The 899609-nt window shown below is 71.8% G+C and carries 852 protein-coding genes, 1 tRNA gene, 1 other RNA gene, 24 pseudogenes and 1 riboswitch (2 of these 879 only partly in view); of the genes and pseudogenes, 497 read left to right on the top strand and 381 right to left on the bottom strand.

The window, feature by feature from the left end; translation table 11 throughout:
- The 33 genes and pseudogenes from rplC to truA all read left to right on the top strand — a co-directional run.
- On the top strand, positions 1-54 hold the 3' end of the coding sequence (gene rplC, locus ACNF49_RS53565) for a 50S ribosomal protein L3 (protein ID WP_138694761.1). 600 nt of this gene lie to the left of the window's left edge; 54 of the gene's 654 nt are visible here — the last part of the coding sequence; the start codon falls outside the window, past its left edge; its stop codon occupies positions 52-54.
- Positions 51-701 carry a 50S ribosomal protein L4 gene (gene rplD, locus ACNF49_RS53560; protein WP_357982785.1) on the top strand — a complete coding sequence of 217 codons (651 nt, stop codon included), beginning with the start codon at positions 51-53 and terminating at the stop codon, positions 699-701. Before rplC ends, rplD begins: the two co-directional genes overlap by 4 nt.
- Positions 701-1003, top strand: coding sequence for a 50S ribosomal protein L23 (gene rplW, locus ACNF49_RS53555; protein ID WP_352327250.1), 303 nt, complete (start codon positions 701-703; stop codon positions 1001-1003). Before rplD ends, rplW begins: the two co-directional genes overlap by 1 nt.
- 106 nt (positions 1004-1109) lie before the next feature.
- Positions 1110-1946 (top strand): 50S ribosomal protein L2, encoded by an 837-nt coding sequence (gene rplB, locus ACNF49_RS53550; protein WP_125644676.1) that lies wholly within the window; start codon positions 1110-1112, stop codon positions 1944-1946.
- An 11-nt stretch (positions 1947-1957) separates the two neighbouring features.
- Positions 1958-2236 carry a 30S ribosomal protein S19 gene (gene rpsS, locus ACNF49_RS53545; protein ID WP_030451498.1) on the top strand — a complete coding sequence of 93 codons (279 nt, stop codon included), beginning with the start codon at positions 1958-1960 and terminating at the stop codon, positions 2234-2236.
- A 31-nt stretch (positions 2237-2267) separates the two neighbouring features.
- Complete coding sequence (rplV, locus tag ACNF49_RS53540) at positions 2268-2621, top strand: 50S ribosomal protein L22 (protein WP_080043235.1); 354 nt, start codon at positions 2268-2270, stop codon at positions 2619-2621.
- Positions 2621-3465: pseudogene (gene rpsC / locus ACNF49_RS53535) on the top strand (30S ribosomal protein S3). Before rplV ends, rpsC begins: the two are co-directional and overlap by 1 nt.
- A 2-nt stretch (positions 3466-3467) precedes the next feature.
- Positions 3468-3887, top strand: a complete 420-nt coding sequence (rplP, locus tag ACNF49_RS53530) for a 50S ribosomal protein L16 (protein WP_125644673.1) — start codon at positions 3468-3470, stop codon at positions 3885-3887.
- A complete protein-coding gene (gene rpmC / locus ACNF49_RS53525; RefSeq protein WP_080047279.1) occupies positions 3887-4123 on the top strand; it encodes a 50S ribosomal protein L29 in 237 nt (78 codons plus the stop codon). The genes rplP and rpmC overlap by 1 nt, the downstream gene beginning before the upstream one ends.
- The gene (gene rpsQ, locus ACNF49_RS53520; RefSeq protein ID WP_357982781.1) at positions 4116-4409 is read left to right on the top strand and encodes a 30S ribosomal protein S17; all 294 of its coding nucleotides are present in this window, start codon (positions 4116-4118) and stop codon (positions 4407-4409) included. The genes rpmC and rpsQ overlap by 8 nt, the downstream gene beginning before the upstream one ends.
- Positions 4410-4600: 191 nt before the next feature.
- Entirely contained in the window at positions 4601-4972 is a 372-nt protein-coding gene (gene rplN / locus ACNF49_RS53515; protein WP_090769698.1) for a 50S ribosomal protein L14, read from the top strand.
- The gene (gene rplX / locus ACNF49_RS53510) at positions 4972-5268 is read left to right on the top strand and encodes a 50S ribosomal protein L24 (protein ID WP_449912437.1); all 297 of its coding nucleotides are present in this window, start codon (positions 4972-4974) and stop codon (positions 5266-5268) included. The genes rplN and rplX overlap by 1 nt, the downstream gene beginning before the upstream one ends.
- On the top strand, positions 5268-5843 hold the full coding sequence (gene rplE, locus ACNF49_RS53505) for a 50S ribosomal protein L5 (protein ID WP_357705909.1): 576 nt from the start codon (positions 5268-5270) through the stop codon (positions 5841-5843). The genes rplX and rplE overlap by 1 nt, the downstream gene beginning before the upstream one ends.
- 4 nt (positions 5844-5847) lie before the next feature.
- Entirely contained in the window at positions 5848-6033 is a 186-nt protein-coding gene (locus ACNF49_RS53500; protein WP_020542298.1) for a type Z 30S ribosomal protein S14, read from the top strand.
- Positions 6034-6178: 145 nt separating this feature from the next.
- Positions 6179-6577, top strand: coding sequence for a 30S ribosomal protein S8 (gene rpsH / locus ACNF49_RS53495; RefSeq protein ID WP_125644666.1), 399 nt, complete (start codon positions 6179-6181; stop codon positions 6575-6577).
- Between the two features lie 16 nt (positions 6578-6593).
- Positions 6594-7136: a 50S ribosomal protein L6 gene (gene rplF, locus ACNF49_RS53490; RefSeq protein WP_357982778.1), complete on the top strand. Its 543-nt coding sequence runs from the start codon at positions 6594-6596 to the stop codon at positions 7134-7136.
- A gap of 2 nt (positions 7137-7138) precedes the next feature.
- Positions 7139-7522, top strand: a complete 384-nt coding sequence (gene rplR / locus ACNF49_RS53485) for a 50S ribosomal protein L18 (RefSeq protein WP_125644663.1) — start codon at positions 7139-7141, stop codon at positions 7520-7522.
- Between the two features lie 25 nt (positions 7523-7547).
- Entirely contained in the window at positions 7548-8177 is a 630-nt protein-coding gene (gene rpsE / locus ACNF49_RS53480; RefSeq protein WP_049572667.1) for a 30S ribosomal protein S5, read from the top strand.
- Positions 8178-8179: 2 nt separating this feature from the next.
- On the top strand, positions 8180-8362 hold the full coding sequence (gene rpmD, locus ACNF49_RS53475; RefSeq protein ID WP_080043226.1) for a 50S ribosomal protein L30: 183 nt from the start codon (positions 8180-8182) through the stop codon (positions 8360-8362).
- Between the two features lie 2 nt (positions 8363-8364).
- Entirely contained in the window at positions 8365-8820 is a 456-nt protein-coding gene (rplO, locus tag ACNF49_RS53470) for a 50S ribosomal protein L15 (RefSeq protein ID WP_352327492.1), read from the top strand.
- Between the two features lie 171 nt (positions 8821-8991).
- Positions 8992-10296, top strand: coding sequence for a preprotein translocase subunit SecY (gene secY, locus ACNF49_RS53465; RefSeq protein ID WP_357982773.1), 1305 nt, complete (start codon positions 8992-8994; stop codon positions 10294-10296).
- A gap of 55 nt (positions 10297-10351) precedes the next feature.
- Positions 10352-10945, top strand: a complete 594-nt coding sequence (locus tag ACNF49_RS53460) for an adenylate kinase (protein WP_482945703.1) — start codon at positions 10352-10354, stop codon at positions 10943-10945.
- Positions 10946-11070: 125 nt separating this feature from the next.
- The gene (gene map / locus ACNF49_RS53455; RefSeq protein ID WP_357982767.1) at positions 11071-11880 is read left to right on the top strand and encodes a type I methionyl aminopeptidase; all 810 of its coding nucleotides are present in this window, start codon (positions 11071-11073) and stop codon (positions 11878-11880) included.
- Positions 11881-11897: 17 nt separating this feature from the next.
- Positions 11898-12323: a DUF1707 SHOCT-like domain-containing protein gene (locus ACNF49_RS53450; RefSeq protein WP_357982764.1), complete on the top strand. Its 426-nt coding sequence runs from the start codon at positions 11898-11900 to the stop codon at positions 12321-12323.
- Between the two features lie 109 nt (positions 12324-12432).
- Complete coding sequence (locus tag ACNF49_RS53445; RefSeq protein WP_357982761.1) at positions 12433-12810, top strand: hypothetical protein; 378 nt, start codon at positions 12433-12435, stop codon at positions 12808-12810.
- Between the two features lie 275 nt (positions 12811-13085).
- Entirely contained in the window at positions 13086-13307 is a 222-nt protein-coding gene (infA, locus tag ACNF49_RS53440; protein ID WP_012887858.1) for a translation initiation factor IF-1, read from the top strand.
- Between the two features lie 24 nt (positions 13308-13331).
- Positions 13332-13445 (top strand): 50S ribosomal protein L36, encoded by a 114-nt coding sequence (gene rpmJ / locus ACNF49_RS53435; RefSeq protein ID WP_003956441.1) that lies wholly within the window; start codon positions 13332-13334, stop codon positions 13443-13445.
- Positions 13446-13658: 213 nt separating this feature from the next.
- Positions 13659-14039 carry a 30S ribosomal protein S13 gene (gene rpsM / locus ACNF49_RS53430; protein ID WP_125644650.1) on the top strand — a complete coding sequence of 127 codons (381 nt, stop codon included), beginning with the start codon at positions 13659-13661 and terminating at the stop codon, positions 14037-14039.
- Positions 14040-14081: 42 nt separating this feature from the next.
- Positions 14082-14486: a 30S ribosomal protein S11 gene (rpsK, locus tag ACNF49_RS53425; protein WP_020542285.1), complete on the top strand. Its 405-nt coding sequence runs from the start codon at positions 14082-14084 to the stop codon at positions 14484-14486.
- A 23-nt stretch (positions 14487-14509) separates the two neighbouring features.
- Positions 14510-15136: a 30S ribosomal protein S4 gene (gene rpsD / locus ACNF49_RS53420; protein WP_352327498.1), complete on the top strand. Its 627-nt coding sequence runs from the start codon at positions 14510-14512 to the stop codon at positions 15134-15136.
- 103 nt (positions 15137-15239) lie between these two features.
- Positions 15240-16256: a DNA-directed RNA polymerase subunit alpha gene (locus ACNF49_RS53415; RefSeq protein WP_043623495.1), complete on the top strand. Its 1017-nt coding sequence runs from the start codon at positions 15240-15242 to the stop codon at positions 16254-16256.
- Positions 16257-16414: 158 nt separating this feature from the next.
- The gene (rplQ, locus tag ACNF49_RS53410; protein WP_357982758.1) at positions 16415-16960 is read left to right on the top strand and encodes a 50S ribosomal protein L17; all 546 of its coding nucleotides are present in this window, start codon (positions 16415-16417) and stop codon (positions 16958-16960) included.
- An 80-nt stretch (positions 16961-17040) separates the two neighbouring features.
- Entirely contained in the window at positions 17041-17919 is an 879-nt protein-coding gene (gene truA, locus ACNF49_RS53405; protein ID WP_482942416.1) for a tRNA pseudouridine(38-40) synthase TruA, read from the top strand.
- Here truA and ACNF49_RS53400 read toward each other — a convergent pair.
- The 3 genes from ACNF49_RS53400 to ACNF49_RS53390 all read right to left on the bottom strand — a co-directional run bounded on the left by ACNF49_RS53400 (position 17884) and on the right by ACNF49_RS53390 (position 23222).
- Positions 17884-19950, bottom strand: a complete 2067-nt coding sequence (locus ACNF49_RS53400) for a hypothetical protein (protein ID WP_482942415.1) — start codon at positions 19948-19950, stop codon at positions 17884-17886. The two genes, truA and ACNF49_RS53400, sit on opposite strands and share 36 nt — an antisense overlap.
- A gap of 1331 nt (positions 19951-21281) precedes the next feature.
- Positions 21282-22406 carry a hypothetical protein gene (locus tag ACNF49_RS53395; protein ID WP_482942414.1) on the bottom strand — a complete coding sequence of 375 codons (1125 nt, stop codon included), beginning with the start codon at positions 22404-22406 and terminating at the stop codon, positions 21282-21284.
- A gap of 54 nt (positions 22407-22460) precedes the next feature.
- Complete coding sequence (locus tag ACNF49_RS53390) at positions 22461-23222, bottom strand: CAP domain-containing protein (protein WP_482942413.1); 762 nt, start codon at positions 23220-23222, stop codon at positions 22461-22463.
- Between the two features lie 322 nt (positions 23223-23544).
- On the opposite strand from ACNF49_RS53390, the gene rplM reads away from it, so the two are divergent.
- From rplM to glmM, 3 genes are read left to right on the top strand one after another with little or no spacing between them, the layout of a single operon-like run.
- On the top strand, positions 23545-23988 hold the full coding sequence (rplM, locus tag ACNF49_RS53385; protein ID WP_352328322.1) for a 50S ribosomal protein L13: 444 nt from the start codon (positions 23545-23547) through the stop codon (positions 23986-23988).
- Between the two features lie 26 nt (positions 23989-24014).
- Positions 24015-24536 (top strand): 30S ribosomal protein S9, encoded by a 522-nt coding sequence (gene rpsI, locus ACNF49_RS53380; RefSeq protein WP_125644639.1) that lies wholly within the window; start codon positions 24015-24017, stop codon positions 24534-24536.
- 1 nt (position 24537) lies between these two features.
- Positions 24538-25887: a phosphoglucosamine mutase gene (glmM, locus tag ACNF49_RS53375; RefSeq protein ID WP_357982743.1), complete on the top strand. Its 1350-nt coding sequence runs from the start codon at positions 24538-24540 to the stop codon at positions 25885-25887.
- 43 nt (positions 25888-25930) lie between these two features.
- On the opposite strand, the gene ACNF49_RS53370 is transcribed toward glmM, so the two are convergent.
- From ACNF49_RS53370 to ACNF49_RS53350, 5 genes are read right to left on the bottom strand one after another with little or no spacing between them, the layout of a single operon-like run.
- Positions 25931-26647 carry an ABC transporter permease gene (locus ACNF49_RS53370; protein WP_357982740.1) on the bottom strand — a complete coding sequence of 239 codons (717 nt, stop codon included), beginning with the start codon at positions 26645-26647 and terminating at the stop codon, positions 25931-25933.
- A complete protein-coding gene (locus ACNF49_RS53365) occupies positions 26648-27562 on the bottom strand; it encodes an ABC transporter ATP-binding protein (RefSeq protein ID WP_352362865.1) in 915 nt (304 codons plus the stop codon). It lies immediately after the preceding gene.
- Positions 27559-28413 carry an ABC transporter permease gene (locus ACNF49_RS53360; RefSeq protein WP_482942412.1) on the bottom strand — a complete coding sequence of 285 codons (855 nt, stop codon included), beginning with the start codon at positions 28411-28413 and terminating at the stop codon, positions 27559-27561. Before ACNF49_RS53360 ends, ACNF49_RS53365 begins: the two co-directional genes overlap by 4 nt.
- Positions 28406-29314: an ABC transporter ATP-binding protein gene (locus tag ACNF49_RS53355; RefSeq protein ID WP_352362861.1), complete on the bottom strand. Its 909-nt coding sequence runs from the start codon at positions 29312-29314 to the stop codon at positions 28406-28408. Before ACNF49_RS53355 ends, ACNF49_RS53360 begins: the two co-directional genes overlap by 8 nt.
- Positions 29315-29354: 40 nt before the next feature.
- Complete coding sequence (locus tag ACNF49_RS53350; protein ID WP_357982733.1) at positions 29355-30281, bottom strand: DUF389 domain-containing protein; 927 nt, start codon at positions 30279-30281, stop codon at positions 29355-29357.
- Between the two features lie 63 nt (positions 30282-30344).
- On the opposite strand from ACNF49_RS53350, the gene ACNF49_RS53345 reads away from it, so the two are divergent.
- Positions 30345-30479: a hypothetical protein gene (locus tag ACNF49_RS53345; protein ID WP_352318657.1), complete on the top strand. Its 135-nt coding sequence runs from the start codon at positions 30345-30347 to the stop codon at positions 30477-30479.
- Here ACNF49_RS53345 and coaA read toward each other — a convergent pair.
- Positions 30451-31353, bottom strand: a complete 903-nt coding sequence (gene coaA / locus ACNF49_RS53340; protein ID WP_357982807.1) for a type I pantothenate kinase — start codon at positions 31351-31353, stop codon at positions 30451-30453. The genes ACNF49_RS53345 and coaA overlap by 29 nt on opposite strands.
- Positions 31354-31558: 205 nt before the next feature.
- On the opposite strand from coaA, the gene ACNF49_RS53335 reads away from it, so the two are divergent.
- The 12 genes from ACNF49_RS53335 to tsaD all read left to right on the top strand — a co-directional run bounded on the left by ACNF49_RS53335 (position 31559) and on the right by tsaD (position 42109).
- Positions 31559-32962: a PhoX family protein gene (locus ACNF49_RS53335; protein WP_482942411.1), complete on the top strand. Its 1404-nt coding sequence runs from the start codon at positions 31559-31561 to the stop codon at positions 32960-32962.
- 13 nt (positions 32963-32975) lie between these two features.
- Positions 32976-33326, top strand: coding sequence for a holo-ACP synthase (locus ACNF49_RS53330; protein WP_357982729.1), 351 nt, complete (start codon positions 32976-32978; stop codon positions 33324-33326).
- Positions 33327-33442: 116 nt separating this feature from the next.
- Positions 33443-34897 (top strand): NAD(P)H-hydrate dehydratase, encoded by a 1455-nt coding sequence (locus ACNF49_RS53325; RefSeq protein ID WP_482942410.1) that lies wholly within the window; start codon positions 33443-33445, stop codon positions 34895-34897.
- A gap of 61 nt (positions 34898-34958) precedes the next feature.
- Entirely contained in the window at positions 34959-36107 is a 1149-nt protein-coding gene (gene alr / locus ACNF49_RS53320; protein WP_357982804.1) for an alanine racemase, read from the top strand.
- A gap of 19 nt (positions 36108-36126) precedes the next feature.
- On the top strand, positions 36127-37179 hold the full coding sequence (locus tag ACNF49_RS53315; protein ID WP_357982723.1) for an alpha/beta fold hydrolase: 1053 nt from the start codon (positions 36127-36129) through the stop codon (positions 37177-37179).
- Positions 37179-37637, top strand: coding sequence for a tRNA (adenosine(37)-N6)-threonylcarbamoyltransferase complex ATPase subunit type 1 TsaE (tsaE, locus tag ACNF49_RS53310; RefSeq protein WP_357982720.1), 459 nt, complete (start codon positions 37179-37181; stop codon positions 37635-37637). Before ACNF49_RS53315 ends, tsaE begins: the two co-directional genes overlap by 1 nt.
- Before the next feature lie 166 nt (positions 37638-37803).
- Positions 37804-38490 carry a hypothetical protein gene (locus ACNF49_RS53305; RefSeq protein ID WP_482942409.1) on the top strand — a complete coding sequence of 229 codons (687 nt, stop codon included), beginning with the start codon at positions 37804-37806 and terminating at the stop codon, positions 38488-38490.
- Positions 38491-38493: 3 nt separating this feature from the next.
- A complete protein-coding gene (locus ACNF49_RS53300; protein WP_357982714.1) occupies positions 38494-39030 on the top strand; it encodes a class F sortase in 537 nt (178 codons plus the stop codon).
- A gap of 10 nt (positions 39031-39040) precedes the next feature.
- Positions 39041-39970 (top strand): aminoglycoside phosphotransferase family protein, encoded by a 930-nt coding sequence (locus ACNF49_RS53295; RefSeq protein ID WP_482942408.1) that lies wholly within the window; start codon positions 39041-39043, stop codon positions 39968-39970.
- Between the two features lie 27 nt (positions 39971-39997).
- The gene (gene tsaB / locus ACNF49_RS53290) at positions 39998-40642 is read left to right on the top strand and encodes a tRNA (adenosine(37)-N6)-threonylcarbamoyltransferase complex dimerization subunit type 1 TsaB (protein ID WP_357982709.1); all 645 of its coding nucleotides are present in this window, start codon (positions 39998-40000) and stop codon (positions 40640-40642) included.
- 11 nt (positions 40643-40653) lie between these two features.
- Positions 40654-41085, top strand: coding sequence for a ribosomal protein S18-alanine N-acetyltransferase (gene rimI / locus ACNF49_RS53285; protein WP_357982801.1), 432 nt, complete (start codon positions 40654-40656; stop codon positions 41083-41085).
- Positions 41078-42109 (top strand): tRNA (adenosine(37)-N6)-threonylcarbamoyltransferase complex transferase subunit TsaD, encoded by a 1032-nt coding sequence (gene tsaD, locus ACNF49_RS53280; protein ID WP_357982706.1) that lies wholly within the window; start codon positions 41078-41080, stop codon positions 42107-42109. The genes rimI and tsaD overlap by 8 nt, the downstream gene beginning before the upstream one ends.
- A 39-nt stretch (positions 42110-42148) precedes the next feature.
- Here tsaD and ACNF49_RS53275 read toward each other — a convergent pair whose 3' ends face one another.
- The 3 genes from ACNF49_RS53275 to ACNF49_RS53265 all read right to left on the bottom strand — a co-directional run bounded on the left by ACNF49_RS53275 (position 42149) and on the right by ACNF49_RS53265 (position 45895).
- Complete coding sequence (locus ACNF49_RS53275) at positions 42149-43894, bottom strand: hypothetical protein (protein WP_482942407.1); 1746 nt, start codon at positions 43892-43894, stop codon at positions 42149-42151.
- 258 nt (positions 43895-44152) lie between these two features.
- Positions 44153-45316 (bottom strand): class I SAM-dependent methyltransferase, encoded by a 1164-nt coding sequence (locus ACNF49_RS53270; RefSeq protein ID WP_482942406.1) that lies wholly within the window; start codon positions 45314-45316, stop codon positions 44153-44155.
- An 81-nt stretch (positions 45317-45397) separates the two neighbouring features.
- The gene (locus ACNF49_RS53265) at positions 45398-45895 is read right to left on the bottom strand and encodes a MarR family winged helix-turn-helix transcriptional regulator (RefSeq protein ID WP_357982697.1); all 498 of its coding nucleotides are present in this window, start codon (positions 45893-45895) and stop codon (positions 45398-45400) included.
- A 104-nt stretch (positions 45896-45999) separates the two neighbouring features.
- On the opposite strand from ACNF49_RS53265, the gene ACNF49_RS53260 reads away from it, so the two are divergent.
- The 3 genes from ACNF49_RS53260 to groL all read left to right on the top strand — a co-directional run bounded on the left by ACNF49_RS53260 (position 46000) and on the right by groL (position 49029).
- Positions 46000-46854, top strand: coding sequence for an NAD-dependent epimerase/dehydratase family protein (locus ACNF49_RS53260; protein ID WP_482942405.1), 855 nt, complete (start codon positions 46000-46002; stop codon positions 46852-46854).
- Between the two features lie 174 nt (positions 46855-47028).
- Complete coding sequence (gene groES, locus ACNF49_RS53255; RefSeq protein WP_139628731.1) at positions 47029-47340, top strand: co-chaperone GroES; 312 nt, start codon at positions 47029-47031, stop codon at positions 47338-47340.
- A gap of 69 nt (positions 47341-47409) precedes the next feature.
- Positions 47410-49029: a chaperonin GroEL gene (groL, locus tag ACNF49_RS53250; protein WP_352318685.1), complete on the top strand. Its 1620-nt coding sequence runs from the start codon at positions 47410-47412 to the stop codon at positions 49027-49029.
- Between the two features lie 429 nt (positions 49030-49458).
- Here groL and ACNF49_RS53245 read toward each other — a convergent pair whose 3' ends face one another.
- On the bottom strand, positions 49459-49938 hold the full coding sequence (locus ACNF49_RS53245) for an AAA family ATPase (protein ID WP_482942404.1): 480 nt from the start codon (positions 49936-49938) through the stop codon (positions 49459-49461).
- Between the two features lie 555 nt (positions 49939-50493).
- On the opposite strand from ACNF49_RS53245, the gene ACNF49_RS53240 reads away from it, so the two are divergent.
- Together ACNF49_RS53240 and ACNF49_RS53235 are read left to right on the top strand one after the other, a co-directional pair.
- Entirely contained in the window at positions 50494-51129 is a 636-nt protein-coding gene (locus ACNF49_RS53240; RefSeq protein WP_090930520.1) for a sigma-70 family RNA polymerase sigma factor, read from the top strand.
- The gene (locus tag ACNF49_RS53235) at positions 51126-51326 is read left to right on the top strand and encodes a hypothetical protein (RefSeq protein WP_482942403.1); all 201 of its coding nucleotides are present in this window, start codon (positions 51126-51128) and stop codon (positions 51324-51326) included. Before ACNF49_RS53240 ends, ACNF49_RS53235 begins: the two co-directional genes overlap by 4 nt.
- Here ACNF49_RS53235 and ACNF49_RS53230 read toward each other — a convergent pair.
- Together ACNF49_RS53230 and ACNF49_RS53225 are read right to left on the bottom strand one after the other, a co-directional pair.
- On the bottom strand, positions 51287-51664 hold the full coding sequence (locus ACNF49_RS53230) for a DUF5319 domain-containing protein (RefSeq protein WP_090930411.1): 378 nt from the start codon (positions 51662-51664) through the stop codon (positions 51287-51289). The two genes, ACNF49_RS53235 and ACNF49_RS53230, sit on opposite strands and share 40 nt — an antisense overlap.
- 39 nt (positions 51665-51703) lie before the next feature.
- Positions 51704-52714, bottom strand: coding sequence for a helix-turn-helix transcriptional regulator (locus ACNF49_RS53225; RefSeq protein ID WP_357982685.1), 1011 nt, complete (start codon positions 52712-52714; stop codon positions 51704-51706).
- Positions 52715-53149: 435 nt separating this feature from the next.
- Between ACNF49_RS53225 and guaB the strand changes: the two genes are divergently transcribed.
- From guaB to ACNF49_RS53195, 6 genes and pseudogenes are all read left to right on the top strand, one after another.
- Positions 53150-54631, top strand: coding sequence for an IMP dehydrogenase (gene guaB, locus ACNF49_RS53220; RefSeq protein ID WP_357982682.1), 1482 nt, complete (start codon positions 53150-53152; stop codon positions 54629-54631).
- A gap of 16 nt (positions 54632-54647) precedes the next feature.
- A pseudogene (locus tag ACNF49_RS53215) lies at positions 54648-55756 on the top strand (GuaB3 family IMP dehydrogenase-related protein).
- Between the two features lie 180 nt (positions 55757-55936).
- Positions 55937-57148, top strand: a complete 1212-nt coding sequence (locus ACNF49_RS53210) for an RNA polymerase sigma factor (RefSeq protein ID WP_482942402.1) — start codon at positions 55937-55939, stop codon at positions 57146-57148.
- Position 57149: 1 nt separating this feature from the next.
- Complete coding sequence (locus ACNF49_RS53205) at positions 57150-57839, top strand: SDR family oxidoreductase (protein WP_357982676.1); 690 nt, start codon at positions 57150-57152, stop codon at positions 57837-57839.
- 48 nt (positions 57840-57887) lie between these two features.
- Positions 57888-58664: a phosphotransferase family protein gene (locus ACNF49_RS53200; RefSeq protein ID WP_482942401.1), complete on the top strand. Its 777-nt coding sequence runs from the start codon at positions 57888-57890 to the stop codon at positions 58662-58664.
- Positions 58661-59095 carry a GNAT family N-acetyltransferase gene (locus ACNF49_RS53195; RefSeq protein ID WP_357982670.1) on the top strand — a complete coding sequence of 145 codons (435 nt, stop codon included), beginning with the start codon at positions 58661-58663 and terminating at the stop codon, positions 59093-59095. The genes ACNF49_RS53200 and ACNF49_RS53195 overlap by 4 nt, the downstream gene beginning before the upstream one ends.
- Here the strand turns inward: ACNF49_RS53195 and ACNF49_RS53190 are convergent.
- From ACNF49_RS53190 to ACNF49_RS53175, 4 genes are read right to left on the bottom strand one after another with little or no spacing between them, the layout of a single operon-like run.
- Entirely contained in the window at positions 59085-59909 is an 825-nt protein-coding gene (locus ACNF49_RS53190) for a class II fructose-bisphosphate aldolase (protein ID WP_357982667.1), read from the bottom strand. The genes ACNF49_RS53195 and ACNF49_RS53190 overlap by 11 nt on opposite strands.
- Positions 59910-59919: 10 nt before the next feature.
- A complete protein-coding gene (locus ACNF49_RS53185) occupies positions 59920-60822 on the bottom strand; it encodes a 1-phosphofructokinase family hexose kinase (RefSeq protein ID WP_482942400.1) in 903 nt (300 codons plus the stop codon).
- Positions 60822-61898, bottom strand: coding sequence for an N-acetylglucosamine-6-phosphate deacetylase (gene nagA, locus ACNF49_RS53180; protein WP_482942399.1), 1077 nt, complete (start codon positions 61896-61898; stop codon positions 60822-60824). The genes ACNF49_RS53185 and nagA overlap by 1 nt, the downstream gene beginning before the upstream one ends.
- A 52-nt stretch (positions 61899-61950) precedes the next feature.
- The gene (locus ACNF49_RS53175; RefSeq protein ID WP_482942398.1) at positions 61951-62823 is read right to left on the bottom strand and encodes an SIS domain-containing protein; all 873 of its coding nucleotides are present in this window, start codon (positions 62821-62823) and stop codon (positions 61951-61953) included.
- Between the two features lie 128 nt (positions 62824-62951).
- Between ACNF49_RS53175 and ACNF49_RS53170 the strand changes: the two genes are divergently transcribed.
- Both ACNF49_RS53170 and ACNF49_RS53165 read left to right on the top strand, forming a co-directional pair.
- Positions 62952-63722 carry a DeoR/GlpR family DNA-binding transcription regulator gene (locus ACNF49_RS53170; RefSeq protein WP_357982655.1) on the top strand — a complete coding sequence of 257 codons (771 nt, stop codon included), beginning with the start codon at positions 62952-62954 and terminating at the stop codon, positions 63720-63722.
- A gap of 70 nt (positions 63723-63792) precedes the next feature.
- A complete protein-coding gene (locus ACNF49_RS53165) occupies positions 63793-65529 on the top strand; it encodes a glycerol-3-phosphate dehydrogenase/oxidase (protein WP_357982653.1) in 1737 nt (578 codons plus the stop codon).
- A 37-nt stretch (positions 65530-65566) separates the two neighbouring features.
- On the opposite strand, the gene ACNF49_RS53160 is transcribed toward ACNF49_RS53165, so the two are convergent.
- Genes ACNF49_RS53160 through ACNF49_RS53150 form a run of 3 tightly spaced genes read right to left on the bottom strand, consistent with a single transcriptional unit; the run spans position 65567 to position 69743 of the window.
- On the bottom strand, positions 65567-66343 hold the full coding sequence (locus ACNF49_RS53160; protein WP_482942397.1) for a beta-propeller domain-containing protein: 777 nt from the start codon (positions 66341-66343) through the stop codon (positions 65567-65569).
- Positions 66310-67572, bottom strand: coding sequence for a beta-propeller domain-containing protein (locus tag ACNF49_RS53155; RefSeq protein ID WP_482942396.1), 1263 nt, complete (start codon positions 67570-67572; stop codon positions 66310-66312). The genes ACNF49_RS53160 and ACNF49_RS53155 overlap by 34 nt, the downstream gene beginning before the upstream one ends.
- Positions 67573-67604: 32 nt before the next feature.
- Positions 67605-69743 (bottom strand): serine/threonine protein kinase, encoded by a 2139-nt coding sequence (locus tag ACNF49_RS53150; protein WP_482942395.1) that lies wholly within the window; start codon positions 69741-69743, stop codon positions 67605-67607.
- 124 nt (positions 69744-69867) lie between these two features.
- Here ACNF49_RS53150 and ACNF49_RS53145 point away from each other — a divergent pair, with 124 nt between their 5' ends.
- The 5 genes and pseudogenes from ACNF49_RS53145 to ACNF49_RS53125 all read left to right on the top strand — a co-directional run bounded on the left by ACNF49_RS53145 (position 69868) and on the right by ACNF49_RS53125 (position 75382).
- Positions 69868-71373: a succinic semialdehyde dehydrogenase gene (locus tag ACNF49_RS53145; RefSeq protein WP_357982644.1), complete on the top strand. Its 1506-nt coding sequence runs from the start codon at positions 69868-69870 to the stop codon at positions 71371-71373.
- Positions 71370-73027, top strand: a pseudogene (locus tag ACNF49_RS53140) (GMC oxidoreductase). The gene ACNF49_RS53145 and the pseudogene ACNF49_RS53140 overlap by 4 nt, the downstream one beginning before the upstream one ends.
- A gap of 2 nt (positions 73028-73029) precedes the next feature.
- Positions 73030-73635 (top strand): TetR/AcrR family transcriptional regulator, encoded by a 606-nt coding sequence (locus ACNF49_RS53135; protein ID WP_357982638.1) that lies wholly within the window; start codon positions 73030-73032, stop codon positions 73633-73635.
- 5 nt (positions 73636-73640) lie between these two features.
- Positions 73641-74381: an MBL fold metallo-hydrolase gene (locus ACNF49_RS53130; protein WP_482942394.1), complete on the top strand. Its 741-nt coding sequence runs from the start codon at positions 73641-73643 to the stop codon at positions 74379-74381.
- 23 nt (positions 74382-74404) lie between these two features.
- Positions 74405-75382, top strand: coding sequence for a PLP-dependent cysteine synthase family protein (locus tag ACNF49_RS53125; RefSeq protein WP_482942393.1), 978 nt, complete (start codon positions 74405-74407; stop codon positions 75380-75382).
- Here the strand turns inward: ACNF49_RS53125 and ACNF49_RS53120 are convergent.
- Complete coding sequence (locus tag ACNF49_RS53120) at positions 75357-76070, bottom strand: alpha/beta fold hydrolase (RefSeq protein WP_482942392.1); 714 nt, start codon at positions 76068-76070, stop codon at positions 75357-75359. The two genes, ACNF49_RS53125 and ACNF49_RS53120, sit on opposite strands and share 26 nt — an antisense overlap.
- A gap of 50 nt (positions 76071-76120) precedes the next feature.
- On the opposite strand from ACNF49_RS53120, the gene ACNF49_RS53115 reads away from it, so the two are divergent.
- The 4 genes from ACNF49_RS53115 to ACNF49_RS53100 all read left to right on the top strand — a co-directional run bounded on the left by ACNF49_RS53115 (position 76121) and on the right by ACNF49_RS53100 (position 80902).
- Positions 76121-77119 (top strand): LacI family DNA-binding transcriptional regulator, encoded by a 999-nt coding sequence (locus ACNF49_RS53115; RefSeq protein ID WP_357982626.1) that lies wholly within the window; start codon positions 76121-76123, stop codon positions 77117-77119.
- 116 nt (positions 77120-77235) lie between these two features.
- A complete protein-coding gene (locus tag ACNF49_RS53110; protein WP_482942391.1) occupies positions 77236-78477 on the top strand; it encodes an MFS transporter in 1242 nt (413 codons plus the stop codon).
- A gap of 10 nt (positions 78478-78487) precedes the next feature.
- Positions 78488-79978 carry a DUF885 family protein gene (locus tag ACNF49_RS53105; protein WP_482942390.1) on the top strand — a complete coding sequence of 497 codons (1491 nt, stop codon included), beginning with the start codon at positions 78488-78490 and terminating at the stop codon, positions 79976-79978.
- Between the two features lie 39 nt (positions 79979-80017).
- Complete coding sequence (locus ACNF49_RS53100; RefSeq protein ID WP_357982617.1) at positions 80018-80902, top strand: SDR family NAD(P)-dependent oxidoreductase; 885 nt, start codon at positions 80018-80020, stop codon at positions 80900-80902.
- On the opposite strand, the gene ACNF49_RS53095 is transcribed toward ACNF49_RS53100, so the two are convergent.
- Positions 80847-81800, bottom strand: coding sequence for a DUF2207 domain-containing protein (locus ACNF49_RS53095; RefSeq protein ID WP_357982614.1), 954 nt, complete (start codon positions 81798-81800; stop codon positions 80847-80849). The genes ACNF49_RS53100 and ACNF49_RS53095 overlap by 56 nt on opposite strands.
- A 97-nt stretch (positions 81801-81897) precedes the next feature.
- Here ACNF49_RS53095 and guaA point away from each other — a divergent pair, with 97 nt between their 5' ends.
- The 4 genes from guaA (at position 81898) to ACNF49_RS53075 (ending at position 86992) form a co-directional block, all read left to right on the top strand.
- Positions 81898-83445: a glutamine-hydrolyzing GMP synthase gene (gene guaA, locus ACNF49_RS53090; RefSeq protein ID WP_357982611.1), complete on the top strand. Its 1548-nt coding sequence runs from the start codon at positions 81898-81900 to the stop codon at positions 83443-83445.
- A 288-nt stretch (positions 83446-83733) separates the two neighbouring features.
- Entirely contained in the window at positions 83734-84912 is a 1179-nt protein-coding gene (locus ACNF49_RS53085) for a PP2C family protein-serine/threonine phosphatase (RefSeq protein WP_357982608.1), read from the top strand.
- Positions 84909-86531, top strand: coding sequence for a sensor histidine kinase (locus ACNF49_RS53080; protein WP_357982605.1), 1623 nt, complete (start codon positions 84909-84911; stop codon positions 86529-86531). The genes ACNF49_RS53085 and ACNF49_RS53080 overlap by 4 nt, the downstream gene beginning before the upstream one ends.
- Complete coding sequence (locus tag ACNF49_RS53075) at positions 86528-86992, top strand: response regulator (RefSeq protein ID WP_482942389.1); 465 nt, start codon at positions 86528-86530, stop codon at positions 86990-86992. The genes ACNF49_RS53080 and ACNF49_RS53075 overlap by 4 nt, the downstream gene beginning before the upstream one ends.
- On the opposite strand, the gene ACNF49_RS53070 is transcribed toward ACNF49_RS53075, so the two are convergent.
- The 9 genes from ACNF49_RS53070 to ACNF49_RS53030 all read right to left on the bottom strand — a co-directional run bounded on the left by ACNF49_RS53070 (position 86989) and on the right by ACNF49_RS53030 (position 96900).
- Complete coding sequence (locus tag ACNF49_RS53070) at positions 86989-88449, bottom strand: hypothetical protein (protein ID WP_482942388.1); 1461 nt, start codon at positions 88447-88449, stop codon at positions 86989-86991. The genes ACNF49_RS53075 and ACNF49_RS53070 overlap by 4 nt on opposite strands.
- Positions 88450-88477: 28 nt before the next feature.
- Complete coding sequence (locus tag ACNF49_RS53065) at positions 88478-89152, bottom strand: polysaccharide deacetylase family protein (RefSeq protein WP_357982599.1); 675 nt, start codon at positions 89150-89152, stop codon at positions 88478-88480.
- 93 nt (positions 89153-89245) lie between these two features.
- Entirely contained in the window at positions 89246-89944 is a 699-nt protein-coding gene (locus ACNF49_RS53060; protein ID WP_357982596.1) for a class I SAM-dependent methyltransferase, read from the bottom strand.
- Positions 89931-91181, bottom strand: a complete 1251-nt coding sequence (locus ACNF49_RS53055) for a glycosyltransferase (RefSeq protein WP_357982593.1) — start codon at positions 91179-91181, stop codon at positions 89931-89933. Before ACNF49_RS53055 ends, ACNF49_RS53060 begins: the two co-directional genes overlap by 14 nt.
- A 105-nt stretch (positions 91182-91286) precedes the next feature.
- Positions 91287-93479 (bottom strand): hypothetical protein, encoded by a 2193-nt coding sequence (locus ACNF49_RS53050; protein ID WP_482942387.1) that lies wholly within the window; start codon positions 93477-93479, stop codon positions 91287-91289.
- A gap of 154 nt (positions 93480-93633) precedes the next feature.
- Positions 93634-94902, bottom strand: a complete 1269-nt coding sequence (locus ACNF49_RS53045) for an acyl-CoA reductase (protein ID WP_357982587.1) — start codon at positions 94900-94902, stop codon at positions 93634-93636.
- Positions 94902-95501 (bottom strand): LuxE/PaaK family acyltransferase, encoded by a 600-nt coding sequence (locus ACNF49_RS53040; protein ID WP_498703752.1) that lies wholly within the window; start codon positions 95499-95501, stop codon positions 94902-94904. Before ACNF49_RS53040 ends, ACNF49_RS53045 begins: the two co-directional genes overlap by 1 nt.
- The gene (locus tag ACNF49_RS53035) at positions 95501-95929 is read right to left on the bottom strand and encodes a LuxE/PaaK family acyltransferase (RefSeq protein WP_482942385.1); all 429 of its coding nucleotides are present in this window, start codon (positions 95927-95929) and stop codon (positions 95501-95503) included. The genes ACNF49_RS53040 and ACNF49_RS53035 overlap by 1 nt, the downstream gene beginning before the upstream one ends.
- Complete coding sequence (locus ACNF49_RS53030) at positions 95926-96900, bottom strand: AMP-binding protein (RefSeq protein WP_482942384.1); 975 nt, start codon at positions 96898-96900, stop codon at positions 95926-95928. The genes ACNF49_RS53035 and ACNF49_RS53030 overlap by 4 nt, the downstream gene beginning before the upstream one ends.
- Before the next feature lie 12 nt (positions 96901-96912).
- On the opposite strand from ACNF49_RS53030, the gene ACNF49_RS53025 reads away from it, so the two are divergent.
- On the top strand, positions 96913-97080 hold the full coding sequence (locus ACNF49_RS53025; RefSeq protein WP_482942383.1) for a hypothetical protein: 168 nt from the start codon (positions 96913-96915) through the stop codon (positions 97078-97080).
- Between the two features lie 163 nt (positions 97081-97243).
- On the opposite strand, the gene ACNF49_RS53020 is transcribed toward ACNF49_RS53025, so the two are convergent.
- Both ACNF49_RS53020 and ACNF49_RS53015 read right to left on the bottom strand, forming a co-directional pair.
- A complete protein-coding gene (locus ACNF49_RS53020; protein ID WP_357982577.1) occupies positions 97244-98002 on the bottom strand; it encodes an SDR family NAD(P)-dependent oxidoreductase in 759 nt (252 codons plus the stop codon).
- Positions 97977-98225 carry an acyl carrier protein gene (locus ACNF49_RS53015; RefSeq protein ID WP_357982574.1) on the bottom strand — a complete coding sequence of 83 codons (249 nt, stop codon included), beginning with the start codon at positions 98223-98225 and terminating at the stop codon, positions 97977-97979. Before ACNF49_RS53015 ends, ACNF49_RS53020 begins: the two co-directional genes overlap by 26 nt.
- Positions 98226-98390: 165 nt before the next feature.
- Between ACNF49_RS53015 and ACNF49_RS53010 the strand changes: the two genes are divergently transcribed.
- From ACNF49_RS53010 to ACNF49_RS52995, 4 genes are read left to right on the top strand one after another with little or no spacing between them, the layout of a single operon-like run.
- Positions 98391-99317: a hypothetical protein gene (locus ACNF49_RS53010; RefSeq protein WP_498703750.1), complete on the top strand. Its 927-nt coding sequence runs from the start codon at positions 98391-98393 to the stop codon at positions 99315-99317.
- Positions 99314-100024, top strand: coding sequence for a class I SAM-dependent methyltransferase (locus ACNF49_RS53005; RefSeq protein WP_482942381.1), 711 nt, complete (start codon positions 99314-99316; stop codon positions 100022-100024). Before ACNF49_RS53010 ends, ACNF49_RS53005 begins: the two co-directional genes overlap by 4 nt.
- Complete coding sequence (locus ACNF49_RS53000) at positions 99967-100986, top strand: hypothetical protein (RefSeq protein ID WP_482942380.1); 1020 nt, start codon at positions 99967-99969, stop codon at positions 100984-100986. Before ACNF49_RS53005 ends, ACNF49_RS53000 begins: the two co-directional genes overlap by 58 nt.
- 29 nt (positions 100987-101015) lie before the next feature.
- The gene (locus ACNF49_RS52995) at positions 101016-102896 is read left to right on the top strand and encodes a glycosyltransferase family 2 protein (protein WP_482942379.1); all 1881 of its coding nucleotides are present in this window, start codon (positions 101016-101018) and stop codon (positions 102894-102896) included.
- Between the two features lie 11 nt (positions 102897-102907).
- On the opposite strand, the gene ACNF49_RS52990 is transcribed toward ACNF49_RS52995, so the two are convergent.
- The gene (locus ACNF49_RS52990; protein ID WP_482942378.1) at positions 102908-104032 is read right to left on the bottom strand and encodes a DegT/DnrJ/EryC1/StrS family aminotransferase; all 1125 of its coding nucleotides are present in this window, start codon (positions 104030-104032) and stop codon (positions 102908-102910) included.
- A complete protein-coding gene (gene pseB / locus ACNF49_RS52985; RefSeq protein WP_482942377.1) occupies positions 104032-105009 on the bottom strand; it encodes a UDP-N-acetylglucosamine 4,6-dehydratase (inverting) in 978 nt (325 codons plus the stop codon). Before pseB ends, ACNF49_RS52990 begins: the two co-directional genes overlap by 1 nt.
- 105 nt (positions 105010-105114) lie before the next feature.
- Here pseB and ACNF49_RS52980 point away from each other — a divergent pair, with 105 nt between their 5' ends.
- On the top strand, positions 105115-105843 hold the full coding sequence (locus ACNF49_RS52980) for a cytidylyltransferase domain-containing protein (protein WP_498703746.1): 729 nt from the start codon (positions 105115-105117) through the stop codon (positions 105841-105843).
- Positions 105844-106195: 352 nt separating this feature from the next.
- On the opposite strand, the gene ACNF49_RS52975 is transcribed toward ACNF49_RS52980, so the two are convergent.
- Complete coding sequence (locus ACNF49_RS52975) at positions 106196-106606, bottom strand: hypothetical protein (RefSeq protein WP_482942375.1); 411 nt, start codon at positions 106604-106606, stop codon at positions 106196-106198.
- A gap of 36 nt (positions 106607-106642) precedes the next feature.
- Here ACNF49_RS52975 and ACNF49_RS52970 point away from each other — a divergent pair, with 36 nt between their 5' ends.
- Positions 106643-106813: a hypothetical protein gene (locus ACNF49_RS52970; RefSeq protein ID WP_482942374.1), complete on the top strand. Its 171-nt coding sequence runs from the start codon at positions 106643-106645 to the stop codon at positions 106811-106813.
- On the opposite strand, the gene pseI is transcribed toward ACNF49_RS52970, so the two are convergent.
- Both pseI and ACNF49_RS52960 read right to left on the bottom strand, forming a co-directional pair.
- Positions 106806-107849 (bottom strand): pseudaminic acid synthase, encoded by a 1044-nt coding sequence (gene pseI, locus ACNF49_RS52965; RefSeq protein WP_482942373.1) that lies wholly within the window; start codon positions 107847-107849, stop codon positions 106806-106808. The genes ACNF49_RS52970 and pseI overlap by 8 nt on opposite strands.
- 22 nt (positions 107850-107871) lie before the next feature.
- Positions 107872-108360: a GNAT family N-acetyltransferase gene (locus tag ACNF49_RS52960; RefSeq protein WP_482942372.1), complete on the bottom strand. Its 489-nt coding sequence runs from the start codon at positions 108358-108360 to the stop codon at positions 107872-107874.
- 142 nt (positions 108361-108502) lie between these two features.
- Here ACNF49_RS52960 and ACNF49_RS52955 point away from each other — a divergent pair.
- From ACNF49_RS52955 to ACNF49_RS52945, 3 genes and pseudogenes are all read left to right on the top strand, one after another.
- Positions 108503-109972, top strand: a pseudogene (locus ACNF49_RS52955) (glycosyltransferase family 2 protein); the annotation flags it as partial.
- Positions 109973-110020: 48 nt separating this feature from the next.
- Complete coding sequence (locus ACNF49_RS52950; RefSeq protein WP_357982543.1) at positions 110021-110878, top strand: CDP-alcohol phosphatidyltransferase family protein; 858 nt, start codon at positions 110021-110023, stop codon at positions 110876-110878.
- 21 nt (positions 110879-110899) lie between these two features.
- On the top strand, positions 110900-111931 hold the full coding sequence (locus ACNF49_RS52945; protein WP_352362740.1) for a sulfotransferase family protein: 1032 nt from the start codon (positions 110900-110902) through the stop codon (positions 111929-111931).
- Here ACNF49_RS52945 and ACNF49_RS52940 read toward each other — a convergent pair.
- The 9 genes from ACNF49_RS52940 to ACNF49_RS52900 all read right to left on the bottom strand — a co-directional run bounded on the left by ACNF49_RS52940 (position 111928) and on the right by ACNF49_RS52900 (position 122210).
- Positions 111928-112989 carry a glycosyltransferase gene (locus tag ACNF49_RS52940; RefSeq protein ID WP_482942369.1) on the bottom strand — a complete coding sequence of 354 codons (1062 nt, stop codon included), beginning with the start codon at positions 112987-112989 and terminating at the stop codon, positions 111928-111930. The genes ACNF49_RS52945 and ACNF49_RS52940 overlap by 4 nt on opposite strands.
- Positions 112986-115619, bottom strand: a complete 2634-nt coding sequence (locus tag ACNF49_RS52935) for a bifunctional glycosyltransferase/CDP-glycerol:glycerophosphate glycerophosphotransferase (RefSeq protein WP_482942368.1) — start codon at positions 115617-115619, stop codon at positions 112986-112988. The genes ACNF49_RS52940 and ACNF49_RS52935 overlap by 4 nt, the downstream gene beginning before the upstream one ends.
- Before the next feature lie 89 nt (positions 115620-115708).
- Positions 115709-116413: an SRPBCC family protein gene (locus tag ACNF49_RS52930; RefSeq protein WP_482942367.1), complete on the bottom strand. Its 705-nt coding sequence runs from the start codon at positions 116411-116413 to the stop codon at positions 115709-115711.
- A gap of 75 nt (positions 116414-116488) precedes the next feature.
- Positions 116489-117343, bottom strand: coding sequence for an FAD binding domain-containing protein (locus ACNF49_RS52925; protein ID WP_482942366.1), 855 nt, complete (start codon positions 117341-117343; stop codon positions 116489-116491).
- Positions 117340-119685: a xanthine dehydrogenase family protein molybdopterin-binding subunit gene (locus tag ACNF49_RS52920; RefSeq protein ID WP_357982798.1), complete on the bottom strand. Its 2346-nt coding sequence runs from the start codon at positions 119683-119685 to the stop codon at positions 117340-117342. The genes ACNF49_RS52925 and ACNF49_RS52920 overlap by 4 nt, the downstream gene beginning before the upstream one ends.
- A 50-nt stretch (positions 119686-119735) precedes the next feature.
- Positions 119736-120218, bottom strand: a complete 483-nt coding sequence (locus ACNF49_RS52915; RefSeq protein ID WP_357982526.1) for a (2Fe-2S)-binding protein — start codon at positions 120216-120218, stop codon at positions 119736-119738.
- 72 nt (positions 120219-120290) lie between these two features.
- A complete protein-coding gene (locus ACNF49_RS52910; RefSeq protein WP_352323884.1) occupies positions 120291-120494 on the bottom strand; it encodes a hypothetical protein in 204 nt (67 codons plus the stop codon).
- Positions 120484-121611 carry a hypothetical protein gene (locus ACNF49_RS52905; protein ID WP_482942365.1) on the bottom strand — a complete coding sequence of 376 codons (1128 nt, stop codon included), beginning with the start codon at positions 121609-121611 and terminating at the stop codon, positions 120484-120486. Before ACNF49_RS52905 ends, ACNF49_RS52910 begins: the two co-directional genes overlap by 11 nt.
- The gene (locus ACNF49_RS52900) at positions 121608-122210 is read right to left on the bottom strand and encodes a PspC domain-containing protein (RefSeq protein ID WP_482942364.1); all 603 of its coding nucleotides are present in this window, start codon (positions 122208-122210) and stop codon (positions 121608-121610) included. Before ACNF49_RS52900 ends, ACNF49_RS52905 begins: the two co-directional genes overlap by 4 nt.
- A gap of 114 nt (positions 122211-122324) precedes the next feature.
- On the opposite strand from ACNF49_RS52900, the gene ACNF49_RS52895 reads away from it, so the two are divergent.
- The 3 genes from ACNF49_RS52895 to ACNF49_RS52885 all read left to right on the top strand — a co-directional run bounded on the left by ACNF49_RS52895 (position 122325) and on the right by ACNF49_RS52885 (position 125229).
- Entirely contained in the window at positions 122325-123533 is a 1209-nt protein-coding gene (locus tag ACNF49_RS52895) for an ATP-binding protein (protein WP_357982519.1), read from the top strand.
- On the top strand, positions 123530-124162 hold the full coding sequence (locus tag ACNF49_RS52890) for a response regulator (RefSeq protein WP_352323887.1): 633 nt from the start codon (positions 123530-123532) through the stop codon (positions 124160-124162). Before ACNF49_RS52895 ends, ACNF49_RS52890 begins: the two co-directional genes overlap by 4 nt.
- A 176-nt stretch (positions 124163-124338) precedes the next feature.
- Positions 124339-125229 carry a L,D-transpeptidase gene (locus ACNF49_RS52885; protein ID WP_357982516.1) on the top strand — a complete coding sequence of 297 codons (891 nt, stop codon included), beginning with the start codon at positions 124339-124341 and terminating at the stop codon, positions 125227-125229.
- Between the two features lie 108 nt (positions 125230-125337).
- Here the strand turns inward: ACNF49_RS52885 and pcrA are convergent, their stop codons facing one another.
- Positions 125338-127596 carry a DNA helicase PcrA gene (pcrA, locus tag ACNF49_RS52880; protein WP_482942363.1) on the bottom strand — a complete coding sequence of 753 codons (2259 nt, stop codon included), beginning with the start codon at positions 127594-127596 and terminating at the stop codon, positions 125338-125340.
- A 95-nt stretch (positions 127597-127691) separates the two neighbouring features.
- Here pcrA and ACNF49_RS52875 point away from each other — a divergent pair, with 95 nt between their 5' ends.
- Entirely contained in the window at positions 127692-128411 is a 720-nt protein-coding gene (locus ACNF49_RS52875) for a PIG-L deacetylase family protein (protein WP_482942362.1), read from the top strand.
- 33 nt (positions 128412-128444) lie between these two features.
- On the opposite strand, the gene ACNF49_RS52870 is transcribed toward ACNF49_RS52875, so the two are convergent.
- The 6 genes from ACNF49_RS52870 to ACNF49_RS52845 all read right to left on the bottom strand — a co-directional run bounded on the left by ACNF49_RS52870 (position 128445) and on the right by ACNF49_RS52845 (position 132612).
- A complete protein-coding gene (locus ACNF49_RS52870; protein ID WP_498703739.1) occupies positions 128445-128894 on the bottom strand; it encodes a PIN domain nuclease in 450 nt (149 codons plus the stop codon).
- Positions 128870-129070, bottom strand: a complete 201-nt coding sequence (locus ACNF49_RS52865; protein WP_482942360.1) for a type II toxin-antitoxin system VapB family antitoxin — start codon at positions 129068-129070, stop codon at positions 128870-128872. Before ACNF49_RS52865 ends, ACNF49_RS52870 begins: the two co-directional genes overlap by 25 nt.
- 226 nt (positions 129071-129296) lie before the next feature.
- The gene (locus ACNF49_RS52860; protein ID WP_482942359.1) at positions 129297-129977 is read right to left on the bottom strand and encodes a CPBP family glutamic-type intramembrane protease; all 681 of its coding nucleotides are present in this window, start codon (positions 129975-129977) and stop codon (positions 129297-129299) included.
- Positions 129978-130243: 266 nt separating this feature from the next.
- Positions 130244-130501, bottom strand: a complete 258-nt coding sequence (locus tag ACNF49_RS52855) for a WhiB family transcriptional regulator (RefSeq protein WP_352323895.1) — start codon at positions 130499-130501, stop codon at positions 130244-130246.
- Positions 130502-130567: 66 nt separating this feature from the next.
- Positions 130568-131206 (bottom strand): neutral zinc metallopeptidase, encoded by a 639-nt coding sequence (locus ACNF49_RS52850; protein ID WP_357982501.1) that lies wholly within the window; start codon positions 131204-131206, stop codon positions 130568-130570.
- 5 nt (positions 131207-131211) lie between these two features.
- A complete protein-coding gene (locus ACNF49_RS52845) occupies positions 131212-132612 on the bottom strand; it encodes a glutamate-cysteine ligase family protein (RefSeq protein WP_482942358.1) in 1401 nt (466 codons plus the stop codon).
- A 192-nt stretch (positions 132613-132804) separates the two neighbouring features.
- Here ACNF49_RS52845 and galE (ACNF49_RS52840) point away from each other — a divergent pair, with 192 nt between their 5' ends.
- Entirely contained in the window at positions 132805-133782 is a 978-nt protein-coding gene (gene galE / locus ACNF49_RS52840) for a UDP-glucose 4-epimerase GalE (RefSeq protein ID WP_357982495.1), read from the top strand.
- A gap of 88 nt (positions 133783-133870) precedes the next feature.
- On the opposite strand, the gene ACNF49_RS52835 is transcribed toward galE (ACNF49_RS52840), so the two are convergent.
- The 3 genes from ACNF49_RS52835 to ACNF49_RS52825 are packed head-to-tail and all read right to left on the bottom strand — an operon-like array spanning position 133871 to position 136411.
- Positions 133871-134758: a hypothetical protein gene (locus ACNF49_RS52835; RefSeq protein ID WP_482942357.1), complete on the bottom strand. Its 888-nt coding sequence runs from the start codon at positions 134756-134758 to the stop codon at positions 133871-133873.
- 49 nt (positions 134759-134807) lie between these two features.
- A complete protein-coding gene (locus ACNF49_RS52830) occupies positions 134808-135578 on the bottom strand; it encodes a hypothetical protein (RefSeq protein WP_482942356.1) in 771 nt (256 codons plus the stop codon).
- A gap of 20 nt (positions 135579-135598) precedes the next feature.
- The gene (locus ACNF49_RS52825; RefSeq protein WP_357969678.1) at positions 135599-136411 is read right to left on the bottom strand and encodes a hypothetical protein; all 813 of its coding nucleotides are present in this window, start codon (positions 136409-136411) and stop codon (positions 135599-135601) included.
- Positions 136412-136764: 353 nt separating this feature from the next.
- Here ACNF49_RS52825 and sucC point away from each other — a divergent pair, with 353 nt between their 5' ends.
- The 3 genes and pseudogenes from sucC to ACNF49_RS52810 all read left to right on the top strand — a co-directional run bounded on the left by sucC (position 136765) and on the right by ACNF49_RS52810 (position 140653).
- On the top strand, positions 136765-137946 hold the full coding sequence (gene sucC, locus ACNF49_RS52820) for an ADP-forming succinate--CoA ligase subunit beta (RefSeq protein WP_357969680.1): 1182 nt from the start codon (positions 136765-136767) through the stop codon (positions 137944-137946).
- Between the two features lie 3 nt (positions 137947-137949).
- A complete protein-coding gene (gene sucD, locus ACNF49_RS52815) occupies positions 137950-138825 on the top strand; it encodes a succinate--CoA ligase subunit alpha (protein ID WP_125644468.1) in 876 nt (291 codons plus the stop codon).
- A 302-nt stretch (positions 138826-139127) separates the two neighbouring features.
- A pseudogene (locus ACNF49_RS52810) lies at positions 139128-140653 on the top strand (cell division protein PerM).
- Here the strand turns inward: ACNF49_RS52810 and ACNF49_RS52805 are convergent.
- Positions 140650-141069, bottom strand: coding sequence for a hypothetical protein (locus tag ACNF49_RS52805; protein WP_357969684.1), 420 nt, complete (start codon positions 141067-141069; stop codon positions 140650-140652). The pseudogene ACNF49_RS52810 and the gene ACNF49_RS52805 sit on opposite strands and share 4 nt — an antisense overlap.
- A 76-nt stretch (positions 141070-141145) precedes the next feature.
- On the opposite strand from ACNF49_RS52805, the gene purN reads away from it, so the two are divergent.
- The 3 genes from purN (at position 141146) to ACNF49_RS52790 (ending at position 143618) form a co-directional block, all read left to right on the top strand.
- Positions 141146-141775, top strand: a complete 630-nt coding sequence (gene purN / locus ACNF49_RS52800) for a phosphoribosylglycinamide formyltransferase (protein ID WP_482942355.1) — start codon at positions 141146-141148, stop codon at positions 141773-141775.
- The gene (gene purH / locus ACNF49_RS52795; RefSeq protein WP_357969689.1) at positions 141772-143313 is read left to right on the top strand and encodes a bifunctional phosphoribosylaminoimidazolecarboxamide formyltransferase/IMP cyclohydrolase; all 1542 of its coding nucleotides are present in this window, start codon (positions 141772-141774) and stop codon (positions 143311-143313) included. The genes purN and purH overlap by 4 nt, the downstream gene beginning before the upstream one ends.
- A 128-nt stretch (positions 143314-143441) precedes the next feature.
- The gene (locus ACNF49_RS52790) at positions 143442-143618 is read left to right on the top strand and encodes a hypothetical protein (RefSeq protein WP_357969691.1); all 177 of its coding nucleotides are present in this window, start codon (positions 143442-143444) and stop codon (positions 143616-143618) included.
- Here ACNF49_RS52790 and ACNF49_RS52785 read toward each other — a convergent pair.
- Positions 143615-144514 (bottom strand): ROK family protein, encoded by a 900-nt coding sequence (locus ACNF49_RS52785; RefSeq protein ID WP_482942354.1) that lies wholly within the window; start codon positions 144512-144514, stop codon positions 143615-143617. The genes ACNF49_RS52790 and ACNF49_RS52785 overlap by 4 nt on opposite strands.
- A gap of 247 nt (positions 144515-144761) precedes the next feature.
- Between ACNF49_RS52785 and ACNF49_RS52780 the strand changes: the two genes are divergently transcribed.
- Both ACNF49_RS52780 and ACNF49_RS52775 read left to right on the top strand, forming a co-directional pair.
- A complete protein-coding gene (locus ACNF49_RS52780; RefSeq protein WP_357969695.1) occupies positions 144762-145607 on the top strand; it encodes a bifunctional methylenetetrahydrofolate dehydrogenase/methenyltetrahydrofolate cyclohydrolase in 846 nt (281 codons plus the stop codon).
- Between the two features lie 76 nt (positions 145608-145683).
- The gene (locus tag ACNF49_RS52775) at positions 145684-146835 is read left to right on the top strand and encodes a C45 family autoproteolytic acyltransferase/hydrolase (protein WP_357969697.1); all 1152 of its coding nucleotides are present in this window, start codon (positions 145684-145686) and stop codon (positions 146833-146835) included.
- 6 nt (positions 146836-146841) lie between these two features.
- Here the strand turns inward: ACNF49_RS52775 and ACNF49_RS52770 are convergent, their stop codons facing one another.
- The 5 genes from ACNF49_RS52770 to ACNF49_RS52750 are packed head-to-tail and all read right to left on the bottom strand — an operon-like array spanning position 146842 to position 151630.
- Complete coding sequence (locus ACNF49_RS52770) at positions 146842-148425, bottom strand: thiamine pyrophosphate-dependent enzyme (RefSeq protein ID WP_482942353.1); 1584 nt, start codon at positions 148423-148425, stop codon at positions 146842-146844.
- Positions 148422-149192: an ABC transporter ATP-binding protein gene (locus ACNF49_RS52765; RefSeq protein WP_482942352.1), complete on the bottom strand. Its 771-nt coding sequence runs from the start codon at positions 149190-149192 to the stop codon at positions 148422-148424. Before ACNF49_RS52765 ends, ACNF49_RS52770 begins: the two co-directional genes overlap by 4 nt.
- A complete protein-coding gene (locus tag ACNF49_RS52760) occupies positions 149185-149934 on the bottom strand; it encodes an ABC transporter permease (RefSeq protein ID WP_482942351.1) in 750 nt (249 codons plus the stop codon). The genes ACNF49_RS52765 and ACNF49_RS52760 overlap by 8 nt, the downstream gene beginning before the upstream one ends.
- Complete coding sequence (locus ACNF49_RS52755) at positions 149931-150701, bottom strand: ABC transporter permease (protein WP_357969706.1); 771 nt, start codon at positions 150699-150701, stop codon at positions 149931-149933. Before ACNF49_RS52755 ends, ACNF49_RS52760 begins: the two co-directional genes overlap by 4 nt.
- Positions 150698-151630 (bottom strand): ABC transporter substrate-binding protein, encoded by a 933-nt coding sequence (locus ACNF49_RS52750; RefSeq protein WP_357969709.1) that lies wholly within the window; start codon positions 151628-151630, stop codon positions 150698-150700. Before ACNF49_RS52750 ends, ACNF49_RS52755 begins: the two co-directional genes overlap by 4 nt.
- 100 nt (positions 151631-151730) lie before the next feature.
- On the opposite strand from ACNF49_RS52750, the gene ACNF49_RS52745 reads away from it, so the two are divergent.
- Positions 151731-152501: an IclR family transcriptional regulator gene (locus ACNF49_RS52745; RefSeq protein WP_482942350.1), complete on the top strand. Its 771-nt coding sequence runs from the start codon at positions 151731-151733 to the stop codon at positions 152499-152501.
- A gap of 28 nt (positions 152502-152529) precedes the next feature.
- Here the strand turns inward: ACNF49_RS52745 and ACNF49_RS52740 are convergent, their stop codons facing one another.
- A complete protein-coding gene (locus ACNF49_RS52740; protein WP_352328557.1) occupies positions 152530-153402 on the bottom strand; it encodes a MurR/RpiR family transcriptional regulator in 873 nt (290 codons plus the stop codon).
- Positions 153387-154817 carry a glycoside hydrolase family 3 protein gene (locus tag ACNF49_RS52735; protein WP_357969715.1) on the bottom strand — a complete coding sequence of 477 codons (1431 nt, stop codon included), beginning with the start codon at positions 154815-154817 and terminating at the stop codon, positions 153387-153389. The genes ACNF49_RS52740 and ACNF49_RS52735 overlap by 16 nt, the downstream gene beginning before the upstream one ends.
- An 88-nt stretch (positions 154818-154905) precedes the next feature.
- Here ACNF49_RS52735 and ACNF49_RS52730 point away from each other — a divergent pair, with 88 nt between their 5' ends.
- A complete protein-coding gene (locus ACNF49_RS52730; protein ID WP_357969718.1) occupies positions 154906-156435 on the top strand; it encodes a glycoside hydrolase family 10-like protein in 1530 nt (509 codons plus the stop codon).
- A gap of 233 nt (positions 156436-156668) precedes the next feature.
- On the opposite strand, the gene ACNF49_RS52725 is transcribed toward ACNF49_RS52730, so the two are convergent.
- Positions 156669-157319 carry an FHA domain-containing protein gene (locus ACNF49_RS52725; protein ID WP_352362084.1) on the bottom strand — a complete coding sequence of 217 codons (651 nt, stop codon included), beginning with the start codon at positions 157317-157319 and terminating at the stop codon, positions 156669-156671.
- 181 nt (positions 157320-157500) lie between these two features.
- Between ACNF49_RS52725 and ACNF49_RS52720 the strand changes: the two genes are divergently transcribed.
- The 5 genes from ACNF49_RS52720 to ACNF49_RS52700 all read left to right on the top strand — a co-directional run bounded on the left by ACNF49_RS52720 (position 157501) and on the right by ACNF49_RS52700 (position 160931).
- Entirely contained in the window at positions 157501-158622 is a 1122-nt protein-coding gene (locus ACNF49_RS52720) for a citrate/2-methylcitrate synthase (protein ID WP_357969721.1), read from the top strand.
- Positions 158619-158918, top strand: coding sequence for a DUF3017 domain-containing protein (locus tag ACNF49_RS52715; protein WP_357969724.1), 300 nt, complete (start codon positions 158619-158621; stop codon positions 158916-158918). Before ACNF49_RS52720 ends, ACNF49_RS52715 begins: the two co-directional genes overlap by 4 nt.
- Positions 158919-158971: 53 nt before the next feature.
- On the top strand, positions 158972-160189 hold the full coding sequence (locus ACNF49_RS52710) for an NADP-dependent isocitrate dehydrogenase (protein WP_357969726.1): 1218 nt from the start codon (positions 158972-158974) through the stop codon (positions 160187-160189).
- 176 nt (positions 160190-160365) lie between these two features.
- A complete protein-coding gene (locus ACNF49_RS52705) occupies positions 160366-160671 on the top strand; it encodes a hypothetical protein (RefSeq protein ID WP_482942348.1) in 306 nt (101 codons plus the stop codon).
- A 101-nt stretch (positions 160672-160772) separates the two neighbouring features.
- Positions 160773-160931, top strand: coding sequence for a hypothetical protein (locus ACNF49_RS52700; RefSeq protein ID WP_482942347.1), 159 nt, complete (start codon positions 160773-160775; stop codon positions 160929-160931).
- A 55-nt stretch (positions 160932-160986) separates the two neighbouring features.
- On the opposite strand, the gene ACNF49_RS52695 is transcribed toward ACNF49_RS52700, so the two are convergent.
- Positions 160987-161568 carry a GNAT family N-acetyltransferase gene (locus ACNF49_RS52695; RefSeq protein ID WP_357969735.1) on the bottom strand — a complete coding sequence of 194 codons (582 nt, stop codon included), beginning with the start codon at positions 161566-161568 and terminating at the stop codon, positions 160987-160989.
- Between the two features lie 52 nt (positions 161569-161620).
- Between ACNF49_RS52695 and ACNF49_RS52690 the strand changes: the two genes are divergently transcribed.
- Complete coding sequence (locus ACNF49_RS52690; RefSeq protein WP_357969738.1) at positions 161621-162544, top strand: LysR family transcriptional regulator; 924 nt, start codon at positions 161621-161623, stop codon at positions 162542-162544.
- Here ACNF49_RS52690 and ACNF49_RS52685 read toward each other — a convergent pair.
- Genes ACNF49_RS52685 through ACNF49_RS52660 form a run of 6 tightly spaced genes read right to left on the bottom strand, consistent with a single transcriptional unit; the run spans position 162513 to position 167326 of the window.
- Positions 162513-163265 carry a serine hydrolase gene (locus ACNF49_RS52685; protein ID WP_482942346.1) on the bottom strand — a complete coding sequence of 251 codons (753 nt, stop codon included), beginning with the start codon at positions 163263-163265 and terminating at the stop codon, positions 162513-162515. The genes ACNF49_RS52690 and ACNF49_RS52685 overlap by 32 nt on opposite strands.
- Entirely contained in the window at positions 163262-164371 is a 1110-nt protein-coding gene (locus ACNF49_RS52680; RefSeq protein WP_482942345.1) for an N-acyl-D-amino-acid deacylase family protein, read from the bottom strand. Before ACNF49_RS52680 ends, ACNF49_RS52685 begins: the two co-directional genes overlap by 4 nt.
- A gap of 35 nt (positions 164372-164406) precedes the next feature.
- Positions 164407-164844: an amidohydrolase family protein gene (locus ACNF49_RS52675; RefSeq protein ID WP_482942344.1), complete on the bottom strand. Its 438-nt coding sequence runs from the start codon at positions 164842-164844 to the stop codon at positions 164407-164409.
- A 31-nt stretch (positions 164845-164875) separates the two neighbouring features.
- A complete protein-coding gene (locus tag ACNF49_RS52670) occupies positions 164876-165628 on the bottom strand; it encodes an amino acid ABC transporter ATP-binding protein (RefSeq protein WP_482945701.1) in 753 nt (250 codons plus the stop codon).
- A 1-nt stretch (position 165629) separates the two neighbouring features.
- Positions 165630-166460 (bottom strand): amino acid ABC transporter permease, encoded by an 831-nt coding sequence (locus tag ACNF49_RS52665; protein ID WP_357969747.1) that lies wholly within the window; start codon positions 166458-166460, stop codon positions 165630-165632.
- Positions 166457-167326, bottom strand: a complete 870-nt coding sequence (locus ACNF49_RS52660; protein WP_357969750.1) for an ABC transporter substrate-binding protein — start codon at positions 167324-167326, stop codon at positions 166457-166459. The genes ACNF49_RS52665 and ACNF49_RS52660 overlap by 4 nt, the downstream gene beginning before the upstream one ends.
- Before the next feature lie 122 nt (positions 167327-167448).
- On the opposite strand from ACNF49_RS52660, the gene lysA (ACNF49_RS52655) reads away from it, so the two are divergent.
- Positions 167449-168684, top strand: a complete 1236-nt coding sequence (lysA, locus tag ACNF49_RS52655; RefSeq protein WP_357969751.1) for a diaminopimelate decarboxylase — start codon at positions 167449-167451, stop codon at positions 168682-168684.
- 26 nt (positions 168685-168710) lie between these two features.
- On the opposite strand, the gene ACNF49_RS52650 is transcribed toward lysA (ACNF49_RS52655), so the two are convergent.
- Both ACNF49_RS52650 and ACNF49_RS52645 read right to left on the bottom strand, forming a co-directional pair.
- Entirely contained in the window at positions 168711-169226 is a 516-nt protein-coding gene (locus ACNF49_RS52650) for a pyridoxamine 5'-phosphate oxidase family protein (RefSeq protein ID WP_357969754.1), read from the bottom strand.
- 102 nt (positions 169227-169328) lie between these two features.
- Positions 169329-169787: a MarR family winged helix-turn-helix transcriptional regulator gene (locus tag ACNF49_RS52645; protein WP_482942343.1), complete on the bottom strand. Its 459-nt coding sequence runs from the start codon at positions 169785-169787 to the stop codon at positions 169329-169331.
- A 65-nt stretch (positions 169788-169852) separates the two neighbouring features.
- On the opposite strand from ACNF49_RS52645, the gene ACNF49_RS52640 reads away from it, so the two are divergent.
- The 4 genes from ACNF49_RS52640 to ACNF49_RS52625 all read left to right on the top strand — a co-directional run bounded on the left by ACNF49_RS52640 (position 169853) and on the right by ACNF49_RS52625 (position 175093).
- Positions 169853-170350, top strand: a complete 498-nt coding sequence (locus tag ACNF49_RS52640) for an SgcJ/EcaC family oxidoreductase (protein WP_357969758.1) — start codon at positions 169853-169855, stop codon at positions 170348-170350.
- Between the two features lie 108 nt (positions 170351-170458).
- Complete coding sequence (locus tag ACNF49_RS52635; protein WP_357969761.1) at positions 170459-171487, top strand: polysaccharide deacetylase family protein; 1029 nt, start codon at positions 170459-170461, stop codon at positions 171485-171487.
- Positions 171488-171945: 458 nt separating this feature from the next.
- On the top strand, positions 171946-174063 hold the full coding sequence (locus ACNF49_RS52630; protein ID WP_482942342.1) for a serine/threonine-protein kinase: 2118 nt from the start codon (positions 171946-171948) through the stop codon (positions 174061-174063).
- A gap of 55 nt (positions 174064-174118) precedes the next feature.
- A complete protein-coding gene (locus ACNF49_RS52625; RefSeq protein ID WP_357994661.1) occupies positions 174119-175093 on the top strand; it encodes a malate dehydrogenase in 975 nt (324 codons plus the stop codon).
- A 34-nt stretch (positions 175094-175127) separates the two neighbouring features.
- Here the strand turns inward: ACNF49_RS52625 and ACNF49_RS52620 are convergent, their stop codons facing one another.
- Together ACNF49_RS52620 and galE (ACNF49_RS52615) are read right to left on the bottom strand one after the other, a co-directional pair.
- Positions 175128-176360 (bottom strand): MFS transporter, encoded by a 1233-nt coding sequence (locus tag ACNF49_RS52620; RefSeq protein WP_482942341.1) that lies wholly within the window; start codon positions 176358-176360, stop codon positions 175128-175130.
- A gap of 219 nt (positions 176361-176579) precedes the next feature.
- Positions 176580-177530, bottom strand: coding sequence for a UDP-glucose 4-epimerase GalE (gene galE / locus ACNF49_RS52615; RefSeq protein ID WP_357969772.1), 951 nt, complete (start codon positions 177528-177530; stop codon positions 176580-176582).
- An 86-nt stretch (positions 177531-177616) separates the two neighbouring features.
- On the opposite strand from galE (ACNF49_RS52615), the gene ACNF49_RS52610 reads away from it, so the two are divergent.
- Entirely contained in the window at positions 177617-178930 is a 1314-nt protein-coding gene (locus ACNF49_RS52610; RefSeq protein WP_357969775.1) for a hemolysin family protein, read from the top strand.
- A 14-nt stretch (positions 178931-178944) separates the two neighbouring features.
- Positions 178945-179949 (top strand): tryptophan--tRNA ligase, encoded by a 1005-nt coding sequence (trpS, locus tag ACNF49_RS52605; protein WP_352362044.1) that lies wholly within the window; start codon positions 178945-178947, stop codon positions 179947-179949.
- 40 nt (positions 179950-179989) lie between these two features.
- Here trpS and ACNF49_RS52600 read toward each other — a convergent pair whose 3' ends face one another.
- The 4 genes from ACNF49_RS52600 to ACNF49_RS52585 form a co-directional block, all read right to left on the bottom strand.
- The gene (locus ACNF49_RS52600; protein WP_358282364.1) at positions 179990-180190 is read right to left on the bottom strand and encodes a hypothetical protein; all 201 of its coding nucleotides are present in this window, start codon (positions 180188-180190) and stop codon (positions 179990-179992) included.
- A 95-nt stretch (positions 180191-180285) separates the two neighbouring features.
- Positions 180286-180972, bottom strand: coding sequence for a hypothetical protein (locus tag ACNF49_RS52595; RefSeq protein WP_482942340.1), 687 nt, complete (start codon positions 180970-180972; stop codon positions 180286-180288).
- The gene (locus ACNF49_RS52590) at positions 180906-181472 is read right to left on the bottom strand and encodes a helix-turn-helix domain-containing protein (RefSeq protein ID WP_482942339.1); all 567 of its coding nucleotides are present in this window, start codon (positions 181470-181472) and stop codon (positions 180906-180908) included. Before ACNF49_RS52590 ends, ACNF49_RS52595 begins: the two co-directional genes overlap by 67 nt.
- A gap of 134 nt (positions 181473-181606) precedes the next feature.
- Positions 181607-182080, bottom strand: coding sequence for a MarR family winged helix-turn-helix transcriptional regulator (locus ACNF49_RS52585; protein WP_357969781.1), 474 nt, complete (start codon positions 182078-182080; stop codon positions 181607-181609).
- A 92-nt stretch (positions 182081-182172) separates the two neighbouring features.
- Between ACNF49_RS52585 and ACNF49_RS52580 the strand changes: the two genes are divergently transcribed.
- A complete protein-coding gene (locus tag ACNF49_RS52580; protein ID WP_357969783.1) occupies positions 182173-183036 on the top strand; it encodes a haloalkane dehalogenase in 864 nt (287 codons plus the stop codon).
- Between the two features lie 59 nt (positions 183037-183095).
- Here the strand turns inward: ACNF49_RS52580 and ACNF49_RS52575 are convergent, their stop codons facing one another.
- On the bottom strand, positions 183096-183602 hold the full coding sequence (locus tag ACNF49_RS52575) for a MarR family winged helix-turn-helix transcriptional regulator (protein WP_357969786.1): 507 nt from the start codon (positions 183600-183602) through the stop codon (positions 183096-183098).
- A 61-nt stretch (positions 183603-183663) separates the two neighbouring features.
- On the opposite strand from ACNF49_RS52575, the gene ACNF49_RS52570 reads away from it, so the two are divergent.
- On the top strand, positions 183664-184941 hold the full coding sequence (locus ACNF49_RS52570; protein WP_482942338.1) for an amidohydrolase family protein: 1278 nt from the start codon (positions 183664-183666) through the stop codon (positions 184939-184941).
- A gap of 31 nt (positions 184942-184972) precedes the next feature.
- On the top strand, positions 184973-185983 hold the full coding sequence (locus ACNF49_RS52565) for a YihY/virulence factor BrkB family protein (protein ID WP_482945700.1): 1011 nt from the start codon (positions 184973-184975) through the stop codon (positions 185981-185983).
- Positions 185984-186008: 25 nt separating this feature from the next.
- Here ACNF49_RS52565 and ACNF49_RS52560 read toward each other — a convergent pair whose 3' ends face one another.
- Entirely contained in the window at positions 186009-186995 is a 987-nt protein-coding gene (locus ACNF49_RS52560; RefSeq protein WP_498703731.1) for a D-alanyl-D-alanine carboxypeptidase family protein, read from the bottom strand.
- Positions 186996-187193: 198 nt separating this feature from the next.
- Here ACNF49_RS52560 and ACNF49_RS52555 point away from each other — a divergent pair, with 198 nt between their 5' ends.
- Positions 187194-187424, top strand: a complete 231-nt coding sequence (locus ACNF49_RS52555) for an SCO4848 family membrane protein (protein WP_357969796.1) — start codon at positions 187194-187196, stop codon at positions 187422-187424.
- Here the strand turns inward: ACNF49_RS52555 and ACNF49_RS52550 are convergent.
- Positions 187396-188787 (bottom strand): peptide ligase PGM1-related protein, encoded by a 1392-nt coding sequence (locus tag ACNF49_RS52550; protein ID WP_357969799.1) that lies wholly within the window; start codon positions 188785-188787, stop codon positions 187396-187398. The genes ACNF49_RS52555 and ACNF49_RS52550 overlap by 29 nt on opposite strands.
- A 486-nt stretch (positions 188788-189273) precedes the next feature.
- On the opposite strand from ACNF49_RS52550, the gene ACNF49_RS52545 reads away from it, so the two are divergent.
- Positions 189274-190497, top strand: a complete 1224-nt coding sequence (locus ACNF49_RS52545; RefSeq protein WP_357969801.1) for a M20 family metallopeptidase — start codon at positions 189274-189276, stop codon at positions 190495-190497.
- A gap of 47 nt (positions 190498-190544) precedes the next feature.
- Here the strand turns inward: ACNF49_RS52545 and ACNF49_RS52540 are convergent, their stop codons facing one another.
- Positions 190545-192425: a Xaa-Pro dipeptidyl-peptidase gene (locus tag ACNF49_RS52540; RefSeq protein WP_482942336.1), complete on the bottom strand. Its 1881-nt coding sequence runs from the start codon at positions 192423-192425 to the stop codon at positions 190545-190547.
- A 289-nt stretch (positions 192426-192714) separates the two neighbouring features.
- On the opposite strand from ACNF49_RS52540, the gene ACNF49_RS52535 reads away from it, so the two are divergent.
- The 6 genes from ACNF49_RS52535 to ACNF49_RS52510 all read left to right on the top strand — a co-directional run bounded on the left by ACNF49_RS52535 (position 192715) and on the right by ACNF49_RS52510 (position 199579).
- On the top strand, positions 192715-193782 hold the full coding sequence (locus tag ACNF49_RS52535) for a BMP family lipoprotein (protein ID WP_482942335.1): 1068 nt from the start codon (positions 192715-192717) through the stop codon (positions 193780-193782).
- 95 nt (positions 193783-193877) lie between these two features.
- Entirely contained in the window at positions 193878-195485 is a 1608-nt protein-coding gene (locus ACNF49_RS52530) for an ABC transporter ATP-binding protein (RefSeq protein ID WP_482942334.1), read from the top strand.
- On the top strand, positions 195485-196627 hold the full coding sequence (locus ACNF49_RS52525) for an ABC transporter permease (RefSeq protein ID WP_357969812.1): 1143 nt from the start codon (positions 195485-195487) through the stop codon (positions 196625-196627). Before ACNF49_RS52530 ends, ACNF49_RS52525 begins: the two co-directional genes overlap by 1 nt.
- Positions 196624-197913 (top strand): ABC transporter permease, encoded by a 1290-nt coding sequence (locus ACNF49_RS52520; RefSeq protein WP_482942333.1) that lies wholly within the window; start codon positions 196624-196626, stop codon positions 197911-197913. Before ACNF49_RS52525 ends, ACNF49_RS52520 begins: the two co-directional genes overlap by 4 nt.
- Entirely contained in the window at positions 197910-198305 is a 396-nt protein-coding gene (locus tag ACNF49_RS52515; RefSeq protein ID WP_352324863.1) for a cytidine deaminase, read from the top strand. The genes ACNF49_RS52520 and ACNF49_RS52515 overlap by 4 nt, the downstream gene beginning before the upstream one ends.
- 2 nt (positions 198306-198307) lie before the next feature.
- Entirely contained in the window at positions 198308-199579 is a 1272-nt protein-coding gene (locus tag ACNF49_RS52510; RefSeq protein WP_357969817.1) for a thymidine phosphorylase, read from the top strand.
- A gap of 78 nt (positions 199580-199657) precedes the next feature.
- On the opposite strand, the gene ACNF49_RS52505 is transcribed toward ACNF49_RS52510, so the two are convergent.
- Positions 199658-200053, bottom strand: a complete 396-nt coding sequence (locus ACNF49_RS52505) for a MarR family winged helix-turn-helix transcriptional regulator (RefSeq protein WP_357969820.1) — start codon at positions 200051-200053, stop codon at positions 199658-199660.
- Between the two features lie 87 nt (positions 200054-200140).
- Between ACNF49_RS52505 and ACNF49_RS52500 the strand changes: the two genes are divergently transcribed.
- Positions 200141-201547 carry an MFS transporter gene (locus tag ACNF49_RS52500; RefSeq protein ID WP_498703729.1) on the top strand — a complete coding sequence of 469 codons (1407 nt, stop codon included), beginning with the start codon at positions 200141-200143 and terminating at the stop codon, positions 201545-201547.
- A gap of 49 nt (positions 201548-201596) precedes the next feature.
- On the opposite strand, the gene ACNF49_RS52495 is transcribed toward ACNF49_RS52500, so the two are convergent.
- Positions 201597-202379, bottom strand: coding sequence for a WD40 repeat domain-containing protein (locus ACNF49_RS52495; RefSeq protein ID WP_482942331.1), 783 nt, complete (start codon positions 202377-202379; stop codon positions 201597-201599).
- A 36-nt stretch (positions 202380-202415) separates the two neighbouring features.
- Positions 202416-203261, bottom strand: a complete 846-nt coding sequence (locus ACNF49_RS52490; RefSeq protein ID WP_482942330.1) for a SigE family RNA polymerase sigma factor — start codon at positions 203259-203261, stop codon at positions 202416-202418.
- Between the two features lie 386 nt (positions 203262-203647).
- On the opposite strand from ACNF49_RS52490, the gene ACNF49_RS52485 reads away from it, so the two are divergent.
- The 4 genes from ACNF49_RS52485 to ACNF49_RS52470 all read left to right on the top strand — a co-directional run bounded on the left by ACNF49_RS52485 (position 203648) and on the right by ACNF49_RS52470 (position 206211).
- On the top strand, positions 203648-204058 hold the full coding sequence (locus ACNF49_RS52485) for an AMIN-like domain-containing (lipo)protein (protein WP_482942329.1): 411 nt from the start codon (positions 203648-203650) through the stop codon (positions 204056-204058).
- Between the two features lie 5 nt (positions 204059-204063).
- Complete coding sequence (locus tag ACNF49_RS52480) at positions 204064-204414, top strand: cupin domain-containing protein (protein WP_357969831.1); 351 nt, start codon at positions 204064-204066, stop codon at positions 204412-204414.
- A gap of 91 nt (positions 204415-204505) precedes the next feature.
- The gene (locus ACNF49_RS52475; RefSeq protein WP_357969832.1) at positions 204506-205579 is read left to right on the top strand and encodes an adenosine deaminase; all 1074 of its coding nucleotides are present in this window, start codon (positions 204506-204508) and stop codon (positions 205577-205579) included.
- Positions 205576-206211, top strand: a complete 636-nt coding sequence (locus tag ACNF49_RS52470) for a PH domain-containing protein (RefSeq protein WP_482942328.1) — start codon at positions 205576-205578, stop codon at positions 206209-206211. Before ACNF49_RS52475 ends, ACNF49_RS52470 begins: the two co-directional genes overlap by 4 nt.
- A gap of 62 nt (positions 206212-206273) precedes the next feature.
- Here the strand turns inward: ACNF49_RS52470 and ACNF49_RS52465 are convergent, their stop codons facing one another.
- From ACNF49_RS52465 to ACNF49_RS52455, 3 genes are read right to left on the bottom strand one after another with little or no spacing between them, the layout of a single operon-like run.
- A complete protein-coding gene (locus ACNF49_RS52465; RefSeq protein WP_482942327.1) occupies positions 206274-207005 on the bottom strand; it encodes an enoyl-CoA hydratase/isomerase family protein in 732 nt (243 codons plus the stop codon).
- Positions 207002-208489: an AMP-binding protein gene (locus tag ACNF49_RS52460; protein ID WP_482942326.1), complete on the bottom strand. Its 1488-nt coding sequence runs from the start codon at positions 208487-208489 to the stop codon at positions 207002-207004. The genes ACNF49_RS52465 and ACNF49_RS52460 overlap by 4 nt, the downstream gene beginning before the upstream one ends.
- The gene (locus ACNF49_RS52455; protein WP_498703726.1) at positions 208449-209120 is read right to left on the bottom strand and encodes a TetR/AcrR family transcriptional regulator; all 672 of its coding nucleotides are present in this window, start codon (positions 209118-209120) and stop codon (positions 208449-208451) included. The genes ACNF49_RS52460 and ACNF49_RS52455 overlap by 41 nt, the downstream gene beginning before the upstream one ends.
- Positions 209121-209237: 117 nt before the next feature.
- Between ACNF49_RS52455 and ACNF49_RS52450 the strand changes: the two genes are divergently transcribed.
- The 3 genes from ACNF49_RS52450 to ACNF49_RS52440 are packed head-to-tail and all read left to right on the top strand — an operon-like array spanning position 209238 to position 211482.
- Entirely contained in the window at positions 209238-210056 is an 819-nt protein-coding gene (locus tag ACNF49_RS52450) for a MerR family transcriptional regulator (RefSeq protein ID WP_482942324.1), read from the top strand.
- Positions 210017-210976, top strand: coding sequence for an RNA polymerase subunit sigma-70 (locus ACNF49_RS52445; protein WP_482942323.1), 960 nt, complete (start codon positions 210017-210019; stop codon positions 210974-210976). Before ACNF49_RS52450 ends, ACNF49_RS52445 begins: the two co-directional genes overlap by 40 nt.
- A 14-nt stretch (positions 210977-210990) precedes the next feature.
- The gene (locus tag ACNF49_RS52440; RefSeq protein WP_357969849.1) at positions 210991-211482 is read left to right on the top strand and encodes a GyrI-like domain-containing protein; all 492 of its coding nucleotides are present in this window, start codon (positions 210991-210993) and stop codon (positions 211480-211482) included.
- An 8-nt stretch (positions 211483-211490) separates the two neighbouring features.
- Here the strand turns inward: ACNF49_RS52440 and ACNF49_RS52435 are convergent, their stop codons facing one another.
- Entirely contained in the window at positions 211491-212996 is a 1506-nt protein-coding gene (locus tag ACNF49_RS52435; protein ID WP_482942322.1) for an MFS transporter, read from the bottom strand.
- A 157-nt stretch (positions 212997-213153) separates the two neighbouring features.
- Here ACNF49_RS52435 and ACNF49_RS52430 point away from each other — a divergent pair, with 157 nt between their 5' ends.
- Positions 213154-213522 (top strand): YciI family protein, encoded by a 369-nt coding sequence (locus ACNF49_RS52430; protein WP_482942321.1) that lies wholly within the window; start codon positions 213154-213156, stop codon positions 213520-213522.
- A 34-nt stretch (positions 213523-213556) separates the two neighbouring features.
- Here the strand turns inward: ACNF49_RS52430 and ACNF49_RS52425 are convergent, their stop codons facing one another.
- From ACNF49_RS52425 to ACNF49_RS52410, 4 genes are read right to left on the bottom strand one after another with little or no spacing between them, the layout of a single operon-like run.
- A complete protein-coding gene (locus tag ACNF49_RS52425; protein ID WP_482945698.1) occupies positions 213557-215191 on the bottom strand; it encodes a phospho-sugar mutase in 1635 nt (544 codons plus the stop codon).
- Positions 215192-215238: 47 nt separating this feature from the next.
- On the bottom strand, positions 215239-216042 hold the full coding sequence (locus ACNF49_RS52420; RefSeq protein WP_357702426.1) for a purine-nucleoside phosphorylase: 804 nt from the start codon (positions 216040-216042) through the stop codon (positions 215239-215241).
- Positions 216043-216045: 3 nt separating this feature from the next.
- A complete protein-coding gene (locus ACNF49_RS52415) occupies positions 216046-217350 on the bottom strand; it encodes a M20/M25/M40 family metallo-hydrolase (RefSeq protein ID WP_357969855.1) in 1305 nt (434 codons plus the stop codon).
- Positions 217347-218327: an Lrp/AsnC family transcriptional regulator gene (locus ACNF49_RS52410; protein ID WP_482942320.1), complete on the bottom strand. Its 981-nt coding sequence runs from the start codon at positions 218325-218327 to the stop codon at positions 217347-217349. The genes ACNF49_RS52415 and ACNF49_RS52410 overlap by 4 nt, the downstream gene beginning before the upstream one ends.
- A 114-nt stretch (positions 218328-218441) precedes the next feature.
- Between ACNF49_RS52410 and ACNF49_RS52405 the strand changes: the two genes are divergently transcribed.
- Positions 218442-219746, top strand: a complete 1305-nt coding sequence (locus ACNF49_RS52405) for an MFS transporter (protein ID WP_482942319.1) — start codon at positions 218442-218444, stop codon at positions 219744-219746.
- On the opposite strand, the gene ACNF49_RS52400 is transcribed toward ACNF49_RS52405, so the two are convergent.
- Positions 219743-220162 carry a gamma-glutamylcyclotransferase family protein gene (locus ACNF49_RS52400; protein WP_357969864.1) on the bottom strand — a complete coding sequence of 140 codons (420 nt, stop codon included), beginning with the start codon at positions 220160-220162 and terminating at the stop codon, positions 219743-219745. The two genes, ACNF49_RS52405 and ACNF49_RS52400, sit on opposite strands and share 4 nt — an antisense overlap.
- 253 nt (positions 220163-220415) lie before the next feature.
- On the opposite strand from ACNF49_RS52400, the gene ACNF49_RS52395 reads away from it, so the two are divergent.
- Positions 220416-221810: an NAD(P)H-quinone dehydrogenase gene (locus tag ACNF49_RS52395; protein ID WP_352325471.1), complete on the top strand. Its 1395-nt coding sequence runs from the start codon at positions 220416-220418 to the stop codon at positions 221808-221810.
- A 140-nt stretch (positions 221811-221950) separates the two neighbouring features.
- Positions 221951-222457 (top strand): DoxX family protein, encoded by a 507-nt coding sequence (locus ACNF49_RS52390; RefSeq protein ID WP_498703722.1) that lies wholly within the window; start codon positions 221951-221953, stop codon positions 222455-222457.
- Positions 222458-222485: 28 nt separating this feature from the next.
- Here the strand turns inward: ACNF49_RS52390 and ACNF49_RS52385 are convergent, their stop codons facing one another.
- Positions 222486-223031, bottom strand: a complete 546-nt coding sequence (locus ACNF49_RS52385) for a TIGR03086 family metal-binding protein (RefSeq protein ID WP_482942318.1) — start codon at positions 223029-223031, stop codon at positions 222486-222488.
- Between the two features lie 61 nt (positions 223032-223092).
- On the opposite strand from ACNF49_RS52385, the gene ACNF49_RS52380 reads away from it, so the two are divergent.
- Complete coding sequence (locus ACNF49_RS52380; RefSeq protein WP_482942317.1) at positions 223093-223857, top strand: DUF6597 domain-containing transcriptional factor; 765 nt, start codon at positions 223093-223095, stop codon at positions 223855-223857.
- Between the two features lie 15 nt (positions 223858-223872).
- On the opposite strand, the gene ACNF49_RS52375 is transcribed toward ACNF49_RS52380, so the two are convergent.
- Together ACNF49_RS52375 and ACNF49_RS52370 are read right to left on the bottom strand one after the other, a co-directional pair.
- Entirely contained in the window at positions 223873-224259 is a 387-nt protein-coding gene (locus ACNF49_RS52375; RefSeq protein WP_482942316.1) for a DUF5713 family protein, read from the bottom strand.
- A 39-nt stretch (positions 224260-224298) separates the two neighbouring features.
- On the bottom strand, positions 224299-224745 hold the full coding sequence (locus ACNF49_RS52370) for a hypothetical protein (RefSeq protein WP_482942315.1): 447 nt from the start codon (positions 224743-224745) through the stop codon (positions 224299-224301).
- An 89-nt stretch (positions 224746-224834) separates the two neighbouring features.
- Between ACNF49_RS52370 and ACNF49_RS52365 the strand changes: the two genes are divergently transcribed.
- The 3 genes from ACNF49_RS52365 (at position 224835) to ACNF49_RS52355 (ending at position 226681) form a co-directional block, all read left to right on the top strand.
- Positions 224835-225647 (top strand): helix-turn-helix domain-containing protein, encoded by an 813-nt coding sequence (locus ACNF49_RS52365; RefSeq protein ID WP_482942314.1) that lies wholly within the window; start codon positions 224835-224837, stop codon positions 225645-225647.
- Positions 225648-225727: 80 nt separating this feature from the next.
- On the top strand, positions 225728-226117 hold the full coding sequence (locus ACNF49_RS52360) for a VOC family protein (protein WP_482942313.1): 390 nt from the start codon (positions 225728-225730) through the stop codon (positions 226115-226117).
- A 60-nt stretch (positions 226118-226177) separates the two neighbouring features.
- A complete protein-coding gene (locus ACNF49_RS52355; RefSeq protein WP_482942312.1) occupies positions 226178-226681 on the top strand; it encodes a GNAT family N-acetyltransferase in 504 nt (167 codons plus the stop codon).
- Here ACNF49_RS52355 and ACNF49_RS52350 read toward each other — a convergent pair.
- Positions 226615-226992, bottom strand: coding sequence for a hypothetical protein (locus tag ACNF49_RS52350; RefSeq protein WP_357969884.1), 378 nt, complete (start codon positions 226990-226992; stop codon positions 226615-226617). The two genes, ACNF49_RS52355 and ACNF49_RS52350, sit on opposite strands and share 67 nt — an antisense overlap.
- A 169-nt stretch (positions 226993-227161) precedes the next feature.
- Between ACNF49_RS52350 and sigJ (ACNF49_RS52345) the strand changes: the two genes are divergently transcribed.
- Positions 227162-228055, top strand: coding sequence for an RNA polymerase sigma factor SigJ (gene sigJ, locus ACNF49_RS52345; RefSeq protein WP_482942311.1), 894 nt, complete (start codon positions 227162-227164; stop codon positions 228053-228055).
- 65 nt (positions 228056-228120) lie between these two features.
- Positions 228121-228621, top strand: a complete 501-nt coding sequence (locus ACNF49_RS52340; RefSeq protein WP_482942310.1) for a carboxymuconolactone decarboxylase family protein — start codon at positions 228121-228123, stop codon at positions 228619-228621.
- Between the two features lie 9 nt (positions 228622-228630).
- Here the strand turns inward: ACNF49_RS52340 and ACNF49_RS52335 are convergent, their stop codons facing one another.
- The 7 genes from ACNF49_RS52335 to ACNF49_RS52305 form a co-directional block, all read right to left on the bottom strand.
- The gene (locus ACNF49_RS52335) at positions 228631-229392 is read right to left on the bottom strand and encodes a PIG-L deacetylase family protein (protein WP_357969889.1); all 762 of its coding nucleotides are present in this window, start codon (positions 229390-229392) and stop codon (positions 228631-228633) included.
- 8 nt (positions 229393-229400) lie between these two features.
- Positions 229401-230537 (bottom strand): ROK family transcriptional regulator, encoded by a 1137-nt coding sequence (locus tag ACNF49_RS52330; RefSeq protein WP_357969892.1) that lies wholly within the window; start codon positions 230535-230537, stop codon positions 229401-229403.
- Between the two features lie 2 nt (positions 230538-230539).
- Entirely contained in the window at positions 230540-231361 is an 822-nt protein-coding gene (locus ACNF49_RS52325; RefSeq protein WP_352325486.1) for a carbohydrate ABC transporter permease, read from the bottom strand.
- 1 nt (position 231362) lies between these two features.
- Entirely contained in the window at positions 231363-232244 is an 882-nt protein-coding gene (locus ACNF49_RS52320) for a carbohydrate ABC transporter permease (protein ID WP_482942309.1), read from the bottom strand.
- 3 nt (positions 232245-232247) lie between these two features.
- Entirely contained in the window at positions 232248-233675 is a 1428-nt protein-coding gene (gene ngcE / locus ACNF49_RS52315; RefSeq protein ID WP_482942308.1) for an N-acetylglucosamine/diacetylchitobiose ABC transporter substrate-binding protein, read from the bottom strand.
- A gap of 90 nt (positions 233676-233765) precedes the next feature.
- Positions 233766-234722: an N-acetylglucosamine kinase gene (locus ACNF49_RS52310; RefSeq protein ID WP_482942307.1), complete on the bottom strand. Its 957-nt coding sequence runs from the start codon at positions 234720-234722 to the stop codon at positions 233766-233768.
- The gene (locus tag ACNF49_RS52305; RefSeq protein ID WP_482942306.1) at positions 234716-235966 is read right to left on the bottom strand and encodes a 6-phospho-beta-glucosidase; all 1251 of its coding nucleotides are present in this window, start codon (positions 235964-235966) and stop codon (positions 234716-234718) included. The genes ACNF49_RS52310 and ACNF49_RS52305 overlap by 7 nt, the downstream gene beginning before the upstream one ends.
- Positions 235967-236144: 178 nt before the next feature.
- Here ACNF49_RS52305 and ACNF49_RS52300 point away from each other — a divergent pair, with 178 nt between their 5' ends.
- Complete coding sequence (locus ACNF49_RS52300; protein ID WP_482942305.1) at positions 236145-236744, top strand: dihydrofolate reductase family protein; 600 nt, start codon at positions 236145-236147, stop codon at positions 236742-236744.
- Here the strand turns inward: ACNF49_RS52300 and ACNF49_RS52295 are convergent.
- Positions 236713-237168 carry an ATP-binding protein gene (locus tag ACNF49_RS52295; RefSeq protein ID WP_482942304.1) on the bottom strand — a complete coding sequence of 152 codons (456 nt, stop codon included), beginning with the start codon at positions 237166-237168 and terminating at the stop codon, positions 236713-236715. The genes ACNF49_RS52300 and ACNF49_RS52295 overlap by 32 nt on opposite strands.
- 208 nt (positions 237169-237376) lie before the next feature.
- Between ACNF49_RS52295 and ACNF49_RS52290 the strand changes: the two genes are divergently transcribed.
- The 4 genes from ACNF49_RS52290 to ACNF49_RS52275 all read left to right on the top strand — a co-directional run bounded on the left by ACNF49_RS52290 (position 237377) and on the right by ACNF49_RS52275 (position 240209).
- A complete protein-coding gene (locus tag ACNF49_RS52290; RefSeq protein ID WP_482942303.1) occupies positions 237377-238192 on the top strand; it encodes a helix-turn-helix domain-containing protein in 816 nt (271 codons plus the stop codon).
- Positions 238180-238386, top strand: a complete 207-nt coding sequence (locus ACNF49_RS52285) for a DUF397 domain-containing protein (RefSeq protein ID WP_482942302.1) — start codon at positions 238180-238182, stop codon at positions 238384-238386. The genes ACNF49_RS52290 and ACNF49_RS52285 overlap by 13 nt, the downstream gene beginning before the upstream one ends.
- Positions 238387-238576: 190 nt before the next feature.
- Positions 238577-239206: an RNA polymerase sigma factor gene (locus ACNF49_RS52280; protein ID WP_482942301.1), complete on the top strand. Its 630-nt coding sequence runs from the start codon at positions 238577-238579 to the stop codon at positions 239204-239206.
- Positions 239196-240209: a CU044_5270 family protein gene (locus tag ACNF49_RS52275; protein WP_482942300.1), complete on the top strand. Its 1014-nt coding sequence runs from the start codon at positions 239196-239198 to the stop codon at positions 240207-240209. The genes ACNF49_RS52280 and ACNF49_RS52275 overlap by 11 nt, the downstream gene beginning before the upstream one ends.
- A 275-nt stretch (positions 240210-240484) precedes the next feature.
- On the opposite strand, the gene ACNF49_RS52270 is transcribed toward ACNF49_RS52275, so the two are convergent.
- From ACNF49_RS52270 to ACNF49_RS52260, 3 genes and pseudogenes are all read right to left on the bottom strand, one after another.
- Positions 240485-241885 carry a hypothetical protein gene (locus ACNF49_RS52270; protein WP_482942299.1) on the bottom strand — a complete coding sequence of 467 codons (1401 nt, stop codon included), beginning with the start codon at positions 241883-241885 and terminating at the stop codon, positions 240485-240487.
- Positions 241886-241990: 105 nt separating this feature from the next.
- Positions 241991-243743, bottom strand: a pseudogene (locus ACNF49_RS52265) (acetyl/propionyl/methylcrotonyl-CoA carboxylase subunit alpha).
- Positions 243744-243779: 36 nt separating this feature from the next.
- The gene (locus ACNF49_RS52260; protein ID WP_482942298.1) at positions 243780-244499 is read right to left on the bottom strand and encodes an SDR family NAD(P)-dependent oxidoreductase; all 720 of its coding nucleotides are present in this window, start codon (positions 244497-244499) and stop codon (positions 243780-243782) included.
- Between the two features lie 123 nt (positions 244500-244622).
- Here ACNF49_RS52260 and ACNF49_RS52255 point away from each other — a divergent pair, with 123 nt between their 5' ends.
- The 3 genes from ACNF49_RS52255 to ACNF49_RS52245 all read left to right on the top strand — a co-directional run bounded on the left by ACNF49_RS52255 (position 244623) and on the right by ACNF49_RS52245 (position 248505).
- The gene (locus ACNF49_RS52255) at positions 244623-244895 is read left to right on the top strand and encodes a WXG100 family type VII secretion target (RefSeq protein ID WP_352326956.1); all 273 of its coding nucleotides are present in this window, start codon (positions 244623-244625) and stop codon (positions 244893-244895) included.
- A 91-nt stretch (positions 244896-244986) separates the two neighbouring features.
- Entirely contained in the window at positions 244987-246135 is a 1149-nt protein-coding gene (locus ACNF49_RS52250; RefSeq protein ID WP_482942297.1) for a S8 family serine peptidase, read from the top strand.
- 150 nt (positions 246136-246285) lie between these two features.
- Positions 246286-248505, top strand: a complete 2220-nt coding sequence (locus ACNF49_RS52245) for a serine/threonine protein kinase (protein ID WP_482942296.1) — start codon at positions 246286-246288, stop codon at positions 248503-248505.
- A 3-nt stretch (positions 248506-248508) separates the two neighbouring features.
- Here the strand turns inward: ACNF49_RS52245 and ACNF49_RS52240 are convergent, their stop codons facing one another.
- The 3 genes from ACNF49_RS52240 to eccCa are packed head-to-tail and all read right to left on the bottom strand — an operon-like array spanning position 248509 to position 253861.
- On the bottom strand, positions 248509-249591 hold the full coding sequence (locus ACNF49_RS52240) for a transglycosylase SLT domain-containing protein (protein ID WP_482942295.1): 1083 nt from the start codon (positions 249589-249591) through the stop codon (positions 248509-248511).
- Positions 249588-249872, bottom strand: coding sequence for a hypothetical protein (locus tag ACNF49_RS52235; RefSeq protein WP_357969935.1), 285 nt, complete (start codon positions 249870-249872; stop codon positions 249588-249590). The genes ACNF49_RS52240 and ACNF49_RS52235 overlap by 4 nt, the downstream gene beginning before the upstream one ends.
- Positions 249872-253861, bottom strand: coding sequence for a type VII secretion protein EccCa (eccCa, locus tag ACNF49_RS52230; protein ID WP_357969938.1), 3990 nt, complete (start codon positions 253859-253861; stop codon positions 249872-249874). Before eccCa ends, ACNF49_RS52235 begins: the two co-directional genes overlap by 1 nt.
- A gap of 183 nt (positions 253862-254044) precedes the next feature.
- On the opposite strand from eccCa, the gene eccD reads away from it, so the two are divergent.
- Positions 254045-255400: a type VII secretion integral membrane protein EccD gene (gene eccD, locus ACNF49_RS52225; RefSeq protein WP_357969940.1), complete on the top strand. Its 1356-nt coding sequence runs from the start codon at positions 254045-254047 to the stop codon at positions 255398-255400.
- A 5-nt stretch (positions 255401-255405) separates the two neighbouring features.
- Here eccD and ACNF49_RS52220 read toward each other — a convergent pair whose 3' ends face one another.
- On the bottom strand, positions 255406-255834 hold the full coding sequence (locus ACNF49_RS52220; RefSeq protein WP_482942294.1) for a YbaB/EbfC family nucleoid-associated protein: 429 nt from the start codon (positions 255832-255834) through the stop codon (positions 255406-255408).
- A gap of 184 nt (positions 255835-256018) precedes the next feature.
- Here ACNF49_RS52220 and ACNF49_RS52215 point away from each other — a divergent pair, with 184 nt between their 5' ends.
- From ACNF49_RS52215 to ACNF49_RS52175, 9 genes are all read left to right on the top strand, one after another.
- Positions 256019-256273, top strand: a complete 255-nt coding sequence (locus ACNF49_RS52215) for a hypothetical protein (protein ID WP_357969946.1) — start codon at positions 256019-256021, stop codon at positions 256271-256273.
- Positions 256270-257181: a WXG100 family type VII secretion target gene (locus ACNF49_RS52210; RefSeq protein WP_357969947.1), complete on the top strand. Its 912-nt coding sequence runs from the start codon at positions 256270-256272 to the stop codon at positions 257179-257181. Before ACNF49_RS52215 ends, ACNF49_RS52210 begins: the two co-directional genes overlap by 4 nt.
- A gap of 46 nt (positions 257182-257227) precedes the next feature.
- On the top strand, positions 257228-257671 hold the full coding sequence (locus ACNF49_RS52205) for a YbaB/EbfC family nucleoid-associated protein (protein ID WP_482942293.1): 444 nt from the start codon (positions 257228-257230) through the stop codon (positions 257669-257671).
- A 126-nt stretch (positions 257672-257797) separates the two neighbouring features.
- Complete coding sequence (locus ACNF49_RS52200) at positions 257798-258124, top strand: WXG100 family type VII secretion target (RefSeq protein WP_357969950.1); 327 nt, start codon at positions 257798-257800, stop codon at positions 258122-258124.
- Positions 258125-258137: 13 nt separating this feature from the next.
- Positions 258138-258452 carry a WXG100 family type VII secretion target gene (locus ACNF49_RS52195; protein WP_357969953.1) on the top strand — a complete coding sequence of 105 codons (315 nt, stop codon included), beginning with the start codon at positions 258138-258140 and terminating at the stop codon, positions 258450-258452.
- Positions 258453-258504: 52 nt separating this feature from the next.
- A complete protein-coding gene (locus tag ACNF49_RS52190) occupies positions 258505-258909 on the top strand; it encodes a hypothetical protein (protein WP_357969956.1) in 405 nt (134 codons plus the stop codon).
- Between the two features lie 6 nt (positions 258910-258915).
- Complete coding sequence (locus ACNF49_RS52185; RefSeq protein WP_482942291.1) at positions 258916-260340, top strand: hypothetical protein; 1425 nt, start codon at positions 258916-258918, stop codon at positions 260338-260340.
- A gap of 10 nt (positions 260341-260350) precedes the next feature.
- A complete protein-coding gene (locus ACNF49_RS52180; RefSeq protein WP_357969962.1) occupies positions 260351-260809 on the top strand; it encodes a hypothetical protein in 459 nt (152 codons plus the stop codon).
- Between the two features lie 5 nt (positions 260810-260814).
- Positions 260815-262086 (top strand): hypothetical protein, encoded by a 1272-nt coding sequence (locus ACNF49_RS52175; RefSeq protein WP_482942290.1) that lies wholly within the window; start codon positions 260815-260817, stop codon positions 262084-262086.
- A gap of 163 nt (positions 262087-262249) precedes the next feature.
- On the opposite strand, the gene ACNF49_RS52170 is transcribed toward ACNF49_RS52175, so the two are convergent.
- Positions 262250-263170, bottom strand: a complete 921-nt coding sequence (locus ACNF49_RS52170) for a M23 family metallopeptidase (RefSeq protein ID WP_357969967.1) — start codon at positions 263168-263170, stop codon at positions 262250-262252.
- Positions 263171-263300: 130 nt separating this feature from the next.
- On the opposite strand from ACNF49_RS52170, the gene ACNF49_RS52165 reads away from it, so the two are divergent.
- Together ACNF49_RS52165 and ACNF49_RS52160 are read left to right on the top strand one after the other, a co-directional pair.
- Positions 263301-264392 (top strand): hypothetical protein, encoded by a 1092-nt coding sequence (locus ACNF49_RS52165; RefSeq protein ID WP_482942289.1) that lies wholly within the window; start codon positions 263301-263303, stop codon positions 264390-264392.
- Positions 264393-264408: 16 nt separating this feature from the next.
- Entirely contained in the window at positions 264409-265173 is a 765-nt protein-coding gene (locus ACNF49_RS52160; RefSeq protein ID WP_357969973.1) for a hypothetical protein, read from the top strand.
- A gap of 57 nt (positions 265174-265230) precedes the next feature.
- Here the strand turns inward: ACNF49_RS52160 and eccB are convergent, their stop codons facing one another.
- Together eccB and ACNF49_RS52150 are read right to left on the bottom strand one after the other, a co-directional pair.
- Positions 265231-266637 carry a type VII secretion protein EccB gene (gene eccB, locus ACNF49_RS52155; protein WP_357969976.1) on the bottom strand — a complete coding sequence of 469 codons (1407 nt, stop codon included), beginning with the start codon at positions 266635-266637 and terminating at the stop codon, positions 265231-265233.
- 55 nt (positions 266638-266692) lie between these two features.
- Positions 266693-267922 carry an alpha/beta hydrolase family protein gene (locus ACNF49_RS52150; protein WP_482942288.1) on the bottom strand — a complete coding sequence of 410 codons (1230 nt, stop codon included), beginning with the start codon at positions 267920-267922 and terminating at the stop codon, positions 266693-266695.
- Positions 267923-268607: 685 nt separating this feature from the next.
- Between ACNF49_RS52150 and ACNF49_RS52145 the strand changes: the two genes are divergently transcribed.
- Positions 268608-269171, top strand: a complete 564-nt coding sequence (locus ACNF49_RS52145; RefSeq protein ID WP_357969981.1) for an ArsR/SmtB family transcription factor — start codon at positions 268608-268610, stop codon at positions 269169-269171.
- 553 nt (positions 269172-269724) lie between these two features.
- Here ACNF49_RS52145 and ACNF49_RS52140 read toward each other — a convergent pair.
- Positions 269725-274419 carry an FtsK/SpoIIIE domain-containing protein gene (locus ACNF49_RS52140; protein WP_482942287.1) on the bottom strand — a complete coding sequence of 1565 codons (4695 nt, stop codon included), beginning with the start codon at positions 274417-274419 and terminating at the stop codon, positions 269725-269727.
- A 351-nt stretch (positions 274420-274770) separates the two neighbouring features.
- On the opposite strand from ACNF49_RS52140, the gene ACNF49_RS52135 reads away from it, so the two are divergent.
- The 12 genes from ACNF49_RS52135 to ACNF49_RS52080 all read left to right on the top strand — a co-directional run bounded on the left by ACNF49_RS52135 (position 274771) and on the right by ACNF49_RS52080 (position 285021).
- Positions 274771-275448 carry a hypothetical protein gene (locus tag ACNF49_RS52135; protein ID WP_357969987.1) on the top strand — a complete coding sequence of 226 codons (678 nt, stop codon included), beginning with the start codon at positions 274771-274773 and terminating at the stop codon, positions 275446-275448.
- A 1-nt stretch (position 275449) separates the two neighbouring features.
- Positions 275450-276166: a CpaE/TadZ family protein gene (locus tag ACNF49_RS52130; RefSeq protein WP_357969990.1), complete on the top strand. Its 717-nt coding sequence runs from the start codon at positions 275450-275452 to the stop codon at positions 276164-276166.
- Positions 276163-277458 (top strand): TadA family conjugal transfer-associated ATPase, encoded by a 1296-nt coding sequence (locus tag ACNF49_RS52125; RefSeq protein WP_482942286.1) that lies wholly within the window; start codon positions 276163-276165, stop codon positions 277456-277458. The genes ACNF49_RS52130 and ACNF49_RS52125 overlap by 4 nt, the downstream gene beginning before the upstream one ends.
- Before the next feature lie 2 nt (positions 277459-277460).
- Positions 277461-278309, top strand: a complete 849-nt coding sequence (locus ACNF49_RS52120) for a type II secretion system F family protein (protein WP_482942285.1) — start codon at positions 277461-277463, stop codon at positions 278307-278309.
- A complete protein-coding gene (locus ACNF49_RS52115) occupies positions 278302-279222 on the top strand; it encodes a type II secretion system F family protein (protein ID WP_482942284.1) in 921 nt (306 codons plus the stop codon). Before ACNF49_RS52120 ends, ACNF49_RS52115 begins: the two co-directional genes overlap by 8 nt.
- The gene (locus ACNF49_RS52110) at positions 279222-279455 is read left to right on the top strand and encodes a hypothetical protein (RefSeq protein ID WP_357969997.1); all 234 of its coding nucleotides are present in this window, start codon (positions 279222-279224) and stop codon (positions 279453-279455) included. The genes ACNF49_RS52115 and ACNF49_RS52110 overlap by 1 nt, the downstream gene beginning before the upstream one ends.
- A complete protein-coding gene (locus ACNF49_RS52105; RefSeq protein WP_357969999.1) occupies positions 279439-279861 on the top strand; it encodes a TadE family protein in 423 nt (140 codons plus the stop codon). Before ACNF49_RS52110 ends, ACNF49_RS52105 begins: the two co-directional genes overlap by 17 nt.
- A complete protein-coding gene (locus tag ACNF49_RS52100) occupies positions 279858-280253 on the top strand; it encodes a TadE family protein (RefSeq protein WP_357970002.1) in 396 nt (131 codons plus the stop codon). Before ACNF49_RS52105 ends, ACNF49_RS52100 begins: the two co-directional genes overlap by 4 nt.
- A complete protein-coding gene (locus tag ACNF49_RS52095; protein ID WP_482942283.1) occupies positions 280250-280660 on the top strand; it encodes an Rv3654c family TadE-like protein in 411 nt (136 codons plus the stop codon). Before ACNF49_RS52100 ends, ACNF49_RS52095 begins: the two co-directional genes overlap by 4 nt.
- Positions 280661-280730: 70 nt before the next feature.
- Positions 280731-283469: an AfsR/SARP family transcriptional regulator gene (locus ACNF49_RS52090; RefSeq protein WP_482942282.1), complete on the top strand. Its 2739-nt coding sequence runs from the start codon at positions 280731-280733 to the stop codon at positions 283467-283469.
- Positions 283466-284092, top strand: a complete 627-nt coding sequence (locus ACNF49_RS52085) for a hypothetical protein (protein WP_482942281.1) — start codon at positions 283466-283468, stop codon at positions 284090-284092. The genes ACNF49_RS52090 and ACNF49_RS52085 overlap by 4 nt, the downstream gene beginning before the upstream one ends.
- The gene (locus tag ACNF49_RS52080; RefSeq protein ID WP_482942280.1) at positions 284089-285021 is read left to right on the top strand and encodes a hypothetical protein; all 933 of its coding nucleotides are present in this window, start codon (positions 284089-284091) and stop codon (positions 285019-285021) included. Before ACNF49_RS52085 ends, ACNF49_RS52080 begins: the two co-directional genes overlap by 4 nt.
- 11 nt (positions 285022-285032) lie before the next feature.
- Here ACNF49_RS52080 and ACNF49_RS52075 read toward each other — a convergent pair whose 3' ends face one another.
- The 6 genes and pseudogenes from ACNF49_RS52075 to ACNF49_RS52050 form a co-directional block, all read right to left on the bottom strand.
- Positions 285033-285464 carry a MarR family winged helix-turn-helix transcriptional regulator gene (locus ACNF49_RS52075; RefSeq protein ID WP_482942279.1) on the bottom strand — a complete coding sequence of 144 codons (432 nt, stop codon included), beginning with the start codon at positions 285462-285464 and terminating at the stop codon, positions 285033-285035.
- A 119-nt stretch (positions 285465-285583) separates the two neighbouring features.
- Positions 285584-286093: a methylated-DNA--[protein]-cysteine S-methyltransferase gene (locus ACNF49_RS52070; RefSeq protein WP_482942278.1), complete on the bottom strand. Its 510-nt coding sequence runs from the start codon at positions 286091-286093 to the stop codon at positions 285584-285586.
- Positions 286090-286497, bottom strand: a complete 408-nt coding sequence (locus tag ACNF49_RS52065) for a DNA-3-methyladenine glycosylase family protein (protein WP_482945697.1) — start codon at positions 286495-286497, stop codon at positions 286090-286092. The genes ACNF49_RS52070 and ACNF49_RS52065 overlap by 4 nt, the downstream gene beginning before the upstream one ends.
- Positions 286498-286602: 105 nt before the next feature.
- Positions 286603-286707 (bottom strand): annotated as a pseudogene (locus tag ACNF49_RS52060) (AlkA N-terminal domain-containing protein); the annotation flags it as partial.
- A gap of 101 nt (positions 286708-286808) precedes the next feature.
- A pseudogene (locus ACNF49_RS52055) lies at positions 286809-287492 on the bottom strand (bifunctional transcriptional activator/DNA repair enzyme AdaA); the annotation flags it as partial.
- A gap of 77 nt (positions 287493-287569) precedes the next feature.
- Positions 287570-288796: an MFS transporter gene (locus ACNF49_RS52050; RefSeq protein WP_482942277.1), complete on the bottom strand. Its 1227-nt coding sequence runs from the start codon at positions 288794-288796 to the stop codon at positions 287570-287572.
- 90 nt (positions 288797-288886) lie between these two features.
- Between ACNF49_RS52050 and ACNF49_RS52045 the strand changes: the two genes are divergently transcribed.
- Complete coding sequence (locus ACNF49_RS52045; RefSeq protein WP_482942276.1) at positions 288887-289885, top strand: ArsR/SmtB family transcription factor; 999 nt, start codon at positions 288887-288889, stop codon at positions 289883-289885.
- Here the strand turns inward: ACNF49_RS52045 and ACNF49_RS52040 are convergent.
- The 3 genes from ACNF49_RS52040 to ACNF49_RS52030 all read right to left on the bottom strand — a co-directional run bounded on the left by ACNF49_RS52040 (position 289843) and on the right by ACNF49_RS52030 (position 292678).
- Positions 289843-290784 carry an NYN domain-containing protein gene (locus ACNF49_RS52040; RefSeq protein ID WP_352321648.1) on the bottom strand — a complete coding sequence of 314 codons (942 nt, stop codon included), beginning with the start codon at positions 290782-290784 and terminating at the stop codon, positions 289843-289845. The genes ACNF49_RS52045 and ACNF49_RS52040 overlap by 43 nt on opposite strands.
- Before the next feature lie 107 nt (positions 290785-290891).
- Positions 290892-291092, bottom strand: coding sequence for an acyl-CoA carboxylase subunit epsilon (locus ACNF49_RS52035; protein WP_352361841.1), 201 nt, complete (start codon positions 291090-291092; stop codon positions 290892-290894).
- Positions 291089-292678 carry an acyl-CoA carboxylase subunit beta gene (locus tag ACNF49_RS52030; RefSeq protein WP_357970030.1) on the bottom strand — a complete coding sequence of 530 codons (1590 nt, stop codon included), beginning with the start codon at positions 292676-292678 and terminating at the stop codon, positions 291089-291091. The genes ACNF49_RS52035 and ACNF49_RS52030 overlap by 4 nt, the downstream gene beginning before the upstream one ends.
- A 36-nt stretch (positions 292679-292714) precedes the next feature.
- Between ACNF49_RS52030 and ACNF49_RS52025 the strand changes: the two genes are divergently transcribed.
- From ACNF49_RS52025 to ACNF49_RS52015, 3 genes are all read left to right on the top strand, one after another.
- Positions 292715-293548, top strand: coding sequence for an ABC transporter ATP-binding protein (locus ACNF49_RS52025; protein WP_482942275.1), 834 nt, complete (start codon positions 292715-292717; stop codon positions 293546-293548).
- Positions 293545-295173 carry a hypothetical protein gene (locus ACNF49_RS52020; protein WP_482942274.1) on the top strand — a complete coding sequence of 543 codons (1629 nt, stop codon included), beginning with the start codon at positions 293545-293547 and terminating at the stop codon, positions 295171-295173. The genes ACNF49_RS52025 and ACNF49_RS52020 overlap by 4 nt, the downstream gene beginning before the upstream one ends.
- Positions 295174-295241: 68 nt before the next feature.
- Positions 295242-297863, top strand: a complete 2622-nt coding sequence (locus ACNF49_RS52015) for a phosphoenolpyruvate carboxylase (RefSeq protein ID WP_482942273.1) — start codon at positions 295242-295244, stop codon at positions 297861-297863.
- A gap of 50 nt (positions 297864-297913) precedes the next feature.
- On the opposite strand, the gene ACNF49_RS52010 is transcribed toward ACNF49_RS52015, so the two are convergent.
- Positions 297914-298993, bottom strand: coding sequence for an epoxide hydrolase family protein (locus tag ACNF49_RS52010; protein WP_482942272.1), 1080 nt, complete (start codon positions 298991-298993; stop codon positions 297914-297916).
- Between the two features lie 160 nt (positions 298994-299153).
- Between ACNF49_RS52010 and ACNF49_RS52005 the strand changes: the two genes are divergently transcribed.
- Positions 299154-300941 carry a hypothetical protein gene (locus ACNF49_RS52005; protein ID WP_482942271.1) on the top strand — a complete coding sequence of 596 codons (1788 nt, stop codon included), beginning with the start codon at positions 299154-299156 and terminating at the stop codon, positions 300939-300941.
- Positions 300942-301021: 80 nt separating this feature from the next.
- Positions 301022-302059 carry a hypothetical protein gene (locus tag ACNF49_RS52000; RefSeq protein ID WP_482942270.1) on the top strand — a complete coding sequence of 346 codons (1038 nt, stop codon included), beginning with the start codon at positions 301022-301024 and terminating at the stop codon, positions 302057-302059.
- On the opposite strand, the gene fdhD is transcribed toward ACNF49_RS52000, so the two are convergent.
- Both fdhD and ACNF49_RS51990 read right to left on the bottom strand, forming a co-directional pair.
- Entirely contained in the window at positions 302060-302902 is an 843-nt protein-coding gene (gene fdhD / locus ACNF49_RS51995; RefSeq protein WP_357970044.1) for a formate dehydrogenase accessory sulfurtransferase FdhD, read from the bottom strand. It lies immediately after the preceding gene.
- Entirely contained in the window at positions 302899-305103 is a 2205-nt protein-coding gene (locus ACNF49_RS51990; protein ID WP_357994553.1) for an FdhF/YdeP family oxidoreductase, read from the bottom strand. Before ACNF49_RS51990 ends, fdhD begins: the two co-directional genes overlap by 4 nt.
- An 85-nt stretch (positions 305104-305188) precedes the next feature.
- On the opposite strand from ACNF49_RS51990, the gene ACNF49_RS51985 reads away from it, so the two are divergent.
- The 10 genes from ACNF49_RS51985 (at position 305189) to ACNF49_RS51940 (ending at position 313013) form a co-directional block, all read left to right on the top strand.
- Positions 305189-306010, top strand: a complete 822-nt coding sequence (locus tag ACNF49_RS51985) for a biotin--[acetyl-CoA-carboxylase] ligase (RefSeq protein ID WP_482942269.1) — start codon at positions 305189-305191, stop codon at positions 306008-306010.
- 45 nt (positions 306011-306055) lie between these two features.
- Positions 306056-306574 carry a PH domain-containing protein gene (locus ACNF49_RS51980; protein WP_357970051.1) on the top strand — a complete coding sequence of 173 codons (519 nt, stop codon included), beginning with the start codon at positions 306056-306058 and terminating at the stop codon, positions 306572-306574.
- A gap of 21 nt (positions 306575-306595) precedes the next feature.
- Complete coding sequence (locus ACNF49_RS51975; RefSeq protein WP_482942268.1) at positions 306596-307576, top strand: adenylate/guanylate cyclase domain-containing protein; 981 nt, start codon at positions 306596-306598, stop codon at positions 307574-307576.
- Positions 307577-307591: 15 nt separating this feature from the next.
- Entirely contained in the window at positions 307592-308677 is a 1086-nt protein-coding gene (locus tag ACNF49_RS51970; RefSeq protein ID WP_357970053.1) for an S-(hydroxymethyl)mycothiol dehydrogenase, read from the top strand.
- Positions 308677-309297, top strand: a complete 621-nt coding sequence (locus ACNF49_RS51965; RefSeq protein ID WP_482942267.1) for an MBL fold metallo-hydrolase — start codon at positions 308677-308679, stop codon at positions 309295-309297. The genes ACNF49_RS51970 and ACNF49_RS51965 overlap by 1 nt, the downstream gene beginning before the upstream one ends.
- Positions 309298-309418: 121 nt before the next feature.
- A complete protein-coding gene (locus ACNF49_RS51960) occupies positions 309419-309595 on the top strand; it encodes a (2Fe-2S)-binding protein (protein WP_125632481.1) in 177 nt (58 codons plus the stop codon).
- A gap of 25 nt (positions 309596-309620) precedes the next feature.
- Positions 309621-310106 (top strand): bacterioferritin, encoded by a 486-nt coding sequence (bfr, locus tag ACNF49_RS51955; protein WP_357970057.1) that lies wholly within the window; start codon positions 309621-309623, stop codon positions 310104-310106.
- Between the two features lie 149 nt (positions 310107-310255).
- Positions 310256-310795, top strand: a complete 540-nt coding sequence (locus ACNF49_RS51950; protein ID WP_357970059.1) for a hypothetical protein — start codon at positions 310256-310258, stop codon at positions 310793-310795.
- A 267-nt stretch (positions 310796-311062) separates the two neighbouring features.
- On the top strand, positions 311063-311731 hold the full coding sequence (locus tag ACNF49_RS51945) for a response regulator transcription factor (RefSeq protein WP_043620820.1): 669 nt from the start codon (positions 311063-311065) through the stop codon (positions 311729-311731).
- A 4-nt stretch (positions 311732-311735) separates the two neighbouring features.
- Positions 311736-313013 (top strand): ATP-binding protein, encoded by a 1278-nt coding sequence (locus ACNF49_RS51940; protein ID WP_352361812.1) that lies wholly within the window; start codon positions 311736-311738, stop codon positions 313011-313013.
- Here ACNF49_RS51940 and ACNF49_RS51935 read toward each other — a convergent pair.
- Positions 312997-313473, bottom strand: coding sequence for a GtrA family protein (locus tag ACNF49_RS51935; RefSeq protein ID WP_357970062.1), 477 nt, complete (start codon positions 313471-313473; stop codon positions 312997-312999). The genes ACNF49_RS51940 and ACNF49_RS51935 overlap by 17 nt on opposite strands.
- 227 nt (positions 313474-313700) lie before the next feature.
- Between ACNF49_RS51935 and ACNF49_RS51930 the strand changes: the two genes are divergently transcribed.
- From ACNF49_RS51930 to purE, 3 genes are read left to right on the top strand one after another with little or no spacing between them, the layout of a single operon-like run.
- The gene (locus tag ACNF49_RS51930) at positions 313701-314474 is read left to right on the top strand and encodes a hypothetical protein (protein ID WP_482942266.1); all 774 of its coding nucleotides are present in this window, start codon (positions 313701-313703) and stop codon (positions 314472-314474) included.
- Positions 314475-314516: 42 nt separating this feature from the next.
- Positions 314517-315665, top strand: coding sequence for a 5-(carboxyamino)imidazole ribonucleotide synthase (locus ACNF49_RS51925; protein ID WP_482942265.1), 1149 nt, complete (start codon positions 314517-314519; stop codon positions 315663-315665).
- 20 nt (positions 315666-315685) lie between these two features.
- Entirely contained in the window at positions 315686-316162 is a 477-nt protein-coding gene (gene purE, locus ACNF49_RS51920; RefSeq protein WP_357702729.1) for a 5-(carboxyamino)imidazole ribonucleotide mutase, read from the top strand.
- Positions 316163-316287: 125 nt separating this feature from the next.
- Here the strand turns inward: purE and ACNF49_RS51915 are convergent, their stop codons facing one another.
- Positions 316288-317601, bottom strand: coding sequence for a UDP-glucose dehydrogenase family protein (locus tag ACNF49_RS51915; protein WP_357970070.1), 1314 nt, complete (start codon positions 317599-317601; stop codon positions 316288-316290).
- 123 nt (positions 317602-317724) lie between these two features.
- Here ACNF49_RS51915 and ACNF49_RS51910 point away from each other — a divergent pair, with 123 nt between their 5' ends.
- Entirely contained in the window at positions 317725-318888 is a 1164-nt protein-coding gene (locus ACNF49_RS51910) for an acyl-CoA dehydrogenase family protein (protein ID WP_482942264.1), read from the top strand.
- A gap of 141 nt (positions 318889-319029) precedes the next feature.
- Here the strand turns inward: ACNF49_RS51910 and ACNF49_RS51905 are convergent, their stop codons facing one another.
- The gene (locus ACNF49_RS51905; RefSeq protein ID WP_482942263.1) at positions 319030-319689 is read right to left on the bottom strand and encodes an ankyrin repeat domain-containing protein; all 660 of its coding nucleotides are present in this window, start codon (positions 319687-319689) and stop codon (positions 319030-319032) included.
- Positions 319690-319794: 105 nt separating this feature from the next.
- Between ACNF49_RS51905 and ACNF49_RS51900 the strand changes: the two genes are divergently transcribed.
- Together ACNF49_RS51900 and ACNF49_RS51895 are read left to right on the top strand one after the other, a co-directional pair.
- Positions 319795-320451 carry a DNA alkylation repair protein gene (locus tag ACNF49_RS51900; RefSeq protein WP_357970665.1) on the top strand — a complete coding sequence of 219 codons (657 nt, stop codon included), beginning with the start codon at positions 319795-319797 and terminating at the stop codon, positions 320449-320451.
- 71 nt (positions 320452-320522) lie between these two features.
- Positions 320523-321149, top strand: coding sequence for a DUF4240 domain-containing protein (locus tag ACNF49_RS51895; RefSeq protein ID WP_482942262.1), 627 nt, complete (start codon positions 320523-320525; stop codon positions 321147-321149).
- 282 nt (positions 321150-321431) lie between these two features.
- Here ACNF49_RS51895 and ACNF49_RS51890 read toward each other — a convergent pair whose 3' ends face one another.
- Together ACNF49_RS51890 and ACNF49_RS51885 are read right to left on the bottom strand one after the other, a co-directional pair.
- The gene (locus tag ACNF49_RS51890) at positions 321432-321890 is read right to left on the bottom strand and encodes a hypothetical protein (protein ID WP_482942261.1); all 459 of its coding nucleotides are present in this window, start codon (positions 321888-321890) and stop codon (positions 321432-321434) included.
- Positions 321891-322120: 230 nt separating this feature from the next.
- The gene (locus tag ACNF49_RS51885; protein WP_357970129.1) at positions 322121-322357 is read right to left on the bottom strand and encodes a hypothetical protein; all 237 of its coding nucleotides are present in this window, start codon (positions 322355-322357) and stop codon (positions 322121-322123) included.
- Positions 322358-322845: 488 nt separating this feature from the next.
- Here ACNF49_RS51885 and ACNF49_RS51880 point away from each other — a divergent pair, with 488 nt between their 5' ends.
- A complete protein-coding gene (locus ACNF49_RS51880; protein WP_482942260.1) occupies positions 322846-323493 on the top strand; it encodes a hypothetical protein in 648 nt (215 codons plus the stop codon).
- A 29-nt stretch (positions 323494-323522) separates the two neighbouring features.
- On the opposite strand, the gene ACNF49_RS51875 is transcribed toward ACNF49_RS51880, so the two are convergent.
- From ACNF49_RS51875 to ACNF49_RS51855, 5 genes are all read right to left on the bottom strand, one after another.
- The gene (locus ACNF49_RS51875) at positions 323523-324236 is read right to left on the bottom strand and encodes a DUF4097 family beta strand repeat-containing protein (protein WP_482942259.1); all 714 of its coding nucleotides are present in this window, start codon (positions 324234-324236) and stop codon (positions 323523-323525) included.
- Between the two features lie 162 nt (positions 324237-324398).
- Complete coding sequence (locus ACNF49_RS51870; protein WP_357970137.1) at positions 324399-325238, bottom strand: LLM class flavin-dependent oxidoreductase; 840 nt, start codon at positions 325236-325238, stop codon at positions 324399-324401.
- Positions 325235-326065 carry a GNAT family N-acetyltransferase gene (locus tag ACNF49_RS51865; protein WP_482942258.1) on the bottom strand — a complete coding sequence of 277 codons (831 nt, stop codon included), beginning with the start codon at positions 326063-326065 and terminating at the stop codon, positions 325235-325237. Before ACNF49_RS51865 ends, ACNF49_RS51870 begins: the two co-directional genes overlap by 4 nt.
- 109 nt (positions 326066-326174) lie before the next feature.
- Positions 326175-326522, bottom strand: coding sequence for an STAS domain-containing protein (locus ACNF49_RS51860; RefSeq protein ID WP_357970142.1), 348 nt, complete (start codon positions 326520-326522; stop codon positions 326175-326177).
- 34 nt (positions 326523-326556) lie between these two features.
- Positions 326557-327999: an LCP family protein gene (locus tag ACNF49_RS51855; RefSeq protein WP_482942257.1), complete on the bottom strand. Its 1443-nt coding sequence runs from the start codon at positions 327997-327999 to the stop codon at positions 326557-326559.
- An 82-nt stretch (positions 328000-328081) separates the two neighbouring features.
- Here ACNF49_RS51855 and ACNF49_RS51850 point away from each other — a divergent pair, with 82 nt between their 5' ends.
- Positions 328082-329098, top strand: coding sequence for a glycosyltransferase family 2 protein (locus tag ACNF49_RS51850; protein ID WP_482942256.1), 1017 nt, complete (start codon positions 328082-328084; stop codon positions 329096-329098).
- On the opposite strand, the gene ACNF49_RS51845 is transcribed toward ACNF49_RS51850, so the two are convergent.
- Together ACNF49_RS51845 and ACNF49_RS51840 are read right to left on the bottom strand one after the other, a co-directional pair.
- Positions 329099-330832: a CDP-glycerol glycerophosphotransferase family protein gene (locus ACNF49_RS51845; RefSeq protein WP_357970149.1), complete on the bottom strand. Its 1734-nt coding sequence runs from the start codon at positions 330830-330832 to the stop codon at positions 329099-329101. It abuts the gene before it with no gap.
- 69 nt (positions 330833-330901) lie between these two features.
- Positions 330902-331636 (bottom strand): IspD/TarI family cytidylyltransferase, encoded by a 735-nt coding sequence (locus ACNF49_RS51840; protein WP_357970151.1) that lies wholly within the window; start codon positions 331634-331636, stop codon positions 330902-330904.
- 91 nt (positions 331637-331727) lie between these two features.
- Between ACNF49_RS51840 and ACNF49_RS51835 the strand changes: the two genes are divergently transcribed.
- From ACNF49_RS51835 to ACNF49_RS51810, 6 genes are all read left to right on the top strand, one after another.
- Complete coding sequence (locus tag ACNF49_RS51835) at positions 331728-333143, top strand: CDP-alcohol phosphatidyltransferase family protein (protein ID WP_482942255.1); 1416 nt, start codon at positions 331728-331730, stop codon at positions 333141-333143.
- A gap of 58 nt (positions 333144-333201) precedes the next feature.
- The gene (locus ACNF49_RS51830) at positions 333202-333825 is read left to right on the top strand and encodes a DUF5941 domain-containing protein (RefSeq protein WP_357970156.1); all 624 of its coding nucleotides are present in this window, start codon (positions 333202-333204) and stop codon (positions 333823-333825) included.
- Between the two features lie 77 nt (positions 333826-333902).
- A complete protein-coding gene (locus ACNF49_RS51825) occupies positions 333903-334637 on the top strand; it encodes a phosphocholine cytidylyltransferase family protein (RefSeq protein ID WP_357970159.1) in 735 nt (244 codons plus the stop codon).
- Between the two features lie 29 nt (positions 334638-334666).
- On the top strand, positions 334667-335707 hold the full coding sequence (locus ACNF49_RS51820) for an iron-containing alcohol dehydrogenase family protein (protein WP_357970668.1): 1041 nt from the start codon (positions 334667-334669) through the stop codon (positions 335705-335707).
- Positions 335685-336452 (top strand): CDP-alcohol phosphatidyltransferase family protein, encoded by a 768-nt coding sequence (locus ACNF49_RS51815; RefSeq protein ID WP_482942254.1) that lies wholly within the window; start codon positions 335685-335687, stop codon positions 336450-336452. The genes ACNF49_RS51820 and ACNF49_RS51815 overlap by 23 nt, the downstream gene beginning before the upstream one ends.
- A 186-nt stretch (positions 336453-336638) precedes the next feature.
- Positions 336639-337523 (top strand): glycosyltransferase family 2 protein, encoded by an 885-nt coding sequence (locus tag ACNF49_RS51810; RefSeq protein WP_357970163.1) that lies wholly within the window; start codon positions 336639-336641, stop codon positions 337521-337523.
- Here ACNF49_RS51810 and ACNF49_RS51805 read toward each other — a convergent pair.
- From ACNF49_RS51805 to ACNF49_RS51785, 5 genes are all read right to left on the bottom strand, one after another.
- A complete protein-coding gene (locus ACNF49_RS51805) occupies positions 337520-338227 on the bottom strand; it encodes an acetoacetate decarboxylase family protein (protein WP_482942253.1) in 708 nt (235 codons plus the stop codon). The genes ACNF49_RS51810 and ACNF49_RS51805 overlap by 4 nt on opposite strands.
- Before the next feature lie 38 nt (positions 338228-338265).
- Entirely contained in the window at positions 338266-339228 is a 963-nt protein-coding gene (locus ACNF49_RS51800; protein WP_482942252.1) for a glycosyltransferase, read from the bottom strand.
- 56 nt (positions 339229-339284) lie between these two features.
- Complete coding sequence (locus tag ACNF49_RS51795) at positions 339285-340484, bottom strand: acyltransferase family protein (RefSeq protein ID WP_357970171.1); 1200 nt, start codon at positions 340482-340484, stop codon at positions 339285-339287.
- Between the two features lie 172 nt (positions 340485-340656).
- A complete protein-coding gene (locus ACNF49_RS51790) occupies positions 340657-342285 on the bottom strand; it encodes an LCP family protein (RefSeq protein ID WP_482942251.1) in 1629 nt (542 codons plus the stop codon).
- A gap of 143 nt (positions 342286-342428) precedes the next feature.
- Positions 342429-343934: a hypothetical protein gene (locus ACNF49_RS51785; RefSeq protein ID WP_357970177.1), complete on the bottom strand. Its 1506-nt coding sequence runs from the start codon at positions 343932-343934 to the stop codon at positions 342429-342431.
- Between the two features lie 65 nt (positions 343935-343999).
- Between ACNF49_RS51785 and ACNF49_RS51780 the strand changes: the two genes are divergently transcribed.
- From ACNF49_RS51780 to ACNF49_RS51765, 4 genes are read left to right on the top strand one after another with little or no spacing between them, the layout of a single operon-like run.
- Positions 344000-346024 carry a glycosyltransferase family 39 protein gene (locus ACNF49_RS51780; RefSeq protein ID WP_482942250.1) on the top strand — a complete coding sequence of 675 codons (2025 nt, stop codon included), beginning with the start codon at positions 344000-344002 and terminating at the stop codon, positions 346022-346024.
- A 33-nt stretch (positions 346025-346057) separates the two neighbouring features.
- The gene (locus tag ACNF49_RS51775; RefSeq protein WP_482942249.1) at positions 346058-346891 is read left to right on the top strand and encodes a hypothetical protein; all 834 of its coding nucleotides are present in this window, start codon (positions 346058-346060) and stop codon (positions 346889-346891) included.
- 52 nt (positions 346892-346943) lie between these two features.
- Entirely contained in the window at positions 346944-347873 is a 930-nt protein-coding gene (locus ACNF49_RS51770) for a glycosyltransferase family 2 protein (protein ID WP_357970185.1), read from the top strand.
- 3 nt (positions 347874-347876) lie between these two features.
- A complete protein-coding gene (locus tag ACNF49_RS51765) occupies positions 347877-348941 on the top strand; it encodes a glycosyltransferase family 4 protein (RefSeq protein ID WP_357970188.1) in 1065 nt (354 codons plus the stop codon).
- Here the strand turns inward: ACNF49_RS51765 and ACNF49_RS51760 are convergent.
- Positions 348842-349801, bottom strand: a complete 960-nt coding sequence (locus tag ACNF49_RS51760) for a lysylphosphatidylglycerol synthase transmembrane domain-containing protein (RefSeq protein ID WP_482942248.1) — start codon at positions 349799-349801, stop codon at positions 348842-348844. The genes ACNF49_RS51765 and ACNF49_RS51760 overlap by 100 nt on opposite strands.
- Before the next feature lie 89 nt (positions 349802-349890).
- On the opposite strand from ACNF49_RS51760, the gene ACNF49_RS51755 reads away from it, so the two are divergent.
- The 7 genes from ACNF49_RS51755 (at position 349891) to ACNF49_RS51725 (ending at position 359341) form a co-directional block, all read left to right on the top strand.
- The gene (locus ACNF49_RS51755) at positions 349891-350718 is read left to right on the top strand and encodes a class I SAM-dependent methyltransferase (protein ID WP_482942247.1); all 828 of its coding nucleotides are present in this window, start codon (positions 349891-349893) and stop codon (positions 350716-350718) included.
- A complete protein-coding gene (locus tag ACNF49_RS51750; protein ID WP_357970196.1) occupies positions 350715-351623 on the top strand; it encodes a lysylphosphatidylglycerol synthase domain-containing protein in 909 nt (302 codons plus the stop codon). Before ACNF49_RS51755 ends, ACNF49_RS51750 begins: the two co-directional genes overlap by 4 nt.
- 97 nt (positions 351624-351720) lie before the next feature.
- Positions 351721-352839: a glycosyltransferase family 4 protein gene (locus tag ACNF49_RS51745; protein ID WP_482942246.1), complete on the top strand. Its 1119-nt coding sequence runs from the start codon at positions 351721-351723 to the stop codon at positions 352837-352839.
- Positions 352840-352871: 32 nt separating this feature from the next.
- Complete coding sequence (manB, locus tag ACNF49_RS51740; RefSeq protein ID WP_482942245.1) at positions 352872-353951, top strand: mannose-1-phosphate guanylyltransferase; 1080 nt, start codon at positions 352872-352874, stop codon at positions 353949-353951.
- Between the two features lie 63 nt (positions 353952-354014).
- Positions 354015-354908, top strand: coding sequence for a DNA-3-methyladenine glycosylase family protein (locus ACNF49_RS51735; protein WP_482945696.1), 894 nt, complete (start codon positions 354015-354017; stop codon positions 354906-354908).
- Positions 354909-354959: 51 nt separating this feature from the next.
- Positions 354960-357512: a bifunctional FO biosynthesis protein CofGH gene (locus tag ACNF49_RS51730; RefSeq protein WP_482942244.1), complete on the top strand. Its 2553-nt coding sequence runs from the start codon at positions 354960-354962 to the stop codon at positions 357510-357512.
- Positions 357513-357628: 116 nt separating this feature from the next.
- A complete protein-coding gene (locus ACNF49_RS51725; RefSeq protein WP_357970207.1) occupies positions 357629-359341 on the top strand; it encodes a substrate-binding and VWA domain-containing protein in 1713 nt (570 codons plus the stop codon).
- A gap of 32 nt (positions 359342-359373) precedes the next feature.
- Here the strand turns inward: ACNF49_RS51725 and ACNF49_RS51720 are convergent, their stop codons facing one another.
- The 7 genes from ACNF49_RS51720 to ACNF49_RS51690 all read right to left on the bottom strand — a co-directional run bounded on the left by ACNF49_RS51720 (position 359374) and on the right by ACNF49_RS51690 (position 365233).
- Positions 359374-359799, bottom strand: coding sequence for a DoxX family protein (locus ACNF49_RS51720; RefSeq protein ID WP_357970209.1), 426 nt, complete (start codon positions 359797-359799; stop codon positions 359374-359376).
- A gap of 16 nt (positions 359800-359815) precedes the next feature.
- Positions 359816-360547 (bottom strand): lytic polysaccharide monooxygenase, encoded by a 732-nt coding sequence (locus ACNF49_RS51715; protein WP_482942243.1) that lies wholly within the window; start codon positions 360545-360547, stop codon positions 359816-359818.
- A gap of 100 nt (positions 360548-360647) precedes the next feature.
- Positions 360648-361919, bottom strand: coding sequence for a coenzyme F420-0:L-glutamate ligase (locus ACNF49_RS51710; RefSeq protein WP_482942242.1), 1272 nt, complete (start codon positions 361917-361919; stop codon positions 360648-360650).
- Complete coding sequence (gene cofD, locus ACNF49_RS51705) at positions 361916-362854, bottom strand: 2-phospho-L-lactate transferase (RefSeq protein ID WP_357970217.1); 939 nt, start codon at positions 362852-362854, stop codon at positions 361916-361918. Before cofD ends, ACNF49_RS51710 begins: the two co-directional genes overlap by 4 nt.
- A gap of 206 nt (positions 362855-363060) precedes the next feature.
- Positions 363061-363786 (bottom strand): hypothetical protein, encoded by a 726-nt coding sequence (locus ACNF49_RS51700; RefSeq protein WP_482942241.1) that lies wholly within the window; start codon positions 363784-363786, stop codon positions 363061-363063.
- 32 nt (positions 363787-363818) lie between these two features.
- Complete coding sequence (locus tag ACNF49_RS51695) at positions 363819-364850, bottom strand: hypothetical protein (protein WP_482942240.1); 1032 nt, start codon at positions 364848-364850, stop codon at positions 363819-363821.
- 206 nt (positions 364851-365056) lie between these two features.
- Positions 365057-365233 carry a hypothetical protein gene (locus ACNF49_RS51690; RefSeq protein ID WP_482942239.1) on the bottom strand — a complete coding sequence of 59 codons (177 nt, stop codon included), beginning with the start codon at positions 365231-365233 and terminating at the stop codon, positions 365057-365059.
- Positions 365234-365288: 55 nt separating this feature from the next.
- Between ACNF49_RS51690 and ACNF49_RS51685 the strand changes: the two genes are divergently transcribed.
- The 3 genes from ACNF49_RS51685 to ACNF49_RS51675 all read left to right on the top strand — a co-directional run bounded on the left by ACNF49_RS51685 (position 365289) and on the right by ACNF49_RS51675 (position 366817).
- Entirely contained in the window at positions 365289-365684 is a 396-nt protein-coding gene (locus ACNF49_RS51685) for a hypothetical protein (RefSeq protein WP_482942238.1), read from the top strand.
- A 321-nt stretch (positions 365685-366005) separates the two neighbouring features.
- Entirely contained in the window at positions 366006-366266 is a 261-nt protein-coding gene (locus ACNF49_RS51680; protein WP_020546325.1) for a WhiB family transcriptional regulator, read from the top strand.
- 104 nt (positions 366267-366370) lie between these two features.
- On the top strand, positions 366371-366817 hold the full coding sequence (locus tag ACNF49_RS51675; protein WP_482942237.1) for a hypothetical protein: 447 nt from the start codon (positions 366371-366373) through the stop codon (positions 366815-366817).
- 19 nt (positions 366818-366836) lie between these two features.
- Here the strand turns inward: ACNF49_RS51675 and ACNF49_RS51670 are convergent, their stop codons facing one another.
- Complete coding sequence (locus ACNF49_RS51670) at positions 366837-367196, bottom strand: metallopeptidase family protein (protein WP_357970226.1); 360 nt, start codon at positions 367194-367196, stop codon at positions 366837-366839.
- 390 nt (positions 367197-367586) lie between these two features.
- On the opposite strand from ACNF49_RS51670, the gene ACNF49_RS51665 reads away from it, so the two are divergent.
- From ACNF49_RS51665 to ACNF49_RS51645, 5 genes are read left to right on the top strand one after another with little or no spacing between them, the layout of a single operon-like run.
- Positions 367587-367955, top strand: coding sequence for a DUF3499 domain-containing protein (locus ACNF49_RS51665; RefSeq protein ID WP_352323386.1), 369 nt, complete (start codon positions 367587-367589; stop codon positions 367953-367955).
- Between the two features lie 42 nt (positions 367956-367997).
- Complete coding sequence (locus ACNF49_RS51660) at positions 367998-369347, top strand: phosphomannomutase/phosphoglucomutase (protein WP_482942236.1); 1350 nt, start codon at positions 367998-368000, stop codon at positions 369345-369347.
- The gene (locus ACNF49_RS51655) at positions 369344-369511 is read left to right on the top strand and encodes a Trm112 family protein (protein ID WP_352323388.1); all 168 of its coding nucleotides are present in this window, start codon (positions 369344-369346) and stop codon (positions 369509-369511) included. Before ACNF49_RS51660 ends, ACNF49_RS51655 begins: the two co-directional genes overlap by 4 nt.
- Positions 369508-370614 (top strand): SIS domain-containing protein, encoded by a 1107-nt coding sequence (locus tag ACNF49_RS51650; protein ID WP_357970232.1) that lies wholly within the window; start codon positions 369508-369510, stop codon positions 370612-370614. Before ACNF49_RS51655 ends, ACNF49_RS51650 begins: the two co-directional genes overlap by 4 nt.
- Before the next feature lie 49 nt (positions 370615-370663).
- Positions 370664-371590 carry a cation diffusion facilitator family transporter gene (locus ACNF49_RS51645; protein ID WP_357970234.1) on the top strand — a complete coding sequence of 309 codons (927 nt, stop codon included), beginning with the start codon at positions 370664-370666 and terminating at the stop codon, positions 371588-371590.
- Positions 371591-371712: 122 nt separating this feature from the next.
- On the opposite strand, the gene ACNF49_RS51640 is transcribed toward ACNF49_RS51645, so the two are convergent.
- On the bottom strand, positions 371713-372048 hold the full coding sequence (locus tag ACNF49_RS51640; RefSeq protein WP_357970237.1) for a MerR family DNA-binding transcriptional regulator: 336 nt from the start codon (positions 372046-372048) through the stop codon (positions 371713-371715).
- 96 nt (positions 372049-372144) lie between these two features.
- Between ACNF49_RS51640 and ahcY the strand changes: the two are divergent.
- A pseudogene (gene ahcY, locus ACNF49_RS51635) lies at positions 372145-373577 on the top strand (adenosylhomocysteinase).
- A 63-nt stretch (positions 373578-373640) separates the two neighbouring features.
- Positions 373641-374875 (top strand): annotated as a pseudogene (locus ACNF49_RS51630) (adenosylhomocysteinase).
- Positions 374876-374880: 5 nt separating this feature from the next.
- Here ACNF49_RS51630 and ACNF49_RS51625 read toward each other — a convergent pair.
- A complete protein-coding gene (locus tag ACNF49_RS51625; RefSeq protein ID WP_357970246.1) occupies positions 374881-375513 on the bottom strand; it encodes a DUF305 domain-containing protein in 633 nt (210 codons plus the stop codon).
- Positions 375514-375680: 167 nt separating this feature from the next.
- Between ACNF49_RS51625 and ACNF49_RS51620 the strand changes: the two genes are divergently transcribed.
- Positions 375681-377087 (top strand): LVIVD repeat-containing protein, encoded by a 1407-nt coding sequence (locus ACNF49_RS51620; RefSeq protein ID WP_482942235.1) that lies wholly within the window; start codon positions 375681-375683, stop codon positions 377085-377087.
- Positions 377088-377112: 25 nt separating this feature from the next.
- On the opposite strand, the gene ACNF49_RS51615 is transcribed toward ACNF49_RS51620, so the two are convergent.
- On the bottom strand, positions 377113-378081 hold the full coding sequence (locus ACNF49_RS51615) for an RDD family protein (RefSeq protein ID WP_357970250.1): 969 nt from the start codon (positions 378079-378081) through the stop codon (positions 377113-377115).
- 51 nt (positions 378082-378132) lie between these two features.
- On the opposite strand from ACNF49_RS51615, the gene ACNF49_RS51610 reads away from it, so the two are divergent.
- Entirely contained in the window at positions 378133-379125 is a 993-nt protein-coding gene (locus tag ACNF49_RS51610) for a stage II sporulation protein M (RefSeq protein WP_482942234.1), read from the top strand.
- Here ACNF49_RS51610 and ACNF49_RS51605 read toward each other — a convergent pair.
- The 4 genes from ACNF49_RS51605 to ACNF49_RS51590 form a co-directional block, all read right to left on the bottom strand.
- Complete coding sequence (locus ACNF49_RS51605) at positions 379122-380495, bottom strand: DUF58 domain-containing protein (RefSeq protein ID WP_482942233.1); 1374 nt, start codon at positions 380493-380495, stop codon at positions 379122-379124. The genes ACNF49_RS51610 and ACNF49_RS51605 overlap by 4 nt on opposite strands.
- A gap of 40 nt (positions 380496-380535) precedes the next feature.
- Entirely contained in the window at positions 380536-381492 is a 957-nt protein-coding gene (locus ACNF49_RS51600) for an AAA family ATPase (RefSeq protein ID WP_357970258.1), read from the bottom strand.
- 13 nt (positions 381493-381505) lie between these two features.
- Positions 381506-382603 (bottom strand): DUF4350 domain-containing protein, encoded by a 1098-nt coding sequence (locus ACNF49_RS51595; protein ID WP_482942232.1) that lies wholly within the window; start codon positions 382601-382603, stop codon positions 381506-381508.
- Positions 382604-383365: 762 nt separating this feature from the next.
- Positions 383366-384703 carry a DUF7847 domain-containing protein gene (locus tag ACNF49_RS51590; protein ID WP_482942231.1) on the bottom strand — a complete coding sequence of 446 codons (1338 nt, stop codon included), beginning with the start codon at positions 384701-384703 and terminating at the stop codon, positions 383366-383368.
- Positions 384704-384971: 268 nt separating this feature from the next.
- On the opposite strand from ACNF49_RS51590, the gene mtrA reads away from it, so the two are divergent.
- From mtrA to ACNF49_RS51560, 6 genes are all read left to right on the top strand, one after another.
- The gene (mtrA, locus tag ACNF49_RS51585; protein WP_043620615.1) at positions 384972-385649 is read left to right on the top strand and encodes an MtrAB system response regulator MtrA; all 678 of its coding nucleotides are present in this window, start codon (positions 384972-384974) and stop codon (positions 385647-385649) included.
- Between the two features lie 18 nt (positions 385650-385667).
- Positions 385668-387404, top strand: coding sequence for an MtrAB system histidine kinase MtrB (gene mtrB, locus ACNF49_RS51580; RefSeq protein WP_482942230.1), 1737 nt, complete (start codon positions 385668-385670; stop codon positions 387402-387404).
- Positions 387391-389115, top strand: a complete 1725-nt coding sequence (locus ACNF49_RS51575; RefSeq protein ID WP_357970272.1) for an LpqB family beta-propeller domain-containing protein — start codon at positions 387391-387393, stop codon at positions 389113-389115. Before mtrB ends, ACNF49_RS51575 begins: the two co-directional genes overlap by 14 nt.
- Positions 389116-389184: 69 nt before the next feature.
- Positions 389185-389883, top strand: a complete 699-nt coding sequence (locus ACNF49_RS51570) for a ComF family protein (protein WP_482942229.1) — start codon at positions 389185-389187, stop codon at positions 389881-389883.
- Between the two features lie 626 nt (positions 389884-390509).
- On the top strand, positions 390510-391175 hold the full coding sequence (gene hpf, locus ACNF49_RS51565) for a ribosome hibernation-promoting factor, HPF/YfiA family (RefSeq protein WP_357970277.1): 666 nt from the start codon (positions 390510-390512) through the stop codon (positions 391173-391175).
- A 264-nt stretch (positions 391176-391439) separates the two neighbouring features.
- Positions 391440-392138, top strand: coding sequence for a response regulator (locus tag ACNF49_RS51560; RefSeq protein WP_352326269.1), 699 nt, complete (start codon positions 391440-391442; stop codon positions 392136-392138).
- A 368-nt stretch (positions 392139-392506) separates the two neighbouring features.
- Here the strand turns inward: ACNF49_RS51560 and ACNF49_RS51555 are convergent, their stop codons facing one another.
- Both ACNF49_RS51555 and ACNF49_RS51550 read right to left on the bottom strand, forming a co-directional pair.
- The gene (locus ACNF49_RS51555) at positions 392507-393700 is read right to left on the bottom strand and encodes a winged helix-turn-helix domain-containing protein (protein WP_482942228.1); all 1194 of its coding nucleotides are present in this window, start codon (positions 393698-393700) and stop codon (positions 392507-392509) included.
- A gap of 402 nt (positions 393701-394102) precedes the next feature.
- Complete coding sequence (locus ACNF49_RS51550) at positions 394103-394363, bottom strand: HGxxPAAW family protein (RefSeq protein ID WP_357970282.1); 261 nt, start codon at positions 394361-394363, stop codon at positions 394103-394105.
- 225 nt (positions 394364-394588) lie between these two features.
- On the opposite strand from ACNF49_RS51550, the gene secA reads away from it, so the two are divergent.
- Positions 394589-397378, top strand: coding sequence for a preprotein translocase subunit SecA (gene secA, locus ACNF49_RS51545; RefSeq protein WP_357970284.1), 2790 nt, complete (start codon positions 394589-394591; stop codon positions 397376-397378).
- A gap of 81 nt (positions 397379-397459) precedes the next feature.
- Here the strand turns inward: secA and ACNF49_RS51540 are convergent, their stop codons facing one another.
- From ACNF49_RS51540 to ACNF49_RS51530, 3 genes are all read right to left on the bottom strand, one after another.
- Positions 397460-398734: a PTS transporter subunit EIIC gene (locus tag ACNF49_RS51540; protein WP_482942227.1), complete on the bottom strand. Its 1275-nt coding sequence runs from the start codon at positions 398732-398734 to the stop codon at positions 397460-397462.
- A 79-nt stretch (positions 398735-398813) separates the two neighbouring features.
- Entirely contained in the window at positions 398814-400130 is a 1317-nt protein-coding gene (locus tag ACNF49_RS51535) for a PTS transporter subunit EIIC (RefSeq protein WP_357970288.1), read from the bottom strand.
- Positions 400131-400199: 69 nt separating this feature from the next.
- Positions 400200-400940, bottom strand: a complete 741-nt coding sequence (locus ACNF49_RS51530; RefSeq protein WP_357703032.1) for a GntR family transcriptional regulator — start codon at positions 400938-400940, stop codon at positions 400200-400202.
- A gap of 177 nt (positions 400941-401117) precedes the next feature.
- Here ACNF49_RS51530 and ACNF49_RS51525 point away from each other — a divergent pair, with 177 nt between their 5' ends.
- The 10 genes from ACNF49_RS51525 (at position 401118) to ACNF49_RS51480 (ending at position 409147) form a co-directional block, all read left to right on the top strand.
- On the top strand, positions 401118-402152 hold the full coding sequence (locus tag ACNF49_RS51525; protein WP_357970290.1) for an SIS domain-containing protein: 1035 nt from the start codon (positions 401118-401120) through the stop codon (positions 402150-402152).
- A gap of 51 nt (positions 402153-402203) precedes the next feature.
- Positions 402204-402440, top strand: coding sequence for a PTS sugar transporter subunit IIB (locus tag ACNF49_RS51520; RefSeq protein ID WP_352349299.1), 237 nt, complete (start codon positions 402204-402206; stop codon positions 402438-402440).
- 10 nt (positions 402441-402450) lie between these two features.
- Complete coding sequence (locus ACNF49_RS51515; RefSeq protein WP_357970292.1) at positions 402451-402897, top strand: PTS sugar transporter subunit IIA; 447 nt, start codon at positions 402451-402453, stop codon at positions 402895-402897.
- A gap of 180 nt (positions 402898-403077) precedes the next feature.
- Positions 403078-403341, top strand: coding sequence for an HPr family phosphocarrier protein (locus ACNF49_RS51510; RefSeq protein WP_357970294.1), 264 nt, complete (start codon positions 403078-403080; stop codon positions 403339-403341).
- Positions 403338-405002 (top strand): phosphoenolpyruvate--protein phosphotransferase, encoded by a 1665-nt coding sequence (gene ptsP, locus ACNF49_RS51505; protein ID WP_482942226.1) that lies wholly within the window; start codon positions 403338-403340, stop codon positions 405000-405002. Before ACNF49_RS51510 ends, ptsP begins: the two co-directional genes overlap by 4 nt.
- 59 nt (positions 405003-405061) lie before the next feature.
- A complete protein-coding gene (locus ACNF49_RS51500; protein WP_482942225.1) occupies positions 405062-406372 on the top strand; it encodes a glycoside hydrolase family 3 protein in 1311 nt (436 codons plus the stop codon).
- A 124-nt stretch (positions 406373-406496) separates the two neighbouring features.
- The gene (locus ACNF49_RS51495; RefSeq protein ID WP_357970302.1) at positions 406497-407144 is read left to right on the top strand and encodes an HAD family hydrolase; all 648 of its coding nucleotides are present in this window, start codon (positions 406497-406499) and stop codon (positions 407142-407144) included.
- A gap of 120 nt (positions 407145-407264) precedes the next feature.
- On the top strand, positions 407265-407684 hold the full coding sequence (locus ACNF49_RS51490; protein WP_482942224.1) for a DUF6912 family protein: 420 nt from the start codon (positions 407265-407267) through the stop codon (positions 407682-407684).
- Between the two features lie 34 nt (positions 407685-407718).
- Positions 407719-408345: an HAD family hydrolase gene (locus tag ACNF49_RS51485; protein ID WP_352321686.1), complete on the top strand. Its 627-nt coding sequence runs from the start codon at positions 407719-407721 to the stop codon at positions 408343-408345.
- A 94-nt stretch (positions 408346-408439) separates the two neighbouring features.
- A complete protein-coding gene (locus tag ACNF49_RS51480; protein WP_357970307.1) occupies positions 408440-409147 on the top strand; it encodes an HAD family hydrolase in 708 nt (235 codons plus the stop codon).
- Positions 409148-409192: 45 nt separating this feature from the next.
- Here the strand turns inward: ACNF49_RS51480 and ACNF49_RS51475 are convergent, their stop codons facing one another.
- Positions 409193-410800: a penicillin-binding transpeptidase domain-containing protein gene (locus ACNF49_RS51475; protein WP_482942223.1), complete on the bottom strand. Its 1608-nt coding sequence runs from the start codon at positions 410798-410800 to the stop codon at positions 409193-409195.
- A gap of 86 nt (positions 410801-410886) precedes the next feature.
- Between ACNF49_RS51475 and ACNF49_RS51470 the strand changes: the two genes are divergently transcribed.
- From ACNF49_RS51470 to ACNF49_RS51460, 3 genes are read left to right on the top strand one after another with little or no spacing between them, the layout of a single operon-like run.
- Positions 410887-411816 (top strand): LysR family transcriptional regulator, encoded by a 930-nt coding sequence (locus tag ACNF49_RS51470; RefSeq protein ID WP_482942222.1) that lies wholly within the window; start codon positions 410887-410889, stop codon positions 411814-411816.
- On the top strand, positions 411813-412670 hold the full coding sequence (locus ACNF49_RS51465) for a serine hydrolase (RefSeq protein WP_357970314.1): 858 nt from the start codon (positions 411813-411815) through the stop codon (positions 412668-412670). Before ACNF49_RS51470 ends, ACNF49_RS51465 begins: the two co-directional genes overlap by 4 nt.
- A gap of 58 nt (positions 412671-412728) precedes the next feature.
- A complete protein-coding gene (locus ACNF49_RS51460) occupies positions 412729-414690 on the top strand; it encodes an acetoacetate--CoA ligase (RefSeq protein WP_482942221.1) in 1962 nt (653 codons plus the stop codon).
- Positions 414691-414715: 25 nt separating this feature from the next.
- On the opposite strand, the gene ACNF49_RS51455 is transcribed toward ACNF49_RS51460, so the two are convergent.
- Positions 414716-415351 (bottom strand): GNAT family N-acetyltransferase, encoded by a 636-nt coding sequence (locus tag ACNF49_RS51455; protein ID WP_482942220.1) that lies wholly within the window; start codon positions 415349-415351, stop codon positions 414716-414718.
- Positions 415352-415967: 616 nt separating this feature from the next.
- On the opposite strand from ACNF49_RS51455, the gene ACNF49_RS51450 reads away from it, so the two are divergent.
- On the top strand, positions 415968-416630 hold the full coding sequence (locus tag ACNF49_RS51450) for a L,D-transpeptidase family protein (RefSeq protein ID WP_482942219.1): 663 nt from the start codon (positions 415968-415970) through the stop codon (positions 416628-416630).
- Between the two features lies 1 nt (position 416631).
- Here ACNF49_RS51450 and ACNF49_RS51445 read toward each other — a convergent pair whose 3' ends face one another.
- The 4 genes from ACNF49_RS51445 to ACNF49_RS51430 form a co-directional block, all read right to left on the bottom strand.
- A complete protein-coding gene (locus ACNF49_RS51445; RefSeq protein WP_482942218.1) occupies positions 416632-418140 on the bottom strand; it encodes an FAD-binding oxidoreductase in 1509 nt (502 codons plus the stop codon).
- 86 nt (positions 418141-418226) lie between these two features.
- Positions 418227-419834, bottom strand: coding sequence for an NADH-ubiquinone oxidoreductase-F iron-sulfur binding region domain-containing protein (locus tag ACNF49_RS51440; RefSeq protein WP_357970328.1), 1608 nt, complete (start codon positions 419832-419834; stop codon positions 418227-418229).
- A gap of 31 nt (positions 419835-419865) precedes the next feature.
- Entirely contained in the window at positions 419866-420687 is an 822-nt protein-coding gene (locus ACNF49_RS51435) for a ferric reductase-like transmembrane domain-containing protein (RefSeq protein WP_482942217.1), read from the bottom strand.
- 55 nt (positions 420688-420742) lie between these two features.
- Entirely contained in the window at positions 420743-422182 is a 1440-nt protein-coding gene (locus tag ACNF49_RS51430) for a DUF1996 domain-containing protein (protein ID WP_498703690.1), read from the bottom strand.
- A 162-nt stretch (positions 422183-422344) separates the two neighbouring features.
- On the opposite strand from ACNF49_RS51430, the gene ACNF49_RS51425 reads away from it, so the two are divergent.
- The 3 genes and pseudogenes from ACNF49_RS51425 to ACNF49_RS51415 all read left to right on the top strand — a co-directional run bounded on the left by ACNF49_RS51425 (position 422345) and on the right by ACNF49_RS51415 (position 428212).
- A complete protein-coding gene (locus tag ACNF49_RS51425; RefSeq protein WP_364325670.1) occupies positions 422345-422890 on the top strand; it encodes a sigma-70 family RNA polymerase sigma factor in 546 nt (181 codons plus the stop codon).
- Positions 422890-423087, top strand: a complete 198-nt coding sequence (locus ACNF49_RS51420; RefSeq protein WP_357970337.1) for a zf-HC2 domain-containing protein — start codon at positions 422890-422892, stop codon at positions 423085-423087. The genes ACNF49_RS51425 and ACNF49_RS51420 overlap by 1 nt, the downstream gene beginning before the upstream one ends.
- 257 nt (positions 423088-423344) lie before the next feature.
- Positions 423345-428212 (top strand): annotated as a pseudogene (locus ACNF49_RS51415) (NAD-glutamate dehydrogenase).
- A gap of 19 nt (positions 428213-428231) precedes the next feature.
- Here ACNF49_RS51415 and ACNF49_RS51410 read toward each other — a convergent pair.
- Positions 428232-429239, bottom strand: a complete 1008-nt coding sequence (locus tag ACNF49_RS51410) for a DUF8094 domain-containing protein (RefSeq protein ID WP_482945695.1) — start codon at positions 429237-429239, stop codon at positions 428232-428234.
- A 71-nt stretch (positions 429240-429310) separates the two neighbouring features.
- Between ACNF49_RS51410 and prfB the strand changes: the two genes are divergently transcribed.
- The 6 genes from prfB to ssrA all read left to right on the top strand — a co-directional run bounded on the left by prfB (position 429311) and on the right by ssrA (position 435486).
- Positions 429311-430426 (top strand): peptide chain release factor 2, encoded by a 1116-nt coding sequence (gene prfB, locus ACNF49_RS51405; protein ID WP_357970344.1) that lies wholly within the window; start codon positions 429311-429313, stop codon positions 430424-430426.
- 379 nt (positions 430427-430805) lie between these two features.
- The gene (gene ftsE, locus ACNF49_RS51400; RefSeq protein WP_020541427.1) at positions 430806-431495 is read left to right on the top strand and encodes a cell division ATP-binding protein FtsE; all 690 of its coding nucleotides are present in this window, start codon (positions 430806-430808) and stop codon (positions 431493-431495) included.
- A gap of 20 nt (positions 431496-431515) precedes the next feature.
- The gene (gene ftsX / locus ACNF49_RS51395) at positions 431516-432424 is read left to right on the top strand and encodes a permease-like cell division protein FtsX (protein WP_357970347.1); all 909 of its coding nucleotides are present in this window, start codon (positions 431516-431518) and stop codon (positions 432422-432424) included.
- Positions 432425-432447: 23 nt separating this feature from the next.
- A complete protein-coding gene (gene smpB, locus ACNF49_RS51390; protein WP_357970350.1) occupies positions 432448-432915 on the top strand; it encodes an SsrA-binding protein SmpB in 468 nt (155 codons plus the stop codon).
- 20 nt (positions 432916-432935) lie between these two features.
- Positions 432936-434801, top strand: coding sequence for a penicillin-binding transpeptidase domain-containing protein (locus tag ACNF49_RS51385; RefSeq protein ID WP_482942215.1), 1866 nt, complete (start codon positions 432936-432938; stop codon positions 434799-434801).
- Positions 434802-435101: 300 nt separating this feature from the next.
- Positions 435102-435486: a transfer-messenger RNA gene (ssrA, locus tag ACNF49_RS51380) on the top strand.
- Positions 435487-435566: 80 nt separating this feature from the next.
- On the opposite strand, the gene ACNF49_RS51375 is transcribed toward ssrA, so the two are convergent.
- The 3 genes from ACNF49_RS51375 to ACNF49_RS51365 form a co-directional block, all read right to left on the bottom strand.
- Complete coding sequence (locus ACNF49_RS51375) at positions 435567-436922, bottom strand: hypothetical protein (protein ID WP_482942214.1); 1356 nt, start codon at positions 436920-436922, stop codon at positions 435567-435569.
- A 68-nt stretch (positions 436923-436990) separates the two neighbouring features.
- Entirely contained in the window at positions 436991-437452 is a 462-nt protein-coding gene (locus tag ACNF49_RS51370) for an SRPBCC family protein (RefSeq protein ID WP_482942213.1), read from the bottom strand.
- Between the two features lie 56 nt (positions 437453-437508).
- Positions 437509-437934 carry a hypothetical protein gene (locus ACNF49_RS51365; RefSeq protein ID WP_357970360.1) on the bottom strand — a complete coding sequence of 142 codons (426 nt, stop codon included), beginning with the start codon at positions 437932-437934 and terminating at the stop codon, positions 437509-437511.
- Between the two features lie 100 nt (positions 437935-438034).
- On the opposite strand from ACNF49_RS51365, the gene ACNF49_RS51360 reads away from it, so the two are divergent.
- The 3 genes from ACNF49_RS51360 to ACNF49_RS51350 all read left to right on the top strand — a co-directional run bounded on the left by ACNF49_RS51360 (position 438035) and on the right by ACNF49_RS51350 (position 440178).
- The gene (locus tag ACNF49_RS51360) at positions 438035-439003 is read left to right on the top strand and encodes a GlxA family transcriptional regulator (RefSeq protein WP_482942212.1); all 969 of its coding nucleotides are present in this window, start codon (positions 438035-438037) and stop codon (positions 439001-439003) included.
- Positions 439004-439085: 82 nt separating this feature from the next.
- Positions 439086-439655: a lipoprotein gene (locus tag ACNF49_RS51355; RefSeq protein WP_357970363.1), complete on the top strand. Its 570-nt coding sequence runs from the start codon at positions 439086-439088 to the stop codon at positions 439653-439655.
- A complete protein-coding gene (locus ACNF49_RS51350) occupies positions 439639-440178 on the top strand; it encodes an OmpA family protein (protein WP_482942211.1) in 540 nt (179 codons plus the stop codon). Before ACNF49_RS51355 ends, ACNF49_RS51350 begins: the two co-directional genes overlap by 17 nt.
- Positions 440179-440233: 55 nt before the next feature.
- On the opposite strand, the gene ACNF49_RS51345 is transcribed toward ACNF49_RS51350, so the two are convergent.
- Both ACNF49_RS51345 and ACNF49_RS51340 read right to left on the bottom strand, forming a co-directional pair.
- A complete protein-coding gene (locus ACNF49_RS51345) occupies positions 440234-441322 on the bottom strand; it encodes a S1C family serine protease (RefSeq protein WP_482942210.1) in 1089 nt (362 codons plus the stop codon).
- 19 nt (positions 441323-441341) lie between these two features.
- Positions 441342-442772: an AMP-binding protein gene (locus tag ACNF49_RS51340; RefSeq protein ID WP_482942209.1), complete on the bottom strand. Its 1431-nt coding sequence runs from the start codon at positions 442770-442772 to the stop codon at positions 441342-441344.
- A gap of 593 nt (positions 442773-443365) precedes the next feature.
- On the opposite strand from ACNF49_RS51340, the gene ACNF49_RS51335 reads away from it, so the two are divergent.
- The 9 genes and pseudogenes from ACNF49_RS51335 (at position 443366) to pgfA (ACNF49_RS51295) (ending at position 456563) form a co-directional block, all read left to right on the top strand.
- Positions 443366-444205, top strand: a complete 840-nt coding sequence (locus tag ACNF49_RS51335) for a hypothetical protein (RefSeq protein ID WP_482942208.1) — start codon at positions 443366-443368, stop codon at positions 444203-444205.
- Between the two features lie 70 nt (positions 444206-444275).
- Complete coding sequence (locus ACNF49_RS51330; RefSeq protein ID WP_482942207.1) at positions 444276-446453, top strand: acyl-CoA dehydrogenase family protein; 2178 nt, start codon at positions 444276-444278, stop codon at positions 446451-446453.
- A gap of 77 nt (positions 446454-446530) precedes the next feature.
- Positions 446531-448057 (top strand): MmpA family trehalose lipid delivery protein, encoded by a 1527-nt coding sequence (locus ACNF49_RS51325; protein WP_357970376.1) that lies wholly within the window; start codon positions 446531-446533, stop codon positions 448055-448057.
- Positions 448058-448181: 124 nt separating this feature from the next.
- Positions 448182-448313 (top strand): hypothetical protein, encoded by a 132-nt coding sequence (locus tag ACNF49_RS51320; protein WP_260477562.1) that lies wholly within the window; start codon positions 448182-448184, stop codon positions 448311-448313.
- An 82-nt stretch (positions 448314-448395) separates the two neighbouring features.
- Entirely contained in the window at positions 448396-449619 is a 1224-nt protein-coding gene (locus ACNF49_RS51315) for a glycosyltransferase family 4 protein (RefSeq protein ID WP_357970378.1), read from the top strand.
- Positions 449620-449783: 164 nt separating this feature from the next.
- A pseudogene (locus tag ACNF49_RS51310) lies at positions 449784-451591 on the top strand (alpha-(1->3)-arabinofuranosyltransferase domain-containing protein); the annotation flags it as partial.
- Positions 451592-451873: 282 nt separating this feature from the next.
- Positions 451874-453754: a hypothetical protein gene (locus tag ACNF49_RS51305; protein ID WP_482945694.1), complete on the top strand. Its 1881-nt coding sequence runs from the start codon at positions 451874-451876 to the stop codon at positions 453752-453754.
- Entirely contained in the window at positions 453751-455589 is a 1839-nt protein-coding gene (locus ACNF49_RS51300) for a hypothetical protein (protein WP_482942206.1), read from the top strand. Before ACNF49_RS51305 ends, ACNF49_RS51300 begins: the two co-directional genes overlap by 4 nt.
- Positions 455586-456563 (top strand): cell envelope lipid trafficking protein PgfA, encoded by a 978-nt coding sequence (gene pgfA, locus ACNF49_RS51295; RefSeq protein ID WP_482942205.1) that lies wholly within the window; start codon positions 455586-455588, stop codon positions 456561-456563. The genes ACNF49_RS51300 and pgfA (ACNF49_RS51295) overlap by 4 nt, the downstream gene beginning before the upstream one ends.
- Here the strand turns inward: pgfA (ACNF49_RS51295) and ACNF49_RS51290 are convergent.
- Positions 456504-457277, bottom strand: coding sequence for a class I SAM-dependent methyltransferase (locus tag ACNF49_RS51290; protein ID WP_482942204.1), 774 nt, complete (start codon positions 457275-457277; stop codon positions 456504-456506). The genes pgfA (ACNF49_RS51295) and ACNF49_RS51290 overlap by 60 nt on opposite strands.
- Here ACNF49_RS51290 and ACNF49_RS51285 point away from each other — a divergent pair.
- Positions 457276-459099 (top strand): ArnT family glycosyltransferase, encoded by a 1824-nt coding sequence (locus ACNF49_RS51285; protein WP_482942203.1) that lies wholly within the window; start codon positions 457276-457278, stop codon positions 459097-459099. The genes ACNF49_RS51290 and ACNF49_RS51285 overlap by 2 nt on opposite strands.
- Here the strand turns inward: ACNF49_RS51285 and ACNF49_RS51280 are convergent.
- The gene (locus tag ACNF49_RS51280) at positions 459042-460289 is read right to left on the bottom strand and encodes an acyltransferase family protein (RefSeq protein ID WP_482942202.1); all 1248 of its coding nucleotides are present in this window, start codon (positions 460287-460289) and stop codon (positions 459042-459044) included. The genes ACNF49_RS51285 and ACNF49_RS51280 overlap by 58 nt on opposite strands.
- A 120-nt stretch (positions 460290-460409) precedes the next feature.
- Between ACNF49_RS51280 and pgfA (ACNF49_RS51275) the strand changes: the two genes are divergently transcribed.
- The 6 genes from pgfA (ACNF49_RS51275) to ACNF49_RS51250 all read left to right on the top strand — a co-directional run bounded on the left by pgfA (ACNF49_RS51275) (position 460410) and on the right by ACNF49_RS51250 (position 466310).
- The gene (gene pgfA, locus ACNF49_RS51275) at positions 460410-461330 is read left to right on the top strand and encodes a cell envelope lipid trafficking protein PgfA (protein WP_357970392.1); all 921 of its coding nucleotides are present in this window, start codon (positions 460410-460412) and stop codon (positions 461328-461330) included.
- Positions 461327-462214, top strand: coding sequence for a decaprenyl-phosphate phosphoribosyltransferase (locus ACNF49_RS51270; protein WP_482942201.1), 888 nt, complete (start codon positions 461327-461329; stop codon positions 462212-462214). The genes pgfA (ACNF49_RS51275) and ACNF49_RS51270 overlap by 4 nt, the downstream gene beginning before the upstream one ends.
- Positions 462211-463530: a decaprenylphosphoryl-beta-D-ribose oxidase gene (dprE1, locus tag ACNF49_RS51265; protein WP_482942200.1), complete on the top strand. Its 1320-nt coding sequence runs from the start codon at positions 462211-462213 to the stop codon at positions 463528-463530. The genes ACNF49_RS51270 and dprE1 overlap by 4 nt, the downstream gene beginning before the upstream one ends.
- A 52-nt stretch (positions 463531-463582) precedes the next feature.
- Positions 463583-464323 (top strand): decaprenylphospho-beta-D-erythro-pentofuranosid-2-ulose 2-reductase, encoded by a 741-nt coding sequence (dprE2, locus tag ACNF49_RS51260; RefSeq protein ID WP_482942199.1) that lies wholly within the window; start codon positions 463583-463585, stop codon positions 464321-464323.
- Positions 464324-464411: 88 nt separating this feature from the next.
- On the top strand, positions 464412-465518 hold the full coding sequence (locus ACNF49_RS51255) for an NAD(P)H-dependent flavin oxidoreductase (protein WP_357970402.1): 1107 nt from the start codon (positions 464412-464414) through the stop codon (positions 465516-465518).
- Positions 465519-465542: 24 nt separating this feature from the next.
- Positions 465543-466310, top strand: a complete 768-nt coding sequence (locus ACNF49_RS51250; protein ID WP_482942198.1) for an arginase family protein — start codon at positions 465543-465545, stop codon at positions 466308-466310.
- A gap of 37 nt (positions 466311-466347) precedes the next feature.
- Here ACNF49_RS51250 and ACNF49_RS51245 read toward each other — a convergent pair whose 3' ends face one another.
- Together ACNF49_RS51245 and ACNF49_RS51240 are read right to left on the bottom strand one after the other, a co-directional pair.
- Positions 466348-466821 (bottom strand): carboxymuconolactone decarboxylase family protein, encoded by a 474-nt coding sequence (locus ACNF49_RS51245; RefSeq protein WP_357970407.1) that lies wholly within the window; start codon positions 466819-466821, stop codon positions 466348-466350.
- Between the two features lie 107 nt (positions 466822-466928).
- Positions 466929-467738, bottom strand: a complete 810-nt coding sequence (locus ACNF49_RS51240) for a crotonase/enoyl-CoA hydratase family protein (protein ID WP_357970409.1) — start codon at positions 467736-467738, stop codon at positions 466929-466931.
- Between the two features lie 126 nt (positions 467739-467864).
- Here ACNF49_RS51240 and ACNF49_RS51235 point away from each other — a divergent pair, with 126 nt between their 5' ends.
- The 5 genes from ACNF49_RS51235 to ACNF49_RS51215 are packed head-to-tail and all read left to right on the top strand — an operon-like array spanning position 467865 to position 474061.
- Positions 467865-469415, top strand: a complete 1551-nt coding sequence (locus ACNF49_RS51235; RefSeq protein ID WP_357970412.1) for an acyl-CoA synthetase — start codon at positions 467865-467867, stop codon at positions 469413-469415.
- Positions 469405-470307, top strand: a complete 903-nt coding sequence (locus ACNF49_RS51230) for a Zn-ribbon domain-containing OB-fold protein (RefSeq protein WP_357970415.1) — start codon at positions 469405-469407, stop codon at positions 470305-470307. Before ACNF49_RS51235 ends, ACNF49_RS51230 begins: the two co-directional genes overlap by 11 nt.
- Positions 470304-471323, top strand: a complete 1020-nt coding sequence (locus tag ACNF49_RS51225) for a thiolase family protein (protein ID WP_357970418.1) — start codon at positions 470304-470306, stop codon at positions 471321-471323. Before ACNF49_RS51230 ends, ACNF49_RS51225 begins: the two co-directional genes overlap by 4 nt.
- A gap of 3 nt (positions 471324-471326) precedes the next feature.
- Complete coding sequence (locus ACNF49_RS51220; protein WP_357970420.1) at positions 471327-472475, top strand: thiolase family protein; 1149 nt, start codon at positions 471327-471329, stop codon at positions 472473-472475.
- Positions 472475-474061, top strand: coding sequence for an acyl-CoA synthetase (locus ACNF49_RS51215; RefSeq protein ID WP_482942197.1), 1587 nt, complete (start codon positions 472475-472477; stop codon positions 474059-474061). The genes ACNF49_RS51220 and ACNF49_RS51215 overlap by 1 nt, the downstream gene beginning before the upstream one ends.
- A gap of 1825 nt (positions 474062-475886) precedes the next feature.
- Here the strand turns inward: ACNF49_RS51215 and ACNF49_RS51210 are convergent.
- From ACNF49_RS51210 to ACNF49_RS51200, 3 genes are all read right to left on the bottom strand, one after another.
- On the bottom strand, positions 475887-480563 hold the full coding sequence (locus tag ACNF49_RS51210; RefSeq protein ID WP_482942196.1) for a hypothetical protein: 4677 nt from the start codon (positions 480561-480563) through the stop codon (positions 475887-475889).
- 84 nt (positions 480564-480647) lie between these two features.
- Positions 480648-481277: a LysE family translocator gene (locus ACNF49_RS51205; RefSeq protein WP_357970429.1), complete on the bottom strand. Its 630-nt coding sequence runs from the start codon at positions 481275-481277 to the stop codon at positions 480648-480650.
- A 21-nt stretch (positions 481278-481298) separates the two neighbouring features.
- Positions 481299-482180 (bottom strand): LysR family transcriptional regulator, encoded by an 882-nt coding sequence (locus ACNF49_RS51200; protein ID WP_357970431.1) that lies wholly within the window; start codon positions 482178-482180, stop codon positions 481299-481301.
- 117 nt (positions 482181-482297) lie between these two features.
- On the opposite strand from ACNF49_RS51200, the gene ACNF49_RS51195 reads away from it, so the two are divergent.
- On the top strand, positions 482298-482819 hold the full coding sequence (locus ACNF49_RS51195; RefSeq protein ID WP_357970674.1) for a cysteine dioxygenase family protein: 522 nt from the start codon (positions 482298-482300) through the stop codon (positions 482817-482819).
- Between the two features lie 4 nt (positions 482820-482823).
- On the opposite strand, the gene ACNF49_RS51190 is transcribed toward ACNF49_RS51195, so the two are convergent.
- From ACNF49_RS51190 to ACNF49_RS51175, 4 genes are read right to left on the bottom strand one after another with little or no spacing between them, the layout of a single operon-like run.
- Positions 482824-483390, bottom strand: a complete 567-nt coding sequence (locus tag ACNF49_RS51190; protein WP_352349411.1) for a TetR/AcrR family transcriptional regulator — start codon at positions 483388-483390, stop codon at positions 482824-482826.
- On the bottom strand, positions 483387-485642 hold the full coding sequence (locus tag ACNF49_RS51185; RefSeq protein WP_482942195.1) for a YhgE/Pip family protein: 2256 nt from the start codon (positions 485640-485642) through the stop codon (positions 483387-483389). Before ACNF49_RS51185 ends, ACNF49_RS51190 begins: the two co-directional genes overlap by 4 nt.
- Positions 485642-486208, bottom strand: a complete 567-nt coding sequence (locus tag ACNF49_RS51180) for an ABC transporter ATP-binding protein (RefSeq protein WP_498703681.1) — start codon at positions 486206-486208, stop codon at positions 485642-485644. Before ACNF49_RS51180 ends, ACNF49_RS51185 begins: the two co-directional genes overlap by 1 nt.
- Before the next feature lie 60 nt (positions 486209-486268).
- Positions 486269-486913, bottom strand: coding sequence for an alpha/beta fold hydrolase (locus ACNF49_RS51175; RefSeq protein ID WP_482942193.1), 645 nt, complete (start codon positions 486911-486913; stop codon positions 486269-486271).
- A gap of 179 nt (positions 486914-487092) precedes the next feature.
- Between ACNF49_RS51175 and ACNF49_RS51170 the strand changes: the two genes are divergently transcribed.
- The gene (locus ACNF49_RS51170; RefSeq protein WP_357970443.1) at positions 487093-487680 is read left to right on the top strand and encodes a helix-turn-helix domain-containing protein; all 588 of its coding nucleotides are present in this window, start codon (positions 487093-487095) and stop codon (positions 487678-487680) included.
- Between the two features lie 285 nt (positions 487681-487965).
- On the opposite strand, the gene ACNF49_RS51165 is transcribed toward ACNF49_RS51170, so the two are convergent.
- Positions 487966-488736 carry a phytanoyl-CoA dioxygenase family protein gene (locus tag ACNF49_RS51165; protein WP_357970449.1) on the bottom strand — a complete coding sequence of 257 codons (771 nt, stop codon included), beginning with the start codon at positions 488734-488736 and terminating at the stop codon, positions 487966-487968.
- 115 nt (positions 488737-488851) lie between these two features.
- On the bottom strand, positions 488852-490207 hold the full coding sequence (locus ACNF49_RS51160; protein WP_357970452.1) for a dipeptidase: 1356 nt from the start codon (positions 490205-490207) through the stop codon (positions 488852-488854).
- Between the two features lie 231 nt (positions 490208-490438).
- Here ACNF49_RS51160 and ACNF49_RS51155 point away from each other — a divergent pair, with 231 nt between their 5' ends.
- Together ACNF49_RS51155 and ald are read left to right on the top strand one after the other, a co-directional pair.
- Complete coding sequence (locus ACNF49_RS51155) at positions 490439-491821, top strand: aspartate aminotransferase family protein (RefSeq protein WP_357970454.1); 1383 nt, start codon at positions 490439-490441, stop codon at positions 491819-491821.
- Positions 491822-491873: 52 nt separating this feature from the next.
- Entirely contained in the window at positions 491874-492983 is a 1110-nt protein-coding gene (gene ald, locus ACNF49_RS51150; RefSeq protein WP_357970457.1) for an alanine dehydrogenase, read from the top strand.
- Positions 492984-493017: 34 nt separating this feature from the next.
- Here ald and ACNF49_RS51145 read toward each other — a convergent pair whose 3' ends face one another.
- From ACNF49_RS51145 to ACNF49_RS51120, 6 genes are all read right to left on the bottom strand, one after another.
- Entirely contained in the window at positions 493018-494406 is a 1389-nt protein-coding gene (locus tag ACNF49_RS51145; protein ID WP_482942192.1) for a tetratricopeptide repeat protein, read from the bottom strand.
- Between the two features lie 56 nt (positions 494407-494462).
- Complete coding sequence (locus tag ACNF49_RS51140; RefSeq protein ID WP_482942191.1) at positions 494463-495341, bottom strand: sulfite exporter TauE/SafE family protein; 879 nt, start codon at positions 495339-495341, stop codon at positions 494463-494465.
- A gap of 96 nt (positions 495342-495437) precedes the next feature.
- Positions 495438-495674, bottom strand: coding sequence for an SHOCT domain-containing protein (locus tag ACNF49_RS51135; protein ID WP_357970465.1), 237 nt, complete (start codon positions 495672-495674; stop codon positions 495438-495440).
- Positions 495675-495817: 143 nt separating this feature from the next.
- The gene (locus ACNF49_RS51130; protein ID WP_357970467.1) at positions 495818-496588 is read right to left on the bottom strand and encodes a class I SAM-dependent methyltransferase; all 771 of its coding nucleotides are present in this window, start codon (positions 496586-496588) and stop codon (positions 495818-495820) included.
- A 60-nt stretch (positions 496589-496648) separates the two neighbouring features.
- A complete protein-coding gene (locus tag ACNF49_RS51125) occupies positions 496649-497122 on the bottom strand; it encodes a Clp protease N-terminal domain-containing protein (protein WP_482942190.1) in 474 nt (157 codons plus the stop codon).
- The gene (locus ACNF49_RS51120) at positions 497119-497316 is read right to left on the bottom strand and encodes a helix-turn-helix domain-containing protein (protein ID WP_352326953.1); all 198 of its coding nucleotides are present in this window, start codon (positions 497314-497316) and stop codon (positions 497119-497121) included. The genes ACNF49_RS51125 and ACNF49_RS51120 overlap by 4 nt, the downstream gene beginning before the upstream one ends.
- 57 nt (positions 497317-497373) lie before the next feature.
- Here ACNF49_RS51120 and ACNF49_RS51115 point away from each other — a divergent pair, with 57 nt between their 5' ends.
- Positions 497374-498888 (top strand): FAD-dependent monooxygenase, encoded by a 1515-nt coding sequence (locus ACNF49_RS51115; RefSeq protein ID WP_482942189.1) that lies wholly within the window; start codon positions 497374-497376, stop codon positions 498886-498888.
- On the opposite strand, the gene ACNF49_RS51110 is transcribed toward ACNF49_RS51115, so the two are convergent.
- A complete protein-coding gene (locus tag ACNF49_RS51110) occupies positions 498869-499516 on the bottom strand; it encodes a response regulator (protein WP_482942188.1) in 648 nt (215 codons plus the stop codon). The two genes, ACNF49_RS51115 and ACNF49_RS51110, sit on opposite strands and share 20 nt — an antisense overlap.
- Complete coding sequence (locus ACNF49_RS51105; RefSeq protein WP_482942187.1) at positions 499513-500622, bottom strand: sensor histidine kinase; 1110 nt, start codon at positions 500620-500622, stop codon at positions 499513-499515. The genes ACNF49_RS51110 and ACNF49_RS51105 overlap by 4 nt, the downstream gene beginning before the upstream one ends.
- Before the next feature lie 95 nt (positions 500623-500717).
- On the opposite strand from ACNF49_RS51105, the gene ACNF49_RS51100 reads away from it, so the two are divergent.
- Entirely contained in the window at positions 500718-502442 is a 1725-nt protein-coding gene (locus ACNF49_RS51100) for a gamma-glutamyltransferase family protein (protein WP_482942186.1), read from the top strand.
- Positions 502443-502654: 212 nt separating this feature from the next.
- Positions 502655-503332, top strand: coding sequence for a glycoside hydrolase family 25 protein (locus tag ACNF49_RS51095; protein ID WP_357970481.1), 678 nt, complete (start codon positions 502655-502657; stop codon positions 503330-503332).
- A gap of 10 nt (positions 503333-503342) precedes the next feature.
- Here ACNF49_RS51095 and ACNF49_RS51090 read toward each other — a convergent pair whose 3' ends face one another.
- The 3 genes from ACNF49_RS51090 to ACNF49_RS51080 all read right to left on the bottom strand — a co-directional run bounded on the left by ACNF49_RS51090 (position 503343) and on the right by ACNF49_RS51080 (position 505979).
- The gene (locus ACNF49_RS51090) at positions 503343-504797 is read right to left on the bottom strand and encodes a flavin-containing monooxygenase (RefSeq protein WP_498703676.1); all 1455 of its coding nucleotides are present in this window, start codon (positions 504795-504797) and stop codon (positions 503343-503345) included.
- Entirely contained in the window at positions 504790-505659 is an 870-nt protein-coding gene (locus ACNF49_RS51085) for a metal-dependent hydrolase (RefSeq protein ID WP_482942185.1), read from the bottom strand. The genes ACNF49_RS51090 and ACNF49_RS51085 overlap by 8 nt, the downstream gene beginning before the upstream one ends.
- A gap of 146 nt (positions 505660-505805) precedes the next feature.
- Positions 505806-505979, bottom strand: coding sequence for a hypothetical protein (locus tag ACNF49_RS51080; RefSeq protein WP_357970489.1), 174 nt, complete (start codon positions 505977-505979; stop codon positions 505806-505808).
- A 106-nt stretch (positions 505980-506085) separates the two neighbouring features.
- On the opposite strand from ACNF49_RS51080, the gene ACNF49_RS51075 reads away from it, so the two are divergent.
- Positions 506086-506868, top strand: coding sequence for an SURF1 family protein (locus ACNF49_RS51075; protein WP_357970490.1), 783 nt, complete (start codon positions 506086-506088; stop codon positions 506866-506868).
- A 2-nt stretch (positions 506869-506870) separates the two neighbouring features.
- The gene (locus ACNF49_RS51070; protein WP_357970492.1) at positions 506871-507182 is read left to right on the top strand and encodes a DUF3817 domain-containing protein; all 312 of its coding nucleotides are present in this window, start codon (positions 506871-506873) and stop codon (positions 507180-507182) included.
- 25 nt (positions 507183-507207) lie between these two features.
- Here ACNF49_RS51070 and ACNF49_RS51065 read toward each other — a convergent pair whose 3' ends face one another.
- The 4 genes from ACNF49_RS51065 to ACNF49_RS51050 form a co-directional block, all read right to left on the bottom strand.
- A complete protein-coding gene (locus tag ACNF49_RS51065; RefSeq protein WP_357970494.1) occupies positions 507208-507399 on the bottom strand; it encodes a tail-anchor membrane protein in 192 nt (63 codons plus the stop codon).
- Between the two features lie 105 nt (positions 507400-507504).
- On the bottom strand, positions 507505-508929 hold the full coding sequence (locus ACNF49_RS51060; RefSeq protein ID WP_482942184.1) for a glycosyltransferase family 39 protein: 1425 nt from the start codon (positions 508927-508929) through the stop codon (positions 507505-507507).
- On the bottom strand, positions 508926-509993 hold the full coding sequence (locus tag ACNF49_RS51055) for a protein kinase domain-containing protein (RefSeq protein ID WP_357970498.1): 1068 nt from the start codon (positions 509991-509993) through the stop codon (positions 508926-508928). Before ACNF49_RS51055 ends, ACNF49_RS51060 begins: the two co-directional genes overlap by 4 nt.
- Before the next feature lie 39 nt (positions 509994-510032).
- Positions 510033-510887: an arylamine N-acetyltransferase family protein gene (locus tag ACNF49_RS51050; protein WP_482942183.1), complete on the bottom strand. Its 855-nt coding sequence runs from the start codon at positions 510885-510887 to the stop codon at positions 510033-510035.
- 72 nt (positions 510888-510959) lie between these two features.
- On the opposite strand from ACNF49_RS51050, the gene ACNF49_RS51045 reads away from it, so the two are divergent.
- The 6 genes from ACNF49_RS51045 to ACNF49_RS51020 are packed head-to-tail and all read left to right on the top strand — an operon-like array spanning position 510960 to position 519574.
- Complete coding sequence (locus ACNF49_RS51045; RefSeq protein ID WP_482942182.1) at positions 510960-511643, top strand: response regulator transcription factor; 684 nt, start codon at positions 510960-510962, stop codon at positions 511641-511643.
- The gene (locus ACNF49_RS51040) at positions 511640-515320 is read left to right on the top strand and encodes a DUF4153 domain-containing protein (RefSeq protein ID WP_482942181.1); all 3681 of its coding nucleotides are present in this window, start codon (positions 511640-511642) and stop codon (positions 515318-515320) included. The genes ACNF49_RS51045 and ACNF49_RS51040 overlap by 4 nt, the downstream gene beginning before the upstream one ends.
- A gap of 8 nt (positions 515321-515328) precedes the next feature.
- Positions 515329-516858, top strand: coding sequence for an N-acyl-D-amino-acid deacylase family protein (locus ACNF49_RS51035; protein ID WP_482942180.1), 1530 nt, complete (start codon positions 515329-515331; stop codon positions 516856-516858).
- Between the two features lie 43 nt (positions 516859-516901).
- Positions 516902-517978, top strand: coding sequence for an alanine racemase (locus ACNF49_RS51030; protein WP_357970509.1), 1077 nt, complete (start codon positions 516902-516904; stop codon positions 517976-517978).
- Between the two features lie 9 nt (positions 517979-517987).
- Positions 517988-518368 carry a RidA family protein gene (locus ACNF49_RS51025; RefSeq protein WP_352349473.1) on the top strand — a complete coding sequence of 127 codons (381 nt, stop codon included), beginning with the start codon at positions 517988-517990 and terminating at the stop codon, positions 518366-518368.
- 9 nt (positions 518369-518377) lie between these two features.
- Positions 518378-519574, top strand: coding sequence for a hypothetical protein (locus tag ACNF49_RS51020; protein ID WP_482942179.1), 1197 nt, complete (start codon positions 518378-518380; stop codon positions 519572-519574).
- Between the two features lie 30 nt (positions 519575-519604).
- Here the strand turns inward: ACNF49_RS51020 and ACNF49_RS51015 are convergent, their stop codons facing one another.
- Both ACNF49_RS51015 and ACNF49_RS51010 read right to left on the bottom strand, forming a co-directional pair.
- Positions 519605-520144, bottom strand: coding sequence for a TetR/AcrR family transcriptional regulator (locus tag ACNF49_RS51015; RefSeq protein WP_357970515.1), 540 nt, complete (start codon positions 520142-520144; stop codon positions 519605-519607).
- 3 nt (positions 520145-520147) lie between these two features.
- Positions 520148-520762, bottom strand: a complete 615-nt coding sequence (locus ACNF49_RS51010) for a LysE family translocator (RefSeq protein WP_482942178.1) — start codon at positions 520760-520762, stop codon at positions 520148-520150.
- Between the two features lie 102 nt (positions 520763-520864).
- Here ACNF49_RS51010 and ACNF49_RS51005 point away from each other — a divergent pair, with 102 nt between their 5' ends.
- From ACNF49_RS51005 to sigJ (ACNF49_RS50990), 4 genes are all read left to right on the top strand, one after another.
- Positions 520865-523603 (top strand): helix-turn-helix transcriptional regulator, encoded by a 2739-nt coding sequence (locus ACNF49_RS51005; RefSeq protein ID WP_482942177.1) that lies wholly within the window; start codon positions 520865-520867, stop codon positions 523601-523603.
- Positions 523604-523861: 258 nt separating this feature from the next.
- A complete protein-coding gene (locus ACNF49_RS51000) occupies positions 523862-524647 on the top strand; it encodes a hypothetical protein (protein WP_482942176.1) in 786 nt (261 codons plus the stop codon).
- A gap of 173 nt (positions 524648-524820) precedes the next feature.
- Positions 524821-526113 carry an ArsB/NhaD family transporter gene (locus tag ACNF49_RS50995; protein WP_482942175.1) on the top strand — a complete coding sequence of 431 codons (1293 nt, stop codon included), beginning with the start codon at positions 524821-524823 and terminating at the stop codon, positions 526111-526113.
- A 57-nt stretch (positions 526114-526170) separates the two neighbouring features.
- Positions 526171-527052, top strand: a complete 882-nt coding sequence (sigJ, locus tag ACNF49_RS50990) for an RNA polymerase sigma factor SigJ (protein ID WP_482942174.1) — start codon at positions 526171-526173, stop codon at positions 527050-527052.
- Here the strand turns inward: sigJ (ACNF49_RS50990) and ACNF49_RS50985 are convergent.
- Positions 527049-528479, bottom strand: a complete 1431-nt coding sequence (locus ACNF49_RS50985) for an MFS transporter (RefSeq protein ID WP_357970530.1) — start codon at positions 528477-528479, stop codon at positions 527049-527051. The genes sigJ (ACNF49_RS50990) and ACNF49_RS50985 overlap by 4 nt on opposite strands.
- Positions 528480-528548: 69 nt before the next feature.
- Between ACNF49_RS50985 and ACNF49_RS50980 the strand changes: the two genes are divergently transcribed.
- A complete protein-coding gene (locus tag ACNF49_RS50980; protein ID WP_357970534.1) occupies positions 528549-529037 on the top strand; it encodes a winged helix-turn-helix transcriptional regulator in 489 nt (162 codons plus the stop codon).
- A 34-nt stretch (positions 529038-529071) separates the two neighbouring features.
- Here the strand turns inward: ACNF49_RS50980 and ACNF49_RS50975 are convergent, their stop codons facing one another.
- Complete coding sequence (locus ACNF49_RS50975) at positions 529072-529920, bottom strand: NAD(P)H-binding protein (protein WP_482942173.1); 849 nt, start codon at positions 529918-529920, stop codon at positions 529072-529074.
- Positions 529917-530948 carry a saccharopine dehydrogenase NADP-binding domain-containing protein gene (locus ACNF49_RS50970; RefSeq protein ID WP_482942172.1) on the bottom strand — a complete coding sequence of 344 codons (1032 nt, stop codon included), beginning with the start codon at positions 530946-530948 and terminating at the stop codon, positions 529917-529919. The genes ACNF49_RS50975 and ACNF49_RS50970 overlap by 4 nt, the downstream gene beginning before the upstream one ends.
- A gap of 67 nt (positions 530949-531015) precedes the next feature.
- On the opposite strand from ACNF49_RS50970, the gene ACNF49_RS50965 reads away from it, so the two are divergent.
- Entirely contained in the window at positions 531016-531618 is a 603-nt protein-coding gene (locus tag ACNF49_RS50965) for a TetR/AcrR family transcriptional regulator (protein WP_482942171.1), read from the top strand.
- On the opposite strand, the gene ACNF49_RS50960 is transcribed toward ACNF49_RS50965, so the two are convergent.
- Complete coding sequence (locus ACNF49_RS50960) at positions 531604-532149, bottom strand: copper chaperone PCu(A)C (protein ID WP_482942170.1); 546 nt, start codon at positions 532147-532149, stop codon at positions 531604-531606. The two genes, ACNF49_RS50965 and ACNF49_RS50960, sit on opposite strands and share 15 nt — an antisense overlap.
- A 111-nt stretch (positions 532150-532260) precedes the next feature.
- Here ACNF49_RS50960 and ACNF49_RS50955 point away from each other — a divergent pair, with 111 nt between their 5' ends.
- The 22 genes from ACNF49_RS50955 (at position 532261) to ACNF49_RS50850 (ending at position 555035) form a co-directional block, all read left to right on the top strand.
- Positions 532261-533601, top strand: coding sequence for a lanthionine synthetase LanC family protein (locus ACNF49_RS50955; RefSeq protein ID WP_482942169.1), 1341 nt, complete (start codon positions 532261-532263; stop codon positions 533599-533601).
- A gap of 347 nt (positions 533602-533948) precedes the next feature.
- Positions 533949-534467: a flavin reductase family protein gene (locus tag ACNF49_RS50950; RefSeq protein ID WP_357970548.1), complete on the top strand. Its 519-nt coding sequence runs from the start codon at positions 533949-533951 to the stop codon at positions 534465-534467.
- The gene (locus ACNF49_RS50945; protein ID WP_482942168.1) at positions 534464-535375 is read left to right on the top strand and encodes a glutathione S-transferase C-terminal domain-containing protein; all 912 of its coding nucleotides are present in this window, start codon (positions 534464-534466) and stop codon (positions 535373-535375) included. Before ACNF49_RS50950 ends, ACNF49_RS50945 begins: the two co-directional genes overlap by 4 nt.
- A complete protein-coding gene (locus ACNF49_RS50940) occupies positions 535372-536694 on the top strand; it encodes an NtaA/DmoA family FMN-dependent monooxygenase (protein ID WP_482942167.1) in 1323 nt (440 codons plus the stop codon). The genes ACNF49_RS50945 and ACNF49_RS50940 overlap by 4 nt, the downstream gene beginning before the upstream one ends.
- Entirely contained in the window at positions 536691-537860 is a 1170-nt protein-coding gene (locus ACNF49_RS50935) for an LLM class flavin-dependent oxidoreductase (protein WP_482942166.1), read from the top strand. The genes ACNF49_RS50940 and ACNF49_RS50935 overlap by 4 nt, the downstream gene beginning before the upstream one ends.
- The gene (locus ACNF49_RS50930; protein ID WP_482942165.1) at positions 537857-538891 is read left to right on the top strand and encodes an LLM class flavin-dependent oxidoreductase; all 1035 of its coding nucleotides are present in this window, start codon (positions 537857-537859) and stop codon (positions 538889-538891) included. Before ACNF49_RS50935 ends, ACNF49_RS50930 begins: the two co-directional genes overlap by 4 nt.
- Positions 538888-539976: an LLM class flavin-dependent oxidoreductase gene (locus tag ACNF49_RS50925; RefSeq protein ID WP_357970560.1), complete on the top strand. Its 1089-nt coding sequence runs from the start codon at positions 538888-538890 to the stop codon at positions 539974-539976. The genes ACNF49_RS50930 and ACNF49_RS50925 overlap by 4 nt, the downstream gene beginning before the upstream one ends.
- A 144-nt stretch (positions 539977-540120) precedes the next feature.
- Positions 540121-541710, top strand: a complete 1590-nt coding sequence (locus ACNF49_RS50920; RefSeq protein WP_482942164.1) for a TIGR04028 family ABC transporter substrate-binding protein — start codon at positions 540121-540123, stop codon at positions 541708-541710.
- A complete protein-coding gene (locus ACNF49_RS50915; protein WP_357970566.1) occupies positions 541707-542636 on the top strand; it encodes an ABC transporter permease in 930 nt (309 codons plus the stop codon). Before ACNF49_RS50920 ends, ACNF49_RS50915 begins: the two co-directional genes overlap by 4 nt.
- The gene (locus tag ACNF49_RS50910) at positions 542633-543421 is read left to right on the top strand and encodes an ABC transporter permease (protein ID WP_482942163.1); all 789 of its coding nucleotides are present in this window, start codon (positions 542633-542635) and stop codon (positions 543419-543421) included. Before ACNF49_RS50915 ends, ACNF49_RS50910 begins: the two co-directional genes overlap by 4 nt.
- The gene (locus tag ACNF49_RS50905) at positions 543418-544965 is read left to right on the top strand and encodes a dipeptide ABC transporter ATP-binding protein (protein WP_482942162.1); all 1548 of its coding nucleotides are present in this window, start codon (positions 543418-543420) and stop codon (positions 544963-544965) included. The genes ACNF49_RS50910 and ACNF49_RS50905 overlap by 4 nt, the downstream gene beginning before the upstream one ends.
- Positions 544962-545954, top strand: coding sequence for a putative FMN-dependent luciferase-like monooxygenase (locus tag ACNF49_RS50900; protein WP_357970573.1), 993 nt, complete (start codon positions 544962-544964; stop codon positions 545952-545954). The genes ACNF49_RS50905 and ACNF49_RS50900 overlap by 4 nt, the downstream gene beginning before the upstream one ends.
- On the top strand, positions 545951-546535 hold the full coding sequence (locus ACNF49_RS50895) for a CMD domain protein (protein ID WP_357970575.1): 585 nt from the start codon (positions 545951-545953) through the stop codon (positions 546533-546535). The genes ACNF49_RS50900 and ACNF49_RS50895 overlap by 4 nt, the downstream gene beginning before the upstream one ends.
- A complete protein-coding gene (locus tag ACNF49_RS50890; RefSeq protein ID WP_357970576.1) occupies positions 546532-547098 on the top strand; it encodes an alkylhydroperoxidase domain protein in 567 nt (188 codons plus the stop codon). Before ACNF49_RS50895 ends, ACNF49_RS50890 begins: the two co-directional genes overlap by 4 nt.
- A complete protein-coding gene (locus ACNF49_RS50885) occupies positions 547095-547715 on the top strand; it encodes a VOC family protein (RefSeq protein ID WP_482942161.1) in 621 nt (206 codons plus the stop codon). The genes ACNF49_RS50890 and ACNF49_RS50885 overlap by 4 nt, the downstream gene beginning before the upstream one ends.
- Before the next feature lie 24 nt (positions 547716-547739).
- Positions 547740-548279 (top strand): OsmC family protein, encoded by a 540-nt coding sequence (locus ACNF49_RS50880; protein ID WP_357970580.1) that lies wholly within the window; start codon positions 547740-547742, stop codon positions 548277-548279.
- A gap of 86 nt (positions 548280-548365) precedes the next feature.
- Entirely contained in the window at positions 548366-549121 is a 756-nt protein-coding gene (locus ACNF49_RS50875) for a GntR family transcriptional regulator (RefSeq protein WP_357970581.1), read from the top strand.
- A complete protein-coding gene (locus tag ACNF49_RS50870) occupies positions 549118-549345 on the top strand; it encodes a 4Fe-4S dicluster domain-containing protein (RefSeq protein ID WP_357970582.1) in 228 nt (75 codons plus the stop codon). Before ACNF49_RS50875 ends, ACNF49_RS50870 begins: the two co-directional genes overlap by 4 nt.
- A 10-nt stretch (positions 549346-549355) precedes the next feature.
- The gene (locus ACNF49_RS50865) at positions 549356-550771 is read left to right on the top strand and encodes an ABC transporter substrate-binding protein (RefSeq protein ID WP_482942160.1); all 1416 of its coding nucleotides are present in this window, start codon (positions 549356-549358) and stop codon (positions 550769-550771) included.
- Complete coding sequence (locus ACNF49_RS50860; protein ID WP_482942159.1) at positions 550768-551661, top strand: ABC transporter permease; 894 nt, start codon at positions 550768-550770, stop codon at positions 551659-551661. The genes ACNF49_RS50865 and ACNF49_RS50860 overlap by 4 nt, the downstream gene beginning before the upstream one ends.
- The gene (locus ACNF49_RS50855) at positions 551658-552371 is read left to right on the top strand and encodes an ABC transporter ATP-binding protein (protein ID WP_482942158.1); all 714 of its coding nucleotides are present in this window, start codon (positions 551658-551660) and stop codon (positions 552369-552371) included. Before ACNF49_RS50860 ends, ACNF49_RS50855 begins: the two co-directional genes overlap by 4 nt.
- Positions 552372-555035: a fumarate reductase/succinate dehydrogenase flavoprotein subunit gene (locus ACNF49_RS50850; RefSeq protein ID WP_482942157.1), complete on the top strand. Its 2664-nt coding sequence runs from the start codon at positions 552372-552374 to the stop codon at positions 555033-555035.
- 85 nt (positions 555036-555120) lie between these two features.
- Here the strand turns inward: ACNF49_RS50850 and ACNF49_RS50845 are convergent, their stop codons facing one another.
- The 3 genes from ACNF49_RS50845 to ACNF49_RS50835 all read right to left on the bottom strand — a co-directional run bounded on the left by ACNF49_RS50845 (position 555121) and on the right by ACNF49_RS50835 (position 557378).
- Positions 555121-556218, bottom strand: coding sequence for a YeiH family protein (locus ACNF49_RS50845; RefSeq protein ID WP_482942156.1), 1098 nt, complete (start codon positions 556216-556218; stop codon positions 555121-555123).
- Positions 556218-556352 carry a hypothetical protein gene (locus tag ACNF49_RS50840; protein WP_352330037.1) on the bottom strand — a complete coding sequence of 45 codons (135 nt, stop codon included), beginning with the start codon at positions 556350-556352 and terminating at the stop codon, positions 556218-556220. Before ACNF49_RS50840 ends, ACNF49_RS50845 begins: the two co-directional genes overlap by 1 nt.
- Positions 556353-556481: 129 nt before the next feature.
- The gene (locus tag ACNF49_RS50835) at positions 556482-557378 is read right to left on the bottom strand and encodes a TauD/TfdA dioxygenase family protein (protein ID WP_482942155.1); all 897 of its coding nucleotides are present in this window, start codon (positions 557376-557378) and stop codon (positions 556482-556484) included.
- Between the two features lie 120 nt (positions 557379-557498).
- On the opposite strand from ACNF49_RS50835, the gene ACNF49_RS50830 reads away from it, so the two are divergent.
- The 9 genes from ACNF49_RS50830 (at position 557499) to ACNF49_RS50790 (ending at position 564975) form a co-directional block, all read left to right on the top strand.
- Positions 557499-558653, top strand: a complete 1155-nt coding sequence (locus ACNF49_RS50830) for an LLM class flavin-dependent oxidoreductase (RefSeq protein ID WP_482942154.1) — start codon at positions 557499-557501, stop codon at positions 558651-558653.
- On the top strand, positions 558640-559512 hold the full coding sequence (locus tag ACNF49_RS50825) for an amino acid ABC transporter permease (RefSeq protein ID WP_482942153.1): 873 nt from the start codon (positions 558640-558642) through the stop codon (positions 559510-559512). Before ACNF49_RS50830 ends, ACNF49_RS50825 begins: the two co-directional genes overlap by 14 nt.
- On the top strand, positions 559512-560264 hold the full coding sequence (locus tag ACNF49_RS50820) for an amino acid ABC transporter ATP-binding protein (RefSeq protein ID WP_482945692.1): 753 nt from the start codon (positions 559512-559514) through the stop codon (positions 560262-560264). Before ACNF49_RS50825 ends, ACNF49_RS50820 begins: the two co-directional genes overlap by 1 nt.
- A 15-nt stretch (positions 560265-560279) precedes the next feature.
- The gene (locus tag ACNF49_RS50815; RefSeq protein ID WP_482942152.1) at positions 560280-561263 is read left to right on the top strand and encodes an ABC transporter substrate-binding protein; all 984 of its coding nucleotides are present in this window, start codon (positions 560280-560282) and stop codon (positions 561261-561263) included.
- Complete coding sequence (locus tag ACNF49_RS50810) at positions 561260-561724, top strand: GNAT family N-acetyltransferase (RefSeq protein ID WP_357970610.1); 465 nt, start codon at positions 561260-561262, stop codon at positions 561722-561724. Before ACNF49_RS50815 ends, ACNF49_RS50810 begins: the two co-directional genes overlap by 4 nt.
- 83 nt (positions 561725-561807) lie before the next feature.
- On the top strand, positions 561808-562872 hold the full coding sequence (locus tag ACNF49_RS50805) for an ABC transporter substrate-binding protein (protein WP_357970613.1): 1065 nt from the start codon (positions 561808-561810) through the stop codon (positions 562870-562872).
- A 12-nt stretch (positions 562873-562884) separates the two neighbouring features.
- Positions 562885-563691, top strand: coding sequence for an ABC transporter ATP-binding protein (locus tag ACNF49_RS50800; protein ID WP_357970614.1), 807 nt, complete (start codon positions 562885-562887; stop codon positions 563689-563691).
- On the top strand, positions 563688-564551 hold the full coding sequence (locus ACNF49_RS50795) for an ABC transporter permease (RefSeq protein ID WP_357970616.1): 864 nt from the start codon (positions 563688-563690) through the stop codon (positions 564549-564551). Before ACNF49_RS50800 ends, ACNF49_RS50795 begins: the two co-directional genes overlap by 4 nt.
- Positions 564552-564564: 13 nt before the next feature.
- A complete protein-coding gene (locus tag ACNF49_RS50790; RefSeq protein ID WP_357970619.1) occupies positions 564565-564975 on the top strand; it encodes an RrF2 family transcriptional regulator in 411 nt (136 codons plus the stop codon).
- A 21-nt stretch (positions 564976-564996) separates the two neighbouring features.
- On the opposite strand, the gene ACNF49_RS50785 is transcribed toward ACNF49_RS50790, so the two are convergent.
- Together ACNF49_RS50785 and ACNF49_RS50780 are read right to left on the bottom strand one after the other, a co-directional pair.
- A complete protein-coding gene (locus ACNF49_RS50785) occupies positions 564997-565644 on the bottom strand; it encodes a response regulator (protein ID WP_357970621.1) in 648 nt (215 codons plus the stop codon).
- Positions 565641-566789: a sensor histidine kinase gene (locus ACNF49_RS50780; protein ID WP_482942151.1), complete on the bottom strand. Its 1149-nt coding sequence runs from the start codon at positions 566787-566789 to the stop codon at positions 565641-565643. Before ACNF49_RS50780 ends, ACNF49_RS50785 begins: the two co-directional genes overlap by 4 nt.
- Positions 566790-566907: 118 nt before the next feature.
- Between ACNF49_RS50780 and ACNF49_RS50775 the strand changes: the two genes are divergently transcribed.
- The 3 genes from ACNF49_RS50775 to ACNF49_RS50765 all read left to right on the top strand — a co-directional run bounded on the left by ACNF49_RS50775 (position 566908) and on the right by ACNF49_RS50765 (position 569650).
- Entirely contained in the window at positions 566908-567942 is a 1035-nt protein-coding gene (locus tag ACNF49_RS50775; RefSeq protein WP_482942150.1) for a DUF418 domain-containing protein, read from the top strand.
- A gap of 80 nt (positions 567943-568022) precedes the next feature.
- Complete coding sequence (locus ACNF49_RS50770; RefSeq protein ID WP_357970630.1) at positions 568023-568532, top strand: SigE family RNA polymerase sigma factor; 510 nt, start codon at positions 568023-568025, stop codon at positions 568530-568532.
- Positions 568529-569650, top strand: coding sequence for a hypothetical protein (locus ACNF49_RS50765; protein WP_482942149.1), 1122 nt, complete (start codon positions 568529-568531; stop codon positions 569648-569650). Before ACNF49_RS50770 ends, ACNF49_RS50765 begins: the two co-directional genes overlap by 4 nt.
- Here ACNF49_RS50765 and ACNF49_RS50760 read toward each other — a convergent pair.
- Genes ACNF49_RS50760 through ACNF49_RS50745 form a run of 4 tightly spaced genes read right to left on the bottom strand, consistent with a single transcriptional unit; the run spans position 569645 to position 573561 of the window.
- Positions 569645-570487 (bottom strand): TIM barrel protein, encoded by an 843-nt coding sequence (locus ACNF49_RS50760; protein WP_357970635.1) that lies wholly within the window; start codon positions 570485-570487, stop codon positions 569645-569647. The genes ACNF49_RS50765 and ACNF49_RS50760 overlap by 6 nt on opposite strands.
- 5 nt (positions 570488-570492) lie before the next feature.
- Positions 570493-571329, bottom strand: a complete 837-nt coding sequence (locus ACNF49_RS50755) for a carbohydrate ABC transporter permease (RefSeq protein ID WP_352349562.1) — start codon at positions 571327-571329, stop codon at positions 570493-570495.
- Positions 571323-572210, bottom strand: coding sequence for a carbohydrate ABC transporter permease (locus ACNF49_RS50750; protein WP_357970638.1), 888 nt, complete (start codon positions 572208-572210; stop codon positions 571323-571325). Before ACNF49_RS50750 ends, ACNF49_RS50755 begins: the two co-directional genes overlap by 7 nt.
- 28 nt (positions 572211-572238) lie before the next feature.
- Positions 572239-573561: an ABC transporter substrate-binding protein gene (locus tag ACNF49_RS50745; protein ID WP_357970641.1), complete on the bottom strand. Its 1323-nt coding sequence runs from the start codon at positions 573559-573561 to the stop codon at positions 572239-572241.
- Positions 573562-573846: 285 nt separating this feature from the next.
- Here ACNF49_RS50745 and ACNF49_RS50740 point away from each other — a divergent pair, with 285 nt between their 5' ends.
- From ACNF49_RS50740 to ACNF49_RS50730, 3 genes are all read left to right on the top strand, one after another.
- Positions 573847-574848: an SIS domain-containing protein gene (locus ACNF49_RS50740; RefSeq protein ID WP_482942148.1), complete on the top strand. Its 1002-nt coding sequence runs from the start codon at positions 573847-573849 to the stop codon at positions 574846-574848.
- Between the two features lie 88 nt (positions 574849-574936).
- Complete coding sequence (locus ACNF49_RS50735; protein ID WP_482942147.1) at positions 574937-575809, top strand: PfkB family carbohydrate kinase; 873 nt, start codon at positions 574937-574939, stop codon at positions 575807-575809.
- 42 nt (positions 575810-575851) lie between these two features.
- Positions 575852-576940 carry a LacI family DNA-binding transcriptional regulator gene (locus ACNF49_RS50730; RefSeq protein WP_357970686.1) on the top strand — a complete coding sequence of 363 codons (1089 nt, stop codon included), beginning with the start codon at positions 575852-575854 and terminating at the stop codon, positions 576938-576940.
- 15 nt (positions 576941-576955) lie between these two features.
- Here the strand turns inward: ACNF49_RS50730 and ACNF49_RS50725 are convergent, their stop codons facing one another.
- On the bottom strand, positions 576956-577243 hold the full coding sequence (locus ACNF49_RS50725; RefSeq protein ID WP_357970689.1) for a DUF3040 domain-containing protein: 288 nt from the start codon (positions 577241-577243) through the stop codon (positions 576956-576958).
- 363 nt (positions 577244-577606) lie between these two features.
- Complete coding sequence (locus tag ACNF49_RS50720; RefSeq protein WP_482942146.1) at positions 577607-578215, bottom strand: Dps family protein; 609 nt, start codon at positions 578213-578215, stop codon at positions 577607-577609.
- Positions 578216-578398: 183 nt separating this feature from the next.
- On the opposite strand from ACNF49_RS50720, the gene ACNF49_RS50715 reads away from it, so the two are divergent.
- Positions 578399-578533, top strand: a complete 135-nt coding sequence (locus tag ACNF49_RS50715; protein ID WP_357970694.1) for a hypothetical protein — start codon at positions 578399-578401, stop codon at positions 578531-578533.
- A 45-nt stretch (positions 578534-578578) separates the two neighbouring features.
- Here the strand turns inward: ACNF49_RS50715 and ACNF49_RS50710 are convergent, their stop codons facing one another.
- Together ACNF49_RS50710 and ACNF49_RS50705 are read right to left on the bottom strand one after the other, a co-directional pair.
- Complete coding sequence (locus ACNF49_RS50710; RefSeq protein WP_482942145.1) at positions 578579-579019, bottom strand: PPC domain-containing DNA-binding protein; 441 nt, start codon at positions 579017-579019, stop codon at positions 578579-578581.
- A gap of 37 nt (positions 579020-579056) precedes the next feature.
- Positions 579057-579596 (bottom strand): hypothetical protein, encoded by a 540-nt coding sequence (locus ACNF49_RS50705; RefSeq protein WP_357970698.1) that lies wholly within the window; start codon positions 579594-579596, stop codon positions 579057-579059.
- Between the two features lie 99 nt (positions 579597-579695).
- Between ACNF49_RS50705 and ACNF49_RS50700 the strand changes: the two genes are divergently transcribed.
- Complete coding sequence (locus ACNF49_RS50700) at positions 579696-583211, top strand: protein kinase domain-containing protein (protein WP_482942144.1); 3516 nt, start codon at positions 579696-579698, stop codon at positions 583209-583211.
- A complete protein-coding gene (locus tag ACNF49_RS50695) occupies positions 583151-586174 on the top strand; it encodes an AfsR/SARP family transcriptional regulator (RefSeq protein WP_482942143.1) in 3024 nt (1007 codons plus the stop codon). The genes ACNF49_RS50700 and ACNF49_RS50695 overlap by 61 nt, the downstream gene beginning before the upstream one ends.
- A gap of 18 nt (positions 586175-586192) precedes the next feature.
- Here ACNF49_RS50695 and ACNF49_RS50690 read toward each other — a convergent pair whose 3' ends face one another.
- From ACNF49_RS50690 to ACNF49_RS50660, 7 genes and pseudogenes are all read right to left on the bottom strand, one after another.
- The gene (locus ACNF49_RS50690) at positions 586193-587167 is read right to left on the bottom strand and encodes a hypothetical protein (protein WP_482942142.1); all 975 of its coding nucleotides are present in this window, start codon (positions 587165-587167) and stop codon (positions 586193-586195) included.
- Complete coding sequence (locus ACNF49_RS50685) at positions 587167-588567, bottom strand: phenylacetate--CoA ligase family protein (RefSeq protein WP_482942141.1); 1401 nt, start codon at positions 588565-588567, stop codon at positions 587167-587169. The genes ACNF49_RS50690 and ACNF49_RS50685 overlap by 1 nt, the downstream gene beginning before the upstream one ends.
- Positions 588568-588822: 255 nt before the next feature.
- Positions 588823-590202, bottom strand: coding sequence for an FAD-dependent monooxygenase (locus tag ACNF49_RS50680; RefSeq protein WP_357970709.1), 1380 nt, complete (start codon positions 590200-590202; stop codon positions 588823-588825).
- A gap of 54 nt (positions 590203-590256) precedes the next feature.
- Entirely contained in the window at positions 590257-593034 is a 2778-nt protein-coding gene (locus tag ACNF49_RS50675) for an nSTAND1 domain-containing NTPase (RefSeq protein ID WP_482942140.1), read from the bottom strand.
- 32 nt (positions 593035-593066) lie between these two features.
- A pseudogene (locus ACNF49_RS50670) lies at positions 593067-593309 on the bottom strand (ATP-binding protein); the annotation flags it as partial.
- 115 nt (positions 593310-593424) lie between these two features.
- Positions 593425-594207 (bottom strand): SAM-dependent methyltransferase, encoded by a 783-nt coding sequence (locus tag ACNF49_RS50665; protein ID WP_482942139.1) that lies wholly within the window; start codon positions 594205-594207, stop codon positions 593425-593427.
- A 66-nt stretch (positions 594208-594273) separates the two neighbouring features.
- A complete protein-coding gene (locus tag ACNF49_RS50660) occupies positions 594274-594873 on the bottom strand; it encodes a TetR/AcrR family transcriptional regulator (RefSeq protein ID WP_357970717.1) in 600 nt (199 codons plus the stop codon).
- Between the two features lie 116 nt (positions 594874-594989).
- Between ACNF49_RS50660 and ACNF49_RS50655 the strand changes: the two genes are divergently transcribed.
- Both ACNF49_RS50655 and ACNF49_RS50650 read left to right on the top strand, forming a co-directional pair.
- A complete protein-coding gene (locus ACNF49_RS50655) occupies positions 594990-595748 on the top strand; it encodes a class I SAM-dependent methyltransferase (RefSeq protein ID WP_482942138.1) in 759 nt (252 codons plus the stop codon).
- Between the two features lie 71 nt (positions 595749-595819).
- The gene (locus ACNF49_RS50650) at positions 595820-599005 is read left to right on the top strand and encodes a CLIPPER-2 domain-containing protein (RefSeq protein ID WP_482942137.1); all 3186 of its coding nucleotides are present in this window, start codon (positions 595820-595822) and stop codon (positions 599003-599005) included.
- Between the two features lie 39 nt (positions 599006-599044).
- Here ACNF49_RS50650 and ACNF49_RS50645 read toward each other — a convergent pair whose 3' ends face one another.
- The 5 genes from ACNF49_RS50645 to ACNF49_RS50625 form a co-directional block, all read right to left on the bottom strand.
- A complete protein-coding gene (locus ACNF49_RS50645; RefSeq protein ID WP_482942136.1) occupies positions 599045-600484 on the bottom strand; it encodes a cation:proton antiporter in 1440 nt (479 codons plus the stop codon).
- 54 nt (positions 600485-600538) lie between these two features.
- Complete coding sequence (locus tag ACNF49_RS50640) at positions 600539-601648, bottom strand: MFS transporter (protein WP_482942135.1); 1110 nt, start codon at positions 601646-601648, stop codon at positions 600539-600541.
- Positions 601649-601817: 169 nt separating this feature from the next.
- Positions 601818-602705: an ATP phosphoribosyltransferase gene (gene hisG, locus ACNF49_RS50635; protein ID WP_482942134.1), complete on the bottom strand. Its 888-nt coding sequence runs from the start codon at positions 602703-602705 to the stop codon at positions 601818-601820.
- Positions 602706-602749: 44 nt separating this feature from the next.
- Complete coding sequence (locus ACNF49_RS50630) at positions 602750-603454, bottom strand: SDR family oxidoreductase (protein WP_357970731.1); 705 nt, start codon at positions 603452-603454, stop codon at positions 602750-602752.
- Positions 603441-604160: a phosphoribosylaminoimidazolesuccinocarboxamide synthase gene (locus ACNF49_RS50625; RefSeq protein WP_482942133.1), complete on the bottom strand. Its 720-nt coding sequence runs from the start codon at positions 604158-604160 to the stop codon at positions 603441-603443. Before ACNF49_RS50625 ends, ACNF49_RS50630 begins: the two co-directional genes overlap by 14 nt.
- Before the next feature lie 224 nt (positions 604161-604384).
- Here ACNF49_RS50625 and ACNF49_RS50620 point away from each other — a divergent pair, with 224 nt between their 5' ends.
- The 5 genes from ACNF49_RS50620 (at position 604385) to ACNF49_RS50600 (ending at position 610807) form a co-directional block, all read left to right on the top strand.
- Positions 604385-605662 (top strand): aminotransferase class III-fold pyridoxal phosphate-dependent enzyme, encoded by a 1278-nt coding sequence (locus ACNF49_RS50620; RefSeq protein WP_357970735.1) that lies wholly within the window; start codon positions 604385-604387, stop codon positions 605660-605662.
- Complete coding sequence (locus ACNF49_RS50615; RefSeq protein ID WP_357970738.1) at positions 605655-606710, top strand: Gfo/Idh/MocA family protein; 1056 nt, start codon at positions 605655-605657, stop codon at positions 606708-606710. The genes ACNF49_RS50620 and ACNF49_RS50615 overlap by 8 nt, the downstream gene beginning before the upstream one ends.
- 117 nt (positions 606711-606827) lie before the next feature.
- A complete protein-coding gene (locus ACNF49_RS50610; protein WP_482942132.1) occupies positions 606828-608525 on the top strand; it encodes an ABC transporter ATP-binding protein in 1698 nt (565 codons plus the stop codon).
- Positions 608526-608546: 21 nt separating this feature from the next.
- Positions 608547-610325, top strand: coding sequence for an ABC transporter ATP-binding protein (locus ACNF49_RS50605; protein ID WP_482942131.1), 1779 nt, complete (start codon positions 608547-608549; stop codon positions 610323-610325).
- Positions 610322-610807 (top strand): NUDIX domain-containing protein, encoded by a 486-nt coding sequence (locus ACNF49_RS50600; protein ID WP_357970745.1) that lies wholly within the window; start codon positions 610322-610324, stop codon positions 610805-610807. The genes ACNF49_RS50605 and ACNF49_RS50600 overlap by 4 nt, the downstream gene beginning before the upstream one ends.
- On the opposite strand, the gene priA is transcribed toward ACNF49_RS50600, so the two are convergent.
- Positions 610804-611541 carry a bifunctional 1-(5-phosphoribosyl)-5-((5-phosphoribosylamino)methylideneamino)imidazole-4-carboxamide isomerase/phosphoribosylanthranilate isomerase PriA gene (priA, locus tag ACNF49_RS50595; protein ID WP_357970747.1) on the bottom strand — a complete coding sequence of 246 codons (738 nt, stop codon included), beginning with the start codon at positions 611539-611541 and terminating at the stop codon, positions 610804-610806. The genes ACNF49_RS50600 and priA overlap by 4 nt on opposite strands.
- Positions 611542-611724: 183 nt before the next feature.
- Between priA and hisG (ACNF49_RS50590) the strand changes: the two genes are divergently transcribed.
- The 12 genes and pseudogenes from hisG (ACNF49_RS50590) to ACNF49_RS50535 all read left to right on the top strand — a co-directional run bounded on the left by hisG (ACNF49_RS50590) (position 611725) and on the right by ACNF49_RS50535 (position 623264).
- The gene (gene hisG / locus ACNF49_RS50590) at positions 611725-612591 is read left to right on the top strand and encodes an ATP phosphoribosyltransferase (RefSeq protein ID WP_357970750.1); all 867 of its coding nucleotides are present in this window, start codon (positions 611725-611727) and stop codon (positions 612589-612591) included.
- Positions 612588-613394 (top strand): HAD family hydrolase, encoded by an 807-nt coding sequence (locus tag ACNF49_RS50585; protein WP_357970752.1) that lies wholly within the window; start codon positions 612588-612590, stop codon positions 613392-613394. Before hisG (ACNF49_RS50590) ends, ACNF49_RS50585 begins: the two co-directional genes overlap by 4 nt.
- A gap of 148 nt (positions 613395-613542) precedes the next feature.
- Positions 613543-614562: a BMP family lipoprotein gene (locus ACNF49_RS50580; RefSeq protein WP_357970754.1), complete on the top strand. Its 1020-nt coding sequence runs from the start codon at positions 613543-613545 to the stop codon at positions 614560-614562.
- Complete coding sequence (locus ACNF49_RS50575) at positions 614559-615650, top strand: ABC transporter permease (protein WP_482942130.1); 1092 nt, start codon at positions 614559-614561, stop codon at positions 615648-615650. The genes ACNF49_RS50580 and ACNF49_RS50575 overlap by 4 nt, the downstream gene beginning before the upstream one ends.
- The gene (locus tag ACNF49_RS50570) at positions 615647-616867 is read left to right on the top strand and encodes an ABC transporter permease (protein ID WP_357970761.1); all 1221 of its coding nucleotides are present in this window, start codon (positions 615647-615649) and stop codon (positions 616865-616867) included. The genes ACNF49_RS50575 and ACNF49_RS50570 overlap by 4 nt, the downstream gene beginning before the upstream one ends.
- Positions 616867-618969: a N,N-dimethylformamidase beta subunit family domain-containing protein gene (locus tag ACNF49_RS50565; protein WP_482942129.1), complete on the top strand. Its 2103-nt coding sequence runs from the start codon at positions 616867-616869 to the stop codon at positions 618967-618969. Before ACNF49_RS50570 ends, ACNF49_RS50565 begins: the two co-directional genes overlap by 1 nt.
- Before the next feature lies 1 nt (position 618970).
- Positions 618971-619882 carry a 6-phosphogluconolactonase gene (locus ACNF49_RS50560; protein ID WP_357970767.1) on the top strand — a complete coding sequence of 304 codons (912 nt, stop codon included), beginning with the start codon at positions 618971-618973 and terminating at the stop codon, positions 619880-619882.
- Between the two features lie 38 nt (positions 619883-619920).
- Positions 619921-620169 (top strand): annotated as a pseudogene (locus ACNF49_RS50555) (PfkB family carbohydrate kinase); the annotation flags it as partial.
- Between the two features lie 104 nt (positions 620170-620273).
- The gene (locus tag ACNF49_RS50550) at positions 620274-620807 is read left to right on the top strand and encodes a PfkB family carbohydrate kinase (RefSeq protein ID WP_482942128.1); all 534 of its coding nucleotides are present in this window, start codon (positions 620274-620276) and stop codon (positions 620805-620807) included.
- Positions 620804-621529, top strand: a complete 726-nt coding sequence (locus tag ACNF49_RS50545; protein WP_482942127.1) for a GntR family transcriptional regulator — start codon at positions 620804-620806, stop codon at positions 621527-621529. The genes ACNF49_RS50550 and ACNF49_RS50545 overlap by 4 nt, the downstream gene beginning before the upstream one ends.
- 58 nt (positions 621530-621587) lie before the next feature.
- A complete protein-coding gene (locus ACNF49_RS50540) occupies positions 621588-622283 on the top strand; it encodes a helix-turn-helix transcriptional regulator (protein ID WP_357970775.1) in 696 nt (231 codons plus the stop codon).
- Positions 622284-622331: 48 nt separating this feature from the next.
- On the top strand, positions 622332-623264 hold the full coding sequence (locus tag ACNF49_RS50535) for a 2OG-Fe(II) oxygenase family protein (protein ID WP_357970778.1): 933 nt from the start codon (positions 622332-622334) through the stop codon (positions 623262-623264).
- 30 nt (positions 623265-623294) lie between these two features.
- Here the strand turns inward: ACNF49_RS50535 and ACNF49_RS50530 are convergent, their stop codons facing one another.
- Positions 623295-624020 carry an alpha/beta fold hydrolase gene (locus ACNF49_RS50530; protein WP_482942126.1) on the bottom strand — a complete coding sequence of 242 codons (726 nt, stop codon included), beginning with the start codon at positions 624018-624020 and terminating at the stop codon, positions 623295-623297.
- Between the two features lie 186 nt (positions 624021-624206).
- On the opposite strand from ACNF49_RS50530, the gene ACNF49_RS50525 reads away from it, so the two are divergent.
- Both ACNF49_RS50525 and ACNF49_RS50520 read left to right on the top strand, forming a co-directional pair.
- Complete coding sequence (locus ACNF49_RS50525; protein ID WP_482942125.1) at positions 624207-625160, top strand: alpha/beta hydrolase; 954 nt, start codon at positions 624207-624209, stop codon at positions 625158-625160.
- An 11-nt stretch (positions 625161-625171) separates the two neighbouring features.
- Entirely contained in the window at positions 625172-625858 is a 687-nt protein-coding gene (locus ACNF49_RS50520) for an alpha/beta hydrolase (RefSeq protein WP_482942124.1), read from the top strand.
- A gap of 9 nt (positions 625859-625867) precedes the next feature.
- On the opposite strand, the gene ACNF49_RS50515 is transcribed toward ACNF49_RS50520, so the two are convergent.
- Positions 625868-628180 (bottom strand): ATP-binding protein, encoded by a 2313-nt coding sequence (locus ACNF49_RS50515; RefSeq protein ID WP_482942123.1) that lies wholly within the window; start codon positions 628178-628180, stop codon positions 625868-625870.
- Positions 628181-628235: 55 nt separating this feature from the next.
- Complete coding sequence (locus ACNF49_RS50510) at positions 628236-629435, bottom strand: serine hydrolase domain-containing protein (RefSeq protein ID WP_482942122.1); 1200 nt, start codon at positions 629433-629435, stop codon at positions 628236-628238.
- 152 nt (positions 629436-629587) lie between these two features.
- On the opposite strand from ACNF49_RS50510, the gene ACNF49_RS50505 reads away from it, so the two are divergent.
- The 4 genes from ACNF49_RS50505 to ACNF49_RS50490 all read left to right on the top strand — a co-directional run bounded on the left by ACNF49_RS50505 (position 629588) and on the right by ACNF49_RS50490 (position 634595).
- On the top strand, positions 629588-629920 hold the full coding sequence (locus ACNF49_RS50505) for a YciI family protein (protein ID WP_357971205.1): 333 nt from the start codon (positions 629588-629590) through the stop codon (positions 629918-629920).
- The gene (locus tag ACNF49_RS50500) at positions 629913-631157 is read left to right on the top strand and encodes an RNA polymerase sigma factor (protein ID WP_482942121.1); all 1245 of its coding nucleotides are present in this window, start codon (positions 629913-629915) and stop codon (positions 631155-631157) included. Before ACNF49_RS50505 ends, ACNF49_RS50500 begins: the two co-directional genes overlap by 8 nt.
- A 30-nt stretch (positions 631158-631187) precedes the next feature.
- Entirely contained in the window at positions 631188-633002 is a 1815-nt protein-coding gene (locus ACNF49_RS50495) for a glycoside hydrolase family 15 protein (protein WP_357970794.1), read from the top strand.
- A 90-nt stretch (positions 633003-633092) separates the two neighbouring features.
- The gene (locus ACNF49_RS50490) at positions 633093-634595 is read left to right on the top strand and encodes an alpha/beta hydrolase (RefSeq protein ID WP_482942120.1); all 1503 of its coding nucleotides are present in this window, start codon (positions 633093-633095) and stop codon (positions 634593-634595) included.
- Between the two features lie 4 nt (positions 634596-634599).
- Here the strand turns inward: ACNF49_RS50490 and ACNF49_RS50485 are convergent, their stop codons facing one another.
- Positions 634600-635178 carry a YbhB/YbcL family Raf kinase inhibitor-like protein gene (locus ACNF49_RS50485; RefSeq protein ID WP_357970800.1) on the bottom strand — a complete coding sequence of 193 codons (579 nt, stop codon included), beginning with the start codon at positions 635176-635178 and terminating at the stop codon, positions 634600-634602.
- Between the two features lie 266 nt (positions 635179-635444).
- On the opposite strand from ACNF49_RS50485, the gene ACNF49_RS50480 reads away from it, so the two are divergent.
- The 3 genes from ACNF49_RS50480 to helR all read left to right on the top strand — a co-directional run bounded on the left by ACNF49_RS50480 (position 635445) and on the right by helR (position 639285).
- Complete coding sequence (locus ACNF49_RS50480; RefSeq protein WP_357970802.1) at positions 635445-635717, top strand: GlsB/YeaQ/YmgE family stress response membrane protein; 273 nt, start codon at positions 635445-635447, stop codon at positions 635715-635717.
- 170 nt (positions 635718-635887) lie between these two features.
- Entirely contained in the window at positions 635888-636871 is a 984-nt protein-coding gene (locus tag ACNF49_RS50475) for a sporulation protein (protein WP_357970804.1), read from the top strand.
- Between the two features lie 236 nt (positions 636872-637107).
- The gene (helR, locus tag ACNF49_RS50470; protein ID WP_482942119.1) at positions 637108-639285 is read left to right on the top strand and encodes an RNA polymerase recycling motor ATPase HelR; all 2178 of its coding nucleotides are present in this window, start codon (positions 637108-637110) and stop codon (positions 639283-639285) included.
- A 43-nt stretch (positions 639286-639328) separates the two neighbouring features.
- Here helR and ACNF49_RS50465 read toward each other — a convergent pair whose 3' ends face one another.
- Both ACNF49_RS50465 and ACNF49_RS50460 read right to left on the bottom strand, forming a co-directional pair.
- Positions 639329-640525: an NAD(P)/FAD-dependent oxidoreductase gene (locus tag ACNF49_RS50465; RefSeq protein WP_482942118.1), complete on the bottom strand. Its 1197-nt coding sequence runs from the start codon at positions 640523-640525 to the stop codon at positions 639329-639331.
- Between the two features lie 94 nt (positions 640526-640619).
- Positions 640620-641564, bottom strand: a complete 945-nt coding sequence (locus ACNF49_RS50460; protein ID WP_482942117.1) for an RNA polymerase sigma-70 factor — start codon at positions 641562-641564, stop codon at positions 640620-640622.
- A gap of 115 nt (positions 641565-641679) precedes the next feature.
- Here ACNF49_RS50460 and ACNF49_RS50455 point away from each other — a divergent pair, with 115 nt between their 5' ends.
- Positions 641680-642540, top strand: a complete 861-nt coding sequence (locus tag ACNF49_RS50455) for an alpha/beta fold hydrolase (protein ID WP_357970815.1) — start codon at positions 641680-641682, stop codon at positions 642538-642540.
- A 21-nt stretch (positions 642541-642561) separates the two neighbouring features.
- Here ACNF49_RS50455 and ACNF49_RS50450 read toward each other — a convergent pair whose 3' ends face one another.
- A complete protein-coding gene (locus ACNF49_RS50450) occupies positions 642562-645681 on the bottom strand; it encodes an AfsR/SARP family transcriptional regulator (RefSeq protein WP_482942116.1) in 3120 nt (1039 codons plus the stop codon).
- A gap of 169 nt (positions 645682-645850) precedes the next feature.
- Here ACNF49_RS50450 and ACNF49_RS50445 point away from each other — a divergent pair, with 169 nt between their 5' ends.
- Both ACNF49_RS50445 and ACNF49_RS50440 read left to right on the top strand, forming a co-directional pair.
- Positions 645851-646903, top strand: a complete 1053-nt coding sequence (locus tag ACNF49_RS50445) for a hypothetical protein (protein ID WP_482942115.1) — start codon at positions 645851-645853, stop codon at positions 646901-646903.
- A 210-nt stretch (positions 646904-647113) separates the two neighbouring features.
- A complete protein-coding gene (locus tag ACNF49_RS50440) occupies positions 647114-647686 on the top strand; it encodes a Pycsar system effector family protein (RefSeq protein WP_482942114.1) in 573 nt (190 codons plus the stop codon).
- Between the two features lie 35 nt (positions 647687-647721).
- On the opposite strand, the gene ACNF49_RS50435 is transcribed toward ACNF49_RS50440, so the two are convergent.
- The 4 genes from ACNF49_RS50435 to ACNF49_RS50420 all read right to left on the bottom strand — a co-directional run bounded on the left by ACNF49_RS50435 (position 647722) and on the right by ACNF49_RS50420 (position 652098).
- Positions 647722-648471, bottom strand: coding sequence for a hypothetical protein (locus ACNF49_RS50435; protein WP_357970826.1), 750 nt, complete (start codon positions 648469-648471; stop codon positions 647722-647724).
- A gap of 25 nt (positions 648472-648496) precedes the next feature.
- Positions 648497-650452, bottom strand: coding sequence for a hypothetical protein (locus tag ACNF49_RS50430; protein ID WP_482942112.1), 1956 nt, complete (start codon positions 650450-650452; stop codon positions 648497-648499).
- Positions 650453-650580: 128 nt separating this feature from the next.
- The gene (locus ACNF49_RS50425) at positions 650581-651336 is read right to left on the bottom strand and encodes a hypothetical protein (protein WP_482942111.1); all 756 of its coding nucleotides are present in this window, start codon (positions 651334-651336) and stop codon (positions 650581-650583) included.
- A gap of 57 nt (positions 651337-651393) precedes the next feature.
- Positions 651394-652098, bottom strand: coding sequence for a Crp/Fnr family transcriptional regulator (locus tag ACNF49_RS50420; RefSeq protein WP_482942110.1), 705 nt, complete (start codon positions 652096-652098; stop codon positions 651394-651396).
- An 89-nt stretch (positions 652099-652187) separates the two neighbouring features.
- On the opposite strand from ACNF49_RS50420, the gene ACNF49_RS50415 reads away from it, so the two are divergent.
- Entirely contained in the window at positions 652188-652640 is a 453-nt protein-coding gene (locus ACNF49_RS50415; RefSeq protein WP_482942109.1) for a hypothetical protein, read from the top strand.
- Between the two features lie 195 nt (positions 652641-652835).
- Here the strand turns inward: ACNF49_RS50415 and ACNF49_RS50410 are convergent, their stop codons facing one another.
- Together ACNF49_RS50410 and ACNF49_RS50405 are read right to left on the bottom strand one after the other, a co-directional pair.
- Complete coding sequence (locus ACNF49_RS50410) at positions 652836-654650, bottom strand: CehA/McbA family metallohydrolase (protein ID WP_482942108.1); 1815 nt, start codon at positions 654648-654650, stop codon at positions 652836-652838.
- 595 nt (positions 654651-655245) lie between these two features.
- Positions 655246-655317, bottom strand: a tRNA-Arg gene (locus tag ACNF49_RS50405).
- A 114-nt stretch (positions 655318-655431) separates the two neighbouring features.
- Here ACNF49_RS50405 and ACNF49_RS50400 point away from each other — a divergent pair.
- From ACNF49_RS50400 to ACNF49_RS50385, 4 genes are all read left to right on the top strand, one after another.
- Positions 655432-655818 (top strand): response regulator transcription factor, encoded by a 387-nt coding sequence (locus tag ACNF49_RS50400; RefSeq protein WP_352349704.1) that lies wholly within the window; start codon positions 655432-655434, stop codon positions 655816-655818.
- A 122-nt stretch (positions 655819-655940) separates the two neighbouring features.
- Positions 655941-656603: an AIM24 family protein gene (locus ACNF49_RS50395; protein WP_357970841.1), complete on the top strand. Its 663-nt coding sequence runs from the start codon at positions 655941-655943 to the stop codon at positions 656601-656603.
- 64 nt (positions 656604-656667) lie between these two features.
- On the top strand, positions 656668-656967 hold the full coding sequence (locus tag ACNF49_RS50390; protein ID WP_352349708.1) for an ArsR/SmtB family transcription factor: 300 nt from the start codon (positions 656668-656670) through the stop codon (positions 656965-656967).
- The gene (locus ACNF49_RS50385; protein ID WP_482942107.1) at positions 656957-657523 is read left to right on the top strand and encodes a YbaK/prolyl-tRNA synthetase associated domain-containing protein; all 567 of its coding nucleotides are present in this window, start codon (positions 656957-656959) and stop codon (positions 657521-657523) included. The genes ACNF49_RS50390 and ACNF49_RS50385 overlap by 11 nt, the downstream gene beginning before the upstream one ends.
- An 85-nt stretch (positions 657524-657608) precedes the next feature.
- Here ACNF49_RS50385 and ACNF49_RS50380 read toward each other — a convergent pair whose 3' ends face one another.
- Both ACNF49_RS50380 and ACNF49_RS50375 read right to left on the bottom strand, forming a co-directional pair.
- Positions 657609-658445, bottom strand: a complete 837-nt coding sequence (locus ACNF49_RS50380; protein WP_357970846.1) for a universal stress protein — start codon at positions 658443-658445, stop codon at positions 657609-657611.
- 2 nt (positions 658446-658447) lie between these two features.
- Entirely contained in the window at positions 658448-658798 is a 351-nt protein-coding gene (locus tag ACNF49_RS50375; RefSeq protein ID WP_357970848.1) for a hypothetical protein, read from the bottom strand.
- Between the two features lie 59 nt (positions 658799-658857).
- On the opposite strand from ACNF49_RS50375, the gene ACNF49_RS50370 reads away from it, so the two are divergent.
- Entirely contained in the window at positions 658858-661101 is a 2244-nt protein-coding gene (locus tag ACNF49_RS50370; RefSeq protein WP_482942106.1) for a glycoside hydrolase family 95 protein, read from the top strand.
- Here the strand turns inward: ACNF49_RS50370 and ACNF49_RS50365 are convergent.
- Positions 661061-661681, bottom strand: coding sequence for a class I SAM-dependent methyltransferase (locus tag ACNF49_RS50365; RefSeq protein WP_357970853.1), 621 nt, complete (start codon positions 661679-661681; stop codon positions 661061-661063). The two genes, ACNF49_RS50370 and ACNF49_RS50365, sit on opposite strands and share 41 nt — an antisense overlap.
- A gap of 35 nt (positions 661682-661716) precedes the next feature.
- A riboswitch (TPP riboswitch) is annotated at positions 661717-661829 on the top strand.
- On the opposite strand from ACNF49_RS50365, the gene thiC reads away from it, so the two are divergent.
- Positions 661822-663300 (top strand): phosphomethylpyrimidine synthase ThiC, encoded by a 1479-nt coding sequence (gene thiC, locus ACNF49_RS50360; protein ID WP_482942105.1) that lies wholly within the window; start codon positions 661822-661824, stop codon positions 663298-663300. Its footprint overlaps the riboswitch before it by 8 nt.
- Positions 663301-663309: 9 nt before the next feature.
- Here the strand turns inward: thiC and ACNF49_RS50355 are convergent, their stop codons facing one another.
- The 4 genes and pseudogenes from ACNF49_RS50355 to ACNF49_RS50340 form a co-directional block, all read right to left on the bottom strand.
- The gene (locus tag ACNF49_RS50355) at positions 663310-664161 is read right to left on the bottom strand and encodes an SDR family oxidoreductase (protein WP_482942104.1); all 852 of its coding nucleotides are present in this window, start codon (positions 664159-664161) and stop codon (positions 663310-663312) included.
- 79 nt (positions 664162-664240) lie between these two features.
- The gene (locus ACNF49_RS50350; protein WP_482942103.1) at positions 664241-667330 is read right to left on the bottom strand and encodes a DEAD/DEAH box helicase; all 3090 of its coding nucleotides are present in this window, start codon (positions 667328-667330) and stop codon (positions 664241-664243) included.
- A gap of 91 nt (positions 667331-667421) precedes the next feature.
- Positions 667422-668255, bottom strand: a complete 834-nt coding sequence (locus tag ACNF49_RS50345; protein ID WP_482942102.1) for an SCO6745 family protein — start codon at positions 668253-668255, stop codon at positions 667422-667424.
- A gap of 280 nt (positions 668256-668535) precedes the next feature.
- Positions 668536-669066: pseudogene (locus ACNF49_RS50340) on the bottom strand (SDR family oxidoreductase); the annotation flags it as partial.
- A gap of 156 nt (positions 669067-669222) precedes the next feature.
- On the opposite strand from ACNF49_RS50340, the gene ACNF49_RS50335 reads away from it, so the two are divergent.
- From ACNF49_RS50335 to ACNF49_RS50315, 5 genes are all read left to right on the top strand, one after another.
- A complete protein-coding gene (locus tag ACNF49_RS50335) occupies positions 669223-669606 on the top strand; it encodes a hypothetical protein (protein WP_498703647.1) in 384 nt (127 codons plus the stop codon).
- Between the two features lie 12 nt (positions 669607-669618).
- The gene (locus tag ACNF49_RS50330; RefSeq protein ID WP_357970870.1) at positions 669619-671016 is read left to right on the top strand and encodes a sensor histidine kinase; all 1398 of its coding nucleotides are present in this window, start codon (positions 669619-669621) and stop codon (positions 671014-671016) included.
- Positions 671013-671675 carry a response regulator transcription factor gene (locus tag ACNF49_RS50325; protein ID WP_352349732.1) on the top strand — a complete coding sequence of 221 codons (663 nt, stop codon included), beginning with the start codon at positions 671013-671015 and terminating at the stop codon, positions 671673-671675. Before ACNF49_RS50330 ends, ACNF49_RS50325 begins: the two co-directional genes overlap by 4 nt.
- An 87-nt stretch (positions 671676-671762) precedes the next feature.
- Complete coding sequence (locus ACNF49_RS50320; RefSeq protein ID WP_357971206.1) at positions 671763-672293, top strand: DUF4956 domain-containing protein; 531 nt, start codon at positions 671763-671765, stop codon at positions 672291-672293.
- Positions 672290-673051: a polyphosphate polymerase domain-containing protein gene (locus tag ACNF49_RS50315; RefSeq protein ID WP_357970872.1), complete on the top strand. Its 762-nt coding sequence runs from the start codon at positions 672290-672292 to the stop codon at positions 673049-673051. Before ACNF49_RS50320 ends, ACNF49_RS50315 begins: the two co-directional genes overlap by 4 nt.
- Here the strand turns inward: ACNF49_RS50315 and ACNF49_RS50310 are convergent.
- Positions 673046-674269: an acyl-CoA dehydrogenase family protein gene (locus tag ACNF49_RS50310; protein WP_357970874.1), complete on the bottom strand. Its 1224-nt coding sequence runs from the start codon at positions 674267-674269 to the stop codon at positions 673046-673048. The genes ACNF49_RS50315 and ACNF49_RS50310 overlap by 6 nt on opposite strands.
- A gap of 68 nt (positions 674270-674337) precedes the next feature.
- On the opposite strand from ACNF49_RS50310, the gene ACNF49_RS50305 reads away from it, so the two are divergent.
- On the top strand, positions 674338-675084 hold the full coding sequence (locus ACNF49_RS50305) for a TetR family transcriptional regulator (RefSeq protein ID WP_482942099.1): 747 nt from the start codon (positions 674338-674340) through the stop codon (positions 675082-675084).
- A 21-nt stretch (positions 675085-675105) separates the two neighbouring features.
- On the opposite strand, the pseudogene ACNF49_RS50300 reads toward ACNF49_RS50305, so the two are convergent.
- The 6 genes and pseudogenes from ACNF49_RS50300 to ACNF49_RS50275 all read right to left on the bottom strand — a co-directional run.
- Positions 675106-675657: pseudogene (locus ACNF49_RS50300) on the bottom strand (acyltransferase family protein); the annotation flags it as partial.
- A 35-nt stretch (positions 675658-675692) separates the two neighbouring features.
- Positions 675693-675956 carry an acyltransferase family protein gene (locus tag ACNF49_RS50295; protein WP_482942098.1) on the bottom strand — a complete coding sequence of 88 codons (264 nt, stop codon included), beginning with the start codon at positions 675954-675956 and terminating at the stop codon, positions 675693-675695.
- A gap of 73 nt (positions 675957-676029) precedes the next feature.
- A complete protein-coding gene (locus tag ACNF49_RS50290; protein WP_482942097.1) occupies positions 676030-677982 on the bottom strand; it encodes a DUF6807 family protein in 1953 nt (650 codons plus the stop codon).
- Positions 677973-679022: a mandelate racemase/muconate lactonizing enzyme family protein gene (locus ACNF49_RS50285; protein ID WP_482942096.1), complete on the bottom strand. Its 1050-nt coding sequence runs from the start codon at positions 679020-679022 to the stop codon at positions 677973-677975. The genes ACNF49_RS50290 and ACNF49_RS50285 overlap by 10 nt, the downstream gene beginning before the upstream one ends.
- Entirely contained in the window at positions 679019-679891 is an 873-nt protein-coding gene (locus ACNF49_RS50280) for a 5-dehydro-4-deoxyglucarate dehydratase (protein WP_482942095.1), read from the bottom strand. The genes ACNF49_RS50285 and ACNF49_RS50280 overlap by 4 nt, the downstream gene beginning before the upstream one ends.
- Positions 679888-680778 (bottom strand): NAD-dependent epimerase/dehydratase family protein, encoded by an 891-nt coding sequence (locus ACNF49_RS50275; RefSeq protein WP_357970883.1) that lies wholly within the window; start codon positions 680776-680778, stop codon positions 679888-679890. Before ACNF49_RS50275 ends, ACNF49_RS50280 begins: the two co-directional genes overlap by 4 nt.
- A gap of 192 nt (positions 680779-680970) precedes the next feature.
- Between ACNF49_RS50275 and ACNF49_RS50270 the strand changes: the two genes are divergently transcribed.
- The 7 genes from ACNF49_RS50270 (at position 680971) to ACNF49_RS50240 (ending at position 687427) form a co-directional block, all read left to right on the top strand.
- The gene (locus ACNF49_RS50270) at positions 680971-681924 is read left to right on the top strand and encodes a LacI family DNA-binding transcriptional regulator (RefSeq protein WP_357970884.1); all 954 of its coding nucleotides are present in this window, start codon (positions 680971-680973) and stop codon (positions 681922-681924) included.
- A 206-nt stretch (positions 681925-682130) separates the two neighbouring features.
- The gene (locus ACNF49_RS50265) at positions 682131-683090 is read left to right on the top strand and encodes a carbohydrate ABC transporter permease (RefSeq protein ID WP_397169883.1); all 960 of its coding nucleotides are present in this window, start codon (positions 682131-682133) and stop codon (positions 683088-683090) included.
- The gene (locus ACNF49_RS50260) at positions 683074-683940 is read left to right on the top strand and encodes a carbohydrate ABC transporter permease (protein WP_482942094.1); all 867 of its coding nucleotides are present in this window, start codon (positions 683074-683076) and stop codon (positions 683938-683940) included. The genes ACNF49_RS50265 and ACNF49_RS50260 overlap by 17 nt, the downstream gene beginning before the upstream one ends.
- Before the next feature lie 45 nt (positions 683941-683985).
- Positions 683986-685263 (top strand): ABC transporter substrate-binding protein, encoded by a 1278-nt coding sequence (locus ACNF49_RS50255; RefSeq protein WP_482942093.1) that lies wholly within the window; start codon positions 683986-683988, stop codon positions 685261-685263.
- Between the two features lie 10 nt (positions 685264-685273).
- Entirely contained in the window at positions 685274-686554 is a 1281-nt protein-coding gene (locus ACNF49_RS50250) for a Gfo/Idh/MocA family protein (protein ID WP_357970891.1), read from the top strand.
- A gap of 16 nt (positions 686555-686570) precedes the next feature.
- On the top strand, positions 686571-687218 hold the full coding sequence (locus tag ACNF49_RS50245; protein WP_482942092.1) for an alpha/beta hydrolase: 648 nt from the start codon (positions 686571-686573) through the stop codon (positions 687216-687218).
- Positions 687215-687427 carry a hypothetical protein gene (locus tag ACNF49_RS50240; protein WP_482942091.1) on the top strand — a complete coding sequence of 71 codons (213 nt, stop codon included), beginning with the start codon at positions 687215-687217 and terminating at the stop codon, positions 687425-687427. The genes ACNF49_RS50245 and ACNF49_RS50240 overlap by 4 nt, the downstream gene beginning before the upstream one ends.
- On the opposite strand, the gene ACNF49_RS50235 is transcribed toward ACNF49_RS50240, so the two are convergent.
- The 7 genes from ACNF49_RS50235 to ACNF49_RS50205 all read right to left on the bottom strand — a co-directional run bounded on the left by ACNF49_RS50235 (position 687399) and on the right by ACNF49_RS50205 (position 693993).
- Positions 687399-689183, bottom strand: a complete 1785-nt coding sequence (locus tag ACNF49_RS50235) for an ABC transporter substrate-binding protein (RefSeq protein WP_357970893.1) — start codon at positions 689181-689183, stop codon at positions 687399-687401. The two genes, ACNF49_RS50240 and ACNF49_RS50235, sit on opposite strands and share 29 nt — an antisense overlap.
- A 19-nt stretch (positions 689184-689202) precedes the next feature.
- Positions 689203-689466, bottom strand: coding sequence for a DUF2160 family membrane protein (locus tag ACNF49_RS50230; RefSeq protein WP_357971207.1), 264 nt, complete (start codon positions 689464-689466; stop codon positions 689203-689205).
- An 11-nt stretch (positions 689467-689477) separates the two neighbouring features.
- Positions 689478-690296 carry a carbohydrate ABC transporter permease gene (locus ACNF49_RS50225; protein ID WP_482942090.1) on the bottom strand — a complete coding sequence of 273 codons (819 nt, stop codon included), beginning with the start codon at positions 690294-690296 and terminating at the stop codon, positions 689478-689480.
- Positions 690293-691261, bottom strand: coding sequence for a carbohydrate ABC transporter permease (locus tag ACNF49_RS50220; protein ID WP_482942089.1), 969 nt, complete (start codon positions 691259-691261; stop codon positions 690293-690295). Before ACNF49_RS50220 ends, ACNF49_RS50225 begins: the two co-directional genes overlap by 4 nt.
- Positions 691258-692364 carry an ABC transporter ATP-binding protein gene (locus ACNF49_RS50215; RefSeq protein ID WP_482942088.1) on the bottom strand — a complete coding sequence of 369 codons (1107 nt, stop codon included), beginning with the start codon at positions 692362-692364 and terminating at the stop codon, positions 691258-691260. Before ACNF49_RS50215 ends, ACNF49_RS50220 begins: the two co-directional genes overlap by 4 nt.
- Positions 692357-693448, bottom strand: coding sequence for an ABC transporter ATP-binding protein (locus ACNF49_RS50210; RefSeq protein WP_482942087.1), 1092 nt, complete (start codon positions 693446-693448; stop codon positions 692357-692359). The genes ACNF49_RS50215 and ACNF49_RS50210 overlap by 8 nt, the downstream gene beginning before the upstream one ends.
- A gap of 116 nt (positions 693449-693564) precedes the next feature.
- Positions 693565-693993 (bottom strand): MarR family winged helix-turn-helix transcriptional regulator, encoded by a 429-nt coding sequence (locus ACNF49_RS50205; RefSeq protein WP_482942086.1) that lies wholly within the window; start codon positions 693991-693993, stop codon positions 693565-693567.
- Between the two features lie 63 nt (positions 693994-694056).
- On the opposite strand from ACNF49_RS50205, the gene ACNF49_RS50200 reads away from it, so the two are divergent.
- Positions 694057-694446 (top strand): VOC family protein, encoded by a 390-nt coding sequence (locus ACNF49_RS50200; protein ID WP_357970901.1) that lies wholly within the window; start codon positions 694057-694059, stop codon positions 694444-694446.
- 13 nt (positions 694447-694459) lie between these two features.
- On the opposite strand, the gene ACNF49_RS50195 is transcribed toward ACNF49_RS50200, so the two are convergent.
- Positions 694460-695242 (bottom strand): SDR family NAD(P)-dependent oxidoreductase, encoded by a 783-nt coding sequence (locus ACNF49_RS50195; RefSeq protein ID WP_482945691.1) that lies wholly within the window; start codon positions 695240-695242, stop codon positions 694460-694462.
- 106 nt (positions 695243-695348) lie between these two features.
- On the opposite strand from ACNF49_RS50195, the gene ACNF49_RS50190 reads away from it, so the two are divergent.
- Positions 695349-696923 carry a DUF4434 domain-containing protein gene (locus ACNF49_RS50190; protein WP_482942085.1) on the top strand — a complete coding sequence of 525 codons (1575 nt, stop codon included), beginning with the start codon at positions 695349-695351 and terminating at the stop codon, positions 696921-696923.
- Positions 696924-696975: 52 nt separating this feature from the next.
- On the opposite strand, the gene ACNF49_RS50185 is transcribed toward ACNF49_RS50190, so the two are convergent.
- The gene (locus tag ACNF49_RS50185) at positions 696976-697647 is read right to left on the bottom strand and encodes a TetR/AcrR family transcriptional regulator C-terminal domain-containing protein (RefSeq protein WP_482942084.1); all 672 of its coding nucleotides are present in this window, start codon (positions 697645-697647) and stop codon (positions 696976-696978) included.
- A gap of 80 nt (positions 697648-697727) precedes the next feature.
- Here ACNF49_RS50185 and ACNF49_RS50180 point away from each other — a divergent pair, with 80 nt between their 5' ends.
- Genes ACNF49_RS50180 through ACNF49_RS50170 form a run of 3 tightly spaced genes read left to right on the top strand, consistent with a single transcriptional unit; the run spans position 697728 to position 698676 of the window.
- A complete protein-coding gene (locus tag ACNF49_RS50180; protein WP_482942083.1) occupies positions 697728-698039 on the top strand; it encodes a hypothetical protein in 312 nt (103 codons plus the stop codon).
- Entirely contained in the window at positions 698009-698155 is a 147-nt protein-coding gene (locus ACNF49_RS50175; protein WP_482942082.1) for a hypothetical protein, read from the top strand. Before ACNF49_RS50180 ends, ACNF49_RS50175 begins: the two co-directional genes overlap by 31 nt.
- Complete coding sequence (locus ACNF49_RS50170; protein ID WP_482942081.1) at positions 698152-698676, top strand: nitroreductase/quinone reductase family protein; 525 nt, start codon at positions 698152-698154, stop codon at positions 698674-698676. Before ACNF49_RS50175 ends, ACNF49_RS50170 begins: the two co-directional genes overlap by 4 nt.
- Here ACNF49_RS50170 and ACNF49_RS50165 read toward each other — a convergent pair.
- Positions 698662-699543 (bottom strand): arginase family protein, encoded by an 882-nt coding sequence (locus ACNF49_RS50165; protein ID WP_482942080.1) that lies wholly within the window; start codon positions 699541-699543, stop codon positions 698662-698664. The genes ACNF49_RS50170 and ACNF49_RS50165 overlap by 15 nt on opposite strands.
- 28 nt (positions 699544-699571) lie before the next feature.
- Between ACNF49_RS50165 and ACNF49_RS50160 the strand changes: the two genes are divergently transcribed.
- Positions 699572-700102 (top strand): CGNR zinc finger domain-containing protein, encoded by a 531-nt coding sequence (locus tag ACNF49_RS50160; RefSeq protein WP_482942079.1) that lies wholly within the window; start codon positions 699572-699574, stop codon positions 700100-700102.
- 31 nt (positions 700103-700133) lie between these two features.
- Here ACNF49_RS50160 and efeB read toward each other — a convergent pair whose 3' ends face one another.
- From efeB to ACNF49_RS50125, 7 genes are all read right to left on the bottom strand, one after another.
- Positions 700134-701396, bottom strand: a complete 1263-nt coding sequence (gene efeB, locus ACNF49_RS50155) for an iron uptake transporter deferrochelatase/peroxidase subunit (RefSeq protein WP_482942078.1) — start codon at positions 701394-701396, stop codon at positions 700134-700136.
- A gap of 15 nt (positions 701397-701411) precedes the next feature.
- Positions 701412-702551 (bottom strand): iron uptake system protein EfeO, encoded by a 1140-nt coding sequence (efeO, locus tag ACNF49_RS50150; protein ID WP_357970916.1) that lies wholly within the window; start codon positions 702549-702551, stop codon positions 701412-701414.
- A gap of 11 nt (positions 702552-702562) precedes the next feature.
- Positions 702563-703396, bottom strand: coding sequence for an iron uptake transporter permease EfeU (gene efeU / locus ACNF49_RS50145; protein ID WP_357970917.1), 834 nt, complete (start codon positions 703394-703396; stop codon positions 702563-702565).
- 123 nt (positions 703397-703519) lie between these two features.
- Positions 703520-704887: a glycoside hydrolase family 5 protein gene (locus ACNF49_RS50140; protein ID WP_482942077.1), complete on the bottom strand. Its 1368-nt coding sequence runs from the start codon at positions 704885-704887 to the stop codon at positions 703520-703522.
- 2 nt (positions 704888-704889) lie between these two features.
- Complete coding sequence (locus tag ACNF49_RS50135; RefSeq protein ID WP_357970921.1) at positions 704890-705735, bottom strand: carbohydrate ABC transporter permease; 846 nt, start codon at positions 705733-705735, stop codon at positions 704890-704892.
- Complete coding sequence (locus ACNF49_RS50130) at positions 705732-706691, bottom strand: carbohydrate ABC transporter permease (protein ID WP_482942076.1); 960 nt, start codon at positions 706689-706691, stop codon at positions 705732-705734. The genes ACNF49_RS50135 and ACNF49_RS50130 overlap by 4 nt, the downstream gene beginning before the upstream one ends.
- On the bottom strand, positions 706688-707980 hold the full coding sequence (locus tag ACNF49_RS50125; protein WP_482942075.1) for an extracellular solute-binding protein: 1293 nt from the start codon (positions 707978-707980) through the stop codon (positions 706688-706690). The genes ACNF49_RS50130 and ACNF49_RS50125 overlap by 4 nt, the downstream gene beginning before the upstream one ends.
- A 152-nt stretch (positions 707981-708132) precedes the next feature.
- On the opposite strand from ACNF49_RS50125, the gene ACNF49_RS50120 reads away from it, so the two are divergent.
- The gene (locus ACNF49_RS50120) at positions 708133-709143 is read left to right on the top strand and encodes a LacI family DNA-binding transcriptional regulator (RefSeq protein WP_482942074.1); all 1011 of its coding nucleotides are present in this window, start codon (positions 708133-708135) and stop codon (positions 709141-709143) included.
- Positions 709144-709446: 303 nt separating this feature from the next.
- On the opposite strand, the gene ACNF49_RS50115 is transcribed toward ACNF49_RS50120, so the two are convergent.
- The 4 genes from ACNF49_RS50115 to ACNF49_RS50100 form a co-directional block, all read right to left on the bottom strand.
- Complete coding sequence (locus tag ACNF49_RS50115) at positions 709447-709686, bottom strand: hypothetical protein (RefSeq protein ID WP_482942073.1); 240 nt, start codon at positions 709684-709686, stop codon at positions 709447-709449.
- Positions 709687-710206: 520 nt separating this feature from the next.
- Positions 710207-710659, bottom strand: coding sequence for an RloB family protein (locus ACNF49_RS50110; protein ID WP_482942072.1), 453 nt, complete (start codon positions 710657-710659; stop codon positions 710207-710209).
- The gene (locus ACNF49_RS50105) at positions 710656-711885 is read right to left on the bottom strand and encodes an AAA family ATPase (protein ID WP_482942071.1); all 1230 of its coding nucleotides are present in this window, start codon (positions 711883-711885) and stop codon (positions 710656-710658) included. The genes ACNF49_RS50110 and ACNF49_RS50105 overlap by 4 nt, the downstream gene beginning before the upstream one ends.
- A gap of 102 nt (positions 711886-711987) precedes the next feature.
- Positions 711988-713343 carry an FAD-binding oxidoreductase gene (locus tag ACNF49_RS50100; protein WP_482942070.1) on the bottom strand — a complete coding sequence of 452 codons (1356 nt, stop codon included), beginning with the start codon at positions 713341-713343 and terminating at the stop codon, positions 711988-711990.
- A 46-nt stretch (positions 713344-713389) separates the two neighbouring features.
- Between ACNF49_RS50100 and ACNF49_RS50095 the strand changes: the two genes are divergently transcribed.
- The gene (locus ACNF49_RS50095; protein WP_357970930.1) at positions 713390-713743 is read left to right on the top strand and encodes a nucleotide pyrophosphohydrolase; all 354 of its coding nucleotides are present in this window, start codon (positions 713390-713392) and stop codon (positions 713741-713743) included.
- 132 nt (positions 713744-713875) lie between these two features.
- Here ACNF49_RS50095 and ACNF49_RS50090 read toward each other — a convergent pair whose 3' ends face one another.
- On the bottom strand, positions 713876-715354 hold the full coding sequence (locus ACNF49_RS50090; RefSeq protein ID WP_482942069.1) for an MFS transporter: 1479 nt from the start codon (positions 715352-715354) through the stop codon (positions 713876-713878).
- 102 nt (positions 715355-715456) lie between these two features.
- Here ACNF49_RS50090 and ACNF49_RS50085 point away from each other — a divergent pair, with 102 nt between their 5' ends.
- Entirely contained in the window at positions 715457-718582 is a 3126-nt protein-coding gene (locus tag ACNF49_RS50085) for an AfsR/SARP family transcriptional regulator (protein WP_482942068.1), read from the top strand.
- A gap of 18 nt (positions 718583-718600) precedes the next feature.
- Here ACNF49_RS50085 and ACNF49_RS50080 read toward each other — a convergent pair whose 3' ends face one another.
- Positions 718601-719053, bottom strand: coding sequence for an SRPBCC family protein (locus ACNF49_RS50080; protein WP_352320052.1), 453 nt, complete (start codon positions 719051-719053; stop codon positions 718601-718603).
- 4 nt (positions 719054-719057) lie between these two features.
- The gene (locus tag ACNF49_RS50075; protein ID WP_482942067.1) at positions 719058-720155 is read right to left on the bottom strand and encodes an MFS transporter; all 1098 of its coding nucleotides are present in this window, start codon (positions 720153-720155) and stop codon (positions 719058-719060) included.
- Between the two features lie 109 nt (positions 720156-720264).
- On the opposite strand from ACNF49_RS50075, the gene ACNF49_RS50070 reads away from it, so the two are divergent.
- Positions 720265-721479 (top strand): amidohydrolase family protein, encoded by a 1215-nt coding sequence (locus ACNF49_RS50070; RefSeq protein ID WP_482942066.1) that lies wholly within the window; start codon positions 720265-720267, stop codon positions 721477-721479.
- 91 nt (positions 721480-721570) lie between these two features.
- Positions 721571-722269 (top strand): helix-turn-helix domain-containing protein, encoded by a 699-nt coding sequence (locus ACNF49_RS50065; protein ID WP_357970940.1) that lies wholly within the window; start codon positions 721571-721573, stop codon positions 722267-722269.
- On the opposite strand, the gene ACNF49_RS50060 is transcribed toward ACNF49_RS50065, so the two are convergent.
- Genes ACNF49_RS50060 through ACNF49_RS50040 form a run of 5 tightly spaced genes read right to left on the bottom strand, consistent with a single transcriptional unit; the run spans position 722235 to position 724498 of the window.
- Positions 722235-722861 carry an alpha-ketoglutarate-dependent dioxygenase AlkB family protein gene (locus ACNF49_RS50060; protein WP_482942065.1) on the bottom strand — a complete coding sequence of 209 codons (627 nt, stop codon included), beginning with the start codon at positions 722859-722861 and terminating at the stop codon, positions 722235-722237. The genes ACNF49_RS50065 and ACNF49_RS50060 overlap by 35 nt on opposite strands.
- A gap of 11 nt (positions 722862-722872) precedes the next feature.
- Entirely contained in the window at positions 722873-723316 is a 444-nt protein-coding gene (locus ACNF49_RS50055) for a hypothetical protein (RefSeq protein ID WP_482942064.1), read from the bottom strand.
- Positions 723313-724014, bottom strand: coding sequence for a 2OG-Fe(II) oxygenase (locus ACNF49_RS50050; protein WP_357970943.1), 702 nt, complete (start codon positions 724012-724014; stop codon positions 723313-723315). The genes ACNF49_RS50055 and ACNF49_RS50050 overlap by 4 nt, the downstream gene beginning before the upstream one ends.
- Positions 724011-724262 (bottom strand): methylated-DNA--[protein]-cysteine S-methyltransferase, encoded by a 252-nt coding sequence (locus ACNF49_RS50045; RefSeq protein WP_482942063.1) that lies wholly within the window; start codon positions 724260-724262, stop codon positions 724011-724013. Before ACNF49_RS50045 ends, ACNF49_RS50050 begins: the two co-directional genes overlap by 4 nt.
- Entirely contained in the window at positions 724217-724498 is a 282-nt protein-coding gene (locus ACNF49_RS50040) for a methylated-DNA--[protein]-cysteine S-methyltransferase (protein ID WP_482942062.1), read from the bottom strand. The genes ACNF49_RS50045 and ACNF49_RS50040 overlap by 46 nt, the downstream gene beginning before the upstream one ends.
- A gap of 74 nt (positions 724499-724572) precedes the next feature.
- On the opposite strand from ACNF49_RS50040, the gene ACNF49_RS50035 reads away from it, so the two are divergent.
- Entirely contained in the window at positions 724573-725385 is an 813-nt protein-coding gene (locus tag ACNF49_RS50035; protein WP_357970947.1) for an alpha/beta hydrolase, read from the top strand.
- A gap of 231 nt (positions 725386-725616) precedes the next feature.
- Here the strand turns inward: ACNF49_RS50035 and ACNF49_RS50030 are convergent, their stop codons facing one another.
- Positions 725617-725919 (bottom strand): hypothetical protein, encoded by a 303-nt coding sequence (locus ACNF49_RS50030; RefSeq protein WP_357970949.1) that lies wholly within the window; start codon positions 725917-725919, stop codon positions 725617-725619.
- 976 nt (positions 725920-726895) lie between these two features.
- On the opposite strand from ACNF49_RS50030, the gene ACNF49_RS50025 reads away from it, so the two are divergent.
- Both ACNF49_RS50025 and ACNF49_RS50020 read left to right on the top strand, forming a co-directional pair.
- Positions 726896-727786, top strand: coding sequence for an SMP-30/gluconolactonase/LRE family protein (locus ACNF49_RS50025; protein WP_482942061.1), 891 nt, complete (start codon positions 726896-726898; stop codon positions 727784-727786).
- A gap of 252 nt (positions 727787-728038) precedes the next feature.
- Positions 728039-728626, top strand: coding sequence for a TIGR03086 family metal-binding protein (locus tag ACNF49_RS50020; protein WP_357970953.1), 588 nt, complete (start codon positions 728039-728041; stop codon positions 728624-728626).
- A gap of 204 nt (positions 728627-728830) precedes the next feature.
- Here the strand turns inward: ACNF49_RS50020 and recQ are convergent, their stop codons facing one another.
- On the bottom strand, positions 728831-730678 hold the full coding sequence (recQ, locus tag ACNF49_RS50015) for a DNA helicase RecQ (RefSeq protein WP_482942060.1): 1848 nt from the start codon (positions 730676-730678) through the stop codon (positions 728831-728833).
- Positions 730679-730742: 64 nt separating this feature from the next.
- Positions 730743-731848, bottom strand: a pseudogene (locus ACNF49_RS50010) (MFS transporter).
- A gap of 189 nt (positions 731849-732037) precedes the next feature.
- Between ACNF49_RS50010 and ACNF49_RS50005 the strand changes: the two are divergent.
- The 3 genes from ACNF49_RS50005 to ACNF49_RS49995 all read left to right on the top strand — a co-directional run bounded on the left by ACNF49_RS50005 (position 732038) and on the right by ACNF49_RS49995 (position 733466).
- Positions 732038-732799: an SDR family NAD(P)-dependent oxidoreductase gene (locus tag ACNF49_RS50005; RefSeq protein WP_357970959.1), complete on the top strand. Its 762-nt coding sequence runs from the start codon at positions 732038-732040 to the stop codon at positions 732797-732799.
- A gap of 28 nt (positions 732800-732827) precedes the next feature.
- Entirely contained in the window at positions 732828-733073 is a 246-nt protein-coding gene (locus ACNF49_RS50000) for a type B 50S ribosomal protein L31 (RefSeq protein WP_364325023.1), read from the top strand.
- A gap of 153 nt (positions 733074-733226) precedes the next feature.
- Positions 733227-733466 carry a DUF3040 domain-containing protein gene (locus ACNF49_RS49995; RefSeq protein ID WP_357970963.1) on the top strand — a complete coding sequence of 80 codons (240 nt, stop codon included), beginning with the start codon at positions 733227-733229 and terminating at the stop codon, positions 733464-733466.
- Here ACNF49_RS49995 and ACNF49_RS49990 read toward each other — a convergent pair.
- The 4 genes from ACNF49_RS49990 to ACNF49_RS49975 form a co-directional block, all read right to left on the bottom strand.
- Positions 733374-733745 (bottom strand): DUF6343 family protein, encoded by a 372-nt coding sequence (locus ACNF49_RS49990; protein WP_482942059.1) that lies wholly within the window; start codon positions 733743-733745, stop codon positions 733374-733376. The two genes, ACNF49_RS49995 and ACNF49_RS49990, sit on opposite strands and share 93 nt — an antisense overlap.
- A gap of 12 nt (positions 733746-733757) precedes the next feature.
- Positions 733758-734459 carry a maleylpyruvate isomerase family mycothiol-dependent enzyme gene (locus ACNF49_RS49985; protein WP_357970966.1) on the bottom strand — a complete coding sequence of 234 codons (702 nt, stop codon included), beginning with the start codon at positions 734457-734459 and terminating at the stop codon, positions 733758-733760.
- 17 nt (positions 734460-734476) lie between these two features.
- Entirely contained in the window at positions 734477-735160 is a 684-nt protein-coding gene (locus tag ACNF49_RS49980) for a DUF4344 domain-containing metallopeptidase (protein WP_357970968.1), read from the bottom strand.
- A gap of 172 nt (positions 735161-735332) precedes the next feature.
- A complete protein-coding gene (locus tag ACNF49_RS49975) occupies positions 735333-736073 on the bottom strand; it encodes a hypothetical protein (protein ID WP_357970970.1) in 741 nt (246 codons plus the stop codon).
- Positions 736074-736263: 190 nt separating this feature from the next.
- Between ACNF49_RS49975 and ACNF49_RS49970 the strand changes: the two genes are divergently transcribed.
- The 3 genes from ACNF49_RS49970 to ACNF49_RS49960 all read left to right on the top strand — a co-directional run bounded on the left by ACNF49_RS49970 (position 736264) and on the right by ACNF49_RS49960 (position 739001).
- Positions 736264-737136 carry a sugar kinase gene (locus ACNF49_RS49970; RefSeq protein WP_482942058.1) on the top strand — a complete coding sequence of 291 codons (873 nt, stop codon included), beginning with the start codon at positions 736264-736266 and terminating at the stop codon, positions 737134-737136.
- Between the two features lie 191 nt (positions 737137-737327).
- The gene (locus ACNF49_RS49965) at positions 737328-738317 is read left to right on the top strand and encodes a LacI family DNA-binding transcriptional regulator (protein WP_482942057.1); all 990 of its coding nucleotides are present in this window, start codon (positions 737328-737330) and stop codon (positions 738315-738317) included.
- Between the two features lie 48 nt (positions 738318-738365).
- Positions 738366-739001, top strand: a complete 636-nt coding sequence (locus tag ACNF49_RS49960; protein WP_482942056.1) for a tetratricopeptide repeat protein — start codon at positions 738366-738368, stop codon at positions 738999-739001.
- A 60-nt stretch (positions 739002-739061) separates the two neighbouring features.
- Here the strand turns inward: ACNF49_RS49960 and ACNF49_RS49955 are convergent, their stop codons facing one another.
- On the bottom strand, positions 739062-739934 hold the full coding sequence (locus ACNF49_RS49955) for a LysR family transcriptional regulator (protein WP_482942055.1): 873 nt from the start codon (positions 739932-739934) through the stop codon (positions 739062-739064).
- 82 nt (positions 739935-740016) lie between these two features.
- On the opposite strand from ACNF49_RS49955, the gene ACNF49_RS49950 reads away from it, so the two are divergent.
- Positions 740017-740778 carry an SDR family oxidoreductase gene (locus tag ACNF49_RS49950; RefSeq protein ID WP_357970978.1) on the top strand — a complete coding sequence of 254 codons (762 nt, stop codon included), beginning with the start codon at positions 740017-740019 and terminating at the stop codon, positions 740776-740778.
- Between the two features lie 24 nt (positions 740779-740802).
- On the opposite strand, the gene ACNF49_RS49945 is transcribed toward ACNF49_RS49950, so the two are convergent.
- From ACNF49_RS49945 to ACNF49_RS49920, 6 genes are read right to left on the bottom strand one after another with little or no spacing between them, the layout of a single operon-like run.
- Positions 740803-741540 carry an aminoglycoside phosphotransferase/kinase family protein gene (locus ACNF49_RS49945; protein ID WP_482942054.1) on the bottom strand — a complete coding sequence of 246 codons (738 nt, stop codon included), beginning with the start codon at positions 741538-741540 and terminating at the stop codon, positions 740803-740805.
- A complete protein-coding gene (locus ACNF49_RS49940) occupies positions 741527-742522 on the bottom strand; it encodes a LacI family DNA-binding transcriptional regulator (RefSeq protein WP_352320101.1) in 996 nt (331 codons plus the stop codon). Before ACNF49_RS49940 ends, ACNF49_RS49945 begins: the two co-directional genes overlap by 14 nt.
- Positions 742523-742554: 32 nt before the next feature.
- Positions 742555-743925 (bottom strand): GH1 family beta-glucosidase, encoded by a 1371-nt coding sequence (locus ACNF49_RS49935; protein ID WP_482942053.1) that lies wholly within the window; start codon positions 743923-743925, stop codon positions 742555-742557.
- Positions 743922-744725: a carbohydrate ABC transporter permease gene (locus tag ACNF49_RS49930; protein ID WP_357970984.1), complete on the bottom strand. Its 804-nt coding sequence runs from the start codon at positions 744723-744725 to the stop codon at positions 743922-743924. Before ACNF49_RS49930 ends, ACNF49_RS49935 begins: the two co-directional genes overlap by 4 nt.
- Positions 744722-745681: a carbohydrate ABC transporter permease gene (locus tag ACNF49_RS49925; protein WP_482942052.1), complete on the bottom strand. Its 960-nt coding sequence runs from the start codon at positions 745679-745681 to the stop codon at positions 744722-744724. The genes ACNF49_RS49930 and ACNF49_RS49925 overlap by 4 nt, the downstream gene beginning before the upstream one ends.
- On the bottom strand, positions 745678-746973 hold the full coding sequence (locus ACNF49_RS49920) for an ABC transporter substrate-binding protein (protein WP_482942051.1): 1296 nt from the start codon (positions 746971-746973) through the stop codon (positions 745678-745680). Before ACNF49_RS49920 ends, ACNF49_RS49925 begins: the two co-directional genes overlap by 4 nt.
- A gap of 190 nt (positions 746974-747163) precedes the next feature.
- Between ACNF49_RS49920 and ACNF49_RS49915 the strand changes: the two genes are divergently transcribed.
- A complete protein-coding gene (locus ACNF49_RS49915; protein ID WP_482942050.1) occupies positions 747164-748126 on the top strand; it encodes an alpha/beta hydrolase-fold protein in 963 nt (320 codons plus the stop codon).
- On the opposite strand, the gene ACNF49_RS49910 is transcribed toward ACNF49_RS49915, so the two are convergent.
- Together ACNF49_RS49910 and ACNF49_RS49905 are read right to left on the bottom strand one after the other, a co-directional pair.
- Positions 748110-749006: a serine/threonine-protein kinase gene (locus tag ACNF49_RS49910; RefSeq protein WP_357970988.1), complete on the bottom strand. Its 897-nt coding sequence runs from the start codon at positions 749004-749006 to the stop codon at positions 748110-748112. The genes ACNF49_RS49915 and ACNF49_RS49910 overlap by 17 nt on opposite strands.
- 38 nt (positions 749007-749044) lie before the next feature.
- Positions 749045-750874, bottom strand: a complete 1830-nt coding sequence (locus ACNF49_RS49905; protein WP_482942049.1) for an HsdM family class I SAM-dependent methyltransferase — start codon at positions 750872-750874, stop codon at positions 749045-749047.
- Positions 750875-750949: 75 nt separating this feature from the next.
- Here ACNF49_RS49905 and ACNF49_RS49900 point away from each other — a divergent pair, with 75 nt between their 5' ends.
- Both ACNF49_RS49900 and ACNF49_RS49895 read left to right on the top strand, forming a co-directional pair.
- Positions 750950-751720, top strand: coding sequence for a PP2C family protein-serine/threonine phosphatase (locus ACNF49_RS49900; RefSeq protein WP_357970990.1), 771 nt, complete (start codon positions 750950-750952; stop codon positions 751718-751720).
- A gap of 124 nt (positions 751721-751844) precedes the next feature.
- Positions 751845-752867: a CHAP domain-containing protein gene (locus ACNF49_RS49895; protein ID WP_482942048.1), complete on the top strand. Its 1023-nt coding sequence runs from the start codon at positions 751845-751847 to the stop codon at positions 752865-752867.
- Between the two features lie 10 nt (positions 752868-752877).
- Here ACNF49_RS49895 and ACNF49_RS49890 read toward each other — a convergent pair whose 3' ends face one another.
- Positions 752878-753930, bottom strand: coding sequence for a glucose 1-dehydrogenase (locus ACNF49_RS49890; protein WP_482942047.1), 1053 nt, complete (start codon positions 753928-753930; stop codon positions 752878-752880).
- Positions 753931-754055: 125 nt separating this feature from the next.
- On the opposite strand from ACNF49_RS49890, the gene icmF reads away from it, so the two are divergent.
- Together icmF and tpx are read left to right on the top strand one after the other, a co-directional pair.
- Positions 754056-757262, top strand: coding sequence for a fused isobutyryl-CoA mutase/GTPase IcmF (gene icmF / locus ACNF49_RS49885; protein WP_482942046.1), 3207 nt, complete (start codon positions 754056-754058; stop codon positions 757260-757262).
- A gap of 56 nt (positions 757263-757318) precedes the next feature.
- Positions 757319-757819, top strand: coding sequence for a thiol peroxidase (gene tpx / locus ACNF49_RS49880; protein ID WP_357970994.1), 501 nt, complete (start codon positions 757319-757321; stop codon positions 757817-757819).
- A 7-nt stretch (positions 757820-757826) separates the two neighbouring features.
- Here tpx and ACNF49_RS49875 read toward each other — a convergent pair whose 3' ends face one another.
- Positions 757827-758726 carry a TIGR03619 family F420-dependent LLM class oxidoreductase gene (locus ACNF49_RS49875; RefSeq protein WP_482942045.1) on the bottom strand — a complete coding sequence of 300 codons (900 nt, stop codon included), beginning with the start codon at positions 758724-758726 and terminating at the stop codon, positions 757827-757829.
- Positions 758727-758735: 9 nt separating this feature from the next.
- Positions 758736-759542 carry an SAM-dependent methyltransferase gene (locus ACNF49_RS49870; RefSeq protein WP_357970996.1) on the bottom strand — a complete coding sequence of 269 codons (807 nt, stop codon included), beginning with the start codon at positions 759540-759542 and terminating at the stop codon, positions 758736-758738.
- A 115-nt stretch (positions 759543-759657) separates the two neighbouring features.
- Here ACNF49_RS49870 and ACNF49_RS49865 point away from each other — a divergent pair, with 115 nt between their 5' ends.
- Positions 759658-760410, top strand: coding sequence for a helical backbone metal receptor (locus ACNF49_RS49865; protein ID WP_482942043.1), 753 nt, complete (start codon positions 759658-759660; stop codon positions 760408-760410).
- Here the strand turns inward: ACNF49_RS49865 and ACNF49_RS49860 are convergent, their stop codons facing one another.
- From ACNF49_RS49860 to ACNF49_RS49845, 4 genes are read right to left on the bottom strand one after another with little or no spacing between them, the layout of a single operon-like run.
- Entirely contained in the window at positions 760411-761556 is a 1146-nt protein-coding gene (locus ACNF49_RS49860; protein WP_482942042.1) for an ROK family transcriptional regulator, read from the bottom strand.
- Positions 761557-761558: 2 nt separating this feature from the next.
- Positions 761559-762404: a carbohydrate ABC transporter permease gene (locus ACNF49_RS49855; protein WP_352349881.1), complete on the bottom strand. Its 846-nt coding sequence runs from the start codon at positions 762402-762404 to the stop codon at positions 761559-761561.
- Entirely contained in the window at positions 762391-763305 is a 915-nt protein-coding gene (locus ACNF49_RS49850; RefSeq protein ID WP_357970999.1) for a carbohydrate ABC transporter permease, read from the bottom strand. Before ACNF49_RS49850 ends, ACNF49_RS49855 begins: the two co-directional genes overlap by 14 nt.
- The gene (locus ACNF49_RS49845; protein ID WP_482942041.1) at positions 763302-764672 is read right to left on the bottom strand and encodes an ABC transporter substrate-binding protein; all 1371 of its coding nucleotides are present in this window, start codon (positions 764670-764672) and stop codon (positions 763302-763304) included. Before ACNF49_RS49845 ends, ACNF49_RS49850 begins: the two co-directional genes overlap by 4 nt.
- Positions 764673-765121: 449 nt before the next feature.
- Between ACNF49_RS49845 and ACNF49_RS49840 the strand changes: the two genes are divergently transcribed.
- The 3 genes and pseudogenes from ACNF49_RS49840 to ACNF49_RS49830 form a co-directional block, all read left to right on the top strand.
- Entirely contained in the window at positions 765122-766156 is a 1035-nt protein-coding gene (locus ACNF49_RS49840; RefSeq protein WP_357971001.1) for a zinc-binding dehydrogenase, read from the top strand.
- Entirely contained in the window at positions 766153-766938 is a 786-nt protein-coding gene (locus ACNF49_RS49835) for a sugar phosphate isomerase/epimerase family protein (protein WP_357971002.1), read from the top strand. Before ACNF49_RS49840 ends, ACNF49_RS49835 begins: the two co-directional genes overlap by 4 nt.
- Positions 766935-768113: pseudogene (locus ACNF49_RS49830) on the top strand (MGH1-like glycoside hydrolase domain-containing protein); the annotation flags it as partial. The gene ACNF49_RS49835 and the pseudogene ACNF49_RS49830, both read left to right, overlap by 4 nt.
- Positions 768114-768122: 9 nt before the next feature.
- Here ACNF49_RS49830 and ACNF49_RS49825 read toward each other — a convergent pair.
- The gene (locus ACNF49_RS49825) at positions 768123-769241 is read right to left on the bottom strand and encodes a zinc-binding dehydrogenase (RefSeq protein WP_482942040.1); all 1119 of its coding nucleotides are present in this window, start codon (positions 769239-769241) and stop codon (positions 768123-768125) included.
- On the bottom strand, positions 769234-770184 hold the full coding sequence (locus ACNF49_RS49820; protein ID WP_482942039.1) for a Gfo/Idh/MocA family protein: 951 nt from the start codon (positions 770182-770184) through the stop codon (positions 769234-769236). Before ACNF49_RS49820 ends, ACNF49_RS49825 begins: the two co-directional genes overlap by 8 nt.
- Positions 770185-770282: 98 nt before the next feature.
- Between ACNF49_RS49820 and ACNF49_RS49815 the strand changes: the two genes are divergently transcribed.
- The 3 genes from ACNF49_RS49815 to ACNF49_RS49805 are packed head-to-tail and all read left to right on the top strand — an operon-like array spanning position 770283 to position 772993.
- The gene (locus tag ACNF49_RS49815; protein WP_482942038.1) at positions 770283-771257 is read left to right on the top strand and encodes a glucosyl-3-phosphoglycerate synthase; all 975 of its coding nucleotides are present in this window, start codon (positions 770283-770285) and stop codon (positions 771255-771257) included.
- Complete coding sequence (locus ACNF49_RS49810) at positions 771254-772372, top strand: glycosyltransferase (RefSeq protein WP_482942037.1); 1119 nt, start codon at positions 771254-771256, stop codon at positions 772370-772372. The genes ACNF49_RS49815 and ACNF49_RS49810 overlap by 4 nt, the downstream gene beginning before the upstream one ends.
- Before the next feature lie 12 nt (positions 772373-772384).
- On the top strand, positions 772385-772993 hold the full coding sequence (locus tag ACNF49_RS49805) for a response regulator transcription factor (RefSeq protein WP_357971007.1): 609 nt from the start codon (positions 772385-772387) through the stop codon (positions 772991-772993).
- A gap of 375 nt (positions 772994-773368) precedes the next feature.
- Here the strand turns inward: ACNF49_RS49805 and ACNF49_RS49800 are convergent.
- Positions 773369-774640 (bottom strand): annotated as a pseudogene (locus tag ACNF49_RS49800) (histidine kinase); the annotation flags it as partial.
- Positions 774641-775046: 406 nt separating this feature from the next.
- Complete coding sequence (locus ACNF49_RS49795; RefSeq protein ID WP_357971008.1) at positions 775047-775841, bottom strand: universal stress protein; 795 nt, start codon at positions 775839-775841, stop codon at positions 775047-775049.
- A gap of 79 nt (positions 775842-775920) precedes the next feature.
- Here ACNF49_RS49795 and ACNF49_RS49790 point away from each other — a divergent pair, with 79 nt between their 5' ends.
- Together ACNF49_RS49790 and ACNF49_RS49785 are read left to right on the top strand one after the other, a co-directional pair.
- Positions 775921-776223: a hypothetical protein gene (locus ACNF49_RS49790; protein ID WP_357971009.1), complete on the top strand. Its 303-nt coding sequence runs from the start codon at positions 775921-775923 to the stop codon at positions 776221-776223.
- An 86-nt stretch (positions 776224-776309) separates the two neighbouring features.
- Positions 776310-776858, top strand: a complete 549-nt coding sequence (locus tag ACNF49_RS49785; RefSeq protein WP_357971010.1) for a phosphatase PAP2 family protein — start codon at positions 776310-776312, stop codon at positions 776856-776858.
- On the opposite strand, the gene pip is transcribed toward ACNF49_RS49785, so the two are convergent.
- Positions 776824-777783 (bottom strand): prolyl aminopeptidase, encoded by a 960-nt coding sequence (gene pip, locus ACNF49_RS49780; RefSeq protein WP_357971011.1) that lies wholly within the window; start codon positions 777781-777783, stop codon positions 776824-776826. The genes ACNF49_RS49785 and pip overlap by 35 nt on opposite strands.
- Positions 777784-777849: 66 nt before the next feature.
- Here pip and ACNF49_RS49775 point away from each other — a divergent pair, with 66 nt between their 5' ends.
- The gene (locus ACNF49_RS49775; protein ID WP_482942036.1) at positions 777850-778767 is read left to right on the top strand and encodes a threonine ammonia-lyase; all 918 of its coding nucleotides are present in this window, start codon (positions 777850-777852) and stop codon (positions 778765-778767) included.
- Here the strand turns inward: ACNF49_RS49775 and ACNF49_RS49770 are convergent.
- From ACNF49_RS49770 to ACNF49_RS49750, 5 genes are all read right to left on the bottom strand, one after another.
- A complete protein-coding gene (locus tag ACNF49_RS49770) occupies positions 778758-779336 on the bottom strand; it encodes a hypothetical protein (protein WP_357971013.1) in 579 nt (192 codons plus the stop codon). The genes ACNF49_RS49775 and ACNF49_RS49770 overlap by 10 nt on opposite strands.
- Positions 779337-779403: 67 nt before the next feature.
- Positions 779404-779823, bottom strand: coding sequence for a large conductance mechanosensitive channel protein MscL (mscL, locus tag ACNF49_RS49765; protein WP_352349915.1), 420 nt, complete (start codon positions 779821-779823; stop codon positions 779404-779406).
- Between the two features lie 80 nt (positions 779824-779903).
- Positions 779904-780119, bottom strand: a complete 216-nt coding sequence (locus ACNF49_RS49760) for a DUF397 domain-containing protein (RefSeq protein WP_357971014.1) — start codon at positions 780117-780119, stop codon at positions 779904-779906.
- A gap of 164 nt (positions 780120-780283) precedes the next feature.
- On the bottom strand, positions 780284-780487 hold the full coding sequence (locus ACNF49_RS49755) for a DUF397 domain-containing protein (RefSeq protein WP_357971015.1): 204 nt from the start codon (positions 780485-780487) through the stop codon (positions 780284-780286).
- Between the two features lie 219 nt (positions 780488-780706).
- Positions 780707-781555 (bottom strand): helix-turn-helix domain-containing protein, encoded by an 849-nt coding sequence (locus ACNF49_RS49750; protein ID WP_357971016.1) that lies wholly within the window; start codon positions 781553-781555, stop codon positions 780707-780709.
- A 608-nt stretch (positions 781556-782163) separates the two neighbouring features.
- Here ACNF49_RS49750 and glgX point away from each other — a divergent pair.
- The 4 genes from glgX to ACNF49_RS49730 all read left to right on the top strand — a co-directional run bounded on the left by glgX (position 782164) and on the right by ACNF49_RS49730 (position 789312).
- Positions 782164-784257: a glycogen debranching protein GlgX gene (gene glgX, locus ACNF49_RS49745; RefSeq protein WP_357971017.1), complete on the top strand. Its 2094-nt coding sequence runs from the start codon at positions 782164-782166 to the stop codon at positions 784255-784257.
- On the top strand, positions 784250-786400 hold the full coding sequence (gene treY, locus ACNF49_RS49740; RefSeq protein WP_482942035.1) for a malto-oligosyltrehalose synthase: 2151 nt from the start codon (positions 784250-784252) through the stop codon (positions 786398-786400). The genes glgX and treY overlap by 8 nt, the downstream gene beginning before the upstream one ends.
- Entirely contained in the window at positions 786390-788102 is a 1713-nt protein-coding gene (gene treZ / locus ACNF49_RS49735) for a malto-oligosyltrehalose trehalohydrolase (protein WP_482942034.1), read from the top strand. Before treY ends, treZ begins: the two co-directional genes overlap by 11 nt.
- Before the next feature lie 244 nt (positions 788103-788346).
- A complete protein-coding gene (locus tag ACNF49_RS49730; RefSeq protein WP_482942033.1) occupies positions 788347-789312 on the top strand; it encodes a hypothetical protein in 966 nt (321 codons plus the stop codon).
- A 118-nt stretch (positions 789313-789430) separates the two neighbouring features.
- Here the strand turns inward: ACNF49_RS49730 and ACNF49_RS49725 are convergent, their stop codons facing one another.
- The 9 genes from ACNF49_RS49725 to ACNF49_RS49685 all read right to left on the bottom strand — a co-directional run bounded on the left by ACNF49_RS49725 (position 789431) and on the right by ACNF49_RS49685 (position 799737).
- Positions 789431-791032, bottom strand: a complete 1602-nt coding sequence (locus ACNF49_RS49725; protein ID WP_482942032.1) for an FAD-dependent monooxygenase — start codon at positions 791030-791032, stop codon at positions 789431-789433.
- 653 nt (positions 791033-791685) lie between these two features.
- Positions 791686-791976: an MTH1187 family thiamine-binding protein gene (locus tag ACNF49_RS49720; protein WP_357991377.1), complete on the bottom strand. Its 291-nt coding sequence runs from the start codon at positions 791974-791976 to the stop codon at positions 791686-791688.
- 352 nt (positions 791977-792328) lie between these two features.
- Entirely contained in the window at positions 792329-792658 is a 330-nt protein-coding gene (locus ACNF49_RS49715) for a hypothetical protein (RefSeq protein ID WP_352320347.1), read from the bottom strand.
- A gap of 10 nt (positions 792659-792668) precedes the next feature.
- Entirely contained in the window at positions 792669-793346 is a 678-nt protein-coding gene (locus tag ACNF49_RS49710) for a uracil-DNA glycosylase (RefSeq protein WP_482942031.1), read from the bottom strand.
- A 69-nt stretch (positions 793347-793415) separates the two neighbouring features.
- Positions 793416-794789 (bottom strand): M1 family metallopeptidase, encoded by a 1374-nt coding sequence (locus ACNF49_RS49705; RefSeq protein ID WP_482942030.1) that lies wholly within the window; start codon positions 794787-794789, stop codon positions 793416-793418.
- Between the two features lie 81 nt (positions 794790-794870).
- Complete coding sequence (locus ACNF49_RS49700; protein ID WP_357971025.1) at positions 794871-795770, bottom strand: carbohydrate ABC transporter permease; 900 nt, start codon at positions 795768-795770, stop codon at positions 794871-794873.
- Positions 795767-797140 (bottom strand): ABC transporter permease, encoded by a 1374-nt coding sequence (locus ACNF49_RS49695; protein WP_357971026.1) that lies wholly within the window; start codon positions 797138-797140, stop codon positions 795767-795769. Before ACNF49_RS49695 ends, ACNF49_RS49700 begins: the two co-directional genes overlap by 4 nt.
- Before the next feature lie 12 nt (positions 797141-797152).
- On the bottom strand, positions 797153-798481 hold the full coding sequence (locus tag ACNF49_RS49690) for an ABC transporter substrate-binding protein (protein WP_352320357.1): 1329 nt from the start codon (positions 798479-798481) through the stop codon (positions 797153-797155).
- Positions 798482-798489: 8 nt separating this feature from the next.
- Positions 798490-799737 (bottom strand): ABC transporter substrate-binding protein, encoded by a 1248-nt coding sequence (locus tag ACNF49_RS49685; protein WP_357971027.1) that lies wholly within the window; start codon positions 799735-799737, stop codon positions 798490-798492.
- A gap of 130 nt (positions 799738-799867) precedes the next feature.
- Between ACNF49_RS49685 and ACNF49_RS49680 the strand changes: the two genes are divergently transcribed.
- From ACNF49_RS49680 to ACNF49_RS49670, 3 genes are read left to right on the top strand one after another with little or no spacing between them, the layout of a single operon-like run.
- A complete protein-coding gene (locus tag ACNF49_RS49680) occupies positions 799868-800374 on the top strand; it encodes a PadR family transcriptional regulator (RefSeq protein WP_352349944.1) in 507 nt (168 codons plus the stop codon).
- A complete protein-coding gene (locus ACNF49_RS49675; RefSeq protein ID WP_352320362.1) occupies positions 800371-801099 on the top strand; it encodes an ABC transporter ATP-binding protein in 729 nt (242 codons plus the stop codon). The genes ACNF49_RS49680 and ACNF49_RS49675 overlap by 4 nt, the downstream gene beginning before the upstream one ends.
- The gene (locus ACNF49_RS49670) at positions 801096-803366 is read left to right on the top strand and encodes an ABC transporter permease (RefSeq protein ID WP_482942029.1); all 2271 of its coding nucleotides are present in this window, start codon (positions 801096-801098) and stop codon (positions 803364-803366) included. Before ACNF49_RS49675 ends, ACNF49_RS49670 begins: the two co-directional genes overlap by 4 nt.
- Before the next feature lie 18 nt (positions 803367-803384).
- Here the strand turns inward: ACNF49_RS49670 and treS are convergent, their stop codons facing one another.
- Positions 803385-805079, bottom strand: a complete 1695-nt coding sequence (gene treS / locus ACNF49_RS49665) for a maltose alpha-D-glucosyltransferase (protein WP_357971029.1) — start codon at positions 805077-805079, stop codon at positions 803385-803387.
- Positions 805080-805343: 264 nt separating this feature from the next.
- Entirely contained in the window at positions 805344-806966 is a 1623-nt protein-coding gene (locus tag ACNF49_RS49660) for an asparagine synthetase B family protein (protein WP_482942028.1), read from the bottom strand.
- Positions 806967-807082: 116 nt separating this feature from the next.
- Between ACNF49_RS49660 and ACNF49_RS49655 the strand changes: the two genes are divergently transcribed.
- The 4 genes from ACNF49_RS49655 (at position 807083) to ACNF49_RS49640 (ending at position 812333) form a co-directional block, all read left to right on the top strand.
- Positions 807083-808894 (top strand): hypothetical protein, encoded by a 1812-nt coding sequence (locus ACNF49_RS49655; protein ID WP_357971031.1) that lies wholly within the window; start codon positions 807083-807085, stop codon positions 808892-808894.
- 16 nt (positions 808895-808910) lie between these two features.
- A complete protein-coding gene (locus ACNF49_RS49650) occupies positions 808911-809543 on the top strand; it encodes an anticodon-binding protein (protein ID WP_482942027.1) in 633 nt (210 codons plus the stop codon).
- A gap of 163 nt (positions 809544-809706) precedes the next feature.
- A complete protein-coding gene (lysA, locus tag ACNF49_RS49645; RefSeq protein ID WP_482945690.1) occupies positions 809707-811047 on the top strand; it encodes a diaminopimelate decarboxylase in 1341 nt (446 codons plus the stop codon).
- Positions 811044-812333 (top strand): homoserine dehydrogenase, encoded by a 1290-nt coding sequence (locus tag ACNF49_RS49640; RefSeq protein WP_482942026.1) that lies wholly within the window; start codon positions 811044-811046, stop codon positions 812331-812333. Before lysA (ACNF49_RS49645) ends, ACNF49_RS49640 begins: the two co-directional genes overlap by 4 nt.
- 16 nt (positions 812334-812349) lie before the next feature.
- Here the strand turns inward: ACNF49_RS49640 and ACNF49_RS49635 are convergent, their stop codons facing one another.
- The 4 genes from ACNF49_RS49635 to ACNF49_RS49620 are packed head-to-tail and all read right to left on the bottom strand — an operon-like array spanning position 812350 to position 817998.
- A complete protein-coding gene (locus ACNF49_RS49635) occupies positions 812350-814038 on the bottom strand; it encodes a glycosyltransferase family 2 protein (protein ID WP_482942025.1) in 1689 nt (562 codons plus the stop codon).
- Positions 814035-816071: a glycosyltransferase gene (locus ACNF49_RS49630; RefSeq protein WP_482942024.1), complete on the bottom strand. Its 2037-nt coding sequence runs from the start codon at positions 816069-816071 to the stop codon at positions 814035-814037. Before ACNF49_RS49630 ends, ACNF49_RS49635 begins: the two co-directional genes overlap by 4 nt.
- Entirely contained in the window at positions 816068-817564 is a 1497-nt protein-coding gene (locus tag ACNF49_RS49625; protein WP_482942023.1) for a glycosyltransferase family 2 protein, read from the bottom strand. The genes ACNF49_RS49630 and ACNF49_RS49625 overlap by 4 nt, the downstream gene beginning before the upstream one ends.
- Positions 817561-817998 (bottom strand): hypothetical protein, encoded by a 438-nt coding sequence (locus tag ACNF49_RS49620; protein ID WP_357971037.1) that lies wholly within the window; start codon positions 817996-817998, stop codon positions 817561-817563. Before ACNF49_RS49620 ends, ACNF49_RS49625 begins: the two co-directional genes overlap by 4 nt.
- Before the next feature lie 236 nt (positions 817999-818234).
- Here ACNF49_RS49620 and ACNF49_RS49615 point away from each other — a divergent pair, with 236 nt between their 5' ends.
- Complete coding sequence (locus tag ACNF49_RS49615; protein WP_482942022.1) at positions 818235-819305, top strand: glycosyltransferase family 2 protein; 1071 nt, start codon at positions 818235-818237, stop codon at positions 819303-819305.
- The gene (locus ACNF49_RS49610; RefSeq protein WP_482942021.1) at positions 819302-820951 is read left to right on the top strand and encodes a glycosyltransferase family 2 protein; all 1650 of its coding nucleotides are present in this window, start codon (positions 819302-819304) and stop codon (positions 820949-820951) included. The genes ACNF49_RS49615 and ACNF49_RS49610 overlap by 4 nt, the downstream gene beginning before the upstream one ends.
- A gap of 44 nt (positions 820952-820995) precedes the next feature.
- Here the strand turns inward: ACNF49_RS49610 and ACNF49_RS49605 are convergent, their stop codons facing one another.
- Entirely contained in the window at positions 820996-822384 is a 1389-nt protein-coding gene (locus tag ACNF49_RS49605) for a glycosyltransferase family 2 protein (protein WP_482942020.1), read from the bottom strand.
- A gap of 236 nt (positions 822385-822620) precedes the next feature.
- Here ACNF49_RS49605 and thrC point away from each other — a divergent pair, with 236 nt between their 5' ends.
- The 5 genes and pseudogenes from thrC to ACNF49_RS49580 all read left to right on the top strand — a co-directional run bounded on the left by thrC (position 822621) and on the right by ACNF49_RS49580 (position 829120).
- The gene (thrC, locus tag ACNF49_RS49600; protein ID WP_357971041.1) at positions 822621-823679 is read left to right on the top strand and encodes a threonine synthase; all 1059 of its coding nucleotides are present in this window, start codon (positions 822621-822623) and stop codon (positions 823677-823679) included.
- A gap of 44 nt (positions 823680-823723) precedes the next feature.
- The gene (gene thrB, locus ACNF49_RS49595; RefSeq protein ID WP_482942019.1) at positions 823724-824629 is read left to right on the top strand and encodes a homoserine kinase; all 906 of its coding nucleotides are present in this window, start codon (positions 823724-823726) and stop codon (positions 824627-824629) included.
- A gap of 454 nt (positions 824630-825083) precedes the next feature.
- On the top strand, positions 825084-827063 hold the full coding sequence (rho, locus tag ACNF49_RS49590; protein WP_482942018.1) for a transcription termination factor Rho: 1980 nt from the start codon (positions 825084-825086) through the stop codon (positions 827061-827063).
- A gap of 146 nt (positions 827064-827209) precedes the next feature.
- Positions 827210-828475 carry a sensor histidine kinase gene (locus ACNF49_RS49585; protein ID WP_357971044.1) on the top strand — a complete coding sequence of 422 codons (1266 nt, stop codon included), beginning with the start codon at positions 827210-827212 and terminating at the stop codon, positions 828473-828475.
- 10 nt (positions 828476-828485) lie between these two features.
- Positions 828486-829120 (top strand): annotated as a pseudogene (locus ACNF49_RS49580) (response regulator).
- 40 nt (positions 829121-829160) lie between these two features.
- Here the strand turns inward: ACNF49_RS49580 and ACNF49_RS49575 are convergent.
- On the bottom strand, positions 829161-830231 hold the full coding sequence (locus ACNF49_RS49575) for a hypothetical protein (protein ID WP_357971046.1): 1071 nt from the start codon (positions 830229-830231) through the stop codon (positions 829161-829163).
- A 220-nt stretch (positions 830232-830451) separates the two neighbouring features.
- Between ACNF49_RS49575 and rpmE the strand changes: the two genes are divergently transcribed.
- The 19 genes from rpmE (at position 830452) to ACNF49_RS49480 (ending at position 847051) form a co-directional block, all read left to right on the top strand.
- Positions 830452-830670: a 50S ribosomal protein L31 gene (gene rpmE / locus ACNF49_RS49570; protein ID WP_352320396.1), complete on the top strand. Its 219-nt coding sequence runs from the start codon at positions 830452-830454 to the stop codon at positions 830668-830670.
- Between the two features lie 85 nt (positions 830671-830755).
- Entirely contained in the window at positions 830756-831808 is a 1053-nt protein-coding gene (gene prfA, locus ACNF49_RS49565; protein ID WP_357971047.1) for a peptide chain release factor 1, read from the top strand.
- Positions 831805-832659 (top strand): peptide chain release factor N(5)-glutamine methyltransferase, encoded by an 855-nt coding sequence (gene prmC / locus ACNF49_RS49560; protein WP_352320399.1) that lies wholly within the window; start codon positions 831805-831807, stop codon positions 832657-832659. Before prfA ends, prmC begins: the two co-directional genes overlap by 4 nt.
- A gap of 10 nt (positions 832660-832669) precedes the next feature.
- On the top strand, positions 832670-833317 hold the full coding sequence (locus tag ACNF49_RS49555; protein WP_364324825.1) for an L-threonylcarbamoyladenylate synthase: 648 nt from the start codon (positions 832670-832672) through the stop codon (positions 833315-833317).
- 244 nt (positions 833318-833561) lie between these two features.
- Entirely contained in the window at positions 833562-835619 is a 2058-nt protein-coding gene (locus ACNF49_RS49550; protein WP_498703620.1) for a hypothetical protein, read from the top strand.
- Positions 835619-835993 (top strand): hypothetical protein, encoded by a 375-nt coding sequence (locus tag ACNF49_RS49545; protein WP_357971050.1) that lies wholly within the window; start codon positions 835619-835621, stop codon positions 835991-835993. The genes ACNF49_RS49550 and ACNF49_RS49545 overlap by 1 nt, the downstream gene beginning before the upstream one ends.
- Before the next feature lie 125 nt (positions 835994-836118).
- A complete protein-coding gene (glyA, locus tag ACNF49_RS49540; RefSeq protein WP_482942016.1) occupies positions 836119-837384 on the top strand; it encodes a serine hydroxymethyltransferase in 1266 nt (421 codons plus the stop codon).
- A gap of 57 nt (positions 837385-837441) precedes the next feature.
- Positions 837442-838731 (top strand): glycosyltransferase family 4 protein, encoded by a 1290-nt coding sequence (locus tag ACNF49_RS49535; protein ID WP_357971052.1) that lies wholly within the window; start codon positions 837442-837444, stop codon positions 838729-838731.
- 131 nt (positions 838732-838862) lie between these two features.
- Positions 838863-839285, top strand: coding sequence for a Cg1360 family ATP-synthase-associated protein (locus tag ACNF49_RS49530; RefSeq protein WP_482942015.1), 423 nt, complete (start codon positions 838863-838865; stop codon positions 839283-839285).
- 65 nt (positions 839286-839350) lie between these two features.
- On the top strand, positions 839351-839566 hold the full coding sequence (locus tag ACNF49_RS49525; RefSeq protein ID WP_229824207.1) for an AtpZ/AtpI family protein: 216 nt from the start codon (positions 839351-839353) through the stop codon (positions 839564-839566).
- A 67-nt stretch (positions 839567-839633) separates the two neighbouring features.
- Entirely contained in the window at positions 839634-840431 is a 798-nt protein-coding gene (atpB, locus tag ACNF49_RS49520) for a F0F1 ATP synthase subunit A (protein WP_482942014.1), read from the top strand.
- A 69-nt stretch (positions 840432-840500) separates the two neighbouring features.
- Complete coding sequence (atpE, locus tag ACNF49_RS49515; RefSeq protein ID WP_132595523.1) at positions 840501-840731, top strand: ATP synthase F0 subunit C; 231 nt, start codon at positions 840501-840503, stop codon at positions 840729-840731.
- Positions 840732-840764: 33 nt separating this feature from the next.
- Positions 840765-841316 carry a F0F1 ATP synthase subunit B gene (locus ACNF49_RS49510; RefSeq protein ID WP_352320415.1) on the top strand — a complete coding sequence of 184 codons (552 nt, stop codon included), beginning with the start codon at positions 840765-840767 and terminating at the stop codon, positions 841314-841316.
- Entirely contained in the window at positions 841316-842125 is an 810-nt protein-coding gene (locus ACNF49_RS49505; protein WP_482942013.1) for a F0F1 ATP synthase subunit delta, read from the top strand. Before ACNF49_RS49510 ends, ACNF49_RS49505 begins: the two co-directional genes overlap by 1 nt.
- 40 nt (positions 842126-842165) lie before the next feature.
- Entirely contained in the window at positions 842166-843815 is a 1650-nt protein-coding gene (gene atpA, locus ACNF49_RS49500; RefSeq protein WP_482942012.1) for a F0F1 ATP synthase subunit alpha, read from the top strand.
- A 3-nt stretch (positions 843816-843818) separates the two neighbouring features.
- On the top strand, positions 843819-844721 hold the full coding sequence (locus tag ACNF49_RS49495; RefSeq protein ID WP_357971057.1) for a F0F1 ATP synthase subunit gamma: 903 nt from the start codon (positions 843819-843821) through the stop codon (positions 844719-844721).
- A gap of 1 nt (position 844722) precedes the next feature.
- A complete protein-coding gene (gene atpD / locus ACNF49_RS49490) occupies positions 844723-846171 on the top strand; it encodes a F0F1 ATP synthase subunit beta (RefSeq protein ID WP_482942011.1) in 1449 nt (482 codons plus the stop codon).
- A gap of 68 nt (positions 846172-846239) precedes the next feature.
- Positions 846240-846641 carry a F0F1 ATP synthase subunit epsilon gene (locus tag ACNF49_RS49485; RefSeq protein ID WP_080042501.1) on the top strand — a complete coding sequence of 134 codons (402 nt, stop codon included), beginning with the start codon at positions 846240-846242 and terminating at the stop codon, positions 846639-846641.
- A gap of 29 nt (positions 846642-846670) precedes the next feature.
- Positions 846671-847051, top strand: a complete 381-nt coding sequence (locus ACNF49_RS49480) for a DUF2550 family protein (RefSeq protein ID WP_357971059.1) — start codon at positions 846671-846673, stop codon at positions 847049-847051.
- Here ACNF49_RS49480 and ACNF49_RS49475 read toward each other — a convergent pair.
- Positions 847048-847638 carry a cob(I)yrinic acid a,c-diamide adenosyltransferase gene (locus ACNF49_RS49475; RefSeq protein ID WP_357971060.1) on the bottom strand — a complete coding sequence of 197 codons (591 nt, stop codon included), beginning with the start codon at positions 847636-847638 and terminating at the stop codon, positions 847048-847050. The two genes, ACNF49_RS49480 and ACNF49_RS49475, sit on opposite strands and share 4 nt — an antisense overlap.
- A gap of 127 nt (positions 847639-847765) precedes the next feature.
- Here ACNF49_RS49475 and ACNF49_RS49470 point away from each other — a divergent pair, with 127 nt between their 5' ends.
- The 4 genes from ACNF49_RS49470 (at position 847766) to ACNF49_RS49455 (ending at position 851266) form a co-directional block, all read left to right on the top strand.
- Positions 847766-848662 (top strand): ABC transporter ATP-binding protein, encoded by an 897-nt coding sequence (locus tag ACNF49_RS49470; protein WP_482942010.1) that lies wholly within the window; start codon positions 847766-847768, stop codon positions 848660-848662.
- On the top strand, positions 848659-849768 hold the full coding sequence (locus ACNF49_RS49465) for an ABC transporter permease (protein ID WP_482942009.1): 1110 nt from the start codon (positions 848659-848661) through the stop codon (positions 849766-849768). The genes ACNF49_RS49470 and ACNF49_RS49465 overlap by 4 nt, the downstream gene beginning before the upstream one ends.
- Entirely contained in the window at positions 849769-850938 is a 1170-nt protein-coding gene (locus ACNF49_RS49460) for a sensor histidine kinase (protein WP_482942008.1), read from the top strand.
- Positions 850939-851002: 64 nt separating this feature from the next.
- The gene (locus ACNF49_RS49455; RefSeq protein ID WP_482942007.1) at positions 851003-851266 is read left to right on the top strand and encodes an STAS domain-containing protein; all 264 of its coding nucleotides are present in this window, start codon (positions 851003-851005) and stop codon (positions 851264-851266) included.
- 222 nt (positions 851267-851488) lie between these two features.
- Here ACNF49_RS49455 and ACNF49_RS49450 read toward each other — a convergent pair whose 3' ends face one another.
- The 5 genes and pseudogenes from ACNF49_RS49450 to nucS form a co-directional block, all read right to left on the bottom strand.
- Positions 851489-852031: a TetR/AcrR family transcriptional regulator gene (locus ACNF49_RS49450; RefSeq protein WP_357971065.1), complete on the bottom strand. Its 543-nt coding sequence runs from the start codon at positions 852029-852031 to the stop codon at positions 851489-851491.
- A 144-nt stretch (positions 852032-852175) separates the two neighbouring features.
- Positions 852176-853648, bottom strand: a complete 1473-nt coding sequence (locus ACNF49_RS49445) for an aldehyde dehydrogenase family protein (RefSeq protein ID WP_482942006.1) — start codon at positions 853646-853648, stop codon at positions 852176-852178.
- 32 nt (positions 853649-853680) lie between these two features.
- Positions 853681-854238, bottom strand: a complete 558-nt coding sequence (locus ACNF49_RS49440; RefSeq protein WP_482942005.1) for a GNAT family N-acetyltransferase — start codon at positions 854236-854238, stop codon at positions 853681-853683.
- 3 nt (positions 854239-854241) lie between these two features.
- A pseudogene (locus tag ACNF49_RS49435) lies at positions 854242-855542 on the bottom strand (carotenoid oxygenase family protein).
- Between the two features lie 106 nt (positions 855543-855648).
- Complete coding sequence (gene nucS, locus ACNF49_RS49430) at positions 855649-856311, bottom strand: endonuclease NucS (protein WP_357971069.1); 663 nt, start codon at positions 856309-856311, stop codon at positions 855649-855651.
- A 36-nt stretch (positions 856312-856347) separates the two neighbouring features.
- Here nucS and ACNF49_RS49425 point away from each other — a divergent pair, with 36 nt between their 5' ends.
- Genes ACNF49_RS49425 through ACNF49_RS49415 form a run of 3 tightly spaced genes read left to right on the top strand, consistent with a single transcriptional unit; the run spans position 856348 to position 858797 of the window.
- The gene (locus tag ACNF49_RS49425; RefSeq protein WP_482942004.1) at positions 856348-857775 is read left to right on the top strand and encodes a 3-hydroxyacyl-CoA dehydrogenase family protein; all 1428 of its coding nucleotides are present in this window, start codon (positions 856348-856350) and stop codon (positions 857773-857775) included.
- Positions 857776-857791: 16 nt separating this feature from the next.
- Positions 857792-858082, top strand: a complete 291-nt coding sequence (locus ACNF49_RS49420; protein ID WP_357971071.1) for an Rv1322 family protein — start codon at positions 857792-857794, stop codon at positions 858080-858082.
- 10 nt (positions 858083-858092) lie between these two features.
- Entirely contained in the window at positions 858093-858797 is a 705-nt protein-coding gene (locus ACNF49_RS49415; protein ID WP_357971072.1) for an alpha/beta hydrolase, read from the top strand.
- Here the strand turns inward: ACNF49_RS49415 and ACNF49_RS49410 are convergent.
- Together ACNF49_RS49410 and ACNF49_RS49405 are read right to left on the bottom strand one after the other, a co-directional pair.
- Entirely contained in the window at positions 858760-859887 is a 1128-nt protein-coding gene (locus ACNF49_RS49410; RefSeq protein WP_482942003.1) for a sensor histidine kinase, read from the bottom strand. The two genes, ACNF49_RS49415 and ACNF49_RS49410, sit on opposite strands and share 38 nt — an antisense overlap.
- A 56-nt stretch (positions 859888-859943) precedes the next feature.
- Positions 859944-860594, bottom strand: a pseudogene (locus tag ACNF49_RS49405) (response regulator transcription factor); the annotation flags it as partial.
- A 112-nt stretch (positions 860595-860706) separates the two neighbouring features.
- Between ACNF49_RS49405 and ACNF49_RS49400 the strand changes: the two are divergent.
- Together ACNF49_RS49400 and ACNF49_RS49395 are read left to right on the top strand one after the other, a co-directional pair.
- Positions 860707-861024 carry a hypothetical protein gene (locus ACNF49_RS49400; protein WP_482942002.1) on the top strand — a complete coding sequence of 106 codons (318 nt, stop codon included), beginning with the start codon at positions 860707-860709 and terminating at the stop codon, positions 861022-861024.
- A gap of 75 nt (positions 861025-861099) precedes the next feature.
- The gene (locus ACNF49_RS49395) at positions 861100-861861 is read left to right on the top strand and encodes an SDR family NAD(P)-dependent oxidoreductase (RefSeq protein WP_482942001.1); all 762 of its coding nucleotides are present in this window, start codon (positions 861100-861102) and stop codon (positions 861859-861861) included.
- 20 nt (positions 861862-861881) lie between these two features.
- On the opposite strand, the gene ACNF49_RS49390 is transcribed toward ACNF49_RS49395, so the two are convergent.
- Positions 861882-862325 (bottom strand): CAP domain-containing protein, encoded by a 444-nt coding sequence (locus ACNF49_RS49390; RefSeq protein ID WP_482942000.1) that lies wholly within the window; start codon positions 862323-862325, stop codon positions 861882-861884.
- A 208-nt stretch (positions 862326-862533) separates the two neighbouring features.
- On the opposite strand from ACNF49_RS49390, the pseudogene ACNF49_RS49385 reads away from it, so the two are divergent.
- A pseudogene (locus tag ACNF49_RS49385) lies at positions 862534-862791 on the top strand (alpha/beta fold hydrolase); the annotation flags it as partial.
- Between the two features lie 76 nt (positions 862792-862867).
- Entirely contained in the window at positions 862868-863254 is a 387-nt protein-coding gene (locus ACNF49_RS49380) for an alpha/beta fold hydrolase (protein ID WP_482941999.1), read from the top strand.
- Here ACNF49_RS49380 and ACNF49_RS49375 read toward each other — a convergent pair.
- The 3 genes from ACNF49_RS49375 to mce all read right to left on the bottom strand — a co-directional run bounded on the left by ACNF49_RS49375 (position 863214) and on the right by mce (position 866364).
- The gene (locus ACNF49_RS49375; protein WP_482941998.1) at positions 863214-864335 is read right to left on the bottom strand and encodes an AI-2E family transporter; all 1122 of its coding nucleotides are present in this window, start codon (positions 864333-864335) and stop codon (positions 863214-863216) included. The genes ACNF49_RS49380 and ACNF49_RS49375 overlap by 41 nt on opposite strands.
- 125 nt (positions 864336-864460) lie before the next feature.
- Positions 864461-865750: a DivIVA domain-containing protein gene (locus tag ACNF49_RS49370; RefSeq protein WP_357971079.1), complete on the bottom strand. Its 1290-nt coding sequence runs from the start codon at positions 865748-865750 to the stop codon at positions 864461-864463.
- Positions 865751-865941: 191 nt separating this feature from the next.
- Complete coding sequence (gene mce / locus ACNF49_RS49365; protein ID WP_357971080.1) at positions 865942-866364, bottom strand: methylmalonyl-CoA epimerase; 423 nt, start codon at positions 866362-866364, stop codon at positions 865942-865944.
- 86 nt (positions 866365-866450) lie between these two features.
- Here mce and ACNF49_RS49360 point away from each other — a divergent pair, with 86 nt between their 5' ends.
- Complete coding sequence (locus ACNF49_RS49360) at positions 866451-867632, top strand: acetyl-CoA C-acetyltransferase (RefSeq protein WP_357971081.1); 1182 nt, start codon at positions 866451-866453, stop codon at positions 867630-867632.
- Between the two features lie 81 nt (positions 867633-867713).
- Here the strand turns inward: ACNF49_RS49360 and ACNF49_RS49355 are convergent, their stop codons facing one another.
- From ACNF49_RS49355 to ACNF49_RS49330, 6 genes are all read right to left on the bottom strand, one after another.
- On the bottom strand, positions 867714-867998 hold the full coding sequence (locus ACNF49_RS49355) for a hypothetical protein (protein ID WP_357971082.1): 285 nt from the start codon (positions 867996-867998) through the stop codon (positions 867714-867716).
- On the bottom strand, positions 867991-868599 hold the full coding sequence (locus ACNF49_RS49350) for an RNA polymerase sigma factor (RefSeq protein ID WP_482941997.1): 609 nt from the start codon (positions 868597-868599) through the stop codon (positions 867991-867993). The genes ACNF49_RS49355 and ACNF49_RS49350 overlap by 8 nt, the downstream gene beginning before the upstream one ends.
- 145 nt (positions 868600-868744) lie before the next feature.
- Positions 868745-869203 carry a hypothetical protein gene (locus ACNF49_RS49345; RefSeq protein WP_357971084.1) on the bottom strand — a complete coding sequence of 153 codons (459 nt, stop codon included), beginning with the start codon at positions 869201-869203 and terminating at the stop codon, positions 868745-868747.
- 233 nt (positions 869204-869436) lie between these two features.
- Entirely contained in the window at positions 869437-869589 is a 153-nt protein-coding gene (locus ACNF49_RS49340; RefSeq protein WP_189648914.1) for a hypothetical protein, read from the bottom strand.
- A 229-nt stretch (positions 869590-869818) separates the two neighbouring features.
- On the bottom strand, positions 869819-870490 hold the full coding sequence (locus tag ACNF49_RS49335; protein WP_357971085.1) for a DUF4230 domain-containing protein: 672 nt from the start codon (positions 870488-870490) through the stop codon (positions 869819-869821).
- Positions 870491-870549: 59 nt separating this feature from the next.
- A complete protein-coding gene (locus ACNF49_RS49330) occupies positions 870550-871881 on the bottom strand; it encodes a hypothetical protein (RefSeq protein WP_357971086.1) in 1332 nt (443 codons plus the stop codon).
- A gap of 229 nt (positions 871882-872110) precedes the next feature.
- Between ACNF49_RS49330 and ACNF49_RS49325 the strand changes: the two genes are divergently transcribed.
- Genes ACNF49_RS49325 through ACNF49_RS49310 form a run of 4 tightly spaced genes read left to right on the top strand, consistent with a single transcriptional unit; the run spans position 872111 to position 875689 of the window.
- Positions 872111-872662, top strand: coding sequence for a MarR family winged helix-turn-helix transcriptional regulator (locus ACNF49_RS49325; protein WP_357971087.1), 552 nt, complete (start codon positions 872111-872113; stop codon positions 872660-872662).
- Positions 872646-873584 carry a tetratricopeptide repeat protein gene (locus ACNF49_RS49320; protein ID WP_357971088.1) on the top strand — a complete coding sequence of 313 codons (939 nt, stop codon included), beginning with the start codon at positions 872646-872648 and terminating at the stop codon, positions 873582-873584. The genes ACNF49_RS49325 and ACNF49_RS49320 overlap by 17 nt, the downstream gene beginning before the upstream one ends.
- Before the next feature lie 9 nt (positions 873585-873593).
- Positions 873594-874223, top strand: coding sequence for a cytidylate kinase-like family protein (locus tag ACNF49_RS49315; RefSeq protein ID WP_352350062.1), 630 nt, complete (start codon positions 873594-873596; stop codon positions 874221-874223).
- Positions 874224-874279: 56 nt separating this feature from the next.
- Positions 874280-875689 carry an NAD-dependent malic enzyme gene (locus ACNF49_RS49310; RefSeq protein WP_357971089.1) on the top strand — a complete coding sequence of 470 codons (1410 nt, stop codon included), beginning with the start codon at positions 874280-874282 and terminating at the stop codon, positions 875687-875689.
- 195 nt (positions 875690-875884) lie between these two features.
- Here ACNF49_RS49310 and ACNF49_RS49305 read toward each other — a convergent pair whose 3' ends face one another.
- The 6 genes and pseudogenes from ACNF49_RS49305 to ACNF49_RS49280 form a co-directional block, all read right to left on the bottom strand.
- Positions 875885-876367 carry a hypothetical protein gene (locus tag ACNF49_RS49305; protein ID WP_352326153.1) on the bottom strand — a complete coding sequence of 161 codons (483 nt, stop codon included), beginning with the start codon at positions 876365-876367 and terminating at the stop codon, positions 875885-875887.
- Between the two features lie 71 nt (positions 876368-876438).
- Complete coding sequence (locus ACNF49_RS49300) at positions 876439-877491, bottom strand: glycosyltransferase family 4 protein (RefSeq protein WP_482941995.1); 1053 nt, start codon at positions 877489-877491, stop codon at positions 876439-876441.
- 190 nt (positions 877492-877681) lie between these two features.
- Positions 877682-879244 (bottom strand): glycerol-3-phosphate dehydrogenase/oxidase, encoded by a 1563-nt coding sequence (locus ACNF49_RS49295; protein WP_482941994.1) that lies wholly within the window; start codon positions 879242-879244, stop codon positions 877682-877684.
- 14 nt (positions 879245-879258) lie between these two features.
- The gene (glpK, locus tag ACNF49_RS49290) at positions 879259-880716 is read right to left on the bottom strand and encodes a glycerol kinase GlpK (RefSeq protein WP_482941993.1); all 1458 of its coding nucleotides are present in this window, start codon (positions 880714-880716) and stop codon (positions 879259-879261) included.
- 85 nt (positions 880717-880801) lie between these two features.
- Positions 880802-881553 (bottom strand): annotated as a pseudogene (locus ACNF49_RS49285) (IclR family transcriptional regulator).
- Between the two features lie 20 nt (positions 881554-881573).
- A complete protein-coding gene (locus ACNF49_RS49280; RefSeq protein WP_482941992.1) occupies positions 881574-882926 on the bottom strand; it encodes an MFS transporter in 1353 nt (450 codons plus the stop codon).
- Between the two features lie 103 nt (positions 882927-883029).
- Here ACNF49_RS49280 and ACNF49_RS49275 point away from each other — a divergent pair, with 103 nt between their 5' ends.
- Positions 883030-883650, top strand: a complete 621-nt coding sequence (locus ACNF49_RS49275; protein WP_482941991.1) for a TetR/AcrR family transcriptional regulator — start codon at positions 883030-883032, stop codon at positions 883648-883650.
- A 69-nt stretch (positions 883651-883719) separates the two neighbouring features.
- Here ACNF49_RS49275 and ACNF49_RS49270 read toward each other — a convergent pair whose 3' ends face one another.
- Positions 883720-884244 (bottom strand): hypothetical protein, encoded by a 525-nt coding sequence (locus ACNF49_RS49270; RefSeq protein WP_357971096.1) that lies wholly within the window; start codon positions 884242-884244, stop codon positions 883720-883722.
- A gap of 120 nt (positions 884245-884364) precedes the next feature.
- Here ACNF49_RS49270 and ACNF49_RS49265 point away from each other — a divergent pair, with 120 nt between their 5' ends.
- A complete protein-coding gene (locus ACNF49_RS49265; protein WP_357695183.1) occupies positions 884365-884943 on the top strand; it encodes a YqgE/AlgH family protein in 579 nt (192 codons plus the stop codon).
- Here the strand turns inward: ACNF49_RS49265 and ACNF49_RS49260 are convergent.
- Complete coding sequence (locus ACNF49_RS49260; protein WP_357971097.1) at positions 884940-885560, bottom strand: TetR/AcrR family transcriptional regulator; 621 nt, start codon at positions 885558-885560, stop codon at positions 884940-884942. The two genes, ACNF49_RS49265 and ACNF49_RS49260, sit on opposite strands and share 4 nt — an antisense overlap.
- Positions 885561-885716: 156 nt before the next feature.
- On the opposite strand from ACNF49_RS49260, the gene ACNF49_RS49255 reads away from it, so the two are divergent.
- Entirely contained in the window at positions 885717-887315 is a 1599-nt protein-coding gene (locus ACNF49_RS49255; RefSeq protein ID WP_357971098.1) for an MFS transporter, read from the top strand.
- A 63-nt stretch (positions 887316-887378) separates the two neighbouring features.
- Here ACNF49_RS49255 and ACNF49_RS49250 read toward each other — a convergent pair whose 3' ends face one another.
- Positions 887379-888785: a cellulase family glycosylhydrolase gene (locus tag ACNF49_RS49250; RefSeq protein WP_482941990.1), complete on the bottom strand. Its 1407-nt coding sequence runs from the start codon at positions 888783-888785 to the stop codon at positions 887379-887381.
- 68 nt (positions 888786-888853) lie between these two features.
- Here ACNF49_RS49250 and ACNF49_RS49245 point away from each other — a divergent pair, with 68 nt between their 5' ends.
- The 7 genes from ACNF49_RS49245 (at position 888854) to ACNF49_RS49215 (ending at position 895396) form a co-directional block, all read left to right on the top strand.
- Positions 888854-889339 carry a hypothetical protein gene (locus ACNF49_RS49245; RefSeq protein ID WP_357971100.1) on the top strand — a complete coding sequence of 162 codons (486 nt, stop codon included), beginning with the start codon at positions 888854-888856 and terminating at the stop codon, positions 889337-889339.
- Positions 889336-889596: a DUF3039 domain-containing protein gene (locus ACNF49_RS49240; RefSeq protein ID WP_357971101.1), complete on the top strand. Its 261-nt coding sequence runs from the start codon at positions 889336-889338 to the stop codon at positions 889594-889596. Before ACNF49_RS49245 ends, ACNF49_RS49240 begins: the two co-directional genes overlap by 4 nt.
- 78 nt (positions 889597-889674) lie before the next feature.
- Positions 889675-890583 (top strand): zinc metalloprotease, encoded by a 909-nt coding sequence (locus tag ACNF49_RS49235; protein ID WP_482941988.1) that lies wholly within the window; start codon positions 889675-889677, stop codon positions 890581-890583.
- A gap of 24 nt (positions 890584-890607) precedes the next feature.
- Positions 890608-891996: an MFS transporter gene (locus tag ACNF49_RS49230; protein WP_482941987.1), complete on the top strand. Its 1389-nt coding sequence runs from the start codon at positions 890608-890610 to the stop codon at positions 891994-891996.
- A 90-nt stretch (positions 891997-892086) separates the two neighbouring features.
- Complete coding sequence (locus tag ACNF49_RS49225; RefSeq protein ID WP_482941986.1) at positions 892087-892974, top strand: hypothetical protein; 888 nt, start codon at positions 892087-892089, stop codon at positions 892972-892974.
- Positions 892975-893098: 124 nt separating this feature from the next.
- Entirely contained in the window at positions 893099-894853 is a 1755-nt protein-coding gene (locus ACNF49_RS49220) for a DEAD/DEAH box helicase (protein ID WP_357971105.1), read from the top strand.
- 165 nt (positions 894854-895018) lie between these two features.
- Entirely contained in the window at positions 895019-895396 is a 378-nt protein-coding gene (locus tag ACNF49_RS49215; RefSeq protein WP_357971106.1) for an STAS domain-containing protein, read from the top strand.
- A gap of 6 nt (positions 895397-895402) precedes the next feature.
- On the opposite strand, the gene ACNF49_RS49210 is transcribed toward ACNF49_RS49215, so the two are convergent.
- From ACNF49_RS49210 to ACNF49_RS49200, 3 genes are all read right to left on the bottom strand, one after another.
- The gene (locus ACNF49_RS49210; protein WP_482941985.1) at positions 895403-895912 is read right to left on the bottom strand and encodes a hypothetical protein; all 510 of its coding nucleotides are present in this window, start codon (positions 895910-895912) and stop codon (positions 895403-895405) included.
- A gap of 165 nt (positions 895913-896077) precedes the next feature.
- Positions 896078-896647 carry a nicotinamidase gene (locus ACNF49_RS49205; protein ID WP_482941984.1) on the bottom strand — a complete coding sequence of 190 codons (570 nt, stop codon included), beginning with the start codon at positions 896645-896647 and terminating at the stop codon, positions 896078-896080.
- A 14-nt stretch (positions 896648-896661) separates the two neighbouring features.
- Positions 896662-897945, bottom strand: a complete 1284-nt coding sequence (locus ACNF49_RS49200; RefSeq protein ID WP_357971109.1) for a nicotinate phosphoribosyltransferase — start codon at positions 897943-897945, stop codon at positions 896662-896664.
- Positions 897946-897991: 46 nt separating this feature from the next.
- On the opposite strand from ACNF49_RS49200, the gene clpS reads away from it, so the two are divergent.
- The 4 genes from clpS to ACNF49_RS49180 all read left to right on the top strand — a co-directional run.
- Positions 897992-898285 (top strand): ATP-dependent Clp protease adapter ClpS, encoded by a 294-nt coding sequence (clpS, locus tag ACNF49_RS49195; RefSeq protein ID WP_352350112.1) that lies wholly within the window; start codon positions 897992-897994, stop codon positions 898283-898285.
- A 10-nt stretch (positions 898286-898295) separates the two neighbouring features.
- Positions 898296-898820 carry a DUF2017 domain-containing protein gene (locus tag ACNF49_RS49190; protein WP_357971110.1) on the top strand — a complete coding sequence of 175 codons (525 nt, stop codon included), beginning with the start codon at positions 898296-898298 and terminating at the stop codon, positions 898818-898820.
- Positions 898821-898829: 9 nt separating this feature from the next.
- On the top strand, positions 898830-899231 hold the full coding sequence (locus ACNF49_RS49185; RefSeq protein WP_357971111.1) for a M67 family metallopeptidase: 402 nt from the start codon (positions 898830-898832) through the stop codon (positions 899229-899231).
- Between the two features lie 140 nt (positions 899232-899371).
- Positions 899372-899609: the 5' portion of a MoaD/ThiS family protein gene (locus ACNF49_RS49180; RefSeq protein ID WP_352350116.1), read on the top strand. Its footprint extends 35 nt past the window's final position; only the first 238 of its 273 coding nucleotides appear in the window; the start codon lies at positions 899372-899374; its stop codon lies beyond the right edge, outside the window.

The raw sequence follows: 899609 nt of genomic DNA, 5'->3' as shown, positions 1-899609 counted from the left end.
AACGGCAGCCTGGTCCTCGTTCGCACCGCTGCCAAGAAGGGGGCTGCCAAGTGAGCACCACTATTGACGTCCTCGACGCCAGCGGCGCCAAGGCCGGCACCGTCGAACTGCCCGAAGACGTCTTCGGCACGACGGTCAACGTTCCGCTGATCCACCAGGTGGTCGTGGCCCAGCTCGCCGCTCGCCGGCAGGGCACCCACAAGGCCAAGACCCGTGGCGAGGTCAGCGGTGGCGGCAAGAAGCCGTACCGCCAGAAGGGCACCGGCCGCGCCCGTCAGGGTTCGACCCGTGCGCCGCAGTTCGCCGGCGGTGGCACCGTCCACGGGCCCGTGCCGCGTGACTACTCGCAGCGCACGCCCAAGAAGATGAAGGCCGCCGCGCTCCGCGGCGCCCTGTCCGACAGGGCCGGTGGCGGTCGCGTCCACGTGGTCAGCACGTTGGTCACGGGGGAGACCCCCAAGACCAAGGCCGCCCTGGACGCCCTGCGCAAGATCACTCAGGCTCCCCGCGTGCTCGTCGTCGTCGACGAGGCCGACGAGCTGACCTGGATGAGCCTGCGTAACGCTCCCGAGGTCCACCTGCTGGACGCCGGGCAGCTCAACACCTACGACGTGCTCGTGCACGACGACGTGGTCTTCACCCAGGAGGCGTACGACCAGGTCGTCGCGCGGCTGAGCCAGGGCGGGAAGGAAGACGCCTGATGGAGAAGATCGCCGACCCGCGCGACATCATCATCAAGCCGGTCGTCTCTGAGAAGAGCTACGGCCTGATCGATGAGAACAACAAGTACACGTTCCTGGTGAAGAAGACCGCGAACAAGACCCAGGTCAAGATCGCCGTTGAGCAGATCTTCGGGGTCAAGGTCACCAGCGTGAACACCATCAACCGGACGGGCAAGCGCAAGCGCACCCGCACCGGTTTCGGCAAGCGTCCCGACACCAAGCGCGCGATCGTGAGCCTGGTCGAGGGCGATCGGATCGACATCTTCGGTCAGATCGGCTAGCAGCGCCATAGATAGGAAGCGGACCGAAAGGTCTGCGAGGGACGAGACCGTCGCATTTCGGTGCGGCGGGCTCGCCCATGTAACCGACGAAGGATGAACGAAAAAGATGGGCATCCGTAAGTACAAGCCGACGACCCCGGGTCGCCGCGGGTCGAGTGTCTCGGACTTCTCCGAGATCACCCGCAGCACTCCCGAGAAGTCGCTGCTTGCGCCCCTTCACAGCAAGGGCGGCCGGAACGTACACGGCCGGGTGACCGCGCGCCACCAGGGCGGCGGACACAAGCGCGCCTACCGGATCATCGACTTCCGTAGGCATGACAAGGACGGCATCCCGGCGAAGGTCGCTCACATCGAGTACGACCCCAACCGCACCGCCAACATCGCTCTGCTCCACTACGCCGACGGTGAGAAGCGCTACATCATCGCGCCGACCGGCCTCAAGCAGGGCGACCGAATCGAGAACGGCCCCGCTGCCGACATCAAGCCGGGCAACTGCCTGCCGCTGCGCAACATCCCGACCGGTACCTTCATCCACGCGGTGGAGCTCCGTCCGGGCGGCGGCGCGAAGCTCGGTCGATCCGCGGGCGCCCAGATCCAGCTGCTCGCCAAGGAAGGCCAGTACGCCACCCTGCGTATGCCGTCCGGTGAAATGCGCATGGTCGACGTGCGCTGCCGGGCGTCGGTCGGCCAGGTCGGCAACGCCGAGCAGGCCAACATCAACTGGGGCAAGGCCGGCCGTATGCGGTGGAAGGGCAAGCGCCCGACCGTCCGTGGTGTCGCCATGAACCCCGTTGACCACCCGCACGGTGGTGGTGAGGGCAAGACGTCCGGCGGTCGCCACCCGGTGAACCCGAAGGGCAAGCCCGAGGGCCGTACCCGCCAGGCCAACAAGTCCAGCGACCGGCTGATCATCCGTCGTCGGAGCAAGAGGAAGAAGCGGTAGGAGCAGCCGAAATGCCACGTAGCCTTAAGAAGGGTCCCTTCGTGGACGACCACCTTCAGAAGAAGGTGGACGCCCAGAACGAGAAGGGCACCAAGAACGTCATCAAGACGTGGTCGCGGCGCTCCATGATCGTTCCCGACATGCTCGGGCACACGATCGCCGTGCACGACGGCCGCAAGCACGTCCCGGTGTTCGTCACCGAGTCGATGATCGGCCACAAGCTCGGAGAGTTCGCCCCCACGCGGACGTTCCGCAGCCACGTCAAGGAAGACCGGCGCAGCCGGCGATAGACGCCTTCAGAAGCATTTAGAGGAGTAAGCGATGGAAGCCAGGGCTCAGGCGCGGTTCGTCCGTGTCACGCCCCTCAAGGCCCGCCGCGTGGTGGACCTTATTCGCGGGCTGCCCGCTTCGGAGGCGCAGGCCGTGCTGCAGTTCGCTCCCCAGTCGGCGAGCGAGCCGATCTACAAGGTGCTCAGCAGCGCCATGGCGAACGCCGAGCACAACTTCAACCTCGACCCCAGCACGCTCGTCGTGAGCCGCGCCTGGGTCGACGAGGGCCCGACGCTGAAGCGGTTCCGCCCGCGTGCACAGGGTCGCGCCTATCGGATCAACAAGCGGACGAGCCACATCACCGTGATCGTGGAATCCCGCGAGCCGAAGGGAAGGACCCGATAGTGGGCCAGAAGGTTAACCCGCACGGGTTCCGCCTCGGCATCACGACCGACTTCAAGAGCCGGTGGTACGCCGACAAGCTGTACAAGTCGTACGTCGCCGAGGACGTGGCGATCCGCCGCATGCTGCAGAAGGGCATGGAGCGGGCCGGCATCTCCAAGGTCGAGATCGAGCGCACCACGGACCGTGTGCAGGTGGACATCCACACCGCGCGTCCGGGCATCGTGATCGGCCGCCGCGGCGCCGAGGCGGACCGTATCCGCGGCGACCTCGAGAAGCTGACCAAGAAGCAGGTCCAGCTCAACATCCTCGAGGTCAAGAACCCGGAGATCGACGCTCAGCTCGTCGCTCAGGGTGTCGCCGAGCAGCTGTCCAGCCGTGTCTCGTTCCGCCGCGCCATGCGCAAGGCGATGCAGTCGGCCATGAAGTCCGGCGCGAAGGGCATCCGTGTCCAGTGCGCGGGTCGTCTGGGCGGCGCCGAGATGTCGCGGTCGGAGTTCTACCGTGAGGGTCGCGTGCCGCTGCACACCCTCCGCGCGGACATCGACTACGGCTTCTACGAGGCCCGTACCACCTTCGGCCGCATCGGCGTGAAGGTCTGGATCTACAAGGGCGAGGCTCCGACCAGCCGCGCCGAGCGTGAGGCGGCTGCCGCCGGCGCTCGTGCCGGCCAGCGTCGCGAGCGTGACGACCGTCGCGGTGGCGGCGGCGACCGTCCGCGTCGTGGCGGCGGTGACCGTCCGCGTCGTGGTGGCGGCCGTGGCGACCGCGCCCCCGTACCGAGGCAGCTTCGCAGGCTGCCCCTGAGACCGGCCCGGCTGCGCAGCCGGGTGCTGAAGGGAGCTGACCATGCTGATCCCGCGCAGGGTCAAGCACCGCAAGCAGCACCGGCCTGACCGCAGCGGAGCCGCCAAGGGCGGCACCAGGGTCGTGTTCGGCGAGTTCGGCATTCAGGCTGTTGAGCACTCCTACGTGACCAACCGCCAGATCGAGTCCGCTCGTATCGCCATGACCCGTCACATCCGCCGTGGCGGCAAGGTGTGGATCAACATCTACCCCGACCGTCCCCTCACCAAGAAGCCGGCCGAGACCCGCATGGGTTCCGGTAAGGGTTCGCCGGAGTGGTGGATCGCCAACGTCAAGCCCGGACGCGTGATGTTCGAGCTGTCCGGCGTGGCGGAGTCGGTCGCGCGTGAGGCGCTCACCAGGGCGATCCACAAGCTGCCGATGAAGTGCAAGATCGTTAAGCGTGAAGTGGGTGAGGCGTGATGGCTAAGGGCCTGACCGCCGGCGAGCTGCGAGTGGAGGACCAGGACACTCTGGTCCAGAAGCTCAAGGAAGCCAAGGAGGAGCTGTTCAACCTCCGCTTCCAGGCAGCGACCGGTCAGTTGGAGAGCCACGGGCGGCTGCGCGCCGTCCGCCGCGAGATCGCCCGTATCTACACCGTGATGCGCGAGCGTGAGCTCGGCATCGTCACGGTCGAGAAGGAGACGAGCGATGGCTGAGACCGAGACCACCGGAACCACCGAGGCGAACGACGCGCGGAACTTCCGCAAGGTCCGTGAGGGCCTGGTCGTCAGCGACAAGATGGACAAGACCGTCGTCGTCGCCGTCGAGGACCGCGTCAAGCACCGTCTGTACGGCAAGGTCATCCGCCGTACGACCAAGTACAAGGCGCACGACGAGGCCAACGCCTGTGGCGTCGGCGACCGCGTGCTCCTCATGGAGACCCGCCCCCTCTCCGCCACCAAGCGGTGGAGGGTCGTGGAGATCCTCGAGAAGGCCAAGTAAGGCCTTTCTCGGATATACCGCGCCTCGTGGGGGCCTCAGGGCCCCCATGACGGCGTCCAAGGACGCGAGGTCCTCCGGGCCTCGCGTCGCCTGCGGTGCGGCCCCTTCGTGGACTGTGGCCGTGGGAACAAGACAACGACAGGTTCCGCCAGGCTCAGCAATGAGAACCGGCGCGACTAACAGGAGTTCAAGTGATCCAGCAGGAGTCGCGGCTCAAGGTCGCCGACAACACTGGTGCGAAGGAAATCCTTTGCATCCGTGTTCTCGGTGGCTCGGGCCGACGCTACGCCGGTATCGGCGACATCATCGTCGCCACTGTCAAGGACGCGCTGCCGGGCAGCACGGGCGTCAAGAAGGGCGACGTGGTCAAGGCCGTCGTCGTCCGCACGGTCAAGGAGCGCCGCCGGCCCGACGGCTCCTACATCCGCTTCGACGAGAACGCCGCCGTCATCATCAAGGACAGCGGTGACCCTCGTGGCACTCGTATCTTCGGCCCGGTCGGCCGCGAGCTGCGCGACAAGAAGTTCATGCGCATCATCTCGCTCGCCCCGGAGGTGCTGTAATGCCGAAGCTGCATGTGAAGAAGGGTGACCTGGTTCAGGTCATCGCCGGCAAGGACAAGGGTGCCAAGGGTCACGTCATCGCCACGTACCCGCGCGAGGACCGCGTGGTGATCGAGGGCGTCAACATGATCAAGAAGCACACCAAGGAGTCTCTCCAGGGTCCGCGTGGCGCCAAGACCGGCGGCGTGCAGACGATGGAGGGTCCCATCCACGTGTCCAACGTGAAGAAGCTCAAGGACGAGAAGCCCGCCGACAAGAAGGCCGACAAGGCCGAGGAGACGGGTGAGGACAGCTGATGACCGCCACGACCACTGAGACCGAGCGCCCGACGCCGCGACTCAAGACGAAGTACCGCGAGGAGATCGCGGCCCAGCTTCGCGAGCAGTTCGGCATCGAGAACGTCATGCAGATCCCGGCCCTGACCAAGATCAAGGTCAACATGGGTGTCGGTGAGGCGGCTCGCGACTCCAAGCTCATCGAAGGCGCCGTACGCGACCTCACCGTGATCACCGGCCAGAAGCCGGCCGTCGTCCGGGCGCGCAAGTCCATCGCGCAGTTCAAGCTGCGTGAGGGCATGCCGATCGGCGCGCACGTCACGCTGCGCGGCGACCGTATGTGGGAGTTCCTCGACCGCCTGCTGGCGCTGGCGCTGCCCCGTATCCGGGACTTCCGCGGCCTGTCGCCGAAGCAGTTCGACGGCAACGGCAACTACACGTTCGGTCTGACCGAGCAGGTCATGTTCCACGAGGTCGACCAGGACAAGGTCGACCGCCCGCGGGGCATGGACATCACGGTCGTGACCACCGCGACGAACGACGACCAGGGCCGGGCGCTGCTGAAGCTCCTCGGCTTCCCGTTCAAGGAGGCCTGATCCAATGGCGAAGAAGTCGCTGATCGCCAAGGCGGGGCGCAAGCAGAAGTTCGAGGTCCGGGCCTACACCCGGTGCTCGCGTTGCGGTCGTCCGCGCGCGGTGTACCGCAAGTTCGGCCTGTGCCGCGTGTGCTTCCGCGAGATGGCGCACCGGGGCGAGCTGCCCGGCATCACCAAGTCGAGCTGGTAGATACTCTGGGGGGCGGCTCCGTGTCGTCCCCCGGGGTCCATGTTCAGAAAAAGACAGGACGCTTCGCGTCCATGACCGCGCCGAAGGTCCACCGGCAGAGCGCTGCTTGGCCGACTGGAAACCGCGGCGAGGAAGGCCACTGGCCATGACGATGACCGACCCGATCGCAGACATGCTGACGCGTCTGCGTAACGCGAACTCGGCGTACCACGAGAGCGTGTCGATGCCGTATTCGAAGATCAAGGCGCACATCGCCGAGATCCTCCAGCAGGAGGGCTACATCCAGTCCTGGGCCGTCGAAGACGCCAAGGTTGGAAAGAACCTCGTGGTGGAGCTCAAGTTCGGGCCTACCCGTGAGCGTTCGCTCGCGGGCCTGCGCCGGGTTTCCAAGCCCGGTCTGCGGGTTTATGCAAAGAAGGACAACCTGCCTCGAGTTCTGGGCGGACTGGGCGTCGCGATCATCTCGACGTCCGCCGGTCTCATGACCGACAAGCAGGCCGGCAAGCGTGGCGTGGGCGGCGAAGTCCTCGCCTACGTCTGGTAGAGGGGAGGAACACAGCATGTCGAGAATCGGACGGCTGCCCATCCCTGTGCCCAGTGGCGTAGACATCACGATCACCGGCCAGGATGTCCAGGTCAAGGGCCCGAAGGGCACGCTTTCTCACAAGGTCGCGGACCCGATTACGGTCGGTCGTGACGACGACGGCGCCATCGCCGTCTCCCGGCCCAACGACGAGAACAAGGTCCGTGCGCTGCACGGCCTGTCCCGGACGCTGATCGCCAACATGGTGCAGGGCGTCACCCAGGGGTACACGAAGTCCCTGGAGATCGTCGGCGTCGGTTACCGCGTCCAGGCCAAGGGCCCGACGCAGCTGGAGTTCTCGCTGGGCTTCAGCCACCCGGTCATCGTCGACGCCCCCGAAGGCGTCTCCTTCCGCGTCGAGAAGCCGACCCTGTTCCACGTGGACGGCATCGACAAGCAGAAGGTCGGCGAGGTCGCGGCCAACATCCGCAAGTTGCGCAAGCCTGACCCGTACAAGGGCAAGGGCGTGCGTTACCAGGGCGAACAGATCCGCCGCAAGGTCGGAAAGGCTGGTAAGTAGGCATGGCTCCGAAGACTGCGTTCAGCAAGCACACGGCTGCCCGCACCGTCTCGCGGGCTCGCCGTCACCGCCGCGTCCGCAAGTTCGTCGTCGGTACGGCCGAGCGTCCGCGCCTGGTCGTCAACCGTTCGACCCGTCACATGTTCGTCCAGATCGTGGACGACTCCGTCGGTCACACGCTGGTGAGCGCCTCCACCATGGACGCCTCGCTGCGCACGCTCGAGGCCGACAAGACGGAGAAGGCCAAGAAGGTCGGCGAGCTCCTCGCTCAGCGGGCCAAGGAAGCCGGGATCACCAAGGTCGTCTTCGACCGCGGTGGCAACCGCTACGCCGGTCGCATCGCGGCTCTGGCGGACAGCGCCCGCGAAGGCGGGCTGGAATTCTGATGGCAACTGAGAAGAGGAACCACTGATGGCTGCAGCTCCGCGTCGCGGTGGCGGCACCGGTGGCGAGCGGCGGGACCGTCGTGACGATCGCCGCGGTGGCGCCGCCGACAAGGGCGTCTCGTACATCGAGCGCGTAGTGAAGATCAACCGAGTGGCCAAGGTCGTGAAGGGTGGTCGTCGCTTCAGCTTCACCGCCCTCGTCGTCGTCGGTGACGGCAACGGCCTGGTCGGCGTCGGTTACGGCAAGGCCAAGGAAGTCCCCGCGGCCATCGCCAAGGGCGTCGAAGAGGCCAAGAAGCACTTCTTCAAGGTGCCCCGCATTCAGGGCACCATCCCGCACACCGTGCAGGGCGAGGAGGCGGCCGGTGTCGTCTTCCTGCGTCCGGCGTCGGCCGGTACCGGCGTCATCGCCGGTGGCCCGGTGCGCGCGGTCCTGGAGTGCGCCGGCATCCATGACGTGCTGTCCAAGTCGCTCGGCTCGGACAACCCGATCAACATCGTGCACGCCACCGTGGCGGCTCTGAAGGGCCTTTCCCGCCCCGAGGAGATCGCCGCCCGCCGTGGCCTGCCGATCGAGGACGTGGCTCCGGCCCGGATGCTCAAGGCTCAGCGCGAGGGCATCGCCGAGGCCGCGGCCGCGAAGGCGGTGAGCTAGTCATGGCACGCCTGAAGATCACTCAGGTTCGCTCGAAGATCGGTGGCAAGCAGAACCAGCGTGACTCGCTGCGTTCGCTTGGCCTGAAGCGAATCGGCGATGTCGTCGTCAAGGAGGACCGTCCCGAGATTCGCGGGATGGTGTCCGTGGTGACGCACCTCGTCGAGGTGGAAGAGGTCGACTAGTCATGACTGACAAGGCTCCGCTCAAGATTCACGACCTGCGTCCTGCTCCGGGTGCCAACAAGTCCAAGATCCGCAAGGGTCGTGGCGAGGCTTCCAAGGGTAAGACGGCCGGTCGCGGCACCAAGGGCAGCCACGCCCGTACCACGGTTCCCCTCGGCTTCGAGGGTGGCCAGGTGCCGCTGCAGAGGCGTCTGCCGAAGCTCAAGGGCTTCTCCAACGCGCTGTTCAAGACGACCTACCAGGTCGTCAACCTGGACAGGCTCGGCGAGCTGTTCCCCGAGGGTGGCGACGTCACCGTCGAGGCCCTGGTGGCCAAGGGCGCCGTTCGCAAGAACCAGCTCGTGAAGGTGCTCGGCACCGGCGAGATCTCCGTCGCTGTGAACGTTACGGCTCACGCCTTCTCGTCCGCCGCGAAGGAGAAGATCGCCGCCGCCGGTGGTTCCGTTACCGAGCTGTAGCTCCGCTATGACGAGGCGTGGGGGTTCCGACAATGGGCCCCCACGCCCTTAGTGCGTTAGAGTTCGGCGAGACGGCAGGATTCTGTCCGGCTCGTTTGACTTGAGACTTGACATGGCAGATCCCCGCACCACCGCATACTCACATCGCCATAAAGGCGCGCAGGAGGGACCGTGCTGACCGCGTTTACCCGGGCGTTCCGGACACCGGACCTGCGCAAGAAGTTGCTCTTCACCCTGGGCATCATCGCGCTGTTCCGTCTCGGCTCGGTTCTTCCGACTCCGGGAGTTCACGTCCAGAACCTCGCGGCCTGTTTCGATCAGGCCCGTAACGGAGCCACCGGCAACATCTATGGGATGGTGCAGCTGTTCAGTGGTGGTGCGCTCCTGAAGCTGTCGGTGTTCGCGCTGGGCATTATGCCGTATATCACCGCGAGCATCATTCTCCAGCTGCTCGTCGTGGTGATTCCACGTCTTGAGGCTCTCAAGAAGGAAGGCCAGGCGGGTCAGGCCAAGATCACGCAGTATACGCGTTATCTGACCATCGGCCTCGGCGTCCTCCAGTCGACCGCCTTCATCGCGCTCGCGCGGTCCGGTCAGCTGTTCCCCAACTGCCAGCAGTCCGTCCTGCGTGACCCCGACGACGTCTTCGGCATCGTCACGATGGTCATCATCATGACGGCCGGCACGTCGGTGATCATGTGGCTCGGTGAGCTCATCACCGACCGCGGTGTCGGCAACGGCATGTCCATCCTGATCTTCACGCAGGTCGTCGCGGTCTTCCCGTCCGAGCTGTCCAACATCTTCCAGGCGAACAAGTTCACCTTCGCGGTGGTCCTGGTCGTCGGTGTCTTCATGATCGCGGCTGTGGTCTTCGTCGAGCAGGCGCAGCGCCGCATCCCGGTCCAGTACGCCAAGCGCATGGTGGGCCGCAGGATGTACGGCGGCACCTCGACGTACATCCCGCTCAAGGTCAACCAGGCCGGCATCATCCCGGTCATCTTCGCCTCGTCGCTGCTCTACCTGCCGCAGCTGCTGACCTCGCTCTTCCCGACGTCGAACAACGCGGTCGTCCAGTGGATCTCCCAGTACCTGGTCAGGGGCGACCACCCGGTCTACATGATCACGTTCTTCGTGCTGATCGTCTTCTTCACGTACTTCTACGTGTCGATTACGTTCAACCCCGCTGAAGTCGCCGACAACATGAAGAAGTACGGTGGGTTCATTCCGGGCATCCGTCCCGGCCGTCCGACGGCTGAATACCTGAACTTCGTGCTCACCCGTCTGACCGCGCCCGGCGCGCTCTATCTGGGTCTGATCTCCATGATCCCGATCGTCGCGCTGGCGGTGGCCGGGGCTAGCCAGAACTTCCCGTTCGGAGGGACGAGCATTCTGATCATGGTTGGTGTCGGCCTGGACACGGTGAAGCAGATCGAGAGCCAGCTCCAGCAGCGTAACTACGAAGGTTTCCTGCGGTAGTGCGTCTCGTTCTCGTCGGGCCCCCGGAGCGGGTAAGGGGACACAGGCCCAGTACATCGCATCGAACCTGTCCATCCCGAAGATCTCGACAGGTGACATCTTCCGTGCCAACGTCTCGGGCGGCACGGACCTCGGCAAGCTGGCCAAAACCTACATGGACCGTGGCGATCTCGTGCCCGACGAGGTCACCATCGCCATGGTCCGCGACCGACTGTCCGAGGACGACGCGCAGGACGGGTTCCTGCTCGACGGCTTCCCGAGGAACGTCGCGCAGGCGGAGATCCTGCGCGACATGCTCAAGGACTGGGGTCTGGAGCTCGACCTGGTGCTGGAGCTGGTCGTGGACGACGACGAGGTCGTCCGGCGGCTGGCGGGGCGGCGCACGTGCAGTCAGTGCGGCCGTATCTGGCACGTGGAGTTCGACGACAAGAAGGACGACAAGTGCGACGCCTGCGGCGGCGCGCTGTTCCAGCGGGACGACGACAAGGAAGAGACCGTCAGGCACCGCCTGGAGGTCTACCAGGAGCAGACCGCGCCGCTGGTCTCGTACTACGTCGACGAGGGCATCCTCGTGGGCGTCGACGCGACCGGGCCGGTCGAAGAGGTGACGCAGCGGGCCATGGAGGCGATCCGCCCGTTCCTGGGATGACGCCGGACACGATCTCCTGCGAAGGTGGCACGGATATCCGTGCCACCTTGCTTTTTTGTGTGCGGCTATTGTGGGGGAATTAGGGCTCCCACGAGGCCCGTCAGAAACCCCGGGGGTGCCGAACAATGTTCAAGAGAAACCGACACGGAATCCAGATCAAGTCGCCCGAGCAGCTGGAGAAGATGCGGGCCGCCGGCCTGGTCGTCGGGCGCACGCTCGATCTGCTGAAGCGCTCCGTCGAGCCCGGCATGACGCCGCTCGACCTCGACTCCATCGCCGAGAAGGCGATCAGGGACGAAGGCGCGGTCCCGTCGTTCAAGGGCTACCAGGGCTTCCCCGCGACGATCTGCGCGTCCGTCAACGACGAAGTGGTGCACGGCATCCCCTCGGACGCCCGCAAGCTGCGTGAGGGCGACGTCATCTCCATCGACTGCGGCGCGATCCTGGAGGGCTGGCACGGCGACTCCGCCGTCACGGTGCCGGTCGGCGAGGTCGACCCCAAGCTGACCGAGCTGATGCGGGTCACCGAGGAGGCCATGTGGCGCGGCATCGCCGCGCTGAAGGTCGGCCGCCACCTGTCCGACATCGGCTACGAGATCGAGCGCTACGTCAAGTCCCAGGGCCGCTTCGGCATCCCTCAGGAGTACGGCGGCCACGGCATCGGCACCGAGATGCACATGGACCCGTGGATCGCCAACCACGGCAAGCCGGGCCGGGGCCCGCTGCTGGAGGAGGGCATGTGCCTGGCCATCGAGCCCATGGTGAACCTCGGCACCGAGCGCACCCGCGTGCTGTCCGACGACTGGACGGTCGTGACGATCGACGGGAAGGCCTCGGCGCACTTCGAACACAGCGTCGCGGTGACACATAATGGTCCTTGGGTGCTTACCGCCCTGGACGGTGGCGAAGAGCGCCTGAGTCACCTTCAGCCCTGACCCCCGGGAGTGGTGGAATGGCGAACAGCCCCGAGATGCGTGCCTCGGACGTCGACCGCGACCGGGTCGCCGCCATCCTCCGGGAGCACACCGCGCAGGGCCGCATCACGATGGACGAGTTCAACGAGCGGCTCGAAGAGCTGTACAAGAGCAAGACCTACGGTGACCTGGCCAAGCTGACGGCCGACCTGCCCGACGTCGACCTGCGCCACCGGCCGGCCAAGCCCGAGGCAGTGCCCGCGACGCGCGGCAACCTGCATCCGGGCATGCGGGCGGCCTGGGGCGCCTGGGCCGCGGCCAGCGCCGTCAACTGGGTGATCTGGCTGATCGTGAGCGTCTCGTCCGGCCACATGATCTATCCGTGGCCGCTGTGGGTCATGGGGCCCTGGGGCGCGATCCTGCTGATGAGCACGATCTTCGGGAACGGGCCGAAGCGCAGTTAGCCCCGGAGCCGTATGTGCCGTAATGCACTGTGTGTATTCCTCCGCAGTGCGTGACGGCGCTGGTTCCTAGCGTGAGCCGTGTCGGGAACACGACTCACGGAGGAATCAGATGCGCAAGGTCCTCGCAGCCGCCGCCCTCGCCGGCTCGATCGCCGTCACCGGGCTCGCCGTCGCCCCCGCCGCCCAGGCGGCCTCGTCCGGCGGGTGGGGCACGTTCTACTCGGCCAACCACAAGGCGTCCACGCACGGCAACACGTACCGGTCGCACGGCAAGGTCTACACCCACTGGTACGGCAAGGAGTCCACGCCGAAGTTCGGCTACGTGTGGTTCCGGTACTACGCGAACGGAAGCTGGCACCAGTTCTCCAGGAAGTGGGACGGGAGCCACGACGAGACCTGGTCCGGCCGGGGGATCAAGAAGATCTACACCTGGACGTGCTGGGGCGGCCCGTCCACGTACTGCGGTGACCGGCACCGCGTCTACTAGGAGCACCCGCGAAGGGCCCGCCGGTCCGCCCGGCGGGCCCTTCGGCGTACGGTCGAAGGAGTGCGGGCCGTGGGGTAGACTCTTACATGGTTGTGTCAGGACACCTGGCACGCGTTTCGCGTTTTGGGCTCAGGTGTCGTACACTCCTTAGTCGGCTCACTATGACTTACACGCGTCGGCGGTCTTTGCCGATCGCCGCTCTCTTCGAAGCGTGAGGTCGCGGCTGCTTAGTGAACCGGAGCCTCAGACGACCGATCAGTGAAACGCGAGGGATTTTGGCCAAGAAAGACGGCGCCATCGAGATCGAGGGCACTGTGGTTGAGTCGCTCCCGAACGCCATGTTCCGGGTGCAGCTCGACAACGGCCATAAGGTCCTGGCCCATATCAGCGGACGGATGCGGATGCACTACATCCGAATTCTGCCGGACGACAGGGTAGTCGTTGAACTGAGCCCCTACGACCTGAGTCGCGGGCGGATCGTCTACCGATACAAGTAAGACGTCTGAGGAACACGAAGGACAATGAAGGTAAAGCCGAGCGTCAAGAAGATCTGCGACAAGTGCAAGGTGATTCGCCGGCACGGTCGCGTCATGGTGATCTGCGACAACCTGCGCCACAAGCAGCGTCAGGGTTAGTCGTACGCAAGGTTTCTCCGAGTCCGCCCCGAATTAGGGAGCGGGCTCGACGCATGAGGAGCCCGCGACAGTAATCGCGTCTCACACCTGGGCAGGCGGAGCATTCCGTACCTCTCAGGAGACCCCCGGTCGGAGGCCGGGGCCCTCACCCCGGGCATGGGGAGGGGTAGTGCGGCGCAAGACCTCCGCCCAAAAGAAGGAGAATGCCCGACCATGGCTCGCCTGGTTGGCGTCGACCTCCCCCGCGAGAAGCGGCTGGAGATCGCTCTCACCTACATCTACGGAATCGGCCGCACCCGCGCCCAGGAGATCCTCCAGGCGACCGGTGTCAGCGGCGACCTCCGCGTGCACCAGCTCTCCGACACCGAGCTCGTCCCGATGCGTGACTACATCGAGGCGAACTTCAAGATCGAGGGTGACCTGCGCCGCGAGGTCCAGGCCGACATCCGTCGCAAGATCGAAATCGGTTGCTACCAGGGCATCCGGCACCGCAAGGGCCTTCCGGTCCACGGTCAGCGCACGCAGACCAACGCGCGTACCCGTAAGGGCAAGAAGAAGACCGTCGCCGGTAAGAAGAAGCCCGGTAAGAAGTAGTCCACAGCCGCGGACCGAAGATCTCAGGAGTAATGGCAAACAATGCCTCCTAAGAGCCGTCAGGGTGCCCCGAAGAAGGTGCGCCGCAAGGAAAAGAAGAACGTCGCTCACGGGCACGCCCACATCAAGAGCACGTTCAACAACACGATCGTCTCGATCACCGACCCCAACGGGAACGTGATCTCCTGGGCCAGCGCCGGCCACGTGGGTTTCAAGGGCTCCCGTAAGTCCACCCCGTTCGCCGCCCAGATGGCCGCCGAGAACGCCGCCCGCCGCGCCATGGAGCACGGCATGCGCAAGGTCGACGTGTTCGTCAAGGGTCCCGGCTCCGGCCGTGAGACCGCGATCCGCTCCCTCCAGGCCACCGGCCTCGAGGTGGGTTCGATCCAGGACGTCACGCCGGTCCCGCACAACGGCTGCCGTCCGCCGAAGCGCCGCCGCGTCTGAATTTCCCCAGGAGATATTGAGAAATGGCTCGTTACACGGGCGCGGACTGCAAGCTCTGCCGTCGCGAGAAGACCAAGCTCTTCCTCAAGGGCAGCAAGTGCGAGTCCGCCAAGTGCCCCATCGAGATCCGTCCTTACCCGCCGGGTGAGCACGGCCGCGGACGCCCCAAGGAGTCCGAGTACCAGCTTCAGCTTCGCGAGAAGCAGAAGACCCGTCGTATCTACGGTGTCCTCGAGAAGCAGTTCCGCAACTACTACGAGGAGGCCGCGGGCAAGAGCGGCAAGTCGGGTGAGGTGCTGCTCCAGATCCTGGAGAGCCGTCTCGACAACGTCGTCTACCGCGCCGGCTTCGCCCAGTCGCGTGACGCCGCCCGCCAGCAGGTGCGCCACGGCCACATCCTGGTGAACGGCAAGAAGGTCGACATCCCGTCGTACCGCGTTCGCGAGCACGACATCATCGAGGTCCGCGAGACCAAGCGCAACCTGCTGCCCTACGAGGTCGCTCGGGCGACCGCGGGCGAGCGCACCGTTCCCGCGTGGCTCGGCGTCGTGCCGGAGAAGCTCCGCGTCCTGGTCCACCAGCTGCCGGTTCGCCAGCAGATCGACACCCAGGTCCAAGAGCAGCTCATCGTCGAGTACTACTCCAAGTAGTCAGTGACGTTCTAGTTCGGGTACGGATGTCCGTACCCGAACTAGACTGTTTATCGGAGTGGCGTCATATAGCGGGCGTCACACGACAAGGGGAGAACCCACCATGCTGATCGCTCAGCGCCCGACTCTTCTCGAAGAGTCGATCGACGAGACCCGGTCCCGGTTCGTCATCGAGCCGCTGGAGCCGGGCTTCGGCTACACCATCGGCAACTCGCTGCGCCGCACGCTGCTGTCGTCCATCCCGGGCGCGGCCGTGACGAGCATCCGCATCGAGGGCGTGCTGCACGAGTTCTCGACCGTTCCCGGGGTCAAGGAAGACGTCACCGACATCATCCTGAACCTCAAGGAGCTGGTCGTCTCCTCCGAGCACGACGAGCCGGTCGTGATGTACCTGCGCAAGCAGGGCCCGGGTGAGGTCACCGCCGCTGACATCGCGCCTCCGGCCGGTGTCGAGGTGCACAACCCCGAGCTGCGCATCGCCACGCTCAACGGCAAGGCGAAGCTGGAGATGGAGCTGACCGTCGAGCGCGGTCGCGGCTACGTCTCCGCCGCCCAGAACAAGCAGCCGGGCCAGGAGATCGGGCGCATCCCGATCGACTCGATCTACTCCCCGGTGCTCAAGGTCACCTACAAGGTCGAGGCGACCCGAGTCGAGCAGCGCACCGACTTCGACCGTCTCATCCTCGACGTCGAGACCAAGCCCGCCATGAAGCCCCGCGACGCGGTGGCCTCGGCCGGCAAGACCCTCGTCGAGCTCTTCGGCCTGGCCCGTGAGCTCAACGTCGAGGCCGAGGGCATCGACATCGGCCCGTCGCCGACCGACGCCGCTCTGGCCGCCGACCTGGCGCTGCCGATCGAGGAGCTGAACCTGACCGTTCGCTCCTACAACTGCCTCAAGCGCGAGGGCATCCACACCGTGGGTGAGCTCGTCGCCCGCAGCGAGCAGGACCTTCTCGACATAAGGAACTTCGGGGCCAAGTCGATCGAAGAGGTCAAGCAGAAGCTGCACGAGATGTCGCTGGCGCTCAAGGACTCCCCGCCCGGGTTCGACCCGAGCGCGGTGGCCGGCGGCGGCTACGACGACGACGACAGCGCGTACGTCGAGACCGAGCAGTACTGAGCCTCGTGCGGAGACCCGTCTCCGCACGTGCCCGCACGCGCCGAGTGGCCCAGCCGCTCGGCGCGTGACGAACGTAACGGCCCAGTCGTGGTGACTGCGGCCGGCCCGACTCCGGTACCTGGTACGGCCGGGGCGGGTTAACCCAAGAGGAGAAAGCAATGCCCAAGCCCACCAAGGGTGCACGTCTTGGCGGCAGCCCGGCGCACGAGCGGCTGATCCTGGCGAACCTCGCCACGGACCTGTTCCGCCACGGCAAGATCCGTACGACGGTTACCAAGGCCAAGCGCCTTCGTCCGCTGGCGGAGCGCCTGATCACCAAGGCGAAGAAGGGCGACATCCACAACCGTCGCCAGGTCCTGACCGTGGTCAAGGACAAGGGCGTGGTTCACCACCTGTTCACCGAGATCGCGGTGACGTTCGCCGAGCGTCCGGGCGGTTACACCCGGATCACCAAGATCGGCGCGCGTAAGGGCGACAACGCTCCGATGGCCCTCATCGAGCTGGTGTCCGAGCCGCTGAACGGTGTCACCACCCGCCGTACCGAGGCTCCGGCCGCCGCTGCCGCTCCGGCTCCGGCCGCCGAGGAGACCGAGGCTGCCGAGACCGAGGCGCCCGAGGCCCCCGAGGCCGCCGCCGAGGAGACCCCGGCTGCCGCCGAGGAGGCTCCGGCCGCCGAGGCCGAGGCGAAGAAGGACGAGGCCTGATCTCTCAGGCTGGTTGAATCGGGCCCGGATCCCCTTCGCGGGGGTCCGGGCCCTTTTCCATGAACGCGAAAGGGACGATCTTGCTACGGCTCCGCCTGGATCTGGCATATGACGGGACCGACTTCTCCGGATGGGCGAGGCAGCCCGGTCGCCGTACGGTCCAGGGTGAGATCGAGCTGGCGCTCACCAGGATCCTGCGCCTGGCCGAGCCCGCCGCGCTGACCGTGGCCGGGCGTACGGACGCGGGCGTGCACGCGCGCGGCCAGGTGGCGCACGTGGACGTGCCGGCCGGGTCGCTCGCCGAGCTCGACGGCAACCGTGGACCCCTGGACGTCGATGAGCGGCTCTCTGCGCTCGTCCGGCGGCTGGGTGGGATTCTGCCCCAGGATGTACGTGTTCACCGGGTCTCGGTGGCTCCTGAGGGCTTTGACGCGCGATTCTCCGCGATGTTCCGCCGGTACGCGTACCGGGTGTGCGACAGGGCGGGCGGGGTCGATCCGCTGCGGCGGCACGAGGTGGTCTGGCACAGCCGTCCGCTGGACCTCGACGCCATGAACGCGGCGGCCCGGCGGCTGGTGGGCGAGCACGACTTCGCGGCGTTCTGCAAGAAGCGCGAGGGCGCCACGACGATCAGGGAGCTGCAGCGCCTGGAGTGGACGCGCGAGGCGGACGGCGTGCTGGTGGCCGCCGTCGTGGCGGACGCGTTCTGCCACTCGATGGTCCGGGCGCTGGTGGGCTCGCTGCTGGCCGCGGGCGACGGGCGGCGGCCGGTGGAGTGGCCCGGACAGGTGCTGACGCAGGCCGTACGGGACTCCGGGGTGCACGTCGCGCCCGCGCACGGGCTCTGCCTGGAGGAGGTGGGCTACCCGGCGGCGGACGAACTCGCCGCGCGGGCCGCCGCCACCCGGCGGGTCCGGACGCTCTCAGCCCTTGGTGACGCGGCGCTCCAGGACGAGTGAGGTCTGGTCCCTGAACGCCCCGCTGACCTTGGCCAGCGTCTTGTCCTTGGCGTCCGGGGTGTGGCCGTCGGCGTGGGTGGCGTAGCTGAAGACGATGTACCTGCCCCACACCAGGCCGGCCGCGTAGCCGCCGGCGATCGACACCCGCTCGCCCCCGCTTCCCTCCGCACCCGGCAGCGCGCGGAACCAGACGTTGCGCGAGAGGTTCTTGGCCTGGTCGGTCAGGACGGCGTCCTCCTTGGTCGGCAGCACCGCGATGCCGGTGGTCACGGCGTAGCGGCGCTTGCTGTCGACGTAGGTGGCCCGGATGATCCGGCTGCACTTCCGCTCGCGCAGCGCGTCGGCGAACGCGCCGGTCGCCGCCTTGTCACAGCTCGTCTCCGTGTCGGTCTTGACCCTGGTGAACGTCGTGCCGGCGGCGGAGACCTTCTTCTTCGGGAACGCCTCCATCAGGGACATCTTCTTCGGGTCGGTCTCCTCCGAATTGAGCATGGACGCGCCCGGGACGTCGGCGGGCGGGCTGGTGGACAGCTCCGTGGTGGGCAGCGGCGTGGGCGGGGCAGGGGTGGCGCCCGCGGTCGTGGCGGTCGGCGGGGTGGTGCTCAGCGCGCGGTAGGCGAAGAAGCCGCCGGTCGCGACGCCTGCCAGCGCCAGGGCGCCGAGGGTGACGAGCAGGGCTCGCTTGCTCTTTCCACGGGCCGGGGGCGGTGGCGGCGGGATCTGGAACGGGGGTTGCCTGAACGCGCCGGGTGGGAAGGTGGGCGTGCCGTGGGGCGGGGTGGGGAGGTCCAGGGCGGTGCCGGGCCGCTTCGTCCACAGCTCCTGGTTGAAGGGCAGGTCGGGGAGTTTGTCCTGGGTGGGGGACTGGTCCGCTCGGGGCTCCGGGGAACGCCGGTCTTCGGCCTGCTTGTCGTCCGGGCCCTGCTCTGCCGGGTGGGCGTGCTGTGGGGGCGTGTCGGGAGAGTGGCCGGTTGCGCGTTGCGTCGCCTCGTCGGGCCTCTCGTCCGGATGCCTGTCCTCCGGGCGCTTCTCCTCGGCCGGGGGCATGGGGGGCCATACGGGTACGTCGCCCGGCTCCGGAGGGCGGCCCGTCGGGTTGGTGGGGTGGGGCTCGACGTGGTGGGCCGTCCGCATGGGGCCGGTGGGCTCCTCGCGGGGGTCGGACGCGCGCATGCCCTGGGGCGGGGTGTCCTGGGCCGCCGGGTCGTGCTCCTCGTGCGGCGGGGCGGTGGCGGCGTGCTGCTGGACGGTGGCGGCGGCGTCGCGCTTGGCGGCCTCGGGGTCGAAGTAGTGGGCCGTCTTGGGGATGCCGCCCGGGCGGGTGGCATCGGGGTCGTACGAACCGGCCTCGGGGGTGAAGTGTCCGGCGTCGGGGCCGTGCTGTCCGGGCTCGGAGCCGAACCGTGCGGCGTCGGGGCCGTGCTGTCCGGGCTCGGAGCCGAAGCGTGCGGCGTCAGGGCCGTCGTGCGGCGCGGCGTCCGGGGTGTCCAGGGCGTCGGCGGGGTACGGCGGGTGGCCGGGGGCGTACGGTGCGGCGTCCTGGTCGTACGGCGTGGCGGGGTCGTGGGGGAACGCCGGTGCGGTGGCGTTCGGGTCGGTGTGCCCGCCGGTGGCGGAGGCGCCGACCGTGGCGGTCGACGGGGTGACCGGCGGTTCTGTGCCGCTCGGCGTGCCGGTCTGCGGCGCTGTGGGGCGGCCGCTCGGCGTGCCGATGGGCGGGGCTGTTGGGTGGCCGGGCGGCGTGCCGATGGAGCGGCCGGTCGGGGTGTCGGTCGGTGGGGTGGGGAGCCGGGTGGGCTGCTGGTCGGCTGCTGCCGGGGGCGCTGGGTGACCGGCCTGGGTGGTGGGGAATCGGGCGGTGGGGTCGCCGAGGGCCGGGTCGTCGGTGTCCGGCTCGGCCACGAGTTCGCCTGTGGCGGCGGGCCAGGGGGGCATGGCGTGCGGGTCGGCGACCGGGGCGGGCCACACCTGAAGGCCCGCGGCGGCGGCCGTGAACGCCGGCGGCGGCTCCCACGGCGGCGCACCCGGCACGACCGGTCCTGGCTGCTCCCACGGCGGCGCGCCCGGTACGGCCGGCTGGGCCGGCCAGGCGGGAGGGTCTTCCTCCGGGGTTGCGGCCCACTGGCCGGGGGCGGGGGTCCAGGAGGCGTCGTCCTCCGGCTGCGGGCCCCTGGTGGGGTTGTCTCCGGGGTGCGGATCCCAGCCGGCGTTGTTCTGGGGGTGCGGGCTCCAAGTGGGGGCGTCCCCGCGTTGGGGGCCCCAGGTGGCTTCGGTGGCGTTTCTGGGGGTCCACGTGGGTTGGTCGGGAGTTTGGGGGGTCCAGGGGGGTGTGTCGGTGGTGCCCGCGCCCGGCCCGGTCTCGGTGGACGGCCTGGGGCCCCAGCCGGCTTCGGTGGGGGGTGCCGAGGGGGCGTCCGGGGTCGGTGACGGCTCTGGGCGGCGAGGCGGCCTGGTCGGGAGCTTGGGGAGCCCAGGCGGGCTGGTCGGACGAGCGGGACGGCCCGCCGGGTTCGTCGGAAACCTGGGGGGCCCAGGCGGGCCTCGTCGGGGCGTCGACAGCCCACTCGGGGGCATCGGCAACCCCTGCGGGGTCTGAAGCCGAGACGGGCGTGCCGGCGGCGGAGGCAGGCGTTCCGGAAGGGCCGGGGATGCCGGATCCCGAGGCATGGGGGCCGGAGGCCGGGGTGGGGGGAGTACCGGTGGGCCAGGGGCCGGTGTTTCCGCGGGGGGCCCGGGGGGCGGCGATGGTGTCTTCGTCGGCTCTCGGGCCCTGGGGGGCGCCGCCGGCCTCGGGAGTGCCGAAGGGGGTGGGCGCTCCGAACGGGGCGTGCGGCCCAGGGACGTGGAAGGGGCCGGAGGCTTCGGAGGGGCCGCCCGCGCGGGGGCCGGAGGTCTCGGGAAGGGCGCCGGGCCCGGAGGAGGCGCCTGGGGTGCCGAAGGGGGCGCTGATGGAGGGGTGGGGAGCGGGGGCGGAGGAGCCCGGGGACGGTGGAGTGTCGGGGGCGTCGTCGGCGAACCAGTCGTAGGGGGCCGAGTCGTCGCCGGCCACCTCCCACGGCTGTACGCCGGCGGACGCGTCCGCGGGCTCCGGTGGGGTGCCACCTGGAACCCGCGTCTCGTCGCCGGTCGGCTCACCTGAGGGAGAGAACGCCGACGGGACGCCGCTGCCGATGCGGCCGAAACTCGGCGGTGGCATCGGTGATGCGGTCGTACGGTCGGCTTCCCTGCGATCGTGCTCAGACCCGGGTTCCTGGCCACGCATAGGGCGAGCCTAGCGAGAGTAGCGAGATCGTTATGTCGGTATGGGGGTTCCCCGCGGGATCCGCCGCCCTCTTTAGGGGGTTATCGACCGGGATGCCGGTTCAGCTGAGCGCGCTTCCCGTCATCGAACGGTTGTCCAGAGCCTTGAAGACGGTCGCGTCGCTGAGGTCCTTGATGGCTTCGAGGATGCGCTTCGATTCCTTCTTGTCCGGCTTGCTGCCGTCCTTGTTCTGGAACCACACCATGATCGCGTAGTGGCCGTGGGCCGAGATCTTGGCGCCGCCGCTGCCCGAGCCGAGCATCTTGGTGACGCTGTCCTTGCCGGCCAGCGGCTTGACGTAGTTGCTCGCGTCGCCGACCTTGGCCACCTTGCTGGCGGTGCCGCTCGTCTTGAGGTTGGCCACGCCGATCGTGCCGATCACCTTGCCGGACTTGTCGCGGAAGCTGGCTCGGAGGAACTGGGTGCACTTGCCCGACTTGAGCGCCTTCTGGAGCTTGTCGCCCAGGGCGCCGTCGGTGCACTTCTTGTCCTTGCTGGTGACCGTCATCTCGTACGAACGCCCCGAGACGTTGATCTTCTTCGTCGAGCCGAAGATCTCCTTGACCGTGATCGGGTCGGGGTCGGTCTTGCGCTCGGCCGCGAAGCCGTACTTTCCGGGCGGGGCCGAGGGGAGCGGCGCGGAGGTCCGGGTGGGGGCGCCGGCCGCGGCGGTGCTGGGGCCGTCGGCGTTCCACATCAGCGCCAGGCCGCCGCCGAGCAGGCCCAGCAGCAGGACGCCGCCGATCGCGAACCACAGCGGGGCGCGCGAGCGCCGGCCCTCGTCGTAGGGGCTCCAGCCGACCCGGCTCTGCTGTGGCTGCGGCGACTGCTCGGACTGCTCTGGCTGTCCCGGCTGCGCTGACTGCGCGGACTGCGACGAATACGGCGGCTGACCGAAAGACCCCGACTGGCCGAACGCCCCCGACTGACCGAAAGACCCCGACTGGCCGGACGCCCCCGACTGGCCGAAAGACCCCGACTGGCCGGACGCCCCCGACTGGCCGAACGGCCCAGGCTGGCCGGGCTGCTCGGGCGGCAGGAACTGGCCGGTACGCGCCGACTGCGGCGGCTGCGAAGGCCCGGGGAACGGAGACTGCGAGGACGGAGGCTGCGGGAACGGAGACTGCTGAGTGGTCTCGCCGTCGGCGGCGCGCTCCCTGCGCGAACGGCGGGGACCGCTGTCCATGCCACGTTCCTCATTGCCGTTGGAAACCATGCGGAGACATTACCGTGATGTTCGTCATTGAGTTCCGAAGTCCTGGGTCCACCATGGGCCGTCCGGTCCGGCGGCGACGCCGACGCCGATGGCCTTGAGGGTGCAGTCCAGGATGTTCCTGCGGTGGTCACGGCTGTCCAGCCAGCCGCGTACGGCCTGCTCGGGCGTGCTGTAGCCGTTGCCGATGTTCTCGGCGGCGCCCCAGTGGTAGCCGGCGCGGTCCATGCGGTCCCAGGGGGAGGCGCCGTCGGGGGAGTTGTGGGCGAGCTGGCCGGTGCGCGCCATCTCCAGCGAGTGCTCGCGCGCCGAGCGTCCCAGCCTGCCGTCCACCCGCAGCGGCCCGCAGCCGCGCTCGGCGCGGGCGGCGTTGGTGAGCGTGACGACCCGGGCGGCCATGCCGGGGATCACCTTGGCCTGGTCGCCGCCGCCGGTGAACACCTGGGTGGGGTCGTCGTTGGCGTCGAAGCCGGCGATCTGCCCCTCGGGGGTCTTCGTGGGCTTCGGGGTGGATCTGCCACGCGGCGTCCTGACCGTGCTGGCCTGTCGCGGGATGCGGTCCAGCTCGGGCTGGGCCTTCTGCACGGCGGTGGGGGCGGGACGCGCGGTGGCCGCGGCCGGCGGTGCGGTCTCGTTGAGGTAGATGTGGGCGGTGGGCTCGACGTCGTCGGACAGCCGGCCGAGCAGCACGCCGGTGAACAGCGCGGCCATCAGGCAGGCCAGCACACCCAGGCTGTTCCGGCGCCGCGCGCCCCGCTGGGTTTGCCGGGTGTGAGAGTTCCGCCACATACCGCAGCTAACGATAGAGATGTCGGGTACTGGGAAAGAAGGGATCCCAGGGAAACGAAATGGAACCGTTCTGCTGTCAGGTAGAATCGTGCAGGGTTACCGGTCTTTTGACCTGCGCGCCTGTAGGCGGGTAACCTAATCGTTCGTTGTGTGCATAGGTCCAGCGTGACCGATGCGCGGCGCGTCCGGCGTCATCTCCCATCATCAAGCCCATCGGGCTCGGGAGACGGAAGGTCCGGGCTGCCGTGTGCCCGCACCGACCGACCCATGTAGCTGTCGCATCCGACAGCGCCGAAGACGCGAGCAAAAGAAGGCTACGACCGTGCGCACGTACTCACCGAAGCCCGCCGACGTCCAGCGTCAGTGGTACGTCATCGACGCGACCGATGTCGTGCTGGGCCGGCTGGCCAGCCACGTCGCGAACCTGCTCCGCGGCAAGCACAAGCCGATCTTCGCCAACCACGTCGACACCGGTGACTTCGTCATCGTCATCAACGCCGACAAGATTGCGCTGAGCGGTAACAAGCGTGAGCAGAAGAAGGCGTACCGTCACTCGGGCTACCCGGGCGGTCTGCGTTCCGTCACCTATGGCGAGCTCATGGACAAGCGGCCGGAGAAGGCCGTCGAGAAGGCCGTCAAGGGCATGCTGCCGAAGAACTCCCTCGGCCGGAAGATGGCCAAGAAGCTGAAGGTCTACGCGGGTTCCGACCACCCGCACCAGGCCCAGCAGCCGGTGCAGTTCCAGATCACCCAGATCGCCCAGTAGTAGTTCGAAAGAGTTAGAGGAGAACCGTGGCTGAGCCCACCGGTGTCGAGACGGTCGTCGAGACCGAGCTGGAGGAATTCTCCGGCGAGGACTTCCCGTCCGAGTACACCACCGAGTCCGCTGCCAGCGCTGACGCGCCCGTGCGCAAGCCCGTCACCACGGGTAACTCGTACGGCACCGGTCGCCGCAAGGAGGCGATCGCCCGCGTGCGCATCGTCCCCGGCACCGGCAAGTGGACGATCAACGGTCGTTCGCTGGACGTCTACTTCCCGAACAAGGTCCACCAGCAGATCGTCAACGAGCCCTTCGTGGTCCTCGGCGCCGAAGAGGCGTTCGACGTCATCGCGCGCATCGACGGCGGCGGCGTCACCGGCCAGGCCGGCGCGCTGCGCATGGGCCTGTCCCGCGCCCTGGCGATCCTGGACGTCGACGTCAACCGCCCGCCGCTGAAGAAGGCCGGCTTCCTCACCCGTGACGCCCGCGCCACGGAGCGGAAGAAGTACGGCCTCAAGAAGGCCCGCAAGGCTCCGCAGTACAGCAAGCGCTAAATTGGCGCGCCTTTTCGGCACCGACGGGGTACGTGGGGTCGCTGGTCGCGACCTCACGGCCGAGCTCGCCATGGACCTGTCCGTGGCGGCCGCCCATGTACTCGGTGATGCGGGCGCGTTCGCGGCCACGGGACGTCGTCCCGTGGCCGTCGTGGGCCGGGACCCGCGAGCCTCCGGGGAGTTCCTGGAGGCCGCAGTGGTCGCCGGCCTCGCGGCGTCCGGAGTGGATGTGCTGCGCCTCGGCGTGCTGCCCACCCCGGCCGTCGCCCATCTCACCGCCGCGCTCGGCGCCGACCTCGGCGTCATGCTGTCCGCCTCGCACAACGCGGCGCCGGACAACGGCATCAAGTTCCTGGCCAGGGGCGGCTTCAAGCTGTCCGACGCGGTCGAGGACGAGATCGAGCGCCGGCTCGGTGAGAGCTGGTCCTTCCCCGTCGGTTCGGGGGTCGGCCGCGTGCGCGACGCGTACGGCGAGGCCGACCGCTACATCTCGCACGTCCTGACCACGATGACCGCCGCGCTCGACGGCCTGCACGTCGTGGTCGACTGCGCGCACGGCGCCGCCCACATGGTCGCGCCCGAGGCGCTGGTGCGTGCGGGCGCCCGGGTCGAGGCCATCGGCGCCAGACCCGACGGGCTCAACATCAACGCCGGGCACGGCTCCACCCACCTGGACAAGCTCCAGCAGATAGTCGTGTCCAGGGGCGCCGATCTGGGCGTGGCCTACGACGGCGACGCCGATCGCTGCCTGGCGGTCGACCACACCGGCACGGTCGTCGACGGCGACCAGATCATGGCGGTGCTCGCCGCCGCCATGCACGGCGACGGCCTGCTGTCCAAGGACACCGTGGTCGCGACCGTCATGTCCAACCTGGGCTTCAAGCTGGCGATGCGCGAGACCGGCATCACCGTGATCGAGACCGCGGTCGGCGACCGTTACGTCCTCGAACGCATGAAGTCCGACGGGTTCAACCTGGGCGGCGAGCAGTCCGGTCACGTCATCCTGCTCGACCACGCCACCACGGGCGACGGCCTGCTCACCTCGCTCCACCTGCTGGGCGTGGTGGCCAAGTCGGGCGTCCCGCTGAAGGAGCTGGCCTCGGTGATGACCCCGCTGCCGCAGATCCTGATCAACGTCAAGGACGTCGACAAGGGCAAGGCGTCGGTGCCCGAGCTCATCGCCGCCGTGGCCGAGGCCGAGGCGGAGCTGGGGGAGACCGGTCGGGTGCTGATCCGGCCGAGCGGCACCGAGCCCATGATCCGGGTGATGGTGGAGGCCGCCTCCGAGGAGCACGCCAACCAGGTGGCGGGCCGCCTGGCCGACGTGGTCCGTACGGCCTGCGCCTCCTGACGCGCCTGGGCGGGTACGGCCTCGCGCCGTACCCGCCGGGCCGCTACTCGTCGCCGGTGAGGGCGAACACCCGCAGCCTGCGGCCGGCCCAGAAGACCGCGCCCACGGTCACGACGACCAGCGCCGGCACGGCGAAGCCCATCGCGACCTTCGACCCCAGGAAGGGCGAGTCGGAGATCTGGTCGGCGATGGCCATGGCCCACTCCTGGATGGAGAACTTGCTCGCCCCCTCGATGAAGCTCACCACGGTGACCTCCCAGACGAGGGCGTAGATGACGCCGATCGTGACCGCGTGCTTGGTCACGACCCCGAGGAGCAGGAAGAGCCCGGCGTAGGCGATGCCGGCGATCAGGGCGCCGAGGGCGAAACCGGCCGCGATGCCGTCCTCGCCGCCCACCAGGATCCAGGCCGCCACGTACGTCGGCAGAGCCCCGAACACGGCCATGAGCGAGGCCGCCACCCCGAACTTGGTCAGGGCGATCACGGGCCTGGAGATGGGCTTGGACATCAGGTGGATGACGGTGCCGTCGTCGATCTCCGGCGCGATGACGCCGGTGCCCGCGATGACCCCCAGCAGCGGCAGCATCGCCTTGATGGCGAAGTCCTTCATCAGGTCCACGGCCAGCTTCTGGTCGGCGCCGGTCACCACGCGCAGCAGCACGGCCAGGGCGATCAGGGCCAGCGGGAGCAGCAGGAGCAGGATGATGCGGCGACGCCCGAGCAGTGAGCGGTACGTGATGCCCGCGACCACGGTGTTCATTCAGGTGCTCCTGTTGATCAGGTAGGCGAAGACGCTCTCCAGGTCCTCGTCGGCGGGGGAGACCTGGTGCAGGCGCACACCCTCGTCGCGGGCGACGCGGGGGAGCAGCCGGGCGAAGCGCCGCAACTCGGTCGCCTGGACCTCCAGGCCGTCCGGGCGGAGCGTGATGCCGCCGGCCGACTCGTCGCGGATCAGGGCCGCGGCGAGCTTCCTGTCGTCGCTGGAACGGATGACGAACAGGTGGGGCCTGTCGGTCATCAGGCGCCTGATCTCGCGGAAGTTGCCCGAGGCGGCGTGCCGGCCGGACACCAGGACCTCGATGTGCTGGGCGACCCGCTCGACCTCCTCCAGGATGTGCGAGCTGAACAGGATCGTCTTGCCCGCGGTGCCCATGGCGCGGATGAGGTCCATCAGGTGGAGGCGCTGGCGCGGGTCCATGCCGTTGAACGGCTCGTCGAGCAGCAGCACGGCCGGGTCGTGGACGAGGGCGGCGGCCACCTTGACCCGCTGGCGCATGCCCTTGGAGTACGTCTCCACCCGGCGGTCCTTCGGCTCCTCCATCTCGACCGTGGCCAGGGCCTTGCGGGCGGCCTCGACGGGGTCGGGGAGGCCGTGGAGGCGGGCGGCGGACAGGACGAACTGCCAGCCGGTGAGGAAGCCGTACACGCCCTCGCGTTCCGGGACCAGGCCGATATTTCGGTAGATGTGGTGGTTCTTCCAGACCTGGGTGCCGTCCAGCGTGACCGAGCCGCCGGACGGCGCCAGGAACCCGGCCATCATGTGCAGCAACGTCGACTTGCCGGCGCCGTTGGGCCCGAGCAGGCCGGTGACGCCGGGGCCGATCGTCATGGTCACGTCGTTGACCGCCACCACGTTGCCGTACCAGCGGGACACCTGGGAGAGCTCGATCTTCATCGCGAGGCCGCCTTCCTGTAGCGCAGCGCGAGAGCGGCCAGGCCCACGCCGATCAGCACCACCAGGATCGCCGCGGAGGCGGGACCGTTGGGATACTGACCCTCGGCGTGGGTCGGGGTGCCGAACAGCCACGACTGCACGGAGTCGACCAGCCAGAACGGGTTCATCAACCAGGCCCAGGCGGCCCCCGACTCGTTCCCGGTGTTGAGCATCGTGCCGTAGAGCAGCGCCACCGACGCCGAGGACAGCAGGTAGACCGTGATCACCGAGGCCACCCCCAGCCCACGCCGCGGCGTGAACGAGGCGAGGGCCAGGCCGAACGCCGACAGCAGCAGCGCCAGCACCAGCGCCATGAGCAGCGCGCCGAGGTACTCGCCGGTGGCGGGCGGCCCCGGCATGTCCACGACCAGCTCGCCGATCCACAGCAGCGTCAGCGGCCCGGCGACCAGCAGGAACAGCGCGGCGGTCATCGCGATCACCTTGGCGGCCACGTACTGGAAGACCGAGATCGGCCGCGACAGGTACAGGGGCAGCACGCGGTGGCGCAGGTCGGGGGCGACGACCGTGGGGGCCTGGGAGGCCAGGAAGATGGCCACCACGGCCTGCATGAGGACCGCGAACCCGCTGTAGGGGATGCCGCGCTGCTGGGCCAGCGCCATGAGCGCGATCGACACCACCATGGGCAGCAGCATGATGACGACCAGCGCGAACGGCACGATCTTGCTGCGCGCCGGACGGCCGAGGCCGAAGATGCCGCGCAGGCTGTGGACGGTGAGCGCGCGGGTGGCGTACGCGCCGCCCATGCGGGGGCCGTCGTAGTGCCGGTAGCCGATGTCGTAGATCTCAGACATTGGCCGCCTCCTCCCTGAAGACGTCCTCGATGCGGTGGCGTCCCTGTTCGAGGCGGATCAGGCACAGGTCGAGGTCGACGGCGGCGTCGCGGACGGCGTCGTAGGTCTCGGGCCCGAGCACCTTGACGACCAGCAGGCGGCCCTGCTGGGAGACGGTCTGGCCGGTCTCGGTCAGGCGCCGGGCCAGGGGCTCCAGGCCGTCCTCGACCTCGACCGTGACCGTCTGGGTGGCCTGGGTGAACTCAGAGATCGCCGACGAGCGCAGCAGGCGGCCGCCGTCGATGACGATCACGTGGTCGCAGATGCGTTCCAGCTCGCCCAGCAGGTGGGAGGTGACCAGCACGCTGATGCCGAACTCGGTGCCGATACGCCTGATCAGCGTCAGCATCTCGTCGCGGCCGCGCGGGTCGAGCCCGTTGGTGGGCTCGTCGAGGAAGACGAGCTTGGGGTCGTGCACGAGAGCCTGGGCCAGCTTGACCCGCTGCTTCATGCCGGTGGAGTAGCCGCCGATCGGGCGGTAGCGCTCTTCGGCCAGGCCCACGTGGCGCAGCACGTCGGCGGCGCGCTCGCGGGCGGCCGTACGCGGCAGCCCGGAGATCCTGGCGAGGTGGACGACCAGCTCGGTCGCGGAGACGTCGGGAGGGAGGCATTCGTGCTCGGGCATGTAGCCGACGAGCCGGCGGATCTCGGCGCCCTGCGCGGTCACGTCGAGGTCGAGCACCCGCGCGGCGCCCTGGCTGGGCGGCAGCAGGCCGAGCAGCATCTTGATCAGTGTCGACTTGCCCGCGCCGTTCGCCCCCACCAGCCCGGTGACGCCGGATCCCACGGTCACCGTGAGCCCGTCGACCGCGGTGACGGTGGGGAAGCGTTTGGTCAGCCCCTCGGTGGCGAGGATGTGCATGTGGCGGACCCTACCCGGCGCGGGGTGGGCCTGGCCTCGTTCACACGGATGAACGCTGTCCTACTTGAGGCCAGAATTTCCGCTGGACCAGGAGCGTGGCCGTACCCGAGATGATCATGCCGAGGATGTTCACCGCGAGCTGCGAGACCGACCCCGCGACCTCTGCCCAGTCGCCGAGCCCCAGCGCGACGGCGAGGTAGCCGGCCGCCGGGACCGTGGTGACCGAGATGAACACGCCGATCAGGGCCGAGGACTTGCCCGCCGTCACCGACAGGACGCCCGCCGCCCCCGCCAGCAGCGCCACGATGAACGACCATTTGTCCGGCTTGACGATGAACTGCACCTCCGCGTTCACCTTCAGGTTGCCGATGTCGATCCAGCCCAGCCAGTTGGAGACCAGCGCGCAGGCGAAGGTGATGGCGATGGCGACGGTGAAGCCGATGACCAGGGTCCGCAGAGCGGTGGTGATCAGGCGTCCGCGCCGGCCCAGCAGGCCGAAGCAGATCGCGGCGATCGCGCCGAACTCCGGGCCGAGCACCATCGCGCCGACGATCAGGATGGGCGAGTTCTGCAGCACGCCGATGCCCGCGAGCTGCGTCGCGATGGCCAGGAAGGCCAGGTAGGCCCAGGTGATGCGGGACTCGCTGGAGACCTTGTGGGCCAGCTCCTCCCACACCACCGCGTCGTCGGGATCGCCGGGCGCCTCCTCGACCGCCGCCGTGGCGGCCCTGGACAGCGACAGGTCCACCTGCTCGATGGCGATCGAGCCGACGTCCTCCACCCACTTGAGCCGGCTGATCACCACGTTGGCCGCCTCGCGGGCGGCGTCGCAGAGGACGACGTCGCCCGCCGGCTCGCGGGCCGCCCCGGGCAGCACGATGACGTTGGTGACGCCCGTGCACTCCTGCAGCAACGCGACGGCCTCGTCGGTGCGGTCGGCAGGGATGATCAGTCGCAGATGCAGCACCCCGCCATTGTTGTCCATCGGACATTGACGTTGCGTTGACCGCCGTACGCGAGGCTGCCTCACATGACTCGCTTCAGATGCCACGATCACGGTGAGGACTGCTGGTTCGCCGACATCGACGACCAGGAGTGCGCGGGCCGGTTCGCCGCCTACGTCTTCGACGAGGTGTTCAGGTCCGGCGAAGCCGTACCCGCCTGACCGCGTGGTCGGCGCCCTTCTGCAGGACGAGATCGGCGCGTCCCCTGGTGGGGGCGATGTTCTCGACCAGGTTGCGCTCGTTGATGTCGCGCCACACGTTGACCGCGAAGTCCGTGGCCTGCTCGTAGGTGAGCTCGGCGATGTACTTGAAGTAGGACTTCGGGTCCTCGAAGGCCGTGCGGCGCAGCTTGTGGAACCGTTCGACGTACCAGGTGCGGATGTCCTCGACCTTGGCGTCCACGTAGATGGAGAAGTCGAAGTAGTCGTTGACGGCCAGGGACGTGGGCGGGGCGGGCTGGAGGACGTTCAGGCCCTCGATGATCAAAATGTCTGGATTTTTCACGACCTGGCGGGCGCCGGGGACGATGTCGTACTCCAGATGGCTGTAGACCGGCGCGTACGCCTCGGGAGCGCCCGCCTTGACCTCCGCCACGAACCTGACCAGCGCGCGCCGGTCGTAGCTCTCCGGGAAGCCCTTGCGCTGCATGATGCCCTTGGCCTCCAGCACCGCGTTGGGGTAGAGGAAGCTGTCGGTGGTGATCAGCTCCACGTGCGGGTGCTCGGGCCAGCGGGCCAGCAGGGTGTGCAGCAGCCGCGCCGTGGTCGACTTGCCGACCGCGACGCTCCCGGCGATGCCCAGGATGTACGGCACGCGCGTCCCCGCATCGCCGAGGAAGGCGCTCAGCACGCTGCTGCGCTGCTTGGACCCGGTGAAGTGCAGGTTGAGCAGCCGGGTCAGGGGGAGATAGATGTCGGTGACCTCGGTGAGGTCGATGGGGTCATCGACGCCGCGCAGGTCTTCCAGCTCGTCTGCGGTGAGAGTCAAGGGCGTGTTCTTGCGGAGCTCGCTCCACTGCTCCCTGCTCAGTTCCACGTAGCCGTTGTTCACCTAGGCAGCGTAGCGATGGGGGACAAATGCGATCATGGGCGGGTGCGCCGCGGCGGATATCCACAACCTGTGGATAAAAACGTGGGATTACCAAAGGATGATTCCGGGAAGAAAGACCGGTCCTGACGATCCGGGCGTGCCGGAACCGGCGGGCGGCTACTGTTCCGGACGTAGCCTCCCGGGAGGTCTTGTGGATCGCCGTCGCTTCCTCGCCAACGTGCTGGCCGTGGCCGGGCCCTTCGCCGGGGTCGCCTGCGCCGGGGCCAGGGGCGGCGTGCGGCCCGCCGTCGGCTACGGGCCCTTGAGACCGGTCGCCGACCTGCGCGACGGCAAGGTGCGCCTGCACCTCCCCGACGGGTTCCGGTACCGCTCGTTCAGCGCCGCGGGCGAGAAGTTCTCCGACGGCACCACCGTCCCGGGCAGGCATGACGGCATGGCGGCCTTCAGCGGCCCCAAGGGGAGCACGATCCTCGTCCGCAACCACGAGGTCACCGGCCCGGTCGGCGCGTTCGGCGACAAGGACACCGCCTACGACCCGGCGGCCGGCGGCGGCACCTCGACCCTCCACGTCACCCGCCACGGCGAGGTGATCAGGAGCGGCCCCTCGCTCAACGGCACCATGACCAACTGCTCCGGCGGGCCCATGCCCTGGCGGGCCTGGGTGAGCTGCGAGGAGACGGTCAACGGCCCCGACGTGGGCGACGACCCGTCCGGCGGCGACAACAGCAAGCTCAAGCGCAGGCACGGCTACCTGTTCGAGGTGCCGGTCGGCGGGGTCGCGAGTGCGCGCCCGATCAGGTCGGCCGGCCGCTTCCCGCACGAGTCGGCCGCCTTCGACCCCTCCACCGGAGCCGTCTACCTCACCGAGGACAACTTCTCCTTCCCCTCCGGCTTCTACCGCTACCTGCCGCCCAAGCACCCGATGCGGGAGGGGCGGCTGCTCGACGGCGGCCGGCTGCAGATGCTCGCCGTCAGCGGCGTCGAGCGCGCCGACCTGTCGCGCGGGCAGCGGGCGGGGGCCGCCTACGCCACTCGCTGGGTGGACATCGACGAGCCCGACCCCCGCTTCACCGGCAGGCCGCCGTACGAGGAGGCCGTCCAGGCGGTGGGCCGGCAGGGGCGCGCGGGCGGCGCGGCGATCTTCGCCAGGCTGGAGGGCGCGGTCTTCCACCAGGGCGTGGTGTACTTCGTCTCCACCCAGGGCGGGGCCACCGCGCCGGGTGACCGGCCGCCTCCCGGGTTCGGCGACGGGCGGGGCCAGGTGTGGGCGTACGAGACGTGGAGCGGGCGGCTCAGGCTGGTCTACGAGTCGCCGCGCTCGTCGGCGCTCGACCTGCCCGACAACGTGACCGTCAGCCGGCGCGGCACGCTGGTGCTCTGCGAGGACGGCGACGGCGACAACTTCCTGCGCGGCCTCACCAGGACGGGCGAGATCTTCGACTTCTGCCGCCTCCAGCCGATCCCGGGCGATCCGGGCGCCGAGTTCGCCGGCTCGACGTTCGGGCCGGGCGGCCAGACGCTCTATGTCAACGTCCAGGCCGTCCAGGGGCGGTCGTTCGCCATCTGGGGGCCGTGGGAGCGCGGCCTGTTCTGAGTAGCCTGGGACGATGATCCTGGGTATCGGAGTGGACATCGTCGACATCGCCCGCTTCGAGGCGGCTCTCGAACGTACACCGCAGCTGCGCGAGCGGCTGTTCACCGACATCGAACGGCCGCTGCCGGCGCACTCGCTGGCCGCCAGGTTCGCCGCCAAGGAGGCCGTGGCCAAGGCGCTCGGCGCGCCCAGGGGGCTCGGGCACCTGGAGGCCGAGGTGCGCTGCGACGAGCTGGGCAAGCCCGAGCTGCACGTGTCGGGCAAGGTCGCCGAGGTGGCCTACGGCCTCGGGGTCAAGCGCTGGCACCTGTCGCTCAGCCATGACGGGGGCGTCGCCGTGGCCTATGTGATCGCGGAGGGATAGCTTCGGATCATGCGCGCGAGGGAGTGCCGTCGCGTGGCGGAGCGGCGGGAGCGAAGCGACCAGAGCGGGGAAGGGCGGCGGCATATGGCGACCGAGCAGCCGAACGGAGTGAGGCCATGAGGACCGCCTACACCGCCGACCAGATCCGGGACGCCGAGCGCACGCTGATGGCTCGCCTGCCCGAGGGCACCCTCATGCAGCGGGCCGCCCACGGTCTCGCCGCCGCCTGCGCCGACCTGCTGGGCCGGGTGTACGGCGCCCGCGTCGTGCTCCTGGTCGGCAGCGGCGACAACGGCGGTGACGCCCTCTACGCAGGTGAGCGCCTGGCCCGCCGGGGAGCCAGGGTCGAGGCGGTCCTGGCCGGCGCCAAGACGCACGAGCTCGGCCTGCGCGCCTTCCTCGACGCCGGAGGCCGCGTGGCCGGCCCACCAGCCGTCCGGGACGCCGACCTGATCGTGGACGGGCTGGTGGGCATCGGGGCCACGGGCGCGCTGCGCGAGCCGTACGCCCGGCTGGCCGAGGAGGCGAACGCGGCCCACGGCACGATCGTCGCGGTCGACGTGCCCAGCGGCGTCGAGGCGAGCACCGGGCGGGTCGCGGGCGCGGCGGTGCGGGCGCGGGTGACGGTGACGATGGGGGCGTACAAGACGGGGCTGCTGGTCGATCCGGGCGCCGCGCACACGGGCCGGGTCGAGCTGGTCGACATCGGGCTCGGCCCCTTCCTGCCCGACCCCGACGTCGCGGCGCTGACCCGCGCGGACGTGGAGGACCTGCTGCCCAGGCCGGGCAACGAGTCCGACAAATACCGCAGGGGCGTGCTCGGGGTGGCCGCGGGCAGCGACCTGTACACCGGCGCGGCCGTGCTGGCCGTGGGCGGCGCGCTGCGGGCGGGCGCGGGCCTGGTCCGCTACGCGGGCACCCACGAGCCGGTCCAGCAGGTGCGCGCCCATTGGCCGGAAGCGGTGATCACCCCGCTCGACCGGCCGTCCATCGAGGGCGTGGGCCGCGTCCAGGCGTGGCTGCTCGGCCCGGGGCTCGGCACCGGCGACTGGGCGCACGAGCTGGCCGCCAGAGTGCTGGCCTCGGACGTCCCCGTGCTGATCGACGCCGACGGGCTCACGCTGGTGGCCCGCGACCGGTCGTTGCTGCGCAGGCGGGCGCCCGTGCTGATCACGCCGCACGCGGGCGAGCTGTCCCGGCTGATCGGCGTGAGCCGCGACGACATCGAGGCCGCCCGGCTGGAGCACGCCCGCCGGGCCGCGGCCGAGCTGGGCGTGACCGTGCTGCTCAAGGGCTCGACCACGGTGGTGGCCGAGGAGGCCAGGCCGGTCCGCGTCAACGAGACCGGCACGTCGTGGCTGGCCACCGGGGGCACCGGCGACGTGCTGTCGGGCGTGGCGGGCGCGCTGCTGGCCCAGGGGCTGTGCTGTTACGACGCGGGTTCGGTCGGCGCGTACGTGCACGGGCTGGCCGGCCGGCTGGCCGCCCGCGGCGCCCCGCTCACGGCGGCCGGGGTGGCGGCGGCCGTTCCGGAGGCCATCCGCTCCGTCCACGGCGAACCCCGTCCCTGAGCGGCGCGAACCGCGCTCGACCACCCGTCTGAGCTGCCACACTGGAGAGATGTACTCCTCGATGGCCACCCCCGCCGAGGCGCGGGTCGACCTGTCCGCCATCCGGCACAACGTGACCCTGCTGAAGGAGCGGGCGGGCGGCGCCGAGCTGATGGGGGCCGTCAAGGCCGACGCCTACGGGCACGGGCTGGTGCCCTCGGCCAGGGCCGTCCTGGAGGGCGGCGCGTCCAGGCTGGGCACGGCCTTCGTCGCCGAGGCGCTCGCGCTGCGCGACGGCGGCGTCACCGCGCCCGTGCTGGCCTGGCTGATCACCCCCGGCGAGCCCCTCGACCGGGCCGTGGCCCACGACATCGAGCTGTCGGCCGCCCATGAGGGCCTGCTCGACGAGATCGCGGCCGCCGCCCGGCGCGTGGGCCGTCCGGCCAAGCTGCACCTGGAGGCCGACACCGGCATGAGCAGGGGCGGCGCGCCGCTGGCCGCCTGGCCGGGCCTGCTGAGCAGGGCGCTCGCGCTGCGGGCGGAGGGCGTCGTCGAGATCGTCGGCCTGTGGTCCCACTTCGCCTGCGCCGACCTGCCCGGCCATCCCTCGGTCGAGCAGCAGCTGGAGGCGTTCGAGAGCGCGCTGAAGCAGGCCGAGCAGGCGGGCGCCGCCGGGTCGTCGGTGATCAGGCACCTGGCCAACTCGGCCGCCGTCATGACCCTGCCCGCCGCCCGCTTCGACCTGGTCAGGCCGGGCATCGCCATGTACGGCCTGAGCCCCGTCCCCGAGCTGGGCGACTTCGGGCTGCGTCCGGCCATGACCCTGACGGCCAGGATCGCGCTCGTCAAGCGGGTCCCTCAGGAGTCGGGGGTCTCCTACGGTCACCTCTACGTCACCGACCACGAGACCACCCTCGGCCTCGTGCCGCTCGGCTACGCCGACGGCATACTCCGGCACGCGTCGGGAAGAGCCGAGGTGCTGGCGGGCGGGCGCCGCCGGAAAGTGGCGGGCCGGGTGTGCATGGACCAGTTCGTGATCGACGTCGGCGACGACCCCTTGTCGCCGGGCGACGAGGTGGTGCTGTTCGGTCCCGGCGACGGGGGCGAGCCGACTGCCCAGGAATGGGCGGATACCCTCGGCACGATCACTCATGAGATCGTGACCAGGATCGGTTCCCGGGTGCCACGGGTCCACCAGCATGTGACGGCGGGCACTCCGGAGCGGCCATGAGCGGAGAAGGATCGGGGACATGACGACGACAACACGGCGGCGCAGGGTCGGAATCGCCGGCGCGATCGTCGGAGCGGCGTCGGCCGGTGTCGCGGCGGCGGCTCTGGCCAAGCGCTACGCGGTCGGCCGGATCAGGCTGCGGCACGACGAGGAGGCCAGCGAGCCGTTCGGCGAGCTGCGCGGCAGGGAGCGCACGCTCGTCACCTCCGACGGGGTGGCCCTCCACGTCGAGATCGACGGCCCCGAGGACGCGCCGCTGACGATCGTGATGTGCCACGGCTACTGCCTCAACCTCGAATCGTGGCACTACCAGCGCAAGGAGCTGCGCGAGAACCACCGCGTGGTGCTGTGGGACATCCGCTCCCACGGCCGCTCGCAGCGCGGCACGGCCGACGACAGCACGATCGACCGGCTGGGCCAGGACCTCGCCGAGGTGATCGAGGAGTTCGTGCCCGGCCCGTGCGTGGTGGTCGGCCACTCGATGGGCGGCATGACGATCATGGCGCTCGCCGACAGCCATCCTGAGCTGTTCGGCGACAAGATCCGGGCGGTCGCCCTCATCGCGACCTCGGCGGGCAAGCTGGCCGAGCTGACGCTGGGGCTGCCGGCGATGGTGTCCAAGGCCGTGCACAAGGTGGCGCCGTCCACGGTGTCGCTGCTGGGCAGGAAGGGCGCGCTGATCGACAGGACCCGGCACGCGGGCAGCGACATCGCGTTCCTGATCACCCGCTACATGGGCTTCGGCGACTCCGCGAACGTGAGCCCGACCGTGGTCGACTTCGCCGAGTCGATGATCAGGCAGACCCCCACCGAGGTGTTCGCCGCCTTCTACCCGGCCCTGATGAACCACGACAAGCTGTCCGCGCTGCACGTACTCGACCCGGTCCCGACCGCCATCGTCTACGGCGAGCGCGACTGGCTGACCCCGCCCGACCACAGCAGGGCCATCGCGGCGGCGCTGCCCAAGGCGCAGGTCACCGAGATTCCCGACACCTCCCACCTGATCCAGCTGGAGCGCCCGGGGATCGTCAACGACGCGCTGCGCGACCTGATCAAGCGAGTGGAGTTGTAGTGCGACTGGCGACAGCGGAGGACATGCGGGCCTACGGCGCGCGCCTGGCGGCCCACCTGCGGCCCGGCGACCTGATCGTGCTGTCCGGCCCGCTCGGCGCGGGCAAGACCACGCTCGTCCAGGGCATCGCGGAAGGTCTCAAGGTACGCGGGCCGATCACCTCGCCCACCTTCGTGATCGCCAGGGTGCACCCGTCGTTGCGGCAGGGGCCGCCCCTGGTGCACGCCGACGCCTACCGGCTCGGCGGCGACCTGGAGGTCGACGACCTCGACCTCGACGCCTCGCTGGAGGAGTCGGTCACCGTGGTCGAGTGGGGCGAGGGCCTGGTCGAGGGGCTGGCCGAAGACCGGCTGGAGATCCACATCGACCGCGAGACCGGCGACGACGCCCGCCTGGTGACCCTGCGCGGGGTGGGCGACCGATGGGCCGACACGCCGTCTGATCCGGCCGAAGGCTAAAACCTCCGTCAATTTCCGGCAAAGCTGTCACCCTTGACGTACCTGACCGAAGACATAAATCATGATCGTTGGTCAGGGATTTGCCCAGAATTTCTGGGTATCAGGAGGGGCGACATCCACATTTTTGGTGGATGCTGGGTGCAAGACGGCAAAGTGGGGTGCGGCGGTGCTCAGGGTCAGGCGAGTCGCGTACGCGGGTGCCATCATGGTGGTCGGGCTGACCGGGTGTGCGGCCTCGGCCGAGACCACACCGACAGGCACACCGACGGCCACAGCCACGACGTCCACCACCGCCACCACGACGACCACGGCCACGACCACCCCGACCGCCCCGCCGGCCACCAAGAGGCCGAGCATCGCGGTCCAGGTCAACCCCGACCGGGTCACCGCGGGGGAGACGTCCAAGGTGTGGATCCTGGCCAACTGCCCGCTGCCGTCCGGCGGCCCGGCCCACACCGGCACCGCGACCTCGCGGGCGTTTCTCAACGGCGTCCCGCTCAACCCCGTGCCGGCCGGGTCGGCCACGCCGACCGCGACCAGCAGCCCGGCGAACGGCTCGCCCTGGGTGCGGGGCGAGGCGACGGTCTCCGGCACGGTCAAGCGCGGCTCGTACACCGTCGACGTCAAGTGCGACGGCACCAACGACGTCGGCAAGGCCACGCTCAGGGTGGCCAGGGCCGAGGCCGACCCGACCGGCGTGCCCACCAAGGCGCCCAAGGCGGGCGGCGGCGGCACCTTCGGCCGTGACGTCGACGACGAGTCCTCGATCCCGCTGGGCCCGGCCGGCGCGCTGGTGGCCCTGGTCCTCGTCGGAGGCGCGGTCGTGATGGTCAAGCGGCGCAGCCGGGCTTGACCGATGGCACGTCCAGGACGGGTGGTGCTCGCGGGCGCCGTCACGGGCCTGCTGCTGGTCGCCTTCGGCAAGAGCATGCAGAACTCCTCCACCCCGGCGGCGAGCGTGGTGCCCAAGAGCATCGACATCCCGTCGCTCGATCTTGAGGCCCCGCTGATGAAGCTCGGGCTGAGCAAGGACGGCGAGGTCGAGCTGCCGCCGTACGAGAAGCCGAAGATGGCCGGCTGGTACAGCGGCAGCGCGGTGCCCGGCGAGAAGGGCGCCTCGGTGATCATCGGCCACGTCGACACCAAGACCGCCCCCGCCGTGTTCTACAAGCTCAGGCAGTTGCGCAAGGGCGAGACCGTCAAGGTGGAACGCAGCGACGGCAAGGTCGTCAGCTTCAGGGTGGACGCCATCGAGCAGGTCTCCAAGGACCACTTCCCCGCCCGGCGGGTGTACGTCGACGACGGGCTGAAACTCGTCACCTGCGGCGGAAAGTTCGACTCCGCCAAAGGCGAATATGTCGACAACATCATCGTCTACGCGTCCCGAGCCTGATCATGGAGTAATGAGCACTGACCACAACCCGCCGGCGTCCGGCGCCCGGGTGCCCTGGCACGAGGTCCATCCACTGGTGCGCGAGGCGGTCGAGGGCTTCCTCGGCAGCCGCGTCGTGGAGGCCGTCACCCAGGAGGGCGGCTTCTCGCCGGCGGCCGCGGTGCGCCTGCGGACCGAGGACGGCCGGCGCGCGTTCGTCAAGGCCGTCGGTCCCGAGCCCAACCCCGACAGCGTGCGCATCTACCGCTCCGAGCTCAGGAACGCCGCCGCGCTCCCCGAGTCGGTCCCCGCGCCCAAGCTGCTGACGGCGTTCGAGCTGGAGGGCTGGGTGACCCTGGTCTTCGAGGATGTCGAGGCCGCGCACCCCGCGATGCCGTGGCGGCGCGACGAGCTCGACCGGGTGTTCACGGCCCTGAAGGAGATGTCCGCCGCGCTCACCCCGTCGCCGATCGAGGCTCCCACGGTCGGCGAGCTCCTGGACGACTCCTTCCAGGGCTGGCGCAGACTCCTCGGCGAGGACACCGCCGGGCTCGACCCGTGGGCGCTGCGCCACCTGCCCGAGCTGGCCGAACTGGAGTCCGGCTGGGCGACGGCGGCGGCCGGCGACACCCTCGTCCACGCCGACCTGCGGGCCGACAACATCCTGCTCACGCCCGACCGCGTCTACGTGGTCGACTGGCCGTGGGCCTGCCTGGCCGCGCCCTGGTACGACCAGGTGGCCATGCTGCCGTCGGTCGGCATGCAGGGCGGTCCCGCCCCCCACGAGCTGTTCGACGATCCCGACCCGGCGGTCACCGCCGTGCTCGCGGCCCAGACCGGCTACTTCGTCCGGAACGGCCGGCTGCCGGATCCGCCTGGCCTGCCCACGCTCAGGGCGTTCCAGCGGGCGCAGGGAGTGGTCGCGCTGGAGTGGCTCAAACGGCGTACCGGCTGGGTGTGACCCGTCCGGCGGGTAGGCTAAACAGTCGTGCTGGTCCTGGCCTTTGATACCGCGACGCCCGCCGTCACCGCCGCCCTCCACGACGGCGAGCGGGTGCTCGCCGAGTCCACGACGATCGACGCCCGCCGCCACGGCGAGCTGCTCGTCCCCACCATCGAACGCGTGCTGACCGAGTCGGGCGCCGCCCTGCGCGACGTGACGGCCCTCGTCGCGGGCAGCGGCCCCGGGCCCTACACGGGCCTGCGCGTCGGCCTGATGACCGCCCAGGGGCTCGCGACGACGCTCGCCGTGCCCGCGTACGGCATCTGCACCCTCGACGCGGTCGCCTACGGCAGCGGGCTCGGCGAGCCGTTCCTGGTCGCCACCGACGCCCGGCGCAAGGAGGTGTTCTGGGCGCGCTACCAGGACATGCGCACGCGTGCCGACGGCCCGTTCGTCGACCGGCCCGCCGACGTGCCCGTCGAGGGCCTGCCGGTCGTGGGCGCCGGCGCCGGGCTCTACCCCGACGTCCTGGGCCGCCACGACGCCCCGCCCTACCCCTACGCGGGCGCGCTGGCCGCGCTGGCCGCCGAGCGGCTGGCCGCGGGCGTGCCGCTCGACCCGCCGCGGCCCATCTACCTGCGCAGGCCCGACGCCGTGGTGCCGGGCGCGCCCAAGAGGGTGACGGCGTGAGACTGCGGCCGATGACCGAGGCCGACCTGCCCGCGGTCATGGCGATCGAGCGGGCCACGTTCCCGCTCGACGCGTGGAGCGAGGGCATGATGCGCGGCGAGCTGGCCGACATGCCGCGTTCGCGCCACTACGTGGTGGCCCTGGCCGACGACGAGATCGTCGCCTACGCCGGCATCGCGGTCGCCGCCGACCAGGCCGACGTGCAGACCATCGCCGTGCTGGAGAAGCACCAGGGCACCGGCTTCGGCAGCGCGATGCTGACCGAGCTGCTGGCCGAGGCGCGGCGCAGGGGCGCGCGCGAGATCTTCCTGGAGGTACGCGCCGACAACCCGCGCGCCCAGGCCGTCTACCGGCATTTCGAGTTCGAGGAGATCGGCACCCGCCGCCGCTACTACGACGACGGCACCGACGCGATCATGATGAGAAGGAAGCTGGATGGCTGACGCACCCCTGGTCCTGGGCATCGAGACGTCGTGCGACGAGACCGGCATCGGCATCGTCAGAGGCCACACGCTCCTCGCCAACACCATCGCCTCCAGCATGGACGAGCACGCCAGATACGGCGGCGTGGTGCCCGAGGTCGCCTCCCGCGCCCACCTGGAGGCCATGACGCCCACCGTCGAGGCGGCGCTGGCCGAGGCCGGGCTCAAGTTCTCCGACATCGACGCCATCGCCGTCACCGCCGGGCCGGGCCTGGCCGGGGCGCTGCTGGTGGGCGTGGCCGCCGCCAAGTCGTACGCGCTGGGCCTCGGCGTCCCGCTCTACGGCGTCAACCACCTGGCCGCCCACGTGGCCGTCGACCAGCTCGAACACGGGCCGCTGCCCAAGCCGTGCATCGCCATGCTGGTCTCCGGCGGCCACTCCTCGCTGCTGCTGGTGCCCGACGTGGCCCAAGACGTCATCTCGCTCGGCTCGACCGTCGACGACGCGGCCGGCGAGGCGTTCGACAAGGTGGCCCGGGTGCTCGGGCTGCCCTTCCCCGGCGGCCCGCACATCGACAGGGCCGCCCGCGAGGGCTCCGGCACGGCCGTGACCTTCCCCCGCGGCAAGATCGACGACGGCACGCTCGACTTCTCCTTCTCCGGGCTCAAGACCGCCGTCGCCCGCTGGGTCGAGGCGCGCGAGGCGTCCGGGCAGTCGATCCACGTGCCCGACGTGGCCGCCTCCTTCCAGGAGGCCGTGGTCGACGTGCTGACCCGCAAGGCGTTGCAGGCGTGCAAGAAGTACGACGTGCACGACCTGCTGATCGGCGGCGGCGTGGCGGCCAACTCGCGGCTGCGGGCGCTGGCCCAGGAGCGCTGCGACGCGGCGGGCGTGCGGCTGCGCGTGCCCCGGCCGGGATTGTGCACCGACAACGGGGCCATGGTCGCCGCCCTGGGGTCCGACCTGGTGGCGGCGGGGATCACCCCCTCGACGCTGGAGATCCCGGCGGACTCGTCGCTGCCGATCACGACGGTCCACGTCTGAGCCCTGGCGGCGGGGCGTTCCCCCGCCGCCAAGCGGTGCTCAGTCCTTCGTCCTGGTGGGCCGGAGCAGGGCCTCGGCCAGCGCCAGCATGGTCTCCTCCAGCGCGGCCAGCCGCTTGGTGAGGTCGTCGGTGGCCGGCTGCACGATGCCGCTGACCGTCTCGCTCAGCTCGTCGCGGTCGGGCCGGGAACGCACCAGCTCGGTGAGCGCGTCGGCGGCGGCCGACAGGCGGTCGGCCTGCGCGCCGGCCTGCGACTCGATGAGCTCGCCGACCCGCTCGGGGATGGCCAGGGCGGCCGGGAGCTGGCTGACGTGCTGGTTCATGGCCTCGATGCGGTCGTCGACCGACTCCAGGTGCTCGCCGGCCTGATCGGCGCGGGCGGCCAGGCCGTTGAGGTGCGTGTCGAGGCCGTTGAAGCGGCTGTCGAGCCCGCTGAACTGGCCGTCGAGGGTGTCGAACCGGGTGATCAGGTGCTCTTCCGCCTCGACCAGCCGCTCGTCGATCGACTCCATCTGGTTGTCGAGCTTGTTGAAGCGGCCCTCGCTGCGCACGGCGGTCTCGGCCAGGCGCTGGTCGGTGGCCGACGCGCGGTCGTCGAGCGCGCTCAGGCGGCCGTCGAGGGCGTCGAAGCGGTCGTCGTGGCGGACGAGGTGGCCGTCGATGGTGCCCATGCGCTTGCCGAGGCCGCCGAGCTGGCCGTCGACCGAGGTGAGGCGCTTGTCGACGCCGCTGATGCGGCCGTCGACGCCGTCGAGCCTGGTGTCGATGTCGGCCAGGCACTCGTCGGCCGACTCCAGCCGGCCGTCGAACCCGGTGAGCCGGGTGTCGAGGCCCATGAGCCGGCCCTCGACCCGGTCGAGCCGGGAGTCGACGCCGTCGAGCCGCCCGCTGAGCCGCAGCTCGCTCTCCCCGAGCTGGACGGCGAGGTGCTGGTCGGCCTCGTCGAGACGGGCGGTGAGCCGCTGCTCGACGTCGGCCAGCCGGACCGTGAGCCGCTGGTCGCCCTCGTCGAGCCTGGCGGCCAGGCGCTCGTCGGCGCGGTCGAGCCGCTCGTTCAGGCGCTGGGTCAGCCGCTCGTCGGTCTCGTCGAGGCGGCCGGCCAGGCGTTTGTCGGCCTCGTCGAGGCGGGCGGCGATGTGCAGGTCGGTGTCGTCGAGCCGGCCGGTCAGGCGCTGCTCGGCCGCGTCGATCTTGACGGCGACCTGCTGCGACGTGGCCGCGACGCTCTCGGCCAGCTCGCCGACCACGCTCTCGACCCGCTCGGCGCGGCCCGACAGGTCGGCCACCGACTTGTCGAGCCGGGTGAAACGGCTGGCCGCGGCCTCCATGCTGGAGTTGAGCTGCGTCAGCTTGGCGGCGAAGTCGGACATGTTCTGGGTGATGCCGTCGGTGGTGTCGAGCACCGACTGCAGGCGGTTGAGCGCCTCGTCGACGGCCTCGCCCACGGTGCCCAGATCCGCCCACAGGCTCGGCAGCTCGGCCACCGGCGCGACCCGGGCGTCGACGTGGCCGATCTTCTCCCCGACGGCGTCGACGTGGTCGCGCACGGCCTCGACGTGCTGGGCCAGGCCCTCCGCCCACATCGGCGGCTTGGCGGTGATGTCGTCGAGCCGCCCGCTCACCGCCTCGAGGGTGCCGCTCAGGCCGCCGAGCTCGCGTTCGCGCACCTCGCGCAGCAGCCACTCCATGCCTTCAAGACGCTGGCGGATCTCGTCGAGCACGGCTCCCTGGGTGCGCTGCTCGTAGACATGGTCCTGGGCGGCGCGCGCGAGGAGGTCTCGCATCCTCTCGGAGATGGCGGACTGGCCGCCTGCCTGAAGAAGGGTGGTGTGGTTGGAATGGTCCACCGAAAGGCTCCTTCGCTCGCCGACGGTCTGCCGCGCAGCGGTGGGATAGGTCCGGTTTGCAGATGAAAGGGCGAGTACGCGGGTTACCGCATAAGGGGGAGAACTCCCGCCCGTCCACCTTAGCCTTTCGATCAAGGTCAGGCGGCGTCGAAGTGAAAGATCGTATTTAGCGGAAGAATGACCGCTTTGGATTGTTCAGGCAGGTGGGATGGGGTTGCAGATGATAACTGAAGGCTTATCGAGAATGCGGGTCAGGATAATGACGACCGAGTTCTCGCCGGAAAGCCGGAGATCGGCGCGCAGGCGTTCGATGTCGATCGCGGACGCGCGTTTCTTGATGGTGACATTCCCGATCCGCCGTTCACGGAGAGCCGCGCGGAGCTTTTTCAGCGAGAACGGCATGACCTCGTCCACCTCGTACCCGGAGGCCCACGGGGTGTGCCTGGGCTCGTCGGCGGTGATGTAGGCGATCATGGGGTCGGGCAGGCGTCCGCCGATCATCTCGGCCACCTCGCCCACGAGGTGCGCCCGGATCGCGGCGCCGTCGGGCTCGTAGACGTAGCGGCCCACCGGGCCGACGGCGGCCTGGGCCCCGGTGGCGGCCAGGCTGTGGCCGCCGGGCAGCAGGGTGGCGCGCCGGGCGGGGCCGGTCCGGGAGCCGGTCCAGATGGTGGCCTCCTTGACCTCGCCCTTGTAGGAGACCCATTCGGCCTCCGCGCCCTCGGGGATGAACTCGTACGGGATGCCGGGGGCGACCTTCAGGCAGGCCCGCGGCGCCCGCGCGACCAGGTCGAGCACGACCGGCCAGGGCGGCGAGTAGGCCATGGGATCGAACGTCCGGCCCTTGCCGCTGCGCCGGGCCGGGTCGGCGAACAGCGCGTCGTACTCCTCGGGCCGGACCAGCGCCGCGTCGCCCACGCGCACCCGCACCCGGTCGGCCAGCCCGAGCGCGTCGGCGTTGGCGCTCGCCACGGCGACGGTCAACGGGTCGAGGTCGACGGCGTCGACGGCGCAGCCGGCGCGGGCCAGTGCGAGGAGGTCGCCGCCGACTCCGCAGCAGGCGTCGATCACCCGCCCGCCGCCCATGCGCCGGGCGCGGTGGTCGGCGACCTCCCGGCGGGTGGACTGCTCCAGGCCGTGCGGGGTGAAGTACATGACCGCGGCGTCCGCGCCGAACTTCGCCGCGGCGCGCTCACGCAGCGCCGCCTGCGTCAGCGCGGCGGAGGTGAGCGCCGCGTCGTAGGTGCGGCGCAGCCTGGTCGCCGCCGCGACCGGATCGGTCCCGGCCAGCTCCGCGGCCTCGGCGAGCGCCCGCTGCCCGCGCGGGGTCAGCAGCTCGCCGAAGGCGTCGAGATCCATGTACGCACTCCGCTCACAACTCAGGATCGCTCACAACTCGGGGCCGCTCACAACTCGGGGCCGCTCACGACTCGGGATCGCTCACAGGGAAGTGTCGCCCAGGGACACCAGCAGGCTGCGCAGCAGCCCGGCCAGGGCCTCGCGCTCGCCCTCGGACAGCCCGGCGAGCAGCCGCTCCTCGTTGGCGGCGTGCAGGACGAGCATCTCGTCGGCGACCCTCCTGCCCTCGTCGGTGAGGGCGACCAGCGTCATGCGCCGGTTGTGCGGCGCCGGCCAGCGGTGGACCAGGCCGCGCCGGACCAGGTGGTCCATCCGGTTGGTGAGCGCTCCAGGGCTGACCATGGCCGACGTTGACAGGTCCTTCATGCACATGGTGGCATCGGCGCCGCTGCGCAGCAGCGTGGCCAGCATGTCGAACTCCCACGCCTCCAGCCCGTGCTCGGCCAGGAAGTCCTTGACGCCGCGCTCCAGCAGGCGCGAGGCGCGCGAGACCCGGCCGATCACACCCATCGGGGACACGTCGACGTCGGGCCGTGTCCGCGCCCACTGTCCGAGAATCACGTCCACCGCGTCATCCACGAGGCTCACCCTACCAAAGCTTCGACGTTGAAATGTTTGGGATCGTGCGGTACTGTCCTCAACGTCGAAATGTTCAACGTAGAAATTTTCGAGGTAGGATCATCATGAAGGTGCTGGTGCTGGGCGCGACGGGGTACATCGGCGGCGCGGTGGTCGAGCGGCTGGCCGAGCAGGGGCACGAGGTGGCCGTCCTGGTGCGGCCGGCCGCCGACGGGTCCCGGCGCGTGCCGCGCGTGGCCGACGAGCGTCACGGAGACCTGGCCGACGTCGCGGGGCTGGCCGCCGCGATCACCCCGGACATCGACGCGATCGTGGTCGCCGCCCAGCTCGGCGGCGACAAGGAGGCCGACCTCGCCGCGATCGGCGTGCTCGCCGCGTCGGGCCGGAAGGTGGTCTTCACCAGCGGCGTGTGGGTGCTGGGCGCCACCGCCGACGGGCACGAGGACAGCCCGGCCGACCCGATTCCGCTCGTGGCGTACCGGCACGAGATCGAGCAGCTGGTCATCGACGGCGGCGGCTCGGTGATCCGGCCCGGCGTCGTCCACGGGCGCGGCGGCGGCATCCCCGCCCTGATGCGCGCGCAGGCCGCCGAGCGCGGCGCCGGCGTGTACGTCACCGCCGGCGGCGAGCCGCACACCTGGACGTTCGTGCACGTCGACGACCTGGCCGAGCTCGTCGTGGCCGTCCTGGAGAAGGGCGGCGCCCGCGTCTACCACGGCATCAGCGAGGAGGCCGTGCCGGTCGCCGAGGTGGCCGAGGCGGCGGCCCGGTCCGCGGGCGTCAAGCCGCAGGCCGAGCCCTGGCCGCTGGCCGAGGCGGCCCAGGTGCTGGGAGCGGGCTTCGCCGAGGCGCTGGCGCTCGGCCAGCGCATCAGCGCGACACGCACGCGCGCCGAGCTCGGTTGGAACCCCTCCCGGCCCGGTGTCGTCGCCGATCTGACCGAGGGCTCCTACGTCTGATCGCTCTGAGCAGACGCGTTCGTGTTGACTGTCAAGGCCCTCTTGCATATGTTTCCTGTTGGCACTCTCACCTTGAGAGTGCCAACGTGCGACGAGGCAGGTCTGACACCCGCGACGGCAGGCCCCGCTGGTCGCCTCTTCTAGATCATTCAAATCTGAAGGGGAGGTCCGATCGTGACGACCGCCACCAAGGTTCCCGTTAAGCCGCTCGGCGACCGCATCGTGGTTCAGCCGCTTGAGGCAGAGCAGACCACCGCTTCCGGTCTGGTCATCCCGGACACCGCCAAGGAGAAGCCGCAGGAGGGCAAGGTCCTCGCGGTGGGCCCCGGCAACTGGGATGAGGACGGCGACAAGCGTATTCCGCTCGACGTCTCCGAGGGCGACGTCGTCCTCTACAGCAAGTACGGCGGCACCGAGGTCAAGTACGGCGGCGAGGAGTACCTGGTGCTCTCCGCCCGCGACGTTCTCGCGATCATCGAGAAGTAAGCCGGTTGTGTCGAGCCCCGGGCGCTCTTGAGGGCCCGGGGCTTTCGACGCCAGGAGAGGACTTTCAGCATGGCGAAGATCCTGCAGTTCGACGAGGACGCCCGTCGCGCGCTTGAGCGCGGTGTCAACGCCCTCGCGGACGCCGTGAAGGTAACCCTCGGCCCGCGTGGCCGTAACGTCGTCATCGACAAGAAGTTCGGTGCGCCGACGATCACGAACGACGGTGTGACCATCGCTCGTGAGATCGAGCTGGAGGAGCGCTACGAGAACCTCGGCGCCCAGCTCGCCAAGGAAGTAGCCACCAAGACCAACGACATCGCGGGCGACGGCACCACCACCGCCACCGTGCTGGCCCAGGCGATGGTCCGCGAGGGCCTGCGCAACGTGGCCGCCGGCGCCTCGCCGCTGTCGCTCAAGCGTGGCATCGACAAGGCCGCCAAGGAGATCAGCGACCGGCTGCTGGCCAGCGCGCGCGAGGTGGGCGACAAGAAGGAGATCGCCAACGTCGCCACCATCTCCGCCCAGGACGCCAAGATCGGCGAGCTGATCGCCGAGGCGTTCGACAAGGTGGGCAAGGACGGTGTCCTCACCGTCGAAGAGTCCAACGCCATGGGCATGGAGCTCGAGTTCACCGAGGGCATGCAGTTCGACAAGGGCTACCTGTCGGCCTACATGGTGACCGACCCCGAGCGCATGGAGTCCGTCCTGGAGGACGCGTACATCCTGCTCACCCAGGGCAAGATCTCCTCCATCGCCGACTTCCTGCCGCTGCTGGAGAAGGTCGCCCAGACCAAGAAGCCGCTGCTCGTGGTCGCCGAGGACGTCGAGGGCGAGGCCCTGGCCGTCCTGGTCACCAACAAGATCCGCGGCACCTTCACCTCCGTGGCCGTCAAGGCCCCGGGCTTCGGTGACCGCCGCAAGGCGATGCTCCAGGACATGGCGATCCTCACCGGCGGCCAGGTCGTCAGCGAAGAGGTCGGCCTCAAGCTGGAGCACGTCGGCCTCGAGGTGCTCGGCACCGCCCGCCGCGTCGTCGTCACCAAGGACGCCACGACCATCGTCGACGGCGCCGGCGACCAGCAGGCGATCGAGGACCGCGTCAAGGAGATCAAGATTGCCATCGAGCAGTCCGACTCCGACTGGGACCGCGAGAAGCTGCAGGAGCGTCTGGCCAAGCTCGCCGGCGGTGTGTGCGTGCTGCGCGTCGGCGCCGCCACCGAGGTGGAGCTGAAGGAGAAGAAGCACCGCCTCGAGGACGCGATCTCCGCGACCCGCGCCGCGATCGAGGAGGGCATCGTCTCCGGCGGTGGCTCGGCCCTCATCCACGTGGGCAAGGAGCTCGACGACCTCGGCCTGACCGGCGACGAGGCCACCGGTGTCGGCGTCGTGCGCCGCGCGCTGGTCGAGCCGGCCCGCTGGATCGCCGAGAACGCCGGCCTGGAGGGCTACGTGGTGACCCACAAGGTCGCCGAGCTGCCCGCCGGCCAGGGCCTCAACGCCGCCACCGGCGAGTACGTCGACCTGATCGCCCAGGGTGTCATCGACCCCGTCAAGGTGACCCGGTCCGCGGTGCAGAACGCGGCTTCGATCGCGGGCATGCTCCTGACGACCGAGGCGCTCGTGGTGGACAAGCCCGAGGAGGAGGCTCCGGCCGCCGGCCAGGGCCACGGCCACGGTCACGGCCACTGACCCGCCTGTTTCCCCCGCGCCCGTACGGCCCGCACCGGTTCCCTCCGGCGCGGGCCGTCGGCTTTCAGCCAGACCGTCACGTCTCTGCCGCGTCTGCTGCGATCTCTTGCCTGGGACCAGGGATCAGAACTGGGCTCCCACGGCGTCTTCCCCCTGCCGCCGACGTCTCGGTCTCCTTCTGCGACCGACGGCCCATGGCAGCGAGGTTGCAACGAGAGCACCGACGGCCTGCCGTGCAGTAGTTCCCTGAGGGCGCCGACTCGGTCCCCACCCGCGAGTAACTAGACGCCGTCGCCGCAGAGCTGCCCGTCCGGCCTCGCAAGACGCTGGACCGGGACACCCGGCTGAGCGCCTCACGGAGCTCCTGGCGGCCTGCGCCCGAACCTCGAAGCGGCGAGGTCGGAGTGCGCCTGTCTCCGCAACCTTCGGTCACGGCGTCGTTTGCGCGAGTTCCTCAAGCTGCTGGACGACCTTGTCGATCGGCGCAGAAGCGTCGATCTCGAGCGTGGAGGTGGCCCTGAGCAGCGGCTCGACGTCGGCCAGAGCACGCAGGACGGCTTCACGCTCCTCAGGGCGCTTGCCGAAGGGGTTGTTGGTGCGTGTCGCGATGCGAGCAAGCATGACCTCAGCGGGCGCGCTGAGCAGGACGACGTGGTCGAAGTGCGGGTAGAACCGGCCCTGATTGGACTTGCAGCCGGCCACGAAGAGTGCGCCCTCACCGTGGTTGGTGAGCAGGTCGCTGATGGCCGGCTCACGCCACACCCAATCAGTGGATCCGTCCGACAAGGTCACCCAGTGGCTCCACTGGTCGCTATCAGTGTCAACGGCGCGATGGCCCCGGGCCGCCAGCATCTCCAACGCCGTGGACTTGCCGGTTCCCGACATCCCCGTGACCAGGATCTTCGCCATCGGAGGAGACTACCGAACCGTCCCGACCTCGGCCGGCTTCAGCTCACCCACGTCGGCGATCTGGTGGCGTCGGCCATGGGCTTCCGCAGTCCCCGCAACTCGGACCACGGAAGCCCGCTCGGCTCGCTTGCCGGCCGCCGCCAGTAAGTGATCACAGCGTTGTGACGCCCCTCGGACACACCCCCTTGGGCGGCCCGGTGGCTTTCGCGGGGCGGCGTGGGTCGTCGCCGGCCGGCGGGTCCGGGAGCGGGTGGGACGGGTGCGGGGAGGGGGCTGGTGGGTTTCGGGGGTGAGGAAATGCGGCTGGGGCTGGTGGGGCGGAAGGCGGTGGGGGCGGGGGAAAATGGGGGAAGAGGTGGATTATTGGAGTAAACCGGCAGTGGCGGTTAAGCGTCGGGGTCTGGCAATTGTCGTGCATTTCGGCTTATGGGGTGAAACATTATGTCAGCTTATAAGGCTTAGTGTGGTCGACTGATTACTGTTAGTTATCGTCGCTTCAATGTGACCAATCCGTAGCCGTTCGCCATGGGGACAGGCCCGATCAGTGCGGGCATCATGCCTATCGTGAGCGAGGGAAGCGTCGCCGACGCCAAAATTGGGGTAAGGCTCGCGTCGAGACTTCCGGCACGGACGGATGACTCCGACCTTAGGGAACTGACGAGCCTCGCCGTGCAGGGAGATCGCAGTGCGATCGAATCCCTGCTCGGGGAGTTGCGTCCCATGGTGGTGCGGTATTGCCGCGCCAGGCTGGGCAGGGTTTCAGGGCAATATCACATTGCCGATGACGTAGCCCAGGAGGTGTGCATCGCGGTGTTGTCCGCGCTGCCGCGATACCGGGACATGGGGCGGCCATTCGCGTCCTTCGTGTTCGGGATCGCCTCGCACAAGGTGGCCGACGCGCTGCGCAGCTCGGTGCGCTCGGCCGTGCCCACCCAGGATCTGCCCGACGGGCCCGACGACGGCCCGGGGCCCGAGGAGACGGTGGTCCGCTACATCGAGGTCGAGCACGCGCGCAGGCTGCTGGCCAGGCTGCCCGACAACCAGCGGGAGTTGCTGCTGTTGCGGGTGGTGTCGGGGCTGTCGGCCGAGGAGACCGGTAATGTACTCGGTATGTCACCAGGTGCGGTCCGCGTAGCCCAGCATCGGGCGCTGGCCAGGTTGCGGCAGATGGCCGAGCTGGAGTCGGCTTGACGCCGGAGGACGAGCTCCATGCGCTTCTCGAGGCCGACGACCTGCTCCAGACCGACGAGCTGCTCGACGCGGTCGCGCGGGGCCGGGCGCGGGACTCGTCCGACCCTGCGGTGCGGTGGCTGGGCGCGCTACTGGACGATGTCTCGGAGGAAGTCGATCAGCGGCGCTCCTCCGTGTCGATGACGCCGTCGACATAGCCTCGGGCGTACTCCCAGCTGACGTAGTCGGCGGGGTCGGGGTGGAAGGCCGGCTCGTGCACCTGGGGCTGGCCTTTCTCGATCATCTGGCGAAGGTTGCCGCGCAGCAGCTCCCAGTCGAAGAAGTGCTGCTCGCCGCACTCGGGGCAGTCGAGCACGAGGCCCAGCACCCCCTGCGGTTCGAGCAGGGAGCGAAAGACCTCGACGTCTGCCAGGTCGGTGATGGCCTCGTCGCGCTCGGCCGCGGTGAGTGGCTCGGCGTCGTCGAGAGCGCCCATCGCCGAGGACGGGTCGTTCGGGTCGTCCGCGAACGGGTCGCGGGGGACGTCTTCCAGCACCTTCCCACCATATGACCGAAGCGGCCCCGGCGGAGAGTATTAGCTGAGCCATCCCCGTCTGGCGGCCTCCACGCCGGCGTGGAACCGCGACTGGGCGCCCAGCTCGGCCATGGCGTCGGCGAACCTCGCTCGCACCGTACGGACCGAGACGCCGAGCTGGCGGGCGATGGAGTCGTCGCACACGCCCTGCGCGGCCAGGCGGAGCACCTGGACCATCCCGTCGCCCCTGCGCCCCCAGGGCAGCGGCACGGCGCGGCCCCACAGCTCCTGGAACAGCGAGCGCAGCATGCCGACGACGATCGGCGTGCGTACCAGGTAGAAGTTGTAGGCGTGGTCGGGCAGGTTGCCGCCCCACAGGGCGGGCAGGCCGGCGACCTCGGGCCCGGCCGTCATGAACCAGCTCGGCACCCGGTCGAGCGTGCGCACCCTGCCGCCGGTGTCGAGCAGCCGGGTGAGCTGATCGCGTACGCCTGGCAGGCTCAGCGTGGAGACCGGAATGATCGCCTGAACGGTAAGAAGTTGCCGTTTTTGCGCATCAATCCATGGGTCCGCAAATTTACGAACAAAATCTGCCATTGTGCGCTCATCCGGGATTGCAGTCAACAACTCCATGGGCGGCGATTGCACGGCTATGCCGACCACGCTCTCGTAGAGGACGTCCGCGCCGTTCACCATCTCCACCGGGAATGTCCCGCTCTGATAATCGCGGCCGGCGTCGTAGTCGTGGATCAGGCCGCGGATGGAGCCGAGCGCGGAGTCGATCCTGCGGCTCTCCTCGGCCAGCCGGTCGAGCCGCTCGGCGATGACCCGGCCGAGCGCCGCCGCCGGGTGCCTGGCCAGGTACTCGCCGGACTGCTCGTCGACCACCCCCAGCCTGACCAGGTCGTCGAGCTGACGGCCGACCTTCTCGACGGGGCCGTCCATGGCCTGGGCGAGGTCGGTGCGCGTGGCCCTGTGCAGGCGTAGCAGCGCCGTGTAAAGGGCGGTCTGCGCCGGGTCGAGGCCCAGCGTCTCGAAGGGCTCTGCAACGCGCCTGGGCTGATTACGCATTATGGGCGGCTCCGTCGGGGGGACACGGGCGTGCCGCGAGGATAACCCCGTACCGCCTGCGTGTCCGGGGCTTGCCGTGGAATCGTCGGCGGAACGTGCAACTTCGTGCAATTGCACGTTTTCACATTGCGTCGTGCCGTTGAGTGACGCACGCTTTACCTAGCGTCGGCACCCTGAAGCGGGGTCTTGCGGCAGCCGCCATCAGGACGCGGAGGGGGGTTCGGTGGCGTGAACACGCCGCCAGGCCTGGGTGCCGGTGGCCGGGGGATGGGACGGATCACCGACCGTCCCATCCCCCTGCACTTTGCGCGTTGCGGACGGCGAGGCCGGGCGCACGACGGGGCGTGGGGCCGTCGTGCTCCCGGCTTCGTTGCGTTTTGGAGCCAGGCCCTAGACTTAGGTCAATCAGCGCAGAGGTCAGGAGGGGGCCGAGGCATGTCCAAGTTCACCGAGATGGGTTTGACCTTCGACGACGTGCTGCTGGTGCCCGGCTACTCCGATCTCCAACCAGGTGAGGCCGACACCAGATCTCGTCTGTCACGGGACATCACGCTGTCCATCCCGCTCGTCTCCGCGGCCATGGACACCGTCACCGAGGCCCGCATGGCGGTCGCCATGGCGCGCCAGGGCGGCATCGGCATCCTCCACCGCAACCTGTCGGTCGAGGAGCAGGCCCAGCAGGTCGACCTGGTCAAGCGGTCCGAGGCCGGCATGGTGACCAACCCGGTGACCTGCAGCCCCGACGACACGCTGGCCGACGTCGAGCGGCTGTGCGCGACGTACCGGATCTCCGGTGTGCCGGTGACGGACGTGGCGGGCACGCTGGTCGGCATCGTGACCAACCGCGACATGCGTTTCGAGAGCGACCAGACCCGTCCTGTGCGCGAGGTCATGACCAAGATGCCGCTGGTCACCGCGCCGGTGGGGGTCTCGCGCGACGACGCGTTCGCGCTGCTGCGGCAGAACAAGATCGAGAAGCTGCCCCTCGTCGACTCCGACGGCAGGCTGCGCGGCCTGATCACGGTCAAAGACTTCACCAAGAGCGAGCAGTACCCGCTGTCCACCAAGGACGCCGACGGCCGCCTGCTGGTCGGCGCGGCCGTGGGCGTCGGCGGCGACGCCGAGCTGCGGGCCAAGGCGCTGATCGAGGCCGGGGTCGACGTCGTCGTCGTCGACGTGGCCCACGGTCACTCCAAGGGCCTGGCCGACATGATCGCCAAGCTCAAGGCCAACAGCAAGGTCCAGGTCATCGGCGGCAACATCGCGACCAGGGCGGGCGCCCAGATGCTGGTCGACGCGGGCGCCGACGCGGTCAAGGTCGGCGTCGGCCCCGGCTCCATCTGCACCACCCGCGTGGTGGCCGGTGTGGGCGCGCCGCAGGTGACGGCCATCCACGAGGCGTCCAGGGCGTGCGCCCCGGCCGGGGTGCCGGTGATCGGCGACGGCGGCCTCCAGTACTCCGGCGACATCGTCAAGGCCATCGCGGCCGGTGCCGACACGGTCATGCTGGGCTCGCTGCTCGCCGGCTGCGAGGAGTCGCCGGGCGAGCTGATCTTCATCAACGGCAAGCAGTTCAAGTCGTACCGGGGCATGGGGTCGCTCGGCGCGGTGCGCAACCGCGAGCGCGGCGGCACCTCCTTCAGCAAGGACCGCTACGCGCAGGCCGACGTCGGCGGCGACGACAAGTACATCCCCGAGGGCATCGAGGGGCAGGTGCCCTACCGCGGGCCGGTCGCGGCCGTCGCCCACCAGCTCATCGGCGGGCTGCGCCAGGGCATGTGGTACGCCGGGTGCCGCACGATCGAGCAGATGCACACCGACTGCGAGCTCATGCCGATCACGGCAGCGGGCCTCAAGGAGAGCCACCCCCACGACATCCAGATGACCGTGGAAGCTCCGAACTATCACAGAAGGTAAGTTCATGACTCAGCAGGTGGAGATCGGCCGGGGCAAGACCGGGCGGAGGGCGTACGCGCTCGACGAGATCGGGCTCGTGCCCTCGCGACGCACCCGTGACCCGGAAGAGGTGTCGATCGCCTGGCAGATCGACGCCTACCGGTTCGAGCTGCCCGTCGTCGTCGCCCCCATGGACAGCGTGGTCTCGCCCGCCACCGCGATCGAGATCGGCCGGCTCGGCGGCCTGGCCCCCTCGACCTCGAAGGGCTCTGGACGCGCTACGAAGACCCGTCCCCGCTGCTGGAGGAGTGCGCCGCCCTCGACGCCGCGGCCGCGACCCGGCGGCTCCAGGAGATCTACGACGCGCCGATCAAGGAGGAGCTGATCGGGCGCCGGATCGAGGAGATCCGGGCGTCCGGGGTGACGACGGCCGTCCGCCTGTCGCCGCAGCGCACGGTCCAGTACCACAAGGCCGTGATCGACGCCGGCGTGGACATCTTCGTCATCCGCGGCACCACCGTCTCGGCCGAGCACGTCTCGGGCCGCGCCGAGCCGCTCAACCTCAAGCAGTTCATCTACGAGCTCGACGTGCCGGTCATCGTCGGCGGCTGCGCCACCTACACCGCGGCGCTGCACCTGATGCGCACGGGCGCGGCGGGCGTGCTGGTCGGCTTCGGCGGCGGCGCCTCGCACACCACCCGCAACGTGCTGGGCGTGGCCGTGCCGATGGCCACCGCGATCTCCGACGTGGCCGCGGCGCGCCGCGACTACATGGACGAGTCCGGCGGCCGGTACGTCCACGTGATCGCCGACGGCGGCATGGGCACCTCGGGCGACATCGCCAAGGCCATCGCGTGCGGGGCCGACGCCGTCATGGTGGGCTCGCCGCTGGCCAGGGCGTCCGAGGCCCCCGGCCACGGCTTCCACTGGGGCTCCGAGGCCCACCACCCCGACCTGCCGCGCGGCCGTCGCGTGGAGTTCGGCACGGTCGGGACGCTGGAGCAGATCCTGCACGGCCCCTCCAGCGTGGCCGACGGCTCGATGAACCTGATGGGCGCGCTCAAGCGCACGATGGCCTCCACCGGCTACTCCGACATCAAGGAGTTCCAGCGGGTCGAGGTCGTGGTCGCGCCGATCCAGCGCTGACCGACATCTGGCCGGTGTCTGACCGACGTCTGACCGACGTCTGCGACGGCTCCCGGGGGTTGCGGCCTCCGGGAGCCGAGTGCTTTCCGGGGTTCCCGCCGTCCCGCCGTGTCGAATCGGGCCGCCGCCGTTCGTGTAGGACGCGCAAGGGGACGCACGTGCCGGCGAGGTGGTTGCAGCATGTCCGATCAGGTCGAACGGGCCTTCCGGGAGGAGTACGGCCGCGCGGTGGCGGTGCTCGTCCGCGTGTTCGGTGACATCGACGTCGCCGAGGAGGCGGTGCAGGAGGCGTTCGCGATCGCGTTGCGGCAGTGGCCGCAGGCGGGCCCGCCGCCGAGCCCGGCCGGCTGGATCATCACGACCGCCAGGAACCGGGCCGTCGACCGGTTGCGCAGGGAGTCGGGCCGCCACGACAAGCACGTGCAGGCGGCGCTGCTGCACGCCCGGGACGAGCCCGCCGAGGAGGGGCCCGTGCGGGACGAGCGGCTGCGCCTGATCTTCACCTGCTGCCATCCGGCGCTCGCCCCGCACGCGCGGGTGGCGCTCACGTTGCGGCTGCTCGGCGGGCTGAGCACGGCCGAGATCGCGCACGCGTTCCTGGTGCCGGAGACGACCATGGCCCAGCGGCTGGTCAGGGCCAAGAGCAGGATCCGGCGGGCGGGGATCCCGTACCGGGTGCCGGCGGCGGCGGACCTGCCGGACCGGCTGCGCGCGGTGCTGGCGGTGGTCTACCTGATCTTCAACGAGGGCTACACGGCCAGTTCGGGCGAGCGGCTGGTGCGCGAGGACCTGTGCGCGGAGGCCGTCCGGCTCGGCCGGCTGCTGGCCGAGCTGATGCCGGACGAGCCCGAGGTGTGGGGCCTGCTGGCGCTGATGCTGCTGGTCCGGTCACGCCGGGCGGCGCGCACCGCGGGCGGCGGCGAGCTGGTGCCGCTGCCCGAGCAGGACCGCGCCCTGTGGGACCGCGCGCTGGTCGAGGAGGGGCAGACGATCGTACGGCGCTGCCTGCGGTGGGGACGGCCGGGGCCCTACCAGGTGCAGGCCGCGATCAACGCCGTGCACGGCGACGCGGCGAGCGCGGGGGAGACCGACTGGCGGCAGATCGTCCAGCTCTACGACCTGCTGCTGGCGTTCAGGCCGGGGCCGGTCGTGGCGTTGCACCGCGCGGTGGCGGTGGCCGAGGCGGAGGGCGCCGAGGCGGGTCTGGCGCTGGTGGAGGGGCTGGAGGTGACAGGCTATTACCTGTTCCACGCCGTACGGGCCGACCTGCTGCGGCGGCTGGGACGCGACGGGGAGGCGGCGCAGGCGTACGGCGAGGCCATCGCCCGTGCGGGCAACGAGGTCGAGCGGGAGTTCCTGCGCCGCAGGCGCGCGACGTTGAGGGGGACGTGAGATGGACCGGGTGTGCGTGGTCACGGGGGCCAACCGGGGGATCGGGCTGGAGGTGGCCAGGCAGCTCGCGGCGGCGGGCGACACGGTGGTGCTGACCGCCAGGGACGAGCGTAAGGCCGTCGAGGCGGCGGCCGGGATCGGCGGCGGCGAGGTGCTGGCGCGGCGGCTCGACGTCGCCGACGAGCAGTCGGCGGCCGGGCTGGCGCGGGAGCTGGAGAAGACCCATGGGCGGGTCGACGTGCTGGTCAACAACGCCGCCATCCACTACGACACCTGGCAGCGGGCCTGCGAGGCGGACCTGGGCGTGGTGTCGGAGGCGCTGGAGACGAACCTGCTGGGCGCCTGGCGGGTCACGCTCGCGCTGCTGCCGCTGTTGCGCGGCGGCGCGCACGGCCGGATCGTCAACGTCTCCAGCGAGATCGGCTCGCTGGCCTCGATGGGCGGCGGCACGCCCGCGTACACGGTGTCGAAGACGGCGCTGAACGCGCTGACCAGGATGCTCGCGGCCGAGCTGCGCGAGGACGGCATCCTGGTCAACTCCGTCTGCCCGGGGTGGGTGGCGACCGACATGGGCGGCCCGGGAGGGCGGCCGGTCGCCGAGGGCGCGCGGAGCGTGTTGTGGGCGGCGGACCTGCCCGACGACGGGCCGACCGGCGGCTTCTTCCGCGACGGGCAGCCGCTGCCGTGGTGACGCGTTCGCGGGCGCGAGCTCGTGAGGCGGGCCGTATCCTGCCGTAGCATGGCCGATCTTGTGTACACCCACGTCCTCGACTTCGACGGCGACGTCGTCACCAAGCGGTATGTCGACGGCAAGCCGGGGGCGGCCGAGCGCGAGTGGCGGGCGCTCACCCTGCTGGCCGAGCACGCTCCGGGCCTGTCCCCGCGGCCGATCGCCTTCGAGGACGGCGTCGTGCGCATGACCAGGATCGCCGGCGTGCCCCTGCGCGGCCTGGCCGTCGAGGAGGTGCCCCTGACCGCCATGGCCGAGGCGCTCACCGAGCTGTACGAGGCCGTCCCGCCCGGCGTGCTGGCGGCCGTCCCGGTGCGCCCGTGGCAGGCCGAGGCGCTCGCCGGCCAGGTCAGGGAATGGCTGGACGCCTGGCGGCCGCGCGGCCCGCGGGCCGACCGCGCGGTCAAGGAGGGCCTGCGCTGGCTGGCGGGCCGGCGTCCGGGGGAGTCGGGCGTACGGCCGGCTTTCGGGGCGGGCGACGGCAACCTGGCGAACTTCCTGTGGGACGGCGCCCGCGTGCGCATCGTCGACTTCGAGGACTCCGGCCGCAGCGACCTGGTCTACGAGCTGGCCGAGCTGTCCGAGCACGTCTCGATGTGGGTGGACGGCGAGGTGGAGATCGCCGACCGGTTCGAGCTGAGCGGGCCGCAGGCACGCCGGCTGCGCGACTGCCGCAGGTTGCAGAGCCTGGTCTGGCTGTTCCTGCTCTCGCACGACAGCCCGCGCAATCCCCCCGGCACCTTCGATCGTCAGGTCGAGAGGGTGCTGCGATCATTGGAGGCATGAGACTGGCGCAGGAGGCCGACAGGGCCGCCGTCGAGCAACTCGTCCATGACGCCTACCAGCCATGGGCCGAGATCATCGGGACGCGGCCGCTGCCCATGGAGGCCGACTACGCGGCCCTCATCGGCGCCGGCCGGGTGCACGTCACCGACGGCCTGGAAGGGCTGGTCGTGCTCATCCCCGAGGAGGGCACGCTGCTGGTCGACAACGTGGCGGTCCGGCCCGACCTGCACGGCAGGGGCATCGGCCGGGGCCTGCTGGCCTACGCCGAGCGGGAGGCCGCCCGGCTCGGCCTGCCCGCCCTGCGCCTCTACACCAACGTCAAGATGGCCTCGAACATCGCGCTGTACACCTCGCTCGGCTACGCCGAGATCGGCCGGGCCGACCTCGACGGCCGGTCGGCCGTGGTGATGCGCAAGGAGCTCAGCCGGTGAGCACGCCCAGCAGGTGACTCACCTCGCGGGCCACGGCGTCGCGGCCCGCGTTGAGGTATTTGCGGGAGTCGACCACCCGCTCGTCGTGGGCCAGGTAGTCGCGTACGGCCCGGGTGAACGCCTTGTTCAGGTGGGTGGCGATATTGATCTTCTTCATGCCGTTGCGCACGGCCTCGCGCAGCACGTCGTCGGGCACGCCGGACGAGCCGTGCAGCACCAGCGGCACCGGCACCGCCGCCCGCAGCTCGGCGATGAGCTCCAGGTCGAGCACGGCGTCCTTGGTGGTCATGGCGTGCGAGGTGCCGACGGCCACGGCGAGCGCGTCGACGCCGGTCCTGGCGACGTAGTCGACCGCCTCGTGGGGCTTGGTGCGGGCGCCGGGCGCGTGCACGCCGTCCTTGCCGCCGACCTCGCCGAGCTCGGCCTCCACCCAGACGCCGCGCTCGTGGCACCAGGCCGCCACCTCGGCCGTGGCGGCCACGTTCTCCTCGTCGGGCAGGGCGGAGGCGTCGTACATCACCGAGCCGAGGCCCAGCGTGACCGCCTCCTCCACCAGCGCGCGGTCGGTGGCGTGGTCGAGGTGGACCGCGACCGGCACCTCCGCGCGGCGCGCGACGGCCAGCGCGGCCAGCGCGACGGGTTCGAGCGCGCCGTGGTAGCGCACGCAGTTCTCGCTGATCTGCAGCACGACCGGCAGGCCGAGCGCCTCGGCGCCGGCCACGATCGCGGTGGCGTGCTCCAACTGGATCACGTTGAACGCGCCCACCCCTGCGGGGGACTGCCGGACGATGTCGCCTATTCCGGCGAGGGCCATGACGAGCTCCTTACGTGATGATGATCTGGGGGTGTATGTCGGCGTAGACCTCGCCGTCGAAGTCGCCGGCGACCGGTGCGGCCACGGCGGCCGCGCCCAGCGCCGCGGCCCGCCGCAGCCGGTCGGGCCACGGGGAGCCCTCGACCAGGCCCAGCGCCAGCCCGGCGACCAGCGAGTCGCCGGCCCCGGTCGGGTTTCCGCGCACGGTGTAGGGCATCCGGGCCCGGAACGTGCCCTCGCCGGTCACCGCGAGCAGCCCGTCGGCGCCCATGGAGACGACCACGGCCTCGGCCCCCCGCTCGCGCAGCGCCTGGGCGCCCTCCTCGGGGGTGCCGCCGGGAACCGCCCTGGCCAGCTCCTCGGCGTTGGGCTTGACGACGGCCGGACGGCCCTCCGGGGCGCGCCGCAGCGGGTCGCCGTCGGCGTCGACGATGGCCGGCACGCCCGCGCGGGCGGCGACGGCGGCCAGCGTCGCGTAGACGTCGGCGGGGACGCCGCGCGGCAGGCTGCCGGAGACCACCACCGCGTCGGCGCCGGCCAGCAGCGACGTGTACCGCTCCACGAACGCGGCCAGCTCGGCCGCCGTCACCTCGGGGCCGGGCTCGTTGAACAGCGTGGCCCCATTCGGCTCGGAGACCACCAGCGTGGTGCGGGACTCGGCGGCGATGCCGGTCAGCGCGGCGGGCAGCCCGGCGGCCCGCAGGTCGTGCTCGATCGCGCGCCCCGTGGGCCCGCCCGCCAGCCCCGTGACCAGGACCTCCTGGCCGAGGGCGGCCAGCACGCGGGCCACGTTGACGCCCTTGCCGCCGGCGCGCCGGTGGACGGCGCCGACCCGGTTGACGCCGTCCCAGGCGACGGACGGGACCTCGTAGGTCACGTCGAGCGCGGCGTTGAGCGTCACGGTGATGATCATCAGGGCTCCGAGATCCAGTCGCCGTTCTTCATCACGCCGTCGACCTCCAGCTCGCCGGAGAGCACCACCAGGTCGGCCGCCTTGCCGACGGCGATCGAACCGATCTCCTCGGCCAGGCCGAGCACCCTGGCGGGGGTCAGCGAGGCCACCTGGACCGCGTCCGGCAGCGACATGCCGAGCTTCCGCACGCCGCGGCGGAAGGCGGCGTCCATGGTGAGGGTGGAGCCCGCGATCGAGCCGCCCTCGACCAGCCTGGCCACGCCGTCGGTCACGCGCACCCGCATGGGGCCGAGCACGTAGTCGCCGTCGCCGAGGCCCGTGGCCGCCATCGCGTCGGTGATCAGCACCGTCCGGCCGGGACCGGCCACCTCGTAGGCCAGGCGCAACATCGCCGCGTGCACGTGGACACCGTCGTTGACCAGCTCGACCGTGACGCGCTCGTCCTCCAGCAGGGCGGCGATCGGGCCGGGCGCGCGGTGGCCGAGCTGCGGCATCGCGTTGTAGAGGTGGGTGGCGACGGTGGCGCCCGCCTCGATGGCGGCGATCGCCTGGTCGTAGTCGGCGTCGCTGTGGCCGAGCGCCGCGATCAGGCCCTCGCCGACGGCCGTGCGGATCGTGTCGAGCCCGCCGGGCAGCTCGGCGGCGACGGTGACCATGCGCGCGTGCCCGCGCGCGGCCTTGACCAGCCCCGACAGCTCCTGCGGCGACGGCTCGCGCAGCAGGGCGGGGTTGTGCGCGCCGCAGCGGGCCTTGGCGATGTACGGCCCCTCGAAGTGGATGCCCGCCAGCAGCCCCTCCTCGCACAGCTCGGCCAGCGAGGAGGCGGCCCTGGACAGCTCGTCGAGCGCGTCGGTGACCAGGCTGGCCATCATCGTGGTCGTGCCGTGCCGCCGGTGCAGGGCCACGGCGTCGCGGGCCTTGTCCTGGTCGCCGGTCGGGAACGACCCGCCCGCGCCGCCGTGGTTGTGGATGTCGACGAACCCGGGGGCGACGTGCCGCCCCCGAGGCTCAGGCCGGGGCTGGGGGCCGATCCGTGGCCGACATGCGTGATGCGGCCGTCTTCGATGGTCAGCCACCCTTCGTGCACCCCTTCGGGGGTCACGATCCGGGCATCGGCGAGAGTAAGGCTCATGAAGAAAGGATCACAGATCGCGTGAGGTGCATGGGCTCGTCGGGGTTCAGCCCACGGGCGAAGGCCCGCGCGACCGCCACCCGCTGGGCGCGCACCAGCTCGGCCATGGGGTCGAGGCCGCTCTCGAAGAACGTGCCGCCGGTCGCCTCGACCTGCTCGCGCAGGCCCTCGGGGGCGGTGCCGAGCATCCACGTGACGCGGCCGGGGCCCGCGATGCTGATCGGGCCGTGCCGGTACTCCATCGCCGGGTACGCCTCCGTCCACGACCGGGACGCCTCGCGCATCTTGAGCGCGGCCTCCTGGGCCAGGCCGACCGACCAGCCGTTGCCGAGGAAGCTGAACTGCTCGGCCTCGACGAGCTCGGCGGGCAGCGGCTCGGCCAGGGCCCGCTCGGCGTCGGCGATCGCGCCGGTCAGGTCCTCGCCGAGGCTGGCGCGGAGCATGGCGAGCTGGGTGGTGGCGAAGCGGGTCTGCACGACGGACGTCTCGTCGGCGTAGTCGAGCACGATGACCTCGTCGGCGGCCGTCATGACCGGCGTCTTCGGGTCGGCGGTGATGGCCGTCTTACGGGCGGTCGTCCTGGACAGCAGCTCCAGCACCTCGGTCGTGGTGCCGGACCGGGTCAGCGCGAGCACCCTGTCGTACGAGCGGCCGATCGGCGCCTCGGAGGCGGCGAACGCGTCGGTCTCGCCCAGCCCGGCCTGCTCGCGCAGCGTGGCGTAGGCCATCGCGATGAACCATGACGTGCCGCAGCCGACGACGGCCACCCGCTCGCCGGGCTCGGGCAGCGCGCTTGCGGGCACGTCGGCCACCGCGCGGCGCCAGCAGGACGGCTGGGACTCGATCTCGGCTTCGGTATGGGTGGTCACCGCGTTCCTCCCCGTTGGTGTTTGTTTCTGCCTTTTTTATACAGTAAAAGCGCAGTTTTGTGCAGTGGTCGCTCTCACCTCCCTGCCTGTGCCACGCTTGATCCCGTAGGGATCTCATTGGAGGCTTCGTGTCCCGCTACGACCGCTGGAACGCCATCCTGGAGCTGCTCGCCCAGGAGGGCAGGCTGTCGGTGGAGGAGGCCGCCCAGGCGCTCGACGTCTCGACCGCCACGATCCGGCGTGACTTCGACCAGCTCGCCCAGCAGCAGATGCTCATGCGCACGCGTGGCGGAGCCGTCGCCCAGAGCGTCAGCTACGACCTGCCGCTGCGTTACAAGACGGCCAGGCACGCCGACGAGAAGCACCGCATAGCGGCCGCGGCGGCCGACCTGGTCAGCCCGGGGGCCGTGGTCGGGCTCAACGGCGGCACCACGACCTCCGAGCTGGCCCGCACCCTCGCCACGCTGTCCACGCTGGAGAGCGGGTTCACGATCGTCACCAACGCCCTGAACATCGCCGCCGAGCTGACCGTGCGGCAGCACGTCAAGATCGTGGTCACCGGCGGGGTGGCCAGGCAGCAGTCGTACGAGCTGATCGGGCCGCTGGCCTCGGGCGTGCTCGAACAGGTCACCCTCGACGTGGCCTTCCTCGGCGTCGACGCGATCGACGTCGAGCTGGGCGCCTCGGCCCACCACGAGGGCGAGGCCAGCGTGAACAACCTGCTGATCAGCCGGGCCGCCCAGGTCGTCGTGGTGGCCGACTCCTCCAAGGTGGGCCGGCGGGCCTTCTCCCGCATCTGCCCGATCGAGCAGATCGACACGCTGGTCACCGACGAACGGCTCTCCGACGAGCTCACCGGCCGGCTCACCGAGGCGGGCGTCAAGGTCGTACGCGCCTGAGCCGTCCCTTGCGTTACATGGAACCGGGCGTACGGGTAGGTACTGACCGCAGTCGACGCAAGGGGAGACGATGACGGCGGGTAGGAGCGTGGCCCGGCTCGGGCCCACCGAGCGCGCGGCGGCGCTGGCGGAGATGTCCGCCCAGGAGTTCGACGTGGTCGTGGTCGGCGGCGGCGTGGTGGGGGCGGGCACCGCGCTCGACGCCGCGACCCGGGGCCTCGACGTGGCCCTGCTGGAGGCCCGCGACTTCGCCTCCGGCACCTCGTCGCGCTCGTCCAAGCTCATCCACGGTGGCCTGCGCTACCTGGAGCAGCTCAACTTCGACCTGGTGCGCGAGGCGCTGCAGGAGCGGGCGCTGCTGCTCCAGCGCCTGGCGCCGCACCTCGTCCGGCCGGTGCCGTTCCTGTTCCCGATGACCCACTTCGGCTGGGAACGCCCCTACGTGGGAGCCGGCGTGGCGCTCTACGACACGCTCGGCTTCGCCTCCGGGCTCACCCGCGGGGTGCCGGGGCATCGGCACCTGTCCAGGTCACGGGCGTTGCGGCTGGCCCCGGCGCTGAAGAAGAGCGCACTCACCGGCGCCGTCCAGTACTGGGACGCCCAGGTCGACGACGCCCGTTACGTGATGACCATGCTGCGCACCGCCGCCACGTACGGCGCCCGGATCGCGCCGCGTGCCCAGGTGGTCGGGTTCCTGCGGGAGGGCGAGCGGGTCACCGGCGTGCGGGCGCGCGACCTGGAGACCGGCGCCGAGTTCGACGTACGCGCCCAGCAGGTCGTCAACGCCACGGGCGTGTGGACCGACGACATCCAGGAGCTGGTCGGCGGGCGCGGCCAGATCCACGTACGGGCCTCCAAGGGCATCCACCTGCTGGTGCCGCGCGACCGCATCCACTCCCGCACCGGCATCATCCTGCGCACGGAGAAGTCGGTGCTGTTCGTGATCCCGTGGGGCCGCCACTGGATCATCGGCACCACCGACACCGAGTGGACGCTCGACAAGGGCCATCCGGCGGCCTCCCGGGCCGACATCGACTACCTGCTCGACCACGTCAACGCCGTGTTGTCGGTGCCGCTGACCCGCGACGACGTCGAGGGCGTCTACGCCGGGCTGCGTCCGCTGCTGTCGGGGGAGTCCGACCAGACGTCGAAGTTGTCGCGCGAGCACGTCGTGGCGCATCCGGTGCCGGGGCTGGTGATGATCGCCGGTGGGAAGTACACGACGTACCGGGTCATGGCCCGCGACGCGGTGGACGCGGTGGCGCACGGGCTCGACCAGCGGGTGCCGCGCTCGTGCACCGACCGCATCCCGCTGGCCGGGGCCGAGGGCTACCAGGCGTTGTGGAACTCCCGCTACCGCCTCGCCCACTCCGCCGGCCTGCACGTCGCCCGCATCGAGCACCTGCTCCAGCGCTACGGCTCGCTCATCGACGAGGTGCTGGAGCTGATCGAGCATGATCCGTCGCTGGGCCGGCCGCTGGCCGGGGCCGACGACTACCTGCGGGCCGAGATCGTCCACGCCGCCACCCACGAGGGCGCCAGGCACCTCAACGACGTGCTGACCAGGCGCACGCACATCTCCATCGAGACCTTCCACCGCGGGCTGGCCGTGGCGCAGGAGGCCGCCGAGCTGCTGGCCGGGCCGCTCGGCTGGGACGCCGAGCAGGTGAAGCGCGAGGTGGAGTACTACACCAAACGCGTCGAGGCCGAGCGGCGCTCGCAGGAGCAGGACTCCGACCAGGAGGCCGACGCCATCCGGCTGGGCGCCCCGGAGATCGTGCCCGTGGTCGCGCCGGAGCGCGGGTGACCGTTCCGGCGGACCGGTCACCCGCCCTCACAGCGGGTCAGCGCAGCGGGATCCACGCCTGACGGGCCAGCGTCGTGGCGTCGTTGACCTGGAGGCCGTCCCAGGACAGCGTCCAGAGGGCGTCGCCGATGATGATCGAGCGCTGGATGCCGGGCTGGTAGGCGTAGTCCTTGTCCTGGTGCGTGGGGTGCTTGATCATGCCGAGCTTCGTCACGGCCGAGTCGTCGATCTTCAGCACGAGCGCGCCCGACTCCTTGGGGGTCATCAGCGGGAGCACCGACAGCCCGGTCTTCGGCCAGTACAGGAACGCGTGCGGGTCCCACTCGGCCTCGGAGCCCGACTCCTTCTGGAAGAGCTGCGACAGCCTGCGCGGGGCGGCCGGGTCGCTGACGTCGAACAGCGAGACCTGCGTGCCGAGCGTCCTGCCCTTGTCGCTGGCCTCCTGGCCGATGCCGATCAGCCTGCCGTCCGCGCCGGGGTGCAGGTAGGCCGAGTAGCCGGTGATCTTCAGCTCGCCGGTCACCTTGGGGGCGGCCGGGTCGCGCAGGTCGAGCGTGTAGAGCGGGTCCACCTGCTTGAACGTCACGACGTAGCCCACCGGGCCGATGAACCGGACCGAGTAGATGCGCTCGCCCTTGCCGAGGCCGCCGACCTCGCCGACCTTGGCCATGGTGGCGGCGTCGAGCACGTACACGCTGCTGGCGCTGTTCCTGCCGTCGGCGGAGGTGAGGGTGGTGGCGACGCGGAGGTGGTCCTCGTACTCCGACAGCGAGTACTGGTTCAGCAGGCGGCCGGGGACCTTGCCGGAGGCCACGTACGAGGGGCGCCGGCGGCGCTGATGTCGAACCGGTGGACCTCGGTCTCCTCGGGCGGCGCCGTCGGAGTGGGGTCGGGCACAGGCTCGGAGGTGGCCGGCGTGGCGGGCGTGGCCGGGGCGCTGCTCGTCACGGCCGGGTCGCTCGAGGTGGGCTCGACGGCCGGGGCCGCCCCGTCGGTGGCCGTCGGCACGGGCTCGACCGGCATCGGCTCGGTGACCACCGGGAACCACCAGCGGGGGTTGCTGGCGACGTACAGGCTCTTGCCGCTGCCGTAGACGGTGTCGCCGTCGGCGGCCAGGCTGATGGGCTCGGTGCCGGTCGCGGCGACGTCCTGGGCCAGGTCGATGGTGTGCACGGTGAGCAGCGAGGTGCCGGTGTAGTCGGCGGGGTGGCTGACCCGCTCGCACTTGACCGTGTCCTTCCTGACCGCGCCGGACCCGCCGGTGATCTCGACCGTGGGCAGCCAGGCGGACAGCGGCGCCCGCCGTACGACGTCCTGGTTGGCCTTCTTGCGGTCGGCCTCGGAGGCGTCCGGGCTCTTGGGCTCGGGGAAGGTGATGTCGGGCTGGCTGCGGGTGACGAGCCGGACCGTGGAGCCGATCATCCGGGCGTCCACGTACGAGCCCTGCGCCCGGATCGTGCTCAGCACCTTCGGCTGCCCGGCCAGGTCGACCACGACGTAACGGGTCTCGCCGGGCGGCGCGAAGGACTTCACCATGATGTCGCCGCCGCGGAACAGCACCAGCGCGCGGTCGCCGGAGAGCAGCAGGTCGGCGGGGGTGAAGGTGGGCTCGTCCTTCTTGGTGAGCTTGACCGACGCGGTGACCTTCCTGGTCGCCGTGTCGATGATCCGCAGGGTGCCGTCCACGACCGTGACGATCCGGTTGCCGTCGGTCTTGACCAGGTCGGGCTCGTCCACGCCCGCTTCGTGCACGTTCGTGGTGGAGTGGTCCGGGGTGTTGGAGGTGGTCTTCGCCCTGGCGGTGGCGGCGGTGTCCTCCATGTACATGATCTGCGGGCCGCCGAAGCCCCACGGGCCGACGTTCTCCGCGGCGTGCTCCCGCAGGCCCGACAGCATGTCGTCGCAACTGTCGTAGGCGACCAGGCGGACGGCGTCGAGCGTGACCTTCGGCACGGGCGCCTGGCCCGTGGCCGCCGAGGTGCAGGCCGTCGTGGCCATGGCGAGGGCCGCGGCGGTCACGGCCGTACGGAACAGCGTCTTCATGACCTCCATGACGGCTGCGCGGGCCGGATGGTTCAGGAGCCCTTGGCCGGGTTGGCGGTGAAGACCGGGCTGAAGTCGACGTCGCCGGGCACGTCGAGGATCCTGCGGAGCAGGGTGCCCTTGAGGTCGACGACCTGGATCTCGTCCTTGGTGTTGTTGTCCTGCTCCCAGCAGTAGAGGTGGGTGTCGTCGTACCAGCCGAGCACCTTGTCGCAGTCGGAGGTGAACTTGTGCGTGCGGTCGCCCGACTTGACGTCCCACACGCAGGTGTCGCCGTCGCTGCCGTTGGGGCACTCGGACAGGAGCGACTCGCCCGAGGGGGAGAAGACGTCCTGGGTGCCGGCGGGGAGCTTGCCGACCGAGCGCAGGTCGCGGGTGGCCTTGCCGTCGGCGTCGAAGAAGCGCAGGCTGCGGTTCTTCTCCGGGCCGTAGATGTTGATCACGCCCGCGCCCTCGCCGTCCCAGCCGAAGGCGGTCTTGCGGACGGCGGAGTCGTCCACCATGACGATTCCGGCCTTCTTCGTGGCGACGTCCACGATGACGAAGCCCGGGTAGGTCCAGGTGTCGCCGCTCTTCCGCTCGATGTTGAGCAGGATCTTGGAGCCGTCTTCGGACCAGCTGCGGATGCTGGCGATCAGCGGGCCGCGGACGGTCTTGATCGTGGTGCGCTCGCCCGTCTGGCGGTCGCTGACGATGATGTAGTCGTAGTTGTCGTCGGTGTACTTGCGGCCGCGGGTGGCCAGGTAGCGGCCACCGGGGGAGACGTTCGACTCCCAGTTGCCGGCGTACTTGCGGAACGGCCCGCGCAGCGAGTCCCTGGCGTGGTCGACCCAGTCGTCCTTCTTCTTGTCGTAGATCTCGTAGGAGGTCAGGACGATCGCGTCGGAGGTGTTCTCGTAGAGGCCGATCGCGGCGCCGGGCAGCGCCTTGCGCGGCCCTTCCTTGGGGACGGAGACCGGCGCGACCGACGGCGTGGCGGGCGGAACGCTGCGCCCGGACGGCCGGGCGGACGCGGGCGTCGTGACGCCGCCGTCGGCGGCCAGGGTCGTCCTGTTGTTGGTGATGATCACGACGAGCCCGGCCAGCACGAGTAAGGCGACGCCCAGCGTGGCCCCGATGATGAGCGGCGCCCTGCTCTTCCCGGCTGGCCGCCGGGGCTGGACGCCCGGGTGGGTGGGCTGCGCGTACGGGCCGGGCGGGTGCCACTGCTGCTGCGGGTACGGCTGCGGGCCCCCGGGCACCGGCCCGGTCATCGGCCCGTGCGGCGGCGGCCCGTGGGGCGGTCCCTGTGGCGGTCCCTGCGGTTGCTGCTGGGGCGGCGCCGTCATCGGCCCCGCCACCGGTCCGGTCCTGGGCGGCCCGGCGGGGACGGCCTCGGCGGCGGCCGCGGCGAGGATGGGCGAGTTCGCCGGCATCGGGTGCTGGAGCAGGCGCATGATCACCTGCTCGGCCGTCGGCCGCTGCGCCGGGTCCTTGGCCAGGCACGCGGCCACGACGTCGCGCAGCGCGCCGTCGAGCACGCCCAGGTCGGGCTGCTGGTTGAGGACCCGGTTGATCACCGCGGGCATGGTGTCGCTGCCGAACGGCGCCCGCCCCGACGCCGCGTAGACCATGGCGCTGGCCCACGAGAACATGTCGGCGGCCGGCCCGACGGTGTGGCCCATGATCTGCTCGGGCGGCATGTACGACGGCGTGCCCACGACCATGCTGCTGATCGTCGAGGTCGCGTTGAGCGCCCGCGCGATGCCGAAGTCGATCACCCGCGGGCCGTCCGCGCCCAGGATGACGTTGGCGGGCTTGAAGTCGCGGTGGACGATGCCGGCCTGGTGGATGGCGGCCAGCGCGGTCGCGGTGCCGATGGCCAGCCGGTGCAGCGTGGATCCGGTGCGCGGCCCCTCCTCCTGCACCACCCGCTGCAGCGAGGGCCCTTCGATGAACTCGCTGACGATGAACGGCCGGTCCAGCTCGACGCCGGTGCCGAGGACGGCCGCGGTGCAGAACGGCGCCACCTGCTGGGCCACCTGGACCTCGCGCAGGAACCGTTCGACGCTCACGTCGTCGCCGGACAGGTCGGGACGCAGCAACTTGACGGCGACGTGCGCGCCGGAATGATCTTTCGCGAGGTAGACGACGCCCTGGCCGCCCTCGCCAAGCCTGCCGAGGAGATCCATGCCGGCCAGACTCGCCGGATCTCCCGGGCGTAGCGGAGCGAACGATGGCATAAGAGGATTCTGACCCCACCCCGCGAATCCGCAAAAACTACCCGCCGGTAGCCGAGCGGAATATCCTTCGGGCATGCACGTCACGTCCAGCGGCAAGACCCGGGAGATCACCGCCCCCTTCACCGGCGAGCCGCTCGCCGAGCTGCCCATTTCCACGGCCGACGACGTACGCCTGGCCTACGAGCGAGCCAGGGCCGCCCAGGCCGAGTGGGCTGCCAGGCCCGCCGCGGCGCGGGCCAGACCGTTCCTGCTGCTGCACGACGCCATCCTCGACCGCAGGGACGAGATCCTCGACATCGTCCAGAACGAGACCGGCAAGGCCCGCAAGCACGCCTTCGAGGAGGTGCTCGACGTCGCCGGGTGCAGCCTCTACTACGCGCGGCGGGCGTCCGGCCTGCTCGCGCCGCGCACCCGCAAGGGCATCTTCCCCGGCGCCACCCGGGTGACGGAGCTGCGCCAGCCCAAGGGCGTGGTCGCGCTGATCTCCCCGTGGAACTACCCGCTCTCGCTCGGCGTCACCGACGCCGTGCCGGCGCTGCTGGCCGGCAACGCGCTGGTGCACAAGCCGGACACCCAGACCGCCATGTCCACGTTGTGGACCATCGACCTGCTGGCCGAGCTGGGCATGCCGCGCGAGATCTGGCAGGTCGTGCTGGGCGAGCCCGCCGAGATCGGCGACGCCCTGCTCGACGACGCCGACTACGTCGCGTTCACGGGTTCGACCAGGGGCGGCAGGAAGATCGCCGAGGAGGCGGCCAAGCGGCTCATCGGCTGCTCGCTGGAGCTCGGCGGCAAGAACCCGATGGTGGTGCTCGAAGACGCCGACGTGCCGCTCGCCGTCCAGGGGGCGATCCGGGCCTGCTTCACCAACGCCGGCCAGCTCTGCCTGTCCATCGAGCGGCTGTACGTGCACGCGTCCGTGTTCGACGACTTCGCCGCGCGCCTGGTCAGGCAGGTCGGCAACCTCAAGCTCGGCGCGGGCCACGACTGGTCGGTCCAGATGGGCTCGCTCACCTCGCAACGCCAGCTCGACGCGGTCAGCGCCCACGTGGACGACGCCGTGGCCAAGGGCGCGACCGTGCTGACCGGCGGCCGGGCCAGGCCCGACCTCGGCCCGCTGTTCTACGAGCCGACCGTGCTCACCGGCGTGCGCGACGACATGGACCTGTGCCGCAACGAGACGTTCGGGCCCGTGGTCGCCCTCTACCCCTTCGACTCGGCGGAGGAGGCGATCGAGCTGGCCAACGACACCATCTACGGCCTGAACGCCTCCATCTGGACCACCGACCCGGCCCGCGGCCGCGCCCTGGCCGCCCGCGTCAAGGCCGGCACGGTCAACATCAACGAGGGGTACGGCTCGGCCTACGCCTCCTACGACGCGCCCATGGGCGGCATGAAGGCGTCGGGTCTCGGCCGCCGGCACGGCGCGGAGGGCCTGCTGCGCTACACCGAGTCCAAGACCGTGGCCTCGCAGGCGTCCTGGCTGGGCTTCGAGCCGCCCTTCGACCTGACGTACGAGACCTGGGCCGACGTCCTGGCCGGCACCCTCAAGGCGATGCGGAAGCTGCGGATCAAGTGACGTTCGACGTTCTGGTCATCGGGTCGGGGTTCGGCGGCAGCGTCTCGGCGCTGCGGCTGAGCGAGAAGGGGTACAAGGTAGGCGTGCTGGAGGCGGGCCGCCGGTTCGACGAGTCCACGCTGCCGGCCACCTCGTGGAAGCTGCGCGACTTCCTGTGGGCGCCCTGGCTCGGCATGAAGGGCATCCAGCGCATCCACGTGCTGCGCGGCGAGCGCGGCACCGGCGTGATGGTGCTGGCCGGGGCCGGGGTGGGCGGCGGGTCGCTGGTCTACGCCAACACCCTCTACGAGCCGCTCGACCCGTTCTTCCGCGACCCGCAGTGGGCCGGCATCACCGACTGGAAGTCGGAGCTCGCCCCCACTACGACCAGGCCAGACGCATGCTCGGCGCGGTCACGAACCCCACCTTCACCCGGGCCGACGACGTCATGCGCCGGGTCGCCGAGAAGATGGGCGTGGGCGACACCTTCCACCTGGCCCCGGTCGGGGTCTACTTCGGCGAGGACGGCGTCGACCCGTACTTCGGCGGCGCGGGGCCGCGGCGGCGTGGCTGCATCGAGTGCGGGCAGTGCATGACCGGCTGCCGCCACGGCGCCAAGAACACGCTGGTCAAGAACTACCTCCACCTGGCCGAGCGGGCGGGCGCCCGGGTCTACGCCGAGTGCACGGTCACCTCGGTGCGCCCGCTGCCCTCCGGCGGCTACCGGGTCGTCGCCCGCCGGACGGGGTCGGCGCTGCGCCGCCGTTCGTTCACGGCCAAGCAGGTGATCTTCGCGGCCGGCACGTACGGCACCCAGCGCCTGCTGCACAAGCTGCGCGCCACCGGCGACCTGCCCGGCCTGTCGCCCAGGCTCGGCACGCTGACCAGGACCAACTCCGAGGCCCTGCTCGGCTTCGAGCGCACGTCGGCGGGCGGCGAGAAGCTCAACAGGGGCGTGGCCATCACCTCCTCCATCCACCCCGACGCCGAGACCCACATCGAGCCCGTGCGTTACGGCGACGGCTCCAACGCCATGGGCCTGCTGCGCACCCTGCTCGTGGACGGCGGCCAGCCGAGGTGGCCGGCGCTGTTCCGGGAGATCGCCGCGCGGCCCCTGGAGGCGCTGCGACTGCTCGACCTGCGCCGCTGGTCGGAACGGACCGTCATCGCGCTGGTCATGCAGGCCAAGGACAACTCGATCACCATCCGGCGCACCCGCTGGGGGTTGCGCTCGGCCCGCGGCCACGGCGAGCCCAACCCGACCTGGATCCCGGCCGGGCACGAGGCCGTCCGGCACGCGGCGGCCGAAATCGGCGGGGTGCCCGGCGGCACCTGGCTCGACCTGTTCGACATCCCGACGACGGCCCACTTCCTCGGCGGCTGCGTGATCGGCGACTCGCCCGAGACCGGCGTGATCGACGCCTACCACCGCGTCTACGGCCACGAGGGGCTGCACGTCGTGGACGGCTCGGCGGTGTCGGCCAACCTCGGGGTGAACCCGTCGCTCACCATCACCGCGCAGGCCGAGCGGGCCATGTCCCTGTGGCCCAACGCCGGCGACCCCGATCCCAGGCCCGCCACGGGCTCGCCGTACGTCCGGCTGCCGCCGGTGGCTCCGCGCCGGCCCGCCGTGCCGGAGCGGGCGCCGGGCGCACTCCGTCTGTATACACTGTAAACGTGACCGAACCAGGGACGGCCGCGCGCATCGAGGCCGTGGCCCGGCGCATCCTCCTGGAGGAGGGCGCCGACGCCGTCAGCATGCGGCGCGTCGGCGAGGCCGTGGGCGTCACCGCCATGGCCATCTACCGGCACTTCCCCAACAGGGACGCGCTGCTGCGCGCCGTCGCCGACGCCGCCGCCCGCGAGCTGGCCGAGGCGTGGGCCCGCAGGCCCGGCACGGGCGACCTGGAGCAGCGCATCATGGCGGCGCTCGACGACTTCCTCGACTTCGCGCTCGGCAGCCCCCACCTGTACAACTTCCTCACCTCCGACGCCTGGGCGCGGGCCCGCCGCTTCCCCGACGACTTCCGCGACGGCCAGGGCCCGCCGTTCAGCGTGGTGGTGGCGCTGGCCGAGGAGGGTATGCGCGCGGGGGTGCTGCGCGAGGACGACCCGCTGGAGACCGCGCTCGCGGTCACGGCGAGCACCCAGGGCCTGGTCCAGCAGTACCTGAGCGGCCGGATGAGCATGGCCGAGCCCGACTTCCGCGCCCTGTGCCACCGCACGGTGACCCGGGTGCTCAACGGCGTGCGGAATAAACCATCTGTGCCCCTTTGTCCTTGACGGACATGAAGATTCGTTACGCCGGTGGCCCGACCGCCGTCATCGAGCTGGGCGGCGTCCGGCTGCTGGTCGATCCCACCTTCGACGCGCCGGGCGACCACCCGGTCGGCGCCAGGGTGCTCAAGAAGACGGCCGGCCCCGCCTTCGGCCCCGACGAGGTGGGCCCGGTGGACGCCGTGCTGCTCTCGCACGACCAGCACCCCGACAACCTCGACGACGCGGGCCGCGCGTTCCTCGCCACGGCGCCGCTGGTGCTGTCCACCGCCTCGGCGGCCGAGCGCGTCGGGGAGCCGGTGCGCGCCCTGCCCAACTGGAGCGAGACCGAGGTCGGCCCGCTGCGGGTGACCGGCGTGCCCGCCCAGCACGGCCCGGACGGGACCGAGCACCTGACGGGCGAGGTCACCGGCTTCGTGCTCACCGGCGAGGGCCTGCCCACCGTCTACGTGAGCGGCGACAACGCCTCGCTCGACGTCGTCCGGGCCGTGGCCGCCAGGTTCCCGCGGATCGACGTGGCGCTGCTGTTCGCGGGCGGCGCGCGCACCCCGCTCGTGGACGGCTTCCTGACGCTGACCAGCGAGGACGCCGTCACCGCCGCCGACATCCTGGGCGCGCGGCACGTCGTCCCGGTGCACTTCGAGCAGTGGGCGCACTTCACGCAGGGCAGGGACACGCTGGAGAAGGCGTTCGCGGGGCTCGGCGAGCGGTTCGTGCTGCTCGCCCCTGGCGAACAGGTGGAGGTTTCCTGACCTCGTCCTGACATGGTGGTCCGGTGAGCTGGAGCACGCGCGCGCTCGACGCGCTGGCCGCCGGGCCGCCGACCAGGCTGATCGACTTCCCCGTCCGGGTCCCGGGCGTGCGCCTGCTGCTGAAGGACGAGTCCGGCCAGCCGACGGGCAGCCTGCGGCACCGGCACGCCAGGGCCCTGTTCCGGCGGGCCGTGCTCGACGGCCTGATCACCGAGGGCACCACCGTGGTCGAGGCCACCGGCGGCAACGCGGCGGTCGCGCAGGCGTGGTTCGCCCGGCGGCTCGGCCTGCCCTACGTCGTGGTCATGCCGGGCGCGCACGACCCGGCGCGGGCCCGCGCGGTCGAGGCGTTGGGCGGCGAATGCCGGTTCGTGACGCCGCCCCTGGCCATCTACGACGCGGCCAGAGAGGCGGCCGGCGAGGCCCAGGGCCACTTCCTCGACCAGTTCGGCCGGGCCGCCCCGCACGACCTGGCCGAAGAGCTGTTCGCCCAGGTCCGTCCCGACTGGGTGGTGACCGGCGCCGCCACCGGCGCGACCTCGGCCACGCTGGGGGCCGTGGCCGGGGAGCACGGCTGCCGGGTGGCGGTCGCCGATCCCGACAACTCCGCCTACTTCCCGGGCTGGACCCTCGACGTGCCCGACTACGCCACCGGCATGCCCTCGCGGATCGAGGGCGTCGGCCGTCCGCGCGTGGAGCCGGGGTTCCGGCCCGACCTGGTCGATCTGGTGGTGCCGGTGCCCGACGCGGCGAGCGTGGCGGCGGCCAGGCACATCAGGGAGGTCACCGGGCTGCCGGTGGGCGGCTCGTCCGGCACCGCGCTGTGGGCCGCGCTCGACCTGGCCGGGCGCATGCGGGCCAGGGGCGAGAGCGGCACGATCGTCTCGCTGGTGGGCGACGCGGCCGAGCGCCACCTGGCGACGTACCACGACGACGCCTGGGCCGCCGGCAAGGGCCTCGACGTCGCCGGCCGCCTCACCGAGCTGCGGCAGCGGGTCTGATCCAGCCTTCCAGCCCCGCCAGGAAGTCCTCGAACAGGTGGCGGTGGATCGTGTGCTCGGCCCCCGAGACCACGCGCACCTCGAATCCCTTGCCCCGCAACTCCTCCTGGAACGCCGGCGGCACCAGGAAACTCGGGTCGGCCACCTGCACCAGCGACGGCACGACGGGCGCGGGCGTGAAGTCCATGCCCGACGCCTCGACGAGCGACAGCGCCGACCCGCGGTCCCAGCGCGCGAGCATCTCGACCTCGACCGCCACCTCCTCGGCCGAGAAGCCGGGGTGCAGGGCGGCGATCAGCTCGCCGGTCTCGTCGGTGAAGTCCGCCATCGACTCCAGCGCGCCGCTCTCCGGCGTCGGCAGGCGGAAGGCCGGGTCGGAGTAGACCGCCCGTCCGGGCATGAGCCGTTCGACGGCGAGGCCGAGCGTGAGGCCGCCGAGGGAGTGCCCGATGGCCAGCTCGGGGCGCGCGGGCACCGACTCCGCCAGCGACGAGGCGAACAGCTCGGGCGGATAGGCGTCGGCGCGGGGGCTCTCGCCGTGGCCGGGGAGATCGACGGCGATGACCCGGTAGCCGCGCGCGGCCAGCTCGGGGCCCACCCGCCACCAGCATCGCGAGTCGGCCATGATGCCGTGGACGAGGACGGCCAGGCGGTCGCCCGACCCCCATTCACGAGTGTGCAGCTTCATGCGGCAGCCTCTCCTGCTTATACGTATAAGCAGTTGATACCATCCACCCCGTGAACACGACAAGGGGGGACCGCCCGCCGACCAGCGTCGACGTGGCCAGGGCCGCGGGGGTCTCGCAGGCCACGGTCTCCTACGTGCTCACCGACAACCCCCACGCCCGGGTGAGCGAGGAGACCCGCAGGCGGGTCCGCGACGCCGCCGCCCGGCTGGGCTACGTGCCCGACGCCGCCGCCCGCGCGCTGCGTACGGGCCGCAGCGACATCGTGCTCATGCCGCTGTCGCGGGCCAGGACGGGCCGGCTGGCGCAGCAGGTGTCCGAAGAGCTGGAGGAGGAGTTCAGGGCCCGCGGCTACACCCTCGTCCAGTACGGCGAACGCGCCCTCAAGGGCGTGGCGGCGGCCAGGAGCTGGCTCGCCCTGCGGCCCTCGGCCGTCCTCGTCGAGGCCGCCCGGCTGACCAGGCCCGCCGTGGAGCTGCTGCACGCCTCGGGCGTCCGGGCCGTCATCGGCCTGTCCGACCAGCCCTCGCCCCTGGTGCCGGCCGTGGTGTTCGACCACCGGGCCCTCGGCGCCGTGGCGGCCCGCCACCTGGTCGAACGGGGCAGCCGGCGGCTGGCGGCCGTCGTTCCCCGGGAAGAGGGCATCGACGCCATGGGGCGGGCCCGGCTGGCGGGGGTGCGGGAGGTCGTCCCCGGGGCCGCGCGCATCGACCTGGCCTTCTCCGAGGAGGAGGCGGGGCGGGTCGTCCGCGCGGGCGATCTGCCCGACGGCGTCTTCGCCTACAACGATGAGTACGCGATGCTGCTGATCAGCGCGTTGCAGGACGCCGGTCTGCGGGTCCCCGGCGACGTCGCCGTGGTCGGCGCCGACGACCTGCCGATCTGCACGCTCATGCGGCCCCGGCTGACCAGCGTGCACTTCGACGCCACCGCGAGCCCGGCCGACCTGGCGGGCGAGATCGACGGGATCGTCCGCGGCGTGCGGCCGTCCGTGGCCGGCGAGGTCGTCGCCCGGTTCGAGCCCCGGCTGGTGGCCCGGGCCAGCGCCTGAGGCCGCCGCAGGGCGCGTAACGAGTTGGACGCGCGTCTTGTCAGCCCTTCCCATGCGACCTACAGTCCAGAGCAATCGTCGGTGATACGTATCACCAGTGCTCCGAAAGGTCCCCCATGGCTGAAACTCTGAGTGGCGCGCTCAGGGACACCCGGCGCGTCGGGCCGCTCTACCTGACGCTTCCGCTGGCCAACGTCGCCGTCATGTTCCTGTGGATGAGTGTGGGCGCGTTCGTCCTGCCCGTGCACGTGCAGCGCATCACCGGCGTCAACGACGTGGCCGCGCTGGGCCTGGCCAACTCGATCGGCCCGCTCATGGCCACCCTCGCCAACCCCGTCTTCGGCCAGATCTCCGACCGGACCAGATCGCGCTTCGGCCGCCGTTCGCCGTGGATACTCGGCTGCGTCCTGCTCGGCGTGCTCGCCCTGTTCGCGCAGGCCGGCGCGGGCAGCGTGCTCATGCTCGGCATCAGCTGGGCGGGCGTGCAGACCATCATGAACGGCTACCAGGCCGCCATGACCGCGATCCTGCCCGACCGGGTCCCGCCGAGCCGGTACGGCACCTACTCCGGCCTGTTCGGGCTCGGCACGCCGCTGGCCACGATCGCGGCGGCGATCATGTTCATCGTGTTCCCGCAGCTGGCCGCCGGTGGGGCGTACTACGTGGCGATGGCGCTGCTGCTGGTCGCGGCGGTGCTGGTCGTGGTCGCGACGCCGGACACGTCCTCGGTGGGGATGGCGCGCGAGCCGTTCAGGCTGGGCGCGTTCCTGGCCGCGTTCGTACGGCCGCTGAGGACTCCGGACTTCACCTGGGCCTTCGTGTCGCGCTTCGGCGTCATGCTCGGATATTTCGTCATCTTCACCTTCAACCTCTTCCTCCTTGAGGACTTCATCAAGATCCCCAAGGGCGAGGTGGTCGCCACGATGGGCCTGCTGATGCTCATCGGCCAGGCCGCCACGCTGCTCGCGGTGCTCATGATCGGCCCGATCTCCGACCGCCTCGGCCGCTTCCGGCTGTTCGCGCTCGTCGCCGGGCTGTCCTCGGCGGTGTTCCTGGGCATCCCGCTGGCGATGCCGACGTTCGAGGGCATGATCGTCTACAACGTCGCGCACGGCATCGCGTTCGGCGTCTACCTGGCCGTGGACATGGCCCTGGTGACGAAGGTGCTGCCGGACCCCGGCGACGCGGGCAAGGACATGGGCGTCATCAACATCGCCAACGCCGGGCCGCAGATCCTGGCGCCCGCCCTCGCCGCCGTCGTGGTGGGGATGGGCGGCTACCCGGCGCTGTTCGTCGTGGGCATCGTGATCTCGCTGGTCGGCTCCGTCGGGGTCCTCAAGATCAGGGGTGTGCGCTAGCGTCGGCGGCATGACGGAACTTGACCCCAGATTGCGCGCGATCACCGATTTGATGGTGTCCGAGGCGCGCGAAGGGGGCGGCAGGCACGAGTACGACGGCCAGATCCAGGACCTGTCGCCCGAGGGCGTACAGGCCGGTCTGGCGCGCCTGGGCAAGGGCGACGCGCCGGCCGACCCGCACGACGCCGAGCATCTGCAGATCTTCGAAGAGACCATGCGCACCCAGCTCGGCGAGCTGGAGCTGCACCGCAAGAACCCCCTGATCCACCTGTCCAACCTCGACCTGGCCTGCTACGACCGCGACTACGGCCCCGAGGCCGAGCGCACCGCCGCCAGGGCCGCCCACCTCGCGCAGTGGCCGGCCGCCGTGGACGCCGCGATCGCCGCGCTCGACCAGGTCGCGGCCCCGGTCGCCACGTCCCTGCTGGGCGCGGTCAAGGGCCTGGCCGCGGGCATCACCGACGAGGCCGCGATCGAGGCCCACGGCAGGCTCGTGGCCCACGTGGCCCGCGCCGCCGCCGAGGGCGACCCCGACGCCGCGCTCGGCGGCGCGGCCCTGGTCAAGCTCATGAGCAGCGCCGAGGGCCTGCCGGTCGACCTGGGCAGGCTGGCCGAGCGCGCCGACGCCGAACGCGACCGGCTCATGGGGCTGCTCGCCGAGTCCTGCGCCAAGCTCGGGCGTTCCGAGCGGCCCCTCGACGTCGTGCGCGAGCTGGTCAAGGACCACCCCGACGCCGACGGCGTGATCGAGGCGGCCAGGATCGGCACCGAACGGGCCATCGCCTTCACCCGCGAGAAGGACCTCGTGCCCTACCACGACGGCGAGTGCCTGGTCGGGCTGGCGCCGGAGTCGCGCCGCTGGGCCATGGCCATGATGGCGTGGAACTCGCCGGGCGAGCCCGAGGGGCCGTCCTGGTACCACATCACGCCGCCGGACGCGTCCTGGAGCGAGCGCGACCAGGAGGAGTGGCTGGAGGTCTTCAGCGCCACCACGCTGCCCGCGATCAACGTGCACGAGGTGGCCCCCGGCCACTTCTCGCACGCCCGCGCGCTCCGCCGGGCCCCCTCCGACGTGCGGCGGCTGCTGCAGTCGATGGCCTTCGTCGAGGGCTGGGCCCACTACGCCGAGGAGCTGTGCGTCGAGGAGGGCTACGCGCCCGACGACCCGCGTTTCGAGATCGGCGTCTGGGTGGAGGCCCTGATCCGGGTAACCCGGCTGGCCTGCGCGATCGGCGTGCACACCGGGCAGATGACGGTCGAGGAGGGCGCGCGGCGCTTCGAGTCCGACACCCACCTGGCCGGTCCCGCCGCGCTGTCGGAGGCCCGCCGCGCCTCCTTCGACCCGACGTACGGCCGCTACACCTGGGGCAAGCTGCTCATCCTCGACCTGCGCGAGCAGGCGCGCGAGCAGTGGGGAGCGGGCTTCACGCTCCAGCGTTTCCACAAGGCGCTGTTCGACCTCGGCTCGCCGCCCCTGGGCCTGATCGGCGCCATCCTGTAGCGTCGGGGGAGCCGAGCGAGCGCTAGGGAGGTTCAGGCGATGCGTGAACTGTCCGGCAGGGTCGCGGTGGTGACGGGCGCGGCCAGCGGCATCGGCAGGGCCCTGGCCGTCCGGTTCGCCGCCGAGGGCATGGCGTTGATGCTGGCCGACGTCGATCCCGGCGGGCTGGCCGAGACGGCCGCGCTCGCGCGGAAGGCGTCCGCCGGGCCGGGCGAGGTGCTCACGCAGGTCACCGACGTCTCGGACGCGGCGGCCGTGCAGCACCTGGCCGACCGGAGCTTCGGCGCGCTGGGCGCGGTGCACGTGCTCTGCAACAACGCCGGCGTCCACCAGGGCGGCCGCCTGTGGACCAGGACCGCCGAGGACTTCGCCTGGCTGCTCGGCGTGAACCTGTGGGGCGTGCTGCACGGCGTGCGCGCGTTCGTGCCGCGCATGATGCGGCAGGACACCGAGGGGCACGTCGTCAACACCGTGTCCGTGGCCGGGCTGCTCGCCGCGCCGGGCGCGGGCGGTTACGCGGTCACCAAGTACGCCGCGCTGGCCGCCTCCCAGTCGCTGGCCCAGGACCTCGCCGCCGTGGGCTCCAAGCTCCGCGTGAGCGCGCTGTGCCCCGGCGCGGTCAGGACGCGGATCGACGACTCGGCCCGGTCCCGCCCGGCCGGCCTGGTCACCACCCCGACGGACGACGAGACGGCCGCGCGCGAGGCCGTCGGGGCGGCCATGGCGCGCGGCGTCGAGCCCGCCGAGGTCGCCGCCCTGGTCGTGCGGGCCATCCACGAGGAACGTTTCCTCGTGCTGACCCACCCCGAGTTCGCCGACCGGCTGCGCAGGCAGACCGAGCTGCTGCTGGCCGGCGAGCTGCCCGGCGCTACCAGCGGCGCTCGTGGGCCAGCACGCTCACCACGCTCCCGCGCCGCGGATTGACCAGCAGCCGGACGAAGTCGCCCGGCAGCACGTCCTGGTAGACGCGCTCCTTGGCCCGGTACGCCGGCGCCCGCTCCGACGTGCCGTCGTGCACCGCCAGGTAACAGGTGCGCGAGGAGGACAGGTCGTCGCCGTGCTCGGTCACGATCCAGCGCTTGACCACCCGCCCCTCGACCTCCTGCCGTTTGGGCGCGCCGCCGTCGCGCGGAGCGGGCTCGACCAGGACGCCGCGCCACCCGTCGCCGGTGAAGATCCACTCCTGCCGCGGGTCGACCGGAGCCGGCTCGGGCCCGGCGACCTCGCGGCCGAGCGGCGTCAGCACGAACCCGCGCCCGCCCAGCAGCAGCGCGGCCCCGGCCACGAACGCCCCCGCCGTCGCGATCCAGCCGGGCCACGACACGCCCGCCTGCGAGATGGTGACGTACCAGGGCACGGCGAGCCCGGCGGCCAGCAGCAGCGGCACGAGCATGCTCTGCCAGCGCCGCCGCGCCAGCCCGAGGTCGATGGCGCTCTGCCGGACCAGGGGCACGAACTCGGCGTCGAGGTCGCCGCTGTCCGGCATCAGGGCGGCGACCGGCGCCTGCGGCGCCCCGCCCATCCGCGCGGCCACCCGGTCGAGCACCCATCGCTCGTACGGCCACACCTGCCCCTCGCCCGTCGCGGAGAGCGTGAGCCGGTCGCCCCGGATCGTCAGGAACCCGCGCCTGGCCAGCTCGAAGACCGTGGCGTGGAAGACCTCACCGGCCCGCAGCCCGCGTAAGAGCTCGACGACGGCGGGCGGCGCCGGGGGAGCAGGGGCCGCCGGGGGCGCGGCGGCCCGGCGCGTCGTCAACCCGAACGCGGCGGCCAGCGCGGCGAACCACAGGGCCCACGCCGAGGCCGGCCAGACAAGATCCACCGTTCTGTGTTAGCACGAGTGACGGTGTGAGGCCAGGCGTAATACCCGAGGCCGATACAATGAAGGCACCGCATTTCGCCTTTGGGGGGTTCTCACGGTGTCTGAATTCGACACAGTACTGGTGGTCGACTTCGGCGCACAGTACGCGCAGCTCATCGCGAGGCGGGTGCGCGAGTGCCACGTCTACTCCGAGATCGTGCCGTCGTCGATGTCCGTCGAGGAGATGATGGCCAAGAAGCCGAAGGCGATCATCCTGTCCGGCGGCCCGTCGTCGGTCTACGCCGAAGGCGCGCCGCCCGTGCCGCACGGCCTGTTCACGACCGGCGTGCCCACGTTCGGCATCTGCTACGGCTTCCAGGCCATGGCCCAGGCGCTGGGCGGCGAGGTCGCCCGCACGGGTGTCGCCGAATACGGCGGCACCGCCCTGGAAGTGCTCGACGAGGGCGTCATCTTCCAGGGGCTGCCCGCCGCGCAGACCGTCTGGATGTCCCACGGCGACAGCGTGGCCGCGGCCCCCGAGGGCTTCGCGGTCACCGCCTCCACGAGCGAGACGCCGGTCGCCGCCTTCGAGAACCCCGAGCGCGGCCTCTACGGCGTGCAGTTCCATCCCGAGGTGCTCCACTCCGAGCACGGTCAGGCCGTGCTCAAGCACTTCCTCGACGCGGCCGGCTGCCGTCCGTCGTGGACCATGCTCAACATCGTCGAAGACTCCGTCGAGGCCGTGCGCCGGCAGGTCGGCGACGGCCGCGCCATCTGCGCGCTGTCGGGCGGCGTCGACTCGGCGGTGGCCGCGGCGATCGTCCAGCGGGCCATCGGCGACCGGCTGACCTGCGTCTTCGTCGACCACGGCCTCCTGCGCAAGGGTGAGGCCGAGCAGGTCGAGCGCGACTTCGTGGCCGTCACGGGCGTCAAGCTGCGCGTCGTCGACGCCGCCGACCGCTTCCTGAAGGCGCTGGAGGGCGTCACCGACCCGGAGGAGAAGCGGAAGATCATCGGCCGCGAGTTCATCCGCGTCTTCGAGGACGAGCAGCGCGCCATCATGGCCGACGGCCCGGTCGACTTCCTGGTCCAGGGCACCCTCTACCCCGACGTCGTCGAGTCCGGCGGCGGCACGGGCACCGCCAACATCAAGTCCCACCACAACGTCGGCGGGCTGCCGGAAGACCTCCAGTTCAAGCTGGTCGAGCCGCTGCGCGCGCTGTTCAAGGACGAGGTCCGCAGGGCCGGCGAAGAGCTGGGCCTGCCGCCCGCCATGGTCTGGCGGCAGCCGTTCCCCGGCCCCGGGCTCGGCATCCGCATCGTCGGCGAGGTCACCCGCGACCGCCTGGCGCTGCTGCGCGAGGCCGACGCCATCGCCCGCGAAGAGCTCTCCCGCGCCGGCCTCGACCGGCAGATCTGGCAGTGCCCGGTGGTGCTGCTGGCCGACGTGCGTTCGGTGGGCGTGCAGGGCGACGGCCGCACCTACGGCCACCCGGTCGTGCTCCGGCCGGTGACGTCCGAGGACGCGATGACGGCCGACTGGGCCCGGGTGCCCTACGACGTCCTGTCGCGCATCTCCACCCGCATCACCAACGAGGTGCGCGAGGTCAACCGGGTGGTGGTCGACGTCACGAGCAAGCCCCCGGGCACCATCGAGTGGGAATGATCCCGTGTGCGAACGGCCCGGACCGGCTTACGGTTCCGGGCCGTTCGCATGTCCGGCCATGAGCGGTTAATGCAGGTCAGAGGGTTGGTTATGGTGGAAGGAGGTCGATTCGCCAGACCCGCTGGACCCCGGCCCGTTACGATTGCTCAGCTCGTGGACGCATACCGGAAAGTTTCTTGGGAAAAGTGCGTGAGTTTGGGCCACTTCTTGGCCGTAGTGGGCAGTGGGGCACCTGAGGCGTCGATTCGTTAGAGCTCGGTGCCGGTGACGAAGGGTGCAATTGCCAACATGGCCCATGCGAGTGAGGATGTCCGGCAGCCGTTGGTGTTGCTCGTGGAGGACGATCCGCAGGATGCGCTGATCGTCCAGGAGCTGCTGGAGGACAGCGGCCTTGCCGTCCGGCTGGAGTGGGCGCGTTCGGTGGACGAGGCCCGCAGGGCGCTGGCCCGCCTGCGTCCCCAGTGTGTGCTGCTGGACCTCGGCCTGCCCGACTCCTACGAGTTCTCCGCTTTGTCGTCGGTGCTGGAGGAGGCCGGGGACGCCGCGGTCGTCGTGCTGACCGGCCTGGCCGAAGAGAGCGCGGGCCTCGCCGCGGTGACCGCCGGAGCCCAGGACTACCTGGTCAAAGGTCGGGTCGAGGCCGAATGGCTGGGCCGCACGCTGCGCTACGCCATGCAGCGCAAGCAGGCCGAGCAGGCGGCCGTGGCGCTGCACACCGAACGTATGCGCGCCAAGGAGAACGCCCGCCTGGAGCGCGGCCTGCTGCCGACGCCGCTGCTGCAGGAGATGCCCCTGGAGGTCGCCTCCCGCTACCGGGCCAGCCGCGGCTCGGCCACGCTCGGCGGCGACTTCTTCGACGTCGTCGAGACCGACGACAAGGTCGTGCACGCGGTGATCGGCGACGTCTGCGGCCACGGGCCCGACGAGGCGGCGCTCGGCGTCTGCCTGCGCATCGCCTGGCGGACGCTGGTGCTCAACGGCATGACCGGCGTCCCGCTGCTGCGCCAGCTCGAACGTATTCTCCGGGCCGAGCGGGCCGGCTCGGAGATCTTCGTCACGATGTCCACGGTCGTCCTGGAGCCCGACCGGCACACGATGCGCGTCTGGCGCGCCGGGCATCCCGGCCTGCTGGTGCACGCGGCCGACTCGGTGGTCCTCGCCGACCCGCGGCAGGGGCCCGCGCTCGGCCTGCCCATCGAGGCCGAGTGGGAGGAGGACCTGCTGGAGCTGCCCGAGGGCGGCGGCGTGACGCTCTACACCGACGGCCTCTTCGAGCGCCGGCTGCCGGGCGACACGCCGCGGTGGCTGGGCGAGGAGGGCCTGCTGGAGTTGTCCTCCCGGTGGACGGGCCTGGGCAGCGAGGAACTGCTCGACGCGATCCTCGCCGACGTCGAGGCGGCCGCCGTCCACGACGCGGCGACCGACGACGTCGCCGTCGTGCACCTGCGCTGGAAAGACGAATCGTGAGCGAACAGGCGTCCGTGCTGGAGAGGCAGGCCGTGCAGAAGGTTTCCCGTACGCGTGGCGGCGAGCAGGGCTGGCGGCGGCTGACCGTCCACGGCTGGTTCGTGCTGATGATCGCGGCCGTGTCGGTCCTGGTGGTCACCTGCGTCGTGGTCGCCACCGTGATGCTCGACCGCACCGCGCGGCTGTCGGACCAGGTCATCCTGCGCATCTCGCCGGCCAGGATCGAGGCCGCCCAGTTGCGCAGCACCCTGATCGACCAGGAGACCGGCGTACGCGGTTTCCTGCTGACCGGCAACGAGGACTTCCTGCAGCCTTACACGGCGGGCGTGGCGGACGAGCGGCGCAGCCGCGAACGCATCGCCACGCTCATCGGCGACCGTCCGGAACTGGTCGGCGAGCTGAACGCGGTCAGGGACGCGGCCGACACCTGGCGGCGCGACTACGCCGAGCCGCTCACCGCCGACAAGCGGGCCGACGGAGTCATCTCCGCGAGCCGCATCGAGAGCGGCAAGCACGCCTTCGACGAGATCAGGACGCTGCTCGACCGGCAGGACGACCGGCTGGCCAAGGCCCGGCAGCGCGCCCAGGAGGAGCTGCGGCAGGTCGAGCAGGTGCGCAACCTGGCCTTCGTCGTCATGCTGATCCTGTTCCTGGTGGCCGGCGTCGCGATGGCGGTGCTGCTGCGGCGGGCGATCGGGCGTCCGCTGGACGAGCTGCGCGAAGCCGCCCGCGACATCGCCGCCGGCGACTTCGACCGGGCCATCCCCGCCAGCGGCCCGGCCGACATCCGCGAGGTCGCACGGGACGTGGAGTCGATGCGGACGAAGATCGTCTTCGCCCTCGACGAGTTCCGCAAGCAGCACGTCCTGCTGCGTGAGCAGGCGGCCGGCCTCGACGCCCAGGCCGAGGAGCTGCGGCGGTCGAACGCCGAGCTGGAGCAGTTCGCCTACGTCGCCTCCCACGACCTCCAGGAGCCGCTGCGCAAGATCGCCACGTTCTGCCAGCTCCTCCAGAAGCGCTACGGCGACGTGCTCGACGAGCGCGGCGTCCAGTACATCCACTTCGCCGTCGACGGCGCCACCCGCATGCAGGTCCTGATCAACGACCTGCTCACCTTCTCCCGCGTCGGCCGCCTGTACGACGACCGCAAGCCGGTCGAGCTCGAGGAGTCGCTCGACAAGGCGCTGGTGGACCTGTCGGCGGTGATCGAGGAGACCGGCGCCGAGATCGAGCGGCCCGACCCGCTGCCCAACGTGACCGGCGACCCCACCATGCTCGGCATGCTCTGGCAGAACCTCGTCGGCAACGCGCTGAAGTTCCGCGCCCCCGACCGCGCCCCCCGCATCCGGATCACCTGCGAGCAGCGGGAGAACGAGTGGCTGTTCTCGGTCACCGACAACGGCATCGGTGTGGAGGCCGAGTTCGCCGATAAGATCTTCATCATCTTCCAGCGCCTGCACAGCCGGGAGGCCTACAGCGGCACCGGCATCGGCCTGGCGATGTGCAAGAAGATCGTGGAGAACCACGGCGGTACGATCTGGCTCGACACCGGCCACACCGAGGGAGCCCGGATCAGCTTCACCCTGCCCGCCGTCACCGACGAAGGAGCAACCGCATGACCGTCCAGCCCATCGAAGTGCTCCTGGTGGAGGACGATCCCGGTGACGAGCTCATCACCCGCGAGGCGTTCGAGGACAACAAGATCCGCAACAACCTCCACGTCGTCCGCGACGGCCTGGAGGCGCTCGACTTCATCTACCAGCGCGGGGCGCACGTGGGCGCGCCGCGGCCCGACCTCGTCCTGCTCGACCTCAACCTGCCCAAGTACGACGGGCGGCAGGTGCTGGAGAAGATCAAGGGCGATCCGGAGCTGCGGGCGATCCCGGTCGTCGTCCTGACCACCTCCTCGGCCGAGGAGGACATCCTGCGCAGCTACAAGCTGTTCGCCAACGCGTACGTGACCAAGCCCGTCGACCTTGAGCAGTTCATGGCCGTCATCCGGCAGATCGACGAGTTCTTCGTCACCGTGGTGCGGCTGCCGGGCCGTACCCGGCTGCCCGACGGGCAGGGGCTGGTTTAGTCGTCCTCGGCGGCGGGCGGGGGCGGCCGGCGCAGCGCGCGCCGTGCCGACCGGGCCGCGGCGAGCAGCAGCCGCCCGACGCTCGCCACGAGCAGCGGCACCAGCAGCAGCCCGACGAAGATCGGCGCGGCCATGTACCGGAAGTCCTGGGCCGAGATGTTGGCCAGCACGGCGAGCTGCTGCCCGGCCACGACCGCCGCCACCCCTGCCACATAGCGGTTGCGCAGGGCCAGCGCCCCCAGCGCCACCGCCGCGTACGACAGGTAGGCCCACGAGGCCCCCCGCCAGAACACCCAGTCCCACTGCGGGAGCAGCGCCCCCGCCAGCCACGGCTCGGCCACCTGGTTCAGCTCGGCCGACAACGGCCGGAGCGAGAACACCCCCCGGCCGGCGAAGTCCGGCACCTTGCCGGGCCCCACGTACGTGTCGGCGCTGGGCCGCCGCGAGAACCGGTACGTCATCCCGCCGACCACGTACGGGTCCTGGACCGGGCTCCACGCGATCGCCCCCCGGCACAGGCGGGTGCCGACGATCATCCCGGGATCGTCGGCCAGCAACCGTTCCCACAGGCCGAGCAGCTCGCCCGCGTGCGCGTCGGCGGCCGGCCAGCTGAAGTCGCGACGCCAGATCAGCAGGTTGACCGTGGCGCAGGTGCCGCCCTCCCACCACCTGCTGAGCGGCGCGACCGAGGTCATCAGCGCCTTGTCCTGCTCGGTGAACAGCTCGGGACGCTCCCTGAACGCCACCGCCACGTCGGCGAAGGCCGTGTGGTAGACGTACGTGCTGGACGGCGGCGTGATGCCGAACCGCGGGAACAGCAGGTTCGTGAGCAGCAGCGGAACGGCGGCCGCCACCGTGCCGACGAGCGCGAGCCGTACCCGCCGCGTGGCGACGACCACCAGCAGGACGGCGACGGCGATGCCCACCACCAGGAAGCCGTTCGCGCGGAAGAGCCCGAGCAGCGTCATCAGCACGCCGAGCCCGGCCAGGGAGACCCGCCGGCGTGCGGCCATGCGCGCGCAGACCCCCGCGATCATGATCGCGCAGATCGTGAACGGCACGTCCTTCCACAGCGTGACCGTGAACGCCCCCACCGTCGGCGTCACCGGCGCCAGCACCGCCACCAGCGTCGTGGCCCACCGCGGCGCCCCCAGCGCCACGAGCGACCGCGCCAGGTACGTCAGCGCCCCCGCCATCGCCGTGGTCTGCGCGAACGAGACCGCCCCGAGGTCACCCGTCTTGGTGAAGCTCAGCCACAACAGCGCGTCGTAGGCCACCGAATGATCGCTCACCCACGGCCCGACGATCGTGTGGCTGAGATAGAGCACCGAGTCGCGGCTGAACAGCCCGGGGTAGAAGGCCGCCCACCAGCAGGCGAGCACCGCCTGAATGATCAGGAAGGTGACGAGGGCGGCCCATGGCCTGGGACGTGCGGCGGCGGGGCTGACACTCTCCATGGTTCCAGCACTCAGGAGGGAGACGTGCTCAGAAGTAGCTCACTCCGGAGTCGGGCCCCTTGCCGCGCAGCAGCGTCGGGACGGTGACGAGGGTGTAACCCTGCTTCTTGAGCTCCTTGAGGATCTCGGGCATCGCCTTGACGGTCTGCGGGACCGTGTCGTGCATGAGGATGACGCCGTCGCGCTTGGCCAGCTTCAGCACGGTCGCCTTGATCTTCTTGGCGTCGCGCAGTTTCCAGTCGAGCGTGGTGCCCGTCCACAGGATCTCGGCGAGGTCCTGCTGGTCGGCCATCCGCAGCACGCGCTCGTCGGTGTGCCCGTAGGGCGGGCGGTACATCTTCGGCCGGTGGCCCGTGGCGTCCTCGATGAGGGCCTGGGTGGTGCGCAGCTCTTCGATGATGGCGTTGTCGCCCAGCGTCGGCAGCGAGGGGTGGGAATAGGTGTGGTCGCCGATCGCGTGCCCCTCCGCGGCCTGCTGCCGGGCCAGCGCCGGACGCCGCTCGACCTGCTTGCCGACGAGGAAGAAGGTGGCCTTGGCCCCCTCTTTCCTGAGTGCCTTGAGCAGCGTCGCCGTGTGCTCGCTCGGGCCGTCGTCGAAGGTCAGCGCCAGGCACTTGAGCCGGGCACAGTCGATCTTCGGGGCGGCGGCCGCGGGCGTGGCTGTCAGGGCCAGGGTGGCCGCGAGGAGGGCGTGAATCACCACACGCGACAGCCTAGAACCATCCGGGCCCATCCGCGTCACCGGACATCGACTTGAGACCTGACCCCGGCCTTCCCCCTTGTGGTTCGGGACCCGTCACCTGCCCAGCCTGGCCCGCAGGAACAGCGTCACGCCCTTCAGTGACCTGACCGGGAGGTAGCGCTCGGCGCGCACCACCATCGACAGGCCCGCATTGACCACCGCGGGCGTCCGCTGCAGGTCGCTGCCCCTCGACCGCCGCCGGTGCCGGGCCACCAGCGGACGCAGCAGCACGTTCCAGCTCCACAGCCGGTCCACCTTCAGCCCGGCCTTCTCCACCACGACGGTCAGCGTGTCGCGGCCGTAGCGGCGTACGTGGCCCACGGCGTCGTCGTGCGCCGACCACAACGCCATGTCGCACGGGACGGCGATCAGCGCGTGCCCGCCGGGCGCCAGCACCCGGGCGATCTCCTCGGTGACGAGATGGTCCTCGTGGATGTGTTCGAGCACGTCGAACGCGGTCACCAGGTCCATGCTCGACGACTCGAACGGCAGCGCCCGCGCGTCGGCGTGCACGGCTTTGAGCCCGCGTTCCCTGGCGACCTCGACCGCCGTCTCGCAGTAGTCCGTCGCGGTGGCGTCCCAGCCCGCCTCGACCAGCACCCGGGTGTTCCCGCCGCCGGCCGCGCCGACGTCGAGCGCCCGCCCGGGACGGCCCAGCTCGCGCAGCTCCCTGCGCAGGATCGCCCGGCGCTCCCGGTACCACCAGTGGGTGTCCTCGAGGTCGAGCAGCCGGCGGATCTCAGTGGTTTCCATGTGGTTGGTTCCTTGTGCGGGAGAAGACCCAGCGGTCCAGAGCGGTGAAGCGGATAAGGGTGAGCAGGCCGTACGTGGCGACCACCGCGCTCATCTCCATCAGCCGCCCGGCCCCCGGCGACACGCTGCGCAGGCCGAGCACGGCGGAGGTGGTCAGGAGGTAGTTCGCCAGGAAGAGCAGCGCCGCCCGGAAGTGCATCGCGGTACGCCGTCCGCCCAGCCGGTTGAACGTCCAGCGCCGGTTCGCCTCGGTGTTGACGAACCCGGTGAGCACGAGCGCGCCCAAATTGGCCGGGGCGGGCGCCCAGACGCCGCGCAACGGCAGGTAGATGAGCGCGTACAGCAGGACGGAGAACACGCCGATCGCGGCGAACGAGGCGAACTTCGCCAGCGTCACCGCCCTCGGCCGGGCGACCACCGCGTCGGGATGCGTGGGCCGCAGCTCCGAACGTGTCACCTCGACCTCGGCCCGGCCCGTCGACATCGACCAGGCGACCCTGGCCAGGCCCTTCAGGTCGTCGATCGCCGTCCTGACCACGCGGACGCGCGAGTCGGTGTCCTCGATCCAGTCGACCGGCACCTCGTGCACGCGCAGGCCGTTGTGCTCGGCCAGCAGCAGCAGCTCGGTGTCGAAGAACCAGGCGTCGTCCTCGATCTTGTCCATGAGCGGCCGGACCACGTCGGTCCTGGCCGCCTTGAACCCGCACTGGGCGTCGCTGAACCTGACCCCGAACCCGTACCTGAGCAGCGCGTTGTAGCTGCGCGAGACCACCTCGCGGCGGATCGAGCGCAGGGTGCGGGCGCTGTGCGCGAGCCGGGTGCCGATGGCGATCTCCGAATGCCCGCTCGCCACCGCCGCGACCAGCGGGAACAGCGCGCCGAGGTCGGTGGACAGATCGACGTCCATGTACGCGACGATGTCGGCCGGGCTCTCCCGCCAGGCCGCCTTGAGCGCGGCTCCGCGGCCCCGGATGTCGAGCCGGCGGGCGTGCACCCGGTCGTGCTCGGCGGCCAGCCGGGTGGCGATGGGCCAGGTGTCGTCGGTGCTGCCGTTGTCCACGACCGTGATGCGCCACGGCAGCGGGAACCTGTCCTCCAGGAACGCGGCCAGCGTGCGCACGCAGCCCGGCAGCGCCCGCTCCTCGTTGAGCACGGGGATGACGATGTCGACGGTCGCCAGGCCGGCCGAGGTGTCCAGGACGTTGGGGCTCGGGTCCATGGCGGCACGCGTGTCCATAGGATTCCTGATCGCTTGCGGCGGTAGGTTCACGGAAATGGTGCTGGGGGCGTCCAGCGGGGCGCGTGCCGTTTCTCCTCACCATTCCATGAACGGTGACAAGCTTTACCTGGTCGTGAGCTCGTACACGGAGACGTCGGCGTTGCGGAAGCGCAGTTCGGCGTATGTCTCCAACGCCGGATCATTGCCGGTGAACAGCCATTTGACGCCGTATTTCCGCCGGAGCCTGCGGACGTTCGCCGCCGACGGCTCGCGGAAGGCCGCGTCGTTGTCCGCCAGCCTGGCCTGGTCGGCGAACGGCACCTGGAGGTAGGGGGTCACGAACATCTCGGCGCGCGACAGCGTGCTCTCGGCGTACGCCCAGCCCTCGACCAGCACCCGGCGCTCGGCGAACCCCGAGACCCAGAAGTGCCTGCTGTCGCACGTACGGCGGGGCGCCGGGTTGCGGCAGTGGAGGTCGGTGGCCACCACGTCGCCGGGCGCGGAATGGTCGCGCAGCCACCGTCCGGCCTCCAGCGCCCCGGCCGGGATCAGCCGCTCGCGCTCCCACGGCTCGGGCACGATGTGCACGACCGCCTCCCGCAGCGAGGTCGGCACGGCGTACCCCGCCAGCAGCGCCACCACCGCCAGCGAGAACCCCCTCCGCCGGAACGCCAGCACCACCACGGCCACCCCCGCGAGCACCAGGTACGGAACCAGCACCCGCACCAGCGCCGCACCCGGCGGCACCAGCCGCGAGGCCACGACGGCCACCGCCGCCCCCGCCCCGGCCAGGCCCGCGACCACCGCCCACGGCACCCGCCGCCGTTCCACGGCCGCCACTACCCCGCACACCGCGGCCACCGACAGGTACGGCCGCACCCCCTCCAGGAAGTAGAGCTGCGCATCGGAGGGATGGCCGAGCACCATGATCGCGCCGATGCCCGCCAGCCCGACGCCGACCGGCAGCAGCACCGCCGGGTCCAGCAGCCGGGCCTTCAGCGCCGCCACGCCGCCCCACACGCAGAACAGGCAGAACAGGTGCACACCGGCGAACACCAGCACCGGCCCCCACGGCTCGGCGGCCAGCGCGGGCGGCTGCACGTCCGCCACCACCCCCCACAACGTGCGCATCGTGGCGAACGGCGCCACCACCGTGCCCTGCGCCCCCCGCCCGAACACCAGGAACTGCGCGATCAGCAGGCAGCCGAACGTGATCGCCGCCGGCACCACCCACTCCCACCGCAGCCGCCGGTCCACCGGCAACCGCACGACCAGCACGAACACCAGCCCGGCCAGCAGCAACGGCAGGAACGTCGCCTTCGCCCCCGTCAGTGCCAGCAGCAGCGCCGCCACCGCCGCCCACCCCCTCGGCCGCATGGCGGTGAGCACCAGCACCACGGGCGCGAACAACAACGCGCCGAACGTCTGCGTCGGGCTGGCCCACACGGTGAACATCGACCGCGAGGTGAACACCACGCCCTCCTGCAACACCGGGGCGAACAGGAAGTACGTGACGCCGACCGCCGCCACCCCCGCCCCCCACCGCCCGCCGAGCCGCCGCCCGAGCACCGCCACGAGCACGACCATCGCGAACGTCATCGGCAACGTGGACAGCCGGTAGACCAGCGTCACCGGCTCGATCCCGGTGACCCAGCTCGTGGCCGCCATCTCGGCGTAGACGAACCAGTGGTAGGACAGCCGCTCGCCCAGCACCGACGGCACCGTGGGCGGCACGTGGTTCCTGACCTCGCCGAGCAGCGCCAGGTGGTAGGGCATGTCGACGTACGCGTCGGTGATCGGCACGCGGTAGAGCGACCGGGCGCAGAAGGCCAGCAGGTAACCGGCGACCCCGGCCAGCGACCAGGCGCACCACCAGGGCATCCGTTCGCGTTCTGCCCGGCCCCGCCAGTGACGCCGCAACCGCGGCACCGCGAGGAACGCCGCGACGGCGATGACCGGCCAGCCCAGGACGAGCAGCGGCAGGCCGGCCGCGCGGGCGGGGATGTAGACCAGGACCTCGACCGCGTACCCGAGGGCCAGCCCGGCGGCCGCGTCCTCGGCGAACGACCGGCCGCCGCCGGTGAGGGCCCGCCAGAGCAACGTCCCCGGCAGCGCCACCCCGAGCAGGACGTACGCGGCGAAGGCCACCAGATCGCCTGCCGGAACCCCGCACCACGACAACACCCAGGCGGCCCCGCCCAGCACCACCCCGGCCGGCAGCCCCCCGCGAGCAGCCGCCGCGCCCACCCCGGTGCCCGCCGCTCCCTGACCGCGGCCGCCACCACCACAGCCGTCATCCCACCGCCACCCCCTCATGCCTCCGAGCCCCGCACCCGCCCCGGCGGGACACCTCCGAGGCAGCCCCGGACATCACGGGTGGCTCATCGCCCGACGGCACGATGGCCGTCGGCGGACCCTCGGCGGCCTGCGGAGGAACTTTCGTCATCGGTGCGCCGCCCCGTGCGAGGGCTCATCTGACCACGGTCACCAGTCGCGTGAACTCGCCCGGCAGGTCGACGCCGTCCCACACCCGGTGGAAGCTCAACGCGCTGCCCACCGGCACCATGCGATCGACCCCGCGACCGGCGAGCCCCCGGGCCAGCTCCTCCAGCTCGCCCAGCGAGAAGCCGAAGTGGGTCAGCGTCTGGTCCTTGCGCTCGACCATCGGGATCAGCTCCGCCAGGGTCCGCACCCGCGCGTGCGCGAACGTGCCCGCGCCCAGCCACCGCCGCGGCATGGCGGCCGCCGCCGCCAGCGTCACGTTGGCCAGCGCGTTGCCCCGGAACTCGATCAGGTCCACCAGCCCGTCGGCGGCCAGCCCGTAGACCGAGACCCGCTTCTCCACCGCCATCGCCGCGTCGACGTCCCACCCGCGCCCGGCCAGCACCCGCGACACCTGCTCGGTGAAGTCGCCCCGGGCCGCCTCGCAGTCGCCGTCGGCCCCCACCCAGAACACGGTGCGGGGCGAGGAGCAGGCGGCCTGGTCGAACCAGTAGCTGTCGTTGACGAACCCCTCGGCCGCCGCCACCCTGGCCGCGCGCGGCGCGCACAGCCAGGCCGCCGCGTTCACCACCGCGAACGACGAACGGTCGGGGAAGGTCAGGTCGCGGGCGTGCGGCGCGAGCGGGTGGCGGCGCACCTCGCGTACGGTGTCGTCGCCGCCCCAGATCACCCGCAGGTCGCAGGCGGCCGACAGGGCGGCGGTGACCGCCTCGGCACGCCGGTCGTAGGAGACGATGCGCTGCGTGGCAGTCACCACCGGATCGGCGTCGGCCAGCGCCTCCCCGAGCGTGTCGATGACGACCGCAGCGACCGCCCCCGCGCGCGGCGACAGGCGGACGACGTTGCGGTTGCCCATCAGGGCCGACAGGGCCCAGGAGTAGACGAAGACGGTGTCGACGTTGGCCGGAGGGAGATGGAAGACCAGGCCGCGCGGCACGCGTACGTGCGGGGTGCGCAGCTCTTCGAGGGTGCGGGCCAGCTCGCTGGGCCGCAGGAAGAACCCCAGCGAGCCCAGCTCGGGATGGCGGCGGGCCAGCGCGGGCCGCAGCAGCCGCTTGCCGAACGCCGCCAGGAACGCGCGCATCCGCTCGTCGCCCACCTCAAGGGGCTCGCCCTGCCGCACCTGCGCGACCAGCTCCTCGACGGGGACGGGCGAGCCGCCCGGCGGAAAGCGCACCACGACCCCACCCGCGTCGCCCACCCGCGGGATCCGGGTGGTGATCGATCGATCGGTCATCAGCCGCCCTGCCCGAACGTGTCGCTGCAACCGCGCGCCTCGGCCCGCGGCAGCCTGCCCAGCACGGTGAACCGCTTGCCCGGCCAGTGGCCGTCGTCGACGCCGTGCACCATGCCGAGGTCTTCGGTCAGCAGCGCGTGGCCGGGATAGGAGGTGGGCAGGGTGCTGACCACCTCGATCAGCCCCGGCTCGCCGGGCGGGACCTCCCGCCAGGTGCCGGGGTCGCGGATGACGACGTCGGCGAAGTCGGGGCAGTAGAGCCCGTCGCCGTCGGGGCCCTCCAGGAAGACCGTGCCGATCTGCTCGACCATGCCGTAGAAGTTGTGGACCCTGGTCAGCCCGCACTCGGACGCCAGCCGCCGGCGGAAGGCGTCGTTGTCGACCGCCTGCTCGGCCAGCCGCTTCCAGCCGCCCGAGTGGATCAGCACGCCCTGGGACAGGTCGGCCCCCAGGCCGAGCAGGTAGAGCCAGACCATGAACGTGAACCCGAAGACCAGGAACGGCTCGCCGCCGTGGCGGGCCAGGAACGCCTCGACGGCCGCCGCGTCGACCTCGCCCTGCTCGTCGAGGACGAAGGTGTGGTCTCTGCCGAAGTTCATCATCCCGAGCACCCCGGCCCCCGGGCGCTCAGGGCCGGGCCGCGGACGACCGAGCGGCCGTCGACGATCAGCATCGGCAGCCGCCGCTCGCCCAGCACCGCCCGCAGGGTCGCGGCCAGCATGCGCGGCTGCGCGGCGGCCGCCTCCCGGTCGAGGTAGACCCGGCTCGGCCGCTGCCCGGTGGTGCCGCTGGAGGTCAGGACCCGGAACACCGCCTCGGACGGGACGCTGCGCAGCTCGTGGGTCTTGAACAGCCGCACCGGCAGCCACGGCAGGTCGGCCACCCGCTCGTAGGGCGGATGGGCGCCGATCGCGTCGAGGATCCGCCGGTAGGGCGGGCACGCCCGCCGGTGCCGCTCGGTCAGCGCCGCCAGCTCCCCGGCCAGCACCTCCTCCCGCGCGGCCGCGTCGAGCGTGAACACGCTCACCGCCCGGCCTCCGCGGCCGACTCCAGCGCCCGGTAGTCGATCTTGCCGGTGGGCAGCAGCGGCAGCCGTTCGACGGCGCGCACGTCGAAGCCGCTCCAGTGGAGCCGCAGCTCGGCGCCCAGCCGGCGGGCCAGGTTGCGGCACCCGGCCGCGTCGAGCCCTTCGGCCCACACTGTGACCCGGTCGTCGCCGCTGGTCGCCGCGACCGGCACGGTGTCGCGCAGCAGGTGCTCGACGTCGTCGAGGTTGACCCGTACGCCGAAAATCTTGGCGATGCGCCTGAGCCGCCCGGTGACGTAGAGGAACCCCTCGTCGTCGAGCCGGCCGAGGTCGCCGGTGCGCAGCACCCCGCCCAGGTCGTCGGGCCTGGCCAGGTCGGCGGCGGTCTCGGCGTAGCCCATCATCACGTTGGGCCCGTGGTAGACGACCTCGCCGCCGTCGATCGTCAGCCGCCCGCCGGGGACGGCCTGCCCGGCCGAGCCGGGCTTGTCGGCGAGCCGGTCGGGCGGCAGGACGGTGATGCGGGCCGTGGCCTCCGTCTGCCCGTACATGACGAAGAAGCGGTCGGCCTGGGCGGCGAACAGGGACACCAGCTCGGGGCTGAGCCGGCCGCCGGCCTGGGTGAGCGTGCGGATCGTGGGATGCTCGGCGCGGTCGAAGCGGAGCCTGCGCAGCATCTCGTACTGGTAGGGGACGGCCGCGAGCGAGGTGCACTTGTGCTCGTCGAGGTGTGTCCAGAAGGACCGTTCGAGCAGCCCGGCCTCGGTCAGGACGACCGTGGCCCCCGCGTGGAGGTGGCTGTTGAGCACCGACAGGCCGTAGCTGTAGTGCAGCGGCAGGCTCGTGGGCGCGATCTCGCCGGGCATGATCGACAGCGCCGAGGCGATGGCCGCGGCGTTGGCCGAGACGGCCTCCCGGGACAGCCGCACCAGCTTGGGGTTGCCCGTCGAGCCCGAGGTGGCCAGGAGCACGGCCAGATCGGGATGCGGGTCGGGGCCCGGCCGCGGGCGCCCGGCGGCCCGTCGGCCGCGTGGGTGAACCCCACCAGCGCCGCCGGCCGGAACCGGCTCACCAGGTCGGCCAGGGCCGCGGCCGACAGGTCGGGGTCGAGCAGCGCGATCGGCCTGCCGGTCTGCCAGGCGGCGAGATAGCGCAGCACGGACGCCAGGTTGTTGCGCATGCCGCAGAACAGCGGCCCCGGCCGCAGCCGGGACAGGGCCTCGGCCACGCGGGCGACGCGCCGGGCCAGCTCGTCGCCGGCCAGCCCCTCCTGCTCGCCGGCGACGACGAGCCCGGCCTGCCGGGATGGGAACATCACGACACCAGCCCGCCGTCGACCCCGAGCACCTGGCCGGTGATGTACGACGCGCCGGGCGAGAGCAGGAACGCCACCGCCTGGGCGACGTCGTCGGGCCGGCCGAGCCGCCGCAGCGGGGTCGCCGAGATCGCCGTCTCGCGGTCGTCGGGCCGCAGCGTCTTCAGCATGTCGGTCTCGACGTAGCCGGGGGCCACGGCGTTGACCCTGATGCCCGCCGGGCCCATCTCCCTGGCGGCGGCCAGGGTGAGCCCGATGACGGACGCCTTGGTCGCGGAGTAGGCCGCCTGGTTGGCGCCGCCCGCGCGGCCCATGAGCGAGGAGACCAGCACGACGGCGGGGCCCTGCCCGCGCAGCAGCAGCCGGAACGCCAGTTGCAGCGTGTGGGCCGGAGCCAGGGCGTTGGTGCGGTAGAGCTCGTCGAGGGTCTCGGCGCGGGTCATGGCCAGCGGGCCGGAGGCGTAGACGCCGGCGTTGACCACCAGGGCGTCGAGCCGCCCGTGGCGCCGGGTGATCTCGCGCATGTGGCCGGCGACCGCGGCCCGGTCGGCCACGTCGCCGTGGACGGACCACGTCTGGCCGCCGGTCGCCGCGGCCACCTCGGAGGCGGCCTTCTCGGCGCGCTCGGCGTCGCGGCCATGGAGGACGACGGTGTGGCCCGTGGCGGCCAGGGTGGTGGCGATGGCGCGGCCGATGCCCCTCGTCGACCCCGTGACCAGGGCGACGCGGGCCTCAGACCGCGGCTGCGCCGATTCCATGCTTCTCCAGCAGCTCGCCCGCCTTGGCGAACGAGCTCATGTCGATCATGTCGTCGGTGTCGATCATGATGGAGAACTCGTCCTCCATCGCCGCGATCAACGCCATGTGGGCCAGGGAGTCCCACTGGGGGATGCCGCGGTATTCGAGGCGGTCGACGTGTGCGTCGGCCGGCAGGTTGAGCGCCGTGCGGAAGACGGCCCGCAGGCGGTCGAGATGACTCATAATGTCTCACTCTCTGTCCTCAAGCCACGACGCAGTGTAGCGGGGATTGTGGTGGCGGGAGAAACCAAACCCCCGACGTGAGTAATGGAAGCGTATAACGGCGCGTGGCCGTCGTTCGGGGCTGGGAATGTCCCAAGGGGCGCGCCAACCGCTACAGGGGGAATGATGGACGAATCCAATCACTGGTACGGGCACTCGCGCATTCTGGGCAGGTACTGCGAGCTGCCGGACGAGACGCCGAAGCGAATCCAGGGCTTCCTTCAACACGGATGGAACTATCTCCACGGATTTCCCCCGAACGACCACTGGTGCAGTCCCGGCTATCCCCGTTTCATCTGGTCTGACGTGCTTCGTCGTCGGGGCTGGTCCATGGGCAGGCGCGGCCACTACCTCATCGGCGCGCCCTGGATCTACCTGCTTTACCTGGAGCCTGAGCTCGGCGTGGTCTCCGAACGGAAGGGTACGATCTGGTATCCCTTTCATGGCTGGGAAAAGTCCTCCGTGACCGGAGACCATGCCCTCCTCGCCGACGAAATCCGAAATGTCGAGACCGAACCGGTAACCGTCTGTCTTTACTGGCTGGAATATGCGAATCCGGACATTCGGCGGGCGTACGAATCGAGGGGGTTCAAGGTCATCTGTCACGGCGAGCGCGGCTCCCGGTGGGAGAGCAAGGGGCGCGACTTCCTGCGCCGGCAGCTGATCCAGTTGCGGCGCCACCGCAGGGTGGCCTCCAACCGGCTCGGCAGCGCGCTGTTCTACGGCGCCTCCGTCGGCTGCGAGGTCGCCGTGTACGGAGACCCGATGCAGTACGAGGACGAACGCCCCGAGTACGGCGGCACGGCGCGCCGCATGCGGCTCTGGCCCGAGCTGCACGGCACGCACGTCGATCCCGAGCTGGCCGCCGAGGTGGCGCGGCAGGAGCTGGGATTCGAATATCAGGCGACACCGGAGGAGCTACGGCGAATGTTCGGATGGAAGCGGGTGCCCGGGGGAGCGCCGGCAGGAGGAGGCGCGGCGGGAGCCGGACGTCCCGGGGCCTGGGCGAGGGCGACCGCCTCCGGACGGCCGCTCCACGGGGTGACGTCATGAGCGAGCGTGTGAGCGAGGCGCCCGCGAACGTGCGCCTGATCGGCGGCGAGATGCTGCTGTGGTCGGACCTGTCCAACATGGCCGGCGTCACCGACTGGCGCGGCGCGGCCCTGGAGCTGGTCACGCGCGTGATCCCGGCGACCGGGCGGGTGCTGCTGGTCGGGCCGCACCCGCAGGTGCTGGTCGACGACGTGGTGGACCGGGCCGGCGAGACGGCCGTGCTGCTGCGGTCCTACCCCGACGCCTGCGCCCTCGGCGAACGGCACCCGCGGCTCGAAGTCCACTGCGGGCGGCTCGACCTGTTCGACGCCGACGAGCCGTACGAGCTGGTGCTGGCGCTCGACGGGCTGCTGCGCACGCACTCGGCCGAGGCGCCGGCGGCGGCGTGGATCGAGTCGCTGCACGCGCTGTCGGCCCTCGTCGCGCCCGGCGGGCGGCTGGTGCTGGGCGTGCGCAACGACCTGGGCGTCGACCGGTTCATCGAGGCCAGGCCCGCCGACCGGGAGGGCGGCGACGACCAGTGGGCCCCGCACGGGTTCGACCCGAGCCACCCGAGCGGGCCGGGCGCCCTCGACGGCGCGCTTGAGGGGGCGGGGCTGAGCGTCGAGCGCTGCTACGCGGCCTATCCGGGGCGGCAGGCCCCCGGGCGTTGCTGGCGCGCGAGGCGCTCGCCTTCGACCTGCCGGAGGCGATCACGTTTCCGCTGAGCGCCAAGGGCGGCGACCGCATGCTGGTGGCCGACCCTCTGCGGCTGACCCGGCTGGTGTTCCGCCACCGGCTGGGGGAGGAGCTGGCCCCGCTGTGGCTCGCCGTCGCCACCCGTCCGCCGTCGCCCCCGCACCCGCCGGGCACGGAAAGCACGGAAAGCACGGAAAGCACGGAAGGCGCGGAAGGGGCCGACGGCCCGGTCGAGCTGCCGCTCGGCCTGATCGAGGAGGGGGCCGTCGTCCACGAGCTGACCAGGGGCGGCATGCGGCGGTTGCCCGACGGCGCCGAGCGTCCGGTCCCGGCCGGCCGGGTGGTCGAGGAGATCCTGGTCGAGGCGTGCGCCCGCGAGGACACCAAGGCCGTGCGCGAGCTGCTGTCGGCGCTGGCCGACTGGCTGGAGGCCGACGGCGGCCCCTGCGTGACCGCCGACGGCCTGGTCCACGACGGCGAGCGGTTCGCCGCGATCGTGCAGACCGCCGCGCCGGCCGTGCCGCCCGAGCCGCGCGTGGTGCTGTGCAGGGTCCTGTGGCGGTTCGCCGTACGGCTGCTCGCGGCGGGCCACCATCACCCGTGGCCGTGGCCGCTGGAGGCCGACCAGCTCACGCTGACCCTCTGCGGCATGGCCGGACGTCCCTGCGACCAGGGCGACCTCGACCTGGCCCGCAAGTTCGACGCCGAGCTGGGCCACCCGGCCGAGCACGCCGACCCGCCCACCTACCGTGACCTGCTCGGCGCCCGCGACCGCCTGGCCGACCAGCTCACCGCCGCCCTGGCCAGGATCTCCCGGCTGGAGACCAAGCTCTCCTACCGCGAGCGCGAGCTGGTGAGGGCCAGGTCCAAGCTGAGAAGGACCCAGCGCAAGTCCGCCGCCTACCGGCGCACGCTCGGGTACCGCCTCTCCCGCCGTCTGGCCCGTCCGCGCAAGGTCGCCCGCCGGGTCTTCCGACTGCTGTCCGGCTGACGAGCCGACGACAACGCTGAGGAGTGCATGTGCCGGTTCTTTCGGTGATCGTCCCGTTCCACAACGTCGAGAAGTACATCGGTCCCTGCCTGGACTCCATCTCCGGTCAGACGATGTCCGACCTGGAGGTCATCTGCGTCGACGACGGCAGCCGCGACGACGGTTGCGCCGAGGTCGAGTCCAGGCAGGCGGCCGATCCCCGGATCCGTCTCATCAGGCAGCCCAACCAGGGCGTCGGGCGGGCCCGCAACGTCGGCCTGACCCAGGCCACCGGCCGCTACCTGGCCTTCGTCGACGGCGACGACACCGTGCCGCGGGAGGCGTTCAAGCGGCTGGTGTCCTCGCTGGAGTCCACGGGCTCCGACCTGGCCTGCGGGAACGTCATGCGGCTCTACCGCAACCTGCTCATCCCCTCCTGGGCCCATCGGGAGGCGTTCGCGACGCCGATGAGGCGTACCCACATCACCCGCCACCCGCTGCTGATCCGCGACCGCATGTTGTGGAACAAGGTCTACCGCCGGTCCTTCTGGGACCGGCTGGGCCTGAGCTTCCCCGAGCGCATGTACGAGGACCAGCCCGTCGCCATGGCCGCCCACGTGGGCGCCCGGTCGGTGGACGTGCTGTCCAAGGTCGTCTACCACTGGCGGCAGCGCGACGAGCCCGGCTCCTCGATCACCCAGCGCCGCCTGGAGCCGGGCAACCTGCGCGACCGGCTGCTGTCGGTGCTGCAGACCGCCGACCTGCTGGCCCGCGACGCGCCGGGGCTCAAGCCCGACTTCGACCGCGACACGCTCGACATCGACATGACGGTGGCGGTCGAGGCGGCCGCCACGACCGGGGTGCGGCCCGAGCTGCTCGACCTGATGGTCCGCTACCTCGACGGCGTGTCCCGCGAGTCCTGGCTGAGCGTCCCGTTCGAGCACCGGATCCAGGTGCACCTGCTGCACCGGCGGCGGCTGCAGGAGCTGGCCGTGGTGCACGAGCAGGCCCGCGAGGGCCGGCTGCAACCCCGCGTCAGACCGGCTGGCCTGCTGCGCAGGCGCTGGTACGGCCGCCACCCGGCGATCCCGGCGTACCTGTCGGAGGTCTCCGAGGAGCTGACGCTGACCGCCCGCCTGGTGTCGCTGGAATGGCGGGACGGCGTGCTGACCGGCGCGGGCCGGGCCGCGCTGGGCCGCTTCGACGCCGGCGCGCTGCGCCGGGTGCGCCTGCGCGCCTGGCTGGCCGAACGCGCGACCGGCGAGATCATCCGCCTGTCGGACGAGGTGAGCGCCCCCGTCTGGGAGACCGTCGAGCTGGAGGAGGGCGTCGCGGCGCCCGAGCACGCCTTCCCGTTCGCCTTCGCGGTCGATCCCGCGGTGTTCACGTCCGCCCAGCTCGCCCGGCGCGGCCACTGGGACCTGCGCGTGCAGCTGCGGGGCCACGGGCTGAGGCTCGACGCCAGAGTGGCCGGGCCGCGCTGGCTGCCGCCGCAGGTGCCCGCGCCGCGCCGCAGGTCAGGTGTGTGGCTGGTGCCGGCGCGCGGCTCCAAGGGCGGGTGGGGGCTGCGGCTGCGCAACGCCCAGGCGCTCATCGGCGAGTGCCGCGTGGACGACGGCGACCTGGTGTTCTCGGGCCGGATCAACGACCTCGGCGACGGTGAGCCGGTGGTGCGGCTGCGGCGCAAGAGCGACGGCGAGGAGATGTACTTCCCCGTCGCGCTGGCCGGCCAGGACTTCTCCGCACGCGTGCCGCTGGCCGGCATCGACGAGTGCGTCGGCCGCGAGTCGTGGTGGGAGGTGGTCATCGACCAGGGCCGGCCCATCCGCCCGCTCGTCCGGCGGGCCGAGCGCCAGGTCGCCACCGTGGACGACCGGCGCTTCCTCATCGACCGCAGCGAGGACGGCTGCCTGCTGCTGGCCGAGCGCTGAGGGCCGGCTCCTCAGGCGAGGATCGCGGTGAGGGTCTCGACGACGAGGTCCTGCTCGCCGTCGGTCAGGTCGGCGAACAGCGGCAGCGACAGCTCCTCGGCGTAGTACGCCTCCGCGCGCGGGCACAGCCCACGCCGGTAGCCGAGGTCCTCGAACACCGGGTGCCAGTACGCCGGGATGTAGTTGACCTGCACGCCGATGCCCGCGGCCCGCATGCGGTCGTAGACCTCACGCCGGCGGCCGTCGCGCACCCGGACCGGGTAGAGGTGCCAGCTCGGCGTGACGTAGGCGCGGCGGCCGGGCAGCGTGAGGCCGGGCACGTCGCGCAGCAGCGTGTCGTACCGGGCGACCAGCTCGGCGCGGCGGGCGCGGAAGCGTTCGAGGCGGCGCAGCTGGCTGACGCCCAGCGCGCAGAGCACGTCGGGCAGCCGGTAGTTGAGGCCGAACTCGTGCACCTCCTGGTGCCAGCCGCCGTGGCCGGGGTCGCGCTGCCCGGCCGGGTCGCGGACCAGGCCGTGGTTGCGGAAGCGGGCGGCCCGCTCGAATCGGCCGGGGTCGGCCACCGCCACCGCGCCGCCCTCGGCGGTCGTCACGGTCTTGGTCGGGAAGAACGAGAACGTCGTCAGGTCGGCCACCGACCCCACCGGCCGGTCCTTGTACGACGCGCCGATCGAGTGGGCCGCGTCGGCCACCAGCACCGCGCCGGCCTGCTCGGCGAGCGTGCGCAGCTCGTCGTAGTCGGCGGGATGGCCCGCGTAGTCGACGCCGGTGACGGCCTTCGTGCGGTGGGTGAGCAGCGCGGCGACCGAGTCGGGGTCGATGTTGCCGGTGTCGGGCTGGACGTCGGCGAAGGCCACCCGCGCGCCGCGCAGCACGGCCGTGGCCGCCGTGGCGACGAACGTGAGCGGCGAGGTGATCACCTCGTCACCCTGGCCGACGCCGGCCGCCACGTAGGCGACGTGCAGCGCGGCCGTGCCGGACGTGACCGACACGCAGGGCACGCCGCCGGTCCACCGGGCCAGCTCGTCCTCGAACAGCCTGACCGCGGGGCCGGTGGTCAGCCAGTCGCCGCGCAGCACCTCAGCCACCGCCTCGATGTCGGACTCGATGATGGACTGCCGTCCGTAGGGCAGCATCAGCCGGCCACCATGTCGCGCAGGTCGCGCACGGACAGCCATCGGTCGTTGGTGTCGGAACGGTAGGAGAAGCCCTCGGGCAGCAGCTCGCCGGTCTGTGGCGCCTGGTAGCCCCAGGTCGCGATCGTGGGCTGGACGACGTAGCGGTCGGCCAGGCGGAGGGTGCGGCGGCCGTCGTCGGGGCCGATCATCTCCTCGTGCAGCTTCTCGCCCGGCCTGATGCCGATCTCGTAGACCGGGCTGTCGGGGGCCAGCGCCTCGGCCAGGTCGGTGATGCGCATGCTGGGGATGCGCGGCACGTAGAGCTCGCCGCCCTGCATGAGGTCGAAGGAGTCGACCACGAACCGCACGGCCTGGTCGAGGGTGATCCAGAACCGGGTCATGCGCTTGTCGGTGATCGGCAGGCTGCCGCCCTGCTCGGCCAGGCGCAGGAAGAACGGCACCACCGAGCCCCTGCTGCCCACGACGTTGCCGTAGCGGACGACGGCGAAGCGGGTCTCGTGGGCGGCGGCGTAGTGGTTGGCCGAGACGAACAGCTTGTCGGCGACCAGCTTGGTGGCGCCGTAGAGGTTGATCGGGCTGGACGCCTTGTCGGTGGACAGGGCGACGACCTTGCGCACGCCGCAGTCGATGGCCGCCTCGACCACGTTCTGGGACCCGGCGACGTTGGTGCGGACGTACTCGAACGGGTTGTACTCGGCCGTGTCGACCTGTTTGAGCGCGGCGGCGTGGACGACGTGGTCGACGCCGTGCATGGCGCGGGTGAGGCGGTCGCGGTCGCGTACGTCGCCGATGAACCAGCGCAGGCGTTCGTCCTCGCCGAAGAGCTGCTTGAGCTCGTACTGCTTGAGCTCGTCGCGGGAGAAGACCACCAGGCGGCGCACCCCGAGCGAGTCGAGCGCGTGGCGGATGAACGCCTTCCCGAAGGACCCCGTGCCTCCGGTGATCAGAATGGACGATCCACTGAGAATGCTCACGCGGCCCCCTGAAAATCGCGCTGACGAACTGTGGTCGTTAGAGCTGGCCGGTAGCATAGCGCGACTGGTCAACCACGTATGGTCACACGGGGGAATGTGGTTTTGATGCGTATTGTCGGGATCATCCAGGCTCGGATGGGCTCCACTCGGCTGCCCGGGAAGGTGCTGCGCGACCTCGGGGGGCGTTCCGTCCTGGGCTGGGTCGTGCGCGCCGCGCGCGAGTCGCGGGCGCTCGACGACCTCGTGGTGGCCACGACGACGCAGGCCGCCGACGACGCGGTGGCGGCCGAGTGCGACCGGCTCGGCGTGGCCTGCCATCGCGGTCCCGTCGACGACGTGCTCACCCGGTTCATGGAGGCGCTGGCCGGGCGGGAGGCGGAGGCGGTGATGCGCTTCACGGCCGACTGCCCGCTGCTCGACCCCGTCGTGATCAGGGAGGCGGCGCTGGTCTTCCGCGCTGTCCCGGGCCTCGACTACCTCAGCACGAGCCTGGCCAGGACGCTGCCGCGCGGGCTCGACGTCGAGATCGTCGGCCGGGCGGCCCTGGAGCGCGCCGACGTCGAGGCCACCGGTTTCCACCGCACCCACGTGACCTCCTACGTCTACGCGCACCCGGGCGAGTCGCGGCTGCTCGGCCTCGCCCACCAGCCCGCGGCCGACGACCTGCGGGTCACCCTCGACACCGACGACGACTGGCGGCTCATCGCCCGCGTGGTCGAGGAGCTGGGCGACGCCTGCGTCCCGGTGCGCACGCTGGTGAGCTGGCTGCGGGCCCGGCCCGAGGTCTGCGAACTCAACGCCCACGTGCGCCAGAAGGAGCTGCAGGACGCATGAGCGGGCGGGTGGGCGTGCGCTGCGACGCCGCGGCGGGGAGCGGGGCCGGACATCTGGTGCGGTGCGTGGCGCTGGCCGAGGAGCTGCGCGCGAGGGGCGTCGAGGTGGTCTTCCTCGGCGCGGTCTCCGGTTCGGAATGGGCCATGGACCAGCTCAGGAGCCGCGGGCTGCCGTTGGTGGCCGCCCCCGGGCGGCCCGACCGGCTCGCCGCGCTGGCGTGCGAGCTGCGGCTCGACGCCATGGTGCTGGACTCGTACGAGCTGGCCGAGGGCACCGGCGGGGCGCTGCGGGCGGTGGGCTTCCCGGTGCTGGCGATCGTCGACGGCGACCCGCTGGGCCAGGAGGCCGACCTCTACCTCGACCAGAACCTCGGCGCCGAGGACCGGCCCTTCCCGCTGCCGCGCGACTCCTGGCGGCTCGCGGGCACCCGGTACGCGCTGCTGCGCGACAGCGTCCGGGGGCGGCGCAGGGTGCGGGAGCCGGGGCCGGTGCCGCGGGTGCTCTGCTTCTTCGGCGGCACCGACAGCGCGGGCGTGGCCCCCGCCTGGGCGGAGGCGCTGGCCTGCACGGGCGTGCCGTTCCAGGCCACGCTGGTCAGCCCGGAGCCGTTCGAGGCGGGCGAGGGCATCACCGTCATCCCGCCCACCGACCGCCTGCCCGAGCTGATGGCCGCCGCCGACCTCGTGGTCACCGCCGCGGGGTCGGCCATCTGGGAGCTGCTGCACCTCGGCGTGCCCACGGCGCTCAGCTGGGTGGCCGACAACCAGCTCGTCGGCTACCGGGCGCTGGTGGGCCGGGGGTGGCCGCCGGGCTGGGCCGGGTGGCCGACGCCGAGGCCGTCGGCGTGCTGGCCCGCCTGCTCGCCGACCCCGCGCTGCGGGAGGAGCACGGCAGGCGGGGCGGCGGTCTGGTCGACGGCAAGGGAAGGGAACGCGTCGCCGACGCCTTCCTCGACCTGTGGATCAGATGAGGTCCCAGGTCAGCGGCGTGCCGAGGGGCGCGTCGCGGGTGAAGCGGCGGCCGGTCACCTCGTCGATGGCATCGGGGCGCAGGCCGCCGGCGGGGCGGATCGACCGGACGTTCTCCCTGGTCACCGCCTCGCCCGCGCGTACGTCGCGCACCACGTAGAGCGAGCGGCGAAAGCGCAGCCCCTCGCGCTCGGACTCGCGCGGCCCGAGCACCGGGCGGCCCAGCGACTGCCACGCGCGCTCGCTCTCCTCCACCAGCGCCGCCAGCTCGGGCGGCTCCAGCGAGAAGGCCGCATCGACGCCGCCGTCGGCGCGCGACAGCGTCACGTGCTTCTCGATCAGGCACGCGCCCAGCGCGACCGCCGCCAGCGCGGCCCCGATGCCGGGGGTGTGGTCGGAGACGCCGACCTCGGCGCCGGTGAGCGCGGCCAGCAGCGGCAGCGAGCGCAGGTTGCTCTCGGCGGGGGAGGCGGGGTAGGAGGCGGTGCAGGACAGCACGGCGAGCTGCGTGCAGCCCGCCGCGCGGGCCGCCGTCACCGCCGCCTCGATCTCACCGGCCGTGGCCATGCCGGTGGAGATGATCAGCGGCTTGCCGGTGGAGGCGGCCAGCCTGATCAGCGGCAGGTCGACGATCTCCGACGACGCGATCTTGTACGCCGGCGTGTCGAGCTTCTCCAGCAGCTCCACGGCCGTGGGGTCGAAGGGCGCGGAGAAGGCCAGGAGGCCGTGCTCGCGGGCCCGCTCGAAGATCGGCTCGTGCCACTCCCACGGCGTGTGGGCGCGTTCGAACAGCCGGTAGAGGTTCTCGCCGCCCCACAGCTCGTGCCCGTCGCCCACGCGGAAGGCGGGGCCGTCGGCGTCGACGGTGATCGTGTCGGGCCGGTAGGTCTGCAGCTTCAGCGCATGGGCCCCGCCGGCCGCCGCCGCGTCGACGATGGCGAGGGCCCGTTCCAGGCTGCCGTTGTGGTTGCCGGACATCTCGGCGATCACGAACGGCGGCCGGTCGGCCCCGATCGCCCGCCATCCGATGGACATCATCCCTGTTCCTCCTTGTGCAGCTCTACGGCGACTTGTACAGCTCTACCGCGACGACCTCGCGCGGCACCCCGTCGACTGGCATCCGGTAGGTCGCGACCTCGGCGAACCCGAAGCGCCTGTGCAGCCGCCGCACCGGCTCGTTGTCGGCCAGCACCTCGCCGCGCAGGGTCGTCAGGCCGAGCGGGCCGAACGCGTGGTCGATGGCGGCCCGCTCCAGGCCCACCCACGCCCTCAGCAGCGCCCCGGACCGTTCGAGGCCGTCGAGGTCGAGGTAGAAGCCCCAGGAGGCGCGCTCGCCGCCGAGCTCCGAGTACGTCACGACCCCGGCGCCGGCCCCGTCGTGCTCGTAGATCAGCACCTGCCTGGCCGGGTCGGCGCGGACGGCGGACCACCAGCGGGCGTGCTCGCCCTCCGAGATCTCGTGGCCGGTGAAGCTGGCGGCGCGCACTTTCGGATGGTTGCGCCATTGGCGCATGACGGGCAGATCGCCGTCCTGGACGCGTCTCAGCACCGCTCCCCCTACCATTCGTGCTCGACTCATTGCACAACGTAGCGGATTCCGTGCCGGGTAAAGAGCTCATCAGGGACGGGCATCGAACGCGGAACAGGCGAGGCGGCCACGGCATGCTGCCCTCGACCGCCTTCCACGAAAGCCAAGGAGCGTCATGATCCCCCTGCTCAGTGTCGTCGTACCGGTCCACAACGTGGAGCCGTACCTGACGGAGTGCCTGAAATCGCTGGCCGCCCAGACCATGGAGGACTTCGAGGTCATCATGGTCGACGACGGCTCGATCGACGGCAGCCGGCGGCTGGCCGACGACTTCGTGGCCCGAGATCCCCGCTTCACGCTGGTCGAGCAGCAGAACATGGGGCCGGGGCCGGCCCGCAACGAGGGCGTCAGGCGGGCCAGGGGCACCTACCTGGCCTTCGCCGACAGCGACGACGTCGTGCCGCCGCACGCGTACGAGGTGCTGCTCGCCAAGCTCGGGGAGACCGGCTCCGACCTGGCGTGCGGCGCGGTCAGGCGCATGGTGGACGGCGTGCTGGAGGAGTCGATCCTGCACGAGCGCGTCTTCCGGCGGCCCGTGCTGTGCACGCACATCACCGACAAGAAGGTGCTGGTCAGGGACCGTACGGTGTGGAACAAGGTCTACCGCGCCGACTTCTGGCGGCGGCACGGCCTGCGCTTCCCCGCCGGCATCTACGAGGACGTGCCGGTCGCCATGCAGGCCCACGTCCTGGCCACCAGCGTCGACATGGTGGACGACGTCGTCTACCACTGGCGCCGGCGCGAGGAGGGGGAGACGTCGATCACGCAACGCCGCTCGCAGCTGCCCAACCTGCACGAGCGCCTGGCCGCCATCCGCGCGGTGCGCGCGTTCCTGGACGACGGCGCGCCGGAGCTGCTGCCCGAGTTCGACGCGCTGGTGCTGGAGAAGGACATCATCTTCCTGTTCCAGGCGCTGGAGTCGGCGCGGGAGGCGGGCGAGGACCTGGTGCCGCTGCTGGGGCTGGCCGACTCCTGGCTGGACGAGCTGAGCCCGCGCGCGCTGGCCGGCGCGCCCTCGCTGCGTCGCCTGGAGCTGCACCTGGTCAGGCGCGGCATGATCGACGAGCTGCGTGCGGTGCGCGACTTCCGCCGCAGCCGCGTGGACGGCACCCGGGTGCGCCCCCGCGGCTTCCGCACCGTCAACTGGTACGGCGACTACCCCTACTTCCGGCGGCGACGGCGGCTCGGCATCCCCGACGAGGTCTACGACGCCCGCGACGAGCTCAAGCTGATCGCCAGGGTGGACGACTGCTCCTGGACGGGCGCCGGGTTCCGCCTGCGCGGCGAGGTGGCCATCCACCGGGTCGAGCGCAAGGTGGGCAAGGTGAGCGTGTGGCTGAGCGACGGCCGCCGCCGGGTGCCCCTGGAGGTCCGGCGCGCCGGCCGGTACGGCGTGGTGGCCGACATCGACCCCAGGGCGCTCGAAGGCGGCGGCCCGACCTGGCGGCTCCTGGTCAAGGCCGAGACCCGCGGGCTCGTGCTCAAGGGCTCGTTCAGGGACGGAGACGCGCACGGTGCGTGGCGGTTTTCCCTGCAGGGTTGGTCAAGAAGCGGCATGGACATCCCCCAGTAGTTCCAGACAGTAATCGTCAGACGGCGGTCCGTAGCCATGCTGGGATCCATGAGGACCTATTCGCTGGATGACGTCTACGAGACACGCAAGCGGAGAGACTCCTGGTGGACCGTGTATTTCGTGGATCCGGTCGCCTGCCGGGTCGCCCTTCCCGTCGCCAACCGCACCCGGATCACGCCCAATGGGCTCACGGTGTTCTCGCTGGTCCTCGGCATGGTGTCAGCGGCCTGCTTCGCGCTGGACCAGCTCGTCGCCGGCGCCCTGATGTTCTACCTGAGCTTCACCATCGACTGCGTGGACGGCAAGATAGCCCGGCTCAAGGGCACGGGGACGCCCTTCGGCCTCTGGCTGGACTACGTGGGGGACCGGGTCAGGGTCGTCCTGTGTGCCGGGGGGCTGGCGTACGGGCAGTACGTCCTGACGGACGATGTCCGCTACGTGGTGCTCGGCGCGGCGGTGGCCGTACTCGACCTGTTCAGGTACGTCAACGCCCCGCAGATGAAGCGGGTGCGCGAGGCGGTCAGGGAGGAGCGGGGCGAGCCGGAGCTGCCCGGCGAGGACACCGTCCCGCTGGAGTGTGCGCCCGCGGACCTCGACCTGCACCTGCTCGTGGAGCGCGGTCCGCGCCCCGGTGGCCGCAGGCGGCGGCTGCCTTCCTTCTTCAGGCGCCTCAACAGGTTCCTGGCCAGGCACCGGGTGCGTTCGCACCTGATCAGCGGCATCGAGTTCCATGCCGCGGTCTTCGTGGTCGCGCCGCTCGCGGGGGCGTGGGCGCTGATGCCGCTCGCCATGGCCGCCGGCGTCCTGCTCCTCGCCAACGAGATCTTCCTTGTCTACCGGATGTGGCTCTTCACGCGCAGGCACAGCGTGCCCTCCCAGGAGAGCCGAGAGCACGTTCTCGTCTAAGTTTTCGGGGGTTAGTACGAAATGTCCGACCGGCCAGTCTTCGTCATTGGATGCCCGCGGTCCGGCACCACGATGCTCCAGCTCATGCTCCACTCGCACCCGCGCATGGCGGTGCCACCGGAGACGCGCTTCCTCGTTCCCGCTTATTACCGGCGCCGCACATGGGGCGACCTGCGGGTCCCCCAGCGGCGCAAGGCGCTGGCGCAGTGGATCGCGACCGACCGCAGCACGAAGTTCCGCGAGCTCAAGATCGACAAGGACGAGTTCATCCGGCAGGCCGTGGAGGGGCCGGGCTCGCTCGGCTCGGTCATCGGCACCGCCTTCCGGATGTACGCCGACCGCTTCGACAAGGCCCGCTGGGGCGACAAGAGGCCCAGCTACGTCAAGCAGACCGACCTGCTGCTGCGCCTCTTCCCCGACGCCCAGTTCATCCACCTGATCAGGGACGGCCGCGACTGCGTGGCCTCGCTGAAGGAGATGCCCTGGTACACGCTGGACTCCTTCCACGCGATCTCCACCTGGGCCGAGGCCATCGACGCCGGCGAGCGGCTGCGGCGCACGCTGCCCGACGACACCTACTACGAGCTGCGCTACGAGGACCTCACCGACGACCCGATGACCGAGATGAAGAAGCTCTGCCACTTCCTGGAGGAGGACTTCGCGCCGTCGATGATCTCCCCTCGCGAGGCCGCCGTCCAGGCCGTCCCGCAGCACAAGGTCTGGCACAGCAACACCCATCGCGAGGTCACCCGCAGCCGGGTCGGGAGCTGGGCCAACCGCCTGGACGACTGGGAGATCGCGCTCTGCGAGCACGTCCTGGGCGAGCGCCTCCAGGCCAACGGGTACGAGCTGACCGGCGCGCCCAGGCCGGCCAAGGAGCACGTGACGGCCTGCCAGAAGACCATGCAGAAGCGCAAGGCCAGCCGGTCGCGCAAGGCCATGCGCGACCGCTTCAACCGGCTGCGCGAGCCCAGCCCGGTCGGCGCGCTGCTCACCTCCACGCAGAAGTCGCTGGCCGGCATCCCGCAGCAGCGTCCCGAGGTGACCGTCTAGCGCTCGATGTGCGCGAACAGCCGCTCCCAGCGGTCCAGCACGTGGTCGAGGCGGAACGCCTCGGCCCGTGCCCGGGCGGCGGCCCCCAGCCGCCGCCGCTCCCGCGCCGACCCCATCAGCGCGGCCAGCTCGGCGGCGAACGCGTCCACGTCCCCCGGCGGCACCCGTACCGGGCCCGCCGAGCGCACGCCGCCCGACACGTCGAAGGCCACCGACGGCACCCCGTGGGCGCACGCCTCCAGCAGCACGACAGGCAGGCCCTCGTGCTCGCTGGTCAGCGCCACCAGCGAGGCGTTCAGGTACTCCTCGCGCATCCGATGAGCGGGCACCAGACCGCGCAGGACCACCCGGTCCGCGACGCCCTCCCGGGCCGCGTGCGCCCGCAGCCGCTCGCGTTCCGCGCCGTCGCCGATCAGGTGCAACTCCCAGGACGGCGGCGGCTCGGCGCGGGCGAACGCGCTGATCAGCCGGTCGAACCGCTTGACGCCCTCCAGCCGTCCCACGCCCAGCACCCGCGGCACCTCCAGCGCCGACGTCTCCTGCGGCCAGGCGCCCAGCGGGTTGGGCAGCGTCCAGGCGTTGGGCAGCAGGGCGTGCTCGGAGAAGGCCCAGGCGTCGTCCTCGCTGAGGAAGAGCGCCTGGTCGAGGTCGGGGTAGTGCTTCTTGATCGAGGCCAGGTGCCAGCAGTCGCGGGCGTGGTCGTAGGAGCCGTGGTACTGCCCGATCGAGCGGAACCCGGCGGGCAGCAGCCCTGACAGCCTGGTCACCACCGACGGCGACGTCAGCACCGCGTACCCGGGGCGGACGCCGCGCAGCAGCTCCCTCACCCTGCGGTCGGCCAGGCGCCTGGCCAGCGGCCCCTCCACGCCGAGCGGGCCGCCCACGACGTGCTGCCGGTAACGCGGCCGGTCCACGTAGCGGAAGGGCGCGGCAGCGCGGTGCAGGCCGACGACGTGCACCTCGTGGCCGCGTTCTGCCAGGCCCTGGGCCAGGGTGTGGGTGACCTGCTGGACGCCGCCGAGCGTGTCGGCGTCCAGGCAGGCGAAGACGACGGTCATCGCGTGCGCCCCTCGAAGAAGTCGTCCACGATGCGGGCGGAGGCGTCACCGTGCTCGTCGGCGCACCACAGGGCGCGGAAGGCGGCGTACCTGGCGGCGAAGGCGGCGTGCACCTCGGGCAGGTTCCGCAGCACGTCCACCAGCTCGGCCGTGGTCGTCACGCACGGGCCCGGGGCGATGGCGGGCAGGTCGTGGTAGACGCCGCGCTCGGAGAGCCGGTAGTCGTCCCAGTCGTCGATGAGGAACACCATCGGCCGGCCGGTCACCGCGTAGTCGCACATCACGGAGGAGTAGTCGGTCAGCAGCGCGTCGGAGGCCAGCATCAGGTCGTTGATCTCCGGATAGGACGCGGCCGGCCGCACGAAGTGCCTGAGCCGCTCGGGCGGGTCGTACTTCTCGACCGGATGCGTACGCAGCACCACCACCCACTCGCCGGCCAGCTCCTCGGCCATGAGGTCCAGGTCGGCGCGTACCGAACGGCCGCTCATCCTGTCCCGGTCGCGGTAGGTGGGCGCGTAGAGCAGGACCTTGTGCCCCGGCGGGATCTCCAGCCGGGCCCGCACGTCGCCGCCTGCCTGCGCCCGCACCAGCGCGTCGCAGCGCGGCGTGCCGCACCGGTAGACCTTGCCGTCGTAGCCGTTGGAGGGCAGGAACACCCGCGAGAACTCCGCGCTCGGCGACACCAGCGCGTCCCACCGGGCGACGGCGGCCCGCCACTGCTCGCGCGGCCGGTCGAAGTCGCCGCGCAGGTCGGGGGCGTCGAAGCCGATCGACTTGATGCCCTGCCCGTGCCAGGTCTGCAGGTAGCGGGTGCCGGGCGGCTTCGGATAGTCCAGCGGGAAGCCGTGGCTGTCCACCCAGATCCCGGCGCGGGCCATCGTCCACAGGTAGCGCCAGCTTCCCCGGCGGACCAGCCGCACGTCGGCGGGGAAGTTCTTGCGGCCCTTGGCGACCGACCAGACCGCCTCGATCGGCAGGCCGCGCCGCCGTACCTCCTCGTAGATGGCGCGGGGGCTGCCGTTGTAGCCCTTGCCGACGTCCGACTCGAACAGGGCGAGGTCGTCGCGCCGCGGCACCACCCTGATCAGCAGCTTGTACGCGCGCAACTTGGCGCCCGGCGTGTTGAGCTTCCTGAGCAGCAGCCGCCGCGCCCGCCGCAGCGCCGAGCGGGTACGCGAATGCGTGCGCACGCACAGGTAGGCGGCGTAGCCCTCGGCCTTGACCGTGCAGCCGGGCAGCTCGATCGGCTCCAGGTTGGGGTCCACGATCAGCCGGTCGGTGGTGACGTGGCCGTCGGAGCGGCGCCGGAAGCCGACGTGCGGGTCGCTCCTGCCACAAGGGGCGAAGACGACCTCGCTGACGTAGCCGCCGTCGCCCGAGGGGACCGGCTGGATCGGCACCCGTTCCCGGCCCGCCTCCAGGAAGGCGTCCCACTCGGCCGGCAGCACGCCGAACGGGTCGTAGGTGCGCACGGTCATCCGCACCCGCTCGCCGTTCGTGGCCAGGCCGGTCACCTCGTGCCGCAGCCGGGAGTCGGTGTAGGGCAGCTCGGCCAGGCGCAGCGCGGTGATGTCCAGCCCCGGCGCGGCCGTCGTGCCCCAGTACGTGCGCCCGTCCACCTGCACGGCCGCCCGCGGCGCGGCCCGGGGGCCGGTCAGCGAGCCGGCCGCCACGCGCAGGTCCTCGATCCGGTCGTCCAGGATGAGCCGGCAGCAGACCCGGTCCATCGGCTCGATCCGGTCGAACACCTCGCCGGGGATCTCCTCCAGGTACGGCCGCACGACCGAGGCGAACTCCTTGACCCACACCAGGTCGCGCGCGGGCAGCGGGTTGAGGTAGACCCGCAGGTCCTGCCGCAGGAACCGGTACTGCCGGTGTGGCACCAGGTCCTGCGCGCCGTACCCGCGCAGGATGTCGTCGCTCAGCCGGGCCGCGACCACCCGCTGCCGGACGTTGTCCATCTCGTCGATGCTCAGGGAGATGGACTCGTTCGAGCTCGCCCGGTGCCAGTGGTAGACCACCCACGGCACGATCGCGAACCGGCGGGCCACCGCGTACAGCTCGGTGGCGAAGACGTGGTCCTCGTAGTGGATGTCCTCGGGGAAGCGCAGCACGTTGTCGCGCAGCCAGGCGACGTTGTAGAGCTTGTTGGTGCTGAAGGAGTCGAGGAAGAGCTCTGGCTCCGCGCGGATGCCCTCGACCACCCGCCGCCGGGCGAACAACGACGGGTAGTACGGGCGCAGCCGTCCGTCCCGCTCGAACAGCCGGGAGATCTGCCCCGACACGAAGTCGGCGCCGGTGCGCTCGATCTCGGTGAGCAGGCTCTTGCACGCGTGCCTGGGCAGCTCGTCGTCGCTGTCGAGGAACATGGCGTACGGCGACCTGGCCGCGTCGATGCCGTCGTTGCGCGGGGCGCCGCAGCCGCCGCTGTTGCTCTCCCTGCGCAGGTAGCGCACCCGCGGGTCCTCGGCCATGAGCCGCGCGGCCACCTCGGGCGTGCCGTCCGTGCTCGCGTCGTCGGAGATGATCACTTCCAGGTCGCGCAACGTCTGCCGCAACACCGAACGCACGGCCCTGGGCAGGCGGGCCGCGTCGTTGTACGAGATCACGACGACGCTGCAGTCCGGCATGCCCATGTCCCCCCAGAAATGACCTGCGGGAATGGCACTTCCCCCTGGCGGCGGGAACTGACCGGACTTTATGGGGTTTTTGCTGAAAATCAGCGCATAAGACGACGAATTACCCAGATGAGGATCGTGAGCGCCAGGAGGCCGCCCGCGATCGGCGCGAGCCGCTTGAGCAGCGGCTGCCCGGCGATCTCCATCAGGTCGAGCGCCTCCTCGTCGGGCGTGCGCGAGGTCCGCAGCGTGCCCGCGGGCCGCACGTCCGGCTCGGGGACGGGCACCGCGCTCAGGTGCCGCTCTTCCTCCAGCGGCCGCTGCTCCTGCTCCTGGGGTGCCACCGGCTCCACCATCGGCTCGGAGAGCAGCTGGGCGAGGTTGCCGGCGAACCTGTCGATCAGCTTGGCCCCGACCTCGGCCATGACCCCGCGTCCGAACTGCGCCGGCCGCCCGGTCACGTTGAACGTCGTCTCCACCGCCACCGACGTGCCCTCCGCGGCCGGCGCCATGCGCGCCCTGACCGTGGCCGAGGCCGTGCCGGAGCCCCTGGCCTCCTTGCCCGACGCCTGGATGGTGAGGGTGTGGGCGTCTTTGTCGACGTCCTCGAACCTGGCCGAGCCCCGGTAGGTGACGGTGATCGGGCCGACCTTGACCTTCATCCGGCCGGTGAACTCGTCGCCCTCGAAGATGTCGAGCGTCGCCCCGGGCAGGCACGGCGCGACCCGTTCGACGTCGAGCAGCACCGCCCACGCCTGCTCGACCGGAACCGGGACAGTGAACTCGTGCTCGAACCGCATCGCCATCGATCCGCTCCTTCCGAGGTTGGTTGCGACACTACGTCGGGGCGGGGGCGCCCGGAAGAGGCGCCCCCGCCTCACTCAGGGGGTCCCGGCGGCCGCGCGCACTGCCCGATGGGTCAGCACCCGGGCCAGGTGGCGGCGGTAGTCGGGCTGGGCGTGCAGGTCGGCGGGGGGCGAGGTGCCCTCCGCCGCCTCCGCGCACGCCTGCCGCACCCGGTCGCCGAGCTCGACGCCGCGCAACGCGGTCTCGGCCGCGCGGGCGCGCACCGGGGTCGGGCCCATGTTCGTCAGCGCGACCCTGGCCTCGGCGATCGAGCCGTTGGAACGCCTGACCGCGGCCGCCACGCCGACGATCGCCCACGACTGCGCGGTCCGGTGGAACTTCTCGTAGTGGAAGCCCCAGCCCTCGCCCAGCTTCGGCACCTTCACGCCGACCAGGATCTCCCCGGCGCGCAGGGACGTCTCCAGGTAGTCGACGAAGAACTCGGCGGCCGGGATCTCCCGTTCGCCCTGCGCCGACGCCGCCACGATCACGCCGTCCAGCGCCAGCACCACGGCCGGCAGGTCACCCGCCGGGTCGGCGTGCGCCAGCGAGCCGCCGAACGTGCCCCGGTGCCTGATCGCGGGGTCGGCCACCCTGGCCGTGGCCAGCGCCACCAGCGGGGCGCCGGCGTTCACCACCGGCGACCGCATGACCTCGTCGTGCGTGGCCAGCGCGCCGATGAAGACGTGGTCGCCCCGGTCGTGCACGCCGTTCAGGCCGGGCAGGCGGCCGATGTCCACCAGCTTGGACGGATACGCCAGCCGCAACCGCAGCAGCGGGAGCAACGACTGCCCGCCGGCCAGCGCCTTGGCGTCCTCGTCGGCGGCGAGCTCCGCGCAGGCCGCCGAGAGCGAGTCGGGACGCACGTAGTCGAACGGTGCGGGGATCATCGCCGCGCTCCTTCCAGCGCTCGCCAGACACGCTCGGGCGTGCACGGCATCCGGATGTCGCCGACGCCGTAGGGCCGCAGCGCGTCCACGATCGCGTTCACCACCGCCGGGGTGGAGGCGATCGTGCCCGCCTCGCCGACGCCCTTGACGCCCAGCGGGTTGCCGGTCGCGGGGGTCTCGGTGCGGTCCGTCGTGAACGACGGCAGGTCCGCCGCCGACGGCAGCAGGTAGTCGGCCATGGTCGCGGTCAGCAGGTTGCCCTCGGTGTCGTAGACGGCCTCCTCGAACAGCGCCTGCGCCACGCCCTGCGCGATGCCGCCGTGCACCTGGCCCTCGACGATCAGCGGGTTGACCACCTTGCCGACGTCGTCCACGGCCACGTACGAGCGGATCCGGGTCTTGCCCGTCTCGGTGTCCACCTCCATCGCGCACAGGTGCGTGCCGTGCGGGAAGGAGTAGTTGTCCGGGTCGAACGTGGCGTCGGAGTCCAGCCGCGCCTCCACGCCGTCGGGCAGGTCGTGCGCCTGGAACGCGGCGTAGGCCAGCTCCTGGATCGTCCGGCCCGACCCGGTGCCGCGCACCTTGAACACGCCGCCGTCGAACTCCAGGTCGTCCGGCGAGCACTCCAGCATGTGGGCGGCCAGCCTCCTGGCCTTCTCCCTGACCTTCTCGCACGCCCGCAGCACGGCCATGCCGCCCACGACCAGCGAGCGCGAGCCGTAGGTGTCCATGCCCTTGTGCGCGACGGCCGTGTCGCCGTGCAGCACGCGCACGTCCTCGAACGGCACGCCCAGCGCGTCGGCCACGATCTGGCTCCACGCCGTCACGTGCCCCTGGCCGTGCGGGGACGTGCCGGTGATGACCTCGACCTTGCCGGTCGGCAGCATGCGCACCGAGCCGTGCTCCCAGCCGCCCGCCCCGAAGTTCGCCGCCCCGAGCAGCCGCGACGGAGCCAGCCCGCACATCTCCGTGTACGTGCTGACCCCGATCCCGAGCTGCACCGGATCGCCCCGGTCCCGCCGGTCTGCCTGCTCGGCCCGCAGCTTGTCGTAGCCGAACAGCGACAGCGCCCGCTCCGTGGCCGCCTCGTAGTTGCCCGAGTCGTAGGTCAGCCCCGAGATCGTCGTGAACGGGAACTCCTCGTGCCTGATCCAGTTGCGCCGGCGCACCTCCAGCGGGTCCAGGCCCAGCTCGGCGGCGAGCTCGTCCATCGTCCGCTCGATGCCGAACGTCGCCTCCGGACGGCCCGCGCCCCGGTAGGCGTCCGTGGGCATCTTGGTGGTGAACACGCCCCTGCAGCCGAACTCGTACGCGTCCATCTTGTAGATCGCGTTGAACATGGACGCCCCGAGCAGCGGCACCCCCGGCGTCACCAGCATCAGGTACGCGCCCATGTCGGCCAGCAGGTCGACCTGGAGGCCCCGGATGCGCCCGTCGGCGTCGGCCGCGAGCCGGATGTGCTGGAGCTGGTCGCGGCCGTGGTGCACGGTCAGGTTGCCCTCGGAGCGGGACTCCGTCCACTTGACCGGCCGGCCCAGCCGGCGCGCCATCAGCAGGCAGAGCACCTCCTCGGCGGTGACCTGCAACTTCGAGCCGAACCCGCCGCCCACGTCGGGGGCGATCACCCGCAGGTCGTGCTCGGGGATGCCGGTCACCACCGCGAGCATGACGCGCAGGATGTGCGGGATCTGGGTGGAGGTCCACATCGTGAACGAGTCGCCGTCGGTGTCCACCAGCACCGCCCGCGGCTCCATGGCCGTCGGGATGAGCCGCTGCTGCACGTACGTCCGGTCGACGACGACGGCGGCGCCCTCGAACGCCGCGTCGATGTCACCGGAGGTGATCTTCATGGAGAACGCCTGGTTGCCCGCCTCGTGCACCTTCGGGCTGTCCGGCGACAGCGCCTCGGTCATGTCGAGCACCGCGGGCAGCGGTTCGTAGTCGACCTCGATGGCCTCCAGCGCGTCGGCCGCCCGGTACCGGTCGGTCGCGACCACGCAGGCCACGGCCTCGCCGACGTACCGGACCTCGGAGGTGGCCATCGGCGGGTGGTCGGGGATGACGACGTCGTCGGTCACCGGCCACGCGCACGGCAGGCTGCCCTGCTCGGCGGCGAAGTCCTGGCCGCTGAACGCGGCCACCACGCCGGGCAGGCCGCGGGCCGCCGACACGTCCACCCGGGTGATCCGGGCGTGGGCCATCGGGCTGCGCAGGAACATCACGTGCAGCGTGCCGGGCCTGGAGAGGTTGTCCGTCCAGCGCGTACGCCCCGTCAGCAGCCTGGCGTCCTCCTTGCGCCGGCGCGGCCGGCCCACCTCGTGCACGCCGGCCGGCTCGTTGATCTGGCCGCTGTCGGCGATCTGCCCGGCGACGGCCTCGGGGCTCAGCTCGCTCACTGCGTCCTCACCGCCTGCCCCATCTCCTGCGCGCCGCGCTTCACCGCGCGCACGATGTTGCAGTAGCCCGTGCAGCGGCACAGGTTGCCCTCCAGGCCGTGCCTGATCGACTCCTCCGAGGGCTCCGGGTCCTCCCGGACCAGGTCGATCGCGGCCATGACCATGCCGGGGGTGCAGTAGCCGCACTGCAACGCGTGCTCTTCGTGGAAGGCCCGCTGCATCGGGTGCATCGACCCGTTCGCGCCCAGGCCCTCGACGGTGACGACGTCGCCGCCGTCGGCCTGCACGGCGAGCACGGAGCAGCTCTTCACGCTCCTGCCGTCGAGCAGCACCGTGCACGCGCCGCAGTTGCTGGTGTCGCAGCCGACCGGGGTGCCGGTCCTGCCGAGCCGCTCACGTAGTAGATGGACGAGGAGGAGCCGCGGCTCGACGTCCTCCTCGTACTTGATCCCGTCGACGGTGACGGTGATTCGGGGCATACGTCCTCCCTCAGGAGCAGGGGGAAAGGCGGACACACCCGAAACTACGCCGGTGTTTTTCCCGGTCAAGGGTTACTTGCCGCGGACCACCCGCGCGATGATCGCCACCACCCCCGCGAAGGCCAGCCCCACCACGGTCAGCCCGACCACGACCAGCGCGTCCGTGAGCACGCGGGTCACCACCAGGATGCCGAGCACCACGAACAACGTGCCGCTCAGCAGGGCCATCCAGTCGGTCCTGTGCAGGCGCCGGACCCGCTCGACGTCACGCGCCACGGCGCACCTCCATGTCGCCGAGGCCGCCCCGCAGGTTCAGCACGATCGTGAACTCCTCGTCCTCGGACCTGACCTCGGGCTCCAGCACCTTGTCGAACTTGACGTCCACGCCACCCCTGATCGACTGGTCGACCTTGATGTCGCCGACCTTGTTCATCGCGTGCACCTCGACCCTGGCCGTCGGCGGCACGATCACCGTCAGCTCGCCCACGGAGACCCGGGCGTCGAACGTCAGGCTCGTCCCCGGCAGCGCCTTCAGCTCCGTCAGGTCGAGCCGGCCGTCGCCGACGCCGACGTCGTAGACCTTGCCCGCCTCCGAGGGCTTGGTCAGGTACCAGGTGGAGTCGCCGACGTTGCGCGGCAGGCCGCCCAGCATCAGCCCCACGCCGATGAGCAGCGCGACCGTGGTGCCCGCCGCGACGAGACCGGCGCCGCGGCCCCACCAGGCGGCGATGAGCAGCCCGGCGCCGATGGTGATGAGCACGGCGCCGCCGACGATGGTCGGGTTCACGCCCGCGGCCGACCTGGCCTGGACCGCCACGACGATCCCTCCCACTATGATCGCGAGCAAGATGGTGATGACCCCGATGAACGACTTGGGGCGTCGTTTCTGCGGGGCCGGGGCGGTGGCCGGACGGCCGTACAGGGCGGGGTCGTAGGGCGACTGGCCGGACCGCCTGGCCGGGTCGAGCGGGCGGTAGGGGCCCTTCGGGGCGAAGGGCTCGCCGTAGCCGCTGTAGTCGATCGCGGTCCTGGGCTGGGGGCGGTAGGCGGGCGGCTCCTGCCGCGACGCCGCCTGAGCCTGCGGCCGCGGCTGCTGGGCCTCGACCCGCGTCTTCGGGGCCTCCTCGTCGGGGGCCTGCGCGTCAGGGGTCTCGGTGCCGGGGGTCTGCGCCTGGCGGGTCGCGTCGCGGGGGAGCTGGTGCTCCGCCGTCACGGCGCCGGCGGCCTCCATCGCCTGTGCGGCCTCGATCTTCGACATCTCGGCCTTGCCGGCCTCCGCCTGTCCCGCCTCGGGGGTCTCGGGCCGGTCCGTACGCGGTGTCTCGGCCTGCCGGCCGGCCGACATCGCCCGCAGCCGCGCGGCCACGGCCTCGGCGTGGGCGGCGGCCGTCATCCTGGGAGCCGGGGCCGGCGCGGCGGACTCGGGGTGCGCCGTCGCGGTGTCGCCGAGGCCGGACCAGCCCGGTTCGGCGGGACGTACCGGAGGGGGGCCGCGGGCGGCGCGTAGGACGGCGCCGGCGGCTCCGCGTCGGGGGAGCGCCGGCGACCGAGCCGCTCGGGCATCGAGCGGGCCAGGCCCAGCAGGTCGACGCCTCTGGAGTGGGCCGCGAGCAGCGAGACGGCCAGCAGCACGCCGACCACCAGTGTGCCGGTGTCGAGCCAGACGGTCGCGAGGTTGAGCGCGAGGCCGAACCCGAGCACCGCGGTCAGCAGCGCCATCACGGCCTCGGCGTCGAAGTCGCGGCGGGTCCACTGCTCGATGATCCCCGGCCCGCCGTTGGGCTCCTTCATCAGCAGGAACGCCGCGATGTACAGGAAGATCCCGATGCCCGAACCGAGCAGGAGCACGGCGAACGCCACGCGGAACACCACGGGGTCGATGCCGGTGTGCCGCCCGAGACCGGCGCAGACGCCCATGAGGAAGCGCCCCTCGCTGCTGCGTCGCAGCTCCCGGGGCGGGGCGGCTGGTTGCCTGGGCGGAGCTTCTGTCATGGAACCATCGTGGACCGTCGGGCGGGGTGGTCGCATCCGGGAGACCCCTGACTCGACCCTGGGGGTTGTTCCCTGATGCCCGAAGTGCCCGCGACATGTGACGATGGCGATGTTATGGCAGACCAGAAGACACTTGCCGAGCCCACCGGCGATCGACCCTATCGCCGGATGCTCCGCCCCATGGAGGGCCGCCTGCTCGGCGGCGTGGCCCAGGGGCTGGCGGCGCAGCTCTCCCTCGATCCCGTCGTGATCAGGCTGATGTTCGTGCTGCTCAGCGTCGTGGACGGGGTCGGCATGGTGGCGTACGCCGTGCTGTGGATGATCACTCCGCGTGAGCCGTACGAGGGGCCGCCGCCGCAGCGCGACTGGAGTCAGCTCGCCGCGTTCAGCGCGATCGGCGTGGCGCTGGCCGCGTTCGGCTGGCTGACCGGGGCCTCGAAGGGCGGGATCGGCATGTTGCCGTTCGCCGTCGGCGGCATCGGCGCGCTCATCCTGTGGCAGCAGGCCGACCCCGAACGCCGCAAGAACTGGGTCAGCGGCGCCACCAAGAGCATCCGGACCAACCGGGTGCGCACGCTGCTCGGCGTGACGCTGGTCGTCATCGGCGCGGCCGGCTTCCTGTACGCCCAGGGCGAGCTGGCCCAGGCCAGGCCCGGTCTGCTGTTCACCGTCGTCGTGGTCGGCGGCATCGCGGTCATCGCCGCGCCCTGGCTGGCCGGCCTGTGGAAGGAACTGCAGCTCGAACGGCGCGAGCGCATCCGGCAGGAGGAACGCGCCGAGGTGGCCGCCATGGTGCACGACTCGGTGCTGCACACGCTCACGCTCATCCAGCGCGTCTCCCACGACCCCCGCGAGGTCACCCGGCTGGCCCGCTCCCAGGAACGCGAGCTGCGCAACTGGCTCTACCAGCCCGCCCAGGACGCCGACGCCACCGTGGCCGCCGCCGTCCGCCGGATCGCGGCCGAGGAGGAGGACTCCCACGGCGTGCCCATCGAGGTCGTCTGCGTCGGCGACATCGACCTCGACGCGCAGGGCAAGCTGGCGGCGATGCTCAAGGCGTCCAGGCAGGCGATGGTCAACGCGGCCAAATATTCTGAGAGCCCGGCCATCTCCGTCTACGCGGAGGTGGAGGGCTTGGAGGTGACCATCTTCGTGAAGGACCGCGGCAAGGGCTTCGACCTTGAGGCGGTGCCCCTCGACAGAATGGGCATCAGGGAGTCCATCATCGGGAGAATGGAACGTCACGGCGGCACCGCCAGGGTCCGCACCGAGCCCGGCGAGGGCACGGAAGTGATGCTGACGATGAAGGTGGACAAGCAATGACACGCGTGTTGATCGTCGACGACCACCGGCTGTTCAGATCCGGCGTACGCGCGGAGCTGGGCGACTCGATCGAGGTCGTGGGCGAGGCGGAGGACGTCGAGACGGCGGTCAAGGCCATCGCCGAGCACCAGCCCGACGTGGTCCTGCTCGACGTGCACATGCCCGGCGGCGGCGGCCAGGAGGTGCTGCGCCGCGTCCTCAGCACGGGCTCGCAGGTCCGCTTCCTCGCGCTGTCGGTCTCCGACGCCGCCGAGGACGTCATCGGCGTCATCAGGGGCGGCGCCCGCGGCTATGTCACCAAGAACATCAGCGGCAAGGAGCTCACCGACGCCATCCGCCGGGTGGCCGACGGCGACGCGGTCTTCTCGCCGCGGCTGGCCGGGTTCGTCCTCGACGCCTTCGCCTCCTCCGAGGCGCCCTCGATCGACCCCGAGCTCGACTCGCTGACCCAGCGCGAGCGCGAGGTGCTGCGCCTGATCGCCCGCGGCTACGCGTACAAGGAGATCGCCAAGGAGCTGTTCATCTCGGTCAAGACCGTGGAGACGCACGTGTCGTCCGTGTTGCGCAAGCTCCAGCTCTCCAACCGGCACGAGCTGTCCCGCTGGGCCACCGCGCGCCGCCTGGTCTGACCCTGCTTTCTGGACCGTTACAAGGTCGTTACGGCGATCCGTAGACGAATCAGGCGTCTCAGTAGTCACACATGGAAGGAGAAGCACATAAACCAGGAGTAACCCCCTTGAATCGCGTCCCCCGGTTGCTTGCCATGGTCGCACTGGTCTCGGCTGCGGCCTGTTCGGCAGAAGGCGTGCCAGCCTCGCAGGCCCCGGCGGTCCGGACGACCGCCTCCGTGGGCGTCGCCGCGGCTGCCCACGTCGCGGCTCCGGCCAAGAAGGTCAAGCTCGACATCGCCGACATCACGCCCATGGCGGAGACGTCGGAGAAAGTCGGCGTCGGTTTCCCGATCATCGTCACGTTCGACCGGGACGTGAAGGACAAGGCCGCCGTGGAGGCGCTGCTGGAGGTCCAGGCCGACAAACCGGTCGAGGGCGCCTGGCGCTGGGTGTCGGCCCGCAAGGTCATCTACCGGACGAAGACGTACTGGAAGCCGCACCAGAAGGTGCTGTTCACCGCGCGCCTCAGCCAGCTCCCCGGCAACAAGGCCGAGGACGTCACCCGCCGCTTCGCCGTCGGCAACGCGAACATCTCGGTCGTCGACACCCGCAGGCACCAGATGAAGGTCTACCGGGACGGCAAGATCGCCAAGAAGATCGCGATCAGCGCCGGCCGGGGCGGCCTGCTGCGCAACGGCGTGGACGTCTACCTCACCACCAGCGGCGTGCACCTCACCATGGGCAAGAAGGCCGTCGAGACGATGACGTCGTCCTGGATGGGGGTGACCGACCCGAAGGACCCGCGCTACTACAAGGAGGAGATCCCCTGGGCGGTGCGCATCTCCGACAGCGGCGAGTACGTCCACCAGAGCGCCGGCTACTACCAGTACCTCGGCCGCTCCAACCAGAGCCACGGCTGCGTGCGCGCCACCCCGCAGGGCGCCAAGTGGTTCTACGGCATCGCCCAGCGCGGTGACGTCGTCAAGATCACCGGGACCAAGCGCAAGCTCGACTGGCGCAACGGCTGGAGCTACTGGCAGCTCAACTGGACCCAGTGGAAGCAGGGCAGCGCCCTCAAGCCCTGACCCGGCAACCGACCGGCAGGGCCGCCCCCCAGGCGCCCTGCCGTCGCCCGACCCGCCGTAGGGCGCCCGGCCTCCGGCGAGGGGCGGGCGCCTGTCGGCCTTCAGGGGTCAGAGCTTCTCCAGGGGTGCGTACGCCAGCAGCAGCGTCTTCTCCCCGTCGGCACCGAAGTCGATCTTGACCTTGGTCTTCTCCGCCACCCCGTCCACGGCCACCACCGTGCCGAGCCCCCACTTGTCGTGCGTCACCCGATCGCCGGGCGTCAACGACAGGACCTGCCGCGACCCGCCGCCGCCGCTCCTGGGCGCCGGCCGCGCAGCCGGCTCCCGCCGCGTCGCCGCGCTCCAGGCCGACTTCTCCGGGTCGGTACGCCAGTCGATGAGCTGCCCCGGCACCTCGTTGACGAACCGCGAGGCCGGGTTGAACGACGGCGACCCCCACGAGCTGCGCACCGCCGCCCGCGTGAGGTAGAGCCGCTTCTGCGCCCGGGTGATGCCGACGTAGGCCAGCCGCCGCTCCTCCTCCAGCTCCTTCGGCTCGCCCAGCGACCGGACGTGCGGGAACACGCCGTCCTCCATCGCGGTCAGGAAGACGACCGGGAACTCCAGCCCCTTGGCCGTGTGCAGCGTCATCAGCGTGACGACCCCCTGCCCGCCGTCGGCGTCGGGGATCTGGTCGGCGTCGGCGACCAGCGACACCTGCTCCAGGAACTCCACCAGCGTGCCCTCGGGGTTGGCCTCCTCGAACTCCGAGGCCACCGAGACCAGCTCGTTGAGGTTCTCCAGGCGGGACTCGTCCTGGGGGTCTTCGGAGGCCTCCAGCTCGGCGCGGTAGCCGGTGGCCACCAGGATCTCCTCGGCCAGCGTCGACGGAGGCACGCCCTCGGCCTTGGCGATCAGCTCCTCGAGCATCGCCACGAACTCGCGCACCGCGTTGAGCGAGCGCGTCGCCATGCCGTACGCCTCGTCGGCCCGGCGCAGCGCGTCCCAGAACGAGATGCGCTCGCGCGAGGACAGCGCCTCGATCATGGCCTCGGCCCGCTCGCCGATGCCGCGCTTGGGCACGTTGAGGATGCGCCGCATCGACACGACGTCGGCCGGGTTGGCCAGCACCCGCAGGTAGGCCAGCAGGTCCTTGACCTCTTTGCGCTCGTAGAAGCGCACGCCCCCGACCACCTTGTACGGCAGCCCGGTGCGGATGAAGATCTCCTCGAACACGCGCGAGGCGGCGTTGGTCCGGTAGAACACCGCGACCTCGCTCGGCCTGACGCCGTCCTCGTCGCTGAGCCGGTCGACCTCCTGGGCCACGAACATGGCCTCGTCGTGCTCGTTGTCGGCGACGTAGCCCACGATCTTGGGGCCGTCGCCCTGGTCGGACCAGAGGTTCTTCGGCTTGCGGCCCTCGTTGCGCGCGATCACCGCGTTGGCCGCGGCCAGGATGTTCTGGGTGGAGCGGTAGTTCTGCTCCAGCAGGATCGTGCGGGCGTCGGGGTAGTCGCGCTCGAACTCCAGGATGTTGCGGATCGTCGCGCCGCGGAAGGCGTAGATCGACTGGTCGGCGTCGCCCACCACGCACAGCTCGGACATGTCGGCGCCCGGACGCACGACGTCGCCGTCGGCGGTGCGCAGCTCGGGATGGCCCACCAGCTCGCGGATCAGGATGTACTGGGCGTGGTTGGTGTCCTGGTACTCGTCGACCAGCACGTGCCTGAACCGCATCCGGTAGTGCTCGGCCACCTCGGGGAAGAGCTGGAACAACGTCACCGTGTTCATGATGATGTCGTCGAAGTCCATCGCGCCGGCCTCGGTCAGCTTGAGCTGATAGGCCTTGTACGCCTGCGCGAGCGTCTTCTCCAGGTGCGAGCCCGCCTTGTCGAGCGCGGTCTCGTAGTCGACCAGCTCGTTCTTGAAGTTGCTGACCTGCGCCGAGAACGAACGCGGCGGGTAGCGCTTCGGGTCGAGCTCCATCTCCCTGCAGACCATCGCCATCAGCCGCTGCGAGTCGGCCTGGTCGTAGATCGAGAAGCTCGACGGGAAGCCCAGCCGCTTGGCCTCGCGCCGCAGGATGCGCATGCAGGCGCTGTGGAACGTCATCACCCACATCGCCTTGGAACGCGGCCCGACGAGCTTGTCGATGCGCTCCTTCATCTCGCGGGCGGCCTTGTTGGTGAAGGTGATGGCCAGGATCTCGCCCGGATGGGCGTTGCGCTCGGCCAGCAGGTAGGCGATGCGGTGGGTGAGCACCCGCGTCTTCCCCGACCCCGCCCCCGCCACGATGAGCAGGGGGCTGCCATGATGGATCACGGCCTCGCGCTGCTGGGGGTTGAGGCCGTCGAGCAAGGGGTGGTCAACAGAGACTTGGGTCGGCACCCACCTAGGTTAAGACGCGCCACCGACAAACGGCGCCCGGAATGCCTCCGACGGGGTGCCGGTTGTCCTCCGTACAGGGTCCAGGAAGGGAAGCCATGCTGCCGGAAGCCGAGATCAACCGGGTACTTGTCGTGACCGCGCATCCCGACGACGTCGACTTCGCCGCGGCGGGAAGCGTGGCGCTGTTCGTGGAGCGGGGGCTGGAGGTCACGTACCTGCTCGTCACCGACGGTGACGCCGGCGGCAACGAGCGTACCCTCGACAACTCCGGCATGGCCGAGCTGCGCAGGACCGAGCAGCTCGCCGCGGCCAAGGCCGTCGGCGTGACGGACGTGCGCTTCCTCGGCTACTCCGACGGCCGGGTGGTGCCCTCGCTCGACCTCCGGCGCGACATCGCCCGGGTGATCCGCCAGGTACGCCCCGACCTGGTCATCACCCACCACCCCGACCGCAACTACCAGTTCGTCGCGCCCAGCCACCCCGACCACCGGGCCGTGGGCGGGGCCGCGCTCGACGCGGTCTACCCCGACGCCCGCAACCCCTACGCCTTCCCCGAGCTGCTGCGCGACGAGGGCCTGGAGGCGTGGACGGTCAGGGAGGTCTGGCTGAACGGCGGCCCCACCCCCAACCACTGGGTGGACGTCACCGCGGTCATGGACCGCAAGCTCGCGGCCTTGCAGTCGCACGTCAGCCAGGTCGCCCACGTCGAGGGCTTCACCGACTTCGTCCGGGGCCGCTTCGCCGCGTGGGCCGAGCAGGCCGGCTTCGGCGAGGGCCACTACGCGGAGGGCTTCCAGGTCGTGCCCACGGCCTGACCGCGGCCTGACCACGACCTTTCCGCCCCTGGCTCAGGGGATCGAGCCGGGCGGCACCACCCAGAGCGCGGGCTGCCCGGTGACCTCGGAGATGACGTCGAAGTACCGGTCGTAGTGCAGGATCGTCGCCTGATGCAGCTCGGCACAGGCGGCGATCAGCAGGTCGCCCGGCCCGGCCGCCCGGGTGTGCGACCTTCCGGCGAGCATCGCCTGCACCTCCAGGGCCCTTGGTCCGACCTCCTTGTGCGTGATGGACAGGAGGCGGAAGCCCTCCCGCAGGTAGCGGGCGTCCCGCTGGTGGCCTTTGAGGTCAGGGGCGCTGTAGAGCACCTCCAGTTGCGTGACCTCGCAGACCGCGAGGGTTCTGTCGAGCATGAGCGGTTCGAGGGCCCGCTGGACCGCTGGATGCGGCATGCGGGCCAGAGCGCTCTTGTCGATCAGGTAGACCACTCCGGTGGTCACCACGCATGCTTCATGATCCACGGATCCAGAAGATGCGTATTGTCCCGGGTGCGCCAGTATTTGTAGGCTTCGCGGCGTTTGGCCCTTTCTGCGACCTCCGACAGGGCCGCGTTCACCGTCTCCTTCACGGTCGATGTGCCCAATTCGCGTTGGGCCAGCTGCAGAAGACCTGTGTCGACGTCGATCACCGTACGCATGCAACACCACCTCCGTACCTCCGGGGATATCAGAAATAGTGATCTTGAGATGCGCCCGTCCCGGAGTGGTGCGCCTGCGGGGAGGGCCGTGGCCGAGACGTTAGAGCATCGGCCGCGCCCATTGTGGACCGTTCCAAATGTCGGTGAAGGATCCTCATCTTCCGAGGTGGAAATCTCATCCCGGCCCGGGGGAGAACTCTCAACCCGGCCGCGGTCCGGGATGATTTCAGCGCTTTGCCGAGAGTCTCGCGAAGAGGTAGCCGAGCGAGTTGGTCGCCAGGTGCAGCATCGACGGCGCCAGCAGCCCGCCGCGGCGCCGGAGCTCGCAGAAGAGCACCCCGGCCGCCGCCGTGGACACCACGCTGCCCGCCACCACCCGCGCGACGTCGAGATGGGCGGGCGACTCGCCGGCGGTCAGCGCGCCGAGCGCCGGGTTCGCGCGGGCCATGTCGATCGCCGGGAGGATGTGCCACAGGCCGAACAGCGCCGAGGAGACCGCCGTGGCGGCGGTCGCGCCGTGCCGGCGGGCCAGCATGCCGTGCAGCGCGCCGCGGAACCCGACCTCCTCCAGCAGGACCGTGCCCAGGGGGACCTGGAGCAGGGCCTCCTCCAGGGCGCGGGCGCGCGAGAGCGACAGGGCGCGCTCGTCGTGGAAGAGCGGCCTGGTGCGGGGCACGGCGATGCCCACGGTGTAGACGGCGGCCACCGCGGTCGCCAGCGCGCCGCCGACGGCCGCTCCCCGGGACGCTTTCTCGAACCCGAGCTCACGCCACGACACCCCGTGCCGGCGGGCCATGGCCACGAGCGCGGCGGTGGCGGCGGCGGACGTCAGGGGGGCGAGCCTGGGGGCGATCTTGTTGTTGAGGACGTTGGCGGCGGTGAGGACGGCGATCGAGCGCAACAGCACCCTTGCAGGCTACGTCGCACCACAACCCGACGGCGTCACACCCTCCGGCGGGGGAAGGCATCCGGAGACGGGGGCGTCACACCATCCGACGGTGTCGGCGTCAGGGGACGGGGGCGCCACACCCTCCGGCGGGGGACGGCGTCCGGAGACGGGGCGTCACGCCATCCGACAGGGACGGCGTCGGCGGGCAGGGGGTCGCGTCGTCCGAAGGGAGCCGATGTCAGCGGGCAACGGGGTGTCGCGTCATCCGGTGGGGACGGCGTGGGTCAGGAGGCGGCGGAGTTGCGCCAGCCTGCGGGGAAGCGGGTGCGGCGGCGTTCCTGCGGAGTGAGGCCGCCCCAGATGCCCTCCGTCTCGCCCTCGCGTAAGGCGTAGGAGCGGCACTCGTCGATGACCGGGCAGCGGGCGCAGACCGCCTTCGCGCGGGCCTCCTGCAACGGTGAGGGCGCGAGCGGGAAGAAGAGGTCAGGGTCGCTGGACCTGCACGCGCCTCTGCGCAGCCAGCCGATCTCCTCCAGTGGCATGCCTCCACCGTAGAGGCAGGTCATGATCAGACACATCATCCTCTGGGCTGACCCGCGTGTACATCCTCAGCAGGCGCGCACGCCGTCCTGGTAGCCGTCGGCGAAGGAGGTCTGGCGTTGCTCGGCGGTGCCGTGGGCGGCGGGGTTCAGCCAGTCGTCCGTGGGGTCGCCGGCGGCCTCCAGGCTGGTCATGAGCTCGTCCTCGTCACCGGGCTGGGCGCGCAGGGAGCCTGACCCGACCAGGGCCGACAGGGTTCCGCCGGCGTAGCAGTCGGCCTGGAGCTCGGCCTGGACATTCAGCTCGAAACCGGTCCTGAGCTGGGCCTGGACGGCGTGCCCGAACTCGTGGGGGATGATCACGTACACCGAGCCGTCGCCCATGTCGTTCCACAACGACTCCATCCAGGCCTGGTCATAGGCGATGAAGTGGCCCTCGGGGCAGTAGAAGGCGTTGTTCGGCACGGACGGCTCGCCCCCGCAGGAAGGACCCGAACTCCCGGAGTAAGGGATGAAGTCGGCGATAGGCCGATATGTCATCCCCTGCTGGTCGAAGAATTCCGTCCAGAACGACTCGGTGAGGGTGCGCGCGGCCCGGATGTCGTCCTCGAACGTGTCGGCCCCCTGGACGTCCCTGGACGCGGGCCGGGTGAGGCCGCAGCCGGCGAGCAGCAGGACGAGGGCCAGGACGAGAAGGCGAGGTCGCACGAGGTTCACACGTCCCAAGTGTGCACCGGATCGTTGCCGTGCATGCGGTCGATGTAGTCCAATGTCATGGCGCGTAACGCCTCGTGGCGGTCGCCGCCCTGCGCGCGCACCCGTTCGACCTGCCACGTCGCGCCCGTACGGCCGGTCAGGCAGCGTCCCTCGATGATGCCGAGCAGCCGGTCGGCGACCGGCGTGTGCACCCCCCACGCGGCCAGGCCCTCGCGCGCCATGGGCAGCAGCCGGCGCAGGATCAGCTCGGCCGCCGGCACCTCGCCCAGCCCCGGCCAGTACAGCCGGGCGTCCAGGCCGTGCCGGGCCGCGGCGGCGAGATTGTCCTCGGCGGTGCGGAAGGACATCTGGCTCCAGATCGGCCGTTCGGCCGACGGGAGCACGCGCATCAGGCCGTAGTAGAACGCGGCGTTCGCGGCGATGTCGGCCACCGTGGGCCCGGCGGGCAGGACGCGGTTCTCCACGCGCAGATGCGGCACGCCGTCCACGACCGCGTAGACGGGCCGGTTCCAGCGGTAGATGGTGCCGTTGTGCAGGGTCAGCTCGTGCAGCTGGGGGATGCGTCCCTGGTCCAGCTCGGCCCGCGGGTCCTCCTCCTCGCACAGGGGGAGCAGCGCCGGGTAGTAGCTGACGTTCTCCTCGAACAGGTCGAAGACGCTGGTGATCCAGCGTTCCCCGAACCAAACCCGCGGCCGCACGCCCTGCGTCTTCAGCTCGGCCGGACGGGTGTCGGTGGCCTGCTCGAACAGCGCGATCCTGGTCTCGCGGTGCAGTTCCTTGCCGAACAGGTAGGGGGAGTTGGCCGCGACGGCGACCTGGGGGCCCGCGATGACCTGGGCGGCGTTCCAGTGCGGCGCGAACGCCTCCGGGCTGACCTGGAGGTGGAGCTGGACGCTGGTGCACGCGGCCTCGGGCGCGACGCTGTCGGCGTGGGTGTCGAGGCGTTCCACGCCTTCGATGCACAGGTGCAGGTCCTCGCCGCGGGCGGCGAAGATCTGCTCGTTGAGCAGGCGGTAGCGGGGGTTGGCCGACAGGGTGCCCTCGCTGATGTCCCGCTCGCGCAGCGTGGGCAGGATGCCGATCAGCACCAGGTGCCCGTCCTGGGAGCGGGCGCGCTCCTCGGCGTGGTTGAGCCGCCTTCGTACGTCCGCCTCCAGGTGCAGCGGGCCGTCGCCGGTCAGCTCCCGGGGCTCGACGTTGATCTCGATGTTGAACTGGCCCAGCTCGGTGGCCCAGTCCGGCTGCTCGATCGCGGCCAGCACCTGGGCGTTGCGCATGGCGGCCTCGCCACGGGCGTCCACGATGTTGAGCTCGATCTCCAGGCCGGCGCGGGGGCGTTCGAACTCGAAACGGGACTCGCGCAACATCTGGGCGAAGACGTCGAGACATCGACGCACCTTTTCCCGATATTTCCGGCGATCGTCCCGGCTGAACACGACGACTGGTACGTCCCTGCCCATACCAGGAAATGTCGCACGGCTGGGCCGACATGACCAGCCGGAGATCGACGCGATGTCCCCGCGGGCCGGACCACATGAAGATCATCGAGAGGGCGCGCGACCCCCGTGACATCCCCGTAGGGTTCGGGCATGCGCGTATTGATTACCGGTGGGGCGGGCTATATCGGCAGCACGATCGGGTCGGCGTGCCTCGACGCCGGCATCGAGCCCGTGATCCTCGACAGCCTCGTGACGGGCCGCAGGGAGTTCGCCGACGGACGGGTCTTCTACGAGGGCGACATCGGCGACGGCGCCCTCGTCGACAAGATCTTCGCCGAGCACCCCGACATCGAGGCCGTCGTCCACTGCGCGGCCCTGATCGTCGTGCCCGACTCCGTCGCCGACCCGGTCGGCTACTACCGCGCGAACGTCGCCAAGAGCCTGGAGTTCGCCGACCACCTGCTGCGCAACGGCTGCGAGCGGATGATCTTCAGCTCGTCCGCGTCGATCTACCAGGCCGGCGCGGACCACACCGTGGACGAGAGCTCGCCGCTCGCCCCGCAGAGCCCGTACGCGCGGACCAAGGCGGTCTGCGAGGCCATGTTCGCCGACGTCGCCGCCACCCGGCCGATCCGCATCCTGTCGCTGCGCTACTTCAACCCGATCGGCGCCGACCCGGCCATGCGCACGGGCCTGCAACTGCGCCGTCCCAGCCACGCCCTGGGCAAGATGATCGAGGCGTACGAGGAGGGCGTGCCGTTCGCGATCACCGGCACCGACTACCCGACGAGCGACGGCACGGGCATCCGCGACTACGTCCACGTCTGGGACCTGGCCGCCGCGCACGTGGCGGCGCTGCGCCGGTTCGACTCCCTGGACGCCGACGTCATCAACCTCGGCACCGGCGCAGGAACGACGGTCCGCGAGCTGGCCGAGGCGTTCAACCGGGTCGCCGACCGGCCGATCGACGTGGTCGAGGCGCCCGCCCGGCCCGGTGACGTGGCGGGGGCGTACACGCGCAGCGACCGGGCGCGGCGGCTGCTCGGCTGGGAGACCCGGTTCACCGTCGAGGAGGGCATCAGGCACTCGCTGGAGTGGGCCGCCCTGCGCGACTCCCGCCTCGCCTGACCCGCGCGCCCGGGGCCGGAGGGGCCGGGCACCGCGCCTGTCCCGCCAAGCGGCGACGGGAGAGGCGCGGACCTCGGCACTGGCGGTGCTACTTGGCGACGCTGACGCCGAACGGCAGGTCGAGGGAGGAGATGTCGTCCTTGCCGTTCTCGAACTCGCTGGAGACGTCGTCAGCCGTCGGAGCCTTGATCGACACGGCGCCGCCCCAGCCGGTGAACCGGGTGTCGACCCGCACGCCGCCGTCCTTCGTGGAGCCCGAGCCGGTGATCGCGGTCTGCGGGAACGTGGCCACCAGGCGCACCGGCAGGCCGGCCGCGTTCACGGTGAGCTTCCAGCTGATGACGCTCTTCAGCGCCTTGGCCGTCGGACGCGGGTCGATCGCGCTCGACCGGTACCAGAGCGAGATCTTCCGCAGGTCGCGGACGGTGATCTTGCCGGCGTAACCGCCGCTCACCGGCTTGGCGGTCTTGAGCAGGGCCTTGAGCGTGGCCTGCTCGGCGACGTTCACCGGCTGGCCGAACGTGCCGGTGAGGCCGCCCGTCGGGCCGTGCGGGGCCTTGAACCAGGTCTCGCCCTCGGGCAGGACCTTGCTCCACATGCCGCCGGACAGGTACGACGTGGTGCCGATCCGGATCGTGCGCTCGGGCGTGGCCAAAGCCTTGAGCGTCTCCGGCGCGTCGTCGCCCAGGTCGGACAGGTTGAGGGCGAACTTGGCCGTGATGTCCGAGGCGGCGAGGCCGGACTTGCTGAACTGGAACGTGCCCGTGCGCCGGATGAAGACCTCGCTGCGCGTACCGTCGGAGACGCTGATGCGCTCGCTGAACTTCACCCCCTTGCCGGGGACGAGCTGCTTCTTCACGGCGGCCACGGGGTTCTTGGGCGCGGCCGCCTGGGCCGGAGCCGCCAGCAGCGCGGGGGTGGCGGCCACCAGGGCGGCGGTCGTCGCCAGCGCGACGCCGGTGAGGATTCGCTTCATGTGCGGTTGTGTTCCTTGGTTCGAGGGGGAGTGACGGCAGCTCGGCGGCTCAGTCGAACAGGCCGAGCGAGCTGGTGGAACCGTCGGGGATGGCCTGGCTGAGCCGCTCGGCTCTGGCCCGCTTCTCGGCCACCAGGTCCTTGTAGGTGATGATCTCGTCCACCGGAGGCGCCTTGACGCTGACCCTCGCGCCCCAGCCCGAGAGCCGGGTCTCGACGGTGCTCCGCGAGCCCGGCGTGCCGTTCTGGCCGGTTACGATGCGGTCGGGCAACGCCTGGGAGTTCAGGCCGAGCCGGAAGGAGAACGCCTCGTAGGCGCCGGTCCCGCGCGCCTGCGCGGGGGTCAGCGCACCCTGGCGGAGGCCGTCCCTGAGGCTCCCGGCATGCGCGAGCAGGGTCTTGACCGTCGTGGGCCGCAGCACGTCGACCGGCTGGGCCGAGGTGATGACACTGCCCTTGAGGTGCTCCATGAGCACCCACGTCCTGCCAAAGGGCAGGTCGTCGGCCAGGTCGGCCGCCTGCACGTAGACCTTGCCGCCGACGCTGATCCAGCGTTGCCGGCTGTCGTCCTCGCCGACCGTCCTGAACACGACGTCGGCCGCGACGGGCCCGGACGCGCCGAACTCCACGGAGCCGGCCATGCGGGTGACCTCGTCGTCGCGCGAACGCTTCGACTCGATCCGTGCGGTCTCGGAGATCGTCACCCCGTGGCCCGGCGCGAACTGCCGCTTCAGGGCGGTGACCGGGTCCACGGCCGCCTGTGCGGGGACGGCCGGGATGAGTGCCGCGGCCGTCACCGCGGCCGCGAGCAATCGCTTCATGAGTGTCCTTAGGAGGGGGGCTACCTGACGTTGCCCAGGGAGTTGAGGGAACCGTCCGGGATGTTCTGCGGGACCGTGCTGTCGTCGCCGAGGTCGGCGACGTCGGTCACCTGGTCGGCCGGCGGGGCCTTGACCTTGACCTTGACGCCCCAGCCGGTGAAGCGGGTCTCGGTCGTGCTGTGGCTGGTGCCGAGGATGCCGTAGTCGAGGGTCCAGTCGCTGACGACCCTGGTGACCAGGCCCTTGGAGTTCACGGCGAGCAGGTACGAGACCTTGACCTTGGCGACCTTCTTGTTGACGCTCTGGCCGTAGATCTTGCCGAGTTCCTTCACCGTGACCGAGCCGCGGTAGATCCCGCCCTTGGTGCTCGCGGCGTGGGAGACGAGGGCCTGCAGCACCTTGGGCTCGAAGACGTCCAGCATCTGGTTGGAGGTGCTGATCCGGAGGCCGGTGTCGGGGTAGCGGACCCACTTCTTGCCCTCGGGCAGGCCCTCGCTGTAAAGGCCGCCCTGCGCATATACGTGCTTGCCCAGGGTGATGATCCGGGACGGCATCAGCGACGCGTACACGTCGTCCTTGCCGGTGGCGTGATTACGTACGTCCGAGGCGACGATTCCGGACTTGCCGAACTCCAGAACGCCGGACGTCTTCGTGGCGCCGGTGCTCTTGCCGTCCATCGAGGAGCGGGACGTCTCGGTGAACCGTACGCCGTGTCCGGCGACGTACTGCTTCTTCAGCGCCTTCGCCGGATCCGCGGGCGCGGCCTGGGCCGGGGTCGCGGTCACGAGCGCCGCCGCGGAGGCCAGGGCCAGGCCCGCGATAATTCGCTTCATCCGATTCCTTCAGATCAAGAATGAGGGGAGCAGGAATCCTGCCAATTGAAGATCACGACCATATATCGACAGACGCCGCATAAGGCAGCGAATTGGTGCACTTTCGGTGCACAGAGGGACATGGTGAAGTGAGATCACCGTCACATAGCGGAAGAACCGTGCCCCGATGACCTGTGCAGGTCAAGCTTGGGGCTAGGCTTCACTGGCGGAAACGCCCGGCACGCACCCCTGAGCGTAGGAGCTCGCCGTGAGAGAACGAGGCACGAAGCCGACACGAGCGGCGAGCGGACGCGACCGTCAGCGCAGTTGCCCGGGCCGTCGAACATCAGTCGGATAAGCAAGGACGGACCCTCGTGGACCTGTTCGAACATCAGGCGAAGGAGCTCTTCGCTGACTACGGCATCCCGGTGCCACGCGGCATCGTCGCCAACACCGTGGAGGAGGTGCGGGCGGCGGCTGAGGAGCTGACCGGCCGCGTTGTCGTCAAGGCCCAGGTCAAGACCGGCGGTCGCGGCAAGGCCGGCGGCGTGAAGGTGGCCGACGACGCCGCCGACGCCGTCGAGAAGGCCACCGCCATCCTCGGCATGGACATCAAGGGCCACACGGTCCACAAGGTGCTCGTGGAGGAGGCCAGCGCGATCGCGGAGGAGTACTACTTCTCCTTCCTGCTCGACCGCGCCAACCGTACCTTCCTCGCGATCTGCTCCGCCGCCGGCGGCATGGACATCGAAGAGGTCGCCCACAGCACGCCCGAGAAGGTCGCCAAGGTGCCGGTCTCGGCCCTCGACGGCATCGACCGCGCCAAGGCCCGTGAGATCGCGCTGGCCGGCGGCCTGCCCGAGAAGTCGCTCGACGGCGCCGCCGAGCTCATCGAGAAGCTGTGGTGCTGCTTCGTCGACGAGGACGCCACGCTGGTCGAGGTCAACCCGATGATCCTGTCGGCCGACGGCCAGGTGAAGGCCCTCGACGGCAAGGTCACCCTCGACGAGAACGCCGGCTTCCGCCAGGCCGACCACGAGGCGCTGGCCGACAAGGCCGCCGAGGACCCTCTGGAGGCCAAGGCCAAGGAGAAGGACCTCAACTACGTCAAGCTCGACGGCAACGTCGGCATCATCGGCAACGGCGCGGGCCTGGTCATGTCCACCCTCGACGTGGTGGCCTACGCGGGCGAGGCGTTCCCCGGCAAGCCGTCCCCGGCGAACTTCCTCGACATCGGCGGCGGCGCCTCGGCCGAGGTCATGGCCGCGGGCCTGGAGATCATCCTCTCCGACCCGAGCGTCAAGTCGATCTTCGTGAACGTCTTCGGCGGCATCACCGCCTGCGACGCCGTGGCCAACGGCATCGTCTCGGCGTTCAAGCTGCTGGAGAGCCGCGGCGAGGCCGTGACGCACCCGCTGGTGGTCCGCCTCGACGGCAACAACGCCCAGCTCGGGCGGCAGATCCTGGCCGACGCCGCGCTCCCGCGGGTCGAGCTGGTTGACACGATGGACGACGCGGCCAAGCGGGCCGCCGAGCTCGCTGCGGTAGGTGCGTGAGTCATGGCTATCTGGCTGACCGAGAACAGCAAGATCATTGTTCAGGGCATGACCGGCGGTGAGGGCACCAAGCACACCCGCCGCATGCTCGCCTCCGGCGCGAAGGTCGTCGGCGGCGTCAACGCCCGCAAGGCGGGCATCACGCACGAGGGCCTGCCCGTGTTCGGCACGGTGAAGGAGGCCATGGAGCAGACCGGCGCCGACGTGTCGGTCGTCTTCGTGCCGCCGGCCCACACCAAGGCCGCCGTCAAGGAGGCCGTCGACGCCGAGATCCCGCTCTGCGTCGTGATCACCGAGGGCATCCCGGTCCACGACTCGACCGAGTTCTGGGCGTACGCGGTGGCAAAGGGCAACAAGACCCGCATCATCGGGCCCAACTGCCCCGGCATCGCCTCGCCCGGCGCGTCCAACGCCGGCATCATCCCCGCCGACATCACCACCGCCGGCCGCATCGGCCTGGTCTCGAAGTCCGGCACGCTGACCTACCAGCTCATGTACGAGCTGCGCGACTTCGGTTTCTCGACCGCGGTCGGCATCGGCGGCGACCCGGTCATCGGCACCACGCACATCGACGCGCTCCAGGCCTTCCAGGACGACCCCGACACCGACGCGATCGTGATGATCGGTGAGATCGGCGGCGACGCCGAGGAGCGTGCCGCGGCCTACATCGAGCAGCACGTCACCAAGCCGGTCGTGGCCTACGTCGCGGGCTTCACCGCCCCCGAGGGCAAGACGATGGGCCACGCCGGCGCCATCGTCTCCGGCTCGGCCGGCACCGCCCAGGCCAAGAAGGAGGCCCTGGAGAAGGTCGGCGTCCGCGTCGGCAAGACCCCCTCCGAGACGGCCCGCCTGATGCGCGAGATCATGCAGTCCCGCTAGTCACGCATGGAAAAGCCCCGCCTGGCCGCCGCCATGCGGGGCTTTTCCATGTCCCGGAGGCCGCCGGGGCGGCGCGTAAAGGGCGGGGAAAGGGGGCGAGGCGCGTTCGCGGGGGTGTCACGGCGACAAAGTGGACCCTCTGCGGCGCGTCAACCAAGCGATGGTTGGGAAAGATTGAGAAAATCGCATCTGTGACGGCCATTCTCGACCAGTTGCGTACCGCCCCCAAGTCGGTGCTCGGCAAGCTCCCCGGGGTCTCGACCGACGACGACGAGACGAGGCGGCCGCTACCCGTGTCGGGCATGCTCGCCGCCGCCTGCACGCTCGGCGTCGGCCTGGCCGTGCTCACCACGCTCACCCTCGTCGGCTGGATCGCCGCGCCGCGCGGCACGCTCGGCGCGGGCCTGCCCGGGGTGTTCCGCGCGGCGGCGCAGCTCTGGCTGGCCGCGCACCACGCCGGGTTCGCGATGCCCGGCGGCCGGGTCGGGCTGCTGCCCCTCGGGCTGATGGTGCTGCCCGCCTTCCTGCTCTACCGCGCCGGCCGGTGGATGGCCCGCGACGCCGACCTGCGGCTGCGCCTGCCCGCCCGGCTGCCCAAGAACAGCCCGCGCGAGCAGGCCAACGCCCGCCGCCGCGCGCAGCTCGTGCTGGTCGGCCAGGCCGGCGTCTCGCTGGCGGCCCCCTACGCGCTGCTGGCCGGGCTGATCGCGCTGGTGGCGAGGAACGAGATCACCCAGCCGTTCATCGGCGAGGCGCTGCTCAGCCACTTCGTGCTGGCCTTCCTGGCGGGCTCGCTGGCCACCGCGCGCATGATCGGTCCGTGGCGGATCATGCTCAAGCTGCTGCCCGAACGGCTGCGCGCCGTCGCGGTCGGCACGGCGGTCGCCACCACGTCGCTGCTGGCCTCTGGGCTGGGGCTGGTGCTGGTCGCGGTCGTGCTGAACTTCGGCCAGGTCAGGGAGCTGTCGAACGTGCTCGCGCCGGGCTTCGTCGGCGGCGTGCTGCTGTTGCTGCTCCAGCTCCTCTACCTGCTCAACGCCGTGATCTGGGCCTCCTCCTACATCGCCGGCCCCGGCTTCGCCATCGGCGCGGACACGCTGGTCGCCCCGACCGGTGTCGAGCTCGGCACCGTGCCGAGCCTGCCGTTGCTGGGCGCGCTGCCCGAGAGCGGACCCGTGCCCGCGTGGATGATGGCGGTGATCGCGCTGCCGTTCGCGGCGGGCGCGGTGGCGGGCGTGTTCGTGGCCCGGATCTCGCCCTCGCATTCGTACGAGGCCGCCCCCTGTGGGGCTTCCTGACCGGCGTCTCCACCGGCCTGGTCGCCGGCCTGCTGGCCGCGCTGTCCGGCGGGCCCATCGGCGGCGGCCGGTTGTCGGCGATCGGCCCGTCCCCCTGGGAGGTGGCCCTGTCGGTGGCCCTGGAGGTGGGCGTGGCGGCCGGCATCTCGGCGGGCGTGGCCAACCTGCTGCTGCTCAACAAGAAGGCCCGCGCGCCGCTCGACAAGGCCGCCGCCCCGGTCCGCAAGGCGGGGGCGGCCATCGCCAAGGCGGCCAGCAAGGTGGGCCTGGCCGAGTCCGACCCGCGCCCGCTGCCCGGCCACTGGATGGACGCCACCGAGGCCGACACCCAGGAGATCCCGGTCATCAGGGACGACTGGCAGGACGAGCACGCCTCCGCCGAGGCCGAGACCCTGGCCCAGGCCCGCCCGCGCCCGGCCGAGCCGTCAGGCGACCCGGCCCGCCCGCCGCGCAAGGACATCGTGGACGAGTCCGACGACCGCGGCGGTCACGTCATCTACGTCGACCCCTACGCCTGGGACCGCGACTAGGACTGCATCGCCCCGAGCAGCTGGAGGACGTCGGGCGGCAGCTTGCGCTGCGCGGCGTCCCTGAACTGGGTGAAGCACTCGCCCTGGGCCGAGACCGTGCCGGCGCCCTTCATGCACTCCTGGTAGGCGGAGTATTCGTCCATCAGGTAGAGCTGCATGCCCGTGGCCATCGCCGACAGGGCCAGCGCGATGGAGGAGATGGTGATGCCGCCGACGGCCGTGCCCGTGGGCTTGTGGGCGCTTTTGAGCCGCGGCAGCGCGCGGATGCCGGACATGAGCGCGAACAGGGCCATGACCAGGCCGGCGAGCGGCAGCATGAACGTCATGGCCAGCGCCGCGATGGACAACCAGATCGCACGGCGACCCGCTGAATCGGCGGGCTGCTGACCCGCCGGTGCCTGCACCGGTGTCGACACCTGACCTCCTCTGCGTCGCCGGGCGAGGAACAGATACCCTGTCAGCCCCACCCTGTTTCCATTCTTTGGAGTGTGCGTGTCAAAGGCTGGGCGGCTCGTCGTCCTCGTCTCCGGCTCTGGAACCAACCTACAGGCCCTGCTGGACGCTTCCGCCGACCCGTCGTACGGTGCGCGCGTGGTGGCGGTGGGCGCGGATCGGGACGGCATAGAGGGCCTGGCCAGGGCCACCAGGGCAAATGTCCCGACATTTGTTGAAAAACTGGGTGATCATGCGACTCGGGCGGGCTGGGATGCCGCTCTCGCCGCGCAGATCGCATCGTACGAGCCCGACCTGGTGGTGTCGGCGGGCTTCATGAAGATTTTGGGTGCGCCAACGCTCGACGCGTTCCCCGTGCTCAACACCCACCCGGCGCTGCTGCCGTCCTTCCCCGGCGCCCACGGCGTGCGCGACGCGCTGGCCCACGGGGTGAAGGTGACCGGCTGCACGGTGATGCTGGCCGACGCGGGGGTCGACACGGGGCCGATCGTCGCCCAGGAGGCGGTGCCCGTGCTGCCGGAGGACGACGAGCCGGTCCTGCACGAGCGCATCAAGACCGTCGAGCGGCGCCTGCTCGTCGACATCGTCGGCCGGATGGCCCGCGAGGGCTGGACGGTCAGCGGACGCATCGTCCGCATCGGCAACCAATCAGGAGGGGAAAGCACGTGACTCGCATCGCCATCCGGCGCGCGCTGATCGCTGTCTACGACAAGTCCGGGCTCGAAGAGCTGGCCAGGGCACTCGACGGCGCCGGCGTGGAGATCGTGTCGACAGGCGGCACGGCCGCCGCGATCGCGTCCCACGGGATCCCGGTGACCAAGGTGGAGCAGCTCACCGGCTTCCCCGAGTGCCTCGACGGCCGGGTCAAGACGCTGCACCCGCGCGTGCACGCCGGCCTGCTGGCCGACCTCACCAAGCCCCACCACGTGGCCCAGCTCGACGAGCTGGAGATCGACCCGTTCCAGCTCGTGGTGGTCAACCTCTACCCGTTCCAGCAGACGGTGGCCTCCGGGGCCTCCGACGAGGACTGCGTCGAGCAGATCGACATCGGCGGGCCCGCGATGATCAGGGGCGCCGCCAAGAACCACGCCACCTGCGCGGTCGTGGTCGATCCCGCCGCCTACGGCGACGTGCTGACCGCGCTGGCCGAGGGCGGGTTCACGCTGCACGAGCGCCGCCGCCTGGCCGGCGACGCGTACGCCCACACCGCCGCCTACGACGTGGCCGTGGCCAACTGGTTCGCCGGGCCGTACGCGGGCGGGGAGGAGTTCCCCGAGTTCACCGGCGTCGCGTACGAGCGCAAGGCGACCCTGCGCTACGGCGAGAACCCGCACCAGCGCGCCGCCCTCTACACCGCCGGCTCGGGCGGCCTGGCCAACGCCGAGCAGCTCCACGGCAAGGAGATGTCCTACAACAACTACCTCGACTCCGACGCGGCCTGGCGGGCGGCCTGGGACTTCGCCGAGCCGTGCGTGGCCATCATCAAGCACCAGAACCCGTGCGGCATCGCCGTCGGCGCCGACGTGGCCGAGGCCCACCGCAAGGCCCACGCCTGCGACCCCGTCTCGGCCTACGGCGGCGTGATCGCGGTCAACCGCGAGGTCACCGTCGAGCTGGCCCGGCAGATCGCCGACGTGTTCACCGAGGTCGTCGTCGCCCCTGGCTTCAGCGCGGAGGCGCTGGAGGTGTTGCGGGCCAAGAAGAGCCTGCGCCTGCTGCGCTGCCCTGAGGGGCCGTCCCAGCCGCTGGAGTTCCGCCGGGTCGACGGCGGCCTGCTGCTGCAGGCGGTCGACCGGATCGACGCGGCCGGCGACGACCCGTCGGCGTGGGAGCTCAAGACCGGCGCGGCCGCCTCGCCCGAGCTGCTGGCCGACCTGGCCTTCGCCTGGCGCGCCTCGCGCTCGGTGAAGTCGAACGCCATCCTGCTGGCCGCCGGCGGCGCCACGGTGGGTGTGGGCATGGGCCAGGTCAACCGGGTCGACTCCTGCCGTCTCGCGGTCAGCCGGGCGGGGGAGCGGGCGGCCGGCTCGGTCGCCGCCTCCGACGCGTTCTTCCCCTTCCCCGACGGGCCGCAGGTGCTGATCGAGGCCGGGGTAAAGGCGATCGTGGAGCCGGGCGGCTCGATCCGGGACCAGGAGGTGATCGACGCCTGTGAGCAGGCCGGCGTCACCCTCTACTTCACCGGCACCCGGCACTTCTTCCACTGATCACCGGTTCATCAGATAAAGGGCAACAAGAGATCACTTGTTGCCCTTTATCCGTTTTGGCGGCGAGCATCGGCACTCCCCGGTTACCCTGATTGCCGCCCTGCTGTGCTCATTCCCCCGGAGTTTCCATGCTCGACGTGGCCCTGCATGCTTTCGTGACCATGAACGGCTTCTCGACCAGCCCGTTTGTCCTCCTGGTCCTCGCCTTCATCGGTGCGTACCTCGGCAGCCGGGTCGTCGAGCTCATCCCGTACACCCGCCGGATCATCGAGCGCCGCGAGGCCCGCTTCGCCGAGCGCGACTAGCCGGACAGGCGCCAGGCCAGCCGGGCGGCCCCGGCCAGGCCCGCGCGCACGCCCAGCGTGGTGGGTCGCACCCGGACCGCTCGGACGAACGCCAGCCCCGCCACGTCGTCGAGCGCCCGCTCCAGCGGGCCGAACAGCACCGCGCCGGCCGCCGACACACCGCCGCCGATGACCACGGTGTCGAGCTCGACCGCGGCCGCCGTGGAGGCGATCATGCCGGCCAGTGCCCTGGCGCCGCGCTCGAAGGCCGCCACCGCCACCGGATGGCCGGCGGACGCGTCGGCGGCCAGCGCCCTGGCGTCGCGGTCGCCGGTGGGCGCCCAGCCGTTCTCCAGGGCCCAGCGGGCCAGGTTGGGGCCGCTGGAGTAGCGCTCGACGCAGCCCCGGCCGCCGCACTCGCAGCGCTCGCCGCCGGGATCGACGCTCATGTGGCCGACGTGCCCCGCGTTGCCCGCCGGGCCGAGCAGCGGCGCGCCGCCGATCACCAGGCCGCCGCCGATGCCGGTGGACACGACGACGCCGAGCAGCGACGTGCTGCCCTGCCCGGCGCCCAGCCAGTGTTCGCCGAGCGCCATGCACTGGGCGTCGCCGGCCAGCACCACGGGCAGGCCGGTCAGCCGCCGCAGCTCGTCGCGCAGCGGGAAGCCGCGCCAGCTCGGCATGTTCACCGGGCTCACCGTGCCCGTGGTCAGGTCGAGCGGGCCCGCGCAGCCGACGCCGACGGCGTGCGGAGGCGGGCCCCCGCCGGTCACCTCCGTGACGAGGGCCGCCAGGGCGGACATGACGTCGGCGCGCGGCGTGGGCCGCGTGGCCGGGCGCAGCAGCGAGCCGGCCTCGTCGACCAGCGCGGCGGCGAGCTTGGTCCCGCCGATGTCGACGGCGAGTACGCAGGTCATCCGTGGACGGGGTGGCCGGGCCGGCGGAGGCCGCCGAGGCGTGGCAGGGGGGAGCGGGCGCGCAAGGGGGACCTCCGTGGGGCATGGTGTCGGCGCCCGACACGATATGCCTTTCCTTGATCCATGACAACGATGTCATCGTCTCCCTGTGGACAACGGGCGCCGCCTGCCTCCCATCTGTGGAAAAACTGTGGACGAACGCGCGGCCCGTGCCGGGAAGCCGAGCAGTCATGGAAGGATTGACGGCATGAGCGCAGTGAAACTCGACGGCAAGGCGACAGCCGCCAGGATCAAGGCAGACCTCGCGACCCGGGTGGCCGCGCTCAAGGACCGCGGCATCACGCCCGGCCTGGGCACCGTCCTGGTGGGCGACGACCCGGGCAGCCAGATCTACGTCGCGGGCAAGCACCGCGACTGCGCCGAGGTCGGCATCGCCTCCATCCGCGTCGACCTCCCGGCCACCGCCACCCAGAAAGACGTCGAGGCGGCCGTCGACGAGCTCAACGCCTCCCCGGCCTGCACCGGCTACATCGTCCAGCTCCCGCTGCCGAAGCAGATCGACACGATGGCGCTGCTGGAGCGCATGGACCCGGCCAAAGACGCCGACGGCCTCCACCCGGTCAACCTCGGGCGCCTCGTCCACATGGTCGACGCGCCCCTGCCCTGCACGCCCCACGGCATCGTGCTGCTGCTCCAGGAGTACAACGTGCCGATCAAGGGCGCCGACGTCGTCGTGGTGGGCCGCGGCATCACCGTCGGCCGCTCGCTCGGCCTGCTGCTGACCCGCCGCAGCGAGAACGCCACGGTGACCCTCTGCCACACCGGCACCCAGGACCTGGCCGCCCACGTGCGCCGCGCCGACATCGTCGTGGCCGCGGCCGGCGTGCCCGAGCTCATCACGCGCGACATGGTCAAGCCCGGCGCGGCCGTCCTCGACGTGGGCGTCTCCAGGGTCCACGGCAAGATCGCCGGTGACGTGGCCCCCGACGTCGAGGAGGTCGCCGGTTTCCTCACGCCCAACCCGGGCGGGGTCGGGCCGATGACCCGCGCGCTGCTGCTGTCCAACGTCGTGGAGGCCGCCGAGCGTTCCTGAGTGATCGGGGGATGAAGCCCTGATGGGGGGAATGGGAAGAAGAGCGAGCCCCACCCCCATCACGGAAGGCCGATTCATGGACACCCCGCTCATCGCTGTCGAGGGCACCTACGAGGAGATGGGGGCCGAGGTCGGCCACCGCACCGCCGACCTGGTCGCGCGGAGCGTGGAGACCTACCTGCGGCGGTTCCGCGACAAGTCCGGGCTCTCCTCGGCCGACGTGCTGCGCTGGGGCCAGACCTTCCTCGACGTGGCCAGGGCGTACGACCCGAGCATCGCCGCCATGCTGGAGGGCCTGGCGGCCGGCGCGGGCCGGCCGGTCGAGCACATCGCCGCGCTCAACGCCCGTACCGAGCTGCTCGACGGCACCGGCTACCACGACGACGGCTGCACCGCGCTGGCCGTCCTGCCCAAGTACACCCGCGACGGCCACACCCTGCTCGCCCAGAACTGGGACTGGCATCCCGAGCAGGGCGCGGTCACCTTCCTGCTGGCCACCCGCGACACCGAGGGGTTCGCGGTGCTCACGCTGGCCGAGGCGGGCATGCTCGCCAAATCGGGGCTCAACTCGGCGGGGCTCGGGGTGTGCGCCAACCGCCTGCAGTCCGACCGCGACCACGCCGGGGCGGGGGTCCCGTACCACTTCCTGCTGCGCGGGGTGCTGCAGTCCGACCGCATGAGCCGGGCCCACCGCAAGGTGCTCGACGTGCCGCGCGTCTCCTCGGGCAACCTGCTCATCGCCGACGCCGGAGGCGAGGCCATCGACCTTGAGGTGGCTCCGGGCGCGTTCGGCGCGCTGCTGCCGCGCGACGGCCTGCTCACCCACGCCAACCACTTCGAGGCCGAGCTGCCGCTGGAGGACATGAAGGCGGCCAGGTCCGGCCTGACCCTGCTGCGCCCCGAACGCGTGCGCCACCTGCTGGAGGACATCGCCGCCGAGCGCGCGGTCGGCCTCGAACACGTCGTCGCCGCCCTGCGCGACCACTACTCCTTCCCCGACGGCGTCTGCCGCCACCTCGACCCCGACGCCGGCCCGGCCGAGGAGTGCCACACGGTCTACTCCGTCGTCATGGACCTCGACGCCCGCGAGCTGGCGATCGCCGGCGCGCCGCCGTGCGCCCGCCCGTACGAGCGGTGGGCCCTCGACGAGGTCTTCAAGCCGGACGCCGCCCCCGAGCTCTGCTTCGACCCCGCAGCCGACGGCGGGCGGCGCCCTCCGGCCTGGTGAGCCGGCTCACGGCTGGAAGTCCTGGTCCACGGCCACGGTGACGTCGAGCAGCAGGGGCTCCTCGCGGGCGGCCAGCGACGGGATCACCTCGTCGAGCACGGCCCCCAGCTCGGCGGGGCCGTCCACCCGCCGGGCGGGGCAGCCGAGCGACCTGGCCAGGGCGGCCATGTCCACCTCCGCGAACGGCGGCCAGGGGGCCTTGCCGCCCTGCCGGTCGGCCAGCCGGTCCATGACCGCGTAGCGGCCGTTGGCGAGCACGACGAACAGCGCGCCCACCCGGTAGTGGGCGGCGCTCCACAGGGCGTGCATGCCGTAGAGCGCCGAGCCGTCGCCCACGACCGCGACCACCGGGCGTCCGGGCAGCGCCATGCGCAGGCCGACCGCGGCCGGCACGGCGAACCCGAGCCCGCCCATGGCCGCCGAGACGAAACCCAGCGGGTTCCTGGCCGGGACCAGCCGGTGCAGGTCAGGACGGGACGACGGGGTCTCCTCCAGCAGCACGACGTCACGGGGCAGCCGCCGGGCCAGCTCGCGCAGCACGTACGCGGGCCGCATCGGCTCCCCGCCGGGCACCTCCGGCGCCGGGGCCGGTGGAACGGCCGCCGGAGCGGCGGGCCGGGCCGGCAGCAGGGCCGCCAGTCGCTCGCAGACGGCCCCGGGCGGGGCCAGGACGGCCAGGGCGGCCGGGCTCCGGTGCGCCTCGGCCGGGTCGTCGGTGACCACGGCGACCGCCGTCCCAGGCTCGACCAGCGGCCCCGGCGCGTACGGGTACTGCCGGAACACCGGCGCACCCACGGCCAGCACGACGTCATGCGGCGCCAGCACGGCCCGCAGTCGTCCCCGGTCGGCCGGCAGCACCCCCGCGTACTGCGGATGGTCCTGCGGGAACCCCGCCAGCGCCCCGAACGACTCCTGGAACACCGGGCACGCCAGCCGCTCGGCCAGCTGCACCAGCGGCCCCCAAGCCGCCCCTGCCCCCGACACGATCGCCGGGGACCGTGCCCCGGCCAGCAGCTCCACCAGCGGCGCCAGGCCGGCGTCGGGCACGGCGGCGGGCCGCAGCACCCGGGCCGGAGCCGCCGGGGTCTCGCCGGCGAAGGGCGCGTCCCAGTCGTCCATCGGTACCACGACCAGCGCGGGGCCCCGGTGCGTGACCGCCTCGTGAAAGGCCCTGGCCAGCGCCCCCGGCACGTCCTGCGCCCGCACCGGCTGGTCGGTCCACACCGGGTAGTCGCCGGCCAGCCCGGCCAGCCGCCCGGCGAGGAACGGCTCCAGCGCCAGGTGCCGCCGGTCCTGCTGCCCCACCAGGACGACCAGGGGAGCCCGGTTCACCCGGGCCGTGGCGAGGGCGCCCACCGCGTTGCCCAGCCCGGCCGTGGTGTGCAGCACGGCCAGCGCGGGCTCGGCGTGCCCGATGGCCCAGCCGGTGGCCATGCCGACGACCGAGCCCTCGTGCAGCGCGAGCACGAAGCGCAGGTCGTCCGGCAGGCCGGTCAGCAGCGACACCTCGGTCGAGCCGGGGTTGCCGAAGATCGTCGTCAGGCCGTGCCGCCGCAGCACCTCGAACGCCGCCGCCCTCACTGTGCTCACTGTGCCCCTCTCGCCTGCTGGATCCGCCGGTAGACCTGCCCGCGCAGCTCGCCGAAACGCGGCAGCGACCGGGTGCTGAGCTGGTCGCGGTCGCGCGGCAGGTCGATGGGCAGGTCCTCCATGACCGACGTCGGCGACGACGACAACACGATCACCCGTTGCCCCAGGTAGACGGCCTCGTCGATGTCGTGGGTGACGAACAGCGTGGTCACCTCAAGGTCCCGCCAGAGCCGCCGGATCAGGTCTTCCAGGTCGGCCCTGGTCTGCGCGTCCACGGCGGCGAACGGCTCGTCCATGAGCAGGACCTGCGGCTCGTAGGCCACGGCCCGCGCGATCGCCACACGCTGCTGCATGCCGCCCGAGAGCTGCCACGGATGGGCGCCGGCCACGTCGGCCAGCCCGACCGCCGCCAGCGACCCGGTCACCAGCTCCGCCCGCCGCGCGCGCGGCACCCGCTTCTCCTTCAGCGGCAGCTCGACGTTCTGCCGGACGGTCATCCAGGGGAACAGGCTGCGGCCGTACTCCTGGAAGACCACGGCCATGCGCGGCGGCGGCCCGGTCACCGGCTCGCCCGCCACCCGCACCTCGCCCCCGCTGACCGGCAGCAGCCCGGCCACGCACCGCAGCAGCGTCGTCTTGCCGCAGCCGGACGGCCCCACCACGCACACCAGCTCGCCCGCCGCGACGCCGAACGTGACCGAGCCGATCGCCTCCACCCGGCGGCCTGGGCTCCGGTAGACCTTGTTCAGCCCGGAGATCTCAAGCACGGGCGGCTCCGCTGCCGTGGTACCAGGCCAGGACCCATCGTTCAAGGCGGCCGAAGAGCAGCGAGAGCCCGAGGCCGAGCAGGCCGAGCAGCAGGATCCCGCTCCACATCTCGGCGATCTGGAACTGCCGCTGGAACAGCACGATCGTGAACCCGAGCCCGCTCGAACCGCCGAACATCTCGCTGATGACCATGAGGATGATCCCGATGGACAGCGCCTGCCGCAGCCCGGTCATGATCTGCGGGCTCGCGCCGCGCAGCACGAACCGGCGCAGCCTTGAGGCGCCGCGCACGCCGTACATGCGGCAGGTGTCCGACAGCACCTCGTCCAGCGCCCGGACGCCCTCCACGGTGTTGAGCAGGACGGGCCACAGGCAGCCCGACACGATGACCAGCACCTTCATGGCCGTGTCGATCCCGGCCAGCAACATGATCAGCGGCACCAGCACCGGCGGCGGGACGGCCCTGAAGAACTCCAGCACCGGCTCCAGCGTGACCCGCAGCCGCCGCGACAACCCGATCGGCACGCCGAGCCCCACCCCGAGCAGCCCGGCCAGCGCGTACCCCGCCAGCAGCCGCGCGAGGCTCGGCAGCACGTCGTCGAGCAGCCGCCGGGAGAACCACGTCGCGGCGAAGGCCCGGCCCACCTCGGCCGGGCCCGGCAGGTAGAACGTGCTGCCGCCGACCGCCCACCAGACCAGCACCAGCGCCGCGGGCAGGGCGACCAGCCTGAGCGCCCTCACGCCGCCGCCTCCGAGCGCACGGCCGGATGCCAGGCCAGCACCCGGCGTTCGAGCAGCCGCACGGCCGCGTTGACCACGATGCCCACGCCGCCCGCGAGCACGATCAGCGCGTACACGGTCGGCACGGCGCCGCTGCTCTGCGCCACCTGGATCTCCGCGCCGAGCCCCGGGCTGCCGATCACCAGCTCGGCCGTCACCGCCAGGATGAACGCCACCGCCGCCGCCAGCCGGAGCCCGGTCATCACGTACGGCAGCGCCGTCGGCCACACCAGGTGCCTGATCCGCGACCAGGCCGACAACCCGTACGAGCGGGCGGTGTCGTGGGCGACGGGATCGACGGCGGCGACGCCGTACAGGACCTGGATGAGCACCTGCCAGAAGGCGGCGTACACCACGAGCAGCAGCGTCGAGCCGAGCGTGGCGCCGAACAGCAGCGTGGCCAGCGGCACCAGCGCGACCGACGGGATCGGCCGCAGGAACTCGACCGTCGAGCCGGTCAGCGCCCGCAGCCCCGGCACGGTCCCGATCAGCACGCCCGCCGCGACCGCCGCGCAGAACGCCAGCGCCAGTCCGAGCGCCCAGCCGCGCATGGTCTCGCCGAGCGCGACCCAGAGCCGGGCCGTGGCCAGCTCGGCGGCGAGCGCGCCCAGTATCCGCGTGGCCGGGGGCAGGAACCGCTCGTCCACCAGGCCCAACCGCGGCACGGCCTCCACCAGCGCGAGCAGGCCGCCCAGCCCGGCGAGCCCGTGGAGGAGGTCGCGCCTCACGGGACCAGCGCGGACACGTCGATCCTCTTCGTCAGCACGCCGTCGGCCAGCGCCAGGTCGGCGATGGTCTGCACGGACGCCTTGTTGACCTCGACCGGCCACTTCGGCAGATGGATCTTCGCGATCACCTCGGGCGCGATCTTCGTGTACGTCCCGAGTATCTGCCGCACCTCGTCGGGATGACCGTCGGCGTACTCCAGCGACCTGCGCATCGCCGCGGTGAACCGTTCGGTCAGGCCGGGGTCGGTCCGGCCGGTGGTGAAGTACATGGCGACGGTGAGTCCGGGGGCCGCCTCGGCGAAGTTCCAGGCCACCGGCCGCGCGCCCTGGCTGATCGCCTGGCTGACGAACGGCTCGACCACCCAGATGGCGTCCACCCGGCCGCTGCGCAGGGCGGCGGGCGCGTCGGGGAAGGGCAGCTCGACGAACTCGATGCCGCCGGGGTCGCCGCCCGCCTTGCGGACCGAGGCCCGGATCGTCGTGTCGCCGATGTTCTTGAGCTGGTTGACCGAGATCCGCCGGCCCGCCAGGTCCTTGGCCGACCTGATCGGGCTGTCCGGCTCGACCAGCACCGCGCTGAAGTCCTCGCCCGGCCGCCCGGTCGAGGAGACGCCGTTGGCCACCACTTTCACGTCCAGCCCCTGCTGCTTGGCGGTCAGCAGCGAGGTGGTGTTGGCGAAGGCGAACTGGAACTGCCCGCCGACCGTCCCCGAGATGCTGGCCGCGCCGCCCTGCACGGGGGTGATCGCCAGGTCGATGCCCTGCTCGGCGAAGAAGCCCTTGGCCCTGCCCAGGTGGATGGGCGCGGTGTCGACGATCGCGATCACTCCGGCGTTGACCCGGGCCTTGCCTCCCGCCGTCGTGCCCGGCCGCGGGCCGCCGCAGGCGGCCACGAGCAGGGCGGCGAGGATGATGAGAGCGCGACGCACGGCTGCTCCTAGGTGTTCGCTATGCGCACAGGTATTCTCTGTCCGAACAGCCCCATATGGCGGAAACTACGCCCTTGTCGGCTTCTGTCAAGGGATCACCATGGTCGATCATGTGCAGTCGCTGGCCAGAGGGCTGGCGGTGATCCGCGCGTTCAGCGCCGCGGCGCCCGAGCTGACGCTCAGTCAGGTGGCGCGGGCGACCGGCCTCAGCCGCGCCGCCGCCAGGCGTTTCCTCATCACCCTCACCGACCTCGGCTACGTGCGCAACGACGGCCGGCTGTTCGCGCTCACCCCCCGCGTCCTGGAGCTTGGATACGCCTACCTGTCCGGCCTGTCGCTGCCCGAGGTCGCCGGCCCCCACCTGGAACGCCTGGCCGCCGAGGTGCACGAGTCCGCCTCGGTCGCGGTTCTCGACGGCGAGGACGTCGTGTACGTCGCCCGCGTCGCCACCGCCCGGATCATGAGCGTGTCGATCAGCATCGGCACCCGCTTCCCGGCCTACTGCACGTCGATGGGCCGGGTGCTGCTGTCCGCCCTGCCGCCCGGCGACCTGGACGACTACCTGGGACGGGCCGCGTTACGCAGGCTGACCTCCAGGACCGTCGTGCTGCCCGACGCGCTGCGGGCCGAGCTGGAGCAGGTGCGCCTGCGCGGCTGGGCGATGGTGGACCAGGAGCTGGAGGAGGGCCTGCGGTCGGTCGCCGCGCCCGTACGCGACCACGCCGGCCGTACGGTCGCCGCCGTGAACGTCTCCACGCACGCCGGCCGTACCAGCCTGCACCAGGTCAGGACGGGGCTGCTGCCCGAGCTCCTGGCCACGGCGGCGCGCATCGAGGCCGACCTGGCGAAGGTCTCGGTGACCCGCGCCTGACGCCCGCTTGTCGGTCGCCGGTCGTCCGTCACCGGTTGCGGTAGCGGTCGGTCGCGTCGCGGGTGGCCCGGATCGCCGCCTCGGCCCGGTCGTAGGTGCGCTGGGCCAGGCCGACGAAGATGCAGTCGACGATCAGCAGCTGGCTGATCCGGCTGGCCAGCGCGCCGGGCCGGAAGGCGGTCTCCCGGCCGGCCGACACCAGCGTGTGGCTGGCCAGGTCGGCCAGCGACGAGCGCGGGTTGTTGGTGATGGCCACGATCAGCGCCCCGGCCTCGGCCGCCGTACGGGCCGGGACCAGCACGTCGGGGGTCTCGCCGCTACAGCTGATGGCCACCGCCACGTCGCCGTCCCGCAGCAGCGCCGCGCTGGTCAGGGCCAGGTGGGCGTCGCTGAACGGATGGCTGGACAGGCCGATGCGCAGCAGCTTCTGCGACATGTCGGCGGCCACCAGACCCGAGGCCGCCACGCCGTAGACGTCCACCCGCCGGGCCACCGCGATGGCCTGGACGACCTCGCCGAGCTGGTCGGGGTCGAGCTGCGCCGCCGTGTCCGCCAGCGCGTCGGACTCCGCCCGCGCCACCTTGGCGATCACGTCGGTCAGCGGGTCGTCGGGGGCCAGGTCGCCGGGCACCAGGCGTTCGGGCTGCTTGGCCACGGCGGCGGCCAGCGCGAAGCGCATCTGCGAGTAACCGGCGAAGCCGAGCGCCCGCGCGGTGCGCACGATCGTCGCCTCGCTGGTGCCCGACACCGCGCTGAACTCGGTGATCGTGCTCCGCACGACCAGCCCCGGGTCGTCCAGGATGATGCGTCCGATGGCCTGCGCCGCCGGGGTCAGCGACGGCAGCACCGCGCGCACGGTGGCGACCGGGTTCGCGGGCTCGGTGTTCAACGGGTCAGCCATTCGGCCGCCGCCTGCGCGGAGACGCGGGAGATGCCGTGCGTGGCGACGTGGGCGGCCCCGACGGGCGCGTCGCTGATGCCGGTGTCCACCACGATCGCGTCGGGCCGGACGGCCAGCGCCCGCGCCAGCGCCTCGCGCACCCACGGGTGCCGGGCCGCGTCGTGCACCACGAGCACCACGGGACGGTCGTCGAAGGCGGGCAGCTCGCCGTCGCGGTCGAGGCGCACCCTGGCGGTGTTCGGCAGCCGGGCGGCCAGCGCCGCCGCGATGCCGGTCGGCGTGGCGGGATCGACCGCCTGGTTGAGCCGGGTGTTGACCTCCACGACCAGCGGCCCCCGGTCGAGCACGGCGGTGCCGGTCGTGGTCAGCGCGGCCCTGGCGGCCTCCAGGCCGACGCCCTCGTCGATGTCGGCGCGGGCCTTCTCGCGCAGCTCCGACCGCTCGGCGTACCAGGTGGACAGGGCGAGCACCCGGCCGGCCGCCTCGGCCAGCCGCTCCTCGGCCAGCCGGCCCGTGCGCACCGCCTCGACGACGGCGTCGCGCATCTCGTGCAGGCTCCGCTCGTCGGCCCGGCCGGCGCAGATGGTGTCGACGCCGGCGGCCAGCGCGCGCACCGCGATCTCGCCGGGGCCGAACATGTCGGCCACGGCCTGCATCTCGATCGCGTCGGTGACCACCACTCCGTCGAAGCCGAGCTCGCCCCTGAGCAGGTCGGTCAGGGCGCTGTGGCTGAGCGTGGCCGGCATCGACGGGTCGAGCGCGGGCACGAGCAGGTGGCCGGACATGATCGAGCGCACCCCGTGCGCGATGGCGGCCCGGAACGGCGGCAGGTCGCGCTCGTCGAGCACCGCCCGAGAGGCGTGCACGGTGGGCAGGGCCAGGTGGGAGTCGGTGGTCGTGTCGCCGTGCCCCGGGAAGTGCTTGGCGCAGGCGGCCACGCCCGCGCCCTGCACCCCGGCCACGTACGCGACGGTGTGCCGGGCGACCAGCTCGGGATCGGGCCCGAACGAGCGCACGCCGATGACCGGGTTCTCCGGGTTGGCGTTCACGTCGGCGGAGGGGGCGTAGTCGAGGGAGATGTCGAGTTCGGCGAGCATCCGGCCGATCTGCCGGCCGACCCGCTCGGTCAGCTCGACGTCGTCGGCCACGCCCAGCGCCCGGTTGCCGGGGAAGGAGCTGCCGGCGAGCACTTCGAGCCGGGTGACCGCGCCGCCCTCCTCGTCGACCGCGACGATCGCGCCGGGGTTCTCGGCGCGCACCGAACGGACGAGCTGCTCGCCGATGGAGTTGCGGGCGAACAGGATGACGCCGCCCAGGCCCTCGCCCAGCGCGCGGCGCAGCCAGTCGGGAGGCGACGTCCCTTCGAACCCCGGCTGGAGCACCGTCATCGCAAGTCGGACCAGCTCTGCGCTCATGCGGCATTTTCCTTCACGGTTGTTGATCTGAAGGTAATTTTCTGTCATCGTCGCCCTCGACACAACCATTGTCGAGAGGCCACCCCCCATGCCCAGCAGAAGGACTCTCCTGAAGGGTCTCGCTCTCGCCGCCGCCGCGTCCGCCGTGCCGCTGCCGGCCTTCGCCCAGGCAGACTACGTCCCCCCGCTGCGTCAGATGCGCGGCATGTGGATCGCTTCCGTGGTCAACATCAACTGGCCCTCGAAGCCGGGGCTGAGCGCCGACGAGCAGAAGGCCGAATACCTCGCCTGGCTCGACGTGGCCGTGCAGCGCAAGCTCAACTCCGTGTTCGTGCAGATCAGGCCGACCGCCGACGCGTTCTGGCCGTCGCCGTTCGAGCCCTGGTCGCAGTACCTGACCGGCACCCAGGGCCAGGACCCCGGCTACGACCCGCTCGGGTTCGCCGTGGAGGAGACCCACAAGCGCGGCCTGGCCTTCCACGCCTGGTTCAACCCCTACCGCGTGTCGATGCAGCCCGACCCGGGCAAGCTGCACCCCGATCACCCCGGCCGCAAGAACCCCGACTGGATCCTGCCGTTCGGCGGCAAGCTCTACTACAACCCGGGCATGCCCGAGGTCCGCAAGTTCTGCCAGGACGCGATGATGGACGCGATCACCCGCTACGACATCGACGGCCTGCACTTCGACGACTACTTCTACCCGACCAACACCACTGCTTTCGACGACAGCGCCGCGTTCGCCAAGCACGGCGCCGGCTTCCCCGACCTGGCCTCCTGGCGGCGCAACAACGTCGACCTCATGGTCAGCGAGATGCAGCAGCGCGTCCTGCAGGCCAAGCCGGAGATCGCCTGGGGCATCAGCCCGTCGGGCATCTGGCGCAACAAGGGCACCGACCCGCTCGGCTCCGAGACCAACGGCGGCCAGTCCTACGACAACCTGCACGCCGACACCCGCGGCTGGGTCAAGAAGGGCTGGCTGGACTACATCGCGCCGCAGCTCTACTGGTACATCGGGCAGCCGCCGGCCGACTACTCCAAGCTCGTCCCGTGGTGGTCGGACGTGGCCGCGGGCACGAACACGCTGCTGTGGATCGGGCAGGCGGCGTACAAGGCGGGCGACCCGGCCCAGGCCGCCGAGTGGCAGAAGCCGGACGAGCTGTCCAGGCACCTGACGCTCAACCGCGCCCACCCCGAGATCAGCGGCGACATCTGGTACAACGCCAACGACGTCAAGGTGGACCGGCTCGCCTCCATCACGACCGCCGTCAACGACCACTACCAGCGGCCCGCGCTCGCGCCCGTGCTGCCCCGCCTGGCGAACGGCGAGCCGCCGCGCCGCCCGGTGGTGGCGTACGCGCTGCGCCGCACCGGCGGCGTCGAGGTGCGCGTGGTCGCCACCGGCCGGGACGAGCCGTTCCAGTTCGCCATCTTCCGCTTCCCGGACGAGGCCGGCCAGAACGCCTTCGCCGACGCGCGCAACCTGGTCGCGGTCGTGCCCGCCGACCGCCAGATCCGCTGGACGGACCCCGACGGCAAGCGCGGCGACCACTACTACGCGGTCGCCGTCGACCGGGCCAACAGGACCAGCAAGCCCAGCCGCGGTTTCCGGGTGATCTGAAAGACACCGGTGAAGGAACGCTGACCTCCGGCGCCGCGCGCATGGCTCACCAGCGCGCGTCGCCGGCACGTTCCCTGACCGGCGACGAGCACGGCGCGCGCCACCGGCCTGTCGGCCCGCGGTCGCCCGCCGTCGCCCGTTCCGCGCCCAGCAGGGACGAGCACGGTGATCTCTCGATGGTTCCGACGCTGCCGGAACCCCTCGCCGAAGCCCCGGTCGCGATCTGGCTCCCTCTAGGAAGCCCTCCTACCGGCCGCCGACGGCTGCTGCTCAGCCGCGGCGCCCGCCGACCGCTGTGGTGGCACCACAGGGGTCGGGCGCACCAGCCCGAGCGCGACGACCTCGTTGGCGAGGCGCGTGCGGCGGTTGGTGCCCTCAGGAATCCTGAACTTCTGGTACAGCCGCAGCAGGTGTTGCTTGACCGCGGCTTCGGTCACGACCAGGTCGTCGGCGATCTCGCGCGCCGTCGCCGGAGCGACGAACGCCTCGTCGGACAGCGCCGGCCTGCAGAGCGAGGTCAGCACATCGACCTCGCGCCTGGTCAGCTCGGGCGCCGCCGCCCTGCGCAGCTCGACCTCGGGGGTGAAGTCCTCACGGGGGACTCCACCGATGCGACCCCGCGCCGCGCCGAACGAGACGACGTCGCCGTCGTCAAGGACCCTCCGGGCGATCGGCCTGCCGTTCACCCGTGTGCCGTTGCGGGACAGGCCCAGGTCAACGACGTACAGGTAGGGTCCTCGTCTGACGAACTCGGCATGGAGTCGAGACACACTGGGGTCGGTGAGCCGGATGTCCACACCCCGGCCTCTCCCGACCGTCGTGATCTCGGGGCGCAACGGGACCACGTCGCCGGTGTCCTCGATGCGTATGAACGGCCCCTCCACGGCAGTTCCTCCCCAGGTAGCCCGCCGTAACTATTACTACAGCTCCGGCTTACCCAACCGAGGGGATGCGGAATCGCCTTTGCCGAAAGGAGAATCCCACGTGAAATTGGTCTGGACCTCTGCGAACGGTTTTACCTGCTCACGGGTAGACTTCGGAGGAAGATAAGCGGAGGAAACACTCATGGCGGACAAGCCCACGAAAGGCCTGGCCGATGTCGTAGCCGCGTCCACAGCGCTGAGCGACATCGACGGCAAGGCCGGTCGCCTCTTCTACCGTGGATACGACATCCACGACCTGGCCGGCCGAGCGACGTTCGAGGAGACCGCGTACCTGCTGCAGCACGGCAGGCTGCCCGACCGGGCCCAGCTGGAGGCGTACGGCGCCGACCTGGCCCAGGGCCGGGAGCTCGGCGCGCTGGTCGCCGCGAACGTGGCGGAGATCGCCGAGAAGCAGAAACCCATGGAGGCGCTCCGCTCCCTCGTCTCACTCTCCGGCGCCGACGACCCCGACAAGGACTCCACCGCCCCCGACGCGAACCTGCGCAAGGCGGCCCGCCTGACCGCGCAGCAGCCCGTGCTGGTCGCCCGCTACCACGCCGCGCGCACCGGCGGCGCGGCCCCCGAGGCCGACCCCGAGCTCAGCATCGCCGGAAACTTCCTGCTCCAGGTCACCGGACGCGCCCCCGAGCGGCGCGCGGTCGAGATCTTCGACGAGTGCCTGGTGCTGCACGCCGACCACACGATGAACGCCTCGACGTTCGCCGCCCGCGTCTGCGCCGCGACCCTGTCGGACATGCACTCGGCCATCGTCGCGGCCATCGGCACGCTCAAGGGCCCGCTGCACGGTGGCGCGAACGAGCAGGTCATGAAGACCCTGGAGTCGATCCCGCCGGGCGGGGTGGCCCAGGCCGTGCGCGACAAGCTCGCAGCGGGCGAGAAGATCATGGGCTTCGGCCACCGCGTCTACAAGACCGAGGACCCGCGCGCCACGCACCTGCGCCGCATGTCCGCCGAGCTGGCCGAGGCCGCCGGCGACGACACCTACTACCGGATGTCGAAGGAGATGGAGGAGGTCGTCTTCGAGACGAAGGGCCTCTATCCGAACGTCGATTTCTACGCGGCGTCGGTCTACCACTACCTTGGCATTCCGACGGACCTGTTCACCCCCGTCTTCTCGATCAGCCGCATGTCCGGCTGGACCGCGCACGTGATCGAGCAGCATGCCGACAACAGGCTGATCCGGCCCGACAGTGAATACATTGGCGAGCGCGATCAGAAGTGGAAGCCAATAGAAGAGCGTTGAGCCGAGAGAACGAACGTGAACGCTGGGGACCGTTCCCGCTGATTGTGGCGGGAGCGGTCGCCGCCGTGCTCGTGATCCTGTTGGTGGACCCGCGCTGGGGCGGGTTCGCGCTGGGCGGTGTGCTGATGGTCGCCGCCGCGCTCCGGTTCGCCGGGTTCGACGGGCAACTGGCCGTCCGCGACAAGGTGACGGACGTCATCACGCTGATCGCGTTCGGCTTCCTCATGGCCCTGACCTCGCTCGCGCTGTACAACAACGCGTTCAAGGCCTGGCTCCTGTCCCTTTTGGCCGGTTGACGGGACGGTCCGATAGCCTCAACGCATCCATTCATTGAAGGGGAACCATTCGCATGCCCAAGATCAAGGTGGAGGGTCCTGTCGTCGAGCTCGACGGCGACGAGATGACCCGGATCATCTGGCAGTTCATCAAGGACCAGCTGATCCTTCCCTACCTCGACGTCGACCTGAAGTACTACGACCTGGGGATCGAGTACCGGGACTCGACGGACGACCAGGTCACCATCGACGCCGCCAACGCCATCAAGAAGTACGGCGTCGGTGTGAAGTGCGCCACCATCACCCCAGACGAGGCGCGGGTCGAGGAGTTCGGGCTCAAGAAGATGTGGAAGTCCCCCAACGGGACCATCCGCAACATCCTCGGCGGCGTGATCTTCCGTGAGCCGATCATCATGTCGAACGTGCCGCGGCTCGTGCCCGGCTGGACCAAGCCGATCGTCGTCGGCCGTCACGCCTTCGGCGACCAGTACCGCGCCACCGACCTGGTCATCCCCGGCGAGGGCACCCTGACCCTCACGTACACGCCGAAGGACGGCTCCGAGCCGATCGAGCTCGACGTGTACGACTTCCCGGGCGGCGGCGTCGCCATGGCGATGTACAACCTCGACGAGTCGATCCGCGACTTCGCCCGCGCCTCCATGCGCTACGGCCTGGCCCGCAACTACCCGGTCTACCTGTCGACGAAGAACACCATCCTCAAGGCGTACGACGGCCGCTTCAAGGACATCTTCGCCGAGGTCTTCGAGACCGAGTTCAAGGCCGACTTCGACAAGGCCGGGCTCACCTACGAGCACCGCCTCATCGACGACATGGTCGCCGCGGCGCTCAAGTGGGAGGGCGGCTACGTCTGGGCCGCCAAGAACTACGACGGCGACGTGCAGTCCGACACCGTCGCCCAGGGCTTCGGCTCGCTCGGCCTGATGACCTCCGTCCTCATGACCCCCGACGGCCAGACCGTCGAGGCCGAGGCCGCCCACGGCACCGTGACCCGCCACTACCGCGAGCACCAGAAGGGCAACCCCACCTCCACGAACCCGATCGCCTCGATCTTCGCGTGGACGCGTGGCCTGGCCCACCGCGGCAAGCTGGACAACACCCCCGCCGTGACCGACTTCGCCAACAAGCTGGAGCAGGTCTGCATCGAGACCGTCGAGAGCGGTCAGATGACCAAGGACCTCGCCATGCTGGTCGGCGGCGACGCCAAGTGGCTCACCACCCAGGACTTCCTGGCCGCCCTGGACGAGAACCTCAAGAAGAAGATGTCTGCTTGAGAGAAAACGGCCTCTACCTGCGGCTTCGTCGTACGGTAGGGGCCGTTTCGCATGTCCGGGGCCGGCTGCGGGCCGTCTTTCCGGGGGTTGACGTGCGGGCAGGGGCGATTATGGTCCGTTTAGGAAAGTTTCCTAAGAGAAGCTTCCGTCCCTCGCACGCATCAGGAGGCGTCCTCGTGCTGTCCAGGAAGTGGGCCACCGGCCTGCCCGTCGCGACCCTGCTCACCACCGTGCTGCTCACGGGCTTCGCCCCGGCCGCCCACGCCGTCCCCGACGGCTGCACCTCCAGCGTGAACGGCTCCACGGCCGAGAGCCGCTGCACCGGCGGCACGGGCCAGCACCAGATCGCGATCACCGTCCTGCACGTCAACCCCGCCGTCGGTTACGTCTACAACGTCGGCCCATGGGTCTCTCCCGGCCAGGTCTCCTCGGCCACCATCCCGCCCGGCACGATCATCTCCATCCGCGTCAACAAGCGCTGAGATCCAGCAGGCACCCGCGGGCGGCCGTCGAGAACGGTCGCCCCCGGGCCGCGCAGCGGGGCACGCGTGGCCGGCGGCTTCTTCATCGCCCGGGTGCGGATGTGACGGCCCCCGATCCCTCCTGGAAGGACGCGGTCGGCAGGCCGGCCGGTGTCCTGGTCTCGCCGCCGGTCACGGTGACCGCGTACGGCCCGCAGGACCACGGCTTGAGGCAGGAGGAGGAGGTGGCGTTCGGACCACTGGGCCGGGGCGGCGACTGAGCCGCCACCCGGGGCCACCACTGGAGCCGCCGCTGGGACCGCCACCGGGGCCGGCTCATCCGCTCGCCCGGCGCCAGTCGCTCGCGGTGAGGCGGTACAGGACGTGGCGGCGCAGCCGGTGGCCGGGCGGCAGGACGGGATGGTCGAAGTCCCCGTCGGGGTCATGGACCATCCCGAGACGGCGCATGACGGCGCTGGAGCGCGTGTTGACCGTGGCCGTGAAGGACACCACCTCCGCCAGGCCGAGCCGGTCGAAGGCGAAGCCGAGCGCGGCGGTGGCCGCCTCGCTCGCGTAGCCGTGGCCCCACGACCTGCGGTTGAGCCGCCAGGCAATCTCCGTCGCGGGCATGAAGGGGGCCTCGAACGAAGGCCGGTGCAGGCCGGTGAAGCCGATGAACTCGCCGGTGTCCAGCCTCTCCAGCGCCCAGCGTCCCCAGCCCTGCCGGGTGATCAGGTCGTCGCCGGCGGCGGCGAACGCGTCGCTCTGCTCGCGGCTGAGCGTGGCGGGGAAGTGTTCCATGACCTCGGGGTCGGCGTTGAGCTCCGCGAAGGGCTCGCGGTCGGAAGGACGCCAGGGCCGCAGCAGGAGGCGCTCGGTACGCAGCTCGACCGGCGGCAGATGGGTGGAGTCGATCACCGGTGACATCTTATGCGCGGGGCGAGGTGGGGAAGCTCGTACTCTTGGTCCCGTGTTGAGTAGTAACCGGCTGCGTGTCCTGCTTGAGGTGTTCAGGACGGGCAGTATCGCCGGTGCGGCCAGGGTGCTGAAGTTGTCGCCGTCCGCCGTGTCCCACCAGCTGTCCCGGCTGGAGCAGGAGGCGGGGGTCGGGCTGGTCGAGCGCAACGCCCAGAGCCTGCGGCTGACCGAGGCGGGACGCCGCCTGGCCATCCGCGCCCAGGAGGTCGTCGACATCATCGAGGCGGCCGAGAAGGACCTGCTCGCCCAGGCCAGGGTGGACGCCGGCGAGCTGCGCATCGGCTTCTTCGCCTCCGCCGGGTACCGGCTGCTGCCGCTGGCGCTGTCGCGGTTCGCCTCCCGGTATCCCAAGGTGGCGCTCGACCTGGTGGAGGGCCAGCCGTACGAGCTGCTGCCCGATCTGGAGCGCGGCGCGCTCGACGTGCTGGTGGTCTTCGAGCACGCGCTCGACCCGTGGCAGTGCCCGGAAGGGGTGGAGGTCGTCCACCTGTTCGACGAGCCGCAGCTCCTGGTGCTGCCGACCGGCCACGCCGCCGCCCAGCGGCCCAAGGTGCGGCTGGCGGACCTGGCCGAGGAGCCGTGGATCACCACGTTCGGCGCCGAGCACCCGGTGTCGATCCTTGAGCGGGCCAGCACGCTGGAGGGCTTCTCGCCGCGGATCCGCTGCCGCAGCGACCACTACGAGGTGACGATCGGCCTGGTACGGGCCGGGCTCGGCGTCGCGCTGGTGCCGAGCCTCGGCCTGCAGGGCGCGACCGGGCTGCACACCTGCCGGCTGACCACGCCGAACCTGTTCCGCCGGATCGGCGTGGCCAGGAGGCCGACCAACCCCAACCCGGCCGCCCGGTCGTTCCTGGCCTATCTGCGTACGGCCTCGGCCCAGCTCAGGAACTCGCTGGAGCCTTCGCTGCGCTGAGGCGGGCGGCGACGTCCAGGCCGGCCCGCCGTACGGCGGCGGTCAGGTCGTGCTCGCTGCCCGCGGGGCCGTGGGCGAGGACGGCGTAGGCGATGCGGCCGTCCATGATGCCGACGTCGGACCGGACACCCTCGTCGGTGCCGGTCTTGTTGGCCAGCCAGTCGCCCTCGGGATCGTGCCTGACCAGGGCGGGGACGAGACCATGGTCGGTGTTCTGCCGCATCCAGCCGCGCATGAGCGCCTGCCAGCCGCCCGGACCGGCGAGCAGCGCGGCCAGGCCGGACAGCTCGGCCGCGGTGCCGATCGCGAACGTCGGCGGGTCCTGCGGGGTGCGCGGTTCCCTGATGCGGTCGAGCAGCCTGGTCCGCGACAGCCCGAGGGCCGCCGCGGCGGCGTTGACCCGGTCCAGGCCGATCGTGCGCAGCAGCGCGTTCGTGGCGGTGTTGTCGCTGACGGCGGCGGTCAGCAGGGCGAGGTCGCCGATCGTCCAGGCGCGCGCGGACAGCGACGTGAGCAGCCCGGAGCCGCCGCAGTAGTCGTCGTCGTGCAGCGTCACGGGCATGTCGGGGGCCAGGATGCCGCCCTCGACGCTCATCGCCACCTCGGCCAGCAGCAGCAGCTTGCCGACGCTGGCCAGCGGCAGCTCGGCGTCCTCGTTGACGCCGTGGAACTCGCCCGTCACCAGATCCCGCGTCGCGACGGCGAGCGTGATGTCGTTCACCGCCCGATGATCCTTCCTGGTCTGTCCTCGGTGAGCCTGTTGTCCTCCACGGCGAGCCGTCCGGCCACCACGACGGCCCTGATGCCGATGGGAGGCAGCAGCGGGTCGGCGTAGGTCGCGCCGTCGGCGACCGTCGCGGGGTCGAGGAGCACCAGGTCGGCGTGCGCTCCGTCGCGCACGACGCCTCTGTCCGCCAGCCCGAACCGCTCGGCCGCCATGCCGGTCATCTTGTGGACGGCGGTCTCCACCGGGAACAGCCCCTGGTCGCGGGAGTAGCGGCCGAGCACCCGCGGGAAGGTGCCGGCCAGCCGGGGGTGCGGATGGCCCGGCTTGGGCACGCCGTCCGAGCCGATCATGGCGAACTCGCTCGCCAGGACCCGCTGGACGTCGTCCTCGCGCATGGAGTGGCTGATGATGGTCACCTCGCCGTCCTCGGCGAGCAGCAGCTCGGCCGCCGCGTCCACCGGGTCGCCGCCCAGTTCGGCGATCGTGCGGCCCTCGGCCTCGGGGTGACGGGTGGCGCAGGCGACCGAGATGCGGTCCCAGCCGCCGTTGCCGACCGTGTTCTCCCAGCCCGGCACGCCCGCCTCGATGGCCGCGCGCATCCGGTCGCGCTGGCCGGGGTCGCGCAGCCGGTCGAGCAGCGCCTCGGTGCCGCCGTCGTTGGCCCATGGGGGGAACATCGCCGACAGCGACGTGCTGCCCTCGGTGTAGGGGTAGACGTCGCAGGTGAGGTCCATGCCCTGGGTGCGCAGCTCGGCGATGCGGGGGAGCGTGCGCAGGGTCCTGCCCCAGGCGTGCTTGCCGGCCGTCTTGTGGTGGCTGACGTGCAGCGCGGCCCCGCTCCTGCGGGCGATCTCGACGGCCTCCTCCAGCGCCTCCTCCACGCGGGACATCTCGTCCCGCAGGTGGGTGACGTACGGCTTGCCGTGCCGGGCCGCGACGCGGGCCAGCGCGACCACCTCGGCGGTGTCGCCGTACGTGCCGGGGGTGTAGATGAGGCCGGTGGACAGCCCGGCGGCGCCGGCCGCCAGCGCGTCGTCGAGCAGCGCGCACATGGTGGCGAGCTCGGCGGGGGTGGCCGGGCGGTCCTCGTAGCCGAGCACGCCGGCCCGCAGGGTGCCGTGGCCGACGAGGGAGGTCAGGTGGTTCGAACGGGGGCCCGCTCGTGCGCCGCCACGAACCCGTCGTAGTCCTCAAAAATCGGGATGTCGCCGCCGAAACCGGCCCGGCTCGACCGGCGCAGCGCCGGCACCCGCTCGGGCAGCGCCGGGAACAGGCTCGACCCGCAGTTGCCACAGATCTCCACGGTGACGCCCATGAGCACGGGGGCGGCGGCCAGCTCCCGGCCCGCCTCCCCGAGCAGGGTGACCGCGTCGGAGTGGGTGTGGACGTCGATGAACCCGGGCGCGACCACCAGCCCGGAGGCGTCGATCACCCGCCCCCCGCCGCCGTCGGGCGGGCCGCCCCCGGGCAGCAGGACGAGGCGGTCACCGCGGACGCCGACGTCGGCCCGGCGCAGCGGCGCGCCCGTCCCGTCGGCCACGAGGCCACCGCTGATCAGCATGTCGAGGCTCACGCGGCCGAACCCTCCCTGAGAAGCGAGCCGTTCACAGCACCTGCCCGAGGAAGGCGCGGGTGCGCTCGTGACGCGGCGAGGACAGCACCTCGCGGGGCGGCCCCTCCTCCACGATCACGCCGTCGTCGATGAACACCAGGTGGTCGCCCGCCTCTCTGGCGAAGCCCATCTCGTGGGTCACCACGATCATCGTCATCCCGCTGGCCGCCAGGTCGCGCATGACCTGCAGCACCTCCTGCACCAGCTCGGGGTCGAGCGCGCTGGTCGGCTCGTCGAACAGCATGAGCTTGGGGTCCATGGCCAGGCTGCGCGCGATCGCGACCCGCTGCTGCTGGCCGCCCGAGAGCTGCCGGGGGTAGTGGCCGGCCCGGTCGGCCAGCCCCACCCGGTCGAGCAGCGTCCTCGCGCGCTCGGCCGCCTTCGCCTTCGACAGGCGCTTGACCGTGCACGGGCCCTCCATGACGTTCTCCAGCGCGGTCATGTGCGGGAACAGGTGGAAGCGCTGGAAGACCATGCCGATCTCCTGACGCTGGCGGCACAGCTCGTCGGGCCGCAGCAGGTGCAGCTTGCCGCCCTGCTCGCTGAAGCCCATGAGCTCGCCGTCGACCCACACCCGGCCCGCGTCGATCGTCTCCAGCCGGTTGACGCAGCGCAACAGCGTCGACTTGCCGGACCCGGACGGGCCCACCACGCAGACCACCGCGCCGGCCGGCACGTCGAGGCTGACGCCCTTCAGCACCTCGAGCTGGCCGAAGCGTTTCCTGATCGATTCGATCTTCACCATGCTAGTGGCCACGGCTGAACCTCCTCTCCAGGGAGCGCTGGCCGAAGGTGGCCACGGTGGTGAGCAGCAGGTACCAGGTGGAGGCGACCACCAGCAGCGCGATCACCTCGAAGTTGTCCAGGTAGATGCGCTGGGAGACGGTCAGCAGCTCCGCGCCGGAGATGACCGAGACCATCGAGGTGGTCTTCAGCATGGAGATGAACTGGTTGCCGGTCGGCGGGATGATCACCCGCATCGCCTGCGGCAGCACGACCCTGCGCAGGATCTGCCGGTGCGACATGCCCAGCGACTCGGCCGCCTCCCGCTGCCCGGGATCCACCGAACGGATGCCCGCCCGGACGATCTCGGCCATGTACGCGCCCTCGTTGATGGTCAGCCCGAGCAGCGCCGCCGTGAACGGCGTGATCAGCTCGTTGGCCGGCCACTGGAGGAACATCGGCCCGCCGAACGGGACGCCGAGTCCGATCTCGGGGAAGACCAGGCCGATGTTGAACCAGAAGATGAGCTGCACCAGCAGCGGCGTGCCCCGGAAGAACCAGGTGTAGAGGCCGGCCGCGCCGCGCAGCACCGGGCTGTCCGACAGCTGCATGACGGCGGCGACCACACCGAGGGCGACGCCGATGACCATGGACAGCGCGGTGAGCGCGATCGTGATCCACAGGCCGCCGAGCACCCGGCCGTCCAGCAGGAACTCGGAGATCACGTCCCAGTGGAGGTTGGGGTTGACGATGACGGTGTAGGCCAGCCAGGCCATCACCAGCGCCGCGACCACCGCCGCGACGAGCCGCCCGGGCCTGGGCGGCTTCACCGCCTCGATCGGGAGTTCCATCATGCGCCGGTGTTGATCGTGACCTTGGGCACGGCGTTGGCCGTCGTGCCGTACTTCTCCAGGATCTTGCCGTACTCGCCGCTGTCGATCAGCTCCTGCAGCGCCTTGGCGACGGCGTCGCGCAGGCCGGTCTGCTTCTTGTCGATCGCGATGCCCCAGGGGCCGGCGTCGTACTGCTCGGCCAGGACCTCGTACTTGCCGGTCTCCTTGGCGTACATGGCGGCCACGGGGGAGTCGACGATCGTGGCGACGGTACGGCCGGAGTCGATGGTGAGCAGGCCGGTGGGGGCGTCCTCGCTCTGCATGATCTCCATCTTCTGGGCGCACTTCTCGTTCTGGCGCTTGCCGATCTCCAGGTTGGAGCTGCCCTTGGCCAGGACGACCTTCTTGCCGCACAGGTCCTCGAGGGTCTTGATGCCCTCGGGGTTGCCCTTCTTGACCATGATCGAGCCGCCGGCGTTGAAGTAGTCGACGAAGTCGACGGCCTTGCGGCGCTGTTCGAGGTCGCTGAGCGCGGCCATGGCGATGTCCCACCGGCCGCCCTGCAGGCCGGGGATGAGACCGTCGAAGGAGGCGTTGATGATCCGGGTCTTCAGCCCGAGCCGCTCTCCGACCGCCACGGCCAGGTCGGCGTCGACGCCGGTCATCTCCTGGGTGCCCGGCTTGTACATCTCCATCGGGGGATAGCCTTCCGAGGTCGCCATGCGGAGCTCGCCGGACTTCCGTACGGATTCCGGGACAAGGTCCTTGGCGCTCTTGCCGGTCGAGGAGGGCGGCGTGGGGGCAGCCGCCGTACCCGAGGTGGACCTCCCGCATCCCGCGCCGAGAGCGCAGGCCGCCACCAGGGCGATGACCAGGTGTGTTCGCATGGCATGTCATCGTGGCCAGGCCGTCAGGCGGCACCAAGCCTCGTGAAGGCATGCGACCCTCAGCAACGAATCCGTCGATGCTCGACCCACCGTGCCCTCGCGGTTGTTTACGCTCGCGCTTCATGAGTTTGGACATCTGGCCCCAGACCGCCACATGGCACGACGGGGAGCTGCGGCTCGGCGGGATCGGCGCGGTCGAACTGGCCCGGGTGCACGGCACGCCCGCGTACGTGCTGGACGAGGCCGACTTCACCGCCCGCGCCCGCGCCTGGCTGGACGCGCTGCCCGACGGCGACGTGCACTACGGCGGCAAGGCGTTCCTCTGCCCCGAGGTGGTGCGCTGGCTGGATCGGCTGGGCCTGTCCCTCGACGTCTGCACGGGCGGCGAGCTCGCCGTGGCCATGGCCGGCGGGATGCCGCCGGAGCGGGTCGTCTTCCACGGCAACAACAAGTCGGCCGACGAGCTGCGCCGGGCCGTGGCCTGGGGCATCGGCTGCGTGGTCGTCGACTCCTTCACCGAGATCGCCAGGCTCGCCGCGATCGCCGCCTCCCTGGGCGTCCGGCAGCGGGTGATGATCAGGGTGACGCCGGGCGTGGACCCGCACACCCACGCCTTCATCGCCACCGGCGGCGAGGACTCCAAGTTCGGCTTCTCGCTGAGCGCCGGCGCCGCCGCGCTCGCGGTGGCGCAGGTGAACGCCGAGCCCGCGCTGGAGCTGTACGGCCTGCACTCCCACATCGGCTCGCAGATCTTCGAGCTGGACGGCTTCGGCACCGCCGCCGCCAGGATGGCCGCCTTCGCCGCCGAGACCGGCGTCACCAGGCTCGACCTGGGCGGCGGCCTCGGCATCGGCTACACGCCGGACGACCCCACCCCGCCGACCCCCGCCGAGCTGCTCGCCGTGCTCAGGAAGGAGACCGCGGGCCTGCACCTGGCCGTCGAGCCCGGCAGGTCGATCGCCGGGCCGTCCACGGTCGCCCTGTACGAGATCGGCACGATCAAGGGCCGGTACGTGAGCGTGAACGGCGGCATGAGCGACAACCCCCGCCCCGGCATGTACGGCGCCGCCTACACCGCCATCCTGGCCAACCGCGCCTCCGACGCCCCCACGAGCGCGTTCACCGTGGTCGGCAAGCACTGCGAGAGCGGGGACGTGCTGGTCAGGGACATCGCGCTGCCCGGCGACGTGCGGCCCGGCGACCTGCTCGCCGTACCGGTGTCGGGCGCCTACCAGCGCTCGATGGCCAGCAACTACAACCACGTGCCCAGGCCGCCGGTCGTCGCGGTGCGCGACGGGGAGGCGCGGGTCGTCGTCCGCCGCGAGAGCGAGGAGGACCTGCTGCGGCTCTACCTGTAGACGCGGCCGCGAAGCCGCGCCGGCGGTCAGGACGTGAGCTTGCCCAGGTCGGGGGCGTAGACGGTCATCCAGCTCGGGTGCAGCCGGAAGTAGACCACGTCGTGCTCCCAGTCGAAGGCGTCCGCGCCGTAGAAGTCCTTGAAGTAGGCGAGCAGGGCCGGCCAGTCGGCGGCCGGCTCGCCGTCCTGCGGGTTGAGGACCTCCACCCTGCCGTGGGTGAACACGCCCAGGTCCTCCCCGCGCATGTGGGCGACGCTGGCCGCCGGGCGGGCGGCGAGGTGGCGCGCCTTGGCGGCGCCGCGCGCCGTGCCGAAGTGCCACTTGCCGTGCAGGAAGTGGCCGTCGGCGCCGCTGATCCGCGGCTCGCCCTTCGCCGTCACCGTGGACAGGGCGAGGACGCGCATGCCGGTCAGGATCCCGGTGAGCTGCTCGGCGTTCATGGTGCGCTCGGTGACGATCGAGCGCAGGTGCGAGGTGGAGCGGGAGAGCGAGGCGTCGAGGAGCGCCTGGAGCTCTTCGAGCTCCTGCGGGGTTTCGCGCATTGAGGTCCTTGTCTGTACGTGCGTACCGGCCCGCGATCGGCGCCGGCCGGTGGGACCATGCTCGACCGGAAACCCGACACCCTGTGTCGTGTTTTCCGGAACTCAGGACGAATCTCTGACGCGGGCCGCCTGTTCCTCCTGGACCCTGCGGGCGGTGCGCAGGAAGGCGAGGATCACCGCCAGCTCGTCCGGCCCGTAGCCCTCCAGCGCCCGCGCGCCCGCCTGGCCGACCGGGGCGAAGATCTCGGCCTCGGCGGCGCGGGCCGCGTCGGTGGCGGTGACCAGGACGCGGCGGCGGTTGCCCGGATCGGGCGCGCGGGCCACCATGCCCGCGCGTTCCAGCCGGTCGATGACGGTGGTGACGGCCGCCGGGCTGAGCTTGAGCGCGAGGCTGAGCGCGCCCGCGGCGACCGGGCCCTCGGCCAGGACGACGTCGAGGCAGCGCAGGTCGGTGCGGTTGAGGCGGAGCCGGGCCGCGGCGGCCTCGTCGAAGGCGTCGAAGCTCTGCTGCAGCTGCCGGAGCTCCATGGCGATCTCTCCGATGACGGCACGTTTCGACATTCGAACCTTTCTGGTATCGTACTTTTCGTTAGTCGAAATGACGATATCACTCGGGAGGCACCGCCATGCGCTCGACCACCCTCACCTCGCCCGACACCGCCGAGATCCAGCGCCTCTTCGCCGACTTCATGGCGGCCTGGACCGCCGGGGACGCCCGCGCGTTCGGCGCCCTGTTCACCGACGACTCCGACTACGTCTCCTACGACGGCACGATCGCCCGCGGCCGCCGCGCGCACGAGCTCAACCACGACAAGCTCTTCCGCGGCGTCCTGGCCGGATCGGCGCTCGTCGGCGACCTGGAGTCGGTGCGCTTCCTCACCCCCGACGTGGCGGTCGTGCACGGCACGGCCTCCGTCCTGATGCCCTGGCGGTCCACGCTGCCCAGGCGGCGGTTGTCCCGGCAGACCGTCGTCGTGGTGCGGACGGGCGAGGGCTGGCGCATCGGCGCCATCCACAACGGCCGGGTCCGGCCGGTCACCGTTCCCGAGCCGGGCTCGTTCCCGTCCAGGATGTCGCAGCTGATGGCCCGGGTCGCCCGCCGGTTCGGCCTCGGCAGGGGATGACGCTTTTCGTAATCCCTGACCCTTCCTTGACGAGGTCGCGGCGTGGCGCAGTTGATCATCTGGGTAAGGCCCAACCTGTAACAGTCGTACGCGTCTCGGGGGGTTCGGATGCGACTGGGTATTTTGACAGGAGCGGGGCTGCTCGCGGCCGCCGTCGTCCTGACCGGGTGCGACTCGCCGCCCGACACTGCCAAGATCACCGACAGCAAGGCCGAGGCCGCGGCCAGGCTGAAGCAGAGCAAGGCGGCCAAGATCGCGGTTGCGCGCAAGGTGAAGGCGAACGAGCTGGGCCAGATCCCGGTGCTGATGTTCCACCGGGTCATCAAGAACCCGGCCACCACCGACGACAGGACGCCGCAGCAGTTCCGCTCGGACCTCGAACGGCTGGTCAAGGAGGACTACGTCCCGATCAGCGCGTCGGAGATGGTGACCGGGAAGATCAACGTCCCGGCGGGCAAGCATCCCGTGGTCCTGACGTTCGACGACTCCTCGCCCTCGCAGCTCACCCTGAACGAGATGGGCGTCCCGCAGCCGGACACCGCCGTGGCGATCCTGCGCGAGGTGGCCGCCAAGCACCCGGGCTTCCGGCCGGCCGCCACCTTCTACGTCACCCGCGACATGTTCGGCAAGACCGTGCGCGAGGAGCAGGCCCAGACGCTGGGCTGGCTCAAGGACAACGGCTTCGACATCGGCAACCACACCCGTGACCACGTCAACCTGCACGGACGCTCGGAGAAGGAGGTGGAGGACCAGATCGGCGGCATCGCCAAGCAGATCGACGACCTGACCAAGGTCAAGCCCAACTCCATCGCCCTGCCGTACGGCAACCAGCCGCGCAAGAAGGAGTGGGCGCTGCACGGCAAGCTCTACAACCACGCCGGCGCGTTCCTGGCCGGTTACACGCCCGCGCCGTCGCCGTTCAGCAAGGCGTTCGACCCGGGCGGCATCCCGCGCATCCGGGTCATGGAGAAGAAGGGCGACTGCTCGCAGTTCTGCTCGGCGGCCTGGCTCGACTGGCTGAAGAACAACCCGGACATGCGCTACACCTCGGACGGTGACGTCAGCACGGTCGCGTACCCGAAGTTCAAGAACCCGTACCTGCGCAAGTCCTTCACCACCTGGAGCCTGCCCTACTGACGGACGCGCCCGAGCACCACGCTCACCTCGGCGGGCTTCCACGTCGCCCGGCATGGTGCAGCTGCGCAGCAGGTCGCCCCTTGGGCGAGTGGACGGCGAACCACACTGACCTGAGGTGTCCCGGGGAGCGGCGGGAGGGTTCGCCGCTCTTCATGACGAGACCTTCCGGCGTCCATCCGGCGACCTGCCCGCGGGCCGGGAGGCGGATGGCCGCGCCGCGCGTGGCGTCCACGATCACGCGCGGCTCCCGTCCTTCGTCCACCGCACCAGCTCGGCCTCGACGCTGACGACATGCCTGCGACCAACCAGTCAAGACCACTGTTACAGGGTCCGAATGGACGCTGTGTACGGGCTTTGTGTAAAAACCGGTGAGTCACGAACGGTTAACGGATCCCTGGGAAGTTGCTGAGCGTCGTAAAGTTTGCGTGGTTGGGGTTCAGTGAACGTGGGGAAGACGAATGCCGCAGATCGCGCCGCTGGTGGCCGGCGATCCAGCGCTGCTGGGATCGTTCCGGCTGTCCGGACGGATCGGCGAGGGCGGCCAGGGGATCGTCTACCTGGGCGTCAACGAGCAGGGCGAGCGGGCCGCGATCAAGCTGCTGCACGTGAAGTTCAGCGGTGACACGATCGCCAGGTCGCGCTTCGCCAGGGAGCTGAAGGCGGCGCAGCGGGTGGCCTCGTTCTGCACCGCGCGGGTGATGGAGGCCGACCTCGACGGCGACACGCCGTACATCGCGAGCGAGTACATCGACGGGCGGGCGCTGCGCGACATCGTCGAGGCCGACGGCCCGCTCAGCGGCACCGTGCTCGACCGGCTGGCCATCGGCACGGCCACCGCGCTCACCGCCATCCACCACGCCTCGATCGTCCACCGGGACTTCAAGCCCGACAACGTGCTCATCGCCGCCGACGGGCCGCGCGTGGTCGACTTCGGCATCGCCCGCATCATCGACTCGACCGGCACGATCACCAGCCGCGCGATCGGCACGCCCGCCTACATGGCGCCCGAGCAGATCGCCGGCGACGACATCGGGCCCTTCACGGACGTGTTCGCCTGGGGCGCGACCATGGCCTTCGCCGCCACCGGGAAGGCGGCCTTCGAGGGCAAGTCGATCGCCGTGGTGCTCAACCGCATCCTGAACCACGAGGTCGACGTGGAGATGATGCACGAGCCGCTGCGGGGGGTGGTGCGTTCGGCGCTGGCCAAGTCGCCCGACGAGCGTCCCTCGGCCGACCAGCTCCTGCTGCGCCTGCTCGGGCAGACCGGCACGGCGGCCGGGGCCTCGACGGCGGTGCTCACCAGGGGCGTGCAGGTGGCCGGCGACGACACGACGCCGTTCACGCGAGTGTCGGCCACGTCCATCACCGAACGTCCCGCCACGCAGGCCACCGGCCACCCCACCCGGCCCCCGTCCGGCCCCGCCACCGCACACCCGGCCACGACCGGCACCGGGGCCGCGCACCCGGCCACGACCGGCACCCGGACCCCGCACACGACCGGGTCCGGCGCCCCGCACACGACCGGCGCCCCGCATCCGACCGGCACTCCGCACACGACCGGCACCGGGACCGGTGTCTCCGGGCGTGTGGAGACGGTGCAGTCCGGCCAGGGCCAGGGCCAGGGCCCAGGCCAGGGCCAGGGGCCGGTGGAGGCGAGGCCCGTCGACGAGCCCGTGCCGTCCGGCGGCCGGCGGCGGCTCAAGGTGTGGCTCGCGCTGGCCGCCGCGCTCGTCATGCTGGTGGTCGTGGCCGTCGCGGCGATGGCGAACGGCTGGTCGCCGCTGGCGTTCAAGGGTGAGGTCGTGACCCCCGCGACGACGGGGAAGAAGAACTCGCGGCCCCCTACGTTCGCCTCGGTGGTGGACAAGGTCGCCCAGACCGGAAAGATCATCGTCGGCGTCAAGGGCGACCTGCCGGGCGTCGGCCTGCAGAACGGCGACGACTTCAGCGGGTTCGACGTCGAGGTGGCCAAGCTCGTGGCCGCCGCGCTCGGGGCCGAGGAGACGGTGTTCACCCGGGTCGGCCGGAACGACCGGGCGGCCGCGCTGGCCGAAGGCAGGGTCGACCTGGTCGTCGCCACGTACTCGGTGGACAAGAGCGAGACCAGGTTCGCCGGGCCGTACTACGTGGCCCACCGCGACGTGCTGGTCCGCGCCGGCACCGGCATCGACTCGCTGGACGACCTCAAGGGCAAGAAGATCTGCGCGCTCGACACTCCGACGGTCGGCGAGGTGCAGGACAGGGTGAAGGTCGAGCCCGTGACCGCCGGCAACTACGCGGCCTGCATGGACCTGCTCAGGAACGGCAAGGTCGACGCGGTGCCCGGCGAGGACCTGATCCTGGCCGGGTTCGCCAGCCGGGAGAACATGCGCTACAAGATCATCGGTGCCAAGCTGGACAACGAGCGGTACGCGGTCGGCGTCCGCGACGGCGACGCCAAGACCTGCACCGCGGTCAAGGGCGTCATCGCCGACCTCTACCGCACGGGCACCATCAAGAAGCTCCTGAACAGCCACTTCGGCAAGGTCGACTTCCAGCCCGAGCTGAAGGTGCCCGCGATGGAGCCCTGCGGATGACGAGCGGTAACATCCGAAAGTCCAACGAATTCATCCAGTGAGTTAGGGGAAGGCCATGGCCACGCCCGTCAAGGTAACCGTCACCGGGGCCGCCGGTCAGATCGGCTACGCACTGCTGTTCCGCATCGCGTCGGGACAGCTGCTCGGCGCTGACGTCCCGGTCAAGCTGAGCCTGCTGGAGATCCCTCAGGCGGTGAAGGCGGCCGAGGGCACCGCCATGGAGCTCGACGACTGCGCGTTCCCGCTGCTGTCCGGCATCGAGATCACCGACGACGCCAACGTGGCCTTCGCCGGCGCCAACGTCGCCCTGCTGGTCGGCGCCATGCCGCGCAAGGCCGGCATGGAGCGCGGTGACCTGCTCGGCGCCAACGGCGGCATCTTCGGCCCCCAGGGCAAGGCGATCAACGAGCACGCCGCCGACGACATCCGCGTCCTGGTCGTGGGCAACCCCGCCAACACCAACGCGCTCATCGCCCAGCAGAACGCGCCCGACGTCCCGGCCGAGCGTTTCACCGCGATGACCCGCCTCGACCACAACCGCGCGCTGTCCCAGCTCGCCGCCAAGCTCCAGGTCCCGGTCACCGAGATCAAGAAGATGACCATCTGGGGCAACCACTCCGCCACCCAGTACCCCGACCTGTTCCACGCCGAGGTCGGCGGCAAGATCGCGGCCGAGCAGGTCGAGGGCGAGTGGCTGCGCGAGACGTTCATCCCGACGGTCGCCAAGCGCGGAGCCGCCATCATCGAGGCCCGTGGCGCCTCCTCGGCCGCCTCGGCCGCCAACGCCGCGATCGACCACGTCCACGACTGGGTCAACGGCACCGAGTGGACCTCGGCCGCCGTCGTCTCCGACGGCTCGTACGGCGTGCCCGAGGGGCTCATCTCGTCCTTCCCGGTGCGTTCGGTCAACGGCCGGTACGAGATCATCCAGGGCCTGGAGATCGACTCGTTCTCCCGCGAGCGCATCGACGCCAGCGTGCGCGAGCTGACCGAGGAGCGCGACGCCGTCCGCGAGCTCGGCCTCATCTGAACCAGGCGCGACACCCCGGGCGCGCGTCCCCGGCTCAGCGGGGGCGCGCGTCCGTCGTCGTGAGGGGGAGCGCGGCCGCGCGGGTGCGCTCGGCCCAGCGGGTCACCGGCGGCACGGCGAGCCCGGCGGCCAGGAAGACCCCGCCGAACAGCAGCCAGCCCGGCAGCCCCCAGCCCACGATGACCGTGGTCATGACGGCGGGCACGACGATGTTGGACACCTGCTGGCTCATCCCGTACAGGCCCTGGTACTGGCCGATCGCGTGCGACGGGGCCAGCTCGTACGACAACCCCCACGAGCCGGCGGCCTGCAGCAGCTCACCGAAGACGTGCAGCAGCGCGCCGCCGAACAGGGCGACCACCGCCACCCAGGCCGGTTGTCCGGCGGCCAGGGCCAGCAACACGCACGCCAGCAGCAGGAACACGCCCGAGCGGCGCTGGGCGCGGGCCGCGCCGGCCGCGTCGTCGGTGCCGCGGCTGAGCCGCACCTGCAGCAGCGTGACGGTGACGGTGTTGATCATGGCGACGGCTGCCACCGTCCACGTGGGCGCCGCGGTCCGGCCGGCCACCCAGAGCGGGATCGCGATGGTGAGCAGCCCGTTCTGCATGAACAGTACCGCGTTGAGCAGCGCCAGCACCGCGTACGGCCGGTCGCGCAGCACGATCCAGACCGGCTCGCCCGCCTTGCGCAGGACCGGCGCGACGGGCGGCACGCGGAACGTCAGCGCCGCGCTGCCGAGGTAGCAGAGCGCGCACCCGAAGATCATCCCCAGGTACACGGGACGGCTGTCGAAGTGCAGCGCCGCGCCCGCCCCGAGCCCGCCGACCGACCAGCCGACGTTGGTCACGGCCCGCAGGTACGCGCGCACCCGCACCCGGTCGGCCGCCGGCACCGCGCCCCCGACCAGCGCCGCCCGCGCGGTGCCCTCGCCGGCCTCGGCGAACGTCACCAGGGTGGCCACCACGACGAACCCGGCGAACCCCGACACCAGCGCGTACACCGGCACCAGCAGCCCGCCCGCGGCGGAGAAGGCGATCTGCACCCCGCGCGGCCCGGCCAGGTCGGACAGCCGCCCGGCGGGCAGCCCGGCGGCGAGCCCGACGGCCGCGGCGATCGTCATCCCCAGCCCGATCTCGCCGTCCGACAGGCCGACCGACAGCTTGAAGAACAGCACGCTCACCGTGACGAACAGGCCGCGGCCGAGGGAACGCAGGAGTGTGGCGTACGTGAGCGCGCGCACGGGCCCGCTCTCGGGGAGGAGTGACACGGCGGAACAGGCTACTGGTGCCGGGAAACGTCCTTTTCGTCCGCCCCCGGACAGGAGGGGACGGGCTGGGCGGCCGGCGCGGGCTGGGCGGTCGCGTAGAGCACGCCTGCCGCCGCGGCGAGGCTGCCCAGCAGGATGAGGGCACCAAAGAGCAGCTTCGTGACCCTTGGTGAAAAGCTCCTCACATTTGGGTATCACAGCATACAAACGCCGCCTACATCAGGCGTTCCCGGAAAGTGCCGTCCACGCGTCGGAGACGATGTCGCGCAGCGCCGCCCGCTCCGCCTTCCACCCCAGGTCGCGCTGGATCCGCGCGGACGAGGCCACCAGGACGGCCGGGTCGCCGGGCCGCCGGTCGCCCACGACGACCGGGATCTCGTGACCGGTGACCTCGCGGCAGACCGAGATCACCTCCTGAACGCTGAACCCGGTGCCGCTGCCCAGGTTGTAGATCTTGTGCTCGCCCTCGGCGACCGCCTCCAGCGCCAGCAGGTGCGCCCGCGCCAGGTCGCCGACGTGGACGTAGTCGCGCACGCAGGTGCCGTCGGCGGTGGGGTAGTCGGTGCCGAAGACGCTCACCGAGTCGCGCTCGCCGGTGGCGACCTTGAGCACGTTCGGGATGAGGTGGGTCTCGACCGTGTGGCGCTCGCGGAAGCGGCCGTAGGCGCCGGCCACGTTGAAGTAACGCAGGCTCACCGCGCCGAGCCCGCGGATGCCCGCGTAGGCGCTCAGGGCGGTGTCCACGGCCAGCTTGGAGGCGCCGTAGGGGTTGGTCGGGCGCGTCGGGTCGTCCTCCTCGATGGGGGAGCGCTCCGGCTCGCCGTACGTGGCCGCCGTCGAGGAGAAGACGATCCGGCGCACGCCCTTGTCGCGCATCGCGTCGAGCAGGGCCAGCGTGCCGCCGAGGTTACTGGCCCAGTACAGGCCCGGCTTCTCCACCGACTCGCCCACCAGGGACTTGGCCGCGAAGTGCAGCACGGCGTCCATGCCGTCGAGCGCGTCGTGGGCGTTCGTGATCGACTCGCGCACGAACCGGGCGCCCTCGGGCACCGCGTCCTCGTGGCCGGTGGACAGGTCGTCGAGCACGGTCACCTCGTGCCCCGCCTCGACGAGCTGCGCGGCGACGACGCTGCCGACGTACCCGGCGCCTCCGGTGACCAACAGCCTCATGTGTACTCCTGTTTACATATGTTTGATTTTGTACGGCTTGCCGTTCAGCATACGCGGGAAACCCGCCGAGTACGCTGCCAACCACCATGTTTGACACCCTCGCGGCGAACATCGCCCTGGTCCTGATCTTCATCCTGGTCGGCGGGTTCTTCGCGGGCGCGGAGATCGCGATGGTCTCCCTGCGCGAGAGCCAGGTCCGCAAGCTCGCCGAGCGGGGCCGGAGGGGTGAGCGCGTGGCCAAGCTCGCCCGCGACCCCAACCGTTTCCTGTCGGCGGTGCAGATCGGGGTGACCGTCGCCACGATGCTCTCGGCCGCCTTCGGCGCCGACCGGCTCGGGATGGAGCTCGTCCCGGTGCTCGAACGCTGGGGGGTGCCGCACGCGGTCGCGCCCGTGCTCGGGCTCGTGCTGGTGACGCTGGCCATCTCGTACGTCTCCCTGGTGCTCGGCGAGCTGGCCCCCAAGCGGCTGGCCCTGCAGCGCACCGAGGGGCTGTCGCTGTTCGTCGCGCCCTTCCTCGACCGGATCGCCGCCCTGTCGCGCCCGATCATCTGGATGTTGTCGAAGTCGACCGACCTGGTCGTCCGGCTGCTCGGCGGGAACCCGGAGGCCGACCGGGAGGAGGTCACCACCGAGGAGCTGCGCGACATGGTCGTCGGGCACACCGAGCTCACCGCCGACGAGCGCAAGCTCATCGCCGAGGTGTTCGCCGCCGGCAAGCGCCAGCTCCGCGAGGTCATGCTGCCCCGCACCGAGGTCGAGTTCATGGACGCCGAGACGCCGCTGGCCGAGGCCGCGAACCTGGCCGCCACGCTCCCGCACTCCCGCTTCCCCGTCTACCGCGACTCATACGACGAGGTCATCGGTTTCGTGCACGTGCGCGACCTGCTCGACCCCGAGCTGATCGGGCGTACCGAGCCCATCAGCGCGGTCGTGCCGATCCGGCCGGCCAAGTTCGTGCCCGCCTCCAAGCGCCTGCTGAGCACCCTGAACGAGATGCGCGACGAGGGCCAGCACCTGGCCATCGTGGTCGACGAGTACGGCGGCACCGCCGGCATCGTCACCATGGAGGACCTGGTCGAGGAGCTGATCGGCGACATCAGGGACGAGTACGACGTCGAGGAGGACGTCGTCGTCCTGCCCGCCGGCGAGATCGAGATCGACGGCCTGACCAACCTCAACGACTTCGCCACCGAGACCGGCGTACGGCTGCCCGACGGCCCGTACGAGACGCTGGGCGGGTTCGTCATGGCCATGCTGGGGCACCTGCCCGCCGCCGGCGAGCAGGTGGAGATCCAGGGCTTCGAGCTGACCGTCACCGAGCTGGACGGGCGCCGGATCGCGCGGGTGAGGGTGAAACGCCGGGCCGCCGCCGAGTCGCCGCCCGACCAGGATTCCTGACACAATTGCCAGCTATGGCCAGACCTCGTGTTCTCTCCGGCATCCAGCCCACCGCGGACTCATTCCACCTGGGCAACTACCTGGGTGCGGTCCGTCAGTGGGTCACCATGCAGGAGACCCACGACGCCTTCTACTGCGTGGTCGATCTGCACGCGATCACCGTGCCGACCGAGCCCGCGGCCCTGCGCAGGCGCAGCCGGGTGGCCGCCGCGCAGCTCTTCGCCGCCGGCCTCGACGCCGAGCGCTCGACCGTCTTCGTGCAGTCGCACGTGCGTGAGCACACCGAGCTCGCCTGGATCCTGATCTGCCTCACCGGCATGGGCGAGGCTGCCCGGATGACGCAGTTCAAGGACAAGTCGGCCAAGTTCGGCGAGAGCGCGGCCAGCGTCGGGCTGTTCACCTACCCGATCCTGCAGGCCGCCGACATCCTGCTCTACCAGGCCAACGCCGTCCCGGTGGGGGCCGACCAGAAGCAGCACCTGGAGCTCACCCGCGACCTGGGCCAGCGCTTCAACCACCGCTTCGGCGACACGTTCACGCTGCCCGACCCGTACATCCTCAAGGAGGTCGAGAAGATCACCGACCTCCAGGACCCGACGGCGAAGATGTCGAAGTCGTCCTCCAGCCCGGCGGGCATCCTCGACGTGCTGGAGCAGCCGGGGCCGCTGCGCAAGAAGGTCATGCGCGCGGTGACCGACACGGGCTCGGAGGTGCTGTTCGACGAGGAGAACAAGCCGGGCATCTCCAACCTGCTGCGCATCCAGTCGGCGCTGACCGGCACGCCCATCCCCGACCTGGTCGCCCGCTACGAGGGCCAGGGCTACGGCACGTTCAAGAAGGACGTCGCCGAGGCGGTCGTGGAGACGTTCACGCCGATCCGGGAGCGCACGGAGAAGCTGCTGGCCGACGAGGTCGAGCTCGACCGGCTGCTGGCCGTCGGCGCCGAGCGCGCCGCCGCCGTGGCCCGGCGGACGATGGCCGAGGTCCGCGACCGGGTGGGCTTCCTGCCCAAGGTGTGACGCGGGAAGGGCGGCGGGCCTGCCGCCCTTCCTCCGGTCGTCACAGGCGTGCGCGCTGGTCGAGGGGGCGTACGCGCAGGCGGGCGCGGAGCGCGGCCAGGCTCCGGCCGGTCAGCCGCACACCGCCCGACACGGCGGTCCATCCCGATCGTCCGCGGCTGAACGCCCAGCCGGGGAACTCGCGCATGGCCTCCTCCAGCAGGCGTTCCATGACGACGTCGGCACTCGGCGTTGTGGTCATGGACGCACAGTGCCACTCCGGCCCCTCTCGGTGACGAACCGCGGCGACAGATCTCCCCGTTCGGCCGGAGCGAACTCAGAGTTCGGTGGCCGGCCTCACACGTCGATGTTGTGGCGTTCGGCGAGGAAGCGCACCTCCGGCGCCCACGACGGCCGCGCGCGGCGCACCAGCGAGCGGACCATCTCCCGCAGCAGCAGCTTGTGGTCGAGCTCCTCGGGGCTCTCGCGCTCGATCCGCAGCAGGTAGACCAGGCTGGCGGCGTCGTCGCCCAGGTCTTCGCAGGCGCGGGCGACGTGGCACAGGTGCGTGGTGCGCCGTTCGATGGACGGGGTCCTGCGGATGTCGATGTCGTCGGCCAGCCGCAGCACGGCCTCGGGGTGGCCGGTGTCGTTCTCGATGCTGGCCATGTGGATGGCGACGTTGGTGGGACCGAAGAAGGCCAGGTCGTAGGCGTCGGAGTGGTCGTCGGCGCGGTCGGCGAGCCGGGCGGCGGTGCCGCGCACGGTCTCCCTGGCCTGCTCGTCGTCGCCGCCCCTGGCCGCGCTGATGGCGGCCAGCAGGTGCAGCGCGCCGAGGGCCTTGATGTGCCGTACGTCGCCGTCGGCCACATGGGGTTCGAGGATCTCGATGCCGCGCCGGGCCACGTCGTGGGCGATCTGGTGCATGTCGTCGGAGAGCATCGACTGGCCGAGGTTCCAGTGGGCCCAGGCGAGCATCAGCGGGTCGGCCGACTCCTCGGCGTAGCGCATGGCCCGGTCGGCGGCCAGGTGCGCGAGATCCACCCGTTGCAGGTGCTTGAGCACCCCCTGGCCAGCATGTACGCGTCCGTCGCCGTCCGGTAGGCCGCGGGGGTGCGCTCGGCCACCAGGCTCTCGGCGTCGGAGACCAGCGAGGGCAGCGCGGACATCAGGATCGAGTACCGGCGGGCCGAGGTGAACCAGGCGTTGCGCGCCGCCGCCACGCGTTCGGTCAGCTGCTCGGCGTCGGGCGGTTCGAGGTCGGGCTCCGTGCGGCAGGCGAACAGGGCGCGCTCGATGTCGCGGATCTGCGGCCTGCTGGGCTCGTGGGAGTCGCGGGGGGTCTCGCCCAGGAGCACGGCGGTCCGTACGCCGAGGACCTTGGCGATCTCGCGCAGAAGGGGCAGCGAGGGGGTGCGTTTCCCGTGTTCGATCAGTTCGATGTGCCGGGTGGTGCAGCCGGACTGGGTCGCCAGCGCGGTCGTGCTCATGCCCCTTCGTTCGCGCTGGAGTCGCACCATCTGCCCGGTGCTGATTTCGGTCATGGGCGTGACGCCTCCTGGCTCGGTCCCGACACAGCACAGGCTAGGGTCACGGGAGCGGCCCTGCCATGCGTTCCCCCTGGTCAGGAGGTATGTCGGCAAGCTCCCACGCCTTGGCTTTTACCAGTCTTTGCCCACTATTGGGCTGATCGGGAGTGGTGGTCGCGCAGCCGTCCGAGCAGCCCGACGAGCTGGTCGCGCTCGGGGCCGGTCAGGGGCGCCAGCAGCTCGTCCTGGACGTCGTCCACCAGCCCGTCGAGCCGGGTGAGCCGGTCGCGGCCGCGCTCGGTCATGGAGATGACGTTGCGCCTGCGGTCGGCGGGGTCGGGTGCCCGCTCGACGAGGCCGCGCCCGGCCAGCTCGTTGAGCAGCGCGACCATGTCGCTGCGGTAGATGCCGGTGAGCCGGCTCAGCTCGGCCTGGCTGGCCGGGCCGGACTCGCGCAGCGCGACGAGCACCGCGTAGTGCCACTTGCGCGCGTCGGCGCCCGCGAGCCGGTCGCTGACCAGCCGGTCGGCCTGCATCGCGACGTGGGCCAGCAGCCGGCTCGGCAGGCCGCGCAGGCGGGTGGGGGCGGCCTGGTCGGCGGCGTCGGACATGTCGTGGCTCATGCCGGTGATCGTACCCCGTTGCGTTAGTGGCACTAACGATGTACGTTCGTTAGTGTCATAAACGTTAGTGCGACGAACGAAAGAGGCGTGTCATGCCTGTTGCCGAGGTGCTGGACTCGACCATGTACTACGAGGACCGGGGGGAGGGTGTGCCGATCGTCTTCCTGCACGGCAACCCCAACTCCTCCCACCTGTGGCGCAACGTGCTGCCCGGGGTGGGCGGGCCCGGCCGGTTGCTCGCGCCCGACCTGATCGGCATGGGCCGCTCGGGACGGCCCGACCTGGCCTACCGCTTCACCGACCATGCCCGTTACCTCGACGCCTGGTTCGACGAGCTCGGCCTTGAGGACGCCGTGCTGGTCGGCCACGACTGGGGCGGCGCGCTGGCCTTCGACTGGGCGGCACGGCATCCGGACCGGGTGCGCGGGGTGGCCTTCTTCGAGACCATCGTGCGGCCGATGAGCTGGAGCGAGCTGGGCGAGGGGCCGCGTGCCCGCAGCGAGCTGATCAGGAGCGAGGCGGGGGAGCGGCTGGTGCTCGACGACGACTTCCTGGTGCGGACGGCGTACACGGGCGGGGTGCTGAACCCGCTGGGCGAGGAGGAGCTGCGGCCGTACCTGGAGGCGTACGCGACCAGGGAGAGCCGTCGGCCGCTGCTGCAGTGGGCGCGCTCGATCCCGCTCGACGGCGACCCGGCCGACGTGGCCGAGGCCGTCGAGCGCTACGACAAGTGGCTGGCGAACAGCGACGAGGTGCCCAAGCTGCTGCTCACCTTCGACTCCTCGCCGACCCTGCTGATCCAGGGCGAGGTGCTCGACTGGTGCGCCCGCAACATCTCGGCCCTGGAGATCGAGCACCTGGGCCCGGCGGGTCACCACGCCCCGGAGGACCAGCCGGAGGCCATCGCGGCGTCGATCCGCTCCTGGGCCGACCGCCACGCCCTGCGCGCGGGCTAGCGGAGGCGGGCCCGGGTGCGGCGGGCTGGCGGAGGCCCGGCGGGCCTGGGGGCGGCGGGCTAGCGGAAGCGGCGGCGGCCGACGAGGGTGAGCACCTCGCGCAGGGCGTCGGCGGCGGCTCTGACGTCCTGCTCCGGCACCCCGGCCAGCACCTCCTCGTGCGCTCGCGAGGAGGCGTCGAGGGCCGCCAGGGCCACCCGGTGCCCCTCGGCCGTGAGCTGCACCCACCGGCTGCGCGCGTCGCCCGCGTTGGCCTCCCGCTCGACGTAGCCCGCCGCCGTCAGGCGCTGGAGCACGTTGCTGGTGCCCCCGGAGGTGAGCAGCAGCGCCTTGGACAGCTCGCTCGGCTTCATCCGATGCGGCGCCGGCGTACGGGCGAGCGCGGCCAGCACGTCGAACTCGGCGTAGGTCAGCCCCAGCTCGGCCAGCTCCGCCTTGATCGCCTGCTCGAAGACCAGGTGCAGCCGGGACAGGCGCTTGCTCAGCTCCAGACCGGCGATCAGCGACGACGGCAGTCCGGACTCCACCCAGCGCGGCACCATCGCGTCGATCTCATCCGGTTTCACGCCATCGAGGATACCCATTGCGAGATTGCTTTCTGAAAAGCTTCTGATTAAGCTTTTAGTCATGACAACCTTGCTGATCAAGAACGGCACCGTGATCGACACCGAGCCCGAGCCCGTGGTGCTCGGCCAGGTGGACGTGCGCGTCGAGGACGGCGTGCTCGCCGAGGTGGGCCCCGGGCTGCCCGACGTCCCGGGCGCCGAGGTGATCGACGCGACCGGGCGGATCGTGCTGCCCGGGTTCGTCGACACCCACCGGCACACCTGGCAGGCCGGCATCAGGGCGGTCGCCCCCGACGTCGCCTTCGACGGCTACCTGAGCCGCGTGCTCGGCGAGCTGGCCCCGGCCCACCGCCCGGCCGACGTCCACGCGGGCAACCTCGCCGGCGCGCTGGAATGCCTCGACACCGGCATCACCACGCTGCTCGACTGGTCGCACATCCAGCTCTCGCCCGCCCACACCGAGGCCACCGTGCGGGCGCTGCGCGAGTCGGGGATCAGGGCCGTGCTCGGCTGGTGCCACGGGGGCGAGCCGGGCGGGCTCGTCCGCGAGGGCCTGCGGGTGCACGAGGAGCACTTCGGCGCCGGCGGCGGCCTGGTCACCATGGTCGTCGCCGCGCTCGGGCCGGAGATCGTGGACGAGGAGCACGCGCTGGCCGAATGGCGGCTGGCCCGCGAGCTCGACCTGCCGGTCACCGTGCACATGGGCGTCGGCGGCCCGGCCAGCGCCGCCCGCGGCCTGGCGTTCCTGGAGGCGAACGGCCTGCTCGGGCCGCGGACCACGTACGTGCACGCCAACAGCTACACCGACGACGACCTCAAGCGCGTCGCCGGCAGCGGGGGCAACGTGTCGGTCTCGCCGGTCGACGAGATGACGCTCGGCCTCGGCTACCCGGTCAGCGGGCGGGCCAGGGCGGCGGGCGCGCCGACCGGTCTCGGCATCGACACGGTGAGCTGCGCGCCGGGCGACATGTTCAGCCTGATGCGGGCGGCGTACCTGCTGGAGCGCGGCAGGCCGGACGGCGGAGGCATGGGCTTCACCACCCGCGACGTGCTGCGCATGGCCACCGTCGAGGGGGCCGAGGTGGTGGGGCTGGGCGACGTCGTCGGCTCGTTGCGGCCGGGCAAGCAGGCCGACCTGCAACTGCTGCGTACGGACACCCTCGGCATGGCGGCGGCGCACGACCCGATCGGCGCCGTCGTGCTCAACGCCGACCCGAGCGTCGTGGAAACGGTGCTGGTCGGCGGGCGTGTCGTCAAGCGAGATGGGCAGATGCTCCACCAGGATCTGGCGGCGGTCCTCGCGTCACTGGCAGAATCGGCCGACGCCGTGACGAGGTGATCGTTCGCCTCCGGCGGGGGGTGAGGGCGTGATGGCGAGTCTGAACGAGCGGATCGTGTCGCTGCGCGCCTGGGGCCGGACGACGCTCGACCACTGGCGGGTCCGCAGGCTGTGGATCGACCACCTGGTCAGGGCCGTGCGCCGCTACCAGCTCCAGGGAGGCGACCGGCTGGCCGGCTCGGTCACCTACTTCTCCTTCCTGTCCTTCTTCCCGCTGCTCGCGCTCGGGTACGCGGTGCTCGGCTACACCCTCGACGCCAGCAGCGCGACCAGGGAGGCGCTGGAGACCGCCATCACCGAACGGCTGCCCGGCATGGCGACCGACCTCAACCTGGAGCAGATCGCCGGCGCCAGGACGACGGCGGGCATCATCGGCCTCCTCGGCCTCCTGTACGCCGGGCTCGGCGCGATGGACGCGCTGCGCGCGGCGCTGCGCGAGATGTCGATGACCACCGTGCCGGCCCCGAACTACTTCCTGGGCAAACTGCGCGACCTGGTCTCGGTCATCCTGCTCGGGGCGACACTGGTCGCCTCCACGCTGGTGTCCGGGGCCGCGACCACGGTCACGGACAAGGTGCTCGACCACGTCTTCGGCGACAACTCGCTGCTCAGCACCGAGGCGTTCCGGATCTTCGTGGTGGTGGCGAGCGTCGTGGCCGACTGGGTGCTGTTCGTGATCCTGCTCGGCTGGGTCGCCAAGCCGGCCGAGCCGTTCAAGGTCATCGTCAGGGGCGCGCTGCTCGGCGCGATCGGGTTCGGGCTGCTCAAGCAGGTGGCGAGCCTGCTGCTCAGCACCACGCTCGGCAACCCCGTCTACGGCGCGTTCGCCGCCATCGTGGGGCTGCTGGTGTGGATGAACTTCTCGGCCAGGCTCGTGCTGCTCGCCGCCGCGTGGACGTCCACCACGGGGTTGTGCCCGCCGCCGTCCCCGTCGCCGATCCCGTCGCTCGGCGATCCGCTGGAGGTGCCGGCGGCCGACCCGGGCCCGACGCCCGGCCCCGAGTGCAAGGGCACGACCCCGCACCCGACCTCGGAGCCCTGACCCGGCCCTGACGCGCCCTCCGTCGTCAGAGGCGGGACCTGTTGCGCTTGCGGCGGATGCCGAAGCCGAGCCAGACCAGCCCGAACAGCAGGCCGCCGCCGATGACGGCCGAGCCGACCGTCCGGGTGGAGTCGGTCTGCTTGGAGGCCGCCGTGTCCAGCAGCGGCGGCTGGGCGGCCGGCGTCACCTTCGACACCGGCGCCTGCGGCGTGGCCCGCACCTGCTCGGGCACCGGCTCGACGAGCTGCCCGACGGGGGTCGCCTTGCCCCTGACCGTGAAGCCCCAGTCGAGCAGCTTGGCCACCTCGTCCCAGAAGTAGCCCTCGTGCCGCATGATCGTGACGAGGATCGTGTGGCCGCCGCGGGTGGCCGCGCCGACGAAGCTGCCCTGTGCCTTGGACGTCCAGCCGTTCTTGACGCCGATCATGCCCTGGTAGCGCCAGAGCAGCTTGTTGTGGTTGCTGATCTCGTAGTAGTCCTTGGGCGCCGGAAACTTCGCAGTCTTTGTACTGATATATCGCCGGAAATCAGGGTTGGCGAGGCCGGCACGGGCGATGAGCGCCAAGTCGTACGCCGAGCTGCTCTGCCCGGGTTTGTCCAGGCCGCTCGGCGTCTTGGCCACCGTGTCGTACGCCTGCAGCCGCTTGGCCTCGGCGTTCATGTCGCGCATGGTCTGGGCCACGCCGCCGTTCGTCTCGGCCAGGGCCATGGCCGCGTCGTTTCCGGAGGACATCATCAGCGCCCGGAACAGGTCGTCGACCTTGTACGTCATCTTCGGCGTCAGCCCGACCGCCGTGCCCTCCTGGTTGCAGGCGTTCTGGCTCGGCCGGACCTTGCGGTTCTTGTCGAGCTTCGGCAGCAGCGTGAGCGCCGTGAGCGTCTTGAGCGTGCTCGCCGGCAGGTAGCGGCCGTGCGCGTCCTTCGCGGCGAGCACCTGACCCGTCTCCACGTCCGCGATGACGTAGGAAGTAGCCTTGCTCTTGGGGGGCGCCTTGACGCCTTGGGGTTGCACCAGCCCACGGCTTCCCAGCGCGTCACCGCCGACGGGTGTCGTCGGGGCGGCGGATGCGGTCCCGCTCGTGAGCGTGACCGCGGCGAGAAGTGCCGTAACCGGCACAAATTTCGTCCACATGGCGGTCTCAGCGTAGCTCCGTGTGAATGCCCATGTGGCGACACATTCCCCAGATGATCCGCCTTCGATACTGGAGAGATGACCATGTCACCAAAGATCGCCGGTTTCCTCGTCATCCTCGGCGTGTTCATGATCGTCGAGTGGATCAACCTGGGGTTTAACTTGGCCGACGGACATCCCACCGGCTTCTACGTCGTGCACGGGATCCTGATCGGGGTCAACGTGATCCTCGGTGCGGTGCTGGCGGTGATCGGGTGGCGCGGTCTGCGGGAGGCGGGGATCAGGCGTCGCAAAGAAGGCGGCGGGTGAGCGCGTGCAGCTCGTCGGCCTCCTCGCGGGAGTCGCCGATGGAGGTGAAGCCCAGCTTCCCGTACTCGGGGATGGCGCCGAGCAGGTGGAAGACGTTGCCCGTGCGCCGGTCGGCGTCGAAGCCGATCCCGAGCCGCCGGGCGGTGCGCATGACTTCGCCCGGCGTGCGGCCACGCAGGCAGGAGGAGGAGCAGTTGTCGGTCGCGGTGTAGTACTTCGGCTGGTCCCCGGCCATGAGGAGGCCGGTGGCCGGGTCGTACCTGGCCCCGGTCGTCAGCACCACCGCGCCGTACGGGTGCGTCGTGCCGCCGATCCGCAGGTTGATCTCGCACAGCAGCGCGGCGTACCCGGCGTCGGCCTTGAGTGCGAAGAAGTCCATGCCGAACAGGCCGACCACGCCCCGCTCGGCCAGGATGGCGGCGATGCGCCCGGCAGACTCGCCCACCTCGTGCCGGTACTCCGGGGCGGCGGGGAACGTGCAGCCCTGGTAGACGTCGTTGTTGGGGCCGCCGAGCACCTGGTCGTGCGTGGCCAGCACGGCCGCGTGCCCGCCGGGCGTGATTCGGGCCAGGGCGCTCGGGTAGTAGAGCGGGCGATGTTCGATGAACTCCTCCACCACCGCGCCGCGTTCCCTGATCTTCGTCGTGAAGCTCGTCCAGGTCTCCCCGGCCGCCGAAAATCGGGTCAGCGAGCGGTCGGCCTTGCTGACGATGGCGTTGCCCAGGCCCGAGTAGCCGTCGTTGAGCTTGACGATCACCCGTTCGCCGGGCAGCGAGTCGATGGCCTCGTCGATCGCGATGATGCTGTGCACGTCGCCGAAACCGCGGGCCATGGGCACGCCGGCCTCGTGCCCGACCTCGCGGGCGCCGCTCTTGGAGCCGTAGTAGGCCAGCGCGGTGGCGGGGCCGTAGATGGGGACGTTGAGTGACGCGGCCAGCTCCTCCTCGGTCTCGCTGAGGACGAACGGCACCAGCCAGGTGTCGGCGTCGATCGCCGACCGTAACCGGTCGAGGACGTCGGGTCGGCGCAGCAGCGTCCGGGTGAGGGGTTGCGACCAGGGCTCGTCGAGACTGATGAGCTCCAGGCGCTTGGCGGCGTCGTCCGGGTCGGGGAGGAAGCCGAGGTAGTAGTCGATGATGTCGGGATCGATCGGAGCGGAGGAGAGGTAGATCACCTTGACCCCGGGTTCCCGGAGCGTCAGGAGGAGGAAGAGCAGGCGCTCCTCGTACGATCGGGCTGCCGTGATGCGGCGCAGCTCGTCCTGCGGCAGGGAGAGCGAGGGTACGACCACCAGGGTCCCCTCGCTCGGCTCGAAGATGCTCAACCCGGCATACTTCTCCCCGAACGGGATATTAGTGATCATATAGCGAGTGAAACACGCATTCTTCACAAATGCAGCAAGCGCCAAAGTGTCATGAACATGACAGAAGGTGACAGGATTCGAAATCGGTGAGCACGTTTGGAAGTGGCGACATCGGGTCACCATCTAATGATCCCTTGTGACTATTTTCCTGATCAGGTGGACATGTGCGGAACGTGACCACCTGCGGTTACGGGCATGCCGTCGGCCAACTTTTGGTGTATCTGTCGGCGCGAAGGCGCACGGGAGCGATAAAGTCAGAAGCATCGCCACCGGGCTCACGGCTTACCGCCGTGCACCCGGGCTGCTGCGACCGATGAACGCGAAGCCCGTGCTGACGATCTCGCACCGAAACCTACGGGTGTGGCTTTTGATTCGCCGAACGGCCGCCTCAACCAGGTGGCTGCCGCAGGATGGACTTTTTCGAGAGCGTTATGAGCCGCCGTCCGTGCGTGGGACGCGCGGCCTCTACGGGATGGATGGTGACATATGCGGGGACGTGAGCTGCGGGGAGAACTGGACGCGTTCCTGGCGGAGATCGAGCAGGAGCTGGTGGCGTTCCGTCGTGACCTTCACATGCATCCTGAGCTGGCCTTCGCCGAATACCGCACGACCCAGCGCATCGCCGACCGGCTGACCGCCGCGGGGCTGACGCCGTCGGTGCTGCCGCGTGGCACCGGTCTCATCTGCGAGGTGGGCAGCGGCGACGGGCCGACCATCGCGCTGCGGGCCGACATCGACGCGCTGCCGCTCCAGGACGAGAAGGACGTGCCCTACCGCTCCACCGTCCCCGGCGCGTGCCATGCCTGCGGGCACGACGTGCACACCACCGTTCTGCTCGGCACCTCGATCTTCCTGGCCCAGCAGGCCGCGGCCGGGCTGCTGCCCGGCCGGGTCCGGCTGATCTTCCAGCCCGCCGAGGAACTGCCCGGCGGCGCTCTTGAGGTCATGGCCCACGGCGGCATCAGCGGCGTCGACCGCATCTTCGGCCTCCACTGCGACCCGCGCGTCGACGTCGGCCAGCTCGGTCTGCGGAGCGGCCCGATCACCTCGGCCTGCGACAAGATCGTCGTCAGGGTCTCCGGCCCCGGCGGCCACACCGCCCGCCCCCACCTGACGGCCGACCTGGTCTTCGCCCTGGCCAAGATCCTCACCGAGCTGCCCGCCGCGCTCTCCCGCCGGATCGACCCGCGCTCCTCGCTCAGCCTCGTCTGGGGCCGGGTCGAGGCGGGCTCGGCGGCCAACGCCATCCCAGACGACGGCATCGCCGAGGGCACGATCCGCTGCCTCGACGAGAACGCCTGGCACGCCGCCCCCGACCTGATCAAGGCCCTGCTGGAGTCCGTCGCCGGCGCCTACGGCGTCGAGGCCGTGCTGGACTACACGCGGGGCGTGCCGCCGGTGGTCAACGACGAGGTCAGCGTCGAGATGCTGGCCGAGGCGGCCGAGCGGGCCCTCGGCGCCGGCGCGGTGGTGCCCACCCAGCAGTCGCTCGGCGGCGAGGACTTCGCCTGGTACCTGGAGTCGATCCCCGGCGCCTTCGCCCGGCTCGGCACGCGCTCGCCCGACGGCGTCACGTACGACATCCACCAGGGCACCTTCGACGTCGACGAGAAGGCGATCGCGATGGGCGTGCGGGTGATGGCCGCCACCGCGCTGACCGCGCTGTGGGACGTCGGCCCGATCGACTCCATCAGCAACGCCATGGCCTGAGAGCCGCTCCGACGGCCCGCCGCGTCGCGCGGCGGGCCGTCGGCGGGTCAGGCGAGCCTGCCGAACACCACCGGCAGCCGCAGGGACGAGTGCCCAGGCGACACGGTGACCCGGGTGCCGCCCGGGTAGCGCAGGGTGTAGTCGCGGTCGGTCGAGATGATCACCAGGCCCAGCCGGTGGCCCTTCTTGAACAGGTAGTCCTTGGGCTGGAAGTCCCAGGTGAAGGTGTACTCCTTGCCGGGGCGCAGCGGTTCCGTGCGGTCGGCGCGGTGGCGGTTGCGCACGTCGAGCCATCCTCTGGAGACGATCTTGTACGCCGTCGTCGCCGTGCCGAGCCGCCTGAGCGTCGTGCAGCCCGTGTCACCCGGGACGCCCTCGCCATAGCAGTAGCTCTGGCCGGTCGACTGCAGAGTGCCGTCCGGGCGCACGTCCGTGCCGTAGTCCACCAGCAACGCCGTCAGGTACGGCGAGGCGCCGTCCTTGAACGAGGCCCGTACCGAGACCGTCGGCGTGCCGGAGATCCGCACGTCGGCGGGCAGCTGTCCGGTCAGGTACGCCAACCGGTTCGGGTCGGGCCCGGTCGCCTCTACCAGTTGCTCGGCCGTCCGCGCGCTCTGGTCCACGAAGGACTCCGCGGGCGACAGCGGCCGGGGCAGCAGGCCGAGCCGTTCGCCGGCGGCCGGGTGGAGCGCCACCGTGGTGGTCCCGGGCAGCGGCCAGGAGGCGTGCCGCTGCCACTCGCCGACGCCGATCTCCACGTCGGCCTGCGGCTCGCGCATGATGCCCGAGTCGATGTCCTGCAGCCAGTAGTCGAACCAGCCGTGCAGCTGACGCAGCCACTCGACGGTGCGCAGGTTGAAGGGGTTCATGTGGGTGCCCTGGTGCAGCCAGATCTTGCGCGGCACGTGCCGCTCGGCCAGGGCGTACCACCATTGGGCGAACTGCTTGGTCTTGACGTTCCAGTCGTTGAGCCCGTGCACGAGGAAGACGCTGGCCTTCACCTTGTCCACGTCGTTGAGGTAGTTGCGGGCGTCCCAGAGCGGGCTGTAGTCGCCGGTGACCCGGTCCTGGTTCGCGGTCAGCGCGTCCATCTTGGCGCCGCAGACCTCGAAGCCCCTGTCCCTGGTCAGCACGAACTTGGCCAGGACGTCCAGGTCCTCGCCCTGGTAGCCGCCGGGGGCCGGGACGCCGCCGTTGGCCCGGTAGTAGTCGTACCAGCTGGAGATGGCGGCGATCGGCACGATCGTCTTCAGGCCCTCGACGCCGGTGGAGGCGACGGCGTTGGGCAGGGTGCCGTTGTAGGAGACGCCGATCATGCCGACCTTGCCGGTGGACCAGGTGGCGCTGACCTCGTTGCCGTCGGCGTCGAAGCCGCGGGCGCGGCCGTTCAGCCAGTCGATGGCGGCCTTCGGGCCGGCGGTCTCGTTCCGGTCGCCGGAGGAGGGGCAGCCGGTGGCGCGGGCGCTGCCCACGTTCTCGACCAGGGCGATGGCGTAGCCGCGGGGCACGAAGTAGTTGTCGTAGTAGCCGTCGAAGGGCTCACTGAAGAGCTTGTTCGAAGGTGACTTCAGGGTGGGCAGCGGGATGCCGTTCGCGTCGACGTCCACCGGGTGGTTGGGCACGTCGTTGCCGGGGGCGTAGTAGGGGCTGGCCTCCATGATCACCGGGACCTTGAGCCCCTGGTCGGTCTCCTTGGGGCGCAGGATGTCCATGGCGACGCGGTCGGGCTGCCCGTCGTCGTCGCTGTCGGTCCCGGCCACCTCGACGAACACCGTCTGCTTGACGGCGTCGGCGCGGGAGAAGACGGGCTGGGTGGCGTTGTTCTCGATCTTGAGAGTAGGGGTGGCGGCCGTCGCCGGGGCGGGCCCGCCCAAGGTCACGGCGAGGATCGCGACCAGCGGTACGGCCAGTGTCTTCCAAGGCTGCATACGGGGCTCCGATACGAAATTTCCACCGTTGATCGGAATCTCTGCCATGATCGACCGCTCGGCAAGGGCCCCTTCCATACCAAACTTGGGCAAAACTTTGAGGGAGCCGTCCCAAGTGCCTGAACCCAGATTCAGGTCACGGACGCGCTTGATGTCGATAACGGAGCGGTTGCGACCCTGTGTGCCGGTTTGGTCTGCCCTGGTCAAGCAACTATCTTCCGTGCAGGTGCCGTACGTTTCTTCGCGCCTGCGATGAAGTTCGACGGCGAGGAAATGGAAGGGAGTCGCCTTGCTCGGCAAGCGATTCAGCAGGATTGCCGTCGGCTCGGTAGCCGGCGTCATGCTCATGGCAGTCGCGGCCTGTGGCGGCGAGGGTGGAGGCACCTCGGCGAGCACGCAGCCGAGCTCCGGCGCCAGCAGCGAGGCCCCCAAGGGCGGGCTGAAGGTCGGTCTGGCGTTCGACGTCGGCGGCCGTGGCGACAAGTCGTTCAACGACGCCGCCTACGCCGGCCTGGAGAAGGCCAAGACGGAGCTGAACGCCGACATCAAGGAGCTCAGCCCGGCGGCTGACGGCTCCAACCGCGGCGACCTGCTGCGCCAGCTCGCGGACGCGGGCTACAACCCCATCATCGGTGTCGGCTTCGCCTACGGCGACGACATCAAGAAGACCGCCGCCGAGTACCCCGACGTGCAGTTCGCCGTCGTCGACTCGGCCTCCAACGCCCCGAACGTGACCGGCCTGCTGTTCGCCGAGGAGCAGGGCTCCTACCTGGCGGGCGTCGCCGCCGCGACCAAGTCGGAGGCCGGCCACGTCGGCTTCGTGGGCGGCGTCGAGAACGACCTGATCAAGAAGTTCCAGGCGGGCTTCGTGATGGGCGCCAAGTCGGTCAAGTCGGACATCAAGATCGACATCAAGTACCTCACCCCCGACGGTGACTTCTCCGGCTTCAAGGCCCCCGACAAGGGCAAGGTCGCGGCCGAGAAGATGTACCAGGACGGCGCGGACATCGTCTACCACGCCGCCGGCGACTCCGGCCTCGGCGTGTTCCAGGCGGCGGCCGCGGCCAAGAAGAAGGCCATCGGCGTCGACTCCGACCAGCGCCAGACGGTCAAGGAGACCGACCTTCAGTCGGTCATCATGACCTCGATGCTCAAGCGCGTCGACGTCGGCGTCTTCGAGTTCGTCAAGGCCTTCCAGGGCGGTGCCAAGGGCGGCAGCAACACCGTCTACGACCTCAAGGTCGACGGTGTGGGCCTGTCCACCACCGGTGGCGAGATCGACGACATCAAGGACAAGCTCGACGCTGCCAAGAAGGACATCGTCGACGGCAAAATCACGGTTCCGTCCAAGCCGTAATCTGGGTAGGAACGGACGACCGAGGGCCCGGAGTCCCCACTTCGGGCCTTCTGGCTATCCGCCCCGTCCGCCCCCCATGCTCTAGGAGAGGCGAAATGAGCTCGGACACCCTCGCCGCGGTGCAACCCGCCGTAGAGCTGGAGGGCATCACCAAGCGTTTCCCCGGCGTCGTCGCCAACCACGACATCCGCATCACCGTCGAACCCGGCACGGTCCACGCGATCGTCGGGGAGAACGGCGCGGGCAAGTCGACCCTGATGAAGATCCTCTACGGCATGCAGAAGCCGGACGAGGGCACGATCAGGGTCAACGGCCGGGAGGTCAGCTTCCGCACCCCCAGCGACGCCATCGACGTCGGCATCGGCATGGTCCACCAGCACTTCATGCTGGCCGACAACTTCACCGTGCTGGAGAACATCGTCCTCGGCGCCGAGCCCACCAGGGCCGGCGTGCTCGACACCGGCAGGGCACGGGCCCGCATCGCCGAGCTGGCCAGCAGCCACGGCCTGCGCGTCGACCCCGACGCGCTGGTGGAGGACCTCGGCGTCGGCGACCGCCAGCGGGTGGAGATCCTCAAGGTCCTCTACCGCGGCGCCCGCATCCTCATCCTCGACGAGCCGACGGCGGTCCTCGTGCCGCAGGAGGTCGAGGAGCTGTTCGAGAACCTGCGCGAGCTCAAGGCCGAGGGCCTGACCGTCATCTTCATCTCGCACAAGCTCGACGAGGTGCTGAACATCGCCGACGCGATCACCGTGATCCGCCGCGGCACCACCGTCGCCAGCGTCAACCCCGCCGAGGTGACCGCCCGCCGGCTCGCCGAGCTGATGGTCGGCAGCGAGCTGCCCACGCCGGAGACCCGCGAGTCCACCGTGCGCGAGAGCGTCACGCTGAGCGTGTCGCGGCTGACGATGGAGGCCGACGGCTTCCGTCCCGTCCCCAGGGGCACCTCCGTCGACCTGTACGTCGACAAGCTGCGCGAAGAGGGCAAGCGCCTGATCCTCGACGACGTCTCCTTCGACATCCACGCGGGCCAGATCCTGGGCATCGCCGGCGTCGAGGGCAACGGGCAGTCCGAGCTGATCGAGGCGATCATGGGCATGCGTGCCACCCACGGCACGATCACCCTCGGCGACGTGGACATCAGCGCCTGGTCCACGCTGAAGCGCAGGGAAGCAGGCATCGGCTACATCCCCGAGGACCGCCACCGGCAGGGCCTGCTGCTGGAGGCGTCCCTGTGGGAGAACCGGGTGCTCGGCCACCAGACCAGGCCCCCGGCGCGCAGCGGCATCTGGGTCGACCGGCGCGCCTCCAAGGCCGACACCGAGCGCATCGTCAAGGAGTACGACGTGCGCACCCCCAGCGTGGACACCCTGGCCCTGGCCCTGTCCGGCGGCAACCAGCAGAAGCTGATCGTCGGACGCGAGATGAGCGGCGAGCCGTCGTTCCTCATCGCCGCCCACCCCACCCGCGGCGTGGACGTCGGCGCCCAGGCCGCCATCTGGGACCACCTGCGCAACGCGCGGGCCGCCGGCCTGGCCGTGCTGCTGATCTCGGCCGACCTCGACGAGCTGATCGGCCTGTCCGACACGATCAGGGTCATCCTGCGCGGCCGGCTCGTGGCCGAACTCGATCCTTCCGACGTCACGCCCGAGCGGCTTGGCGGTTACATGACCGGCGCCATCGCCGGCACTGAGGAGACGTGATGCCCGCCGGGCTCAACCGGGCGCTGCTCACCGTCGCAGGCGCCGTCGTCGCCATCGTCCTGGCGATCGCGATCTCCAGCGTGGCGATCATCGCGGCGGGTGCCAGCCCGATCGACGCGTTCGCCGCCTTCTTCGACTTCGGCGAGACCGCGCGCTCGGTGTCCAACGGCATCGCGGCGTTCCTCAACCGGGCGGTGCCGCTGTTCATCGCGGGTCTCGCGGTGGCCGTCGGCTTCCGCATGAACCTGTTCAACATCGGCGTCGAGGGCCAGTACCGCATCGCGGCCATCTGCGCGGCCTACGTCGGCTCGACGTTCACCGCGCCGAAGCCGATCCAGATCCTGGTGATCATCGTGGTCGCGGCCGTCGTGGGCGGCGCGTACGCGCTGATCCCCGCGGTGATGAAGGTGACCCGCGGCGTGAACGAGGTGATCTCCACGATCATGCTCAACTACATCGCGATCGCCCTGGCCTCCTACCTGGTCCGCGGCCCGTTCGCGGGCCAGCGGGCGGCCGGCCAGCTCACCACGACCACGCCGCAGCTGCCCGAGTCGGCCATGTTCCCCAACCTGAACTTCGTCTTCGACTGGTTCGGGCTGCTGGCGCCCACCCGCGGCGGCGGCGTGTGGGGCTTCCTGCTCGTGGCCGTCGTGCTCGGCCTGGTGGTCTGGGTCGTGCTGGAGCGCACCCGCTTCGGCTTCAACGTCAAGGCCAGCGGGCTGAACGGCCCGGCCGCCTTCGCCTCGGGCGTCAACCCGAAGAAGATGGTCATCGCGGCCATGGTGCTGTCCGGCGCGATCGCGGGGCTCATCGGCCTGCCCGAGATCCTCGGCGACAAGGGCGCCTTCAACTCCAACTTCACCGCCGGCCTCGGCTTCCTCGGCATCGCGGTGGCGCTGCTCGGCAGGAACAAGCCCGTCGGCATCGCGATCGCCGCGCTGCTGTTCGCCTTCCTCGACCGGGCGCAGGGCGCGCTGCAGATCGCCGACGTGCCGTCGTCGGTCATCACGATCATCCAGGGCGTCATCGTCCTGCTGGTGGTCATCGCGAACGAGGTGACCAACCGCATCGCCATGCGGCTTGAGGAGCAGCGGGCCGCCCGGCAGCTCGACACGAACAGACCGGTTGAGGTGGCAGCATGAGCAGGGTCGGCAAATACCATCTGGCGCTGCTCGGCGTCGCCGCGCTCATCCTGCTGCTGTCGCTGGTGCGGATCATCTCCGGCCAGGACGACCTGACCTCCTCCGGCACGTTCAACGCGGCGCTGCTGCTCGCGGTGCCGATCGGCCTGGCCGGTCTCGGCGGCCTGTGGGCCGAGCGGGCCGGCGTGGTCAACATCGGCCTCGAAGGCATGATGGTGCTCGGCACCTGGTTCGCCGGCTGGGCCGGATACCAGTGGGGCGCCGTGGCCGCGCTGGTCGCCGGGCTGCTCGGCGGCGCGCTCGGCGGGCTCATCCACGCGATCGCGACCGTCACGTTCGGCGTCGACCACATCATCAGCGGCGTCGCCATCAACCTGCTCGGCCCCGGCATCACCCGCTTCCTGTCCGAGGTCCTCTACGGCGAGGGCACCTCGGCCAGCGCGAAGGGCGCCGGCATCACCACCTCGCCGGCGATCAGCTCGGGTGCGCCAGAGGTGAGCCTGCCCGTTCTGTCGGACGGCCCCGACCTGCTCGGCAAGCTGGAGAGCACCCACTGGTTCCTGCTCTCCGACCTGGCCGGCATCCTGCGCGGGCTCACCCACGACGTGAACGCGCTGATCATCCTGGCCGTGCTGCTGCTGCCGGTGACGTACCTGGTGCTCTGGCGCACGTCGTTCGGGCTGCGGCTGCGGTCGGCGGGGGAGAACCCGTGGGCGGCCGAGTCGCTGGGCGTGAACGTCTACCGGATCAAGTACCTCGCGGTCGTCGTCTCCGGCGCGTTCGCCGGGCTCGGCGGCGTGTTCCTGGTCTTCGTCTCCAACAAGTACGTCGAGGGCCAGACGCAGGGACGCGGTTTCATCGGTCTGGCCGCCATGATCTTCGGCAACTGGCGGCCCGGCGGGCTCGCGGCCGGCTCGTCCCTGTTCGGCTACGCCAGCGGCCTGCAGCTGCGCAGCTCCGGCGAGGCCAACGCGGTCACCACGTTCTTCCTGTTCGGCGCGCTGCTGCTGGTGGTCTACATCGCGCTGCAGATCCGCAAACTGGTCGCGCCGAGCCAGCCGGCCGAGATCGTGGCCAGGGGCGTCAAGGACTACACCGTGATCGCCGCCGCGGCGGCGGGCGCGCTCGTGCTGTTCTGGCTCTGGCGGACCGTGGAGACGCTGCCGGGCGAGTTCGTCTTCATCACGCCACACGTGCTCACGCTGCTCGTGCTCCTGGTCGCGTCGCAGCGTCTGCGGATGCCCAAGGCAGACGGCGTACGCTTCCGTCGGGGGGATCAACATTGAACATCGATTGGGACGGCCTGCGCGCCGAGGCCGCCACGGCCATGCGCAACGCCTACGCGCCGTACTCCAAGTTCCCGGTGGGGGCGGCGGCGGTCGTCGACGACGGCCGGATCGTCACCGGCTGCAACGTCGAGAACGCCTCCTACGGGCTCGGCCTGTGCGCCGAGTGCGGGCTGGTGTCGGCGCTGCAGATGTCGGGCGGCGGCCGGCTGGTGGCCTTCACCTGCGTGGACGGCCACGGCGAGCTGCTCATGCCGTGCGGGCGCTGCCGTCAGCTCCTGTACGAGTTCGGCGGTGAGAACCTGCTGGTGGAGACCGTCGACGGTCCCAAGCGCATGGCGCAGATCCTGCCGTACGCGTTCGGCCCCGACGACCTCAGCAGGAGCTCGTGACCATGGACGCCATCGAGGTCATCCGCGCCAAGCGCGACGGCGGCGAGCTCACCACCGCCCAGATCGACTGGGTGATCGCCGCCTACACCCGCGGTGACGTGGCCGACGAGCAGATGTCCGCCCTGGCCATGGCCATCCTGCTCAACGGCATGAACCGGCGCGAGATCGCCGACTGGACGCAGGCCATGATCCGGTCCGGCGAGCGCATGGACTGGTCGATGCTCGACCGGCCCACGGCCGACAAGCACTCCACGGGCGGCGTCGGCGACAAGATCACGCTGCCGCTGGCGCCCCTGGTGGCGGCGTGCGGGGCGTACGTGCCGCAGCTGTCCGGTCGCGGGCTCGGGCACACCGGCGGCACCCTGGACAAGCTGGAGTCCGTCCCGGGCTGGCTGGCCTCGCTCTCCAACGACCAGATGCTCCACGTCCTGCGCACGGCCGGCGCGGTGGTCTGCGCGGCGGGCTCCGGGCTGGCCCCGGCCGACAAGAAGCTCTACGCGCTGCGCGACGTCACCGGCACCGTCGAGTCGATCCCGCTGATCGCCTCGTCGATCATGTCGAAGAAGATCGCCGAGGGCACCGGCTCGCTGGTGCTCGACGTGAAGGTGGGCTCCGGGGCGTTCATGAAGACGACCGAGAGCGCCCGCGAGCTGGCCGAGACCATGGTCGCGCTCGGGAGCGACGCGGGCGTGCGCACGGTCGCCCTGCTGACGGCCATGGACCGGCCGCTCGGCCTGGCCGTGGGCAACGCGCTGGAGGTCGAGGAGTCGATCGAGGTGCTGGCCGGCGGCGGGCCGTCCGACGTGGTCGAGCTGACCGTACGGCTGGCGCGCGAGATGCTGGCGGCGGCCGGGGTCTCCGGCAAGGACCCGGCCGACGCGCTGCGCGACGGCTCGGCCATGGACGCGTGGCGGCGGATGATCTCCGCCCAGGGCGGCAACCCCGACGCGGTCCTGCCGAGGGCGGCCGAGAGCATGACGGTGACGGCGCCGTCGTCCGGGGTGCTGGCCCGCCTCGACGCGTACGCCGTGGGGCTGGCCGCCTGGCGGCTCGGCGCCGGACGGGCGCGCAAGGAGGACCCGGTGTCGTTCGGGGCCGGGATCGTGCTGCACGCCAAGCCCGGCGACCTGGTGCGCGAGGGCCAGCCGCTGATGACGCTGCACGCCGACGAGACGGCCAGGTTCGAGCGGGCGCTCGACGCGCTGTCGGGCGGCTACGAGGTCGCCGAGTCGGGGCGCGAGCTGCTGCCCCTGGTCATCGACCGCATCGGCTGACCAGCGGAAGCACTCGTGCGCGGCGGCCGGACCCCTGCCCGGGGACGGCCGCCGCCGCTTCTCCCGGCCGCGTACCGGCTAGGTGGTGACGGCGGGGACCTCGGGGACGTCGGTGAAGACGCCCGCGAGCACGGCGCGCTGCGTGGGCAGCGCCTCGGTGTACCGCGCGCGCCCCTCGTCGGTGATGCAGACGAACACGCCCCGGCGGTCGGAGTCGCACGTGCCGCGGGTGACGAGCCCGCTCTTCTCCAGCCTGGCCACGACCCTGGACAGGGCGCTCTGGCTCAGGTGGACCTCTTCGCAGAGCTCCTGGATGCGCAGCTTCCTGTCGTGGTGGACGATCCGGTCGAGCACCTCGAACTCGCTGGGCCCGAGCCCGTGCCGCTCGCCCAGCTCCCGCTCCAGCGCGCACATGGCCTTCGCGTGTTTGGCCAGGACGTAATGCCAGGTCTCGACCACGAACTCCTCGTCCATGTCGCGGAGGTTACCATCTCGGGAAGATTCATGCAACGGCATTAAATGCACTTGCATTAGATGCTGACGCATGTATTGTTCTGACTCATGTCCTCTTCCTCATCCCGTTGGGGCGCGCTCGCCGTGCTCTGTGCAGTGATCTTCCTTGACGCCCTTGATGTCTCCATGGTCGGTGTCGCCCTGCCGGCCATCCAGCATGATCTGGGCCTCAGCACGTCTTCCCTGCAGTGGGTGGTCAGCGGCTACGTGCTCGGCTATGGCGGTCTTCTGTTGCTCGGGGGCAGGACCGCCGACCTGCTCGGGCGGCGCAGGGTGTTCCTGGTCGCTCTGGGCGTCTTCGCCGTCGCGTCGTTGCTGGGTGGTGTCGTGGACGACGGGGGCCTGCTGATCGCCGCCCGGTTCGTCAAGGGTGTTGCCGCGGCGTTCACCGCGCCCGCCGCTTTGTCGATCATCACCACCACGTTTCCGGAGGGCCCGGAGCGCAACAAGGCGTTGAGCATCTTCACCGCCTGCGGCGCGAGCGGCTACTCGCTCGGCCTGGTGCTCTCCGGCCTGCTGACCGAGATCGGCTGGCGGTGGACGCTCCTCATGCCGGTGCCGGTCGCGATCATCGCGCTGATCGCCGCGTTGAAGGTGCTGCCGAAGGGCCAGGAGGAGCGGGCCGAGGGCGGCCACGACCTCGTCGGCGCCGTGCTGATCACCGCCTCGATGTTGCTGCTCGTCTTCACCGTCGTGCAGGCTCCCGAGGCCGGGTGGGCCTCGTTCCAGACGATCGGCTCGCTGGTGGCCGTCGCGGTGCTGCTCGGCCTGTTCGTCCTCACCGAGCTGCGGATGAAGCACCCGCTGGTGCGGCTCGGCATCCTGCGCTCGGGCCACATCGTCCGGGCCAACCTGGGGCTGCTCATCCTGATGGGTTCGTACGTGGCCTTCCAGTTCGTGGCCATGCAGTACTTCCAGAACCTGCTGCACTGGTCGGCGCTCGGCACGGCCCTGGCGTTCCTGCCCGCGGGCCTGCTCGTCGCGGTCAGCTCGACCAAGATGGGGGACTTCGCCGACAGGTTCGGCACCGGCAAGCTGATCGTCATCGGCGCCGCGGCCCTGGCCGGCGGTTACGCGATCTTCCTGGGCATCGACGAGACGCCGAGCCTGGGCGGCATGGTGCTCCCCGGCATGGTCCTGCTGGGCGTGGCGTTCGCCCTGTCCTTCCCCTCGCTGAACATCCAGGCCACCAACGGCGTGGACGACGACGAGCAGGGCCTGGCCTCCGGGCTGCTCAACACCTCCGGCCAGGTCGGCGGCGCGATCGTGCTGGCCGTGGTGACCGCCGTGCTGACCTCGGGCGGCGAGACGCTGTCGATCGGCGCGCTGCGCTCGGCGATCGTGGTCGCGCTGGTGCTGGCCCTGGTCGGGCTGGCGATCTCGGCCACCGGGCTGCGCTCGCGCAAGGCCGCCGCGGTCGAGGCCGAGGACGTGAAGGTCTTCGAGGCCGTCTGACCTCCCTGTGACGGGGAAGAGGGTTCCGCCGGGGGCGGGGCCCTCTTCCTTATTTCTCCAGGGCGCCGATCGGGTCGGAGTAGTCGATCCACTCCGTCGCCGAGTCGCCGAGGTCGGCGCTCTCGCCGGTGCGGACGTTCACCTGGACCAGGTAGACGTCCTCCTGGTCCCACAGGCGCACGAGGACCTTGTCGCGGCTCAGCCAGCGCTCCACCCTGATCACTTCGAGGTCGTCGACGTCCAGGCGGGGGCGGGGGCCGGTGACGCGGCCGGTGCGGGCGTCCATGGTGACCAGGCGGTCGTCGGCCGTCACCAGGGCCAGGGAGCGGCCGTCCGGGGCGAGCGCGGCGCCGTGCTCGATGAGGGCGGGGTCGATCCGGAAGCCCTTCGTGCGGGTGCCGCCGCCGTCCAGCCTCAGCGTGCTGACGGAGGCGTGGCCCGGGACGGCGGTGGTGTCCCGGCGTTCGGCGACCACGCGCGTGCCGTCGTCGTGGACGGCCAGGATCTCGACGTCCTTGCCGCGTACGGTGCGGGTCGTGCCGGTCCGGAAGTCGAGCACCGCGCTGTCGCCGGCGTCGCCGAAGGACAGCGCGAAGTAGCGGCCGTCCGGGGACGACCTGATGTGCGCCTCGCCGTCCCCGGCCGTGGCGTCGATGCCCTTGACCACGCCCGTGGGCAGGTCGTGGACCAGGTAACGGCCCTGCGGGTTCTGGTAGACGAGCCGGTGGCCGTCCTGGCTGAGGGCGAGCGGCATGTACTCGCCGGTGGCCGGGTCGTAGCCGGCCCGCGCGTCCGGCAGCCGCCATTCCGTGCCCGACCGGGTGGTGAGCACCCACTGGCCGCAGGGTTGCGGGGCACGGGCGTCGGCCTAGGCGTCGCGGCAGTAGCCCGGGTAGGCGAAGCGGACCGGGTCGGGGAGCGCGGTGGGCAGCGGGTCGCGGACCTCCTGGCCGGGGCCCCGCGTCCCGGGGTCGGAGGTGGCGCGGGCCATGGTCTCGTCCACGCGGTCGGCCACCGCGGACAGCCCGGCCACGATCGTCGCGACCATCGCGGCGACCAGGCCGAGGGAGGCCGACGTCCACACCGCCACCCGGATCCTGCGTCGCGCCGTGACCCGCCGCAGGACCGTTTCTGCGAGGTCGGTGCGCGGCATCCCGGTGGCCAGGCCGAGCAGCGCGGCCCGCAGGGCCTGATCCCCGGGGGCGCCGTCCTGGGGCGCGGCCGTCGGGGCGGCGGGCTCGGGAGCGGGGGCGAGCGTCCAGAGTGAGGCGGACGCCGCGCCGCTCCCCGGCCGGTCGCCCTGGCGACCCCAGGCCGGGTCCGCCGGATCCTCGGCCGGGGCTGCGGGGTTCCCCGGCGGGGCTGGGTGGTTCTCGAACAGGGTCGGGTGGGTGGTTCGGAGCTGGGCGCGGGCCCGTCGCAGTTCGTCGTCCAGCGCGCCGATCCACAGGCCCGTGATCACGGCGGCGTGCGGCAGGCTCAGCCCGTCGTGGAAGGTGACGACGACGGCCGCGCGGGTTCTCGGGGCGAGCCCGGCGAGCAGGTGACCCTCCGGGGCCGGCCAGGGCGCGCCCGTCGCGCCCAGGAACCGTCCGTACAGCTCGCGCAGCACCGCGTCGGCCGGGCGGTGGTAGCGGATCGCGGACCACCGGCGGCAGGACGAGACGAGCGCCGCGGTGGCCAGCTCGCGCGCCTTGTCCGCGTCGCCCGTCAACAGGTAGGCCGTCCGAGCGAAAGACGGCCCATAAGACGCAAGAAAAGCCGATAAATCGTGGGATTTGCTCACTTGTATGACTCCTTGGAGGTTGATCAGCGTAGAGGGAGTCCCGGCTCCGCGGAAGTGCCAGGAAACCCGGGCCGATCCGACGCCAGGCCGCTTGCAGGCCGGTGGGCTGGGCATCTACCGGGCATGCGCCCGTCATCCCCGGCCGGCGAGCGGCCGTCGCGCCTTCGCCTCGCCGTCCCGCTCGCCTGCCTCGCCGTTCTGACCGCGTGCGGCACCTCCTCGCAGACCGCCCGGCTGGACACCCCCGCGGACACCGGTCCCGGCACCGCCACCCCCGCAGCGCCCCCTCGGACGTCCCCACCAGCACCGCCGAGGTGGACGTCGAGCGCGACGGCCTCGACCCGGCCGTGGTGACCGGCGTCCGGTACGCGACCCACGACGGCTACGACCGGGTGGTGATCGACCTCAAGGGCGACATCCCTGGCTACAAGGTGAAATGGGTGGACGAGTTCCTCCAGGACGGTTCCGGCGAGCCCATGGGCGTCCACGGCGGCGCGTACCTGCAGCTCACCCTCTTCCCCGCCAACGCGCACGACGACGACGGCTACCCCACCTGGAAGGGCGGCCCCGTCTACCGGGCCGGCCTCAAGAACGTCTCCGACGTCGTCAGGACCGGCGACTTCGAGGGGCGCGTGGGCGTCGGCCTGGCGCTCGCCCGCCGGGCCGGCTTCCGGGTGAAGGAGCAGTCCGCGCCGAGCCGGCTGGTCCTCGACGTGGCACACTGAAGCCCGTGGTGAGAAAGATCGAGGGCCCGACCCGCATCCCCGTCCCCGGCGGCAAGATCATCGACGAGCACGTGGGGCGCGTCAACAGCGGCGACGAGCAGGTCTCCATCGCCCACATGACCGCCCCGCCCGGCTGGGCCGAGCCCGCCCAGACTCCGTCGTTCGCCGAGTACACCGTGGTCCTGCGCGGCAGCCTGCTCGTCGAGCACGACGGCGGCACGGTCGAGGTCGGCGCGGGCCAGTCGGTGGTGACCTCGCCGGGGGAGAAGGTGCGCTACAGCGTGGGCCCCGACGGCGCCGAGTACGTCGCCGTGTGCCTGCCCGCCTTCACGCCGGAGAGCGCCGGCCGCGACTGACCGGGCGTCGACCGCGGGTGTGCCGGAAGGGTCGTCCACAGGCGGGCGCGACGTGTGCGGCGGCGGAGGACTGTGCTCATATCATGGCCAGATGAGCCCCACGCTTGACAAGATCCGGCAGGCTCCCAAGGTGTTGTTGCACGATCACCTCGACGGCGGGCTGCGCGCCGAGACGATCGTCGAGCTCGCACGGGAGATCGACTACGGGCGGCTGCCCTCCACCGACCCCGACAATCTGCGCCTCTGGTTCGAGGAGGCCGCCGACTCCGGGTCGCTGGAGCGTTACCTGGAGACCTTCGACCACACGGTCGCGGTCATGCAGACCCGCGAATCCCTGGTCCGGGTGGCCGCCGAGTGCGCCCGCGACCTCGCCGACGACGGCGTGGTCTACGCCGAGGTGCGCTTCGCCCCCGAGCAGCACACCACCATGGGGCTGAGCCTCGACCAGGTGGTGGAGGCGGTGCTCGAAGGGTTCACGCTGGGCTCGCAGGGGCGCGGCATCCGGGTCGGCACGCTGCTGACCGCGATGCGCCACATGGCGCGCTCGATGGAGATCGCCGAGCTGGCCGTGCGCTACCGTGACGTCGGCGTCGTGGGGTTCGACATCGCCGGGGCCGAGGCCGGCTACCCGCCCACCCGGCACCTCGACGCCTTCGAATACCTCCAGCGGGAGAACGCGCACTTCACGATCCACGCCGGCGAGGCGTTCGGGTTGCCGTCGATCTGGCAGGCCATCCAGTGGTGCGGCGCCGACCGCCTGGGCCACGGCGTGCGGATCATCGACGACATCACCGTGGCCGGCGACGGGTCGGCCAAGCTGGGGCGGCTGGCGGCGTACGTGCGCGACAAGCGCATCCCGCTGGAGATGTGCCCCACGTCCAACCTCCAGACCGGGGCCGCCGACTCGATCGCCGAGCATCCCATCGGGCTGCTGCGCAGGCTGCACTTCCGGGTCACCGTCAACACCGACAACCGGCTGATGAGCTCGACGAGCGTGTCTCTCGAGTTCGCCAAGCTGGTCGAGGCGTTCGGCTACGACTGGGACGACCTGCAGTGGTTCACGGTCAACGCGATGAAGTCGGCCTTCCTCCCGTTCGACGAGCGGCTGGCGCTGATCAACGGCGTGATCAAGCCGGGGTTCGCGCAGATCAAGTGGCAGCCGTGAAACACACCTACCGGTCCAAGACCGGGTTCGTGCTGGGCTGCGCCTGGCTGGTCTTCGTGGCGTTCAACGTCTGGGACCTGACGGCCCACTACAACGGCAAGCCGTCCATGGTGGCGCTGGCCGTGCTCGGGGCGATGTCGGCGCTCGTCTACGCGATCGCGGTCCGGCCCGCCACCGTGGTCGGCGAGGAGGGGCTGCTGGCCCGTAACCCGCTGCGCACGACGTTCCTGCCGTGGGCGTCCGTGGGCGAGGTGACGGTCACCCACTCCATCGCCGTCCGTTACGCCGGCGAGGGCGCCGAGGAGCAGGTGCTGCGGTTGTGGACGCCCATGAGCAGCGCCAGAGAGCGGTCCAAGGCGCAGCGGCGCGGCGTGCCCAAGCCCCAGCGGGGTGGCCGGTTCCGGGTCGAGGCCACGGTCAGCAAGGCCGAGCAGGCCGCCGCCGAGGCGTTCACCGGCAAGACCCACGCCGACTTCGTGGGCGACCAGATCCGCGACCGCGCCGAGGCCGCCCACCGCCGCGCGGAGCCGGCGGCCGCGGTGGCACCGGTCAAGGTCACCTGGTCCTACGACTCGATCGCCGTCCTCGTGGTCGCGGTCGCCCTGATCGTGGCCGCCATCGTCATCGCCTGACCGCCCCCGGCCCGAACGCGAGGGCCGAGGGGCAGGGGCCCGGCGGGTGAGGGTCCGGCGGGTCAGGGGGTCCGGCGGGTCAGGAAGCGGGTCATGCCGGCCTGGGCCAGGCCCGCCTGCTCCACCTGCCGGGCGGCCACGGTCTCGGCCTCGAAGGCGCGCTCGACCTCGGCCAGCGGCGGGCGCAGCAGCCCCAGGTGCACGGCGGTGGCGGTGCCCGGCCGGGTCCAGTGGCGCACCCGCGCGATCGCCGTCTCCACCAGCTCCTCGGCGGGCACGAGCTCGTCCAGCAGCCCGGCCGCCAGCGCGTCGGCGGCGCTCAGGCGGGCCGAGTCCAGCACCAGCCGCAGCGCCCGGCCGCGGGCCAGCCGGAGCAGCAGGTGACTGGCCGCGTTCGAGATCGACAGGCCGAGGTGGTTCTCGGGGAAGAAGTACTCGGCGGCCGGGGCGGCGCCGATGCGGGTGTCGAAGCAGAGCGTCCACTCGGCGGCGCCGCCGACGGCCGGGCCGTTGACCGCGGCGACCACCGGCACCCGCGTCTCCAGCACGGCCCTGGTCATGTCATGGAACGACTCGACCTCCGCCTCCAGCGGCTTGCCCGCCGCCTCGGCGATGTCCTCGCCCGCCGAGAACGCCCGGCCGGCGCCGGTCACCACGATTCCCCTGGCGGTACGGCCGTGCGCGCGGACGGCCGCGGCCAGGTCCCGCCGCATGCCGGCGGTCAGGGCGTTCAGCTTCTCGGGGCGGGCGAGGGTGATCACGGCCACCTCGTCGCGTACGGTCACGTCGATCATGCCGGGTCCTCCGTGGGAATGGCGGGGGCGGCGCGGTGGTCGCGGCCGGGGCGGAGCAGGTGGCGCTTCTCGATGCGGGCGGACGGAGTGAGCGTGAACGACTCCACGAACTCCACGTACGCCGGGACCTTGAAGCGGGCCAGGCGTTCCCTGGCGTGGGCGATGACGGCGGCGGCCGTGCCGGCGTCGGCGGCGTGACCGGGGCGGAGCTGGAGGAACGCCTTGGGCAGCTCGCCGAAGAGGTCGTCGGGGATGGGCACCAGGGCCGCGGACAGGACCGCGGGATGCCCGGCGAGCACGCTCTCGACCTCGGCGCACGAGATGTTCTCACCGCCCCTGCGGACCATGTCCTTCAGCCGTCCGGCGTGCCGGATGCGGCCTCGCGCGTCGCGGACGCCGAGGTCGCCGGTGTGGTACCAGCCGCCGCGGAAGGCGTGCGCGGTGGCCTCGGGATGGTTCCAGTAGCCGGTCATCATGGGTGTGCCGCGGACCAGGATCTCGCCTGTCTCCTCGTCGAGCCGGACCTCCTTGCCGGGCGGCGGCGTGCCCAGCGCGCCGGTGCCGACGGTGTCGTCGGCGTCCGGGGCGGCCATCAGGTCGCAGCCGCTCTCGGTGGAGCCGTACAGCTCGCGCCAGGGCGCGCCCCAGCGCTCCTCGAACGCGCGGTGCAGGCCGGGGGCGATGCCCGAGCAGAGCACGAGCCGCATCCGGTTGTCGCGGTCGAGGGGGCTCGGCGGCTGCTTGTGCATCAGCAGGGGCATGGTGCCCAGCACGTACGTCAGGGTCGCGCCGTGCTCACGGACGGCGGGCCAGAAGCCCGAGGCGGAGAACCGGGGGAGCACCACCTGCGGGATGCCGCCGAGCAGGCAGAGCAGGGTGGTCCACTGCGGGTCCATGTAGGAGTACGCCTGGGCGATCAGCAGGACGTCGTCGTCGCGCAGGCGTACGAGGTCGGCGACGACGCGGGCGGTCCTGATCCAGTAGTCGTGGGCGAGCAGGCAGGCTTTGGGGAAGCCCGTCGTCCCCGACGTGTACTGAAAATTGGCGATATTGTCCGCGCTGAGGGATATGTCGAGAGGTGGGCCATCCGTCAGCTCGTCCACGAGGTGCACCACGCCCGGCACCCGCGCGGCGTGTTCCGCGCCGGTCAGGGTGGCGACCGCGCCGGAGTCGCGCAGAACGTGCTCCAGGTCGGCGGCCTGGTACCGCACGTTCACGGGGACGGTGACCGCCCCCGCCTTCAGGACGGCGAACCAGCTCAACGGCCACCACGGCTCGTTGTCCAGCATGACGGCCACCCGGTCGCCGGGGCGTACACCCTGGCCGGCCAGCGCGCGGGCCAGGCGGTCGGAGACGGCGTCGGCCTCGACGAAGCTCAGCGAGGTCGCAGGGAGGGCGGGTGAGGGGGCGGGGAAACGGAGGAACTCGCGCTCGCCGTACGTGCTAGCGGCGTGCCTCAGCAGGTCGGGGATCGTGGTGTGCATCCGGCGGCTCCCACGGGAAGACGGGCAGCAGGCGTCGATCGAGGGGCGCCACGACCGGGCCGGCGGCGCGTACGGCGGCCAGGCCGATCGTGACGAACTCCGCGCACACCTGCTCCAGCGTCGAGTCCCCGTCGGGGCGGTACCACTCGCTGGTGCCGGTGCACATGGACATGAGGGCGAGGCGGGTCAGCTTCTGGTCGGCGACGTGGAAGACGCCTTCGGCGACGCCGTCGGCCAGGGCGCTCTTCCAGTGGCTCTCGTAGGCGTCGCGCAGGGCGATGACCTCGGTGTGGGCGGGCGAGCCGGGGGTCAGGGAGCGGAGCTCGCCGTCCATGACGCGGCTGGTCAGGGGGGTGAGCGCGTGCAGGGCGGTGAGCGAGGTGATCAGCAGGGCGAGGCGGTCGGCGGGACGCGTGGCCCCGGCCAGGACGCGGGCGGTCGAGTCGATCAGCCCTTGCAGGCCGGTCCGCATGAGGTCGGCCAGCAGGGCTTCCTTGCTGTGGACGTGGTGGTAGACGCCGGCGTTGGTCAGGTTCACCGCCCTGGCCAGGTCTCGGATGCCGGTGGCGGCGTAGCCCTGCCGGGCGAAGAGCCGCACCGCGGCCGTCCTGATCCGGAGCAGTGTGTCCACGTCCATGGCGACCTAACGAACGTTCGGTTGCTTGTTACGCTGGAAAATACCCCATGTCCCCAGAAATCGCCATAGGTTGACTCTGACACCGTGTGAGCCCCTACTTCTGGACCGGACATGTTCAGCATCGGAGATTTCGCCCGGCTGGGGCTCGTGTCCGTACGCATGCTCCGCCACTACGACGCCATCGGCCTGCTGCGCCCCGCGCACGTGGACCCGCTCACCGGCTACCGGTCCTATCAGGCCGCGCAACTGGCCAGACTCAACCGGATCGTCGCCATCAAGGACCTCGGCTTCACGCTGGAACAGGTCCGGACGATCCTGGACGAGAAGGTCAGCACCGAAGAGCTGCACGGCATGGTACGGCTGCGCCGCGCCCAGCTGGAGGCCCGGATCAGCGCCGACCTGGCCAGGCTGCGCGGCGTCGAGGCGAGACTCCGCAGCATCGAGACGGAGGGCCACATGAGAACCGCGGAAGTCGTGCTCAAGAAGGTCGACCCGGTACGGGTCGCGCAGCTCGGCGCCAGGGCGGCCAGCTACGAGGGCGAGGACGTCGGCCCGGTGATCGGGCCGCTGTTCGCCGAGATCTGCGCCCGCGTGGAGCGGGCGGACGTCCGCGTGGTCGGCCCCGGCCTGGCCTACTACCGCCAGGAGGACGACGGCTCGGTCATGGTCCACGCCTGCCTGCCGGTCAACGTGGACCCCGATCCGCGCCACGACTTCGGGATCAGGGACCTGCCCGCGATCGGCACGGCGGCCACGATCATCCACCACGGCCCGATGGAGGCCGTCGGGCCGACCTTCCAGGCCCTGGCCCACTGGATCGAGGAGAACGGCTACCGCTCGCTCGACCTGGCGAGAGAGGTGTCGCTGCACTGCCCGGAGGACCGCGCGGAATGGGTGCACGAGCTGCAGATCGAGGTGGCCCCGGCCTAGTGGAGGCGACCGAGCTGGAACATCACCGGGTCGAGCTGACCGGCTACTGCTACCGGATGCTCGGCTCGGGCTTCGAGGCCGAGGACGCGGTGCAGGAGACGTTCGTCAGGGCGTGGCGCACGTACGAGCCGGGGCGGGGGCCGTTGCGCCCGTGGTTGTTCCGGCTCGCCACGTCCGTCTGCCTGGACATGTTGCGCGGGCCGCAGCGGCGGGCGCGGGCGATGGACCTCGGGCCGGCGGCGCGTCCCGGTGACCCGCTCGGCGACCCGCTGCCCGGAGACGCCTGGGTGTGGCCGGTAGCCGACGGGCGCGTGTTGCCGGCCGACCCGGCGGAGCTGGCGGTGGCCAGGGAGAGCGTGCGGCTGGCGTTCGTGGCCGCGCTGCAAGGGCTGCCGCCGCGGCAGCGGGCCGTGCTCATCCTGCGCGACGTGCTGAAGTGGCAGGCCGCCGAGGTGGCGGGCCTGCTGGGGATGAGCGTCGCGTCCGTGAACAGCGCGTTGCAGCGGGCCCGCGCCCGGCTCCCCGCGGTCGCCCCCGAGGATGCCGAGGTCGACGGGAGGCTGCTCGACCGCTACGTCTCCGCCTTCGAGCGGTACGACGTGGACGCGCTGGTCTCGCTGCTGCACGAGGACGCGACGATGTCGATGCCGCCGTTCGCGTGGTGGCTGCGCGGCCGGGAGGCGGTCAGGGCGGTCCTGCTGGCCGCCGGCGCGCCCTGCGCGGGCGACCGCCTGCTGCCGGCCGGGGCGAACGGCGCGCCCGCCTTCGCCCAGTACCGGGACGGGGAGGCGTTCGCCCTGGTAGTCCTGGAGATCGGCGGCGGAGTCGTCACCGGCGTGACCACCTTTCTCGATCCCCGGCTGGTGCCGTCCTTCGGCCTGCCGATGAGTTTCGGCCGGCCGCTCCGTACTGACAGGTGAAGGAGGACAGACACATGCCACAGATCGTCGAACTTCCCGAGCGTCCTTACCTCGGGATCAAGAAGACCATCACGATGACCAGCTTCGGCCTCGTCGGAGACCGGATCGCGGAGATGATCGGCTGGCTCGCCGAGCGCGGGCACACGATGGCCGGAGCCCCGTTCTTCCGGTACCACAGCATCGACATGCCGGAGGACCGGCTGGTGGTGGAGGCGGGCGTGCCCGTCACCGCGCCCATCACCGAGCCCGTGGAGGGCGAGTTCCACGTGGGCACGCTGCCGGCGGGCCGTTTCGTCACCGAGTCCCATCACGGCCACCCCGACCAGCTCTCCGGCGTCATCGAGTCGGTGCTGACGTGGGCCGCCGAGCAGGGCCTGACCTGGGACATGACCGAGAAGGACGGCACCGAGCACTGGGGCTGCCGGCTGGAGCTGTACCAGACGGACCCGCGGATCGAGCCCGACCTGAACAAGTGGGACATCGACCTGCAGTTCCGCCTGGCCTGAGCCGGCCGTCACGCCGCGTTCGCGCGGGGCAGCAGCGAGGTCAGCAGCGCGGCCAGCACGAACAGGGCCGCGCCCGCCAGGCCGATCGCCACGATCCCGCTGAGGAACGCGGCGTGACTGGCCGCCAGCAGCTCGGCGGCCTGCGCCGGGGCGAGCCCCCTGGCCGCGGCCGCCGCTGCCGCCACGGTCTCCCTGGCCGCGCCGGGCACGTGCGCGGGCAGGGCGTGGTGGTAGACGGCCGCCGCGGCCGTGCCGAGCAGGGCCAGGCCGAGCGTCCCGCCCAGGAAGTTGCCCGACTCGGCCAGCGAGGCCGCCGACCCGGCCTTCTCCGGCGGCACCGACCCGACCACGATCCCCGTGCCCAGGGCGAACAGCGGGCCGGTGCCCAGCGCCAGCACGGTGATGGCGGTGATCACCACCGGCAGCCCGGCCTCGGCCTGCGTGAGCAGCGCCGCCCCGGCGGCCGCCAGCGTCAGGCCGCCCATGATGGCGGTGCGGGGGGCGACGCGGCGGGTCAGGGCCGGGGTGAGCGTGGTCCCCAGTGCGACGCCGAGCCCCATGGGCGCGAACCACAGTGCCGACTGCGCCGGGGTGTGCCCCAGCACCGACTGAAGGTACTGGGTGACCAGGAGGCCGGTGCCCGCCATGGCGATGCCCGCCAGCACCAGGGCGGTCAGGATCAGGGTGAGCGGGCGCTGGGTGAACAGGCGCAGGTTGAGCAGGGGAACGTCGAGCGTGAGCTGCCGCCGTACGAACGCGGCCCCGAATGCCACGCCGACCGCGATCGCCGCGAGCGGCGCGCCGGGCCCGGCCGACGCCGACGAGGCGGCCAGCTCCTTGACGCCCCAGACCACCGGCAGGATCGCCAGCATCGACAGCGCGACGCTGGCCAGGTCCATGCGCCCGCCGTCCGGGTCGCGGAACTCCGGCAGCAGCAGCACGCCGCCCACAAGCAGCACCGCGATCACGGGGACGGCCAGCAGGAACACCGACCCCCACCAGAAGTGCTCCAGCAGCAGCCCGCCGACGACCGGCCCGAGCGCGGCCCCGGCGAACTGGCAGGTGGCCCAGGCGGCGATGGCCGTGCCGCGCTGCCGGGCGTCGCGGAACATGTTGGTGATGAGCGCGAGCGTGGAGGGCATGAGCGTGGCGCCCGCGACGCCCAGCACCGTACGGGCGGCGATCAGCATGGCGGGGCTGACCGCGTACGCCGCCGCGAGGGAGGCGACGCCGAAGGCCGCCGCGCCGGTCAGCAGGAGCCGGCGGCGGCCGATGCGGTCGCCGAGGCCGCCCATCGTGATGACCAGCCCGGCGACCATGAACCCGTAGATGTCGATGATCCACAACTGCTGGACGGCGCTCGCCCCCAGCTCCACGCTCAGCCGGGGCAGCGCCAGGAACAGCGCGTTGATGTCGACCGCGACGAGCAGGGTGGGCAGGGCGAGCACCGCCAGCCCGGCCCATTCGCGCCGCCCGGCCCTGGGTTCGGCGGCGGTCTCGGTGAGATGCGGCATGTCGGGAGCCTCCTGGTGTCGTCCGATTCACCAGGAGGTCGGAGCCCGGCTCGCGCGCTCGACGTGCTTTCCGGAAAAGTTTCGCGGGGCATGTCGAGAGGGACGCGCCGGCTCCGACCCCAGCACGACGGAACGCGCACGACCACGAGGAGAGACGATGAAGTTTCTGTTGATCATGCAGGTGAACCAGCAGGTCATGGACACCCTGAGCGAGGAGCAGCGCGACCTGATCATGAGCGGCCACGGCGCCTTCATGAAGACGATCCAGGAGTCGGGCGAGATGATCGGCACGCAGGCGCTCGGCGACCCGTCCACCAGCGTCGTCGTCCGCACCCGCAACGGCCTGCCGGCCGTGACCGACGGCCCCTTCCTGGAGGCCAAGGAGTACATGGGCGGCTACTACATCGTCGACTGCGAGAGCCGCGAGCGCGCGATCGAGCTGGCCGGCATGATCCCCGACAGCAGGATCGAGGGCCTGGCGATCGAGGTCCGGCCGATCATGTTCTCGGCGGGCGCCGACATGTGACCTGCCGGTGGGCCCGCGGCGCGGGCCCACCGGTCTACAGGCCCAGACAGGCGGTCAGGCCGGCCTTCAGACCGTCGAGATCGCGGGCGGCCGACGCGCGCGCCTGCGACACCTCACCGGTCACCGGCACCACGACCTCCAGGTAGCACTTCAGCTTGGGCTCGGTGCCCGACGGGCGGACCACGACGCGCCCGCCGTCCGACAGGTGGAAGCGCAGGCCCTCGGTCGGGGGCAGGCCGCCGTCGCCGCGGCTCAGGTCGTCCACGGCCTCGACCGTGTGGTCGCCCAGCGTGGCGGGCGGGGCGGCGCGCAGGCGGTCCATCGCGCCGGAGATCAGCGACAGGTCGGCGACCCGGAAGCTGAGCTGGGACGTCGCGTGCAGGCCGTACCGGACGGCCTGGTCGTCGAGCAGGTCGAGCAGCGTGCGGCCGTCGCGCTTGGCGGCGGCGGCGACGGCGGCCACGGTCAGGGCCGCGCCGATGCCGTCCTTGTCGTGGACCGGCAGGCCGGCGTCGGAGCCGACGCAGTAGCCGATGGCCTCCTCGTAGCCGAAGACCAGGCCCTCACCCGCCTTGACGATCCACTTGAACCCGGTCAGCGTCTCGCCGTAGCGCACGCCGTGGGCCTGCGCGATCTTGCTCAGCAGGGTCGAGGAGACGATCGTGGTGGCCACCAGCCGGTCGCCGGTGGTGTGGGTGATCACGTGCTCGGCCAGCAGGCCGCCGACCTCGTCGCCGGTCAGCATGCGGCACGTGCCGTCGGGCAGCGGCACGCCGACCGCGCACCGGTCGGCGTCGGGGTCGTTGGCGAGCACCAGGTCGGAGCCGAGCTTGGCGGCCAGCGCGACCGCCAGGTCCATCGCGCCGGGCTCCTCCGGGTTGGGGAAGGCCACCGTCGGGAAGTCGGGGTCGGGGTTGCGCTGCTCCTCCACGGCCATCGGCGTCTCGAAGCCCGCCGCGAGGAAGGCCCCCGTCAGCGTCCCCGAGCCCACCCCGTGCAGCGGCGTGTACGCCACCCGCAGCTCGCGCGCCTCGCCCAGCGGCAGGGCGGTCACCGCGTCGATGTAGTCGTCGACGATGTCCTCGCCCAGCTCGGTGAGCGTGCCTGGGCCGTCGAGGGGGAGCTGGTCGACCCGGCCCACCGCGTCGATGGCGGCCGAGATCTCCCGGTCGACCGGCGGCACGATCTGCGAGCCGTCTCCCCAGTAGACCTTGTAGCCGTTGTCCCTGGGCGGGTTGTGGCTGGCGGTGACCGTCACGCCCGCGTCGGCCCCGAGGTGGCGTACGGCGAAGGCCAGCACCGGCGTGGGCAGCGGGCGCGGCAGCAGCGAGACGTGCAGCCCCGCGCCGGTCAGGACGGCCGCGGTGTCCCTGGCGAACACGTCGGACTTGTGTCGGGCGTCGTAGCCGATCACGACGTGCTTGCCGGCGCCCAGCACACCGGCCAGACCGGCGGCGGCGCGCATGACGGTGACCCGGTTCATCCGGTTGGGGCCCGCACCCAGCTCGCCGCGCAGGCCGGCGGTGCCGAACTCCAGCTTGGCCTGGAACCGCTCGCGAAGTGCGGGCAGGTCGTCGTCCTCCAGGAGGTCGGACAGCTCGGCCCGGGTGTCGGGGTCGGGGTCCTGGGCCAGCCACTGGCGGGCGCGGCGCAGCAGGTCGGCGTCCACGGGCGGGAGCGGGACGTCCCCCTCGCCCTCCGGCGGGATGCCGGCGCTCACAGGCGGTCCACCACCTTGGCCAGCAGCACGCCCATGCGGGCGGCCGTGGCGCGGCCCACCTCCAGGACCTCCTCGTGGTTGAGCGGCTCGCCGGACAGGCCCGCCCCCGGGTTGGTGACCAGGGAGACGCCGAGCACCTCCAGGTTCGCCTCGCGGGCGGCGATGGCCTCCAGCACGGTGGACATGCCCACCAGGTCGCCGCCGAGCGTGCGCAACATCCGGATCTCCGCGGGCGTCTCGTACGTCGGGCCGCGGAAGGCCACGTAGACGCCGTCGGCCAGGGTCGGGTCGATCTCGCGGACCAGGGCGCGCAGGCGGCGCGAGTAGACCTCGGTGAGGTCGATGAAGGTGGTGCCGGTGATCGGGTTGGCGCCGGTCAGGTTGACGTGGTCGCTGATCAGCACCGGGTCGCCGACGTTCTGGGTCTCCGGCCGCAGGCCGCCCGCCGCGTTGGTCAGGACGATCGTGCGCACGCCCGCCGCGGCCGCCGTGCGCACGCCGTGGACCACCGCGTCGACGCCGAGGCCCTCGTACAGGTGGGTGCGGCCGAGGAAGACCAGCGCGTGCCGCCCGGACGGCGTGCGCACGACGCGGATCTTGCCGCCGTGCCCGGCCACGGCGGGGGCGCGGAAGCCGGGCAGATCGGTGAACGGGATCTCGGCCACGGTCTGCCCGATCGCGTCGGCGGCGGGGACCCACCCCGACCCCATGACGAGGGCCACGTCGAAGGTGTCGAGGCCGGCCGCGCCGGTCAGGGCGGCGGCGGCCTCTACGGCCAGGGTGTATGCGTCGTTGCTCACATCTCAGTAGTTTAGGAGCAGCCTGTCCAGAACCCGCACCCCGAACTGCAGCGCGTCCACCGGCACCCGCTCGTCCACGCCGTGGAACATCGAGGCGAAGTCCATGTCGCCGGGCAGCCGCAGCGGCACGAACCCGAACCCGCGCACCCCGAGGTCGGCGAAGAAGGTCTTGTTGTCGGTGCCGCCCGACATGCAGTACGGCACCGCCCGCGCGGTCGGGTCCTCGGCCTTCAGCGCCGCGATCATCGACTCGACCAGCGCGCCGTCGAACGTCGTCTCCAGCGCGATGTCGTGGTGCACGAACTCGCGGCGCACGTTCGGCCCGATGAGCGAGTCGACGGTCTTGAAGAACTCCTCCTCGAAGCCGGGCAGGAAACGCCCGTCCACGACGGCCGTGGCCTGGCCGGGGATGACGTTCGACTTGTAGCCGGCGTCGAGCTGGGTCGGGTTGGTGGTGTGGCGGAGCGTCGCGCCGACGAACCGCACCAGCGGGCCGAGCTTGTCCAGCAGCGGGGCCGGGTCGTCCTCGTCGAACGGCAGGCCGAAGGCGTCGGCGACCTCGGTGAGGAACTGGCGCACGGTCGGCGTGTAGGTCAGCGGCCACTCGTGCCCGCCGAGCCGGGCCACGGCCTTGGCGACCTCGGTGACCGCGTTGTCGGAGTTGAGCATCGAGCCGTGCCCGGCGGTGCCGTCGGCGACCAGCTTCATCCAGGCCAGGCCCTTCTGGGCGGTCTCGATCAGGTACAGCCGCAGCGACGGGTCGACCTCCAGCGAGTAGCCGCCGACCTCGCTGATGGACTCGGTCACGCCCTCGAACAGCTCGGGGTTGTTGGCCGTGAGGTACTTGGCGCCGTACACGCCGCCGGCCTCCTCGTCGGCGACCCAGGCGAAGACGATGTCGCGGCGCGGACGGCGTCCCTCGCGCTTCATCTGGCGCAGCACGGCCAGCATCATCGCGTCCATGTCCTTCATGTCCACGGCGCCGCGGCCCCAGATGTAGCCGTCCTTGACCTCGCCGGCGAACGGGTCGACCGACCAGTCGGCGGCGTTGGCGGGCACCACGTCGAGGTGGCCGTGGACGAGCAGCGCGGGCAGCGACGGGTCGGTGCCCTCGACGCGGGTGACCACGTTGCCGCGGCCCGGCTCGCTCTCGACGTACGTCGCCTCGATGCCGACCTCGTCCAGCCTGGCCATGACGACCTCGGCCGCGGCCCGCTCGCCGGGGCCGCTGCCGTCCCCGTAGTTGCTGCTGTCGACGCGGATCAGCTCCACGCACAGGTCGGCGACTTCCTTCTCGGCAGGTGTCATGGCGTCTTCTCCAGGGTGAGCAGTCCGGATTTGTGCAGGTGACCGCGTTTGTACGCGCGGGTGATGAGGGTCAGGTCGCTGTCGGTGATCTCGTCGAGCCGGCCGAGCACGTCGGTCATGAAACGATAGAGGTCCGCCTCGTGGGCCACCGCCACCTGCACGATGAGGGAGTGGGTGCCCGAGGTGGCGGCGCAGTAGCGCACGTTGGGGTGCTCGGCCAGGCGCCGGCCGGTCTCGCCCAGCCCGTACGGCCGCACCTTCAGCCACAGCATGGCCTCGACCTCCAGCCCGAGCAGCGCGGGCTCGACCTCGGCGCGCGGCAGCAGTAACCGCCGGTCGACGAGCGAGGCGACCCGCCGGCGCGCGGTCGGCACGGACAGGTCGAGCCGTTCGGCGATCGTGGTGAAGGCGGCCCGGCCGTCGGCCGCCAGCAGCTCGGCGATCTCCTTCTCCAGCGGCGACAGGCCGTCCTCGTCGGGCAGGTCGGGGGGCGGCGGCGCGGGGCGCAGCTCGGCGACCTCCCGGTCGGTGAGGAAGGGCGCGTGCCACTCGGCCACGGTGGTGAACGTGTGCAGCACGACCTGGGTCTGCGTCTGGAGCACGCCGTCGATCTCGCTGATGTCGTGGGCCAGGATGGTGTGCAGGTCCTGCCGCGACGGCGGCACCAGCTCGCAGGCCAGGTCGGCGGCCCCGGTCAGCGCGTAGACCGACCGTGTGTCGCGCCGGTCGGTGAGCGATCTGGCCACCTGGGCCGCCGTGCCGGGCCGCACCTGGACGTGCAGGTGCGCGGGGCGGCCGTGGCCGGTGCGCAGGTCGTCGTAGATCGCGGTGACGCGGACGACGCCGTCGGCGATGAGCCGCTGGAGCCGGCGGGCGACCGTGCGTTCGTGCTCGCCGACCACCCTGCCGATCTCGCCCCACGAGGCGCGTGGGCTCACCTGCAGCGCGGCCACGAGCCGCCGGTCGAGAACGTCCACCTGCAACCGCTTCCGTGTCGGGTTTGTAAATAATTGCCCAGACATTTGACTGTTTCGGTCTTCCGAATGCACAGTAAGCCATCACTCCACGTGTCAGCAAAAGGAGCACATGCCGTGTCGACCTCCCCCGTCGTGCAATCGCCGCTCGGCATACCGAAGAGCAGGGTCCGTCAGCTCATGGCGGCCAGTATCGGCAACGTGGTCGAGTGGTACGACTGGTACGCCTACACCTTCCTGGCCACGGTCTTCTCGGCGCAGATCTTCCCCGACAGCTCCGGCAACAGCCTGGTGCCGCTGCTGAGCACATTCGCGGTGTTCGCGGTGGGCTTCTTCATGCGGCCCCTGGGCGGCCTGCTGGTGGGCGCGTTCGCCGACCGGTACGGCCGCAAGTCCGCGATGACCTTCACCATCATCCTGATGGGCGGCGGCTCGCTGCTGCTCGGCCTGACCCCCACCTATGAGGCCGTGGGCCTGCTGTCGCCGGTCATCCTGACGCTGGCCCGGCTGATCCAGGGCCTGTCCGTGGGCGGTGAGTTCGCCGCCGCCACCACGTTCCTCGTCGAGTCGGCCCCGCCGCGCCGCCGCGGGCTGTTCTCCTCCTTCCAGTACGTCAGCACCACCATCGGCCAGCTCATCGCCTCCGGCCTGGCCGCGGTGCTCACCTCGACGCTGGTCAAGGAGGACATGAGCTCCTACGGCTGGCGCATCCCGTTCCTGGTGGGCGCGCTGCTCAGCCTCGTCGGCCTGTGGATCCGCAAGGGCGCCGACGAGACCTCGGCGGTCGCCGAGGAGATCCAGCGGGGCGAGGCCAAGCGGCCGGGCATGTTCGAGTTCCTCAAGCTCCACCCGAGGTCCGCGCTCACCATCGTCGGCATCACGATCGCGGGCACCGTCGCCTACTACACCTGGACCAGCTTCCTGCCCACCTATGCGCAGATCACGGTCTCGTTCGACAAGGCCGAGTCGCTCCAGGTCGGCACGATCTCGCTGGTGTTCTTCATGCTGCTGCAGCCGCTGCTCGGCCTGCTGTCGGACAAGATCGGGCGCAAGCCGATGCTGATCGCGTTCGGGCTCGGCTTCCTGATCCTGCCGGTGCCGCTGCTCGGACTGCTCACCGACTCCTTCGCCAGCCTGCTCGTCGTGCAGATGATCGGCATGGTGTTCCTGGGCTGCTTCACCTCGGTCTCGGCCGCGGTGAACTCGGAGCTGTTCCCGACCCGGGTGCGGGCGGCGGGGGCCGGGTTCCCGTACTCGCTGACCGTGGCGATCTTCGGCGGCACCGCGCCGCTGATCGGCACCGCGCTGCAGAAGGCCGGCAACCCCGGGATGTTCCCGTGGTACATGTCCGCCCTGGCGCTGATCTCCACGCTCGTGTACGTCTTCGTGCTGCGCGAGACCAAGGACGAGCCGCTCCGCTAGGGCGCCGAGGTGCAGGGGCGCTCCCGAAGCTCCTTGACGTAGTCGTCGGGGGCGCCCGCACGCTCGGCCGCGTCGGCCAGGTTGCACAGGTAGCGGGCCGAGGGCAGGCCGCCCTCGTAGCCGTCGAGCACGTAGAACCAGGCGACGACCTCGCCGTCGAGGGTCTGCACCCGCAGCCGCACCTTGTGGTAGGCGCCGCGGACCGCGCCCTCCCACTGGTCGAGCGAGGTCTCCTCCCACTCGGGCACGTCGTAGAGCACGACGAAGACGTGCTCGTCGGGGTCCTCCACGATGGTGGCGATCGAGCTCTCCCACTTGCTGTCGGTGCGGCCGAAGGTCAGCCGCCAGCCGGTCAGCCAGCCGACCCCCCAGATCGGGGAGTGCGGGGCGCGCATGGCCATCTGCTCGGGGTCCATGTTCATCCCGTAGGAGCCGTAAAGCCGTAGATCATTCGGCTTCCCTGATTGATCCGAAAGCCACGCCACGATCCACCCCTCTCGCCGGGTGCCGCTCGTCATCCAGCTATCGCGCCATCCTGCCACGCTGACCCGGCGTGTCGGTCCATCAAGCCGGGCACGGAAGGCCCATGTGTCCCCCATGTCCGCCGGAGCGTGATCCCGTCATGGGCCGGTTGCGGCTTCCGGGGGCACGTGCGGGAGAATGGGACACGTGACGAGGATCGTGATCATTGGTGGCGGGCCGGGCGGCTACGAAGCGGCGCTGGTGGCCGCCCAACTAGGCGCACAGGTCACGATGGTCGAGCAGGACGGGCCGGGCGGGGCCTGCGTGCTCACCGACTGCGTGCCGTCCAAGACGCTGATCGCCACCTCCGTCCGCAAGCAGGCGCTTCTCGACGCGCCCTCGCTCGGCGTGTCGTTCTCCGGCGGCCCCGACGGCGACGCCGGCGTGGTCGGCGTCGACCTGCCGCTGGTCAACAAGCGGGTCAAGGAGCTGGCCCAGGCCCAGTCGGCCGACATCGCGACCCGGGTCGAGGCCGAGGGCGTCGAGATCATCAAGGCGCGGGGGCGGCTGGTCGACCCGCAGGTCGTGCGCGCGGGCGACCGTACGATCAGGGCCGACGTGGTGCTCGTGGCCACGGGCGCGACGCCGCGCGTGCTGCCGGGGGCCGAGCCCGACGGCGAGCGCATCCTCACCTGGCGGCAGCTCTACGACCTGGAGGAGCTGCCCGAGCACCTGATCGTGGTCGGCTCCGGCGTGACCGGCGCGGAGTTCGCCGGCGCGTACCGCTCTCTCGGCGCGGAGGTCACGCTGGTCTCCAGCCGCGACCGGATGATGCCCAACGAGGACGCCGACGGCGCCGAGGTGCTGGAAGAGGTCTACCGGCGGCGCGGCATGAACGTCATGGGCCGCTCGCGCGCCTCCTCCGTCAAGCGCACGGCCGACGGCGTGGTGGTGACCCTGGAGGACGGCCGCACGGCCGAGGGCTCCCACGCGCTGATGACGGTCGGCATGGTCCCCAACACCGGCGGCATCGGCCTGGAGGAGGCCGGCGTGCAGCTCGACCGGAACGGCTTCGTCAAGGTCGACAAGGTCTCCCGCACCTCCGCGCCCGGCGTCTACGCGGCCGGCGACTGCACCGGCGTGCTCATGCTCGCCTCGGTCGCCGCCATGCAGGGCCGCATCGCCGTGTGGCACGCGCTGGGCGAGGCCGTCCAGCCACTGCGGCTGGCCACGGTGGCCTCCAACATCTTCACTGACCCCGAGATCGCGGCCGTCGGCGTGGCGCAGCGCTCGATCGAGGCGGGCGAGATCGACGCGAACGTGGTCAAGCTGCCGCTGGCCACCAACGCGCGGGCCAAGATGCAGGGCTTCAACGACGGCTTCGTCAAGCTGTTCTGCCGCCCCCACACCGGCATCGTGCTCGGGGGCGTGGTCGTGGCCCCGCGCGCCTCGGAGCTGATCCTCGCGGTGTCGCTGGCCGTGCAGCAGCGGCTGACGGTCGACCAGGTCGCCCACTCGTTCGCGGTCTACCCGTCGTTGTCGGGCTCGATCACCGAGGCGGCCCGCCGCCTCATGCAGCCCGAGGCCGCCATCGGCATCTAGCCGTCCCTCTTCAGCGCGCGCGAAGCCGTGCGGGTCGTCCTGACCCGCACGGCTTCTCGTTGTGCGCGCTTGCTTCCGCGCTCATTGGATAGTACTGTTATCCAAGTTTGGATAACGGTACTATCCAATGGGGTGTTCCGGTGACGGTGATCGTTCTTCTGGTGGCCACGCTGGGCTTCCGGCTGCTGGGCGCGCTCGGCGTGCGGCGGTTCGGCACGTGGCAGGTGTCCGCGGCGCACGGGCTGGCCGTCATGGTGGTGATGACGGGAAGCGCGCACTTCGTCCCCGACGGGGTGACCTTCATGCCGAACCACGCCGACCTGGTGCGCATGGTGCCGCCCTTCGTGCCGTTCCCCGCCGCCGTGGTCTACCTGACCGGCGTGCTGGAGCTGGCCGGGGCGGTCGGGCTGGTGCTGCCCGCCACCCGCCGGGCGGCCGGGATCTGCCTGGCCCTGCTGTTCGTCTTCCTGCTCCCGGCGAACATCTACGCGGCGGTCTCCGGCGTGCCCTTCGCGGGCGGGGAGGCCACGCCGCTGTGGGAGCGCATCCCCGAGCAGGTGCTGTACATCGCCGCGGCGCTCTTCGCCGCCTGGCGGCGTGCCGTGCCCGTCCGGGAGGGCGTGGAGGCCGTGCCCGCCGCCCGTTGACCCGTCGTCTTCTTCGCCGGTGAGCCGGTCAGGGCTTCCAGGCCGGGTCGCGGCCGATCAGGCCGAGCAGCCGGTCGAACGGCGGTGCGTCGTCCGGCACCGCCACCGGCGGCCCGAACGCCCCGTTCTGCCGGCCCATCTCCACCGTCTGCTCCGTGAACCCCAGCCCACGGGCGACGGCCTCGGCGTCCGGCTCGTACGCCTGGTCGGTGGCCCTGGCCAGGTCCCAGCCGTGCACGATCATGTCGACCAGCCACAGGTGGGCCACCATGGTCATCGGCAGGCCGCCCAGCGCGGCGCACGTGCCCTCCCACGCCTGCGGCCGCGACCAGGCGGCCAGCATGTGCTCGGCCCGCTCGGGGAAGTCGCCCGCGTACGGGCCCTGCTCGGTGCGCTCCCCGCCGTGCGCCAGCGACGCGAACATCTCCGCCACCCACTCCAGGTGGTTGACCAGCGCCTTGACGTCGAACTCCGCGCACGGCGTCGGGGACCCGAACTGCTCGGGCCGCACCGCGGCCACCAGGCCGGCGGTCCGGTGGGTGGCCCGGGTCATCAGCGGCATCATGTCTTCCATGGCAGCCATGATGTCCCGCCTGCCTCGGGCACGGCTTGTAGAAACGCGACAGCGCGGCTGGGTGAATCCGTACGCGGGGCTGGCCGCCTTCGACTTCGCGCGCCAGGCGCCGCCGCCGGAGCTGGCGGCGTACGTCGACCACTTCTGGGTCGTCACGTGGACCGACCTCGCCGAGCCGTACGTGCAGCGCATCCTGTCGCACCCGACCGTGAACATGACGATCGTCCAGGACTTCCACCGGATCGCGGGCGTGATCGACGGCGGGTTCTCGTACACGATGCGGGGCACCGGCCGCGCGCTCGGCACCCGCTTCCGCCCGGGCGGTTTCCGGACGTTCCTCGGCCGCCCGGTGTCCGAGCTCACCGGGCGGTTCGTGGAGATCGGCGAGATGTTCCCGGCCTCCGGCCCGGCGCTGGTCGGCGGCGTGCTGGCCGAGCCGGACCCGGGCGCCGCCATCGCGCTCGTGGAGGCGTTCCTGCTGGCGCTCGGGCCGGCGCCGGACCCGCCGGCCGAGGAGGCCGCGGCCCTCGTGGGGCTGGTCGAGGACGACGTGACCGTGACCAGGGTCGACGAGCTGGCCGCCAAGGCGGGCCGGTCGGTACGCTCCCTGCAACGGCTGTTCCGGGACTATGTCGGCATCGGCCCCAAATGGGTGATCCGCCGCTTCCGGCTGCACGAGGCCGCGGAACGCGTGCAGCAGGGCCTCGACCTCGCCACGCTCGCCGCCGAGCTGGGCTACACCGACCAGGCCCACCTGACCCGCGACTTCACGGCCGCCGTCGGCATGCCGCCCGCCGCCTACGCCCGCCTCAACCCGCACACCTGACCCCTCCGGCCGGGGTCACCACTCGCGGGTGGCGATCAGCTCCTCGATGTCGGCCTCCGGGAAGCCGTAGGTGGTGGCCACGAACCAGAACTCCTCGGCGATCGCCTCGCGCGCGACGGTCTCGATCTCGCTGCCGGCCTCGTGGAACTCCTCGTCGAGCGCGTTGAACTCCTCCGTCGCGGCATGCGTCAGCGCGTAGAGGGAGGCCAGGTCGCCGGGCCGCTCGGTCTCGACGCGTTCGCACAGTCGCAGCAGGACGGCCCTGCCCTTGTCGACGACGTGGTCGGGGTAGTAGCCGTCGTCGTAGAGGGCCTTGAGGAAGGCGTGGCCGATGACCTGCGGATGCGTGGGGGACAACCCGATCTCCATTTCCGTGCGGACGCGGTCGGACGGCTCGATCATGCCCTGCGCGACCGACAGAATCCGCCGGGTGCGCCCAGGTCAGCGCATCAGCTCGTACGCCGCGTACGCCGTGATCCCGTACGCGAGGTGCGGGACGACGTCGGAGACCCACGCGCCCGCCGGCCACTCGCTCGGGTGGGTGACGTCGAGCAACGTCAGCGGCACGTTCGAGCCGGACATGGCCAGAGCGGTGAGCGCCAGCACCCCGACCGGCCACGACCTGCGCCGCCCCGACAGGAACCCGTAGGCGATGGCCGAGGCGATGCCGGTCGCGTACCCCATGAGCGAGCCCAGCGCCTCCGTGCGGTTGGCGGCCCGGTCGCCGTCGCCGAGGTCGGTGTGCGTCAGGTCGGACAACTTCGCCACGGCCTGCCGCGGCGTGCTGCTCGCGGCCCGTGCCCGGACGAGCATGTCCAGGTAGGAGACGGTGTTCAGCGCCGTGGTGCCCGCCGCTCCCGCGATCAGTCCCTTGACGAGTGTGTGCATGCCCTGGCCGCTACCCCGCCCGGCCCGCCCGTCACCCGCCCGGCGGGCCTTGGGACCGGTGCGCGGTCGGCGGGCCGTACCGTGGCAGGGTGAGCGCCGATGGGATGTCCGCCGCGCTGTCGCCGTACGTGACGACGCTGGCCGCCTACGACCTCGGGCCCGGTTCGGGCGGGGTTCATCGCGGGCTGCCGTCGTCCACGCTGTCGGTCACGATCCCCGAGGACGGCCCGGTCGACATCGCCTGGCTCGGGCGGCCGGGGCCGGGGTGGCGGCTGCGCGCCGCCGTCGCCGGGCTGCACCTCGACGCGGCCGAGCTGCGGCAGCGGGCAGGCACGCGCGGGGTGTGGCTGACGCTCACCCCGCCGGGCGCCGCCGCCCTGCTCGGGGTCCCCGCCTCGGCGCTGGCCGGGGAGGTGGCCGACCTCGCCGACGTCGTCCCGGCGCTGGCCGACCTGCCGGAGCGCCTGGCGGGCTGCCGGTCCTGGGCCCAGCGCCGCGCCCTGGTCGAACGCCGGCTGCTCGCGGGGCTGGCCCGGCACGGCGACCGCGCCGCCCGCCGCACCTCGCGGGCCACGCTCGCGGCCCTGTCCGGGACCGCCCGGGTCGAGGAGGCCGCCCGGCTCCTCGGGTGCTCGTGGCGCCACCTGAGCGGGGCGGTGCGCGGGGAGTTCGGGGTGACGCCGAAGGAGTACCAGCGGCTCGTCCGCTTCGAGGCCGCCCGGCGCCGGCTCGTGGCCGCCGCGCGCTCCGGCCGGACGGCGCTCGCGGAGGTGGCCGCCGCCTCGGGCTTCGCCGACCAGGCGCACCTGACCAGGGAGTGGCGCGCCATGGCCGGCTGCACGCCCACGGAATGGCTGCGCACCGAAGGCCCGCCCGCCCCGCCTCCTCCAGTTCCACACTGACACCCGGGCCTCCGGCGTCCGCCGTGATCCGTGCCCGTTTGTTCAAGACCCCGGCCGTCGCGCGCCTCGACGATGGCCGCATGGACATGCACTTCGTTCCTCGCCTCATCGTGCCCGACCCCGACCGGGCCTCCGCCTTCTACCGGGACACCCTGGGCGCCGAGGAGGTGTTCCGCGCCGCGCCGGGTGACGACGGGCGGCCCACCGTCATCGAGCACCGCCTCGGCAGCGCCACGTTCCGGGTCTCGCCCGCCGTCGCCGACTGGGGCTGGCTATCGCCGGACGACCTGGGCGGCTCCCCGGTGCTCCTGGAGATCGTCGTCGACGACCCGGACGCCGTCGGCGAGCGCATGACCGCCCAGGGCGCGCGGACGGTCGTGCCGATCGAGAACCGGCCCTACGGCATGCGCTCGGGCCGTCTCCGCGACCCGTACGGCCACCTGTGGATCCTCACCGGCGACCTGCGCTGAGGCGCCGGGCGGCGCGGTGGCCCTTTTTTCCCGCTGGTCCGGCCTGTCATGCTGCTCGGCATGGAGGACATGGATCAGGCGCACGTCCGCATCCGGCCCTTCCGCGCCGAGGACCGTCCGGGGGTGCTGGCGCTGGCTCCCCGGCTGGCGGAAGGGGTCGCGGCCTGGCGGGACCCCGGCGCGGCCGTACGGGCGGCGGAGCGGTGGCTCGCCGGGTCCGTCGCCGTGGCGGAGGAAGGACGGGGAGCGGTCTTCGTCGCCGTGCGGGGATCCCGGGTCGTCGGCGTCGTCTCGGTGGACCGGCAGCGGCACTTCACCGGCGACGAGGACGCCTACGTCGGCGAGCTGGCGGTCGCCCCCGAGGCCGTCCGCGCGGGTCTGGGCCGCCGGCTCATGGCGGCGGCCGAGGACTGGGCCCGTGACCAGGGCCTGCGCCACCTCACCCTGGAGACGGGCGCCGCCAACACCGCCGCCCGCCGGTTCTACGCCGCTCTCGGCTACACGGAGGAGAGCGTGCGGCTGGCCCGGTCGCTGGACCGCGCCGTCCAGACCCGGCTGAGCTGAAGCACGCTGCCGGCGAACAGCAGCACGCCCAGCGGCACGTGCAGGGTCGTCACGTGCGCGATGCCCAGCGCGACCTGGGCGCTGACCAGCACCAGGAACCCGGCCGCGTGCATGATCGGCTTCGGCGAGCCGCCGCCCGGCCGCCACGCCAGGATCGCGGCCACCAGGTGCAGCACCGCCACGACGAACACCGTGTACGCGGCGGCGCTGTGCAGCGGCTGCCCGTTGGGCACCGACAACAGCAGCCCGGCGGTGACCGGCGCGGCGAACAGGGCCAGGGTCTGCAGGATGATCGCGACACGTAGCAACATGGGGAACTCCTCGACCGCCGGGTGACGGCGGTCCGCTTCTGGGGCTTGCCTTCGAAAAGTCCGACGACGTGACCGCCGGAAATGTGAGGTGGCGCGGTGACCTCACATCCGGGAGCGCCGTCTCGTCGGACAGACTAGGGCAAAAGCGACTAAGGGAGTCGTCCATATCATGACCACCGCACCCGACCCCGGCCTGGACGCGATCATCAGCGAGCGCAGGCAGCTCATCAACCTCGCCTACCGCCTCCTCGGCTCGCTGGCCGACGCCGAGGACGTCGTCCAGGAGACCTACACCCGCTGGTACGCCATGCCCCCCGGGCAGCAGGCGGCCATCGAGTCGCCGGGCGCCTGGCTGACCAGGGTCGCCGGCCGCATCTGCCTGGACGTGCTCGGCTCGGCCCGCGTCCGCCGCGAGCGCTACGTGGGCGAATGGATCCCCGAGCCGCTGCCCGACCGCACGGAATGGCCCGGCGACGACCCGGCCGACCGGATCACCCTGGACGAGTCGGTCAACATGGCCTTCCTCGTCGTGCTGGAGTCGATGACACCGGCCGAGCGGGTCGCGTTCGTCCTGCACGACGTCTTCCGCTACCCCTTCGCCGAGGTGGCCGAGATCGTCAGCCGCACCCCGGCCGCCTGCCGCAAGCTGGCCTCCTCCGCCCGGCACCGCATCGACGCCGCGCGCACCTCGGTGACGCCGGCGGCCCGGCAGGCCGGCATCGTCCGCGAGTTCAAGCAGGCGTGGGAGGCCAAGGACATCGACGCCCTCGTCGCCCTGCTCGACCCCGGCGTGGTCGGCGTCGCCGACGGCGGCGGCGTGGTCAACGCCGTGCTGCGGCCGATCGAGGGCGCCGGACAGGTGGCCCGCTACGCCGTCGAGATCGCCACCCGGGCGCCGGCCATGACGCTGCTGGAGCGCACCGTCAACGGCCGCCCCGGCCTGGTGGCCCAGCGGGACGGCGTCACCGTGATGGTCGTGGCGTTCGACGTGGCGGAGGGCCGGATCAAGCGGCTGTGGGCGGTGCGCAACCCCGACAAGCTCCACCCCTGGACGGCGGCCTGACCCTCACATTCCCGGACGCTGTGTCGTCGGTCCGCCGAGACACGATCGCCGAAGAAGGGAAGCCGATGTCCACGACGACCGAGCAGGAGAACCTCCAGTCGCGTCTGCCCGATCCCTCCAGGTTCTTCCCCGAGCTGGGGGAGATCGCCGTGGCCATGACCAAGGCCACCCGCAACGGCGCGATCCCGGGGAGCACCGTCGGCCTGGTGCAGCTGCGCGCCGGGCAGATCGTCGGCAGCACGTACCACACGGTCCGGCAGGCCGACCTGCTGCGCCGGGCGGGGGAGCCGGACGAGCGCCTCGCCGCCGTGGCGTCGTGGCGGGACGCCCCCTACTTCTCCGGCGCCGAACGGGTGGCGCTGGAGCTGGTGGAGGCCGTCCTCACCGCGAACCCGGCCGGGGAACGCGTCCCCGACGAGCTGTACGCCAGGGCGGCGGCCCACTACGACGACAAGGCCCTGTGGACGCTCGTCCTGGCGATCAGCCAGATCTGTTTCTTCATCCCCGTCGCCGTCATAGCCAGGCCGATCCCCGGCAGGCCCCCCGGCAAGAACTACACCGGCTGACGCCGGCGGCTACGCGACCGGGGCGGTGGTCCCGGCGAGCAGGCGGCCGACCTCTTCCTGGTCGGCCTTCCTGCCGTAACCGGCGAACTGGAAGGTCTCCTCCTTCAGGAACTCCGCCCAGTGCTCGAGCACGAACGCGCGTCCGGCGGCCACGTCACCGGGCGGGGGAGCCTGGTCCAGGAAGCCCCGCTGCCACGGCGCGAACTCCAGGAACTGGGAGGCGTGGGCCAGGCACGCGTCCAGCTTGGCCGTCAGCACCGAGGACACGTCCACCACCACGTCGGGCCGGTGGACGGGGGCGGAGGCGTAGTCCGTCATGAGCAGGCACACCGGCATGCGCTGCAGGGCCGGCTTGCCCACCTCCAGGTTGCGCGTCATCGCGAACTCGACCGCGTGCGCGGCCAGTTGCCCGGCGGCCCGGTTGTCGGGGTGGCCGCCGCCGTCGGCGTGCAGGGCGATCACCAGGTCGGGCCGCCAGGCGCGGATCTGCGCCAGCACCCGCAACCGCAGCTCGACGGTGGGTTCCAGCATGCCGTCGTGCACGTCGAAGATCTCATAGTCCACCACGCCCAGGGCGTCGGCCGCGCGCCACGCCTCCTCGGCGCGGCGGCGCGCCAGCGGGCCGCGCTCCAGCACGTGGTGCCCGGCGTCGCCGTTGGTGAGCGTCAAAAACTTCACCGCGTGGCCGGCCTGTGCCAGCAGCGCGGCCGTGCCGCCCGCGTAGATCTCGGGCTCGTCGGGATGAGCGGCGATCACGAGGGTTCTCAACATGTGCGTCCTTAGGGGTTGGATTCACCGGTACGACCGGCCGTACCGGCTTGGAAGACCCGCTCGCGGGTCAGGTCCAGGGCGTAGCAGAGAGCGCCGCCGAGCACGGCGTTGCCGCACACGGCGCTGAGGGCGACGGTCACCGGCACCAGCGGCGTCGAGGCCAGACGGTCGGCGACTCGCGCCCTGAGCGGCTCGCCTCCCGCGACGCACAGCGGCCCGGCCAGCACGACCAGGCCCGGATCCAGCACCCCGATCGCGGCCGTCACGCCGAGCGCCACCCGCGCGGCGGCGTCGTCGAGGAAGCCCTGGGGGGCCTCGGCCAGCGTCCGGCTCACGGCGGTGAGCGTGGGGTCGCCGGGCAGGCCGTGCGCCTGCGCCAGCGCGGCCAGCGGCTCGGCGCCGAGCAGCGCGCCGAGCGGACCGCCGTCCTGGCCGTAGCGGCGGCCGGTGGTGACCGGGTCGGGCACGATGACCGAGCCGACCTCGCCGCCACGCCCGGTGACGCCCCGCCAGAGCGCGCCGTCGAGCACGACTCCGGCGCCGACCCCGCCGCCCACCCAGAACAGCACGAAACTGCTGTCGTCGTGCTCCTGGAGCTCGCGGATGGCGACCAGGTTGACGTCGTTCTCCAGGCGGACGTTGCCTGGCAGGTCGTCCAGGCCGGACCAGCCCGACAGCTGCACGGCCTGCCGCAGCCGCCGGCCGTCGGCCTCCACCACTCCCGGCACGCCCACCACGACCTGGTCGAGCCGGTCCAGCTCGAAGCCGGCCGCGCCGACCGTCTCGGCCAGCAGCCGCCGGGCGTCGCCGGTCGCCTCGGTGCGATGGGTGCCGAGCACCCGGCCGGTCAGGTCGGCGACCGACACCTCGATCGAGCTCGTGGTGAGATCGACCCCCGCGACGCGCGCGGCGGAGCCGTCGAGCTGCCACATCTGCGCGGCCGGCCCGGCGTTGCCCGGCTTGAGACCGGCCTTCATGGCCAGCCCGCTGTTCTCCAGCCTGCGCAGCACCTCGGCCGCCGACGCCTTGGACAGGCCCGTGTGCAGTTCCAGCTCGGCGCGGGTGAGGCCGCCGTGCTCGAGGAGCAGGGTGAGCGCGGCGCGCTCGTTGAGCGTGCGGAAGACGGTGGGGTTTCCTGAAGACATTCCTACTTCAGCGCTCCTGATGTCAGCCCGGACTGGATATGTCGCTGGAAGACGATATAGATCAGCACGACAGGAAGCACCGTCATGCTGAGTGCGGCGAACAGTCCGGGCCAGTCGGCCTCGTACCCGGCGATGGTGGAGATGTCGGCCACGCCCTGGGTGATGACCCACAGGCTCTTGTCGCCGGGCAGCAGGACCAGCGGTATGAGGTACTGGTTCCACTGGCCGAGCACGTTGAAGATGGTCAGGCTGACCAGCGCCGGGCGGGCCATGGGCAGCATGACCTGGAAGAACGTGCGGGTGTGCGAGGCCCCGTCGATCATCGCCGCCTCGGCCACCGCGTCCGGCAGCGCCCTGAAGAAGGACGTCAGGAAGAACACCGTGAACGGCAGCGAGTAGGCGATGTAGACCAGGACCAGGCCGACGTGGCTGTTGAGCAGCCCGAGCCCGTCCACCACGAAGAACAGCGGCACGAGCGCCAGGAAGACCGGGAAGGCCATGCCGGAGACGAACAGGAAGTAGACCAGCCGGTTGCCCGGGAATCGGTAGCGGGCCAGCACGTACGCGGCCATCGAGCTGAGCAGCATCGTCCCGGCCACGCCGAAGAAGACCACGATGACCGTGTTGAGCAGGTAGCGGCCGATGTTGGCCCGCTCCCAGGCCCGCGCCCAGTTGTCCCAGCGCAGCTCGCCGGGCAGTTGCAGGGCGTCGCCGAAGATCTCGGCGTTGCTCTTGAACGAGGCCAGCAGGGTCCACAGCAGCGGGGCGATGATGAGCAGCGCCCAGAGGCCAAGAACAGCCTGGATGCTGATTTTTCGGAACATTTCAGTAGACGACCTTCTGGCGGCGGGTCACGCGCAACGTCAGCGCGGCGAAGGTGAGGGTCAGGAAGAACAGCGCCACGCCCATGGCCGAGGCGTAGCCGAACCGGGAGTAGGAGAAGGCGTTCTTGTAGATCTCCGTGGCCAGCACGGTGGTCGCGCCGTCCGGCCCGCCCTGCTCCACCGACAGGACGTTGACCAGCGCGAACCCGTCGAACGCGGCGATCCCCAGATAGACCCAGGCCACCTGGACGGTGTCCCACACCAGGGGCAGCGTGATGGAGAAGAACGTGCGCAGCCGCCCGGCGCCGTCGAGGGCGGCCGCCTCGAACACGTCCTTCGGAATGGCCGCCATCCCGGCCGAGAACAGCACGACGTAGAAGCCGACCGCCTGCCACACCATCACCGCGATGATCGACCACAGCGCCAGGTTCTGGTCCGTCAGCCAGCCGACCGGCTCCACGCCCAGCTTCGCCAGCGCGCCGTTCAGCACGCCGCTCGCGTCCGGCCGGTAGACGGCCTTGAACAGCACCCCGACCACCGCGACCGCCAGCACCTGCGGCAGGAAGAAGATCACCCGGTAGAACCGGGCCCCCGGCGTGCCCGCCGAGTCGCCGAGCAGGTACGCGAAGACCAGCGCGAGCGCGATGGTCACCAACGGCAGCGTGACCAGCAGGACCGCGTGGTTGCGGACCGCCTGCCAGAACGTGTCGTTGCCGAGCATCCGCCGGAAGTTGTCCAGGCCGACGAAGTTCAGGTTCGCCGACACCCCGCGCCAGTCGGTCAGCGCGATCTGGAACGCCTGGGCGTACGGGCTGATCACGAAGACCACGTAGAGGACCACGGGCAGGGCGAGGAAGCCCGCGACGAAGCCGTGCCGCCTCATCGCTCAGACGCTCCTGGTCTGCTTGGCGATCGCGGAGTCCGCCTTGAGCTCGTCGGCCTTCTTCTGCATGTTCGCGCAGAACTGCTCGGGCGTGATGCGTCCGGCCATCACCGAGTTGGTCTGGACCTGCCCGTGGTCGAACAGCTCCTTGTACCAGCCCTCGAAGCGGGCGTCGGTGATGATGTTCGTCCCGGCCGCCTCCTGGGCCTTGGCCGCGCTGCGCACCGCCGAGGTCAGGTCGAGGCCGTCGACCACGCCGTTGACGACGGTGAGGTTCTTGGTCAGCTCGGTGTAGCCGCGCGCGCCCTCCCGCGACAACATCATGCGCAGGTACTCCAGGCCGCCCTGCGGGTTCTTGCCCTTGGCCGCCACGAAGAACGCCTCGCTCACCCCGATCATGATCGCCTCGTACGGCATCGCGTCGGCGGCGGTGATGCTGGGCACCGGGGCGATCGCGTACTCGAACGAGGCCGGCCGGTCCTTGGCCATCTCGTTCTCCAGCCAGGAGCCGCATGGGTAGAACAGCACCTTGTCCTGCAGGTGCTTGACCTGCGTCTGGGTGTGGTCGAGCCCGAAGTACGCCTTGTCGCCGAAGTCGCGCTGCACCTGCGCCCACGCCGCGACGGCCTGCCGTACGGGCTCGGCCTGCCAGGCGCCGTCGGCGAGGTTGTCGATGTCGACGATCACCTTGTTGCCGCCGATCTTGGCGGCGCTGTAGACCAGGTTCCAGAGCTGGTAGAAGGGGCCGACCTGGCCCGGGTAGGCGAACAGCGCGATGCCCGCCTTCTTGGCCTCCTCACCGAGGGCGTTGAACTCCGCCCACGTCTTCGGCGCCTGCCAGCCGCGCTTGTCGAACAGCTTGGCGTTGTACCACAGGGCGCGGTGGGCGACCGTGTACTGCAGCACCCGCGGCACGCCGTCGATCAGCGAGTTCTCGTAGACGCCGCCGACCAGGGTGTCGCGCACCTTCTTGGCCGGGTCCACCAGGGAGGGGGCGTCGAAGAGCGGCGTCAGGTCGGCGAGGTGCCCCTCGGCGACGAGCGACTGCAGGTCGAGGGCGTCGGGGCCGGAGTTGTTGACCACGTCGGGCGCGTCGCCGCTGATGAAGCGGGGGCGCAGCTGCGTGCCGACCTTCTGGGTGGGCACGTGCTTGATCTTGGCGGTCTTGTACGCCTTGCTGTAGAGGGCCTCGTGCAGGTCGGTCGCGTAGCCGTCGCCGTTGCCGCCGCTGAAGATCACGACTTCCAGTTGCCTGGCGGCGTCCACGCCGAGGGGGTTGGCGGCCGAGGTGGGCGCGGCCGAGGTGGAGGCGACTGGAGCGGCGGAGCGGCCCGTGGCGCACGCGGCGAGCAGCCCTGCGCCCGGTCCCGCCGTCAGGGCGGTGAGTCCGATACGTCGAAGAACCTCACGTCGGCTGGGGTTGGTGGACATGGGTGGCCTCCTTGACCGCCAACCGTCCGGATACTTTCCAGACGGTTGGCGGCTGACTTTAGACTTACCGCCCTACGTGCGTCAATACCTCTAGAACTGTGCTCGGAGACGAGCCTTGGCCTCCTCGGAGGCCCCGATGCGGTCCAGGCCGTTCAGTGCGGCCCCGACGATCGGCGGCTGGTCCGGGATCACCTGCTTGGCCAGCGGAGCCCGTACGGCGAACCGCTCCTCCAGCATCGCGACCAGCAGCGGGATGCGCGCGTGCAGCACGCCCCCGCCCAGCACGACCTCCGTCGGCGTCTCCAGCAGGTCCAGCCGGCGCAGGCACACCTCGGCCATCACCACGATCTCGTCGGCCAGCCGGGTGACCAGCTCCAGCGCGATCGCGTCAGCCGACGCTGCGGCCTCGAACACCTTGGGTGCGAGCGCGGTCAGGTGATGCCGCTCGATCTGCCCGAAATGCACCCCGAGCACCACCTCCTCGACCGTCCGCGTGCCGAAATGCGCCTTGATCAGCTCGGCGAGGGCGGTAGGGGCGCCCCGGCCGTCCTCGGCGCGGATGGCGTGCCACAACGCCTCCTCGGCCAGGCCGCCGCCGCCACCCCAGTCGCCGCTGATCCGGCCGAGCGCGGGGAAGCGGGCCACCCCGCCCGTGGGCGAGACGCCGACCGCGTTGATGCCCGCGCCGCACACCACCGCGACGCCGCTGGGCCCGGACGCCCCCGAACGCAGCAGCGCGAAGCTGTCGTTGCCCACGACGACGTCGGCGGCCATCCCGCGGGCGCGGAACTCGGCCGCGAGAGCCTCCTCCTCCACCGGCAGGTCGGCCCCGGCCAGGTAGGCGTAGAGCTGGTCGGCGTACGGGGGAACGGCCGCCGGCCCGAGTGCCCGCCGCACGGCCTGCTCCACGACGTCCACGGCCGCCGGCACGCCGACGGTCTGCGGCTCGAACGGCCCGCCGTCGCCCTGGGCCAGGATCGTGCCGTCGCCCGAGAGCACGACGACGTGCGTCTTGCTGTTGCCCGCGTCCACAGCGATGATCACCATGGCAGGTACCGCTCGTTCGCCGCCAGCAGCAGGCCGGTCAGCTCGTCCGCGACGGCCTCCTGGCCGATCAGCGGATGGGCCAGCAACGCGTTGCGCACCCGGTCCGCGCGGCCGTGCAGCGCCGCGTCGAGCGCCAGCTCCTCGTACGCGGAGACGTTCGCGATCAGGCCCGCGTACAGCGGCTCCACCGGATCGACCGGCAGCGGCGCCGCCCCGGACGCCGACACCCTGGCCGGGACCTCGATGACCGCCTCGTCGCGCAGGAACGGCAGCGTCCCGTCGTTGCGGGTGTTGACCACCTGGACGTCGCCCCGGTCGCCGAGCAGCGAGGCGATCAGCGCGACGGCGGCCTCGGAGTAGTAGGCGCCGCCCCGCTTGTCCAGCAGGTCCGGCTTGGTGTCCACGGCCGGGTCCGCGTACAGCTCCAGGAGCTGGGTCTCCATCGCCGCGACCTCGGCCGCCCGCGACGGCTTGGCCCGCTGCTCGCTCACCACCAGGTCGTGGGCGTAGAAGTAGCGCAGGTAGTAGGACGGGACCACCTGGAGCCTGCGCAGCAGCCCGACCGGCAGGCCGATGTCGTCGGCCAGCTCCTGCCCGTGCTCGGCGAGCAGCCGCGGCAGCACGTCCTCGCCGTCGACCACGACCGACCGCTCCCACGTCAGGTGGTTGAGCCCGACGTGCCCGAGCGCGACCTGCTCCGGCGGCACGCCGAGGTGCCGGGCGAAGCGGCGCTGGAACCCGATGGCCACGTTGCACAGGCCGATCGCGCGGTGCCCGGCGTCCAGCAGCGCTCTGGTGACGATGCCGACCGGGTTGGTGAAGTCGACGATCCAGGCGTCGGGGGCGTGGGCGCGTACCTGCTCGGCCAGTTCGAGCACGACCGGGACCGTGCGCAGGGCCTTGGCGAGCCCGCCCGCGCCCGTCGTCTCCTGGCCGATGCAGCCGCACTCCAGCGGCAGCGTCTCGTCCACGTTCCGCGCGGCCTGGCCGCCCACCCTGAGCTGGAAGAGCACGGCGTCCGCGCCCGCCACCCCCTCGGCCACGTCGGTGGTGGCGATCACCTTCGCCGGGTGCCCGGCCCTGCGCAACATCCTGCGGGACACGCCCGCCACCAGGTCGAGCCGCGTGGCGTCCGGGTCGATCAGGGCGATCTCGGTGAGCGGCAGCTCGTCGCGCAGCCTGGCGAAGCCGTCGATGAGCTCGGGGGTGTAGGTCGAACCGCCCCCGATCACGGCGAGTCTCATGTGCACTCCTCAATTAGGAAACTTTCCTAACCGCCGAACCTACCCGACCTCCTCCGATTCGACTCCTCCCACCCCGTTCCAGGAAATTTCCGCTGACCGTGTAGAGAGCCCGCCGTCGGCTCCGACTCCCTGGTGAAGGCGCCGGACGGGCGCCACGGACAACAGGAGACGAACCAGGATGAGCAAGGTCACGTGCGACATGGGGATGTCCGTCGACGGCTACGTGGCGGGGCCGAACCAGAGCCTGGAGCAGCCGTTCGGCGACGGCGTGGGCGACCGGCTGCACGAGTGGATGCTGCAGGAGCCCGAGCGGCACGCGGAGGTCATCGAGGCCATCACGGCGGCCGGGGCGTTCATCATGGGACGCAACATGTTCGACCCCGGCCGCGGCGCCTTCGACCTGGGCTGGACCGGCTGGTGGGGGGAGGAGCCGCCGTACCACGCGCCGGTGTTCGTCCTCACCCACCACTCGCGCGAGCCGCTGCCCATGAAGGGCGGCACGACGTTCTTCTTCGTCACGGACGGCATCGAGGCCGCCCTCGCCATGGCTCGGGAGGCGGCGGGGGACCGCGACATCTCCATCGCCGGCGGCGCCGCCACCGTCAACCAGTACCTGGCCGCCGGTCTCATCGACGAGCTCCGCCTGCACGTCGCGCCGGTGATCCTCGGCCGCGGGGAACGCCTCCTCGCCGACGCCGGCGACATCACCCTCACCCCGGCGGCCCCGCCCACGGGCACCGACCTGGTCACCCATCTGACATACCGGGTGGTCCGCTAGGCACGGCCCTTTCCAGGTCGGCCCATACGACACGGTGGCCGTGCGGTCCGGCGGTGTGCGTGCCGCTCCTGACCGACAACGCGGCCACCAGGCCGAGGCCGCGACCTGTCTCCCGCAGGGACCCCGCGTCCAGCGGGGCGAAGCGCGGTTCCCGGTCCGCCGTCCCGGGGTCTACCACTTCGAGGCGTACGAATCCGTCCCAGATCCCGAGCAGCACCATGACCCAGTCGCGGTCGGGGCCCGGCGGCACATGCCTGACCGCGTTGGTGACCAGCTCTGAGACGACCGTCAGTGCATCGTCCCGAACCAGCGGATCGACGTCCGCCAGCCAGCGCCGAATCGTCTGCCGGCTTTCTGTGGGGGCTCGGTCGCCGCGCCTCAGCGTCATGCCTTTCCGGCTGGAGACGGTCTGGAGAAGTGACATGAATTCCCTCCAAAGCGAATCCGAACGTTGCTTGCGACAAAAGCGCTGTCGCCTGGGTTCAGCATGAACGGTCGCGCGCGCCCGCAGCGCTCACACCTCGCGAAACCCGTCCGACAAGGTGCGACGCCTATCATGTATTGATTGTCGGAAGGGCGTCGCAGTAGCCTTCGGGAAGGCAATCCCCCTGCAATTGACCTGCGGAGACGCCATGACTCCCGATGTCGGCGACCATTTGTCACCCAGAGCGCGTTTCGCTCAGGACCTCGCGGACCGACGCAAAGCGGCTCGAATGACACAATCCGCGCTTGCGCTGCGCATTCTCTGCCACGAATCACTCGTCAGCCATGTCGAGAAAGGCCGTCGAATCCCCACGCTGGAATTCGCGCGCGAGGTGGACAAAGCGTTCGGCACCGACGGCCATTTCACCGGCCTCCACGAACGCATCTCCCAGTCGCCCGCTCTGGGCTGGTTCGCACGGTGGGTCGAGGAGATCGAACCGCAAGCCGTCATCCTGCAGTCCTGGGATCCGCTGCTGATCCCCGGCATCCTGCAGACCGCCGGCTATGCCCGTGCGATCTTCTCCGCCGCCACCCCGCCGGATCGCGTCGAAGAGCGAGTCCAGGCCCGCATCCGGCGCATGAGAATCTTCGACAGCAGTTGCCCTCCGGCCTTCCTCGCGCTCATCGACGAAGGAGTCCTGCACCGCCCGATCGGAGGCCGCGAAGTCCTGGCGGAACAGCTCCGCTACCTGCTGGATCTCATCTGCCATCCCCGCATCACCATCCAGCTGGTGCCGGTTACCGCCGGTTGCGTGGCGGGCACCATGAGCGCGTTCGCGCTGGCGCGGTTGCGTGACGGTGCGGAGGTGGTCTCCGCCGACTCGGTCCTCTCCGGTCATGTCACTGGAGATCACGAAGCGGTCATGCGCCTCAAGCAGAGGTATGACACCATCAGAGCCGACGCAGAGCCGAAGAACGTCACACCACGGGCGATTGAGGATGCGATCAAGAAATGGACCCAGTAGACCTCGCCGGAGCGGAATGGCGTAAGTCCAGCGCCAGCGGCGACAACGGGCAGTGTGTCGAGGTCGCGACCAACCTCCCGGGGATCATCGCCGTCCGTGACAGCAAGAATCCGCAGGGCCCGGCGCTGATCTTCACGCCTGCGGAGTGGCAGGCGTTCCTGCACGGCGCCAACCAGGGCGAATTCAACATCTGAGGCAGGCGTCTGTCGCTTCGGAATCGGGTTCGTCCGAGGGGTGCGGGGGGCTTGCCCCCACATGGACGCAGCCTGAGCCCACGTCGCGCGAAGCGCGCCCGTCGGCGAAGCCCCTGGATGGCACACGAGAACCGGATCCGTCGTATCGGGTGAAAGGGAGGTGTTCAGCCCGAAGAACGGAGTCGAGAGTTTGACGCAGGACACCGAGGTGGACGACGCGGAGGTGATCAGACGTGCCCGCAGCGACCCCGCCGCCTTCTCGGCGTTGTACGACCGGCACGCCCCCGCGCTCCACAGATACGTCACCCGCCGTCTGGGCGATTCGCTGGCCGACGACATCGTGGCCGAGACGTTCCTGGACGCCTTCCGCCGTCTCGCCCGCTACGACACCGCCCACCACGACGCCCGCCCCTGGCTGTACGGCATCGCCGCCAACCTGATCGGCAAGCACCGCCGTACCGAGATCAGGGCCTACCGCGCGCTGGCCAGGACGGGCCTCGACGCGGTGGCCGAGAGCTACGCCGACCGGGTGGCGGCCCGCGTGTCGGCCGGGGCGGCCCACCGCGAGCTGGCGGGGGCGCTCGCGACGCTGTCGCCGCAGGACCGCGAGGTGCTGCTGATGATCGCCTGGGCCGACCTCAGTTACGAGGAGGTCGCCCGCGCGCTCGGCGTCCCGATCGGGACCGTGCGCTCGCGCCTGCACCGCGCCAGGCGGAAGACCCGAGCGGCCCTGGGCGGCATCGACCCGTCAGCAGTCCACGACACTGCGCCGTCAGCCATCCACGACACCGACGAGGAGGACCCCGGCCGTGGACGATGACCTCACGCTCCTGCGCGAGCTGCGCGCGGACGCCCCAGAACCCGACGCCGACCGCCTGCGCGCCGTGCGCGCCCGAGCCCTCGCCCCGGCGTCGCCGCCGGCCCAGGCCGCGGGCCGGAAGCGGCGCCGGTTCTGGGCGGTGCCGTCGCTGCTGGCCGCCGCGACGGCCGCCGCCGCCGTCGTCGTGGCGGTGAACGGTTCCCACACCCCGGCCCCGGCCCCGCCGGCCGCCATGACCACCATGCCGGTACGGGCCGAGACGGTGCTGCGCCAAGCCGCCCTGGTGGCCGAGGGACGCCGCAAGCACCACGAGCCGCGCCCCGGCCAGTGGTTGTACCGGAAGGATCTGGTCAAGCAGCCCTACGAGGAGCGAGGCACGGTCCAGGAGTACTGGACCCGGTACGACGGCACCCGCCAGGCCCTCCGCCAGAACGGCGGCGCCATGGAATTCCAGGACATCACCCCCGACCCGGACGACGACGACCTGACCCCCCGGCAGTACGCGGCCAAGCTCGCCGACCTGCCCACCGATCCCGCCGCGCTGCTGGACCACGTCAGGGGCGACCGGCACTGGTCGACCCTGCCGAAGGGGACCGAGGCCGAGCGGCCGGACGTGCGGGCGTTCCGCGTGTTGTCGGTCTACCTCGACGCGGGCGTCCCCATGCCGCCGCGGGTCGAGGCCGCCATCTTCCGCGCGCTCGCCGAGCTGCCCGGGGTGCGGGTGGACCTCGGCGTACGGGACGCCGCGGGCCGGGCGGGGATCGGCATCGCCTACGAGCCCGCCGGTTCCGTCCCCGGGGGGCCGATGCGGGACGCGCAGGGCCGGATCGTCTCGCGGTCGTACCTGGTGCTGGACGCCACGACCTACCGCTTCCTCGGCAGGCGCGTGGACAACCTCCAGGACGAGGTCATCGGCGGTGAGGTGACGGCCCGCAAGGGCACCTTCTACGCGAGCGCCGACCTGGCGACGGGCGTGGTGGACGAGCCAGGCCAGATCCCCTGACCACAGGCCGCGCTACGGACGTGCGCCCAGACGGTCGACCCAGCCCATCTCCTCGTACGTGGTCTGGATCAGCGGCTCGGACCGGCCCGGCGCGCGGTACGGCCCAGCGGGTCGGTGACCTCGCCGAGCGACCTGATCGCGGGCTGCTCGGCGAGGTCTCCTCGTCGGCCGGGAGGGCCAGCAGTTGCCGGAGCGTGCCGGGAAGGTTGACACCGGAACGCGAAAAGGGCGCGCCCCCGGAAAGGGAGGACGCGCCCGTCAGGGTCGGCGCAGGTTTACCAGTCGCCGCCGCCGAAGTCGCCACCGCCGAAGTCGCCGCCGCCGCCGAAGTCGCCCCAGCCGCCGCCTCCGCCGCCGCCGAAGTCGCCGCCGCCACCGAAGTCACCGCCGCCGAGGTCGCCGCCGCCGCCGTCCTGGTAGCCCTCGGCGTAGCCGGCGCCGTAGCCGCCGCCGCCCCAGCCGCCGTGGAACATGCTGCCCATCATCGTGCCGATGAACATGCCGGTCATGATGTCGCCGAAGCCGCCGTAGTAGCCGTAGGCGTACGGCTGGTAGGCCGGGCCCGCGTCGTAGTAGGGGCGACGGTGACCGTCGACCATGACCTCGCGCATCTGCGGGTCGAAGCCGCGCTCGACGGCCTCGGCGTCCATCGCGCAGGCCGGCACGTCGCGCACCGCGCCGCCGGGCGGGGCCCAGCGCACGTCACGCGCCGACGGGCCGTGCTGCGGGTTGAAGAAGCAGGGAGCGCGCCGCTCGGGGATCGGCCGGTTGTTGACCTTGGCCTTCACCACGGCCAGCGCGTAACGGCCGTCCTCCAGGGTCTGGGTGACCTCGCGGACCTGGTCGGGCCGCTGGACCGCGTTGAGCTGGACCTTGGCCTTCTCATAGGAGTCGAGCGCCTGCTGCCACTCGGTGATGTGCCCGCCGCCCTGGCCGGCGAGGGTGACGTCGGTGTCGAGCTCGGTGATCTCCTCGCCCAGCTTGGTGACGTCCTCCTCCACGGTCTGCTTGACCGCGGCGAGGTCCTTGGCCTCCTGGATGGCGCGCTTCTTCTTCTTGTTCTTGGAGTACAGGAAGTAGCCGCCACCGCCGACCACCAGCAGGCCGAGCAGGGCCACCAGCGCGAACTGGCCGCCGGCGCCGGGGTTGGCCTGGCTGCTGGGGCTGAGGGCGCCGCTGCGGTCGTTCTTGCCCGCCGCGTCGACCCGGTTCGTGAAGTCCTTCACGCCCGCGACGATGTCGCCCGAGTTGGCGTTCACCGAGAGCTTGACCAGCTGGCCGGCGAGGTTGTCCCGCAGGGCGTTGGACCCGGCGAACATCGTCTCGCCGTCGAACACCACCACCGTCACCTTGGGACGACCGGCGTCGACCAGCGCCTTGCCCAGCGACGAGAGGTACGGCCCAACGGTGGAGTTGTCAAAGGTGCCGTCGGGCAGCGCGACAGCGTAGATCTTGCTGTCGGCGTCCTTCAGCGCGTCGTTGATGTCACTCTGCTGGCTGGAGCTCAAGGGCGAGCCCGACACCACGTAGAGCGGGGCCTTCTTCCAGTTTTGCACCACAGTCTGTGCGTCAGGTGGCGCCGCCGCGTTGGCGGCAGGGGACAGCGCAAGAACGACGAACAGCCCGGCGATCAGAGCCGCGATCGCGGCCCCTGCTCGGCGCAGCGAATGGGTCATTGGCAGCAAGCCTCCTTCGCCCATGAGGACGAACGGGCGGTCGGCAAAGTTCCTCACTGGGCACGTTACCTGCCCGCGACGGCGCGCAGGCACAGGGGAGCGGGCTCAGGCGTCCTTGATCTCGCAGATCGTGGCGCCCGACGTGACGGTCTGGCCGACGGCGGCCGACAGGCCCGTGACGGTGCCCGACTTGTGGGCCGTCAGCGGCTGCTCCATCTTCATGGCCTCCAGCACCACGACCGTGTCACCCTCGCTGACCACGTCGCCGTCGTTCGCGACGACCTTGACGATCGTGCCCTGCATCGGGCTGACCAGCGCGTCGCCGCCGGCCGTCGCGTGCTTCCGCGCGCCGCCGGCGCGCCGCGGCGCCTTGCCCGCGGCGGGCGCGGGGCCGGCCATGCCGAGCCCGGCCGGGAGCACCACCTCAAGGCGCTTGCCGCCGACCTCGACCGTCACCGTCTCCCGCACCGCAGGGGCGCCCGGAGCGGCGGCCACCTCGCCCGCGTACGGCTCGACCGGGTTGTCCCACTCGGTCTCGATCCACCGCGTGTGCACGGCGAACGGCTCGGACGTGAACGCCGGGTCGGTCACGACCGCCCGGTGGAAGGGCAGCACGGTCGGCATGCCGTCGATCTCGAACTCGGCCAGCGCCCGCCGGGCCCGGTCGAGGGCCTCGTGGCGGGTGCGCCCGGTCACGATCAGCTTGGCCACCAGCGAGTCGAACGTCTGCGGCACCGTCATCCCGGCCTCGTAGCCCGAGTCGAGGCGGACACCGGGCCCGGACGGCGTGCGCATGGCGGTCAGCGTGCCGGGAGCGGGCAGGAAGTTGCGGCCGGCGTCCTCGGCGTTGATCCGGAACTCGATCGAGTGGCCGCGCAGGGCCGGGTCGTCGTAGCCCGAGGAGCTCGCCGTCGGCGATCCGGAACATCTCGCGCACCAGGTCGACGCCCGCGACCTCCTCGCTCACCGGGTGCTCGACCTGCAGGCGGGTGTTGACCTCCAGGAAGGAGATCGTGCCGTCCTGGCCGACGAGGAACTCGCAGGTGCCGGCGCCGACGTAGCCGGCCTCCTTCAGGATGGCCTTGGAGCTGGTGTAGAGGATGTCGATCTGCTCCGGCGACAGGAACGGCGCGGGTGCCTCCTCCACCAGCTTCTGGTGGCGGCGCTGGAGCGAGCAGTCGCGGGTGCTGACCACGACCACGTTGCCCGCGCGGTCGGCCAGACACTGGGTCTCGACGTGCCGGGGACGGTCGAGGTAGCGCTCGACGAAGCACTCGCCCCTGCCGAAGGCGGCCACGGCCTCGCGCACGGCGGAGTCGTACAGCTCGGCGACCTCCTCCAGCCTGCGCGCGACCTTGATGCCGCGGCCGCCGCCGCCGTACGCGGCCTTGATGGCGATCGGCAGCCCGTGCCGCTCGGCGAACGCCACGACCTCCTCGGCGCCGGAGACCGGGTCCTTGGTGCCGGCCACCAGCGGCGCGCCGACCTTCTGCGCGATGTGCCTGGCCTGCACCTTGTCGCCCAGCGCGGCGATGGCGGCCGGGGGCGGCCCGATCCAGGTGAGGCCGGCGTCGATGACGGCCTGGGCGAACGAGGCGTTCTCGGCCAGGAAGCCGTAGCCGGGATGGACGGCGTCGGCGCCGGCGCGCGCGGCGACGTCGAGCAGCTTGGCGATGTCGAGGTAGGTCTCGGCGGGGGACTGCCCGCCCAGCGCGTACGCCTCGTCGGCCACCCTGACGTGCAGGGCGTCGATGTCTTGGTCGGCGTAGACGGCCACGCTGCCGATCCCCGCGTCCGTGCACGCGCGGGCCACCCGTACGGCGATCTCGCCGCGATTGGCGATCAGAACCTTCCGCACCGACCTTCGTCCCTTCCTCGTGGTCCTCGTGAGTGCTCAGCGGCCGAGGTACGCGCCGCCGTTCAGATGCAGCACCTGCCCCGTCATGTGCCCGGCTCCCGCGGATGCCAGAAAGAGAACGGTATCGGCCACGTCAGAGGGGGTGCCAGGGCGCCCGTTACGCGTGTTCTGCACGCGGGCCCTGATGCCCTCCTCCGTGAGCCTGCCGCGGAAGAACTCGGTCTCCATCACCAGGCCGGGAGCCACGACGTTGGCGGTGATGCCCCGGGGGCCCAGCTCGGCGGCCAGGTCGGCGGTCCAGGACTCGACGGCGGCCTTGGCGGCGCCGTACGAGCCGGACCCGGTGCCGCGCGCGGCGATCGAGCCGATGGAGACGATCCGGCCGCCCTCGCCCATGCGCGGGGCGAGCGCGGTCGTGACCAGCACGGCGGACAGCAGGTTGGCGTTGAGGTTGGCCCACCACGCCTCGGCGACGTCCGCCAGGTCGCCGGACTGCCCGCGGTCCAGGTTCGTGTTGCCCCCGGCGTTGTTGACCAGGACGTCCACGTGGGCGGGCAGGCTGTCGAGCGCGTCCTTGACGGCGGCCGGGCTCGCGGCGTCGAACGGCACGTACGCCGCCCCCAGCCGCGCGGCCGCCTCCTTGAGCACGTGCTCCCGCCGGCCGGTGATCGTGACGCGGTCGCCGAGGGAGGCGAACGCCTCCGCGATCGCGTAGCCGATCCCGGTGCCGCCACCCGTCACCACGACCTCGCGCATGAGTGGATCACTCCTTAGATCCGAATAATCCTCTGGACGACCATAGCCGCTCGGCATAACGGGGGCGACGGGCGGTGGCCCGCTTTATGGTGAGGGCGCTTTCACCAGTTCCAGGAGGTATGCATGAGCCAGAGTATGCTCGGCGGCAACCCCGCGGAAATGCAGCAGATGGCCAGCCAGTTCACGCAGCAGTCCGAGGCGCTCCGCACCATCATGACCGCGCTCGACCGCGAGGCGGCCAAGGTCGGCACCGCGTGGACGGGCCCCGGAGCCCAGCGTTTCAGTCAGGCCTGGCAGAACTACCGCACGGCCTTCCAGCGCATGACCGAGGAGCTGCAGGAGGCTTCGCGGGTCATCGGCACGTACCAGCGGAACATCGAGTCCGCCACGCAGTGAGCACGGACAGGGGCCCTGGCCCGCCGCCGGGGCTTCGTTCCGTGGCGAGTGGAGCTTTCCTCCCGGATCGGGCAGGCTACGCTCTTTCTTCATGATTGGTCGCGCCTTGGCGGCGAGCGTGCTCGCCCTGCAGTTCGCGGCGGCGCCGGCGCAGGCCGCGCCCGTGAGGTGCATGCCCAAGAAGGCCACCATGGCGATCGCCGAGACGTGGGCGCAGCGGCGGGTCAACGCGGAGAAGGTGTGGCCGCTGACCACGGGCCGGGGCGTCACGGTCGCCGTCATCGACAGCGGCGTCGACGAGACCCATCCCCAGATCCGGCTGAGCGGCAAGGCCGACCTCACCAACACCGGCTTTCGCGACTGCGTCGGCCACGGCACGGCGGTCGCCGGCATCATCGCCGGCCAGCCGCGCAAGGACATCCCCTTCCACGGCGTCGCCCCCGGCGTCAGCCTGCTGTCGATCAAGCAGGTCGCCGGTGACAAGGGTGACGTGGGGCTGCTGGCCAAGGCCATCAAGACGGCCGTGGACGAGCACGCCGACGTCATCAACCTCTCCATCGACGCCCCCGACAGCCCCGACCTGAAGGCGGCCGTCGACTACGCGCTGGGGCGGGACGTGGTGATCGTCGCCGCCGCCGGCAACCTGACCAAGGACGACGGCACGTCGGCCCCCTCCTACCCCGCCGCGTACGACGGGGTGCTGTCGGTGGGGTCGGCGACCCCGGACGGCGGGCGCTCGACGTTCTCCAACCCCAACGCGGTCGCCGTGCTCGGTCCGGGGGAGGGTGTCAGCTCGACCTGGCCGCTCAAGGGGTACCAGTCCGCCCTGAAGGGCACCAGTTACGCCGCCCCGTACGTGACGGGCGTGGTCGCGCTCGTCCGCGCGCGCCATCCCGGGCTGACGCAGCTCCAGGTGCGCAGGCGCATCACGCTGACCGCCGACGGCGCGTCGGGGGCGGGCACCGGCGCCGGGATGGTGAACCCGCTGCTCGCGGTGACCGCGGTGCTGCCGTCGGAGCAGGTGGCCGTGGCGCCGCCGGTGCCGCCGCCGCTGTCCGCGACCGTCGTGCGCAAGGTCGTGCCGCCGGACCAGCGGTCGATGGAGGTCGCGACGGTGGTCGCCGCGGGCGGGTTCACGCTGGTCGGGCTGGCGTTGGCGGCCTGGGTGTTCGTGCCCATGGGACGCAGGCGGCGCTGGCGGCCCGGCTCACCGCCGGATATCGGGAGAATTGACGGTTAACTGTTAAGAGTGACGGCCGAAACTGCTGATGCTTATGGGGCTTATTTGGTTAAATATCTCTGATCATGACGGACTCCTGAAAGGACGGTCATGGTGGAGAAGGACTCCCCCCAGGCAGCAGTACCGGAGCGGATCGGCGATCACGAGATCGTGAGCCTGTTGGGACAGGGCCCGCGTGGCGCCGTTCATCTGGGCAAGGAGTCCGAGGACGCCGATCCGGTCGCGATCAAGACGCTGACCGTCGACCCGGCGGCCGACCCGGACTTCGTGACCCGGCTCAAGGACGTCAGCCGGGTATCCAGCTCGTACGTGGCCCGTACGCTCGACGCCGGCGTCCAGGACGGCCTGCTCTACGTCGTACGTGAGCACGTCGAGGGACGTTCGCTGGCCGAGACCGTCGCCGCCGACGGCCCGCTGACCGGTGACGCGCTCGAACGCGTGGCGGTCGGCATGCTCACCGCGCTGACCGCGGTGCACCTGGCCGGGTTCGCGCACCGGGGGCTCACCCCGAACAACGTGATCCTCACCGGCGAGGGGCTGCGCGTCACCGACATCGAGATCGGCGACCCGGCCGGCGAGATCGGCTACCGCGCCCCCGAGCAGCTCAACGGCCTGCAGTACGGCCCCTACGCCGACGTCTTCGCCTGGGCGGCGACCGTGGTGTTCGCCGCCACCGGCTCCGCGCCGTTCGGTCAGGACGCGCACGCCGTGCTCACCGACGAGCCCGAGGTGGACGGGCTGCCCGATCCGCTGCGCCAGACGGTCCTCGCGGCGCTGTCCAAGGACGTGTCCGGACGGCCCACGACGTACACGGCGCTGCTGCGCCTGCTGGGCGACGACAAGGCCCCCATGCCGGCGGCGCCGATCGAGGGCGTGCCCGTGCAGGCGCCGATCGGCGGCGTGCCCGTGCCGCCGTCCGACCCGGCGGAACTCACCCTGATCGACGGCCAGCCGCCCGTGCCGGGCCAGCCTCCGGTGCTGCCCCTGGCCATCGAAGGCGTCCCGATCCCGAACGGCCCGATGATGAACGGCCCGATCCCCAACGGGCCGATTCCCAACGGGCCGATGATGAACGGCCCGGTCCCGAACGGGCCGATGGGGCACGACCCGATGCAGCCCGGCCCGTTCGTGCCCGGTGTGCCGCCGCAGGGCCCGATGGGGCATGAGCCCATGCAGCCCGGCCCGATGCAGCACCTTCCCATGAACGACGAGCCGGTGCAGGGCGTGCCGGTGCAGTACCCGCCGGTGCCCGTGCAGGCCGCATGGGGGCCGCCGCCCGGACCGCAGAACCCGCCCGTGGAGCCGGCCCAGCCCGCGACGGCCGGTGCGGGCGGCACCGGACCGGCGCGCAAGCCGTTCCCGATCGGCCTGGTCGCCGGCGTGGTCGCGGTCATGCTGCTGTCGGCGATCGGCCTGTGGGGCGCCAGCCGCTACTCCTCCAACGTCACCTTCGAGCCCGCCGCCGCGGCGGGCTCCGCGTCGCCCTCCTCGGGCGCGGCGGCGGCGGCCCAGCAGGCGGTCACCGCCGTGCCCACGCAGCCCCAGCCCGAGGTCACCGCCCCCTGGGCGACCACGCCGTCCCCTGACGACGACGGCGTCGGCCCGCTGGTGCTGCCGAACGACGACACCTCCGCCGACAACCCCCAGGTGCCGGTGCTGACCTCGGTGCCGACGCCGACGGCGGCCCAGCAGCTGACGGTCCCGACGATCCAGCCGACCGTGCAGGAGCGGAAGACCACCAAGGAGCCCGAGCCGACGGCCACGGTCACCAGGACGGTCACGCCGACCCCGTCCGCGACGCAGACGCAGCAGCCGACCGAGACGCCCACCCAGAAGCCGAACGGGAAGCCGACGGAGAAGCCGACGCAGAAGCCGACCGAGACACCCACCCCGACCCCCACGGCGACGCCCACCCCGACGGTCACGCAGCAGCCGACGCAGACCCAGAAGCCCACGCAGCAGCCGACCCAGACGCAGCCCCAGAAGCCCACCAAGGAGCCGGAACCCACCGAGGAGCCGGAGCCCACGGCCGCCCCGTCGAAGCCGAACCCCTACACGCCGACGCAGGTGTGCGGATCCGGCTTCGTGGTCCAGCGGTCGACCTCGTTCACCGGCGGCACGACGTACCAGCTCTACAACAGCGGCACGGGGCAGAACTGCGTGGTCACCCTCAAGTCCGGCCCCGACGTCGGCAAGTCGACCCCGGTCAGCGCGACGCTGGAGGTGCAGGGCGGCCCGAGCAACACCGACCGCGGCAACTACGAGTACTACGCCGGCCCGGTCAAGCTCCTCGCCAAGGGCAAGTGCGTGCGTTACTCGGGCAGCTCGGGTCCGGGCAACACCCAGGTCGACTGGGCGAACTGCGGCTAGGGCTCAGTATCCGCGGTAGCCGGACCCGGTCTTCATGCCCACGACCCCCGGCACCGCGGACACACTGCCGTAGCGCTCGATCGAGTAGCGCACGCCCGCGATGATGTTGTCCACCGGGTTGTAGATGTCCCGGTGGCCGTCCAGGGCGTGGGCGTTGAAGGTCGGGTCGATCGTCTGCATGAGCCCCTTGGAGGGGTGCCCGGCCGCGGCGTTGGAGTCCCACAGGTTGATCGCGTGCGGGTTCCCGCCGGACTCGTGCTGGATGATCATCCAGATGTCGTCCACGTTCATCTTGCCGACCGGGTAGCCCTGCTCCTTGAGGATGGCGACGGCCTCCTCGATCCACTGCTTCACCTTGCCCGTGGGCGCCGGCCCGCCGCCCGCGGGCGGGGGCGGGCCGCTGGGGCCGTAGCCGCCGATGATGGGGCTGCCGCCGGTGCCCGAGTAGGGCGAGGTGTAGCTCTGGGTACGCCGCCAGTCCAGCCGGTGCTCGGCGTCCGGCACGAACCTGTGCTCGCCCTCCTGCTCGCCGGCCGCCTTGATCTTGGCGAAGGTCATCGTGCGCTCGCCCAGCGCGGTGTCGATGGCCTCCTTGGCGTCGGTGACGGCGGTTTTGGCGTCCTTGACCGGCTGCCCGGCGTTCTCGGTCGCCTCGCGCACCAGGCGGGCGATCTCGGCGTTCAGGTCCTCCGGCTTGGCGTCGGGGTTGGCGTTCTTGTAGTTCTGCACGCTGGTGAGCAGGCGGTCGCAGATGCCGTCCACCCGGCGCTGGGAGCTCTCCAGCACGCCGGCGGCGGCGTCGAGCGCGTCGGCGCAGGAGTTGAGCGCGTCGTGCAGGCCCTGGCCGGCCCTGCCGTAGTCCCACATGTAGCGGACGAACGCGTCCGCCGAGTCGCCCTCCCACGCCAGGTCCACGGTGGTGACGGCGCTGCCGAGCTCGCCCGAGCCGGCGAGCACCTCGCCCGCGGCCGTACGCCAGCGCACGGCGATGCCGCGGATCGCGCCGGGGTTGCCGCTCACCTGGTCGGCCAGCGCGGCCAGGGCGGGGCCACCGGGCAGGCCGTTGATCGCCTCCGGTGCGCTCATGACGGGTTGTTCGCCTTCCGCACGTTGCTCTCCACCAGGTCCAGGGCCCGTTCGACGCTCTGGACGAGGCTCTTGGCCTTCCCGCACTCGCCGTCGGTGACGCCCTCCACCCCGTCCACGACGGTCGCGAGGGCCGAGGAGCCGGCCAGCTTGCCGAAGATCGAGGAGTCGACGGCCGTGGCGGGGAACCCGTCGGCCAGGTCGCCGAACTTGTTCGCCACGGCATGGGCCGCGATGCGGCAGTCGTCCAGGGCCTCGAAGTGGATGTCCAGTCCCGCCATCACTCCTCCTCCGCCGGCGGCCAGAACGCGGTCTGCGCCAGCCGCGAGCCGAACCTTCTGTCCACCACGAAGCCGCGTCCCGGAGGCTGCGGCTGGGCGCGTACGTTGCCGAACAGGAAGCCCTCGTCCCTGCTGCCGGACAGGATCACCGCGGGGCTGGCCATGTCCTTGACGCGCTGGATCACCGGGTCGAACATGGCCCGGCCCAGGCCGCCCATGGCCCGCGACATGATCAGGTGCAGCCCGATGTCACGGGCCTGTGGCAGCAGCTCGACCAGCGGCAGCAGCGGGTTGTTGGACGTGGCCACCAGGTCGTAGTCGTCGACCACGATGTACAGGTCGGAGCCCTTCCACCAGTCGCGGGCGCGCAGCTGCTCGGGCGTGAGGTTGGCCGGCGGCAGGCGCTTGAGCAGGGCGTTGCGGGCGTCGTTGACCAGTTCGAGCGCGGCGGCGCTGGAGGCGGCGTAGCCGATGCGGTTCTCGCTGACCGCCGTGTCCAGCAGCGACCGGCGGTAGTCGATCACGATCATCATGGCCTCGCGCGGCGTGTGCCGGGCGACGACGTTCTCGGCGATCACCTTGAGCATGTTGGACTTGCCGCTCTCGGTGTCGCCGACCACGACGAAGTGCGGGTCGGCGTCGAAGTCGATCAGCACGGGCGCGAGCGCGGCCTCGTCCACGCCGATCGCGATCCGCGACTTGCCGGTCTCCTCCACGCCCGGCAGCGACGCGGCGGGCAGCACCGACGGCAGCAGCCTGACCTGCTTGGCGGGCGGGCCCTGCCAGGAGTCCCCGATCGCCTGCACCAGGCCCTGGAGCCCGGTGGCCAGGTCGTCGGAGTCCTGCACGCCGTCGATCCTGGGCAGCGCGCCGAGGAAGTGCAGGCCGTCCTTGGTCAGGCCGCGTCCCGGCACGCCTTCCGGCACGGCCAGCGACTTCTTCCTGTTGATCTCGGACTCGTACGCGTCGCCGAGCTTGAGCTCCACCCGCGTGCCGAACAGGTCCCGGATGCCGGGCCGGAACTCCGACCACTTGCCGGTGGCAGCCACCACGTGGATGCCGTAGCCGAGGCCGCGCGCCGCCAGGTCGGTGATGACCGGCTCCAGCGCCTCGAAGTCCTGCCGGATCGTCAGCCAGCCGTCCACGACGAGGAAGATGTCGCCCCAGCCGTCGCCCTGGAGCGAGCCGTCGGCGACCCGCTTGCGGTAGGTGCTCATGGAGTCGACGCCGTTCTCGGTGAACTCCCGCTCCCGGTCGCGCAGGACCGAGGCGATCTCGGCCACCGTGCGGCGCACCCGGTCGGCGTCCAGCCTGGAGGCCACGCCGCCGACGTGCGGCAGCCCCTCCAGCGAGGCCAGCGCGCCGCCGCCGAAGTCCAGGCAGTAGAACTGCACCTCGCGGGGGGTGTGCGTGAGCGCCATGCTGGTGATCAGCGTGCGCAGGACCGTGCTCTTGCCGCTCTGCGGGCCGCCGGCCACGCCCACGTGCCCGGCCGCGCCGGACAGGTCCAGCCAGTACGGGTCCCGCCGCTGCTCGAACGGCCGGTCGATGATCCCCACCACGGCCTGCAGACGCCCGCGGCCGGTCCACCCGGCCGTGGACAGCCCCAGCTCGGGCGTGACCGACAGCGGGGGCAGCAGGTGCGCGAGCGTGGGCGGCTCGGCCAGCGGCGGCAGCCAGATGCGGTGCGCGGGCGGCCCCTGGCCCACCAGGCGGCCGACGACGATGTCCAGGAGGCTCTGCTGCGCCTTGTTGCTCTCCTCCTGCACCGCGGGGTCCTCGGGCTGCTCCTCGACCATCGGGACGGGCACGAAGTCGGGGCCGTACTCGACGATCTCCCGGACCGTCACCGAGCCGTCGGTGGTGGCGACGTGCCGCGGGTCGACCTGGTGGGGGCCGGACACGTACGCGGCCTTGAACCGGGTCATGCCGGACGTGTCGAACTTCAGGTACCCGTTGCCCGGCGCGGACGGCAGCTCGTAGGCGTCGGCCACCCCCAGCACGACCCGGCTCTCCATGGCCGAGAACGTCCGCAGACCGATCCGGTACGAAAGGTGCGTGTCGAGCCCGCGCAGCCGTCCCTCCTCCAGCCGCTGCGAGGCCAGCAGCAGGTGCACGCCGAGCGAGCGCCCGAGCCGGCCGATCATCACGAACAGGTCGATGAACTCGGGCTTGGCCGTCAGCAGCTCGCTGAACTCGTCCAGGATGACGAACAGCGTGGGCAGCGGGCGCAGGTTGGCGCCCTGCTCGCGGGCCTTCTCGTAGTCGCGCAGGGAGGCGTAGTTGCCGGCCGCGCGCAGCAGCTCCTGGCGGCGCACCATCTCGCCGTGCAGGGCGTCGTGCATGCGGTCCACGAGCGGCAGCTCGTCCTCCAGGTTCGTGATGACCGCGGAGACGTGCGAGAGGCCGTCCAGGCCGAGGAAGGTCGCGCCGCCCTTGAAGTCCACGAGCACGAAGTTGAGGATCTCCGAGGAGTGCGTGACCGCCAGGCCGAGCACCAGCGTGCGCAGCAGCTCGCTCTTGCCCGAGCCGGTCGCGCCGATGACCAGGCCGTGCGGGCCCATGCCGCCCTGGGCGGACTCCTTGATGTCCAGCTCGACCAGCCGGCCGTCGGCGCCGAGGCCGATCGGCACCCGCAGCCGGTTCCGGCCCGCGCGGGGCCGCCAGGTCACCGACGGCTCCAGCCGGGTCGGGTCGCCGACGCCGAGCAGCTCGGTCAGCGTCGTGTTCACCGCCAGCACGTCCTGGGCGTCGCCGCCCTTGGCCGAGGAGGCGCGCAGCGGCGCGAGCTGGCGGGCCAGCCCCTCGGCGCGCAGGTAGTCCAGCGCGTCGGGGTCGCCGAGCCGGTTGGTGTTCTCGCGGCCCGCGTGGTCCAGCTTGACCATGTGGAAGCCGGCGGCGTCGATGCGCAGCCGCAGCGTGCTGCGTTCCTCGACGGTCCCGGCCGAGTTCGACAGGTCGATCACGGTGACGCCGTCGATGGCGTCCGCGCCGAGCTGCGAGTCCTGCGGCACGTGGCCGCCGTCCAGGATGAGCACGTGGTACGGCAGCGCGTCCGGCGAGGCGCCGGGCTTGAAGCGGGCCCGCTCCTTCAGCTCCCCGCCCACCAGGCGGTCGAGCTGGGTCAGGTTCTCGGCCATGAGCCTGACCTGGCCGGCGCCGTCGGTCTCCTCGGGGTGCAGCGCGTGCGGCAGCCACTTGACCCATTCCCAGTGGCTCATCCACTCCTTGCTCGCGCACACCATGATCCGCATGTCGTCGGGGGAGTGGAAGACGGCCATCTGCGCGATCATGGCCCGAACCAGGTCGCGGACCAGGGCGGGGTCGCCGTCCAGCTTGATGCGGGCGAAGGAGTGCAGCGCGACGGCGACCGGGAGGCGTTCGACGGTCGAGTGGGTGCGGATGAAGCGGCGCAGCGCGCCGGCCGACAGGGCGTCCAGGTCCTCGACCGGCTTGGAGTCCGGGGGGATGAGCTGGATGGCCAGCTTCTGGATGCCGGTGCCGAGGCGTACCGTGCTGAAGTCCTCGTCGCGGGGGCGGCGTTCCCACAGGCGCGGGCCCATCGCGGTCCACCACAGGGTGTCGGGGGCCGGGCCGCTCCACTCCAGGGCCTCGCGCTGCTGGATGGCCGCCTTGCGCACCTTCTTGCGGATCTGCGCCAGGTAGCGGAAGTAGTCGCGGCGGGCGCCGTTGAGCCGGGCCTTGCGCTCGCCCGCCTGGCGGCCCATCTGGCCGACCGTCATGCCGACCATCGAGAACGCGAACAGGCCGCTGGCGACGTACATGATGGGGTTGGCGTTGGTGCCCCCGGCGGTGAACATCAGGCCCATCGCCGCCGCGCCCGCCACCATCGGCAGGTACGTCAGCACCGCCATCATGCCTTGCGACTGGACCTCGGGGATCTCCGGTGGGGACTCCAGCAGGATCTCACCGCGCGGCGGCTTCGGGCTGGGGCGGCGCTCCGGGCGCCGTACTACGACGATGCTCACCCTTGTGACAGGCCCTTCTGGTGCTCGGAAGAACCTTCTTACCAGATGTGCCTAACGTCCGAGTTGAGGTCTGAGTTAACTCTGTCTCGCTATGTTGTGTTTGTGACATCGCTGGCCGAAATCCCCCCTCCACAGCAGGGCGCGTTGCACCAGGTGCCCGCTCCGCTCCCGCCGCTGTGCCACGTGACGGTGGTAGGGCCGCGCCGGAGGGCCGACCTGGCACTGCCCGCCGACATCCCGCTGCCGCACGTCCTCCCGGGGCTGCTCAGAGCCATGGGCGAGCTGGGCGGTGACATCGCCACCGCACCCGGCTGGACCCTCCAGCGGCTCGGCGGCCCTCCCTTCGACCTGGGACAGAGCCTCGGCGCGCTGGGCGTGCTGGACGGCGAGATCCTCTACCTGCGCCCGCGCGCGGTGTCGCTGCCGCCGGCCAGGTTCGACGACGTCGCCGACGTGGTCGCCACCGGCGTGCGCGAGGGCAAGGGCAAGTGGTCGCCCGACCTGACCCGCGGGCTCGGCGGCGGCGCGGCGGCCGGGCTGCTCGTCGCGGGCGCCGTGGCGCTGGCCTTCGGCGGCCTGACCCCGCTGGTGACCGCGATCGTGGCCGGGTCGCTCGCGCTGCTGGTCGTCGGCGTGGGGATGGCCATCTCCCGCGCGGTCGGCGACTCGGGCTCCGGCGCGCTGGTCGGGTACGCCGCCCTCCCGTACGCGTTCCTGGCCGGGCTGCTGGCCCCGGCGGCCGGCGGCGGGGTGATGACCGTCGGCGCGCCGCAACTCCTCGGGGCCCTGGCCTGCACCGCGCTGGTGGCCACGCTCGGCGGCACCGCGATCGCGGACGGCGTGCCGGGCTTCCTCGGCACGGCCATCGCCTCGATGGCCGGCGCGGTCTGCGCGGCCGTCGTCATGGTGACCGGGGCGTCGCCCGCGGGCGTGGCGGCCGTGGGCGCGGCCGTCGTGATGGCGCTCAGCCCGCTGGTGCCCGTGCTGTCCTTCCGGCTGGCCCGCGTGCCGCTGCCGGTCATGCCCACCAACGCCGAGGAGCTGCGCGGCGACAACCAGCGGCTCGACAGCGCCTCGGTGCTGGAGCGCACCGGCGCGGCGCGGCGGTACGCGACCGGCATGGTCGTGGGCGTCGCGCTGGTCGGGGCCGGGGCGCACGCGATGTTCGTCGTGGACGGCCGGTGGATCTCGGTGGCGATGTCCCTGGTGCTGGCGTTCACGCAGATCATGCGGGCCCGGGTGTTCCAGGGCGTCGGGCAGCGGTTGTGGCTGCTGCTGGTCGGGCTGGCCGCGCTCGGCGCGGTGGCCGTGTCCGTCGGGATCGGCGTGGGCGGCGTGACCTCGGTGGCCGTGGTGCTCGGGCTGCTGTGGGCGGCCATGGTGGTCGTCGGCATGGGCGTGTGGCTGCCCGGCGGCAGGCCCTCGCCGTTCTGGGGGAGGGCCGCCGACATCACCGAATGGGCGCTGATCGTCGCGCTGGTGCCGCTGGCGCTCGGGGTGCTTGAGGTCTACTCCTGGGTACGCGGCCTGGCCGGTTGACCGGCTCAGCCGTCCGACAGGGCGCGGCGGCGGATGGTCTCCAGGGCGTCGAGGCGGTCGTTCATCTGCCGCGAGAAGCCGTCCTGGAGGTCCTCGAACCGCCGGGTGACGGCCGCGGCCGACAGGCCGCCGAACGACGTGGGCGGGAGCACGTCCCTGAGCCGGCGCGCCTGGTCGTCCTGGGCGGCGCGGACGGCCTGGAGGATCTCCTCGGTCAGCTCGTCCAGCTCCATGCGGCTCGTCCTGGGCGCCAGCCGCAGGTCGTCCAGGCGGCCGCCCGCGTCCACGCGTGCGGTGACCGCGCCGCTGCGGCTCTCGCCCTGGCCGGTGACCTGGCTGAGCTCGTCCAGCGCGCCGGTCAGGTTGCGGACCGAGCGTTCGCTCTCGCTGATCACGCGGTCGAGGTCGTCGGGGTCGAAGTCGATGGGGTCCATGTCGGCACGCCATCGTCCGGAGGTTAACGAACGGGGAGCGGCTGCTGGCCGGGCCTTGAAGTGATCAAGAAAACCGCGCAGGGAGTGCTGCAACAGGGGCAAGGCGCCGCAACAATCGGGCGTCGTGGCAACGAATCGGGAAATCCATATCACTTCGGCGACCATCGGCAAGACGCGGCAACGGGTGGAGTCCGAGCTGAAGAAGGAGATCATCGGCTTCGTCAAGGGCCTGGTCCCGCTCACGGCCGTGGACGGCCTGGGCTTCGGCGTCCTGGGCAACATGATCATCGGCGGCACGTACGAGGCCGTCATGGACCGCGCCGAGGGCCTGATGACGGAGGCGGAGGGCGCCCTGGACGGCTGGTGCGGCGCGCTGACCGTCTGCGAGCGCAACTGGCGCGCGGCCGAGGACGCCAGCATCATCCAGTACCGCGCATGAGCGACCCCTACCTCAACGCCATCAACAAGGGCCGGGGCGGCTCGGGCGGCGGCGGTCTGCTGAAGGCGGTCAACAAGGGCGGCTCGGTCGGGCCGCCGCGAACGCCGTCGATCCCGCTCAACCCGGCCACCGGCAAGTTCGGCCCGGTCGGCGCCGGGGCCGGCGCCGCGGAGTCGCTCAGCACGAGGGTGCTGAACCTGCTGAGGAGCGTGGGCCGGTTCTCGCCATACCTGGTGGCCGTGGCGGGCATCGTGGCGGTGGGCGCGGCCGACGAGTTCGCCATGGCCGAGGCGGCCAACACCTGGAAGTACGGCATCAGCGCCCGCCTCGACGACGGCGTGAAGAACCTCATGCCGCAGATCCTGGCCACGTCCAGGACTGGCTGGATCGCCGCGGACCAGACGGAGTTCGGCCGGGTGCAGGCGCTGTTCCATCAGGAGATCGGCGCGCTGCGCAACTCGTTCGGCGAGATCGGCGGCGTGCTGGACGAGGTGGCCGCCGGGGTCCGCAACTACTGGATGCAGATCGGCTCGACCGTCGTGTCGGGGATCACGCTGCTGCTCGCGGCCCTGCGGATGAAGATCATGCCGGTGCCGCAGGTCGCGGCGGCCGGGATGATCCTGGAGCACCTCGTCGGCACGGCGATGATCAGCGCCGCCGCGGTCATGACGGGTGCGCTGGCGCAGCTGCTCAGGGGTGGCATGCAGGTGCTCGGGACGCTGGTCAGGAAGCAGCACCAGTTCGGCTTCGTGCTGCCGGAGGGCGCGGCCGCCATCGACTTCGGCCGGGCCACGATCAACGCCAAGAACCTGCCCTCCTTCCAGGAGCCCGCCGCGCCAGGCCAGTTGCCCGCCGGCTACCAGAACTTCGACTGGGTCGTCCCCGAAGTGAACACCACGAAGCCTTGATTGTGGTTAACTCGCACGGATGTGCCCTATGGGAGGGATGGTGTCGGTGACGGATTTCGGGGACTTCGGCAACATCGACATGGAGCGGCTCCTGAGCAGCATGGACGAGCAGCTCAGCAAGTCCGAGGAGCTGCAGAAGGCCATGTCCGCCCTGGTGGGCAGGGGAGAGGACGAAGGGCACCTGATCGTCGTCGAGTACACCCAGGAGGGCCTGCGCACCCTGGACATCCAGCCGAAGGCGATGCGGCTGAGCGCGGCCGAGCTGTCGGAGCGGATCCAGGACGCCATCGCGGCGGCGACCGCCGACCTGAACCGGCAGGCCGACGAGCTGCTGACCGAGATGTTCGGCGTGAGCGGCAACCCGATGCGCATGCTGGAGAACCCCGACCGGGCGCTGCGCGAGGTCCGGAAGGCCGAGGCCAGCTACGAACGTGCCTTCGAGGACGTGATGGGAGAACTCGACAGGATCCGCCGCGAACTGGACCTGTGATTGACCAGGGCGTTTGCTGACATGTCGAGAAGTTGTTACATCTTGGCCATTGAGTCCGCTGTTACTCATGGGGCCTTTGGTGCTTATATGGGTAAGCGACCGAAATGATCGTTACGGAGGTGACGAGTGTCCGAATTCTTTGGGGCAAGCCCGAGCCAGATCAAGGTGGCCTCTGGCCACGTGGTGGACACCGCCCAGTACATCGAGGGTCTGAGGGTGTCGGTTGAGACGACCGCCAACGGTCTCCTCAACACCGGATGGCTCGGCCCGGCGGCGGCCAGGTTCAAGAACGCCATGGTCAGCTGGGACAACTCCATGCGGAACGTACGGACCGACCTGGAGAACATCGCCGACAAGATGGGCGTCAACGCGGTCGTCTACTCCGCGGCCGACGAGGACGTCCAGGCCGGTATGGGCCGCGTCGAGTCCCTGATCAACGTCGACATCAAGTAGGAGGGGGACCGCGGTGTCCGCTGAGCTCGACTTCACCAAAGTCAACTTTGGGCACATGGAGCTCGCCCAGGGCGACTTCATCAAGATCCTCGGCTCCTTCGAGAAGGCCACCGAAGACCTGATGACCCGGCTGAAGAACGACCTGGCCGGCCATTGGGAGGGCCCGGACGGCGCCGAGACGTTCTTCCGGCAGCACGAGCAGAAGTGGCAGGCCGCGGCCGCCCAGATGCGCGGGCAGCTGGACGAGCTGCAGAAGGCCGTCCAGATCGCGAACGAGAACTACCGCGCGGCCGAGAACCGCAACAAGTCCATCTGGTACGACGGCTGACGTTCTCTGCTCGGCCACCCGCGCGGTGGCCGAGCCTGGTGAGGGGAGGATCATGGCCGGGCTCGAACCCGAACCGTGGCCGGGGCTCGACGACACCGACGCCGAGCTCTACTACAACGTGGGCAGGATGCGCGCCATCGCCGACGACCTGGAGATCGCCCTGGCGCTCACACAGGGCGCCGGCGGCAACAGGGACGGCGTCACCGGCTCGGTGGAGACCCTCACGAGGTACTTCGCGCTGGGCGAGGAGCACATTGGGCGGTGGCCGGCGGCCAGCGCCCTCGCGCACAGCGTGGGCAGCACCGGCGCGGACCCCGGCGGCCTGGTGTCGATGGAGGGCCGCGGAGCGCTGCTGACCGCCCTGTACCAGGACTACGTCGAGTGCTGCCAGAAACTGGTCAAGGCGATCAGGGACAGCGCCGACAGTTACGCCAAGACGAACCCGGGTCGAGAGTGAGCAGCGTTGGCTGAGCGCAAGGTCGACATCCGTGACAATTCCCGGCGGCCGAAGAGCGAGCCGGTCACCGCGTCGCGGGAACAGATCGAAGGATGGCTCAAGGCGACCTCCGCCATGGAGGTGCACGACCGGGGCCTGTCCTACAAGCAGGTGGCCAAGGTCATCCGCGGGGTGGCCGACGCGCTGCCCCAGATCGGCAAGGATCTGTCCGGCGCCTGGCGGTCGGACACCTCCGCCCAGGCGCAGCGGGCGCTCCAGCTGCTCAACGCCTCCGGGCGCGAGATCGCCGAAGCCATGGACAAGATGTCCGAGGCGCTGATCCTTTACGGGCGCGACTACCTGCCCAAGGCGATCGAGGAGGTCGAGGCCGCCAAGAACCAGAAGACGGCGGTCCCGGCGCCCTCGCCGGGCGCGGCCCCGAAGCCGCCGTCCGCGACGCCGTCGCCGTCGCACACGCCGCCGGTGCTCGGGCCCGTGACCTCGCACAACCTGCCGGAGCCCGGCCCCGGGCCGACCAAGTCGCCCGCGGAGATGCAGGCCGACGTGGCCCGGCGGGCGCTGGAGAAGCTCAACAACCACATCGTCGACCTGTACGACTTCCGGATCCCGGAGAGCGTCGTCGTCGAGCTGCCCGACGTGAAGCCCGCCGAGGCGCCGGCTCCCGAACGTGACATGCCGCTCACCGACCCCTCGCCGTACACGAAGGGCTCGTACTGGACCGGCGGCGGCCACGACAGCGGCGGCACGGGCGGCTCGACCGGCGGCGGCACGCACGGCGGCTCCGGTGGATCGGGCGGATCGGGCGGCTCCGGTGGCTCGGGCAGCGGCGGGACCGGCGGTACCGGCGGCCATGACGGCGGCACCGGCACCGACCCCCGCCCAGGGGACCAGACCCCCGGCGGCGACACCCCGGGCGGCGACCAGCCGGACACCCCCGGGACGGACACGCCCGGCTCCGACCAGCCGGGCGGCCAGGGCACCGGATCAGGGACCGGCGGCTCGGCCACCACGGGCGACGGCACCACGCCACCGGTGCTCGACAACAACACCACCGACGACCGCGCCACCCAGCCGCAGGACGTGGACACCCGCGACCCGCGCGCCACCGAGACCGCCGGTTACCACCCGACCACCACCCCCGGGTACCCCGGCACCCCGAACCAGCCGCTCGTGACACAGCCCGCCTACCCCTCGCCGTCCGGAGGGACGCCCGCGGTGATCGGCGGCCCCGGGTCGTACGTCCAGGGCAGCGCGCCCGCGGCGGCGGCCAGGACGGGCGCGATGGGCGGCGCCGGCATGCCGTTCATGCCGTTCGGCGGCGGCGGCGGACCGGCCCCCGAGGAGGGACAGGTCGAGACCTCGACCCTCCTGAAGGAGGACAACGACGTGTGGAGCCACCAGGAGGGCTCCATCTCACCGGTGATCGGCTAGGGAGGCGGCCATGGCGCTCGAACTGGACAGCAACTGGCCCGGCCTCGACGGGGACAAGGACAACCTCACCAACCGCACGGAGATCAAGCGCATCGCCGGTGAGCTGGGCGAGCTGCTCAAGAAGCTCAAGACACCCTCGCTCCCGCCGGTGACGCAGTTCCTGACCGCGCCGGGGGAGAAGGCCCCCGGGCCGCAGCTGCCCGCGGGTGCCGGCTCGCTGCCCGATCTCCAGCGTTACTGCGCGCTCAGCCAGAACCAGATGGGCGAATGGCCGGCCGCCATGCACTTCGCGCTGGCGGTCAACTCGGCCTACTCCCAGCTGATCGGCGAGTCGGGCTCCACCGGTGGCCTGTACGCCGCCATGGTCGGGCAGGGCGATAGCACGGTGGAGGCGCTGCTCGACATCTCCAAGGCGTCCGGCGGCGCCGAGCAGGCGACCGAGGAAGCCGCCGCGCGGCGGGAGGTCTGACACCCATGGCCGAGCCCAAGAAGCAGACGTTCAAGCTCATCTACAACACCGGCCCGGTCGACACCTCCACCCCGGAGGTGTCGTTCATGGGGAGCATGTTCACCGACACGCTCGACAAGGTCAAGAAGTGGATCGACGCCACCGACCCGGAGTCGGTGAAGCTCGCCGGCCTCTACTACACGCGGGCCGAGACGCTGCTGAACGGCTTCGCCGGTGACCTGAAGACCAAGGCGGCCGAGCTGGCCGAGAACTACACCGGCCCGGCCGCCGTCGAGACGCAGAAGCAGCTCCAGACCCTGCACGCCAGCGTGCGCGAGCTGGCCAGGAAGCTCGGCGAGATGGGCCGCCCGCTCCACGGGTACGGCGAGACGCTGAACTGGGCGCAGGCCAACGTGGTCGAGTCGATGGACCACGACTCGCGTACGGACCGCGACGTGGACTGGGCCGGACGGGTGCCGTTCTACCGGCTGTACCGCGGGGACAAGCGGGCCGTCGAGCACCTCAAGAAGGTCAACGAGCGCATCGTCGAGCACTACAAGCAGCTGCCCGCCGAGGTCCAGACAGCGCTGCCGGACCCGAGCGTCCCCGAGCTCCCGGACTTCAACACCGGCGGCGGGGACGTGCCGGGCGCCCCGGACCTGAACGGCAAGGGCGGGGCGGGCAACTTCCCCGTGTCCTCGTTCGGCCCGGACGCGGTGCCGGGCGGCCCCGGTTACATCGACGGCAAGGTGCCGGGTGACGGGGGAGCGGGCGCCTACCCGGCGGGCCACTACCCCGACGGCTCCGGCACGAACGGCTCCGGGGTGAACGCCGGCGGCGTCCAGGGCTACGACCCCGGTGACAATCCGTACGGCGGGGCCGACTCCTCGGCCCTGAACGGCGGCTCGCTGGGCTCCGCGCCGAACGCGCCCTCGACCGCCGACCTTCCGTCGGGCACCGGCGACGGCAGCACGAAGCTGGCCGGGTACGACCCGTCCATGTCGGGGATGCCCAACGGCGCCTATCCCACGACGTCGACGGGCGGCTCGCCCTACGGCGGCGGCGTGGGATCGGGGGCCGGCGGCGGCTTCGGAGCGGGCGAGGGCGGGGCGGCGGGCGCCGCCATGCGCGGCGCCGGCGGCGGCACCGGCTTCGTCTCTCCCGGCATGATGGGCGGAATGCCCGCTCGTGGCAGCGAGGGCGGGGAGAAGAACGACAACGAGAACTCGACCTGGCTCGCCGAGGACGACGACGTGTGGGGCGGCCCGGAGGGCACCACGCCGAGCACGCTCACCTGAGGCCGCACTGCGTGCCCGCCCGGCGCCCGGAGCCGCCGCACCACGTCTGCGGGCCGATCCTCGCGACCGGCCCGCTACCCGCCTGCAGGCCGTTCCCCCCGGGGGGAACGGAGGCATGGGGGGCGCCCGGAGGCGCCGCCCCGCTCATGGACGCGCGGTCGCGTCAGCCGCAGTGCTCGAAGGGGCTGTCGTACGCGTTCGAGCCGACCGCGCCGCCCCACTTGACGCAGGTACGCAGGGCCTTGGCCCGGACCGGACCGGCGTAGTACTGGTAGCTGCCCGCGTCGGTGCTCCTGGCCTTGCCCTTGACCTCGAGGTAGGCCCGCACGGCCGCCTTGCCCGAGCCGCTGTTGCGCAGGGTGGTGACGCAGTTCTGGCCGGTGGAGGCCGAGTACAGCAGGACGACCCGGCCCTGGTTGCCGAGCGGCGCGGAGTCGATCTGCTTGTAGCCCGCACCGCAGACCTGCTCGGCCGAGTACGGGTTGCCGCCGCCGGTGCTGGGCTTGCCCGGGTTCGCGGGGGCGGGCGTGCCGCCGCCGCCCTGGCAGTTGTTCGACTTCAGCGTCTGGTGGCTGTAGCCGAAGGTGGTGCCGTTGAACCTGGCCGCCGTGATCTTGCCCGACGACGTGCGCTGCTCGTAGTGCAGGTGGGCGATGATGCCCCTGTACTTGGCCGAGGTGTTGCCCACCTGGCCGACCTGCTGGCCCTGCGCGACGTTCGCGCCCACGGAGACCGTGCGCTTCTTCATGTGGGCGTACAGCGACACGCCGCCGTCGGCGTGCCGGATCTTGACCACGTTGCCGAAACCGTCGGCGGTCCGGTACTCCGACATGATCACCTTGCCGGCCGCGGAGGCCACCACGGTACGGCCCATGTCGTTGTTGCCGTCGCCGTACGAGCCGTTGAAGTCGATCTCGTAGCCACCGGTGTGCGCGCTGCTGTCGTTGCTGTCGCCGGTCCAGGTCTCGCCACACGGGAACGGAAGCTGGTGGACGACGGCGGCGCTGGCGCTGGCCGCGCTCGTGCCGGTGAGGGGCAGTGCGGCGATGCCGCACACGCCCACAATCAGGGTCTTGATCCGCATACGGGAAAGGCTGCCATCCTGATCAACGGCGAGTCTAGATCATTCGCGAAGTGTTCACGCTAAAAGTTGATATTTGTCGATATCGTAGCCAGGACTGTGCAAAACGCAGTTTTCGGACAGGGAGGGTGAGATGGGGGCAGGAGAGAACGCCACCCCTGGTCTGGGGCAAAACCCGTACGGGAGCTCCCTCACCGGAGCGACGATCCAGTTCAAGGACAAGAAGATCAGTGAGCTCGGCGGCGACATGGCCGAGCATGAGCCCGGCATGGGCAAGATCGAGACGAACACGAAGGGGATCCACGTCGACTTCCCCGGGTTCGGGATCGTCGGCATCGGACTGTCCTACGCCCACGATCAGATCAAGGAAGGCGCGACCGGCGCGATCAGCATGGCCAGGAGCGCCCTGCGGGACTACAAGACCGCGCTGGAGCAGCTGGAGAAGAACTACGAGAAGGTCGACAAGGACAACGACGGCCTGATCAGCACGATCGGCGACGACAATCCGGCCGGGCCCGGCGGGCCCGAGGGGCCGGGCGGGCCGGGCGGTCCCGACCTGAGCAAGCTCGGCGGTGGCGGCGGCGGCATGCCGCCGATGGACATCCCGGACGACAAGCTGTCGGACAAGAAGTTCCCCGACGACAAGCTCAAGCTCCCCGACGACAAGCTGCCGAAGGACAAGTTCCCGGACGACAAGTTCCCGACGGACAAGCTGCCGACGGACAAGCTCCCGACGGACAAGCTGCCGGACGACAAGCTCTCTAAGCCGGACTACCCCGACCCCAACTCGATCAACACCGACCTTCCGAAGACGCCGTCCATCGCGGACCAGCTCAACCACAACACCGAGATGCCGGACCTCAAGAGCAACGTTCCCGACCCGTCCCAGACCAAGCTGGCCGGGCTCGACCCCGCCGCCCTGAACTCCGCCATCCCCAGCACCGGCAACATCGCGGGCCGCATCCCGACCGAGTTCCCCACGTCCGGCGGCTACGCCGGCTCCTCGGGCAGCAGCGGGACCGTCGCGGGGGCGGGCGCGGCGGGGGCCGGCGGCCTGCGCGGCGCCGGCGCGGCCGGCATGTCGGGCATGCCGTTCATGCCCATGTCGGGCGGCGCGGCCGGCAACGAGCAGAACCGCGAGCGGGAAAAGCCGGAGTACGTACGCGGCGACGAGAACGACTGGCTCGACGACATGGACATCGCACCGCCGGTCCTCGGCGAGTGAGAAAGGGGACGGCGAGATGGGCGAGTACGACAGCGACCGGTGGCGCATCATCACGGCGGCCTCCATGGCCAGCGCGTCCGCCTTGGTGCTGAGCCAGTACCCGATGGCCAGGAACATCGCGCTCCTGATCGGGACGCTCGTGTCCAACCCCGGGGACATCGCCAAGGCGGCCGTGGAGTGGGCGGCGCCCGCCGTCGGCGCGACCGCGGAGCACCTCCCCGAGATCAAGAACGAGCTCGTCAAGCTGAAGACGGTGATCGAGGAGAAGGGGTACTGGAAGGGGCCCGCCTACCTCGTGTTCAGCGAGGCCGTGGACACGTTCGCTGAGCAACTGGACGTCACCTCGACGTACTTCAAGGGCGTCGGCGACGGCATGAACCACATGGCGACGCTCTACCACTGGGCCGTCGAGGTCGCCTGCGTCGTGAGCGTCGCCATGGCGGCCCTGGCCGCGTATGAGGTGGTGTCCTACCTCTTCCCCGTGGGCAGGGTCGCGGCCAAGGTCACGATCAGCACCTTCCTGACGGCGCTCGGCACGGCACTCAGGAACATCGTCAGCAAGAAGGTGAAGTCCGTGGCGATGCTGACCGGCCTCCTCGTCATGGTGAACGGCATGTGCGCCTTCATGACCCAGAACATCGACAAGGGACGTCCCAAGCCCGACTTCGCGTCCACTGCCCTGAAATACGCGTCCCCCACCGAAGAGGGGGCGCCCGGCACCCTGCAGCGGAAGAACGGCGGCATGCCGAGCATGAACCTGCCCGGCAGCGGCCTCATCTAGCCCCGCACCCCGTGCGGCGGCCCCGGCCCGGCGTCCGCCGCCGGGTCGGGGCGCCGCTCACTGGGCCGTGACCTGCACCGGCGAGCGCGCCGCCGTCGGGTCGAGCGCCGGGCCCTCCGGGATCAGGTGGACGAGGTTGTAGGGCACCGGCGTGACGTCCTCGGCGCCGTACCCCAGCTTGTTGATCTGGTCCCCGGTCTGCAGCGGGAACTTCCTGCCCTGGTCGGTGAGCAGGAAGTAGGTCTGCATGAACGCCTTCTGGCCGTCCCCGGGCAGCAGGCCGCCCAGCGCAGCGCCTCCGGCGGGCAGCAGCACCTGGTCGAAGTGCTCCTGGTCGCTCCGGGCCGCGGGCACGGGGATGGTCATCGTCGCGCCGACCGTGATCTTCGCCTGCGCCGAGCCGTTCTGCGTGTCGGCGTACACCGCGCACAGCGCCGCCGAGGACGTGACCGTTCTGGGCAGGCTCGTCGGCAGGCCGCCGACCGTGAGGGTCTGGCGGGAGGTCCTGCCGTTCGCGGTGGCGGCGTCGATGTCGATCGGGACGGCGGCGCGCCTGCCGTACGCGGCCTTGGTCCTCGGGTCGGCGAGCAGCAGCGTCGCCTGGGTCAGGTTGACGGGGGCGAGCCCGTCGGCGAGCAGCACGTACCAGCGGTCGGGAGCCCCGCCCATGCCCTTCACGGTGTAGACCTGACCGACCGCCCCCTTGCCGCCCCCGGGGGCGACGGCGCGCCGGCCCAGGCCGGTGATGGGCGGCGGCATGAAGTCGGGGCCGGGAGGGATCGCGTTGATCCAGGTCGAGGGCACTCGTCTGGGATGCGCGTTGAGCGCGCGCACACCCGTGTCGGTCACCTTCATGCGCCGGTCGTTCCAGACCACCCAGCCCTGCTGGCCGTCCGTGACGACCAGCGCCTCGCCGCCCACGGGTTTGCCGCCGACGTCCTGTCCGCCCACCAGCGTGACGTACGGCCCTCGCGCCCCGGCGGCCTGCGCCGGCTCGGTCACGCAGGCCGACCACGGGCCCTTGACCAGCTTCTCGCGGGCGGGAAGGCTGTCCGGCGCGCCCGCGATGCCCACCAGCGGCCCGCGCGGCAGCGTCGCCAGCGACGCGGCGGAGACGTTGCGCACCTTGAAGTCGGTCGCGTCGAGCAGCAGCAGCGCCGAGACGTAGTTGGCCGTCGGCAGCAGCCGCGCCTGCTCCTGGCTGTAGACGTAGGTGGCGCCGGTCTCCTCCTCGACCAGGAGCTGGCCGGCCTCGGTCAGGTTCGTCGCGCCGCCGGGCTTGAGCAGCCCCCAGATGCCGAACACCGCCGCGATGAGCACGCCCACGAGCACGCCGCAGAACATCGCCACGTTGTGCCGCCGCATGGGGGTCTCCGGCACATCGGGCTCAGCCTGCAGCAACGCCATGCCCAGGCGCTGCTGCATCAGCCGATGAGCCTGGTAGAGGTCCTTCCGGGTCTGCATCTCACCTCTCCCGTTTCGCAGGGATCAGCATAGAACGCTCTTGTGTCATGAACCCCTACGGAAGTAGCAAACCCCAATAGAACGCCCACGGAACGAAGGCCACACCCGCCGCGACGAGCAGGCCCAGCCGTACCCGCTCGCCGGTCGCACGTTCCCGCCGCCACCTGCGCGCCACCAGCGCCGTCGCCACGACGGTGGCCACCGCCACGGCCTGCAGCGCCAGCCAGACGAGCGGCCTGCCGAGGAGCATCGGACCCGGCGCGGCCAGCTTCCCGCCGGTGGAGATCAGATAGAACAGGTAGGCGAACCCGCCGAGCGCCGCCGCGAGCCCTCCGGCGCTGACCACCCGAGCCGCCGCCGTCCCCCTGCCCGGCGTGCCCCGCGCCGCGCCGCGCCCCCGGATCCGCCGGACCACGGCGACCGCCGGATATCCGGCGAACCCGGCCAGGAACAGCGCCAGCACCACCGTCTGCGCGAAGGCCGACTCCCACCACGCCGGAGGCGGCGCCCCGACGGAGTCCTCCGCCTGGACGGGCGCGGGCCCCGACACCTCCGCGACCGGAGCGTGGCCCGAGGTCGCCTTCGCCACCCAGCCGCCCACCAGCTCGGCGTAACCGGGAGCGAGCTCGGGCAGACGCGTGATGCCGCCGTCCGGGGTCACATGAGCCGCGTGATCGGCCTTCGCGAAGAACCGGAACGTGTACCGCCTGTTGCCGCCCTTCTCCAACGCCGCGCGGAACAGCGGCGGCGTCTCGCGGGGCGGGGTCAGCAGGTCGTGCACGCCCCAGATCGCCAGCACCGGCTGCCGTACCGCGGCCAGGACCAGCTCGGAATCGTAGTAAGGCTCAGGGAACATGCCCCCGTCCGCGATCACCCGGTACAGCTTCGGCTCGGCGTGCTCGACCAGCGACCCGCCGACCCCCGCCTTGCGCAACCCGGCCGCCACGGCCCACGACTGCTGCCGCAGGGGCTGCAGCGCGTTGGCCCCGACCACCACCACGAACGCGATGTCCTTGGACTTCGAGGCGGCGAGCGGCGCCACCCACCCGCCCTCGCTGAGCCCCCAGATGCCGACCTTGCCGGGATCGACCCCCGGCTCCTTGCGCAGCGTCGCGACCGCGCCGAGCGCGTCCTCGGCGAGTTGTGCGTACGACCGGTGGAACAGCGAGTAGCCCGCCGAACGCTTGTCGTAGATCAGCACCGTCAGGCCCTGCCGGGCGAAGGCGACGGCCTCCCCCAGCAGCTTCTCCCGGCGCGTGCCCGTCCCCGCCCCATGCACCAACACAACCCCAGCCCGCCCGGCCACACCGCTCGAGCCCTCCCCAGCCGGACCGTTCCGCCCCTCCCCGGCCGCGTCGTTCCGTCCCCACCTGGCCACGCTTCCGGCCTGGGCCGGGTTTCCGGTCAGGCCCGTACTCCCCGTCTGGGCCGCACTCCCGCTCTGGGCTGTACTCCCGCTTTGGGTCGCACTCCCGACCTGGGCCGTACCCCCGGACTGGGCCGCGCTGCCGGCGCCGGAGGGGCTGGTCGCGTTGGCGGACGGGCTGATCACGCTGCCATGCAGCTCCAGCCCGCCGCTGCCGGCGAACGTCACGTCATGGACCGTTAGGTCATCCGGAACCGTCAGGCCGCCGGGAACCGCCGGGCCCGTGCGGTCGAGCAGGACCGACCCGACCCCGGCGGCGACCCGTCCTTCACCGATCGTCGCGGCCTTAGAAACGAGATCGCCGGTCGTTGCGGCGCCCGAAGTGCGGTTGGCGGTCGTCGCGGTCCTCGGGGTGAGGTCGGCGACGGGGGCGGCACGACCCAGTCCGGGCGTACTCAGCCATAACACGGCACCGGCGACGGCGCTGAGGGAGACGGCAGCAGAGGCCGTAAAGACATTTCGCATACTGCCGACAGTAGTCTGCAGAGAGATCTCGGCAAAGACATGTCTGCAGATATCCTTCTCAAGGACTAGCCTGCTCCTCATGAAGGACGATGAGCCCCTGGTGCTCCACGATCCCGACCGGCTCAAGGCCCTGGCCCATCCCATGCGCCGCCGCATGCTGACCCACCTGAACATCCACGGCCCCGCCACCTCCACCACCCTCGGCGAGCTGCTCGGCGCCAAGACCGGCACCACCAGCTACCACCTGCGCCAACTGGAGAAGTACGGCTTCATCGAGGAGATCCCCGAACGCTCCTCCGGCCGCGAACGCTGGTGGCGCCGCGCCAAGCTCCCCAGGGACATCCGCCTCCCCGAGCCCGGCGACCTCGGCCCGGAGGATCAGGCGGTCCTGATCGAGTTCCACCGGATCGGGCTGGAGGAGGACCGCGCCCTGCTGGACCGCCTCCCCGCCGCCTTCCAGGCCGACCCCGACTGGGTGAAGGGCTCCCGAGGGCTCGCCCGCATGACCAAGGACGAGCTCAGGGAGTTCCACGACGCCTATGTAGCCCTGCTCCTGAAATACGGCCACCCCGCGGACGAGGCCCCACCCGACGCCCGCCCCCTGTACGTCCGCATGTACACCCTCCCCGCCGACGACTCCTGACCCCAAACCCACACACCACCCCAGAACCCCCGCGGTCCACACGTGGCGGGGACTCGAAAGGCCGGCGCCGAGCGGCACGGGGCCTGCACGCCTTCCCGTCCGACGAGCCCGGTCCCGGACGCCAGGCATGGGCCTGCGAACCTGCGTCGGCTGGCACGCGGTGGGGACTCGGGAGGGCTGGCTCTGGGTGGGCAGGGACGTACACCGTCCCGTCCGACGGACCTGATCCCGGACGCCAGGCATGGGCCGCCGGACCTGTGCGGCTCACATGTGGGGATGGGGGTGAGGAGTCGGCCTACGAGCCTGGTCCGCAGATTTCGCGAACCGGCTGCCGTACCCACGCGGCACATGGGGGTGGGTGGGGGAACGATGGGGCTGGCTCGGGGTGGGCGGGCATGTACGCCTTCCCGGCCAGCGAGCCTGGTCCCCAATTTCGCGCACCGGTCACCGGTCCCGCTCGGTTCGCGAGGGGGGGCGACGCGGGAGGGGCCACGTGGCGATGGCTGAGTGGTTCGGGGGCGGGAGGCTCGGTGGGCGGCTTGGGTGGGTGGGGTCAGGGGGTGTCTGGGAGGGCTGTTTGGATGGGGGTGATGTTGCCGGTGGTGACCAGGAGGCCGCGGCCCGGAGGGCCGCCACCCGCCCCGCGGGGCAGGCGGATGCTGAACAGGTCGCCGTCGGTCGGGCCCTGGACCGCCAGAAGCACGCCCGTACGGGACTTGCGGGCCTCCGCCACGAACCCGCGATAGGCGACCGCCAGGTCACCGGTGGAGCCGGCGATCAGCAGGCCGTGATCACCGTCCCTGCCCGAGCGGAGCACCTCCTCCAGGGACGTGCCCAGCGGTGAGTCCGGGTTGACCAGCTCGGCGTCGTCCACGACCACGACGTACTGGCCCAGGTCCGCGACCAGTTCGGGGAGGTTGGCGGCGTTCCCGTCCAGGACGGCCACGGCGTCCGGCAGGTCGCGCAGCGGGCTTCGTCTGGGGGCGACGGCGACGACCGGCGTGCCGGCGGCGATGAGCGATCGCGCCGCCGTCACCAGGACGGACGACCGCCCCGACCGCGACGGCCCCGCGATCACCGCGCCCGGCCCGTGGGCCAGCAGGTCGACGCCGAGCGGGGCGAGCGCGTCCCCACCCGCGCCGACCAGCGCCCACAGCGGGGACGGCGGAGTGAACGCCGGATCGAGGTCCATCGTCTGGGACGCGGTGACCCGCATCGGCAGCGCGTCGACGCGCAGCGGTTGTTCGCCCTCGCCGCGCCGCCCCCCACGCCCGGCGGCCTGCGGGCTCGCACTGCGGGCCAGGGCCTGCAGCGCGGCGACCTGGGCGGGGCCCGCGGGGTCGGCGGAGAGGAGGGCGATGTGGTGTTCGGTGATGCCGTGCTCGCCCAGCGACACGGCGCGCCCCGGAGGCATGGACGCGGGCAGGCCCTTGAGCGGGAATCCGGCCAGCCCGTAGTCGGCCGTGTCGGACAGGCGCAGCAGCAGGCGGTCGTCGAAGACCGTCGAGACCTGGCCGAGCAGGCCGGACCGGTCGCTGGTGACCACCGCGCGCAACCCTACTGCCGGGCCCTCGCGCAGGAGCTGGAGCAGGGCTTCGATCAGGCGGCCGTAGTCGTAGCTCTCGAACGCGGCGACGAAGCCCTCCCAGCGGTCGAGCATGAACACCAGCCACGGCAGGCGGTGACCGGCCTGGCGGTACTCGGCGAGCGAGGCGTGGCCCGCCTCGGCCAGTAGTTGCTGGCGGCGGCCCACCTCGGCGCGCAGGCGGCCGAGCAGCCGCTCCACCCGTTCGATCTGGTCGCGGGTGACCACGGCGCCGCAGTGGGGCATCGCCATGACGGGCAGGAGCGCGCCCGAGCCGCAGTCCACCGCGTGGACGTGCACGTCGGCGGGCGACGTCCGGGCCGCGATGGCGCCCGCGATCGTCCGCAACGCCGTCGAGCGGCCGCTACGCGGGGCGCCCGCGATCAGCAGGTGGCCGCCGTTGGCCAGGTCGAGCGCCAGCGGGCAACGATCCTGCCGCCACGGACGGTCGGTCACCCCGAACGCCAACGGCGCCACCTCCCCGAAGCCCCCACCACCCCCCTCGTACGGCGGGCCGGCGAGCTCGGCTTCGAACGAGCCCTCCGAGGAGGCGGTCACCGGCGGAGTGGCGGGCAGGTCGAGCACCAGATGAGTGGGCAGGGGGTCGAGCCACGGGCTCGGCTGGGCCGGGACGCCCGCCAACCGGCCGGCCTCGACGAGCGCGTCGGCGACCAGGCCGAGATCGGTGACCGCCGACTCCTCCGCCGGCTCGGGAGGTGGCGGAAGCGGCCTGCCGAGCGAGCGCCAGTCCACGTCGAGCACCCGAACCCGCCCGACCGGCGCGCCGGCGGACGGCACGCGCGCGGGGCTGCGCCCGCCCACCCTGGCCGTCTGGACGGCGATCGCCGCCCCCACCCCCGACCGCACGTAACACCGGCCAGGGGTGGACTTGGAGATCGCGGCCGCGTCGGGCAGGTCGATGACGTCGGTGGACTCGGCGGGCTCGGTCACCCGCAGCGCGATCCGCAGCGACGTGTTTGCCTGGATGTCGGCCGTGACCACGCCGGCCGGCCGCTGGGTGGCCAGGATCAGGTGGATGCCCAGCGAACGGCCCCGCCGCGCGATGTCCACCAGACCGGCCACGAAGTCGGGCAGCTCGGCCACCAGCGCGGCGAACTCGTCGATGATCAGCACCAGGCGCGGCATGGGCGCCTGGCCGGTGTAGTCGTCGATGTCCTTGGCGCCCGCCGCCAGCAGCAGGCGTTCCCTGCGCCGGATCTCGGCCGCCAGCGAGTCGAGAGCCCGCTGGGTCAGGTGCCCGTCGAGGTCGCTGACCATGCCGACGGTGTGCGGCAGGCGTACGCAGTCCTTGAAGGCCGCGCCGCCCTTGTAGTCGATCAGCACGAACGTGAGCTGGTCGGGCCGGTTGGCCACCGCCAGCGAGCAGATCAGTGTCTGCAGCAGCTCGGACTTGCCCGCGCCGGTGGTGCCGGCGATCAGCCCGTGGGGGCCGTCGAGCTTGAGATCGACCGAGAACGGGCCGTCGGGGCCGACGCCGATCAGCGCCTCGGTCGTGCCATGGGCCCGCCACCGGCCGGCCAGCTCCTTGCCGGAGGGGTCGGGCATGCCCATCAGGTCGAGCAGCCGGACGGCTCCGGGCAGGTTGCCCGACGGATCGTCCCGGCTCACGTCGCGGATGGGGGACAGGGCCCTGGCCAGCCGGTCGCACCAGGCGGCCGAGACCAGGTCGCCCAGCACCGGCCCGATCACGTCGAGCCCGCCGCCGAGCAGGCGTACGAGGCCGTCGGAGCCGCACGCCGCCACCGTCTGGCACTCCTCGGGCAGCAGCCGCTGGTCGTCGTCGATGGCGAGGGTGAACACCCCGGACCGGGGGCCCTGCCGCAGGACCTGGGGCATGTTGGGCAGGCCGCGCAGGATCTGGGCGCCGTCGAGGATCACCAGGACGTCGTGGGGACGGACGTCGTAGGAGGAGAAGCTGGGTTTCTCGGGGCCGCCCAGATCGTCCCAGCCTGTGGGGATCTTGCCGAACTCGGGGATGGCGGTGTTCTGGCGTTCGTCGATGAGCGCGGCCAGCTCGGCGACGCGGCGGGCGGCCGACTCGGGGTCGGTGCCGACCAGCGCCACGCAGTCTTCGCCCGCGCGCGGGGCGCAGTGCGGCAGCCAGCGCGTCCAGCCCCAGCGGCGTTCGCCGTCGGCGCGCGCGGACACGACCACGATGGCCAGGTCGCGCGGGCTGTGCAGGGTGGCGGCCTGGGCGATCAGCCAGCCGGCCAGGCTGGTCGTGGCCCCGCGCGGGCCGGTGACGCCCGCGACGCCGAGCCGGCGCATGGCCAGCGCCACCGGCACGGCGCGGCAGAGCGGCGGCTCGATCGGACCGCCCTGCTCCTCCGACAGGTCGAGGTTGGCGGGCAGGTCGGCGAGGCCGACGCGCAGCCGCAGCGAGTCGGCGTCATGGATGCGCCGCTCCCACAGACGCCTGCGCGGCCCGGTCGCCGTGAGCAGGACCTGGGCCGGGTCGGGGGCGTCGGACCTGCGCGCGGCCTCGTCCGCGGCCCTGGCCCGCTCGACCTCCTCGTCGTAGGCCCGGACGCGTTCGCCGAACTCCTTGAGCGCCTGCTTGTGCTTCTTCCTGCCGTGGCGGCGGTCGCTGACCCACTGGCCGATCATGATGATCGGCGTCATCAGGGCGACGAGCAGGTAGTAGGGGGCGTGCAGGGCGAAGGCCAGCGTCACGCCGAGCACGGCGGGCAGGAGCGCGGCCAGCAACTGCAGCCGCATGCCCTCGGACCTGGTCGGCTCCTTGGGCTTGACGAACCTGCGCTCCGGCTCGGCGCGGCGCAGCCGGGGCGGCCGGTTGTAGGCGAGCCCGCCCTCGCCCCTGGGGGCGAGGTGGGCGTCCTTCGGCTCGATCGAGGTCAGTACGAACACCGAGGACCCGCAGGTCAGCACCGCCTGGTCGGGCCACTCGGCGGGCCCGGTGAGCGCCCTGCCGTCGAGCTCGGGCACGTCGCCCTGTTCGGCGGCGAGCTCGGCCGCCTCCCGCTCGGCGACCCGCGCGGTCAGCTCGGCGACCTCCTCGGCCCACCGCCCCTTCAGCTTGAGCCTGGAGGTCTGCCCGGGGCTCTGCCGGTGCGCCCGCTCGACGGTGATCGCGTCAGGCGTCACCCGCACGGCGACGGCCTCGGCGGCCAGGAGGGGGTCGGCGACGGCCATCGCGCAGGTCGGGTCGGACCCGATAACGTGCACGCCCAGCCCCAGCCGGTGGACCGCCCCCGCCGCCGGGCCGCCGATCACGCGGACCTCGGCCACCCCGCCGGGCTCCTCGACCACGGTGGCGCGGGCCAGGCGCGGATCGAGCGTGACCTTGTCGCCGTCGCGCAGGACGGCCGCCGCCGGCGCCCGCGGATCGAGCGGACGCCCGTCACGCCAGAGCAGCGCACCGGAATCACCGGGGACGTCGGCTGGGACGTCGAGCCGGTCGGGGACGCGCGGACGGGGGATGCGCGCCTCGGCCCGGCCCCGCACCCCGGCCTCGGGCGCCAGGCCGTACGGCGCGCGCGTCCGCGGCAGGTGGACGACCTTCGCCATGGACGTGCGCCCGCTCAGCGCCTCGGTCACCCCGGCCACCGTGGCGCCGCCGTCGCCGTCGATCACGACGTCACGGTCGCCCTGCTCGCCGAGCACGGTGAGCATGATCCGCATGTGCCGTCTCCTCGCTCGACCTCGGGCGCCAAGGTAGCGCCAGAAGCGAGAGTAGGCGTCCCGGTTGACGCCACCGGCATGAGAACGCGGTTCTGTGGATAACCCGCGCGCCTAACGTCACGATCAAGCATGAAAAAACTGTGATTACTGCGACTCAAGATAAAATTGTGACCAGCATGCCGATAAATCGGTATTCGTCAACTTGGTAGAGACAATAGGCATTGATTATTCCGGGTTGACATCACGCCACCTGCGAAACAAGCATGGGTCCTCGCATTCCGCCCACGCCCCACCCGGCCGCCCCACATAATGGGCGTGAATTCCGCATTTCACAATGGGAGCCCCCCACCCATGAGGACCAGTGAAAAACCTGTCGCCGACAACGCGGCGGCGGGGTTGTCCGGCCCGGCCTCGCGCAAGCTCCCCGTGCCCCCACGCGAACGCAAGCCGGCCCTCGCCGCGCTGGCGGTCCTGCTCATACTCGGCGGAGCGCTGGCCACCACGCTGCTCGTGCTGCGCAGCGGCGACCGCGTCTCCGCCATCAGGATCACCCAGCAGGTCGGCGCGGGCCAGAAGTTCGACGAGGGCATGCTCGAAGAGGTGAAGATCGCCTCGGACACGGGTGTCGACTACGTCGCCTGGTCCCGGCGGTCAGAGGTGATCGACAGCTTCGCCGCGGTCACCATCCTGCCGGGCACCCTGCTGACCAACCAGATGGGCAGCAAGGCCAGCGACGAACTGGGCCCGGGAAAGGCGACCGTCGGCCTCGCCCTCAAACCTGGCCAAATGCCCGCCGGCATTCAACAGGGCGACCGCGTCCAGGTCGTGTACGTGCCGAACCGGACGGCTCAAGGGCAAAGCCGCGTACTCGCCGAGAGCGCGCTCGTGTTCAGCACCGGCGACAAGAACCGGACCGGCGGTAATTCCGGGCAGATCACCGTGATCGTCGATTCGTCGGACTCACCGCAAATACTCGCCTATGCCTCCAGCGGAGAGATCGCGGTGGCCGAGCTCCCGGGAGCGCGCTGACGTGGCGCTGATCGTTCTGGCCGCCGACAAGGGCGCGCCCGGCGTGACCACCGCGGCCACCGCCCTCGCGGCGGTGTGGCCGCGGCCCGTGCTGCTGGCCGAGTGCGACCCGGCCGGCGGCGACCTCGCCTACCGGCTGCCCGCCGCCGACGGCGGCGTGCTCAACCCGGGCAAGGGCCTGCTCACGCTCGGCGCGACCGCCCGCCGGGGCCTCGAACCCGCTCAGATCCACCAGCACACGCAGAAGATCATCGGCGGGCTCGACGTGCTGGCCGGGCTCACCCACGGCGAGCAGGCTGCCGGGCTCACCTGGCTCTGGGGCCCGCTGGGCAGGTCGCTGGCCGCCATCCCCGACGCCGACGTGATCGCCGACTGCGGCCGCCTGGGCTCCCACCCCCAGATCGCCGACCTCCTCGCCGAGGCCGAGCAGGTGCTCCTGCTCACCAGGGCGACCCTCGACCACGTCGCCCACCTGCGCGAACGCCTCCAGATCACCAAGGCGCACGGCGTCGTCGTGATCGCCGACCCGCGCAACTACCGGGCCTCGATCGAAGACGTGCGCAGGATCGTCGGTCCCATCGTCCAGTTCGTCCACGGGCTGGCCCACGATGCCAAGGGCGCCGAGCTGCTGCGCGGACAGTGGGGCGGCCGGCTCGACCGGTCCCTGCTCATCCGTACGGCCCGGGACCTCGCCGCGAGGCTGGTGAGCCACCGATGATCGACCATTCCCTCGTCAAGCGTTTCCGCCAGGAGGTTGGCGACCGGCTGGCCCAGCAGCGCCGGATCGACCAGGCGAGCGGCGTCCCGCCGATGTCCGGCGAGGACGAGCGCCAGTTCGCCAGGGCGCTGATCTCGCAGGTGCTGGAGGAGCACGCGCGCAACGAGATCGGCCTCGGCCGCACGCCGCCCACCATCGAGGAGGAGGAGGCCCTCGCGGCCGGCATCCACGCCGCGCTGTTCGGCGTGGGCCGCCTCCAGCCGCTGCTCGACGACCCCGAGGTCGAGAACATCGACATCAACGGCTGCGACCGCGTCTTCGTCAGCTACGCCGACGGCCGGGAGCTCATGCACGACCCGGTCGCCGAGTCCGACGACGAGCTGGTCGAGCTGATCCAGATCCTGGCGGCGTACTCGGGGCTGTCCAGCAGGCCGTTCGACACCGCCAACCCCCAGCTCGACCTGCGGCTGCCCGACGGCTCCCGGCTGAGCGCGGTCATGGACGTCACCGTGCGCCCGGCCGTGTCGATCCGCCGCTCCCGCCTCGGCAAGGTCTTCCTGTCCGACCTGACCGGCAACGGCACGATCAGCCCGGAGATCGGGAGGTTCCTGACGGCGGCCGTCGCGGCCCGCAAGAACCTCATGATCGCCGGATCCACCAACGCCGGCAAGACCACCCTGCTGCGGGCGCTGGCCAACGAGATCCCGCCCAGCGAGCGCCTGATCACCGTCGAACGCGCTCTTGAGCTGGGCCTCGACCAGTTCCCCGAGCTCCATCCCAACGTGGTCGCCTTCGAGCAGCGCCTGCCCAACTCCGAGGGCCAGGGCGAGATCTCCATGGCCGAGCTGGTCAGGCGCTCGCTGCGGATGAACCCCAGCCGCGTCATCGTCGGCGAGGTGCTGGGCGACGAGATCGTCACCATGCTCAACGCGATGACCCAGGGCAACGACGGCTCGTTGTCCACGATCCACGCCAACTCCAGCATGGAGGTCTTCAACCGCATCGCCACCTACGCCCTGCAGGCCGGCGAGCGCCTGCCCATCGATGCCACCCACATGCTCATCGCGGGCGCGATCGACTTCGTGGTCTTCATCGAGAAGCGCAACGACTACCACGTCGGCGGCACCCTGCGCCGCTACGTCTCCAGCATCCGCGAGGTCAACGGCTGCGACGGCCGCGTGTTGTCGAGCGAGGTGTTCGCGCCAGGGCCCGACGGCACGGGCGTCCCGCACGCGCCGGTCTCGTGCCTGGAGGAGCTGGTCGCCCACGGCTACAACCCGGGAGGCTGGTGAGGATGGCGTTCGACCTCGACCCGCTCGCGATGGTGGCGGGCGCGGCCGCCGGCGGCGGCCTCTTCCTGTTCTTCCTCGCCCTGTACGGCCTGCGACGCCGCCCGTCCCAGCCCAGACGACCGCTCGTCAAGATGCTCACCACCCGCACCGCCGTCGCCGCGGTGGCCGCCGGCCTGGTCCTGGTGGTCACGGGCTGGCCGGTCATGGCGGTGGGCACGGTGCTGCTCGTGTTCGCCTGGCGCGGCCTGTCCGGCGGCGCAGCCGAGGAACGCGCCGCCATGCGCCGCCTGGAAGGGCTGGCCGCCTGGACCGAGTCGCTGCGCGACACCATCGCCGGGGCGGCCGGGCTGGAGCAGGCGATCCCGTCCTCCATCAGGGCCGCCGCGCCCACGCTCCGGCCCCACCTGCGGGCCATGGTCGACCGCCTGCACACCCGGATGGCGCTGCCGGAGGCGCTGTCCCGCTTCGCCGACGAGCTCGACGACCCCTCGGCCGACCTGGTGATCGCCGCGCTCATCCTCAACTCCCGGCTGCGCGGCCCCGGCCTGCGCGACGTGCTCGGCGCGCTCGCCGTCTCGGCCCGCGAAGAGCTCGACATGCGCCGCCGCGTCGAGGCCGAGCGCCGCTCGACCAGGCGCAGCGTGCAGATCGTGGTGATCACGGCGCTGGTCTTCGCCGGGCTGCTCATCCTGTTCAACCCCGCCTACGTCAGCGAGTACGGCTCCGCCCTCGGCCAGGCCGTGCTCGTGGTCGTCGGCGGCCTGTTCGGCGCCGGGTTCGCGTGGATGCGGCGGCTGGCCAGGTTCGACAAGCCGACCCGGCTGCTGATGGGGGGAGGCGGCCATGGTTGAGGGCGTGCTGGCCGGCTCGGTGCTCGGTCTCGGCCTGTTCGTGCTGGTACGCGCGTTGTTCCCGGCCCGTCCCGGGCTGGTGGCGCGGCTGCTGGCGCTCGACGCCGTGCGCGAGGACGCCGACGCCCCGCGCATCCAGCTCCTGCTGCCCGAGGAGGAGGTCAGCGCCTTCCGCCGCGGCCTCGGCGCCCGCCTGGCCCGCCTCTACGGCGCCCGCGGCTGGGAGGCCCGCTCGGTCAAGTCCGACCTGGCCCTGCTCGGACGCTCGTTCGAGGCGTTCCTGGCCACCAAGGTGCTGCTCGCCGCGAGCGGCCTGCTGGCCTTCCCGATCCTGCTCGGCTGGCTGGCGCTCATGGGGTGGGGCGTGTCGTTCTCGGTGCCGTTCTGGTCGGCCGTGCTCGTGGCGCTGCTCTTCTTCTTCCTGCCCGACCTGCAGATCCGCAAGGAGGCCGCGGCCATGCGACGCGACTTCCGGCACGTCGTGGGCGCCTTCCTCGACCTGGTCTCGATGAACCTGGCGGGCGGGCGCGGCGTGCCCGAGGCGCTGATGATGGCCGTGTCGGTCAGCGGCGAGCAGCCCAACTGGGCGATGGGCCGCATCCGCGACGCGCTCGGCGGCGCCCGGATCGTCGGCATCACCCCGTGGCAGGCGCTCGGCCAGCTCGGCGAGGAGATCAACGTCGACGAGCTGCGCGACCTGTCGGCCGCGCTCGGCCTGGTGGCCGACGACGGCGCCAAGGTGCGCGCCTCGCTCACCGCCAGGGCCGCCACCTTGCGCCGACGCGAACTGGCCGAGATCGAGGGACGCGCGGGCGAACGTTCGCAGTCGATGCTCGTGGCCCAGCTCCTCCTGTGCGCCGGTTTCGTGATCTTTCTCAGTTTTCCCGCCGCGATGAAGATGTTGGGGGCCTGATGAACCATCCCTGGATCGTCTATCTCACCGCCTACCTGGGGGTGCGGATCCAGCGCGCCCGCACCGCGCCCAGCAGGGGCGCCTCCGCCGTCGAATGGGTGATCATCACGGCCATCATCGCGGGCGTCGCGCTCGGGCTGGCCACGCTGATCAAGACCCTGGTCGAGCAGAAGTCCAGCGAGATCCAGGGCACGTTCGGCGGTGGCGGCGGCGGTGGTGGCGGAGACTCGTGAGCGGGGCGCGACCGTGATCGAGCTGGCGTTGCTGATGCCGGTCATCCTCGCGGTCGCGCTCCTCGTCGTGCAGGTCGCGCTCTGGTTCCACGGTCGCCAGATCGCCGAGGCGGCGGCCAGGGAAGGCGCGCGGGTGGCCAGGTCGGCGCCGTTCGACTCGGGCGACTGGCAGGGCGCGGCCACGGCGAAGGCCACCGACATCGTCAAGGCCGTCGGCCCCCGGCTGCTGGAGAACGCCGCGGCCACCACCTCCGAGCGCGACCCCGACCAGCGCTTCGTCACGGTCACGGGCAGCGCCGTGCAGGTCGTGCCGCTGCTGCCGCCGCTCACGTTCACGATCACGGCTACCGCGGGCGGGCCGATCGAGTGCTTCCGTCCCGACAACGGCGGTGATGACTGCCGATGAAGCCGGGCGAGCGGGGCTCGATGGCCGTGGAGACGGTGATGCTCGCCCCCGTCTTCCTGCTGTTCCTCATGTTCCTGGTCGGGGCGGGGGTGCTGGTGGAGACGCAGGGGCGGGTCAACGGGGCGGCCAGGGACGCCGCGCGGGCGGCGTCCGTGCAGCGTGGTTTCGACGACGCCGGCGCCGCGGCGGAGAGCACCGCCAAGAGCGTGCTCGACGACAAGTGCGGCGCCACCGCCGTGAACCTGGACGGATCCACCTGGGAGGCGGGCGGCCAGGTGCAGGCGGAGGTGACCTGCGAGCTCGACCTCGGCTTCCTGGGGTTCGGCGGCACCAAGCGACTGACGGGCACCGCCGTGGTGCCCCTGGAGCAGCTCGTCAGGAGGGAGCCGTGAAGGCGGGGGAGCGGGGGTCCATGTCGGTCTTCACCGTGCTCTTCTCGGTCGTGGTGTTCCTCCTGGCCGGGCTGCTGGTCGACGGCGGCGCGGCGATCAACGCCCGGCTGCGCGCCGCCGACGTCGCCGAGCAGGCCGCGCGGGCGGGCGCGGACATGATCGACGTCGACCGCCTGCGCACCGGCGGCGAGGTCGCCCTGCTGGACGAGGGCCAGGTCTGCGCCAGGGCCGACGAGATCGTCGCGGCCCAGGGCGGCGACGGCGTGGCCCGCGGCTCCTGCTCGGTCGAGCAGCAGCAGGTGACGGTCAGCGTCTCGGTGCGGTGGGAGGCGTTCTTCCTCGGGGCCCTCGGGTTCCCGGGCTCGGAGATGAACGGCGAGGCCACGGCCGCCCCGGAAGCCAGGTAGACCGATTCCCGCCACTCGGTGGCCGGGGCAACGCACGAGGCAGGACGCTGGACGGAAGAAGGGAGCGGCGATGCCGACGCGAGAGCCGACGCGAGAGCCGGCGCGTTCCCCGGGGCGGCACCAGCCCAGGCGGCCGCCTGCGCGCATCCCGGCCAGGCGCACCTTCGGCGACGTGCTCGCCGGGCTCGCCGCGCTGGTGGCGCTGGTGGCGTTGGTGGGCGGGGTGCCGTACGCGCTGCTCATGTTCGCCGGGCCGCCGGTCACGTCCGAGATGCTCGACCTGCGCTTCTTCACCGCCGAGGCCGGGCCGAGCACGATCCAGGCCGTCCTGGTGCTGCTGGTGTGGCTGGCCTGGTTCCAGCTCTTCGTGTGCGTGCTGGTCGAGGTGTACGCCGGTGTCCGAAGGGTGGGGATGCCCGCCCGCGTACCGCTGTCGGGCGGCACGCAGGCGCTGGCCAACAAGCTCGTCGGCGCGGTGCTGCTGCTGTTCACGGCCGGGGCCATGATCGCGCCCATCGCGCGGATGGCCGCGCCGCCCGCCGCGCCACCGGTGACCGCGGTCGCCTACTCCGCGCCGATCGTCGAGCAGACGCTGGAGACCCACAAGACCAAGAAGGTGTACGTCGTGCAGCCCCCGCACGGGCGGCACCACGAGAGCCTGTGGGAGATCGCGGAGAAGTGCCTGGGAGACGGCCGCCGATATCCCGAAATCTACCGACTCAACCAGGCCAAGGAGCAGCCGGACGGCACCCGCCTGCGCATGGCCGACCTGATCAGGCCCGGCTGGGTGCTCGACATGCCGGACGACGCCAGGAACGTGCACATCGTCCCCACCGGCCAGTCCCGCGAGCAGACGTTGCGCGAGCACCCCGGCGTGGCCCACACCCGCGCCCAGCCCGACGCCCGGCAGCACGCCGCCAAGAAGGCCACGGAGGGCAAGAGCACCGAGAAGAGCGAGAAGGACCAGGCCAGGCACCGCAAGCCCGACGTCCGGCAGGACCAGCCCGAGATCACCATCAGGGAGGCCCAGAGCCTCGACCTGATCGACTACCTGGCCGGGGCGTCGCTGGCCGCCGCCGGGCTGCTGGCCCTGCTGGCCAGGAGGCGGCGGGAGCAGTTGTGGCGCCGGGTGTTCGGGCGCCGGATCGTCCGGCCGCGCGACGACGCCGCCCAGGCCGAGGTCGCGCTCAGGCTGGGCGGCGACGCGCCGGGCGCGCGCATCCTCGACATCGGGCTGCGGCTGCTCGGCGCCGAGCTGGCCGCCCAGCACCGCACCCCGCCCACCGTCTACGGCGCCCACCTGTCCCCGCGCACGCTCGACCTGTGGATCCACCCACCGGACGACGACCCGCCCGAGCCCTGGACGGCCCAGGACGGCGGCCAGGTGTGGCGCCTGCCCGCCCACGAAGGCCGCCTGCTGGAGGAGCAGGCGGGCGGCGCGCCGTACCCGGGGCTGGTCTCGATCGGCACGGACGCGAGCGGCCGGGTGCTGATCGACCTGGAGGCCGCGCAGGGCCTGATCAACATCCGCGGCCCGCAGACCACCGCGGCGCTGGCCGCGCTCGCCGTCGAGCTGGCCACCAACCGCTGGTCCGACCGCATGCGCATCACGCTCGTCGGGTTCGGCGAGGAGCTGACCGCGATCGCCCCCGACCGGATCAGGGCCGTCGGCGGCCTGGCCGAGGTGCTGCCCGAGCTGGAGGCGACCGCCGCGCCGCGCAGGGAGGTGCTCACCGGACGCGTCTCCGGCAGCCCGCGCGAGGCCCACTACCTGCTGTCGGCCGTGGCGCCCACGCACGAGGAGGCCCGCCGCCTGGCGCTGCTGGCCCGCCGGGACACCGCCGGGTACGTCCTGGCCGGCGACGTCCCGCACGCCACCTGGACGCTGGAGATCGGCGACGACGGCCGGGCGCGCATCGCCGAGCTGGGCTTCGAGGTCGAGGCCCAGCTCCTGCCGCGCCGCCACTACAAGGCGCTGGTCGACCTCTTCCGCACCGCCGGACGGCTCGACGGCGAGGCCTGTCCCGAGGCCGAGCCGCTGGAGGGCCTGCACCCGCCCGCCGTCGAGATCAGGATGCTCGGCCCGATCGAGATCGCCGGGCTCGCGCCCCTCGAAGAGGGCCGCATGGCGCTGGCCACCGAGCTGCTGATCTACCTGGCCACGCATCCCGGCGGCGTGCACCCCGTCGTGCTCGGGGGCGTGTTGTGGCCGCGCGGGGTGCAGACCATGGTCAGGGACGCCACCATTGCCCGCGTCGCCGACTGGCTCGGCCCCGAGCACCTGCACGTCGACGAGGCCGGGCGGCTCAGGCTCGGCCCCGAGGTCCGTACGGACTGGGCCCTGTTCCGCGAGCTGGTCCGCCGCTCCCAGCACGACCCGACGGCCCGCACCGTCCTGCTGGAGAAGGCGCTCGGCATGGTACGCGGCCCGCTCCTGGCCAACCGCCCGTCCGGCCGGTACGCCTGGCTGGCGGCCGACGACCTGGAGTACGACGTCGCGGCCGGCGTGGCCGACGCGGCCCACCGGCTGTGCGAGCTGCGGCTGGCCCAGGACGAGCCGGACGCGGCGGTGGCGGCCGTCCGCGCGGCGTTGCTGCTGGCGACCGACGACGAGGGGCTCTGGCGCGACCTGCTGCGGGCCACCCACGCCACCGGGGACGCCGTCCGCATGCGGGCCGTGGTCGAGGTGCTGACCCGCAGGGCCGCCTCCCACCCGTACGGCGGCGGGATGGCCCCGGAGACCGAGGCGTTGATCGAGGAACTGCTGCCCTCGTGGCGCATCCACGTGGTGAGGGAGTCGTCCGCATGAGACGTATGACGGTGGTCGCGCTCGTCCTGCTGGTGGCGGGGTGCGGGCAGGCCGAGCGGCCGTACACGCCGCAGCCGGGCCCGTCCGGGACCGCCGGGGCGACCGCGACGGCGCCCTCGACGGCGGGCTCGGTGCGGCCCTCCGCCGACGCGCCCGGCGTCGAGACGGTCGAGGTCGGCGGCGGGAAGCTGCGGGTCGACATCGACTGGCCCGCCCGGCGCGACCCGCTCATGCGCGTCATCACCGACTGGTACCTCGCCTCCCGCAAGGTGATGGTCTCGGGAAGCGATCGATACCTGAAGGATCTGGATCTCGAACTCCAGGCGGTGCGCCAGGCGTATGACGGAGTACGCCGGTACACCGAGGAGGACAGAAGGGTGAAGGGCGTCGCCAGGCTGTACGGCCTGCGGGTCACGAAGGTCCTGGACAAGGGCGCGCAGGTCGACACCTGCGTGGACGAGTCGAAGGTACGCGTGGTCAGCGCGAGCAGCGGCGAGGCCGTCTCGCCCCAGCCCTCCATCATGCGCGCCCCCTACCTCCAGAGGGCCCTCGCGCACCGCGGCGACGACGGCGTGTGGCGGATCCGGGAACTCCTCTATGACAAGGAAGGATGCGCGCGATGAACCGCGTGATCTCGCTGGCCACCGCGGCCCTGATGCTGCTGGGCCAGCTCGACGACCCCGGCGAGACGGCCGGCAGCCCCATCGAGCACGGCCGGACCAGAGGGATCGAGCTGCGCAACTCCAGGATCGTCATCTCCGGCAACGGCGCCAAGGGCGGCAGCGCGGACGGATACGTCCTCAAGCGCCCCTGCTGGTACGAGCCCGGCATGACGGGCGCCGAGATGCTGAAGTCGCAGGAGGCCCTGCGCGACTACTGGTTCAGGTACACCAAGGACGCGTCCGAGGAGGGGTTCCAGGAGTTCCTCAAGCAGTTCAAGGACAAGGTCGGCAAGGACGGGCGCTGGTGGGGCCCGGCGTACGACGCCTCCGACCCGAAGGGGCAGGTCTGCTTCGCGGCGCTCGACCCGTTCGTGTTCGTGCCGCCGGGCACGACGCCGCCCGCCGGGATCACGATCCGGGAGCTCGCCGAGATCGCCAGGGCGTCCCTGACCGTGCCCGAGCCCACGATCAAACTGAGCCCCGACGCCAAGAGCTACGTCAACCTGCCCACCTGGGTCTGGCTGGAGGGCCTGGGCGAGCGGCGCAGATCGGTGACCGCGGAGATCCCGGGCGTCATGAGCGTGACCGTCGTGGCCACGCTGAAGAGCATCAAGATCGACCCGGGTACGGCGAAGGACCGGGCGGAGGTGCACGAGGAGGGTTGCGGGGCGGCCGGACGCCCGTACGCCAAGGGGGCCTCGTTCGCCTGTGGTGTGCGTTACCTGCGGGCCTCGATCGACCAGCCGCGCGAGGCGTACCGGCTCACCGTCACCACGTCGTGGCCGGTGGAGACGACGGGTGACGCGGTGCCGTTCCAGTTCGCGCCGGTCGAGGTGGGGGCGACCCGGGACGTGCCGGTCGGCGAGATCCAGAGCAACGTGAAGCCCTAGCGGCGGCCGGCCTAGGCGATCACCGCGGCCAGCGGTGCCAGCTCGGGCTGCCCGGCCGCCTCCGCCAGCACCTCCTTCAGCACGGTGTCGTGCGTCGGGCCCGCCGCGGTCAGCAGGGCGCGGCCGTCGGGGGTGACCTCGGAGTAGATGCCGCGCCGGTCGTCCTCGCACAGGTAGCGCTTGAGCAGGCCGCGCTTCTCCAGCCGGGTGACCAGCCGGGTGGTGGCGCTCTGGCTGAGCACGACGGCGCGGGCGAGCTGCTGCATGCGCATGTGCCAGCCGTCCTGGCGGGCCAGGGCGTCGAGCACCGTGTACTCGCTCACGCTCAGGTCGTGCGCCTTCTGCAGCGCCTTCTCCAGCCTGTCCTCGATCTTCGCGTGCAGGGCGGCGAGGGTGCGCCACCCCTGGGCACGCGCCTCCACGGCGTCGTCGGCCAGAGGCATGTGGAACCCCTCCTCCTCGTGCTCGTGACAACGATTAGTCGGCGTCTGCAAATGATGCCTACGCCGTCTAACGTCGCATGAGCCCCATTCTATGCCGCCAACGCCGCCACCCGGCTCGGCTAGGAGATCGGCGTTTGTCCGCTTTCGTGGGCGAGGAGCCATTCCTTGACCGGGACGCCGTAGTAGTACCCGCCGTAGCCGCCCGTGCTGGGCAGGACGCGGTGGCAGGGGACGAAGGGGGCGATGAGGTTCTGGGCGCAGGCGGATCCGGCGGCGCGGGCGGCGGTACGGGGGAGGCCGGCGGCCTGGGCCAGCTCGGCGTACGAGACCGTCGTCCCCGCGCGGACCTCGCGCAGCGCTTCGTGCAGGCGCTTGCGGGTGGGGGAGCCCGGCTGCGAGACCGGGACGGCGTCCAGGGCGTCGAGGTCGCCGTCGAAGTAGGCCCGGACGGCTTCGGCGGGGGCGCCGAGGTCGTCCACCACGTCGAGGCCCTCCGCCTGCAGGACCGGGGTGAGGCGGACGAACATCTCCGCCGGGTCGGCCGTGAAGCCGCCCGCGACGAGGACGCCCTCGCGGGTGAGCAGCGACAGCGAGCCGATCGGCGTCGGCAGGACCTGAGCGGTGATCATGAAGAGCTCCAGAGGTGCAGGGCGGCGTAGGCCCGCCAGGGCCGCCACCGTTCGATGTGGTCGTCGGGGATGCCCAGGGCGGCCATGCGCTTCTTCAGTACGAGGTCGCCCGTGGGCCAGGCGTCGGGGTCGCGCAGGGCGCGCAGGGCGATGTAGCTGGCGGTCCAGGGGCCGATGCCGGGCACCTTCAGCAGCTCGGACACGGCCTCGGCCGGGTCCTGGCCGCCGTCGAGGTCGATGTCGCCGTCGGCGACCCGGCCCGCCAGGTCGGCGAGGGTGGCGATCCTGCGGTTGGTCAGGCCGAGGCCCGTCAGGTCGGCCTCCCGCAGCTCGGCCGCGGTGGGGAAGAGCGGGCCGCCGGTCCTGGCGACGATACGGCCGAGCAGCGTACGGGCTCCGGCCACCGAGATCTGCTGGCCGACCACGGCGCGTACGGCCAGCTCGAAGCCGTCGAACGTGCCCGGCACCCGCAGTCCGGGCCGCGCCTCGACGAGCGGGGCCAGCGAGGTCTGGCCGAGCGCCTCGGCGATGGCGTCGGGGTCGGCGTCCAGGTCGAGCAGGCGGCGGCAGCGGGCGACGATGCGGGCGAGCTGCCGGGTGTCGGCCAGGGCCACGTCGAGCGCGATGTGGTCCCGCCGGGGGTGAGCGTGATCGTCCCGCCCGGCACGACCCTGGAGTACGACTCCGGGCCGGCCACCTCAAGGCCGGGAATGGCACGCGAGGTCAGGAACCCGAACACGCCCGCCACGTCGTACGGCTCGCGGCGGTGCAGCCGCAGCCTCAGCGTGACCGGCCCGGCGACCTCGGGCTCGGGCGGCGCCGCCGGACGTCCGGCCGTGGCGCGCAGCTCGCTGGGCGTGAAGCCGTACGTCTCCCGCATCGTGGCGTTGAACTGCCGCACGCTGCCGAACCCGGCCGCGAACGCCACCTCGGTGACCGGCAGCCCGGTCTCCGTCAGGAGCTGCTTGGCCAGCAGGAGCCGCTTGGTGCGGGCCACGGCCAGCGGCCCGACGCCCAGCTCGGCCACGAACAGCCGGTGCAGGTGGCGTTCGGTGATGTGCAGCCGCCGGGCCAGTCCGGCCACGCCGCGCTCGTCGGCGGCTCCGTCGTCGATCAGCCGCAGGGCCCGGCCGACGAGGTCGCCGCGCAGGTCCCAGCCGGGATCGCCGGGCGACAGCTCGGGACGGCAGCGTTTGCACGGCCGGAACCCGGCCGCCTCGGCCGAGGCCGCGTGCCGGTAGAAGCGCACGTTCCTGGAGGAGGGGGTACGCGCCGGGCAGATCGGCCGGCAGTAGATGCGCGTCGTCGTCACCGCGGTGTAGAAGCGCCCGTCGAACCGGGAGTCCCTGGCGGAGACCGCCCGGTAACAGGAGTCGAAGTCGAGCTCTAGGGGTGACATGCCCCCGAGACTATGCGCGGGCCGCGGGTGCCGACCGGCGGAAATCGGACCTCACCATGAAAACGCAGGTCAGCAGGTCAGTACGGCCGACCGGCGATATTCGGACCTGATCGGCGAAGCGCTGAGAAGTGGATCGGCAGCCAGCTCACCGCCATGATCACCGCACCCGCCCAGAGCGAGGCGCGCACCCCCACCAGCTCCCCGAGCAGCCCCGCCAGCAGCCCGCCGAGGCCGACCGCGCCCATCAGCAGCAACCGCATGGTGGCGGTCATCCGGCCGAGCAGGTGGTCCGGCGTGACGCGCTGCCGCAGGCTCACCAGCAGCACGTTGTTCACCCCGGTACGGAACGTCAGCACGAACCACGCCGCCGCCGCGGCCCACAGCCACGGCCCGGCGTCGAGGAACGGGATCACCAGCGCGGCCGGGGCGGTGGCCAGGCTGACCACCCACACCGCGCGGCCCGTGCCGAAGCGCCGGCCGAGCAGATGGGCCGACGACGACCCGGCGAGCACGCCGAGCCCGCCCACCGCCAGGTAAGCCCCGAGCACCCACTCCGGGTAGCCGAGCCGCCCGACGATGAGCACCGGCAGCAGGACCGAGCAGAGCGGGAACGCCAGGTTCGCCATCGTGCCCTGGACCAGGGCCGCGACCAGCACCCGGTTGCCGAGGATGAACCGCACGCCCTCCGCGATCCGGGCGCGCAGGGACTCCGCGGCCTCCGGCGAGCCGTCCCGGGGGAGGGCCGGCTCGGGGACGCCGCGCAGCCAGGCCGCCGACCACAGGTAGCTCAGCGCGTCCAGCAGCACGGCCAGCGGCGCGCCCGCGACCTGGGCCAGCACCCCGGCGAGGCTGCGTCCGGCGACGTCCATGCCCGCGCTCGTGCCCACGAGCAGCGAGTTGGCCGACGTCAGGCGCTCGCGGCCGACCAGCCCCGGCACGATGCTCATGGACGCCACGTCGAACAGCAGCGACCCCGCTCCCACGAGCACCGTCACCACGTAGAGCTGCGCCATGGACAACATCCCGGCCCACCAGGCCACCGGCACCGACAGCAGCGCCGCGGCCCGTGCGGCGTCCATCGCGATCATCAGGCGGCGCCGCCGGACGCGGTCCACCCACGCCCCGGCGGGCAGCCCGATCACCAGGGCCGTGAGCGTGGCGAGCGCCGAGAGCAGCCCGACCTCGCCCGCGCCCGCGCCGAGGGCGGTCACGGCGAGCAGGGGGAGGGCGACGTAGGTGATCTGGCTGCCGAGCTGGCTGACCGTGCCGGCGACGAACAGGTTGCGGAACGCACGAAGCCGCAAGAGCGGAGCTTCCGCCAAGGTTGCTGACATGTCGGCAGGATGCTGAAATGTCGGGCAAGGCCGCTATCGATTAAGTGACAAGCAAATTCAATGACCCTCGACCTGACGTTCACCGCCCGCGACATCGCCAACATCCGCTTCGCCGTCTCCCCGCTCGGCGAGGTCGTGGCCAGCGCGCGCGTGGTGAAGAACCCGGCCGCGCACCCGCTCCTGCGTCCCTGGGCCGACCAGGTGCGCCGCCGCCTGCATGACGTGGACTGGCGGCTGCTGTCCGACCTGGTCCCGGTGCCCACCATCTCGATCGCCGGCTTCACCTGCACGCCGCCCTCGACGTCCATGCCGGACCTGGAGCTGGAACTCGCCACGATGCGGGGCGCGGCCGCACGGGTCCGCACGGACCTGGACCACATCGGCGGTCCCCGGACGAAACGGGTGCAGGCCCTCTACGACGACCCGGAACAGGGCCTCGAACGCCTGGCCGCGGAGGTGGCCGGCTACTGGGAGGCGGCGATGGCGCCGTACTGGCCGCGGATCAGGTCGCTGCTGGAGGGCGAGATCCTGCACCGGGCCCGGCTGCTGGCCGAGGGCGGCGCCCAGCGCATGCTGGCCGACCTCGACGACACCGTCACCTGGGACGACGGCACGCTGCGGCTGGAGCACCGGTACGTGTCCGGCCGCCGGTCACTGAGAGGGCTCGGGCTGCTGCTGGTGCCGTGCGTGTTCGCCTGGCCGCGGGTCCTGTCGGTCACGACGCCGCCGTACCAGCCGACCGTGCGCTACGCGCCGCGCGGCATCGCGACGCTCTGGGAGCGCCGCGAGGTGAACCCGCCCGAGGCGCTGGCCGCCGTGCTCGGCAGGACGCGCGCCCGGCTGCTGGCCGAGCTGGACCAGCCCGCCTCGACGCGCGACCTCGCCCAGCGTGCCGGGCTCTCCGAGCCCGGCGTCAACCAGCACCTGACGGCGCTGCGCAAGGCCGGCCTGTGCACAGCGCACCGCACCGGCCGGTACGTGCTCTACGCCCGGACGGCGGTCGCCGAGACGCTGCTCTACTTGGAGGAGACCCCCACCCCCAGGTCGAACTCCCGGTAGACGCGCGCCCAGAACCCGTCACGCAGCCAGACCCGGGCCTCCGGGTAGGGCCGCAGCGAGTGCCCGAGCTCCTTCTCCGCCTCGATCAGCAGCTCGGTGTCGATCACCGTCGGCAGGATCGGGCCGGGCAGCAGGTCGCGGATGTTGTCGCGGCCGCGGGTGAGTATCCACTTCTGGGCGACGTGCTCGCCGACGTCCTCCACGCGCGGACGGCTGGGCCCCAGCTTGGCGACCTGGCCGGGCTTGGCGTGCGGCTTGACCGGCGCGCGCCCGGCGAACACCTGGGCGGGCGAGGGAGCCGCGGCGGGCGGGGTGACCGCAACCGGCTGCGGAGCGCGACTGAAAAAGGGCCTCAGAAAATCGGCGGAGATCACTTCCACCGTGTCGGACTCCCACACCAGGCGCTCGGCCTGGTTGGTGCCGTAGGGCGGCTCGACGCCCCACAGGTGGATGCGCACGCCGTACGCCTGCGCCGCCTCGACCGCCGGAACCATGTCCTCATCGCCCGCCAGCAGGATCGTGTCGGTCACCGCGTGATGCCGGGCGAGCGCCTCCAGGTCGCTCCTGATCTGCGCGTCGACGCCCTTCTGCTGGCCGCGGGCGTTGAGGTTGCCGAGGCGCACCTTGACCCACGGGAGCTGCGCGATGACACGCTGGTCGACGGTCGGCACACGGTCGCGGGCGGCGTCATACCAATAGATCCGCAGAAGTTCGCCGGAAATACGTTCCTCTGCATGTTTCTGTAGACTCTGGATGAGCTCATCGGCGGCCACCCGATATTCCTTGCGTTCCTTCGCGCCGAGCAGCACCTCACCTGCCGCAGCGTAGAGATAACCGACATCCACTAGGACGGCGTACTTGGCTGCCACAGGATGCGGCATGAGGTCTGGGATGGCCATGTCGTCCTCCAGGCCGCGGTGTTAGTTGATCGGCTGACTATATACGCCTACTTTCTCTAGATAGTCCCAACTCCCGGGGAACTTGACACCCGATTCCCGGGATCTATCTAGGGTAGTGCGCTCATCCGCCAAGCCGCCTTCCCCGGCAGGCCAGGGTTACGCATACCTCTAGCGGGGTTTCGCCATGTTTGTCTACGGGGTCTCTCGGGTTCGGCGTACGAGCTCCGGCGCGTGGCGAGCACGGCCACCACGGCCGCGATCTCCTCGGGCGTGGCGTCGCCGCGGACTATGCGCAGGTGGTCGCTCATAGAGGAATGTTCCCATGCTTCTTCGGCGGCAGCGAGGCTCTCTTGTTACGCAACGCGCGAAGTGCCCGGACAACTTGGGGCCGGGTTTCGGACGGCCGAATCACCGAGTCCACATAGCCGCGTTCGGCCGCGATGTACGGATTGGCCAAAGTGTCCTCGTACTCGGTGACGAGCCGGGCGCGCTCGGCGTCGGGGTCGTCGGAGGCCGCCAGTTCGCGCCGGTAGAGGATGTTGACCGCGCCCTGTGCGCCCATGACCGCGATCTGGGCGGTGGGCCAGGCGAGGTTGACGTCCGCGCCGAGGTGCTTGGAGCCCATGACGTCGTACGCGCCGCCGTACGCCTTGCGGGTGATGACCGTGACCAGCGGGACCGTGGCCTCGGCGTAGGCGTACAGGAGCTTGGCGCCGCGGCGGATGATTCCGTTCCATTCCTGATCGGTGCCGGGGAGGAATCCCGGTACATCAACAAAAGTCAGGATCGGAATATTAAAGGCATCACAAGTTCGAATAAATCTGGCGGCCTTCTCGGAGGCGTCGATATCCAGACATCCGGCGAAATGCATCGGTTGGTTGGCGACGACCCCGACCGGCTGGCCGTCCACGCGGCCGTAGCCGACCACGATGTTCGGCGCGAAGAGCGCGTGGACCTCCAGGAACTCCCCGTCGTCGAGCACGTGCTCGATCACCTGGTGCATGTCGTACGGCTGGTTGGGGGAGTCGGGGATCACCAGGTCGAGCTCGGGGTCGGGCTCCAGATCGGCGGCGGCGGCGAAGGCCGGGGCCTCGTCCAGGTTGTTGGAGGGCAGGTAGGACAGCAGCGCCTTGACGTAGTCGAGGGCGTCCTCCTCGTCGGCGGCCTGGTAGTGGGCCACGCCCGACTTGGTGTTGTGCGCGCGGGCCCCGCCCAGCTCCTCGAACGTGACCTCCTCGCCGGTCACCGTCTTGATCACGTCGGGGCCCGTGATGAACATGTGGGACGTCTGGTCCACCATCACCACGAAGTCGGTCAGGGCGGGCGAGTAGACGTGGCCGCCGGCCGCGGCGCCCATGATGAGCGAGATCTGCGGGATCACGCCGGATGCGTGCACGTTCCGCTTGAAGATCTCCGCGTAGAGTCCGAGCGCGACCACACCCTCCTGGATGCGCGCGCCGCCGCCCTCGTTGATGCCGATGATCGGGCAGCCGGTCTTGAGCGCCAGGTCGAGCACCTTGACGATCTTCTCGCCGTACACCTCGCCGAGGGAGCCGCCGAAGACGGTGACGTCCTGGGAGAACACGCAGACCTGGCGGCCGTCGATCGTGCCGTGGCCGGTGATGACGCCGTCGCCGTACGGCCGCCGCCTCTCCAGCCCGAACATCGTGGACCGGTGGCGGGCGAACTCGTCGAACTCCACGAACGAGCCCTCGTCGAGCAGCGCGAGCACCCGCTCGCGCGCGGTCATCTTGCCCTTGGCGTGCTGTTTGTCCACCGCCGACGACGAGCCGGCGTGCACGGCCTCGTCGAGCCTTCGCTCCAGGTCAGCGATCTTGCCCGCGGTGGTGTGGATGTCCGGCATCTCCGGCATGGGATCGGCGGCTGCGCTCATGCGCGTTAGGCTAACCCGTCCTCCTAGAGTGGATCCATGACGGATGCGGTTCGCTCCCACGGCCTGTACAAGCGCTACGGCGCGCAGGTCGCGGTGGCCGGGGTCGACCTCGTGGTCCCGGCGGGCAGCTTCGCGGGCCTGGTCGGTCCCAACGGGGCCGGCAAGACGACCACGCTGAGCATGATCACGGGCCTGCTGCGGCCCGACGGCGGCCGGGCCGCGATCGACGGGTTCGACGTCTGGCGCGACCCGGTCGCCGTCAAGGCGCGCATCGGCGTGCTGCCCGAGGGGCTGCGGCTGTTCGAGCGGCTGTCGGGCCGCGAGCTGCTGCTCTACAACGGCCGGCTGCGCGGCATCCCCAAGGCCGACGTCGAGCAGCGCGCGGGCGAGCTGCTCGACGTGATGGACCTGACCGGGGCCGCCGACAAGCTCGTCGTCGACTACTCCACCGGCATGCGCAAGAAGATCGGGCTGGCCGCGGCGCTGCTGCACAATCCGTCCGTGCTCTTTCTCGACGAGCCGTTCGAGGGGGTCGACCCGGTCAGCTCCAACACCCTGACCGAGGTGCTGCGGCGTTTCACCGCCTCCGGCTCGACGGTCATCTTCTCCAGCCACGTCATGGATCTCGTCGAGCGGCTGTGCGACTGGGTGTCGGTGATGAGCGGCGGCCACATCGTCGCCCAGGGGCCGCTGGAGCAGGTGCGCGGCGGCTCCAGCCTCAACGAGGCGTTCATGCGGCTGGTCGGCGGCGGCTCGCGCGCCCACGGCGAGGCCGGGCTGAGCTGGCTCGGCGCCCGCCACGGCGAACAGCCCCCGACCGCACCCCCTGCCGTGCCCCCTGCCGCCGCCGCGCCCCAGGACACGCCGTGAGCGCCTCCGGGACCGCCCCGGAAAGAGCCGCCAGGGCGTCCGCCGTCACGGGGTCGCCCATGGCGACGGCCGCGCTGTTCGCGCGGCTCAAGCTGCGCCTGCTGGTCGGCAACCTGCGCGGCGACGTGCAGCGCAAGCTCGGCTTCGTCTTCACCCTGCTGGCCGCGGCCGGCCTGGCCGTGCTCGGGTTCCTGCTGATGAGCCTGCTCAGGCTGGCGCCCTCCGACGTCGCCGCCGAGCTGGTGATCGTCGCGTTCGCGTTCTTCCTGGTGAGCTGGATGATCGTGCCGCTGCTGGCGTTCGGGCTGGACGACACGCTCGACCCGGCGCGGCTGTCGCTGTTCCCGCTGCGTACGCGCGAGCTGGCCGTCGGGCTGTTCACCGCGTCCGCGACGGGCGCGTGGCCGCTGGCGATGCTGGTCGTCACGGCCGGCGCGCTGGTCGGGCTGCCCACGGGCATCGGGGGCGTGCTGCTCGGCGTGCCCGCGGTGCTGCTGCAGTTCGCGCTCTGCGTGGTCACCTCGCGACTGATCACCACCTCGCTGTCCGGGGCGCTGCGCAGTCGGCGCGGGCGTGACGTGCTGGCCGTGGCCGCCCTGTTCGTGGTGCTGCTGGCGCAGCTGCCCAACCTGCTGATGAACCGCGGCCTCGGCGACCCCGCAGCGATCCTCCACCGGCTGGCCGGCGTTCTGCGCTGGACGCCGCCGGGCATGGCCGCGCACGCCATGGCCGACGGCGGCCTGGTCGGCGTGGCGGAGCTGGCCGCCGTCGCGGTGCTGGTCGTGGTGGTCGCCTGGCTGTGGATCAAGGCGCTCGGCCGTGCCCTGGTCTCGCCGGACGCCTCGACGCAGGCCGCCTCCGTACGCCGCGAACGCGGCCTGACCGACCGGCTCCTGCCCGACGGGCCGCTGGCGGCCGTGGTGACCAAGGAGCTGAAGTACATCAGGCGGGAGCCGAGGTTCCGCGTGGGCTGGTTCTCCTCGGTCGTGGTGACCGTCATCCTGGCGTTCTCGCTGAACAACAGCACCGAAGGGCAGGCGGGGCCAGTGCTGCCGGTGCTGATCACCGGCATGGGCGCGCTGATGATCTCGTTGCAGTCGGGCAACGCGTTCGGCATCGACGGGCGTTCCCTGTGGATGAACGCCGTGGCCTTCGGCTCGGAGGAGGACCTGCGCCGCGACCTGGCGGGCCGCCACCTGGCCAACTGCCTGGTCGCCGCGCCGCTGCTGCTGCTCGTGGCGGTCGTGGCCGCGCTGCTCACCGGCAGCCAGGAGGCCGTCGTGCCGGCGTTCCTGACCGGGCTGGGCGCGCTCGGCGTCGGGCTCGGGGTCGGCTCGGTGACCAGCGTGACGATCCCGTACACGCTGCCCGAGCGGATGAACGCCTTCAGCGGCGCCGCGCCCGGCCAGGGCGGTCAGGCGTTCGCGTCGTCGATGGGGGCGATGCTCGGGATCGCGCTGATGTCGCTGCCGATCGTGCTGCCGCTGGCGTTCGGACTGATGTGGGTGTCGGTGCTCGCGCCCTTCTACGGCCTGCTGATCGAGGTGCTCGGCAGACGCCTCGCCGGCAAGATCGGCTTCCCCCGGCTCCCCGAGTTGCTGGCGGCCGTCTCGAAGCCCAGCTAGGGAGTGGTCTAGTCCAATGGGCGAGACCGCCATGCGGTCGCCGAAAGCGAGTCGATACCCTTCGAAGCATGATTGACCAGGGGCTCGAGCGTCGTAGTGCCGCCGTGACCGAGATGCCTGACGAGCTGCGCCACGACGTGCGCATGCTCGGCAAGCTGCTCGGCCAGGTGATCGCCGAACAAGGTGGCGAAGACCTGCTGGCCGACGTCGAACGGTTGCGCAAAGCCGTCATCGCGGCGCGCAGAGGCGAGATTTCCGCCGACGAGATCACCGAAATGGTCGCCGGATGGGAGATCGAGCGGGCGGTCGCCGTCGCCCGCGCGTTCACTTGTTACTTCCACCTGGCGAACCTGGCCGAGGAGCACTACCGCATCCGCACGCTGCGCGAGCGCGACGCCGAGGGGAGGGTGCAGCGGGAGTCGCTGGCGCAGGCCGTCCACGAGCTCGGCGACGAGCGCGTGCGCGAGCTGCTGCAGGGCCTGGAGCTGCACCCGGTGCTGACCGCGCACCCCACCGAGGCGCGCAGGCGCGCGGTCGTCACCGCCATCCAGCGCATCAGCGGCCAGCTCACCGAGTACAACGCGCCCGGACGCGGCGCGTCCGAGCGGGCCGAGAGCAGGCGCCGCCTGCTGGAGGAGATCGACCTGCTGTGGCGGACGGCCCAGCTGCGCTCCACCAAGCTCGACCCGCTCGACGAGGTGCGCACGGCCATGGCCGCCTTCGACGAGACGCTGTTCCGCATGGTGCCCCAGGTCTACCGCTCGCTCGACGCGGCGCTCGACGCGGGCACCGGCACCCGTCCGCCGCTGGCCAGGCCCTTCATCCGCTACGGGAGCTGGATCGGCGGCGACCGTGACGGCAACCCCAACGTCACCGCCAAGGTCACCCGCGACACGATCCAGATCCAGTCCGAGCACGTGCTGACCGCCCTGGAGACGGCCTGCACGCGCATCGCCCGCACGCTGACCGCCTCCGCCCAGTTCTCGCCCTGCTCGGCCGAGCTGAAGGGCGCGCTGGCCGCGGCCGTCGACGCGCATCCCGAGCTGGTCTCCGAGCTGGCCACCCGCTCGCCGCGCGAGCCCCACCGCCAGTGGCTGCTGTACGTGGCCGCCCGCATCGCCGCAACCCGCCGCCGCGACCTCGACCTCGCCTACCGCGCGCCCGCCGAGCTGCTGGCCGACCTGCGGCTGGTGCAGGAGTCGCTGGCGCGCAGCGCGCCGCGGCAGGCGTACGGGGAGCTGCAGCACCTCCTCTGGCAGGTCGAGACGTTCGGCTTCCACCTGGCCGAGCTGGAGGTGCGCCAGCACTCGCAGGTGCACGCGGCGGCCCTGGAGGAGATCAGGGCCGGCGGCGAGCTGTCGGAGCGCACCGAGGAGGTGCTGGCCACGATCCGGGTGATCGCCTGGATCCAGGAGCGGTTCGGCGTCACGGCCTGCTCCCGCTACGTGGTCTCCTTCACCCGCTCGGCCGACGACATCGCGGCCGTCTACGAGCTGGCCGGGCACGCCCTGGGCGACCGGGCGCCGGTGCTCGACGTGGTGCCGCTGTTCGAGTCCGGCCAGGACCTGGCGAACTCGCCGCGCGTGCTGAGCGGCATGCTGGAGATCCCGCAGATCCAGGACCGCCTGGCCGCGACCGGCCGCCGCATGGAGATCATGCTCGGCTACTCCGACTCGGCCAAGGAGCTCGGCCCGGCGGCCGCCACCCTGCGCCTCTACGAGGCGCAGGAGGAGCTGACCGTGTGGGCCCACGAGCACGACGTCAAGCTGCGCATGTTCCACGGCCGCGGCGGCGCGCTCGGCCGCGGCGGCGGCCCGGCCAACCGGGCGGTGCTGGCGCAGGCGCCGGGCTCGGTCGCGGGCCGCTTCAAGGTCACCGAGCAGGGCGAGGTCATCTTCGCTCGTTACGGGCACATCGCCATCGCCCGCCGCCATCTGGAGCAGGTCACCAACGCCGTGCTGCTGGCCTCCTCGCCCACGGTCGGCGCGCGTACGGCGGCCGCCGCCGAGCGGTTCCGCGGTCTGGCCGGGCAGGTGGCCACGGCCTCGGAGGAGGCCTACCGGGCGCTCACCGAGGCCCCCGGGTTCCCCGAGTGGTTCGCGCTGGTCAGCCCGCTGGAGGAGATCGGCTCGCTGCGGCTCGGCTCCCGTCCGGCCCGCCGCGGCCTGGGCGCGCCGCGCTCGCTGGACGACCTGCGGGCCATCCCGTGGGTGTTCGCCTGGGCCCAGACCCGCGTCAACCTGCCCGGCTGGTACGGCCTGGGCACCGGCCTGGCCGCCGTCGGCTCCCTCGACGAGCTGCGCGCCGCCTACGCCGAATGGCCGCTGTTCAACGCGATGCTGGACAACGCCGAGATGTCGCTGGCCAAGACCGACCGGTCGATCGCCAAGCGCTACCTGGCGCTCGGCGGCCGCGACGACTTCGCCCGCCAGGTGCTGGAGGAGTACGACCGCACCCGCGAGCTGGTGCTGCGGGTGACCGGCCACACGCGGCTGCTGGAGAACCGCAAGGTGCTCTCGCGGGCCGTGCAGCTGCGCGACCCGTACGTCGACGCGCTGTCGCACCTGCAGCTGCGGGCGCTGCGCGCGATGCGCACCGAGGACCTGTCGGAGCAGGAGCGCGAGCGGCTGTCCACGCTGCTGCTGCTGTCGGTCAACGGCGTGGCCGCCGGCCTGCAGAACACGGGCTGAGCACGCGCGGACGGCCCGGCGGGGGGCCGGGCCGTCCGAAGCGCGGGTGATCAGCGCAGGCTGTCGAAGAAGGCCGTGATGTCGGAGGTGAGCGCCTCCGTGGCGGTGTGGGCCGTGTAGTGGCCGCGGGCGGGGGCGGGCAGGGTCTTCCACGAGACGATGCCGTGGTGGTCGCGCTCGGCGAAGCGGCGGATCGACTTGAAGTCGCCCTCGGCCATGGCCAGCGCGGTGGGGGTGGTCGTCGGCTCCTGCGGCTGCTCCATGCGGGCGTTCTCCCAGTAGAGCCGCAGGGCCGAGCCGGCGGTGCCGGTGAACCAGTGGATCGAGGCGTTGGTCAGCACGAAGTCGTCGTCCAGGTCCTCGTCGAAGAGCTGGGCGAGCCAGCCGACGAGCCCGGCGGGGGAGTCGGCGACGGCGTGCGCGAGCGTCTGCGGCTGCTGCGACTGCAGGACGTTGAACGCGCCCTTCTCCTTCCAGAACCAGTCGAGCACGGCCAGCCCGGCCTGGTCCTCCTCGCTCAGCTCGGCGAACTCGGCCGGGTCGCCGGAGGGGAAGGAGAACAGCTGGGTGACGTGCACGCCGACGACGTGCTCGGCGTCGATCCGGCCCAGCTCGGGGGAGATCATCGAACCGCCGTCGTTGCCGACGGCGCCGTAGCGCTCGTAACCGAGGCGGGCCATCAGCTCGGCCCATGCCCCGGCGATGCGCCGGTTGTTCCAGCCGAGCTCCTTGGTGGGGCCGGAGAAGCCGAAGCCGGGCAGCGAGGGGACCACCACGTGGAAGTGGCGCGACAGCGGCTCGATCGCGTCGAGGTACTCGGCGACGGTGCCGGGCCAGCCGTGGGTGAGGATCAGCGGCAGGGCGTCGGGGTTGTCGGAGCGTACGTGGATGAAGTGGATGTTCTGCCCGTCGATCTCCGTCGTGAACTGCGGGTAGGCGTTGAGCCTGGCCTCCTGGGCGCGCCAGTCGAAGCCGGTCTGCCAGTGGGCCACCAGGCGCTTGACCCGCTCGACGCCCACGCCCTGGTCGGCGCCCGGGATCTCGTCGGCGAAGCGGGTCATCGCGAGCCGGGCCCGCAGGTCGTCGAGGTCGGCCTGGGAGATCTCGATGCGGAACGGACGGATGCTCATGAGGGGTCCTCTCGACCGAAAAAGCGGAACGGCTTGTTCTGTTCCAACTATAGCAGAACGGAACGCTTCATTCCACAATCGGCACAAGGCGGTTCCAAGTGACTTCCAAGGATCACTGAGCAGCATGGGGGCTTTGACGAGCGCAGAAAGGGACCCCCTCATGAAAAGGACAGCCTTGCTGCTGGGCGCGGTGATGCTCGGCAGCCTGCTGGCCGCTCCTCCGGCCCAGGCCGCCGCCGCCCCGGCGACCTCGGTGACCCGGGTCAGGGCCGTACCCGCCGGTCAGGCGGGCGAGTGCCCCACGACCGTGGCCTTCTCCGCCACCGTGGCCGCCAAGGGCAAGGGCACCGTGCGGTACCGCTGGGTACGCGGTGACCGCAGCAAGAGCGCCATCAGGAGCTTCCGCGTCAACGGCGCGCGCAAGGTCGTCGTGAGGGACCGCCAGACCTTCGACCGCGACACGACCGGCTGGCAGGCCGTCGAGGTGCTCGGCCGGCGCGGCCTGTCGGCCAAGGCCCGCTTCCGCGTCGCCTGCGCCGGAGCCCCGCAGCGGTACGACGTGGTCAACCCGCTGCCCGCCCAGCCGGACAGACCGCTGGAGGCGGCCGCGAGCGTGCAGGCGAGCCCGCCCCGCCAGATCGGCCGCTGCCCGGCCACCGTGACGTTCACCGCGACCATCCAGGTCTCGCGCACCCCCGCCAAGGTCGGCTACCAGTGGATCGACAGCGCCACGGGCGAGGGCGCGGTGGAGTCGCTGTACTTCGCCGCCGGCGGCCCGCGCAGCAGGCAGGTCACGCTGCCGCTGTCCGTGGGCACCTCCACCGCGGGCTGGAAGTCGGTGCGGATACTCAACGCCGGCGGGCACGACTCCGCGCGGGCGTCGTACGAGGTGACCTGCCGCCTCACGCCGGGCCCCAAGCCCACCACCACGCCCACCCCGACGCCGACGACCTCGCCGACGCCCAAGCCGACCACGACTTCAGAGCCCCCGGCGCAGCAGCCGCAGGCGGCGATCAGCGCCCTGACGCCCGGCGACTACGAGGGCTACTGCGACGAGCCCATCGCCTACCAGGCCACCGGCCGCATCACCCTCCCGGCGGGCCCGGCCGCCAGCGTCGGCTACTGGTGGACCCTCGACGGCACCGAGTGGCAGCACCAGACCGTCAGCTTCCCGGCTGGCACCCAGCCCAGGTCGCAGGACGTCACCGCCGCCTGGAGCCTCGACCAGTCGAAGACCGGCTCCCACAAGCTGGCCCTGACCACCCAGCCCGCCTCGGCCCAGGCCGCCGAGCGCACGTTCGCCCTGTCCTGCACGACCGACCCCAACCCCGCCAAGCTGGCCATCCCCTACATGCTGACGCCCGTCTACCGGGGCGACTGCACCGGCTCCATCGGCATGCGGGCCGACGCCCGGATCACCACCGACCGCGAGGCCGAGGTCCGCTACCGCGTCGTCGTGGACGGCAAGCCCGGCCCGGTCAGGACGCAGGAGGCCAAGCCCAACAGGGCCCAGATGATCGGCGACCTGTTCTACATCTCCCCGAAGGCCACCGGAAGCGGTGTGATCCGCATCGAAGTGCTGAACCACAACAAGCTGGTCAGGGAGAAGCCGTACACGGTGACCTGCGTGCCGGTGGACCCGTCGCCGGGCACGGTGCGGATCAGCGAGTTCCGGCCGGTCCACTACTTCGGCGACTGCGCCGAGTCCCCGTACGTGACCGCCCACGGCGCCTTCCGGGCCGCGCCGGACACCGAGATCACCTGGCGCTGGGTCATCGACGGCAGGCCCACGGAGCCGGCCACGTACAAGACCAACGCCGGCGGCCTGCTCCAGGTGCAGGCGGCCTACTGGAGCCGGGACACGAAGACCTCCGGCGTGGTCCGGCTGGAGGTGCTGAACCACAACAAGCCGGCCACCGAAGGCACCTATCCGGTGACCTGCGAATAGCCCTCACAAGGCAGATCCAACCGGGACACAAGCTGCCTTGATCATCCTGGGGTTCCGTCATCGCGAGGAGGAACCCCAGGATGAGATGGACAGCCCTGCTGCTGGGCGCCGCGCTGCTCGGCGGCCTGCCGGCCGTCACCGTGCCCGCCGCCGCCACCGCGGCGAGCGCGGCGGACGTGCCACAGGTGGTCATCGACGGGCTCACCCCCGGCAACTACTCGGGCACGTGCGCCGCGCCCGTCACCTACAACGTCGCCGGGCACGTCGAGCTCCCGCCCGGACCGGCCACCACCGTGGCCTACTCCTGGCAGCTCGATGACAAGGAGCTGCGCGGCGCCACGCTCTCCTTCCCCGAGAGCGCCCAGCCCAGGTCGCAGGCCGTCTCGGCCACCTGGAACTACAGCACCTCCAACGTCGGCGCCCACCGCGTCCGGCTCGTCGCCCAGGGCGGCACGGCCGAGCAGGGTTTCAACTTCAGCTGCGGCCCGGCCGCGCCCCCGGCGTACGTCACCGTCAGCGGGATGCTGACACCGTCCCGCGTCGGCGAGTGCGCCTCCCCCTTCGGGCTCCGGGCGGAGGCCGTGGTGATGGCGGACCGCGACACCGAGATCCAGTATCGGATCGTCGTGGACGGCGTCCCCGGCTGGGTCCGGTCGGAGCAGGTCAGGGGCGGGGTCAAGGCCCAGATCGGCGACCTGTGGTACAGCTCGGCGCGATCGAGCGGCACCGGCCGGGTACGCGTCGAGATCCTCAACCACAACAAGCCCGTCAAGGAGGAGACCTACCTCTGGTCGTGCCGGGCGGCCCCGTCGCCGGTGCCTTACGTGCGGATCAGCGAGTTCACCCCGATGGCCTACTACGGCGACTGCGCCGAGGCGCCCTGGCTGACCGCGCACGCCGCCTTCCGCGCCCCGGCGGGCGCCCGGATCGACTACCGCTGGCTGATGGCGGGCACGCAGCTCGACACGAAGTCGCTCATCGTGCCCGAGAGCGGGATCCTGAGCGTGCAGGCTCCCGCGTGGCGGCAGGAGTCGAAGCAGTCGGGGAACCTCACACTCGAAGTGCTGAACAACAACCAGCCGACGCTGACCTCGACCCAGCGCGTGGTCTGCCGCTGACTAGGACGTGACGACGCGCTCCTGACCGGCGTAGACGTTGCAGCGCTCGCCGCGCAGGAACCCCACCAGCGTCAACCCGAACTCCCTGGCCAGATCGACGGCCAGGGACGAGGGCGCCGACACCGCGCAGACCGCCGGGACGCCGGCCGCCAGCGCCTTCTGCATGATCTCGTAGCTGGCCCTGCCGCTGACCATGAGCACGTGCTCGGCCAGCGGCAGCCGGTCCGCCAGCGCCGCCCAGCCGACCAGCTTGTCCACGGCGTTGTGCCGGCCGACGTCCTCGCGCAACGCCAGCAGCGTGCCCGACGCCGAGAACAGGCCCGCCGCGTGCAGCCCGCCGGTCTTGCCGAACACGCCCTGGGCCTCGCGCAGCGCGCCGGGAAGGCCGTACAGGACCTCGGGCGTGAGTTCGAGCGAGCCCCTGGGGATCGGCTTGCACCGGCCGTGCAGCGCGTCGAGGCCGGCCGAGCCGCAGACGCCGCACGCGCTGGAGGTGAGGAAGTGCCGGTCGAGCGCGGGCAGGTCGGGCACCGGGCCGTGCAGGCGGACGGTGACGGTGTTGTAGCGGGCCTCGGGCGGCAGGTCGTCGTCCGTGCAGTACGCGATGGCCGCGATGTCGTCCGGCCCGGCCAGGCCCTCGCCGCTCAGGAACCCGGCGGCCAGCTCGAAGTCGTGCCCCGGCGTGCGCATGGTGATGGCGACCGTCTTGCGGGTGCCGTCGCCGCCGGTGAGGCGGATCTCCAGCGGCTCCTCCGTGGCCAGGTCGTCGCGCCGGTCGCGGACGCCGGAGCCGGCCAGCTCCCGGATGCGGACGCGGGTGGTGGGCCCGGGACGCGCCTTCACAGCGGCCGCACGGTGACGAGCGCGTTGTAGTCGGGGATGCGCGCCTGTGGCGAGCGCCGGGCCTCGTCGAGCAGGACGTTCCCCTCCGGCCAGTGGATCTGCAGGTTGCCCGGCATCAGCGGGGCGCGCAGCACCTTGCCCTGGTAGGTGCGCTCGCCCGCGCGCAGCTCGACCGGGGCGCCGTCGGCCAGCCCGAGCCGGTCGGCGTCGTACGGGCTCATCAGCACGGCCTCGCGCGCTGCGCCGTTGAAGCCGTCGAGCCGCTCGTGGACCATGCTGTTGAACTGCTTGCCGCGCCTGGTCGCGACCTTGAACGTGCCGTCGGGGCGCTCAAGGGCGGGCGGCTCGACCACGGAGAAGACGGCCAGCCCGTCGGGCGTCTGGAAGCGGCCGTCGGCGAAGAGGTGGCGGCCGCCGTACTGGACGTTGTCCCCGAACTTCCGCAACCCGGAGATGCCCTGGTAGAACGGCACGACCTGCTCGATCTCCGCACGGATCTGCGGAGTGCCGGTGAACCGCACATGGTCGGCTATCTCCGGACGGGTACGGGCGGCCAGCTCGGCGAAGATCTTCCACTCCGGCCACGCCTCGCCCACGCGCGGCCCCTCGACCTCGGGCGAGAAGATGATCCGCCGCTCGGTGGAGGTCTCGGTCACGCCGCCGACCATCTCGTAACGCGTCTGGGCGGGCAGCAGCAGCACGTCGCCCTCGCCCGGCACGAGCATCTGCGAGGACAGCACGATGTCGATGTGCACCCGCAGCCCCAGCCTGGACAGCGCCTCGCGGCAGTAGGCCGGGTCGGGCAGCACCTCCAGGAAGTTGCCGCCGGAGGAGACGAGCGCGTCGAGCTCGCCCCGGTGGGCCGCGTCGATCATGTCGGTCGCGGTCAGCCCGGCCGTGTCGGGCACCTGGAAGCCCCACAGGTCGGTGAACTTGGCGGCGTTGGCGGACGTGATCGGCAGGCCGCCGGGGAAGCCGGTCGCGTACGCGCCCATCTCGGCCCCGCCCTGGACCCCGCTGTGCCCCCGGATCGGCATCAGCCCGCACTTGTCGCGCCCGAGGAAGCCGCGCGCGAGCGCCAGGTTGACGATCGCCCGGACGTTGTCCTCGCCGTAGGTGTGCTGGGTGATGCCCATCGACCAGACGAGCACCGCCGAGCGCGCCCGGCCGAGCAGCTCGGCCAGCCGGAACATCTGCTCCTTGGTCGCCCCCGAGAGCGCTTCGAGCTCGGCCCACGACTGGGCCTCGACGGCCTTGCGCGCCTCCTCGAACCCGGACGTGCGCCCGGTCACGAACGCCTTGTCCACCCAGTCGTTCTCGATGAGGTGCTTGAGCACGCCGTTGAGGAAGCCGATGTCGCCGCCGACGTTCACGCCGAAGAACTCGTCGGTGATCTTCGTGCCGAACAGCGCGGACTCGGCGTTGGAGGGCACCCAGTACTTGTCCATGCCCGGCTCGCGGTAGGCGTTGACCATGGCGATCCGGGTGCCGGCCTTCTTGGCGTGGTAGAGGTACTTCATCGCGACCGGCTGGTTGTTCGACGGGTTCGAGCCGATGAAGACGATCAGGTCCGAGCCGATCCAGTCGGTGTAGGAGCAGGTCGTGGCCGCCGCGCCGATGGTCTGCTTGAGCGCGACCGTCGAGGGCGAGTGGCAGATGCGGGCGGCGTTGTCGACGTTGTTCGTGCCGAGCGCCCGCACCGCCTTCTGCGCCGCGTAGTAGTTCTCGTTGGGCACCCCGCGGCTGGTCAGGTACGTGCCGAACCGCGCGCCGCGCAGCCGCTCGGCCGCCACCCGCAGCGCCTCGTCCCACGTGACGCGGGTGAAGCCGGGCTCGCCGGCCCGCCGCAACATCGGGTACGGCAGCCGCCCCAGCTCCCGCAGCTCCGCGCTCTTCCGCCCGGCCAGCCCGGAGACGTCGCGCAGCAGCGACACGTCGAGCGCGGGCATGGTGTTGAGCGGCAGCAGGCGCAACCTGATGTTGCACAGGTGGATCTCGTCCATCGTCCAGTCGCGCATGCCCTGCGTGCCGAGCGCGCAGCCGTCGCAGGTGCCCTGGTTGAGTATGCGCCAGGCGTAACGCCTGTTCCCCTTGACCGACCTGAACGCCTTCCACAGCTCCAGGTAGTTGTTCGGCTTGCGCAACCCGAGGCCGAAGGGCCGCCACGATGCCCAGTTGCGAGGGTCAGGACGTCTGCTCATCCCCCCATCTTTACCCCTCATGCGGACTTCGAGACCAGCCGGTGCGGTGCGACGACCTCGGCGCGAGTTCGGCCAAGATAGGGGGATGGCCTCCTCGCGCTACTCCGACCTCGACCGTCCGCCGCTCTCGGAGGCCGCGCTCAACCGCGCGCTCGTACGTCCGGGCGCCCTGTGGACGGGCGTCACCGTCGTCGAGACCACCGGCTCGACCAACGCCGACCTCGCCCCGGCCGCCCAGGCCGGGGCCGAGCAGGGGCGGGTGCTGGTGGCCGAGTCGCAGGTCGCCGGCCGTGGCCGGCTCGACCGCGCCTGGTCGGCGCCGCCGCGGTCGGGGCTGACGTTCTCCGTCCTGCTCAGGCCCACGACGCCGGTTCCGACCCAGGGGTGGCTGCCGCTGCTCTACGGCGTGGCCGCCGCCTCGGCCGTGCGCCGGCTGGCCGAGGTCGACGTGCGCCTCAAGTGGCCCAACGACCTGCTGGTGGGCGAGCGCAAGCTGGCCGGGGTGCTGGCCGAGCGGGTCGACGACGCCGTCGTCATCGGCATGGGGCTCAACGTCTCCCTGCGCGCGGAGGAGGCACCGGTCGAGACGGCCACGTCCCTGGCCATCGAGGAGGCCGCCTGCGTCGACCGCGACCCGCTGCTGCGGGCCGTGCTGCGCGAGGTCGAGAGCCACTACCGCGAGTGGGAGGCGGCGGGCGGCGACGCCGAGGCCGCCGGGCTGCGCGCCGCCTACCTCGGCGCCAGCGCCACGGTCGGCCGCGACGTCCGGGTGGAGCTGCCGGGCGAGCAGGTGCTGACCGGGCGAGCGACCGGCATCGACGGGTCCGGCCACCTCCAGGTGGAGTCCGGCGGCGAGCGCTACACGCTGGGCGCCGGAGACGTCGTGCACGTGCGGGCCGCCCGTTGAGCCGGGGCGTAGCCGCTCGGGCGGGTTGGTGGCAGCATGTGCGGCATGACCCTTCCCGACCACCATCTGACGCAGGGTGAGCAGCGCGTCCGATCCTTCCATCCCCACTGGAAGCGCCTTGTCGGCCCGTTCTTCGCGCTGATCCTCATCGCCGCGGCAGCGGGTGCGGCCCTCTACTTCTTCCCCACCACCTGGGGGGAGAGCGTCACCTCCTACGGCAGGATCGCCGTCGTCGTCATCGCCGTGATCCTGCTGACGATCTTCTCGTTCGTGCCCTACCTGCAGTGGAAGAACACCGGTTACGTCCTGACGACCCACCGGTTCACGATCAGCATGGGCGTGCTCAACAAGTCCACCGACGAGATCCCGATGGCCAAGGTCAACACCGTCAGCTCCGACCAGACGTTCATGGAGCGCATGCTCGGCTGCGGCACGCTGACCGTCGAGTCCGCGGGCGAGCGGGGTCAGATCGTCCTGCGCGACATCCCGCGCATCCAGGACGTCCGCATGGACCTGTTCAAGCTGGTCGAGGACGCGTCCGACGGAGAGATCGACGGCCACTGAGGTTGGCGTAGCCTGCTGATCGTGAACGCCACCCAACCACCCGGCAGGCCGACCGCCGAGCAGATCGAGCGCACGCTCGTCGGCATGCCGGCCCGCCACACCCGCGCGCAGGTCGCGGCCGGGGCCGGGGTGTCGCAGGAGCTCGCCCAGCGCATCTGGCGGGCGCTCGGCTTCGCCCAGTTCCCCGACGACGCCGTGGCGTTCAGCGACGCCGACGTGGCCGCGCTGCGCCGGGTGCGCAGCCTGCTCGACGGCGGCCTGCTCGACGAGCAGACCGTCATCCGCATGGCCCGCGCGCTCGGCCAGACCACCGCCAGGCTGGCGCAGTGGCAGGCCGAGATCGTGATCGGCACGATGGTCCCGGACTCACGCACCGACGCCGACCTGAGCGGCGTCCTCGACACGGCCAAGGCCCTCCTGCCCGACTTCGAGCACCTGCTGGTGCACGTCTGGCGGGCCCAGCTCGCCGCCGCCGGCACCCGCCTGCTGGCCGTCGCCGACGACCAGGACGAGCGGGGGCCGGCCCGCGTGTCGATCGCCGTCGGCTTCGCCGACCTGGTCTCCTTCACCCGCCGCTCGCGCGAGCTGGACGAGCGGGCGCTGGCCTCGCTGGTCGAGGGCTTCGAGTCGCGCGCCGCCGACGTGGTGGCCGCGCACGGCGCGCGGCTGGTCAAGACGCTCGGCGACGAGGTGCTGTTCACCGCGCCCGCCCCGGCCCAGGCCGCGGCCATCGCCCTCGACCTCGCCGACAGCCTGGAGCTGCGCATAGGCATGGCGTACGGGCCGGTCGTGCCCATGATGGGCGACGTGTTCGGCACCACCGTCAACCTGGCCGCCCGGCTCACGGCCATCGCCAGGCCGGGCACGATCCTGGTCGACTCCGAGCTGGCCGAGGGCCTGGCCGGAGCGCCGGACGGGATCGAGGTCCACAAGATCAGGAGGCGGCCGGCAAGAGGGCTCGGCGTGGTCCAGCCCTATGTCTTGCGGAGATCATCCTCCTGACACAAGATGGCTGCCATGCCGTACGAAGTGCAGGGCGTGATCGCCCGCGGTAAGGGCCAGGAAGTTTCGCTGGAGACGGTGGTCGTCCCCGACCCCGGGCCGGGCGAGGCGGTGGTGAACGTGCAGGCCTGCGGGGTCTGCCACACCGACCTGCACTATCGCGAGGGCGGGATCAACGACGACTTCCCCTTCCTGCTGGGCCACGAGGCGGCGGGCACGGTCGAGGCCGTCGGCGAGGGCGTGACCGGGCTGGCGCCCGGCGACTTCGTGATCCTCAACTGGCGCGCGGTGTGCGGCCAGTGCCGCGCCTGCCTGCGCGGCCGGCCGTGGTACTGCTTCGCCACCCACAACGCCACCCAGAAGATGACGCTCAAGGACGGCACCGAGCTGTCGCCCGCGCTCGGCATCGGCGCGTTCCTGGAGAAGACGCTGGTGGCGGCCGGCCAGTGCACCAAGGTGTCGGCCGAGGCGCCGGCCCAGGTCGCGGGCCTGCTGGGCTGCGGCGTGATGGCCGGCATCGGCGCGGCGATCAACACCGGCGGCGTGACGCGCGGCGACAGCGTGGCCGTGATCGGCTGCGGCGGGGTCGGCGACGCGGCGGTCCTGGGGGCGTCGCTGGCCGGGGCGTCCCGGATCATCGCCGTCGACGTCGACGACCGCAAGCTGGAGTGGGCCCGCGGGTTCGGCGCGACGCACACGGTCAACTCGCGGGAGAACGACCCGGTCGAGGCGATCCGCGACCTGACCGGCGGGTTCGGCGCGGACGTGGTGATCGACGCGGTCGGCCGGCCGGAGACGTACGAGCAGGCGTTCCACGCCCGCGACCTGGCCGGCACGGTGGTCCTGGTGGGCGTGCCGACGCCGGAGATGCGGCTGGAGCTGCCGCTGCTCGACGTGTTCGGCCGCGGCGGCGCGCTGAAGTCGTCCTGGTACGGCGACTGCCTGCCCTCGCGGGACTTCCCGATGCTGATCGACCTGTTCCTGCAGAACCGGCTGCCGCTCGACCGGTTCGTCACCGAGACGATCGGGCTCGACCAGGTCGAGGAGGCGTTCGCGAAGATGCACCGCGGCGAGGTGCTGCGCTCGGTGGTGGTCCTCTGATGATCGACCGCGTCATCACCTCCGGCACGTTCTCGCTCGACGGCGGCACCTGGGCGGTCGACAACAACATCTGGCTGGTCGGCGACGCGCGCGAGGTCGTGATCATCGACGCCGCGCACGACGCCGACGCCATCGCCGCGCGGGCCGGCGGCCGCCGGGTCAAGGCCATCGTGTGCACCCACGCCCACAACGACCACGTCAACGCCGCCGCCCGGCTGGCCGAGCTGACCGGCGCGCCGATCCGGCTGCACCCGGCCGACCAGGTGCTCTGGGAGCAGGTGTACGGGCCGGAGGTGGCGTACACGCCGCTGGCCGACGGCGAGAAGATCTCGGTGGGCGGCGTGGCCCTGGAGGTGCTGCACACGCCGGGCCACTCGCCGGGCGCGGTCTGCCTGCACGCTCCCGACGCGGGCGTGCTGTTCAGCGGCGACACGCTGTTCAAGGGCGGGCCGGGGGCGACCGGGCGGTCGTACTCGTCGTTCGACACGATCATCGAGTCGATCGCCGGGCGGCTGCTGTCCCTGCCGCCCGAGACGGTCGTGCACACGGGCCACGGCGACTCCACGTCCATCGGGGCGGAGGCGCCGCACCTGGAGGAGTGGCGGGCGAGGGGTCACTGACCTGCGGGGTCAGGTGATTGTGACGCCTCTAACATAGGCAAGCCTTACCGAAGTGAGCTATCTTAGGTGTGCCTAACCTAAAGGCGTCCCCTTCATGCTCGCTTGAGAGGCCTGTCCCCGGATGTATGTATGCATTTGTCGTGCTGTGACCGAGAACGAGGTCCACGACTGCATCGCCTCCGGGGCGAAGAGCGCGAAACAGATTCGCGACACCACTGGGGCTGGTGGGGACTGTGCCCGTTGTGTACGGAAGATCTGTGCGATCCTGAAGCAGTCTGAAGAACTGACGACCGCATAGCCGCACCGCGACGAGGGGCCCGTTCATGCAGGGCGACAAGCAGATCATCGAACTCCTCAACGAACAGCTGACCGCCGAGCTCACGGCGATCAACCAGTACTTCCTGCACGCGAAGATGCAGGAGAACTGGGGATACACCAAGCTGGCCAAGCACACGCGCGACGAGTCCTTCGAGGAGATGCGCCACGCCGAACGGCTGACCGACCGCATCCTGTTCCTCGAAGGGCTGCCCAACTACCAGCGCCTCGGCACGCTGCACATCGGCCAGACCGTCGAGGAGCAGCTCAAGGCCGACCTCGAGGTCGAGCTGGCAGTGGTCGAACGGCTGCGCCCGGCGATCCAGCTGATGAGGGAGAAGGGCGACATCACCTCCGCCCGCATCTTCGAGGACATCCTCGAGGACGAGGAGGAGCACATCGACTACCTGGAGACCGAGCTGGGCCTGATGCGCAGCCTGGGCGAGCAGCTCTACCTCGCCCGCTACGCCGAGCCCCACTCCGTCGACGACTAGAGCCCCCCGTTCTCTCCGGCCCCGCCGCCCGCACGGGCAGCGGGGCCGTCGTCTTTCCCGCCGCTCCCGGGCCGCTCCCGGGCCGCTCGTGGCGGCCTGACGGATACTGGGGGAGGCGAGCCCAGGACACCTGTGAGGGAGTGGTCTGCATGCTCTATCTCTTCGGCTTCGAGCGCATCGGCGTGGCCGTCGGCGACCTGTACTTCGTCGACCCCGCCCCGGGAGAGCACCAGGAGGGCGCCGAGCACGGCGTGCGCCTGGAGATCCGCAGGCTCGCGCCGGGCGAGCTCAAGGGGTCGATCTACTCGGCCCGTCCCATCGTCGTCGATCAGCTCATCTGGCGGGTCGACCTGCTGGAGTCGGTCGACGGCACGCCGGGCAGCTTCGACCGTACGCACCACCACCCGGGCTCCAGCGGCTGGGAGCCCGACCGGCGGGTGTTCGACGAGGAGCTGTCGGCCGAGCCGCTGAAATGGCTGGGGGAGCGGCTGGCCGACCTCGACGGCGTGCTGCGGCAGTCGGGCGTCGATCCCGCCGAGGTCGGCGCGGACGACGCGGCCGGCCTGCGGGAGACCGCCCCCGAGATCGTCGACACGGTCCGCCGCCTGCTCGACCGGGTACGCGCCGGCGAGCTCGGCACCGCCCCCGCCGGCGGCCCGGCCGATTCCGTCCGGTCGAGCTGGCTCTGAACGGCACGTTCCAGGCATTCCGGCGCCCGGATCGGGGTATCACGCTCCGGGCGCCACGCCCGGCGCCACGCGTCCCGCGGATGCGGGCGTACGTGGTGTGATGGGAACGCCTGGAGCGCTTTGTGTTTTCCCCTCGATAATCGCGGTAATTTAATCACGACTAACCCTTATTTAGCTTCGTTTGCCCAGGTCAATGGATAGGTCAACGACAAGTCAAACCGCGCGCTGTGCCCGGGAAACGATCGCCTAAGGTCCTACGATCGCTTCATGACCTGCGTACTTCTCGCCGAGGATGACACCTCGATCTCCGAGCCACTCGCGCGTGCGCTACGCCGCGAGGGCTATCAGGTAGAGGTGAGCCCCGACGGCCCGCAGGCCCTGGAGAGGGCCCTGTCGGGCGGCATCGACCTCATCGTTCTCGACCTCGGGCTGCCAGAGATGGACGGTCTGGAGGTCGCCCGCCGGATCCGTGCCGAGGGGCACGGCACCCCGGTTCTCATACTCACGGCCCGCGTCGACGAGGTGGACACCGTCGTCGGCCTCGACGCCGGCGCCGACGACTACGTGACCAAGCCGTTCCGGCTGGCCGAACTGCTCGCCCGGGTGCGCGCGCTGCTGCGGCGCGGCACCTCCGAGACCCCGGTCGTGCAGGGGGTCCGCATCGACGCCGACTCCCGCCGCGCCTGGATGGGGGAGAAGGAGCTGCACCTGACGACCAAGGAGTTCGACCTGCTGCGGGTCCTGGTCCGCGACGCCGGCAAGGTCGTCACCCGGGAGCAGATCATGCGCGAGGTGTGGGACACCAACTGGTGGGGTTCGACCAAGACCCTCGACATGCACATCTCCTGGCTGCGCCGCAAACTCGGCGACGACGCCGCCAAGCCCCGATACATCACGACCGTCCGGGGAGTCGGCTTCCGGTTCGAACGCGAGTAGGCGCATGCGCCGTCGACTGCTCTCCTCCACACTGGTCGTCGCGGTCATCGCGGTCCTGTTGCTGGGGGTCCCCCTGGGCGTCGTGGTCAGCCGCCTGATCGTCGACGAGGCGGCTCAGGAGCTCGGGGCGGAAGCCAAGCGTCTCGTGGGCGAGGTCGAGTACGCCCGGGTCCAGGAGACCCCGCTCGACCCGCAGCAACTGGAGCAGAAGTACCCGGGCAGGTACATCCAGATCTGGGAACGCGGAACCCCTCTGCGGGTGACCGTCGTCGGCACCGCGCCGGCGTCGGGTCACCTGATGACGGAGGACGCGCAGACCAACACCGGTGTCTACGTCCGGATAAGTCGTGATCGGGATCAGGTCGAGCGCGACGTCCGGGCCAGACTGCTGCTGATCGTGGCGCTGGCCGTCGCGGCGCTCGCGGTGGCCGTCAGCCTGGCCGTCGTACAGTCACGCAGACTGACGCTGCCCCTGCAGGACCTGGCGAAGATCGCCGAGCGGCTGGGGTCGGGCGACGCGCGGCCGAGCAAGCACCGCTACGGCATCCCCGAGCTGGACCGCGTGGCCCAGGTACTCGACCGCAGCGCCACCCGTATCTCCGACCTGCTCACCCGCGAACGCGAGTTCGCCACCGACGCCTCCCATCAGCTCCGCACGCCCCTGACCGGCCTGACCATGCGCCTGGAGGAGATCGTCGCCGCCTCGAACGAGCCGGAGGTCGTCCGCGAGGAGGGCGAGGCGGCCATCGTGCAGGCCGAGCGCCTGACCGCGGTGATCGACGAGCTGCTCGCGGCGGCCCGTCGCCAGCGCCACGCCCAGGCCGAGCCCGTCGCCATCGACGAGGTGCTCATCCAGCAGATCACCGAGTGGGAGCCGGTCTTCCGCGAGGCGGGCCGCACGTTGCACCTCGACGGCACCCGCGGCCTGAAGGCGATGGCCACCACCGGCGGCTTCGGCCAGGTCATCGCCTCGCTGCTGGAGAACTCCCTGCGCCACGGCGGCGGCACGGTCACCGTCACCAGCACCTGCGGCGACAACTACATCGTGATCGAGGTCGCCGACGAGGGCCCCGGCATCGCCGACGAGATCGCACCCAAGATCTTCGAACGGAACGTCAGCGGCGGCGGAGGCACCGGCCTCGGGCTCACCCTCGCCCGCGCGCTGGCCGCCGCCGACGGCGGACGGCTGGAGCTGGTGCGCCGCCGGCCGGCGACGTTCGCCATCTTCCTGCGCCCGGCCGAGGAGGACAGCAGGAACCGCGTGGTCAGCGGTCCTGCCTGACCTCGGGCAGCTCGACCGGGATCGGCTCGGTGGCCTCCAGGAACACCCACTTCTTGTACGACCAGTAGCGGAACAGCGTGCCGAGGCCGACGCCGGCGAAGTTGGCGATGTTCAGGCTCAGGCCGTCGTGCAGGTGGAGGGTGTACTTGGTGAAGCCGATCACCAGCAGGCCGAACAGCAGGGCGACGCCGTTGAGCAGGAAGAACAGGAAGTATTCGCGGCCGAGGCCGCTCTGCTCGCGGTGGCGGAAGGTCCAGAAGCGGTTGCCCAGGTACGCGAAGGTCGCCGAGATCGTGGTGGCGAGCACCTTGGAGGTGAGGGGGCCCCACTCGAAGCCGAGCAGGAAGAGGTTGTAGACACCCGTGTCGAGCAGAAAGGCGACGGCCCCGATGCTCCCGAATTTGGCCAGTTCGTGAACCAGGGACTCGAACCGCTGGTAGAGGCGCTTGGCAAACTCCACGTCCGCGCTCGGTCCTTTCCCTAGTCGAGACTGACCACCTCAGCGTACCGGCGATGTCGTACGACCGGTGTCAGGGGGCCGAACATACCCCGCAAAGACGACTTCTAAAAATATCGCCTTATGAGCGGCATTTCCGAAAGATCGGCATTACGCTGCCGTTCAGATCGCGGGCCCGCCCGCGATGTCGGACCTGCCGCTCCAGACGGCCGCCCTCCCGGGAGCCACCTGTGCCGCTTCGACTGCTCGCGTTGGCCCTGGCCCTGCTCACCGCGGGCTGTGGCGCGACCGGCGGCGCCCCGGTGCTCCAGGAGGACCGCACGCCTGCCCCGGCAGCCGCGCCACGGGTCGACCCGGCGACCGCCGAGCAGGCGTTCTCGCTGCTGCGGCAGCTCGACGGGGCCTGGCAGCGGCGGGACTGCGCCGCCGTACGGGAGCTGACCACGTGGGCGGAGCGGACGCTGGACGGCCGTGCCTGCGAGGCGACCCGGAACGGCCGTCCAGCCCGTCCCGCCGACCCCGTCTACGTGCTGCCCGACGCTGGCGACTGGTTCGCCGCGCTGGCCCGCGAGCCCTCGCCCGCGTACTACCTGTTCTTCCTGGAGGACGGCCGCTGGCGGCTGGGCGCTGGCCCGGTCCCTGTGCCCGGCGAGCCGGGGCGGGAGGCCGCCGAGGCGCCGTCGGCGCTGGTCAGGCAGGCCCGGCTGGTGCCGCAGCGGCACCTGACGTACCTCACCGACCCGGCCGGGGTGGCGGGCGTGCGCTTCCCGGCGGGGGATCCGCTGCGCGGGCTGCTCAAGGACGTCACCGCGAACAGCGCCGACGTCGAGCTGTTCGGCACGCGTACCCTCGCGATCCCGGTGGCCGCCGGGTCCGTCCTGGTGTTCGACGCCCTGCGGCTCACGTACGAGGGAGGGCGCACGGATCTGGTGGTGATGGCCAGCCTCGTCGGCGCGGGCAACCGGATCAGGACACTCGGGCTGCGCCGGGCACGTGCCGGTTGACAACGGCGAGGTAGTCGTTCCGTCCCGGTAAGCTCACCTCACGTGAGTTCCTACAGTCCCATCGGGCCGGTCGTCGGCATCGTCGGCGCCGGTCAGCTCGCCCGGATGACGCAGCCGCCGGCCATCGCGCTCGGGGTCGAGCTGCGGGTGCTGGCCGCCGCCCCCGGGGAGAGCGCCGCACGAGTGATCGTCGACACCCAGGTCGGAGACTACCGCGACCTGGCCGACCTGCGGGCGTTCGCCCAGGGCTGCGACGCGATCACGTTCGACCACGAGCACGTGCCGACCGAGCACATCAAGGCCCTGATCGCCGACGGCCACGCCGTGCACCCGGGCGCCGACGCGCTCGTGCACGCCCAGGACAAGGCGGTCATGCGCGAACGGCTGACCGCGATCGGCGTGCCCTGCCCCGCCTGGGCCCGGGTCGCCTCGGCGGATGACGTCGCGGCCTTCGCCGCCGAGTACGGCTGGCCGGTCGTGCTGAAGTCGGTGCGCGGCGGCTACGACGGGCGCGGCGTGTGGGTCTGCCGCGCCCCCGACGACGTGGCCGAGGCGTTCGCCACCGGCGTCGAGCTGATGGCCGAGGCGTTCGTGCCGTTCGAGCGGGAGCTCGCGGTGCTGGTGGCCCGCTCGCCCCACGGGCAGGGCGTCAGCTACCCGGTCGTGGAGACCGTGCAGCAGGACGGCATCTGCGTCGAGGTGCTCGCCCCCGCCCCCGGCATGGACCCCGAGGAGGCCGCCGTCGCCCAGCGCATCGGCCTGAAGATCGCCCACGAGCTGGGCGTGACCGGGCTGCTGGCGGTGGAGCTGTTCCAGACCGCGGACGGCCTCGTGGTGAACGAGCTGGCCATGCGCCCCCACAACAGCGGCCACTGGACGATCGAGGGCTCCACCACGTCCCAGTTCGAGCAGCACCTGCGGGCCGTGCTCGACCTGCCGCTCGGCTCGCCCGCGATGACCGCCCCCGTCGTCGTCATGGCCAACCTGCTGGGCGGCGACGACCCCGACCTGTTCAAGCGCTACGAGCACGTGCTGGCCCACGATCCCGGCATCAAGCTGCACTTCTACGGCAAGGAAGTGCGTCCGGGCCGCAAGATCGGCCACGTCACGGCCCTGGGCACCGACCTCGACAAGGTGCGCGCCCGCGCCCGCCACGCCGCCGTCTACCTCATGACCGGGGAGTACACGTGACAGAGCGAATCGGGATCGTCATGGGGTCGGACTCCGACTGGCCCGTGATGAAGGCCGCGGCCGAGGCCGTGGCGGAGTTCGGGGTGCCGTTCGAGGCCGACGTCGTCTCGGCCCACCGCATGCCGGTCGAGATGATCGAGTACGGCCGGCAGGCGGCCTCCCGCGGCATCCGGGTGATCATCGCGGGGGCCGGCGGGGCGGCGCACCTGCCCGGCATGCTCGCCTCGGTGACGCCGCTGCCGGTGATCGGGGTGCCGGTGCCGCTGAAGTACCTCGACGGGATGGACTCCCTGCTGTCGATCGTCCAGATGCCGGCCGGGGTGCCGGTGGCCACGGTGGCGGTCGGGGGCGCGCGCAACGCGGGGCTGCTGGCCGTCCGCATCCTCGGGGCCTCCGACGCCGGGCTGCGCGAGCGCATGGAGGAGTTCCAGGGGCGTCTCAAGGAGCAGGCGTACGCCAAGGGGGAGAAGCTGCGCGCGGAGGCCGCGGAGCTCTGAGCAGGCAACTCAGGGCCGTCCAGGGGGCAGGGGTGTCCTTCCCGGGCGCCTGGTCGGCTCTTTCCTGAGCGCCCGGTTCCTTGTGGTGAGGGGACCCGGGCGCTCGGAGAGGTGCCGCGGTGGCGTTACGGGCGGCCGAGTGCCCGGTAGTGCCAGCCGGCCGAGCGCCACACCTCGGAGTTGAGCGCGTTGCGGCCGTCGACGATGCGCCGGGTCGCGACCACCGCGCCCAGCTCCTCCGGATCGAGCTCCAGGAACTCTTTCCACTCCGTCAGCAGCAGCACCACGTGCGCCCCGCGGACCGCCTCGACGGCCGACTCGCCGTAGTTCAGCTCCGGGTGAGCCTTACGAGCGTTGTCGAGCGCGATCGGGTCGTAGACGGTGACCTGTCCGCCCTGGTGGCCGATCGTCACGGCGACGTCCAGGGCGGGGGAGTCGCGAATGTCGTCCGAGTTCGGCTTGAAGGCCGCGCCCAGCACGCCGACCGTGCACCCGTGGAACGAGCCGCCCGCCAGCTCCCTGGCCAGGTCGACCATGCGGGCGCGGCGGCGCATGTTGATCGCGTCGACCTCGCGCAGGAACGTCAGCGCCTGGTCGGCCCCCAGCTCGCCGGCCCGTGCCATGAAGGCCCTGATGTCCTTGGGCAGGCAGCCGCCGCCGAAGCCGAGCCCGGCGTTGAGGAAGCGCCCGCCGATGCGGTCGTCGTACGAGAGCGCCTCGGACAGCTGCTTGACGTCGGCGTGCGCGGCCTCGCAGACCTCGGCCATGGCGTTGATGAAGGAGATCTTGGTGGCGAGGAAGGCGTTGGCCGCCGTCTTGACCAGCTCCGACGTCGCGAAGTCGGTCACCACGAACGGGACCTCCCCGAGCGGCGCGTACACGTCGCGCAGCACCTTCTCGGCCCGCTCCGAGCGCACGCCGAGCACGATGCGGTCGGGGTGGAGGGTGTCCTCCACCGCGAAGCCCTCGCGCAGGAACTCGGGGTTCCACGCCAGCTCGACGCCGACGCCCGCCGGCGACAGGCGGGCGAGCTTGTCGGCCATGCGCTCGGCGGTGCCGACCGGCACAGTGGACTTGCCGACGACCAGGCACTCGCGGTCGAGAAGCGGTGCGAGCGACTCGATGGCGCTGTCCATGTACGACACGTCCGCGGCGTACTCGCCCTTCTTCTGCGGTGTGCCGACGCAGACGAAGTGCACGTCACCGAAGGCGGCGACCTCTTCGTAGGAGCTGGTGAAGCGAAGGCGTCCGGAGTCGAGCCCACGGCGGAGCACGGGTTCCAGCCCGGGCTCGTGGATGGGGAGCTCACCGTTGTTCAGGCGGCGGATCTTGTCCGCGTCAATGTCGAGGCCAAGGACTTCGAATCCGAGATCCGCCATGCAGGCCGCATGCGTGATGCCCAGGTATCCGGTCCCGATCACCGTGAGGCGATATGGCACGAGCGAGCTCCTTTCGATCGCCAGGCATGCTACCGGCCTTCGCTACCTCCTTCGTGCCACCTGCGTCTGTTCGCAAACCGTACTAGCTGGTAACAAAGTGCTCGGACGTCCTAGTATCTATGCATGAGCTTCCCTCTCTATGCGCCCGCCGAAGAGCACGACATGCTCAGGGAGACGGTCCGCGCCCTGGCCGACGAGAAGATTGCGCCGCAGGCCGCGGCCGCCGACGAGTCCGAAGAGTTCCCCTGGGACGTCTACAAGGCCCTCGTCGCCGCCGACCTGCACGCCGTGCACGTTCCCGAGGAGTACGGGGGCGCCGGGGCGGACGCGCTGGCCGCGGTGATCGTCATCGAGGAGGTCGCGCGGGCCTGCGCGTCGTCCTCGCTCATCCCGGCCGTGAACAAGCTGGGCACCGTGCCGCTCCTGCTCTCGGCGTCCGAGGAGCTCAAGCAGCGTTACCTGGCGCCGGTGGCGCGGGGCGAGGCCATGTTCTCGTACGCGCTGTCCGAGCCGGAGGCGGGCTCCGACGCCGCCGCCATGAAGACCCGCGCGGTCCTCGACGGCGACCACTACGTGCTCAACGGCACCAAGATGTGGATCACCAACGCCGGCGTCTCCGAGTACTACACGCTGATGGCCGTGACGGACCCGTCCGCCGGCGCCCGGGGCATCTCCGCCTTCGTGGTGGAGAAGTCCGACGAAGGGGTCTCCTTCGGGCCCAAGGAGAAGAAGCTCGGCATCAAGGCCTCGCCGACCCGCCAGGTGATCCTGGAGAACGTGCGCATCCCGGCGTCCCGCATGATCGGCGAGCCCGGCACCGGCTTCAAGACCGCCCTCGCCACCCTCGACCACACCCGCGTCACCATCGCCGCCCGGGCGCTGGGCATCGCCCAGGGCGCCCTCGACTACGCGGTCGGCTACGTAAAGGAGCGCAAGCAGTTCGGCCGCCCGATCGGCGACTTCCAGGGCCTGCAGTTCATGATCGCCGACATGGCGATGAAGCTGGAGGCCGCCAGGCAGCTGACGTACCGCGCCGCCGCCAAGAGCGAGCTGGCGATGCACGGCCGGCCGCAGAAGGACCTGACGTTCCTGTCGAGCGCCGCCAAGTGCGCCGCCTCGGACGCCGCCATGGAGATCACCACCGATGCGGTGCAACTCCTGGGCGGGTACGGGTACACGAAGGACTTCCCGGTGGAACGCATGATGCGCGACGCCAAGATCACCCAGATCTACGAGGGCACCAACCAGATCCAGCGCATGGTGATGGCCCGCCAGCTCCTCAAGTAGCCCCTGACGTGCGAGAACCCCGCCCGCCGTTCGACTGGGGCGGGGTTCGCTGTTCTGTGGTCGTGAGCCTGACGATCACTGTTCCGGTGCCTGACGGCCGCGCCGCGAGCTGTGGCGATCCTGGATTCTGGGGTTTTTCGGTCAGACGAAGCCTTCGGCGACGAGGTGTGGGCCGTGTTCGTCGATGATGTGGCGTTGGCCCGATCCTCCGACGACGCGGCACCAGCTTTCCACGGTCAGGCTGCCTTGCTCCAGTCGGTAGCTGAAGCCGCCGTACATGCCGGGGACGGGGAACCAGCAGCCCGGGTGTCGTTGCTCGGTGAGTGGTTCCAGTTCGGGGAGGCGTAGCCGGTGTTCGGTGACCAGGTCGTCGGCGCGTTCGTGGATCAGTGCGTGGAAGTGGCGCTGGATCAGCCTCAGGGTTTCGGCCGGCAGGCGGTGGTGGATGACCGGGGTGAGCGGCGTCAGGAGGTGGGGGTGGCCCTGGCGGGTGGCGATGTCGATCGCCCGTTCTCCTTGAGCCGTGCGGAGCGTGCGCCAGGCGCCGCGGGCGGTCAGCCGGTGAACGACGTCGGCGTCGGCGCCGTGCCAGGCGGCCTGGTGGAGTGGGGTGTATCCGCTGGTGCCGCCGACTCTGCCGACGTTGACCCAGTCGGGATGTTCCTCGAGCAGCTCGAAGACTGTGGACCAGGCGCCGTCACGTGCGGCGTCGGCCAGTTCGTCGCGTCCTTCGACCAGCCGGTCCTTGTAGGTCGACCGCAGAGTGACGCCGTCCCATGTCGAAGCCTTGTCCTGGTCCATGCAGCCCCTGTCCGCTCGGTCACGGAGAAACACCAAGCTACGTCACGACGCGTCTAGGCTGGAGCTGCTTCTGAGGAGGTGGCCGGGGTGACGTTGACCGAGGTGATGGCCGAGCTGGCCGCGCTTGAGGATCCCAAGGCGCGCGAGGTGAACGAGAGACACGGCGACGATCACGGCGTGAACCTCGGCAAGCTGCGTGCCCTGGCCAAGCGGCTGAAGACGCAGCAGGAACTCGCGCGCGGCCTCTGGGAGACGGGTGACACCGCGGCGAGGTTGCTGGCGACGCTGGTCTGCCGTCCGAAGGCGTTCGAGCGGGACGAGTTGGACACGATGGTGCGTCAGGCGCGTACGCCCAAGGTGCGCGACTGGCTCGTGAACTACGTGGTGAAGAAGAGTCCGTACGCCGAAGAGCTGCGGGTGGCCTGGTCCGCCGATCAGGATCCGCTGGTCGCGAGCGCCGGGTGGGCGTTGACCGTCGAGCGTGTGGCGAAGAGGCCGGAGGGGCTCGACCTGGTGGGGCTGCTCGACGTCATCGAGGCCGGGATGAAGGACGCCCCCGATCGCCTGCAGTGGGAGATGAACAACTGCCTGGCGCACATCGGGATCGAGCACGCCGAGCACCGCGCCCGTGCGATCGACATCGGTGAGCGCCTGGAGGTGCTCAAGGACTATCCGACGTCCCCGGGGTGCACGTCGCCGTTCGCGCCGGTGTGGATCGCGGAGATGGTACGCCGGGAGCAGGGCGGGGCGGCGGCTCCTTAGACGATGGGCCCGGTGTCCGTTTTCAGGGCGATTTGAAGGCTCAGGTCGCGCGGGTGTCAGCATGGTTCGCCATGGACATCGACGGCTTCTGGGAACTCATCGAGCGGTCCGGTCGTGCGGCCGGGACGAAGGACGCGCGGCTCGCGTGGATGCTGGAGGAGCTTTCCGGCCGTTCTCCGGAGGAGCTGATCGACTATCAGTGCCAGTGGACGGGCGTTCAGGCGCGCGGTTGCACCATGGATCTGTACGCCGCCCATTGGTTCGTGTTCGGCAGTGGATCGCTGGACGGTTTCGAATACTTCGTGAGCTGGCTCATCAGCCTCGGGCGAGAATCGTTCGAGAAAGTCGCCGACTGCCCCGACCTGCTCATCGAACTGCCTCAGGTGTTACGTCACCTGGATCTCAAGAGGGCGTATTACAGCTCGAAGGGGGTTCGCTCGCGGGACATGCAGCGTCGTCTTGAGGAGGAGTGGCCGGAATTCGAGCTGCTGGCCTACGTCGCGCATGAAGCCTACGAGAGGATCACCGGCTCAGGTTCGGGGGCGTTGTACGAGGCCGTTCATGAGCGCGGTGTTTTCAGCGGCTTCCCTTTGATTCCGGCGCTCGGGAGCGTCCCGGACGGCGAGCAATGGGATTTCGACGACCCGCGGGAATTCGTGCGGAGGTTGCCGCGCACAGCTCGTCATCGAGGGTTGTGAAGGGCGGGAAGGAGTTTCGTCCATCACCCGGGATCCGCGCGGGTCCAGGGCGGAGAGTTCTTCGGAGTGCCGGAAAACGTGACGCGTGTAAAGCGCGATGGCCGGGGCGTTGCCGGGTTTGACGGAAAGTCGCAGGGCCCGGCTCGACGCCGTCCGCCGTCTTGATCGGGACGCCGCCGGCCATCCCGGCCAGTCGTCGGGCATCTCGGCTGCGCAGTTGTTTCGGCCGTGCCCGCCGACGGCGAGGACGGGCAACGGGATTCGCCGCCGGAGGGAGCCGTGTTACGACGTGCGGTCGGTGCCGGCGCTTTCGCGGCTCCAGATCTGCCGGGCGCGGGGGAGGTCCCTGATGGTGCCGCCTTCCGGGATCATGCCCCAGAGGAAGGGGATCAGGTAGGCGGGCGGGCCGCCCAGGAGTGCGGTCAGTTCGTCCTCGGTGACGGCGAGGGTGAACCGGGGGCCCGGTCGCGCGGGGGCCCAGCCCTGTTCGAGTGCGCGGCGGACGCATGCGGCGACGAGCGGCGGGCGGATCGCGATCGTCCGGGCTCCCCGCCAGTTGTCCGGCCGGGCGCAGGGGAGTGACACGAGCAGGACGCGGCCGGGGGCCTCGTCGCGTTCGACGACGAAGGTGAGCGGGGCCGCGGTGCTGCCGTCGCCGAAGGCGGGTCTGTGGCTGACCCGCCAGCGGAAGGCGGTGCCGTCGACCGTGATGAGCCGCGAGCCCTTCCTGGGCATCGTCATGGGCGCCTCCGGGTGCTGCCTTCGCGGCAAGTGCGTGCGGGACGGTCGCCAGCGTAGCCCGCCGCCGTCTGCGGGCAGGTGCGGTCCGGGGGAGGTGTGGACCGGTGCGGGGTCTCCGACCGGTCCTCGGTGTGTTCGCCGTCCATGCGGGTGCGGGGGTGTGCGGTTGCGGGACGTGCCGGGATGCCGGGGTGTGTGGTTGCGGGACGTGCCGGGGATGCGGGGCGGGGTCAGCCGCTGGTGTCCTCCGAAGGGCCTTCCGGCTTCTGGGAGTTCAGCCAGGTGTGCACGGCCGAGGTGCCGGTGATCCAGAGCGCCGCGAAGCCGCCGGAGGCCGTCGCGCCCGCCATGATGGCGCCGGCGACCGTGCTGCCGTTCCCTGTGGCGAGCAGGCCGGCGACGACACCGACGAGCAGCGCGAGCAGGGCGCCGCTGACCGCCGACCAGATGAGGGTTGCCTTGCTCATTCGTGTCCCCTTGCCGTACGGGCTTGTTCGTTGACGTAGGAGTACCAGCGGGGCTCGGGGGCACGTCCGCACAATTGATCGTTCCGGCCATGATCGCGCTTGCCTCGGACGTATTCGGACGACATCGGATGGATTCGGCCGAGAAGGGGTGAAGGGGCGGATGTGTGTGATGCGCCTGGCACCCTGACAAGACCGACTTATGGCACTATGGCTGCTTATCTCAACGCAACGAGAAGGTGGCGCCTGCCCGTCTTCTCGAAATGCCACTTCCACTCTTAAACCGGACAACGGTGTCCGAACCGGGGCGGCTCATGAAAGATGTCGATCAGGGCGAAGATCACCTTGCTGTGCTCGTGACACGTCTGAACAGATTGCGTGAAATCGAATGCGGAAACCCCTCGCTGAAACGGATCGAAAAAGTCGCGCTCGCCCTTTTGGCCGAAGACCCCGAACGAAACAGATGGCGCCGGCCGTTGCCGAAGTCGACCGTGTCCGACCTGCTGAACGGCAGGTCGCAGAAAGTGCCGGATTTCATGCTGATGCGGACCATCGTCGAGGTGTGCCAGGTGATCGCGGTGAAGTCCGGCATGCCCATCGAGTCCGTGGAGGAGCTGACCGCCGAGTTCAGCGCCCTGTGGCAGGCCGCCAAGGCCGAGGCGGGGGAGGCCGCGCGACGCCGGAACGGGTCGCCGCCCGCCGCCCTGACCGGCGGGGACGTCCTGGAGCCCGCGCCCGGTGAGCAGTCGTCCTGGCGGCCCTCGCCCATGGAGCTGCGGGTTCCGCTGCATTGGGGACGTCTGGGCATGTTCCGGCTGCGGTCGGCGGAGAGGGGCGACGCCAGGGCCGCCCACGAGCTGGCCGTCCTGCTGGCCTGCGAGGCGTGCGGCGCGGGTGGGAAGGAGGCCGAGCACTGGCGGCGGCTGGCCACGTACTGGAACCACCGGGCACTCGGCGCGGTACCGGAGGCGGCGGGTTTCCAGCTCCGCGGACGCCGGCTGGTGGTGATGGCCAGGGCGCTGGCCGAGAAGTACGCCGAGGCGGGCAAGCCCAGCTCGACGTACTTCTGGAAGGCCGTGCGGCAGGCGGAGACGTCCGTGCGGACGGTGGAGGCGCGGCAGGAGGCGGAGGTCGGCTGACGCCTCCGAGAGCCCGGCACGCCCCACGGTCAGCGGGTCAGGACGCGGACGTTGCCGTACGTGCTGCGGGCGAGGATGGTCCTGGAGCTGGACTTCGTGCTCTTGATGTCGGAGTGTTCGGAGCCGTCCGCGCTCTCGACCGTCACCCGGTAGGAGTCCTTTGGCACGCGGACGGTCACGCCGCCCTCGCGCGACTTCAGGTCCAGGTCCGCGGGCGGCGCGGCGAAGGCCAGGGAGATCGAGCCGTCCAGGGTGCGTCCGCGCACGCTGGACGACCGCAGCCCGTCGCCCTGGATCGTGCCGGAGTCGGTCAGCAGGCGCAGCTTGCCCGAGGTGTCCTTGACCTCGATGCGGTCGCCGCTGGAGACGTCGACGTCCTGGGTGAGGCCGTTCAGGATGACGCCGTCGGGGGAGTCGATCGTCAGCCGCACCCCGGCCGGGACCCTCACGTGGTAGCGCGCGCCGCAGTCGCCGACGATGAGGGTGCAGTCGGCGCTGAGCCGCAGCACGCCGTCGCGCAGCGACCAGGAGGGGCTGGTGGACGCCTTGCCGCGCGTCCAGCGCCGCACCTCGACGGCCGGGCTGGAGGCGGGCAGCACCCGCACCCCGCCCAGCGAGGACGTGATCTTCAGTTCGGCCCCCGTGAACGGGAACGTCCGGACGGCGGGCACCTCATCGCTGTCGAAGCGCACACTGCACCCGGTGACCGCCAGGATTGCCACGATTACCAGCAAAAGCCTCATGGAAACGATCGTGGCGAAGCGGCGGCGCAGGCCCATCGGCCGTTCGACCGATGGCCCTCCGCCATTCGGCCATTGGCCCCACGGCCCCGACGCGGGCGCGCCGGTGAAACGACAGCCCCGACGCCGGAGCGCCGGTAAACGACAGCCCCGACGCCGGTGAAGCTACAGCGCCGACAGCAGGGCGTGCACGTGCGGCAGGGGATCGCGCCCCAGCGGCCGGACGACCACCGTCCGCGCGCCCGCCGCCCACATGCTCCTGACCTGGTCCGCCGCCTGCTCGGGGGTGCCGGCCGCCATGACGACGTCGTGCGGCGACACGCCCAGGAACGCCGCCTGGTCCCGGACCACGGGATGGGCGAGCCGGTCCGCCTCCTCGCCGATGTGCAGGAAGGTGAAGACGCCCAGCTCGTGGTCGTCGCCCCCGGCGATCCGCTCGACGATGCCGGGCAGCTGCGCCGGGCCGACGCCCTCCGGCACGATCGTGCCCTGCGCGACGCGCCCCGACAGCGCCAGCGAGCGCGGCCCCTTCACGCCCGCCAGGACGGGCGGCGGCACGGCCGGCGGATGCACCAGCGACACGCCGTCGAGGTGCACCGCCTTGCCGTGCAGGGTGACCGTCTCGCCGCGCAGCAGGGCGCGTACGGCCGTGATCGTCTCCTCCAGCAGGGCGAGCGGCGACGGCACGGCGGCGCCCGCCTGGCGCATCCACTCCTGCACGCCGTGCCCGATGCCCGCGGCCAGCCGGCCGGGATGCATCCGGGCCAGGTTGCCGATCTCCATCGCCAGCAACATCGGGTTGCGCAGCGGCGCGGGGGTGATGCCGATGCCGACGCGCAGCCGGGACGTGACGGCCAGCGCGGTGGCCGCCGCGGAGACGCCGCCGGTCCAGCCCAGGTCCTCCACCACCCACAGGTCGTCCACGGCGGTCTCGTCGAGCGCCCGGGCGAACGGGATCAGCTCCTCGGGCGGCAGGTCCCGGTCGAACATCACGCCAAGTCTCACGAAGCCCTCCAGTAGTAGCGGAACAGCCGGCCGACCTCCGAGTATCCGGCACGCAGGAAGGCGTTGGCGGTAGGCGTGTTGCCCACGTCGGTCCCGGCGACGATGCGCCGGACGCCGGCCTCGGCCAGCGTGCGCGTGCCGTGCGCGAGCAGGTCGTCGACGTAGCCGTGGCCGCGGTGCTCGGGCACCACGCCGATGTAGGCGATGGAGTGGTCGTCGGGCGCGACCAGGCCGACGGGCGTGCCGCCGAGGTGGCCGACGACGAACCAGTCGGGCTTGGCCTTGCGGTTGACCAGGTCGTCGTACATCCAGCGGGCCTCCTGCGCGGCGCCCGCGGTGGCCAGCTCGACCTGGGTGTCGTGGTCGAGTGAGCCCTCGGAGATGCGCATGAGCAGGGCGAGCACCTCGTCCGGGTGCAGGTCGCGGGCCGGCCGGTACGTCAGCCGGCCCGGATCCGGCGGCACGTCGGCGCCGGCCGTCCAGGCGAGCGTCAGCCGTTCGACCTCCATGACGAACCCGGCCTCGGTCAGCGCCTCGTGCTCCACCGCGCGGTCCACGACCGGGGTCAGGCCGGGCGGGAGCGAGATGTCGTGCATGATCTTCCCCAGGCCCGTCTCGCGCAGGCCGCGGCGCAGCAGCGCGGCCGCCGCCGCGGGGTCGGGGCCGGGCTCGAACTGCCAGACGATCACCGGGTCCGCGCCCGCGAAGGGGGCCCAGAACGCCAGGCGCGCCCGCCCTTCCGCGAAACACCACTCCGGCCGGGTCCTGCCCTCGGCGAAGGCCGTGGCGAGCTGGGAGCGGGCAGGCTCGGGGAACTCATCGAACAACGTGCGGGCCTCCGGACGTGAGAGGGATCTTCCCGCGAGCCTACGAGCCGACGGCTCCGGGAGGATGTGCCCTCAATGACATCACGTCCATGATCCGGGCCGAACGCCGTCAGGCGGCCGGATCGAGGGCGGCACGGGCCTCGCCGAGCGAGGCGCTGGTCTCGAAGTGCCGGTCGAGATTGGTGATCGTCAGCAGGTGGCGGATCATGCCCGGCCCGAGGACAAGGATCATGCGTCCTCTCATGTTCTGGACGTGGCTGAGCGTCTCCACCAGCACGCCGAGGCCCACCGAGTCGCAGAAGGGCACCTCGGTCAGGTCCATCACCAGATTGAACGGATCAGCCGCCGCCAGCGCCTGATCGAGTTCGGCGCGAAGCCGAGGAGCGCCCGCCACGTCGAGATCGCCGACGACGTGCAGGACGGTACAGGGGTCCTCCCGCCATGACTTGACCACCATGACAATCACGTGCCCTGGCTTTACCTAGTTATGCCTATTTCTTGCATATGTTCTCCATGGCGGTCTTGGTGGTCGGCGTGGCGCTCGGCTTGCTCGCCGGAGTGTCGGGCTGCTTGAGTTTCTTGATCTTCGGCTGGTCGCTGCCGGCGATCACCTCGACGCCCTCGACGTCGGCCTGCCGCAGCTCCGCGCCCGGGATGACGGACGCCACCAGGCGGGCGGCCGCCTCCTGGCCGGCGGCGTAACGGACGAGGGTCTGCTTGTGGTCCTTCTTGCCGGTGTTGCCCGGCTCGCCGGGCACCTTGAACCCGGAGGCCACCAGCGCCGACTTGGTACGCGCCCCCAGCCCCGTGATGAGCGTGCCGTTCATGACCTTGACCGTGACGCTCTCCGGCGGGACCACGGTCTTGACCGGCGACGGCGTGGCCGTCTTGGTCGGCACGGGCTTGGCGAGGTCCTGGTCGGCGTCGATGCGGCGGAACATGTCGCGGGCCGCCGGCCGGTCCCACAACACCGCCGACTCGCCGGTCGGGGCCTTGAAGTCGACGTTCGCGAGCGGCACGTCGGCGAAGCGGACGTCCTCCAGCGAGACGTCGCGCAGCTGGGTGGCCAGCCCGATCAGCCCGTCGTCTGGGTCGACCTTCACCGTGCTCAGCGTGGAGTTGACGAACGCGGCGAGCTTGGCCGGGTTGGCCAGCGTGTCGGCGCTCAGCGCCCGGTTGAGCAGCGCGGAGATGACCTGCTGCTGCCGGTCGATGCGGTCGAGGTCGGAGCGGGCGGTGGCGCGGGTGCGGGCGTAGCCGAGCGCCTGGGCGCCCTGGAGCTGGTGGGTGCCGGCGAGCAGGTTGAGGCCCGTCTTGGGGTCGTTGATCGGGATGGGCGTGCAGACGGTGACGCCGCCGAGCGAGTCGACCACGTCGATGAAGCCGAGGATGTTCACCTCGATGTAGCGGTTGATCTCCAGCCCGGTGGCGGCCTTGACGGTCTGCATGGTGAGCTTCGGCCCGCCGAACTGGTAGGCCGAGTTGATCTTGTGGTCGCCCTTGCCGGGGATCGTCGTCCAGGTGTCGCGCGGCAGGCTCACGACGGTGACGCGCTGGTGGTCCTCCGACAGGTGGATGACCATCATCGTGTCGGTGCGCTGGCCGGACTCGCGGCCCAGCTTGAGCTGGTTCTGCTGCTGCCGGGTCAGGTCGTCGCGCTTGTCGACGCCGACCAGCAGGATGTTCTCGGCCCCCTGGGACTTGGGGGCGGTCACGCCCGCGTCGACCGTGCCGATCTGGCGCGGGGTCGCCCACACCACGCCGGTGGTGACCAGGATGCCCGTGGACAGCAGGCCGGCGACGACCACGTTGCGGCGGCGGGCCTTGGCGCTCCGCACGGGCCTGCGTGGACGGGTGGCAGGAGTGAGCTTGACGCCGCCGTAGGCGTCGCCGCCCACCAGCACGCCGCCGTCCTCCTCGCCCGCTTCGCGCATGCCCTCCTCCTCGGATCCGCCGGGGACACCGGGGCTTTCGATTGCCCTTCTCCCCTGGTCGTACAGTAGCGTGAGCCCCGCCATGAAGCAGTTCCCCGACTCGCCGCACGCGCCCGCGGAGACGCGCGGCTGGCCCCCCATCTCCGTCGTCATGCCGGTCCTCAACGAGGAGCGGCACCTTCGCGAGGCCGTCGACCAGGTCCTCGCCCAGAGCTACCCCGGTGAGATCGAGGTCGTCCTCGCCGTGGGTCCGTCCCAAGACCGCACCCAGGAGGTCGCCGACGCCATCGCGGCGGCCGACCGCCGGGTGACCGTGGTGCCCAACCCGACCGGTCGCACGCCCAACGCGCTCAACGCCGCCATCGCCGCCGCACGCAACGGCATCATCGCCAGGGTCGACGGGCACGCCATGCTGCCCTCCGACTACCTGCGCGTCGCCGTCGAGACGCTGGCCGAGACCGGCGCCGACAACGTGGGCGGCGTCATGGCGGCCGAGGGCGTCACACCGTTCGAGCAGGCCGTGGCCTGCGCCATGACCTCCAAGATCGGCGTCGGCGCCGCAGCCTTCCACGTGGGCGGCACCGCGGGCCCGGCCGACACCGTCTACCTCGGCGTGTTCCGCCGCTCGGCGCTCGACCGGGTCGGCGGCTACGACGAGCACTTCCAGCGGGCTCAAGACTGGGAGATGAACCACCGCATCCGCCAGACCGGCGGGCTGGTCTGGTTCCAGCCGCGGATGCGGGTCACCTACCGTCCGCGGCCCAACGTCAAGGCGCTGGCCAAGCAGTACTTCCACTACGGCCGCTGGCGGCGCGTGGTCGCGCGCACCCACGAGGGCACGATCAACCTGCGTTACCTGGCCCCGCCCGCCGCGGTGCTGGCCATGGCGCTGGGGCTGGTGCTGTCGCCGTTCTTCCCGCTCACGCTCGTCGTCCCCGGCGGCTACGCGCTGGCCATCGTGGCCGGCTCGGCGGTCACCGGCAGCGGGCTCCCGGGCGCGGTCAAGCTGCGGCTGCCCCTCGTCTACGCAGCCATGCACGTCTCGTGGGGCTGGGGCTTCCTCACCAGCCCGCGAAGACTGTCCAGGCCGCCACACTGATCACGAGCCCGCGAAGACCCGCTCGACGGCCGCGTCGAAGCGGGTCAGCGCGTCCGGGTACTCCGGCCCGAGCAGGTAGCTCCTGAGCTTGATCCTGGCTCGGGCCAGGGTGTCCTCACCGTCCAGGAAACCGGCGAGGGCCGCGAGGTCCTCGCCGAGGAGCACCCCCGCCTCGGTGCTCGGGTAGCGCTCGTGGAAGTCGCGCTCGGTCAGCCCGGCGACGTTCGTCACGGCGTACGGCTTCTCGCTGGCCAGGAAGTCGGCCACGACGCTGGAGATGTCGCTGATCAGCAGGTCGCACTCGTTGAAGCAGTCGTACAGGTGCGGACTCTCGCCGGTGACGATCAGGTGCCTGATCTCCGGCGCCCCGCCGGGGCTCGACGGATGCCTGGCCTTCGACTTCGCCAGCTCGGCCGCCTCGATCATCGACACGATCCTGCGGTGCGCCCGCGCGGCGCTCTTGTCGCGGTGGCCGGTCAGCGGGTGCGGCTTGTAGATGATCCGCAGCTGCGGGTCGTGGTCCAGCAGGGCGCGCACGATGCGCGGGCCCATGGTGATCAGCGACGTGTGGAACAGGTCGTCGTTCCAGCCCTCCCAGGTGGGGGCGTAGAGCACGGTCCGGTACGGCAGCCCGGGACCCTCGGTCGAGATGCCCTCGAGCTGCGGGCGGCCGACCTCGTGGATGCTCTCGTCCCGGACGCCCACGCGGGCGCGCCGGTAGCGGTCGCGACCGGCCGGCCCGGCCACCCACACCTCGTCGTACACCCGCGAGAACGGGTTGAACGACGCCTCCTTGTCGCTGTCGCCGTGGTTGAGGAACACGCTGCGCAGGGTCGGGATGCGCAGCATGTGGACGTTGCGGCCGACGTTGGAGACGTACAGGCAGAGCTTGGCGCTGAACAGGGCGCGGAAGCTCATCAGGTCGGCCGAGGACGGGATGCACACCATCGGCAGCGTCGTCGACTCCAGGTGCCTGGCCATGCCGCGCTCGCGCAGCACGACGATGGCCCGCCTGCCGATGCGTTCCAGGGTGGGCAGCCACATCCTGGCCTGGTAGGCGGCGGCCGTCGCGCCCGAGAAGTACAGGATGACCTCCGGGTCGTAGGCCCTGACCTGCTCGCCCACGACCTCCAGCACCCTCGCCCGGTCACCGAGCGGCCGGGTGCGGCGCACGTACGGGAGGAGCGCCAGCACGCCCGCCACGCCGAGCAGCAGCGCCACGCCCGCGCCGGCCGCCCCGGCCGCCGCGCCGAACGTCGCGCCGAGCACCGGCAGGGCGTCGAGCCCGAGGAAGCGCACGCCGCGGTGGCCGCCCAGGAACGGGGGCGGCATCTTGGGGATGCGCAGCGCGGACACGTCGAGGTTGCGGGTGGTCACCGGCATGCTGCTCAGCGTCTGCCGCAGGCGGATGGCCAGGCCCGAGTGCGCGGCCCGCGCGCCGTGCAGCGCGAACAGCCCGGCGGCCAGCGCCACGAACCACGGCGAGTCGGCTCCCGACACCCGCGCCACCAGCAGCAGCGCGGCCGTCTCCCTGGCCGCGAACCGCAGCGTGGTCCCGAGGTGCATCCGGCTGAGCAGCTCGGTCAGCCCGCCGTCCAGGCGTCCCGCGGCGAACTCGACGGCGTAGGAGACCACGGCGACCAGCCCGAACAGCAACGGCGCCGGCCACAGCGCCGACGCCAGCAGGACGGGGTAGCAGCCGAGCAGCGCGCCGATCGCCAGCAGTCTTCTCATGCGACCGCACGGTAACAACCCGCAGGTCAAGGGCCTTCCACGCGAACGTCTACGACATGCCCGGACACGTCAGGAGATGGACCCCCTGATCGCGAAGAGCTGCTCGGCGATCCGCAGGTCGTCCGGATGGGTGACCTTGATGTTGCGCTCGCTGCCGGGGACCAGGTGGATGGGCACCTCGGGCAGGTAGCGCAGCACCACGCCGCAGTCGTCGGTGGCCGGGCGCTCGGCGAAGCCCGGATCGGCCAGGGCCCGCTCGTACGCCTCGCGGATCACCGAGAGCCGGAAGCACTGCGGCGTCTGGCTGCGGCGCAGCCGCGAGCGGTCGAGGACCTCGCCGATCACCTCGCCGTCCGGGCCGGGCACGGCGACCAGGACCGTGTCGGAGCTCGGGATCGCCACGTTGACGGCCCGGTGGGTACGCAGCGCCGCCACGCACTCGGTTATGATCCGCGGCTCCAGAAGGGGCCGTACGGCGTCGTGCAGCAGCACGTCGCACTCCTGCGTGCCCAGCGCCCGCAACGCCCGCCACGTGCTCTCCGTACGGCTCCGGCCGCCCTCCACGATCTGGGTGACCTTGCGGTGGCCGCCGTTCGCCACGATCTCCTTCACCCGGTCGGTGTAGCCGGGCGTCATCAGCACCACGATCTCGTCGATCTCCGGCGCCTGCTCGAACACCGCGATCGAGTGCTCCAGGATCGTCCGCCCGGCTACTTCGATGAGTTGTTTGGGTATCTCATGTCCGACCCGCTGCCCCACGCCTCCCGCGAGGAGCACTCCGACCGACCGCCGCGCTGCATCCATGTCGGCAGCGTAACGGTCCTGTTCCGTGATATCGCGCGCCCCTGTCGCTACGCTGTGTCCACGCACTCCCTACCGGGAGGAGACCTGCGCTTTGCCCGACTCACTCACCCGCGAGGGCACGACCACCTCGGTGGTGCTGCTCGCCACGACCCCGGCGTGCCGGCTCTCCTGCGCCGACGGCACGCTCCTCGACCGGCTGAGCGACCAGTTCGCCGCGCTTCCCGTCCGTGACGTCCAGGTGGTGACCCCCGGTGGCGGGCTCGGGGCCGACCTGCGCGGGGTGGCCAAGATCGCCCGGGTCTCCTCGGGCGCGATCGTGGTGCTCCCCGCCGACCTCGTCGCCCACACCGAGGCGCTCGCGCTGCTGCTCGAACATCCCGCGCGCGACACCGGGGCGCTGGTCTCCCACGACGACGCCGGCGCCCCGATGCGGCCGCCCGTACGCGTCGAGTCCGGCCGGGTGGTCGCCGCCGGCAGCTCGTTCCACACCGTCCCGGAGGCCAACGCCACCTTCAGGGGCGTGCTCCAGACCGGCGAGGCCGACCTGGCGTCCCTGGCCGACATCGCCGAGGAGCTGGCCGAGCTGGCCGACCTGGGCAGGCTCGGCCCGGTCACCCCCGTGGAGGCGGTCGACCTGCTGCTGGTGGGCCTGGTCAGAGCCGGCGTACGGGTGCGCGCCGCCTCGATCGGCCCGCTGCACGCCGACCGCGTGACCGGCCAGCACGCCGCCGACAGCGCCCTGACCAGGCTCGCCGAGGTCGACGAGGCCAGGGTCCGGCTCGACACCTCGGTCAAGGAGGACGACGGCTTCTTCGCCACGTTCTTCGTCTCGACCTGGTCGCGCCACCTGATCAGGCCGGCCGTCCGCCTCAAGCTCACCCCCAACGCCGTCACCGGCGTCTCGATCGGCCTGGCCGCGCTGGCCGCCGTCTGGTTCTCGGCCGGCACCCAGGCCGGGCGGGCGGCCGGGGGCGCGCTGTTCCTGATGTCGTTCGCGCTCGACTGCCTCGACGGGCAGCTCGCCCGCTACACCCGCACGTTCTCCCCGCTCGGCGCCTGGGCCGACGGCATGGCCGACCGGCTGAAGGAGTACCTGGTCTACGTCGGGCTCGCCTTCGGCTACGGAGGGACCGCGATCTGGTACCTGGCCGCCGCCGCGATGATCACGCAGGTCGTCCGCCACTCCATCGACTACTCCTACGCCGGGGCGTTGGCCGACGCGGGCCGCGTCGGCGCGCTGTGGGCCAGGCCCGCCCGGTCGCTGCTGGAGCCGGCCGACGCGCGGCACGCCCACGGGATGCTCGGGCTCGCACAGCGGCTGGAGCGCGACTCGCTCGCCCGCTGGCTCAGGAAGATCGTCGTGCTGCCCATCGGCGAGCGGACGGTGCTGATCGCCGTCACCGCCGCCGTGTGGGACGCCAGGGTGACGTTCGTGGCCCTGCTCTGCTGGGGCGGGGTCGCCGCCCTCTACCAGCTCGCCGGGCGCGTCGCGAGGTCGGCGCGGTGAGGGCCGCCGGGGCGGATGTGCCGAGGGCGGCGGTTCGCCGGATCGGGAGGTGGGCAGCGTGATCTCCGTGCACATGACCCCCGTGCCAGAGAGCAAGGTCGTCGCCTACCGCGACGACGGGCCGCTCTCGCGCGCGATGGGCCTGCTCGTGGCCGGGCAGCTCCCGCCGCTGCCGCCGGTGATCGCCGGCACGTTCGTCACCGGCGTGCTGCTGCTGATCGGCGTGGCCGGGTCCGACGGGCTCGCGGTGTTCGCGCCCGCCGTGACGCTGCTGCTGGCCGGGCCGGGCAGCACCCATCCGCACGACGGCCGCTTCGACTGGCTCGTGCCGCCGATCCTGCGGCTCATCGAGTACAGCTTCGTCGCTGCCTGCGGCTTCGCCCACGGGCTGCCGCCGGTGCTGACCTTCCTGCTGCTCGGCGCGCTCGCCTTCCACCACTACGACCTGGTCTACCGGCTGCGCCAGCGCGTCTACCCGCCGGCCTGGCTCTCGACGCTCGGCCTCGGCTGGGACGGCCGGATGATGGCGGTCTCGCTGGCCGCCCTGGCCGGCTGGATGACCGCCGGGTACGTGCTGCTGACCCTCTACCTGTGGGCGCTGTTCGGCTGGGAGAGTGTCACGTGCTGGCTGGCCGCGCCCCGATCGGGCGCCGAGGCGAGCGAGATGGGAACGCAAGACTAACGCCGGATTACCCGCGAAGGGGCCAAAGGCAACTAACCTTTGGGCACACGTAGTCATGCTCGACCGAGGAGTGCACGTTGCTGGGAATGGTTCTGGCCGCCGGGGCCGGACGACGCCTGCGGCCGTACACCGACACGCTGCCCAAGGCGCTCGTGCCGGTTGACGGCGAAACCACGATCATGGACATCTCGCTGCGCAACCTCGCCGAGGTGGACCTGCGGGAGGTCGTGGTCGTCGTCGGTTACGCGGCGCAGGCCGTGCACGACCGCAAGGAGGAGCTGGAGAGGCGCCACGGCGTCAAGCTCACCCTCGTGCACAACGACAAGGCCGAGGAGTGGAACAACGCCTACTCCCTGTGGTGCGCCCGCGACTACTTCGCCCAGGGCGTGCTGCTGGTCAACGGCGACACCGTCCACCCCGTCTCGGTCGAGAAGACGCTGCTGGCCGCCCCCGAGACGAGCGACGTCCTGCTCGCGGTCGACAACGTCAAGAAGCTGGCCGACGAAGAGATGAAGGTGACCCTCTCCCCGGAGGGCTCGCTGCGCCGCATCACCAAGCTGATGGACCCGGCCGAGGCGTACGGCGAGTACATCGGCGCCACGCTCATCAGGCCCGGCGCGGCCGAGCGGCTGGCCGACGCGCTCAGGACGACGTTCGAGCGCGACCCCCAGCTCTACTACGAGGACGGTTACCAGGAGATGGTCGAGCGCGGCGAGGCGATCCACGTCGCGCCCATCGGCGAGGTCGACTGGGTCGAGGTGGACAACCACGACGACCTGGCCAAGGCTCGCACCATAGCCGTTCGCTACTAGAGGGAGCGCGCATGCCGCTTCTAGCGAGGATGCTGCCGGCGCCCCTGACCATGGAGGTCAGGCGTGGCGCCGTCGCCGAGCTCGGCGCCCTGCTGGCCGACAGCCGCGTGGCCACCTCCGGCCGGGTGGCCGTGGCCGTCGGGCCCGGCCAGGGCGACCACATCGAGCGCCTGATCGCCCCCACCCTCGACGAGGCGGAGGTGTTCAGGGTCAGCGACGGGTCGGTCGAGGCGGCCGTCTCACTCGGCGCCGACCTGCGCAAGGGCGCCTACGAGGTCGTCGTCGGGGTCGGCGGCGGCAAGACGATCGACGCGACGAAGTATGCCGCCTCCCTCGCGGGCATCCCCATGGTGGCCGTGGCCACCAACCTCTCCCACGACGGCATCTGCTCGCCCACCGCCTCCCTCGTCTACGAGGGGGGCAAGGGCACGTTCGGCGTGCCGATGCCGCTGGCCATCCTGGTCGACCTCGACTTCGTGCACAACGCGCCCAAGTCGCTGGTCAGGGCCGGCATCGGCGACGTCGTCAGCAACCTGTCGGCGATCGAGGACTGGCAGCTCGGCAGCGTCGAGCGCGGCGAGCCCATCGACGGCCTGGCCTGCTCGATGTCCCGCACCGCCGCCGAGGCGCTGGTCGGCCGGAGCGACGGCATCGAGTCCGACGCGTTCCTGACCGTCCTGGCCGAGTCGCTCATCCTGTCCGGCATGTCGATGGTCGTCGCCGGGTCGTCGCGGCCCGCGAGCGGTGGAGATCATGAGATCCTTCATGCCGTGGATCAGCTTTTCCCCGGCACCTCCAACCACGGCGAGCTCGCCGGCATAGGTGCCGCCTTCTGCTTCTTCCTGCGGGAGGACGCCGCCAGGGTGGCCCAGGTCGTCGACTGCCTGCGCCGGCACGAGCTCCCGGTCGTGCCCGCCGACATCGGGCTGACCGGCGAGCAGTTCGCCGAGGTCGTCGCGCTGGCGCCGTCGACCCGTCCCGGCCGTTACACGATCCTGGAGCACCTGCGCATGCAGGACTCCGAGATCCGCGATCGGGTGGGGGACTATGTCCGGGCCTTCGGTAGCTGAGCTGCGGCGGGTCGCCCAGCCCGAGGGCCATCTCGACCGCAGGAACGGCGAGCACTGGGCAGGCGTGCTCTACATGCGCCGGCTGTCCATCTACGTCACGTGGCTGACGAGCAAGACGTCGATCACGCCCAACCAGCTCACCTGGGTGATGACGGTCGTCGGGATCGCGGCGGGCTTCGTGCTGGCCCTGCCGGGGCTGTGGGCGGCCGTGCTGGCCGCCCTGCTCGTCCAGGCCTACCTGCTGCTCGACTGCTCCGACGGCGAGCTGGCCCGCTGGACGGGCAAGACGTCGCTGGCCGGGGTCTACCTCGACCGCGTCGGGGCCTACTTCACCGAGGCCGCCGTGCTGGCCGGGCTCGGCTGGCGGGCCTCGGCCGTCCTGCCCGACTGGTACACCGTGCTCGGCTTCGCCGCCGCGCTCGGCGCCATCCTCATCAAGGCCGAGACCGACCTGGTGGAGGTGGCGCGGGCCAAGGGCGGGCTGGGCGCGTCCTCCGAGGCGTCGGCGGTGCAGTTCCGTTCGGGGCTGCTCGGTCTGGGCAGGAGGGTGCTGGCGGCGACGAAGTTCCATCGGATCATGCAGCCGATCGAGCTGTCACTGCTCGCGGTGGCGGCCGCGGTGATCGACCTGGCGACCGGCACGCTCGGGGCCTCCCGCGTGCTCATCGTGGCCTGCGCGATCGCCGCCGCGCTGCAGACCGTGCTCCATCTGATCAGCATTATGGCGTCGAGGCGGCTTGGGTGATCTCATGTCGGAACCGGAGGAGCTTCCCGTCCGTCGTATTGATCGGACGTTCGCCGTTCGGTGGGGGTTCACCATCGGTTCCGATACGCTTAGCTCCACCATTGTCAACAAGATGCAGACCAGCAGACTCGGTGATCATGAAAGAATGCTCCGCTCGTGTCCTCAACGCGTCAGGACGATGACCCGTTGAAGATTTCGTGCGTCATCCTCACCATGGGCAACCGGGTCGCGGAGCTGAACCGGGCCGTCGAGTCCGCGCTCAACCAGGTCGACGGCGACGTCGAAGTGGTGATCGTGGGCAACGGCGCCGACGTGCCCCAGGTGTCGGCCACGCCACCCGAGGGCTCGGCCGCGGTCGTGAAGACGATCCGGCTCGACAACAACACCGGCATTCCCGCCGGCCGTAACCGCGGCGTCGAGGAGTGCTCCGGCGACGTCGTGCTGTTCCTCGACGACGACGGCTGGTACGCCAACCAGAAGGTCGTCGCCCACGTGCGCGACCGGTTCGCCACCGAGCCCGACCTCGCGGTGATCTCCTTCCGGGTGATGGACCCCGAGGGCGGCGTCGGCCAGCGGCGGCACGTGCCCCGGCTGCGCGCGGGCGACCCGCAGCGCTCCTCGCCGGTCACCACGTTCCTCGGCGGCGCCTCGGCCGTGCGGCGTTCGGCCTTCCTCCAGGTCGGCGGCCTGCCGGAGCGGTTCTTCTACGCACACGAGGAGACCGACCTGGCCTGGCGCCTGCTGGGCGAGGGCTACCGGATCGAGTACGACGCCGAGACCGTCATGTACCACCCGCAGGTCCCGCCGACCCGCCACGCGCAGTTCTACCAGCTCAACGCCCGTAACCGGGTGTGGCTGGCGCGGCGCAACCTGCCCTGGCCGCTGGCGTTCCTCTACCTGACCAACTGGGTGGTGCTCACCCTGATCCGCGAGCGCCGTTCGGGGGTCGCGATCAAGGCGTGGTTCTCCGGCTTCTTCGAGGGGCTGCGCACGCCGGCGGGCGAGCGCCGTCCCATGGCCTGGCGCACCGCCTGGCGCATGGTCAAGCTCGGCCGCCCGCCGATCGTCTAGACCGCCTCCGCCTCGCCGAAGGTCATCGAGGCATGGGAGACGGTCGAGGCGAACAGCGCCCGCTTGGGCAGCCCCAGCTCGCTGAGCTCCTTGGCGATGGGGTGGTTGCCCAGGCGGATCAGCGCGCCGCCCGGCCGCACGCGCGTGCCCCTGGCCCGTACGGACCAGGGGATGCGCCGCGTGACGCCCTCCAGATGGGTGAAGGCGTCGAGCGGCGCCATGGCGGCCGGCGCCGGCACGCCGGGCCTGATCAGCAGGTCGAGCACGAGCCTGCCGTCCTTGCGCAGTACACACCGCTTGTACGGCGACCCGAGCCGCAGCTCGATGTCGGCCAGTTCCTTGGGGAAGCCCCAGATCGTCCGCCCCGCCTCCAGCGTGAACCGCTGGTCGACGGGCAGCCAGTGGACGAAGACGCCCGCGCCGCGCAGGTCACCGAGCCCGACCGAGCCGGCCGCCCCCGGCCGCCGGATCAGGAAGGCCATCCCGAACTCGTGGTAGGTGTCGAGGTCGCCCTCGCGGTAGTCGACGAACAGCAGCACGCACACGGCCTTGCCGGGGAACACCTCGGCCACGTCGAGGCCGGAATAGGCGATCACCGCCCGCGCCGCGTCGGCCCGCACCGCGTAGAAGGCGCTGCAGACCTCCGCGTCCTCCACTCGCACAGGCATGCCCACCGTCCGGCCCTGGATCAGATGCGATGCCATGGGTCCAGTACATCAACCCGGAAGCCCGCTGGCCATTCCTACACCGCCAGCGCGTGTTCGGGCAGGCCCGCCCACGACTCGGCCAGCTTGACGAAGTCCGCCGCCCGGTCGGGCCAGTGGTGGCGCAGCCGGGCCTCGGCGTGCCCGACCGCTCCCAGGTCGGCCCGCCGCACGGGGTCCTCCTTGAGGTCCAGGACGGCGTCCAGCAGCGCGTCCACGTCCCGGGGCACCACCAGGCCGCAGCCGACGGCCCGCACCAGCGGGGCGGCCTGCGGGGTGGCGATCACCGGCAGGCCGCGGCCCATGTAGTCGAGGATCTTCGTGGGCGGCCCGGTCACGGTGTCGGCGGCCAGGGACAGCCCGGCCAGCGCGCCCTCGGACATGCGCAGGGCGTGCCGGTTGGGCACGTACCCGAACCAGTCGAGCAGGCCGACACGCTGGGCGTCGCGCAGCAGCGGGCGCACGTCGCGGTCGGCGGCGCCGATGAGGTCCATCCGGATGCCGTGCGGCGCCAGGCGCTCGGCCAGGGCGATCAGCTCGGCCACGCCGCGCTCGGCCGACAGGCGGCCGATGTGCACGACCCTGGTGTCGCCGGGAGGGGGCGGGCTGGGCGACACCAGGGTCGCTTCGGGCACCTCCGCGGAGGTGATCAGGTGGTGCCGTCTTTCCGCGCGGGCCCGCCGCCTGGGCGAGACGTCCTCGCGGACGTCCCAGACGACCGGAGGGCGCCGGTGGGGCAGCGCGCGCAGCAGCCGGTGGTCGTGCACGATCAGCAGGTCGGCGTCCCGCACGCCGCGCCTGAGCGCCGCGCGGGCCTTCCCGTACGGGGCCTGCCGGGCGACGTCGACGGCGGTGAGCCCGACGGCCGGGGTGACGTTGTAATAGGTGAACGGCGCGACGTAGGTCACCTCGTGGCCCGCGTCGAGCAGCGCCCTGATCTGCCGGTGCATGATCCGGGCGTCCTCGGGATGATGGACGGTGGTGGCGACACATGCGCGCATGCGTCGATGCTCCGCGCCTACCAGGTCAAGGGCGTTAACTCAGGTGGAAGGGCCGCTTAACTTCCAGAGGGGCGGCGATAGAGCCAGGTCAGGCGTGGTTCGAGCACCCACTTGAAGACCGTGCGCGTCTCCGGCAGGCACAACACGATCGCCAGGGCGAACGAGCTGCACGCGATGGCGAGCACGCCGAGCGGCCCGTGCAGCCACGGCAGCGCCAGCCAGCCCTGGTCTTTGGCGATCAGGACGGGGATGCCGTGGAGCAGGTAGCAGTAGAGCGTGCGGGTGCCGAGGTCGGAGTACCAGGTCTCGCCGCGCGGCACCAGCGCCAGCACCGCGAAGGACATCGCCAGGGCGCACACCAGCAGCCCGACCTTGAGCAGCAGGCCCATCCACCAGGACAGGTCCATGTCCTGGAAGCTGTTCTTGAAGTAGAACGGCGCGAGCGGCGCCTTGGGCGCGATGACGATGGCCACGGCCGCCGCGCAGAGCAGCGTGACCCCCGAGACGATCTTGATCCACAGCTTGTCGAGCATCTCGAAGTGCTCGGGCTGCATCACCAGGCCGATCACGAAGAACGGCAGCAGGCCGAAGAAGCGGTCCATGCTGAAGTCGCCCGCGATCTGCGAGAACCCGGCGAACATGTAGATCGCGATGGCCACCGGGACCGGATGCTTCATCCGCTTCCACACCGGTGTGGACAACCGCCAGAACAGCAGCGCCAGCAAGTACCAGTTGAGCCACGCCGGATCGATGATCGTGAGGCTCCACTTCTGGCCGAGCCCGGAGCGGACGGCGGCGTAGCCGATCTCCACGATCACGTACGGCACGACGAACGTGTCGACGAGCTTGTTCGTCTTCGCGTTGGAGTTCCAGAAGTTCCTGGACAGATAGCCACTGATCAGCACGAACAGCGGCATGTGGAACATGTAGATGTAGATGTAGAGCGCTCTGGAGGAATGGGCCGAGAGCGTGGGCACCAGCGAGTGGCCCAGCGGCACGAGCGCGATCAGGATGAACTTGACGTTGTCGAGGTAGGGGTCGCGCCTGCGCTTGGGCGGCTCGGGCTCCTCGGCGGGCTCCTGCTGCTCCTCGGGGCGCTCGGCCGTCGCGATGCCGTGGGGGTCGGTCTGGTTGCCCCAGACGGACTCCTGGGGCAGGGGCCAGCGAGCTCCAGTGTTCGCCGGCCCGCCTTCCTCGACGGGGCCGTCAGGGCTCCGCGGGGTCGTGACCGGTGGGGAGAACTTTGTGTCAGACACTGGGGAGCTCAGCTTCGCTAGGGGCCGGGGTGCACGACGCAACTCTGACATTTCATACTTACAACCGCCTTAACAGCGGCCATGTCGCGCTGCGTCGCCGACCCGCAAACATTATCCCGATCTAGTGGTCCCTGTCTCACGAGAGGTCCGGTTCCACAGGGAACTTGGAGCCTCAGGTGCACACGTTCTTCTGGTCGGCGGCGGTGATGGTGCTGTTGTTCACGCTGTCAGGAAGCTTGGTCACCTTGACCGACTTGAAGTCGGAGCCGACGACGAGCTGGATCACCGGGGCGCCCTTGCCGCCCGCGCCGGCGGCCGTGCCGGTCGTGCCGGAGGTGTAGGGCTGGGGGTTGGTCGCGGTGACCTTGCCCGCCGCGGGAGCCGGCTTGGGCAGCACCGCGCCGGACAGCACGGCCGCGTAGTCGGCGCCGGTGGCGGCGCCCTTGGCGTAGTGGATCTCGCTGGAGGGCAGGCTCGCGCCGTCGGCGGCCTGGTAGTTGCCCACGCCGACCACGTTGAAGCCCTGCTTGGCCAGCTCGTCGGCCACCAGGCGGGCCTTGCCCGGCGTGGTGGTGCCGTTGAGCACCTGGACCTTCACCTGCTCGGGCTTCGGCGTGACCTTGGGCTTGGTGGTCGCGCTGGCGCTCGGCGAGGGGCTCGCGACCTCGGTGTCGCTGATGATCGAGGCCCACAGCGCCGAGGCGTCGGGCTCCTTCCAGATCACCCGGTTGGTGTCTTGAGGGTCGGGCAGCCACGGGATCGTGGTGAGCTGCACGCCGCCCGCGGTCAGCTCCTTGGCGCTGGTGGCGATGTCGATGAGCTGCTGGGTGTCGTTGGCCAGCTCGGGGTCCATGGTGACCGAGCCCGCCGCCGCCTTGATGAAGCCGGTCAGCTTGCCGATGTCGGTGAGCAGCTCGCTGCTCGTGGCCTTGGCGATGACCTTGCTCAGGAAGATCTGCTGGCGCTTGATGCGCTGGATGTCGCTGCCGTCGCCGTAGTGGCGCAGGCGTACGTAACCGAGCGCCTTCTCGCCGTTGAGCAGGCTCTTGCCGGGAGGCAGGACGAGATGGGACGCCCTGTCGTTGACGCCGGACTTGAGGCAGATCTCGATGCCGCCGAGGGCGTCGACGATGTTCTTGAAGCCGCTGAAGTCGACCTCGACGAAGTGGTTGATGCGGATCTGGGTGAGCGTCTCGATCGTGGAGATCGTGCACGCGATGCCGCCGGAGTTGTACGCCGAGTTGATCATGTCCCGGCGGGGCGGCATCTCGGCCTTGGTGGTCTCGTTCTTGCACTTCGGGATCTGCACCATCGAGTCGCGCGGGAAGCTGATCAGGCGCGCCTTGTCCCGGTTGGGGGAGATGTGCATGACGATGATCGTGTCGGTGCGCTTGCCGCCGGCATCGGCCGTCCTGGCGAGCTGCTGGCCGTATTTGGAGTTGCCCTTGCCCGCGCGGGTGTCGGAGCCGACGAGCAGCACGTTGAGCGCGCCCGTGTCGCGCGGACGCGGGTTGATGATGTCCTCTTTGACGCTCTTCTGGGTGATGTTGCCGAAGGCGTCGCGGTAGACGGTGTAACCGGTCAGCGCGCCGGCCACCATGACCGTGGTGGCGGCGATGCTGACCCAGGCCAGCACCCGCATCTTGCCCTGACCGCCGCCGCCGTCGCCGCGGTGGCCGCGCGTGGGCCGGTCGTCGGGCGAGGGAGGCGGGGAGCCCGCGGCCCTTCGCGCCATCCGGCTGCCCGGAGCGCTGGGGGCGACCCTGGCGTCCTGGACGGACGCGCTCCTGTAGTCACTCATACGCCCCCTAGCCTCGTTCCTTGCGCCAACGCGCCGGCTTGGTCGCTCCGCGCCACGAGATTAGGTCACGTACGGCGTGCCCGGTGCCATGACCGCCGGAAACGACCGTGACCCGGGCGTGATGTTTCCGCGGCACAGCATACTCAGAGCCGGACATTTCGTGGAATATCATTGCCAAAGTCTTTCCCGCTTTCTGACCGTCTCCGCAGGTCAGGCCGGACACTCAGGGCCCCCGCGAGGCAGGCCAGAGGCACGGCCGGGAGCACGTACCGGTAGTCGAACTCGGCCACGGCGGGCGGTGTGACGAGCAACACAACGGCTGCCGCCCAGGGCACCAGCCACGCCGGCGGACCGGCGTGCCGCAGGCCCCGCGCCCGGCGCACGGCGGCCGCGACGGGCGGCGCGAGCAGGAGCGCCAGCAGCACCGGGCCGGGCAGGCGCACCACGCTCTGGTAGCCCCGCAGCCATCCGGCGTAGGGCTCGACGATCTCCGTACCGATCGCACCCTGCTCGTAGAGCTTGGCATAGTCGGCGCCGACCTGCGCGGGATAGCGGCCAGGTGGTCCGGGCGGGGTCACCGGGAACTCGTAGTAGGCGTAGATCTCCGCGTCGGGGTAGACCGGCCGCCCCCACGCGAACGTGCGGGCCAGCTCGGCCAGCACCGAGCCCGCGTAGTCGAGCGGCTGGCTGGTGACGGCGAGGGTCGCGAACCTGGAGGCCAGGTCGTCGTTCGCCGTCGAGAACGTGATCCCCGGCAGCTTCACCAGCGGGGAGTCCTTGCTCCAGATGTACTCCTGCGACGGCGGACGCAGCTCCGGCGGACGGGGGTCGCACAGCACCCGCAGGTCGGCCGGCGGGTTCATCCTGGCGCAGTCGGCGAAGGACATCGTTCGGGCGTAGAGGAAGACGCCGTTCGCGCCCACCAGGCCGACGCGGTGGTAGGTGGCGTAGAACCAGCCGCCGTAGGCGATGACCGGGACCAGCGCGGCGGCGAGCAGCACCCCGGCCAGGCCCACGCGCCTGCGCAGCACGAACCACGCGGCCAGGACGACGATCAGCGGCTGACCGACGGTCCTGGTCAGGGTGGCGGCGGCCAGCAGCAGGCCGACGGCGGCGACGGTGGCGCGCTTCTCGGTCAGGCTCAGCGTCACGGCGGCCACGACCAGGAACAGGAACAGCGTGTCGGAGACCAGCAGGTGCTCCAGCTCGATCTGGTACGCGTCGAGCAGCACCGGCACGGCCGCGAGCGTGCGCGCCCAGCGCGGGGCCCGGCGCGCGGCCACGTAGACGAGAACGCCGGTGGCCAGGCCGAGCAGGTGTTGCGCGGCGGTGACCGCCCAGAAGCCGTGGAAGGGCTCCAGGAGCTTCATGAACATCGAGTAGCCCGCCGGGCGCACCAGGTCGGGGCGCGGCCGGAAGACGGTGACGACGTAGGTGTAGGAGTCGGGGAACCACAGGGCCGGGCGGTAGCCGAGCATGGCGAGCGCGCGCAGGGCCGCGCCGACCGCCAGGACCCCGGCGAACCAGCCGTGCCGCCGCCACCACCCGGGCTCCCGGACGCGCGCGAACCACTTGGGCTTCTGGACGCGGGCGGGGGTCCCCGCGCGCGGCTCCGGATTCACCCGCTGGTCATCCCGCTCCTCCTGCACCTCGCGTACGCTACCCGCGTTTCCGCGGACGCCGTGACCGCGGTGTTGGATACGCTCGCTCACCGATGGAACGTGATCGATCGGGCCGCCTCCTGGCCGCGTTGTCGGTGTCGCCCGCGCTCGCCCTGGCCGGCTGGCTGCTCGTGGGCCTGCCGCTGCTGCTGGCCGGCCGGTTCGCGCCGCTGCCCGCGCTGCTGCTCGGAGTGCCCGCGGCGGCGCTGCTGTGCTGGGCGGGCACGCGCGGCGTCCTGCGCGGGAGGCGGGGCGCGGGCCAGGGCGTCCAGGCCACGCCCTGGCAGGTGGCCGGGGTCGTGGCGGTGGCCGCCGGGTCGGGCGTGTTCAACGTCGTCATGCATTCCGAGCAGCTGCTCGTCCGGCGCGACCCGGCGACCTACGCCCAGTACGCCGCCTGGATCGCCGGGCACGGCTCGTTGCCGATCCCGGATCAGGCGGCGGCGTTCGGCGGCCACCACCCATCCCTGTACTTCGACAGCGTCGGCACGTACCCGGTGGACGGCGGGGTGGTGCCGCAGTTCATGCCGGGGCCGCCGCTGGTGTTCGCGATCGGCGACTGGCTGGGGGCGCCGTTCGCGGTGCCGGCCGTGCTGGGGGCGCTGGCCGTGCTGACGGTGGCCGGGGTGGCGGCGCGGCTGGCCGGTGGCCGGTGGGCGGTGCTCGCGGCGGCGGCGTTCGCGGTGAGCCTGCCGATCCTCTACACCTCGCGCACGACGTTCAGCGAGATCCCGTCGCTGATCCTGCTGTTCGGCGGGCTGGCGCTGGCCCAGGACGCGATCGAGGCCGAGCGGCCCGGCTGGCGGCAGGGGCTGCCTGCCGGGCTGGTCCTGGGGCTGGCGGTGCTGGTCAGGGTCGACGGGCTGCGCGACGTGCTGCCGGTGCTGGCGTACGCGGGGCTGCTGGTCGCGATGCGGCGCTCCGGCCGGCCGCAGGGCGCGGTGGGGGTGCCGCTGCTGGCGGGGCTGGTGGCGGGGGCGGGGCTCGGGCTGCTGGCGGCGTACGCGCTGGCCCGGCCGTATCTGGAGTATCTGTCCGGGTCTGTTCGGCCGCTGCTGCTCATCTGCGCGGTGGTGCTGGTGCTCACGCCGGTCGGCGTGGCCGCCGCGCCCGCGCTGGCCGGGATCCGGCCGCCGCGGTGGCTGCCGACGGCGGGGGCCGTGCTGGTCATGCTGGTGATGGCCGGTCTGTACGCCCGCCCCTGGTTCCAGACCGTGACCAGGAAGGCCGCGAACGTCGACGACGCCCGCACGGCCGAGTTCATCGCCCAGATCCAGCAGGCGAACGGCCTGCCCGTCCAGGCGGACCGGCTCTACTTCGAGCTCTCGCTCCACTGGGTGACCTGGTACATCGGCATCCCGGCCGTCGTCCTGGCCACGCTCGCGGCGGCCGTGCTGCTGCGCAGGCTGCTGCGCGACGGCCGGCCGTTCGTCTGGCTGCTGCCGCTGGCGGTGATCGGCTGGACGACGGTCACCACGCTGCTGCGGCCCGAGATCACCCCCGATCAGCCGTGGGCCTCCCGGCGGCTGGTCCCGGTCGTGATCCCGGGCCTGATCGTGCTGGCGGTGTGGGGCCTCGGCTGGCTGCGCGAGCGGTCGTGGCCGCGGGAGCCGGTCCGGCGGTGGGCGACGGTCGCGGGGGTGCTGCTGGTGCTCGCGCCGCCGGTGGTGACCTCGATCGGCACCGCGTTCACGCCGGTCGAGCGGGGGGAGGCGGCGGCGGTCCGGTCGATGTGCGCGGCGCTCCCGGCCGAGGCGTCGGTGCTCTTCGTCGAGCGGGTGACCGGCGACCGTTTCACCCAGCTCGTCCGCGGGATGTGCGGACGTCCGGCGGCGCAGGTGGCGCGGCCCCCAGGGCGTGACCTGGCGGCGGAGCCGGAGGTCCGGGCCGCCGTCGAGAGGGTCAGGGCGGCCGGCCGGGTGCCGGTCGTGCTGGCCGCCGACCCCGGTCAGGTGGCGCCCTACGGAACGCCGCGCCAGATCATGGCCCTGGCGACGCGGCAGGACGAACGCTCGCTCGTCGACCCGCCCAATGGCACCTGGTCGTTGCGGGTGAACGTATGGATGGCGGTGGGTTGACCCCGGTCCGGGAAGATCGCGATAGTTCTGGACATGTCTGACACCGACGAGCTGTCGTTCGGCGACGACCGGGAGCCCTGGTTACGGCCCTGGATCAGAGCCCACCAGAGGACGGCGGCGATGATCGTGGCGGCCGTCCTCCTGGTGGCGGCGCTCGGCGGGGGCGGCTGGGCCCTGCACCTGCGCTCGCTCCAGCCCTCACCTCCGCCGGAAGGCGCGCTGCCCGTCGTGGACGGTTTCACCGTCACGCTGTGCACCGAGGGCACCGAGGGCTGCCCGCGCGGCACCGCCGAGCGGGTGCTGGCGCTGGTCCGGCGGATCCCCGAGGCGGTCGCGCCCACGCTGGTGCCCGCCGACGAGATCGAGCGGCGCTGGGCCCAGACGGCGGTCGTCACCGAGGGCCTGACGGGGCTCCGCGCCGGGGGCTGGGTCCCACAGATCGAGGGCGGGGTGCGCGGCCCGGCCGACTACGACGCCGTCCGGCGCGGGCTGGCCGGGGAGAAGGGCGTCCTGCTCCTGCCTCGGATGCCCGACTTCTGGCAGGGCAAGGCCGACCTGACCGTCGTGATGTGCGGTCAGGGGCAGGAGGACGCCGCCTGCCGGACGGTGGCGACCGAGGCGCAGCGCGACGCCGTCGTGGCCCGGCTGCGCGAGCTGGACGGCGTGGCCGAGGTGTTCCTCCAGGACAAGCCGTTCGGGCTGCGGCTGGCCCGGCTCCATCGGGGCGACGCGCGGCCTCTCACGCTCGCCGAGATCCCCGAGGTGCTGTACGTGCGGTTCGACGACCCCGCCAGGGCCAGGGCCGTCGGTCAGGAGATGCTCAGGATGCCCGGCGTAGGATGGTCACAGCTGATCAAGCGAGTGTAAAGCCCGTCGATGTGGACTCGGCTTCCAGCGGGGCAGAGTACCCTCGACCCCCGTGAGCACGCTTGAGACCCCCAAGAGTGGACCTGCCGTGGAAGAAGCGCCGTACGTCACGATCGTCCTGCCCTGCTACAACGAGCAGGACCACGTCATCGACGAGGTCGAGCGCATCACGCGGGCGATGGACTCCAGCGGCTACACCTACGAGCTGGTCGCCGTCGACGACTGCTCGACCGACCAGACCCTGGCCCGGCTCGAAGAGGCCGCGCCCGAATACCCCCACCTGCGCATCCGCGCCTTCCACCGCAATGGCGGCTCGGGCACCGTGCGCCGCATCGGCACGCAGGAGGCCAGGGGCGAGATCGTCGTCTGGACCGACGCCGACATGACCTACCCCAACGAGCGCATCCCCGAGCTGGTCCAGATCCTGGAGAAGGACCAGACGGTCGACCAGGTCGTCGGCGCGCGCACCAGCGAGGAGGGGTCGCACAAGATCCTGCGGGTGCCGGCCAAGTGGGTGATCCGCAAGGTGGCCGAGAAGCTCGCCGGCCAGAAGATCCCCGACCTCAACTCGGGGCTGCGCGCCTTCCGCAAGTCGGTGGCCCGCCCCTACCTGCGGCTGCTGCCGCCCGGGTTCTCCTGCGTCACGACGATCACGCTGTCGTTCCTGTCCAACCAGCACGACGTCTACTACCTGCCGATCGAGTACGCCAAGCGGGCCGGCAAGTCGAAGTTCAGCTTCGTCTCCGACGCCTACCGCTACATCCTGCAGGTGCTACGGATGATCATGTACTTCAACCCGCTCAAGGTGCTCATGCCGCCCGCGCTCTGGCTGGTGGCGATCGGGTTCGTGAAGGGCGTCTGGGACATGGTCCGGCAGCCGTTCTACTTCCCGGCCAACACGGTCATGATCTTCCTGTCGGGCCTGCTGATCGGCTCGGTGGCGCTGCTGGCCGACCTGATCGTGCGGTCGCGGGGGGAATAGCGCGTGCGGATCGCGATCGTCGGCCCGACCCATCCGTACAAGGGTGGCGGGGCGCAGCACACCACCGAGCTGGCGCACCGGCTGGCGGCCCAGGGCCACGACGTGGTGATCGAGTCGTGGCGGGCCCAGTACCCGTCGTTCCTCTACCCCGGGCAGCAGACGATCTCCGAGCCCGAGGGCACGCCGTACCCGCGGACCGCGCGGCGGCTCGACTGGCGGCGGCCCGACGGGTGGTTCGCGGCGGGGCGCCGGTTGCGCACGGCCGACCTGGTGGTGCTGGCGGTGCTGAGCTCCGTGCAGGTTCCTCCGTACCTGGGGATCCTGTCCGGGATCGGGCGGAAGGCCCGGACGGTCGCGCTCTGCCACAACGTGCTGCCGCACGAGCGCAAGCCGTACGACCAGCCGCTGATGAAGGCGCTGCTGCGGCGGGTCGACGGCGTGCTGGCCCACTCCGAGCAGCAGGCCGAGCTGGCCAGGGGGCTCGCGCCGGGCAAGCCGGTCGGGGTGGCGGGGCTGCCGCCGCACCTGCCGTCCACGTCGGCCGAGAAGTCCGGCGGGGTGCGCCGGCGGTTGTTGTTCTTCGGGATGGTACGCCCGTACAAGGGGCTCGACCTGCTGCTGCGGGCGCTGCCCGAGGGGATCTCGCTGACCGTGGCGGGCGAGTTCTGGGGCGGCCTCGACGGGACGAAGGCGCTGATCGACGAGCTGGGCCTGGCCGGCCGGGTGGAGCTGCGGCCCGGGTACGTCCCCGCCGCCGACGTGCCGAAGCTGTTCGCCGCCGCCGACGCGCTGGTGCTGCCGTACCGGAGCGCCACCGCCAGCCAGAACGTCTGGCTCGGCCACGAGCACGGCGTGCCGGTGATCGCCACCCGGGTGGGCGCGCTGGCCGACCACGTGACCGACGGCGTCGACGGCCTGCTGGTCGAGCCGGGCGACGCCGGGGCGCTGCGCGCGGCGATCGAGCGCTTCTACGCCTCGGGCGAGCCGGAGAGGTTGCGGTCGGGGGTCAAGGCGGTCGATCCCGAGCCGTTCTGGGCGGCGTACGCCGGCACGCTGCTCGGCATCTGACGGGCGAGCACGAACGCCACCCCCGCGGCGACCGCGTCGGCCAGCGTGAACGCCAGCCGCGACACGATCGCCACCGCGATGGCCGGAGCGGTGCCGATGACCGGCCCGAGCACCAGCACGAGCGCGCCCTCCCGCACGCCCACCCCGGCGGGCACCACGAAGGCCAGGATGCCGGTGCACCAGGCGAACGCGTACGCGCCGGTCGCCACCAGGTAGAGGTCGGGGCGGCCGGACAGCAGCCAGGTGTGCAGGCCGTAGACGAACCAGCCGAGCGCGGTCCAGGCGACCGCGACGACGACCGTGCGGCCGGGCAGCACGCTCTCCAGCGGCTCCTTGCGGGCGATGCGCAGCGCCAGGTTGAGCCCCCAGGTGAGCACCTTGGGATGCAGGCACACGATGATCATCGGGACGAGCAGCACCACGTACCAGGCCCGGCGGACCGCCTCGTGCGAGCTCAGCGTGGCGGCGGCGATCGAGATGCCGACGCCGAGGTTGACCACCAGCCCGAGCGAGATCGTGGCGAACGTGCGCCGCGGCGGGCTCCCGTGATCGCGCCCGAGGTCCATCATGGCCGCGTACGCCCACACCGCGCCCGGGATGTACTTGCCGAGCTGACCCACGAACATGATCCGTCCGGCCACCCGCAGCGGCAGCCGGGTGCCGAGCCCCGCCATGATCTGCCGCCAGGCCACCAGCATGCAGACCTGCCCGGCCAGCACCGCCCCGAACGCCCCGAGCACCGCCCACGGCGACAGTCTGGCCAGGGCCTGCGTGGTGTCGTGCCAGTTCCGCGCCAGGCCGTAGCCGAGGAAGGCGAGGGCGACCAGCGCGAGCAGGACGCGCAGCAGGCGGCGCAACATCAGCCCAGGCTACGCGGGAGCCCGGGGAGAGCCAGCATGTGGGCCAGGTCAGCCTGCCGAGGCCCGCGGCGCGGGTACTGTTGGGCGACGTGGGCAAGCAACGGGTCGCGCAGCTCGAGTACTCCGAATTCCAGTCGGCCATGCTCGACGAGGACAAACGCCGCCGCAAGGCCGCGAAGATCATCGCCGTGCTGGAGCACTTCCAGGGGCCGCTCGGCGGGCTGACCGTGGGCGACGTCGGCTGCTCGGCCGGGTTCATCGCCGACGAGCTGGCCCAGGCCGGGGCCAAGCACACGCTGGGCATCGACATCGACGTGCCGGGGCTGCGCAAGGCCGCCGACCGGTTCGGCGAGCGGGTGGCGTTCGTCTGCGGCGACGGCACGGCGCTGCCCTTCCCCGACGGGTCGATCGACGTGCTGGTGTTCAACCACATCTACGAGCACGTGGTCGACCCCGACGCCGTGGTGGCCGAGATGCACCGCGTGCTGTCCGACACCGGGGTGCTCTACCTCGGGCTCGGCAACCGGCTCGGGGTCGTCGAGCCCCACTACAAGCTGCCGTTCCTGTCGTACCTGCCGCCCGCGCTGGCCGACCGTTACGTGCGCGCCTTCGGCCGGGCCGACCACTACTACGAGCGGTTCAGGACCCGGCGGGGGCTGCGCCGGATGTTGCGCGCCTTCCACGTCTGGGACTACACGTTCCCGGTGCTGGCCACGCCGACCAGGTTCGCCGGGTCGGAGCTGTTCCCCGGCCTGCCGGGCCGGCTGGTCAAGGCCGTGCTGGCCCGCGCGCCGCGCGAGGTGCTGCGGCTGCTGCTGCCCGTCGTGCCGACGTACCTGTGGGTGGCCACCAAGACCCCGCGCAGGCCCACCGGGCCGGCGCTGCCGCAGCCGCCCGAGCGGGTCCTGCCGCTGTGAGCCTCGTGGACGAGACCGGCGCGAGCGCGATCCCCAAGCGGTCGCTGCCGCGCCGGCTGCTGCGTTTCGGCTTCCTCGCCGTTGCGCTCGCCTTCGGCGCGTGGGCGGTGGCCAGGCAGTGGGACGCCGTGGTGGCCGGGTTCGCCCGGCTGTCGTGGCCGGCGCTGGCCGGGTCGCTCGTCGCCGTGGTCGCCGCGCTGCTCGGGGCCATGCTCACCTGGCGCACGCTGCTGGCCGACCTGGGTTCGCCGCTGCCACTGCGGCCGGCCGCCAAGGTGTTCTTCGTCGGTCAGCTCGGCAAGTACATCCCCGGCGCGGTCTGGCCGGTGCTCGCCCAGATGGAGATGGGCCGCGACCTCGGCGTGCCGCGTCCGCGCAGCGCCGCGGCGTTCTTCCTGATGATGCCCGTCCAGATCGCCAGCGGTCTGCTCGTCACGCTGGTCACGCTCGGCTGGCACCGGTTCGGCTGGGTGCTGCTGTTCATCCCGCTGCTGCTGGTGCTGCTGGAGCCCAAGGTCGTCAACGGCGTGATCGGCTTCGGCCTGCGCAAGCTCAAGCGCGAGCCCCTGGAGCGTCCGCTCACCCGCCGCGGCATGCTCACCGCGCTCGGCTGGGCGCTGGCCGGCTGGACGGCCTACGGCGTGCACTTCTACTTCGTCGCGCCGCAGGGCGGCCTGCTGTTCGCCGTCGGGGCCTTCGCCCTGTCGTGGTGCCTGGGCATCGTGACCTTCGTCGTGCCGGCCGGTGCCGGGGTGCGCGAGCTGGCGATGGTGGCGGTGCTCGCCCCCGTGCTCGACAGCGGCGCGGCCATCGCGGTGGCCCTCTGCTCCCGCATCGTCATCATCATGGGGGACCTGATCTGCGCAGGTATGGCGGGAATTGCCGCACGTCGCGACTCGGTGTGATTTGGCCCACGATTTGGGGGAGGGTGGTCATAAGCTGAATCAAAGAGGGGGGACTTGCCAGGTCCCACGTCGATCTTGAGGGGAGAAGATCCACGTAATGCCTCGAGTGCTCGTCGATGCCGCCGCGGTCCCCGCCGACCGTGGTGCGTTGATCCGGTACGTGGACGGGCTCGTGGCCGCGCTCCACCAGGCAGGGACCGATCTGGTCGTGGTCTGCCAGCGTGCGGAAGCGGAAAGGTACCAGCGGCTGGCGCCTTCGGCCCGTGTCGTCCCCGGCCCCGTCGCCATCACCAACAGGGCCGCCCGGCTCGCCTGGGAGCAGACCGGCGTGCCGCTGCTCGCCCGCCAGACGGGGGCCGAGGCCATCCACGCCCCCTACTACTCCATGCCGCTGCGCTCCGGCCTGCCGACCGTCGTGACGGTGCACGACGTGACCTGGTTCACCGAGCCCGAGCAGCACAGCCCGGCCAGGGCGGCGTTCTTCCGCTCGGCCACGCGTACCGCCGTCCGGCACGCCCGGCGCGTCATCGTGCCGTCCAAGGCGACCAGGGACGAGCTGGTCCGCGTGTTGTCGGCCGACCCCACCCGCATCGACGTCGCCTACCACGGCGTCGACCTCGCCCAGTTCCACCCGCCGAGCGAGGACGAGGTCCGCCGGGCGGCCATCAGGTGCGGGCTGCACGGCCAGCCGTACGTGGCCTTCCTCGGCAACCTCGACCCCCGCAAGAACGTGCCCAACCTGATCCGCGGCTTCGCCGCCGCCGTCAAGCGGCTGGAGACGCCGCCCGCGCTGGTGCTCGGCGGCGGCGTGCACGAGGACGACGTCGACGCGGCCTGCCGTGAGGTCGAGGCCACCGTCCGGGTGATCAGGCCGGGATACCTGCGCGCGCCCGATCTGCCGGGGTTCCTGGGCGGGGCGCTCGTCGTGGCGTTCCCCTCGCGGGGCGAGGGCTTCGGCATGCCGGTGCTGGAGGCCATGGCCTGCGGCGCGGCCGTCCTCACCAGCCACCGCACCTCGCTGCCCGAGGTGGGCGGCGACGCCGTCGCCTACACTGAGCCGGACGCGGACAGCATCGCCGACGCCCTGGGCGAGCTGCTTGCCTCCTCCGATCGGAGGCGGCAGTTGCAGGAGGCCGGGCGGGCGCGGGCTCGCGAATTCACCTGGGAGGCCTCGGCGGAGGCGCATCTCAACTCTTATCAACGCGCAATCGAATAGTTCGCTACTCTCACGGAGTGATGGAGAGCTCTTTGCCAGACCTCGAGGCGATCCTCCTGGTCGGGGGGCAGGGCACACGCCTGCGTCCGCTGACACTGGGCACGCCCAAGCCGCTGCTGCCGACCGCCGGAGTGCCGTTCCTGGCCCACCAACTCGCCCGTGCCCGGTCCTTCGGCGTACGCCGGATCGTGTTCGCGACCTCGTACAAGGCGGCGATGTTCGAGCCCGCCTTCGGTGACGGGTCGGCACTCGGGCTCTCCCTCGAATACATGACCGAGGAGACGCCGCTCGGCACCGGCGGGGCCATCCGCAACGCCGCCGAGGCGCTCACCTGCGGGCCCTCCGACCCGGTGCTCATCCTCAACGGCGACATCCTGTCCGGCCACGACATCGGCGACCAGGTGCGCACCCACTGCGAGCGCGGCGCCGCCGTGACGCTCCACCTGACGGAGGTGGACGACCCGACACGGTTCGGCTGCGTGCCGACCGACGAGTCCGGACGGGTGACCGCGTTCCTGGAGAAGACCCCCAACCCGGTCACCAACCGCATCAACGCCGGCTGCTACGTCTTCACCCGCTCGGTGATCGACTCGATCCCGCGCGGCGAGGTGGTCTCCGTGGAGCGCGAGACGTTCCCCGGGCTGATCGACTCCGGTGAGCTGGTGCTGGGCTACGCCGACCGCACGTACTGGCTCGACGTGGGCACTCCGGCCGCGTTCGTGAAGGGCTCGCGCGACCTGGTGCTCGGGCGGCTCGCCTCGCCGGCGCTGCCCGGCCCGCAGGGCGAGCACCTCGCCCTCGACGGGGCGAAGATCTCGGCCGAGGCCAAGGTCCAGGGCGGCACCACCGTCGGCGCGCGGGCCGTCGTCGAGGCGGGCGCGTCCGTGGTGGGCTCGGTGTTGTGCGACGACAGCGTCATCGAGGCCGGCGCCACGGTGAACGACTCGGTCGTGGGCAAGGGCGCCCGGATCTGCGCCGGCACGGTCGTGCGCGACGCGGTGATCGGTGACGGCGCGGTGGTCGGGCCGGGCAACGAGCTGCAGGGCGGGGTGCGCGTCTGGCCGGGCATCGAGCTGCCCGAGCGCGCGGTCCGCTACTCCAGCGACGTGTGACCCGCCCGCCGGTGCCGCGCGGGTGAGCGACCACCCGCCGCCGCGCGGCAGACTGGACGGGTGATGGAACGCAGGTGGGAGCCCGACGGGCCGCTCGACGTGGAGCTGGCCCTCGGCCCCCACCGGCGCGGCACCGGCGATCCCGCCTGGCGCCGCACCCCCGACGGCTCGATCTGGCGCGCCTGCCGCACCCCCGACGGCCCGAGCACGCTGCGGGTGACCGTGACCCCCGCGGCCGTGCGGGCCCAGGCGTGGGGGCCGGGCGCCGGCTGGTCGCTGGAGACCCTGCCCGCCCTGCTCGGCGCGCTCGACGACGTCTCCGGCTTCCGCGTCCGGCACGACGTGCTGGCGGACGTGGCGCGCAAGCACGCGGGGCTGCGCATCGGGCGTACCGGGCGGGTCATGGAGGCGCTGGTGCCCGCCGTGCTGGAGCAGAAGGTCGTCGGCCGGGAGGCGTGGCGGGCCTGGCGCTACCTGCTGCGCCACTACGGCGAGCCCGCCCCCGGCCCCGCCCCCGACGGCATGCGGGTGCCGCCCGAACCGGTCGTGTGGCGGCAGATCCCGAGCTGGCACTGGCACCGGGCGGGCGCGGAGGCCGTCCGGGCCCGGACGATCGCCAACGCCGCCTGGCACGCCGCCAAGCTGGAGGCCGCGGCCACCACGGAGGAGCTCGACCGGCTGTTGCGGGCCCTGCCCGGCATCGGCGTGTGGACGTCGGCCGAGGTCCGCCAGCGGGCCTTCGGCGACGCCGACGCGGTGAGCGTGGGGGACTTCCACCTGGCCAAGCTGGTCGGCTACGCGCTGACCGGGGAGAAGACCGACGACGAGGGGATGATGCGGCTGCTGGAGCCGTACCGGGGGCATCGGCACCGGGCGGCGGTGCTCGTCTGGCTCAGCGGTCTGCGGCCGCCCGCGCGGGGGCCGCGGATGGCCGCGCGCGACTACCGGTCCTTCTGACATCCAGCCCTGAGTGCGCGTCACGAACTCAGGGGTGCGTACTGTGCCTCTATGAGTCTTGTCAGTGATTCCGCGCTTCGCCGTGCCCTCGCCCGTGCCCGTGACGGCAAGGCGCTCGACCTCACCGAGGCCGTCGTGCTGCTGCACGCGCGCGGCGAGCAGCTCGACGCGCTGCTCGACCACGCCTCCCGCGTGCGCGACGCCGGGCTGAAGGCCGCCGGCAGGGAAGGGGTGATCACCTACAGCAGGAAGGTGTTCATCCCGCTGACCAGGTTGTGCCGGGACCGTTGCGGCTACTGCACGTTCGCGACCGCGCCGCACAAGCTGGAGTCGGCCTTCCTGAGCCCGGACGAGGTGCTGGAGATCGCCCGGCAGGGCGCGGCGATGGGCTGCAAGGAGGCGCTGTTCACGCTGGGGGACCGGCCGGAGGAGCGCTGGCACCAGGCCCGCGAGTGGCTGGACGCGCACGGCTATGACGACACGTTGTCCTACGTACGAGCCATGGCGATCCTGGTGTTGGAGGAGACCGGGCTGTTGCCGCACCTCAACCCCGGTGTGCTGAGCTGGCGTGACCTGCAGCGGCTCAAGCCGGTCGCGCCGTCGATGGGCATGATGCTGGAGACCACCTCGCGGCGGCTGTTCGAGGAGAAGGGGCAGCCGCACTACGGCTCCCCCGACAAGGACCCGGCGGTACGGCTGCGCGTGCTGGAGGACGCCGGCCGCAGCAACGTGCCGTTCACGACCGGGATCCTCATCGGCATCGGTGAGACCGTCGAGGACCGGGCCGAGTCGATCTTCGCCATCCGGAAGGTCGCCCGCGAGTACGGCGGCATCCAGGAGGTCATCGTCCAGAACTTCCGCGCCAAGCCGGACACGGCCATGCGCGGCCTGCCGGACGCCGACCTGCACGAGTTGGCGGCCACGATCGCCGTCGCGCGGCTGGTCCTCGGCCCCCGCGTACGCCTCCAGGCCCCGCCCAACCTGGTCGACTCCGAGTACGCGCTCATGATCCGGGCCGGCATCGACGACTGGGGCGGCGTCTCGCCGCTGACCCCCGACCACGTGAACCCGGAACGCCCCTGGCCGCAGATCGACGACCTGGCGGCGCGTACCGCCGAATCCGGCTTCGACCTGCGGGAACGCCTGACGATCTACCCCGAGTACGTGCGGGCCGGCGAGCCGTGGCTGGACCCGCGGCTGTTCGCGCACGTCGAGGCCCTGGCCGACCCCGGCACCGGGCTCGCCCGCGAGGACGCCGTGCCGCAGGGCCGTCCCTGGCAGGAGCCCGACGGCGGGTTCGCCGCCGCCGGCCGGGTGGACCTGCACGTCGAGGTGGACACCACCGGCCGGGTGAACGACCGGCGCGACGACTTCGACCACGTGTACGGCGACTGGACGGCCCTGCGCGAGCGCCTCGGCCCGATCGCCGCCTCGACGCCGAGCGACGTGCGGCAGGCGCTCAGGCGGGCCGAGGCCGACCCCGCCGGGCTGACCGACGCCGAGGCCGTCGCGCTGCTGGGCGCTGAGGGCGGAGCGCTGGACGAGCTGGCGGCCATCGCCGACGCGTTGCGCGCGCAGGCCGTCGGCGACGAGGTCACCTACGTCGTCAACCGGAACATCAACTTCACCAACGTCTGCTACACCGGCTGCCGCTTCTGCGCCTTCGCCCAGCGCAGGACCGATGCCGACGCGTACACGCTGAGCCTGGACCAGGTGGCCGACCGGGCCGAGGAGGCGTGGGCGGCAGGCGCGACCGAGGTGTGCATGCAGGGCGGCATCCATCCCGACCTGCCGGGAACCGCGTACTTCGACATCGCCAGGGCGGTCAAGGCCAGGACGCCCGGCATGCACGTGCACGCGTTCTCCCCGATGGAGGTCATCAACGGAGCCTCCCGGACGAACCTGTCTATACGCGACTGGCTGGAGGCCGCCAAGGAGGCCGGGGTGGACTCGCTGCCCGGCACGGCGGCCGAGATCCTCGACGACGACGTGCGCTGGGTGCTGACCAAGGGCAAGCTGCCGGCCAAGGAGTGGATCGAGGTCATCACCACGGCCCACGAGGTCGGCATCCCGACGACGTCCACGATGATGTACGGCCACGTGGACCACCACCTGCACTGGGTCAGGCACATCAAGCTGATCAGGCGGCTGCAGGAGCAGACCGGCGGGTTCTCGGAGTTCGTGCTGCTGCCGTTCGTGCACACCAGCGCCCCGATCTACCTGGCCGGCATCGCCCGGCCCGGCCCCACCGCCCAGGAGAACCGCGCGGTGCACGCCCTGGCCAGGATCCTGCTGCACGGCGCGATCCCCAACATCCAGTGCTCGTGGGTCAAGCTCCAGGACGACCTGTGCCGCCAGGTGCTCGGGGGCGGCGTGAACGACCTCGGCGGCACCCTCATGGAGGAGACGATCAGCCGGATGGCGGGCTCGGAGAACGGCTCGTACAAGACGATCAGCGAGCTGCGCGAGATGGTCGAGGTCACCGGCAGGCCGGTACGCCAGCGCACCACCGAGTACGGCAGCCCCACGGCCGAACGGCTGGCCGCCGCGCAGGCCAGCGACGGGGTGTGCCAGAGCGTGAGAAGAATCTTGCCGATGGCGTAGTTATAACAAGTTCTAACAAGGGTTGCGCCCGGTATGGGAGGCACTGGAAGAATCATCACTCCACTGGAGAGAGGTTCATCGTGCGGTTGGGTCGACACCGTGCCGCGCTGCCTCCCGTGCAGCGACGCAGGAAGGCGCTCCAACGTGGCATGCTGGCCGGCCTCGCCGCCGTGGCCGTCGCCGCCGGCAGCCTGTACGTGGTGCTCGGCGGCGGTCCCGCCCTGTGCGTGTCACGAGAGCCTGTTCTGGTCAGCGTGGCCGCCGCCGTGGACGTGGCGCCGGCGGTCATGGAGGCCGCCGGGCGCTTCAACGAGACCAAGGCGTCGGTCGGCGGGCGGTGCGTGCTGGTCCAGGTGACCGAGCAGCCGTCGGCCACCGTGCTGCGCACGCTGATCGGCGACCGGGCCGGCGTGCTGCGCGAACGCCCCGACGGCTGGATCGCCGACTCCTCGGCCTGGATCAGGCTGGCCCGCAGCCAGGGCGCGAGCTCGCTGCCCGCGGGGGAGACCGTGGTGGCCACCTCGCCGCTGGTGTTCGCCACGCGGTCGTCGCTGGCCCGGCGCTTCTCGGTCGGCGGGACCGAGATGAACTGGCGGATGGTCTTCCCGCCGACCGTGCGCGGGCGGCTGACGCCCAACTCCGGCGAGCCGGATGTCGTACGGGTGCCCGACCCGTCGCTGGTGGGCGCGGGGATCGCGACCGTGGCCGCGGCCAGGGACGTCGTGGGCACCGGGCCGGCCGCCGACAAGGCGCTGACCGCGTTCGTCAGGTGGGCGCAGGCCGGGTCGGCGCCCGACTACCGCAGCATGCTCGACGCCGTGGACGACCGCGGGTTCTGGCAGCGGCCGGTGGTCATCGTCCCCGAGCAGTCGGTGTGGAACCACAACCGGGTGCCCTCGCCCGACCCGGTCGTGGCGCTGCACCCGCGCGAGGGCACCATCGACCTCGACTATCCCTACGTCGTCACGGCGGCCGATCCCGACGTCGCGGAGGCGTCCACCGCCTTCGCCGACTGGCTGAAGGGCGGCCAGGCCCAGGAGATCGTCCGGCGGGCCGGCTTCAGATCGGGCGACGGCCGGCTGGGGCCGCTCTCGCCGGGGCCGCAGCTCCCGTCGGAGGCGCCGAAGACCAGGCCGTCGGTGTCGCAGCAGGACATCGACGAGGCGCTGCGCGCCTGGAGCAGGCTGGCGCCGCCGACCAACATCCTCGTGCTGGCCGACACCTCGAAGCACATGGCCGAGCCGCTGAACGGCAGCACCAAGGTGCGCATCGCGCTGGCCGCGGCCAAGATCGGGCTGCAGCTCTTCCCGAACTCCACGCACATGGGCATGTGGGAGTTCGCCGACAAGGTGGGGAACGTCAGGAGCTACCGGCAGCGGGTCGGCCTCGGCCCGATCAGCGAGCCGGAGTCGGGCCAGGTGCTGCGGCGCAGCGTCCTCGACGAGCTGACCAGCACGATCGCCCCCCACCCCGACCTGGACAGCTCGCTCTACGACGCGATACTGGCCGGGTTCCGCAGGATGAGCGGTGACTACCGCGACGACATGAACAACACGCTGCTGGTGATCAGCGCCGGCAAGGACGACGGCAAGGGCGTCAAACTCCCGCGGCTTCTCGAGGCCCTGCGCAACGAGTGGGACCCGGACAAGCCCGTTCAGATCGTCATCATCGCGTTCGGCAAGGACGTGGACCGCGGCAGCCTGTCGCAGATCGCGGCGGCCACGAACGGCTCGCTGCACGTGGCGCAGGAGCCCGGGGAGATCATCGATGTCTTCCTCGGCGCGCTGGCCCGCAGGCTCTGCCATCCCACCTGCAAGCCGGCCGCCTGAGGGGATGCCGGTCGCCCGGCACCCCCTCCGGCCTACATCTGGTGCACGGTGGCGTTCTCGTCACGGTGGTGGAAGCGGGACACGAGCTTGTCCAGCGACCACGCGCCGCTGCCGAGCAGCGCCAGCATCAGGAACGACCACGAGAACATGGCCGCGGTCTCGCCCCCGTTCTGCAACGGGAACAGGCCCTTGGGCAGGTGGACGGTGAAGTAGGCGTAGGCCATCGTGCCCGAGCAGAGCAGGGCGGCGACGCGGGTGGCGAGCCCGATGAGGACGAGGCCGCCCGCGCCGAGCTCGATCACCCCCGCCCACCAGTCGGGCCATTGGCCTACGGACGGGGTCGTTCCGCCGTACGGGCCGCCGAGTACGCCGAACAGAGTGGCGGCCCCGTGGCAGGCGAACAGCAGGCCCACCACGATGCGGAACAGCGACAGCGCGGCGTCACGAAGCTTGGTCATCGGCCGGTCCAGACCGTCAGACCCGCTGCCAGAGCGCCGGGACGTTCGGCGGCTCCCAGCCCGCGATGGCCGTGTGGGGCTGCAGGCACCGGTAGGAGACGCCGTTGTAGGTGACCGTGCTGCCCGTGGTGTAGGCCGTGCCGGCCTTCCAGGTGCCCGAGGCCGTCGTGGTGGGCGTCGGGGTCGGGGTGGGCGTGGGGGTCACGGTCGGGGTCGGGGTGGGGGTCGGCTGGCCGCCCCCGCCGATCTGCAGGTCGATGCAGGAGTAGAAGGCGTTGGAGGTGTCGGAGATGTTCCAGATCGCCAGGACCTTCTGGCGGCCGGAGTAGCCGGAGAGGTTGACGGTGTGGGAGATCGTCGACGGCGGCTGCTGGCCGTTGCCGTTGAAGACCGCGACCCGGTTTCCGCCGATGTAGTACTCGTAGTTGAGCGTGGCGTGCCTGGCGGTGAACGTCCAGGTGAAGGTCACCGAGCTGCCCACCGAGGTGGCCGGCCACGGCTTGCTCTCGTCGGCGAGCTGAGCGAACTGGCCAAGGTTGGCGTTGCAGCTGCGCAGGCCCTTCGGGCCCTCCACGCTCTGTGGCTCGTAGACGATCTGGCCGCAGCCCGACACCTTGCCCTGGGCGCAGAAGGCCTGCCTGCTGGGCGGCGAGTTCACATAACCGTGGGCGAACGCGGGAGAGGTGTTGAACACCGCCGTGGCGATGGTGATCACCGCCACGGCGACTAACGTGAGAGTCCTTCGCATTGAAGTGGCTCCTTTACATGGGGGGATAGTCCAAATGTAAAGGAAAGTTTCCTAACGGTAAACGGTTGGCTTACCAGATTTCCAGACTCTCGTCAGAGGCTCAGCGCGTCACGATGAAATCGCGCGGGTCACGGGGGGCGCGGTCGCGCGGCGGCGCGGCGGCGTGCCCGATCGCCACGCAACCCATCGGATCCCACGACTCGGGCAGGTCGAGCACCTGCCTGACCACCGGCCGGCAGAACATCGTGGACGACACCCACGCCGAGCCCAGCCCCTCGACCGCGAGCTGGATCAGGAAGTTCTCCACGCCGGCGCCCGTCGCCACGACGAACATCTCCCGTTCGGAGGCGTTGCGCCGATCGTCGCGGTAGGTGTGCGAGCCCTCCATCACCAGGCACGGCACGACCAGGTAGGGGGCGTTGCGCAGGACGTCGCCGCGCTTGATCCGCTTGGCGATCGACTGCTCGGTGAACCCGTCGCCGCGCAGGTCCGCGATCCACGCCTCGCGCATGGCGTCGAGCAGCTCGGTGCGGGTCTGCGCCGACTCGACCAGCACGAACCGCCACGGGGTCGTGTGGTGCGGCGCCGGCGCCGCGATGCCCGCGGCCACCGCCCTGCGCACCGCCTCGCCGTCGACCGGCCGGTCGGAGAACTCCCTGATCGTACGGCGGGCGAACACGACGTCGCGGGAGCCGAAGCGGAACATGTCCTCGTCGGCCGGGCGGACGAGCGGCCTGACCCCCGGCCCGTCGTCGTCGGTCACCAGATGGCCGAGCCCGCGCACGATCGCCGCCGGTACGCCGCCGAGCTTGCCCTTGACCAGCTCGGCCGCGCTCGCGATCTCGTCGACCAGCGCGGTGACGGTGGCGCCGAGCGCGTTGCCGTAGGAGTCGGAGGAGCCGCGGAAGTCGTCGAGCGGGCGCACCCCTGCGGCGCCGATCGCCACGTCGGTCAGCCCGTTGCGCCACGGACGCCCGAACGTGTCGGAGACGATCACCCCCACCCGCGCGCCCAGCCCGGCCCTGATCCGCGCCGCGGAGGCGTCGGAGTCCTCGGGCAGCAGCAGGACGGTGCCCGGCTCGGTGTTGGAGGCGTCGACCCCGGCCGCGGCCATGACGAAGCCGTGGCGGGTCTGGACGATCACCGTGTCGCCGCGCCTGGCGACGACCCGCTCGGTCTCCTCCTCGATCGCGCTCGCGCGGTCGGGCGCCTGACGGACGCGGCCCTCGGCCTTGCTGACGATCTTCGAGGTGACCACCACGATGTCGCCGTCGCGCAGGTCGGCGTCCTTGAGCAGGGCGGCCAGGTCGTCGCCCGGCCGGACCTCGCCGATGCCGGTGACGGCGATGACCTCGACCCGTCGCGTGCTCATCGAGCCAGCTCCAGCGCCAGGTCGAGCGCCGTGCGGGCGATGTCGGCCGTCGTCTCGGCGTCGTGCATGAGGATCGGACGGGACACCACGCGCACGCCGTCGAGCGCCACCCCGGAGTCCTCCTCGGCCACCAGCCAGCCGTCGACCAGGCCGGAGCCGTAGAGGTCGAGCACGGCCTGGGCCGTGGTCTCCACCCCGATGGCCGTCAGGCAGGCGTCGGCCATGCCGCGCACGGGCGCGCCGCCGATGATGGGGGAGACGCCGACCACGGTCTTGGCCGCGACCGCCTCGCGGATGCCGGGGACCTGCAGGATCGTGCCGATGCTCACCACCGGGTTGGACGGCGGCAGAATCACCACGTCGGCCTGCTCGATCGCCTCCAGCACGCCCGGCGCGGGCTTGGCCGTCTCGACCCCCACCAGCGCGAACGACTCGGCCGGGACCGAGGCGCGCAGGCGCACCCACCACTCCTGGAAGTGCACGGCCCGCTTGCCGCGCTCGTCGGAGATCACCACGTGCGTCTCGCAGCGGTCGTCGGTCATCGGCAGCAGCCGCACGCCCGGCTGCCAGCGCACGCACAGGGCCTCGGTGATCTGCGAGAGCGGATAACCCGCCTCCAGCATCTGCGAGCGGACGATGTGGGTGGCGAAGTCGCGGTCGCCGAGCCCGAACCACTGCGGCTCGACCCCGTAGGCGGCCAGCTCCTCCTTGACGACGTGGGACTCCTTGGCCCGGCCCCAGCCCTGCTCCTCGTCGATGCCGCCGCCCAGGGTGTACATGACGGTGTCGAGGTCGGGACAGACGCGCAGGCCGAACAGGGTGATGTCGTCGCCCGTGTTGCCGATGACGGTGATCGAGGCGTCGGGTGCGGTGGCGCGCAGGCCGCGCAGGAAACGGGCGCCGCCGATGCCGCCGGCGAGTGACACGATGTGCATGCGTCCCAGTCTTCCATCGGCGTCCGACATCCCCGTGGGGGGAGTGGTTCTGCCCCACTTCGGAGCAACAAAGTTCCAGGTATAGGGGTAAATGGGATGGAAGAGGTTCTTGGGACACCCGCCGCGAAAGTCGGCAATGTGGCAAACTCCCTTCGGGCCAAAGGGTTCGATGGGGGTTACTCATGAGCAAAGTAAATGCCGCCCGACTACGGGAGCCGGCTGCCTGGATCATGCTCGTCACCGGGCTGGTGGACGTCGTCCTGACGATCGGCCACATCCTGATCGGCTCGGGCAGCCCGCTCGGCGGCGGGTTCGCCACCCGTGCCGCCGCGAACCTGCCGGGCCTGACCAGCCCGATCGTGACCGCGCTGCTCGTGGGCGCCGTGCTGCTCGTCACCAGGACGGGCGAGCGCTCGTCCAAGGCCCGGCTCATCGCCTACGGCTCGGCCGCCGGCCTGCTGCTCGCCGCCGTGTTCGGCGCGCTGGCGCTGATCGTCGGGCTGTTCGCCGGAGGCGGCTTCCGCGGCGTGGTGGAGTACGTGCTCACCGGCGTCCCCACGCTCGCGCTGACCGCCGTCGGGCTGGTCTACCTGCTCCCCGAGGTCATGCCCGGCCGTTCCCCCATCCCCACTCTCGACGGGTACGGCCGTCCGACCACCCACTACGGCCAGCCCCAGCAGTTCGGCCAGCAGGACCAGCCCCAGTACGGCCGCCCCCAGCAGTTCGGCCAGCAGGACCAGCCCGCCTACGGCCAGTCCGACCAGCCGCCGCACGGCCAGCCCGACCCCTCCCCCCAGCCCGCGTACGCGCAGCCGCACGCCGCGCCGACCCCCTACGGCCAGCAGCCCGCGCTCGCCCAGCTCCCCCCGGGCCAGGACGCCCAGGCCGCGGCTCCCGACCCCCAGCCCGCCTCCTCCGGCTACGCCCCGCAACCGCCGTCGGGCCAGTTCCCCACGGGCTCGGGCTACGCGCCCCAGCCCCCTCGGGCCAGCAGTCCCCGGCCTACGCGCCCCAGCCCCCGTCCTCCGGCTACGAGCCCCAGCCGCCCTCTTCCGGCTACGAGCCTCAGCCCGCCTCCGCCGGGTACGCGCCCCAGCCCCCGTCCGGCCAGCACGCCACCGTCACCTTCGGCCAGCAGGACCCGCAGGCCCCGTACGGCCAGCAGGACTCTCAGGCTTCCTTCGGGCAGCAGGACCAGCAGGCTCCCTATGGCCAGCAGGACCAGCAGGCCGCCTTCGGGCAGCAGCCGGGTTACGGCGGCGGACAGGCGCCGAGCCCCGGCGCGCAGCCCGGCACCGGCTACGGCCAGCAGCCCCCGAGCTACGGCGGCCACCCCGACCCCGCCACCCCTGGTTACGGCCAGCCCGAGCCGTCCACTCCCGGCTACGGCCAGCCCGCCCCCGCCTTCGGCCAGCCCGACCCCGCCGGCTACGGCCAGCCCGCGCCCTCCGCGCCCGGCTTCGGCCAGTCCGACGCCCCCGGCTACGGCCACCAGCAGGACACCCCCGTCCCGCACGCGGCCGAGGCGCAGTCCCCCTACGCCCCCCAGCCCCCCGAAGCCCAGCCCGCCTACGGCCAGGGCCAGGTCCAGGGGCACGGCCAGCAGCCCGCCTACGGCCAGCCCGAGCAGCCGTCGTTCGGCCAGCCTTCGCACGGCCAGCAGCCCGACCAGCCGCCGTTCGGCCAGGGCTCTCACGGTCAGCAGCCCGACCCGGCACCGTTCGGCCAGCCTTCGCACGGTCAGCAGCCTGACCAGGCCCCCTTCGGCCAGCCTTCGCACGGTCAGCAGCCTGACCAGGCCCCCTTCGGCCAGCCTTCGCACGGTCAGCAGCCTTCGCACGGTCAGCAGCCCGAGCAGTACCAGCAGCAGCCCTACCAGCCGGCCAGGGCCGCGCTTCCCGCCGCGTCCCCTGACCAGCCCCCGCGCCAGCCCGAGTCGCCGTTCCCCCCGGCCCCCGAGCGCCCCTACGCCCAGACCGACCAGTCCTTCGGCCACGCCCAGGGACCGGCCGGTCAGCCGTTCGCGCAGCCGGACCCCGGCTTCCCGCCGCAGGGCTTCGGCCAGGACCAGGGGTACGCCCCGCCCGCCTACACCCCGTCCGAGACGCTCCCCGACTCCGGCTACCAGCCGCCGGCCGGCGAGTACACCCCCGCGCCGTACGTCCCGGCCGACAGTCAGCCCAGTGCGTACGGCCAGTCCGGCTACCCCACCTCCGAGAACCCGTACGCCCCGAGCAACAGCTCCCCGAGCGCCTTCGCCGACCAGGCGTACCCGAGCGGGGAGACCAGCCCGAGCGTCCCGTACCCGCAGGCGGAGCCGCAGCAGCCGTACCAGGACCGCCAGAACGCCTTCGACCAGCAGGGCGGCCAGCCGTTCACCGGCTACTCCGGCCACGAGTACGCCACCCCCGCCTTCCAGGAGCCGGACCCGCCCGTGGACCCGCGCTCCCAGCAGCTCCTGGACGCCTACCAGCAGGCCGAGACCTACCAGAGCTCGACGGCCCCCTCCGGCACCCAGCCCGACCTGCGGGTGCCCGACTACGCCGGCCAGCCGGCCAGGCCGTACGACGACCCGTTCGGCCACCCGCAGCAGGCCCAGCCGTACCAGCAGCAGCAGAACGCGTACGAACCCCAGCAGGGCCAGTACGAGCAGCCCCAGACCTACCGCCCCACCCACCAGGCCCCGGCCGGCTGGAGCGAGGCGCAGGGCGAGTCGACGATGCGGCTCGACCCCTCGCAGCTCGGGGACGCCCTGGGCGCCCAGAACCGCCCGGGTGACGACCCAATCGACCCAACGGCCATATACACGCCCAACGAGCCACGCAGGTAACGGACCGGCAAACGACGGCTAGAGAGAAGGTGGCCCAAAGGGCGGGCGTCTACCCCGCCCTGGTACGGTTCCGACCGCTGACAGCGTTGAACGAACCGGGTCGAAGCCTTGCTGTGCAGGGGGTCTCGGCCTGGTGCGAACACCACATGCCGAGCACACCGGGGCGAGAGTCGGTCTTTCCCCGGATACCGTCATGCCGCTTGACGTCACGTACGGCACGCGCGTGTAATTACAACCATGTTGTTACGCCTTCCCTTGGGTGGGTAGGAGGAAGGCGTCCATGGGGGGCTCCATTGCGGGCGGGCGGCAGGGAGGTGTGCAGTGACCGATCCGGTCATCGCACAGGATCAGCTTGACGCTGAAGAACTCGGATGGCAGGAGCGTGCGTTGTGCGCGCAGACCGATCCGGAGGCGTTCTTCCCGGAAAAAGGCGGCTCCACCCGAGAAGCCAAGAAGGTTTGTCGATCGTGCGAGGTCCGTGCCGAGTGCTTGGAGTACGCGCTCGAACACGATGAGCGCTTCGGCATCTGGGGTGGGTTGTCGGAGCGGGAGCGCAGACGGATCAAGCGCCAGGCCGTTTAGGGGATATGAGCGAAAGGGTCACGCGGTAGCCCGCGTGGCCCTTTTTCGCGTGTGATGTCGCCTGTAGGGTGAGCGCGCCTGATCAACGCTGGAGTCGCCCGCCCATGTCACGCACCCGCGTCACCGCGATCGTCGTCGCCCATGACGGCGGGCGCCGGCTGGGGGACACGTTGCGCGCGCTGGCCGGTCAGAGCCGCAGGCCGGAGCGCATCGCCGGCAACCGTCCGGGCGCGCGGCTGCTGTTCACCGCGCCGGACGGGCCGGGCGAGGTCGGGGTGCAGGAGGTGCCCGCGAAGGGCGCGGCGGGCAGGCCGTACGACGTGGCGGTGCCCGCCGGGCGGACCAGGGAGGTCCGGCTGCGCGCCAAGGGCGAGTTCGCCGTGGTCGTCACGCCCGTGTCGGGCCAGGTCTACGGCGGCCGGGTCATCGAGGAGCGGGAGAAGGACGGCCTGCTCGTCACCGCCCAGCCGCTCGCGCCCGCGCGCGTGTGGACCGTGCTGCCCGTGCTGCCCGCGCCGACCGACAGCGCCCGCGTGGTGCTGCCGGGCTGAGCCACGGGCGAGCCGCGATTCAGCGGCGCTCGTCGTAACCCGGGTCGACGGTCTCGGGGGCGAGGCCGAGCAGCGTGGCGACCTGCTCGACCACCGTGTCGTGCACCATCGCGCCCAGGGTGTCGCGGTCGCGGGCGCGGGCCTCCAGCGGGCGGCGGTAGATCACCACGGCGGCCGGTGACTGGCCGCTGGCCGCGTCGGCCCGGCCGAACGGGATGGGCTCGGTGCCCATGCTCGGGCCGTCGCCCAGCTCGTTGACCGGCGGCACCTCCTCGACCGCGAACTCCACGGCGGACAGCTGTTTGTCCCACCGGGGCCGCAGCCGGTCGACGGCGTCGAGGACGAGGTCGTCGAAGCGCTCGCTGCGGGAACGGGCCATCGGGACGTGGGACGGGGCGAGGGGGCCGCGCAGGCCACGACCGTGGCGATCGCGCCGTCTGGGACCGCGCTTTGGAGTCACCGCCCAAGTGTAAGGGCACCTGCCCGCGAACCCCCGGAACCCCCGCCCGCGTCGCCGCCGTCAGGGAGGGAGGGCGTCGTCCAGCTGTTCGTTCCGGCTCGTCGCCCTCCTCGGTGGTCGATCAAGGAAACGGGAAAGTGCAGCGCGACCGGTGTGGCGTCAACGGCGACGGGGCAAGGTTGTGCCTCAGGCGCGCGCATCGGCGCATGTGGGTGGAAAGCCTGCGACAGGTGTCCGAATTGTGGCGACACGCTCGTTAAGAGCGCTCAGATAGTGGCGCCTCGCACTCTTACCAGATACGGTCCCTCCGTGAGCCCCGTCCGCCGCTGTTCCCGCACCGCTTGCAGCCAGCCTGCCGTCTTCACGCTCACGTACGTATACGCCGACTCGACCGCAGTTCTCGGCCCTCTGGCGACGTACGCCGAGCCACACTGTTACGACCTGTGCGCCGAACACGCCGAGCGGCTGACCGCTCCCCGCGGTTGGGAGGTCGTCCGGCTCCCCACCGACGGCAACTCCCCCAGCTCAGACGACCTGGAGGCGCTGGCCAACGCGGTCAGGGAAGCCGCCAGGCCCACTCCGTCCGGCAGCGGCGAGCCGGTCGGCCAAGGCGTCGAGGTCGGGCGCCGGGGCCACCTGCGCGTTCTTCGGTCGGCCCAGCAGCACCGCGACCGGTAGGCTCGTTTCACACGACAAACGACCTAGGGGCGGAGCTGGAGAGTGGGCGACCTCGCCAAGATCTTCAAAGCGTACGACGTTCGCGGGGTGGTTCCCGACGAGCTCGACGAGCCGATCGCCGAGGCCGTGGGTGCGGCGTTCGTCGAGGTGACCGGAGCCCCGTCCGTCGTGGTCGCCCATGACATGCGAGAGTCCTCCGTGCCGCTGGCCGAGGCGTTCATCAGGGGCGCCCGCTCGCGCGGCGCCGACGTCGTGTTCGCCGGGCTCGGCTCCACCGACCTGCTCTACTACGCCAGCGGCAGCCTGGGCCTGCCCGGCGTGATGTTCACCGCCAGCCACAACCCGGCCCGCTACAACGGGATGAAGATGTGCCGCGGCGGCGCGGTGCCGATCGGCGGCGAGACCGGGCTGGCCGAGATCCGCGACCGCGCGGCCGAGCTGCTGGGCGCCCCCGCCACCCCGGCCGGGTCGCTGATCGAGAAGGACCTGCTGTCCGGCTACGCCGCCCACCTGCGCGCGTTGGTCGACCTGTCGGCGATCCGGCCGCTCAAGGTCGTCGCCGACGCCGGCAACGGCATGGCCGGCCACACGGTCCCGGCCGTGTTCGAGGGCCTGCCGCTGGAGCTGGTCCCGCTCTACTTCGAGCTCGACGGCAGCTTCCCCAACCACGAGGCCAACCCGCTGGAGCCGCAGAACCTCCTCGACGTGCAGCGGGCCGTCGTCGAGAGCGGCGCCGACCTGGGCCTCGCCTTCGACGGCGACGCCGACCGCTGCTGGGTGGTCGACGAGCACGGCGCGTCCGTCTCGCCGTCGGCCGTCACCGCCCTGGTCGCCACCCGCGAGCTGGCCAAAGACCCCGGCGGCACGATCATCCACAACGTGATCACCTCGCTCGGCGTGCCCGAGATCGTCCGCGAGCACGGCGGCACGCCCGTGCGCACGCGCGTCGGCCACTCCTTCATCAAGGCGGAGATGGCCCGCACCGGCGCCATCTTCGGCGGCGAGCACTCCGCCCACTACTACTTCCGCGACTTCTGGTTCGCCGACTCGGGCCTGCTCGCCGCGATGCACGTGCTGGCCGCGCTCGGCGAGCAGGAGCGCCCGCTGTCCCAGGTGGTGGCTGCCTACTCGCGCTACCACGCCTCCGGCGAGCTCAACAGCGCGGTCGCCGACCAGGGGGAGGCGCTGGCGCTCGTCCGCGCGGCCTTCGCGGGCCGCGGCGAGGTCGACGAGCTCGACGGCCTGACGATCACCGGCCCCGACTGGTGGTTCAACCTGCGCGCGTCCAACACCGAGCCGCTCCTCAGGCTGAACGCCGAGGCGGCCGACGAGAGCAAGATGAAGGCGATCAAGGACGAGGTCCTCGCCATCGTGGGAAGGGTGTCACTGTGAAGATCGACGACTGGCTGCTGGAGATCCTGGCCTGCCCGGCCTGCAAGGCGCCCCTGCGCGCCGAGGCCGAGACCGAGGAGCTGGTCTGCACGGACTGCGGTCTGATCTACCCCGTGCGCGACGACATCCCCGTCCTGCTGGTCGATGAGGCAAGGAAGCCGTGACCTGGGAGCCCGGGCGGCTCGATGACCAGCAACACCTCACCGCGGCCGATCCGGGCGGCATGCTGCTCGCGGTCGCGGCCTCGGCCGCCCAGGTGCGCACGGGTCGCCGTGCCGCGGTCGAGGCCGGCGTCGACCGGCTGTCCGCCCAGGGCCGCCCGCGGGCCGTCGTGGTCGCGGGCATGGGCACTGCGGGCCTGACCGGTGACATCCTCGAGGCGGTGTGCGGCAACGGCGTGCCGCTGCCTATCGTGACGCTGCGGTCCTACCAGCTGCCGGGCTGGGTCGGCGCGACCGACCTGGTCATCGCCGTGTCCGCCACCGGCGACGACGACGAGACGGTCTCCGTCGCCGTCCAGGCCGTCCGGCGGGGGTGCGGGCTGCTGGCGGTGTGCCCGCCGGGTTCGCCGCTGGAGGCCGTGGCGGTGCAGGCGTCGGCGATCCACGTCCCGGTGCGGGTCGAGGGGCAGCCGAGGTCCGCGTTGTGGCTGCTGACGGTTCCGGTGATCACGGCCGCGTCCGCGCTGGGGCTGGTCACGGCCGAGCCCGAGGTGTTCGAACGGGTGGCCGCGATCCTTGAGGACATCGCCAACCGCTGCCGTCCCTCCAGCGAGTCCTTCGTCAATCCGGGTAAGTCCCTCGCCATGGACCTGGCCGGAAGCATCCCGATGATCTGGGGGTCCTCGCCGGTGGCCTGCGCGGCGGCGTACCGGCTGGCCTGCCAGCTCAACGAGACCGGCAAGTACCCCGCGGTCTTCGGCCGGCTGCCCGAGGCCGGCCACAACCAGGTGGCGGCCCTGGAGGGGCCGCTGGCCGAGCGGGACATCTTCGCCGACGAGGCCGGGCCGACGCTCAGGCTCGTCATGCTGCGCGACGTCGAGGAGCATCCGCAGGTCACGCGGCAGCGCGAGGCGTCGCTGCGGCTCGCGCACGACCGGGACGTGCCGGTCAGCGAGCTGACCGCGGAGGGCGTGCATCCGCTCGAACGGCTGGCCACGCTCGTCGGCCTGGCCGACTACGCCGCCACCTACCTGGCCCTCGGCCACGCCGTGGATCCGACGCCTGTGGCCACGATCACTGAGCTTAAGGCCAGGATTTCCCAATAGGATCCCATGTCAGGTCTTTGTAGGTGATCTTTATGAGCGGAGACGTCCGGTGAGCGCGAGCGGTGGCACCAAGGCAATCATTGCGGCGCTGAGCGCCAACCTGGCGATCGCGGTGGCGAAGTTCGTGGCGGCGTTCTTCACCGGGTCGTCCTCGATGCTGGCCGAGGGCATCCACTCGGTCGCCGACTCGGGCAACCAGCTCCTGCTGCTGCTCGGCGGGAAACGGGCCCAGCGGGCCAGCGACAAGACCCACCCCTTCGGCTACGGGCGCGAGCGTTACTTCTACGCGTTCGTGGTCGCCGTCGTGCTGTTCACGATCGGCGCGGTCTTCTCGCTCTACGAGGGCTGGCACAAGATCTCCGAACCGGCCGACGTCGAGTCGCCGATCTGGGCGTTCGCGGTGCTGATCTTCGCGATCATCGCCGAGGGCTTCTCCTTCCGCACGGCGGTCAAGGAGTCCAACCCGCTGCGCGGCAAGCAGTCGTGGTTCGCCTTCATCCGCCGTTCGAAGTCGCCCGAGCTGCCCGTCATCCTGCTGGAGGACCTGGGCGCGCTGCTCGGTCTGATCTTCGCGCTGTTCGGCGTGACGATGGCCGTCATCACCGGCGACGGCGTCTGGGACGGCATCGGCACCCTCATGATCGGCGTGCTGCTGGCGATCATCGCGGTCGTGCTGGCCGTCGAGACCAAGTCGCTGCTGCTCGGCGAGGGCGCCTCGCCCGAGGTCGAGGAGCAGATCCGGGCCGCGCTGGAGGGTGCGCCCGAGGTGGCCAGGATCATCCACATGCGCACGCTGCACCTCGGCCCCGAGGAACTGCTGGTGGCCGCCAAGATCGCGGTCGAGCACGACGACACGGCCGGCGAGGTGGCCCGCGGCATCGACGAGGCCGAGCGGCGCATCCGCGACGCCGTGCCGATCGCGCGGGTGATCTACCTGGAGCCCGACCTCGACCGGCTGCGCACGACGGCCGGCTGACGCTCGTCCCGGAGGCCGGCCGCGTACGACGGTCAACCGACGCTTGTCCCGGTGGCCGGCCGCGTACGACGGCCGGCCACCGCTCGGCCCTGAGGCCGACACGCACCACGGCCGGCTGAGGCTCAGCCCCGGGGGCGCAGGAGCCTCAGGGCCTTCTCCTTCTCGAAGTCCAGGGCCCTGCGCGGCACCTGGATGCGGCCGATGCGCACGCCCAGATCGCGCACGGCCGCGGCCACCTGCGGCTCGCTCAGCACGCGCAACGCGAAGGCCAGCTCGGCGGGCGAGACGTCGAACTGTTTCTCCAGCTCCACCCCCTGCGCCACGGCGGCCAGCTCCTCGGGCCCGAATCTGCGGTGCGCGCCGCGCTCACGGACCGGCGGCAGCAGGCCCAGCGCCTCCCGGTATCGGAGCATTCGTGGGGACATGCCGAGCCGCTTGGCTGCTTCCGTGATGCGCATCCTTACATTCTTACGTCAGTTTCGCTGTCTCGGAGATGCGGGGCTGCCCGAGCGCCGCCTAAACTCGTCCGCGACAGCAATCGTGACGCGAGGGGAATCCCGATGGACTTCAAGGTCGCCGACCTTTCACTTGCCGACTTCGGCCGTAAGGAAATCCGGCTCGCCGAGCACGAGATGCCCGGCCTCATGGCGATGCGCAAGGAATACGCGGCCTCCCAGCCCCTCCGCGGCGCGAAGATCATGGGCTCCCTGCACATGACCATCCAGACGGCCGTGCTCATCGAGACGCTGGTCGCGCTCGGCGCCGAGGTCCGCTGGGTCAGCTGCAACATCTTCTCCACCCAGGACCACGCCGCCGCCGCGGTCGTCGTCGGCCCCGATGGCACCGTCGACGACCCGAAGGGCGTCCCCGTGTTCGCCTGGAAGGGCGAGACGCTGGAGGAGTACTGGTGGTGCACCGAGCAGGCCCTCACCTGGCCCGGCGGTGACGCCCCCAACATGATCCTCGACGACGGCGGCGACGCCACGCTCCTCGTGCACAAGGGCGCCGAGTACGAGAAGGCCGGGGCCGTGCCCCCGCCGGCGCCGACGACCCGGAGGAGTGGCACGTCATCATCGACCTGCTCACCCGCACGGTCGGCGAGGACAAGCGCTGGACGCGCATCGCCGAGAGCATCAAGGGCGTGACCGAGGAGACCACCACCGGCGTGCACCGTCTCTACGAGATGCACAAGAACGGCCAGCTCCTCTTCCCGGCGATCAACGTCAACGACTCGGTCACCAAGTCGAAGTTCGACAACAAGTACGGCTGCCGCCACTCCGTCATCGACGGCCTCAACCGGGCCACCGACGTGCTCATCGGCGGCAAGGTGGCCGTGGTCTGCGGCTACGGCGACGTCGGCAAGGGCTGCGCCGACGCGCTGCGCGGCCAGGGCGCCCGGGTCATCGTCACCGAGATCGACCCGATCTGCGCCCTCCAGGCGGCCATGGACGGCTTCCAGGTCACCACGCTGGAGGACGTCGTCGGCATCGCCGACATCTTCGTGACCACCACCGGCAACTTCAACATCATCACCGCCGCGCACATGGCGCAGATGAAGCACCAGGCGATCGTCTCCAACATCGGCCACTTCGACAACGAGATCGACATGGCCGGCCTGGCCAAGCTGCCCGGCATCGTGAAGAACAACATCAAGCCGCAGGTCGACGAGTGGGTCTTCGCCGACGGCCACTCGATCATCGTGCTGGCCGAGGGCCGCCTGATGAACCTGGGCTGCGCCACCGGCCACCCCAGCTTCGTCATGTCCAACTCCTTCACCAACCAGGTGATCGCGCAGATCGAGCTGTTCACCAAGACGGCCGAATACCCGATCGGCGTCTACACGCTGCCCAAGCACCTCGACGAGAAGGTCGCCCGCCTCCACCTCGACGCGCTCGGCGTCAAGCTCACCGAGCTGACCAAGGAGCAGGCGTCCTACATCGGCGTGCACGTCGAGGGCCCGTACAAGCCCGACCACTACCGCTACTGATCGGCTGGGCGGCTCCGGGAGGGGGTCCCTCCCGGAGCCGTGCTTTTTCGCGAGGGGCTGGGCATGGATCTCTGGGAAAGCGGCGAGCGGCAGATCTCCTGGGCCGCGCGCTCGATGCCGGTGCTGACCGCCATCGGCGAGCGGTTCGCGCTCGAACGCCCGCTCGACGGGCTCAAGATCGCGGCCTGCCTGCACGTCACCGCGGAGACGGCCGTGCTCATGGGCGCGTTGAAGGCGGGCGGCGCCGAGATCGCGCTGGCCGCCTCCAACCCGCTGTCCACCCAGGACGACGTGGCCGAGGCCCTGCGGGCGTACGGGATCGCCGTGCACGCGCGGGCCGGGGTCGATCGCGCCACCTACTACCTGCACATCCACCAGGCCCTCGACCTCGGGCCCGACCTCGTGCTCGACGACGGCTGCGACCTGGTGAACATCCTGCACACCGAGCGCACCGACCTGCTCGAAGGCGTGAGCGGAGGGTGCGAGGAGACCACGACCGGCATCATCCGGCTGCGCCAGATGGCGGCCGAGCAGGCGTTGCGCTTCCCGGTCGTGGCCGTCAACGACACCCGTACGAAGCGCATGTTCGACAACCGGTACGGCACCGGGCAGTCCACCCTCGACGGCATCATGCGGGCCACCAACACCATGCTCGCCGGCCGTACGGTCGTGGTGGCCGGGTTCGGATACTGCGGGCGCGGCGTGGCCGAGCGGGCCAAGGGGCTCGGCGCCCGGGTCGTCGTCACCGAGATCGACGCCGTCAAAGCCCTCGACGCCACGCTGCAGGGCTACGAGGTGCGTCCCATGGCCCAGGCGGCGATGATCGGCGACCTGTTCGTCACCGTGACGGGCAACCGGGACGTCATCAGGGCCGAGCACCTGTCCGTGATGAAGGACGGCGCGATCCTGGCCAACGCCGGACACTTCGACGTCGAGATCGACGTGCGGGCCCTCGACGAGATGGCCCGCGAGGTGCACCGGGGGTGCGCCCGAACACCGACGAGTACGTCATGCCCGACGGCAGCCGCCTGCTGCTGCTGGCCGAGGGCCGCCTGGTCAACCTGACCGCCGCCGAGGGCCATCCGGCGGCCGTCATGGACATGTCGTTCTCCGCGCAGGCGCTGGCCGTGGCCTGGCTGGCGGGGCAGCGGGCGGGCCTCCTGCCCGGCGTGTACGACGTGCCGGAGGAGATCGACCACGAGGTGGCCAAGCTCAAGCTGGCCGCCGCCGGCATCGGCATCGACACGCTGACCCCCGAGCAGGAGGACTACCTCCACTCCTGGCGGGTCGGCTCCTAAGGGGGCTAGAGCGCCGCCTGCATCTCCTGCATGCGGCGGATCTCGGCCGTCTGGGTGACGCTGACGTCCGTGGCCAGCTCCTCGATCTTGATGTGCGAGCCCGCGGTCAGGACCCGATCGGACATCTCGAGGGCGCCCAGATGGTGTTTGATCATCAGCTCCAGGAACCGCCGGTCGAAGTCCTTGCCCGTGGCCGCCTTCAGCGCCGCCATCTGCTCGGGCGTGGCCATGCCGGGCATGTCGCCGTGCGCCGCGTGGTGGTCGGGCACCTTCTGGTCCTGCTCCTTGAGCCAGGTGGTCATGAACTGGATCTCCGGGCCCTGGGCCGTCTTGATCCGGTCGGCCAGGCCCTTGAGCTTGACCGAGTCCGCCCTGGTGGGAGCCAGGATCGCCATGTCGAGGGCCTGCCGGTGATGGACGATCATGTCCTGGACGTACGTGATGTCGGCGGCGTTGGCCGTGGGCCCGGGAACGGCGGTGGCCGCCTCGCCCGGGGCCAGTGTCCGGGCCTGCTCACCCGGACGGCCCGGGGCGAGCACCGGCGCGGTGGAGTCGGCCCGCGGCGCCGAGGTCGCGCCTGAGGAGCAGCCGGACAGGGCAATCAGCGTGCCCGCGATGACGATGAGCGCGCCGCGCACTCGGCCTCCTGACTGGCTCGGGACGAGAATGCGGACTCTAGGCCATGTATCGCCCGAGCGAAAGAGGTTGAAACGGAACAAGATTTGACACATTGGACACTGGCCAGGTCCTGGGCCGTGAGCGAGGATGACGGAGATTTATGCCCCCTTTATAGGAGGACCACGGAGTGTTCACCCCCCGCAGGGCCCTCATCCTGGTCGCCGCCCTCGTGGCGGCAACGGGCGCCACACTGCCCGCCCAGGCTGCGGACATCCCGGCTCCCGGCGAGATCGTCATGAGCTCCAACATCACGCACGTCACGAACGTGCCCAAGCCGCAGGCGCTGTCCGACATCCACACCGACATGGCCTTCCAGGGCGACTACGCCTTCGTCGGCAACTACTACGGCTTCTCGATCTACGACATCAAGCAGCCGAAGAAGACGTCGCTCGTGAGCTCGGTCGTGTGCCCCGGCGGCCAGATGGACATGTCCGTCTACGGCAACCTGCTGTTCGGGTCCGTCGACTCCTCGCGTAACGACGACTCGTGCAGCAGCACCTCCCAGAGCGCCTCCGTCAAGGAGTCGTGGGAGGGCATGCGCATCTTCGACGTGAGCGACAAGTCCAACCCCAGGTACGTCAAGTCGGTCGAGACCAACTGCGGCTCGCACACGAACACGCTGGTGCCCGACCGCGCCGGCAAGAACGTCTACATCTACGTCTCCTCCTACGGTCCCAACGCGAACTACCCGGACTGCAAGCCCCCGCACGACCTGATCTCGATCATCAAGGTCCCGATGGACAACCCGGCCGCCGCGGCCGTCATCGCGACGCCGAACCTGTTCCCCGACGGCGGCAACCCCGGCCTGCCGCTGCCGTACCCGAACGGCAAGTCGGCCACCACCGGCTGCCACGACATCACCGCCTACCCCGAGAAGGGCATCGCCGCGGGCGCCTGCATGGGCGAGGGCGTCCTGCTCGACATCTCCGACCCCGAGCAGCCCAAGGTCACCGCGAAGGTGCGCGATGACGTGAACTTCGCGTTCTGGCACTCGGCCACGTTCAACAACGAGGGCACGAAGGTCGTCTTCACCGACGAGCTGGGCGGCGGCAGCCGGGCCACCTGCAACGCGGCCATCGGTCCGAACAAGGGCGCCAACGCCTACTACGACATCGTCGGCGGGCAGCTCGTGTTCAAGGGCTACTTCAAGATCGCCCGTCACCAGGCCGACACCGAGAACTGCGTCGCGCACAACGGCTCGCTGATCCCGGTCAAGGGCCGCGACGTCATGGTGCAGGCGTGGTACCAGGGCGGCGTCTCGGTGGTGGACTTCACCGACTCCGCCCACCCGCAGGAGATCGCCTACTTCGAGCGCGGGCCGGACGAGACCGCTCCGCCGCTCGACGGCGGCTTCTGGTCGGCGTACTACTACAACGGCTACATCTACGGCTCGGACTTCAACCTGGGCCTGGACGTGCTCAAGCTCAACGACCCGCGGACGAACCAGGCCAACAGCGTCAAGATGGGCCAGCTGAACGCGCAGACGCAGGGCTCGTACCCCGAGCACGGGCGCGGCGTCCCCGGCGGCAACTGACCCGACGGCTGACCGCGCCACCGGCTCACTGCGGCGGCGCGAACCCGCCCGGAGTCGCCTTCGGCGGCTCCGGCGCGGGGCCCGGCTGAGGCCGGTCCGGAACTCTCTGCGGATGCGCCTGCGGGTACGGCCCCTGCTGCTGGTACGGCCCCTGCGGCGCATACGGCCCCGGCTGTGGGTACGGCCCCGGCTGCGGGTACGGCGCGTACGGCGTGGGCCGCGGCGCGCCGCCGGCTGTCAGGGCGGCGGCCTGGCGCGCGAAGCGGGCCTCCTCCCGCCGCCGGCGCTCGGCCAGCACCGCGCTCAGGTACGCGTGCGGCGGCACCCCCGCGGGCGCGGCCGGCGACACGAAGGCCGCCGTCTGCGTCGCGATGCGCACCCCCATGTCGTGCTGGACCTGCGGCGTCAGGTCGTGCCAGCGCATCAGGTACTGGCGGGCGGCCTGCGCCACCTCCTCGGGAAGCTGGGACAGCTCCAGGGTGGCGGCCCACGCGGCCAGCGGGGGCGGCATGAGGATGGCCTGCCCGCTCTCGCGCGGTCCCCGGTCGGAGATCACGATGGTCCCGGCGAAGATGTCGCCGAGCCGCTTGCCCCGCTGGGAGACCAGCGAGGAGATCAGCGCGGGCGCGCCGGAGAACATCCAGAACTCCACCAGCCCGGCCAGCCCGCGGAACAGCGCCTGCCGGAAGCGTTCCGGGCTGCCGTCGTCGGCGACCACCCGCAGGCCGAGCGCCAGTTTGCCGAGGCTGCGCCCCCTGCTGAGCGTCTCGAAGAGCACCGGATAGCCGATCATGACCAGCACCAGCAGTACGATCATGGCCGCGCCGAGCATGGCGTCGTCCGTGACGACCGCGAACGCGCCCAGGAGCATGTACGCGCCGATCAGCACGACGAGCTGCACCGTCATGTCGATGACGAACGCCATCGCGCGCGAGGGCATCTGGGCGACCCGCACCTCGACGACGACGGCGTCCCCGGTCACAACCTCTGACATATGTGGAGCCTAACGGCATTGCCGCACTGATCGAGCGGCCACAATGGTCGGGTGGACATCGATGCGTTCGTCACAGCACACCGCCCCGTCTGGGACCGGCTCGACCACCTGGTCAAGAACCGCTCCTCGCTGACCGGCGCGGAAGTGGACGAACTGGTCGACCTCTATCAGCGGGTGTCCACGCACCTGTCCATCGTGCGCTCCTCCTCCCGTGACGCGGTGCTGGCCGGACGGCTGTCGGCGCTGGTCGCCAGGGCCAGGTCGGCGGTGACCGGCGCGCACACGCCCGCCTGGCGGGAGCTGGCCCGTTTCTTCACCGTCTCCTTCCCCGTGGTGGCCTACCGGGCGCGGTGGTGGTGGCTGGCCACGGCGCTGGCCAGCATCGCGGTGGCATGGGTGCTGGGGGCGTGGGTGGCCGCCAACCCCGACGTGCAGGCGGCGATCGCCTCGCCGGACGAGATCGCCCAGCTCGTCGACCACGACTTCGCCGACTACTACTCCGAGCACCCCGCCGCCTCCTTCGCCAGCCACGTGTGGGTCAACAACGCCTGGGTGTCGGCCCAGGTCATCATCTACGCCATCCTGCTCGGCATCCCCATCCCGTTCATCCTCTACAGCAACGCCGAGAACGTCGGCGTCTCGGCCGGGCTGATGGCCTCCAGGGGCAAGCTGGACATCTTCTTCGGCCTGATCACACCGCACGGCCTGCTGGAGCTGACCGGCGTCTTCCTGGCCGCCGCCGTCGGCCTGCGCCTGGGCTGGACGGTGATCGACCCGGGGCCGCGCAAACGGCTGGAGGCGCTGGCCGAGCAGGGCCGGGCGGTGATGAGCGTGGCGCTCGGGCTGGTCGTGGTGCTGTTCGTGTCGGGCCTGATCGAGGGGTTCGTGACGCCGTCCGGGCTGCCCACGGCCGTGCGGGTGGGCATCGGCGTGCTCGTCGAGGCGGCCTTCCTGGCGTACGTGATCGTCTTCGGCCGCAGAGCCCTGCGTGAGAACGAGACCGGCGACGTCGAACGCGCCCCCGACGTCGCCCCCACGGCCTAGAGCCGGCCCGCGGCCTTCAGCGCCAGGTAGGCGTCCGCCAGCGCGGGCGCGATGTCCTCGGGCGGCGCGTCCACGACCTCGACGCCGTGCCGGCGCAGCCTGGCCGTGATGCGCCTGCGCGCGAGCTGGGCCTGCTCGGCCGCCGCCGCGTCGTAGACCTCCTCGGTGCTGCCGCGCCTGGCCGCCATGGCCGCCACCCGCGGGTCGGACACGCCCGCGACCAGCACCAGGTGTCGCGAGGACAGCTGCGACAACACCGGCATCAGGCCCTCGTCGAGCGCCGCCGCGTTGAGGTCGGTGAGCAGCACGACCAGGCAACGCCGCTTGGCCCGGGACAGGACGGCGGCCACCATGCCCTGCCCGTCGGCCTCGACCAGCTCGGCCTCGATCGGCGCCATCACGTTGACCAGCGACGACAGCAGCTCGGTACGGGACGCGCCGCTCACCCACGCGCGCACCGCCCGGTCGTAGGCCAGGAAGTCGACCTGGTCGCCGGCCCTGGCGGCGAGCGCGGCCAGCAGCAGCGCCGCGTCCATCGACCAGTCGAGGCGCGGCCAGCCGGGGGCGGGCCGCGGGTCGGGACGTACCAGCAGCCCCGGGCCCTGCGCGGCGGCCCCGGCCAGGGGCATCGGCGCGTCGCCCACCCGGCCCGCCGACGTGCGGCCGGTGTCGAGCACGATCAGCACGCGCCGGTCGCGCTCCGGCCGCCACGTGCGCACGACCACGTCGTTGCGGCGCGCCGTGGCCCGCCAGTCGATGGACCGCACGTCGTCGCCCACCACGTACTCGCGCAGCGAGTCGAACTCGGTGCCCTGCCCGCGCACCAGCGCCGGATGCCGGCCGTCGAGCTCGCGCAGCCGCGCCAGCCTGGACGGCAGGTGCTTGCGCGACAGGAACGGCGGCAGCACCCGTACCGACCAGGGCGAACGATGGCTGCCCTGGCGGGCGGCCAGGCCGAGCGGCCCGACCGAGCGCACGGTCACCGCCACCGACGACCGGTCCCCGCGCCTGGTCGGGTTGAGCGTGACCACGATCCTGCGCCGCTCGCCGCCCGGCACGTCGAGCTCGGCGACCCGGGGGACGGCCCCGGCCGAGGGCGGCCAGGCGTCCCTGATCCGGCCGCGCACCCGCCTGCGGCCCGGGTTCTCCACGATCAGCTCGACCGTGGCCGTCTGCCCCAGCCGTACGAGCGTGTCGCCCGAACGGTGGAGCCGCAGGGGCCGCACGGCGCCCGCGAACACCAGGTCCACGATGATCGCGGCGGCCAGCAGCAGGCAGACCCCGGCCAGCGCGGCGCCGGGCTGCGGCGCGAGCAACACGACCACGATCCCGGCCGCGGCGAGCAGCCCGGCGCGTCCCGTCAGAGCCATCGACGCCTCCCGGCCCTCTCGCGTGCGTCGGAGCGGGCCATCAGCGCGGGACCGGGACCGAGGCCAGGATGCCGTCGAGCAGGCCGTCGGCGGTCGCGCCCTCCAGCTCGGCCTCGGGCCGGAGCTGGACGCGGTGCCGCAGCGCGGGCCTGGCCAGCGCCTTCACGTCGTCGGGCGTCACGTAGGGACGCCCGGACAGCCACGCCCACGCCCTGGAGGCCGCCAGCAGCGCCGTCGCCCCTCGCGGCGAGACGCCGAGCTGCAGCGACGCCGAGCTCCTGGTCGCACGGGCCACGTCGACGATGTAGCCGAGCACCTCGGGGGCCACGTGCACCTGGGAGACCGCCTCGCGGCCGGCCGCCAGGTCCTCGGCCGTGGCCACGGGCTTGACGTCGGACAGGTCGCGCGGGTCGAAGCCGCGGGCGTGCCGTTCGAGCACCGAGATCTCGTGGTCGCGCGGCGGCAGCGGCACGGTCAGCTTGAGCAGGAACCGGTCGAGCTGGGCCTCGGGCAGCTGGTAGGTGCCCTCGTACTCGACCGGGTTCTGGGTCGCGCAGACCACGAACGGGTCGGGCAGCGGCCGGGCCGTGCCCTCCACGCTCACCTGCCGCTCCTCCATGGCCTCCAGCAGCGCCGCCTGCGTCTTGGGCGGGGTGCGGTTGATCTCGTCGGCGAGCAGCAGGTTCGTGAAGACCGGCCCCTCCCTGAACTCGAACTCGCTGGTCTTCGCGTCGTAGATCAGCGAGCCGGTCACGTCGCCCGGCATCAGGTCGGGCGTGAACTGCACGCGCTTGAAGTCGAGCGACAGGGCCGCTGAGAGAGTGCGCACCATCAACGTCTTGGCCACGCCCGGCACGCCTTCGAGCAGCACGTGCCCCCGGCACAGCAGGGCGATGACGAGCCCGGTGACCACGGCGTCCTGGCCGACCACGGCCTTGGACACCTCGGCCCGCAGCGCGCCGAGCGCCTCCCTGGCCGCCTCGCCCGAGGGGGCCACGCGGAAAGTCTCCTCAGAGTTCACTGACCTGCCTTTCGATGGAGTCCAAGTACCCGGCCAGCGCGACGAGCCCGGCGTCGTCGGCCGGCGGCGGGCCGTACAGTGCGGCGCCGACCACCTGCGGGTCGTCGGCGATCCGCGCCGCGAGGGCCGCGACCAGCTCGTGCGGCCCGGCGCCCTGGGCCAGGCCCAGGCGGGGCGTGAGCCGGTCGACCGTGCCGGCGCGCAGCGAGTCGGCGGCCCGCTGCCTGGCCCTCCTGGCGCGGTAGAGCCTGCCGCGGCCCTCGACCGTCTCGGCGGCCCGCACGACGACGGGCAGCTTCTCGGTCACCACCGGCCCGAGGCGGCGGCCCCGCCAGAACGCGACGAGCGCCACGGTCAGGCAGGTCATCAGGATCGCCCACGGCACGCTCGGGGGCATCAGCTCGTACATCGACCTGCCCTCGGAGCCGGGCAGGTCGAGCGGGGGCGGATTTTCCGGGCGTACCAGCCAGGTGACGGGCCTGCCGGTGCCGACGAGGTTGAGGGCGAGGGCCGCGTTGCCGTCCTCGGGCAGGCGCAGGTTGGTCATGAACTCGCCGTCGCCGACGACCGTGGTGGTGGCGCCGTCGGGGGTGCGGTAGCTGACCAGGGAGTAACCCTCGCCCGCCGGGTAGCAGGCGGCGGCGCCGGGCGGGCCGTTCAGCACCAGGCCGCCGACGTACGCGCTGCCGGCCCGCGCGGCGGCGGGCAGCGCGCACTCGGGAGCGCGGGAGCGCACGCGCGACGGCTCGCGCTCGGTGCTCGTCCCCGGGGCCAGCACGTCGAGGCCCAGCAGGTCGCCGACGATCAGCCGGTCGCCGGGGATCTCGGCGAGCCGGTGCTCGTCGAGATAGGTCAGGTCGGTGACCAGCAGCAACCGCCCGCCGCCCGCGGCCTTGGCGGCGGCCGCCTCGACCGAGTCGACCCGGTCGACCTGGACGCCGCGCGCCCGCAGCAGCTCCGCCAGCGCCTTCGACCCGGCGAGCGAGGTGTCGGCGGGGTCGAGGAAGCGCGAGGGGCCACGCTGCGGGCCGAACAGCACCGCGGCCACCGCGACCAGGACGACGACCAGGCCGAGCAGCACGATCATGCGGCTCGCCCGCCAGGTGGAGCGGGCGGTGGGGGAGGTCGAGGCGGAGGGCCCGGCGGCCCCCGGCGCGGAGGCGGTGACCGGGGCGGTGTTCGCGCTCGGCGCGCTGCCGGCCGCGGCCGGCTCCGAGTTCCAGACGCTCACGACAGCCCGCCCCCACGGCGAGCGGGACGGGCCGCGCCTGGCGCAGCCGCTCGTCCAGGTCGCTCATCGCCTGGTACGCGGCCTGCGTGCCCGGTACGCCGCCGTAGCTGACGTCGTCGAACGAGCGCGCGGCGGCGGCCAGCTCGGCGGCGAAGCCGGGCAGTGCCCTGCCCGCCTCGGCGGCCAGCTCGTCGGCCGTGCGGCCCGGCATGCCGTCCACCAGCGCGCGTTCCTCCAGGTCACGGGCGATGGCGCGGAGGCGTTCGCGGATGGCCTGCGTCCAGTCGCCCTCGGCGGCCAGGCGTTCGGCGGCCCTGCGGTGCTCGGCGGCGTTGAGCACGCGCTCGCCGTAGAGGCCGCCGGCGGCCATGGCGTTCCTGCGGGCGGTCCTGCGCAGCCGCCAGGTGACCAGCAGGATCACGCCCAGGAGGATCAGCGTGATCACGACCGCGGCGATGATCCCGCCGGCCGGACCGCCGCCCGTCACGGCGTCGGTCAGGTCGCCGATGAACTGGACGAAAAGCCGGTAGAGCCGGTCGAACAGGGATTCCTTCTCGTATCCGGGCTTGAGGAGCTCCTCGGCCGCTCTGCGCGCCGCCTCCTCCCGGCCGACCGGGCTCACGACCTGGCTGAGTTGGACGGGTGCCAGAGGTCGTCGGCCGAGGCGTGCACCCAACCCTGGCGCTGCTGCTCGATCGCCGCCGTCTGCAGCACGAGGTCGAACGCCTCGCCGCGCATGCGCCGGTCGGCGTAGAGCAGGCCGGAGACGCCGGCCTGGAAGGGGTAGGAGAACATCGCGCTCAGCGTCGCGCCGGCGGCGATGAACACCGCCGCGACCACGGCCGAGCCCGGCGAGCCGGCGCCGAGCATGCCGATCAGCGTCCCGCCGAACGAGAACGGCACCGACAGCACCCCCGACACCAGGCCGACCAGCAGGGACGTCAGCAGCAGGATGCCGAGCACCCGCCAGAAGTCACCGGTCACCAGGTGCCACGAGCGCCGCATCGCGTCGATCGGCCCCCTGCCCTCCAGCACCACGGCGGGCGCGGCGAACGCGAAGCGCGTGGTGATGAACAGGTAGTACGGGATGAACAGCAGGACGAACAGCCCCATCACGCCGAGGGTCAGCCCGACGCCCTCGGAGGAGGAGACGTTCATCGCCAGCGCCACCACGACCAGCGTGACGACGATCAGGGGCACGACCATCATGACGGCCATCAGTCCGACGACCCCGAACAGCGCCGGGAGCCGGCCCTTGCTGAGGTGCCAGGCCTCGGCGGCGGTGATGTTGCCGCCGAAGACGGCCCGGCCGAGGATGCGCGTCAGCACGCCGGTCAGCACCGTGACCACGACGAACTGGATCGCGTACGAGACCAGCATGCCGCCGTACTGGGCGACGATGCCGTAGAAGCTGTCGAGACCGGCGGAGGCGGCCTGCGGGTCGTCGAGGATGTCGCCCATCGAGCCGAACATGACCGCCTGCCCCACGGCCAGCGGCACCGCGCCGAGCAGGGCGGCGACGGCGGACAGGCCGAGCACGGCCTTGGGGTTGGACCTGATCAGCTTGATCGTGCCGTCGAGGATGTCGCCGAGCCCCAGCGGCCGCAGCGGGATGATGCCGGGCCGCAGCGCGGGCGGCGGCATGTAGCCGTAGCCGGGCTGCTGGTAGCCGGCCTGCTGGTACCCGGGCTGTTGGTATCCGGGCTGGGGATGGCCGGGCTGCGGATGACCGGACTGCGGGTGGCCCGGCTGGGGGTAGGGTGGCTGAGGCCCCGGCGGGCCGTAGGGCGGCGGCTGGGGGGCTTCGCCCTGCGGCTCGTACGGTTGGCCGTACGGCGTCTGCGTGGGCGATCCCGGCGCGGTCCACGGTGAAGCCTGCGGGGCGCTGTAGGGCGGGGGCTGTTCAGCAGACCAGCCTGGGGGCGTCTCGGGCGTGCGTCCGTGACCGTCTGACATATCCCAATCCTGGCACGCTGGGCGGGTGGCTGGTGTCACCGAGGTGATTCGCCGGCTCATCTTGCCCTCATTTATCGGCGAAACGGGGCAAGGAAGGCAGCCGGGGATGGCCGAAAGTCGCTCCGTTACCGCAGACTGGGTTTGTGGTTGCGGGGGGAACCTAAAATTCGCCTTTCGTAGGCCTCATGTCCCACACATGGGCCGACCAAGGGTAACCTTCAGCGATCGTGCGGGTATGTCCCACAATGCGTAGAACGAATGAGGGGCCATGAAAGGTCGCGTGCTGGTCGTCGACGACGACGCCGCTCTCGCCGAGATGCTCGGCATCGTGTTGCGCGGAGAAGGCTTCGAGCCGTCCTTCGTCTCCGACGGCGACAAGGCCCTCGACGCGTTCCGGGATACACGCCCGGACCTTGTCCTGCTCGACCTGATGCTGCCGGGCGCCGACGGCATCGACGTGGCGCGCAGGATCAGGGCGGAGTCGGGGGTGCCGATCGTGATGCTCACCGCCAAGAGCGACACGATCGACGTGGTGCTCGGGCTGGAGTCCGGCGCCGACGACTACATCGTCAAGCCGTTCAAGCCCAAGGAGCTCGTGGCGCGGGTGCGGGCGCGGCTGCGCCGCACCGACGAGCCGACGCCCGAGATCCTGCAGATCGGCGACATCACCATCGACGTGGCCGGCCACTCGGTCAAGCGCGGCGAGGAGACGATCAACCTCACGCCGCTGGAGTTCGACCTGCTCGTCGCCCTGGCCCGCAAGCCGCGCCAGGTCTTCACCCGCGAGGTCCTGCTCGAGCAGGTCTGGGGCTACCGGCACGCCGCCGACACCCGCCTGGTGAACGTGCACGTGCAGCGACTCCGCGCCAAGATCGAGAAGGACCCCGAGCACCCCGAGATCGTCGTGACGGTCCGCGGCGTGGGCTACAAAGCCGGCCCCGCCTAGCCTTCGCCCCGCCCCGCCATGCCCCCGACCAAGAAGCCCCGCCGCCGGACGATCCGCCAGATTCTCGGCGGCGTCCGCCGGAGGGTGCGCCGTGCGGCGGGCCGGGTGCGCAGCGTGTGGCGGCGCTCGCTGCAGCTCCAGGTGGTCACCAGCACGCTGGTGATCTCCGTGACCGTCGTGGTCGTCCTCGGCACGTTCCTGTCCGACGAGATCAACAGGTCCGTGGTCGAGAGCAGCCAGCAGTCGTCGCTCAACGAGGCGTACGCCGACCGGCTGCAGATCGCCGACGCGCTGATCCCGCCCTCCGACGACGGCGCCAAGGCCCCCGACACCGACCAGAAGGTCAACCCGCTCGACGAGGTCATGGACACCGTCACCGGGTCGGGCGAGGACGGCTCCAAGAAGCGCTACGACGTGCTCATACTCAACGAGGCCACGCCCGGCATGTCGCGGGCCTCGGGCCGGGTCGTGCAGGCCGACGTGCCCGCCTCGCTCCGGCAGCACCTGCAGAAGTACATGAACCGGGCCGAGTACGGCAAGACCGAGGCCCAGATCCAGTCGATCAGGTTCGCCGGGCAGAGCCAGGCCACGCTGACGTACGTGGTCGGCGGCGTCGTGCACGAGCCCCTGACCGGCGAGGACTACCAGGTCTACCACTTCTTCCCGTTCAGCGAGGAAGAGGAGCTGCTGTCCAACGTCCGGCTGGCCATCGTCGTGGTGGGGCTCGGGCTCGTCCTGCTGCTGGCCGCCATCGCGTACCTGGTCGCCCGGCAGGTCGTCACGCCCGTGCGGCTGGCCCGCCAGGCCGCCGAGCGCCTGGCCGCCGGCAAGCTGGACGAACGCCTCAAGGTGCGCGGCGAGGACGACCTCGCCCGCCTGGCGAACTCGTTCAACGAGATGGCCGCCAACCTGGCGCTCAAGATCCACCAGCTTGAGGAGCTGTCGCAGGTCCAGCGCCAGTTCGTCTCCGACGTCTCCCACGAGCTGCGCACGCCGCTGACCACCGTCCGCATGGCGGCCGACCTGCTGTACGACGCCCGCGAGGACTTCGACCCCATGGCCGCCCGCTCGGCCGAGCTGATGCAGGCCCAGCTCGAACGGTTCGAGTCGATGCTGGCCGACCTGCTGGAGATCAGCCGCTACGACGCCGGCGCCGCCACGCTCGACGTCGACTCCGTGGACATGCGCGACGTCGTCCACCGGGCCATCGCCGACTCCGAGGCGCTGGCCGAGCGCCACTCCACCCGCTTCGACATCCGCCTGCCGCACGAGCCGTGCATGGTCGAGGTCGACAACCGCCGCGTCGAGCGCATCCTGCGCAACCTGCTGTTCAACGCCATCGAGCACGGCGAGGGCAGGGAGATCGTGGTGACCGTGGGAGCCGACCGGGACGCCGTCGCCGTCGCCGTGCGCGACCACGGGATCGGGCTCAAGCCGGGCGAGGAGACGATGGTGTTCGACCGGTTCTGGCGGGCCGACCCGTCCAGGGCCGGGACCATCGGCGGCACCGGGCTCGGTCTGGCCATCTCCCGCGAGGACGCCACGCTCCACGGCGGCTGGCTGCAGGCGTGGGGGCAGCCGGGCGAGGGCTCGCAGTTCCGCCTCACGCTGCCCAGGCTGGCCGGGGCCGACCTGAAGGGCTCGCCGCTGTCGCTGGTGCCGCCCGAGATCGAGATGCGGCGCACGTGGCGCAGCCACATGACGCCGGTGCTGCTCCCGGCCTCGGGGGACGGAGGCGGCCATGAGGAGGACTAGACGGGTCGGGGCCGCGGTCGCCCTGGCCGCGGCCGTGGCCTGCGCGGGCTCGGGGTGCACGGTGATCCCGGTGAGCGGGCCGTACACGGTGAGCGACACCGGGGGCGGCGATCCGCTGAACAAGCCGTTCCAGCGCATGATCGCCATCCCGCCGCGCGACGACTGGGACCCCGAGCTGCTCATCAAGGGGCTCCAGGCGGCCATGGCGGCCTACCCCGACGACCCCACCGTGCTGGCCAGGTACCTGACGCCCAAGGCCCAGGCCAAGTGGAAGGCGTCCGGGCCGGTGACGGTGATCGAGGACGCGTACCAGGTGGAGTACCCGGGGGAGGGCGACGAGGCGGAGACGTACGGGCTCAAGGGCAAGCAGGTCGCCCGCATCGACCCCGACGACGCGTACGTGCCGCTGTCGGGGAACGCGCCCGAGCGGCTGTTCGTGCTGAAGAAGGACGCCCGGGGCGTCTATCGGGTCGACGACCTGCCGGACGGGCTGCTGCTCACCAAGTCCGACGTGGCGCGGGCGTACCGGCTGACCAACCTGTACTACCTCAACAGCGCCCGCGAGCGCCTGGTCGTCGACCGGGTGTGCCTGCGGCTCAAGCCGACCGAGACCTTCGCCCAGACCATCGTCAAGCGGCTGCTCAAGGGGCCGAGCAGCGCGCTGCGCGGCGCCGTGGGCACCGTGTTCCCCGAGGGCACGCGGGTCGAGTCGGTCGGCACCGGCGAAGACCGCGTCCTGGTCAACTTCTCCGGCCCGCTCCTGCCGCTCGACCTGGGCGAGAAGGCCGCCCTGGTGGCGCAGCTCAAGTACAGCCTGACCAACAACAAGGTCGCCAACAGCCGCACCATCGAGGTGCAGGTCGACGGCGAGCAGTACTGGACCGAGCCGCCCAACCTGGAGGCCCACTGGCTGGACAACGGCGGCGGCACGCCGTACTACACCAGCAAGGGCTCCGTGCACGTCATGAGCAACGAGGGGCCGGGCGTCGCCGTGTCCGGGCCGGCGGGGCAGGGGAACACCGACTTCAAGGCGTTCGCGCTGTCCACGCAGCAGACCGGCGCGATCGTCGCGGCGCGCACCTCCACCGGCATCTCCATCGCCGGGCTCACCCCCGAGGGCCGCTGGCAGCAGGTCATCGAGGGCACCGACCTCACCGACCCCACCTGGCGCCGCGACGGCTCCCTGTGGACCTTCGACCAGCACAACAAGGTCGTCCTGCGGTACGACCCCAACGGCGGGCGCGGCCCCGAGCGCGTCTCGGCCCCCGGGCTCGACGGCCTCGACGTCACCGCGTTCCGGATCGCCAGGGACGGCGTGCGGGTGGCCCTGCGCACCGGCAAGAACACCGTTCAGCTCGGGGCCCTGAGCGAGGGGCTCAACGGGCCCATGCTCGGCAACCTCCAGACGCTGACCTCGACGGAGGTCGAGTACAAGATCGAGGACATCGCCTGGGAGGACGACGAGCACCTGCTGGTCCTCATCCAGAGCAAGGCCGGGCAGATCCTGAACGAGATCGACATCGGCGACGGCGAGACCATCGGGATCCCGCTGAAGGACCGGCTGGCGCGGGTGACGGCGCTGAGCGGGCGGGTGCTCGCGGAGGCGAACACCGACAAGGGCCCCAAGATCATCGAGCTCAACCAGGACCGGCAGGGCTGGACCAGCAAGATCGAACCCAACGCCAAGAACCCGTTCTTCCCCCTGGGCTGAGAACACCTCCTCCCTTCCGCTGAGCTGGGGCGCGTGCCGTGACCCGCGGAACTGTCGGTGGTGCCGGGCATGCTGGGCGGCGTGTTGGCGGGGGTGCTTGATGTGTTCCTGCCGCAGTCCTGTGTGGGCTGCGGCGGTGTCGGGGCGCGGTGCTGCGCCGGGTGCGCGGCCGGGATGGCGGCCGCCCCCGCCAGGCGCGGGCCGCAACCGAGCCCGCCCGGCCTGCCCGAGTGCTGGTCGGCCGCTCCGTACGAGGGCGCGGCCCGCGCGGCGATCCTGGCGTACAAGGAGCGGGGTGCGGTGGGGCTGGCCGGCGTGCTGGCGCAGGTGCTGGCGTTCACCGTGCTCACGGCGCTGGCGGCCGGGGCCGGGGCCGGGTGGGCGCGGGGGCCGTTCGCCGTCGTGCCGGTACCGAGCGCGAAGAGGGCGCTGCGGGTCCGGGGGCACGATCCCATGGGCCGGGTGGCGGTGCTCGTCGCCCGTCACCTGGTCGCGTCCGGCGTGCGGGCCGAGCCGTGGGCGGCGCTGCGGCAGGCTCGGCGGGTGTCCGACCAGGCGGGCCTGAGCTCCACGCAGCGCGCCGCGAACCTCGCCGGGTCCCTCTGTGTGGCCGGGCGCGTGAAAGGCCCTCCAGCGCCGTCTGCGCTGCTGCTGGACGACGTCCTGACCACCGGCGCCTCGCTCACCGAAGCCGCGCGAGCACTGCGCGCCGCCGGCCTCCGGGTGCCGATGGCGGCCACCGTCGCCGCGACACGCCGAAGATCTTGAAATGCTCGGCATCACTGTCGGTAAAGAAAGATCCAATTCTTGGGGACGTCTTGAAGGGGGGATGTCTCTTCCCGGGAAGAAGAGGCAGCACTGCTCAGGCGGCCGGAAGGCGCGTGGCCGCAGGGGTTGGCGTGCGGTGGCACCGGGGTCATTCGGGCGTCCGGAACCTCGGGAAAATCACGGAAAGTGATCCTTTGGTAGAGGCTCAGGCTGACATTCGCCCAGGATGCGGATAGCGTTCTGACATGGCACCCGTCCGGGTCCGTGGTTGCGCAGAGTCGGTGTCCCCGGCTCTGCTAGCCGAGGCCAGCCGCAGGCAAAACGGTCCACGTAAGGCGACTCTTTGTCGACCGATCACGGTGCGGCTTAGGGGTAAGTCCTGCCTTCCCGAGGGTCCAGATGTCCCTCGCCAGAAGAGAAGGGCAGTAGTGGCAACAGAGCTGCGAAATCCTCAGCAGGCGAATGTGGGGTCGAAGACCAGGTCGGCCGGACGGGTGCCACCCGAGAACCCGGTGACGTCGTGGCGGAAGAGGGTAGCGGTGACAGAGAGGCGGACAGGAAACCCCGTCCGGTACGCACATCGTCGGGCGCTCTTGCTCAGTCGTTAGACGAAGGGGGGCTGTTGCATGGACATCATCGTCAAGGGTCGGCACACAGGAGTGAGTGACCGGTTCCGAGACCAGGTGACGACCAAGCTGGCCAGGATCGAACGTCTGGACAACAAACTCATCCGAGTCGATGTGGAGGTGTCCAAAGAACGCAACCCTCGCCTCGCCGACCAGCGCGAGCGCGTCGAACTCACCATCCATTCGAAAGGCCCGGCCATCCGCGCCGAAGCCTCGGCCGACGACCGGTTCGTAGCCCTCGACATAGCCCTCGACAAGCTGGAAGGCCGTCTGCGCAGGCTGGCCGACCGGCGCAAGGTCCATCACGGCAACCACTGCCCGCCCTCGGTGGCGGAGCTCACCGCGACGCTCCCTGACGTCGCCGGCCCGCCGCTCCGGGGAACCAAGTCCGTCCCCGAGCCGGCCGAGTCCTACGAGGACCTGCCGGTGCAGGAGGAGAAGCTCGACGACGACATCGTCCCGATCGAGATGGACGGCGACGGTCCGCTCGTCGTGCGGGAGAAGTTCCACAGAGCGGAACCCATGACCATCGACCAGGCCATGCTCGAGATGGAACTGGTCGGGCACGACTTCTACCTGTTCCGTGACAAGGAGAGCGGCCTGCCGAGCGTGGTCTACAACCGGCGCGGGTACAACTACGGCGTGTTGCGGCTCATAGAGCCCTGATCGCACACCGGAAGATCTTCTCGACCACCCGAGGACCGTGCCATACGTGCCATCATGGCGGTCCGACGGCTCTGGCCCCCCGACGAGGAGGAGACGTGAGCGAGCTCAGTCAGGTTCAGATGAGCGAGCGAAGCGAGGGTACTGACGGGACAACCGCCATGCGGACCGCCGCTACGGCCCCGACCGGGCGTGACAGTGGAGCGGCCGTCCGATGAGCAGGTTCCCCGTGAGCAAGGCAGGCGCAAGACGGACCGAGGAGGGCTCGTGACCGAGTCCGGCGAGGTCCGCACGGCAGACAGCGAGCCGATCCGCGTGCTGATCGTTGACGATCACGAGCTGATCCGGCGAAGCCTGGCGTTGACGCTGGCCGCGGAGCCCGACATCGAGGTGGTCGGTGAGGCGAGCGACGGGCAGGAGGCGGTCGAACTGGCCGATCGCCTCATGCCCGACGTCGCGCTGATGGACGTGCGCATGCCCCGGCAGGACGGGATCGAGGCGACCAAGAGCATCAGGGCGTCCGTCCCGAGCACCCGCATCATCATGCTGACGGTGAGCGACGAGGAGGAGGACCTCTTCGAGGCCATCAAGGCCGGCGCCACCGGTTACCTGCTCAAGGACGTGCAGATCAACGACGTGCCCGCCGCGGTGCGCGGCGTGCACGAGGGCCAGTCCTTAATCAACCCGGCGATGGCCGCCAAGCTCATCAGCGAGTTCGCGAACATGAGCCGCAAGGAGGCCGAACGCCCGCCGCAGCTGCCAGTGCCCCGGCTGACCGACCGCGAGATGGAGGTCCTGCGCCTGGTCGCCAAGGGCATGAACAACCGTGAGATCGCCAAGCAGCTGTTCATCTCCGAGAACACGGTGAAGAACCACGTCCGCAACATCCTCGACAAGCTCCAGCTGCACTCGCGGATGGAAGCGGTGGTCTACGCGGTACGCGAACGCATGCTGGAGATCACCTGACCCCGGCACGAGCCCCAGCGGAGGCCGCTGCCGGCCGCGCCCCCGATCACGTGGTGCGGGCCCGTGGAGGCCGCGCGATCACGTGACTGTATTGCGGGCTCGTGCGGAGGCCCCGCGATCACGTGACTGTATTGCGGGCCCATGCGGAGGCCCCGCGATCACCTGACTGTGGCGCGAGCCCGTGCAGAGGCCGCGCGATCACGTGACTGTGGTGCGGGCCCGCCCAGAGCATGCCGGGCGCGCCGCCGAGCCCGCCCTTCGGGGACGGTGACCCGGCGCGATCGCCACCCCGCGTCACCTGTTCCCCTTCTCCGGCCGTGGCGGGCGCGGCCGTAGGCGCCGGCCCGCCGCCCATCCCCGCTGATCGTCTACGGCCGGGGCGCGGTCAGGAGATGGGCGAGCTCCGGAGGGTCGGTGCGTTCGACGCGCACGGCGTCGCAGCCCACCCACTCGGCGGCCGACCACAGGGCGTCGCGCAGGGCGTCGGCCCACTTGGCGGGGGACAGGCCGGGCTCCAGGTGGACCTGACGGGCGACCAGGGTGGTGCCCTCGCGAGCCGGGTCGACCCGGCCGATCAGACGGCCCCCGGCCAGCACCGGCATCGTGAAATAGCCGTGGACGCGCTTCTCCTTGGGCACGTAGAGCTCAAGCTGGTACTTGAAGCCGAAGACGCGCTCGGTGCGGCCGCGGTGCCAGATCAGGGAGTCGAACGGCGACAGCAGCGTCGTGCGGTGGCGGCCGCGCGGCTCGGACTCCAGCGCCTGCGGGTCGGCCCACGCGTCGGCGTGGCCCCTCTTGGCCGGCCAGCCCGCCACCTTGACCGGCACCAGCCCGGCGGCGCCGCTGAGCAGGGCCTGGTCGAGCATCGCCGCGTACTTGCCCTTGAGCCGCAGGAAGTCGAGAAGGTCGGTACGGTTGGCCACCCCGAGCGACCGGCCCGCGATGGCGGCCAGCAGGACGACGCACTCCTCGTCGGACAGGTCGTCGGCCAGCAGGTCGGCGGGCACGACGCGCTCGGTCAGGTCGTAGACGCGGCGCCAGCCGACGCGGCGCACGCAGGTGATCTCACCGATGTCGAGCAGCCACTCCAGCCCGATCTTGGAGTCGGACCAGTCCCACCACGGGCCGCCGTTCTTGGCGCCGCCGACGTCGGACGTCGTGAGCGGGCCCGAGTCGCGCACCTGCTGCAGCAGCTTGTCGACGCTGTCGGGCACCTCGTGCCAGCGGTAGCGCCGGTCGCGGTAGGCGCGGCGCCGGAAGGCGTAGAGCGGCCAGTGCTCGATGGGCAGGATGCAGGCGGCGTGACACCAGTATTCGAAGCTCTGGGCGGGATCGTGCCAGTAGGCGCGCTCGACCGTGGGCCTGCCCACCGCGCCGAGGCGCGCGTAGGCGACCAGCTCGTGGGAGCGGGCCAGGACGGAGATCGTGTCGAGCTGTACGGCGCCGAGCCGGCGCAGCATGCCGCGCACCCCGGCCTTGCGCGCGTCGGCGCCGATGAGCCCCTGGGCACGCAGGATGACCCGGCGCGCCTCGTCGGCGGTCAGGTCGGTCACGTTCGTCATGCGGCGAACCCCGGACGGCTTTGGGGGACGGTAGAGCTATCCATGGGAGGAATTTAGCGGCGCCCACCGACAGAATCGGCCCGCCCCCGGCACACCCCGGACGCGGAACGCGCCCGAGCGACACGCTGAGCGCGGCGTCAGGAACAGGCCGGGGCGGAGCGAGGGCCAGGCGTACGGAAGCAGGCCAGGTCGGGCGAGGGGGAAGGGGTGGTGGGCAAGCCGGGCTGAGCGAGGGCCGGGGCAGGCGGGCAGGCTGGGCAGGGGTAGGCGAGGTGGGGAGGGGGCGACACGCCGATGTACTGGGGTTGGGGAATTGGATGCCGAGAACAAAGAGTCAGGAGCGGGCCGGGCATGGGAACGGCGGGCGCCCGGTTCGTCGGGGCCCGCCGTGTGCCGGGTGGGTCAGCGGTGGTCTTCGGCGCGCATGCCGACGCGGGGCGCGTCGATCACCACGTCCGTGAAGATGTCGAAGACGAGGGCGAGGATGCCGCCGACGACGAACACGCCGGCGCCGACCCAGACCAGCGTCCAGTTGTCGGCCGTCAGCCCGAAGCCGGCCACGATGGTGCCCACCACCATGACAGTCACGGCCAGCCACGAGGAGGCGCGCCCGCCGTGGTTGCCGAGATTCTCCGTGTGCTCGGACTTCTTCCCCTCAACCATGACTAAATCCTTCCTTTGCCGGATATCCCGCTATTGGTGCGAACCGGCGCTCAACCGGCATACCCTCTGCCTTGGCCCCATTCTCCCAGACGTGTCCGGCGCCCTCGTCGTCACGGTGGCTGTGTCTGGTTGCGGAACCGCCTACGATGGCAACCGGGGAAGTTTGTCTCGGCCTCTCCTCCTGGCGGCGCCGCCGGGGTAGACCTGCGAGGAGCTTTACATAAAGTGGCAGCCATTCTCGACAAGATCCTACGTGCCGGCGAAGGCAAGACTCTGCGCAAGCTCAAGCGGATCGCCGATCAGGTCAACTCCATCGAGGACGACTTCACGAGCCTGTCCGACGCGGAGTTGCGCGCGCTGACCGACGAGTTCAAGCAGCGTTACGCCGACGGCGAGAGCCTCGACGATCTGCTTCCCGAGGCGTTCGCGACCGTGCGCGAGGCGGCCCGCCGCGTGCTCGGCCAGCGGCACTTCGACGTGCAGATCATGGGCGGGGCCAACCTGCACATGGGCAACATCTCCGAAATGAAGACGGGTGAGGGCAAGACCCTGACCTGTACGCTGCCGGCTTACCTCAACGCGCTGGCGGGCAACGGCGTCCACGTCATCACCGTCAACGACTACCTGGTCAAGGTCGGCGCCGAGAACATGGGCCGCGTCTACCGGTTCCTGGGCATGGAAGTCGGCATGATCCTCTCCGGCCAGGCGCCGGACGAGCGGCGCAAGCAGTACGAAGCGGACATCACGTACGGCACCAACAACGAGTTCGGCTTCGACTACCTCCGCGACAACATGGCGTGGTCGCTGGAGGAGTGCGTCCAGCGCGGCCACCACTACGCCATCGTCGACGAGGTCGACTCGATCCTCATCGACGAGGCCCGCACGCCGCTGATCATCTCCGGCCCCGGCGAGCAGTCGGGCAAGTGGTACAGCGAGTTCGCCAAGATCGTTCCCAGGCTGCGCAAGGGCGTCGAGGCGAAGAACCCGGGCGAGGAGAGCACCGGCGACTACATCGTCGACGAGAAGAAGCGCACGGTCGGCGTCCTGGAGGCCGGCGTCGAGAAGGTCGAGGACTGGCTCGGCATCGACAACCTCTACAAGCCCGAGCACACCCACCTGGTCGGCTTCCTGAACAACGCGCTCAAGGCGAAAGAGCTGTTCAAGAAGGACAAGGACTACATCGTCGCCGACGGCGAGGTGCTCATCGTCGACGAGTTCACCGGCCGCGTGCTGCACGGCCGGCGCTACAACGAGGGCATGCACCAGGCCATCGAGGCCAAGGAAGGCGTGAAGATCAAGGACGAGAACCAGACTCTCGCCACGGTCACCCTCCAGAACTACTTCCGCCTCTACGCCAAGCTGTCCGGCATGACCGGTACGGCGGTCACCGAGGCCAACGAGTTCCACCAGACGTACAAGCTCGGCGTGGTCCCGATCCCGACCAACCGGCCGATGGTCCGCAAGGACCAGCCCGACGTGGTCTACAAGACCGAGGACGCCAAGTTCAACGCGGTGGTCGAGGACATCAAGGAGCGCCACGACGCCGGGCAGCCGGTCCTCGTCGGCACGACCTCGGTGGAGAAGTCCGAGCGGCTGTCCAAGGCGCTCAAGCGCCGCGGCGTGGTGCACGAGGTGCTCAACGCGAAGAACCACGCGCGTGAGGCCGCGATCGTCGCCGAGGCGGGCCGCAAGGGCGCCGTCACCGTCGCCACGAACATGGCCGGTCGAGGCACCGACATCATGCTCGGCGGCAACTCCGAGTTCCGCGCCGACCTCGAGCTGCGCCAGCGCGGCCTCGACCCGGTCGAGACGCCGGAGGAGTACGAGAAGGCCTACCCCGAGGCGCTGGAGAAGGCCAGGGCGGCCGTCAAGGCCGAGCACGACGAGGTCACCCAGCTCGGCGGCCTCTACGTGCTGGGCACCGAGCGCCACGAGTCGCGCCGCATCGACAACCAGCTCCGCGGCCGTTCCGGCCGTCAGGGCGACCCCGGTGAGTCGCGCTTCTACCTCTCGCTCGGCGACGACCTCATGCGCCTGTTCAACGCGGCCAGGGTCGAGATGATCATGAACAGGCTGAGCATCCCCGACGACCAGCCGATCGAGTCGGGCATCGTCTCCAAGGCCATCGCCTCCGCCCAGCACCAGGTCGAGCAGCAGAACTTCGAGATCCGCAAGGAAGTTCTGAAGTACGACGAGGTCATGAACCGGCAGCGCAAGGTGATCTACTCCGAGCGCCGCCGCGTGCTGGAGGGCGCCGACCTGCACGAGCAGGTGCGCGGCTTCGTCGGCGACGTGATCGACGGCTACGTCGCGGGCGCCACCTCCGAGGGCTTCGCCGAGGAGTGGGACCTCGACAGGCTGTGGAAGGCGTTCGGCGATCTCTACCCGGTCACGGTCACGATCGACAACCTCGTCGAGGAGGCCGGCAGCCGCGAGGAGCTGACCGCCGAGTTCATCTCCGAGAAGATCAAGGCCGACGCCCTGGAGGCGTACGCCAGGCGCGAGGAGCAGCTCGGGGCGGAGGCCACGCGCAACTTCGAGCGCCAGGTCATCCTGTCGGTGCTCGACCGCAAGTGGCGCGAGCACCTCTACGAGATGGACTACCTGCGCGAGGGCATCGGCATGCGGGCCTACGCGCAGAAGGACCCGCAGATCGAGTACCAGCGCGAGGGCTTCGAGATGTTCTCCGCGATGCTGGAGGGCATCAAGGAGGACTCCGTCGGCTTCCTGTTCAACCTCGAGGTCGAGGTGCAGGAGAACCCGATCGTCGAGGAGGAGGACGCCGCGGTCACCGAGACGCGGTCGATCATCTCCACCGCCCTGCGCGCGCCGCAGCGCCCGACCGAGCTCGAGTACTCCGCCCCCGGCGAGCAGGGCGACGTCGAGCACACCCGGGTGCGCACCACGTCGGCCGAGCGGGCCGCGTACGGGAACGTCGAGCGCAACGCGCCCTGCCCCTGTGGGTCGGGCAAGAAGTACAAGCGTTGCCACGGCGACCCGAAGAACGCCGTCTGACACGCTGAGGCGAGCCTGAGCGGGCCCCCGTCTCCCTGCGCGAGCAGGGGGCGGGGGCTTCGTCGTTTCGCGCCGGGCTGACTAGGGAGCCGGCGGGGCGGGGGGTTCGTGGCCGGGGGTGGGGATGTTCAGGCGGCGGATCAGGAACGCGAAGATCAGATAATAGAGAACGAAATACAGCAGCCCGAAGCCGATGATCAGCCCGAGCCGGTGGGTGTTCGATTTGCTGGCGTTCAGCAGCATGTCTATGGCCCCGCCGGAGAAGGTGAAGCCGAGCCGCGCGTCCAATTCCGCCATCAGGGCCATCGACAGCCCGGTCAGCAGGGCGTGCACCACGAAAAGCACCGGCGCCACGAAAATGAAGGCGAATTCCAGCGGCTCGGTTATGCCGGTGATGAATGCCGTCAGCCCCGCCGACAACATGATGCCGCCCACGGACTTGCGGCGTTCCGGCGGAGCCGCCCGCCACATGGCGATGGCGGCCCCGAGCAGCCCGAACATCATGACGGGGAAGAAGCCGGTCATGAAGATGCCGGCGCCCTGCTCGCCGGCGAAGTAGCAGTTCAGGTCGCCGGCGGCGTTCCGGGTGGCGCCGTTCACGCCGGCGTGGCACTCGGGCAGGGTGAACCAGACGATGGTGTTGAGGAAGTGGTGCAGGCCGACGGGGATCAGCAGGCGGTTGGCCACGCCGTAGATGCCGGTGCCCGCGGTGCCGTGGGCCGAGAGCCAGTCGCCCACGCTGGACAGCCCGTCGCCCACCGGACGCCAGACCAGCCCGAACACGACGCCGAGCGCCAGGGCGGCGACGGCGGTGATGATCGGGACCGAGCGGCGGCCGCCGAAGAAGGCCAGCCACGGGGGCGGTTTCAGCCGGTAGAAGCGCTGCCAGAGCAGCGCCGCGGTGATGCCGATGACGATGCCGCCGAGCACGCCGGTGGGGTTCTGGGCGCCGAGGTTGAGCATCGGCCCCTGAGGGGTGGTGACGACGACCTTGTGGTAGACCGCGCCGTGGCCCGCGTCGTAGAAGAGCGTGCGGCTGACGCGGTCGAACACCAGGTAGCCGACCAGGGCGGCGAGGGCGGTGGAGCCGTCCGACTTGCGCGCGAAGCCGATCGCGACGCCGATCGCGAACAGGACGGGCAGGTTGTCGAACAGGGCGCCGCCGGCCGCGGCCAGGACGTTGGCGACGGGCAGCATCCAGGGCAGGAGGCCGCCGAGGCCGTCCTTGCCGAGCAGGTCGTCCTGGCCGAAGCGGAAGAGCAGGCCGGCGGCGGGCAGCACGGCGATGGGCATCATGAGCGAGCGGCCGATACGCTGCAGCACCGCGAACGTCGCCGACCAGGGCGACGCGCCCATGGTCCTCACCCCCGCTCGGTGGTCCGTCAGCGGGGGAATGCCAGGTTCCTACCACGGCGGGCGTGGCGGAAAACGGGCGCTAGGTCTCGCCGGAGTCGAGGTCGGGCTCGGGTTCCCGGCCCGGCGTCATGATGTCGAACCTGCGGATGAGGAAGGTGAACACGACGTAGTACACGACGCCGTAGATCACGCCGAGCAGCAGGATGCCGGGCAGGTTCTGGGTGTTGGACTTGCTGACGTTCAGCAGCATGTCGAGCAGGCCCGCGGAGAAGCCGAAGCCGAGCTGCCCGCCGATGAGCGTGGTGAGCGCCATCGCCAGGCCGGTCAGGACGGCGTGCGCGACCAGCAGCGCGGGCGCGACGAAGATGAACGCGAACTCGATCGGCTCGGTGATGCCGGTGACGAACGAGGCCAGCCCGGCCGAGAGCATGATGCCGCCCACCGTGGCCCGGCGGTGCGGCGGCGCGGCCCGCCACATGGCCAGGGCGGCGGCGGGCAGGGCGAACATCATGACGGGGAAGAAGCCGGCCATGAACTGTCCGGAGTGCGGGGCGCCGCCGAAGTAGCAGTTCCAGTCGCCGCCCAGCACGTGACCGCCCACCTCGCACTGCGGCACGACGTACCAGACGACCGAGTTCACGAAGTGGTGCAGGCCGAGCGGGATGAGCAGGCGGTTGATCAGGCCGTAGATGCCGGTGCCGATCGGGCCGATGGCGGCCAGCGCCTCGCCGGCGTGCCGGATCCACTCGCCGAGGACCGGCCAGAGCCAGCCGAACAGCACGCCGAGGAGCAGCGCGACGATGGAGGTGATGATGGGCACGAACCGGCGTCCGCCGAAGAAGGCCAGCCACGGCGGCAGCTTGATGCGGTGGAAGCGCTGCCACAGCAGCGCGGTGACCAGGCCCATCACGATGCCGCCGAGCACCTTGGTGGGGTTCTGCATGCCGTAGTTGATGACCTCTTTGATGCCCTGGTCCTGGACCTGGCGGATGGCCACGGTGTCGCGGATGTCGGAGCCGAAGAACATCACCTTGGACACCCGGTCGAACACCAGGTAGCCGACGACGGCGGCGAGCGCCGTGGTGCCGTCGGCCTTGCGGGCGAAGCCGATGGCCACGCCCACCGCGAACAGCAGCGGCAGGTTCTGGAACAGCGCGTCCCCGGCCGCGGCCAGCACCTCGGCGACCTGGCTCATCCACGCGAACCCGGGCACGTCGGCCAGGCCGCCGGGGGCCGGGCCGTTGGAGCCCAGCATGTCGGGCTGCCCGAACCGGAAGAGCAGCGCGGCCGCGGGCAGGGCCGCGATGGGCAGCATCAGCGAGCGGCCCAGCCGCTGGAGCACGTTCATCACGCGTGCGAACGGCGAAGGCCGGGCGGCGGCGGTGGTCTCGTTCACCGGGCGTTCCTCCGGGGGGTGGGAGTCAGGCGTCCGCCGGGCAGGCCGTCCGGGCCCGGCGGAGTGGCCTTAGCCCCGTCTAACGGGCATTTCGAGGATGGTCCGCAGCTGATAGCGGTCAGCGCGGTAGGTGGACACGCCGAGCTCCGCGCAGACGCCGCCGGAGAAGGACCTGCGCTGGAGCAGCAGCACGGCGCCGCCGCGCGGCAGCTTCAGCAGGTCGGCGTCGCTCGGGTCGGCGATGCCGCCGTCGATGGTGAGCTCGCCGGCGTCCATGACCAGCCCGTAGCGGCTCTCCAGCAGCTCGTACAGCGATTTGTCCGACAGGTCGTAATCGGCCAGGTCGGGAGCGAGCTTGACCGGGATGTGTGCCCGTTCGATGGACAGCGGCTCGCCGTCGGCCGTGCGCAGGCGTTCGATGAAGTGCACTTCCTCACCCGGCTGGATCCCCAGCTCCTTGGCCAGGTGAGCGCTGGCCCGCACGATGCGGCGGTCGAGGTCGCGCGAACCCGGGATCATCCCGCGCGCCCTCATGTCGTCGGTGAAGGACGTGAGCTGCAGCGCCAGCTCGATCTTGGGCCTGGCCACGAACGTGCCCTTGCCCGGCACGCGGTGCAGGCGGCCCTCGGAGACCAGGTGGTCGACGGCTTGCCGTACGGTCATCCTGGACAGACCGAACCGCTGGCAGAGCTCCCGCTCGGACGGGATGGCCGCGCCGATGCTGAGCTCGTTGCTGTCAATGAGGTCCAGCAGGATCTCGCGAAGCTGGAAGTACTTGGGCACCGGGCTATCCGGATCGATGTGCGCCACGGATCCTCCCCTCGATCGGCAAAGAAGAAATCTGGATCTGGTGGTGCGGCAGTCTATGGGCAGATTTCTTGTTTGGTGGCCATGGGCTATGGTTCGTACTGGTCTAGTCCGGACTAGACCACATGTCGCGAAAGACGGTCAAGTCCGACACCGTATGAATCGAGGGATGAGCTCAGGATGACCACCAAGATGCGCAGTGAGATCGCCGAGCAGCCGGAAGCGCTGCGGGCCACGCTCGACGCCCTGCTCCCCAGGGTGGGCGAGGTGAAGGCGGTGGGCGAGCAGACTCGCCAGCTGCTGTTCATCGCGCGTGGAACCTCCGACAACGCCGCAGTCTACGGCCGCTACCTGGTCGAGTCCCACGCGGGCCGGATGGGCGCGCTGGCCGCGCCGTCCATCGCGACGACCTACCGGCGCAAGCTCGACCTCGACGGCGTGCTGGCCGTCGCGATCTCCCAGTCGGGCCGTACGGAGGAGATCGTCGAGACCCTGGCCTGGGCCAAGGACTGCGGCGCGAAGACGGTCGGCATCACCAACGGCGGCGAGGACAGCCCGCTGGCCCAGGCGGCCGACGTCGCGCTGTGCACGCTGGCCGGCGAGGAGAAGGCCGTCCCGGCGACCAAGACCTACACCACGCAGCTCGCCGCGCTGGCCGTGCTGGCGCTGGGCCTGGGCGCCGACGTGAACGCCGAGGACCTGCGGCGGGTGCCCGACGCGGTCGAGAAGCTGATCGCCGAGCCGGGCGACCTGGACGCGGTCGTCGAGGGGCTGCTGGACAAGCCGGGCGTGGTCGTCTCCGGACGCGGGCTCGCCTTCTCCACGGCCCTGGAGACCGCGCTCAAGCTCAAGGAGGCCTGCTACCTGCACGCCATGGGCCTGTCCTACGCCGACCTGCTGCACGGCCCGATCGCCGTGGTCGACGCCGACACCCCGGCGCTGCTGGTGGCCGCCGAGAACAGCCCCACGCTGTCCGGCACGGTGGCCCTGGCCGAGCGGGTCGTGGCGGCGGGCGCGGCGGCGTACACGATCGGCGGCGGCGACGCGCTCGCGCAGGCCGGCACGGCCGCGCTGAACGGCCCCGACCTGCCCGAATGGGTGGCGCCGATGGGCCTGATCATCCCCGGCCAGCTCCTCACCGAAGCGCTGGCCCGCCGTCTCGGCATCGACCCCGACTCGCCGCGCGGCCTCAACAAGGTCACGCAGACGGACTGAGCGGGGCACCTCGTTTAGCCTGGTCACGGAGTTGGAACGAGGGAGGACCGGATGGCGGCGGATGTGAATGCGATCATCGCCGGTCTCGGCGGTGCCGACAACATCATCGAGATCGAGCCCTGCATCACCCGGTTGCGCACCGAAGTGCACGACGCGTCCAAGGTCGACCAGGCCGCCCTCAAGGCGGCCGGGGCGCACGGCGTGATGGCCGCGGGCAACGTGGTCCAGGTCGTCGTGGGGCCCGAGGCGGACACGATCGCCAGCGACATCGAGGACATCATCGGCTAAGGGCGAGACCATGACGACTGTTCTCGCCCCGGTCGAGGGGGCGGCTGTGGGGTTGGCCGCCGTGCCCGATCCGGTCTTCTCCGCGGGCATGGTGGGACCGGGAACGGCGATCGACCCGCTGCGGGGGCCCGGCAAGGCCGTAGCCCCCATAGCGGGAAAAATTATGAAACTGCATCCGCATGCCTACGTCATCGTGGGGGACGACGGCAGGGGCGTGCTGGTGCACCTGGGCATCGACACGGTCCAGCTGAAGGGGAAGGGGTTCCAGCTGCTGGCGGCCGAGGGCGACCGGGTCAGCGCGGGGCAGCCCGTCGTGGCGTGGGACCCGTCCGTCGTCGAGGCCGGCGGACGGTCCCCGGTCTGCCCCGTCGTGGCCCTGGACGCCCTCTCGGAGTCGGTGACCGGCATCGTCCAGGGGGCGGTGCACGTGGGGGACGAGCTGTTCACATGGATGTAGACACCGTCGGCGCGGTCCCCGAGATCGGCGTACGGCGCCTCATCGGCACGGTCGTACCGGCAGAAGACGTCACAATAGGCGTGCCCCCAGCCATGCCGGCGCCCGGCCCGACCCCGAGCGGCCGGCCGCCATTCACGCAAGGGTCCAGCTGGTCTGGACCGGGTACAGAAGGAGAGGCTCATGGGTGAGCGCAAGGTCACGGTCGCGGCGGAGGTGGGTCTGCACGCCCGTCCCGCGGCGACGTTCGTGAAACGGGCCCAGCTGGCCCCGATGGACATCAGCGTCGCCAAGGCCAGCGGCGGCGGGGCCCCGGTCAACGGCAAGAGCATCCTCGCCATCATGGCGCTCGACGTCCGGCAGGGCGAGACCGTCGTGATCCGGGCGGAGGGCGACGGCTCGGAGGAGATCCTGGACGAACTGGCCACGATCGCCGGAGCGCCATGAACCTGCGGGGGGTTGGGGTCAGCCCGGGAATCGGGCACGGCCCCGCGTACGTTCTGACCGCCTCTGTGCCCGAACCCCCCGAGGGCAGCACCTACACCGGTGAGGCGGAACAGGAGAAGGAGCGGGCCTCGGCCGCGCTCTCACAGGTCGCAGGCGAGCTTGAGGCCCGCGGCAACCAGGCGGGCGGCGAGGCCGAGGAGATCCTCAAGGCCCAGGCGCTGATGGCCGAGGACCCCGGTCTGGTGGTGAAGGTCAGGACCCTCATCGACCGGGGCCTGGCCGCTCCCCGGGCGGTCTTCGAGGCGTTCACGAAGTACCGGGACGTGCTCACCGGGGCCGGCGGCTACCTGGGCGAGCGGGCCGCCGACCTCGACGACATCAGGGACCGGGTGATCGCCCTGCTGACCGGGCACCCGATGCCGGGTCTGCCGGTCGCTCCCGAGGTGCCGTACGTGCTGGTCGCGGCCGATCTGGCGCCCGCCGACACGGCGCTGCTGTCCAGGCGGGACGTGGCCGGGTTCGTCACCGAGCAGGGCGGGCCCACGAGCCACACCGCGATCATGGCACGGGCGATGGGCGTGCCCGCCGTGGTCGCCTGCCCAGGGGCGACCGGCATCCCCGCCGGCGTCCCGGTCCTGGTGGACGGCACGACGGGCGAGGTGAGCCTGGAGCCGTCCGACGACCACGTGGCCGGGGCGCGGGACGCGGCGGCGGCGAAGCAGGCGGCGATCGGCGCGGCCAGGGGGCCGGGCCGGACCGCCGACGGGCACGCGGTGCCGCTGCTGGCCAACGTCGCCGGCCCCGCCGAGCTGGAGGAGGCGCTGGCCGCCGGGGCGGAGGGCGTCGGGCTCTACCGGACCGAGTTCCTCTTCCTCGACAGGGCCGAGGCCCCGGCCGTCGAGGAGCAGCAGCGGGCCTACCGGGCGGCGCTGGAGGCCGTGCCCGGCGCCACCGTGGTCGTGCGCACGCTCGACGCGGGCGCCGACAAGCCGCTGCGGTTCCTGCCCGCCCCCGCCGAGCCGAACCCGGCGCTGGGAGAGCGCGGGCTGCGCCTGTTCAGGCGCTTCCCCGAGGTGATGGACGCGCAGTTGCGCGCGCTGGCGGCGGCGGCCGAGGACGCGCCGGCCGAGCTGCTGGTGATGGCGCCCATGGTGGCCACGGCCGAGGAGGCCAGGTGGTTCGCCGACGCCTGCCGGGCGCGCGGGTTGTCCAAGGTGGGCGTCATGATCGAGATCCCGTCGGCGGCGCTGCGGGCCGGGCAGCTGGCCGGGGTGGTGGACTTCGTCTCGCTCGGCACCAACGACCTGGCCCAGTACGCCTTCGCCGCCGACCGCCAGCTCGGCACGGTGAGCGGGCTCCAGGACCCGTGGCAGCCGGCGCTGCTCGACCTGATCGCCATGTCCTGCGGCCACGGCAAGCCGGTGGGCATCTGCGGTGAGGCGGCCGCCGACCCGGCTCTGGCGTGCGTGCTGGTCGGGCTGGGGGCGACCACGCTGTCGATGAGGGCGGGGGCGCTGGGGGCCGTACGGGCGGCGCTGGCCGCGCACACGCTGGAGCAGTGCCGGCTGGCGGCGCGCAACGCGCGGGCCCAGGTCACGGCGGCGAACGCGCGCGCGGTCGCGCGCACCCACCTGCCGGGGCTCGCGGCGCTGGGGGTGTGAACGGGCCGTTTTCGGGTCGCCGGGCTCGTACGGGCCGCGGCATGGATACCTTGGAAGGCATGTTCAGACGGATCGGCCCCGCAGGGCTCCTGGTGTTGGCGCTGACCGCGTGCGGCGGCGGCGGTGGCGCCCCGGCGAGCGCGGCCCCGGCAGGCGACGGGGCCACCCCCGCCACCCCCGCCACCCCCGCGGGCAGCACGAAACCACAGAGCCCGCCCCAGGCCGCGTCCGACCCGGTGCTGCGGGCCCTGCGGCGGATGACGCTGGAGGAGAAGGTCGGCCAGCTCTTCATGCCCGTCCTGTACGGCACCGCCGCCGACACCGTCTCCGGCGAGAACCAGGCCCGCTACGGCGCCCGGACCCCGGCCAAGGTGATCGCCCGCTACCACCTGGGCGGCGTGATCCTCTTCCCGGCGAACGTCAGGTCCACGGCCCAGGTCGTCCAGCTCACCAACGGCCTGCAGGAGGCGTCCAAGAAGGTCCCGCTGCTGGTCGGCACCGACCAGGAGAACGGGCTGGTCTCCCGCATGTCCGCGCTGATGACCGACTTCCCGGGCGCGGCCGAGATCGGCGCCACGAAGGACCCGGCGATGTCCAGGGCCGTGGCCAGGGCGACCGGCGAGGAGCTGCGGGCGCTCGGGGTCAACCTCGACTTCGCGCCCGTCGCCGACGTCAACGTCAACCCGCGGAACCCGGTCATCGGCCGGCGGGCCTACGGCAACGACCCGTCCGCGGTGGCGAAGATGGTCGCGGCGGCGGTCAAGGGCTTCGGCGACGCCAAGGTGGCGGCCACGGCCAAACACTTCCCCGGCCACGGCGACACCTCCGTCGACAGCCACACCGGCCTGCCGGTGATCAAGCACACCATGGCCCAGTGGGAGAGGATCGACGCGCCGCCGTTCAGGGCCGCCGTCGGCGCCGGGGTCGACGCCGTGATGAGCGCCCACATCGTCTTCCCCAAGCTCGACCCGTCGGGCGACCCGGCGACGTTGTCCAAGCCCATCCTGACCGGTCTGCTGCGGCAGAAGCTCGGCTTCAAGGGCGTGATCTCCACCGACGCGCTCAACATGGAGGGCGTGCGCAAGAAGTACGGCGACGGCGAGGTGGCGGTGCGCGCGGTGCTGGCCGGGGCCGACCTGCTGCTCATGCCGTACGACCTGGGCAAGGCGTACCAGGCGGTGCTGGCGGCGGTGAAGTCGGGGCGCATCTCCGAGGACCGCCTCGACCAGTCGGTCGTCCGGCTGCTCAGGCTCAAGCAGAAGAGGGGCCTGCTGGCCGCGGCGCCCGTCGCGTCGGCGCAGGAGGCGGCCGGCGTGCTGCGCTCGCCCGAGCACCGCAGGCTGGCCGCCAAGGTGCGGGCCGCGGGTTAGGACGGCCATGGCCGAATCGCGTCGGCCGTTCAAGGGGATTTATCCGTAAATAAAGAGCTGGGCCGGGCAAAAGCCGATTCCGTGGGGTTCTATCCTAGAACCGGATTCGAGCGAGGAGGCGGTCGTGGTCGCAGGGGTGCTCATCGACTGGGGTGGCGTGCTCACGACCAGCCTGACCGACTCCATCGCCCGGTGGCTCGCCGCCGACCGGATCGACGCCGAGCACTACCGCTCGGTGATGCGCGAGCTGGTCGACCACGCCTACCGGGGCGGCGAGGGGCAGAACGTCGTGCACGCGCTCGAACGCGGCGAGCTCGACGGCCCGGCCTTCGAGCGCGACCTGGCCGCGCGGCTGCTCACCGTGGACGGCGTGCCGCCGGTGGCCGAGGGGCTGCTGGAGCGCATGTTCGCGGGCTTCGAACGGGTTGACGCCATGTACGACATGCTCCGCGACGTACGGAAAAATGGTGTTAAGACGTGTTTGTTGTCTAACTCCTGGTCGAACACCTACCCCCGCCACGAATGGGACGGCCTCTTCGACGCGGTCGTGATCTCCGGCGAGGTCGGCATGCGCAAGCCCGAGGAACGCATCTTCCGCCACGCCCTCGACCAGGTCGGACTGCCCGGCGAGCAGTGCGTGTTCATCGACGACATCGAGGCCAACATCCTGGCCGCCCGCGCACTCGGCATCACCGGCATCCACCACCGCGACGCCGACACGACCCTCACAGAGTTGGAGACCGTACTCCGGCTCACGCTGCGACGGGCATGATGGTGCCCTTGCGATTTCGGAAAGGTTCGTGATGCGCGTCTATCTGCCGTGCACCCTCCCCGCCCTCGCCCGCGCGGTCGAGGCGGGGGAGCTGGGGCCGGCCCCCTGACCGGTTACGCGGTGACCCCCGCGCTGACCGAGTGGTACGCCTCGGGCGACACCGAGGAACTGGAGTACGTCGCGCTGACCGAGGCGGCCCGCGCCTCGCTGCGCATGCTGGCCGCCGACCGCGCCGACGGCGTGGCCGCCGCGCACCGGCGGGTGGTGGTCGCCGCCGAGGTGCCCGACGGCTCGGTCTCGGCCGGCGTCGACCTGGAGGAGCGGGCCCGCGTGCGGCTGGCCGCGGCCGTCCCGATGGCGAAGGTGGCCGCGGTGCACGTCGACGACCACGACGCCGTCGGCGACATCGAGGCCGCCGTCGAGGCGCTGCCCGCCGCCGACGACGGCGACGACGACGCCCGCTTCACGGTCGACGGCGCCGAGGCCCACGAGCTCATGTGGTACGCCACCCAGGAGATCCCGGACCTGCTGGGTTCATAGGATCGTCACACCTGTCGAATAAGCTTGCCGGGACATGACAAAACACATCATCTGGGATTGGAACGGGACGCTCTTCCACGACGTCGAGGCCGTCGTCGGTGCCACCAACGCCCTGTTCAAGCCGTACGCGCTGCCTGAGCTGACCGCCGACGGGTTCCGTGCGGTCTACACCCGTCCCATCTGGGTCGCCTACGAGCGGCTGCTCGGCAGGCCGCTGGCCGAGGGGGAGTGGGAGCTGCTGGACGACGGGTTCCACGAGCACTACTTCAGGCTCAGCGCCGCCTGCGGGCTGGCCCCCGACGCCGAGGTGGTGCTCGGCGGCTGGGCCGGCACCCAGTCGCTGTGCTCGATGGCCCCCCACGCCCATCTCGTGCCGATCGTCGAGTCGTTCGGCATCACCCGGCACTTCACCCGGATCGACGGGCTGGTCGGCACCACGGGCGGCGAGAAGGCCGTGCACATGACGGCGCACATCCAGGCCCTCGACCTCGACCCCGGCGAGATCCTGGTGATCGGCGACAGCGTCGACGACGGGCTCGCCGCGCGGCACGTGGGGGCGCGGGCGGTGCTCTACACCGGCGGCATGACCACGCGGGCCGAGCTGGAGGGCACCGGCCTGCCCGTGGTGGACACGCTCGCCCAGGCGCTCCAGTACGCCTGAGGGGACATACCGGATGCGCCGGAGGGCAGCCTCCGGCCGGGCCGGAGCCGTACCCTTGCCGGGAACCCCTCAGGAGGCCGCCATCAACCGCCTTGTGCTCTGGAACGTCGACCTCACCCTGGTCGACGTCGCCATCGTGACCCGGGACGCCTACGCCGAGGCGTTCCGCGCCGTGACCGGCCGGCCGCTGGTCAAGCTCGTGCCGCCGCTCGGCCGTCCCGACTCCGAGATCGTCTTCGAGACGCTGGCCGTCAACGGCATCCCGGCGCAGGACGACCACCTGCCCAGGTTCCTTGCCGCCCTCGCCCTCGCCTTCGCCGACCGGCGCGGCCGGCTGGCCAAGGAGGGCCGGATGATGCCGGGGGCCAAGGACGCGCTGAAGTCGGTGGCCCGGCTCGACGGCGTCGTGCAGTCGGTGCTGACCGGCACGATCAAGGGCAACGCCGTGCACAAGCTCAAGGCGTTCGGGCTGGACAGGTACGTCGACTTCGAGCTCGGCGGCTACGGCGAGGAGGTCTACCCCAAGGCGACGCTGTTGCAGGTCGCGCAGGGAAGGGCCAAGCAGCGGCTGGGCACGCCGTTCACGGCGGCCAACACGGTGGTGATCGGCGACTCCACGCGCGACGTGCAGGCCGCCAGGATCGGCGGGGCCGCCATGATCGGGGTCGCATCCGGGCGGTCGACGGCCGCCGAACTGCGCGAGGCGGGCGCCGACCTGGTGCTGCCCGACCTGTCGGACGCCTCGGAGGTGGTGGCCGCGGTGGCCGGCCTGACCTCCCCGCTGGACCGCAAGGCCGGCTGACCCCCCTCGGTCCCGCCCGGCTGACGCGCGCCTTCGTGCGGCGCGTCAGGGCAGGGCGGCGAGGAAGCGGGCGGCGACGGGGGCCGCCACGGCCGAGCCGGCGCCGCCGCCCTCCACGATCACCGCGAACGCCACGTCCCCCTTGTAGCCGATGAACCACGAGTGCGCGGGCGGCTCCTTGCCCGAGCCGTACTCGGCCGTTCCGGTCTTGCCCGCGGTGCCCGCCGGGAAGTGCGCGCCCTTGGCGGTGCCGTCCGTGACGACGGCGGGCATGAGCTTGCGCAGCGCCGACACCACGCCCCGCTCCAGCGGGCGCGGGCGGTCGTCGGGGACCAGCTCCCTGGACACGATCCGCGGCGGGATCCAGGCGCCCGAGGCGATGGCGGCGGCGACGGAGGCCATGTTGAGCGGGCTGGCCAGCACCCGGCCCTGGCCGATGGAGGCCGAGGCGAGGTCGGTGTCGTCCTTGGGGTCGGGGAACTCGGCCCGCACGGCGGGCACGCCCGGCTTGATCGGGGTGCCGAAGCCGAAGCTCCTGGCCACCTCGGCCAGCCTGCCGCCGTTCAGCTCGGCCACGCTCATCTCGCCGAACGTCGTGTTGCACGAGTGCGCGAAGGCGTCCTGGAAGGAGAGCGTGCCGTAGTCCTTGAAGCCGGCGTTGTGGAAGGGGAAGCCGCCGATGTTCTTCTCGGCCGGGCAGGTGACCGTCCTGCCGGGCTCGACCCCGTCCGCGACCAGCGCCGAGGCGGTCACGACCTTGAACGTCGAGCCGGGCGGGTACTTGCCGAGCAGCGCCCGGTTGAAGCCGCCGGGCTTGTTGACCACGGCCAGGATCTCGGCGGTCGAGGCGCGCAGCGCCACCAGCGAGGCCGGCTTGGTGACGCCTTCCAGCGCCGCGGCCCCCGCCGCGTGCACCTTCAGGTCGATCGTGGTGTTGAACGGCTTGGTGCCGCCCGGCTTGGCCAGCGTCTCGACCAGTTCGTCGCCCCTGTAGAGGCCGATGATCGAGTCGCCGCCCAGGTTGAAACGGTCGGGGTAGGTCTGCTTGATGCCCTCGACCAGTTGCTGCACCGATCCGGGGGCGTCCGCGCCGCCGATCTCGGTGCCGTCGGCGGCCAGGACGCTGGTGGACTCGCGCTTCAGGGCGACCAGGCGCAGCGAGAGGTCCTTCTTGAGCTTGGGGTGGATGGCGGCCGGGGTCCAGGCGACCTTCCACGCGCCGTCCCGCTCGACCAGCTTGAGCCGGCTGCTGTACTTCCAGTCCCGGGGGCCGGTCAGGCTGACGTTGAAGCCCAGGTAGCCGTCGTCGTCCGGGCCGTTGTCGGCGAAGGGGCCGGTCGACCGGGAGCGGGAGAAGGTGGCCTGCTCGACCTTGAGGCCGGTGCGGAAACGCCGGTGCCAGGCCTCGAAGTCGGTGGGCGGGTCCGCGACGAGCCCGCGCATCTTCGCATAATCCTGGGCGGACCAGGCCGAGAGGTATTCGTCGGTCGTCTGCTCGGGTGAGCCCTTCGTACGCAACAGCCACACCGTGGCCCCCGCCGCCACGATCAGCACGACAAGGACGGTCAGGACCAGCGGCCACCTGCGCCGCCGTCCGCGACGTGGTCCCTCCGGCCGGGCGCGCCCGTACAGTGTCCCCGTTTGTGATGCCATGGCCCGAGGACACCAGAGGCGGAGGAGTGTCGTCCAATATTGATATGAGGACTGTAAAGATACAAATCTGGATATAGTGGCTGGTCATGGACTTGGTCCGGCATCTCCGCTACTTCGTCGTCGTGGCGGAGGAACTGCACTTCGGGAACGCCGCGATCCGCCTCGGCATGGCGCAGCCGCCGCTCAGCCAGCGCATCAAACGTCTGGAGGAGGAGCTCGGCGTGCAGCTGTTCGACCGCTCCGCCCGGCAGGTACGCCTGACCGAGGCCGGACGGCTGCTGCTCGGCGAGTCCCGCGAGATCGTCTCCAGGGTCGAGCGGCTGCGCGAGCTGGCCCGCCGCGGCGACGGCGGAGTGCTCAAGATCGGGGTACCGCCCGACCTGGCCGCCTCCGTGATCGCCGCCCTGGTCGCTGGCTTCCGCGCGGTCAATCCGGACGTACGGCTCGTCCCCGTCGAGATCTGGACGGCCGACCAGGTGTCCGCCCTGGCCGAGGGCACGATCGACGTCGGGCTCGTCCGCCATCCGGTCGCCGCCCCCGGCCTGGACTTCGGCCAGGTGCTCGTGCAGCCCCTGGGCGTGCTGCTGACCGGGGACGACCCGCTGGCCGAGGCCGGCGAGGTGCACCTGACCGACCTGGCCGGGCGTGAGCTGCTGATGCCGCCCAAGGAGGGCGAGCCGGGCTGGCACGCCGAGACGCTGGCCGAGTGCCGCCGGCACGGGTACGTGCCCGGCCAGGTGCACCAGGGCGCCGGGCTCGGCCTGGTGCTCGCGGGCCAGGCGGTGGCGTTCGGGCCCAAGGCGGACGTCCCTGGGCTGGCCTGGCGGCCGCTGCTAGGCTCGCCGATCGCGTACCGGGTCTCCACGGCCTGGCACGCCGCGACAGGCCCGAAGAAGGACTGGGTCGCCGAGTTCTCGGACGTCGCCGTACGCACGTTGAAGGAGAGCGCCGGGATGACCGACGAGGGCGCCGCGCCCGCGCGGCGGATCAGCCGGAGGCCGGGGATGCTGGCATGAGCGATCCCGACTACGCGGCGCTGTTCCGGATGGCCGGGGTGACGGGCTGGCTGCACGCCTGCGACATCGACTCCGGGCGGGAGTCCGGCCACGGCGCCGACGAGCCGATGCCCCTGGCGTCGGTGTACAAGCTGCCGCTGCTGGTCGAGTTCTGCCGGCAGGCCGACGCCGGGCGGCTGGACGCGACGGCCCCGACGACCGTGACGTCCGGCCAGCGGGTCTCGGGGCCGACGGGCCTGTCGGCCATGCTCGACGACGTGACGATGTCGCTGCGCGACCTGGCGTACCTGATGATGGCGGTGAGCGACAACACCTCCGCCGACGTGCTGCTCGACCGGGTGGGCATGGACGCGGTCAACGCCATGCTGGACGCCTTCGGCCTCGGCGGCACCCGGCTGCTGCAGAGCGGCCGCGACCTGTACGAGACCATGGAGCTGGACACCGGCCACGGGTGGCCGTACCTGGATCCCGACGACATCTCCCGCATGCGGGCGCTCGACCCGGCGCACACGAACCGCAGCACCCCGCGCGAGATGACCCGCCTGCTCTCCATGATCTGGCGGGACGAGGCCGCCTCGCCGCAGTCGTGCTCCTGGATGCGCGGCGTGCTCAACATGCAGGTGTGGCCACACCGGCTGGCCTCGGGTTTTCCGTACGACGACGTCGAGGTCGGCGGCAAGACCGGGTCGCTGCCGACGCTGCGCACCGAGGTCGGCGTGGTCGAGTACCCCGACGGCGGCCGGTACGCGGTGGCGGTGTTCACCCGTTCGTTCAGCACGGCGGTCATCCAGCCGCGCGCCGACGCGGTGATCGGCACCGCCGCCCGTATGGCGGTGGACCACCTACGGAGGTAGCAAGTTATGGGGGAGGTCAGGTATGACTTTCCACCTGACGGGCGACAGGATGGGGCACATGGTTGCTGAAGGTGCGCTTCTCTGGGAACCGACCGACGAGGTCGTGTCCGCCGCCAAGCTGACCCGCTACCTGGAGTGGCTGGGGCGGTCCGGCGCGAGCTACGAGGAGGTGTGGCAGTGGTCCGTCGACCGTCCTGAGGAGTTCTGGACGTCGGTCTGGGACTACTTCGACGTCATCGGGGAGCGCGGCGACGGGCCGGTGTTGTCGGGGGAGATGCCCGGGGCGACCTGGTTCACCGGCGCCGAGGTCAACTACGCCGAGAACGCGTTGCGGCGCACCGAGGGCACCGCCCTGGTCTTCGTCTCCGAGGACGGCGCCCGCCAGGAGCTGACCCACGCCGAGCTGCGCGACGAGGTGGCCCGCGTCCGCGCCGGTCTGGCCAGGCTCGGCGTCACCAGGGGCGACCGCGTGGCCGGCTACCTGCCGAACATCCCGCAGGCCCTGATCGCCTTCCTCGCCACGGCCTCGCTCGGCGCCGTCTGGTCGGCCGGCTCGCCCGACTTCGGGGTGCCGAGCATCGTCGACCGGTTCCGGCAGATCGAGCCCAAGGTGCTCATCGCGGTCGACGGCTACCACTACAACGGCAAGACCTACGACCGTTCCGACGCCGTGCACGAGATCGCCGCCGAGCTGCCCACGCTGCGCGCCACGGTGTGGATCCCCTACCTGTCGGCGGCCGGCGAGGGCCGGGCGCCCCAGGAGGCCGGGCCGGCCGCCGGGCATGCCCGTTCGGTGCCGCACGGCGAGGTCATCGGCTGGGAGGGGCTGCGGGCCGAGGCGGGGCCGCTGGAGTTCGAACGGGTGCCGTTCGGCCATCCGCTGTGGATCCTCTACTCCAGCGGCACGACCGGGCTGCCCAAGCCGATCGTGCACGGGCACGGCGGCGTGCTGCTCGAACACCTCAAGTCGCTCGCCTTCCACCAGGACCTGGGCGAGGGCGATGTGTTCTTCTGGTACACCACCACGGGCTGGATGATGTGGAACTACCTCGTCGGCGCCCTGCTGGTGGGGGCCACGCCGGTGCTCTACGACGGCTCGGCCACACATCCCTCGCCCGCCGCGCTCTGGCGGATCGCCGCCTCGGAGAAGGTGACGTACTTCGGGGTGGGGGCGCCGTACATCATGGCCTCGCTCAAGGCCGGGCTCCACCCCGACGGGCTGGAGCGGCTGCGCGGCATCGGCTCGACCGGCTCGCCGCTGCCGCCCGAGGGCTTCGCCTGGGTCGCCGCCGAGCTGCCCGGCACGCCGATCGGGTCGTTCTCCGGCGGCACCGACGTGTGCACCGGGTTCGTCGGGGCCACGATGCTCCACCCGATCAGGGCGGGGATCATCCCGTGCCGGTCACTGGGGGCCAAGGTGGAGTCGTACGACCCCAAGGGCGAGCCGGTGGTCGGCGAGGTGGGCGAGCTGGTGCTGACCCGGCCGATGCCCTCGATGCCGGTGATGTTCTGGAACGACCCCGACGGACGGCGCTACTTCGACAGCTACTTCGACGTCTACCCGGGCGTGTGGCGGCACGGCGACTGGATCAAGGTCAACGAGGACGGCAGCTGCGTCATCTACGGCCGCTCCGACTCCACGCTCAACCGGGGCGGCGTGCGCATGGGCACCAGCGAGTTCTACCGGGTCGTGGAGCGGTTCGAGGAGATCGCCGACAGTCTCGTGATCGACACCGGGCAGCTCGGACAGGAGGGCAGCCTGCTGCTCTACGTCACGCTCGCCGAGGGCGCCGAGTTCGGCGAGCAGCTCGAACGCGCCCTGTGCGCGGCGCTGCGCCAGGAGCTGTCGCCCCGGCACGTGCCGAACGAGATCCGCGTCGTGCCCGGCATCCCCCGGACGTTGTCCGGCAAGAAGCTGGAGGTGCCGGTACGCAAGATCCTGCTCGGCACGCCCGTCGAGGAGGCGGCCAACCTCGACGCCATGGCCAATCCGGAGGTGTTGCGGCACTTCAGGCCGTGACGGCGCTGGACGGAGGTGGCGGGGCTCAGGGCTCCAGGCCGAACAGGGGCAGGCAGGCGTCGAGGTTGCGGATCTCGACGTCGGGGGACGGCGACCAGTCCTCGCGGGCCATGCGGAAACGCCGGGTGACGACCGGCTCGCCCTTGCGCGCGTGGACGGTGACGCCGTCCTCGCGGTAGCCGAGCTTCCTGGTCACCGTCAGCGAGGCGTGGTTGTCCTCGAACGCCTCCGTCACGGCGTGCCGCGCACCGAGCCCGGCGAAGGCGAGGTGCAGGACGGCCCTGCGCATCTCCGTGCCGATGCCGCGGCCCTGGAACCGCCGGCCCAGCCAGGAGCCCGTCCTGACCTCGCGGGCGACGGGGAAACTGGTCGCGCTGACGCCCTGGGTGCCGACGACCTGGCCCTCGTGCACCACGACCAGCTCCAGCGACCAGTCGTCGGCGGTGAACCCGGCCCAGCTGCGGAAGTGGTACTGCACCGTACGGCGGGCCCGCTCGGCCGGGGCCGCCTCGGACCACGGGAACATGAACGGCATGAAACCGGCCTCGTGGACGCCCTCGGCCGCCCGGTCGGCCAGTTCGTCGAGGTCGTCGAGGGTGGGGTGCCGCAGTTCCAGCCGCGGCGTGGTGATGGAGAGCTCAAAGAGCGGCCAGTTACGCATATTCCGGCATACTTCCAGCTTTAGCCCCGCGCACGCGACTCGTTTTTTTGCCCTACCCCGAGGAATCCGGGAAAGGTTTTGCGGAACGGTGTGCGTTCCCGGTGTCGCCTTGGCTAAGGTTGGGGCTGTTCGGAGGGGTGAACAGAGGCCGGGCGGGTGAACGCGCAGCTCGCTCCCCGGCCTCTGGAGATAAGGCGGATGCGTCCATGGCGCATCCGCCTTTTCTTCGTTGCGTCGATTTCGCGGATATCTCGCCTCGGTCGACGCTTGCTAAAGCTTTGACCGTGTCGTCGAGCAAAAGCGATATGTCTGTTTTTAGTGGGATTTGCCAGTGTCGTGAATTGTCGGCGATCTGGGTAGGCGTTGACCTATGATCACAAAGATTCGGAGAGCGGTTGTTTTCGCCGCTCTCGGATGTGGTGGGCTTCCCCTCCTGGCCGGTACGCCCGCCGTGGCGGACACGCCGGACAAGGCTGACAGGGCGGACACGCCCGCGGTGGCGGACAGGCCGGACAGGCCGTACAGGGCGGACGCGGCGGACACGGTTGACATAGAAGACAGGGCGTACCGGCCAGACAGGGTGGACCGGCCAGACAGGGTGGACCGGTCGGAAAGGGTGGACCGACCAGAAAGTGTCGACCGGGCGGTCAAGGCGGACAAGGCGGTGCCCGGCGGGGGGATCGTGCTGCGGCCGGGCGACCGCGGCGAGACCGTCAGACGCCTCCAGGAGCGGCTGCACCGGAACGGCTACTACTACGGCAGGCTCAACGGCGTCTACGACGAGCAGACCAAGTTCGGCGTGTGGGCCTTCCAGAAGCACCGGCACCTGCGTCCCCAGGGCGCGGTCGGGCCGGAGGTGTGGCGGGCCTTCGACCGTCCGGTGCGGATGAAGCCGCTGGTCCCGCGCGGCGAGGCGGACCGGGTCGAGATCAACCTGCGCTACCAGCTCCTCATCGTCTACCGCCACCGCCGCCCGGCGCTCATCTCGCACATCTCGACGGGCGCGCGGGTGAACTACTGCGAGAACGGCCACTGCGGCAACGCGATCACCCCGACCGGCGACTTCCACGTCACCAGCCGCGCGCCTGGCTGGACCGAAGGCCCGCTGGGCACGATGTACGACTCGCTCTACTTCGTCGGGGGCATCGCCATGCACGGCTCGTCGAAGGTGCCGCTGCGGCCCGCCTCGCACGGCTGCGTCCGCCTGCCGCTGCCCACCTCGAAGCGGCTGTTCGACATGGTGAAGATCGGCGAGCCGGTCTATGTGCGGGAGAAGTAGGTCAGACGCCCTGCGGCAGGCGGAACAGCCGGTCGGGGTCGTAGGTGGACTTCACCTCGGCCAGGCGGGCGGCGTTGGGGCCGTAGTAGGCGCCGCGCCAGCCGGTCAGGTCGGGGTCGACGTAGTTCACGTAGGCGTGCTCGCCGAAGTGCGGGGTCATCTCGCCGTGCAGCCGGCGCAGCCACGTCCGGTCCGTGCCCTTCGCGTAGTACTGCACGCTGTAGAGCGCGGCCCGGTGCGGGAACGCCGTGGCCGCCGGCTTGACCCGGCCCACCGCGCCGCCGAGTGCGTCCAGCAGCACGGCGTGCCGTCCGCCGCGGGCCACCCCGTCCACCAGGCGGCGCACGCCGTCGGCGGGGAGCTCGGCGTAGGCCAGGTGCGACTTGGCGGCGAACGCCTCCCGCCGCGGCCGGAGGCACTGCGCCACCGGCCGTGACGCGCATCCCGCCATGATCATCATGGCCTCCCGGTACGACGTCGTCCGCACCGACCTCGACGACGGCGTGCCGACCCGCGCGACCAGCGGGGCGAGCAGGCGGTCGAGTGACGCCTTCTGACCCTCGTACGTGCCGACGAGGAGCACGTCCAGGTCGCGTTCCTCGCGCGCCAGGTGCAGCGAGGACCACAGCTTGTCCGGCGCGGACGGCGCCCACGACTGCCAGGCGCGCACCGCGGCCCCGGCCCTGGACCACGGCCAGTGCAGGAAGAACACGGTGAGGTCGCGCGTGGCGTGGGTCCGGAAGGTGAAGGAGACCGCCACGCCGACGTTGCCGCCGCCACCGCCGCGGCAGGCCCAGTAGAGGCCGGAGTGGTGGGTGGCGTCCGCCGTCAGCAGGCGGCCGTCGGCCGTGACCACGCGTACGGACTCCAGGGTGTCGCAGGTCAGGCCGTACTTCCTGGACACCACCCCGATGCCGCCGCCCAGCGCCAGCCCGGCGATCCCGACCGTGGGGCACGAGCCCGCGGGGATGCTCACGCCGTGCCGGGCCAGCCTGTCGTAGACGTCGACCAGCTTGGCGCCCGCCCCGATCGTGGCCCGTCCGGCGGCGTAGGCGACCGTGTTCATCCGGGACACGTCGATGACCAGGCCGGTGCCGGTGGACCAGCCCGCGTAGGAGTGGCCGCCGGAGCGCGGGGTGACCGCGACGCCGCTCGCGCGCGCGAAGGCCAGGCACGCCGAGACGTCCGCCGGGCTCGCGCAGTAGGCCACCCCGCCCGGCGTGATCCGGTCGTAGGCCGGGTTGACCAGGCGGCGGGCGCTGTCGTACCCGGAGTCGCCGGGCAGCACCAGGGTGCCGGCGAGCCGCCCGCGCAGCCGCGCCCAGTCCGGCGGCGGCGCCGACCGCCCGGCGCCGAGCGCGCCGACCAGCTCAGCGCCGCGCGGACCGGGGCCGTGGGGACCCGGACCGGACGGCCGGGCGCCGATGGCCGGTGCGGCGGGCGTCCTCGCGTCGGCGGCGAGTGCCAGCGGCGCGAGCGCGGTGAGGTGGAGAAAGTCGCGGCGGTCCATGGGCGTCCCCCGTCGGTCGTGTCGAACCGATCGATGAGACGCCTGGCCCTCCGGACAAGTTGGTCACAACTACATCACTACCGACATCACCCCGCTGTCCCGCCGAATCCGAAGATGTTCGTGGTGGCCCCCACCCGCGTCAGCCCGGGAGCCTTCCGCAGCACGCCGTCCTTGACCAGCCGCAGCGGCGACGTGGGCGGCTTCGGCGCCTCCCCGCTCGTCTGGACGATCCGCAGGGCCAGCGCCGGGCACATCTCGACCGCCCGCCGCGCGTCCTTGACCATCCACCCCGGCACGTTCCGGAACGACGGGAACCCGTAGTCGTCCAGGTCCACGAACTCCGGCAGCAGGTGCGCGCACAGGCCGTGCCCCTGGCAGCGTGTCCAATCCACCTCAAGCCGGTACTCGGGCTCCACCTCCGGCTCGGGCATCGGCAGCACGCCGCGCACCGGCCGGCCGCACGAGCCGTGCTCCAGGTGCAGCGCGATCTCGCTCTCGAATGCGTCCAGCGCCGACAACACGAACTTGGCCGTGCCGTCGGGATGGAAGCACGCGCCACGCCGCTCGACGGCCCGCACGCATCGGCGCACGGCGTCGACGGAGCCCGTGCCCTCGGCGATCGCGCACAGGGCACGCGCCACGTCGGGCAGCCCCAGACGGCATGGACCGCACTGCCCGGCCGACTCGGCGGCTAGGTACGAGGCCACCCTGGCCGCCTCGCCCAGCGGGCAGGTGGCCTCGCCGAGCGGCACGATGATCCCCGCGCCCAGCGTGGCGCCGGCCAGCTTCATGCCCTCCCGCGAGATCACCGCCGACCCGGCCACCTCGGCCGACAGCCATGCGCCGTGGTAGCCGCCGACCAGCACGCCGTCCCCGGCCTCGGCCTCGCACAGCGCGAGCACGTCGGCCAGCAGGACGCCGGTCGGCGCCTCGATCACCGCGCCGTTGGCCGCGCCGCCGCTCACCGTGAGCAGGATCGTGCCGGGCTCCTTGCTGGTGCCCACCTCGGCGTACTTCTGCGGGCCGTACTCGGCCAGCAGCGCGAACTGGGCGTAGGTCTCGGTGTTGGACAGCAGGGTCGGCAGCCCGTCCACGCCGCTCGTCGCGGCCCGCCGCTTCCTTCCCGGCGGGATGGCCTCCTCGCCGTTCACGCCGCGGACGAGCGCACCGCCCTCCCCGCTGATGAACCTCTCCGCCAGCCCGACCACCCGGATCGGGATGCGGCTCTCCGAACCGCCCGACACGTTCGCGGCCCGGCGTTCGGCCACGGCCGCCGCCACGGACGACTCGGCCACCTCGCCCTCGACCGTGGCCACGACCACCTCGCGGGCGCCCAGCGCCTCCGCCGCCAGGATGGCGCCGTCCAGCACGAGGTGGGGGTTTCGGGTGAGCAGCATGGCGTCCTTGGAGCTGGCCGGCTCGCCCTCGGCGCCGTTGACCAGCACCACGCTCTCGCCCGTGCCCGCCGCGTCGGCCACGGCCCGCAGCTTGCGTGCGAACGGGAAGGCGGCGCCGCCCCGCCCGCGCATGTCGACCTCGTTCACCATGGAGATGAGCTCGGCCAACTCGCGCGGCCGCGGTTCGCCGTGCAGCGTCCGGTGCGCGGGCAGGTCGAGCCGCCGGCAGTGGTCGAGCCCGGCGGTCAGCCGCGCCGGGCCCATCCGCAACACGCGCGGCACCCGGTGCGGGATCATGACCGCCTCCCCGGGGTCGCTCGGCGCGGGCTCATCCGGCCTCCCGGTACCTGCGCCGCGCGTCGGCCAGGCTCACCGGCGCGTCGGCCGCCGCCGCCGCTGTGGCCGCCGCCGTCGCCCGCGGCCGCTCGACGGGCACGTCCGCCGCCACCCCGGCCGTCACGGCGGGCGCCTCGACCCTCTCCGGTACGGCGGGCGGCCTGCGCAGCGTGGCCAGCACCCGCACGATCAGCGCGGACCCGACCGCGGCCAGGCACGCCACGTACGACCAGGCCACCCAGCCGGCGGGCGACCGGCCAGCCGTCAGCCCGTGCATGATCGCAATGGGCCAGGCCAGGTAGGCGGCCGAGTGCAGCAGCCGCCACAACCACGGCGTGCCCCGGACGGCGAAGCGGCCCCTGAGCATCCCCGTGGCCACCGCCACGACCATCAGATCGAAGGCGAGCGCGCCGAAGCCCACGTAGATCCCGGCGACCGGCACGACCGCCGCACCCGGCGGCGCGTGTCCCAGGCCGATCATGAGGACGATGTGCGTGACCAGGTAGGCGAGCCCGATGAGGGCGGTGGCGCGGTGCGCGAGCTGGGCCCTGACCCGGTTGGGCGGGGACAGGAACACGCGTTCGGTGGTGAGCAGGCCGAGCGCGACCGTCGCGGTCAGCAGCACCAGGGCGAACACGCCCGCGTAGAACTCTAGGAAACTCACTCCTCGGCCGAGCAGCGCGACGCCGCGTTCTGTCCTGGCCAGCGCGAACACCGACAACAGGACGGCCGTCAACGAGGCGCTCGCCCCCAGCCGGACATTCCTTGTGTCCAGCTTGGTGGGGGCGTGCCGGGGGTGTCGTCTGTGGAGCATCTATTTCCCTCCAAGGTCGGGTGAGGGTACGACTCGGAAGGCTGATGGGGACGTGTCAGCAGCGGCGACCCCGGTTGATGCACGAGACGACGAACTGCATCAGCCGATCTGGCATGACGTTGGCGAAGTCCGCGTGGTCGGTGACCGGGTTGTGCTTCTGTTCAGGGAACGCGTCCACGGCGAACGACGGACCCTGTGGAACCGTGTAGGCGAGGAGCATGCGCAGTTGCGGAATCGCCCTGGTGCCTTGCGGACAAGCGCCGTTCTGCCCGGGGAAGACCACGTGCGTGCGGTGATTGGCGCTGTCGGTGTTCTGACCGTCCCAGCAGCTGGGGAAATCCAGAATACGAAGAACCTGACTTCCGCGCGGGCAAAGCGGATATTTATCGGGACTTATGCGATTTGTGAATCCTGTGCAGCTCCAGCGGGCGCGGGCGTTCGCGGCGCCGTTCGTCCCCGCCTTGGCATCGCCGGTGATCAGGCGCAGGAACCTCGGCATCGCGACGACCCTGGAGGTCGCGTTGCCGCGGAACTGCAGGCTCACCGTACCGGCGCGGATCACCCGGCCCACGTTGCCGTCGGGGTCCTGGACGTTCGCGTCCACTTTGCGGTCGCGCAGAACCGGCCAGAAGTAAGTGGATTTATCCCCTAGGCGGCAGGTGGTTCCGGCGGCGGCCAGGCTCTCGTCGGTGGAGAAACCGTCCGTGGACAGGTTGCCGACGTAGTCGTGGAGGTGGTGGGCGCCGTTGCTCACGCCGGGGGCCACGATGAAATTGTCGGGGTTGTTGTGACCATTGCGGTTGGTGCCGCATTGAGCGACGAACGTGCCGCGTGAGCCGTTCCTGCCGATGCCGGCGTCCAGCCTCAGGGGCTGAACCTGGCGGATGTCCACGAAGTCGGTGACGAACGGGCCGAGGTCCTTGCAGTCGTCGTCCTGGGAGGCCGTGGGGGAGGGGGAGGCGGTCCGGGTCGGCCGGCCCCGCCGGTCCTGCGACTGGTCACCGGGGTCCTGCGGGTTCTGGGGGTCCTGGGGATTTTGGGGGTCCTGCGGGTCCTGGGGGTTCTGTGAGTTCTGGTCGGGGTTCTGGGGCGCGTCCGGGGCGGCCGTGGGGGCGCGGGGGGAGCGGTCGCGCCGGAACAGGGCGTCGCCGGAGTCCTCCGGCTCCGGCGACCGCGCCGGGTCGCGCAGCACGATCCCGCCGCCCTGCACCTGCTGATCGCCGCCCCGCCCCTGCCGGTCCGGCGCCTGCTGGTCGGGGAACTGCTGGTCGGGCTCCTGCTGATCCGGCGCCTGCTGGTCAGGGGCCTGCTGGTCGGGCGCCTGCTGGTCGGGCGCTTGCTGGTCAGGGGCCTGCTGGTCGGGGGCGCGGTCGCCCCGGCGGCGGGCGTTGTCCTGGCTTGCCTGGGCGGGGTCGCAGTGGTCGGCCCGTGCCGGCGCCACGCCGATGACGGCGGCGGACACCAGGCCGCCCGCCGCCACGGCAAGAGCGGTCATGGCCGCGGCCATGCGCCCGGTTCTCATGGTTGTCAGCCGTTGCATGGTGGGAGGTACGCGGGCTTACACCATCGGGTTCACCCATGACCGGAGATAGTTAGAAATAACTGGAGTTATCGGAGTGGCTGCCGGACGGATAACGAAGGTGTAAAGATGTGCCCCGTGCTAGGTCACCTCGACGGCAGGTTCGAGAGTGCGGATGCCGAGGCGGAACATCGCATCGCGGTGCTCTACCAGGAGTTCGGCGGCCCTCTGCTGCGCCACGTACGCAAATCGACCGGTAACGATCTGCAATGGGCCGAGGACGTCGTACAGGAGACGCTGGTCAGGGCCTGGCGAAACTCGGCAAGACTGCAATGGGAACCGAGCCTTTTATGGGCGTGGCTGCTGACAGTGGCCCGCCGCATCGTTATCGATGGACGCCGACGGAAGAGCGCCCGGCCTCACGAGGTCGAGCCGCCCGAAGTCGACCAGATGTCGGTGCCGGACGGCTCCGAGCGCGCCCTCTCGGCGATCGTCGTCGCCGACGCGCTGCGCAGCCTGTCCGCCGAACACCGCGAAGTCATTGAGCAGACCTACCTCCGAGACCGTACGATAAGTGAAGCGGCGGAGATTCTGGGGATACCGCCGGGCACGGTGAAGTCCCGGCTCTACTACGGGATCCGGGCTCTCCGCGAACAGCTGCGGGACAAGGGGGTAGCCGGCTGATGCACGACGGGGTGGCCGCCTACGTCCTCGGTGTCCTCGACGAAGAGGAGCACGAGGCGTTCGAACGCCACCTCGACCAGTGCGAGCGATGTCAGGCCGAGCTCCTGGAGCTGGCCGAGCTTCCGGACCGGCTCGACGACCTCAAGACCGCCCCCTCGGCCTCCGGCGATGATCCCCCCATGTCGATGTCACGTTGACGTCTATGCCCTTTTCGGGTGATATCGGTACGGCGAGGCACACGCCCGGAACCAGGCCGGGCGTTCAGGGGGAGGTGTTCGGTGGGCATCGACGGTGATGCGCCCGTTTCCCCCGCATCGGTGGTCCGGCGAGGAAGGCGACCGGCAGTCGCCCGTCTCCGCGGACGTACGCGTCTGCACTACTTCCCCTCGCTATGGGAACTAAGAGCCTGGCTATGAACAGCCATGGCAAACCCTCACAAAGGAGTGAGAGCGAAATGCCGCTCGACGAGGCCAAGGATGAGCTGCTGCAAAGAGCCGCGGAAAGTTGCGCGGTCGGCAGCGAGCACATGAGCGCGGAGGAGGCCCTCTCCTTCCTGCGGTTCTACTACCGCCATGTCGCACCCGAGGACCTGCTCGACCGCAACCCCGTCGACGTGTACGGCCCGGCGATGTCCCAGCGGCAGCTCGCCGAGGTACGCCCGCAAGGCCGGGCCGTGGTCCGCGCCTACACCCCCACGCTGGAGGAGAACGGCTGGGACCCGGGGCACTCGGTCGTCGAGGTGGTCACCGACGACATGCCGTTCCTCGTCGACTCGGTCACCATGGAGCTCGACAGGCAGGACATCGGCACCCACCTCGTGGTCCACCCCCAGATGCGGGTGCGCCGCGACATGACGGGCCGGATGCTCGGCCGCGGCCAGGAGGACGTCACCGGCCAGATGCTGGTCGAGTCGTGGATCCACATCGAGATCGACCGCCAGGCCGACCCCGCGGTGCTCAAGCGCGTCGAGGCCGACCTGCAGCGGGTGCTCGCCGACGTGCGGTACGCGGTCGAGGACTTCAGGAAGATGCGGGCCCTGGCCGTCCAGACGGCGGAAGACCTGAGCATGAACCCGCCGCCGCTGGAGCCCGCCGAGGTCGAGGACAGCCTCGACCTGCTGCGCTGGCTCGCCGACGGGCACTTCACGTTCCTCGGCTACCGCGAGTACCGGCTGGAGCACACCGACCAGGGCGAGATGCTCAAGGCCCTGCCCGGGGCCGCGCTCGGCATCCTGCGCGACGACAAGGTGGGCTCCGACAGCTTCTCCGCGCTGCCCGCGGAGGTGCGCGCCAAGGCCCGCGAGAAGCAGCTCGTGATCATCACTAAGGCCAACAGCCGGGCCACCGTCCACCGCGCGACCTACCTCGACTACATCGGGGTCAAGCTGTTCTCGCCCGAGGGCGAGGTGATCGGGGAGCGCCGCTTCCTCGGCCTGCTCACGCACGTGGCCTACAACGAGTCGATCTCCCGGATCCCCGTGCTGCGCCGCAAGCTGGCCGAGGTGCTCAACGCCGCCGGCCACGCGCCCGACAGCCACGACGGCAAGGACCTGATCGAGATCCTGGAGACGTTCCCGCGCGACGAGCTGTTCCAGACCTCGGTCGCCCAGCTCCTGCCGATCGCGCTCGGCGTGCTGCGGCTGCGCGAGCGCAAGCAGGTCAAGCTGTTCCTGCGGCGCGACGACTACGGTCGCTACATCTCCTGCCTGATCTACCTGCCCCGCGACCGCTACACCACCAAGGTGCGGCTGAAGATGCAGGAGGTGCTGCTCAAGGCGCTCGGCGGCAGGTCGCTCGACTACAGCGCGATGATCGGCGAGTCCGTGCTGGCCCGGCTGCACGTCGTCGTGCGCGGCGAGCGGGGCAAGCAGCTGCCCGCGCCGTCCGTCGACGTGGAGGAGCTGGAGGCGCGCCTGGCCGCGCTCACCCGCTCCTGGGAGGACGACCTGGCCACCGCCCTCGACGAGATGACCTCCGAGGAGGAGGCCCCCGCGCTGGCCAGGAGGTACGTCTCCGCCTTCCCCGAGGGGTACAAGGCCGACTTCCCGCCCAAGGTCGCCGTGGTCGACCTGCGCCGCCTGGAGCAGCTCGTCGCCGACGGCGAGGAGGTGGCGATCAACCTGTACGAGCCGTACGACGCCTCCGAGGGCGAGCGGCGGCTGAAGATCTACAAGGTCGGCTCGCCGATCTCCCTGTCGGAGGCGCTGCCCCTGATCCAGCGGCTCGGCGTCGAGGTCGTGGACGAGCGGCCGTACGAGATCGACCGGGACGGCGACGCGAGCACCAAGAACGCCTGGATCTACGACTTCGGCCTGCGCTACACCCCCTCCGGCGAGGTGGACAGGAACGACTTCAAGCGGCTCTTCCAGGACGGCCTGAGCGCCCTGTGGCAGGGCCGCGTCCAGGCCGACAACTTCAACGCCCTCATCCTCCGGGCGGGCCTGACCTGGGAGCAGGTCGAGATCCTGCGGGTCTACGCCAAGTACCTGCGGCAGGCCGGCAGCACGTTCTCCCAGCTCTACATGGAACGCGTGCTGCTGGGCAACGTGCGGCTGGCCCGGCTGCTGGTCCGCCTGTTCGAGGCCAAGCTCGACCCGAGGCGCGGCGACGACGTGCGGGTCGACCTCGTCGAGGCGCTCAACGAGGAGATCCTGGGCGCCCTCGACGAGGTGGCCTCCCTCGACGAGGACCGCATCCTGCGGGCCTACCTGGAGATGATCCAGGCGACCCTGCGCACCAACTACTTCCAGACGGTCGACGGGCAGCGCAAGCCGTACATCTCGCTGAAGGTCGACCCGCAGGCGATCAGCGTGCTGCCGCTGCCGCGGCCGAAGTACGAGATCTTCGTGTACTCGCCCCGCGTCGAGGGCGTGCACCTGCGCTTCGGCAAGGTCGCCCGCGGCGGCCTGCGCTGGTCCGACCGCATGGAGGACTTCAGGACGGAGATCCTCGGCCTGGTCAAGGCGCAGATGGTGAAGAACACCGTCATCGTGCCCACCGGGTCCAAGGGCGGGTTCGTGGTGAAGCAGCCGCCCGCGTCCGGCACCCGCGAGGACGTGCTGGCCGAGGGCGTGGCCTGCTACCGGATGTTCATCTCCGGCCTGCTCGACATCACCGACAACCTGGTCGACGGCAAGGTCGTGCCGCCGGCCGACGTGGTCAGGCACGACGGCGACGACACCTACCTCGTCGTCGCCGCCGACAAGGGCACCGCCACCTTCTCCGACATCGCCAACAGCGTGGCCAAGGAGTACGGCTTCTGGCTCGGCGACGCCTTCGCCTCCGGCGGCTCGGTCGGCTACGACCACAAGGCCATGGGCATCACCGCCCGCGGCGCCTGGGAGTCGGTCAAGTACCACTTCCGCACCATGGGCGTCGATGTGCAGACCACCGACTTCACCGTGGCCGGCATCGGCGACATGTCCGGCGACGTGTTCGGCAACGGCATGCTGCTCTCCCAGCACATCCGGCTGGTGGCCGCCTTCGACCACCGGCACGTCTTCATCGACCCCACGCCCGACGCGGCCCGGTCGTTCGCCGAGCGGCAGCGCCTGTTCGACCTGCCGCGCAGCTCCTGGGACGACTACGACCCCTCGCTGATCTCCGCGGGCGGCGGCGTGTTCCCGCGTACGGCCAAGTCGATCCAGATCACCCCGCAGATGCGCGAGGCGCTGGGCATCGAGGCGGGCGTCAACTCGCTGGCCCCCAACGACCTGATCAGCGCCATCCTGCGGGCCCCCGTCGACCTGCTGTGGAACGGCGGCATCGGCACCTACGTCAAGGCCGGCTCGGAGTCCCACGCCGACGTCGGCGACAAGGCCAACGACATGCTCCGCGTGGACGCCGGCGACCTGCGGTGCAAGGTCATCGGCGAGGGCGGCAACCTGGGCTTCACCCAGCTCGCCCGCATCGAGTTCGCCCTGAACGGCGGCCTGGTCAACACCGACTTCATCGACAACTCGGCCGGGGTGGACACCTCCGACCACGAGGTGAACATCAAGATCCTGCTCGACCAGGTCGTGCGCGACGGCGAGCTGACCGACAAGCAGCGCAACCAGGTCTTCACCTCGATGACCGACGAGGTCGCCGACCTGGTGCTGCGCGACAACCATGCCCAGAACGTGGTGCTCGACGCGACCCGCGCCCAGGCGGTCGACATGCTCCACATCCACGCCCGCTACCTGCGCAAGCTCGAACGCGACGGGCTGGTCAACCGGGAGCTGGAGTTCCTGCCCTCGGACAAGACGCTGGCCGAGCGGCGGCAGGCCAGGCTCGGGCTGACCGCGCCGGAGTTCTCGGTCCTGCTGGCCTACACCAAGCTGGTGGCCGACGCCGAGGTGCTGGGCTCCGAGCTGCCCGACGATCCGTACCTGGCGTCGTGGCTGGTGTCGTACTTCCCGTCGGACCTGCGCGAGCGGTTCCGCACGTACATGGACGCCCACCCGCTGCGGCGCGAGATCATCACGACCTGCGTGGTGAACGAGCTGGTCAACGCCATGGGCACCACGTTCATGTTCCGCTTCGCCGAGGAGACCGGCGCCTCCACGTCCGACATCGTGCGGGCGTACCTGGTGGCTCGGGAGGTCTTCGACCTGCCGAGCTTCTACCGGGCCGTGGAGGCGCTGGACAACGAGGTCGACACCGCCACCCAGATCGCCATGCTGCTGGAGGGCCGCAAGCTGGTCGAGCGCGGCACCCGCTGGCTGTTGGTCAACCGGCGTCCGCCGCTCGACCTGGCCGGGTCGGTCGGCTTCTTCCTGAAGGGCGTCAACGGGCTGTCCGCGCACATCCCCAAGCTGCTCACCGGGCCCGACCTGGCCGCGTACGAGGAGCGCCGCGACTCCTTCGTGGCCCGCGGGGTGCCGCAGGAGCTGGCCGAGCGGGTGGCGGCGATGGTGCCCGCGTACTCGACGCTGGACCTGGTCGAGGTGGCGTCCCTGACGGGCCGTCCGGTGAACGAGGTGGCGGAGGTCTACTTCGACCTGGCCGACCGCCTGCAGCTGGCCCGCCTGCGCGAACGCGTCGTCGCCCTGCCCAGGGACAACCGGTGGAACTCCATCGCCCGCTCGGCCCTGCGCGACGACCTGTACGCCGCGCACGCCTCGCTGACGCGTGACGTGCTGGCCCACAGCACGTCCGGCCTGCCCCCGAGGAGCGGCTGGCCCGGTGGACCGACGGCAACTCGGCCGCCGTGGGACGCGCCCGCCAGACGCTGTCGGAGATCTGGGAGAGCGACCACTTCGACCTGGCGACGCTCTCGGTGGCCCTGCGCGCGATCCGCACGCTGGTGGCCGCCAGCAACCTGCCTCACACGGAGGCGTAGGAACCGCCCGAGGGGGCCCTCACTCGCCGCTGGCGCGGGTGAGGGCTCCGTCGTGGGCGACGACCCGGGCGGCGGCCGGGGCCGACAGCGGGGGCACCGCCGTGGCGTACTGGTGGACCTCGGTGAGCTTGAGGCTGCGGCGCACCGACGAGGTCGAGATGGCCCAGCCCGCCTCCGGCGGCACCGGGATGATGTAGGTGTTGTTGGCGACGGTGCGGGTCGAGGTGTTGCGCGACAGCGAGTACTGGATCAGCGCGCCGCCGTCGGCCGTGCGCAGCGCGTAGACCGGCCAGTTGTCGGCGCTGAAGATCGAGTCGTAGCTGAACCCGTCCTTCTTGGCCTTCTCGCGGTCAGTGGCGATCTGCTTGGCCACCTCCGTCGTGTACGGCCCGTCGGCGAGCAGGCCCGCCGTCACCCCGGCCGACCCGGTCTCGGCCACGCTGGCGTGCACCGGGCCCATGTACTGGGGGCTGATCGTGACGGTCTTGTCGTCGGGCGTCAGGGCCGTGGCGTAGCCGTCGGCGTCGAGCCGCACCCGCGGCAGCTCCTGGCCCGGCAGCAGCTGCGCGGCCGAGCTGAGCAGCCAGTCGTCGCCGCTCTTGGCGAACGTCAGCAGCGTCGGCTGCCCGTTGCGCGTCGCCAGCGCGCTGAACCAGGGCGCCCGCTCGCCCTGGGCGAACCTGGGCACGTAGAGGGTCGGCGAGCCCCAGGCGTAGCGCGGCGGGCGGTCGCCGGTGGACTCGAAGGCGGCCTGCGTGAGCGCCAGCTGCCCGTCGCGGACCAGGTCGGTGCCGAGGAGGAGCCGCCCCGTCACCGGGCTCTCCACGCGCAGCACGTCGTCGGTGGGCAGGATCTCGGCGACCGCCTCGGCCGCCTCCTGACGCGTGACGGCGGGCGGCGGCGCGGTGGGCGAGGGGCTGGCCGCGCCCGTGGCGCCCGCCTTTCCCTGAGTCACCGCCGGGGACGTCTGAGCAGGGCCTGTGCACGCGGTCGCCGCGGCCAGCACGCCGACGGCGAGCGCCAGCATCTTCCCCCGACCGTATGCACGCACCTCGCCATGTTATTCGTGCACGCGAGGGTCGCGTACCCTAGGGAGACGTGGCAGGCATCGATCCGGCAGAAGAGATCAACGAGCTCGCGAACACGCTCCGCAGCATCCAGGACGTGCTCGACCTCGACGCGATGCGCAAGCAGATCGAGGAGCTGGAGCAGCAGGTTGCCGCCCCAGACCTGTGGGACGACCCCGAGCAGGCGCAGAAGGTCACCAGCAAGCTCTCCCACCTCCAGGGGGAGCTCAACCGCGTCGAGGGCGTCGCGCGCCGTCTCGACGACCTGAAGGTGCTCTACGAGCTCGCGGACGAGGAAGGCGACGACGACACGCGCCTCGAGGCCGACAAGGAGCTGGAGTCCCTCAAGACCGACATCGGCGCCCTCGAGGTGCGCACGCTCCTGTCGGGCGAGTACGACGCCCGCGAGGCGCTCGTCACCATCAACTCCCAGGCCGGTGGCGTCGACGCCGCCGACTGGGCCGAGATGTTGCTGCGCATGTACCTGCGGTGGGCCGAGCGCAAGGGCTACTCCACCGAGGTCTACGACACCTCCTACGCGGAGGAGGCCGGCATCAAGTCGGCCACGTTCACCATCAAGGCCCCCTACGCCTACGGCACGCTGCGCGGCGAGCACGGCACCCACCGGCTGGTCCGCATCAGCCCGTTCGACAACCAGGGCCGCCGCCAGACCTCGTTCGCGGGCGTCGACATCGTGCCGGTCGTCGAGCAGACCGACCACATCGACATCAACGAGGACGACCTGCGCGTCGACGTCTACCGGTCCTCGGGCCCCGGCGGCCAGGGCGTCAACACCACCGACTCGGCGGTGCGCATCACCCACCTGCCGACCGGCATCGTGGTCTCCTGCCAGAACGAGCGCTCCCAGCTCCAGAACCGCGCCTCGGCCATGAACGTGCTCCAGGCCAAGCTGCTGGAGCGCAAGCGGCAGGAGGAGGCGGAGAAGATGTCGGAGCTGCGTGGCGCGACCACCACGTCATGGGGCACGCAGATCCGCAACTACGTGCTGCACCCGTACCAGATCGTGAAGGACCTGCGCACGGGCACGGAGGCGGGCAACCCGTCGGCGGTGCTCGACGGCGACCTCGACGGGTTCATCGAGTCGGAGATCCGCTGGATGCGCAGGGCGGAGTCAGGCACCGACTAGGTGCCTGAGCACCAGCGTCGCGAAGAGCAGCACGAGGAGCAGGACGGCGACGAGAGCGGGTGACAGTCCGGCGAAGCCGTGATTGTGCATCCGCTCCCTGTTGGCTCGGCAGAGGGGGCAGCGGCCCTCGATCACGGGGTGGGCGCACTGCGCGCATACGAGGTGTTCACAACTCATGACAGCCCCAAGTCTAGCCGCACAATCGTTTTGTTTCCGTTATGGACGTTCCATGCCAGTCTTCCCCCTAGACTGTCGTCTGGCCAATCGGAACGTCGATCATCAGTAAAGACGGCGCCCCCGATCGGTCGGCGGCGGGAAATGGGCATGTGCCACCCTCGCTTCCGTCCTGACCCCTAGACTGGCATGCCGTGATGCTCTCGTGATCCATTTCGATAATGTCACCAAGGTCTACGCGAACCAGAACCGGCCCGCTCTCGACCACGTCTCCGTCGACGTGGACAAGGGCGAGTTCGTGTTCCTCGTCGGCCCTTCGGGGTCAGGCAAGTCCACGTTCCTGCGTCTGGTCCTGAAGGAGGAGCGGCCCAACTCCGGGGCGATCCACGTCGCCGGCAAGGATCTGGCCCGCCTCTCCAACTTCAAGGTGCCCCACCTGCGCCGCCGCATCGGCTGCGTCTTCCAGGACTTCAGGTTGCTCCCGAACAAGAACGTCTACGAGAACGTGGCGTTCGCCCTAGAGGTGATCGGCAAGCCCAGGCGGTTCATCCGCAAGGTCGTGCCGGAGGTCATCGAGCTGGTCGGCCTGGAGGGCAAGGCCCATCGCATGCCCGACGAGCTGTCCGGTGGCGAGCAGCAGCGTGTCGCCATGGCCCGCGCGTTCGTCAACCGGCCGATGATCCTGCTGGCCGACGAGCCCACGGGCAACATCGACCCCGCGACGAGCATCGGCATCATGAAGGTGCTCGACCGCATCAACCGAACTGGCACCACGGTCGTCATGGCCACGCACGACGCGGCCATCGTGGACTCCATGCGCAAACGCGTCGTCGAGCTGGAAGACGGGAAAATCGTCCGTGACCAGTCGCGTGGCGTTTACGGCCAGGCGTACTGACAGGGAGCGGCAGACAGAACATGCGGGCGAACTTCATCTTCTCCGAGGTCTGGATCGGCCTCCGTCGCAACCTGACCATGACGATCGCGGTCGTCATCACCGTGGCCGTCGGCATGGCGATGTTGGGCGTCGGCTTGTTGATCAACACCCAGGTCTCCATGCTCAAGTCCTTCTGGTTCGACAAGGTCGAGATCTCGGTCTTCCTGTGCACCAAGGGCACCGCGATCCCCGAGTGCAACGGCAAGGCCGTCACGCCGGCCCAGACCAAGGCGCTGAAGGCCCGTCTCGAGGGGCTCCAGGGCGTCAAGGAGGTCTTCTACGAGGACCAGAGCACGGCGTACGAGAACTTCAAGACGGCCTACCAGGCCAGCCCGACGCTCGTCCAGGCCACCAGGGTCGAGGACATGCCGCAGTCGTTCCGCGTGAAACTGGTCGACCCCGACAACTACCAGCCGGTGATCGACGCCGTGAAGGGCCAGCCGGGCGTGTCCCAGGTGATGGACCACAAGCAGCTCATCGGCAAGTTCTTCGACCTGCTCGACAAGCTGTCCTTCTACGCGCTGGCCGTCGCCATCGTTCTGGTGCTGGCCGCGGCGCTGCTGATCGGCAACACGGTCCGGCTGTCGGCGTTCAACCGGCGCCGGGAGACGGGGATCATGCGCCTGGTGGGCGCCTCCAACCTCTACATCCAGCTGCCGTTCGTCATGGAAGGCGTGATCGCCGGTCTGATCGGCGGCGTCTTCGCGGCCATCATCCTGATCGTGACCAAGGTCCTGCTGTTCGAGGAGATCGCCGGCTACTTCGGCAGCGGCATGGCCCAGCTCGGCTGGGACGCGGTGGCCCAGACCATCACGCTCACCATGGCCATCGGCGTCGTGATCTGTGTGCTGGCCTCGTTCGTGACGCTCCGCCGATACCTCAGGGTGTGAGGAATCGCCGGTAAGGTCGAAGCATGCCACGTGAGACCGGGCGGAAGGTCATCGCCCAGAACAAGCGGGCCCGGCACGACTACCACCTTGAGGACACCTTCGAGGCGGGGCTCGTGCTCCAGGGCACGGAGGTGAAGTCGCTCCGCGAGGGCCGCGCCTCGCTCGTCGACGGCTACGCCAGCATCGACGGTGGCGAAGCGTGGCTGCTCAACGTGCACATCCCCGAATACACGCAGGGCACGTGGACCAACCACGCCGCCCGCCGCAAGCGCAAGCTGCTGCTGCACCGCAAGGAGATCGAGAAGCTGGCCGCCATGACGAAGGAGGGCGGCCTCACGATCATCCCCACGGTCCTGTACTTCCAGGACGGCCGGGCCAAGATCGAGATCGCCGTCGCCCGGGGCAAGAAAGACTGGGACAAGCGGCAGTCGCTGGCCGAGCAGCAGGCCAAGCGGGAGATGGCGCGGGCCCTGCGGCACCGCAACCGATGAGAGCGGCGGCACTCTAACCGATGACACGCGCGCGCCGCACCCTTGCCGCGACCGTCACCCTGGCGGTCGCGAGCATGACGCTGACCGGCTGCTTCGAGGAGTCCTCGCCGCACGACGCGGTGCGCGACTTCCTCGTCGGCTGGCAGTCCGAGGACTACGCCCTGGCCGCGGGCCGCACCGACGGCGACCCCGCCAAGGTGGGCAAGGCCCTGGCCAACGCCAAGCTGGAGCTCGACGCGGCCTCGTTCCGCTTCAAGATCAAAAGCGTGAGCATGAACGGCGAGGAGTCCAAGGCCGACTTCCGCGCCGAGGTCGACCTGGGGGAGAACACCCCGCTCTGGGCGTACGACGGCTCGCTGCCGCTGCACCTGGTCGACGGCAGGTGGAAGGTGCGCTGGTCGCCGTCGGTGCTGCATCCGCAGCTCAAGGAGGGCCAGCGGTTCGCGGTCGAGACCAACCCCAAGTCGCGCCAGCCCGTGGTCGACCGGTCCGACGACCCCCTGCAGAACGAGCTCTACGTCTACGTCGTGGGCGTGGTGCCGTCCGCGCTGGGCGACCGGGCCGAGGACGTCGTGGCCAAGCTGTCGGCGATCACCGGCTACGCCCAGGACCGGCTGCTGAGCCGGATCAGGTCCTCGCCGCCCGACAAGTTCGTGCCGCTGGTCACGTTCGGGCGCTCGCGTTACCTGTCGATGAAGTCGAAGCTGGCCGGCATCTCCGGCATCCAGACCGACCCGCAGCCGCAGCCCATCGACCCGGCCGCCCCCAAGCAGATCGTCGGCAAGGTCAGCGCGCTCACCCCTGAGGACGAGCAGAAGCTCGGCGGCCCCCAGCGGGCCGGTGACTCGATCGGCCAGAGCGGCCTGCAACAGGCGTACCAGGACTATCTGACCGGCTCCACCGAGACCAGGGTGATCACCCTCGATCTCAAGACCGGCCGGCAGGTGGCCGAGCTGCAGGAGTGGCCGGGCCGCCAGAACGTCTCGGTCAAGACCACGATCGACAGCCGCGCCCAGGCGGCGGCCGAGCGGGCGGTGGCCGAGACGGCCACCAGCGCGCTGGTGGCCGTGCAGCGCGACACCGGCGAGATCCTCGCGGTCGGCACCAGCGGGCTCAACCAGGAGAAGGACGCGCTGGCGGGCAGGTTCCCGGCGGGCACGGCCTTCTCGATCGTGGCGGCCGACGCGCTGATCAAGAGCGGCGTCAGCACCAAGCAGCGGCTGGCCTGCCCGGCCGAGCGCACGGTGGGCGGCGCCAAGTTCGTGCACACCAGCCAGACCGCCGGGGTCACGTCGTCGTCCACGTTCCAGGACAACTTCGCCAAGGGCTGCGTGACCGCGCTGGCCTCACTGGCCCGCCGGGCCAGCGCCGGCGGCCTGGCCGCGAGCGCCAAGGCGTTCGGCATCGGCAAGCCGTGGCGGCTGCCGCTGAAGTCGTTCAGCGGGGCGATGCCCGAGCTGTCCAGCGACGCCGACAAGGCCAGGGCCATCGCGGGCCAGACGGTCGAGGTCAGCCCGCTGTCGATGGCGCTGGTCGCGGCGGCCGTGGGGTCGGGCACCTGGCGGCCGCCGGTGCTCGTGACCGCGCCCACGTCGCCCGATCCGGCCGCTGAGGTCGTCCCGGCCAAGCAGCCGGCGCCCGTCCCGATGGACCCGAAGGTGCGCACCGCGCTGACCGCGATGATGCGCGCCGGTGCGGCCGGCAGCCCGGCCCAGGCGGGCCGGGGCCGGGTCTACGGCGTGCGCGCGACGGCGGGCACCCAGGACAAGCCGATGACCTGGTTCGTCGGCTGGCAGGGGGACGTGGCGATCGCCGTCCTGGCCAAGAACTACGACGCGGCGGCCGTCGCGGGCAGCTTCTTCTCGGACCTTCGTGACTCCGCGTGAAAATCTTGTGACGGCGAGCAACCGTTCCGGGCGGCGCCTGCGTCTTACTGAATGACTGGGCCCGCTCGGGGGGTTGCGGACTCAGTCGCCGTGATGAGATCAGGACTTCATCTCGGGGGAAGTCCTGCCGTCCGGACCGGCTCGACCCTGCCGGTCGGCCCCCGGGAGCGCGTGCTGCTGTGCCACGCTCCCGGGGGTTTCGCCATGCTGGAATTAAGTTGGCGTTGGGGGCGTTGTCCCCTGTAGATTCAGTGTTGCTCGCCTCTGTGTGATCACGTGAGGCGTGTTGACAACTGCACAGGGGGTGACTGGCTTCGACTTCGATCTTGCAAGCCAGGTGAAGCGGGCCGAGGACTGCGGACATAACCTCGTTAATCCTGTGACCGCAAAACAATAAGTGCCAATTCCAAGCGCACTGAGGTCAGCCAGGGTTCCCTGGCTCTCGCTGCCTAAGTAGCGAAACCTCTGTCAGCCCGGGAGTGCCTTCGGCCCGGTGTCTGGCATCGTTAGAAGGCTCAACCGATCGACCCGGCCACGGGGGAGATCGGGAAATCAAACAGTGGCTGAGCCCGTCGGCGACTCGCCTGTGTGATCGCCGGGGCTGAGAAAAGCACAACAGGCTGCGCCCGGAGAAGCCCTGACTTGGGATTGAAGGACGCGGGTTCGATTCCCGCCACCTCCACGTGATCAAAAGCCTCCGACCTGCCGATTACCTCGGCGGGTCGGAGGCTTTTCGCTGTCCAGGGGCGTGCGCGTCCGAGATTCTCAGAACGTGCGCAGCCGGCGGCGGAGGCGGTCGAGGGCGGTGTGCGGCTCCAGCGGGGGCAGGAGGCGGCGCAGCTCGTCGTCGGTGGCCGGACGGGCGTCGAGCGCGGCCTGGCGCAGCGGCTTCGCGTCCACCCGCAGCCCGCCGAGCACCTGGACGGTCACCGTGCCGCGGCGCACCGCGTAGCCGTGCGTGTCCTCCCGGCGGACGTAGGTGAGGCCGGAGCCGGCGGGGGTGCACTTCTCGGCGAGGTAGCAGACGTCGTCGGCCTGGCTGACGTACAACGTGATGTGCACGCTCTGGCCGCCGTTGCCGGTGTGGTCGGAGGGTGTGTAGACCAGGCCCGGCGGGATGCCCATGAGGTGTGGGGTGTAACCCGGGATGCGGGCCGCGTAGTAGTCGCCGGTCTGCTCCTGGTCGCCCAGTTCGCTGGCGGTGGCCGGGCGCAGGCTCCGGGCGGCCGACCGGAGCAGGTCGTGGGGGACGGCGGTGCTGCCCACCACCGTGACGTACCGGCGGCCCACCCGCACCTGGTAGCCGTGCTCGACCGCGCCCTGCCGGTGGACCAGGCCGCCGGGCTCGGCCGTGCAGGACCCGGTCGGCAGGTCGGCGTCCTGCGCGGTGGGCTGGCCGCACACGGCCGCGCCCGGCATGAGCCGGTCGTGGGCGACGATCCTGACGTACCGGTCGGGTGGGACGGAGGCCGGGTCCGCCGGAGTGAAGCCGGAGCCGCCCAGCCCGCCGCCGTAGTCCCGGTCGTCGGGCCGGTAGCCGGGGACGGCGACCACGTACGCGGTCTCCCGGTGCAGGCCGCCCGCCGCCAGCCGCGCCGCCAGGTCGTCCGGCGGCTCCTGGCGCAGCACGGCCACGCCCGCCCCCAGCAGCGCCACGCTCAGCCCGAGCGCGACCCCTCTGTGGCGCCACCCGCGCAGCAGCGTCCCGGCCACGAGGGCGTACGGAACCCCGCCGAGCAGGGCCGCCGGCAGCATGTCGCGGCTCACCCCGAGGCCCGCGAGGTCGGTCACCACCCATCCGAGGGCCCAGCCGGCGGTGCCCAGGCCCAGCACCAGCAGCGCCCACAGGAGCCGGCCGCCGCGGGTCGCGCCGAGGACGGACACGCCGCGGGTCGCCCTGATCACGATGACCAGGTAACCGAGCAGGGCCGCCACGCCCAGCGCGGCGGCGGCGAGGAACACCGCCTCGCTGCCGGCGAACAGCACGGCCACCAGCACCAGCCACGCCGTCGGCAGGAAGACCGAGCCCGCCGCCCAGGCGCCGGCGAGATGGGCCAGGACCAGCAGCGGCCGCGACGCGACCGCGCCGGGTGGGCGGTCGTTCCCGATGTCCGTGCGCACCCCGGTCTCCGTTCCTCGTGGCAGCCGTCGCCCCTGTGTCGGACGACCGCCGGGCGGCGCGGGTTCGGTCAACGGGACCGTTCGAGAGTGGTCTTGATGTGCCGGTTGCGCATGGTGATGAGGTGGGTCATGTGGCGGCGCAGGACCAGCAGCTCGGCCAGGCGGCCCAGGGGACCGGCGGGTGCGGCGAAGTCGACGACGTCGGTCATGAGGGTGGCGCCCGCCTGCGGAGCCGCCTCGAAGCGGTGTTCGTGACGCCAGTGGCGGAACGGCCCGGACACCTGCTCGTCCACGAAGTACGCGGGCCGCTCCCAGGCGCTGATCGTCGAGGTCATCCGCCAGGTGAGGCCGAAGTGCCTGGCCTGCCAGGTGACCTGGTCGCCGAGGCCGAGCAGGCCCGTGGTGAGGCCCGCGACGGCGCGTTCCGACGAGCCGGCCATGGACGCGGTGTGGGTCTCGACCGACAGCGACGTGTCGAAGAGCACGTCGGGGGGAGCGAAGACCAGGGTCACGGTCTCGAAGCGTGCCATGGCGGCATCCTAGGGATCCCGGCGGGCGCGAGGCCGAGGGGGGATCGGCTGCCGGGCTAGTGGGGGCAGCCGGCGTACTCGTCGAGGCGTCGGAACATGGCGGCCAGCATGAGCGGGAACATCGCGACGTGCGCGACGAGCATCAGGACGCCGCCGTCGATGACGTCGAGCCAGAGCAGCGGATAGAGCGGCACGATCGGGACGAACATCGCCGCGCACATCTCCAGCGTCGGCGGCCAGCGGTGGCCGCGGAAGCGCATCCACACGGCCATGCCCACCGACATGTCGACGGCCATGATCAGGTAGGCGAGCTCGGGCGACTCGTCGTGGGAGACGGACAGGCCGACGGCCGACTGGAGGGCGCCGAGCGCGAACATGCCGACGAACATGGCGACGATCATCTCCACGTAGTGGAGGGCGAACTTCGGCCAGCGGCGTCCGGTCGCAGCGGGGGTGGCGGGTGCAGGGGGCGTCGGTGTCATGGTTCCGACTGTGGCCGGGTGGGGGGGACGGGGAGGAGGGGGCGAAGCCGTACATGTCCGGAAACTTGGGTTCTTTGTCTTCCGGACCTACAGTCGTGACATGGAGTGCCGGCGGGTTGTGGTCGTCGCCTACGAGGCGGCCGAGTTGCTCGACATCGCGTGCGTCACCTCGACGCTGGAGAACGCGAACTGGCACGGCGCCTCACCGTACTACCAGGTGCGGCTGGCCACCCCCGGCGGCCACCCGGTGACCACCGCCGGCGCGCTGGTGCTGCAGGCCCAGCTCGCGCTGGAGCGGATCACCGGGCCGGTCGACACGCTCATCGTCTCCGGTGGCACCGGTCACGTGGACGCCGCCGCGAACCCGCTGGTCGTCGGCCATGTCCGCAGGCTGGCGCGGGAGAGCAGGCGGGTCGCGTCGGTGTGCACCGGCGCGTACGTGCTGGCCGCCGCGGGCCTGCTCGACGGCAGGCGCGCCACCACCCACTGGCGGGAGGCGGCCGACATGGCCGCCCGCTACCCGCGCGTCACCGTGGATCCGGCCCCGATCTTCGTCCGGGACGGCGAGGTGGCCACGTCCGCGGGGGTCACCGCCGCGCTCGACCTCACGCTCGCCCTGGTCGAGGAGGACAACGGCGCCGAACTGGCCAGGACGGTGGCCCGCGGCATGGTCACCTACCTGCAACGGCCGGGCAACCAGGCCCAGATGAGCATGTTCGTCAGCCCTCCGGCGCCCGCCGACGGACTGGTCAGGCGGACCGTCGAGCACATCACCGCGAACCTGGCCGCCGACCTCACCGCGGCCACGCTGGCCGCCGCGGCGGGCGTCAGCGAACGCCACCTGACCCGGCTGTTCCTCAAGCATCTGGGGCAGACGCCGGGCAGGTTCGTGCGGCGGGCCCGTACCGAGGGGGCGGCGCATCTGCTGGCCTCGACCTCGTTGCCCATGTCCGCGATCGCCGCGCGTTGCGGGTTCGGGACGGCCGAGACGCTGCGCCAGGCGTTCGTGGACCGGTACGGCATCCCGCCCTCTCGTTACCGGCTGACCCAGTCGTCCGCGGCCGGTTGATCGGGTTTATCCGGCCCGAAATGAGCAATCCGGGCTAGTGTGTCTGACTTGGGCCTTTTCTGAGCATTAAGGTGATCAGCAGATGCGAAAGACGATCGTGCTCATCGGGGCGGCCGTCGTCCTGTCAGGGTGTGGCATGTTGCCCGGCGGGCAGCCGCAGACCGCCGCGAAGGAGGCGGGCACCACCGCCCCCGCGCCGCCGCAGACCGCACCTCAGCAGACCGCGCCGCCGCAGGCGGACGTGGTCATCGCCACCCGTGCGGCCAAGGTCGGCTCCGGCGGCCAGTACGGCGAGGCCCGCGTCGACATCACCGCGCTCAAGCGCCAGGGCAGGACCGTCACCCTCAACTGGACGATCACCGCCACCGACGGCAAGGTCAACGTGCACAACGGCCTGGGCGGCGGCGCGCTCGACTTCACCGTCTCCAACGTCTCCCTGATCGACCCGGTGAACGCCAAGCGTTACCGCGTCGCCCGCAATGGCACCGGCGCCGACGCCACGTGCGTGTGCTCCGGCACCCAGGGCCAGTTCCTGGAGGCGGGGAAGTCCAGCACGCTGTACGCGGTCTTCGCCGCCCCGCCGCCGGAGGTCACGAAGGTCAACGTCGAGATGCCGATGCTGGGCGTGCTCACCGATGTTCCGCTCTCTTAGCCTCGCGCTGGCCCTCGTCCTGACGCCCACGCCCGCCCCGGTCCCGTCCGATGCCGTGGGCCCGGTGGAGGACCTGGTGCTGCCGGTCGAGGACATCGTCGGCGAGGTCGAGTCCATGGACGGCGCGCAGAGCGAGATCAAGCAGGGCCGTAAGGTGACGGTCGCGCTGACCAGCGACGTGCTGTTCGCGCTGGACAAGTGGCGGCTCACGGCCAAGGCCAGGAAACGGCTGGCGGACGTGGCCGCGAAGGTCGAGGCGGAGGGCGCGGGCGGCCTCGTCAGGATCGAGGGGCACACCGACGACCAGGGGAGCGACGCGTACAACCTGGCGTTGTCGCGGCGGCGCGCGCAGGCCGTGCGCGCGGCCATGGAGAGCCTGCTCGGCGGCGGGAACGTGACCCTCCAGGCGGCCGGACACGGCGAGACGCGGCCCAAGCTGCCCAACCTGGTCGAGGGCAAGCCGGTGGAACGGAACCGGGCGAAGAACCGGCGCGTGGAGATCGTCTTCACGGCCCGGCAGTGACGCACAACTATTTCGCCGTGTTCCGCCTTGAGTGGCGACCCGCCCGGAGGGGCCGTCACTCGGCCTTGAGTTCGCTGAGCGTCACCGTGACGGTCTGGGTGCTGCCGTTGGGCCGCAGGATCTCCACCTTGACCTGGTCGCCGGGCTTGAAGGCGGTGATCTCCTCCGCCAGCGCGGCCATGGTCGTGGTCTTCTTGCCGTTGATCGACAGGATCACGTCACCGGCCCGGATCCCGGCCTTCTCCGCGCCCCCGCCCTTCTCCACGCTCGCCACGCCCACGCCGCTCGGCTGCCCGGTGGCGCCGATGACCGTGCTGCCGCGGATGCCGAGCGCGGCCCGGTGGCTGTTGGTGACCTTGCCGTCCTTCACGATCTGGGCCGCGATGTCGGTGGCCGTGTTGCTCGGGATCGCGAACCCGATGCCGGGCGCGGCCCCGCCGCCGAGCTGAGGGTCGGTGGCGGCGAGTGTCGGGATGCCGATGACCTCGCCGGCCAGGTTCACCAGCGCGCCGCCGCTGTTGCCGGGGTTGATCGCGGCGGAGGTCTGGATCGCGCCGCTGATCGTCGCGCCCGGCGACTCGGGGCTCTGGGGCTCGCTGACGGTACGGCCGAGCGCCGAGACGATCCCGTTCGTGACGCTGCCCGACAGGCCCAGCGGGTTGCCCATGGCCAGGACGATCTGGCCCACCCGCAGCTTGCCCGAGTCGCCGAACCTGGCCGGGCGCAGGCCGTCGGGCCGGTCGACCTTGATCACCGCCAGGTCGCCGGCGCCGAACGCCTTGACCAGCTTGGCCGGGCGGGGTGCGCCGCCGGTGGCGATCGTGACGTTCATCTCGGTCGCCTCGCCGACGACGTGGGCGTTGGTGACGATGTGACCCGCCGTGTCGTAGACGATGCCGGAGCCGAGGCCCACCTTGGTGTTGATCTGCACGATCGACGGCAGGACGTCCGTGATGACCCGCTCGTACGCGCTCTCCAGCGACTGCGGCGCGCTCCCCGGCGCCCCTTCGGAGGCGGTCGGCGAGCCCGGCGTGGTCGTGGCCGGGCTCGCGGTGGCCGTCGAGGTGGACGTCGAGGTGGACGTGGACGGCCCGCAGGCGGTGAGCAGTGCGACGGCTGCCAGTCCGGCGACGATCTCCCTCATGAGGAGGTCTCTGCCCAGCTCAGCGGGAAAGATACGCCTCCCGGACGTCGCGTCTGCTGAGTTTGCCCGTCGGGGTGCGTGGCAGCGACTCCCGGTACTCGATCACCCGGGGGTGTTTCATCCTGGCCAGCCGGGGCGCGCAGTGCCGCAGCAGCTCCGCGGTCAGCTCCGCGCCGCCCGTCACGCCCGGCGCGGGCTGGACCAGCGCCACGACCTGGTGCCCCCACTCGGGGTCGGGCACGCCGATCACCGCGACGTCGGCCACCGACGGATGTTCGAGCAGTGCGGCCTCGATCTCGGCGGGGTAGATGTTGACGCCGCCCGAGATGATCAGGTCGGTCCTGCGGTCCAGCAGGAACAGGTAGCCGTCGGCGTCGAGGTAGCCGATGTCGCCCGGGGTGTAGGCGGCGCCGCGCATGGCCGAGGCGGTCTTGCCGGGGTCGCCGTGGTACTCGAAGCGGTTGATGCCGCCGATGTAGACCGTCCCGGGCTCGCCGGGGGCCGCCTCGCGGCCGTCGTCGCCGATGATCGTGAAGGCCATCCCGTCGAGGGCCCTGCCGACCGTGCCCGGCCTGTCCAGCCATTCCTGGGACGACACCATCGTTGCCACCGCCGCCTCCGTCGAGCCGTAGTACTCCCACAGGACGGGACCGAGCCAGTCGATCATCGCCTGCTTGGTGGCCGGCGGGCAGGGGGCGGCGCCGTGGTAGAGGTGGGTGAGGGAGGACAGGTCGTAGGTCTCCCGGTCCGGCACGGCGAGCAGCCGGTGGAACATCGTGGGCACCATGAACGCGTTCGTCACCCGGTGCCGCTCGATCAGCGCCAGCGCCTCGGCGGCCTCGAACCGTTCCGGGGCCACGATCGAGTGGCCGAACTGCAGCGCCATCATCGCCTGGCCGTAGGGGGCCGAGTGGTAGAGCTGCGAGCACACCAGGTGCACCCCGTCGGACGGCAGTCCGAAGTGCCGCCAGCTCTTGCGCATCAGGATGGGGTAGAGGTCCTCGGGCGTGAGGTCGAGCAGCCGGCGGCGCACGCCCTTGGGGCGGCCCGTGGTGCCGGAGGTGTAGAGCATCATCGAGCCGGCCCGGCGGTGCTCGGGGGCGGTGTCCGGATGGCCGTCGGTCAGGTCGGCGACCGTGAGCGCGCCGGGGGAGACCACGACGTCGGCGCCGCAGTCGGCGACGATGTAGTCGATCTCCTCGGCGGTGAAGTGCCAGTTGACCGGCACCAGGTAGGCGCCGATCTGGTAGGTGGCCAGCATCATGGTGAGGGCGTCGAGCCCGTTCTTCAGCACGGTCACCACGGCGCCGCCCGGCCGGACGCCGCGCGCGACCAGGCCGTGGGAGGCTCTGTTGGCGCGGGCGAGTAGTTCGCCGTAGGTCGCGCCGTCGTCGCCGAGCAGGGCGGGACGGTCCGGGTCGGCGGCTGCGATCTCGTAGAAACCCCTCATGTCCGCAGACCATACAGAATTAGATTCTGCTGGGGGAATAGAGGAATTATCCTGCTCTTCGGTGACGTAACCTCAAGGCCATGGCGGACGTCGGCGACGAGAGATCAGCACAGGACACCCAACCTTTCCGCAAGGTCGTCGTGCCGCCTGCCGAGCAAACGGTCAAGATCCCGCGTCCTCCGCGGGCGGGGGCGTCCCAGCCGATGCAGCCCGCTCCGCAGCCGCCTTCGGGCCCGCAGCCGCCGTCCGGTCCGCAGCCGCCGTCCGGGCCTCAGGCTCTCCGGTCGGCGCCGCCTCAGGCTGCCCAGTCCGGCCCGCCTCGCACGCCGCCCGCTCCGCCGTCCACCCAGCCGCCGTCGGGTCCGCAGCCGCGCCCCTACCCCGGGCCGCCCTCGGGCCCCCAGGCACGCCCGCAGCCCCCGTCCGGCCCGCAGGGCCGCCCGCCGCAGTCTCCGGGCGGGAACCAGCAGCTCCAGGGCGGCGGCCGACAGGGGCCGGGACAGGCACAGGGGCCGGGCCAGGGGAGCGCGCACGGGCCGGGTCAAGGGCTCGTGCAAGGGGCGGGGCAGGGGAGGGCGTCGCAGCATCAGCCCGTGCAGGTGTGGCCGCCGGGAGCGCCCAGGTCGCCGCAGCCGGGCCCAGCCGGTCCCGTGACGCCGGTCGTCACCAAGCCGCACAAGCGCGGCATCGGGGACATCCCCATCCGCGCGATCTATCTGGTGGGCGCCATCCTCGTCACCGTCACGGCGGTGCTGCTGGTCTTCGTCGTGTTCTCCGGCGACGTGCCCACGACCGGCGACCCCGCAGGGACGACGGTCTCCGTCGCCCCCGTGCCGGCCGCGACCGCCACCCCCACCGCCTCCCCGGCCCCCAGCGAGACGCCGGCCGTGCTCCCGTCGGTGCCGGCGAGCAAGGCGTTCCCCACGTTGCCGGGCAAGGCGTCCGTGGTGAGCGGGATCATCTCCGACAAGGCGAGCGGCATCAGCTACCCGCGCCTGGCCGCGCCCTGGGACGCCAAGTCGTTCGCGCCGTTCACCGTCGCCCAGCGCATCGGCAAGGTGGCCGTGCCGCACACCGTGATCGCCTCGGCCATGTTCCCCGGCGACGCCCCGGAGAAGAAGCCCTCCAAGGACGCCGACTACCGCGAGATGGCCGTCCGCGCGGCCCGCTGGGCGCTGCGTACGCAGTATCCGGCGGGCGCCGAGCTGACCTCCTGGACCGGGTCCAGGAAGGTGCCGGTCGGCAAGGGCTGGTCGCTGGGCTACAAGGTCACCTACGTCTCGGCCGGCAAGACGGAGACCGCCCAGGCCATGGTGACGGTCGTCGAGGTGGGCAAGACCAAGCCGGCGATGCTGATGGCCTCGATCCCCGAGAAGAACAAGGCGCGATGGGCTGATCTGAACACACTCCTCCAGCAGGTAAGGCCCCTCTAGGCCAGAAGCATGCTCTAGAATATGGTTCTGGGCATCGGGCACTGTCTTTGACCTGGCTGGAGGATGAGCAATGGCGATCGGATTGAGCGAGGAGCACGAGGCGCTCCGCGACTCGGTGAGCGGCTGGGCCGAGCGGAACATCCCCTCGGAGCTGCTGCGATCCGGGTCGGACGAACGTCCGCCCTTCTGGCCGGGCCTGGCCGAGCAGGGGCTGCTCGGCCTGCACCTTCCCGAGGAGTCCGGCGGCTCGGGCTACGGGCTGCTGGAGGCGGCCGTCGCCGTCGAGGCGCTGGCCGAGAAGCTCGCCCCCGGCCCGTACGTGCCGACCGTGCTGGCCGGCGCGGTCATCCACGCCTCCAAGCGGCACGACCTGCTCCGGTCCCTCGCCGACGGCACGCTGACGGGCGCCGTCGCGCTGTCCGGCTCGCTCACCGGCTCCCGTGCCGACGACGGCTCGCTGGTCGTGTCCGGCACGGCCGACCCGGTGCTGGCCGGCTCGCTGGCCGACGTGCTGGTGCTGCCGGTGACCACGTCCGAGGGCGAGGAGTGGATCGCCGTCGACGCCTCCGCCGTCACCGTCACGCCGGTCCGGTCGCTCGACCTGACCCGGCCGGTGGCCAGGGTGGAGCTGTCTGAGGTCAGCGTGCCCGCCGAGCGCGTGCTCGACGGCGTGGAGAGCCCCGACGTGCTCAACCTGGCCGCGATCCTGCTCGGCGCCGAGGCCGCCGGGCTGGCGTCCTGGTGCGTCACGGCCGCCGCCGCCTACGCCAAGGTGCGCGAGCAGTTCGGCCGCCCGATCGGCCAGTTCCAGGGCATCAAGCACAAGATCTCCCGGATGCTCGTCGCCCTTGAGCAGGCCCGCGCCACCGTCTGGGACGCCACCAGGGCCGAGGGCCGCGAGCTGGAGTACGCCGCCGCCGTCGCCGGGGTGATGGCCCCCGACGCGGCCGTCCAGTGCGCCAAGGACGCGATCCAGGCGTTCGGCGGCATCGGCTACACCTTCGAGCACGACGTGCACCTCTACTACCGGCGCGCCCTCACCCTGCGCGCCCTGCTCGGCTCGTCGGCCGAGTGGGCCGCCTCGGTGACCGCGCTCGCCCTGCAGGGCGTCGGCCGCGAGATGGAGATCGACCTGCCCGAGGGCGCCGAGGAGCTGCGCGAGGGCATCCGTGCGGAGATCGCCGAGATCGCCCGCCTTGAGGGCCAGGAGCAGAAGCGGGCGCTCGCCGACCGCGGGTTCGTCATGCCCCACCTGCCCAGGCCGTGGGGCCGCGCGGCCAAGCCGCTGGAGCAGGTGCTCATCGCCCAGGAGCTCAAGGCCGCCAAGGTCAGGCTGCCCGCGATGATCATCGGTGCCTGGGTGGTGCCGTCCATCGCCGTGTACGGCACGTCCGAGCAGCAGGAACGTTTCCTGCCCAAGACGCTCAGCGGCGAGATGATCTGGTGCCAGCTCTTCTCCGAGCCGGGCGCCGGGTCCGACCTGGCCTCGCTGCAGATGAAGGCGGAGAAGGTCGAGGGCGGCTGGCGGCTCAACGGCCAGAAGATCTGGACGTCGGTCGCCCACGTGGCCGAATGGGGCATCTGCATCGCCCGCAACTCCTCCGAGGGCACCAAGCACGAGGGCATCACGTACTTCCTCGTGGACATGAAGGCGCCCGGCGTCACGGTCCGGCCGCTCACCGAGATGACCGGCGAGAACCTGTTCAACGAGGTCTTCCTGGACGACGTCTTCGTCCCGGACGACCTGGTCGTGGGCGAGGTCGGCGACGGCTGGAAGGTCGCCCGCAACACGTTGTCCAACGAGCGCGTCTCGCTCTCGTCCGGATCGGGCGGCACCGGCGCGTCCGTGCCCGACCTGCTCGGGCTGATCGGCCGGCTCGGGCGCGAGCTCACGCCGGCCGAGGAGCAGGAGGTGGCCGGGGTCGTGTGCGAGGGGCACTCGATCAACGCGCTGTCGCTGCGGGTCACGCTCAAGCAGCTCGCCGGGAACGAGCCGGGGGCCGACGCGTCCGTACGGAAGCTGCTGTCCACCTCGCACGCCCAGCACGTCTCCGAGACGGCCGTCGGCCTGCTCGGCGCCCAGGCCGTGGTGGCCGCCGACATGAAGCTCGGCGACGCCGGCTACTGGAACCGGGCGGTGCTCGCGACCAGGGCCATGACCATCTACGGCGGCACCACCGAGGTGCAGCTCAACATCATCGGCGAGCGCATGCTCGGCCTGCCCCGGGACCCCGAGCCCGGCAAGTAACACATGTGAGGCATCGGCGGCTAATCTCCCTTGTGCCCGGATTGCCGGTCCTGGCACGAGGGAGAGGCGGTGTCACGGTGCGCGAAAGCCGTGCGGGCCGCTGGTGGCCGGCGGCGCTGGGGCTGGGGCTGGCGGTGCTGGCGCTCGGCCCGGCGCTGGGCTGGGGACTGGTGCTCCGGTACGACCTGCTCTTCGTGCCCGATCCGCCCCTGTGGCCCGACCGCGGCGGTTTCCCCCGGGCGGTGCCCAGCGACCTGGTCGTGGCGCTGCTGTCCAGGGCGTTGCCCGTGGAGATCGTGCAGAAGGCGGCCCTGGTCGGCGTGTTCGTGCTGGCGGCGAGCGGGGCGGCGGCGCTGGTGCCGCCGGAGCGCAGGCTCGCCCGGCTGGTGGCGGCCGCGTTCTACGCCTGGAACCTCTACCTCGCCCAGCGGCTCATGCTCGGCCAGTGGGCCCTGCTCCTGGGCGTGGCCGGGCTGCCCTGGGCGATCCGCGCGCTCACCTGGGAGGACGCACGCCCAAGGACGCTTCGGGCGGATTTCGCGCGGTCCGGGCGGTTGGCGGTGGCGTTGTTGCCCGCGGCGGTGGGTGGCTTCCAGGCGATGCTGGTGTCCTGGCTCACCCTGATGCCGATCGCCGTCGCCCGGCGCAGGGTGCCGGTCGCCGCCGGGGTGCTGGTCGCGTTCAGCCTGCCGTGGGCGGTGCCCGCGCTCGGCTCGGGCGCCGTGACCGACCCGGCGGGCGTGGACGCGTTCGCGGCCCGCGCCGACGGGCCCTTCGGCGTGCTGGGCAGCCTGCTCTCGCTCGGCGGCATCTGGAACGCCGAGGCCGGGCTGCCGGGCCAGGAGGCGTGGTGGACGGCGACCGCCCGGCTCCTCCTGGTCCTCGCCGGCCTGTACGGCTACGCCCGCCTCCGCTCGGCCCCCGAGCGGCCCGCCTGGTGGGGCGGCCTGGCGGTGGCAGCGGCCGCCGGGTTCTGCGTCGCCGGGCTGGGCGCGTTCCAGCCGGGACGGGAGGCGCTCAAGTGGCTCATCGCCCTGTGGCCGGGGTTCGGGCCGCTGCGCGACGGCCAGGTCCACCTGGCTCCGCTGGCCCTGCTGACGGCGGTCGGCCTGGCCTCGCTCCTGCGGTCGGGCGCGCTCGCGCTGGTCGGGGTGCTGGCCCCGGTGCTGGCCCTGCCGACGTTCGCGCTGGGCGCGTTCGGCCGGCTGGAGGCGGTGACGTACCCGGCGGAATGGACGGCGGTCCAGCGGATCGTGGACGGTGACCCCGCGCCGGGCGCGCTGGTGTCGCTGCCGTGGGGCGCCCACCGGGCCTTCGCCTGGAACGGCGGCCGGGTGGTGCTCGACCCGGCGACCAAGTTGTTCCGGCGCCGGGTGCTCTGGGACGACACGTTGCTCGTCGGCCTGCCCGGCGGCGGCCGGCTGCGGGTGCGCGGCGAGGACCCGCTGAACCGCCGTACCGGCGACCTGCTGGCCGCCCGCGCCTACGGCGAGCTGCCCGCCAGGTATCTCCTCATGGCCGCGGGCGAGAACGGGTTCCCGTCCGCGCCGCCCGGTTGGAGAACGGTCTTCGACGGCAAAGAGCTGCGCTTGCTGCGGCGTTGACCGGCTGTTTCATGATGTACCGGAGGGTAACTTGCTTTATCACGGTTTGACCAATGTTATGGATTCAAGACGAAACACGTTCTAGTCTCGGCACACCGCGTCACCGGAAGGAAGGGAGAGCTTCGTGTTGCGACTTCTCGTGGCCCTGGCGATAGGAGCCCTGCTGGCGGTCGGAGCCTCCGTCGCGGTGGTCAACGTGGCCTCACCGTCGCTCACCCCGCCCAACCAGCCGCTCTACAACTACGGCACCAGGTGATCCATCCCGCTTGACGCGGGGCCATGCACAGCGAGCACGGAGTGTGGCTCCGCCATGCCCTCATGCCCGCCGACGAGGAGTGATGGTGGTCTTTACCGGTGAGCGCAAGGCGGACACGGCACGGCTGATCGAGCCGCGGACGAGCGACGCGACGGCGGACGAGCGGCCACTCGCGGGCGTCCGCGTGGCGATGCTCAACTTCCGCGAACCCCACCAGTCCACGGCCGGCGGCGCCGAGGAGTACGCCTGGCAGGTCAGCCGGTTCCTGCTGACCCAGGGCGCCTCGGTCGTGTTCGTCACCGGCCGCCAGCGCGGGCAGCGCCGCGCCGAGGTGCTCGACGGCGTCGACCTGCGCAGGATGGGCAACCCGTACCTCGTCTACCTGCTGATCCCGCTCTGGCTGCTGATCCACCGGCGGCGCGTGGACGTCGTCATCGACACCATGAACGGCATCCCGTTCTTCTCCCCGCTCGTCGTCCGCCGCCGCACGCCCGTGATCAGCCTCGTGCACCACGTCCACGACCGGCAGTTCCACGCCTTCCTGCCCGCCTGGCTGGCCCGGATCGGCTGCTTCGTGGAGGGCGAGGTGGCCCGGCTGGTCTACCGTCGCTGCCTGACGATCACCGTCTCGGAGTCGTCGAGGCGCGACCTGGCCACGAAGCTGCGCTGGCTCGCGCCGGTCACCGTCGTGCCGAACGGCTGCGCCGAGCCCGTGCGGAGCGAGCCGCCGGCCGCCGCGGGCGAGCCCGCCCTCGTGTACGCCGGCCGCCTGATCGGCCACAAGCGCATCGAGCGCGTCGTCGACCTGGCCGCCGAGCTCGGCGACGCCTGGCCGGGCCTGCGGGTGCACGTCGTGGGCCGCGGCCCCGAGCACGACGCCCTGGCCGCGCGGATCTCCGGCCGGGGCCTGGACGGCCGGGTCGAGCTGCACGGCTTCCTGCCCGAGCCGCGCAAGAACGCCCTGCTGGCCGCCGCCCGGCTGAACGTGACGGCCTCGGAGTTCGAGGGCTGGGGGCTGACCGTGATCGAGGCCGCCGCGCTCGGCGTGCCGACCGTGGCCTACGACGTGGCCGGGCTGCGCGACTCCGTACGGGACGGCGTCACCGGCTGGCTCGTCCGGGACGGCGAGAGCCTGGCCGAGGTGACCGGCCGCGCGCTGGCGGAGCTGGCCGACCCGCGGCGGCGGGCGGAGGTGGCCGCGGCCTGCCGTACCTGGGCCGGGGAATTTACGTGGGCCCGAACTGGGGCTAGCATGACCGGACTTATCCTGGCGAAACTCCAAGATTGCGGCGGAGCCCCTCAGTGACCCAAGCCTCGCCTGGACCCCCGGGGGAACGCGGGGACTCCACCGTCGAGAGCTACGAGGCCCGGATCAGGCACAGGTTGCGGCTGCTCGCCTCCTGTCTGCTGCTCGGTGCCATCGCGTTCAACACCTCGACCGAGAAGATCATCCCCGAGACGAAGCTCGACATGGCGGTCAACCCGCTGGGCTTCCTCGGCCGGGCGCTGCACCTGTGGGACGGCGCCTACTTCGGCCACCTGCAGAACCAGGCGTACGGCTACCTGTTCCCGATGGGCCCGTTCTACGCGATCTTCCTCAAGCTGGGCATGGAGTCGTGGGCCGTCCAGCGGCTGTGGATGTCGCTCGTGCTGTGCGTCGCCTTCCTCGGCGTGGTCCAGCTCGCCCGCGCGTTCGGCGTCGGCGGCCCGCACACCCGCGTCCTGGCCGGCTTCGTGTACGCGCTCGCGCCGCACGCCCAGGCGCTCATCGGCATCAACTCCTCGGAGTTCCTGCCCAGCGCCGTGCTGCCGTGGATCCTGCTCCCGCTGGTCAAGGGGGCCAAGGGCGAGCTGACGCCGCGCCGGTCGGCCGCGCTGTCGGCGTTCGCCTTCCTGTTCTGCGGCGGCGTCAACGCGGTGGCCGAGGCGGCCGTGCTCGTGGTGCCGATGGTGTACCTGCTGACCAGGCGCGGCGGGCCGGTCAAGCGCCGGCTGATCGCCTGGTGGCTGCCGCTGGTCGCGCTCGCCTCGCTGTGGTGGGCCGTCCCGCTGCTCACGCTCGGCGGCTACATCTTCTCCTTCCTGCCCTACATCGAGACCGCCACCGCGACGACCGGCGTGACGTCGCTGGTCAACGCGCTGCGCGGCACGTCGAGCTGGCTCAGCTTCCTGACCGTGGACGGCCAGACCTGGCTGCCCGACGCCCACCAGCAGTCCACGGTCCCCTGGCTGATCGTGGTCACCGCCGCCGTGGCCGCGCTCGGCCTGGCCGGGCTCACCCTGCGCCGGCTGCCCGAACGGCCGTTCCTGCTGATCAGCCTGCTGTGCGGGATCGCGATCATCACCACCGGCCATCCCGGTACGCCGCACGAGCAGTTCATGGTCGGGCTGCTCGACGGCCCGCTCGCCGCCTTCCGCAACCTGCACAAGTTCGACGCGCTGATCCGGCTGCCCGTCGCGCTCGGCCTCGCCGGGCTGCTCTCACTGGCCCGCCCGCGCCTGCGCACCCCCTGACCGTGCTGGCCGCCGGGCTCGTGACCCTGTCGGGCCTGCCCGTCCTGTACGCCGGCCTCGCCCCCGCCGGCGGCTTCACCGCCATCCCCGACTACTGGCGGCAGGCCATCACCTGGCTCAACCGCAACGCCGGCGACGGCATGGTGCTGGCCGTGCCGGGCGCCAAACGCGGCGAGTACCTCTGGGGCCGCCCCCTGGACGAGCCGCTGCAGGCGCTCTCGCAGGCCCGCTGGGCCACGCACACGATCGTGCCGTGGGGCTCGGCCGGCATCTCGCGGCTCATGGCCGCCGTGGACGACCGCCTGGCCACCGGCAAGGGCTCGCCGGGGCTGGCCGCCACGCTGCGCCGGATGGGGGTTTCGTACCTGGTGGTCCGGAACGACCTGGACCGGGCGACGATCGGCACGGCCTGGCCGGTCCGCGTGCACCAGGCGCTGGAGGACTCGCCAGGCGTCTCGCTCGTGGCCCGGATGGGACCGGGCGTCGGCATCGCCCAGTACGGCCGGGCCGCCGCCTGGCTGGACCAGCCGTACCCGGCCGTCGAGATCTACCGCGTGGCCGGCGCCGCGCCGCTGGTCGGCACCGTGGACGCCACCCGCCCGCTGCGCGTCGGCGGCGCGCCGGAGTCCGTGCTCTCCCTGGCCGAGCAGGGCCTCCTGGACGACGACCGGCCCGTCCTGCTCAACGACGACGCGGGCGTGGTCAAGGTGCCCGCGCACGACACGATCCTGACCGACACGCTGCGCCGCAGGGAGGTCGCCTTCGCCGACCTGCGCCGCAACGCCAGCGCCACGCTCACCGCCGACGAGCCCCTGCGCGGCAGCTCGCCCTCCAACGACCTGCTCGACCCCGGCTGGGCGCGGTACGTCTCCACGGCGGGCCTCACCGGCGTCGCGGGCGTCACCGCCTCCAGCTCCGAGGCCGACGTCGGCGCCGCCGCGGGCAGCCGCGAGCCCGGCCACCAGCCCTTCGCCGCCCTGGACGGCGACCGGCGCACGAGCTGGCGCTCCACCGGCTGGAACGGCGCGGTCGGTGAGTGGCTGGAGGTGACCTTCGCCGACCCGCTGACCATCCCCACGATCCAGGTGGCGTTCGAGAACTCGCCGATCGGCCCGCCGCCCAGCGAGGTCGTCGTGGAGACCGGCGCCGGTTCGCTGCGCCAGAAGGTGCGCGCTACGGCCGACCCGCAGGAGCTGGCCGTGCCGAAGGGGCCGGTCGAGCGGCTGCGGGTGAAGGTCGTCGCCACCGCGTACGAACCGGCCAACCGCCTCGGCGGCCGGGTCGGCATCACCGAGCTCGGCATCCCTGGCGTCCGGCCCGGACGCTCGATCGTCGTGCCCGACCCGCGCGAGGACACCGGTGAGCCGGCCACGATCGCGGTCGCCAGGACCGGCGACGTGCCCGGCTGCGTCCGGGGCTCGGCCGCCTGGAGCTGCGCCAAGGGCCACGAGGTGCTGGGCGACGACGGCAACGGCTTCGACCGCGCCTTCGTCACCGGCAAGGACGGCGCGTACGGCATCTCGGGCCGCGCCACGGTCACCGACCGCGCGACGATCGAACGCCTCAGCACGCTGCCCGGCGACTCCCTGAGCGTGCGCGCCTCCTCCACCGCGGTGGACAGCGGTGCGGCGGGCGGCCGCTGGGCCTTCGACGGCGACCCGAAGACGGCCTGGTTCGCCGACCCGCTCGACCCCAGGCCCACGCTGAACGTCGAGCTGGCCCGCGAGAAGAAGCTGTCGCAGATCCGCGTCATCACGCCCGACTCCTACCTGGGCGCCCCTCCCGTCCGGGTGACGATCCGCGCGGAGGGCGGCGTCCGGCAGAGCTGGGTCGGCACGGACGGGCTCGTCCGCTTCCCCGAGATGACGGCCAGGAAGGTCGCGCTGGAGTTCGGGGCGTCGGGCGGCCGGCCGATCGAGATCAGCGACGTGGCCTTCCCCGGCGTGCGGCCGCTCGGCGCGCTGACCGGCTTCAGGCTCACGCTGCCGTGCGGCTTCGGGCCGACGCTCACCATCGACGGCAACGAGGTGCACACCGCCGTCACCGGCGGCACCCTGCACGACGTGGTCACCGGCCGGCCGGTGACCTTCGAGACCTGCGAACGGCTCCAGCTCGTGGCCGGTCCGACCCGGCTGTCCGTGCGGCCGGGGGAGTCGTACCGGGTCGAGTCGGCCGTCGTGCGGCACGAGCCGGGCAGCCCCGCCGCCGGGCCCACCGTCATGCGGCGCACGCCGGTCACCAAGTGGGCGGCCGGCGAGCGGGTCGTCCAGGTGAACGTCCAGGACGACGCCTACCTGGTGGTCAACGAGAACTTCAACGCCGGCTGGAAGGCCACGCTGGGGGCCGCGGCGCTCAAGCCGGTCCGGCTCGACGGCTGGCGGCAGGCCTGGTTCCTGCCCGCGTTCACGGCCGGGACGGTGACGCTCACCTACCAGCCGGACGAGCCGTACCGGGCGGGGCTCGCCGCGGGCGGGGCGCTGGCGCTGCTCGTCGCCGGGCTGGCCCTGGTGGGCAGGGGCCGGCCGGGACGCCATCTGGCGCCCGTCCTGGCCGCCCGGCCGCGGGTCCGGCATGTCGCGGTCTTCGCCGTGGCGCTCGGCTACTGGGTCGGCGGCCCGGCCGGGGCGGGCGTGGCCGGGGTGGCGTTCGTGCTGAGCGCCTGGTCGCGTCCGCTGCGGGAGGCCGAGCACCTGCGCGGGCGGCGGCGCTGGACCCTGCTGCTCGGGCCGCCCGGCGGGCTCGCGCTCTACCTGGCCGCCACGGTCGCGGTGGCGCTCGGCGCGGGCGGCCTGTGGGCGCAACTGCTCTGCCTGCCGCTGCTCGGACAGCTCCTCGTCGAGGTGGCGGCCAGGCGCGCGCCGGTCAGGCAGACCACCGTACCGATCACCGTCGCCGCAGGCGGCCCGACCATGACGAGTGTTCCGTGACCGACACGATCAAGCCGCGTCCGGGGACCGTCATCACGGTTCCCGGCCCGGTGGCGCGTGCCGCCCGCTGGGTCCGCCGCCACGGCGTCCTGCTGGCCGGGCTCGTGCTCATCGCCGCCGCGGTGGCGGGCAAGGCGGCCGTCGTCCAGGAGGCGTACTTCAAGGAGGACGACTACGAGTTCGTGGCCAGGGCGATGGAGAGCGACCTGTCCTTCGACTACCTGACCCGGATCCACTTCGGCCAGTTCATGCCGGGCGGCTTCCTGGTGGCCTGGCTGGTCTCCCGGCTGCATCCCTTCGACTGGGGGTGGGCGGCCGGCACGGTGCTGGCGCTGCACGCCCTGGCCGCCCTGGGCGTGCTGCGCATGTCGCGGGTGGTGTTCGGCCGGCGGCCGGCGACGCTGGTGCCGCTGCTGGTCTTCCTGCTCGCGCCGGTGACCGTGCCCGCGCTCGCCTGGTGGGCGGCCGGGCTCAACACCGTGTTCCTCCAGGTCGCGCTGCCCATGGCGGTCGCCTCGCACTGGCATCACCTGCGGACGGGCCGGCTGCGGCACGCCGTGGCCGCGGCGCTGTGGGTGCTGGTCGGGCTGCTGGGCTTCGTCAAGGGGTTCGCGCTGCCGCTGCTGCTGTTCGCCCTCACTGCGATCTACCACGGCGGCCTGCGCGCCGCGCTGCGCCGCCACCTGGCCGCCTGGGCCATGTACGCCACCGTGCTGGTGGCCTTCGGCGCGCTCTACGTCCAGCGGTCATTGTCGGCGCCGAACACCGGGGCGCTGCCGATCTTCGACCAGGCCCTGGGCTTCCTGTGGGAGCTGCTGGGCAAGACGTTCGCCACCACCGTGCTCGGCGGGCCGTGGCGGTGGTTCGCGGGCGGTGACTGGGGGGTGGCCTCGCCGCCGCTGCCGCTGGTGGTCGCCTCCCTCGTCGTCCTGGCCGCGCTGGTGGTGGTCACCAGCCGGTACCGCAGGCGGGCGATCCTGGCCTGGGCCACGCTGCTGGGCTACCTGCTCGTCGCGGACGCGCTGCCGGTGTTGTGGGGACGCGTGCACCTGCTGGGCTCGTTCGTCGGCACCGACACCCGGTACGTCGCCGACGCCGTCCCGCTGCTCGCGCTGGTCGTGGGCCTGGTGCTGCTGCCGCTGCGCGGCGAGGAGGAGCCGTACCGCAGGGCGCTGCCGGCGCGGGAGCGGGTGACGGGGGCGGCCGGGGCGATGCTCGGGCTGTTCGCGGGCGCGTCGCTGGTCACGGTGACGCTCTTCGCCGGGTACATGGGGGCCGAGCGGCGGCACGACTACATCGAGACCGCCCGCGCCGAGCTGGCCAGGGCGGCCCCCGACAGCGTGATCTACGACCGGCTGGTGCCGACGGAGGTGCTGCCGAACTCGTACCGGGCCTACAGCCTGACCTCGCGGGTGCTGGGCGCGCTGGCCACGCCCGCGCTCAGGGCCAGGATGCAGGCGCCGCCCGCCGCGCTCGACGGCCTGGTCTTCGACGACCAGGGCCGGCTGCGGCCGGTGGACGTGCAGGGCATCCCGCTCGTGCCCACGACCCGCGACCGGTGCTGGCCGGTGACCGGCGGGACCGTCCAGGTGCCGCTGGACAACCGCGTCACCCGGGTCGAGGGCACCCTGGTCAGGCTGGGTTACGCGGCCCGGTCCGACACGACGGTCACCCTGTGGATGGGCGACCGCGCCACCGACCTGAAGCTGCGCGCGGGCTTTGGCCGGGTCTTCGTGCTGGCCGTGCCCGGCGCGGACCGGATCGTCGTGCACGACGTGCCGCCCGGCCTGTGCCTGGGCGACGTGACGCCGGGACAGGCGGTGCCCCGGCCGTGACCGCCCCGAGCCGAAGGAGCCTCGCGCTGGTGCTGGCCGCCGTGGGGGCCTTCCTGCTGACGCTCATCCCCCTGAGCCGCCTGTACGTCTACGACCGCGTGCTCAAGGCCCCCCTGGAACAGCAGAGCATGACCAGGGCGACCGCCGGGTCGGCCACGTACGTGGACCCGGCGACCATGCGGCAGACGACCGGCGACCTGGTCCAGACCCGGTGGCTCATCGGCGACGTGCTGGCCGGCGACGACGACCGCGCGGTGTGGGGCGAGTCGGTCTCCCTGGCCACCCGCGACGGCCACCGCCTGGACTACCACGAGCGCCGCCTGGCCTTCGACCGGCGTACCGGCGAGATCGTGAACTGCTGCGGCGAGTACCTGGACGAGGACGTCTCCGTCCGGCAGACCGGGCAGGCCTTCCGCTGGCCGTTCAACGCGGAGCGCCGCGACTACCCGCTGTTCGACCTGCGCCTGCGCCGCCCGGTCACGGCCGCCTTCGACGGGGTCGAGCGGGTGCGCGGCGTCGAGACCTACCGCTACGTCCAGCGCACGCCGCGCCAGCTGGTGCCCGGCGAGACGCCGCCGCTGCCGCGCCGCCTGCTGGGCCTGCCCGGCAAGGGCGACGTCGGCCTCGGCCGCTACGCCGAGATCCGGCGCACGTACTGGGTCGAACCGGTCAGCGGCCTGCCCGTCAGGACGCTGGAGGAGGTGACCGAGACGCTGGTCACCGCGGACGGCCGGGGCCGCCTCACCGCCCTCGACGCGGCCTTCCGCACCGCCGAGCCGGACGTGGCCGCCGCCCTGGCGACGGCGGCCGCCTACCGGCGCTGGATCCTGCTGCTCGGCACGGTGGCGCCGATCGGCGGCGGCCTGCTCGGCGCGGGCTGCGTGGTGGCCGCCCTGTGGTTGTCGCGGCGGCGCTCACCTGCGGCGCAGGACGAGGAGCAGGTTCCAGGTGACCAGCTCGCGGATGCCAGGTAGGTGGACGACGTGCCTGGCCCAGCGTGGGTGGTAGCGGGGGACCGCGTCGAGGACCTCCACGTCGCGCCGCCCGCGCGCCCAGGCCAGCGGCTTGGCCACGCCGATGGCGTACATGCTCTCGCCGTAGACGTTCTTGGGTGGCTTGCCGTGGGTGCGGGCGTAGCGGCGGGCGGCGTAGTGGCCGCCGAGATAGTGCCAGGGGGAGGTCTCGTGGCCGCCCCAGGGCGAGAACCAGATCGTGTACGACAGGTAGACCACGCCGCCCGGCCGGGTCACCCGGACCATCTCGTCGGCCATCCGCAGCGGGTCGGGCACGTGTTCCAGCACGTTGGAGGAGAAGCACACGTCCACCGAGCCGGTGGCGAGCGGCAGGTCGAGCGCGCTGCCGAGCACGGCGTCGCGGGGCGGCACGCCGTCGCGCAGGCGCATCTCACCGGCGTCGCAGTCGACGCACAGGGGCCGCGCGCCGACCGCGCGCAGGGCGTCGGCGAAGTAGCCGGGGCCGCCGCCGATGTCGGCCACGGTCGCGCCGGCCAGGTCGGTGTAGGTGGCGAGCTGGGCCACCGTGTCCCTGGCCAGGGTGCCGTAGAAGAAGTCGGGGTCGCTCTGCTCCAGACGGAAGGCGCGCAGCAACCGGACGGATCTGCCGAGATCCGCTCGGAACGGTTCGGTGTCCACGGCGCGGAGCTTACTGCAGTGGAGGGATACGTCCATGGCTGAAGACGTCAAGCGAGCCGAGCCCTTCCAGATCACCATCCCGGCGGTGCGCACCGGGCCGGTCATCGGCGTGGGCCTGCTGATCGTGCTGATCTCGCTAGTGTTCCGGGCGAGCCTGCTCAGCAAGGCCTACTTCGTCGAGGACGACTTCCTCTTCGTGGCCGGGGCCGGCGACAGCGGGCCGACCTGGGAGTACCTGATGAGGGTGCACAAGGGGCACCTCATGCCGGGCGCGCTCGGCCTGGTGTGGCTGCTCACGTCGGTCGCGCCGTACAGCTGGGCGCTGGTGTCGTTCGTGACCGTCGCGATCCAGGGGGCCGCCTCGGTCATGTTCCTGGTGCTGCTGCGGCGGCTGTTCGGCGACCGGGCGGCGGTGCTCGCCGCGCTGACCGTCTACGCGTTCGCGCCGCTCACCGTGCCCGCCATGAGCTGGTGGTCGGCCGCGCTCAACGCCGTGCCGCTGCAGCTCGCGCTGATCGCGGCGCTGGCCGCGCACGTCAGGTACGTACGCGAGGGCAAGGGCCGCTGGCGGGCCCTGGCCTGGACCGCCGTCGGGATGGCCTTCTCCACCAAGGGGGTGTTCATCCCGTTCGTGGTGCTCGGCGTCAGCAGCGCCTACCTCGGCCGGGGCCTGTGGGCCCGCGCCCTGCTCGCCGAGCTGCGCAGGCCCGTCTGGTGGGCGCACGGCCTGCTGCTGGCCGGGTACGCGCTGCTCTACTGGCTGCGCCGGGACACCGCCGGGGCCGACGCGCTGACCGGCCCGAAGGCCGAGGTGGTCCCGGGGCTGCTGCGCAGGCTGCTGGGCGAGACCTTCCCCACGGGGGCGGTCGGCGGCCCGCTGCGCTGGGGCGGCGTCACCTCGACCGGCGGGCTGGCCGATCCGGCCCCGGTGACCGTGGCCGTGGCGTGGGTGGTGCTCGCGGCGCTGGTCGTGGTGACCTGCGTGTACCGCAGGCGCGCCTGGCGGGCGTGGGCGATCCTGGCGGCCTACGTGGTGGTCGCCGACGCGGTGCCCACCGTGATCGCGCGGGCCACCGCCTGGGACCTGGTCGGCGCCGAGACCCGGTACGTCGCCGACGCCGCCGTGCTCTTCGCGCTCTGCCTGGCGCTGGCCGTCATGCCGGTGGAGGACGAGCCCGACGCCGTACGCCGGCCGGCGCCGCCGAGCATGCCGGCCGTCGGCGGCGCGCTGACCGCCGTCTTCCTCGTCGTGTCGCTGATCTCGATCAACACCTTCGGCGACACGCTCACCGGCGACCGGGTCAGGACTTATCTGGACAACGCCAGGGCCTCGCTGGCCGCGGCGGCGGGGGAGGCCGACATCTACGCCCGTCCGGTGCCGCCGGAGATCGTCCTGCCGTGGAACGGGGAGCGCCGGATGACCTCGTACGTGCTGGCGCCGCTGGTCGACGCCGAGACCAGGGAGCGCATGCGCGACCCGCGGCCCTCGTCGGAGCCGTACGTGCTGGACGACACGGGCAAGCTCGTCCTGGTGGGGCGGGTGGTGCCGTTCTTCGACGCGGTCAAGGGCCGCAGGTGTTACCCGGCGGGCAAGGAGTTCCCGGTCGAGTCCTTCGGCGGGCCCGGCGTGGTGGTGGCCATGTCGTACGTCAGCCCGCGGCCGGTGCAGGTCGTGGTGGAGGTCGGCGAGGCCCAGCGGGCGGCCACGCTGCCCGCGACCGGCGCCATGGGCGCGCTGTTCTACGTGCCGCACGACGGGCCGGGCAAGGGCATGCGGATCACCGCGGCCGGTGCGCAGGGTCAGGCGTTCTGCCTCAGGGCGGTGGCCTTCGGCGAGCCGGGCCCGGCGGCGCGCTGAGGCACCAGGCGGATCAGCCGCCTGGCGGGCTCCTCCACGTAGCGGTGGGTGAGCCCGGCCATGGTGACCGTGATGGCGGTGACGGCGACCAGGTTGACCAGGAGGTTGCCGGTCCACGGCCGCTGGCCGGTGAAGTCGTACCAGAGGTAGAGGATGACGAACTGCCACAGGAAGACGCCGTAGGAGATCTGGCCCAGGTAGCTCATCACCCGGCCGCCGAGCAGCTCGTGCACCCGCGTGGGCCGTCCGGCCGCCAGCGCGGCCGGGGCGACCAGGCAGAAGGTGACGAGCGTGTAGAGGCCCTGCTCGGTGAACGCGGTCCAGATGCTGCCCAGGCCCACCGCGCGCGGCCCGGTGAGCGGCGTGGCGGCGATGAGGTAGGCCAGGCCCGCGATGACCCACAACGTGCCCCAGGAGGAGGCCAGCGCGGCGCTCAGCCGCCGTGCGCGGCCGTCCTCGGCCCTGGCCCAGACGGTCAGCACGGCCAGCGCCATGCCGGGCACGAAGAACGTCCAGGAGCGCGGCAGCCACACGTTCATCCAGGGCCGGTAGTCGGGGAAGTACTCGAAGACCGTGTACACGTACGACAGCGCGCCGAAGGCGGCCAGGCCGATGAGCAGCCGCCGTCCCCTGGTCCGCAGGTCGGGATCGCCGCGCAGGGCGAATCTGCGCAGCACCGCCGCCATCAGCGGGAGCGTGAGGTAGAAGGTCAGCTCGACCGCGAGGCTCCACATCTGGCCGAGCCCCTTGGGGCCGAGGCCGTACCACCAGGGGGTGATGTCGTAGGTGTGCACGAGGAACAACATCTGCGCCCACGTCCAGGGGTCGGCCCGGTGCGCGTCGCCCCACAGCAGCAGCGCCACGGCGACCACCAGCCAGTACGCCGGCATGATCCGGAAGAAGCGTTTCCACAGGTAGCGCCGCGTGTCCGGAGCCCGGTCGCCGAGCAGCACCTCCGCCGCCCACGGCCGGTACAGCAGCAGGCCGGAGAGCGTGAAGAAGATGGGCACGCCGATCTCGCCCCTGGACAGCACGCCGCCCAGGAACCCCGGGTCCAGCGCCGTCCCCGCCTCCATGGACACGTGGAACAGCAGGACGGCGAAGGCGGCCACGGCGCGCACGCCGTCGAGCGAGGTCTGGTGTCCTGAGACCACCGGCACCCCGCTCGAAGTAGAACCTGTTTCGGTCACGTTTCCGCATCCCTGGTGACGTCGGTCACTCGTCGCAATAACATACCGGCGAGTAGGTAGTTCGTTTCAGTACTTAACCACCCAAACAGGCGTCAGTGCACCTGCGCACATGGAGGGTCCATGAACCGGGTCGTCGTTGGCAGCGTCCTCATCGCCGTCGGGGCATTCCTCATCGTTCTGGCTCCCCTGGTACGTCTCCAGGTCGCGCCCGCCTTCATGGCCGCCAAGGGCGACCAGTACAGCATCAGCAAGCTGCACGCGACGGGCGCCCAGTACTTCAGCATCCCGGACGGCAAGGTGCTGACCGCCGACCTCGACATCATCGTGACCACCCGCGGTGACGTGAAGGAGGCCAACGACGACCGCGTCGTCTGGGACGAGTTCACCGCCGTCAACGACGTCACCAACAGCAAGCCGGGCATCAACTTCAGCGAGCGGCGCAGCGCCTTCGACAAGCGCTCCGGCGTCGGCCTCAACTGCTGCGGCGCCAGCATCGACAAGGCCCCGGTGCAGCTCCAGGGCCAGATCTACAAGTTCCCGTTCGACGTGGAGAAGAAGACCTACCAGGTCTTCAACGCCAGCGCGGGCAAGGCGTTCGACGCCAGGTTCGTCGGCGAGGAGCAGGTCAACGGGCTGGCCACGTACAAGTTCGAGCAGACCGTCCCCGAGACCAGGACGCAGACGCTGAACGCGCCCGCCGCCTGGTTCGGCATGGGCACCTCGGGCGACGTGCAGCTGAACCGGTTCTACTCCGGCACCGTCACCTACTGGATCGAGCCCACCACCGGCGCGCCCGTCAGGCAGGAGCAGGTGCGCAACGAGGTGCTCAAGAGCCAGGACGGCATCGAGCGCTCCAAGGCGTTCGTGGCCACCGCCAAGATGACCGACGACACGGTCAAGGGCCTGGTCGACAGCGCCTCCGAGGGCAAGAGCCAGATCAACCTGATCAGGACCACGCTGCCGATCGTGCTCGGCGTGGTCGGGGTCGTCCTGCTCCTGGGCGGCCTGCTGCTCGCCCTGCGCGGCCGCCGGTCCGCATGAGCCAGGGCGTGGTCGCCCGGCCCTGGTCGCCCGCGCCCGCGCTGGCCCTGGTCAGGGCGGCCCGGCCGCGCCAGTGGCTGAAGAACCTGCTCGTCCTGGCCGCCCCCATGGCGGCCGGGGTGCTCGGGCAGCCGGGCCGCCTGCTCGCGGCGCTGCTCGTCCTGGCCGCGTTCTGCCTGGCCGCCAGCGGCTCCTACCTGCTGAACGACGCCTCCGACGTGGAGGCCGACCGGCTGCACCCGCGCAAGCGCCGCCGGGCCGTCGCCTCCGGCGCGGTGTCGGTGCGCACGGCCCGGGTGGCGGGCGTCGTCCTGCTGGTCCTCGGGCCGGCGGTCGCCGCGCTCACCGGCGGCTGGCAGGCGCCCGCGGTCGTCGCCGGGTACGTCGCCCTGACCCTGGCCTACACGACCTGGCTCAAGCACCAGGAGGTCGTGGACCTCATCGCGGTCGCCGGATGCCACGTGATCAGGGCCTACGCCGGCGCCGTCGCCGTCGGGGTGCCGGTGACCGGCTGGTTCCTCGTGGTCGTCTCGCTGGCCGCGCTGCAGCTCGTGGCCGGCAAGCGCGAGGCCGAGCTGCGGTCGCGGGGCGTGTCGGGGACGCGGGCCACGCTCGCCGCCTACCCGGCCGCGTACCTGACGCACGTGCGGATCATGGCGTCCGGGGCGATGATCGTCACGTACTGCCTGTGGGCGCTGAACGCGCACGAGAACGTGTTCTACGGGCTGAGCATCGTCCCGTTCCTGCTCCTGGTGCTCCGGCACAACCTGCTCGTCGAGCGGGGCGGCGGCGAGGAGCCCGAGGAGCTGGTGATCCGCGACCGGCCCACCCTCGTCTTCGCCGCCGCGCTGGTCGTCCTGGTGGGGCTGGGGATCTACGCGTGAGCACGTTACTCACCGGCTGGGGCCGCACCTCGCCCACGCCCGCCGTGCTGCGGCGCCCGCGCTCCCTGGCCGAGCTGCGCGACCTGGTGGTGGCCGCACCGGGCCGCGGTGTCGTCGCCCGCGGGCTCGGCCGCTCGTACGGCGACGCCGCCCAGAACGCCGGCGGCCTCGTCCTCGACTGCACCGGCCTGGACGCCTGGAGCTTCGACGAGCGCACCGGCGTCGTGACCGCGGCCGGCGGGGTCAGCCTGCACGAGGTGATGACGGCGCTGGTGCCCCGCGGCTGGTTCGTGCCCGTGAGCCCCGGGACCAGGCACGTCACGGTCGGCGGGGCCGTCGCGGCCGACGTGCACGGCAAGAACCACCACCGCGACTCCTCCTTCGGCGCGCACGTCCGCTCCCTCACCCTGGTGACCGCCGACGGCGCCGCCAGGGTGCTGCGCCCCGGCGACCCGCTCTTCCGGGCGACCGTCGGCGGCATGGGGCTGACCGGGGTGGTGGCCGAGGCGACGTTCGGCTGCGTGCCCGTCGAGACGGCCCGGATGCGGGTGGACGTACGGCGCACCGCCGACCTGGACGAGACGCTCGACGTCATGACCCGCACCGACGACCGCTACCGCTACACGGTGGCCTGGATCGACCTGCTGGCCCGCGGCCGCCGGATGGGCCGCAGCGTCCTGACCAGGGGCGACCACGCGCCGCGCGACGCGGACAAGCAACCGCCGGTCTTCGCTCCGCGCCCCCGGCTGCACGCGCCGCCGTGGGTGCCGGACGGCCTGCTCAACGGGCTCAGCGTGCGGGCGTTCAACGAGGTCTGGTACCGCAGGGCGCCGCGGAGCGCGACGATCACGCAGGGCATCGCGCCGTTCTTCCACCCGCTCGACTTCGTCGAGGGCTGGAACCGCATGTACGGCTCGCGCGGCTTCGTGCAGTACCAGTTCGTGGTGCCGTTCGGCGCGGAGGAGACGTTGCGCGGCATCGTCGGCTCGTTGTCGGCGCACGGGACGGTGTCGTTCCTGACCGTGCTCAAGCGCTTCGGCCCCGGTTCGGGCGGGTTCCTGTCCTTCCCCGTGCCCGGCTGGACCCTGGCCCTGGACATCCCGGCCGGTCAGCGCGGCCTGAGCGGGCTCCTGCGCGGCTTCGACGAGCGCGTCGCGCAGGCCGGAGGACGGGTGTACCTGGCCAAGGACGCGCGGCTGCGCGCCGACATGATGGCGGCGATGTACCCCGAACTGGAACGATGGCGGAGCATCAGGGACGAGGCCGACCCGGAGGGCCTGTTCCGCTCGGACCTGTCCAGGAGACTACGACTGTGACCACCACTTCTGACGCCCGCCGCGCAGCCGCCGCTCCGGGGCGGAGGGCGGCGTGAGGAACGCGCTCGGGGCCGTGGACAGCGTGCTGCTGCTGGGCGGGCGGAGCGAGATCGGCCTGGAGATCGTCCGGCTGCTGGTCGGGCTGGGCGCGACCAGGGTCGTGCTGGCCGCCAGAGGCGAGCTCACGCCGCCCGCGGACCTCGCGGCCGAGGTGCACGTCCTGCCGTTCGACGCGCTGGACGTGGGGTCGCACGCCGCCGTCCTGGCCAGGGCCGTGAAGCTGGTGGGCGACCTCGACGTGGTGATCTCCGCGTTCGGCGTGCTCGGCAGCCAGGACGACTACGACGCCGACCCGGCCGCCGCCGCCGAGGCCGTCGCGGTGAACTACGGCGGCCACGTCTCCGTGGACCTGCACGCCGCCAGGGTCCTGCGCGAGCAGGGGCACGGCACCCTCGTGGTGCTCTCGTCGGTCGCCGGGGCCCGGGTGCGCAAGGCCAACTTCGTCTACGGCTCGGCCAAGGCCGGGCTCGACGGGTTCGCGCAGGGGCTCGGCGACGCGCTGCACGGGTCGGGCGCCCGCGTGCTGATCGTCCGTCCGGGTTTCGTGATCGGCCGGATGACGAAGGGCCTGCCGCCGGCGCCGCTGTCCTCGACGCCCCGCCAGGTGGCCCTGGCCACCGTGCGCGCGCTGCGAGAGGGCGCGTCGTCCGTGTGGGTGCCGCGGGCGCTCGGCCCGGCGTTCGGCCTGCTGCGCCTGCTGCCCCGGCCGCTCTGGCGCCGGCTGCCGCGCTAGAACGCGTTCCAAGCCGGAAGCCGCCCGACAAAAGGTTCTAGAGTAGAACGCGTTGCAGTTTAGCCGTGGCGCGGCTTATCGTCGGGCCATGCGGACACGGGTCACGGACATGTTCGGAATCGAGCTCCCGATCTTCGCCTTCAGCCACTGCAGGGACGTGGTCGCCGCGGTCAGCCGCGCGGGCGGCATGGGAGTGCTCGGCGCGCTCTACTTCACCCCGGAAGAGCTCGAAATGGAGCTCAAGTGGATCGACGACCACGTCGACGGCAAACCGTACGGGGTGGACGTGGTCATGCCCGCCTCCTACGAGGGCGCCGACTTCGCCCCCGAGGAGCTGGTCGGCCGCCTGCAGGCGATGATCCCCGAGGGGCACCGTGCGTTCGTCGAGAACCTGCTGGGCAGGCACGGCGTGCCGCCCCTGTCGTCCGACGCCGACCCCGGCCGGGTCCTGCTCGGCTGGACCGACGCGACCGCGCGTCCTCAGGTCGAGGTCGCGCTCCGCCATCCCATCGCCCTCCTGGCCAACGCCCTCGGCCCGCCCCCGGCCGACGTCGTGGAGCTCGCCCACCGGCACGGCGTCAAGGTCGCCGCCCTCGCCTCGACCCCGCGGCACGCGCTCAAGCAGGTCGAGGTCGGCGTGGACGTCGTCGTCGCCCAGGGCACCGAGGCCGGCGGCCACACCGGCGAGATCTCGACCATGGTGCTCATCCCGCAGGTGGTGGACGCCGTGGACGTCCCCGTCCTCGCGGCGGGCGGCATCGGGAACGGCCGGCAGATGGCGGCCGGCATGGCGCTGGGCGCGGAGGGCGTCTGGACCGGCTCCCTCTGGCTCACCGTCGAGGAGGCCGACACCCCAGAGGTGGCCAGACGCCGCATCCTGGAGGCCACCTCGCGCGACACCGTGCGCTCCCGGAGCTGGACCGGCAAGCCCGCCCGCCTGCTCAGGAACGAGTGGACCGAGGCGTGGGAGTCGCAGGAGTCGCCGGGCACGCTGCCGATGCCGCTGCAGTTCATGCTGGTCTCGGACGCCCTGCGCCGGATCGGCCGCTCGGACGCCTCGGAGCTGGCCACGTTCCCCGCCGGGCAGGTCATCGGCCTCACCAACCAGGTGCGCTCGACGAAGGACGTGGTGTTCGGGCTCGTGGAGGAGTACGCCGAGGCTCTGGAACGCCTCGACCGCATCACCCGGGACTGATCGCCCGGCTGTTACCGTGGGGACGTGTCGGTCTTGTACGTGCCGTACCACCTCGACGAGCACCAGCCTGATCTCAACGTGCCGCTGCCCGATGGCGTGCCCGTCGCCGAATTCGCCGTGGAGCTGCCCGGCGAGGACGTCTGGTCCCGCCTCGGGCGGCTCTACGACGCCGTCGCCGCCACCGTCGAGCGGACCGTGCGGGCGGGGGAGAGGCCCGTCGTGGTCTCCGGCGACTGCACGGTGTCGATCGGCATGACGGCGGGCCTGCAACGGGCCGGGCTCGACCCCTCGATCGTCTGGATCGACGCCCACGGCGACCTCCAGACGCTGGAGACGACCACGTCCGGCTACCTCGGCGGCATGGCGCTGCGCTTCCTGCTCGGCTACCGCCCCCGCGACGTGGCCGACCGCCTGGCCCTGCGCCCGCCGCCGGAGGACCGCGTGCTGCTCGTCGACGCCCGCGACCTCGACCCGCCCGAGGCCGGCTACCTGGCGTCCTCGGGCGTGACCCGGTCGAGCCTCGACGAGGTGACGCCCGAGACCCTGCCTCCTGGGCCGCTGCTGCTCAACCTCGACCTGGACGTCCTCGACCCGTCCCGCCTGCCCGGCCTGCGTTACCCGGCGGCCGGCGGGTCCGACGTCCCGGCCCTGCTGCGGGCCGTGCGGGTGGTGCTGGACAGCGGCCGGCTCGCCGCGCTCAACCTCGCCTGCACGTGGCATCCGGGCCGGGACGATCCCGGCGGCGTCCGCGAGCACCTGGTGGCGACGATCCTGGCCGGCCTGCGGGACTGATCCTTCCCGCAGGCCGCGGCTCTCCGCCGGCTCTCCGTCAGCCGAACATGCCGGGCACGTAGTCGCCCGCGGGCTGCTGGATGGCGACGTTCACCCGGTTGAAGGTGTTGATCAGGGCGATCAGGCACACCAGCGCCGCGAGCTGCTCCTCGTCGTAGTGCTTGGCGGCGTTCGCCCAGACCTCGTCCGGGACGCCGCCGGCGGCGTCGGCGATGCGGGTGCCCTGTTCGGTCAGCTCCAGCGCGGCCCGCTCGGCCTCGGTGAACACCTTGGCCTCCCGCCAGGCGGCGACCAGGTTGAGCCGGATCTGGGTCTCCCCGGCGTGCGCGGCGTCCTTGGTGTGCATGTCGGTGCAGAAGCCGCAGCCGTTGATCTGGCTGGCCCGGATCTTCACCAGCTCCTGCGTGGCGTGCGGGAGGCTCGAGTCCATGATGACCTTGTTGGTGCTGATCAGGTGCTTCATGACCTTGTTCGCGACCGGGTTCTCGAAGAGGTTCAGACGGGCTTCCATGACGCGCTCCTTGTCGTCGTCGACTGCTTCCACCTCTCGGACGGGGCAGCCGGACGGGATGTGACAGGAACGGATGTGACGTGAGTCTCTCCGGCCGGGGGGTTGGGTCAGTGCCCTTCGTAGCGGGCCGGGCGCTTCTCGCGGAACGCGCGGGTGCCCTCCTTGGCGTCCTCCGAACCGATCACCGGCCAGCCCAGCTCGTCCGACACCTTCAGGGCCTCGGGCTCGGGCATGCCCAGGGTGTCCCGGTACGTCCGCAGGATGGCCTGGACCGCCAGCGGCCCGGAAGCGGCGATGTCCGCCGCCAGCTCCCGGGCCGTCGCCAGCGCCCGCCCGTCCGGCACGACCCGGTTGACCAGCCCCATCGACAGGGCCTCGGCGGCGGTCACGGAACGGCCGGTGAGCAGCAGGTCCATGGCGTGGCAGTACGGGATCTGGCGGGGCAGCCGGACCGCGCAGCCGCCCATGGGGAAGAGCGCACGTTTGGCCTCGAACAGCCCCAGGGTGGCCGATTCCGCCACCACCCGTAGGTCCGTCCCGACCAGCAGCTCCGTGCCGCCGGCGACCGCGTACCCCTCGACAGCGCTGATGATCGGCTTTGTCGGCAAGTCCTCCCTTAAAAGCCCTTTCCAGTGAAAATTCGGGATCTGGGCGGCTCTTGCTTGCACGTCTGGATCGGTCGAGGGTTGGCCCATGGCCTTGAGGTCGGCCCCGGCGCAGAACGTGCCCTCCGCCCCGGTCAGGATCGCGACCCGGATCGAGGGCTCGGCCGACGCGTACGCCCACGCCGAGGCCAGCCCGATCAGCATGTCCGAGGAGAGGGCGTTGCGGGCCTCCGGCCGGTTCATCGTGACGGTCAGGACGTGGCCGTCGCGTTCCACCCGGCAGTGCGGGGTGCTGATCGGCAGAAGCTCCATGTGCGCCTCCCAAGTCCCAGAAGCTACAGAATCAAGCGCTTGCTACGAACTTTACCCGCGGGATACGCTCCCCACAGCAAACGAGAACAAGTTCCTGTTTTGCTACGCCTGAGCTGAGGAGATCAGATGGGCACGCTCGGTTTCTGGAGGCTGGCGCAGGCGGATCCCGAGTGGATCGCGGCCGTCGACCCCGACGGCACGGAGCACCGCGCGGGTGACCTCCTGGCCCGTTCGAACCGCCTCGTCCACGGGTTACGCGAGCTCGGCCTGGAGCCGGGCGACGGAATCTGCGGCCTGGCCCCGAACGGCGCGGACGGCCTCGTCCTCTATCTGGCCGCGCTCCAGGCCGGCTGGTACTACACGCCGATCAACTGGCACCTCACCGGCCCGGAGATCGGCTACATCGTGTCCGACAGCGAGGCCAAGGCGTTCTTCGTCCACCCCCGCTTCCTCCAGGAGGGCGCCAGGGGAGCCGAGGCGATCGAGCCGCACCGCCGCTTCCTCCTCGGGGACGGCGGCCAGGACGGCTTCCGCCCGGCGAGCGAGCTGACCGCCGGGCAACCGGACACCGCGCCGCCCGGCCGCACGGCCGGCGCCACCATGCACTACACCTCGGGCACCACCGGCCGGCCCAAGGGCGTCAGGCGCACGCTGAGCGGCCTCGACCCCGACGACGGCGCCGAGCTGATGACCTTCCTGCTCGGCCTGTTCGGCATCACGGCCGGGCCGCCCAACGCGCACCTGGTCACCTCGCCCAGCTACCACACGGCCGTCACCCAGTTCGGCGGCAGCGCCCTGCACATGGGCCACACCCTCGTCTACATGGACAGATGGGACGCCGAGGAGACGCTCCGGCTGTGCGAGCGCTACCGCGTCACCAACTCCCACATGGTCCCCACGCACTTCAAGCGTCTGCTCGCGCTCCCCGAGGCCACCAGGGCCAAGTACGACCTGTCCTCGCTCAGGTGGATGATCCACGCCGCCGCCCCCTGCCCGGTCCCGGTCAAATGGGCGATGTTCGAGTGGTGGGGTGACTGCATCTACGAGTACTACGCGGCCACCGAGGGCGGCGGCACCCTGGCCACGCCCGAGGGTTGGAAGACGCACCCGGGCACGGTCGGCTCCGCCTGGCCGATCAGCGAGCTGCTGATCGCCGACGACCAGGGCGAACCCGTACCGACCGGCACGCCCGGGACGATCTACATGAAGATGATGGGCGTGCCCTTCGAGTACAAGGGCGACCCCGCCAAGACCGCCGCGAACCGGCTCAAGGACTACTTCACGGTCGGCGACATCGGATACCTGGACGAGGACGGCTTCCTCTTCCTCTGCGACCGCAAGGCCGACATGATCATCTCCGGCGGGACGAACATCTACCCGGCCGAGATCGAGAACGAGCTCATGATCCACCCCAAGGTCGCGGACGTGGCCGTGTTCGGCATCCCGGACGACGACTGGGGCGAGCAGATCAAGGCCGTCGTCGAGCCCGCGCCGGGCGTCGCGCCGGGGCCCGAGCTCGCGGCCGAGCTGATCGCCTCGCTGGAGGGCCGGCTGGCCCGGATGAAGTGGCCCAAGAGCGTCGACTTCATCGCGGAGATGCCCCGGGAGCCCAACGGCAAGCTGCTCAAGCGCAAGCTCCGCGCACCGTACTGGGAGGGCCACGACCGTGCCATCTGACGATCCGCTGGTCGCCCAGCACGTCCTGGAGTTCCCCGGCGGCTACACCCGGACGACCGGGCCGGTGATCGGGCGCTTCCTCACCGAGTTACGCGGCCGCCGCATCGTCGGAGTGCGCACGAAAGAGGGCAAGGTGCTCGTGCCGCCCCTCGAATACGACCCCGCCACCGGCGACCCCGTCACCTCCGAGTACGTCGAGGTCGGCCCGGCCGGCACGGTGACCTCCTGGGCCTGGGTGCCCGAGCCCCTGGAGAACCACCCGCTCGACCAGCCTTTCGCCTGGGCCACGATCCTGCTGGACGGCGCCGACACCGCGCTCGTGCACGCCGTCGCCGCCGACGGCCCCAAGGCGCTGTCGAAGGGCTCCCGGGTCTGGCCGGTGTGGCGCGACCGGCCCACGGGCCACATCACCGACATCTCCCACTTCGCGCCCGAGGTCACGAAGATCGTGTCCAACGTGCGGGCCGAGTACCGCCTCCAGGCGGGCGGCTCGCTCCGCGTCTTCCTGGAGGGCGTCGAGCGCGGCGTCTTCCTCGGCGGACGTTGCGAGCGGTGCGACCAGGTGTACGTGCCCTACCGGATGTCCTGCCCCCAGTGCGGAGGTCTCATCCCGGAGACGCTCGAACTGCCCGACACCGGGACGATCACCACGTTCGCCATCAACAACCTGCCGGATCCGCGCGCGCCGGAAGTGCCGTTCGTCTCCGCCTACATCCTGCTCGACAACGCCGACATCCCCATGATCGCCCTGATCGGCGACGTACCCGCGCACGAGGTGCGCCAGGGCATGCGGGTCAGGGCCGTCTGGGTCCCCGAGGAGGAGCGGAGCAAGTCCATGGCGAACATCCGCTGGTTCGCCCCCACCGGCGAGCCCGACGTGGAGCTGTCATGAGAGAGGTCGCGATCGTCGCGTTCGCGCAGACCGTCCACACCGACCACGACACCGGGCTCACCGAGCCCGAGCTGATCCTGCCCGTGATCAGCGAGGTCAAGGAGCGGACCGGGCTGACCAGGTTCGGCTTCACCTGCTCGGGGAGCTGCGACTACCTGGCCGGGGCGCCGTTCTCGTTCGTCAGCGCCCTGGACGCGCTCGGCGCCTGGCCGCCCGTCTCCGAGAGCCACGTCGAGATGGACGGCGCCTGGGCCCTGTACGAGGCGTGGGTCCGCCTCCAGCACGGCGACATCGACTCCGCCCTGGTCTACGGCTTCGGCAAGTCGTCGCTCGGCGACCTGCGCACCATCATGACCCTCCAGCTCGACCCCTACTACCTGGAACCCCTCGGCCTCGACCAGCTCTCCCTGGCCGCACTCCAGGCGAACGCGCTCGACGCGGACAGGAAACAGCTCGACGAGATCGTCCGCAGATCCAGGGCGGACGGCAGGAGCAACCCGTACGCGCTCGACCTGCCCGAACCGGACGGCGAGGAGATCGCGGTCGAACCCCTCAGGAAGACGGACGTGCCTCCCGTCACGGACGGCGCGGCGGCGATCGTGCTGGCCACGGCGGAACTGGCCGGACGGCTCACCAGCCGCCCCGCGTTCGTCAGGGGCATCGCCCACCGCATCGAGCCCCACTACCTGGGCATGCGGGACCTGGCCCGGTCGGCCTCCGCGGCCGACGCCGCACGGGCCGCCGGGGTCGGCAAGGGCCCGGTCGAGGTGGCCGAGCTGCACGCCCAGTTCCCGCACGAGGAGCTCATCCTGCGCGAGGCGCTCGAACTGGGCGGCGACACGGTGATCAACCCGTCCGGCGGCCCGCTCGCCGCCAACCCCGTCATGGCCACGGGGCTCATCCGCATCGGCGAGGCCGCGCGGCGCATCCTCGACGGCGGCGCGAGCCGCACCGTCGGGCACGCCGCCGGCGGCCCCTGCCTGCAGCACAACCTCGTCACGGTCCTGGAGGCGTGAATCATGGGCAACCGGTGCGCGGTGATCGGGGTCGGGCAGACGCACTACACCACCAAGCGCAGGGACGTCTCCATCGCGGGCCTGGTCCGCGAGGCGGCGCTGCGGGCCCTGGAGGACGCCGGGCTGACGTTCAAGGACATCGACGCCGTCGTGGTCGGCAAGGCGCCCGACCTGTTCGAGGGCGTGATGATGCCCGAGGCGTACCTGGCCGACGCGCTCGGCGCGGCGGGCAAGCCGATGATGCGGGTGCACACCGCGGGCAGCGTCGGCGGCTCGACGGCGCTGGTCGGCGCGAGCCTGATCCAGGGCGGCGTGCACGATCGGGTGCTGGTGGTGGCCTTCGAGAAGCAGTCGGAGTCCAACGCCACCTGGGCGCTGTCCACGCACCTGCCCTTCAGCGCGTCGCTCGTGGTCGGCGCGGGCGGCTACTTCGCGCCGCACATCCGCGAGTACATGCGCAGGTCCGGCGCGCCCGGCCACATCGGCACGCTGGTCGCCGTCAAGGACCGGCTCAACGCGCTGAAGAACCCCTACGCCCACCTCAGGATCCCCGGCATCGACCAGAAGATGGTCGAGTCCACGCCGATGCTCTGGGAGCCGATCCGCTACCTGGAGACCTGCCCGTCCAGCGACGGCGCGTGCGCGATGGTCCTGGCCGCCGAGCACAAGGTCACCGGCACCCCCGCCTGGGTGCACGGCACCGCCATGCGCTCGGAGCCCATCTTCCGGGCCGGCCGCGACACCGTCAGCCCCCAGGGCGGCAAGGACTGCGCCGCCGACGTCTACCGCCAGGCCGGCGTCACCGACCCGCGCCGCCAGATCGACGTGGCCGAGGTGTACGTGCCCTTCTCCTGGTACGAGCCGATGTGGCTGGAGAACCTGGGATTCGCGGCGGAAGGCGAGGGCTGGAAGCTGACCGAGTCCGGCGCCACGGCCCTCGACGGCGACATCCCCTGGAACGCCTCCGGCGGCGTGCTGTCGAGCAACCCGATCGGGGCCTCGGGGCTGATCAGGTTCGCCGAGGCCGCGCTCCAGGTGCGCGGCCAGGCCGGCGAGCACCAGGTGGACGGCGCCCGCACGGCGCTCGGCCACGCCTACGGCGGCGGAGCCCAGTTCTTCGCGATGTGGATCGTCGGACGGGAGAGACCCTGATGGAGTTCAACCACGCGGACCTGTTCGAGGCACTCGCCGACGCGATCGGCGACCGCACCGCCGTCATCTGCGGCGACCGTCGGCGCACCTACGCCGAGCTGGACGCCGAGGCCAACCGGCTCGCCCACTACCTCGCCGACCTGGGCGTACGGCCGGGCCAGCACGTCGGGCTGCACCTGTACAACGGCGTGGAGTACCTGGCCGGCCTGCTGGCCGCGCTCAAGATCCGGGCCGTGCCGATCAACGTCAACTACCGGTACGTCGAGGCCGAGCTGCTCTACCTCTACCAGGACGCCGACCTGCGCGCGCTGGTCTACGACGTCGAGTTCGACCCCCGCGTGGCCGCCGTCGCGCACCAGGCGCCGCTGCTGGAGCACCTGATCGCGGTCGGCGGCGAGTCGTCGATCGCCTCGGCGGTGCCGTACGAGGCGGCGCTGGAGCGCGGCAGGCCGGAACGCGGCTTCGCCCCGCGCACCGGCCAGGACGTCTACATCATCTACACCGGCGGCACCACCGGCATGCCCAAGGGCGCGATGTGGCACGTCGAGGACCTGTTCATGGCCTTCGGCGGCGGCAACCCGTACGGCGACCCGCGCACCACCCCGCAGGAGGTCGTAGACGAGGCCGTCAAGGCCACCCCCATGATCATGATGGCCACCTCGCCGCTCATGCACGGCGCCGCGCAGATGGCCACCTTCATCAGCTGGTGGGCGGGCGGGACGATGGTGCTCGTCCCCAAGTTCGAGGCCGGCGAGGTGTGGCGGGCGGTCGAGCGCGAGCGCGTGCTCACCATGAGCATCACGGGCGACGCCATGGCCAGACCCCTGGCCGAGGCGCTGGAGACGGGCACGTACGACCTGTCGTCGCTGTTCGTCGTCAGCTCGACCGGCGCGATCCTGAGCGGCGCGGTCCGCGACCGGCTCCAGGGCCTGCTGCCCGACGTCATGATCGTGGACAGCTTCGGCTCGACGGAGTCCGGCTACACCGCCTCCGCGCTGCCCGGCTCCACGCCCGAGACCGGGCTGCGCTACCAGCCCAACCCGTCGGCCAGGATCAGCGTCCTGGACGAGCGGGGACGTCCCGTTCCGCCGGGTTCGGGGCAGATGGGGACGGTGGCCAGGTCCGGGCGGGTGGCGTTCGGCTACTACAACGACCCGGACAAGTCGGCGCGCACGTTCGTCACCGACCCCGACGGCACCCGCTGGCTGCTCACCGGCGACCTGGCGACCGTGGACGCCGACGGCACCGTGCACGTGTTCGGCCGCGGCTCGCAGTGCATCAACACCGGCGGCGAGAAGGTGTTCCCCGAGGAGGTCGAGGCCGTGCTCAAGGGCCATCCGGCGGTGTTCGACGCGGTGGTGACCGGCGTGCCGGACGACCGGTGGGGGAGCAGGGTGGCGGCCGTGGTCGAGCCGCGTCCCGGCGTCGAGGTGACCGCCGCCGAGCTGGACGCCCACTGCCGGGCGTCGTTGTCGGGGTACAAGGTGCCGCGTTCGTACGCGTTCGTGAAGGAGATGGTGCGCTCGCCCGCCGGCAAGGCCGACTACCGCTGGGCCAGGGAAACCGCCGAGGCCGCCACCTCCTGACCATCCTCAACGCACTCCTGCCCGGCGTCCTCGCGCCGCCCCGGGGGCTAGGTCGTGCGTAGCTCGGCTTCCACCTGGGCCGCCTCTTCGCGTCTGCCGGACTTCTCCAGCAGCCGCAGCCGGCCGCGCAGCACGTCGCGCAGCAACTCGGTGAGCTCGCCGGTCCCGCGGTTCGCGCCGTCCGCGCCGGTGCCGCCGGTGGTCAGGAGGCCGCGCAGCAGGCCGTGCGCGACCCGGAGGGCGGTGTCGGCCGCGTCGTCCCTGCCCAGCTCCTGCTGGCAGAAGCCGAGCCGGGCGTGGGCGACGGCGGCGGCCGGCTCGTCGTCGATGACCTGGGCGCCGCGATGGAAGACCAGGCTCGCCTCCAGCGCCCGGCCCGACTCCATCAGCGCGTCGCCCAGCATGAGCATGGCGCGGGACAGGACGCCGCCGAGCAGGGGGTTCGCGGGCGCATGGCGTTCGAGCGCGGCGACGGCCTCGCGCAGCGGCCTCACCGCCGCCGCCGGCTGCTCGCGCAGCCGGAGCGCGGCGGCCAGCGTCAGCCCGGCGCCCGCCCGGCTGACGTGCAGCGCCTCGGCGTTCATGCCCGTGGTCAGCAGCTCGTCGTAGATCGCGATGGCCGCGCGGGCCCGCTGCTCGGCCTCCGCCGCCGCGCCGGGCCGCAGCAGGGGCAGCAGCTCCGAGCTCTGTGCGAGCGAATCGGCCAGGATCGCCCGGTACGTCAGCTCGCCCGGCGCCCGCCTGGCCAGCCGGATCAGCTCCTCGGCCAGCGCACCCGCCTCCCGCGCCTCGCCCAGCATCATGTGGCACCTGACCAGGCGCTGGGTGGCCAGGGCATGCCTGAGCGTGCGCGGCGGAAGGCCGGTGACGGCGATCCTGGCGTACTCGGCGGCCTCCTCGGGACGCCCGGCGGCCAGCAGGTCGTCGGCGACCGTCCCGGCCACCTCGGCCGCCGCCGCGGGCCGGGCCAGCCGGACGTGCAGCCGCATGGCCTCCACCAGGTGGGCCAGCGCCTCCTGCGTCCTGCCGGACGCGCGCAGCACCTGCCCGCGCACCTGGATCGCCTGCGCGCGCACGCCGAGCAGCCCGGCCTCGCCGCCCCGCGCCTCCGCGGCGCGTTCCTGCTCGGCCAGCGACCAGGTCACCGCCTCCAGCGCGGCCTGCGGACGGTCGAGAACGGCCAGGGCCGCGCCGAGCTGGGCGTACGTGACGGCGGCGACGGCGGGCTCGTCCAGCTCGTCGCAGAGGTCGGCGGCGCGTTCGGAGTGGGCCAGCGCCTCCACCGGCCGACCGGCCTCCAACAGCCTGACCGCGTACCTGTTCAGCGTCTCGGCCAGCGCCCTCCCGTCCTCGGACAACAGGTCCACGGCCTGCTCGAGGACGGTCAGGTCGGCGTCGCCGAGCGCGGCCAGCGCCAGGCCCAGGGTGTGCCGGTGGCGGGCGTCGAACGCGGCCAGGCCCTTGTGGACGCGTACGGCCGGAGCCGCTGTCGCGCCGCTGAGCATGAGGCAGCGGCCGAACCGCTCGTGGAGCAGCGGGTTCTCGCTGACCGGGGCCTCGCGCTCCAACGCCTCGGCGAACGCCGTCAGCAGCGGCAGCAGCCTGGCGGCCGTCCTGGGGGTGGCCGCGCGCAGATGGGCGGACAGCTCGTCCACGACCGTGGTGAGCACGTCGGGGTGGGGCAGCGGGCGTACCCGAAGGATCTGGGCGTACAGGTCGGTTCCGGCGGACGGGCCGTGACCGGTCACGCGGAGCCGGGCCAGGCGGGCCAGCGCTCGTACGTGCACGCCGGCCAGGTCCCGGGTGAGCGGGCCCTCCTCGGACATCAGGGCGATCCCCTTGGCCAGCTCGGCGGCGGCGAGGTCGCGTTCGTCCAGGTCGGCGTGGCACAGGCCGCTGAGCTCCAGGCAGGTGGCGGTGAGCAGACGGGTGCGCTCGGGCGGCTCGGGCACGAGGATGTCCAGCGCGCGGGTGACCGATTGGAGCGCTCCTGACAGGTTCCCGGCGGCCAGCCGGAGGCCCGCGTGCAGACGCAGCGCCCCCGCCAGCACGACCGGGGGCTCCAGCCGCTCGGCCACCAGCCCCTCGCACACCGCGACCAGCCGCTCCGCCTCGCCGTCGGCGGCCTCCAGGCGGCCCGTGGCCTCCAGCGCCACGACCTCCAGGGTGAGCAGCTTGGCCAGCTCCTGCTGCACCACGAAGCTGACCTCAGCCTGCGGCCCGCACGCCTCGACGGCAGCCCGAAGGTACGGCACCGCCTCCCGATACCGCCCCAGTCCCACCAATGCCCGCCCAACCGCCCCCACCACCGCCCCACCCACGACCGCGCCACCCAACATCCCCCCACCGACTCCACCCCCTCCGCGCCCGCGCCGCCCGCGCCCGCGCCGCCCGCGCCCGCGCCGCCCGCGCCCGCGCTGCCTGTGCCTGTGTTGTCCGTGGCGGTTGCTTCCGTGCCGTTCGCCATGGCCTGAGGGTGGTTCGGTGCCGTGTGGCGTCGTAGCAGGTCGGCGGCCTGGGTTGCGAGGAGGAGCCCGTCGCGGGCGCGTCCCGTTTCGGCCCAGGCGCGTGCCAGTGCGGCCTGTGCGGCGGCGTACGCTTGCACCCGCTCGGCTTGCGGCCGGTTCACGGTCTGTGGTCCGTTCGCGGTCTGTGGTCCGTTTGGGAATTGCGGCCCTTCCGCGGCCTCAGGCCGTCCTGCCACCTGCGGCCCTTTCACGCCATGTGCCTCTCTGACGCCCGCAGACCCACCGGCGCCCTGCGGCTCTCCTGCGACGCCAGGCCCTGCCGCGACCTGCGGTCCTTCCAGGCCCACAGGGTCGTTCGCGGGTACAGGCCCGTCAGCGGCCTCCAGGGCGGCGCGGCGGTCGGCGAGGTTTCGTTCGGCTCTGGCCACGTCGGGTGGCGGGGTGATCAGGGCTGTCATCCAGGGCTGTTCGGGTTCTCCGGCGGCGGCGGTGGGGTCGGTCGTCGACTCCTGCCAGGCTCGGATCTCCTCCCGATGTCGCCGGTAGGACGCGTCTTCGGCGCTCAGGGCGTCGTACAGACCGGCCGCTGCCTTCAGGTGGGCTCGGGCGTCGGCGGGGCGGTCGAGTTCGGCCAGGCACAGAGCGAGCAGGTGCCTGGAGCGGGCCTTGGCGGCTGTGTGCCGTTCGTCCAGTTCGGCGGCGAGGATCGCGGCGTCCTGGAGCGGGTCGAGCGCCTCGCGGGGGCGCGCGTCGGTCAGCAGCAGTTCGCCCAGGTCGAGGAGCTGGGCGGTCAGGGCCGGGCGGTGCTCGTCGGGTTCGAGCGCGACCAACGAGCGCAGGTTCCGCACCGCCTCGGTGGCGAACCGCTCGGCCGGGTCCAGGTCGTCCAGCTCGCGGTGGAGCCTGGCCAACAGGCTCGCGGCCTCGGCCAGCATCAGCCGCAGGCCGGGCTCCTCGCCTGCCAGGCCGCGCAGCCGTACGACGGCCTCTGCGGCGGGGGCGACGGCCTCGGCCGCCCTGCCGTGTTCACCGAGCCACCTGGCCAGCAGGCACAACCGCTGAGCCAGATCCCTGTCGGTCGGCGCCGCGCCCGCCACTGCGGCGGTGGCCGCCACGGCAAGACAGGCGGCCAACTCGGGCAACGCCCCGGGCTCGGGACCAGGGGCGGGGGCAGCGAATGGCGGGACAGGCGCGGGCGCCCGCCTGACGACGCCCGGAATGGCGGGCGGTCCGGCGTCTGGTGTGGTGGCCGGTCTGGTGATGCCGGGCTGTCCGGCGCCGGGCGTGGTGGCCTGTTCGAGGCTGGGTGACGGGGCTTGTCCGGCGGGGGGTAAGGGGGCTTGGCAGGGGGTGGGGGGCTGGTTCAGGGGAGTGGGGGTGGCTGGAAAGGTGTTCGCGGTGAGGATGTCGGCCAGGGTCGTGGCGATCTCGACGGTGCCGCCCGCCGCCGCGAACGCCTCCACCGCCTCGGCCGTCCGCCCCGAGTCCAGCAGCGCGCACGCCAGGTTGTGGTACGCCTGCCCAGCCCGTCCCGCGTACCGGGGGCCGTCCTCGGCCAGGATGCGGAACCGGGTCGCCGCCTCCTGGGCGGGCCTGAGCGCGCTGCCGGACTCGCCCGCCAGCAGCAGGCACGCCCCCAGGACGAACAGCGCCTCCGCCTGACCGGCCGCCTCCTCGTACGGGGCAGCGGCCGCGAAGATCTCCACGGCCTCGGCGGCGGCCACCACCGCCTCGCCCACCCGGCCCACGGCCGACAACCGGGACGACAACCGGGCCAGCGCCCCCGCCAGCGCGGTCCGCCTGCCACCTGCACGGAAGTGCCGTACGGCCAGCTCGGCCAGCGTCACCTCAAGAGCCCGCAGCCCGAGCTGCGGCTCGGCCCGGGAAGCGCCCCATGAATCCGTCCGGGAAGCCGCCTGCGCATCCATGCGCAGCTCCGCCTGCGGTCCGCGGGGCAGCGCGGCCACCGCCGCGATCGTCGCCCGGTCGGCCGGCAGCTGCGTGAGCGCGGCGTTGAGCAGGTCGCCGAGCCGGGTGGCGGAGTTCGCCGCCGCCTCCGCGACCAGCGCCCCGATCCTGGACGTCACCAGCGAACGCAGCGCCCGCCCCACCTCCGCCCGCTCCGCGCCCAGGCGGAGCACGTCGAGCAGGCGTGCCAGGTGCCCGGCCGTCCGCCGCTCGTGGTCGTGCACGGCCAGGACCAGCGCGTCCAGGTCCTCGGTCTCGGCGAGCGCCTGCTCGGCCACCAGGTCCGGCCCGAGCGGGCACAGCCGGTCGACGCCGGGGAAGACGCGTCCCAGCCAGTCGGCGACGACCGCCGCGGCCTGCGGGTCGCCGTGCAGGGCGGGCACGGCCGACAGCAGGCCGGGCAGCTCGGCGGGGGTGGGGGCGGTGAGCGTGAGCAGGGCGACGGACTGCCGGGCGGTGGTCTCGTCCACCTGGTCGCGGCCGGCGGGCCAGACGGTGGCCCACTGGTCGCGTTCGCGGTCGAGGAAGCGGCTGAGCAGCTCCTCGCCGACGGTCACCACCGCGCGCGTCGGGGTCCCGCTCCGGCCGCCGGGACGGAAGGCGTTCCAGGACGTCCCGGGGCGGGGCTCGGGCGCCGTCCGGTAGGGCGGTGCGCCGATCCCGCCGCCCGGCAGGGCCCCCGGGACGGCGGGCGCGGGCAGCACCTCCGACTCGCCGCCGCGCAGCCGCAGCAGGGCCGCCAGGTGGACGCGGAGCGGCAGGCCGTACTCGGGGTCGTCCAGGCGTGGGGGCGTGGGGAGCGCGGCCCGGCTCGGCGCGAACGCCTTCATGGCCGTGAACGCGTGCTCGGTGCGCTCGTTCAGGGTGAGCGGATGCTGGTTGAGCTGCACGGTCGTGGTGTTGACCCGGCGCAGCCAGCCGCCCGCCGCCGTGTCCACCCGCCGCCACCACTCCGCCTCGCCGGGCTCGCGGGCCAGCAGCAACACCCGTACGCGGGGGTTGTGCCCGTGCTTGGCCAGCCGCCGTACCAGCTCGCCCACCAGCGGAGCGGACGGCTCCGGCGACGCCACGACCACCAGTGAGGGCCGCACCGCCTCCAGCGACACCGCCGCGCGCCCGGACAGGGCGGCGAGCGCGGCGTCCATGGCCAGGAAACCGGCGTCCCAGCCCGCTTCCCGCAGTTCCTCGCACAGCTCCCCGGCCAGCCGGGTACGGCCCGTGCCGCTCCGCCCGGTCACCACCGCGACCGACAGCTCGGCGCGCTCCCCGGCCCAGGCCCGCAGGGCGGCGAGCTGCCCGTCCCGCCCGGAGTACGGCACCACGGCGTGCCGCGGCAGCAGCAGCCGCCAGTCCGGGCAGTCGGACGGCAACGGCTCCCGCGCCGGCGACAGCAGCCCGGACAGGACCACCCGCCCGTCACCGGCGGACACGCCCTCCAGCGAACCCGGCGCAGCCCCGGTCAGCTCGCGGAACCGTTCGTCGCCCAGCAGCACGCCCACGGGCACCGAGTCGAGCCGCCCACGGGCGTGCCCGGCGGCCGAGGCCGTGACGACGGCGGCGACCTGCCCGGCGGGATCGGCCAGCAGCGCGGCCCCGGCCAGGCCCGCCCACACCTCCATGGGAGGCGGCGGGCCGGGCACGTCCATGCCGAGCGTCCGCGACGCCGGGCCCGTGGGGGCGGCGGCGGTTCCGGACAGCACCCGGACGTCCCTGAACCCCGACCGCCGCCGCGCCTGCGGGAACCCCATGGCCAGGCACGGCACGCGTTCCCCGGCCAGGGCGGCCCACCGGACGTGGCCGATGCCCGGCACGTCGGCCCAGGGCGGTCCGGGCACCCGCAGCAGCGCCGCGCCGTGCCCGCGCCAGACCTGTTCGGCCGCCGCCCACCGGGACGACCAGGGCGGGCGCACCTGGCAGGGCGCCCCGGGGTCCACCACGAGGGACGAGGTCAGCACGAGATCCGTGCCGATCACATGGCCGGTCCCGGTCACGCCGACCACGTCGTCGTGCCCCGAGTAGACCTCGACGACTCGTTCGAGGCCGAGGCGGTGCGGTGGCGCGTCCATGGGTCCGCCTAGCTGCTACGTCCCGGCTTTTCGTCCCCCGATCGATCTCACTATCGCATTAAGAGCGGGAAATTTCGCGGCTTGTCATGCCTTCTCGGTTGTGAGCCAGGCGGCCAGCCCGAGGTACACCAGGCCGCTGCCCACGTCGAGCCGCCGCCGCGCCCGTACGGACCCGCGCAGCCGTCCGGCCAGCGTGGACGACAGCAGCGCGTACATGCCGTCGCTGGCCATCCCCAGCACCAGCCACAACCCGCCGAGCATCAGGATCTGCGGTCCCACCGGCCCCGCTGCCGGGACGGTGAACAGCGGCAGGAAGGTCAGGAAGAACACGGCCGTCTTCGGGTTGAGCACGTTGACCACGAACCCCTCCCAGAACAGCCGCCGCCTGGACTGCACCTGCAGCTCGACGACCTCCTCGGACTCCCCGCCGCGCTTCATCAGCTTGCGCAGGCCGAGCCAGAGCAGGTACGCCACGCCCACGTACTTGACGACCGTGAACGCGGTCGCCGAGGCCGCGATCAGCGCGCTGAGGCCGAGGGCCGCCGCGCCGATGTGGACCAGCGAGCCGGTGTGCACGCCCAGCACCGAGACGAACCCGGCCGACCGGCCCTGGGAGACGCTGCGCGTGACGATGTAGAGCACAGCGGGGCCGGGGACCAGCAGCAGTCCCATCGTGGCCACGCAGAACAGCGCGATATGCGTGATGTCCGGCATGTGTTCATCGTAAGGAGGCCGTCAACGGCTTTCCCCGGCGGGCGGCAGGCTCGCGCCGAGCGCTTCGAGCAGGGCGCCGGTGGCCGGCGGGTGTGGCGGCTCGCCGTAGACGGCGGCGTAGACGTGCCTGGTGGAGCCGGGCACCTGGGTGGCCTCGACGTCGGGGTTGCGGTGGGCGGTGAGCGCGAGGCCGGGCAGCACGGTCAGGCCCATGCCGGCCGCCACGAGCGCCTGCACGGCCACGATGTCGTCGCTGGTGAAGGAGATGCGCGGCTCGAACCCGGCCTTGGCGCAGATGTCGAGCAGGTGGCTGCGGCAGCGGTCGCAGCCGGCGATCCAGGGGGAGTCGGCGTGGTCGGCCAGCTCGCCGCCCGGCTCGGGGGAGACCAGGTAGCTGGGGTCGTCGAGGAGGTGGATCAGGTGCAGGCCGGCGTCCTCGGGGGCGGTGTCGTCGTACCGGAACATGACGGCGACGTCGACCCGGCCGGCGCGCAGCAGCCTGAGGGCCTCGGGCGGTTCGGTCTCGGTGAGCTCCAGGCGCAGCCCGGGATGGGCGGCCGCCAGGCGGCGGACGGCGGACGGGATGAACGTGCCGAGCGCCGACGGGAAGGCGGCCAGCCGCACGCGGCCCTCGCGCAGGCCCACGTGGGCGGCCAGCTCCTCGGCCGTGGCGTCGATCCGGCCGATGATGTCGGCCGCGCGGTCGGCCAGCAGCCGGCCCGCCTCCGTCAGCCGGATGCCGCGCCCCACCCGCTGGACGAGCTTGGCGCCGGTCTCGGCCTCCAGCCGGGCCAGGTGGTGGCTGATGGACGGCTGGGAATAGTGGAGCTCCTTGGCGGCCGCGGTGAGCGACCCCTTGCGGGCCACCGCGACGAGGACGCGGAGCCGGGCGACATCGAGCATTCATCAATCGTATCTATCAATAGGCCAGAAGACTTCTGTTGGACCTATCGATCGCCATGGGCCACCGTAGAGAGGGAGGACAAATTGCCGCATTTTCCCTAGGGGGACACCGTGAACATGGTCGCGACCACCACCAGGCCAGGGCTCGACGTTCTGGTGTCCGGCATCTCCGAGATCGTGGCCAGGAAGCTCGGCGCCCGCGAGACCGCCTTCGCCGTCGCCGACGTGCTGCGCGACCGGCTGCCCGGCATGGACATCCTCACGCCCGAGGAACGCCTCGGCACGCCCGACCGCTATTCCTCCCACCTGCTGCACGCCCAGGACGAGTTCTCGATCGTGGCCGTCGTGTGGCGTCCCGGCCAGTACACGGTGATCCACGACCATGTGTCCTGGTGCACGTTCGGCATCCTCAGCGGCATCGAGCACGAGACGCTCTACCGCGACATGGGCGACCACCTGGTGGAGATCGGGCGCGCCGACAACCGGCCGGGCGAGGTCAGCGGCTTCGCCCCGCCCGGCGACATCCACATGGTGCTCAACACCAGCGACGAGGTCGGGGTGTCGCTGCACGTGTACGGCGCCGACGTCGGCAAGCTGGGCAGCAGCGTGCGCCGCGTCTACGAGCTGCCGGTGCGCTGACGCCTCACCTGATGCGGCCGTGGAGCAGCTCGACCAGGGTCTGGTGGGTCTGCTCGATCGGCCGCTCGGGGTAGAGGGCGCGGCGCTCGATGGCGACCGTCAGGACCATGCCGAACAGGGCGGTCGCCGCCGTCTCCACGTCGAGGTCGGCGCGGATCTCGCCGCTGGCCGCCGCCCTGCGCAGCACGCCCGCGTACACGCCGAGCGCGCTCTCGCGCAGCCGCGCCACCGCCTCCTGCCAGGCGGTGCGCCACATCTCGGCCAGCAGCACCCGGGCGAACGGGCCGTGCTCCTCGAAGAAGCGCAGCTGGCCGAGCACGACCGAGTCGAGGGCGGCCACACCGCTCTCGCCGGTGTCGGCGGCGGCCAGCGCGCCCGCCAGCCGCTCGATCGAGTGCTCCAGCAGCGCGGAGAACAGGCCCTCCTTGCTGCCGAAGTTGTAGAACACGGTGCCCTTGGCCACCCCGGCGCGCTCGGCGATCGCGTCGACCGTGGTGGCCGCGTAGCCCTGCTCGGCGATCAGCTCGACCGCCGCCGTGAACACCTTCGCCCGGGTGTCCTGCCTGCTCACAGCGACAGCTCGGGGTGCAGGCGCTTCATGGACCAGACGCGGCCGCGCTCCACCGCGAGGGTGGTCAGCGCGAGCCCGAGCACGAGGAATGCGGACAGCACGCCGCAAGCCTGCCACACCACGGTCAGATCGCCGCCACTGATCAGCCTGCGCAGCGCCGAGACGACCCAGCTCATCGGCAGCCACGGCGAGATCGTCTGGAAGAAGCCGGGCGAGGTCTCGATCGGGTACGTCCCCGCCGCCGAGGTGAGCTGGAGCATCAGCAGCGCCAGCCCCACCACCCGGCCGGGCGGCCCGAGCAGCGCGTTGACCGCCTGCACCACCGCCAGGAACGCGGCCCCCGCCAGCAGCAGCAGCCCGATCACCCCGAGCCAGTGCGCCGCCTCCAGGCCGAGCGCGAAGCGCAGCACCGCCGCCAGCACCCCGACCTGGGCCGCGCCCAGCGCCACCGCGGGCAGCCAGCCGGCCAGCGCGATGCGCACCGCGCCCTGGGTGCCGGCCAGCCGCCGCTGGTTCAGCGGCTTGAGCACCATGAACGTGATCATCGCGCCCACCCACAACGCCAGCGGCAGGAAGAACGGCGCGAACCCGGTGCCGTAGTTGGGGACCTCGTTGTCGACCGTCTTGGCCAGCCGCACCGGGTCGCTCATCACGTCGGCGCGCGCGGCCCGCTGCCGGGCGTCGTAGTCGGGGATCTTCTCCGCGCCCTCGCCGAGCCCGCCCGCCAGGTCCTTCGAGCCCTTGGCGAGCTGGTCCATGCCCTTGTCCACCTGGCCCGCGCCGTCGTGCAGCCGGCCGACCCCGGTGCGCAGCGTGCTCGCGCCGTCGCTGAGCTTGACCAGCCCGCCGCCGAGCTGCCCGAGGCCGCTGGTGACCTGGGCCGAGCCGTCGTGCAGCTTGGTCGCGCCCTGGTAGAGAGTGCCCGCGCCGGTGCCGGCCTTGGCCAGGCTCGCGTCCACGGTCGCCGCGCCCGCGGCCAGCTTGGCCAGGCCGTCGTCCAGGGCGTTCACCTGGGTCCTGACCTGGTCGACCTTGGGGCCGATCTGCGGGGCCACGGCCGCGATCTTCCTGGCGTTCCTGGCCAGCTCGCGGGCCTGGGCGGACAGGGCGGAGGCGCCGCCCGTGCCGCCGGTGCCCGCCGAGCCGGCCTGCTCGGCGGCGCGTTCGGCGGCGTTGGCCGCGCTGCGCAGCAGGGAGCGCACCTCGGGGTCGGCGTCCGCGCCGAGGCGGTCGAGCGCGGCCTGGGCCTGGGAGGCGGCCTCGCGGGCGCTGCCCGCCGCGCGGGTCGCGCCGGCGCCCGTGCCGGAGCCGTCCGCCAGCCGGTCGGCGGCGTCGGCCACCTGCTCGGCGGCGTCGGCGACCTTCGGGCCCCACTCGTTCAGCACGGGCACGTACTTGTCGGCGAGCTGGTTGACCGCGCGCGTCTGGGTGTGGACCTGGTCGGCCGCCTTCCTGGTGCCCTTCCGCAGCTCGGAGGTCCCTTCGCTGCGCAGCTTGCGCAGGCCGTCGCGCAGCTCGCCGATGGCCTGCTGCGCCTTGCCGATGCCGCCGGTGACCTGGGCCGAGCCGTCCCGCAGCTTGCCGGTGGCGGTGTTGGCGCTGTTCAGGCCGACGGAGAGCTGCTGGGCGCCGTTCTCGGCGGTGCCGAGGCCGGAGTTGAGCCGGGAGACGCCGTCGCCGGCCTTGACCGCGCCGTCGTGCAGCTTGCCGGCGCCGTCGGCGGCCTCGGTGGTGGCGTCGTGGATGTCGCCGATCGAGACGAAGACCTTGTCGAAGTAGTCGTGGATGGCCGTGCGCTCGGCGGCGGCGCGCACCTCGTTGAAGACCGCGTCGGAGATGCTGCCGACGATGTAGCTGCGGCCGGTGTCCACGCGCAGGCCGAGCTGGGCGGGGGTGGGGGTCGTCGTGTCGTCGGACGGGGAGGCCAGGCGGGCGCTGAAGTCGGCGGGCACGGTGAGCGACAGGTAGTAGCTGCCGTCGGCGACCCCGTCGGCCGCCTGCCGGGGCGTGGCCTCGTGCCAGGCGAACGTCCTGCGCTCGCGCAGCTCGTCGGCCAGGTCCTGGCCCGCGTGCAGGGTCTTGCCGTCGACCGTGGCCGGGCGGTCCTCCATGACCAGCGCGACGGGGACCCGGTCGAGGTTGCCCTGGGGGTCCCAGAACGACCACAGGTACAGTCCGGCGTACAGCAGCGGCAGCACGATCACCGCCGCCAGCGCAGCCCGGGTCAACCGGGACCGCAGCATGCCCTTCATCACAGCTCCACGAGGTGGTCGTAGCGGGCGGGCGGGCGCACGCAGGTCGCGACCACGGCCGTGCCGAGGCCGGCGCCGAGGTCGCGCAGGAGGTCCCAGAGCTCCCGTACGCGGTCGTCGGGCAGGCCCGCGTCCACGTTGTCGGCGAGGATCACCGCGGGCTCGTCCAGCAGGGCCAGGGCGACGCCGAGGCGCACCTGCTGCTCGCGGTCCAGCTCGCTCACCGGCGTCGTGTCCGGCGCCGCGAGCCCCGCCCGCTTCAGAACTTCCTGGTACGGCCTGCGCCTGCGCTCCCGCAGGTGCTCCTTGACCGTCAGCGCCCTGTCGAGATCCGTCACGCCGTCCACCAGCGCGAGCGCCGCCGCCTTGCGGATGGCCCGCGGCCTGGTGTGCCCGGCGACGGAGAGCGTGCCCGTCGTCGGCTTCATCCGCCCGGCCAGCGTGAGCAGCAGGCTCGTACGCCCGCTGCCCGCCGGCCCGGCGACCGCCGTGAGCGTCCCGGGGCCCGCCTTCAGCGAGACCGCCGGGTACACCCCCTCGATCGACAAGCCCTCCGCGACGATCACCACAACCCCATCTCTTGAACTGACTGGTCAGTACAAAAGATTACCTCGTGATGCGGTGCGTCACACTGTGAGATACGCCTCGAACCGCTCGGCCAGCTCCTTCGGCCGCGAGAGCATGACCATGTGACTGCCCCCGATCTCGTCGGGCATGACACCGAGCCGTTCCCGCACCACCCGCCGCATGAACTCGGGTGGGAAGAACCGGTCGTCCCGGCAGAGCAGGAACCTCGTCGGCACGTCGGGCCATGCCGCGCCCGGCCACGGCTCGACGGACGACTTCTCCGCCTGCGGACGCCCCCGCGACAACTCCTCCTCCGCCAGCTCCTCCGGGACGTCGTGCATGTACTGGGCGATCGTGTCCAGGTCGTCGGCGCCCTGGTAGCCGGTGTTGGCCCACCAGTCGCCCGGCGGCTCGCCCGGGACCGGGATCATGGCCGTGACCAGCACGAGCAGCTTGACGGGCAGCCGGTCGCAGACCAGCGGGCCGACGAAGCCGCCCCACGAGTGGGCCACCACGACCAGCTCGTCCGCCTCGCCGACGGCCCGCGCCACCGTGTCGGCGTAGTCGGCCAGGCCGGCCGACTCGTCCTCGATCGGCAGGTCGACGGCCACCGTGCGGTGGCCCCGGGCGCGCAGCTCGGCCTCGACCAGGTGCCAGTCCCAGGCGGAGCTGCCGCCGCCGTGGATCAGCGCGAACGTCGCCATCCGCCTCACCCCCGCGCCGTCGTGCCGGAAACGCCCCGCGGTGCCTCGCTCATGGCTCTTGCTCCCATCGTCGGTGTCCCTGAAGTCGGTGCTTCGGGACGCAGTATGGCGAGCGCCTGAGACAGAAAAATCTCGCAACTTTTATTGCGCAATTTTCCTTTCGCATCTAGCGTGAGGGCATGGCAAGCCACGATCGGCCCCGCGTCCAGGACGTCGGCACGCTCAAGGCGCTGGCGCACCCGCTGCGCATGAAGCTGTACCGCGCGCTCAAGGTCGCCGAGCTCGCGACGGCCTCGCAGCTCGCCGAGCAGGTGGACGAGGCGGTCTCCCTGGTCAGCTACCACCTGCGCAAGCTGGCCTCGCACGGCCTCATCGAGGAGACGGAGGGCGGCCGGGGCGACGCCCGGGAGCGCTGGTGGCGGACGTCGGCGGAGAGCTTCTCCACCCGCAACTCCGACTTCCGCGACAGCCCCGAGGGCGTCGTGGTCCACCAGACCCTGTCCCGCCTGCACGCCCGCCAGCTCGCCGAGATGTACGACGGCTACCTCGACGCGCAGTGGGCCTGGAGCGAGGCCTGGCAGGACTCGTCCTTCGGGTCTGAGTTCCTGCTGTCGCTGACCGCGCGGGAGTTGCGCGACCTCAGGCAGGAGATCGACGACGTGGTCGTGAAGTGGACGGCCCGCGGCAAGGCGGCCGGCGAGGCGGGTGACACCGAGGGCCGCGAGAACGTGGCCGTGCACTTGTACGGGTTCCCGTTCACGACGTGAGGAGAGCAGGATGAATCCCGACTTATACCTACTTGTCGAGCGAGTACGCGGGCAGGAGCTGCGCGCCGCCGCCCAGGCCCCCCGCCGGACAAGCCGAACAGGCCTAACAGGCCGGACTCACCCGGGGACGGTCGCCCGCGCCTGGGAACGGCGGCTGGGCTGGGCTCTGGTGGAGACCGGCCTGCGCCTGGTCTGCCGCGGCACGACCAGGCCCCGCCGCCTGGCGGACCACCACGCCTGACCCGCGCCGCCGGGCGTTCTGATCAGGCCACGCCGCCGGGCGTCCTAAGCCGGAGCGGTGCCGTTCAAACCCTTCAGGACCGCGCGTTCGACCGGCGTCGGCGCGGTGCCGGTGAGGTCGAGCAGGCCGGTCGGCACCAGCGGCGGCTGGGCCATGAACCGCGGCACGCTCCCGTGATGCGGCTGGGCCGAGTGGATCAGGAACGGATGGCACAGGAAGACGTCGCCGGGGGAGCCGGTGACGGTGACCTCCCGGCGCCCCTCGCTGAGCGGCACGGCCTCCCCGCACAGCGGGAACCATTCACGCCCTTCGTCCCCGGAATCGGCGAGCAGGGCGGGCACGTCCAGATGTGAGCCGACGCGTACCCGGGTGGGGGCGTCGTCGGGGCCGACCTCGGAGAACAGGAACAGCATGAGGAGGGCCCGGCCGCGCGAGCGCAGGTTCACCCGGTACTCGCCGGCGTCACCGGCGAAGCTCGCCTCCAGATGCCAGCCGTCGTCGCCGGGCTCCTTGTCGCTGGGGAAACGCAGCGGGAAGGTGCCGAGGCCCATGGGCGCGGTCCATCTCCCGGCGCCCACGAGCTGGTCGTAGGCCTCGTGCAGCTCCTGCGTGTTGGCCGCCGCGCGGAAGGACGGGGTCGCGATCCAGCCCAGCCGCACGACCGGCTCGGTCCAGCTCGACGGGTCGTCCGGATCGCAGCCGCTGGCCGCCCACAGCTCGGCCCGGCACTGCTCGGCCGTCTCCCGGGGAACCGCGCCGGGAAGCCGGACGAACCCGTCCTCCACGAACGACTCGACCTGCTCGTCGGTCAACATGCGCAGCCCTTCCTGACGGATTCCGGAACGTCGTGCAGTCTGACGAACGACGGCCAGGAAGGGCAACGCAATTTCCGCCCGGGGCGGAGCGGCGAGGGGGCCTACAGGGTGAGGGTCAGACGCCGAGCGCCGACGGCAGGCTCAGCTCCTGGAGGAACAGCGCCTCGGCGGTGGCCACCCGGCGCAGCTCGTCGAGGTCGACCCGCTCGTTGGGAGCGTGGATGGCGGCGTCCTCGTCCTCGGCGCCGAACAGCAGGATCTCGGCCGCCGGGTACTGCTTGAGCAGCGTGTTCACCAGCGGGATCGACCCGCCCGCGCCCACGTCGCGCGGCGGGCGGCCGAACGCGCGCTCCATCGCCCGGTTGAGCGCCGCCCGCGCCTTGCCGCCGGAGTCGGCCTGGAAGCCGGACCCGACGGTGAAGTCGTCGAACGACACCTGCACGCCCCACGGCGCCACCTGGCGCAGGAACTCCACCACGGCGTTGACCGTGGTCTTCGGGTCGCCGGACGGAGGCACCCGGACGGTCACCCGGGCCCGCGCCGCCGGCTGGACCGCGTTCACGGCGCCCGACACGCTCGGCACGTCGAGGCCCGTGACGGTGATGGCGTACGAGGCCCACAGCCGGTCGGCCAGCGAGCCCGAGCCGACCAGCGAGACGCCGTCCGCCACGCCGGCGGTCTTCCTGAACTCCTCCTCCGAGGGCCCCTGGCCGAGGAAGCTGCCGCGCGGCAGGCCGGGCACCCGGATGTCGCCGTTCTCGTCGTGCAGCGCGGTCAGCATGCGCATCAGGGCGGCCAGCGCGTCGGGGGCGGCGCCGCCGAACGAGCCGCTGTGCAGGGCCTCGCGCAGCGTGCGCACCTCGATGGTGAAGGCCGCCATGCCGCGCAGCGACGTCGTGACCGCCGGGTCGCCGACGCGCGGGTTGCCGGTGTCGGCCACCACGATGGCGTCGGCCCGCAGCAGCTCGGGGTTGCGCTCGACGAAGGCCTCCAGGCGCTCGCCCGCGTACTCCTCCTGGCCCTCGATGATGACCTTGATGCCCACGGGGAACCGGCCCTGGAAGGCGCGCAGCGCGGCGATGTGGGAGATGATGCCCGACTTGTCGTCGGCGCAGCCGCGGCCGTACAGCTTGCCGTCGATCAGGGTGGGCTCGAACGGCGGCGTGCGCCAGGCGGCCAGGTCGCCGGCCGGCTGCACGTCGTAGTGCGCGTACAGCAGGACGGTGGGCGCGCCGGGAGGGGCGGGGGCCTCACCGTAGATCGCGGGGAAGCTGCCTTCGACCGCGACCTGCTGGACGTGCGGCAGGCCCGCCGAGCGCACGAGCTCCTCCGTCACCGCCGCGGCGGCGAGAACCGGCTCCTCAGGGTGCCCGGGGAAGGCCACGGAGGGGATGGCGGCGAGCCGCTTGAGCTCCTCGATGGCTCGGGGCATCGCGGCGGCGACGGCGCTCTCGATCTGGTCAGGAGTCACGGGACGGTCCCCCGGGGGTCGTTCTGGGCAGTTTGGTCTCATTGGATCACAGAAGGTTCCACAGTATGGAAACAGGCATGACCCGCGCGTTAATCTACCTGCGGATTTCGTTGCTGTTACACAACGGTTCTGCGGATCTCGATTTTCTTGCATAGTGCTGCGACCGATTCGCTTGGCAAACCGCAGGTGAAGATGCACACTGTGGAGAGTTCGACACGAGGGAAGATAACCATGACGCAGCCGGAAAACGACGTCCTGAAGGCCGCGCAGGACAACCTGTGGTTGCACTTCACGAGGCACAGCGCCTACCAGGAGAACGAGATCCCGACCATCGTGCGCGGTGAGGGGTCCTATATCTACGACATCCACGGCAAGCGTTACCTCGACGGCCTGGCCGGGCTGTTCGTGGTCCAGGTCGGGCACGGGCGGGGCGAGCTGGCCGAGGCCGCCGCCAAGCAGGCGCAGGAGCTGGCCTTCTTCCCGTTGTGGTCCTACTCGCACCCCAAGGCGGCCGAGCTGGCCGCCCGCCTGGCCGAGCAGGCGCCGGGCGAGCTGAACCGGGTCTTCTTCACCACCGGCGGCGGCGAGGCCGTCGAGACCGCGTGGAAGCTGGCCAAGCAGTACTACAAGCTCGTCGGCAAGCCGCTCAAGCACAAGGTCATCAGCCGCCAGATCGCCTACCACGGCACCCCGCAGGGCGCCCTGTCGATCACCGGCATCCCGGCGTTCAAGCAGATGTTCGAGCCTCTCGTGCCCGGCTCGGTGCGCGTTCCGAACACGAACTACTACCGCGCCGACGAAATCAGTGGCATCCCCGGCATGTCGCCGGAGGAATACGGCATCTGGGCGGCCGACCGCGTGGCCCGCGCCATCGAGATGGAGGGCCCCGACACGGTGGCCGCCGTCTTCGCCGAGCCCGTCCAGAACGCCGGCGGCTGCTTCCCGCCGCCCCCCGGCTACTTCCAGCGCCTGCGCGAGATCTGCGACGAGTACGACGTGCTGCTCGTCTCCGACGAGGTCATCTGCGCCTTCGGCCGCCTCGGCACCATGTTCGGCGGCCAGAAGTTCGACTACGTGCCCGACATCATCACCTGTGCCAAGGGCCTGACCAGCGGCTACTCGCCCATCGGCGCCATGATCGCGCACGAGCGGCTGTTCGAGCCCTTCAAGCAGGGCGACAACATGTTCGCCCACGGCTACACCTTCGGCGGCCACCCCGTGTCGGCCGCCGTGGCCCTCGCCAACCTCGACATCTTCGAGCGCGAGGACCTGCTCGGCCACGTCACCAAGAACGAGCCCCTCTTCCAGGCCGCCCTCGACGACCTGCGCGACCTGCCGATCGTCGGCGACGTGCGGGGCTCGGGCTACTTCTGGGGCATCGAGCTGGTCAAGGACAAGGCCACCAAGGAGACGTTCAACGCCGAGGAGTCCGAGCGGTTGCTGCGCGGATTCCTGTCCAAGGCGCTGTTCGACGCCGGACTCTACTGCCGGGCGGACGACCGCGGTGACCCCGTGATCCAGCTCGCGCCCCCGCTGATCGCGGGGCAGAGGGAGTTCGACGAGATCGGATCCATCCTGCGGGGTGTGCTCTCGGAAGCGTGGGCGCGCCTCTAACACCCTCCCCACCCGGTACGACGAAGTGCCGGTCTCCGAAAGGATCCCTACGATGAAGATCGGCGTCCCTGCCGAGGTCAAGAACCACGAATACCGTGTGGCGGTCACCCCCGCCGGTGTTCACGAGCTGGTGCGGAACGGTCACGACGTCACCGTCCAGCGGGGTGCCGGCCTCGGCTCACACATCACCGACGAGGAGTACCTCGCCGCGGGCGCGAAGATCCTCGACAACGCCGACGCCGTCTGGGCCGGGGCGGACATGGTCCTGAAGGTCAAGGAGCCCATCGCCGAGGAGTACCACCGCCTGCGCGAGGGTTTGATCCTGTTCACCTACCTGCACCTGGCCGCCTCCCGTCCGTGCACCGACGCCCTGCTCGCCGCCAGGACGACCGGCATCGCGTACGAGACCGTGCAGGTGGGCCACACGCTGCCGCTGCTGGCCCCGATGTCGGAGGTCGCGGGCCGGCTCGCGCCGCAGGTGGGCGCCTACAACCTCATGCGCTTCAACGGCGGCCGGGGCGTGCTGCCCGGCGGGGTGCCCGGCGTGGCCCCGGCCAAGGTCGTCGTCATCGGCGGCGGCGTCTCGGGCCTCAACGCGGCCCAGATCGCCGTCGGCATGGGCGCGGACGTGACCGTGCTCGACACCAACATCGACCGGCTCCGCCAGATCGACGCCATCTACCAGGGCCGCCTCAAGACCCTCGTGTCCACCTCGTACGCGATCGAGCGCGAGGTCCTGCAGGCCGACCTGGTCATCGGCGCGGTGCTGATCCCGGGGGCCAAGGCCCCGACGCTGGTCTCCAACGACCTGGTCGCACGGATGAAGCCGGGCTCGGTGCTCGTGGACATCGCCATCGACCAGGGCGGCTGCTTCGAGGACTCGCGGCCGACCACGCACGCCGAGCCGACGTACACGGTGCACGGGTCGATCTTCTACTGCGTGGCCAACATGCCCGGCTCGGTGGCCAACACCTCCACCTACGCCCTGACCAACGCGACGCTCCCGTACGCGGTCAAGCTGGCCAACCTGGGCTGGCGCGACGCGCTGAAGGCCGACCAAGGCCTCGCGGGCGGTCTGAACACCCATGACGGCCTGCTCACCAACGAGCCGGTCGCCCAGGCGCTGGGGCTGGCGTACACGCCGGTCGCCGACGTTCTCTGATTCTCTCGCGGGGGCGCGGCCGGCGGTCGCGCCCCTAACACACCCCCAGGCGGCGCCGCAGGTCACGGGCGGTGGCGAGGACGTGCTGGATCTCGCCCGTGCCCGGCCACGGCGCGCTGCCGGGGCGCAGCAGCGTGCCGCGCACCGACGCCAGGTGCTCGACCGCGCTGCGGTGCACCCCGCTCCGCTCCACCAGCCAGCCGATCACGTCGGAGTGGTCGTGCAGCGGCCTGGTCACCAGGTCCCAGGTGCCCAGCACCTCCGTCAGGTCGGGCACCGACAGCGGCACGCCGCCCCTGCGGCCGGTGGCCGCCGCCGCCAGCTCCGCGCGAGCGGCCAGCTCGGGCTCGGCGGTCCGCGCCCACGCCTGCGGCGGCGGGTCGGCCAGCCACTCCTCGGCCTCGCCCAGCTCGCCGGCGACCGTCAGCAGCCCGCCCAGCTCGACCGCCGCGCCGTGGTGGCCCGCCTGCGCCGCCTGGCGGAACCAGTGGCGGCCGCCGGCCAGGTCGCCGAACTCGGCGATCAGCAGCAGGCCGTAGTTGAAGGCGGACTCGGCGTCGCCGCCCGCCGCCGCCCTGCCGAACCAGTGGCTGGCGGCCGGGGTGTCGCCGAGCTCCACGCAGACGAACCCGGCCATTCGCTGGTCCTCCAGCCGTCCGGCCGCGGCCGCCCGCTCGTACCAGGCGCGGGCCGTACGCAGGTCGCCGCGGGACAGGGCGATGGCGCCGAGCCGGGAGGCGGCGCCCGGGTGCTCGTTCTTGGCGGCCAGCCGGTAGTAGGCCTCGGCGCCCTCGGGGTCGCGGCTGGCGTGCAGGTAGAGGCCCATGCAGTGGGCGGAGTCGGCGTGGCCGCCCCTGGCGGCGTACTCCCACCAGCGCACGGTCTCCTCGTCCTCGCCGGCGGAGTAGGCCAGGAAGCCGAGGTCGTGGGCCGAGGCCATGTCGCCCTCGTCGGCCGCCCTGCGGTGCCACTCGCGGGCCACGCCGGTCTCGCCGGTGTCCTCGCACAGCAGCGCCAGCCGGCGGGCCGCGGCGCGCGACCCGGCCAGGGCCGAGCGTTCGAACCAGGCCCTCGCGGCGCCGGCGTCGCCGCGCTGTTCGAGCAGGAGCGTGGCCAGGTTGGCGGCGGCCTCCGCGTCGCCGGTGGCCGCGGCGGTCTCGTACCAGATGACCGCCTCCTCCAGGCTGCCGTGCTTCTCGTGCCAGACGCCCAGGTTGTAGGCGCTGTCGACGTTGCCGCCCGCGGCCGCCAGCTCCCACCAGAGCCGGGCCGCCGCGCGGTCGCCGCGCTGGGCGTAGAGCTTGCCGAGCCGGTGGGCCGCCTGGGCGTCGCCCTGCTGCGCGGCCACCAGCAACTCCGGCTCGTCACCCACCCGTGGCGCCGGAACGGCCGGCGTCGCCACCTCTCCCTGCCACCAGGCCATGGCGACAGAGTGGCACGTGATCATACGATCGCGAACCGTAATCGCCGACAACGGCCCTAGGAGAACCTGATGAACCCGGAATACATCCCCATCCCGCACACGTAACGCAGCGAGCCGGGACGGTGGGGCGGCAGCCGTACGGTGGCGGGCAGGGCCACGTCGCGCCCGTCGATGGTGACGGTGCCCGTGCAGCCCTGATCGACCAGTTTGAAGATGACCTCGACCGGTACGTTCGCCGGAACGGACACGGCGGCGGGCCGGTAGCCCTCACGGGTGGCATAGACCGTGACGGTCCGGGCGGCGGGCCCCGCGGCGGCCGGCGCGGCCTCCCCCGTCCAGCCGCCCAGGTTGAGACCGGCCACGACGGTCCAGAGCCCGGCGCCGACGGCGACGACCCCCGCGAACCTGGCCAGCCGGGTGCGGGAGATGCGCCGCAGCACGTAGCCGAGCAGCGCGAACGCCGGCGCCGTGCCGACCACGAACCCCGCCATGGCCGCCGCGCCCGACAGCGGCGAGCCGCTGGAGACGGCGAGCATCTCCATGCCGATCGTCACCCCGCAGGGCACGAGGACGGTGGCCGCCCCCAGCAGCGGCGCCTTGTAGCCGGACGGCCGGACGGGCTCGGCGCACGCGTGCCCCCCGCCGCGCATGAGCCGGATCGCGAACACGATCACGGCGCAGCCGGCCGCGACCAGGAGCACGGCCCGCGCCCGCGGCGGCAGGCCGACCGCCGAGCCGAGCAGCCCGAGCAGCGCCCCCACCAGCGTGTACGCGGCCAGCCGGCCGGCCAGGAACCAGGCCACCAGCGCCGGGTCGCGGCCGGGACGGTGGCCGACCAGGCCCACGAGCAGCCCTCCCTGGGCGGCCGTGCACGAGGCGGTGCCCGCCACCAGCCCGGCTGCCACGCCCCCGGCGAACAGGGTGACGGACTCCACGCTCAGCCCTCCCCGCTCGCTCGTGATGCTTTCGGGGGAAACATAACGCGGCAGGCTGGATGCGGCCAGTGACAGTTCTTGTACCCTAAGTGATGTTTAGGTGGTTGCGCCCTTGAGCACGGACATCTTCTCGAAGAACTCGTCGTCGCCCAGCTCGCCGCGGGCGTACCGCTCGGCCAGGATCTGCTCCGCCGACGCGGTGGGCCGGTCGGGGACGGGCGCCGGGCGACGCCCCCACCAGCCCTTGCGGCGGGCCGTGACGGCGAGTGCGATGAGCGCGACCCAGAACAGGCCCCAGAAGACCGGGAAGACCGGCCAGAAATGCGGATGCATGACTTCCTCCTTCGTCCTGCCTCCAGGGTCCGCCTTCCGGCGGCGCGGCGAATCGCCCGCCGGGAGCCGCCGCCGCTGCGCCTGGGGGAGTGCTCAGGCGGGCCCGGCGTACGCCTGAGGCGGTAGCGCGCCGGCGCGTCTCGTCATCCGAAGGACGGGTGCGCGCCGGGCCGCCGGGCCTCGATGAGGAACCTGGACGAATGGGCGACGAACGGGCCCTCGGCCTCGATGAGCTCGTGCAGCTCGCGCAGCCTGTCGCCGTAGCGGCCGACCGAGAAGCCCGGCACGATCCAGATGACCTTGCGCAGGAAGTAGATCACCGCGCCGATGTCGCGGAACTCCATCCGCAGCCGCTCGGCCCGCAGGTCGACCACCTCCAGCCCGGCCGCCTCCGCCTCCGCCACGGCCTGCCGCGGGTCGCGGGCCGAGCCGTCCTGCGGGCCCATGAAGAACTCGGTCAGCTCGAACACGCTGCGCGGGCCGACCTGCTGCGAGAAGTACGCGCCCCCGGGACGCAGCACCCGGGCGATCTCCGCCCACCAGGTCGCCACCGGATGGCGGCTGACCACCAGGTCGAAGACGCCGTCGCGGAACGGCAGGCGCGGCTCGTCGTCGTCGGCCACCACCTGCGCCCCGCGCGGGCGCAGCCGGGCGGCGGCCAGCGCCAGATTGGGCGGCCACGACTCGGTCGCCACCGTCACCTTCGGCAGCGTGGGCAGCCCGGCCAGGATCTCGCCGCCGCCGGTCTGGACGTCGAGCGCTGCCTGCGCCGCCGCCATCCGCCCGGCCAGCAGGCGGGAGTAGCCCCACGAGGGCCGTTCCTCGGTGGCCCGGCCCTCCAGCCAGGAGAAGTCCCAGCCGGCCACGGACACCGTGTCGGCCTCTTCGACCAGGTCATCGTATGTACGCCGCATCCTTCGACCATGTCAGCGCCCCGGCCGCGGGTTCAACCGGATTTCTCCCCGTGTCGCCGATCAGGCGACACGGGCGCGGACGGCCGCGCGGTCGATCCCGAGCTGGTCGATCAGCCGGGCCACCGGGTCGTGGCGGTCCCGCTCCAGGAGGGCGAGCAGGAGGTGGCGGGGCGCCTGCGGCCTGGTCTTCCGCCGGGTGGCCCCGATGGCGGCGTTGACCACCGCGCGGGCGCTCGACGTGAGCGCGGTGCCGGGGATCGGCGGGTGCCGGCGGGGCGTCGCGCGCGGGGCCTGGCCGAGGTCGAGGCCGATCGAGCGCAGCGCCTCGCGGTCGAGCTCGTCGAGCGCGGCGCGCGCCCCGGCCAGGTCCACGCCGAGCGCCCGCGCCGGCTCGGCGGCGGGATCGTGCAGCAGGCCGAGCAGCAGGTGCTCGGTGCCGAGCCGGCGGTCGCCGCGCTGCCTGGCCTCGTCGAGCGCCGCGCTGACGACGGCCGCGAAGGGGCTCTTCTCCTTGCCGAACATGGCGATCCTCACTTTCCGTATCTGGCGTGCACGGACTGCCGCGACATGCCGAGCGCGTCGCCGATCTGTTCCCAGGTCCAGCCCTGCTCCCTGGCCGCCGCCACCGACGCCGCCTCGACCTGCTCGGCCAGCCGGTGCAGCGCGCCCACCGCCCGCAGGCCCAGGGCGGGGTCGTTCGACCTGATGCGTTGAGACAGCTCTTCCATGTCCACGTTGTCAGGCTAGATTGACAGTGACGATTTTGTCAATCTAGCCTGACAGGCATGGACGACGTGATGATCGTGGGAGCGGGCCCGGTCGGGCTCATGCTCGCGGGCGAGCTGGCGCTGGCCGGCTTACGCCCGATCGTGCTGGACAAACGCCCGGAACCGAGCGAGCTGCCCAAGGCCAACGGGCTCGCCGGGCAGATCGTGGAACTGCTTGGCCACCGCGGCCTGCTCGGCCTCCTCGCCGAGGGCAGCGGCTTCGCCGGCCCCGCCCCGGGGTTCCCGTTCGGGCAGGTGCCGCTGCGGTTCGCCGGGCACGACGACATGCCGCTGCGGCTGCTGCTGATCCAGCAGCCCCGGCTGGAACGGCTGCTGGCCGAGCGGGCCGCACGGCTCGGGGCCGAGATCAGGCGCGGCCACGAGGTCCTCGGGCTGGCCCGGGACGAGGAGGGCGTCACACTGGAGCTGTCCACCGGCCGGGCCCGCGCCCGGTACGTCGTCGGCTGCGACGGCGGGCACAGCACCGTCCGCGCCCTGGCGGGCATCGGCTTCCCTGGCACCACCGACGACGAGGTGCTGCGGCTCGGCCACTTCGCCCGGGACGGGCAGGGCCCGTTCGAGGCGCCGCGGGTCGAGGGCCTGGAACCCGGCTGGAACCGCACCCCGGCCGGCCGCCTGCTGCTCACCTCGCTGCGACCCGGCGTGCTCATCGCGGGCGTGCGCGAGCGCGGCACGCTGCCCGGCGGCCCGGTGACCCCGGACGACTTCCACGCGGCCGTACGCCGGGTGATCGGGCGGGACCTGCCGCTGGGCGAGCCGATCTGGCTGTCCGGCACGGTCGCGCAGGCCAGGCTCGCCGAGCGTTACCGGGCCGGGCGGGTGTTCCTGGCCGGGGACGCCGCCCACCTGTTCCCGGCGGGCGGGTCGGCGCTCAACGTCGGCCTGACGGAGGCGGCCAACCTGGCCTGGAAGCTGGCCGCCGTGCTGCTCGGACGGGTGCCCGCCGGGCTGCTCGACACCTACGAGGAGGAGCGCCGTCCGGTGGCCGCGCGGGCGCTCGCCCAGACCCGCGCCCAGGCGGCGCTGGAACGGGCCCCAGGCGAGGACGGCGACGCCCTGCGCGCGCTGCTCGGCGAGCTGTTCGCCCACGAGCAGCCGCTGCGCCGGCTCGCCGCGCTCCTGCACGGCTCCGACACCCGCTACCCGCCCGCGCGGGGGCTGGAGCACCCGCATCCGCTCGCCGGCCGGTTCCTCCCCGACCTGGAGCTGAGCACGGCGGCGGGGGAACAGCGGGTGGCCGGGCTGCTGCGGGCCGGCAGGCCGGTGCTGCTCGACCTCCGCGACAGGCCGGACCCGGCGCCGCCCGGCGACCCCGGCGACGGGCCGGACCCGGCGCTGCCCGAAGGCGGCTGGATCGACGTGGTGCGGGCGCGGTGCGCCGAGCCGCCCGCCGACGTGCTGCTCGTCCGCCCCGACGGGTACGTGGCCTGGGCCGGGACCGGCGGCCTGGCCGAGGCGGCGCGGGCGTGGTTCGGCGCCGGACCGTCCGCCGTCAGAGCCACCCCGGCTTGACCAGGCCGGACTCGTAGGCGATGACCACGAGCTGGGCGCGGTCGCGGGCGTGCAGCTTCATCATGGCCCGGCTGACGTGGGTCTTGGCCGTGGCCGGCGACATGAACAGCTTGGCGGCGATCTCGTCGTTGGTCATGCCCGTGCCGACCAGGGAGAGCACTTCGCGCTCGCGTTCGGTGAGCTGGTCGAGGCCCTGGCTGGCGACCGGCTCCTTGGCGCGCGAGGCGTACTCGGCGATCAGCCGCCGGGTCACGCTCGGCGACAGCAGCGCCTCGCCCGCCGCCACCACCCGCACGGCCTGGATGAGCTCGGCCGGCTCGGTGTCCTTGACCAGGAAGCCGGACGCGCCGCCGCGCAGCGCCTCGAAGACGTACTCGTCCAGCTCGAAGGTGGTCAGGATGATGATGTGCGGGCCGGGCGGCATCAGGCGGGTGGCGGTCAGGCCGTCGGTGCCGGGCATGCGGATGTCCATCAGCACGACGTCCGGGGCGTGCTCGCCGGCCAGGCGCACCGCCTCCGCGCCGTCGGCCGCCTCGGCCACCACGGTCATGTCGGGCTGGGCGTCCAGCAGGGCCTTGAAGCCCGCGCGGACCAGTGCCTGGTCGTCGGCGAGCAACACCTTGATCACGTTGGGTTCTCCTCGGGTAGGGGCAGACGGGCCTCGACCTGGAAGCCGCCGTCCGACGGGCCGGCGACGAGCGTGCCGCCCAGGGCGGAGGCGCGCTCGCGCATGCCGGGGATGCCGTTGCCGCTGCCGTCCTCCGACAGCACCGCGGGCTTGGTCGCCCCCGTGTCGGCGACCACGATGACCAGCTCCGCGGCGCCGTACTCCAGGCGCACCGACACCCGCGAGCCGGGCGCGTGGCGGGCGGCGTTGGTGAGCGACTCCTGCACGATCCGGTACGCGGCCCGCTCGACCTGCGGCGGCAGCGGCCGCGACCCCACCCGCCTGAGCGAGACCTCCATCCCCGAACGCTGGACGAGGTCGTCGAGCCGGTCGAGCCCGGCCGTCGGGGAGCGCGGGGCGCCCTCGCGCAGCACGTTGAGCACCGAGCGCATCTCGCCCAGCACCTCCTTGGACGCCGTCTTGATCGTGGCCAGGGCGGAGCGGGCCTGCTCGGGGTTGGCGTCGATGAGGTGCAGCGCGGTGCTGGCCTGCACGTGGATGAGCGAGATGTTGTGCGCGAGCACGTCGTGCAGCTCCTGGGCCATGGTCAGGCGCTCCTCGCTGGCCTGCCGCCTGGCCTCCTCCTCGAGGATGCGCTCGCGCTCGGCCCGGCGTTCCCTGACGATCCTGACCAGCTCGGCCACGACCATGAACAGCATGATGAACGCGAGGATCGACAGGCTGTGGAACAGGTCGCGGTTGCCCACCCACCAGGCGTAGCTGAGCAGCGAGGTCACCGTCATGGTCGCCATCGTCCAGGCCATCAGCCGTCTGCCCCCTGTGACCAGGAGGAACAGCAGGACGCCGGGGCTGAGGAAGGCGGGGCCGTAGGCGTAGCCGCCGATGAGGAACAGGTCCATCGCGGCGAGCGCGACGGAGACCGTCAGCAGCGGGAACCGCCTGCGGAAGAGGATGGCCAGCGGCCCGACCAGCAGCAACGCGTACGCGTACGGGTCGAGCTGCTCCCTGAGGAGACGCTGGCCCCACGTCGCGCCCTGGGCGATCACCAACTGGGCGACCGCCACGATCAGGGCGAGATAAGGGTCGAAACCGGACTTCGTGCGCACGCCACCACGCTAGGCCACCGGCGGCGCGCACGACATCATCCCCTTGTCCGAGGGGGCCCTACCACGACGGGCGTAGCTGGGTCATCGTGGACACCATGCGCCGTGTGATCTTCTCCGCAGCAGCAGTCCTCATCTCACTCCTGCCCGCCGCGCCCGCGTCGGCGGGCCCCCAGCAGAAAGCCCCGGTCGCCGAGGGGTACGGAGGCGCCGTCGCCACCGTCGACCTCGACGCCAGCAAGGCCGCGATCTCCGTGCTGAGACGCGGCGGCAACGCCGTCGACGCGGCCGTGGCCGCCGGAGCCGTGCTCGGGGTGACCGAGCCGTACTCGGCCGGCCTGACCGGCGGCGGCTTCATGGTGTTGTACGACGCCAGGCAGCGCAAGGTCGTCACCATCGACGGCCGCGAGACCGCCCCGCGCGCGATGACCGCCACCAGCTTCGAGGGCATCCCGTTCGACGAGGGCGTCACCAGCGGCCTGTCGGCGGGCGTGCCCGGCACGCTGGCGCACTGGGACCTGGCCCTGCGCCGGTTCGGCACGCTCTCGCTCGGCCAGGCGCTCCAGCCCGCCATCGAGGTGGCCTCCCGCGGCTTCGTCGTGGACCAGACGTTCCACGACCAGACGGCCGCGAACGCCGGCCGCTTCAAGGACATCACCTCGACGGCCCGCCTCTACCTCCCGAACGGCGCCCCGCCGCCGGTCGGCTCGGTGTTCCGGAACCCGGAGCTGGCGAACACGTACCGGGAACTGGCCCGGCGCGGCCCCGGCTGGCTGTACGGCGGCCGGCTCGGCGCGGAGATCGTGGCCACCGTGAAGAAGCCGCCGGTCACCCCCGGCAGCACCCGCAACGTCAGGCCCGGCCTGATGGAGCTGTCGGACCTGCGGGACTACCGCGCCCTCCTGCGCGAGCCCACCAAGATCTCCTACAACGGCATGGACGTCTACGGCATGGCCCCGCCGTCCTCGGGCGGTTCGACCGTCGGCGAGGCGCTCAACATCCTCGAAGCCCTGCCCAAGGTGGGCCTGCACGAGTATCTGGAGGCGTCCAGGCTGGCCTTCGCCGACCGCAACGCCTACGTCGGCGACATCCCGGGCGTGCCGCTGCGCGAGCTGCTGTCCGACGGGTTCGCCAAGGAGCGCGCCTGCCTGATCGGTGACAGGGCCCTGACCAGCCCGGTCGCCCCGGGCAGCCCCGACGGCACGTACGGCGCCTGCACCACCCCGACCGGCAGCGCGACCCCGATCGCGGACGAGGGCCCGGAGACCACGCACATGGTCGTCGCCGACCGCTGGGGCAACGTGGTCGCCTACAACCTCACCATCGAGTCGACCGGCGGCAACGGCATCGTGGTGCCGGGCCGCGGCGTGCTGCTCAACAACGAGCTGACCGACTTCACCTTCGGCCCCGCCCCCGGCGACCCCAACCTGCCCGGCCCCGGCAAGCGGCCGCGCTCGTCGATGGCGCCCACGCTGGTGTTCGACCACGGCAGGCCGGTGCTGGCCGCGGGCTCGCCGGGCGGCTCGACGATCATCACGACCGTGCTGCAGATCCTGGTCAACCGGTACGAATTCGGCATGAGCCTCCCCGATGCCCTCGCCGCGCCGCGGGCCACGCAACGCAACACCGCCCAGACGCAGGCCGAGCAGGCGTTCCTCGACAAGTACCGGACCGAGCTGGAGGCCAAGGGGCACGGCTTCGTGCTGAACCCCGAGATCGGCGCGGCCACGGCGCTGGAACTGCGCGGCCACGGCCTGGTCCAGGCCGTCGCCGAGCCCGTACGGCGAGGCGGCGGCAGCGCCCTGGTCGTGAACCCGCGCTGAGCGCGCACGGCGGCGGCCCCCTCGTGGGCCGCCGCCACTCGCCGGCTTGACTCCGGCATGAGGGAATGTTTGCCCAGGTCACAGGGTTGTAACGGGCATCGCGACGCGCCATGCCGCCGGGCGGGAACCGCTGGCCGCAGCTCGTCAGCCGCCGTCGCGGCATCCCGACAGACACCCGTGGGCGGCTCCGGCCTGCCCCCAGGAGGAACCCTGTGAAGCCGAACGCCAAGAAGCTGTACGCGAGCGCCCTGCTGGCCGCCACCGCCGCCGTGTCGGGCCTCGGCCTGACGTCCGCCCCCGCCCACGCCGACGGCCTCACCTACGGCCAGGACGTCTCCCACTACCAGCCGGACCACGACTGGGCCGCCAGCGGCGCCGCGTTCGGCATCGTCAAGGCCACCGAGGGCGCCACCCGCGTGGACGCCTCCTTCGCCCGCCACTGGGCCGACCTGGGCGCGAAGGGCAAGGTGCGGGGCGCCTACCACTACGGGCACCCGTCGAACGACCCGATCGCCGAGGCCGACCACTTCCTGTCCGTGGTCGACCGGCAGCCGGCCGCCAGGGGCGACCTGCTCGCGCTCGACCTGGAGACGACCGACGGCCGGTCGGTGACCGAGGTCAACGCCTGGGCCAAGAAGTGGCTGGCGCACGTCCAGGCCAGGACCGGCGTCACGCCGCTGTTCTACAGCGGCTGGAACTTCGCCGACGAGTACGGCCACGGCCTCCAGCGGTACCCGCTGTGGGTGGCCCGCTACGGCAAGGGCCCCGGCCAGGTGACCGCCCCCGCCGACTGGAAGACCTGGACCATCCACCAGTACGCCGACGCACCGGTGGACCAGAACGTCTCCGCGCTCACCCCCGTCCAGCTCAAGGCGCTGGGCCGCAGGTGACCCGCCGTCCTCAGTAGATGAGCTCGTACGCCTCCGGCCGCACCTTGCGCGTACGGGCCCAGTACTCGAAGGTGAAGCCCGGCCAGATCGTCCGGTTCACTCCGTGCTCGTCCAGATACCAGGAGCGGCAGCCGCCCGCGTTCCACACGAGCGGGTCCAGGCGCGCGTGCAGCCGGCGGTTGAAGGCGTCCTGGGCGTCCTTCCGGACGTCCAGCGCCCTGGCCTGGCTTCTGGAGAGCAGGCGCAGGCACTCGATGACGTAGCGGACCTGCGACTCGATCATGAAGACGACCGAGTTGTGCCCGAGGCCGGTGTTCGGGCCGAGCAGGAAGAACAGGTTCGGGAAGCCCGCGGTGGTGATGCCGTGGTAGGTCTCTATGCCGTGCTGCCAGGCGTCCTGGATCTTCAGGCCGTTCCGGCCGGTGATGCGCTGGTCCTGGAGGGCCTCCACGACCTTGAAGCCGGTGCCGTAGACGATCACGTCGGCCTCGTGCTCCTCGCCGGTCGTGGTCACGATCGAGCGGGGGCGGATCTCGGCGATGCCGTCGGTGACGAGGGTGACGTCCGGACTGGTCAGGGCCGGGTAGTAGTCGCTGGAGACGAGCACGCGCTTGCAGCCGATGGTGTAGTCGGGCGTCAGCCTGCGGCGCAGGGCGGGGTCGGGCACCTGCGCCGCCAGGTGCTTGAGCGCCAGCAGCTCGTGCGCCTTCATCAGGCGCGGGTGCACCGCGAAGCCGAGCGCCCGGCTCTCCAGCGCCCAGTAGACGGCCCCGCGCAGGGCCCGCGCCATGCCGGGCAGGGCCGGGACGCGCCGGGCGGCGGGGGAGAAGGCGAAGTCGGGCTTGGGATGGATCCACGGCGGCGTGCGCTGGAAGACGGTCAGCTCGCGCACCCGGGGGGCGAGCTGGGGGACGAACTGGACGGCGGACGCGCCGGTGCCGACGACGGCGACGCGTTTGCCGGTCACGTCGACCGAGTGGTCCCATTCGGCGGAGTGGAAGGAGGGGCCGGCGAAGGATTCCCTCCCCACAATTTCTGGAAATTTCGGGATATGGAGGGCGCCGATGCCGGAAACGATGGCGTTCGTCCGCATGGTTGCGCCGTCGTCCGTGGTGACCGTCCAGTTCCGGCGGTCGTCGTCGTACTCCAGGGACGTGACGTGCTTGTTGTAGCGGATGTGGGGGGTTACTCCGTACTTGTCCGCGCAGGTGCGTACGTAGTCCCAGATCTCGCCCTGCGGGGCGAACATCCGCGACCAGCCGGGGTTCAGCTCGTACGAGTAGGAGTACATGTGCGACGGCACGTCGCACGCGCACCCGGGGTAGGTGTTGTCCCGCCAGGTGCCACCGAGGTCGGCGGCCTTCTCCAGGATCACGAAGTCGTGGTAGCCCGCCTCCTTGAGCTTGATCGCCATGCCGATCCCGGCGAAGCCGGTGCCGATGATCACCAATCCTGGCTCAGCCACTGAACCTCCTGAACTCCGCGTGGGCGGGCGAGCCGGCGATGTAGTCCAGCGCCTGGCGCAGGTCGCCCTCCTGGCTCGGATGGAAGCCGGGCCGCAGGTACCGCGGCGCGGCCAGGGCCAGGCAGCGCAGCGTGGGCACGCGGCCCTGCCTCGACCGGTGGAGGACGTGCGTCCACTTGGCGGTGATGCGCCCGGCGACGAGCGGATCGTTGGCCATGAGGAAGCGGGCGCCCCGGTGGAGCAGCCACACGAGCAGCGGCCCGGCCAGCGCCATCGTCCGCACGCGGCGGGCGTAGCCGCCGTCGAGGTGGGCGAACACGTCGAAGGCCACCTCGCGGTGCTCGACCTCCTCCGCGCCGTGCCAGCGCAGCAGGTCCATCATCACCGGGTCGGCGCCGGCCTCGTCCAGCGGGCGGGCGTCGAGGATCCACTGGCCCAGCACGGCCGTGTAGTGCTCGATCGCGGCGATCATCGCCAGCCGTTCCCGCAGCCAGGACGCCCTGGCCGCCGGTGGCGCCGTCCCGTCGCCCAGCAGCCGCCCGAACAGCCACTCGACGTTGTCCACGTACGGCGCCGGGTCGAGGCCCTGCTCCTTCAGATGGTCGAGGACGTGCTGGTGGGCGACCGCGTGGGTGCCCTCCTGTCCCATGAACCCCTTGACCCGCTCCTTGAGCCCTTCGTCGGCGATGAGCGGAAGCGCCTGCTTGAAGACGTGCACGAACCAGCGTTCCCCGGCGGGCAGCAGCAGGTGCAGGGCGTTGAGGGCGTGCGTGCTCGTAGGGTCGCCGGGCACCCAGTGCAGCGGCGTGCTCTCCCAGGAGAAACGCACCCGGCGTGGCTTGATGTCCGCTGTATTGGACATGTTGTCCAATGTAGTCAGTCGTCAGCCGCCGGTCCAGTCCGGATGAAACCCGTCACACCGACTGGCCGGTATGTCCGGCTTGTGCGGAGACGACAAAGACCCGCCACGGCGTCGGGGCGGGTGGGGTGACCGTATGCGGTTGGGTGCTAGCGGAGCAGCAGGAAGGCGGCGACGCCGATGATCACGATCGCCACGGCGACCGCGAGGATCGGCACCAGCGGCGACTTCTTGGGGGCCGCCGCGGCCTCCTGTTCCTGGCGCTGAGCGAAGGCGCGGAACTGCTGGGTGTTGCCCGCGGGATCGATATGCTGGTCAGACATGGCCAGCAGCCTAGCGCCATGACATGGTCCGTTTGCACCCCTTTGCCACTACCTATAGGCATGGGCTGATGAGGGGACCACTCCCCCCGGCGGATAGCTTTGGGGCATGCTCCGGACCCTGCTCTCACCCCGCGTCGTGGGGCTGCATCTGCTGACGATCGGGGTCCTCGTCGCGTTCATCCTGCTCGGCCGGTGGCAGCTCGGCGTGTTCCAGGACTCCGGCAGGCCGCACGCGGCCGTCGATCCGGCCCCCGTGGGGGTCGCCACGCTGGCCCAGGTGGGCGGGCAGATGGAGGGCGAGGCCGTCGGCCGCAGGGTCGCCGCCGAGGGCACGTACGAGGCCGCCCGGCAGCTCCTGGTCGCCGACCGGCGGCCCGACGTCGACGCCCCCGGCGGCAACGTCTCACGCGGCCACGGCTACTGGGTGCTCACCCCGATCAGGCTCGACGACGGCACACTGATGCCGGTCGTGCGCGGCTGGACGGCCAAGGCGGACGATCCGGGCGTCGCCGCCGTGCCCCAGGGGCGGGTCACGGTGCAGGGCCGGCTGCGGGGCCAGCAGGGCACCGACAGCGTGCAACGGCGGGCAGAGGGGCTGCCTCCGGGGCAGGTGCAGACCGTGTCCACCGGAGAGCTGATCAACCTGTGGACCGGCCAGAAGCTGCGGACCGGCTTCATGGTGGCGCAGCCGCCGTCCGGCTCGCTCACGCAGGTGAAGATCCGGCCGCCGGAGGTCGGCGGCACGCTGACCTGGCGTAACCTGGCTTATGCCGCAAACTGGTGGATCTTCGCTGGATTCGCCGTCTTCATGTGGTTCCACTTCGTCCGCGACGCCGTACGGGCGGATCGGGACCGCGACAAGTCCCCCGAGATGGTTCTGGAAGGTTAACGGTGGAATCGGCTCTCAAGCCCTTCCGGGTGCTCGCCTACGTGGTCGGCGTCATGCTGCTCATCCTGTGCGTCGCCATGGTGCTGCGCTACGGCTTCGGCGCCGCGGAGCTGTCGAAGATCGTCGCGCCCATCCACGGCGGCCTGTACATGATCTACCTCATCACCGTCATGAACCTGGGCATGAAGGCGCGCTGGAGCTGGCCGTACATGCTCGGGGTCATGCTCGGCGGCACGGTGCCGTTCCTGTCGTTCTACGTGGAGCGCAGGGTGCACAACCGGGTGCGCACCGAGCTGAGCGCGGCGAGGGCCTGACGGCCCCCGCCGCGGCCCGCGGGCCTCAGCCGCCGATCCCGCGCCTGCGGGCCCGCTTGAGCCGCTCGCGCTGCGACGGGTCGAGCATGAGGTAGCCGACCACCGGCGCCGCGACCGCGCCGAGCACCACCAGCAGGGTGATCCAGCCCGGCAAGAAGATCAGCGAGAGCAGAACCGCGGCGCCTGCGCCGATGACGTACTTCTGAATGGGCGACATCCCTGGCTTCCTCCGAACGCGGAGCCCGCGCCCCGCCTCTCCCACATTCTGCGTCGCCCGTCCAACGAGTGGACCCGTGCCTGAGGTTCCATGACGCGATGTATCTCAATTGTTGCGGGACCAGAGGGTGAGGTGGATCGAGCCGTATGTGCGGGTCTGTCCTGGGACGAGCGTTCTTTTGAGGGTGCGGTAGCGCTCGTCGTCGGCGTACTTCGTCCCGATCCTGGGGGAGATGAGCCAGACCCGGTCCACGCCCTTCAGGGCCGCGTCCAGTTCGGCGGCCGTGCGCGGGCCGGGCGCGCCGGGCGCGCGGGTCAGGTCCGTCAGGCGGTCGTACGGGGCGCCGTACACGGCCACGAACAGCCGGAAACGCTGCGGCACGAACAGCACCCGGTCGCCCGGACGTTCCTCCGCGGCCAGCGTGGCGGCCAGCGTACGCAGGTCGTCGGGACGGGCGGCGGGCTGCCTCATCGCCGCCTGCGCGGGGAACACCAGCACGGCGAACAGGACCAGGACGGCGACCGGCACGGCCCGCCACCGCACCCCCGCCACGCCGATCCCGGCGAGCAACGCGAGCAGCGGGACCGCGAAGAGCACGTAACGCGGATGGTAGACGGGCTGGACCTGGGAGATCGCGAACGAGAGCGCCACCGGCAAGACCGCCCACACCGCCACGGCCGGGACGCGTACGGCTCCCCACAGGGCGGCGGCGAACAGCACGACCGCCCCCGCCCCCGCGACCTCGCCGGGGAAGGCGGCCAGCTCGGTCCAGCCGGGGGTCCTGAGCCAGAACACCTGGGCGTCCCGCTGACCGGCGGCCAGGAGGAGCAGCGGCACGAGCGCCGCTCCCGCCGCGCCGACCGCGACCGATGACCGCACGACGACCGGCGGCCGGTTCGCGGTGAGCCGGCGGCGGAGGGCGGGCAGCCAGGCGGTGAGCAGGTGGGCGGGGACGAGCAGCAGGGCGTACAGGTGCAGCCAGCCGAGCAGGGCCACGCTCGCGCCGTAGGCCGCGCAGACCGCCGCGCCTGGGCGGTCGAGCAGCTTGACCAGGAGCCACGTGGCCAGCACGGCGACCGCGCTCACCAGGGCGTAGGAGCGGGCCTCCTGGGCGTACCGGGCGGCGATGGGGGTGAGGGCGTACAGGAGGCCGGCGTACAGGCCGGCGGGGGTGCCGGCCAGGCGGCGGCCCAGGGCCGCGACCCCGAGGGCGGCGGCCGTGAAGGCGAGCACCGAGGGCAGGCGGACGGCGATCTCCGGCGGCCAGGGAAGGGCGGCGAAGGGCCGCAGGAGCAGGTAGTAGAGGGCGTGGACGGCGTCGAGGTCGGCGAGGAAGCGGCGCAGCTCGCCGAACGGCATGCGCGCGACCAGCGCGCTGACCGACTCGTCCCGCCACAACGACGGCCCGGAGAGCCCCCAGAACCCGGTCGCCGCGGCGACGGCCGCGGGCACGACCGGCCACCACCGGCCGGCGTCCCGCGTGGCGACACCGGCGCCGGCGGGGCGCGGCAGGACGGGCGCGCGGGTCATCGGCGCGGGCCCATGACCGCCCGGAACTCGTGCCGGAGGGCTTCGGGGGCGGGACGGTCGGCCGGGTTGCCGGACAGGAGGCGCACCAGGACGGGAGCCAGCGCCCCGGCCCGCGCCAGCGACGCCCCCGGCGCGGGCGGCACCCCCTCCACGGCCATGAAGAGGGTGGCGCCCAGGGACCACAGGTCGGCGGCCGGGCTCGCCACCCCCTCCGGAGCCGTGTACGCCGGGACGGTCCCCGACCGCAGCGGGGCGACCAGCGTGGCTCTCCCCTGGTCGGAGATGAGCACGCCGCTCGGCTGCACCGCTCCGTGATGGCCGCCCCTGGCCTGGAGCTGGTCGAGCAGGGCGAGCCCGATCTCGGCCACCTCGGCCGGCGGGAGCGGTCCAAGGGCGCGGACGACCTGGTCGAGCGGCTGGTCGAGGGCCAGCCTCTCCAGCGTCTCGCGGACCACCTCCACCGGCGGCGACCCGGCGGGGTGCAGCATGGCGCGGATCAGCGACCGCAGCGGGTCGGCGCCCTCGGCGGGCACCTGGCCGGGCGGGCGGCCCTCGACGGCGAAGTGCAGCGTGGCGGCCAGCGACCACAGGTCGGCCGAGGGCCGCATGCTGAGGCTCGGCACCCCGAACCCGGTGAGCACCGCCCTCCCGGTGCCGGTCAGCAGCACGTTCCCGGGGCTGACCTGCCCGTGGACGATCCCGGCCGCGTGCGCCACCGACAGCGCCGACAACACGCAGACGCCCATCCTGGCCACCTGGACGACGGGCAGCGGCTGCCGCGCGCGCACGGCCTGCTCCAGCGACACCCCCGAGACGAACTCCATGACCAGCCAGGGCGTCCGGTCCTCGACCAGCACGCCGAGCACCCGGGCGATCGAGGCGTGCCGCAGCCCGGCGGCCCTGCGCGCCTCGTGCAGCGCGGACTCGCGCAGCTCGGGCGGGACGCGCAGCTCTCTGACCGCGACGTCGCGGTGTTCCGTCTCGTCGAAGGCCAGCCGTACGGACCCCGCGCCCAGGGGGTTGAGCAGCCGGTAGCGCCCGGCCAGCTTCCTGGTCTCAGCCATGTCGAGTGCACGATAGCGCTCGCCCGGCCCGCCCGGCCATCACGCGGTCCGGCCGGTCAGCCACGCCTCGTGGGCGTCGTGCAGCCTGCTCCAGAGCCGCTCCTCGTCCTGCTCGGTCAGGTCGTCGAAGGTCAGCGAGAACACGTCGGCGAGCGCCGCGAAGTAGTCGCGCGCCGTCTCCAGGGTGATCGAGTGGCTGCCGGAGCCGACGCGGGTCAGGACGAGCCCGCGCAGCGTGTCCACGCCCGACGCGTCCCGCCTCTGCACGACGGCGGTGCGCACGAACCCCGACGACGGCGACGTCGACAAATGGTTGTGCATATCAACGAAGGCGGACATCTCCGTTGGGGTCCGCTCGAAATCCATCCCTACGAACGAACCGCTCGGGTCATGGTCGAACCGCCACCCGCCGGGCGCGACCTGCGACGGCCGCAGGACGTACGTGAACGGCCCCTGCCGGTACGCGCCCGCGACCAGCGGCAGCGGCTCGTGCACGCCGTCCCCGAGGCCGAGGTCGGCCAGCCACTCGCCGCCCGGGTTGTCCTGGCTCGGCAGGCCGCGCACGGTCAGCACGAGGTGGTTGCCGGTGACGCCGGGCTCGCTGCCGGGGTTCTGCACGCCGCCGACGTGCCTGGTCACGTCGTAGCCGAGGCTCCTGATCAGCTCGGAGAAGGCGCCGTTCAGGTGGTAGCAGTAGCCGCCGCGGCCCCTGATGATGCGCTCGGCGGACTCGACGGGATCGAGGGAGGTGGGGCGGCCGAGCCAGATCTCCAGCGCCTCGTAGGCGACCTTCTCGACGTGCGCGACGTGCAGCGCGCGCAGGCCCTCGGCGCTCGCGGGGGCGCCTATCAGGTGGGACAGGCCCAGACGGCTGAGGTAGCCAGCGGTGTTCACGCGGCAAGTCTGCACCAGATGTGCACAAATTATGGAGTGTCGTCTGCACGGCGCACTTCTAGGCTTTCGTACGTGGCAGAGCAGCGGTGCGTCCTCGTGGTCGAGGACGATGTGACGATCGCCCTGGCCGTACGGAACAGGCTGGCCGCCGAGGGTTTCGACGTCCGGGTGGCGGGCGACGGGCAGGACGCCCTGGTCCAGTACGGGAAGGCGGAGCCCGACCTGGTGATCCTCGACCGGCTGTTGCCCGGTCTGGACGGGCTGGAGGTGTGCCGCAGGATGCAGGCGTTGCGCCCGGTGCCCGTCCTCATGCTGACCGCGCTCGGCGAGGAGACCGACGTGCTGGTCGGGCTGGGGGTGGGGGCCGACGACTACCTGGCCAAGCCGTTCAGCATGCGCGAGCTGGTGGCCAGGATCCACGCGCTGCTGCGCCGGGTCGAGCGGGCCGCCCAGCTCGCCGTCGAGGACACCGTGATCAGGGTCGGCGAGGTGGAGATCGACACGGCCGCGCGCCGGGTGTTCGTGGGCGGGATCGAGGCCCAGCTCACCAGGACCGAGTTCGACCTGCTGCGGCGGCTGGCCGAGCGGCCCGGGCAGGTCTTCGAGCGCGACCGGCTGCTGTCGGACGTGTGGGGCTTCTCCGAGGCCGCCGCGACCAGGACCGTGGACAGCCACGTCCGCGCGCTGCGCCGCAAGCTCGGCTCCGACGTGGTGCGCACCGTCCACGGCGTGGGTTACGCCCTGGTCCGGCAATGAGGCCGCTCGACTTCCTCGGCCGCATCAAGGTCAAGCTGGGCATCGTCATCGTGCTGGCGGTGGGCACCGCGTTCGTGGTGAACGAGGTGGGGCTCAACGCCGGGTTCACCCGGGACGTCCGGATCGTGGTCGCGGTCATCCTCGCGTTGATCATGGTCCAGGTGCTGGCCATGGGGATGACCAAGCCGCTGCGCCAAATGGCCAGGGCCGCCCAGACGATCGCCAAGGGCAGCTACGGCCTGCGGGTCAGCGCCACCTCGCGGGACGAGGTGGGCGAGCTGGCCAGGGCGTTCAACGCGATGGCCGCCGACCTCGGCGAGGTGGACCGGCAGCGGCGCGAGCTCGTCGCGAACGTCAGCCACGAGCTGCGCACCCCCATCACCGGCCTGCGCGCGGTGCTGGAGAACGTCGTGGACGGTGTCTCCGCGCCCGACCCGGTCACCATGAGGACCGCGCTCGCCCAGACCGAACGGCTCGGCCGCCTGGTCGCCCAGCTGCTCGACCTGTCCAGGCTCGACTCCGGTACCCGGCTGATCGAGCCCGAGGCCGTCGCGCTGGCGCCGCTGGTCGAGCAGGCCGTGCGGGAGGCGTCGCTGGCCCGCGAGGACGTCACGATCGAGGCGTCGGTGCCCGGCGGGCTCGGGGTGCGGGCCGATCCCGACCTGCTGGCGCAGGTGCTGGCGAACCTGCTGGACAACGCCGTACGGCACAGCCCTCCCGGGGGCGTGGTGACGGTGGCGTGCGGCGCGGAGCGGGACGGGGCCCGGGTGGTGGTGGCCGACCAGGGGCCGGGCATCCCGGAGACGGCCAGGGGGCGGGTGTTCGAACGGTTCTCCCGGCTGGACGCCGGACGTGCGGCCGACTCCGGGGGCGCGGGGCTGGGCCTGGCGATCGTCAAGGAGGTCGTGGAGCTGCACGGGGGGTCGATCCGCATCGAGGACTGCGCGGGGTGCCGCATGGTCGTCGATCTACCAGGAAGGACGACGATGACGGACACACCGTTCCACATGGGGGCGGACCGGGGGCGCGACGACCGCCTGGGGGACGCGCTTCCCCCGGCCGACGCACCCCTGGCAACCGGCGACGGCCACCCCCCACCCGCCGTCCCAACCCCGGCGCCCCCGCCCACCACGACGGCCCCCGGCACCCCGGCGGCCCCGGACACGACTGCGGATCCAGACACGACAGCAGGCAACGGCATCACGGCAGGCCCCGGAACGACGGCGGGCCACGGCATCACGGCCGGTCAGGGCGCGATGGCGGGTCAGGGTGCGGTGGCGGGTCAAGGCGCAATGGCAGGTGATGGCGGGGTCGCGGGTCAGGGCGCGATGGCAGGTGATGGCGCGGCCGTGGGTCAGGCCGCGATGGCGGGTCTGGGCGTGGCCGCCTCGGAAACACCGGTCCGGCCGGCCACGGCCGAGGATGCGCCGCAGCCCGCCCCGGCAACGACGGGCCCCGGCCCGCTCGCGGCGTCCGGCACACCGCGAGGGAGCGGCTCGCCCACAGGGCCCGGCTCGCCCCCAGGGTCTGGAGCAGCCACAGGGTCCGACATTCCCGCGGGGGATGGCGCTCCCGCAGGGGCCGGCGCCCTCACAGGTGGCATCTCCTCAGGAGTGGGCATCCCCACAGGCGGCATCCCCACCGGGTCCCCCATCCCCGCAGCGTCCGGCGAGCCCGTAGGGGCCGGCGTGCCCGTAGGGGCCGGGGTGCCCGCGGGGTCGGGGGCGTCGACGCGGCCCGGGGTGCCGGTGGGGGCCGGAGGGGCGGCGGCGGCCGGGGCGGTGCACTCCGCGCCGGCGGGTGCGGCTCCGGGGGCGATGGGGAGTGGGGGGCTCGCCAGGATGGTCGGCGGCGGGATCCTCGGGGTGATCGTCGGCTTCCTGGGCGGCCTGTTCGCGGCCGTGCTGGTCTCGATGACCCTCGGCGACGGCCTCGCGCTCGTCACCCTCGTCATGGTGACCGCCATGGGCGGCGCGCTCGGCATCGCGCTGGGCGCGGGCTCGGCGCGCAGGACGGCGGCCTACCAAGCCGCCTACCAGGGCGCCACCCACCAAGGCGCCGTCCACGAGGGCGGCACCTACCAGGGTGCCGTCCATCAGGGTGCCACCTACCAAGGCGCCTACCAGGGGGCGGGCCGGGGCCCGGCCGGGGGCGAGGGGCCGGCTGGATCCCAGGCAGGGGGCGGGGCCGGGGGCGGCCAGGTGTACGTGCCGCCGCCGCTCTTCCCCAGGCCCGAGCTGCCCGCCGCGCCGCGCTGGCTGCTGCCGGCCGCTGCCGGCGCGGGCGTGTTCGCCGCCGTCGCGCTGCCCGACGCGCAGGTCGGGCTGGGGATCGTGCTCGTCGCCATGGTGCTCGGCGCGGCGGCGCTGCCGGCCGCGCTGCGCAGGATGACCCCCTGGACGCTGGCGTTCGGGATGACGGCGTACTGGCTGATCTCCATGGCGGCCGTGCGCGACGCGGACTGGCTGGTCGCGATCCTGCTCATGGCGGGGGCCGGGCTGGGCGCGCTGGCGGTGTCCGGGGCGGGGGCGGGATGGCTGGGCGTGATCAGGGGCGGCATGTCCGTGGTGCTCGCGCTCGGTCCGGTGCCGTGGTTCCTCGCCGGGCCGTTGCGGAAGCTGACCGCCAGGCGGCGGATCCTGCCGGTGCTCGCGGGGCTCGGCATCACGGTCGTGCTGGTGCTGGTGTTCGGGCTGCTGTTCGCCTCGGCCGACGCGGTGTTCGCCTCGTACGTCGAGCGCCTGACCAGCACCCCGGCCTGGGCCGACTCGGTGCCTTCGCGGATCTTCGTCTTCGGGTTCGTCGCCGTGCTGCTGGCCGCCACGGTGCTGGTCGCGCTGCGGCCGGTGATCGACCCGGTCGGCCCGGAGCACAAGTTCGGCGTGAGCAGGAGCGTGTGGCTGGTGCCGCTGGTCGGGGTGAACCTGCTGTTCTCGGCGTTCGTGGCGGTCCAGATCAGGGTGCTGTTCGGCGGCGACGGCTGGGTGCTGAGGACGGCGGGCCTGACCTACGCCGAGTACGCCAGGCAGGGGTTCTTCCAGCTCGTGGTGGTCAGCGTGTTCGTGCTGGGCATCGTCGCGGTGGCCGGGGGGCTGCTGCGGACCGAGCGCGGCGAGCGCTGGCTGCTGGCCGTCATGCTGGGCGTGTTGTGCGGGCTGACCATGGTGGTGCTGGCCTCGGCCCTGCACCGGATGAGCCTCTACACCGACGCCTACGGCCTGTCGCGGCTGCGGATCTCGGTGCAGGCCACGGTGTGGTGGCTGGGCGCGCTGTTCGCGCTGGTGCTGCTGGCCGGGGCGGTACGCCTGGCGGGCCGCGGCTCCGGCTGGCTGCCGCGCACGGTCGTCCTGGTCACCGGGCTCGGCCTGGGGGCGTTCGCGATGGTGAACCCCGATCTCCAGGTCGCGCAGACCCAGGTCGAGGTGCGCGGCGTGACCAACATGGACTCCGACTACCTGGGCGACCTCGGCGCGGAGGCCGTGCCCGCGATCGACCGGCTGCCCGAGCCGCAGCGCAGTTGCGTGCTGGCCGACGTCGTCCGCGCCAACGGGCTCGACCGCCCCGACCCGTGGAACGGCTGGAACCTCGCCCGCGCCCGTGCCAGGGACCTGCTGGCCGAGCGGCCCGTCGCCCGCCCGATCACGTGCCCATCGGCGTCCTCACGCGGCTCTGATTGAATCTTGGTGTGAGGTTCGACGTAGTCATCAGCGGCGGCCGGGTGCTCGACGGCACGGGCGCGCCGCCGTACCGGGCGGATGTGGGGATCGCGGGCGACGAGGTCGCGGCGGTCGGCAGGCTGGGCGGCGCGCAGGCGGCGACGGTGATCGACGCGACCGGCCGGTTCGTCGCGCCGGGCTTCGTCGACTGCCACGCCCACGGCGACGCCGCCGTGTTCGACCCCGCCGTGCAGCTCGCGGCGTTGCGGCAGGGGGTGACCACGTTCGTCCTGGGGCAGGATGGTCTGTCCTTCGCGCCTGGGTCGGCCGAGACCGTCGCCTACGCCTCCCGCTACTTCGCCGCCGTCAACGGCGCCCTGCACGAGGGCCCGCTGAGCGTGGCCGAGCTGCTCGACGGCTACGACCGCGCGGTGGCGGTGAACACGGCCTACCTGCTGCCGCACGGCACGATCCGCTACGACGTCCTCGGGCCCTCGCCGGAGGCGGCCTCGCGGGCGGAGCTGGGCGCGATGGTCGAGCGGGTCGAGCGCGGCCTGTCCGAGGGCGCGGTCGGGCTGTCCAGCGGGCTGGAGTACCTGCCGGGCCGCTACGCCGACGCCGCCGAGCTGGCCACTCTGTGCGCGCCGCTCGGCGGCCTGCCGTACGTCACCCACATGCGGGCCTACGGCGCGAACGCCGGGGTCGGCATGGCGGAGGTCGTGGACATCGCCGGTCGGTCGGGCGCGGCCGTGCACGTCTCCCACCTGCACGGGCCGGCCGACGTGCTGCTGCCGCTGGTCGGCAAGGCGCATGACGAGGGCGTCGACCTCACCTTCGACACCTATCCCTACCTGCGCGGCAGCACGATCCTGGCCATGGTGGTGCTGCCGCCGTCCGTGCCGGGCGCCGACACCGACGCGGCGCTGGAGATGATCGCCTCGCCCGAGCTGGACGACTGGTGGGCGGGGCTCGGCGAGGTCTACCCCCGGCTGACCGTCTCCCACGCGCCCGGCCTGGAATGGGCCGAAGGGCTCGCCCTGCCGGACGCCGCCGAGCGGGCCGGCATGACGCCCGCCGCGTTCTGCCGCCACCTGCTGGTGGAGACGCGGCTGGAGGCCGGGTGCGTCTCGGCCCGTCCCGACGAGGGCCCGGCGGGGGAGGAGTCCGTACGCCGGATCCTGCGCCATCCCTCCCACACCGGCGGCTCCGACGGCATCTACGTGGGCGGTCATCCGCATCCGCGCGGGTTCGGGGCCTTCGCCAGGTTCCTCGGCCGGCACGTCCGCGAGCTGGGCGACTGGACGTGGGAGCAGGCGGCCGTGCACCTGGCCTCCCACCCGGCCCGGCGGTTCGGGCTCGACCGGCGCGGGCTGGTACGCGGCGGGTACGTCGCCGACCTGGTGGTGTTCGACCCGCTCACGGTGTCGGACCGGTCGACGTACGCCGATCCGCGCACCCCCGCGCACGGCGTGGACGACGTGCTCGTGTCCGGCGTACGGGTGCTGACCGGCGGCGAGCTGACCGGGGCCCGTCCCGGACGGGCGCTTCGATCACGCTGATCCCGCCTGGGATAAGGTCAGACGCGGATAAAAGGGGGATGTCGTGCAGGTGATCCTTGGGCAGTCCGTCCTCGACGGCGAGCTCGGCTTTCCGCTGATGATCGTGCACCGCGACGCGCTGGAGCACAACGTGGCCACGATGGCGGCCTTCGCCCGCGACCACGGCATGGAGCTGGCTCCGCACGTCAAGACGCACATGTCGCCAGAGATCTCCGCGATGCAGCTCGAAGCGGGCGCCTGGGGGCTGACGGTCGCCACGACCCGGCAGGCCAGGATCGCCCGCGGCTACGGCGGCGACCGGATCATGGTGGCCAACCAGGTCGTCGACACCGCCGGGCTGACCTGGGCCGCCGGAGAGCTCGACCGCGACCCCGCCTTCGACTTCCTCAGCTTCGTCGACTCCGAGGCCGGAGTGGACATCCTCGCCCGGCACGCCTCGACCCGGCCGTTCCGGGTGCTGGTGGAGCTCGGGCACGAAGGCGGACGAGCCGGCTGCCGCACCCTCGACGAGCTGCTGAAGGTGGCCGCGTACGCGCAGGAGACGCCCGGCGTCGAGCTGGCCGGCGTCGCCGGGTACGAAGGGGCGCTGAAGAGCGCCGACGAGGTCCGGCGCTACCTGGGCGGGCTGCAGGAGGCCGTCGAGCACGTCCGCGTGCGCAACCCGATCCTGACGATCGGCGGCAGCCAGTGGTTCGACGTGATCGGGCGCGAGCTGGTCACCACGCACGCCAGGATCCTGCTGCGCAGCGGCGCGTACGTCACCCACGACGACGGCTACTACCGGGAGCGCACGCCGTTCAACCGGATCGAGGGCGAGCTGCGGCCGGCTCTCGAGGTGTGGGCGCACGTGTTGTCCACGCCCGAGCCGGGCCTCGCGATCGTGGGCATGGGCAAGCGCGACGCGCCCTACGACGAGGGCCTGCCGGTGCCGCGCCGGAGCGGCGTCACGATCACGAAGATGCAGGACCAGCACACCGTCGTCCGGGCCGACGGGCTCAAGCCGGGCGACCTGCTGGCCTTCGGGATCTCACACCCGTGCACCGCGTTCGACAAGTGGCGCGTGCTGCCGTTGGTGGACCGGGATTACCGTGTCGTCGGCACGATTCACACCGATTTCTAGGGAGATTCCGTGAAGAAAGAGCTCAAGACCACCGAGGGCGCCGCGCCGGTCGGGGCGTACTCCCAGGGGCTCGTGGTGGGCGACTTCGTGTTCACCTCCGGCATGGGCCCGCTCGACCCGCACACCGGCGAGATCGTCGGCGACGACGTGGCCGCCCAGACCCACCAGGTCATGAAGAACCTCGGGGCCATCCTCGCCGCCCACGGCCTGGGCTTCGACGACGTCGTGAAGTCGACGGTCCACCTCCAGAACGTGAAGGAGGACTTCGCCGCGTACAACGAGGTGTACAAGTCGTACTTCACCCAGCCGTACCCGGTGCGGACGACGGTGGGCTCGCAGCTCATGAACATCCTGGTGGAGATCGACTTCGTCGCGCACAAGAGCGCGTAAGGTCTGCACGTGGACAGTTCGGTATACGTCTTCGCCGAGGACCTGCACGGTGAGGGCGTCGAGCGGGTGCTCGACAGGATCAGCGCGTACGGCGTGGGCGGGGTCACGGTCGGCGCCGTCCACCACGCCGCGCGCGACGTCACCCCGCACGGACTGTCCCGGCTGACCGTCAGGCACGACGGCGTGCACTTCACCCCGCCGGCCGAGCTGTTCGACGGGCTCCGGCTCGCTCCCGTGCCCGGCCACGTCCACGCCCTCGACGGGCTGCGCGAGGCGTGCGCCGGGCGCGGCCTGAAGCTCCACGGCTGGACGGTCTTCCTGCGCAACGCCACGCTCGGCAACGAGCACCCCGACGTGACCGTGCGCGACTGCTTCGGCGACCGCGGCTCGCTCGTCGACCTGTGCCCGGCCCATCCCGACGTGCGCGAATACTCCGTCGCGCTGGCCAGGGCGGTGGCCCGGCTGGGCGTCGAGAGCGTGGTCGCCGAGGCGCTGCACTTCACGCCGGTCGAGCCGCAGCGCTCCTTCGTGCAGCTCGGCCCCATGGACTCGTTCCTGTTCGGGCTCTGCTTCTGCGACCACTGCATGCGCCGGGCCACCGACCTGGGCGTGAACGCCGAGGTGGCGCGCGAGGAGTGCGCGCGGATCGTGGGCGGCGTCTTCGACGGCGACCCGGCCGCGCAGGGCGAGGTGACCAGGGCGGCGCTCACCGCCTACGCCGGGCCCGAGGTGGTGGCGTACGCGCGGGCGCGCTCCGAGACCGTCACCACGCTGGTCTCCGAGGTGTCCTCGGCGGTCGCCGAGGAGGGCTCCAAGCTGGTCTTCATCGACTCGACGGGGGCGGTGAAGGGCTACCGGGACGGCCTGCCGACGCCGGGCCTGGCCGCCCACGACGCCTGGCAGCTCGGCGTGGACCTGGTGGCGCTGGGCGACCTGGTGCCCGCCTTCGGCGTGCTGGCGTACGCGCGGGACGCGGCGCGGGTGGCCGACGACGTGGGCGCGTACCTGCGGTCGGTGGGCAAGGACCGCGAGGTGCGCGCGGTGCTGCGGCCCGGCTACCCCGACAGCGACTCGACCGACCGCCTGGTGGCCAAGGCCAGGGGCGCGAAGGCGGCGGGCGCGCTGGCGGTCGACTTCTACGCCTACGGTCTGGTGCCGCACCCGGTGCTCGACCGCATCCCGGCCGCCCTGGCCGCCGCCGGCTGACCCACCAGGCCCCACATCACGCGCAGCCGCTCAGAAGGCGTCGAGCAGGGCCGAGACGGCCTTCTCGGCGTAGCCGCCGGGCAGGGGCAGGCCGCGGAAGACCGTGCGCATCCACACGGCCCCGGCCAGCAGATCCATGATCAGCAACGGGTCGGCCGACGCGCTCAGCTCACCCCGCCGCACCGCGCGCTCGAACACCACGCCTTCCCGCGCGAACCGGTCGGCGAAGAACCGGCGGGCGTCGAGCTCGGGATGGCGCACGGCGGCGGCCAGTGCCGCGACCGCGATGTCGCTGCCGGGCGGCTCGGTGAGCAGCCGCCCGACCTGCTCGACCAGCGCCACCAGGTCACCCCGGAACGACCCGGTGTCCGGCGGCTCGATCGCCAGCACGTCCGACTCGACCAGCGCGGCGCCCAGCAGCGCGGCCTTGGACGGCCACCACCGGTAGATCGTCGTCTTGTTGACCCCCGAGCGCTCGGCGACCCCCTCGACGGTCAGCCCGTCGTAGCCCTTCTCCGCGACCATCCACAGCGTCGCGTCGAAGATCTCCTGCTGCTTCCTCGGCGCCATAGGTCATTTTCTCCCGGCGAACGCCATGGCCACGCCGAGCCCCAGGTAGACGACGCCGCTGACGTACCGCAGAGCCTTGGCGCCCCTGGTCAGGCGGGCGCCGAGGGTGCCGGCGGTGAGGGCGTACACGACGTCGGAGACGAACCCCAGGAGCAGCAGCGTCAGGCCGAACACGACGATCTGCAGCGCCGGCGAGCCGGCGCCGGGGTCAACGAACTGCGGGAGGAAGGCCACGAAGAACAGCGCAACCTTGGGGTTGAGCACGTTGACCAGGACCCCTTCGAGGAACACCTTGGACAGCGGCTGCACGGGCGGCGTCCCGGCCTGCGCGTCCTTGGCGGTGAAGGCGCGCACGCCCAGGTAGACGAGGTAGGCCACGCCGACCCACTTGACGACCGCGAACAGCGTGGCCGACCGCGAGATCACGTACGAGAGCCCGGCCGCGGCGGCGGCGATGTGCACCAGCGTCCCGGTCTCCACGCCGAGCGCGCTGGCCAGCCCGGCGGCCCTGCCCTGGGCCGGGCCCCTCGCGGCGATGTAGAGGTGGTTGGGGCCGGGGACGACCACCAGGGTGAGCGAGGCCGCCGTGAAGAGCACGAAAGTCGTCAAGGAGATCACGAAAGAGCAGCGTAGAGTGGGGCCGGTATGACGATGAGGGCCAATTCCGCGGCGGTCGGGCGGACCAATGGAATGTCACAGGCGCGTGGCACACTTGCTGGCGTGAACGGTCTTCTCGTCGGGCGCTCGGCCGAGCTGTCCAAGCTCGTGCGTGTGCTGGAGTCCGCGGCCGACGGCACGGCCGGGGTCGCGCTCGTCGGCGGCGACGCGGGGATCGGCAAGACACGCCTGGTCGGTGAGCTGGTCGCCGAGGCGCGCGAGCGCGGCTTCCACGTCATGGTCGGCCAGTGCGCCGAGCTGGGCGACGCGCTGCCCTACCTGCCGCTGGCCGACGCGCTGCGCGGGGCCGAGCCCGGCGTGCGCGAGGCCGTCGCCGCCCATCCCATGCTGGGCCAGCTCCTGCCGGGCCGGGAGAGCGGGGCGCCGTCGGCCGGGCTCACCCAGCAGCGGCTGTTCGGGTCGCTGCTCGGGCTGCTGGCCGACGTCCAGCCGGTGCTGTTCGTGATCGAAGACCTCCACTGGGCCGACCGTTCCACCCGTGACCTGCTGGTCTTCCTCAGCCGCATGCTCCAGAGCGAGCGCGTCTGCGTGGCCGGCACCTACCGCACCGACGACCTCCACCGCCGCCATCCGCTGCGCGCGGTGCTGGCCGAGCTGAAGCGGCTGCCGTCGGTGACGAACGTGGAACTCGGCCCGCTGGAATCCGGCGAAATGTCGGACTATGTCACCACTTTGGGGCGGGTCGACGCGCAGGAGCTCGGGCTCATCGTCTCGCGCGCCGAAGGCAACCCGTTCTACGCCGAAGAGCTGTTCGCGGCCATGTCCGAGGGCGACAGCCTGCCCGACGGGCTGGCCAGCCTGCTGCTGTCGCGGGTCGAGGTGCTGTCCGAGGCCGGGCAGCGGGTGCTGCGCGCCGCCGCGGTGGCCGGCCGCCGGGTGGAGGACGACCTGCTGCGCGAGGTGGCGGGGCTGCCGCTGGCCGAGTTCGAGGAGGCGGTCAGGGAGATCGTCTCGCGCGGCCTGCTCAAGGTGCAGGGCCACGGCTACGCCTTCCGCCACGCCCTGCTGCAGGAGGCCGTCTACACCGACCTGCTGCCCGGCGAGCGCACGAGGCTCCACGCCGACTTCGCGCGCCTGCTCACCTCGCCCGCCGAGCTGGCCCACCACCACCTCGCCAGCCACGATCTGGCCGGGGCGCTCGCGGCCTCGGCGCAGGCGGGCCGCGAGGCCGAGCGGCTGGGCGCGCCCGCCGAGGCCCACAACCACTACGACCAGGCGCTCGGCCTGTGGGACCGCGTCGAGGGCGCCGCCGGGCTGGCCGGGGAGAGCCGGGTCGTGCTGGCCTTCCGCAGCGCCGTCGCGGCGGCCGACAGCGGCGACAACCACCGGGCGGTCCACCGGCTGCGCGCGCTGCCCTCGACCTCCGAGGTCGAGGAGCGGCTGGCGTACTACCTCTTCGAGACCAACGACCCGCCCGGCGCCATCGCGGCGGCCGAGCGCGCGGTCGAGAGCGCCGAAGACGAGCCGAGCCTCGCCCGTGCCCTCGCCACGCAGGCCCGCACGCTGCTGTGGACGCCGCGTCACCACGAGGTCGAGCCGCTGACCGCGCGCGCCCTGGACACGGCCCGCGCCTGCGGCGCCGTCGACGCCGAGGTGGGCGCGCTGCTCACGCTGGCCAGCTACGTCGAGCAGCGGGGCGACGTCGCCCGCGCCCATTCGCTGGTCGAGAGCGCCTCCGCCCGGGAGACCGGCGATCTGGCGATGGACCTGCGGGCCCGCTTCCACCACGCCCGCATCCACTACGAGCAGGGCCTGCTGGCCCAGGCCGCCGAGGTCGCCGACGACGGCATCAAGCTGGCCGTCCACACCGGCCTCAACTGGAGCACCTACGGCACCGACCTGCGCTTCCTGCGCCTGCTCATCCACTACGTCGCGGGCGAGTGGGACGCCGCGGAGGCGGTGGCGGCCGGGTTCGGCGCGCGGGTGGGCACGTTGTCGGAGGCCATCCTGTCGTCGTTCGCCCTGTTCATCGAGGTGGGGCGGGGGTTGCCCGCGGTCGAGGCGCGGCTGGGGTGGTTGCGCCCGTTCTGGCACGACCCGCTGGCGACGTACATGTCGCGCGGCATGGCCGCCGAGCACGCCCTGTGGAACGGCGACCCGGCCGCCGCGCTCGACCACGCCCACGCGGCCATGGCCACGCTCGACGAGGGCGAGTCCGGCACGCTGCGGCTGGCCGCCGTCAGCCTGTGGGCGATGGCCGAGCTGGGCACCACGGAGGGGGCCGACGACCTGCTGGCCCGCGCCCGGTTCGCCGCGACGAAGGGGCCGACCGGCGACGGCGGCCACCTCGGCCCCGAGGGGCAGGCGTGGGCGCTGCGGGTGGAGGCCGACTGGCATCGCCTCCACGGGCGGCTCGACGTCGCGCTGTGGCGTGAGGTGGTCGCGGCGTTCGACTTCGGCTTCGTCTACGAGGTGGCCAGGGCGCGCTGGCGGCTGGCCGAGGCGCTGCTCGCGGCCGGTGAGCGGGAGGCGGCGCAGGAGGAGTGGGCCCTGGCCAAGGAGGCGGCCGGCCGGCTGCGGGCCGCGCCGCTGGAGGCCGCGCTGCTGGAGTTCGGCAGGCGGGCCCGGTTCGGCGGCGGGCAGGCCGAGGGCGGGCTCACCGCGCGCGAGGTCGAGGTGTTGCGGCTGGTCGCCGAGGGGCTGACCAACAAGGAGATCGCCGGGCGGCTGTTCATCGCGCAGAAGACGGTGAGCGTGCACGTCTCCAACATCCTGGGCAAGCTGGAGGTCTCCACCCGTACCCAGGCGGCCGCCGCCGCCCGCGCGCACGACCTCCTCTGATCCCCGGCTCAGGCTGCCGGGCTTCCTCGCCCGCGCTGCCGGACGGCCGATGGCGGGACAGGCAGGGGTGAGTCCGTACATCTGGGACGCCACGTGCGGCCATTTGGGGCGATGTTTGCGGTTCGCCTCGTAGCGTCCGAGATCGGGACCTCTCACCGGAGAGCGATGGCGGGCCCGGCCGGCGGCTCGCGTCGACCCGTCCTGTCGTGACAGGTCGGCCCGATGCGCCGACCCGTCCTGCCTCGAAAAGGAGCAGTCATGCCCATTCTCGCCACGTCACTGCCCGCCCTGGCCGCCGCCGGGCTGACCGTACTGGCTCCGGCCGTCGTCCCGGGGGCCGCGCACGCCGCGGCCGTGATCTCCTGCACCGTGTCCGGCCAGGCACAGTACATTCCCGGGGCGCAGCGGCTGCTGCACCCTGACCGTTCCGTCAGCCGCCGGGAGCCGTGGAACTGCGTCGACCGCAGCGGCGCGGGCGTCACCGCGGCCCGGCTCAGAGCCAGCTTCAACGGCGTGAACCCGAGCTGCGGCGGACGCACCATCACAAGGGGGCGCCCGTCCGGCGAGGGCAACGCCTTCGACCGCGTGTTCGGCAACCGCGACGCCGAGAACCGCAGCCTGTCCAACCGCATCGTCTACAACCGCGAGGGCCACAGCCTGGCCGACCGCATCATCCACGACCAGGACGAGCGCAACCTGGCCGACCGCATCGTCTACGACCGCGAGCGCTGGGGGCAGTCCGACGGCGTCATCCGCGACCGCGCCGCCGCCGCCGGGACCGCCGCGCCCACGGGCACCGGCACGGTCACCATCGACTGGACCATCAGGGGCACCAGGCAGACCAGCAAGGCCGCCGCGCGTATCGTCGAGATCGTGCACGACACGGCCAAGGTGTCGGGGACGATCCAGTCCGGGCCGTTCAGGGGCAAGACGTTCACCGGCCGGTTCGACACCAGCCTGGTCGGCGGTTCGGGCACGTGCGCCTCGGGCTCGTCCGGCAGCGTGCTGCACGCGGGCTTCAAGGGGCAGTTCAACGTCGGCTGACCCAGCCGCCTCACCGGGCGCGACCGGTGCCTGGCCCGTACGGGCGGCCAGTGCGCCGGTCCCGTCCGGCCGCGCCTCTTGGTAAGTTGTCCTGAGGTGTGCCGGGAAGTCTGGTCGGCGATTCCGTCGTCGATCGTGGAGTTCTCCTTGAAGGCTTTCCCGGGTGGCCCGCCGTGACCGTCACCGCGTGGCTGGCGGTCGCCGTCTTCCTCGTCTCGTACACGCTGATCGCCACCGAGAAGGTGCACCGGGTCGCCGCGGCGCTCGGCGGCGCGGGGATCATGCTGGTGCTGCACGCCACCGACGGCGGCGCGGCCTTCTTCGACGAGCACACCGGCATCGACTGGAACGTCATCTTCCTGCTGCTCGGCATGATGGTCATCGTCGGCGTGCTGAAACAGACGGGCGTCTTCGAGTTCCTGGCCATCTGGGCCGCCAAACGGGCCAGAGGGCGACCGTTCCGGCTCATGGTGCTGCTGATCCTGATCACCGCGGGCGCGTCGGCGCTGCTGGACAACGTGACCACCGTGCTGCTGATCGCGCCGGTGACGTTCCTGGTCTGCGAGCGGCTGGCGCTGCCGGTGGCGCCGTTCCTCATCGCCGAGGCGATGGCGTCCAACATCGGCGGCACCGCCACCCTGGTCGGCGACCCGCCCAACATCATCATCGCCAGCCGCGGCGGGCTGACCTTCAACGACTTCCTCGCGCACCTGGCCCCGCTGATCGTGGTGCTGATCGTGGTCTTCATCGGGCTGTGCCGGGTGATGTTCCGCCGGTCGTTCAGTTACGACCCCGAGCTGGCGGCCGAGATCATGACGCTCGACGAGCGCGAGGCCATCGCCGACCGCAGGCTGCTGTGGCAGTCGCTGACCGTGCTCGCGGTGGTGATGGCGGCCTTCGTGCTGCATCCCGTGCTGCACTACGAGCCGTCGGTGGTGGCGCTGCTCGGCGCGGGCGTGCTGGTGGCGCTCACCAAGGTGACCACCGAGGAGGCGATCGCCGAGGTCGAGTGGCCCACGCTGGTGTTCTTCGCGGGGCTGTTCGTCATGGTCGGGGCGCTGGTGGAGACCGGGGTCATCGCCCAGGTCTCCCAGGCCGCCGCGCAGGCCACGCACGGTCAGCTCGGGCTGACGACGATGGTCCTGCTCTGGGCCTCGGCGGGCCTTTCCGCCATCGTGGACAACATCCCGTACGTGGCCACCATGAGCCCGATCGTCGCCGACCTCGTCCAGGCCAACGGCGGCGAGGGGCCGGCGCAGGTGTTGTGGTGGGCCCTGGCGCTCGGCGCCGACCTCGGCGGCAACGCCACCGCCGTGGGCGCGGCGGCGAACGTGGTCATCCTCGGCATCGCCGCCCGCAACGGCACCCCGATCAGCTTCTGGCAGTTCACGAAGTACGGCCTGATCGTCACGGTGACGACGGTCGCGCTGGCGACGCCGTACCTGTGGCTGCGTTACCTGGTGTGACGCAGGTCATGTCACACCCGGGGGCCGCGAAGGCTCTCAAAGGACATGATGCCTGGAATGACGGACGTTTTCGGCGGCCACAGGGAGCTGCTGTTCTCCATCGTCTACAACATGCTCGGCAGCGTCTCCGACACCGAGGACGTGCTCCAGGACACCTGGCTGGCCTGGTCGTCGAGGAACCCGGACGAGATCGGCAACCCCCGCGCCTACCTGGTGCGCATCGCCGTGAACCAGGCGCTCGCGCACCAGTCGGCGCTGCGCCGCCGCCGCGAGACCTACGTCGGGCCGTGGCTGCCCGAACCGCTGGTCACCGATGCCGACGGGGCGGAGGACGTGGTACGGGGCGAATCGGTGTCGCTGGCCCTGCTGGTGGTGCTGGAGACGCTGACCCCGCTGGAGCGGGCCGTGTTCATCCTGCACGAGGTGTTCGCCTTCCAGCACACCGAGATCGCCGGCATGCTCGGCCGCAGCCCCGCCGCCGTACGCCAGCTCGCGCACCGGGCCCGCGAGCACGTCCAGGCCCGGCGCCCGCGCAACCGGGTGGACGCGCACGTCCAGCAGGAGGTGACCGAGCGGTTCGTGGCCGCGGCGTTCGGCGGCGACCTCGACGCGCTGATGGAGCTGCTGGCGCCGGAGGTGACCCTGTGGGCCGACGGCGGCGGCAAGTCCGTGGTGGGCGGGCCGCGTCCGGTCCGGGGCCGCGACAAGGTGGCCCGGCTGCTCGTCGCGCGCACCGCGCAGCCGATGGAAGGGCTGGACATCCAGTACCGGGAGACCAACGGGGATCCCTCGGCGGTGGTGTTCGTGGAGAACGCGCCGTTCGCCGTCATGGTCGTCGATCTGACCTCCGACGGGTCGCAGGTTCGCGACATCTACACGGTCGCGAACCCCGACAAGCTCTCCCGGGTGCGGAAGGAACCGGGAACGGACCCGTCCTAGCCGACGGCCTCGGGCACCGGGCTCTCGACGGGCGCGGCGGCGGCGCGGGCACGCAGGCCGAACGCGGTCACCAGCACGGCCGCCACCGCGGCGGCCACCGGGACGGCCAGGGCGGTCCGCAGCGAGTCCAGGGTCGGCGCGGCGCCCCCGCCGAGCGCGGCCACGTTCACGGCGGTCACCGCCGACAGGCCGAGCGCGGTGCCGAACTGCATCGCCGTGTAGAGCAGGCCGCCGGCCAGGCCCTGCCGGTCCTCCTCCACGCCCTCGGTCGCGGCCATGGTCAGCGGGCCGTAGGTCAGCGAGAAGGCCAGGCCGAGCAGGAGCATGGTGGGCAGCATGGCGGCGTACGTCCAGTCGGGGCCGACCGGCAGGAACAGCGCGTACGCCAGCGCCGACAGCACGATCCCGCCGAACAGCACGCGGGCGTTGCCGAACCTGTTCACCAGGCGCGGCGTGAGCGTGGGGGCCAGGACGGTGTCGATGCCGATCACCAGCATGGCCAGGCCGGTCTGCAGGGTGCTCCAGCCGCGCACCTCCTGAAGGTAGAGCGTGGCCAGGAACTGGAACCCGGCGAACGAGGCCAGGAACAGCAGCGCGCCCAGGTTGGCCCGGACGAGCGGCCCCGAGCGCAGGATGTCCAGCCGGACCAGCGGGTTGGACGAGCGGCGTTCGATCAGCACGAACAGGGCCAGCAGCAGCAGCCCGGCGGCGAACACAGCGATGGTGGTGCCGGAGCCGTCCGCGGGCGCCTCCAGGCGGACCACGCCGTACACGAGCAGCAACATCGAGCCGGTGATGGTCAGCGCCCCGGCCAGGTCGAACGAGCCCCGCGCCCGTTCGCCGGAGTCCTTGACCAGCGGGACGGCGGCCAGCAGGATCACCGCCGACAGCACCACGGGGGCGAAGAACACCCAGCGCCAGCCGATCGAGGCCAGCAGGCCGCCGGCGACCAGGCCGAGCGAGAAGCCGCCCGCCGCGGTCCCGGCGTACACGCCGAGTGCCTTGGTGCGCTGCGGGCCCTCGGGGAAGTTGCCGGTGACCAGCGCCAGCCCGGCGGGCGCCATGAACGCGGCGGCGACCCCGGTGACGAAGCGGGCGACCAGCAACATCCACCCTTCGGTCGCGAACCCGCCCAGGCCGGAGAAGAGCAGGAACACCGTCAGCCAGGTCAGGAACATGCGGCGGTGGCCGAGCAGGTCGGCGGCCCGGCCGCCCAGCAGCATGAACCCGCCGTAGCCCAGCACGTACGCGCTGACCACGCCGCTGAGCGTGCCGGTGGACAGGCCGAGGTCGGCGCGGATCGACGGCAGCGCCACGTTGAGCATGGCCACGTCGATGCCTTCCAGGAAGACGGCCCCCGCCAGGACGAACAGCGCGCTCCACGCGCGTGCCCCCATGCGGTCGTTCGAGGGAGACGAGGGAGACATGGTGCATTCCTTCCATAATGGTCGGTTCCTTCTTGTAACCAGCAGCATTTTTGGTCACCATGAGGAGCCATGGAAGACGGAACTTCGATGTCCCTCGGTCACTGCGGGGATACCGACTACGACGTGCTGCAATGGGACCAGCGGGAGGACTGCGAGGTCAGGCAGATCCTCGACCGGATCGCCGACAAGTGGTCGCTCCAGGTGATCGCGCTGCTCGACCGGCGCAGCCTGCGCTTCACCGAGCTGCGCCGCATGATCGAGGGCGTGAGCCAGCGCATGCTGACCAGGACCCTGCGTCACCTGGAGCGCGACGGCCTGGTGAGCCGTACCGTCCACCCGACCGTGCCGCCCCGCGTGGACTACGCGCTGACGCCACTCGGCGGCACGCTGCACGCCACCATCCGCGCCCTGGTCACCTGGACCGAGGAGCACCAGGGCGAGATCGCCACGGCCCGCGCCGCCTACGACGTACGGGTGGCGGCCGAGCAGGCGGCGGCGGCCGAGGAGGAGGCCGGGCGGGAGGCTGTCGCGCGCGGCGTGCTCGCGGGCCTGCGCTGACCGACCTGGTGGAGGCGGGCCCGCGAGGACGGGATCAGCGCCGGCCGGCCGCGAACTCCCCGATGGTCACCGGACGACGCCCGCCGACGCGCTCGATGCTCTCGGTGACCCGGTAGAGCGGGTGGTCGCCCGAGCCGATGAAGCGGAAGATCGCCCACAGGTGGGTCAGGTGCTCGACGGCGTACGGGTCGCGGTACACGTCGTGCGCCCGCCGCTCCCACTCCTCGGGCGGCAGGTCCGCGTAGCGCACGCCGAGGGCGTCGGCGGCCTCGGCGGCCGTCGCCATCTGGCCGGTCACCAGGCACACCGGGTCGGCCGGCGCGGGGTCCAGCAGGAGGCCCGCGCCCACTCGCGCCACGTCGGAGGCGGCGACGAGCGGGATCAGCGTGTCCGGCGGGCCCAGCGGGAGGGCCAGCTCGCCGTACGCGTCCGCCACGACGGCCAGGTTCTCGAAGAAGACCGCCGCGCGCAGGTGCACCGCGCCCACCCCCGCCCAGTCGAAGACCTGCTCCGCCAGCCAGTGGCGGCGCATGCGCGGCGTCCCGGCCTCGGGCTGGGCGTCGAGCTGGGAGACCTCGACCACCCGCTCGACGCCCTCCTCCCTGGCCGCCGCCGCGAACGCGCTCGTCGCGTCGAGCAGCCCGGCCGTCACCGGATACGTGAAGTACGCCCGCCGCACCCCGCGCATCGCGGACCGCACGTCCCTGATCTCGCGCAGGTCGCCGACGACGACGTCCGCGCCGAGCTTGCGCAGCTCGCCGGCGCGCTCGTCGTCGGAGTGCACGAAGGCGCGCACGGCCTGGTCGCGCTGGAGAAGCTGCTCGGCGACCTGCCTGCCGGTGCCGCCCTGGGGGCCGCCGGCCGCGCCCGTGACCAGGATCATCGTCCGCTCCTTCCCGGCAGGGTGAGCCTGAGCAGCCCGAGCGCTTCGAGATCGCGTAGGAACGGCTCGGCGGGGAACGCCTCGGCCGGGGCGAAGACGCCGGCCCCCGGCCCCTGCCCGCCGGCCAGCCGCACGGCGGCCTCGACCGAGGCCAGCGCGCTGAGCCGCCACAGGTCGCGGCCGGTGATCCGGCCGGCCGCGCCGCCGTCCGCGGTGACGACCTGGACGGCCACGGTGAACTCCGAGCCCGCCCTGGTCTCCGGGTCGACGGCCTCGCCGGTGAACGCGCCCTCCTCCTCGAAGGTGTGCGCGGTGAGCTGAGCCTCGACCCAGCGGGCCGGCACGTGCCTGGGCACGGTGACGACCTCCGACGACGGGATCGGCGCGATCATCGTGCGCGGGCCGAGCGGCGGTGGGAAGGGGAAGACGGCGTTGCGCGGCTCGACGTACCCGACGTGCTGGGCGCCGTCGCTGAAGGTGATGCGGCGGGTGTCGGCGAACAGCAGCTCGGCGGTCTGCCGTGCGCCGGTGGTCAGCCGCCAGCCGGACACGGCGTACGCGCTGGTCACCCGGTCGATGCCGGTCAGTCCGGCGGACACGGCCGCGGCCAGCAGGTCGCCCATGCCGCCGTAGAAGCTCATGGCCGTGATCATCGTGATGCCCGCGGCCGCGGCGGGCGCGGACATGGTGTCGAACATCCATTTGGTGTGGTGCTGCTCAAGGGCGTGGTCGACGTAGTGGCAGCCGGACGCCGCCGCGGCGCGGGCCACGGGCTGACCGGTGTCGGTGAAGGGCCCGGCGCAGTGGACCAGCACGCCGGCCTCGGCGGTGAGGGCCCGCAGGGCGTCGGTGTCGTCGAGCGGGGCCTCGTGCACGCGGGCTCCGCCGAGCTCGTCGGAGACGGCCTTGAGTCTGGCGGCGTCGCGGCCGGCCAGGATCACCTCCAGGCCGCGGGCGCGTAATTCCGTCGCCACCAGGCGTCCGGTATGACCACTCGCTCCGTAGACGGCGATGGGTTCTGAGGACACGATCGGCCTCCATGTTCCATACTTCTGGTACGTGATTCGAACATACGTACTAGGAGTATGGAAGTCAATGAGCCGCCGTACCCAGGCAGAACGCACGGACGAGACGACGGCGCGGCTGGTGGGCGCCGCGCGCCGGCTCTTCGGCGAGAACGGTTACGCCGACACCTCGATCGACGCCGTCGCCGCCCGCGCGGGGGTGACCAAGGGGGCCGCGTACCACCACTTCGGGGGCAAGCCGGCGCTGTTCCGGGCGGCGTTCACCGGCGAGCTGGCCGAGGTCGCGGCGGCCCTGGAGCACGCCGGCGCCCAGGAGGACGACCCGCTGGCGGCGCTGCGCCGGGGCCTGCGCACCTTCCTGGAGCACTGCCTCGACCCGGGCTTCCGGCAGATCGTGCTGCTCGACGCGCCCTCGGTGCTGGGCTGGGAGACCGCCCGCGAGATCGAGTACGACCACCTGCTGCGCGTCCTGCTCGGCGGCCTGCGCAGGGCCGCCGAGAGCGGGCGGATCGAGGGCGGGAACGTGCCCGCCCGCGCGCAGCTCGTGTTCGGCGCGGTCTGCGAGGGCGGCATGCTGCTGGCCCGCTCCGCCGACCCGGACGCCGACCTGCCGCTGATCGCCGCCGAGCTGGACCGGCTGCTGTCGGCGCTGCGGCCGTCAGTGGCGGGTTGAGTGGCGGGGGGCGTGGGGCGGCGCGTGGCCCGGCGCCGCCGGGGTGGTCGCGGGGCCGGCCGAACCGGCGGGGGCCTGGCTCGCGTTCTGCTTCACGGGCACGAACACGCGCACGGGCCCGGCGTCGCGGAAGGTGAAGGTCATGGGCACCGAGGTGCCGCGTACGCCGGTGACCGTGCCGAGCGGCTGGTCGTTGACGCCCACGGGCTCGCCGGGCCGGATTTCGGCGGCGGCGGCGCCGGAGAGCTGCACCGAGCCGCCGCCGTCGACGGTGACCTGCTGGAGCTGGTCGGGCTTGTGGCCGTCGTTGATCAGCACGGCGTAGAGTGCCTGCTCGGCGGCGGGCGAGGACGGGGTGGCCGCTTGGCCGGCAGCGGCCCGGAGGTGGGCGTTGCGCACGTGCAGGACGCCCTTGGCGTCGGCGTTCCCGCCGTCGTTCTGCGGCAGGTGCTGGCCCGTGTCGTATCCGGCGTTCGTGCAGCCCGTGACGCCCAGGGCCAGGATCGCGGCACAGATGATGGGACGCTTCACGACGCCCTCCCCGTTCGATACTCGACGTCACCGTTCCGTTACCCGCGATGATGGAGGCGAACCCCTTGGGAAAATGCCGATTTTCCTACCGGAAGTGTGGGAGAATGGAGTATGGGCTTGGACCGGACCCGCTCGCCGAGTGAGCGCGCCGAGACTCCGCTGACCGCCGCGATCATGGCGGGCCGCTGGATCCGCACCGCCGCCGTCGACGACGGCAGAGGCCGCCACTGGCGTGCCAACCCCGACCCCCGCGGCAGGTCGGCCGCCGCCGGCGACTCCGCCTCCCTGTACGCGGGCGCGGCCGGCATCGTGCTGTTCTTCCTGGAACTGGCCGCCGCCACCGGCCACGAGGCGTACCTGGACGACGCCCGCAGAGGCGCCCGCTACCTGGCCGCCACCTGGCGCGAACGCGCGGACCTGACCCTCTACCACGGCCTGACCGGCACGCTCGTCGCGCTCGTCGAGGCCGGCTGGGCCTTCGGCGACGGCGTCTTCGAGGAGGAGGCCGTCGCGGTGGCCGACACGATCGTCCGCGCCGCCCGCCCGCTGGACGGCGGCCCCGGCTGGACGCGCGAGCCCGCCCAGCGCGGCGACGGCGGGATCGTGCTCGGGCTGCTCCAGGCCGCCGCCGCGCTCGGCGTGCGCGGCTACGAGGAGACGGCGGTGGCGGCGGGCGAGCGCATCGCCGGGCTCGCCGTGCCCGGTCATCGTTTCGGCGACTGCGCCGACCTGCCGCTCGACGCCGTCACCCCGGGCTTCCTGTCCGGCACGGCGGGCACCGCCTTCCTGCTGGCCAGGCTCTACGGCGTCACGGGCGAGCGGCGTTTCCTGGAGGCGGCCGCCCGCGGTGCGGGCTTCGTGCGCGAGGTGAGCGCGGTGGCGGGCAGGTGCGCCGTCGTCCCGCACCACGTGCCGCAGGGGCGCGAGCTGCACTACCTGGGCTTCTGCTCGGGCTCGGCGGGCGTCGCGCGGATGTTCTACGAGCTGTACCGGGTCACCGGCGACCCCGGCCACCTCGACTGGGTCGAACGGCTCGCGCACGGCGTCGTCGAGAGTGGCGCCCCCCTCCGGCAGACCGACGGCTTCTGGAACGTGGCCTGCCAGTGTTGCGGCGCGGCCGGGCTGCTCGAACTGTTCGTCGGCCTGTGGGCGGCGACCGGCGACGAAGCCCGCCTCGCGCAGGCCCAGGTGCTCGCCGGGCACCTCATCGGGCGTGGCGACAACCACGACGGCCAGGGGTTCCGCTGGTACCAGGCGTACCGGCGGCTGCGGCCGGGCGAGGTGAGCGCGGACACCGGGTACATGGTCGGCGCGGCCGGCATCGGGGCCGCCCTGCTCCACCTCGACGCCGCCATGCAGCCCCGGCAGGCGCGCCGGGTCATCCTGCTGCCGGACAACCCCTTCCCGGCGATCCCGGTGCCGCCCGCCAAACTTCGCGATTCATCCCAATAAGGTATTCCCTTTAAAACCAGTAGGGAATATTGACTTGAGGCTCGCGGCGGCCTAGCGTCGTTGGCATGAGCCAGGGCACTCTCCTGACCAGGCGCCCGCACGTGGACTTCGGCCACGTCGCCAGCGCCCAGTGTCGTTGATCACGGACCAGCAGCCGCCCGCCTTCCCCTGAGCGCTCCAGCGTGGCCGACGCCGTCCACGCCTCCGCTGACGAACCCCTCCGTGCCCCCTTCCCGGCGCTCCCGGCCCGGCCGCCGGGAGCGGCGTGAGCACGCCCTCTCTCCCGTGAGGAGCCTTTCCGTGATCGCAATCAGACCCGTCCGCCCGTACCGAGCGGAGGCCGGCGCATGACCGACACCCTGCCCGACCAGCAGGCCGTCGGCGCCGACGTGTTCCGCCAGGCGCTCGCCGTGCACGCCAGCGGAGTGGTGGTGATCACCGCGCAGAGCGAGGGCATCCCCGTGGGGCTCACCGCCACCTCGTTCTCCTCGGTCAGCCTCGACCCGCCGCTCGTCTCCTTCTACGTGGACCAGTCCTCCACCACCTGGCCGTGGTTGCAGGGGGCCGACCACTTCGCGGTCAACATCCTGGCCAGCGACCAGGCCGAGCTGGCGGCGCGGTTCGCGCGCAAGGGGGTGGACAGGTTCGCCGCGCCCACGCGGTGGCGGGCGGGGCCGCTGGGCGCGCCGCTGCTCCAGGACGTCTCCGCCCACCTGATCTGCCTGCCGTACGAGACCGTCGAGGTCGGCGACCACGTGCTGGTCGTCGGCCTGGTGGCCGAGGCGGCCACGCACAGCGCCGGCCGTCCGCTGCTCTACCACCAGGGCCGGTTCGGCCGCTTCCTACCCCACCAGGAGAACCTGTGACCGCCACCACCGGCACACCGGTCTACGCCGGCCCGCTCGACCGGATCGCCTACGGCCGCTACGGCCCCGGCCGCCTGCACCTGTCGGCCGGCTGGGACCGCCCGGTCTACCCCTTCCAGGACCGCGTCACCGCCGACGGGACCAGCGGCTACCGCGCCGAGCCCGGCCGCTACCACCTCTACGCCGCCTGGACCTGCCCCTACGCCCAGCGCGTCGCGATCGTCCGCAAGCTCAAGCGCCTGGAGGACGTCGTCTCGCTGTCGTACGTGGACGACGAGCGCGACGGCCGGGGCTGGGCCTTCAGGGAGCGCAGGGGGCCCGACCCGGTCAACGGGTTCGCCTTCCTGGAGCAGGCCTACGACGCCACCGAGAAGGGCTACCCGGGCCACATCTCGGTGCCCGTGCTCTGGGACAGGGCGCGGCGCAGGATCGTCAGCAACAACTTCCCCGACATCACGATCGACCTGGCCACCCAGTTCGAGAAGTGGGCCGACACCTCGGTCGACCTCTACCCCGAGCACCTGCGCGCCGAGATCGACAAGCTGAACGCGTGGATCTACCACGACGTCAACACCGGCGTCACCCGGGTGGCCCCCGCCGGCACCGAGGCCGCCCGCGAGGACGAGCGCCACCGCGTCGTCTCGGCCCTGGAACGCCTGGACGAACGCCTGGCCGAGCGCCGTTTCCTGACCGGCGACACGATCACCGAGGCCGACGTGCGGCTGTGGGTGACGCTGGCCAGGTTCGACGCGCTGCACAACCGCGAGCACCTCATCAGCGAGCGCGAGCTGCCCGACTTCGAGCACCTCTGGGGCTACGCCCGCGACCTCTACCAGCGCCCGGCGTTCGGCGAGACCATCGAGGGCCTGCCCGCCGCCTGGGACACGCCGCACGGGCGGGGCCGGTGACGCGCAGGAGGCAGGTGCACCTCGCCGCGCACTTCCCCGGCGTGAACAACACCACCGTGTGGTCCGACCCGCGATCGGGGAGCCAGATCGACTTCGCCTCGTTCGTCCACCTCGCCAGGACGGCCGAGCGCGGCACGTTCGACTTCTTCTTCCTGGCCGAGGGGTTGCGGCTGCGCGAGCTCAAGGGCCGCATCCACGACCTGGACGTGGCCGGCAGACCCGAGGCGCTGACCGTGCTCAGCGCCCCGGCCGCCGTGACCTCGCGGCTCGGGCTCGCGGGCACGGTCAACGCCACCTTCAACGAGCCGTACGAGCTGGCCAGGCGGCTGTCCACGCTCGACCACCTGAGCGAGGGCCGGGCCGCCTGGAACGTGGTGACCACCTCCGACGCCTTCACCGGCGAGAACTTCCGCCGCGGCGGCTTCCTCGACCCCGCCGACCGGTACCGGCGGGCCGAGGAGTTCGTCCGGTTGTCGCGCGAGTTGTGGAACTCCTGGCAGCCGGACGCCGTGCTCGCCGACCAGGGCACGGGCCGCTTCCTGCGGGAGGGCGCGATCGGCACGGTCAGCCACCGGGGCAGGCACTTCACCGTCGAGGGCCGGTTCACGCTGCCGCGCTCCCCGCAGGGACACCCGGTGATCATCCAGGCCGGCGACTCCGACGACGGCCGCGAGTTCGCCGCCGCCCACGCCGACGTGGTGTTCACCCCGCACGGCGGGCTGGAGGACGGCAGACGCTTCTACGCCGACGTCAAGTCGCGCCTGGCCCGGTACGGCCGCGAGCCCCACCAGCTCAAGATCATGCCCGGCGTGACGTTCGCGCTGGGCGACACCGACGAGGAGGCCGCCGAGAACGCGGCCAGGATCCGGCGGCAGCAGGTCGGGCCGCAGACCGCGATCGCGTTCCTGGAGCAGGTGTGGGGGCGGGACATGTCGGCCCACGACCCCGATGGACCGTTCCCCGACGTCGAGCCGGACCTGTCGCGAGGCGTCTCCCAGGGACGGGTGCCGATCAAGGACCGCGCCGAGGTGGCGGCCAAATGGCGGGCGCTGGCCGCGGAGAAGGGACTGAGCATCCGCGAGCTGGTGATCGAGGTCACCGGGCGGCAGACGTTCGTCGGCACCCCCGAGGGCGTGGCCCGGCAGATGGACGAGCACGTGCAGGCCGGCGCGGCCGACGGCTTCATCCTCGTCCCGCACCTGACCCCCGGCGGGCTGGACGAGTTCGTCGACCGGGTGGTGCCGGCGCTGCGCGAACGCGGCGTCTTCCGCGCCGAGTACACCGGGACCACCCTGCGCGAGCACCTGGAGCTGTCATGACGCTGCACCTGGCCGTGGCGCTGGACGGCGCCGGCTGGCACCCCGCCGCCTGGCGCGCGGCCCCCGCCCCGCGGCTCTTCTCGGCCGGCCACTGGGCGGGGCTGGTCGCCGAGGCCGAGCGCGGGCTGCTCGACTTCGTCACCATCGAGGACGCCCTGGGCCTGCAGTCCACCCGGCCCGACGGCCCCGACGACCGCACCGACCAGGTACGCGGCCGGTTCGACGCGGTGCTGCTGGCGGCCCGGCTGGCGCCGCTGACCACCCGGATCGGCCTGGTGCCGACGGCCACCATCACGCACACCGAGCCGTTCCACGTGGCCATCGGCATCGCCACCCTCGACCACGTCAGCGGCGGCCGGGCCGGCTGGCGGCCGCAGGTCTCGGCGCGGGCGAGCGAGGCGGCCCACTTCGGCCGCCGCCGGTTCGCCCCGCTCGACCTGGTGCTGAACCGGCCCGGCGGGGTGGACCTGTCGGCAGACCCGCACGTCCGCGCCCTGTTCGCCGAGGCCGCCGACGCCGTGGAGGTGGCCCGGCGGCTCTGGGACAGCTGGGAGGACGACGCCGAGATCAGGGACGTGGCCACCGGCCGGTTCGTCGACCGCGGCAAACTCCACCACATCGACTTCGAGGGCGGCTTCTTCTCGGTGCGGGGGCCGTCCATCACGCCCAGGTCGCCGCAGGGGCAGCCGGTGGTGGCCGCGCTGGCCCACGCGCGGCTGCCGTACGAGTTCGCGGCGGGCGGCGCCGACGTCGTCTTCGTCACGCCGCACTCGGCCGAGCACGCGCGGGAGATCGTCGAGGAGCTCCGGGGGCTCTCCGGCCACCTGCGGATCTTCGCCGACCTGCTCGTCTTCCTGGGCCCGGACGCGGCCCGGCGCAAGGCGCGGCTCGACGAGCTGGACGGTGCCGAACTGACCTCCGACGCGGCGATCTTCGCCGGCGGCGTGGGGGAGCTGGCCGGCCTGCTGCTGGAGTGGCGGCGGGCCGGGATCGAGGGCTTCCGGCTGCGGCCGGGGGCGGTGCCGTACGACCTGGAGCGGATCAGCCGGGAGCTGACGGCCGAGCTGCGCGGGCGCGGGGCCTTCAGGAGCGGGTACGAGGCCCGGACGTTACGCGGGCTGCTCGGCCTGCCGCGCCCGGCGAGCAGGTACGCGGAGGTGTCATGAAATTTCTGGGCATCACATTGATCGTCCACAGCGACGGCCGGTCACCCACGGAACGATTCCGCGAGGTCGTCGAGAACGCCGTGCTCTTCGAGGAACTGGGCTTCGACGGCTACGGCGTGGGTGAGCGGCACGAGCGGCCCTTCATCTCCTCCTCGCCCCCGGTCGTGCTCAGCCACATCGCCGCCAGGACGTCCAGGATCAGGCTGTTCACCGCGGTCACCACGCTGAGCCTGCTCGACCCGGTCCGCGCCTACGAGGACTACGCCACGCTCGACCACCTGTCCGGCGGCCGGCTCGAACTGATCGTCGGCAAGGGCAACGGCGCGGCGCAGGCCAGGCTCTTCCACGTCACCGCCGCGGACCAGTGGGAGCGCAACCGCGAGTCGTACGAGCTGTTCCGCCGCCTGTGGCGGGAGGACCGGGTCACCTGGCAGGGCCGCTTCCGCCCCGCGCTGACCGGCGCCGAGACCTGGCCGCGCCCGCTGCAACGGCCGATCAGGGTCTGGCACGGCAGCGCGACCAGCAAGGAGTCGGTCGAGCTGGCCGCCCGGCACGGCGACCCGCTGTTCTCGGCCAACGTCACCAACCCCATCGAGCCCTACGCCGAGCTGATCGACCACTACCGCGAACGCTGGGCGCACCACGGCCACGACCCCGCCGACGCCCTGGTCGGGGCGGGCAGCGCGGGCTACTACGCGGCCCGCACCTCGCAGCGGGCCATCGCCGAATACCGGCCGATCTTCCAGGCCCGCCTGGAGACGTTCCGGCGGGCCGGCGTGCAGCCGGTCTTCCCCACCCTGGAGGACGCCATCGAGCGCGGCTCGATCCTGGTCGGCAGCCCGCAGCAGATCATCGACAAGGTGCTGCGCTACCACAAGCGGTTCGGGCACGAGGTCATGCACCTGCCCGCCGACGCCGACGGCCTGACGCCGGGGCAGCACCGGGAGACGCTGGAGCTGTTCCAGGCCGAGATCGCGCCGGCGCTGCGCGCGGAGATCCCCAGCCGCCCGTTCCCGAGGAGCGCGTCATGAGCCTGTCCATCCTCGACCTGGCCCCCATCAGCTCGGGCGGCACCGCGGGCCAGGCGTTACGCGACACGATCGAGCTCGCCCGCCGCGCGGAGCAGCTCGGCTACGCCCGCTACTGGCTGGCCGAGCACCACTTCGCCCCGGGCGTGGCCGGCTCGGCCCCCGCCGTGCTGATCGGCCTGGTGGCGGCGGCCACCTCGACGATCAGGGTCGGCTCGGGAGCCGTGCAGCTCGGCCACCGGACGCCGGTGTCCGTGGTCGAGGAGTTCGGGATCATCGATGCGCTGCATCCGGGCCGGCTCGATCTGGGGATCGGGCGCTCGGGGCGGCGCGGGGCCGAGCCGGCTCCCGCACGTCCCGCGAGCAAGGAGGCCAGGGTGGTGGACGGGCTGCTCATTCCGCCGCCCTTCGACTGGTCGCGGCTGGCCAGGATCCCCCGCCTGGCCTTCCAGGCCGGCCTGCTCCAGCAGCCCGGAGCGGTGACGCCCGACTTCGCCGACCAGATCGACGAGGTGCTGGCCCTGCTCGACGGGACCCACGAGGCGCACGTGACGCCCGGCGAGGGGGCCGACGTGCAGGTGTGGATCCTGGGCAGCAGCGGCGGGCAGAGCGCCCGGGTCGCGGGGGAGCGCGGGTTGCCGTTCGCGGCGAACTACCACGTCAGCCCCTCCAGTGTGCTGGAGGCCGTGGAGGCGTACCGCGAGGCGTTCAAGCCGTCGGACGAGCTGGCCGAGCCGTACGTGATCGTGTCGGCCGACGCGGTGGTGGCCGAGGACGAGGCCAGGGCGCGCGAGCTGGCCTCGCCGTACGGGTTGTGGGTGCGCAGCATCAGGACGGGGGCGGGCGCGATGCCGTACCCGACGCCGCGGGAGGCGGCCCGGCACGTCTGGTCCGAGGCCGACCGCGAGCTGGTCAAGGACAGGATCGACACCCGGTTCGTCGGCACGCCGCAGGCCGTGGCCGAGCGGCTGCGCGTGCTGCGCCGGGTCACCGGGGCCGACGAGCTGCTGGTCACCACCATCACCCACGACCCCGCCGACCGCGTGCGCTCCTACGAACTGCTCGCCGAAGCCTGGGCGCGCCCGTGACCCGGAAACGCCTCTGACGCTCGGACCGAAACCCCTGGTGGTTTCGGTCGCGCGCATGCTGTAGCCTTTTCCTACTTTTTAGGTATGTTTTGTCTGAAAGGCAGTACCCCCATGTCCTCATCCAGCCTGCGCACCGCAGCCGTCATGCTCGCCGTCGTTGGGCTCCTCGGCGCCTGTGGTGGTCAAGGGGGTGCTGCCGGCGCGGCGCCGTCCAGCGGTCAGCCGGTCTACGGCGGCACGCTGACCTATCTGGAGCACCAGCCGCCCACCTGCCTCTACCTGCCGGCCGCCGGCTTCTATCCCAACGGCGGCATCCTCCACCAGATCACCGACAAGCTGACCTGGCAGAACCCGCAGACCCTGGAGATCGAGCCCTGGATCGCCACCAAGTGGGAGGTGAACGACGACGCCACCGAATACACCTTCCACCTGCGCCAGGGCGTGACCTTCAGCGACGGCAGCCCGCTCGACGCCGCCGCCGTCGCCGCCAACTTCGACGTGTACGGCCTCGGGAACACCGAGCTCAAGCTGCCGGTCGCCGAGTTCGTCAACAACTACGAGCGCAGCGAGGTCGTCGACCCGCTGACCGTGAAGTTCCACTTCAAGAAGCCCTCTCCCGGCTTCCTCCAGGGCACCTCGGTCATCGGGGCCGGGCTGGTGTCGAAGAAGACCATCGCGCTGCCGTACGAGCAGCAGTGCCAGCTGAAGAACATCGTCGGCTCGGGCCCCTTCACGCTGAAGAAGCAGATCGTCGACAAGGAGGTGGACCTGGCCGCGCGCAAGGACTACGACTGGGCGCCGCCGTCGTCGAAGCACCAGGGGCGGGCGTACCTGGACGAGATCAAGATCATCGTGACGCCCGAGGACAACGTCCGGGTCGGCGCGCTGACCTCCGGCCAGGCCGACTTCGTGCGCTACGTCCAGGCGTACGACGAGAAGACCGTCAAGGACGCCGGCTTCCAGATCTACGCCGAGCCGACCAGGGGCGTGAACAACGGCCTGTACCTGCGGCCGTCCAACAGCATCCTGAAGGACCTCGACGTGCGCAAGGCGCTGCAGGCGGGCACCGACGTCAAGGAGGTCGTCGACACCCTGTTCACCGCGAGCTACCCGCGGGCGACCTCCGTGCTCAGCCACCTCGCCCAGGGCTACCTCGACCTGTCCAAGGACCTGGCCTACGACCCCGCCAGGGCGAACCAGCTGCTCGACAAGGCCGGCTGGACCAAGGGCGCCGACGGCGTGCGCGAGAAGGACGGCGTCAAGCTGCGGCTGGGCGTCTTCGTCGCCGGCCCGCAGCCGCTGTCCAAGCAGACGCTCGAACTCGTCGGCCAGCAGTGGGCCAAGCTCGGCGTGCAGTTGGAGATCCGCCCCGCCGACGCCGGCACCCAGGCCGTGGACATCAAGGACGCCGAGAAGACCGCCGTCGCGCACAGCATGGTCGGCCGCGCCGACCAGGACGTCATCAAGAGCCACTTCCACAGCCAGAACCGCGACGTCATCCTGTCCAAGGACAAGAAGCTCGACACCCTGCTGGAGGAGGAGTCCGCCGAGCCCGACAACGCCAAGCGCAACGCCAAGGTCGCCGAGATCCAGCGGTACGTGATCGAGCAGGGCTACGCCATCCCCCTCTTCGAGGAGCCCCAGGTGTACGGCGGCGCGCCGTACGTCAAGGGCGTGGCCTTCGAGGCGGTCGCCCGGCCGTGGTTCTACTCGGCCTGGAAGTCCCAGCAATGACCAGGTATCTCCTGACGCGGGCCGGGCAGGCGGTGCTCGTGCTCTGGGCCGCCTTCACCGCGAGCTACGTGCTGCTGCAACTGCTGCCCGGCGACTCGATCCTGATCAAGTTCCAGAACCCCGAGCTCGGCCTGTCGCCGCAGCAGATCGCCGACATCCGGGCGTACTACAGCGGCGGCTCGCCGATCGGCGAGTACCTGCGCACCCTGACCGGATTCCTGACCGGCGGCTTCGGCTACTCGATCGACACCGGCACCCCGGTGGTCGAGCGCCTGGGCGAGGCGTTGCCCGAGACGGCCCGGCTGGCCTCGGCGGCGTTCGCGCTGGCGGTGCTGCTCGCCGTGGTGATCGCGTTCGTGGCGAGCTACAGCAGGACGTCGTGGCTGCGCGGGGCGCTGCTGTCGGTGCCGTCGCTGTTCATCTCGGTCCCGGCGTTCTGGCTGGGGATCCTGCTGATCCAGGTCTTCTCCTTCCGGCTGCGGCTGGTGCCGGTCATCGGGGGCGGCGAGCTGCAGCAACTCGTCCTGCCGGTGCTGACGCTGGCCGTGCCGATCTCGGCGCCCATCGCGCAGGTGCTGGCGCGCGGCATCGACCAGGTGTACGCGCAGCCGTTCGTGCCGGTGATCGCGGCCAAGGGCGCCACCCGCTGGTGGATCCTGTGGCGGCACGTGGCGCGCAACGCCGTCCTGCCGACGCTGACCGTGGCGGGCCTGACGTTCGGCGAGCTGATCGCGGGCTCGGTCGTGACGGAGACCGTCTTCGGCCGCAACGGCATCGGCCGGCTCACCGAGCAGGCCGTGACCGCCCAGGACACGCCGGTGATGCTGGCCGTCGTGGTGCTCGCCGCGGCGGTGTTCGTCCTGGTCAACTTGGTGGTGGACGTGTTGTTCCCGGTGCTCGACCCGCGGCTGAAGGCGGCGTCGTGAGGGCGGGCCTGATCCTGTCCTGGACGGTGATCGCCGTGGCGCTGCTGTGGGCGGTCGTCCCGGGGCTGTTCACCGGGTACGACCCGATCGCCGGCGTGCCGGTCGAGAAGCTCCAGTCGCCGAGCGGGCAGCACCTGTTCGGCACCGACGCCGTCGGCCGTGACGTGTTCGCGCGGGTGGTGCACGGGTCCGTGCACTCGTTGTCGGGGGCGTTCGTCGCCGTCGCGGTCGGCCTGCTGCTCGGCACGCTGCTCGGGCTGCTGGCCGGCTCGCTCGGCGGGGTGCCCGACGCCGCCGTCATGCGGGTCGTCGACGTGCTGCTGTCGGTCCCCGGCCTGCTCCTGGCCCTGGTCGTGATCATCCTGCTCGGCCCTGGGACGGTGAACGTGGCCGTCGCGGTCGGCGTCGGCTCGGTCGCCGCGTTCGCCCGGCTGTCGCGCTCCGAGGTCGTCCGGGTGCGCCGCACCGACTACGTCGAGGCCGCGTTCGGCAGCGGCGGCCGGCTCACCGCCGTGTTGTGGCGGCACGTGCTGCCCAACTCCCTCGGCCCCGTCGTCGCGCTGGCCGCCCTGCAGTTCGGCGTGGCCATCCTGGCGATCTCGACGCTCGGCTTCCTCGGCTACGGCGCCGAGCCGCCGACCCCCGAGTGGGGCCTGCTCATCGCCGAGGGCCGCAACTACCTGGCCACGTCCTGGTGGCTGACTACGCTGCCCGGGGCCGTGGTGGTCGCGGTCGTGCTCGCCGCCGGCCGGATCAGCCGGTCCATCGCCAAGGAGTCCTCGTGAGCCTGCTCGACGTCCGCGACCTCGCGGTCTCCTACGACGGCCGTCCGGCGGTCCACGGCGTCTCCTTCACCGTCGAGCCGGGCGAGGTGGTCGCGGTCGTCGGCGAGTCGGGGTCCGGCAAGACCACGACCGCGCACTCGATCATCGGCCTGCTGCCGCGCAACGCCTCGCTCGACCGCGGCAGCGTCCTGCTGGGGGAGAACGACCTGGCGACGTGGTCGCCGCGGCGGATGGAGTCCGTGCGCGGGGCCCAGATCGGGCTGGTCCCGCAGGACCCGTCCAACTCGCTCGACCCGGTCAAGACGGTCGGGGCGCAGATCGCCGAGGTGCTGCGCATCCACAAGCGCGGCGACCGGGCCGCCGTCCGGCGCCGGGTCGTCGAACTGCTCACCCGCGTCGGCCTGCCCGACCCCGAGACGCGGGCCCGCCAGTACCCGCACGAGCTGTCCGGCGGCATGCGCCAGCGTGTGCTGATCGCCATCGCCGTCGCGCTCGAACCCCGGCTGATCATCGCCGACGAGCCCACCAGCGCCCTGGACGTCACCGTGCAGCGGCGCATCCTGGACCTCATCGACGACCTGCGCGCCGAGTTCGGCACCGCCGTGCTGCTGGTCACCCACGACCTCGGCGTGGCCGCGAGCCGCTCGGACCGGCTGGTCGTCATGAAGGACGGCCGCGTCGAGGAACAGGGCCCGACCAGGGGCGTCCTGGCGGCGCCCGGCGCGGACTACACCCGCAGGCTGCTGCACGACGCCCCCGCGCTGTCGGCCCGCCCCTTCCGCGAGCCGGTGGCGGCCGAGCCCGCGATCGTGGTGCGCGACCTGGTCAAGGAGTTCCGGTCGGGGCGGCGGGCGTTCCGGGCCGTGGACGGCGTCTCGTTCGAGGTGCCGCGCGGCACCACGCACGCGCTCGTCGGGGAGTCGGGGTCCGGCAAGACCACCACCGCGCGCATGGTGGTGCGCTTCGCCGAGCCCACGTCGGGCACGGTCACCGTCGCCGGGGCCCCCGACGGCCGCGGCTTCCGCCGTCACGTCCAGCTCGTCCACCAGAACCCGTACGGGTCGCTCGACCCCCGGCAGGCGGTCGCCGACATCGTGGAGGAGCCGTTGCGCAACTTCCGGCTCGGTGACCGGGCCGCCCGCCGGGCCCGCGTCGCGGAGCTCCTCGACCAGGTGGCGCTGCCCGCGGACGTGTCGTCGCGCAGGCCGCGCGAGCTGTCGGGCGGGCAGCGGCAGCGGGTGGCCATCGCCCGCGCGCTGGCCGCCGGACCGGAGGTGCTGGTGCTCGACGAGGCCGTCTCGGCGCTCGACGTCACGGTCCAGGCGCAGATCCTCGACCTGCTGGGACAGCTCCAGCGCGACCTCGGCCTGACCTACCTCTTCATCTCGCACGACCTGGCGGTGGTGCGGCAGATCTCGCACACCGTCTCGGTCATGAACAAAGGACGCATCGTGGAATCAGGATCCACCCGGCGGGTCTTCACCGACCCGGCCGACGACTACACCCGCGAGCTGCTCGCCGCCATCCCGGAGCCGGTGCGATGAGGCTCGGCTTCTTCACCCGGGTCCTGGACGAGGCGCCCCCGGCGGAGCGCTACCGGCTGGCCGCCGAGCAGATCGCGCACGCCGAGTCGCTCGGGTTCGACACCGCCTGGGTGGCCCAGCACCACTTCGACGGCGAGGAGGGCGGGCTGCCCGCGCCGCTGGTGTTCCTCGCCCATGTGGCGGCCCGTACCAGCCGCATCCGGCTCGGCACCGGCATCATCACGCTGCCGCTGGAGCACCCGGTGCGGGTGGCCGAGGACGCCGCCGTGCTCGACCTGCTCACCGGCGGGCGGCTGGAGATCGGGGTCGGCAGCGGCGGGACGCCGTCGTCGTTCGGCCCGTTCGGGCACGACAGCGGCGACCGCGCCGCCCTGTACGCCGAGCACCTGTCGATCCTGCTCAGGGCCTGGTCGGGGGAGGACCTGGGCGGCGGCAACCGGCTCTACCCGCCCGCGCCCCGGCTGCCCGGCGCGATCTGGGAGGCGACGTTCTCGGCCTCCGGAGGAGCGCGCGCCGGACGGGCGGGCAACGGGCTCATGCTCTCGCGCACGCAGCCCCGACCCGCCGACGACCCGCAGGCGACGCTGGCCGACCTGCAACGGCCGATCGTGGACGCCTACTACGAGAACCTGCCCGCGGGCGTCGTCCCGCGCATCGTGGCCTCGCGGACCGCGTTCGTGGCCGACAGCCGCGCCGAGGCGCTGCGCTGGGCCGAGCGGGGGCTCGGGCGCGGCCGGCTGCCGTGGGAGCTGCCCGGCGGCGACCTCGACAGCCGCATCGCCGCCTTCGACGTGCACGTGGGCACCCCGCAGGACGTCATCGACAGCCTGCGCGCCGATCCGACCCTCGAACGGGTCACCGACCTGGTCTTCCAGGTGCACTCGGTGGACCCGCCGCACCCGCTGATCCTGCGTTCGACCGAGTTGCTGGCGACCGAGGTCGCACCCGCGCTCGGCTGGCTCCCCTCCACCGAAATGAGCTCCACATGATCAACGACGTCATCGACCACCTGGCCGGGATAAGACCGGGCTCCCGCCTCGACAAGCTGCGCGACCTGCGGCCGGCCGCCCGCGAGCACGCCCAGCGCGGCTTCGACGCGCTCTTCACCCCCGACGAGGAGGGCGAGGTCACGCTCGTCGAACGCGACACCGTCGCGGCCTTCGTGGCCGGGCTGCACCGCGACGCCGTCGTCGCCGGCTTCTACGCCGACCGGCTCGCCGAGCTGGCCCCCGGCCTGCTGAAGGCCGTCGAGACCGAGGTCGAGGCGGGCGCCACCACCGGCCCGTACGGGGTCTACCCCGCGCCGCTGGCCGCCGAGAGCGACGAGGGCCTGCGCTACCGGGTACGCAATCCGGACCAGCTGGGCGTCCGGCTCACCGCCGCGTTCGAGCACGCGCACCTGCTGGTGTTCCGGCCCCGCGAGGCGAGCGGGCAGGCCCTGGAGGCGCTGGCCGCGGCGGGCTGGAGCCCGACGGGCGTGGTGACGTTGTCGCAGCTCGTCGCCTTCCTCGCCTTCCAGGTCCGGGTGGTCGGCGGGTTGCGGCTGCTCAACGCGGAGGTGGCGGCGTGAGCACCGGCTTCACCCAGGAACAGCTGGGCTGGCGGCCCTGGCTGCCGCCGCTCGCGCCGGAGGAGCTGACCGAGGCCCACCACGAGGCGCTGGTGGACCGGGCGCGGGCGTCGTCGCCGTACTTCCTGCTGCTGGCCCGCGACCCCGAGATCCTGCACGCGCGCACCAAGACCGACAACGACATCTTCTACAACGCCGACGGCGGGCTGCCGCGCGCCGAGCGCGAGCTGGCCGCGACCGCGACCTCGCGGCGCAACGGCTGCGTGTTCTGCGCGTCGGTGCACGCCCGCTTCGCCGCCCACCACTCCAAGCGCCCGCAGGACGTGCAGCGCCTGCTCGACGAGGGGGTGGACGCGCCGCAGGACGGCACCTGGCGGGCGGTCGTCGACGCCTCGGTCGCGCTGGCCGCCACGCCCGTGGAGTTCGGGCCCGAGCACATCGCGGCGCTGCGCGCGGCCGGGCTGGACGACCTGGCGATCAGCGACACCATCCACGCCGCCGCCTTCTTCAACTGGGCGAACCGGCTCATGCTCTCACTCGGCGAACCGGAGGACCACCGATGACCGACCGTCACCTCGACCACCTTGTGTATGCCGTTCCCGACCTGCTCGCGGGGGTCGAGGACTTCGCCGCGCGCACCGGCGTGCGGCCCGTCCGGGGCGGCAGCCATCCCGGGGGCACCGCGAACCACCTGGTGCGCTTCGGGCCGACCGCGTACCTGGAGATCATCGGGCCGGACCCGGAGTCGGAGGTGCGGCCGAGGGCGTTCGGGCTGGCGACGCTGACCGAGCCGCGCCTGGCCGCCTGGGCCGTGCATCCGCAGGACCTGGACAAGACCGTGGAGCTGGCCCGCGAGCGTGGCTACGACCCCGGCGACGTGCAACCGCTGTCCCGGCGCACCCCGTCCGGCGAGCTGCTGGAGTGGCGGCTCACCCGGCGCGAGGACCCGGCGGCGATCCGGCCGGTGCCCTTCCTCATCGACTGGGGGACGACCACCCACCCGGCCGCCACGGACCTGCCGCTGCTCGGCCTGGTCTCCTTCGCCGCCGTCCATCCCGACCCCGCCGCGCTCCGCCGCGACCTGGCCGCCCTCGACGTGACGCTCGACGTCACCGAGGGGCCCGAGCCCGCCCTGCGGGCCGTCATCGACACCCCGCTCGGCCACGTGACCCTGAGCTGAACCCCGTTCGAGAGAGAAAGACCCATGAGCACCCTTCGCGAGTACCTGTCGCACAAGCGCGCCGCCCTGCTGGCCCGCCGGGAGGCCCCGGCGGCCGGTCCGGTGCCGCTGCACGCCCACGTCACGGCCGAGGGCCGCAGCGGGATCCGGCGCATCAGGATCAGGGACTTCCAGATCATCAGCGACAGCGGCCCCGACTTCGCCGGCTACGACCTCGGCCCCGGCTCGCCCGAGCTGCAGGCCGGTGTCCTGGGGAGCTGCGTGACGCACATCTTCCTGATCAAGGCGGCCGAGCTGGAGGTGCCGATCGACTCCCTGGAGGTGGACGTCCGCGCCGAGTACGACCCGAGGGCCCAGCTCCCGGGCGACCAGGGCGTCCCGGTGTACCCGCACAACTTCCGCTACGAGGTGCTGATCGGCTCGCCCGCCTCCGACGAGCAGCTGGCCGGGCTGCACGCCGAGGTCGAGCGGGTGTGCCCGATCCTCAACCTGATCCGCAACCCGCAGCAGATCAGCGGCTCGATCGTCCGGGTGGCGGATCCCGCGCAGCTGCCCGTCGCGTAGCAGGTCAGCGCCGGGTTCCGGCCCGGCGTGAGTGGCGCAACCTCACCGTTATCCCCTTTTTCCTACCTGTGAACTAGGTTGAAGGCATGGAACCGGTGGCGCTCGACGATCGGCGGCCTCGGGCGGATCGTGCCCGCCAGGTCGCCGACCTGCTGAGAAGACAGATCATCCAGGGCAGCTTCCCCCAGGGACAGCTCCCGCTGGAGGCGGCGCTCGCCCGCGAGTTCGGCGCCTCGCGCAACACCGTGCGCCAGGCGCTCGACCTGCTCCGCGCGGAAGGGCTGGTCGAGCGCTGTCCCGGCGTCGGCACGACCGTCGCGGCCGAGAAGTACCCGCACGGCCTGCACCGCCTGCTGGGCCTGGCCGAGACCCTCCACGAGCACGGCCGGGTCGTCAACCAGGTCCGCACGATGACCCTCATCGAGCCGCCCGCTCCGGTGAGCCGGCGGCTCGGCCTCGCCCCCGGCGAGCAGGTCGTCTACCTCGAACGGCTGCGCAGCCTGAACGGCCTGCCGCTCTCGCTCGACCTCACCTACCTCGTCCGCGACGCCGGCGAGCCGCTGTTCGCCGCGGACCTGGTCAACAACGACATCTTCGTGCTGCTGGAGCGGATCGCCGGGCAGCCCCTCGGCATGGCCGAGCTCACCCTCGAAGCGGTCAACGCCGACCCCCACACCGCCGCCGCGCTCGGCACGCCCCGCGGCGCCGCCCTGCTCATGGTCGAACGGCTCACGCACCTGGCCGACGGCCGGCCCGTGGACCTGGAGTTCGTGCGCTTCCGCGGCGACCGGCTCACGATGCGCGGGCACCTGCGCAGAACCCCGGAGGAGGAACGGTCATGACCCTGGTCAACCAGCGCGTCGAGGTCCCCGTGACGATCGACGAGGCGCTGTGCATCGACGGCTGCACCCTCTGCGTCGAGGCGTGCCCGCTGGACTCCCTGGCGATCAGCGAGGTGACCGGCAAGGCGTACATGCACGTGGACGAGTGCTGGTACTGCGGGCCGTGCGCGGCCAGGTGCCCGGTGGACGCGGTCACCATCGACATCCCCTACCTGCTGCGATGAAGGAAGCGCGATGCTGCGTAAGGCTCTGACGACGGCCGCGCTGACGGCCGTCGCGCTGACTGCGGCCGGCTGCTCGGTCTCCGGCGCGACCGGCGGCGAGGACCGGATCAGGATCGTCGTCGGCTACCAGTCCAAGACCATCAACACCGTGACCGCGGGCACCCTGCTGCGCTCGCTCGGCTACCTGGAGAACAGGCTCGGCCCAAGGTACGCGGTCGAATGGCAGGACTACGACACAGGCGCGCCCATCACCGCCAAGATGGTCGCCGGGAAGATCGACATCGGCTCGATGGGCGACTATCCGCTGCTCATCAACGCCGCCCGCACGCAGGCCGTCCCGGAGGCGCGCACCGAGCTGGTCTCCATCACCGGCTACAACCTGCGCGGCGGGCTGAACATGGTGCTCGTGCCGCCCGCGTCCAAGGCCAGGACCCTGGCCGACCTCGCCGGGGCCAAGGTCTCGGCCAGCGTCGGCTCTGCCGGGCACGGGACGCTGGTCCAGGCCCTGGAGAAGGCGGGCGTCACGGACGTGGAGACGGTCAACCACCAGCCCGCGGTCGGGGCCGCGCAACTGGAGTCGGGCGGCGTGCAGGGGTACGCCCAGTTCGTGGCCTGGCCCGGCCTGCTCGCCTTCCAGGGCAAGGGCCGCCTGCTGTACGACGGCTCCGCGCTGGACGTGCCGACCTTCCACGGCGTGGTGGTGCGGCAGGCGTACGCGAAGAAGTATCCGCAGGTCGTGGACGCCTTTCTCAAGGCCCAGATCGACGCCACCCGCTACCTGCACGAACACCCGCTGGCGGCGGCCGAGTCGGTGGCCGCCGCGACCGGGCTCCCGCCCGAGGTGGTCTACCTCTACAACGGGCGGGGCGGCATCGCCACCTTCGACGTCACGCTGAAGCAGCGGCTCCAGGCGGCGCACGAGCACGACGTGACCTACCTCAAGCGGATCAGCCCTGACTTCTCCGGCGTGGACGTCGCCTCCTTCGTCGACGACACCTACCTGCGCAGGGCGTACGGGCCGGCCTACGACGCCGACCGGGCCTCGACCGCCAACTCGGCCGCCGTCACCGGGAACGACGCCGCCTGCGGCATCCCGGCCGGCGATCCGCGGACGGCCTCCGAGCTCTGGCTGACCGGCGAGCGGGACACCCGTCCCGCGGCCACGCCGACGTGCCTGCTCCGGCAGGTCGCCGGGGCCGGGGGGAAGGTGCGCGCGGCGTACGTCCCGGACGCGGCGACCGGCACCCGGTGGTTCGCCGACCGCTCGGTGTGGCTGGAGGACCCGGCCGCCGCCCCCACCGGCCGTCTGCTCCCGTTCACCACCCAGGACGGCGCCGACGCCTACCGCGCGGCCCACCCCAGGACCCGGCCCGTCACCTACGAGGCCGCCCTGAAGGCCGCCAGAAAGGCCGGCGACCCCCGATGACCAGCACAGAAACACCGCCGGCCACCCCGCCCGCCGCCCTGCCGGCCGCCGTGGGCGCGCCTGCTGAAGCGGGCGCCGTCGTTCCCCGGAAGGGGCCCGGCCCGCGGGGCGGGAGAGGGGCGCGGTGGGCGGTCAGGGCCGCCTCGGTGGCGGTGGCCGCGGGGGCGTGGCAACTGCTCACCGTCACCGACGCCCGCCTGTGGCTGCGCTTTGACCGGCTCCCCAGCCTGGACGAGATCGCCGCCCAGGCCGCCCGCCAGCTCGCCACCCGCACCTACTACCTGGACCTCCTGCAGAGCCTGATCAGGATCCTCACCGGCTTCGGCCCGGCCGCCGTGGCCGGGATCGCCGTCGGCGTGCTGGTGGCCAGGTCGCCGAGGACGGGCGACGTGCTCGGCCCGCTGCTCGAAGCCGTCCGCCCCATACCGGCCATCGCGCTGGTCCCCATGGCGATCCTGCTGTTCCCGGCCGACGAGCAGGGCATCGTGTTCATCACGTTCACCGCCGCCTTCTTCCCGGTCATGGTGAGCACCCGCCACGCCGTGCGGGCGTTGCCCACCCTGTGGGAGGACGCGGTCAGGACGCTCGGCGGCCGGCGCCGTCACGTGCTGGTGAACGTCGTGCTGCCCGGGGTGCTCCCCGGTGTCTTCGGCGGGCTGTCCGTCGGCATGGGCGTCGCGTGGATCTGCGTGATCTCGGCCGAGATGATCTCCGGCGAGTTCGGCGTCGGCTACCGCACCTGGATGTCGTACACGATCGTCGACTACCCGGCGGTCATCGTCGGAATGGTCACCATCGGCCTGCTCGGCTGGCTCACCTCGGCCGCCGTCGAGCTGGCCGGGCGCAGGGCGACGCGGTGGCTGCCGCGCGCCGGAGGAGGCCGGTCATGACGCTCGGCATCACGCTGGAGTCCCTGTCGCTCGGGTACGCCCGCGAACCGGTCCTGCGCCAGGTCGACCTGGCCGTGCGCCCCGGCGAGGTGCTGGTCGTGGTCGGCGCGTCCGGGTCGGGCAAGTCCACGTTGCTGCGGGCGCTGGCCGGGCTGCTGCGCCCGTACGCCGGCCGGATCGTGGCCGGCGGGACGGAGATCGCCGCCACCTCGCCCGACCGATCGATGGTCTTCCAGGACGACGCCCTGCTGCCCTGGCGTACCGTCCGGCGCAACGTGGAGCTGCCGCTGCGCATCCGCGGGCTGCCCAGGCGCGAGCGGCGGGCGGCGGCGGAGGAGTGGCTGGCCCGCGTCGGCCTGGCCGGGCACGGCGACCGGCTGCCCCGCGAGCTGTCCGGCGGCATGCGCCAGCGCGTGCAGCTCGCCCGCGCGCTGGCCGGGACGCCGCGCGCGGTCCTGATGGACGAGCCGTTCGGCGCCCTCGACGCCCAGACCCGCGCCGGCATGCAGGCGCTCCTGCTCGACGTGCTGCGCGACACCCGCGCCACGGTCGTCTTCGTCACCCACGACGTGGACGAGGCGCTCCTGCTCGCCGACCGGGTCGTGGTGCTCGGCCACGGCGGCGTCCGCGCGGTGATCGACGTGCCCGGCCCCCGCGAGCCCGGCGCGGACCGGGCGGCCCTGCGTGACCTGATCCTCAAGGAGTTGTGAATGGAGATCCCCCCGATCGAGGACCGCCTGCACCTGGAGTGCGAGGTGCTCGTCGTCGGCGGCGGCACCGCGGGCACCATGGCCGCGATCACCGCCGCCGAGCGCGGCGCGCGGGTGCTGCTGCTGGAGAAGGCCCACGTACGGCACAGCGGCGCCCTGGCCATGGGCATGGACGGCGTCAACAACGCGGTCATCCCCGGCAAGGCCACCCCCGAGGACTACGTCGCCGAGATCACCAGGGCGAACGACGGCGTCGTCAACCAGAAGACCGTCTACCAGACCGCGACCAGGGGTCACGCCATGGTCCGCCGCCTGGAACGCTACGGCGTGAAGTTCGAGAAGGACGAGCACGGCGAGTACGCCGTCCGCCGGGTCCACCGCTCGGGCAGCTACGTCCTGCCGATGCCCGAGGGCAAGGACGTCAAGAAGGTGCTCTACCGGGTGCTGCGGCAGCGGCACATCCGCGACAAGGTGCGCATCGAGAACCGGGTCATGCCGGTCAGGGTGCTCACCTCGCAGGGACGGGCGGTCGGCGTGGCCGGGTTCGACACCCGTTCCGGGCGGTTCGTCACCGTGAGCGCGGGAGCGGTGATCCTGGCCACCGGCGCCTGCGGCCGGCTCGGCCTGCCCGCCAGCGGCTACCTCTACGGCACCTACGAGAACCCGGCCAACGCCGGGGACGGCTACGCCATGGCCTACCACGCCGGGGCCGAGCTGAGCGGCCTCGAATGTTTCCAGATCAATCCGCTGATCAAGGACTACAACGGCCCGGCCTGCGCGTACGTGGCCAACCCGTTCGGCGGGTACCAGGTCAACAACCGGGGGGAGCGGTTCGTCGACTCCGACTACTGGTCGGGCCAGATGATGGCCGAGGTCTCCGCCGAGATCGCCTCGGCCAGGGGGCCCATCTACCTCAAGCTCTCCCATCTCCCCGACGAGACCGTCAGCGCCATCGAGGGCATCCTGCACTCGACCGAGCGCCCCACCCGCGGCACCTTCCACGCCGGGCGCGGCCACGACTACCGCACCCACGACGTGGAGATGCACATCTCGGAGATCGGTCTGTGCGGCGGCCACTCGGCGTCGGGCGTGTGGGTGGACGAGCACGGCGCGACCACCGTCCCCGGCCTGTACGCGGCGGGCGACCTGGCCTGCGTGCCGCACAATTACATGATCGGCGCGTTCGTCTTCGGCGACCTGGCCGGGGAGCACGCCGCCGCCCATCACGGAGCCCCCGGGGCGCCCCTGCCGGAGGACCAGGTGGCCGCCGCCCACGAGCTGGTCTACCGGCCGCTGCGCAACCCGGACGGGCCGCCGCAGCAGCAGGTGGAGTACAAGCTGCGCCGTTTCGTCAACGACTACGTGGCCCCGCCCAAGACGGCGGCGAAGCTGGAGATCGCGCTGGAGTCGTTCGAGCGGATGCGGGCGGAGATCGCCTCCATGGGCGGGCGGACGCCGCACGAGCTGATGCGCTGCGTCGAGGTGGACTTCATCCGCGACTGCGCGGAACTGGCCACGCGCGCCTCGCTGACCCGTACCGAGAGCCGGTGGGGGCTCTACCACGAGCGCGCCGACCTGCCCGGTCGCGACGACGCGGGCTGGCTGTTCCACCTCAACCCGCGCAGACGCGCGGACGGCGCGACGGAGTTCGTCAAGCGGCCCGTCGAGCCCTACCTGGTGCCCGTCGAGGAGTTCGCGCCCGTCGCCGCCGAGCCGGTGACGCTGGAGGTCGCGGCCACCGCCGCCGTGCGACGGGCGCCGCGGGCACGTCGCGGACGCGCCGCCGTCGGCCGTTCGCCGCGCATCCTGGAGCTGAACCGGCTGGCCGAGGAGCAGCCGTCCGCCGAAGACCTCGCCCCCTACCTCGCCGACCCCGACCCCAAGGTGCGCAGGGCCGCCATCGCCGCCCTCACCGAGACCGTGCCGGACGGGACGGGCGCCGCCCCGGCCGCCGCGCTCGCCGACCCGCACGGCACCGTGCGCAGGGCCGCCGCGACCGGCCTGGTGGAGCTGGTCGAGGTGCTGCCGGCCACCCCGGAGCTGGGCCGCGCGCTGACCGGCGCGCTGACCGGCGGCGACGCCCTGGTCCGGGCCGCGGTCCTGGACGTGCTGCGCGCGTTGCGGCTCGGCGGCACGCCGGTGTTCGCGGACGCACTCGCGGACGGCGACCACCGGGTGCGGATCGCGGCCGTCCGCGGGCTGGTCTCGCTGGACGAGTCCGGCCTGCTGGCCGGGGCGGCGGGCGATGCCTCCCGGGAGGTGCGCGTGTGGGTGGCCAAGGGCATCGGGGCGGTCGGGAAGCCGTCCGCGGCGCTGGCGGTGCTGGCCGGGGACGGCGACCCGCTGGTGCGGGCCGCCGCGCTGGAGGCGTCCGGCGCGGTGGGGGAGCCGCTGGAGCGGGAGGCCGTACGAGGGCTGCGGGACCCGGCGTGGGAGGTGCGGGTGGGGGCGGCACGCTGCCTGGCCGCCGCCGGCCCGCGGACGGCGGCGCCGCCGCTGGTGGCGGCGCTGTCGGACGGCAACCTCGACGTGCGCAAGGCCGCCGTGCTCGCGCTGGCCCCGTGGGCGGCTGCGCCCGACGTGGCCGCCGCCCTGCGGGACGCGCTCGCCGACACCGACGCCGACGTGCGCGCCCACGCGGGCAAGGCCCTGTCCCGGCGGTGACCACACCGCCCGACCGGCCCTGTCCGCAGGGGAACTCCGCCCTGGTACCAGGGGAGCTCCGGTCCCGCCCCCGAGGGCGGGGCCCTCAGCCGGTCGTGAAGCCGGAGAACAGGGCCAGGGCCAGGGCCAGGGCGACGACCACGTTCACCACCGTCGCGGCGGCGAACACGGCGACCGGCCGCCACCCGGCCGCACGCAGCGCCGCCACCCGGAACTCCAGCCCGATGCTGACGAACGCCAGGATCAGGAACCAGGTCCGCAGGTCGTTGGCGACCCCGACGACCGCCTTGCCCTGGCCCGCGGGGACCGTCGTGAGCCACCAGGTGGCGATCACCGACGCGGCGACGAACCCGAGCACGAACTTCGGGAAGCGCCGCCAGAGCTCCGCCGCCCCGGGCCGCTCCGCGTCCGGCCGCCGCTCGACCCGGAAGGCGAACCAGGCGGTCAGCGCGACCACGACGACGCCGATGAGCGCGTTCTGGGTGACCTTGACGATCGTGGCGATGGCCAGGGCGTCCTCGCCCGCGATCGTGCCGGCGGCGGTGACGGCGGCGGTGGTGTCGATGTTGCCGCCGATCCAGGCCCCCGCGACCTCGGGCGGGAGCCCGAACGCCGAGGCCAGGGCGGGCAGGACGAAGATCGACGGCAGCGCGAACGCGATCACCAGGCTCGCACTGTAGGCGAGCTGCTCCTTCCTGGCCTGGACGGCCCCCGCCGCCGCGATGGCCGCGCTGACCCCGCAGATCGACACGGCCGACGACAGCAGCGCGCGCAGCCGGTCGTCGAGCCCGAGCCGCCCGCCGAGCCACCACGTGAACAGGAACACCGTGCTGATCAGCACGATCGCCTGGAGCACGGCCGGCCCGGCGGCGGTCACGATCACCTTGAGGTTGATGGAGGCGCCGAGCAGCACCAGCCCGGTCTTGATGAAGAACTCGGTGCGGAACCCGCCGGCCAGCCGCTCCCGCAGCCCGGTCGCGGTGAGCAGCGCGTTGCCGAGCAGCCCGAGGGCGATCGCGTAGACCGGGAACTCGACGGCCTTGGCGAGCCCGGAGTCAGGGAACCAGCCGGGCACGCCCTTCTCCAGGAACCGGGTCGCGGCGGCCAGCACGAGGACGACCAGGACGCCGAGCGCCGTCCCTCGCCAGGTCGCGCGGTCGGCGGTGACGGTCGCGGCGCTCATCAGGGCACCAGCCCGACGGGGATGACGCCGGTGAGGACGAGGACGAGCAGGACCAGGCCGACGGCCGTGGCGGCCCAGTCCTCGTTGATCGCGACGCGGCTCTCGCGTCCGGTGGGGGATTCGCCGGTGCTCATGGGCGTGCCTTTCAGGTGGGGGATGGGAGGTGCGGGCGGGGCCCAGCCAACCCCGCCCGCACTGGCTTCGGCCGATCCGCGAGGCCCCGGCCACGGCGACGTTCGTGGCCGGGGCAGCCCCAGGGAGGGTCAGGCGGCGATCGGTGAGTAGGTCGCGGCGTCACCGCTCAGCGCGGTGCTGGTCCGGCCGTCCACGCCGACCGGCACGTCCCCGGCGATCGTGACCCGGTGCAGGCGGCGGGGACGGTCGCCGAAGTCGTGCACCACGCGGTGCTGGGTGGCCCGGTTGTCCCAGATCGCCACGTCACCGGGCGACCAGCGCCAGCGGACGGTGTTCTCCACCTCGGTGACGTGCTCCTGGACCAGCCGGATGATCGAGCCGGAGGTGTGTCCCGACAGGCCGCTCAGCCGCTTGGCGAAGTCGCCGAGCAGGATCGAGCGCTCGCCGGTCTCCGGGTGCACGCGCACGACCGGGTGCTCGGTCTCGAACAGGGTGGAGGCGAACACCTCGGCGTGCTCGCGGGCGCGCTCGTCGATCGTGGCCGTGCGGACGTAGTCGTACTGGTTGGTGTGCACGGCCCGCAGCCGGTCGAGCAGGTCGCGCAGCTCGGCGGGCAGGTTCTCGTACGCGCTGACGGTGTTGGCCCACAACGTGTCGCCGCCCGCCTCCGGCACGATGACCGCGCGCAGCACCGAGGCCAGCGGCGGCCGGTCCACGAAGGTCACGTCGGTGTGCCAGCGGTCGACCTTGTGGCCGTTGCTGTAGTCGAGGTCCAGGATGTGGGCGTTGCCGTGCAGCGCGGGCACGGTGGGGTGGGCGGCGGTCGGCTCGCCGAGCAGCCGGGCGAAGCCGACCTGGCTCTGCTCGTCGAGGTGCTCCTGACCGCGCAGGAAGATCACTTTGTGGGTGAGGAGGGCCTGGCGGAGCTCGGCCACGACGTCGGGGTGCAGGTCGGGCGCGAGCCGCACACCGGTGATCTCGGCTCCTATACGGCCGGCGACGGGGGTGATGGTCAGGGATGGCATGGTGTCCTTCCTTCCGTACGCCTCCACCGTAAATAAAAACCAACTAAATTGGTAGGGCTTGACGGAATAAGATCGCCGTGCTGGGGTGAAAGGCGTTCACGACGCCAGAAAGGCCGCGACATGCCTGTGGAGTTCCTCGGTATCGGTGGCACCAACGACGGCTCGGAGACCTCGCCCCGCTCGGGCCCCTCCTTCGACAAGCAGTACACGCTCCGGCTCGCGCGGGCCCACCAGGAGCACGGCTGGGACCGGGTGCTGTTCGCCTACGGCTCCGGCTCGCCCGACCCGGCCCAGGTGGCCGCGTACGTCGCCGGCCGGGTCGAGGGCCTGGGGATCCTGCTGGCCCACCGGCCGAACGTGTCGTACCCGACGTACGCGCTCAAGACCTTCGCCACGCTCGACCAGATCAGCGACGGCCGCCTGACCGTGCACTTCATCACCGGCGGCAACGACCACGAGCAGGGCAGGGAGGGCGACGTCCTGACCAAGGACGAGCGGTACGCCAGGACCAGGGAGTACATCCGGATCGTCAAGAAGGGGTGGACCTCCAGGGAGCCGTTCGACCACGAGGGCGCCCACTACTCCTTCCGGGACTTCGTCTCCGACGTCTTCCCGGTCCAGCGGCCGCGGCCCCAGGTCTCCTTCGGCGGCTCGTCGCCCGCGGCGTACGCGGCCGGCGGGGCCGAGGCCGACGTCTACTGCCTGTGGGGCGAGCCGCTGGCCGAGACCGCGCAGCAGATCGCCTCGGTCAGGGAGGCGGCCCGCGCGGCCGGACGGGCCGACGTGCCGCGCATCCAGGTGGCCTTCCGGCCGATCATCGCGCCCACCGAGGAGCTGGCCTGGGAGAAGGCGCACCGGATCCTGGGCGAGCTGCGGCAGGCCGGGGCGAACCCGCGGCGGCGTCCCGGGGGCCCGCCGCAGAACGCCGGGTCGCTGCGGCTGCTGGAGGTGGCCGCCAGGGGAGACCGGCACGACCGCGCCCTGTGGACGCCCACCGCGGCGGCCACCGGCGCCGCCGGCAACTCCACCGCCCTGGTCGGCACCCCGGAGACGGTGGCGCGGGCCCTGCTCGACTACTACGACCTGGGCGTGGAGATCCTCTCGGCGCGCGGCTACGCGATCCTGGACGACGCCGTCGACTTCGGCCGGCACGTCATCCCGCTCGTCCGCGCGGAAGTGGCCCGGCGCGACGCCGCCCGCGCCGACGCCGCCCGCGAGGGGGCCGCGCGTCAGGGCCGTGACGACGACGTGCGTGCGGGCCATGGCGTTGCATGACACGGCCGAGGCCGTGCCCGCCGCCGGGCGGGAGGAGCCCGCGCCGAAGGTCGTGACCGCCCGCCGCCCGTCCCGGACGGTGGCCGCGCTCGCCGTGCTGGTGCTGCTGGCGATGGCGGCCAACGCCCTGGTCACCAACCCCGCCTGGGAGTGGGACGTCGTCGGCACGTACCTGTTCGCGCCCTCGGTCCTGCGCTCGGTGCTGCTCACGCTGGAACTGACCGGGCTGGGCATCGGGCTCGGGTTCGCGCTCGGCACCCTGCTCGCCCTCATGCGCCTGTCGGCCAACCGGCTGCTGGCCTCGGTGGCCTGGGGGTACGTGTGGCTGTTCCGCTCGGTGCCGCTGATCCTGCAACTGCTGTTCTGGTACAACCTGGCGCTGCTGTACCCGAGGTTGTCGTTCGGGGTGCCGTTCGGGCCCGCCTTCTTCGACGTCGGCACGATGGACCTGATCGGGCCGGTCACCGCCGCCGCGCTCGGGCTCGCGCTGCACCAGGCGGCCTACGCCGCCGAGATCGTCCGCGGCGGCCTGCTGTCGGTCGATCCGGGGCAGCGCCTGGCCGCGGCGGCGCTGGGCGTGCCGAGGGCCCGCCGGTTCTTCCGGATCATCCTGCCGCAGGCCATGCGGACGATCGTGCCGAACGCCGGCAACGAGATCGTCAGCCTGGTCAAGGGCACCTCGGTGGTCTACATCATGGCCCTGCCCGAGCTGTTCTACCAGGTGCAGGTGATCTACAACCGCAACGGCAGGGTGATGGCGCTGCTGCTGGTCGCGACCGTCTGGTACCTCGTCCTGACGACCACGCTCTCGGTCGGCCAGCACTTCCTGGAGCGCCACTACGGCAGGGGCCGCTCATGATGGTGGAACTGGCCGGCGTGCACAAGAGCTTCGGCGCGCTGCACGTGCTCAAGGGCATCGACCTGCGCGTACGTCAGGGCGAGGTGGCGGTGGTGCTCGGGCCGTCCGGCTCGGGCAAGTCCACCCTGCTCCGCGTGATCAACCACCTGGAGAAGGTGGAACGCGGGACGGTCACGGTCGACGGCGAGCTGCTGGGCTACCGGCGCGCCGGCGACCACCTGTACGAGCTGCCCGAGCGCGAGATCCTCCGCCAGCGCACCAGCATCGGCTTCGTCTTCCAGAACTTCAACCTCTTCCCGCACCTCACCGTCAGCCAGAACATCGCCGAGGCCCCGCTGTCGGCCCAGCGCCGGCCGCCCGCCGAGGTGGCCGCGCTGACCGCCCGCCTGCTCGACCGGGTCGGGCTGGCCGGCAAGGCCGCGGCCTACCCGCGCACGCTCTCCGGCGGCCAGCAGCAGCGCGTCGCCATCGCCAGGGCGCTGGCCCTGGAGCCCAAGGTGGTGCTGTTCGACGAGCCCACCTCCGCCCTCGACCCGGAGCTCGTCGGCGAGGTCCTGGAGGTCATGAAGGACCTGGCCCGCAGCGGCACAACCATGATCGTCGTCACGCACGAGATCGGCTTCGCCCGGGAGGTGGCCGACACCGTCGTGTTCATGGACGAGGGCCGCATCGTCGAGCGCGGCCCGGCCGCGCAGGTCCTCGACGCCCCGCGCCACGAGCGCACCCGCGCATTCCTCGGCAAGGTCCTCTGATCACAAGGAACCCCCATGCGTCTCACCGCCGTGCCCGCACTCCTGCTGATCCTGTCCGCCACCGTCACCGCCTGCGCGGCAGAACCCGCGGCCGAACCCGCGCTCGTCCCCGGAGCCGGCGAGGGGGCCGCGGTCGCCGGCCGCGCCATCGACACCGGCCCCGACCAGAAGCGGGTGCGCACCGGCAAGGTGGCAAGCATCGCCGCCCGGGTGCCCGCCGAGATCGCGCGGGACGGCCGGCTCACCGTCGGCTTCAGCGTCCAGAGCTCGCCGCCGCTGGTCTTCCCGGCCAGTGACGACGTCACGCTGATCGGCGTGGAGACCGACCTCGCCCAGCTCGTGGCGGACGTGCTCGGCCTGGAGCTGGAGCCGGAGAGCTCCTCCTGGGAGAACCTGTTCCTGGGGGCCAGGTCCGGCAAGTACGAGGCCGTGTTCAACAACGTCACCGTCACCGAGGAGCGCAAGGACGTCTACGACTTCGCGACGTACCGGATCGACCAGCTCGGCTGGCAGGTTCCCGGCTCCAGCCCGATCAGGAGGATCTCCGGGCCGGCCGACGTGGCCGGGTTGCGGGTCTCGGTCGGCTCGGGCACCAACCAGGAGAAGATCCTGCTCGACTGGGACGCCCAGAACCGCAGGGCCGGCCTGAAAGCGGTCGAGATCCTCTACTACCAGAAGTACGGCGACGTGCTGCTCGCCCTGAAGTCGGGGCGTGTGCAGGCGTACTTCGGCCCGAACCCGACCATCGCCTACAACGTCGCGGTCAGCGGCGGCTCCAGGATCGTGGGCACCGCCTCGGGCGCCGGGCCGGGCCTGCAGGGCCTCATCGCGGCGATGACGAAGAAGGGCAACGGCCTGGTGGGGCCGGTGCACGACGCGCTGGCCACGGTGATCGGGAACGGGACGTACCGGCAGGTGCTCGACCGGTGGGGGCTGGGCAACGAGGCGGTCCCCGAGTCCAGGGTCAACCCGCCGGGCCTGCCGAGGCAGAGCGGTTGAGCGCGCCCGCCTTCGAGGTCCGTCTGGTCGCGCCGGACGATCCCGCCGTCCGGCCGCTGCTGGCGGACCTCGCGCTGGAGTACACCAGCCGGTACGGCGCCAACGACGAGCTGAACCGGTACCCGGCCGAGGAGTTCACGCCGCCGGACGGGGCCTTCCTCGTCCTGGTGGTGGGCGGCGAGACCGTGGCGGGCGGGGCGTTCCGCCGCTACGACGCCGACACGGCCGAGCTCAAGCGGGTATGGACGCATCCCGGCCACCGCAGGCGCGGCCTGGGCGCGGTGGTCGTACGGGAGCTGGAACGCGAGGCCGCCCGCCGCGGCTACCTGCGCATCCACCTGACCACCGGCCCCCGCCAGCCCGAGGCCGTCGCCCTGTACCTGGCCGGCGGCTACACCCCGCGCTTCGACCCGGACGACCGCCCGGCACGCGGCCCGCTGCCTTTCGTGAAGAGTCTGTGACCCAGCGTGGGATTGACGAGCGCCCTCCCTTCCTCCTATAAACACTCTAAAGCCACTAAATAAGTGGGAAATAGGGAGAAGAGATGAACGCTCGCAGGGTTCGCGTAACGGTGGCCACCCTGGCCGCCCTGGCGCTCACGACCATGGCGGCCGCCTGTGGGGGCAGCGGCAGCCCTGCGGACAGCGGCGCGAAGAGCGGGGGAGCCGGCGCCACGCAGGTGCGTCTGGGCTTCTTCCCCAACATCACCCACGCCACCGCCCTGGTCGGCGTGGAGAAGGGCATCTACGCCAAGCACCTCGGCACCGCGCCGAAGACCAGCACGTTCAACGCTGGCCCGGCGGCGATCGAGGCCGTGTTCTCCGGCGCCATCGACGCCACCTACGTCGGCCCCAACCCGGCCATCAACGCCTGGTCGAAGTCGAAGGGCCAGGCCATCAAGATCGTCGCCGGCGCGGCGTCCGGCGGCGTGTTCCTCGTGGTCAAGCCCGGGATCAACACGGTGGAGGACCTCAAGGGCAAGAAGATCGCCACCCCGCAGCTCGGCAACACCCAGGACGTCGCGCTGCGCTACTGGCTGACCGAGAAGGGCATCAAGACCGACACCAAGGGCGGCGGCGAGGTCTCGATCGTGCCCCAGGAGAACTCCCAGACCATCCAGACCTTCGCCACCGGCGACATCGACGGCGCCTGGGTGCCCGAGCCGTTCGCCAGCCGCCTGATCAAGGAGAGCGGCGGCAAGGTGCTGGTCGACGAGCGCGACCTGTGGCCGGACAAGCAGTTCGTGATCACCCACCTCATCGTCCGCCAGGAGTGGGCCAAGGAGCACCCCGACCTGCTCAAGAAGCTGATCGAGGCGCACGTCGAGGCCAACGACGTCATCGCGAAGGACCCGGCCGGCGCCGCGCAGACCGCCAACGCCGCCCTGCAGAAGCTGACCGGCAAGGCGCTCAAGCCCGAGGTGCTGGACAGCGCGTTCAAGAACATCACCTTCACCAACGACCCGATCGCCTCGTCGCTGGTGGGCAGCGCCGAGCACGCGACCAAGGTCGGCCTCCTCGACCCGGTCGACCTGAACGGCATCTACGACCTCAAGGTCCTCAACGAGGTCCTCGCCGCCAAGGGCCAGCAGGCCATCTCCGACAAGTAGGAGGCGCACGCGATGTCCGCTCCGCTCACGGAGCAGGTCACCGGCCGGGTCGACGGGCAGAGCCCCGCGATCCGGCTGGAGGCCGTCTCCAAGCTCTACGGTCAGGGCCGGACGGCCCTGCAAGCCCTCGACCAGGTCTCGCTGTCGGTGGCGCCCGGCGAGTTCGTCTGCCTGCTCGGCGCGTCCGGCTGCGGCAAGAGCACGCTGCTGTCGCTGGTCGCCGGGCTCGACCGGCCCACGGCCGGCCGGATCGACGTGGACGACGCCCGCGTCGCGCTCATGTTCCAGGAACCCGCGCTGTTCCCCTGGCTGACCGTCTCGGCCAACGTCGAGATGGCGCTGCGCGCCAAGGGCGTGAGCAAGCGGGAACGCCGGGACCGGGCCGCCGAGTTCCTCGACATCGTCCACCTGGGCGGGTTCGGCAGGAAACGGCCGCACGAGCTGTCCGGCGGCATGCGCCAGCGCGTCGCCCTGGCCAGGGCGCTCGCCCAGGACGCCGACGTGCTGCTGATGGACGAGCCCTTCGGCGCCCTGGACGCCATGACCCGCGACCTGCTGCACGACGAGCTCGAACGCATCTGGCGGGAACGCGCCCTGTCGGTCCTGTTCGTCACCCACAACGTGCGCGAGGCCGTCCGGCTCGGCGACCGGGTCGTGCTGCTGTCCAGCCGGCCGGGGCGGGTGGTCGAGGACTTCCCCGTCGCGCTGCCGCGGCCCCGCCGTACCGACTCGGGGGAGGTGGCCGAGCTGGCGGGGGAGATCACCGGCCGCCTCCGCCAGGAGGTCCTGCGCCACGCCCGTCAGGAGGAGCCCGCATGACGACGACGGACACCCACGCCCAGCAGCTGGCCGGGCTCGACGCGCTGGAGCTGGGCACCGGCCACCGCGCCGGCCTGGCCTCCCGGCTGTGGGCGGGGTTGTGGCCGATCGCCACGGCCGTGCTCATCGTGCTGGCCGTCTGGCAGGCCGTGGTGTGGGCGGGCTGGTGGCCCGAGTACGTCTTCGCCGGGCCGGTCACCACGCTCGCCGAGCTCGGGCACCGGCTCGGCGACCCCGAGTTCTACACCGCGCTGGCGGTCACCATGCGCCGCGCGGTCACCGGGTTCGCCCTGGCGATCGCCGTCGGGCTGGTCGTCGGCGCGCTGGTCTCGCGGATCGGGCCGCTGCGCCGCGCCACGGGCTCGCTGATCACCGGGCTCCAGACGATGCCGTCCATCGCCTGGTTCCCGCTGGCCATCCTGCTGTTCGGGCTGTCGGAGAGCGCGATCCTGTTCGTGGTGGTGCTGGGCGCGGCGCCGTCCATCGCCAACGGCCTGATCACCGGGGTGGACTACACGCCGCCGATCCTGCTGCGCGCCGGGCACATGCTCGGCTTCCGCCGGATCGCGCTCTACCGGCACGTCATCCTGCCGGCCTCGCTGCCGTCGTTCCTGGCCGGGCTCAAGCAGGGCTGGGCGTTCGCCTGGCGCTCATTGATGGCCGGTGAGCTGCTGGTCATCATCGCCAACCAGGCCTCGCTGGGCGAGCAGCTCCACTACGCCCGCGAGCTGGCCGACTCGCCCGGCCTGCTCGCGACCATGATCGTCATTCTGGTCATCGGCATCGTGGTGGACCGCGTCTTCGGCCTGGCGGACGGCGCGCTGCGCCGCCGCTGGGGCCTGCACCAGGTGAGCACCTGAGCAGTAGACGGCCATGCGGATCTCCGCCAGAACCCAGTACGCCCTGCGCGCCGCGGCCGAGCTGGCCGCGGCGCCGCCGGGCCCCATGCCCGCCGAGAAGATCGCCACGGCCCAGGGCATCCCCCGCAAGTTCCTCGACAACATCCTGCTGCAGCTGCGCCGGGCGGGCCTGCTGCACAGCCAGCGCGGCCCCGACGGCGGCTACTGGCTGGCCAGGCCCGCCGGCGAGATCACCCTCGCCGACATCGTGCTGATCGTCGAAGGCGTCTCCGAGGGCGGCGACCACGGCGGTTATCCCGGTGTGGCCAGCCCGCTCGCCGAGGTGTGGAGCGCGCTGCGCGACCACGAGGAGATGATGCTGGCCGACATCACGCTGGCCGACATCGCCCGCGCGAGCGTGCGGCTGGGCGACGAGTCGCGCTGAGGGACGTCCCCCGGCCCGTGGCTAGCCCGCCACCCCGTTCTCCCAGGCCCACGCGATGATCTCGACCCGGTTGCGCACGCCCAGCTTGTCCAGGACGGCCGAGATGTGGCCTTTCACGGTGCTCAGCGAGATGTGCAGGGCGGCGGCGATCTCCTGGTTGGTGCGTCCGGCGGCCACGGCGCGCACCACGTCGGTCTCCCGCTCCGACAGCGGGCGCACCGCTCCCGTCGCGCGCGGCGCCCGCCTGGCCAGGCCGGCCAGCAGGCGCGGCGTGATCGACGGCGAGATCAGGGCGTCCCCGGTGCTGGCCGCCCGTACGGCCTCGGCGAGCAGGGCCGGGCCGGCGTCCTTCAGCACGAACCCGGCCGCGCCGCAGCGCAGCGCGTCGTAGACGTACTCGTCCAGGTCGAAGGTGGTGACCACGACCACCGGCAGCGGGTCGGGCACGTCGGCGCCGGCCAGGGCGCGGGTGACCGCGATGCCGTCCATGCCGGGCATGAGGATGTCCACCAGGCAGACGTCGGGGCGTACCCGCCGGGCCAGCTCGACGGCCTCCGCGCCGTCCCGGGCCTCGGCCACCACGCGGATGTCGGGCTGGTCCTCCAGGATCAGCCGCAGGCCCCGGCGGACCATCGCCTGGTCGTCGGCCAGCAGCACGCCGATCGTCAACGCCGCCTCCTTGGTGGCCCCGTCAGTGGCAGGGTGGCGTGGACCGACCAGCCGCCCTCCGGCCGGGGGCCCGCGCGCAGGGTGCCGTCGAGGGCCTCGACGCGTTCGCGCATGCCGATCAGGCCGTAGCCGCCGCGGCTCCGGGACGGCGGCGCGGGCGGCGCGTCGTCGGCGACCTCGACCACGACCGCGCCGTCCCGCCCCGTGATCTCGACGGTGACCGCGCGGGCGCGGGCCGCGTGGCGGGCGACGTTCGTCAGCGACTCCTGGACGATCCGGTAGACGGTGCTGGTCACCTCCGGCGGCCAGCTCTCCGCCTCACCGGGGGCGCGCAGGGTCACGGGCGGGCCGTCGAAGCCGCCGACCAGGTCGGTGAGCCGGCCGGGCGGGCCTGGCACGTCGTCGGCGGCCTCGCGCAGCAGGCCCACGACGCGGCGCAGCGCGGCCAGGGCTCCGGCGCCGGCGTCCTCGATGTCCTCCAGTGACTCCTCCAGCGGGCCTGACCCCCTGCGGGCCAGCAGCCGGGCCGCCTGGGCCTGCAGGACGATGCCGGTCAGGTGGTGGGCCGCCACGTCGTGCAGCTCCCTGGCGAGCCTGCGGCGCTCGTCGTGACGGACGCGCTCGGCGGCCGACAGGCTGCTCGCCGCCAGCAGCCGCAGGCCGCCGCCGACGCCCAGGGCGGCCAGCCAGCCGGCCAGGTTGAGCCCGACCACGGCCCCGCTGTGCGCGCCGGGCACGCTCGCGGCGGCGACCGCGAGCCCACCGGCCGCGACGGCGCAGGCCGGCCATGCGGGAAGCGTCCTGACCGCCGACCCGACCAGCACGGACAGGCCCAGCGCCATGGCCGGTCCGGGCTCGTTCGGCAGCCCGGCCCACGCGGCGACCAGGACGGCCACGGCCGCCACCGCCAGCCCGCCCACGGCCGTCCACATCGGGGCCAGGCGGCGCGCCAGGGCCAGCGCGCACACCGCCGCCCCCGCCGCGCAGTCGAACACCCAGTAGCCGCCGCCCCAGCTGCCGGCGATCAGGCCAGCCCAGAAGACCAGCACGGCGACGGCCGCCACCGCCAGCGCGGCCTGCGCCGTCACGGCCGCGGCCCGCCGCCCGCCGGGCCAGGCGAGCTCCGGCCGGTTCCGCACGTTCACGCACCCAGGCTAGGGAGGCGGGCCCGCCCGGCACACCGGCCGAAAGTACGGTCGCCCCGGCCCGAACCCTGCTTTCGACCCTCCCCGCGCCCCGCCGCCCGCCGCAGGATGAGGCTTCATGCCCTATGACGACCCGCGGCCCGCCCGCGCCCTGCCCCAGGACAAGACCCCGCCCGCCGCCCCCGGGCGGTCGCGCATCATCGCGCTCGACGTCGTGCGCGGCTTCGCCCTGTGCGGGATCCTGCTCGCCAACGTCCAGCCGATCTCGCACGTCGGCACCGACCCGGTCACCGCGCAGCCGGCGACGCTCGACGACACCGCCCGCTGGCTCGGCCTGCTCGTCGAGCAGCGCTTCTTCCCGATCTTCTCGCTGCTGTTCGGCGTCGGCTTCTCGCTGCTGCTCGACTCCGCCGCCGCCCGCGTGCCCCACCCGCGGGCGTTGCTGCTGCGCAGGCTCCTCCTGCTGGCCTGCATGGGCCTGGCCCACATGTTCCTGCTGTGGCGCGGCGACATCCTGACCGTCTACGCGGTCGTCGGCCTGGTGGTGCTGCTGCCCTCGACATGGTTGCCGCGCTGGGCCGTGGCCGGGCTCGCCCCCGTGCTCGTCGTCGCGGCGCTGGTCGCCTTCGGGGGCGGCACGATGCTGGTGCCCGGCCTGTTCCTGCTGGGCTCGGCCCTCACCAGGTACGGCGTGATCGACCGGATCGAGAGCTCCACCCGCGTCCCGGCGCTGCTGGCGCTGGGCTTCGCCGTGGCCACCGTCCCGGCACTCGCGTGGCAGGCGGGAACCACGGCCGTCCCCCTGCCGATGGCCACGTCCGGGCTGCTCATGGCCGGTCTGTACGTGTGCGTCCTGCTCGTCCTGCTCAGGACCCCGCTGCGCCCGGTGTTGCGGGCCGTCTTCGCCCCGCTCGGCCGCATGGCGCTGACCAACTACCTGAGCGCCACCGCCCTGGTCCTGCTCCTCGGCAAGGTGGCCGGCGGCCCGCCGGAGAGCTGGACGCTGAGCACGATCGTGGGGATCGCCGCCGTCATCCTGGCTCTGCAGTGGGTGTGGTCCACCCTCTGGCTGCGCCGGTACCGCTTCGGCCCGCTGGAATGGTTGTGGCGCTGGGCCACCTGGGGCCGCCGTCCGGCCCAGCGGGCCCGGTGAGGCCGTAGGGAATTCTGGGACGAACCTGCAACCCTCCGCCCGGCCGGCCGCGTTGGGAACGGGCGAAGGGAGATCACATATTGGACGCTCATGACGGCTTCCGCGAGTTCGTCATCGCCCGGCAACAGGCGTTGATGCGGACCGCCTACCTGCTCGTGGGCGACCCTCACCTGGCCGAGGATCTGCTCCAGAGCGTGCTGGTCAAGGTCGTCAAGCACTGGCACAAGCTGGCGCGGGACGGCAATCCGGAGGCGTACACGCGTAAGGCGCTGGTCAACCAGTACATCTCGTGGCGGCGCCGGCCGAACCCCGAGCTGCCCAGCGCCGACCCGCCCGAGCGTGCGGTCACCTACGACGATGACGCGCTCGACCGGATCGTGCTGCGCCAGGCGCTGGACAGGCTGACGCGCAAGCAGCGCGCGGTGATCGTCCTGCGCTTCTGGGAGGACCTCACCGAGGCCCAGACCGCCGACGCGCTCGGCTGCGCGGTCGGCACGGTGAAGAGCCAGACCCATCACGCGCTGGCGCGCCTGCGCGCGCTGGCCCCCGACCTCGTGGACTCGCGAACCGCTCAGGAGGCGGCCCGATGACCAGACTGCGTGACGCACTGAACGGCATCGCCGAGGAGGCACCCCCGGTGAACCTGGCCGACCTGGCGGTGGCGGGGTACCGGCGCAGACGCCGGGCCTCGGCGACGCTGGCGGCCGCCGCGACGATCGCGGTGCTGGCCGGGGGGACGGCGACCGTGCTGGTGGCCGGGCCCCGGCGGGCGCAGTCCGCCGCCCCGCAGGCCGCAGCCGTGCCCGTGCTGCCCGCGGGGAAGGTGGGGACGCTCAGCCACGCCTACAGGCAGAGCTGCCTGCCTCCCAAGGGCAAGAGCGCGCAGCCCGGCTGCCTGGACGGCGAATGGCGGGTGGTCACCGGCGACGGCAGAACGTACCGGGTGCCCCAGGCGCTCGGGACGACCGCCCGGAACGACCGCGTGCCGGTCGCCGTCAGCCGCGACGGGCGCATGTTCGCCTACTACGACAAGGACGCGGGGGCGCACGTCGTCCGGGACATGGTGACCGGCGCGGAGACGGTCTCCGCCGCGAAGGTCGAGGAGGGACGCCTCGGCATGGGCTCCATGCTGGTGGTCTCCGACGACGGCCGCCATCTGGCGTTCGACCCGCGCGAGGGCAGCAAGAACCCCGGCCTGCTGATCGACGTGCGGACCGGCAGGACGGTGTCCGTCCCCGGCGTGTACGAGCCGGTCGCCATCAAGGACGGCGTCGCCGAGCTGGTCCGCTACCGCAAGACCGACCTGCTGTTCATGCCGGTCACCGGCGGCGGCAGGCCGGTGCGCTTCGACGGCGTCTTCATCATGTTCAGCGAGCTCGCCCCGGACGGCCGCACGGTGGTCGCCTTCGAGTTCCCGCCCGGCAAGAGGGCCCAGCCGGAGTACATCACCCGCAGGCTCACCGTGCTCGACACCAAGACAGGCCGCGCCCTGCGGAAGGTCACCGTGAAGGGCCTGCCGAAGGGGGCGGGCATCGACGACGCCACGATCTGGCAGAGCCCGTCGGAGGTCACGCTCGCCGTCGTGGCCGGGAAGGAGACCCGGGCCTACGCGGTGGACGTCCGCACCGGCAGGACCAGGCTGGTGACCAGGTATCCCGGCCGCTTCAAGGGAGAGCTGGCCATGCCCGGAGCCGCCGGCGGGCTATGAGGCTCCCGGGAGCGCTGCCCGTACGGAGGCCAGGCAGCGCTCCACCACGGGACGCGGGTCGAAGGCGTAGTCCCCGGCCCCGAACAGCTCGAACGTCATCGCTCCCCGATAGCCCCTGCGGTCCAGCGCCGCCAGGTAGTCCGCGAGCGGCAGCTCGCCGTCCCCCCAGGCCAGGTGCCCGGTGGGGGAGCCGTCGATCAGGTGCACGTGCCTGACCCGGTCGCCGAGGGCGTCGAAGTAGTCGTCCACGCTCTCCCCGGCCGCCGCCATGGCCACGGTGTCCAGCACCGCGCCCAGGTTCGGGGCGCCCACCTCGTCGATCATGCGGGCCAGCGTGGGCGCGTCGTTGACCAGGTTGGACTCCACCCGCTGCAACGCCTCCAGCACGCACGACACGCCGAGCGTCCCGGCGTACGCGCAGATCTCGCCGATCGCGTCGGCCGAGCGCCGCCAGGCGCCGGCGACCGGCTCGTCCTCGAAGCCCCGGCCCGGGGTCAGCAGCAGCAGCTCGGCCCCCAGCTCGGCGGCCAGTTCGGCGGCCCGCCGGAACATCGCCACGCTCCCGGCCCGCAGCCGGCTGTCCGGCGAGGCCAGGTTGACGGGGTAGGCCACCTGCTCGGGCGTCAGGCAGCGGACGGTGAGCCCCCGCCGGGCGGCGCGCCGGCGGATCGCCCGCGCCTCGGCGTCGCTCAGCCACGGCACGTGCAGCTGCGGCGCGACGCCCCACAACTCCAGGTGCTCGCGCCCGAGCGCGGCGGCGTCGTCGAGGAAACGGTCGAGGGGCAGGTGCTGGTAGGCGAAGTTCGAACCGGTGATCTGGCGCAGTGACAAGGACATCTGGCTCACTTCCCGACCCCGTCGGCGAGGCCCTTGACGATGTAGCGCTGGCCGAGGAAGAACAGCAGCACCACGGGCAGCGCCGCGATCACCATTCCGGCGAAGACGACGGGGAAGTCCGTGCCGTGCTTGCTCATCAGGCTGGTCAGGCCGACCGGCAGCGTCTGCACCCCGGCGCCGCTGGTGAAGACCATCGCGAACAGGTACTCGTTCCAGGCGAACAGGATGTGCAGCAGCACGGTCGAGGTGAGGATCGGCTTGCACATCGGCAGGATGATCCGCCAGAACGCGGTCCAGCGGCCGCACCCGTCCATCTCGGCGGCCTCGTCCACCTCGCGTGGCAGGTCGATCATGTACGCCCGGATGAGGAACGTCGTGAACGGGATCCGGAACGCGGTGTAGAGGATCAGCAGCGCCCAGAAGCTGTTGTACAACCCCATGGCCTGGAACATCTTGACCAGCGGCACGAGCGCCACGGTCGGCGCGAGCATGAGCCCGCCCAGGATGCCCATCGTGACGAACCGGTTGAACGGGATGTTCACCCGGGTCAGCCCGTAGGCCGCCCACGCGCTGACGAACACGGTGGCGACCGTGGAGGTGAGCGTGACCAGCACGCTCGTCGTCAGGTAGTCGCTCACCCCCCGGTTCCACGCCTTCTGGTAGCTCTCGAAGCTCCAGCTCGACGGCAGCGCGAACGGGTTGCCGAACAGCTCGCTGTTGGACTTGAACCCGTTGAGCACCATCCACAGCAGGGGATAGAGCACGACCACCGCGAGGCAGAGCAGGAACGCCCAGAGGAACACGCGCGCGATCACGCCGAGAAAGCCGCGGCGACTCACCATTCCACCCTTCTCTTACGGGTGACCCACATCTGTCCCACGGCGATGCCGAGCGTGATGACGAAGATCACCGTCGCGATGGCGGCGGCGTAGCCGAAGTTGTTGCGCACGAAGCCGCTGCGGTAGAGCCAGGTGCCCAGGACCTGGCTGGAGTTGTCGGGGCCGCCGCTGGTCATCACCATGACCTCGTTGAACACCTGGAAGGCGCCCGAGACGGTGACCATCATCATCAGCCCGGTCATCTCACGCACGAGCGGCACGGTCACGTGGAAGAACCGCCGGACCGGGCCGGTGCCGTCGATGGCGGCGGCGCCGTAGATCTCGCGCGGGATGCGCTGGATCGCGACCGCGAACAGCAGCGTCGAGTAGCCGAAGCCCTGCCACTGGCTCATCGCGATGATCGCCGACATGGCGGTGCTCTCCTGGCCCAGCCACGCCTGGGCCAGGCCGTCCAGGCCGATCGCCCTGAGCAGGTGGTTGAGCGGGCCCAGGTTGGGCTCGTAGATGAAGTAGAAGAGCAGGCCGGCGACGGTCATCGAGATCGCCGACGGGATGAAGTACACCGCCCGCAGGCCGCGCTGCCACCGCTCACTGCGCACGCCCTCGATCAGCGCGGCCAGCAGCAGCGCGCCGAACACCTGGAAGACGATCGAGACCACCGCGTACAGGACGTTGTTGCCCAGCGAGGACCAGAAGACCGGGTCGTCGATCAGCTTGCGGTAGTTGTCGAGCCCGACGTACTCCTGGGTGCCGCTGTAGATGTCCCATTTGAGGGTGCTGAACTGGAAGTTCTGCACCAGCGGCAGGTAGACGAACACCACGACCAGCGCGAGCGCGGGAGCCACCCACGCCAGGCCGAGTGCCCGTTGACGTATGGCACGCACCGGCATGCTCTCCCTCCGGCCGCCCGGCCTACTTCGCCGACTCCGACGCCTCGCGGACGCTCGCCAGCACCTTGTCGGGGGCCGAGCCGCCGCTGATCAGCGCCTCGCCGCCGGCCAGCCAGGCGTCGGCGACCTCGGGCACGGTGACGGTGTCGAGCCACGCGGCCAGCCGCGGCGCCTTGTTGACCTGCTCCATGCCCTCGTAGACGGCCTTGCTGGAGGTCTCGGGGCTGACCGCGCCGACGACCGTGCTGGGCTGCCCGTACGGGGGCGCCGACAGGGTCTTGGCGTTCTGCGTGGAGGTCACGAACTTCATGAAGTCGACGGCCAGCGCGGCCCGCGGCGACCTGGCGTTGATCAGGTAGCCCTCGGGCGCGCCCTCGATGGTCTTGGGGTCGCCGGCCGCGTTCTGGGGGACCGGGAGCTGGAAGATGCCGAAGTCGTCCGGCTTGAGGCCGTTCTTGTCGGTGGCGTTGTCGAACTCCAGGACCTCCTGGTAGTACATGGCCGCCTTGCCGTCGTGGAAGGCCTGCTGCGCCGAGCTGTAGAGCACGCCGTTGGTGCCCTTGCCGGTGTCGGTGCAGGTGTCGACCAGGGTCTTGAACCGGTTGAGCGCGGTCACGTAGCCCGGGTGGTCGAGCTTGGCCGTCTTCGGGCTGAAGTCGGCCTGCAGGACGTCGGCCGGCACGTCGTAGGCGAAGAGCTGCTGGAGGTAGTGCAGGGCGGGCCAGCCGTCCTTGTTGCCGAAGGCGATCGGCTCGTAGCCCGCCTTGCGCAGCGCCGCGCAGCTCCCGACCAGCTCCTCGAACGTGCCGGGCACCTTGACGCCGGCCTTGTCGAAGGCGGTCTTGTTGTAGCCCATGAACTTGCCGTTGCCGTACAGCGGGATGCCGTAGTACTTGCCGTCGTAGGCGAAGGCCGACAGCGAGCCGGGGCTGAACGTCCTGCCCCACTCGGTGTCCGGGCCGATCACCTTGCTCAGGTCGGCGGCCCGGCCGCCGCGGACGAAGTTCTCCGCCCAGTTGCCGCTCCAGGTGAAGAAGACGTCGGGCAGCGCGTCGGAGGCGGTCAGCGTCTTGGTCTTGTCCTTGATGCTCTGGTCAGTCTCCTGGATGAGCTCGACCTTCACGCCCGGGTGCTGCTTCTGGTACGCCGCGGCCAGGTCCTCGAAGTACGGCTGCAGCGGGTCGCCGGCGAACTTGGTGAGGATGCTCAGCGTGCCGGAGAAGTCGGGCGTGGCGGACAGGTCGGCGGCGGGGGCCTTGGCCGCTCCGTCGCCGCCGCCGGAACAGCCGGCCAGGGCGAGCGTCCCGAGGAGCGCCGCGAACGACGTCATTGCGCGAGGGCGCATGGGCTTCCTTTCTCTCGGAGGGAGAGGGGGACCTGCCGGTCCGCGGTGGGGGTGTTGGCTGACTGTACAGATGAACTGATACCGGTACCAGACCACAAAGCAAGATTTTCTTTCCGGGCGGCTTCCGGCGGGCTTGTTCGGCGGTTAAACAGCAGGCCGTACCAGGTTCTCGCAGGCGGGGTGTTGACGCGTGGCCGGATCCTGTGTCAGCGTGACCTCCGCGTGATACCGGTATCAGGCCGCTGGGCGGCGCCGGCCCGCAAGCTTTCCCGAAAGGACGCGAAGATGCTCGGATTCAACGAGCCGGAATTCCTGTCGCAGCTGGCCAGCACCGTGGCCCTGCGCCCCCAGATCGAGGAGCTCGTCGATCGGCTCGTGGACCAGGGGTTCGACACCCTCCTGCTCGTCGGCGCCGGCGGCACGTACGCCCAGATGTGGCCCTACGAGCACCTGGCCAGGCGCAGCTCGACGCTCGACGTGCGCGCCGCGATCGCGGCCGAGCTGGTCGTCTCGGGCGACGCCCGGCTCGGCGAGCGCACGGTCGCGATCTTCACCTCGGTCTCCGGCACCACCGAGGACAGCCTGCGCGCGATCGAGTACGTCAAGGACAGGGGCGCGTACACGGTCGGTTTCACCGGCTACCCCGACTCGCCGATCGCCAAGGCCGTGGACGCCGTGCTGGTCTCGGAGCCGAAGGCGTGGCCGTTCGACCAGCAGATGTTGCTGTTCATGGGCCGCCTGCTGTCCCGCCGCGGCGAGTTCGAGGGCTACGAGAAGCTGGCCGACGAGCTGGCCGGGCTGCCCGGCGTGCTGCTGGAGGTGGCCCGGCAGGCCGAGCCGGTGGCCGCCGCGTTCGCCGAGGCCCACAAGGACACCGACTACCACTTCCTCATCGGCGGCGGGAACCTGTGGGGATTCACCTACCTGTACTCGATGTGCATCCTTGAGGAGATGCAGTGGCTGCGCACCACCAGGGTGCACAGCGCCGAGTTCTTCCACGGCTCGCTAGAGCTGCTGGAGGAGGACACGAGCGTGCTGATCTTCCAGGGTGAGGACGAGACGCGCCCGCTCACCGACCGCGCCGAAGCCTTCGCCCGGCGCATCTCCAAGGACGTCACCGTCTTCGACACCCGCGACTACCCGCTCGACGGCATCAGCCCCGAGTTCCGCGGCCTGCTCGCGCCGCTCGTGCTCGACACGGTGCTGGGCCGGGTCAGCAAGCACCTGGAACGCGTCCGCGACCACTCGCTCGACCTGCGCCGCTACTACCGGGTCATGGACTACTAGGCCGCCGCCACCTCCGCTCCCGCTCCCGCCCGCCGGGGCGGGAGCGGGAGCGGCCCGCCCATCCCGAACACCCCGGCACAGGAGAAACATGAGAGTCCTCGGCTTCGGCGACAACATCGTCGACCGGTTCGTCGATCGGGGCATCGACTATCCGGGCGGCAACAGCGTGAACGTCGCCGTCTACGCGGGCCGCCTCGGCGTCGAGGCCGCCTACCTCGGGGTCTTCGGCGACGACGACCTCGGCGGCTTCCTGCGCGAGGCCGTCGCCGCGCAGGGCGTCGCGGTCGACCGCTGCGTGGTGCGTCCCGGCGAGAGCGGCGTGTCCCGGCTGCGCGTGGACGACGGCGACCGGGTCTTCCTGGGCTGGAACGGCGGCGGCGTCACCGTGCGGGAGCCGCTGGCGCTGACCGGCGACCTGCTCGCCTACGCCGGCTCGTTCGACCTGGTGCACTCCAGCGTCTACTCCGGCAGCGAGGACGCGCTGCCCGGGCTCGCGGGCCTGCGTCCCCTGGTCAGCTTCGACCTGTCCAGCGAGGACGACTACCGCGCCCCCGCCTACCTGGACCGCGTCTGCCCGCACGCCGACCTGGTGCTCCTGTCCTGCTCCCACCTGGACGAGGCGGGCACCCGCGACCTGCTGGCCCGCGCCGTGGCGAGCGGCGCCCGCCTGGCCCTCGGCACCAGGGGCGTGGACGGCGCGATGGCCTACGACGGCCACGACCTGGTCGCCGCCCCCGCCCGGCTGGTCGAGGACCCGGGCAAGATCGTCGACACCATGGGCTGCGGGGACGCGTTCCTGGCCGGGTTCGCGGTCTCCCTGCTGCGCGACGGCTGGCGCAAGGGCGCCGCGCCCGGCCCCGGGCCGGTCCTGCGGGCGCTGCTGGCCGGCGCGGAGACCGCCTACGACCAGTGCTTCGTCGAAGGCGCCTTCGGCTTCGGCAGGCCCGCCCCGCGCGGCTAGCATGGGCGTGCCCGCGACCCCCAGAAACGAGGAACCCGTTCGATGGCAGCCGACCGGAGCCAGTCGGGGCGGCCGACGATCTCGGAGGTGGCCGCCGAGGCCGGCGTCGGCCGCGCCACCGCGGCCCGCACCCTCGGCGGCTACGGCTATGTCAGCCCGGAGCTGCGCGAACGGGTGCTGGCGGCGGCCGAGAAGCTCGGCTACCGCACCAACGCCCTGGCCCGCAGCATGTCCACCGGGGTCAGCCACACGCTCGGCGTGATCCTGGCCGACATCGGCAACCCGTTCTTCGCGGGCGTCATGCGCGGCATCTCCGACGCCTCGCGCGCCCGCGGGTTCGACACGATCGTGCTGAGCACGTACGAGCGGCTCGACGAGGAGGTGGCGGCCACCGACGTGCTCATCGACAAGCGGGTCGACGGCGTCATCATCGCCTCGGCGGCCGTGGGGCGCGACGAGGTCAAGCACATCAGGGCGGCCATGGGCCGGGGCATCCCGATCGTGCTGGTCGACCGCGCGGTCGCGCCGCTCGACCTCGACACGGTCGTCATCGACAACCGCGGCGCGGCCCGCGAGGCGGTCGAGGTGATGATCGCGGCCGGCCACCGGCGCATCGGGTTCGTGTGGGGGCCGTCCTCGATCGATCCGCCGGTGACCAGGCGGGCGCTGCTGGAGAAGGCCCGCAACGTGTGGACCGACGGCGAGCGCCTGCGCGGCTACCTCGACGCGCTCGACGACGCCCGCATCCCCTTCGATCCCGAGCTGGTCATGACCGGCCCGAAGACCGAGGAGTGGGCCACCCAGGAGGTGGCCCGCATGCTGGCGCTGCCCGACCGCACCACCGCCCTGTTCTGCACCGAGACCGACGCCGTGACCGGGGCGCTGCGGGCCGTACGCGCCGCCGGGCTGTCCTACCCGGCCGACATCTCGCTCATCGGCTTCGACGACAGCGCCTGGGCGGCCGTCATGGACCCGCCGCTGACGATGATCGAGCAGCCGGTCCACCAGCTCGGCGCGAAGGCGGCGGAGGTGCTGCTCGACGTGCTCGACGGGGCCGAGCCGCGGCACGACGTGCACACGCTGCGCTCGCGCCTGGTCACCCGCGCCTCGGTCGCCCCGCCGCCGTCCTGAGCGGGCGGCCGGCGGTCAGGGATGGGTGACCTGGGGCGAGGTGGTCACCACCTCGCGGGTGGGGCGCGGCGCGGGAGGGGTGCGCGGACGGCCCGCCGCCACGAACACGACCGCCGACAGCAGCGTCATCGCGACCACGATGACCAGGATGAAGGCCATCTCCCGGCGCGTCACCGGGCAGCGGCGGCGCCGGGCCGGTTTGGCGTTGAGCGCGTCGATGCGGCAGGCGAAGTCACGGTCCTGCCAGCGCAGATCCTGCTCGATCTCGGCCAGGATGCGGCGTTCGCGGTCCGACAGGCTCATGGCCGCCGCTCCCGTCCCGCGACGCCGTGGGCGGGGGCGGGCGGTGAGGTCAGCGGTTCGGTCATGTCGTTCTCCGTCGCTCCCGGTCAGAAGTAGCCCCCGTCAGGGCGGCCCGGTCGGGGTCGGCCCTGGTCAAAGGGCGTCCCGCTGGTGAGGCGCGCCTTCGTGGCGGCGCGCTCTGGCGGGTCGCCGGCGGCCCCACAGGCCCGCGATTTCTCCGTACCCGGCGGCGCAGGCTCGATGCGGTGTCTTACCGCGCCCGGTATGAACCGTTACGCCCGGTGTGCGATGTCGGCCTAAATCCAGACATTTCCTTCACCTGGCGTCGATTTCCGGCTTACCGGACCTCGGCCGTGCCGGTGGTCAGCGGTCCGGCTTCTCCACCAGCGGGGTGTCCACCAGGTGCTCGATCAGGAACCAGGTCTGCAGCTCGTTCGTCCTGATGACGTCGGAGACCAGCAGGTCGTTGGTGCCGTCGTCGCCCATCTCCTGCGCCCGGTTGGCCGCGTCGTGGGCGGCCACGAGGATGGTCTCGTGCGCCTCGATCAGGCGCGAGAGCATGGCGGGCACCTCCTCGCAGCCGTTCGGCGGGCGCGGGATCACGGTGATCTCGGCCACGTGCCGCGGGTCGCCCACCGCGACGCCGCCGAGGGTCTGCACGCGCTCGGCCATCTCGTCCACCAGCGCGATCTGCTCCGAGGCGTGTTTGTCCAGCAGTAGGTGGAGCTGGTAGAACGTCGGGCCGCGCATCAGCCAGTGGTGCTTCTTGTACAGGCTGTAGAGGATCTGGGTGTCGGCCAGGATCTGGTTGAGGCGCTGGCAGGAGTACTCGCGCGCGTCGCGGGAGAGGCCGAGCGGGAACATCCGCACGGTGCCGTACTCCTGGATCTCCACGCCGTTCACGTGCAGCCACGGCTGGCTGTCGGGCTTCGAGCGGGTCGGCTTGGCGGAACGCTTGGTGGGCACGTACATCTCCTCAGATAGTCGGAACAATCGCCCGGAAACCTCCCCTCCGGCGCGCCAAGCGCCCCCACGAGCCCGCACAAGAGCCGGTCAACATCCGGCGCCCGCGACCGTTTGCCCGCAGGTCAGAGGGGTAGCCGGAGCGATGGGCGCGGGGAGCCCCGTGCCCGGTCCGCCGGGAGGGGGATGACCATGCGACGCAAAGAGCCCGAGGACGAAGAGACGCCCGCGGCCGACCTCGAAGGCCCCAGCGACGAGGAAGACTACGACGAGGAGCGCGAGCGCTTCGAGCACATGAAGGAACTGAACCCGGACGACTTCGAGTGACCGCCCGCGCTCGCCGACAGGACGGGGCCGGCGCGGGTCGGAAGGTCAGCCCAGGTCGATGAGGGCCAGGCCGGTGGCGGGGTCGTGGCGGCGCCGAAGGTAGCGCGGGGACTGCGTGACGATCACTTCCAGCGTCGGCCACACCTGGCCGGCCAGCAGGTGGCCGCCACGGGTCGTGCCGTCGGGCAGGCCCACGACCACATGGGCGTGCAGGTGGGGCCGTACGTCGTCGTCGGGCATGGCGAAGTCGCCGATCAGCGAGAGCACCTCGGTCTGGCGGTCGACCGGGATCGGGTCGTAGCGGAGCGCCTCCGGGTCGAAGAAACCCAGCGTGACCTGCCGGAACCCGCCGATGCCGGTCAGCCGGGCGGCGCGGACGCCGTTGGCGGTCGCCCACTCCGTCAGGCTCTCGACCACCTCGTCACCGGGGTCGAGGACCACCGCGTACGTCTGCTCCTCGACGGTGGAGAGCCGCTTGCTGCGCATGACGATCTCCTGCCCGCAGGGCGCGCGGGCAACCCGGTCACTTCCAGACGGCCTTGGCCAGGATGTTCCCCAGCCCGGGGGTCTTCCACTGGTCGACGACCAGCACCTTCTCCTTGCGCAGGTACCAGATGCGCTGGGTGAAGGACACCGGGGCCGGCTTGCTGGTCTTCGTCTGGCAGCCCAGCCGCCACTCGGTGAACCGGGCCCGGTGCCCCGCCCCCACCTGCACGGTCGCGGCGCGGGACGGACGGACGGGCGGGACGCCCTCGAAGTAGCGCCGGTCCGGGACGCACTCCACGACCCCGGTGCTGGGGTGGTACGGCTCGCCCGGCCGGTACGTGCCGCCCTCGGAGGCGTAGGAGATGGCCCGCGGCCCGCCGAGGGAGAAGCCGGGGCACTCCATCGCCCGCTTGGAGCAGGCCCCGGTGACCACGTCGAGCCCGCCGACCGGGTCCTTCTTCACCTTCCAGGAGACCGGTATCTGGATGGTGAACCCCCGGAACGACACGGGTTTGGTGGCCTGCGCGGGCGTTCCGGTCAGGACGAGCGCCGCGCTGAGCGTCAAGGTCATGAGCACGGCGGCGATCCTAGGTCCTGACGCCGATGGAATGTCAAGCGCCGATGAACGGGAAAAGATGACCGCAACTTTGCCGGCGATCACCGCATCCAACCAGCCGTGAACGCGTTGACCCCCGACGATCCGCAACGCCTGGGCGGCTACTGGCTCGCCGGACGGCTGGGCGCCGGCGGTCAGGGCGTCGTCTACGAGGCCTACGCCGAGGACGGCGCCCGGGTGGCGATCAAGGTGCTGCACGGCGACGAGGCCGGACGGCTGGCCAGGGAGGCCGAGGCGGCGCGGCGGGTCGCCTCGTTCTGCACCGCCCGCGTGCTCGCCGCCGAGCTGGACGGCCCGCGCCCGCACATCGTCAGCGAGTACGTCGCCGGGCCGAGCCTGCGCCGGGCGGTCACCGACGGGCGCCGCTTCCTCGGCGGCGACCTGCACCGCCTGGCCACGGCGGTGGCGACGGCGCTCACCGCCATCCACGAGGCCGGCGTGGTGCACCGCGACCTCAAACCGGACAACGTGCTGCTCGGTCCGGACGGCCCGCGGGTCATCGACTTCGGCATCGCGCGGACCGCCGAGATGTCGCTGACCGCGACCGGCCTGGTGACCGGCACGCCGACGTACATGGCGCCCGAGGTGTTCGGCGGCCAGCGGGCCGGCGCGCCCGCGGACGTGTTCGCCTGGGGCTGCGTCGTCCTGTACGCGGCCACGGGCGCCGATCCGTTCGAGGCCGAGAGCCTGGGCGGGGTGATGCACCGGGTGTTGTCGGCCACGCCCGACCTGGCCGCGCTGCCGGACTCGCTGCGCCCGCTGGTGTCGGCGGCGCTGAGCAAGGAGCCCGGCCGGCGTCCCGAGGCCCGCCAGCTGCTGCTCGCGCTGGTCAGCGGGGACGGCGGGCTCGACACCGCACGGCTGCTCGAACGCGGGCGACAGGCCGCCCACGTCGCCGGGACCGCCGCCGACCCGGCGCTCGGCACGCTGGCCGAGGACTCCTACGCGCTGCTGGCCCCCGCCGAGCGGGAGCTGGCGCCCGAGGTGTTCCTGCGCCTGTTCACCGTGGACGGCATGGGCGAGCTGGCCACCCGGAAGGCCGCCCTGGACGAGCTGGTGGCCGGCCGTCCGGCGGCCGAGGCGCCGGCGGTCACCAGGATCCTGGAGGTGTTCGCGTACCTGCTGGGCCGCGACGGCCGCGAGGTCTGGCTCGCCCGCCCGGCCCTGCCGCACGCCTGGCCGCGGCTGCGCCGCTGGATCGAGGCCAACAGGGAGGGGCTGGCCGTCCACGGCCCGATCCTGGCCGCCGTCCGGCGCTGGGACGAGGGCGGCCGCAGGGACGGCGGCCTGTTCCACGGCACGATGCTGGACGAGGCCCTGAGCTGGGCGGCGACCGCCCGCCGCGACATCAGGTTGTCCCAGGCCGAGCGCGACTTCCTGGAGTCCTCGGCGCGGCTGGCCAAACGCCGGGTCCGCCGTGCCCGGCTGCTGACGCTGAGCCTGGCGGGGCTGCTGGTCGTCGCGCTGGCCGCGGGCGGCCTGGCGGTCCAGCAGAGCAGGCTCGCCGCCGCCCGCGCCGACGAGCTGCAGGACCGCCTGACGACGTCGGAGTCCACACGCCTGGCCGCGCGCGCCGAGGCGACCAGGCGCAGCGATCCGGTGCTCGCCGGGCTGCTCGCCGTGGCCGCCTGGCGGTTGCGGCCCACGCCGCAGGCCAGGGCGGCGCTGACCGCCGCGCTCGCACAGCGCGAGAGCGGCATGTTCCGCGACCCGGCCGGCGCCCGCAGCACCCTGCGGGCGCTGGGCGCCGACGGGCGCACGCTGCTCAGCGTCGGCCAGGACCAGGCGCGGCTGTGGGACGTGCGTACCGGCAGGCGCGTCGCGCTGATCTCCGGCCTGGGCCTCGGCCGCGAGCGGGTGTCCGACATCGGGCTGTCCCCCTCGGGCCGGACGCTGGTCGCCGCCACCACGCGCCGCGCCCGCGCCTGGGACGCCGGCACCGGCCGCCCGGTCGGCACCTGGCCGGTCCACCGGAGCAGGGACCTGGTCGAGGGCTGGCAGGACGTCATCCGCCGGCACGAGGGCCGCAAGGTGATCGTCAAGCCGGGCGACAGCGAGCAGTGGGACGTCACCGACCCCGCCGCCCGGCACGGCACGCCGAGCCCCGACGGCCGGTGGCTGGCCACGTCCGGCGAGGGGACCCTGACCCTGAGGCAGACGAAGGAGGGCTGGACCGAGGAGGTCGGCGAGGGCAACGAAGGCGTCTGGAACAAGGGCGATCCCGTCTTCGACCACACGGGCCGGTTGCTGGCCACCGTCACCGACGCCACCGTCCAGTTCTGGCGACTGCCCGACAGCCACCTGCTGAGCGCCGTCCCGGTGCGCGGGGACATGGACGCCGGCACCCGACCGGCCGCCGCCTTCGACGGCACGACCTTCCGCTACCTCGTCGGCGACCAGGTGTTCGCCGTGGACGTCGCCGATCTGCTGACCGAGCCGGTCGAGGGCCCGCCGTACGAGCGGGCCGACCTCGGCGAGGACGGCCTGCACCTCGTCGTGGACGGCGCACTCCGAAAGGTCGGTGGCGGGACGCCCGGCCGCCTGCCCGCCGCGCGGACGCTCGCCTTCAGCCGCGACGGGCGCAGCCTCGCGCTGCTGTCCGGCCACGACGTCAGCGTCCTGGACACCGCGACCAGGCAGCCCGCGGGCGGGTTCACCGCGGGCGCCGGACGGACGCAGCCCGAGCTCGTCCGCTTCAGCCCCGACGGCGGCCGGCTCGCCGTCGTGCTCGACGGCCCGGGAACCGGCGAGGACGCGGTCGAGCTGTGGGACTGGCGGGCGCGCCGTCGCCTGTGGAGCACACCCCTGAGCCAGGTCGTGGACCTGGCGTTCGCGCCCGACGGCGGCCGGCTGGCGGTGACCGGCCTGGACGTGCGGGTGCTGCGGGCGGCCGACGGCCGGATCGTGGGCTCGCCGTTCAGCGTCTTCGGCAAGGACGTCCTGGGCTCCTGGGTGCGTTTCACCCACGCGGGGGACGGTGTGGTCGTGTTCGACTCCCGCGGCCGGCTGAGCACGTGGGACGCGGGCGGCCGGCGGCTGACCGAGGGGACCGAGGGCTTCTCCTTCATCGGCACGCCGGCGTACTCGCCGGTCGAGGATCTCGTCGCGGTCAACGCGGGGCAGGGCCGCGTCCGCCTGATCGACCCGGGGACGGGCGGCGACCTCGGCCTGTCCGCCGACCCGGGCGGCGGCCTCGAACGTGACGAGGGCGAGCTGCTGTCGATCGCGTTCGCCCCCGACGGCTCGCACGTCCTGACGGTGGACGCCGGCGGGACCGTCGGGCGCGTCCCGGCCGCCGCCCAACTGGTGGCGAGGACGGTCTGCGCGCGCGCCGGGCGGGCGCTGACCGAGCGCGAGTGGCGGACGTACGTGCCCGCGCTGCCCTACCGGCCCGTCTGCGGCTGCCGCGCGGGCCCGGGTCAGGGTCCCTCACCCGGGATTGTCAAAACGCCGTCGCCGGAGATGTACTGCCGTCCGGAAAGCCGATCTTTCGGTTCGGCCACGAGGGAGGCACGGTGGACTTCGCGATCCTCGGCACGATCCGGGTCAACGGCCCCGGCGGGCGGGTGCACCTGAGCCGCAAGCAGCGGGCCGTGCTCGGCGTCCTCCTGCTCCACCCGAACGCGACCGTCTCCAGGGAACGCCTGATCTCGGCCGTCTGGGACGACCCGCCGCGCTCGGCCCTGGCCAACATCCAGACCTACGTCCACCAGCTCCGGCGTTCCCTGGAGGGCAGCGGCCTGCTGGTGCGCACCGAGGGTTCGGGCTACGCCTGCGAGGTCCCGCCGGACAGCCTGGACCTGCTGGTGTTCGAGGACACCCTGCGGCTGGCCCGGCGGGAGCGGGCGGCGGGCGACCTGGCCGCGGCCGAGCGCGCCTACGCCGGGGCCGTCGCCCTGTGGCGCGGCGCGCCCGCCGAGGACGTGCCGCTCACCGGCGCGATGGCCCCCCGACTCCTCGAACTGGAGGAACGCCTCGCGGTGGCCCGGTCGGAGTGGATCGACGCCCGGCTCGCCCTCCGGCAGGACGACCTCGTCGCCGAGCTGCGCGCGCTCATCGCCGCCCACCCGCTGCGCGAGCGGCTGTGGGAGCAGCTCGTGATCGCCCTGCACCGCGGCGGGCGGCGGGACGAGGCGCTGGAGGCCTTCCGCGAGGCCCGCGAGCTGCTGGTCGCCGAGCTGGGCCTGGAGCCGGGCCCCGAGCTGCGCCGCCTGCACGCCGCGCTGCTCGCCGGCGACCCCGACCTCGACCGGTGGCCGGGAGCGGACGGCCCGCGCTTCCCGGCGGCCGACCAGTGGCCCGCGGCGGCCGTCCCGGTCCAGCCGTTGTGCCAGCTTCCCGCCGACACCGCCGACTTCGTCGGCCGGGAGCCGGAGATCGCCGAGCTGCTGCCGCTGTTACGGGCGCGGCCGGACCGGCTCAGCCCGCCGATCGCGATCCTTTCGGGGCTGCCCGGCATCGGGAAGACCACGCTGGCGGTGCACCTCGCCCACCTGCTGCGCGCCGACTACCCGGGCGGGCAGCTCTTCGTCCGGCTCGGCCAGGACGCCCGCGGCCCGCGCGACCCCGGCGAACTGCTCGACGTGCTGCTGCGCTCCCTCGGCCTGGACGGCGCCATGATCCCCGCCTCGGCCGAGGAACGCGCCGGGCTGCTCCGCCAGCGGCTGGCCGACCAGGCGGTGCTGGTCGTGCTCGACGACGCCGTGGACGAGGCGCAGCTCCGCCACCTGCTGCCGGGCACGCCGCGCGGCGCGGTCCTGGTGACGTCCCGCTCGCCGCTGCCCGCGCTGGAGGGCGCGGTCCGGCTCCCGCTCGACCTTCCCGGCGAGCGGGACGCCCGGCTGCTGCTCGAACGCGTGGCCGGCCGCGACCGGATCGGCGCCGCGCCGGACGCCGCCGAGGAGATCCTGCGTTCCTGCGGCCGGCTGCCGCTGGCGCTCAGGGTCGCGGGAGCCCGCCTGGCCATCCGCCCGGTCTGGCCGGTACGCGAGCTGGCCACCCGCCTGGCCGGCCACGACCTGGACGAGCTGGTCGTCGGCGGCCTCGACGTGCGGGCGACGTTCGAGCCCGGCTACGCGGCGCTGCCGGAGTGGGCCAGGCACGCCTTCCGCCTGCTCGGGCTGGCCGGGCTGGACAGCGTCGCCGAGTGGACCACCGCCGCCCTGCTCGGCCTGCCCGCGCGGGAGGCCGACGCCGTCCTGGAGACGCTGGTCGCGCGCGGCATGCTCACCTCCACCGAGATCGACGTCGCCGGCCAGCCCCGCTACCGGCTGCACGACCTGCTGCGCGTCTACGCCAGGGAGCGCGCCGAGGCGGAGGAGCCCGCCGGGCAGCGGCACGCCGCGCTGACCCGGCTCGCGCTGGAAAGCCTCCGCAGGACCAGGGCCGCCACCCGCGGGCTGCCCATCCCGCTGTCCCCGCCCTACGAGCGCGGCGAGCCCGGCCCCGGCACGCCCGCCGGCACGGTGTGGTTGTCGGCCGAGCGGCGCACGCTGGTGCTCGCCGTCACCACCGCCGCCGAGCTGGGCCAGGTCGCCACCGCCGCGGAGCTGGCCCACCACCTGACCGGCTACCTGACGATGGAACGTTTCCTGGCCGACGCCGAACGCGTCCAGCACGCGGTGATCGCGGCGGCCACCGCGGCCGGCGACGAGCGCACCGCCCTGCGGTCCAGGCTGCTGCTGGTCAACATGGACATCGAGCGGGGCCGCTACCCGGCCGCCGACGCGGCGTGCGGGGAGCTGCTGGCCGCCTTCGAACGGATCGGCGACTCGCACGGGGCCGCGTACGCGCTGATCAGCCGGGCCGCCGACCGCCACGGTTCGGGCCGGCTGGACGAGGCGCTGGCCGACGCGTACGCGGCGATCGAGCTGCTGGCCGCCCACGACGACGCGGCCGGCCTGGCCTACGCCTGGACGTGGCCGATCTGGATCCACATCGAACGCGGCGAGCACGACCAGGCCATCAGGATCGCCCGAGCCCGGCTGGCGGAGGCCGGCGAGGACGACCACGGTACCCGCGGCAACCTGCTGCGCGCCCTCGGCACCGCCTGCTACCAGGCGGGCGAGACGGCCGAGGCGGTCGCGTGCTATCGCGAGAGCCTGCTGGCCGCCCAGGCCGTCGGCGACCGGGTCGAGATGAGCAAGGTGCTGCGCAGGCTCGGCGAGGCGCTGGGCGCGCTCGGCCGGTTCGAGGAGGCGGCCGAGACGCTGGCGGCGAGCCTGCGGCTGTTCGTGGAGTGCGGCGACGTCCTGGGCGAGGCGCTGAGCGGGCACGCACTCGGCGTCGTCCGGCTGCGCCAGGGCGACCCGCGCGAGGCGCTGCGGCACCTGGCCGCCGCGCTGGACCGGCTCGGCCGCGACGGCCCGCAGGTGTGGCGGGCCCGCACGCTCACGGAGATGGGCCGGGCCCACGCCCGCCTCGGACGGCACGAGGAGGCGGCCGCGGCGTGGCGGCACGCCCTGACCCTGTTCGGCGACAACCCGGAGGGCCGCCAGGTCGCCGCCTGCCTGGAGGGACAGCCCCGCGACGAGCCGTGACGGGGTGCCGCCGCCGGCTCAGTCCTGAAGCCACCGCACGACCGGGGCCCCGGTCGCACCTGCCAGCCGGGCCGCGCGGCGGGCCTGACCCGGGGTGGCCCCCTCGCCGACGAGCGCGCCGCCGTCGTCCAGCGCGGCCCACACCCCCTCCGGCGCGCCGGAGGGGACGTCGAGCGCCCGGTTCACCGCGGGCCGGACCGGCGCGGGCGTGCGCCGGGCCCGCCACCGCCGCCAGTACAGCCACTGGACGAAGATCAGCGGGCCGAGCGCGGTCAGCAGCGGGATCGGCCGCCCGCCGCCCAGCACGACGGCGATGGAGACCGCCAGCAGCACCGCCTCCAGCCCCGCCGCCCACCACGCCGCCGCCTTCCCGTACGCCCTGACCGCCACCGCCGGCCAGATCGACAACATCAGGCAGTCCCCGAGGCCGATCAGCGAGGGGTTCTCGCCGTAGGAGGTGGCCAGCACGGGGGCGAACGGCAGCCCCTGCATGCGCTGCACGAAGTCGAGGGTCAGCGAGGACAACCCGGTGGCCAGCGTGTCGTAGACGGTGAGCGCCACCGCCAGCGCGGCCACCTGGCCGGGCGTGACCGCCGCCTGCACCCACAGGTTCACCGCGCCGACGACGAGCAGCATCAGCAGCACGTCGTTGACCACCAGCACCCCGGCCGGCCATCCGGCGAGGTAGGCGGCCACGTCGGCGGCGCACAGCAGCAGCACCGCCGCCGTCGCCCACCGGCCGCCCAGGACGGGCGCGAGCGTGAGCTGGCCCAGCGTCAGCACCACCAGCCCGAAGACCGACACCACCACGCCGGTCGGCAGGTGCAGGTACGCGAACGGCATCACCACCAGCGCGGCGACCATGACCGCGATGTCGGACCCCACCATCCGGCCGACCGGCGGCCTGGCCATGACGTAGCGGCCCAGGTAGCCGGCGGTCAGCGCAACGGTCAGGGCGACGAGCGCGTACAGCGCCGGCACGTACGGGGTCATCACAGTCCTCGCTCGAAGCTGAGCTCCAGCAGGTCGGCGCGGAGCCGGCACGCGGTGGGCAGGTCCTCGGCGGTCTCGACCAGGACGATGCCGTCCAGGGGCAGCCCGTGCGCCCGCTCCTCCAGGCGGCCGAGCAGGCCCGCGTCGCACTTGCCGGCCACGACGTACAGCAGGGAGCCCTCCAGCGACCAGCGCGTGGGCAGCGGCAGCGAGTGCTCGGCCTGCAGCACGTCCAGGACGTCGCGCGTGGTGAGCCCGCCGGGGGACACCCGCCCGAGCACGCGCGAGGTCGCGGGCAGCGCGGCCAGCGCGCACGACGGCCGCTCGTCCTCGCGCAGGACCCTGACCAGGTCGCCGGTGACGTACCGGAGCAGCAGGGTGGTGTCGCGGTAGGTGGAGTACGGGGTGACCACGATCGTGCCGACGGCCCCCGGTTCGGCGGGCCGCAGGGTGACGGGGTCGAGGATCTCGACCAGCCCCTGGTCGGCCGGCAGGTGCAGGTGGCCGTCGGCGCAGACCCGGCCGCCCACGGGGGCGATCTCGGTCATGGAGTAGCCGTCGCGGACCTGCGCGCCGAACGTGTGCTCCGCGCGCACGCGCAGCGCGTCGGTCAGCACCTCGCCGCCGGACCAGATCGTGCTCAGGCCGAAGTCGCCGGCCTGCCAGCCGCCCCGCTCGGCCTCCTGGACCAGCGCCGCCAGGTAGGAGGCGGTCACGTTGAGCTGGGTGATCTGCGGGTGTTTGCCGGGCACGTGCATCGGGGTGGCCAGCCGGTCGAGCGCGACGGCCGGATCGACGGCGCCCAGGTGCACGAACCCGGCCCCGGTCCGCGTGACGGCCCGCTCGGTGAGGATCTGGGCGATGGACCGCGAGCTGATCGCGTTGGCCCACAGGTCGGCGGAGCGCAGGTTGCCGGCGAGCATGAGCGCCAGCGCCGACATCGAGGACATCAGCTCGATCTCGTACGCCGAGAACCACACCATGGTCGGCGTCCCGGTCGTCCCCGTCGTGTGCGCGAGCACGACCGGGCGGGCGCGGTCGGAGACGAAGGCGGCGGGCATGCCGCGCAGGTCGGCCTTGGAGGTGGGCGGGATCGTGGACAGCGTCGCGGGCGTGATCGAGCCGGGGTCCACGCCGTTCGTCCCGAACCAGCGCCGGTAGTAGGGGCTCTCGGCGGCCGCGTGGCGGACCGTGCGCCGCAGCCGCCGCCGGGTCAGGTCCTCCTGGAGCTCGGGGTCGCTGCCCGCGAGCATGTCGTCGGCGCCCTCGCCCGGGGACCCGAACGTCTCCAGGGTCACGCGCATGTCGTCGGCCAGCGCGTTCACGTCCCGCAGGCGGAACCTGCGGCCCGACATCATCGACCAGGCATAACCGAGCTGGCGTACCGCGGTGCCGAACACGCGTCGTCCTTCCACTCGTGGGGGGTGGCCCCCGGGAGACCCGGTCCCCCGGGGGTTCACGCGAGGGTGATCAGCCGTTCAGCACGAAGATGGCGGTGGACAGGGCGCTGACGGCGTACTTGGCGTAACGGCGAGCGGTCTTGACCATGAGGATCTCCCTGGTTGCTCGGGGCGCACGGGTGGCGCCCGCTGAGATCCAAGGATGTGCGGGGGCGCAAGAGAGCCACTACAGGGTCACTACAAGGGGGCCTCGCCTCACACCAGCGTCAGGTAGTGGGCCAGCTCGGCGGCGGAGTCCGTGGCGATCCCGACGTGGCCGTCCGGGCGCACGAGCGTGTGCCGCACCCCGCCGTACGGCTCGGCCGGCGCGTACGCCCGCACCTGCGGGCCGCCCGGCACGCGGGGCGCGGGATCCGGCGACAGCAGCGTGAAGTGCGGGCCGCGCAGCAGGTCGAACAGGCGCGCCCGGGAGCCGTCGGCCAGCCGCAGCGGCCCGTCGGGCACCCGTTCGCCGCCCGCGCGGGCCAGCGAGCCGCCCCGGTAGCCGACCCGGAGCTGGTAGGTCTCCTCGTCCCGCCGGTACGACTTCCGGTCGTGCAGGTCCGTGCTGAGGCCGAGCACGCGGGCGGCGATCGGGCGGCGCTCCTCCTCGTAGGTGTCCAGCAGCGACGCCGGCCCGCCGGTCAGCGCGCGGGCGAGCTTCCAGCCCAGGTTGTAGGCGTCCTGGACGCCGGTGTTGAGCCCCTGGCCGCCCGCCGGGGAGTGCACGTGGGCGGCGTCCCCGGCCAGCAGCACGCGCCCGGCGCGGTAGGCGTCGGCCAGCCGGATGTTGACCCGGTAGAGCGAGGACCACAGCAGCTCGGTGACGCGGGCCGCGCGCAGCATCGAGCGTTCGGCGAAGAGCCGCTGGAAGCCGGCCAGCGTCAGGTCCGGCGTCGCGCCCGGCCTGAGCGGCGCCATGAACTGGAAGGCGTCGGTGCCGGCCATGGGGTAGAGCGCGACCATCCCCCTGCCCGGCCGCACCCAGGCGTGGATGTGCTCGCGGTCCAGCCCCTCGACGCGCACGTCCCCGAGGGCCATGCGCTCCTCCTCGCGGGTCTCGCCGGTGAACCCGATGCCGAGCGCCTTGCGCACCGTGCTCCTGCCGCCGTCGGCGGCGACCAGGTAGCGGGCCCGCAGGGTCGCCCCGGTGCCGAGCCGGGCCGTCACGCCGTGCGCGTCCTGCTCGAAGCCGGTCAGCTCGACGCCGTGCTCGACGGCGCCGCCCAGCTCGGCCAGCCGTTCCCGCAGCACCGCCTCGGTGCGCCACTGCGGGTGCATCCGCACCATCGGGTACGGCACCTGCTCGCTCGCCGCCGCCGGCCGGTGCATGCGGCCCTGGTAGACCGGCAGCCGCCCGATCCTGACCCGGATCGGCGGGTAGGGCGTCGTCCCGGCCAGGACCCGGTCGACGATCCCGAGGTCGTCGAAGATCTCCAGCGTCCGCGGCTGGAGGCCCTTGCCCTTGGAGCCCGCCGAGGGCGCCGCCGCCCGCTCGACGACGCGGTGGGCGATCCCGCGCCTGGCCAGCTCCACGGCGAGGGTGAGGCCGGTGGGACCGGCGCCGACGATGAGCACGTCCGTCTTGTCCGTCATGGGGCGACCGTGCCAGGCGCCGCTGCCAGATCTCTGTCAGCGCCCTGCCGGAGGTCACGAGCAGGGCGGACGGTAGGGCAGGTCGTCGAAGTAGCGCCGCCACTCGGCCCGGGTGAGCGGCATCCCGGCGGCCTCGCAGACGCGCGCGGCCACCGACTCCGGCCGCAGGTCCCACAACCGCAGGTCGTGGCCGGCGGCCGAGACGAGGGTGTGGTCGTCGGCGTACAGGACGGTCCGGAGGTCGGGGTGGGACAGCTCGGCGATCGGGCGGCGGGAGCGCAGGTCCCACAGGCGGGTGGTGCGGGAGGCGTCCGTGGTGGCCAGGGCGGCGCCGTCGGGGCTGAACCCGGCGATCAGGACGGTGCCGCCGTGCCCGCGCAGGGCCGCCGGACGGGGGGCGCGGCCCGGGTCGGCGATCCTCCAGACGCGGGCGGTCCGGTCGTGGCCGGTGCTGACCAGCACGTCGCCCTTCGGGCCGAAGCGCACGCCGGCCACCGCGTCGGCGTGCTCCTCGTGGTGGGCGACCTGGTCGAGGGCGCGGCGGCGCACGTCCCACAGCCGGACGCCGCGGTCGGCGCCGCCGCTGGCCAGCAGGCCGCCGCCGGGGCTGAAGTCGAGCGCGCCGACGTCGCCGAAGCCGTCGCGGGCGGCCAGGCGGCGCGGCGGGCCGGTGACGTCCCAGAGCAGCAGCCGGCCGCCGTGGTCGCCGGTGGCCAGGACGCGTCCGTCGGGGCTGAGCGCGGCGACCGCGAGGCCGCGCACCGGCAGCCGGACGTGCCGGGCCGGGCGGTAGGGGTCGCGGATGTCCCACACGGTCACGGCCACGCCGCGCTCGACGGTGGCCAGCCGGCGGCCGTCGCCGCTCAGCGCCGGATCGGCGGCCGGTGGAACGTTCCAGCGCGACAGCAGCACGCGGTGGCGGGGGTCGCGGACGTCCCACAGCGCGCCGCCGCGCGCGCCGGTCGTGGCCATCAGCGTCCGGTCCCGGCTCAGCACCAGCCCGGTCACCGGGTCGGGCAGGCGCACCGGATGGCGCCACTGGTAGAAGGCGCCGGCCGCCGACCCGGTGGCCAGCGCCTGACCGTCGGCGGTGAAGGCGAGGCCGAGCACGCGGTCGGGGTGCGGGAACGAGGTGACCTCCGCGCGGGTGGCCACCGTCCACAGCCGGACCGCGCGGTCGTCGCCGGCGGCGGCCAGGACGGTGCCGTCCGGGCTGAACGCCAGGGCGCCGGCGGGGTCGCCGTACCGGACGGGCCGGTCGCAGCGGCGGGCGCGCAGGAGGCAGAGCCAGGTGCCGCGGCCGGGCGCCGACCAGGCCAGCGCGCCGCCGTCGGGGCTGATCGCGAGCGCGGCGGGGCCGTCCTGGAGGCCGGTCGCGATCGTGTCCGCGGGGGAGGCGGGCCGGGCCGGGTCCCACAGGCGCACGCTGCCGTCGTCGTGGCCGGTGACCACCGTGTCGTCGCCGACGGCGAAGCGGGTGACCTGGGCGGAGGCGCGTACCGGAGGCAGGGCGACCGGGCGGCCGGCGAGCCTCCAGCGCCGGACGCCGTGCGCGGCGGCGGCGAGCACCGTGCGGCCGTCCGGTGTGAACGCCGCCGTCGCCGCGCCGGGCAGGGCGGCGACGTGCCGGGGGCGGGCGGGGTCAACGACGTTCCACACCTCGACGCCGTGCCGGGTGGCCGCGAGCAGGACGCGGTCACCGCCGGAGGGCCGGAAGGCGAGCGCGCCGACCGGACCGGCGGCGCGCGGCAGGGTGGCCAGCGGGGTGCGGCGGCGCGAGTCGGTGGCGTCCCACAGCTCGACCACGCCGTTGTCGGCGCCGGTCGCGAGCAGGGCGTGGTCCTGGCTGTAGGTGATCGCCCCCAGCCGGTCGCCGGCCGAGCGCAGGCGGGTGGCGTACGGCTCGGCGGTGTCGAGCAGCGTGCCGCGGGTGCCCGGGGTGTCGGCCAGGCCCTGGGCGGCCACCGCCACCTGCATCGCCAGCGCCGGGTCCGTGGCCCGCAGCGCCCGCGCCTGGACGGCGGCCCGCTCGGCGAGCGCGGTGACGCGGGCGGCGCTCGCCCGGCCGCTCTTCTGCCACGCCAGCCCCGCGCCCGCCCCGGCGACCACCACCAGCACCACCAGCGCCACCACCAGCCCGCGCACCCTCCGCCCGACCGGACACGCCCTGGCGCCCCCGCCGGAGCCGGAGGCGGGAGCCGCGGGCCCTCCGCCAGAGGAGGAAGCCGCCGACTCGGGATCGGGAGAGGCGGGAACGGGATCCTCCCGGTCGGAGCGGGGAAGGGCGGGTCTCTCCCGGTCGGGAGAGGGAGAAGCGGGCGCGGGGCCGGGGGCGAGAGGCGGCGCGGTGACGTGCCGGTAGGCGGCGTGGGTGAGCGTGTCGCCGTCGCGGCGGTGCCAGGTGGCGCGCATCGCGTGGGACAGGCGCGGCAGCGCGTCGGCCGCCGCCGGGGCGTCGTCGCGTACGCCCAGGTCGTGCAGGATCGTCTCGGCCAGCTCCGGCTCCAGGGACAGCCCCGCGACCCGGGCCGGTTCGGTGATCGCGCGGCGCAGCTCGTCGCCGGTCATCGGGCCGAGCGGCAGCGACCGCGTCCGCAGCGCCTCGACCAGTGGCGGAAACCCCAGGCACCGCTCGTAGCAGTCGGCCCGCATCCCGATCACCACCGGCAGCCCGCCCGCCGCGAGCGCGCACAGCTCCTCGACGTACGCCTCCCGCCCGGACCCCGCCCGAGCCGTGAACAGCTCCTCGAACCGGTCGACCACCAGCAGCGCGCACTCCGCCACCGGCCGCCCCCCGCCCGGGACCGGCGAGCCGGGCGTACGCCACAACACCCCGGCACGGCCCCCGCCGGCGAACCCGCCAGGACGGCCGGCACCAGCCCCGCGGCCAGCACCGACGTCTTGCCCGACCCCGCCGCCCCGGCCAGCACCACGGGACGGGCGGCGCGCGGCTCCCCGAGCAGCCCCACCAGCTCGGACACGACCCGCTCGCGCCCGAAGAACCACCTGGCGTCCCCGGTCGTGAACGGCCCCGGCGGCCAGGGGCACGGATCCCGCGCGCACCGGTCCCGCTCGCTCCCCAGCCCCGCGCCGAACCCGTCGTCCATCCCGCTCCCGTCACTTTGTGAAGTTGATCGGGGACTCAGGGTACGCGGGCCCGCCAGGCGGCGTACGCCGGTCGGGAAGGCGGCATCGCCCGGACCGGCGCGAAGCCGGGGACGGTCAGCGCTTGCGGCCGACGCCCGCGCAGTAGACGGCCTCGCGGTCGGCGTACAGCGTCTCGGGGACGGGACGCCAGCGCGGCAGCGGCACCACGCCCGGCTCCAGCAGCTCCAGCCCGTCGAAGAAGCTCGTGACCTCCTCAAGGGTGCGCAGCGTCATGGGCGCCCCGCCGCTCTCGTTCCAGTGGCGGACGCCCTCTTCGAGCTGCCTGCCGACCACGCCGTGGGAGACGGCCAGGTGGCTGCCCGGCGCCATCGGCTCCAGCAGCTCGGCGATGATCGAGCGGGCCAGGCCGGTGTCGGGAAGGAAGTCCACGACGCCGAGCAGGGTCAGCCCGATCGGCCGGTCGAAGTCGAGGTGCTCGGCGGCGGCGGCCAGGATCTTGCCGGGGTCGCGCAGGTCGGCGTCGACGAAGGCGGTCGTCCCCGCGGGCGCGGCCCGCAGCAGCGCCCGCGCGTGGGCCAGGACCATGGGGTCGTTGTCGACGTACACGACGTGGCTGTCCGGGGCCACCGCCTGGGCGACCTGGTGGGTGTTGTCCGCCGTGGGGATGCCGGTGCCGATGTCCAGGAACTGCCGGATGCCCGCCTCCCCGGCCATGTACCGCACCGCGCGGCCGAGGAACTCCCTGTTCGTACGGGCCAGCACCGGCAGGTCGGGCACGGCGGCGAGGATCTGCTCGCTCACCATCCGGTCGATCTCGTAGTTGTCCTTGCCGCCCAGCCACAGGTCGTAGATGCGGGCGGGGCTCGGAACATCGGTGTTCAGCGAACGTTCGCTCATCGCGACGCCTTCCGGACGAAAGGGGCTACGGGGGAGATCGTAGCCCCAAGATCCCTTCAAGGGGACTCAGAGCAGGCGGCGCTGGATCGGGTCGGCCATGGCCGTGGTGACGATCCACTCGACGACGGCGGCGTCGGGCGGGTCGTCCTCGCGGCCGGCGAACAGCAGGTGGGCGCTGCCGATCAGGGTGAGCGCCAGGGCGTCGACGTCGGCGTCGACCGCGATGCGGCCCATCTCGCGCTCGGCGGCGAGGTAGGCGGCGATCATGGTCGTGGCCTCGCCCAGGAGCGGGATGCCCGCCGACCCGGCCTGGCGCAGGCGGGCGCGCAGGCCGTCGCGGGAGATGACGAGGCTGACGACGGCCACGGCGACCGAGCCGAACAGCTCCAGCAGCGCGAGGGTGAGGTTCCCCGCGACGGTGCCGGTGCCGGCGCTCGCGCGCAGGGCGGCGGACTGGGCCTCGACGCGGCGGATGCGGTCGGTCACCAGCTCGGCGAGGAAGGCGTCGAAGTCGGCGAAGTGGCGGTGGAGCACGCCCTTGGCGCAGCCCGCCTCGGTGGTGACCGCCCGGCTGGTCAGAGCGTTGGCCCCGTCGCGGAGCAGGACGCGCTCGGCGGCGTCGAAGAGCTGTTCGCGCACGTCGCGGAGGGCTACGCCTGTGGGCACCGGGCCGGTCTCCTTCCTTCGCGAATCCTGTTCAGAGTAGACGAGTGGGCACGTGCCCATTAGAGTGGGCGCATGCCCACTCTACCCCCGAGAACGAGCCGCACCTGCACCGGCGGATGGCCGAGTCCTTCGGCGCCGACGCCGACCGCTACGACCGCACCCGCCCCCGCTACCCCGAGGAGATGGTGACCCGGATCGCCGGGTCGAGCCCCGGCCCCGACGTGCTGGACGTCGGCATCGGCACCGGCATCGCGGCCCGCCAGTTCCAGGCGGCCGGCTGCCGGGTGTCCGGCGTGGACGTGGACCCGCGCATGGCCGACCTGGCCCGGCGCGACGGCATCGAGGTGGACGTGTCCGCCTTCGAGTCCTGGGACCCGGCCGGCCGGACGTTCGACGCGGTCGTCGCCGGCCAGACCTGGCACTGGATCGACCCGGTCGCGGGCGCGGCCAAGGCGGCCCAGGTGCTGCGGCCCGGGGGCAGGCTGGCGCTGTTCTGGAACGTCTTCCAGACGCCGGACCTCCTGGCCGACGCCTTCGCCGAGGTCTACCGCCGCGTGCTGCCCGACCTGCCGGCGCTCGGCCAGGCCGGCCCCGCCGTGGGCATGTACACGTCGCTGCTCGACAAGATCGCCGACGGGGTCCGGACGGCGGGCGCGTTCGGCGAGCCCGAGCGGTGGGACTACGCGTGGGAGCGCGTCTACACCCGGGACGAGTGGCTGGCGCAGGTGCCCACGCACGGCCCGGTCACCGGATTGCCGCCGGAGCGGCGCCGCGAACTGCTGGCGGGCATCGGGGCCGCGATCGACGCGGTGGGCGGCGCCTTCACCGTGCACTACGACGTCCTGGTGCTCACCGCCGTCCGGCGGGCTGAGTAGCCGTTACTCATGCGGTCATGCGAGCGCGCGCGGACGATCCTCCTCAGGGCGACACCCCAGGAGGAACCACCGTGAGCGCCACACATGACATGAGAACCGGGCGGAAAGGGCCGGCGCGGTGGCGCGGGCGGCTCACGTTCGCCGCGATCGGCGTGCTGGTCGCCGCCTTGATCCCGGCGCTGGCGACGCCGGCGTCGGCGGCGGTCCCCGGCTTCTCGCTGACCTTCTCCATCGACTATCTCCGCCAGATCGAGGACCCGGACAGCGGAGGCGTCGGCGACGGCGACTACTACCCCAAGGTCAGGATCGCCGACGGCCCGCTCGAGACCGGCCCGCGCATCGAGGACGACGAGTTCGAGCCCCTCGGCCTGCCCGAGGCCCCGGGCGGCTGGGTCTTCACCAAGTCCGACCTGCCCGGCGACCAGCCGACCGTGAACATCACCGTCGCCCTCTGGGACTATGACGGCGGCCTCAACACCAACGACGACCGCATGGACATCAGCCCCCAGAACGACGACCTCGACCTCGACCTCGTCTACGACGTGCGCTCGGGCACCCTGTCGGGCGACGGCGTGCAGTTCGGCACGCCGTGCGTCGACTCCCAGGGGCGGGAGAAGGGCCAGACGTGCGCCGAGGGCGACGGCGACCACGGCTTCCCCAGGGACAACGACGGCAGGAAGACCAGGATCGGCTTCACCGTCTCCACCGTGATGCCCGACACCGACCACGACGGCATCCCGGACCTCGTCGAGCTGTCCGGGATCCGCGACAGGAACGGCGGGGTCATCGCCGACCTCCCGGCGCTCGGCGCGGACCCGTGCCGCAAGACGATCGTGCTGCAGGCCGACTACATGGCCGACGCCAGGCACTCCCACCGGCCCAAGCCGGACGCGATCACCCTGGTCAGGAACGCCTTCGACGCCGCGCCGGTCAAGGCGGAGAACCCGTGCCCGTACCCCGGGACGCACCGGGACGGCGTCGACTTCGTCTACCTCCAGGGCGCGCAACTGCCCGAGCAGGCCGCCATGGGCCTGGCCGACGACAGCGACTTCCGCGACGCGCGCACCGCCGACTTCCCCGCCGAGCTGGCCCGGTACGCGCACTACGCGATCTTCGCCCACGACCTCGTCGTCACCACCGCGACCGGGAGCTCGACGTCGCCGGGCACGTCGGGGCAGTGCTGCGAGCCCACCAGGGACAACAACAAGGACTTCATCGTCACCTTCGGCTCGTGGCGGACGATGTGCGTGGCCGACTTCGGCGTGGACTACGGCGGCGACGGCCGGCTCCAGACCACCCCGGCGGGCGACGACGTGGTGATCGGCACCCAGATCCACGTGGGCCCGGACCGTACGTGCGACACCACCGGCGCGGACCCGACCGACCGGCAGGTGCTCACCGTCGGGACCGGCCGGGACGACGCCGAGGTCGGCACCGTCCAGGACCAGGCCGGGACCATCATGCACGAGCTCGGGCACGCCCTGGGCCTGCGGCACGGCGGCGACGTCAACGACCAGTGGAAGCCCAACTACCTCAGCGTCATGAACTACTTCTTCCAGTCGGGCATCCCCACCGGCCCGCCGCCGCTGCTGGTCAACCAGCTCAGGGACTGGAAGATCGGCGCGATCCGGGTCGGCTACTCCAGCGGCGGCCTGCCCCCGCTCACCGAGGGCACGCTGAACGAGTCCGCCGGCATCGGCGACGGCACCGACCACACCTTCTGGTGGACCGACAACCTCGCCAACCCCACCAGCACGTTCCGGCCGCTGCGCTCGGCCGCCGGCAACGCGCCGATCAACTGGAACGACAACACCGCCCCCGGCACCGGCGCCCCGCTCATCGACACGGGGACGGTGAACGTGGACATCAACGCCAGCGGCGGCAGCACGACCCTGCGCGACCACGACGACTGGGCCGCCGTCAAGTACCGGGCCGCGCTCTCGCCGGACGCCAAGGGCTGGGCCTGCAGCAGCTTCCCCGTCTCCGCGCCCACGTGCAGCGGCTCGGGCAGCGGCTCGGGCAGCGGCTCGGGCGCCGAGCCGGAGAAGGAGCTCGACTTCACCACCGCCGTACGGCAGGAGATGTCCTTCTTCAACCTCTACGACCCCGACATCGTCACCGCCAAGAGCGTCGACAAGCCTGACGCCGAACCCGGCGACACCCTCACCTACCAGGTGAAGCTGGACAACGTCGGCACCGGCCCGGCGGCCTCCGTCGGCGTGACCGACACCCCGCCCACCGGGCCGGCTCAGACCCGCCAGGTTCCCTACCTGGGCGCCGGACGGTCCACGACCGAGACGTTCACGTACACGGTGCCGTGCGACACGGCCGACGCGGCCGTCCTGACCAACACGGCCACCGCCACCGCGACGGACACCGCCGACGGCCCCGAGGCCGACACGGGCGACAACATCGCCAAGGCCGCCACCACCGCGCACGCGCCGCGGCTCACCCTGACCAAGACCGCCCCGGCCACGGTGAACGCCGGAGAGGCGATGACCGTCGGGCTGCGGGCGGCCAACGTCGGCAGCGGCAGGGCCACCGACGTCGTCCTCACCGACACGCTGCCCAAGGAGGTCTACTACAGCAGCGCGCTCGACCGCGGCAGCGGCCCCCGTCCCGGCACGGTCACCCGCAACCCGGACGGCACCACCACCCTGACCTGGACGCTCGGCCCCCTCGACGGCGGCGCGGACGTGTCCGTCGGGTTCACGGCCCGGCCCGGCCTGCTGTTCACGAAGGGCGCCGAGCTGCCCGACACGGCGGCCGCCGCGTACCGGAACGCGGGCGGCTGCGTCTACGAGCCCGCCACGGCGTCCGCCACGACGACGGTCACCGAGGTCGCCCCCACTCGCGACCCGCGCTCGCACGGCTACTGGAAGACGCACCAGGAGGCTCGCACCGCCGAGTTCCTGGCCCGCGTCCAGGCCACCGACCAGCGGTTCGACACCGGGCAGGACGGCGAGCTGGCCGACGCCGAGGCCGTCGCCGCGCTCTCGGCCGGCGGCCCGCAACCCGGTCCGGCCCGCTTCCAGCTCCTGGCCACGCTGCTCGACCTGGCGGCCCGGCAGGTCAACGCGAGCACCCGGCTCGACTCGCCGCTCGTCCGGCGGCTCGGGGTGCGCACGGTCGGCGAGGCGGTCAGGTACGCCTTCGCCACCCTCGACCTGCCGCCCGGCGGCGCGGCGGCCGGGCGCTACTCCGACACCACCTCGATGCTCGACGAGATCGTGAACAACCGGAGCGAGGTCTACTGACCCCCGCCAGGACGCCGCCATGAGGGCGCCGCGGCCGGCTCAGGCCGGTTGCGGCGTCCGCGGCTCGGCCCTGGCCGGGGCGTAGAGGCCGAGGCGGCGCAGGGCCGGCGCGGTCATCATGGTGGTGATCAGGGCCATCAGCACGAGCACCGTGAACGTGCCGGGCGAGATCAGCCCCATGCCGAGCCCGGTGCTGAGCACGACGATCTCGGTGACGCCGCGGGCGTTCATGAGCACGCCGAGCCCGAGCGCGAGGCGTCCCGGCATGCCGCCCGCCCAGGCGATCACCCCGGCCGCGCCCAGCTTGCCGAGGACGGCGGCCACCAGCAGCACCGCCCCGCCCAGCAGCACCACCGGATGACCGAACGCCAGATGCACGTCGGTGCGCAGCCCGATCGAGGCGAAGAACACCGGCAGCAACATCGCGCGGTTGAGCGAGCCGAGGCGTTCGGGCACCGCGCCGAGCACGGGCGCGTCGCGAGGGAAGGCGACCCCCGCCAGCAGGGCGCCGAAGATCGCGTGCACGCCGATGGCGTCGGTCGCCGCCGCCAGGGCGAAGATCAGGCCCAGGACCAGCGCGAGCGCCGCCGGAGCGGGCAGCCGGCGGGCGGCGTGCCGGGCCGCCAGGGCGGCGAGCGCGGGGCGTACGACGAGGGTCACGGCGAGGACCAGGGCGGCGGCCAGCCCCAGCGAGGTCAGCACGCCCGCCGGGGAACCGGCGTGGGCCAGGGCGATCACCGCGGCCAGCGCGCACCAGGCGAGCACGTCGGCCAGCCCCGCGCACAGGATCGCCAGCGAGCCCAGCCGGGTGGCGGTCAGCCCGGCCTCCTGGAGGATCCGGGCCAGCACGGGGAACGCGGTGACGCTCAACGCCGTCCCGGCGAACAGGACGAACGCCGTGCCCGACGCCGACGGCCCGGCGAGCGCACCGGCGAACGGGACCGCCGCGACCGCTCCCAGGGCGAACGGCACGGCCGTCATCGCCAGCGCGGCGACCCCCACGACCACGCGCTGCCGGCCGAGGGCGGCCGGGTCGAACTCCCGCCCCACCGTGAACATGAAGACCGCCAGCCCGGCCTGGGCCAGCAGTTCGAGCTGCGGCGCGACCCAGCCGGGCAGGATCAGCGCGGACACCCCGGGTGCCAGCGAGCCCAGCGCGGACGGCCCGAGCAGCAGCCCGGCCACCATCTGCCCCACCACGGACGGCTGGCCCGCCCGGCGCGCCAGGACGCCGCCCAGCGAGGCCAGCCCGCCGATGACCGCCACGGCGAGGAACAGCCGCAGGATCGACTGGGCGGGCGGCACCCCGGCGTGCGCGGCCGGCGCCGCCGCCTGCCCCGGCTGCTGCGCGCCCGGCCCGAACACCAGCAGCATCGACACGCCCGCCACGGCGATCAGCAGCAGCGCGACCGCCAGGCCCCGGGCCGGGGCGGGCAGCAGGGCCTGTTCGGTGTCGTCGAGCGGGTCGTGTCCGCGCATGGTCGCACCTTCCTGCCTACTCCGCGATGGGCTCCCGGCCCCTCGGCGGCCGGCTCAGTCGGCGGCCGGGAGCGGCCGGGCCGCCCGCCGGCCGATCAGCAGCAGGGCGCCGACGGCGGCGACGATGCCGACGGCGATGACGGGGATCAGGGCCTGGTAGCCGATCTCGCCGGCCACCAGGCCGAACAGCGGGGGACCGAGCAGGGAGCCGAGGCTGCCGGCCTGGGCGATGACGCCGTTGCCGACGTCGGCGTGGTCGAGGCGTTCCAGGACGAGGGGGAGCGCGGCGAAGACCAGGGCGCCCAGGAAGCCGTTCTCCATGGAGATGACGCCCGCGCCGGTGAGCGCGCCCCCGGCGGAGCCGCCGGCGTACAGGATCCAGGCGGCCGGCACGACGAGGAAGCCCGACAGGGCCAGCACGCCGACCCGTACGCCCCTGCGCAGCAGGACGCCCACCGCCAGCCCGCCGGCCACGCCGAGCAGCGAGATCACCGAGGTCAGCGCGCCCGCGGCGGCGGCCGAGCGGCCGTACTGCTCGATGAGCAGCGTGGGCAGCAGCACGATCACCGGGATGGTCACCAGCGCGGTCAGGCAGAAGGCCGCGGCCAGCACGCCCGGCCAGGTGAGCGCCCGCGCCCGGGGCACCGGCCCGGCCGCCTGCGCCCCGTCGGCGCGCGGCAGCCGCGCCCACGTCACCGCGGCGATCAGCAGCGTCAGCCCGGCGATCAGGCCGGTCCAGCCGCGCCACCCCAGCGCGTCGCCGGCCGCGCCGCCGGCCAGCGTGCTGGCCCCCAGCCCGACCGGGACGAACGTCGCCCAGACCGACAGGGCGGTGCCCCTGTCGCGCTCGTGGGCCAGGCGCAGGATCAGCGCCGGGCAGGAGATGGTGACCAGGACGTAGCCGACGCCCTCGACGCCGCGGGCGATGAGCAGCCAGGCGAAGTCGTTCGCCGCCATGCTGGCCGCGCCCGCCGCCGCGATCAGGACCAGGCCGGTGACCAGCGACCGCCCGGTGCCGAAGCGGCGGACGAGATACCCCGCCGGCAGGCCGACCACCGCCCCGACGCCGACCACCGCCGAGATCACCCAGCCCAGCTCCGGCAGCGACAGCCCGAGCTGGGCCGCCATCGCGGGCCCGACCGAGGAGAACTTGCCGAGGCTCATCGCGCCGACGACCCCCCGACGTAGACGAGGAGGATCGTCAGCCAGGGGGAGCGTCGCGGGGACGCCTCCGTGATCTTTGCCGCCGACCGGGGGTCCATGAGTCTCCTTCGCACTGCGCTCCGCGGGCCAGGGTTCCCACGTCCGATCTTCGCCATGCCGGCGGCGCCGATCAACCCGCTTCCCCCGTGGCGAAGATGCCGATGCCCGACTCGGTGACGTTGACCGCCCCGGCCGACAGCAGTGCGTCGATCGTCTCGGGCACCTCCCGCCTGGGCAGGACGCCCTGGAGGACGACCATGGTCCCGTCCGCGAGGTCGGCGCCCGCGCGCCACGACTGGCCCGGCATCGCGGGCACCACCTCGGCCAGCCGGTCGGCGGGGGCACGGACCGTCAGCAGCACGTGGGCCGGGCCCACCCAGGCGGCGCGCAGCAGCAGGGCGACGTTCCTGATCACGCCGCGCCTGGCCGGGTCGGCGTAGGCGGCCGGGTTGGCGACGAGCTGCGCGCCGCAGGTCCGGACGGTCTCGATGACGCGCAGGTCGTTCTGGCGCAGCGAGTGGCCGGTCTCCACGACGTCCATCATGGCGTCGGCCAGCTCGGGGATCTTGGCCTCGGTCGCGCCGTAGGACACGACCACCTCGGCCCGCCGTCCCGCCTCGCGGAAGAAGCGGCGGCCGATGTTCGGGTACTCGGTGGCCACCCTGACCCCGTCGTCGAGGTCGGCGGCGCTGCGGGCGGGGTGGCCGGACGGCACCGCGAGCACCAGCCGCCACGGCCGCTCGGTGTTCCTGGAGTAGTCGAACGACTCCACCACCTCGACCTCGGCCCCGGTCTCCTCCACCCAGTCGGCGCCGGTCAGCCCGAGGTCGAAGGTGCCGTCCCCGACGACCAGGGGGATCTCGCGCGGCTTGTAGAAGGCCACGTGCGACACGCCGGAGTGGTCCACCGTGCCGCGGTAGGAGCGGTCCGAGCGCCGCCGTACGGGCAGCCCCGCGGTCGCGAAGAGCTCCAGGGCCCGCCGCTCCAGCGAACCCTTCGGCAGGGCGAGCGAGATCATGGTTTCCTCCTGACGGGCACGGCGGGACGGCGGGGGCGCGAGCATCACACGTGCAGCAGCCGGTCGATGCCGACGACGGGCGGCTCGGGCAGGCAGGACGGCCGCACCTCGATCTCGCCCACCACGAGGTCGTCCGGCCAGGAGTCGACGATGGTGGCCACGCAGCGGGCCACCGACCGGGTGCTCATCTTGTGCGGCGAGCCGTCGCCGTCGAGGTTGGCGATGGCGCCCGGCGAGACCAGGCAGGCGCGCACCCCGTTGCGGCGCTCCTCCAGCAGCAGCGTCTCGACCAGCGCCTTCAGCCCGGCCTTGGTGGCGCTGTAGGCGGCCCCGCCCTCGAAGTACCGCGTCCCGGCGTGGCTGCCCATCGCGACGAACATCCCGCCGGCGGCCCGCAACGCCGGCAGGACGGCTTTGAGCAGGTGGAAGCAGGCGCTCAGGTTGATCGCGACCAGCCGCTCCCAGTCCTCCGCGCGCAGCTCGGCGATCGGGTCGAGCACCCGGTCCACCGCGTTGGACACGCAGACGTCGAGCCGGCCGGCCGAGCCGAGCACCTGGGCGGTCGCCTCCGCGATCTGCGCCGGGTCCGACAGGTCGCACCTGTGCTCGCCGAGCCAGTCCTCACCCGCGAGCGAGCGGTTCAGGGAGAAGACGCGGTAGCCGCGCTCGCGCAGCTCCTCGGCGATGGCCCGCCCGCTGCCCCGGTTGCTGCCGGTGACCAGCGCGGCCGGGGTCTCATGTGATGACATCGAGGACGCGGCTCCACTGGTTCACGATCTCCTCGCCCGCCACGCCGTCGCGGAACAGGTCCTTGTCCAGCGGGGAGCCGTCCTGGTGGCGCAGGCGCATGCAGTCCTGGGAGATCTCGGAGATGACGGTCAGCCCGCCGTCGGAGGTCCGGCCGAAGATGAGGCAGAAGTCCCACACCTCCAGCGGGCGCAGCCAGGACCGCAGCACGTCGTTGACGGCGAGGGACAGCTCCCGCATCTCCTCCACCGGCAGGTCCAGCGCCCGCAGGTAGTCCTCGCCGATCGGCTGGTCCTCGGGGTCGGTCCGGTAGTCGAACTTCACGACCGGGCGCGGCAGCGGGGCGCCGTCCTCGAACAGGCCGGGGTACTTGCGGGTGGTCGACCCCGTGGCCCGGTTCTTCACGATCACCTCGAACGGCGGCGCCGGGCAGTAGTCGGCCACGTACGAGTCGGCCGAGACCCGTTCCCGGAACGCGCACGGCACGCCGGCGTCGGCCAGCCGGGCCGCCGCCCTTTCGTAGAAATCGAGCCGGAGCGGCCCGGTGCGCTCGACGATTTCATCACGGTGGTACGTGAAACTGCGCAGGCTGGGGATTATCTGCACCAGGCACCGCCCGTCGGGCAGCAGCCACAGACGCTTACTGCGCCCGACGATATCCGGCTCTCCCCGGCCGGCCGGAGTTCCCGGCTCTGATCCGTTATCCACGCCGCCTCCATCCGCCGACAATGGCCCACACAACTTGATATTGCGGGCACCTCGTTGTCAAGGCGGCGTGACCCTGGAAAAAGGAGCACTTGACGTGGCTCTCGCGGTCTTGATATGTCGTCCGCCCTCGCCGGGAGCACTGGAAGAAAGAGTACTTGACGGGTCCCGGCGACCGGACGGTACTGTCTTCAGAAATTGAAATTCCGATCTTAATTAGAATCCCAATGGGGGGAGGATCGTTGTCGGAATATGAGCGCATAGCTCACTCGAAGATCACGCGTAAGTTCAGGTCCGCGGGGCAGCAGCTCTTGTTCTCGCGGGGGCGGCGGGGCGAGGTGTCCGACGCGAACGGCGTACCGTACATCGATTTCGTCATGGGTTATGGCCCAGTGATAATCGGCCACGCGGACGCCCAGTTCAACGAAATTCTCTGCGGTTATCTCGGCAACGGAGTCATGCTGCCGGGCTACACCACGTTCCACCAGGAATACCTCGACCGGCTGCTCGGCGAGCGGCCCGGCGACCGCGGCGCGTTCTTCAAGACCGCCTCCGAGGCCGTCACCGCCGCCTTCCGGCTGGCCGCGATGCGCACCGGCCGGCTCGGTATCATCCGCAGCGGCTACGTCGGCTGGCACGACTCCCAGATCGCCGACTCCCTCAAGTGGCACGAGCCGCTGCACTCCCCGCTGCGGGACAAGCTGCGCTACACCGACGGCATGCGTGGCGTCGGCGAGTCCGAGCCGGTGGCCAACTGGGTGGACCTGCGCCTGGAATCCCTCGCCGAGCTGCTGGAACGGCACCGCGGCCGGCTGGGCTGCTTCGTCTTCGACGCGTACCTGGCCTCCTTCACCACGGCCGACGTGCTGCGCCAGGCCGTCGCCATGTGCCGCGAGGCCGGCCTGCTCACCGTCTTCGACGAGACCAAGACCGGCGGCCGGATCTCGCCTCTCGGCTACGACCACGACAACGCCCTCGGCTCCGACCTGATCGTGATCGGCAAGGCGCTGGCCAACGGCGCCCCGCTGAGCATCCTGGCCGGCGACGCCGACCTGCTCGCGCTGGCCGAGAAGGCCCGGCTGAGCGGCACGTTCTCCAAGGAGATGATCGCCGTCTACGCGGCGCTGGCCACCCGCGACATCCTGGAGAAGCCCGTCGGCGACTCGCCGGACGGCTGGACCGAGCTCGGCCGGATCGGCACGCAGGTGGCCGCCGCCTTCACCGCGGCCGCCGCGGACGCCGGGGTCGAGGCCCTGGTGGGCGCCCGTCCGGTGCTCGGCGGCGGCATGTTCGAGCTCGTCTACCACGACGTGGAGCTACTGGGCGACAAGGAGCGCCGCGAGGCGCTGCTGGCCGAGCTCGCCGGGGTCGGCATCCTGCTGCTCGAAGGGCACCCGTCCTTCGTGTGCCTGGCCCACCGCGACATCGACTGGGGCGACCTGCGCGACCGGGTGCGGCAGGCGTTCGAGGCGTGGACCGCCCCCACGGGGGCCGGCCGTGGCTGACCTCCTGCGCCTCGCCCTGGTCGGCTGCGGCCGCCAGATGCAGCAGAACCTGTTCCCGTTCCTGCAACGCATCCGCGGCCACCAGGTCGTGGCCTGCGTCGACCCCGACCTGTCGCTGGCCGCCGACGTGCAGTCGCTGGCCGGCGGCGCGACCTGCGTCTCCTCGGTGGACGAGCTCGACCTGGAGATGGTGGACGCCGCCGTGCTGGCCGTCCCGCCGGAGCCGTCCTACCTGCTGGTCCGGCAGCTCGCCGAGCGCGGGGTGGACTGCTTCGTCGAGAAGCCGGCCGGGCCGTCCACGCCCGCGCTCCAGGACCTGGAGCACGTGGTGCGCCGCAGCGGGCGGCACGTCCAGGTGGGCTTCAACTTCCGCTACGCCGAGACCCTGCAGCGGCTGCACGAGCTGAGCGAGGAGATCCGGGCCACGCCGTGCTCGGTGACCATCGACTTCTACAGCCGCCACCCGTCCGCGCCGCAGTGGGGGGTGGACACCACCCTGGAGGCGTGGATCCGGCACAACGGGGTGCACGCCATCGACCTGGCCCGCTGGTTCGTGCCGTCGCCGGTCGTCCAGGTGGACGCGCACGCCATCGCCAGTGACGCCGACCGGTTCCAGATCAACCTGTTCCTGCGGCACCACGACGGCTCGCTGTCCACGCTGCGCATGGGCAACCACGTCAAGCGGTTCATGGTGGGCGTCACCGTCCAGGGCATGGACGGCAGCCGGTACAGCGCGCCGTCGCTGGAACGGGTGACGCTCGAACTGTCCGACGGCGTGCCCCACGGCCAGGAGCTGCACGCCACCCGCAACCTGGACCACGGGTGGGGGCGCAGCGGCTTCGGGCCCGAGTTGCAGGCGTTCGTGGACGCCTGCGCGCAGCGGTCGGCCGAGCCCCAGACGGGCGGCCGTCCCCCGGTCAAGGGCGTGCCGTCGGTCTCCGACGCGCTGGCCGCCTCCGCCCTGTGCGACCGGGTGATGGCCGAGCTCAACACCGCCGCGACGAACGGCTTCGGCCTGCTGACCGGGTCCGTCCGGGCCTCGGCCTAGGCCGGGCCGTCGACGAGGAGGGGGAGGCATGACCGAGCGGGCGCGACCGGCCGCGGGCGGGCGGCCGGTCGCGTCGCCGGATCCGGCCGGGTCACCTGATCCGGCCGCGGCGCGGGGGTGGGCCGGTGGATCGCCGGTCATCTGCGCCGGCACCGGCCGTCGCTGCTGCTGTTCACCGTGGCCGCCGCGGCGGCGAGCCTGTGCTCCACGCTCGTCCCCGTCCAGATCGGCGCAGCGTTCGCCGAGGCCACCGGCCCGCGCCACGACCTCGGCGCGGTCGGGGTGGCGGCGCTGGCGGCCGCGCTGCTGGCGGCCGGCCGGTTCGTCGCCGACCTGCTGTCGAACGGCTCGATGGAGGTCGTCGCCCAGCGCGTCAAACGGGACGTGCGCGACGAGCTGTACCGCAGCCTGCTGACCAAGCGCATGGCCTTCCACGACCAGCAGCGCATCGGCGACATCCTGGCCCGCGCCATCAACGACGCGAGACTGGTCGACTACATGCTCAGCCCCGGGGCGGCCACCGCCGCCAACGGCGTGCTGGCCCTGTTGGTGCCGATCCTGTTCATCGCCTCGCTGGACCCGCGGCTGCTGCTGGCCCCCGGCGTGCTGGTCCTGGTGTTCGCCTACGCGCTGCGTTACCACCTGCGCCGGCTCTACCCGCTGGTCATGCGCACCCGCGAGACCTTCGCCGACCTCAACGAACGCTTCTCCACCACGCTGTCGGGCATCGCCACCGTCAAGGCAGCCACGCAGGAGGACTTCGAGCGGCACGCCCTGAGATCGGCCGCCGCCGCCTACCGGGACGCCTTCGTCCGGCGCGGCCGGGCGCAGGCGGTCTACCTGCCGGCGCTGAGCTTCGCCCTCGCCATGGTGACCGGCTCCCTGCACTCCCTCTACCTCTACTCGCAGGGGGAGCTGGCGCTGTCCCAGGTGGTGACCTACCTCGGCTGGCTGCTGCTGTTCGCGCAGCCCGTCACCATGTCCGAGCAGGCCGTGCCGGTCATCCAGGAGGGCTTCGCGGCCGCCGCGCGCATGCGGCAGATCATCGAAGGCGCCCCCGGCGAGCGCGAGGACACCCGCGGCAGCACGGCCGCCGTCGAGGGTGCGATCACCTTCGACCGGGTGTCGCTGCGCCACGAGGGCCGGGACATCCTGCGCGAGGTCTCCTTCCACCTGCCCGCCGGCCGCACCCTCGCCGTCGTCGGCCCCACCGGCAGCGGCAAGAGCATGCTGATCAAACTGGTCAACCGCATGTACGACGCCACCGAGGGCCGGGTGCTGATCGACGGGCGGGACGTGCGCGAGTGGGAGCCGGGCGCGCTGCGCCGCCAGATCGGCCACGTGGACCAGGAGATCTTCCTGTTCTCCAAGAGCGTCCTGGACAACATCGCCTTCGGCGCCCCGCACGCCGCCGGGTACGAGGACGTCCTGCGCGTCGCCAAGCAGGCGTGCGCGGACGAGTTCGTCCAGGGGATGGCCGACGGCTACGCCACCGTGCTCAACGAGGGCGGCACGACGCTGTCCGGCGGGCAGCGGCAGCGGCTGGCCATCGCCAGGGCCCTGCTGACCGAGCCGCGCATCCTCACCCTCGACGACGCGACCAGCGCCGTGGACGCCCGTACCGAATCGGCCATCACCGAGGCGATCGAGCGCGCGACGGCGGGCCGCACGACGGTGCTGGTCTCGCACCGCCCCGGCCAGATCCGCCGCGCCGACCTCATCCTGCTGCTGGACGGCGGCCGGGTCGTCGACCAGGGCTCGCACGACGAACTGATGGCGCGCTGCGCGCTCTACCGGGAGATCTACAGTGGCTGACGCCCAGGATCGGCGGCGCCCGTGAGCGACCTGTTCGCGGGCCTGCACGCCGACGCCTACGACCGCGTGTACGGCAACCGCCGCCTGCTGGCCCGCATCCTGCGGCAGTTGCGCGCCCACCGCGCCGGCATGATCGGCTCGGCCCTGCTCGTCGCGGGCTCGGTGCTGCTGACCGCCTCCGTGCCGATCGTCGTCTCCCGCCTGATCGACCAGGCCGGCGGCGGCAGCGGCCCCGGCCTGCTGCTGTGCCTGTTCGTGGTCGCGGCGGCGGTGCTGGCCTGGGCGATGAACTGGGCCCGCCAGGCGATCACCGCGCGGCTGGTGGGCGGCATGGTCTACCGGCTGCAGTGCGAGGCCGCCGACGCCGCGCTCGCCAAGGACGTCGCCTTCTACGACGAGAACTCGGTCGGCAAGGTGCTCAGCCGGGTCACCGGCGACACCGAGGGCTTCGGCTCGGTGCTCACCCTCACCCTGAACCTGATCAGCCAGCTGTTCCTGGTGGTGCTGCTCGGCGGCGTGGTGTTCTGGATCGACCCCGGCCTCGGCCTGGTCATCCTGGCGGCGCTGCCTTTCCTGCTGGGCACCGCCCTGGCCTTCCGCCGGGTGGCCCGCACGGCGGCGGCGGCCACGCGGCGGGTGATGGCCAAGGTCAACGCCAACGTGCACGAGACCATGCTCGGCATCGCGGTCGCCAAGAGCTTCGGCCGCGAGCGGGCCGTCCACGACGACTTCGACGACGTCAACCGGCTGTCGTACCGCGTCTACGTCCGGCAGGGCCTCATCTACGCGGTCATCCTGCCGGTCCTGACGCTGCTGGCGGGCCTGGCCACGGCGGTCGTGCTGTACCAGGGCGGCCGGTTCGCGGCGATCGGCAGGCTCTCGGCGGGCGAGTGGTACTTCGCCCTCCAGGCGCTCGGCATGCTCTGGCAGCCGGTCACCCAGGCCGCCTCGTTCTGGAGCCTGTTCCAGCAGGGGCTGGCCGCCGCCGAGCGGGTGTTCGCGCTGATCGACAGCGACCACGCCGTCGTCCAGAGCGGCAACGCGCCGGTGACCGCGCTGACCGGCGAGATCGAGGCGCGCGGCCTGCACTTCCGGTACGGCTCGGGCGCCGCCGTGTTCCGCGACTTCGACGTGCGCCTCGCGGCCCGCGAGACGGTGGCGGTCGTCGGGCACACCGGCGGCGGCAAGTCCACGCTGGCCAAGCTGATCGCCCGCGCCTACGACTTCCAGGGCGGCGAGCTGCTGGTCGACGGCCGCGACATCCGCGGCCTGGACCTGCGGGCCTACCGGCGGCGGGTGGGGGTCGTCCCGCAGCACCCGTTCATCTTCGCGGGCACGCTCGCCGAGAACATCGCCTACGGCCGCCCCGGCGCCGGCCGCGACGACGTCGTACGGGCCGTCGAGCGGATCGGCCACCGCGTGTGGGACCGCAGCATGCCGATGTCCCTGGACGACCGCCCGGCCGCCGGCGGGCAGGGCGTGTCGGTCGGGCAGCGGCAGCTCATCGCCCTGGCCAGGATGTTCGTCCGCGAGCCGGACATCCTGCTGCTGGACGAGCCGACCGCCAGCGTCGACCCGCTGACCGAACGCGGCATCCAGGACGCGCTGGCCCGGCTGTGCGCCGGGCGCACGGTCGTGGTGATCGCCCACCGGCTGTCCACCATCCGGCGCGCCGACCGCGTCCTCGTGCTGCACGGCGGCGAGATCGCCGAGCAGGGCCGGTTCGACGAGCTGCTGCGCCGCGACGGCCCGTTCGCCGCGCTCTACGCCACCTACTACGCGCACCAGGAGACCGCATGACCTGCGCCCCCCATCCGGCGGAGTTCGAGCCGATCCAGCGGGAGGCGTCCGCCACGGGCGTGCGCTGCGTGGTCGGCGCCGTGCTGTTCAACCCGCTCGGCGAGGTGTTCCTGCAACGGCGGGCGGCCCACGTGCGGCTCTTCCCCGGCTGCTGGGACATCGTCGGCGGGCACGTCGAGCGGGGCGAGACGCTGTGCGCGGCGCTGGCCAGGGAGATCGAGGAGGAGACCGGCTGGCGGCTGCTGCGGGTGGGCGGCCTGGTGGACGTCTTCGACTGGACCGGCGGCGACGGCGGCCTGCGGCGCGAGATCGACGTGCTGGCCACGGTCGAGGGCGACCTGACCCGGCCCGCCATCGAGCAGGACAAGTTCGACGAGGCCCGCTGGCTGGACGGCGACGCCCTGCGCCGCCTGGCCGCCGAGTCGCCCGGCTCGGGCATGGTCGAGCTGGCCCTGCGCGCGCTGGCCATGCGGCCGGTCTAGGGCTCCGGTTTGCGTACCGCGTCCAGGGCCTGTCGCAGGGTGAACCGGCCGGCGTACAGCGCCTTGCCCACCACCACGCCCTCGACGCCCAGCGGGGTCAGGGAGGAGACGGCGCGCAGGTCGTCCAGGCTGGAGATCCCGCCGGAGGCCACGACGGGCCGGCCGGTGGCGGCGCAGACGTCGCGCAGCAGCTTCAGGTTGGGGCCGCCGAGGGTGCCGTCCCTGGCGATGTCGGTGACGACGTACCGGGCGCAGCCTGCCGCGTCGAGGCGGGCCAGGGTCTCGTACAGCTCGCCGGCGTCGCGGGTCCAGCCGTGGCTGCGTACGGTGGTGCCCCAGACGTCCAGCTCGACGGCCACCCGGTCACCGTGCCGGTCGATGACCTCCGCCACCCACGCCGGACGCTCCAGCGCGCCGGTGCCGAGCACCACCCGGCCGCAGCCGGTGGCCAGCGCCGCCGCCAGGCTCGCGTCGTCGCGCACGCCGCCGCACAGCTCGACCGGGATGTCCAGGGCGCCGACGACCTCGGCGATCCGCGCCCGGTTCGAGCCGGTGCCGAAGGCGGCGTCCAGGTCCACCAGGTGCACCCAGTCGGCGCCGGAGTCCTGCCAGGCCAGCGCCGCGTCGAGCGGGTCGCCGTACCAGGTCTCGGACCCCGACTCGCCGCGCAGCAGGCGGACGGCCCGGCCGCCGCGCACGTCGACGGCGGGCAGGAGGGTCAGGCATGTGGACACTCGTCGTTTCCTCTCCCGTGAACCCCCCTTTTCCATCATCGCGAACACTGGTCAGGAATCGAAGTCAACCTTCGGCCACCACCATGGTTCACTTGCCGCCGCCCGGCCGGACGGGGACGCTTGCCGGTGCGCGCCGCACGCCCAGTCGCCGGGGGCCGGTCCCCCTGTTCCGAGGAGGACTGCATGGTCTCGCTCGCGCTGCCCAAGGGCACGTTCCTGGAGCGTCCCGTCCTCGATCTGTTCGCCGCGGCCGGGCTGGAGGTGCGCCGGCCGTCCGAGCGCAGCTACCGGGCGAGCATCGCCTACGACGGCGGCGTCGAGGTGGCCTTCCACAAGCCGCGCGAGATCCCGCTCGCCGTGGAGAGAGGCGTCTTCGACTTCGGCGTGACCGGCACCGACTGGATCGAGGAGACCGGCGCGAAGGTCGAGCTGGTCGAGGCGAGCGGGTGCGTGCCGCCCTGGCGGCTGGTGCTCGCCGTCCCCTCCGGGCATCCCGCCGTGGACGCCGCCGGCCTGCCCGCCGGGGCCCGGGTCGCGACCGGCTTCCCGAAGATCTCCCGGCAGTACTTCCAGAGCGTGCCGCTGCCCGTACGGATCGTCCCGTCGTTCGGCGCCACGGAGGCGAAGGTCCCCGAGCTGGCCGACGCCGTCATCGAGACCGACGGCCCCGGCTCCGCCCTGGACGAGCACGACCTGCGCGTCGTCGCCACGTTGCGCACCTGCTTACCGCAGGTCGTCGCGAGCCCCGCCGCCTGGCGGGACGCCCGCAGACGCGCCGCGATCCAGCGGGTCGCGCGGCTGCTGGCCTCGGTCGACGGGGGAGCGGCCCACGTGCTGCTGACCGTCCGCACCACCACGCGCGACCTGCCACGGGTGGCCGGGTCGATGCCGGAACGGTCCTGGCGGGCCGGCACCGGCCTGACCGAGAACCTGGTGGTCGTGCAGGGGCTGGCGGCCCGGCGCGGCCTGGCCGAGACCATCGGCGGCATCCTGGCCGCCGGCGCGCTCGACGTCATCGAGTCGCGCGTCGGGAAGGACGTCACGCCGTGAGCCGCCGGATGATCGTGTGCGACCTCGACGGGACGCTCCTGGACTCCCGCGGCCAGGTCTCCGAGCGCACCAGGACCGCCGTGCGCCGCGCCCGCGCCGCCGGGCACGTGTTCGTCATCGCGACCGCGCGGCCGGTCCGCGACACCCGTCCGGTGGCCGCGGCGCTGGACCACGCGGCCGTCGCCGTCTGCGGGAACGGCTCGATCACCTTCGACTTCGGCAGCGAGGAGGTGGTCGACTACCGCCCGCTGGACCGGCAGCCGCTCGCCGCGACGCTGGCGCTGCTGCGCGACCGTTTCCCCGGCGTGCGCCTGGGCGCCGAGTGCCGCCTCGAACTGCTCCTGGAGGACGCCTTCCACCTGCCCGAGCCGCTGGCCCGCGACGCCCGGCGGGTGCCCCGCCTGGAGGGCGAGATCGACCGGCACGACGTCGGCAAGCTCATGGTCCAGCTCGAAGGCGCCGCCCGCCAGTACTACGAGACCGTGCGCGGGCTGCTGACCGGCTGCGAGGTCACCATCTCGGCCGACGTGTTCTGCGAGGTCATGCGGTCCGGCGTGACCAAGGCCGCGGCCCTGGAGTCGATGGCGTCCAGGCTCGGCCTGGGCAGCGCCGACGTGATCGCCTTCGGCGACATGCCGAACGACCTCCCCATGCTGACCTGGGCCGGAACCGCGGTGGCGGTGGCCAACGCCCATCCCGCCGTGCTCGGCGCGGTGGGCGAGGTGACCGCCTCCAACGACGACGACGGGGTGGCCGCGTGGCTGGAACGGCACGCCATGGCCGATTTCTCAGAGAAGTATTGACGCTTGTCTGACGACTATTCATGATGGTCGCTGGAGCCGGGAACGCACCGGCCAGGATCGGCCTGCGGAGGCAGGCCGCCAAGGCCCGCGCCGGGCGCGGGCGTCCCGTCTGAGAGGTGCCCCAGTGCCCCGATTAGCCGTTGCCCCTGTGTTCGTCCGCGTCCTCGCACTCTTCGCGGCGTTGTGCTCGCTCGCCGCCTGCACCGCCGTCAGCCCCGCCGCCGAGAAGAAGGGCGCCACCTCGGTCGGCGTGGCCTTCAGCCGCGGCGGGCGCGGCGACAGATCCTTCAACGACTCGGTGGGGGCCGGCGTCGACCGCGCGAAGGCCGAGCTGGGCGTCTCGGCCAAGGAGCTCAGCCCCAACGCCGCCGGGTCCGACCTGGAGGAGATCCTGCGGCTGCTGGCCCAGACCGGCCACAACCCGGTGCTGGCCGTCGGCTTCTTCTACGCCCAGCCGCTGGCCAAGGTCGCCCCCGCCTTCCCCCGCACCCAGTTCGTCATCATCGACGACGCCACCGTGAAGCTGCCCAACGTCACCAACGTGGTGTTCCGCGAGGAGCAGGCCAGCTACCTGGTCGGCGCGGCGGCCGCGCTCAAGTCCGCCAGCGGGAAGATCGGCTTCGTCGGCGGGGTGCAGACGCCGCCGCAGGAGAAGTTCCTCGCCGGGTACGCGGCCGGCGCCCGCGCGGTGAAACCCGGCATCCAGCTCTCCAGCGTGTTCATGTCCCAGCCGCCCGACTTCAGCGGTTTCTCGGCCCCCGACAAGGCCCAGGAGGCGGCCCGCGGCATGTACGACGGCGGCGCCGACGTCGTCTACCACGCCGCCGGGGCGTCCGGGCTCGGCGTCTTCCAGGCGGCCAAGGCGGCCGGCAAGTGGGCGATCGGCGTCGACGTCGACCAGCGCAAGACGGTCGATCCCGGGCTCGCCGGGGTGATCCTGACCAGCGCCACCAAGCAGCTCGACGTCGCGGTCCTGAGCATCGTCCGGGACGCGGTGGCGGGCCGGCCGATCGCCGGGGTGCGCGAGTTCGGGCTCAAGGAGGGCGGGGTCGGCTACGCCACCAGCGGCGGCGAGCTCGCCGACATCCAGCCGAGGCTGGAGGAACTGCGCAAGCAAATCGTCTCGGGTGAGATCAAGGTGCCCGCCAGGCCGGCGGAGAGCCGATGAGCCGGGCGCGGGCGGCGGGCCGGGAAGCGCTGCGCGTGCTCGCCGTCCCGGCGCTCGCGCTGCTGATCGCGCTCACGGTCGCCACCGCGCTGCTGGCCGCGGTGGGGGCCGCGCCGGGGCGGACGTACCTGACGATGCTGGAGTTCGGAGTCCGGCCGGACTCGCTCGTCTCCGCGGTGAACCGGTCGGCCGTCTACTTCTTCGCCGCCCTCGCCGTGGCCGTCACCTTCCGGATGAAGCTGTTCAACATCGGGGTCGAGGGCCAGTACCACGTGGCCGCGCTGTTCGCGGCGGTCGCCGGGTCGGCCGTGCGGCTGCCGGGCCCGCTGCACCTGGCGTTCGTCTGCCTGGTCGCCGTGCTGGCCGGAGCCCTCTGGGCCGGGATCGCCGCGGTGCTCAAGGTGTGGCGCGGGGTCTCCGAGGTGCTGTCCACGCTGCTGCTGAACTACGTCGCCACCGCCGTCGTCGCCTACCTGCTGGCCGAGGTCTTCGCCGCGGGCAGCACCTCCGGCTCGACGCAGGAGCTGCCGCCGTCGGCCCGGCTGCCGCAGCTCACGCTGCCGTCGGGCGACCAGCTCGGCTCGGCCACGCTGGGCGCGGTCGTGCTGGGCGTGGCGGTGCACGTGCTGCTCACCCGCACCCGCTACGGCTACGAGCTGCGGGCCGGCGGCCTGAACCCGGTGGCGGCGCGCGTCCAGGGCATCGACCCGCGCCGGATGATCCTCGTCACGATGTTGTTGTCCGGCGGCCTGGCGGGCCTGGCCGGGCTGCCCGACCTGCTGGGCCAGACCTACCGGTACGGCATGGACTTCCCCTCCGGCGCGGGCTTCACCGGGATCGCCGTGGCCCTGCTCGGCCGCAACACGCCCGCGGGCATCGCGCTGGCCGCCCTGCTCTTCGGGTTCCTGGAACGGTCGGCGCTGATCCTCGACATCGAGGGCATCCCCAAGGAGATCGTCACGATCATGCAGGGCGTCATCGTGCTCAGCGTCGTGGTGGCCTACGAGGTGGCGCGGCGGATGGAACGCAGGCGGGCCGAGCGGCTCGTACGGGAGCAGGCGTCCCCGGCGCTGGAGCCGTCCGTATGAGCGCGGGACGGTACCGGTGGTGGCGGGCCGCGCTCGTCCTGTTGCTGGCGATGTCGGTGGTCAGGGTGTTCACCGGCGCCGACGAGCTCACCGGGTCGGGCGTCGTGGGGGCGGCGCTGCGGCTGGCGGTCCCGATCGGGCTCGCCGGGCTGAGCGGCCTGTGGAGCGAGCGCGCGGGCGTCGCCAACCTCGGCATCGAGGGCATGATGATCATCGGCACGGTCTGCGGGGCCTGGGCCGGGTACGGGTTCGGCGTCTGGGCCGGGGTGCTGGCCGGCACGCTCGGCGGGGTCGCGGCCGGGCTGCTGCACGCGGTCGTCACCGTCACCTTCGGGGTCGACCAGGTGGTGTGCGGCATCGCGATCAACATCCTGGCGGTGGGCGTGGCCCGGTTCATGTCGGTCATCGCCTTCAGCGGCCTGCCGGGGGCGGGGGCCACCCAGTCGCCGCCGGTGAGCGGGTCGATCGGCACGGTGAGCGTGCCCGTCCTGGCGGGCGGCGGGGGCACGCCCGACCTGCTCGGCGGGCTGGAGCGCGGCCGGTTCTTCCTGGTGTCCGACCTCGCCGGGATCGTGCGGGGGTTCCTGCACGAGGTCTCGCTGCTCACCGTGGTCGCCGTCGCGCTGGTCCCGCTGAGCTTCGTGCTGCTCTGGCGTACCGCGTTCGGGCTGCGGCTGCGGTCGGCGGGCGAGCACCCGGCGGCGGCGGACTCGCTCGGGGTGCCGGTGCTGCGGATGCGGTACTACGGCGTGCTGGTCTCCGGCGGGCTGGCCGGGCTCGGCGGGGCCTACCTGGTCACCGTCTCCTCGACCGTCTACCGCGAGGGCCAGACCGGCGGCCGGGGCTTCATCGGGCTGGCCGCCATGATCTTCGGCAACTGGCGGCCGTCCGGCACGGCCGCCGGGGCGCTGCTGTTCGGTTACGCCGACGCCCTGCAACTGCGCCAGGCCAGCGCGGTGCACGTGCTGCTGCTGCTCGGGGCCGTGCTGGCCTGGGTCGCCGCCGTCGCGCTCGTCCGTACGCGGCTGCGCCTGGCCGCGACGCTGGCGCTGCTCGGCGCCGCCGCCTTCGCGGTCTTCCAGGGCACCGACTCGGTCCCCACCCAGCTCGTGTACGCCACGCCGTACCTCACCACGCTGCTGGTGCTGGTCACGGTCGCCCAACGGCTCCGCATGCCGGCCTACGTCGGCATCCCCTACCGGCGAGGAGACGCGTGATGACCATCGACCGGGAGCCCCGCCTGATGGGGTACGCCGACCGCTGGTCCGCGGCGCCCGGTGAGCGGCTGGCCGTGCACGCCTCCGGCCCGGACGGGGACGCCGACGCCGCCCTCGTGGACCTCGTCCGGGAGAGCGACCTGACCCCGGCCGTGCCGGTGACGATCGCGCCGCGGCCGCTGCGGCCCGGCTCCCGGCTGGAGACGGCCTCGGTGCCGACGCCCGCCAGGGGCGGCCTCGCCCTCTGGATCCGGCCGAAGCGGCTCGGGCCGCGCCAGGTCGTGGCCCGCCTGGGCGCCTCGGAATGGCGGCTGCTGCTCGCGCTCGACGAGGAGGGCAGGCCCGAGGCCACCGTGCTGACGCCGTCGGGGAGCATGGGCTGCCGGCTGCGCTCGGCCGTCCCGGCGGGGGAGTGGTCACTGCTGGCCGTGGCGTGGGAGGCGGCGCCGCTGATGACCGTCCTGCATCTGAACGACTTCCGCACCCCGGGCGTGAGCGCCGGGCGGGCCCGCCTGCCGCTGCCGTCCCCGTCGGGCGAGCTGCTGATCGGGGCGGGCGACGAGCATCCGTACGCGGGCCGGATCGCCCTGCCCATGCTGACCGAGGGCCCGCTCGCCATGCCCGGCCGCGTTCCGCTGACCGACCTGACCACCGGTCCCGAGCTGGTCAAACACCTCGGCCCCGAGCTGCTGGCCCTGTGGGACCCGTCCGCCGCCCCCGGCGCGCCCGTCGTCCCGGACGTCAGCGGCAACGGGCACCACGCGAACGCCGTCAACCGGCCGCTGGCCGGGCTCGCCGGGCCGGGCGGCGGCGCCCGCACCGCGCTCCAGGTCAGCCCGGAGGACCTCGACGACGCCCGCTGGCCGGTGACGTGCGAGCTGACCGTCCCGCCGGACGCCGGCTCCACCGTGCTCGGCGTGCGCCTGCGGACCCGGGGGCAGTCGTGCGTGCTGCCGGTGGTCGTGCGCCCGGACGCGACGCGCAGGAGCCCGGTCGCGGTCGTCCTGCCCACGTTCACCTACCTCGCCTACGCCAACCACCGGCAGTCCAGCGAGGCCGAGTACTTCGGCGACTACCGGCAGGTCACCGACCGCGTGATCACGCTCTCCCCGGTGGACGCCTACCTCAACGAGCACCGCGAGCTCGGCCTGTCCCTGTACGACCAGCGGCGCGAGGGCGGCCACGTCACCCACTCCTCCAGACGCCGCCCGGTGCTCAACCTCACCCCCGACTACCGCTGGTGGATGACCGGCGCGCCGCGCCACTTCGCCGCCGACCTGCTGCTGCTGCGCTGGCTGCGCTCGGCCGGCTTCGCCTTCGACGTGCTGGCCGACGAGGACGTGCACGAAGGCGGCGCCGGCCTGCTGTCCGCCTACCGCGTCGTCCTGACCGGCAGCCACCCCGAGTACGTCACCGCCCCCGAACGCGCGGCCTTCGGCGCGTACGTGTCCGGCGGCGGCCGGCTCATGTACCTGGGCGGCAACGGGTTCTACTGGGTGACCGGCGTCGACCCCCGGCACCCGCACGCCATCGAGGTCCGCCGCGGCCACGTCGGCGACTGGTGGGACGACGAGCCCGGCGAGGACGTGCTGACCTCCACCGGCGAGCCCGGCGGCCTCTGGCGGCATCGCGGCCTGGCGCCGCAGGAGCTGCTCGGCGTCGGTTTCGCCGCCCAGGGCTGGGGGCCCGCCCCCGGCTACACCCGCCTGCCCGACAGCTACCGGGAGGAGGCGTCCTGGGTGTTCGAGGGCGTCGGGACCGACCCGGTGGGCTGCTGCGGTCTCGCGCTCGGCGGGGCGGCGGGGGACGAGATCGACCGGGCCGCGCCCGAGCTCGGCACCCCGCCGGACACCCTGGTGCTCGCGACCTCCGCGGGCGGCCACGGCCACCACTACCGGCCCCCTACCGAGGAGGCCGGGCTGGGCGCGCAGGCCGTACGCGCCGACATGACCCTGCGACTGCTCGGATCAGGCGGCGCGGTGTTCGCCGCCGGATCCGTCAACTGGGTGACCAGCCTCGCCTGCTGTGACGGTGACATCAGGCGAATCACCCGGAACGTCCTGTCCCGATTCCTGCAACCCGCAGCTTGTGAGGAGGAGTGACGTGACCACCGCGAGCGCGAGGCACCTCGACTACCCCTATCCCCGCACGTCGGCCGAGCTGACCGACGAGATGTTGTCCATGCCCGCAGAGGAACTGGCGGCCATCGCCCGCCATCCTCTGACCGTCTTCCCCGACACCACCGAGCTCTACTACCGGCTGGCCCGGGAGATGGCCGACGAGTTACGCGCCCGCAACATGCGCGGCGAGCCCACCCGCTGGATCCTGCCCGTGGGCCCGAAGGCGCAGTACCCGATCCTGGCGCGCATCTGCAACGAGGAGCGCATCAGCTGGGCCGACGTGTTCGCCTTCCACATGGACGAGTTCCTCGACTGGCAGGGCCGGCCGGTGGACCCCTCGCACCCCTTCAGCTTCCGCGGCTATTGCGACCGCAACCTCTACCAGCTCCTCGACCCCGACCTGCGGCCCCACCCGGGCAACGTCGTCTTCCCCGACGTGTTCGACCCGGACGCGTTCGGCACGCGTCTGCGCGGCGAGGGCGGCGCCGACACCTGTTACGCGGGCTTCGGCTACCGGGGGCACCTGGCCTTCAACGAGCCGCCGTCCACGCGCTGGCACCAGTACACCGCCGCGGAGTTCGCCGCCTCGACCACGCGCGTCGTCCCGCTGCTCGACGACACGATCGTGGCCCACTCCCACCGGGTGACCGGCGGCTACACGCAGGCGATCCCGCGGATGGCGATCACCGTCGGCATGTCGGAGATCCTCTCCGCCCGCCGGCTGCACCTGATCACCGACGGGGGCGCCTGGAAGCGGTACATCGTCCGGGTGCTGCTGCTCACCACCGAGCCGGACGTGCTGCTCCCGGTGACCTTCGCGCACCACCACCCCGACGTGCGCGTGACCGTCGACGCCGACAGCATCGCGCCCTGCGCCCTGGGGCTGGGCTCGTGACCGTCGTCGCGGTCGGGGCCTACATCGTCGACCTCTACATGTTCGGCGACCACCTGCCGGAGCCGGGCGAGAGCGTCAACGCCGCCGACTACGCCACCGCGCACGGCGGCAAGGCCGCGAACGTGGCCGTCGCCGCGGCCCGGCTGGGCGCGCCCGCCCGGTTCGTCGGCTGCCTCGGCGACGACGCCGCCCGGCCGGTGGCGCTGGCCGAGCTGCGCGCCGAGGGCATCGAGGTCGGCGAGTGCACCACGGCCGTCGGCGTCGCGACCGGGCGCAGCTTCGTCTACGTCGACGCGGGCGGCAGGCAGATGGTCATGACCTGGCCGGGGGCCGCCGACCTGCTGCCGCCCGCCCAGGCGGCCGCGGTCGCCGCCGGCCTGCCCCCGGGTCCGTGCTCGTCCTGCAGGGGGAGATCCCGCTGGAGATCTCCTACGCCGCCGCGACGGCGGCCCCGCCGGGCGTGCGCGTCCTGCTCAACCCGAGCCCGGCGGGACCGTTCCTGGAGGGGACCGGGAAGGAGCTGCTGGCCCGGGCCGACCTGCTGGTGCTCAACGAGGGCGAGCTGTCCGCGCTGGCCGGCGAGACCCCCGGCGACCTGGACGACCTGCGCGGCAGGACCAGGGGACGCACCGTCGTCGTCACCCGCGGCGAGCACGGCGCCGAGATCGCCGACGACGGCGGCACTATGCTGATCGACGTCCCCAGCGTGCGCGTTGTGGACACCACCGGCGCGGGTGACGCCTTCACCGGCGCCCTGGCGGCCGCCCTCTGCGCCGGCGCGGGCCTGGTGCGCGGCGTCCGGCTCGCCTGCCAGGTGGCGACCGTCTCGGTCACGCGCCGGTTCTGTGCCCCCAGCTACCCATCGGCCGCCGAGCTCGGCATCGCCCCGCTCCGCGGTCCGTCCGTGCAGGAGAGACCCGCGTGACACGACGTCATCCCACCCTGGCCATCCAGATCCGTGACCGGCTGCACGCCCTGATCGTCGAGCAGGGGCTGCGCCCCGGTGACAGGCTGCCGTCGGAGAACGAGCTCATGACCCTGTTCGACGTCGGGCGCACCAGCATCAGGGAGGCGTTCAAGCTCCTGGAGCAGGAAGGGCTCATCCAGGCCAGGCACGGCGACGGCCGCTACCTCACCTCGCAGCCCAGCCTGGACCGGCCGCTGACCCGCCTCGAAGGCGTCACCGAGATGCTGGCCAGCCGCGGGTTCACCGCCGACAACACCGTCCTCGACGTCATGGCCACCGAGCCGGACCGCCACCAGCGGGAGCTGCTGCAACTGCCGCCCGGCGAGGCCATCGTCCGGCTGGAACGCCTGCGCAGGCACCGGGACGACGCGCTGCTGTACTCGATCGACCTGTTCCCGCGCTCGCTCATCGGCCGCCCCCTGGACGAGGTGGACTGGACCGGCTCGCTGTTCCAGCTCCTCACCGAGCACGGCCACACCATCGCCTACGCCGTCGCCCAGGTCCGCGCGGTGACCCTGAGCCACGCCCAGGCCGAGCGCATCGGCACCCACGAGGACGGCGGCGCCTGGCTGCTGCTCCTCCAGACCCACCACGGCAGCGCCGGACGGCCGGTGCTGTATTCGCAGGACTACCACAGGGGCACCGACTTCTCCTTCCACCTGGTGAGACGCCGCGACTGAGTGAGCCGCCGCCGCGTACCGACCGACCGCCGTTCGCCGACGCAGAGAGGATCATGCGATGAGTGCCATCACGCTGGAGGCCGCCCAGCCGATCCCGGCCTCCCCTTCCAGCCTCCGGGCGAGGTGCTCCAGGCTGTCCGTCTTCTGGCTCGCCGAGGACGAGGTCTCCTTCTACGGGCTCCCGCCGCTGCTGATGAAGGTGTCGAACGTGGCCGGGGTCGCGGTCGTGCGCAGCTGCGCGGAGGCCCGGCTGCTGCTGGCCGGCGAGGACTTCGACGTGGCGGTGATCCCGCTCGCCGTACTGCCGGACGTGCTCGGCGGACGCCCCCGCCGGGCCCGCCCGCAGATCCTGGCCATGGTGCGTCAGGGGGAGGAGCTCGCCCCCTGCGTCGCCCAGCGGTACGGGCTGGCCGGTTGCCTGCTGTGGGACGAGATCAATGTCGCCGGCTTGTCGGGCACCTTCGATCGGCTGCTGCGCGGCGACGCGCCCGTCCCGTCCAGGGGCGCCCCCGACCTGCTCGGCCGCCTGACCGAGCGCGAGCACATGGTGCTGGCGCTGCTGCTGCGCGGCATGAGCAACCACCAGATCGCCCGCTCGATGGGCATCTCCATCCACGGCGTCAAGCGCCACATCTCGAACCTGCTCGTCAAGTTCAACTGCTCCAACCGCACCGAGGTCGCCCTGGTCGCCCAGCGTCTCGGCCTCGACCCCGCCTCCCGCAACCCGCGCCACCTGAGCAGCACCCGCACGTAGCACGTACGACGAACCATCCCCGAACGGTCATCGAGAAACGGAGTGACAATGGACGTCCCTCTCATGGAACTCAGCGGCCGCGCCCCCGTCGTCAGGCTGCATGACATCGAGGCGGACATGGCCGCCGCCACCGACGCCATCAGGTCGCAGCTGACCGGATGGGGCTTCATGGCCGCGGAGGTGCCCGGCATCGGCGAGCGCGTCGAGGCCATGATGAACGAGTTCGCCGCGGCCTGCCGGGCGACCGGGCCGAGCCTGTCCGACTACGCCTACGACGTCGTCCCGCAGCTCGCCGTCGGCGGCACGCACGGGTTCTTCCCGTACAACTCGGAGATCCCGCGCCTGGCCAACGGCGTGCCCGACCCGAAGGAGTTCATCCACGTCAGCGGCGCCATGATCGGCGACCAGCCGCCCGGGGCGGGTGACGTGCTGCGGGCCTTCCCGGCGTTCGGCACCCGCGCCGCCGAGGTGTTCGACATCGCCTTCCGGCTGATCTCGCTCTTCGGCGAGGTCGTCCGGGGCATGATGCCGCCCGGCACGCCGGAGCTGGACCTCTCGCACGACGCGACGAACCTGCGGGTGATCCACTACCGGGACGTCGGCGACCGCGAGGTGCTGGCCCACGAGCACTCCGGCATCCAGATGCTCGGCCTCCAGCTGCCCCCGTCCGACCAGGGCCTGCAGTACGTGCTGCACGACGGCACCTGGGTCGAGCCGGTGATCGCCGGGACCGACGTCGTGCTGTGCAACATCGGCCGGATGCTCACCAGCGCCTCCGACGGGCGGTTCCGGCCGTCCACGCACCGGGTGCACACCAAGCCGATGCCGGCCGGCTACGAGCGCCTGTCGTCGGTGCTCTTCGCCTACCCGCAGCACAAGGCCCGCCAGTGGAAGATGGTGGACGGCGAGCTGATGTCGCTGAACGCCACCTGGGGCGACTTCATCGACAGCCGCTTCCAGGGGCTCGGCAAGCAGTCCTGACCACCCGGCCTCCTGGCGGCCGGGCGGCCGTCAGGAGGCGGTGGCCCGGACGGCCGCCCGGATCACGTCGGCGACCTCCTTCGGCCGCGACACCGCGACCGCGTGCGAGGCGCCGGCGACCTCCACGGCGGTCGCGCCGGCCCGCTCGGCCCCGAACCGCTGCACGTCGGGGTTGATGGCCTGGTCGGCGTCGGCGATGACGGCCCACGACGGCTTGGCCCGCCAGGCCGCCGTGGCCGCCGCCTCGGTGAACGCCCCGGCCGCCAGGGGCCGCTGCGCCACCGCGAGGACCCGGGTGACCTCGGCCGGCACGTCGGCGGCGAAGACCTGGGGGAAGGCGTCGGCGGCGATGGTGAACTCGACGGCGGCGCCGCCGTCCGGCAGCGGGTAGGCCGCCTGCCGCAGGCTCGCGCCGAGCGGCGGCTCGGGGAAGCGGCCCTGGAGCTCGCCCAGGCTCTCGCCCTCGTCCAGGACGTACGCGGCGACGTAGACGAGGCCGACGACGTTCTCCGCCGCGCCGGCCACGGTGATGATCGCGCCGCCGTACGAGTGGCCTGCCAGCACGACCGGGCCGTCGATCTGGGCCACCACGGAGGCGACGTACGCCGCGTCCGAGGCCAGGCCGCGCAGCGGGTTCGGCGGGGCCACCACAGGGACGCCGTCCCGCTGCAACTCGGCGATGACGCCGGACCAGCTCGCCGCGTCGGCGAACGCGCCGTGCACGAGGACGACCGTCGGGGTGGTGCTCTCCGTCATGGGAAAAACTCCTTCTCGGGGCAAGAGGGGACCGGTCGGCCCCGGTAGCGATCCAACAGCCGGGCCGCTCGCGCGCACGAGGCGGAAACGTACTTCTGCCTGTGGTTCCGCCTCGTCTTTCCCCAGGACGGTCGCTTGGATGGGTGACGGCCCCCCTGCTTCCCACCCCTTCTTCCTGGAGCGATCATGATCAAGCCCGTCCTGGAACCCGCCGCTCAGGCGTTCGCCGAGGCCACCGCCGAGCCGCCGTACCTCTTCCAGCTCCCGCCGGAGGAGGGCCGCAAGGCCGTCAACGAGGTGCAGTCCGGCCCGGCCGAGCTGCCCGCCGTGGACGAGGAGTGGGTGACGGTCCCCGGCGGACCCACCGGCGAGGTCAGGGCCCGCATCGTGCGGCCGGCCGGCAGCACCGGCGACCTGCCCGTGATCATCTACATCCACGGCGCCGGCTGGGTCTTCGGCAACGCCCACACCCACGACCGGCTGGTCCGCGAGCTGGCGACCGGCGCCGGCGCCGCCGTGGTCTTCCCCGAGTACGACCTGTCGCCCGAGCACCGCTACCCGGTCGCCATCGAGCAGAACTGGACGGTCGCCCGCTGGATCGTCACCGACGGCGCCGCCAAGGGCCTGGACGCCACGCGCGTCGCGGTGGCCGGCGACTCCGTGGGCGGCAACATGACCGCCGCGCTGACCACCATGGCCAAGCAGCGCGGCGGCCTGTCGCTGCGCCGGCAGGTGCTGTTCTACCCGGTGACCGACGCGTCCTTCGACACCGAGTCCTACCGGCAGTTCGCCGAGGGCTACTTCCTGCGCCGGGACGGCATGCAGTGGTTCTGGGACCAGTACACGACCTCGGACGCCGAGCGCGCCGAGATCACCGCGTCCCCGCTGCGGGCCACCGTCGAGGAGCTGACCGGCCTGCCGCCGGCGCTGGTCATCACCGGCGAGGCGGACGTGCTGCGGGACGAGGGCGAGGCGTACGCCGCCAAGCTGCGCGCGGCCGGGGTGCCCGTGACCGCGGTGCGCTACCAGGGCATCATCCACGACTTCGTCATGCTCAACGCGCTGCGCGGCACGTACGCGGCCGAGTCGGCGATCGAGCTGGCCACCGGCACGCTGCGCCGGGCCCTGCACGAGAGCTGACCTCCCGCGCCATGCCCTCCGCCTACGACCTGGACCAGGTGCGGCACGCCAACGCCACCGGGCGGGTCCCGGTCGTCTTCGTCCACGACCCGTGGTTGCTGGCCGGGAGCTGGGAGCCCTGGGCCGAGGTGTTCGGGCAGGCGGGGTTCGTCCCCGTCATCCCGGCCTGGCCCGAGGACGGCGACGCCGCCGGGCATGCCGCCGGGCACTTCGCGGGGCTGATCGGCGGGCTGGTGCGCCGGCCCGCCCTGGTCGGCCATGCCGCCGGCGGCCTGGTCGCGCAGATCCTGGCCGGGCGCGGGCTGGCCTGCGCCTGCGTGGCGATCAGCCCGGCGCCGTTCCACGGGGCGCTCACGTACGGGCGTTTCCGGCACGCCGTGGCCAACGCCGTCGGCGAGGAGGAGGCCAGGCGGCTGTACGAGACGTACGCCGTCCGGGCGGCGGAGGCGGGCGCCCCGCGGGGCCTCGACGGCACCGCGCCGGACCGGGGGCCGCTGCTGCTGGTCGCCGGCGAGATGGACCGCACGGTCCCGTGGGCCGCCGCGCACGCCTCCTACCTGTGGCAGGCGCGCAACCGGCACCACCTGACCGAGATCGTCGAGCTGCCGGGGCGCGGGCACTCGATGACGGTGGACAGCGGCTGGCGCGAGGTCTGCGGCACCGCCCTGACCTTCATCGAACGGTTCGTGGACCCCTGACCGGCCCGCTCAGCGAGCGCCTTCCGGATCCGGGATCTTCACAGCGGTCTTGAGGGCGGTCTTCACGGGGGCCAGGCGGGCGAGCTCGGCGGTCACGCGGGCCGCCCGGACGGCGTCGGCGGAGGCCTCGTACAGCTCCAGGGCCTCCTGGAACGCCTCGCGCGCCTCCTCCCGCCGCCCGAGCGCGACCAGCGCCCGGCCCAGGTTCGTCAGCGTCTGGGCCGTGGCCCGGTTGATCGGGCGCTTGCGCAGCTCGACCAGCGCCTCGCGATAGTGGTCGGCGGCCTCCTGCCAGCGGCCGAGCGCGAAGTAGCCGTCGCTCAGCAGGTCCAGCGCCGCCCCGACGGCGTGGGCGACGATGACCGGCGTGCCGCCGAACGCCGGGTCGCGCAGCCGTTCCAGCAGCTCCAGCCCGTGCCGTACGGTCTCCTCGATCCGGCCCAGCCGGCGCAGGCCGTTGCCGACGCTGAGCATGGCCTGGGCGTACCCCTCGGGGTCGCCGGCCTGCCGGAAGCACTCCGCCGCCCGCCGCGCGTGCTCCAGGCCGGTCTCCGTGGCGCGCCGGTCGTCGTGCCCCCACAGCGCCCAGGTGGCGTAGGTCAGGGCCCAGCCCTGCTGGCGCACGTCCCCGATCTCGCGGGCCAGCTCCAGCGCGCGCAGCGCGGTCCGCTCGCCCTCGTCGTAGCGGCCCTGGCAGTACGTGCGCGCCCAGGACAGGTAGTTGAGGTGCACCGCCTCCTGCGCGCGGTCGCCCATTTCGCGGGCCGCCCCGGACGACATCTCGAACACCTCGGGCCAGTGCCCCCAGTGCATCCACAGGTCGGAGAACCAGTGCATGGCCTCGGCCACCTCGACGACCCGCGCGTGCTCACCGGCGCGGGCCGCCTGCCGCAGCGCGGCCAGCCACGCCGCGCCCTCGGCCTGGAGCCATTCCTGCGCCTGCCGCGCGCTGTCCAGCTCGACCAGCGAGCTCCAGCCGGACGGCGGCGCGCCGTAGTCCGGCTCGAACCAGCGCCCGGCGACGGTCGCGACCTCCAGCAGCCAGTCGTCCATCCGCCGCCGCGCCTGCCGCTGCGCCGTCATGGGCTCCTCGTCGGACAGCCGGGCGCGGGCGAACAGCCGGACCAGGTCGTGGAAGCGGTAGCGGCCGGGGTACGGCGACTGCAACAGCCCGAGATCGACCAGTTCCTCCAGGGCGTCCTCGGCCTCGTCCGGGCCCAGCTCGGCCAGGACCGCCGTCATCGGCACCCCGAAGTCCGGCGCGGCGGCCAGCGCCAGCCGCCGGAAGCCGCGCCGCGCGGACGCCGACAGCTGCCGGTACGACAGCGCGAAGGCCGCCGCCACCGACAGGTCGCCGGCGGCCAGCGACTCCACCCGGCGTCCCTCGTCGCCGAGCCGGGCGGCCAGGTGCCCGGCGGTCCAGCCGGGCCTGCTCTGCAGCCGGTTCCCGGCGATGCGCAGCGCCAGCGGCAGGTTCCCGCACAGGTCGGCCACCTGCGCAACCCCCTCCGGGTCGGCGTCGGCGCGCTCGGCGCCGACGATCTCGCGCAGCAGCGCGGCCGACTCCCCGGCCGCCAGGTGCGCCAGCGGCACCTGGTGCACGCCCTCCAGCCCGGCCAGCGGGCGGCGGCTGGTGATCAGCGTCATCGCCGGCCCCTCGGCGGGCAGCAGCGGGCGCACCTGCGCCTCGTTCGCGGCGTTGTCCAGGATGACCAGGCAGCGCCGGTCGCGCAGCAGGGCGCGGTAGTGGCCGGCGCGGTCCTCCTCGTCGGCCGGGATGCGCCGCTCGGCCACGCCCAGGGCGTTGAGCAGCCGGGACAGCGCCGTGCACGGGTCCAGCGGGACCGGGTCCATGCCGCGCAGGTCCAGGTAGAAGCGGCCGTCGGGGAACAGGTCGGCCAGGTGCGCGGCGGCGCGCACGGCCAGGGCGGTCTTGCCGATGCCGGCCGCCCCGGAGACGGCGGCGACGACGGCGGGCGCGTCCTCGGCCGTGCGGGCGGCCAGGTCGCGCAGCAGGCGCAGCTCCCGTTCGCGGCCGGTGAAGTCGCCCACGCCGCGGGGCGGCTCGCAGGCGCCCGGCGCGGTGTCCTGGCGTGGGCGGCCGGCGCGGGCGGCGTCGGACAGCGCCGTGCGCCGCGGCTCGTCCAGCCGCAGCGCCTCGGCCAGGGCCTCGACGGTGCGTCGTTGCGGGCCCCGGCTGGTGCCGCGCTCCATGTCGCCGATGGCGCGCACGCTGACGCCGGAGGCGTGGGAGAGCTCCTCGATGGTCAGCCCGGCGGCGTGTCTCAGGCTCCGCAGCATCGTGCCGAACGACTCCGCCACTCGTCCCCCTCAGAATTACGAGCGGCGAAATCCCCCGGAACGCCGCATACCCACCTTATCTGCCGGAAAAGGGGCCGAGGTGCTGGTCGATCGAGGTGTACGTCACGGTCCAGAAGTCCTCGAAGACCTTGGGCGCCACCGGCGACGTCATCGCCACCTGGGTGAACAGCACGCCCACCAGCCCCTCCGACGGATCGGTGTAGGCCGTGGTGCCGAGCCCGCCGGTCCATCCGAACCGGCCCGGCCGGGTGTAGAGGCGATCGGCCCGGGTGTCCACCTGCACCCCGAACCCCCAGCCGCCCGACCCGAGGAACGTCTCGGCGCCCGCCTTCTGGGCCGGCGACAGATGGTCGGCCGTCATCAGGGCGACCGAGGCCCGCGACAGGATCCGGCCGCCGTCGTGCCGCCCCTGCGCCAGCAGCATCCGGCAGAACGCGGCGTAGTCGGGGGCGGTCGAGAGCAGGCCGGGGCCGCCGCCGCCGGACGGGAAGGGCGGCGGCTCGTCCCACACGCGCGGGTCGGGCCTCGGCGTCACGCCGCCCGAGCCGTCCGGCTGGTAGGAGCCCGCCAGGCGGTGGAGCTTGCCGGCGGGCAGGTGGTAGCCGGTGTCGCGCATGCCCAGGGGCGCGAAGATGCGCTCGGTCATGAAGTCGTGCAGCGGCTTGCCCGCGGCCCGCGCGATCAGCACGCCCAGGACGTCGGCGGCCGTGTGGTAGAGCCACCGCTCGCCCGGCTGGTACATCAGCGGCAGCGCGCCCAGCCGTTCGAGCCACTCGTCCGGGCCGCTGCCGGGCCCGTCGGGGCCGCGGTCGATCCGCGGGTCCCGCATCGCGCGCACAATGGGCAGGTCGTCGCCCGCCACCAGGAGCTGTCCGGTGCCGAGCCGGAAGGTCAGCAGGTCGCGTACGGTGATCGGCCGCGCGGCGGGCACCGTGTCGTCCAGCGGCGCGTCCAGGGCGCGCAGCACCCGGCGACCGGCCAGCTCGGGGACCAGGTCGTCGATCGGGTCGTCGATCCGCAGGACGCACTCCTCCACCAGGATCATCGCCGCCGCCGCGGTGACGGCCTTGGTCAGCGACGCGATCCGGAAGATCGAGTCGGCCTCGACGGCCGCCCCGCCGCCGCGCTCCAGCGTGCCCACCGGCACGACGTGCGTCTCGCCCCGATGATGGACGAGCCCGACCAGCCCCGGCACCTCGCCCCGCGCCACGACCCCGCCCAGCACGCCGAGCGCCCGCTGTTCCAGTACGCTCATCGGTCCTCCTGAAGTGACGTGTCGTGACAATGACCGGAAGTAACCGGAAAACTCATCGTCATGGCGTGTCCATCCGGGCGGGCCCCGTTCGTGGATAGGGCGTACGGCGGCCCCGCCGTACGCCGACCGCGAAGGGGAACACCGTGAAGTACATGCTGCTGATCAACGCCGGCACCTCCGACGAGCAGGAGCCGGGCGACTTCCAGGAGTGGATGGCCTACGACAAGGCCGTCCGGGAGGCGGGCATCCGGGTCGCCGGCGAGTCGCTGGCCGACCTGGTGACCGCCACCACCGTACGGGTGAGCGCCGACGGCACGCCCACCGTCACCGACGGCCCGTACGCCGAGACGCGCGAGGTCCTGGGCGGCTTCTACGTGATCGACGTGCCGGACCTCGACGCCGCCCTCGACTGGGCCGTGCGCTGCCCGGGTGCGCGCGGCGGCGGCTCGGTGGTCGTGCGCCCGGTCGCCGACTTCGATGCGTGAGATCGAGGCCGTCTTCCGTGAGGAGCGCGGCCGGCTGCTGGCCGCGCTCGTCCGCCGCTTCGGCGACCTCGACCTCGCCGAGGAGGTCACCTCCGACGCCGTCGAGGCGGCGCTGAGGCACTGGCCCGCCGAGGGCGTGCCGCCCAATCCGGGCGCGTGGCTGATGACCACCGCGCGGCGCAAGGCGGTCGACCGGCTCAGGCGCGAGCAGGCGCTCGCCACCCGGCTGGCCGTCCTGGCGGCGGAGGCCGAGCGGGCCGCCCCCGAAGCGCCTCCCGGCGAGGACGGCGGCCTGCCCGACGAACGGCTGCGGCTCTTCTTCACCTGCGCCCACCCGGCGCTGCCGGCCGAGGACCGCGGGGCGCTGACGTTGCGCTGCCTGGCCGGCCTGACCACCCCCGAGGTGGCGCGGGCCTACCTGGTGCCGGCCCAGACGATGGCCAAGCGCATCGTCCGGGCCAAGAAGAAGATCCGGGAGGCGCGCGTCCCGTTCCGCGTGCCCGAGGCCCACGAGCTGCCGGAACGGGTGCCCGGCGTGCTCCAGGTGATCTACTCGATCTTCACCGAGGGCTACGCGGCCAGCTCCGGGCCCTTCCTCCAGCGGCTCGACCTGGCCGAGGAGGCGATCAGGCTGGCCCGGATCCTGCGCCGGCTGCTGCCCGCCGAGCGGGAGGTCGCCGGGCTGCTGGCGCTGCTGCTGCTGGTGCACGCGCGGCGCGAGGCCCGAACCGGGCCCGAGGGGGAGCCGGTGCTGCTCGGCGAGCAGGACCGCGCCCTCTGGGACCGGGCCATGATCGACGAGGGCTCGGCGCTGGTGGTGACCGCGCTCAGCGGCGGGCCGCCCGGCCCGTACGCCGTCCAGGCCGCGATCGCGGCGCTGCACGACGAGGCCCCGGACCTGGCCGCGACCGACTGGCCGCAGGTCGTGGCCCTGTACGACGTGCTGCTCGCGCTCGACCCCTCCCCGGTGGTGGCGCTGAACAGGGCGGCGGCCGTGGCCATGCGCGACGGGCCCGAGGCCGGGCTGACGCTGCTGGAGGAACTGGCCGGGACGCGGCGGCTGCGCGACTACCACCCCTACCTGCTGGCCCGCGCCGACCTGCTGCACCGGCTCGGCCGGTTGCCCGAGGCCGCCGAGGCGTACCGCGCCGCGCTCCGGACGGCCGGGAGCGCGCCCGAGCGCGCCCACCTCCGCCGCCGCCTGGCCGCGCTGGAGGAGGCCGGGCACGAGGTTTGAGCACCGCTCTGACCAGGGAGAACTGCTGCGATGGGTGGAGCAGACGGTGACCGCTACCTGCCGATCGCCGAGCACGGCCTCATCGGCGATCTGCGCAGTGTGGCCCTGGTCGGCACCGACGGCACCATCGACTGGTACTGCTGCCCGGCCTTCGACTCGCCCAGCGTGTTCGCCGCGATCCTCGACGCCGACCGGGGCGGGGCGTTCGAGCTGGCCACCGACGTGCCGGCGCGGACCAAGCAGTTCTACTTCCCCGACACCAACGTGCTCATCACCCGCTTCTTCACCGAGAGCGGGGTGGGCGAGATCCAGGACTTCATGCCGATCATCGGCGAGCCGGGCGGCAGCGGCCGGCAGCGGCTGATCCGCCGGGTGCTCTGCGTGCGCGGCTCGCTGCCGTTCCACACGCGGGTGGCCCCCCGCTTCGGCTACGGGGCCGACCCGCACGTCGTGCGCGAGGTCGACGGCCTGACCGTCTTCGAGTCCGCCCAGCTGACGCTCGCGCTGAGCGCCACCGTGCCGGTCGAGTGCGACGGACGCGACGTGCGGGCGTGCTTCACCCTCGTGGAGGGCGAGTCGGAGGTGTTCGCGCTCGACCGGGTCGAGGCCGAGATCCCGCCCCTCGGCTGCCCGCACGTCGAGGCGGAGGAGGCGCTGACCGCCACGGTCGCGTTCTGGCGCAAATGGCTGTCGGCCTCCCGCTACCGGGGCAGGTGGCGGGAGATGGTCCACCGCTCGGCTCTGACGCTCAAGCTGCTGACGTACGCGCCGACCGGCGCGATCGTCGCCGCGCCGACGACCAGCCTGCCCGAGCTGATCGGCGGCGAGCGCAACTGGGACTACCGCTACCTGTGGGTCCGCGACGCCGCCTTCTGCGTCTACGCCCTGCTCCGGCTGGGCTTCACCGGCGAGGCCGAGGCGTTCATGTCGTTCCTGACCCGGCACGTCAGCCTGCGCCCCGCCGGCCCCAACGGCCCCCTCCAGATCATGTACGGCATCGACGGCCGCACCGACCTGCCCGAACGGCAGCTCGACCACCTGGAGGGCTACCGCGGCTCGGCCCCGGTACGCATCGGCAACGCCGCCGCCGGCCAGCTCCAGCTCGACATCTACGGCGCCCTGCTCGACTCCGTCTACCTCTACGACAAATGGGGCAAGCCCATCTCCAGCGACCACTGGGACGCCGTCTGCGCCCTGGTCGACTGGGTCTGCGACAACTGGGACCAGCCCGACGAGGGCGTCTGGGAGACCAGGGGCGGGCGCAAGAAGTTCCTGTACTCCCGGCTGATGTGCTGGGTCGCCATCGAGCGCGCCATGCGCATGGCCGCCCGCCGCGGCCTGCCCGCCGACATCCCCCACTGGCGCGGCGCGCGCGACGACCTCTACCGGCAGATCATGGCCCACGGCTGGTCGGACGTGCGGCAGGCGTTCGTCCAGCACGAGGACGGCGACGTGCTCGACGCGGCGCTGCTGATGATGCCGCTGGCCAAGTTCGTCTCGCCCACCGACCCGAAGTGGCTGTCCACCCTCGACGCGCTCACCGCCGACCTGGTGTCCGACTCGCTGGTCTACCGCTACGACCCGGACGCCAGCCCCGACGGCCTGCGCGGCCAGGAGGGCACGTTCTCCATCTGCTCCTTCTGGTACGTCGAGGCGCTGGTCCGCGCCGGCCGGGTGGAGGAGGCCCGCCTGGCCTTCGAGAAGATGCTGACCTACGCCAACCACCTCGGCCTGTACGCCGAGGAGATCGGCCGGACGGGCGAGCAGCAGGGCAACTTCCCGCAGGCGTTCACCCACCTGGCCCTGATCAGCGCCGCCTTCAACCTCGACCGCGCCCTCGGCTGACCCCGGGGATCCCGAGGCGCGGCCCGGGGGTATCGGGGGAGCAGCCGGAAGCTCATGATCGGTGTCACCCCCCGACCGATGGGACATCTCATGCTGCGACCGATCCTTGCGGCACTGGCCCTGCTCGTGGCCGTGCTCGTCCCGCTCCCGCCCGCCGCCGCGACCCCGGGCGCCGGCTGGTCCCCCTGCCCGGAGGACCCGGCCGCCCAGTGCGCCCGGCTCACCCTGCCCGTCGACTGGGCCGACCCCGGCGGCCCGACGTTCGACCTGGCCGTGGCGCGGCGTCCCGCCACCGATCCCGCGGCCCGGATCGGCTCCCTGGTGATCAATCCGGGCGGCCCCGGCAACTCGGGCGTGGACGCCGTCCTGCGCGACGACCTGCGCCTCAGCCCGGAGCTGGCGGCCCGCTTCGACGTGGTCGGCTTCGACCCGCGCGGCGTCGCCCGCAGCCATCCGGTGCTCTGCTCGCTGCCGCTGGCCCGGCAGGCCCCCGACCCGCTGACCCGCGACCAGGCCGGCTTCGACCGGCGGCTGGCGTACAACGCCCGCTACCGCGAGGACTGCCGGGCCCGTACCGGGCCGCTCTACGACCACGTGGACAGCGCGTCCGTCGTCCGCGACCTGGAGGCGCTGCGGGCGGCGCTCGGCGAGGAACGCCTCACCTTCTACGGCATCTCCTACGGCACCCTCATCGGCCAGCTCTACGCGGAACGTTTCCCCCGGCGGGTCCGCGCGCTGGCCCTGGACAGCAACATGGACCACAGCCTCGGCACCACCGAGATGCTCGACACCGACACCTGGACCACCCAGGACTCCTTCGACGCGTTCGTCTCGTGGTGCGCCACGGCCCCCGCCTGCGTGCTGCGCGGACGCGACGTGCGGGCCCTGCTGAGAGACCTGCTGGCCCGGGCCGGACGCGGCGAGCTGCGCCTCCCCGACGGCCCGCTCACCCCGTCGGTGCTGCTCCATCTCGTGTTCAGCACCTTCTACGCCCCCGACTGGGCCGGCCTGGCCACGTTCCTGCGCGACCTGGACGCCGGCTCCGCCGCCGTGCCGCCGCTCGCGCCGCCCGACCCGGACCAGGAGGTGTTCAACGACGTCACGCAGGTCATCTGCCAGGACTACCTGCTCCCCGTACGCGACCAGCGGGCCTTCGAGCGGCACCTGCGGCGGCTGGCGGCCATCGCGCCCGACATGCGGATGAGCCCGATCTCGGTCTCGCTCACCGTCGCCTGCCTGGGACAGCCCACGCCGATCCCCGACCCGCAGCACCGGCTGCGCGTCTCGGGCACGCCGCCGCTGCTGCTCGTCAACGGCCTGCACGACCCGGCGACCGGCTACCCGTGGGCGCTGAGCACCGCCCGCCAGATCGGCCGGGAGGCCCGGCTGCTGACGTACGACGGCTGGGGCCACGGCGCCTACGGCCGCAGCCCCTGCCTGACCGGGGCCGTGGACCGCTACCTGACCACCCTGGCCCTGCCCGCCGCGGGCGCCCACTGCCCGGCGGTGCCGCCCGCGCGGGGGCTCACCGCCGGGCCCGGCCGTCCGGCGGGACCGGTGCCGGGTCTGCCCGGCTGGACCTGGCGCTCCTGAGGGTTCAGGACTCGCCGGACAACACGGCCGTCCCCAGGGACGCGCCGGAGATCACCCTCGCCGCGGTCGTCGTGGACGAACCGGAGCCCAGTTCGGTCAGGGCGGCCCGGTCGAGGGCGTGCACGGTGAACTGGTAGGTGTTGACCGACCAGGGGGAGCACGGCCCCTGGTAGCCGTACAGGCTCGCGCTGCCGCGGTAGTAGATCTGCCGGGCTCCGGCGGGCGCCGCGGGACGGTAGGCGTGCTCGACGTTCTGCGGCAGCGAGGTCACGCCCGCCGGGATGTCGTAGATCACCCAGTGGATGAGGTTGTTGTTGTCGAGGTCTCTCATGACCAGGGCGTAGCCGCGGGTCCCGGCCGGGCCGCCGCTCCAGGTCAGGGGCGGTGACTCGTTGCGCCGGCCGGGGTCGGTCTGGCCGCCGCTGGTGCACTCGTGCACCTTCGGGATGATCCCGCCCTGGGTGAAGGCGGTGCTGGTCAGGGTGAAGGCGGTGGCGTGCGCCGGCGCCGCGGCGGTCGTGGCGGCGGTCGTCGCGGTCGTCGCGGCGAGCAGGGCGTGCAGCACGATTCGTCTGACGGTCACAAAGGGCTCCTGAGGGGTTCGGTGCGCCGTTCGTTCGCGTCTGCTGTTCGTGGGGTGTGCCCGCAGTGTAGGCACCGCGGGGCCGCCTGCGCCACCACCGCGAACGGCACACCCCCATGGATCCTGTCCGCCATGAACCGATATCAGGCTGAGTCGTCCGGTTTCTTTGTGATGCTGATGGGAAGCAATGGCGCTGTCAGGCCGGGGGTCACTCCTCCCCCACGAGGGGTGACGACGCCCGGCGCGGCAGAACGGGAGTGTGAAGCGTGGAAGTCACCGGCATCATCTCCGCCCTCATCATCGGGCTCGTCATCGGCGTCATCGGCCGGCTGGTCGTGCCGGGCCGTCAGAGCATCCCCATCTGGCTCACGATCGTGATCGGCATCGTCGCGGCCCTCATCGGCACCGCGATCGCCGCCGCGGTCGGCGTCGCGGACACCCGCGGCATCGACTGGATAGAACTGGTCATCCAAGTCGTGCTCGCCGGTCTGGGGGTGGCCCTGGCGGCGGGACTCTACGGCAGACGCGGCGTCCGGTAGAGCGGGACGCGCCGGGATCCCGGCGGTCGGCGAACGCGCCGCCCGCCGGGATCCCGCCGTTCCCGCCCCCTTGCGGGCAGACGTTTTCGGCATGACCGGAACCGGGGCCGGACGGAGATCGTTGTGCGGGGCGGCTGCACACATTCGATCTTCGACAGGGAGAACAAGCCGTGGTCTTCAAACGCATGCTGGGTGCCTTCGGCGTCGGCGCGCCCTCGGTGGACACCGTTCTGGCGACCCCGCGCGTCCAGCCGGGCGGCACGCTGTCCGGCGAGGTGCGGCTCAAGGGCGGCGACTTCGACGCCGAGATCGAGCACGTCACCCTCGGCCTGGTCGCCCGCGTGGAGTTCGAGCACGGCGACGGCGAGCACGCGGGGGCGGGGGAGTTCTTCCGCGTCCAGGTGTCGGGGCCGTTCCTGCTGCGTCAGGGCGCGGAGCGCACGATCCCCTTCGAGGTCGGCGTGCCGTGGGAGGCGCCGATCAGCCAGATCGGCGGGCAGCCGCTGCACGGCATGGCGCTCGGCGTGCGCACCGAGCTCGCCATCGCCAAGGCGGTCGACAAGGGCGACCTCGACGAGGTCGCGGTCGAGCCGCTGCCCTCCCAGCTGCGCATCCTGGAGGCGCTGCTGCAGCTCGGCTTCGCGTTCAAGTCCGCCGACCTGGAGGCCGGCCGCCTGTACGGCGTGCGCCAGGAGCTGCCGTTCTACCAGGAGATCGAGTTCTATCCGGCGGGCCGGTACGCCGGCGTGCTCGGCGAGCTCGAAGTGACCTTCGTGGCCGATCCGGCGGGGCTGGAGGTGGTCCTGGAGGCCGACAAGCGCGCCGGCCGCTACTCCGGCGACGCGATCGGCCGCTTCACCGTCAGCCACGCCGACGCCCTGCGGACCGATTGGGCCGCCGAGCTCGACCGCTGGCTGTCCGGCCTGGCCTCGCACGCCCACGCGGGCTTCGCGCACGGCGACCACCACGGCGACCACCACGGTCACCATGGTCACCACGGTTACGGCCATCACGAGCAGCACCACGGCGGGCCGGGCTTGGGCGCGGTGGCCGCGGCCGGCGCCGCCGGCGTGGTCGGCGGCCTGGTGGCGGGGGAGATCGTCGAGGAGATCTTCGAAGGCGACGAGGACGAGGGCGGCGACGGCGACTGGTGACCCTTGACCGGTGATCCGCCCGTCACGGGCGGGTCACCCGCTTCCGCTGCACCGCGAAGCGAGGTCTGTGCCGTGGAGCGGGCAAAGTGGCAGAAAAAGGAGCTTCTACTCCTTTCCACTCTCAACGTATAGCGCACCGGGGGGCTTGCGGCAAGACCCCCGTCGTGGCGCAGAATCGTCCGCCGAGGCCAGAAGCCTTGCCACGCGAAGACCGACCTCGTAGCGGAGCCACATACATGAATCCCCTGACCACCGGCGTGTTCGACCTGCCCGGCAACCTCGCCGCCAAGGCCGACCCGGCGCTGATCGCCGTCGACGAGCGACACTTCGCGGCCCTCGCCGAGAGCCTGGAGCAGTCGATCGCCGACCTGTCCGCCCGCCTCGACGCCGAACGCATGGCCCCCGGCGGCAAGGGCCGGCAGGCGCTCGACCGGGACCTGGAGATCCACCGCCTGTCCGCCCGCCTGCGTACGCTGCGCCGCTTCGGCCTTGACCTGTGCCTCGGCCACATGGTCACCGCCGACCACCCCGAACCGGTGTACATCGGGCGGCTCGGCCTCACCGACAGCGACGGCCGCCGCCTGCTGCTCGACTGGCGTTCGCCCGCGGCCGAGCCGTTCTTCGGCGCCACCCACGCCAACCCCATGGGCCTGGCCAGCCGCCGCAGGTACCGCTGGACCCGCGGCCGGATCAGCGACTACTGGGACGAGGTGTTCACCGCCGACGGCTTCGAAGGCCACGCCGCGCTCGACGACCAGTCCGCCTTCATCGCCAGCCTGGGCGGCAACCGTTCGCCCAGGATGCGCGACGTGCTCGGCACCATCCAGGCCGACCAGGACGCCATCATCCGGGCCGGCTCCCGCGGCGCCCTCGTCGTGGACGGCGGCCCCGGCACCGGCAAGACCGTCGTCGCCCTCCACCGCTCGGCCTACCTGCTCTACTCCGACCCCCGGCTCGGCCACAACAAGGGCGGCGTGCTGTTCGTCGGCCCGCACCAGCCCTACCTGGCCTACGTCGCCGACGTGCTGCCCAGCCTGGGGGAGGACGGCGTGCGCACCTGCACCCTGCGCGACCTCGTGCCCGAGGGGGCGGCGGCGGCCCCCGAGCGGGACCCGGAGGTGGCGCGGCTGAAGGCGTCCGCGGACATGGTGAAGGCGATCGAGCCGGCCGTCAGGTTCTACGAGAACCCGCCCGCCAAGGGCATGACGGTCACCACGCACTGGTCGGACGTCTGGCTGAGCGCCGAGGACTGGGCCGAGGCGTTCCAGGCCGCCGAACCCGGCACCCCGCACAACGAGGCCCGCGACCAGATCTGGGCGGAACTGCTCACGATCCTCATAGACAAGCACGACCCGCATGACCAGCACGGCGATCAGGAGGTTTCGCCGGAGCTGCTGCGCAGGTCGCTGCGCGCGAACCGGGAACTGATGGCCGCCTTCAACCGCGCCTGGCCGCTGATCGAGCCCGCCGACCTCGTCGGCGACCTGTGGACGGTCCCCGCCTACCTGCGGCTGTGCGCCCCCTGGCTCGCCCCGGACGAGATCCGGCGGCTCCAGCGCGCGGACGCCCAAGCCTGGACGGTCTCCGACCTGCCCCTCCTGGACGCGGCCCGCCAGCGCCTCGGCGACCCGGAGGCGTCCCGCCGGCAGCGCAGGCAGCAGGCCGCCCTGGCCGTCCAGCGCGAGCGCATGGCCCAGGTCGTGGACAACCTGATCGAGGCCGACGACGACGGCGAGGGCCTGGTGACGCAGCTTCGCCGGGCGGACCTCCAGCGCAACCTGGTGGACGAGTCGGAGCTGCCCACCGTGGAGCCGGACCTGCTCGCCGGGCCGTTCGCGCACATCGTCGTGGACGAGGCCCAGGAGCTGACCGACGCCGAATGGCAGATGTTGCTGCTGCGCTGCCCGTCCAGGAGCTTCACCATCGTCGGCGACCGCGCCCAGGCCAGGCACGGGTTCACGGAGTCGTGGACGGAACGGCTCGGCCGGGTCGGCATCGACCGCGTCGAGCTGGCCGGCCTGAGCGTCAACTACCGGACCCCGGCGGAGATCATGGCCGAGGCCGAGCCGGTCATCAGGGCCGCCCTGCCGGACGCCAACGTGCCGGCCTCCATCCGGGAGAGCGGCGTCCCCGTCACGCGCGGGCCGGTCGCCGAGCTGGGCACGATCCTCGACGCCTGGCTCGCCGCGAACCCCGAGGGGATCGCCTGCGTGATCGGGGACCCGGCCTTCCGGGAGCGGCCCCGGGTCCGGTCGCTGACGCCGGAGCTGTCGAAGGGGCTGGAGTTCGACCTGGTCGTCCTCGTCGATCCGGACCGGTTCGGCGAGGACGGCGAGGGCGTCGAAGGCGCGGTCGACCGCTACGTGGCGATGACCCGGGCGACCCGGCAGCTCGTCGTCCTGACGACCCCCTGACGGGGGCCCGCCGCCGGGTGCGCCAGGCCGCCGCCGTCCGTCGTCACGCACGCGCCCTGGCGGCGGCGGGGCCGGCCGGGGCGTTCGGGCGGGTGACGCGGCGGCGCCGGGCCGGCAGGCCGAGCATCGGGTTGGCGACGCCCCAGGCGGCGCTCTTGCAGACCAGCTCCTTGTAGACGGCGGCGACCCGCCCGGTCAGCACGGTGGGCACGGCGCGGTCGTCGGCGGTGACGAACTGGATCAGGCCGTTGCTCCGGCCCAGCGAGACGCACTGGTTGAAGTAGCGCAGCGAGGTGTTCGGCAACTTCCCGCCGGTCAGCCGCGCCGCGATCGAGTCGGCGGCCTGCCAGGCGGTCGGGATGCCCGAGGCGCACGACATCCGCAGCGGCTTGTCGCCGGGGCCCATCGCCATGGCGGCGTCGCCGACGGCGTACACGTTCGGGTGCGAGACCGAGCGCATGGTCCCGTCGACCACGATCTGGCCGGTGCCGGTGACCTCCAGGGTGGTCGCCCGCGGGATCGGGTGCACGGCGAAGCCGGCCGTCCAGACGGTCACCTCGGCCGGGATGGGCTCGCCGTCGGTGGTGACGCGGCCGGCCTCGACGCCGGTGACGGCCGTGTGCTCGTGCACGCTCACCCCGAGCCCGGCGAGGACCTTCCGCACGTGCGCGCGGCCCTTCGGCGAGAGCCAGTCGCCGAGACCGCCGCGGGCGGCGAGGGCCACGTCCAGGTCGGGACGGGCCTCGGCGATCTCGGCCGCGGCCTCCAGCCCGGTGAGCCCGCCGCCGACGACGACCACGCGCTGACCGGCGTCGAGCCGGGCCAGCCGCTCGCGCAGCCGCAGCGCCCCCGGGCGGCCGGCGACGTCGTAGGCGTGCTCGGCGGTCCCGGGCACGCTCTCGGCGTTCCAGCCGCTGCCGAGCGCGTAGACCAGCGTGTCGTAGGCCAGCTCCGTGGCGCCGTCCGCGCCGGTGACGGTGACGGTCCCGCGGTCGGCGTCGAGGCCGGTGACCGTCCCGAGCCGCAGCTCGACGCCGGTGCCGGCGAACATCTCGCGGAACGGCCGGGGCCTGAGGTCCTGCCCGGTCGCCACCTGGTGCAGGCGGACGCGTTCCACGAAGTCGGGCTCGGCGTTGACGAGGGTGATGGCGACGTCCTCGCGGCTGAGCCGCCTGGCGAGGCGGCCGGCGACGACGGCTCCGGTGTAGCCGGCTCCGAGGACGATGATGCGGTGCTGCATTTCCTCGCTCCTGTCTGACGCGGGTTCGCCACCTGAACCGGACGGTCCGCGTTTTCCTGACAGGATCACGATGTGAAGCGCGTCACACCGTGCCTCAGAAGACTCTGAACAGCGGCTCCCCGTGCTCGGTGGCCGCCCAGCGCGTGGTCGCGCGGTCCAGCTTGTCGGGGTTGACCTGGTTGCGGAACGCGGCGATGCCCTCGCCGGTGACCTCCAGGCACATGACGCCGACGACCCGGCCGTCGATGACCGCCACGACGGCCGGCTCCCCGTTGGCGGTCCAGGGGTAGATCTCGGGCGAGCCGCCGATGATGGCGCGCTTGGCCTTGCCGGGCTTGACCAGGCCCCACAGGAACTTCGCGACCGCGACGGCGCCCACGAACGCCTTGGCACGGGCCGGGACCTTGCCGCCGCCGTCGCCGATCGCGACGGCGTCCTGGGTGAGCAGGCGTACCAGCGGCTCGGTCTGCCCGCTGGTGGCGGCGGCCAGGAACTCCTCGACGATCCGCCGGGCGGCGGCCTCGTCGACCTCGGTGCGGGCCCGGCCGTCGGCGACGTGCTTCTTGGCACGGTGGAAGATCTGCTGGCTGGCCGACTCGGTGATGTCGAGGATCTCGGCGATCTCCCGGTGGGAGTGGTCGAAGGCGGCCCGCAGCACGTAGACGGCCCGCTCGTTGGGGGACAGGCGTTCCATCAGCGTGAGCACGGCGTACGAGACCGATTCGCGCTGCTCGGCGGTCTCGGCCGGGCCGAGCATCGGGTCGCCGGCGAGCAGCGGCTCGGGCAGCCACTCCCCGACGTACGTCTCGCGGCGTGCCCGCGCGGAGCCGAGCTGGTTGAGGCACAGGTTGGTGAGCACCTTCGTCAGCCACGCCTCGGGCACCTCGACGTGGCCCGTGTCGGCGGACTGCCAGCGCAGGAACGTCTCCTGCACGGCGTCCTCGGCCTCCGCGGCCGAGCCGAGCAGGCGGTAGGCGATGGCCTCCAGGCGGGGTCTGGCGGCCACGAACCGGTCGACGTCGTCCACGGTCAAAGGCATGGCCCGATCCTAGAACGTCCCCTTATGCGGCGGAACTCCGGTTAAGCTCCCTTTCCCCCGGCGCTCTTGCCCGAGGTGGGTGTTGATCGGCGACGGTCCCGGGTAGAAGCGGCCGATGTTCGACGACTTCACGACCGGCATGATCGACGTCGGCGAGACCGAGCTGTTCGTCCGGTACGGCGGCTCCGGAACGCCTGTCCTGCTGCTCCACGGCCATCCCCGCACCCACGCGACCTGGCACCGCGTCGCGCCCCTCCTGGCCCCCCACCACACGGTGGTCTGCCCCGATCTGCGCGGGTACGGCCGCTCGGGCAAGCCGCCCACCACCCCCGACCACGCCCCCTACTCCAAGCGGGCCATGGCCCGCGACATGGTCGCCCTCATGCGCTCGCTGGGCCACGAACGGTTCGCCGTCGCCGGCCACGACCGCGGCGCCTACGTCGCCCACCGCCTGGCCGCCGACCACCCGGACGCCGTCACCCGCCTGGTCGTGATGGACGGCATCCCCATCGGCGAGGCGCTGGCCAGGGCCGACGCCCGCTTCGCGGCGTCCTGGTGGCACTGGTTCTTCCTCGGCCAGCTCGCCAAACCCGCCGAACGCGTCATCAACGCCGACCCCGACGCCTGGTACAAGGGGAGCGCCGAGCAGATGGGCCAGGAGGCGTACGAGGACTACCGCCGGGCCATCCACGACCCGGACACCGTCCACGCGATGTGCGAGGACTACCGCGCCGGCCTGACCGTGGACCGCGCGGCCGACGACGCCGACCGCGCCGCCTCCCGCCGCCTCACCTGCCCCACCCTGTTCCTCTGGACGTCCAAGGACGACATGGAGGACCTGTACGGCGACCCGCTGGCGATCTGGCGCACCTGGGCCGACGACGTGACCGGCCACCCGATCGACAGCGGCCACCACGTGGCCGAAGAGGCCCCGGACGAACTGGCCGCCTCCCTGCTCGCGTTCCTGCGCCGCTGACCCCGAACGCGCCGCCCCCGCTCAGCCCGCGGCGACCCCGGACGGATCCGCGCGCAGGGCCAGGAGCCGGTCCATCGCCTCCTGCCGCGGCAGGCCCGCGCCACGCCGGTACGCCTCCTGGTAACCCGCGTCGCCGAGCCGCCCGGCCAGGACGGGCACCAGCCGCCGCAGATCGGGGTCGCCCTCGTCGAAGACGCCCCTGATCACGTGGCTCATGCCGAGCGCCGATGCGGCCCCCGCCGCGTCGCCCTCCAGCCCGAGCAGCCTGGCCATCAGCTCCGCGGCCCGGGCCATGGCGTTGGCGTTGGTGTGCCCGAGCACGCCGCGCATCGCGCGGGGCAGCAGCTCGCGTGCCCGGTCCGCCGCGCCCTCGGTCACGAGGACGGCCATCCGGGAGGACACGATCACGTCGCCGTTCAGCTGGGGCGGACCGGGCAGCCGGTGGACGACCGTCTCCAGCTCGTCCACGGCCTCATGGGCCCGGTCCAGGTCACCGGCGTGGCGGTGCACCTCGGCGAGCGGGAACAACATGCTGGCCTCCAGCCGCCGGTGGCCGTGCTCGCGAGCCACGCGTCGCGCGGCGTGGACGTCGTGCAGCGCGCCGTCCAGGTCGCCGCCGCGCATGCGGTTCTGGGCGAGATGCGACTTGGTGATGAACAGGTGTTCCTCGGTGCCCAGCTCGGCGGCGATCGCGACGGCGCGCTCGCAGGCCGCGACCGCGCGTTCGTGCTCGCCGCGCAGGCCGTGGACGCGGCTCTGCCGTACCAGGCTCATCACCAGGCCCCAGCGGTCACCGACCTGCTGGAACAGGCGCAGCGCCTCGTCCCTGTGGCGGGCGCCGGTCTCCTGGTCGCCCTGCTCCGTGAGCAGGAAGTCGTAGGCCCAGCGGGCGCTGGCGCGCACCCACGGGTCGGGGGAGTCCAGGGCCTCCAGGTCTCCGGCGTCCTGGGTGGTGAGCCTGGACAGGCGGAGCAACGGCAGCGCGTTGTGGAACTTCGTCACCCCGGGACGGCTCAGGTTCTCCTGGACCTCCGGCCCGCCCCGCCGGCCCGCCGTCGCCCGCACCACCTCGAAGGCGGTGCGGGCGTCGGCCGGCAGCTCGTCGCCGAACGCCAGCACCTCGCCCAGGAACGCGTCGGACTCGGTGGACATCCCGCGCATGCCCCAGTACCAGATCATGGACCTGACGAACCGGGCCGCCGTGGCCGCCTCGCCCGCCCCGATGGCGGCCCGCAGCACGGCGACCAGGTTGTCGTGCTCGGCGTCGAAGACCTCGACGGCGCGCAACTGGTCCCCGGTACGCAGCAGCGGCTCGTTCTCCTCGGCCAGCGCCAGGAAGTACGCGCTGAAGCGGTCGCTGATCGGCGGCTCGGCGAACTGGGCCGCCGCATAGGCGCGGACGGTCTCCAGCATCCGGTACCTGTCCCCGACCTGCTGGATCATGGACTTCTCGACCAGCGCGCCCGCGACGTACACCACGTCGGCGGCGGGCAGGGACGCGTCGGAGCAGATCGCCTCCAGCGCGGCCAGGTCGGCTCCGCCGGGGAAGGCGGCCAGCCGGGCGGCCAGCACCCGCTCGGGCTCCTCCAGCAGGTCCCAGCTCCACTCCACCAGCGCGAGCAGCGTGCGCTGGCGCGGCAGCGCGGTCCTGCTGCCCGAGGTGAGCAGGCGGAAACGATCGTCCAGGCGCTGGGCGATCTGCGTCACGCTCATCGCCCGCAGCTTGGCCGCGGCCAGTTCGAGCGCCAGCGGCATGCCGTCCAGCCGGCGGCAGATCTCCACCGTGGGCCCCAGCGTGGCCCCGTCGAGCGCGAACCCCTGGCGCACCCTGCCCGCCCGCTCGACGAACAGCCGCACGGCGTCCGACTCGGCGGCCTCGGCCAGATCCGCGTCCGGCACGGGCAGGCCGAGCGGGCCGAGGTGGCACAGGGCCTCGCCGTCGATCGCCAGAGCCTCCCTGCCGGTGGCCAGGACGCGCAGCTGCGGAAGCCGGCCGAGCAGCTGCTCGGCGAGCTCGGCGGCCGCCTCCAGCAGGTGCTCGCAGTTGTCCAGCACCAGCAAGGCGGGGCCGACGTCGAGCTGGGCGGCCAGCCGGGCCGGCGCGGGAGCCTGCGGCTTGAACCCGCCCTCGAACAGGCCGCCGCAGGCGCTGAGCACCGCGTCCGCGATCTGGTCCGGCCGGGTGACCCCGGCGAGCGAGACGAACCACGCCCGTTCCCCGACGTGCTCGGCGGCCTCCAGCGCCAGCCTGGTCTTGCCCGCGCCGCCCGGCCCGACGATCGTCACCAGCCGCGCCTCGGCGAGCAGCAGGGTGAGCTCGCCGAGCTCACGCTCCCGGCCGACGAAGGTGGTGAGCCTGGCCGGGAGCCGGCTGGACGCGGCCTGCGGCCGTACGGCGGGCCGGCTCAGCTCCCCGCGCAGGAGGGCGAGGTGGACCGCGCGGAGCTCGGGCGAGGGGTCGATGCCCAGCTCGTCGCCGAGCCTGCCGCGGACCTCGTCGTACACGGCCAGCGCCTCCGACTGGCGTCCGGCGGCCGACAGGGCGCGGATCCGCAGTTCGGCCAGGCGCTCGCTCAGCGGCCGGGCGACGGCCGCGACACGCAGGTCGGCCAGCACCTCGGAGTGGCGGCCGAGCCGTACCTCCGCGTCGAAGAAGTCCTCGGCGACGGTGGCGCGCAACTCCTCCAGCCGCGCCGCCACGTTACGGGCGAACGGGGCCTCCAGCACGTCCGCCAGCGCGTCGCCGCGCCACTGCTCCAGGGCGGCGCGGAGCAAGGAGGAGGCCTCCCGCGGCCGGCCGGCCGTGAGCTCCCGCCTGGCCTGCCCGGCGAGCTGCTCGAACCGGTGGGTGTCCACGTCCTCGGGACGCAGCGGCAGCCGGTATCCGCCGGCCACCAGCTCCACGGACTCCGGCCCGCCCAGCGTCCTGCGCAACCGGGAGACCAGCCCGTGCAGCGCGTTGACGGCACCGGCCGGGGGCTCCTCGCCCCAGATGCAGTCGATCAGGGCGTCCGCCGACACCGGCCGACCGGCCTCCAACGCGAGCCGCGCCAGCAGCACCCGCAGACGTACGCCGGGAATGTCGATCGGGGAGGCGTCGTCGGACGCGGCCGCAACCGGGCCAAGGAGGGAAATCTGCACCCGGCCACCTTCCCACCCACCCCTCCCCGAACAACCGCCGCCCTCCGCCAGCCCGCCCTCCGCCGCACGGTCCGAACCACCGGTCACCGGCGGCGAATCGGTGACGAGCGGTTCCTCCAGGACCGAATGTGAGTGAGCATGATCCAGTCGTTGTGGAGTGGGAGGGCACATGGTCGTGTTCGCGTGTGCGGGATGCGGTGCCGTGCTGACGGCGCGGCTGTCGCGGGTCGCGCTCCCCGCCCATGCTGATCAGCAGCTCGGCCACGAGTTGCTGCCGGCGTTCCTGGAGCCTGGGACGTACGCGGTGAATCCGGAACCTTCGGGACCGCCGTGGCGGCTGTGGGAGGAGGTGGGCGCGGACGAAGCGGAGACCCGCGGCGTGTATGCGCCGGTGTCCGCCCTGTCGTACGGGCCGCCCGGAACGGTGGGGGTCGCGCCGGGCGATGTTCGCGGAACCGTGCTGATACCGGAGCGGTGCGACGGCTCCTGCTTCGGGCTGGACGGTCGTGACGGTCCGAATCTGGCGTGCGAGAGGTGCGGGCAGGCGGTGGCGACCCGCATTGACGACTGCACGCTCTGGCAGGTGGTGTGGCTGGACCCGCGCGTCGTGCGTCCGGTCAGCGTCGAGGGTCCCGCTCGCCGGGTGACCGGCTGGGAGATGCTGCGAGAGGAGCATCCGGGCACGCCACCGATCGAGCAGCCGGGATGGTGGAGCCCGGTGTGGACGGCGGCCGTCGGGGCGGCGCTGGCCCAGCTGCTCGCGGTGTCGGGTGGCAAGCGGGTGGCCGTCCCCGACGGACCAGCCGCCGAGGCGTTTCGCAGGGCGATCGACATCTTGCTCCCGCCGGGACCGCCGACACGGGACCTGGTCCTGGCCGGTCCGGGCTTGTCCGTCACGGTCACGGACATGGCCCTGGTGCCGCGGCATCCACAGACCGGTGAGGTGTGGCCGGCTGGCGCACAGGCGGTGGTGCCGCTGGCTGCTGACGTGTGGATGTACATGGCCTTCCACGACGATCGGCGGCTCGTCCCGGCGGCGGGCGGGATGCCGGACGAGGTCCGCCGCGATGATCCGCCACCGCTGTTGCCGTGGAATCCGTTCCGACCAGATTGGGACGTGTTCCTCAGGACATTGGCGCGCCTGCCGGAGGTCCGTCAGCCGTGGTTACGCGCCATCTATGACCAGGTGCGCGACCGCCGATACCGACAGCCGTTCTTGTAGATGATTTTCGGGTGGCGTCCAGCAACGGTGGGCCTCAGGCCGGCCCTCTGAAGAAGAAGAAGGTGCCTCACGCGTCGGTGCTGTCCGCAATATGCAGAGAGCCTCCTGCTGAGGTGGTGTGCAGCGGGTGCGAAGAGCGGTACGGGCTTCAACTCGCGGCGGTCGTGGAATGCTCTGCGTTGTGATCGCCCCCCGGCGAGGAGGTTTCTCGTGTTCCGCAAGATCGTGCGAGCCTTCAGCCAGCCCCCTGCGGACGAACGACAGGCAGCCGAGGACGACGCGTGCGCCTACGGGACACAATTACTCACAGAAGCCCGTGAGGAGCTCAACCGGGCGGACACCAAAGCCCAGGTCCTCCTCGGCATCGTCGGCATCGGCCTCGGCGCCGTCGCAGGCGGCCTGCTCGCGGGAAGCTGGTCACCCTTCGAGCTGTCCAACGCCGTCGAGTGGTTGTGGTGGGCAGGGGCGGCGGCAGCTCTGGCGTCCGTGGTCGTGCTCGCCGGTGCGGTCTATCCGCGCCTGGATCGGCGGAAGGGAAGCCACGCCGTCATGTACTACGCCGATGTCCTGCACCTCGACTCCGCGGTGGCCGTCGGCGGCGCTCTGATGCGGTCATCGGCACTCGACCTGGAGCGGGTCGCTGATCAGCTGTACCGGGTCAGTCGCATCGTGGGGCGGAAGTATCGCCTCATCCGCTGGGGGTTCTGGCTGCTCTTGGGGGGAATGTCGGCCACGGTGAGCGCGGCGCTCATCGACGTGGTGCTCACCGGTTCCCCGCCGTGACCGTGCAGGCGCAGGCATGACGCCTGCACGGTGGGTCACGCTCTGCCTTCCAGCAGGGTGTCGTCCTCCAGGGGCGGAACGGGAAGACCGAGGAGTTCCAGGGTGCTGCGCAGCACCGATTCGTTCCGGACGACGAAGTCCAGCATGTCCACCTTCTCGTAGCTCTGCATGATCTTGTCGACTGTGTCGAGCAGCTTCTGCGCGCCCTGCTGCCGCTGCTTGTCGAGATCCGCGATGATCTGCGGCAGTTGCTCCGGAGCGGCAGCCAGTTGGATCGCGTGCACCACGCGGGCGCTTCCCTCCACGGCGGCGAGAAACTCCTGCCACTTCTGCCGGACCTCGTCGGTGCTGCTGATGTGCAGCAGGGCCGCGGCGGCGTCGGATCTGATGCCGTGCAGCTTCCTGTGGCTGTCGCGGTTGAGCTGGCGGACCTCGTCGGGAACGTTCACCTCGGCGCGGACCGTCCACCTGTAGACGCCCGTCATCGCGCCGGAGATCGATTGGAGTTTCTCGTTCGCGGCCCGCTCTGCCGCACCCGCCTCGGTGATGTCGAACTGCCGGGTGATCACACGTACCTCCTGGCACGCGCGCTGGAGAACCGCTTCGGCTTCGGGCACTTCGTCGTCGAGGAGAGCTCGGGCCGACTTCCCGGCCGAGGTCGCGGTCCGGAGCAGGGTGACGGAGAAGTCGTAGGCGTCGCCCTTGGCGGGCGCGGTCAGAACGAACGGCTCGATGTCGACAGGCGGTTCGGCCTCGGGCTCGTTCAGCTGGACGTGGTAGAGCATGGGGGCCAGCCATTTGTGCATGGGATCAGCTCCTTTGAACGAGTTGACGCAGGTGTTGGTAAAGATCGGCGGCGATCTCGCCCTGGCGCCGCCAGAGCCGGAGGTAGAGCAGGGCCCGCTTGGCGTTCCGTCCGTCGGTCAGGCTGAAGATCTGGTCCGTGATCTCCCGTACGGTGGGCCGTTCGTCGTAATGGCGCAGCCATTCGCTCAGCAGCAGGTCCCAGGACTCGGGTACGACCAGGCGGCCATCCTCCTCATGGCTGAGCGCGTTGCGCCAGAGCGTCACCAGCGAGGGGTGGGGGTCGAGCCGGCTCAGGTGCGGCCGTTCAGGGCTCGGGACGGGTAGCGCGGTCAGCCGTCCGAAGGCGAGGGCGGCACTGCGATGACCTGCGGGCCCTCCTTCGTCGACCCAATCGGCGAGGCTGTTCAGGATGGTGTGCGCGGTGTCCGTGCGATACAGATAGGCGACGGACTGGGCCACGTCCTGGTGGAACTTGTCCCCCCTGGTGAGGACCAGGGTCCTGAACGCGGCGAGGGCTTGGTCGGGGGCGGAGAGGCCGACGGACGAGGCATAGGCACGGATGGCGATCGCCTTCGTCACGTCGTTGCCCTGGATCATCGAACGGAGGTGGAGGTGAACGCGGCGGGTCATCGACGGGTCTTCGGCGGCTGCCTCCAGCGCCAGAGCGGCGAGCTGGTGGTCCCGCATGCGGCGGGACCGGCTCCACACCTGCAGGAACCGCTTGTCCACAAGGGCGAAGTCGAAGGTCGCGAGCTTCCCGACCGCGTGCCCGACCTTGATCCTGGTGTGCGACGAACCCTCGCCGCCGAGCCAGTGCAGCCAGTCGACCAGCGAGTCACGGATGGTCGGCTGGTCTTCCCAGATCACCCGCAGCATGACGGCCGCGAGCTGAGGACGTCTCAGCCTGATGCTCCGCCCGCCACCGGGCCCGGCGGGTGTGGCCTCGGCGTCCACGTAACGCAGCCAGAGAGGGAGCTTCTCCCAGAGCTGGACCGGTTTCGGCGAATGATCACGGCGCCACTTCTCGTCGAGCCGTTCGGCCAGAGCCAGCGCCGCACCGGAGATCTCCGCCTCGGGCAGCCCATGGAGCACGGCGATGCTTGTCATGAAGCACCGGCCCAGGGTCGGCCTGCGCTTCTCCAGGTCTTCGCCGACCTTCGCGCGCATCCGGTGGAACCGCCGGTTCAGCATGCCCTCGATGGACGCGCCGGCCTCCAAGGTGGCGGCCACCTGCTTGGCCAGTTCGACCACCTGCCAGGGGGCGGAGTGGGCACGAAGCTCCTCCTCCAACAGCCGCCGATCGTCCGGGGCGAGCCGCGTGCCTGAGGCCTGAACGGACAGGTGCCTGGCGAAGATCCGGGCGTTCGGCGGGGCGTCGTGCTCGATCACGGGGGCGACGGTGGAGCTGATGTGCCCCGGCACCAGGACGATCACCCTGCAGTCCGCGTTGACGCCGGCCCGCTTGAGGTTCGTGGTCACCTTGTCCACGGCCTCGGGCGTATCGACCAGGTCGAGCAAATAGCCGTGTCCCGATTCCAGTTTCCACTCGCGGGGGTCCGGCGTGCTCGCTCCGCGCGGACTGATCCAGCTCGCCCTGCCGCACCAGTCGAGCAGCGCCGCCGCGGCCGTGGTCGCCTTTCCGGTCTCCGCCGGGCCGCCGAGCAGGACGAGGCGTTCGCTGTCGAGCAGCCTGCGTGTTTCGGCCTGCGACCGGGTCGGTACCAGCGTTCGCCGTAGTTCCTCGATCTCGTTCTCCGTCAGCTCGTGAATCGTCGCGGTCGGTTGGGCCCCTCCCTGATTTACGTGGATGTCGCCTTGGGCGAACCAGACGTTCCCCTTCTTGACGCGGTTGTGCACGCGGCCGAACAGATCCCGAGTGCCGGCGCTGGGCCGCTCGTCGGCGAACAGGTCGTCCAGGCTCTGCTCACGTTCCAGCCACTCCTGTCCAGAGGCGGTCATCTCGTTGCGGATCGATTGGTTGTCCGGCTCCTGGGGTGCCTCGTCCGCTTCCTCCAGAACGGCGGCCTCGATCGCCGGAACTTCCTGCTGCGAGGGTTCGGATATCGGTTCCTCAGGTGGAGAGTCGCTCATTTCTCCCTCCGCTTCGGTTCACGAGTGACGTGCATGTCTCCCTGCGCGAAGAAGATCTCGCCCTTCCTGACCCGGTTCTTGATCGACCCGGTGCTCGGCGGCGGTGATGAGGGGTTGTTTCCGGGCGGGGGAGACTTCGGAACCTCCATGTCATGGACGTCGAAGTGCGGGACGTACAGGTATGCCGTGTACTCCTGTTTCTTCTCCGCCACCGCGACCTCCAGGAACTCCGACGGCCTCGGCCGCCCCGGCCCCTGCGACACGTAGTCGCGGAAGACCTCACGCGAGACGATCAGCGCCAGGTCGGCGTCGCGGAAGGTGTCGAGGGCGGTCCGGATCGGGGCCGAGTCGCGCAACCTCGCGGGCTGTACCGCATGCTGCCCAGGCCAGCCGGCCGCGCCGTCCAACTGCAGCGGTCCGACGTGAACGGCCAGCCTCATTCTCATCCGGGCCCAGGTGGGATCGGAGCGTTGACTGTTGTGGGCCGCGATGGCCAGGTCCAGCTCGGTCAGGAACTGGTCGAGGAGGAGAGGAATCGTGACGAAGGGGCCCGGCTCGGCGGGAAGGCGGACGGTCAGCGAGTCACCGCCCACCTGGCGCTCCCACGCCCCATGGTCCAGCTGGACGCGGTCCGCCGCAGTCTCGATGGTGCTGACCAGTCCGAACTGAAGGTTTCGCTGCTGGGCGTCGGTACGGCCGCCGTAGTTCTCGATGTCCGCTGTGAGCAGGACGCGGTAATCGTGCGTGACCATGGCATCTCCAATGAGCGGGTGGGCTCAACAGTGCGGCACCACCCGGCGGGAGAAGCCTTAGAAATATGGCTTGGCGAGGATCGGCAGGTCGGCGAGCGCGGTCAGCCCCGCCAGATCTTTCACCACGACGTCGCGGTGCCCTCGCCGGATGACCCCTTCCGCGGCCAGTTCGCGCAGCGCCTTCTGCGCCGTGATCTCCTTGGCGCCCACCAGCATGCCGAGCTCGGCTCTTGTGAGCGGTACGCCGATGCTCACGCCGTCGTCCATGGCGCAGCCGTGCCGCGCGACCAACGCGATCAGCACCCGTGCCAGGCAGATCTTGGTTTCGTAGCCGGCGAAGTCGAGGCGTCGCTGATTGGCCCAACGGAGGCGCTCGGCCACGACCTGCGTCAACGCCAGTGCCGCCGCCGGCCGCCGGGTCACGAAAGAGCGGAAGACCGGGCCTTTGACCTGTTGGAGAACTGCGCGTCCGCAGGTGGTCACGGTCGCCGACCGTGGCGACCCGTCCATGGCCGCCATATCGCCCACGACGTCGCCCGACACCCGGATCGCCAGGGTCGCCTCAACGCCGTTCTCAACGCCCCCGGTCACCTTGACCAGCGCATCCAGCAGAATCCACACCGATGTGCCGCGATCTCCCTGCCTGATCAGCACGTGTCCGGGCGGGAGCGAGCACAAGGTTCCCAGCCCGAGGAGCTCCGAGCGGAGCTCATCCGTCAGCCGGTGCATGAAGGTGCCGATCGGCCATCGGTTGGAAGCCAAGTTTCCTCCAGTAGGCGATGTCCCACGCATACGCCGGCTGGGCCACGTCGGCAAGGGAGTCAGGCGTTCACGGGCGTTCTGTCCCGTCGATGGCCTTTGCGGCGGTGGTTCACATTTCTGAAGGCGCGTCGATTCAAGTGGCGTTTGTCGTGGACGGTGGCCAGGAGTCGTCGGTCGAAATGCCATGCCGCTTTGGTTCGGCCGTTCGGGGGAGGCTGGAAGAGCAGCGTCGCTTGGCGGCGGCACATGAGAACTCCAGGGTGGCGCGTATCGCCATGGGCGCGTGCACGGGATCACTTGGGCTGCTTGCATCTCTGGCCAGCCTGGTGCCTACTAATGACGATCGGGATCCGGCTATGCCGGACTACAGCGATCCGGACGCGGTGATGATAGCGACGACCGCATCTGGTTTCGCCCTCTTCTTTTTCGTGTCGGCCATCATGTTTCTCTGGCGGAGCAACGCGGCTGTTGTCTTACCGCTGCTCTTGCTCGCCGGCGAAACGTATCGATTCGTTACCGTGGTGCCTCATTACACAGGCTGATTCGGGTCTCCTGTGGGAATCGCATTGCGGGCGCAGCGGTACATGGTCGAGCGACAGGCTCACATGGCAGGCGCCTTCGCGCGGGGACGCCTGCCACGCGTCCGCCTGATCCACGAGCACACCTGGCTCCTGGAGTGCGACCGTACGGCGCCCGGACCGTCGCCCCGCGGCCGGGCGCGCTGCCGCGGACCGAGGTCAGGGCAGGCGGTTGCGGTAGACCTGCCTGGCTCGCTCGTACAGGGCCAGGTGGTCGTCCAGCTGGGCGGGGGTGTCGAAGCGGCCGAACTCGCGCAGGATCGATTCCAGCCGGTCCAGCCAGGCCAGGCACCAGCGCACGTCCGCCTCCCTGGCCACGTGGCCGCCCGCGACGTCAAGGTACACAGGGCTGGTGTGGGCGTATGCGCCGCGCCGGTGTTGGGAGCGCGGATGCGGCCCGCCGGTTGCCACGGCCACCACGTACGTCGGTTCGTCCGCCGTCATCGTGGCCACCAGCCGCCCGGGAGGCCCCTGCGCGAGCACGCCCGCAGCGGTACGGATCTCCAGTTGCTCGACCTCCGGCCCGATCGTGGAGACCGCGATCTCCAGTTCCTGTCCCGGCGGCAGCTCCAGCGTGTCGCCCGGTCCGTGCCCGTTCACCGTGAGCTCCAGCCACGGCCCGGTGGTGGCGAACGTACGGCCGAGCAGGATCGCCTCGGCGTAGGACTCGGCGGTGAGGGGGCCGGCGACGTTGGCGTACACACGCTCCCAGCCGGGCGGGGCGGAGGCGGTGCCGCGGCGGCAGAACGACAGCACGGCGTCGGTCCCCGCCGTCACCGCCAGTCTGTTGCCCGCGCCGATGAGACGGCGGTACACGGCCGCCGTGGCCAGGACGGAGGAGTGGTTGAGCACATCGAGGGAGTCGATCAGGCCCAGTGCGGCATCGGCCACGATCTCCCTGGCCGCGCAGGACCGCCCGCGATCGAGTACGACGTCCGGCGGGTCGTCGTCACCGAACGCGGTGTGGAACGGGTGCCCGTAGGAGACGATCCCGCCGAGTGCCTTCAGCTCCTCGCACGCCGCCGCGTTGGGCGGCCAGTCCGCCGTACCGAACCCCGAGTGGTAGCGGCTCGGCAACCCGCGCAGCCCGAACGCCGTGCAGTGGCCGAGCACGTCGTTGCGGTACTCGACGCCGATCCTGGCCACGTGCCGGTCGTCGGACCACGGCAGGTCCTTGCCCACCCACTGCTCCAGCGCCTCCACATCGTAGACGCGCTCGCTCGCCACGTTGCCCGCCACCAGGTTGAGCACGTGGAGGTCCTCGCCGCGCTGCGCGGCGGCGGCCAGCTCGGGCGCGGCGGGCTCCTCGCCCATCCAGTTGAGGTGCACGTGCAGGTCGCCGCCGTACCAGCCGCGGGCGGCCGCATCGTACAGCCGTTCGGGCGCCAGCTCCACCAGCGTCTCCGCGCCGGCCTGCGGAGTCGTGGTCACTTCGGCGGTGTCGTACTCCATCCCTCTGGTCACGGTCACGGTGACGGGTTCGGCGGGTACGGCGACCACGAGGTCGTCGCCATGGAAGAACGGCCGGCGGTGCGCGTCCAGCTTGGGCGGCGCGCCGCCCGGGTACCAGCCCTGGCCGTTCGCGCTCGTCACGCTCCACCGGCACGGGAACCCCGCGCGCAACCGCACCCTGGCCGCCGCCACCCGCCTGCTCAGCGGCGCCAGATCGACCGGCTGCCCGTCGACGAGGACGGACTCGGCGACCTCGACCACCTTGGCCCCGCGCGCCTCCACCGTGTACCGGGTGCCGTCCACGATCACGGTGACCGGTTCGTCCCTGCTGGAGTCGAGCAGCAACGCCGTACGACACGGTTCGCCCTCCAGCACGATCCGCGTGACGGCCTCCACCGCGCAGCCGCCGGGGGTCAGGCGCAGCACCGGCAGGTTGTCCACGACGTCGCCGCCGAGCGCGTCACGCACCACCCGGTCGGGGTCCACCTCGCCGAGGTGATCCTCCAGCTCGGCGGCGGGCACGTCGGGGTAACGTTCGGCCAGTTGGCGCAGTCCGGTGTTCCAGAAGTCGTAACGGCGATCGAGGAAGACGGTCGCCCACGCCTGGACGACGTAGGACAGAGACGGTTCGCCCCCAGCAGGGGCCGTGCGCGTCGCGGAGCGCGCGGTAATCGGTCAGGGCAGCGGATACGAGGCCCGGAAGTAACGCATCGTCACACATTGGACACTCCTTGGAGGGGACCCATCGTCATGCTGACAGGGATCTCCCGCTGTGTCCCGCTTCGCTGGGAAGGAAGAAGGTCCTGACCTCGCAGCGATCGGCGCGACGAACCCAACATGTCCACCGGCGCCGCATCGTCGATCGAGGCCCATGCGGCCCCGGCAAGGGGGCGCCTTATCCGTCCATTGGCGGCTTTCTCAGGTGCCACCATGCGGCTGCCGGCCTTCAGGCTGGCTGGTGTCGACCTCGCCGGATCGGCCAAGCGCCCGCCACCCGAGGTTGGCCCACAACCAGTGGGCTACAACGAGAACGGGCGGGACTCCGTGAGACTGGAGGCCCGCCCGCATCTGTGATGTTTGCCCTGGTCGGCGGCCTGAGCCGCTGATCAAGATTGTGTGCCCCCTGTAGGATTCGAACCTACGCACCCGGCTCCGGAGGCCGGTGCTCTATCCCCTGAGCTAAGGGGGCGACGAGTGATAAGGCTATCAGCATCCGGGGACCACTCGGCACCAGATAACGCTCCTTGAACGCATCCCGCGAAAACCCCACGTGACCGGCCCGCTACGGGCTAGCTTTGCGCCCGTGAGCGACGTTCTTGGCAAAGTACTGGTCGTGGATGACGACGAGGTCATCCGGCAGCTCATCGCGGTCAACCTGAACCTCGAGGGGTTCGAGGTGTCGACCGCCACCGATGGGCAGGACTGTCTGGATCGCGTGATGGACGTCATGCCGGATGTGATCACGCTCGACGTGATGATGCCCTGCCTGGACGGGTGGGCGACGGCGGAGAAGTTGCGTACGGAGGAGGCGACCAGTCACATCAAGGTCGTCCTGATCACGGCGCGGGCGCAGGACGACGACCGGAGGCGGGGGCTGGGGATCGGGGTCGACGCGTACCTGACCAAGCCGTTCGATCCGGCCGAGCTCATTCAGGTCGTGCGGGAACTCGCTTCCGGGGCGCCGAGTTGATGGGGGTGTAGAACGGCGCCGGAGTGGTGTGCCGGAGGTGGTGGGAGCGGCGGAGATGACGCCGCTCGGGCCGGCTCCGGGTGCACGTCGGCGGCGACGACCATCGACGTGAGAGGCGCGACGTGCGTAGTTCGATCTTCGGCAACCTGGCCGGCCAGCCGCTTCCCGGCGGGTTCGCGCTGGAGAACCACAAGATGCTGCGGGTCCAGTTGCCGCACGAGGTGCTTGCCAAGCAGGGGTCCATGGTCGCCTTCCAGGGGCAGATGGACTTCGACTACGAGGGCGGCGGGCTCGGCAGGCTGCTGAAGAAGGCCGTGACGGGGGAGGGGGCCTCCCTGATGCGGGTACGCGGCCAGGGGCTGCTCTATCTGGCCGACAACGCCGACGACATCCACCTGTTCTACCTGGAGAACGAGGGGCTGACGGTCAACGGGCGGAACCTGCTGGCGTTCGGGCCGGAGCTCAAGTGGGACATCCAGCGGGTTCAGGGCGCCGGGGTCGCGGCCGGTGGGCTGTTCAACACCACGGTGACCGGCACCGGGTGGGTGGCGGTGACCACGCACGGCACGCCGGTGCTGCTGGACGTGGCGCGGATGCCGACGTTCGTGGACGGGCAGGCGGCGGTGTGCTGGAGCACGGGGTTGCAGGTCGGGGTCAACCGCACGGTGAAGGTCGGGGCCCTGATCGGGCGGGGCAGCGGCGAGGCCATGCAGCTGGCGTTCCGGGGGCAGGGGTTCGTGCTGGTGCAGGCCAGCGAAGGTGCGCCGGTGGTGCAGACGTCCTGAGGACCTGCGGTTCAGAGGCTTTCCGGGCGTGGACAGGTAATTAGCTTATTGCCATACTGGCTCGGTGGATGTGGATCTGGTCAAGGCGCTGGCCAGTGACAAGCGGCTGCTCATCCTTGAGTGGCTGCGCGACCCCGAGCGGCACTTCGGCCCCCAGCGCGACGGCGACCTCGTACGCGACGGCGTCTGTTCGCTGTTCATCGCCGAGAAGCTGGGCGTGAGCCGGCCCACCTGCGGCGAGCATCTCAAGGTGCTGGCCCAGGCGGGGCTGATCCGGGGCACGAAGATCAAGCAGTGGGTGTTCTACCAGCGCGACGAAGGCCGGATCGCCAAGGCCAAGGAGATGTTGAGCAGTGACTGGTGACGCGACTGACGCCTACGAAGGTCCCGACGCCTACGAAGGGGTCGAGGAGGATCGGCGGCCGGACGCCTATGAACGGCTGATCGCCGACCTCGACGCGGGCGGGGCGCGGTACCGGGTGATCGACCATCCGGCGGAGGGGCGTACCGAGCAGGTGAGCGCCCTGCGCGGGCACGGCGTCGAGCAGGCGGCCAAGTGCCTGATCGTGATGGTCAAGATCGGCAAGAAGCGCACCCGGCACGTGCTGGCCGTCGTGCCGGGCGACGCGCGGCTGGATCTGCAGGCGGTCAAGGGATTGCTGGAGGGCACGTACGTGGCCTTCGCCGACAAGGACCGGGCGGAGGAGCTGGCCGGCAGCGTCAGCGGAACGGTGTTGCCGTTCAGCCATGACCCCCGCCTTGAGCTGGTGGTCGATCCTTCGCTGCTGGAGCTGCCGGAGATATACTTCAACGCCGCGCGCCTCGACCGCTCCTTGGCGCTCGCCACCGACGACTACGTACGGCTGGCCGCGCCCCGCGTGGCCGGCATCGTGGCGGCGGCGGTGCCGGCCGCCGGTTAGCCACCGGCGGGCGGTGGGGGGCGGTCCAGAAGGACGGGACCGGGCCGGGGGAGTGGCGGACGGCGGTGACCCGCGGGACCGTACCCTAAACGGATGTAGCCTTCACGATCGCGAGCGGGCCGGGCGCGTGGTGCAGCATGGCCTGGCTGACCGAGCCGATGAGCATGCCCTTCAGCGTGCCGTGGCCCCGGCTGCCGACGACCAGCAGGTCGGCGCCGGCCGCCACCTCGCGCAGCACCTCGACGGGATGGCCGTGCACGACGTCCTCGATCACCTCCACGCCGGGATGGCATTGCCGGGGTATGGCGAGGAAGGTCCGCAGGGCCTCGCGGGTCTCGCGTTCGGCCTCCGGATCGGCGGGCTCGAATCCCGAGGGACGCGGCCAGGCGAAGGCCTCCACCGCGCGCAGCCTGGCGCCGCGCAGCTCGGCCTCGGCGAAGGCGAACTTCAGCGCGCGGAGGCTGCCCTCGGAACGGTCGACGCCGACCACCAGCTCACCGCGCGGAACGGCGGGCGGGTCGCGGACCAGGACGACGTCCGTCTGGGCGTGGGCGGCCACACCGTGGGCGACCGAGCCGAGCAGCAGCCCGCGTACGCCGCCCAAGCCGCGACTGCCGACGACGAGCAGGTCGGCCTGCTCGGCGGTCTTGATCAGCGCGGCGCGGGGATCGCCGGGCACGAGTTCCGTGGTCACCTCGGCGCCCTCTTCGCGGGCCCGCCGTTCGGCGGCCGCGAGCACCTCCTTGGCGCCGTCGCGCATCCACTTCCCCACCTCCGCGTACCGGCCGGAGATCGGGTGGCAGACCCAGTCGGGCACCACGTGGGCCACGGTCAGCGACACCCCGCGCAGCACTGCCTCCTTGGCGGCCCAGTCGACGGACAGCAGTCCGGTCGGCGAGCCGTCGACACCTGCGACGATCATGGTCAGGCCACGTAACATTCCACTTCGGCGCGGCGATAGGCCAAGCCCTGTCTGGTGGACTCGTCGATGCACGCGCGCTCGGTCTTGCTGAGGAGCAGTTCGCCGCAGACCGTCACGCCGGAGTACGTCCGGCAGTCGAGTGAACGGTTGCGCCGGCCGATTCGGTAGTTGTCCTTGACCGCCTGCCTGCACTTCTGGCGCAGGGCCTGTGTGTCGGCGTAGCGGCACTGGGCGGTCAGCGTCCGGTATTGCTGCTTGCTCACTTCCTGCTGCTCGATGCCGTCCCCAGAGGCGGCAGCCGGTCCGATCGTGGTGAGAGCCACGATCGCGGCCACAGCGGCGATCTTCATCATAGTTCCCCTGAGGGAGTCCGTACCGCCAGGGGCGATCGCCAAACCTTAGGCTGATCGCCATGCTGACGCTCCGGTACGACGAGCCCGCCCCCAGCTGGGAAGGACACGTCCTTCCGATCGGCAACGGAGCGCTCGGCGCCTGCGTGTTCGGGACGCTTGCGACCGAGCGCGTCCAGCTCAACGAGAAGTCGTTGTGGACCGGCGGTCCGGGCAGCGCGGAGCCCTGCGGATCCGGCAACTGGCCGACGGACCGTCCCGGTGCTCTGGACGCGGTGCGGCGGGTCATCGACGAACGGGGTTCGATGGCGCCGGAGGAAGTGGCCGAGATCCTGGGAAACCCGGCCTACAGCACGGTGGGGCACATCCCCGGCTTCGGGGCGTACCAGAACTTCGGCGAGTTGCTGCTCGACGTGACCGGCGGTTCCTCCGGCGGCTACCGGCGCACGCTCGACCTGGAGACGGCGGTGGCCGCCGTGACGTACGAGGACGCCGACGGCGTGGTGCTCACCAGGGAATATTTCGCCTCGTACCCGGCGGGCGTCATCGTCGGCAGGCTGACAGCGGGACGCCCGGGACGGGTGGGGTTCACGTTGCGCTTCGGCAGCGCGCATGACGGCGGTGAGGACGTGACCGCCGAGGCCGGACGGCTGCGCGTCCGGGGCGTGCTGGCCGACAACGGCCTGGTGTACGAGGGCCAGATCCAGGTACTGACCGAGGGCGGCACCCGCACGGACGACGGCGACCGCGTCGTGGTGACGGGCGCCGACAGCGCGGTGTTCGTCTTCTCGGCGGCCACCGACTACGCGCCCGTCCACCCCGGCTACCGGGGTCCGGACCCGGCGGCGCGGGTCACGGCGGCGGTGGACGCGGCGGCGCGCCGGCCGTACGCGGAGCTGCGGGCCGAGCACGAGGCCGACCACCGGGCGCTGTTCGGCCGGGTACGCCTCGACCTCGGCCGGCGCCTGCCCGACCTGCCCACCGACCGCCTGCTGGCCGCCTACCAAGGCGCCGGCACCTCGTCCGACAGGGCCCTGGAGACGCTGTACTTCCAGTACGGCCGGTACCTGCTGATCGCCTGCTCCCGCCCCGGCTCGCTGCCGGCCAACCTGCAGGGGGTGTGGAACGCGTCCAACTCGCCGCCGTGGGAGTCCGACTACCACACCAACATCAACCTGCAGATGAACTACTGGCCCGCCGAGCCGGTGAACCTGGCCGAGACGGCGGTGCCGTACCAGGAGTTCGTGGCGGGGCTGCGCGCGCCCGGTCGAGAGACCGCGCGGTCGATGTTCGGCTCCGCGGGCTGGGTGGTGCACTCCAACACCAACCCGTTCGGGTTCACCGGGGTGCACGACTGGCCCACGTCGTTCTGGATGCCGGACGCCGCCGGCTGGCTGGTGCGCCAGCTCTACGAGCGCTACCTGTTCGGCGGCGACGAGAACTACCTGCGCGGGCACGCCTACCCGGCGATGCGCGAGGCCGCCGAGTTCTGGCTGGCCAACCTGTGTACCGACGGGCGTGACGGCAGCCTCGTCGTCTCGCCCGCGTACTCGCCCGAGCACGGCGACTTCACCGCGGGCGCGGCCATGGCGCAGCAGATCGTCCGGGACCTGTTCGCCTGCACGGCCGAGGCCGCGCGGACGCTCGGCGTGGACGCCGAGTTCGCCGGACGGCTGCGCGCGGCGGCCGACCGGCTCGATCCCGGGCTGCGGGTCGGGTCGTGGGGGCAGCTCCAGGAGTGGAAGGCCGACCTCGACGACCCGTCCGACCGGCACCGGCACGTCTCCCAGCTCTACGCCCTGCACCCCGGGACGCAGCTCACCGCTCCCGAGCACCTGGCCGCGGCGCGCACCACCCTCGAAGCCCGCGGCGACGGCGGCACGGGCTGGAGCATGGCCTGGAAGGTCAACTTCTGGGCCCGGCTCAAGGACGGCGACCGCGCCCTGAGCATGCTGAGCGGGCAACTGCGGTCCAGCACGCTGCCCAACCTGTGGGACACGCATCCGCCGTTCCAGATCGACGGGAACCTCGGCGCGACCGCCGGGGTGGCCGAGATGCTGCTCCAGAGCCACGCCGGCGTCATCGAGCTGCTGCCCGCACTGCCGGCCGTCTGGCACGCGGGCTCGTTCGACGGGCTGCGCGCCCGCGGCGGCTTCACCGTCGGGGTGACCTGGGCGGACGGCGTGCCGGTCGAGGTCAGGCTGGCGTCGGCGCGCGGTGGGACCGCCCGGCTGCGCGGCCCCGGGTTCGCGCTCGACCTGGAGACTAGGGCAGGGGAGAGCTGCGCGCTGTCGCCAGCACGCTGAACCACGTGCGGTGGGTGACGTTCGTCTCGTGCCAGGCGACCGCGAACCCGGCCGCGTCCAGCACCGCGAGCAGGTCCCCCGCGTCGCGGTGGACGAACCAGCGCTCGTACTCCGTCCGGTACGGCACCGGCTCCCAGCCCTCGCTGTCGCCCAGGGCGGTGATCAGCGCGAGCACCCCGCCGGGGCGCAGCGCCGCGTGCCAGGCGCGCAGCGTCGGCTCGGTCTGCTCGGACGGCACGTGCACGAGGGCCGCGGCCGACCAGATGCCGTCCAGGGACTGCGGCGACAGCGGCGGCCGCCGCAGATCGCCCAGAACGGCGGGCACGCCGCGCCCGGCGGCGAGCCTGGCCATCTCGATCGACAGGTCCACGCCCACGGTGGTCAGGCCGCGTCCGGCGAACCAGGCCGACTCGCGCCCCGGGCCGCATCCCAGGTCGGCGACCGTGGCTCCGGCGGGCAGGGCTGAGGCGAACCGGTCGCGGACGGCCACGATCGAGGGTGACGGATCGGCGACCTGCTCGTCGAACTGGCGCGCGATGCGGTCGTAGGTGGCGGTCGTGTGCGCAATGGGATCAGACATCCCCTTGATCCTGCCACGCGCGGGGTTATGATCGCGGTGACCAACGCGGGAGCCCGGTACGGACCGGGCTGAGAGGACGGCTGTCAGCCGCCGACCGCCAGAACCTGCTCCGGATAATGCCGGCGAAGGGAGTTTGCGCGATGAGCGACGCGCGCTTTTCCAAGATCCACATCGGTGACCTCCAGGTGCCGATGCGCGAGGTCAGACTGTCGAACGGCACCTCGGTGCGGCTCTACGACACCTCGGGGCCGTCGCGTACCGACCGCTCGGCGTGGGGATCGCCGGTCACCCAGCTCGGCGCCGCGCGGCGCGGCGTGGTGACCAAGGAGATGGAGTTCGTGGCCGTCCGGGAGGGTATGACCCCCGAGTTCGTCCGGCAGGAGGTCGCGGCCGGCCGGGCGGTCATCCCCGCCAACGTCAACCATCCCGAGTCCGAGCCGATGGCGATCGGCCGGAACTTCCTGGTCAAGATCAACGCCAACATCGGCAACTCCGCCGTCACCTCCTCGATCGAGGAGGAGGTCGAGAAGATGACCTGGGCCACCCGGTGGGGCGCCGACACCGTCATGGACCTGTCCACCGGGCCGAACATCCACGAGACCCGCGAGCAGATCATCCGCAGCTCGCCCGTCCCGGTCGGGACCGTGCCCATCTACCAGGCGCTGGAGAAGGTGGGCGGGCGTCCGGAGGCGCTGTCGTGGGAGGTCTACCGCGACACCCTGATCGAGCAGTGCGAGCAGGGTGTCGACTACGTGACGGTGCACGCGGGCGTGCGGCTGGCGCACGTGCCGCTGACCGCCCGCCGCAAGACCGGGATCGTCTCGCGCGGGGGCTCGATCATGGCCGCCTGGTGCCTGGCCCACCACCGCGAGAGCTTCCTGTACGAGCACTTCGAGGAGATGTGCGCCCTGCTGGCCCGCTACGACGTGACGTTCTCGCTGGGCGACGGGCTGCGCCCCGGGTCGATCGCGGACGCCAACGACGAGGCCCAGTTCGCCGAGCTGCGCACGCTGGGCGAGCTGACCAAGATCGCGCACGCGCACGAGGTGCAGGTGATGATCGAGGGCCCCGGCCACGTGCCCATGCACAAGATCAAGGAGAACGTCGACCTGCAGCGCGAGCTCTGCGACGACGTGCCCTTCTACACCCTCGGCCCGCTCGTCACCGACATCGCCCCCGGCTACGACCACATCACCTCGGGCATCGGCGCCGCCATGATCGCCTGGTACGGCACCGCCATGCTCTGCTACGTCACCCCCAAGGAGCACCTCGGCCTGCCCAACCGCGACGACGTCAAGACCGGCGTGATCACGTACAAGATCGCGGCGCACGCGGCGGACCTGGCCAAGGGGCACCCGCAGGCCCAGGCGTGGGACGACGCCCTGTCGGACGCCCGGTTCGAGTTCCGCTGGGAGGACCAGTTCGACCTGTCGCTCGACCCGGACACCGCCCGCGCCTTCCACGACGAGACCCTGCCGGCCGCGCCCGCCAAGACCGCGCACTTCTGCTCGATGTGCGGCCCTAAGTTCTGCTCGATGAAGCTCAGCCACGAGGTGCGGGCGGGCATGGCCGACAAGGCGGCCGAGTTCCTCGGGAAGGGCGGCTCGATCTACCTCTGACCTGCGCGGTCAGCCCGGGAGCGTCTCGCCGCCGATCGGGGCCAGCACCTCGCCCGTGTAGTACGAGGACAGCCGGTCGGCGGCGAAGAACACGTACGAAGGGGCGATCTCGTCGGGGTCGGCGGCCCGCTTCATGGGCACCTGCGCGCCGAACTTCTCCACCTTCTCCTCCGGCATCGTGGCCGGGATCAGCGGCGTCCAGACCGGGCCGGGGGCGACGGCGTTGATCCTGATGCCGCGCTCGACCAGGTTCTGGGCCATGGAGTAGGTGAAGGCGTTGATCGCGCCCTTCGTCGCGGCGTAGTCGATGAGGGTCTTGTTGCCCCGCAGGCCGTTGATCGAGGAGGTGTTCACGATCGCGCTGCCCTCCCGCAGGTGCGGCAGCGCGGCCTTGGTGACGCGGTAGTAGCTGTGGATGTTGACCGCGAACGTGTGCTCCCACTGCTCGTCCGTCAGCTCCTCCAGGGAGTCGACGGGCGCCTGGTAGGCCACGTTGTTGACCAGGACGTCCAGGCCGCCCAGCTCGGAGACGGCCTGCTCCACGACCGTCGCGCAGTGGTCGCGGTCGCCCAGGTCGCCGGGCAGCAGCACGCAGCGCCGTCCCTCCTGCTCGACCAGGCCGCGGGTGTGGTTGGCGTCGTCGTGCTCGTCGAGGTAGGCGATGGCGACGTCCGCGCCCTCCTTGGCGAACGCCACCGCCACCGCCCGGCCGATGCCCGAGTCACCGCCGGTGATCAGCGCCTTCTTGCCCGCCAGCAGGTCCCTGCCCTCGTAGCCGCGCATCTCGTCGCGCGGCTCGGGCGACATCTCGTCCGTACGGCCCGGGTACGGCTGGCTCTGGGGTGGTGGTGTCTCCGACATGTCCGGCGATCTTCCCCCGACGGGGTATCGATAACGTCATGCTTCGCCCAGATCACCCCTTTACGGCCAGCTACAGCTGTCAGCCGGCGATGGCCGCGCGCCGGAACAGGTCCGCGGGCATCTCCTCGTCCAGCCTCCAGGTGACGGCCATCGGGCGTTCGCCCTTGTGCTCGACGTAGCGGGCGGTGCCGTGGAAGACGTACGGCTCGGGGTGACGATGGTCGTTCTCCGTGCGTTCCCTGGTGAACAGCAGGACGTGGCTGCCGGTGTGCTCATGCCTCTGGTAGCGCAGGCCGGTGGCCGACCCCGCGCCGGTCCGGTTCTGGGACTCCCAGTGGAAGAGCTCCGGGGTCAGGGCGTAGTCGCGGTACATGGTCTGCGGGGAGAACTCCTTCTCGTTCTTGCGCAGGGTGACGAAGAGGGCGTCGCAGCGGGTGGCCGGGCACCACGCCACGCCCTCCCGCATGGTGGCGGGCACGGAACCGCCGAGGCTCGCCCAGCCCAGAGCGGCCAGGACCTCGTCGGCCGAGTAGTGGCCGTTGAGCTCCAGCGGCACGCCGGCGAGTGTCGCGGGAAGGGGCCTGGTCACATGGCGCGGGCGCTCCACGCCGTAGGCGAGGACCTCCAGGATCTCCGCGCACAGGTCCGGCTCGGCGCGCAGCCGGTCCAGGCCCTCGTCGTAGGAGGCGAAGCCGCCGCCGTCCCGCCAGAAGGAGAAGAACAACATGCGGGCGAACGCCTGCGTGGCCGGCGGGCAGTCGTCGTAGCGGGGCCCGCCGGGACGCAGCAGGTCGGCGTAGGCCGCGGCCCGCGGGCGGTCGTCGACGTGGAGCAGCGCGCGGATCCGGCGGCCCAGCGCGTTCTCCAGCGCGGAGGCGGGGGCGGTGACCAGGCCGGACCGGCGCAGCAGGTCGGTCCAGTAGCGGCGGTTGCGGTACAGGTCGTCGATGTCGCGACCGCTCGCCTCCAGGTACTTCACCAGCGACGTCTCGGCGAGCGACCGGATCTCCTGCGTGACCATGGTGACCGTCGCGCTCAGATGGATCCGCAGCTCGTCGAGCAGGCGGTCTTTGGTGACCCGGTCCAGGACGATCTGCGAGCCCGACGGCAGGAGCGGGAAGTCGTTCCTGACCTGCGTCTCCAGCCGCCCCCGGACGAAGCCGGTGAGCGCCTGGAACCGGTTGCCGAAGCGGTACTCCTTGCGGTGCTGGCCGACGAAGTCGAGGACGGTCAGCACGTCCTTGTCGGGGGTGCGGCGCAGGCCGCGGCCGAGCTGCTGCAGGAAGACGGTGGCGCTCTCGGTCGGCCGCAGCAGGAGCAGGGTGTTGACGTCGGGCACGTCGAGGCCCTCGTTGAACAGGTCCACGGCGAACAGGAAGGTGACCTTCCCCTCCCGTAGGGCCTTCAGCGCGTCCTTGCGCGACTGGTCGTCGGTGCCGCTGTCCACCGCCCGCGAGGGCAGCCCCGCCCTGGTGAAGAAGTCGGCCATGAAGCGCGCGTGACCCACCGAGACGCAGAATCCGAGCCCGCGCACCGCCGCCAGGTCGCTGGCCTTGTCCAGGAGCGCGTTGAACACCAGCCGCGCCCGCGCGGTGTCGCCGGTGAGGACGTTGTCCAGCGACGCGAGGTCGTAGGAGCCGCGCGACCACTTCACCGTGCTGAGGTCGGTCTCGTCGTTGATGCCGAAATAGTGGAACGGGCAGAGCAGGTCGGCGTCGAGGGCGTCCCACAGGCGCAGCTCCGAGGCGATGCGCCCGTCGAAGAACTCGTCCTGCACCCAGGTGCCGTCCGCGCGTTCGGGGGTGGCGGTCAGGCCCAGGAGCTCCTTGGGCCGCAGACGGTCGATGATCTGGCGGTACGTACGGGCGGCCGCATGATGGAACTCGTCGATGACGACCACGTCGAAATGGTCGGGGGCGAAGGTGTCGATGATCCTGCTGAGGGACTGCACCGAGGCGAAGACGTGCTGCCACTGCCGGGAACGTTCGTCGCCGACGTGCAGCTCGCCGAAGTCCGGGACGGCCAGCACCTGCCGGTAGGTGTGCATGGCCTGGGCCAGGATCTCCCTACGGTGCGCCACGAACAGCAGAGTCGGCCGGCGGCCGAGACGCCGTTGCAGGTTGCGGTAGTCGAACGCGGCGACGACGGTCTTGCCCGTGCCGGTCGCGGCCACGAGCAGGTTCCGGTGCCGGTCGTGGACGGTCCTTTCGACATCGAGGTCCTCCAGCATCTCCCGCTGGTGCGGGAAGGGATGCGGGACCAGGGCCGGGATGTCGAAGAGCCGTTCACCGCTCCGCGACCGGGACAGCGCCTCGTCCAGCCGGCCGCCGTCCGTCTCGGGGTCGTACGGCTCGAACTCGGGACGGTTCCAGTAGGAGTCGAAGGTCGCCTCGAACTTGTCCAGCAGCCGGGGTGTCGTCACCGACGACAGGCGGACGTTCCATTCCAGCCCATCCAGCAGGGCCGCGCGTGACAGGTTCGAACTGCCGACGTACGCGGTGTCGAAGCCCGTACGGCGGCGCAACAGCCACGCCTTCGCGTGCAGCCGGGTCGAGTTCTGCTCGTAACTGACGCGGACCTCGGCGCCGAAGTCGCGGACCAGCCGGTCGAGCGCCCGGCGTTCGGTCGCGCCCATGTAGGTCGTGGTGATGACCCGCACCGGCACGCCGCGCCGCCCCAGCTCGGCCAGCGGACGTTCGAGGATGCGCAGCCCCGACCACTTGACGAACGCGCACAGCAGGTCGACCCGGTCGGCGCTGGCCAGCTCGGTGGCCAGCTCGTGGGCCAGGTTGGGGTCCTCGCGGGCGTTGGTGAGCAGGGCCGCCTCGGAGAGCGACGTCAGCGGCCTGGCGGGGGCGGCCGCGCCGGGTTCGTTCCTGACGACGGACAGCAGGCGGGCGGGCCCGTCGGAGACGACCTCCACCTCGGCATCCGCGAGCAGGCCGAGCAGCCGGTTGGCCAGCCGCACCTGCTCCTCCGGGTCCTTGAGCGCGGCGAACGCCCGGGTGGCCGTCTCGCCCAGGAACCGGCCCAGCAGGTGGCTGACCTCCTCCTTGTCGACGGTGGAGATCTCGACGAGGTGATCCGCGTCCTGCCAGCCGGCCGCGCGCTCCTGGAGTCTGCGGGTGAGCAGCGAGTCGTACAGGCCGGGGACGGGGGTGTCGGGCACGGGTCGCTGCCTCCTGTTTCCTGGCGCCTGGACCTCGGATCCTGGATCGGGAGGATCAGCGTAGATCGGGCGCCGGCGGGGGCGCAGGTGATCAGGTGAGCTTGAGGAGGCCGGAGTCCACTATGCGGCGGCCGAAGGGGCGGGCGAGGTCGGCGAGGCGTTCGCAGTCGGGTTCGCCCAGGGCGCCGTAGGCGGGCATGGCCAGGGTGTCGGTGCGGGTTTCGAGGTGGTGGCGCAGGGACTTGCCTTCGGGGGTCAGGTCGTTGCCGGGGGTCAGGAGGCCGCGGGTGCGGAGGGCGGTCTCGGCGTGCGCCCACTGGTCCGGGGGCCAGGCGCGGCTCATGGTGAGGAACGGCTTGGCGACCTCGCCGCTGGCCGCGTGCAGGACGAGGGCTTCGAGGCCGGTGATGCCCTCGGCCAGCAGTGTCGCCACGTGGCCGTCGCCGCGGAACTCGCGCAGGAGGGTCTGGGCGTGCCAGAGCTGGAGGAGGGGGTCGTCGGGCCAGGGGAGGGCGGCGTGGGCGGCGAACAGGGGGCGGCCCTGGGGGTGGTCGCAGGCGGCCTCGGCGGCGCGCCTGGCCAGGGTGAGGACGGGGACGAGGTCGGGAAGTTCGTGGACGGCGGCCCGGCGGAGGGCCTCGGCGGCGGCTTCGAGGCGGGCTTGCAGGACCTGGGCGGGGGTGACCCTGTCCCAGGGGAGGGAGCGGCGTACGAGGTCGGGGTTGAAGTTGTAGAACGTGGCGATGACGAGGTCGGCGGGGGCGGGGCCCAAGGGGGCGGAGCGTGAGGTGAAATATCCGGACATGCCGGTGAGGCCGAGGGCGGCGTACCGGGTGGTTGCCTCGGGGACGAAGTAGATCATCCCGTGGACGGGTTCCAGACGGCGCCAGGCTCGGCGGGCGGTCCGGGTGAGCTGCTGGTCCATGGTCAGGTCGGGCCTTTCGCGAAGGGCGACGGCGGGGGAGCGCCTTATGGGGTGCGGGGAGGCGGCTCGTGGTCAGTCGGTTGGGGGGGGATTGGAGGGTGGTGATGAAGTTGGACATTCCGGCTAGCCATCTGTCCGGGGCCTCGGCCTTGCGGCGGTAGAAGTCGGCCACCTCGGGGTGGGGCAGGATGTGGAACCGTTCGGCGGCCAGGCCGTCGATCACGGCGGTCGCCACGTCGGCGGGGTCGAGGATCGCGCCCGAGGCCCCCACGGCGCGCGCCGTCAGGTGGTCCTCCTCGACGCCGCGTTCCAGCATCCCGGTACGCACGCCCTGCGGGCACAACACGCTGACCTTGATGCCCTGCGCGGCGTAGTGGATGGCCACCCATTCGGCGAAGGCGATGGCCGCGGCCTTGGTGACGGCGTACGGCGCGTCGCCGGGGCAGCTCACCAGGCCGGCCGCCGAGCAGGTGTTCAGCAGGTAGCCGCCGCCGCGGGCGACCATGCCGGGGACGACGGCGCGGGCGGCGTGCACGTGGGCCAGGACGTTGACCGCGTACAGGGAGGTCCATTCCTGGAGGGGGGCGTCGAGGCCGGAGCCGCCGATGATGCCGGCGTTGGAGCAGAACACGTCCACGGGGCCGAAGGGGGTGGGCTCGGCCAGCGCGGCCACGTCGGACTCGACGGAGACGTCCGCGCGTACGGCCACCGCTCGTTCGCCGATCTCGTCGGCCACGGCTCTCGCGCCGGGCTCGTCCAGGTCGGCCAGCACGATCCCGGCGGCTCCCTCGGCGGCGAAGCGCAGGGCCATCGCCCGTCCGATGCCGCCGGCCGCGCCCGTCACGACGATCACCTTGTCCCGCACCCTCATGAAGCCCTCCTGACCGACCAGCCGGTATCAGAACATGATTCTAATGACGACGGGCTGGATGGGAAGGGATGAGAGCTTCCTCATCCTGGCCTCAGGATGGTCTCCTCCGAGCGGCAGACGCTCTACCTCATGAAACGCGTGATGCTCATTCTCGTAGCGCTGACGGCGGCGGGGTTCCTCTCGGCCGGGTGGGTACGGGCGGCCGACGACGGGCCCGATCTGGGGGAGTCCGTCACGGTCTCGACCTCGCCGGGGACGTCGGCCGGCGACGTACGGCCGTTCACGTCGCCGGGAACCGGGGCCGAACCCGTCAAGCCACCCGCGCCGAAGCCCGGAGGCGGCGATGATGATGGCGACGAAGACCACCATCGCGCCTGGGCCGGCGGAGACGACGATGACGACGCGCACGAAGACGACGACGATGACGATGACGACCGCGACGATGACGATGACGACGAAGGTGACGATGGCGACGACTGAGCGGGGAGCCGGATGCGGGTGAGTGCCCGCGCCCGGATCGTGGGCTGGATGCTCGCCGTCGTCGGCCTGGCCCTGACGGTCTCGATCTTCGCGACCTGGACCGTCCTGCTCGCCCGCCTCGACGACCGGATGAACCTTGAGTTCACCAACGAGGCCGAGAAGCTGCGCAGGTACGCCGCCACCGCCCATGATCCCCGTACCGGCCGGCCGGTCTCCGACGTGCGGGAGCTGCTCACCGGCTACCTGGCGATCAACGCGCCCGACCGCTGGGAGACCTTCTTCACCATGGTGGGCGGCCGGGCCGACCGGATCACCGCCGTCACGCCCCCGGCCCGGCTCGACACCGACGAGAAGCTGGTCAAGGTGCTGGCCGCGGCCACCAGGCCCGCCTATGGCGACACCGAGAGCGTCGAGGGCACGGTCAGGTACGCCGTCATCCCGGTCAGGGTGGCGGCCGACCCCCGTCCCGGCCATTTCGTCGCCGCCGTCTTCTACGACCGCCACCGGGGCGAGATCGTGGACGCGGTCGGCGTGCTCGGGCTGTCGGCGCTGGCCGCGCTGGCCCTGGCGGGGGCGGCGGGATGGTTCGTGGCGGGGCGGGTGCTGGCCCCGGTGCGGCTGGTGAGCCAGACGGCCGAGCAGATCAGCGACTCGGCCGACCTCACCCGCAGGCTCGCGGTGACCGGCGACGACGACGTGGCCGCGCTGGCCGCCACGTTCAACCACATGCTCGATCGTTTGGAACGTTCCTTCGCCGTTCAGCGGACGTTCGTGGACGACGCGGGGCACGAGCTGCGCACCCCCATCACGGTCATCCGCGGGCACCTGGAGCTGATGGGGGACGACCCGGCCGAACGGGCGGAGACGCTCGCCCTGGTCACCGACGAGCTGGACCGCATGAACCGGATCGTGGACGACCTGCTCACCCTGGCCAAGGCCGAGCAGCCCGGCTTCCTCGCGGTCGAGGAGGTCGAGCTGGCCGACCTGACGGTGAGCGTGGTGGCCAAGGCCCGGCCGCTGGGCGACCGGCGGTGGCGGGTCGACCAAGTGGCCGAGGCGCGGATCCCGGCCGACCGGCAACGGCTCACGCAGGCGCTCATGCAGCTGGTGGTGAACGCCGTCCGGCACACCATGGACGACGATCTCATCGCGGTCGGGTCGGCCGTGCGGGACGGGCGGGCCGAGCTGTGGGTGCGCGACAGCGGGCCGGGCGTCGCGCCCGCCGACCGGGAGCGCATCTTCCGCCGGTTCGTCAGGGGCGCGGGACGGACGGGCGGGCACGACGGGGCAGGACTGGGGCTGGCGATCGTCAGGTCGATCGCCGAGGCGCACGGAGGCGGTGTGAGAGTGGCGGACGTCCCGGCGGGGGGCGCTTGTTTCGTGATGACGTTGCCGCTGGCCAGGGCATGAACCGGATCCTGATCGCCGAGGACGAGAGCAGGATCGCGGCCTTCCTGGAGAAGGGCCTGCGCGGGAACGGCTTCGTCACGGCCGTGGTCACGGACGGCGTCGCGGCCTACGACCTGGCCGGTTCGGGCGGGTTCGACCTGCTGCTGCTCGACATCGGGCTGCCGCTCAGCGACGGGTTCACCGTGCTGCGGCGGCTGCGGGAGTCGAAGGTGGCCATCCCGGTGATCATCCTGACCGCCCGGGGCGGCGTGACCGACACGGTCGCCGGGCTCGAAGGGGGCGCCGACGACTACATCGCCAAGCCCTTCGCCTTCGAGGAGCTGCTCGCCCGGGTCAGGTTGCGGCTGCGGGCCGACCGCACGCCCGAGCCGACCGTGCTGCGGGTCGGGGACCTGGCGCTCGACCTGCGGACCCGGCGGGCGCACGTCGGCGACCGCGTGGTGGACCTGTCCACCAGGGAGTTCGCGCTGGCGGAGATCTTCTGCCGGCATCCCGACCAGGTGCTGACCCGCGAGCAGCTGCTCAGCCACGTCTGGGGCTTCGACTTCGACCCCGGCTCCAACGTCGTGGACGTCTACGTCCGCTACCTGCGCAGGAAGATCGGCCCCGACCGCATCGAGACCGTGCGCGGCACGGGCTACCGGATGAGAGCCGCCTAATGGGCGCCTCACGGCTCCCTCACCGGCGAGCCGCAGGCTGGTGGACATGAGAACGAGGGGCAAGACACCGTGACGGCCGGACTGGCGATGGACCTGGCGGCGATCACCGTCCTCGCCTACGGCCTGTACTACCGGCGACACCACCGGCGCGACCTGCTGTTCGCCTACGTGGCGCTGAACGTGGGCATCTTCGCGGTGGTCTCCCTGCTGCTGGTCCAGCGGGTGGACCTGGCGGTCGGGTTCGGGCTGTTCGGGGTGTTGTCGATCATCCGGCTGCGGTCCAGCGAGATCACCCAGCAGGAGATCGCCTACTACTTCGTGGCGATCGTCCTCGGGCTGGTGAACGGCATCGCCTCCCAGCTCCCGCTGACCGCGCTGCTCCTGGACGGCGTGCTGCTGGCCGTCGTGCACGTCGCCGACCACCCCCGCCTGCTGGGCCGCACCAGGCAGCAGGTCGTGACGCTGGACGTCGTGCACGCCGACCACGAGCTGCTCAGGGCCGACCTGGAGAGCCGGTTGCGGGGCCGCGTCCTGCACTGCGTCGTCACCCAGGTGGACTACGTGCGCGACGTGACCGTGGTGGACGTGCGCTTCCAGATCGCCGAGGTGGCCCGATGAGGGACGCGGGCGCGCTGATGGCCGGCGTCGCGGCCGGGCTGCCGCCGGTCGGGCTGGACGACGTGCCGGAGCTGATGAGCCGGGTGGACCGCAAGTACGTGGTCAGCGTTCCGGCCATGGCCGAGCTCGTGGCCGAGCTGGGCGACCGGCTCTCGGTGTTGCGGATCGGGGCGTTGCGCCAGTTCCGCTACACCTCGACCTACTTCGACACGCCTGACCTGCTGACCTTCCGCCAGCACCGGCAGGACCGGCGGCGCCGCTTCAAGCTGCGCACCCGTACGTACCTGGACGGGGGCGGGCGGTGGCTGGAGCTGAAGCTGAACGGCGCCCGCGGCAACACCGACAAACACCGCATCCCGTACGACGCCGCGCCGGCCGGCGAGCTGACCACCGAGGCCATGGAGTTCGTCGGCGACACGCTGAGCAGCGAGCTGAGCGTCGTCGTGCCCGACGAGCTCGGGCCCGTGCTGTCCACCGACTACCGGCGGGTCACGCTCGTCGACCGGGCCGGGCAGTCCCGGCTGACCTGCGACACCGGCCTGCTCTGCCACGACGGCGGCCGCCGGGTGCCCGCCCGCCGCGACCGGGTGCTGCTGGAGTCGAAGTCGGCCGACGGGCGGGCACTGGTGGACCGGGTGCTGCGCGGGCTGGGGGTGCGGCCGGTCAGCGTCAGCAAGTACTGCCTGGCGGTGGCCGCGCTCCGGGGCGTCCCGGCCAACCGCTGGCAGCCCGTCATGCGGGGATATCTTGCGCTATAGCGGCAGGCCGCCGGTCGCCGCGCTCGTCGAACCGGTCGCCTGGTAGGCCGCGATCGTGCGCTCGGCGATGCGCATCTGGTGGATCTCGTCGGCGCCGTCGGCGAACCGGGCCCAGCGGGCGTGCTGGAACATGCTCGCCAGCGGCGTGTCGGTGGAGTAGCCGAGCGCGCCGTGCACCTGGATCGCCCGGTCGACGATGCGGTTGAGGCTGTTCGCCACGAAATGCTTGGCCATCGACACCTCCGTACGGAAGTCCTCGCCCCGGTCGATCTTCGAGGCGGCGTGCAGCACCATCAGCTTGCACTGGTACAGCTCCATGGCCGAGTCGGCGATCAGCCACTGCACGCCCTGCTTCTCGGCCAGCAGCGAGCCGTGGCTGTAGCGGTTGAGCGCCCGGTCGACCATCATGTCCAGCGCCGTCTCGGCCTGCGAGATCCACCGCATGCAGTGGGCGAGCCGCGCCGGGCCCAGCCGGTACTGGCCCAGCCGGTGGCCGTTGCCCCGACCGCCGAGGATCGCGCTGTCGGGCAGCCGCAGGTCCTCGATCACGATCTCGCTGTGGCCGGTCGAGCCGTGCATCGTCTCGACCTCGCGCACGTCCTTCCAGCCCGGGTTGGGCAGGTCCACCAGGAAGGCCGTGTTCGCGCCGCGCGAGCCCTCGGGCACGTCCTTCTCGGTGCGCGCGATGAGGATGGCGAAGCTCGCCCGGCGGGCGTTGGAGATGAACCACTTGTGGCCGTTGATCACCCACTCGTCGCCGTCCTTGACCGCCTCGGTGCGGATCAGGGTCGGGTCGGACCCGGCGACCTCGGGCTCGGTCATCGCGAAGCATGACATCTGGACGCCGTCCAGCAGCGGCCGCAGGTACTTCTCCTTCTGCTCGTCGTCCGCCCAGTGGAGCAGCGTGTGCATGTTGCCCTCGTCGGGGGCCTGGCAGTTGAGCACCCACGGGCCGATGCGGGTCTTGGCCGCCTCCGACTGCACCATGGCCAGCTCGACGTGGCCGAGGCCCATGCCGCCCCACTCCTTCGGCATGTGCGGCAGCCACAGCCCCTCGGCCTTGGCCCGGCGGCGGAGCTCGAAGATCGTGCGGAGGTAGGCGTCCCGGTCGCCCTCCTCCACGCCGGACATCGCGGGGATCACGGTCTCCTGGACGAAGGACCTGACCCGCCTGCGGATCTCCTCGTGCTCGGGGGCGAGAGTGAAATCGATGGCCATGACTCTCCTTCGGCAATTTCACCGATAGTACTATCGGTGAAATCACACACAAGTCCCGTGAGGCGATCGTGACCAGCACACCGCTCAGCAGGAGCGAGGCGAAAGACCTGACCCGGCGCAGGCTGATCAGGGCGGCCCTGACCATACTCGACGCGGAGGGCGAGACCGGCCTGACCACCGGCAAGGTCGCCAAGGCCGCCGGCATCGCTCAGTCCAGCTTCTACGTGCACTTCAAGGACATGCAGGAGCTGCTGCTGGTGCTCGCCGAGGAGGGCGGCGACCGGCTGCGCGGCGCGATGCGGGAGGCCCGGCGCAGGGCCCGCGAGGCGCCCGGCGACCTCGAACGCCACCGCGACACCTTCCGCATCCCGCTGGAGGCGATCTGCCGCCACCCCGAGCTGCTGCGCATCCAGCTGCGCGCGCGGCACGACCCGTCCTCCTCGCTGCGCGACTTCGCCGCCCGTACGGCCGCGGCCTACCGCGAGCACCACGCGGCCGACCTGGCCGCGCTGGGCTACACGGCCGATGACGAACGGGACCGGCGCCGCCTGGAGATGATCGCCGAGGGAGTCAACGCGGCCACGAACGCCCTGGCCATGGGCCATCTGGAAGGCCGCTACCCCGACCTGGACGAGTGCGCCGACATCCTGGTCGCGCTGTCCAGGGGCGCGCTGCGGCTGCTCAGGCACGAGTCAGGCGGGACGGCGGAGCGGGGTGAAGGCCCAGGTCATGCGGGGCTCGACGGCCCAGCGGAACAGCCCGCGCACCCAGGGCGTGCACAGCAGGGTGGCGGTCAGGACGCCCAGCAGGAGTGACAGCGGCAGCCCCAGGCCGAGCCGCTCGGCGCCCTTCACCACGAACCCGTGCAGCAGGTACGCGTACATGGTGGCCGAGCCCAGCCCGCTGAACCAGGTGCGCCGGGCCGGCGTGACCGCCAGGAACGCCGCCACCAGCACCGCCCCCGCCGCCAGCAGCCCCAGCCTGATCGCGGTGCCGGTGAGGTCGTCCACGCCGATGGCCGCGTTGGAGTGCCGCCACCTGATCCACTCGGTCGGCACCCGCTCGTGCACCAGCAGCGCGACCGCGAGCCCCAGCCCCAGCACGCAGAACCCGGCCAGCCGCATGGAGGGCCGCCGCAGCCGGGCGAAGTGCTCGGGCCGCAACATCAGGCCGAGCACGTAGAACGGCAGCAGCGCGAACGTGCGGTTCATGGCCAGCTCGCCGGGCAACCGGTCGAGCCCGGTCAGCAGGGACAGCACGACCGCGACCGCGAGCGGCCACTTGAGCTGCTGCCACACCGGCGTGGACAGCCGCCACAGGAACAGCGAGAGCAGGAACCAGGTGAGGTAGTACGGGTCGAGCAGGCTCAGCTCGAACTTGCCGTACAGGATCGGGCGGGGGAGCGAGTAGGCCAGCTCGAAGATCAGGTAGGGAACGGCGAGGGTGGAGATGAGTTTGCGCGCCTTGCCCCCGAAAAGGTGAAATTTCGTGACAAGTAGCCACTAAGCACGATGAATAGCGGCATGTGGAAGACGTACACGTAGAAGTACAGGGCGTGGGCGAGCGGCGCGTCGCGCTGGTCCTCGATCAGGTGACCGCACACGACCAGCACGATGGCCAGGTACTTCGCGTTGTCGAAGAACGGGTCCCTGGCGGTGGCGGGCCGGGCGATGACGGGGGCGTTCACAGACTCCGCACCCTAGCCGCGGCCCGCCGAACCGCCGGGAAACCGGGAATGAGGGCTTACCGAAGAGCGGGTGTCACGCGCGCTCCCCGATCATCGTCTCCACGGCGGCGGCCAGCGCCGACGCCGACGGCCCGTCGAGCCGCCCGTCGGCCACGACCGTGACGACCCGTCTGGCCAGCGTGTCCTCGACGACGAGCGGACGGTCCCACGCGAGCGCCTGCCCGACCCCGGGATACTCCGCCACCCGCACGAACCAGGGGTCGTCGCCGCCCTGCACGAACACCAGCGTCCAGTCCCGCCCGTCCGGCCCGGTCCCGGCCATGGCCACCCAGCGGCCCCGGCTGCCGTGCACGGCCTGCTCCTCGCCGGGGAAGGTCACCCGGCCGGTCGAGGCGCCGGGCGCGCGCCAGAAGAACCCGCCGTAGCCCGCGCCGGCCCGGCCCTTGGTGGCCGAGCTGTTGACCTCCAGCGGCGAGCCGGTCAGGTTGGTCAGCGTGAACGCGAGGTCGAGGGCCCACGCGCCGCCGACCGGCCGGGCGGTGACCGTGCGCCGCTCGCGGGCGATCAGCCGGTCGCCGGGGCCGATCCACTCCAGCTCCTCGGTGAAGCCGTCGTCGGCCAGCCGGGTGAACGCGACGTGCCGTTGCCTGCCGTGGTCGTCCAGCCAGCCCGGTCCCCGGCCCCTGACGTAGGTGCGGCCGCCCCAGAAGTTCGCGCCGCCCAGGTCGGCGATCGCCACGCCGGCGCCGAGGTGGTGCACGTGGTCGTCGGGACGCACCTCGGTGACGGTGACGCCGCCCAGCGTGCGTACCGGATGCAGGTACGGCCGCGGCGAGTCGGTGACGGGCAGGTCGGGCCGCCACTCGTAGGCCGCGACCGGCGTGTCCGCCACCCGCAGCTCCACCTTCGTCCACGGCGCGCCGAGCTCGGAGTAGAGCGCCAGTTCGGCGGCGCTGCGCGCGGTCAGCTCGGCGATGCCGGGCAGGAACCGGCGGGTGACCGTGCCGCCGCCGTCGCGCTCCACGACCTGGTGCCGTTCGGCGATGGGCAGCGGCTCGGGGGCCAGCCGCACCGCGTCCAGGACCTGGGTGAACGTCTCGGTGCGGGAGAGCGGGACGAGCAGCTCGGCCCCCGTGCGGATGTGCGCGACCAGGTTCTCCAGCAGCCCGTCGCGCTCGTGCACGGTGGTCCGCACCGAGCCGTCGGCCCGCTCGACGCGCAGCTCGTCCAGCGTGTACGTGAGCGTCGCCCGCCCCGCCTCCCCGTGCACCACCAGGTACGGCTCGCTGCGGCCGGTCGCGCACAACGACACCGCGATCGTGATCACCGGCCCGCCCGCGATCCGGACGCGCAGGCAGGAGGTGTCGTCGGCCTCGATCGGATGGGCGTGGTACAGCTCGGTCTCGACCGCCTCGACCGGGCCGTCCACCAGGGCGAGCGCGGTCGCGACGGCGTGCGCGAAGGGGTTGGTGAGCGCGCCGTCCACCACGTCCGCGCCGTGCAGCCTGCGCCGTCCGGCCCAGGACGAGCGGGTGAAGTACGACGAGGGCCGCTCCCACGCGCCCGCGCCGCCGATGCCGCGGATGCGGCCGAGCGCGCCGCTCGCCATCAGGTCGCGCAGCGCCGGGACCGCCCGCGAGCCGAGGCTCTGGAAGCCGACCTGGCAGGCCAGCCCGGTCTCGGCCACCGCCGCGGCGATCCGTGCGTGCGCCTCGGGGCCGGCCGCGGGAGGCTTCTCCAGCAGCACGTGCGACCCGGCGCGCAACGCCGTGACCGCGAGGTCGGCGTGCGTGTGGATCGGCGTGCAGACGATCGTGATCTCCGCGCCGGTGGCGGCGATGAGCTCGCCCAGGTCCGCCGACTGCGGCAGGGGGCCGCCGTCAAGTTCCACCGGCCGCACGTCGCAGATCCCGGCCGGCTCGACCAGGCCGGTGGCCGCGAGCCTGCGCAGGTTGTCCAGGTGGTGCCGCCCGTGCCCGGTCGCCCCGGCCAGGACGACCTTCACGGGGTCCGTCCTCACGTCCATCGCAACCCCAGTCCCGCGTGGCCGCCCACGCGCAGCACGCCGTCCTCGACCTGCACCGGGTACGGCTCGGCCAGCAGCCCCAGGCGGGCGAACGAGGCGTCCTCGACGTCCTCGGCCAGCGGCGGCAGCGGCAGCGCCAGGGCGAGCTGCCCGGACACCTCGCCCAGCAGGTGCGGATGGACCGGCACGTCGAACGCCCTGGCCAGCTCGGCGATCCGCAGGAACGGCGTGACGCCGCCGACGCGCACCACGTTCGGCTGGACGACGTCGCAGGCCCCCGCGGCGAGCAGGTCGCGGAAGCCGTAGACGGTGTAGACGTTCTCGCCCACCGCGACCGGCACGTCGGTCGAGCGGCGCAGCTCGACGTGCGCGGCCACGTCGTCGGCGGGCAGCGGCTCCTCGATCCAGTGGAGGTCGAACTCGCGCAGCGCGGACAGGGCGCGCCTGGCCCGGTGGAGGTCCCACCGCTGGTTCGCGTCGATCATCAGCAGCCGGTCGGGCCCGATCACCTCGCGTACGGCCGCCACCCGGGCCACGTCGTCGGCCAGGTCGGGACGGCCGACCTTGATCTTGACGCCGCGGTACCCGGCGGCCACCCAGCGCCGCGCCTGCCCGGTCAGCTCCTCCAGGGAGTAGTGCAGGTTGACGCCGCTGCCGTAGACCGGGACCTGCTCCCGGCGCCGGCCCAGCACGTCGGCCAGGCCGGAGTCGCCGCAGCGCAGGTCCCACAGCGCCAGGTCGATCCCGGCCAGCGCCACCGTGGTGATCCCGCCGGGGCCGGCCTCGCGCAGGTGCCGCCACAACCGGTCCCACACCAGCTCGGGATGGGCGGGCAGGCCGATCAGCGCCTCGCGCAGGTCGTGCTCCAGCAGGGCCCGCACGGCGTGCGCGCCGATCTGCGGCGTCCAGGAGAACCCGGTGCCGGTGCGGCCGTCCGCCAGCGTCACGTGGCAGACGATCACGTGGTTGGCCGGCACGTCCGGGCCCCACGGGCGGGGCAGGGGGACCGTGCGCAGCTCGGTCCGCAGGCCGGTGATCACGAGGCCGCCAGGGCGAGCCCGGACCTGATCAGCGCGTCGAGCTCGGCCAGGTGGTCCTCGGTCACGTCGACCAGCGGCGGGCGCACCGGGCCGACGTCGAGGCCGCGCAGCCGTACGCCGGCCTTGACCAGGGCCACCGGGTAGCCGGGCACCTTGTCGCGCAGGCGGACCAGCGGCGCGTAGAACTCGGTCAGCAGCCGCTCGTCGCCGTTCAGGTACGCCACGGCGATCTCGGGGGCGAAGGCGAAGACCGCGCTGGAGTACAGGTCGACGCCGATGCCGCGGTAGGCGGGCATGGTCAGCTCGGCGGTCGGCAGGCCGTTGAAGAACAGGAAGTCCGGGTGCTTCTCGCGGACCGCGAGGACGGTCCGCTGCATGCGGTCGATGTCGCCGAGCCCGTCCTTGAGCCCGATCACGCCGGGGACGCCGGCCAGCTCGACCACGGCGTCCGGGGCGAGCACGACCGGGCCGCGCTGGTAGACGATCACCGGCAGCTCGGCGGCGACGGCGGCCACGTACGCGGCGAAGCCGCTCGCCGGACCCTGCGTCAGGTAGGGAGGCATGAGCAGCAGGCCGTCGGCGCCCGCCGCGCGGGCCGCCCGCGCCTGGTTCAGCGCCGCGCCGATCGGGCCGCCCGCCCCGGCGAACACCGGCACCCGCCCGCCCACCACCTCGGCCGCCACCCGGACGGCCCGCGCGTGCTCCGCCTCCGACAGCGCGGAGAACTCGCCGGTGCCGCAGGCCACGAACACGCCGCCGGGGCCGTGCGCCATGCCCTGCCGGATGTGCTCGGCCAGCACCTGCTCGGCGAGCGCGCCGCCGGCGTCGAAGGGGGTGACGGGGAAGAACAGCACACCGCTGAGGTTCATTCGGATTCCTTGAGTTCGGTTCGCCAGCTTCGCTTGGGCTCCCAGCCGAGCAGGCGGCGCGCCTTGTCCGTGGAGAAGGCGGGAGCGGTGCCGGTGAGGGCCGCCGCCAGCTCCTCGGTGCCCGGCACCGCCTGCGGGAGCAGGTCGGCCAGCGGCTTCCTGGCCAGGGCGTCGGCCGCGCCGGCGAAGAAGACCTCGCCGCCCGGCAGCTCGGGCAACGCCGCGACCAGCACGGCGAACAGCTCGCCCGCGTCGCGCGCGTCGATGTAGTTGAACAGCGAGACGCCGCCGATCTCCGGCTGGTCGAGCCGCTCCCTGACGGTGTGCCCCGACTGCGTGGGCGCGCCCGCCCACTCCTCGGGCGGGATGACGAAGCACGGCCGGACGGCCGCCATCCTCGTCCGGCCCGCCCGCGCGAACGTCCGCATGGTCTGCTCGGCCACCAGTTTGGACAGGTTGTAGGCGTTCCAGGGCAGCGCCGGGTGCTCCTCGTCGATCGGCAGGTACGACGGCCGCCAGCCGCCGGGCGCGCCGTACCCGATCACCGTGGGGCTGCTGGCCACCACCACGCCGGACACGCCCAGCTCCACCGAGGCCGCGCAGACGTTGAACGCCAGCCGGGTGTTCACCTGGAAGATCACTGACTCCGGCCGGCTGAACGGCGTCGCGATGGCCGCCAGATGGATCACCGACTCCGGCCGGAACCGGGCGACGACCTCGTACGCCTGGCCGGTGTCGGTGAGGTCGGCCGGTGACGTCGCGGCGGCCTCGACCGGCGTGCCGGGGGCCTGGTCCACGCCGATCACCTCGTGCCCGGCGGCGGCGAGCGTGGTGACGACGCTGCGGCCGAGGCGTCCGGCGCTGCCGGTGACGAGCACTCTGCTCACCGTGGGGGACTCCTTCAGGACTGCAAACAGTTGCATCAAACCTATGGGCCAAGCAGGGCGAGGCGTCAAGAGCTGATTTTCGACCATGGCCTCTAGCTGGGAATATGCTCGAACGATTGAAGGGTGGTCGCTCGGCAAGCGCTTTCAACGTTGCCACGGTGCCTGCAAGCGGTTGCGTTAGGGTGAGTGGCTGTGACAGTGACGATTCGTGATGTGGCCCGCGCTTCCGGAGTGCACGTATCGACCGTGTCGCGGACGTTCTCCGCGCCGCACATGGTGAACGCCGCCACCCGGACCAGAGTGCTGACGGTGGCCGAGGAGCTGGGGTACCGGCCCAACAGGGCGGCCAGGGCGCTCACGACCGGGCGTACCCACAACCTGGGCCTGATCGTGGCCGACATCGCCAACCCCTTCTTCCCGCCGCTGATCAAGGCCGCGCACGCCGCGGCCCGGCAGCGCGACTACCACCTGTTCGTGGCCGACACCGACGAGGAGCCGGCCGCCGAGGAGGAGCTGATCCAGGCGTTCTCCAAGCAGGTGGACGGCGTGGTGCTGTGCAGCCCGCGCTCGTCGAACAAGGTGCTGGAGCGGCTGGCCGAGCGGGTGCCGCTCGTGGTGGTCAACCGGCGGCTGCGCGGCGCCGCCACGGTGCTGATGGACGTCGGGCACGGCGCGCGGCTGGCGGTCGAGCACCTGGCCGGGCTCGGGCACCGCCGCGTGGCGCTGCTGTCCGGCCCGGCGGGCTCCTGGACGAGCGGCGAGATCCGGACGGCCGCCGAGCGGGTGGCGGGCGTCGAGCTGGTCGTCCTCGGGCCGAACGCGCCCACCGAGCAGGGCGGCCTGGCCGCCGCGTCCGCGGTGCGCGAGGCCGGGGTGAGCGGGGTGCTCGCCTACAACGACCTCATGGCGATCGGCCTGGTCGAGGGACTGGGCGAGCTCGGGCTGAGCGTGCCGGCGGACGTCAGCGTGGTGGGCATCGACGACATCGTCCCGGGGCGGCTCAACCGTCCCAAGCTCACCACGGTCGCCATGCCCACGGCGGCGGCCGGGCGGCTGGCGGTCGACCTGCTGATCCAGGAGGTGAGCGCCACGACCTCGCTGGAGACCCGGCTGGTGGTGCGGGAGTCGACGGCGCCGCCCAGATGACCTGCAAACGGTTGTACTAAATCGCAGCAATATTCGTCCTACCTCTCGGCGGTAAGCGCTTGTCACCAGGGAAAACGCCGTGTCGATATATCGATAACGGCGATGTAACGTCTGCAAAGGGTTGACGGAACTTTCCCGGCAGCTATAGGAAAGCGCTATCCATTCACATCTCGCCGGAAGGTCCGTGATGACGAATGAGTTCCGTCATGGCTGACTCGGTGGCGGTGAGACTCCCGGACGCCGCGACCCCGCCCGAGCGGGGAGACCGTCGTGCGTCCAGACGTTCCCGCCGCGAGGCGCGGGCCGCCTACCTGTTCCTGGCGCCCTGGTTCGCCGGTCTGCTCGTCATCACGATCGGTCCCATCGTCGCCTCGCTCTACCTGTCGTTCACCGACTACAACCTCCTGGAGGAGGCCAAGTGGGTCGGCTTCGACAACTACGTCAAGATGTTCACCGAGGATCCCCGTTACCTGAACTCGCTGAAGGTGACGACGATCTACGTGGTCGTCTCCGTGCCGCTGCAACTGGCCTTCGCGCTCGCGCTGGCCCTGGTGCTCGACCGCGGGCTGCGCGGCCTGTCGCTCTACCGGTCGATCTTCTACCTGCCCTCGCTGCTGGGCGGCAGCGTGGCGATCGCGATCCTGTGGCGCAAGGTCTTCGGCGCCGAGGGCCTGGTCAACGCCGTGCTGGCGGTCTTCGGGATCCAGGGGCCCGGCTGGGTCAGCGACCCCGACACCGCCCTCGGCACGCTGATCATCCTGCACGTCTGGACGTTCGGCGCCCCGATGATCATCTTCCTGGCCGGGCTGCGGCAGATCCCCGCCAGCTACTACGAGGCCGCCGCGGTCGACGGCGCCGGCGTGTTCCGCCAGTTCCGGTCGATCACGCTGCCGCTGCTGACGCCGATCATCTTCTTCAACCTGGTGCTGGAGATCATCAAGTCGTTCCAGTCGTTCACGCAGTCGTTCATCGTGAGCGGCGGCTCGGGCGGGCCGGCCGACTCCACGATGTTCAACACGCTCTACCTCTACCTCAAGGGCTTCAAGAGCTTCGACATGGGCTACGCGGCCGCCATGGCGTGGGTCCTGCTGCTCATCATCGCCGGTCTCACCGGGGTGAACTTCCTCGCGTCCAAGTATTGGGTCTTCTATGGCGACACCAAGTAGGCCGCTGCCCGTCCTGTTCCGCCCGTTCAGGGGCGGCCGGGTGGTCAAGCACGTGCTGCTGATCGGGTTCGGCCTGGTCATGCTCTATCCGCTGCTGTGGATGATCTCCAGCTCGCTCAAGCCCGAGGAGCTGATCTTCCGGCAGCCCGGCCTGTGGCCCAGCGAGGTCACGCTGGAGAACTACACCGAGGGCTGGGCCGCGCTGAAGCACCCCTTCGGCTACTACCTGTGGAACTCCGCGGTGATCACCGTGCTGTCGGTGGTGGCGAACCTGGTGGCCTGCTCGCTGGCCGCCTACGCCTTCGCCCGGCTGAACTTCCCGCTCAAGAAGCTGTGGTTCACCATCATGCTGGGCACGATCATGCTGCCGCACCACGTGCTGATCGTGCCGCAGTACGTCATGTTCTCCAAGCTCGGGCTGATCAACACGATCTGGCCGCTGGTCATGCCGAAGGTGCTGGCCACGGACGCGTTCTTCGTGTTCCTGATGGTGCAGTTCATCCGCTCCCTGCCCCGGGAGCTGGACGAGGCCGCCGAGATCGACGGCGCCGGCTACTGGCGCACCTTCGTCCGGGTGATCATCCCGCTCTGCACCCCGGCGCTGGCCACGACGGCGATCTTCACGTTCATCTGGACGTGGAACGACTTCCTCAGCCAGCTCCTCTACCTCAACAACCCGGACAACTTCACCGCTCCGGTGGCGCTGCGCACCTTCCTCGACGCCAGCAGCGACTCGTCGTGGGGCCCGATGTTCGCCATGTCGATCGTCGCGCTCGGGCCCATCTTCGGCTTCTTCCTGGCCGGCCAGAAGTACCTGATCCGTGGTGTGGCCACCACGGGACTGAAGTAGTTCCCCCACCCCCCGACACAGACGAATCCCACAGGAGGTAGAGCCGTGAGCTCTGGCAAGAAGACGTGGTCGGCGGCCCTGCTCGCCACCGCCGTGCTGGCGGTCACCGCGGCCTGCGGCAGCGGCGGCGACGACGCCGGCGGGAAGGTCAAGCTGCGCTTCTCCTACTGGGGCAGCGACGCGCGGCAGAAGATGACCGAGGAGGCCATCAAGAAGTTCGAGGCCAAGAACCCGGGCATCGACGTCGAGGGCGAGTTCTCCGACTTCGCCAGCTACTACGAGACGCTGTCCACGAAGGTCGCCGCCAGCGACGCCCCGGACGTCATCACCCTGGAGATCCGCGGCCTTCGCGAGTACGCCGACCGCGGCACGCTGGCCGACCTGACCGGCAAGGTCCAGACCGCCGACATCGACCCCAAGCTGCTCGGCACCGGCGGCATCGACGGCAAGCAGTTCGCCGTCCCCACCGGCGCGAACGTCTTCTCGGTGGTGCTCAACCCGGCCCTGGTGGAGTCGGCCGGGCAGAAGGTGCCCGACGACACCAAGTGGACGTGGAAGGACTACGTCGACCTCAGCTCGAAGATCACCGCCAAGGGCGGCGGCACGGTCTACGGCACCCAGCTCAACTGGAACCCCGCCTTCCTGCAGATCTTCGCCGCCCAGCGCGGCGAACCCTTCTACCAGGGCAACAAGATCGGCGTCACGCCCCGGACGATCGTGGCCTGGTGGCAGGTCATGCTGGACACGATCAAGGCCAAGGGCAGCCCCGACGCCGCCAAGACCGCCGAGGTCGGCGCGACCAGCGTGGACCAGTCGCTGCTGGCCACCAACACCGGTGCGTCCGGCATGTGGTGGAGCAACCAGCTCGGCGCGGTCGCCAAGGCGTCGGGCAAGGAGATGAGCCTGCTGCGCCTGCCCAAGGAGGAGGGCGCCACCAGCGGCGGCATGTTCCTCCAGCCGGCGATGTTCTACACCGCCTCCGCCAAGAGCGGGCACGCCGCCGAGGCCGCCAAGTTCATCGACTTCATGATCAACGACGCCGAGGTCGGCGGGATCATCCTCAGCGACCGCGGCCTGCCCGCCAGCTCGAAGGTCCTGTCCGCGGTCAAGGACAAGCTGCCGCCCGCGGACCAGAAGACGCTGCAGTTCGTCGACTCCATCAAGGGCGAGCTGGCCGACCCGCCCGCCGCGCCGCCGAAGGGCGCCAGCGCCCTGGAGGACATGCTCAAGCGGTACACCGAGGAGGTCATCTTCGGCCGGATGGCCCCCGACGCCGCCGCCCAGAAGTTCCTGACCGAGGCCAACGCCGCCCTCGGCGGCTGAGAGGACGACCATGAGGTACGCGTTCGTCGGGCTCGGGCACCGCGCGCAGCTGTACGTCGACGCGCTGCTCGGCGAGTGGCGCGACACCGGCACCGTCGTCGCCCTGTGCGACACCAACCGGACCCGCATGGACTACTACGCCGAGCGGATCGGCCACGAGGTGCCGTGCTTCGCCCCCGCCGAGTTCGGCAAGGTGCTCGAACTCGCCGACGCGGTCGTGGTCGCGACCGTGGACGCCGCGCACGCCCGCTACGTGTGCGCGGCCCTGGACGCGGGCCGCGACGTCATCGTGGAGAAACCGCTCACCGTGGACGCCGAGAGCTGCGCGGCCATCGCCGAGTCGGCCCGGCGGAGCACCGGAAGGCTGATCGTCACCTTCAACTACCGGTACTCGCCGCGCAACTCGGCCGTGCGCCGCCTGCTCATGGACGGCGCGATCGGCGAGGTGACGTCCGCGCACTTCGAGTGGACGCTCGACACCATCCACGGCGCGGACTACTTCCGCCGCTGGCACCGCGACCGGGCCGGCTCCGGCGGCCTGCTCGTGCACAAGTCCACCCACCACTTCGACCTGGTCAACTGGTGGCTCGGGGCGGCGCCGGAGACCGTCTTCGCGCAGACCTCGCTGCGGTTCTACGGCTCGGCCAACGCGCGGTCGCGGGGGCTGGCCGACCGTCCAGAACGCGGCCGGGGCGCGCCCGGCCTCGGCAGCGACCCGTTCATCCTGGACATCGCCGCCGATCCCCGGCTCAAGCGCCTCTACCTGGACGCCGAGCACGAGGACGGCTACGTCCGGGACCAGGACGTCTTCGGCGACGGCGTGACCATCGACGACAACATGGCGGTCCTCGTCCGGTACGACAGCGGGGCGCTGCTGACGTACTCGCTGAACGCCCACGCGCCCTTCGAGGGCTACCGGGTGGCGTTCAACGGGACGGCGGGACGGCTGGACCTGGAGGTGGTCGAGCGGGCCTGGACGCCGCCGCACGCGGCGATCGACCCGAGCGCCGCGTCCAAGGAGCACGCCGCCGGGGCATGGGAGCGGCTCACCCTGCGCCCCCACTGGGCGGAGCCGCGCGAGGTGCCGATCGAGTCGGGCGCGGGCGGCCACGGCGGCGGCGACCGGCTGCTGCTGGACGACGTGTTCCGCGGCGCGACCGGCGACCCGCTGGCCCGGCAGGCGGGCCACCTGGACGGCATCCGCAGCGTCCTGACCGGCGTCGCGGCCAACCTGTCGGCCGCCTCGGGCGCCCCCGTGCACCTGGCGGACACCGGCACCCGCCTTGCCTGACGGGTCCACCCCGGCTGTGTTCGGTGAACTGGCCGAGGTCGTCGGCGGGCAGTGGCGGCTGTTCCCGTCCCTGCCGGGGCCGGAACTGCGCGCGGCGGCCCGGCAGGCGATCGGGGTGCCCGCCCTGACCGCCGGGGACGTGCGGGTCGAGCGCACGTGGACCGACGGCGGCCTGCACGGCGAGGAGCTGTCGTGGACGGTCGGGTTCGGGCCGCGTACCAGGGCGTACCTGCTGAGACCGCGCGACCACGGCGGCCCGCTGCCCGGCGTGGTGGCGCTGCACTGCCACGCGGGCATGAAGTGGGCGGGCAAGGAGAAGATCGCCGACGGCCCGGAAGGGCCGTCGCCCGAGGTGCGGCGGCTGCGGCGGGACGTCTACGGCGGCCGCGCGTTCGCCGGCGAGCTGGCCCGCCGCGGGTTCGCCGTCCTCGCCCACGACGTGCTCACCTGGGGCAGCCGCCGCTTCGCGCTCGACGTCCCGGAAGGGGAGGGCGGCCTCGCCGACCGGTACGACCGCGCGGCGGCCCGGCACGAGCACGTCGTGGCCAAGCACTGCGCCCTGCTCGGCACCTCGTTCGCCGGGGTGGTGGCGGGCGAGGAGGGCCTGTCGCGGCTGGGCGACTGGCCCGACCTGGTGGCCGCCCGCGCGCCCGCCCCCTCATGATCCAGTACGCCCTGCGCGACGAGCTGTTCCCGCAGGCCGGGATGCGCCGTGCCCACGCCCGCATCGGCGCGCGCTACCGCGACGCCCCCGGCCGCTACGAGGCCGTGTTCGCGCCGGCCCCGCACGGCTTCGACGTGCCCATGCAGGAGCGCGCCTTCGGCTGGCTGGCGCGGGAGCTGGTCAGCCGCCCGCCTTCCACCGGGCGATGAGCTTGTCGTAGTCGAGCGTGGCCGGCTCGCCGCGCTCGTCGGCCAGCTTCGGCGCGGGCGCGCCCGGCTGGTCGAACCAGTACTGGGCCGGACGCTCGGGGTTCAGCTTGGGCGCGCACTGGCCGCCGTAGCCCTGGCGTTCGCGCGACAGGCGTTCCAGCCGGGCCAGGATCTCGTCCTGCTGCCTGGCCAGGTTGTCCATCGACTGCTGCGGGGTGGTCTCGCCGGTGACGGCGGTGGCCACGTTCTGCCACCAGAGCTGGGCCAGCTTGGGGTAGTCGGGCACGTTCGTGCCGGTCGGGGTCCACTGCTTGCGGGCGGGGGAGTTGTAGAACTCGATCAGGCCGCCGTACCTGGCGGCGTTGTCCTTGAAGTAGTCGCTCTTGATGTCGGAGTCGCGGATGAAGGTCAGCCCGGTGATCGACTTCTTCAGCGACACCGTCTTGGACGTGACGAACTGGGCGTAGAGCCAGGCCGCGGCCCTGCGGTCCTTCGGGGTGTTGTTGAGCAGCGTCCACGAGCCCGCGTCCTGGTAGCCGAGCTTGTTGCCGTCCTTCCAGTAGACGCCGTGCGGGCTGGGCGCGATGCGCCACTTGGGGGTGCCGTCGTCGTTGACGACCGGCAGGCCCTTCTTGGTCATGTCGGCCGTGAACGTGGTGTACCAGAAGATCTGCTGGGCGATGTTCCCCTGCGCCGGGACCGGGCCCGCCTCGCTGAAGTTCATGCCGGCGGCCTCGCGGGGCGCGTACTTCTTCAGCCAGTCCACGTACTTGGTGAGCGCGTACACCGAGGCAGGGCCGTTGGTGTCGCCGCCGCGGGTGACCGACGAGCCCACCGGACGGCAGTTCTCCACCCGGATGCCCCAGTCGTCCACCGGCAGGCCGTTGGGGATGCCGGGGTCGCCGTTGCCCGCCATGGACAGCCAGGCGTCGGTGAAGCGCCAGCCCAGCGAGGGGTCCTTGCGGCCGTAGTCCATGTGGCCGTAGACCTTCCGGCCCTCGACGGTCCCGTTGCCGTTGACCTTGTTGCTGAAGAAGTCGGCGATGTCCTCGTAGGCCGCCCAGTTGACCGGCACGCCCAGGTCGTAGCCGTAGGCGTCCTTGAACTGCTTCTTGATCGCCGGGTCGGTGAACCAGTCGTAGCGGAACCAGTAGAGGTTCGCGAACTGCTGGTCGGGGAGCTGGTAGATCTTCTTGTCGGGGCCGGTGGTGAAGCTGATGCCGATGAAGTCGTTCAGGTCGAGGGTGGGGGAGGTGACGTTCCTGCCCTCCCCGGCCATGTAGTCCGACAGCGGGAACACGTACGTGCCGCGCGAGTGGGTGCCGATGAGGTCGGAGTCGTTGACGTAGGCGTCGTAGATGTTCTGGTCGCCCTGGATCTGCGTCTGGAGCTTCTCGATGACGTCGCCCTCCTGGATCAGGTCGTGCTTGACCCTGATCCCGGTGATCTCGGTGAACGCCCTGGCCAGCTTCTGCGACTCGTACTCGTGCGTGGTGATCGTCTCGGACACCACGTTGATCTGCATGCCCCGGTACGGCGCCGCCGCCTTGATGAACCAGTCCATCTCCGCCAGTTGCCGGTCCTTGGACAGGGTGCTCGGCGTGAACTCCTCCGACACCCACCGCTGCGCCGCGGCCCTGCCGTCGGCCTCCTTGAAGTCGCTCTTCGGCTGCTCCTCGCCGCCGCCCGTGCAACCGGCCGCCACCAGGGCCAGCGCCGCCACGACCGCCGCCGCGACACCCACCGCATGCCTCATCGCCTGGCTCCTCTTCCTCTCAGCCCCATATCCCGATCACGACCACGACCAGCAGCGCGACGCCGAGCGCCGCCCACATGGACAGGTCGGTGACTGCAATCCACAGGGCCAGCACGACGGCCGCGCTGATCAGGCCGATGTACAGCCGGTCGCCCCGGTCGGTCTCGATCCGCAGGAACCCCCGCCTGGCCACGGGCGGCGAGACCCGCGCCCAGACGGCCATCACGCACAGGAGCAGCCCCAGCCCGGCGAACACCAGGGCCGTGGGGGCGGTCCACACCATCCACTGCACGGTCAGACCCTCCCCAGGGCGAACCCCTTGGCTATGTAGTTGCGCACGAACCAGATGACGACGGCCCCCGGGACGATGGTCAGCACGCCGGCCGCGGCCAGCAGCCCCCAGTCCACGCCCGCCGCGCTCACCGTCCGCGTCATGGTGGCCGCGATGGGCTTGGCGTCCACCGACGTGATCGTCCTGGCGATCAGCAGCTCCACCCAGCTGAACATGAAGCAGAAGAACGCGGTGACGCCGAGCGCGGACCGGATCATCGGCAGGAAGATCCGGACGAAGAAGCGCGGCAGCGAGTACCCGTCGACGGCCGCGGTCTCGTCGATCTCCCGGGGGATCCCCGACATGAAGCCTTCCAGGATCCAGACCGCCAGCGGCACGTTGAACAGCATGTGCGCGATCGCCACGCCCAGGTGCGTGTCGAACAGCCCGACCGCCTGGTAGATCTGGAAGAACGGCAGCAGGAACACCGCCGGCGGCGCCATCCGGTTCGTCAGCAGCCAGAAGAACAGGTGCTTGTCCCCGGCGAAGCGGAACCGCGAGAACGCGTACGCCGCCGGCAGCGCCACGACGAGCGACATGACCGCGTTCATCGAGGTGTAGACGATGGAGTTGAGGTAGCTCGAATACCACGACGGGTCGGTGAAGAACGTGACGTAGTTGTCGAAGGTCACCCGCTGCGGGATCAGCGAGAAGCTGCCCAGGATGTCCTCGTTCGGGCGGATGGACATGCCGAACATCCACAGCAGCGGCAACATCAGCGTGGCGGCGTACAGCCAGAAGACCGTGCGCGCCCACGGCAGCCGGTGGCGCGTGGAACTCACCTCCCCGCCCTGGTCAGCACGGTGAAGAAGACGTAACAGGCGATCTGCACGAGCAGGAAGTACAGCAGCGAGAACGCGCCCGCCGGGCCCAGGTCGAACTGACCGACGGCGATCTTCGACAGCAGGATGCTCAGGAACGAGGTCGCGTTCCCCGGCCCGCCCCCGGTCACCACGAACGGCTCGGTGTAGATCATGAAGCTGTCCATGAACCGCAGCAGGATCGCGATCGTCAGCACCCCGCGCAGCCTCGGGAGCTGGATGTGCCGGAACGTCGCCCACGCCGACGCGCCGTCGATCTGCGCCGCCTGGAAGTACGGCTCGGGGATCGACCGCAGCCCCGCGTAGGCCAGCAGCGCCACCAGCGGCGTCCAGTGCCACACGTCCATGACCAGGACGGTGATCCAGGCGTCGGCCGAGTCGAGGGTGTAGTTGAAGTTGACGCGCAGCACGTTGTTGACCACCCAGCCGCCGAGCCCGATGTCGCCGCGGGCGAAGATCTGCCAGATCGTGCCCACGACGTTCCACGGGATGAGCAGCGGCAGCGCCACCAGCACCAGCGCCGCCGACACCCAGACCCCACGGCGCGGCATGCAGACCGCGATGGCCACCCCGAGCGGGACCTCCACCAGCAGCACCTGCGCCGAGAACAGCAGCGTGCGCACGAGCGCCGCGCGCACCTCGGGGTCGCGGGCGATCTGCCGGAACCAGTCCAGGCCGACGAACACCCGGTCCACCGGGCTGAAGACGTCCTGGACGGAGAAGTTCACGACGGTCATCAGCGGGATCACCGCGGTGAAGGCCACCGACACCACGACCGGCAGCACCAGCAGCCAGGCCCGGTTGTCCCGCGGACGGGGATCGGCGCGCGGCCCGGCGGCCCCGGCAGCGTCGGCGGCGGGCGCGGCGACGGCCGGTTCGACCTCGCCACCCGCCTGGCTGCCCGCGACGGCGGTCCGGTCGCTCACGCCTGCCCCCTTCCGTCCAGGGGTGCGAGCGAGCCGCACCTGACCTCGTCGCGGAACAGGAACGTCCGGTCCGCGGGGAAATGCAGGAACTCGACCGTGCCCGGCGTCCAGGACGAGCCCGCCTCGGTCCTGGCGATCACCGGATGGCCGCCGACCTCGGCGCGTACCAGGTCGTGCGAGCCCATGCGGTCGATCCCGGTCACCCTGGCCGCCACGCCGGGCCCGACGGGCGGCCCGCCGACCTGGACGAACTCGGGCCGCACGCCGATCCGCACCGGCCCCGGCGGCAGCCCGACGCCCACTGTCCCACCCACCGCACCGACCTCCGAGCGTCCGATCCGGACCACGTCGCCGTCGATCTCGGCGGGCAGCACGTTCATGCCGGGCGAGCCGATGAAGTGCCCGACGAACTCGTGCGCGGGCGACAGGAACAGCTCGGCCGGCTCCCCGGCCTGCACGATCTCGCCGTCGTTGAGCACGACCACCTCGTCGGCGAAGGTCAGCGCCTCGGTCTGGTCGTGGGTGACGTAGACCAGGGTGTGGCCGGTGTCGCGGTGGATCTCCTTGAGCTTGCTGCGCAGCGTCCACTTCAGCGCCGGGTCCACCACGGTCAGCGGCTCGTCGAGCAGCACGGCGGCCACCTGCTCGCGCACCAGGCCGCGGCCCAGGCTGACGATCTGCTTGCGGCCCGGGTCGAGCCGGCGCGCCCGGCGGCGCAGCACGTCGTCCAGGCCCAGCATGGCCGAGACCCGCAGCACGCGCCGGCGGACCTCCTCGGCCGGAACCTTCCTGTTGCGCAGCGGGAAGGCCAGGTTGTCGTAGACGGACATCTCCTCGTACAGGACGGGGAACTGGAAGACCTGCGCGATGTTGCGGCCGGCCGTGGGGACCCCGGTGACCTCGCGGTCGTCGAACCAGATCCGGCCCACCGTGGGCCTGAGCAGCCCCGAGACGATGTTCAGCAGCGTCGTCTTGCCGCAGCCGCTCGGGCCGAGCAGGGCGTAGGCCCTGGCACTGCGCCAGGTCCAGGTCGTCGGCCTGAGCGCCCAGGTGCGGCCGCCGTCGTAGCTGTGGCCCACGCCTTCCAGGCGGATGTCAGCCATGCCGTCCCGCCCCCGCCGCCGGGGCGACCGGTAATCGGCCGCCGGCCTCGTCGAACACGAAGATGTGCCGCGGGTCCACGTACGCGGTGGCCGCCTGGCCCGGCGTGAACTGGCGGGTGCCCGGCAGGTGGGCCACCAGGTGCCGGGTACCCGCCAGCAGCAGGTGCAGGAACGTCGCGCCGCCGGTCACCTCGGCCAGCCTGATCTCGGCGGGCAGTTCCAGCACGCCGGGGCCGGTCCTGGTGATCGTCACCTGGTGGGGGCGGATGCCCAGCACGACCCGCTCGCCGGAGGTGGTGGCGTGCGGTGCGGGGAAGGAGGTGCCCATGACCTCGATCCGGCCGTCCCTGACCGTGCCGGGCAGCAGGTTCAGCGGCGGGTCGCTGAGCGTGGCCGCGACGGCGAGCGTGGGCGGCTCGGCGTACATGGTGGCCGGGTCGCCGACGTGCCGCACCCGGCCCTCGCCGAGCACCACGGCGGGCGCGGCGAAGGTCAGGGCCTCGTTCGGGTCGGCGGTGGAGTAGAGCACGACGCCCGGCGAGCCGGTGAACATGCGCTTGAGGTCCTCGCGCAACTGCTCCCTGAGTTTGAAGTCGAGGTTGGCCAGCGGCTCGTCGAGCAGCAGCACGTCCACGGGTCTGGCCAGCGCGCGGGCGATCGCCGTGCGCTGCTGCTGGCCGCCCGACAGCTCCGCGGGCCTGCGGCCCAGCAGGTCGCCGAGGCCCATGACCGCGGCCACCTCCCGCACCCGCCGGTCGATGCCGTCCTTCCGGTACGACCGGTCCAGCCGCAACGGCGAGGCGATGTTCTCGTAAACGGTGAGGGACGGGTAATTGATGAATTGCTGATAGACGAAGGCGATCGAGCGCTTTCGCACGGAAATCGAGGTGACGTCATTTCCGTTGACCAGCACCCGTCCCGAATCGGGCGGCTGCAACCCGGCGGCGACCCGCATGAGCGTGGTCTTTCCCGAGTTCATCGGGCCGACGAGGGTGGTCAGTCCGTGCGGTAGTTCCAGGTGGATGTCGTCGAGCCAGGTCTCCCCGCGCTGCCGTACGCGGACGCCATCGAGGATCAGCGTCACAATGCCCGGTCCTCTCTCCCGGAGCTTGCCCTCCATCTAACATGATCTGATTCTTTGTGCAAAGAGGGCAGTTGTTGTGACAGTTGTTCGTCAGTTGACGGGAGTTATGGGATTTGTCAAGGAGAGAATAGTTTCGTGACCAGACTGTGGAGGTCGCGGCGCTCGGCGTCCGTCAGCGGGGCGAGCGTCTGGCGTTCGACGTCCGCTACCACCGCGCGGGCCCGTTCCAGGGCGTCCCGGCCGGCGGCGGTCAGCGAGATCCGGTAGCGGCGGCGGTCGGCGGGGTCGCGCTCCCGGGCGGCCAGTCCCTCGGCGATGAGGCCGTCCATCAGGCGGACCATGTCGCTCGGGTCGAGGCCCAGCCGGTCGCCGACCTCCCGCTGGGCGGCCGGGCCGAAGTCGTCGAGCGTGGCCAGCGCCGCGAACTCCCACAGGCTCAGCCCCGTGTCGGCGGTGAGCCGCGCGGCCAGGGCACGCCGGTTGGCGACGCCGACCTTGTGCAGCACGAAGGTGGTCGTCCCGAGCAGGGTGGGTGGCAGTTCCATCTCATCGAGAAGTGTAGGTTGTTCCCAATAGTTGGTGATGACCCACTAATTCGGAGGATCAGGATGGACGCCCTCTACCCTCGGCTGCTGGTGCGCGACTTCCCGGCGAGCGTCGCCTTCTACCGGGCCGCCCTCGGGCTGGAGCCGGTGAAGGTGCTGACGGAGGCCGCCTACGCCAACTGGGACATCGACGGCCAGGCCGGACTCGTGCTCTTCGGCCGCGACCACGTCGCCGAGGTCGTCGGCACGTCCGGGCTGCCGGCGGCGGGCGCCCAGGACACGGTGATGCTGGTGATGCGGGTCGACGACGTCGACGGCGAGGCCGACCGGCTCGCCGGGCTGGGCGCCACCGTCGCCGCGCCGCCCCAGGACCGGCCCGCCTGGGGGCCCGGCCTGCGCACCGCCCACCTGCGCGACCCGGAGGGCAACCTGATCGAGCTCCAGTCGTACTGAGCGCGGGCGGGGGTCAGGGCAGGATGGCGTCCACGTAGCCGCCGTCCACGCGCAGGGCGCCGCCGGTGGTCGCCGAGGCGAGCGGCGAGCTGAGGTAGACGACCATGTTGGCGATCTCCTCGGGCTCGATCAGCCGCTGGAGCAGCGACTGCGGACGGTGCTCGCGCATGAACGCCCGCTGCGCCTCCTCCCACGGCAGCTCCCGGTCCACGAGCTGGTAGACGAACTCCTCCACGCCGCCGGTGTGCGTGGGCCCGGCGATCACCGAGTTGACCGTCACCCCGCTGCCGGCGGCCTCCTTGGCGAACCCGCGCGAGACGGCCAGCAGCGCCGTCTTGCTCATGCCGTAGTGGATCATCTCGGTGGGCGTGACGATGGCCGAGTCGCTGGCGATGTACTGGATCCGGCCCCAGCCGCGCTCGATCATGCCGGGCAGGTAGGCGCGCGTGAGGCGCACCGCCGACAGGACGTTGACCTCGAAGAAGCGCCGCCACTCCGCGTCGTCGATCTCCAGCGCCGGCCTGGCCTCGAAGATGCCCAGGTTGTTGACCAGGATGTCCACCTGCGGCAGCGAGCCGAGGACCCGCTGGAGCCCTTCGTCGGTGGAGACGTCGCCGGGCGCGGCGACCAGGCCGCGGTGGTCCAAGCGCTCGATGGCCGATGCCACCGAGCGTTCGCTGCGGCCGTTGACGCCGACGCGTGCGCCCGCCCGTGCCAGACCGGTCGCGATGGCCGACCCGATGCCCTGGGTCGAGCCCGTGACCAGCGCCGTCTTCCCGCTGAGGTCGATGCTCACCATGACTCCATTGTCCGTGCCGCCTCGCGGCCGACCGGCCCCGGGGCACTACCGGCCGCGGATCGGGTAGATGCCTACTCTGGCCGCTACGTCGAGGGGAGCATGGGTGCGCCGGTTACGGTGGCTGGTCGTGATGGTGGTCCTCGCCGTCCTCGTCGTGGTCCCGGCCGGACCCGGCGCCGGCGACGACGGGTGCCCGCCCAGGGACACGCGGGTGATCTCGCCGTACGCGATCACCGGATACTGGGTCATGCCGCGGGCCGACGTGTGCGTCACGCGGCGGACGGTGGAGGCGATCCACTCGCTCGGCGGCGACACGCTCGTCACGTTCGGGCCGCGGTTCGACGCCGGGCCGATGGAGGCGGAGTTCGCCGCCTGCCGGGTGGACGGACGGCCCTGCGCGCGGGTGCCCGGCAAGCGGATCCGGCACGTCTACACGTACGTGACCAGCGAGGAGTTCGGGCGCTCCGTGCTGCGCTGTCCGGGCCTCGACCGGCGGATCGAGAGCGGCGGGCGGATCTTCTACCGCGTGTCGCTGGCCGCGTCGTGCGCCGCGCGCGTCCAGGACCTGGTGCTGGTCTCCACCGACGGCGACGGGCTGGGCAACCTGGTCGAGGAGGCGGCGGCGTACGGGATGAGGGTGTTCCCCGGGCTGCCCGCCGCGCCGCAGCGGCGGGGCAAGCCGTGGGAGCCCGACCTCGCGCACCTCGCCGCGCTGAACGCCTTCACCACGCGGGTGCTGGCCGGCTACCGGGAGCGGTTCGGCGGGTCGGTCGCCTTCGGCGGCGTCTACCAGTCGTTCGAGCTGGCCATGCGCGAACGGGGTCCGCGCGACCCCGTCCTCGCCCTGTACGCGGCCCAGCACGCGGCGGTCGCCGCCGCGCTGCCCGGCCGGAAGATCCTGGTCAGCCCCTACATCGACGCCCGCAGGGGCCGCGGTTTCCCGCCCGGCCAGGTGCCCGGCGGGCTGGCCGACATCGCCGCCACCCGGGCCGGCGCGCCCATGGCCGTCGCCGTGCAGGACGGGCGGGGCACCGGCAAGGTCCCCGTGCACGGGATCGAGGAGGGCGGGTCCATGGTCGCCTCCCGGCTCGTCCCGGTGGTCGGGCGGGTGCGCAACGCCGACGGCTACTACGGGCCCACCAGGGACTACATCGAGGCGGCGGCCAGGAGCGTGCCCGCCGGGGTCGAGCTGTGGGTCAACGTCGAGGGCTTCGAGCCCGCCCCCGCGGACGGCGAGTGCGGGCGGGTCGAGCCGCTGCCGTTGCGGGGGCGTACCAGCAAGGCCCGGCTCGACCAGCAGATCATGGCGACCGGCGGGCACGCCGCGAAGATCATCTCCTACGGCTGGGAGCCCTTCTTCACCTGCCAGGCGAGCCCGTCCACCCCTTCGCTGGCCGACGACATCGCGAACGGCGGGCGGCAGCCGATCATCGTGAACGCCTACCGCGAGGAACGGGACGGACGGCCCGGGATCACCGTCGAGGGCTACAACCTGCGCGGCGGCACCCTGCACTTCACCTCGCCCGGCGGCCGTGCGGTCGGCGTGGCCCAGCGGTGGCACGGGCCGGGCCGCCCCGAGTCGGCGTGGGCGCCCTACGTCCCGCCCGGCCCCTGGACCTCGGTCACCGCCACGAACGCCGCCGGCCGGACCAGCACGAGCGGGTACGTCTTCCGCTAGCGCTCGCCGCTTCCGCCAGGGTTCGCCGCCTCGGCGGGGTTCGCCGCTTCCGCTAGGGTTCGCCGGCGAAGCCGCGCAGCATGGCTTCGAGCGCGAAGACGAAGCGGCGGTCGGTCCCCGAGGCCACCTGGGCGCGCCGCGCCCGGGTGGCCTCGGCCAGCAGCGGGGTCTCCAGCAGGTCCGGCTCGGGGATGTCGCGCATCGCGGTGCCGGCCGCGGCCCGCTCGGCGGCACCCCCGGCGGCACCCCCGGCGGCCAGGACGGCGACGTGGCCGACGACGAACCCGGTCACGGCGTAGAGCATGTCCAGCGCGCGGTCCGGCGGCAGCCCCGCCGCGCGCAGCACGCGGAGCCCCTCCTCCATCAGGCGCAGGTTCCCGGGCGTGATCGCGGGACGGCTGACCACCAGGGGGAGGACGTTCGGATGCGCGAGCAGGGCGCGCAGCAGCGCGTGGGCGTACTCGCGCAGGCCCTCCTGCCATGAGGCGGCCTCGGTCAGCAGCGGCGCGGCCTGCGTGACGACCTGCTCGACCAGGCCGTCGAGCAGCGCGTCCTTGCTGTCGACGTGCTGGTAGAGGGACATGGCCTCGACCCCGAGCTCCTGGCCGATGCGGCGCATGGACAGCGCCTTCAGCCCTTCGCGGTCGGCGAGCGCGAGAGCCGCCCGCAGGATGGCCTGCCGGGTCAGTCCGGCGTTCTGGCCGCGGGTGCGCTTCGGGGACATGGTGCCCTTTCTCGATTCTTACGTGGTAAGTATAGTAGAAACATACTTTGTAAGAATGTTGACCGGAAAGGATCCATGTCATGACAGGGAAGCCGCGCGGAGCCCTCGCCCTGCTGTGGGGCGGCGCCGCGCTCACGGTGCTCGTCACCCTCTTCGCCTTCGCCTACCGGTCCGGGCTGGCCGAGTACCTCAGGGCCGGCTATCCGGAGCTGGGGCCGGGCAGGATCGACGAGGGGGTCACCACGTACACGGTGATCCTCTCGGTCGTGGGGGCGCTCGGGCTGGCCGGCTGGCTCGTCACCGTCCGGGCGGCGGGCGCGGGCGGGGGTGGGCCCGCTGGCTGGGGGCCGGGCTGTTCGTGGTGGCGTCGTGCTTCGCGCTCGCGGGCCTGACCGTCCGGGACACCAACGGCGAGGTCGGCCTGGTGCCGCTGCTCGGCTGGTTGCAGGTGCTTCCGCTGGTCCCGGGGCTGGTGGCGGTCGTGCTGCTGTGGAGGAGGGTGCGGTGACCCGGGTCGCCCACTGGCCGGCGGCGCTCAAGCGCCTGATGTACCGGGGCGGGCGGCCCAACGCGCTCATGCGCGCGATGAACCGGCTCGACGCGCTGACGTACGCGTCCCGGTGGCTGCCGCTGCCCCAGGGCGCCGTGCTCCAGGTGGTGGGACGCCGCAGCGGGGCCCTCACGTCGGTGCCCGTCGCGGTCGCCGGGCTTGAGGGCGGCGAGTACCTCGTGTCCATGCTCGGCCCGGAGGCGAACTGGGTGCGCAACGTCCGGGCCGCCGGTGGCCGGGCCGTGTTGCGACGTCGCGGGCGGGCGGCGCCGATCAGGCTGGTGGAGGTCCCGGTCGAGCGCCGCGCCGAGATCCTGCGCCGCTACGCCGCCGTCGCACCCGGCGCGCGGCCCCATCTCGGCCTCGGCCCGAAGGCGCCGCTGGACCGTTTCCGCCGGATCGCGGCTGGTCATCCCGTCTTCCGCATCCTGCGGTCGGACGGCTCCGCCCCGGACGGCCACGGGTCAGCTCAGGGCTGAGACGAGGATGTCGGTCAGGGTGGCCGCCTGGCTGCCGTCCTCGTCGAGGTCGGGGTCGAAGATGGTGAACTGGATCCCGGCCGCCCCGGGCAGCGCGAGCAGCCCGCGGAGCAGACCGGCGAGCTGGTCGCCGGTCAGGCCGCCGGGGGAGGGCGAGTCGACGGCCGACACCACGGACGGGTCGAGCACGTCGGCGTCCACGTGGATCCAGAACCCGTCCAGGTCGTCGCGCACGAGCACGCGCTCGGCGGCCTCCAGGGGGATGTCGTTCCCGGCGACGTAGGCGATGCCGTCGTCGGCGAGGTCCTTGACGTCCTCGTCGTCCCGGACGCCGAGCACGATGACGTCCTCGTCCCGGACGTACGGGCGCAGGCCGTCGATGTCGGTCAGGTAGTCGTCGCCGCGGCCGGTCACCAGGGCCAGGTCCTCGCCGGCCGCCGCGCCGACGTGCGGCGAGTTGCCGAGGTGCCGGAAGTCGGTGTGGGCGTCGAGGTAGGCCACCCCGTAGCGGCCCGTCCGGCGCAGGGCGAGCACGGAGCCGAGCAGGATCGAGCAGTCGCCGCCGAGCAGGACGGGGAAGCCGTCGCCCTCCCTGATCCCGGCCACGCGGTCGGCCAGCCGCCGGGTGTAGGCGGCGATGGCCGCGCCGTTGCGCACGCCGTCGCCGGGCTTCCAGGTGGCCACGTAGCGGGGCGGGACCAGCGCGCCCGCGTCGGCCGCGCCGATCCGCGCGACCAGCCCGTTGTCCCGCAACGCCCAGGGAGCCTTGTAGCAGCCGGGGATGACATCCTCGGCGAGTGGACGCAGGCCGAGGTTGGACGGCGCGTCGAGGACGGTCAGTTTTCTGTCAGGGGTTATAGTGCTCATAGTCGTGACAGTAGCAGGAGGGTGAGGGATGCGCCAGTTCACCGAGACGGGTCTCGTGGCCGTCGACCTGGCCAACACGTGGGACGAGTACCTGGACGATCCCGAACGGCTGCCCGACGTGGCGGAGCTGCGCCGCTTCTGCCGCGAGCTGGCTGAAGACGACCACGGGCTCGGGGAGGAGGACCTGCGGGAGGTCAGGGAGGTGCGCGAACGGCTGCGCGCGGTGCTGGCCGCCGAGCCCGCCGGCCGGGCCGGGGCACTGGCGGAGTGGGTGGCCGGGCTGCCGGCGCGGGCGGCGGTGGAGCACGCGGGCGGTGTGCCCCGGCTGCGGCTGGTCGCGCCGGACGGGGCGACGGCGGCGGGCAGGCTCGCCGTACGGGCCGTCACCGAGCTGCTGGAGATCGCCGCGGCAGGCGACTGGGAACGGCTGCGCCAGTGCGCGGCCACGCCGTGCACCGACGCCTTCGTCGACCGGAGCCGGCCGGGCAAGCGGCAGTTCTGCTCGACCCGCTGCGCCAACCGCGCCCACGCCCAGGCCTCCCGCGCCCGCCACCGCTGACGGCGGGAGCGGGCGCGGCGCCGCGAGGGGGTCAGGCGAACAGGGTGCGGCCCCAGTAGTCGCCCGCGTCCTGGACGCCGGGCGGGCAGGCGAACAGGCCGCTGGAGACGTGCTTGATGTACTCGTTGAGCGCGTCGTGCCGGGCCAGGTTCATCTGCACGGGCACGAACTGCTTGCGCGGGTCGCGCTGGTAGGCGATGAAGAACAGCCCGGCGTCCAGGCGGCCGAGGCCGTCGGAGCCGTCGACGAAGTTGTAGCCGCGGCGCAGCAGGTGGGCGTTGCCGTTGTTGCTCGGGTGCGCCAGCTTGACGTGCGAGTCGTCCTTGATCAGCGGCTGCCCGTCGGGGCCCTTGGCGGCGAAGTCCACGGCGTCGAACTCGGCCTTCTTGCCCAGCGGCGCGCCCTCGCCCTTGTCCCGGCCGAAGATCTGCTCCTGCTCGGCGAGCGAGGCGCGGTCCCAGGTCTCGATCGTCATGCGGATCTTCCTGGTGACCATGTACGTGCCGCCCGCCATCCAGGCGGTGCCGTCCGAGCCGCCGGCCCACAGGTGGTCGCGCAGCAGGTCGGCGTCCTCCAGCTTCATGTTGTTGGTGCCGTCCTTGAAGCCCAGGAGGTTGCGCGGCGTGGCCTGGGCCCGCGACGTGGACGACGTACGGCCGAAACCGAGCTGCGACCAGCGCACCGAGACCTTGCCGAAGCCGATCCTGGCCAGGTTGCGGATGGCGTGCACGGCCACCTGGGGGTCGTGCGCGCACGCCTGGACGCAGATGTCCCCGCCCGAGATCTCCGGGATGAGCTGTTCGCCGGGGAACTTCGGCAGGTCGGCCAGCGCGGCCGGCCGTTTGTCCGCCAGCCCGAACCGGTCGTCGAACAGCGACGGGCCGAACCCGATCGTCAGCGTCAGCCCCGAGGCGGGCAGCCCCAGCGCCTCTCCGGTGTCGTCGGGCGGGGCCTCGGCCGCACCGCCCACCGCGCCGAACGCCCCGGCCTCCTTGCCCTGCGTCAGCCGGGCCGCCGCGGCCGTCCACTCCTGGAGCAGGTCGACCAGCTCGGCCTTCTTGTCGGTGATGACGTCGAAGGCGACGAAGTGCAGCCGGTCCTGGGCGGGCGTGACGACGCCCGCCTGGTGCTGCCCGTAGAACGGGTACGGATCGGACGTCGAGGCGGCGTGCGCGACCGGCGGCTCCTCCAGCAGCGACCTGGTCGTCACCGCCCCCGCCCCGAGCACGGCCGCTCCCGCGGCCCCGAGCCCGAACAGCTTGCGGCGGCTCATCCGCCCGCCGGCCTGCGACATCGCCCCCACCTCCCGTTACTTGGCGATGACCGGTGCGATCTTACTGATCGGCTCGGCCAGCGCGTTGATCGCGTCGGACAGCGCCTTCAGCTCGGCCTTGGACAGCTCGTCGTGCAGCTTCCAGCCGTCGCCCTTCTGGTGCGCGCCCAGCGCGGCCTCCGCGGCGGCGAACTTCTCGTCCAGCGTCTTGACCAGGTCGGGGGAGCGCTGCTCCAGCACCGGGCGCAGCGACTGCACGGCGGCCTTGGAGCCCTGGAGGTTGGCGTCGAAGTCCCACAGGTCGGTGTGCGACCAGATGTCCTCCTCGCCGGTGATCTTCCCGGAGGCCACCTCGTCGAGCAGTTCCTTGGCGCCGTTGGCCAGGTTGAGCGGGGTCAGCTCGGCGGCGTTGGACTTCTGGACGATGGTCTTGACGTCGGCGATCAGCTTGTCGGCGACCGGGCCGTCCTTGCTGATGTCCTTCTTGATCCACAGATCCTTCTCGATCCGGTGGAATCCGGTCCACTCCTCGCCGTCGGCCAGGTCGGCCTCGCGGGCGTCGATGGCCGGGTCGAGGTCGCCGAAGATCTCCGCGACCGGCTCGATGCGCTCCCAGTACGTCCGCGAGACCGGGTACAGCTCCTTGGCCTTGTCGATCTCGCCGGCCTTGACGGCGTCCACGAACTCCTGCGTCTTGACCAGCAGCGTGTCGCTCTGCGACTTGATGTAGCGCTTGTAGCTGGCGACGGCGTCGGCGAGCTGGGCGTCGGAGGTGAGCGCCTTGTGCTCGCCGGTCACCTTCAGCGCGTTGCGGATGCCCTTGCCCACCATGCCGGGCTTGCAGACCGCCTCGTACGCGCCGGCCGGCAGCTCGGCCACCAGCTCCCTGGTCAGGCCGGGCACGATGTTCTCGACCTCGGCCATCACCCGGTCACCGGGGGCGTACACGTAGAACTCGGTCACCTTGGATCCGCCGTTGGTGATCGTGAACGTGCTCGTGCCCGCCGCGATCTCGGCGGTCGCGACCTTGCACTCGGTGTCGGACGCGGCCACGGTGATCTTGCCGGGCGCGGCGGCGGGCCCCTTGGCGGCCTCCGTGGCGGTGGTGCCCGAACCGCACGCGGTCAGGCCCGCGAGGGCGAGCGCGCCGAAGGACAGGCTGATGGCGGTACGCATGATGCTCCTGTTCAGGCCGCGGGTGCGGTGGAGGCGGGAGTGGTCTTCACCCGCTGTGGCAGCAGGAAGAGGAAGAGAGTGGGCACGAGGTAGACGATCCAGGCCACGGCCTCGGCGATGCTCGGCTGCGGCGTGATGTTGAGCATGCCGGAAAGCAGTGCGCCGTACCAGGAATCGGCGGGCAGCACGGCGCTGATGTCGAAGGCGTAGGAGCTCAGGCCGGGCAGGATGTTGGCCTCCTGGAGGTCGTGCACGCCGTACTTGAAGATGCCGGCGGCGACCAGGATGAGCAGCAGGCCCGTCCAGGTGAAGAACTTGGTGAGGTTGATCTTCAGCGCGCTCTTGTACAGCCCCCAGCCGATGACCACCGACGTGAGCAGGCCGAGCGCGATGCCGAGCAGGGGGTCCATGGTGGCGGTCGCGCCCTGGACGGCGGCGAAGAACAGCAGCGCCGTCTCCAGCCCCTCGCGGGCCACGGCCAGGAAGGCCATCACGACCACCGCGAGCGAGCCCATCTGCAGCGCGTCGGAGAGCTTGCCCCGCAGCTCACCGGAGAGCGCGCGGGCGGTGCGCCGCATCCAGAAGATCATCCAGGTGACGAAGGCGACGGCGAGCAGCGAGGTGATCGCGTCGAACAGCTCCTGCCCCATGTGCCCGAGGTTGGCGGCGGTGAAGGTCAGCAGCGCGCCGAAGCCGACGGACAGCGCGACCGCCGCGGCGACGCCCGTCCAGACCTGGGGGAGCTTGTCCTTCCTGTCGCTCTTGACGAGGAAGGCGATGAGGACGGAGACGACGAGCGTCGCCTCCAGTCCCTCGCGCAGTCCGATGAGGTAGCTGGCGAACACCGTCACTCCTGCTGGCTGAGGAAAGGCTTACCTAAATTAGGGCAGCCGAAGCATACCTAGCGCAAGCAGTGATGGCGATAGTTTGCCCGGTGGTGTGACGCACCCGACTGTATGAGCGGTTTGTCACCCGGCGAGATTGCCGGCCAGCAGGTCGAGCAGCGGCTCACGCCGTACGCACTGCTCCAGCGTGAACGAGTCGGCCAGGGCCAGCAGCTCGTCGTCGCCGAGCCCCCTGAACAGCCCGGCGTACTCGGGCAGCAGGGCCTGGGCGAGGAGGATGTGCCTGATCAGGTCGTCGGTCTGGTAGCGGGCGCCCCACGGGTAGGGCGCCCAGTCCGGGAACTCGGTCTCGACCAGCCGGTGCAGCGGGGCGAGCACGTCGGCGCACTCCTCCATGGTCGAGCCCCACCGGTCCGCGCCGAGCCGCCGCTTCTTGCCGATGAACGCGCCGAACCTGTCCAGGTACGCCCCCGACGCGTGCACCAGCCCCTGGAGGCCCACGTCCTTGTACGTCCAGAGCGACCAGCCCGCGTCGTGGGCGTCGTAGATGTCGAGCTGGTCGCGCAGGACCTGGTAGCGCTGCGCGTCCCGGTCCGGGTCGCCGGTGTAGACCGGGCCGAACTCGCCCACCCACAACGGCGTGCCGGTCTCGCGCTGGAACCGGGACCGCCGGGCGAAGGTCTCCTCCAGCCGGCCGCGGTCGCACCACTCGCCCCTGGTGAGCCCCGGGTACGGGCCGCCGTGGGCGAACCCGGCCAGGGCGTAGTCGTGCATGACGAACACCGTGTTCTCGTACATCTCCCGGAACATCGAGAAATCGGTGGCGTAGGTGTTGCCGTCCAGGAACAGGACGTGGTCCGGGTCGGCGGCCCGTACGGCCTTGACCAGCCGGTCGTAGAACGGGCCGACCACCTTGCCCGAGACGTCGCCCGGCTCGTTCACCATGTTGTACCCGGCCACCCAGGGATGTCCGCGGTAGTGGTCGGCCAGCGCCTCCCACAGGTGCACGGCCCGGTCCTGGAAGTGCCGGTGCTGCCAGAGCGCCGCCACGTGCGTGGGGTTGTCGCTGTGCCAGTGCTGGTTCTGGGAACCGGGCAGGGCGTGCAGGTCGATCACGCTGTAGAGGCCGCGCTCGCCCAGCAGGCCGATCACCCGGTCGAGGTGCCGGAAGCCCCTCGGGTCGATCTCCATGGGCCGGTCGTCGGACTCCCAGTGGTGGTAGTTGACCGGGATGCGCACGCAGTTCATGCCCAGCCCGGCCAGCAGCCCGGCGTCGCTCCCGGTGAAGAACGAGGTGAGCAGCCGGTCGAAGAAGAGCTCGGCCCGCTCCTCGCCCAGCACGCCGGTCACGGCCGCGCGCATCGAGGTCTCGTTGGCGGGATAGCCGGTGATGAAGTTCTCCATGTTCATCCAGCCCCCGAGACCCACCCCCCTGAGCCGTACGGGTGTGCCTTCGGGGGTGAGGAGCCGGCTTCCGGAGACGTGGAGCATGTTCACCCTTTCGTCGCACCCGCGGTGAGCCCACCGACCAGGTGACGTTCAGCGATGGCGTAGAACCCGAGCGCCGGCACCATGGCCAGGATCAGGTAGGCGAGCACGCGGGCGGTGTCGGTGGCGTACTGGCCCTGGAACTGCTGGATGCCGAGCGGCAGCGTCCAGCTCGTCTCGTCGCTGAAGACCACCAGGGGCAGCATGAAGTTGTTCCAGCTGCCCACGACGGCCAGCACGGAGACCGTCGCCATGGCCGGGCGGGCCATCGGCAGCAGGATCCGCCAGAAGAACCCGAACGGCGAGCAGCCGTCGATGATCGCGGCCTCCTCGATCTCGCCCGGGATGCTCCGGAAGAACCCACGCAGGATGATGATCGTCAGCGGCAGCCCGAAGGCGGCCTGCGTCAGGATGACGCCGAGCGGGTCGTCCAGCAGCCCGAACGTGCGCAGCAGCACGAAGATCGGCAGGATGGCCACCGCGAACGGGAACATCAGCCCCGCGGTGAACAGCGTGAACAGCGCCTCCCTGCCCCGGAAGGCGAACCTGGCGAAGACGAACGCGGCCAGCGCCGCCAGCCCGACCATCACCACGGTCGTGGCGACCGCGATGAACGTGCTGTTCCACACCTGCCGCCAGAACGACCCCGAGCCGAGCACGTCGGTGTAGTTCGCGCTCACCCAGGGATCGGGCAGGCCGAAGGGGTTGCCCGACAGCTGGCTGTTGCTCTTGAACCCGCCGAGCAGCGCGTACCCGATCGGCGCCAGGACGAACGCGCCGACGGTCCAGGCGATCGCGTGCAGGGGCAGGGTGGGACGGCGCCGCCGCGCGGGCGGCCTTCCGTGGTTCATCGGCGGCCTCCCATGGACGTCGTCGCGCCCTCCAGGTCCCGGCGCAGCACCATGCGCTGGTAGACGAGGGCGAAGACGAGGCTGAGCGCGAACATCACGACGCTGATCGCGTTGGCGTAACCCACCTGGGAGCGCTTGAAGCCGAACTCCATCATGGTGACGGCCATCGTCTCCGAGGAGTGCGACGGGCCGCCCCCGGTGAGGATCCAGACCAGGTCGAACAGCTGGATGGTGTAGATGACCGACAGGAACACGCTGATCCGGACCGTCGGCCCGAGCAGCGGCAGCGTGACGTGCCGGAACGTCTCCCACGACGTCGCGCCGTCGATCTGCGCGGCCTCGATCAGCTCGTTCGGGATGCCCTGCCGTCCGGCCAGGTAGATCATCATGTGGAAGCCGAAGTACTTCCACGTCATGACCAGGAAGAGCGCGGGCATCACGGTGTCCGGATCGGCCAGGAACTCCGACTCCAGCCCGAACACCGACAGCAGCTGGTTCGCCATCCCGCCGTCCGGCGCGAGGATCAGCGAGAACAGCACGCCGGTGATCACCTCGGACAGCACGTACGGGGCGAAGAACACCAGCCGGTAGAGCGCCCGCCCCCGGATGCGCTGGTTCAGCAGCATCGCCACGGCCAGCGAGAACGGGAGCTGGACCAGCACCGACAACAGGACCAGGACCGCCAGGTGCCACAGGTCGGTGGCGAAGATGCCGGAGGACAGCAGCCTGGTGAAGTTGTCCAGCCCGACGAACTCGGTGGGCAGCCCGCCGAACCCGTTCCACTTGAACGCGCTGGCGTAGCCGGCCACCAGGATCGGGGCCACCACCAGCAGGAGGAAGAGCACCAGCGCGGGCAGCAGGAACAGCGCGATGGTCACCGCGCGCCCGCGCCGCCGCCCCGCCGGGGCGGGGGCCGGAGGCGCGACCGCCTCCGGCCCGCGGGTCAGCGTCGTCATTCGCTCTTGGCCACTTCGCTGATGTCCTGGCCGATCTGCTCCGGCGTCCTGGTCCCGGCGATCAGATCGGCCACGCTGTCGTTGACCTGCTGGCCGACGGCCGGCGGGTAGGCCTGGTCCAGGTAGAGCTGGTAGCCGGAGGCGCCGGCCAGCAGCGTCGCGACCTGCTTGAGGTTGGCGTCCTTGACCGCGCTCTCCTCGCCCTTGAGCACCGGCAGCACGCCGCCCGCCGCCACGGCCTTGGTGTGCTGGTCCAGCTGCGTCATGAACTTCACGAACTCCACGGCCTCCTGGGGCGCGTCCGCGCCCACCGACAGGCCGTTGCCGCCGCCGAAGGCGTCGCCGATCGAGCCCTTGCCGCCCTCGACCGCGGGGAAGGGGAAGAAGCCCAGGTCGTCGCCGAGGCCCTTGCCCGCGTCCTTCTGCACGGCGGGCGCCCACTGGCCCATGAGCTCCATGGCGGCCTTGCCGTTGGAGACCGTGGCCGCCTGCCCGTCGGGGGTGCCGTACCCCGCGCCGAGGAAGCCCTTCTGGAACGGCTGGAGGTCGGCCAGCGCCTTGACCTGCTGCCCGGCGGCCACGAAGTCGGGCTTGGTGAAGTCGTGGTCCACGCCCGCCTGCGTGAGCGCGGGCAGGCCGGCGATGCGCATCGCCAGATAGGCCCAGTAGTAGTGGCCCGGCCACTTCTCCTTGCCGGCCAGCGCGATCGGGGTGGCGCCGGACGCCTTCAGCTTCTTGACGTCGTCGAGGAACTCCGCCCAGGTGGCGGGCGGGGCCGAGATGCCGGCCTTGGCGAAGAGCTTCTTGTTGTACCAGAAGCCGACCAGCCCGATGTCCGTCGGCAGCCCGTACGTCCTGCCGTCGAACTGGTACGCGCTCAGTGCCGCGGGGGTGAACGTGCCCAGCACGGAGGCGACGTCGCCCGAGACGTCCTTGACCAGGCCGGCGTCGATCTGCTGCTTGAGCACGCCGCCGCCCCACGTGACGAAGACGTCGGGGGCCTTGCCCGACTGGGTGATCGTGGTCAGCTTGGCCTTGTAGGCGTCGTTCTCCAGCACCGTCGCCTTGATGGTGACATTGGGGTGCGCGGCCTCGAAGTCCTTGGCCCGCTGCGCCCACAGGGACTTCAGCGGCTCGGCGGTGGACAGGTGCCACCATTCCAGCGTCACCTTGGCGGGCTTCTGGCCGGGCTGCGAGCCGCCGGGCTGCCCGCCGCTGTCGCCACTCCCGCCGCTGCCGCATCCGGCGACGAGCAGGGCGGTGGCCATGAGGATCAGACCGCGTTTCATCCAGGGGTCCCTTCATCGGGCACGAGCGGTATGAAAGTTTCGTGTAGCCCCCGATAATTTCGTTGGTCGGAGCATAGATATGTGCTGCGCAGGGCGTCAATAGCTGTCGTGGGAGCGGTTCCAGTCCGAAACTTTCGGATACACTCCCGAACGTGTCAGGTAAGAGGCGCGTGACGATCGCACTGATCGCAGAAGAGGCCGGGGTCTCCATCCCCACGGTCTCCAAAGTCATCAACGGCCGGCCCGAGGTGGCGCCGGCGACCCGTCACAAGGTCGAACGGCTGCTCCAGGAACACGGCTACCAGCGGCGCGTCAGCCAGGACGACACCCCCGCCGGCCTGGTCGACCTGGTGTTCGCCGAGATCGAGTCGCCGTGGGCCATGGAGATCGTGCGCGGCGCGGAGAGCGCGGCCCACGAGGCCGGGGCCAGCGTCGTCATCTCGGTGCTGCACACCCACGCCGGTCCCGGCCGCGACTGGCTCGAACGGCTGGCCGCCCGCCGCACCGACGGCGTGGTGATCGTCGCCTCGCGCCTGTCCACCGGCGTGCAGGCCCAGCTCAGCGCGCGATCGCTGCCGTTCGTGGTGGTCGACCCCGAGGGGGAGCCGGCCCCCGGCATCGTCTCGGTCGGCGCCACCAACTGGAACGGCGGCCTCGCCGCCACCCGCCACCTGCTCGAACTCGGCCACCGCCGGATCGGCATGATCAGCGGCCCCGCCGACATGCTGTGCAGCCAGGCGCGCGTCGACGGCTACCGGGCCGCCCTGGAGACGGCCGGCGTGCCGCTCGCCCCCGAACTCGTCCGGCGCGGCACCTTCCTCGTCGACTCCGGCCACGACCAGGGCCACGAACTCCTATCGCTGGACGAACCGCCCACGGCCATCTTCGCCGGGTGCGACCTGATGGCGTTCGGCGTGTTCGAGGCCGCCCGCCAGCGGGGGTTGCGCGTTCCGGAGGATCTGAGCGTCGTGGGCTTCGACGACCTGCCGCTGTCGAAGTCGGCCTGGCCGCCGCTGACGACGGTCCGCCAGCCGTTGCAGGAGATGGCGGCGCTGGCCACCCGTACGGTGCTGGGGATGGGGAAGGGCGAGGTGCCGGAGTCGAAACGGGTGGAACTGGCCACGGAACTGATCGTCCGCGAGAGCACGGCCGCCGTGGAGTGACGGGTGGCCGGAACTGCCCGCCTGAAGCGGTGGGCCCGGCCCCAGCGGTCTTCGCCCTCCGGGCTCAGGCGTCCCCCTCTGGCGCCTCCGGCGCACCCCCCGCGCCTCCGGCGCCCTGGCAATCCGCCCTTGACCTGCGAGGCAGCGGGCGCCTCACGCCCGCTGTGCCTCTGTAGCCGAAGCGGCCCTGCGTCACGACAATCTCTCGGGCAACAACGTGAACGCCACCACATGACGCGGTCGCACCAGCGAGAAGTCGCGTCGGTCAAGGGTTGCTATGGCCTGCATCCAGAAGAACAGCGGTCACACTGAGCGATTGAACCGCTCGGCCAACAGATCTTCGACACGTTCCGAAAGATTGCCCTCACCGGAGGCGCCGATCCCGGCGATCGAGAGCCGACGACGTACCGGCGTGTCGTCTTCGCCCGACATGTCGGCGAGTTCCGGGTCGGTCTTGACCAGTCGCAGGAGGTGCCGCGCCTGGTCGGACGACAGCCGATCGACCAGGTGATGCAGCTCCTCATGCGCATGTCCGGCGCTCATACCTGCGAGTGTACGTCGGCGGATGCGCCGACAGCCAACCCCTCGCCCAACTGGCCCGAGCGGTCTTCGCCCTCCGGGCTCAGGCGTCCTCCCTCCGGCGCCTCCGGCGCCTCCGGCGCCTCCGGCGCACCCCCGCGCCTCCGGCGCCCTGACCATCCGCCCTTGACCTGCGAAATCTCTTCAGATCCGCCGCTCGGCGGCTCTGGTCGCCTGAGCGGCAGCTCGTCGCCCGGTCGCCGAGCCCGTCCCTCCGGCCGTCTCAGAGGAATGGCGGGATGCCGAGGCTGTCCAGAAGGCGCCACATGCCGCTGGACGGGTCCTGATCGAGGAGGCCGCAACGCGGTTCGGGGCCTCGCGGATGGGAGCACTTGCCGGAAGCGCAGCGCCTGTCCAAGGTCCGCGCGCTGTCGAACGCGGTTCGGAGGCGTGGCATGAGGTGATCGGCGCGGGCTTTGGTGATCCTCTTGTCCCTCGGCCCGAACCCCGCGAAGCCAGGCCGCTGCGACAACAACTGGTGAATCTAGTGGTTACGGCCGTCCTGCGGTTGGTCGTAGAGGCCGTAGTGCAGGTAGAGCCAGAAGTCGAAGGACGGATGGGACATGGCGACTCTGATCTTGGAGTGTTCCTTGAGCGCGTTCAGGGCGTCGTCCAGGTCGCCGTGCTGGTCGCGGTCGAAGAGTGCCCAGATCTCCGCGTACTGCTCGTTGTCCGGTCGAAGAGCGTCTTCCTCGGCCACGGTCAGGGCGCGCTGGGCGACTTTCCACGGCTTCATGTCGTCGGGCCGGTACTTCGGCATGTCGATGCGGAACGAGCACTGCCGGGAGAACGCGTTCTGCAGCATCGTGAGGTAGTCGTACTCGGTCACCGCGCCTTCGGCGACGGCGTAGAAGATGCGATTGGCGGCGCGGGGCGGCGGCTGGGCCGTCAGGCTGGAGCCGCGTTGGCGCTTCTTCCTGACCCTGTCGGGGCTCATGCGAGGGCCTCTCCCGCCTCGCGTGCCAGCTCACCGGGGGCGACCCGTGGCACGCCGCCGAAGCGGCCGAGCAGCCAGCCGCGTTCGAGGTTCTCGTTCGGACGGGGCGGTGGACGAAGGCTCGACAGCGGATACAGCTCCGTCGAACCCCTGGGGTCCTTCTCCGCCATCCAGACCACGTCACGGTCCAGGATCCGTTCCCCGCCCGCGAGCGGACGCAGCAGCGACGCGTCGTGCGTCGTGAACACCATCTGTGCCCCTCGCGCGTTGACCTCGGAGTCCTCGAACATCCTGATCACCTCGGCCGCGAGTGCGGGGTGCAGGCTGGCGTCCAGTTCGTCCACGAGCACCGTGGTTCCCTGCTGGAACGCCTCCAGCAGGGGCCCCAGCATCGCGAACCAGGCGCGGGTGCCCATGGACTCGTGCGCGAAGTCCAGAGAGGCCGTGTGATCGCCGGCGCGGTGGAGCAGCCGGACGTCGCCGCGCGCCAGGGCGTCGTTGTCGAAGCCGACGATGCCGAGGTCGGCCCGGGTCAGGAGGCGGCCGACCTGATCCCTGAACCGTTCGTCCGCAAGGGCCCTGGCCTTGGTGAACTCCTGGCGCTGGGGCAGGTCCTGTTCGGGGCTGATCAGCCACAGATTGTCGCGGAACCACTCGAACACGGGCAGGAGTTGCTCGTTGTTCCACTCGGCGGCCACCGTGAGGAAGAGGGAGTCCGGGCGGGTCTTCCGCGCCAGGTCCTGCTTCCCGCCACGCAGCCCTTCCCCCGCGAAGCGGAAGTCGTCGCCGTCGCGGTCGAACCAGACCTGACGCCGGCCCTTGGGGTAGGCGTGCAGCCATTCGGCGTGGACACGTTCGTCGTCCAGCTCGAATCCGTAGGTGTAGCGGACACCTGCCAGTTCGAGGTCGATCTCGACGAAGGAGTCTTCGTCCGCGCAGCTCGGATCGAGCGCGAAGGGGATCCGGCGAGTCGGCTTCTCCTCGCTGATCCACGCCACCGAGTGCAGCACGGCCTGCCGCATCAGCCGCAGGCCGGCGAGCGTGTTGGTCTTTCCCGAGGCGTTGGCTCCGTAGATCCCGAGGACCGGGAGCACGGACAGGGGTCGCCCTCCCTCCCGGACCGGGATGGGGCGGGCGGTGCCGTCGTTCAGCTCCGTCGCGATCAGTGAGAGACGCTGATCGTCACGGAACGACAGGACGTTGGCCAACCGGAAGTTGAGAAGCACGGCGTCTCCCTTGTCGGGATCGCCATACCCATTTGAAGCCGTCTGGCGTGCGTTTCATTCGCCAGAAGGCGTCAAGTGGCTTCTTGCCACCTACGATGCTCGTCAGAGGAACAGGTTCTCCGGGTCGTGGGTGGTTTTGAGGGTGGTGAGTCCGGTCCAGGTGGACGGGGTGTACGCCTCGGCGGCCAGGGCCGGGGCCTGCGGGCCGGCCAGGAAGTTGCGGAAGCGGAGGCCCGTGCTGGACGGGTCGGCGGGGTCCAGGGGTGGTTTCGGGTTCGTGCCCGCGAAGGCGATCGTGGTCAGGCTGTAGGCAGCCGTGCGGTGGTCGATCGCGTTCGGGACGTCCGGGGCGGCGGCCAGCGCGCCGCCGAGGCGGCGGATCTCGACCATCGCGAAGTCCGGGTCGGCGCGGTCGAACAGGCCGGCGTCGAGGGTGTGCAGCATCAGGGAGAGCTCGCGGTAGGCGGCGGGTTCCGTGGGGTCCTCGTGGACGGCGGCGATCTCGGTGTAGGGGCGGTCCCTGACGGTGTCCTCGGCCGGGTTCAGGGCGCGGAGAGGCGCGATCAGCTCCTCGGGCGTGAGGTACGAGGAGGCGGGGTTCGAGCGGGAGGGGTTCGAAGGGGAGGGGAAGGACGAGGGGGTGGCGTGGGCGAGGCGGATGGCGGTGAGGTGGGCGTGGGGGAGGCGGAGGAGGGCGATGGAGCTGTTCATCGTGTCCGGCAGGTCGCGGCTCCACTCCAGCCAGGCGGCCAGCAGCTCGGACGCCCGTTCGGCCGGGAAGCGCAGCATGCCGCCGTGGAAGCGGGGGACGGCGGCCAGCTCCAGCTCCATCGCGGTCACCACGCCGACGCCCGGCCGGCCGCCGCGCAGGGCCCAGAAGAGGTCGTGGTTCTCGTACGGGCTCACCGTGCGCAGGGTTCCGTCGGCCGTGACCAGTTCCAGGGACCTGACCCGGTCGGCGGCCCAGCCGAACGTGCGGCCGAGCACGGGCAGGCCGCCGCCCAGCGTGTAGCCGACCGCGCCGACCAAGGGGGAGGAGCCGTTCGGCGGGGCGAGGCCGTGTCCGGCGGCGGCGTCGACGACCTGGCCCCAGCGCACTCCGGCCTCGACGCGGGCGGTGCGGCTGGCGGGATCGACGGACAGGCCGGTCATCCTGCGGGTGTTGATCAGCAGGGCCCCGTCCACGGGGGTGGACAGGCCGTGGCCGGTCGCCTGGACCGCCACCCGCAGCCCCGCCGACCGGGCGTGGTCGATCGCCTTCCGGACGTCGTCCGCGTCCCGGGCGCCGACGACCACGGCGGGGCGGACGGGGCCGGCGACGGTGTTGAATCGGGCCGTCTCGTCGTTGTACCCGGGATCGCCGGGGACGAGGACCGGGCCGTTGAAGTGGGAGAACACGGGAGCCAGTCGATCGCGGAAGCGGCCGGGGAACCAGACGGGGTTCGTCCGGACTGTCATCACCGGTCGTGATGAATCGGCCGGTGGGCCAGTAGGGTCGGGTGGCGTGAACGAGGAGCTGGAGGGGCTGGCCGTACGGCTGCGGGAGTTCGCGCGGGCCCGCGACTGGGAGAGGTTCCACACGCCGAAGAACCTGGCGATGGCGCTGGCGGGGGAGGCGGGGGAGCTGGTCGCGGAGTTCCAGTGGCTGACCGCCGAGGAGTCCGCGAACCCGGACCCCGACACGCTCGCCCGCATCCGCGCCGAGCTCGGCGACGTGACCCTGTACCTGGTCCGGCTGGCCGACGTCCTGGGGGTCGATCTGGTGGCGGCGGCGACCGCCAAGCTGGCCGACAACGAACGCCGCTACGACGCGGCCGGCTACCGCGGCTCGGCCAGGAAGGCGCCGCCGTCCGGCTGACCGGGCGTACGAACGGCATGCCAGGAAGAGCCCGGCGACGGCGAAGGACCGCCGGCCGGGCCGGCGGTCAGGGGACGAGAGCGCTCAAGGGCGAGAGGGCGAGAGGGCGAGAAGGCGCAAGGGCGAGAAGGCTCAGGGCGTCGGGCGGTGGCCGCGGAGGGCGAGGAGGGCGAAGACGGCCAGCCCCGCGAAGACCACCGCGCTCACGGCCCCCACCGTGTTCAGCCCCGCCGTGAACGCCGCCCGCGCCAGGTCCAGCAGGCCGGGCAGGTCCTTGGCGGCGGTCACCGCCACGCTGATGCTCTCCCGCACTGCCTCCACCGGCAGGTGCTCGGGCAACTGACCGCGGTAGACGGCCGTGCCGAGGCTGCCGAGCGCGGCCACCCCGACCGCCACCCCGAACTCGCCGCTCGTCTCGGTCAGCGACGCCGCCGACCCGGCCTTCTCGGCGGGCGCGGCCGTCATGATCACGCTGTTGCCCGCGCCCATCGGCAGCGCGATGCCCGCCGAGGCCAGGACCAGCCCGGTGACGACGAGCCCGGTCCCGCCGGCGCTCGGGACCTGGGTGTGCAGGAACAGCCCGACGGCGCCCAGCGCCAGCCCGGCGGCCATCACGTACGCGGTGCCGATCCGGGCGGCGAGCCGCGGCGCGACCGACAGGGCCACGATCATGGCCAGGTTCTGCGGCACCAGCCACAACCCGGCGCCCAGCGGCGACAACGACTCGACGGTCTGCAGGTACTGGGTGGTCATGAGCGTGGTCCCGGCCATGACGATCCCGCCGAGCGACATGATGCCCAGCGTCGCCGCGAACGCGCGGTTGCCGAACAGCCGCAGGTCCAGCAGCGGGTTGGCGAGGTCGCGCTGCCGCCTGACGAACATCACGCCGAAGGCCGCCCCGGCGGCGACCGCGGCCAGGGGCACGGGCTGCCAGCCGCCGCGCGCGACCTCCTTGAGCCCGTAGACGACCGGCAGGATGGTCGCCAGGGACAGGGCCACGCTGGCAAGGTCGAGGCGGCCGGCGTGCGGGTCACGGTACTCGGGGAGCAGCAGCCGTCCGGCGACCAGCACGGCCGCCATGAACGGCACGCCCATCAGGAACGCCGACCCCCACCAGAAGTGCTCCAGCAGCAGCCCGCCCACCAGCGGCCCGACCGCCATGCCGAGCATGAAGCAGCCGTACCAGAGGCCGATCGCGGTCCCCATCTGCCGGCCGTCGGTGAACATCGTGCGGATCAGCGCCAGCGACGACGGCAGCAACGTCGCCCCCGAGACGCCGAGCAGCGCCCGGGACACGATGAGCATCTCCGCGTTCACCGAGTACGCGGCGGCCACCGAGGCCGCGGCGAAGGCCACCGAGCCGATCAGCAGCAGCCTGCGCCGCCCGATCCGGTCGCCCAGCGTGCCCATCGTCACCAGGAACCCGGCCAGCATGAACGAGTAGATGTCCAGGATCCACAGCTGCTGCGGCGCGGAGGCGCCGAGTCCGGCGCTCAGGTGCGGCAGCGCCAGGTAGAGCACGCTCAGGTCGATGGAGAGCAGCAGGGCCACCGAGGCGAGGACCGCGAGCCCGGTCCATTCACGCCGTCCAGCGAGGGTGCCGGTCTTCATGTCGTTTCCCCATTCCGTTGGCTTCACTGTTGGTTTCACGGTGCCGGAGGGCGCTTCCGGTGCGCTTCTCGTGGACTTACGGCGGCACATAAGGTGACGGACATGCGTTTTGGGGTGCTGGGGTCGCTGGCCGTGTGGACCGACGCGGGGGAGCCCGTGACGATCCCCGGGCTCAAGGTCCGGGCGCTGCTCGCCGACCTGCTCGTCCACGAGGGCCATCCGGTCTCGGCCGACCGGCTGGTGGAGGACCTGTGGGGCGAGGAGCCGCCGGGCAACCCGGCGGGCGCGCTCCAGGTGCGGGTCTCCCAGTTGCGCAAGGCGCTCGAGGACGCCGAGCCGGGCGGCAAGAACCTGGTGGTCTCGCGGGCGCCCGGCTACCTGCTGCGCGCCGATCCGGGTGCGCTCGACGCGGCCCGCTTCGCCGACCTGCTGGCCCGTGCCGAGGCCGCCGACAGCCCGCGGACCAGGGCGGGGCTGCTGGCCGACGCGCTGGCGCTGTGGCGGGGGGCGGCGTACGCCGACTTCGCCGACGAGGAGTACACCAGGTCGGCGATCGTCCGGCTGGAGGAGCAGCGGCTCACGGCGCTGGAGCAGCGCGCCGAGGCCCGGCTCGAACTGGGCGAGCACGGGCTGCTGGTGGGCGAGCTGGGCGATCTGGTGGCCCGGCATCCGCTGCGGGAGCGGTTGCGCGCCGTGCACCTGCGCGCCCTGTACCGGGCCGGACGGCAGAGCGACGCCCTGGCGAGCTTCGCCGAGCTGCGCGAGCGCCTGGCCGACGAGCTGGGCCTCGATCCCGGCCCCGAGCTGGTCGCGCTGCACCAGGCGATCCTGGGCCAGGACCCGGCGCTGAGCCTGCCCGCCGAGCGGCCCACCACGAACCTGCCCGCGTCCGTCAGCAAGCTCGTCGGCAGGGACGAGGCGCTGACCGAGATCTGCTCGCTGGTCACCGCCGAGCGGCTGGTGACGCTCACCGGCACCGGCGGCGTCGGCAAGACCAGGCTGGCGCTGGAGGCGGCGCACCGGCTGCTGGACGGCTTCGCCGACGGCGCCTGGCTGGTCGCGCTCGACGGCGCCACCCACTCGCCCGCCGAGGCGATCATGTCCGCCCTGGACATCCGGGAGGACCCGTCGGGCGGCGACGTGCGCGAGCGGCTGGCCGCGGCGTTGCGGCCGAGGCGCGTGCTGCTCGTGCTGGACAACTGCGAGCACGTGGTCGAGCAGGTCGCCGAGCTGGTCGACGCGCTGCTGGCCGCGGCGCCGGGTTTGACCGTCCTGGCCACCAGCAGGGAGCCGCTCGGCGTGGACGGCGAGGTGTTGTGGAGCGTCCCGCCGCTCGACCTGCCGGCGGGCACGGACCTGACGGAGATGGCCCGCTCGGACGCCGTCCGGCTGTTCGTCGCCAGGGCCGCCGCCTCGGCCCGCGGGTTCGCCCTGGAGGCGGGCAACGCCCAGGCGGTGGCCCAGCTCTGCCGGCGGCTCGACGGCATCCCGCTGGCCCTGGAGCTGGCCGCGACCCGGGTGCGGGCGCTGGGCGTCCAGGGCGTGGTGGACCGGCTGGACAACCGGTTCAGGCTGCTGGCGTCCGGACGGCGGGGCGCGCCCGCCCGGCAGCAGACGCTCACCGCCGTGATCGACTGGAGCTGGGACCTGCTGTCGGACGAGGAACGGGTGGTGCTGCGCCGCCTGGCCGTGCACGCCGACGGCTGCACCCTGGAGTCGGCCGAGGCGGTGTGCGCCGAGCCGGGGCTGGACGTGCTCGACCTGCTGGCCCGGCTGGTCGACCGCTCGCTCGTGGTCGTCGCCGAGAGCACGACGGGCGTCCGGTACCGGCTGCTGGAGTCGGTGTCGGAGTACTGCGTGGGCCGCCTGGCCGACGCCGGCGAACTGGCCGACGTGCGCCGCGCCCACCTGCACCACTACCTGGAGCTGGCCGTGGCGGCCGAACCCGGCCTGTACGGCGGCGAGCAGCGCGACCGCCTGCTGCGCCTGGACGCCGAGTCGGCCAACATGCGGGCCGCGCTGGACACCGCGATCGCCGAGGGGGCCGCCGACACCGCCGCGCGCCTGGTCAACGCGCTGGCCTGGTACTGGTTCCTGCGCGGCCGGCTGGCCGAGGGCAGGCGCTCGCTGGATGCGGCGCTGGCCGTCGCGGGGCCGGACGGCCCGGCCAGGCGCCGGGCGGCGGCCTGGCACGCCGGGTTCGCACTGCTCCTGGGCGAGCAGGTCGCATGGGAGCCGCTGCTCGAACGCGTCGCCGACCCGGGCGAGCGAGCCAGGGCCGAGCTGTTCGCCGGCATGAGCGTGCCCGACATGGTCACCGGCCAGGAGCTGACCGGACGGGCGCTGGCCGCCTGCCGCGCTTCCGGCGACACGTGGGGCGTCGCCGTCGCGCTGGCCAGGCAGGCGCGCGACGCGTTCACCATGCGCGACACCGAGGCGCTGGAGCGCGACGCGGGGGAGAGCGCGCGGCTGTTCGGCGAGCTGGGCGACCGCTGGGGCATGTTGCAGGCCACCGAATGGCTGGCGGGCGCGGCCGAGATGGCCGGCGACCACGAGCGGGCGCGCCGGCTGTTCGCCGAGGGGCTGCGCATGGCCGAGGAGCTCGGACTGTGGCCCGAGGTGGCCGGGCGCATCGCCTGGCTGGGCTGGACGGCGCTGCACGGCGGCGCCTACGACCAGGCCATGGAGCTGTGCGGACGGGCGCTGAAGCTGGCGCTCGGCCAGGGCTACAAGATGGGCGAGACCATGGCCGAGATGGGCCTGGCCTTCGCCGCGCGCCGCGCCGGGCTGCTCGACCTGGCCGAGTCGCATCTGAACCACCTGCTGGAGGGCCTGCCGCGCGACCCCGCCGTCGAGCCGCCGCTGCACCTGCCGGACCTGCTGGTCGAGCAGGGCCACCTCACCGAGCTGCGCGGCGACCCGGCCGCGGCCCTGGAGCTGCACCGGGAGGCGCTGGCCGCGGCGGTCAGGGTCGGCGACCCGCGCACGGCGGCGGCGTGCGTCGCGGGCGCGGCGTCGGCGGCCGGGCCGACCGAGCGGGCGGCGGTGCTGCTGGGGCTGGCCGCCGCGGTCCGCGAGCAGATCCAGACCCCGGCCAACGCCTCCGAACGCGAGGAGGAGGAGCGGGTCACGGCCAGGGTCAAGGACGCGCTCGGCGAACGCGCCTTCGCCGCGGCGTACGAGCGGGGCGGCACGTACAAGCTGGACGACGCCCTCGGCCTGTTCTGAGGATCAGCGTGTGAGGGGTCAGCGTGCGACATGCTCGGCCAGGCGGTCGAAGAACTCGTCCCAGCCGGCCCTGGCCTGCTCGGCGTGCTCCTGGTCGGTGTTGACGCCGAACTGGTGGAAGCGCATCTCGGTGCCGCCGTCCCGGTCGAGCAGGTCGAGCGTCACGACCGAGGCCGGGCCGTCGCCGGGGTTGTCGGGGTCGCCGGTGGTGAACACCAGCCGGGCGGGTGCCTGCACCTCGCGGTAGGAGCCCTCCAGCGTCGCCTCGAACCCCTCCTCGCCGACGAGCGTCGCGCGCCACCGGCCGCCGGGACGGGCGTCGAGGGTGATCCGGCCGACCGGCGTGGCCAGCATGCGCGGGCCGAACCAGCGGGAGAAACGCTCGGGCTCGGTCCAGGCGGCGTAGACGTCCTCGCGGGGGGCGTCGAAGGTACGGACGATCTCGTACTGCGCGGTCTGCGTCGTTGTCATGCCTCTACGATGCGGGAGCGGCCTTACGGTCCTCTTCCCGCGGCCTTACGGTGATCTGCCGCACCGGCCGCAGGGACAGCAGCGCCAGCGAGCCGGCGACCGCCACCAGCGCGGAGAAGCCCAGCACCTCGCGGGAGCCCACCAGGGCGGCCACCGGCCCGGCCAGCGCCTGGCCGACCGGGAGCGACATGGTGGAGCCGCCGATCTCGTACGCGCTGACCCGGTTCAGCGCCTCGGCCGGCACCAGCGTCTGCACGCTCGTCGCCCACATCACCGACCAGAACGCCCACCCGGCCCCGCCCACCACGTGGCAGGCCATGATCACGCCGAGCGGCAGGCCGGCCGCGAAGCTCAGCGGTTCCAGCGCGAACAGGAACATGCCGATCCCGCCCGCCGCCAGCACCGAGCCCAGCGGGATCAGCGGCCCGAACAGGGTGATCCCGAAGACCACCCAGATCAGGATGACGCTCCACATCCACGTGCGCGACCGGAACTCCCGCCAGCCCTCCCGCAGCCGCACCAGCACCGGCTCCTCGCCGGAGCGCGCCACCCGCACCCGCATGAGCAGCAGGCACGCCGCGCTGACCGCGAACCCGGCCGAGTCGGCGGCGAACACCACGCCCACCCCGGCGAGCCCGACCAGCGCCCCCGCCAGCCCCGGCCCGAGCAACTGCATGATCGCCTCGGACATGCGCAGGGTGGCGTTGGCCCGCTGCACGTCGGCCGCGATCCGCGAGATGGTGCCCGCCACGCCCGGCGTGTACATGGCCGCCGCCGCCCCGGCGACCGCCGACAGCGCCACGACCTGCCACAACTCCGGCCGGCCCAGCCCGAACAGCGCCGCCGTGCCCGCCTGCGTCGCCGTCCTGGCGAGGTCGGCGCCGACCATCATGCGGCGGGGCGTGAACCGGTCCATGAGCACGCCGCCGAACAGGATGAGCCCGGCCATCGGCACCATCCAGGCGGCCAGGGCCAGGCCGACGCCGGTGGCGCCGTACCCGGCGTCGTGCATGCCGAGCGCGGTGGCCACCGGCATCATCGCCGAGCCCAGCATCGACACCGTGCGGGCGGTGAAGAAGAGCACGAAGTCGCGCGTCCACATGGACGGCCATCATGCCCTAATAAGTAAACCTTCCTATCAGATGGGGGCTGTTGCGCCCGGCGTCCCGGCGGGCGGGCGCGGCGGGGGCGCATGTGGCACTGTGGAGGGCATGCGGATCATCCGTGCCGGCACGGTGCTCACCGGGCGTCCCGGAGAGGTCATCACCCACGGCGAGGTGCTGATCGACGGCTCGCGCATCGTCTCGGTGGGCCCCCGCGGCAGCGCGGGCCAGGCCCCGGAGTCACTCGACCTGCCCGATCACACCTTGCTGCCCGGCCTCATCGACGCGCACGTGCACCTCGGGTTCGACGGCACGGTCGACCCGGTGACCGGACGCAGCGCCGTGAGCGACGGCCACCTGCTGCTGCGCATGGCCGAGAACGCCCGCAAGCTCGTCTCCGCGGGCGTCACCACGGCCCGCGACCTCGGCGGGCGCGGCTTCCTCGACCTCACCCTGCGCGACGCGATCGAGGGCGGCCTCGCCGTCGGCCCCCACCTGATCGCCGCGACCCGGCCGATCACGGTCACCGGCGGCCACTGCTGGTACATGGGCGGCGAGGCCGACGACGAGCCGTCCGTCCGCCGGGTGGCCAGGGAGAACCTGCGGGCCGGCGCCGACTGCCTCAAGGTGATGGCCTCGGGCGGCGAGATGTCGCCCGGCTCGGTGCCGAGCTGGCGGGCCCAGTACCCGGCCGCGCTGATCAGGGCCGCCGTGGAGGAGGCCGCGACGCGCGGCAAGACCGTCGCGGCCCACGCCCACGCCCCCGAGTCGATCGGCAACGCGCTGGAGGCCGGGGTCACCACCATCGAGCACTGCACGTTCCACACCCCGGCGGGCCCGGCCTACGACGCGCGGCTGGCCGACCGCATCGCCGGGAGCGACACGTACGTGTGCCCGACCGTGCACGGCCAGTTCTGGAACCTGCGCGCGCTCGTCGGCGCCGAGCCGATGGACCGCTGGCTGGGCAACCTCGCCGCCATGCGCGAGGCCGGGATCAGGCTCGTCGCCGGGACCGACACCGGGTTCGCCATCGCCGGGCTCGACAAGCGCACCGACGACTACGTGTCGGGGCTGGAGGTCTTCGCCGAGGCCGGGTTCGGCAACGCCGAGATCGTCGAGCTGGCCACCGTACGCGCCGCCGAGGCGTGCGGAGTCGGGGCCGAGACCGGCAGCCTGGAGGCCGGGAAGCGCGCCGACGTCATCGCGGTCCGCGGCAACCCGCTCGACCGCCTGGCCGACCTGCGCGCGCTCGACCTCGTGCTGGTGTCGGGGCGCTCGGTCAGCCAGAAGCACGTGGACACCGTGACCTCGTCCGTCGGCTGAGCAGGGGGAGGCGCCCGGCCGCGCCGGCTCCTGGCGTGGCTCGCCCCCAGCCTGTCCGCCTGACGGGACGCCGGGCGCTAGGCTGCCGCGTGTGGAGTTGAAGGATCAGGTACGCGAGCTGCGCGCCCAGGGCAGGTCTCCCAAGGAGATCGCCCGGGCGCTCAAGGTGTCGCCGTCGGTCGTCGCGCCCCTCGTGCGCGCCATCGCCGCCGAGAACGTGACGTCGGCCGAGCCCGAGGTGGTCGGCTGCTGGATGAACGTCGGCTGGAGCGCCGGGCTGGGCGTCGACCCGTCCAAGGGCTGGGTCGACGAGGCCCCGGAGTCCGGCGCCGGCGGCATGGTGTGCGTGCTGGTCGCCCGGCGCCACACCTGGGACCGGATGACGGTCTGCGGCTACCTCGCCGACGTCTACTGCCTCGGCATCAAGAACACCATCGGCCCCGACGTGCTCGACGATCGCGACCTGCGCAGGTTCCGCGAGTACTTCTTCGGCGAGTACGCGGGCTACCAGGAGGTGCCGATCGAGCTGGCCCAGCACCTGGTCTTCGGCTCGATCGACCACGCGCGCACGCTCGGCTTCGAGCCCCACGAAGAGTTCGCGCCCGTCAGCGACCTGCTGGGCAAGTGGGAGGGCGGCTCGGCCATCACCTTCGGCCGCGACGGCAAGCCCTTCTACACCCCGGGCCCGCACGACGACCCCGGCAAGGTCCTGCGCATCCTGCGCCGCACCCTCACCGACGACCAGTTCGACTACTTCATCGAAGACCCGTCACCCGCATCGTCACGTTGAGGCGCCCGGCGGCCAGGCCCGTGGCCGGGTCGCCGGTGCCCGGGTAGACCTTCGGCACGCCGTGGTAGGCGAAGCGGGACGCGCCGCCGAACACGAACAGGTCGCCCGAGGCCAGCTCGACGTCGGTGTACGGCTTCCCGCGCGTCTCGGTGTTGCCGAAGCGGAACAGGCACGTGTCGCCGACGCTCAGCGACACCACCGGGGCGTCGGAGCGCTCGTCCTTGTCCTGGTGCATGCCCATCCTGGCCTGGCCGTCGTAGAAGTTGACCAGCGCGGTGTCGGGGTCGTAGCCGTCGTCCGGGCGGCCGTAGGCGTCGGCCAGCGCGCGGCGGCCGAGGTCGCCGAGCCACGCGGGGAACGCGGCGACCCGCCGCCCGTTCACGTCGTGGGCGAGACGCGTGTACCGGTACGGCTGCCAGTGCCAGCCGACGCACACCGTCCGCACCGACATCACGCCGCCGCCGGGCAGCACGGTGTGCCGGATCGGCACCGGGCCGGTCGCCCACGCGCGGCAGGCGCGCACCAGGTCCTGCTGCTCGGCGAGGGACAACCAGCCGGGGACGTGCACCGCGCCCGGGGCGACCTCCCGCATGGGCCGGGGGATCACGATGGTTCCCGGAAAATCAGGTTTCGTCCTAGTCGCCATGTTGTGCCGTCGGTGTCGGCTCCGCGCATGCCTTCCAGTGTCCCAGGAGCGGCCAGGGCGACCGCGCGGGCCGTGGCCGCCGAACCGTACGTCCGGCGGGGATCCCAGTCGGTGCTGCGGCGCAGGCGCTCGCTCATCCCGGCCCATCCCGCCGGCGCGCCCGCGACCACCCAGGCGTCGGGTTCCCCCGCCGTGAACCGCCTGGCCTGGCGCAACCAGGACGCCGCCGTCTCCGGCCAGGCGACCACCGCGAGCACCGTCCCGTCCCAGGCGTCCGCGAACGCCCCGGCCAGGCGGGCGCCGTCCCGGCCGTGGCCGACGACGACGGCCCGCGCCCGCGGGCGCTGGGCCCGGACGAGGGTGAGCAGCGCGTCCAGCTCGGACGTCGGCTCGCCGGTCATGTCGCGTCGTGGAGGACCAGGCCGAGGGTGTGCCGCAGCCCCGAACGCACGGTGCTGACCCCGTGCCGCACCGGCGAGGCCGACCAGCCGCGCGAGGAGCGCACCGGCCGGTCGCGGGTGGTGAAGATCAGCCCGTGACCCTGCGGCAGCGCGGTCACCGTGCCCCGCGACTGGGCCCTCGGCCGCTGCTCCACCAGCAGGAACTCGCCCCCCGTGTAGTCCTCGCCGGGCCGGTCGAGCCCGATGACGACCTGCAGCGGGAACACGAGGTCGCCGTACAGGTCGCGGTGGAGCGCGTTCCAGTCGTTCTCCCGGTAGCGCAGCAGGATGGGGGTCGGCTTGGTCTGTCCCGCCGCGTGGCACATGTCCAGCCACTCGCCGAAGTCGTCCGGCCAGGGCGCGGGCTGCCCCAGCCGGGCCGCCCAGTCGCGGGCGATCGGCAGCAGATACGGATAGAACGCCGCCCGCAACTCCTCGACCAGCGGCGGGAACGGCCGGCGGAAGTACCGGTACTGGCCGGAGCCGAACCGGTGGCGGGCCATGTCGACCGTCGAGCGGAACCGGCCGGCCTCGTCGTACAGGCCGGAGATCTCCGCGCACTCCCCGGGCGAGAGCAGCCGGGGCGTCAGCGCGCAGCCGTGGGCGTCGAGCTCCCCGGCCAGCCGCTGCCAGTCGGCCCCTTCGACCCGCGGCGTCATGACGACACGCTCCAGAGCTGCGGCTGCAGGACGCCTTCGAGGGTGAGCAGATCGCACTTGCGTTCCAGGCCGCCCGCGTAGCCGGTCAGCGCGCCGTTCGCGGCGACCACCCGGTGGCAGGGGACCACGACGAGCAGCGGGTTCGCGCCGATCGCGGCGCCGACCGCCCGGACCCGGTCCCGCGCCACGCCGGCGCGGGCGGTCAGCTCGCCGTAGCTCGTGGTCGTCCCGTACGGCAGCGCCGCCACCTCCCCCACACCCGCTGCTGGAACGCCGTCCCGCGGGCGGCCAGGGGCAGGTCGAACGAGGTACGCCCGCCCGCGAAGTACTCGCCGAGCTGCCGTTCGGCCTCCCCGAACGCGGCCGGCTCCCGGCGTCCGGGCGGCGCGCCCACGTCGAACGACACGCGGGTCAGCCGCCCGGCGCCGTCGCCGACGAGGAGAATCTCGCCCAGCGGACTGTCGATGATGGTGTGGATGTCCATACTCTCTACAACACCGGCGCGCCCGCGGAAGTCAGCGGTTTTCGGACGTCGTGGCTGGATGGGAGAGGAAGTTCATGGCCGAGTCGCGAGAGCACACCTTCACCGGCACGCGGGGGCTGAACGTCGTCCGCGAATGGCCGCACGACCGGCCCCGCTACATCGCCCTCCTGGTCCACGGATACGGCGAGCACATCGGCCGCTACGAGTACGTCGCCGACCGTCTCGTCCGGCACGGCGCCGCCGTCCACGGACTCGACCACATGGGCCACGGCAGGTCGGCGGGCGAACGCGTGCTCGTCGAGGACTTCGAGGACGTCGTCACCGACGTGCACACCGTCGAGGAACGCGCCAGGGCCGACCATCCCGGCGTCCCGGTCGTGCTGATCGGCCACTCCATGGGCGGCATGATCGCCGCCCGGTACGCCCAGCGCTACGCCGAGGGCCTGACCGCGCTGGTGCTGTCGGGCCCGGTGATCGGCGAGTGGGAGGTCATCCCCGCGCTGATGGCGCTCGACGAGCTGCCCGACATCCCCATCGACCCGGCCACGCTCTCCCGCGACCCGTCGGTGGGGGCGGCGTACGCGGACGACCCGCTGGTCTGGCACGGGCCGTTCAAGCGGGCCACGGTGGAGGCGTTCGCCGCGATGCTGGACACGATCGCCAAGGGCGGCACGTTCGGCGCCCTGCCCACGTTGTGGGTGCACGGCGAGGACGACCAGCTCGTACCGCTGGCCGGCAGCCGGACCGGGGTGGAGGCGGTCAAGGGCAGCGACCTGACCGAACGCATCTACACAGGCGCCCGCCACGAGGTCTTCAACGAAACCAACAGGGACGAGGTCATCGACGACGTCCAAACCTTCGTAGACCGAGCACTGGACAACCGGTAGCGGGGGGGCTGCTGGCAGCTGGGCAGCCAGTAGCCAGGGCGGCGCGTGCGTGGCTTGCTGGGCGCTGGCCTTCCGGCAGCCGGGGGTCTGTGCGGTGGGTTGCTGGGCGGCCCGCAACCGGCAGTGACGCGAGCCGTTGGCTGCCGGGTGCGAGGCAGCTGGTGGTCAGGCGTGGCTCGTGTGCTGGGCGCCTGGAAGCCAGCGGTGGCTCGTGTGGTGGGCTGCCAGGGGCTACTGGGCGACCGGTAGCCAGAGGTGCCCCTTGCCGTGGGTGCGGCTGAGCTCGATCTTCCAGCAGCCGGGCTTGGGAAAGACGAGCCCGGTGCCCCATTCGTCCCCCGGCCGGTGCCAGGACGACCCGCCGTGCTCCTCGGGTCCCCAGGCGAGGCGGGCGGCGGTGCCGTCAGGAAGGGACGCCCTGACCGTCAGCGGCCCTTCCCCGGTCATCCGCCACACGATCTTGGTGGTCTGCTTCCGGTGAAGCGGCAGCCCGGACACGAACAACAACCCCCACACCTCGGCGTCCGCCGACACCCCCCGCACCTCCGGAAACCCACCCCCTCCGACCACCGACGCCCCCCGACACCCCACCCCCGCACTCGGGCTCGGGCTCGGGCGGGCGTCGATGCTCAGGGTGGGGGTGGGGCTCAGCCTTGGGCCAGGGAGGGGGCCGGCGTCGGTGCTCAGGCCGGGGCCCGAACCCGGGGCCGGGGTGGCGCCAGGGAGCGGGCTGAGGTCAGCGATCGGGTCAGGGGCGGTGCTCCCGCCGTGGGCGGCGTTCAAGTTGGGGGCGGTGCTCCGGCCGGGGGCGGCGTTCAAGTTGGGGCCGGTGCTCCGGCCGGGGGCGGCGTGCGGGCCGGGGGCGGTGTTCGGGTGTGGGCCGGTGCTCCGGCTGGAGGCGGGGTTCGGGCCGGAGGCCACGTTCGAGGGCGTGTCGGGGGTCGGGCTTGGGCTCCCGGCCCCGCCTCCGCCCGGTGTGATCCCCCAAGACGCGCTCACCGAGGCACCCGCGCCGCCCCTCTCGCCTCCGAACGAGGACCCGGCGCCACCACTCGCCCCCGCCCCCTTCCCAGAACCCCCGGCCGCCGCACACCCGACCCCCACCACAAGCGCCGCCACCGAGAACACCGCCATCTTCCTCATGCCCTCACTTACCCCCCACCCGCCCAAAAGGTTCCAACGGGACACGCAAGCCCACGGCATCCGAGATCCCCGCGTCCCCGGCGTCGCGGCGGTCCAAGAGCACCCGGCCCGACCATCGGCACCCGCCCGTGCCGGTCCAGGACGATCCGCCCCGCCGCACCAGAAGCCCCGCACTCGCGCCCATCCGGGCGTCCCCGGACAGCGTCATCGTGCGGCCGTCGCCGCGTCGGGACGGACGGGGGCCGTGTGCCCGCCGAACGTGACAGACCCCCTCAAAAGGAGCACCTACTGAACCACCTCTCGCACAAGGGTCGATTAACCATATGGTGTCCGGTAGAAGTAGGTTTTGTCAGAAGGAGGTTCAGTGATGGACAGGTTCAAGGCGCGGTTCGAGGTCGTGGACGAGCGGTTCGGCTTCGACGGTGGCGACGAGTACGTGGAGGTGCTGCATCGGGGCAGCCGCAAGGCCGAGGGCCCGGCCTACTTTCCGGCCGGGCGCTACCTGGTGTGGAGCGACATCCCCAACGACCGGCTCCTGCGCTGGGACGAGACGACCGGCGCCGTCGGCGTGTTCAGAAGCCCGGCGGGCAACGCCAACGGCAACACGGTCGATCGCGAAGGCAGGCTGGTCACCTGCGAACAAGGGGCGCGCCGGGTGACCAGGACCGAGCACGACGGGTCGATCACCGTGCTCGCCGACAGCTACCAGGGCAAGCGGCTCAACAGCCCCAACGACATCGTCGTCAGGTACGACGGCACGATCTGGTTCACCGACCCGCGCTACGGCATCACCGGCTACTACGAGGGCAGCCCGGCCGAGAGCGAGATCGGCGCGGACCACGTGTACCGGCTCGACCCGGAAAGCGGTGAGCTGACCGTCGTCGCCGACGACTTCGTCCGCCCCAACGGGCTGGCCTTCTCTCTTGACCAGAGCCGGCTGTACATCGTGGACACCCGCGAGCGGCACATCCGGCTCTTCGACGTCGGCGACGACGGCACGCTGTCGGGCGGCAAGGTCTTCGCCGAGGAGTGGTTCGACGGGATCAGGCTCGACTGCTACGGCCGCGTCTGGGCCGCCGCCCTCGACGGCCTGCACTGCTACCACCCCGACGGCGGCCTGCTCTGCAAGCTCCTGCTGCCCGAGTCGGTCTCGAACCTGACCTTCGGCGGCGCCAAGCGCAACGACCTGTTCATCACCAGCTCGGCCGGTGACCTGTACTCCATCCGAGTCACCTTCGCCGGGGCCGGCGACCGCTAGGGCCGGCACGGACCGCGGATGCGGCAGACGGTTCGCGGGCCCGCCGGACGGGCCCTTCGCCCCGATCGGCAGACGGTTCGCGGCCCACCGGACAGGCCCCTCCGCCTCCGACGGACGCTGAGTCGCACAGGGCGGCCACCGGCGGCCGGAAGGCCGGCCCGTCCGCTCTACCTACCGGACACGAACGGCATCCTGCCCCCAGGGCGATGATTTTCGGCCTTCCACGAGGTCTGTATGAATCGAGGAGGCGACATGGACGAACGGGCAAGGGCGTTGACGGCAGGGGTGGCGTTGCTGGAGCGGGCCATCGACTACACCTTGGGCAGCCTGCGCGTGGTGAGCCCACACGTGCTGTGCCGGCCCACCCCGTGCTCCCGCTGGAACCTCCAGGAGCTCCTGGACCACATGCAGGACTCCTTCGAGGCCCTGAACGAGGCCGCGCTCGGCCACATCGCCCCCGCCCGCAGGCCCGTGCCGGTCGGCGGCCCGGCGCCCGGCAACCCGGCGCTGCTGCTCAGGGACGGCGCGACGGAGGTGCTCGGCACGTGGGCGGGCACGATCGAGGCCGGGATGGTCGCGGTGGGGAACGTGCCCATGACCACTCCGATGGTGGCCGCGGCGGGCGCCATCGAGATCACCGTGCACGGCTGGGACATCGCGCGGGCCTGCGGTGAACACCGCCCAATCCCGCACGCCCTCGCCGAAGAGCTGCTGGACCTGGCCCAGCTCTTCGTCACCGACGAGGACCGCCCGTTCCGCTTCGCCGCCCGGCTGCGGCCGCCCCCGCTGGGCACCGCCCAGGACCATCTCCTCGCCTACCTCGGCCGCCACCCGAACTGACGGCAGCACCGGCCCCCCACCCGGCGGCGGCACCCCGTACGATCGAAGAGGGACACCGGGGCCCGGCATCCGTCCGGCCGGTCGCGGGCCAGGCGCCTCGACCAGGTCGGCCAGCGTGATGGCGACGACCGTTCTTCGTGCGGCCGTCGCCATCACCCCGAATCGCGGCTCGCCCTGCTCCCGGAACTGAGCCGGGGACGGGCGTCAGGCGTCTTCGTCGGCCGCCCCGACGACCTCCAGGACCTGATCCCCGTATTTGGCGAGTTTGTTCTCCCCGACCCCGTTGACCCTGCTCAGCTCCGCCAGTGAGGACGGCGCCAGCGTGGCGATCTCCCGCAGCGTGGCGTCGTGGAAGATGACGTACGCGGGCACGCCCTGCTCCTTGGCGACCGCGCCCCGCCAGGCCCGCAGCCGCTCGAACAGCGGCGCGGCCTCGGCGGGCAGCTCGGCGGCCGGCTGGCCCTTCGCCCCGGACGACCCGGACGACGACCCGGACGACGACCTGGACGCCCGGGACGCCGGGCGGGCCGTGTCGCGGCGCAACGGCACCTCCCGCTGCCCGCGCAGCACGTCGGCGCTGGCGTCGGTGAGCACCAGCGTGCCGTGGTCGGACTCCACCGCGAGCAGGCCCTGCGCCAGCAGTTGCCGGGCCACGCCGTGCCACTCGGCGTTGCCCAGGTCGGTGCCCACGCCGAAGACGGTCAGCGAGTCGTGGCCGTGCTGGAGCACCTTGGCCGTCTTCTTGCCGAGCAGGATGTCGACCACCTGCCCCACGCCGAACTTCTGGCCGCGCTCCCGCTTCAGCCGCAGCACGGTGGACAGCACCTTCTGGGCGGCGATCGTGCCGTCCCAGGACTCGGGCGGGCTCTGGCAGGTGTCGCAGTTGCCGCAGGGCTCGGCGCCCTTCTGCCCGAAGTAGTCGAGCAGCATGACCCGGCGGCAGCCGGCCGTCTCGCACAGCGCCAGCATGGCGTCGAGGTGGAGGACCTGGCGGCGGCGGTGGGCCTCGTCGCCCTCCAGGGCCATGCGCCGGTGCTGGACGACGTCTTGCAGGCCGTAGGCCATCCAGGCGGTCGCGGGCAGGCCGTCGCGCCCGGCGCGGCCGGTCTCCTGGTAGTAGCCCTCGACCGACTTGGGCAGGTCGAGGTGGGCGACGAAACGCACGTCGGGCTTGTCGATGCCCATGCCGAACGCGATGGTGGCCACCACGATCAGCCCGTCCTCCCGCAGGAAGCGGGACTGGTGGGCGGCGCGGGTGCGGGCGTCGAGCCCCGCGTGGTAGGGGACCGCCGCGATGCCGTGGTCGGCCAGGAACGCGGCGATCTTCTCCACCGACGAGCGCGACAGGCAGTAGACGATGCCGGAGTCGCCCGGGTGCTCGGTGCGCAGGAAGTCGAGGAGCTGCCGCTTGGGGTCGCTCTTGGACGTGATGCGGTAGTGGATGTTGGGCCGGTCGAAGCCGGCCACGAAATGGCGGGCCTGGTCGAGGCCGAGCCGGGTGGAGATCTCGGCGTGGGTGGCCGGGGTGGCGGTGGCGGTCAGCGCGATGCGCGGCACCTGCGGCCAGCGCTCGCGCAGCTCCGACAGGGCGAGGTAGTCGGGGCGGAAGTCGTGGCCCCACTGCGCCACGCAGTGGGCCTCGTCGATGGCGAACAGCGAGATCTCGCCCTTGGCCAGCAGCCGCATCGTGGCCTCGACGCGCAGCCGCTCGGGGGCGAGGTAGAGCAGGTCGAGCTCGCCGGCCAGGAACTCGGCCTCCACGAGCTGGCGCTCGTCGAAGTCCTGGGTGGAGTTGAGGAAACCGGCCCGCACGCCGAGCGCGCGCAGCGCGTCGACCTGGTCCTGCATGAGCGCGATCAGCGGCGAGACGACGACCCCCACCCCAGGACGCACGAGCGCCGGGATCTGGTAGCACAGCGACTTGCCGCCGCCGGTGGGCATGAGCACCAGCGCGTCGCCGCCGCCGACGACGTGGTCGATGATCTCCTGCTGACCCGCCCTGAACGAGTCGTAACCGAAGACGCGGTGGAGAGCCTCGGTGGGGGTATCCATGCGGCTACCTTACGTGGTCGTCGGCCGACGTTCCGTCAGTTCCGCCGACGGCGGACCGCGGGTCTCAGGTCGGCTCGGCGGGCAACGCGGCCTCTCGCTCCGGCGCCCGCCCGTACCGATCGTAGGCCACCAGCGAGAGCGCTCCGAGCACGCAGGCCGCCGCCACCGAGGCCATCACCGCCGGGTATCCGGCGACCTGCGCCACCGCCGCCGACAGCAGCGGGGCCACGGCCTTGGACATCGTGACGGGCAGGGCGAGCGCGCCGCTCAGCGTCGCGTACGCGGCCGTGCCGTACCGGTCGGCCAGCAAGGCGGGACGGGCGATCGTGGCCACCCCGAACCCCAGCCCGAACAGCACCACCCCCGCGATCGCCCCCGCCACGCTGTCACCCGCCAGCGGCAGCAGCAGCGCCGCCACCCCCTGGACGGCGAACATGGCCGCCGTGACCAGCGCCACCGGCCACCGGCTCTGCAGCCCCGTCGTGACCAGCCGCCCGGTCACCGACAACACGCCGAGCAGCCCGGCCACGCTCGCCGCGAACAACGGCGGATGCCCGAGCGCGATCAGGTACGTCACCAGCAGCACCCCCATGACCGCCACCGCGCCCGTCTGGGCCAGGAAGGCGGCCACCAGCAGCCAGAACGGCCGTTCGCGCAGCGCCGAGCCGACGATCGCCCGACGCCGGGCCGGCGGCGCGGACGCCCCCGCCCCCGCACGGCCAGCGCGTGCAGCGGCACGGCCGTCAGCGCGTACCCGGCGGCCAGGACGACCAGCGCCTGCCGCCAGCCGTACCGGTCCACGAGGAACCCCGTCAGCGGCAGGAAGATGCTGGAGGCGAACCCGGCCACCACCGTCACGGCGAGCAGCGCGCGCGCCCGCCGGGCCGGGTCGAACCAGGCGACGATCACCGCGAAGGCCGCCTCGTAGAGCACCATGGCCGAGGCGATCCCGAGCGCCGCGCACACCAGGTAGAGCTGCGTCACGGTGCGCACCTGCGACCAGGCGAGCACCGCGAGCCCGCCCAGCAGCGACCCGGCCGTCATCAGCGCGCGCCCGCCGTGCCGGTCGAGCCAGCGTCCGACGAGGGGGGCGACCAGCGCGGAGACCAGCACCGACACCGTGATCGCGCCGGTGAGCTGGGCGACCCCGGTCCGCAGGTCGCGGGCCATCGGCGGGATGAACACCGAGAACGCGTAGTAGAGCACGCCGTAGCCGGCCGTCTGCGTGATCGCGAGCGCCCCGACCACGCGGGCCGGCGACCTCGGACCGGGTACGGCGATCACGCCCTGGTTCGTTCCCGTTCACCAGCCGGAAATACGGTGACAATGGTCACCCTGCGAGCGAGTAGCGTCGAACGCATGAGTCTTTCCTACGTGGTGACCGGCGGCGGGCGTGGCATCGGGAAGGCCGTGGTCCAGCGGCTCCTGGGGGAGAAGGACACCGTCGTCGTCATCGACCGCGACGGCGGCTCGCTGTCCTGGACGGGCCCCCGCGTCATCCCCGTCGTGGGCGACGCGGCCGACGACGAGCTGGTCTCCTGGGCCGCCGACCGGGCCGAGGAGGCCGGCACGCTGGCGGGCTGGGTCAACAACGCGGCGATCTTCCGTGACGCCTCCGTGCACGACGCCCCGATCGCGGAGGTCAGGCAGCTGATCGCGGCCAATCTGGACCTGGCGCTGGTGGGCTGCGCGGTCGCCGTCCGCCGCTTCCTCGCGGCGGGCACGCCGGGCGCGATCGTCAACGTCACCTCCCACCAGGCCACGCGGGCGGTCCCCGGCAGCCTGCCCTACGCCACCGCGAAGGCCGCGACCGAGGGCCTGACCAGGTCGCTGGCCGTCGAGTACGGCCGGTACGGCATCAGGGTCAACGCCGTCGCGCCCGGCTCGGTGGCCACCGAACGCTACGAGGACTTCCTGGCCTCCAGGACCGCGGACGAGGTGGTGGACGTCGAACGCGAGATGGCCAGGGTGCACCCCCTGGGCCGGGTCGCCTTCCCCGGCGAGGTGGCCTCGGTCGTGGCGCACCTGCTCTCGCCGGACGCCTCCTTCGTCAACGGGGCGACGATCCCCGTGGACGGCGGCCGGACCGTCCTCGGGATGGACCCCGAAGCCAGGGAATGAAAACCATTGCCATCCGGTTGAGAGGGGCATGAAGAAGAACCTGCACCCCTCGTACCGTCCGGTCGTCTTCCGCGACCCGAGCGCCGGCTTCGCCCTCCTCACCCGCTCGACCCTGACGAGCAGCAGGACCGTCGAGTGGGAGGACGGCAGGACCTACCCGGTCGTGGACGTCGACGTGTCGTCGGCCAGCCACCCGTTCTACACCGGCCGCAGCCGCGTCCTCGACACCGAGGGCCGCGTCGAGCGCTTCAACCAGCGCTACGGCAAGAAATGACAGCCAAGGCTTGACCCGCCCCCGTACGTTCCGCGCTTCCGGCCGGAACGGCCGGGGGTTTCGGCATGTCACGCCAAGGAGGCGCCGGGCGGGCATGCTGGGGCTACTGGTGGGTACAAGGCTTTCACCGGCGTGGGAGCAATGGTGATCGCGATGGGTCTCTCTGGAAGGGAACGCCGCATCCTCGCTGAGATCGAGCAGGGCCTCGAACGGGACGACCCCGAGCTGGCCCGGCGCGTGGCGGCAATCAACAGGATCGAGTCCGACGGTATCGACTACCCGCAGGCCTACGGTGACCGGCTACGAGTGTGGGCGCTGACCCATGTCTGGATCATCTTCGGGGTGGCCGCCGCGGTGATCCTGCTGCTCCTGCTGGCCGTGCTCACCACCTGACCGACCGTGCTCACCACCTGACCGGGCGTGCCCGCCACGTGACGGCCCGGCGCGCCGGCGCCTGAGCACCGCCAGGTCCACGGCGGCCACCACGGCCACCGCGGCGGCCAGGGCGGCCTCCCAGACCCACACCTGCTGTCCCGTGGCCATCGCGCGGGTCACGAAGAAGACCGCCGCGGCGACGGCGGCGACCAGGGCGATCCACGACAGCACCCGCCTCGCCCGCAGCGGGCTGCGCGCGGTCACCGGCTCGGTGCCCGCGCGGTTGCGCAGCCACATCCCGCTCTCCCCTCAGGCCAGGCACCGCAGCGCGGCGGCGACCCGCGGGTTCAGCCCGTCGGTCGGCAGCCGCCCCACGGTGGCCTCCACGAACTCCGGGTACGACAGCGACGCGCTGCCCCCGTCGACGCTCACCCAGATCTGCTCGGCCGTCTGCTCCACCTGCGCCCGCGAGTCCTGCTCGGCCAGCACGAACCGCCCGACGGCGACCCGCCAGAACGTCCGGTCGTCGATCTCCTCCTGCGCCACCGGCGCGCCGACGTCGTCGGCGTGGGTGGCGTACTCGGAGTCGTAGTGGAAGGTCTGCAAGCCCACCGGGTACGGGCCCGCCATCGTGTCGATCAGCGCGTCGGGGCCGAGTGCGCGCATACGCTCGCGCGTCTCGCCGTTCTTGGCGCGCCACTCCTGGAGCACCTCCTCGACGGGCACGTCGCGGCGCTGCCGTACGGACCACTCGTTGAAGTCGTTGAACCCGGTCACCCCCTCGGCGGCCACCCGGGTCAGCAGCTCCTGCACGGTGCCGTCGAGACAGGCGTGGTTGTACGCCTCCTCACCCGCCAGATGGGCCAGCACGTCACGGACCGACCACCCGTCGCAGCGGGACGGACGCGCCCAGCCCGACTCGTCGAGCCCGGCGAAGAACCGGTCGAGCCGGGCCGCCTCGGTGTCGAAGATGTCGAACGGGTCGAAGTCTCTGAGCAGCTCCTCAGCCATACATCCGGACGTACCCCTCAGGCCCCGACTTTCACTGCCAGTGACCCCAGTTCCGCCCTGGCCCGCTCGTACTCGGCGCGGCACGACGGGACGCGCTCGGCCGGCACCCAGCCGCCCTTGGCGATGCGGGCGTACTTGGCGGGGTCGGCGCCGTACAGGAGGCAGGCGAACGTGGCGGCGGCGGCCGTCCCCGACAGGTGGTCGGCGTGGGTGTGGGCGGCCAGCAGGTGGCGGGCCTCGGCGGCGGCCACCACGTGGCCGCCGTCGCGCGCCGCGAGCGTCAGCGCGGCGAACCGGTCGGCCTGCGGCTCGTCGGCGGGCAGGCCGTTGAGCGCGGCCAGGGCGTGGCCGAGCTGGTGGTGGTAGAGGGCGGCCAGGGCGCCGTCCACGCGGGTGGCGGTGGTGCGCCGGTCGGCCTCCTCCGTCTCGGAGATGCCGGTGAGCGTGCGGTCGATCTTGGCGACCAGCGAGTAGCAGATCGTGATCCGCCGCCGGTCGCCGTTCCAGGTGGCGCGGGGGGCGTCGCAGCCGCGGGCGACGACCTGGACGCCGCCGAGCCGGGTGCGCAGCACGCCGCTGTCCTTCAGGAGCTTCCTGGCGTGCTGCTCGCGGGCCGTGCCGGCGGGTTCGTAACGGACCGAAGGGGCCGCCCCCAACGTGCTCGTCAGGCTCAGGACGAGGGCGATCAGGGGGTGGGGCATATGGGGGCTCCTGTCGGATCGACGCTGTGTCCGCGAGACGGCGGGCCGCCTCCTTTGCAAATGGGACAGTCCATGCGGCGATCCGCTGATCGATAAACCTCGCCGGCGGCAAAAGAATCAGGAAATGCCGGAGGCCCGGCTCCCACCAGGGGAACCGGGCCTCGGCGATCAATCAGCGGTGGTGCCAGGAGCGGTAGACCTTGACGTAGTCGCGACGGCTCTCGGAGCCGTTGAGCTCGTCGTCACCCTCGAAGACGGCCTTGAACGTGCCGCTCTTCCAGGCGCGGGTCTTGGTGGCGAACTTGCCGCCCCAGGAGGTCTTGGCCGAGGCGACCCACTTCCAGCCGCTGGAGCCGTTGGCGCGGTAGTAGACGCTCACCTTCTCGCCGCGCAGACCCTCCCAGCCTTCGTCATCGACCTGAAGGCGACCGGAGAAGTAGATCGAGCGGCCCTGACGGACCTTGTAGGGGTCGGCCGTGAAGCGCGTGATGCGGGTGTCGGCCTTGCCCTTCTGGATCTCGACGGCGAAGAACGCCGAGTCGGTGGCGACCTGCTTGTTGTCCTTGTCGAAGGCCACGGCGGTGGCCTTCCACTTGCCGGCGAAGTCGCCCTCGGTGAACGGGACGGCGAAGCGCCAGCCCTCGAGGTCCTTGACGTCCTTGGCACGGAAGGTGCGGACGTCGCCCTCCGGAGCCACGCTCAGCGTGACCTTCTTGACGTCGGAGCTGGCCCCGATGTCGAAGTACGCGGTGGTCTCGCTGCCGGCCTTCACCACGACCGGGTTGGGGGTGATGTCGCGGATCTTGAGTTCGGTGGCGTGCTTGGTCGCGGTGGCGGAGGCGGCGCCCGCGCCGGAAACCAACATGGCCCCGCCGACGAAGGCGGTGATGATTCCTACTGCGATCTTTCTCATGAGGGTGCTGATTCCTCTCCCCGTATCGACTCGAAGCCGGCGCCGGGGCGCGCCGACTTCCTCTACTACTTAGAGGCAGAGGTTGGGGAAAAGGTTCGCTAAAGATACAGAAAATATTTGATCACGGTCCTAACCAGGACTTATGCGAAAAAATCAATCCGCGCAGTCGTGACCAACTACAGTCTGGCTCATGACGGACGTCTACGCGCTCGGTGAGCCGCTCGGAGTGGTCTCCAGCGGCCGGGTGCGGCACGAGAACGAGGCCAGACTGGACGTCTGCGGGCCCGAGTTCACCCTGGTGATCGCCCTGTCCAGGCTGGGCCACCGCTGCGCGTACGCCGCCCGGGTGGGGGACGACGAGCTGGGCGCCAGGGCGCTGACCGTGCTCAGGGGCGAGGGCGTGGACGTCGAGGACGTGCGGGTGGTCGAAGGGGCGCGTACCGGGATGGTGCTCAGGGAGGCGCGCGTCGGCCGCGAGCCGGTGACCGCCCAGTACCGCACCCGCTCGGCCGGGTCCCGGCTGTCGCCCGGCAACGTGCCGATGGACCGGGTGGGCGCCGCCAAGATGCTGTACGTGACCGGCGTCACGGCGGCCCTGAGCAGGGACGCGCTCGACGCCGTGCACGCCGCCATGAGCGCGGCGCGGACGGCCGGGGTGATGATCTCGTTCTCCGTCGATTACGTGCCCGAGTTGTGGCCCTCGGTCCGGGAGGCCGAGGAGGTGCTCGGCGAGCTGGCCTGCCAGTCCCACCTGCTCTTCCTCGCCCAGGACGAGCTGGACCTGGTCAAGCCCGCTCTCACCCCCGAGCGCGAGGTCGTGGTCGACCGGGGCGCCAAGGGTGCCAGCGTGCGCGCCGACCGTATGCGTTACGACGTGGCCGTCCCGCAGGTGCCCGTCGTGGACATGGCGGGCTCGGGCGAGGCGTTCGCGGCCGGTTACATCAGCGCCGCGCTCGACGGCCTGACGCCGCAGGAACGGCTGCACCGGGGTGCGCTGCTGAGCGCGGCGGCGATGGCGAGCGTGAGCGATTGGCAAGGCTTGCCGTCCAGGGCGGAGCTATGACGCAGGATTTCGCAACCGGTTGACGTGATTGCGCAAACATTTGACTGGCGATTGTCGTGCGGCACCCCGCATTTCTTCCGTCCGGTGCGCCGAAATTGTCGGGAAGGACGTCCTGGGCGGGAGTGGGAAGGGGCAGCTGTGGCTACGTAAGTGATCGCAAGCGCTTGCGCGGAAGGCCGTATAGTTTGCGCATGACGCGACGACTCGCAGAGGTGGCGAAGAAGGTCGGGGTGAGCGAGGCGACGGTCAGCCGCGTGCTCAACGGCAAGCCGGGTGTGTCCGACGCCACCCGCGAGGCCGTGCTGACCGCGCTCGACGTGCTCGGCTACGAACGTCCCACCCAGTTGCGCGGCGACCGGGCCCGCCTGGTCGGCCTGGTGCTCCCCGAGCTGCAGAACCCGATCTTCCCCGCCTTCGCCGAGGTCGTCGGCGGCGCGCTGGCCCAGCAGGGTTTCACCTCGGTGCTCTGCACCCGCACGGTCGGCGGCGTCTCCGAGGCCGACTACGTCGATCTGCTGCTCCAGCAGCAGGTCAGCGGCGTGGTCTTCGCCGGCGGCCTCTACGCCCGGGCCGACGCCTCGCACGACCACTACGAGCTGCTGCACGAGCGCAAGCTGCCGACCGTCCTGGTCAACGCGGCCGTCGAGCGGCTGGACTTCCCGCAGGTCTCCTGCGACGACGTGGTGGCCGCCGAGATGGCCCTGTCCCACCTGCGCGCGCTCGGCCACGAACGCGTCGGCATGGTGCTCGGCCCGAAGGACCACATGCCCTCCCGGCGCAAGCTGGAGACGTTCCAGGCCCGGGGCGGCGACCCGCGGCTCGTCGAGCACACGATGTTCTCCCTGGAGGGCGGGCACGCGGCCGCGTCCAGGCTGGTCAAGCAGGGCGTGACCGGCGTGATCTGCGCCAGCGACCTGCTCGCGCTCGGCACGGTCCGGGCGGCCAGGCGGGCCGGCCTCGACGTGCCGGGGGACGTCTCGGTCATCGGCTTCGACGACTCGGCGCTGATGAACTGCACCGAGCCGCCGCTGACCACGGTCCGCCAGCCGATCGACGCGATGGGCCGGGCCGCCGTCGACCTGCTGGTGGCCCAGATCGACAAGGCCGTGGTGCCCGCCGACGAGCTGCTGTTCGAGCCGGAGCTGGTGGTCAGGGCCTCGACGGCGCGGGCCCGCGGCTGACCTCGCCCGCACGTGCGCCCGGCCGCTACTTCCCGTACATTCGGGCAAATGTGGATCGAGCGGGCCAGGGGGCTCTACGAACGCGGGATCTACGCAGGGGACGACGCCGCGCTCGCCGCGTCCGACCGTGAACTGGACGCGGTCGAGGCCGCGTTGTGCCTGGCCAGAGGCCGGGTCCTGCACGTGCGCTTCGTGCAGGGTGGCGAGGCGGACCCGCGCGAGCTGGCGCTGTTCGAACGGGCCGGCGCGCTGTTCAAGGCGGTCGGCGACCGGCGCGGGGAGGGGGAGTCGGCGTTCTGGGAGGGCTGTTACCACCAGGTCGTCGATGGCGATCTCGACCGCGCGCTGCCCCTCTTCCGGCGCGCCGGGGAACTGGCCGCGGAGACGGGGGACCTGGCCACGCTCGCGGAGGTGCTCAGGCACCAGGGGATCGCGGCCCACCGGTCCGGGCGGCTGGACGAGGCGCGCGAGAGGCTGACGGAGTCGTCGCGGCTGCGCCGGGAACTCGGGTCGCCGGCCGGGGTCGCGTCCAACCAGGTCGGGCTGATCCGCATCGCGGTCGCCCAGGGGCGGCACGACGAGGCCCTGGCGCTCGCCGACGAGGCCCGCGCCCTGGCCGCGTCGTGCGGCGCCGACCGCGTCGCCGCCCACGTGGAGGAGGCCCGCGCCACCATCCCGACCTGACCCCGGCCTGGCCAGACCTTGACCCGACCTGCCTCGGCCCTGACCCCCGCCTGCCGCGCGTCACGCGCACAGGCAGCGGACGAACTCGCGTACCAGCGCGCGCACCGACGGCCTGCGGTCGTCGCGCCGCCAGACGATGGCCAGCCTGCTCGGCGGCAGCCCGGTCACCGGCCGGGCCACCACGTCGTCGCGCCGGTAGAGCTCGGCGTTCCCGGCCGAGACCAGCGCGACGGCCCGCCCGGACGCCACCACCTCGAACGCCTCCTCCGCCGTCTCCGCCTCCGCCCCGACCAGCGCCGGGCCGGTGCGCCGGTCGGCGGCCAGCCAGAAGTCCCGCATCGGCCCCGCCGTGCGCGGCAGCGCGACGAACGGCTCGCCGGCCAGCTCGGCCAGCCCGACCTCCGTCCGCCCGGCCAGCCGGTGCCCGGCGGGCAGCGCCACCCACCGCTCCTCGGTGCTCACCACCGTCCAGTCGTAGGCGCCGTCGTCGGGGACGGGCAGCCAGGCGACCGCGACGTCCACCTGCCCGTCGCCCAGCCCCACGGTCGGGTCGCCCCAGGTGATCTGGCGGAAGCGCAGCTCCCACCCCGGCAGCGCCTCCACGATGGACGGCACCAGCCCCCGCCCGATCCGCGTCTGGAACCCCACGGTCAGCGTGCGCTCCTCGCGCGCCGAGGCCACCGCGCGCCGCGCGTCCTCCCACTGCTCGATGATCTGCCGGGCCAGCGGCAGCAGCGCGGCCCCGGCGGCGGTCAGCGCCACGGTCCGCCGGTCGCGGTCGAACAGCCTGGCCCGCATGGACAGCTCAAGCTGCCTGATCTGCCTGCTCAGCGAGGGCTGGGAGATGAACAGCCGCTCGGTGGCCGCCCGCGTGAAGCTCAACTCCTCCGCGACCGCCACGAAATACCGCAGATCCCGGATATGGGCATCCATAGCAAGAAGCTATAACAGCCGGTCTTGGACGCCCGCGAAGTCCCCGCCGCACGATGGAGCTCCACCGATGAAGGAGCACGCAATGAGTGAGTTCGCAGGCAGGATCGCGCTGGTCACGGGGGCCTCGCGCGGCATCGGACGGGCCGTGGCGCGACGCCTGGCCGCCGGCGGCGCCCGTGTGATCGTCCACTACGCCACCAACGACGACCTGGCCAAGGAGACGGTCGCCGAGATCGAGAACGCCGGCGGACAGGCGTACGCGGTCAAGGCCGCCTTCGAGGACGGCGTGGACGCCCTGTTCGACGGCCTGCGCGACGACCGGCTGGACATCGTGGTGAACAACGCCGCCATCCTGGGGGGAGTGCTGAACTCGGTGACGCCCGAGCAGTTCGACCGGGTGTTCGCGGTGAACGTGCGGGCGCCGTACTTCGTCATCGAACGGGCGCTGCCGCTGCTGAACGACGGCGGCCGGATCATCAACGTGTCCTCGGCGGTCGTCCGCATCGCGCTGCCCGATGTCGTGTACTCGATGACCAAGGGCGCGCTGGACACGCTCGGCTTCACCCTGGCCCCGCTGCTCGGCCCACGCGGCATCACCGTCAACACCGTCTCCCCGGGCGTCACCGAGACCGACATGAACGCCTGGCTGCGCGAAGACCACGACGGCGTCGCCGAGCGGCGCGTCACCGAGGTCACCGCGCTCGGCCGCATCGGCCGCCCCGAGGACATCGCCGACGCCGTGGCGCTGCTGGCCCGGCCGGACGCCCGGTGGATCACCGGCCACGTGCTCGACGCCACCGGCGGCTACTTCCTCGGCCCGGCGCAGGGCGTCGTGCCGGTCTGACAACGGGCCCGAGCACGGGCCCGGTCAGCGGGAACGGCCGGTAGGGTCGCGCAGCCAGCCGTCGAGGACGGCGCGGGCGGCGGCCCGCTCCTCAGGGAAGCGCAGCGCCCTGGCCAGCGTCCACAGGACGGCCTGGAGAGCCCGCGCCTCGGCGAACACCGCCAGGGCCGGGTCGCCGGGGTGCACGGCCTGACCGCCGCCCGGCAGCCGGGCCGCCAGTCCGGCGCGGGCCTCGGCGAGCCGGGCCGACACCGCCGGCTCCAGGTCGGCGGCGAGCACCCGGAGCAGGTGCCCGGGCTCGTCGAGGACGGGCCCGAGGCGCGGCAGCGCGCCCGGATAGCCGCGCAGCGCCTCGTGCAACTCGCGCAGCGCCCGCCCGAACACCTCGGGCGTCACCGGCCGCGACCCGTCGTGCTCGACGTGCCGCCAGAACGACACCGGCGCCCCGTCGCGCTCGTGCACCCGCGCCGGCAGCAGGTCGCTCGGCGGCACGACCGGCGCCCCCAGCTCGTGCAGGAACGACACGACCGCCAGCTCCCGGCGCATCGCCTCCTCGGGCCGGAGCCGGGCCAGGGCGGTGACCGTGGGCACCCGCGCCACGACCGGCGCCGGCCGCAGGTGGATCCGCAGGTTGTAGGAGTCCTTCAGCACGACGGGCTCGCGCACCGTGACGCCGTGCTCCTCGGCCACCGCGACGGCGGCGGCCACGGCCTCGCCGGCGGAGATCACCCGCGCGGCCCCGGCGGGCTCAGGCCGACTCACGGACCACCAGCTCGGTGGGCAGGATCACCGGTTCCCGCGAGCCGCCCTCGAACAGGCCGAGCAGCAGCCGGACCATGGCCGCCGCCTGCTCGGCGATCGGATGGCGCAGCGTGGTCAGCGGCGGCTCGGTGTACTTGGCCGCCTCGATGTCGTCGAACCCCACCACCGCGACGTCGTCGGGCACCCGCCGCCCGGCCTGGCGCAACGCCTGCAACGCGCCGACCGCCATCAGGTCGTTGCCCACGAACACGGCGTCGAGCGCCGGGTCGTCGCCGAGGAGCTGGCGCATCGCGATCGCGCCCGACTCCCGGGTGAAGTCGCCCACGGCCACGATCGAGCGGCGGTCGGAGTCGCGCAGCACGTTGCGGTAGCCGGTCAGGCGGTCCTGGCCGGCGATCATGTCCTGCGGGCCGGCGATGGTGGCGATCCTGCGCCGCCCCGACTCGACCAGGTGCCGGACGCCCGCCTCGGCCCCGCCCACGTTGTCGTTGTCGACGAACGGGATGTCGACCGGCACGGCCGGCCGCCCGTACGAGACCACGGGCACGCGCAGGCGCGACAGCGCGGCCGGCAGCGGGTCGGCGCCGTGCATGGAGATCAGCATGACGCCGTCGACGTGGCCGCCGGAGATGTACCGCTCCACCCGGGCGTGGCTCTTGGGCGAGGACGCCAGCATCAGCACGACCTGCTTGTTGACCGCCTCCAGCTCGTAGCTGGCCGACCTGATCGCCGTGGAGAACATCGGGTCCTCGGAGAAGACCCGGGTGCCCGGCTCGCTGACGACCAGGGCGATCGAGTCGGTGCGCTGGGTGACCAGGCTGCGCGCCGCCGAGTTGGGGATGTAGCCCAGCTCGTCGATCGCGCGCTGCACGGCGTCGCGGATGTGCGGCGCGACGGTCGTCTGGTTGTTGACGACCCTGGAGGCGGTCGCGCGGGAGACGCCCGCGCGGGCGGCGACCGCCTCCAGCGTCGGGCGTCTCATGACTGCACCAAGAGGGAGAGCACGGAAAAAATCTACAGGCCGTTCCTGCTGATCACGTCGCGGTACCACAGAGCGCTGTCCTTGGGCACCCGGGCCTGCGTCGCGTAGTCCACGTGCACGATGCCGAACCTGCGCCGGTAGCCCTCGGCCCACTCGAAGTTGTCCAGCAACGACCACACCAGGTAACCGCGCAGGTCGGCGCCCGCCTCGACGGCCCGGTGCAGCTCGCGCAGGTGCCCGTCCAGGTACGCCACGCGCTCGTCGTCGTGCACCCGGCCGTCCTCGACCAGGTCGTCGAAGGCCGCGCCGTTCTCGGTGATCATGAGCCCGACCTGCGGATAGTCCTTCGAGAGCCGGACGAGCAGCCGGGACAGGCCGTCGGGCACGATCGGCCAGCCCATCACGGTGACCGGGGCGTCCGCCGTGGCGAAGCGCACGTCGTCCGAGCCCGGCCAGGCGGCGTCGGCGGGCAGCCCCGGGCCCGACTCGACCACGCACGGGTTGTAGTAGTTGACGCCTACCAGGTCGATCGGCGCGTTGATCAGCTCCAGGTCGCCGTCGTGGACGTGCGCGGTCCCGCCGTTGCGCGCCGCCGCCGCGAGGACCTCCTCCGGGTACCTGCCGTGCACCGCGGGGTCGAGGAACTGCCTGGTCAGCAGGGCGTGGACCCGTTCGGCGGCGGCCGCGTCCGCCTCGCCGGCGACCGCCGTGGGGTCGTTGACCTGGGCCGGGGTGAGCACCGGCGCGGAGTTGACCACGAGCATGATGCTGCGCGCCCCCGCCGCGCGCAGCCCGCGCGCCGCCAGGCCGTGGCTGAGCAGCAGGTGGTGGGCCGCGCGCATGGCCTGGCCAGGGTCGCGGCGGCCGGGCGCGTGCACGCCGTTGCCGTAGCCGAGGAAGGCCGACACCCAGGGCTCGTTGAGCGTCGTCCAGTGGGTCACCCGGTCGCCGAGCCGGTCGTGCACGGCCTGGGCGTAGTCGGCGAAACGGTAGGCCGTGTCGCGGTTCGTCCAGCCGCCGTGGTCTTCGAGGGCTTGGGGAAGGTCCCAGTGATAAAGCGTGACATAGGGCGAAATTTCGGCGGCTAGTAGTTCATCTACGAGCTTGTCGTAGAAGGCCAAGCCGCGCGGGTTGATCGGCCCCGTCCCCTCCGGCTGCACGCGCGGCCAGGCCACCGAGAACCGGTAGGCCCGCAGCCGCAGCTCGCGCATCAGCGCGACGTCGTCCTTGTACCGGTGGTAGTGGTCGCAGGCCACGTCGCCGGTGTCGTCGCCGGCGACCTTCCCGGGGGTGTGGGAGAAGGTGTCCCAGATCGAGCGGCCGCGCCCGTCCTCCTTGACCGCCCCCTCGATCTGGTAGGAGGCCGTGGCGGCTCCCCAGACGAATTCCTCGGGAAACTTCATCCCTTAACAGCTCCTTGCATGATTCCACCGATGATTTGCCTGCCGAACAGGGCGAAGACCGCCACGAGCGGCAGGACGCCGACCGCCGTGCCCGCCAGGCCCAGCACGTAGTCGTTGACGTAACCGCTGGCCAGCGTCGACAGAGCCACTTGGACGGTCGGGTTGTCCGGGTTCAGCACGACCAGCGGCCAGAAGTAGTCGTTCCAGGCCGACATGAACGTCAGCATGCCGAGCACGGCCGCCGCCGGCCGCGCGGCGGGCAGCACGACGTGCCAGAACAGGCCCCACGTCGTGCACCCGTCGACCCGCCCGGCCTCCAGCAGCTCGTCCGGCAGCGCCCGGGTCAGGTACTGGGTCATGAAGAACACGCCGAACGCGTTGACCAGCGCCGGCACGATCAGCGCGTAGTCCGTGCCGGTCCACTCCAGCTTCACCATGAGCAGGTAGAGCGGGATGATGCCGAGCTGGGCCGGGACCATCATGGTGGCCACGGTGATCACCAGCATGGCGTTCCTGCCCCGGAACCTCAGCTTGGCGAAGGCGAACCCGGCCAGCGTCGAGAAGAACATCACCGCGACCGCGATCGAGCCCGCCACGATGACCGAGTTCAGCAGCGCCAGCCCGAAGGGCACGGTGTCGAACACGCGGGCGACGTTGTCGAAGAAGTTCCCGCCGGGCAGCAGCGGCGGCGGGACCTCGGCCAGCGCCGAGTTGTGCCGCGAGGCCACCACGACGCTGTAGTAGAGCGGGAAGGCGGAGAAGAAGGCGACCGCGATGAGGGTCAGGTAGCGCAGTCTCATGTCGTGCCGCCCTTCACCCTGCGGCTGATCAGGAAGTTGATCCCGGCGGCGACCACCACGACCAGGAACATCAGCCAGGACGCCGCCGAGGCGTACCCGAAGTCGAACCTGGTGAAGCCCTGCTCGTAGACGAACAGCGCGAGCGTCTGGTACTGGCGGTCCGGGCCACCGCTGGCCGCGCCGCCGCCCGCGCCGCTGCTCTGGCCGAACAGCAGGGGCTCGGCGATGATCTGCATCGCGCCGATCGTGGAGACGATGACGACGAAGATGATCGTGGGCCGGATCATCGGGATGGTGATCCGGCGCAGCTGGGTGAAGCTGCTCGCGCCGTCGAGGGTGGCGGCCTCGTACAGCTCGCGCGGTACGGCCTGCATGGCGGCCAGGAAGATGAGCGCGTTGTAGCCGGTCCAGCGCCACATGATCATCACGGAGAGCGCGATGTGCGAGGTCGCGGTGCCGGCCGCCCAGTCGATCTTCCCGATGCCGACCCACGACAACACCCAGTTGATCAGCCCGAAGTCGCGGCCGAAGAGCTGGCTGAAGATCACCACCACGGCCACCACGCTGGTGACGTTGGGCAGCAGCATCGAGATGCGCAGCAGCGTCTGGAAGCGCAGCCGCCGGTTCAGCAGGTGGGCCAGCCAGATGGCCAGCAGGAGCTGCGGCACGGTGGACAACACGCCGATGGACAGCGTGTTGAAGGTGGCGTTCCAGAAGTAGCCGTCGGCCAGCAGCGTCTGGAAGTTCTTCGCGCCGACGAACGTGTGCTCCTCCGACAGCAGGGTCCAGTCGTGCAGGCTCACCCAGGCCGTGTAGACGAGCGGGAACAGCCCGAAGGCGCAGAAGAGCAGGAAGAAGGGGGCGACGTAGGCGTACGGCGACACCCTCACGTCGAGGGTGTGCCGTACGCCACGCCGCCGGTGCCGGGCCGGCGCCGACAGCGGGAGCGTACTCATTTGATCTTCTGGACGTCCTGGAGGACCTGCGCCCACGCCTCGTCGGGCGTCTGCTTGCCCTGCTCGACCCGGCCGAGCCCGTTGCCGATCGCCACCCGGACGTCGGCCTCCTTCGGGCCGAGGTGCTGCGGCTTGAGTGCCTTGGCGGCGTCGGAGTAGATCTTGCCGATGGGGGCGTCGCCGAAGAACGGCTTGGTGAAGTTCTGGATCGAGGGGTCGTCGTACAGCGCCGGGATCGACGGGAACGTGCCCTCCTCCTTGAACACCTTGGCCTGGTTCTCCTTGGAGGTCAGGAAGTCGATCAGCTCGGCCGCCTCCTTCGGGTGCTTGCTCTGCTTGGGCACCATCAGATGCGAGCCGCCGCTGTTGCCCGAACCGCCCGGCACGGTCGCGATGTCCCACTTGCCGGAGGCGTCCTTGGCCTGCTCCTGGATGAACCCGGTCATCCAGGCCGGGCAGATGATCGTGGCGAACGAGCCCTTGGCGAAGCCGGTGTTCCACGGCGGGGTGAAGGCGGCCAGCTTGGCGGTCAGGCCCTCCTGGGTGAGCTGGTTGGACAGGTCCCACGCCTTCTTCACGTCGGGGTTGCTGTCCACGATGATCTGGTCCTGGGCGTCGTACAGGCCGACGGGGGCCTGGTTGACCATGGCCCGGAAGATCTCGCCGGGGGAGTCGACGAACTTGGCGCCGGCGACGTCCGCGGCGCCGAACTTCTTGCCGGTCTCGATGTACTGCTCCCAGGTCGGCCAGAGAGCGCTCACCTCGGTCCGGTCGCTCGGCAGCCCGGCCTTCTTGAACAGGTCCTTGCGGTAGCACATGGCCAGGCCGCCGACGTCGGTGCCGAGGCCGAGGAGCTGCTGCCCGTCCTTGCTGAGGCCCTGCTGCCATTTCCAGTCGAGGTAGTCGCCCTGCCGCTTGTCCAGCCCGTACTGCTTGAGGTCGACGAACTTGCCGGGCTGGGAGGTGAACGTGCTGACGTAGCCCACCTCGACGGCCTCGACGTCACCCGCGCCGGCGTTCGTGGCCAGGCGCTTGACCAGGTTGTTGTGGTGGTCGTTGAACTGGGTGACGGCCTCCGTGATCTCGATGTTCGGGTGGGTCTTCTTGTATTCCTCGTAGAGCGGTTTGAAGCCGAAGTCGCCGAAGAGGCCGATGGACAGCTTGATCTTCTCGCCGGGCTTGGCGCTCGCCTCGGTGGCGGGGCTTCCGCCGCCGCCACCGCAGGCCGTCGCCAGCGCGAGCAGGGACGCGGTGAGCACGGGCAGGGCGAGCCGCCGGACACGAGGGGTCATGGAAACCCTCCTGGGTAGAACGGGGGATGTGAGAGAGCGCTCTCTCGCCAGATTCGCGGCCCATACGCCACCCTGTCAACGGTGTCCGGATAACGATCGGCGTTACCGAGAGAGCGCGTTCAGGGCGGGCGGGGGGGCGGGTGGGGTAGGGTGCTGCAACGTCTCCGACCGGATCGAGGAGCAGCCCGCCTTGACGAGCGACCTTCCGCCCGAGACCCTGCCGGTTCCGCGTCCGGGCGCGACCGTCACGCCCGTCGTCAGCCGGCTCGACGACGAGCACGACGCGGTCACGTTCCTGTGGCGCGGCCCCGCCCGGGAGGTGCGCGTCCTGGCCGGCAGGCTGCGTCCCGACGGCGCCGACGCGCTGCTGGAGTGCGGGCCGGACCTCTGGAGCCGCACCTTCCGCGTGCGGCGCGGCTGGCGCGCCTCCTACCACCTCCAGGTGGACGGCGAGCAGGTCGCCGACCCGCTCAATCCCCGCCGGTGGCGCGGCTTCTCGATCGCCGAGACGACTCCGTCGTCACCGTGGCTGGTCCCCGGCCGGCGCCGCCACGAGCTCGTCCGCGAGCCCGTCGGGTTCCGGTACGAGCCCGCGCTCCCGCCGGTCTGCTCGCTGGTCGCGCTCGACGGCGAGGAGTGGACCGAGGACCTGCCCGTCGTCCTCGACAACCTCATCGCGGCCGGCCGCATCCCGCCGGTCCGGGCCTGGCTGGTCGAGTCGGGCCCCGACCGCACGGCCCGGCTCACCTGCGACCCCGGCTTCGTGGACGCCCTGCCCCACGACGGCTTCACCGTGATCGCCGGCCAGAGCCTCGGCGGGCTCACCGCCGTCTACGCCGCCCACCGGCATCCCGGCAGGTTCGCCGCGGCGGTGTCGCAGTCGGGCTCGTTCTGGTGGCCGGACGGGCCCGAGCCCGAATGGCTGACGGGCGAGCTGGCCAGGGGCCCGGTGCCACGCGTGCACCTCCAGCTCGGCAGCCTGGAGGACGACGACATGCACGGCCCGACCGAACGGCTGCGGGCCGTGCTCGGCGCGGCGGCGGACTACCGGGAGTTCGCGGGCGGCCACGACCGCTACTGCTGGCGCGACCGCCTGGGGGATGCCCTGATCGCCGCCTTCGCCGGGTTCCGGAGCCCTACGACCGGGGGCTGAGCACGCGGCCCACCATGCGGGCGTACATGCGGCCGGGGCTCGGCGCCTCGGCCAGGAAGCCGGGGAGCATCGGCAGCTCGACGGCAAAGGGGGCCAGCCGCTCGTACAGCTCGTCGGCGTCGGCGGGACGGTTCTCCGGCTGCTTCTCCAGCAGTTCGGCCAGGAGCGCGCCCAGCTTGTCGGGAAGGCCGGGGATGGCCGGCGGACGCTCCTTGACCTGCTGCTCGAACACCACGTAGTCGGTCGGCCCGGTGAAGAGCTGCCGCCCGGTCAGCATCTCGTGCAGGACGCAGCCGAGCGAGTACAGGTCGCTGCGCGGCTCGGCCACGCCGTGCTGGATCTGCTCGGGGGCCATGTACGCCGGCGTGCCGAGGATCTGGCCGATCCGGGTGAACGTGGTGACGTCGGCGTCCCGGAGCAGCGCGAGCCCGAAGTCGAGCACCTTGACGCTGCCGTCGGGGCAGAGCATGAGGTTGGTCGGCTTGAGGTCGCGGTGGCAGATCGCCAGGGCGTGGGCCGCCGACAACACCGCGCACGCCTGGGCCGCGATGGCCGCCGCCCACGGCACCGGCAGGGGGCCGTGCTCGCTGACCACGTCGGCCACGGTGACGCCCTCGATGAACTGCATCACCTGGTAGAGCCGCTGCTCGTGGGTGCCGAAGTCGTAGAGCACGGGCGCGCCCGGATGCTCCAGCCTGGCCAGGATGCGCGCCTCGCGGATGAACCGGCGTTCCAGCTCGTGGTCGGGGCCGCTCGGCAGCCTGAGCAGCTTCACCGCCACCCTGCGGTCGAGGTGGCGGTCGTGGCCCGCGTAGACCGCGCCCATCCCGCCCTGCCCGAGGGGGAGGTCGTCGAGCTCATAGCGGTCGCCGATGACCATTCGCCCCTCCACGCAGCCTTTCGGGAAAAACTACACCGTCAGGACTGCGGGTGCAGATGGCCGTCGGCCAGCCCGTCGAGGCCGAGCCTGATCAGGGTGCGGCCGAGGGTCGAGGTCTCGCGCAGCGCGTCCTCCAGCACGGCCAGTTGCCTGAACGCCTCCCCGTACGCCTTCTGCTCCTTCAGCGACAACCGCGGCACGCGGGTGCGGCGCACGTCGAACCTGCTGGACCCGGTGGTCACCCGGCCGCCCGCGGCCCGCAGGAAGCCTGCCAGGAAGTCGGGGTCGAGCCGGCGGGCGTCGACCCGGTAGAGGGTCAGGTGGGGGCCGAGCACCGCGCCGCCGTCGGCGATCACCCGCACCCCGGAGTAGGAGGCCACCACGTCGCCGGGACGGATCACGATCAGGCCGGGCTGCATGCTGGTCAGGCCGGAGGGCGCGCTGCCGCGCAGCACGTCGTCGGCCGTGAGCACGGCCACGTCGCCCCCGTCGGCGGCCATCTTGGGCGGCGCCTGGGACGTGCTCACCAGGCCCTCCTTGATCAGGTCGCCCAGCGTCGTGGACGGCTGGTCGAGCGGCTGGTCGAGCACCTTCAGGTCGGGCGGGACGGCCGCGGCGGCCAGGAAACGGTCGCGGGCCTGCGCGAAGGCCCGGCCCACGTCGTCGCGGCGCTGGTGGCGGGCCGGGGTCATGTCGACCTCGTCGGCCAGCAGGTCGATGATGCGCACGGTCTGGTCGGAGCGGTCGTCGAGGTAGGCCAGCCAGGCGGGCTCGACCGGCGCCAGGTCGGCCGTCGCGTCGAGGATGAGCACCTCCGACGGCGGCCGCTCGCCCGCCCTCGGCCGGCGCAGCAGCCACAGGTCGGAGCCCGGCAGCGCCACCACCGCGCGCAGGGCTCCGGCGCGCAGCAGGTTGGCCCTGATCCGGCGGCCCGCCTTGCGGCTCGCGGCGGCCGGCGGCATGAGCACGGCGACCAGGCCGCCGGGCCGGACGTGGGTGAGGCAGTGCTGGACCCAGGCCAGCTCGGGCTCGCCGCGCGGCGGCAGGCCGTGCTCCCAGCGCGGGTCGCCGGTCAGCTCCTCGTAACCCCAGGCCCGCTCGTTGAACGGCGGATCGCACACCACGGCGTCGGCCTTGACCTCGGGGAAGCCGTCGAGCCGCATGGAGTCGCCGGCCACGATGTCGGCCTGGATGCCGCGCAGCCGCAGGCGGGCGGCGGTGATGGCGGCCGAGGTCTCGCTGAGCTCCTGCCCGAGCACCCGGGCGGGCCGGCCACGGCCGGGCGGCGGGTCGTCGCCCTCGGCGGGCGCGGGGCCGCCGGGAACGGCCTCGGACCGTTCCGGCGCGCCGGGCGGCGGCAGGAGCAGGGTGCCGACCCCGCAGGCCGGGTCGAGGACGGTGGCGCCGTCGGCGCGGACGAGCCGCAGCATCAGCTCGGCCACGTCGTGGCGGGTGACCGAGAGCTGGCGGGAGTGGGCCTCCAGGTAGCGCTCGCAGAGGAACTCGTAGGCCGTCAGCGCGCCGTGCCGCTCGGCCAGCTCCGACACGAGCCCGGCCAGCTCGGGCTCCAGCTCGCTCTCACCGCTGGTCAGCAACGTTCCAGCCTGGGCGACCAACCGGCCCAGCCGCAGATCGCCGGCGGCTTTCAGGCGTTGCCACACCCGATCTCCCAGCGAGACCTGGTAGGACTTCCCATAGCGGCGCAGCCAGGACTCGACCTGCCGCAGCGAGAACAGCGGCTGGTTCGCGGTTCCGCCGATCGGCTGGGGGAAGTCGTCGTGGCGGCGGCGCCAGTTGCTCACCGCGGCACGCCCGACACCGGCGAGCCGGGCGATGTCCCCGGCGTTCACGGTCGGGTCGTGGCTCATGAGGCCACAGTAGTTCACAAGAGTCTTCAGCGCATCTGCTTGTGAAGTCTTTCAACCAATGATTTACTGCTGGGTATGAAGCACAACATCCGCTATGCCGCCGGATCAGACGTGGGCCGCCGCAGGGAGCAGAACGAGGATTCCGGCTATGCGAGTGGCCGGTTGCTCGTGGTTGCCGACGGAATGGGCGGGCACGCGGCCGGCGAGCTGGCGAGCTCGGCGGCGATCGCCGTCATGCGCGAGCTGGATGCCACGCTTCCCGAGACGGGCTCGGACCTGGAGGCGGCCCTGGAGGGCGCCGTGCACGAGGCGGCCCGCAGGCTGGTCGAACTGGCCGACATCGACCCCGCCCGCCGGGGGATGGGGACCACGGTGACCGCCATGCTGTGGGACGGCTACCGGTTCGCCCTTGCTCATCTCGGTGACTCCCGCGGATACCTGCTTCGTGATGGTGCGCTCTATCAGATGACCAAGGATCACACACTTGTGCAGTCGATGGTGGACGAAGGGCGGATAACAGAGGATCAAGCCGCCGTGCACCCCCGGCGTTCCATGGTGCTGCGCGTCCTGGGCAGCGAGGGCCGGGCCGAGCCGGACATGGCGCTGCGCGAGGCCGAGCCTGACGATCGTTACCTCCTCTGCTCCGACGGGCTCACCACCGTGCTCGGGCCCGAGGTCCTGCACGAGGTGCTGACCACGGTGGCAGACCCGGCGGCGGCCGTCCAGCGGCTCATCGACCTGGCGAACGAGGGCGGCTCGCCCGACAACGTCACCGTGATCGTGGCCGACGTGGTGGCGCCGGGCGCGGGCGAGGTGAGCGTCTACCGCGTGGGCGCTGGGACCTGAGGAGCGGCGCACCACCCGCCTCAGCAGTCACATGCGTCCCAATGCCGAAATTTGGGCCCATAAATAGACACTTTCTGAATGATTCGAGCAAATTCGCGATGGCGCTACTACAGTCCATCGTGATTTGTCGGTTTTTCGGGGAGGAGTCACCCTGGACCCGATCGCGGACGCGCTGCTGAAGCAGGTACGGCAGGAACTCGGTTACAAGGAGAAGAGCGGCCAGACCACCAAATTCGGCCAGTGGTACGCGGATCGCGTCGCGGACACCCAGTACCGCGACGCGCCCTGGTGTGACATGTTCATCGCCTGGGCGGCCGACAAGACCGGCCTCGGCCCGTACGTCGGGCAGTTCGCCTGGACGCCCTCCCACGCCGCCTGGTTCATCAAGCAGAAGGCGTGGGCGCAGCGGCCCGAGCCCGGCGCGCTGGTCTTCTTCGACTGGGGCGGCGGGAAGAGCTACAAGGGCGTCGACCACGTCGGGATCGTGGAACGGGTCGAGGGCAAGAAGATCCACACCATCGAGGCCAACGTCGACCGCGTCTGGCTCAAGCGCAAGGTCAGGGACACCGACAAGGTCGTCGGCTACGGCCTTCCCCGGGTGGTCAAGGCCACGGCCGACCAGGCGGTCGAGATCCGTTCGACCGAGCGGCCGTTCGTGCCCGCGCCGCGCACGGACGTGGGCCGGTCCTCGCCTCTCGACGTCCTGGGCACGCCGCCCGCGTTGCTGGTCGCGATGGTGCTGGTGACCGTCGTGCTCTCCTTACGCGTGACCGGCCGCCGTCGTGGCGTCCACCGTCGCTTCGGCTGGCTGCGGTTCTGGAACGCGCCAGAGGGCCGCGGCGCCGGGCGGACGAGGGACGGCGAGGAGTGGGCGCCGCGCGTGACCGTGCTCACGCCCGCCCCGCCGCCGCGCGAGACCGCCGGGATCCGCGTGGGCACCGCTCCCTCCGCCCCGACCGCCTCCGCCCCGACCGCCTCCGCCCCGACCGCCTCCGCCCCGACCGCCTCCGCCGCGGTCCGGCCCCGGGCCGTCCGGGCGGTGGCGCCCGAGGTGCCCGCCCCGCGTGACGGCCGGACGGGCGCGGGACGACCGGCCGCGGGCCACGTCCCCGCCAACCGCCGCAAGCCCTACACCCCCAAGAACTGAGGCCGGGGGATCAGGAGGTGAGGTCGAGGACCACCTTGACGTCGCCGGGCTCGTGGGCGAAGGCGTCCTTCGCCCGGGTGAGGGGGACGCGGCGGGTGACCAGGCGTTCGAGCCAGCTCCGGTCCGCCTGGGCCAGGGCGGTCGCGGCGTCCCGGAAGTGGCGGAGGTTGGCGTTGACGGTGCCGAAGACCGCGTCGTTCTCCAGGACGATGTCCCGGTTGATCTCGCTGACGTCCAGCCGGTGGGTGCGCCCGCCCGCCCCGAGCCCGGCCAGGCAGACGATCCCGGCCGCGGACGTGCAGGTCAGCGCCTCCATGACGAGCTGCCCCACCCCGGTGCCCTCGATGATGATGTCCGGTTTGGCGTCGGTGAAGGCGTCCAGGTTGTCACCCACGTGGTACGTCGCCCCCAGGTCGGCCACCAGCGCGGGCTTGGCCCCGCCCGCCGTCCGGTCCAGGACGTGCACCTCCAGCCCGCGCTGCCGGCCCAGCAGCGCCGCCAGCAGCCCGATCGGCCCCGCGCCGGTCACCAGCACCGTGCGCGGCTCGAACCAGGCGCGCGAGCCGATCCGCTCGATGTGCTCCCACGCCTTGGCCACCACGGACGTCGGCTCGACGAGCATGCCCACGCTCTCCAGCGACGGGTCCAGGCGTACGGCGTACCCGGCCTTGACCGCCCACTGCTCGCTGGCGTAGCCGTCGATCTCCTTGATGCCGCGCTCGGTGTAGCGGCCGTTGCGGCACATGTCGAACTCGCCCCGCGCGCAGGCCCCGCACGGCTCGGGGTCGGGCCGGCGCACCACGCCCACGACCAGGTCGCCGGGGGAGAAGGCGGACCCGTCGGGCACCTGGAGCACCCGGCCGAGCGACTCGTGGCCGATGACCATGCGGCTCCTGCCGGGCGGCGCCCAGCCGTACTCGGCCGCCGCCAGCTCCCTGTCGGTCCCGCAGACCCCCAGGGCCAGCCCCTGCACGAGCAGCTCCCCGGGCCCCGGCTCCGGCTCGGGCACCTCTTCCACCTCGAGCGTCCCCTGCCGGCCCGGCTCGAACGTCAACGCGCGCATCGGCGTCACCCCCTGGGGCAGTCCTTACCCAGACCGGAAGGAGCTACGAGGACGTCCTACTATCGAAATAGTTGGACGTCCTAGTATCTTCGCAGGAGGGCCCCCTCGCAAAGGAGTGATCAGGCGTGCACGTTCCGGCGTACCCTGTCCGTTTCGTGACCGCCGCGGCGCTGTTCGACGGCCACGACGCGGCGATCAACATCATGCGGCGCATCCTCCAGACGCAGGGGGCCGAGGTGATCCATCTCGGCCACAACCGGTCCGTGGACGAGATCGTCACGGCCGCCGTCCAGGAGGACGTCCAGGGCGTGGCCATCAGCTCCTACCAGGGCGGCCACGTCGAGTTCTTCACGTACCTGGTCGAGCTGCTGCGCGAGCGCGGCGCGGGCCACGTCAAGGTGTACGGCGGCGGTGGCGGCGTGATCGTCCCCGAGGAGATCGAGCTGCTGCACGAGAGGGGCGTCACGCGTATCTTCTCGCCCGAGGACGGCCAGCGGTACGGCCTGCCCGGCATGATCAACAAGCTGATCGAGGAGTGCGACCACGAGCTCGGCGACCCGCCGTCGGTCGAGGCCGTGCTCTCGGGCGACCAGGCGGCGCTGGCCCGCGCGATCACCTTCATGGAGTCCGGTCGCGCCTCCGCGGAGCTGGCCGAGGGGCTGAAGGCGGCGGTCGCCGTCCAGGAGCGTCCGGCGCGGGTGCTCGGCATCACCGGCACGGGCGGTTCGGGCAAGTCCTCGCTCACCGACGAGCTGGTCCGCCGGTTCCGGGTGGACAACGACGACAAGCTGCGCATCGCCATCCTCGCCATCGACCCCACCCGCCGGCGCGGCGGCGGCGCGCTGCTCGGCGACCGCATCAGGATGAACAGCCTGGGCCCCCAGACCTACTTCCGCTCGCTGGCCACCCGCGGGGCCGCCAACGAGGTCCCGGCCTGCCTCGACGACGTGGTCACCGCGTGCCGCGCGGCCGGCTACGACCTGGTGATCGTGGAGACCCCCGGCATCGGCCAGGGCGACGCCGGCATCGTCCCGCACGTCGACGTGCCCATCTACGTCATGACCCCCGAGTTCGGCGCCGCCTCCCAGCTGGAGAAGATCGACATGCTCGACTTCGCCGAGGCCGTCGTCATCAACAAGTACGAGCGCCGCGGCGCCGAGGACGCCCTGCGCGACGTACGCCGCCAGCTCGTGCGCAACCGGGAGGCGTTCGGCCAGTCGCCCGAGGACATGCCGGTCTTCGGCACGATCGCCGCCCGCTACAACGACGCCGGCGTCACCGCCCTCTACCAGCACCTCAAGGGCCTGCTGCTGGAGGACGTCGGGCCGGGGCTGCTGCCCGTCGTGACCGAGCGCACCTCCAAGGCGGCCGCGGCGATCGTCCCGCCCGCCCGGGTCCGCTACCTGTCCGACATCGCCGACTCCGTCCGGACCTACCACGCCGAGACGCTGGCCCAGGCGGAGGTCGCGCGCCGCCGTCAGCAGCTCGCCGCCGTACAGGAGCTCCTTGGCGGCGCGGACGAGCGGCTGGCCGGGCTCGCCGAGCAGGCCGAGGGGGAGCTGAGCGAGGAGAGCCGCCGCCTGCTCGACGGCTGGCCCGCGGTCAAGGAGGCGTACCGCAGCGACGAGCTGGTGGTGAAGATCCGCGACCGGGAGATCCACACCCCGCTCTGGCGCGAGACGCTGTCCGGCAACCGCATCCCGCGGGTGGCCCTGCCGCGCTTCAGCGACCACGGCGACCTGCTGCGCTTCCTGCGCTCGGAGAACCTGCCCGGGTCGTTCCCGTTCACCGCCGGGGTGTTCCCGTTCAAGCGGGACGACGAGGACCCGACCAGGATGTTCGCCGGCGAGGGTGACCCGTTCCGCACCAACCGGCGCTTCAAGCTGCTGTCGGAGGGCCAGCCCGCCACCCGGCTGTCCACCGCCTTCGACTCGGTCACCCTGTACGGCCACGACCCCGACCTGCGCCCCGACATCTACGGAAAGGTCGGCACCTCGGGCGTGTCCATCGCCACGCTCGACGACATGAAGGTGCTCTACGACGGGTTCGACCTGGCGGCGCCCAACACGTCGGTGTCCATGACGATCAACGGCCCGGCGCCCACGATCCTGGCCTTCTTCCTCAACGCCGCGCTCGACCAGGCCCTCGACCGCTTCCGCGCCGAGCAGGGCCGCGAGCCCGACGAGCAGGAGGCCCGCGACCTGCGCGCCCGTACGCTGGCCACGGTCAGGGGCACGGTCCAGGCCGACATCCTGAAGGAGGACCAGGGGCAGAACACCTGCATCTTCTCCACCGAGTTCTCGTTGCGGATGATGGCCGACATCCAGGAGTGGTTCATCCAGAACGGGGTCAGGAACTTCTACTCGGTCTCCATCTCCGGTTACCACATCGCCGAGGCGGGGGCCAACCCGATCAGCCAGCTCGCGTTCACGCTGGCCAACGGGTTCACGTACGTGGAGGCGTACCTGGCCAGGGGGATGCGGATCGACGACTTCGCGCCGAACCTGTCGTTCTTCTTCTCCAACGGCATGGACCCCGAGTACAGCGTGCTCGGCCGGGTGGCGCGCCGGATCTGGGCGGTGGCCATGCGCGAGCGTTACGGCGCGGCCGAGCGCTCCCAGAAGCTCAAGTACCACATCCAGACCTCGGGCCGGTCGCTGCACGCCCAGGAGATGTCCTTCAACGACATCCGCACCACCCTGCAGGCTCTGATCGCCATCTACGACAACTGCAACAGCCTGCACACCAACGCCTTCGACGAGGCCGTCACCACCCCGTCGGCCGACTCGGTGCGCCGGGCGATGGCGATCCAGCTCATCATCAACCGCGAGTGGGGCCTGGCCAGGAACGAGAACCCGCTGCAGGGCTCGTTCATCATCGACGAGCTGACCGACCTGGTCGAGGAGGCCGTGCTGGCCGAGTTCGAGCGGCTGTCGGACCGGGGCGGCGTGCTCGGCGCGATGGAGACCGGCTACCAGCGCGGCAAGATCCAGGACGAGTCGATGCTGTACGAGATGCGCAAGCACGACGGCTCCCTGCCGATCATCGGCGTCAACACCTTCCGCAACCCCGGCGCCGAGCAGTCCGACCCGCACAAGCTGGAGCTGGCCAGGGGCACCGAGGAGGAGAAGCAGTCGCAGCTCGACCGCCTGCACGCCTTCCACGAGCGCAACCGGCCGCAGGCGCCCGCGGAGCTGTCGCGGCTGCGCGAGGTCGCGATGTCCGACGGCAACGCGTTCGCGGTGCTGATGGACGCGGCGCGGGTCTGCTCGCTCGGCCAGATCACCGAGGCCCTGTTCGAGGCGGGCGGCCAGTACCGCCGCAACGTCTAGGGGAGATCGCGCCGCTAGGATCGCTGGTCGGGGAACATCGCTATCAGGAGGCTTTCATGTCCGACGTCACTTTCAAGGGCAACCCGATCACCGTGGGCGGCGCCTTCCCGAAGCCCGGCGACGCCGCGCCCGCCTTCAAGCTGGTCGGCACCGACCTGTCCGACCGCACGCTGGCCGACTTCGCCGGCAAGACCAAGGTGCTCAACATCTTCCCGAGCGTCGACACCGGCGTCTGCGCGGCCTCCGTGCGCCGCTTCAACCAGGTCGCGTCCGAGCACCCCGACGCGGTCGTGCTCTGCGTCTCGGCCGACCTGCCCTTCGCCCAGAACCGGTTCTGCGGCGCCGAGGGCCTGGACAAGGTGACCATGCTGTCGCTCATGCGGGGGCGTGAGTTCCTCGCCGACTACGGCGTGGCCCAGGAGTCGGGCCCGCTGGCCGGCCTGGCCGCGCGCGCGGTCGTCGTGCTCGACGCCGACGACAACGTGGTCTACTCCGAGCTGGTGCCCGAGATCACCCAGGAGCCCGACTACGAGGGCGCGCTGTCCGCGCTCAAGTAACCCGCGCTCAAGCGGCGCCGAGGCGCTCACGGAACTCGGCGGCCAGCTCCAGCAAATGGTCGTCGTCGGCGGCGGTGTGCTGGAGGTCCAGGATGACCTCGTGGACCCCGGCCTCCGCCGCCTGCGACAGGTACGCCGCGATCTCGGCGACCGTGCCGCTCCGCGGCGGGGTGCCGTCGCCGGTGATCAGCGGGTTGGAGCGCAGGATCATGCGCAGGGCGTCCGGGTCGCGTCCGGCCCGCTCGGCGCTTTCCCTGACCGTTTCCCACATCGACAGGAGCACGGGGAGGGGCAGCGCGGCCGTCAGCCAGCCGTCGCCCCTGCGCCCGATCCTGCGCAGCGCGTCCGGGGCGAACCCGGCCAGCAGCAGCGGCGGGCGGCGGGCCGGCTTGGGGTCGATGTGACTGGGCGCGATCGTCCACAGCTCGTGCTCGAACGTCACGGGGTCCGCGCCCCAGATCGCCTCCAGGGCGTCGAGGGTGGCCTCGTAGCGTTCGGCCCGGCCCTTCCAGGGCACGCCCACGGCGGCGTACTCGTCGGAGGACCAGCCGAGGCCGAGTCCCGCCGCCAGCCGGCCGCCGCTCAGGTGGTCGATCGTGGTGAGCGAGCGGGCCAGCACCGGCGGGGGGTACCAGCAGGCGTTGAGCGCGCTGGTGCCCAGCCGTGCCGAGGAGGTCACGGACGCGGCCACCGCCAGCACCGCGAACGGGTCGAGGGACACCCGATGGGCCTCCGGCACGCTGCCGTCGCCCCCGGGATAACGGTCCTTGGGCCGCAGCGGCGTCAGCAGCCGGTCGCCCGCCCACAGGCCGGCGAACCCCATCGCCTCGGCCTCGCGGGCCACCCGCGTCACACTGCTCAGCGCGGCGAACCTGCCGTACTGCGGGACGGCGAGGCCGAGGTCCATGGGCTGGTCCTAGAGCTTCCTGGCCACGCCGCACACGATGAGCGACGACTCGGGGCGGTCCATGAAGTCGATCGTGTCCGCCTGGTCGGGATGCCACTCGGGCAGCCACACCAGACCGGGCTCCACCAGCTCGAACCCCTCGAACAGCTCCCTGATCCTGGCCCGGCTGCGCAGCGCCAGCCGCGCGGTGGCGTTGCGGTAGACCTCGGTGCCCGTGCTGACCGCGTCGGGACGGGCGTCGCTGGTGCCGTGGGACATGACCAGGTAACTACCCGGCGCCATGACCTCACGCAGGGTCTTGAGAATGCCCTCGGGATCGTCGGACTCCTCGATGAAGTGCATGATCGCCACCAGCAGCACGGCGACCGGCCGGCTGAAGTCGATGGTCCGCAGCACCTCGGGGTCGCGCAGGATGTCGCCCGGGTTGCGCAGGTCGCCCTCGACCACCGTCGTGTCCTCGCCGTGGCCGGTGAGCAGCGCCCTGGCGTGCACCAGCACCACGGGGTCACGGTCGACGTAGACGACGCGGGAGCCAGGGGCGACCTTGGCGGCCACCTCGTGCACGTTCCCCTGGGTCGGCAGCCCCGTGCCGATGTCGAGGAACTGCCTGATCCCCGACTCGGCGAGGTGGCGTACGGCGCGGCCGAGGAAGGCGCGGTTGGCCCGCGCCGCCGCCCGTACCTCGGGCGCCACCGTGAGGATGCGCTCGGCCGCCTCGCGGTCGACCGGGAAGTGATCCTTGCCGCCGAGGTAGTAGTCGTAGAGCCGTGCCACGTTCGGCGTGTTCGGATCGAAATCCGATGCCTCGTGCTCCAACCGTCGAGCCCCCGATCACAGAGTTTTAACGATCTTTACCGGGATTCTACGGACCTATACCGACATAAGAGTGGTGCTACGCATATTTCCGGAAAACGCAACCTAAGGTGGTGCCGTGGTCCACGATGACACAGGGATCCCTGTGGAGGTACCCCAGACCGTCCGGCGGATCGTATCGCTGGTGCCGTCGCTGACCGAGTCCGTGGCGGCGACCGTCCCCGAGGCGCTGGTCGGAGCGACGGACTGGTGCACGCATCCGGCCGATCTGGACGTGGCCCGGGTCAGGGGCACCAAGAACCCCGACCTCGACGCCGTCCTGCGCCTGCGCCCCGACGTCGTCCTGGCGAACGCCGAGGAGAACCGCGCGCCCGACGTCCAGGCCCTGCGCGAGGCGGGCGTGGCGGTGTGGGTGACCAGGATCGAGACGCTGGAGCAGGCGTTCGCCTCGCTGGAGCGCATGTTCGCGCACGCCTGCCGTACGGACCGCCCGGCCTGGCTGTCGGCCGCCCGCCAGGCGTGGGGAGCCCCCGCGCCCGGCCCGCGGCGCACCGCGATCATCCCGATCTGGCGCCGCCCCTGGATGGTCGTGGGCCGCGACACCTTCACCGGCGACGTGCTGCGGCACCTCGGCGTGGACAACCTGTACGCCGCCCACCCCGACCGCTACCCGAAGATCCCCCTGCCCGAGCTGACCGGCCACCGCCCCGACCTGGTCGTGCTGCCCGACGAGCCCTACGCCTTCAGCGCGGACGACGGCCCCGAGGCGTTCCCCGGCCTGGCCTGCGCGCTGGTCAGCGGCCGCCTGCTGACCTGGTACGGCCCCTCGCTCACCGAGGCCGCCACCGCCCTGCCGCGCGCGCTGGCCTGATCAGCCGACGGCGGCCAGCGCGCCGTCCACGGCCGCGGGGGAGAGCACGTGCTCCATCACGATCACCGCCATGCCCACGATCCCGGCCCGGTCGCCGAGCCTGCTGGTGACGATCTCCAGGTTGCGCGTCGTGTACGGCAGGCTCCGCCGGTAGACGATCTCCCTGATCCCGGTCAGGTAGTGCTCCTGCGTCCGCGCCATGTCCCCGGCCAGCACCAGCACGCCGGGGTTGAGCAGGCTGACCGCGGTGGCCAGCACCACGCCCAGCGTGCGGCCCGCCTCCTGGACGCGCGCGATCGCCGCCGGGTCGCCGGCCTGCACCAGGCGCACGACGTCGCGGCTGGTCTCCCGGCCGAGGTCGGCCGCGAGCGCGTGCCCGCTGGCCAGGGAGGCCACGCAGCCGCGGGAGCCGCAGGTGCACACCCGGTCGTCGGTCTCCCGGATGCGGACGTGCCCGATGTTGCCCGCGGCCTCCTCGACGCCCCGGTAGATCTGCCCGTCGAGGACGATGCCGGTGCCGATGCCGGTGGAGACCTTGACCAGGATCAGCGACTCGGTCTCCCGCCAGGACGACCACCACTCGCCGAGGGCCATCGCGTTGGCGTCGTTCTCCACCAGGATGGGCACGTCGTACGTGCGCCCGACGGCCTCGCTGATCGGGTGGTCGTCCCAGCCCGGCATCAGGAACGACCTGATCACCCGCCCGTCGGTGTGGTCGACCGAGCCGGGCAGGTCGAGCCCGATGCCGCACACGTCGCCCGCCGGCCGCCCGGTCCTGTCCAGCAGGCGCTGGAACGCCTCGCGCACCCACGTCAGCACGGGCTCGGGCCCGCGGTCGATGCGCATCTCGGCGCGTTCCTCGGCCATCGGACGGGCGGCGAGGTCGGTGAGCGCCACCCTGGCGTGGGTGGCGCCCAGGTCGGCCACGAGGATCAGCCGCCTGGCGGCGTCGATGTCGAGCACCGAGGGCGGCCGGCCGCCGCCCGAGGCGCCGACGCCGGACTCGTGCAGGTAGCCGGCGGCGATGAGCCGGTCGACCCGGTCGGTGACGGTCGACCGGGACAGGCCGGTGAACTCGATCAGGTCTTTGCGGGTACGGCAGGAGCCATCGCGGATGAGCTGGAGGATCTGCCCTGCCGTCAGCATGTCTATCCCTTCTCCGCTCCTGCCGTGAGGCCCTCCGTCAGCAGGCGTTCACTGGCGAAGAACACGATCACGATGGGCAGCGTCAGCACCACGGATCCTGCCATCAGCACCGTCGTGGGGATCTCTATGCTCCCCGCCAGCTGCGAGAGCCCCAGGGAGACCGTCCAGCTCTCCCGCCGCTCCACGAGGAACAGCAGGGCGAACAGGAACTCGTTCCACGCGATCATGAACGCGTAGAGGCCGGTTGCCATGAGCGCGGGCTTGGACAGTGGCAGCACCACCCGCCAGATGGTCGACAGCCGCGAGCAGCCGTCGATCGCGGCCGCCTCCTCCACGCTCTGCGGCACGGTCTCGAAGTAGTTGCGCAGCATGTATACCGTGACGGGCACGGTCTGCGCGATATAAACCAGGATCAGTCCGACCAGAGATCCCCTGAGGCCCAGCATGGTGAACAGCACGAACAGGGGGATGGCCAGCACGATCGCCGGGAACAGGTAGACGGCGAGGAACAGGAAGTGCACCTGCCGCCGGCCGAAGAAGCGCAGCCGCGCGACGGCGTAGGCGCCCGGGATCGAGATCAGCAGCGTGGCGGCCACCGAGGCGACCGCGACGACCGCGCTGTTCCTGATGAACGTGAGGAACCCCTGGGTGGTCAGCACGTTCACGTACGTGTCCAGGGTGAAGTGCCGCGGCCACACCGAGCCGGGCTCCAGGATGAGCTCCTGGATGTCCCGTACGGACAGCGTCACCATGTACAGGAACGGCAGCCCGGTGACGGCGAAGAGGAAGACGATGACCACGGGCCGCAGCGCCGCGAACAGCGCGCGCTCGAACCTATCCCTGCTCACGATCGCCTCCCGAGAAGAAGCGCAGGTACACGGCCAGCAGGACGACGAGGACGACGGCCAGCACGATCGCCTGCGCGGCCGAGGCGCCGATGTCGTCGCGGGCGGTCAGGAAGTTGTAGACGCGCACGCTGACCACCTCGGTGCCGGCGCCGCCGCCGGTCAGCAGGTAGACGTCGTCGAACTTGGTGAAGGTGAACACGAACCGCAGCACCGCCAGCAGCGCCACGATGCGCCAGAGCTGCGGCATGATCACGTGCCGGAAGCGCTGGGTGGGGGTGGCCCCGTCCACGACCGCGGCCTCCTCCAGCTCGGCCGGCAGCGCCTGCAGCCGGGCCAGGATGAACAGGAACGCGAACGGGAAGTACCGCCACGCCTCGAACGCGATCACGGTGAACAGCGCGACCGGCACCTTCAGCCCCAGGAGGTCGCCCTGGGCCTGGGTGAGGAAGGCGATCGGCTCCTTCAGCCAGGTGTTCACGATGCCGTACTGGGGGTTCAGCATGGTCTCCCACAGGAAGGCCACGGCCACCACCGGCGCCACGTACGGGATCAGGATCGAGGCCCTGACCAAGGTGCGGCCGGGGAACCTGGCGCGCAGGGCGAGCGCGGTGACCAGGCCGATCGCGATCGACAACGCCGTGCCGGCCACCGTGTAGACCAGGGTGTTGAGCAGCGACGCCCAGAAGCCCGGCTCGGAGATCACGTACGTGAAGTTCTCCAGCGTGTAGTGCCCGAAGACGCCGGCCCGGCGGATGTTGATCAGCCGTACGTCCTGGAAGGCCAGCATGATCGCCCACAGCAGCGGCAGCACCACCACGACCAGCGTGATGACCAGCGTCGGCGAGATCAACGCCAGCCCGGCCCGCCCTTCCCGCTGCCGCAGGGTGCGGGGTGCGCTCATTGCCGGATCCCGCGCTTGATGGTCTCCACGTCCTTCTTGGCCTGGGCGGCGGCGGCCTGCGGGGTCAGCGAGCCGTCGGCCACCTGGCTCAGGGCCTTGGGGACGGGCAGCTCGCCCATCGTGGCGCCGACCAGCTTGCCCTGGCCCTGCGGGATGCCCCAGCGGGCGAAGGTGTCGGGGCTGCGGCGCAGCGCGTCGAGCACGTCGGCCGGGTAGACCTCCGACAGCGGCTTCTTGGCGTCCACGCCCGCGGGCAGCTTCTTCCACCTGTCCTCGAAGCCCTTGCGGGTGGGGAACTTGCCCTCGGGCGCCATCCCGATCCAGCGCTCGTAGCCCTCGTCCATCATGTACGTGACGAACTTGGCGGCCGGATCGGTGGCCGCGCCGCGCAGCACCGCCCAGGAGACGATCTCGCCGTACTGGGCGGGCGCGCTCGCCCCGGGGCCCTTCAGCGCCGTGACCACGCCGGTGTTCTTCGCCAGCCACTCGGGGTCGCCGCGGCACTCGGCGCAGCTCGGCAGCGCGTCCTTACGCAGCCCCGCCAGCTCGTCGAGGATGAACGACGACCAGATCATCATGGCCGCCTTCCCGGAGAAGTACGTGGCCCGGGTGGAGTCGACGTCCTGTTTGCCCTTGACTGAGTAGTTCTTCGCCAGTTTCGCGTAGAAGTCGAAGGCTTTCACGCACTGTGGGCTATCTAGCGTGATATTTCCGGAATTGTCGACTAGTTGGCAGCCGTTCGCCAGCGCCACGTGCTCGAAGCTCTGCGCGGTGAAGGAGTCCTTGGGCGCGATCGCCAGCGTGACGCCCGCCACCCCACCCGCGTTCAGCTTCGCCGCCGCCGCCTCCAGCGCCTCGTAGGTGTCCGGCGGCGCCAGCCCGGCCTTGTCGAACAGGTCCTTGCGGTAGAGCAGGAGCTGCGCCCACCCGTCGCTGGGCACGGCCAGCAGCCTGCCGCCCGAGGAGTCCAGTTCGAGCGCGCGCGGCGAGAAGGAGTCCTTGCCGAGCCCGTCCACGATCCGGCCCGGCGTCTCGGTGTCCAGCAGGTCGTTGGCCTCCAGCTCGCGGACGGAGGCCAGTGGCAGCGCGCCGATGACGTCGGGGAGGTCGTCCGCGGCGGCGGCGGCCGTCACGGTCTGGCTGAACTGGTCCTCCCCGACGCCGACCAGGTTCACCTTGATTCCGGTCTTCCTGGTGAACTCGGCGATGATCTGGTTCTGCACGGCCATCCGGTCGCCGAGGTTCTCCTCGGTCCAGACGGTGATCTGTTTCGCGCCGGACTGCTGCTCGCCGCCGTCGCCGCAGGCCGTGAGGGCGGCCGAGGCCAGCAGTGCGACGGAGAGGACGGCGGTGACCCTGTTCGGCATGGCACGCTCCTCTGGTTGGGGATATGCCGCACTTACCCGTAGAAATGGGGCAGGCACCTGGCGTAGGCGAGAACGAGACCGGTCCAGACCCTCGCCGTGCCGCCGCCGCACGTCATCAGGGCCGTCGGTAAAAGATTCGTCGGCGTTCCGGCAAATCTTCCCCAGAACCGATCACGGACGCCCACCTCGAAACGATCTGGTCTGATGTCATTTCGGTCATCCGGATGCTGCCCGGACAAGCACTTCTGGCGCTTCCGGATCAGGTGGACAGACGGGGCGTGACATGTCGGTAAGGTCTCTTTCCAGAACGCGCCCGCCCGGAAACCTGGATTCCATCGGCCGCGATCGACGGAAGTCGTAGACTTACGAGTGTTTCGAGCGCAACTATGGTGTGCAAACAAACACTAAATCTCTGACTTTTGTTTGATCAAAAAGCGTAAGTGTGGGGTATGCGCGTCATCACCTTCCAAGAGCCAGGCCGTGTCAGCGTCAGCCTGGAGTCGCCCGCCGAACTCGTGCCGGGCTCCGTCCGGGTGCGGACCCTGTATTCCGGGGTCTCCGCGGGCACCGAGCTGACCGCATATCGCGGCACCAATCCCTACCTCACCCGCAAGTGGGACACCGAGCGCCGGCTCTTCCTCGAAGGCCAGACGCACGCCTACCCCCTGTCCGGCTGGGGCTACCAGGAGGTCGGCGAGGTGGTGGAGGCGGCCCCCGACGTCGCCGAGCCGCCCGTCGGCAGCCTCGTGTGGGGCATCTGGGGCCACCGCGCCGAGGCGGTCGTCCCCGCCGAGAAGCTGGCCGGCCACATCCTGCCGCCGGGGGCCGACCCCGTCGCGGGCGTCTTCGCCCGGGTCGGCGCCATCGCGCTCAACGCCGTCCACGCCGCCGACGTGCACCTGGGCGACCAGGTCGCGATCTTCGGCCAGGGCGTCATCGGCCTGCTCGCCACCCGCATGGCGGTGCTCAGCGGCGCCCGGGTGGTGGCCGCCGACGCCATCCCCGACCGGCTCGAACTCGCCAGGAAGTTCGGCGCCGCCGAGACGTTCGACGTGCGGTCGGGCTCGGTCGCCGAGTTTCTGCGCAAACGCATCGAGGGCGCCGACACCGCGATCGAGCTCAGCGGCAACCACCTGGGCCTGCAGGAGGCCATCAGGAGCGTGCGCAAGGGCGGCCGGGTCGTGGCGGCCGGCTTCTACCAGGGCGACGGCATCGGGCTGCGGCTGGGCGAGGAGTTCCACCACAACCAGGTGCAGCTCGTCTCCTCCCAGATCGGTGGCGTCGCCTCCTGGCTGGCCCACCGCTGGGACGTCGAACGCCTCCAGCGCACGTTCATGGAGCTCGTGCACCGGGGCGAGGTCGAGGTCGGCGACCTCGTCACCCACCTCGTGCCGGTCGAGAAGGCGGCCGAGGCGTTCGACCTGATCGACAAGCACCAGTCCGAGGTGCTCCAGCTCGTCTTCACCTTCGAGGAGTCACGATGAAGCTCGCCGCCCAGGAGCAGCTTCTGCCCGGCCGCAGCCTGCAGGAGAAGTTCGCGTTCGCGGTGGAGGCCGGGTTCGACGCGATCGAGCTGAGGGGGAAGGGCGACTTCCACTTCGCCGGCCGGCTGACCGAGCTCAAGCGGGCGCTGGCCGACGGCGTCGTGATGCCGACGGTGTGCGTCGAGATGCCGCACTTCATCGGCGACTTCGACCCGGCCAAGCGCAAGGACGCCATCCAGCAGCTCAGGTCGCAGCTCACAGTGATCGCCGAGCTGGGCGGCATCGGCGTCATGACCCCGGCCTCGTGGGGCCAGTTCTCGCTTCGGCTGCCGCCGTTCGAGCCGCCGCGCACCGCCGCGGACGACCGCGAGGTGCTGGCCGAGGCGCTCGGCATCCTCGGCGAGCACGCCCAGCGCAACGGCGTGCTGATCATGCTCGAACCGCTCAACCGGTACGAGAACCACATGGTCAACACCCTGGCCGACGCGGTCTCGTACTGCTCGATGGACTCAATCAGGATCGTCGGCGACACCTACCACATGAACATCGAGGAGGACGACCCCTGCCGGGCCCTGGCGGAGGCGGCCCCGTACATCGCGCACATGCAGATCAGCGAGTCCAACAGGAACCAGCCCGGCACCGGGCACCTCGACTGGGGCGCGCAGCTCGCCACGCTCGACGCCGTCGGCTTCGACGGCTACCTCGCCCTCGAGTGCCGGCTGCGGGGCGAGCCCGAGATCGTGCTCCCGCAGACGGCGGCCTTCATCAGGAAATTCCTATGATCCTTCGCGACGCCGTACGCGTGCTCGTCGCCAACTGGGACGGCAGCTACACGGTTCCCTCCCGTCGTCTGTACCCCCACCAGTGGAGCTGGGACTCCGCCTTCATCGCGATCGGCAACGCCCGCTGGTCGCCGCGGCGGGCCAGGTCCGAACTGCTGTCGCTGTTCGGCGCCCAGTGGGCCGACGGCCGGGTGCCGCACATCGTGTTCAACCCCGTCGTGCCCGAGGGCGCCTACTTCCCCGGCCCCCAGTTCTGGGGCGCCCGCGCGCCGTCCGGCTCGGCGACCTCCGGCATCGTCCAGCCACCCGTGCACGCGCTGGCCGCCTGGAAGGTGCACCAGGCCGAGCCCGACCCGGCGTTCCTGGCCAGGATCTACCCCAAGCTCGTCGCCCAGCAGGAGTTCCTGCGCGCCTCCCGCCGCTCGCCCGAGGGCCTGATCTCGATCGTCCACCCGTGGGAGTCGGGCATGGACAACAGCCCGGCCTGGGACCTTCCGCTGCGGGCCGTCGAGGCCGGCGCGACGGGCTTCGTCCGCAGAGACCTCAACACCGTCAGCGCCGACGAGCGCCCCACCGACCGCGACTACGAGCGGTACGTCGCCCTCGCCGGCGCCTACCGCGACAGCGGCTACCAGCGGGCCGGCTCGTTCGAGATCGAGGACCCGCTGTTCAACGCCGCGTACGGCGTGGCCGAGTCGGCGCTCGCCGAGATCGCCGAGGTGTGCGGCCGCGACCCCGAGCCCCACCGGCGCGAGGCCGCCGCCGTCACCGCCGCCATGGTCGACCACCTCTACCAGGACGGCCACTTCCGCCCCCGCGACCTGCGCACCGGCCGGCTGATCCGCTCGGGCAGCGCCGCCGGCCTGGTGCCGCTCATGCTTCCCGGGCTGCCGCTGGAGATCGCCGAGGCGCTGATCGGCACGGCCGTCGACAGGTTCTCCCTCAAGGACGGCGTGCTGCCCAGCCACGCCCCGGCCACGGCCGAGTTCGACCCGGCCCGCTACTGGCGCGGGCCGAGCTGGATCAACCTGACCTGGCTGGTCTGGCAGGGGCTCCGGGACCGCCGTCCCGACCTGGCCGACCTGCTCGCCGAGGGCATGATCCACGCCGTCGCCCACTCCGGCTTCCGTGAGTACTTCAACCCGTTCACGCTGCGCGGCCACGGCTGCCGGGACTTCAGCTGGTCAGCGGCCCTCATCCTCGACGTCGTGGCTGAGCACGGCCTGGACGGCCTGCCGCCGTCGGGCCGCGAGATCGGTCAGAAGTTCGGGAGCCTCCCCGAAGCCGACGACGTCGGTGACCACGTGCTCGCGTAGCAGCCTCCCGCGCTCCCTGAGCAGGCCGATCGTCTCGTGCGAGAGGCGTTCCCGGTCCCAGGCGTGCGCGAGGCCGCGCGGCACCCGGCCGATCTGGGCGCAGCGCAGTGCCAGCCCGTTGTGGTGGAACTCCTCGCCCAGCCGCACCTCGTCGGCGCCCTGGGTGTAGAACGCGAGGTCGATCAGCGTGCCCTGCGGGCGCAGCAGCCGCAGCCCCAGGGCCAGCGCCCGCGGTTGACCGCGGCACTGGAAGACCAGGTCCGCGCCGCGGTCGCCCGGGGCGTGCCGCCAGCGGCGCTTCAGCGTCACCGCCGGGTCGTCGTCGGGGGCGGCCAGGACCTGCGCGCCGATCGCCTCGGCCACCGCGAGCCTGGCCCGGGTCTCGTCCACGACCACCACCTCGGCGGCTCCGCAGGACAGGGCGAAGGACGCGGTCAGCAGCCCCACCACGCCCGCCCCGACCACCGCGACCCGGCGGCCGCGCACGCCGTCGCCCAGGTGCTGGACGGCCGGGCCGTGCAGGTCGGCGGCCGCGTGCAGCAGGCCGTTGGCGCAGATCGGGCCCATGTGGGCGACGTAGATGCCGAGCAGCGGGTCGAGGTCGCCGGGCAGCACGACGAACCGGTCGGTCATCGGGTCGGCCACGTACGCCGTGCGGTGGCCGTAGGCCATGGCGACCTGCGCGCCCTCGGCCACGGCCCGCGTGCGGGTCTCGGCGACCACGCCCACCTGCATGTAGCCGATGCCGCGCACCGGGTACGCCACCGACGGCGTGCCCGGCAGGAACAGCCCGAGCGCCGGGTCCCAGGTCGAGGTGAGGTAGGGGTTGGCGCCCTTGAGGTAGGTCAGCTCGGTGCCCGCCGAGACGCCGCTGTGCGTGGTGGCGACCATGAACCCGCCGTCGGGCAGGCCGGCCAGCTTCTCCTCGACCAGGCACACCTCGCCGGGCGCCTCGATGCTCAGTGTCGTGCTCGTCGCCTCAGTCATCCAGCATCACCGGCCTCCGTTCCGCCGCCGAGCGCGCCAGCGCGATCGCCAGGCGGTGGGTTCGCAGGGCTTCGCCGTACGGCGCGCGCACGTCGGCGTCCTTCCCGCGCACCGCGTCGATGAACGTGCGGTCCACGAGGGTCTTGGCGTGGCCGCCGTCCTCGACGGCCTCCTCGCCGTCCACGAGCAGCCGGGTCTCGCTGAGCTCCAGCGCGATGCCGTCGGCGCACACCTCCAGCCCCACCCGGTGCTTGCGGCGCAGCAGGCAGGAGGTGGCCAGCAGGCCGGTCGCGCCGCCCGCGAAGCTCATCACGGCCGAGGTGGCCCGGTCGATCTCGCCGTCCACCACGTTCCCGGCCGGTACGGCGTGCACCATCGACACCTCGCCCACCAGCAGCCTGGCCAGGTCCAGGACGTGGACCGCCTGCTCCAGGATCTGGCCGCCGGACATGTTCGCCTTCAGCCACCAGCCGACCGGCGGGACCTTGTCCAGCCAGTGCCCGAGCGCGAGCTGGACGGGACGGCCGTCGAGCCGTTCCCTGGCCCGGTCGACGATGTCGAGGTAGCGCCAGTGGTGGCCGACGGCGGACGGCAGCCCGCGCCGGTCGATTTCGGCCGCGATGTTTTCTGCGGTTTTGAGATCGAGAGAAAGGGGTTTTTCCACAAAAATCGGGAGATTACACGACAAGACGTCGGATTCGGGGTTACCGTGCGCGAAAGGAGGCACACAGACGTAGACAGCGTCGAGACCGCCGGCCTCCAGCAGGCCGGCATGGTCGCCGTAGGCGGGGGCGCCGTGCGCGGAGGCCAACGCCTCAGCCTTGTGGAGATCGGTGTCGGCCACCCCGGCGATCGTCACATCGGGGAAGCCGGACAGGACATCTGCGTGGCGAGCGGCGACATTTCCGGCACCAATGATGCCGACATGGGTAATTGGGGACACAACCCGACATATGCCACGTCTAGGGGTTAACAAACAACGATGTTCAAAGGCGCATAGATCGGGCAGGGGTCGTGCCCCTATGAGATGGGGCTGACTGCATGGAGACAGATGTGCGTGCTTTGGCCAGGGCCCAGGAGTGGTGTGGCCCGCATTCCAGTACGGCTTCCGAATGGCCGGTGGATGCCTTAATCGCGGCCAAGGGCAACACAACGGTGAGCGTCGTCCTGCCGGCGCGCGACGAAGAACGCACGGTCGGGGACATCGTCACCGTGATCAGACGTGAACTGGTGGAGCAGGCGCCACTCGTCGACGAGATCCTCGTCGTCGACTCCAACTCCACCGACGCCACGGCGGAACGGGCACGCGCCGCGGGCGCGCGCGTCGTGGCGCAGAACGAGGTGCTGCCCCACCTGCCGCGCATGTCGGGCAAGGGGGAGGCGCTGTGGAAGGGCCTGGCCGCCTCCCACGGCGACATCGTCGCGTTCGTCGACTCGGACCTGCTCAACTTCGGCTCGCACTTCGTGTCGGGGCTGGTCGGTCCGCTGCTGGTGAACTCGGGCACCCATTTCGTCAAGGCGGCGTACGAACGGCCCTTCACGGGCGAGGACGGCGTGCCCCGGCGCGGCGCGGGCGGCCGGGTCACCGAGCTGGTGGCCAGACCCCTGCTCAACCTGTTCTGGCCGGAGCTGGCGGGCTTCCGCCAACCCCTCGGCGGCGAGTACGCCGCCCGGCGCGAAGTGCTGGAACAGGTGCCCTTCGTCACCGAGTACGGCGTGGAGCTCGGTCTCCTCGTCGACCTCCTCCAGCTGGTGGGACTGGACGCGATGGCCCAGGTGGACCTGGGCTCCCGCGCGCACGGCCACCAGTCCGTGAACGCGCTCGGCCGGATGGCCGGGCAGATCATGCTCACCGCGTGGTCCCGGCTGGAACGCCAGGGCCGCGTGGTGTCCTCCGAATCCCCGGCTCACACGCTGCTGCAGTTCGGCCTGGACGGGCGGGCCGGCCTGGTGGACGTGGGGGTGGCGGAACGGCCGCCGCTCGCCTCGCTCATGCTGGAGGAGGACGTCGCGTGAAGGTGCTGATCAACGCGGGACCGTGGCTGGCGGTCCCGCCGCCGGGCTACGGCGGCATCGAGAACGTGGTCGCAACCCTGGTCCCCGCGCTGCGCGAACGCGGCGTCGAGGTCGTGCTGGCCTCCGTGGCGTCGAGCACGCTGGAGGCCGACGAGCTGATCGCCGTCTACGACGAGGGCCAGTTCGCGGAGTTGCAGAAGCCGTACAACCAGGTCATGGGGATCGCGCACGCGCACCAGGCCAGGGTGGCCGCAGAGTTGCGCGCCCGCGACGACATCGACCTCGTCCACGACCACGTGGAGGTCGTCGGGCCGGCGGTGCTGGCCGCGCTGGGCGGGCCGCCGGTCCTCCACACCCTCCACTGGGACCTGCGCAAACACCCGGCGTTCTACGGCGCCTTCCCGCGCTCGATCGCGGTCAACGGGGTGTCGGACTCCCAGCTCGCCCGCGCCCCCGAGGCCCTGCGCGCCGCCTCGCTGGGCTCCGTCCACCTGGCCACGCCGCTCGCCGGCCAGGACGTCCGCGCCGAGCGCGGCGAGCACCTGGTGATCATGGGCCGGATCTGCGGGCTCAAGGGCCAGCACGTGGCCGCCCGGATCTGCCAGAAGCTCGGCCTGCCGCTGGTCGTGGCCGGCCCGGTCTGCGGCCGGGACAGCCAGGCCGAGCTGGACGTCGTCCTGCAGGATCCCTACCATCCGCTGCACAGCCATCCCGACGTGCGCTACCACCTCGACCAGGTGTCCCGCTACCTCGACGGCGACCTGGTCAGGTGGATCGGCGCGGTCGGCGGCCAGGAAAGGGACGAGCTGTACGCCTCGGCCCGCGCCGCGCTCTTCCCCATCCAGTGGGACGAGCCCGGCGGCACGGCGGTCGTCGAGGCCCTGGCGCTCGGGGTGCCGCCGGTGGGTCTGCGCCGCGGCTGCCTGCCCGAGATCATCGACCACGGCCGTACCGGCTTCCTCGCCGACACCGAGGAGGAGCTGGCCGAGTACGTCCAGCGGGTGGACGAGATCGATCCGGAGGAGTGCCGCCGCGAGGCCAGGCGCCGCTTCTCGCCCGGCGTGATGGCCGACCGCTACCTGGACCTGTACGACCGGGTCCTGCGCGCGGACTGATAGACATGTCCGGTGATTCGCGTACTTCTGGCCGAGGACCAGGCCGTGATCAGGCACGCGCTCGCGACCCTGCTCGGCCTGGAGGCCGACTTCGAGATCGTGGCCGCGGTCGAGTCCGGTGACGCCGCCGTGGCCTCGGCCGCCGCGCACCGGCCGGACGTGGCCGTGCTGGACATCGACATGCCCGGCACCCTCGACGGGCTGGCCGCCGCGGCGGAGATCCGGGCCAGGGTGCCCTCGTGCCGCACGCTCATGCTCACCGCCTACGGCAAGCCCGGCCATCTCAAGCGGGCCCTGGCCGCCCAGGTGGACGGCTTCCTGCTGAAGACGGCGCCGCCGGAGGACCTGGTCTCGGCGATCAGGGAGGTCACCCGGGGCGGCCGGGTGCTCGACCCGTCCCTCGCGGTCACCGCCTGGGACCTGGCCGACAACCCGCTCACGCCGCGCGAGGCCGACGTGCTACGGCTGGTGGCGGGCGGCGCCGAGGCCCCCGACATCGCCCGCCGGCTGCACCTGACCGCCGGGACCGTGCGCAACTACCTGACGGCCATCGTGGCCAAGCTGAACGCGCGCAACCGCACCGACGCCGTGCGCATCGCCACCGAGGCCGGCTGGATCTAGCGGAGCGCGCGCGTCGAGCCGGAACCAGCCGTCCTCGGCGGCGGTCGTGAGCCGGCCGCCCAGCGTGGCCAGGCGGGTGGTGAGGTTGCCCAGCCCGGACGAGCCGCGGCGGGGGACCGCCGTGGCCGCGCCGTCGTTGCGGACGAGCAGCCCGACCTCGCCGCCGGCGGCGGAGGTGGAGATCACACAGGCGCGCGCGGCGCTGTGGCGCAGGACGTTCGTCACGGCCTCGCGCAGCACGGCGCTGAGCACGGTCTCGACCTCGGCCGGCAGCTCGGGGTGCGCGAGCCGCAGGGTGGCCTCGACCCCGGCCGCCGCCAGCACCTTCCCGGCCGACTCGGCCTCGGCGGCGAAGGACAGCTCGCGCTGCTCGCCGGTGACCGAGCGCAGGTCGTGTCGGGCGTGCTCGGCCATGGCGACGACGTTCTCCAGCTCCCGGACGGGGTCGGGCAGGCGGCGGGCCAGCTCGCAGGTGAGCAGGATGGCGGCCAGGCTGTGGCCGAGCAGGTCGTGCAGGTCGCGGGCGGCCCGCAGGCGTTCCTCCACGACGGCGGAACGCGCCAGGCTCTCCCTGGCGGCGTGCAGCTCCTTGGCGAGCTGGGCCAGGCGGAGCAGGCTGTAGACCACCACGCCGGTGGTGAGCGTGCTCACCGTGATGTTGACGCGGCCGGGCAGCTCGTACAGGGAGGCGACGGTCCAGACCGCGGCCAGGATCGCGGCCGTCAGCGGCCAGGCCGTCCGCGGGCGGAAGGCGAGCAGCACCGGACCGGCGAGGAAGCCCGCCGCCCCCAGCCAGATCGGCCCGAACACCGGGATCGGGGCGAAGGTGAGCGCCGCCATCACCCCCAGCGCCACCATGTGGCGGCCGGTGACCGAGCGCAGCTGCATGACGACGATCACGGCCAGCGCCGCGACCGCGGGAGCCAGCAGGCCGGCCGGGATCTGCAGCAGCGCCTTGACGCTGAACCCGACCAGCACGGCGGCCAGCAGGACCACCGAGACGTCGGGCGGCTCGCGCCGGGCCGCCGCGGGCGGGCGCGTGGCGGGCAGCACGGCCTCCACCGTGTACCGGCCCTGCCCGGACAGGCCGCGGGTGAGCGTGCCGCCCGCCGCCGCCACCTGGCGCGTGAGCCCCGCCGGGTCGGCGAGCCCGCCGGCGTCGTCGTCCTCGGCCGTGCGGCGGCCGTCGTCGGCCACGCGCAGGTGTACCTGGGCTCGTTCGGGCTCCTCCCAGGTCTCGATCACGCACACCGTGGCGGTGCCGCGGCGGGCGACGTCCGTGACCGCCTCGCGCAGCACCGAGGCGAGCAGCGCGCCCGCCGGGCCCAGCGGCTCGGTGTGGGCGGCGCGCACCTCCACGCCGACGCCGGCCGCCTCCAGCAGGGCGCGGGCGGTGGTCAGCTCCGGGGCCAGGGACATCGCGCGGTAGCTCGCCGCCGCGGCGCGCGCGTCCGCCAGCGACTGCCGCGCCGTCGCGACCACCTCGCCGAGCGTCTCGGCCGCGTCCCGTGGCGCGGCCAGCGCCCGCCGCGCGCCCGCTCCGATCGTGGCCAGGCCGCGCCCGAGGCCGTCGCTCAGCTCGGCGGCGATGCGCAGCCGCTCCTCGGCCACCGCCGCCGCGGCCAGCGCGGGACGGGTGGCCTCCATCTCGGCCACCCGCTCGACCAGCCGGATGAGGCCGAACACGACCAGCGACACCAGCACCGTGGTGATCGCGAGGTCCGTCGTGGAGACCGCGTCTCCCGCGTTGCGCCAGTGGTGGATCACGACGCCGCTGAAGGCCACCGCGGGCGCCAGCGCCCACCAGCGCGTCACCAGCAGCGACCCGGCGAGGAAGCCGAGGATCGCGACGGACGCGCCCTGCCCCAGCGTCACCGCGTAGACCAGCACCCCCTGGACGGCGAGCAGCCACCCCTTCCTGACCCGCAGCGTGAAGGCGCACTGCGCGGCCAGCACCGGCAGCGCCCCCCAGGCGCCGGCCACCACGTAGACGCCGGCCAGCGAGGCCAGCACCACGACGACGATCAATCGGGCGACACGCACGCCCAGAAGCTTAGGAGAACCCCCGCGGCAGCACGGTGACCGGGCAGGACGACGACCTGAGCACCTTCATCGCCAGCTCGCCCAGGAACACCCGGTGGGGCTGGGCGTCCTCGCCGGCGGCGCAGACCAGCAGCTCGCCGGGCAGCCACTCGACGTCCTTGAGCGCGGCCTGCACGTCGTGGCCCTCGGCCACCTCCGACTCGGCCTCGATGCCGGTGCTCTCCCAGGCCAGCCGTACGGCCAGGGCGAGGTCGTCGCGCAGCTTGCCCTGGTCCTCGGTGCGCAGGTCGAGGGTGATCAGCCGGAGCGGCACGTCGAGCCGGAGCGCCGCCTGGGCCACCCGCTCGACCGCCGCGTCGCACTGCGGCCGGTGGACGTAGGCCAGGGTGAGCCGGGCGGGCTCGTCGGGCGGCACGTAGCCCGAGGGCGCCAGCATCACCGCCTCCGGCGACAGGTGCAGCAGGTGGTCGGCGGTGCTGCCGACGGCGATGCGGCCGTACTGGCCGCCGCTCGCCGAGCCGACCACGATCAGGTCGGCCCTGATCCTGCTGGCCAGCACCGACAGCCCGCGGCCCGTGCCCCGGCTCTCGAACGCCATGTACTCGGCCGGGACGACGCCCAGCTCCTCACCCGCGTGCGCCAGGTTGGCCTGGGCCTCGACGGCCAGCCCGGGGCTGCCCGGGGGATAGATGGACGCCACCGTGAGCTCGCCCCCGGTCAGCCGGGTGATGGCGGCCCCGAGCGCGAGGGCGTCCCGCCCGCCGGGGTCGTTGCTGTAGCCGACGATCACGTGCTCTCCGATCACGTGTCCCCTCTTACCCGCTCTGAACTGGGAATACGCGGTCTCTGCCGATGCGTTTGAAACGATTGGAGGCGTAAAAACAGTGAAGATCACCCTTGACACCCGTTTCAACGGGTCCCTCGGCCCGGTCACCCTTCGTGAAGCGGTTCAGCATCTCAAGGCGCACGACCTGACGTGCACCGTCCCCGCCGGCATCGTCGAGCAGAAGGTCACCGTCTTCTCCGACTGCGTGGAGCGCGGCTTCACCCCGCTGCGCAGCGAGATCATGGCCGCGTACTACGTGGCCGAGCGGGACGCCACCGCCGAGGCGTTCGACCGCGGCCTCATCACCGAGGGCGAGCTGGAGCAGAGGCGCGCTCTGCTGGTGCGCCAGTATCTTGGGTAAGGACCGGAATCGCCCTTTCGGTCGAAGCATTTGACGATCAAAGTTCATAAGGTCGTGTCCACTACCCGTTCACGGATTGGACACCTGTGTACCGCGACATCGTCGACTTCGCTCTGACCACGCCCGGGTGGCTGCACGCCCTCGCCGAGTTCGGCACGGACGCCGGCCTTTTCATCTTCGCGGCGCTGTTCCTCGTGTGCTGGTGGCGGGCCCGCCAGGCCCCCGCCCGCGACCTCGCGCTCGCCATCGCCGGGCCGGCCGGGGTGGTGGGCGCGTACATCGTGAGCGAGGGCGTCAAGCTGCTGGTCCGGGAGGACCGGCCGTGCCGCGGCGGCATCGCCACGATCGCGGCCTGCCCGCCCTCCACGGACTGGTCCTTCCCCAGCAACCACACCGTGATCGCCGCCGGGGCGGCGGGCACGCTCATCCTGGTCTGGCGCGCCCTGGCCTGGGTGGTGCTGCCGCTGGCCGCCCTGATGGGCTTCACCCGGGTGTTCGTCGGCGTGCACTACCCGCACGACGTGGCCGGCGGCTTCCTGCTCGGCCTGGTGCTCGCGCCGCTGTTCGCGCTGCTGCTGGTCGGCGCGGTCACCCCCGCGGTCAGGCTCGCGCGAAGCCGTCTGTCGCCGCGATGAGCCGGTCGACGATGCCGGGCTCGGTCGCCGCGTGCCCGGCGTCGTGCACCACCTGGAAGTCGGCCTCGGGCCACGCCTTGTGCAGGTCCCAGGCGGTGGCCATGGGCGTGCAGGCGTCGTAGCGGCCCTGGATGATCACGGCCGGGATGTGCCGGACGCGGTCGACGTCCCTGATGAGCTGCTCGGGCTCGAACCAGCCGCCGTGGCGGAAGTAGTGGTTCTCGATCCTGGCGAACGACACCGCCATCTTGTCCTCGCCGAACTCCGCCACCAGGCTCGGGTCGGGCAGCAGCGTGATCGTCGCGCCCTCCCACTGGGACCACGCCTTGGCCGCCGCGAGCCGGGCCGCGTCGTCGTCGCCTTCGAGGCGGGCGCGGTAGGCGGCCATGAGGTCGCCGCGCTCCTCGACGGGGATCGGCGCCAGGTAGGACTCCCACAGGTCGGGGAACAGGTAGCTCGCGCCCTCCTGGTAGAACCAGTGCAGCTCGTGCGGGCGCAGCGTGAAGATCCCGCGCAGCACCAGCTCGGTCGTGCGGTCGGGGTGCGTCTGGGCGTAGGCCAGCGACAGCGCGCTGCCCCACGACCCGCCGAACACCTGCCACCGCTCGATGCCCAGGTGCTCGCGCAGCCGTTCCATGTCGGCCACCAGGTGCCAGGTGGTGTTGGCGGCCAGTGACGTGCCCGGCGTGCTGGCGTGCGGCAGGCTGCGCCCGCAGTTGCGCTGGTCGAACAGGACGATGCGGTACAGCTCGGGGTTCCACTGCCGGCGGTGGTTGGCGCTGCACCCGGCGCCCGGCCCGCCGTGCAGCATGACGGCCGGCTTTCCGTCGGGGTTGCCGCAGACCTCCCAGTAGATCTGGTTGCCGTCACCCACGTCGAGCAGGCCGGACTCGTAGGGTTCGATGGGCGGGTACAGAGTTCTCATGTCTCGCGATCCTGCCATGGAGCAGGAGCTCGCCGAATTGTGCCGGTCTGAGCCTAGAGTGATCGTATGGACCTGGTGACGATCGACGACATCCGCGCGGCGGCCGGGCGGATCAACGGAACCGCGGTGCGCACGCCGCTCCTGAGGATGGGCGAGGCGTGGCTGAAGCCCGAGAGCCTCCAGCCGGTCGGGTCGTTCAAGATCCGTGGCGCCTACAACGCGCTGGCCGCCCTGCGTCCCGCCGGCGTCGTCACGCACTCCTCCGGCAACCACGGCCAGGCGCTGGCGTTCGCGGCGGCGGAGTTCGGCGTGCCGTGCGTGGTCGTCGTGCCCGAGGGCACCCCGGCGGTCAAGGCGGCGGCGATCGAGGGCTGGGGCGCCGAGCTGGTGGTCGTGCCGCCCGACCAGCGCGAGGTGACGGCCGAGCGGCTGGCCGGCGAGCGCGGCCTGACGCTGGTGCCGCCCTACGACCACCGCGCGATCATCGCCGGGCAGGGCACGATCGGCCTGGAGATCGTCGAGGACCTGCCGGACGTCGAGGCGGTGCTCGTGCCGGTCAGCGGCGGCGGGCTGGCCGCCGGCGTCGCGGCGGCGGTCAAGGCGCTGCGGCCCGACGTCCGGGTGTACGGCGTGGAGCCCGAGCTGGCCGCCGACGCCGCCGAGAGCCTGGCGGCCGGGCACGTGGTGGCCTGGGAGACCACGCGCACGTTCCGGACCATCGCCGACGGGCTGCGCGTGAACCGGGTGTCCGAGCTGACCTTCGCCCACCTGCGCGAGCACCTCGAAGGCATCGTCACCGTCTCGGAGGACGAGCTGCGGGTGGCGATGCGGCACATCGCGCGCACGGCCCGGCTGGTGGCCGAGCCCAGCGGCGCGGCGACCACGGCCGCCCTGCTGTCGGGCCGCGTCCCCGCCGGGCGCACGGTGGCCGTGCTGTCCGGGGGGAACGTCGATCCGGAGCTGTTCGCCCAGGTCTACGCCTGAGCCCAGGCGTGGCGGGTGAGGAACCCGCGCTCGCCGGTGGCGTACTCGTGGAACGCCTGCTGCACCTCGGCCAGCTCGGGCACCATCGCGCGGACCATCGTGCCCTCCTTGTACTCCAGCTCGTAGCCGGGGGAGACCTGGAGGAAGTGCCGGCCGAAGTTCACCAGGGCGACGAACGGGTTCTGCGGCGACAGCGTGGCCAGGACGTCGTGGACCAGCCCGAGGTCGGGGTCGTGCACGACCATCCCGTCGCCGGTGTGGAGCTGCATGCCCTCGTACACGCCGAGCGGGGCCACGTTGTGCACCAGGTCCCGCTGGGGGTCGTAGCAGACCAGGCCGTGCGCGCGGGCGGTGGTCAGCACCTGGGCCGAGCTCTCGTCCATCGTGTCCAGGTCCATCGTCACCAGGACGTGCCCGGGGTACAGGGTGACCTGCCCGGGCAGCTCCTTGGCGACGTCGGGCACGTCCCCCTCGACGGGGTCGCTCCGCTTCACCGCCAGATACGTGGTCCGGGCCTGATCCCTGCTGATCGGCACGGGCTCGTCCCAGACCATCAACTCAACGCTCATCGGTCCATCTTGCCGAACGACCACCGTGCCGGTGCGCCACTGGGGTCAAGAGTCCGTGATGTACGGTTCAGCGCGGTTTCTCGGACTGGGGCACCAGCTCCACCGTGCAATGGGCACACCGACTGGCCTCGGCCGGGATGTCGGACAGGCACTCGGGGCACTCCTTGGTCGTCGCGGCCTTGTCCCGGTCGAACAGGTGGATCAGCCGCGTCATCGGGGCCACGACCAGCCAGTAGACGACCGCCGCGATGACCAGGAAGGTCAGCAGGTGGTTGAGGAAGTCGCCGTACTTGAACTGGCTGCCGTTGATCGTGAAGGAGTATTCGGCGAAGTTCGGCTGCCGGCCGCCGGTCACCGCGCCGATGAGCGGGGTGATGAGATCGGTGACCAGCGCCTGGACGAGCCCGCTGAAGGTCGCCCCGACGATGACGGCGACGGCCAGCTCGACGATGTTGCCTCGGAGTAAGAACTTTTTGAAACCGCCCATGGAGTCGGCATATTGCCGGGGGCCGCGGCCTGAAACCCCGATGGCCCCCGACAGAGCCCGATGGAGAACGTCGTGGCCGGTCAGACCTGGGGCGCGAGCCGTTCGAGATCGAAGCGGCCGTGCCGCACGCCGTCGAGGAACGCGGTCCACTCGTCGGTGGTGAACGACAGGACGGCACCGCTGGCGTCCTGACTTCCCCGCACCCAGACCCGGTCGGCGAGCATGGTGACCTCGACGCAGTCGCCATTGTTGCACCGTTGCCAGCGTGCCTGGTCAAGGGCAGGTGGGCGTTTCATCCATTACCTCCTGAAGGCGGCTGTAGAGGTATTGAGCCGAAGGTGATTTTACCTTGACAGCCGAGGATGACCAGGCGACAAAAGGGGCAGTGGCGAACGCCAGTGCCGGACAAAACAAAAGGCGGGCGTCCGTGAGGACGACCGCCGGAAAAAGCGCCGCGCGCTCAGTCGGACTGACGTATTCCACGCAGGAACGCGTCCCATTCCCGGGCGCTGAAGGTGAGGACCGGGCCGGCCGGGTTCTTGTTGTCCCGCACGCCGATCTCACCGGGGGACAGCAACGCGACCTCGACGCATTCTCCGTTGTTGCAGCGCGAGGCGGCCCGCCACCGCGGACCCGCCTGGACGTCAGGGTGGTGGGACGTCATTGTCTCCCCCTCGTGCATCGACAATGGGCGCGGCGGCGGTCGGACCTCGCCGGGCGCGCTCGGACGGTTCGCTCGGACGCCGGCGATCTCACGTGGAGAGCGAAAGCGTCCCAATGGATGAACAGTAGCACCTGGCACTTGCCACGAGAACGAGGCTCTGATGTGTCGGAGGCATCATGCCAGGTGACCGGAAAAACGAGATGATCCTGTGACGGAGCGCTAAGCGAAGTTTGCGGCCATCTCGGTAATTCGCCGCTTCGATTCCTGGATGCCCAGGGCCTCGGCCCGCAGATGGTCGATGATCTCGCGAAACCGCCGGACCACCTTATCGGCCTCCAGGTAGAAAAGGCCCATTTGATGTTCCACGAAAATGGTGTCGGCGATGCCGGAGTCATGGTCGAACTCCATGAGCCGGAAGGTGCTGTCGAAGCCCACGTGCGCCCCCGCGGTGAACGGGATCACCTGGATGGTGACGTGCGGCAGCTCGCTCAGCTCGATGAGCCGGTCGAGCTGTTCACGCATGGTCTGCCGGCTGCCCACGTGCCGGTAGAGCACCGACTCGTCCAGCAGGACCCAGTAGCGCAGGGTGTCGGGCCGGTGCAGCCACTCCTGGCGCTTCATCCGCACCCTGACCCGATCGTCGAGCACGTCGGGCGCGATGCGGGGCAGCCAGCCGCGGATCACGGCGCGGGCGTAGTCCTCGGTCTGGAGCAGGCCGGGCACGGTGGTGATCTCGTACTCGGTGATGGCGCTGGCCTCCGCCTCCAGGCCGAGCATCTGCCGCAGCTCGCGGTTGTCGTAGAACTGCCACCACTCCTTCTGCCTGGCGTCCTTGGCCAGCGTCATGAGCTGGGCGGACTCGGCGGGGGAGACGTCGTACAGGCGGCACAGGTCGCGCACGTCACGCAGGCTGACGCCGCGCTGGGCGGTCTCGATCCTGCTGATCTTGGCCGGGGAGCACAGGAGGAGCTGGGCCACCTCGGCGATGCTGAGATTCTTCTCGTTGCGCAGCTCGCGTAAGCGCATCGCCAGTTGCCGCTGCCGGAGCGTCGGGTTGGGGATGGTCATCGCCGCACACTCCCTTCCCGCGCGGTGGCCGGTTGCCCCGGAGCGTACCCCCGGGTTCGATTTCGAAGGCATGTGCGGTAGGTAATCGTCACCGGCACGTTCCTATGGCAAGTGCCAATTCGGGGTGGGTTTCCGGCGTCGGAGGGTAAAAGTCAGCCAAGCCGTAAGAGAGGGGGATGCCCTGGGGCTGATTTGATCAAACCACCAGAGATCGAAATGCCGCGTTCATTCCCTGACGCGATGGCTCACCAGAGGCCGTCCGTCACATAAGGCTGGGCCGACGGGGGCTCGTCGGCCCGGCTGCGACGATCATTCGCTACTGCCAGAGCGAGGATCGACCGTCCTGATCGCGGGGGATCGGGGACGCAGCGTCGCGTCACCCCGATCGTGGGTGCGGATCCGGTGCGCGGGGGCCGCGCACCGGATCCGTGAACCACGCCACACCCCCCACCGGGCCGAACACGTGAGCCGCCTTCGGCACCGCGCCGTCGGAGGCGGCTCACTCGATTTTTCGGAGTATTCCGGACGGACGCGTGGGAAGGAACAGGGTGGCCTTGTCCGGCGGAGCGGGGGAACGGAACATGGGGAGAGACCGCAAGGGAGCCTCGATGATCGAGATCTGGCCTGGAGACCCCTATCCTCTCGGGGCGACCTACGACGGCGCGGGCACGAACTTCTCGCTCTACACCGAGGTCGCCCATGCGGTGGAGCTGTGCCTGTTCGACGAGGACAACGTCGAGTCGCGGGTGCCGCTCACGGAGGTCGACGGGTTCATCTGGCACGGTTACCTGCCCGGCATCGGCCCCGGGCAGCGTTACGGCTACCGGGTGCACGGGCCGTACGAGCCGGCGCGCGGGCTGCGCTGCAACCCGAACAAGCTGCTGCTCGACCCGTACGCGATGGCGATCGAGGGCGGCGTCGACTGGCACGAGGCGGTCTACGGCTACCGGTTCGGCCAGCCGGACACGCGCAACGACGCCGACTCGGCCCCGTACGTGCCGCGGTCCATCGTGATCAACCCGTTCTTCGGGTGGGGGCACGACCGGCCGCCGGCGACGCCGTACCACGACACGGTGATCTACGAGGCCCACGTGCGCGGGCTGACGATAAGCCATCCCAAGATCCCCAAGCACCTGCGCGGCACGTACGCGGCGCTCGGCCACCCCGAGATCCTCGACCACCTCACCAAGCTGGGCGTGACGGCGCTGGAGCTGATGCCGGTGCACCAGTTCGTCACCGACCACATCCTGGAGCAGCGCGGCCTGTCCAACTACTGGGGCTACAACTCCATCGGCTTCTTCGCCCCGCACAACCGCTACTCCAGCACCGGGCAGCGCGGCGGGCAGGTGCTGGAGTTCAAGGCGATGGTGCGCAGCCTGCACGAGGCGGGCATCGAGGTCATCCTCGACGTCGTCTACAACCACACCGCCGAGGGCAACCACCTGGGCCCGACGCTGGGGTTCAGGGGCATCGACAACAGCAACTACTACCGCCTGGTCGAGAACGACAAGCGCTACTACGTCGACACCACCGGCACGGGCAACAGCCTGCTCATGCGCTCCCCGCACGTCCTGCAGATGATCATGGACTCGCTCCGCTACTGGGTCATCGAGATGCACGTCGACGGGTTCCGCTTCGACCTCGCCTCCACCCTCGCCCGCGAGCTGCACGAGGTCGACCGGCTGAGCGCGTTCTTCGACCTGGTGCAGCAGGACCCGGTGTTGTCGCAGGTCAAGCTCATCGCCGAGCCCTGGGACGTCGGCCCCGGCGGCTACCAGGTCGGCAACTTCCCCTCGCGCTGGACCGAGTGGAACGGCCGCTACCGCGACACGATCCGCGACCTGTGGCGCGGGCAGGCCGCCACGCTGCCCGAGTTCGGCTCCCGCTTCACCGGGTCGAGCGACCTGTACAAGGACGACAGCCGCCGCCCGGCCGCCTCCATCAACTTCGTGACCTGCCACGACGGCTTCACCCTGCAGGATCTCGTCGCGTACAACGACAAGCACAACGAGGCGAACAAAGAGGGCAACCGCGACGGCACCGACGACAACCGATCGTGGAACTGCGGCGAGGAGGGCCCGGCGAGCCTGGCCATCGAGTCGCTGCGCGAGCAGCAGAAGCGCAACTTCCTCACCACGTTGTTCCTGTCGCAGGGCGTGCCGATGCTCTCGCACGGCGACGAGCTGGGCCGCACCCAGAAGGGCAACAACAACGGCTACTGCCAGGACAACGAGCTGACCTGGGTCGACTGGTCCGACATCAGGGAGAACTGGCTGCTGCTGGAGTTCACCCAGGAGCTCGCGGCGCTGCGCAAGAAACATCCGGTCTTCCGGCGCAGGAGGTTCTTCTACGGCAGGCCGGTACGCGGGCTGAGCGACATCGCCTGGCTCACCCCGTCCGGGGAGGAGATGACCGACAGCGACTGGAACGTCGGCTACGCCAAGTCGCTGGCCGTCTTCCTCAACGGCGACGCCATCACCGAGCCCGACCGGCGCGGCCGCCCGATCAGGGACGACTCCTTCCTGCTGCTGTTCAACGCCCACCACGACACGATCAAGTTCACGATCCCCCAGGACTACGGCGAGATGTGGCACACCGAGATCGACACCGCGATGCCCATCAGGCTCGACGTGCGGATGGTGCGCGCGGGCGAGGCGATCGAGGTCCCCGGACGCAGCGTGCGGGTGCTGCGCCGTGTCTAGGCCGGCCTCGACGTACCGGGTGCAGCTCACCCCCGACTTCGGTTTCGCGCAGGTCGCCGAGATCGCCGGCTACCTGCGCGACCTCGGCGTCAGTCACGTCTACCTGTCGCCGGTGCTGCAGGCCACGCCCGGGTCGCGGCACGGCTACGACGTCGTCGACCACTCCAGGATCAGGGAGGAGTTCGGCGGGGCCACCGGCTTCCGCGAGATGGCCCAGGAACTGGCCGCGCACGACCTGGGCATCGTCATCGACATCGTGCCCAACCACATGAACACGATGAACGCCCAGTTCTGGTCGGTGCTCAAGGACGGCCCCGACTCGCCGTACGCCGGCTGGTTCGACATCGAGTGGGTGGACGGGAAGGTGGCGCTGCCGGTGCTCGGCGACGACACCGAGCCGGTGGTCGACGGCGACGTCCTGCGCTACCACGAGCACGCCTTCCCCCACCCGGGCCACTACCGGCTGGTCGACTGGCGCGAGGGGCCCGGCTACCGGCGCTTCTTCGACGTGTCCTCGTTGATCGGGCTGCGCGTGGAGGATCCGTCGGTGTTGTTCGCCACGCACGAGGTGATCTTCTGGCTGCTCGACGAGGGCCTGGTCGACGGCTTGCGCATCGACCATCCCGACGGCCTGGCCGACCCTCGCGGCTACCTCGACCGGCTGCGCGAGCGGACCGGCGGCCCCTGGACGGTCGTGGAGAAGATCCTCATCGGGCCCGAGCGGCTGCAGCCCGACTGGGCCTGCGACGGCACGACCGGCTACGAGGTGCTCAACCGGATCAACGGCCTGTTCGTCGACCCCTCGGGCAAGGAGCCGCTGGTCCGGCTGTTCAGCGAGCTGACCGGGCAGCCGGACGACTACCGTCCGGTCATGACGCAGGCCAAGCGCGAGGTGCTCGACCTGTTCTTCGGGGCGGAGGTCGACCGGCTGGCCAGGGTCACCGGCTGCGAACCGGCCGCGGTGTCGGAGCTGCTGGCCGCGATGCCGCTCTACCGCGCCTACCTGGTGCCGGGGGAGGAGCCGCCGCCCGAGTCGGTGGAGATCGTCGAGCTGGCCGCCGCCGAGTGCTCGCCCGCCGTGCGGCCGCTCGTCCAGCAGGTCCTGTACGGTTCGCCGGAGGCGATCGTGCGTTTCCAGCAGACGTGCGGGCCGGTCATGGCCAAGGGCGTCGAGGACACCGCGCTGTACCGGTGGTTCCCGCTGTCGTGCCTCAACGAGGTGGGCGGCGAGCCGGACGTGTTCGGCGTCTCGGTTGAGCAGTTCCACGACTTCTGCGGGGAGATGTCCCCGTATACGATGACGACCCTGTCCACGCACGACACCAAGCGGTCGGAGGACGTGCGCGCCCGGTTGTCGGTGTTGTCGGAGATGCCCCGGGAGTGGGCGTCCGTGGTGTCCGAGTGGTCGCGGGAGCTCTCGTTCGACCCCCACCTCGACTACCTGGCCTGGCAGAACCTCATGGCGGCCTGGCCGATCTCCGCCGAACGCCTCACCGACTACCTGCTCAAGGCGGCTCGGGAGGCCAAGACCGCGATCTCGTGGGTGCGCCCGGACGCCGGCTACGAGCGGCGGCTGCGGGAGTTCGCGCAGGCCGCCGTGCGGCTGCCGGTGGAGGAGTTCACCGAGCGCATCGAGCCGTTCGCGATGTCGAACTCGCTCGGGGCCAAGCTGGTGCAGCTCATGATGCCCGGGGTGCCCGACGTGTACCAGGGCAACGAGACCACCGACTTCTCGCTGGTCGATCCGGACAACCGGCGGCCCGTGACGTACCCGCGCAAGCCCGAGACCTCCTGGGACGCCGCCAAGCTCCTGGTCACGACGCAGGCGTTGCGGCTGCGCAGGCGGCTCGGGGGCGCGGCGCCGTACCTGCCGCTGCGGGCGGAGGGGGAGGCGGCCGAGCACGCGATCGCCTTCGCCCGGGGCGAGGGCCCGCGGGCGGTGGCGGTCGCCACCAGGCTGCCGGTACGCCTCGCGCGCCGCTCCGCGGTCGCCGGCCACTCGGTGTGGGGCGACACCACCTTGACGCTGCCCGGCGGATCCTGGCGCGACCTGCTCACCGGCGAGCCGCACTCGGGAACGGTTCCGCTGGCCCGGCTGCTCGATCAGTACCCCGTCTCACTGCTGGAGCGACATGATCTTTGAGGTCTGGGCACCGAAGGCCACGGCTGTCGAGGTCGACGTTCTGGACGGACGCCGGCCGATGTCCCAGGGGGAGAGAGGCTGGTGGTGGGCCGAGGTCGCCGAGGCCGGCCACGGCACCTGGTACGCCTTCGTCCTCGACGGCGGCGGGCCCTACCCCGACCCGCGCTCCCGGCGGCAGCCGGAGGGGGTGTTCGGGCCGAGCGCGGTCTACGAGCACGACCGCTTCACCTGGTCCGACCACGACTGGAAGGGCCGCGACCTGCGCGGCTCGGTGATCTACGAGCTGCACGTCGGCACGTTCACCGGCGAGGGCACGTTCGCCGCGGCGATCGAGCGGCTGGAGCACCTGGTCGAGCTCTGCGTGGACTTCGTGGAGATCATGCCGGTCGCCCCCGTCCCCGGCGGGCGCAACTGGGGGTACGACGGCGTCGACCTCTACGCGGTCAACGAGACGTACGGCGGGCCCGACGGGCTGAAGTCGTTCGTGGACGCGTGCCACCGGGCCGGGATCGGCGTCATCCTGGACGTGGTCTACAACCATCTGGGGCCGTCGGGCAACTTCCTCCACCCCTTTGGTCCGTACTTTTCCGGCTTTGCTGGTAGCTATTGGGGTGAAGCGGTCAATCTGGACGGGCCGGGGTCCGACGAGGTCCGCCGGTACTTCATCGGCAACGCCGTCCAGTGGCTGCGCGACTACCACATCGACGGGCTGCGGCTGGACGCCGTCCACGCGCTGCACGACCGGCGCGCCCGCCACCTGCTGGCCGAACTGTCGGAGGAGGTCGACGCGCTGGCCTGCTCGCTCGGCCGGCCGCTGTCGCTGATCGCCGAGTCCGACCTCAACGACCCGCGCATGGTACGCCCGCTGGAGGCCGGCGGCCTGGGGATGACCGCGCAGTGGAACGACGACGTCCACCACGCCCTGCACACCGCCGTGAGCGGCGAGAGCCACGGCTACTACGAGGACTTCGCCGACCCGTCGGCACTGGCCAGGGTGCTGACCCGAGGCGTGCTGCACGACGGCGGCTACTCCAGCTTCCGCGACCGGGCGCACGGGCAGCCCTTCACCGGCGTGCCCGGCCATCGGCTGGTCGCCTGCCTGCAGAACCACGACCAGATCGGCAACCGGCCCGGCGGCGACCGGCTGCCCGTGTCCGCGCTCAGGCTGGGGGCCGGGTTGCTGCTGACCTCGCCGTTCACGCCGATGTTGTTCATGGGGGAGGAGTGGGGGGCCCGCGCGCCGTTCCTGTTCTTCTCCGACCACGTGGAGCCCGAGCTGCGGGAGAGCGAGGGGACGCGGCGCGAGCGCGAGTTCGACGGCTTCGGGTACGCCTGGGACGCGCCCGACCCGTCCGACGAGGAGGCGTTCCTGCGTTCCAAGCTGGACTGGAGCGAGTTGAAGGAGGAGGAGAACTGGTCCCTGCTGTGCTGGTACCGGGACCTCATCGCGCTGCGCAAGGCGCTGCCGGAGCTGTCGGACCCGCGGCTGGACCGGGTGCGGGTGGAGGCCGATCCGGAGGGCAGGTGGCTGGTCATGTGGCGCGGGACGGTGTGCGTCAGCGTCAACTTCTCGCCGGAGACGCTGACGTTGCCACCGGCGGGCGCCACCCTCCTGCTGGCCTCGGACGACCCGGTCGCCGCCGGCCCCGACGGCCTCCGCCTCCCCGGCCAAACCCTGGCCATAACCCGCACCACCCCCTGACCCCCGGGCTCCGCCTCCCCCTCCACACCACCCCCTGACGGCCTCCCGCCTCCCCGGCCAGACCATCGTTCCATCTCCCGCGCCATCCCCTGGCCGGGCGGTGCTGCGCAGGTGTCTCCCGGGGGTTGTCCACAGGCTGGGGGCCGGTCGGCGGGGTTGTCCCCAGAACGGGGTTCGGCCGCACCGGGGCGGGCCGGGTTCCGGATCCTGGGTGCCTCACCACGTTTCGAAGGCGAGGCACCTCATGAAGATCGTTCTGCCGCTCCCCGCCATGCTGACCTCACTGTTCGTCGTAGCCGTGGAGCACCTGCCGTTCGACGTCGACACCTTCGTGCCCTGGCGCGTCCCCGGGCCGTACCGGAAGGCGGCCCGTGACGCGCTCGACACCCCGCCGTCCCTGACCGTCACCCATGCTCCCGCCCCCTGGCGACCGGCCGGGCTCACCCTCACGGGCGACGAACGACGGCGGCTGCGCCGAGCCGGGCAACACGTGCTGGTGTCCACCACCGCGCCCCCACGCCGCCTGCCCGGCAACGTGCAGACCGCCAGAGCCGTGGCCCGCGCCCTCGCCCGCCAGTGCGACGGCCTGCTGATCGACCCGTCGACCGCCTCGGCCGTGCCCGCCTGCCCGAGGTCGCCGGGCGAGCCAGGAGACTTCCGCCTCGGCGACGACTGGCTCACCTGGAACGTGCAGATGCGCGACGACGCCACCTGCCCCCCATGGGACCCGTCCGAGACGGCCGCCTGCGACTGCCTGCGCGTCACCTCGCGCGGGCTGAGCCGCTTCGCGCTGCCGGAGATCACCCTCGACGGCGCCGCCTGCGCCCACAGCCTGTGCGCGACCGCCCTGCTCCGATCGGTGGCCCATCGCCTGGTCGCCGACCAGCTCGCCCATCTGCGGGCGCACCCGCTGGCCACCTGCCACGAGATCGACGACCTGCTCCGGATCCGGCCGTCCGGCGCCCTCCGGGGCGTCCCGCCGTTCGGCGTACGGCTGACCCCATGCGACGCCGACCTCGGCGAGCCGGGTAGCTCGAGCGCCATCCGTCGCCTGAAGGTGGGCCCCGCCCCCGGCTGCGGCCGGCTCACCCGTCTCAAGGTGGGGCCGCCGTCCGGCTTCACCGGCTCGGTCAACGACTGGCTCCGCACCACCTGCAGCCTCGACCTGACCTCCGTCGACCACCCCGCCCGCCCGGCCCTCGCCGCCTGACCCCCGCCCCCGCGAGACGGTCAGACCCCTGGAGCACGTACGTGCCTCCCCGCTCATGAGCACGTTTCACGCCCCCGGCGAACGTCGTCGGGGCGCCGGTCCAGTGAGAGGCAGGTGGTCAGCGGTGCAGGATCCGGGTGAGGGCCTGGTCGAGCGTGGACATGGGGTCCGCCGTGGGGCGAGGGGCGCGCCAGGCCACATACCCGTCGGGCCGTACCAGGACGGCGCCGCCTTCCCGCACCCCGTACCGCTCCCGCCAGCGGCCCTCCACGTCCACCAGCTCGTCGTCCACCAGGATGCGGGTGAGCTGCACGCCCAGGCGCTCCTTGACCACGCGGCCGGCGTCCATCCAGACCTGGCCGCCACTCTTGTCGGCCAGCAGGACGAAACCCGAGCCGAACAGGTCGATGGTCGAGATGCGCTGCCCCTCCCAGTCGAGCACGACGTGCGGGGCGCGGCTGCCGGGGCGGCCGCTCGGGGTGCGCGGGTCCTCCAGGAGCGAGCCGTCGTCGCCGGGCTCCTCCAGGACGGCGGCGGAGTGGTACCGGTAGCCGAGCATCGCCTGCAGGAAGTCCTCCAGGGGCTCGGGGTAGTCGGAGCGCTCGTCCACGGGCATCCGCACGCTGAGATTGGCGAGCTGGGCGTCGGCGGTCAGGGCGCCGATCGGGCGGCGTTCGGCGTCGTAGGTGTCCAGGAAGCCGGGGCCGGCCTGCCCGCTGATCACGAGCCAGAGGCGCCAGGCGATGTCGCAGCCGTCCTGGAGGGCGGTGCTGCCGCCCTGGCCGCCGGTGGGCGGCATGGTGTGGGCGGCGTCGCCGGCGAAGAAGACGCGTCCGGCGCGGAAGGTGTCGGCCACGACGTGCGCCAGGCTGAACGTCGCCGTGTCCAGCACCTGCACGTCCAGGTCCGGGATGCCGGTTCCGACGCGGATGAGCTCGACGCAGCGTTCCTCGGTGAGCGCGTCGGTGCCGCCGTCCGGGGAGGGGGCCTGGTTGATGCCGAGCACGTGCGCGCCGACGCCCGTGCCGGTCACGATGACGCCGGTGAACGCGTCGTTGTGCAGGTACCAGACGATGACCTCGCGCTCGTTCACCAGGCCGGTCAGGTCGGCGTCGAACATGATCGAGCGCATCTGCACGAGATCACCCCTGCCGGAGGTGGGCACGGCCAGCCGCTCGCGCAGCGTGCTCCGGTGGCCGTCGGCCGCCACCACGTAGTCGGCCCGTACGATGCTCTCTTCGCCGTCGGCGGCCCGGATCACGGCGGTGACGCCGTCGTCGTCCTGGTCGAGGGAGATCAGCTCGGTGGAGAAGCGCAGGTCGGCGCCGAGCTCGTCGGCGTAGGCACGCAGCACCCGCTCGACCTCCGACTGGGGGGCGCCCACGCGGGGCACGGGGGTGAGGTCGGCGAGGGCGTCGAAGTCGCCCGAGTCCTCGAAGATCATCTGTGGGTCGGGGTCGGCCAGCGTTTTGGCGATCGCGATGCGCATGGAGTCGCCGATGCCGATCCAGATGTCGGCGAACGTCTGCTCGATCCCCGGAAGCGGCCGCAGCAACTCGACGGCTCGCGGTCCCATGCCGAACGCCTTGGGCTGGATGGACGTGCTCGGGTGCCGCTCGACCAGAATGACGGGCACTTCGCGCCAGGCCAGCAGCGCGGCAGCGCTCAGGCCCGCGTACCCACCGCCGACCACCAGCACGGGCACTCGCTCTTGTCTCATTGCCTCCACCTCCGGGCACACGTAGTATCGCGTTCACTGATCAAGCGACACGATATGTCGCGTTTACGGAGACGGTCAAGACATATCGCGAATCCCGCCATTCATCGGAGCTCTCAGACCACCTGGAAGCACGACGCCTCCTGGGCACGGGGTCAAACGGCCGGCGTCCGCCCCGCCCGCGAGCCGAGCAGCGCCGACATCGCCAGGACAGGCTTGCAACACGTCAAGACGACCTTCAGCGCCACGCCCCTGCTACGGGCCTCCGCGCCACGTGTTCGCTCCGGGGCTCCGCGCTACGTACCCGCTGCGAGGCTCCTCATCACGTGCCCGTCACGGGAGGCTTTCCGCCCTGTGCTTGCTGCAGTGGCTGCACGCTATGTGCCCGTTGCGGGGCTCCTCACTATGTGCCCGGATGGGGGGGCAAGCCGGGCATCCGCAGACTGCGGGCTTCGCGTTGCGAGGATGCGGCCGAGAGCTCCCACGCGGTGCGGGCTGTCGCTGGTCGACTGCCGCCTTCCCGGCCAGCCACATGCCGATGGCGTACGGCCTCTGGGCGGGCGGTCAGGTGTTGAGGTGCTGGCTGGGGGCGGCTTCTGGGGGAGCGGCTTGGGGCTGAGGTGTTCTGCTTGGAAGCTTGGCGGCGGGGAGGTGGGTCAGGGCAGGTGGCGTTCGAGGCTTTGGAGTTTGGTGGTCATGCCGTCCGTCACACCCGGGCGGAGGTCGGCCTTGAGGACCAGGCTGACTCTCGGGGCGACCTCGGAGACGGCGTCGACCGCGCGCCTGACGACGTCCATGACCTCGTCCCATTCGCCCTCGATCGTGGTGAACATCGCGTCCGTGTGGTTGGGCAGGCCGCTCTCGCGGACCACCTTGACGGCGCGGGCGACCGGTTCGGCGACCCCTTCGCCGACGCCCAGCGGGGTGATGGAGAAGGCCACGATCATGGCGACAGATCCCTCGGAGAGCGGAAAAAGCCTGGACGAGACGATCGTAGCCGGGAGCGAAGAGCCACGACGCGGGTGGGGCGTCGTGGCTGATCGCCGTACGTCAGAGGTCACGACGCGGTGGGCGCCGTGGCCGGCGCCGTGCGACGGAGCCGCAGCGCAGATGGTGCGCCGTGGCCGGTCGCCGTACGTCCGAGGTCACGACGCGGATGGTGCGTCGTGGCCGGGTTGCCGTACGTCCGAGGTCACGATGCGGATGGTGCGCCGGCCGGTCGCCGTACGTCGGAGGTCACGGCGCGGGTGGGGCGCCGTGGCCGGTCGACGTACGTCACGTCACGTCACGTGTGAGAGGTCACGCGTGGTCGTGGTCGTGGTGGTCCTCGTCCTCGTCCTCGCTCGGCCCCTCGGACGGCTCCACCCCGAGAACGGCCTCGCGCGGCTCGATCTCGGTGATGTGGTCCACGAGCTGCAGCACGTGGTCCGGCTCGATCAGCCACTGGAGCGCGGAGGCGCCGGTCTCGTCGGAGTTGACGAGGTCGGCCTGCTCGGAGCGCTCCTCGTCGCTGAGGTCGGCGTCGGGATGCCGGATCTCGGCCAGCGCCGCCGCCTGCAGCGCGTTCACGTCGAGCACCTCCACGGTCAGCTCGACCGTAAGGCGCAGGTATTTCGGTTCATCACTCATGGCGACGATGCTAGGGCAGCTTCCACTCGACAGGTGCGGCGCCTTGCTGGGTGAGCAGCTCATTGGCGCGGCTGAACGGCCGCGAGCCGAAGAAGCCGCTGCGCGCCGACAGCGGGGACGGATGCGCCGACTCGATGCGCGGCACGCTGCCGAGCATGGGCGCGAGGTTGCGGGCGTCGCGACCCCACAGGATGGCGACCATCGGCTTGTCGCGGGCCACGAGGGCGCGGATGGCCTGCTCGGTGACCTGCTCCCAGCCCTTGCCCCGGTGGGAGGCGGGCTTGCCCGGCATGACGGTCAGGACCCTGTTGAGCAGCAGCACGCCCTGCTCGGCCCACGGGGTCAGGTCGCCGTTGGCGGGGCGGGGGAGGCCGAGGTCGGACTCCATCTCCTTGTAGATGTTGAGCAGGCTCCCGGGCAGCGGCCGCACCTCGGGCGCCACCGAGAACGACAGCCCGACGGGGTGGCCGGGCGTGGGGTAGGGGTCCTGACCCACGATCAGCACCTTGACGTCGTCGAAGGGCTGGTTGAACGCGCGCAGGACATTGGGGCCCGAGGGCAGGTACTGCCTGCCCTCGGCGATCTCGTTGCGCAGGAACTCACCCATCAAGGAGATCTGCTCGGATACGGGCTCAAGAGCCTGAGCCCATCCGGCTTCGACGACTTCATGCAAAGGACGACCGGCCATGGCCGTGAAGCTTATCTAGGTCTGGTACGGCTTGCCGCCCAAACGGACGCGCAGGCCGTACCGGAATGATCACAACGACGGCTTGCCGGGCTGGAAGAGCCAGGCGTCGAAGAGGGCGTCGAGCTGCCTGCCGGACACGCGTTCGGACAGGGCGACGAAGGCGGCGGTGTCGGCGTTGCCGTACTTGTGGTCGTTCGCCCAGGTGCGCAGGATCGTGAAGAACGCGGTGTCGCCGACGGTCCGGCGCAGGACGTGCAAGGTCGCCGCGCCGCGGTCGTAGACGGGGTCGTGGAAGAGGGCGGCGGCGCCGCCGGGGTCGGCGGTGGGCGTCTGCCAGAACTCGTCGTCGGCGGGTCTGGCGTAGACGCCGTCGAAGGACGTCTGCACGGTCCGGCTGCCGATCTTCTCCAGCCAGAGCCATTCCGCGTACGTCGCGAAGCCCTCGTTCAGCCAGATGTCCCGCCATAACGTGGGCGTCACCGAGTCGCCGAACCACTGGTGGGCCAGCTCGTGCGCGAGCAGCGACTCGCCGGGCACCACGGGGTAGATGGGCCGGGTCTGGGTCTCCAGGGCGTAGCCGACGTTCGGCTCGTGGTCCACGATCCCGCCGGTGGAGGAGAATGGGTAGGGGCCGAAGAGCGAGCTGAAGTAGTCCAGGACGGGGGCGTGACGGGCCGCGAAGTCGGTCGCCGTGCCGGCGAGCTTGGGATCCACGGCGGTGATCACCCGGTAGCCGCCGGACCTGGTGTCGGTGAGCTGGAACTTGCCGATCGACACCGTGGTCAGGTAGCTGGCCATGGGTTCGCGGGCGTCCCACACGTAGGTGGTCCGGCCGCCGGCCGATGTCCTGGTCACCAGGTCGCCGTTGGCCACCGCGACCCTCGTGCTGGGCACGGTCACCGCGAACCGGTACGTCGCCTTGTCGGACATGTGATGGTTGCCGGGGTACCAGGTCATCGCGCCCTGCGGCTCGTTGGCGTTGAAGACGCCGTCGCTGGTCCTGATCCAGCCGTCCCTGGAGCCGTCGGGGTCGAGGACGTGGGTGGGCCTGCCGTCGTACCGGACGACGACGGAGAAATGCTGCCCGGAGGCCGGCGCGGCGGCGGGGGTGACGACCAGTTCGTCGCCGCTGCGGGTGAAGGCGGCGGGCCTGCCGTCCACGGTGACCGAGCGTACGGACAGCGAGCCGGACAGGTCGAGGTCGAAGCGGCTCAGCGCCTGGGTGGCGCGGGCGGTGACGGTGGCGACGCCGGTCAGGACGTTGGAGGAGGGGTCGTAGTCGAGGGCGAGGTCGTAGTGGCCGACGTCGTAGCCGCCGTTCCCCTGACCGGGGAAGTACGGGTCGCCCGCCCCGGGCGCGCCCGGGGTGCCGCCGAGCGCGGCGGCGGGGGTGAGGGGGAGGGAGATGAAGGCTGCTGCGGCGAGGGCGAGAAGACGCTTCATGAACAATCATCGGAGGTCCGGAAGGACGTGTTACGGGCGCCCGCCTGCCCCCTCGGGAGGCGGGCGCCCGCCGGGAATGGCCTACTTGACGGAACCGGCCATCATGCCCTGGACGAAGTACCGCTGGAAGGCGAAGAACAGCACCAGCGGGATGATCAGTGACAGGAACGCCCCGGAGGAGAGGATGTCGACGTTCGATCCGAACTGCCGCATCTGGGACTGCAGGGCCTTGGTCATCGGCTGGTTGTCGGTGTTGGCGAACACGAGCGCGATGAGCATGTCGTTCCACACCCACAGGAACTGGAAGATGCCCAGCGAGGCGATGGCCGGCTTGCCCAGCGGGAACACGACCTGGGCGAAGATCTTCCACTCGGGTGCGCCGTCCATCCTGGCGGCCTCCAGGAGCGAGGCCGGGATGCCGACGAAGAAGTTGCGCAGCAGGAAGATGGCGAACGGCAGGCCGAACGCCGTGTGGAACAGCACCACGCCGGGGATCGTGCCGAAGATCCCGACACCGCCGTAGAAGGCGGCGACGGGGATCAGCGCGATCTGGATCGGCACGATCAGCAGACCCACCACGACCAGGAACGCCGTGTCCCGGCCGCGGAACTCCATCCACGCGAACGCGTACGCCGCCATGGCCGCGATGCCGATCACCAGGATCGTGGTCGGCACGGTGATGGCCACCGTGTTCCAGAACGACGAGGTGAAGCCGCTGGCCAGCAGGTTCTTGTAGTTGGCCAGGGTCAGCTCGGCGGGCTTGGTGAAGATCGTCCACCAGCCCTCGGCGTTGTTCACCTTCACCGTGCGCAGGGAGACGACCAGCAGGCCCAGCGTCGGCACCAGCCAGAACAGGCCGAGCACGATCATGACCACCTGGACGGCCCCGCCACCGAGGCGGTCCACGATCCTGCTCGCCACGCCCCTGCGCGGCGCGCCCGCCTCCAGTCCGTGAGACGCGTTCACGGTCGCGGTCGTCATGTGTCTTCCCTTCTGAACCGGCGGATGTTCATGATCATGAAGGGGAGGACCAGGATGAGCAGGAACACCGCGAGTGCGCTGCCGAGCCCCTGGTTGTTCCCGCCGCCGAACGACACGCGCCACATCTCCAGCGCGACCACGTTCGACTGCGGCTGAACCGAGGCAGGCGCGATGATGTAGACCAGGTCGAAGACCTTCAACGTATTGATGATCATCGTCACGAAGACGACGAGCAGCACCGGCGACAGCAGCGGCACGGTGATCCGCCGGAACACCTGCCACTCGGTCGCGCCGTCGATGCGGGCGGCCTCCAGGGCGTCCCGCGGGATGGCGGCGAGGCCGGCGGCGATCAGCACCATCGCGAACCCGGCCCACACCCAGACGAACGCGCCGATGATCGCCGGCGTGATGAGCGTCTGGCCGAGCCAGGTCAGGCCGCCGTAGCTGGCCTGGAAGTTCGACTCCGGCAGCCGTACGACGTAGGAGCCCGCGGGCAGGCCGTCGAAGCGGAACGTGCCGTCGTCGGCGGTCGTGGCGGTGCCCGCCACCTTGCCGTTCTGGACCGCCTCGACGGTGATGCCGGGCAGGCCCTTCTCCGTGGGGTCGACCGCGCCGCTCTGGCCGCCGCCGCCCTGGGTGAAGTCGAACCAGACGGTCCCGGACAGGCCGTCGCCCGAGGGGGCGCGGGCGGTCTGGGCGTTGGACGGCATGGTCTGCGGCTTGACGCCGACGATCGGGATCAGCACCGGCCGGCCCGCCTGGGCGGGCTCCTTGGTGACGACCGCGCCGTTCTGCTCGGTCACGGGAGACTCGTCGCCGCCGCGCGGCCGGGCCTCGGGGTAGCCCTTGGAGGAGGAGAACGTGTCGTGCACGGTGGTGAGCACGGCGTTGGCCAGGCCCTTGTCGGGGCTCTCCTCGTACACCAGGCGGAAGATGACGCCCGCGGCCATCAGCGAGACCGCCATGGGCATGAACACGATCAGCTTGAACGCCGTCGCCCACTTGATGCGCTCGGTCAGCACCGCGAAGATCAGGCCGATCGTGGTGACCACGATCGGCGCCACGACCACCCAGATGAGGTTGTTGCGGATCGTGACGAGCATGCCGTTGTCACTGAAGATCGTTGCGTAGTTGCCCAGCCCCACGAACCCGCTGCCCGAGGCGTCGAACAGGCTGCGGAAGATGGAGTAGACGATGGGGTAGACCACCCAGACGCCGAGCAGCAGGGCTGCCGGCAGGAGGAAGGCGATGGCGACCGCCGGCGATGGGCCGAGGCGTCGTCTCGTACGGGGGGTTTCAGCCGGTCCTGCGGAAGGCCCGCCCGCGATCTTCGCGGGCGGGGCCGCCGGGCCGTCCAACCGTTCGGTCACGGCCTTACCTCTTTACTTCCAGGCCTTCTTGGCCTCGGCCTCGAGCGCCGCCTGGGCGCCCTTGACGTCGCTCGGGTTGCGCAGGAAGTCCTGGAGGACCTTCCACTCGCCCTTGCCGTCGGTGCCGCCGAAGGCGCTCGGGGCCAGGTCCGACATGTCGTAGCGGACGGCGTCGCCGGCGGAGACGATCGTCTGGCCGAGCTGCTTGGTCAGCTCGTCGGGGTAGTTGTCGGGGGAGACGTTCTTGTTGGGCGACAGGTAGCCGGGGAGCTTGGCCCAGATCTCGCCGCCCTCCTTGGAGGCCAGGAACTGCACCAGGGCCATCGCGCCGGGGGAGTCCTTCATGACCACGGCCACGTCGCCGCCGAGCACGACCGGGGCGGTGTCGCCGGCCTTCGGGAACGGGAAGTACTTGGCGCCCTCGCCGACCTTGGCGCCGTCCTGGGTGGCCTGGGTGGCGACGAAGTCGGCCTCGATGACCATGGCGGCCTTCTTGTTGCCGTAGACCTTGGTCACGCAGGTCGGGAAGTCGGTCTGCAGCGCGCCGGAGGCGCCGTCGAGCACGAACTCCTTCTTGCCCGCGATCTGCGCGATCTTCTCCAGGGCGGTGGCGACGCTGGCGTCGGTCCAGGGGATCTCGTGCTTGGAGAGCTTGTCGTAGTTCTCCGGGCCGGCGCTGGACAGGTAGACGTTCTCGAACAGGTCGGTCAGCGTCCAGCCGGAGGCGCCGCAGAGGGAGAAGGGCGGGGTGCCGGAGTCGGCGATGGTCTGGCCGGCCTTGATCAGCTCGTCCCAGGTCGTCGGCACCTGGACGCCGGCCTCCTCGAACGCCTCGGAGCGGTACCAGACCAGCGACTTGTGCGCCGCCTTGATGAGCACGCCGTACACCTTGCCGTCGGCGGAGCCGAGCTCCTTCCAGTACGGCGTGTAGTTGGTGTCGATCTCCTGGGTGACCTCGGCGGACAGCGGCTTGAGCGCGTCCTGCTTGGCGTACTGCTGCACCAGACCCGGCTGCGGCAGGATCGCGACGTCCGGCGGGTTCTTGCCCTGGATGCGCGGGCCGAGGTAGGCGCCGGTGTCCTCACCCGTGGAGGCGTAGGTGACGGTGGCGCCGGTCTTGTCGGAGAAGGCCTTGAGCACCTGCTCGAAGTTCTTCTGCTCCGCGCCGGTCCACTTGGCCGCGACCTCCAGCTTGACGCCCTCGAGCGTCTTGGCGCCGGCGGCGGAACTGGCCGGCGCCGACTCCGAGGCGGTGGGGGTCGTCGTCGTCGGGGCGTTGCCGCAGGCGGCGACGGCTACCGCGAGCCCTGCCAGGACTACTGCTGCTCTGGCTTTACGCATGGCTTGCCTCACTGGGTTCTGATGATCTCTTCGAGTTCGGACTTCATGGAGGCCGCGACGTCGTCGGCGGACTCGTTCTCGGGGTCGGCCAGGGCCTTGGCGACCGAGCTGGCGATCACCAGGCTCACCTGGTTGTAGTTGGCGCTCACCGGCCGTGGTTTGGCGGCGAGGATGCTCTCCTTGAGCACCGGCAGGTACGGGAACCGCTTGATCAGGGCCGGGTCGTCGTACAGCTCGGTCCACACGGGCGGGAAGGAGCCCTCGGTGAGGACGCGGCGTTCGTTCTCCAGGCTGGTGAAGTAGCGGATGAACTGCTGTGCGGTCTGCTGGTGCTTGGAGTAGGCGCTGACGGCCAGGTTGATCCCGCCGAGGGAGCTGGATCCCTGACCGTTGAGTCCGGGCAGCCGGGTCACCGCGAAGCGGTCGCCCAGCTTGGCCCTGGCCGGGCCGTAGGCGTGCGGCCAGTTGCGGGCGAAGGCCAGCTTCCCGTCCTGGAAGGCCAGCCGGGTCTCCTCCTCCTTGAAGGTCAGCGAGTCGCCGGTGATCCAGCGTTCCCGCAGCCCTTGCATCAGGAAGTCGAGCGCGATCTTCCCCTTGGCCGGATCGAGGGTCACTTCCGTGCCGTCGTGGTTGAGAATCTGCCCGCCCGCCGACTGCACTGCCTCGGAGAAGTTCACGGTCAAGCCTTCGTAGGCCAGGAGTTGGGCTGCATAGCCTCCGATGTCCCGCTTTTTCGTTACTTCTCGCGCTTTATCGCGAAGTTCCGCCCAGGTCTGCGGCGGCTTCTTGATGAGATCGGTCCGGTAGTAGAGCAGTCCCGCGTTGCTGGTGTACGGGACGGCCCAGAGCTTGCCCTTGTAGACGGCCGTGTCCACGACGGGCGGCAGGAACCTGTCGAGCGGGAACAACCCGCGCTCCAGGGGGATGATCCAGCCGTTCTCCGCGAACTCGGCGGTCCACACGACGTCGAGCCCCAGCACGTCGTAGCGGTTGCTCTGGGCCTGGAGGTTGGCCACCATCTGGGCGCGTTGCTCGTCGGCGGCCTCGGGCAGCTCCAGCAGCGTCACCTTCTCGGCCGGGTGGGCCTGGTTCCAGCGGTCCAGCAAGGGTTGCAGGTACGCCGTGGTGTCGCGTCCGGTGGCGAAGGTGATCGGGCCTGTGCCGCCCGTCCCCTTCTCGCCGCTGCCCTCGTCACCCGCCGCCGTGCATCCGGCCGCCAGCACGACGACCAGAACGAACGAAAGCGGGCGCAGCACTCTGTTTCCTCCACAATCAGCGGGGTTACATACGTGTTAGGTAGATGCATTCATGTTATGCACACCTGTAATCTGATGGTCAACGGATACCTACGTAACGCTCACGTAACACAAAGCGGGGAGGTGAGGCGTGCGGCTTCACCTGCTGGCGCTCCTGGCCAAGGAACCGGCCCACGGCTACGAGCTCAAACAGGCCCTTGAACAGACGTTCGGCAGCGCCTACCCCTCCCCGAACATCGGGCAGATATACGTGACGCTCGGCCGGCTGGAGAAGGACGGGCTGGTCAGGGCCGTCGACGTCGAGCAGTCCAACCGGCCGAACAAGAAGGTCTACTACCTGACCGCCAAGGGCCGTGACCTGCTCACCATCTGGGTCGACGAGCCCACCGAAGGGCCCAGGGTGCGCGACGAGTTCTTCATGAAGCTCGTGCTCGCGCCGCTCACCGGCATCGCCGACCGGATGGCGCTGATCAGTCGCCAGCGCCGCCACTACCTGTCGCTCATGGGCGACCTCAACGACCTGCTCTCCCGTACGGAGCCCACCGACCGGGTGGCCCTGCTGCTGATCGAGGGGGCCATGCTGCACCTCCAGGCCGATCTTGACTGGCTGGAGCGATGCCAGGAGGATCTGGCATGAGCTCGGTCCTAAAAACGGTCAATCTGGTCAAAATCTACCAAGATGGCGCAGTGCCGGTGCCGGCCGTGCGCGGGGTGGACCTCCAGGTCGAGCCGGGCGAGTTCGTCGCGGTGATGGGGCCGTCCGGCTCGGGCAAGTCCACGCTCGTGCACATGCTCGGCGGCCTCGACGCGCGCACCAGCGGCGAGATCTGGCTCGACGGGCAGCGGGTCGACACCCTCTCCGAGAGCGCCTGGGCGCTGCTGCGGCGCAAGAAGGTCGGCTTCGTCTTCCAGTTCTTCAACCTGGTCGCCAACATGACCGTCGGCGACAACGTCGAGCTGCCCGCGCTGCTGGCCGGGGCCTCGCCCAAGGTGGCGCGCGAGCGGCGCGAGAGCCTGCTCGGCGCGCTCAACCTGGCCGACCGCGCCGCGGCCTCGCCCGCCCAGCTCTCCGGCGGCGAGCAGCAGCGCGTCGCGCTGGCCAGGGCCCTGGCCAACAAGCCCAGCCTGCTGCTGGCCGACGAGCCCACCGGCAACCTCGACAGCCGCAACACGCGCGACGTGCTGCGCCTGCTCAGCGACGTGCACAAAGAGGGGCAGACGATCGTCATGGTCACCCACGACGCCCGGGTGGCGGGCCTGGCCGACCGGCTGGTGTCGCTGTTCGACGGCGAGATCGTCGACGACGGCCGCATCGCCCGCCGCCGCACCCGTACCGCCGGCGAGGTGATCGACCTCCGATGAGCACCACCCTGGCCGGAAGCCGGTGGATCAAGGCCGACCTGCGGGCCAGGAAGGGCCAGGCGGTGCTCACCGTGCTGGTCGTGGCCGGGATCGTGGCCGCCCTGATCACCGCGGCGACCCTCCTGGAGGACGGCACCAACCCGTGGCGCAGCCTGTCGGCCCAGACCGACGGCGCCCACGTCTGGGTCTACACCGACGACGACCCCGACGTCGCCCTGGGCGGCATCGACGGCGTCACCGGCACCGCCGGCCCCTACCGCTCGGCCCCCGTCACCGTGGCGCAGGAGGGCAAGAAGGAGCCCGCGTCGCTGCGCGCGATGCCCGCCTCGCCGCCCCGGGTGGCCCATCCCGTGCTGGCCGAGGGCAGGTGGCTCGACGGCTCGCAGCCCGACGGCGTGGTCGTCGAACACTCCTTCGCCAGGTCGCTGGGCCTGGCGATCGGCTCCCCGTTCACCGTCATCGCGCTCAACGGCGAGCGCCACACGCTGTACGTACGCGGCATCGCCGACTCCGCCGACCAGGGCTTCTACCCCGAATGGACCCCCGGGCTGGCCTGGGTGCTGCCCGCCACGCTCGACCGCGTCGAGCCCATGCTGGGCCGCAGCGAATGGGTCACCGGGCTGCGCCTGTCCGACCCCGACGCCAGCCAGGTCGTGGCCCAGCGCGTCGTGGTGATGCTGGAGGACAAGCTCCAGCGCGTCTACACCTGGCGCGAGGTCAGGGCCGCGATGGAGCTGGACAACCGGCTGCTCGGCACGCTGCTCGCGCTGTTCGGCGTGGTGGGCATGGTCGCGGCGGCGCTCGCGCTGGCCAACGCCGCCGGCGGCCGGGTGCTCGGCCAGCTCCGCGACCTGGCCACGCTCAAGTCGATGGGCTTCACCGGCGGCCAGGTCGCCCTGCTGCTCCTGGTCGAGCACGGCGCGCTCGGCCTGCTCGGCGTCGGTCTCGGCGCGCTGGCGGGCTGGGGGGCGACGGCGGTGGTGCTCGGCACGTACTCGGCCGCGCCGATGCCGGTGCTGGCCATCGTGGCGGGCACGGCGCTGGTCGTCCTGGGCGCGGTGGGGGTGCCCGCCTGGCGGGGCGCGCGCACGCCGCCGATCCCCGCCGTGCCGGCCTCGCCGCCGCGCGGCCACCTGTCCCGGCTGGCCCGGCTCGGCCTGCTCGTACGCCTCCCGCCCGCCCTGATCCTGGGCACCCGCGACGCCTTCACCAGGCGCGTGCCGGCGTTCCTGACGGCGTTCGGCCTGGCCGTGCCGATGATGATGATCACGATCGGCCTCGGCGTCTGGGCCACCCTCGACAACTTCCTCAGCCACCCCGAACAGGTCGGCCAGCACGCCAGCCTGTACGTGCGCCCCGGCAAGCAGATGGAGTCGGCCGAGGCCCAGCGCATCGCCGAACGCGACCGCGACGTGCGCTCGGTCTACCCGGGCACCGACGTGAACGCCCTGGCCCCGGGCGAGGCCCGTTCGGTCCGGGTACGGGCGGTCGGCAGCTCGACCGCCCCCTACCCGTTCCCCGTCGTGGAGGGCAGGGGCTACACCGAGCGCGGCGAGGCGGTCGCCGGGCAGGGGCTGCTCGACCTCCTGGGGGTCAGGATCGGCGACCGGGTGCGCCTGACCGTGGGCGGCTCGCCGCTGATCGTCCGGATCGTGGGCCGTACCGTCGAGCCCGACCTGGACGGCGAGGTGCTCTCGGTGGGCCTGGACAGCCTGGCGGCCAAGGACTCCGTGCCGCCCCAGTACTACGCGCTGGCGCTGCGGCCGGGCGCGGACAAGGCGGAGGTGCGGGCCCGGCTGCTGGCCGAGTCGGCGGAGGGCCTCGACGTGCAGGCCGCGGTCAACCCGGCCGACCGGCTGTCGATCATCAGAGTGGTGATCGTGGCGCTGATCGCCGTGCTGGCCCTGATCGGCCTGGCCAACCTGCTCACCGCGAGCGCGATCGGCCTGCGCGACCACGCCTTCGACCTGGCTGTGCTCAAGGCGATGGGGCTGACGCCACGCCAGGTCATGGCCACGCTGGTGACCGGTACGGGCCTGCTGGTCGTGCTCGGCGTCGGCGCCGGCACGGCGGTGGGGGCGTCCGTGGTGGTGGGACTGATCGACCTGCAGGGTCACACGAGCGGCGTGGGCGCGGGCATCGGCCGCGCGCCCTCGCCGGTGACGCTGGCGTTGGCCGTGGTGACGGCCGTGGGCACGGCCCTCGCGGTGGCGCTCATTCCCGCCCGCCGCGCGGCCCGTGCCCAGGTGCCCGTCACTTCACGCTGATCCCCCCGGGGGCTGTGCTCAGTCCCCGGGCTTCAGCGCGAACCAGTAGAAGCCGTGGCCCGGCAGGGTCAGCAGGTAGGGCAGCTCACCGATCTTCGGGAAGCGCACCCCGCCGCGGGCCTCGACCGGCACCATGCCCTCGAACCTGCGCAGGTCCAGCTCGACGGGCTGCGGGAACTTCGACAGGTTGTTGACGCAGAGCATCACGTCGTCGCGGTCCTCGCGCACGTACGTGAGCACGCACGGGTTGGAGGACCACATTTCGGTGTAGGCGCCGAGGCCGAACACCGGGTGGTTCTTGCGGATCTCCAGCATGCGCCGGGTGAAGTGCAGCAGGGAGCCCTCGTGGCGCTGCTGGGCCTCCACGTTGACCGCCTGGAAGCCGTAGATCGGGTCCATGACGGCCGGCAGGTAGAGGCGGCCCGGGTCGGCCGAGGAGAACCCGGCGTTGCGGTCGGGGCTCCACTGCATCGGCGTGCGGACCGAGTCGCGGTCCTCCAGCCAGATGTTGTCGCCCATGCCGATCTCGTCGCCGTAGTACATGACCGGCGAGCCCGGCAGCGACAACAACAGCGCCGTGAACAGCTCGATCAGGTCCCGGTTGTTGTCCAGCAGGGGCGCCAGGCGACGCCGGATGCCGAGGTAGGCCCGCATGCGCGGGTCTTTGGCGTACTCCTTGTGCATGTAGTCGCGCTCTTCCTCGGTCACCGTCTCGAGCGTGAGCTCGTCGTGGTTGCGCAGGAAGATGCCCCACTGTGCCGTGTCGGGCAGCTTGGGGGTGCGGGACATGATCTCGGAGATCGGCTCGCGGGTCTCCTTCTTCACCGCCATGTAGATGCGCGGCATCAGCGGGAAGTGGAAGGCCATGTGGCACTCGTCGCCGCCGGTGGTGGGGTCGCCGAAGTACTCCACGACGTCCTCGGGCCAGCCGTTGGCCTCGGCCAGCAGCACCCGGTCGGGGTAGAGCCGGTCGACCTCCGAGCGGATCTTCTTCAGGTACGCGTGCGTCTCGGGCAGCCCCGAGCACGCCGTGCCCTCACGCTCGAACAGGTACGGCACCGCGTCGAGGCGGAAGCCGTCGATGCCCAGGTCGAGCCAGAACCGCAGGACCTCCAGCATGGCCTCCTGCACCGCCGGGTTGTCATAGTTCAGGTCCGGCTGGTGGTGGAAGAAACGGTGCCAGTAGTACTGCTTGCGCACAGGGTCGTACGTCCAGTTGGACTCCTCGGCGCCGATGAAGATGATCGGCGCGTCCGGATAGCCGGTGGGCTCGTCGGACCAGACGTAGAAGTCCCCGTAGGGCCCCTCCGGGTCATGCCTGGAAGCCTGGAACCACGGGTGCCTGTCGCTGGTGTGGTTCATGACCAGGTCGGTGATGATCCGCAGGCCCCGCTCGTGCGCGGCCTCGATCAACTGCACGAAGTCTCCCAGGTCGCCAAAATCCGGAAGGATCTTCATATAGTCCGAAATGTCATAACCGCCATCGCGCAGCGGGGACTCGTACAGCGGCAGCAACCAGAGGCAGTCGACGCCGAGCCATTCCAGGTACCCGAGCTTCTCGATGAGACCGCGCAGGTCGCCCGTGCCGTCACCGTTGGAGTCCTTGAACCCCCGGACGAGAACCTCGTAGAACACCGCCCGCTTGTACCATCGCGGATCTTCCGAGACGAAAGCCTCAGAGATCGACTCCGGTGATGGGGATGCGTTGATCATGATGTCGCTCACAGGAAGAGATGTGGGCAGGACGAAGTCACCGGTTACCCCGGCGTTCTTAGCTGGTGACCGCGCCGCGTGGAGTCGTCATCCCTGCGAACTCCATGCCCTCGAACGAGACCGGATTTGTGATCTGGTGCCCGTTTGTTGCGGCGCTTACGGGCCGAACACTACCAGCCCGGTGGCTTTCCGGAACCCGCTTCTGCTGTGCGACGTGTAATACCCGCGAGATCCGTATGTAATCGCCCTGTTACCCAGAGTTCACTAAAAAGGTGCGGTGACGTCCGGGAGGTCGTTCTCGAAGTCGTTCAGCCAGAGTCCGAAAAGCACCAGTCCGCGCACCCAGAAACGGTCGTTCCAGCCGTTGAACCGGGTCAGCGCGTCGGGCCCGCCGGCGATCACCTCGTGCAGCTCGTCGGAGAGCATTCCGGGCACGCGCCGGGCCACGACTTCGAGCATCCCGTGGGAGTAGGCCCGCGCCGGCGCGGCCGTGGAACGCAGGGGCACCCGCTGGAGCGGCTGCTTGACCACGTTCGTGGAGGGCAGCGCGGCCACCCTCGGGTTGGCCGCGTGCAGCACCTCGCGGTAGAAGCGGCCCTTGTCCTTGCGCGCGACGCCGACGCTGAGCGCGGCGTCGAAGAAGGCGGGGTGGATGAAGGGCGCCGCGAACGACGCCTCCGGGCCCACCAGGTTCACCGCCGAACGCGCGATGCCGCGCACGGTCCTGGTGTGCAGCACCGACAGCGGCAGCTCGGCCCGGTGGCCGTGGAGCATCGAGGTGGCCGCCGCGAACTGCTCGCGCACGGTCTCCTCCATCCACTGCGCGGCGGCCTTGGACAGGAACGGCTGCGCGGGTGCGCCCAGCGACAGCGAGCCGAGCAGCGCCGCCGACCGCTCGGCCTGCGTCCTGGCCTCCAGCGCGGCGCCGCTGACCATGAAGTTCTTCAGCAGCGGGCCGCCGGCCAGGCCGTCGACCAGGATGCGGCCCGCGCCGTGCACCTCCTTGGCGAACGGCGCGTACCAGGCGTGGTGCGGCGTCAGGTACTCCAGCCGGCGGGCCACCTCGGCGGCGTCGCCGGGGTAGGCGGCGGCGTCCTGGGTGACGACCCGGTGCGGGATGCCCAGCTCGCGGGTGATCGCCCTGGCGAAGGCGATGTCGGTGTCGGTGCCGTCGTCGGGGCTGGTGGTCCACGACTCGACGTCGGCGCCGCGGGCCACGGCCACGCTCGCCAGCAGGCGCGAGTCGTAGCCGCCGCTGACCGGCACGAGCAGCTTGCGGCCGTCGTAGTCCTCGTAGACGTGGTGGAGCAGCTCGACGATCTCCTCGGGGCTGGTCCACGCCTCGTACGGCTCGGTGCGCAGCCAGCGCGGCAACCGGCGCTCGGTGGCCAGGCGGCCGTGCTCGAACACCAGCGCGCTCGACCCCGGCAGCCGCCTGACCTCCCGGTACGGGGTCGCCTCGCCCAGCGGGAACGTCACCTGGATGATCGAGGCCCGGGCGGCCCAGTCGATCTCGATGGCCACCAGGCTGAGCAGCGGCTGGATCAGCGAGGAGAAGTAGACCGCGTCGCCCTGGCGCACGTAGTAGACGTCGACCAGGCCCAGAGCGCCCGCGTGCAGCGCCACCCGGGCGCCGTCGCCGATCAGGCCGGGCGTCTCGTACGTCTCCGCGACCGTGATCCAGTCCTCGGCGGCGGCCGGCTTGCGCTCGCCCCACGAGAACGCGAACGCGCCGCCCGCCCGGTGGTACGGCGGCAGCGGCGTCGAGCTGAACAGCGCGGCCTCGTCCGTCTGGAGCGCGGGCCGCACCTTGGGGCCCGCGGCGGTGAGTTTGCCCAGTATGGAGGTGTCGATCCGGCCGAGAGCGCCGCATACGTAGGGTCGCACGTTGAACTGCACCGGATCTCATCCCTTCGAGACGCTTCCTGCAAAAGAGTATCCTTTGCCGGGCTAAGAGAGCGGAGGTCCGGTTGTCTACCGAGCTGGAAAGCACGCGTCGGGCGTTGCGGGAAGCTGTCGCGCAGGCCGAGCGCGCGGCCGAACTGGCCAGGCTGCTGGACGCCGCGCAGTCCAGGCTGGCGGCCGCCGAGGAGAGCGCCGAGGAGGCCAGGAAGCTGGCCGAGCAGCTGAGCGAGGCCGAGGAACGGCTGGAGGCCGAGCGGGCCGCGGCCGACAGGCTGCGCAAGGAGCTGGCCGAGCAGCGCTTCCAGGCCGAGGTGGCCAACTGGAAGCTGTCCTCGATCAAGGTCGCCCGCTGGAACCGGCTCGGCGACGCCATCAAGAGCGGCAAGAACAACCCGATGCGCCTGGCCAAGGGGCTCAGGGGCGCGGCCAGGCCGGTCAAGCGGCCCAGCGCGCCCAAGCGGCGGCCGGTGGCCGTCCAGGGGGTCAAGGAGGCGCGTCCCGGGGCGTCGTTCCAGGCCACCAGCACGACCAGGACGCTGGGCGGGGCCTCGTTCAAGCTCAAGCCGTACCGGATCCCCACCGGGCCCAACACCCGCCCGCACCTGACCGCCGCCGTCGTCGCCGATCCGCACGTCGAGGCGCTGCTGCGCTACGAGTGGCGCCAGACGACCGGGTTCACGCCGCGGGACTTCGCCCGCGTGCTGCCGCTGGAGGTGCCCCACCTGCTCGTGGTGGAGTCCGTCACGCAGGGGCCGTGGCTGGAGGAGCTGACCGGCGAGCCGGGCGAGGGGCTCAGGGCGCTGCTGGCCTGGTGCGCCGAGCGCGGCATCCGTACCGTCTTCTGGCACACCCAGGGTGACGTGGCCGACTACGCCGCCGCGGCCGAGCTGTTCGAGCACCGCTTCACCAGCGACACCACGGTCCCGTGGCCGCGCCTGCACTTCGGCGTGCAGCCCCGGGTGCACAACCCGCTGCCGCTGGCCGGCGGGCGGGTCGACCGGGTGCTCACGCTCGACCAGCTCCTGCCACCGCACCTGGCCTATCCCGACGTGCTCACCTCCTACCGCTGGCCGGCCGCGGCCGAATGCCCGCCCGGCACGCCGCAGTGGCGGCTGGCCGAGATCGCCGCCTGCGGCACGCCGATCGGCACCGAGCCGGACTCGCGGCGGGCGCACGTGGCGCTGCGCCGGGCGTACGGCACCGGGACGATGACCGAGCGCGTGGACGAGCTGCTGGAGGCCATCGGCCTGCCCGGCGCCCGCGCCACCCTCGACACCTCCGTGCTGCTGCCGATCCTCGACCCGTCGCTCATGGAGCACGCGCTGGCGCAGGTGGCCAGGCAGTCGGGCGTGGCCCAGGTGATCGTCATCGGGCCGCCCGAGGCCGAGCTGCGCGCCCGCGACGTGCTGACCGACGCCGAGGTGCTGTACCGGCGCCCCCACCCCGCCATGAGCGAGGGCGCGATGCTGGCCAAGGGCCTCGACCTGTGCGAGGCCGACCTGGTCGCGGTCATGGACCCGCGCGACGTCTACGGCCCGCACTACCTGTCCGACCTGCGGCGGGCCTTCCTGTTCAGCACGGCCGACATCGTCGGCAAGGCGGCCTTCTACGCCCACCTGCGCAAGCCCCAGGCGACCCTGCTCAAGCAGCCCGAGGCCGAGTACGCCTACCTCCCCGAGATCGCCGGGGCCACCCTGCTCGCCCGCAGGAACGCCCTGCGCGAGCTGGGTTTCGCCGACCTCACCGAGGGCTGGGACGAGGTCATGATGCGCCAGTGCCGCACCGACGGCGTCAAGGTCTTCTCCGCCGACCGGTTCGGCTACGTGCGGGTGCGCGACGAGGACCGCTGGCTGCTGGGCGCGGCCCAACTGGTCGAGTACGGCTCGGCGGAGCCGCACGCGCTGATCTGACGCCTACGCTGAGGCGATGACCGACCTGCTGGCCGAGGCGCTGGAGGAGGTGCTGGGGGAGCCGCCGGCGCCCGAGGGCACGTGGGAGCGGGAGGCCGTCTACGTGTCGGCCGCCGCGCTGCGCCGCCGCGTCCCGCCGGCCGAGCTGGCCGCGCGGGTGCGGGCGGTGGAGGGGGTGGCCGGGGCGCAGGCGCGGCCGAACGGCTTCCTGCGCATCGTCGTGGACGTGCCGGGACGGCTGGTCGAGTCGCTGAACCCGCCGGACCTGCCCGAGCCCGGCTGGCCCGACTTCCCGCGCACATGGGACAACCCCGGCTTCGTCGTCCGGTACGCCCATGCCCGCGCCTGCGCGGTGCGGCGGTGGGCCGGGGAGCTGGGGGTGCCGCGCACGGGGTTCCGGCCCGAGCTGCTCGACGGGCCCTACGACCGCCGGGTGCTGCGGGTGCTGGCCGAGCTGCCCGGACGCGCCGTCAGCCGCGACCCCGGCTGGGACGCCTTCGCGGTCCGGCTGGCGCTGGCCTACCACGACGCCCACGAGCACGCCCCCGCCGTCCCGATGGGCGACGAGCCGGTCCGGCCGGTGCACACGGCCCGGTTGCGGCTCGCGGAGGCCGTCCGGGGGGTACTGGTTGGGCCGGAAAGATTGTGATGGATCGTAAAATATCCGGCTAAAGCGCGAAAAATCGTGAATATTTTGCTTGTGGACCTTGATCGCGTCTCGATACGTGGGCAGCGGTCCTGGAAGGGGTGGCGGTTCCGATAGCCTCGATCGGGTGAGCTTCGTCCATCCAGCCGGGGACCGGCACGCCGAGATGCTGCCCCACGAGCGCCCCCCGATGGCGCCCGCCGACCTCAACCGGATCGACCCCACGATCTGGCCCCGAACGTCGACCCGGACCGACGGCACACTCACGGTCGGCGGCGTCGACGTGCGCGACCTGGCCCGCGAGTTCGGCACGCCGCTCTACGTCCTCGACGAGGCCGACGTACGCTCACGCATGCGCGACTACGCCACGGCCTTCCAGGGCTCCGAGGTCCACTACGCGGGCAAGGCGTTCCTGTGCAAGGAGATCGTGCGCTGGCTGGCCGACGAGGGCCTCGGGCTCGACGTCGCCAGCGGCGGCGAGCTGGCGGTGGCGCTCAGCGTCGGCTTCCCGCCCGAGCGCATCACCCTCCACGGCAACAACAAGTCCAAGGCCGAGCTGACCCGCGCCCTGGAAAGCGGCGTCGGGCACATCGTGGTCGACTCCTACGAGGAGATCGCCCGCCTCGGCTACCTCGCCGAGCAGCTCGGCAAGCGGCCCAAGGTGATGATCCGGGTGACCACCGGGGTCGAGGCCCACACCCACGAGTTCATCGCCACGGCCCACGACGACCAGAAGTTCGGCCTGTCGCTCAACACCGGCGCGGCGGCCGAGGCCGTGCGCCGCATCCTCGCGCTGCCGCAGCTCGACCTGGTCGGCCTCCACTCCCACATCGGGTCGCAGATCGTCGACACCGCCGGGTTCGAGGTGGCCGCGCGGCGGCTGGCCACGCTGCTCGTGCAGATCAAGGACGAGCACGACGTCGTCCTGCCGGAGCTCGACCTCGGCGGCGGCTACGGCATCGCCTACGTCGACGGCGACGAGGCCCCCGACATCAAGGAGCTGGCCGACGGCCTGCGCGAGATCGTCACGAAGGTCTGCGCCGACGCCGGCCTGCCGGTGCCGCGCCTGACCGTCGAGCCGGGCCGCACCATCGTGGGTCCCGGTGGCATCACCCTCTACGAGGTCGGCACGGTCAAGGACGTCGAGGGCCTGCGCACGTACGTCAGCGTCGACGGCGGCATGAGCGACAACGTGCGCACCGCCCTCTACGGCGCCGAGTACACCGCCACCCTCGTCAGCCGCGCCAGCGACGCCGAGCCCATGCTCAGCCGCCTGGTCGGCAAGCACTGCGAGAGCGGCGACATCCTCGTGCGCGACTGCCACCTGCCCGCCGACCTGGCGCCCGGCGACCTGGTCGCGGTGGCCGCGACCGGCGCCTACTGCCGCTCGCTGGCCAGCAACTACAACTACCTGCCCAGGCCCGCCGTGGTCGCCGTCGCCGACGGCGCGGCCCGGGTGATCGTGGCGGGCGAGACCGAGGACGACCTGTTGAGGGGGCAGCTGTGAAACCGCTGAAAGTGGCTCTGCTGGGCTGCGGCGTCGTCGGCTCGCAGGTCATCAGGCTCCTGCACGAGCAGGCCGACGACCTGGCCGCGCGCATCGGCGCCCCGCTCGAGCTGGCCGGCGTGGCCGTGCGCAGGCTCGGGCGCAAGCGTGACATCGAGGTCGACCCGGCGCTGCTGACCACCGACGCCGAGTCCCTGGTCACCCGCGACGACATCGACATCGTCGTCGAGGTGATCGGCGGCATCGAGCCGGCCCGCACGCTCATCGTGGCCGCCCTCGAACGCGGCAAGTCGGTCGTCACCGCCAACAAGGCCCTGCTGGCGGAGGACGGCTCGTCCCTGCACGAGGCGGCCCGCCGGGGCGGCGGCGACCTCTACTTCGAGGCCAGCGTGGCCGGCGCGATCCCGCTGCTGCGCCCGCTGCGCGAGTCGCTGGCCGGCGACCACGTCAAGCGCGTGCTCGGCATCGTCAACGGCACCACCAACTACATCCTCGACAAGATGGACACCACGGGCGCGTCCTTCACCGACGCCCTGGAGGAGGCCCAGACGCTCGGCTATGCCGAGGCCGACCCGACGGCCGACGTCGAGGGCTTCGACGCCGCCGCCAAGGCCGCGATCCTGGCCGGCCTGGCCTTCCACAGCCGGGTCACCGCCGACAAGGTGCACCGCGAGGGCATCACCGAGATCACCGCGACCGACGTCGCCTCCGCCAAGGCCATGGGCTACGTCATCAAGCTGCTGGCCATCTGCCAGCGCTCCGACGACGGCCGTTCGTTCGGCGTGCGGGTGCACCCGGCGATGATCCCGCGGACCCACCCGCTCGCGGGGGTGCGCGAGGCGTACAACGCGGTGTTCGTGGAGGCCGAGTCGGCCGGGCAGCTCATGTTCTACGGCAAGGGCGCCGGCGGCGCGCCGACGGCCTCGGCCGTGCTCGGCGACCTCGTGGCCGTCGGCCGCAACCGGCTGGCCGGCACCCACGGGCCCGAGGAGTCCACCTACGCCGACCTGGCCGTCCACCCGATGGGCGACACGGTCACGCGCTGCCACGTGGCGCTCGACGTGGCCGACAAGCCGGGCGTGCTGGCGCGGGTGGCCGACCTGTTCGCCAAGCACGACGTGTCCATCCAGACCGTCCGCCAGGAGGGGCACGGCGACGACGCCCAGCTCGTCATCGTCAGCCACCGCGCCACCGACGCGGCCCTCACGGCGACCATGGAGGGGCTGCGCGAGCTCGACATCGTCCGCGCGGTCGCCGGCGTGATGCGCGTGGAGGGCGACGACTGACGCCCGCCCCGCCCGGTCAGCGGGCGGGGAAGGCCAGGTCGCGGACGCGGCGTACGGCCCGTTTCAGGACCGTGCGGTTCTGTTCGCGGGCCAGCCGCATCGCCTCGCGCCGCCAGCTCTCGGCCTTCTCCCGCCAGCGGGAGGCGTCCCTGCCGTTCTTGGCGGCCTCCCGGCGCAGCTGGGCGATCTCGGCGCGCAGAGCGGCGACGCGCTTGCGGTGGAGGGTCAGGTCCTTCTCGTGGCGGGTGGTGAGCAGGGCTAGCTCGGCGACCGGCGGCCGGCGCGGCGGATAGACGTCGGGGCGGCGGCGCAGGCCCCACGACGCGCCGTCGGCCCATTCCAGGCCGTACAGGGTGTCGATCAGGTCGTCCGGGTGGTCGTCGGGGGTGGCGACCAGGGCGGCTCTGGACAGGGCGGCCGTACGGTCGAGGCGGGCGGCGACCACGCCCTCCGGGGTCTCGTCCAGGGCCAGGCACAGGCTGCCGAGGTCGTGCTCGTCCAGGTGGGCGATCAGGCGTTCGAGCGTGCCGGGGGAGAGGGTCCAGCCGGGCGGCACGGTCAGGCGGAAGGGGGCCGTCGTGCCGGCGGGTGGCCCAGGAGGCGGTTCGGTGGCCAGCCGCACTCGTGGGTCGTGCTCGAAGGTGGCCTTGAGCAGGCGCAGGTCCAGGTCGGGGTCGCGCAGGGGCGAGCGGCGTCCGGTGGGCAGCGCGGGCCAGGGGCCCGTGAGGGTGAGGCGCACGTCGGGGACGGAGGAGGCGAGCAGGGCGTCCGCGGTGGCGCGGGTGTCCTCGTAACCGCCCGCCGTCACCACCGCCTCCACGTACGGCACCAGCCACTGCCGCCCCGGATCCGTCCGCAGATACCGCCGGTAGGGAACCCGGTCGGCCACGTAGGGGTCGTTGTACCGCTTCAACGCGGCGACGTCGCGCATCGCGGTCGGCAGGCCGACGTGCCACGCCCGCGCCTGCGGGTCCGGGACGAACACCGCCCCCGCCTGCACAAGCCGGTACCCCAGCTCGGTGTCCTCGGCCAGCACCAGCGAGGTGTCCAGGCCGCCGATCGAGCGCAGCAGCGCCGCCGGGTACGACGCCGTGGCCCCCACGTGCACGCGGGCGGCCGTCGCGCCGGAGGCCGTACGCAGGCCGTCGTGGTCGTGGATGATCTTCTCGGCCCAGTCGTGCCGGTGCGGTGACAGCGGGAACAGGCCGTCCTCGGTCCCCGCGTCCAGGGCCTGGACGACCTGCTCCGGCGTGGGCGGCTGGCCGGCCGAGGTGAAGTCGATCCAGCCGAGCACCACGACGTACGGGGCCAGGTGATGCCACCGGAGCTGGGCCTCGACGTGCCGCCGGTGCGGGACCATGTCGGCGTCCAGCACGAGGACGACCTCGCCGGCGGCGGCGTCCAGGCCCGCCTGCACGGCCCAGGCGCGCCCCCAGCCGCCCGGCGGGCTGGAGATCAGCTTGGTGCCGCCCGGGGCCAGGTCGGGCAGGCGGATGGGGGTGGCGCTGCCGTCGTCCACCACGATCACGTCGAGCAGGTGCGCCGGGTAGCTCTGCGCGGACAGGGCGGCGAGCGTCAGGTCCAGGGTCTCCTGGCGGTCGTGCGCCGGGATGACGACCGTGACGGCGAGCTCCGGCTCCCAGGCCCCCAGCTCGGGAGGGTCGAGGACGCCGAAGTCGTTGCCACGGATGCGCGGGACGGTCATGGGCGGCTGCTCCCCTCCAGCTCCATCAGGGCGTTCGGGCGGAACCCGCGCCACTGGCGCCGGTTGCGGCGCAGGAACGTGCCGATCGGCTCCTGCCAGGTGTGGGCGGAGGCCGGGCCGCGGCGCAGGATGTAGCCCAGGCCGTGGGTGCGGTAGATCTGGCCGCCCGCCGCCTGGAGGGCCTCCTGGAACTGGGTGTCCACCGAGCGGCGCAGCGGCCGGAAACCGCCCACGGCCTGGAACGCCGAACGCTCCACCAGGATCGTGCCGCCCGCCACGAAGCTGGTGATCTGCTCGGTGACCTGGCTGCGGTGCACGGTGACGTCGATCGAGGCCAGGTAGACGAACTCGGGCACCGTGCCGACCACCTGCGCCCCTGAGTAGGCGTGGGCGAGCAGCAGGTCGGCCAGGAAGTCGGGGCCGTACCAGTCGTCGTCGTCCATCTTGAGCAGGAACGAGCCGGAGGCCCTGGCGGCGGCCTCGTTCAGCACCTCGCCGAAGACGGCCGCGGGGTCGGCCTCGTACACGGTCAGCGGACCGCCGAAGGCGGCCAGGGCGGCGGCGACGTCGGGGTGCTCCCGCGGGACGCCGTGCAGCGCGAGCACCACTTCGAGCTGGGCGTCGCGCTGGCGGGCGATCTGCCGCAGGGCGAACGGCACCATGTCGGCGCGCCGGGTGGCCAGCAGGACGGAGGTGAGCGGGGGAGCGGGGGCGGGCGCGCCGAGCTGCTCCCATCGGGCGGCCACGCCATGGGTGCGCAGGGCGGCCCGGCGCAGCCGGATGCTGTGCTCCTCGCGCCGCAGCTCGTCGGACAGGTCGGGGGCGGCGGGCAGCAGCGTGACCAGCTCGTCCCCGAGAGCGCCCGCCCAGCGCGGCACGGCTCCGGTGGCCAGCGGCACCCCGGCGGCGGCCAGACCGGCCAGCACCCGCACGGCCGCCAGCGGGCCGCTGTGCGGATGTTGCCAGCTCACCTCGACGCCGCGGATCTGCCGGAGCCTGGCCACGTCGGCGTCGGTGACCCCGCCCGACTCGGCGAACGTCGTCACGACCTTGCCGTCGAGCAGCACCGACCAGCGGCCGTCGCGCTCGGTCAGCGCGGCCATGCCCCGGGACGGGGTGGTCACGAAACCCTGGGGGTTCACCAGCCGCTCGTCCACGGGCGGGACCATCGACGGCTCGCCGAGCACGTCGGGATCGGCCAGCGGCGACCCCGCCCCGCCGGGACGTCCGATGCTCTCCCAGCTCGCGGCGACGATCGTGGGCCGTTCGACGGGCGCCTGATCCCCGGCCCAGCCGATCCCGCCCGGCTCGCCGGACGCGCCCGGCGTCAGGGCCGGGGACGCGTCCGGGGCGCGGCCGTCGCCCGGCGGGCGCAGGGCGTCGCCGGCCAGGCCGCGGAGGGCGTCGTCGCCCAGCGTGCGGAGCACGACGTCGCTGCCGGGCGCGCCGACGCGTTCGGGGACCGGGCCGCTCACCTCGGCGGGCGTGGCGTTCGGGTCGCCGGGACGCCAGTCGGCCGAGCCGATCCCGGCGATGCCGGCGGCGGGTGCGGCGATCACGTCCAGGCGGTGCCCGGCGAAGGCGCGGGCGGTGGCGGTGACCGTACGGCCGGCGGGCGTCGCGGCCGAGAAGCGGGCGTCCACCACCCACACCCGGCTCCTGGGCTGGTACACCCGCAGGTCGGTCAGCGACCGCCAGCGGTGCGCGGGGGTCGGCGTGGGCACGGGGGCCGGGTGTGAGGCGGGGGCGTCGAGCACGCACACCACCACCCGCCCGGCCAGCGGGAGCAGCTTGTGCAGGGTCGCCACCCTGCGCAGGTCGGCGGGCGTCCTGGCGAGCACGAGGACGTGGTCGGCCGACTCCGGCTCGGCGGGCGGCTCCAGCAGGTCCCGGTCCAGGTCCACGGCCCGGCCCGCGCCGTCGGCCGGGAAGGCGTGGCCCTCGAGGCCGGCCAGGAACACCCGGGCCTCCGGCAGCTCCGCCAGCAGCGCGGTGACCGTCCGCCGCTCGGCGGACGATTGATCGGCGATCATCCGGCGCTCCGCAGGTGCCGGATCAGGGAGCTCAGCGGCCCGGGAGCGGGGTCCTCCTCGTCCTGCGCGCGGGACAGGCGCTCGACCTCGGCGGCGAGCCGGTCGACCTGGGCCCGCAGCTCCTTGGTCTCCGCCAGCCGCCGGGCCGCCAGCGCGCGCCACTTGGCCGGGTCGCCGCCCAGCGGCGGAGGCTCCGCGGCGGTGCCGAAACCGTGCTCGCCGCCCTCGACCCACAGGACGCCGAACAGCTCGTCCACCAGGTCGTCGGCGGCGCCGTCGTAGCGCGCGGCGCGGGCGAAGGCGGCCGTGCGCTCCAGCCGGGCGGCCACGACCCCGTCCGCGTCCTCGGCCAGGGCGACGCAGAGCAGGCCGAGCAGGTCCTCGTCGGCCAGTCGCACGAGCCGGGCGAGGGTGTCGGCCCCGAGGACCCATCCGGCGGGCAGCCGCAGCAGGAACGGGGTGGGGGCGACGCTGACCGGTTCGCTTTCCGCGAACGTGACGCGCGGCTCGTGGGCGTACAGGTTGTGCAGCAGCCGCAGGTCCAGCAGCGGGTCGTCGAGGCTGGACCGGCGCTCGCCGGTCAGCCGGCCCCAGGGGCCGACGACGGTGACGGCGGCGTCGGGCAGCGTGCCCGCCAGCGCCGCGTCCACGCTCGCCCGGGTCTCCTCGTACGTGGTGGCGCTCACCACGACCCGCACGTACGGCACCCGCCAGTGGCGCCGGGGATGGCTGCGCAGCCAGCGCAGCTGCGGCACGAGGTCGCCCAGGTAGGACCAGTTGTGCCGGTGGACCTCCTTCTCCCGCGACATCACCGTGGACGGCCCGACGTGCCACGCCCTGGCCTGCGGATCGGGCACGAACACCGCCCCCGCCTGGGCCAGCCGGTACCCCAGCTCGGTGTCCTCGGCCATGTTGAGCGAGGTGTCCACGCCGCCCGCCGCGCGCAGCAGCTCGGCGCGCACCGATGTGGAGGCCCCCGTGTGCAGCAGGTACGCGCTCGTCCCCGCGTCCTTCAGCATCCGGGTCGACTCCAGGGTCTTGCGCGTGTACTCCGGCTGCGTGCCCTCCTCGCCCGGGGCCGTCACGAACCGGATGTCGCCGATCACCACCGCGTGGTCGAGCAGGTGGTGCCAGCGCATGTGCGCCTCGAGGTGGTCGGGGGCCAGGATCATGTCGGAGTCCAGCCAGTGGATCACCTCGCCGGTGGCGGCCAGCTGCCCGGTCTGCCGGGCCGCGCCCCGTCCCCAGCCGTCGGCCACTCGGACGACGCGGGCTCCCGGCAGCTCGACCGGCGGCGTGCTGCCGTCGTCGGCGACCACGATCTCGACGAGCCCGGCCGGATAGGTCTGCGCGGCCAGCGCGGACGCCGTGCGCTCCAGCGCCTCCTGGCAGTCGTAGGCCGGGATGACCACGGACACGCGCAGCTCGGGCGTCCAGTCCCCGATCGCGGGCGGGCGCAGCACCCCGTAGTCGTTGTGCCGGACGCGGATCATGCCAGGCCCTTGGCCAGCGCGCGAACCTCCTCGCGCAGCTCCTCGACCTCCCGGGCCCTGGTCATGGCGTTCACCCGGTCCTCGCCGAGCGAGGCGAGGATCGCCCCGATGTCGTCGGCCCGCCGCGCGGCCGACTCCTCGACGGCCTGGACCAGCAGCTCCAGCCGGGATTCGAGGTTCTTGACCGCGGTCGTCGTACGGGCGAGCTCGGCCTCCTGCTTCTTCATGCGCAGGTCGATCCGGTGCGCCTTGCCGTCCACGCGGCGGACGGTGAGCAGCAGCAGGGCGAGGGCGGCCAGCGTGACCGCGAACGCCGCGACGGCCGCCGCCGCACCGAGGGTGAGCAGGCCGGCCAGGACGAGGAGGGCGAGCACCCCGGCGGCCACGACTGCGAGAAGTGCGGCGGCCGCTGCCAATCGGCGGGGCGAGAGCATCCGCGCAAACCTTTCATAGTCACGACTAGTCGGGCATAGGAGGATGGGCGGGATTTTTGCCACCCTAATAAACCCTGACCTCTACCGTGCCATAAGTTCCTGGAGGAAAACTGGGAACCCGCTGCCTCGGGGCCCACGCCGCCCGCCATGCGAAAGCTGCCTGTCTGTCTACTGACGTGTAAAAACGGGCGTAAGGTAGGCGCCGATCCCGTCCGTCCGGTCAAGGAGCATCGTCCATGTCCGTCACCCCCTGCGGCTTCACGCGTACGCCGGGCAAGGGGTTCGCCCGGCTGCACTGGGCGGACGGCTGGCAGGTGGACGGCGGATCGCCCGACGTGCCCGAGCTGCGTTCCCGGCGGGGGCTGGAGGTCGACTGGCCCGCCGCGCCGGTGCCGCTCGACGGTCTGACGGAGCTGGCCGGCGCCGGGATCCCGCTGACCGCCCAGCATGCCCCGGCGTGGGTGCCGGGCGACCTGGCCTCGCTGCTCACCGACCGCGACTGGCTCGCCGAGCCCGCTGACGGCACCGCGCGCTCCCTGGCCGACCTGCGGCGGGAGGAGCACAGCGTACGGCTGCGGCGGCTGGTCCACCGGCCCGCCCGCGCGACGGTCAGCATCGTGATGTCGACCAAGCGGCCCGCCCTGGTCGGCGCGGCGCTGGCGCAGATGGAGCGGCAGCGGGGCGTCGAGGCCGAGGTCCTGCTCGGCCTGCACGGGGTGGCCTTCGAGCAGGTACGCGCGGCCGTCGAGGCGTGCTCGCTGCCCGTCAAGTGGGTCGAGGCGGCCCGGACGGTGCCGTTCGGCGAGGTGCTGAACCGGGCCGCCGCCCTGGCCTCGGGCGACTACCTCGCCAAGTGGGACGACGACGACTGGTACGGCCCCTGCCACCTGTCCGACCTGCTCATGGCCCGCTCGTACGCCGATGCCGACGTGGTGGGCACGACCGCCGAGTTCTTCTACCTGGAGCCGTTGCGCGCCACGATCCGGCGGACCACGTTCGCGAGCGGAGCGGCGTACCCTAGCGAGGTTTGGGCGGATCATGTAGCCGGAGGCACCATTTTGCTCCAAAGCGCGAAATTTCGGGAAATTGGAGGATTTCCCGCTCTCCCGCGTGCGGTCGATCTGGAGTTCCTGAAAGCGGCGCAAAAGATCGGCGCGCGCACCTATCGCACGCACGGCCTCGGCTACGTCCTGCGCAGGGGGCTCACCGAGGAGCACACCTGGCAGCTGCCCCTGGCCCATTTCGTCAGGATCGCCACGAACCAATGGCACGGCTTCCGGCCGAGCCTGCTGATGGAAACCGCATGAACAACGGCCAGAAGCCGCCGGTGCGCGGCAACGACTACCGCGTGCTGCGGCCCGGGGCGGACCTCACCCCGTCGCTCACGGTCAGCGTGATCATCCCGGCCTACGGCGGCCAGGACAAGCTGGACCTGGTGCTGGCCGGCCTCGCCCGCCAGACCTACCCGGCCGCGCTCACCGAGGTCATCGTCGTGGACAACGGCAGCGTCCCGCCCCTGCGGCTGCCCGCCGTCCGTCCCGAGGGCACCCGCCTGATCGTCTGCGACCAGCCCGGCCGCGCCAACGCCCGCAACGCCGGCCTGGCCGAGGCCACCGGCGACGTGATCCACTGGCTCGACTCCGACGTCGTCCTCACCCCGGGCGCGATCGAGGCCCACATGCGCTGGCACCACACGGCCCCCTACCTGGTCGTGACCGGCTACATCAGGTTCACCGACGCGGAGCTGCCCGCCGAGCTCCCCGCCGACCTGGAGGAGCACTTCGAGCCCGCCGAGCCGCACACCTGGATCGTCGACCTCGTCGAACGCACCGACGGCCTCACCGCCAACCCCCAGCGGCCCTTCAGCCTGCACGTCGGCGGCGCGACCTCGGTCGGCGCCCGCCTGATCGAGGCCGCCGGCCCCATGGACGACGAGCTGATCCTCGGCCAGGACACCGAGATGGGCTACCGGCTGGGCCAGGCGGGCGCGGTGTTCGTGCCCGAGCCACGAGCCCGCGCCTACCATCTCGGCCCGACCATGCGCATGCGCGACAAGGAGTCCATCGACCGGGTGAGCCACGCGTTCGTGGCCGACCGCATCCCGGCGTACCGGTGGTTGCGCTCTCATCCGTCCCGCCAGTGGAAGATCCCGTACGTCACCGCCGTCGTGGACGGCACGGCCGGCTACGACAGCGTGCGCGCGACGGTGGACGCGCTGCTCGCCGGGACCGTTCCCGACCTGTCGGTGCTCCTGCTCGGCCCCTGGGACGAGCTGGACCGCGAGCGCCGCTCCCCGCTCAAGGACCCCGGCCTCGACCTGGCCCTGGTCCACGGCCACTACCTGCACGAAGGACGGGTGCGCCTGGTCACGGCCGAGGAGGTGGACCCGGCCACGCCGTTCGTGCTGCGCCTGCCGACCGGCTGGATCCCCGGCGAGGACACCCTCGCCCGCCTGCTCGACCTGGCCCGCGACGAGGGGCTCGGCCTGGTCGCCGTGCTGCTGCGGGAGTCGTCGCAGGGCGTCGTGGCGGCCCGTCTGGAACGCTGCTCGGCCTTCGCCAGGGCCCGCATGGTGGCCGCCGACCACCCCGGTGACCCCGGCGACCTCGACGACGTGGTGGACGCCGTGTCCGGCGTGTCCTGGGTCGAGGGCGAGACCTACGGGTTCACCACGGAGGCGGCGCCGCTGATCGGGCGGCGCGGGGCGTACCGGGCGCGACTGGAGGCCCAGGCCGAGATGGAGCGGCTGGCGGCGGAGGCCGACCGCCTGCGCGCCCAGGTGACCAAGTGGCGGGACGAGGCCACGCGGTGGCGCAGGACGGCCGTCGAGCTGCGGCGCGACGTGAGCACCCTGCGCCGCCAGCTCGCCGCCGCGAACCGCGCCCAGCAGAGCCTGCGCACCCTGCTGTCGGCCACGATGAAACGAGCGCTGGGCCGCCGCCTGCGCGGCTGACCCCGTCCCCCGGAACGTCCCCCCGGACCGTCCCTCGGACGCGGTCAGTTCGGGCGCAGGGCCGACTTCAGCCGCCTGAACAGGGTGTTCTCGGCGGACTCGGCCGGGACCGCCACCGTCGCGGGGATGGTGACCGGCTCCGGCTGCGGCGGCGCGGGCCAGTAGCGGTCCGGCGGCTCGTGACGTACGCCGTGCGTGGTGTCGATGACGTCGTCGAGGTCGGCGCCGGGACCGGCCAGCAGCAGCGCCCGGCCCAGCGCGGAGGTGCGTTCGAGCCGGGCCGTGCGCCCGTCGGGCAGGTCGACGACGAGCACCCCCGCCAGGTCCTTCTGCACCGACTCGACCATGCGCTCCAGCGTCGCCCGGTGCAGCGGCACGTCCACCGGCCCCCGGTAGCGGAACGGCGTGGGCGCGGGCGTCGGGGCGGCCTCGTCGATGAGCCGGATGCGTTCGTCGTGCGCGAACAGGTCGCGCATGAGCCGCAGCTCGAAGCACGGGTCCGACAACACCGCGCGCCGCCCGTCGTCCAGCCGCGACCACGGGCCGACCAGCGTCAGCACGACGTCCTGGAGCTTGCCGTCCAGGGCCGCCGTCACCGCGCGCCGCACCACCGACTCGGAGGTGTCGGTGACGTCCAGCACGATCTCCACGTACGGCACCAGCCACCGCCGGCCCCGGTCCTTGCGCAGGTCCCGGCGGAGCGGGATCCGGTGCGCCAGGTACGGCTCCACCGCCCGCACGGCCCGCTCCCGGTCGCGGTGCTGCGCCGGCAGCCCGAGGTGCACCGCCTGGGCGGCCTGGTCGGGCACGAACACCACGCCGTGCATGGCCAGCCGGTAGGAGAACTCGGTGTCCTCGCCGCGCACCACGGTCGGGTCGAGCCCGCCCACGGCGTCGAAGACCTCGCGGGGGAGGGCGAAGGTCGGCCCGGTGCACACGTGGTACGGGTTGCGGCTGCTGCGCAGCCCGTCGGTCTTCTCGATCGTCGCCTCGGTCGAGCTCGACACGGCCGCGGCCAGGTCGAACACCTCGTCCAGGCGCCCGGCGCCGAACACCTGCCGCGCGGTGACCGGCGGCGCCTCGACGAACTTCTTCATCCCGATCGTGACCAGGTAGTCGGTCACGTGATGCCAGCGGGCCAGGGCCTCGATGTGCTCGCGGCAGGCGACCATGTCGGCGTCGAGCCGCTGGATGATCTCACCGTCGGCGGCCTTGGCGCCGGTGTTGACCGCGTTGGAGATGCCCCAGCCGTCGCGTACCGGGACGATCCTGGTGTTGACCGGCCGGATCTCCGGCAGCCGGACGGGCGGCGCACTGCCGTCGTCGACGACCAGGACCTCCATGAGATGGTCCGGATATGTCTGCGCGGCCAGCGCGGCGAGCGTCAGGTCGAGCTTGTCCTGCCCGCCGTGCGCCGGTATCACCACGCTCACGGACAACCCCGGCGACCAGGCCCCGAGCTCCGGCGGCACTACTGGTGAATAGTCGTTCTGCCTCAAAGCAGGACGCGCGTTCATGGTGACCCCCTGCCGAGACCCTATCGGGAGATGCTGAGAATTTCCTGAATAATGGCGCTGTCCAACGACCTGTCCACTCAGTGGACTCGGCTCCGCGCCCGCGCCGCGCACCCCGTACACTCGGTGGCCAACACCGCAGGTAGGGAGTCATCATGGGCAGGTCGTGGCGTGGCCTCATCGAGGAGTACCGAGAGCGTCTTCCGGTCACCACGAAGACGCCCGTCGTCACGCTCCTCGAAGGCGGCACCCCGCTCGTCCCGGCGCACCGCGTGTCGGCGCTGACGGGATGCGAGGTCTATCTCAAGGTCGAGGGGGCCAACCCCACCGGCAGCTTCAAAGACCGTGGCATGACCATGGCCATCAGCAAGGCGGTCGAAGAGGGCGCCAAGGCGGTCATCTGCGCCTCCACCGGCAACACCTCGGCCTCCGCGGCGGCCTACGCCGTACGCGCGGGGCTGACCTGCGCCGTGCTGGTGCCGAAGGGCAAGATCGCGATGGGCAAGCTGGCGCAGGCGCTCGTCCACGGCGCCACGCTGCTGCAGGTCGAGGGGTCGTTCGACGACTGCCTGGAGATGACCCGCAAGCTGTCCTCCAGCTACCCCATCGCGCTGGTCAACTCGGTCAACCCGTTCCGCCTGCAGGGCCAGAAGACGGCGGCGTTCGAGATCGTCGACACGCTCGGCGACGCCCCCGACATCCACTGCATCCCGGTGGGCAACGCGGGCAACATCTCGGCCTACTGGATGGGCTACCAGGAGTACGCCGACGACGGCGTCTCGACGAAGCGTCCGCGCATGTTCGGCTTCCAGGCCAGCGGCGCCGCGCCGATCGTCGAGGGCGCCCCGGTGACCCACCCCCACACGATCGCCACCGCCATCCGCATCGGCAACCCGGCGTCCTGGAACCTGGCCACCGCGGCCCGCGACGAGTCCGGCGGCGTCATCCAGGCGGTGACCGACCGGCAGATCGCGGCGGCGTACAAGCTGCTGGCCCAGGAGGAGGGCGTGTTCGTGGAGCTGGCCTCGGCGGCGAGCGTCGCGGGGCTGCTCCAGGCACACTCCCAGGGGCTCGTGGAGGCCGGGCAGCGCATCGTCTGCACCGTCACCGGCAACGGCCTGAAGGACCCCGACTGGGCCATCTCGGGCGCGCCCGCGCCGGTGGTCATCCCGATCGACGTGCACGCCGCCGCCGCGGCACTCAACCTCGCCTGAGGGGTGCACGGGGAGTGAGCGAACGACGAGGGAACCGTGAACCAATGACGACGGTGCGAATCCGGGTGCCTGCCACGTCGGCCAACCTGGGGCCGGGCTTCGACGCGCTCGGCCTGGCGCTCACCCTCTACGACGACGTGGAGGCCACGCTCACCGCCGAGCCCGGCGTGCGCGTGAGCGTGGAGGGCGAAGGCGCGGGCGAGGTCGACCTCGGTGAGGGACACCTCGTCGTCCGGGCGATGCGCGAGGCGTACGCCCGCATGGGGGCGCCGCAGCCCGCGGGCATCGCCCTGCGCTGCGTCAACCGCATCCCGCACGCCCGCGGCCTGGGCTCGTCCTCGGCCGCGGTCTGCGCCGGCATCCTGGCCGCCCGCGCGCTGAGCGACTCCGTCCTGTCCGACGACGAGGTCTTCGCGCTGGCCACCGAGATGGAGGGCCACCCCGACAACGTCGCTCCGTGCCTGGCCGGGGGCCTGACGGTGGCCTGGACCGACCACGCCGGAGCACCGCGTATGGTGAAGCTGGCCCCCGACGAGAGGGTCCGTCCGGTCGCCGTCGTCCCTTCGACGCGGCTGTCCACGGAGACCGCTCGGGGGCTGTTGCCGAAGGACGTGCCCCACAAGGACGCCTCCTTCAACGCCGGCAGGGCCGCGTTGCTGATCGCCGCGCTGACCTCGCGGCCGGAACCAGAGCTGCTGCTCGCCGCCACCGAAGACCGTCTCCACCAGCCCTATCGCGCGCCTGCCATGCCGGAGAGCGCGCGTCTGGTAGAACGTCTGCGTGCAGTCGGCGTGCCCGCGGTCGTTTCGGGGGCGGGTCCCACGGTTCTTGCGTTTTCGTCACCGGATACGCAGGATTTGATCGCGCCAGAAGTGGGTAATGACTGGCACATCCAGCAAATGGACGTCGACCCGGTTGGTGCGAACGTTCAGTTCCCCGAGACACGCTGATGCCTCTTTAGACCTTCAGGGAATAGCCGTGTGCGCTGGTGATGTTAGGCTGATAGCCGCACCAGATGCCCCCTTGGTGGGTGCGTGCTTGTCAGCCATACATCGCTGCATCATGCTTCACGTCGCGAGGCGTGAGCAGCGCGGCTGTCTCCCCGGAATCCGTTGCCTCCGGTTGGCCCACACCCGGTTGGCCCAACGTGAGGCGGCGACGACGGGGACCTGCGCGTTCGACGCACATCGACATCTGGTTGGCGACAGCAATCTGGGGGGTGTCAGCCACGCGCCACGGTCCTGTGGCGGCCTGGACGAACCCCTCCCCAAGAGTGGCGGCCGTCCGCGACAGCCGAAGATCGCAACGTGCACCCCGACCCGGTCTGTCCCGCCGGGTCGCAAGCACCTCCGGGACGCCCGGCAGAACAAAACCGGCGCCCGACCCCTGGGAAGGACCTTTTAGTTGAGCGACACCACCGAACTCCTCTCCGACGCACCAGGCTCTCAGCCCGCGTCCGGCGACACCCCCACCCGCGCCGCGGCCAAGCCTCGTGCGCGTCGCTCCGGCACCGGCCTGTCCGCCAAGGTGCTGCCCGAGCTGCAGAAGATGGCCGCTGAGCTGGGCATCAGCGGCACCGGGCGCATGCGGAAGAGCCAGCTCATCGCGGCCATCCAGGAGAAGCAGGGTGGCGCCTCCGGAGACGGCGCTCCGGCGGCAGCCGCGGTTGAGGCGGCGCCCGTCCTGACGGAGGCCGCGCCTCCCGTGGCCGAGCGGCCCACCCGTACGCGCAGGGAACGTTCCCGCACCAAGCCCGCCGACGAGGCCGCACCGCAGGCCGCCGAGCCGGTGGCCGCGGCCCCTGAGCCCGTGGCCGCGCCGGCCGAGCCGGCCGTCGAGCAGCAGGCCCAGGTCGTGGACGCCGGTCAGGCCGACACGCGGGGCGAGCGCGAGAGCCGTCGCGAGCGGCGCAGCCGCGGCGAGCGCCGTGAGCGTGGCGAGCGCAGCGACCGCGGCGAGCGCGGGGAGCGCAGCGACCGCGGTGAGCGCAGCGACCGTGCCGACCGTGCCGACCGCGGTGAGGGCGGCCGTGCCGAGAGCAGCCGCGGCGACCAGCGCGCCACGGACGCCGGCGGCAGGGGCGACCAGCGCGGTGACCAGCGCGGTGACCAGCGCGGTGACCAGCGCGGTGACCAGCGTGGCGGCGACGACGACGACCGGCGTGGCCGCAGGGGCCGCTTCAGGGAGCGCAACCGCGGCCGCGGCCGTGACCGCTTCGACAGCACCGAGCCCGTCATCGGCGACGACGACGTGCTCATCCCGATCGCCGGCATCCTCGACATCCTCGACAACTACGCGTTCGTCAGGACCAGCGGCTACCTGCCGGGCAGCAACGACGTCTACGTTTCGCTGGCCCAGATCCGCCGCAACGGCCTGCGCAAGGGCGACGTCATCACCGGCGCGGTGCGCCAGCCGCGCGACGGCGAGCGCCGCGAGAAGTTCAACGCCCTGGTCCGCCTCGACACCGTCAACGGCATGGACCCGGAGCAGGCCCGCAACCGGCCCGACTTCAACAAGCTGACGCCGCTCTACCCGCAGGAGCGCCTGCGCCTGGAGACCGAGCCGAACATCCTCACCACGCGGATCATCGACCTCGTCTCGCCGATCGGCAAGGGCCAGCGCGGTCTCATCGTCTCGCCGCCGAAGGCCGGCAAGACGATGGTGCTGCAGGCGATCGCCAACGCGATCACCCGCAACAACCCCGAGTGCCACTTGATGGTCGTGCTCGTGGACGAGCGTCCCGAAGAGGTCACCGACATGCAGCGGTCGGTGAAGGGCGAGGTCATCCACTCGACCTTCGACCGTCCGGCCGAAGACCACACCACGGTCGCCGAGCTGGCCATCGAGCGCGCCAAGCGCCTGGTGGAGCTGGGCCACGACGTGGTCGTCCTGCTCGACTCGATCACGCGACTCGGCCGCGCCTACAACCTGGCGGCCCCGGCCTCCGGTCGTATCCTGTCGGGTGGTGTCGACTCCACGGCGCTCTACCCGCCGAAGCGCTTCTTCGGCGCCGCGCGCAACATCGAGAACGGCGGCTCGCTGACGATCCTCGCCACGGCCCTGGTCGAGACCGGGTCCAAGATGGACGAGGTCATCTTCGAGGAGTTCAAGGGCACCGGCAACATGGAGCTCAAGCTCAACCGCTCCCTGGCCGACAAGCGCATCTTCCCCGCGGTCGACGTCGACGCGTCCGGCACGCGTAAGGAAGAGATCCTCATGGCCAAGGAGGAGCTGCAGATCGTCTGGAAGCTGCGGCGGGTGCTGCACGCCCTGGACATGCAGCAGGCTCTGGAGCTTCTCCTGGAGAAGATGAAGGAGACCAAGTCCAACGCCGAGTTCCTTATGCAGGTGCAGAAGACCACGGTGAGCAACGACCGCGACTAGCGGCCACGCGCCTGAAGGGGCGGCGGGGAGGTTCTCCCGCCGCCCCTTTCGCGTGCGCGGGCAGGTCGCGGGGTGGGGTTAACCCCACCTGCGGATCGGACGTCTGCTCCATTCACCCCGTCCGCGGTGCCGGGCAGGCTGGAGGCATGCGATCGGTGAGGCTGAAGGACAGGGTGCGGTTCGGGCCGAAGGGGCCGTTAGGGGTGCTGGTGGACCCCATGACCTGGCGGGCGGCTCCGTACCTGCTGGTCAGCGCAGGGTTCGGGATGGCCTGGTTCGTCGTGGTGGCCCTGGCGACGACGGTGGCGGTGCCGCTGGTGGTCGTCTGGGTGGGGCTGCCGCTGACGATGGCGACCGTGCTGATGTGGCGCGGCGGGGCGATGCTGGAGCGGCGGCTGATGGGGGCGGCGTTCGGGGTGCGGATCGCCGACCCGTACCGGAGGAGGCCCGAGGGCGGGCTGCTCGCGCACCTCACCTGGCTGCTCGGCGACAAGGCCACCTGGCAGGACCTCGGCTACCTCCTCATGCTGCTCCCGCTGGGCCTGGTCGAGTCCGCGTTGTCGCTCGCGCTGTGGACGGCGACGGCGACGTTGCTGCTCGCGCCCCTGGCACGCGTCCTGTACGTCCTGAGCGACGGGCGCACCGGCCTGATCATCGACGACTGGGCGGGCGTGCTGGTCGCGGGCGCGGCCGGCGTGGTGCTGCTCGTCGTGACGGCATATCTCGTACGGGGCATGGCCTGGCTGCACGGCACGCTGGCCACGGTGCTGCTCGGCGGCAGCGAGGAGGAGCGGCTGCGGGCCAGCCGGGCCAGGGGGATCGACGCGGCCGAGGCCGAACGCCGCAGGATCGAGCGCGACCTGCACGACGGCGCGCAGCAGCGGCTGCTGTCGGTGGCGGTGGACCTCGGACGGGCGCAGGCCAAGTTCGACACCGAGCCGGAGGAGGCCAGGACGCTGATCGTCCAGGCCCACGCGGGCACCAAGGCGGCCATCGCCGAGCTGCGCGACCTGGCCCGCGGCATCCACCCGGCCATTCTCACCGACCGCGGGCTCGACGCGGCGCTGTCGGGGCTGGCCGCGCGGGCCCCGGTGCACGTGGACGTCTCCGTCGAACTGACCGAACGGCCGCCCGCCGCGGTGGAGAGCATCGCGTACTTCATCGTCGCCGAGGCCCTGACCAACCTGGCCAAGCACTCGGGCGCGACGGAGGCGTCGGTGGCGGTGTTCGGGGACGACCGCGGCGTGGTCGTGGACGTGTGGGACAACGGCATCGGCGGCGCCGTCGTCACGCCGGACGGCGGGCTGTCGGGCCTGGCCGACCGGGCGGCGACCATCGACGGCGTGCTCGTGCTGCACAGCCCCGTCGGGGGGCCGACGATCGTCCGTGCGGAGCTGCCCTGCGAATGGTAGTCATGTGCACATGCGCGTGGTCATCGCCGAGGATTCCGTACTGTTGCGCGAGGGGCTGGCGCGGCTGCTCGCCGACGGCGGCTTCGAGACCGTCGCGGCGGTCTCCGACGGGCCCGCGCTGGTGGCCGCCGTCCACGAACACCAGCCTGACCTGGCGATCGTCGACGTGCGCATGCCGCCCACCCACACCGACGAGGGGCTGAAGGCGGCGCTGAGGGTCCGCGAGGCCAGGCCCGACTTCCCGATCCTGGTCCTGTCCCAGTACGTCGAGGAGCGCTACGCGGGCGAGCTGATCGGCAAGGCCGTCGGCTACCTGCTGAAGGAGCGGGTGGCCGACGTGGCCGAGTTCATGGAGGCGGTGCGCGAGGTGGCGGCGGGCGGCACGGTGATCGATCCGGAGGTCGTCGTGCAGCTGCTCAGCCGCAGGCGCAGGGGCGCGCCGCTCGACCTGCTCTCCCCCGGGAGCGCGAGGTCCTGGCCCTGATGGCCGAGGGCCGCTCCAACACCGCGATCGCCTCCAGGCTGGTCGTCACCGAAGGGGCGGTGGAGAAACACGTGTCCGGCATCTTCGCCAAGCTGGCCCTCGGGCCCGCGCCCGAGGACCATCGGCGGGTTCTCGCCGTCCTGACGTATCTGGGTCGCTGATACGGCCTGCACCCGGGGTTGGGGATGCGGGCCGTACCCGCTACCTCACGTCCACGAACTCCTGCGGCGACAGGGAGGTGCGCGTCTTGCTCGTGCCGGGCACCTTGACCTGGAAGTAGCCGTCCTTCTTGCCCTTGAAGGTCTTGCTGTACTTGCCGGTCGAGGTGGCCTTGGCGTACCCCATGAACTTGTACGTCTTGGTGCCCTTGGTCTTGAAGTACACCTCGACGATCTTGTTCTTGTACGCCTTCGTGCCGCGGTAGACCTTGCCGTAGACCTTGAACGCGCGGCCCTTGGTGACCTTGTTCGGGGCCGAGATCGTCACCCTGGTCTTGGCCTTCTTGGACGCGCCGCCGGTCGGGGCGACGACCGAGAAGGACGCCTCGCCCTTGAGCGTCTGGCCGCCGCGGGTGGCGTACACCTCAAGGGTCCAGTCGCCCTCGGTGGTGTCGTCGGTGAAGTACGTGACGCCGCGGTAGTAGCTGTCCGACTCCTTGGCCAGCTCGCCGAGGTCGTAGTACTCGCTGGTGGTGTCGCTGACGAGCTTGGCCGAGACCGTGCCCGCGTCCTTCACCGACGCCTCGACCGTGACCTTGGTGTCCCTGCCCTTGACGAGCTGGACGGGGTCGGGGGTGACGTTCGCGCCGGAGATGCCCTGCTTGCCGGAGACCTTGACGGTGAACGGGGTGGAGTAGCTCGAGCCGCCGCGGGCGACGTTGACAGTGAGCTTCCAGTCGCCCGCCGGGTCGTCCTTGGTGATCGTCCACTTGCCGGTGACCGTCTTCTCGGTCGCCGGCGACGGGGTGGGGGTCGGGGTGGTGGTGGAGGTGCTCGGCGTGAAGTCGAACGACACCGTCCTGGCCGACTTGCCGGGCGGCTCGATGGAACCGGTCACGCTGGTGACGGTGCCCGGGTTCTTCAGCCTGAGCGTGACGGTGGCGTCGACGTCCTTCTCCAGAGGGATGTACGCGCTCGCCGACGCGTCCCCCGCGAAGTCGTCCGCCAGCGCGTAGGCCGAGGCCGACGCGCCGGTGGCCGAGAGACCGGCGCCTCCGAGGAGAACGGCGGCCCCCGTGGCGGCCGCGAGGAGCAGCCGCACCCTTCTCTTCATCAGTTGGATGATCCTTTGGCTAAGTCCCATTTGTGGGAAAAGTGATGGTTTGTGCGAGGGAGCCTAGTGTGGCGCGTGTGGCCGCGTCATGAAGATCGCGGGAATGCCCCATGGCCTGGGCAGGTTGCACGATCTGGCACACTGGTAGCTGACCATTTTGCGGTTCCGGTTCACGCCATGCGTGAAGGCGACCCGGCGGCCGCAGCCCGAAAGGACAGCCATGAAGCCCGACATCCACCCCGATTACCACGTGACGCAGGTCTCCTGCTCCTGCGGTAACACGTTCACGACCCGCAGCACCGCGAAGAACGGCGTCATCCACGCCGACGTGTGCTCGGCCTGCCACCCGTTCTACACGGGCAAGCAGAAGATCCTCGACACCGGCGGCCGGGTGGCTCGCTTCGAGAAGCGCTTCGGCAAGAAGGCCACGGGCAAGTAGCTTCACCGACGCCGACCCGGCCGCACCACGTGCGCCGGGTCGGCGTTGTTGGTGAAACGGCATTCAACCCACTGAAGGACCCACGGTGAACCTCGACGAGTTGCTCAAGGAGTATTCCGAGCTGGAGCTGCAGCTTGCCGACCCCGCCGTGCACGCCGACCAGAACAAGGCCCGCACACTCGGCCGGCGCTACAGCCAGCTCACCCCGGTCGTCACCACCTACCGGGAGCTCGACGCGGCCCGCGAGGACCTGACGGCGGCCAAGGAACTGGCCGGCGAGGACGAGGCGTTCGCGGCCGAGGCGGCCGAGATCGAGGAGCGCATCCCGCAGCTTGAGGAGAAGCTCAAGCACCTGCTCATCCCGCGCGACCCCAACGATGACAAAGACATCATCATGGAGATCAAGGCGGGCGAGGGCGGCGAGGAGTCCGCGCTGTTCGCCGGCGACCTGCTGCGGATGTACCTGCGCTACGCCGAGCGCCTCGGCTGGAAGACCGAGATCATCGACACCCAGCCCTCCGACCTCGGCGGCTACAAAGACGTCACGGTCGGCATCAAGGCCAAGGGCGACGAGGGCGTGTGGTCCAGGCTCAAGTTCGAGGGCGGCGTCCACCGCGTGCAGCGGGTGCCCGTCACCGAGTCCCAGGGCCGCATCCACACCAGCGCCGCGGGTGTGCTGGTCTACCCGGAGGCGGAGGAGGTCGACGTCCAGGTCGACCCCAACGACCTGCGCATCGACGTCTACCGCTCCAGCGGTCCCGGTGGCCAGAGCGTCAACACGACCGACTCGGCCGTGCGCATCACCCACCTGCCCACGGGCGTGGTCGTCTCCTGCCAGAACGAGAAGAGCCAGCTCCAGAACAAGGAGTCGGCGATGCGCATCCTGCGTGCCCGCCTGCTGGCCGTGGCCCAGGAGCAGGCCGACGCCGCGGCGCAGGCCGAGCGCAAGTCGCAGGTGCGGACGGTCGACCGTTCCGAGCGCATCCGCACGTACAACTTTCCCGAGAACCGGATTTCCGACCACCGCGTAGGCTTCAAGGCGTATAACCTCGACCAGGTTCTCGACGGCGAGCTCAACGCCGTCACCCAGGCACTCATCGACGCCGAGATGGCGGAGAAGCTCGCACAACACTCATGACATTTCTGCTGGACGAGATCGCTCTCGCCACCGCCCGGCTCGCCGAGGCAGGTGTGCCTTCGCCGCGCACCGACGCGGAGGAGATCGCGGCGTTCGTCCACGGCGTGCGCAGGAGCGAGCTCCACACGGTCAAGGACTCCGACTTCGACGCGCTGTTCTGGGAGGGCATCGCCCGGCGCGAGGCGCGTGAGCCGCTGCAGCACATCACCGGCCACGCCTACTTCCGCTACCTGGAACTCGCGGTCGGCCCCGGCGTGTTCGTGCCGCGGCCGGAGACCGAGGTCATGGCCGGGTGGGCGATCGAGACCCTGCGCGCCATGGACGTGACGGCGCCGCTCGTCGTCGACCTCGGCACCGGCTCGGGGGCCATCGCGCTGTCGATCGCCCAGGAGGTCGCGCTCGCCGAGGTGCACGCCGTCGAGGTCGACCCCGCGGCCTACACCTGGGCCAAGCGCAACATCTCCGAGCTGGGCCAGGGGCGTACGCACCTGCACCCGGAAGACCTCGCCGAAGCCCTTCCCGAGCTCAACGGCAAGGTCGACCTGGTGATCTCCAACCCGCCGTACATCCCGCCCGGCGCCATCCCGCGCGACCCCGAGGTCCGCGACTACGACCCCTCCAGGGCCCTGTACGGCTCCGGCGACGACGGCCTCGGCGAGGTGCGCGCGGTCGAACGCACCGCCCGCCGCCTGCTGCGACCCGGCGGCTGGGTGGCCGTCGAACACGCCGACGAGCAGGGCAGGGCCGTCTATCTGACCTTCCCCGAGGACAACGGCTGGCGCGACGTCCGCCTGCGCCAGGACCTCACCCGAAGGGACCGCTTCGTCACGGCCAGACTCGGCCAGGACTAGGATGCACGCCGTGGGAAGACGCTTTGACTGCTCCGACCTCGACCAGCGCGCCGAGGGCCTGATCGAGGCCGCCACCGCCGTGCGCCGCGGCGAGCTGGTCGTGCTGCCGACCGACACCGTCTACGGCATCGGCGCCGACGCGTTCATGCCGCCGGCCGTCACCGCGCTGCTCGACGCCAAGGGGCGCGGCCGCGACATGCCGCCGCCCGTGCTCGTGGGCACCGTCAGAGCCGCCACAGCGCTCGTGGACGACCTCGGGCCCTACGGGCAGGATCTCATCGACGCCTTCTGGCCCGGGCCGCTCACGCTGGTCTGCAGGGCCAACAGGGCCCTTTCCTGGGACCTGGGTGACACCAAGGGCACGGTCGCCGTCCGCATGCCGCTCCACCCGGTCGCCCTCGACCTGCTCAAGGAGACCGGCCCGATGGCCGTCTCCAGCGCCAACCGCTCCGGCGCCCCCGCGGCGACGACGGCGGAGGAGGCCGAGGAGCAGCTCGGCGACTCGGTCGCGGTCTACCTCGACGGCGGCAAGACCACCGACAACACGCCCTCGACCATCCTCGACCTCACCACGGCGGTGCCCCGGATGTTGCGCCGCGGCGCGATCCCCGTCGAGAAGCTGCGCGGCATCATCGGCTACGTCGCCACCGACGACTGACGTATACCGTCTTTTTATCCCGGCTGCGGCGATGCCACGGCCGCGGTTACCGTGAGTCCCGGAACGGCGACACGTCCGGGAGTGGCCCATGGGCAAGTTCGACGGCATGGATCCGCAGCTGGTCCGTGACCTGCTGACCGAGGTCAAGCACGCGTCCTCGACGCTGCGCACGGCCGAGGACCAGGTCAGGGCGGTGCTCAGCCGTGCCGGGCTGTCCGCGCGGAGCACTCACCGTCCGGTCCAGGTGGCCGACTCCGCCGATCACATGGTCAAGGACGTCAACACGCGGCTGGCCGTACTGGAGAAGCGCGCCGACGGGAAGCTGGGCGACACGTCGAAGACGGGCGGCGGCGGCACGGCCGACGAGCCCAAGGAGTCGCGGGGCACCCGCGACGACAAGTACGGCAACCCCCGCGCCGACGACCCGCCCAAGCACACGAACCCCGCCACCCCCGAAAACCCCGCCGACCCGAAGCCCACCCACCCCTCCACCCCGAAGGACCACGACCCGAAACCCACCGAGCCACCCCCGAAAACTCCCGACACCAAGCCCACGGACCCACCCGCACCGAAAGACCACGACCCCAAGCCGACGGACCCGCCTGCGTCGAGGGACCACGACCCCAAGCCGACGGATCCGCCCGCGTCGAAGGACCACGACCCCAAGCCGACGGACCCGGCGACGCCGAAGGACCCCGACAGCACGACCGGCGACGACGGTGCCAAGGCCGACGGGGACGGGAAGGCGTGCGACGGCGCCGACAAGGACACCGGGACCAGCGGAAACGACACCAGGACCGACGACCGGACCGGTGAGCGGACCGGCGACCGCACGGACGGACGCAGCGACGGCCGGACCGGCGACACCCCGGCCGCCGACGACCCCAAGGCCGCCGACCAGGACAGCAGGCGCGACCGGGGCGCAGAGGCCGACACCGGCACGGCCGACGTCCCCGCGAAGGACCAGCCGGACGACCCGCACAAGCCCCAGGTCGTGGTGGTCGACGGCGTGAAGGTCCTCCAGGTCCCCATCGACCCGCCCACGGCCGAACAACTGGAGTCCCTGCTCAAGAACGTCGACAACGTGCAGCCCATCGACATGCCGACCGTGCACGCCGATGGCGCCGCGGCGACGACGGGCGGAGGCGAAGGGCTGTCGGTGCCGGCAGGAGAGGGCGGCACCGACCCCTCGACCACCACCTCAGGCACCACCGGCCACCACCACGGCACCGCAACCGCCACCGGCCACCCCTACGGCACGTCAGAGGGCACGGGCGCCCACTTCGGCACCGCCGGCGACACGACCTCCCACAACGGCACCCAAGGTGACGCGGGCAACGCCCACGGCACTCACACCGATGGCACCTCCTCCACCGGAACCCGCTCCGACGCCACTACAGGTACTGGCACCCAGCCCATCGGCGACACCGGCCGGGCCGACGGCGCAAATGGCCACACGGACACCGGCACAGGCCGAGCCGACGGCTCCGGCGGTGGCGCGATCAGCGACAACGGCCGCTCTGACGGCGGTGTTACCGACACCGGCCGTACCGACGGCGCCGCCTGCGCCGACGACAAGGCCACGAACGGCAACCGCACAGACGCGGGCACCGCCGACGGCAGCCGTGATGCCGGTAGTGGCACCGGGGACGGGCGTGCTGATGGCGGCGCGCATGGCGGACGTGCTGAGGGCGGTGCCGCGAATGGTGGTCGTGACGTCGGTGGCGGTTACGGCGAGGGCGGGCGTGCCGATGGGGGCACGGGTGGTGGGCGCGCCGATGTAGGAACCGGTGCTGGCGGGGTCGATGCCGGTCGCGCTGACGGTGGTGCGGCGGACGCCGGTCGGGCCGGTGCGGACGGTGGTGGGGCTGGGCGTGGTGACGGTTCTGCTGGGGTGCGGATTCCGCCTACGGCGCCTGGGGGAGGGGCGGCCGTATCTGGTGGAGGAGACGTATCGGCTGGTAGTGGCGATGCCGGGGGGCGCGGTGCGGCCGTTCACGACGCCGGGGGGCATGGTGTCGGGAGTCGTGGCGATGGTGGGGCACAGGGTTTGGACGGTAGGGGCGTCGGTGGAGGGTGGGTGAGTGAGGGGGACGGGGTTGTGGCTGTGGATGTGTCCGCGGCCGGGCCGGAGGCGATCAGGACGTTGATCGACGACGTTCGCGACGTTCAGCCGCTCGACATGCCCTCCGTGGAGGTTCCGCCCGGTGAGTACGGCAAGGGTGAGTGGGCGCCCAGGGACATCAGGCCGGACGGTCCATCGGGTGAGGTCGATCCCGGGACGTCGGGAAGGAGCGTGTGATGTACGTCGACCCGCCCGCCCCCAGGCCCAGGAGCAGGGACGAGATGCCGCCCGTCACCGCCGCGGGCCCGCTGGACAACCAGCCGCTGGCCTACGAGTTCAACCCCGACTACGAACGTCTCGTCACCGCCTGGAACACCGTCCTGCCCATGCTGGAGAAGCTCAGCACGGCCCTCGACAAGGCGTACGCGCTGGCCAAGAGCCCGCAGACCTGGGACGCGCCGGTCGGCGATCGTTATGTGCAGGACATCCGGGAATGGCGGTCCAAGCTGGCCCTCTACCGTCACGCCGTGCTCACCGCGATCAGTGACGAGGCCGACGACACCCCGAGGTGGATCCCCAGCCAGACCGGCGCACCACACGCCTTCCCCTGACCTCCGCGGTCCCTGACCTCCGCGGTCCCTGAGCTGCGGGGTCGCGGTCCTCTGGCATTCGCGGGCGGCGGCCCTCCCGGGACGGTTACCTGGGCAAAACGGACATGCGGTCGTACAGTGGAGAAATGGGTGGGGAGCCGTACTACGGGCCCGACTTCGGGCGGTTGCGGCGGCAGGATCCGGAGCTGGCGCAGGTGCTGCTCGACGAGCTCGAACGGGAACGCGCCGGCATCCAGCTGATCGCCGGCGAGAACTTCACCTCCCCCGCGGTCATGGCCGCCCTGGGTTCCACCCTCACCAACAAGTACGCCGAGGGCTACCCCGGCAGGCGCTACTACGGTGGCTGCGAGGTCGTCGACCGGGCCGAACGCCTGGCGGTGGAGCGGGCGCGCAGGCTGTTCGGGGCCGAGCACGCCAACGTCCAGCCGCATTCCGGCGCCAGCGCCAACCTGGCCGCCTACGCCGCCCTGCTCCAGCCCGGCGACACCATGCTCGCCATGGCGCTCCCGCACGGCGGCCACCTCACGCACGGCTCGAAGATGAACTTCTCGGGACGATGGTTCGACGTCGTCTCCTACGGCGTGCGGCGCGACACCGAGCTCATCGACCACGACGAGGTGCGGGACCTGGCGCTGCGACACCGGCCCAAGGTCATCGTGTGCGGCGCGACGGCGTACCCGAGGTTGATCGACTTCTCGGTCTTCCGCGGCATCGCCGACGAGGTGGGCGCGTGGTTGCTGGCCGACGTGGCGCACCCGATCGGGCTGATGGCGGGCGGGGTGATCCCGTCGGCGGTGCCGTACGCGGACGTCGTGACGCTGACCACGCACAAGGTGCTGCGCGGGCCGCGCGGCGGCGCGATCCTGTGCACGGAGGAGCTGGCGGGCAAGATCGACCGGGCGGTGTTCCCGTTCGTGCAGGGCGGGCCGCTGATGCACGCGGTGGCGGCCAAGGCGGTGGCGTTCGGGGAGGCGCTGCGGCCGGAGTTCGCCGAGTACGCGGGGCGCGTCGTCGCCAACGCCCGCACGCTGGCCGACGCGCTGGACGGGGAGGGCATGCGTCCGGTCACGGGCGGGACGGACACCCACCTGGCCCTGATCGACCTGCGTGAGCTGGGCGTCTCGGGCGCCGAGGCCGAACGGCGCTGCGCGGCCGCCGGCATCACGCTCAACCGCAACGTCATCCCGTACGATCCGGAGCCGGCGGCCGTCACCTCCGGGATACGGGTGGGCACGGCGTGCGTGACCACGCAGGGCATGGGCCCGCGGGAGATGAAAGAGGTGGGAAGTCTGCTGTCGACGGCCGTGCGCGAACCGGCCGTCGCGCCCGAGGTCAGGGAAAGAGTGGCGGCGCTTCTCGCCATCCATCGGCCATATCTCAGCGAATATTAAGCTGGTCTGTGTCGGTTTCCGGTCACAGCTGGCCGGAGCATCCGGGAAACTAGGTCCGTGCGCGAATACCTGTTCATGGCGCTCATCTCGGCAGCGGTGACGTATCTGCTGGTGCCGCTGGTGCGCCGCTTCGCCATCCGCATCGGCGCCATGCCCGAGGTCCGTGAGCGCGACGTGCACACCACGCCGACGCCGAGGCTCGGCGGCCTGGCCATGTACGGCGGCCTGGTGGTCGGCCTGCTGGTCGCCAGCCAGCTGAAACACACCGGCGAGGCGCTGTCGGAGTCCGACGGCAGGGCGGTCACCGCGTTGATCGTCGCGGGCGGCCTGATCACGCTCACCGGCTTCCTCGACGACTGGTGGGGCATGGACGCCTTCATCAAGCTCGGCGGGCAGATCGCGGCGGCGGGCGTGCTGGTCTACTTCGACCTGCGGCTGCTCTACATCCCGCTGCCGAAGGACTGGGGCGGCTCCACCAGCCTCGACTACACGCTGAGCACGATCATCACCATCATGATCGTGGTGGTCACCATCAACGCCGTGAACTTCGTCGACGGCCTCGACGGGCTCGCGGCCGGCATCGTGTGCATCGCCGCCATGGCCACGTGGGCGTACTCGATCCTGCTGGCCCAGAGCATGAGCGTGGGGAACATCACCACCACGGCGGCCATCGCGGCCGTGCTCATCGGCACGTGCCTGGGCTTCCTGCCGCACAACTTCCATCCGGCCAAGATCTTCATGGGCGACACCGGGGCGATGCTGATCGGGCTGGTGCTCGCCTCCTCGATCGTCACGGTGACGCCGCTCGACCCGGCCGCCATCGAGGACATGAACAAGGTCCCGGTGCTGCTGCCGCTGATGCTGCCGGCGGCGGTGCTGGTCCTGCCGCTGATCGACCTGATCACCGCCGTGGTCCGGCGCACGTCCCACGGCATGTCGCCGTTCGCGCCCGACCGTGGTCACCTGCACCACCGGCTGCTGGACATCGGCCACTCGCACCGCCGTTCGGTGCTGATCATGTACGCGTGGGCGTTCCTGTTCGCCTTCGGCATGGTGGCGATGTCGCGCGAGGGCGTGCCGGTGCTGCTGTTCGTCGTGGTCATCGTGCTGGCGCTGGCGGTGCTGGTGCTGATGGCGGCGCCGCGCTGGCGGGGGAGGGGCGGCGCGCACGCCGCGACGCGCAACAAGCAGCCCGACGACGACGGCCCGCCCACCGGCCCGATGCCGCCGATCGGCCCGGAGACCGAGGTCAGGCGGCAGATGCCGCCGCAGGGCGGCCCTTCGGCGCAGGAACGCGCGAGCGCCGAGGGCAAACCGGTCATTCCTGCATTTCCGAGTCGTCCGTGATCGGGAACTAGAAACGGCAGGTAAAAGCGGTCTTCCGTGAGCTTGTGATATCTTTCACGAGCAGGGACCTCCAGACACACATGTTCTGGAGGTAGCAAACGCTCGCTTGACAACATGCTGATGGAGCACCGATGCAGGCCAACGACGTGCGCGTACTCAAGAGCGCCGCTGTTCCGACCTTCGCGGTCGGGGTGGTCGCGGTCATCGTGGCGTTCCTCCTGGCGGGAGGCAAGGGAGCGCTCGGCGCGGCCCTCGGCACCTTGCTCGTCGGGGTTTTCTTCAGCATCAGCGTGGTAGCGGTCTCCTATGCCGCCCGCGTCTCCCCGCAGATGATGGCGATCGCGGCCATGGTCAGCTACCTCGTCAAGGTCGTCGCCATCATGGTGGTGCTCTCCGCCTTCCGTGAGACCACCGTCTGGAACACCCAGGCCTTCGCGTGGTCCGTGGTCGTGTGCACGCTTGTCTGGACCGGATTCGAGGTCCGCGCGTTCATGAAGACCAAGATGCTCTACGTCGACCCCGATGCCTCGGTCCCCGGAAAGGGTGACTCATGAGGCAGGTAAAGGGATGGGGTCCGATATGACTAGTCCTCTACTCGCCTGCTATCGTCGGGGCCGCGATGAGCGCACAGGAACGCCGACCGGAACACGACGGTCGCGACTTCTCCGATGCCATGTGGTCAGTCCCCAGCTATCTGCTCGCCGGGATGGCGGTCTATGGCGGTCTCGGGTGGTTGCTGGACCGGTGGCTCGACATGTCCGCGTTCTTCCCCATAGGCGTGGTCCTTGGGGTCGTGCTCGGCGGCTACGCGGTCTACCGGAAGTTCGGTCGCTAACCCGACGCAGCGATCGCCTCGCTGAGGAAACCCTTGTGATCCACTACGACGTTGAAGGGAACGCCGCGTGATTGCGCTGACGGTCCTCGCCCCCGAAGACAACTTCCGGGCGCCATCGCCCGATGAGCTGTTCAATTCGTTCACGCCGATCATCCCCGGGGTGACCTGGTTCACCAAGCCGGTGCTGCTGGCGATGCTCAGCGCGCTCGTGGTGATCGCCGTGTGCTGGGTGGCCTTCGCCAAGCCGAAGCTCGTGCCGAGGGGCACCCAGAACGTCGTCGAGTACGGCTACATGTTCGTCCGCGACCAGATCGCCCGGCCGTTCCTCGGCAAGGACGCCGATCGGTGGATGGGCCTGCTGGTCACGCTCTTCTTCCTGGTCCTGTTCTGGAACATCCTCGGTGTGATCCCGCTCGCGCAGTTCCCGGTGGCCTCGCACATCGCCTTCCCGGCCGTGCTCGCGCTCTCGGTCTATGCGATCAAGGTCTACCTGGGCGTCAAGCACCAGGGCGGCATCGGTTACTTCAAGAACATGATGTTCCCGCCTGGCCTGCCCAAGCCGATCTACTTCCTTCTGGCGCCGATCGAGTTCCTCTCGAACATGATCATCGCGCCGTTCACGCACGCTGTCCGACTGTTCGCGAACATGTTCGCCGGTCACATGCTGCTCGCGTTCTTCAGCATGGTCGGCTTCTGGTTCCTGTTCGAGAAGCTGACGCCCTTGGGCGCACCCGTCGGCGTGGTGGGCGTGCTCATGACGATCATCCTGACCGGGTTCGAGATGTTCATCCAGTTCCTGCAGGCGTTCCTGTTCGCGATGCTGGCGGCGATGTACATCGGCGGCGCGCTGCACCCGGATCACTGAGAACCACATACCGGAATATCCATGACCGGTGGGACTCCCTTCACCGGCCGTCCAGTAAAGGAAATAGCAATGAGCGTTCTCGCTGAGGTCTCCGGCAACGTCACCGCCATCGGTTACGGTCTCGCCGCCATCGGCCCCGGCATCGGCGTCGGCATCATCTTCGGTCAGGGCGTGCAGGCCATCGCGCGTCAGCCCGAGGCTTACGGCCTGATCCGCCAGAACATGCTCCTCGGCTTCGTCCTCACCGAGGCCCTCGCCCTGATCGGTCTGGTCGCGCCGTTCATTTTCCAGGCCATCTAAGACCAGAAGAATCCCTGACGAAAGGCTGCACCCATGATTAAGGCAGCTACGCTCCTCGCGCAGGAGGAGGGTGCGAACCCGCTCCTTCCGCACACGTTCGAGCTCGTCGTCGGTATCTTCTCGTTCCTCGTCGTTCTCCTCGTCGTCGGCAAGATTCTCGTACCGCGTATCCAGAAGACGCTGGCCGAGCGGACCGACGCGATCGAGGGTGGCATCAAGAGGGCCGAGGAGGCCCAGGCCGAGGCGCAGAACCTGCAGCGGCAGTACGCGCAGCAGCTCGAGGAGGCCCGCCGCGAGGCCGGCCGGCTCCGCGAAGAGGCTCGCGAGCAGGCCGCGCAGATCAAGGCGGAGCTCCGCGAGGAGGCGCAGGCCGAGGCCCGTCGTCTCGTCGAGGCCGCGCACGCCCAGATCGAGGCCGACCGCGCCGCCGCGTTCGCGCAGCTCCGCACGGAGATCGGCCGTCTGTCCACCGAGCTGGCCGGCCGCATCGTCGGCGAGTCCCTCGAGGACGAGGTCCGCCAGAGCCGGATCGTGGACAGGTTCCTCGACGAGCTCGAGAGCAGCAACGCGCAGGCGGTGCGCTAATGAGAGGTCTGAGCAGGACCTCGTTGGCAGAGGTCGAGGAGCGCTTCAACGCGGTCGCGGGCAGCGCCGACCTCGGCGCGCTCTCCGACGAGTTGTTCGCCGTCGCGGATCTGCTCGACCGCGAGCACGGCCTGCGCCGCGCGCTGTCCGACCCGGCCAGGCCCGCCGAGCAGAAGGCGGGCACCATCCGCGCCCTGCTCGGCGGCAAGGTCTCCGAGGCGGCCATCGCCACGACCGAGGCCGCGGTCTCGGTCCGGTGGTCGCGCGCGGGTGACCTGGCCGACTCGCTCGAACGGCTCGGCGTCGTCGCCGCGGCCGCCGAGGCGGAGGGCCAGTCCAGGCTCGACGACGTGGAGGACGAGCTCTTCCGCTTCGGCCGCATCGTCGCCGCCAACCCCGACCTCCGACGCGCGCTCGCCGACGCGGCCGCGCCCGCGGAGGGCAAGCGGCAGCTGCTGAGCGACCTGCTCGGTGGCAAGGTCGCCCCCACCAGCCAGCGCCTGATCACGCAGCTGGCGGTGCACCCGCGAGGGCGTAGCCTGGAGACGGGCTTGGAGGGGTTCGGCCAGCTCGTGGCCCAGCAGCGCCAGCGCCTGGTGGCGGTCGTGCGCAGCGCGGTCGAGCTGTCCGACGCGCAGAAGCAGCGACTGGCCGACTGGCTGCGCACCTCCTACGGTCGCGACGTGCACCTGAACGTCGAGGTGGACAAGCGAGTGCTCGGTGGGTTCTCGGTCCGCATCGGCGACGAGATCATCGACACCACGATCGTGGGACGAATTGAAGAAGTCCGCCGCCGGTTGGCCGGCTGAGGCGCAGTGAGCGCCGAATGAATAGGGAGACAGAGTAGAGATGGCGGAGCTTACGATCCGGCCGGACGAGATCCGGGACGCGCTTGAGCGCTTCGTCCAGGCGTACGAACCGGAAGGCGCCGCGCGCGAGGAGATCGGGACCGTCGTCGACGCCGGCGACGGCATTGCCCATGTCTCCGGCCTTCCCTCGGCGATGGCGAACGAGCTGCTCGAGTTCGAGGACGGCACGCGCGGCCTGGCCCTGAACCTCGACCCCCGAGAGATCGGCGTCGTGGTCCTGGGCGACTTCAGCAAGATCGAGGAAGGCCAGACGGTCCGCCGGACGGGCGAGGTCCTGTCCGTGCCGGTCGGCGACAACTTCCTCGGCCGTGTGGTCGACCCGCTCGGCAACCCCCTCGACGGCAAGGGCGCGATCGAGTCCGAGGGCCTGCGCGCCCTCGAACTCCAGGCCCCCTCGGTCGTCCAGCGGCAGCCGGTGAAGCAGCCGCTGCAGACCGGCATCAAGGCGATCGACGCCATGACGCCGATCGGCCGCGGCCAGCGCCAGCTGATCATCGGTGACCGTGGCACGGGCAAGACCGCCGTGGCCGTCGACACCATCCTCAACCAGCGCGACAACTGGCTCTCGGGCGACCCCGAGAAGCAGGTGCGCTGCGTCTACGTCGCGGTCGGCCAGAAGGGCTCGACGATCGCCCAGGTGCGCTCCCGTCTCGAAGAGGCCGGCGCCCTGGAGTACACCACGATCGTCGCCGCCCCGGCCTCCGACCCGGCCGGTTACAAGTACATCGCCCCCTACACCGGTTCGGCCATCGGCCAGCACTGGATGTACCAGGGCAAGCACGTCCTCATCATCTTCGACGACCTCACCAAGCAGGCCGACGCCTACCGCGCCGTCTCGCTGCTGCTTCGCCGCCCGCCGGGCCGCGAGGCGTTCCCCGGTGACGTCTTCTACCTCCACTCCCGCCTGCTGGAGCGCTGCGCCAAGCTCTCCAACGACATGGGCGGCGGCTCGATGACCGGTCTTCCGATCATCGAGACGAAGGGCAACGACGTGTCGGCGTTCATCCCGACCAACGTCATCTCCATCACCGACGGCCAGATCTTCCTGGAGACCGACTACTTCAACGCCGGCATCCGTCCTGCCATCAACGTCGGTATCTCGGTCTCCCGAGTCGGTGGCTCGGCGCAGATCAAGGCGATGCGCAAGGTGGCCGGCACGCTGCGTCTGTCGCTGTCGCAGTACCGCGACCTGGAGGCCTTCGCGGCCTTCGCCTCCGACCTGGACGCGGCCTCCCGCGCCCAGCTGGAGCGCGGTCAGCGCCTGACCGAGCTGCTCATCCAGCCGCAGTACTCGCCGTTCTCCGTGGAGCGTCAGGTCGTGTCGGTGTGGGCGGGCACGACGGGTGAGCTCGACGAGGTTCCGATCGAGGACATCCGCCGCTTCGAGCAGGAGTTCCTCGACTACCTGCAGAGCAGCCACAAGGGCATCTTCGACAGCATCCGCGAGACCAACGAGCTGACCGACGACGCGGTGACCAGCCTCAAGGACGCCGTCACGGAGTTCAAGAAGGGCTTCACCACCTCCTCGGGTGAGCTCCTGGTCAAGGACGAGCCGGTGGCGCCGCTCGAGGCCGACGAGGTCGGCCAGGAGAAGATCAAGAAGGTCGTCCGTCCGGCGACGGAGAAGTAGCTCATGGGTGCCCAGCTAAGGCTGCTGCGGCGGCGGATCAGGTCGGTCAAGTCGACCGCCAAGATCACGCGCGCCCAGGAGCTCATCGCCTCCTCGCGGATCGTGAAGGCGCAGATGCGGATGCAGGCGGCGCTGCCGTACGAGCGTGAGATCACTCGCGCCGTCACGGGCGTCGTCAGCAACGCGGCCAGCGTCGATCATCCGCTGACCGTGGCGAAGGAGAACCCCGCCAAGGCGGGCGTCCTCATCGTCACCAGCGACAGCGGGTTCTGTGGCGGCTTCAACGCCAACGTCCTGCGCGAGGCCGAGGCCCTGCGCGGGCTGCTGGAGAGCCGTGGCCTGACGGTGGTGCCGTTCGTCACCGGCCGGAAGGGTGTCACCTGGCACACCTTCCGCAACCGTACGATGGGCGGCCAGTGGGTCGGCTTCTCCAGGAAGCCGGCCTACGCCGACGCCAAGGAGATCGCGCAGACGCTGATCGACTCCTTCAAGGAAGAGGCGGGGATCGACGAGATCCACATCGTCTCGACCGAGTTCGTCTCGATGCTGACCCAGAACGTCGTGGTCAAGCGCGTGCTGCCGCTGGAGGTCGAGGAGACCGAGGCGACGGCCGGCGAGACGATCCCGCCGTACTTCGAGTTCGAGCCCACCGCGGGCGACGTGCTCGAATCGCTGCTGCCGCGCTATGTGGAGTCCCGCATCTTCACGGCGCTGCTGCAGTCGGCTGCTTCGGAGGAGGCCGCGCGCCGCCGCGCCATGAAGTCCGCCACGGACAACGCCAACGAGCTGATCCGCGTGTTCACCATGCAGATGAACCAGGCTCGCCAGGCCGAGATCACCCAGGAAATCAGCGAGATCGTCGGTGGCGCCAACGCGCTGGCTGACGCCGCAGCGGGGAAAGAGTGAAATGACTGCAGAGGCTGTTGAGACTGTTGAGCCCACGTCGGCCGGTGCCGGTCGTGTGGCCAGCGTCAAGGGGCCCGTCGTCGACGTGGAGTTCCCCGTCGAGGCGATGCCCGACATCTACAACGCGCTCAACGTCGAGGTGACCCTCGGCGGCGAGACCAAGACCCTGACCATGGAGGTCGCCCAGCACCTGGGTGACAACCTGGTCCGCGCCATCTCCATGCAGCCCACCGACGGCCTGGTCCGCGGTACGGCCGTCACCGACTCGGGCCACCCGATCTCGGTGCCCGTCGGCGACATCGTCAAGGGCCACGTGTGGAACACGCTCGGCGAGTCGCTCGACGTGCCGACCGCTTCGCTCCAGATCACCGAGAAGTGGGGCATCCACCGGCCGTCCCCGCCCTTCGACCAGCTCGAGTCCCGTACCGAGATGCTGGTCACGGGTATCAAGGTCATCGACCTGCTCACCCCGTACGTGCAGGGTGGCAAGATCGGCCTGTTCGGTGGCGCCGGTGTGGGCAAGACGGTTCTCATCCAGGAGATGATCCGCCGTGTCGCCCGCAACTTCGGTGGCACCTCGGTGTTCGCCGGCGTCGGCGAGCGCACCCGTGAGGGCAACGACCTCTGGCTGGAGATGGATGAGGCGGACGTCCTCAAGGACACCGCTCTCGTCTTCGGCCAGATGGACGAGCCGCCGGGCACCCGTCTGCGGGTGGCCCTGTCCGCGCTGACGATGGCGGAGTACTTCCGCGACGTGCAGAAGCAGGACGTGCTGCTGTTCATCGACAACATCTTCCGCTTCACGCAGGCGGGCTCGGAGGTCTCCACCCTCCTCGGCCGCATGCCGTCCGCGGTGGGTTACCAGCCGACGCTGGCCGACGAGATGGGTGTGCTCCAGGAGCGCATCACCTCGACGCGCGGTCACTCGATCACCTCCATGCAGGCGATCTACGTGCCCGCCGACGACATCACCGACCCGGCCCCGCACAACGCGTTCGCGCACCTCGACGCGCAGACCGTGTTGTCCCGGCCGATCTCGGAGAAGGGCATCTACCCCGCGGTGGACCCGCTCGACTCCACCTCCCGGATCCTCGACCCGCAGGTCGTGGGCGAGGAGCACTACCGGGTGGCCCAGGAGACCAAGCGGATCCTGCAGAAGTACCGCGAGCTCCAGGACATCATCGCGATCCTCGGTATCGACGAGCTGTCCGAAGAGGACAAGGTCACCGTGCAGCGGGCCCGCCGGATCGAGCGGTTCCTGTCGCACCCGATGTACGCCGCCGAGGCGTTCACCGGCCAGCCGGGCGAGAACGTCCCGCTGGACGAGACGATCGCCTCCTTCAAGGGCCTGTGCGCCGGCGAGTACGACCACCTGCCCGAGCAGGCGTTCTTCATGGTCGGCGGCATCGACCAGGCCGTGGCCAAGGCCAAGGAACTCGAGCGTCGCTGATCGCCCTACGGTAGTGGCACGGGTGGGAGAGCCCGTGCCGCTACCTGATCGGAAAGGAACCTGCTGAAGTGGCGAAGCTACGCGTAGGGGTTGTCTCACCCGAGCGTGAGATCTGGTCGGGCGAGGCCGACATGGTGATCGCCAAGACCGTTGACGGCGAGATCGGTATCATGCCGCAACACGCACCCGTGCTCGGCGTCCTCGTCGAGGGCGGCGTGCTGCGCGTCAAGCGGGAAGGTGAGCCCGAGCTCGTCGCGGCCGTTCACGGAGGGTTCATCTCCGTGGCCGATGATGAGGTGTCGGTGCTCGCCGAGGTCGCCGAGCTCGGTTCCGAGGTCGACGTCGCGGCCGCCCGAGACGCTCTCGACCGGGCTCAGGCCTCGATCGAGGCCAACCAGGAGGACGCCGACGCGGCGATCGAGGCGAAGCGGGCCAGGGCCCGGCTGCGCGCGGCGGGCGAAGAGGTTTAATACATACAACGGGATTCAGGGGGGCGGCCATGGTGGCGACGGTTTCGGTTTTGTTGTTGCTGCTGGTCGCCCTCGTGGTCCTGCGAGGGGTGACGCTCGCCCGTTCGCGCGGCAGCGTACCCTGTCGGCTGAAAGTGGGCAGCCGAGGGTGGCAGAGCGGGGTGGCCCGCTACGCCGACGGTGAGCTCCACTGGATTCCGCTCATGGGCGTCCGACTGAGGCCGCGCCACGCGATCGCGAGGCGCGGCCTCGTCGTTTCCGCCCGGCGTGAGATCGACGGCGGCCTCTACGCCGTCGACTGCGGCGGCACGACGCACGGGTTGTCGCTGGCGATGAGCGCCGACGCCCTGACCGGCTTCCTCGCCTGGCTGGAGTCGGCGCCGCCCAGCGCGTACCTCGACGTCGCCTAGCGGGTGCCGCCGGGCTTCCAGAGGATCTCGTTGCCGCCGTGGGCGACCCGGCAGGCGATGAAGAGCAGGTCGGACAGCCTGTTGAGGTATTTGGCGGTCAGCGGGTTGACGTCGTCGTGGGCCTCGAGCGCCGCCCACGTGGTGCGCTCGGCCCTGCGTACGGTCACCCGGGCCAGGTGCAGCGCGGCCGTGGCTGGGTCGCCGCCGGGCAGGATGAAGCTGCGCAGCGGCTGGAGCTCGGCGTTGAGCCGGTCGCACTGCTCCTCCAGCCGGTCGATGTAGGACTGCTCCACCCGCAGCGGCGGGAACTCCGGCTCCGCCACCACCGGTGTGGCCAGGTCGGCCCCCACGTCGAACAGCTCGTTCTGGATGCGCACGAGAAGCGCCACGAGGTCGGCGGACAGGGTGCCGTGGGACAGGGCCAGGCCCAGGCAGGCGTTGGCCTCCTCGACGTCGGCGTAGGCGGCCAGCCGGGTGTCGGTCTTGGCCGCGCGGCTCATGTCGCTCAGGTTCGTGGTGCCGTCGTCGCCCGTACGGGTGTAGATGCGGGAGAGGACGACGGGCTTGTCCTTGTCGGCACGCGTCATGAACCCAGCGTAATGACAAATGTCATCCGAACGGGACGCGCTTTCCATGTCACGTCCATGATTTCCGCGACTACCAGCGCTAACGCCGCCAAAGCCACAATTTACCCATGACGAGAGAGAGGACCTGATGCTCGAGATCAGCGAGCTACGCAAGCGCTTCGCGGGCGGTCCCGACAACCCCGGCGGCAAGGTCGCCCTGGACGGGATCAGCTTCACGGTACGTCCGGGCGAGATGTACGGCTTCGTGGGCGCGAACGGTGCGGGCAAGACGACGACGATGCGCATCGTCATGGGCGTGCTCCAGGCCGACTCCGGCGCGGTGCGCTGGCGGGACCGGGCGCTGGGCTACGACGACCGCACGCGGTTCGGTTACATGCCCGAGGAGCGTGGGCTGTACCAGAAGATGCGGGTCGCCGAGCAGATCGAGTACTTCGGCCGGCTGCACGGGCTCACCCCCGCGGCGGCGAAGAAGGCCGCCGACGAGCTCATCGAGCGGCTGGGGCTGACCGAGCGCAGGGGCGACGCGGTGCAGACGCTGTCGCTGGGCAACCAGCAGCGCGTGCAGCTGGCCGTGGCGCTGGTGCACGACCCCGAGGCGCTGGTCCTGGACGAGCCGTTCTCGGGGCTCGACCCTCTCGCCGTGGACGCCCTGGCCGGGGCGCTCCAGGAACGCTGCAGGAGCGGCGTGCCGGTGATCTTCTCCAGCCACCAGCTCGACCTGGTGGAGCGGCTGTGCGACTCGGTGGGCATCGTCTCCGGCGGCCGGATGGTCGCGACGGGCACGGTGGCCGAGCTGCGTGCCGCCGAGGGCGACACCTTGCGCGTGGAGGTCCGCGACCCCGCCGCGGGCTGGGCCGACGGCCTGCCGGGCACGGTGACCGTCCACGGCGACCTGCACACCCTGCGGACGACCGAGGGCGACGACCAGGAGATCCTGCGCCGGGCCATGAAGGCCGGCCGCGTCGAGCACTTCGGGGTCGAGCAGCCGACCCTCACCGAGATCTTCAAGGAGGCCGTGGCGTGAACGGACTGATGCTGGTCGCCCGCCGCGAGATCGTCACACAGGTGCGCACGAAGACGTTCCTCGTCGGTCTGCTGGTGACCGCGCTGCTGGTGGCGGCCGTCTCCTTCGCGCCCAAGATCATGGGCGGGAACGACTCGTACACGCTGGGCACGGTCAACTCCCAGCAGCTCCCGCTGAAGGCCGCCGCGCCGGACGCCGAGTTCGAGTGGCGCTCGTTCCCCGACGAGGCCGCGGCCAAGAAGGCCGTGCTGGCCGGTGACGTGGACGCGGTGCTGGTCAACGGCGACAAGGTGCTCACCGACGGCGAGATCGACAGCAAGCTCGGCGTGCTCATGCAGAGCACCAACCGGGAGATGCGGCTCGGCGCGGCCGGGGTGACGATCCCGCCGCTGCAGGTGGTCTCCGTGGGCGCGGACACCCGCTACCAGGCGGCCAAGACCGGTATCGCCGTGGTGCTGGTGCTCGTCCTGTTCATGCTGCTCATGGGCCAGGTCATGATGGTGGCCATGGGCGTGGTGGAGGAGAAGGGCAGCAGGATCGTGGAGATCCTGCTCGCGGCGGTGCGCCCGTGGCAGCTGCTCGGCGGCAAGATCGTCGGTCTGGGCGTGCTCGGGCTGATCAACCTGCTCACCATCCTCGCCGTCGGCCTGATCGCCACGTCGGTGTCGGGGTTCGCCTCCGACTTCCCGCCGGGTCTGCCGGGGCTGGTGGTCGCCGTCCTGGTCTGGTTCGTGCTCGGGTACGCGTTCTTCGCCACGCTCGCGGCCGCGTTCGCCTCGCTGGTCTCCCGCCAGGAGGAGGTGAGCAGCGTGATGTCGCCGCTGACCATGCTCATCATGGCCACGTACTTCGTGGCCTTCTACGCCACCAACGATCCCACGGGCACGCTGGCCACGGTGATGTCCTACATCCCGCCGTTCTCGTCGATGATCATGCCGGTCCGCATGGCGGCGGCCGACGTGCCGATGTGGCAGGTGGCGGCGTCCATGGCGGCGATGGCCGTGGCCGTGCTGGCGGTGTTGTCGTTCGGCGCCAAGGTCTACGAGCGGGCGGTGCTGCGCACGGGCGCCCGGCTGAAGCTCGGCGACGTGCTGCGCGCGGGCTAGATGGACGCGATCACGCGGGCGCGGCGGCTGACCCGCCGGATGCTGAACTCGACGCTCGTGATCATGTGGATCTTCCTGATCGCGTCGACGGTGTTCAGCCTCGGCTCGGCGGCGGCCGGCTGGCCGCGCCTCGTGTTCGCGACGATCGCGGCGCTCGGCTTCACCTGGCTCTACGTACGCGTCGTCGCCGCGGTCATGGAGCGCCGGTATCCCACGAAGGAGGTCGTGTGGACCGGCGCTCTGGCGTTCCTGGCGGCGCTGCTCGGCGGGGCCGACCCGATGGGCTGGGGGTTCGTGCCCATGGTCTGGCTGTCCGTGGTGGTGATCGGGCTGCCCCCGCGCAGGGCGTTGGCGCTGGGCGCGGCGACGTGCGCGGCCTGCGTCGGGCTCGGCGCGCTGTCCGTGCTGAGCGGGACGGGCCTGCTGGCGCTGAGCGGTGACTCCTTCCTCGTCTCGTTGCTCGTCATCGCCGCCCTCGACGTCGTGTGGGCTGTGGCGCTGCCCTGCACGAACAGGATGTGGGCCTGGATCTGGTCGCTGGCCGTGCAGGCCCACGAGGGCCGCGAGGCGCACACCCGGCTGGCGCTGGCCGAGGAGCGGCTGCGCTTCGCCAGGGACCTGCACGACCTCGTCGGCCACCAGCTCTCCGCCATCGCCGTCAAGACCGAGCTGGCCGTACGCCTGGCCGACGCCGACGGCAAGGCGGCCAGGGACGAGATGGCGGAGGTGAACACGCTGACCCGCAAGGCCCTGCGTGAGCTGCGGCAGGCCGTGCGCGGCTACCGCGAACTTGACTTGACCGCTGAGCTGAATAGCGTGAAGGGAGTGCTCGAAGCGGCCGGCGTCCGCTGCGAGGTGCGCCTGCCGCACCGCGAGCTGCCCCAGGGCGTCGCGCCGGTGTTCGCCTACGCGGTGCGTGAGGCGGTCACGAACGTGCTGAAGCACAGCGACGCGACCTTCTGCGACATCACGCTGCGATTCACCGACCAGGAGGCGGAACTGGCGGTGCGCAACGACGGCGTGGCCCGCAGGCAGGCCGCCGACCTGGGCAGCGGGCTGACCGGCATGGGTGAGCGGATGGCCGCCGTGGGCGGGCGCATGACGGCCCGTCCCACCGACGACGGACAGTTCCTGCTGACGGCTGTCGTGTCACTCCCGATAGATGGGTAGGGGAGGAGAAGCGGGGGTTTCGATCCCGGCGACCACACGCCGTGTGCGTGATTGAGGAGGTGGCATGCGCGTCCGGCGCAATCCACGAGGCCAGACGGTGCGGATCGGCGCCCGGCTCGACGCCGGCACGTCGGCCGGCGTGCGTGAGCGGCTGCACGCCGCGCTCGACGCCGGCGAGGGCGACCTCATCCTCGACCTCTCCAAGCTGGAGATGATCGACGCCACCGGGCTCGGGGTGCTGGTCGGAGCGCATCGGCGCGCGATCAGCGTGCAACGCCGCCTCGTTCTTCGGGGGTGCCCCCGCGGATCATGCGGATCCTGGCGGTGACCCGGCTGAATCGGGTCCTGCACGTCGAGGTTCCCGCGGCCGCGGTGGCCTGAGGTCACATATCGGGGGCCGGGCGTCGATCAGCCGTCGCCCGCGCCCTTTCACGAGCCGAATATAGAGGGAATGTAGATTTCGGCTGGACCTCTATCACGGGCGTGGCCACTCGGAAAGAACTGTGAAAGTGATTATTCTGTGACCCCATCACTGCGGGTAATCGGTGGGTCACGACGGACTGAGGCTGCGGATGAAGATGTGCACCGCCACCTCGACCAGATCGTCGATGTCCGGCTGCTGGTCGGCCAGTATCCATTCGATCAGCAGCTCTTGCAGGGCGCCAATTACGCCAAGTGCCACCAGCCGCCGATTCAGTGAGCGGGCCTGCGGGAAATCCGCCGACGCCTCCTCCACGAGCCGGGCGAAGGAGTCCACCGCCCGCTGACGCGAGGCTGTCAGGACGTCACCCGACCTGCGCACCTCCAGGTGCATGATGCGGGCCCGCCGCCAGTCGGCGGCGGCGAACTCGATATAGGCGCGAATCCCCGCCTTGACTCTTCCGTCAAGCGTGCCCGGCGCCTCCTGTAACGCTTTGGCCACAACCGCGAGGCTTTCCTCCACGCACCGCTCGTGCAGCGCCTGGAGCAACTCCTCGCGGCCGCCGAAACATTCGTAGAAGGCGCGGTTGGAGATCCGCGCCTCCGAGCACAATCTTTCGATGGTCGTCGCCGCGAAACCTGGTTTCGCGTATAGCGTGTAGGCGGCCGTCATCAGCCGCTCGCGTCTGTCCGCCAGCCTTTGCTCAGCCGACATTCCCCGGTAAGACCGGTTCACATTCCACCCGTCCAACATGATCGTGGCCCCCAGAGCACACAATTATGGACGGATGATCGGATTTGGGAAAGAGCGCGATGATTATCTTTTACGTCGCCCGTGCAAGAACGTGACAAGCCTGATCAGTCGCTCAAGCTCGTCGGGCCCTCTCCTGAACGAGGTCAGGTTCATGCCGGGCAGGGCGAAGCGCTGGCGGGAGACCGCCTTCGGCCTGGTGAACTCGCGTAGACCGTCGGCTCCGTGGATGCGGCCGAACCCCGAGTCGCCGATCCCGCCGAACGGCAGCGCGGGCACCCCGGCGAAGGAGATGACCGAGTTGACGGCGGTCATCCCGGTACGCATCGCCCGCGCGAGCTGCGTCGCCCGGCGCGCGTTCCGCGAGAAGATCGTGCCGGCCAGCCCGTACGCCGAGGCGTTGGCCAGCTCCAGCGCCTCCTGCGCGTCGCGGGTGCGCCGGACGGTGATCGTCGGCCCGAACGTCTCCTCGCGCACGGCCGGGGAGTCCTCGGGCACGTCCGCCACGATGACCGGGTCGACGAACGGCGCCCGTACCGAGCCGGGGCCGCCGGTGACCACTTTTCCGGACTTGGTGGCGTCGTCGATGTGCCGCCGGATGATGTCGATCTGGGCGGGCATGGTGATCGGGCCGTAGTCCTGGCCGGCCTTGACCTGGGCGGCCCGCTCCGACAACTCCCGCATGAACGGCTCGTACACCGCGTCCACCACGTAGACCCGCTCGACGCCCGCGCAGGTCTGGCCCGCGTTCGACATCGCGCCCCACAGGCAGGCGTCGGCCGCGGCGGGCAGGTCGGCGTCGGCGTCCACGATGAAGGCGTCCTTGCCGCCGCACTCGGCCACGATGGGCGTGAGGTTCTCCGCGCACGCCGCCATGACCCGCTTGGCGGTGGCGGTCGAGCCGGTGAAGGCCACCTTCCGCACCCGGGGGTCGGCGGCCAGCGCCGCGCCGGTCTCGCCGAGCCCGGTCACCGTCTGCAACACCGGCTGCTCGGGCACCGACTCGGCGAACAGCTCCGCCAGCCGCACGCCCACGCCGGGGGTGAGCTCGCTGGGCTTGAACACGACCGCGTTGCCGGCGGCCAGCGCGTACGCGATGGACCCCATGGGGGTGAACACCGGGTAGTTCCACGGACCGATCACGCCGACCACGCCGAGCGGCAGGTATTCCAGGGTGGCGGCCAGGTTGAGCCCCAGCATGCCGGTCGCCACGCGGCGGCGGCCCAGCACCTTGGCGGCGTTGCGGGCCGCCCAGTCGAGGTGCGTGACGGCCAGCACGATCTCCAGCGTGGCGTCGCCCACGGGCTTGCCGGTCTCCTCGTGCACCAGCGCGGCCAGCTCCCGCAGGCGCCGCGTGATGACCGCCTTGTAGTCGAGCAGGCGGCGCCTGCGCTCGCCGGCGGGCAGGGCCGCCCACCACTCCGCGGCCGTCTCGGCCCTGGCCACGGCCTCGTGCACGGCCTGGGCGTCGTTCTTGGGGTGACTGCCGACGACCTCGCCGGTAGCCGGGTTCAGTGAGTCGAACGTCAGCGTGGTCATGGCGTCACGATAAACCGGTAAGCCGTCGCTTACTAGCTCCGGGGTGGGCGCAGCATCCCCCACACCGGCGGCCCGTCCGGCAGCGTGAACCGCTCGGTGACCGCGAACCCGAACCGCTCGTAGAAGGGCACGTTCGACTCCTTGCTGCTCTCCAGGTAGACGGGCAGGTCGCCGCACCTGGCCAGGCCCGCGCGCAGCAGCGCGCCGCCCACGCCGGTGCCCTGGAGCTCGGGCACGGTGCCGAGCTGGGCCAGGTACCAGTAGGGGCCGCCGGGCTTGTGCCGGGCGAACTCCTCCTCCAGCAGCAGGCCCTGGCGCACCCGGTCGCCCATGGCCGCCAGCAGGCCGGGCACGGCCGCCTCCGCGTCGGGCCGGTGGTCCGGCGGGTCCCACAGCGCGACCCCCGCCACGGCGCCGCCCCCGCTGAGCGCCGTGTCGGTGAACGCGTGCATGTGCCGGGCGATCGTGGCGAACATCCCCGCCGCGCCGCGGCCGCCGGGCAGCAGCCATCCGACCACCGGATCGTCGTGGAAGGCCCTGGCCAGCGCCCCGCCGGCGGCGTCGAAGTCGCCGGACTGCCTGATCTCCACCGGTCAGCCCTCCGCGAACCACGAGCCGTGGAAGCCCGCCGGCACCCGCCTGGGCAGCCGCACCGACGCGACGCCGGACAGGTCGCTCGCGTCCAGCACCAGCAGCTCGGACGACTCCCCGGAGGTGACGATCGACAGCAGCCACCCCTCGTCCTCGCCCGTGGCCCCCTCGGCCGGCACGAACACGGCCTCGCCGGTGGCGCCGCCGGTCTTCCTGACCTGGGCGGAGCCGTCGCGCAGGTCGTACTTGACGACGGCGTCGGCGCCCACCGTGTAGAGGTGGCGGCCGGGCCGGCCGAGCAGGTCCTCGTTGAACGTGGGGAACTCCACGCCGCGGTCGTCCAGCGCCTCCTCCGTGGCCGTGCCGGTGGCCGGGTCGAGGGTCCAGCGGTGCAGGGCGGCCGCGCCGGCGGCGCCCGCGTGCCGGGCCGGGTCGGCGGTGCCGCCGATCTGCTCCCAGACGGCGGACCACGCGCCGGGGGAGTAGCGGGCGGCGTTGAGGACGATGCGCCCCCGCTCGTCCTCCCAGGCGTTGCCGACGTGGAACACGTAGCAGGGGTCGACGTCGAACCAGCGGGTCGGGCCGCCCGTCCGGGGGTGACGCCGATCCTGGCGCCGTAGTCGTCCTCCCAGGCGTACGGCATGCCGCGGCGGTTCAGGTCGAACACCACCGGCAGGTCCAGCCAGAGCAGGTGATGTTCGGTGACGGCGAAGTCGTGCATCATCGTCGGCCCCGGCACCTCGATCTCCCTGCTCTCCACCAGCTCGCCGGCGGCCGAGAGCCGGTGGTAGGTGAGGAACGGCGGGAAGTACCCGTAGCCGAAGAAGTGCAGCTCGCCGGTGAGCGGGTCGTGCTTGGGGTGGGCGGTCATCGCGGTGGTCAGCCGTCCGCCGAAGTCGCACGGGCCCACGGTGGCCAGCTCGGGCGTCACCTCGTGCGGCAGGCCGTTCTCCACCAGCGCCAGGATGCGTCCGGCGTGCCGGACGACGTGCGTGTTGGCGGTCACGGCGGCGAGATCGACGCCGGTGTCGGAGACGAACGGCGCGTCGTCGGTGAACTTGCTGGTCCGCACCCACCGGTTGCGGTACCACTCGGCCCGCCCGTCCCGCAGCCGGACGCCGTGCAGCATGCCGTGCCCGGCGAACCAGTGGCCGGGATCCTCGCCCGGCCGGGGATTGGGCCCGTTGCGGAAGTAGCGCCCGGTCAGCTCGGCGGGCAGCGCGCCCGTGACCTCCAGGTCGTGCGCCTCGATCTCGTCGGGGACGGGCGCCAGGTCGCCGCTGAGGTACGCGGGAACGTCCATGAACACTCCAATCTCGATAGGTCGAAACTAGAACGTCCATGAGAGACGTGTCAATACTGGAATGTCAGGCCATGGGAAGTCCCGGCCCGCTACGAGGCCGGGAGCGCTAGAAGAGGGTCGGGTTCTCCGGCTCGATGCCGCGCAGGGCGGCGTAGTCGAGGGTGACGCAGTCGATGCCCCGGTCGGTGGCCAGCACGCGCGCCTGCGGCTTGATCTCCTGGGCCGCGAACACCCCGCGCACCGGCGCGAGCAGCGGATCGCGGTTGAGCAGCTCCAGATAGCGGGTGAGCTGCTCGACGCCGTCGATCTCGCCGCGCCGCTTGATCTCGATGGCCACCGTCGCGCCCAGCGCGTCGCGGCACAGGATGTCGACCGGCCCGATGGCCGTCATGTACTCGCGGCGGATCAGCGAGTAGCCCTCGCCCAGGGTCGTGATGTGCTCGGCCAGCAGCTCCTGGAGGTGGGCCTCCACGCCGTCCTTGATCAGGCCGGGGTCGACGCCCAGCTCGTGGCTGGAGTCGTGGATGATCTCCGCCATGGTCAGGACCAGCTTCTCGCCGGTCTTGCCGTGGGTGACCGTCCAGGTCTCGCCGTCCTCCTTGAGCTTGCACGGCGGATTCATCCAGTTGAGCGGTTTGAAGGCGCGGTCGTCGGCGTGAATGCTGACGCTCCCGTCAGCCTTGATGAGGACGAGCCTCGGCGCCATCGGCAGATGCGCCGTGAGCCGTCCGATGTAATCCACGCTGCACCGCGCGATGACCAGCCGCATGACGGTCAACCTTAGCGGCTCTGGAAAACTGGTCGCATGGCGTTTGAAACGGTGGGAGTTGTCGGGCTCGGCACGATGGGCGCCGGGATCGCCGAGGTCTTCGCGCGTGCCGGGCTTCGGGTGATCGGTGTCGAGGCCGACGCCGAGGCGCTGGCCAGAGGGCGCGGGCACGTCGAGCGCTCCACGACCAGGGCGGCCGACCGGGGCAAGCTGACGGCCGGGCAGCGGGCCGAGATCCTGGGGCGCATCACGCTGACCACCTCGCGCGAGGACCTGCGCGAGGCCGACCTCGTGATCGAGGCGATCCCCGAGGTGCTCGACCTCAAGATCTCGCTGTTCCAGGACCTCGACCGCGTCTGCAAGCCCGGGACGGTGCTGGCCACCAACACCTCCTCGCTGCCGGTCACCGCCGTCGCCGCCGCCACGGGCCGGCCCGAGCGCGTGGTCGGCATGCACTTCTTCAACCCGGCGCCGGTGATGCGGCTGGTCGAGGTGGTGGGCACGGTGGTGACCGCGCCGGGGGTGGTCTCGGAGATCTGCGAGCTGGCCGGGCGGCTGGGCAAGACCGCCGTACCGGCGGGCGACCGGGCCGGGTTCGTGGTCAACCGGCTGCTGCTGCCCTATCTGAACCACGCCGCCGTCCTGCTGGAGCTGGGCATCGCCACGCGCGACGGCATCGACGACGCGATGCGGCTGGGCGTGGGGCTGCCGATGGGGCCGTTCGCGCTGCTCGACCTGATCGGGCTCGACACCGCGTACGAGGTGATGGAGGTGCTGTTCGAGGAGACGCGCGACCGCCGGCACGCGCCCTCGCCGCTGCTGCGCGAGCTGGTCACCGCCGGGCGGCTCGGCCGCAAGAGCGGCCACGGCTTCTACGGGCCGCAGGAGCCGCCCAAGGAGCCGGAGAAGTCCACGATCATCACGTTCGGCATCGACGGTCCCGACGTCCACGGGCTCGGCGAGCGGTTGTCGGCCTCGGGGTTCAGGCCGTCCGACGCGCCCGACACCGTGCTGCGCTGCACCGACCGTCCGGTGATCGAGCACGCCGTACGCCTGTCCGACCCCACCAGGATGGTCGGCGTGCACGTCGTCGGCGACAAGGTGGCCGAGCTGGCCGGCACCGCGCTCACCTCGCCCGGGGCCGCCAAGGCGGCGCGCGACCTGATGCGGGTCGCCGGTCTGGTGCCCGTCTCGTGCAAGGACCGGGCCGGGTTCGTGGCCGACGCCCTGCTGTTCCCCTACCTCAACGACGCCGTCCGCATGTACGACGCCGGCTACGCGTCCATCGCCGACATCGACGCCGCCATGCGGCTGGGCTGCGGCTACCCGGCCGGCCCGTTCGAGATGCTGGGCTACCTCGGCCTGGCCAGGGTCCGCGACGGCCTCAGGGCCCTCTACGCCGAGTACCGCGAGCCCGCCTTCGCCCCCGCCCCCTGCTCGACCAGCTCGTCACGGCCGGTGTGAGCGAGTTCCCCCGCTCATGAGCCCCCGCCGCGCCCGCCGGAGGGACGACTCCCGCCCTCTCGGCCTTCCCACCGGCAACGACAAGGTGGAGGAATGGCCGGACGGCGACTGGAAGGTGCGCATGCTGACGGGCGCGTCCTCGACCAAGACCTACCGCTGCCCCGGCTGCGACCAGGAGATCCTGGGCGGCAGGCCGCACCTGGTCGCCTGGCCCGACTGGCCGGGCGGCGACGAGGAGCGCCGCCACTGGCATCCGGCCTGCTGGCGCAAGAGACTCGACCGCGGCCCCGGCCGCAGCCGCTACTAGGAGGACCCCCGTGGAGATTCGCGCGGCCACCGTGCTGCCCGCCAGGCGTGAACCGATCGAGCTGCAGACGGGCGACGGCCTGACCCTGGTCGGCGAGCTGGCCCGGCCCCTCGACCGGCCGCCCGTGGCGACCCTGGTGACCCTGCACCCGCTGCCCACCCACGGCGGGTTCATGGACAGCCACGTCTACAAGAAGGCCGCCAACCGGCTGCCCGCGCTCGCCGACCTCGCCGTGCTGCGCTTCAACACGCGCGGCACCAGCTCCGAACGCGGCACCTCAGGGGGCGCGTTCGACGGCGGCGAGGGCGAGCGGTTCGACGTGGCGGCGGCGCTGGAGTACGCCGAGTTCAACGACCTGCCGCGGGTGTGGGTGGTGGGCTGGTCCTTCGGCACCGAGCTGACCCTGAAGTGGGCCCACGACCCCCTGGTCGAGGGGGCGATCCTGCTCTCGCCGCCGCTCCACAGGGCCACCGACGACGACCTCGACGCGTGGGGCCGGTTCGGCCGGCCGCTGGTGGCGCTGGTGCCCGAGTTCGACGACTACCTGCGTCCCGAGGAGGCCAGGCGGCGCTTCGCCAGGGTGCCGCAGGCCGAGGTCATCGGGGTCGACGGCGCCAAGCACCTGTGGGTGGGCGAGCCCTACGTCCGGATCGTGCTGAACGAGATCGTCCGGCGGGTCAATCCGGAGGCGTACCCGCTGCCGACGGACATCTGACGGTCACCTCCAGCCCGCCCTGCGGCCGCGCGACCACCTCCAGCGTGCCGTGATGGGCCTGGACGACGGCGGCGACGATCGACAGGCCGAGCCCCAGCCCGTCGCCGACCGTCCGGCGGCCGTCCGCCAGCCGCTGGAACGGCTGGAGCAGCGTCGTGACCCGGTCGGGCGGGATCACCGGGCCGCTGTTGGCGACGCTGAGCGTGGCCAGGCCCGCCCTTACGTCCGTGGTCACCGAGATCCAGCCGTCCGGGACGTTGTGCCGCGCCGCGTTGTCCAGCAGGTTCGCGACCAGGCGTTCGAGCAGGGCGCGGTCGCCGGAGGCGGGCGCCGGCCGCAGCGCCGCCTCGACGCGCAGCGGTGAGTCCGGCCGCCGGTCGAGCGCCTGACCGGCGACGGCGGCCAGGTCCAGCGGCTCCCGGTGGTCCAGCCCCTGCTGGCTCCTGGCCAGGACGAGCAGCGCCTCGATGAGCCGTTCCTGGTGCCGGCCGGCCGCCAGCAGCCGGTCGAGGACGTGGCGCAGCTCGGCGGCGCCGGCGTCGGGGTCGGCCAGCGCGACCTCGGCCATGGCGCGTTGCAGGGTCAGCGGGGTGCGCAGCTCGTGGGAGGCGTTGGCCACGAACCGCCGTTGCGCGGTGAAGGCGGCCTCCAGCCGGTCGAGGAGGTCGTCGAAGGTGTCGGCCAGCTCCTTCAGCTCGTCGTCCGGGCCGGAGGCGGCCAGCCGCCGGTCGAGCCGGTCGGCCGTGATGCGCCGGACGGTCGCCGTCATGTCCTGCAGCGGACGCAGCACCCGCCCGGCCGTCAACCGGCCCAGCAGCACCGACGCGAACGCCATGACCACCAGGGCGATCACCGAGTTGACCAGCAGCCTGCGCAGTCCGGCCGCCTGCTGCTCGGCCAGGTACGCCACGTCCACCCGCGGCTCGGGCACGACCTGGCCGGGCCCTCCGGGCAGGACGGGCGCGGCCGGCGCGGCCGGGAACGGCGAGTGCGCGACCAGCAGGTAGATCAGGGCGACCAGCAGCAGGCCGGCGGCCAGGAACAGGCCGCTGTAGAGCAGCGTCAGCCGCAGCCGTACGGTCCGCCGCACGCCGGGACACCTCCGTCCGGGTCCGGTGCCCGGCCCGCGGGACGGGCGAGGCCGGCCATCCGGTACCCGGCCTGCGGCACGGTCTCGATCAGCGGCGGGTCGCCGAGCTTGCGGCGCAACCGGCTGACCGTGACCTTCACGGTCTGGGTGAACGGGTCGGCGAACTCGTCCCATCCGCGTTCGAGCAGCTGCTCGGCCGAGACCACCGCGCCGCCCGCCGACAGCAGCAGCTCCAGCACCGCGAACTCCTTCGGGCTGAGCGCCAGCCGGCGCCCGTCGCGGGTGGCCACCCGGGTGGCCGGGTCGAGCCGCAGCCCGCCGTGGACCAGCACCGCGGGCAGCGCCGGACGCGCCCGCCTGGCCAGCGCCCGGATCCTGGCCACCAGCTCGGCGAACGCGAACGGCTTGGGCAAATAGTCGTCGGCCCCGATGCCCAGCCCGCTCACCCGGTCGTCGATGGTCCCGGCGGCGGTGAGCATCAGCACGCGTGCCGGATGGCCGCCGGCGGCCAGGCTCCGGCACACGTCGTCGCCGTGCAGGCCGGGCAGGTCGCGGTCGAGCACGACCACGTCGTAGTCGTTGACGGACGTGCGTTCCAGCCCGGCGTGCCCGTCCAGCGCCACGTCGACGGCCATGCCCTCGCGGCGCAGGCCGGCGGCCACGGTGTGGGCGAGCTCCTCGTGGTCTTCGACGATCAGCACCCTCATGGTCCGCCCAGCATGCCCAGAGCGGGGTTACAGCGGGGTAACCGCCGTCGTTCCCGGGCGGTAACCGAGGGTGGGGTTCGCTGTGAGCGTCGGACGAAACGGAGGAGTCATCATGAAGGGTTCGACCATCAGGCGGGTGGTCCTGGCCGCCCTGGTCTTCGCCGCCGTGGCGGGCGGGGCGGCGGCGTCGTACGGGGAGACCGGGCCGGGCGACGGCGGGAAGGCGTTCACCGCCTGCGTGCGCGCGCACGGGCTGCCGGACTTTCCCGGGGTCACCGTCTCCGAGGACGGGCTGATCAACCTCAGCATCGACGGCGAGCGGGTGGACGCGCTGTCGGAGAGGTACGGGGCGGCGGTCAGGGCGTGCGAGTCGCTGCTGCCCCGCGGGGCGAGACTGCCGGCCGCACCCGCGGCGCCCGTCCTGTCGTGATTTGGGGCGGTACGGGCATGGCGCGGGCCGGGCAAGATTTGTAGAATCTTGTTCGGTTCCGAGCGAGGAGGCACTGTGGGCGCGTTCGACCTGTCCGGCAGGACGGCTCTGGTCACCGGGGCGTCGAAGGGCATCGGGCGGGCCATCGCGCTCGCCTACGCCGCGGCGGGCGCCGACGTCGCCCTGGTCAGCAGGTCGGCCGAGACCCTCGCCGAGGTGGCCAAGGAGGTCCAGGCGCTCGGCAGGCGGGTCGTCGTGATCCCGGCCGACCTCACCGACCGCGCGGCCGCCGCAGCGGCCGTCGCCGCCTCCATCGACGGGCTCGGGCACCTCGACGTCGTCGTGAACAACGCCGGCGGCTCGAACTTCCTGGTCGAGTTCAAGGACCTGCGCCTGTCCGGCTGGGACAAGCTGATGCGGCTCAACCTCGACTCCGCCATGGCCGTCTGCCATGCCGTCGCGCCCCACCTGCTGGGCCGCGGCTCCGGTTCGGTGATCAACGTGGCCTCGGTGGCGGCGCGCGGCGCACCGCTGCTCGCCCCGTACGCCGCCGCCAAGGCCGGGCTGGTGGCCCTGACCAAGACGCTGGCGGCCGAGTGGGCGCCCGCGGGCGTCCGGGTCAACGCCCTGTGCCCCGGCTGGACGGCCACCGACCTCAACCGCAACCTGTGGGAGGACGAGACCGCCGCCGCGGCCACGGTCGCCGGCGTGCCCATGCGGCGCTGGGGCACGCCGGAGGAGATGGCCCAGCCGGCCGTGTTCCTGGCGGGGCAGGCGTCGGCGTACATGACCGGGCAGGTGCTGTTCGTCGACGGCGGGGCCACCGCGATCGGCTGAGCCCTCGTGTGCCGGGGGCCTCAGACGGCCCCGGGCTCGCCCGGCGGCTCGAACACGAGGACGACGTACGTCTCGAAGGACCGGCTGCCGTTGCCCGCCACGCGGCCGGCGCCCATCCTGGTGGTGCCCGCCCGGACGAGCCGGCCGAAGTCGCCGGTGACCTCCGGCCGGCCGTGGCCGCCCGCCCGGTCGTGCCAGGCGGCGACGGCGTCCCCGGCGGTGGCGTCCCCGGCGTGCCAGAAGAGGCTCTCGCCGGTGCCCGCGCGCAGGCCGTCGTGCCCGGCGCTCAGGCCCTCGTGCTCGGAGCGTGAGGCGGCCCTGGACCTGGCGTACTCGACCAGCAGCGGGTCCATCGTGAGCGGGGGCGCGTGGTGCTTGGCCCGGTGGGCGTTGACCTCGTTCAACGCCTCCTGCAGGAAGGCGTTGTTGGTGGCGTCGGGGAGGGCGGGACGGGTTCCGGCCATCGCTATCACCTCGCCAGGATTGTGCGTGCTGGAACCACCGCAGGGCAATGTCCGGAAGCGGTCGGGCTTATCGCGGTATACCGGCATAGGTCAATAAGTGAATGTCTACGTGAACCGGGCTACCGTGTGGTCCGTGCAGCTCTACACGAGATCGGCCGGGAGCGGACTCCCGGTTGTGCTGCTTCACGCGTTCCCGCTGTCGTCGGCGATGTGGCTGGCCCAGCGCGAAGGGCTGTCGACGGTCTGCCGGGTCATCACCCCCGACCTGCGCGGGTTCGGCGGCTCCCGGCTGGGCGACGACGAGCCCTCCCTCGATCTGATGGCCGACGACGTCGCCAGGCTGCTCGACGACGAGGGCATCGACCGGGCGGTGGTCGGCGGGTTGTCGATGGGCGGCTACGTGACCATGGCGTTCTGCCGCCGGCATCCCGACCGGGTGCTGGGCGTGGTCCTGGCCGACACCAAGGCCGCCCCCGACCAGCCCGCCGCCAGGGACAACAGGGAACGCATCGCGCGCGCCGTGCTGGAGGAGGGGGAGCGAGGTGCTGGTCAGCGAGGTGCTGCCGGCGCTCATCGGGCCCACGACCAAGGAACGCAGGGCCATGGTCTTCGGCCGGGTCAAGGGCCTGGTGCAGTCGGCCCCGCCGGGGGCGGTGGCCTGGGCGCAACGGGCCATGGCCGCGCGTCCCGACTCCTTCGGCACGCTGGGCGGGCTCAAGGTGCCCCTGCTGATCGTCGTGGGGGAGGAGGACGAGCTGTCACCTCCCGCCGACGCCGAGGCCATGGCGCGGGCCGCGCCCGAGGGCAGGCTGGAGGTCATCCCCAAGGCCGGTCACCTGAGCGCGGTGGAGCAGCCGGAGGCGTTCAACGCGACGGTGGCCGAGTTCCTCAGGACCGAGCTTGGCGGGGCAGCACGATCTCCCGGATGATCAGCGCGATGGCGGCGGCCACCGGGATCGCCAGCAACGCACCCACGATGCCGAGCAGGGCGCCGCCGAACAGCGCGGCGATCACCGTCACGGCGGGCGTCACGTCCACCGAGCGCTTCATCACCCTGGGGTAGATGAAGTAGTTCTCGACCTGCTGGTAGACCACGAAGAAGATGGCGCAGGCGATGCCGGCCGGCAACGACTGCAGCAGCGCGACCCCGGTGACGAGCACCGCCCCGATCGTGGCGCCCACCAGCGGGATCAGGTCGGTCAGGGCCACGACGAGGGCGAGCGCGAGCGCGTACTGCACCCCGGCGATCGACAGGAAGATCCAGGTCAGCACGCCCGCGATGACCGAGATGAGCACGTTGCCCGCGACGTAGCCGCCGATGCCGGTGAGGATCTGCTCGGTGATGGCCGACGTGCGCGGCCGGCGCGAGGCCGGGACGAGCTTGAGCAGGTACTCCTTGATCGTGTGCAGCGAGCCGAGGAAGTACAGCATGAGCACCAGCAGCGTCACCGTGGTGAACACGCCGTTGAGCACCACCAGGCCCGCGCCCATGATGCCGCTGGCCAGCGCGGGCCCGAGCGTGCTGGTCACGAACTGGCGCACCTGCGCCAGCACGTGGTACTCGGCCTCGATCTGGCGGACCGTCGGATGGTTGCTCAGGTCGGTGATGTAGCCGGGCACGGCCGCGATGAACTCCGACAACTGCTGGCTGACCGGCGGCACCACGGCCAGGCCGAACAGCGCGAACGCCACGACCACCCCGGTGAACACGATCGAGATCGCCGGCCGCCTGCCCAGGCCGCGCCGCTGCAACGCCTCGACCGCCGGGTTGAGGCCCACGGCCAGGAACATCGCCACGACGATGAGGATGATCGTGCTGAGCGACTTCTCGATCATCTGGGCGAGCGCGATGGCGGTCAGCACGCCCAGCCCGCCCACCAGCCCGAACAGGAACGGCCCGCGGGCGAACGGCTTGCCCGGCAGCCCGTACGGCGCCGCCTCCTCGGCGGGCCCGGACTCCTGCGGCGCCTCGGCCTCCTCGGCGGTCCTGGGCTCGGTTTCTGCGGACACGGCGGGCTCCTAGGGGGGACGGGAGGTGTCGGTGAAACAGAAAGAGAGCCTAGCGACCCAAGGTCACCAGACTCTCTTCCCAGCCGTTCGCTGCCCCCGTGTGCGGTCTCCCGTCTAGCCCGCCGTCACTCCTGCCACCACTCCGCGTCGTCCTCGCTCTTGGCCTCGACCTTGGGAGCGGGCGTCGTGGGCGGCGCGACCGGCTCGGCGGCCGGTGCGGCGATGGCCGGCTTGGCCGGGGCCGCGGCGACCGCGGGCTCCGGCTCCAGGCCCGGCAGGGCGGCGCCGCCGAGCAGCTGGCGCAGCTGGGCCAGGTGGCTGGTGATGCTGTCGCGCTGCCTGGTCAGCTCGTCGACCTGGCGCTGCATCGTGGTGCGGGTGCGCTCGGCGTCGTTCTTCGCCTCGGTGACGATCGTCTCGGCGCTGGACTTGGCCTCCGCCATGACCGTCTCGGAGCTCTTGCGCGCGTTCGCGACGAGCTGCTTGGCGTGCAGGTCGGCCTCGCGGCGGGTCTGCTCGGCCTGCTGGGTGGCCTTCGTGGCGCGCGACTCGGCCGTGGCGGCCCGCTGCTCGGCCTCGGCGACCATCTTCTGCGTGTTGGCCTGGGCGGTGGCGTGGCGCTCGGCCTCCTGGCGCTCGGCCTCCTCCCGGCGGGAGGCGAGCTGGATCTCGAACTCCGCCTCGTCCTGGGCCCGCTTGGCCTCCGACTCCTCCAGCACTCGCTGAGCCTGTGCGCGCATCTCGTCGGCCTGCCGCTTGGCGGTGGTCAGCACCTCGTCGCGCTCGCGCTTGGTCGAGGCGCGCAGCTGCGCCACCTCGCGCTCGGTGGTGGTGCGGAGCTTGGCGATCTCACGCTCGGCGTCGGCCCGCTTCTCGGCCACCTCGTGGTCGGCGGTGGCCCGCAGCTTGGCGGCCTCGCGCTCGGTGGTGTTGGTCAGCTCGTCGGCCTCGCGGCGGGCGGTGGAGCGGATCTCCTCGGCGTCCCGCTCGGCGGTGGAGCGCATGTCGTCGCTCTCCCGCGTGGCCTGGGCCCGCTTCTCGGCGGCCTCGGCCTCGGCGGCGGCCCTCAGGTCGGCGGCCTCGACCTTGGCGGCGGCCTTGATCTCGTTGGCCTCGGTCCGGGCGGCCTGCACGAGCTCGGTGGCCTGCTCCTCGGCCAGGCGCAGCAACTGCTCGATGCGGGCGCCGAGACCGGAGTACGTCGGACGCTCCTGCTCCTGCAGCTGACGCTGGGAGTCGGACAGATCGCGCTGCAGGTTGGTGACCTGCTCCCGGGCCTGGCGTAGCTCCAGGTCGAGCTGCTTGAGGTGGTCGTGTACCTGGTGCCGGTCGTAGCCCCTGAGCACGACGTCGAACTCGCGTGCCGGGGCGTCCTCGAAGAAGTTGTTGAGCTGGGCGTCGATGTCGGACTGCATGGAGGCTCGATCCTGGGTTGTCGAGACGGCTACACGGGCCGGACGGGGGGTTCGGGGCAGCCGAGCCAGGAGCCTGTGCCTCGCGGCAGGCTCCCTGTCCGGTGGGAAGCCAGCGTACTCCGCTGGTGCCACCTTCGGGCCCCGTCCAGCTTTCTGCGTGACTAGTTACTTATGAACGATATTTCCGTTTGCTAGCGCGAGGCCGCTTGGACCAACTCGGTGAGCATTCCTCCCACATCTTTGGGGTGCAGGAACGCGATCTGCGACCCCATCGAACCGTGACGCGGACGTTCGTCCAGCACCCTCACGCCCTTCTCGTTGATCTTAGTCATGGCCTCGGCGACGTCGGAAACCCCAAATGCCACATGGTGGACACCTTCGCCCCGTTTGGCGAGGAATTTTCCTACGGGCGAGTCGTCGGAGAGCGGTTCCAGCAGCTGGATGTAGGAGCCCCCGCCTTCGCCGTCGGCGATGTGCAGCATCGCCTCCTTGACGCCCTGCGCCTCGTTGACCTCGCGGGCCACGACGGTCAGCTCGAACGTCTCCGAGAAGAAGGCGATCTTCGCCTCCAGGTCGTGGCAGGCGATCCCGATGTGGTCGATGCGCATGAACATTGTGTGGCCTACCTCCATAGCGGGCGAGCTCCTACTCGTGGGTATGGTGTCAAAGAACCCCTCGTGAGCACAGGAGGCCGCCGCCAATGTCCAGTTCCGTCATCGTCGCCGGAGCTCGTACCCCCATCGGCAAGTTGCTCGGCGCCCTGTCCGGGCTGTCCGGCGTAGAGCTGGGTGGCATCGCCATCAAGGCCGCCCTGGAACGTGCCGGAGTGGCCCCCGAGGCCGTCGAGTACGTGATCATGGGCCAGGTGCTCCAGGCGGGCGCGGGCCAGATCCCCTCCCGCCAGGCCGCGGTCAAGGCCGGCATCCCGATGACCGTGCCCTCGCTGACCGTCAACAAGGTCTGCCTGTCGGGCCTCGACGCCATCGCCCTGGCCGACCAGCTCATCCGCGCCGGCGAGTTCGACATCGTGGTCGCGGGCGGCATGGAGTCCATGACCAACGCTCCCCACCTGCTGCCGGGGCTGCGCAAGGGCGTCAAGTACGGCGGCTCCGACGTCGTCGACTCCATGGCCCACGACGGCCTGTTCTGCGCCTTCGACCAGTGCGCGATGGGCGAGTCGACCGAGCGGCACAACGCCCGGCTCGGCATCGCCCGCGACGAGCAGGACGCCCTGTCGGCCCGCTCCCACCAGCTCGCCGCCGCCGCCACCAAGAACGGCGTCTTCGAGGAGGAGATCGTCCCGGTCGAGATCCCGCAGCGCCGCGGCGAGCCGGTGATCGTCCGGGAGGACGAGGGCATCCGCGGTGACACCACCGCGGAGACGCTGGCCAAGCTGCGCCCGGCCTTCGCCGCCGACGGCACCATCACCGCCGGTTCGGCCTCGCAGATCTCCGACGGCGCGTGCGCCGTGGTGGTCATGTCGAAGGCCAAGGCGGAGGAGCTCGGGCTGCCGTGGCTGGCGGAGATCGGCCGGCACGGCAACGTGGCCGGGCCCGACGCGTCCCTGCAGTCGCAGCCGGCCAACGCCATCAAGCACGCGCTGTCCAAGCAGGGGCTGAGCACGGACGATCTCGACCTGATCGAGATCAACGAGGCCTTCGCCAGCGTGGTCCTGCAGTCGGCCAAGGAGCTCGGCGTGCCGCTGGACAAGGTGAACGTCAACGGCGGCGGCATCGCGCTGGGGCACCCGATCGGGGCCTCGGGGGCGCGGATCGTGCTGACGCTGGCGTACGAGCTGAAGCGGCGGGGCGGCGGCCTGGGGGCGGCCGGGCTGTGCGGCGGGGGCGGGCAGGGCGACGCGCTGATCATCCGCGTGCCCTGACCCGTCCGGGCCCACCCGGTCGCTGTCGTCGGGTGGGCCTGTTCCCCTGCCCCCTGTGCGCGGTCGCCGGTCAGGGCGCGGTCAATGAGCCGCGCCCTTGCCCGTGTGCCGCCCGCCCGCCGGGACCAGCTCGCACACGCCGTCGGTGCACTGACGCTGCATGCGTCCCATCGAGACGAGTTGCACCAGCGCCATCACCCAGCACGCCGGGCACCCGCGCAGGGCGATCGCGCCGGGGACGGCGAGCACCAGGCTGACCGGCCCGGTCCACGGGATCAGCGCGACCGCGGCGATCAGCGCGCCGAAGCCCAGCGCGCCGCGGGCCAGGTGACGGGGCAGTGACGTCCCCGGGGTGGGCTCAGTCATGGAGGGCTCCTTGGGACAGCAGGCCGTGCACGGTCGCACGGGCGCGGTGCAGGCGGGACTTCATCGCGGGGACGCTCAGCCCGAGGGCGTCGGCGACCATGCGGCCGCTGAGCCCCTGGACGTCCCGCATGATGAGCACCCGCCGCTGGTCGGCGGGAAGTGCCGCGATGGCCTCGGCCACCCGCGCGGCCTCCAGCCGTTCGAACATCTCCTCCTCGGCCGACTGCGCGGCGGCCGAGGAGGGCGCGGGCGGTACAGGACGCAGTATCAGGCGGGCCCGCCTGATGCATTCGTTGCGGATGATCCGGAACATCCACGAGGCCAGCGCTCCGGACGCGCGCAGGGTGCCGATCTTGCGGTACAGGACGATCAGCGCCTCCTGGGCGGCGTCCTCGGCGTCCTCCGGCGTGGCGCACAGCGTGTGGGCGAAGCGCCGCACGTGCGGGTGGGCGCCCGACACCAGCGCGGCGATCGAGTCGGCGTCGCCGGCCCGGGCCGCGTTGATCAGCTGCTCGTCCGACCACGCGCGCCCGTCGCCGGGCGGCTCCGGGGCCGCCCGGCCGGGCCCGGCGGGCCCGGCCAGGCGCTGCGGGTCAGCCACGTTCCTTGCTCCTTCGCCGCAGTACGACCACGCACGTGCAGATCAGTACGGCCGCAGCCCCGGCCGCGATGGCAATCACCATGATGGTCTCCCATTGTCTCGTTCCGTTGTACGGACATGAGAGGCACCGACCCCCGAAAAGGATTCAGGAGACGCGGGTGAAGTCGGCCGTCCAGTTCGTCTCCCAGGTCGTCCCGCCGTCGGGGGAGAAGCGCTGCTCCCAGCGGCACGACTCGGCGGTGATGTCCGACCAGACGTAGGCGACCTTGATCGGCCTGCCGTCGTACACGTCGTCGCAGGTGAACAGGCCGACACCGGTGTCGTCGAAGCGGCCCACGACGGGCGGCAGGGACATGCCGGTGGCGCTGCCGGCCCAATAGAGCGCCCACGTGTCGGCCGCCTTGTCATGCAGGCGGAGGGTCACCCCGGCGGAACCCTCGCTGGGGAAGGTGACCTCGTCGATGTTGCCCGCACCGTCCAGGACGCTCCAGCACCTGGTGTGGCCGGTGAACTCGTACCATTCTTCGCTGCCGGCGAGCGCCTTGCGCAGCCGCCGCTGCCGTGAGGTCCAGGTGCCGACGAAGAAGTCGAAGCTGTTGTCCATGCCCGGGACGGTATGCGGCGATCCCTGACATCTTCCGTCAGTGTCCTCGCGCCGTACGAGCCCCCGCGACGTACGGCGCGAACGCGCGACACCCCGGTCCCACCAGGAACGGGACCGGGGTGTCGCTGACGCTGCGCTCGGGCCGGCCAGGAATCCGGCGCCGGACGCGCCCCCCTAAGGGGGCATCTCAGCCCGGCCGCGAGGGAGGCTGCGGCCGGGCTGCTTGTGGGCGGTCATGAAGCCAGGAACTTGGCGAAGACCGAGCGGTGGCGACGCTCGGAACGCTGTCCCTTCAGCGCTTCCCGTACGCGCCGCTGCTCGGCGGCGGCCTGACGGAGTTCGGCGGCGTGGTGCTGCATGACGGAGTACTCGAGTTCGGCGTTCATCCGATGCTCCTGCTGTTCGTGTTCCTTGTTCCCTGCACTCTTAAGACTCCTCCTAAGGCCCCTCCCGCCACATCGGGCGGATGTCCTATCTGCCGGGGTCCGGGCAGGTAGGGAGGTACTTAGGCAGGCGCGCCCAGGGACTAAGGACGCCTCGGCATACCTAGGCGGGAACGCGGACGGACCGCGCCACCCGAGGTGGAGCGGTCCGTGGGCAGGGTAAGGAGGCCCGTCAGGGCTCGTCGGTGAACTTCACGGTCACCTTGGCGAACCCGAGCGACTTGAGCATGCCGGTGAGCATCGACTTGGTGTTGGCGTCGGCCCGCGCCCGCAGGTCGCTGGCCACGGCCGCCTCGGTGATCTTCTTCTCCGCCAGCAGGTAGAGCTCGCGCTGGTCGCCCGGGGAGCCCGACAGGAAGTCCTGGACGCGGTCGAGCAGGCCGCGCTGCTGGGCGAACACGTACGAGCGGCTGTTGTCCAGGTTGGGCTTCTCCAACTGGGCGCGCGGGAGCCGGACGGTGGCCTCGGTGCGCTCCTTGTTCACGGTCACCGCGCCCGCCCCCATGGCCGAGAAGTCGACGTAGGCGTCGACGCCGCCCGCGCCCACGAACAGCGTGCGGGTGCCCTTGACCGCGTCGGGCAGGAAGTTGGCGTCCTTCTCCAGGTCGACGACGACCTGGAAGGTGCCCGTGGCCGCCTCGAACCGGCTGAGGTCCTTGATGGACTGCAGCAGCACCGGCTGGCTGCGGTCGACGGTCTGCTCCCCGAACGGGTTGAGCCAGGTCCAGGCCAGCCGGCCGCCCACCACGAGCAGGACCGCCAGGACGAGGAACCCCGCCGCATATCGCCACCTGCGCCGCCGCCGGGGAGCCAGGTCCGGCGGCGTCGTCTGGGAAGTCGTCATGGGGCATGACTACCCGCTCGTCGATCATCAGTGCCACCCGTAGGGTGACATCTTCGTCCTCAGCCGGTGGTGCGCGGGGTGCCGGGGTCGGGATAGACCGGGTAGACGTGGCTGCTCTCGGGCGTGGCGCCGGTGGGGGGCGTGATGACGGCGGTGGGGGCCGGACCGCCGCCGAAGTGCGTGCTGGACAGGCGGCACGCCTGGAAGTCGCTGTAGAACATGCGCAGCCACTCCCTGCGCTGGTGCTCGTCGAGGCCGGAGAACCAGGACGCGGCGTACTGGTGCTCGGGCAGCGGCCCGCCGGGCAGCGGCTCGCCGCGCAGCCAGGCCATCACGATCTCCCGGTAGCCGTCGGCCGGCGTGCCGGGGCAGCGGGCGGCCAGCGCGTCGATGTACTCGTAGGCCGCCTCCTCGGCGAACCCCGCCGACAGGTCGGGCACGTGGATCGGCGCCAGGCCGTTGGAGGGCTTCAGCGGCTCGTCCAGCGGCCGCTGCTCCACCCGCGTGAACGCGGCCGGCGTGCCGGCCAGGCGCGAGGCGATCTGCGTGAACACCGCGCCCAGCTCGGTCTGCCCGGCCCGCATCCCAGGGTGCAGGCAGACCGTGATCGGCCACTCCTGGCAGGCGTAGGCGATGTCCTCGGCCGCGGCCGGCTTGGGGTGGGCCAGCATCCGCGACACGCCCATGCCCGCCGCCAGCACGGCCAGCAGCGCGCACGCCAGCACCAGGGCCTGCCTGGTCACCAGCGCCGCCCAGCCGAGCAGCAACGCGCAGGTGATGCCGAGCAGCCAGATCGTCTGGTCGAAGAACGGCGCGCCGCCCAGCCCCTGGAACAGGTCGTACGGCTCGCCCGTGCCCGGCACCAGCCGGTCGGCCAGCCCCCGGTCGTCGGCCAGCCAGGAGAAGGCGACGTAGCAGGCCAGTCCCGCGATCGGCGGCGTGAGCGCCTTGGGCACGACCCAGCCGGCCACCCACCCGATCACCGCGTAGAGCGCCAGGCCCGCCATGCCCATGCCCAGGCCGGACAGGCTGAGCCGCCCCGCCTGGTCGGTGAGCACGGTCTTGACCGCCAGCACCAGCACCGTCGCGCCGAACGAGCCCAGCACCACCACCACGATCGCCAGCGGCGCCTTGAGCGCCCGCCAGGTCGTGAGCGACCGCCCGCGCAGGGCGCGCCGCTTGCGCAACGCCACCCAGGCGGCGAAGGCGGCCGCCACCGGCCCGGTCATCCGCAGCGAGCCGATGACAGCGGCCAGGATGTTCTCCCACGCGTCGACGCCGGGTATCAGGACGTTCCACGCCGCGACCAGGCCGAGAGCGAGCAGGACCGCCACTGTCACGGCCGCGCTGTGCTTCAGCTCCTCGCGTGTAACGCCCGAGTGCTCACGCACCCTGTATCCCGTTGATGTTCACCAAGCACCCCCCGTGCCCTCGGCAAAGCGGAAGAATGCCAGCCCAGACCCGTCCCCACGGCAGATGGACTTGGCTTCCGCGTCACCTTACGTGAGAGAACCATAACGGAGCGTGATGATTGACGGTCGGATTCTTGGTCAAGCGGTGAAGCCTGTCGCTCCAGGTAGCCCGACGAAACCGGGACGAGAGGCACGCTACCGTAGCGCTGTGTCCCAGCCGAAGCCGCTCAATCTGCCGTTCGATCCCATCGACCGCGCCGCGGAGAGCTGGCGTGCCCGCTTCGGGCCTTCCTCCGCGATGGCCGCGGTCACCTCGATCATGAGAGCACAGCAGATCCTGCTGTCGCAGCTCGACTCCCTGCTGAAACCCCACGACCTCACCTTCGCCCGCTACGAGGCCCTGGTCCTGCTGACCTTCAGCCACACCGGCTCGCTGCCGCTGTGGAAGATCGGCGAACGGCTCATGGTCCACCCCACCAGCGTCACGAACACGGTGGACAGGCTGGAGAAGTCCGGGTTCGTCTGCCGCCTGCCCAACCCCCGCGACGGCCGCGGCGTGCTCGCCGAGATCACCGCCAAGGGCAGGGAGGTCGTGCGCCGGGCCACCGACGACCTGATGGCCGCCGAGTTCGGCCTCACGATGTACGCCGAGGACGAACTCCGCCAGATCTTCGACCAGCTCCGCACGCTGAGGGTGGCGGCGGGTGACTTCGCGGGCCCGTCCATGCGGCAAGATGAGGAGCATGGCGGACTTCTCTAGGCCCGGGTCGCTCTACGGAGCTGTGGACCTGGGCGCGCGCAAACAGGCACTGGAGGCCCAGGCCCGGCGGGAGGCCGCCGGTCCCCAGGGGGCCACCTCGGCCTCGGTCGTCGACGTGACCGAGGAGACGTTCACGACGGACGTCATCGACCGGTCGATGACCGTGCCGGTGGTGCTCGACCTGTGGTCGCCGCGGGCGCCCGGCAGCGCCCAGCTCAGCCCCGTGCTCGAGAAGGTGATCGGCGACCTGGGCGGCCGGGCCGTGCTGGCCAAGGTCAACGTCGACGCCAGCCCCCAGATCGCGCAGGCGCTGCGGGTGCAGGCCGTGCCGACCGTGCTGGCCATCTTCCAGGGGCAGGCCGTCACCGGCTTCCAGCAGGTGCTGCCCGAGCAGGAGGTGCGCCGCTGGCTCGATGAGCTGATGGGCGCGGTCGAGCAGTTCTATCAGGCCAACCCCGACGCCCGGCCGCCGGCGGCCGAGGAGGGGCCGGAGGCGCCCGCCGGGCCGCCCGCCGACCCCGACCTGGTGGCGGCCGAGCAGGCCATCGACGCCGGCGACCTCGACGCGGCCGAGGCGGCCTACCAGCGCCTGCTGGCCCGCGTCCCCGGCGACGAGGACGCCAAGATGGGCCTGGCGGGCGTCGGCCTGATCAAGCGCACCTCCGCGGCCGACCCGGCCGACGTGCAGCGGCGCCTCCAGGACCCGTCCGACGTCGACGCGCAGCTCCTGGCGGCCGACCTGGAGATGCTCTCCGGCGCGGTCGACGAGGCGTTCGAGCGCGTCGTGGCCGTGGTCAAGCGCACGTCGGGCGACGACCGGGACCGGGCCAGAAAGCACTTGCTCGGACTTTTCGACGCGTTGCCGTCAGACGACCCATCTTTGGCAAAAGCGCGTAGAGCATTGGCGAGTGCCCTGTTCTAACCTGGAGGTATGCGGGTCGTCACGATCTCCGCGGCCTACGGCACGGCCGGCAGCCACATCGGCCCGGCCGTCGCCGAGCGGCTCGGCGTGCCCTTCGTCGACCGTGCCATCCCCAGCGCCGTGGCCAAGGAACTCGGCTGCACGCTGGAGGAGGCGCTGGCCCATGACGACCGCGCCGAACACGGCCTCGGCAGGCTGCTGTCGGGCGCCATCCGGCTGCCCACGGTCACCTTCGGCGGCGTGGACATGTACGTCCCCGGTGCGATGCCGCTGCCGCCCGAGGAGTTCGTCCGGCGCACCGAGCGCATGATGAAGGAGATGGCCCTGGCCCAGGGAGGCGTCTTCCTGGGCCGCGCCGGCGCCCTGGTGCTGGCCGACCATCCTGGCGCCCTGCACGTCAGGCTCGACGCGCCGCTCAAGCGCCGGGTCCGCCAGACGGCCACGCTGAGCGGCACGAGCGAGCGCGAGGCGCGGGCCGTCATCGAGGACAACGACCGGGCCAGGACGGCCTACGTCCGCCACTTCTACCGGGCGGATCCGGGTGATCCGTGCCACTATCACCTTGTGCTCGACAGCACGACGATTCCCGTTCCCGCGTGTGTCGATCTCATCGTCACCGCAGCGACGGCACTGGGTTGACCTGATGCCCCCTATCCTTGGATGACTTCTTGGTCAGTCCCGAAGGAGCGATTGACGTGGCGACCGTCCCGAGTGTGTCGTACTCCATAACCGTGCGTCTCGAGGTGCCCGCAGGCGGCAAGGCCGTGAGCCAGCTCACCCACGCCGTAGAGTCGGCCGGAGGCGTGGTGACCGCCCTCGACGTCACCAACGCGGGCCACGAGAAGCTGCGCATCGACGTCACCTGTGCCGCCCGCGACACCGACCACGCGCAGGCCATCGTCGACCAGCTGGAGGCGGTCGAGGGCGTCGTCATCCACAAGGTCTCCGACCGCACGTTCCTCATGCACCTCGGCGGCAAGATCGAGATGAAGTCGAAGGTGCCGCTGCGCAACCGCGACGAGCTGTCCATGGCCTACACCCCGGGCGTGGCGCGCGTGTCGATGGCCATCGCCAGGAACAAGGAGGACGCGCGGCGCCTGACGATCAAGCGCAACTCGGTGGCCGTGGTCACCGACGGGTCGGCGGTGCTGGGGCTGGGCAACATCGGGCCGGAGGCCGCGCTGCCGGTCATGGAGGGCAAGGCTGCCCTGTTCAAGCGGTTCGCCGGCATCGACGCCTGGCCGATCTGCCTCGACACCCAAGATGTCGACGAGATCGTCCGCACGGTCCAGCTCATCGCGCCCGGGTTCGGCGGCATCAACCTGGAGGACATCGGCGCGCCGCGCTGCTTCGAGGTCGAGCGCCGGCTGCGCGAGCTGCTGGACATCCCGGTCTTCCACGACGACCAGCACGGCACGGCGATCTGCGTGCTGGCGGCCCTGACCAACGCGCTGCGCGTGGTGAACAAGTCCATCGAGAACGTCAAGATCACGATGGCCGGCGCCGGCGCGGCCGGGAACGCGGTGCTGCGGCTGCTGCTGGCCGCGGGCGCCCGCAACGTGGTCGTCTGCGACTACCTGGGCGCCGTGCACAAGGGCCGCGACGACCTCGACGACTCGCTGCGCTGGATCGCCGAGCACACCAACGCCGACGGCTACGCGGGCGACCTGCGCGGTGCGGTCAAGGACGCCGACGTGTTCGTGGGCGTGTCCGCGCCCGGCATCCTGACCGGCGACGACATCGCGACGATGGCCAAGGACTCCGTGGTGTTCGCGCTGGCCAACCCCGAGCCCGAGGTCTCGCCCGACGACGCGCGCGAGCACGCCGCCGTGGTGGCGACCGGCCGCTCCGACTACCCCAACCAGATCAACAACGTGCTGGCCTTCCCGGGGGTGTTCCGCGGGCTGCTCGACGCGCAGGCCGGCGGGGTGACGCAGGAGATGCTGCTGGCCGCGGCGGGCGCGCTGGCGGCCGTGGTGACACCGGAGGAGCTGGGCCCCAACTACATCGTGCCGAGCGTCTTCCACCCCGACGTGGCGACGGCGGTGGCCGCCGCGGTCCGCGAAAGCGCCGGCGGCCGGGCCCGCGGCTTCACCGAGGCGTGATCCTGCGGGGGCCAAGGCAGGCTCGGCCCCCGCACCCAGACGGCCCACAGAGCGCACCGTCACGGCGGCGCGCCGGTGAAGGGTCAGAGGGCGTGACATGGAGGGCCGTCAGCCGAAGTCCGGCGGGTGGCTCTACCACGCGAAGCCGTAAAGACAGAAAGCGCGAAAGGGCCGTGAAGCCGGAAAGGCTCCCGCCTACCGGGTGACGGCGGGGATCAGGCGGTAGCTTTCCTGGAAGACCAGGTTGTGGGCGTCGGCGGCGGCGATGGCGCGCAGGGTGGTCAGCTGGCCCGCCGCGTCGGAGTGGTCGAAGACGTTCAGCGGCCAGTCGCCGACCGTGTTGCCGCGCAGGTGCGGGTGGTGGAAGTCGGCGCCGTAGTGGGCCACGATCGCGATCGGCAGGATGTCCTTGTCGCGCTGCTCCGGCCACGTGAGCGACCACATGGCGTTGAGCCCGCCCTCCTGAGACCTGGTGAGCCCGCTGGCCACCACCTGCCCCGTGCCGAGGAGCAGGTCGGCGTTGAACTCGTCCAGCGTCGCCCGCGCCACGGGGTCGAGCAGCTCGACCGCCGTGGCGAACAGGCGTTCCTTGTCCTCCCGCGCGGTGACGCCGCCGTGGACGCCGTCGCGCAGGTCGGTGAAATGCCTGATCAGGGCCTCGTTCATGGCAGTGCGCATGCCTACCCCCTTCCCCCGGGACAGGGGCGACACCCCGTGCGGCGGCGATCCGCCGCACGGGCACGCGCGGGTCAGGCGGCGAACGGCGCCGGACGCCGGTCGCGGATGCTCAGCTCGTAGATCTTCTCGTAGCCCATGGCCATGCCGAGCGCGTCGAAGTTGCGCTTGACGTGCATGCGGCAGTCGGCCGGGTGCAGGCCGCCCGCGGCCTCGACGGCCTCGGCCAGGTCGGCGGGGTCGTCGCAGACGTAGCCGGTGATGCCGTCGACGAGGACCTCGCCCACGGCGCCGCCGCGCAGCGCGACCACCGGGGTGCCGCTCGCCATGGCCTCGATCATGACCATGCCGAACGCCTCCTCCTGGCGGCTGGGGAACAGCAGGCAGTGGGCGTCGGCCAGCAGCTCGCGCTTGCGCGGGCCGTCGGCCTCGCCGACATAGACGGCGTCGTCGCCGAGCCGGGGACGGATGTGGCGGTCGAAGTACTCGTGCTCGGACGGCTCGTTCAGCCGGCCGGCGAGCAGGATGCGCCGGCCGGCCTGCCGGGCGGCGTCGATGGCCAGGTGGGCGCCCTTTTCGGGGCTGAACCGGCCGAGGAAGAGCGCGTAGTCCTCCTTGTGCTCGCGGAGGGGGAAGCTCTTCAGGTCCACGCCGTTGTGCACGGTGCCCAGCCAGTTGAGGTCGGGGGCCTGCATGCGCTGGAACGTCGAGGTGGACACCAGGCCGACGGAGTCGCCGAGCCGGCGGTAGCGCTCGGCCTGCTCACCCGAGGCCGGGCCGTGCACGGTCGTCACCGTCGGGATCCGGGGGTTCAGGGCGGTCACCGAGCCGGCCGGGGAGTGGTCGTGGACGACGTCCACGTCCAGGTCCGCCGGCCGGACGTCGGGGACCGCCGCCCTAGGGGCGGGTTCGTCGAGCGGGTGGGAAGGCGGCTCGGTGTAGGCGGCCAGGACGTGCGGGGACGTGCCCGAGCGGCCCGCGCCGATCAGGGTGACCTGGTGGCCCAGTCTGAGCAGGGACCGCGCGAGGTCGTCCATCATGACCTTGACGCCGCCGTACGAGCGGGGCGGGTTCTCGAACCTCGGGGGAGCCACCATCGCGATGTGCAGCCGGGACTTGGCGGACATGACGTCACCTCCGTAGGGGCGGCAGAAGAGGGTTCAGCCGGTAGGCGCTCCGACGCCTCGATGCGACCCGGGGGCCTCGGCGACGGATGCGACATTTCGGATTCCCCGTACCGGCCGCTTCGAACCTGTGATCTGCGGTGACGTTCGTCGCAGCCGCGGCGGCGGGGTGCCGCCGCGGCCCGGGTGACGATCAGGCGAGGAGCTGCTCGATGCGGGTGCGGACGTCGGGCGTGTCGAGGCCGCGCACGGTGAGCGTGGTCCGGCGGCGCACGACGTCGTCGACGGTGGCCGCCCACTCGTGGTCGCGGGCGTAGACGGCCTGGGCCCAGATGTCGGGCCCGTCGGGGTGGATGCGCTCGCCGAGCGAGGGGTCGTCGCGGATGAGCCGGGCCACGTCGAAGGCGATCGTGCCGTAGTGGGTGGCCAGGTTGCGGGCGACCAGCGGGTCCATGCGGGCGCCCGGCTCGCGTTCGGTCCACAGGCGCATGGCGACGGCGTCCGGGCTGGCCAGGCCCGGCAGGGGCACGGCGGGCAGGATGTCGGCCAGATCGTCGCCGAGCGGCCGGCCCGGCAGGCGGGAGAGGGTCTCCAGGACGTGCCTGCCGATGTGCCGGTAGGTGGTCCACTTGCCGCCCGCGACCGACAACATGCCGCCCGCGCCCCTGGTCACCACGGTCTCCCGCTTGGCGGCCGACACCTGCCCGGGGCCGCCGGGCAGCACGCGCAGCCCGGCGAAGGCGTAGGTGATGTCCTCGCGGCGGAGCTGGCAGTCGCGTACGGCGTGGCCGGCCTCGTCGAGGATCTGGGCGATGTCGGCGTCGGTGGCGCGCACGTCGGCCGGGTCGCCCTCGTACGCCTCGTCGGTGGTGCCGAGCAGCAGGTGGTCCTCCCACGGGATGGCGAAGGAGACCCGGTACTTGTCGATCGGCGTGGTCAGCGCGGCCTTCCACGGGTCGTGGCGGCGCATGACGAGGTGGGCGCCCTTGGAGAGCCTGATGCTCGGCGCGGCGTGCGGGTCCTCCATCCGGCGCAGGTGGTCCACCCACGGGCCGGTGGCGTTGAGGACGAGCCGGGCGTCCACCCCGAACTCGGTGCCGTCGAGGCGGTCGCGCAGCTCGGCCCCCGTCACGTTGCCGGTCACGTTGCCGCCCGACTTGCGCAGCCCGACGACCTCGGCGTGGTTGAGCACGACCGCGCCCGCGTCGACGGCCGCGCGCACGGTCATCACGGCGACGCGGCTGTCGTTCATCTGGTGGTCGCCGTAGACGGCGGCGGCGCGCAGGCCCTCGCTGCGCAGCGCGGGGACGCGGGTCATGGCCTGGTGCGGCGTGATGACCTTGCCCATGCCGTCGCCGAACACCGACAGCGCGGAGTACAGGAAGACGCCGGCGCCGAGCTTGGCCGCGCCGTGCGGGCCGCCCTTGTAGATCGGCACCAGGAAGCTGAGCGGTTTGACCAGGTGGGGCGCGATGTCGGCGGCCAGGGCACGGCGTTCGCGGTGGTTCTCGGCGACCAGCTTGACGTTGCCGGTCTGCAGGTAGCGCAGGCCGCCGTGGACCAGCTTGGACGACGCGCTGGAGGTGGCCCCGGCGAAGTCGCCCGCCTCGACCATCGCCACCCGCAGCCCGGCCTGCGCGGCCATCCAGGTGATGGAGGTGCCGAGGATGCCGCCGCCGATCACCAGCAGGTCGTACGTGGCGCGGGAGAGCTCGTGCCGGATCTCGGCCCGGTCGGCGCCGATGGCGATGTTCATGACGTGCTCCAGTCCTACTGTTCGACCCAGTCGAGGGTGCGGGCCACGGCCTTCTTCCAATTGCGGTACTCCCGCGCGCGGACCTGTTCGTCGATCTCCGGCCGCCACTCCGACGCCTTGTGCCAGTTGGCGCGCAGGCTGTCGAGGTCGGGCCAGTAGCCGGTGGCCAGGCCGGCGGCGTACGCGGCGCCGAGCGCGGTGGTCTCGGCGACCATCGGCCTGATCACGGGGACGGCCAGCACGTCGGCCAGCGTCTGCATGAGCAGGTTGTCGGCCGTCATGCCGCCGTCGGCGCGCAGCGTGGTCAGGTCGAGGCCGGAGTCGGCGTTCATCGCGTCGACGACCTCGCGGGTCTGCCAGGCGGTGGCCTCCAGGACGGCCCGCGCGATGTGGCCCTTGGTGACGAACCCGGTCAGCCCGGCGATCACGCCGCGGGCGTCGGAGCGCCAGTGGGGTGCGAACAGCCCCGAGAAGGCCGGGACGAAGTAGCAGCCGCCGTTGTCGTCGACGGTCTTGGCCAGCGTCTCGATCTCGGCGGCGCTGGAGATCAGGCCCAGGTTGTCGCGCAGCCACTGCACCAGCGAGCCGGTGACGGCGATCGCGCCTTCCAGCGCGTACGTGGCCGGGCCGTCGCCGATCTGGTAGCCGACGGTGGTCAGCAGGCCGTGCCGGGAGACGACGGGGTCCTGGCCGGTGTTCATCAGCAGGAAGCTGCCCGAGCCGTAGGTGCTCTTGGTCTCGCCGGGCTCGAAGCAGGTCTGGCCGAACAGCGCCGCCTGCTGGTCGCCGAGCGCGGAGGCCACCGGCACGCCGGCCGCGGTGTGGCCGTAGACCTCGGCGGACGGGCGGATCTCCGGCAGCATCGCGCGCGGCACGCCGAGGGCGGCGAGCAGGTCGTCGTCCCAGCTCAGCGTGTGGATGTTCATCAGCATCGTGCGGCTGGCGTTGGTCACGTCGGTCAGGTGGCGGCCGGTCAGGTTCCACAGCAGCCAGCTGTCCATCGTGCCGAACAGCACCTCGCCGCGCTCGGCCCGCTCGCGCAGGCCGTACGCGTCGAGCAGCCAGCGGATCTTCGGCCCGGAGAAGTAGGTGGTCAGCGGCAGGCCGGCCTTCTCCTTGAACAGCCCCTCGTGCTCGGCGAGCGTGCGGGTGAGCGCGTCGGTCCTGGTGTCCTGCCACACGATCGCGGGGCAGACGGGACGCCCGGTCTCCCGGTCCCACAGGACGGTGGTCTCGCGCTGGTTGGTGATGCCCAGCGCGGCGATGTCGAGCCCCTCGGTGGCCTCGGCCATGACGGTCCGGACCGACTGCCAGATCTCCTCGGCGTCGTGCTCGACCCAGCCCGGCTTGGGGAAGATCTGGCGGTGCTCGCGCTGGGCGACGGTGACGATGTTGCCGGCCTGGTCGAAGACGATGCACCGGCTGGACGTGGTGCCCTGGTCGATGGCTGCGATGTAGTGCGGTCGAGGCACGAGGTTCCTCGCTTGGGAGTCGGGGTTCGACATTGTCGAACGATGTGAGCGATGTTACGTGTTCGCCCCGGTGTTGTTCAACCGGTCATCTGGCCAGATCGCGGGTGATCGCGCGGGCGGCGTCGCGGACGTAGGAGACGTACTCCATGGTCAGGGCGCCGTCGGCGGTCAGCCGTTCGACCGCCCCCGGATGCCGATGGCGCCCACCACGAGGCCGCGCGGGTCCTTGATCGGGGCGGCGATGGCGACCTCGCCCTCGGTGAGCTCCTCCATCTCGGCCGCCCACCCCCTGGCCCGGACCTGCTCCAGCTCCTCCTCCAGCTTGGCGGCGTCGACCAGCGTCCGGTCGGTGTACGCCGGCAGCGGCGGGGCCGCGAGCGACTCGCCGTACGGGTCGTAGGCGAGCAGCACCTTGCCGAGCGCGCTGGCGTGCGTCGGCAGGTAGGTGCCGACCTGGAGGGTCTGCATGCTGTCGTCGGGGCGGAACACGTGGTGGATCACCAGCACGTGCCCCTCGTGCAGGGTGCCGATCCAGGCGCTCTCCCTGCTCCGCCCGGCCAGGGCGTCGGCCCAGTTGATCGAGCGGGTGCGCAGCTCGTTGACGTCGAGGTAGCTGCTGCCCAGATGGAGCAGCGTGGCCCCGAGACGGTACTTTCCGGTCGCCGCGTCCTGCTCGACGAAGCCGACGCGGACCAGCGTGCGCAGGATGCCGTGGAGCGTGCCCTTGGGCAGGCCCAGCGCCCTGGCCAGCTCTGCCACGCCGAGCTGGCGGGGGCCGGATGCGAGCAGCCGCAGGATCGCGGCCGCCCGTTCCACCGATTGAATCGTCTCTCCCACGGCGGCCACCCTAGCGCAGATCAGTTCGACATTGCCGAACGCTTGCGGGAAATCAGCACCCCGCCGAACGTCAGCGCGGCGTTGACGAGCACCGCCACGATCACTCCCTGGAGCACGGTGCCCATCGCGGCCGTGGCCACGGCGCTCATGACCGGGATGCCCATGGTGATGCCGACCTGCTGGGTCATCGTCGCCAGGCCGGTGGCCAGGCCCTGCTCGGAGTCCGGCAGCCCCGACGTGGCCGTCACCATGAACCCGACGATCGCCACCATGTTCCCGATCCCGCCCGCGAACGTGGCCGCCAGCAGCAGCCAGATCCAACCCGGGCCGGTGCCCAGCAGCGCCAGCGACGCCGTCGCGACGGCCTGGAGCCCGAACCCGGCCGCCAGCGCCCGGCCCCTGCCGAGCCGGCCGAGGACCCGGGGCGCGAACACGCCGCCGAGCACGGTGCCGAGCCCCAGCACCCCGAACGCCAGCCCGGTCGCCAGGGCCGAGTAGCCGAGCACCTTCTGCAGGTAGAGGGTCATGAGGAAGACGAGGGACGTCTCCGTGGCGAAGGCGATCAGGCCGGCCAGGTTGCCCCAGGTGACGTTGGGCCTGGCCAGGATCGAGACGGGCACCAGGGGCGCGGCGGCGCGGCGCTCGACGTACAAGAAGGCGACGAGCAGGGCGGCGCCGGCGGCGAGCGCGCCGAGGCCGAGGGTGTCGGCGAAGCCGTGCTCGCCGGCCCTGGTCAGGCCGAAGACCAGCGCGAGCAGGCCGGCGGTCACGCTCACCGCACCGGGCAGGTCCATCCTGGGCCGCTCGGCGGGACGGCTCTCCTTCAGCACCATGGGCGCGGCGACGACCACGGCCAGCGCGACGGGCACGTTGACGAAGAACGCCCACCGCCAGCTCAGCAGCTCGGTCAGCAGCCCGCCCAGGATCGCGCCCGAGGTGAACCCGGCCGACATCAGCGCGCCGTTCAGGCCGAGCGCCCTGGCCCGCAGCGGCCCCTCGGGGAACGACGTGGTCAGCAGCGCGAGCCCGGCGGGTGTGACGACGGCGGTGGCCAGGCCCTGGGCGACCCGGGCGACCAGCAGCATGCCCGGTGAGACGGCCAGGCCGCCGGCCAGCGAGGAGACGCCCAGCAGCACCATGCCGGCCACGAACAGCCGGCGCCGCCCGAACAGGTCGGCGATCCTGCCGAACAGCAACGTGAACCCGGCGGCGGCCAGCGCGAACGCCGTGGCCACCCACTGGAGGTCGGCCAGCGCGAAGCCGAGACCTGAACCGATCACCGGCAGCGCCACGTTCAGAATGGAGAAGTCCACGGCGAGCATGAACTGGGACCCCAGCAGGAGCACCAGAACGAGCCGTTGCGCGGACGTCATGCGATCGGATCGGGGCCGATCGGCGAGTACGGTCATGCCATCCCCCTAATGGGACATGAGTTCCGTTAAGATGCGGCACGACGATAGCACGAAAGGGGCATTAATGGAACAAGAGTCCCGTTTGGCGGGGACTGTGCGGCCAGGGGGCCGCACCGCGCGCGTGCGCGCGGCCGTGCTGGAGGCCACTCAGGACGAGCTGGTCGAGCACGGCTTCCATGGGCTGACCATGGACCAGGTGGCGGCCAGGGCCGGCGTGGGCAAGACCACGGTCTACCGGCGCTGGGGCAGCAGGGCCGGGCTGGTGACGGACCTGATGACCGAGCTGGCCGAGCAGTCGTCACCGCACGCCGACACGGGATCCATCGAGGACGACCTGCTGGCCAACGCCGTGGCCGTCGTGGGCGCGGTCACCGACCACCGGCTCGGGGCCACGTTCCAGGCGGTGATCGCGGCGGGCACCTCCGACGCGCAGGCCGTCCAGGCGTTGCGCGCGTTCTACCTGCGGCGCATCGAGGAGTGGGCCAAGGTCGTCGACCTCGCGGTGAAGCGGGGTGAGCTGCCCGAGGGCACCGACGGGATGGAGGTGATCCGGGCGATCTCCGCGCCGCTCTACTACCGCCTGCTGGTCACCAAGGAGCCGGTGGACCAGGAGGTCGCCCGGGACGCGGCGCTGCGCACGCTGGCCGCGGCGCGGGCGGGCGCGTTCGTCCCGCGGGACGCCTAGCGCCGCCTGGGCCGTTGCGGGGGCGTTCGCGGAGCCAGGGCCTTTGTGCCGGTTTCCGCGCGGGCGGGGTCACAGGGGGCCGTCGGGGACCGAACGGGGCCAGACGGAGCCGTACCACCACATGATCCCGCCCATCACCACGAGCCCGGCCGCCGTGGCCAGCTTGCCCCACAGGTCGGAGGGCGGCCCGGTGTACGGCAGCCGGCCGTGCCTCCGCTCCCGCCCCCAGGTGCAGTCGTTGCGCACCCGGGTGGAGTCGATGAGCGTGTCGGGATGGGTGTCGGTGACCGAGAACGCCTCGATCTCGCGGGTGGTGCCCCGGTCGATCCGGACCGTCCTGACCACCTGCTTGCGGGCCGGGATCGAGCCGGTCGCCACGCTCCTCGCGTCCACCCGCAGGTCGAACCGGGCGAGCTGGGGGGTCTGGTTGCGCAGCGTGACCCGTACGGACCCCGAACCGCACCCGAGCCGGTCGGTCGTCATCGTGAACGGGTCACCCCGGTCGGGCAGCGGCCACGCCTGTGCGGACGACGGGAGCAGCAGCGCCGCGCCCACGGGAAGTGCGGCCAGGACGAGGCGTGTACCGATGCGCATGTGCTCCTCCCGAGCCCCCGCAAGCGTGATCTTTGCTACAGATCGTGCCCATAAGAGCACAGAAAGTAACATGGTCGAGCCGGGGGAGCGGAAGCCCGCCACACCCCTCATGATGGAGGTATGGCGGAAGCGATCTACGTCGGCGGTTTGTTGGTGGCGACGCCGCTTCTTGACGACCCCAACTTCCGGCGTAGCGTCGTGCTGATTCTCGAACACGACCACGACGGCGGCACTCTCGGCGTGGTGCTCAACCGGCCGAGCGACATCTCGGTCACGCAGGTGCTGCCGGTCTGGGACCCGCTGGTCACCGGGCCGCCGGTGCTGTTCGAGGGCGGCCCCGTGCAGACCGACAGCGCTCTCGCCCTCGCGGCGGTCCCGAGCGGGCAGGAGCCGCTCGGCTGGCGCCGGCTCCACGCGGGCACCCCGGCCGTCTCCCGCCTGGGCACGGTCGACCTCGACGCGCCCCCCGAGATCCTCCAGGGCGAGATCGCGCAGATGCGGATCTTCGCCGGATACGCCGGCTGGACCTCCGGCCAGCTGGAGAGCGAGATCGCCGAAGGCGCCTGGTACGTCGTCGACTCCGAGGCCGGCGACACCTTCCACGGCGACCCCGGCTCGCTCTGGCGGCACGTGCTGCGGCGCCAGCCGGGCGAGCTGGCCTTCGTGGCGACCTGCCCCGACGACCCCACGATGAACTAGGCCGCCGGGCGGGTGTCCCAGCCGGGCCGCAGCGACGCCTCGGCCAGCGCGACCGCCTCGGAGATACGCGAGACGAGCTCCGGCATGGTGGTCTCCCTGCGGGGGCACTCGAAGCCGATGCGCATGGTGGACATCGCGAACGCCACGATCAGGTACGTCAGCTGATCGTCCTCGGGGGCGACACCCCTGCGGGCGGCGACGGCCTCGGCCAGCCGGCTCTCCGTCATGGCGCCCCGGGCCACCGACTGACCCACCAGGTGCGGATATTTATCGAATAGTTGCCGCAGCTTCAGGAACCTCTCGGTGTCCTCCGGCGTTGACCCCTGCATGTCGTCCACCATGGCCCGCAGGCCGTGCATGAGCGACGTGAACGGGGGCTCGTCCGCCGGACGGGCGGCGAACTCCTCCAGCAGGATCTCCTCGCCGTGGTCGTGGAACCACAGAACGAGATGGTCCTTGCTGGTGAAGTAGCGGAAGAAGGTGCGGGGGGAGACTTCGACGACCCCCGCTATCTGCTCGATCGTGGTGGACTCATACCCTTGTTCGAGGAACAGGTCGAGCGCCGCGTCGAGGAGCGCGAGGCGCGTCTTCTCCTTCTTGCGTTCCCGTAGACCCACAGCAGACACCCCTTCGCCACGTTTCTGTCACAGTGTGCCAGAAGTCATGCGGCGTCTTTTTAAAATCGTTTGTCATAAGTCATCGTCTGACATACCCTACCTGAGGCTTACGAGACCTATGCCGCAGTTGAGCGGTATGTGACTGAGGGGGACCTTATGGCTAACGCGAAGGCGGTCGTCGAACCGTCGTCGCCCGGCCTCGGTAAGACGGGGACAGGTGGCGGAAACCCGTGGCTGGTGCTGTTGGCGGTCAGCCTCGGCGTCATCATGGTGATGCTGGACGGCACGGTGGTGGGCATCGCCAACCCCGTCATCCAGATGGAGTTGAAGGCGTCGCTGTCCGATCTGCAGTGGGTGACCAGCGGTTACCTGCTCGCGCTGGCCGTGTTCCTGATCACGGCGGGCAAGCTCGGCGACCTGTTCGGGCACAAGCGCGTCTTCCTGATCGGCGTGACCGGCTTCGCTCTGTCCTCGATCGGCATCGGTCTCAGCCAGGAGCTGGCCGACATCGTTCCCGGCGTGTCGCCGGTCGGCGCGCTGATCGGCCTGCGGGTGCTGCAGGGCCTCTTCGGCGCCCTGCTCCAGCCGGCCGCCCTGGCCCTGCTGCGTGGCGCCTTCCCCGGTGAGAAGCTGAACCAGGCGATGGGGGCTTGGGGTGCGATCATCGGCCTGTCCAGCGCCGCCGGCCCGATCGTGGGCGGCGTGCTGGTGGAGAAGGTGAGCTGGGAGTCGGTCTTCTTCATCAACGCCCCGGTGGGCATCGTCGCGCTGATCATGGGCATCTTCCTGATCAAGGAGAACCGCGTCCAGACGTTCGCCAGGATCGACTGGCTCGGCGTGCTGCTGCTGTCCGGCGCGATGTTCTCGCTGGTCTGGACGATCATCAAGGCCCCCGAGTGGGGCTGGGGCGACTCGACGACGCTGACCTTCATCGGCGCGTTCGTGGTGCTCATCGCCGCGTTCATCTTCTGGCAGAGCAGGGCCAAGCAGCCGCTGGTGCCGCTGTCGCTGTTCAGGAACGCCTCGATCTCGATCGGCACCCTGCTGATGATGATGGTCGCGTTCGCCATGTTCGGCGCGATGTTCTTCCTGGGCTTCTTCTTCCAGGGCGTGCACGGCCTGACCCCGCTGGAGGCCGGTCTGCGGATGTTGCCGATGAGCGCGGGCATGATCGTGGCCTCGCCGCTGGCCGGCATGGCGATCGGCAAGCTCGGGCCGAAGATCACGATGGCCGCCGGTCTGCTGATCACCGCGTGCTCGATGTTCCTCATGTCGCGTCTGAGCATCGACGCCTCGTTCATCGAGAGCGGCCTGCCGTTCGTGCTGCTGGCCTTCGGCCTCTCGCCGGTGTTCGTCGGCGCGACCGAGATCATCGTGGGCAACGCGCCGGTCGAGCTGAGCGGTGTCGCGGGTGGCGTGCAGCAGTCGGCCATGCAGGTCGGCGGCGCGCTCGGCACCGCGATCCTGGGCGCCGTGATGGCCGGCGAGATCGCCGACACGCTGCCCGGCTACCTCGGCCCGGCGGCGCAGGCGATCCCGCCCGCGCAGCTCCCGCTGCTGGAGAAGGCCGCCGCGTTCGGCGCGGCGCCGCCCGGGCTGCCGCAGGTGGTCACCGACGCCGTGCACCACTCGTTCATGGACGGCATGCACCTCGCCTTCCTGGTCAGCACCGGTGTCGCGGTGCTGACGGCCCTGCTGACGCTGTTCGTCAAGGCCGGGCGGAAGAGCGAGGGCGCGCCGGTCCACATGGGCTGACCGCTTCCCGCCGGAACGGCCCCCGCCTGCGTGGCGGGGGCCGTTCCGCTGTCCAGGGCCCGATCAGCTGGGGGTGACGGTCAGGACGACGCGGCCCGAGGTCTTGGTGGTGACCGTCAGGATGCGCTTGGCGGCGTTCCAGGCGACCGTGCCGCCGTCCACCCGGGCGCCGTTCGGGAAGCCGCGCTCGGGCAGGTAGATCTCGGTGGGGCCGGTCTCGTTGGCGTCGAAGACGACCTGGAGGCGGTTCTCGCCGTAGGTCACGCTGACCGGGACGCCGCCGATCGCCCTCGGGTACGCCCTGACGTACGCGCCCGGCAACGCGGTGGCCTTCCCCTTCACGTCGTACGGCCCCCACGGGTCGGCGTCCCGCGACCAGTAGGCCATGCCGGTGCCCACCTCGTCGCTGAGCCCCTGGACCTTCCGCACCAGGTCGGACGCGCCGGGCCTGGTCATGTCCAGCCCGAACTCGCCCAGCAGGACGGGCGCCCCCATACGCTCGGCCGTCCGCGCGATGTTCTCGCGCCACCAGCCCAGCGTGCGGTCGGTCCACTCCTTGGAGCTCGCGGTGTAGTCGTCCCCGAGGTCCAGGGGCAACGGGTAGACGTGCGGGGCGAAGGCGATGCGCGGCGGCCCGCCGCGCGGGTCGTCGAAGCGCGGCAGCGACGACGGCAGCCCCCAGTTGACGCCCACGGCCTGCGGCTCAAGGAAGATCCAGCTGTCCTGGTCGACCGCCCTGATCCGGTCGATGCTCTTGCGGTAGAGGGTGGCCAGGGGGCCGGTCTCGAACGTCGCGCCCTGGACCGAGCCGCCCCACGGCTCGTTCATCAGGTCGTACCCGAGAATGCCGGGCACGTCCTTGAAACGCGCCGCGACCGCCGCCCACGCCTTGGCGTAGTGGTCCATCAGCTCGGGGTGCTCGCCGGTGGTGTTCCAGAAGTGGTCGAAGGCCCGGATGACGCCGGGCTCCAGGTAGTACATCTCCCAGGTGAAGTGCTCGGTGGCCACCGGCAGGCCGTCGGTGTGCGTGGCCCAGCCGGGCGCGCCGTTGCCGGCGACGCCGGTGGGGGTGATGCCGTTGCCCCAGAGGTCCTGGTGCATGTCGAGCATGACCTGGTAGCCGCGGTCGGAGTACCACCGCACCCGCTCAGCCACCTTGTCCAGATATTTCGTGTCATAGGTGCCGGGGGAGGGCTCCACGGCCCGCCACTGGATGAGGAACCGCACGAAGTTCGTGCCCATGTCCCGGTACTCGCGGTCGATGTCGTCCGGGGTCAGCTCGGGCAGGGCGTCGGGGGCGCCCTTGGCGCTGCCCGCCGTGTTGAAGCCGTGCAGGATCAGCGCCCGTCCCCGGTCGTCGGTGACGTAGCGGGGCGTGGACGGGGGAGCGTCCCTGGTCGCGGCGGCGACGGCGCCTCCGGCCAGCAGGACGAGCACGGCTGTCGTCGCGAGCAACCTGGCACGCTTCATCTGATCTCCGCGGATGCCGGGAAATGGGGTCTTCCATCAGAATCATGGACGCGGCTAGCCTGCCGAACATGAGCCTTGTTCGCAATAGCCTGCCGGCGATCGTCGCCTTCTTGATCGTCCTGGGGTTCGGTCTGTTCGGCGCGGTCCTGGTCACGAGGGTCGGCTACCTGGCCGTGCCGTCCGCGATCGGGGCCCCGTACGCGCTGCCGGGCCTGCGCGTCGTCCCCCTCGGCGAGACGACGTGGCTGCTCACGCTCGCCGACACGGTCCTGGCGCTCGCCCTGGTCGGCGCGGTGGCGGCCACGCGCGGCGGCTTCTGGCGCACCTGGGGCCGCTTCCTGGTCGCCGCGGTCGTGGTGAACCTGCTGCGCGCGGCCCTGCTCGCCACGGTCGCGCAGGCCGGGATCGGCGCCTATCTGGGCTATCTCGGCGGCGGCCTGGCCGTGGGGCTGATCTGGGGAATCGTGCTCGGCTGGCTTCCCGGACTCGCCGCGCTGCCACGCCGGCGCGGAACGCGGGACCGCTCGCCGGCGGGCATAAACTCGATGGGGTGAGCACGAAGATCCTCCCAGAGCAGGAGACCACGCCGCGCACCTCTCATGGGGACGGCGACCACGAGCGCTTCGCCCACTACGCGGACAAGCACAAGATCACCGAGAGCATGGTGACGGGCACACCCATCCGCGCCCTGTGCGGCAAGATCTGGGTGCCCAGCCGGGACCCGAAGAAATACCCGGTCTGCCCCGAGTGCAAGGAGATCTACGGAGGTCTGCCGTCGGGCGGCGGTGAGGGCGACGACAAGAAGCAGTGAGTGTTGCTGAAGCCCAATCCCCTCGGGTAAGGCTACGGTCGGTAATCTGACCAGCCCATACCGTCACGGGGGGATTGCATGGCCCGGCGCGCGACCGCCGTCTCGTTGGCATGCCTGCTGGCGGCCGGGCTCGCCCCGCCGCTCCCGCTCGACGCCGCGCCGGCGTCGCCGTGCCTGTCGTCGGCCGCGCGCCTGACCGCGCGCTCGTCCCCGGGCGTGCCGAGGGCGACCGGCCCGCGCTCGCCGCTCCCTGAAGACGTCGCCAAGGTCATGGCCGAGCTGAAGGTCCGGCTGCGCGGGGTGGCCGTGCCCACGCGCATCACCGTGCCGACCCGGGTGGTCGTCCTCACCGACGGCCGCCGCAAGGTCTCCGAGCAGGCGGTCAAGGCCCAGATCGACGTGCTCAACGCCGCCTACGCCGGCCGCAACGGCGGCGTGGACACCGGCGTGCGCTTCAAGCTGGAGTCCGTCTCCGTCAAGGAGAACGCGGGCTGGTTCACCGACCCCGTCGGCGGCGAGAAGGACATGAAGACCCGCCTGCACCAGGGCGGCGCCCAGACGCTCAACCTCTACATCGCCCAGCTCAGCGAGCTCATGCTGGGCTTCGCCAGCTACCCCTACTGGTACGCCGGCGCCCCCGCCCTCGACGGCGTCGTGATCGACTGGCGCAGCCTGCCCGGCGGCCCGATGACCAACTACGACAAGGGCTACACCGGCGTCCACGAGATCGGCCACTGGCTCGGCCTGTTCCACACCTTCGAGAACGGCTGCGACGATCCCGGCGACGGCATCGCCGACACCGCCCCCGAGGCCCGCGCGACCGAGGGCTGCCCCGAGGCCAAGGACACCTGCGCCCACGCCGGCTCCGACCCGATGCGCAACTACATGGACTACACCCATGACCGGTGCATGTCGGAGTTCACCCAGGGCCAGGCCAACCGCATGCACGAGATGTGGACGGCGTACCGACGCAGCGCAGATGCGTAGTTTGGGGGCAATTACGATGTGTAGGTGACAGCACCGAAGGCAATCGACGCTCCCGACACCTCACCCCCGATCCTCGGGCCCCGATACCGCACCGCCACCTTGGGGATCCTTCTGGTGGTCACGCTGATCGCCTTCGAGGGCATGTCGGTCGGCGTCGTCATGCCGGCGGTCTCGAAGGACCTCGACGCGCTCAACCTCTACGGCATCAGCTTCTCCGCCTTCCTCATCGCCAGCCTGTTCGCCAACGTGGTCGCCGGGCTCTGGTCGGACCGGCGCGGCTACCCGCTGCCGTTCCTCGTCGGGGTGGTGCTGTTCGTCGCCGGGATGGCGCTGGCCGGCGCGGCGGACGCCAAGGAGCTGTTCCTGGTGGCGCGGGCCGTCCAGGGGCTGGGCGCCGGTTCCTCGATCGTGGCGCTGTACGTGATGATCGCGCGGGTCTACCCGGCGGTCGTGCGGCCCAAGGTCTTCGCGGCGTTGTCGGCCGCCTGGGTCGTGCCCTCGATGGTCGGGCCCGCCGTGGCGGGGGCCGTCGCGAAGGAGTGGGGCTGGCGTTTCGTCTTCTACGGGATCATCCCGCTGGTGGTGCCCGCGCTGGTGATGCTCGTCCCCGCGCTCCGGATGGCCTCGCCCGGTGAGGCCGAGGAGAGCCCCCGCGGGCCGCGTTCGCAGCCGCTGGCGATGACGCTGGCCGCCACCGCCGCCGCCGGCGGCGCCGGCGTGCTGCTGTGGGGCGTGGACGAGCTGCACAAGCAGCCGGTGATCGGCGCGGCCGCCACGCTCGGCGGGCTGGGCTTCCTGGTCTACGGCCTGCACCGGCTGCTGCCGCCGGGCGCGCTGCGGTTCGGGCGCGGGCTGCCCACGACCGTGCTGCTGCGCGGGTTCTTCTCGGCCGCCTTCTTCGGGGTCAACTCCTTCATCCCGCTGGTGCTCACGTCGGTCAAGCTCTTCGACGCAAGGGCCGCCGGGATCGCGCTGACCACGGGCGCGCTCGGCTGGTCGGCGGGCTCGTTCCTGCAGAGCAGGCGGACCGCCGAGCCGCACCGGCGGATCAGGCTCGGGGCGGTGTGCGTCACGGCCGGGATCGTGATCGCGCTGTTCGCGGCGCTGCCCGCGGTGAGCGGCTGGATCGCGGTGCCGGCCTGGATCGCGGCCGGGTTCGGCATGGGCCTCGGCATGACCACGGTCAGCGTCACCGCGCTCAGGCAGTCGCCGGTCAGCGAGCAGGGCGCCAACTCCGCGGCGCTGTCGGTCACCGACATGCTGGGCTCGGCCCTGACCGTGGGCCTGGGCGGCGCGGTGATCAACTTCATCGGGCACGGCTCCGGGCAGATCGCCACCGGATTCGTGGTGATCTCGGTCCTCATGGCGCTCATCGGGCTGGCCGCCACGTTCCTGGCCGCCCGTACCCGCTGATCGTGTGATTCTGCCCCTCCCGCCACAGCGATCACGGATCGCCAGATCTTCGTCCCGAGGAGTGATAGGACAACGGGACGAGGAGGTGTCATGGAGGATGATCACCGGGTCTGGCCCCCCGCTTCCGGGCCCCGGCCCCGGCACCGCCGCACTCCTCCCGAGGACGCGGACTTCCCGGACGACTCCGACAGCGACGACAGTGACGACGAGGACGACCAGGACGACGAGGAGGCCCCCTGGCCGCCGCGCCGGGGGCGCGACCCGTACGAGCGGCCGGCGTGGAACCCGCGGATCCGCAGGACCGTCCCGCTCGACCCGCCGGCCGCCGCCGATCCGCTGCCGCCCTCGGCCCGCCGCCACGCCACCCCCTCCGAGCCGCTGCCGCCCTCGGCCCGCCTCTACGGCACCCCCGCCGACCCCGGCCCGCTGGAGCAGGCGCCGCGGCGCGGACGGCGTCCGGCGGGCGTCCTGGTCGCCCTGGTGGCGACGGCGGGGCTGGTCGCGGGGGCGAGCGCGGTGGCGTCCCGGCTCACCGAGCCGCCGCCGCGGCCCGACCGGCTGAGCGACGCCGTGGCCGGCGTGTCGCTGCGGCTGCCGCCCGGCTGGAGCGCCGGGACGGTCCCGCCGGTCACCGGCTTCACGTCGGTCGCCAGGGACGGCAACGGCGCGCTGGTCATGGCCAGGCGGGTCGCCGAGCCCGTGCCGAACGTCAGAAAGGCCGCGGGGGAGGCCGCCGAGCTGTACTCCAGGCTGCTGCTCAAGGGCGACAAGGTCACGGTCGTCGACGACCGCGACATCCCGCAGGGACACACCCGCGCCCTGCGCGCCGAGTACCAGGACGTCGTCAACCGGCCCGCGTTCCTGCGCGTGATGCTTCTCACTCGCGCGGGCCGCGCCGTGCTGCTCGTCGGCCTGCTCCAGCCCGAGGCGGCCACCGGCAGACAAGCGCTCGACGCGGTGATGACGAGCTTCAGATAAGCCACATAGCACGTAGGGAAGACCTTGGCCAGAATCCTCGATGCACGGCACGTCTTGTCGGTGAGCCCGATTACTCTTGGGTCACTGTGAGAGAGCGAAGCACACGAACCCCAGAGGTGATGCGGTGAGCACCTTCGCCGCGTCCCACCTTTCGCCTTCCTATCCAGACCGCGCCGCGTGGGGCACCGCGCCCAAGCTGCGTGCCTGGCAGCAGCAGGCGTTCGACCTGTACTTCAGGCGCGAGCCGCGTGACTTCCTCACCGTGGCCACCCCCGGCGCGGGCAAGACGACCTACGCCCTGCGCATCGCCAGCGAGCTGCTGGCCAACGGGGTGATCAGGGCCGTCACCATCGTCACGCCCACCGAGCACCTCAAGCGCCAGTGGGCCGACGCCGCGGCCCGGGTGGGCATCGGCATCGACCCGGAGTTCAAGAACAGCCAGGGCACGACCTCGCGCGACTACACCGGCGTGGCGGTGACCTACGCGCAGGTCGCGATGCACCCCGCCCTCCACCGGGCGCGCACCGAGGCCCGCAAGACGCTGGTCATCTTCGACGAGATCCACCACGCGGGCGACGCCAAGTCGTGGGGCGACGGCGTGCGCGAGGCGTTCGAGCCCGCCACCCGCCGGCTCCAGCTCACCGGCACGCCGTTCAGGTCCGACGACAACCCGATCCCGTTCGTCGGCTACGAGGAGGACGCCGAGGGCGTCAAGCGCAGCGTCTCCGACTTCTCCTACGGCTACGGCCCGGCGCTCGACGACGGCGTCGTCCGTCCGGTGATCTTCCTGGCCTACTCCGGCGAGATGAAGTGGCGCACCCGCGCGGGCGACGAGATCGCCGCGACGCTCGGCACCCCGCTGACCAAGGACCAGCTCTCCCAGGCGTGGCGGGCCGCGCTCGACCCCAAGGGCGACTGGATCCGCCAGGTCATGCAGGCCGCCGACCGCCGCCTGACCGAGATCCGCCGGGGCGTGCCCGACGCGGGCGGCCTGGTGATCGCCACCGACCACGAGACCGCCCGCGCCTACGCCCGCCACCTGCGCAACATCACCGGCGAGGGCGCGACGGTGGTCCTGTCCGACGATCCGGGGGCGTCCAAGAAGATCAAGCAGTTCGCCGCCTCCCACGACCGGTGGCTGGTGGCCGTCCGCATGGTCTCCGAGGGGGTCGACATCCCGCGCCTGTGCGTGGGCGTCTACGCCACCTCGACCTCGACCCCGCTGTTCTTCGCCCAGGCCGTGGGCCGGTTCGTGCGCGCCCGCAAGCGCGGCGAGACCGCCTCGGTCTTCCTCCCCTCGGTGCCCACCCTCATGGGGCTGGCCAACGAGATGGAGGTCGAGCGCGACCACGTCCTCAACAGGAAGCCCCCGGAGGACGGCCTCGACGACAGCCTGCTTGAGCAGGCCAACCGGCAGAAGGACAACCCCGACGTCCTGGGCGACGAGCTGCCGTTCGAGACGATGGAGACCTCGGCCACCTTCGACCGCGTGCTCTTCGACGGCGGCGAGTTCGGCACCGGCGCGGAGATCGGCTCGGCCGAGGAGGAGGACTTCCTCGGCCTGCCCGGCCTCCTGGAGCCCGACCAGGTGGCCACCCTGCTCCGCAAGCGCCAGTCCGACCAGCAGGCCGCCAAGCGCAGGCAGAGCCCGGCCGAGCAGCCCAAGGAGACCCTCGCCCCGCACGAGCAGATCGCCGAGCTCAGGCGCGAGCTCAACGGCCTGGTGGGCGCCTGGAACCACCGCACGGGCCAGCCCCATGGCGTCATCCACGCCGACCTGCGCCGCACGTGCGGCGGCCCGCCGATCGCGCAGGCCACGGCCGAGCAGATCCAGGAGCGCATCGACGCCATCCGCCGCTGGGCCACCCAGCGGCGCTAGCCGCGCCCCCTTCGCCGGTTCCCCGCGAACCGGCGAAGGGGCCCGGCGGGGGTCCGGCGGGGGACCCTGCACATTTGGCCACAGAGCAGTGACCTTCCGTTAGAAGGCCGGCCAGAACGGCAACAACCCTCTTGGCTGTCTTGGGATACCAGAAGGATCTTGCCCATGTCGTCTGAGGCCCCCGGCAGGTCGACGCTCACCGTCACTTCCGGCCTCTCCCGAAACGCCGTCATCATCAGGCTCGAAGGCGAGCTCGACGTCTATGCGATCCCGACCCTGCGCGAGCACATGCAGCGCGTCTGGGAGCTGCCGGCCAAGCCGTTCCTGATCCTCGACCTCGGCGCGGTCGCCTTCTGCGACTCGATGGGCATGAACGAGCTCGTCGAGGTCATGCAGCGGTGCGAGTCGAGGGGCACCAGGCTGCTGCTCGCGGGGGTGCACGGGGTGATGGCGCGGGTGTTGTCGATCACGGGGCTGCGGCACGCGTTCGAGGTGTTCGCCAGGTTCGACGACGCCCTGCGGCTGGCCGTGGCGACCCTCTAGGGGGCTCTAGAGGCCGGCGGGGGCCGGGATCCTCTTCCCGGAGCGGCCGTCCACCGGGATGTAGCGCTCGTTGCCCGGCAGCGGGACGGTCAGCGCGGCCCGGCCGTCCTTGACGCGGACGGGAAGCGTGCGTACGCCCTGATGGTCGCCGCTCAGCGGGCCCTCGTGCACCCACACCAGCAGCCGGCGGCCCTCGGGACGGGCGATCACCTTGGCCGTCGCGCACTCGCGCGGCGCGGCCGACCACGACAGCACGAGCTGCCGGCCGACCTTGGCCCACTGGGGGATCGGGGTGCGCTCGTCGCAGGCGGGCAGTGCGGGCGCCGACGGCATGTCGTGGGCCACGACGGCGGGGCCGCGGCCGGCGGGCACGTCGCCCATGGCGACCGTCGCGGCCTCCAGCAGCGCCAGCGTCACGACCGCCCCCACCCGCGCCCCCGGACGGCCCTTGACGAGCACCCAGAGGGCGAGAGGGGCGAGCAGCAGCCAGGCCACGCCCAGGGAGATGGCAAGCATGAGGAACCTCGCACAGGATGAAGAGATATGACTCTACGTACTACTTCGACTGCGGAGAGGTTAGGTCATCCTTGAATATCACATGACCGCAGGGTTGCGCACTGTGTACCGTCCGTGATCACGGACGGCCGTGGCGCACTCCCGGGTCGTCCCGGGCGGGGCCGGTCAGCCCGTCTTGGGCGTGCCGTCCAGCTTCACGCCCGCGGCCTCCATCTGGGCCATGGCCGACTGCGTGGTCGCCGGGGAGACGCCCGCGGTGAGGTCGAGCAGCACGCGCACGGCCAGCCCGTTGGCCGCCGCGTCGAGCGCGGTCGCGCGCACGCAGTGGTCGGTGGCGATGCCCACCACGTCGACCTCGGTCACCCCGCGCTCGCGCAGCCAGTCGGCCAGCGGCGCGCCGTCGCCCGAGGCGCCCTCGAAGCCGCTGTAGGCGGCCGCGTGGGAGCCCTTGCTGAAGACCTCCTCCACCTCCGACACGTCGAAGGAGGGATGGAAGTCGGCGCCGGGGGTGCCGGCCACGCAGTGGGCGGGCCAGGACGTGACGTAGTCGGGGGTGTCCGAGAAGTGGGTGCCGGGGTCGACGTGGTGGTCACGGGTGGCCACGACGTGGTCGTAGCCGTGCTCGCTCAGATGGCGGGTGATCGCCGCGGCCACCTCAGAGCCGCCTGCCACGGCCAGGCTGCCACCCTCGCAGAAGTCGTTCTGCACATCGACGATGATCAACGCGGTGCCCATAAGAGCACGATACGTCAGACGAACTCCGTGGGGATCGCCGCGTACCCCCTCCCGAGGTGCAGCGCCTCCTGGGGGAGCAGCGCGACGGCCTCCGCGTGGCGGTCACGGGCGGCGGAGAGGGGCTCCCGGCCGACGACCTCGCCGTCGCGCACCAGCTCGTGCAGCAGGGGGATGCCGCCGTCGGGGACGACGCCGCCGGTCGTGATCAGCTCGGTCTCGACGTGCCCGCCGGCGTCGAGCAGCCGGTACGCCTCCTTGCGCCCTCCGCGCGACGGCTTGCCCACCGACCGCTTGGCCACGGCCTCCAGCCGGCCCGCCCCCGTCTCCCGCGCCACCAGCTTGTACACCAGGGCCGCCGTGGGGACGCCGGACCCGGTCACCAGGGAGGTGCCCACGCCGTAGCCGTCCACCGGGGCGGCGGCGAGCGCGGCGATGGCGTACTCGTCGAGGTCGGAGGTGACCACGATGCGGGTGTCGAAGGCGCCGAGCGAGTCGAGCAGCTCGCGCACCTCCTGCGCGGCGGCGGCCAGGTCGCCGGAGTCGATGCGGACCGCGCCCAGCTTGCTGCCGGCCAGCTCGACCGCCGTGCGCACCGCCTGCTCCACGTCGTAGGTGTCCACCAGCAGCGTCGTGCCCACGCCGAGGGAGGCGATCTGGGCCTCGAACGCGTCCCTCTCGGAGTCGTGCAGCAGGGTGAACGCGTGCGCGGCCGTGCCCGCCGTGGGGACGCCGTACACGTGGCCGGCCATGAGGTTGGAGGTGGAGGCGAACCCGGCGATGTAGGCGGCGCGGGCGGCGGCGACGGCGGCGTACTCGTGCGTGCGGCGCGAGCCCATCTCGATGAGCGGGCGCTTGCCGGCGGCGTTGGTCATGCGGGAGGCGGCAGAGGCGATGGCGCAGTCGTGGTTGAGTATCGACAGCGTCAACGTCTCCAGGAGCACGGCCTCGGCGAAGGTGCCCTCGACGATCATGATCGGGGAGGCGGGGAAGTAGAGGTCCCCCTCGCGGTAGCCGTAGACGTTCCCGGAAAACCGGTAATCGGCGAGAAACGCCAGAGTCGATTCGTCGACCACCTCCTGCTCGCGGAGAAAGGTGAGTTCTTCATCACCGAAACGGAAGCGTTCGAGCTCGTCCAGGATGCGGCCGGTGCCGGCCACGACCCCGTACCGGCGGCCGCCCGGCAGGTGTCTGGCGAACACCTCGAAGACCGCGCGCCGGTGCGCCGCGCCGCTGCGCAGCGCCGCCTGGAGCATCGTCAGCTCATAGTGATCTGTGAGCAACGCAGTGCTCATGGTCATTCTCACGACTCGAAGACTACGACCCAGATAGGGCAGACTCGGGGATGTGGGTAGCACCGCTCCAATCACCGTCGAGCGTCCGTCATCGGACGTCCGGCCCGATCTGCCATGGGTGACCATCGTCTGGAACGACCCGGTCAACCTCATGTCCTACGTGACCTATGTCTTCCAAACCGTCTTCGGCTACACCAAGGAGAAGGCGGAAAAACTGATGCTGGACGTCCACCAAAAGGGCAAGGCGGTCGTGTCCAGTGGCACGCGCGAAGAGATGGAACGCGATGTGCAGATTCTCCACTCCTACGGCCTGTGGGCGACGGTCCAGCCGGATTCGGTCAAGTGAGGCGGCGTCGGTGAGTTCGGGGTTCTCGGCCGGGCGGAACGGTTCGGTCATCGCGCAGTTCGAGGCCGCGGAGGTCTCGCTGTTGCGCTCGCTCGTCTCGATGCTGCTCGGCCTGGTCACGCCGGGGGAGACGAGCGACGATCCGCTGGAGCGGGCGCTCGGCATCGGGGCGGCCCAGGCGCCCACCGATCCGGTGCTGGCCCGGCTGTTCCCCTCGGCGTACGAGGACGAGCAGGAGGCCTCGGAGTTCCGCCGCTACACCGAGGCCACGCTGCGCGACGGCAAGCGCGCCGACGCCCAGACCGTCCTGGACACCGCGCGCCCGGGCGGCGCCGAGCTGACGCCGGAGCAGGCCCAGGCGTGGCTGCGCTCGCTCAACGACGTCCGCCTGACCCTCGGCACCAAGCTCGACGTGACCGAGGAGATCCACGACGAGATCGCCATGATGTCCGAGGACGACCCCCGCTACCCGGCCTACGTCACCTACGACTGGCTGACCTACCTCCAAGACAGCCTGGTCCGCGCCCTCTGGTAGCTTCCGGGCATGCTCACGATCTCGCAGGAACTGGTGGACAAGATCGTCGCGCACGCGCGGGCCGACCATCCGGACGAGGCGTGCGGGGTGATCGCGGGCCGCGACGGCGTGCCCGAGCGGTTCGTCCCGATGGAGAACGCCGAGCGTTCGCCCACCTTCTACCGGTTCGACTCACTGGAGCAACTGCGCGTCTGGCGGGAGATGGACGACCGCGACGAGGAACCCGTCGTGATCTACCACTCCCACACCGCCACCGAGGCGTACCCGTCGCGCACCGACGTGTCCTACGCCTCCGAGCCGCAGGCCCACTACGTCCTGGTCTCGACCAGGGACGAGAACGAGGTCGAGTTCCGTTCCTACCGGATCCTCGACGGAGTGATCGAGGAGGAAGAGGTAAGATTCCTCCCATGATGGTCCGGCCGGTGCAGAGCTACCTCTTCGCGCACACCCCGGCCGTCGTCGTCTACGACTGTCGCTGATCTGGAATCCGTACCAAGCCATCGGTGTTGCCGCCGATGGGACGACGACCAGATAAGAGGAGAATGACCGCGATGGCCATCGAGGTTCGCATTCCCACCATCCTGCGCACCTACACCGACGGCGCCAAGGCCGTCGACGCCGAGGGCGCCACCCTCGACGAGCTGATCAGCAACCTTGAGTCGCGCCACCCCGGCATCAAGGACCGCCTGGTCGACCAGGGCAGCCTGCGCCGCTTCGTCAACGTCTACCTCAACGACGAAGACGTGCGTTTCCTCGGCGGCCTCGGCACCCCGGTGTCCGACGGCGACA

The sequence above is a fragment of the Actinomadura sp. ATCC 39365 genome, assembly GCF_054392275.1.
The sequence above is the reverse complement of the archived record's forward strand: the minus strand, read 5'-3'. Positions and strand labels throughout refer to the sequence as shown.

Bases quoted from the DNA above. Each gene is read 5' to 3' on its own strand.
- rplW (WP_352327250.1), top strand. From the start codon at position 701: ATGGAGAAGATCGCCGACCCGCGCGACATCATCATCAAGCCGGTCGTC.
- rplB (WP_125644676.1), top strand. From the start codon at position 1,110: ATGGGCATCCGTAAGTACAAGCCGACGACCCCGGGTCGCCGCGGGTCG.
- rpsS (WP_030451498.1), top strand. From the start codon at position 1,958: ATGCCACGTAGCCTTAAGAAGGGTCCCTTCGTGGACGACCACCTTCAG.
- rplV (WP_080043235.1), top strand. From the start codon at position 2,268: ATGGAAGCCAGGGCTCAGGCGCGGTTCGTCCGTGTCACGCCCCTCAAG.
- rplP (WP_125644673.1), top strand. From the start codon at position 3,468: ATGCTGATCCCGCGCAGGGTCAAGCACCGCAAGCAGCACCGGCCTGAC.
- rpmC (WP_080047279.1), top strand. From the start codon at position 3,887: ATGGCTAAGGGCCTGACCGCCGGCGAGCTGCGAGTGGAGGACCAGGAC.
- rpsQ (WP_357982781.1), top strand. From the start codon at position 4,116: ATGGCTGAGACCGAGACCACCGGAACCACCGAGGCGAACGACGCGCGG.
- rplX (WP_449912437.1), top strand. From the start codon at position 4,972: ATGCCGAAGCTGCATGTGAAGAAGGGTGACCTGGTTCAGGTCATCGCC.
- rplE (WP_357705909.1), top strand. From the start codon at position 5,268: ATGACCGCCACGACCACTGAGACCGAGCGCCCGACGCCGCGACTCAAG.
- ACNF49_RS53500 (WP_020542298.1), top strand. From the start codon at position 5,848: ATGGCGAAGAAGTCGCTGATCGCCAAGGCGGGGCGCAAGCAGAAGTTC.
- rpsH (WP_125644666.1), top strand. From the start codon at position 6,179: ATGACGATGACCGACCCGATCGCAGACATGCTGACGCGTCTGCGTAAC.
- rplF (WP_357982778.1), top strand. From the start codon at position 6,594: ATGTCGAGAATCGGACGGCTGCCCATCCCTGTGCCCAGTGGCGTAGAC.
- rplR (WP_125644663.1), top strand. From the start codon at position 7,139: ATGGCTCCGAAGACTGCGTTCAGCAAGCACACGGCTGCCCGCACCGTC.
- rpsE (WP_049572667.1), top strand. From the start codon at position 7,548: ATGGCTGCAGCTCCGCGTCGCGGTGGCGGCACCGGTGGCGAGCGGCGG.
- rpmD (WP_080043226.1), top strand. From the start codon at position 8,180: ATGGCACGCCTGAAGATCACTCAGGTTCGCTCGAAGATCGGTGGCAAG.
- rplO (WP_352327492.1), top strand. From the start codon at position 8,365: ATGACTGACAAGGCTCCGCTCAAGATTCACGACCTGCGTCCTGCTCCG.
- map (WP_357982767.1), top strand. From the start codon at position 11,071: ATGTTCAAGAGAAACCGACACGGAATCCAGATCAAGTCGCCCGAGCAG.
- ACNF49_RS53450 (WP_357982764.1), top strand. From the start codon at position 11,898: ATGGCGAACAGCCCCGAGATGCGTGCCTCGGACGTCGACCGCGACCGG.
- ACNF49_RS53445 (WP_357982761.1), top strand. From the start codon at position 12,433: ATGCGCAAGGTCCTCGCAGCCGCCGCCCTCGCCGGCTCGATCGCCGTC.
- rpmJ (WP_003956441.1), top strand. From the start codon at position 13,332: ATGAAGGTAAAGCCGAGCGTCAAGAAGATCTGCGACAAGTGCAAGGTG.
- rpsM (WP_125644650.1), top strand. From the start codon at position 13,659: ATGGCTCGCCTGGTTGGCGTCGACCTCCCCCGCGAGAAGCGGCTGGAG.
- rpsK (WP_020542285.1), top strand. From the start codon at position 14,082: ATGCCTCCTAAGAGCCGTCAGGGTGCCCCGAAGAAGGTGCGCCGCAAG.
- rpsD (WP_352327498.1), top strand. From the start codon at position 14,510: ATGGCTCGTTACACGGGCGCGGACTGCAAGCTCTGCCGTCGCGAGAAG.
- ACNF49_RS53415 (WP_043623495.1), top strand. From the start codon at position 15,240: ATGCTGATCGCTCAGCGCCCGACTCTTCTCGAAGAGTCGATCGACGAG.
- rplQ (WP_357982758.1), top strand. From the start codon at position 16,415: ATGCCCAAGCCCACCAAGGGTGCACGTCTTGGCGGCAGCCCGGCGCAC.
- ACNF49_RS53395 (WP_482942414.1), bottom strand. From the start codon at position 22,406: ATGGACAGCGGTCCCCGCCGTTCGCGCAGGGAGCGCGCCGCCGACGGC.
- ACNF49_RS53390 (WP_482942413.1), bottom strand. From the start codon at position 23,222: ATGTGGCGGAACTCTCACACCCGGCAAACCCAGCGGGGCGCGCGGCGC.
- ACNF49_RS53370 (WP_357982740.1), bottom strand. From the start codon at position 26,647: ATGAACACCGTGGTCGCGGGCATCACGTACCGCTCACTGCTCGGGCGT.
- ACNF49_RS53365 (WP_352362865.1), bottom strand. From the start codon at position 27,562: ATGAAGATCGAGCTCTCCCAGGTGTCCCGCTGGTACGGCAACGTGGTG.
- ACNF49_RS53360 (WP_482942412.1), bottom strand. From the start codon at position 28,413: ATGTCTGAGATCTACGACATCGGCTACCGGCACTACGACGGCCCCCGC.
- ACNF49_RS53355 (WP_352362861.1), bottom strand. From the start codon at position 29,314: ATGCACATCCTCGCCACCGAGGGGCTGACCAAACGCTTCCCCACCGTC.
- ACNF49_RS53345 (WP_352318657.1), top strand. From the start codon at position 30,345: ATGACTCGCTTCAGATGCCACGATCACGGTGAGGACTGCTGGTTCGCC.
- ACNF49_RS53330 (WP_357982729.1), top strand. From the start codon at position 32,976: ATGATCCTGGGTATCGGAGTGGACATCGTCGACATCGCCCGCTTCGAG.
- ACNF49_RS53325 (WP_482942410.1), top strand. From the start codon at position 33,443: ATGAGGACCGCCTACACCGCCGACCAGATCCGGGACGCCGAGCGCACG.
- alr (WP_357982804.1), top strand. From the start codon at position 34,959: ATGGCCACCCCCGCCGAGGCGCGGGTCGACCTGTCCGCCATCCGGCAC.
- ACNF49_RS53315 (WP_357982723.1), top strand. From the start codon at position 36,127: ATGACGACGACAACACGGCGGCGCAGGGTCGGAATCGCCGGCGCGATC.
- ACNF49_RS53300 (WP_357982714.1), top strand. From the start codon at position 38,494: ATGGCACGTCCAGGACGGGTGGTGCTCGCGGGCGCCGTCACGGGCCTG.
- ACNF49_RS53295 (WP_482942408.1), top strand. From the start codon at position 39,041: ATGAGCACTGACCACAACCCGCCGGCGTCCGGCGCCCGGGTGCCCTGG.
- rimI (WP_357982801.1), top strand. From the start codon at position 40,654: ATGACCGAGGCCGACCTGCCCGCGGTCATGGCGATCGAGCGGGCCACG.
- tsaD (WP_357982706.1), top strand. From the start codon at position 41,078: ATGGCTGACGCACCCCTGGTCCTGGGCATCGAGACGTCGTGCGACGAG.
- ACNF49_RS53275 (WP_482942407.1), bottom strand. From the start codon at position 43,894: ATGCGAGACCTCCTCGCGCGCGCCGCCCAGGACCATGTCTACGAGCAG.
- ACNF49_RS53270 (WP_482942406.1), bottom strand. From the start codon at position 45,316: ATGGATCTCGACGCCTTCGGCGAGCTGCTGACCCCGCGCGGGCAGCGG.
- ACNF49_RS53260 (WP_482942405.1), top strand. From the start codon at position 46,000: ATGAAGGTGCTGGTGCTGGGCGCGACGGGGTACATCGGCGGCGCGGTG.
- groL (WP_352318685.1), top strand. From the start codon at position 47,410: ATGGCGAAGATCCTGCAGTTCGACGAGGACGCCCGTCGCGCGCTTGAG.
- ACNF49_RS53245 (WP_482942404.1), bottom strand. From the start codon at position 49,938: ATGGCGAAGATCCTGGTCACGGGGATGTCGGGAACCGGCAAGTCCACG.
- ACNF49_RS53240 (WP_090930520.1), top strand. From the start codon at position 50,494: ATGCCTATCGTGAGCGAGGGAAGCGTCGCCGACGCCAAAATTGGGGTA.
- ACNF49_RS53225 (WP_357982685.1), bottom strand. From the start codon at position 52,714: ATGCGTAATCAGCCCAGGCGCGTTGCAGAGCCCTTCGAGACGCTGGGC.
- guaB (WP_357982682.1), top strand. From the start codon at position 53,150: ATGTCCAAGTTCACCGAGATGGGTTTGACCTTCGACGACGTGCTGCTG.
- ACNF49_RS53210 (WP_482942402.1), top strand. From the start codon at position 55,937: ATGTCCGATCAGGTCGAACGGGCCTTCCGGGAGGAGTACGGCCGCGCG.
- ACNF49_RS53205 (WP_357982676.1), top strand. From the start codon at position 57,150: ATGGACCGGGTGTGCGTGGTCACGGGGGCCAACCGGGGGATCGGGCTG.
- ACNF49_RS53200 (WP_482942401.1), top strand. From the start codon at position 57,888: ATGGCCGATCTTGTGTACACCCACGTCCTCGACTTCGACGGCGACGTC.
- ACNF49_RS53195 (WP_357982670.1), top strand. From the start codon at position 58,661: ATGAGACTGGCGCAGGAGGCCGACAGGGCCGCCGTCGAGCAACTCGTC.
- ACNF49_RS53190 (WP_357982667.1), bottom strand. From the start codon at position 59,909: ATGGCCCTCGCCGGAATAGGCGACATCGTCCGGCAGTCCCCCGCAGGG.
- ACNF49_RS53185 (WP_482942400.1), bottom strand. From the start codon at position 60,822: ATGATCATCACCGTGACGCTCAACGCCGCGCTCGACGTGACCTACGAG.
- ACNF49_RS53165 (WP_357982653.1), top strand. From the start codon at position 63,793: ATGACGGCGGGTAGGAGCGTGGCCCGGCTCGGGCCCACCGAGCGCGCG.
- ACNF49_RS53155 (WP_482942396.1), bottom strand. From the start codon at position 67,572: ATGAAGACGCTGTTCCGTACGGCCGTGACCGCCGCGGCCCTCGCCATG.
- ACNF49_RS53150 (WP_482942395.1), bottom strand. From the start codon at position 69,743: ATGGATCTCCTCGGCAGGCTTGGCGAGGGCGGCCAGGGCGTCGTCTAC.
- ACNF49_RS53145 (WP_357982644.1), top strand. From the start codon at position 69,868: ATGCACGTCACGTCCAGCGGCAAGACCCGGGAGATCACCGCCCCCTTC.
- ACNF49_RS53130 (WP_482942394.1), top strand. From the start codon at position 73,641: ATGAAGATTCGTTACGCCGGTGGCCCGACCGCCGTCATCGAGCTGGGC.
- ACNF49_RS53120 (WP_482942392.1), bottom strand. From the start codon at position 76,070: ATGAAGCTGCACACTCGTGAATGGGGGTCGGGCGACCGCCTGGCCGTC.
- ACNF49_RS53110 (WP_482942391.1), top strand. From the start codon at position 77,236: ATGGCTGAAACTCTGAGTGGCGCGCTCAGGGACACCCGGCGCGTCGGG.
- ACNF49_RS53105 (WP_482942390.1), top strand. From the start codon at position 78,488: ATGACGGAACTTGACCCCAGATTGCGCGCGATCACCGATTTGATGGTG.
- ACNF49_RS53100 (WP_357982617.1), top strand. From the start codon at position 80,018: ATGCGTGAACTGTCCGGCAGGGTCGCGGTGGTGACGGGCGCGGCCAGC.
- ACNF49_RS53085 (WP_357982608.1), top strand. From the start codon at position 83,734: ATGGCCCATGCGAGTGAGGATGTCCGGCAGCCGTTGGTGTTGCTCGTG.
- ACNF49_RS53075 (WP_482942389.1), top strand. From the start codon at position 86,528: ATGACCGTCCAGCCCATCGAAGTGCTCCTGGTGGAGGACGATCCCGGT.
- ACNF49_RS53070 (WP_482942388.1), bottom strand. From the start codon at position 88,449: ATGGAGAGTGTCAGCCCCGCCGCCGCACGTCCCAGGCCATGGGCCGCC.
- ACNF49_RS53060 (WP_357982596.1), bottom strand. From the start codon at position 89,944: ATGGAAACCACTGAGATCCGCCGGCTGCTCGACCTCGAGGACACCCAC.
- ACNF49_RS53055 (WP_357982593.1), bottom strand. From the start codon at position 91,181: ATGGACACGCGTGCCGCCATGGACCCGAGCCCCAACGTCCTGGACACC.
- ACNF49_RS53050 (WP_482942387.1), bottom strand. From the start codon at position 93,479: ATGAGGGGGTGGCGGTGGGATGACGGCTGTGGTGGTGGCGGCCGCGGT.
- ACNF49_RS53045 (WP_357982587.1), bottom strand. From the start codon at position 94,902: ATGACCGATCGATCGATCACCACCCGGATCCCGCGGGTGGGCGACGCG.
- ACNF49_RS53040 (WP_498703752.1), bottom strand. From the start codon at position 95,501: ATGAACTTCGGCAGAGACCACACCTTCGTCCTCGACGAGCAGGGCGAG.
- ACNF49_RS53025 (WP_482942383.1), top strand. From the start codon at position 96,913: ATGCGGGTCGGGGCCCGGCCGCGGGCGCCCGGCGGCCCGTCGGCCGCG.
- ACNF49_RS53020 (WP_357982577.1), bottom strand. From the start codon at position 98,002: ATGGAATCGGCGCAGCCGCGGTCTGAGGCCCGCGTCGCCCTGGTCACG.
- ACNF49_RS53015 (WP_357982574.1), bottom strand. From the start codon at position 98,225: ATGAGTCATCTCGACCGCCTGCGGGCCGTCTTCCGCACGGCGCTCAAC.
- ACNF49_RS53010 (WP_498703750.1), top strand. From the start codon at position 98,391: ATGGACGAATCCAATCACTGGTACGGGCACTCGCGCATTCTGGGCAGG.
- ACNF49_RS53005 (WP_482942381.1), top strand. From the start codon at position 99,314: ATGAGCGAGCGTGTGAGCGAGGCGCCCGCGAACGTGCGCCTGATCGGC.
- ACNF49_RS52990 (WP_482942378.1), bottom strand. From the start codon at position 104,032: ATGCTGCCCTACGGACGGCAGTCCATCATCGAGTCCGACATCGAGGCG.
- ACNF49_RS52980 (WP_498703746.1), top strand. From the start codon at position 105,115: ATGCGTATTGTCGGGATCATCCAGGCTCGGATGGGCTCCACTCGGCTG.
- pseI (WP_482942373.1), bottom strand. From the start codon at position 107,849: ATGATGTCCATCGGATGGCGGGCGATCGGGGCCGACCGGCCGCCGTTC.
- ACNF49_RS52950 (WP_357982543.1), top strand. From the start codon at position 110,021: ATGAGGACCTATTCGCTGGATGACGTCTACGAGACACGCAAGCGGAGA.
- ACNF49_RS52945 (WP_352362740.1), top strand. From the start codon at position 110,900: ATGTCCGACCGGCCAGTCTTCGTCATTGGATGCCCGCGGTCCGGCACC.
- ACNF49_RS52940 (WP_482942369.1), bottom strand. From the start codon at position 112,989: ATGACCGTCGTCTTCGCCTGCCTGGACGCCGACACGCTCGGCGGCGTC.
- ACNF49_RS52935 (WP_482942368.1), bottom strand. From the start codon at position 115,619: ATGCCGGACTGCAGCGTCGTCGTGATCTCGTACAACGACGCGGCCCGC.
- ACNF49_RS52930 (WP_482942367.1), bottom strand. From the start codon at position 116,413: ATGGCGATGCGGTTCGAGCACGAGTTCACTGTCCCGGTTCCGGTCGAG.
- ACNF49_RS52925 (WP_482942366.1), bottom strand. From the start codon at position 117,343: ATGATCCCCGCACCGTTCGACTACGTGCGTCCCGACTCGCTCTCGGCG.
- ACNF49_RS52915 (WP_357982526.1), bottom strand. From the start codon at position 120,218: ATGCCCCGAATCACCGTCACCGTCGACGGGATCAAGTACGAGGAGGAC.
- ACNF49_RS52905 (WP_482942365.1), bottom strand. From the start codon at position 121,611: ATGACGGCCGCCGCCCACGCCGAGGCCGTGGCCGCGCGGCTGCGGGCG.
- ACNF49_RS52900 (WP_482942364.1), bottom strand. From the start codon at position 122,210: ATGACAGAAGCTCCGCCCAGGCAACCAGCCGCCCCGCCCCGGGAGCTG.
- ACNF49_RS52895 (WP_357982519.1), top strand. From the start codon at position 122,325: ATGGCAGACCAGAAGACACTTGCCGAGCCCACCGGCGATCGACCCTAT.
- ACNF49_RS52890 (WP_352323887.1), top strand. From the start codon at position 123,530: ATGACACGCGTGTTGATCGTCGACGACCACCGGCTGTTCAGATCCGGC.
- ACNF49_RS52875 (WP_482942362.1), top strand. From the start codon at position 127,692: ATGCTGCCGGAAGCCGAGATCAACCGGGTACTTGTCGTGACCGCGCAT.
- ACNF49_RS52865 (WP_482942360.1), bottom strand. From the start codon at position 129,070: ATGCGTACGGTGATCGACGTCGACACAGGTCTTCTGCAGCTGGCCCAA.
- ACNF49_RS52855 (WP_352323895.1), bottom strand. From the start codon at position 130,501: ATGCCACTGGAGGAGATCGGCTGGCTGCGCAGAGGCGCGTGCAGGTCC.
- galE (WP_357982495.1), top strand. From the start codon at position 132,805: ATGCGCGTATTGATTACCGGTGGGGCGGGCTATATCGGCAGCACGATC.
- ACNF49_RS52835 (WP_482942357.1), bottom strand. From the start codon at position 134,758: ATGAAGCGAATCCTCACCGGCGTCGCGCTGGCGACGACCGCCGCCCTG.
- ACNF49_RS52830 (WP_482942356.1), bottom strand. From the start codon at position 135,578: ATGAAGCGATTGCTCGCGGCCGCGGTGACGGCCGCGGCACTCATCCCG.
- ACNF49_RS52825 (WP_357969678.1), bottom strand. From the start codon at position 136,411: ATGAAGCGAATTATCGCGGGCCTGGCCCTGGCCTCCGCGGCGGCGCTC.
- sucD (WP_125644468.1), top strand. From the start codon at position 137,950: ATGGCTATCTGGCTGACCGAGAACAGCAAGATCATTGTTCAGGGCATG.
- ACNF49_RS52790 (WP_357969691.1), top strand. From the start codon at position 143,442: ATGCTCGACGTGGCCCTGCATGCTTTCGTGACCATGAACGGCTTCTCG.
- ACNF49_RS52785 (WP_482942354.1), bottom strand. From the start codon at position 144,514: ATGACCTGCGTACTCGCCGTCGACATCGGCGGGACCAAGCTCGCCGCC.
- ACNF49_RS52780 (WP_357969695.1), top strand. From the start codon at position 144,762: ATGAGCGCAGTGAAACTCGACGGCAAGGCGACAGCCGCCAGGATCAAG.
- ACNF49_RS52775 (WP_357969697.1), top strand. From the start codon at position 145,684: ATGGACACCCCGCTCATCGCTGTCGAGGGCACCTACGAGGAGATGGGG.
- ACNF49_RS52745 (WP_482942350.1), top strand. From the start codon at position 151,731: ATGGTCGATCATGTGCAGTCGCTGGCCAGAGGGCTGGCGGTGATCCGC.
- ACNF49_RS52740 (WP_352328557.1), bottom strand. From the start codon at position 153,402: ATGGCTGACCCGTTGAACACCGAGCCCGCGAACCCGGTCGCCACCGTG.
- ACNF49_RS52735 (WP_357969715.1), bottom strand. From the start codon at position 154,817: ATGAGCGCAGAGCTGGTCCGACTTGCGATGACGGTGCTCCAGCCGGGG.
- ACNF49_RS52730 (WP_357969718.1), top strand. From the start codon at position 154,906: ATGCCCAGCAGAAGGACTCTCCTGAAGGGTCTCGCTCTCGCCGCCGCC.
- ACNF49_RS52720 (WP_357969721.1), top strand. From the start codon at position 157,501: ATGGCGGACAAGCCCACGAAAGGCCTGGCCGATGTCGTAGCCGCGTCC.
- ACNF49_RS52710 (WP_357969726.1), top strand. From the start codon at position 158,972: ATGCCCAAGATCAAGGTGGAGGGTCCTGTCGTCGAGCTCGACGGCGAC.
- ACNF49_RS52670 (WP_482945701.1), bottom strand. From the start codon at position 165,628: ATGGTGAAGATCGAATCGATCAGGAAACGCTTCGGCCAGCTCGAGGTG.
- ACNF49_RS52665 (WP_357969747.1), bottom strand. From the start codon at position 166,460: ATGATGGAACTCCCGATCGAGGCGGTGAAGCCGCCCAGGCCCGGGCGG.
- ACNF49_RS52660 (WP_357969750.1), bottom strand. From the start codon at position 167,326: ATGCGAACACACCTGGTCATCGCCCTGGTGGCGGCCTGCGCTCTCGGC.
- lysA (WP_357969751.1), top strand. From the start codon at position 167,449: ATGAGTTTGGACATCTGGCCCCAGACCGCCACATGGCACGACGGGGAG.
- ACNF49_RS52650 (WP_357969754.1), bottom strand. From the start codon at position 169,226: ATGCGCGAAACCCCGCAGGAGCTCGAAGAGCTCCAGGCGCTCCTCGAC.
- ACNF49_RS52645 (WP_482942343.1), bottom strand. From the start codon at position 169,787: ATGTCGAAACGTGCCGTCATCGGAGAGATCGCCATGGAGCTCCGGCAG.
- ACNF49_RS52640 (WP_357969758.1), top strand. From the start codon at position 169,853: ATGCGCTCGACCACCCTCACCTCGCCCGACACCGCCGAGATCCAGCGC.
- ACNF49_RS52635 (WP_357969761.1), top strand. From the start codon at position 170,459: ATGCGACTGGGTATTTTGACAGGAGCGGGGCTGCTCGCGGCCGCCGTC.
- ACNF49_RS52630 (WP_482942342.1), top strand. From the start codon at position 171,946: ATGCCGCAGATCGCGCCGCTGGTGGCCGGCGATCCAGCGCTGCTGGGA.
- ACNF49_RS52625 (WP_357994661.1), top strand. From the start codon at position 174,119: ATGGCCACGCCCGTCAAGGTAACCGTCACCGGGGCCGCCGGTCAGATC.
- galE (WP_357969772.1), bottom strand. From the start codon at position 177,530: ATGAGGCTGTTGGTCACCGGAGGCGCCGGGTACGTCGGCAGCGTCGTC.
- ACNF49_RS52610 (WP_357969775.1), top strand. From the start codon at position 177,617: ATGTTTGACACCCTCGCGGCGAACATCGCCCTGGTCCTGATCTTCATC.
- trpS (WP_352362044.1), top strand. From the start codon at position 178,945: ATGGCCAGACCTCGTGTTCTCTCCGGCATCCAGCCCACCGCGGACTCA.
- ACNF49_RS52600 (WP_358282364.1), bottom strand. From the start codon at position 180,190: ATGACCACAACGCCGAGTGCCGACGTCGTCATGGAACGCCTGCTGGAG.
- ACNF49_RS52590 (WP_482942339.1), bottom strand. From the start codon at position 181,472: ATGACCGAAATCAGCACCGGGCAGATGGTGCGACTCCAGCGCGAACGA.
- ACNF49_RS52585 (WP_357969781.1), bottom strand. From the start codon at position 182,080: ATGAGCCACGACATGTCCGACGCCGCCGACCAGGCCGCCCCCACCCGC.
- ACNF49_RS52580 (WP_357969783.1), top strand. From the start codon at position 182,173: ATGCCTGTTGCCGAGGTGCTGGACTCGACCATGTACTACGAGGACCGG.
- ACNF49_RS52570 (WP_482942338.1), top strand. From the start codon at position 183,664: ATGACAACCTTGCTGATCAAGAACGGCACCGTGATCGACACCGAGCCC.
- ACNF49_RS52565 (WP_482945700.1), top strand. From the start codon at position 184,973: ATGGCGAGTCTGAACGAGCGGATCGTGTCGCTGCGCGCCTGGGGCCGG.
- ACNF49_RS52555 (WP_357969796.1), top strand. From the start codon at position 187,194: ATGACCATGTCACCAAAGATCGCCGGTTTCCTCGTCATCCTCGGCGTG.
- ACNF49_RS52550 (WP_357969799.1), bottom strand. From the start codon at position 188,787: ATGATCACTAATATCCCGTTCGGGGAGAAGTATGCCGGGTTGAGCATC.
- ACNF49_RS52545 (WP_357969801.1), top strand. From the start codon at position 189,274: ATGCGGGGACGTGAGCTGCGGGGAGAACTGGACGCGTTCCTGGCGGAG.
- ACNF49_RS52540 (WP_482942336.1), bottom strand. From the start codon at position 192,425: ATGCAGCCTTGGAAGACACTGGCCGTACCGCTGGTCGCGATCCTCGCC.
- ACNF49_RS52530 (WP_482942334.1), top strand. From the start codon at position 193,878: ATGAGCTCGGACACCCTCGCCGCGGTGCAACCCGCCGTAGAGCTGGAG.
- ACNF49_RS52525 (WP_357969812.1), top strand. From the start codon at position 195,485: ATGCCCGCCGGGCTCAACCGGGCGCTGCTCACCGTCGCAGGCGCCGTC.
- ACNF49_RS52520 (WP_482942333.1), top strand. From the start codon at position 196,624: ATGAGCAGGGTCGGCAAATACCATCTGGCGCTGCTCGGCGTCGCCGCG.
- ACNF49_RS52510 (WP_357969817.1), top strand. From the start codon at position 198,308: ATGGACGCCATCGAGGTCATCCGCGCCAAGCGCGACGGCGGCGAGCTC.
- ACNF49_RS52505 (WP_357969820.1), bottom strand. From the start codon at position 200,053: ATGGACGAGGAGTTCGTGGTCGAGACCTGGCATTACGTCCTGGCCAAA.
- ACNF49_RS52500 (WP_498703729.1), top strand. From the start codon at position 200,141: ATGTCCTCTTCCTCATCCCGTTGGGGCGCGCTCGCCGTGCTCTGTGCA.
- ACNF49_RS52475 (WP_357969832.1), top strand. From the start codon at position 204,506: ATGAGCCCCACGCTTGACAAGATCCGGCAGGCTCCCAAGGTGTTGTTG.
- ACNF49_RS52465 (WP_482942327.1), bottom strand. From the start codon at position 207,005: ATGATCGACGTGACCGTACGCGACGAGGTGGCCGTGATCACCCTCGCC.
- ACNF49_RS52460 (WP_482942326.1), bottom strand. From the start codon at position 208,489: ATGCACACCACGATCCCCGACCTGCTGAGGCACGCCGCTAGCACGTAC.
- ACNF49_RS52450 (WP_482942324.1), top strand. From the start codon at position 209,238: ATGTTCAGCATCGGAGATTTCGCCCGGCTGGGGCTCGTGTCCGTACGC.
- ACNF49_RS52445 (WP_482942323.1), top strand. From the start codon at position 210,017: ATGGGTGCACGAGCTGCAGATCGAGGTGGCCCCGGCCTAGTGGAGGCG.
- ACNF49_RS52440 (WP_357969849.1), top strand. From the start codon at position 210,991: ATGCCACAGATCGTCGAACTTCCCGAGCGTCCTTACCTCGGGATCAAG.
- ACNF49_RS52435 (WP_482942322.1), bottom strand. From the start codon at position 212,996: ATGCCGCATCTCACCGAGACCGCCGCCGAACCCAGGGCCGGGCGGCGC.
- ACNF49_RS52430 (WP_482942321.1), top strand. From the start codon at position 213,154: ATGAAGTTTCTGTTGATCATGCAGGTGAACCAGCAGGTCATGGACACC.
- ACNF49_RS52415 (WP_357969855.1), bottom strand. From the start codon at position 217,350: ATGACACCTGCCGAGAAGGAAGTCGCCGACCTGTGCGTGGAGCTGATC.
- ACNF49_RS52400 (WP_357969864.1), bottom strand. From the start codon at position 220,162: ATGGACCCCGAGCAGATGGCCATGCGCGCCCCGCACTCCCCGATCTGG.
- ACNF49_RS52385 (WP_482942318.1), bottom strand. From the start codon at position 223,031: ATGGAAGACATGATGCCGCTGATGACCCGGGCCACCCACCGGACCGCC.
- ACNF49_RS52375 (WP_482942316.1), bottom strand. From the start codon at position 224,259: ATGATCGAGCCGTCCGACCGCGTCCGCACGGAAATGGAGATCGGGTTG.
- ACNF49_RS52370 (WP_482942315.1), bottom strand. From the start codon at position 224,745: ATGCACACACTCGTCAAGGGACTGATCGCGGGAGCGGCGGGCACCACG.
- ACNF49_RS52360 (WP_482942313.1), top strand. From the start codon at position 225,728: ATGGACATGCACTTCGTTCCTCGCCTCATCGTGCCCGACCCCGACCGG.
- ACNF49_RS52355 (WP_482942312.1), top strand. From the start codon at position 226,178: ATGGAGGACATGGATCAGGCGCACGTCCGCATCCGGCCCTTCCGCGCC.
- ACNF49_RS52350 (WP_357969884.1), bottom strand. From the start codon at position 226,992: ATGTTGCTACGTGTCGCGATCATCCTGCAGACCCTGGCCCTGTTCGCC.
- sigJ (WP_482942311.1), top strand. From the start codon at position 227,162: ATGACCACCGCACCCGACCCCGGCCTGGACGCGATCATCAGCGAGCGC.
- ACNF49_RS52340 (WP_482942310.1), top strand. From the start codon at position 228,121: ATGTCCACGACGACCGAGCAGGAGAACCTCCAGTCGCGTCTGCCCGAT.
- ACNF49_RS52335 (WP_357969889.1), bottom strand. From the start codon at position 229,392: ATGTTGAGAACCCTCGTGATCGCCGCTCATCCCGACGAGCCCGAGATC.
- ACNF49_RS52330 (WP_357969892.1), bottom strand. From the start codon at position 230,537: ATGTCTTCAGGAAACCCCACCGTCTTCCGCACGCTCAACGAGCGCGCC.
- ACNF49_RS52325 (WP_352325486.1), bottom strand. From the start codon at position 231,361: ATGTTCCGAAAAATCAGCATCCAGGCTGTTCTTGGCCTCTGGGCGCTG.
- ACNF49_RS52320 (WP_482942309.1), bottom strand. From the start codon at position 232,244: ATGAGGCGGCACGGCTTCGTCGCGGGCTTCCTCGCCCTGCCCGTGGTC.
- ngcE (WP_482942308.1), bottom strand. From the start codon at position 233,675: ATGTCCACCAACCCCAGCCGACGTGAGGTTCTTCGACGTATCGGACTC.
- ACNF49_RS52310 (WP_482942307.1), bottom strand. From the start codon at position 234,722: ATGGTGATCATCGCTGTGGACGCGGGCAACAGCAAGACGCACGTCGTC.
- ACNF49_RS52305 (WP_482942306.1), bottom strand. From the start codon at position 235,966: ATGAGACTCGCCGTGATCGGGGGCGGTTCGACCTACACCCCCGAGCTC.
- ACNF49_RS52300 (WP_482942305.1), top strand. From the start codon at position 236,145: ATGAGCAAGGTCACGTGCGACATGGGGATGTCCGTCGACGGCTACGTG.
- ACNF49_RS52295 (WP_482942304.1), bottom strand. From the start codon at position 237,168: ATGTCACTTCTCCAGACCGTCTCCAGCCGGAAAGGCATGACGCTGAGG.
- ACNF49_RS52290 (WP_482942303.1), top strand. From the start codon at position 237,377: ATGACTCCCGATGTCGGCGACCATTTGTCACCCAGAGCGCGTTTCGCT.
- ACNF49_RS52285 (WP_482942302.1), top strand. From the start codon at position 238,180: ATGGACCCAGTAGACCTCGCCGGAGCGGAATGGCGTAAGTCCAGCGCC.
- ACNF49_RS52270 (WP_482942299.1), bottom strand. From the start codon at position 241,885: ATGACCCATTCGCTGCGCCGAGCAGGGGCCGCGATCGCGGCTCTGATC.
- ACNF49_RS52260 (WP_482942298.1), bottom strand. From the start codon at position 244,499: ATGCGCGAGGTCGTGGTGACGGGTGGCGGCACCGGGATCGGCTACGCG.
- ACNF49_RS52255 (WP_352326956.1), top strand. From the start codon at position 244,623: ATGAGCCAGAGTATGCTCGGCGGCAACCCCGCGGAAATGCAGCAGATG.
- ACNF49_RS52250 (WP_482942297.1), top strand. From the start codon at position 244,987: ATGATTGGTCGCGCCTTGGCGGCGAGCGTGCTCGCCCTGCAGTTCGCG.
- ACNF49_RS52240 (WP_482942295.1), bottom strand. From the start codon at position 249,591: ATGAGCGCACCGGAGGCGATCAACGGCCTGCCCGGTGGCCCCGCCCTG.
- ACNF49_RS52235 (WP_357969935.1), bottom strand. From the start codon at position 249,872: ATGGCGGGACTGGACATCCACTTCGAGGCCCTGGACGACTGCCGCATC.
- ACNF49_RS52220 (WP_482942294.1), bottom strand. From the start codon at position 255,834: ATGGACCCCATCGACTTCGACCCCGACGACCTCGACCGCGTGATCAGC.
- ACNF49_RS52210 (WP_357969947.1), top strand. From the start codon at position 256,270: ATGAGCGACCCCTACCTCAACGCCATCAACAAGGGCCGGGGCGGCTCG.
- ACNF49_RS52190 (WP_357969956.1), top strand. From the start codon at position 258,505: ATGGCCGGGCTCGAACCCGAACCGTGGCCGGGGCTCGACGACACCGAC.
- ACNF49_RS52180 (WP_357969962.1), top strand. From the start codon at position 260,351: ATGGCGCTCGAACTGGACAGCAACTGGCCCGGCCTCGACGGGGACAAG.
- ACNF49_RS52175 (WP_482942290.1), top strand. From the start codon at position 260,815: ATGGCCGAGCCCAAGAAGCAGACGTTCAAGCTCATCTACAACACCGGC.
- ACNF49_RS52170 (WP_357969967.1), bottom strand. From the start codon at position 263,170: ATGCGGATCAAGACCCTGATTGTGGGCGTGTGCGGCATCGCCGCACTG.
- ACNF49_RS52165 (WP_482942289.1), top strand. From the start codon at position 263,301: ATGGGGGCAGGAGAGAACGCCACCCCTGGTCTGGGGCAAAACCCGTAC.
- ACNF49_RS52160 (WP_357969973.1), top strand. From the start codon at position 264,409: ATGGGCGAGTACGACAGCGACCGGTGGCGCATCATCACGGCGGCCTCC.
- eccB (WP_357969976.1), bottom strand. From the start codon at position 266,637: ATGCAGACCCGGAAGGACCTCTACCAGGCTCATCGGCTGATGCAGCAG.
- ACNF49_RS52145 (WP_357969981.1), top strand. From the start codon at position 268,608: ATGAAGGACGATGAGCCCCTGGTGCTCCACGATCCCGACCGGCTCAAG.
- ACNF49_RS52140 (WP_482942287.1), bottom strand. From the start codon at position 274,419: ATGCGGATCATGCTCACCGTGCTCGGCGAGCAGGGCGACCGTGACGTC.
- ACNF49_RS52135 (WP_357969987.1), top strand. From the start codon at position 274,771: ATGAGGACCAGTGAAAAACCTGTCGCCGACAACGCGGCGGCGGGGTTG.
- ACNF49_RS52125 (WP_482942286.1), top strand. From the start codon at position 276,163: ATGATCGACCATTCCCTCGTCAAGCGTTTCCGCCAGGAGGTTGGCGAC.
- ACNF49_RS52120 (WP_482942285.1), top strand. From the start codon at position 277,461: ATGGCGTTCGACCTCGACCCGCTCGCGATGGTGGCGGGCGCGGCCGCC.
- ACNF49_RS52115 (WP_482942284.1), top strand. From the start codon at position 278,302: ATGGTTGAGGGCGTGCTGGCCGGCTCGGTGCTCGGTCTCGGCCTGTTC.
- ACNF49_RS52110 (WP_357969997.1), top strand. From the start codon at position 279,222: ATGAACCATCCCTGGATCGTCTATCTCACCGCCTACCTGGGGGTGCGG.
- ACNF49_RS52100 (WP_357970002.1), top strand. From the start codon at position 279,858: ATGAAGCCGGGCGAGCGGGGCTCGATGGCCGTGGAGACGGTGATGCTC.
- ACNF49_RS52090 (WP_482942282.1), top strand. From the start codon at position 280,731: ATGCCGACGCGAGAGCCGACGCGAGAGCCGGCGCGTTCCCCGGGGCGG.
- ACNF49_RS52085 (WP_482942281.1), top strand. From the start codon at position 283,466: ATGAGACGTATGACGGTGGTCGCGCTCGTCCTGCTGGTGGCGGGGTGC.
- ACNF49_RS52080 (WP_482942280.1), top strand. From the start codon at position 284,089: ATGAACCGCGTGATCTCGCTGGCCACCGCGGCCCTGATGCTGCTGGGC.
- ACNF49_RS52075 (WP_482942279.1), bottom strand. From the start codon at position 285,464: ATGCCTCTGGCCGACGACGCCGTGGAGGCGCGTGCCCAGGGGTGGCGC.
- ACNF49_RS52070 (WP_482942278.1), bottom strand. From the start codon at position 286,093: ATGATCACCGCTCAGGTCCTGCCGACGCCGATCGGCTCGCTGTCGCTG.
- ACNF49_RS52045 (WP_482942276.1), top strand. From the start codon at position 288,887: ATGACCCTCGACCTGACGTTCACCGCCCGCGACATCGCCAACATCCGC.
- ACNF49_RS52040 (WP_352321648.1), bottom strand. From the start codon at position 290,784: ATGGCCATCCCAGACCTCATGCCGCATCCTGTGGCAGCCAAGTACGCC.
- ACNF49_RS52035 (WP_352361841.1), bottom strand. From the start codon at position 291,092: ATGAGCGACCACCTGCGCATAGTCCGCGGCGACGCCACGCCCGAGGAG.
- ACNF49_RS52030 (WP_357970030.1), bottom strand. From the start codon at position 292,678: ATGAGCGCAGCCGCCGATCCCATGCCGGAGATGCCGGACATCCACACC.
- ACNF49_RS52025 (WP_482942275.1), top strand. From the start codon at position 292,715: ATGACGGATGCGGTTCGCTCCCACGGCCTGTACAAGCGCTACGGCGCG.
- ACNF49_RS52015 (WP_482942273.1), top strand. From the start codon at position 295,242: ATGATTGACCAGGGGCTCGAGCGTCGTAGTGCCGCCGTGACCGAGATG.
- ACNF49_RS52010 (WP_482942272.1), bottom strand. From the start codon at position 298,993: ATGAGCATCCGTCCGTTCCGCATCGAGATCTCCCAGGCCGACCTCGAC.
- ACNF49_RS52005 (WP_482942271.1), top strand. From the start codon at position 299,154: ATGAAAAGGACAGCCTTGCTGCTGGGCGCGGTGATGCTCGGCAGCCTG.
- ACNF49_RS52000 (WP_482942270.1), top strand. From the start codon at position 301,022: ATGAGATGGACAGCCCTGCTGCTGGGCGCCGCGCTGCTCGGCGGCCTG.
- ACNF49_RS51990 (WP_357994553.1), bottom strand. From the start codon at position 305,103: ATGAGCAGACGTCCTGACCCTCGCAACTGGGCATCGTGGCGGCCCTTC.
- ACNF49_RS51985 (WP_482942269.1), top strand. From the start codon at position 305,189: ATGGCCTCCTCGCGCTACTCCGACCTCGACCGTCCGCCGCTCTCGGAG.
- ACNF49_RS51980 (WP_357970051.1), top strand. From the start codon at position 306,056: ATGACCCTTCCCGACCACCATCTGACGCAGGGTGAGCAGCGCGTCCGA.
- ACNF49_RS51970 (WP_357970053.1), top strand. From the start codon at position 307,592: ATGCCGTACGAAGTGCAGGGCGTGATCGCCCGCGGTAAGGGCCAGGAA.
- ACNF49_RS51965 (WP_482942267.1), top strand. From the start codon at position 308,677: ATGATCGACCGCGTCATCACCTCCGGCACGTTCTCGCTCGACGGCGGC.
- ACNF49_RS51960 (WP_125632481.1), top strand. From the start codon at position 309,419: ATGTATGTATGCATTTGTCGTGCTGTGACCGAGAACGAGGTCCACGAC.
- bfr (WP_357970057.1), top strand. From the start codon at position 309,621: ATGCAGGGCGACAAGCAGATCATCGAACTCCTCAACGAACAGCTGACC.
- ACNF49_RS51950 (WP_357970059.1), top strand. From the start codon at position 310,256: ATGCTCTATCTCTTCGGCTTCGAGCGCATCGGCGTGGCCGTCGGCGAC.
- ACNF49_RS51945 (WP_043620820.1), top strand. From the start codon at position 311,063: ATGACCTGCGTACTTCTCGCCGAGGATGACACCTCGATCTCCGAGCCA.
- ACNF49_RS51940 (WP_352361812.1), top strand. From the start codon at position 311,736: ATGCGCCGTCGACTGCTCTCCTCCACACTGGTCGTCGCGGTCATCGCG.
- purE (WP_357702729.1), top strand. From the start codon at position 315,686: ATGGGGTCGGACTCCGACTGGCCCGTGATGAAGGCCGCGGCCGAGGCC.
- ACNF49_RS51910 (WP_482942264.1), top strand. From the start codon at position 317,725: ATGAGCTTCCCTCTCTATGCGCCCGCCGAAGAGCACGACATGCTCAGG.
- ACNF49_RS51905 (WP_482942263.1), bottom strand. From the start codon at position 319,689: ATGGACCAGGACAAGGCTTCGACATGGGACGGCGTCACTCTGCGGTCG.
- ACNF49_RS51900 (WP_357970665.1), top strand. From the start codon at position 319,795: ATGGCCGAGCTGGCCGCGCTTGAGGATCCCAAGGCGCGCGAGGTGAAC.
- ACNF49_RS51895 (WP_482942262.1), top strand. From the start codon at position 320,523: ATGGACATCGACGGCTTCTGGGAACTCATCGAGCGGTCCGGTCGTGCG.
- ACNF49_RS51890 (WP_482942261.1), bottom strand. From the start codon at position 321,890: ATGACGATGCCCAGGAAGGGCTCGCGGCTCATCACGGTCGACGGCACC.
- ACNF49_RS51885 (WP_357970129.1), bottom strand. From the start codon at position 322,357: ATGAGCAAGGCAACCCTCATCTGGTCGGCGGTCAGCGGCGCCCTGCTC.
- ACNF49_RS51875 (WP_482942259.1), bottom strand. From the start codon at position 324,236: ATGAGGCTTTTGCTGGTAATCGTGGCAATCCTGGCGGTCACCGGGTGC.
- ACNF49_RS51860 (WP_357970142.1), bottom strand. From the start codon at position 326,522: ATGGTGGTCAAGTCATGGCGGGAGGACCCCTGTACCGTCCTGCACGTC.
- ACNF49_RS51855 (WP_482942257.1), bottom strand. From the start codon at position 327,999: ATGCGCGAAGCGGGCGAGGAGGACGGCGGCGTGCTGGTGGGCGGCGAC.
- ACNF49_RS51850 (WP_482942256.1), top strand. From the start codon at position 328,082: ATGAAGCAGTTCCCCGACTCGCCGCACGCGCCCGCGGAGACGCGCGGC.
- ACNF49_RS51845 (WP_357970149.1), bottom strand. From the start codon at position 330,832: ATGAGAAGACTGCTGGCGATCGGCGCGCTGCTCGGCTGCTACCCCGTC.
- ACNF49_RS51840 (WP_357970151.1), bottom strand. From the start codon at position 331,636: ATGGATGCAGCGCGGCGGTCGGTCGGAGTGCTCCTCGCGGGAGGCGTG.
- ACNF49_RS51820 (WP_357970668.1), top strand. From the start codon at position 334,667: ATGCTGCCGGCGCCCCTGACCATGGAGGTCAGGCGTGGCGCCGTCGCC.
- ACNF49_RS51815 (WP_482942254.1), top strand. From the start codon at position 335,685: ATGTCCGGGCCTTCGGTAGCTGAGCTGCGGCGGGTCGCCCAGCCCGAG.
- ACNF49_RS51805 (WP_482942253.1), bottom strand. From the start codon at position 338,227: ATGGCATCGCATCTGATCCAGGGCCGGACGGTGGGCATGCCTGTGCGA.
- ACNF49_RS51800 (WP_482942252.1), bottom strand. From the start codon at position 339,228: ATGCGCGCATGTGTCGCCACCACCGTCCATCATCCCGAGGACGCCCGG.
- ACNF49_RS51790 (WP_482942251.1), bottom strand. From the start codon at position 342,285: ATGAGTGACTACAGGAGCGCGTCCGTCCAGGACGCCAGGGTCGCCCCC.
- ACNF49_RS51780 (WP_482942250.1), top strand. From the start codon at position 344,000: ATGGAACGTGATCGATCGGGCCGCCTCCTGGCCGCGTTGTCGGTGTCG.
- ACNF49_RS51775 (WP_482942249.1), top strand. From the start codon at position 346,058: ATGTCTGACACCGACGAGCTGTCGTTCGGCGACGACCGGGAGCCCTGG.
- ACNF49_RS51760 (WP_482942248.1), bottom strand. From the start codon at position 349,801: ATGTTGCGCCGCCTGCTGCGCGTCCTGCTCGCGCTGGTCGCCCTCGCC.
- ACNF49_RS51745 (WP_482942246.1), top strand. From the start codon at position 351,721: ATGCCTCGAGTGCTCGTCGATGCCGCCGCGGTCCCCGCCGACCGTGGT.
- ACNF49_RS51735 (WP_482945696.1), top strand. From the start codon at position 354,015: ATGGAACGCAGGTGGGAGCCCGACGGGCCGCTCGACGTGGAGCTGGCC.
- ACNF49_RS51730 (WP_482942244.1), top strand. From the start codon at position 354,960: ATGAGTCTTGTCAGTGATTCCGCGCTTCGCCGTGCCCTCGCCCGTGCC.
- ACNF49_RS51720 (WP_357970209.1), bottom strand. From the start codon at position 359,799: ATGACCAAGCTTCGTGACGCCGCGCTGTCGCTGTTCCGCATCGTGGTG.
- ACNF49_RS51715 (WP_482942243.1), bottom strand. From the start codon at position 360,547: ATGCGAAGGACTCTCACGTTAGTCGCCGTGGCGGTGATCACCATCGCC.
- ACNF49_RS51710 (WP_482942242.1), bottom strand. From the start codon at position 361,919: ATGAGCACGCGACGGGTCGAGGTCATCGCCGTCACCGGCATCGGCGAG.
- cofD (WP_357970217.1), bottom strand. From the start codon at position 362,854: ATGCACATCGTGTCACTCGCCGGCGGCATCGGCGGCGCCCGTTTCCTG.
- ACNF49_RS51675 (WP_482942237.1), top strand. From the start codon at position 366,371: ATGTCACGCACCCGCGTCACCGCGATCGTCGTCGCCCATGACGGCGGG.
- ACNF49_RS51670 (WP_357970226.1), bottom strand. From the start codon at position 367,196: ATGGCCCGTTCCCGCAGCGAGCGCTTCGACGACCTCGTCCTCGACGCC.
- ACNF49_RS51640 (WP_357970237.1), bottom strand. From the start codon at position 372,048: ATGCGCATCACGGAAGCAGCCAAGCGGCTCGGCATGTCCCCACGAATG.
- ACNF49_RS51615 (WP_357970250.1), bottom strand. From the start codon at position 378,081: ATGTCAGAGGTTGTGACCGGGGACGCCGTCGTCGTCGAGGTGCGGGTC.
- ACNF49_RS51605 (WP_482942233.1), bottom strand. From the start codon at position 380,495: ATGGCTCTGACGGGACGCGCCGGGCTGCTCGCCGCGGCCGGGATCGTG.
- ACNF49_RS51595 (WP_482942232.1), bottom strand. From the start codon at position 382,603: ATGATCGTGCTGCTCGGCCTGGTCGTCGTCCTGGTCGCGGTGGCCGCG.
- ACNF49_RS51590 (WP_482942231.1), bottom strand. From the start codon at position 384,703: ATGTCAGACGGTCACGGACGCACGCCCGAGACGCCCCCAGGCTGGTCT.
- mtrA (WP_043620615.1), top strand. From the start codon at position 384,972: ATGAAAGGTCGCGTGCTGGTCGTCGACGACGACGCCGCTCTCGCCGAG.
- mtrB (WP_482942230.1), top strand. From the start codon at position 385,668: ATGCCCCCGACCAAGAAGCCCCGCCGCCGGACGATCCGCCAGATTCTC.
- ACNF49_RS51575 (WP_357970272.1), top strand. From the start codon at position 387,391: ATGAGGAGGACTAGACGGGTCGGGGCCGCGGTCGCCCTGGCCGCGGCC.
- ACNF49_RS51570 (WP_482942229.1), top strand. From the start codon at position 389,185: ATGCTGGGCGGCGTGTTGGCGGGGGTGCTTGATGTGTTCCTGCCGCAG.
- hpf (WP_357970277.1), top strand. From the start codon at position 390,510: ATGGACATCATCGTCAAGGGTCGGCACACAGGAGTGAGTGACCGGTTC.
- ACNF49_RS51555 (WP_482942228.1), bottom strand. From the start codon at position 393,700: ATGACGAACGTGACCGACCTGACCGCCGACGAGGCGCGCCGGGTCATC.
- ACNF49_RS51550 (WP_357970282.1), bottom strand. From the start codon at position 394,363: ATGGTTGAGGGGAAGAAGTCCGAGCACACGGAGAATCTCGGCAACCAC.
- ACNF49_RS51540 (WP_482942227.1), bottom strand. From the start codon at position 398,734: ATGGGCGCGTCGCCCTGGTCGGCGACGTTCGCGGTGCTGCAGCGTATC.
- ACNF49_RS51525 (WP_357970290.1), top strand. From the start codon at position 401,118: ATGACCACCAAGATGCGCAGTGAGATCGCCGAGCAGCCGGAAGCGCTG.
- ACNF49_RS51520 (WP_352349299.1), top strand. From the start codon at position 402,204: ATGGCGGCGGATGTGAATGCGATCATCGCCGGTCTCGGCGGTGCCGAC.
- ACNF49_RS51515 (WP_357970292.1), top strand. From the start codon at position 402,451: ATGACGACTGTTCTCGCCCCGGTCGAGGGGGCGGCTGTGGGGTTGGCC.
- ACNF49_RS51510 (WP_357970294.1), top strand. From the start codon at position 403,078: ATGGGTGAGCGCAAGGTCACGGTCGCGGCGGAGGTGGGTCTGCACGCC.
- ptsP (WP_482942226.1), top strand. From the start codon at position 403,338: ATGAACCTGCGGGGGGTTGGGGTCAGCCCGGGAATCGGGCACGGCCCC.
- ACNF49_RS51500 (WP_482942225.1), top strand. From the start codon at position 405,062: ATGTTCAGACGGATCGGCCCCGCAGGGCTCCTGGTGTTGGCGCTGACC.
- ACNF49_RS51485 (WP_352321686.1), top strand. From the start codon at position 407,719: ATGACAAAACACATCATCTGGGATTGGAACGGGACGCTCTTCCACGAC.
- ACNF49_RS51475 (WP_482942223.1), bottom strand. From the start codon at position 410,800: ATGGCATCACAAACGGGGACACTGTACGGGCGCGCCCGGCCGGAGGGA.
- ACNF49_RS51470 (WP_482942222.1), top strand. From the start codon at position 410,887: ATGGACTTGGTCCGGCATCTCCGCTACTTCGTCGTCGTGGCGGAGGAA.
- ACNF49_RS51465 (WP_357970314.1), top strand. From the start codon at position 411,813: ATGAGCGATCCCGACTACGCGGCGCTGTTCCGGATGGCCGGGGTGACG.
- ACNF49_RS51460 (WP_482942221.1), top strand. From the start codon at position 412,729: ATGGTTGCTGAAGGTGCGCTTCTCTGGGAACCGACCGACGAGGTCGTG.
- ACNF49_RS51455 (WP_482942220.1), bottom strand. From the start codon at position 415,351: ATGCGTAACTGGCCGCTCTTTGAGCTCTCCATCACCACGCCGCGGCTG.
- ACNF49_RS51445 (WP_482942218.1), bottom strand. From the start codon at position 418,140: ATGGACCGCCGCGACTTTCTCCACCTCACCGCGCTCGCGCCGCTGGCA.
- ACNF49_RS51440 (WP_357970328.1), bottom strand. From the start codon at position 419,834: ATGATCCCGCACCGGGTGCCGCGCGTGTTGCGGATGGGCCCGGCGCGG.
- ACNF49_RS51435 (WP_482942217.1), bottom strand. From the start codon at position 420,687: ATGCTCCACAGACGACACCCCCGGCACGCCCCCACCAAGCTGGACACA.
- ACNF49_RS51430 (WP_498703690.1), bottom strand. From the start codon at position 422,182: ATGACCGCTCTTGCCGTGGCGGCGGGCGGCCTGGTGTCCGCCGCCGTC.
- ACNF49_RS51420 (WP_357970337.1), top strand. From the start codon at position 422,890: ATGCACGACGGGGTGGCCGCCTACGTCCTCGGTGTCCTCGACGAAGAG.
- ACNF49_RS51410 (WP_482945695.1), bottom strand. From the start codon at position 429,239: ATGCTGGCGCTCGCCGTCGGCGTGCTGGCCGCGGCGACCGCGTGCACA.
- ftsX (WP_357970347.1), top strand. From the start codon at position 431,516: ATGCGGGCGAACTTCATCTTCTCCGAGGTCTGGATCGGCCTCCGTCGC.
- smpB (WP_357970350.1), top strand. From the start codon at position 432,448: ATGCCACGTGAGACCGGGCGGAAGGTCATCGCCCAGAACAAGCGGGCC.
- ACNF49_RS51385 (WP_482942215.1), top strand. From the start codon at position 432,936: ATGACACGCGCGCGCCGCACCCTTGCCGCGACCGTCACCCTGGCGGTC.
- ACNF49_RS51370 (WP_482942213.1), bottom strand. From the start codon at position 437,452: ATGGCACGCTTCGAGACCGTGACCCTGGTCTTCGCTCCCCCCGACGTG.
- ACNF49_RS51365 (WP_357970360.1), bottom strand. From the start codon at position 437,934: ATGACACCGACGCCCCCTGCACCCGCCACCCCCGCTGCGACCGGACGC.
- ACNF49_RS51360 (WP_482942212.1), top strand. From the start codon at position 438,035: ATGGAGTGCCGGCGGGTTGTGGTCGTCGCCTACGAGGCGGCCGAGTTG.
- ACNF49_RS51355 (WP_357970363.1), top strand. From the start codon at position 439,086: ATGCGAAAGACGATCGTGCTCATCGGGGCGGCCGTCGTCCTGTCAGGG.
- ACNF49_RS51350 (WP_482942211.1), top strand. From the start codon at position 439,639: ATGTTCCGCTCTCTTAGCCTCGCGCTGGCCCTCGTCCTGACGCCCACG.
- ACNF49_RS51345 (WP_482942210.1), bottom strand. From the start codon at position 441,322: ATGAGGGAGATCGTCGCCGGACTGGCAGCCGTCGCACTGCTCACCGCC.
- ACNF49_RS51340 (WP_482942209.1), bottom strand. From the start codon at position 442,772: ATGAGGGGTTTCTACGAGATCGCAGCCGCCGACCCGGACCGTCCCGCC.
- ACNF49_RS51330 (WP_482942207.1), top strand. From the start codon at position 444,276: ATGGCGATCGGATTGAGCGAGGAGCACGAGGCGCTCCGCGACTCGGTG.
- ACNF49_RS51315 (WP_357970378.1), top strand. From the start codon at position 448,396: ATGGTGGTCTTTACCGGTGAGCGCAAGGCGGACACGGCACGGCTGATC.
- ACNF49_RS51285 (WP_482942203.1), top strand. From the start codon at position 457,276: ATGGCTGAAGACGTCAAGCGAGCCGAGCCCTTCCAGATCACCATCCCG.
- ACNF49_RS51290 (WP_482942204.1), bottom strand. From the start codon at position 457,277: ATGGACGTATCCCTCCACTGCAGTAAGCTCCGCGCCGTGGACACCGAA.
- pgfA (WP_357970392.1), top strand. From the start codon at position 460,410: ATGAACCGGGTCGTCGTTGGCAGCGTCCTCATCGCCGTCGGGGCATTC.
- ACNF49_RS51270 (WP_482942201.1), top strand. From the start codon at position 461,327: ATGAGCCAGGGCGTGGTCGCCCGGCCCTGGTCGCCCGCGCCCGCGCTG.
- ACNF49_RS51255 (WP_357970402.1), top strand. From the start codon at position 464,412: ATGCGGACACGGGTCACGGACATGTTCGGAATCGAGCTCCCGATCTTC.
- ACNF49_RS51245 (WP_357970407.1), bottom strand. From the start codon at position 466,821: ATGGAAGCCCGTCTGAACCTCTTCGAGAACCCGGTCGCGAACAAGGTC.
- ACNF49_RS51240 (WP_357970409.1), bottom strand. From the start codon at position 467,738: ATGGAGCTTCTGCCGATCAGCACCCCGCACTGCCGGGTGGAACGCGAC.
- ACNF49_RS51235 (WP_357970412.1), top strand. From the start codon at position 467,865: ATGGGCACGCTCGGTTTCTGGAGGCTGGCGCAGGCGGATCCCGAGTGG.
- ACNF49_RS51225 (WP_357970418.1), top strand. From the start codon at position 470,304: ATGAGAGAGGTCGCGATCGTCGCGTTCGCGCAGACCGTCCACACCGAC.
- ACNF49_RS51220 (WP_357970420.1), top strand. From the start codon at position 471,327: ATGGGCAACCGGTGCGCGGTGATCGGGGTCGGGCAGACGCACTACACC.
- ACNF49_RS51215 (WP_482942197.1), top strand. From the start codon at position 472,475: ATGGAGTTCAACCACGCGGACCTGTTCGAGGCACTCGCCGACGCGATC.
- ACNF49_RS51210 (WP_482942196.1), bottom strand. From the start codon at position 480,563: ATGGACGCGCCACCGCACCGCCTCGGCCTCGAACGAGTCGTCGAGGTC.
- ACNF49_RS51205 (WP_357970429.1), bottom strand. From the start codon at position 481,277: ATGCCGGACATCACGCATATCGCGCTGTTCTGCGTGGCCACGATGGGA.
- ACNF49_RS51200 (WP_357970431.1), bottom strand. From the start codon at position 482,180: ATGCTCGATGTCGCCCGGCTCCGCGTCCTCGTCGCGGTGGCCCGCAAG.
- ACNF49_RS51195 (WP_357970674.1), top strand. From the start codon at position 482,298: ATGGTCGCGACCACCACCAGGCCAGGGCTCGACGTTCTGGTGTCCGGC.
- ACNF49_RS51185 (WP_482942195.1), bottom strand. From the start codon at position 485,642: ATGAAGGGCATGCTGCGGTCCCGGTTGACCCGGGCTGCGCTGGCGGCG.
- ACNF49_RS51175 (WP_482942193.1), bottom strand. From the start codon at position 486,913: ATGGCGACGTTCGCGCTGATCCACGGCGGCGGCAGCTCCGCCTGGGAC.
- ACNF49_RS51170 (WP_357970443.1), top strand. From the start codon at position 487,093: ATGGCAAGCCACGATCGGCCCCGCGTCCAGGACGTCGGCACGCTCAAG.
- ACNF49_RS51165 (WP_357970449.1), bottom strand. From the start codon at position 488,736: ATGTTGACCGACGAGCAGGTCGAGTCGTTCGTGGAGGACGGGTTCGTC.
- ACNF49_RS51155 (WP_357970454.1), top strand. From the start codon at position 490,439: ATGACGCAGCCGGAAAACGACGTCCTGAAGGCCGCGCAGGACAACCTG.
- ald (WP_357970457.1), top strand. From the start codon at position 491,874: ATGAAGATCGGCGTCCCTGCCGAGGTCAAGAACCACGAATACCGTGTG.
- ACNF49_RS51145 (WP_482942192.1), bottom strand. From the start codon at position 494,406: ATGGCCTGGTGGCAGGGAGAGGTGGCGACGCCGGCCGTTCCGGCGCCA.
- ACNF49_RS51135 (WP_357970465.1), bottom strand. From the start codon at position 495,674: ATGCATCCGCATTTCTGGCCGGTCTTCCCGGTCTTCTGGGGCCTGTTC.
- ACNF49_RS51130 (WP_357970467.1), bottom strand. From the start codon at position 496,588: ATGCGGCGTACATACGATGACCTGGTCGAAGAGGCCGACACGGTGTCC.
- ACNF49_RS51120 (WP_352326953.1), bottom strand. From the start codon at position 497,316: ATGGAAGAGCTGTCTCAACGCATCAGGTCGAACGACCCCGCCCTGGGC.
- ACNF49_RS51115 (WP_482942189.1), top strand. From the start codon at position 497,374: ATGGACGACGTGATGATCGTGGGAGCGGGCCCGGTCGGGCTCATGCTC.
- ACNF49_RS51100 (WP_482942186.1), top strand. From the start codon at position 500,718: ATGCGCCGTGTGATCTTCTCCGCAGCAGCAGTCCTCATCTCACTCCTG.
- ACNF49_RS51085 (WP_482942185.1), bottom strand. From the start codon at position 505,659: ATGTCCAATACAGCGGACATCAAGCCACGCCGGGTGCGTTTCTCCTGG.
- ACNF49_RS51080 (WP_357970489.1), bottom strand. From the start codon at position 505,979: ATGTCTGACCAGCATATCGATCCCGCGGGCAACACCCAGCAGTTCCGC.
- ACNF49_RS51075 (WP_357970490.1), top strand. From the start codon at position 506,086: ATGCTCCGGACCCTGCTCTCACCCCGCGTCGTGGGGCTGCATCTGCTG.
- ACNF49_RS51065 (WP_357970494.1), bottom strand. From the start codon at position 507,399: ATGTCGCCCATTCAGAAGTACGTCATCGGCGCAGGCGCCGCGGTTCTG.
- ACNF49_RS51060 (WP_482942184.1), bottom strand. From the start codon at position 508,929: ATGACCCGCGCGCCCGTCCTGCCGCGCCCCGCCGGCGCCGGTGTCGCC.
- ACNF49_RS51055 (WP_357970498.1), bottom strand. From the start codon at position 509,993: ATGGCTGAGACCAGGAAGCTGGCCGGGCGCTACCGGCTGCTCAACCCC.
- ACNF49_RS51040 (WP_482942181.1), top strand. From the start codon at position 511,640: ATGAGGCCGCTCGACTTCCTCGGCCGCATCAAGGTCAAGCTGGGCATC.
- ACNF49_RS51015 (WP_357970515.1), bottom strand. From the start codon at position 520,144: ATGGCGCCGAGGAAGCAGCAGGAGATCTTCGACGCGACGCTGTGGATG.
- ACNF49_RS51000 (WP_482942176.1), top strand. From the start codon at position 523,862: ATGCCCATTCTCGCCACGTCACTGCCCGCCCTGGCCGCCGCCGGGCTG.
- sigJ (WP_482942174.1), top strand. From the start codon at position 526,171: ATGACGGACGTTTTCGGCGGCCACAGGGAGCTGCTGTTCTCCATCGTC.
- ACNF49_RS50985 (WP_357970530.1), bottom strand. From the start codon at position 528,479: ATGTCTCCCTCGTCTCCCTCGAACGACCGCATGGGGGCACGCGCGTGG.
- ACNF49_RS50980 (WP_357970534.1), top strand. From the start codon at position 528,549: ATGGAAGACGGAACTTCGATGTCCCTCGGTCACTGCGGGGATACCGAC.
- ACNF49_RS50975 (WP_482942173.1), bottom strand. From the start codon at position 529,920: ATGATCCTGGTCACGGGCGCGGCCGGCGGCCCCCAGGGCGGCACCGGC.
- ACNF49_RS50965 (WP_482942171.1), top strand. From the start codon at position 531,016: ATGAGCCGCCGTACCCAGGCAGAACGCACGGACGAGACGACGGCGCGG.
- ACNF49_RS50955 (WP_482942169.1), top strand. From the start codon at position 532,261: ATGGGCTTGGACCGGACCCGCTCGCCGAGTGAGCGCGCCGAGACTCCG.
- ACNF49_RS50950 (WP_357970548.1), top strand. From the start codon at position 533,949: ATGACCGACACCCTGCCCGACCAGCAGGCCGTCGGCGCCGACGTGTTC.
- ACNF49_RS50935 (WP_482942166.1), top strand. From the start codon at position 536,691: ATGACGCTGCACCTGGCCGTGGCGCTGGACGGCGCCGGCTGGCACCCC.
- ACNF49_RS50930 (WP_482942165.1), top strand. From the start codon at position 537,857: ATGAAATTTCTGGGCATCACATTGATCGTCCACAGCGACGGCCGGTCA.
- ACNF49_RS50925 (WP_357970560.1), top strand. From the start codon at position 538,888: ATGAGCCTGTCCATCCTCGACCTGGCCCCCATCAGCTCGGGCGGCACC.
- ACNF49_RS50920 (WP_482942164.1), top strand. From the start codon at position 540,121: ATGCTCGCCGTCGTTGGGCTCCTCGGCGCCTGTGGTGGTCAAGGGGGT.
- ACNF49_RS50915 (WP_357970566.1), top strand. From the start codon at position 541,707: ATGACCAGGTATCTCCTGACGCGGGCCGGGCAGGCGGTGCTCGTGCTC.
- ACNF49_RS50900 (WP_357970573.1), top strand. From the start codon at position 544,962: ATGAGGCTCGGCTTCTTCACCCGGGTCCTGGACGAGGCGCCCCCGGCG.
- ACNF49_RS50895 (WP_357970575.1), top strand. From the start codon at position 545,951: ATGATCAACGACGTCATCGACCACCTGGCCGGGATAAGACCGGGCTCC.
- ACNF49_RS50885 (WP_482942161.1), top strand. From the start codon at position 547,095: ATGACCGACCGTCACCTCGACCACCTTGTGTATGCCGTTCCCGACCTG.
- ACNF49_RS50880 (WP_357970580.1), top strand. From the start codon at position 547,740: ATGAGCACCCTTCGCGAGTACCTGTCGCACAAGCGCGCCGCCCTGCTG.
- ACNF49_RS50875 (WP_357970581.1), top strand. From the start codon at position 548,366: ATGGAACCGGTGGCGCTCGACGATCGGCGGCCTCGGGCGGATCGTGCC.
- ACNF49_RS50870 (WP_357970582.1), top strand. From the start codon at position 549,118: ATGACCCTGGTCAACCAGCGCGTCGAGGTCCCCGTGACGATCGACGAG.
- ACNF49_RS50865 (WP_482942160.1), top strand. From the start codon at position 549,356: ATGCTGCGTAAGGCTCTGACGACGGCCGCGCTGACGGCCGTCGCGCTG.
- ACNF49_RS50860 (WP_482942159.1), top strand. From the start codon at position 550,768: ATGACCAGCACAGAAACACCGCCGGCCACCCCGCCCGCCGCCCTGCCG.
- ACNF49_RS50855 (WP_482942158.1), top strand. From the start codon at position 551,658: ATGACGCTCGGCATCACGCTGGAGTCCCTGTCGCTCGGGTACGCCCGC.
- ACNF49_RS50850 (WP_482942157.1), top strand. From the start codon at position 552,372: ATGGAGATCCCCCCGATCGAGGACCGCCTGCACCTGGAGTGCGAGGTG.
- ACNF49_RS50845 (WP_482942156.1), bottom strand. From the start codon at position 556,218: ATGAGCGCCGCGACCGTCACCGCCGACCGCGCGACCTGGCGAGGGACG.
- ACNF49_RS50840 (WP_352330037.1), bottom strand. From the start codon at position 556,352: ATGAGCACCGGCGAATCCCCCACCGGACGCGAGAGCCGCGTCGCGATC.
- ACNF49_RS50835 (WP_482942155.1), bottom strand. From the start codon at position 557,378: ATGCCATCCCTGACCATCACCCCCGTCGCCGGCCGTATAGGAGCCGAG.
- ACNF49_RS50830 (WP_482942154.1), top strand. From the start codon at position 557,499: ATGCCTGTGGAGTTCCTCGGTATCGGTGGCACCAACGACGGCTCGGAG.
- ACNF49_RS50825 (WP_482942153.1), top strand. From the start codon at position 558,640: ATGGCGTTGCATGACACGGCCGAGGCCGTGCCCGCCGCCGGGCGGGAG.
- ACNF49_RS50820 (WP_482945692.1), top strand. From the start codon at position 559,512: ATGGTGGAACTGGCCGGCGTGCACAAGAGCTTCGGCGCGCTGCACGTG.
- ACNF49_RS50815 (WP_482942152.1), top strand. From the start codon at position 560,280: ATGCGTCTCACCGCCGTGCCCGCACTCCTGCTGATCCTGTCCGCCACC.
- ACNF49_RS50805 (WP_357970613.1), top strand. From the start codon at position 561,808: ATGAACGCTCGCAGGGTTCGCGTAACGGTGGCCACCCTGGCCGCCCTG.
- ACNF49_RS50800 (WP_357970614.1), top strand. From the start codon at position 562,885: ATGTCCGCTCCGCTCACGGAGCAGGTCACCGGCCGGGTCGACGGGCAG.
- ACNF49_RS50795 (WP_357970616.1), top strand. From the start codon at position 563,688: ATGACGACGACGGACACCCACGCCCAGCAGCTGGCCGGGCTCGACGCG.
- ACNF49_RS50790 (WP_357970619.1), top strand. From the start codon at position 564,565: ATGCGGATCTCCGCCAGAACCCAGTACGCCCTGCGCGCCGCGGCCGAG.
- ACNF49_RS50775 (WP_482942150.1), top strand. From the start codon at position 566,908: ATGCCCTATGACGACCCGCGGCCCGCCCGCGCCCTGCCCCAGGACAAG.
- ACNF49_RS50765 (WP_482942149.1), top strand. From the start codon at position 568,529: ATGACCAGACTGCGTGACGCACTGAACGGCATCGCCGAGGAGGCACCC.
- ACNF49_RS50760 (WP_357970635.1), bottom strand. From the start codon at position 570,487: ATGTCCTTGTCACTGCGCCAGATCACCGGTTCGAACTTCGCCTACCAG.
- ACNF49_RS50755 (WP_352349562.1), bottom strand. From the start codon at position 571,329: ATGGTGAGTCGCCGCGGCTTTCTCGGCGTGATCGCGCGCGTGTTCCTC.
- ACNF49_RS50745 (WP_357970641.1), bottom strand. From the start codon at position 573,561: ATGCGCCCTCGCGCAATGACGTCGTTCGCGGCGCTCCTCGGGACGCTC.
- ACNF49_RS50740 (WP_482942148.1), top strand. From the start codon at position 573,847: ATGCTCGGATTCAACGAGCCGGAATTCCTGTCGCAGCTGGCCAGCACC.
- ACNF49_RS50735 (WP_482942147.1), top strand. From the start codon at position 574,937: ATGAGAGTCCTCGGCTTCGGCGACAACATCGTCGACCGGTTCGTCGAT.
- ACNF49_RS50730 (WP_357970686.1), top strand. From the start codon at position 575,852: ATGGCAGCCGACCGGAGCCAGTCGGGGCGGCCGACGATCTCGGAGGTG.
- ACNF49_RS50725 (WP_357970689.1), bottom strand. From the start codon at position 577,243: ATGAGCCTGTCGGACCGCGAACGCCGCATCCTGGCCGAGATCGAGCAG.
- ACNF49_RS50720 (WP_482942146.1), bottom strand. From the start codon at position 578,215: ATGTACGTGCCCACCAAGCGTTCCGCCAAGCCGACCCGCTCGAAGCCC.
- ACNF49_RS50715 (WP_357970694.1), top strand. From the start codon at position 578,399: ATGCGACGCAAAGAGCCCGAGGACGAAGAGACGCCCGCGGCCGACCTC.
- ACNF49_RS50710 (WP_482942145.1), bottom strand. From the start codon at position 579,019: ATGCGCAGCAAGCGGCTCTCCACCGTCGAGGAGCAGACGTACGCGGTG.
- ACNF49_RS50690 (WP_482942142.1), bottom strand. From the start codon at position 587,167: ATGACCCCGTACGTGCCGGCGCTGTACGCGCTCGTCGCCCTGACCGTT.
- ACNF49_RS50680 (WP_357970709.1), bottom strand. From the start codon at position 590,202: ATGACGGACAAGACGGACGTGCTCATCGTCGGCGCCGGTCCCACCGGC.
- ACNF49_RS50665 (WP_482942139.1), bottom strand. From the start codon at position 594,207: ATGAGCGAACGTTCGCTGAACACCGATGTTCCGAGCCCCGCCCGCATC.
- ACNF49_RS50655 (WP_482942138.1), top strand. From the start codon at position 594,990: ATGGCCGAGTCCTTCGGCGCCGACGCCGACCGCTACGACCGCACCCGC.
- ACNF49_RS50645 (WP_482942136.1), bottom strand. From the start codon at position 600,484: ATGCGCGGACACGACCCGCTCGACGACACCGAACAGGCCCTGCTGCCC.
- ACNF49_RS50640 (WP_482942135.1), bottom strand. From the start codon at position 601,648: ATGAGCCTCGGCAAGTTCTCCTCGGTCGGGCCCGCGATGGCGGCCCAG.
- hisG (WP_482942134.1), bottom strand. From the start codon at position 602,705: ATGATCTCGCTCGCCCTGCCGAAGGGTTCGCTGGAGCGGCGGGCCCTG.
- ACNF49_RS50630 (WP_357970731.1), bottom strand. From the start codon at position 603,454: ATGTCATCACATGAGACCCCGGCCGCGCTGGTCACCGGCAGCAACCGG.
- ACNF49_RS50620 (WP_357970735.1), top strand. From the start codon at position 604,385: ATGGGGGGAGGATCGTTGTCGGAATATGAGCGCATAGCTCACTCGAAG.
- ACNF49_RS50600 (WP_357970745.1), top strand. From the start codon at position 610,322: ATGACCTGCGCCCCCCATCCGGCGGAGTTCGAGCCGATCCAGCGGGAG.
- hisG (WP_357970750.1), top strand. From the start codon at position 611,725: ATGGTCTCGCTCGCGCTGCCCAAGGGCACGTTCCTGGAGCGTCCCGTC.
- ACNF49_RS50575 (WP_482942130.1), top strand. From the start codon at position 614,559: ATGAGCCGGGCGCGGGCGGCGGGCCGGGAAGCGCTGCGCGTGCTCGCC.
- ACNF49_RS50570 (WP_357970761.1), top strand. From the start codon at position 615,647: ATGAGCGCGGGACGGTACCGGTGGTGGCGGGCCGCGCTCGTCCTGTTG.
- ACNF49_RS50565 (WP_482942129.1), top strand. From the start codon at position 616,867: ATGACCATCGACCGGGAGCCCCGCCTGATGGGGTACGCCGACCGCTGG.
- ACNF49_RS50540 (WP_357970775.1), top strand. From the start codon at position 621,588: ATGAGTGCCATCACGCTGGAGGCCGCCCAGCCGATCCCGGCCTCCCCT.
- ACNF49_RS50535 (WP_357970778.1), top strand. From the start codon at position 622,332: ATGGACGTCCCTCTCATGGAACTCAGCGGCCGCGCCCCCGTCGTCAGG.
- ACNF49_RS50530 (WP_482942126.1), bottom strand. From the start codon at position 624,020: ATGACGGAGAGCACCACCCCGACGGTCGTCCTCGTGCACGGCGCGTTC.
- ACNF49_RS50525 (WP_482942125.1), top strand. From the start codon at position 624,207: ATGATCAAGCCCGTCCTGGAACCCGCCGCTCAGGCGTTCGCCGAGGCC.
- ACNF49_RS50520 (WP_482942124.1), top strand. From the start codon at position 625,172: ATGCCCTCCGCCTACGACCTGGACCAGGTGCGGCACGCCAACGCCACC.
- ACNF49_RS50510 (WP_482942122.1), bottom strand. From the start codon at position 629,435: ATGAGCGTACTGGAACAGCGGGCGCTCGGCGTGCTGGGCGGGGTCGTG.
- ACNF49_RS50505 (WP_357971205.1), top strand. From the start codon at position 629,588: ATGCTGCTGATCAACGCCGGCACCTCCGACGAGCAGGAGCCGGGCGAC.
- ACNF49_RS50500 (WP_482942121.1), top strand. From the start codon at position 629,913: ATGCGTGAGATCGAGGCCGTCTTCCGTGAGGAGCGCGGCCGGCTGCTG.
- ACNF49_RS50495 (WP_357970794.1), top strand. From the start codon at position 631,188: ATGGGTGGAGCAGACGGTGACCGCTACCTGCCGATCGCCGAGCACGGC.
- ACNF49_RS50490 (WP_482942120.1), top strand. From the start codon at position 633,093: ATGCTGCGACCGATCCTTGCGGCACTGGCCCTGCTCGTGGCCGTGCTC.
- helR (WP_482942119.1), top strand. From the start codon at position 637,108: ATGAATCCCCTGACCACCGGCGTGTTCGACCTGCCCGGCAACCTCGCC.
- ACNF49_RS50465 (WP_482942118.1), bottom strand. From the start codon at position 640,525: ATGCAGCACCGCATCATCGTCCTCGGAGCCGGCTACACCGGAGCCGTC.
- ACNF49_RS50460 (WP_482942117.1), bottom strand. From the start codon at position 641,564: ATGCCTTTGACCGTGGACGACGTCGACCGGTTCGTGGCCGCCAGACCC.
- ACNF49_RS50455 (WP_357970815.1), top strand. From the start codon at position 641,680: ATGTTCGACGACTTCACGACCGGCATGATCGACGTCGGCGAGACCGAG.
- ACNF49_RS50445 (WP_482942115.1), top strand. From the start codon at position 645,851: ATGGTCGTGTTCGCGTGTGCGGGATGCGGTGCCGTGCTGACGGCGCGG.
- ACNF49_RS50435 (WP_357970826.1), bottom strand. From the start codon at position 648,471: ATGCTCTACCACGTCCAGCTGAACGAGCCCGAGGCCGAACCGCCTGTC.
- ACNF49_RS50430 (WP_482942112.1), bottom strand. From the start codon at position 650,452: ATGACCGCCTCTGGACAGGAGTGGCTGGAACGTGAGCAGAGCCTGGAC.
- ACNF49_RS50425 (WP_482942111.1), bottom strand. From the start codon at position 651,336: ATGGTCACGCACGATTACCGCGTCCTGCTCACAGCGGACATCGAGAAC.
- ACNF49_RS50415 (WP_482942109.1), top strand. From the start codon at position 652,188: ATGGCCTTTGCGGCGGTGGTTCACATTTCTGAAGGCGCGTCGATTCAA.
- ACNF49_RS50380 (WP_357970846.1), bottom strand. From the start codon at position 658,445: ATGATCGTCGCAGGTGTCGACGGCTCGCCGACCGGACTGCTGTCCGTC.
- ACNF49_RS50375 (WP_357970848.1), bottom strand. From the start codon at position 658,798: ATGATGAAGATCGCCGCTGTGGCCGCGATCGTGGCTCTCACCACGATC.
- ACNF49_RS50370 (WP_482942106.1), top strand. From the start codon at position 658,858: ATGCTGACGCTCCGGTACGACGAGCCCGCCCCCAGCTGGGAAGGACAC.
- ACNF49_RS50365 (WP_357970853.1), bottom strand. From the start codon at position 661,681: ATGTCTGATCCCATTGCGCACACGACCGCCACCTACGACCGCATCGCG.
- thiC (WP_482942105.1), top strand. From the start codon at position 661,822: ATGAGCGACGCGCGCTTTTCCAAGATCCACATCGGTGACCTCCAGGTG.
- ACNF49_RS50355 (WP_482942104.1), bottom strand. From the start codon at position 664,161: ATGTCGGAGACACCACCACCCCAGAGCCAGCCGTACCCGGGCCGTACG.
- ACNF49_RS50345 (WP_482942102.1), bottom strand. From the start codon at position 668,255: ATGGACCAGCAGCTCACCCGGACCGCCCGCCGAGCCTGGCGCCGTCTG.
- ACNF49_RS50335 (WP_498703647.1), top strand. From the start codon at position 669,223: ATGGTCTCCTCCGAGCGGCAGACGCTCTACCTCATGAAACGCGTGATG.
- ACNF49_RS50330 (WP_357970870.1), top strand. From the start codon at position 669,619: ATGCGGGTGAGTGCCCGCGCCCGGATCGTGGGCTGGATGCTCGCCGTC.
- ACNF49_RS50325 (WP_352349732.1), top strand. From the start codon at position 671,013: ATGAACCGGATCCTGATCGCCGAGGACGAGAGCAGGATCGCGGCCTTC.
- ACNF49_RS50320 (WP_357971206.1), top strand. From the start codon at position 671,763: ATGGACCTGGCGGCGATCACCGTCCTCGCCTACGGCCTGTACTACCGG.
- ACNF49_RS50315 (WP_357970872.1), top strand. From the start codon at position 672,290: ATGAGGGACGCGGGCGCGCTGATGGCCGGCGTCGCGGCCGGGCTGCCG.
- ACNF49_RS50310 (WP_357970874.1), bottom strand. From the start codon at position 674,269: ATGGCCATCGATTTCACTCTCGCCCCCGAGCACGAGGAGATCCGCAGG.
- ACNF49_RS50290 (WP_482942097.1), bottom strand. From the start codon at position 677,982: ATGGACGTGAGGACGGACCCCGTGAAGGTCGTCCTGGCCGGGGCGACC.
- ACNF49_RS50280 (WP_482942095.1), bottom strand. From the start codon at position 679,891: ATGAACCTCAGCGGTGTGCTGTTCTTCCCCGTCACCCCCTTCGACGCC.
- ACNF49_RS50265 (WP_397169883.1), top strand. From the start codon at position 682,131: ATGGCTGACTCGGTGGCGGTGAGACTCCCGGACGCCGCGACCCCGCCC.
- ACNF49_RS50260 (WP_482942094.1), top strand. From the start codon at position 683,074: ATGGCGACACCAAGTAGGCCGCTGCCCGTCCTGTTCCGCCCGTTCAGG.
- ACNF49_RS50250 (WP_357970891.1), top strand. From the start codon at position 685,274: ATGAGGTACGCGTTCGTCGGGCTCGGGCACCGCGCGCAGCTGTACGTC.
- ACNF49_RS50240 (WP_482942091.1), top strand. From the start codon at position 687,215: ATGATCCAGTACGCCCTGCGCGACGAGCTGTTCCCGCAGGCCGGGATG.
- ACNF49_RS50235 (WP_357970893.1), bottom strand. From the start codon at position 689,183: ATGAGGCATGCGGTGGGTGTCGCGGCGGCGGTCGTGGCGGCGCTGGCC.
- ACNF49_RS50230 (WP_357971207.1), bottom strand. From the start codon at position 689,466: ATGGTGTGGACCGCCCCCACGGCCCTGGTGTTCGCCGGGCTGGGGCTG.
- ACNF49_RS50215 (WP_482942088.1), bottom strand. From the start codon at position 692,364: ATGGCTGACATCCGCCTGGAAGGCGTGGGCCACAGCTACGACGGCGGC.
- ACNF49_RS50205 (WP_482942086.1), bottom strand. From the start codon at position 693,993: ATGGAACTGCCACCCACCCTGCTCGGGACGACCACCTTCGTGCTGCAC.
- ACNF49_RS50200 (WP_357970901.1), top strand. From the start codon at position 694,057: ATGGACGCCCTCTACCCTCGGCTGCTGGTGCGCGACTTCCCGGCGAGC.
- ACNF49_RS50185 (WP_482942084.1), bottom strand. From the start codon at position 697,647: ATGTCCCCGAAGCGCACCCGCGGCCAGAACGCCGGACTGACCCGGCAG.
- ACNF49_RS50180 (WP_482942083.1), top strand. From the start codon at position 697,728: ATGACAGGGAAGCCGCGCGGAGCCCTCGCCCTGCTGTGGGGCGGCGCC.
- ACNF49_RS50165 (WP_482942080.1), bottom strand. From the start codon at position 699,543: ATGAGCACTATAACCCCTGACAGAAAACTGACCGTCCTCGACGCGCCG.
- ACNF49_RS50160 (WP_482942079.1), top strand. From the start codon at position 699,572: ATGCGCCAGTTCACCGAGACGGGTCTCGTGGCCGTCGACCTGGCCAAC.
- efeB (WP_482942078.1), bottom strand. From the start codon at position 701,396: ATGTCGCAGGCCGGCGGGCGGATGAGCCGCCGCAAGCTGTTCGGGCTC.
- efeO (WP_357970916.1), bottom strand. From the start codon at position 702,551: ATGCGTACCGCCATCAGCCTGTCCTTCGGCGCGCTCGCCCTCGCGGGC.
- ACNF49_RS50140 (WP_482942077.1), bottom strand. From the start codon at position 704,887: ATGCTCCACGTCTCCGGAAGCCGGCTCCTCACCCCCGAAGGCACACCC.
- ACNF49_RS50135 (WP_357970921.1), bottom strand. From the start codon at position 705,735: ATGAACCACGGAAGGCCGCCCGCGCGGCGGCGCCGTCCCACCCTGCCC.
- ACNF49_RS50130 (WP_482942076.1), bottom strand. From the start codon at position 706,691: ATGACGACGCTGACCCGCGGGCCGGAGGCGGTCGCGCCTCCGGCCCCC.
- ACNF49_RS50125 (WP_482942075.1), bottom strand. From the start codon at position 707,980: ATGAAACGCGGTCTGATCCTCATGGCCACCGCCCTGCTCGTCGCCGGA.
- ACNF49_RS50115 (WP_482942073.1), bottom strand. From the start codon at position 709,686: ATGAGCGCCGGACATGCGCATGAGGAGCTGCATCACCTGGTCGATCGG.
- ACNF49_RS50110 (WP_482942072.1), bottom strand. From the start codon at position 710,659: ATGAGCCCCGACAGGGTCAGGAAGAAGCGCCAACGCGGCTCCAGCCTG.
- ACNF49_RS50100 (WP_482942070.1), bottom strand. From the start codon at position 713,343: ATGACAGTCCGGACGAACCCCGTCTGGTTCCCCGGCCGCTTCCGCGAT.
- ACNF49_RS50090 (WP_482942069.1), bottom strand. From the start codon at position 715,354: ATGAAGACCGGCACCCTCGCTGGACGGCGTGAATGGACCGGGCTCGCG.
- ACNF49_RS50085 (WP_482942068.1), top strand. From the start codon at position 715,457: ATGCGTTTTGGGGTGCTGGGGTCGCTGGCCGTGTGGACCGACGCGGGG.
- ACNF49_RS50080 (WP_352320052.1), bottom strand. From the start codon at position 719,053: ATGACAACGACGCAGACCGCGCAGTACGAGATCGTCCGTACCTTCGAC.
- ACNF49_RS50075 (WP_482942067.1), bottom strand. From the start codon at position 720,155: ATGTGGACGCGCGACTTCGTGCTCTTCTTCACCGCCCGCACGGTGTCG.
- ACNF49_RS50070 (WP_482942066.1), top strand. From the start codon at position 720,265: ATGCGGATCATCCGTGCCGGCACGGTGCTCACCGGGCGTCCCGGAGAG.
- ACNF49_RS50060 (WP_482942065.1), bottom strand. From the start codon at position 722,861: ATGCGGGAGGTCGCCCCGGGCGCGGTGCACGTCCCCGGCTGGTTGTCC.
- ACNF49_RS50055 (WP_482942064.1), bottom strand. From the start codon at position 723,316: ATGACCGGCGAGCCGACGTCCGAGCTGGACGCGCTGCTCACCCTCGTC.
- ACNF49_RS50050 (WP_357970943.1), bottom strand. From the start codon at position 724,014: ATGACGCCGCGGGTCGAAGGGGCCGACTGGCAGCGGCTGGCCGGGGAG.
- ACNF49_RS50040 (WP_482942062.1), bottom strand. From the start codon at position 724,498: ATGGACATCCACACCATCATCGACAGTCCGCTGGGCGAGATTCTCCTC.
- ACNF49_RS50035 (WP_357970947.1), top strand. From the start codon at position 724,573: ATGGCCGAGTCGCGAGAGCACACCTTCACCGGCACGCGGGGGCTGAAC.
- ACNF49_RS50025 (WP_482942061.1), top strand. From the start codon at position 726,896: ATGGACAGGTTCAAGGCGCGGTTCGAGGTCGTGGACGAGCGGTTCGGC.
- ACNF49_RS50020 (WP_357970953.1), top strand. From the start codon at position 728,039: ATGGACGAACGGGCAAGGGCGTTGACGGCAGGGGTGGCGTTGCTGGAG.
- recQ (WP_482942060.1), bottom strand. From the start codon at position 730,678: ATGGATACCCCCACCGAGGCTCTCCACCGCGTCTTCGGTTACGACTCG.
- ACNF49_RS50005 (WP_357970959.1), top strand. From the start codon at position 732,038: ATGAGTCTTTCCTACGTGGTGACCGGCGGCGGGCGTGGCATCGGGAAG.
- ACNF49_RS50000 (WP_364325023.1), top strand. From the start codon at position 732,828: ATGAAGAAGAACCTGCACCCCTCGTACCGTCCGGTCGTCTTCCGCGAC.
- ACNF49_RS49995 (WP_357970963.1), top strand. From the start codon at position 733,227: ATGGGTCTCTCTGGAAGGGAACGCCGCATCCTCGCTGAGATCGAGCAG.
- ACNF49_RS49990 (WP_482942059.1), bottom strand. From the start codon at position 733,745: ATGTGGCTGCGCAACCGCGCGGGCACCGAGCCGGTGACCGCGCGCAGC.
- ACNF49_RS49985 (WP_357970966.1), bottom strand. From the start codon at position 734,459: ATGGCTGAGGAGCTGCTCAGAGACTTCGACCCGTTCGACATCTTCGAC.
- ACNF49_RS49980 (WP_357970968.1), bottom strand. From the start codon at position 735,160: ATGCCCCACCCCCTGATCGCCCTCGTCCTGAGCCTGACGAGCACGTTG.
- ACNF49_RS49975 (WP_357970970.1), bottom strand. From the start codon at position 736,073: ATGAGAAAGATCGCAGTAGGAATCATCACCGCCTTCGTCGGCGGGGCC.
- ACNF49_RS49970 (WP_482942058.1), top strand. From the start codon at position 736,264: ATGACGGACGTCTACGCGCTCGGTGAGCCGCTCGGAGTGGTCTCCAGC.
- ACNF49_RS49965 (WP_482942057.1), top strand. From the start codon at position 737,328: ATGACGCGACGACTCGCAGAGGTGGCGAAGAAGGTCGGGGTGAGCGAG.
- ACNF49_RS49960 (WP_482942056.1), top strand. From the start codon at position 738,366: ATGTGGATCGAGCGGGCCAGGGGGCTCTACGAACGCGGGATCTACGCA.
- ACNF49_RS49955 (WP_482942055.1), bottom strand. From the start codon at position 739,934: ATGGATGCCCATATCCGGGATCTGCGGTATTTCGTGGCGGTCGCGGAG.
- ACNF49_RS49950 (WP_357970978.1), top strand. From the start codon at position 740,017: ATGAGTGAGTTCGCAGGCAGGATCGCGCTGGTCACGGGGGCCTCGCGC.
- ACNF49_RS49940 (WP_352320101.1), bottom strand. From the start codon at position 742,522: ATGAGACGCCCGACGCTGGAGGCGGTCGCCGCCCGCGCGGGCGTCTCC.
- ACNF49_RS49935 (WP_482942053.1), bottom strand. From the start codon at position 743,925: ATGAAGTTTCCCGAGGAATTCGTCTGGGGAGCCGCCACGGCCTCCTAC.
- ACNF49_RS49930 (WP_357970984.1), bottom strand. From the start codon at position 744,725: ATGAGACTGCGCTACCTGACCCTCATCGCGGTCGCCTTCTTCTCCGCC.
- ACNF49_RS49925 (WP_482942052.1), bottom strand. From the start codon at position 745,681: ATGAGTACGCTCCCGCTGTCGGCGCCGGCCCGGCACCGGCGGCGTGGC.
- ACNF49_RS49920 (WP_482942051.1), bottom strand. From the start codon at position 746,973: ATGACCCCTCGTGTCCGGCGGCTCGCCCTGCCCGTGCTCACCGCGTCC.
- ACNF49_RS49910 (WP_357970988.1), bottom strand. From the start codon at position 749,006: ATGGTCATCGGCGACCGCTATGAGCTCGACGACCTCCCCCTCGGGCAG.
- ACNF49_RS49905 (WP_482942049.1), bottom strand. From the start codon at position 750,874: ATGAGCCACGACCCGACCGTGAACGCCGGGGACATCGCCCGGCTCGCC.
- ACNF49_RS49900 (WP_357970990.1), top strand. From the start codon at position 750,950: ATGAAGCACAACATCCGCTATGCCGCCGGATCAGACGTGGGCCGCCGC.
- ACNF49_RS49890 (WP_482942047.1), bottom strand. From the start codon at position 753,930: ATGCGCGCGTTGACGTTCGAGCCGGGCCGGCAGGGGACGCTCGAGGTG.
- tpx (WP_357970994.1), top strand. From the start codon at position 757,319: ATGTCCGACGTCACTTTCAAGGGCAACCCGATCACCGTGGGCGGCGCC.
- ACNF49_RS49875 (WP_482942045.1), bottom strand. From the start codon at position 758,726: ATGGACCTCGGCCTCGCCGTCCCGCAGTACGGCAGGTTCGCCGCGCTG.
- ACNF49_RS49860 (WP_482942042.1), bottom strand. From the start codon at position 761,556: ATGCTGACGGCAGGGCAGATCCTCCAGCTCATCCGCGATGGCTCCTGC.
- ACNF49_RS49850 (WP_357970999.1), bottom strand. From the start codon at position 763,305: ATGAGCGCACCCCGCACCCTGCGGCAGCGGGAAGGGCGGGCCGGGCTG.
- ACNF49_RS49845 (WP_482942041.1), bottom strand. From the start codon at position 764,672: ATGCCGAACAGGGTCACCGCCGTCCTCTCCGTCGCACTGCTGGCCTCG.
- ACNF49_RS49840 (WP_357971001.1), top strand. From the start codon at position 765,122: ATGCGCGTCATCACCTTCCAAGAGCCAGGCCGTGTCAGCGTCAGCCTG.
- ACNF49_RS49835 (WP_357971002.1), top strand. From the start codon at position 766,153: ATGAAGCTCGCCGCCCAGGAGCAGCTTCTGCCCGGCCGCAGCCTGCAG.
- ACNF49_RS49825 (WP_482942040.1), bottom strand. From the start codon at position 769,241: ATGACTGAGGCGACGAGCACGACACTGAGCATCGAGGCGCCCGGCGAG.
- ACNF49_RS49815 (WP_482942038.1), top strand. From the start codon at position 770,283: ATGGAGACAGATGTGCGTGCTTTGGCCAGGGCCCAGGAGTGGTGTGGC.
- pip (WP_357971011.1), bottom strand. From the start codon at position 777,783: ATGAGAACTCTGTACCCGCCCATCGAACCCTACGAGTCCGGCCTGCTC.
- ACNF49_RS49775 (WP_482942036.1), top strand. From the start codon at position 777,850: ATGGACCTGGTGACGATCGACGACATCCGCGCGGCGGCCGGGCGGATC.
- ACNF49_RS49770 (WP_357971013.1), bottom strand. From the start codon at position 779,336: ATGAGCGTTGAGTTGATGGTCTGGGACGAGCCCGTGCCGATCAGCAGG.
- mscL (WP_352349915.1), bottom strand. From the start codon at position 779,823: ATGGGCGGTTTCAAAAAGTTCTTACTCCGAGGCAACATCGTCGAGCTG.
- ACNF49_RS49760 (WP_357971014.1), bottom strand. From the start codon at position 780,119: ATGAAACGCCCACCTGCCCTTGACCAGGCACGCTGGCAACGGTGCAAC.
- ACNF49_RS49755 (WP_357971015.1), bottom strand. From the start codon at position 780,487: ATGACGTCCCACCACCCTGACGTCCAGGCGGGTCCGCGGTGGCGGGCC.
- ACNF49_RS49750 (WP_357971016.1), bottom strand. From the start codon at position 781,555: ATGACCATCCCCAACCCGACGCTCCGGCAGCGGCAACTGGCGATGCGC.
- glgX (WP_357971017.1), top strand. From the start codon at position 782,164: ATGATCGAGATCTGGCCTGGAGACCCCTATCCTCTCGGGGCGACCTAC.
- treZ (WP_482942034.1), top strand. From the start codon at position 786,390: ATGATCTTTGAGGTCTGGGCACCGAAGGCCACGGCTGTCGAGGTCGAC.
- ACNF49_RS49730 (WP_482942033.1), top strand. From the start codon at position 788,347: ATGAAGATCGTTCTGCCGCTCCCCGCCATGCTGACCTCACTGTTCGTC.
- ACNF49_RS49725 (WP_482942032.1), bottom strand. From the start codon at position 791,032: ATGAGACAAGAGCGAGTGCCCGTGCTGGTGGTCGGCGGTGGGTACGCG.
- ACNF49_RS49720 (WP_357991377.1), bottom strand. From the start codon at position 791,976: ATGATCGTGGCCTTCTCCATCACCCCGCTGGGCGTCGGCGAAGGGGTC.
- ACNF49_RS49715 (WP_352320347.1), bottom strand. From the start codon at position 792,658: ATGAGTGATGAACCGAAATACCTGCGCCTTACGGTCGAGCTGACCGTG.
- ACNF49_RS49710 (WP_482942031.1), bottom strand. From the start codon at position 793,346: ATGGCCGGTCGTCCTTTGCATGAAGTCGTCGAAGCCGGATGGGCTCAG.
- ACNF49_RS49705 (WP_482942030.1), bottom strand. From the start codon at position 794,789: ATGAAGCGTCTTCTCGCCCTCGCCGCAGCAGCCTTCATCTCCCTCCCC.
- ACNF49_RS49700 (WP_357971025.1), bottom strand. From the start codon at position 795,770: ATGACGACCGCGACCGTGAACGCGTCTCACGGACTGGAGGCGGGCGCG.
- ACNF49_RS49690 (WP_352320357.1), bottom strand. From the start codon at position 798,481: ATGCGTAAAGCCAGAGCAGCAGTAGTCCTGGCAGGGCTCGCGGTAGCC.
- ACNF49_RS49675 (WP_352320362.1), top strand. From the start codon at position 800,371: ATGAGCTCGGTCCTAAAAACGGTCAATCTGGTCAAAATCTACCAAGAT.
- ACNF49_RS49670 (WP_482942029.1), top strand. From the start codon at position 801,096: ATGAGCACCACCCTGGCCGGAAGCCGGTGGATCAAGGCCGACCTGCGG.
- treS (WP_357971029.1), bottom strand. From the start codon at position 805,079: ATGATCAACGCATCCCCATCACCGGAGTCGATCTCTGAGGCTTTCGTC.
- ACNF49_RS49650 (WP_482942027.1), top strand. From the start codon at position 808,911: ATGACCGACCTGCTGGCCGAGGCGCTGGAGGAGGTGCTGGGGGAGCCG.
- lysA (WP_482945690.1), top strand. From the start codon at position 809,707: ATGCTGCCCCACGAGCGCCCCCCGATGGCGCCCGCCGACCTCAACCGG.
- ACNF49_RS49635 (WP_482942025.1), bottom strand. From the start codon at position 814,038: ATGACCGTCCCGCGCATCCGTGGCAACGACTTCGGCGTCCTCGACCCT.
- ACNF49_RS49630 (WP_482942024.1), bottom strand. From the start codon at position 816,071: ATGATCGCCGATCAATCGTCCGCCGAGCGGCGGACGGTCACCGCGCTG.
- ACNF49_RS49625 (WP_482942023.1), bottom strand. From the start codon at position 817,564: ATGATCCGCGTCCGGCACAACGACTACGGGGTGCTGCGCCCGCCCGCG.
- ACNF49_RS49620 (WP_357971037.1), bottom strand. From the start codon at position 817,998: ATGCTCTCGCCCCGCCGATTGGCAGCGGCCGCCGCACTTCTCGCAGTC.
- ACNF49_RS49615 (WP_482942022.1), top strand. From the start codon at position 818,235: ATGTCCGTCACCCCCTGCGGCTTCACGCGTACGCCGGGCAAGGGGTTC.
- ACNF49_RS49610 (WP_482942021.1), top strand. From the start codon at position 819,302: ATGAACAACGGCCAGAAGCCGCCGGTGCGCGGCAACGACTACCGCGTG.
- thrC (WP_357971041.1), top strand. From the start codon at position 822,621: ATGGGCAGGTCGTGGCGTGGCCTCATCGAGGAGTACCGAGAGCGTCTT.
- thrB (WP_482942019.1), top strand. From the start codon at position 823,724: ATGACGACGGTGCGAATCCGGGTGCCTGCCACGTCGGCCAACCTGGGG.
- ACNF49_RS49585 (WP_357971044.1), top strand. From the start codon at position 827,210: ATGCGATCGGTGAGGCTGAAGGACAGGGTGCGGTTCGGGCCGAAGGGG.
- ACNF49_RS49575 (WP_357971046.1), bottom strand. From the start codon at position 830,231: ATGAAGAGAAGGGTGCGGCTGCTCCTCGCGGCCGCCACGGGGGCCGCC.
- rpmE (WP_352320396.1), top strand. From the start codon at position 830,452: ATGAAGCCCGACATCCACCCCGATTACCACGTGACGCAGGTCTCCTGC.
- prmC (WP_352320399.1), top strand. From the start codon at position 831,805: ATGACATTTCTGCTGGACGAGATCGCTCTCGCCACCGCCCGGCTCGCC.
- ACNF49_RS49545 (WP_357971050.1), top strand. From the start codon at position 835,619: ATGTACGTCGACCCGCCCGCCCCCAGGCCCAGGAGCAGGGACGAGATG.
- glyA (WP_482942016.1), top strand. From the start codon at position 836,119: ATGGGTGGGGAGCCGTACTACGGGCCCGACTTCGGGCGGTTGCGGCGG.
- ACNF49_RS49530 (WP_482942015.1), top strand. From the start codon at position 838,863: ATGCAGGCCAACGACGTGCGCGTACTCAAGAGCGCCGCTGTTCCGACC.
- ACNF49_RS49525 (WP_229824207.1), top strand. From the start codon at position 839,351: ATGAGCGCACAGGAACGCCGACCGGAACACGACGGTCGCGACTTCTCC.
- atpE (WP_132595523.1), top strand. From the start codon at position 840,501: ATGAGCGTTCTCGCTGAGGTCTCCGGCAACGTCACCGCCATCGGTTAC.
- ACNF49_RS49510 (WP_352320415.1), top strand. From the start codon at position 840,765: ATGATTAAGGCAGCTACGCTCCTCGCGCAGGAGGAGGGTGCGAACCCG.
- ACNF49_RS49505 (WP_482942013.1), top strand. From the start codon at position 841,316: ATGAGAGGTCTGAGCAGGACCTCGTTGGCAGAGGTCGAGGAGCGCTTC.
- atpA (WP_482942012.1), top strand. From the start codon at position 842,166: ATGGCGGAGCTTACGATCCGGCCGGACGAGATCCGGGACGCGCTTGAG.
- ACNF49_RS49495 (WP_357971057.1), top strand. From the start codon at position 843,819: ATGGGTGCCCAGCTAAGGCTGCTGCGGCGGCGGATCAGGTCGGTCAAG.
- atpD (WP_482942011.1), top strand. From the start codon at position 844,723: ATGACTGCAGAGGCTGTTGAGACTGTTGAGCCCACGTCGGCCGGTGCC.
- ACNF49_RS49480 (WP_357971059.1), top strand. From the start codon at position 846,671: ATGGTGGCGACGGTTTCGGTTTTGTTGTTGCTGCTGGTCGCCCTCGTG.
- ACNF49_RS49475 (WP_357971060.1), bottom strand. From the start codon at position 847,638: ATGACGCGTGCCGACAAGGACAAGCCCGTCGTCCTCTCCCGCATCTAC.
- ACNF49_RS49470 (WP_482942010.1), top strand. From the start codon at position 847,766: ATGCTCGAGATCAGCGAGCTACGCAAGCGCTTCGCGGGCGGTCCCGAC.
- ACNF49_RS49460 (WP_482942008.1), top strand. From the start codon at position 849,769: ATGGACGCGATCACGCGGGCGCGGCGGCTGACCCGCCGGATGCTGAAC.
- ACNF49_RS49455 (WP_482942007.1), top strand. From the start codon at position 851,003: ATGCGCGTCCGGCGCAATCCACGAGGCCAGACGGTGCGGATCGGCGCC.
- ACNF49_RS49450 (WP_357971065.1), bottom strand. From the start codon at position 852,031: ATGACGGCCGCCTACACGCTATACGCGAAACCAGGTTTCGCGGCGACG.
- ACNF49_RS49445 (WP_482942006.1), bottom strand. From the start codon at position 853,648: ATGACCACGCTGACGTTCGACTCACTGAACCCGGCTACCGGCGAGGTC.
- nucS (WP_357971069.1), bottom strand. From the start codon at position 856,311: ATGCGGCTGGTCATCGCGCGGTGCAGCGTGGATTACATCGGACGGCTC.
- ACNF49_RS49425 (WP_482942004.1), top strand. From the start codon at position 856,348: ATGGCGTTTGAAACGGTGGGAGTTGTCGGGCTCGGCACGATGGGCGCC.
- ACNF49_RS49420 (WP_357971071.1), top strand. From the start codon at position 857,792: ATGAGCCCCCGCCGCGCCCGCCGGAGGGACGACTCCCGCCCTCTCGGC.
- ACNF49_RS49400 (WP_482942002.1), top strand. From the start codon at position 860,707: ATGAAGGGTTCGACCATCAGGCGGGTGGTCCTGGCCGCCCTGGTCTTC.
- ACNF49_RS49390 (WP_482942000.1), bottom strand. From the start codon at position 862,325: ATGGCCGGAACCCGTCCCGCCCTCCCCGACGCCACCAACAACGCCTTC.
- ACNF49_RS49370 (WP_357971079.1), bottom strand. From the start codon at position 865,750: ATGCAGTCCGACATCGACGCCCAGCTCAACAACTTCTTCGAGGACGCC.
- mce (WP_357971080.1), bottom strand. From the start codon at position 866,364: ATGTTCATGCGCATCGACCACATCGGGATCGCCTGCCACGACCTGGAG.
- ACNF49_RS49360 (WP_357971081.1), top strand. From the start codon at position 866,451: ATGTCCAGTTCCGTCATCGTCGCCGGAGCTCGTACCCCCATCGGCAAG.
- ACNF49_RS49355 (WP_357971082.1), bottom strand. From the start codon at position 867,998: ATGACTGAGCCCACCCCGGGGACGTCACTGCCCCGTCACCTGGCCCGC.
- ACNF49_RS49345 (WP_357971084.1), bottom strand. From the start codon at position 869,203: ATGGACAACAGCTTCGACTTCTTCGTCGGCACCTGGACCTCACGGCAG.
- ACNF49_RS49340 (WP_189648914.1), bottom strand. From the start codon at position 869,589: ATGAACGCCGAACTCGAGTACTCCGTCATGCAGCACCACGCCGCCGAA.
- ACNF49_RS49335 (WP_357971085.1), bottom strand. From the start codon at position 870,490: ATGACGACTTCCCAGACGACGCCGCCGGACCTGGCTCCCCGGCGGCGG.
- ACNF49_RS49320 (WP_357971088.1), top strand. From the start codon at position 872,646: ATGGCGGACTTCTCTAGGCCCGGGTCGCTCTACGGAGCTGTGGACCTG.
- ACNF49_RS49315 (WP_352350062.1), top strand. From the start codon at position 873,594: ATGCGGGTCGTCACGATCTCCGCGGCCTACGGCACGGCCGGCAGCCAC.
- ACNF49_RS49305 (WP_352326153.1), bottom strand. From the start codon at position 876,367: ATGCGCACTGCCATGAACGAGGCCCTGATCAGGCATTTCACCGACCTG.
- ACNF49_RS49300 (WP_482941995.1), bottom strand. From the start codon at position 877,491: ATGTCCGCCAAGTCCCGGCTGCACATCGCGATGGTGGCTCCCCCGAGG.
- ACNF49_RS49295 (WP_482941994.1), bottom strand. From the start codon at position 879,244: ATGAACATCGCCATCGGCGCCGACCGGGCCGAGATCCGGCACGAGCTC.
- ACNF49_RS49280 (WP_482941992.1), bottom strand. From the start codon at position 882,926: ATGACGTCCGCGCAACGGCTCGTTCTGGTGCTCCTGCTGGGGTCCCAG.
- ACNF49_RS49275 (WP_482941991.1), top strand. From the start codon at position 883,030: ATGGAACAAGAGTCCCGTTTGGCGGGGACTGTGCGGCCAGGGGGCCGC.
- ACNF49_RS49270 (WP_357971096.1), bottom strand. From the start codon at position 884,244: ATGCGCATCGGTACACGCCTCGTCCTGGCCGCACTTCCCGTGGGCGCG.
- ACNF49_RS49265 (WP_357695183.1), top strand. From the start codon at position 884,365: ATGGCGGAAGCGATCTACGTCGGCGGTTTGTTGGTGGCGACGCCGCTT.
- ACNF49_RS49255 (WP_357971098.1), top strand. From the start codon at position 885,717: ATGGCTAACGCGAAGGCGGTCGTCGAACCGTCGTCGCCCGGCCTCGGT.
- ACNF49_RS49250 (WP_482941990.1), bottom strand. From the start codon at position 888,785: ATGAAGCGTGCCAGGTTGCTCGCGACGACAGCCGTGCTCGTCCTGCTG.
- ACNF49_RS49245 (WP_357971100.1), top strand. From the start codon at position 888,854: ATGAGCCTTGTTCGCAATAGCCTGCCGGCGATCGTCGCCTTCTTGATC.
- ACNF49_RS49235 (WP_482941988.1), top strand. From the start codon at position 889,675: ATGGCCCGGCGCGCGACCGCCGTCTCGTTGGCATGCCTGCTGGCGGCC.
- ACNF49_RS49225 (WP_482941986.1), top strand. From the start codon at position 892,087: ATGGAGGATGATCACCGGGTCTGGCCCCCCGCTTCCGGGCCCCGGCCC.
- ACNF49_RS49215 (WP_357971106.1), top strand. From the start codon at position 895,019: ATGTCGTCTGAGGCCCCCGGCAGGTCGACGCTCACCGTCACTTCCGGC.
- ACNF49_RS49210 (WP_482941985.1), bottom strand. From the start codon at position 895,912: ATGCTTGCCATCTCCCTGGGCGTGGCCTGGCTGCTGCTCGCCCCTCTC.
- ACNF49_RS49205 (WP_482941984.1), bottom strand. From the start codon at position 896,647: ATGGGCACCGCGTTGATCATCGTCGATGTGCAGAACGACTTCTGCGAG.
- ACNF49_RS49200 (WP_357971109.1), bottom strand. From the start codon at position 897,945: ATGACCATGAGCACTGCGTTGCTCACAGATCACTATGAGCTGACGATG.
- ACNF49_RS49185 (WP_357971111.1), top strand. From the start codon at position 898,830: ATGCTCACGATCTCGCAGGAACTGGTGGACAAGATCGTCGCGCACGCG.